This window comes from Enterococcus sp. DIV0800, assembly GCF_050559735.1.
Taxonomy (GTDB): domain Bacteria; phylum Bacillota; class Bacilli; order Lactobacillales; family Enterococcaceae; genus Enterococcus_A; species Enterococcus_A devriesei.
On record NZ_CP187898.1, the window covers coordinates 1,610,982 to 2,486,406 of the forward strand.

The following is an 875,425-nucleotide window of genomic DNA, read 5'->3' on the forward strand; positions in this document are numbered from 1 at the left end:
ATTGAATTATACTTCTAATAATTCTTTTTCTTTTTCGCTAATGATTTCGTCAATGGCTTTGATATTCTCATCTGTTAAGGTTTGAATATCTTTTTCTACATCACGTAAATCATCTTCGGTCAAATCGCCATTTTTTTGTTGTTTTTTGTAGTCGTCCATCGCATCACGGCGAATATTACGAACAGCAATTTTCGCGCCTTCTGCTTCTTTCTTTACTTCTTTAGCTAATTCTTTCCGGCGTTCTTCCGTCAATTGTGGAATCACTAGACGAATCACATTACCGTCGTTTGCTGGATTTAAACCGATGTCACTTGCTTGAATCGCTTTTTCAACATCACCGATCATATTTTTATCAAAAGGCGTTACCATCAATACACGTGCTTCTGGAATCGTGATTGACGCCATTTGATTCACTGGTGTTGGGACGCCATAGTAGTCCACAGTGATGCGGTCTAATAGACTTGCGTTCGCACGACCTGCGCGAATTTGGCCTAATTGACGTTGCAAGGCTTCTTGCGCCTTCTTCATTTTATCTCTTGCTTCATTCATTACTGCATCTGCCATATTATTTCCCCCTTACAGTCGTCCCGATGTTTTCACCGAGTACAACGCGTTTAATATTTCCTGGTTCATTTAAATTAAAGACAACAAGTGGAATATCATTATCCATACTTAATGAGCTTGCGGTTGAATCCATCACTTGAAGACCTTTAGCAATGACATCCAAGTGGGTCAACTCTTCATACTTCACGGCATTTTCATCAAGTTTAGGATCCGCTGAATAAACCCCATCGACATTATTTTTCGCCATTAAGATCACGTCCGCATTGACTTCTGCCGCTCTTAATGCCGCCGTTGTGTCAGTTGAGAAATAAGGATTTCCTGTTCCCCCAGCAAAAATCACGATCCGACCTTTTTCAAGGTGACGTTCTGCTTTCCGACGAATATAAGGCTCAGCAATTTGACGCATTTCAATTGATGTTTGAACACGAGTTGGTACATCAATATTTTCTAACGCATCTTGCAAAGCTAAAGCATTCATCACAGTTGCCAGCATGCCCATATAATCGGCTTGCGCACGTTCCATGCCCATTTGAGCACCAATTTGTCCACGCCAGATATTTCCGCCACCGACAATGATTGCCATTTCAATTCCTAAATCATGAACTTCTTTGATTTCTTCTACAATATCTTTGATTACTGGTGGATTAATACCGAACTTTTCATCACCTGCTAAGGCTTCTCCACTAAGTTTCAATACTACGCGTTTATATTTTGGTTCATCCATTTCAATACCTCCACTGTCACTCTATTGATATTTTAGCATACTCTGCTTCTGACGCCACTCAAATTTGAATTTGCTTAAAAAAAGGGAGCGCACATTTTTCGTGCGTTCCCAACTGTCTATTAAACAGAATTATTTTTTGATTTGGCTCATGACTTCTTCAACAAAGTTATCTTCGCGTTTTTCGATACCTTCGCCGACTTCGAAACGAACGAAGCTGACAACTGTCGCACCTTTAGAAGATACATATTTTTCAACAGTCATATCAGGATCTTTAACGAATGGTTGGTCAACCAAAGCGATTTCGGCTTTGAATTTGTTCAAACGGCCGATAACCATTTTTTCAACGATATTCGCTGGTTTGCCTTCATTTAACGCTTGTTCAGTTAAAACATTTTTTTCATGTTCTAATTCTGATTCAGGGATTTGGCTTTCGTTCACATAACGAGGGTTGATTGCCGCAACATGCATTGCAACATCTTTGGCAACTGATTCGTCAGTTGTGCCGTTTAATAAAGCTAAAACAGCGATACGTCCGCCCATGTGTAAGTAGCCGCCAAAAGCAGCGTTGTCGTCTTTTTCAACAACTTCAAAACGACGGAAGTTGATACGTTCACCAATTACTTGGGTTGCTTCGATTAAAGCAGCTTCTAACGTTTCACCTTTAGCGTTTGTTAATTTCATTGCAGCATCCATGTCAGCTGGTTTGTGTTCAGCAACTAATTCTGCGATTTCTTTAACTAGGTCTTGGAACATTTCGTTTTTAGAAACGAAGTCTGTTTCTGAGTTTACTTCAACGATTGCAGCAGTGTTTCCTTTAACTGCAACTGAAGCTAAACCTTCAGCAGCGATCCGGTCATTTTTCTTAGCTGCTTTAGCCATCCCTTTTTCACGTAAAAGATCGACAGCTTTTTCAATGTCGCCTTCTACTTCTACTAACGCACGTTTTGCATCCATCATTCCTACGCCAGTCATGTCGCGTAATTCTTTTACTAATTTAGCTGTTACATCTGCCATTTTAACGGCCTCCTTAATTTTTCTAAAAAAGCTGCTTCAAAGGTAGTTATTTACTTTGAAGCAGCATATGCTACGAAATTATTCAGCTGATTCTGTAGAAGCGTTGTCGCCTTCTACTACATCAACGATTTCTTCGATTGAAGTTGCTTGTCCGCCTTCTTCAGTTGCGAAGTCTGCTTCTGCTACTTGATCTTCACCTTGGTTTCCTTCGATGAATGCGTCAGCCATTTTAGCAGTGATCAATTTCACGGCGCGAATAGCGTCATCATTTGAAGGGATAACTACGTCGATTTCATCTGGATCGCAGTTTGTATCAACCATAGCAACGATTGGAATGTTCAATTTTTGTGCTTCTTGAACAGCAATACGTTCTTTACGAGGGTCAACGATATACATAACATCAGGGATGCGAGGCATATCAGCAATACCGCCTAAGAATTTTTCAAGACGTTCGCGTTCTTTGTTCAAACCAACAACTTCTTTTTTAGGCAATACTTCGAAAGTACCGTCTGCTTCCATAGCGTTGATTGATTTCAAACGAGCGATACGTTTTTGGATTGTATCCCAGTTAGTCAAAGTTCCGCCTAACCAACGGTGGTTTACATAGTATTGACCAGCGCGGATCGCTTCTTCTTTGATAGCATCTTGTGCTTGTTTTTTAGTACCTACGAATAAAGCAACGCCGCCGTCTTCAGCAACATTTTTCATGTAATCGTAAGCTGCGTCTACTAATTTGACTGTTTTTTGCAAGTCAATGATGTAGATGCCGTTTCTTTCTGTGAAGATATATTTCTTCATTTTTGGGTTCCAGCGACGAGTTTGGTGACCAAAGTGTACGCCGGCTTCTAGTAATTGTTTCATAGACAATACTGACATTTGTGTTTCCTCCAATTGGTTTTTTGTTTTCCTCTTCTGCTCTCTTCTTCATAAGGAACTGACAAGCAGCACCGCCTTACGAATCAAGTCAGAATGTGGATTTTTTTGTGAGCAGTCTCCTACACACAATTAGTAATTATACAAGAAGCCTTTTGATAAATCAATCTTTTTTATTTCACTTTTGGTGGATTAATAATTATTAAGGGATACTGTTTAAAAAAACTTTTTCTGCTATACTGAGTGCATAATTATTATTCTCTTGCCCTTGCTTATTTGACTAGCAGAGGGATTTACCATTTACTACGACAATTAAGGAGTTTTCTTATGCGAAAAAAAGACCGCCACGAATTAATCAAACAAATCATTTCTGAAAATCCGATTCGCAATCAAAACGAATTGATGGACCATTTAAAAAGTCATGAGGTTTCAGCGACACAAGCGACAATCTCACGAGACATTCGCGACTTAAAGATCGTTAAAACGATTGATGACACCGGCAAACCCCGCTTTGAATTATTTCAAGAGCATACAGCACCGACTGAAGATGACGATATCAAACGCTTGATTCGCATGACCGGGGAAGTCATCGTTAAAATCGAACCAATCCAGTTTATGACAATCGTCAACACACTACCTGATAACGCGCATTTATTAGCCTCTGTGTTAGATGATCTTTCCAGTCATTTGATTGTGGCTACAATGGCGAGCTTTGATACAATCATTATCATTTCAAGAGCACCAGAAGACGCGCAAAAAGTCGCGGCTTTTTTAGCAGACCCAACCAGCTCTTCTATTTTCTAAAATAGCCCTCTTCTTAGGATCGCCAACTATCAAAAAAAGCAGCAGAACGCTTAACGAGCCTCTGCTGCTTTTTTTATTCTTCCGGAACAGTCAGCTTTCCCGCATTGATTTGTTCTTTCGCAGTTGCGATTGCTTTTTCAGCCGCTTTCGATAGTTGACCTTTGGTTAAATCAACCCCGCCTTCTTTTAAGCCAAATTCTAAATGCTTCCCACCAGGAAATTTGTTTTTATAAGCCGCATCTGCAATTTCGGTTACGGCCGCACCAACATTTTTCTTAGTGGAGGTCAATGTGAAGTTTCCTGTTTTTCCATCAGCCATTTGATAATCACCTTCGTCGGTTTGATCTCTATCTACACCAATCACCCAAACTTTTCGACTAGGATTATTCTCATTTTGTGCTTTCGCTTCTTGGAAGACCCCGGCACCGGTACTTCCAGCTGCTTGGTAAAGAATGTCTGCTCCCTCTTTATACATCGATGCAGCAATCGCCTTCCCTTTGTCTGGTGCATCATAAGAGGCTGCATATTGCACTTCGATTTTGATTTCTTTTCCTAACTGTTTTCCAGCAGCTTTTACCCCAGCTTCGAAACCACTTTGAAAACGTTGGATCACAGGGCCTTCCATTCCCCCAATAAAACCGACGTGATTTTGTTTCGTGCTGTAAGCAGCAGCTATTCCAGCAAGATAGGCGCTTTCTTGATCTTTGAATGTCGCTGAAACGACATTTTCTATCCCGGTAAGATCACCATCGATTAAAGCAAAATTTAATTTTGGATGCTGTTCCGCCGCTTCTTTGATTGCATCTGCTTGTAGATAACTTAAACTAATAACCGTCGTAAATCCATTTTCAACAGCTTGACTGATGTTTGTACTATTTTCTTGAGGATCATTTGTCTCTAAGTAGGTGAAATCCTTCTTTGCTGTTAACCCTTTGTCTTTCCCCCACTTTTCAAGACCTTCCCAGCCCGCTTGATTGAACGAACGATCATCGACACCGCCGAAGCCTAAAATCAACGCCAACTTGTGCGGATTTTCTGCAGCCTTTTTCTCCGCCTGACTTTGCCCACAACCTGCTAATAATCCGATTAAACCTAAACAACCCAATCCTAAAAATATTTTTTTCATGATATCGCTCCTTCGTATGTGTCTTGACACATCGTGCCGTAGAAAGTATACCATACTGGTTTTGAGAGTGCGGATTTATTAAAAAAAGACTCAGACAAGTTTTAACCTTATCTGAGTCTCATTTTTTACATTTTATTTGGTGCGTGAACGCCTAGTAGACGTAAATCTTCTTTCAAAATGACAGTGACCGCATGGACTAAAGCTAGACGCGCGTCCTTTTCTTCATCGTCAACCAACACTTTTGTATGAGCGTAGTATTTGTTGAAGGCTTGGGCTACTCTGATCGAATGCTTTGCGATTACAGATGGTTCATATTGATCTGCCGCCTGCATCACAATTTCTGGATAGCTTTGTAACAGCTTGATGATTTCCCAGCTATCGGCATCGTTTAAGGCATAGACTGCTTCTGGATCAACGGTGAAGGCAGCTTTCTCCAAAATTGACATCGCCCGAGCGTGAGTATATTGAACATACGGCCCCGTTTCCCCTTCAAAACGTACGACTTCTTCTAAATTAAAGTCAAAATTATTCAGGCGATCATTCTTCAGGTCATGGAAGATTACCGCGCCAACACCGACTTGATGCGCCACTTCTTCTTTATTCGGTAAATCAGGATTTTTTTCTTCGATTTGTTTGAAAGCTAAGTCTTTCGCTTCATTTAATACTTCTTCTAATAAAACGATCTTCCCTTTACGCGTCGATAATTTTTTTCCATCCTTCGTGATCAAACCAAAAGGAACATGCACCATTTCATCTGACCAATCAAAGTCCATTTCCTTCAAGACAGCCTTTAATTGTTTAAAGTGTCCACTTTGTTCATTCCCAACAACGTAAAGTGACTTAACAAAGTTGTACTCACGTTTCCGGAAAAGTGCTGCGGATAAGTCTCGGGTAATATATAAAGTAGCGCCATCCGATTTTTTAATCAAGGCTGGATTCAAGTCGTATTTATCAAGGTTAACGATCTCCGCACCCTCACTGGTTTGCAACAAATGTTTTTCTTCCAACATTGTTACCACTTCATCCATCTTGTCGTTGTAAAAGGCTTCGCCGTTATAAGAATCAAATTCAACTTCTAGCATACTGTAAATTTTGTTGAATTCTTTTAATGATTCGCTGCGGAACCATTTCCATAATTCTAGTGCTTCCTCGTCATCTTCTTCTAGCTTCTTGAACCAAGCCCGCGCTTCGTCATTTAATTCAGGCTCTTCTTCGGCTTTTTCATGGAATTCCACGTAAAGACGTAACAATTCATTGATTGGCTCCGCTTTGACTTTTTCTTCTGAACCCCATTTTTTGTACGCCACGATCAATTTCCCGAATTGAGTGCCCCAATCGCCTAAGTGATTGATCTTGATTGGCTGATAGCCGATCTTACTTAAAATCAGGCTGATGGAATTACCGATGACTGTTGAACGCAAATGTCCCATTGAGATCGGCTTCGCGATGTTTGGTGAAGACATATCAATCGTTACGTTACCTTCATTACCAATATTGCTATTACCAAACTGACTCGCTTCTTTCGCTATTTGCTTCAAGACCATACTAGAAATAACTTCTTTTTTCATAAAGAAATTCAAATACGGACCTACAACCTCGATTTTTTCAAAAGCATCAGGATTGATTTTTTCTGCTAACTCCGCCGCGATTTGTTGCGGTGCTTTGCGAAAAACTTTCGCCAACGCGAAGGTAGGAAAAGCCACGTCACCATGATCCACAGATTTCGGTTTTTCTAGTAAACGCTCCACTTCCGGCAACGTTAAATTTTCTTTGACCACTTCAAAAACTGCTTGTGCCACGATTTCTTGATTATTCATCCAAATTCCTCCTATTTCATTTCGATTATCTCCCACTGCAAGAAAAAGCAGAACTGACCGCTAACTCGTCTCCATGGTACCATTTTTCTAAAATGCAGAAAAATGATTCCATCCTCCTACGCATACGCTTTTTCTAACCCGCTAAAGCGGGAAGAAAAACTCGCAAAAAAAGTCTCTGATGTTTAAAAACATCAGAGACGAGATTTCCCGCGGTACCACTCTTTTTGTCGTAAAAAACGACCCACTCAGGCTATAACGGTAGCTGCCGTTTCACCTCAAAAGTGCGCCATCTACTTTTGTTTATTCGGCTCCCACCTGCCCGAACTCGCTAAAAAACAGACCATAGATTTCTCTTTATCATTGATGAAATAAATATTCTGGCACCATACTACCAGAAAATTCTTCATCTGACTAGTCCAAGCAGCAATTTTTATACTTTTGGAATAAAGAGATCACCTAGCGTTGCGGCCATCATGGCTTTAATCGTATGCATCCGGTTCTCCGCCTGCTGGAATTGCAATGCTTGTTTTCCGCGAAAGACTTCATCGGTTACTTCCATTTCAGCTAAGCCATATTTTTCTTTGATTTCCTCGCCTACCTCGGTTGCTAAGTCGTGAAAGGCTGGCAAGCAATGTAAAAAGATCGTGTCCGCATTTTTTGTTTTTGCCATCAGCGCTTGGTTGACTTGATAAGGAAGCAACAAATCAATTCTTTCCTTAAAGGCGGCTTCTTCTCCCATTGACACCCATACGTCCGTATAAATAATATCCGCTCCGGCGACACCTTGGTCAATATCCGCTGTCACTAAAATTTTAGCTTGTGACTGCTTTGCGTATTTATTTGCTAAGTCAATCAACGATTCCTCTGGAAAAAGTTTTTCTGGCGTGACAATCGAAATATTGACGCCTAGAATCGCGCTTGTAATCAGTAAAGAATTGGCTACATTGTTGCGGCCATCGCCGACATACGCTAACGTTAATCCTTCGAGTTTGCCAAAATGTTCTTTGATGGTTAAGAAATCCGCCAACATTTGAGTAGGATGCCATTCATCCGTTAATCCATTCCAGACCGGCACACCAGAAAATTCGGCTAATGCTTCGACGGCTTTTTGCGAGAAGCCACGATACTCGATCCCATCAAACATACTACCTAAAACTTTCGCCGTGTCTTCTACGGATTCTTTTTTACCTAGCTGAATATCATTCTTTCCTAAATATTCTGGATGAGCCCCTAGGTCGATCGCCGCAGTTGTAAACGCCGCTCGTGTTCGGGTCGATGTTTTTTCAAATAGCAAGGCGATGTTCTTGCCTGCTAAATAGCGATGAGAAATATTTTTTTGCTTTAATTCTTTTAAATGCGCCGCAAAATCAATTAAATACAGCAGCTCTTCTTTCGTAAAATCAATTTCCTTTAAAAAACTTTTCCCATGAAAAATATTTTCCATCTAAACTCCTCCAGTTTTTGAATAATCATCCGTACGAATCCGTTAATCGTTTATTTTTATTCATGATAACTGAATATTTACAAACTAGCAAGCTTTTATCTCAAACATGTTGTATAAAAAAAACTTCCCCATGAAAATGAGGAAGCGAGAATTTCTATTTTACTTGCGACAGTCGAATCCGATTAATTTTACAAGTCACAGCACTGGCTACGACGCCACCATTTAAGTTAATCGCTGTCCGACCCATATCAATCAACGGCTCAACTGCAATAAATACACCCACTAGTCCGACAGGCAATCCTAATGCTGATAAAGAAATAATCGTCGCCACTGTTCCACCACCACCTGTTCCAGCAATTCCAAACGAAGTCATAGCAATGATAAAACCAGCATACAGTAAAAACTGCGGTGTCAGTGGATTAATATTCTGCGTCATCGCAACAATCGCAATGATAATCCCTGGATAAACACCGGCACAGCCATTCATTCCCATTGAAGTTGCAAAAGACGCGGCTAAACTAGAAACGCTGCGAGGAATCTGTAAGTCATCCTGCATCTCAATATTCATTGGCATCGATCCAGCGCTAGAAGCTGTAATAAAAGCAAATGATAAAACGGGAAAAGCTTTTTGCAAATACCTAACGGGCGGCAACCCACAAATTGCTAAAATTAATAATTGAATCAAGAAGAATACAAACAATCCGATGTACGCTACAATAAAGAATTTCGCCAGCTTCACAACCGCAGAAACATCATTATTGACGATCGTTGCGATCATAATCGTCAATACTGCATAAGGAGCATAAGAAATAAAGAGCCGCACAACTGACATAATGATCTCATACGCACTATCTAGGATGTCTTTAAAGAGCTTGGCTTCTTTCACTTTTTTATCTTTAATCTTCAGATAGGCAACCCCTAAAAAGAAAGCAAAAATGACTACCCCTAACGTAGCGCTCGGCCGCTGTCCCGTTAAATCAAAAAAGGGATTTGATGGGAAGATCGCAATGATCTTTTGCGGCATTGTCAATGTTTGCTCACCACCAGAAACATAACTTTTCTGAATCTCATTGGCAGAATGCAAAGCAGTTTGAGAAATATTAAATGAATTTCCATCGATATTCGAAAAATATCCGGTTATAATTCCGACCATTCCGGCAATCCCGGCAGTGACGATTAATGTACCGATGATCGTCATCCCGACTTTCAAGACATTCGTTTTTATTTCAATTTTGGTAAAAGCTAATAAGACACAGACAAAAATTAATGGAATCGCAATCATCTGCAGTAATTTTACATAAACGCTACCGATGATGCCGATCCAATCCGATAAGACAGCGCCTTGGTCATTTGATAACATTTGGTTAAAGATCAACCCTAAAATAATTCCCACAGCCATGGCAAGAACAACTCGTTTCGAAAAGGACCATTTCTTTCTTTTTAAATAAATCAGTCCAGCTAGTGAAGCTACTACGATAAGAAAAGAAACTGCTAATAACACCTAATCACTCCATTCAAATTGTTTAAAAAAGATCACCGATCTCTCAATTTGAGTTTCAAAATTTAGCAAATCCGCAGTTAACGCTTTCATTTTATGCAAGTGATTTATTTCACATTGATGCTGAAAAAAATATACGCTTTGCTTGCTTAGAAACTCTAAGTATTTTTTTCAATCACACTCAGTACTTAAACGTCATTTTTTTCACCCCTATTTCATCACCTGCACAAATAGTATAAAAATATAACGTGTGTTTCACAATCAAGATTAAAGATTTATTATGAAAAGCAACAAATTCTTTTCCCAGTCGCAAAATTAAAAAACAGCTTAGCTGAAAAAATAAATTATTTAAAGTTTAGTCAAGTTTGATAGAAACATACCTTAAACAGCAAATTCTTTTTAATGAAATAGACAATCGAGGTTTGTGAAAAAAAAAACCTATGGATTTTAATCCATAGGTCTTGATAGGACAGACTGCCCTATTTTTTTGCTTTAGTATGACTTTTTAGATATGTTGAAAAGCCAAACTGGGATTAGCATTCAAGCTCATTCCAGCTAAATGGTGTTTTTGCAATCCTACATGAGCTGCCGCTCCGATCATTGCCGCATTGTCTCCACACAAACGTAATGGCGGTACGATCAATTTTAAATCCGGCAATTCTGTTTGGATCGTCGCTGACATCTTTTCCCGCAGTCCTTGATTAGCGGCCACTCCACCAGCTACGATTAACTGTTTTACCGGATAGGCTTTGCAAGCTTTGATGGTTTTGGTGACTAAGACTTCCACGACGCTAGCTTGGAAGCTGGCTGCTAAATTATTATGATCCAGCGCTTCCCCTCGCTGTTCTGCGTTGTGCGTCAAATTTATAAACGCACTCTTCAAGCCGCTGAAGCTAAAATCAAAATTGTCTTCTTTGATCATCGCCCGCGGGAAATTGTACGTATCCTCGCCTTGATGAGCCAAATGATCAATTTCTTTTCCGCTTGGATAACTCAGACCTAACACTCGTCCAACCTTATCATAGGCCTCACCAGCCGCATCGTCTCGTGTCTCACCAATAATTTCAAAAGAACCATCTTCTGCCATATAAACAAGCTCCGTATGTCCCCCGCTGACTAATAAAGCCATCAACGGAAACTCTAACGGCTCCATTAAACGAGCCGCATAAATATGGCCAGCCATATGATTCACTGGAATCAACGGCAACCCATTCGCCCAAGCAAAAGCTTTCGCGGCACTCAAGCCAATTAACAACGCCCCCACAAGTCCAGGTCCATATGTAACGGCGACAGCACGTAAATCATTGGCTGTTACCTGTGCTTCGCTCAATGCTTCTTCGATACAAATTGTAATTTGTTCGACATGGTGACGACTCGCCACTTCTGGTACGACACCGCCGAAGCGTTTGTGACTATTAATCTGGGAAGCTACGATATTTGAAAGAATTTTTTCTCCATTTTCGATTACAGCGACACTGGTCTCATCACAGCTACTTTCAATTGCCAAAATCAGTTCGGTCTCACTCATCTTTATTTCCTACTTTCAAACTCATCAGCACCGCATCTTCTGTCGGATGCTGATAATATTTTTTCCTTGTTCCAATCACTTGGAAGCCAAATTTTCCGTAAAAAAGCCGCGCCTCATGGTTCGAAGCACGTACTTCCAAAAAAATACTCGCGATTTTTTGCGACTTTGCGTACTGAATCAATCGTCTCATTAATTTACCGCCGGTGCCTTGTCCTTTGACTGCCGTGGCGATATTGGTGATCTCAATTTCATCACAGACTTGATGGAAACCAAGAAAGGCGGCGATTTCTTCTGACTCCATAAAATAATGGCTGTGGGATTGGGCCAAATCACTGGCAAATTGTTCCGCTGTCCAAGGGGAATCATAGACGTATGCCTCTTGACTAATCTCCCAAAACTTTTGTGCTAACTCTTTATCCACTGGTTTATCCAACTATTGTCCACCTAGTTCCACATCCAAATGTTTAATCATGTCTAATGCGTCCTCGCTATTTTCGGTATAATAATTTTTCCGAATATTCCGTGAAGAAAACCCTAAACGGCGATAAAGCCTTTGCGCATCGGTATTACTTAACCGGACTTCTAGCGAGAGGGTTTCACAATCGTTCATTATAGCGAATTTTTCAACTTCGTCAATCAATAGGCTACCAATCCCTTGACCTTGAAAAAAAGTAGCGACAGCAATATTCGTAATATGCGTATCGTCTCCAATCAATCGACTGCCGATAAAACCCGCGATCTCGTTCTCCAGCGTGACGATACACAAATACAGATGAGGAATCGGCGAATGAATCTCTGATAAAAAAGCGCTCTTGGTCCAAGGCGCCTCTCCAAAATAGACATCCCGCTCCAATGCAATCAGTTCTTTAATATCCTGATCGACGATTTTTCGCAGTAAAAACTGTTGGTCCCCCAGCGTCACCGTTTTGGTATTGAAAGGATATTGCTTTCCATACAAGATTGTTTTGACTAGGCCGCTAAATCTTTTCAACATAGTTCTCGTCCCCTGGTTGATGCGTCTCTAGCCACTTCTCTTCTGCCTCCACCCGTTTCAAATATTCTGGCACAAGTCCATGAATATTTTCAATCGGATCAGCTAAAAGACCAAGCTGGCCTAAAACAAGTCCATTAGGTAAGTTTAAACGGTCCGACGTGCTAATTTCCGCAGTCGCTAATGTTTCAGCGATCTCTGCCCGGAATTTTTCAGTCTCACCCACAAAAATTGCCGGTTCGTTAATTTTTTTGAGCAAATCTGCTAAAGGAATGTGCTGGTCCGCGATCACATTAACTAATCGTTGTTCTTCCCAACGATAAGCAGCCCCATAAACATTGTTTCTACGAGCGTCCATTAGTGGAACGATTAATTTATCCGTTTGACTATTGGCTGCCAGCACTGCCAAACTTGAAACAGTGGTTAGCTCAAGCTGCAAAGTTTCGGCTAATGTTTTCGCAGTCGTGACCGCAATCCGAATACCTGTATACGAGCCAGGACCTTGGGCTACTACGATGCGATCCAACTCGTTAGGTGTTAGGCCACTTGCCTGCATCACCGATTCAATCGCCGGCATCAAAGTCAAGCTATGATTCATTTTCCGATTCAATTGAAACTGCGCCAACAGTTTGGTATCCTCTAAAACCGCTACGGCTAATGTTTGATTGGATGTATCCATCGCTAATAATTTCATAAAAGTCATTTCCTCGCATTTAAGATAGCCATATTTTAACATAAACCACAAATGCTTTCCTACTAGCTGGCTAGATAATTATCTTTTTCTTGTTCTGACTGGCTCGCTCCATTATTTTTGGTTTAAAACTCCGATTACAAAAAGGCCTTCCGCTCTTTTGAGAAGAAAACCTGTTTTGTCTATTACTTGAAATTAATTGGTTGACGCTCGTTGGATCAGTTCCGTACCTAGCATGATTTTTCGAGGAACCGGGGAATATTCTTTCGCTAATTCTAAAAGCGTGGTGACAGCTAATTCACCCATCCATTCGGTCTCGACTTTTACTGTAGACAAGGCGGGCGAAACATATTTAGCGACACTGACATCATTGAAACCAATTACGGAGATATCTTCTGGAATCCGCAGTCCAGCAGCTTGAATTGCCTGCATGCCACCAATCGCTAGAGCATCACTAGAAGCGAATAAGGCTGTCGGAAGATCATTGCTCTCAGCAATAAATTCACTCACAGCAGCTTTTCCGGCTTCCATTGAAAAAGGTGCAGTTACCACCAAATCTGGACGAAAAAGGTTTAGCTGCTCTAGCTTTTTTTTGAAAGACAACATACGGGGGTCTTCAATTGGCTGCAAATTATGTTTTGTCACTTCTTCTCCAGAGAGAATCCCGATTTTCTGATGCCCTTGTTGGATAAAATGATCGATCACCAAATCCATGCTTTGATCAAAATCGACGACTAGTGAATTTAAGCCCAACTGCATGGCATCAAAATCAACAAATAATAAATTATCATCTAATTGTTTCAATTGTCGAATCTGCTCTGCATCGAACTTGCCTAATGCAATCGTTCCCGTCACTTGCGATTCAGACAGTTCATTTAAGGTTTCACGGCGGACTTGAAGATTTAATTCTTCGGCCTTTTTCTCAATCCCTAAGCGAATCGATAAATAATACAAATCTGCTAATTCTTCGGCCTCGTCATACCACTGGACTAAGCGAATCAACGCTTTCCCCATTTTAGGTGAGCGTTTGTGCTTCGTATAATTTAATTTTTCCGCCACTTCAAAGATGCGTTGTCGCGTTTCTTGCGCCACGGATAACTCTTGATCGTAATTCAAGACGCGAGAAACGGTCGCCGGTGAAACGCCTGCTTGTTTTGCAATATCTCGTATCGTCGCCATGGCAATTCCTTTCTACAACGTCGTAATAAAACGAGTGAAGGCTTCTTGACCTTCCACGTCCCGCTTAAAGACGCCTGCGTCTTCTAGCACACGAGCAAAGACGGCACCGACGGCTTTTTGGACGACTTCGGTCACATTTTCTGCCGTGATCGTTTCCGTTGTTTTAAGCTGATCAGCCCATTCAACATGGTAATCTGCAATCTCATTTTTTTCGTCTAATAAATAGTTTTCGACTTCTTTTAATTCAGTCGCTAAGCGTGGCGGCAACACCGCCAAGCCCATCACTTCGATCAAACCAATATTTTCCTTTTTAATGTGTTGAACATCTGGGTGCGGATGGAAAATCCCATCAGGAAATTCTTCAGAAACATTGTTATCCCGCAAGACTAGATCCAGTTCAAACAGCTCACCATTTCGGCGGGCGATTGGTGTAATCGTATGATGTAGCGTATCCTCCTCGGTCACGGCCACCACTTGTACGGCTTCATCAGAATAGTTTTTCCATTTTTCTAAAATCATTGTTGCCGCATCTACCAATTCGTTTGCATTCTTACTTTGCAGTCGAATCACCGATAACGGCCACTTCACGATACCTGCTTTGATCATTGGAAAATCTTGCAATTCAAAGGTACGTTCCATCTCAGCCACCGCCATTGGGAAGGTATGACGCCCACCTTGATAGTGGTCATGAGAGAGAATCGAGCCCCCCACGATCGGCAAATCCGCATTCGAGCCAACAAAATAATGGGGCAATACTTCAGTGATCTTCAGCAAACGTTGGAAAGAGTCACGCGTAATTTTCATTGGGCGATGTTCTTCCGCTAAAATGATGCAGTGCTCATTGTAATAAGCATAAGGCGAGTATTGCATGCCCCAGCTTTCACCATCTAAATTCATGCGAATGATTCGATGATTGGTGCGGGCAGGATAATTCATCCGGCCTTTGTAGCCTTCATTTTCCATGCATAGCATGCATTTAGGATAATCGACTTTTACCGCAGTCCGTTCAGCCGCGATTTGTTTCGGATCTTTTTCTGGTTTTGACAAATTGATCGTAATCTCTAATGTTCCATAAGCTGTCTCAGCTGGGAAAATAATATTACGAGCGATGTCTCTGGTTTTGATATAATCATTGTCTTTACTTAATTTGAAGAAATAATCTGTCGCTTGGACAGGGTCCTTCGAATAGTATTGGGCAAAATACGCATTCACCACAGAGGGCGGCGGCGTCATTAAGTCCATTAGTTGGCCTTCTAAAATATCTCGCTCTGCTTGCATTTCCGTAATCAGGCCATTCTTTTGGGCTTGATCTAATAATTGATCCGCCAATTCCACTGAACTAGCTGTGACTGGGCGAAGTTCTGACTTTTCAAGGGAATCTTCACCGATTAAGGCGATTACCCGATTTTCTAAATAAATCCGATCCATTTCCATCCAACCGCCGGATTGAATAGCCAAAGTAATAAAGTCTCTGATCGTTTGACTGATTGACATTCATACTTCCTCCTAGTCCTCATAGCCGTGGGGATGACTAACGTGCCAATTCCACGCGGTTTCAATAATCGCTTTTACATCAGTGTATTCCGGCTTCCAGCCTAATGTCTCTTTGACCTTGTCACTAGACGCCACTAAACGGCTAGGATCGCCGGCACGACGGGGGCCGATCTCCGCTGGAATATCTTTTCCAGTCACTTCTCTTGCCGCATCTAACATTTCTTTTACAGAATAACCGTTGTTTGATCCAAGATTAAAGAAATTACTTGGATTGCCGGCCTTCAAATATTCTAAGGCCAAGATATGGGCCACCGCTAAGTCTCCAACTTGAACGTAGTCACGGATACATGTGCCGTCTGGTGTGTCATAATCTTCACCAAAAATCGTCAAATGATCTCTTTGACCTAAGGCGACTTGTAAGATAATCGGGACTAAATGAGTCTCTGGATCATGATCTTCCCCAATACTAGCATCAGACTTGGCTCCTGCTACATTGAAGTAACGTAACGCAACATAGCGCATTCCGTAGGCGTTGTCACACCACTTCATCATTTTTTCCATCATTAACTTGCTTTCGCCATAAGGATTTTTCGGATTGGTTGGAACCTCTTCACTGATTGGAGAAACCCCAGGCTCACCGTAGGTCGCTGCGGTGGATGAAAAGACGATATTTTTCACGCCGAATTCTTCCATTACTTCCAGTAAAACTTCCATGCCGATCACATTGTTGTTGAAATATTTTAAGGGCTTTTCTACCGACTCGCCGACTAATGAGCTGGCCGCAAAATGAACAACACCTTCGATGGTTTCTTTTTTGAACACGCCCGCTAAAAATTCTTTGTCGCGACAATCGCCTTCATAAAACCGCGCCTTCGGATGAATCGCGCCACGGTGTCCCGTTAATAAATTATCTACCACTACTACATCATAATTTTGCGATACGAGCTTATCGACAGTATGAGAACCAACATAGCCGGCTCCTCCAAGAACTAAAATTGCCATTTGATCGACTCCAATCATTTTAATTTTATTTAGTAAACAAATTATAGTTTGTTTACTAAATAATTGCAAGGGCTTTTCCGTTCGTAAAACTTTCTATTTTTTTACTTTTGCTTCATAATGAAGGTATCAGGTAAAGGAGTGAGGATTATGCGTAAATTTGCTTCAGGATTTTTTACCGGTACATTAACGGCAGCTGCCGTCGTTGCTGGTGTGGTGATGGGCGTTAAAAAGAAAGTTATTGATCCCATCGAAGAAAAAGAATCAAAGATCGACGAAAATCGTAAAAAAGCTCGTCGGAAAAGAATCGCTCGATAAAAAAAGAAAGCCAAGGCTTTCTTTTTTTTTGTCACTTATGCTTTCGCAATTTGTATAGTTGGAGAGTGAAAAAATTTTTCTGCTTTAATAATGTTGGAACAGTTTAGCATAATGATATGCGTGATGAGGATCAAATTTATTTTTCGTGGGGTTCGAAAAATAAATTTCCTGATAGGAGGTAGCTTGCCTATTAGCTTATATAAATAAATTACTTGCAATCTGTTCTGCCAATTGAAAGACTCGGTCGTGACTTTTTGGCCGTGGTGAAGCTGCATTCAGCCAGTCTAATCCTTCAAGAGGAATGCCATAGCAAAAAACATGTGGCAAAACTTGTCCATTTTTATCGATTACTTGATGCGTCTCGCGTTTTACCTGCAGCGCTCCGGTCTCGTGGAACTCTCCGTCATAAAAAACACCGTGAGCTTTCAAATACCCCTTCTTACGCATTTGGATCAATAATTTATTTTTTGTTCGCTTAAGACTCGTTGCTGGCAAGCGGGCTTCAATCAAACAATTCGCTGAAAATTGCCGCTCCGGCAGCTGCTTACTATAAGCATGAAACTGCCCTTTCTCTTTCTCGACTTTCATATTAGGGGCTAAAAATTCAATGATTCCCGCTTCTGCTAACGCTAATAATTGCTTTTGACGGATCACCGGTGCACCAATCGTTAGAAAGCTATAATTGCGATTGAAGTTGCCGAAAAAATCTTCGAAATATTCTTTTGGCTTAAACTTTTCATGGTCCAGCATATAATTAAAAGGTTCTTGTAGTTCCTTATACGTATCCAAAGCAGCCGCGATTGCTCCGTTGCGATTGCCTTGCTCCGCTTCCGCAATATCATTGACAAGATAGGTTTTGATAAAGCTGGGAAAATCCTGTGGCGTTATATCCTTCGCGGGATCGAATAATTTTTTCCAATCGAATTGGTCCGCAACTGGAATTTGATACTTCGTTAACACTTTTTCCCGATCCTCCAACTGATAGTCTCGTAAAAAAGCCTCCCGAATTGGGCTATTTACTAATTGATGCTGGTAATAAACCAATTCCGCTTCCTTTTTTAATAAGTCAATTAGTTCTTCCGCACTCCCACCAAAAGCTTCCATAAATTTTTTTGTCAGAATTTTCGGTTCAGCGTCTTCTCCAGCATTTTTTTGATTTTTAGGTCTAGTGTGATAAGGCAAACCTCGGCCAGAACCGACGACTAAGGTATTTTCTTTGCCCGTTTTTTGATAAGTCAAGTGACCGTCTACTTCACTAAATGCCCCGCCCCACTTATCGACGAACAACCCAATATAATCATAAAAACTCAAACCTAACCCTCGCAAGATGACTGTCTCATTATTTTTTGTAACTTCTAGTGGCGTATCTGCTGGATTAATCGGGCCTTGATAGAAGAGCTTATGAGCGTTAGCGAATTGTTGATTTTCTTCTTCTGTGCTACTGAGAAAATTGCCACCATGACCAGTGGCTAAGATCAGATCCGTCACGACATATGGTTTACCAGCAGAAAGAATGATTTGATTAGTCTCTAACGTCAAATCATCGACATATTCCTTAATCAAAGAAACCGTTATGTAGGTAGGTAAATTTTTGACCAGTTCATGATAAAACCATTGCTGATAAACCCCATAATATCGCCGTTGACAATACTCATTTTTTCCTAAGTTCGTTTCGGCAAAGAGGTCCGAAGAGGCTGGAACCCCTATTGTGGTTAAATAATCTTTAGCATAGTTTCGACTCCACTCAGCTAGATTAGGTCCTTGGTCCTCTGCAAACACCGTCACGTGCTGCATGACCGTGTTCATGATCACTTGACTGCTTTGTTCGCTACGCCAGACTTCACCGCCAGGACCTAAGGGATCGAAAAGCAGGATATTTGTTTCTTCATCTGCCGGAGCTTGCTTGATCAGCCGCTCCAAAGCGATCAAGCCATAGGGACCGGCGCCAATAATCGCAATTTTTTTCATATATATTCTCCATTATTCTAAGATTCTGATAACTTCTTATCTTTATATTTAAGAGTAGAGAAAAATCGTGGAATATGCAATTATAAAAAAACTTCCGCAGCAAAAAAGCTAACGGAAGTTCAAATTTTTAAAGTACCCAGTTTTCAAACGCTTCTTTAACACCATCTTCTAAATTCGTAGCCACTGTATAATCAGCGGCAGCTTTGATTGTTTCACTCGCATTTCCCATTGCTACACCTGTACCGGCAAATTCGATCATCGAAAGATCATTTTCAGCATCGCCAATCGCCATAACTTCACTCTGCTGGATGCCTAAATGCTCGCTTAATTCCTTCAATGCCAAACCTTTACTAGTATTTGGATTCAATACTTCAATGAAAAACGGTGTACTGCGGACGATGGTATATTTCTCAAAAAACTCAGCTGGAATTTTTTTGAAAGCTTCACTTAAAAGCTCCGGATCATCGATCATCATCATCTTAGTCGGTAACACTTCTTTCGCGATTTCTTCTGGTGTCCGATAATGCAGCGGCAAATTCACCAAATAAGATTCCAAAATAGTATAAGGACTAATATCACGATTGGCTGTATACATCGCCTCTTTGTCCGCAACGTGTAAATGAACGTCCAGCAAACGTGCCAAATGATCGATCTCCAAATAATTTTCCCGGGTTAAGCCATGTTCAGCAATGATTTCCCACGTATTTGTGTTTAGTACAAGAGCGCCATTATAGGTAATGATATAATCGTCCAGCTGATTCAACCCTAGTGTCTCTAGTTGTGCCTTTGTTCCAGATAAGGGCCGTCCGGTAGAAAGAACCACATAGACGCCCTGCTTACGCGCTTCTTTGATACAATCAACGACCGGTTGATTGATTTCATGATGATCATTTAACAATGTTCCATCTAAATCGATGGCGACTAGTTTTATACTCATACTTACCTCCAAAAAAAGTTCTCAACGTCCATCATAAAGGGAATCTAGTGTCCCGTCAATCGAACATCGCTGTCTGTCTGCTAAAAAAAAACAGAAACTATGACAAAAGTCTCTTGTCACAGTTTCTGTTTGTGAATAAACGTCGTTCCAGAAGTAGCTTCTGTCACAGCTTCGATTTAATCGACTTTTTTCTGTTTGATTTTACCTGTCCAGTCTTGCATGCCGCCTTTAAGAATGAACAAGTTTTGGTAGCCGTTTTTCCGCAATAAATTAGCGGCACGGGCACTGATCGTTTTGTTTTGATCATAGATATAGATTGGTTGATCTTTACGTAAAGACCCCATTGATTCTTTTAACATGCTGTAAGGGAAGCTGCGAGCACCTAAAATGTGTTTTGCGTTGAATTCATCTCGTTCACGAACATCGATAATTTGTGCTTTACGCATTCCTGCTTGAAATTCTTCCTGTGAGATAACTTTTGCTGAACGTTTCATCATGATCCGCACATACAACTCATATAGAGCATACAAAGCGATTAATGAAATCAGAACAATATTTATTTTCCACCAAATTGACATCTGTTAGATTCCTCTCTTACCTTTTCTATTTTGCTAGTGAAGCAGCGCCAATGACGCCAGCTTCATTGCCTAATTCTGCAAGTTTGATTTTTGTACTTTCACGAACTTGTGGGAACGTAAATTCTTTGAAATACGTTTCGATCCGACTACGTAAAAATTCACCCGCCGCTGACACTCCGCCACCGATTACGATTGTTGAAGGGTTCAGTGTGTTTCCAAGATTCCCGCAAGCCAGACCTAAATAGAAAGTCACTTTGTCCACGACCATCAAGGCCAAATCGTCATTTTCTTTTTCAGCTAGTTCAAACACATCTTTACTAGTGATATCTTCGCCATTATCTAAGCGTGCCTTCAAAATTGAGCCGCCTGCGTATTCTTCCGCTAGCTGACGTGCCACCCGTACAACACCCGTCGCGCTGGCAACAGTCTCAAGACAGCCGCGTTTCCCACAAGTACACTCAAAGCCGTTAGGGTCCACCGTCACATGACCAATTTCACCCGCACAGCCAGCAACACCATGAAGTAATTCGCCATTCATGACAATCCCGCCGCCAACACCAGTTCCTAAGGTCATGAAGACGACGTCCGGTTCATTCTCACCAGCGCCCATCCAGCGTTCACCTAAAGCCGCCACATTCGCGTCATTGTCGATCGTAAATTTAATCTTCGTTCCTGCTTCGATTTCCTTTTTAACCTGCTGCAAGGTCGTCCAATTTAAATTGTACGCACCGATCACAGTCCCAGCTTCAATATCGACACTCCCAGGCGTACCCATTCCAATACCGATAAATTGTTCCGGTGTCATATTATACAAAGATAAATGATGATTGATCGAATCAATAATATCCGGTACGATGTGGGACCCATCATCCAAAATATTTGTTTCAATGCTCCATTTTTGTTGGATCTCACCAGACTCAGTTAAAATTGCAAATTTTACTGTTGTACCGCCTAGGTCAATTCCTAATAATTTTTTATCCATCCTAGTCACCTTCTCGACTTTCTTCAATGTGATGCTCTCGTCTTAAAATATGCCAGCCCTGCAGATAGGTATCGCGATCGATCACACGTCCCTCGTACAAATTCTTCAACTCAATTTGCATCAATTCGATGTCATAAATACGCTTTCCCACATAGACATAAATGCCAAATTGCTTCAGCAGCTGCTGTACATCATACAAACTTTCCATTAAACCACATCCTCAGTATTATACAGAAAAAATTGATTTTTTTATAGCCCAATCGCGATTTCCTTTTAAAACTTTTATTTCATTATCCGTCAGGTACTGAACATTCCTTATCTTATAACAAAATCAGATTGCATGAAACATTATTTTGCTGATTATCAAAGGAGTCCGTGATAAAAGCGGCTACTGCGACATCCTTTCTTCAGACGAAGGAGCTGTGACAATCTTTTCGTCACAGCTCCTAGTATAAATTAAAGGTACAAGCCAAATTTTCTTAAGCCGAAGAAAACCATCAGTACGAGGGCAAAAATGAAAACCAGCCCTGCAGTGACTCGCGCCCGCACTGTAAATCGTTCTTGACCAAATGGAACTGCTAACGTCCAACCTGCTAAAGCACCACCGATCAGACCGCCTAAATGCCCCCAAATATCAATGGTAGAATCAAACACACCAAAAACTAAATTCATTAAGATGAACAAAGCAAATTGCCGTGTCAATGCTTGGATCGCACCGTTATCCCGATAATGGAGCCCGACCACTAGAAAGGCTCCGAATAAACCAAAGATTGCCGTGCTGGCTCCTCCTGATAAAGTCGTCGGCTGATTAAAAGCAAAACTGGCGAAATTCCCCATGATACCGCCAAGTAAATAAATTACACCAAAACGCCAATGACCAAAGATTGCTTCACATTGCTGACCCATGTAGTAAAGCACGACACTGTTCAAGGCAAAGTGCATCAACCCGAAATGAATGAACATCGGTGTAATAAAACGCCAATATTGATGCTGTAAAATCACAGCTGGCGAGAACATCCCTAATTGATTTTCAATTCCTAAACTAGGCAATACATATTGCAGCACGAAAACCACCGTATTGATGGCAAAAAAAGCATAGGTCACATAAGGCTTGTCTTTTCTCATTTGATACCTCTCTCATCTTTAATAGATTCTTTTCTAAGCAAGAAATAATTGCTGAATCGGTTGATCAAAGGGTTCAATCGCCCACTCTTCTACCAATTGTTCCTTGAAAACTAAACTAGCTGTTTTCCCTTGATAACTCGCCAAATAGCGATCATAATAGCCACCACCAAAACCGATACGATAGCCTGCGTGATTATAGATTAACCCGGGAACGATCAAAAGATCAAGTTCCTTCGAGACAGCAATATTTTCAATAGCTGGTTCTTCCACGCCAAACTTCGTCGTGTAAAAAGGGGTCTCCGGGTCGATCCAATGAAAAACCATTTCACCTTTTGGTAACGATTTAGGCACCGCGACTTTTTTTCCAGCTGTTAATGCCGCTTGAATCAATTCAGATGTTGGAAATTCAAAATCGGTTGCCATAGTTACTCCGATGCTCTTTGCTTCCTTCCAAAAAGAGCTTTGATAAAATTCATTCAAAATACTATTCACCTGCGTTTGTCGCTCGTCACTATTGACTAACGCTGTTAGACGCTTAATTGCAAGCTGACGTAATTTCTTTTTCTCCATTCCTTCACCTTCTTATCAGAAATACTAACAAAATCCACCCAAAATAAAAAGAGGATTACTCCCCTTTAACAAAATCACTAGAAATTTGACGTGCAATCGTCAAACCAGCCGCGGCATTAAAATGTAAATGATCGCCACTATCGAAGACCGGCTTTAATCGTCCTTGATCCTCCACCATGGCGGCAAAATCCCACAGCTCCGTATATTCATTTCGCAGCCAATGATTAATTTTTTGTCGCAAGCATTCTTTTTCTTCATCCATTCCCGGATACCCTAAACAAGGTGTTAGAGTACACAATTGATAGCCGATGTTTTGATCCTGACAAACAGTGATCAATTCCTTAATCTTCACTTGAAAATGTTCTAACGTCAGCTGACCTTCGACCAAATCGTTGGCGCCAAAAAATAAAATCACCTTACTAACGTTACTATGACTTTTCAGACAATGTCTTAAGCGTGTCAAGCCGTCAAAGCCGTAGAAATAGTCAGCTGACTTAGAGGCTGGCTGGTCACTACTGGCATGAAGCAAACAGCTGCCATTGATCCCTTGATTGACTAAAAAAAGCGATTGTTTTCGCAGCTGACGTTGCATTGGCGTAGTCCAAGTAGCCCCTTCGGTCAACGAATCGCCTAAAGCGATCATACACTTTCCATCAATTTCAGCTTCGATCGCCGCTAAGCCAGAGCAAAAATCGCCAGCTTGAGTATTCGGAAAAAAATCCGCATCATTAAAGGCAAAGCCACTTTCACATGGATCTGCTTGAAAGGAAAGTTGCCATTTTTTGGCCGATGGATCAATCGCAATTGCCGCCGTTTTAAAAACTTCCGCTGGCTGGATAGAAAAATCGGAAAAACGGTGTGTCTGATCCTTTGTGTTAAAGGAAAAATTTTGGATGTGTTGAATTTTTTCACCATACTCATTCGCAAAAACGAAACGAATTTTTCTTACTGGCACAATTTTCCGCATCGTTAATTGGATTGTTCCGCTTGTTGAAGAAGCATAGCGCGCAATCCCCCGCTGCCCATGACTCCAAATCGTTGTCCAAACCATTGGCTTTCCCCCTATTCATCCTAATGAACCTATGGTACCGCTAAAAAATTAGAATAATCTCCTAACTCTTTTTCAATAACTGTAAGATAAAATACGGCGCACCGATCAATGAGACGATGATCCCTGCCGCCATTTCGCCGCTAGGTAAAATTACTCGAGCCAAAATATCACTGAATAACAATAAAATACCGCCGATTAGAGCCGTCATCACCAACGTCTGATTGTTCTTTTTCCCTGTGAACTGGCGTGCGATGTGCGGTGCAATCAATCCGACAAAACTGATACTGCCGGCGATTGAAACGCTAGCTGCCGCTAAACAAACCGCACAAATCAATATAAATAATTGCGTGCGTTTCAACCTCACTCCTAAACCAACAGCTATCTCATCCCCCAGCTCCAACACTTCTAACGCACGACCGCGCAATAAGACGGCCGGAATCAAACAGATGAGCCAAGGCAATAATAGAAAGACATGTTGCCACGTTGTTCCCCAAATCGTCCCGGCAAGCCAAGCCGTCACAAATTGGTAATTATCCTTTGACACACGAATCGTCGCGATCAATGTCAAGGCCGAGATACCTGCATTGACTGCCACGCCGGCTAGTAATAAACGATTCGGCGTGATCCGCTCTGCTTGACGGCCAAAATAATAAACTAAACAAGTCGCCCCACAACTACCGACACACGCGATCAATGGTAAGTACCAACTGTTTTCTCCGCGAGCGAAGAAACCTAAATAGATCAATACTGTTAGTCCGGCGCCGGCGTTGATGCCGAGAATTCCTGGATCAGCCAAATCATTGTGAGTAACGGTTTGGAACAAATAACCTGACACAGCTAATCCTGCTCCTGCCAACAATGAGACGAGTAGTCGGGGAAAGCGAAAATTAAAGACAATCAATTCTTTACTGGCACTAGCATTTTGTTGGAAAACATCCATTAGATCTCTGAGCGAAAGTGGAATCGTTCCTACCGTCAAGCTCAACGTAATCCCAATTATAAGTAAGAAAAGCAAGCTGAACCAGCCGATTTTTTTTCTCATAAGCTTCCCTTCCTAATTTGTAAAAGTAAAAATGGTACACCAATAATGGTAATAATAACTCCAGCTGGTGTTTCCAAAGGTGGCGCTATCAAGCGAGATGCAATATCAGCCACCGAAAAGAACAAGGCGCCAAAAAGACCCGAAGCCGGAATCACATAACGATAATCATGCCCAACAAAAAAACGAACCACATGAGGAACAATCAATCCGACAAAACCAATCGTCCCAACTAAGGCTACCGAGGTGCCCGCCAAAAGCAAGACAAACAGCATGCTCCATTGACGAATCCGGTTTGGTTTTTTCCCTAATGCAATCGCCGTTTCATCTCCCAAGCTCAACAACGTCACCTGAGGACTAATTAAACAAGCTCCTAAAATACCAACTAAAATCAATGGAAAAACGGTTTGTAACTGTTCCATTGAAACATTCCCGGTGCCCCCGATAAACCAAAAAGTGATATTTTGATTCAAATTGAAGATCAAGCTGATACTTTGACTAATAGATGCAAAGAAGGCGCTTAACGCCGCCCCCAGCAAAACAATTCGAACGGGTGAGAGCCCAAATGAAACTCTAGTCGAAACGAGATAGATCAAAAGGATTGCAACTAGCGCACCTAATAAAGAACCAATTATCCCAGCCGTTGGTGAAGGATTGCCATTCAGCGCAAAAACTAAGGCCAATCCTAAACCAGCACCCGAATTGATCCCTAATAGTCCGGAATCCGCGATTGGATTCGACGTGATTCCTTGCATCAATGCTCCAGAAATCGCAAAGCCAGCACCGACAAGCACTGCACTAAACATTCGCGGAACCCGCAAGTAGCGAACTAACTGCTCTCCTTGGTTACTAGGATCAAACTGCAACAACGCCTGCGTAACATCTGACCATTTACTGGTCACCGCACCATAGCGTAAAGAAAAGAGCATCGCAATGAAAAGCAAAACAATCACAAACACGAAAAAAATTCTCCGTTTTCTCATCTCTTAATGCTCCTTCACTAAATCATAAGCCATGACAATTGGCTTATCACTATTCGGCAGCGTCGCAAAAGTCGCTTGGATATCAAAAAGATTCAATAGTTTCTCCGCGGTAAAAATTTCTTTTGGCGGGCCTTGGAAAATTAGCTCACCTTGCTTCATTCCTAATAAATAATCAGAAAAGCGTGAAGCGTGATTCAAATCATGGATCGTCATCAAGATCGTCTTGCCTTGTCGATTGATTGCTTGTAATAATTCCAAAATTTCTAATTGATGGGCCGGATCTAAAAAAGTGATTGGCTCATCCAAAATCAAAATATCCGTGTCTTGCGCCAAAGCCATCGCGATCCAAACCCGTTGTTGCTGCCCGCCTGACAAGGTAGCCAACGTCCGATCTTGCAGCTTCGTTAAGTTTGTCGCCTCCAACGCCCAGCGAATCAGCTGATGGTCCGGCTCTTTCAAGCCAGAAAAACCTTTTTGATACGGATAACGACCATAAGCGACAATTTCCGCCACAGTCAATCCATTGACTGGTGAACTGCCCTGCGACAAAGAAGCAATTTTTTGTGCAACAGCTTTTGTATCTAAGCGCTGTACATTTTCGCCATCAATTAACACTTCACCTTTTGCGGGTTCAAGGATACGCGCCAAGGCCTTTAGAAAAGTAGACTTACCGCTGCCATTTGGTCCAATCAAGCTAGTAATTTTTCCAGCAGGGATCTCCACCGTTATATCATTCACAACTATTTTTTTTTCGTAGCCGATTGAAAGATCAGTCGTATTTAATTTGGTCATTGACCTTCCTCATTTCTTTGATAATCGTTCTCAATTATGACGCTCTTTTTCATCAACGTCAACTGTCTATGAGAGAAAAATCATTGTTGACACCTTCACATCTTTCGGTAATAATAGCAATTGAGAATATTTCTCAATTAAACTTGAAGGAGTTTTTTTATGTTCAAAAAAATTATTTTAGGCACCGCTTCAATGTTGGCATTATTCAGCTTGGCTGCTTGTGGGCAAAGCAGTGCAAGTAACGATACAAATAAAGATGTGCGGACCTTGACCGACGCGCAAGATCACAAAGTCGAGATCCCCCAAAAGCCAAAACGGATCATCGCTTCCTATTTAGAGGATTATTTAGTTGCCCTAGATGAAAAGCCCGTGGCTCAATGGACTGTCGGCGAAGGCAAAATTCAACACTATTTGCAAGCTGAATTAAAAGGCGTTCCAACAATCAATTATGACCTACCTTACGAAGACATGTTAAAATTTGAACCGGATCTATTACTAATTGGTTCGAACGGCACACTTGAAGGCGGAAAGTATAAAGAATACGAAAAAATTGCTCCGACTTATGTTGTTAAAAACGGTGAAAACGTGACTTGGCGTGACCAACTAGAAGACATTGGTAAGGTTTTTGGCAAAGAAGATCAAGCAAAAAAAGTTGAAAAAGATTACGACCAATTAGTCGATCAAACTAAAAAAGAATATAAAGACAAGATAGATGGCAAATCTGCCGTTGTTTTATGGGTAACTAATAACTCAGCCTTTATGGTAGCGGACAATCGTTCTAGCGGCCAGTTGCTTTACCACGAACTAGGTTTCGAAGTACCGCAGTTAACTAAAGACATCAGCAAAAAAGCAACCGCTGACTTCTCACAAGTCTCATTAGAAAGTCTGTCACAGCTTGATGCGGATTACATTTTCTTAGTTAATAGCGACACTGGTGCTGCTATGTTTAAAGATCCACTATGGAGCAATATTCCAGCTGTGAAAAACAATCATCTATTTGAATTTGATAATCAATCAAGCTGGCTATACAACGGACCAATCGCCTATACCAAAATGGTCGAAAATATCCGTGACGTCTTAAAATAATAAAAATGCCGATCTGATTGGAGACTTCGCTTGTTTGGCGAAATCCCCAATCAGTCGGCATTTATTTTTTACTGCGGCGACTTCGGGTGGTCACCTCTTCTGTTTTGACCAAAAATTTTAATCGATAAGGCTCGTGATAACGAACCCCCTCTTTAACAAAATCACCGCCAACAATAAACAATCCAATTGGCTTCAATGCTTCTTTTGACTGAATTGTTCCAATGGTTTCTAACTCGCGATAATTTTTTCCAATTTGCAACTGATAGTGCTGAGGAGCGATTTGCTTCACATAGTAATAAGGGTACAATGTATTTTCCTCAATCAAAAAACCTTCCTCTTGAGTCAAATCTCGTGTCGTTAGTTCTCCTCCAGTAATCAATTCTTGAATGTCTTCCGCCAACTTTAACTGATAATCTTCTATGAAATCCACAGTAACTTCCTCGGCTTGCTCAAAGACTTTTTTTGCCTTTTTAGGCTGTTCATTTTGAATATTAAAAGCATCATCTGGCAAGTATTTGACAAATAATTGGGTGACATCCGCCTTTAAATTTTTGTCCAAAAAATAATAAAAGAAATTCAAAACAAAGAAATAGACCAATATCAGAAAAACCAAACTGTAAATGGCTAGTTGCAAATAATTATGGTTTAGCCACAGCCCATAAACAATTCGCAAAATATACACCGTCGGAAGAATACTCAAAAGCGTATAAGCACGATTTGAATATTTGGGACTAATATCTAAAAAGCCTAAAAATTTATTCAATCCATTAATAATATCTAAAAGTAAGGTCATTAATCATCACTCGTTTCTGGCACAGCAGCTGGTGCCTCTGCTGGTTGCTGTTGCGTTGGTTCGGTTTGCGAAGCTTCTGTCGATGATGAAGCCATTGATGAAGAAATCTCGCTAGTGGCCGGACTGTTTTCGCCTTGACTAGTTTCTGCTGAATGTTCTTCTATCGTATTAGGTGCCTGTTGGATAGTAGAACTTGTTTCAGGAGTCGTCGTTGTCTGATTCTCCGAAGAACTGGCAGTTGGTTCTTGTGTGGTCGATTCAGTGGTTGGCGTTGCTTTCGTCTGACGGTAACTGGAATTATTTAAAATCCCTGTCGTTGTCGCAATCAAAATGGATAATGTCAGCAAAGCAATTGGTTTTAAAATCGGTGGAACTTTACGCATCTGAACCTTCCTTTCTATTCTAATTCTATTTAATAACTAGTTTTACCACTAGAAAGTTAGCTTTTATTTAGGATTCTATGAAGTTTTTATGTAGATTTTCAAGCTGATCAATAAAGTAGAAAAAATCAGGGTTGATGCGATTAAAAGGAATCATTTTTTACCCCAAAAAATTGATGTCATCCTCATTTCGTATACGATTTTTCTAAACTGCTGAGTAGGAAGAAAAACTGATCGCAGACTCCAATTAAAAGGAACTATAAATTTTTGACAAAATTTATTCTTATTCTCCTCGGCATATCATTATGCTAAACAGCCCTATTCCTAATAGTAAAATTAGCAAATTTTAGTTTTTAAACTACAAACACCGCAGAAAACATAACTGACAAAAAAAGTCAGTGATCGTTGTATGATCACTGACTTTATAAGGCGATTATTTTACTTCTTTATGCAAAGTAACTTTACGTTCGCGTGGGCAATATTTCATTTTTTCCAAACGATCAGGGTTGTTACGTTTGTTTTTGTTTGTTAGGTAGTTACGTTCTTTACAAGAAGTACATTCTAAAGTGATGTTTACGCGCATGATTTTCCCTCCCTAATATAACCAGTTTTCCAAGATATTTCTCAGACTTTGATATCATATCATGTTTTGAATTCTTTGACTAGTCTTTTTGCCAATTTTGTTAAGTAGTTCTACTTGACGTTTTTACAACAGCGCCTCAATATCAGCCGCGATGCTTTCTGGCTTTGTTTGCGATCCGTAGCGTTTTACCACGTTTCCTTGACGATCTACTAAAAATTTGGTGAAATTCCATTTGATTGCTTTGTTAAGTAAACCACCTTGCGCGCTCTTTAAATAGGCGTATAATGGGGCTTCGTTTTCACCATTGACATCGATCTTACCAAAAGTTTGAAAAGTCGTATGGTATTTTAATTGACAAAATTCTGCAACTTCCACATTGCTGCCGGGAGCTTGATTGCCGAATTGATTGCAAGGAAAGTCTAAAATTTCAAAGCCGCGTTCTTTATAATCGTCGTATAAATTTTGTAATCCTTCATATTGCGGTGTAAAGCCGCAGCCTGTCGCTGTATTAACGATCAACAAGACATCTCCTTGATAATCTGAAAGTTCTTTTTCTGTTCCATCTGTTTGTTTTACCTCAAAGTCATATACTGACATTATTTCCACTCCTAACTATTATGTTTATAAGATTGGTTCATTCGTCAAAAAAAAAACTAAGAAGCTAAGCTTCTTAGTTTATTGTACGCCATAAGTATCAGCAAACGCATCTATTATGTCTTTCGCAATTGCTTTATTGGTATCATCGTGGTCTTCGTCTAAGTTAGGCAGCATCACACTAATCGCGATCTGCGGTTTATCATAAGGTGCGTAAGCGACAAGATTACTGTTGATCGTATTCACATCTGGATGTCCATCTGGAACTGTCTCAGCTGTCCCTGTCTTTGCTGCGGGATCTAACTTAGCTGAAGCAAGATCTCTGGCAGTGGTATAAGGATTTGTGCCATGGACCGCTTGATAAAAGCCTTCTCGAATAATACTCATTTGCTCAGGCGTGATATTTACTTGATTCAATTTCTTACCTGTAATCTCTTGTTGTAGTGAACCTAAGCCACCACTGTCATTGTTTCCATAAATTCCTTTGACTACGTGAGGTGAGATTCTCGTCCCACCATTAGCGACTGTCGCCGCATATTGGGCTAATTGCATTGGTGTATAAGTATCATACTGACCAAATGATAAATCTAACAGATTACCAGCACCAGGAGCTTGATCCGTACCAAATTGATCATTCACTAGACCAGGTGATTCATTCGGCAAGTCAATCTGAGTCTTCACGCCCATGCCATATTCCGCAAGCCCTTTTCGTAATTTTTCATACATTTCTTTAGATGAGGCAATTTCCGGCAACGTCATATCGTATTGATATTGTACACCTAACATCCGCAAGACAATCTGCATCATGTAAGCATTAGAAGAAATTTCCAAAGCTTGGACAGTGTTCAAGGGAATTTGATTTCCCAACACTTTATTATATATAGAACTTTTTTGAGCTGTTCCACCCAACTTGATTGGTTGATCGATCAACGTATCATTGCCGCTGATTGCTCCTGATTCATAACCAGCTGTAATGGTTCCGCCTTTAACCACAGAACCTGGTACAAAAGCATTCGTAATGGTCCCTAACGTATTTTCCGTCAATGTCTTGCTATTTACGTCATGTTTAAAACCGGTCATGGCATAAACTTCACCAGTATTCGGATTCATCGCCACCGCATACGCACCTGGTGAATACTTAGCGACACCGCTATCGACTAAACTTTGAAAATGTTTCCGTAAAATATCTTCAACTTTTTTCTGGAACTCCGTATTAATAGTCAAGACAAGGTTTGAACCCTTCTCGCCTTTTTTTACCTCTTGCTGCTTCTCGATGTTTCCTTGTTGATTCAAGGTTACCTTGTATTCGCCTTTTTTCCCTTGCAGCTGTTCTTCGTATTGTTTCTCTAAATAGCTATTACCTACTCGGTCATTACGAGCGTAACCTTTTTTCAACAAAGCCTCTGCTTCTTCGGCTGGTAAGCCTTGTTTTTCAGTCGTAATGTCCCCTAGAATGCTTCGTAACGAGCCATCTAAGTCATCATTATAGGACCGATCCCAGTCGGTACCAGTGGAAACGCCTGGCAAATCAGCAGCATGTTCGGCAACAACTGCTAATTCTTCATCAGTAACACCTTCGTTCTTCACAAAAACTGTGCTAAGAGCCGATGCTGCATTCATTCGTTTAAAGATCGTTGCTGCCTTTAATTGATTCTCGTCAAACTGAATCTCACTATCTTTTACTTTATCAACCAGCTTTGAATATTCATTTGACGTATCTAGATTTTTCTCTTTAAATGAAAGACGCTCCTCGGCGGCCTCCAAGTTTTTCTGATTTGCTAACCAATAATCTTTTTTATCTCGGGTCGTCAACCCTTCATCTGCGGGGACATTGATCAATGTGTTTAGCTTATCCGCCAAGTCACGAATATCCTTGCCTTCCATCATGTTTCCTCGGGTAAATGTAATCGCTGGATTTGCCTGATTATTGACCAAAGCAACTCCTTTTGCATCATAGATTACTCCACGAGGTGCATTTTCTTTGACGGTAATAGTTGTAGAAGACTTTATCTCTGCCTTCATTTTATCGCCATTGACGATTTGTAGATATCCTAGTCGGGTGACTAGAATTACAAAAAGGCCAAAGATGACAAAAAATAAAAAATTCAATCTAAAAGGAATGTGACTTCTATTTTGATTACGGCCTTTTTCGTCTCCAAGTTTTAGTTTCTCAAAAAATTTCTTTAATGGATTCGTTGGTTTCATTCATACGTTCCTTCCATTTCGACAGTTACTTGTCTTATTGTAGCCGAAAATATGTTTTTTAAAAAGGATTAATCGTATGACCTTTACCATAGTTTAAAAACTTCAGTCACTTTTTTATAATAGAAAAGCAAAGAGTGTTTCACACTGATATGATAATTTTTTTATTTGACAAATTAATCCGCGAAAATCCATCATTTCCACTTAACAAAAAATTCATTTTCCGTGAAACATTCTCAACTTGCTCTTTCTGTGGAAAACTCAAAATTTCAAAAAGCGGATTTGACGCATTTTCTTTAAAAAGTTTTCCACAAATGAATTATCGCCATGAACTTCTGCTTTTTTCTTCTATTAAAAACAATCTTTATGATCCTTTGATTACTAAATAAAAAATCCGATGAGTTTCCTCACCGGATCAAATGTATCGTATATGCGATTAATCTTGGTTACGACTCATATTGTCGATATCGTCTTTGATTGCATCAACGAATAGATTTAATTCTTGAACTTCTTGGTCTTCGCTACCATAGCGACGGACGTTGACTGTCGCACTTTCCACTTCTTTATCACCAATGACTAATAGATAAGGAATTTTTTGTGTCTGTGCTTGACGAATCTTGTAACCAAGTTTTTCATTACGGTCATCCACTTCCACTCGAACGCCTTCGCGCATCAAACGGTCCTTCACTTCATAGGCATAATCACCATGGTGTTCTGGAGATACCGGTAAGATCGCCACTTGTTCTGGAGCCAACCACGTTGGGAACGCACCTTTGTATTGTTCGATCAAGTAAGCAGTGAAGCGTTCCATTGTTGAAACGACGCTGCGGTGAACGACAACTGGGCGATGTTCTTTACCATCTTCACCAATGTAAGACAATTCAAAACGTTCTGGTAATAGGAAGTCAAATTGGATCGTAGATAACGTTTCTTCTGTTCCTAAAGCAGTTTGGACTTGGACATCCAATTTAGGACCGTAAAAGGCTGCTTCACCATCAGCTTCAAAGTAATCAAAGCCTGATTCATCCATAACTTCTTTCAATAACCGTTGTGAATTTTCCCACATCGCATCATCGTCGAAGTATTTTTCCGTATTTTCAGGATCACGGTAGCTTAAACGGAAACGATAATCTTCAAAGCCAAAGTCTTTATACACTTCCAAGATCAAGTCTAATGTACGGCGGAATTCCTCTTTAATTTGATCGGGACGAACAAAGATGTGGGCATCGTTCATCGTCATTTCACGAACACGTTGCAACCCAGACAAAGCACCAGATTTTTCATAACGGTGATCCATCCCAAGTTCAGCTAAACGAATTGGCAACTCACGGTATGAGTGAATGTGATTTTTATAAATCATCATGTGATGTGGACAGTTCATTGGACGTAAGACTAATGATTCCTCACCGTCTCCCATATCCATGATTGGGAACATATCGTCTTTATAGTGATCCCAGTGACCAGAAGTTTTGTACAAGCCAGTGTCCGCAAGAACTGGCGTATAAACGTGTTCATAGCCCATAGAAATTTCTTTATCAACGATATAACGTTCGATCACGCGGCGGATTGTTGCGCCTTTTGGTAACCAGAATGGCAAGCCTGAACCCACTTCTTGTGAGATCATAAATAGGTCTAATTCTTTCCCTAATTTACGGTGGTCACGTTCTTTGGCTTCTTCACGCATTTTCAAGAAATGATCTAGATCCGCTTGATTGAAGAACGCTGTTCCATAGATTCGTTGCATCATTTGGTTATCAGAATTTCCACGCCAGTAAGCGCCCGCTACTGATAATAATTTGAAGACTTTGATTTTTCCAGTTGAAGGAACGTGTGGTCCACGACATAAGTCAGTGAATTCACCTTGTGTATAGGCTGTAATCACTTCATCTTCTGGTAGATCAGTAATCAATTCTACTTTGTAAGGATCATAGCTGAAGAAATCTAGCGCTTCTTGACGGCTCATGACTTTACGTTCGATCGGTAAGTTTTCTTTGACGATCTTCTTCATTTCTTTTTCGATTGCCGGGAAGTCTTCTTCGCTGATTTGGTCGCCTTCTCCATTATCTGTATCATAGTAGAAACCAGAATCGATGGCTGGTCCTACGCCAAAGTGCATGTTAGGAAATAAACGACGGATTGCTTGTGCCATTAAATGAGCGCTTGAATGACGCATTAATGGTAAGGCTTCTTCATCACTTTCAGTCACGATTTTTAATTCCGCGTCTTCTTCAATTGCACGATTCAAATCTTCTAATTGACCGTTCACTACAACGGCTAAGGCTTTTTTGGCTAATGAGCTAGAAATACTTTTTGCGATTTCTAAACCAGTTACACCGTTGTCAAATTCTTTTGCTGATCCATCTGGAAATGAAATTTTTACCATCCTGTAGTTCCCCCTTATTAGTTTTGATTGATAGAAAAAAGAAGCTTAAACACATTTGTTTTCTTGTTAGGCAAGTGAAGTTTAGATACCATTCAACAGATTCTCGTACGCCTATCATTCTACTAATTCAACTAAAGCTGAAAGTAGAACTAACAAAAAAAGTCCTAGTACCGTAACGGTACTAGGACGAATAAACGTGGTTCCACCTAATCTTTGGACAGAATTTCTGTCCCTCACAAGCGATAACGGCGCTGTCCGCCCCTGCATTTAACAGGAGTCTTTGAAAGTGGTCATCCCTCGCGCTTGTCTGGAAAAGTTTCAGCCGTGCTCTTCCTCTCTGCTAAACAGCTTTCAAGTTCAGGTGTCTTTCTTCATCAATCAATTACAAACACATTATAAACACTTATTGATTTAAAAAGCAAGTACAACATTTATTATTTCCACTTGCCGCCTTGCGCATAGCGATCTTTTTGCATTTCATTAATAATGACGTGGATGTTTTCCTTTGGTGCACCAGCTGTTCTTGATACCGCCTCTGTTACTTCTTCCACCATTTTAGTTAACTGTTCTTGTGTTCTGCCTTCTACTAATTCGATGTGTACAAATGGCATGATGAATCACTCCTCTTATTTTTATTACTTCGCCTAATTTTAACACAATTAAATAAAAAATAAGGGATCAATCGTATCCCCTATTTTTTAGACCATAAAATAATCTCCTCGGGACTAAAATATAACTGCTGCTGTCCTGTAAACCGAACCAAGTAGCGTTTTTGCTGCTGATCATAAAAAACAATTACGCCATAGATTCCCTGTAAGGGTCCAGTCGTCACCGTGACTCCTTCACCAAGTTTGAATGCATCCAATACTTTGCGCTCCTCTCTTATTACCTTCAGCATACTGATTTCATTTCTATTCGTCAAAATAAAAATTCTGACAGAGCATAATGTTATTGATAGCCCTTTCTTCGTGGTAAAGTGAAGCAATAAGAACGGAGGAGTTCACATGGATATCTATTTACATTTTGCTGACCAAGCCAGAGAAGTCATCGCATTTTATGAAGAAGTTTTCGAAACCGAGCCAGCGCAGGTGATGACTTTCGGTCAAATGCCTCAAGACGAACAGCAGCCGCTGAATGACAAGTTCAAAGATTTAGTTCTGAACGCTAGCCTTAAATTGAATGATACAAATGTCATGATTTCAGATAGTCCAGAGGGTCTGGCTCCACCAATCGTCGTTGGAAATAATGTCGCTTTAGTTTTTAACGCCCACACTACTGAAGAAGCAACGAAAATCTTCCGTCGCCTCACTGAAAGAGGAACAATTTTGTTGCCGTTAGAGAAAACTTTTTGGGCAAAATTATATGGAATGGTCAAGGATCAATATGGCGTCATGTGGCATATCAATCTCTATTAGAGAAAGGATGAACGATCATGGAGCATCAATTTGGCTGCTGTCTTTGGTTTGATCACAATGCTGAAGCAGCTGCAAAATTTTACTTAGAAACCTTTGAAGATAGTCACAGAAAAGAAACCTTTTATTATGTAACCGATGATCATGGGAAAATTGGGGATACGTTGACTATTACTTTGGAGTTAGCTGGCTGTGAGATCATGCTATTGAACGGTGACGATACGTTCAAACCAACACCAGCGATTTCCTATGTTGTCAATTGTGAGAATGAGCAACAATTACAATTTGTCTGGGATCAGTTGAATAGTCAAGGCGAAACGTTGATGCCCTTAACCGATTATCCTGAACTTGGAAAATTCGGCTGGACAACTGACCGCTTCGGTTTTTCTTGGCAAGTTCGGCTGTGGGATAATTTGCAAACGATCCTCCCTTGTATCATGTTCGCCAATCAAAACTATGGCCTAGCGCAGGCCGCAATTGATGAATGGATCGAAATTTTTGGCGGCAAACTAAACTTTATGATCAAAGGAAAGGAAGAACGTTTACGAGCAGCTGGCTTTCAGCTTCGAGGGCAAGATTTGATTATTATGGATAGACCGGAGAAACAGCCTTTTGATTTCTCAATGGCGAATTCATTCTATTTGTATTACAAAGACCAAGCAGATATTGATGAAGCTTGGGAGGCGATTACGAAAGAAGGCAAAGAATGGCCCTGTGGCTGGATGGAAGATAAATACGGCGTTTATTGGCAAACAGCCAGTAGCCAGCTAGACGACATGCTTCGTGATCCTGATCAGGAAAAAGCCAAGCGTGCGACATTAGCAATGTATGAAATGAAAAAAATTGATCTCGCTAAGATGCAGCGAGCCCATGATGGCATTGAAGAGTATTGAAGAGCATTGAATCGCGTTGAATAGGAGCAATGAATCAAGGTTAGGACAGAAGTCTTCAGTTTCGAGCATCAAGGAGGGACTGTTTCACAACAATAAGACGGGATTTTCGAAAATAGCTAGGAAACACAACACTTCTAGCGTTGATGTTGAGTGTTCCTACTTGGTGCTCCGCAAATTTTTGTAAAATTTCGGCTTATTTCCGAAGAAGCCACTTCTGGACCACCGTTTACACATGAATAGGGGCTAGGATTATATTAATGTCCTAGCTCCTTTTTGCTGATTTTTGTCAAATTCAGCCTTTTGCTTCTCTCCGCCCTTCTATGCTATACTGTTATGCTGTTAAAAACAGTTTGATGGAAAAAACAAAGGAGGATGCTCAATGAACGCTAGAGAGTACGAACAAGAGCACGTCCAACAGACAAGCACCTTAATCCAACAAGAAATTGCTTTTTTGGACAATCAAAAAAAGGAAACAAAATCAAAATTTGATACCGACATGTTGGAAAATGCCGGTCAAAAAATCCAAGCCGGTTCCTTTGAAGCACTAGCTGATACGATGGCAGAGACGCGCCAGCATGAGCAGGAGTTGTTAGTACGCTATCAAACCTTCGCTTCACAAGAAAAACGTCAAAAAGTGCTTAAGCTAATGGGGCAAAATCCTTACTTTGCTCGGATTGATTTTAAAGAAGACCAAGAAGCGGAGACACTTTATTTAGGAATCGCTTCTTTAAGAGATACAAAAGAAGAAACGATCGTCATTGACTGGCGGGCCCCCATCGCCAATCTTTATTATGAAGGCACACTAGGTCAAACCCATTATGAAGCTCATGATGCGATCATTCCCATTGAATTATTATTAAAGCGACAATTCAAGATTCGTGAAGGTCAGATTTTATCAATGGTGGATACTTCCGAAGCAATCAATGATGATTTCTTATTAGAAATTTTAGACGAAGCCTCTTCGAACCATATGAAAAATATCGTGGCAACGATCCAACGTTCGCAAAATGAGATCATCCGCGACACTAGAAGCAAAGTCTTAGTTGTAGAAGGAATTGCCGGCAGCGGGAAAACTTCTGCTTTGCTGCAGCGAGTTGCCTACCTTCTTTATCATAATCGCAAATGGTTAGATAACGAACAAGTATTGCTGTTCTCGCCAAACCATATTTTTTCAGATTACATTTCGACTGTCCTGCCTTCTCTTGGCGAAAGCGGGATACCGACGAAAACTTTCAAAACCTTCTTAGCCGCGTTATTGCCGACCTATCAGATCCATACGGAGGAAAGTCATGAAGAAGTCTTCCTTTCTGGTCAAGATGATCGCGTCTTAAGAGCGAAAAGTAGTTTTGCCATCGTTCAATCGCTGTATCGTTACGTGGAGCAAATTTCTGATTTTGGTCCTTTGTTCCGTGATTTGAAGCTAAAGCAAGATGTACTGATTTCTAAGCAGCAAATCCGCAACTGGTATCAAGAAGCCAACCCTAGTTTGCCGATGTATCAACGAATGCAACTGCTACAAACGAAGCTTTTGAAGAAATTGGGTGGCTTGGAAAAGGATGAGATGAAAAAGGATTGGGCAAAGAAAGCGGCCGACGAATTAGTCGATGCGGTCTTTGTCAATAATCCCGATATGGAAGATTCTGAAAAGGCGGAGCGTCGATTGCGTCGCCAAATGACACAAAAAATTGTCCGAAAGAAATTCCGTCCTTTACGCCGCCAAATCAATCGTTTCGGTTTTATCAATTATGCGAAACAATATCTGCATTTTCTGCAACAGGTCCCAAGTAGTTTATTGGAACACTATCAATTGACGGAAGAAAATTGGAAAACGATGCAAACGGAATTACTGCAAGATTTCAAACGCAAAGACATCAGCTTGGAAGATGGCACCTTATTGTTTCTATTAATGAAGGCGATCCATCCACTGGATGTTAGACAAAAGGCGCGTTTTATCTTCATTGATGAGATGCAGGACTTTTCACCGGCACAAGTCGCTTTGTTGAAACATTTGTATCCCAAAGCAACCTACACATTATGCGGTGACTTGAATCAAAAAGTTTTTGGCAATGAAAGTATGGTTCATTCATTGGCGGAGATTTTTCCTGAGCAAGAATTGACGCATTTTGAGCTGACCACAAGTTATCGTTCCACTGAAGAGATCACTAATTTTGCCAATCAGTTTTTGACCCAGGAAAATCGGGTAGAGCTTACTGCTCGCGTAGGCGATTTGCCGAATATTTATTATGCCAATGAAAAACGTCAAATGATCGACGGGTTGGTTCAGCAAATCGAGGAAACAAAAGAACTGGCAAAATATTGGCGCACCGCGATCATTGCAAAGACCGTGGAAGAATGCCAAGACCTTTATAACCAATTGACGCCAGAACAAAAAGACCAAGTCCAGCTGCTGACAGATGGCGAAGACTTCATGAAGAAGAGTCTGATTATTATTCCTACTTACTTAGCCAAGGGGTTAGAATTTGATCGCGTCTTTGCTTGGAACGTCTCACCGGAAAATTATCACACGGAACAAGACAAGCTGATTTTATACACCGTCTGCACCCGTGCGATGCATGAATTGAATCTGCTGGTGGTTGATCAGAAGAGTCCGTTACTAGAACAAATACCAGAAACACTTTATCAAGAAAAAGCGATTTAAGTAAAAAAAGAAGGAGGCGGGGAAAAATAATTTCCTCGTCTCCTTTATTTTTTTAATCGTCTAACTCAACGTTATGATAGATTTGTTGAACATCTTCTAATTCATCTAACACGTCGATCATTTTTTCAAATTTTTCTAAGTCATCACCGGTCAGCGTTACTTCGTTTTGCGGAATCATTTGCATTTCAGCCATCGAAAATTCTGTAATGCCCTTTTCCTTCAAAGCTGCTTGGATCTCATTGAAATCTTCTGGTTCACCATAGACGATGATTTGTCCATCTTCGTCAACAACATCGCGAACATCAATTTCTTTTTCCATCAGATATTCCAAGACCTCATCCGCATCAGCACCAGTAAAGCCGAATAAAGCGGTATTGTCGAACATATACGCAACCGCGCCAGAGACGCCCATGTTTCCGCCGTTTTTACCAAAGGCGGCACGAACATCAGATGCAGTCCGATTGACATTATTCGTCAAGGCGTCAACGATGACCATTGAACCATTCGGTCCGAAGCCTTCATAGCGTAGCTCTTGGAAGGTTTCGTCGCCAGAGCCTTTCGCTTTTTCGATCGCACGATCAATGATATGTTTTGGTACATTATAGGTTTTCGCCCGTTCAATAACGAAACGCAATTTTTGGTTGGCATGCGGATCAGGGTCTCCTGATTTTGCTGCTGCATAAATTTCGATCCCAAATTTTGCGTAAATTTTACTATTGTTTGCATCCTTCGCAGTCTTCTTCGCTACGATGTTCGCCCACTTACGTCCCATGTTTTCACTTCACTTCCGTTAATTTTTTACTTTCTCATTATAACGACTCACCTGTGCTTTGGAAAGTCTTTTTTAAACTTGAATCGGAAATCGCCCGCTGGTCTGTTCAGCTGGACAAATCAATTGATAAATTTGATCGGCACGATAGGTCAAGAAATGTTGTTCTCGTTCCTTTTGACCAATTTTCGCGGCAACTGGCAGTGTAAACTGCTTTTTCTTTTGGTTTAGATAGGCTTGACCTTTTTGTGTGAAACCTAAAATGTGCAGCAGTGAATCTGCTTGTTCGGCTTTTATTTCGGCTTCGCGAACTTGTAGCAAGACATAGGTAAGCAGGCGTTGCAGCCGCGGTTGCGTATAACGTTTGGTACTGATTGCTTGCAAATAATCGGAAAAATTAGCCGCCTTTTGACTGGTCAAGCGATGCTCCAAGCCTTCATTCATTTGATACAGCTCTTGCATCCCTTCCAACGAAGTAGCTCGCAGCTGATACTGCAGAAAGGGCCAAAAATCGGACCAAGCAATGTGTGTTTTTTGCAATGCGTGTAGTGTTTCAACAGGGACAAAGTCTGACACCTCATCGCCTGCTAAGACCGCTTGCCGAATACCGGTAGCACTAGCAAACTGATTATCCACCAACGACTCATCGTGATAGCCTTGATCTTTGCGAGGCAACGGGAAGATTTCCATCGGATGATCATAAAAGGCATTTTCCTTAGCATAACTTAACCCTAAAATATGATTTGGTGGGAAAGCTTTCGCCTTAGGATAAAGCCGAGACACGGCCTCCGCCATTTTTTCCGGGTAACTCCAGCCAACCGGCAACTCATGAAATAACTGATCGATCGCTGCTTGCTCTTCCATAAAAAAGCGGCCATAATCTGTGTAATCAAACGTCGCCTGATTGTCCGTCCCGAAACATAGAGCGTCGCAATTCAACGCTTGTAGCAGCTTGATGCTGCCCTTCGCGAAATAATCCGCTGATTGAACGGCCCAAGCAAAAGGCAATTCCACAACAAGATCGACACCATTTTTCAATGCCGCTTCGGCCCGCGACCATTTATCCGTAATCGCCGGCTCTCCACGCTGTAAAAAATTCCCGCTCATCACCGCTACAACTACATCTGCACCACTTAGTTCCCGCGCTTTTTGAGCGTGATATTTATGCCCATTGTGAAACGGATTATATTCAACGACTATCCCGCAGCTTCGCAAAGCCATTCCTCCTTTAATCAAAAAAGTCCGTCTTCAATAAGAAAGGCTTTAGCGAACTCACCTAGCTCATTGCCGATAAAACTGGTTCGTGAAGCCGGACATGGATATACCTGCTGTAAAGCGATTTATCCATATAAAAAATTGATACTTTATTTATAAGGGCAAAAAAGCCGAGATTGCTCTCGGCTATTTTTGACAAACAAAAAACCAGCGTTTGCTTGTCTTGTTTGGTTGTTCATCCGTAAAGTCCGCAAAGACTTCAACTTTTTTAAAGCCCACTGCTGTCAGCATGTTTTGATACATTTCCAGCGGATAGGTCCGCTCTTGATGGAGTTCATCGAAGCGTTCAAATTTTTCTCCTGTTTCTTTGACGAAAAAGGTTAAAAAATGTTCAATGCTATGAGGAACCTCACCAGGATAACTATCCCATAAAAACGCAAAATCTTCTGTCTGATCATGAAAGCTATAATTAGGAAACACTTCATCCACTTGGTACGTTGAATGGACATCGAAAATAAAACTGCCCTTTTCTTTCAACAACTGGTATACGCCGCTAAAAACTTGTTGAACTTGCGTTGCGTCTTGCATATAGCAAAGAGAATCAGAGAAACATGTCACAGCTTGATAGTTACCGATATCGGTCAAATCCAGCATATCTCCGGCAATCCAGTTGATCGAGACCTCTTCTTGAATTGCCCGATCGCTAGCCAGCATCAGCATTTCCTCCGATAGATCTAGACCCGTTACCTCAAAATCCGCCTTAGCAAACTCAACAGCTAACGCACCCGTTCCACAAGCCAACTCTAAAATCTGCTTGGTCCCTTGAGGTAAATGTTTCAGTGAGAAGTCTAACCATTGCTGATACAGCGAATCATCCATCACTTCATCATAAACAAAAGCAAATGTTTCGTACGCCATTAGTCGATCCAAGCCTCAATGTTCTCTAGTGGTGCATCGGACCATAGTTTTTCTAAGTTATAAAATTCTCGTTCTGAAGGACTGAACACGTGAACGATCAAATCGCCTAAGTCGATCAAGACCCATTTCCCGCCATCTTTTCCCTCTACTCGTTTTACTTCTACTTGCGCTTCTTCTTCCTTGTCAAGGATCTCATCAACGATTGCGTTGATTTGACGATCTGAATTAGCGGAACAAATCATAAAATAATCGGCTAATAGAGAGACTTGTGTAACATCCAAGGCAACAATATCCACCGCCCGTTTTGAATCAGCTGCTTTTACTGCAATTTCTAACATTTTTTTACTATCTATGATAATTCTCCTCCTTATAATTGTACAACTTACTTTTTACTTTATTCCTGCAACCCAACGATTATAGGTTTCAATCGTTTTAGGATAAATTGGACTTTCACCTTCAACTAAATGTGCTAGCGTATGTTTTGTTTCAAAAGCCACCGCTTGATCTAAATCACTAAAAGCGATCACACGAGCATCTTCTACACTAGGAAAATTCCGACCTGGCTCGATATAGTCTGCCACATAAATAATTTTATCTAAAAGCGTCATCTCCGCCGCTCCAGTCGTATGCAGGCGAATTGCATTTAAGATTTCCTCATCAGTAATACTTAACTCCCGCGCTACGAAATCTGCACCTACAAGTCCGTGCCAAATGGCGTTGCCATATTTTAATAATTCCGTTTTATTTTCAAAATTTCCTTGATCGATGGCTAATTGAAACTCTTCATCTGAACGTTCTTTGGCATAATCATGAGTTAAAGCTGCGACACTAGCTTTTTCCGGTGACTCGCCGAAACGTTCAGCTAAAGCGACCGCGGTTTCTTCTACTCCAAGTACATGCTTGAAGCGTCGTTCGCTCATTCGCATTTGAACAGCCTGCATCAAAGCTTCACGATCCATCGCCGTATACTCATCACTATACTTCATCAAGATATAAACCTTCTTCCGCGATATATTCTCGTACCCGATCAGGGACTAAATAACGAATTGAACACCCTTGCTTTACTTGTTTACGAATGTAAGACGAGGAAAGCTGAATCTCAGGAACATCTACCCAAATAATCGGATAAGGACTTTCTGGTGTAAACCCCGCCCGCTTCACGCCGACAAAATTCACCAGCTGAATTAATTCATCGATGCGATGCCATTTCGGTAAATAAGCCACTTCATCGCCGCCGATAATGAAATAATATTCTGTATCTGGATTTTCAGCGGTCATTTCCAACATCGTATCGATGGTGTAACTCTTTCCCTTACGTGCCAATTCTCTCGTATCCACCGATAAAAAAGAATTATCTTCAACTGCCAGCTTCACCATCGCTAATCGATGCTTACTATCGATCGTTTTCTTTTCATCCACATGAGGCGGTAAATAACTCGGCAACAAATGTACTTCATCAAATCCCATTTTTTGGCCCACCTGTTCCGCAATCATTAAATGCGCATGATGGATCGGATTAAAATTCCCGCCTAATAGGCCCACTTGTTTTTTTGCCATCGTGGAAACCGTTAGCGGTTCAACCTTTGGAATCGTTAAGACATCTGAATACAACCGTCATTCCTCCTTAGTATTTGAACGTATTTAACATTAAATTGCTTGAACTTCTTTTGAGATTTTTTGATACTTTTCTTTGCTTGATGCTTTGTATAATACCAATACACGTCCAATGATCTGAACAATTTCGCAATTGATTTTTGCTTCTAAAACATGGGCCACTTCATCAGCCACTTCATCGGTATTTTGCAGCAAATTGACTTTGATTAATTCTCTTTTTTCTAACGCTTCATTGATTTGAACAATCACCGCTTCATTCAGACCATTCTTGCCGATTTGAAAAATCGGTTGTAAATGATGTGCCTGACTGCGTAAGAAACGTTTTTGTTTTCCTCTTAATTCCATTATATTCCCCTTATTTGGATCTTAGTATTTTTATGTCTTAAACTAGTGCCTTACGAGTCAAAACATCGACTCCCTTTGGTGCCCAACCAGCCACAACAGCCGGTTTTGATACCGTCACCCAGCCTAATCCGGCGAATACGATATCAGTTTTTTCTTTAATTGAAAATTCAAAACGCACCAATTCAGGAAAATCTGGGACTTCATCAGGCCGTGGCGGATGCAATAAGCCTCCCACATGCTTCTCATAAAATGCATCAGCCTTTTCAAGTTTCGTCCGATGTGGCTCGATATCATTGGAGACATAAGCGACAAAAGATGCCCGTTCCCCTTGAATAAAATCAAAACGAGCCAAGCCACCTAAAAACAAGGTTTGTCCTTCATTCAGCTGATAGACTTTCGGCTTGATTTCTTTATGAGGTGCGATGATCTTCAAATCTTTTTTACCAAGATAATGCGCCATCTGATGGCGATGAATAATCCCTGGTGTATCAAATAGATAATGGCCATCATCTAATGGAATCTCGATCTTATCTAAAGTTGTTCCAGGAAACTGCGACGTCGTAATCAAATCTTGAACGCCAGCCGTTTGCTTAATGATTTGGTTGATTAACGTGGATTTCCCAACGTTGGTTACCCCAACTACATACACATCGCGACCTTCGCGATATTCCTCTATTTTCGCTAATAGCTCTTCCATTTCATGGGGTTTGCGAGCGCTAGTCAATAAAATATCCACTGGCCGCAAGCCTTCCTCATGAGCACGTTCACGCATCCATTGAGTCAAGCGACCGCGTTTCAACGATTTTGGCAATAGATCTACTTTATTACCGACTAATAAGACCGGATTGTCACCAACAAAACGATGCAAGCCGGGAATCAACGAACCGTTAAAGTCAAAAATATCCACGACATTTACGATTAACGCATCTGCTTTTCCTAATTCATTTAACAAGCGTAAAAAATCGTCATCCGTCAATGAGACATCTTGAATCTCATTGTAATGACGCAGGCGGAAACAACGTTGACAATACACTTCGCCGTTTTCCAAGCCTTTTTCTAAAGCGGATTGCGGAGTATAGCCTAATTCATTGGGATGATCCGTTTGAATCTTCGCACCGCAGCCGATACAATATAATTCTTCTTCCATTTATAATTCACTCTTCCATTTCATCTCAGGGTCATTGCGTAATAAAATATGCATCACACGACGTTCAAAAAAACGATTGATTCGCGTATTCCAACCATCCGTGTCAAGAATTGGACGAACCAGAATGCTGCGAATGCCAGCGGCACTGGCACCACGGATATCCGTCATGACTTGGTCACCGATCATAACGATCTCATCCTTTGAAACACCTAGTTGCTGTTGCGCATTTTTTATTCCTACAGAAAAAGGTTTCATCGCCCGTGAAACAAAGTCCAACTGAAAACTTTCCAGCGCTTTGGCCACTCGACTCGCCTTATTATTTGAGACAACGACAACTGGAATTCCCGCGTCATCCATCATTTTCAGCCAATCAATCAGCTCTTTGGTCCCGTTAGGATTGTTCCAAGCAATCAAAGTATTATCCAAATCTGTCAACACAGCTTTAAAGCCATGAGCCTTCAATTGTTCTGGGGTAATTTGATAAATGGCTTCGACCATCCACGTTGGTTTGAATTTATCTAACATGGCAACTCCTATCACTTTTTTTATACATCTACAAAACCTGATTATAACGCAATTTTTCAGAAAACTCTACATTTGACTATAAAGGTTTTAGAAAGACTTTATGAACCTTCGAACTTTTTAAGTATTAAACAGAAATTTGAGCTTATTATCAAAGAAAAATTACCTTGAAGAACAGATTTTTTAGATTCGCAACAATTCCCACTTATTTTTGTCGCTCTATCATTCTGCTAAACAATTAATTCTAGCTATAGTTTTTTTACTCGTTAATACTTTTAACTAAAAATAAACTCGAAAAGCAGAACTGACAGCTAGCTCATAAATAAAGTTGAATTTTTTATATACAAAAAATTCTCCATCTTCGTAGACATACGATTCCACTAGTCCCACTAAAGCGCGAAGTGGAACTCGCAGACGACTCAAAACGGAAATAAATTTTTTCAAGAAATTTATGTTTATTTTTGTCGCTCTATCATTCTGCTAAACAGTTAACTCTACATATAGTTCGTATTCGTTTAGTTCTTTTTACTCAAAATAAACTGCGAAAAGCAGAACTGACAAAAAAAGACTAGGCTTTGTTTGCCTAGTCTTGAGGGTTTTATAATACTTTGGATAAAAAGTCGATGGTTCGTGAATTTTTTGTATGGTCGAAGACTTCTTCTGGAGTACCTTCTTCAACGATCACGCCACCGTCCATAAAGATCACACGGTCGCCGACTTCTTTGGCAAAACCCATTTCATGAGTCACGATCATCATGGTCATGCCTTCTTTGGCCAACTGCTGCATAACTTCTAGAACGTCCCCAACCATTTCAGGATCGAGTGCTGATGTAGGTTCATCAAAGAGCATTACGTCTGGCTGCATTGCTAATGCTCGTGCGATTGCGATCCGTTGTTGCTGGCCGCCGGATAACGATTGCGGATAAGCATCCGCTTTTTCTGATAAGTCGACTTTTTCCAATAGTTCTTTGGCAATGATTTCTGCTTCTGCTTTCGCCAAGCCTTTAACCTTTATTGGTGACAACATAATATTGTCTAACACTGTCATATTAGGGAATAGATTGAACTGTTGGAAAACCATTCCCATTTTTTCCCGTGTCTTAAAAATATCATTTTTCTTATCTGTAATATCAGTACCTTCAAATTTAATCGTCCCAGAGGTTGGAACCTCTAATAAATTGACACAACGTAAAAAGGTACTTTTACCCGAACCGGATGGGCCAATGATTACGACCACTTCACCTGGTGTAATTTCTGCTGAAATATCTTTCAATACTTCGTTGTCACCAAATTTTTTATTTAAATGTTCAATTTGAATCAATGCTTCTGTCATTATTTTTCACCTCTACGCTTATCGTTGATAGCCTTTGCCAAGTTTTTTCTCCCATAGGTTCAGCAGACGCGAGGTGATGAAGGTCATCACAAAATAAAGTCCCGCCGCCACAATCAAAGGTTCTAATGGAATATAAGAGTTCGATACAACAATTTGAGCTGAACCCATCAATTCATTGATTCCGATCGTTGCTAGTAAAGAAGAATCCTTGATCAAAGTAACAAATTCATTGCCTAAAGGTGGTAAAATATTTCTCAGCGCTTGTGGTAAAATCACATACCGCATTGTTTGAGCTGGACGTAGCCCTAAAGAATGGGCCGCTTCCGTTTGACCAAAATTGACGGCGGTAATCCCGCCACGAATGATCTCCGCCACGTAGGCTCCTGAGTTTAATGATAAAATAATCATCCCAGGAAACAACCGATTGACACCAACTGATAGAACACCGACGTCTAAATCCTTCGAAGGAAAGAAACCTTGTAAGATCAAAAAACCGATTGTAATTTGTAATAACATCGGAGTGCCACGTAGCACTTCGATGTAAATATTTGCTAACCAATTTAAAGGTTTATGTTTTGATAATTTTAACAAAGCCATCGCTAAGCCGATCAGTGTCCCTAAACAGACTGTTACTAGCGAGATACCCACAGTAATTCCCGCGCCGGAAATGAAATAAGATAAGTATTTATTTAAAAATGAAAAATCCAAAACAGATACCCTCTATTCTTTCGCTGATTTTTCGGCTAGTTCATGGTTTTGTTTTACAAATTCATCAATCTTGCCTTCGTCACTTAATTTTTTGATAATTTTATTTAATTCAGTTTGGAATTGATCGCTACTTTTTGGTAATGCAATTGCAAAAGCTTCATCATCAGAGGCTTTTAAATCAATGTTAGCGATCATCAAATCTGGATTTTGTTCTACGTAAGACTCAGCGATTGTTTTTTCAACAACCATTGCGTCTAATGATCCGCTGTTTACTTCAATCACCATGTTCGGTACTTTTTCGATTGAAACAAGTTTTGAATCTTTAAGCTGTGTCTTGACGATGTCTTCTTGAATCGAGCCTTTTTGGGCGCCGACATTTTTATCTTTCAATGCATCAACACTCGTAAACTTGTCTTGATTTTTTTTGTTGATGATCAAAACTTGTGGTGGGTTATAGTAGTTATCTGTGAAGTTAAATTGTTCTTTCCGTTCCTTCGTTGCTGAGATGGCTGAAATCGCGATATCTGATTTACCTTCTTTTAATGAAGCCAAGACCGTATTAAAACTCATATCAGAAACTTCCGCTTTCACGCCTAGTTCTTTGGCGATCGCATTGACTAAGTCAATATCTGCCCCAACAATTTTATCTTTGCCATCTACCATTGTATGGAATTCAAATGGTGCGTAGTCAGCTGAAGTAGCGACTTTTAAGACGCCCGCTTTTTTGATTGCTGCTAATTGGTCTTCTGATTTTGCATTTGATGAGGAATCCGCAGTCTTATCGCTGCCTCCACCACATGCTGCTAAAGTAAATAATGCTAATAATGTCATAACTATGCCGGTAATCTTTTTCATCCTGGTTCCTCCTAATGTAGGTCACTATTTTTGAAAGCTTATTTCAATGAATTTATTATAGCATGAAATTTTCATAAAACAAGTAAAAAGTGTATAAATATCGATACATAGTGAAATTAATTGATTTTTAGTGTATATATGCAACGATTGAATGAATAAATATTTTTATTCTCCGCCTTTTTGCGCTAACTGATTGTTTTCTTCTACCATTTTGTCGATCGTTCCATCCGCCTTCATTTCTTTGATATGTTTATCTAGCTCCTTCACCAATTTCTCGTTTCCTTTTGGCACTGCAATGCACAAAGAGTCTTCCTTCATACTTTTTAATGGGATTTCAGCAATCATCAGCTCTGGATTTTGATTCACATACGCATCAGCTACGGTTTTTTCTACAACTAGTCCATCTAGCGAACCATTTTTAACTTCAAGAAAAATATTTGGCAGCTTTTCGATTGAGACTAATTTTGCATCTTTCATTTGCTGTTTTACGATATTTTCTTGAATTGTTCCTTTTTGCGCCCCAACTTGTTTCCCCGCAAAACTTTCGATTGAGTTTAGTTTGTCAGCATTTTGTTTATTAATCACGATTACTTGTGGAGAGGTATAATAATCTGTCGTGAAATCAAAGCTCTTTTCCCGCTCACTAGTTACCGATATCGCTGAGACGGCAATATCAGCTTTACCTTCTTTGGCCGCCGCCAAAACTGCATTAAAACTCATATCGACCCAATCCACTTTGACATCCATTTTTTTGGCGATTACTTCAACCATTTCTATATCTGCCCCGACAATCTTGTCTTTCCCGTCAATCGTCGTATGAAAACCAAAAGGCGCATAATCCGGGGACGTGGCGACCTTAATGACACCTTTTTCTTTAATCGTATCCAATTTATCCGCTTTTTCTTTGCTGCCGCATGCCGCTAATGACAATAAAATTACTCCCGCTAAAACAACCTTCATCATCTTTTTCATTTACATACCTCCGTTTACTATATTGAAAATAGTATAGCATATTATTTCATAATTTCTAGATATAAATGAATATTTATTTAAATTATCGCAAAAAAATGGCCTCTGTTAGATTTATATTCATTTTGACGCATAAAAAAAGCGGCGGCTTCTGCCGTCGCTTAAAATTTACGGAAACGTTGGTAACGTTTCTCGATTAATTCTTCTTTTGAATAGCTAGCTAACTCGGTCAGCTTTTCAATTAAAGCCTTTTGCATCATGCGAATGATTTTGTCTTCGCTAAGTTTTTTTCCTTTTAGCGTTTCGGGAATCACTCGATCGATCACATCAAGCTCCAATAATTCAGCAGCGGTGATTTTCATCAGCTCGGCTGCTTCATCAGCTCGCTTTCCATCCTTCCAAAGGATCGAGGCAAAGCCTTCTGGCGATAAAATCGCATAAATACTGTATTCCATCATCCAAACTTCGTCAGCAACAGCTAAAGCTAATGCTCCACCACTGCCACCTTCACCAGTCACAATCGAAATGATTGGTACGCTTAAATCCGACATTTCCATCAAATTACGTGCAATCGCTTCGCCTTCTCCCCGTTCTTCGGCTTCAACCCCACAAAAAGCACCGGGCGTGTTCACAAAACAAATCACCGGACGATTGAATTTCTCCGCCTGCTTCATTAAGCGTAATGCCTTGCGATAGCCTTCGGGATTCGGTTGACCAAAATTGCGATCCATATTTTCTTTCAGGTTTGCGCCTTTTTGGATGCCGACGACCGTAACTGGGTTTCCCGCCAGCTTGGCGATCCCGCCAACGATTGCAGGATCATCGCCAAACGAACGATCCCCGTGAAATTCCTGAAAATCAGTAAAGATTTTTTCGAAATAATCAAGGCTGGTTAAGCGCTCTTGGTGTCGAGCTAATTTTACAATTTCTCCAGCAGTCAGACTCATTTCTCACCCCAGCCTTTCTGTTGATGAAGTGCTAATAATTGCGTTAAACGTTCCCGCAGTTCTAAACGAGGAACGATTTGATCAATAAATCCGTGCTGCAATAAAAATTCCGCTTTTTGGAAATCATCTGGTAATTGTTGACGAATCGTCTGTTCAATAACCCGACGTCCAGCAAAACCGACTAAGGTTTGCGGTTCAGCTAGAATAATATCCCCTTCCATCGCGAAGCTGGCTGTTACCCCACCAGTCGTTGGGTCAGTTAGGACCGTGATGTATAAAAGCCCAGCATTGCTGTGCCGTTTCACAGCCGCAGAGATTTTTGCCATCTGCATCAAAGAAAAGATCCCTTCTTGCATCCGAGCACCACCAGAAGCAGTAAACAGTACAACTGGTAATTTTTCGCTGACAGCTTGTTCAAATAGACGAGTAATTTTCTCCCCTACGACGGTTCCCATACTTCCCATAATAAAGTTGGCATCCATCACACCGATGGCAACAGTTTCACCATTGATCGTGGCTTTTCCTGTCAGAACCGCCTCATCCAAACCGGTTGTCTCACGAGTCTTTTCGATCTTCGTTAAATAATCCGGAAAATCAATGGGATTTTTCTGAGGTAAATCGTTGTTCCAATCAATCAAGCTTTTTTCATCAATCGTTAGCGCCAATCGTTCCCAAGCACTGATCCGAAAGCTGTAGCCGCAATGCGGGCAAACTTTTTCAGCGCCCATTTCTTTTTTGTACAATGTTCGTTTACAATTCGGGCACTTCGCCCACATATCGTCTGGTACAGTTGGCTTCGTTGTCGGCGCACTGTCGCGGTTAGGATTGATCCGAATGTAGTTTTTTTTCTTATTAAAAAGTCCCACCTAAATTCCTCCTACTCGCTTTGTTGCCACTCAGGTAAAAATGTTTTTTGTAAAAAGCTGGTATCATAATCACCAAACAAGACACTTGGATGACTGATTAAATCCATTTGAAACTCAACGTTGGTGATCACTCCGTCTGAAACGAATTCCCCTAATGCCCGCTGCATCTTCATCAACGCATCAAAACGGTCTTCACCATGAACGATGATCTTTGCAATCATTGAATCATAATACGGCGGGATTGTCACCCCACTGTACATCGCGCTATCTACTCGCAGACCTAACCCGCCGCTTGGCAACAATAAAGTTTTGATCTTGCCGGGAGACGGCGCAAAATTGAAGGCCGGATTCTCCGCGTTGATGCGGCACTCAATAGAATGGCCCTGGAATTTCACATCGGACTGCTTCAAGCCCAATGGTTCACCAGCCGCGATCTTGATTTGTTTTTTGACAATATCGATTCCAGTTACCATTTCCGTAATCGGATGTTCGACTTGAATCCGCGTATTCATTTCCATAAAATAAAAACTTCCGTCTTCGTCTCTTAGAAATTCAATCGTTCCGGCGCTTTCATAATTGACGGCTTTTCCCGCTTTGACGGCGATATCTCCTAGCATTTTACGAGTTTCTTCGCCAATGACTACCGAGGGTGCTTCTTCCAAGACTTTTTGATTGTTCCGTTGCAATGAACAATCCCGTTCTCCTAAATGGATCACGTCGCCTTGTTGATCACCTAAAATTTGGACCTCGATATGACGTGCTGGATAAATAATTTTTTCCATATACATCGCGTCGTCACCAAAGGCCGCTTTGGCTTCGGATTTTGCAGACAAGAAATTCTTTTCCAGTTCGCTTTTAGTCGGAACTTTTCGAATCCCTTTTCCGCCACCGCCTGCTGCCGCTTTCAGCATCACCGGATAACCGATTTTTTCAGCTAACGCTTCGGCTTCTGCCAATGTGGCGATCGCGCCGTCGCTGCCGGGAATCACTGGGACGCCGGCTTTTTGCATTAATTGACGAGCGTGGATTTTATTTCCCATCGCGTCGATGGTTTTTTCACTAGGCCCGATAAATTTAATATTGCACTCGGCGCACATCGTCGCAAATAAACTATTTTCGGACAAGAACCCAAAGCCTGGATGGATCGCTTCGGCATTGGTCACGATCGCAGCACTTAAAATCTCTTGCATATTCAAATAAGATTCACTGGAACGGGCAGGGCCGATACAAATTGCTTCATCAGCCATTTCCGTATGTAACGCTTCTTTATCCGCTTCAGAATAAACCGCTACTGTCTGAATTCCTAATTCACGACAGGCACGGATAATTCGGACAGCGATCTCGCCACGGTTGGCGATCAAAATTTTTGAAAACATCGGCATCTATCCAATCATGAAAGTCAGTTCTGCTTCGGCTACTTTTTTACCATCGACATAGGCGATGCCTTTGCCGCAGCCAGCTGAAGAACGGACTTTTGTTAATTCAACTTCTAAGATTAAAGTGTCGCCAGGCACTACTTTCTTACGGAACTTCGCTTTATCGATCCCGCCAAAGTAAGCTGTTTTCCCTTTAAAATCTTCCATTGATAATAATGCGACCGCACCGGCTTGGGCCATCGCTTCAACAATTAATACACCCGGCATTACTGGTTCATGAGGAAAATGTCCTTGGAAAAAGGGTTCATTGACGGAAACATTTTTCTTCGCTTTGATGCTTTTTCCTGCTTCTAATTCTTCTACACGATCAATCAATAACATCGGATAGCGATGTGGGATGATTTCTTTAATTTCTTCAATCGTTAACATATCTTATTTGCTCCAATCTGAATTAATTAATACGGAACAAAGGCTGTCCGTATTCAACTACATCTTCGTTTTCAACCAAGATTTCAGTGATCGTTCCATCGAATTCACTGGTGATCTCATTCAATAATTTCATTGCTTCAATGATACAAACCGTCTCACCTTGTTTTACCGTCTCACCCACCGATTTAAAGGCTGGTTGCTCTGGTGAGGGCTGTAAATAGACGATTCCAACGATCGGTGATGTAATCACTTGACCTTCGCCAGTGTTTTTAACAGTTGGCGCACTTTCTTCCTCTGTGTTAGTCGCTGGAACTGGTGCCGCTGTCTCAGCGACCGGCTCCGGTTGTGCAGGTGCCACTGTTTGACGACTCGTTTGATTTTTATTCATATACAATTCAAAGCTGCCTTCTCGCAAATCAAACTCGGTTAAGTTTGAATCGTTAAACTGATTCAGCAGTTCTTTGACTTCATTGATTTCCATGCTTATGCCTCCCAGCGTTTCAAGCAGATCACAGCGTTGTGTCCGCCAAAGCCTAGAGAATTGCTTACTGCGTAATTGACAGCTGTTTCTTTAGCTTCATTGATCACAACATTGGCTTTGACTTCTGGATCGACTTCTTGGATATTTGCAGTTGGTGGAATAAATTGATGTTGCAAGGCCATCAGTGATGCTACGGCTTCCACACCGCCGGCTCCGCCTAATAAATGTCCGGTCAATGATTTTGTACTGCTGACATAAGCATTTTCTGTCAAAGCCGCTTCAATTGCTTTACTTTCTGCTTTGTCATTAGCTTGGGTACTCGTACCATGAGCGTTCACGTAATTGACTTCTGCTGGTTCAATGCCCGCTTCTTTGACTGCTTCTGTGATTGCCCGAGCCGCGCCTTCGCCGTCTGGTGACGGTGCCGTCATATGGTAAGCATCACAAGTTGCGCCATAACCAACGATCTCGCCTAAAATAGTCGCGCCGCGTTTTTGGGCATGTTCTAACGATTCAAGCACTAAAACACCAGCGCCTTCACCCATTACAAAGCCATCACGCTCTTTATCAAAAGGAATTGACGCGCGTGTCGGATCTTCTGAAGTGCTTAAAGCCGTTAAAGCCGCAAAGCCAGAAATCCCAATTTTATTGATACAAGACTCTGCCCCGCCGGCAATAATCACATCGGAATAACCGTGTTTAATATTACGGAAGGCTTCACCGATAGAATGCGTTCCACTGGCACAAGCCGTTACGGTACTCGTACAAATTCCCTTTGCTCCAATTCGTAGCGCGACATTTCCAGCCGCCATATTCACGATAGCAAGTGGGACGAACATTGGTGAAACACGACCCGGTCCTTTAGCATCCATTTTGATGACTTGGTCTTGAATCGTTCCTAAGCCTCCAACACCAGAACCGATCATCACGCCGAAACGTTCCATATCTTCTTCTTCCGTGTTAATCCCGCTCATTTCTAACGCTTCAAGCGCTGAATAGATTGCATACAGTGAGTATGTTTCCATCCGTTTCGTATCTTTTTTAACAAAATATTTTTCTAAAGGAAATTCTTTGACTTCACCAGCTAAAGTAATGCCAGTTTCACTAGCATCAAAGCGTGTGATTGGTCCAAAACCATGATTTCCTGCTTTTAAATTCTTTAAAAATGTTTCTTCATCATTACCAATTGGTGAGGCAACACCAAAGCCTGTAATTACGACACGATTCATTTTCTTCCGTCCTTTCTTTACATGACCATTCCGCCATCAACGTTCAAGACTTGACCGGTGATGTAGCTGTTTTGCGCTAAGAACAACGCGGCATTTGCCACGTCTTCCACACTGCCGAAGCACTTCAGCGGAATTTGACCTTCCATTTGTTCTTTGACTTTATCATTTAATTCATCTGTCATATCTGTTTTGATAAATCCTGGAGCGATCGCGTTGCACGTGATCCCACGGGGCGCGACTTCTCTAGCGACCGCTTTAGTAAAACCAATCACACCGGCCTTACTGGCGGCATAGTTGCTTTGACCAACATTGCCGATCAAGCCGACAACGCTGGAAAGATTGATAATGACGCCCGCACGTTTTTTCATCATTTGTTTCAAGACTTGTTGGGTCATGTTAAATGTCCCCTTCAAGTTGATGTCTAATACCGCGTCAAAATCTTCCGGCTTCATTCGTAAAAGTAGCTGGTCTTTTGTGATCCCCGCATTGTTGATCAAGACATCGATCGTCCCTAAATTGGTTTCACAGTCTTTGATCATTTTCCCTGCGTCTTCAAAAGAACTGATGTCGCCGCAAATAGTCGTACATTTTACCCCAAAGGCTTCGATCTCAGCAATTTTTTCTGCTGGAATCTCTTTCCGACCATTCAAAACGATATTTGCGCCGGCTTTGGCGAAAGCTTTCGCGATGCCCCAGCCGATTCCGCGACTGCTGCCGGTAATAAAGACAGTTTTATTTGTTAGTTCCATTCGGACCTCCTAATTCATTCGGTTGTTCATCTCATCATTCGGATCAATCATTCAGTTAAAAAGTCAATCGTCTCAGCCAAGGTTTTGGCGTCTTCCACTCGACTAGTAGCTAAGCTACGGTCAATTTTTTTGATAAAGCCCGTTAATGTTTTCCCTGGACCAATCTCAACCAATTGCGTCACACCAAGCTCTTTCAAGGTCATGACACTATCACTAAAGCGCACTGGCGACATCACTTGCTTCGTCAGCAACGAAACGATTTCTGCTTGCGGCATCATTTTTGCGGTAGTGTTTGAAATGACTGGAAGCTCCATTTCTTTAAAAGAAATTGTCTGCAAGACTTCGTTTAATCGCTTGCTGGCTGGTTCCAACAATGCCGTGTGGAATGGACCGCTGACATTTAGCGGGATCATCCGTTTTGTTCCCGCCGCTTGCAATAATTCTTCCGCCTTTTCGACTGCGGCGACTTCGCCGCCAATCACGATCTGTTGCGGAGTATTATAGTTTGCTGGCGAAACAATTCCTAAAGCCGAGGCTTCACGGCAACACGCTTCAATCACTTCAGCGTCTGTATTCATGACCGCTACCATTTTCCCGCTACCAGTCGGGGCTGCCTCACTCATAAATTGTCCCCGTTGATGAACTAACTGAACAGCGTCGCTAAAAGTTAATGCGCCTGAGGCAACTAAGGCCGTATACTCCCCTAAGCTTAAGCCTGCAACAGCATCTGCTTGAAAACCTTTTTCCTTCAATACGCGTAAAAAGGCGGTGCTGACTGTCAAGATCGCTGGCTGTGTATACTTAGTTTCATTTAGCTGATCGTTCTCTTCAAAGCACAATTCCTCCATCGAGAAGCCTAAAAGATCACTAGCCTCTTCGAAAGTTTCCTTTACGCTTTTTTCTTGTTGATATAACTCTTTACCCATTCCGACATATTGCGCGCCTTGCCCGCTGAACAAGAATGCTGTTTTCATGATCGTCTCCTAATAGCAGGAAAGGCCAGGCCTTACGCCTAGCCTTTTCCCGAAATTTTATTAATTAAGCGTTTTGTTGTTTTTCAACGTATTCAACTAAATCTTTTACTGTTTTGATGCCGTCTTCTGTTTCGATCTTCACGTCAAATTCGTCTTCGATTTCGTTGATGATTTGGAATAAATCTAAGCTATCTGCTTCTAAGTCTTCTTGGATGTTCGTTTCCAATTTCACTTCGTCTTTCTCTACTCCTAGTTCTTCCACGATGATGTCTTGAATTTTTTCGAATGTCATAAGTTGTTTCCTCCGATAATTTTAAGTTTTAGTTTTATATTTTTAACAAACTTACAGCTGGATCAATAGGTTGCCCCATGCCAATCCGCCGCCGTAGCCTGTCAATACCACTTTTTGATTGCTGTTTAAGCTTAGAACCCCTGCTTCAACGAGCTCATCCAATAAAATCGGAATACTCGCCGCTGAAGTATTCCCGTAGTTCATTAAATTCATCGGAAATTTTTCAATCGGTTCTTTCATTTTGCGAGCGATTTTCTCAATGATTCGTTTATTGGCTTGATGCAGTAAATAATAATCTGCAGATTCTTCACCGATAAATTCTTTCAAACTTTTAGTCACGTCATTTAAAGCGAAATTCCAAATTCCACGGCCATCCATGGCTAAAGCTGTACTAATTTCAGGACCATCATGGAAAACATTACTGTTCAGCCGAAAACCAGCAGTCAACGCATTTGCTCGTTCCCCGTCTGCTCGCAGCATTTGCTTTATAATAGAAGCTTCTTCACTAGCTTCCAATAAAACACCTGCGGCTCCGTCGCCGAAAAGAACGGCTGAAGACCGATCCTGCCAGTCTAAAAGCTTCGATGTTTTCTCGCCGCCGATGACGATTCCTCGCTGCATCCCGCCACGCATAAAATTCTCCGCAGTCGCTAACGCATAGACAAATCCTGCACAAGCCGCTGCTACATCAAAAGCCATCGCGTTGTTCGCGCCCAGCTGACCTTGCACCTGACAAGCAACTGAAGGCGAGGTGTAATCCGGTGACATCGTAGCCACAATAATAAAGTCTAAACTCAACGGATCAATTTCGGTTTTGGCAATCAACTTTTCCGCCACTTTGTAACACAAATCAGAAGTATTTTCAGCCTCTGCTATATGGCGTTGTCTGATTCCTGTACGTGATTGAATCCATTCATCTGAGGTGTCCATCCATTCAGCTAAGTCGTCATTAGTGACAATTTTTTCAGGTAGATAACGGGCTGTCGCACGAATTTTTCCGAAGCTCATCATTTTATCTCCTCTAAATAACTAAATAGATTGACTAACGCTTTTAGGAATACTTCCTGCTCATCCGTATCCAAATCCTTAATGGCACGTTTTACCATCTCATGATGAAAATGCTGATGAATCCGAAATACGAGTCTGCCCTTTTTAGTCAAGCCCAACTTCACTACCCGGCGATCATCTTCACTACGGATTCGTTCAACGTAGCCTTTTTTCACTAAACGATTGATCGAGGTTGTAAGTGTACCGACTGTCACCAATAATTCTCTAGCGACTTCAGTGGTGGTTTTCTTCTTATACATCCCGATCGCGTCGATGGTGTGCATCTCAGTAATCGTCAAATCACTAAATTGCGATTTCTTTAGTTCGTTTTCTTCAATCGACAAGACGTCGTTGAAAATTGAAACTAAATAGGTATTCAGTTCTTCCCAGTTTCTTTCCATGTCATCACCTAATTAGTTTGATTATCAAATCATTTGATGTTCAAACTATATCTTATTTTTTTTCTGAATGCAACAAGATTTTTTCAATTAATTAAAAATTAATGATTGACGCAAAAGATCAATCAATTGTCATTTATTATAATACTTTGGTAATCAAAGTATATTGATAGAAATTTTTAGCTTTATTGAGCGATATCCCAGCTTTCTCAAAAAAAGAAGAGTTAGCTGTTGGAATACAGCTAACTCTTCTTTTTTAATTTAAACATTCCGATGCATTGGAACGTTATTATTATTTGGATGAACCAGTAAATACTGAATGACATCAATATTACTAGCTTGGAATGAAGCGGCACAGGCTTGTAAGTACAAATCCCACATTCGGTAAAAGGCTTCATCCTTTTGTTCCATCACTTGTTCAGCGACTTGATGGAAATTTTGTGTCCAATGTTCCAAAGTCAATTGATAATCACGGCGCAAACTTTCTAGATCGATCAATTGCAGATTATTTTCAGTGATATGCCCAACGAGTTCTGTCACACCGGGAATATAGCCCCCTGGGAAAATGTATTGGTTGATCCAGGCATTCGTTGCCCCACCTTGTTGGCGACTGATTCCATGAATCAGCGCGGTCCCATTCGGTGCTAAATGATTTTCCACTACTTTGAAATATTCTTGCAGATTCTCTCCGCCAACATGCTCGAACATCCCAACACTAGTGATATGGTCAAAGCTTCCATTCAAATCACGATAATCCAGCAATTCAACTGAGACGCTATCTTCTAGCTGCTCTTCTTTGATAATTGCTTGGATATGCTGGTACTGCTCTTCGCTCAAAGTAATCCCTTTAGCTTTTACTTTGTATTCCTTCGCAGCAGTAAAAATCAGCGTTCCCCAACCACAACCAATATCTAATAATGTTTCTCCAGGCTGGATAAATAATTTATCCAAAATGTGATGCACTTTATTGATTTGCGCTTGCTCTAAGCTATCCTCTGGTGTTTCAAAATAAGCGCAAGAATAAGTTAGTGTCCGATCCAACCACAGCTCATAAAAATCATTGCCTAAATCATAGTGGCTATGAATATCGTGAGCGGACTGTTTTTTTGTATGCTTTTCTTTTGGCAGCCATTTTTTAAAATTCGTATTATGGAAAAAACCATTTGCCTGATTGTAAACGTCGTAAATCAACGCTTGCAGATTACCTTCGATTTCGATCTTCTTTTCCATGTATGCTTCACCTAATGCTAAGGAAGCATTATTGATTAATTCCTTTACCGGAATCTTCTCATTGAAAATAATTTTAAAGACCGTTTCTCCTTCAGAACTCCCGTATTCTTTTACCGAACCATCCCAAAAAGTAACTTCTGTTTTCTGAGAAAAAGACGGTTTAAATAATTGATTATAAACTTCTTTATCTAACATAACATTGCCTCCCATATGATATCTTCTGACTAAAGGAAGATAATTTCAAAAGATATGGCCTTGGTTTTGGCAAAAAAAAGGAATTCCTCATGAATTTATAATTAAAAATAAGCTGAAAGCCTTTACGAAAAAATCAAACAACAAAAAAAACGGGTTTCCCCGTTTTATTGAATCAAGTCATAAATTTCCATAGCAACGATATCAATGTTATCAAATTGATAAGATTGTTTACTGTCGCTTTCGGTTAATTCGAATGTTTCTGTCGTATTATCATAAGTTACAGTACATTTCTCTACGCCTTCTTTTTCAAAACGACGTAATTGTACTTCATTATCAGTTGATTCAGTCATAGCTTCTAAGCGTTTAATAATGGCAACTAATTGTGAATGTTTCATCTAGATGCCCCCCTTCTTCTCAATTCTGTCTTATTGTATCAAATCCAATCGTATCTTGCATTGATTTTCATCAATTAATTTATGAATTTTTCGCTAAATCTAACTTAAGATTACGACCACCATAGTTTGATCAAAGCTTGAGTCCCGTCATTTTCAAATCCTTTATCGGCTAAACGCTCATAAAGCTCCGTCGCTAATTTTGTTGCAGGCAAATCTAACTGCATTTTTTCTGCTTCATCTAAAGCGATTTTTAAGTCTTTAATAAAATGCTTAACGAAGAAACCAGCGCTGTAATCTTCTTTTAGGATCCGTGGCGCATAGTTCGCCATCGACCAGTTTTGGGCTGCTCCACCGCCTAATGTCGCTAGAACTTTCTCCATCTCTAAATTCGCCGCTTTCGCGTAGACCAACATTTCGGTCATTCCAGTCATAGTTCCCGCGATCATAATTTGATTGGCCATCTTTGTATGTTGCCCTGCTCCAGCTGTACCTTGCAACGAATAACTTTTACCCATGATCTCAAATAGTGGTACAACCTGATCATAGGTCGCTTGATCACCACCGACCATAATTGTTAAAGTCGCATTTTGCGCACCAAGATCGCCACCTGATACCGGTGCATCTAATGCTGCCGCTCCCCGTTCTTGGGCTGTCTGATAAATTTTTCCCGCTAAAGTCGGTGTAGATGTCGTTAAATCAACAAAAATTTTATTATTACTTTCAACTGAAAAAATTCCCTTTGCACCATAATAAATTTCTTCTACATCGCTAGGGTAGCCCACCATTGAAAAAATAATCTCACTGACTGCAGTAACTTCTCCAGGAGTGTCCTGCCAAACTGCGCCTTGTTTAACTAATTCATCCGTTTTGCTTTTCGTCCGATTATAAACGGCCACTTCATGTCCTGCTGCTAAAAAATGTTTAACGATGGATTTTCCCATCACGCCTGTTCCGATAAATCCGATTTTCATTCCACTAACCTCCACATAAAAGAATAAATCCATCTCCAGTATACATCAAGAGATGGATTTCGCCTTTACTTATCCTCGCTATTTTTTAATGAAGCAATCCGAACCCGCATTTTCCGAACCGTTCGCTTCGGCAATCGTTCTTCATCATGATTTTCTCCATAGTAATGGATCAATTCTTGATAGAAGGTAAAAATTTCAGAGCCAAAACGTTCGGCGGAGATCTCGATCAGTTTTTTAGCCTGAATCGCCGGGTCCATCTTAATCTGCTGTTGAATATAATGAATCAATGTATCACTAAAATCTTCATCCTGCTCAAAAGTAGCACCTAATGTTTCATGATCGATTAATTGGTTCAAGTAGTCATTTCCTTCTACCACACATTGGGTGCCAGAAGCAATCGCTTCAGCGTAGGTTAACCCTTGTGTCTCAGAAGTCGAGGCGCTAACAAAATAATCTGCCGCATGGTAATAACAAGCAACATCCTCATGGGGTACTTCACCAGTAAATTGAACATACTTTTGAACCCCTAATTGCTCCACTAATTCTTCTAACTCATCACGATAAGGTCCTTTACCGACGATCACTAGCCGCGCGTTAGGAAAGCTCATCAGAACTTCCGGGAATTGCTCAACGATAACGTGAATGTTTTTTTCATAAGAGATTCGACTCAGCGATAAAATCATCAATTCTCCATTTTTAATGCCTAATTTTTCACGTAAGGCTTCGGTTTCGACAGAAGTAATATCTGGCCGGATAAAGCGCCCAACTTCGATGCCTGTCGGAATAATCTTCATAGGGACATCCACTTCATAGCGTTTTAACGTATCCACCACTCGTTGGCTAGGACAGACAACCCCTGTAGAGTGATTGACGAACATTTTAATAAAGTGTTTTACATGGGTAGGCCGAACGACTTTCCCGTTAGCGATATAATGCAAATAATCCTCATACATAGTGTGGTACGTATGAACGACCGGAATACGTAAACGATTGGCGACCATTTTCCCTAAAAATCCAGCACCAAATTCGGTATGGGTATGAATAATTTCTAAATCTAATTCTTTCGCGATTTGGTAAGCGAACCAAATCCCTCTTACCACGATCCTACGATCCGTAAAAGAGACGAAGGGAACACTCGGCATCCGTACGATATCTTTTTCAAAATCCTCTGCTTCAGGATCAGTCGTAGTAAAAATATAAACTTCATGTCCTTGGCTTTCTAACTGTTCTTTTAACGTTTTAATTGAAGTAGCTACCCCGCTGACTTGGGGAAAATAAGTGTCTGTAAAAAAACCGATCCGCACGTCAAAACCTCCAAACTATTTTGTGACCTTTGAATATATTTGATGATCGTAAGGTAATTGCAAGACTGCCTGATAAACCGTCTTCAATTCTTGCCCAATTTCCGTAATACTTTTAGCTTGCGCGGTTTTAAAACCAGCTAAAGTTAAATTAGGCAGCCGATGATTGACTAACTGACGAATCAACTCTTCGAATTCCTGATTGTTATTACCCATATAACAATTCTGCTGATCCTGCATCCATCCTTGATAGACTGGAATATTCCTCAATAGGACTTGCTGCTGACTGGCCAACGCTTCGAGAACCACGATTCCTTCCGTTTCTTCGTAAGAAGGAAAGAAAAAGAGATCTGCACCAGAATAGGCTCCTTCAATCAAATCGCCATTGATATAGCCAGGGAACAACACATTGGCTGGATGATCTTTTTTAACGATGCGGCGGATATTCGCCGGAATCGAAAGCATGGGAACAGCACCAAACCAGATAAACGTATATTCAGGCATTTTTTGGGCGATCTCAACGAAGTCTTTGATTCCTTTACGTTCGAAAAATAGACCGACACAGATAACGACCTTTTGCGTTTCGCTTAAATGAAAATGTTTGCGAAAGGCGGCTTCTTTATATTCATCAGGGTAATATCTTTTTAAATCAATCCCATTTGAAATGGCTGCGATAGGCTGCCTCAAGCCATAATTACGTAATAATTTTTTTGAATACGGTGTAGGAGTGATCAGGTGATCTGCCATTCCATACAAGCCCACGAGCCATTTTTTTACTAGCGGAGCGAGTTGGTTAGAACCGACAAATGAATTCCGAAAATCCTCTTCAGTCGAATGCGCATGGTAAATCACCTTTTTACCCATTTTTTTGGCTTTTCGCGCTAAGTGATAGCTTTTCAAACCATACGTATTAATATGTAAGATATCATAATCAGTCGCATTAGGATCTAGGGTATATTCGATCCCAGCAGATGCCAACGCTCTTTTTTGATGACTGAGCGCTCGACCAATCCCAGATCTTCCGATAACATTCTGACCTTCAAAATAAAGTAAAATTTTCATAAACTGCCCCCTCAAAAACAAATCAATTATATCATAAGGCTTCCCGCTTTATCTCAACCTATGGTCTGATTTTAAGGAATTCAAAGAAACAAATAATTACTGAATACAAAAAAAGAAGCCGTAAAAGGAACAAATCTTTTTACGGCTTCTTTATACAAAATTTATTTTACGTATTCTTCAACTAAAGCTTGAACTTCTTCCATTGTATCGCATTCTTTCAATGCTTTGTCAGCTAATTCAGCCATCTTAGTTGTAGTTAGACGTTTCATCAAGCTACGAGTTCTAAGAATAGAAGTCGCACTCATTGAGAATTCATCTAAGCCCATACCCATTAATAATGGAACAGCAGTTTGATCGCCAGCCATTTCGCCACACATACCAGCCCATTTACCTTCAGCGTGCGCTGCATCAATGACGTTCTTGATCAAACGTAAGATTGATGGGTTGTATGGTTGGTAAAGATATGAAACGCGTTCGTTCATACGGTCAGCTGCCATTGTATATTGGATCAAATCATTGGTTCCAACGCTGAAGAAGTCTACTTCTTTCGCGAACTTATCAGCTAAAACAGCTGCAGCAGGAATTTCGATCATGATTCCGACTTGGATTGTGTCAGAAACCTTCAGGCCTTCTTTGACCAATTTTTCTTTTTCTTCTTCGTACAATTTCTTCGCCGCACGGAATTCCTTCAATGTAGCGACCATTGGGAACATGATACGCAAGTTACCATGAACAGAGGCACGTAACAATGCGCGTAATTGCGTACGGAACATGTCATCGCCCAATTCAGATAAGCTGATACGTAATGCACGGTAACCCAAGAATGGATTCATTTCGTGAGGTAAAGTCAAGTAAGGTAATTCTTTATCTCCACCGATATCCATTGTCCGAACAACGACTGGTTTGTCACCCATGCCTTCTAAAACGGCTTTGTAAGCTTCAAATTGATCGTCCTCGGTTGGGAAATCTGAAGAGTCCATGTATAGGAACTCGGTACGATACAAGCCGATCGCTTCAGCGCCATTGTTATGAACGCCTTCAAGATCTTTTGGTGTACCGATATTTGCTGCTAATTCAAAGTGTTTACCGTCAGCAGTCACTGTTTCAGCATTTTTAAGTTTTTCCCACTCTGCTTTTTGAGCAGCGTAAGCTTCACCGGCTTTTTTGTATTCAGCTGCTTGATCATCCGTTGGGTTCACAATTGTTTCCCCAATGATTCCGTTTACCGCTAGAACATCGCCTTCTTTAACTTTAGAAGTGATTTCTTTGGTTCCTACGATTGCAGGAATTTCTAATGAACGAGCCATGATCGCTGAATGCGATGTACGTCCGCCAATATCAGTAACGAAGGCTTTTACAAAGTTTTTATCTAATTGCGCGGTATCACTTGGAGTAAGGTCATGCGCGACAACGATAACTTCTTCGTCAATCATTGATGGATCAGGTAAAGTAACACCCAAAAGGTGTGCCAATACACGTTTTGTAACGTCGCGGATATCCGCTGCACGTTCTTGCATATAAGCGTTGTCATCCATCGCCTCGAACATGCCGATATACATATCAGTAACTTCTTTAAGTGAGCTTTCAGCGTTCACTTTGTTGTCTTGGATATGTTGTTTAATTTGACCAATCATTTCTGGATCTGAAAGAACCATTAAATGAGCATCAAAAACTTGTGCTTCTTCTTCACCTAAGCTTTTCGCTGCTTTATCCCGAATTTTTTCTAATTCAGCAGAAGAAGCCGCCAAAGCGTCGTCTAAACGCTTTTCTTCGGCAGCAGTGTCTTCTACAGTATTTTGTTTGAAAGATAAATCCGGTTGTACTAGCAGATAAGCTTTTGCAACGGCTACGCCATCACTTGCGGCAATACCTTTTAGTAATTCAACCATTATTCAGATAATCCTTCCTTTTTCATTGTTTCTTCAATAGCTTCCATTGCTTCTTTTTCGTCAGCACCTTCAGCAGAGATAACAACGTCAGAACCTTGGCCAACACCTAGAGACATTACGCCCATAATTGATTTAAGGTTAACTGATTTCCCTTTATACTCTAAATTGATATCAGAGTTAAATTTGCTTGCAGCTTGCACTAATAAAGTTGCAGGACGTGCATGAATCCCTGTTTCTGCTACTACGTGAAAATCTTTTTTTTCCATATTGACCGTTCTCCTTTATAAAAAAAATGTTTTTTTATGTTAGGGCTTTAATGATAACAAAGACAATTTTGGGCCCTTCATTTCCTTAGATTACCATTTTTTTGCACTTGATACAACAATTTTAATCGATTTATTCAAGCTGAATGTATGCCCTTTCTTAAAATATCTTAGCTAGTTCTTCTACCTATTGATTTTCTTTGTTTTCATTTTTATTACATAACACGGAGGTGTCACAAAAACCTTCCAGGCAACGTTTTAGCACTCTCTCTGCTTGATTGCTAATTTTTGAGACAAACTGTTTGCTTTTATTTTAAATCACGCTATAATAAATTCATGGTCAGTGATAGTCAAACTATTGACCAGCGTATCTTTTTACGAGATTCGCTTACTCGATGTACAATAGAAACAACAAGTATAGAAAGGGTGAAAAAGATGCTTTGCCAAAATTGTCACGAAAATGAAGCAACGATTCATTTATATGCAAATGTTAATGGACAGCGAAAGCAATTAGATTATTGCCAAAGTTGCTATCAAAAATTGAAGAATCAAGCTGGAGGTGCGCCACAAATGGCAGGAAATGATCCTTTTGGTTTTGGAAGTTTAGACGATTTGTTCCGCTCAATGTCGCAACAAATGCAACAACGACAAGGCGCTGCAGATCAAACACCACCGACTCAATTTGGTGGTGGAAATGGAATGAACAATCAACCCCCTCGCGGAAATGGCGGCGGTGGTTTACTTGATGAGTACGGCATTAATATCACCGGTCAAGCACGTGAAGGTAATATTGATCCCGTAGTTGGACGAGATGATGAGATTCAGCGAGTGATTGAAATTTTAAATCGCCGGACAAAAAACAATCCCGTTTTAATCGGTGAACCTGGTGTTGGTAAAACAGCTGTAGTTGAAGGTTTAGCTCAAAAAATCGTCAACGGCGATGTACCACAGAAATTAATGGACAAAGAAGTCATTCGTTTAGACGTCGCTTCGCTCGTTCAAGGGACCGGAATCCGCGGACAATTTGAAGAACGGATGAAAAAACTAATCGACGAAATTCGCCAAGCTGAAAACATTATTCTTTTCATTGACGAAGTGCATGAAATTGTCGGCGCTGGTGCTGCCGGTGATGGCAACATGGATGCTGGAAATATTCTAAAGCCAGCGTTAGCTCGAGGCGAATTACAAATGGTTGGCGCTACGACTTTAAATGAGTACCGGATCATTGAAAAAGACGCCGCTTTAGAACGTCGGATGCAACCTGTTCGCGTCGAAGAACCTTCTGTTCAAGAAACAATCGAGATTTTGAAAGGCTTGCAACCTCGCTATGAAGATTATCATCATGTAAAATATACTGAGGATGCCATCAAAGCAGCGGCTGAACTTTCAAATCGTTACATCCAAGATCGCTTCTTACCCGACAAAGCCATCGACTTATTAGATGAAACAGGTTCGAAGAAGAATTTAACGATCCAAATCGTCGATCCAAAAACGATCGAAAAGAAATTAGCTGAAGCAGAACAACAAAAGTCTCAAGCTTCTAAAGAAGAAGATTTTGAAAAAGCTGCTTACTACCGTGATCAAATTAATAAATTGCAAACAATGAAAGATCGCCAATTAACCGATGAAGAAACACCGGTCATCACTGAAAAAGATATGGAACAAATCGTTGAAAAACGAACTGGTATTCCAGTTGGCGAATTAAAAGAAAAAGAACAAACACAATTGAAGAATCTATCTGAAGATTTGAAGCATCACGTCATCGGACAAGATGAAGCAGTTGAAAAGGTCGCGAAAGCCATTCGCCGTAATCGGGTTGGTTTAAATAAGAAAAACCGTCCAATCGGTTCGTTCCTATTCGTGGGACCTACGGGTGTTGGTAAAACAGAATTAGCCCGTCAGTTAGCTGAAGAATTATTTGGCTCAAGTGATTCAATGATTCGTTTTGACATGAGTGAATACATGGAAAAACACAGCGTCTCTAAATTGATTGGTTCACCTCCGGGCTATGTTGGCTATGAAGAAGCCGGTCAATTAACTGAGCAAGTCCGTCGTCATCCATACAGCTTGATTTTGTTAGACGAAATCGAAAAAGCCCATCCGGATGTGCTGCATATGTTCTTGCAAATCCTTGACGATGGCCGCTTGACCGATTCTCAAGGTCGGACAGTCAGCTTTAAGGACACAATCATTATTATGACAAGTAATGCTGGAACTGGTAAAATCGAAGCCAATGTTGGTTTTGGTGCTGCTCGTGACGGCATAACCCGTTCGGTCTTAGGTCAACTAAAAGATTTCTTTGCACCAGAATTCTTGAACCGTTTCGATGCAATTGTCGAGTTCAGTTCATTGTCGAAAGAAAACTTGATGAAGATCGTATCATTGATGTTAGACGATGTGAATGAAATGTTAGCTTCACAAAAAATTACCATCGATGTACCAGACAATGTCAAAGCAAAATTGGTTGACTTAGGCTACGATCCAGCAATGGGAGCTCGCCCACTTCGTCGGACGATCCAAGAAACAATTGAGGACGGCGTTGCCGAATTCTATCTTGATCATCCAACCATTACTGAATTAAAAGCGAAACTGGATAAAGAAGATCATATCGTCATTACATCAAAGCCTGAACGATTGGCTAAAGAAGATAAGTAACTGTGAAAAAAGGATTCCCGCAAAACGCGGGAATCCCTTTTCTCTCTGTAAATTTTTTTAATTTATTCATCTATTTCGAGCAATTTCCTTCTTTTTTTTTAATAATTTTTATATAATTATCTTATAACGTATTCTGTTGGAAGAAGGTGTTTCGCGATGAAACTTATCAATGTTACAAATAGTCATTCTCGAATGGTCTATAATCAATTGGAGAATACCGATGCAAATATGATTAAAGTCTACACGATTGGTAACACAACCGTGATCTATACAGATGCCTATAAACATGCTGAGATAGTTCTCAAAAATAAGAATCGAAACATATTACCCACCGAAGTTGAATTTGTACATAAATACTTTAAGCGTAAATTAAACGACGGTACCTATGATTTTGAAAACATTTCGTACTTAGAATCACCAGGATTAATTGAGATGTCGATAAAAAAGAGTTGAAGCTAAAATTAGCTTCAACTCTTTTTGTTTATACGCCATTATTGGTGCAATAGACTTTTTCTACATCAAGCTCTTCAATTCTACATCTGGGTACTTATCCGCAAACCAACGCATCGCAAATTGATTTTCGAATAAGAATAGTGGTTGATCGAAGCGGTCCTTCGCTAAAATATTCCGACTAGAACTCATGCGTTCATCTAATTGTTCTGGATCAATCCAGCGAGCGATTTTATTTCCCATTGGCGTCATGACAACTTCGGCGTTGTATTCGTTCAGCATCCGATATTGAAAGACTTCAAACTGCAATTGACCCACTGCACCGATAATATATTCATCCGTCAAATAGGTCTTGTATAATTGGATCGCGCCTTCTTGAACGAGTTGATAAATTCCTTTATGGAAGGATTTTTGCTTCATCACATTTTTAGCAGTGACTTTCATGAATAGCTCCGGTGTAAATGAAGGCAATTCTTCATAAGCGACCTTTAATTTTCCTTCATATATCGTATCACCAATCTGATAGTTCCCGGTATCATAGACCCCGATAATATCTCCTGCCACGGCTTCTTCTACATTTTCTCTGGCATCAGCCATAAATTGCGTGACATTACTCAATTTCATTTTCTTCGCTGTCCGGCCTAAAAAGACATCCATCCCCCGCTCAAAAGTTCCTGAGCAAACACGAACGAAAGCGATTCGATCACGATGATTTGGATTCATATTAGCTTGGATCTTAAAGACAAAGCCGGAAAATTCTTCTTCATAAGGTGAAACAGCTTCACCCTCTTCAGTTTTATGGGCATGTGGTTTTGGGGCTAAGTCTACAAAAGATTCTAAAAAGGTTTCAACCCCAAAATTCGTTAAAGCTGAGCCGAAGAAGACAGGGGTTTGATCGCCACGACCAATTTTTTCAAGATCAAATTGATCGCCTGCTTCTCGAACGAGCTCAACTTCCCCTAAAACATCTTCATAAATCGACTTTTCTTTTAACGGATGGGCTCCTGCGATTTCGCCATCAGTCAGCTTAACAAAGCGTTCGCCTTCGTATTGTTCTGGGCGATAAAATTCGATCCGTTCATTGTAGATATCATATAAACCCTCCAACCCTTTCCCCATGCCGATCGGCCAATTCATTGGATAGGATTCGATGTCTAATAATTCTTCTAGCTCTTCCAATAATTCCAAAGGTTCACGACCGTCACGGTCTAATTTATTAATGAAGGTAAAAATCGGAATGCCACGACGTTTAACGACTTGGAAAAGTTTTTTCGTTTGGGCCTCAATCCCTTTGGCGCTATCAATTACCATGACGGCACTATCGACCGCCATTAAAGTACGATAGGTATCTTCTGAAAAATCTTCGTGTCCCGGGGTATCCAAAATATTGACTCGTTTGCCGTCAAAATCAAACTGCATCACCGAACTGGTCACTGAGATCCCACGTTGTTTTTCGATGTCCATCCAGTCGGATTTCGCAAAGTTTCCCGTTTTTTTACCTTTAACAGTTCCGGCTTGACGGATCGCGCCGCCGAATAATAATAATTGTTCAGTAATCGTCGTTTTACCAGCATCCGGGTGGGAAATAATGGCAAACGTGCGACGACTGTCCACTTGTTGTTTTAAATTAGGATTGTTCATATTATTGCTCCATTCATCTAGCTAGTCTCTTTAAAATTTCAACCCAATCAGTATAGCATGGATTTTACTTGCTTGAAAAGTTGAATCGTTTTTTGTTGTGATCTATTACAAAAAGAAAACACTCTGCTATGCAGAATGTTTTCTTCGTCCTTGTTAGCGTCTTGGTTCGTCGTCATCGAAGTCTTTCGTAAATAAACGACGTTCCTCTTCAGGCTCGGCATTTTCATGCTCTTCAGGATGGAAAATCGCTCGCAAGGTCAAGACGCGAGAGCCTTCCATTTCTTCTGAGATCAAAGTTAAATCATCCACATCAAAGGACAACTTCTCACCTTCGTCAGGAATCGTTCCCAAGGCGGTGATCAAGTAGCCCGCCATCGTGTCGACATCACTCATATGCAAGTTTAACCCAAATTCTTCGTTAAACTCGTCGATCAGCATTTTGCCGTTAATCAAGTATTCGTTGTCGCCAACTTTTTCATAAAGTTTTTCGACTTCATCAGATTCGTCGTCGATTTCGCCAACGATTTCTTCCAATAAATCTTCAAGGGTTACTAACCCTACCATACCACCATACTCGTCTAAGAGAATCGACATTTGGTTTTGAGTTTTCTTTAATTCATAAAGCAGGTCGTCAATGAAGATCGTTTCTGGCACAAATAACGGTTCTTGCAAGATTTTTTGCAATTGTACGTTTTCAAAGCCGAATTGACGCGCTGATTTTAACAAGGTCTTCGTATGTAAAATTCCGACTACCTTATCTTTATCCTCATCGTAAACGGGAATTCTTGAATAACTTTCATTCAAGATCTCATCGATGTTTTCCAATACAGGATCATTGATATCGATCATAAACGAATCCGTCCGTGGAACCATAACTTCGCGAGCAACTTTGGTGTCTAGCGAGAAAACACCTTGAAGCATTTCGATTTCGTCATTATCCAATACGCCTTCTGTCTCTAACATATATCGCATTTCATCACGAGTCATTTTCGTGTCTTCATCATCAAAAGTCATCGGCGTGATTTTCGCCAAAAGATTGGTTGAAGCCGTCAATAACCAAACAAATGGTTTTGTAATTATTCCTAGCATGCGCACAACGCCGGAAGTAAACTGAGCAACTTCTTCTGTTTTAGTCATGGCAATCCGCTTGGGGTACAATTCTCCAAATACAATCGAAACATAGGTCAATAATATCATGACGATTACAGTAGCTAGAGTCTTGGCTACCGCACTACCGCCTAAAACTGGTGCCAAACGAGCAGACAATCCATCTGCCAAAGATGCCCCTGACAAGATATTTACTAAAGTAATCCCAACTTGGATCGTTGATAAAAAATTATTTGGATCATGGATAATCTGCAATAATTTCTTCGACTTGGGATTTCCCTCATCCGCTTTTTGTTCTACCCGGTTTTTATTGACCGACACCACCGCGATTTCAGCCGCAGCTAGAAATCCGTTGATTAACGTTAATACGACTAATAAACTTAGTTGTAAAATTAACGACTGACTATCGGGGTCAGCATTCATAATTGCATTCGCTCCTTAATTTAAAGTGTAAAAAAAGTGGCACAAAGGCCACGATAAAATCGTATCACATCGATTGTTTTTATGCAATCTTTATCAAGCATGACCGACCCTTAACTTAGAAATTCCTGTTCCCGCTCTTCTTGTTTCGTTTGTCTAAAGATTTTTGCGATAAAGACGATGATCGTCCGTAAAATCGCATATACCGGCACGCCTAGAAAGACACCTAGAATGCCCGCCAAATTTCCAGCAACTAACAAGATCAAAATAATCGTCAAAGGATGAATATTTAAAGACTTGCCAATGACATTAGGATAAATCACGTTGCCGTCGATCTGTTGAACAATGATAACCACTATCACACATAATAATGCTTTATAAGGTGAATCAAAGAAGGTATAGATCAAAGCTGGCGCTAATCCAAGATAAGGACCTAAATAAGGAATCAAGTTCGTTAAACCGGCAATCACACCGAATAAAAAGGCATAATCAACACCAATTAATAAGTATCCTAAAAAAGTAAAGGTTCCAACGAATAAGCACTCAATTGCTTGGCCGCTAATGTAATCGGACAAGGTCTTATTCAACTGCTTCAATAAGCCATTGATGTTTTCCCGCTGTTTTTCAGGGAACACTTTCTCGACATTCGGTACTAGTTTCTCACCGTCTTTCAGCATGTAAAAAAGAATAAACGGAACCGTGATCAATAATAAAACGACTGTCGTAATTTTCCCAATTAAAGAACCTAAACTATTGGTTAGCCCGCCTAGAAATTGTTGCAGCAGATTTCCCGCTGATACATCAAAATTACTAATATACTTATCGACATCCAATTCTTTAAAAAGTGGAAACCGAGTGGCGTTATTTGCCGCTTCCTGCAGCCACGTTTGCATATTGTTGACAAAACCGGGGATATTCTTCGCCAAAGAAACCAACTGATCAACTAAATTTGGAATAACACTCATAAAAACTAATACAATGATAGCAATCAATAAAATGAAGATCAGCGCGATCGCCGGCAGCCGCTTCACACCTAATTTCATTAATAAATTAACCAGCGGATTCAATAAGTAATACAAAAAGCCGGCAATCAAGATCGGCGCAAATAGCGTCGTGAAAAATGTCCCGATCGGTTGAAAAATAAAATCGATTTTTGATGAGACTAAAATAAAGGTGGCGATAATCAAAATCTCCACAGACCAAAACATTAATTTTGAATTTCTAATTTTCTCAAACATCCATCTACTCCTTTTTTTAGATTTGGTTTATAGTATACATCATGTGGAGAAAAATCCCCTTGAGGAAGGTGTCATTATGAAAATTTTAATTACTAAGGATACGATGAGCGAGATTTATTTAGATGCTGTTCGGATTCGCCAAAAAGTCTTCGTCCAGGAACAAGGCGTACCGGCCAATTTAGAAATTGATGGCAACGAAGCCTATTCGGTCCATTTTGTCCTTTATACGAATGAAGAAAAACCAGCAGCTACCGTTCGTTTGTTGCCGCTTGACGAGCAAACATTCAAGTTACAACGGATGGCTGTGCTAAAAGACTTTCGTGGGAAAAATTATGGCCGAGAAATCATCGCCGAAGCCGAAGCCTTTGCGCAGCAACAACATTTTAAAACCATTGAGCTTGGCGCACAATTGACCGCTCAAGACTTTTATCAAAAATTGGGCTATGTTCCTTATGGTGAAGTCTTTCAAGATGCTGGGATTGATCATGTGCATATGAAAAAGGAAGTATAAATAGGAACTATAAAAAACTGCTGACTCTCATCAGCAGTTTCTTTCTACTTCCGCGACAATTGCTTGTAGCGATCATACCAAATATCAATATAGCCTTGGGAAAAAGGCCCCTTTTCATTGTTGATCCAGTCCACTAAGATCTTGACGTTTTCTTTTAGAACATAATCAATTTCTTTAGAATAATGCATCTGTTGGCTATGCGCTTCATATTCATCAACGTCGAGCAATCGTTTTTCCCCATCAGGAAAAACCTTGACATCTAAATCGTAGTCAATGTACTTTAACGCTTCGTCATCTAATACATAGGGTGAAGCCAGATTACAATAATAAGAAACTCCCTTCTCTCGTATCATCGCTATTATATTGAACCAGTATTTTTGATGAAAATAAACAATCGCTGGTTCGCGAGTGACCCATCTTCTGCCGTCTGATTCTGTGACCAAAGTGTGGTCATTCAGGCCGATCAGTGAACACTCACTTGTTTTTAATACCATGGTATCCCGCCACGTTCGATGCAAACTGCCGTCGTGTTTGTAACTTTTGATGGTCACAAACTCTCCTTCTTTTGGAACTCCCATAGCTACCCTTCCCTCAGCGGAAAACTCCGCATTTGTTTGGGTGTTATCACACCGACATCAGAATTATTATAGCAATAAAATCTAAGATTGCCTACTAATCTTTGTCGTCGGTGCGATTATTTTCAAAAACTTCCAACATTTTTTGTTGGGGCTTTGGAAAAACATACTTAGGAAAATCATTTGGCTTTACCCAAGTGCCTTGTAAAGTCAATGGTGTGCTGCTGCGTCCATAAAAAACGAGGATATGCCAGCGCAGATGACTAAAGACATGTTTGACTTCACCAATGATTTTTTTCTGCCAAATAACTGCTTGCCCTGAGAAAAATTCCGGACTGTCTTCAGCCACTTGCGAGCTAGAAAATAAATCCCAAGCTTCGGGAGCATATTGACTTTGCAATTCTTTAAAGCGAGTTTCCGATAGTTCTTCTAATGGAAAGAGCCACAGATTGGCTAACAAGCCTGATGCTGGTCGCTGTTGTAAAAGAAATTCCTGCTGGTTATTTTCAATAATACCAGCGACGTAATACACATCTTTAGGCTTTTGTTTTTTCGATTTGATGGGAAAATCGGTTTGGCAATTTTCCTTGTAGGCTTGACAATAGTTTTGGATTGGACAGCTTTCACATTGGGGGCTCTTAGGAGTACAAATACTTGACCCTAGATCCATCATGGCTTGATTGAAATCGCCCGGTTCAGTCGGGCTGATGATTGTCCGCATCGCCTCATCGAAAACACCACGGCTGCTGGCTTTGGCAATATCTTCTTCAGTACAAAATAAGCGGCTGACCACTCGCATGACATTACCATCAATTGCCGGCTCAGGAATCTCAAAAGCAATACTGCTGATTGCCCCTGCCGTATAGGGGCCGATCCCTTTTAACGAACGAATTGCTTCGACTGTGGTTGGAAAATCACCGTCAAACTCTTCCATGATTTGCTTCGCCGCTGCCTGTAAATTACGCGCCCTAGAATAGTAGCCTAGACCTTCCCAAACTTTCAGCAATTTATCCTCTGGTGCTACTGCCAATGCTTCGATTGTCGGAAATTCTTCCATAAAGCGATAAAAATAATCAATCACGGTATCGACTCTAGTCTGTTGCAACATAATCTCAGAAATCCAAATCCGGTAAGGATCATGATTATAGCGCCATGGCAGATTCCGTTTTTCCTGTTGATACCACGCCAAGAAGTCAGCTTGAAATTCAGCAATCTCTTCCGTTGTCCAATTTTCCCAGCCCTTACTCATCAGCTTCCTCTTTTCCACGAATAAACGCGTCAATTTGATCTAGTTGGAAACCTTTTTGATATAAGCTTTGTTTGACCTTTTGGCGTCTCTTGGCGGGTTCAAAGCGTTGATTCTTGCGCCATAATTTCTCCCCTTGCACTTCAAGAGCGTCATTTTCCTGTTCTTCCACTTCGGAAAAATCCAGTTCGGCCAAAACATTTTTACTCGTATCACTGTTGAAGCCTTTGGTCATTAACAGCTGTTGGATTTTTTGGCGAACTTCTCGTTGACTATGGTGATGAAATTTTTTCAAGGACTTTTGGGCCGTATGAAACGCCACCTGAAATTGTTCATCAGTTTCATACAAATACAAAGCTTGCTGAATATCATTTTCCTTCAGGCCCTTTTGCTTTAATTTTTGTTGTAAGACTCGTGGCCCTTTATCGCCAAGCCGCATTTGGGTACGAATATAACTCTCCCCGTAGACCAGATCATCGACTAGCTTGACTTCCTTCAAGCGAATGACGATTTTATTGCGGTCATCACTTTCAATTTCATTATCCTTTAAATACGTTCGGATTTCTTTTTCCGTTCGTAGTTGATAGCTCAAATAGTTTAGTGCCATTTGATAGCCCATATCTTCTTTACCTTCTCGCTTAATCTCAGCCAGAAGTTTCTCATCTAATTCTTGACCTTTCAGTAATCGATGGCGAACCACAGTATCTTCCGACAAACGCAGCGTTTCGCCGTTAGAAAATTCTACTTTATAAAAAGGGCCACGCCCTTGGCTGATTTTTACTACCGTCAACATGCTGACTCCCCCTCGCAAAAATTAATTCTATCATAGAAACCCAACCAATCACTAAAAATATGCTAAAATAATGCCAGTCCAATGGATTGAATCCATTTGAAAACATAAAAAAATTGCGCTTGATAAAAGCGATTCATCAGCTTGTCCAATTATCACTAGCAACTTGTATAAATAGAAAGGAGTTGCCTCATGGCTGTTCAATTAAAACCGAACCAAACATTGACCTTAAAAATCAAACGCCTTGGCATTAACGGTGAAGGCATCGCTTATTACAAACGGCTGATTATTTTTGTAACCGGCGCCTTACCAAACGAAACGGTGGTCGCCCGGATCACTAAAGCGACCCCAAGATTTGCGGAAGCCTCCTTAGTAAAGATCACCAAAAAAAGTCCTGATCGTGTCACACCTCCGTGTCCAGTTTACGAAGAATGCGGTGGCTGCCAATTGCAACATTTAGCTTACTCCAAGCAGTTAGACTTTAAAAAAGACTTATTGCGTCAGGCACTGGAAAAATTCAAGCCAGCCGGTTATCAAGCTTTCCAATTACGTGACACTTTAGGAATGGACGATCCGTGGCACTATCGGAACAAGGCTCAGTTTCAATTACGCCAAAATAAGAAGACTAAGCAAGTTGAGGCTGGTCTTTATCAAGCGGAATCCCATCAGCTAGTTCCAATTAAAGATTGTCTCGTGCAAGAACCGACGACTCAAAAAGTGATCAATATCGTCGTAAAGCTTTTGACAAAATATGATTTGCCAATTTACGACGAACGCACGAACTCAGGAATTCTCCGGACATTGATGGTGCGGATCGGTATTGAGACTGGCGAAGTCCAGCTAGTCCTGATTACCAAAACCAAAAAATTGCCGCAAGCAAACGCCTTGATCCGCGAGATCACCAATCGCTTGCCAGAGATCGTTTCGATCATGCAAAATGTGCAAGACAAAAAAACGTCTGTCATCATGGGAGATGAGACGCTCCATCTTTGGGGCAAAGAAGTCATTAATGAAAAAATCAACGAAGTTAGTTTCGAACTTTCGCCTCGTGCCTTCTTCCAATTGAACCCGCAACAGACAAAGGTGCTTTATCAAGAAGCGATCGATGCTTTAGATTTGGCGACGCCTAAAACAATTGTCGATGCTTATTGCGGTGTTGGAACGATTGGCCTTTCATTAGCCAAACAAGCGAAAGAAGTTCGTGGCATGGATATCATTCCCCAAGCGATCGATGATGCTAAGAAGAATGCGGAAGCAATGAACCTGACAAACACTCATTATGAAGTTGGAACCGCTGAAAGTTTGTTACCAAAATGGTTAAAGGAAGGATTTGCGCCAGATGCCATCGTCGTAGATCCGCCTCGGACCGGTTTAGACAATCAGTTGTTAAAAGCGATCCAAGAATCGCCGAGTCCCCAGATGGTCTACATTTCCTGTAATGTTTCTACTCTGGCACGTGACCTCGTCAGTCTCGCAAATATTTATCAGGTAGACTATTTACAATCGGTTGATATGTTCCCACAAACCGCCCGTTGCGAAGTCGTCGTGAAGTTAACTAGAAAATAAGCAAAAGGAGCTGAGATTAAATTATCTTAGCTCCTTTTGCTTATTTTAATAATTTACAGCTGGTTGACCATAAGGATCACTTTGTTGACCTGCGTTTGGATCGGTAGCACCACCATAACCTTGATTTGGATCAGTATAACCTTGATCGTACTGCGTTTGATCGCCGTTTTGAGTAGTATCACTACCTTGTTGGTAGCCATTACCACTTGTATCATAATTGTTCGGATTGTCATAGCCAGGAGCAAATTGGCTCGTATCTTCGCTGGCTTTGCCATCTGAATCGTCGTAAAACAAGCTGTTGGCATCTTCCTGGTTTAGATTTGGCAACGTGCTGGCTGTTGGTTTGTCCAATTGTTTTTTCAAGGTATTTTGAATATCTAACAATTCATTCGTACCTAAAATTTGATAATAGATTTCATCGATCATTTGACTCTTACCAACCAATTGTTTCTGTTTGATCGTATCAAAGGCTGGTAGATAATTTGTACCGATATCCATCATATCATCCCATGATAAATCCGTTCGCATATTTTTTTCGACGGCTTTTAAGATCTTCTTGTAATTCCCTACGCCGTTGATTGACATAGCCTTACGTAAAATTTTGGTTACAACCTCACGTTGGCGACGTTGACGCCCAACGTCTCCTTCAGGATCTTCGTAACGCATCCGGGCGTAGGCCAAGCCTTTTTCCCCATCAAGCTTCTGCTTTCCTTTTGCCACATGAATACCATCTAAAGTGAAATCAATCTTATTATTTACTTCGATCCCACCAACGGCATCGATCAAATCCTTCAAACCTCGCATATTAATTGAGACATAATGGTCTAACGGAATATCTAATAGCGTTTCAATCGTGTCCATCGACATTTTGACACCGCCAAAGGCATAGGCGTGATTCAACTTGTCATTGGTACCATAACCGACAATCTTCGTTAAAATGTCACGGTCAAGACTGACGATTGTGGATTTTTTCTGTTTAGGATTGATCGTCACGACCATCATACTATCGGAACGGCCCTGATCTGAACGACCTAGGTCGCCCGTGTCAATCCCCGCAAGTAAGATGGAAAATGGTTCCGCATTATTGATATTCGGTTTTTCTCCGCTCTCACGCTTCAAACTAGTTCGTTTAACAGTTTGACGAATGCTATCAACCATTTTACTCGCATCATTTGTTACTTGGACAGCATAATAAGTAATGCCCCCGACAAATAAATTTAGGAGGACTAATAATCCAACAATCACTTTTTTCCAACGACTCATCGCGCACCTCAATCAACATTTTTTACGGTTTATTTTCTCATAGAACGACTCTTGGTTCAACCAACACCCAAAAAATTAATTTTAAATAACAGAAATTTAAAAAAGTAATAACTAAAAATCTACTCTATGAAATCGATTTATACTATAAAATTATGAAGATTCCTAGAATTTACAAGCTATCCTTTCTTAATTATCGTCGAAAGTATTTTTTCAATATAGAATTTAAAGTTTTATTAAAAATGAATAGCTTGATTAACATCCTTATGAATACACTGAGCAAAACAAAAAAAGATGCTCGAAAGCATCTTTATAATCAATTATTTAGCTGCTGCCAAATTTTTATTCGCTTGATCCCAGTTAACAACATCCCAAAAAGCAGCGATGTAATCTGGACGAACATTTTTATACTTCAAGTAATACGCGTGTTCCCAAACATCCAAACCAATAATCGGTGTTTTGCCATCTGTTAATGGACTATCTTGGTTGGCAGTCGAAGTGATTTCTAATTTGCCATTATTGATTACTAGCCAAGCCCAGCCAGAACCAAAACGACCGGTTGCAGCTGTTTTGAATTCTTCTTTCATTTTTTCAAAACCGCCGAACGCTTCATCAATGGCTGCTTTGATCTCACCTGTTGGTTCACCGCCAGCGTTTGGCGCCATAATTTTCCAGAAGAAGCTGTGGTTTGCGTGACCGCCCCCGTTATTACGGACAGCTGTCCGAATATCTTCAGGAACTTCACTTAAGTTCGTTACTAGTTCTTCTACTGTTTGTTCTGCCAATTCTGGATATTTTTCAATCGCAGCGTTTAAGTTAGTTACATACGTGTTGTGGTGTTTATCATGATGCAAGTGCATCGTTTCAACATCGATATAAGGCTCTAAAGCGTCGTATCCATAAGGTAAATCTGGTAAAGTATAAGCCATTGTTCAATTCCTCCTTAAAATATCTTACATTTTAACTGTATCAAACAACGCAACTATCTTCAAAACATATGCTTAGCGTGATGAAGAATTCGTTTTCTCCTCCTCGATAACCTCTACCTTCTTGAAAATAAAGACCTTACTGAAAATATAATTGGCTACTACGACTACTACTTGGGTGATAAGCTTAGCGACTAGATTCCCTGTGTGGAGCATATCGATGAATAAATACATACAGGCCATATCCATGCCAAAAGAAAGAATCCGAGCAAATAAAAATTTGCTAAATTCCCAAGTTAACGCTTTAAAGCCCGCTGTCTTTGATTGAAAGACCCACAGCTTATTTGTTACAAAAGCAAATAGAACTGAGCAAATCCAGGAAACAGCATTAGAGATTGGCCAACTAAAATGAAAAATTTGATACGCTAATGCAAAAGTAACGATGTTTACGACCGTTGCTAACCCGCCAAAAAACAAATAGACAAAGACTTCCCATAATCTTTTTGCTTCGAGATAATTTTTAAATTGATGATAGCTTTTCATAATTACTCACTTTCCTATTCGTCTCTTCTTAAAGTAAGATAGCGGAGCTAGAAAAAATAGTCAATTCTTTCGTGGATTCTTTTTACATTTTTACAGATCAGCTTGTTATTTCAAGCTTACTTCGATACAATGGCTTTTGTATACAGATTGGAGCGATCACATGACTTTTCGTCAATTAATCAAGGGATCCCTTTTTCGTTTCGAAGAACTAAAAAATGCGAAAAATACCCCTTTTTGGAAATCTATTATCTATCTCTTAGGCTTGAGTCTGCTGCTGGCGATTCCTACCGTCTATCAAGCACTGCAAGTAATGGATCAAATCAAATCAGACAGCCTAAAGATCGTACAAAAAATTCCCGATTTTGAAATCGAAAATGGTGAAATCAAAACTGCAAAACCTGAAGAAGGCTTTATTTATCAGACCAATTCGGTCATTCTTACCTTTGATCCCGCTGGCAAACGCAGTCAACAGGATGTCGAAAAAGATTTAGTCGGAAATTATTTCAGTGTCGGTCTCTTAAAAAGCGAAGCCTTGTTAGTTTTACCTGATTACGGCGGTGTTAGCTCCGCTTTGTTTGGTGATAATGTATTGAAATTTTCATACAAGCAAGAGCCTTTGAAAAATATGACCGGTGAAAAATTAAAAGCTGGACTTAAAGATTTAAAAATACCGGTATGGACACCAATTGTTATGTTGCTAGCAGGACTTTATCCTTCCTTCATTAACCTGTTTGTCACATTAGTTTTTGCTGGCATTGCCGGCATGATCGTCGCTAAGCTACGCTTAAGACGAATCACCTTTTTCGAATGCTTCAAAACAATTATTTTCTGTGCTACTATCCCAACGATTTTAGCAACTATTATTTTACTGTTTCAGCCGAATTTTGACTCAAGTATCCTAGTTACTTTCATTAGCCTATTCATCTTTTTGCGAATCATTAAATATTTCCCGCAAATTCAATTACCGAACAAATAACTGCTTACGATTCCGTAAGCAGTTTTTTTTCGTATTTTTTGTTAGAATGAATCAAAGATTTGCAGCAAAAAAAGAAATGAGGAGCGGACTATGGAAAAACCAATTATTTTTTTACAAAAAAACTTTCGAACAGAATTTATTCAACAGATCCGAGACATTGCTCCCGATTATCAAATCAAAACAGAGTTAAATGATAGCGAGTTCGCTAAAGTTAAAATCGCCGTTGGTTGGCAAGAACAATTCAGCCAACAACTCTTAGACAGTAAAAACTTAAAATGGGTCCAATCCATCTCAGCAGGGGTAGATTATTTACCTCTAGACACCTTTGCTCAGCAAGCTATTTTATTATCTAATAGTAGCGGGATCCATGCCCTTTCGATCAGCGAGCATATCATTGGAACATTGTTGGGTTATTATCGCGGATTAAATCAAGCTGTTAAAAATCAAGCTGTAAATAGCTGGCAGCCGGAAAATATTCATTATGATCAACTGGCCGGCAAAAATTTACTAGTCGTTGGAACTGGTCATATTGGACAACAGCTCTCCAAATCCATTCGCAGCTTAGGTGTTCACGTTTATGGAATTAATACCACAGGCCATCCAGCCGACGGATTCGTAGAAACCTACTCAATTAAAAATATGGCTAAAATTGTCCCTGAAATGGATATCGTCGTAGGAATCCTGCCGGGAACCCAGGAAACCTATCACATTTTCAACAGCCACATTTTCGAAAATATGAAAGAGTCCGCCATCTTTGTCAACGTTGGTCGGGGCGATACTCTCCATACAAAAGAATTGATCACCGCACTTGAAACAAAGCAATTTGCTTTTGCCGCATTAGATGTCTTTGAAGAAGAGCCACTACCTAAAGAAAGTCCCTTATGGCAATTAGAGAATGTGCTAGTTACACCTCATATTTCCGGATTAACCGTTGATTTTCAAAATAAATTTATGAAAATCTTTTTAGCTAATCTGAAAAGCTATATATCCGATGGTTCTCTGGCTGAAAACCAAGTAGAGCTAAAACGTGGATATTAAAAAAAGTTGGACTAGTTGTCCAACTTTTTTTCGGTTTCCTTCACAATATAGACAGGACGCTTTTTAGTCTCCATAAAAATCTTCCCAATATATTTTCCGATGATGCCAATACACAAGAGCTGTACCCCACCAATAAAAAGAATGATTGTCATTAGCGAGGGCCAACCTGCGGTCGGGTCTCCAAAAACCAATGCGCGAATGATAATAAACAGCATCGCAATGCCTGAGGCAACACAAGAAAAGGCACCCACAAAGGAAGCGATATTTAACGGCGCATCTGAAAAATTAACGATTCCGTCAATCGAATAGTTGAATAATTTCCAAAAAGACCATGACGTTTCGCCAACCGTTCGTTCACGATTTTCGAAAGAGATGTATTCTGTCTTAAAACCAACCCAACTAAATAAGCCTTTCGAAAAACGATTGTGTTCCGTCAACTCCAACACCGCATCCACCATTTGACGGGTCATCAACCGATAATCCCGCGCACCATCCACCATTTCCGTATCGCTGATCCGATTAATTAACTGATAGAATTTTTTGGCAAAGAAACTCCTTATCGACGGTTCACCTATTCGATTGGCTCGACGTGTTCCTACACAGTCGATATCAGAGGTCTCGATCATTTCGATCATACGCGGCAGAAGTTCAGGAGGATCCTGCAAGTCAACATCCATCACAGTAACTAGTTCGCCTTTTGATGCTTGCAATCCAGCATATAGAGCAGCTTCTTTGCCAAAATTTCTAGAAAAAGAAATGTATCGGACATTGGGATGCATTCGTGCTAACTCGCGTAACTTTTCTAACGTTCGATCGCTAGAGCCATCATTAATAAAAATATACTCAAAGTCATGAATTACAGATTCATTTACTCGTTCCATCTCGACGAAAAAAAGCGGAATGGCTTCCTCTTCATTGAAGCAAGGGACTATTATTGATAGCATTCAGGTCACTCCTAAGGTTGGTTAAACTCATACTTTGGCTCATCTAGTTCTTCATCATAATCAACCACTAAATCATAGCCTTTAAAGAACCACTCATCTGCTTCTTCGACAAAAAACAGCATACCATTAACATTTTCTTCAATTAATGGGCTTTCAGGTGTGTCCACTGCCATACCAACAGAAAAGCCGTCGTGAACCTGTGTCTTGCCATAAACTTTTCCATAAAATTTAATACCTTGACCTTCAGCTAGTTCAAGCTCTTGTTTAAACCAGGCTTGCGCCTTTGAAGTTATCGTTAATTTCATCACTACTCACCTATCCATTCATTTTCTCGTCTAAATAATCGACATCTTCATCGCGGCCGATTACCACCAAATGATCGTCCTTTTGAACGACTTCGTCCGCCGCAGGTGCGACAATCGGATCTTGTTTGTCCCGACGAATGGCGACAATATTTAAGCCAAAACGCTGACGAAAATCTAGCTCGTCTAACGTTTTGCCATAAAATTTTCGATTGGTTACATTAATTTCTGCCAAAGAAAATTCGTCGGACAACTCTAAATAGTCTAAAATATTTTTGGAAACCAAATTATGAGCAATCCGCTGCCCCATATCTCGCTCCGGATGAACGACGCGATCCGCGCCAATCTTTTCCAGTACACGCGCATGGTACTCGTTTTGGGCCTTTGCCAAAATATTGGGAACCCCCATCTCTTTGACCATTAACGTGACCAAGATACTGGCTTGAATGTCTTCACCGATCGCTACGATAACATGATCAAAATTTCGAATTCCTAAAGAACGCAATGTCATTTCGTCTTGTGCGTTCGCCACAACCGTATGGGTCGCGATATTCATATATTCGTTTACTCGATCCTCACTACTATCAATGGCCAACACTTCTTGCCCTGATTCGATCAGAGTTCGACAAATACTACCACCAAATCTTCCCAATCCAATAATTGCAAAACTTTGTTTCATGCACTCTCTCCTATTATTCTTTTTCGTGAAGTCAGCACTCTCTGTTCACGATGTCTTTTTAAGTATAACAAAGAGCGGGTTAATAAAACAGAGATGAACCCTCTATTTTATCAACCCGTGTTTAAAGGCATAGATTGCGGCTTGTGTGCGATCCTCAACTTCTAGCTTAGCCAAAATATTAGAAACATGTGTTTTTACTGTTTTCAAAGTAATAAACAATTCATCAGCAATTTCTTGATTACTCATTCCTTGTGCAATCAAGAGTAAAATTTCTTGCTCCCGATTAGTTAGTTCTTCATGAAGGACATGGCGATTACGATTGGAAAGCTGTTCCATCATCTTCGTCGTCACTTCTGGTTCTAAAACCCGCTCCCCTTTGAAGGTCGCTCGAATCGCATTCGCGATCTCATGAGCCGTTGAGGTTTTCAATAGATAGCCTGAGGCCCCCGCCTCAATTGCTGGATAGACCTTTTCATCATCAATGAAGCTAGTTACGATCAGAATTTTGGCGTCTGACCAATCCTTTAAGATTTTTTTGGTAGACTCGATGCCGTCCATGACTTCCATTACTAAATCCATCAGGATCACATCCGGTCGAAGATCCAGCGCTTTCTCATAGCCTTCTTCACCATTCTCCGCTTCCCCAACAACTTCTATATCATTCTGGATGGATAAATAAGAAGAAACGCCTAAACGAACCATCTCGTGATCATCCACTAGTAACACTCGTATCATCCTCTGCCTCCTTGTTCGTATTCTTTTAACACATCATTTGCTGATCTCGGACACCTAACTAAGCCAACTACTCAGGCGATCCTACAGGGACATCATTTTCTAAAGAAACAGCAGCATCCTTCACTACCGGAACTTTGATCTCGATGCTAGTTCCTTGACCTTTAAAGCTGATTATCTTCGTTGAACCACCTACACCGGCGATTCGTTCACGAATATTTCGTAAACCATAGCTACCCGCATGTTCATCTTTTTCTTCAAAGCCGACCCCGTCATCAATGACTCGCAATAAAATATTTTGACCAACGATCTTCAAATAGACTTCCAATTCATTCGCCTTAGCATGGCGCAAGGTGTTGGATAATAATTCCTGGACAACACGGAATAACTGATCCTCAATGCTAGCAGAAACCTGAATATCCTGTACATCCCATTTCAATTGGATTTGAATCTTCGTTTGTAATTCCTTTAATAATTGCTCGATCCCTTGTCTTAGACTCTTACCTTCTAAACTGATTGGCCGCAAATGTAGTAAGAGTGCGCGCATTTCAGACTGGGCCGCATTGATAATATCCGCTACCATTGCCAACTGCTTTTTGTAGGGCTCCAACTCTTCGGATTGCTGAGATTGCTCATTTAACGCAGACATCATCATCATGGCCGCAAACAGCTGCTGAGAAACTGAGTCGTGGAGCTCCCGCGCCAAGCGATGCCGTTCTTCTTCAAGAATCTTTTCGCGCGTCGTCCCGTCCACCATTTGAGGCAAGCTGCTTAATTGCTGCAACTCCCGCGACATACTAACCAATTTTTCTTTGATTCGTTTGATATCGTGATCGACTAAAAGCATTTCTTGATTTTGCGAAATTTTTACATCTAAGAAGGGCTGCTCATAGTTTCCAGAAGCTAAACTTTGAAGCTTCTCTTCGATTTTTCCTAGCTGTCTTTTTTCTAAAAAAGTCACTAAAAAATAAACTACGCCACTAACCGTCAAAGCAATCACGATAATATGAATGAATAACGGAATATAGAACACTCGCGCCGCAAAAAGCTGCGCTATCATCTGCTTCTTACCGATGGCATACATGTACAAGAATAGCGTCGTCAAGATCAGTAAGAAAGAAATCAATCCAGAATAGAGCGAGATTTGTAAACGGGAATACTTCCCCATCATACACGAATCACCTCGACATCTCCAACGAGTGTATTCGTGACGATCTTCAAACGCCGCGCACTTTCATCATAATCCTCGCTATACATTTTCAATGTTTCATTGCGTAGAACCTGTTGGTCATCTTCAAAATCCACCTTACCATACAATGTGGCATGTTCAAAAAGAACCCCGACACCATATGGAACCAAAATCCGTGTCCGGCCAAAGCCCTTACGAACGATCACAATACTATCTTCCTTTGGTAATAAAGTATTTCCAAGATCAACGATCGTATCACCGGCTAAAATCGCGACATTGATATCGTCCCACTCAAAAACTTGCGTGCCAATACGATCATTGCCGATCCAGCTTTGTTTTTTTCGCTCACCGTTATGACCGACAGGTTCTGTCGTTTCTACCATTACAATACTTTTTTTATTTTTGAAAGAGTGATTCGGCATGGAAATTCCTGCAACTTCAAAACCTTTCAGTCCCAAAAAGAGAACCGCAAAAATCAACATTAGCCAAGTCGCCGGACTATTGACTAAGCAGATGATCAAAATAACCGAACCTAAAATTAATTGAAATTTTTTACGTCGATCTTTTCTTAATGCCCAATAAATGTTCAATGCACCAAAAATCAGCATAATCAGCATCGCTGGGTTTGCAGATAACTGCCATAGTAAGAAAATTGCAAGCAGGGCTTCAATCACAATGAAAAAGCGCCATGGATTTTTCATTCTATTATCCCCTCCCAACCTTTTTATTTACATTTATTCTACTTTCTTTCTTCGAAGAATACTATCGGTCTTAAGTCGCAACCTAAGCGATTCCGACTAAACGCTTGAAGCTCTATCTTTCAGTAGAGCCAAATAAATCGTTTGCATTTTATAATTGAAAAAAGCCCAGACCGCTAGCTCATTTTTGATGGGCACCTTTTCAAAGAATGGAAAACTGTTTGTTTTCGTACGCATACGATTTTTCTAACTTGTTAAAGTAACAAGAAAAACTCGCAAAATAAAAGAGACGGCTAGCGTCTCTCTAATAGTCTTAGTTTTGTTCGACCTTGACGATCTTGACATCCATGTTTCCACCGGGTGTTGCGATTGTTACGACGTCGCCAACACTCTTGCCAATCAATGCTTGCGCGATTGGTGAATCATTTGAGATTTTACCAGTCAACGGATCTGCTTCCGCTTTACCGACGATTGTATATTCTTCTTCTTCGTCATCCGGTAACTCAACAAACGTAACTGTTTTACCGATCGAGATTTCATCTGAATCGACGTTTTCGTTATCAATGATCTCTGCAAAACGGATCATATTTTCTAAAGTTACAATACGTCCTTCAACAAAGGCTTGTTCATCTTTAGCCGATTCATATTCAGAGTTCTCTGATAAATCGCCGAAACTGCGAGCAATTTTAATTCTCTCGATGATCTCACCACGTTTTACTGTTTTCAATTCTTCTAATTCCTGCTCTAGCTTTTCTTTCCCTTCTAGAGTCATTGGATATGCTTTTTCTACCATTTTTCTTCTCCTTCAATCAACAAAATTACGAAAGGTAATCCTTTATAGATTTAATCCACAAAAGATTACCACGTAATTACTGTATTGTAAATTGTTTATTTATCTTTATTGACATATTTTTCAACTAATTCCATATGTTCTTCATACGTCTTCGCATAATAAACTTTTCCAGTCGAAATATCTGCAACAAAGTAAACATAATCATTATCAGTTGGATCAAGAACCGCTAAAATAGCTTCCTGACTTGGATTATCGAATGGACCAGGTCCATAACCGGTATTCTTATATAAGTTGTATGGAGAATCAACTTCCAAATCTTTGTTGTAAACAAACTCCTTGTGTTCACCTAACGCATAAAGAATCGAAATATCTGATTGCAACGGCATCCCTGTCGCGATCCGATTAAAGAAGACTTGCGCGATATTCTTACGGTCTGATTGAGTGACCCCTTCTTTTTCCACAAGCGATGCTAAGGTCATAACCTCTTGAACTGTCATGCCTTTTTCCTTGATTTGACTATAATAAGGAGTCAATACTTGATTGGTTGTATCAACCATCTGAGTCACTAGATCTTCAAGACTCTTACTCTTATGAACATTATATGTCGCTGGGAATAGATAACCCTCTAAACGATAACGAACATCTTTAGCATTGCCAGCATCGGTTAATAAATCAGGATACTGAGCTTTTAATTGATCAAAGAATTTATCATCTTTGATAACCTTGATGAAATCTTCCTTCTTAAAGTCCGTTTTCTTCGCTACAAGACTCGCAATTTGATCGACATCATAGCCTTCCGGAATGGTTAACTTAGATGCGTCATCCAATGGTTCGGCGCTGCCGCCTTGCTGCAATTCTTTACTAATTTGATCCAACGTCATATTAGGCGAAAATTGATAATAGCCCGCCTGAAAATTCGTTAGGTTTTTAAATTTCGTATAGAAGTTGAAAACCATGCCGTCACGAATGACATCGCCATCTTCTAAGATATCACCAATTTGACGATTTGATGACCCACTAGGAACCTCTACTTGTACCAATTTTTTATCATTTCTATCAAGCGGCTTCAATCCGGCACTCACATAATTATAACCAGAAATTGCTAAAACTCCGGCAACAATTAAAATCCCAATCGTTAAAATATAAACGATCTTTCGCACGACTCGATCTTCTTTGCGACGTTCTGCTCGTTTCAAGTTGCTCTCCTCACTTAAATCACCTTCATAGTCATCTTCCATATGATGCAATTCCTCAAATTTTTCGCTAATTCGATGGAAGATCGATGGTTCTTCTTCATTCATTCGACTCGTTTTTGAGGTTTCTTTAGCTTTGTCTTCTTTGTTTTCTGCTGATAGATTACTGTTCATCATCTTTTTTGAATCCGCAGAAACTGCTCCAGCTTTCCTGCTTGCTTCTATGGAAGGCTCACGCTGCTGTTCTTTCGCAGCAGTCGTATCTTGTTTTATTTTTTCTTCTTGCTTTAGCTTACGTTTAGAATGTCCACTAGGTTTAGGAATAGATTCGGTTGCTGAAGGGGCGAGTTTATCCGCTAAAGGAACACTCTCTTTTGTAGGAGTATCTTTAGCAGTGATTTCAGACTGCTTAGCTGCCGCTTTCTCATCCATCTTTTTCTTATTACCAAATAAGCGCTCATAGGACGATGCTAGATCATTTTCGTCACTATTCTTCGCTTCTTTTTTAGACATTCTATTCGTAGTTCGTGTTTTTCTTGTTGCATCAACATCACGATTGTTGCGACTCTCTTCTAAAGCTCGCATAATCTGTTCTTTAAAAGATTCCTCTTCTGAGTGTTGGTTTTGATCCTCAGACAAAAACAACTCCTCCTTACTTCATGTCATAACTTTAACCATTATACATGAAAGTAAAGAGGAGGGAAATGTAAAATTTATTTAGTTAAGGAAATTATAGTTTTTCTAAACCAAACAAACTTTTATATTATAGTCATCTAGTAAAGGTGTATTTCTACCCGTCTGACGATAAATAATACGATTAAAACTATCATCCATTTTTTATCAATCTTTATCTGGCTGGTTTCCTCAGTCTAGCTACTACTTATGTTTTAAAAGTAGTACTATAATCTTCAACAATTATAGTTTAAGAAGTTTATAATTTGAAAAGTAAAACTTTAGAGTAAGGTGTTGCTGAATAAATATTTGATATTTTATTAGCTGGAAAAGTTGAATGCCAAATTCGATCTTGATAAGGATTATCTCCCCAGAAAAAACCCAGATGACAATCAGGATTAGGTAATGAAAAATTAGGCTCAAAATAAATGACATCACCTTTTGAGGCTTTACCACTCTTTACTAGCTCACTAACCGTTCTGAAACTATGATATTGAACATTTGGTACCAATGCATTGCGCCAGTTATATCCATTGGCAGCACCCCCATACTGATTAGAAATTCTAGTAATTGCAGAGAGTTGTCCACCTCCTTTTCTAAGAACATAAGCTACAAATCCTGTGCAATTCATTCCTGGTCCATAAATAGTCGGATTTCCACGAGGACTCATGACTTCAGCATTATTAATCAGATTTCCTTTAAATGGCGTAGTTTGATAATGCCAATCATTTTGGTGACTTTGTAAATCATTAACAATTCTATTTCTAGTTGTTCCAAGAAAAGTTGAAACAGTCGGCTTTAAGAGTTTCTTCATATAGGGGTTTGACGATGGTGTAGGTGGAGGATTACCTTTAAAAATCAGTTTAATCTGGATCGCCTCCATACGATAGCTATAAGATTCCGTTCCTGCACTTATTCCATTCTTAGCCCAACCAAGCCACCCAAAGTTTTGCGAATGAACTCGATAATAAACATCATAATATTTGGCTACTTCTCCAAAAAGCTGGATTTGAATGGCCTCTAATCTTTTTGCTTGTCCTGTAGTTCCTGATATACTATTGTCATATCTGAATGAAGATTCCCAACCATTATTTTGAATATGTGTACGATATTGAATACCACCCGTCAAACTGCTTTTTTCCAGTTGTAATTGGATCGCTTCGAGCCTTTTCTTTTGACCACTAGTACCTGATATTTGACCATTTTTTACATAATTTTGCCAGCCTATTGATTGAACATTTGTACGATATGATACAGTAGAAGCACGAATAAAAGCCTTAGGGTTAGTCTTAAGTTCGTTAGATCCTTTGGGAATTATTCTGATTTGTATAGATTCTAGTCGGCAACTTATACCTTCTGTTCCTGCACTTTCTCCATTTTTTGCCCAGCTAAGCCAACCAAAAGTTTGCGAATGCGCCCTATAATAAACATCGAAAAATTCAGCGATTTCACCAGTAAGCTGAATTTGAATTGCTTCTAATCTCTTTCCCTGACCTGTCGTTCCTGATATAGTATTGTTGAATTTATATATAGGTTCCCAGCCTATATATTGGATATGTGTCTTATATTGGATACCACCACTCAAGTTGCCTCCTCCGACTTGAACTTGGATAGCTTCCAATCTTTTACTTTGGCCGATAGTTCCCGCAGTTTGGCCATCTTTAACAGGATTTTGCCAGCCAATCTCTTGAGTGTGTGCTCGATAAGAAACTGTTGATGATTTAATAAAAGCTTTCGAGTTGCTGTCAATTGCGGTAGACTCTTTGGGAAGTATCTTAATTTGTAATGACTCCATTCGAAAATTCAGACCTTCCGTTCCTGCACTATCACCATTTTTTGCCCAGCCTAGCCAGCCAAAAGTTTGCGAATAGACCCGATAATAAACATCAAACTTTTGGGCTATCTCACCAGAAAGTTTGATTTGAATTGCTTCTAAATTTTTTGCTTGTCCGGTTGTTCCAGAGACAACATTGTCAGATTTAAAGGTTGATTCCCATCCTTTATATTGAACATGTGTCCGATATTGAATATCACCAGTAATGTTTCCTTTTTTAAGTTGGATTTGAATAGCTTCTAGACTTCTGTTTTGCCCGCTAGTACCTGCGGTTTGACCATTTTTCACATAATTTTGCCAACCTATTAACTGAACGTGTGTACGATAGGAAACTAATGGTAACTCAATAAAAGCATTTGGCCCACTTACAAGTTGATTACTACCCTTTTCGATTAGTTTAACTTCAATTGATTCCATACGGTAGGCACAGCCTTCTGTTCCAGCGCTCTCTCCGTTTTTTGCCCAATCAAGCCATCCGAACGTTTGCGAGTAAACTCGATAAAAAACATCATGAGTACCAGCAATATCCCCTTTAAGTCTTATTTGAATTGCTTCAAGCTGCTTTGTTTTTCCTGCAGCTCCTGATGGATCACCATTCGCAGCAAACTGTTTCTCCCAACCAATGTCTTGGATATGTGTTCGATACTCAATTTCACTTTTCGTATCAACACCGTCCAATTTAATCTCGATTGCTTCTACGCTTTTCCCCTGCCCAACTGTTCCTGAAGACATGCCGTCCTGAACAAAATTTTGCCATCCCAAAGAGTTTACGTGTGTTCTATAAAAGACGCTAGGTATTTGATCAGATTGTTTTGATTGTGTAGCTATCTTTTTGTAATGAAAAATAATAGTCTGATCTGTTTCTAGAAAAATCCCCTTTGCCTCAGGCAATTGAGTCTCATCAATTAAGTACCCACTTATTTTTAATTGATATTCTTGACTACCGATATCATAATTTGTACCGGCTTCCCCAGAGAGTTTCTTGCTCTCATGGATTTCTTTTTCTTCCTCATTTAAATATTTTATAGATATTTCGGAAATCTTTGAATCAGAAATCTTAAAAAAGACATCAGATACCCTATCATTATTACTTAATAAATTAGAAAGGCTGTTAAACTCTTTTGATGTTTTTTGACCTTTCCAAATATAAACTGACTGCTCTAAGTTGTCCTCATCCTCATATTCTTGAAAAATTGAATACGGACCCAACTCAATTGTTTCAAGAGCAATGCAATCACTTAAAAATGAGTCATTTCGAATAATATTTTTTGTGTTCCAATTTGAAAAATCTAGAGCTTTTAATTCTGTACAACCTTTGAAAAAATTATCGATCTTTGTAGAATTTAATATTTTTAGATTTTCTAATCCATTAATTTCAACAAGTTTAGACAAACCTTGAAATAAGTTACTTGATTCTCTCCCTAAAACTACGTCACTATCAATACGAATTTTATGAATTTTATCTTGATAATTTATCCAAGGCGATATTCCATTAGTATCAGCAAACTCACCTGCTTCAACAATTAAAGTAAAATCATTCGATATATGCCACGAACTATTACCAAATTCTCCCTCCGCTAAATTCCCTTCTAATTGCTTTGCTGTATCAGAAGGCTCTGAAAGAACAGGTAAATCAGTCGTTCCCAACATTGAGCTGCTCTCCGCTATCGCCTGAGGTTTATCTTCTGTTACAGCTTTTGCATTTGTACCAAATGAACTAGGATAAATCAATGTAACAACCAATAAAATAATTAACAACCGTACACTTTTCATAATCCACCTCTTTTTTCCTATTTGTACTATATTTTATTCAACCGTTATACTGACTATTACTTCTGAATAATGATCCAAGACTATTAAACGTAAAGTTATAGATAAAAATCCTACTATTTTTTCGCCTTTTCCCTTAACCCGCAATAGAACTATCTCTAAACTCTTGATCCAGAATTTTTGCTCAACAACTAATAAAAATGTCTACCTACATAAATTTGAGTTGCTTTATTATCATATTATTTAAAGCAATTAGACTTTTTCTCTAATTTTAATTGTTGCTTTAGTCAAATCTCTTTTCTAGCAATTCCTCCATTATTTACCTAGCACTGCAAGATTTATTAGCCTTTCATTATACGCCTTGAAAGTATTTTATAATTTAATTAATAAAAAAATGTTTTTTTATTGTATTCTTATTATATCATACAAGCAATTTCATTTTAAAAATATGAATTTGTCATTTTTATTTAATGTTTCCCGGGCCACTCTTTTTATTGCCTTTATACTTATATGGATTGTTTAAAACAAATATTATGGATTACCTCAATTTATTCTTTTTCAAGGTAGACAAATATTTCATCATTGTACCCAAATTATAAGCAATTATACTTAACATCATTCCATTCTCGTATGGTGGTACCTTTCAAATTTATCTAAAGATTCTTTTTTCCCTAACACAACAGTTTTGATACAACTTATTTCCATAATCCGTGATGATTTCGCAAGTAAATAAATCAGGTATTAGGCATATACAGTGCCTTTCCCCAAAGTTTAACGCAAGCAAAGTAGTACGAATATTTTAAAATAGTGGCTTTTTGAATCCATAAACTCGCATATCCATTTTCCTATAAAAAGAAGGTCGAAGAAATTTGATTTCTTCGACCTTCTTTTTTAGGGAAACTTTTAAATCATCCCTTTAGGTTATTTTAAAAATACCATTTATTTTTGACCAAAACTATCGATCTGGACAAATCTAATTTTAACTTCCAGTTTATCTATACTTATAAAGTTATTTACTTCTTAAAATACTAACTATAGGATTTGTACGGACCAAAAATGTAACTATAATATACACACATAATCCAACTACTCCCTGAAGGAAAGTTAACATAAATACACCAAGGTTGAAATTAGAAACCATTTCAATTGAAAGATAAGCTATCACACCAGAAAGTAAACATAAAAATAAATTCTTAAAATTAAATTTATATGTAGTATCTTTTACCAAAACAATTACCCTTGATAATGCTAAATAAAGTTGACCCACTGTATAACTAATAGCCGCTCCATGGGCTCCCATTTTAGGAATCAAGATAAAACAAAGGATAATATTGATTAATGTGGCTATTAAGATCGTATTAGTATAAGACTTCATTTTATTTTTTGGAACAAGATACATATTAGCAATTGCTTGTTGAATAGTTGACAACAACATAACTGGTAACAGAATGGGAACAATATAAATTACATCTATGAAACTTTTTCCTAAAAAGAGCTCCACAACTCCGGAAATGATTCCTAGGGTGATGAACATGCATCCAGATGCCATAAACACTTGTATATCGATCGCTTTTCCAAGCAAGTCAATCATCTGATCCTCTTGATTTTCTTTTTGAAGGGAGGACATTCTTGGTAATAGTACAGTATTAAGTGAATTTACAATGGCTGTAATCAGCATTATCATTACGAGGGCATTTGAAAATATCCCAACTATACTCATAGTAGTCATAAATCCCAAAATTGTTTTATTTAAATTATTAAATAAAGTTGAAGCCGCCTTAACTATAAAGAAACTTAAGGCTGGTCTAAAATGGGATCCCATATCCTTAATCGATACTTTAACCCATATAATTTTTTCCTTAATAAAAAACCAAAATGCCACACCTGAAGCTAAGGAGCTGACGCTTAAAATTCCAACATACGCATTTAAATCATTCTTATCTCTAACTAGTAGAATAGTCAAAATTAAAGTCATAATTTTAACTATAGTGTTGATTAGCGAAATTTTTTTAAAATCCTCAATTCCTTGAAAAAACCAAGAGATATCCAGTAGCGTTGCAAAAACAGTTATTGCTTGTAATAAAAATAGTGTCCTATAAGGAGAAAGAAAAGCATATATTAGATATATGATGAAGACTAAACTTGAAAATAATGCATTAAAGCCTTGAATTTCCCAAAACTTTTTTGATAGTTTCTTTTTATCTTCATGTACAAACGCAATCTCTCGTACGCCATAACTAGCTAATCCCAATCCTGCGACTAGAATAAAATAACTTACTATAGAATTGACATAATTCCAAGTTCCAATGCCTTCTGGCTGCAATGCTCTAGAAACTATGGGTACTGTTATTACCGGCAGCATTACAACTAAAAGCTGATAACTTGCCTGATAAAAAAAATTCCACATTATACTTCTATTTTTCAATAAAACACCTCATAAAAAGAATAATAATATTGTACCCTTCAATATTATTTTTTCTTTTATTTATTAATCTTTATAAATATTTATTACAATAAAAATATAACCTATTCTAGAAAACAAAAAAATCACATATACTTTTAATAAAGTTTCTAATATATTAACACTCCTATTTTGAAAACCTTTTCTAGTTTTTTAGTTAGAAGCCTTAAATTCTTTTGAAGTACATTGTATAATTTTTAAGCTATTAATATCAACAGTATTGAATAACTTCTTAAAATTATTCGAATTATAAAATTTTTAAAAGAAATAAAATTCGTAATTGAGTATCATCAAGTGTAGAACTTCTTAATCTGCCTGGATAGAAAATTTTTTTAAACGCTCCGAAAAAATAATGCTCATCACAGAACACTGACAATAATTTTTTTTCTTGAACACTCAAATCATTTCCCACAATTTCTCTAAATTCTTCTAACATATTTTGATAATTTTTTGAATTATTATTTGTTAAAAATTTTTTTATTCTCCATAAAAACAATCCTAAGCTACTCATGTTAGAACTTGTCACTGCGCTTTCGTGTCTACGATAATTAGCAGTAGCTACATTGTCATATAGTATTTTCCCTTTACTTGAAAACAACATTGACATCCATGTTCCTCTGGCTTTTGAAGTTTTAGGTTTGTATTTTTTTAATAAATTTAATGCTTCTTTGTTTATTGCCATTGTAAACTCTAAACCGCATACTTCATAGAGAGTTTCTCTTAGACTAAATTGGGAATGTTTATCTGGGGACTTTTTAATAAAATTTAAGTCTTGATCACAAATATTATAAGAAGAATAGTAGCATACTGGCTGGTCGAAAGGCTCCGAATTCAAAAAATCAACTGCTCGTTCAACCTTATTTTCTAACCAGTAATCATCCTGATCAGAAAACATAAAGTAATCTGCGTCAATTTTTTTATCAGTTAATTTATAAAAACATTCCGGGTACCCAACATTTTTTCCAAAATCAACATGGATAGCAGAATACTTTTGGGAATACTCTTTCAATATATCCACAGTTTTATCCGACGATCCGTCATCTCTAATATGTATTTCTATCTCCTGATAGGATTGCAAGAGTATACTTTCTATTTGCTCTTTTATATACTTTTCTCCGTTATACGTTGATATTAATATGATAACCTTTTTCATCTTATCTCCTCAAGGAAAAATTTACTTTATAAAAAATCAATTATTTCAGTTTTAATTCATAAGGTGGATGGTTATGCCTTTTCTCCTCTGGTGGCAATGTCATATAATCCCCATATCTTTTTTTCAAAAATTTTTCTATATTATTGGGAACTTTTGCATCAAAAGATTCAAACTTAATTCTCTTTGTTGGGTAGACATCTTTTTTACGAGCAACACTTATATACCTCTGAGGTTCGAACATATACGCCATTTTTTCTGTTTCTTCGTTCTGATATTTAAGCATATATTTCTTAGCTTTTTTATAAAAAAAAGTTGGTTTCAAACTTAGTAAATTAAATATAACATGTACACTCTTACTCATCAGTAAGATAATTTGTTTTTTCCATCCATCGATATATAAAACAGGCTGGTCAACTACGCTTAATACTGATAATTTACCATAAAGCCAGGCTAAAGTTATTTGTATTTTCATCTTTCTTTCATCATCAGAAACGTTATCGAAACAAAAAATATCTAAAAAGATTCCGAAATTTCCTGGTACATTCTTTAAATCCTTAGTTTTAAACTTTGTCCCATTCAATCCCCAACGAGTATTCATTAGTGGGAAATTAGGATTCGTTTCATTATTAACTACCGTATAATTATCTGAAAAATCTTGTTTAGCTATTTCAAGGAATTTGTCATAGTCTTTTCTATTCATTCCTACATCAATATCATCATCCCACGGAATAATACCCTGATGTCTAATCGCACCTATCGCTGACCCCCCGATTAAAAAATAGTCCAAATCATGATCATTACATAATTTATCAAACTCCCTCAGTATGTCTAGTTCAATTTGTTGCAATTGTTTTAAAGTTTCTTCGTCATATGTTTCATATAGCATTAAATCAATCATCCTTGTCTATTTTTATTCTCTGATAAGTTTAAAACCAAATATTTAAACGGTCATTTCCAAACTCGTTAACTTTTATTACATCATCAAAATATACAGGTGGAGTAAATCTCTCTTCCGATATTCTGTATTATTTGACTATTTAAGTTTATACATATCCTCAGAAATTATATTCATTTACTTTAATCATCGGGTAGATATTGTCGTATATTTTTTTGAGTTCAGAGGTTTTAATTTAAATGAACATACGATACTAGATATCTCAGGAGTCACTTATATTGCAAATTTTGATTCTTATGTAGGTAAACATAAGTATAGCTGCTTTTTTCATTATTGAGTTCCCTCATTTTGCCATTTAATTTAAAAGAAATTATGTAGATTATCAATACATGCAAACACTACAAATACGTAATCAGATATAAAATAGCACTTTCCTTCTTATGATAAAACGTACTTAAAAAAAATGTCTCTATTTTAGATAATAACTTTGTAATTTCATTCTGAATCTTTTTCTTTGTTAACTTGTTTTTGTAAATCATGAATTTCTTTTTTCATTAACGATACTTCTTGAATCAATTTTTTATTGTATCGTTCAGTATTAATCAAGGAAATATGCATAGTCAAGGAGAAAACTATCAAAATTGCAGTTGTAATAAACAAGGCTAATGACGTTAACGTTGTAATTTCAAAAAAATGAGCTATTTCATTTCCTAAACCCGGGAATAAGGCACCCACAACCAAAAGAATTGATACTACAAGCCACTTACCCATTTGTCGAATTTCAGCATTTCCTTTTCTAATTAGTCTCACAGTGAAAATAAAAAAACCTATGGCAAGGACAATAGCAATAATTTGAAGTCTAAGTGGCATATTACTTCTCCCTCTTTCCTATTAATGTAGCAAATAATATAGATAAAGAAACAGTAACCATATAATTAATTGCACTTATTAACTTAATACTCGATTCTCCAGTTTCACGTTCAAACATATTTACGCCAACTTCTCTAATTCTAACTCTATGTGCGAATAAATGCATATAACTTTCGGGCTCAGGATATTTGCTTGGATAACGATCTACAAACTGTTTGATTACTTTTCTATTTCCTGCTCGATAACCACTTGTTACATCTTTAATTTCTACTCCAGATAAAAATTTTATTAAAGATGATAAAAATTTTATTCCCAATTGTCTAGCACTTGATGATTTAAACTTAGACGTACTATTTCTGACGAAACGTGATCCCACAGTGAAATCTGCTTCATCTCTAATGATGGGGCCAATCAGATTAGGTAGAGATTTAATGTCATGCTGCCCATCACCATCATATTGGATAGCAATATCATAGTCATTTTCAAATGCATACAAATAGCCGGTTTGAACTGCTCCACCTATCCCCAAATTTTGAACTAATTCTATATGATTGATATCGTTCTTTCTTAAGATCTCTTCTTCATTGTCTGTAGAACCGTCGTTGATCACTATATAATCTAAATGATAATCACATATTTTTCTATAAGAATCTACTTTTCGGATTACGTTTAGAATGCCCTCAGATTCATTATACGCTGGTATGATTAATAATATTTTAATCGGATCCATTTTATCGTCCTTATCAATATATTTTTATTACTGGTTGCTTTTTTGGTTTAGTACATAAAAACTCATCAAAAATTTTGCTACTGTCTTCCCCCAGTACCGCTGATACATCTCAAACTCTTCTAATACTCGTGTCTGATCCTTGGTATTATTCGTTGTTTCAGATTCTTCATGGATTCTATGATACATTAACTTCTCTTTAACAAAGCCAATCTTCCCTGGTAGCTTCATGATTCGTTCCCAAGCATCCCAATCCAAGGTCATTTTCAATTGTTCGTCAAAGCGAAAATCTTTTAGGCGCTCAAGATTATATGAGACAGCTGGACAACAAATAAAATTACCAAAAGAATAAATTCTTCTTTGGTATTTCTTATTTCTAAAGAGAAACATTAATGTTAATGCAGCTGTTTTGATTCTCAAATTTATTCCGCGCTTTCGAATTTCTCCCCTGAAATCATTTTCTTCATAATCTGAAAAAACAATATTGCATTCCGCTGTTCTCTCGAATTCATTAATAATTTTTTCACCATACTCAGGTAGATAAATATCGTCTTGATGGGCAATGGTAGCGTATTTCGTTTGAACAAAAGAAAGTGCATTATTCCAGTCTCTTCCAATCCCTCCACCTGATTTTTTAAAAAGTTGAATATTATATTTTCTGCACAGATCAATAATATAATCATCAGGTGTGCTTGTATAAAGAATAACTTTTGATGCTCCTGTAATAACTGAATTTTGATTTATGCATGATTTAATACATTCTTCCAAATAAGGTGATTGTTTAAAGGCACAAATAACAAAAGTATGTTTCTCCATGGATAGTTCTCCTTGCGAATATTCTAAGTAATGTTCTTCTTTTACACTAAAGCCCATTCTAACTTTAATTTCTACTTTTTTCAACATGAGAAAATATATCATTGATTAGAGGAACTAGCCAAGTAATTTCTATTATAATTAGTTTTTATCCTTATACTAGTTCACGAACAAGATATTTCCAAGATTAGCGTATTAGAGTACATTTACGGATTCTTCCGGGTCACTGTCTCGATTAAGACCTTGGTCAAGGAGAAATTTCAGCCATTTCACCAAGTTAAATCTGTTCATCACAGCCTTTCTGTGCATACTCAGAATACTACCCAAAGTCCGAGCATATTCTAAATTACACCCAGATAAAATTATTTTGACTGATTACGAGCCCCTCTATGTAGTATTTTGGTAATTATTACTTAACTCCAACCATCTTCAAAGACCACCTCAAATCCTGATCATAATTTGAATACATAATTGATGGCTATATCTAATTTTGATTTTGGCACGACACAGCAGTAAATGTTTCTAGCCAGTCATAAAAGTTAATTAACAGGTATTCCAAATATGCTCTCTTTTTTTTCCAACCGATCTTCATCAGATAGTGAAGAATATTCTCGCTCTAGCCGAAACCAAATATACATTATTTTTACTGCTACCAACGAGAGAATCGAGTCGCACTGACTATCCTTTGTAATGACTTCAAAAAACTTCCGTCAAATACGAGCAAGATAATAGACGAGTGTGGCTCCTTGAACTGTATTATAGCTCTATCATTCACAATGCAGATATCCTTTTAAATCAGATAAAGATTATTTTGATATAGCACAGTCTCTCTTTTCTAAATGAAGATAACACCCAATTGTATGCATGCTAAGCTTTTCAGTGTTAAATTACCCATACTGCGTATCCTTCTTGTCCTTATCGATATTCTTGCCGAATAATTATCGCCAATCCATCGATTCTTTAATAAAGATCGGTTTTACTGACAAAATAACTATATACTTCATTATTGTGAAATCAGGAAATAACTTCTTAAGAATAATGAGAAAATATAGCTATTCACACAATTATAGATCAGGATTTCGGACCATTTTTCTTATTAATTTGTAAGGATATTTTGTGGTGCTGTTTTTTATCTAATTACGGTCCGCTTTTGATTGATTGTGTATCTGAATAGAAATGATCTTATCTATGGACTTCAAAAACACCTCCGTTTCACTTGATAAATCGAGTATAAGCTAAGGTGGAATATAGATACTGGACTATTGATTATTTACATTTAAATTAATCGACCATTACAATCTTAATGATTAATTCACCTAATAATATTTTTTATAGTTACGCAAAAAAAATGCAAAGCCCCAATCCTTAAACTCTGCAATCCTTATTTAATTCAGTTTCTATCCCTATAACCTTCGTAACTTAATTAATTGATGCTCTCGAGATTGTAACTGGGCCAACTCCATTTTTTCGAACCAGAAGCACTTGTATTGCTTCCATTCGTTTGCTTTTTCCAGTTGTTCCAGCTATTGCACCATTTTTTGTCCATCCGAGCCAACCGTAAGATTCTGAATGAACTCGATAATAAACATAATAATGCATAGCTAATTCACCAGTTAATCGAATCCTAATCGCTTCGGTTCTTAAACCTCTACCTTCTGTTCCGGATAATCCATAATTACTTTTCCAGTTTTGCCAACCAATTCCTTGAATGTGTGTTTGATACTCGATATTTCCTGAAAAAGCAAGAGGATTATTTGTAAGCTTAATTTTCACAGCTTCAATTCTGAGCTTCCTGCCTACAGTTCCAGAGACTTGATTGTCGCCTACTACTGTTGTCCATCCCTCACCTTGAACATCGGTTTGATATTGAATATTCGCGTTTTGATATTTAATAAATTTTTTTCCTTGTCCTGTTGGAGCCGCTTGTCCTTTAGGTACTAATTGAATCTGAATAGCTTCTAAACGATAGCCGAAACCTTCTGATCCAGCAGATTCACCATTTCTAGCCCAATTCAACCAGCCAAAATTTTCTGAATGTGCACGATAATAAACATCATATTTATTTGCAGCTTCTCCGGAAAGTTTGACTTGTAGGGCTTCGACTCGTCTCTTTTGCCCAGTAGTTCCGGATATTTCACCATTCTTTTTCCAACTCGTTTCCCAACCAACTCCAGCAAGATGTGATCGATATTCGATATTCCCTGACACTTTATTCGTAAGTGATAATGTTAACGCTTCTACCCTTTTCGCCTCACCGACTGTACCAGAGATCGAATTATCTGAAACAGAATTCATCCAACCGATATTTTCAACATGACTTGAATAAGATAATAATGCATTATTACTATTAGGCTGAGTAAAGGAACCAGTATAATCAGCGGAAATATCAAATTCTTTATTGGCTATTTCTGGGAATCTTAAGCGAGAGTTCCACTGCCAAGAGCCATATTGAGTGTATAAATTTTTATTGGGTATCGTCAAAGGATAGGCTGCAACCCAAATTTTCTTTTGATCGAGTGCTTGTTGATTCAAAGAGCCTGAACTAAACCAACTGTATGAAGAATAGTGACGAACGTTTTGAAAGCCAAGCTGCTTTAATCTATTTTCAAAAGCGATAGAATTTGCAGTATGATTTCCTTTACCATGAATGGTTGGTTCTTCAATGTCATTCACCATGATAGTCGAATTATCTAAGCCAAATGAACGAGCAGCGTTGGCAAAATAGTCAGCCTCGGTTCGTGCCTGATCATCCGTTTTAAACCAACTATAATGGTAGGCCGAGACTTTTAATCCAGCAGCTTTGGCATTCTTTATTTGTAAAGCAGCTTCCTTATTGATATAAGTAGTATATTCTGTAAGCTTCACGACAACACCAGTAACGCCATATTTTTTCATGTTGAGAAAATCATTGACAGAAAGAGTGCCGTTGTGTGAAGAGATGTCCACAAAACTTTTACTGGGCGTATTATTATTCGTTGCAACAACAGATGGAATAGAGGATGCAGTCCTTGCTTGTCTATGTTGAACCCCCCCTAAATCGGAACGATTCTGAGGTACAGTGTACGTACCATAATCAGATTCTCCAAATTGCGGCAATTCGATTGGTTGATCAGACGAATCTGAGCTTTCAGTGCTTGCTTCATTATTTTTAGTACTTGCGGGATTATTCACTGGTTCAGATTCCGCAGTGACAGATGAAATCGTTGCTGATCCAAATATTGAGCCGGTAGTTGTTTCTAATTGTTGTGTTGCTGAATCTTTCAAATTCACCGATGAATCACTCACATTTTCTACAGCTTTTACACCTGCCGAAAAAATGGTCATTCCCCCAATTAACAATGACAAAAATAATGTTTTTCTAAATTTCATTAATACCCTCCTCTAACTTAAAACATCGAATAATTTATTTTAGCAGAAGTTACCCACTAAATATAGCTTAACCTTCCATAAAAAAACGCTTTCCAGGACGCTATAAAAAGTCTGCTGTGTTAGGTATACACAGCAGACTTTTTATAATTTTATTCAGAAATATCTCCGCCGATACGATTTAGCGAATATCAAAAAAACACTCTCTTGGTCACACCTAGATGTGTTAAATTGTTTAACTTTTTCAATGATACTTTTTTCAGTATTACAGAAAATCTATTGTAATTGATCTTTTTTATTTTCATTCTGCTAAGTATAGGCGTTATCCTACATGGAATTTTATCCAACACCATTCAGTAACTCTGTCTCTAAAAAAAAAACTAATTTTTAGCCATATAAATTGTCAAAGATTCGCTATTCTGTTAAGAAAGCAGTTAATCGTATGGAAAATAACCTTCTAAATCTTATAAATGCATTAATAACCTAAAAACTAATCTTTTTCCTTTTTCATTCTCAAATCCTCTTTAATTTGAGACGATGAAACTTCAGGGGTTCGAGCCAAATAGACAACTTCCGCATCAGTTTCTTCTGCTACAAAATCAAATTTTCCCAGCCAATCGTCACCCATAACAAAGGTGTCAACATGGTAATCCTTAATATCTGAAACTTTTTGCTCCCATCCATTTTCAGGAATTACTAAGTCAACGTACCTAATTGCTTCCAATAGATGCTTTCTTTTTTCGTAAGAGAAATAGCACTTTTTTTGTTTTTCATTCCAATTAAATTCATCAGTAGATAAGGCTACTATCAAGTAATCCCCATACTCTTTTGCACGCCGTAATAAATTTATATGTCCATAATGCAATAAGTCAAAAGTCCCATATGTTATAACTCTCTTCATCTTAACAAATCCTCCTTACTTTTTTGATATATTTACCATAAAAACTAATACATCCAATAATACTAATAATATACATTCTAGCATGTAAAAAAAATTATTGAAATACTTAAAGAATTCCAAATTATCAACGCGCTCATATAATCAATTGAAAACAAATGTAATAAGTAATTTTTAGAATAACTATTTTAAACAATCAATATTAATTAAAGGATTTCATAAATTCAATAAGCCAATTAGTTTGATAATCAGGATACCAATACACGATTAATATGAGATATACAGTAATTATGAAATTTGCAATCAGCGTACCACACAGAACCTTATTCATAAGTTTATTGTTTATTTTTCCTTGAATAGCATGATTAAATGAGACAAATAGAGGCGTAAAATAGATTAAAAAAGGCGTAAAATATCGGCCCTGTGTTCCTGTTGAATATTGAGCATTTTCTCCTAAAATTGTTTTTGTCCAAGAAAAATACATTCCTCCAATTACTAACAGCATTTGAAGAGGAAACATCATGGATGATGTTAGAACATAACCTTTTTCAAATTGCCATCCAAATTCCTCCTCATCATATGCTCCAATCATTAAAACAGTTAGAACGGAAATATCTATAAAAAATAGCCACAAGGGAAACTGCATGTGGAAGTTTCCAATAAAGCCAAATATTCCGGCACTTACTAATGGATTTAACGCCTGATTAACAGAATTATTGAAAAGGCTATTCAAAATTATTTGAACAAAATGTGTAATTCCACCTTTACTTCTAAAAAAAATAGTAGCTGCAAAAAAAATTACTAGCACAATAGGCAAAAGAACTCTATATTTCCTTTTTCTACAATATTCATAGAATAACGTAATTTTTTCGTTTATTTTGGGGAAGTTGTTTGAAAGTTTCAAACCTATAAAAGGCAAAAGAATTAACATAGAAAGATTGTTTAATTTCGTTAGATATAAACCAATAATTGAAAATAGTAGAGTAAGAGTATTTTTCAAATTTAACCTTTTATTTATAGTCAAATTACTCAGTACTGCAAAGAAAAAAGCAACAGCAACGAAATTGAACACATCATAAGACAAAGATGCCGCTTGCTGAATCGAAATAGGCAAAAGAGAAGTAAAGACCAAAACTCGTTTCCCATATTTCATATACTTAACAATGAAATAGATTGATAATATATAGAAGAGGGAGTTCAGTAATCTTCCAAAGGTCATAATTACGCCAACAGAAGGGTAAATAAATTTTCCTAATAGCATTCCTAAAATTTGAGGAGTATATTGTATTTTACCTTTACTAATCGCTAAATCAAATTTTTCTTTACTCAAATCTACCTTGCTGTGAAATATTTTTTTGTATTCACCTTCATCAACTTTTTTGTCTTGTTTAACTGCCGTTCCCCAGTCAAAAGAGTTTTTTTGATCAGAATAAACTGTTCTCCATGCATTAACCGCATGTGTACTTTCATCAGGCACACGATTTAGCGGCATAATAATTATCATTACGCCAATAAAAATAGTAGCTAAAATTAAAAAAATATTTTCACTTTTCCAGTACCATTGATACCTTGTTCCTCTTGAATTTATAATGTTCTCCAATCAAACCTCACCCCTATAATATGTCTCTTGTAATAATTAAAAAGAATATAGATGAAACATATTTATCTGACCATATCCACTTAGTAATCATTAGGTATCTCAAATTTTGAAGTAACTTTTGAAAAATTCTCATTAAAATTAGGATCCTTTTCAATATAGGATGCCCAACGACAATTAAATAGTTTTTCTGATTCTTTAAACTCATTTTTCTCTCTATGTTCTTCATTAACATGTCCAACTGATATGGATTCATGATGTATTAATTCAACATCAGACAAATAAATATTTCTATAACCTTTTTCTATTACTTTAAGACATAAATCAACATCATTGAAAGTCACTCTAAAGTTTGAATCAAACCCAGAAACTTCATTAAAAATACTTGTTTTAATCATCATGCACGCAGCTGTAACAGCCGTAATAGTATGCGAAAAATTAGTGTAGTATTTTTGAACATTAGTTGTAATATCTACACCTAGCATTCCATTCATAAGATTAGTTGCTACACCATTAACTCCTGTAGCAATCCCTGTATGTTGCAAAGCCCTATGCCCTGGGTACCATAATTGAACTCCGACACAGCCCACTTGTTTCTGCTGGGCCGCTCCTAGCATTATTTCTAGCCAGTTATCTTGTATTATTTCGGTATCATTATTTAACATGACTAAAAAACTACCCTTTGCCTTAGCAGCACCAAAATTACATGAATTAGAATAATTAAATATACTTTCCTCATATTTATAAACTTGAAAATTAGTATATCTCTCTTTTGCAATATTATACCAAGAAAGTATTTTTGAATCTCTACTTCCAGTATCGACAATTATTACTTCAAAATTCTTATATTTTGTCCTAGAATATAAAGAATCTACACAACGCTTCAGTATCTCATACTGATTTTTATTTGGGATTACAATAGATACTAAAGGCTTATCTTTTACGACCAAATGCACATCATACACACTAGGTGCATAAATTTTAGGAGTAACTAAGATATCGTCTTTGTGATTTCCTAACATCTCCATATGCTCAATTAATAATTCTTTCTGCTGAATTAGTAGACTTTCGGTATTGAAAAGAGTTCTGTCAATCCCACTATTGGCAACTCTCCAACTATACAAGACTTTCTCAATATGATAGATTGATTCTCTATCAAAATGTCTACTAATCCATAAGTTAAATGCCCACTTTTCAGCTTCATATTCATAATTTTTGTGTATTTCATAATTCTTCAATAAATCCTTCTTACATAAAAATCCATGTTCAATATAATTTGTTGATAATAAGAAATCCGGATTCCAATCTGGTTTAAAAAATGGATCAAAATGATTGAATCTTTCTTCATTTAAAACTTTATCTTCATCACAATAAATAAATTTTATATCCGGTTTTTTATGAAGTACTTGTACGAATTCATAAAATGCATTTGGCCAAAATAAATCATCTTGTTCTAGAACAGTTAAGAACTCTCCTTCAGACATTTCAATTCCACTTTTTATTGCCGAGCTAAAACCAAGTCTTTGAGAAAAATTAATTACTTTTATCTTATTAGATAAAATACTAAGCTTGTTTAAGAGGTTTGACACTTCACTAGTGGATGAATCATTTACTAAAATAAGCTCAAAGTACGGATATGTCTGTCCTAAAATTGATTCAACAGCCTCGATAAGATTCTTAGGATTAGGATTATGAATCGGAATAACCACAGAAATAAGATGTGGATTATCTATAATTTCTGATTGATGTTGTTGTTCTAACCTTTCAATAGAATCTGGATAATGTTTTAAAACCCATTTTTTATAAACATCATGTTGATTCAAAGAGGAATTGATTCCTTTCTCAGAAAAAGCATTGTCGCAATTTACAGCTATTCCTAATCTATCTTTTTTTTTTTTTCTATAGGATATAGCGCTAAAATGGCTTCTTCTTTTTTATCCCAAGTATAACTTTCGGCAGTTTTTCTTCCACCTATTGATATTTTTTTAAATAAAGTATCATTCTCAGTTAATTCTTCTATTAATTCAACAGCTTTGCTAATATTCCCAGAAGGGTATGTTAGACAATTCTCTTTATCAACTATATATTCTGCGTTCCCATCATTCGGAACAACTACAGGAACACCTCCAGTTGCCATCATTTCTAATGGGGGGTAAGAAAAACTTTCAAGTAAACTTGATTTGATTAAAATGTCATGATTCGCATATATTTCTCCGACTTTTTCAGGGGAAATTTTGTTATAGAAATAATCTACATGATACCAATCTTTTGGTTTACTGCGATAAGATAAATAAGAAATCTCATATTTATCAAAATCAAGTTGTTCTACAACTTTAAAAGACTCATCGACTTTTTTATAATGGTCCTTACTATCTCCTTCAATTAAAATTTTAATTTTTCTTCCCGATAAATTTCTCTCAGTGTAATTAAAGTTCTGAATATCAATTCCGTTAGAAGCGTATTGAGAATTTTTTCCAAACTTTTCCTTTAACCATTTTTGACACCAAAGAGACATAGTCATATAGTTAACATCCTGATACGCCGCATAAGTTGAATTTGCCATTTTTCTTCCTGCATCGCCATATTCCATGAACCCTGTTTCAAAATTTTGAACAAAGTAGCTTACACGTTTTTTATTGGGATAGCTATTAATATAAGAGGGTAACGTAGACCACAAGGTGGCAACCATATTATCAAAAAACATTAATACATTATCTTTATAAGGTGCTAAAACATTATACCTATCACTAATATCTCGACTAGTAGTTGCATTTTCTGCATTTACTAAATCTATTATAGTCACGTCATAACCATTTTTTAGTAATATATCCGCATGCTTCAAAACTACATTGACACCGCCACTTATATCAGAGGTTGGTAAAACAAAGGCTATACTAGGAGCTAAACGTTCCTCAATAAAATTAGATAATCCATATCCACTTGAAATTGTAGTATGTTTATCGATTACTTCGTTAAATGCCGCTTCGGCAATGCTATGTTTTAGATCTTGATCTTCAATTAGTGATTTAATTGTTAAAAACCAATCATCAGAATTATTAACTAGCAACCCCGTTCTTTGATTTTCTATAATTTTCTTAAAAGCACCTATATTACTTGCTACAGTAACAACCTTTACTAATGAAGCTTCAATCCATTTATTCTCAGATTTTGCTTCATTAAAAATACTATCTACTAGTGGTGCTATGTTAACATCACAAGAAGATAATTCTAAAGGCATTTTACGCCAATCCATAAATGGAACAGTAATAATTCTATCCTTGTATTGTTTCAATTCATCCGGAATACTCAATAGTCCTACTACTTTTAAATAAACTTGTGGATATGCACTCATTAAATCTATAATTGATTGTTGTATTGATTCGAAATCTTCATTGTGAGTGATGCTACCACTGAAATAGCCAATTACAAATTTTTCTGGATCTTTTTCAACTTTGTTTAGAGCATCTAAAGATGCCCTTATCATTTCATCACTAGCAGTATTTCTATTAATATAAACTTCTTTAAGTCCATAATTTGATAACTCAGACTTTAATCGTTCAGTTGTTACAATACCATAATCACTCAATGATAAAGTTTCATTCATCCTCGATACACCATCATCATAGTGAGCTTTATCTTGTTCGTCCATCTCTGCAACAAACTTTATTGTATCCGTATATTTTTTATCTATAACTAGGTCATCAATATCGAAAAAACAAGTCTTATTCATCTTTTTCGCTTTACTAATGAACTCTTTAACTGTATCCGTAACTGGGCATCTGAAAAAAACAAAACCTCGATAATATTTTAACATGTCTAAAGTCAAATTTTCATAGTAAACTTTATCTGCTGTCATCCCATTAGAGGAAAGCTGTTCAATTTGATGATCAACACGATACCGTTCAGGGTGAGGCAAAGTTGTACCATTAATAAACAAAATATCCAATGCTAAATTTTTCTCTTGAATTGGGATTGGAAAAGCTTTCCGATAAACATGTCTAGCAGAAATTTTAACAAACCGGCTAAACCCTTGCTCATCAATTACTCTTTTAGATTTTCTTCTAATATCACTGAATTTGCTTTGCATATTATAATAATCTCCTAATTTTATTGGATATTTTATTGGTCGATATGATCCGTCCATCGATGTGGTAATCCAACAAGTCCTTCAACATCATATTTTCCGACAACAAACATTTTAATTGCTTTAGATTTATATATGAAAGGAACCTGTGCATTTTGTTCAAACAGTGCAACATCAAAATAATATTCACCGTTTCCTAAAAACATCTTGTCATACTGTATATAGAAGGTATTTTTCCCTTTTTTCCAAGGAATTGAAACTCCTTCATATCGAGTATTTGGTCCCATAATATAATCGTTATTTACTGTTCGAATCGCAACTCCTAAAACAGGATCCTTAATGCTATCATCCACTACTGTATAATCAACTCGTACATAGCAAAATTCGTCTCTTTGTATCTCGTCTGTGTTTTCATGCTTGGAATTATATAGTCTAGCTTGATCCAATGTTACAATTTTCGATACGTAATCTACAGATGTAGAAACTTCTTCATCAATACTATGCCCCAGTGAAATGGCCGCTTTACGTTTCAAATAATTATCATACTTTTCTGTAACTGGTAAAGTATCTCCCTGTTCAACCACTTTGCCTTTTTGGAGCCAATAAACACGATCACAGAATCTGCGAACTGCGTGAATATCATGTGAAACAAATAGAATTGTTTTTCCCTTTTGACGGAATTCAGTGAATTTTTCCATACACTTCAATTGAAATTCCGTATCTCCAACTGCTAAGGCCTCATCAACAATTAATATATCTGGATCAACAGTTACAGCAATTGCAAATCCTAAACGTACCAGCATGCCGCTAGAATAGGTTTTTACTGGTTGATATAAATGCTCACCAATATCTGCAAACTTGATTATATCATCAAGTTTTTCTTCCATAATTTCTTTCGAAAAGCCTAATACCATACCATTCAAAAATATATTTTCATAGCCAGTATATTCAACGTTGAAACCACTACCCAACTCCAAAATTGCTGATATTTTTCCATCGATCTTTACAGTTCCAACACTCGGAGTAAGCACACCTGTGATTATTTTTAATAGCGTAGATTTACCAGACCCATTTTCACCAATAAATCCTACCATCTCTCCCTCATTTACTTCAATATTCACATCATCTAAAGCATAAAAGGTATCATGGTATTGACGCTTAAGCGGGTTTAACGCTTCTCTCAATCGATCGCTCGATTTTTTATACATCTGGTATGTTTTAGTTATATGTTCTAATTTCATGACTTGATGATCTTTATTTAACATTTTTCTCTCCTTAAAGTCTTTACTCATTTAAATCTCTATTGAACTTTACAAAACATCAGAGAAGTGAGGACGTAATTTTCTAAAGATAATTATTCCAATGAAAGATAGAATTAATGTAACAGCCCAAAAATAAATTGTCCCTGATGGATGTTCCCAGAACCAAGCTGTACCAAAAATCGAATCACGATAACCAGTTACAACGTAGTAGAGAGGATTCAATTTCAATATGAAGACTATTTTAGGATAACCCGAAAATTGATTGATACTATATAGAACTGGGGTTGCCCACATCAATGCCTGCATAATTACTGCGATAAACTGTGAAATATCTGGAACAAATGGTTGGATACTTGCAGTTATCCAAGTTAAAGCAGTTAAAAAAACCATTAGACAAAACATGTAGTAAATTATTTGTACTAAATAAATTGTTGGATAAAAACCATACAGGGCACAAAGAATTACCGCAACAGCACAGAAGAAGAAATGAAGAAATAAATTTGAAAATAACTTGACTGTGGGCAAAATTTTAATATTAAAAACAACTTTTTTCACTAGGTAACTATATTCTCTAAAAACGTTTGTCGCACCCATCAAGACATCTTGAAAATATAGCCATGGAACCAAGCCAGTGATCAAGAAAGCAACAAAAGGATATTTACCATCTGTCATTGCTGCTTTAAATCCTACAGCAAAAATGAACCAATAAGTAAATACTGTCACGATTGGGTTAAGAAATCCCCAGACAATGCCTAAAAAGTTACCGGCATACCTTGCTTGAAAATCATTCCTTGCAAACTGTCTTAAAAGCCCTCTGTTTTTGACTATATCACTAAACATTGTAAAAAATTCTTTCACCACTAATTTAATTTTTGAAATCATACTATTCTCCTTGTTTCACCATTCTTTATATAAGCTTATTCAACTTATTTTTATCAGATATTTCAAATTTGATCATTTAAATTTTTAAAGTAAATTCATTATTTATGAACGGATCTTCAAAATATTGGTTTTCATTATTTAAAACTGAAGTAATATCTTCAATTCCTTTTTCAGTATAATCACTTTTTTTATTTGAAACAAAATGACAACTTGGAACCCTAATATTCTCATATCCTAGATTTATAATATCTAGAAAAAATTTAACTACACTATCTGTTTCGGACATTTTTTCATCAAATCCCCCAATAGAGTCGTACACATTTTTCTTCATAATAAAAATATTTTTCTCTCCAACTGAAACATTTGTAGGAATCTTTAATCGTCCAAAATAGCCTTTCGAATAGCTTTTGCTTTTTTTGTAAAATGGAACTAGTTTATTATGGGCATTTATGTGCCAACCAGAAGCTAATACATTATTTTTTCCATCAATGATGGTTCCACTGGCGCTACCCACACTATCTAAATAAAGCATCCTAGTTCCAACGTCTATCCATTTTTTTTTAGGAAACTCAATAAAGTTATTAGAGAAAAGAAGTATATCCCCGATAGCTTCCTTAGCAGCTCTATTGTAAAGACTTAGCAAGTTCTCACTTTCAAAATGAAGTATATTTATCTTAATCGAGCTATTTTTAGTTGATAGCTTTTCTATATTTTTAAACTGTCCATTACTTTTTTGTGAAAAAACCAGAAAAATTTCAACAACATTTTCATCACAAAGCGACTCTACTTTTTTTAAAATATCGTTTAATTCCATATCACTACTCTTTATTACATAGATTACAGTCACGCTAGTTTCTTTGACCTTTAAATAATCGATTTCATAAAAACCAGGTGCGAAACCCTGTTTAACATTTCCCTTTATACCTCTTCTATTTAAAGCGGACTGCAAAGCTCTTTTGCCTGCCTCATTGGCATAACCTTTAGCATTAGGTGTACTTGCCGTAGAATGCGGTGTAACTCTCCAATGGTATAATACTTTGGGAATATGACAAATATCCGCTGAACTAATTTTTTCGGTGAATCTTAAAACGAAGTCATAATCTTGAGCTCCAATGTAATCATCCTTTAATCCACCAATTTGATCAACAATTTTCTTTCTAAATACACTAAAATGTGAAGTATAATTAGTCGATAAAAATAGTTGTGGTGACCAATCTGGTTTAAAAGCTGGTTCAAAGAATTTATTTTTGCAAAATTTATCCTCATCAGTATAAAGAAAGTCATATGTTTTTTTAATATTTAAGGCTTCTACTATTGATGATAAGGCATTAGTTGCTAAAAAATCATCATTATCCAAAAAAGCGATAAATTCACCTTTGGCAACTTCCAAAGCTGAGTTTGTTGCTTGACAGATATGCCCGTTTTTTTTTCTGTAAACAACATTAATTCTTGAATCTTTTTTTTGATAAAAACTTAGTATCTCTTTAACACTCTTTAACGTCGAAGCATCGTCTGCGATACACAATTCCCAATTAGAATAGTTCTGGTTAATTACTGATTCGATGCATTCAATTAATAGTTTACTTTCAACGTTAAAGACTGGAACAATAATAGATACTAATGGATTGTATGTATATACTTTTTTAGAGGATACCTCATTATCAATTTCCATTTTCCATTTAGTATACAATTTATTTTGCTTTCTTTTCTCAAAAAAACGAAAAGCATTCATCTTAAAGTCATTGATATTGATTCGCTTTAGATAATAATTAGATTTCATATGAGCCAAAAACCTTCTATCATTCACTATTTAGTTTCCCGTAAATCAACATTCCAATTTTACATAAATTAAAAAAGAAAAGCAAGGAGCCTCCGAAAATCTTAACGGGCGTCTCTTGCTTCTTACAGATATCTTTAAATATTTATCAGCGTCCCACTTCTTTCATAACTTAAAACAAAAATTTGAAAGTTAAAATTCCATATCTAAATTTTCCAGTCACTAATTGTTTCGCCCCGCGAAGGAATAATTGCTGACGATATTTGAAAAATAAATTTGTTGCATATAAAGAATAATAATATTTTTCTGCTTGCAAGATTGTCTGATAGCGAAAAAAATTCATGTGTTCTGCATAATTAAGCACCGATAGCTCATGCTGAAGTTCTACTTTTAAAATCCTTATCTCTTTTCCTTCTGCAAAAATCCGCCAGCTTAGCCAATGATCCAAATAGTCCAGTGGAAACGCTAAATTGTAGCCGCCGATTTTTTTTAAGAAGTCTGTACGCACAGCAGTTGCTGAATTAATCACCATGATATCACTGGAATATGTTTGGTTGCCTTGAGGTAATGCACTATGTAACGGCCGCAGAGTATCACTGCGAACCGGTGAAATCTGCTGGTCATGATCTTTTATGATCGGTGCAATCGCTACGGTCGAGTCGGAAACTTTGGTGGAATAAGAAATTAGTTCGTTTAAATAATCACCAGTCAGCGTGGTATCTTGGTCTAAGGTAACCAGCCAAGCTATCTCTTCCCTATTTTCTTCCAGCGCTCGATTATATGCTCTGGCCAAGCCAACATTTTCTTTGCTGTGATAATACGTGAAACGTTGGTCTAAACCTTTTGGCTCACTTGCTTTTTGACTATTGTCAAAAATTAAAACTTCTCGTATCTCAGGAAAAGCTGCTGAGGCAAGAAGTTTATTCAAGCTTATAATCGTTGACGATTCAGAGAATGTCATATTGTAAAGTACTACGACCATTTTAAACATACCTCTCACCTCGAGCTTTCTTATTGTTTCGCTTCTAGTTCAAGAAAGCTTGCTAAAGCTTCTTGCCAGGTTGGTATCTCAAAGCCTAGCGCTTTGGCTTTTTCTAAGTCCATGATTGAATATTGAGGACGGGTGGCTTTTTGCGGATATTCTGCCGATGTCACCGGTGCTACCTCTACATCTGTATCTTTCAAAATTTCTTTGGCAAACTCATACCATGAGCAGCTATTTTCATTGGACAAATGATAAACGCCGAATGGTGCTTTTTCTTCGATCACATACGTCATGAATTCTGCCAATGTCCGTGTCCAAGTTGGACGACCAAATTGATCGTTCACAACGGTTAGACGATCGTGCGTCTTCGCCAAATTTTGCATGGTATAAATGAAGTTATGCCCATAAATACCAAAGACCCAGGAAGTACGGATGATATAATAATCCTCCATAATTTCTTGTACGGCTTTTTCGCCTAAAAGCTTGGTCCGGCCATACTCACTTAACGGGTTGGTAGCGTCATCGACCCGATACATCCCTTCTTTTTTAGTACCATCAAAGACATAGTCCGTACTGATATAAATCAATGTTGAGCCTGCTGCTTTGGCTGCTTCAGCCACATTTCGTGTGCCATCGACATTAATTTTTTCATCTAACGCTTTGCCTTCATCCTCCGCTTTATCAACGGCGGTGTAGGCTGCACAATGATAAATGATATCCGGCTTCATATCGGTGATGAATTTATATGTGCCTTCTTTGTCGGTAATATCTAATTCATCCGCATCGGTTGAAACATACTCGATTTTCTTTTCATCCAGCAAATGACGCAGCTCTGTACCTAATTGTCCGTGACCACCTGTAATTAAGATCATCTAAATCTACTCCTTACTTCTATATAAAGTTTGTATCCTTGCGCTAATAACTGAACCTATTTTTAGCTTCAGTTCGCGTATTATTTTTCTAGTGACGCTAGGCATGAAGCAAAACTGGCAAAAAAGGCAGGTTAGACCTGCCTGATTTAGTTTGGATTATTGGCCGTTTTTGGCGTAATTGGTTTCAACTGCTTCTTTTTCTGCACGCCACCAATCTTTGTGTTCGCTATACCATTTGATCGTATCTTTCATGCCTGCGCGGAAGTTGGTGAACTCCGGAGTCCAGCCTAGTTCTTCACGAAGCTTGGTTGAATCGATAGCATAACGCAGGTCGTGTCCGGCACGATCCTTCACGTGATCGTATGCGTCTTTTGGTTGGCCCATCTCTTCTAAGATAATCTCCATTACGGTCTTATTGTCTTCTTCGCCATCGGCTCCGATTAAATAGGTTTCGCCGATTCTACCTTTAGTCAAAATTGCCCAAACAGCAGAAGAATGATCATTCGTATGGATCCAGTCACGCACATTTTTGCCATCGCCATAAAGTTTTGGTCGAATACCACTTAGAATATTCGTGATTTGGCGAGGAATAAATTTTTCGATATGTTGATATGGTCCGTAATTGTTGGAGCAGTTTGAGATCGTTGCTTGTAAGCCGAATGAACGGACCCACGCTTTGACTAACAAATCTGAACCAGCCTTTGTTGATGAATAAGGGCTTGAAGGGTTGTAAGGCGTTTCGGCTGTGAATTTTTCGCCTTCACCTTCGCCATGTCCAGGCAAATCTTCTCGTAGCGGAAGATCACCATAAACTTCATCGGTCGATACATGGTGGTAGCGGACGTTGTTTTTACGGCACGCTTCAATCAATGTATAGGTTCCAATAATATTGGTTTGCACAAATGGGAATGGATCTTTCAATGAATTATCATTATGAGATTCTGCTGCGTAATGTACAACTGCATCCGTCTTTTGGACTAAACGCTCGACTAACTCTGCATCAGCGATATCTCCGACGACTAATTCCACTCGATCTTCAGGTAATCCAGCAAGATTTTCTTTGTTACCAGCGTAAGTTAATTTGTCTAAGACTGTCACGTGGATCTCTGGATGATTATTGACAACATAATGAACGAAGTTTGACCCGATAAAGCCTGCTCCGCCAGTTACGATAATATTTTTCATCTAATTCTCTCCTTAAATCTCACCATATACGAAAGGATTTTCAGCTTCAAATTCTTTCAAGGTTGGTTGTTTCGCGTCTTTTTCTGAAGTAATGGCTTTTTCAATGTCAATCGGCCAATCAATCGCTAAATCTGGATCGGCAAATGAGATGCCTCCATCAGCTTCAGCGTCATAATAATTGTCGCATTTATACATGAAGTTCACATCCGGTGTCAAGGTCACAAAACCATGAGCATAACCACGAGGAACAAGTAATTGACGATGATTGTGTTCTGACAAGATGTAGCCTTCCCACTCACCATAAGTTGGGCTACCTTTTCGAATATCCACGATCACATCAAGTACGGCGCCTGTGACTACTCGAATTAATTTTGTTTGGGCTGATTTTCCTTTTTGAAAATGTAAGCCCCGAAGTACACCTGGTTGCGTCGAAAGTGAATGATTGTCTTGAATAAAATCAAAATCAATGCCAGCTGCTTTAAAGTCTTCTACTGAAAAGCTTTCCGTAAAAAAGCCGCGATGATCACCAAATACAGCGGGTTCGATAATTTTTACATCTTTAAGCTTGGTTTCTGTTACTTTAATTTTTCCCATTCTAATCCTCTTCTGCTAAACGTAATAAGTATTGTCCGTATTGATTTTTCTTCAACGGTTGTGCCAATTCAACTAATTGTTCTTTAGTAATATAGCCCATCCGATAAGAAATTTCTTCTAAACAAGCGACTTTCAAGTTTTGACGTTTTTCGATTGTCGAGATAAAGGTCGATGCTTCTAATAATGATTCATGGGTGCCTGTATCTAACCAAGCAAAGCCACGACTCATGACTTCAACAGATAATTTATTGCGTTTCAAATATTCTTTGTTTACGTCGGTGATCTCTAATTCCCCACGTTCAGAAGGTTGAATATTTTTCGCGATCTCTACAACTTCATTGTCATAGAAATACAAACCTGTTACAGCGTAATGTGATTTTGGTTGTTCGGGTTTTTCTTCAATAGAAACAGCCCGCATCTCTTCGTCAAATTCTACAACGCCGAAACGTTCTGGGTCGTTGACGTGATAGCCAAAGACAGTCGCGCCTTCGGTTTTCTTAGCCGCCCGTTGCAGCATCCGCGATAAGCCGTCGCCATAATAAATATTATCGCCTAAAACTAAGCAAACGCTATCGTCGCCGATAAATTCTTCACCAATGATAAAGGCTTGCGCCAATCCATCGGGGCTTGCTTGAACCGCGTATTCTATGTGGATACCTAATTCATGACCATCACCAAATAGATTTTCAAATCTCGGTGTGTCTTGTGGTGTTGAGATGATCAAGATTTCATTGATTCCGGCTAACATTAAGGTTGACATTGGGTAATAGATCATCGGTTTGTCATAAACTGGCATTAATTGTTTCGACGTTGCTTTGGTTAATGGGTACAAACGAGTGCCGCTGCCCCCAGCTAAAATAATTCCTTTCATGGTTACGCTCCTTGTTAAAAATGTAATAGCTTGCTTTATACAAAAGCATCTTTTCAGATGCACACGAACACATTATACCTGATGTTCAGTAACAGAAGAATCCTTTTGCTACTTTTTTTTGATTTCTTTTATTCTTTTTCTCACCAACCGTACTGCATTCCAGCGCCATTTAAATTGTTGGATTCGTGAGGCGGTCGTTTTAATCTCTGAAGCATTCAGGCCGTGACGGCGATAATAAACTAATTGATCAGGAATAAAGACCACGCCTTGATGATAATCCGCCAACAAGCCGATCCACATATCATGCATCGGCACATCCGGTGGAATCGGTAAAATCGTCGTTTTTAAGTCTGAACGAAAGGCCATCCCCGCTCCAATGTAGCTGCTCTTTAAAAGATTATGCCAAAAGCCGGCGTGCGTTTTACGCATCGCTTGATAAGACGGCACCAGCACTTCAAAATCGTTGTCTACAATGATCAAGTCGGAAACGACCACTTGGGTTGTTGGATTTTCAAAAAGCGGCAAGGTCTTTTCAACTTTATCCAGCTGCCAAACATCATCTTGATCACTTAAAAAAATAATCGGGTTGCTACTTTGCTGAATAGCGTTGGCAAAATTACCGATCAAGCCCTGTCCTTGGTTTTGAAAAAGCTTGATTCTAGTATCAGTTTTTTGCAAGTCTAATAAAAATTCCCACGTCCCATCAGTTGAATGGTCGTCGGAAATAATCAACTCATCATTAGTAGAAAGCTGTCGGAATATGCTGTTCAGTTGTTCTTCAATAAAGTGGCGTCCATTGTATGTCGCCATACAAACGGAAACCCGCATTGCGGACTGCTTGTGCATACCCTACCTCCCGATTTAGAAAAATTCCCAGCCCCATTTTTGAAAATATTTTCCCATGGACTGTAAAAAAATAAAAAATAATTTGCGACTCTTAACCGCTCCTCGTTCGTACAAATGAACGACGGAAAATTGCGGGCTGTACAGAGCCTTATAGCCTGCCGCTTCCATTTTACGGCATAGATCATTGTCCTCAAAATACATAAAATAGCGCTCATCAAAGCCTTTGATCTGATTGAACTTCGCTAGATCAACCACCATGAAGCTGCCGGAGATCATCCGCACATAGCTATCCTGATTATCTGGCAAATCACGGCATTCAAAGGTCGCTAATCGCTTTTGAAAGCTCTTTTTGACAAACTTAAAGGGAATAAACCGCAACATATAATCAAAGACATCTAAATGGTTACGAATCAAATATTGGGTCGTCCCATCTTCGTTTAAGATTTTCGGTGCCAATAATCCGCAGTCTGTATGCTGGGCTAGATGATCAACCATTTTGTTTAAATGATTCTCAGACAAAATAATATCCGGGTTAAAAACAATTCCATAACCTTCAGCAGCTAACAGATTGGCATTGTGGCCAAAGCCAAAGCCTTTATTTTCTGGATAAAAGGTGATTGTCACAAAAGAATAGGCTAGATATTTTTCTAAGCGTTCTCGATAATCTGCTTCAGAAGCATTATCAAAAATTTTAATTTGGATTGCTGAAGCATCATCAATTGTCTTTATCAGGGCATCCAAGCTCATAAAAATCTTATCACTATTATGGGTCACGATGCTGACAGTCACATCATTCTTTTCATTACTCATAAAGGACGTCAACACTCATTTCTTAAAATATTTGTGTAGTACTTGGTTACGGTATTCTTTGTTTCCGAAAAAGCGGAAGCTCTTAGTAATAAAACTATATTTTTCACTAATTAAACCGATCAGCTCTAGCAAAAAGGCAAAGGCGAAGACCATTGCAACAATCAACACGATCGTTCCAAACCGACTAGTATAGTTCAATAGCAGTGCTACAAAGGAGAATAAGATCGCAATTCCATAAATGGTCAAAACTGCACCACGATGGGTAAAACCTAAGTTTAACAGACGATGATGCAAGTGCTGTTTATCCGCAACAGAGATTGGCATATTCTTGGCTTTTCTTCTGACCATTGCAAAAAAGGTATCCGTTACCGGCACTCCTAGAATGATCAAAGGTGTGATCAATGAGATAAAAGTAACATTTTTCAACCCTTGCAGCGTTAAGACTGCAATCATAAAGCCTAAAAACAAAGCCCCTGTATCCCCCAGATAAATCTTGGCAGGATGGAAATTATATGGAAAGAACCCTAAAATACTTGCAACTAAACAAAAAATTGCTAACGAAATAAAGACTTGCGAAGAATGCAAGAAGAAATAACCGATCACTCCGATCGTCGTCAGCCCGATGATCGAAACACCAGAGGCCAGCCCATCGAGACCATCGATTAAATTCACCGCATTCGTAATCCCGAAAATCCAAAACACTGTCACAGGCAAACTCAACCATTCAAGATTGATTCGGCCAAGTAGAGGCGCCGTAAAAAAGTCAAAGCGGATTCCAGCAAAATAATAAATAATAAGTGCAGCAATTAAAATCCCCAAACTTTTTTGTCGTGGCGTTAGCTCAAATTTGTCATCCAATAATCCTGTGATCACGATGACCAGTCCACCGAGTAAAATTTTGCTGATGTAGCCAAAAGGAATCACACCGCGAAATAAAACAAGGGAAGAAATCGCGAAGGTGATAAAAATAGGCAAGCCGCCAGCACTAGGCATTGGCACTTGATTCATTCGGCGGGCATTGGGATTATCCACTAGTCCAGTCTGGACTGAAATAATTTTAAAAATCGGGGTTAAGATCAACGCGATCAAAAACGTTAAAACGTACTTAATAATCAGCCCGAAGGATACTAACATACTGCCACCTGCCTTTTTTCTAAAAATTATTATAACGGATTGCAGCTTCAATACAAGGTTCTATCTGAAACTTACAAAAAAGCTTGAACTTATTTTTTCTTTCTTTTTTTGATAACGCGTGTTTTCAGTTTATTAAACCATTTATTGACTCGGTTAGAACCTTCCACCACTTCTTCACCTGTTCGATATTCTTCTAAGGTCACATTCAATACGCCACCTAAAATAATAATCGTCGCAGCAAAATTCAGCCAGAACATCAAGACGATAAAACTTCCGATGATTTGATAACCAGAAACTCGTTGAGCAAACGTTTGCGCGTATAAGCTAAAACCTTGAGCCAGAACAATCCAGCCAACTGTGGCAAAAATCGTCCCTGGAAGTGCATATTTGATCCGGACATGTGCATTTGGAATTACGACATACAAACCGCCTAAAATAACCAATAATCCAATTAAAGTAACTGGCCAACGCAATGTCAAAAAGGTATCGATAATACCCGGTGAAAAATTCAGTAATTGCTGCAAAGCGTCTAAGATCACTTGTCCCGCACTGAAAAATAAAGCGACAGCAATAATCGCCATCATCAACACACCGACGATCCCCACCGAAACGATCCGGCTAATCACAAAATTCCCGCGGTCCTCCACACCATACGCTCTATTTAACGCCGTTTGGAGGGCATTGATGCCGCGACTCGATGACCATAATGCGGCCAAGACCGAGATTGATAGCATTCCTCCCGAAGTATTTTCCAGCAGCCCTGTAATCGCCGGCTTTAGAAAACTAAAAACATTCGGTGGGATTGCTTCACTTAAATATGGCAAGACCGTCTCTGGGGTAACATTAAAATACGGCAGTAAATTTCCAACAATAATTAGTATCGGGAAAAAGGACAGCAACAAATAATAGGCAACTACCACGGAGCGGTCGCCTATTTCTGTTTCTGCCAAATGTTTTTGGATCGATTGGATAAAATCCATTAGTTTCTTATTTTCTTTAATCTTATCTATTGGTCCCATAACATCCTCGTCGTCCTAATAAGTTCCTTCTTCACCTTGTGAAGTCAAAATTTTCGGACCTTCTTTAGTAATTGCTAAAGTGTGTTCGTATTGTGCACTCCAACCACCATCTTTGGTGTAAGCTGTCCAGCCATTAGGGTCCATCTTCATTTGCCAAACGCCGGTATTAATCATCGGTTCGATGGTGATAACCATGCCTTCTCTTAAACGTAACCCTTTACCTGCTACTCCGTAATGAGGAATTGCTGGCTCTTCATGAATCGTTGGTCCAATGCCATGTCCGACAAAATCACGAACAACTGAAAAGCCTTCGCCTTCAGCATAGGTTTGGATCGCATGACCGATATCTCCGATTCGGTTTCCTACTTGTGCTTGTTCAATCCCTAGATACAACGATTTTTTGGTAACTTCCATTAAACGTTCAATTTCAGGTGAAACCTCTCCCACCGCATAAGACCAGCAAGAATCAGACATCGCACCTTTATATTCCACACACATATCGACCTTAATCAAATCGCCCTTTTTCAATGGTTTCTTGCGGGGAAACCCGTGACAAATTTCGTCGTTGATGCTGCAGCAAGTCGCGTATTCGTAGCCTTCAAAACCGATTTGTGCGGCAATTCCACCGTGACTTTCAATAAAGTCTTTGACAAATTTTTCAATCTCCATACTGGTCACACCAGGTTTAATAAAATCACGTAAATGGCGATGTACGTCTGCTAATAATTCGCCAGACTCGTCCATCATTTCGATTTCACGGGGTGATTTTAATGTAATCATGTTCTCGTCTCCTTAAATGTAGTCATTTTTTCTGGTGAAAAAATGAGGTGGATGTTTCTTTTCGGAATGATTTATGTCATTCACCGATTGTCCATTCAGGTTAATTTTTACTTTCCTTCCTGTTAGGAACAGGGTAAAAACTAGACCAACATCCTTTTTTCATCTTGTTTATTTTAACATAACCCTATAAAGCGAACAAATGGTTAGAGAGCAGTCATTTCCTTTTGATTTCTATTTTGATATAATGACCATAAATTTGGCTTAAAGTTACGGATTTCATCTCATCTTCTCCCCAATCAAATTCCGAAAGCAATTTGATTCTTCCTGGAATGGAGAAAAAAGTGGGTTTCATTGGATGAGACACGGGACAAAGACCAAACTATTTTTTCTATCAGAAAAAATAATACATGGACATAAAGCAAGGAGGAATTTTTTTGACAGTAGCAAAAATCGTTTATGCCAGCATGACGGGAAATACCGAAGAGATCGCCGACATCGTGGCCGAAGCTTTTGAAAATTTAAATATTGATGTAGAAATCGACGAATGCACACAAGTCGAAGCGGAGGATTTTGAAGACGCTGATATTTGTGTCGTTGCAACCTATACTTATGGTGAAGGCGATTTGCCAGACGAGATCGAAGACTTTTATGAGGACCTAAAAGAACTGGACCTTACTGGAAAAATCTTTGGGGTCTGCGGTTCTGGCGATACCTTCTACGATCAATACTGCAAATCCGTCGATGACTTTGACGCCGTCTTCGAAAAAATCGGCGCGACTCGCGGAGCGGATAGTGTAAAAGTCGAGATGGCAGCTGAAGAAGAAGACATTGAAAACTTAGAAGCCTTCGCGAAAAAAATCGCCGATGCAGCTTCGTAAAATACTATTTGGGGATGAGCTCGTTGTTGCTCATCCTTTTTTATTAACTAACCTTCGTTGTCAAAGAAGGAAACATTTTATTCCTTGGAGACTCTTTCTTTTGAGAAAACGTAAGAAATGCTATGATAGTTCTAACGAAATGGAGGGGTTGAAATGACGTTACCTAATTTTGAAACATTGTTAAAAAAATACGCCCATTTAATTACAAAGATTGGCGTGAATATTCAAAAAGATGATACGGTTGTTGTTTATGCCAGTGTGGAACAAGCTGAGCTTGCCCGACTAGTAACAAAAGAAGCCTATCAACTTGGTGCTGCAGAAGTGATCCTACAATGGAACGATGACACCGTTCAACGAGCATTTTTAAGTCATGCGGCAGAAGATCGGATTATGGAAGTGCCGGCTTATAAAGTCGATGAAGCCAACGTGTTTGCGGAAAAACGCGTGACCCGGATCAGTATCGTTTCACAAAATCCCGATGCATTATTAGGTGTGGACACAAATCGTGTCGCAGCCTTTCAAGCCGCACGAGGAAAAGCCCTACAAGCCGTCATGGAAGCGACACAATCCAATAAATTGCGTTGGACCGTGGTTGCGGCAGCTAGTCCAGCTTGGGCCAGCAAAGTTTTTCCCGATCTTTCTTCAAGTGAAGAACAAGTAGATACACTTTGGGATGAGATTTTTAAAACCACACGAATCTACGCCGAGGATCCCGTTGCAGCTTGGGAAGAACACGACGCAGCGATGCGCAAGCAAGCCGAGCGCTTGAATAAGGAACAATTTTCGGTGTTGCATTACACAGCGCCAGGAACAGATCTCACGATCGGCTTACCAGAAAATCATGTCTGGGAAGGTGCTGGCAGTTTTGCGGCAGATGGTAACGAATTTATGGCCAATATGCCAACTGAAGAAGTCTTCACCGCTCCGGATCGCAATCGAGTGGACGGCTATATCACTAGCACCAAACCACTAAGTTATGCGGGAACAACGCTTAACGAAATGAAATTCACCTTCAAAGACGGCGAAGTCGTGGAATTTTCTGCTAAGGACGGCGCGGATGTCTTAGCTTCTTTATTAGACATTGACGAAGGGGCCAAACATCTAGGCGAAGTCGCTCTTGTACCAGATCCTTCACCGATTTCACAATCAGGGATCACTTTCTTCAATACCTTGTTTGATGAAAATGCTTCAAATCATTTGGCGCTTGGTGCAGCCTATCCCTTCAGCGTCGAAGGCGGGACGGAAATGACGAAAACCGAGTTAGCCGCTGCCGGCTTAAACAGCAGCCAGACCCATGTCGACTTCATGGTCGGTTCTAATCAAATGGATATTGACGGGATTCGTAAAGATGGCTCTAAAGTACCCATTTTTAGAAATGGTGATTGGGCTTAAAAAAACTACCAACATTATTTTTTAATAACAATTTATTTCTTTGTCCAGTAGAGTAGCAAATTGTTCTATATTAATAGCATCATAAACTTTTACTGGTAGAAATCATCTTTTCTACCAGTTTTTTGGCGACATTCTTTCCTAGAGTACATACTAGTATTTTGGTATTTATTCATCTTTTTTACAAGCTACACATGTCCAACAAATGGTCATTGTGGTTCTCCTAAAGGCTTGATTTGAAACTAAAAAGAACTTGAGCAATAGTTTTTCTAATCTGTAGTGACCCCGGAAGTTAGATTTTTTGTCTAACTTTTTGGGGCATTGCAGCCACGTGCTCGAGTTCCTTTTAGTTGATTTTAGTAATTATTACATCACTTGGTTTAATATCCTCGCCAAAGAATGGTTTCAAGGTTTCATTATAAGCTTTTTCAAAGAAACCTTCCTTGTTCAATTTTTTGATATCTTTATTCACCCATTTTAAAAGTGACTTATTCCCTTTTTTAATACCTGGGTTGATGGTTGACACTTCCCCGACTTCTTTGATTCCCACTGTATAATCTGGATTCTCCTTAGTCCAAGCATAGAGATAGGTATTGTCATCAGCTAAAGCTTGTGCACGTCCATCGGTTAACGCTTGAAATTGTTGACTTTTAGATTCATATTTTTCTAAATTAACATCTGGATATTTCTTCGTAAAATATGTTTCAGCAGTTGTTCCTTTAGTTACAATCAATTTCTTATCATTCAATTGTTTCGCTTTAGTTATCTCTGCATTTTTTGGTGATACAACGCCAATACCAACTTTCATATAAGGTGAAGCGAAGTCAACGATTCGTTTACGCTCAGGTGTTTTGGTAAAGTTTGCTAAAACTAAATCCACTTTATTAGATTTTAGCGCGTCTACTCGTTCTTCGGCGTTGACGACGGTAAATTGAATTTTAGTTTCATCACCTAATAGGTCTTTGGCTAATCGTTTAGCTAAATAAATATCATATCCTTGATTGTTGCCCTTGGAATCCAAGTATCCGTATGGCGATAAATCGCCAAAGACGGCTACTTTCAAAGTCCCACGTTTTTTGATGGCACTGACCGACGATGGATTACTCTCAGCATGGACTGTCTTCGGTGTAAAACTTGCTGCTAAACCAATTGCTAAGATTGCTAAAATGCCTACCCATATTTTTTTCATTTTATTTCCCACTCTCTTTTTTTATTATAGATTTGCGAAGTCTAAACTTCGCAAAAATTGATACGCTCGTTCTGTTTCTGGTGCTTCAAAAAATTGTTTTGTAGCTCCTTCTTCTACAATTTGACCCTCCGCCATAAAAATGATGCGATCACTAACTAGCCGTGCAAACTCCATTTCATGAGTAACAATCAATAGTGTTTTATCTGTCTTCGCCAATTCTAAAATGACTTCCAAAACTTCACGAACATTTTCTGGATCTAAGGAGGCTGTTACTTCATCAAAAAGCATCAATTCAGGATTCATACACAAACTGCGCACAATCGCGACCCGCTGTTTTTGTCCACCTGATAATTCACGGGGATAACTATCAATCTGTTCTTTTAGGCCGACGCGCGTCAACCATTCTATCGCTTGTAGTTGAACTTCCTTCTTAGCCCGTTTTTGAACTTTTACAGGACCGATTGTCACATTTTCTAGAACAGTTTGATTAGGAAAAAGGTCGTAACTTTGAAAAACCATCCCAATTTTTGGTCGTAGTTGTTGCCAGCTTTTTTCAGTCTGTTTAACCAATTGCCCATTAAATAAGATTGTGCCAGAAGTAGTTGATTCCAGGCCATTCAAACAACGCAGCAAAGTGCTTTTGCCACTACCAGACGGTCCTAAAAGTGCTACAACTTCTCCAGCTTGAACACTCAGATTAATAGATTGTAAAACTGATTTCGTCCCATAATTTTTTACTAAATCCTTCGTCTCAATAATTGTCGTCATCTTTACACCGCCCTTTTTTCTAATTTCTGCGCCCATCGACTTAAGGGATAACATATAATAAAATATAAGCCGAAAATAAATCCATATACCCAAAGACTTATACTTGGAACTTTTACTGTGTAATGCTCAATAATTTGAGTTCCTACACGAATCATTTCTGTTACCCCGATCATCATTAGCAAACTCGTTGTTTTTATCACGCGAGTAACTAAATTAATCGTTGCGGGCAAAACTGATTGGACACTTTGAGGAGCCAAAATGTAATAAAATTGTTGCCAACCAGTAAAACCTAATGCTTTTCCAATCTCAACTTGACTCTTTGGCACGCTTTGTAGGCCGCTACGAACCAGATCGCTCATCTCAGCTGAGATCCATAACACAAAGACCAAAATCGAAACCGCTTGATTAGAAATATCTTTATTCAATGCTTCAGGTAATAAATAGTAGAAGACGAATAATAGAGCTAGCAATGGCACAATGCGAAAAAGCTCTAGATAAAGTCGAAAAAACATACGGATCAGCGGATTTTTACTCGTGCGAATTAACCCAAATAAAATGCCCAGCATTAAACCAATCATGAGAGAAATCGCTGAAAGCTTAATGACCTCTAACATACCTCCCATTAGACGATTAAAATTATTTCCATCAAACAAAATATTAAAGCCCTGCATTAGCAACCCTCGCTCTCCTTTCCAGCCAATAGACGATAACGACCAATGGTAAAATCAAAATCATATAACTGATGACTAACATTAATAGAAATTCCTTGGTCAGATAATACATTCCAATTAAGTCCTTGGTTACATTGGTTAAATCCATTATTGAAATCGCACTAAAAACTGAGGTCTCCTTTAATAAAAAGATACAATTAGCACCAACACTTGGAATAGAAAGAGGTAATCCTTGTGGTAAAATCACGAGCGTTGTTAACTGAAAAGCATCAAAGCCTAACGATTTCCCCGATTCAATTTGGACCGTTGGCACATACTCAAAACTTGCACGTAAGGCTTCCTCCATATACGCTCCTCCCAAAAATGATAATCCGATAATTGCGGCAGTATATTTTCCTATTGGTATACCAACTTTAGGTAATCCATAATATAGAAAGAATAATTGGATCAACAATGGTGTATTTCGCGAAAGTTCAATATAAGCCTTTGTTACTGGGTTCAAATAAGGAATCTCAAAATAGCGGATCAGTGCAATTAGAAATCCTATCAGTAAGGCTGAAATAATCCCGGCTAATCCTAGGACCAAGGTAACTTTCAAACCCTTTAGGTATAATGGAATACTTTCGTTGATTGCTCCTACGTCCATCAAGCTCCTCCTAATCGAACACGGTTAACGCTTGTTCTAAATCCGTAATTAAATCATCACTATCTTCAATTCCAACAGACAGCCGAAGTAAATCTGATGTCAATCCGTAAGACTCACGTAGTACTTGCGGGATATCAGCATGCGTTTGAGTAGTTGGATAGGTAATTAAACTTTCAACACCTCCTAAACTTTCAGCAAACGTAATCACCTTTAATTTTGCTAAAAATGGTGCTATTCTTTGTTCGTCTTTCACGTAAAAACTGATCATACCGCCCTTTCCTGGATAAGCAATCCTTTTAAGACTAGGATGTTGTTCTAATCTTTTAACAATCTTTTGAGCATTTTCTTCTTGGCGATTAAATCGCAACGGAAATGTTTTTAGACTGCGAATAAATAGCCAACAATCAAAGCTAGATAGTGTGGGACCTGTCGTATTCGCTATCCAAGCAATCCTTTCGCCTAAATCCGGTTCCTTTGCTACTACAACACCGGCCAGTACATCATTATGCCCAGTTAAATATTTCGTGCCCGAATGAATGACTACATCAGCACCTAGATCCAACGGCTTTTGTCTTAAAGGTGTCAAAAAGGTATTGTCTACAATTAATTGAGTCTTCGTATCTTTAAGGAGTTGGCTCACTTTCTTAATATCGATCTCATTCATCAATGGATTCGTTGGTGTTTCTAAAAAAACAGCCGTAATTGCACTATCGTACTGAGTTTTTAAACTAACAAAATCATCAAAGTAGCGAAATTTGGCAATCCCCTTTTCCTCTAGGTCGTTGAAAAAACGAAATGTTCCACCATAAAGATCCCGGGAAACCAAAAATTTACTACCACTTTCAAATAATTGAAAAACTAACTGAATCGCGCTCATTCCAGAACTAGTAACCACTGCCCGAGCTCCATTTTCCAGTCTGGCTAACCCAGTTTCTAAAATATCACGAGTCGGATTTTTCGTCCGAGTGTAATCATATCCCGTGCTTTGACCCAGTTTTGGATGAGAGTACGTTGTTGATAAATAAATCGGGGAACTAATTGCCCCTGTCGTTTGGTCGGCTTTGTTTCCTAATTGAGCTAAATCAGTTGAAATTTTTAATTTACACATATCTATCTTCCTTTCATGGCAGCAATCAGACGATCACAAGCAATTTGAATATTTAGAGGAGAGGTGGCTAGATTTAATCGTATGAAAGATTTCGCAGTAGCCGAGAACCATTCACCATAATCGACAGCCAGCCTAGCTTGGTCTTGAACGAACTCTTTTACCTCACTTGCTGGAATCAGAGCTGTCAAGTCTAGCCACAGCAAGTAAGTTCCTTCTAGTTCACTGATTCTAATTTGTGGCAAATTTTTAGTTAATTTTTTTTTAGCCAGTGTGTAATTGTATTCTACTACCGATAATAACCCTTGAAGCCAATCATCCCCGGTTTCATAAGCAGCTTTAGCTGCTAGTTGTCCTAATGAGCTATTTTCTGTTTGCCGATGGGCTTGTGACCAAGCACTATATTGTTTTCGCTTCTCGACACTTGGAATCCAAACGTGAGAAGTTAGTAAAGAAGCTAGGTTAAACGTTTTTGATGGTGCATTACAAACAATCAAATTTTCTAAAGATGCTGCTTCGGCTACCGTGATTGTCGAAGTAAAGGGCTTAAAAACCAAGTCAGAATGAATTTCATCGGCAATGACTAGAACACCATATTGATTACAAAGCGTTAAGACCCTTCTAAGCTCTTCTTCACTCCACACACGCCCGACTGGATTATGAGGTGAGCAGAGAATAAATACTTTTACTTGTTCTGTTAGTAGTTTGTTTTCAAAATCAACTAGATCCATTTGATAATGACTATCTTTTTGAATCAGCTCTGAAGTCACCAGCTTACGTTTCTGATCTTTAATGGCATTAAAGAAGGGATAATATACCGGGGGCTGAATCAATATACTCTCCCCAACTTCCGTAAAACAAGCAACCAAATCATACAATGATTGCACGACACCTGTGGAAAAAGACAACCAATTTGCTTGAAATGGTGTTTTTTCATGACGTTTTTGCCACCCTTCGTACGCTTCAAAGTAATCATCTGGCACAATCGAATAGCCAAAAATGCCGTGACGAATTCGCGTTTCTAAAGCTGCTATCACAGGTTTAGGCGTTTTAAATTCTGTATCTGCTACCCACAACGGCAAGAGTTCTGAATCCCCATATCGCTCGTCTAAAGCATCCCATTTCAGTGAATTTGTTTGTTTGCGCTCTATTGCGTAATCATTAATAAATTGATCGATTTCCATGCTCTTCCTTCTTTCTTGAAACAAAAAAAAGCCGCCCTTTGCCAATAAATTGACAAAGGGACGACGAATACGCGTTACCACCCTTATTTATGTTGTCTTTACAGAGCAACACCTCGACAGTTCCAATTGAAACTCGGTACGCTAACGGGTACTTCCGTCTAAACAGCGTAAACCGTTTAGAAAACTCAGAGCTCATCTTCACTTTTTTCTGACTGCCCTCTTTTTCACCAACCGAGGTCTCTGTAACAGCTTTAAAAGCTACTCTTCTCTTCAACATCTTTTTTATTATTAATCGAATTATAATCTCAATTTCGTTTTTTTCAACATTTTTTAATGTTATTTTTGTAATAATGTGCTAAATCGAAGAATACAGTTGTCAAATTTAGATCAAGCACTTGTCCACAAGTAAACTTTTGCTAAACCATTTTTTAAAGTTGACCAAAAAAAAACCAAAAACCTAATGAACAGTGGTTTTTGGCAGATTTAATAATGTTCCCGACTGGAATCGAACCAGCGACCTATCGCTTAGGAGGCGATCGCTCTATCCTACTGAGCTACGAGAACAGGCTTGATATGAATCTCTATTATTGTAGCGATTTTAACTTATTTTCGCAAGCGCCGTCGAAGATTTAATAAGTCTATTTTATAATTAAGATTTTTCATTGCTGATCAAATCAAAAAAAGGAAAAGACTTATTTTCGTCTTTTCCCTTTGCTTTTCTTTGGTTTCTTCTTTTTTGGATCAGCTTGTCTTACTGGCTCTTCCGTCAATAACTCGCCGCCAAATAAATAAATCGGTGCCAACTGAAGCGCTAATTTTTTAGCGATCTTCGTTAAGTCCGCCTTCTCCTGCGGGCTAACTAATGTGATTACGACCCCGGATTGCCCCATTCGGCCCACACGCCCTGCTCGATGCAGATAGCTTTCTTCACTTAATGGCACGTCTACATTGATGACAAACGGCAGTGACTCGATGTCTAAGCCGCGGCTTGCCAAATCGGTGGTCAATAAGCCTTGTGCCTGCTGTTTTTTAAATTGTTCAATCGCGTTTTTACGAGCGATTTTTGACTGATCTGAAGCTAGACTAACAACTGGCAATTGATGAAAGGCTAATTTTTCTTCACCACTGCCCATATCGCTTAGCTGATTGAAAAAGATCATGCCCCAAAATTCCGGCAAATTCAATAAACGACGCAATTGATCCACCTTCTTACGATCCGTCGTTTCTAAATAGAAATGTTGAACTTCGCCTTGACTCTTGTCTTCTTTAGAAACGTCTACCACTTCTAAATCCGTTTCAAGTTTTTTCAATTCATCCAGCACGACATCCGCCGTAGCAGAAAAATATAAGCGTTGCGCCTGATTATCGGCGGCTTTCATGATCTTTTGGATCAGTTGCAGGCTTTGTCCTTGAATTAATTGATCCACTTCATCAAAGACCAGCGTTTTGATATTGGCCGCCTTGATTTTTTTGGCGGTGATTAATTCTAATACTCGTCCTGGCGTACCAATCAGCACTTCCGGTTTCTTCTTTAGGGCTTCTTGCTGGCGTTTGACATTGGCTCCGCCGATCAAAGGCTGCGCCTTCATGCCTGATCCCGCTAACCATTTACGGGCGACTTCCACGACTTGCATCGCCAGTTCCTGTGATGACGTCAAGACTAGGATTTGACTAGCTACACCGACTTCTAATTGGTTAAGTAAGGGCAATAAGTAAGCTAGGGTCTTGCCGCTTCCGGTGGGGGCGATCCCGACTAAATTTTTTCCTTCGGTGATGGGTGAAAAGACTTTATTTTGGATCAATGCTGGCTGTTGAAATCCAGCTTCTGTCCAATTCTTTTGTAAAAATGGCACAAATGTTTGACTATCCATAATTTCCTCTATTTCTCGTCGGCATCAAAAACGATGCCTACACTTTTTCTCATATCATACAACACTTGGTTGACATTGCGGGCCAATTCCACCCACTCTTCATAATTCGTTCCTAATGTTCGATCCGTTGGGTTCAAAATTACTTCAGCAAACGCCGCCGCTTCTTCAACCATTGGATTTTCTACCCGCTGCACACTTAATTTTATTTTTCGCTGATGATCACGGTCATGGAAGACGGCTTCATCGATAGAGTGAATCGCGTCCAGTACTAACGTCCCATTACTTAAATAGATCTCTGCTGGTTGATAGCTGTCACTAATTTTCCCCGTACGAATGGTCACATCAAATTCTTCGTAACGCAAAATTCCCGTGCCGATTCCATCAACATCCGTTTGAATTTTTTTTGCAAAATACAAGCTCTCATTAGGCATCCCAAACCAAGCTAGTGCCGCATAAATCGGGTATACGCCTAAATCGACTAAGGCTCCGCCAGAAAAATGAGGGGAAAAGATATTTGGTTCTTCGCCGTCTAAGACTTGATCATACCGTGAAGAATACTTCATGAAACTAAAATCCGCACCGATCGTTCGATCCTTTAACGGCAGAAAATCAGCGATGGTTTTAAAGGCCTGCTCATGAATATTACGGGCTGCCTCAAAAAAGAAAACACGTTGCTGATTCGCCAGTTCGATGATTTCGTCCATTTCTTGCGGCGTGGAAAAGGCGGGTTTTTCAACGATGATATTTTTTCCCGCTAAAATAGCCTGCTTCGCTTGTTCAAAGTGCAGACTATTTGGCGATGCGATATACACCGTATCAACATGCTGGATCGCAAAAAAAGTAACCAAATCCGTCGCATATTCCACATCTCCATAGTTTTCGCCAAATTTTTGAGCGGTCTCTAAACGTCGTGAGTAAACCGCCGCAAGCTGGTAGCTGCCAGTTTGGTGAGCAGCTTGGACAAATTGGTCCGTAATCCAGTTGGTACCGATAATTCCTAAATTGATCATACTTGTTCCACCTTTCATTGATTAGGGTCAATAAATTTTTGTGTTAAATCAAAAGGAACTGCCTGTTTGATTGAAATACTTTGTTGATCTACGTCACAATTATACGCTAAAACCGTGACGCCGTCTGCCAATGCCCCCTCCACCGCAAAATACAGTGCCGGCTGCATATGACGATGAATCGTCGCTCGTGAAACCGTTGGGAACTGTACGACAAATAAAACATAACTATGATAGCCCATCGCCTGTGCGACCCGCAGTTCTTCCACATGCTTTAAGCCTCGCAAAGTCGGTGCATCCGGAAATGCGCCGATGCCCTGATTTTCCAGCGTCATCCCTTTGACTTCCACAAAGCCTTTTTCTTGTTGATCGGTCTCAAAATAAATATCAAATTTTGAGTGCTCAAACGTATATTCACGTTTCAGAAAGGTGATGGCGCCGCGCAAGCCTGGCAGCACAATTTTTCCAGCTAAAATTCCTTCAGCTGCTAAGACGTTGGGAATCTGAGAATCAATGTTGATCCACATCTCGCCTTTTCGTACCGCGACTAAATCATAGGCGGTCTTACGCTTGACCGAGGGCTGATGATTGACCGCGACCAACGCATCCGTTAAAAATAATTCCTTGTTCCGGCCCGTGTTTTTGACGTGAGTGATAATTTCTTCTCCCGTCTCAATCAAGCGACAACGGGCAATAAATCGATTGCTTCTTTCAATAAAGCTTGCTAAATGGATCTCTGAGTAATTCATTTTATCTAAATCCTTCTAAAAAAAGTTAAATAGTCCTTAAGCCTGATGGAAAGATCACGGACTTTATTATATAGTATAACAAACAAGATGTGAACGACGCTTGTTTCGCTTTACATCAGGTAATTATACGCTATTTAATTAAAAAAATTATTTATTTGTGGATGTTTAGCCGAATGGCATCAGACTTAAAGTGAGCCATTTTTAAATTTGTGTACTAAGATTGAGAAAGGATGCCAGTTCTTCTTTCTGCTTTAGCAGATTAGCAGAATGGTATACGGCTCGAAAATAGAGCAAATTTTTTTAAAATTTGTACATTAAGATTGAGAAAGGAGTTTTTTTGATGAGATTAAAGTGGCCTTTTTTTCTAACCTCTCTTGGGATTGCGGCGGCAGGAGCGAAGCTAGCGCGCAGGCATGAAACGCAGGAGCTGAATAGCTTGTACGTCGGTTCTTGGGAATTTTCTCATCCCCACGAGAAAAGACTCCACACAATCACGATTTATCCTGATCTATCGATTATTTTAGATGGCAGTGCCATCATTTACCAACTGATTGAGTTAAGTGAACAAAAACTAGCGATCCAAGATCAATTTGGTTACCATTTAATCATCAAGACTAAAAATGGAACCCCAGATACTTTGTACGATGAACTAGATGATATTTCTCTGACACTTGTACCAACAACGCTCAATCTGCCAAAAAAAGGTGTACCGATGCAATAATCGGCACACCTTTTTTGTTTACTGATAGATCAACGTCCGTAGCATTTGATCGACGTTTTCTGCAGCTTTACGGCCTTCACGAATACCCCAAATTACCAAGCTTGGTCCTCTTCTAGCATCACCAGCTACATAGACTTTTTCATTGTTAGTCGTGTAATCTTCGTAGATTTCTTGCACATCAAAAGCATCTAACAAGCTTTTCTCTGCGCCGGTAAAGCCCATCGCCAATAAAACTAAATCAGCCTTTAAAACTTGCTCCGTTCCAGCTACTGGTTGGAAACGATTGTTGACTTTTGTCGTTTCGATGGCAATTACTTGTCCCCGTTCGGCTCCGACAAAGGCAGTCGTTGAGGTGTTGTAATAAGTCAATTCCTTATTTCCCAGCAGGCCTTCTTCCTGACCATAGCCTGTGCGATCCACCATCGAGTATTCCGGCCAAGGATTATTTGCTGTCCGTTCAGGCGGTAATTGTGGCGTGATCTCCAACTGCTTAACAGAAGCCGCACCTTGACGAATCGCGGAACCAATACAGTCATTCCCGGTATCGCCGCCGCCAATGACTACAACGTGCTTACCTGCCAGTTTTTTACTGGTGGCCTCTTTGCCATGCTTCAGCACATCTTTCGTACAATCCGTCAAATAATCCACCGCAAACTGAATACCATGTAACTCGCGGCCTTTGATTTTCAAATCTCGTGGCACACTAGCACCACTAGCAACAATCACGCGATCGTATTTTCCCTGTAGTTCTTCTGCCGTAACGTCGACACCGACTTCGGTATTCAGCACAAAGGTGATTCCTACCGCTTCCATCACATCGATTCGACGTTGTACGATGTCTTTATCAAGCTTCATGTTTGGAATACCATACATCAGTAATCCTCCGGCACGATCGCTACGTTCATACACGGTTACTTGATGACCTAGCTGATTTAAACGCCATGCGGCTGAAAGCCCCGCAGGCCCGGAACCAATCACCGCAACGGTAAAATTGGTTCGTTCCACCGGCATGCCGTCTGCTTTGACCCAATCCTGCTCAAAGGCATTATCAATAATAAAGCGCTCATTGTCATGAATCGCAACTCCAGCTCCGTTCAAGCCCTCGGTACAGGATTTCTCACAAGGTGCTGGGCAAACCCGTCCCGTCATTTCAGGCAACGGATTGGTCTTAGCTAACCGCTCAAAAGCATTTTTAAAATCCCCGCGATAAACGAAGTCGTTCCATTCAGGAATCAAATTATCGTTGGGACAACCTGAGACCGCGCGTTTGCCCCCGTAAAAGATCCCGGTATGGCAAAAGGGAATGCCACAGTTCATACAACGAGCTGCTTGCTCTTGCCGCTCTTCCACACTTAAAGGAGTTTGCAGCTCTTGCCAATCCTTGACCCGTTCTTCTACCGGACGATAGGGATTATCCTTCCGGGCATATTTTAAAAATCCAAATGGATCCGCCATCTTAGCCACGCTCCTTTCCAGCCGGTGCGGTTTGTTCACCGATCACCTCAACAAAGGCTTTTTCAATCAATTCCTCACCTGTTAAGCCAGTTTTCGCCAGCTCTTCAGTGACCCGAATCATTTCATGGTATTCTCTTGGATAGACTTTGACAAAGTGCTTTTGCGCTGTCTCCCAATCATTCAATAATTGTGCCGCCTTCAAGGAATCGGTATAAGCAAAATGTTTTTTGATCATTTCTTTCAGAACGCCGTCATCACCTGACTCGCCGAATGTAAAGAGCTCCACCATTTCCAGATTGCATTTTTCAGCAAAGGTCCCAGTCGGATCATAGACATAAGCGACACCCCCGGACATCCCCGCCGCAAAGTTTCGGCCGGTTGGTCCTAAGATTACCGCAACACCACCGGTCATGTATTCACAGCCATGATCGCCGACGCCTTCTACCACAACATTGGCTCCACTATTGCGGACACAGAAACGTTCTCCCGCTTTGCCGCGGAAATAACCTTCACCGCGATTGGCACCAAAGCAAACGACATTTCCTACGATTGGAGAATTTTCAACATCATATGCCGCATCCTCCGGTGGAACGATAATCAAGCGTCCACCACTCAACCCTTTGCCTACATAGTCATTGCCTTCGCCAATCAATTTCAATTCCATTCCTTGCGTAATGAATGAACCAAAGCTTTGACCCGCAATTCCTGTATACGTATATTTGATTTGACCCGGCGTTAACGCATAATTGCCGAAACGTTCCGCGATCCAACCGCCCATTCGTGCGCCGACTGTGCGATTGACGTTGTTGATTGGATAAGTCATCTCCACTAATTCACCATTTATGATGGCACCTTCTGCGAAATGATCCAATTCAGGCCATTCCCGTTTTTCTTTGAAGGGATCTTCCGTCTTTCGTTGAATCCCCACGCTAGTTGAAAAGATGCGGGAAAAATCTAATGATTTGGCTTTGCCCTTTGCAATAAAACGAGGCTGTAAGACTTCGGTGTGACCGATCATTTCGTCAATACTTCTAAAACCGAGTTCCGCCATGATCTCCCGTAAATCCTCCGCGATAAAATGCATCATATTAATTAAGTGTTCAGGTTTACCAACAAAGAATTTCCGTAAGGCTGGATTTTGGGTTGCTACCCCGACCGGACACGTATTCAAGCTGCAGACCCGCATCATGACGCAGCCGATTGCAACTAGCGCCAATGAAGCAAAACTATATTCCTCAGCCCCTAATAAGATCGCCATCGCGACATCCCGACCAGTCATCAGCTTACCATCTGTTTCTAACGTCATTCGTTGACGTAGATTGTTCATTGCCAAGGTTTGATGGGCTTCAGCGACACCCATTTCCCACGGTAACCCGGCATCCCGAATCGAATTTCGCGGCGAAGCCCCGGTTCCGCCGTCGTAACCAGAGATCACAACGACATCGGCGCCTGCTTTCACCACTCCGGTAGCGATCGTACCGACTCCGGTGCTTGAAACCAATTTAACATTGATCTTGGCATACGGATTGATTGCCTTTAGGTCATAGATCAGCTGCGCCAGATCCTCAATCGAATAAATATCGTGATGAGGTGGTGGCGAGATCAGTCGGACACCTGGTGTCGAGCCGCGAATCTCTGCTACCCATGGAAAGACCTTATTCCCCGGCAACTGTCCGCCTTCTCCCGGTTTCGCTCCTTGCGCCATTTTGATTTGTAATTCTTCTGCGCTCATTAAATACTCAGCATTGACCCCGAAACGACCAGAAGCCACTTGTTTGATCTTACTATTAAAATTCTTACCATCCGCTTGCGCTTTGAACCGTTTGCGATGTTCGCCGCCTTCACCACTATTGGATTTTGCCCCAATCGCATTCATCGCCTCAGCGATACATTGATGAGCTTCTTCACTTAAAGAACCATAAGACATCGCGCCGACTTTGAAACGTTTCACGATTTTACTCGCCGGTTCCACCTCAGATAATTTTACCGCTGGTCGCTCGTTTTTAAATTCCCAAAGCGAACGCAAGGACGTTGGTTCATCCAGCGCTTCTTGATTCATTTGATCGACATAATGCTTGAACAACTGATAATCACCTGCACGAACTGCTTGCTGGAAATTATAGATCGTTTTAGGATTGAATAAATGATGCTCTCCGTCTGCCTTATATTGGAAACTGCCGCCAGAAGCCAGTAGATCATTTTGACGCGAGCCATAAGCAGCTTCGTGCCGGGTCAAATATTCTTCTTCAATCTGGATCAAGGACAGTCCACCAATTCGGCTGGCTGTTCCAGTAAAGTATTTATCCGTCACCTGTTGACTAATACCCACTACTTCAAAAAGCTGAGCCCCATGGTAACCGGCGATCGTCGAGATCCCCATGCGGGACATGACTTTGACGATGCCTTTTTCCGCTGCTTTACGATAATTTTCCAAGCCATTTTCAATCTCAAAGGTTTCCAAGGTCGCGTAAGCACCATAAGGATGAATACCACTGGCTCCGTAACCGATCAAGGTCGCGAAATGATGGACTTCGCAAACTTCCCCAGAGTCTACCACTAGACTCACGTGAGAAGCTTTTCCTTTGCGAACTAAATGATTGTGCAGCCCAGAAACAGCCAACAAGATTGGCAGCGCCATTTTGTCTGAAGCAAACCCGCGGTCACTTAAGATTAAGATCGTCGCTCCTGCATCAACGGCTCCTTCCGCTTCTTTAAACATCTGCTCCAAGCTGTCTTCTAAAGCATTTCGCGCGCCAACACGATACAAGGTCGAAACAGTCACGACTTTTTGCTGCTTGGTAGCTAGTTGTTGAATCTTTTGGAAGTCACTAGTGCTTAATACCGGACTGTTGATTTTTAATTTTTGACAATTTTCAGCCTGATCCACTCGCACATCGCCATCACGGCCTAAAAACATTTCCGCCCCGATCACAAGCTGTTCGCGAATCGCGTCGATTGGCGGGTTGGTAACTTGGGCGAATTGTTGTTTGAAATAAGTAAACAAAGATTGCGGCTTGTCACTTAACACGGCTAACGGAGAATCAAAGCCCATTGAAAGAACCGGTTCTTCCCCTTTTTCCGCCATTGGTAATAAAGCCCCACGAATAATCTCATCCGTGTAACCATTCAGCTTCCACATCGTCTGCAATTCTTTTTCCGATAATTCCAGCGGTGCGGCTTCCACCTCAGGCAACTCTGTTAAGGCAATTCTGTGCTCCGTCAACCATTCACGATAATGATGAGCCTTCGCATATTTTTCTTTGATTTCTTGATTACGATAAAACTTGCCCTTCGTCGTATCAACTAAGATCATGTTAGCGGGTCCTAAAACCCCTTTTTCAATTACATTGGAAGGCGCGAAGTCGACGACGCCGGATTCAGAAGCCACCTGTACAAACCCATCCTTCGTAATCGAATAACGAGAAGGTCGTAAGCCATTCCGGTCCAAGGTCGCTCCCACCATCTCACCATCGGTGAAACACAAAGCTGCCGGACCGTCCCAAGGAGCCATGAAGCTGGCATTGTATTCTTGAAAAGCGGTCATTTCTTCGCCTAAGTTGGCTTCTTCCGACCAAGCTTCTGGTACCATCATCATCAGTGCGTGAGGAATATCACGACCGTTGCGGTAAAGATATTCCATACAGTTTTCCAGTTTGGCAGAATCTGAATCTTCTTCATTATAAACTTCAATATCATGACTCTTCATCCAATTTTCTGAACCTCGTAAGGTATTAATCTCTCCATTATGAGCCAAGAAACGAAACGGCTGTGCTCGATCCCAGCTAGGAAAAGTATTGGTAGAAAAGCGTGAATGAACAACTGCGATACTCGCTTCAAAATCTTGGTCCTTTAAATCATCATAAAAGATTCCCACTTGATAAGCATGGAGCATGCCTTTATAGACGATCGTTTTAGCGGATAAACTACAGATCGAAAACTCGCCAGCATGATAAATTTTTTCTAGTTTTCGGCGCAGACGGAACAAACGATCTTCAAACTCACGATCCGTTGCTACATCTACTCGTCGCTTAATGAATAACTGCACAAAGCTAGGCATGACTTTTTGCGCACCTGGCCCACAGTTTTCGTATTGAAAAGGAACATCGCGTTGCCAAATAACGGGATAACCCGCCGCTTCAATTTCAGTGACTAAAGCTTTCAACAAGCCTAGCTTCTGCTTCTCTTCCGTTGGCAGGAAAAACATTCCTACCGCATATTGCGACTTCTCTGGTAGCTGAGCCCCAAACTTTTGTGCTTCTCTTTGAAAAAACTTGTCGGGAATTGTCGCTAAGATACCCGCTCCGTCCCCTGTCTCAGGTTCTGCGCCGGTACCACCTCGATGGTTCATTCGTTCTAACATCGTTAATGCATACTCCACCAATTGACGGGACTTTTTGCCCTGCATTTGAGCAATAAAGCCCATACCACATGCATCCTTTTCAAAAGCAGGATCATACAAGGTCGGGGCTTTGGTATACTGTTCCTTTAACATTCACATCAATCCTTTAAATAGTTTGACAATTCTCATTTATTTTTAATATCCTACCCTTTTTATAACGATTGTGCAAGTTTTCTAAGAACTTTTTTTTAATTACCGCCGTTATAACATCTCTGTGTCTTTAAAATAAAAATCCAATCAAATGGAAATAAAAAGATTTTTTTGATAAACTAAATCTGATATGCTTCGTTATGAAAGGATGAACATCAATGACACCGAACCGCGAAGATTATTTAAAATTAATATTAGAATTAGGTGGCGACGAAAAAAAGGTCAGCAATAAAAAAATCGTTGCCGGTTTATCCATTTCTGGAGCTTCGGTCAGCGAAATGATCAATAAATTAGTCAAAGAAGGCTTGGTGGAACACTCCCCTTATCAAGGAGTACAGTTAACGCCAGCTGGTTTGAAAAAGGCCAGTGCCTTAGTCCGCAAACATCGTTTATGGGAAGTGTTCTTAGTCGATCATCTCGGCTATTCCTGGAATGAAGTCCATGAAGAAGCAGAAGTCTTAGAGCATGTGACGTCTCCTCAATTGGAAGAGAGATTGGACAATTATTTAAGCCACCCCACCTTCTGTCCTCATGGAGGCATGATCCCTCAGCAGGATCAAACAGTCCATGAAAAGGAACGAATGACTTTAGCGAACTATTCTGAAGGAACTCAGATCCGCATCGCCCGTGTCTTAGACGAGAAGGAGCTGCTGGATTATTTGATGGACTTAGGCGTAAAAATCCACGAAGAATTTACCATCACGAATGTCGCTGCTTATGAAGGGCCAATTACTTTACAAAACCAACAAAAAGAGGTATCAATCAGTTATAAAGCCGCATCAACGATCTTCGTTGATGCCCTATAAGATTTGAGTTTGTCTGTCCTTGGAAGCGGTGACCTCCAGGGCAGAATTAGCACTTATGTAATCACTACTAACTACGAGGAGCGTAACTTTATGGAACAAGCTGCATTATTTACGATATTTGGCGGAACCGGCGATCTAGCACAACGGAAATTGTATCCTTCGTTGTTTCGCTTGTATAAAAAAGGCAATCTCGCTGAACACTTTGCTGTGATTGGCACGGCTAGAAGACCTTGGAGCGACGATCACTACCGCGAGATCGTTTGTGATAAAATCAAAGATTTGAATCCTACCGATGAAGAAAAGAAAGATTTTGCCAGCCACTTTTATTATTTATCCCATGACGTGAATGATACCAAGCATTACGATCAACTAAAGGACTTATCTGACAAATTAGACGAACAATATGGTTTGCAAGGCAATCGGATATATTACTTGGCGATGGCACCTCAATTTTTCGGTACGATCGTTAATCATTTGAAGTCTCAAGAGATTTTGACAACAACTGGCTATAATCGTTTAGTGATCGAAAAACCTTTTGGCTTTGACTACGATTCCGCGGCTGAATTGAATCAACAAATCCGCAATGTCTTTCCAGAAGAAGACATTTTCCGGATTGATCATTACTTAGGCAAAGAAATGATTCAAAATATTTCCGTGATTCGTTTTGGTAATAATATCTTCGAATCCCTTTGGAACAACCGCTATATTGAAAATATCCAAATCACTTTTTCCGAAGCGTTAGGCGTAGAGGATCGAGGCGGCTATTATGAACAAAGTGGTGCCTTGAAAGATATGGTTCAAAATCACATCCTGCAAGTTGTTGCCTTATTAGCGATGGAAGTTCCGACTTCTTTTTCAAATTCCTCGATTCGCCAAGAAAAAGTCAAAGCTTTAGAAGCGATTCGCCGCTATTCGTCAGAAGAAGTTTTACAAAATTTCGTCCGTGGACAATATGACGCCGGAACGTTAGATGGTAAAGATTTTGTCGCGTATCACGACGAGCCTAAAGTCGCTGAAGATTCCCTGATGGAAACTTTCGTAGCTGGTAAATTCTTAATCGATAACTTCCGCTGGTCAGGTGTTCCTTTCTATATTCGCACCGGTAAACGGATGACCGAAAAAGGTACCCGAATCAATATCGTGTTCAAACAATTACCAGTCAATGTCTTTAATTTTGAACAAGAAGAAGCCAAAGGCGCTGACTTGCCGCAAAATATTTTGACGATTTATATTCAACCAACAGAAGGGTTCTCCTTGACCTTAAATGGCAAAAAAATTGGCCAAGGCTTTAATACGGAACCGGTCAAATTAGACTTCCGTCAAAGCGCTGAAGTGACAGAAAATAGTCCTGAGGCTTACGAAAAATTATTACTAGATGCTCTAAATGGTGATGCTACCAACTTTTCTCATTGGGACGAAGTTGCAAACTCATGGGAAATCGTTGACCGCATCCGTCACACTTGGGACAAAACAACACCAGGCTTTCCAAACTACGCTGCTGGAACCATGGGCCCCCAATCTGCCTTTGATCTGTTAGCGAAAAATGGGCACGAATGGGCATGGCAGCCAGATCAATGGTATCGTGAACGTGGTAAACTAAACTAGCCTGATTGAAGCTGAGCGATTTTTCTCAGCTTCTTTTTTATGCACAAAGAAACCCGGGTCAGCAATTCGACCCGGGTTTCTTCTATTATATAGGCTTATTCTAATCCTTCTGCGACAGCTTCTGGATAATGTTCTTCCACGATATGAGCACATGAAGCACATAAGGTTGGTAATTTTTCGTCTTCACCGACTGTCGTACGAACTTGACGACAGCGGTCACAAACTTCACCTTCAGCTTTTTCTACTAGGATCGCAACATCATCGAATGCCTTCGCATTCTCTGGTGCAGCTTCTTTTGAAATGCTGAACGAATCAGGTGAAACGATCAATAACTGCGCTAGATCGGCATCAAGTGCGGTCAACATCGTTGCGACTTGTTCATTTGGATAGATTGTTACTTTTGCTTCCAATGATTTTCCGATAACTTTTTCATTCCGCGCTTCTTCCAAAGCTTTCAGAACATTGTCACGGAAATCCATGAAGGCCTTCCAAGTATCCAACAATTCCGCTTGATTCGCGAATGCTTCATAGCTTGGTAATTCCGCTAATTGAACATACTCTTCGTCCTCTTTTAAGTATGACCAGATTTCTTCGGTCGTATGAGGAATAATTGGTGTCAAAAGCTTCGTCAAGGCAACAGCCGCTTGATAGAATACGGTTTGCATACAACGGCGTTCATAGCTGTCTTCTGCTTGGATGTAAACGACATCCTTCGCAAAATCTAAATAGAAGGAAGACAAATCAACCGTTAAGAAGTTAACAACTGTTTTATAAATTTGTGTAAAGTCATATTTCTCATAGCCGTCTTCACGAATCGTTTTGATCACTTCATTTAAACGAACCAACATGTATTTATCCACCGAGCGCAACTCGTCGTAAGCAACGGTGTGTTGAGTCGGTTCAAAGTCCGTCGTATTTGCCAATAAGAAACGCATCGTGTTACGGATTTTGCGATAGACTTCAGATACTTGGTTCAAGATATCCATTGAAACTCGCACATCTGCTTCGTAATCCACACTGCTGACCCATAGACGCAAGATATCGGCACCCATTTGATTGATGACTTTCCCTGGAACGATCGTATTGCCTAACGATTTACTCATTTTACGGCCTTCACCATCTAAAGTAAAACCTTGAGAAAGAACTGATTTATATGGTGCTACACCGTTGATCGCTACACTCGTTGTAATACTTGAGTTGAACCAGCCACGGTATTGGTCCGATCCTTCTAAATACATATCCGCTGGGAAGGTTAAGTTTTCCCGTTGACGTAAAACAGCTTCATGAGAAGAACCAGAATCAAACCAAACATCCATGATGTCTTTTTCTTTGGTAAACTCACCATTTGGCGAACTTGGGTGCGTGAACCCTTCAGGTAACAATTCCTTTGCCTCACGCTCAAACCAAATATTCGAACCATGTTCCGCAAATAATTGCGCGACGTGTTCCGTTGTTTCTGGTGTGATGATTGCTTCGCCGTCCTCACCATAAAAAATTGGCAATGGTACACCCCAAGCACGTTGACGAGAAATAACCCAATCACCGCGATCACGGATCATATTATACAAACGTGTTTTGCCCCAAGGAATGATCCAATCAACTTTTTCAATTTCATCTAAAATATCTTGACGGAATTTATCAATCGATGCAAACCATTGTGGAGTTGCCCGATAAATGATTGGTTTCTTCGTCCGCCAGTCATGTGGATAGCTGTGAGTAAAGAATTCCAATTTCAACAACGCGCCATTTTTTTCTAACAGCTCAGTCACCATTGGATTGACCTTCTCGTAGAATACTCCTTCAAAACCAGGAGCGTCTGCCGTCATGACTCCGCGATTATCCACTGGTGAAATGATGTCATTGCGGTATTTTTTCCAGGCAAAGTAATCGTCCTCACCATGACCAGGCGCCGTATGAACCAAACCAGTACCAGCATCTAACGTGACATGGTCGCCTAAGATGACTAATGATTCGCGATCATAAAATGGATGTTGGGCAGTCATGTATTCAAGTTCTTTACCAGCAACTTCCTTCAGGACTTTCGGGTCTGTCCATTCCAATTCTTTCGCTACTGTCTCTAATAGATCCTTCGCGATCACATATTTTGCTCCGGCTGCTTCCACAACTACGTAAGTATAGGCTGGATTCACAGAGATTCCTTGGTTAGCTGGCAAGGTCCATGGTGTGGTGGTCCAGATAATAAATGACGTATCATTATCTAAGATTCCTTTGCCGTCTTTAACTTTGAAAGCCACATAAATCGAAGCCGATTTTACATCCTTATATTCAACTTCCGCTTCAGCTAAAGAAGATTCACTTGATGGTGACCAATAAATAGGTTTCAAGCCTTTATAAATATAGCCTTTTTCCGCCATTTTACCAAAGACACGAATTTCCGCAGCTTCATAATCCGGTGTCAATGTGATATATGGATGATCCCATTCGCCGGCGATTCCTAAACGTTTAAAATCTTCGCGTTGTTTATCCACTTGTGACAAGGCATATTCTTCACATTTTTTGCGGTACTCCGCCATCGTCATTTCTTTACGTTTGATGCCTTTATTGGCTAAAACTTGTTCAATTGGCAGTCCGTGAGTGTCCCAACCTGGAACATAGGGTGCCCGAAAACCAGACATAGATTTTGAACGAACAATGATGTCTTTACTAATTTTATTTAAGGCATGACCAATGTGGATATTCCCGTTGGCATATGGAGGGCCATCATGTAAAACGAAAGATGGTTTGCCTTCATTTAATGCTTGACGCTTCTCATAAATTTTATTTTCTTCCCACTCTTTTTCCCATTGTCCTTCGCGGTTTGGTAAATTGCCCCGCATTGGAAAACCTGTTTTCCCTAGCTGAAGGGTTTCTTTTGTTTTCACTATTGATCGTCTCCTTTTAATAATCTAAGCCATTCAATTAAGAAAAGCATGTTTATAAAACTAAGTATTACTTGGTGATACGATTGAAAAACTGACTGTTAGCTCTCAATAAAGGTGATATTTTTCTAAAAACGAAAAATGCTCTTATCGTCACCACACATACGATTCCACTAATTGCGCGTTGCGCAAAGTGGAACTCGCAAAAAAACAAGCTCATCCGCATAGGGACGAGCTTGTCGTGGTACCACCCAAAATTTGAAACTAATGTTTCCTCTTGTCATCGGTAACGAGATGAGTCGTCAACTGCTACTTCTTTTCACAGCTGAATGTCCTAGAGGATCTTTCTAATTAGAGGGTCTACCGAACTTTCACTATCATCGGCTCGCTAAAAAGAAATCTAATCAGCTTTTCTGTTCTAGAATTATTCTTCGTCTGATTTAATTAATTCAGGTATATCAATCGTTAGGCCCATGTCCTCATCTTTCGGCTCATCAAGCACGATTGGTTCATCTGAGTCTACTGCATTCACTGTATCATTGTCAAGTTCATTCGATAGGACTTCTTTCAAAACTTCATGTCCATCGCCAACGTATGCAGACATTGGTTTCAATATTTCTTCCCAATCGCCGCTGCGAGCTTGATCGATTTGTGTCTCTAACAACAACAATAATTGTTGGTGGAAGACCCGTGTTTTTTTCTTCAAATCGTTGGTTTCAGCAGCCAATTGACGAGCGTTTGAAGTTGCATCGGTTAAGATTTCTTTCGCTTTGTCTTCTGCTGTGGTGGTTAATAGATTTGCTTTTTGCATCGCATTAGAAATCATTTCATCCGCACGGTTTTGAGCTGAAGTAACAATCACTTCAGATTCCTTGCTTGCAGAAGATTTTACTTTATCAGCAGTATCTTGTGCTACAACGATTGATTGATTCAAGGCTTCCTTCAATTCGTTGAAGTATTCTAATTTTTCTTCAGCATGCTTCAATGATTTTTCTAATTCACGATTTTTCGCGATACTTTCTTCATAATCACGAACGATCATATCTAAAAAGTCATCAACTTCATCTTGATTATAGCCACGCATTTTAGTGGAGAAACTTTTGTTTTGAATGTCTAATGGAGTTAGTGCCATTTTTCTGTTCACCTCATAATAATTATTTTCGTAATACGCCTAAACGCAAACGGATTTTTTCTTTCTTTGTTTTTCCTTCGATTCCTTGTATCTGAATTCGTCCAAATCCACGAACAGAAACAACGTCCAATAAATCTAACAAATAATCTGGTCGTTCATTTACAGACCAATTGACCTTGACTTTCCCCGCTTCCACCAGTTGCTTCGAGCGTTGACGGGAAATGTTATAGACTGTTGAGATAATAACGTCTAGCCTTAAAGAACTAGCTGTAGTAACTTCTTCCAGCCAACTATCTTTTGGAATAATAATATCCGTATAAGGGCGTTCTTCTAAATGAACGGTTACGCGACCGATCTTTGTCACTTGATTTACGATATAGCTGGCCGAATCCTTCGCCAAAAAAATTTGCCATCGCTCTCCGTTTGAAATAATATCGCCAAAATAATCTCGTTTGATTCCAGCACTCATTAAAGTTCCTAGAATCTTTCCATGAGAAAGATCCGTAAATTTTTGCGGATATTTGATCTCAATCATAACCAGTTCAAAATCATCGGTTTGCGGTTCAAAGTAATCCGGATAAATCAAACACCGACAACGCTCCGCACGTTCATATCCGCCATAAAACGAAAACTTCAGCTCACTTGTTTCACGAACTAAGGTTTCCAAAATATACGCTTGCCGAGGGTCTAAAAAATTCGTCAAATAAGGAGCGTACTGGCTTTCAACTTGTTCTAACCAATCGCCAACACTGTCAATAAATGCATGTTCCTCTTGTCTAAAATGCTGATAGACATTCGCATTCATTTTGCCACCTCCTTAATAAATAATATTGATCAGAATTTTTCTTAAAACCTCCATAAAAAAATTTAATGCGAGAATTGCTGCCATGATTGAAAAATCGATTCCGCCAAATTGCAGCGGCAAACGCCGAAACAAATTAAGAAAAGGCTCACAGATTCTTCCTAATAATTGGCCCAGTTTGGACTGATACGCCCCTGGAAACCAAGACATTAACGCATAAACCACTAAGAGAATCGAATAAAAATAAACCAAGCGATTCAAAATACTAAAAAGTGTAATAAGTAATTCCAACTAAGCGGCTCCTTTACATTTCTAATCCAAAAATATCTTCATCAACAATCGAACTTAATGTAGAATTATCAATCTCTATATTCGTCGGTGTACACAAGAACATTTCATTTCCAACACGTTTGATGTCACCGTCGATCATAAACACCGCACCTGTCAAAAAGTCAACCACCCGACGAGCTTTCATTTCATCAAGGGATTGGAAATTAATTAAGACAACTTCCCCTTGACCAACACGTCTTGCGATCGTCATTGCTTCAGAATAAGCTCTAGGTTCTACCACTGAGATTCGGCTTTTGCTTTTTTCTTCAACCTTTGGTGCAAAACGCTGAGTTCTATTATTACTTGGCATAGAAACAACGTTATCATTTTTCTTTGGTGTGCTTTCAGCCATTTTGGCAACCGTTTCAGCTCTCCGATTGGTAGCTGGTGCAGTCGGCTGAACTCTCTCTCTGGGGCGCTCTTCTTTTTGCTGATAGGTAGGACGTGGTTTTACACGTTCCTTTTTCATTGGTGTACTTCTTGGTGTTTGTTGCTGTGGGCGACTAACCTGCTTCTTTGGTGCAGGAGCTGCCTCTTCGTACATATCATCATCTGCTAAACCAAAAAAATCAGTGATTCTTGCTAGACTAATTCCCATTAACTTTACCTAACCTTTCTTAAATAGTGCCGTTCCGATCCGTACAAACGTAGCACCTTCTTCAATTGCCGTTTTGAAGTCTTGGCTCATTCCCATACTTAATTCTGTACAAGGCGCATACTGCAAGTTTAAATCTCTCACGCTTTCTTGGAGCTGTCTCAATTCAGAAAAGACTGCACGAACCTCTGATTCATTCGCGACATAAGGTGCCATTGTCATCAATCCGATCACATGAACCTTATCCAATCCCTCTAGTTCTTTAATGAAAGAAAAAAGCTCTTTTGGCGAAATGCCGTGCTTTGATTCTTCCCCGGAAACATTTACTTCAATAAAACAATCTATTTGATGTTCGGCGCGCTTTTGAATTTCTTGTGCCAAACGTAAACTGTCTAATGCATGAAAGCAATCAATTTCATTGATAATTAATTTTACCTTGCGGCGCTGTAAATTGCCAATAAGATGCCATTTGATGTGCTGCTTTTGTGAAAGACTTTGCTTTTTCTCAAGTAATTTGTCTACTCGATTCTCGGCTAAATTTCTGACACCTAGTTCAACAAGTTCATTTGCTTCGGTAGAGTCGACACTCTTGGTCACTGCAACCATAGTAATATCCTGTGGGTTACGTGAAACAAGAGCACACGACTCCTGAATCTCTTGCTGGATTCTATGCAAGTTTTCAGCGATCATGTGCTCTCCCCCTTTTATTTTCTACGGCGAAAGAATGGTGGTGTGTCTAGTTCTTCGTCTTTTTCAGGTTTTACTTCTTCACGATTAAACGTTTCAAATTCTTTCTTTTCGATATTATCAAATTGTGTTTCTTCAACTTTAGGACGGATGTTTTCTTCTTTACGAATATCCCATTCGCCAAAGGCAGATTGACCTTCGTTGTTTCTTGCAGGTTCAATATCTAAATTTTGTTTTTGTGGAACTGACTGGATTTGACTAGCGCGTTCACGTTGTGAATTGCGCGTAGCCTTACGCTCCTTTTTTGTTGGATCAATTCCTGTCGCAATTACTGTCACGCGAATTTCATCGCCTAGTTCTTCGCTGATCGATGTACCTAAGATAATATTTACATCACCAGTTGCTGCATTCGCAACAATATCAGAAGCATCTTGAGCTTCGAATAAGGTCATGTCCAATCCGCCAGTAATATTCAACAATACTTGTTCAGCCCCATCAATAGATGTTTCAAGTAATGGAGAAGAGATTGCTTTCTTAGTTGCTTCAACGACACGATCTTCGCCGCTAGCAACACCGATACCCATCAAGGCTGTTCCTTGATTAGCCATGACAGTCTTCACATCAGCAAAGTCCAAGTTTACGTAACCAGGAGCAGTAATCAAGTCTGAAATACCTTGAACCCCTTGACGTAAAACATTATCTGCTTCACGGAATGCTTCAAGCATTGGCGTCTTCTTGTCAACAACTTCTAATAGACGGTTGTTTGAGATGATCAACAATGTATCAACATTTTCTTTCAAAGCTGAAATACCTTCAGCTGCGAAACGTCCACGTTTTGGTCCTTCAAAGCTGAATGGTCGTGTAACAACGCCGACTGTTAAAGCACCAAGGTCTTTTGCGATTTTCGCTACGATTGGAGCAGCTCCAGTACCCGTTCCGCCGCCCATACCGGCTGTAATGAAGACCATATCTGCACCTTCTAAAGCATCGCGAATCGCTTGTTCACTTTCCTCAGCTGATTTTTGACCAACTTCTGGTTGTGAACCGGCACCTAAGCCACGAGTGTATTTAGGGCCTAATTGAATAACTGTTTCAGCTTTAGAATTTTTAAGAGCTTGAACATCAGTGTTTGAAGCGATGAATTCAACGCCTTTGACGTTTTCTTCGATCATTCGGTTGATAGCATTGCCACCGCCGCCGCCAACACCGATAACTTTAATAACTGCACCTTCGTTAATATTGTTATCTATTGAGAATTCCATGTTTTCTATTTCCTCCTACTTCGTAATTAATGGATTTATTTTCCATCAGAAATATCCGCTTGATTTTCAGTACAAATAATACTCTGCAAATTAATCAAAAATATTTGAGAAGAAGTCTTTAATCTTCCCAGTTACTTTTTCATCATTCTTAGGTTTTGTTTCTTCTTCGTAATCATTAGAAGCGTCGTAGTCATCATAAACAGGTGTTGTTGAAACAGCATTCGTTTGCGGCGCAGCCGATAACGAAACCTTTTCACCAGTTACAGCTGATTTTGCTAAATGATAGACATCACTCAATTCAGCTGAATAGTTCACGATGCTGATTACGTTAGTAAATACTGGATTTCTCAATCCCATTTGATTTGGTACATGCAGCTTAACTGTGGTTCCAAAAATATCTTCTGCTAAGTCAACAACACCTGGTAAGCTAGCTGCTCCACCAGTTAAAACGATTCCACCTGGTAAATCAAGTGCTTCGATCTCATCAAGTGATTCTTTCGCTTTACGGAAGATTTGCTCCAGTCGAGCTTCAATGATTTCAGCTAAGTAGCGTTCATCAACTTTAATCGGATCAGTTTTTCCAATCACATCTACTGGGAACTCTTCATCAGCTGAGGTACGACTTGGATAAGCATCCCCATAATTAATTTTTAACGCTTCTGCATTATTGAATGATGTATTTAAGACGATGGAAATATCTTTAGTAACAAATTCTCCACCTTCTTGATCAACATGGGTAAATTTCAATTGCTTGTCATGCATAACCGCCGTCGTTGTTTGACCGCCGCCCATGTCAATGACAATTGTACCAAAGTCTTTTTCTCCATCCGATAACGTAGATTCTGTTAGTGCTAAAGAAGTAATCACTGTTTCAGCAACAGTCAGTCCTGCTTTTTCAACACATTTCGTGATGTTGTGAATGATTGTCTTAGGTCCAGTAAAGACTAGGCCAAACATTTCAAGACGAACACCGATCATGCCTCGTGGATCTTTGATGCCTTCAAAACCATCAACAGTAAACTCTTGAGGAAGTAAAGCAACGATCTGTCTTTCAGGAGGAACGGAGCGAACCATTGCTGCTGAAGCAACATTCCGAACATCATCATCCATAATTTCTTTTGACTCATTGTTTACAGCGATCATGCCCTGACAAGGCTCAACTTCTAATAAATTGGCAGGTAATCCCACGCTGACGCTTTTGATCTGAATCCCAGCTTTTTCCTCGGCCTGTTTCACTGCTCGTTGAATCGCCTGTACTGTTTTATCGATGTCTACGATAATCCCACGATTGATTCCTTCTGATTTTGCGTTTCCAACACCAATAATATTCATTTGGCTATCGATGTATTCGGCGACAACAACTTTTATCGATGTTGTCCCGATATCAAGGCCTACATACATTCCTGCTTTTGCCATGAATGGGATTCCCTCCTATTTTCAAATAAATGCTTTATTCAGATTTAAAAATTTAACTTACTGTTAAGCATGAAATATAATTTTTTGCAAGTAATTCACTGCCTTCAATTTTACCACATTTTACCTGGAATGAAAAAGAAGATTCAACATTTTCTTGTAATAAATTTAATCATTTCCAGCAGGTGTTTCAGATTGATCTGTGGAGTTTTGGATCGCTTCTTCGCTAGTAGAATTTTCCGCGTAAGGATAACTATAAATTCCAGCTTCCATATCCACTACGCCTTTCATTTCTTTGGCGCTCATTTCTTTCGCAATTTGTGGATAATACTGCATTTTAGTCCCCATATCGTGAATGCTGACTAATACTTTATTGCCATCATTCATGAAAATTTCCAACAGCTCTTTGTTTTCATCCGTTGGAGCGTATTTTATTTGCGATATGCCTTGCTTCACTTCACCGGATAATTTCTTATATTGCTCCAAGACACTTAAGATTCTTTTTGAACTGGTGAAGCTCTCTAAAATTGGCAAATCACCATTCCCTTTAGCCACTTCAATGGGAATAATCTTGCCATTTGAAATAACGGGAGAATATTTGCCATCATTATCTATGTAAGCAACTTCTGGGTATTCCTTCACCTTCACTTCAAAATGATTGAATCCTTTAAACTGGACACTGGCGTCTTCAATCTGTAACTCTTGTTTTTTTAAATTTTTTATATTATCTTGGCGATCAAAATATTGTGACCAAAGATTGTCTCCTACCGAAAAATTCAGTTCTTTTTCTATGGCTTCCGCTGAAATTCTTTGGTTGCCTTCAACACTAACTCCGCCAAGTTTTCCCAATGGAGAAATGTAATACAATAATAACAGTGCTGGAATAGAAAATAAGCCAATTAAGATCGTGGAGCGCCGCAGTAGTCGTTGATTTCGTTCATGCTTAATATTAGGCAAGCGATCCAAAAAGGAGCCATTTTTAGGACCAATGGGAACCTCTTTCACTGCTTCTTCCTCTACTAGCAACTCTTTCTCTGACTTTTCAGAATCTGGCTCTGTCTGGATAGTTTCTTCCGCTGGCTCACCATCGTCGTCAAGTACCGATTCCGATTCTTCAACAGGCTCTGACTCAGGTTCACCCTTTTCAAGCGCTTTTTGTTTTAAGTATTCGATATTGGCCAGCTGCCAGGGTGTTAAATTTTCTTGCTTGGGCCGCTCTTCTTTTTCTTCCTCTGGAAACTCTTCACGACTAATGGTTCTCACCTCCAAAAGTTATTTTACAATTTCATTTACCAATGACCAGAGACGTTCTGCTGCATCGGGAATTCCTTCTTGCCTTGAAGCTCTGGCCATGCGTTCTTTCAGCTCAGGGTCCCCCATGATCTGATCCACGGATTCAACCAAATTATCACCCGTTAACTCAGCATCGGAGATCATTTTGACTGCTCCGGCTTTCACTAAGCTTTGCGCATTTTTCGTTTGATGATCATTGGTCACATAAGGACTAGGAATCAAAATTGCCGGCAGACCTAAGGCAGTAAATTCAGCAATTGATGTGGCACCTGCCCGACCGATCAATAAATCAACATTCGCCATAACGTCTGTCATATTTTTAATATACGGCTGTAGTGACAAATTACAATTGATTTTTTTCACATCAACTTTCCCGGATAGTTCGTTATAATAACGTTCTCCGGAGGCATACAATACTTGATATTCTTTTTGGGCGAATTGCGGCAAGGCTTGAATGACCGCTTGATTGATTTTCAAAGCACCTTGGCTACCGCCAAAAATTAATACCGTCGGAATATCGGTTAATAAGCCATATTGTTCTAACACATCCGACTTACCGCTAGTCATCACTTCTTGTGCTCGTGGATTCCCCACTAAGACCGTTTTCTTTTCGGGAAAATACTGTGCTGCATCAGGAAAACAAATACCTACTCGATCCGCAAAACGACTCAAGAATTTATTTGTGATTCCTGGTACACTGTTTTGTTCATGAACGATCGTAGGAATCTTCATACGAGCAGCGGCATAAACCACTGATCCCGAAACATAGCCTCCCGTTCCGATCACCACGTCTGGTTTGAAGTCGCGCAAGATTTCTTTTGAACGCTTGATACTTTCAAGGAATAATTGAACAGTTTTCACGTTCTCCATGGAAAGCTTCCGTTTAAAGCCTTGAATTTTAATAGTTTTAAAAGAGATGCCTGTTTCAGGCACAATTTTATTCTCCAATCCACGATGTGTTCCGACATATAAAAATTCTGAATCAGGTTGGATTTTTTGTACGTAGCGGATAAACGCTAAAGCCGGATAAATATGTCCGCCGGTTCCGCCGCCTGTCACAAGTATTCTCATTACTACTTCCCTACTTTTCTAATTGTTTCACCGCGTGCATAAACTTGTCTCCACGAATCTCAAAACTAGGATATTGATCCCAGCTAGCATTTGCTGGAGAAAGTAAGATGCTATCCCCTGCTTCGCTTTGCTCATAAGCTAGAGGTACGGCCGTTTCAACGTTAGCTGTCTTAATAATTGTTTGGATCCCCGCACGTTTTGCTGTATCAGCTAATTTTTCCTTGGTTTCACCAAATAACAAAATGGCCTTGATTCCTTCAAAAGCTGGAATCAATTCATCAAAATCATTCCCACGATCTAATCCACCAGCCAAGAGAATCAGGTTTTCATTATCAAAACCGCTTAACGCCATTTCTGTTGCTAAGGCATTTGTTGCTTTTGAATCGTTGTAGAATTTCCGGCCATTAATCGTGTCCACATATTGCGTCCGATGAGGAACACCGTGGAAATTGCTTAATGCGGAACGGATGCTTTCATTTGAGACACCCTTTAATTTAGCAACGACAATCGCTGCTAAAGCATTTTCAACATTATGAGCGCCTGGTACGCCTAATTCAGCGGCAGGCATAATATTTTCTGCTTGATAGTATAAATCGCCATCAAATAAATACGCGCCATTCAACAATTTTTCTTTGGTAGAAAAAGGAACTACTTGGGCCTTGGTTTGTTTGCTCATTGTTTGCAATTCCTCAGAGTTCCAGTTTAAGACGAGAAAATCTTCGGCGGTCATATTCGCTTGGATCGCCCACTTCGCTGCGACGTAATTCTCACGGGTCTTATGGTAATCCAAATGTGCTTCATAAATATTTGTGATCACCGCGATTTGCGGCTTGAACTCTTCGACACCCATCAACTGGAAGCTTGACAATTCCATCACGATATCATCCTCAGCACTTGCCTGCATCGCTACTTCACTAGCGGGAAAACCAATGTTCCCAGCAAGTAATGCCTTTCCAGCCGAACGTTCCTGATTTAATAAAAGTCCAATCATAGTGGTCGTAGTTGTCTTGCCGTTTGTTCCAGTGATCCCAATAATCGGACATTCGGCAATTTGATACGCTAACTCTACTTCAGTCAAAATTGGGATCTGTAATTCTTCCGCTTTGGCAACTAGAGGATTGTCATACGGGATACCGGGGTTTTTTACCATCAGTGAAAAATCCTCATCTAATAATTCAATCGGATGATGCCCAGTAATAACTCGTACACCTTGTTCCAATAAACCTTGGGCTTCAGGATTTTCTTCAAAAGGTTTTCCGTCGTTGACGGTAACAAGTGCGCCCAAGTCATTCAATAACTTGGCCGCACTAAATCCACTCTTGGCTAATCCTAAAACTAAAACTTTTTCGTTTTCATATTGTTTAATTTGCTTCATTTCTTAGTCATCTCCTACAGTACTATCAATAACACAATGATGGACGCGACTAGTCCGATTGACCAAAAGACCGTGTCTACTTTCCATTCCGACCAGCCAGACATCTCAAAATGATGATGTAGCGGAGACATTTTAAATACCCGCTTACCAGTCATTTTAAAGGAAGTGACTTGAATAATCACGCTTGCTGTTTCGAATATATAAACTAAACCAACCAATAGTAAGGTCCACTCTTGATGCAAGACGACCGAGATAGCCGCGAGTAAGCCCCCTAGAGCTAACGAACCAACATCACCCATAAAAATTTTGGCCGGCTTTTTATTATATGGGAAGAAACCGACTAATCCACCCATAACAGCTAAGCAAACAATTAAAACCTCGTACTGTTGCTGCTTCCAAGCAATCAATCCATAGGTCGCAAAAGAAATTGTTCCTAGTCCTGAAACTAAGCCATCAATTCCGTCCGTTAGATTCACGGCATTTGAAAAACCAACCAACCAGAAAATGATGAATACTCCATAAAAAATACTCAGTGGCAATTCAATGCCAAAGAAATTCAGCGTATTCGGATAACCCTCCATGCGATAGACCACGTAAAAAATAATGGCCACAACGACTTGGGCGATAAATTTTTGCTTTGAAGTTAAACCTTCATTTTGTTTTTTTGCTAATTTAATGTAATCATCTAAAAAGCCGATGATTCCATACAGCAACAAGACGAAAACTAGTATCAATAACGACGTTGTCATTTGTTGTTGCCAAAGGCTGAACCAGATAGAAGTAATCACGGCAGCGGCCAAAAATCCTAAACCGCCCATCGTTGGTGTTCCCGCTTTTGAATTGTGCCATTTAGGCCCTTCATCGCGAATCTCTTGTCCTTGCTTTCTCATTCTAAAATAACCAATAATGAATGGCATGCCTGCAACAGTAATAGCAAAACTACTGGCAAAAGCAATAAAATATTGTGCCGGTTCCATTTTTTTCTCTCCAGTCCTAACCTAAGGTAATTTTCAATTTCTTTTTCGATATATCTGCAAAGGGGGCAATGCTTTGTTTTGTACAATAGCCCTCACCTTTGAAGCTGACATCGATATCTAGTAGGTTTGTTAATTTTAATATATCTGCCTTTGACCATCCACGAACATCCGGCATCTCTTTCTTACCATCTGTTAATAGGATCAAATGCTCATTTGCCATGACTTTTTCGCCAGGCTTGGCCGATTGTTTTGTTACTTCATCACCATCACCTACAACCACCGCTGTCAACCCACGCTTATTCGCATCAGCAGCAGCTTTTGAAGTAGCTAGATTACGGTAATCCTCAACCGTTACTTCTGTATCATTTTCTTCATCCGCGGAATCCGATTCATTATTTTGAAATTCCATTGCACGACTTAACAATGGGTTTGCAATTTCTCCCAGCACGCCGGCTGAATAATGTTGTGGTTGCTTCATTGTCAGATACAAAATGTATTCAGGATCTTCTGATGGCAGCATCAGCGCAATCGAGTAGATATAGTTTGTATCTCCCGTTAAGTAGCGACCATTTTCTGCAATCTGAGCCGTACCTGTTTTAGCCGAAATATGATAGCCTGGAACTTTGTATTGATCATAGGCTGATCCATAGTTCTCACTTTCGATCGTATCTCGCATGTATTCACGAACCTTTTGCGCAGTCTCCGCTGTGATAGGCTCACCTACTATTTCCGGTTTCGTGATGATTTCTTTATTCGTATTTGGATTAGAAACTTTTTCAATATAATGAGGTTGCAGCATTTTTCCATCGTTTGCAACGGCAGTAAAGCCCCGCATCATTTGGAAATTTGTCACCCCAATAGCCTGACCATAAGAACTCATCGCCTGGTCGACGATATTTGATGTTGGCAATGTGCCTTTAGATTCGCCAGGCAAACCAGAGTAAGTACTTTGTCCAAAGCCAAACCGTTTCACATACTCAGGCCATTTGTCGCCTAATTTTTCTTCAAGCTTGACCATTCCGACATTACTTGACCAAGAAAGAGCTTGACGCATCGTTAAAACGCCTTTTTTTCCTAAATCCCAGTCATTAATGGTGGCATCCGCTACTTGGATTTTCCCAGATAAGTAGCTTTCATTTTCATCAAAAACACCTTCATTCACAGCAGCTGAAGTCGTAAAGACCTTCATCGTCGAACCTGGTTCATAATTGGTCTCGACTAAGAAATTCTGCCAGGCGTCCTCTTCGCCTAATCCTTCTTTAGTTTCAGGATTGAACGTTGGCCGTTGAGACATCGCCAAGATATCTCCAGTCTTCGCTTGCATCAAAGTCGCGGTCAGTTCTTTCGGCTTGGCCTCAGCATTGACTTTATCCATTAATGTTTCCAAATAGCTTTGTAGTCCGCCGTCGAGGGTTGTATAAATATCTTCCCCATCGACTGCCTTTTTCTCCTCGGCTACACTGCCAGGGATTGGTCGTTGGTTTTCATCCTTTTGATATACAATTTTTCCATTTTTGCCTTTCAGCACATCATCATAAGCAGCTTCAACGCCCATCATCCCAACAAGTTCTTCCTTTTTATCAGGTTGAGCATATCCAATGAAATGAGAAGCAAAATTACCATTCGGATACATCCGATCCGTATGTTCAGTAAAGTACAGTCCCTTCACTTTAGCCTTTTTCATGGCATCTTCCATATTTTGTTTCGTTTCTTCAGAGATGTTCTTTCCTTTATTTCCAAATTCGACTTGATAGTATTTACTTGTTCCGTCACTGTTTACGCCGCTTTTTAATGTTTTCAAAGCAGTCTTTTCTTTAATATCCAAATTGTTATGTAAGATCGAAGCCAACTCATCAAAATCCTTTTCTTGCGCGTAAAGCTTTTCTTTCCCAGAAACATAACTTTCTGACAGAATCGCATAAACAGAATAGGAAGTGGCGTCCTCGGCGATTACTTCGCCATTACGGTCATAGATTGTTCCCCGTTTCGCTTTGACAACATCTTCTCCTCGATAGAGTTCTTCGGTCTTTACTTTTAATGAGGTGCCTGCTACATGACCGCCTGCCACCACATAGATCATGCGAACGGCAAACAAAAAGAACAATCCAATACTCGTAGCAAACAAAACAACACCTACTTTTTTGCGATTGTTCATCGGAGTCAAATTCTTTTTTCGGATTTTTCTTTTTAGCCTTTTAAAACGCATTTACTTCACTTTCCTTAAATTTGCATCATTGATTGAAAGTCCAGCTTTCTCAGCAACTTCTTTCAAACGATCAGAACGTGATAATTCGCTCTTTTCTTGTTGCAATTGAGTCGCTGTCTTTTCTTTTCCATCTATATCTGTTTGAATACTAGTAATGTCATTTTGTGTCTTGCTGATTTCATTGCGATAATTCACCATTACGATTGATAAGCCAATCAACATAACTAAGAAAGCTAAAACAGCGACCTTCTCAATCCGGGTGATTTTCTTTAGACGATCTCCGGGTGAAACAAAGACTTGGAAAGAGTCTGGCGTTTGATGAATCTCTTCTTGAGGGTAATCAAATTGATCATATTGTTGCTTTTTTAATTCTGCCATACTCCCCATCCTTTCTTCACTTTCTCCGCGATCCGTAATTTAGCGCTTCTCGCACGATTATTATCTTGTAATTCCTCATCTGAAGGAATAATTGGTTTTCGATTGACTAATTTCAATACTGGTTGGAATTCTTCCGGCACAACTGGCAATCCCGGAGGCATATCCTTTGGTGTGCTGAATTCTTTATACATCGTTTTTACAATTCGATCCTCTAAAGAGTGGAAGGTAATAACACTGACTCTACCATTAAGCGCCAATAACTCGATTGCTTGTTCCAACGAGCTTTCAATGGCGCCTAGCTCATCGTTGACCGCAATTCGAATGGCTTGGAATACCCGTTTAGCTGGGTGACCGCCTTTTCGTCTGGCAGGAGCGGGGATCGCTTCTTTGATCAAATCTACCAATTCACCAGTCGTTTTGATCGGTTCATCGGCCCGCTTGCGTTCAATCAAGCGCGCGATTTGTTTCGAAAATTTTTCCTCACCATAACGGAAAAATATCTTTACTAATTCGTGGTAAGAATAGTCATTGACTACTTGATACGCACTCAGTGGCGCTGTTTGATCCATTCGCATATCCAGCGGAGCGTCTTGGTGGTAACTAAAGCCGCGCTCTGCTTCATCCAATTGAGGAGAAGACACACCAAGGTCATATAAAATACCATCGACTTCTGTTACGCCCAAACGGTTCATTTCAGTAGTAAGCTCTCTGAAATTCGCTTTGACGAAAGTCACTTGGTTTTGTTCCACATATTTTGCTAAGCGGATTTTAGCATTGTCGATTGCTTTTTGATCTTGATCAAACGCATAAAGGTGTCCTGCTTTACCTAATTGGCTCAATAGATACTCGCTGTGTCCAGCACCGCCTAATGTACAATCAACATAAACACCGTTTGGTTTGATTGCTAAACCATCGACAGTCTCATGAAGCAAAACGGTCGTATGTTGAAAGTCTGTCATTACTAATCCTCTTCTCTAAAATCCAAAATCTACCATTGTTTCTGCTATATCATCAAAACTCGCTTCTGTTTCTTTAGTAAAGTCATTCCAGCGAGTCTGATCCCAAATTTCAATTCGATTTGCTACACCGATAATCACACATTCTTTTTCAAGCGAAGCATGACTGCGTAAAGAAACGGGAATATTAATACGTCCCTGTTTATCAATCTCGCATTCGGTAGCTGCGGAGTAGAAAAAGCGAACGAAGGTACGCGCATCTTTTTTTGAAAGAGGCATTTCGTTCAATTTTGTTTCTAACTGGTTCCACTCGGCTAAGGGATAACCAAACAGACAGCCATCCATGCCGCGGGTAACGACGAATTTCTCGCCTAGCTGTTCACGTAATTTCGAAGGAACGATCAAACGTCCTTTTGCATCAATATTATGCTGAAATTCACCCATGAACATGTAGACTTCCCCCTTTTTCCCACCGCATGAGTTTAGTCTACCACAATCCCCCACAATCTACCACATTTTGTAAAAAACAAAAATAACACTTTATTGACCTTTTTTAACCATATTATCTAATCAAGGTCCAAGGGACTAATCAGGAGTTTTTTTATAGTTTTTTTATTTTATAACGCATAAATAATACTGACCAGGATTAAAATCAAATACATCAAAACCGAGAGCAAAAACGTTAGACGCCAAAACATTTTAAAGAAACGTCCATACATTATTTCGCGATAGCGATAGGCTTGAAAAACCACTACGCTTATTCCCAATAACAATATGGTTAATAAAAAATATGGTAAAATAGAGAACGTGCTAATACTTTTAGATATTTCGTGCATTCCGACGATTAAAAATGGTACGGTAATATCCGGTGTCCTCAAATTGAATCGCTGTTTTAGTTTAAAAGTTGTTACAATATAATCCGACGCTAAAAAAACTATTAACGGAAAAATGTACCATAACAAAATAACTGGTGAAAATGCTGCCAACAACTACAGTCCTTCCTATCAAAAACTATTACCCTAACTATACTGCATTATCGTTACATTCGTGTTTCATTTCATTTAAAATATAAAGGATTTAGCAAGTTTTAACAATTGAATTCGTGATATAGTCGCGAAAAGATTTTTTAGTATTTTTTAAAAGTTTTTTCCGAATAATTGCGGAGTTTTAAAAAAAAGAGTATGATGAATTTGAGATTTTTATGAGGATGGTGACAGCATGAATAACAAGAAATCCACTAGCACATTTTCTAAAGTAACTAAAGTCGTTATTTGGACTATGTTAATATTAACAATTGGCTCATTAATTTTAAGTAGCTTGATTAGTATCATGTAAAAAATTGACAAACGACCTTCGTTTCAGTTGGAATACAAAAATAGCCGGAGCAGCTGCTCCGGCTATTTTTTTGCCAATTGTAATAATTCTTTTGCGTGTTCTACCGTTAAGTCTGTAATTTCGGTTCCTGCTAACATTCGAGCAATTTCTTCTGTTCGCTCGTTTTCGGTCAGCTCTTCCACTTTTGTCAGTGTCCGACCTTTGACGATTTCTTTACGGATAAATAATTGATGGTCTGCTTTGGCAGCGACTTGCGGCAAATGTGTAATACATAATGCCTGTGAATTTTTTCCGATCTGATAAATTTTATCGGCGATCGCCTGAGCGACGCGTCCACTCACACCAGTGTCTACTTCATCAAAAACGATACTGGTCAATCCTTGCGTTTTTGAAAAAATCGTTTTAAGAGCTAACATCACTCGTGAAATTTCTCCGCCAGAAGCGACTTTGACTAATGGTTTCAATGGTTCCCCAGGATTCGTTGTAATATAAAATTCGACTTCATCAAAGCCATCGTAGGTATAATTACTTTCCTTAAAAGCCACCTCAAAGCGAGCATTTTCCATGTACAAATCTTTCAGCTCATGCTGAATCGCGTTTTCCAATTTTTTGGACATTTCTTTACGCGCTCGTCGTAATTGTTTCGCTAAGCTCTGCAACTTCTCTTCTTTTGCACGCAACTCATTTTCTAACTTTTCTAGCTTATCACCTGAAAAATCAGAGTCTAATAATTCTTGACTGATCTGATCGTAGTAGCTAAGAATCGTTGCAATCGACTCTCCATACTTTCGTTTCAATTGATGGATCAACTCCAGCCGCTCGTTGACTAAATCCAACCGTTCTTCATCTAATTCCAAGAGGTCCAACTGCCTACCAATCTCACTAACTGCGTCTTGCAATAAATAGTAGGCGCTATGAACATTGTCAGATATCGTTTCATAGTCTTTGTCTAAGGAAGCGATCGTTTGCAGCTCTTGACTGGCGGAACCAATCGCATCGAGGGGACTAGTTTCTTCATTCGTCATGGCCTGATAACTGTAAGAAAGGCTGTCCACGATTTTTTGATAATTCGTCAGCTTTTCTCGTTCCTCCATCAACTTTTCTTCCTCGCCAAGTGTTAGTTCGGCATTCCCGATCTCTTCTTGCTGAAAGGTCAGCATATCGATCCGTTGGACAAAGGATTGCTCATTTTGTTTGAATTTTTTGACTTGATTGGCTAAGGTCTGATAGCTTTGATAGGCCGCTTGATAATCTCGTTTGATTGCTTGGAAAGGCGCATCTCCAAAGCTGTCCAGCAAACGCAAATGTGATTCTGGATGCATCAGTTCTTGATGATCATTCTGACCTTGGATATCCACTAGAAATTGTCCGATGCGCCGTAAATTGGCTAATGTAACAATTCGACCATTTACCCGGGAAATACTCTTACCAGAGACATTCAAATCCCGTTGAACGATCAAGCCGGCTTCGTCCACTTCAATTCCTAATTCCTCCATTAACACTTGGAACTCTCGCTGCCTAGGGAGATCAAACAACCCCTCTACCAAACATTTTTCACTGCCTTGTCGAATGTATTCAATGGACGAACGGGCGCCAGCCAGCAAACTAACGGCATCAATAATAATCGATTTTCCTGCGCCGGTTTCACCAGTTAACGCGGTCATTCCATCGGTAAAACCTAAATGCAACGAAGAAATAATCGCAAAATTTTTGATTGTCAATTCCTGTAACATTTTTACACTCCTATTCCCATTAAGACCTTTTATCTAATTGCCACTCTGGCTTTTTTCAGCAATTTCTTGCTGGATCCTTTTTGCGTCTTCTTCTGTCCGAGCGATCATTAGAATGCTGTCATCATCATTCAATGTAGTAAACAGCACCTTTGAGAATTGCTTTTCTAGCAAATTTGCAGAAGCTGAGGCATTTCCCGGTAAAGTTTTCACATTAATAAATTTTTCCATTTGATCAACAGAAAGGACAGCTTCTTTTAATAAGTCCGTTAATTTTTCATTGACGTCCTCTTGCTCTTGTTTCGGCAGGCTATAGCGATAGCCGCCATTTTGCGCCGGAACTTTGATCAACTTCATTTCTTTAATATCCCGCGAGATCGTCGCTTGCGTCACGGTAACTCCCTGTTGCGCAAGAATCATCACGAAGTCTTCTTGTTTTTTTACATCGTATTCATTTAACAATTGCGTAATGATTCGATGCCGCTCTTGCTTTCGCATCCGTTTCCCTCCGAAAATAATTATTTATCCAGCTGTTGATGGGCTTCTGCTACTACTGTTGCTAGATCGATGGATTGATTTAATTGACCAGTCGCTGGAACTTTTTTTAAATGAGCCAAAAACTCAATATTTCCCTCGCCGCCGGTAATCGGTGAAAAAGTCAATTCCGCAACATCAAATCCATGAGCAGTTGCAAAGCTGGTAATTTCTTCTAAAACCATCAAATGGGTCTTGGGATCTTTAATAATCCCTTTTTTGCCGACATATTCTTTTCCCGCTTCAAATTGCGGTTTGATCAATGCCACCACATCACCATTATTGGTTAAGATTTCATGAAGCGGCGGTAAAATCAGCTTCAAAGAAATAAAGGAAACATCAATCGTTGCAAAGTCCGGTTGTCCTTGCTGGAAATCTTCTAGCTTAGAATAGCGAAAATTGGTCCGTTCCATCACAACGACCCGTTCATCTTGACGAAGTTTCCAAGCCAACTGATTGTAGCCAACGTCGAGAGCGTAACTCATGGTCGCGCCATTTTGTAGTGCGACGTCAGTAAAGCCGCCGGTTGATGAGCCAATATCCAATAAAATTTTGTTCTTGATGGCTACATCGAATTCTTTTAACGCCTTTTCTAATTTCAACCCGCCACGAGAAACATACGCCAAGCGTTGCCCTTTGAGCTGCAGTACGGTTTCAATCGCGATTTTTTCTCCCGGTTTGTCTAGCCGTTCATTTTTTTGGTCATAGACTAAACCAGCCATTACACCACGTTTAGCCTTTTCTCTAGTTTCAAAAAGACCTTGATTGAAAGCTAAAACATCGACACGTTCTTTTTTCATGTTATTGCTCCTTATTCATCCTAAGGGAATCGCTTTAAGTCCGTTTCATTTATTGAAAGCTTATAACTTAAAAAGCGTAAGTAATTCTTCAAATACTTCAGGTTGGAATTCAGTCGCTTCGGCAAGCTGTTGAACCGTTTTTTCTGATTGCGCCAATTCAGTGGCTAAAGCTTGCTTTGCTCCCTCAAGACCAAGTAATCCTGGATAGGTACTCTTCTCTGATTTTTGATCCTGTCCGACTTGTTTGCCTAACTCTTCTGTTGTCCCTACAACATCTAACAAATCATCACGGATTTGGAAGGCCAAGCCAATGTGATCACCAAGCTTTTCCAATAGCTCAATCACATATTCTGTTTGCTGTGCCAAAATCCCGCCAGCCACAAAGGCATAGGTTAACAGCGCCCCCGTCTTGCCGCGATGAATTGTTTTTAATTGCTCCAAAGATACCTGCTGTTTCTCAGCTGCCATATCCCCAGCCTGTCCAGCAACCATACCACCGATTCCCGCGGCTTTAGCTAACAGCTGGATCAGCAGTACATTTTCAGCCGGCGCTAAGGTCGTTTCACTGATTAACTGAAACGCGCCGGTCAATAGTCCATCACCGGCTAAAATCGCCAACGCTTCACCATAGATTTTATGATTGGTAGGCTTCCCTCGTCGCAAATCATCATCATCCATCGCCGGCAAATCGTCATGGATCAACGAATATGTATGAATCATTTCAAGTGCTCCCGCCGTTTGATAAACCGGTGCAGACAGTTCTTTCTTAAAAGCACGCATCGTTGCCAAGACAATCAAAGGCCGAATCCGTTTACCGCCGGCTTCGACAGAATACAGCATACTCTTTTTCAATTCATCATTAGCGGAACTGGTATTGAGGAAGTCAGTGATCTCTTTTTCGACTTTCGGCAGTTCTTTAGCAGAAAGCTCTTGCAACATTAGGCTTCCTCCTCACCGCTAAAAGGTACTTCTTCCTCTTCACTCATCATTTTCGTTAAGGTTTTTTCCGCTTTTGTTAAAGTATCTTGGCACTGTTTGCTTAAGACCATTCCTTTTTGAAAAGCTTCTAAAGCTTCTTCTAAGGGAACATCGCCCCGTTCAAGTTGGGTCACGATTGTTTCTAATTGCGCGATTGATTCTTCAAAAGTCGTATTTTCCATCATTCTTCTCCTTCATTCACCGCATTGATTTCTAAGACAGCGGCTTTAACCGTCCCATCAACAAAATGAACCGTCATTTCTTTTTCTTGCAAGTCCTTCACCGAACGAATCACCTGATCCTCTTGTGTCGTATAAGTAAAACCCCGGCCCATCGTTTTCAAAGGGCTTAATAAGTCCAATGACGTGATTGCTTGCTGCAATCGACGCTGTTGATTGTCTAAATAGCTCTGCATCTGTTGTTGCAACCGCTCTTGTAAATATGTCATTTGCTGCTGGGCTTGTTTGACCCGATTAATAGGGTTTGCTTGCGCCAAACGATTGCTGTATTGCATCAATTCACGCTCACGCTGATTGACTAAAACAGTCATATTTTGCTGCAGCTGCTGGGTCAAGCGATCGAGTTGAACACTTTGCGCTTCATACAAACGATTGGGCTGCCTAAAAATATACGACTGCTGCAGTCGTTCGAAACGTTCCTTTTTCCGTTGCAGCTGGTGCAAGAAGGCTTGCTCTAAGCGGGCTTGTTTTTCTTTAATTCGTAAGATTTCTTCCGACAAGACAGGGACCGCTAATTCTGCCGCCGCCGTAGGAGTGGCCGCCCGAACATCCGCGACTAAATCAGCGATCGTCGTATCGGTCTCGTGTCCCACCGATGAAATTATCGGAATTGGTGAATCCGCGATCGCCCGAGCGACCACCTCTTCATTAAAGGGCCATAAATCCTCGATTGAGCCGCCACCACGACCAATAATCATCGTATCAAAATCCAGCGTCTCGGCTTGTTTGATGTTTTTTACAATATCCGCCGCTGCTTTATCTCCTTGTACTAACGTTGGAAATAAAACGAGCTGAGCAATTGGATAACGCCGCTTGACGGTGGTAATAATATCGCGAATTACCGCGCCGCTGGGACTGGTGATCACCGCGATGCGTTTTGGGTAACGTGGGAGTGGCTTTTTAGGCAGTGAGAAAAGCCCCTCTTTATCTAGTTTTTCTCGCAATTCGGCTAAAGCTTGATATAGGGCGCCGACGCCATCAGGTTCCATATGATCGATATAGATTTGATACATTCCGCTGGCTTCGTATAACGCTACCCGACCAACCACTAATACTTTCATGCCTTCTTTAGGCGTGAATTTTAATTTTTGAAACGCCCCTTTAAACATGATGGCGTTGATTTTGGAACGCTCATCTTTTAGGCTGAAGTATTGGTGATTATTGGGCCGCATGCGGAAATTGGAAATTTCTCCAGTCAAATAGACCCGCTCTAAATAAGGGTCGACGTCGAATTTTCGTTTAATATATTTATTTAAAGCACTGACGGTCAAATACTCTTGCGTCATGTAAACACCTCTTTGCTATTCGTGATCCACTACTTGACGTCTACAGCATTCAACAGTTTGCTGCAGCAACATCGTGATCGTCATTGGACCGACACCACCAGGAACTGGCGTGATGTAACCTGCGATTGGCTCTACTTCATCAAATTTTACGTCACCAATCAATTTTCCGTCTTCATTGCGATTCATTCCAACATCGATCACGACAGCACCAGGCTTAATAAATTCTTTCGTTACAAAATGTCCTCTGCCGATCGCTACAACTAGAATATCAGCTTTACTTGCAACTTTCGCCAAATCTTCCGTTTTAGAATGAGTTAACGTAACCGTTGCATCCGCGCCTAAAAGTAAGATCGCCATCGGTTTACCAACGATATTGCTGCGACCGATTACGACGGCTTGCTTGCCAGCTAAAGGAATATCATATTCTTCAAACATTTTCATGATGCCATAGGGGGTACAAGGAATCGTGTGAGGCATGCCCGCAAAAAGTCGTCCCATATTCATCGGATGGAAACCGTCAACGTCCTTCAGTGGATCGATGGCTAATAGAACCTTTTCTTCATTGATATGATCCGGTAAAGGCAATTGCACCAAAATACCATGAAACTCCTCTGAGCGATTGAAATGTTCGATTTCTTTAATCAACGCTTCTTCCGTAATCGTTTCTGGATAACGCATCACCGCAGAATGAATGCCAGTTTTCTTCGCTGCTCGTTCTTTGTTTCTAACATAGATTTGACTAGCGGCGTTTTCACCGACCAGCAAAACAACCAAGCCAGGCTGAATTCCTTGCGCATTCAAAGCTTCGACTTCTTTTGCCGTATTTTGCTGCAGCTTCTCCGCTAATTCTTTTCCATTGATAAGTTGTGCCACTCTATTCCCTCGCTTTTTCGGATAGTTTAAATGAAGCTGGGAAAAATAGCTTTATTAGCTATTTGCCCCAGCTTCATCGATCTCTTTCATTACATTAGATAAGATTCCATTGACGAACTTTCTTGATTGGTCATCACTGAAAGTTTTGGCTAATTCGATTGCTTCGTTTAAAACAACTCGATTGGGTACTTGAGTATTGTATAGCATCTCATAGATCCCTAGTCGTAAGATAATCAAATCCATTTTTGCAATTCGTTGAATCGACCAGTTCGAACGTAAATGTTTTTGGATAATTCCATCTAGCTCTGCTTGGTGTTCCACGACTCCGCCAACTAAATCATCCAGATAAACAGGCACGAATTCCTCTTCATCCTCACTGACAAATTCTTGTTGATCAATGCTCAAGGCATGATTGATGGCGTCCTTTTTAGTTAAATCCTGATTAAAATCCAACGGAAACAAAGCTTGCAGCGCCTTTTCCCGAATTTCATGACGTGATAATTCTTTATTCATTATTTTCCTCTTCATCATTAAATAGTTCTTCTAGTGTCGGTTGTTCCATCTTCTCTGCTACGACACCGACTACATGGATATTTACTTCAGTTAATGCAATGTCCGTCATAAACAAGACTTGTTGTTTTACCCGTTCTTGCATTGCCATTGCCACTTTTGGTACGGAAGTGCCATAGTCAAAATAAGAATAGATATCGACCTTCAAGCCATCTTCATCATTTTTAAGATAGACGCCTTTGCCGTGAGCGGATTTTCCAAGTAGTTCAGTCACGTTACTAGCTAAAGAGCCGCGCATCCCATAGACGCCGTCAACTTTAGAAGCAGCGATCCCGATGATGACTTCGATCACTTCAGGTGCAATGATAATTTCTCCAAGCTCAGGACTTTCGCCTAAAACTAAATTTTTTTCATCTGTCATTGTACTCTCTCCTTATTCGGTCAAATGTATTTATTTTTTCTTTCAGAAAAAATAAGTCTGATTCTCATGCCGTATATCATCCAACTAAACTTCAGTAGTCTTGTCTCGCTGATGATTTTTCGATTCCTCATTGCTTTAGATACTGCAAAAAGTTGGACTGACATCCTTATTCGGTCAATTGTATTTATTTTTTCTTTCAGAAAAAATAAGTCTGATTCTCATGCCGTATATTATCCAACTAAACTTCATTATTCTTATCTCGTTGATGATTTTTCGATTTCTCGTTTGCTTTTAGATACTGTAAAAGGTTGGACTGACATCCTTATTCGGTCAAATGTACTTATTTTTTCTTTCAGGAAAAATAATTCTGATGTTCCTGTCGTATCTTAGTTTAGGCTCGTGAAACGTAGCTGCCGTCTTGTGTATTCACGATTAATTTATCACCTTGATTGACGAAAAATGGCACGTTGACAGTTAAGCCAGTTTCCATTACAGCAGGTTTTGATCCGCCTGATGATGTATCGCCTTTAATATTTGGTTCTGTTTCAGCGACTTCTAGCACTACTGTATTTGGTAGTTCAACCCCTAAAACTTCGTTGCCATACATGATGACGGTCAACTCAGTATTTTCTAAAACATAGCGCATTTCATCCGCAATTTGTTGTTTTGGCATTTCGATTTGTTCATAGCTTTGCATATCCATGAAAACATAGTTGTCGCCGTCATCATAGAGATATTGCATTTTATTATTATCAATCTGTGCTTTTGCAACTTTTTCACCGGCACGGAAGGTTTTTTCTTGAACCGCACCCGTACGTAGATTTTTTAATTTTGAACGAACGAAGGCTGCACCTTTCCCCGGCTTCACATGTTGAAAATCGACTACGCGCCAAATGCCGCCGTCCACCTCGATCGTCAAGCCAGTTTTAAAATCGTTTACTGAAATCATGATACTTCCCCCTAATTCATTGCAAGGTAATTACTTTGGTAAAGTGTTACAAAATAATTCCAAGCCTTGTTACATCTGTTCGTTTTCTTGCAAGGCAAAGAAAACAGACACATTGATTGATACCCCATCTTTTCAGATTTGGTTCTAGTTTATCATTTCTTGTTTACTAACGCTACCACTACTCAAGGACTCCTACAAAATGATGAGCTCCTTTGGCGATTGCGTTAAAATTCGATTACCTTCTGCTAAAATCACTAGATCATCCTCGATCCGTACCCCACCTAAGCCAGCTAAATAAATGCCCGGTTCATCGGTAATAACATTGCCTTCCATTAATGGTTCATCATTGGAACGGCTGATATTCGGTCCTTCATGGATCTCCATTCCGATCCCGTGACCGGTGGAATGGCCAAAGGCTTCCCCGTATCCAGCTTCGCTAATGAAATCGCGAGCAACCGCGTCTAGCTGCGAACCCGTCACACCTGCTTGTGCAACTTCAAGAACTTTTTTCTGTGCTTCTAAAACGATTTGGTAGATATCCTTCAACTGCTGTCCTGGATCTCCGATTGCAAAGGTCCGTGTGATATCAGAAACATACCCTTGATAAACACAACCGAAATCAAGCGTAATCAGATCTCCTTGTTCAATCATCTTTTCACTGGCCACACCATGAGGCAATGCTGAACGTGCACCACTAGCAACGATCGTCTCAAAAGAGGTTCCACTGGCACCTAATGACCGCATATAAAAATCAAGTTGGTTGGCTACTTCAATCTCAGTCATGCCCGGCCGAATCATTTTTAGTACATGATCGAAACCTTCGTCAGCAATCGCACAAGCTTTCTCAATAATTGCGATCTCGCCATCATCTTTTTGCTCTCGCAGTTTTTCAATCAGGCCGCTGGCAGGTGCCAACTCGGCATCGATCACCTCTTCAAAGATCGAATAATCGGCATAAGTCATTACAGCATCTTCAAAGCCGAGCACGTTAACTGATTCACTTTCCATCAGCTTAAGCAACTCACTAACGATATCCCCTTGATGCTGAATAATCGTCATTCCTTGAATTTGTTCGCTAGCTTGTTCAATGTAGCGAAAATCTGTAATAAAGAAGGCTTGCTCTAATGTAATCAAAGCCATGCCCGCCGTGCCAGTAAAATTCGTCAAATAACGAAGATTTGCTGGACTGGTAACTAAGTAAGCATCGATGATTGCTTTTTCCATCAATACACGCAATTTTTCAATTCGTTTTATCATTCTTATCACCCATTATCCATTATAGCAAAGAGTTCCAAAAAGCTGAACGAACACGATTAGAAAAAAAGATTGAAGCTTAAAGCTTCAATCTTTTGGATAAAGAAATATGATTTATTTGTAAATAAGAAAAGAGTCTATGCTACAAAAATTTTTTTACCGTCTGCCGGTAAAAAAGGAAGCTACGGCTACAACAATGACCGCGCCTAAAATAGAGGGGACTAACGCCATACCTGCAAGATGTGGCCCCCAGTGACCAAATATCGCTTGTCCAATATACGAACCGGCTAACCCAGCGATAATATTTAATACGCAGCCCATTTGTTTTCCTCGACCGGAAATACCACCACCGATGGCTCCAATCAACGCGCCAATAATCAATGTCCATAACATAATAATCCTTCCATTTTTTAAATTCATCCCGAATACATCTTTTGAGCCAAATAATTTATGCCTCTGTCAAGCGCTTTTTGAGCCCTTTTGCAAAAAGTTTCGCAAATGTGAAACCTTAAATAAGCCCGCCATAATCACTTTTCCCTTTTTGTAAGCGGCTAATCTACTGTAAAAAAACACCAATTTGGCTGTACCTGTGAATAACTCTTATCAAATAAGATCTTTCCGCAGCCTTACCGCATTTTTTGCCCAATCGATCGTACCTAAGCGATAAGGAAAGTTTCCTTCTATTGAAAAGCTGCCCACTTCAGGCACATTGATTTTATTCATACGGGCACTACCCTTCGCTAAATACCCCGTTCCCATTTTCAGCATATCTTTTAAATTAAGATTACTGCCGGAATATTCTTTAACAATCCCATAATTATTCGTGATCGCTGACAAACGCGGACGCACTGTTTTACGTTTCATTAAGCGAATAATATCCTCCTGCCGCTCGAAAACGTCGATTCGACCGTCCTGATCAATTTGATAGCTGATATACGCATCAATTTCTGCCAAAGTCAGACGTTGTTCGCCTTTTTGAAACGTTTGGCCGCTTTTCAAAGCAGTGAACTCTTTGTAGACGGTCACTGGCATTTTGCCATCTGCCTCCAAACCAGCCTCTTCCACTCCTAAAAGACTATCCGACTTTTTCAGAATCAAATATTTTTTTACTTCTATTGAAAAAGCCAGCGAAAAATAAGTTAAAAATTTTTCGATCGGTACTTGAGTATATAATTCGCCTAAAGTCAGCTTTTGAATTTTTATCTCTGGTGAGACCCGCAGTAAACTATTTACACCGCCGGTCAAATCATACACAAAGAAGCTCGAATACTGACGGTCATCAAATACAAACAAAACTTTCATAACGATCTTCCTCTCTAGAAATAAGTTTAGCGAAAACCAACGACAAAAACATCCGTCAAAAGTCTGAAAAAACCGCTTTTTGATTAGTTGCATTAGCAAAAATAATAAACAATGATACAATGGATACGGAGAAATTCCTACAAATAAAAAAATGCAAAATATCCTTAGCAGAAAGGATCGATCATGAATACCATTAGTTATGTAATTTTAGCGATGCTGATTCGCTCACCCTTGACCGGTTACGAATTAAAACGTTTCTTGAATCTTTTTTGGGAGGCCCATCATAGTCAAATCTATCCTACTTTAAAAGAGCTGCGAAAACAGGAATTAATTGAGATCGTCGATATTCCCGACGGTAAACGTAAAATCTATGATATTACTCCCGCAGGCAAAGAGTTAGTAAAGGAATGGGTCTTCAGTAAAAGCCATGCTCCCTCTCAAAAGGATGAATTTTTGGCGAAGGTCTTTACGATCTCTGCCTTGGATCGAGACACTTCAAAATTTTTGATTATGGAACGTCAACAGTATTTTCAAGAGCAGCTAAGCGAGTATTCCAAAGTCTTAGACAGCTTAAGCGACTTGAACCAAGCAGAACGCCATAAAAATTTTGGACGGGAACTGATTATTGAACGAAAAATTCGTTTGTGTAAAGAAGAGCTGGCTTGGTGTGAGTGGGCTGGAGAAAAAATTGAAGCATACTTTTCAGAAAAATAGCAACTAATCATTGGAGCAGATCATTTAAGATCTGTTTCTTTTTTTACAAAAAATATATGTAAATTTATTTATGTAAATATTGACATAAATAAAATTCATGATTAAACTAGTGAATGGAAAGTGGTGACTTAATGGAAAATTTAAACGAAAACGAATTGGTTAAGGAAAAACAAAATGGAAAGGCTGCTTACGTTGTCGCGTTTGCTTGTATGATTGCTTTCATGGGGATTGGCTTGGTTGATCCAATCTTGAACTCCATCGCAAAATCTTTACAAGCAACACCGGCGCAAACAACCTTACTGTTTACCAGCTACATGATGGTGACAGGAGTCGTGATGCTCTTCACCGGTTTTGTCTCTAGTCGGATCGGCACAAAAAAGACCTTGATGTTAGGACTTTTTATTATTATTTTATTTGCGCTTTTTGCTGGCTTATCTCATTCGATTGATGCCTTGATTTATTTTCGGGCAGGCTGGGGCTTAGGAAATGCCTTATTTATCTCAACGGCGTTGTCCGCGATCGTCAGCGTATTGATTGGACAAACAGAAAAATCCATCATGCTTTATGAAGCAGCGATGGGCTTGGGAATGTCGATTGGACCGTTAGTCGGCGGTTCACTAGGGTCAATTTCATGGCGTTTGCCCTTTGCTGGTGTTTCTGTGCTAATGCTGATTTCTTTCTTGTCGATCGTTATCATGTTCAAAGAACCCAAGGGCGATCAAGAAAAAGTTGCGCTATTAGCCGGTGTGAAGGCCTTGAAAAATCATAAATTACGTTCGGTCGGCTTGATCGCTTTACTTTACAATTTTGGCTTCTTTACCTTATTAGCCTACGCTCCCTTCTTACTACCAAATTTTTCTGAAATGCAGATTGGTATGACCTTCTTCGGGTGGGGGATTTTACTAGCAATCTCGTCCATCTTTTTAGCTACTCGGATTGAAAGAATGATTGGAACTTTTTATACCTTAATGATCGGCTTCATTGGTTTTGTCATTTGTTTACTCTTAATGGGGATCAATGCTGATCAGCCTAACCTGGTCGCGACTGCGTTGATCGTAGCCGGCTTCTTCCAAGGAGTCATCAATACTTTGATGACTACGATTGCGATGGAGATTCCTGGAATCAAGCGTAACATTGCTTCTTCTACTTACAGCTTTGTCCGCTTCTTTGGCGGCTCACTGGCACCCTTTGTCGCAGGCCTGATTGGGGCAAAATTTGGCGGGAATTATACTTTCTACTTTGCCAGCGCAATGGTCTTCATCGGGATTTTATTGATTGTTATTCATTCACAGTATTTTGAAACGGTTGAAGAGGAAGAACTAAAAAATTAATTTAAAATAGGCTGCGTTCTCAATGAGAACGCAGCCTATTTTTTGCTCTTAATCAAAAAAGAGTACAAATGAATGCACTCTTAGAAATTATTTATTCAGTTAATTCACTTGCGGCTTCTTGGTCTAAGATCACTGTTAAATTAGGATGCAAACGTAAAACTGAAGCCGGCACGTCTTCTGTGATTGGGCCTTCCAATGCTTGTTTGATGATTGCCGCTTTCTTTTTCCCATTAGCGATCAATACCAGTTCCTTAGCAGCCAAAACCGTTTGTGGTCCAAAGGTGACCATTTCCGTTCCGGGTGTATGAGGCGTCGCTTGATCCAGCAGTTGATACAAATCATCATCTGGAGCAATCGGCACACGATACACCCCATAATCAAATGAAGTAAATCCCGGCAGATTACCACAAAAATGACCGTCCTCGCCGATCCCCATCAAGACAAGATCCAACCCACCGGCTTCAGCAATCTGATAGTCATAATCTTGGTAATTTTCGGCATCCAAGACTTCAATATTTTCGGCCTCAATTCCTAGCGGTTGAAATAATTCTTGCATCAGTGCCTGCATCGTCAACCCGTCTGCTTGATCCTTCAAGCTGATTTCATCAAAGTTATAAAAATGCGCCAAGCTTTGATCAAACTGTACTGCTCGCAAACGCTCATCCAAAATCTCATACGTTCGTTTCGGCGAAGAACCTGCCGTCAAGGCCAAGTTCACCCGATGATTTTCCGACCACTTCAGCAAAATCAAATCAGCCGTTACCTGACTCAATGTTTCATAATCTTCTGTTACTAATAATTTCATCTTACCACCTACCTTTTTTATTTAATAATAACATAGCAAAAAAAGAAATGTAAACGGATTCCAAATCCGTAAAACCTCTTCAAACTTGACTTTGATGCAAAATATAAATAGTATAAACTATAGTAAAATAGTTAATATTGCTATATTTTATACTATTTTAAACTGATAGGAAGGAGATCTTCTTGTGCGAACAATTGATTTGATTGTCTTAGGTATTTTAAAAAGAGAAGCTCTTAGTGCGTATGATATTCAAAAACAGGTCACCTCACGGAATATTTCTCAATGGGTCAAAATTAGTATTCCATCAATCTATAAGAAAGTCATCCAGCTAGAAAAACAAGGCTATCTAAAAGGTACAGTAGCAAAGACAAGCAAGATGCCAGAAAAAGTGATTTACTCCTTAACCAAAAAAGGCCGCCGGGAGTTTGAGAAATTAATGCTGGGCATCGCTACCCGTCCGATTAATCTTCACTTAGATCTCAACGCCGTTATTCTAAACTTAGACAATCTTTCTCCCGCAGATCAAAAAACTTGTTTAAGCATTCTTGAAGCAAATATTAAAAGTACCAAGACAAATCTAACGAAGATCAACGAAACACAGCAAGAACTTCCAACACTTTCCACAACTGAAAAAGCGGTCATGCATCAGCAATATTTATTAATCGAAACGATTGAGCGATGGCTCACGGAAGTAAAGCAAACCTTTTAATTCCAGTCAAAGTGATTGTTATACCTTCATTAGACTTCTGAAAACTCATTGATTTCCTTATTTAAGAAATAAGAAATCAAGGTTCGAATGAGGACGATCATCGCCAACTTGATGATGTCTTGGAAAGTCGGATGAATGATTGATTCAATGATGTCCGCTACGATCAGAAATTCCAAGCTTAATAAAATATAACTGCCTAAATAAGCCTTGATATATTTATTTTTCTCCAAGGTCGAGGAACAGGCCTGATTTCTTCCTTGCTGGAGCAATTTGATCAAGGAAAGAAAAGCACCAATCACAATAATAAAAATCGATAGGACATCTAGCAGTAGAACAATTGGATGAAAAAAGAATTGAATAAGTGCTTCAAATTTTGCCACTTTACACACAACCTTTTACGCTATTTTACTTCCGTCAATAGCGTATTCATTTTTTGGTAAATACAACAAAGCCTGGCTGCTCAGGATGATCGATCTCAATGAACCCTTATGAATCCCATGCGCTTTCCAAAAAATCAATAAATCAGCGGTAGCCATAAAAATATTAAACGCCGAAAGCAGAAGAAACTCCGTATTAGGCACTAACAGCGCAAGAAGAAAATAGCCGCCTCCCAGTACCACAGCTGGCGCTAATACTCCGAGCTTATAAGCTTTTACCTCCAAAGCTTCACAGCAATGACAATACGGCATCAGCTCAATCAGATTAAAACCAAAGCTGATACTTTTCATTTTCTTTTTAGCGTAATTCGCCCAAGCCAGTCCATGCAGCAGCTCATGAACTGGAATGGAAACAACCAACAAAAAAATGACCAGCTTAAAATCACTTTCCCACAGCGGAATTGCCTCTTTGCCCCAACGCCAAAAATAGCCGATCACCACCAATACAATCAATGGCAACGACAGCAGCATATCAAGGGAATTCGTATCCTTCAGTGAGAAGGTCCGATCCTCTTTCAAATAATTCTTCTTCTCTAAACGTTGACACAGCGACTCAAACGCTTCATATTCTTTCTGCTTTTTCCCTTTACCCTTCCTTTTCAACTCCATACTTATCCCCCCAAACCCATGTCCCCACATAGGTGATTTGTAAAAACATTCTTCCCCTGATACCAACCACGGATCTTTGTACTAATTATTTAAGACTCGACGTCCAATAAATACTCTGCAAAAAATCTTCTCTCTCCATTATAAAGCCAAAGCCAATCCCGCCTCTGCCCATTTCCTTAATAGATTTATCAAATTACTGGTTTCACTTAAAAAAAACAGCCAAACTTCCAATCAAACTTTTACTAATGAATTCGAAAAAACCAGCGACTCTTTTGATAAGTCGACTGGTTCTATTTTTTACTCTTGAATCATTTCACCGCTTGGTGTTTCGGTAAGATAAGCATATTCTCCCACAGTCTCAATAAAAACTGCGCTACTTTCAGTCTCCGTCTGATTTCCTTTCAATAGCGAAATCTTTTGCGTGATTAACTGTAACAACGGCTTCAAATTTTCTTCAGTATCAATCGCTTTTGTAGCAATCGCTTGGCAAAGACCTCTTAGTTGATTGGTCTTTTCTATTGATTCCAAGTATTCCTCGCCATCTTCAAGTTCCTCACCTAATTGCTGCCAATCAAGCTGATCAAAGTACGCATCAAAAATTGTAAAATCCAATTTAAAAATAGATAAAAGGAATAATTCTCTGATTTTTTGGTTCTCTTTTAACAATTTAGCTAGCTCACTAGAACCATTAGCAATTTCCAATCCAAGCTCAGTCAGTACTGAAAAATTATGTTCATATTCCTTTTTCAGCTTCTGATAAATCTGCCGCGTTTGTTGCACTTCTTTTTGTTTCTCACGATACTTAACGAATTGGAACAGCAGCAAAACTGCTAAAATTGAAAAGAAACTACCAAAAAAAGCCGTTGACGCGCCAATATATGTTTCGATAATGTTGATTCGTTCATTAAAAAACTGCTGATTGAAATAAACTAGCGCGATGCCAGTAATAGCCAATACCTCATCAATTAGAATAACAGCCAGAGTAACAATCGTTAATTTTTGCTTTTCAAAATTCATTGTTCACCCACGCATCCATTTTGAATGCTTCTCCTTATATTTATTTTTATTTTTTTAAAACTAACAGCTATTTATCACCTCACTTAAAAATGTAAAAAATATTGATTATTTTTATACACTCAACGTTATAATCGCTTTTAAATTATAACTAAAGATAATTACGCGCGTTCTAATAACGTTTTTTATTATATCATTCTTCCATTGCATTATAAAGAGCACATAAACATTTCAAATAAAAAAACTCGAAACGCTGAATTCTCAACGTTTCGAGTTTTAGATTAATTGCTACCCAACAGACCCTTCCATCTCATACTGAATCAGACGGTTTAATTCCACAGCATATTCCATTGGTAATTCTTTTGTAAATGGTTCAACGAATCCCATCACGATCATCTCTGTTGCTTCTTGTTCAGAGATGCCGCGACTCATTAGGTAGTATAATTGTTCTTCCGAGATTTTTGAAACTTTCGCTTCATGCTCTAAAGAGACATTTCCATTCAAGATTTCGTTATACGGGATCGTATCAGAACTTGATTGATCGTCCATGATGATCGTGTCGCACTCGATGTGACTAAATGAGCCTGCGCTATTACGACCAAAGCGCACGGTTCCGCGATAGTCTACCGCGCCGCCGTCTTTGGCAATGGATTTTGAAACGATTGAGCTGGAAGTATTTGGTGCATTATGGATCATCCGCGCACCGTTATCTAAGACAATGTTTTTGCCGGCTACGGCGATTGATAGCATCGTACCACGGGCGCCTTTGCCTTCCATGTAGACACTTGGATATTTCATGGTTACTTTTGAGCCTAAGTTACCATCGACCCACTCCATTGTCGCGTTTTCTTGAGCTTGCCCACGTTTAGTTTCCAAACTGTATACGTTGTTCGACCAGTTTTGGATCGTCGTATAACGGCAATAGCCATCTTTTTTAACGAAAACTTCTACGACTGCGGCATGCAAACTATCTGAAGAATAGGTTGGTGCGGTACAGCCCTCAACATAATTGATGCTGGCGCCTTCGTCGACGATGATCAGTGTGCGTTCAAATTGTCCGGTGTTGGCTGAATTGATTCGGAAGTACGACTGGATCGGAATATCGGTTTTCACACCTTTTGGTACGTAGATAAAGGTTCCGCCAGACCAAGCTGCCGAGTTTAAGGCAGCCAATTTGTTATCTGAGGGTGGCACCAATGTTCCGAAATATTCTTTGAACAACTCAGGATATTCTTTCAAAGCTGAATCGGTATCAGTAAAGACGATGCCTAATTTTTTGAACTCGTCTTTCATGTTGTGATAAACCACTTCGGATTCGTATTGAGCCGAAGCACCAGCTAAGTAAGCACGCTCTGCTTCTGGTATTCCTAAACGTTCAAAAGTTGTTTTGATTTCTTCTGGTACATCGTCCCAATCGCGGGCCGGTTTGTCGCTGGAACGAATGAAATAATTGATTTTATCGTAATCCAGTTCGGACAAATCAGGTCCGTAACCGGGCATTTCTAATTTTCTGAATGTTTCTAAGGACTTCAAACGAAAATCCAACATCCATTCTGGTTCTCCTTTTGCGCGGGAGATTTCGCGAATAACTTCTTCAGATAGACCTTCGCCGGTGGTAAAGACCGGTTCGATATCATCGTGAAAGCCAAATTGATATTCCTCTTGCATTTCAGGTACACTCATGTAATCCCGCTCCTAACTTCTTACTTTATATGTACTTACTTTCTTTTCAGAAAGATAAGTCGGGTATTCTTTTAATCCTTATGAAATTGTCCTTCTCTAGCTTTACCTTGTTCATTGGTCAAGGCTTTGCCTAGTGCTTTCCAAGCTAAGGTGGAACACTTGATACGAGCTGGGAATTTTGCGACACCGCTAAGCATCGCCGCATCGCCCAAAGCCTCTTCATCTTTTTCTGGGATCTCATTGCCTTGAACCATTTGGGCAAAGATCACGGCTAAATGTTCCGCTTCCGAGACAGGCTTGCCCACCACTGCGTCAGTCATCATTGACGCGCTAGCGGTTGAGATTGAACAGCCACTGCCGGAAAACGCGATATCAGTAATAATATTATCCTTCACGATCAATTCAAGCTCGATCACATCACCACAAGTTGGATTATTCATCTCGATTGTTTGCGTGGAGTCACTCAATTTTCCACGATGATGCGGATGAGAGGAATGATCCAAGATCACTTGCCGATACAAATTGTCTAATTTAGAGAGCGCCATGCTTGAAAAACTCCTTCGTTGCCTGAATTGCTTCGATCAAACGGTCTGCATCTTCTTTCGTATTGTAGAAATAGAAGCTGGCCCGCGCCGTCGCTGGCAGATTCAAATAATTCATTAATGGTTGTGCACAATGGTGGCCCGCCCGAACTGCGACACCTTCCATATCTAAAGCCGTCGCTACATCATGAGGATGGATACCGTCTAAATTAAAGGCGATCACACCCGTATGATGTTCAGGATCTTGCGGTCCGTAGGTGGTGATTCCATCTATTTCGTGTAATTTTGGTAACACATAGTCCACTAATTCTTGTTCGTATTGATGGATCTGCTCCATCCCGATCTCGTTTAAATAATCAATCGCCGCACCTAATGCGATCGCTCCAGCGATATTGGGTGTGCCGGCTTCGAATTTCCAAGGTAATTCTTTCCATGTACTATCATAAAGATTCACGAAGTCGATCATTTCGCCGCCAAACTCGACAGGTTCCATTTGTTCCAGCCATTGACGCTTGCCATATAATACACCGATTCCGGTTGGTCCACACATTTTATGTCCACTAAAGGCAAAGAAATCTGCGTCCAACGCTTGGACATCTACTTTCATATGGGGAGTTGCTTGAGCGCCATCTACAATCATCACCGCGTTATTGGCATGAGCCAGCGCTGCTAATTCTTTGATTGGATTGATCACACCAAGAACATTGGAGACGTAGGCGAGTGACACAATCGCTGTTTTTTCATTGATGATTTCTTTTGCAGCAGTCATATCAAGGAAACCGTCATCCGTTAATGGGACATAACGTAATGTCGCACCCTTGCGTTGGGCTAATTGCTGCCACGGAATAATATTTGAATGGTGTTCCATGTAGGAAATGACGATCTCATCGCCTGCTTCAACAAAGGCATCGCCGTAGCTGCGAGCCAGCCAATTCAGACCAGTCGTTGTTCCACGGGTAAACAATACTTCAGCGGTTTCCTTAGCATTGATAAATGCACGAACTTTTTCGCGACTATTTTCATAATCTGCGGTTGCCCGCTCAGCTAAAGTATGGACGCCGCGATGGACGTTGGCATTGTCGTTTTCATAGTAATGACGCAGCGCATCCAAGACTTGCGTCGGTTTTTGCGTTGTTGCTGCATTGTCTAAATAAACAAGTGGTTCATCATTTACTTCTTGGAAAAGAATCGGAAAATCTTTTCTAATCGTAGCAAAATCCCTCATTATTTACTCAACTTCCCTTCGATCGTTGCGATCAGTTGCTCTTGAGTGGCTTTGATTGGAATTGCGGTGATCACAGGTCCTAAGAATCCACGGATCACTAATCGTTCAGCCGCTGCTTTTTCTAACCCGCGACTCATTAAATAGAATAATTCGTCTGGGTCAACGCGACCAACACTGGCTGCGTGTCCGGCGGTCACTTCATTTTCATCAATCAAAAGGATCGGATTGGCATCGCCACGAGATTTTTCAGATAGCATCAAGACACGACTTTCTTGTTGCGCATCAGCTCCCTTGGCACCTTTTAAAATATGCCCGATCCCGTTGAAGGTCAAGGTCGATTTTTCAAGGATGACACCGTGTTGCAAAATATGTCCGATCGTATGAGGGGCTTTATTGGTAACTCTTGTATCGATCCCTTGGATTTGTTTACCGTCACTAATCGCGACGATCTTGACTTCTGAATGAGCACCTTCGCCGACTAAATCAGAATCAAAGTCAGCAACTACATTGCCATCATTCATGATCCCCAAAGCCCAATCAATCATGGAATCCCGCATCAAATATCCCCGACGGTTCATGTAAGTCGTAATGTTTTCACCTAAAGAATCTACTGCCGCAAATTTCACCCGCGCACCTGGCTTCGTAATGACTTCAACGACAACGTTTCCTGAAAGTTTCTTGGCGGCAGCGCCTTGTGATTCAAAGCGCTCCAAATAAGAAAATTCACTGTTGTCTTCTGCCACGATCAATACGTGTTTGAAGAAATGTGATTCTTCATCACCATTATGGATGAATAAGCTTTCAAGTGGTTCTTCGATTACGACATTTTTTGGTACATATAAGAAGACGCCATTGTTCATAAACGCGGCATGTAAAGCAGTCAAACTATTTTCTTCCACTGGCACAGCTTTCGTCATGTAATATTCTTTGACTAACTCAGGGTGTTCTTGGATCGCTGTTACAAGATCCGTAAAAATCACGCCTTGATCTGCCAATTTTGGTGAGATTTGTTCGAAAACGGTTGTTTCACCCGTTTGGATGATCATTGGATTGTCTTTCATTTGGTCGAAGCCAGGAATCGTTCCAGCCGCTGCTTGATGTTCTGGCTTGACGTTGTAAAGATTCCAACGAGCGAATTTCACCTTTTCAATGACGGGTAAAGGCAGCTCGTCGATTTTATTTAATGCGTTGATGCGTAAATCAGTCATCCATTGAGGTTCGGCCCATTCGGCTGAGAAAGCTTTGACGGCCTCAAGATATTCTGTCCATTTTTTCATCTATCTTGCCCTCCTAAACTTCTTCTTTGTAATCGATACCTAATTCAGCAGAAATCCCTGCGTAGCCTTCAGCTTCTAAACGTTTCGCAAGATCTGCATCACCAGTCAAGACTACTCGTCCATCCATCATAATGTGCACAACATCAGGTACGATATAATTCAATAGACGCTGGTAGTGAGTAATGATTAAGGCACCAAAATCATCGCCCCGCATTTCATTGATTCCTTTTGCAACGACTTTCAAGGCATCAATATCTAAACCTGAATCGATTTCATCTAGAATCGCAAAGGTCGGTTCGATCATTAATAATTGTAAAATTTCATTGCGTTTCTTTTCTCCACCTGAGAAGCCTTCATTTAAATAGCGTTCAGCCATTTCTTCTGGCATATTCAATAATTCCATTTTTTTATCTAGCTTTTTCAAGAATTGCATCACAGAGATTTTTTCGTCTTCTTCACGACGGGCATTAATTGCTGCCCGCATGAATTCGGCATTACTGATCCCAGGAATTTCGCTTGGATATTGCATTGCTAAAAACAAGCCTAAGCGCGCGCGTTCGTCAACTTCTAAGTCTAAAATATTTTTGCCATCAAAAAGGATTTCGCCTTTAGTCACTTTATAGTTTGGATTTCCCATGATTGCGGCAGATAACGTTGATTTACCTGTCCCATTTGGTCCCATAATAGCGTGGATTTCCCCAGTCTTCATTTCCAGGTTAACGCCTTTTAAAATTTCTTTATCTTCAATGGCTACGTGTAAGTCTTTGATTTCTAAAACTGACATGAAAGTACCTCCAAATATTTTTTCTCGTTCTCACACATTTTAATCTAAATGAGAATGGAATACAAATTGATTCACCGATTTTCTTACGGAAAACTGAGGTTTATTTAGAATTATTATAATTTCGTTTTTAGATACGACAATTTAAGTTTTATTTATATATAAAAAAGAACCTGAAAAGATTTTCCTTTCAAAGCTCTTAATCGTATTAGTATAAACAAGTAATATGATGTTGTTTTAATTTATCTATTTTCTCAATAGAAAGTGGTATTTCCGTAATTAAATAATCAATTTCATGACAGGCAAGTGATTGATACATATACTTATGATCTAATTTATCTATTGTAGCCAGTACCGCTACATGATTTGCCTGTCTTCGAAAAGCTTTCTTAATTAACGCTTCTCCTTCGTGAGTTTCTGTGATTCCATGATCAAAATCCAATCCCCGACAACCTATAAAAGCTATGTCAGCATTATAAGTGAGTATATCATTGTAGGCTTTCGAGCCATTAATTGTCGCTCGTTTGGGTACAATAGATCCACCTAATATAGATACATGAGCACTAGTAAATTCGCTTAGCATAGCTGCAGTCAACACACCATTCGTAATTATTTGAAGTCCATCAAACTTACTTAGATTTTTTATTAAATGTAAGCTTGTGGTACTTGAGTCCAAAAAAATAACCATATCATCTTTGATTAGAGTACACGCCACATCTGCGATATATTGTTTATTATCTTCTTCATTTAAATGTGTAACTTTCATTAGATAAGGCACATCAATTTTTTTATTATCTACAATCATGGCCCCACCACGGGTTCGCCTAATCAATCCACTACCTTCAAGTAAAACCAAATCTCTTTTTATTGTAGCTTCACTATAGTTAACTAATTCAATTAAGTCTGTAACTGTTGCAAATTGGTTAATTTTCAAGTAATTAACAATCTGCTGTTGCCGATCTTCAACTGTAGTTAGCATTTTTATTTAGCTCCATTCCTATAAAATATTCTCACTTATACATTAACATTATTAATGGAAAAGAAGACAGCTCTTTCAAAAAATTGAAAGCCCTGTCTTTTTTATTAATATAATTCAGCTTTTCCGATTGTGTTTAGTACGCCTAATTTGTGTTTTACAACTTCTCTCACTTTGTCATTGGCTTCTGGAAAAACATCTCCTGGCTCATACATTTCTGGATTTTGACTCAATACATCACGTAGAGCATCAAAGAAAACGCTCTTTAGATCAGAACTTAAATTAACTTTTGCTACGCCATACTTAACAGCCTCACTAACCTCAGAATCAGGATTCCCTGACCCACCATGTAATACAAAAGGAATATCAATCCGTTCATTCAATTCTTTTAGCAAATCAATATTTAATTTTGGCGTCATATCTTTAGGATAAAGTCCGTGAGCAGTTCCAATTGCTACGGCAAGAGTATCAATTCCAGTTTCCTTAACAAATTCCTCTGCTTGATCAGGGTCAGTATAAATAATATTTGCCGATCCACCTTCTGCTGATCCATTATTTCCGATTGTACCTAATTCTGCTTCAACTGAAACATTTATATTGTGTGCCAGTTCAACAACTTGTTTAGTAAGGCTCATATTTTCCTCATAAGGTTTAGTAGATGCATCAATCATTACAGAAGTATATCCATTACGAATAGCTCGCATCACATCTTTAACTGATCCCCCATGATCCATGTGAATTACCACCGGGACTTTACTATTGTGTGCGTATTCTTTCGCTGCCGCTACAAATTCATCATTTAGATAAGCAATTTCATCTGGATGTATCTCCAGAATAACCGGAGCATTTTGTGATTCTACTTCCTCCATAATAGCTTTCATCATATCATAGCTACAAATGTTAAAAGCAGGTACTGCAAATTTATTTTCCTTCGCAATTTTCAATAAATCTTTCATTGTATACAACATTAAACTTCCACCTCATTAATTATTTTTTCAGATGATTCTTTTTTTATTTCAACTGTTACTGGTTTTTTCAAAACACCAACAGCTAACGCCGTTACTATAGTTCCAGCAACAATAGCTAATACGTACATTGGCAAATTATTCATGACGTTAGGAATCAGCATAACCCAAATCCCACCATGAGGAGCCATTGAGGTTACTCCTGCTGCCATAGAAATTCCTGCCGCAGTAGCAGATCCAAGCATTAAGCTAGGAATTACTCGAATCGGATCTGAAACTGCGAATGGTATAGCGCCTTCAGTAATATAAGAAGCACCTAGTATCCAGCATGATTGTCCGGAAGTTCGTTCTTCCTTAGTAAATTTATTTTTAAATAAAATGGTCGCTAATGCTAATCCCAACGGAGGAGTCATGCCAGCTGCCATACATGCAGCAATTGGTGCATTAACCCCTGCGGACATTAACCCTATTGAAAAGGTAGAAATTGATTTATTGATTGGACCACCCATATCTGCAGCCATCATAATACCAATTAACAAACCAAACATAAGTCCAGAAGTATTTCCTAATCCATTTAACCAACTCGTTAACGTTTCCAACACCCAAGCAATCGGTTTATCAATTAGAAATACCATAGCAAGCCCAATTACTAAGATTGAAACCAAAGGAACAACAATTAACTGATAGATTGCAGCAAGTTGTTTTTTAACATTAATTTTATTGGCCAACAAGTCAGTAGCATAACCAGCTAGCAACCCCCCAATCATACCACCCAAAAATCCAGAACCTCCATTAGCCGCAAGTAAACCAGCAACAATCCCTGGAGCAAATCCGGCTTTACCAGCAATTGAGCTGGCAATACCCGCACCCAGTGCAGGAACCATCATTGCAAAAGCTGTCCCACCTCCAATAGTTGATAGTGCTCCTGCAAGAATGTTATAATCAGCAGACTCAGGGTCAGAAGCGGTTATCCCAAATGCGAAACTTAGAGCAATAATTATTCCACCTGCAATTACAAAAGGCAGCATATAATTTACTCCATTCATGAAATGGTTATAGATTCCTCCTTGTCGTTCTTTTGAATCATTTCCTTTATCTGCTGAGACTTCTATCGTTCCAACATTATTAAGTGCTTCTTCAATTACTTCTTCGGGCTCCTTGATTGCCCTACTTGTCGAAACTCTCTTAACTTTTTTTCCTGCAAATCGACTTGTATCAATATCTTTATCAACAGCTAAAATAATTGCATCCGCGGAATTGATTTCTTTTGCTGTAAGTACATTTTCTGTTTTTGCACCTTGAGTTTCAAATTTTGCTTCATATCCTAATTTTTTTGCAGTAACTTCCAGCTTTTCAGCAGACATATACGTATGTGCAATTCCCGTTGGGCAAGCTGTAATTCCAATTATTTTCATGATGATTCCTCCTTGTTTATAATCTCAAGTATCTCGGCTGCGTTAGTAGCTGATTTCAACTGTTTCCTAAATTCTAGGTCCATTAATTTTCGTGACAATCTACTCAAAATTTCTAAATGAATTTCAGAAGCTTTTTTAGGTACTATAATAGCAAAAATGCATTCAATGGGTTTCTCATCTAATCCAACGTAATTATCCATTTTTCCTGTATGCGCAAAGCAAACTGTAGGCTTTAAGACAGCTTTACTTTTTGTATGCGGAATTCCAAATCCATCTTCAATACCAGTAGAAGTCTCTAACTCTCTTTTGTATAAATCCTTAATTACTTTTCTTGCTTTCGTAACACGCTGATTTTCTTCGAGTATCCGACCTATTTCTTCAAAAAGCTCATCTTTTGAGCTTATCGATTCATCAAAAATAATCAAATCGCTCATCATCAAATCAATCAAATTCATTATAAAACCTACTTTCGTAACTAGGTTAGCGCTTACCTTGTTTATGAGGATACTATATCATCGCTACCTATATCGTTCAATGTTTTGAACGATTTTCGGTTAAAAAGTCTTTTGTAGCTAAAAAAGCTCATATATATTGATCCAAAATGATCATTATATATGAGCTTTAGAATAATAAAAAAATCCTTAATACAGATGTATTAAGGATAAACGTTCTATTTATCGACTGGCTTCACTGAGCCGTCCCATTTCTTCAAGATCCAATCTTGAACATCTTTTTCATGTAACACTTTCACTAATTTTTCGATGCGAGGATCATCTTTATCTTCTGTTCGAACAGCAATGATGTTTGCATATGGAGAATTGTCTTTTTCAAGTAATAGCGCGTCCTTCACTGGATTTAATCCAGCACCGTAAGCAAAGTTTGCGTTAATCGCAACTAAATCGCCTTCGTCGTTGTTGTAAGTCGTTGCAAGTAACGCTGGATCGATTGAGTGTTCGAATTTCAAATGCTTAGGATTTTCAGCGATATCGTCAAAGGTTGCCGTTTCTAAATCAACACCGTCTTTGATTTTTACTAAACCTGCATCTTGTAAAATCGTAATGATCCGACCCCAGTCAGATTCGGAATTTGAAGTAATGATGGTTGCCCCATCTTTTAAATCTTTGATGTCTTTGATCTTCTTAGAGTATAAGCCCATTGGTTCAATGTGAACCGCACCGACATCGGTAAACTTGTAATCATTTTCCTTCACGGCTTTGTTAAAGAATGGTTTGTGTTGGAAGTAATTGGCATCGATATCTTTATCTGCTAGTGCTTTGTTAGGCAAGACATAGTCATCAAATTTTTTGATTTCCAGATTCACGCCTTCTTTTTCAAGTAATGGCTTCACGTGCTCTAAAATTTCCGCATGGGGTGTTGGCGATGCTCCCACAACTAGCGTTTCACTTTTTTCTTTACTGCTACTGTCTGATGAACCGCTGCTGCTATTTCCGCAAGCCGCTAATCCGACTGTTAATAATGCTACTGCTGCAAAACCTAAAATTTTCTTTTTCATTATAATTTCCTCCTAGTTTTTAACGTTTATCTGTTCTCTTCGTCAAGAAATCGCCGACTCCTTGAACGATAAACACAATAATTAAAATGATGACTGTTGCTACTAATGTAACTGTATAATTTCCACGTTGATAGCCTTCTTGCCAAGCCAACGCTCCAAGCCCACCTGCACCGATCGCACCAGCCATTGCGGTGAAGCCGATCATCGAAACCGAGGTAACCGTCAACCCAGAGATCAACGCTGGTAGACTTTCTGGAATCAAGACTTTGTAGATTGTTTGGAAATAGCTGGCCCCCATCGAATCTGCCGCTTCCAAGACTCCAGAATCAACTTCTCGAAACGCAATTTCTACGAGTCGGGCATAAAATGGGGCCGCCGATAAGACTAGCGCCGGAATCGCTGCTTTCGCTCCCAGCATCGTTCCTACTAACACTTTCGTGAAAGGAATGATCAAGACCATTAAGATCATAAAAGGGGTGGAACGAAAAATATTACTGATAATGGAGACTAAGCCGTATAAAATACTATGGACACCTGAATGCTTTCGTCCAAGGGAATAAAGCAGTAAGCCTAGTAATAAACCTAAAACAAATACTATCACCATCGAAATGATCGTCATGAACAATGTATCGTTGATTGCTTCCTTCAAGGTGTCCCATGATACTTGTTGAAAATTTAAATACGTCTCTGTAAAACTTTTATCCACGGTGCAACACCTCCACGCCAACTTGTTGAGCTTCAATAAAAGCGATCGCTTGGTCTACCTCTGCTGAATCACCAGTGAATTGGACGGTCAGTGTTCCAAAAGAACTTCCCGTAGAGCGCTCGATATTGCCATAAACGATGCTGATGTCAATTGGAAATTTACGAATCGCCTGTGAAACCACTGGCTCACCAGCATTGTTTTCTAAGAAGTGGAGCGTCGCTAACGTCCCGGTTGGATTCTCTTTGATAAACTCTGCTAACAAAGCTGATGGATCAGCTTTCGGTTCTAAATCTTGTTGAACGAAAATCTTAGTCACTTCCTGTTGTGGATGGCGGAAGACTTCGCGAACGGAACCTTCTTCGACGATTTTCCCTAATTCCATCACAGCGACCTTGTTACAAATTTTCCGGATCACATTCATTTCATGGGTGATCAGCACGATCGTCAGTCCTAATTTCTGATTGATATTCGCCAACAACTCCAAAACCTCTTCGGTTGTCTGGGGATCTAAAGCACTAGTGGCTTCATCACAAAGCAGAATATCAGGATCATTGGCTAAGGCGCGAGCAATGCCGACCCGTTGTTTTTGGCCACCGGAGAGTTGTGAAGGATACGCATCCCCCCGACCATCTAAGCCGACCAAACTTAATAATTCTTGCGCTTTTTGTTGACGCTTGTCTTTGGCTACGCCAGCCAGTTCCAACGGTAATTGAATATTTTCACTGACCGTCCGTGACCATAATAAATTGAAATGCTGAAAGATCATCCCAACTTTTTTTCGAAACGTTCTTAATGCGGGGCCTTGTAACTTGGCGACGTCCTCATTATTGACTAAGACTTGACCGCCAGTCGATGCTTCCAACCCATTCAATAAACGAACTAAGGTACTTTTGCCTGCACCAGAATAACCGACGATGCCATATACATCTTTTGCTTCAATTGCTAAATTTACTCCATTGACTGCGTGGATTGTTCCCTTTTTGCCGGCGAAACTCTTCTCCACTTGCTTCAATTCAATCAATGCCATCTTTCTTACTCCCTTTCTGTGGAACGGTAACTTACGGATTATTTTTTTTGCGACTAGAATGTGATAAATCCTGAAGCAACTAGCTCAGACGAAAGAATTCATTTTTTAAAAAAATATTCGATCTTCGCACACATACGATTCAACTAATCGCGCTAAAGCGCGAATTGGGACTCGCAGTCGACTCAAAAAATGATGACTGTAAATTTTTATCTTCGTCGACATATCATTTTTCTAACCTGCTAAAGCAGGAAGAAAAACTGACAAAAAAAGCTTCCGTCCTAGTAAATGTACGTTTGTACATTTAGGACGAAAGCTTTGACTTCCGTGTTACCACCTAAAATTTATTATGATTTCACAATCATAACCTCTACCAGTACTTGCCTATGGCGCATACTGAGGTGCTATAACGGGCACTCCCGTGAAGGACTTGGCACTCGCCTCGTCGATCCTGCTCAAAGACCATTTTCCATCTCACTCGCGTCACTCCTTTTCAGCATACCGGAGCTCTCTTTGTACGTTCATCAGATGTACTTTTCTTTTCATCGCTTTCTCATGTGTATGAAAGGATTATATCAGGGGATTTTTATCCTGTCAAACATCAAATGAAAATTTTCTTTATAGTTTTTCAAAATCAGCTGCGTCAACTTCTCGCAGTGAAAGAATCCAGGCATCCATTTCATCCTCAGTGTTTAATGCTTTCGGATCAGCAGCTACTTTTTCGCTAATGGATGAAACGACTCCGGTTAATGGACTTTTAAATTCTTGGACCGCTTTTTCAGCTTCGATTTCCAATAACGGTTCGCCTGCTGTTACTTTTTGGCCGATCTTCGGTAACGAAATGAAGGTTACCTCGCCAAGTGTTTCAGCCATTTCTTCGGTTAAACCCATACAAAAATCTTTATCATTATGTAAAATCCACAGACCATCATTTTTTTTCAAGTAATTCATTTCTTTAAACGCCCCTTTTGCTAGTATAAAAATTTTTAATATAGCCGGTGAACATCCAGCTTCTGCTATGAGAAGCTGGCTCGGCTTTCTTCATAAGTTGATTCTTTAAAGCCATTCACAACAAATTGATCGTTGTTGATCAGCATTGGACGCTTCACCAGCATCCCATCACTAGCTAATAGCTCACTCGCAGCTTGAATCGACAGCTCTGTCATTTTATCCTTCAATCCCAGCTCACGATACTTCATTCCGCTAGTATTGAAGAAGCGGCGAACAGGGAGCTGGCTAGTTGACAGCCACTTTTCAAACTCAGCCACTTGCGGCGTAGCTTGAATCAAATCAATCGCTTCATAGGAAATATTTTCCTGGTCCAACCAGGCTTTGGCTTTACGACAAGTCGAACATTTTGGATACCAATAAAATTTAAGCATGTTGTGAGCTCCTTGTTGGTTTCATTACCTGTTTACCGGCACTTTGATAACGCATTGATAAAATCAAGCCAATTCCGATCATGTTACCGAGAATAGAAGAACCACCTTGACTGATAAAAGGCAATGGGATCCCTGTTAATGGTAGCAGACCAATATTCGCTCCGATATTTTCAAAGACATGAAAGAGCATCATCATAACGATCCCTGAAGCAATATAAGCATAAAACTCATTGTTCATATCAAAACATAAACGGATCATCCGGTAAATCAAAACAAAATAAACTAAGATCACAAAAGCACCGCCGACAAAACCAAAATTCTCACCAATAACGGTGAAAATCATATCCGATTCGCGCACCGGCACGTAAACATGACTCACATTATAGCCTGTCCCAAAAATACCGCCAGACCCAATCGCCATCAACGCATGAGCCAATTGGAAACTAACTCCTTGAGGATCATGGAAAGGCTCTAACCAAGAATCAATCCGAGCGAATTGATAGCTCTTAAAACCCAGATTTGTTAATAACGCTCTTCCGGTATCTGTCGAAACTAAAAAGATCAGTGAGACACCTAATACCACCGCCAAAGCAATCGCTGGTAAAACGATCAGCCAAGAAATTCCCGACATCAAAAACATCCCGGCAAAAATAGCCAAGAAAACTAGCATTGTCCCAAAGTCCTTCTGTGCCAAGACCAAGCCGATTACTGGCAGTGTGACTAACAACATTTTGCCAATTAATAACGCGTCTGTCTTAATTGTGTGAAGCTTGTTGGCTACGTTATGCTTCGTAATAATCAGCGCCATCATTAAAATATACGCAATCTTCATCAGCTCAGATGGCTGGAAGGTCAGGGTCCCGAATTTGAACCAGTTTTTTGAACCGGTGGAAGCTGCCAGAACCGGATCGTAATATTTTAACAAAACCAGCATGACGGCCAATCCAATGACATACAAAAATGGGGTCAAACGCCAAAGCATTTTCGCATCAAAATGAATGATAATAACAATTGCCAATGCTCCCACTGCGTACCACACGCCTTGCATGACGATATTGCGAAAAATATTTGGATCTCTCGGATCGTGAGATAATGCCACGTAAAGGGACAATAATCCAATCAAACATAATAGAAACACAGGTAAAATAACGCCGTAATCAATTCGGCTATCATTGTTTTTTCTTAACGTATTCATTTTTCATCTCTTTTCCACCAATTTACTCGCCTTATTATAGACGCTTCTCTCGCTAAAGAAAAGTCCGCTTCATTTCCTTTGCAAAATCTTTAGTCTTAGAGCGATTGATCATGTTGCAATCCGAAAATCAACGCCCACACTCCTAATTGTAACAGACTAAACATCACTACGAATTGAATTTTCTCAACGTGCCAGTTTCCTAATAAGAGCTGTAACGCGTGAAGCGGTTTAAGAATCAATTCGACCGAGTGAATCCGATCGAAGCGGCCACTGTAAACGGCAATTCCTGAAAGAACAGCTAAGCTTAGCAGACTGATGAAGCGTTGTGACTTTTGCAATTTGACTGTCGCAAACAAGCGGAAGACTTGCGCCATCCCAACAAAAACCATAACTAAAATCGGCAGCACTAAGAAAAAATAGGACCACCAATCACTCGCAACTGGTGCAAAAAGACCATGGGCGTGATAAATCTTCAAACTCTCTAAATGAAACAGATCTGTCAATAAATAGGGAACATTCGGGAAAAACAATAACCACAGCGCTGCAAATAGCCAGCGAACCGGCGAAATAAGTTTCATAAACAAACTACCAAAGACTAGCGGCAGCCAAGCTAGAAAAACATTCAAGCCCATAAACGAAAACGTCTCGCGAAATAGACTCATAAATAAAATATAAAGAATCACACCAAAGTGGAACAAATAATTTTTCTTCATCCTTCTCCCTCAATAGAAAGCAACTTTTCTTCCATACAATCAAAATAATATGAGAAAGGCTTTCGCGAACTACCTCAGCTTTTTACCAGTTTTTCTGCTTGCTTTATTGAGAGTAGAAAAATGGTAGGCGTAACGACAATCAGAGTCATTTTTCGTGTTTTTGGAAAAATGATTCCCTAATTAGGAGTCAGCTGAGTAATAAGTCCAAACTTTTGATAAATGACTGAGAAATCGTTTTGCTGATTGCCGATAGAGCTAGTTCGTGAAGCCAGATATGGCTAAGTCTGCTGTAAAGCGTATTCCTGTGAAAAATTTATACCTACTTTATAAATAATAAAAAGCCGTCGCTATCTCGGTTTCCCTTTGATATGACGGCTTTTATAATTTATGCCAGCTATAGGATTCGAACCTACGACCTACGCGTTACGAGTGCGTTGCTCTACCAACTGAGCTAAGCTGGCGTTTCGTACAAAAGGAATTATAAAAAACTTCTAGCAAAAAGTAAAGTAAGATTCCTCTCAAAAAGCGATTACATGAAAAAAAGTTGAAAATATGCTAAAATAGAGCATGTGATACCAATGGATGACCGCTCCACTTTTCATAGTTTAGCAAAATCCTGTGATTAAGTCGAGTCAAAATCCAAGATATTAACAAATCCGACGCAGTTTAAAGTTGAGATTTTCGTTAGTATGAAAAAGGAGGCGTTTAGAACAGATGGCTACATTTGGTAAAATAGAGACGCAAATTGATCCTTCCGAAGCTGGAAAAGATTTTCCAGTTCAGACACATGTGATGTTTACGATTCGCGGACAATCTCAGACTGGAATTGTCACGAAACAATTGAAAAATGCAGCAGTGGTTGAAATTGATGAAAAGCAAGACAACGGAGAGTTGATTAATCATTCCAACGGTGTTGTTGTAATCAATTATAAACAAATGGAAAAAATTTAGTTTTTAAACAAAGAAGGAGTTTGGGCGATCATCGCCCAAACTCCTTCTTTTGTTGCAACCGTCGGGACAAAAGTAGCTAACCACTTCTGCCCAACCTATTTTAATTTATTTAGTTCCGAATAGGCGGTCGCCTGCGTCGCCTAATCCAGGAACGATATAGCCTTGTTCATTTAAATGATCATCTAATGCAGCTGTATAGATATCTACATCTGGATGCGCGTCTTGTAAGGCTTTGACCCCTTCTGGAGCAGCAACTAAACAAACGAATTTCATATTTGAAGCGCCACGTTTTTTCAATGAATCGATTGCCATGATCGCTGAACCACCAGTCGCTAACATTGGATCAACAATAAATAATTGACGGCTGTCGATGTCTTCTGGCATTTTGAAGAAATATTCATTTGGTTCCAACGTTTCTTCATCACGGAACATCCCGATGTGACCAACTTTGGCAGCGGGGATCAATTCTAAGATGCCGTCTACCATACCGATACCAGCACGTAAAATCGGAACAATCGCAACTTTTTTACCAGATAATGTTTTTTGTGTTGAAACAGTGATTGGTGTCTCGATTTCAACGTCTTCCAATGGCATATCACGAGATACTTCGTACGCCATCAACATCGCGATTTCATTTACCACTTCGCGGAAAACCTTGGTTCCACAATTCTTATCGCGAATAATCGTTAATTTGTGTTGGATCAATGGATGATCAATTACTTGAAACTTGCCCATATTAATTTGCCCCTTACTCATTTTAATATAATTATTTTCATGTTGTCTATCCACCAACCAGTTTTTCTTGAACTCTAAAAACTACTGCATGTTGAGCGGATATTCTTAGTATGCATTTCATTTATTATATGACAACTGCTTTGAGAAAACTAGTCTAAGCTGGCTTGAATCGGATGAGCATCGGTTAATTCTAAGACCGCCTTGCGTACTTCATCCAGCTTCGCTTCGTCACCCTTTGAGCGTAATGCTTCAACAATCAATTCAGCTACACGTTTGGCATCTTCTTCTTTAAAGCCGCGGCTGGTAATAGCGGCGGTCCCAATCCGAACCCCACTCGTTTCACGGAAACTTTTTGATTCAAAAGGAATAGAATTTTTATTGACTGTGATGTGAACCTGATCCAATAATTCTTCTGCTTCCCGACCGGTGATATCAAAGCCGGTGACTTCCAATAAAATCAGATGATTGTCACTGCCCCCAGATATTACCCGGGTTTCCGGTGTTTGATTGAAGACTTTCACCATCGCTTGAATATTTTTCAAGACTTGTTCGCTGTAAGTTTTGAAATTAGGCGCTAACGCTTCTTTAAAAGCCACAGCTTTGGCTGCGATGACATGTTCCAATGGTCCGCCTTGTAACCCAGGAAAAACCGCGCTGTTGATTTTTTTGGCCATGTCCGGATCATTGGTTAAAATCAAGCCGCCACGGGGCCCACGTAAAGTCTTATGGGTGGTGGAAGTAACAACATCCGCATAAGGAACTGGGTTAGGATGCAACCCAGTTGCCACCAAACCAGCGATATGTGCCATGTCTACCATTAACTTCGCACCTACTTCATCGGCGATCTCACGGAAACGGGCAAAATCAATGATCCGACTATACGCACTCGCTCCTGCTACGATTAATTTTGGTTGATGTTTCCGCGCTAAAATACGAACGACTTCATAGTCGATCGTTTCTGTATGAGGATCAACGCCGTAGCTAACAAAATGATACAACTTACCGCTGACATTTACTGGTGAACCATGAGTTAGATGTCCTCCTGCCGATAAGTCCATTCCTAAAACTGTATCTCCGGGTTCAATCAATGAAAAATAAGCTGCTTGATTGGCTTGCGAGCCAGAATGTGCTTGAACATTCGCAAATTTTGCGTCAAATAATTCTTTTGCGCGATCAATCGCTAAATTTTCTACGACATCGATAAATTCACAACCGCCATAATAACGACGACCAGGGTAGCCTTCCGCATATTTATTGGTCAACACACTGCCTTGCGCCATTCGAACGGCTTCTGAGACGATATTCTCTGAGGCGATCAACTCAATATTTTGCTCTTGCCGCTGCCCCTCATCCTTAATTGCTTCCCATAGTTCGGGATCTAGTGCTTTGTAATCCATCCCAACGCCACCTTTCATTTTTTATGATTTAAGTATACGAAAGTTTCTAGAGATAATCGAATCTTTTGTTTACTTTTTTACCCACAAATTTTTTTCCATGAATGAAGTGAAAAATTCAAGATTCAATCTAAAACTCTTTATACTTCGAAATATTTCTGTGCGGCAGCCTTTTTCAGACGATTCATATAAGCTAAGCCTAAATGATCTTCCGGAAAGACTTCTGCAAAAATCAAATCAACGGATTCTCCTTCATCCAATGCCCGTAAGCCACTGAATAATCCTCGCGTCGCCGCTTCGATCGAATCATCAGCAAAAACAAAACGTGTCGTTGACGCATATTGTTCAGCAATTTTTGGTGTCGCCAATAGTCCATAGCTTTTATTTTCCGCAACGGCCCACGCTAATGCTTTTGCCCAATCATTAGGCTTAACCATTAAGACCGGCGTATCTGGTGAATAGTGTTTATATTTCATACCAGGAGCTTTAGGTGTCTCACTCTCTTTGACTAAATGTTTATCTAATGGTACTTCAATCCCTAGAATGTCTTCCAGTAGTTCCTTTGTTACCGCCCCTGGACGCAAAATCGTCGGTACCTCGCCACTAAGATCAAGCACCGTTGATTCCACTCCGATCTGGGTCGCTCCATCATCAAGGATGCCAGCGATTTTCCCCTTTAAATCATGATAAACATGAGAAGCAGTAGTTGGACTTGGTTTCCCTGACGTGTTCGCGCTTGGTCCAACGAGAGGATCGCCCGTTTCTTCAATTAAAGTTAATGTTTTTTTATTATCTGGCATCCGAAAGGCCGCTGTGGATAACCCGCCGGTCACCACTGGACTCAGACTGCCTTTTTTAATAGAGAAAATCAAGGTCAGTGGTCCCGGCCAGAAAGCTTCAACAATTTTTTCAGTCAACGGATGGTAATTTTCCACAAATTTTTCGGTCATGGAAAAATCCGCGATATGGACGATCAACGGATTATCACTTGGACGCCCCTTAACGGCAAATACTTTTTCAACCGCTTCCGGTAAAAGCGCGTCAGCTCCCAATCCATAGACTGTCTCCGTAGGAAAGGCGATCAATTCTCCCTGACGTAATAATCCCGCCGCTTCTTTTAGTTCCTCTACTTGAAATATTTTTGTTTCCACAGCTTCTCCACAGCTCCCTTTTTTTAACTTTCCTTATTTTAAAACTTTTGCTTGCGAGTTACCCCCGTGTTGTTGATAACTTGTTTGTCAAGTGTGTATAACCATGTGAATAACTTTTTCAGCCTTTTAACACCGTCATCCCAATGTTTTTTTATTACAATTGCTCGTAAAAATAATTTTTTGGCAAATCTCAACGCACCATGATCATGCGGTCATTTCCTGACAGATCTTGATGAATTGTTACCGTTTTATCAGGGTAGGTTCGTTGGAATATTTCTTGGACAACGAGACCCTGTTGAAAGCCGATCTCCAAAAAAATCATCCCATCTGGCTGCAATAACCCTTGACTCTCCGCAGCGATCTTTTGATAGATCGCCAGCCCATCATTTTCCGCAAAAAGCGCCTGCTTTGGCTCATAAGTTCGCACGCTCTCATCCATCAAATCCCATTCCGCCCTACTGATATAAGGAGGATTGCTAATGATGATGTCCTGCTTTTCTGTAATAGCGCTTAGCACATCACTTTGCAAAAAAGTGACCGGCGCCTGCAAGGTCTCTGCATTTTCTGTGGCGACCTTTAACGACGCTTCAGAAATATCTACCGCCGTGACAGTCCATGCAGGGCGTGCCAGCTTCAAACTAATCGCAATCGCACCAGTGCCGGTACCAATGTCCACGACCTTTTTGGCGGATGTATCATTATCGGACAAACAAAGGGCGACTAGTTCTTCAGTCTCAGGTCGGGGGATCAAAGTATCTTGCGTTACTTTGAAGCGATGCTCAAAAAAATATTCGTAGCCTAGCAAATACTGAGGCGGAATATTTTTCATTAGACTCGCCAGATCTTCTTCAATCAGCTGTTCCTCTGCTGTTGAGATTTCTTCCCGCATATGCAGCAGCCAGTCGGTTTTACTCCATTGTTTGCGAGCGAGGAAAAGGTATTCAATAGCATAGCCTTCTTTTCCGGCTGCCTCTAAAAAAGAGGAAGCCCCAGACAGGACTTCCACATACGTTTTACCCATTTTGCAACTCTTCCAGTTTTTGGGTTTGGTCATACATAATTAAAGCGTCAATAATTTCATCAAGTTTACCAGCTAGGATTTGATCCAGTTTTTGGATCGTCAAGCCAATGCGGTGATCTGTCACCCGATTTTGCGGAAAGTTGTAGGTCCGGATACGTTCTGAACGATCCCCAGTACCAACCGCTGACTTACGACTTGCGTCATATTCACTTTGAGCTTCTTGTTGAATTTTATCAAACACGCGGGCCCGTAAAATTTTCATCGCCTTTTCACGGTTTTTGATTTGCGAACGTTCGTCCTGCATCGCTACTACGATCCCTGTTGGAATATGAGTCAAACGAACAGCTGATGCCGTCTTGTTGACGTGCTGACCACCAGCACCTGACGCATGATAAATATCTGTCCGAATATCATTGTCGGCAATATCGATCTCGACTTCTTCAGCTTCTGGCATTACGACCACTGTCGCAGTTGAAGTGTGGATTCGCCCTTGCGATTCTGTTGAAGGGACCCGTTGGACGCGATGGGCGCCACTTTCGTATTTCAATTTCGAATACACGTTATCACCGGTGATCATCATGATGACTTCTTTATAGCCGCCGATTCCAGTTACATTGGCTTCCATAACTTCCGTCTTCCAGCCTTGCGCTTCCGCATATTTTTGATACATATTGAAAAGATCGCCGGCGAATAATGCCGCTTCATCTCCACCCGCTGCTCCACGAATTTCCATAATGATATTTTTATCATCATTCGGGTCTTTTGGTAATAGCAGAATTTTGATTTCGTCTTCTAAGACTTCTTTTTCTTTTTTCAAATCAGACAGCTCTTCTTTAGCCATCTCCGCCATTTCAGCATCTAAGTTCTCACCTAATAGTTCTTCGGCATCGCTGATACCCTCTACTACTTTTTTGTAGCGGCGGTATGTCGCAACAGTATCTCGAGTATTCGCCTCTTCTTTAGACAGCTGCATAAAGCGCTGGGTATCAGTGATGACTTCCGGGTCACTCAATAATTCGCCAAGCTCTTCATAACGATCTTCGATGGCTTGCAGTTGATCGTACATGGATAAAATTCCTCCTAATTCGTATTAAAGTATTTATTTTTCATACAGTGAAAAATAAACGCATTTTTCATTACGCATATTCTTTGATTAATCAGTTATTCTTCGTTGTGGGGAATCTGCGGATGCAAATAATGTTTGCGACAAACTGGATAGTAGGCTTCATTACCGCCGATTTGGACTTGATCGCCCTCGTAAACCGGACGTCCGTTGATATAATGCAGGTTCATCGTTGCCTTTTTGTGGCAGAACCAACAAATCGTTTTTAATTCCTCCAACTTGTCCGCGTATAACAATAAATACTTCGAGCCTTCAAACATTTCATTGCGGAAATCATTTTTTAAGCCAAAAGCCATCACGGGGATATCCAATTCATCTACCACACGAGCCAATTCTAAGACATGTTCCTTCAATAAAAATTGCGATTCATCAATCAAAATGCAATAAGGTTTAAAATCAAGCCCTTGAATAAAATCAAAAATTTTTGTATCTGCAAAAATCGGTACAGCTGGGCTGCTTAAACCGATGCGGCTGGAGATTTTGCCTACGCCGTCCCGGGTATCTAAACCGCTAGTCATTAGCACAACGGGTTTGTTTTGTTCTTCATAATTATGAGCAACCTTCAAGATTTCGATGGTCTTCCCACTGTTCATTGCGCCGTATTTAAAAAAAAGCTGGGCCATTTCTTGTCACCTTTCCCTTTTGTTCCTATCGTATTATAGCGGAAAAGCAGATTTTTTTACAGTCATAATTTTCATTGTTTCCATATTCATAAAAAAACAACTGGCTCTTACTTTGGCAAAACAAAGGATTTTCTAATCTGAAATAGGTTATCTTTTAGTGATCTTTCTTACCAATGATATAATTTCAATGGAACTTTATTTTTCTATCATTTATTATTAGGAGGCTTTTTCAATGGAACAACCTAAGAAACGGCGCAGTTTTCCATCCGCTTACACCGTCATCATCATCGTTTTGATTCTGGTGCAAGCACTAACCTTTTTTATTCCTTCCGGTAAGTATAGTACCTTGACGTACGACGGCGGAAAAGATCAATTTATGATTACGGATGCTCATGACAAAACCAAAATGGAACCGGCGACGCAAGCAACTTTGGATAAATATGACATCCATATCAAAGTCGGCAAGTTTCGTGATGGGACGATCTACCGCCCTGCGGCTATTCCGAATTCTTATGAACAAATCGAAAAACCAGCTCGTGGGGTAACTGGAACGATCACTCAATTTTTAAAATCCCAAGTCCAAGGGATTACTGAGAGTGTTGATATCATGATCTTCATCTTGATCCTAGGCGGTGTGATCGGAATCGTCAATGCTACCGGCGCAATGGATGCTGGCATGATGCGGCTTTCGGAAAAACTGAAAGGCAAACAAAAGTGGTTGATCGTGATTGTCACCACGTTGATCGCAATTGGTGGAACGACTTTCGGTCTAGCCGAAGAAACCATTGCCTTTTACCCAATCTTGATCCCAATCTTTTTATTGGCGGGTTACGATACCTTGACGGCTGTCGCCTCGATTTATTTAGGAACAGCCATTGGCACGATGAGTTCGACGATCAACCCTTTTTCAACGGTCATCGCGTCAAATGCTGCGGGAATCAACTTCACTGATGGGATGCCGCTGCGGATCATCATGTGGGTCGCAGCCATTGGTATCTCGATTCTCTACACGATTCGTTATGCAGAAAAAGTTCGTTTGAATCCCGCTGCTTCATTAGTCGCCGATCAAGCGGCGAGCGACCGTGAACGCTTTTTAGGTAGCGAGGAACGTAAAACCAGTACCGATTTTACAAAGCGTCAAAAATTTTCACTAATCGTCTTTGCGTTGGGCTTTGTTGTCATGATTTACGGTGTTCAACAATTAGGCTGGTACTTCACCGAGATTGCGGTTGTTTTCTTAGCAGTGACGTACATCTTGGCCTTCGTTTCCGGACTAGGTGAAAAGAAATTTATTGATAGCTTCGTGACTGGGGCGGCTGATCTTTTAGGTGTTGCCTTGATTGTAGGCTTGGCTCGTTCAGTAGGAATCGTAATGGAAAACAGCTTCATCAGCGATACCATTATGAATTTCTTTAGCGGTGCGATCAGCGGGATGAACAATGTTGTCTTCATTTGGTTTATGTTCTTAGTATATGTTATTTTAGGTTTCTTCATTCAATCTTCTTCCGGCTTAGCCGTGCTATCGATGCCAATCATGGCCCCATTGGCCGATGTGGTTGGAATTGATCGTGCAATGATTGTTGATGCTTACAACTGGGGGCAAGGCCTGATTGGTTTGATTGCACCAACGGGATTGATTCTTGTTTCCTTATCAGTAGTGAACATTGGTTTTGATAAATGGATCAAGTTTGTTACCAAACTTTTGATTACGATTATTGTATTAATTCTCGTCCTACTAGCAGCCGGCGTGCTGCTTTCATAATCGCAAACGACCGGAATCTTTGAAGGATTCCGGTCGTTTTTTATTCTCTAGTCGCAGCCAAATATTTTTGATGCCACTTCGCATCTACTTGTCGGGTCCCGGCCTTAAAGAAAATCGTTTCAGTCCCCGCTTCATTCGCTGTTTGATAATACCATTTTTTCCAACGCAAAAAATCAAGTTGCGCTTGCAGTTCATGAATTTTTTGCTCCAATGCTGCTTCTTGCTCTGTCATAAAGGCATAGCGCTGAGGCAAAGTCGAATCTCCGGCAACGCACCAATCCATAAATTTCGCGATCTCTTTCACCGCGATGCCTGAACGTTTCAAGCAATCGATTACTTCGATATAGCCAAGATCATCTTCGGTAAATTCCCTGCGTCCCGCCGAATTTTTTTTAACGAAGGGCAACAACCCGGCTTTGTCATAGTATCTCAAGGTATCTTGAGAGATACCATAGCGTTCTGAAATTTCTCCGATCAAAAATTTTTTCATTTTTTTCAACTTCCTTCTTGACCTGGAGTTAACTCCAAGTAGTACAGTAAGTCTATCATAATTTTGAAAGAAGGCAATTTATATGGAAAAATCATTAGTCGTTATTACCGGTGCCAGCTCAGGATTTGGAGCGGAGATCGCCAAAATATTTAATCAAGCGGGCTTCCCTTTGTTACTGTTGGGGCGCCGAGTTGAAAAAATCAAAGCCTTGCCGCTGAATTTTGACAAAGTCATGATCGAAGCGGTTGACGTGACGGATTACTCGGCGTTTGAAGCGAATATCAAGCAGGCCGAAGCGGTTTATGGTCCAACTGATTTGTTGGTCAACAACGCCGGGGTCATGTTATTAGGCAATGTCCTGACACAATCGCCAACCGAATGGCAAACTATGCTGAATACCAACGTGATGGGTGTTTTAAACGGCATGCAGATTGTACTTCCAAATATGACCGAGCGAAAACATGGGACGATCATTAACATGTCTTCCCTTGCAGGCAAAAAAACCTTTACGAATCATGCCGCTTATGTTGCTTCAAAATTCGGTGTCCACGGACTGAGTGAAACGATCCGCGAAGAGGTTTCCGGCTCAAATGTCCGCGTATCGTTAGTCGCTCCTGGTGCGGCCGAAACAGAACTATTGACTCACGTCACGGATCAAAAATCTTTAACTGATTACGGTGCTTGGAAAGACAGCATGGGGGGAATCACTTTAGATCCAGTCCATGTCGCAGAAACGGTCAAATTTATCTACGATATGCCACAAGCTGTGAACATTCGCGAAATCGACATTGCCGCAACAGCACAAGACGCATAAATTTTTCTACTCCTGTCCAAGTGACGGGAGTTTTTTTATTTCTGACAACAGCCAACCTTGCAAATCATTTTTTCGGTAAGCTGTTAGACGAGTTCCCACAGCCTTTCTCAGCGAAGCATGCTATACTATTTTTATTGTTAAAATTTTATTTCTTTCTACAAATTACTTGTTAAGGAGTTCTCCATGAATTTTGAACGACGGATCAGTTTTTTTAAAAAGAACTGGCGTAAACTAAACAATCGGTTTTCTTCAATTCAAATTATCGTTTTTTACTATTTAGCGATGACGATCTTGGCCTTATTTTTATTTAGCTTGCCAATTTTTCGCGAACCAGGGTCCCACGTTTCTTTATTGGATCTAATTTTTATGGCAATCTCAACGATTTCCGTGACGGGATTGACCACGATTGATATAAATTCCACCTTTAACAACGCTGGCGTGGTCATGCTGGAGGTGCTTTTTCATATTGGTGGCTTAGGGATCATGATGATTACCACTTTCTTCTTTATCGTTTCTAAGCGGCGAATTACCCTTAAACAGCGGCAGCTAATCATGACCGATATGAATCAACCCCGTCTGAGCGGAATCGTCAATCTGATTCGAATCACCTTTTCTATGCTGCTAATGATCGAAGTCATCTTCGGCACGCTCTTTTCCATTTATTTCTATTTAAAGGGCTATTACCATCGCATTGGTGAAGCAATCTTTTATGGTTTCTACCAAGCGATTTCAGCGGTGACCAACTCAGGCTTTGACGTGACTGGGGACTCGATCATTCCATTTTCTCACGATGCCTTTTTCATTCTTACGATCATGCTGTTGATTTTCATCGGTGGGATCGGTTTTCCGGTCTTAATGGATTTTCATGGTTGGCTTTACCACAAACGGTCAAAATCAAAAATTCCTTTTCGGTTTAGCTTATTCTCGAAGATCGCCCTACTCGCTTTCTTTGTACTATTTATTGGCGGAACGTTAGCGATTTGGCTTTTAGAAAAAGACCATAGCTTCGCTCAGATGAATCTGTTTGATCAATGGCTGAACTCTTCCTTTTATTCCATGACGACGAGAAACGCCGGCTTGCAGATCCATGATCTGAATATTTTCCAGAATACTACCTTGATTATTTTTTCTTTATTGATGTTCATTGGCTGTTCACCAAGTTCGGTCGGTGGTGGGATTCGTACGACGACTATCGCTATTATCGGCTTATACCTGTATTCCTTCTTAAAAAATGAAAATGACATCAATATTTTTGGACGCAAGATCGCCCAAGAGGATGTGCGAAAATCGGTGGTCGTCTTTATGCTCTCCGCCGGCATGTGTCTCTTTAGCATTCTCTTTCTGACCGCCACTGAAGATCATTCCTTGATCTCGATCATTGTCGAAGTGACTTCCGCTTTCGGAACAACCGGGCTTTCATTAGGCATCACTCACGACTTGTCTAATACAGGAAAAATTATGATTGCCATCTTAATGTTTATTGGACGCGTCGGTATGCTTTATACGTTGATGCTTTTCGTACCAAAAGAAACCCGGGACTTAGGTTATGAATTTCCTGAAGAAAAGATTATTATTGGTTAGAAACTCGATTTTCTACTGGATTTATAGACGGAAAGATTAAGAAAAGGAAAAGCTGTTTAAAATTTTTTTTCAAATATGATAAGATGAATTAAATTTGTTAGAGACATGGAGGATGTGCGATGGGTTTACGAAGTCATCTGGCGATTGCCGCCGGAAAGACCGCGCAATGGGGATTAAAAACTTTCTTTAAAGGTGGATCAAGCTATCCCGGGCAATTAGCTTTAAAGTTAGATCCCAATATTTTAGATACATTAGTGAAGGATTACAAAGTCGTCGTCGTCACTGGAACAAACGGGAAGACATTGACCACGGCCTTGACTGTTAATATTTTAAAACAGGAATTTGATTATGTTTTGACAAATCCCACCGGTGCCAACATGGCCCAAGGAATCGTCTCGACTTTCTTAAATGCCAAAGGCAAGAAAGACGATAAAAAAATTGCCGTTCTTGAAATCGATGAGGCAAGCCTAAGCAAGGTTACGGAATATATCAAACCTGAGCTGTTCTTATTCACCAATATTTTCCGCGACCAAATGGATCGCTACGGTGAAATCTACACTACTTATAAATTAATCGTTGATGGAGCGGCAAAATCACCACAGGCCCCCATCTTGTGTAACGGTGATTCGCCAATCTTTAATTCATTGGAAACCATCAACCCTAAAAAATATTACGGCTTCGATCATTTGCCAGATAAAGAGCAAGACGCTCACTATAATACGGACGGTTTACTTTGTCCAAAATGCCAACATATCTTGAAATATAAAATGATCACTTATGCTAACCTTGGAAAATATTATTGCCCTAACTGCGGCTTCCACCGTCCTGAATTGGATTACAAATTAACTGAAATGAAGGCCATGGACAATCAATCCTCTGAGTTTGTGATTGACGGACAAGAGTATAAGATCGAAGTTGGTGGCATGTATAATGTTTACAACGCATTGGCAGCAACGGCGGTAGCGGAATATTATGGTGTCCCGCAAGAAAAAATCAAACGCGGCTTAGGCTACGATGAAAAAGTTTTTGGGCGGCAAGAAGAGTTTGTAATTGACGGTAAAAAATGTACGTTAGTCTTAGTCAAAAATCCTGTTGGTTTGAACCAAGTGATCGATATGATTGGTTTAGCACCCTATCCTTTTTCATTAGTTTCATTATTGAATGCGAATTACGCCGATGGAATCGACATCAGTTGGATCTGGGACGGCAATCATGAAGCCTTCGCTGAAATGAATGTACCGGCGGTGATTGCAGGTGGCGACCGCCACACCGATATGGCTTTACGTTTCCGGGTTGCAGGTATTCCTGACGACAAGCTGACCGAGACAGAAAGCTTGACGGAAACCATTGAAAAGATCAAACTATTGCCGACGGAACACGTGTATATCTTAGCGACGTACACCGCTGTCTTACAACTACGGAAAGAACTAGCCCAAAAAGGCTACATTGATGGAGGTATGGATCGTGGCTAATTACGAATTGAACTTAGCACATTTATACGGCAATTTACTCAACACTTACGGGGATAACGGAAATTTATTGACCCTGAACTATTATGCAAAACAAATGGGTATCGAGCTAAACTCGGAAATCGTCAGCATTTATCAAGACTTTGATCCTGATAAATATGACATGATCTTTTTCGGCGGCGGTCAAGATTACGAGCAAATGATCGTCTCAAAGGATATCCAAGAAAAAAAAGCTGCACTGAAAGAATACATCGAAAATGATGGCGTCATGCTAGCAATCTGCGGCGGCTATCAATTATTAGGCCATTACTATGTGGGTGCCGACGGTCAAAAAATTGAAGGCATCGGCGCGTTGGATCATTACACATTAAGCCAAGACAATCACCGCTTTATCGGTGACATCGAGATCCATAACCAAGAATTTGGCGAGACTTATTACGGCTTTGAAAACCATAACGGCCGCACCTTCTTAGGTGAAGGTGAGCGTCCGCTTGGTACGATCGTCAAAGGCAATGGCAATAATGGCGAAGATCAAGGCGAAGGCGTCATTTATAAAAACGTCTATGGTTCTTATTTCCACGGACCGATCTTAGCTCGGAATAAATCTTTAGCCATTCGCTTGCTTCACACTGCCTTAAAAAATAAATACGGCGAAGAAGTTGAACTACCGGAAATCGCTTAAAAAAAAAGAATCATCCGCAATTTTGCGAATGATTCTTTTTTTATTCTTATTTTGTTCCCGGCGTTGAAGCTATGATCTTCATTTCGCCTTCGACTTTCCATTCCGTAATTTCCGCTGGTAAGATGCAGCTTGTGCCAGGCTTCATTTCATAGCTCTGGCCGTCAACGATCAAATTGCCATAGCCTTCGATCACAGTCACTAACGTATAGTCACCGGATTTTTTCAACGAAAGTTCACCGACAACATCCCATTCATAAACATTAAAGAATTCGGTCTTTAGGTAAGTGATTACAGAAGATGTGCCTTTTTTGCTTTCCGTCACTTCTAACTCAGGGCTGATTGCTGGGACGGTCGTTACATCGATCGATTGCTGAATGTGCAATTCACGCGTATTTCCTTGATCGTCTTTGCGATCGTAGTCGTATACCCGATAAGTCGTATCAGAGCTTTGTTGGGTCTCCAAAATCATGATGCCTTTTCCGATCGCGTGGATGGTTCCACTTGGTACATAGAAAAAGTCTCCCGCCTTAACCGGCACACGGCGTAATAAATCATCCCACCGACCTGCTTCGATCATTTCTGCTAACTCTTCACGAGTCTTGGCATTGTGACCATAAACAATTTCTGAGCCGGGCTTCGCATTAATAATATACCAACATTCGGTCTTACCTAATTCGCCTTCGTGTTTTAAGCCGTAGCTGTCATCTGGATGAACTTGGACAGATAGATCATCTTCCGCATCTAAAATTTTTGTTAATAATGGGAAAACATCGCCTTCAGCGTTACCGAACAGTTCCCGATGATTTTGCCAAAGCTCACTGACGGTTTTGCCTTTGTGTGGTCCGTTCTCTACGATACTTACCCCATGAGGATGTCCGCTGATGGCCCAATCTTCACCGATCTTGTCGTTTGGGATATCAAAACCGAAAACGGTGTGGAGTTGATCCCCACCCCAAATTTTTTCTTGAAATACGGGTTTTAAAAATAATGGTTCCATGAGTTATTACTCCTTCTAACTATCGTTATTTTTGATAAATGTTGCTTCGTTCCTTTAAATAGCAGGCTAAAATTTCATCACGCTCCGCTACATAACGAGCTCGATGATCTTCTAGATGAACACGATTTGACAAAAAAATAAAGGCCGATTGCTTTATTATATCCAACATCAGAAATGTCCCTGTGTAGCCAGTGTGAAAAAGCAACGGTGCTTGATCTTTCGGACTGAATTTCAAATCCCAACCTAGCGAACGCTCGCCAGCTTTCGTTGGTGTCTGATCCTTTAGCAATTCACGAATTGTCTTGTCATGTAAATAAATTTTATCCTGAACTCGACCAAGATTCAAATACATTTTTGCAAATTTACTTAAATCTTTCAGATTCGTAAACAGTCCTGCGTTGCCAGCATGTTCCGCTAAAATGCGCGCCTTCGGATCATGAGTAATCCCCTTTAGAATCCTTCCATCACTTTGCTTTTGCGTCGGAACGATTCGATCATAAGATGGTTCTGGTAAAAAAAGACTCGCTGACATCTGTAACGGCTGTAGCACTTCTTGCTTGAAAACCTCGATCACGTCTTTTTGATAGAGCTCTTCAATCAGAAAACCAAGCAAAATCGTTCCCGCGTCCGTATATTGGACAACTTCTCCAAGCCGCTCACCCGGTTCTAATTTCAGATAAGCCTCTCGTAATTCTGCCGCATTCAGTTGATTACGATTGGGGATATAAGTCTGGATATCTGATGTATGAGTCAATAAGTGACGCAACGTAATTCGGCGATTTTGAAAATTCGGCAATAAGTCATGCAGCGGTTGATCCCAAGTGAGCTTGCCTGCTTCAAAAAGTCTCAGCATGACAGTCGTAGTACAGACAACTTTGGTTAGCGATGCCACATCGAAAAGAAAATCTTCTGCCATTGGGATGACGGTCGGTTCAATTTGCGCGTTGCCTAGTACCTGTACTTCTTCTTGCTGATCTTCGATGAATTGAAAAACCGCACCGGGAAAAATCTTCTGCCTCATCTTTGCTTCAATTAAGTGACGTGTCTCTGGATACATCTCAGCCCCTCTTTCAAAAATAGTTCCCCAAAAAGTATAGCACAATCAGAAAACGAAAACTTTTGAACCTTTAAAAAATATGAATCTCCCAAACCAGAATTTTCCTGTAAAATAAGCAGAAAGAAATCCTATTTTAAAAAGGAGCAAAAAAATGAAGCAAAGAATGAAGCAGTTGCTTGCCCGTTTTTGCCAGCCGCAAAGATGGCTCATATTTCTCGGTTCGTTTTGTTTACTCTGGGGATTGCAGACATTCATTTCAGATTTGCGGATTCAAGTCGTCGGTCTGTTTGTTATTTTTGCCGCCTGCAGCCTTTTCATCTATCACTATACCGACGATTTTCCCGAAAAAGGGATATTTTCCAAGCCGCTGTATAATCTGGTTAGCTTTTTGATTTGTCAGGCCTTCCTCTGTTTGATCCTCTATGTCACTAATGACGGTGAAAAGCTTCAATTGCTTGACTTTCCTATTGTTTATTTTCAACTCTTAGTGCTTTTTCTATTATAGTCTTTGAGAAAGGCTTTCGCGAACTCGCTCAGCTTTTTGCCAGTTTTTCTTCTCCTTTATTGAGATTAGAAAAATGGTATGCATAACGACAATTAGAATCATTTTTCGCGTTTTTGGAAAAATGATTCCCTAATTAGGAGTCAGCTAAGCAATAAGAACAAACGATTTCTAAATTGTTTCTCAAATTTCGAAATCGTTTTGCTTATTGCCGATAAAGCTAGTTCGTGAATCCGAACATGGCTAGACCTGCTGTAAAGCGATTTATTCATATGAAAACTTTATACCTTCTTTATAAATCAAAAAAAAGCCGCGATTGCTCGCGGCTTTTTACTATTTCAATACAAACCACCATTCAAGTCCAGCTGGATCGTAAATCGTAATCAATGATTGCTTCTTATCACGGAAATATTCCCGCTCTTTCTCGTCCAAGTGGCTGCTTAATTCCGTCAGCATTTCTTTTGAAACAAGAAATTGTAAAAAGTCTAATCCTAAAACTTTGTCCGTTGGTTCATCAATCGTTCCACCCGTAGCAACAGTTAAACCAACATTAAATTCGCCGCGGTTTAAAAGCAGCTCTTCTTCAGTCTCATCATGAACCTCTAAACCTAAAATATCCGCCAAAAATTCCTGCTGACGAGCTAGATCACTAATATTCAAATGGATCTTGTCAAAATAAGCGTCGTGGATTTTCTCGCGTTTTGTCGCCTTTTTTTCTAATTCCTTAAAATCAAGACTGATCGGTTCCGCCGTTGAACGTTCATTACTAGGAGCGTAAAAGATTTCAATTTCATTTCCCTCAGGATCTTCAAACAGCAAGCCCTTTTCAGCATCTGCCTGTAAAGCAGACTTCACGGGATATTTTTCTTTTTCCGCACGATAGTAAACGTTCGCTAATTCTTCAATATTCGGTACAACCAATGAGACACGCTGCATTTTTTTGATTTCTCCACGATGTTCACTTGCTCGTGGGCTTTCTTCCAACCAAAGCAATTCGCTAGCTGGATCTTTGTATCCTAAAATCGCTAATTCGTTTTCTTCCCGCAACAAATGTAAACCAATGATATCACGATAAAAATGAATCATGCCGTCCCGATCTTTCACACGAATGGCGATTGTTTTTAAATTAAGTTTCCCTAAATGAAAATTATCCATGGTCGTCTTCCCTCCGTCACTTCTATTTTAACGAGGGAATCTGAATCACGCAAGTGAAACCTATTGCTGTCGAACGTTTAGAGACCTTCCTTTTTCAGCAGGCTAAACTTTAATAAACTCTTCAATCTACAGAAAAATTTGATCTTTTGAAACAACTAGGTCATTTTTGAAAATTTTTCGAGTATTTTCTTTTATATTCGTCAAATTGAATAAAAAAATACTGGATAACACTTGTAATCGCAGTACAAATAGATTAAATTGAAATCTATATTAAGAAAGAAAAGGTTTTGAAAAAATGAATAACTCAGTAACTACAAAAGAATTTATGTCGCTTGCCGCAAAAGAATCCGTGGATGTTTTAGACTTAAGAGACCCTGAATTTTATGATAGCTTTGATTTATTGAAGGGCTCCAGTGTCCTGCAAATTCCTTTGACTCAATTACCGAATCAATTAGGCCAATTAAACAAAGGTAAAACGTATTACCTTTTCACTCAATTTGGCGGTCGTTCAAAAACAATGGCGCAATTTTTAAGAGATCAGGGCTACCAAGTCATTAATGTCATTGGTGGAGCCTCAGCTTATCAAAAATATATGGCAAGCTAATCAAAAAGTGAGCGTTTCGATTATTTCGAGCAGATAAATTGCGCATTATAACTTTTTTGTGTAGGATTGCCAATAGTAAAAAGTAAATATTATAAGGAGTGTTCGTCGTGGCAAATGTTTTAGTCGTAAATGCCCACCCGTTATCAGCAGAAGATTCACAAACTGTTACCATTTTAGATACATTTATTGAGGAACATCAATTACGTCATCCGGAAGATGTTATCACTATGCTGGATTTGTATTATACTGATCTACCTGAAATTGATGGTGATCTCTTATTAGCTTGGAAAACCTTGCAAAAAGGTGCTGAATTCACTGATTTAAGTGACGCCCAACAAGAAAAGGTTCGAATTTTTAATGAATTCACTGATCAATTTTTAGCAAGTGAAAAAATTGTTATTGCAAATGCTTTATGGAATTTGAATATTCCTTCAAAATTAAAATCTTGGTTCGATACAATCAACGTTGCAGGTAAAACGTTTAGATATACTGCCGAAGGACCTGTTGGTTTAATTACTGATAAAAAGGCAATCCATATCCAATCAAGTGGTGGTACATATAATGGGCAAGATTTTTCAGCACAATATGTCAAAGGAATCTTGAATTTTATCGGAATCACTGATTTTGATTCTATTTATATCGAAGGTGCCGATTATGCTCCTGAAAAGGCCCCTGAAATTATGGCCGCAGCGAAGGAAAAAGCAAAAGTTTTAGCCGCACAATTTTAATCTATCCACATTGTAAAAAGGACCCTCGATCATTGATCGACAGGTCCTTTTTCTTCGTTTTCATATAAGGGAGATACACGCTTATACCATTCAAATACGTGGATCACGACCACTTTTGCAACCGCATAAAATGGGATCCCCAAAATTACACCAGAAATTCCAAAAATTTTCCCCGCCGTCAATAAGACAAACATGATCGTTACTGGATGTATTTCTAATTGATTGCCTAAAACTAATGGTGAAACAATTCGTCCTTCGATTGTTTGCTCAATCGCAAAAACAATGATCACCTTCACAAGCATGAAAGGACTCGTGACAATCGCAATAAAAATGACTGGAATCATCGCTAAAAAGGAACCTAGATAAGGAACCAAATTTAAAAAGCCAGCTAAGATCCCTAATGTGATCGCGTAATTCAATCCCGCAATGGAAAAACCAATGATGAACATCACTGCCACGGTAAAGGCCACAGTCAATTGCCCTCGAATATAAGAAGCCAGCTGCGAGTTCATTTCCGTCAATACCCGTAACGTCGGCTCTCTCGTCTTATCTGGTAAAAATTTGAGCAAATACGGGGCCAGTTTGTCGCCATCCTTCAATAAGAAAAAGAGAATGATCGGTGCTGTAACTAAAGCAATCACGACGGTCGCCAATGTAGAAACAACACTGCCTAATCCTTGCAACGTTACGCGAGAAACATTTTGCGTAATCTCCGTCAAAGATTCTAATAATTTTTGCAAACTGCTTTCAATATGTTCTTGGAAGGGTTGAAATGATCGATCTTTAAAGATTTCATTTGCTTTGTCTGTAATCGTATCGAAGTAGCCAGGCATACTTTTAATCAACGATCCGACTTGCTCCCGGATCATCGGCACGATCACAACGATGCCCCAAGCAATCAATGCGACAACGACAATGAATAGTAAAATAATTCCGATTGATCGCTTGATTCCCTTACTTTCCAAAAAGTTTACGACCGGATTCATTAAGTAATACAAAATTCCGGCGATCACTACTGGTAACCCGACGATCGCGAAAAATTGCCCTATTGGTTCAAAGAGATAGGAAACCTTTGTAAATACTAACGTAATCAATAGGAGCAATAAAACGATGATCAGGGCCACCACCACTTGGCTATTTAAAAACCATTTCCAAAACCACGAGGTGCGTTCACCTAATTTCTTTTTATCCATACTCTCACATCCCTACTGAAACGTAATCTTCATTCCGACTTCTAATTCTGGAAGTTTTTCTGGACTCACATAGACCGCATTCGCAATTGTTCCAACTTCTGCTTGAAAGAAAATCGTCGCGTGACCGATCTCATTTAAATTTTGATTCGCCACCGGGCCCACGCCCTGCACTTGATAGCTTTGGTCGCCAAAAATGATGCGACTGCCTGCTTTTAATGCAATCGTCTCATCGCTGATTTTTTTTTGAACGACAGAGACATCCAACAAATCTGGTGTGATGGTTTCACCAAAAAGTACGATAATATTTTCGTCATTAACTGCTTCTTTGCCAATTTGAGTTATTTCCGTTACTGTCATAATTCACGCTCTTTCTTAGTTTATTTTCCAATTATATCACAAAGTTAGCGCTATCCAAGAAGGAATAAACTTGCTAAAATAGGAGGTACATTGAAGGAGGTTTTCAAATGATTCAAAAGATAATCTTAGGAACATATACACGCCGTGTAAGTGAGGGCATCTATCAAATCGAATTAGATACTACCACTGAAACGCTGAACAATTTGCAATTGGTTACTAAGGAAACGAGTCCTACCTACCTTGCCAAAAGCAAAGAAAACTATCTGTACTCTGTAACAAGTCATGAAGGCGAAGGCGGCGTCTCTAGTTATGATCCGCAAAGCAAATTATTAAACATCGTAACAGAAGAAGGTGCGCCTCCTTGTTACGTTGCCGTAGACGATAACCGACAATTAGTCTATGGTGCCAACTACCATAAAGGTGAAGTAAATACTTACGCCATCCAAAACGATGGCTCACTAAAAGCAGTTGCTTCTATTATCCATACAGAGCCAACTGGTCCCCATAAAAACCAAGATCATGCCCATGCCCATTACAGCGATTTGACTCCTGATCAGCGGCTAGTTGTTTGTGACCTTGGAACAGATCGCATTTATACCTACGATGTCGCTAAGACAGGCGAAATTGAAGAGGTCGCAGTTTATGTGGCTGAACCTGGTACGGGGCCACGTCATCTTGTTTTCCATCCGAATAAAGCATTGGCCTATCTGTTTGGTGAATTAGACAGCAGCGTAAGTGTCTTAGAATACGACAAGACTGATGGCAGCTTCACTCAAAAACAAAAAGTTTCAACCTTACCAGCAGATTTTGACGGCGAAAACGGCGGTGCAGCCATTCGAATCTCAACCGACGGACGCCACTTGTATGCATCAAATCGTGGCCATAACTCCATCGCAGTCTTTGCCATTGATGAAGCCGGAACGACGATCGAAATGATCCAATCCATCTCAACAGAAGGCGATTTCCCTAGAGATTTCGCTTTAAGTTCCGACGATGCCTATGTAGTAGCTGCCAATCAAAATAGCGACAACCTAACTTTATACCGTCGCGATGCTGAAACTGGCCTTTTAGCCATGATCCAAAAAGATGTCTACGCGCCAGAAGCCGTTTGCGTATATTTTGATTAAGTCAATTTGAGAGGATTCTGAAATGAATAAAGAAGAAGTCATCGAGCGGCTAAAAAAAGACTTGGACTTGCCGAATTTTAAAGGCCGGCTTGAGGAAAAAGAGTACACCGAAGAAGAATATCAAAAAATCAAAAAAGATCTGAATGACTATTTCGAAGATTACGTAAGAAATATCGAGATCTAAAAGTCTGAGGCCCACGTGAATACTTCGCGCGGACCTCAGCTTTTTTATTTTATGTGTATGATTCTATTGAGTATGTTAAAAAAATTGATTTAACTACCATTGGCTAGATTGATTTATGGAATTCATTTTGCGAAACCCACGAAAAATGCGTTTAACTCTCATCACGCATACGATTCCACTAGTCCCGCTAAAACTCGCAGGCGACTCAATAAAAAAGAAAGTAAATTTTTTCAAAATTTACGCTCATTCTCGTCGACATATCATTTTTCTAACCTGCTGAAGCAGGAAGAAAAACTGACAGCTAGTTCAAATTTTGGAATGCATTTTGCGAAACCCACGAAAAATGCGTTTAACTCTCATCACACATACGATTCCACTAATCACGCTGAAACTCACAGGCGACTCAATAAAAAAGAAAGTAAATTTTTTCAAAATTTACGCTCATTCTCGTCGACATATCATTTTTCTAACCTGCTGAAGCAGGAAGAAAAACTGACAGCTAGTTCAAATTTTGGAATGCATTTTGCGAAACCCGCAAAAAAGTGTTTGATTCTCACCGCGCATACGATTCCACTAATCCCGCTGAAGCGTGAAGTGGAACTCGCAAAAAAAGCACCGATCGGCAAATCGGTGCTAAAGGAGTATTACCTAAATGCAATGAAAAAGAAAAGGTTGTTATTGGTTATGAAGTAATCATACCTGATTCTTTCTCTGCTGTATTTAAAATAACGTTATAATAAAATTAAAAAACCTTTGTTGTGTTTAAAATTTATATTGTTTACTATTTCAATAACAGATTTGTAATTTTTTGAATCGTTTTATAGATTATATCGGTTGCTTCATCTTGTTTTTTTTCAGCTGCGTTGAATGCCTCTTCGTTGACTTCTGGCAACAAGCTATCGGTCATTTCTTGGCAACCGGCAACATATTGAACATACGCCTTCTGGAAGCTCTTATGATTTCCCATTACTTTAGCCGGTGGTTTCATCATACCGATTTTTTCTAAATTCAATTGGTAAAAATGAGTGCCTTCCTCGAATAGGTCATGAATCTCTGACAAACGTTCCTCATCAAATTCGTTGATTTTCTTTTCGTCTAACGCTTTTCGAATTTCTTCATAGCTTGGGTGTAAACGTTCACCCATTTTTTCTGTATTTTGAACGATTTCGTTAATTTCTCCAGCGTAAAAGCCTGTATTTGGTCGCATTCTTATATTCCTACTTTCTTTGGTATGATACTTCCATTTTACTGATTTTCTTACATTATGCAAAGCGGTTATGAAAATATTTAGAATCACCCATCATACCCGTTTTGAAAAAATCCATTAAAAAAAGCGGGCAAAGCTGACAATCCGTCAAGCATTACCCGCTACATTAACTAATCTTTATTTTTCATTGCTCCACGTTGGAAGGCTTTTACGATCTCAACGATTGGAATAATCGCAAAGGAAGCACCGATCACGATTCCCCATTGATATAAATCTAGATGAGCCACCCGGAAAACGTCATTCAGTCCTGGCACGACAATGATCACCATCATCAAAGCGAAGGATAATAAGATCGCCCAGTTAAAGCTCTTATTGCGGAATGCTCCGACTTTGAATAATGATTGATGAACAGACTTCACGTTAAAGGCATGGAACAATTGCATCAAGCCTAAAGTTGCAAAAGCCATCGTCAACGCATCTGAATGAACTTCAGCGTAGGCAGTATGAACCGGCCACTGAATCGCTGACCAATAGACGAATAATACAGTAGCAGCTTCTAAAATCCCTTGATAAATAATACTTGAGAAAACACCGCCAGAGAATAAGTTTGAGCTGCGACCGCGAGGCTTATGCTGCATCAAATCTTTTTCGGCCGGCTCCATCCCAAGTGCAATCGCTGGGAAGGTATCGGTCACTAGGTTAATCCATAATAAATGAATCGGCAACAAGGTGTCCCAACCAAGTAAAGTCGCAATAAATAGGGTTAAGACTTCCCCAAGGTTAGCAGCTAGTAAATATTGAACCGCTTTTTGGATGTTCGAGAAGACTTTCCGTCCTTCTTCAACGGCCACGACAATCGTCGCAAAGTTGTCATCGGCAAGAACCATATCAGAGGCACCTTTGGAAACTTCTGTTCCAGTGATCCCCATGCCGATGCCGATATCCGCTTGTTTCAAAGCAGGCGCATCATTGACACCGTCACCGGTCATGGCAACGACCTTGCCTTCTTTTTGCCAAGCTTTAACGATCCGAACTTTATGTTCCGGCGACACACGAGCATAAACAGAATAATGTTCCACTTTTTGCGCGAACTCTTCATCGGACATTTCGTTTAATTGGGCACCCGTTAAAACGGACGCATCGTCCCCTTTTTCAATGATGCCTAAACGAGCAGCGATGGCTTCTGCCGTATCTTTGTGGTCTCCAGTGATCATGATTGGACGAACACCAGCATCTTTTGCTACTCGTACCGCTTCAGCTGCTTCAGCACGCTCTGGATCGATCATGCCGACAAGTCCTGCGAAAATCAAATCATTTTCAATGACTTCCGCTTCCAATTCAGCTGGAACTTGATCAACATACTTATAAGCCATTCCCAAGACACGCAACGCTTGTTGAGCCATGTCTTTATTATTCGCTAGAATATCTTGTTTTTCTTTTTCAGTCATTGGTACGACTTGACCGTTTAACAAGATTTGTGACGCTCGATCCAATAAAACATCAGGCGCTCCTTTGACAGCAACCAAAATTTTACCTGCTGCTTCTTCATGGAGCGTACTCATTAATTTACGATCGGAATCAAATGGCAGCTCTGCCACGCGGGGTTGTTCGGCTACTTTTTCACGGACATCAAAGCCGTTGTTCAACCCAAATTGAACCAGTGCCGTTTCCGTTGGATCTCCAATCAAGCTACCGTCTTGGGCAATTTTTGTATCATTGGCATAGTTCATGACTTTCATCGCCATGCTATCTACAGGCACTTCACCATTTGCGTCATATTGATGATTGTCGACGTATAATTTTTCCACCGTCATTTGGTTCAAAGTCAACGTACCGGTCTTATCTGAGGCGATAATGTCGGTTGAGCCCAAGGTTTCAACGGCTGGTAATTTACGAATCACCGAGTTTCGTTTGGCCATGACTTGTGTTCCTAAAGCCAGAATAATCGTTACAATCGCTGGCAGGCCTTCTGGAATAGCGGCAACGGCTAATGAGATTGAAGTCAATAACATATCGACCCAAGAGGTGTCATTAAAGACCGTTCCAACGAAAAACATCACCACAGCGATAATAATAATTGCTAGGGTTAAAAATTTACCTAATTGGTTCAAATTGTTTTTTAGCGGTGTCTCTGTTTCATCAGCTTGAGCCAACATCCCGGCGATTTTTCCGACTTCAGTCGTCATTCCGGTATTGACTACCACACCTTTTCCGCGACCGTAAGTGACATTACTATTTGAGTAAGCCATATTGACACGATCCCCGATACCAACCTCGCCTTCGTTAATGACGATTAGCTCTTTTTCAACGGGAACAGATTCACCAGTCAAAGCCGCTTCTTCGATCTTTAATGAAGCCACTTCGATCAATCGTAAATCAGCAGGTACCACATCACCGGCTTCTAGCATCACGATATCTCCCGGTACAAGCTCAGTCGATTTGATTGAGCTGACATGTCCATCTCGAAGCACATTGGCATTCGGCGTTGACATTTCTCGTAACGCTTCGATCGCTTGCTCCGCTTTTGACTCCTGCACGACACCCATCACCGCGTTAATAATCACTACCGCTAAGATAATGAATGAATCGACGACTTCGTGGGAAACGACCGCGGAAATCACCGCTGCAAATAACAAGACGATAATCATTAAATCCTTGAACTGTTCAAAGAACCGCACAAGCATACTTTTCTTTTCGCCTTCTTCTAACTCGTTCAAACCAAATTCAGTTAAACGCTTTTGCGCTTCCGCTGAAGTCAATCCTTCTTCAGTCGTTTGAACTTCTGCTAAAACCTGGTCTGTTTCTTCTGTGTAGAAAGGTTTTATTAGTTGTTGCTTTTTTTCCTCTGACATCTTTTTCCTCCTTATTCAATCCGAATGACACCAGAATCTAAGTTCAATGGACATTCTTTTTATTCGTGTTTCTGTTGGAAGTAAAAAAAAAGGACTTGTGTATGCGAAAAACACATACATAAGTCTCACTATTTAAGACAACACCAGAAATATTCTTTCTTGTTGGTGGCGTTGCCACAGCGATCGCTGCTAGTTACTCCCTCATGAATACAAGAGAAATTATATCATGAGGAAAGAGAGAAATACAGTCTTTTATTCTGGAACCCATCAATTTAAAAGGCTTTCATGACAGGTTTTTACCCAGAAATCTTCAGCAGATCCTTGCTCCATGCCCATTATGAATTTTTCCCGAATCGCTGGGTACTCTTGAGCCAAATTGGTCACGAGTTTTTTGATCTCTTCTCGCTTAGTTTTTTTATCCACAGGACACGGATTAAAAATCACCGGCAGCTCCTCGCGTTTCACAAAACGGATAATTTGTTTTTCTTCCAAATAGATCATTGGCCGGATCAGTGTTACTTTTGTCTTCGTTAAATAGCTTTTCGGTTCAAAGCTGTTCAGTCGTCCGTGAAACAAAAAGTTCATAAAATAGGTTTCAAGGGCATCATCCACGTGATGACCTAACGCCACTTTTTGACAACCCAATTCGCTGGCGCGATTATATAAAATCCCGCGCCGCAGCTTGGCGCAAAGAGAACAAGGCGATTTTTCTTCACGAATCTCAAAGACCACCTTAGCGATATTCGTCGGAACAATTTCAAGTTCATAACCCATGCTTTCCACAAATTCCTGCATCGGCGTAATATCGCAATCCTCAAAGCCCATATCAAGTGTGATCGGCACAATCTCAAAATCAAAACCTAAGCGACGTTGACGGCGGATGCGATCTAGCAATACCAGTAAGGTCGTGCTGTCTTTGCCGCCGCTCATACCGATCGCCACTTTGTCGCCAGGCTCGATCATCTGATGATTTAAAATTGCGCGCCGCATTGGATTGTAATAACTCTGATTGTCTTTCTTTTTAAATGACATAGCTGCTCCTTCATTCTAGTCAAAGAAATTCTCCTTCAAACTATACTGTTTTCCCGTCGTGATATCATACTGAATCATTTGATAGTCTTGGTAAATTTTCTCCTGCTTTTGATTCAATTTGACTTCTTTATTCCAATTCCCCGCTTGGTAATACATACCTTTTTCAAAAGCTGGAAGCTCTTTTTGTAAATGAACCAATAGTTCTTGGAAGCCAGTCATTTGCAGGCGTCCTTGCTGGAACAGATCTGCGCCAAAATAAAAAGGACTCGTGACCGTTCGTTGATTATTCAATTGATGACGATTGTCATACATTAAAAATTCGGTCTCATGTAAGCGTGGTCCTTGATTTTTCGCCTGAATCTCGTCTGAGTAGATCCCCGGCAAATGATCTCCCCAAAAAACTACTAGCGTCCGCTCTGGCAGATCATCTAATTTTTTTAGAAAGGCTTGCAGCGCTTGACTGCTGTATGCAATGTCCTGCATATAACTACGCAAAGCGGTGGTATTCTCTCCACGAGCCAGATAAGGCAGTTCGCTGTATTTATTTTCATAAGGCATATGGGTCTGCATCGTGACCAAATGAAGAAACTGCGGTTTTTCCTGATTCGTCAAATGATCGTAAACTTCATTATAGGCCGCCTCATCTGAAATATACGGATTGTCTTCGATCTTAGCTTGATGCTTCATCGTTTCTTCATCTAAAAATTGATCGAAGCCAAAAGTTTGATACACATCTTTACGTTTATACATCGATGTATTGTAAGGATGAATCGCAGTCGTTTGGTAGCCTCTTTTTTCCAACGTGCTGACCAATGAAGGAAAACGCTCGAACTTCGGTACTAGCATCGTATACGGGGTAGACATTTGTGCATTGAACAATTCCATTGAAAAACCAGTCAATGCTTCGAATTCAATATTAGCCGTCCCACCGCCATAATTTTGCGACAACATTTGGCCGCTATAAGTTTGATCCGCGACTCCACGATATGCCTGTAAAGGATCGCCACCTAAGATTTCCAACCCCTTCAAACGACTAGGATCAGAAAAGCTTTCACTCATGACATACACAATATTCGGCTTGTCGGTCGTTGTCTCTGATTCAGCCGGTTGATAGCTTTTAGTAATTTTTTTGATCGCACTCGCTGAATAGCCTTGTGGCTGATTCATCGCTTCCACCGGTAAGTTATACAAAAAGCCACCCATAAAGCCGGTATTGTAGTAATTCATTTTTTGACTATAAGGAATCCACAACGCGGTTTGATTGTAAGCTTTACGTAAAAGATTGTTTTGATTATTGAAACCACCAATATAAAAAAGCAAGCCGCTCGTTAATAGAAAGATACCGACTCGCACCCATTGTCGCTGTTTTTTTAAGCGAATACTTTTTTTCAAACTCACTAAAATCAAAACCACGCCAGCGGCTAACAGTAGCAAGAACAAAAGAAATAAAGGCGTGCTGATCATATCCCGGATCATGCCAAATTCGATCACCATTTTCAAATCATTGGGATAAATTGGCTCCATTCGATAGGTCATTTTTAAATAATTAGCGATCCCGATCCCAATCAGCAGTAGCGAATAAAAAAGCCCGCCAATCCGTAAAGACCCCAAGAAGCTACTGATCCAGCCAAAGAAGATCAATAATACCAAACATCCCAAGAAAAATTTTTCCGTATGCCAAGAAAACGCGAATTTAAAAGCTAAGTCAAAGGAAAAATCATTTTGTGTTAATTGTAAAAATAAATTTGAACAAATAATAAACAGGACTACACCTAAAACTTTTCCCACTAGCCCCCAAGGAATCTTTCGTATTTTTTCCATAAGTCGCTCCCATCCATGAATCACTAGGTATTTTAACGAGAATTCAATAGAAAGTAAAGGAGCTGAAAGGAATCTACTTTTATTTTAAATGAATAAATAGTTTGCGATTGGTGGACGGGAAAAATTATCTTCGTGTACATTTCTAGCCGCTAAATAAAAAGCCGACTTCGCAATTTAAAAAAAGTATTTCCCGCACAGAGCAAAAAGTTGGACTGACAGCTAACTCAGACAATAGAATTCTTTTTTCGGAAACCACGAAAAATTTTTTTATCTTCGTACGCATATCATCCAACTAAACTACTCACTTCATAATTCAAATAAGCAATGATCGTGCGCCTGAACTCAATATCTTGCGAAAAGTTGGACTGACAGCTAGTTCGTTTTTAAGTGTTTATTTTTCAAAAACCGAAAAATAATTTCTATTCTCGCTGCGCATATCATCCAACTAAACTACTCACTTCATAATTCAAATAAGCAATGATCGTACACCTGAACTCAATATCTTGCAAAAAGTTGGACTGACAAAAATAAGCTTAGCGGGGAATCATCCCTACTAAGCTTATTGATTATTTCCAAAAATCATCAAAGACGGAAATTGGTAAATGGCGTTTGTGTTGGGTTTTATTCCACCAATTTTCAATCGTTGTTTGGGCTTTTGGATCAATATTTTTTCCTTCAAGGTAGTCATCAATATTGTCATACGTGACACCTAAGGCGACTTCATCGGCAACTAATGGCTTGCCATCTTCTAAGTCGGCGGTTGGAACCTTCAAATACAACGCTTCATCGGCGCCTAGCTCTTTCAGCAGCATTTTCCCTTGCCGTTTGTTCAAGCGGAACAACGGTAAGATATCCGCTCCGCCGTCGCCAAATTTAGTAAAGAAGCCAGTCACATTTTCTGCGGCATGGTCCGTACCCACTACGGCTCCTTGATTGTCACCAGCGATACCGTATTGAGTGATCATCCGTTGCCGTGCTTTGATATTGCCTTTATTGAAGTCGCTGATTGTGATACCCGCTTCTTCAAGTGCAGCGACTTGCGCATCGACCGCTCCTTTGATATTTACCCGTAAGCTGACATCGGGTTGGATAAAGTCCAAGGCTCGTTTCGCGTCCGCCTCATCAGCTTGCTCGCCATAAGGCAAACGAACAGCAATAAATTTATAGCTATCGTCATCAGTCTCAGCTCGTAGTTCTTCAATCGCTAATTGCGCTAGACGACCTGCTAATGAAGAATCTTGTCCGCCACTGATTCCTAACACAAGTGTTTTTAAAAAAGGATTTTTAGTTAAGTAAGCCTTCAAAAATTCAATGCTCGTCCGAATCTCAGCTTTAGGATCGATCGTCGGTTTTACACCTAGTTCTTTAATAATCGTTGTTTGTACTGTCATAAACTATCAACTCCTAATCGTCTTGCTGCATTTTCTTCACAGAATTGCGAACTTGATCCATGATTTTATTTTTATGGTTCCAGCAATCTGTCGAAAGGTCCACTGGATATTTTTGCGGATTCAAATCACGTTTATATTCTTCCCACAATGAATCCAAGCTATCTTTGGCAGTTTGTTTCACCACTTCCAAATCTGGCAATTCATACACCAATTTCCCATCGACAAAAATATCTTGTAAAATTGGCCGTGCTTCGAAATTACGCACCGTCTTATTGATGTAGGTGTAGACCGGATGGAACATGAAGATTTCACTTTCATCTCGTGGGTCTTCATCCCACAAAGTCACATAATCTCCTTCTGATTTGCCGTCAGAATTACGGGTGATCCGCCAAACTTGTTTTTTACCTGGTGTCGTGACTTTTTCAGCGTTGCTGGAAAGCTTGATGGTATCCATCATTTCACCCTTCTCGTTTTCGATCGAGACAAGTTTAAAGACTGCGCCTAATGCCGGTTGGTCGTAAGCGGTGATCAGTTTAGTTCCTACACCCCAAACATCAATCTTCGCATGCTGCATTTTCAAATTCAGAATCGTACTTTCATCTAAATCATTTGAAGCATAGACTTTCGCATCAGGAAAACCAGCTTCGTCTAATTGTTGGCGGACGCGTTTAGAAATGTACGCCATATCGCCGCTGTCGATACGAACACCTAAGAAATTAATCTGGTCCCCCATTTCTTTCGCCACTTTGATGGCGTTTGGAACACCTGAATTTAACGTATCATAAGTATCCACTAAAAAGACACAATCACGATGCGTTTGTGCATAGGCTTTAAAGGCATCATAGTCATTGCCGTAAGATTGGACTAAAGAATGGGCGTGGGTCCCACTGTCAGGAATACCAAAAATCTTGCCTGCTCGCACGTTACTAGTAGCATCTGCTCCACCAATGTAAGCTGCTCGTGTCCCCCAAAGCGCCGCATCTAATTCTTGCGCCCGCCGTGTTCCAAATTCTAATAAGGGATCATCGCCAATCACAGATTTAATTCGGGCTGATTTCGTAGCGATCAACGTTTGGAAATTAACAATATTTAACAACGCTGTCTCAACTAGTTGGCATTGTAATAATGAACCTTCCACTTGAATGATCGGCTCATTACTAAAAACCAACTCGCCTTCGATCGCTGAACGTACGGTACAAGTGAATTTAAACTCTCGCAGGTAATCAATAAAAGCATCTGGATAGCCTTCGACCTCTTTTAAATACGCTAAATCACTTTCACTAAAGCTTAATTCTTCCAAATAATTAACCAATCGTTCCAATCCCGCAAAGATGACATAACCGTTATCGAATGGCATATTACGGAAATAACATTCGAATACCGCATGAAGATCGGCACGTCCAGTCTCCCAATAGGTTTTCATCATATTGATTTGATAAAGGTCCGTATGGAGGGTCAAACTGTCATCTTCGTACAACTTTTTCATAATCATGCTCCTTATTTGTTTTAGTAATCTAAACTATTTTAAATATTATATCACAAGAGGAGCTAACTCGGGATTACAAGCTTTCCTGACCAAAGCTTGCATTCATAAAAAAAAAGAAAGACCGCCAGTCTTTCTTTTCGAAACTATTGTTGTGGAACTTGGTATTCTATTGCGATAATGTCTTTGTAGCTTTCCTTCGGCCGCATGCCAGCTTCTAAGATTTGTTTTTTATAGCCGACATCAACAGTTACCGCTTGACGATCAACTTTCAATAAGCGATGAATAATCGTATCTACCTCTTGATGACTGATCTTCCGCTGGCGATTCAAAAGTAACAACGTGATCGTGTCAAAGCGATCTGCGTAAATGATTTTTGTCCGGTCATAGGCATACAATTTCAATAATTTGATTGCCTTACGATTATTAAACATATGCTGCATAAGATTTGGATACAGTGTTTCTAAATTTACATTGCTATTTAAAGGTGTCTCAATTAATTTCATACAATTAGCTCCTTTGATATTTTATTCATCGTCAACAGTCTAATTTTAACATAGGAATGGAAGCATTTTTGATAAACAAAAAGATTTTTTTCCTAAAAAATAAGTAAAAAACCATGATTATTTTTTAAACGCTCGAACATAATCGTTCACTTTCAAAAAAAGCACTAACGACCAATCAAAGAGCAAAAAAGCATCACCGGAATTTTCCGATGACGCTAAATTATTCGGCTATGCTACATCATGCCACCCATCATTGATGGGTCCATTGCAGGGGCTGCCGCGCCACCTTCAACCGGTTTGTCAGCAACAACTGCTTCAGTTGTTAATAATAGTGCTGAAACAGAGGCTGCATTTTGCAATGCTGAACGAGTTACTTTCGTTGGGTCAACGATTCCGGCATCGATCATATCAACATATTCACCAGAGGCTGCATTGAAACCAGTGCCACGATCAGCATTTTTCAATTTGTCGATAACGACTGAGCCTTCAAAGCCAGCATTTTCAGCGATTTGACGAACGGGTTCTTCTAATGCTCGAACCACGATCTTGATACCAGTAGCGGCATCGCCTTCAGCATCTAAATCTGCGACCTTCTTAATCACGTTGACTAAGGCAGTACCACCGCCGGCAACGATTCCTTCTTCAACAGCCGCACGAGTTGAATTCAAAGCGTCTTCGATTCGTAATTTTAATTCTTTTAATTCTGTTTCAGTCGCCGCACCAACTTTAACGACGGCAACTCCGCCAGCAAGTTTTGCTAGACGTTCTTGTAATTTTTCACGGTCAAAATCAGAAGTTGTTTCACTGATTTGACGTTTAATTAATTCTACGCGTTCAGTCAAGCGTTCTTTGTCACCTGATCCTTCAACGATCGTAGTATTGTCTTTATCAACAACGACTTTACCAGCTGTCCCCAAGTTTTCGATTGTAGCTTCTTTAAGATCTAAACCTAAGTCTTCAGTAATGACCGTCGCACCAGTCAAGATCGCGATGTCTTCAAGCATTGCTTTGCGACGATCGCCAAAACCAGGAGCTTTCACTGCCACAACGTTAAATGTTCCACGGATCTTGTTCAAGACTAAGGTTGGTAATGCTTCACCATCAACATCGTCAGCGATGATCAATAATGAACGGGATTGTTGCAACACTTGTTCTAACAATGGCAAGATATCTTGGATGTTCGAGATTTTCTTGTCGGTGATCAAGATGTATGGATTTTCTAAAGCAGCTTCCATTTTATCGTTGTCAGTTACCATATATTGAGATAAGTAACCTCGATCGAATTGCATCCCTTCAACAACATCTAATTCTGTATCGATCCCTTTAGATTCTTCAATGGTAATAACGCCATCGTTACCAACTTTTTCCATTGCTTCAGCGATCAATTTACCGACTTCTTCACTGCCAGATGAAACGGCCGCAACTTGTGCAATAGCATCTTTTGAGTCAACGACTTTAGAAATGCTGTGTAATTCTTCAACAGCTGCTTTGGTTGCCATTTCGATCCCGCGACGAATTCCCATTGGGTTTGCGCCGGCAGTCACGTTTTTCAAGCCTTCACGAACGATTGCTTGAGTCAAAACGGTGGCTGTAGTTGTTCCGTCACCAGCGATATCGTTGGTTTTTGAAGCAACTTCAGAAACAAGCTTAGCGCCCATGTTTTCAAAGTGGTCTTCTAATTCGATATCTTTTGCGATAGTGACCCCATCATTTGTGATCAATGGAGAACCATATGATTTTTCTAAAACAACATTACGTCCTTTTGGCCCTAATGTTACTTTCACTGTATCTGCTAATTTGTCTACCCCACGAAGCATTGCTGCGCGTGCGTCTTCAGAAAATTTGATTTCTTTTGTCATAATTTCTTCACCTCATTATTTTTATTCGACGATTGCCATAATATCTTTTGCAGCGATAATCAAGTATTCACTGCCGTCATATTTTACTTCTGTCCCAGAATATTTTTCAAACATTACCATATCACCAACAGCTACTGGCATTGGACTTTTTTGACCGTTTTCTAGTACATTGCCTTCACCGACAGCGACAACTTTTGCTGTTTGTGGTTTTTCTTTGGCTGCAGAAGCTAAGACTAAACCTCCAACTGTTTTTTCTTCTTCTTGAGTTACTTCAAGAATGACACGATCACCTAATGGTTTTAACACGATAAATCCCTCCAACTAGTAATGATATTCAAGTTGTTAGCACTCGATAACTTAGAGTGCTAACTCACAGTTATTATCATACTCATTTTCGATTCTTTTTGCAAGTCCTTCGTTTGTCTTTTTCGATTTTTCTCCCGCTAAGTTTTTATAGGAATTATGGTATACTTGGGAACAATAAGAGTTTAGAAAGGAAAAATAATGAACGCAAAAAAATATAGCTTTATTACGATCTTTACTTATGGCTTAGTTTTGTTCTCGCCCGTGATCTTTTTGCAAGTCTTTCGCGCAAATCCCTCGCAAATTATTCAGCTGACAACGTTGACTTATTTCTTAGGGGCGGCGTTGATGATCTTTTATCGTTACAAGTCTCAGCTCTTCGGCATCGAGTCTCAACAAAAAAAAGTCCTGATCGCCATTTTGATTGGCATCATTGGTATACCGGCTTCGCTACTCTTGCAAATGCTTATTTTGCAAATTGAGCAGCGCTTCCTAGGTCAATCCGCTACTTCTCAAAATACGCAAAATATTGTGGATTTGATCATGAACAATATGGTCTTCATTTTCGCTACTACTATCGCTGGTCCAATTATGGAAGAATTCGTTTTCCGGCGTGCAATTTTCGGATCACTAGAAAAAAGATTCGGCTTTCTCATTCCAGCACTACTCAGTTCGCTGTTGTTTGCCTTCGCCCATAACGATGGCCACTATCTTTTGTATGCGGGGCTGGGCTTCTTATTCTGCGGCATGTATCGTTATAGCGGACGAATTTGGACCTCCATGATCACCCATGTCGGTATGAACTTATTAGTGATTCTGACCCAGCTCGCTGTTCATTCAGATAAGTTGATTCAGCACTAATCTTTTGCCTTTTTAGAAAAACCTCCTTAAACTGATATTAAGCAATCAGTTTAAGGAGGTTTTTTGATGAAAGTAGCAATTATTGGTGCTACCGGCAATGCCGGCTCACACCTATTAAAAGAAGCGCTGAATCGTGATTTAGCGGTAACTGCGATCGTGCGCCATCCAGAAAAGTTAGAAGTAAAGGTTCCTATTTTAGTCAAAGATTTATTTGAATTAACAACACAGGACCTAACTTATTTTGATGTTGTCATTGATGCCTTTCGCCCACCGGTGGGCAAAGAATTTCTGCATCAAACTTCATTACGCCATCTAACCGACTTGTTAAAGGGCAGTCAAACGCGTCTACTAGTCGTTGGTGGAACATCCTCTTTGTTCGTTGATGAGGAGCATCGCATGATTGATCTTTCTGATCCTAACGCAGTTTACTATCCAACAGCCTACAATATGTACCAAGCATTTCTTGAGCTAAAAGAGCAGCAAGATTTAGACTGGACTTATTTAAGCCCTGCCGCAAATTTTATTCCTGACGGTGAACGAACCGGTCAATATCAAGTTAGTGATGAATATTTACGAAAAAATGCTGCTGGAAAAAGCGAAATCAGCATGGCCGATTACGCGGTCGCAATGATCGATGAAGTGATCACGCCAAAACACGAGAAAGAGCACTTCAGCGTTTATCATTAATATCCCTAAAAATGGAAGGAGCATCTTCAACCAATCGAGGATGCTCCTTCCATTTTTGCGATTAACTGTGAACAACTTTCTTTTTAGTCATCTCTACAATACAATTTTGCGGACAAATTTCTACGCACTCGCCACAATTAATACAGAGCTCCGGATCAATCACCGCTACATTGTTGACCATTTTGATGGCTTTTTGCGAACAGGTCTTCACACAACGATTACAAGTAATACAGCCGACATCACAGATTTTACGTACTCCTCCGCCTTTTTCCTGATTAGAGCAAGCCACGATCGAAGTATTTTCGGCGGGCAGCATCTTGATTAAGTTTTTCGGACATACCGCGATACACTTTAGACAACCGACACATTTTTCTGAATCAATCTTCGCGATCCCATCCACTACTTCGATCGCATCATAATCACAGACAGTCTGGCAATCACCAAAGCCCATACAGCCAAATTGACAGGCTTGCGGACCACCAAAGATTTGATTGGCACCATAACAAGTACTCGTTCCTGCATAATCCATTTTCTTATTCGTAAATTCGCACGTTCCATTGCAACGAACAAAGGCGGCGACTCTATCTACCTCTCCAACTTCTACACCTAAAATCGCGGACAAAGCTGTCCGTGTGGAGGCTCCGCCAGGTGTACAGTTGGTTGCGCCGGCCTGGCCTTGCGCCATGGCTTTTGCATACCCATCACAACCGGAAAAGCCGCAGGCCCCGCAGTTAATCCCGGGCAACGCTTCTCTTAGTGCTTCTTCTTTCTCATCGACTGGCTTATGAAAAATGATCGTGGCTAGTGAAAGGATCACTCCTGCGATCAATCCCATTCCACTGACGATACCAATGGGTAACATGATCTCCGTCATTTACGTCCCCCCTATTTTGTCTGAATGATTCCTGCAATTTCCTTCAATCAACAGATTTAGCGGAACAATCCTTCTGCTAATCCCGCAAAACCTAAAAATGATAATGCGACGATTGCTGCCGCAATCAAAGTGATCGGCAATCCTTGTAATGATTTAGGAATGTCGTTGCCCTCTAATCGACCGCGAACGCCTGCAAAAATCACCATTGCGACTAAAAATCCGATGCCAGCAGCAAAAGCGTTAACTATCGATTGAATAAAGCTATAATTTTTCGAAAAGTTCAAAATCGTTACGCCTAGTACTGCGCAGTTGGTTGTAATTAAAGGCAGATAGATACCCAAAGCATTGTACAAAGGTGTCATATAGCGTTTCATCACGACTTCCACCAACTGAACAAGTGCGGCAATCGTCAGGATGAACACAATCGTTTGTAAATAGTCCAACCCCATTGGAATCAGCAAAGCACTGTAGATCGGATACGTCACTAAGGTCGCTAAAACCATAACAAAAGTAACCGCTAAAGACATTCCTACAGCAGTATCCAATTTTTTTGATACACCTAGAAAAGGACAGATCCCTAAAAATTGCGACAAAACAAAATTATCCGTTAGAATCCCAGCAACTAAAATAGTAACAAAGGCCTGCATTAGTCCTCACCCGCCTTTTCTTCACAAATCGTGGTACAAGCTTCGGCAATTGGACAGGCGGAGCAATCTATTTCCTTGCTCTCGCGGTCGCTAAGTTTATTCGCTACCATGACAAGCATGCCAAATACAAAGAATCCTCCTGGCGGCAGCAGCATAATCGTCATTGGCGGAACAACCCCGGCAGTGATGGAAAAACCTAATAAGGTCCCGCTACCTAATAATTCCCGGATGCCTCCCATACAAAAAAGCGCCATGGTGAAGCCCACCCCCATCCCCAAACCGTCTAAAGCAGATTGGATGACTGGATGATTCTTCGCATAAGCTTCTGCCCGACCAAGAATGATGCAGTTTACTACGATCAGCGGCAAATAAATCCCCAAGGTCGCATCTAGCGCTGGTGCCAAAGCTTTTACCAGCAATTGAACCACTGTTACAAAACCTGCGATGATCGTAATAAAGGCGGGGATTCTTACCCGATCGGGAATCACTTTTCGTAAAAGCGAAATAACGATGTTGGAACCTAACAAGACAATCGTAGCGGCGATCCCCATCCCCAAGCCATTCATTGCCGATGTCGTCACAGCCAAGGTGGGACAAGTGCCTAACATTAGGCGAAGAACCGGATTTTCTTTAATTAATCCTTTAGTAAAAATGGCGAATTTCTTTTCGTTTTCCATTCCTTCTCCCCCTTATTTCTCTGAGTCAGCGACTTGATCAAAAAGAGCAAGTGCTTTCTCGACTGATTTCACAACGGCTGTTGACGATTTGGTTGCACCGGTGACCGCTTCTACTTGATTTTCACTAGTAGGGGCACTTTTGACAATTTCTGGTGAACCTTGGAGATTGGAAAATTGATCAACAAACTCTTTTTTTGTGACGTTTTGCCCCAATCCAGGTGTTTCATTTGACGCATCCAAAATATCCACACCGACAACTTTTCCATCGGTTATGGCACTCATAACACTGACCTCACTGCCATAACCATAGGCTTCGGTAATAAAAAGGTAACCTAGAATCTTACCATTTGGATCAAGTGCTTTATACGCCTGTTGTCCCCCAGCTAATTTTTCTTCCTGAAAGTCCTGCGCTTTGATCAATTTTTTCATGACCGTTTGGGTTTGTGCCCATTCTTGCTTAGCGATTCGCTCCTTGAAAGCCGAGCGAGTCCCGGCAACGGCAAAGGTCACCACGAGGCAAATCACAAAGAGACACAGTGTATCTAGTAAGATCACCTTTGAATGCTTCATTTTATCTTCGCCTCCTCACCAAAAACTTTTGGAATCGTTAAATGCTCGATATGAGGAACGAGGATGTTCATTAATAAAATCGCGTAAGATACTCCTTCAGGCAACGCCGCAAAGAAACGAATCAAGACAGTTATGATGCCACAGCCGACACCGAAGATGATCTTTCCATTTTTGGTGACTGGAGAAGTCGTATAGTCCGTTGCCATAAAAATAGCACCTAGCAATAACCCGCCGGACATTAGTTGATACAACGGATTTCCTCCTAGTAAAGTAGCTAAGATAACCACGGTCCCGATAAAACAAAGTGGAATCACAGGTGATATCACCTTACGAGCGACCAAATAGACTCCTCCGATCAGCAATGCCAAGGCACAAGTCTCACCTAAACTCCCTGCACGAATCCCTAAAAACATATCCAGCAGCGAAGGAATTTTTTGTCCGGTTTGCGAAGCTGAAAAATATGACGCCGATGAAATCACATCCGGGCGAAACATATAATAATTTAACGGCGGCTGCCACGTACTCATTTGTGACGCAAAGGACATCATTAAAATGATCCGGGCGGTAATCGCGGGATTGACAAAATTTTGCCCAACTCCGCCAAAAAATTCCTTCACAATTACAATGGCGATCACTCCACCTAAAGCAGCCATCCAAAAGGGCAGTGTTACCGGCAAGTTTAATGCCAGTAAAATCCCGGTAACGACCGCGGTTAAATTGTGGATCGTGTCAGACCGCTTCAAGATTTTCCTCGTTAAATATTCACTTAAAACACAAGCCCCCACGGTGACGATAATCAACATAAGTGCGCGAAATCCAAAAATAATGGTAGCAGCGATCATTGCTGGAATCAACGCGATAATCACATCCAGCATGATATTGTGGGTACTGCGCCCGCAGTGTAGGTGAGGCGAGATGGAAACAGGTAATTTGTTCATTGAACAGCCTCCCTTTCCATTCGTTTGGCTTGCTTCATTGTTTGGACAAGTCTACGGCCTGCCGGACAGACAAATGCACAGCAGCCGCACTCCATACAGGCTGAAACATTCAGCTTTCTCAGCCCCTCTACATCCTTATTATTGGTGCAACGTTCAATCTGCACCGGCAGAAGCGACATTGGACAAGCAGTGACACAGCTTCCGCAGCGGATGCAAGGAGACTCCTCCGGCAAACTTTGCGCCGCTGATAGAATCGTAATAGCATTCGTTTGCTTCGTGATCGGTAAGTCCATTGAAAATTGGGCGATCCCCATCATCGGGCCTCCTAGAATTATTTTGCTAGGCTCATCGACCAAGCCGCCGCAATAGTCAATGACTTCGCCAATTGGCGTTCCAATCGGTACAACAACATTTTTCGGTTGGGCAACATTTCCATCTATGGTGATTCTTTTATGGGTCAAGGGCATGCCAATCTCGATATACCGCTGCAAAAGTGAAATCGTTGAGATATTCATAATCAAGCAGCCTACTTCAGAAGGAAGCTTTCCTGGTGGGATTTTTCGACCAGTTGTGGCATATACCAGCATTTTTTCTGCCCCTTGCGGATATAATGAAGGAATCTCCATTACATCGATTGTCGGATCAAGCTCCGCCAGCTCATTCAAATGATCCCGCAGCCTTTTCAGTCCTTTTGGCTTGTTGCTTTCGATCCCAATGACACCATGTCGGATATTCAAATACTTCATCACTAGCTGCATTCCAGCAATGATTCGATCTGGATATTCTAGGCTTTCACGATAATCCGACGTAATAAAGGGCTCGCATTCAGCGCCATTAATAACCAGCGTATCAATTGGCGTGTCCTCTTTGACGGCAAGCTTTACATGCATCGGAAAACCTGCGCCCCCGATTCCAACGAGACCGCTGTCGCGAGCGGCTTTTAGCAAATCTGCTTTTGAATGAATCTCAATCGGACGTGGTTCAGGAAATTCAACCGGTAAGCCGTCACTTTTTAGATGGATTGCTTCACAGGTTTGTCCATTTGCCATCAACACAGGCTTGATTCCTTTCACTTTGCCGGATACCGAAGCATGGATCGGAGCGGAGACAAACGCCTCTGAATCACCAATCACCTGACCAACAGTGACAATATCCCCTTTCTTTACTATCGGTTTACAAGGACCACCAATATGTTGCTGCATAGGGATCGTCACAATTTCAGGAGGTTCCATAAAAACGCTCTCGTATTCCGCGGTATTTTTATTATGAGGAACTTTGACGCCTCCCTTAAATTTTGCAATCGCTTTGACCAATGTATCCATAGACTATCCTCCTTTGTAATGTGAAGAAACGAACAATCTTTATTTTATTAGTGAATTAAACTTTATTTTATCTCTTAATATCAATATTATTACTTGTGAAAATCATTTCTATTAACCTTTGAGAAATGATTTTCCCCTCTCTATTATTTGTTATTATTATACCCTTATATAAAGCGCTTTCACAATCGATTCTAGTGAGAATCGTTCTTACTCGTACCAAAATCATCATGAAATAAAAATAATTTGTATGATTCTCATTTTTTTCCGACCTTATTATTTAAAAATGCTTGGTTGTTAAAAGATGAAAAGAGCAAACAAAAAAGTGTTTAGGAGATCGGCCTGCCGTCTTCTAAACACTTTAGTAACTATTTTAAATAGCAAATAATTCTGTGGCACTATCTGGATCTGTATCAAAGATTTGGAATTGATGATTGACACCCAGATCGTAACGAGTCAAAGTCTCCTCCATCGTCATATGAGCCAATTCCTTCATATTGTTCTCTCTACTTAAATGCCCTAAGTAGATTCGTTTGGTTCGATCACCGAGAATGTCTGTCATGACTAATGCTCCATCATCGTTGGATAAATGCCCGCGATCGCCTAAGATACGCTGCTTCAGGCTCCAAGGATACGCCCCCATCCGTAGCATTTCTAAATCGTGATTGCTTTCGACTAAGTAAGCATCTGCATCACGAATCGTTCCACGCAAATGTTCACTGGCATAGCCCGTATCCGTCAACATCACAAACGAATGACCATCTTTGTAAAAGCGATAAAATTGTGGCGCTGCCGCATCGTGAGACACACCAAAACTTTCGATATCTAAATCTCCGAAAGTCAAAACTTTTCCCATTTCAAAGATCTGCTTCTGTTCAACATCAACTTTCCCGATTAAAGGAGCCATCGCTTCCCAGGTTTTTTCATTCGCATAAACAGGTAATTTATATTTTCTTGCTAAGACCCCAACGCCATGAATATGGTCGCGGTGTTCGTGGGTAACTAAGATTGCATCCAGATCTTCCGGTTTTCGATCGACCTCTGCTAATAACGAAGTGATTTTCTTCCCGCTTAAACCAGCATCTACCAAGATTCGTTTTTTCGGACTCTCAAGGTATAAAGAATTGCCGGTACTGCCGCTTGCCAAGACACTGACATTGAAGGCCTGATTCATTTCTAACATGAGCAATTGGTCCTCTCTTTTAAAACTGTCCTCAGTATACAACCCTTTTTATGGATTTTCCACCTTTGGAACTAAATTATTCGTGATCACTTGATTGTTCAAAGCGTTGACCTTTTCAATCTGTGTCGTCTTGTCCGCGGTTCTAATTTTAACAAACCAGACAGGCACATAAACATTTTTCTCTCGTACTTCCAAGGTTCTAAAATAGCCTAGATAAACATTCGTGATCGTGGATTTTGCCGGGATATTATTATTGATATACAAAGTGTTCAAGATTTCTTTTTCTGAATAAAGCGACATCTTTTCCCGTAATGGCTCGATCTCTTTCAACCGAGTTTGCGTATATTTCAAGACTTGTACTTCGCCATCAGATTTCTCGACGTCTAAAGTCACCCGTGAAGTCTCATCCATAAAGGGAATTCCTTCATAAGACTGAGCACCGACAATTTTAGCGAGCTCATTTTCCTTTTTTGAAATATCCGGTAAATAAGAATACTGTTGGCCGTCCATAATAAAAGTGTTTTCCTGCATCAGTTGATTAAAACTTTTCTGCGTTGCCTTTAAATCGAACTCCCGATTTTGACTGGGATAATCCGTTAAAATTTTGTCAGAAACACTGGCTGTTTGCGCAATTGTCTGATTGGAAGGCTCTGATAATAACGCTTGAAAATCATCTTGTTCGGCGCTTAAGTAATACCCTTCGCGATGTTCATCAGAGATTTTCTCATTTAACTCGATATCGTCATTTTTTAATCGATGAATGATATCTTCCCGCTGGTTTGAATTGGTGACTAAGCTTTGCTCATGTTGATTACTCCAGAAAATACTGAAAAGAAAAATATTCAATCCGATGAAAACGAAAAAGAAGATCCATTCAATTTTTCTAAAATCCATCTAGCTCGCCTCCGTTTCAAAATTACCTAGCATCATTTGATTTGCTGAATACCAAGTATCTTCATATTTGACGAACCACTCTGGAGTCAAAGCAACCAGCTTATTTACCCCGTCGATATCTTGCCACGTATAGCCGATTATAAAACTTTTTATTTTACTTAAATCGATCCCGGCCGCCGCTAAATTCGTTTCGATTTCCAAGGTACTTGGCAATTCAACCTCTTCATCTGAAGGGATCGGGACTTGGACCGTATCCATACTAGTTTCGATTTTGACTTGCGGAACCGTTGCCGTATTTGATGGGTCGATCGTTACACTCATTTTCCCTTTAGAAGACTGACTGAAGATCGGATAGCCTTCGACGAAGATTCGATAATTTATTTTCCCATCTTGATGGTCGAAATAGCGCAAATTACCCACTGCTGTACCTAGACGGCTGACATAATTAAAGGTCTGGCTATAGACGCTTTCATCTTCCAAATCCTCTGGCAACTCGCCGGTAAAAGTGACCAGTCGTTTTTGCTCGTCCATCATGATCTCTTCGTGACCACTGACAAATGAACGGGCCCCGCTTTCTTCTTCCTCACCTTTCGCCTGATCTGGATTTTGGAAAAAGGCATTACGGAAAAGAGAGTACGATTGTGTCGTTAAAATATAGCTGTATTTTTTCAACCGAACCTGTTCTTTCGTCCGCAATAAACGAGGAATCAATGAATTCTCTTCTGTCATCGCCAAGTAACGGTTTTGATTTTTTTGATAAATTGTTTCCAAGCTGGAAAAATCAGCTGAGATTGAGGCTTCGTAAACGATATTTTTATGATAATTCAAAAAGCGAATCTTTTTCTTTGAAAAATCGATTTGAATTTTCGAAAAAGAGATACTATCCGCATCCTTCAAGGCTTTTAAACTGATAGGCATATCGAAAACTTTAACGTACTCAGTCAGTGAAAACCCGCCTTCATAATTCAATTCGATGCCGTGATCCAAACTATAATAGCTTTGGATTTCTTCTTCGCCTTCTGCTACTTGCTGCAGTTGGCCAAAGGTACTTTCAGTCAAACGAGCTTGTGTCGTCGCTAATAGATTCTCACTGCTCGTCTGATATTTTCCGTCTGCTAAATCCCAAATCCCACGAATCGGTAAAAAAGCATCCGTCGCTTTCGCGTAGTTTTGATCATTTTTCACAGCTTGCTTACTAGTATTTACCTCGGCAATTTTGGCGGTGGGGCTGAGCCAGATAGCATAAGTCAAAGCCAAGCTAATTAAGATCAATAGGAGAAGGGCTACGCGAATGATTTTTTCTGATAGTTTCATTCCCAAATATCCTCCTCATAAGGTTCATATGGTAAAGAAATGTAGAAGGTCGAGCCTTTTCCTTCAACACTTTCAACCCAAATCTGCCCTTGGTGAGCTTTCATCACTTCTTTTGAGATTGCTAACCCTAGGCCGGTCCCGCCTTGTTTCCGAGCTCTTGCCTTGTCGACTCGATAGAAACGTTCGAAGACTTTTTCCAAATCTTTTTTAGGAATCCCTAGTCCTTCATCTGAAATCCCCAAAACGACGTTGTTATGGGTTTCCATCAAATGAACTTCAATCTTCCCACCATCTGGTGAATACTTAATCGCGTTGTTCATGATATTATCGATGACTTGCATAATCTTGTCGGTATCGATTTCTACCCATAAATCACGTTCCGTAAACTCGCGAATAATTCGATATTTTTTCTCTTGACTCGTCACCATCATGTCAAAGCGATCCAAAATATAATCGACTAGCTCATTGAAATTGACTAATTCCAAATCCATTTGCTGTGCACCGGAATCCATCCGAGAAAGATTCAATAGATCGTTAATCATCCGGATCATCCGATCAGTCTCGCCTAAGGTCACACGAATAAAATCAGGTGCGATCTTTTCGTCTTGCCAAGCGCCTTCCTCTAAGGCTTCCAAATAGCTCCGCACACTCGTTAATGGGGTCCGTAATTCATGAGAGACATTCGACACGAAATGACGCCGTTCCTCTGCCGTTTTCTCCTGTTCAGTAACATCGTGTAAAACGACAACTAATCCACTAATAAACCCTGATTCACGACGAATCATCGCGAAATCAGAACGCAAGGTCATGCGGTCTTCATCAGCCTCAGATTTAGAACGGTTGATCAAAATCTCTTCCGGTGTCTCTAGTAATTTCCGCAAAGTATATTCTTCATCTAGCTCCAACAAAGTCAAAATCGATTGACCGATCGCTGATTCACTCGTGACATCTAATAAAGACAACGCCATCTCGTTGATCGTAATGACCTTGCCGCGACGATCCGTAGCAATAACACCGTCAGTCATATGGGTCAAAACGCTGTCCAAACGATTCCGCTCGGCTTCCATAGTATCTTGAGCGTCTTCGATTCGATCGGATAACTTGTTAAAGGTTTCTGCCAATTGACTCAATTCATCATGCCCGTGGACCTCAACCTTTTCGGAATAGTCCCCTTGGGCGATTCGCACGGCTTGCTTCTGCATCTCTTTGATTGGTTTGGTAATCGATCGGGCTACTAATAAAGCCACTACGATGGAAATCAAGCCGGCGATCATCGAGGCGGTAAAGAAGATCAACGCAGTGTTGCTGATCTCGGTATATTTTTGTTCAATGTCACTCTTAACATAAAGAGCCCCGATCACAGCCGAATCGCCGGTCGGGGACTGAATAGGTTGGACATTGATATATACCCGTTTATTATTGTCATCAAGCGTTACATATTGCTTCATTGAAAAATCATCGATATCACTGTACTCATTCTTTTTACCGACAATCGAATCCTTTTGCCCCACATCATTGGTGGCTAGAACGATTCCCTTGTCATCAACAACCCACATATCGGTAATATCGGAAGCGTTGTTGTTCTCAAGAATGCGCTGAATCTGATCTGATTCATTGTCACTATCTTCTGTCATAGTGGCACCTAATGTCGTACTCAAATTAGCCACTCGTTGATTCATATCTTTGGTAAAGGTATCGATCGTTGATTTTTCAAGTCCACGAATAAAATACGCGCCGATGATTTCAATCGAAATCAACAAAATCAAGATAAAAGAAAAAGCAATCTTGAAATTGACTGAACGATAAAAACGGACTTTTTTTTCCATAATTACTCCTGTTCAGGGTTGCGCAGATAATAGCCTACGCCACGTCGTGTTACTAAATAAGTCGGATGACTCGGGTTGTCTTCGATTTTTTCACGGAGACGACGAACCGTCACGTCCACGGTACGGACATCGCCAAAATAATCGTAGCCCCAAACCGTTTGCAATAAATGTTCGCGGGTCATTACTTGCCCGATGTGCTTCGCTAAATAATGCAATAATTCAAACTCACGATGAGTCAACTCGATGGTCTGACCATGTTTTGTTACCATGTAAGCGTCTGGATGAATCGTCAAATCACCGATCGTCAAATCGCTTTGAGTCGTTGATTCTTCTTCCTTCGGCGCTTGACCGCCACGTCTTAGGTTGGCTTTCACCCGTGCAACTAATTCACGATTAGAAAAAGGTTTCGTTACATAATCATCGGCGCCTAGCTCCAAGCCTAAAACCTTATCGATTTCAGAATCTTTAGCTGTCACCATAATGATCGGCATCTCATGGGTCTTGCGTACTTCACGAGCCACTTCCAAACCGTCTTTTTTAGGCAGCATTAGATCCAATAAAATTAAATCTGGATTGACTTCTTCGACTTTTTCCAAAGCTTCTTCACCATCAAATGCAGTGAAGACTTCATAGCCCTCTTTGGTTAAATTAAATTTTACGATCTCCGAGATCGGTTTTTCATCATCTACAACTAGAATCTTTTTCACTAAGAGTCACCTCATACCTTCATAGGATTGTATGTACGCTTTACTATTATACAATAATTTCAATAGCGTTTCATCTTTTCAATTAGATGACTATTTATTTACAGGCTTTTAAGCAAGAAAAAAAGAAAAGTTTAATAAACACATGTCAGTATTGAAGAAGACGCCAAGAATAATTTCAGCACAGAAGCTTTTATTTACCTTTAATGATGTTGAACCGTGTAAGTTTGAGCACACAAAAATAAGTCTATTCTGATTGAATTTGCATCATAATCAGAATAGACTTATTGTATTTCATATTAAAAATTCACAAAGAATCCAGAACAATGCTGCGCTCCTTAATATTTAATCTAAGACTTGGCACACGACACCTAACGAACCTGGACCAGTATGAACTGACAACGCAGGTGAAACTTTTCCAAAGTAAATATTTTCGGCAGTCGGAAATAATTCCTGCAGCCGCTGACGCATTTTTTCGGCTGTTTCCATCGCATCTGCTTGGGTAATGGCTAAATTGAAACGTTTGTGAGTGCCGATTTGCTCTTTGACTAATTGGATCGTCTTATCAATACTTTTATTTAATCCCCGTACTTTGGCAACCGTATAATAAATGCCTTCTGGATTGCAGGAAATAATCGGTTTTAATTTCAAGGCGCTCCCTAATAATGAAGCAACTAGCCCAATTCTTCCGCCCTTTTTCAGGTATTCTAAGGTATCCACATTGAAATAGATCTTAGTGGTAGGAATCTTGCTTTCCACTTCTTGGATAACCTCGGTAAATGATTTTCCTTGCTTCACTAGATCCCCGGCGTAAATCGCCAAGATTCCCGCGCCAATCCCGACATTTTTTGTATCGATTGATTGGAAGGTCAATCCTTCATAGTGCTCTCCTAAAACACGTAACGCGTTATACGTGCCGCTTAATCCACTGGAGATCGTCACAATGATTACGTGAGTATAGCCTTCTGCCTTGATTTGGTCAAAAACTTCATGGATCAATTCGCCGTCTGGTAAAGAAGTTGTTGGCAATTCCTTTTTAATCAAGGGAAAGATCGTATCGGAGCTGATATCCACCCCATCCTTATATTCTCGATTACTAAAAATAATTCGTAACGGCACCATAAAGAATGGACCACTATCCACGACTTCCTTCGGTACATCTGTTCCCGAATCAACTAAAATCGCAATTTTCTCACTCATTCTTTTCGCCCTCCTGTTCTTTATCTAATTGGATAATTTTTTCGGTTAACATTTTTTGGGTGAAGGAAGCGACAGCGCCTTCCATCGCCAAATAATAAAAATCATTGCTATTTCTCGTTAAGCTAACTTCTTCGCCTAAAACGATTTTGGCGATTTGTAACAGCTTTTCTTCCTGAACGATGCAAAAATTATTGTAGGCCTCTTGTGGTTCATATAGAGCCAACTGCATCCGAATCAGCTCGTTGATATCAGGAATAGAGAACACCTGCTTCAACAAAGTAATCGCTATCAAATAGGCTAAGTGGTTGCGATTATAACGCTTTTTAACAGGTGCTGGGACTAATTTATGTTTAACATAGTTGTTGACCATCGCACTTGATAACAACGGATGCTTCTCGTCTTCAATCAGTGGCGACAAATAACGATCAACAAGTGTGATTATTTGATCCATATACAATTCTAATTCTGGCAACTCATCCCAGCGAGGTAGTTGAATTGTTTTTAACTCCTCCGCCCAAGCTTTGAGTTTGGTTTCTTCCATGAACGTCCAACTCCTTTCATTCTTATTTTAACAAAATCATCATAATTATACAACGTGGTTTCTAAGACCAGATAATTGAATTGCTTTCATAAAAAAATTTTAGTTTTTCTTCTTGCATTTTTATTTTCTCAGTGCTAACATATGAAAGTACTTTGTTTGGGCCGTTAGCTCAGTTGGTAGAGCAGCTGACTCTTAATCAGCGGGTCGCGGGTTCGAGCCCCTCACGGCCCATTGGGTGCCAAACCCACGCCACATAAGTGTCTTTGGCTACTTCGGTAGTTTAGAAAAAGACGCTTGATGTGGCATTTTTTATTTTTATTAAAAATAATTTAAATATAAAAAGAACATTGATTATTCCTTAAAAAATAAGCTGATGCTTTTTTATAAACAGCTCTTAACTTCATACAAAAACAGCCCAAACAACGATTGTTTGGGCTGTTTTTTTTAATTAAACTGCTACAGCTTTTTCACTTTTTAAATGCTGCAATTTTTTCTTATAGTAGGCTACTTCGTCTTCCGCTGCATAAATAAAATGTCCCGGTCCGATCTCTCGCAACGAACGTTCTTTGCCATCGTGTGGCTCGGTTTGATATTTTATCCGGCGACGTTGACGCTCATGATCAGGGTCTGGCATCGGAATTGCCGATAAGAGACTTTCTGTATAAGGATGCACGCCGAAGTGATAAATTTCATCACTACTACCTACCTCTAGTAAATGACCATTATTCATTACGCCGATCCGATCGCTGATGTGTTTTACCATCGAAAGATCATGAGCAATAAACAAATAAGTCAAATTGTGTTCCTTTTGCAAGTCTTGCAATAGATTGACTACTTGAGCTTGAATCGATACGTCTAAAGCCGAGATCGGTTCATCACAAATAATAAAGCGAGGACGCACTGCCAAGGCTCGGGCAATTCCGATCCGCTGACGCTGCCCACCAGAAAATTCATGAGGATAACGTGTTCCATGACTTGGATTCAGTCCAACTGTCTCCAACAGATCATTCACAATTTTATCCCGCTCTTTGCTAGTGCTGGCCAAGCCGTTGACATCGATTCCTTCTGCAATGATATCTTTGACCTTCATGCGAGGATTCAAGGAAGCATACGGATCTTGGAAGATCATTTGAACATCCCGTCGAAATTGTTTTGAGGCTTCTTTGCCGTGGATTTTAGTAACGTCTTGTCCATCAAATAAGACTTCACCCGCCGTCTGCTGGTTCAAACGAATAATCGTTCGTCCTGTCGTAGATTTTCCACTGCCGGACTCACCAACTAATCCAAAGGTCTCACCCTCTTCGATATAAAAACTGACATCATTCACGGCACGAACTTCATCTTTTCGGCCGGCATTGAAATATTGTTTTAGATTATTGACTTCTAACAGCCGTTTTGTCATAGTGATCCTCCTCGTGTTACGCAGAATGTTGTTTTTGTTTTTTTGCAAAGATATCCCAGCGCCGTTGAATCTCGGCAGGAGGAGTAACTGCAGGTGCTTGCGGCGCCAATAACCAAGTCGCGGCTTTATGCGTTGCTGAGAGTTCGAAAAACGGCGGCTCTTGCTCAGCGTCGATTTTTAATGCAAATTCATTTCGAGGATAAAAGGCATCGCCTTTTGGCGGGTCTAGTAAATCGGGCGGCGAACCAGGGATCGCATACAAGCGATCATTTTCACTTTCTAATGTCGGCATTGAGCCTAGTAAGCCCCATGTATAAGGATGCTGCGGATTGTAGAAAATCTCTTCCGCTGTCCCAACTTCAATAATTTTGCCTGCATACATCACCGCTACTCGATCAGCCACATTGGCTACCACCCCTAAATCATGGGTAATGAAAATAATCGATGTTTCGATCTTTGTTTGGATTTCTTTTAGTAATTCTAAAATTTGGGCTTGGATCGTCACGTCTAACGCTGTCGTCGGTTCATCGGCAATCAGGATTTCTGGATTACAAATCAGCGCAATCGCAATCACGATCCGTTGACGCTGCCCGCCGGAAAATTGATGGGGATAACTTTTTAAACGTTTCTCGGCATCGGGAATGCCAACTAAGTTCAACAAATCCAAGGCCGCTTTTAAGCCTTCTTTTTTCGAAACTTTTTTGTGCTTTCTTAAAGACTCAGCCACTTGTTTGCCGATCGGCATCGTCGGATCTAAAGAAGTCATAGGATCTTGGAAAATCATAGCGATTTCTCGTCCACGAATTTTTTGCATTTCTTTTTCTGTTTTGTTGACTAGATTATCACCTTTGAATACTATTTCTCCCTGATCGATATTCGCATTACTAGAGAGTAGCCGCATGATTGTCCGGGTGGTTACGGATTTCCCGCTACCAGATTCTCCCACAATGGCTAAGGTCTCGCCTTTATTTAATTCAAAATCGACACCGCGAATCGCGCGAACTTTCCCCGCATAGGTATCAAAAGATATTTGTAAGTTGTTTACTTCCAGAATTTTTGTCATACGCTCGTCACTCTTTCATTTTCGGATCGAAGGCATCTCGTAAACCGTCTGCCAATAGATTAAAACAGATCATAATGACGGAAATCGTCACCGCTGGAATCCATAATAAGTATGGCAAGTATAAGAAGGTTTTGTACCCGTCGTTCAACAATGTACCTAAAGAAGCATTCGGTGGCATCAAGCCTAGACCGATGAAACTCAAGAAAGCTTCAAAGAAGATCGCCGTTGGAATACTGAACATCATTTGAATAATAATGACACTGGAGATATTCGGGACGATATGCTTGAAGGCAATCTTCCATTTAGATTCTCCTAAGGTCATCCCAGCTAAAACATATTCTTGATCTTTCAATTTCAACGTCTGGGCTCGAACAATCCGCGCCATCGGTATCCAGTTGGTAATCGCCATCGCAGCTACGATTGAGAAGATCCCTGGTTCAAAAACTACCAGCATCAAAATCATTACCACTAAGTTGGGAATCCCTGAAAGAATTTCCAAGAAACGCTGCATCGCATTATCGACTTTTCCGCCTAAAAGACCTGAGATCAAGCCATAAGCCACACCGATCGTAATATCAAAGAGAGCGGCGATAAAGGCGATCAATAGTGAGATCCGTGTTCCCATGAATAGTCGGCTCAATACGTCTCGACCTAAGCTATCTGTTCCTAATAAATAATTCACGTTGCTGGGGACATCCGCTTGGGCGTATTTATTGACCAATTCACCGGCCACCATTGTTTTTCCGTTCAAACCGTTAATGTTCAGACCGGGAATTCGTGGTGGCAGATTGCTGTAATCCACATTTTGCTTCGTAGGATCTTGGGGTGAAATAAAAATCGTTAAAATTGAAACCGCGATGATCACGACAAGTAAGCTCATAGAAATCACGGCTGCTTTATTCTTTTTCAAACGGCGCCAAGAATCTTGTAAGAAATTCAAGGAAGGCGCAGCAATTTCTTCCCGTTCCTTCTCGGTATTTTTTTGTAACGGTTGAAATTCATCAGCAGGAATATCAACGATCGAAGAATATTTGATTGTTTCCATCAGCTCTTACTCCCTTCTGATAAACGAATCCGCGGATCAACAAGCCCATATAACAAGTCTACAACTAAAATAACGAAGACTAGCATAAAGGAATAAAGGATCGTCACCGCCATGATTGTTGGATAGTCATTGGTGGTAATGGACTTAACGAATTGTTCGCCGATCCCAGGAATTGCGAAAATATTTTCAACTACCAACGAACCGGTCATCAAGGCCACTGCTAGAGGTCCTAATAAGGTCATTAGAGGAATCAAACTATTTCGTAAACCATGCTTAAAGGCGATTTCCCAACGACTTAATCCTTTGGCCCGTGCCAACTCCACATAATCACTATGAAGGACTTCCACCATCTCGGTTCGAATAAATCGGGCCGAATCGGCTAATGGTGACATCGCCAAGGCGATCGTCGGCAAGATGGTATAGGCGAAGCCTTCCCATTTGGCGATCGGTAGAACTTGCAGCTTCATGGCAAAGATATACTGTAGTAAAACAGCAAAGACAAAGTTCGGGATTGAACGTCCCAAAATTGCTACTAGCGTTGAGGATGTATCCACCCAAGAGTTTTGGCGCATAGCCGCTACCGTTCCTAAAATGATCCCCACAAGGGTACCAAAGATAATTGCTTGTACCCCAAGTTGTAAGGAAGGTCCGATTCGTCCAGCTAATAAAGTCGCTACCGCTTGGTTTTTAAACTGGAAGGAAATCCCAAAGTCTCCTTGGACTAGATTGGATAAATAAATACCGTATTGAACGATCACCGGTTTGTCTAATCCCACCTGCTTGTTTAACATCGCAATCGTTTCTGGACTTAGACGTTCCTGATTGGTATATGGTGTCCCTGGTAATAATTGCATCAAGAAGAAAGTGATGGTCGCAATCAGCCATAATGTAATCAACATAAAAAAGACACGCTTTAATAAATACTTAACATAGCCGCTCATCTGGTGCCTCCTAATTTCTATCGTGATATGTATTTTAAATACATCGAATATCATTGAATTGTTTTACTAACTTTTATGAATAGAGCAAAAGCCCCACTGAATTTAACAGCCTGTTCTTTGACTTTAAAGATCATTTTGTTTTACAGTATCAATAGCTGTCCTTAACTTAAAAATTGGAGTTGTATGTATGAAAAATAAATTATTTCCCATCAGTATCGGTAGTGGGCTGTTAATCTTGACTGTCGTCTATTCTGCTTTTCAAAATGATTTGACGGCCGTAGCCTTATCCAACCGATTCTTTTTAGTTAGTCTGCCCTTTTTGATTATCGGCATTTTGTTATGGATTTTTTCTTCAGGCTTCTTTGACTATTTTCAGCATTCTATGAAACAAGCCGTTAATAGAAAACAAAAGAAAAAATCAGAAGGCTTGACCCTCTCCGAAGTGGGACAAGGACGCTATTTCTTTTGGTTGACCATTGCAGCGATCTTAATCGTCGCATCAATCGTTTGCGTCATTCTAGCAATGATCTAAAAGGAAGTTGGAACAAGGAACGTTCCAACTTCTTTTTTAGTCATCATCCCCCGTTTGCTCATCAAACAGTTTTTCCCGATTGATTTTCCACAGGTTCTTTTACTTCTCTACTATTTTTCTACGTAAGTCCATTTGTAATCCCAAGAAGCGCCAGCTGGGTGATGTACGATGCCTTTGACTTTCTCGTTTACTAAATGAGCTTCTGATAATTGGTAAAGCGGCGCAATCCCTGATTCTTTAGAGATGATTTCGTTAGCCTTTTGCAGATCATCCCAACGGGCTTCTTCATCACTAGCGTCTTTGTTGCCAGAATCATCGACTGCTTTATCATACTCTTCATTGCTCCAACGTCCACGGTTGTATGAATTCCCTGTAACGAATAAATCAGTGAAGCTAGATGGGTCTGCATAGTCAGCTCCCCAACCGCCTAAAAGAACATCGAAGTCGCCGTTATTCGAACGATCTAAACGAACAGAGAATGGTACTGGTGTCGGTTTAACTGTGATACCTGGCAAGGTTTCTTCTAAAGCACTTTGCATATATTCGATCACCTTTTTCGATGAATCGGTATCTGATGCCATTAATTCGAATGAAAGTGAATCGATATTCAATTCCTTCTTGGCTTTATCCCAATATTCTTTGGCTTTTTCTTTATCATAAGGAGCTAAATTACCCGCTTCTTTCGCGAAATCTTCGTCTGTCTTAGGATCTTTTGACATTCCTGATGGTACTAGACCAGTCGAAACAACTGAGCCATCACCTAATACTTGGTTGACTAAAGATTTACGATTAACTGCATAAGAAATTGCTTTACGCAAGTTTTCATTTTTAAATGGTGAGTCCGCTTTACGTTGATTGAATTCAAGGTAGCTAGTACGGGCTTCTTTAAATGATTTGTAGGCTGGATCATTGGCATTTTGTTGTGCTAATTCACCTGAAAGGATAATATCATCGGCTTCACCGTCTTTAAATAAGTTCAAAGAGGTAGAAGATTCTTTCACGACATTAACTTTGATATTCGATAATTTGACTTCGTCTTTATCCCAATACGTATCATTTTTCTTATATTCCCACTCCGTGTCCGTCCCCGGTCCATCGAAGCCTTCTAAGGTAAATGGTCCGTTATAAACGGATTTGTCACTCTTAGTCGCATAGTCTTTTCCATTTTCATCAACCACTTTTTGGTTTTGTGGGAAGAATGAAGGGAAAGCTAATAGATAATCAAAATAAGGTGTTGCCTTTGCTAATTTGATTTCCAATTCATGATCATTCACTGCTTTGATCCCTAATTCATCAGGTGATTTTTTCCCAGCAGTGATATCCGCCGCGTTTTCCACTGGTTCAAAGAGATAGGCATATTCTGAAGCTGTTTCTGGTTTCACTGTCCGTTGCCAGCCAAAGACATAATCTTTTGCTGTTACAGGATCGCCATTCGACCATTTTGCATCTTCTCTTAATTTAACAGTATAGGTTTTACCATCATCACTGACTTTGACTTTTTCGCTAGCACCAGCAGGCTGAGGCTTATTGTCTTTGTCTAAACGATAAATTCCTTCATAAACATTATTTAGTGCAGTGAAGCTGATTGTATCTGTTGCAACTGATAAGTCAGCGGTAGGCATTTCTTGTTGAACAACTAAATTGAAGGTGCCGTTGTTGTCTTTCGAACCGCTGCTAGAACTACTCTCGCTGTCCGATGACGACCCTCCGCCATAACAACCCGCTAAAACTAGACCACATATTGCGATAATCCCATAAGCAAATTTATTCCTCATATCTTTTTCCCCTTTGTTTCAATTTTCAGAATAATTATGTTTTTCTGAGTTAAGCAGTAGTTTAATCATTTCTTTTTAATAAATCAATACATTTGCTTAAACTTTTTTTAATTTCAGCAAAAAATCCAAATAAATCTTGTTAAATCAAAAATTAATTAAGAAAAAATTTTTTCTTAGCTAACTTAACCAATTAAATGTCACTTATTTCCTAGTTAATTTCCATCAAGATGTAAACTAACTTCTTTTTTAAAGATAAAAATAATACCCACTATTTTAGCGCAAACTTTCATTTTTTCATTTTTAAAACGCAATCATAGACTTTCAAAATTAAAATATTTTCTCACCTTTTTTTCATAAATACCATTGACATTCTTTTTGTTTTCTTATACGATGTTAACAACAAATTTTATAAAAATTCTGACAATAAACGGGTGGTTGCAATGACGAATACAAAAACAGCTTTCAACTCAACTTTATTATTATAGCAGGGACTCTTTCTTGAAATTTTTTCAAAGAGTCCCTATTAGCATTGCATCGGAGAAGAAAGAGGTTCTTCTCCGATGGAGTGCTTTTTTTATACCCGCTTTTGACTAAGGAGGAAAAAAGATGAGAAAGATCCAATTTTTCGACACCACATTGAGGGATGGCGAACAAACACCAGGAGTCAATTTTAATGTCAAAGAAAAAATTCAAATTGCCCTGCAATTAGAAAAATGGGGCGTTGATGTCATCGAAGCTGGCTTTCCGATCGCCTCTCCGGGAGACTTTGAAGCGGTTCAAAGTATCGCGTGTCAAATAAAAAAAATGACTGTCACCGGTTTGGCACGTTGCCAGAAAAAAGACATTGACCGCGCCTATGAAGCCCTAAAAGAAGCAGTCGATCCGCAAATCCATGTCTTCCTAGCTACAAGTGAGGTCCATATGCAATACAAATTGAAAATGACTAAAGCAGAAGTTCTCGCCTCGATTAAAGAGCATGTCAGCTATGCCCGCAGCTTATTTAAAAAAGTTCAGTTTTCACCAGAAGATGCTTCGCGAACGGAAAAAGACTTCCTATTAGAGGCAGTCCAAACGGCGATTGATGCCGGCGCGACGATTATTAATGTACCGGATACGGTGGGTTATTCGAATCCCACAGAATATGGCAGGATCTTCCGCTATCTAATCGAAAATATTCAAAGCGAGGCAGAGATCAGCTTTTCTTCCCATTGTCATGACGATCTAGGCATGGCTACCGCCAATGCCCTGGCAGCGATCGAGAACGGTGCCAATCGAGTCGAAGGTGCAATTAATGGGATTGGTGAACGGGCCGGCAATACGGCTTTGGAAGAAGTCGCTTTAGCATTATTCATTCGCAAAGATTTTTATCAATGTGAAACAGGGATCATTTTAAATGAAACCAAACGGACCAGTGAATTAGTTTCCCGCCTTTCAGGCATTCCAGTTCCAAAAAATAAGGCAATCATTGGCGAAAATGCCTATGCTCACGAATCAGGTATTCATCAAGACGGTGTGCTAAAAAATCCCGAGACGTATGAGATCATCACCCCGACTTTGGTTGGTGTCAGCCAAAATTCCCTGCCCCTTGGAAAATTGTCCGGCCGTCATGCTTTTAATACAAAACTTGAAGAGCTTGGCTATCAAATGAACGAGACAGATAGCAAAGAAGCCTTTAAACGATTTAAAAATTTAGCGGATAAGAAGAAACAAATCACGGATAAAGATTTAGTTGCACTATTAGCCGACCAATATCGAGAAGAAATTGAAAAATGGAAACTAGTCGACGTCCAAGTCCAATACAGCTCTAATGGTTATCAAGGAGCTATCGTTTCTATCTCAAGTGAGGAGAGCGATATCAAAGTAGCTTCACGGATCGGATCAGGAAGTATTCAAGCGATCTACAACGCCATTGATGAGCTGTTCCAGCAAGAACCTCAGCTGACGGAATATGAAATCCAAGCATTAACTGGTGGTGAAGATGCGCAAGCTGAAGTTCGAGTCACACTGTTTGATGAAAAAACCAATCGTGAGGTCCGCGGGATTGGGGTCGATTTCGATGTGCTTCATGCCTCAGCTAAAGCTTATGTACAAGCCAGTAATCATTTAATTCAAACGATAATCGAATAAGGAGATGCATTTATGAATAGTAAAATTGTTATTTTAGCCGGTGATGGGATCGGGCCAGAAATCATGGACAGCGGGTTGACGGTCTTAGCCGCGATCAAGGCACAGTGTTCTCACGAATTTACCATCGAAAAACAGCCTTTTGGCGGTGCCGGAATCGATGAAGCGGGTGCCTCCTTGCCTGAAGCAACGCTTGCCGCTTGTCAAACAGCCGATGCGATCCTTCTTGGTGCCATCGGTGGACCGAAGTGGGAAAAAATGACCGATACACCAGAAAAAGGTCTATTGGGTTTACGTAAAGCCCTGAACTTATTCGCTAATATTCGGCCGGTCTCCGTTTCTTCTGCTTTGCTGCACCTCTCACCTTTGAATCCAGAAATTATTGAAGGCACGGATTTGATTATCGTTCGGGAATTAAGCAGTGGCATTTATTTTGGCGAACCACGTGAATTAGGTGAAACGATGGCCTTCGATACTGCTCGGTACCAAAAATCAGAAATTAAGCGGATCTTACATGCGGCTTTTACGATCGCTCAGGGCCGCAGTAAAAGGGTCACCTCGGTTGATAAGGCCAACGTTTTGGCCTCCAGTAAACTGTGGCGGGCAACCGCCGAGGAGGTCGCAAAAGACTATCCTGATTGCCAATTAGAGCATCAATATGTAGACTCCGCAGCGATGAAGTTGATTCAAAATCCCAAAGCCTTCGATGTGATCGTTACGGAAAATCTTTTTGGGGATATTTTAAGTGATGAAGCCTCGGTCTTACCTGGCTCGCTTGGCGTCTTACCAAGTGCGAGTCATAGCTCTGATGGCCCTTCCCTTTACGAGCCAATCCATGGCTCTGCCCCTGATATCGCCGGCAAAGGAATTGCCAATCCGATCTCAATGATTTTATCGGTAGCCATGATGCTGCGACAGTCCTTTCAAGAAGAAGCTGCGGCAGCCGCGATCGAAGCTGCTTGCGATATCGTCTTAAAACAAGGGGTATTTACTAGTGATCTTGGGGGAGAAGCCTCCACAATAGAATTTACCGACGCTGTGGTTAAAGAACTAACGAAAAAATAAAACTGGCTAATCAGATAGCAAAAAATAGCCGATAAGGAGTACAAACAATGAGACAGACATTATTTGATAAACTTTGGCAGCGACACGTTGTTTATGGCGAAGCAGGTGCACCGCAACTGCTTTATATTGACTTACATTTGATTCACGAAGTTACGTCACCGCAAGCCTTTGCTGGTATTCGTGAAGCGGGACGAACCTTGCGTCATCCCGAAAGAACCTTCGCGACAATGGATCACAACACTCCGACAGTCGATATTTTCAATTTCACGGACCTCGTCGCGAAAAAACAGATCGATACGTTGCGAGCTAATTGTGACGAATTCGGCGTTCAACTTTGTGATAATGGTAGTCAACGACAAGGGATCGTCCACATGGTGGGACCGGAAACCGGCTTGACCCAACCAGGAAAAACGATCGTTTGTGGCGATTCTCATACAGCTACTCACGGTGCGTTCGGTGCCTTAGCCTTTGGAATTGGAACTAGTGAAGTGGAACACGTTTTTGCGACTCAAACCCTTTGGCAAAATAAACCAAAAAATATGGGCATCAAAATTACTGGCAAATTGCCAAAAGGTGTCTATGCCAAAGATATTATTTTAGCCTTGATTGCTAAATACGGAACTAATTTTGGGGTTGGTTATGCTGCTGAATTTTGTGGAGAGACCATTGAAAGTCTCTCGATGGAAGAACGCATGACGATTTGCAATATGGCGATTGAAGGAGGCGCCAAGATTGGCTTGATCGCTCCTGACGAAAAAACCTTTGAATACGTCGCGGATCGCCAATACGCGCCTAAAAACATGACTGCTGCAATTGAAGATTGGAAACAATTATACACAGACGAAGACGCACAATACGATAAAGTCTTGACGCTAGAAGTCGGTGAGCTGGTTCCTTTCGTTACTTGGGGCACTAATCCCGAAATGGGTGTGCCTTTTGACGGAACATTTCCTGCGATCACCTCGCCGGATATTCAACAAGCCTACGATTATATGGATTTGAAGCCCGGACAAACCCCGGCGGATATTCCGATTGGCTATGTCTTTATTGGTTCTTGTACCAACGGTCGGCTTTCAGATTTGCAAGAAGCGGCCAAAATCGTTGCCGGAAAAAAAGTCAATGACCAAGTTACCGCGATCGTGGTTCCCGGTTCCCGACCTGTTCGTAAAGCGGCAGAAGAAATCGGCTTGGATAAAATCTTTAAAGCGGCGGGCTTTGAATGGCGTGAGCCGGGTTGCTCGATGTGTCTCGGAATGAATCCGGACCGCGTCCCAGCAGGCGTTCATTGTGCCTCTACTTCTAATCGAAACTTCCAAGGACGCCAAGGAAAAGATGCCCGTACACATCTGTGCAGCCCCGCGATGGCCGCCCTCGCCGCCATTAACGGAAACTTTGTCGATAGTCGTAAGGAGGTTATCTAATGGAAAAATTTACCGTCTATACTGGAAAGACCGTCCCGTTGATGAACGACAATATTGATACCGATCAAATCATTCCTAAAGGTTTCCTGAAGCAAGTCGATAAAGCCGGCTTTGGCAAACATCTTTTTGATGAGTGGCGTTACTTAGAGGATCGTTCAGAGAATCCCGCGTTTATTCTAAATGCACCAGAGCGCAAGGAAGCGACGATTTTGATCTCTGGCGAAAACTTTGGTTCCGGTTCTTCCCGGGAACATGCAGCTTGGGCGATCCAAGACTACGGCTTCAAAGCAGTGATCGCCGGCAGCTACAGCGATATTTTTTACATGAACGCTTTAAAAAATGGCCTGCTGCCAATTCAATTGTCCCAATCTGTGCGAGACGCGCTAAGTCACTTACCAGCTGATCAAAGCATCACGATTGATCTACCAAAACAAGAAGTCCGCACCCCAGACGCCTGCTATGGTTTTTCAATCGACCCGACTTGGAAAGAAAAACTGGTGGAAGGTTTGGATGATATCAGTATCACTTTAGGCTATGAAGACAAGATCACGGCCTACGAAAAGAAGATGCCAACTTATTAAAGCCAACACTAGCTCATTGAATCTTTCCTAAAGCAGCAAAAAACTCTTCGAAAAAAATTTCGAAGAGTTTTTTTTAATTTAACACTTGTTCTTGTACATATTGAGCATAAAGCGGATGCGCGGCAATCAATTCACTATGAGAGCCGTGTCCGGTCACTTCCCCTTTTTCAATGAAATAAATATGATCGGCATCCACGATGGTAGACAATCGGTGAGCGATCACCAACGTCGTCCGCCCTTCCATCAATTGATCCAATGCCCGTTGGACCTTTTCTTCAGATTGAGAATCCAAGCTGGCTGTCGCTTCATCTAGCATTAAAATCTTAGGATCTCGCAAGAAGGCACGAGCGATGGCGATCCGTTGTTTTTGTCCACCCGAAAGTTTCACGCCTCGTTCGCCTAACTCTGTTTCCAATTGCTCTGGAAAATCCCGAACAAATTGATCGGCGTAGGCTAATTCCAACCCATGCCACAATTCGGCTTCTGTTAAGGTACGTTCTAATCCATACTGCAAGTTTTCGCGAATGCTTCCGGCAAAGACTGCACTATCTTGAGAAACATAACCGATCTGGGAGCGCCAATTCGTTAGACTGATGTCTTCGATGGTTTCAGCACCGATCTTGATCGTGCCATTGACCGGATTGTAGAAACGTTCTAGCAAGGCGAAAATAGTCGATTTCCCGCCGCCGCTTGGTCCAGCAAAAGCGATCACTGTATTAGGTTTCGCTTCAAAAGAAACATTTTTCAAAATCGGATGATCTTCGGTATATTGGAAGGATAAATTTTCTGCCTTGATCGTTTGTCCAGTGACATCGATCCGTTTGCCCATTTCAATTGGTTCTAAATCCGTCTTGAGAATTTGTTCGATCCGTTCGGTTGCGCCCATCGCCTTTTGAACTTGAGAGAAGAACATGGCAAAACTAGCTGCCGGCATCATGATGTTAAATAGATATAATAGGAAAGCGACTAACTCTCCACTCGTTAAGGTGCCAGCTTGAACGCGAACTGCACCATACCCTAAAATCCCTACGAATAAACCTAACATAACCGTCGTAATAATCGGTTGCAGCAGAGCCTCGACTTTGGCATCCTTGATTCCTAAGCTGAAAATTTTGTTAATGAAAGACCCGCCGCTTTCTTTTTCAAAGGTTTCACCGTTGCTAGCTTTAATCAAACGAATCTCCGATAATTTTTCACTAGCTTCCGCATTGAAGTCTGCAGTCGCCGCTTGTAATTGACGACCTAACCGAGACATCACCCGACCGATCGGCATCATGATCAAAGCCATCACAGGCACCGCCAAAAACATCAGTGACGCCATCTTCCAGTCCATTACGAATAAAATCACCATGGAGCCAACTAGCTGGATTGCACCAGTTATAAAGTTAGGAAATTGAGTTGCCACCAAATCTTTGATGACCGTCGTATCATTGACTAACCGTGAGCTGCTTTCCCCTGATTTATGGTCATCAAAATAACCAACTGGCATTTGCAGTAAATGACCCCATAATTTTTCCCGCAGTGTTTTAACCGCGCTTTCTCCTACAAAACGCAATAAGAAGCTGCCGATTGCACCAAAAGCTAATTGCGCCACGAAAGCCAAAACTAACACAATCAACATCTTCTTATCGATCTGGGCCAATTTACTCGTATCGATCAAGCCTTTGGTTAATTGCGGTACGATCAAACTGGCACCGCTAGTCAATAAGCTCAAAAATAAGCCGATCATAAACAACGCTTTCTTTGGGTTAACACTCGTGATCAATCGAATAAAATCCTTTAATTTATAGTTACTTTTAGCGGCAGGTCTTTCCTCTGCCATGTCCATTCCGCGATCCATGTGCGATTCCTCCTCTTTTAGCAAAATTTTTTGCTAAAAATCTTCCCATTCTGTCTCTTTAGTTGTTTGCTTTTCATCTGGTGCTTCGGGAAAATCACGGCTCCCCCAAAAATCCTGACGAAAATCATGTTTGAAGTCTCTTGAAAAATCACGAGAAGCCTTGCGCATTTCTCGCTTCATTTGATTACGCATTCGGTGCTGCTCTTCCCGCGAAAGATTTCGCCAGTCTTCCTGCCAATTTTCCGCAAATTGTTCACGCATTGCCTGCATCTGCCGTAAACGATCCATTGGATCAACGAAGCGCCCCGCTTGCTTTTGAAATTCTTCTTGCCAGCCAGCTGAAATCTTTTGCATGTAGGCACTGAAATTTTCCTGCTCTTCTTCTGTTAAACCGGCAAAAAAAGCTTCACTCATGTCTTCACTAACATGACTAAATTTCTGAGCTTTTTGTTGGCCCTGTTGTGTTAAGAAAACACGTTTGATGCGTTTGTCCTGCTCTTCTTCTTTCCGCAGAACATCCCCACTTTTTTCCATTTTTTTCATCAATTCCGCCAGTGAACTAGGACGAATATCTAAAATCTCAGCTAATTGGCTTTGAATTAATCCGTCTTCTTTTGCCAAAACGGCTAAGACACGTTGCTGCCCATTTAATTTTTGTCGTTTACTCATGAACGCATTACTAGCTGAACTAATAAAACGTAATTGTCGCATCAAATCTTTCGTAAAATCACTCATCATCAAACGCTCCTTCACCTATTTCCATTTAAAGTTCGGTACCTAACTTCATTTCGTTTGCTATTATAGTTCGGTGCCGAACTATTGTCAACAATTATGTTGAACTTTTTTGAAGACGCAAAAACACCGACTTTAAAGCAATCTGCTTTAAAAGTCGGTGTTTGATTTTATTCTTTATTCTGCTCTTCTTTGACTGGACAGCCGCATTCGCAATCTTCACAGGAGCTACCATTTTTAATCCTGCGATAAATAACCACTCCGGCCCCGCCAAAGATTAAGACACTTAAAATTATAGTTGCCATTCTTTCACCTCTTTGATTTCTTCAATCGTAATCGTCGGTGATTGTTTCACTGGTTTTCTCAAGATGAAGTACAGCATTGCGACAATCAAACCGATTGCAAGGATAAAGCCAACGCCAAGTGCTCCGCCTTCAAAGGCTACATGACCGATTTGGTAAATAATAAAGCTAACCACGTAGGCCAAGCCACATTGGTAGCCAATCGCCCGCCAAGTCCATTTGATATCGCCCATTTCACGATGGATCGCACCCATCGCGGCAAAACATGGTGCGCACAATAAATTAAAGACTAAGAAAGAATAGCCAGCAACAGGTGTATAGGCCGCTTGCAAGGACTTCCAAATTTCGACTCCGTCTTCCGCTACTTCGGCATGCCGATATAAAATTCCAAAAGTTCCGATAACATTTTCCTTTGCTACTAAACCAGTGATCGCAGCAACTGCTCCCCGCCAATCACCCCAACCTAATGGTGCAAAAATCGGTGCGATCAACCCACCTAAAGCCGCTAAAATACTGTCATTTTCATTGACTGATTGCAAGGAGAAATTATAGCTAGAAATAAACCAGATCACGATACTAGAAACAAAGATGATCGTCCCCGCCCGTTTAACAAAGGCTTTACTGTGATCATACGTATAACGGATCGTATTACCGATTCTAGGCATATGATACAGCGGCAATTCCATAATAAAGGGCGATGGGTCGCCAGCAAAAAGTTTGGTTTTCTTCAAAGCGATCCCTGATAAAACAATCGCTCCCATACCAATAAAGTAAGCCGATGGAGCTACCCAACTACTATTTGGGAAAAAGGCTCCAGCCACTAGCGCAATGATTGGCAACTTTGCCGAACACGGCATAAAGGTCGTCAGCATCGCCGTCATTCGCCGATCCTTTTCATTCTCGATCGTGCGACTTGCCATCACACCCGGTACACCACAACCAGTGGCAATCAGCATCGGGATAAAAGATTTACCTGACAAGCCGAACTTGCGAAAGATCCGGTCCATTACAAAAGCGATCCGCGCCATATAGCCGCAGTCTTCCAATAATGCCAAACAAAGGAACAACACCATCAATTGCGGCAAGAAGCCTAATACGGCTCCGACACCGGCAATGATTCCATCTAAAATCAAGCTTTGCATCCAACCAGCCACATGCCATGACTGTAAGGTAGAGCCGACAAAATTAGGTACGATATCGCCGAAGAGATTGTCATTCACCCAATCCGTTCCCATCGCGCCCACCGTCTGAATCGCAATATAATAAATCAACCACATCACCAACACAAAAATTGGCAACGCTAGGAAACGATTCGTTACGACTCGGTCGATTTTATCTGAAAGAGATAATTTAAATTGATCCTCGTCCACTACGCATAATGTTTTTAAATCAGTAATAAAATTATAACGTTCGTTGATGACTAGGCTTTCAGCATCCTCACCGAAGACCTTTTCCGTGATCTTAGTAATCTCCGCTAAGTCCTTCTGCTGGATTGAACTTAAATCTAATTCTTTTTGTGCTCGTTCGTCTCGCTCAAATAATTTTAGGCTATACCAGCGGCTGTATTTTTCCAACACGGTACTGCCTAAAACTTCTTGAATCTCGCTAAGTGCTGCTTCCAGCTTCTTATCATAGTGCGGGAAATTAACTTCTTCGACACCTTTTTTGATTAAATGCAACGCCTCATTAACAGCTTTATCGATGCCCCAATTTTTTAATGCGCTGATTCCTACTACGGGGACCCCTAAGGCATAAGAAAGTTTTTCCAAATTGATTTGCTTGCCACTTTTTTTGATGATATCCATCATGTTGACTGCTACAACGACTGGAATACCGGTCTCGATCAATTGCGTCGTTAAATAAAGATTGCGTTCAAGATTGGTCCCGTCAATAATATTAATGATGGCATTAGGCGTCCCGGATAGTAAATAATCCCGAGCCACTACTTCTTCTGGCGAATAAGGTGACAATGAATAAATACCTGGTAGATCATCGATAGTAACATCAGAATTCTTTTTGTAGATACCTTCTTTGCGTTCTACTGTTACTCCTGGCCAATTGCCGACAAATTGATTCGTTCCAGTTAAGACGTTAAAGGTGCTGGTCTTCCCGCTGTTAGGATTCCCCGCTAATGCAATATGGACTTTTGCCATCTATTCCGCCTCCTTCGCGACAACAATCATCTCAGATTCATTTTTCCGTAAACTTAATTCATATCCTCGGATCCGTAATTCCATCGGATCGCCTAAAGGTGCTAATTTTACAACCTTGATCTCCGTTCCTTTCGTCAAGCCCATATCCATTAACCGCCGTTTAATTGCGCCGCTACCATGAACATTCACAACAGTTCCTTGTTCCCCAACCTTCAATTGGTCAAGTGAAATCCACGATTGCTGAGCTTCCGTTAGGTCTTTCACAAGTATTTTCTTTAATAAAGATTGAGATAAGGCTAAGCGGGTATTGTGTAGCAGAATAATCCCGTTATCGCCAGAATGATTTACAACCGCAACCTTCGAACCCACAATCATACCTAGATCTTGCATGCGGTGCTTTAGATCATTATCTAGTGCCATTTCATCAATTTGAACTACTTGGTTCAACGAAACATCTGCTAAAGTCGTCATATACCCTCCACCTAACTCTAATCAATAATGAGAATCTTTCTCACTAAGAATAGCTTCATTTGGCAACAAAGTCAATAATTGGTCGAAGATTTTCTAGTTTGGCGAGCAGTTTGTTTGACAATCACTGATTTATTTGATTTTAAAGATATTTATTAGTTATTAAAAAAACTTTTTCCTCGAAAAAAAACATCGTTGATTGCTTTTTTCAATTCCACAACGGTATTTTACTTTGAAACAGTCTGCTTTCAAGGTTTTTGCAAAAAACACAAAACGTAGTATACCAATATTTGACCAACACAATATATGGTGTTTAACCGTTGACTTTTAGCCCACATCTTTTATACTAGTAATTGTAGAAATCAAGGGAGGTAGTCTTATGGTAAAAGTCTATTCTAAAAATAATTGCATGCAGTGCAAGATGACAAAACGTTATTTAACTGAGAACCAAATTTCATTTGAAGAAGTCAATATCGACAATGAACCCGAAGCACTAGGTTTTTTAAAAGATCAAGGTTTCCAAAGTGTCCCAGTTATTTTCGGCGGACAGCAAGCCATCATCGGTTTCCGTCCAGATCAATTGAAAGCATTAGCCTAACTCGAAACTTTGCGGTCCCACGATTGCAAAGTTTTCTTCTTTTATAGATAGAAAAGAGGCGGAAGCGAACGCCTTCAGCTTTTTACCAGCTCCATTCCGCGCTTTAGCGTGATTAATAGACTGGTTGGCGCTATGACAATCAAACTCATTTTTCACGTTTTTTGAAAAACGAGTTTCCTAAATTGGGATTAGCCGAAGACCAAGACTGAAAAAGCTCGTTCGTGAAGCCAAACATGAATAGCAAAAGATAAAATAGAAAGATGTGACGAAATGAGTTTAAAAGACCTCGGTGAAGTATCTTACTTCAAGCTAAACAATGAAATCAATCGTCCAGTCAATGGACAGATTCCACTAAATAAAGACAAAGACGCGTTAGCAGCCTTTTTTAAAGAAAATGTTGAACCAAATACACATAAATTTGCTTCCGTGCAAGAAAAAATCGACTATTTAATAGAAGAAGATTTTTTAGAAGAAGCCTTTATCGCAAAATACACCTCTGCTTTTATCGAGAAGTTGTACGCTTATTTAGCGGAGCAGAATTTTACCTTCAAATCTTTTATGGCGGCTTATAAGTTTTATTCTCAGTATGCTCTGAAAAGTAATGACGGCACTGAGTATTTAGAAAGTTATGAAGATCGCGTGGCCTTCAATGCGCTATATTTTGCGAATGGCGATGAAAAATTAGCCTTATCCTTAGCCGATGAAATGATCCACCAACGTTACCAACCAGCAACCCCTTCATTTTTAAATGCCGGACGCAAACGCCGTGGTGAATTAGTCTCTTGTTTCTTGATCCAAGTTACCGATGATATGAACAGCATCGGCCGTTCGATTAACTCAGCCCTTCAACTGTCTCGGATTGGCGGTGGAGTTGGAATCAATCTTTCTAATCTACGTGAAGCTGGCGCCCCCATTAAAGGTTATGATGGTGCAGCCAGTGGGGTTGTACCGGTCATGAAATTATTCGAAGACAGTTTCTCTTATTCTAACCAACTTGGTCAACGTCAAGGTGCTGGTGTCGTCTATTTAGATGTCTTCCATCCTGATATTGAAATGTTTTTATCAGCAAAAAAAGAAAACGCCGATGAAAAAATTCGCGTGAAGACTCTTTCACTTGGTGTAACTGTACCGGATAAATTTTATGAATTGGCCCGTAACAATGAAGACATGTATTTGTTCAGCCCTTATGGAGTTGAGCGTGAATACGGCGTGCCCTTTTCTTACGTAGACATCACTAAAGAGTATGATAATTTAGTAGCGAACCCTAATATTCGCAAGAAAAAAATTCGTGCACGTGATTTAGAAAATGAACTGTCTAAATTGCAGCAAGAATCTGGTTATCCATATATCATCAACATCGATACCGCCAATCGTGCCAACCCAATCGATGGAAAGATCGTGATGAGTAACCTTTGTTCTGAAATTCTACAAGTACAAACGCCTTCTACCATTAATGGCCGTCAAGAGTACGATGTATTAGGAACGGACATTTCTTGTAATCTAGGCTCTACCAATATCGTTAACTTAATGGAGAGTCCTGACTTTGGACAATCAGTTCGGACGATGACTCGGGCGTTAACTTTTGTTACTGATGAATCCGATATTGAAGTAGTACCTTCGATCCAAAACGGCAATCACTTGAATCATACCATCGGCCTTGGTGCAATGGGCTTACACAGCTTCTTCGCCAAACATTTGATGGAATATGGTTCTGAAGAATCAATCGACTTCACCAATGTTTATTTCACGTTGTTAAACTACTGGACTTTAATGGAAAGTAACGCGATGGCGAAAGAACGCAAGACCGTCTTCCATAACTTTGAAAAATCTGATTACGCCAACGGTTCTTATTTTGATAAATACATGACCGGCGAATTTGCACCAAAAACTGACAAGGTCAAAGAAATCTTTAAAGAAATCTTCGTCCCTTCTGCTGAAGATTGGGCAAATTTGAAAGCAGCTGTTCAAAAAGACGGCTTGTATCACCAAAACCGTTTAGCTGTTGCGCCAAATGGATCGATCTCTTATATTAACGATACGAGTGCTAGCTTGCATCCAATCACTCGCTTGATTGAAGAACGGCAAGAAAAGAAAATCGGGAAAATTTATTATCCAGCACCTTACTTGAACAATGAAACTTTGCCTTACTATACGTCTGCTTATGATATGGATATGCGTAAAGTAATCGATGTCTATGCGACGGCCCAACAACACATTGACCAAGGTATGAGCTTAACTCTATTTATGCGTTCAGAGATTCCTGAGGGCTTGTACGAATGGAAAACCGAAACAAAACAAACGACACGTGACCTGAACATCTTACGTAACTACGCCTTTTACAAAGGCTGCAAATCGATCTACTATGTCCGGACCTTTACGGATGATGCAGAAGAAATCGGTTCGAACCAATGTGAAAGCTGTGTGATCTAGGAAAAGCGGAACGTACTCGTCCAGGTTCCGAACAATAGGACTAAAATTTTCGCTTATTGCTGAGGAAACTAGTCCGTGCAGCTGGACATCTAAATTTCTATTCCCTCTTGAGCTTCTGCTTGAGAGGGAATGCTATGCGTGATTATATACTTATCTTAGGAGGAATCTTCATGGCAGAAACGTATTATGAAGCCATTAACTGGAATGAAATCGAAGACGTCATCGATAAATCGACGTGGGAAAAATTAACGGAGCAATTTTGGTTGGATACACGTATTCCGTTGTCAAACGATTTAGATGACTGGCGTAAATTATCACCACTGGAACACACCGTGGTTGGGCATGTTTTCGGCGGATTGACACTACTAGATACTGTTCAATCAGAAAGCGGTATGGATCAGTTGCGAGAAGACGTTCGGACGCCTCATGAAGAAGCCGTCTTGAACAATATCCAATTTATGGAATCAGTCCACGCCAAAAGTTATTCATCGATCTTCAGTACCTTGAATACAAAGTCCGAAATTGATGAAATTTTTGAATGGACAAATACGAATCCGTATTTACAAAAAAAGGCGGAACGAATCAATGAGATTTATAAAAATGGCACACCTTTAGAAAAGAAAATCGCTAGTGTGTTTCTTGAGACGTTCCTATTCTACTCTGGTTTTTATACGCCGCTGTATTATTTAGGTAATAACAAATTAGCTAATGTGGCGGAAATCATTAAATTAATCATTCGTGACGAATCGGTTCATGGAACTTATATCGGTTACAAATTCCAACGTGGCTTCAATGAACAACCAGAAGCTGAGCAAGAACGTCTGAAAGAATGGATGTACGATTTATTGTATGAATTGTACGAAAATGAAGAGCATTATACTGAAGAATTATATGACGAAATCGGCTGGACGGAAGAAGTCAAAACTTTCTTGCGCTACAACGCCAATAAAGCCTTGATGAACCTCGGAATGGACCCACTATTCCCTGACACCGCCGATGATGTCAATCCAATCGTAATGAACGGGATTTCGACCGGAACCAGCAACCATGATTTCTTTTCACAAGTCGGCAACGGCTACCTACTTGGCCAAGTCGAAGCGATGAATGACGATGATTATTTAATTGGATTAGAGTAAACAAAAAAGAGAAATTCCTTATCGCAAGGAGTTTCTCTTTTTTTTTAGATATTAATCATCCGGAGCTTAGTAATATTTTTATACATCGATAGATCTTCAATCACATCAGTATAATTCATCCCCCGCGGCAAATCAATCGTGTAGACATTGGTGTATATTCGATAATCATCCATGAAATCCACGTCGAAATCGACATCCTCGACTTCAATATTTTTACTTTCGAAATAATTCATAATAAATTCTTTGGTGGCTTCACGATGAATGTAACGAATCTCGATTTTTTTAATCGCGTTGATCTTAATCACACGCTTCACCACAGTCAACGCCAGCATTATGCCGACAAAACTACAAATGGCGATCGTATAGTAACCCATGCCGATAGCGATCCCTAAGCCAGCACCAGCCCAGATCGAAGCAGCCGTCGTCAATCCCTTGACCGAACGATTGCTGACCATGATCGTACCCGCACCTAGAAAACCGATTCCGCTGACCACTTGAGCGATCAAACGGGCCTCATCTGCTCGAACCACTCCAACAAACTCAGGTTTAGCCGCCGCATAGCGCAACGCCTGATCGGCGATCTCAACTTGGATCAATGCAATAATAGTCGCACCCATACACACCAAAATATGGGTCCGAATGCCAGCCGGGCGATTCTTATATTCACGCTCTATCCCAATGGCGCCACCCATGACCATGGCTAAAAATAAGCGCAGCATGATTTCATAAACTGATAATTTCAAATCCACTGGTCCATCACCTCTCTATTCAGTATAGCACGCTAGAGAAAAAAGCGAACTTCCTAACCTTTTAGCGAAGCTATTTCTTCTGCTGTCAATAATCGGTAATTTCCTTTAACTAACCCTGACGGCAATTCCAAATCTCCCATACGAATTCGTTTTAAGTAGGTCACTTCTTTACCGCAGGCCTTGACCATCCGCTTCACTTGATGAAATTTGCCTTCGTGTAAAATAATTCTAACTTTTGACGAGTCTGCGGTCGTCTCATCAATCAACAATTCCGCTGGCAAAGTCTTTTCCCCATCTAACAAAATCCCTTCAACAAAGCGCTGTTGGTCTTCTACTGTCATCACACCAGCAACCTTCGCAAAATATTCCTTCTCTACATGCTTTTTGGGAGATAATAATTCGTGGGCCAGCTGGCCATCATTGGTAATCAATAATAAACCTTCCGTATCTTTGTCTAAACGCCCTACCGGAAATAAATCACTGCGGTAATCTACTGGCGCTAATAAATCCATAACCGTTCGATCCCGTGAATCTTCTGTTGCACTCACCACACCTGAAGGCTTATGTAGCAGATAATAATAAAACTCCTGATAATGCAGCGGCTCACCTTGAAAGGCGATCTGATCCTTTTCCGGTTCCACTTGCTTCTTGTCCGATTTTTCAATTTGTTGGTTGACGCTGATCTGACCCTTTTTGATCAGCTGCTTGACTTCCTTGCGACTGCCTAGGCCGACCTCCGCTAGAAATTTATCTAAACGCATTCTTCTCATCCTTTTTACTCTGATAATTTACTATAGCCAATGGCAAGAAAAGAAGCAAGTAGATCATAAGTCAGAAAGGCTTTCGCGAACTCCCTCAGCTTTTTGCCAGTTTTTCTGCTCGCTTTATTGAGATCGGAAAAATGGTATGCGTAACGACAATCAGAACTATTTTTTGTGTTTTTGGAAAATGATTCCCTAATTAGGAGTCCGCTGAGCAATCAGACCAAACGATTTCTAAAATGCTGCTCAAATGTCGAGATCGTTTGGCTTATTGCTGATAGAGCTAGTTCGTGAAGCCGGACATGGATACACCTGCTATAAAGCGATTTATTCATGTAAAAAAAACGCCAAGGAACATTTCCTTGACGTCTCTATTCAATCTAATTCTTATAGTTTGCTAGCTGCATCTTCGTCGATGATCACGGTTACGTCAGGGTGGTTTTGTAATACGCTGGCAGGAACATCAGTAGTTACAGGGCCGTCGACCATCCCTTTGATTGCGTCAGCTTTATCAGTACCGAATGCCATTAACAAGATTTTTTTGCTTTGCATAATTGAACCAATCCCCATTGATAAAGCATGAGTAGGAACATCTTCTACTTTATCAAAGTTACGTTTGTTGGCTTCAATGGTTGATTCAGTCAATTCAACGACATGCGTTGTCACATCAAATGGTGTGCCAGGTTCATTGAATCCGATATGCGCGTTGCGGCCGATTCCTAATACTTGCAAGTCAAGTGGATGATCCGCAATCACACCGTCGTAACGTTTGCATTCAGCTTCTAAATCTTCCGCTTTGCCGTTTGGTACGAACGTTTCTTTAAATGGTTTTTTGTTGAATAATTGATCATTCATGAAGTAACGATAGCTTTGTACATCGTCGCCTGCTAAACCAACATATTCATCTAAGTTTACAGAAGTCATTTCTGAAAAATCTAAATCACTAGAAGTCATTTCTTGATATAACGTTTCAGGAGTACTACCAGTTGCTAGACCTAATACTTTTACGCCGTTTTCCATTCCATCTTTGATAATTTCAAATGCTTTTTTTCCGCCTTCAGCGGCATCTTTTACGCGAATTACTTTCATGGGTAAACGCTCCTTTGTTGTTTTGGTATACACCAATTCTAACACCATGATCTCTAATTTGCAACAATTAAGTCTAGACCAAAACTTTTTTTCTTCACCCTCGTGATTTTTCTTCTATATGGGGAAAACTTTTGCTTAAAAAACAGCGTAGAAGTTCTTCTACGCTGTAAGATATTATTATTGATGATATCGTGCAGAGATTTCCGTAATTAATTCATCGTCTTTTAAATCAGTTACTTGTTGTATGACTTCAGCCACTGATTTTTCTTTTAGCAAACCTTGCAGTTCAACACTTTGTTCATCGTTAGGATCATTGTATTTCAACACCATCGCTACTACATCGACTAAGTTGTCATAGCCTAATTCTCTTTCCTTCAATTCGCGGATCGGACGAATGAAGCGTTCATCAAAGCCTAGTTTACGAATTGGAGTCCGTGCGACACGGCTAATACTGTCAGAAATGTATTTATTTTCAAAACGACTAACAATCTTATCAATGTAAGCAAAGTGTTTTTCTTTGTCAAAGCCCCATTTATTAATTAATAAACTGCCAGTTTCTTCTAAGACTGCTCGTAATTTTTCTAAGACTCGTTCATCTGAGATAGCTTCATCAATCGTTTTATAGCCATCATAAGCGCCGGTATAAGCAACCGTCGCATGTCCGGTATTGACTGAAAACAGCTTTCGTTCAATATAAGGTTCTAAATATTCTACGTATTCCACGTCATCAAGGCGCAAGTCTTTGTTTTTACTTTGCGTTTCGTCAATCACCCATTCACTAAAAGGTTCTACAGAAACAAATAGTGGGTCTTCATGATGCTGAATCGGAACGATACGATCAACTGCTGCATTGGGGAATCCAATGTATTGTTCAACATAGGTCATATCCTCAGCTGATAAAAATGCTTGGACCTTTTCAAATAAGAACTGGCTGCCGCCAATCATATTTTCACAGGCAATCACGTCTAAAGGCGCTGTATTTCCTTCACTGCGACGTTTTTGAATTCCTTTTGCGATTAATTCTGCGATAAACGGCAAGATATTCGGACCGATTGCTGTTGTTACAATATCCGCTTTGCTGACAGAAGCAATCACCGCTTCCGGATTCGTTTGATTGTTTAGACCATCCACGTTTGAGACATGGATCTCTTTTTGACTTTCGTCTGCTAATTGAATCGTATATTCATTTCGTTCATTCAACGCATTGATGATTGTTTCATTGATATCGACAAAATCGATTGAAAAACCATTCTTTGCTAAAATCTCTCCGATAAATCCTCGTCCAATATTTCCTGCGCCAAAATGTGTTGCTTGCATCCTATTCTACCTCCTGAAGATAGCCCATGACTTCTTCTTTTGTTTTTGCATCTGCTAATTTTACGACATTTTCAACATCCGAACAAAAGATGGCGATTTTTTGTAGGATATCTAAATGTTCATTCCCGATTCCAGCGATACCGAATAATACCATTGCCACGTCTTCTGTATCATCTTTACCAAAGTGAACGCCAGTTGGAACTTGGATCACTGAAATTCCACTTTTTTTCACGTAGTGTTTGGCTTCGTCGGTCCCATGAGGAATCGCGATAAAGTTTCCCATATAAACAGAAACTAATTTATTTCTTTCAATCATGGCGTCTACATAGCCTGGTTCCACACAACCTGCATCAACTAACAACTGACCACAGGCCCGGATTGCGTCTTCCTTGTTGGCATATTCTTGATCCAATAAAATCATTTCTGGCATTAATTCCATTTTTGATTCACTCCTATCACAGATTAATTTTCCCGTATTTCTTTTACGAACAAAGAACTCAATAGTTGATAAATGATTTCTTTGTTGCCGAACTTGTAGATTTCCGTGTTCAAATCACTCTCAATCACGGAGCTGCTGATTTTTCCTAACAGATTTTGTTGATTTTCCGGCATTGGATCAGGGGCAAGTAATAATAATACTCGCGTTAATTCAATACTTTTTTTATCCATCCCTTGGATCAAAAATTTCTGGTCCAAATCATAGATAGTGAATAAAGGCTCTTTGACATGAGAATCTGCAGTATGGAACAACGCGAAATTGGTCTTCGGTACCCCAATTGGTGCTACTAAATAGCGCTTGATCACTTTGTCTGTGACAGTCGCCGCGTCGGTCACAATCGTTCCTTGCAAGGGATCAATGATTTTCGCTAAGGTCTGTTCAATCGTTTCTTCAGACGTAATCGGCTTCACATCAAAACTTTGCAATAGTTGATTGGCAATCCGCATCGTTTCATAAATCTCATCAAAGGCATCACTCGGCTCTTGTTCGGGTTGATTCATCATCTCAACCGTTTTATCAGGATGCAGCGTCTGAATATATTCTTTGATTTCCTTGATCTCATCATCTAATAGCAAGGGTGAAATGACTTTATAGGGTAAATGGAACCCCGGCAAGAAGACCGTCGCTAAAATCAGATCATAGCTTTTATAATCTAAATGATTCATTTCTGAAATTTTTGCGACTTGTACCTGCTCAATCTCATTCAAATATTTATGAATTCGACTTTCCAAGATGCGAGCCGTTCCGATTCCACTAGAGCACAAGACTAAAGCGGAAAGAGCACGACCACTTGGGTGGCGTTCCAAAGATGTCGCAAAATGGATCACGACATAGCCTAATTCATCCGCAGTAAATTCATGATCTGGAAAAACTACGGCCAACTCTTTAATAATCGCCGTCGTCAGCTTCTGGTATTTCTCACGAATTTTTTGCAGCAATGGATTGTTTGCGCCTTGAATGACCGTCAAATTTCGTTTCAAGGCCGCCGACATATGGGCCGATAAGTCATTGAAAAGCTGCTCATCTTTGCGAAAATCGATCGCTGTCGCCTCAGAGACTAAACGAATCAATTCCTTGATCTGATAAGAAAGTTCCACATCAAAACTATCAATGAAAATATTTTGCGGTTGCTTATAATTGACTCCTTCCAATTGAAAGGCGAAGAAACGGACCTCTTGTGGCGGAATTGATTTCTTTAAGGTTGTCGCCACCTTGATCATGATTTGACTTGCAATCTGCATACTTTCAGGCTTGGCTTTATTTTCTTGTTCTGCCTCGACAAAACGATCTTGTGCCATCCGATCAATCGACAACGCTAATAAGATCAAGACTCGCTGTAATTGATTGTCTGTGACCTTCTGAAAAGACTGCTGGGAAACTTGAGTAAAAATCTGACCGGCTAGTAATAAATTCTCTTGGCTCAATAATTTCAAAAAGAAATTATCAGTGACCGCCTCACCTTCTTCCAACAAATCAAGAAACTGAAAAAAATCGAATTCGCTCACACCGTTATAAATCAAATTACTTAATAACTGCCGACGCTGTTTTTCACGACCGTCGATCCGAATCCCTCGTCCTTTTAGACGTTTTAGTTCTAAACGATAATCAATCAAACTCTTTTCGATCGCCGCTAAATCGGAAGTGATCGTCGCGGGGCTAACTTTAAAATCAATCGCCAGTCCTTCGATGGTTTCTTCTTCATCCATCAGTAGCAACGAGCAGACGATCGCACTTTGCCGTTGAACGTTATCGGTAAATAGCTCCGTTTGTTTCGCGCCTAATTGTTGTTGCAGTTGCTCCAAACTTTGAGTCTCTCCAACTATCCGGTATCCCTCGCCACGAGGTTTGATGATTTGGACATCCACCGATTTGATCGTCTTTTCGATACTGGATATCTCACGATAGACCGTTCGCTTGCTGACTTGTAATATATCTTGTAACTCCTCCGACGTAATGCCGTTTGGATATTCTAACAAAAGGGAAAGTATCTTTTTTTCGCGAATCGAAAAATACACAATATCTCCTCCAATAATTTCAAAGGCTAAAAGCAGTGAGAATCCTCACTGCTTTAAGAGTAATACGATTCTTCAAAAAAGACTACTTTATTTTCTTAGATTTTGGATCACGCGGTCATATTTTTCTGAAGCAACTAAATCACTCAATGGTACATGAGTCGCACTTGGTGCTTGTTGTTCCGCTTTTATAGTTTCGTCATTGTTGGTAATGACTAAAGCATTTGTTTCATCTGCTAAATCCTTAATTGCTACAACTGTGACTGGATAATTCATCCCTTTGTCCTTCAGTAATTTCTTCAAGATCGTTGCACCCATGTTAGCAGAGCCTTTGACTTGATCATAGGCAAAAACGACATGATCTACTTTCGAATAATCCGCAACGCCTTGAATGACATCATCAGTCAATGGTTTTTCTTCAGTATCAGCAGCAGCTGGTTCTTCCGATAGGCGGTTGACGATCTCATCGTAACGAGGGGAGTTCATAAAGTTTTCTACTTGGACAAAGGTTGCACTTGGTGCTTTTTGACTTGCACGATCATGGAGTTCTTCTTGTGTCACAATCAAGGCATTCGGATCATCACTTAGATTGTTAATCGCTGAGTTAGAAACAGGTAAAGCTAACCCGGCTTTTTTCACTTTGTCTCGTAATACCGAAGCTCCCATCGCACTTGAACCCATCCCAGCGTCACAGGCAAAGATGATTTTGTTGATGTTACCAAACATTTCTTGATTTTCTGATTTAACAGCGTTTTGGCCTTTGCTTTGTGCTTTTGCATCTGCCATAGCAGCTTGATTAGCGGCTAAGTCGTCTTCTTCGCTGTTGTCAGATTTGATAATAATCATTGCGACTAAGAATGAAACAATACATCCGACAATAATCCCAGCTAAGTTGGCGACAATAGTATCCGGTGGTGTCATAGCCATGATCGCGATGATTGATCCTGGAGAAGCAGCTGCTCGTAAACCTGCACCTAACAATTGGAAAGTAAATGTTCCGGCAACCCCACCGGCCATGACTGCTAAGAACAATAGCGGTTTCATCATGACATATGGGAAGTAGATTTCATGAATCCCACCTAAGAATTGGATGATGATTGCACCTGGTGCTGAAGATTTTGCTGCACCTTTACCAAACAAGGTGAAGGCTAATAAAATTCCTAGACCTGGTCCAGGATTTGCTTCTAATAAGAATAGAATTGATTTTCCAGCTTCTGCGGCTTGTTCGATTCCTAGTGGCGTCAAAATGCCGTGATTGATCGCGTTATTCAAGAATAAAATTTTCGCAGGTTCGATAAAGATATTGGCTAATGGCAATAAATGCATGTTAATGATTGATTCAACACCGGCAGCCATCAAATGAGTTGCACCTTCAACGACTGGACCGATAGCATAATAACCGATGATTGCTAAAGCAAAACCGATCAATCCAGAAGAAAAGTTATTGACTAACATTTCAAATCCAGCTTTGATCTTTTCTTGGAAAGCGTCATCAAATTTCTTGATACACCAACCACCTAAAGGTCCCATCATCATAGCTCCGATAAACATTGGGACGTCTGATCCTACAATAACACCCATCGCTGCAATTGCCCCAACGACAGCTCCACGTTGGCCATGCACCATGCTACCACCTGTATAAGCGATTAATAATGGCAATAAGTAAGAAAGCATTGGTCCGACTAATGTGGCAAGGTTTTCATTTGGAAAATAGCCATCTGGAATAAATAGTGCCGTAATAACCCCCCAAGCGATGAATCCCCCAATATTGGGCATTACCATCCCTGACAAGTGGCTTCCGAGACGCTGGACTTTTGCTTTAAGTCCACTCTTTTGTCTAGTAGCTTCCATTTTAGTTCCTCCTTAAATGATAAAATGATTTCGTTTACATTTTTATCATAGCGCCAGATTGATGCGCTTTCAAGGAATAGAAGATAGAGCTTTGGCACAGAAGTTTGTGCCAAAATTAAAAAGCCTTTCAGCACAAACCTGAAAGACTCTCGATTTACTTCTTGAATTTATTTTGTACGCCACGTTTCACTACATCGAAAAAGCCCAGCGATCTTACCATATGGTCGGGATCGACATACTCACGAATTGCTCGTAAAACCTTTTTAGGTTCTTTTGAAGCAAATGAATAGGTCCCGTTTTTCTTCGTTTGAATCGCATATCGGGGAATCCACTTCCCTTTGAAAACAACCGAAGCCACGACATAGTCCACTTCTTCCCACGGAATCTGTACAAATTTTCGAGCGTCACGGTTATTAAAGAATTCGAAACCTTTATCACCGATCATAATTTTCCCATAATCAGCGACGCCTAAGTACGAGGTAGCATCGATCGTCAAATCGACCTTTGTATTGATTGACTGAACCATTTGATCTACTCCATTTCCATATATGTATCTGTTTCATATTATACTTATTTTTTATTTATTAAGCAAAAAAATGCCCGGGATAAGCCCGAGCATTTTGCTTAAGTCGTGTTCTTACATAACACCTAGTACGTGTAAGCCAACACCAACTACGAACAAACCAAGAATGATGATGATTGGAGAAACTTTTTTCTTCAATAACCACATGCAAAGTAGTGTCAATAGTAAGGCAGCAAGGCCTGGAATCAATTGGTTCAAGTTGTCTTGTAAAGTCGTTACTTTATTACTATCAAGAGCAAGGCCAGAAGATTGTTGAGTCAACGCTTCTTTGATTCCTTGTGCTCCAGAAGGTAATTTGTCCCATTCGATATAAGCACCTTTGTCTAATTTAACAGTAGAAACGACTGGCGTGAATTTCACGTTTACCCAACGTTGTACTAAGGCTCCAAGTACGAACATCCCTAGAATAGATGCACCTTTAGTAACTTTTTGCAACAAACCGCCTGAAAGGTCATCAGTGATTTTAGAACCAGCACGGTAGCCGAATTCTTGTGTATACCACATGAATGCCCAACGAATAATATTCCAAGCAAGGAAGAAGATGATTGGTCCTAAGATATTTCCAGCTAATGCTAGAGAAGCTCCTAAGGCACCTAACATCGGACGTACAGTAAACCAGAAGACTGGGTCACCAACACCGGCTAAAGGTCCCATCATACCAACCTTAACCCCTTGAATTGCTACGTCATCAACAGGTGCACCATTAGCACGTTCTTCTTCAAGTGCTAGTGTAACTCCGATGATTGGTGAAGCGATATATGGGTGAGTATTAAAGAATTCCAAGTGACGTTGCATTGCAGCGATACGGTCTTCTTTAGTTTTGTATAATTTTTTGATCGCTGGCATCATTGCGAAACACCAACCACCATTTTGCATACGTTCGTAGTTCCAAGATCCTTGAATGAAGGTAGAACGCCATGCAACGGCTAAACGATCTTTTTTACTTAATTCGATTTTTTCTGCCATTTTATTTCTCCTCCTTCAAGATTAATAATCATTCAAAATGTCGCCAAGCGGATCACCAGTATTGCCTCCGCCACCATTAGATGAACCACCACCAGAACTTTCTTGTAGGTTCAAGTAAATCAAAGCGAATGCAACCGCGATAACACCAAGTGCGATTAATGTTAATTCAGAAAGTGCTGCAATTGCAAAACCAATTGCGAAGAATGGCCATACTTCACGTGTAGCCATCATGTTGATGACCATTGCATAACCAACGGCCACAACCATACCACCACCGATAGCCATACCATCTGTTAACCAAGCAGGCATTGATTCTAAGAATCCGCGCACTGTGTCAGCAGGGATAACTAATAATGCAGCTGAAGGGATCGCGATACGAATACCTTGCATACATACTGCAATGATGTGCCACATTTCAACTGTGCGCATTTCACCTTTTTCAGCCGCAGCATCCATAAAGTGAACGATTGGTACAGCTAATGTACGAACGATCATTGTTAAGAACAATCCAGCAACAGCCAAAGGAACTGCGATTGCGATGGCAGAAGAAACACCTTTAACTCCTTGACCACCTAAAACTAAAATAATTGCAGATGCAACAGATGCTAACGCAGCATCTGGTGCTACAGCGGCCCCGATGTTTGCCCAACCTAAGGCGATCATTTGAAGCGATCCGCCAAGAACGATCCCAGCTTCTAAATTACCAGTTACTAGACCGATTAATGTACATGCTACTAGTGGTTGGTGGAATTGGAATTCATCCAAGATCCCTTCCATACCAGCTAGAAAGGCAACGATTATTACTAATACCATTGAAATACCAGACATTATAAGCCCTCCTATTAATTAATTTTATTACTTATGCATTTTTTAATTCGTTTTTAGCTTTGTTAAGGATTTCGTCCATGTTGTCTTTAGAATCATTTGGTACTTTACGTACATCAAATTTGATTCCTTTTGCTTTTAATTTCTCAAAAGTATCAACATCTTCTTGACCCATTGACAATACTTTACTTACTACGACTTTACCGACTGAGTGCGCCATTGAACCAACGTTGACCTCTTTAATGTCTACGCCGCCTTCAACTGCTCTAAGCACGTCTTCAGGATTTTCAAATAGCAATAATGCTTTTGTATTCCCGAAACGAGGATCTTTTGAAATTTCGATCATTTTGTCGATTGGAATAACATTTGCTTTAACACCTGGAGGAGCAGCTTGTTCGATTAATCTCTTACGAAGATCATCTTTTGCTACTGCATCTGAAACAACGATGATACGGCTCGGTCCAGTTGTTTTAGTCCAAGCAGTTGCTACTTGTCCATGAAGTAAACGAGAATCCACACGTGTCAACACAAATTTGATGTGTCCATCACCAAGAACTGTTCCTTCTGGAATAGCTCCTTTAGGTTGGTCGTTATCTGCTGCTGCTACTGGAGCTGCTTCAGCTGGTTCCAATTCTTCTGGACGAATTCTTACGCCTTCTTTTGCCGTTCCTGAAATGTGAGCAGCGATTTCATGCGCAGTTTCCATTGAAAAACGTGAAGCATACGCTTCAATCAACATTGGTAAGTTCATACCAGCAACGATTGCCCACTTGTCTTTGTGTTCTTCAAACAAGCTGTTGGCTTGGTTGAAAGGAGTTCCACCCCAAAGATCGACTAAGAACAATACTTCGTCTTGGTTTTCGAAAGAAGCAATTGCGTCTTTCATTTTTGCCTTAACGTCATCAGGTCCTTCGCTGGGCATCAAAGTTACAGCTTTGACATTTTCTTGTTCTCCAAAGATCATCGCTCCGGATTGCAAGATACCATTAGCGAATTCACCATGACTGGCAATGATAATTCCTACCATCTCTATACCTCCTACTATATATTGTTACAGCTCAAAAATATAAATAAGTTCTAAAAACCTGTAACCAAAATTAAGTTGTTGCAGCATCTTTTCTTTTTTTGATCAATTGCATTAGATCTGTTTTGCGGTCTGTAGGTACTTGTCGTACTTCCAACTCGACTCCTAGTTCAGCTAAAGTGCTGAAACAAGCAATATCGTCCTCATTCATGGAAATAAAGTTTGTGATCATCTTTTTCCCTTCGCAAAAACGCATACCACCGATATTGACGGCCTTCAAATCAACGCCCGCTTGGACCACTTCTAACACATCCTGCGGAGAAGCAAATAGTAGCATGATCTTCATTCCATCAAACAAATGATCTTGATAAACCTCTACCAATTTTCTTTTTGTGACGACATTAGACTTGATACCTGGTGGAGCGGCTTGTTTTAATAGGAATTTTCGCAACTCATCATTAGCCACTTCGTCACTGACTACTAAAATCCGTTCAATTCCAGTTGCCTTTGACCATGCGGTAGCTACTTGACCATGGATCAAACGATCATCGATCCGAGTGAGGCGTATATCCATTACCATCCCACCACCTCCTACAACTAATACAAGGCTCCGATGCTAAAAGACTTGTGCTACAAATTAAGAGTACACTGACACACAGCTACTCACTTAATACAAAGCAATTGCCGTGCCAAAATACACTAGCAAGAAATTCTTTAGTTATCAGCTTTTAAACGATACACACAAAAAGGATACAGTATACTGTATCCTTTTTGTGTATTTATTATGTGATTACTTCTTCATGATTTTTGAGTAATTGATAAATATAGTAACGCTCTGAGGTGGGAATCGAAATCCGAAGCTGACTCTCTAATTCGTTCAACCCTCGATTCATTACTTTATTATCCATTACTTTCTGATAGATTTTTTTAGACTCTTCATCGACTTTCAACGGCTGCTGTAAAATTCCACGCTCAATCGTTCCAGCCATATGCATGACGAAGTTCACCATCAAAGCATAGTCCGAGGAATTCCCATTATTCTCGATAACCGTCGTAGCTAAATGCCATAAAGGCTCAATGATCTTGCTAGGATTGACAAACGTAAAGCTCTCTTCCATAAATTTGATACACAATTCTCGCGCCTGCTTAGCATCTAAGACGACTTCACCTTGATCTGCTAAATCATTTTCTAATAACAATTCGTCAATGACTTGCTCCGCTTTTTGGTTAATAAATTTTTCCATTGGGATATAAGGAGCACCGACCTTAGGATCAACAATCCCTGTCGTTGCGATAATTTTGTATTCTTCTTTAAAGGCAGGAACTTTGGTTTTTATATCTCCTACCGCCAAAGTCAGCACTTCGATATGTTTCAAATTGCGCTGCTTCAATGGGCGTTCAATAATTTCCTTCAAACGTTGCGCTGTTCCTTCACCGGAAGCACAGACGGCCAAAATCGCCTGTTTCTCACTGACTTCCTCATTTTCTTGACTTACGTGGCCATAGCCGCGAAAGCCTTGCAAGGATTCATACAACTCATCCACACCAGAACCGAGTACACTGGATTTGCGTGCGGCTTCAATCAATAAGGGCGTCGTCACCATGTCTAAGGTTCGAACCTCTACCCCTGTGTCCTTTCGAATCTCTTCATTAAAAGTAGCAAGTGATCCCATATCTACCATAATCAAAACGCCGCTGCCGTCATCAATTTGCGTGACTGCTTCTCGCATTTTTTCATAGGCCACCCGTGGATGCATATCTAGCGGCATATCCACTGCGTTGATATTCGTGACATCTAGCAACTCGCGAACGACTTGCGCCATCGATGACGCCGTGCTATTTCCATGTGCCGCCACAACCACACCAATCTTGCCTGAAGATTGATCCTCGCGCAATGAAACCAGTAAGACCGTTAAATAATAATCTTCGCTCTCTGGAATAATCACTTGGAATTCCTGTTCAACTAAACGCCGAATCTCACGAGCTACCGCAAATTCTGTCGGATAGTCTTTGGCCATCTCACGAATATTATCATTCGTCTCACGAGTCTCACCAACATGGATTTTTTTCAAGAACGAAGAAATATGCAGGCTCATCGCATAAATAAAGTTCTGTTGAAAATGAGTCTCTAACCTTTCACTTACAAGAGCAGCGATTTTATTGCTCGTATCAATCACATGCTTATCGACAAATTCCGTTAAGCGTGTTTCCGTGTCAAAGGTAAAGCCGTGATCTTTATAAAATGATTTCAAATGAACATTGATATCCGTTGAGATAAAATGATTGATCGTTTCTTGATCCAGACCTTCCGTTTTCAATAACGCGGCCTTGTCACCAATGATATCGTACAAATTATAAGGCAACTCATAAGTATCCGTCTTAATCAATTCATCGATTTCATTCGGAGTGACTACCATCTCTGGTTCAAGATATGGTGAGATATCCGTCGTTTTGATTCGATCGGCAGAAAGCTGGACTAAGCCGGCTTTGATTCCTTCCGTCAAATCATTCAATGTGATAGGGATTTCCTCTTGCATCATGTGGTTCATAAAACCACGGGCGCAAATCAATTGAACATTTGATTTTAATTGGCCGACATTTCCATAAGAGACGCTGCCAAGAAGTGCCTTTACCACATCTTCAGTCAAAGTGATCTTGCGCTGAATTCGATTGGCTTCCATCGCTACCATCACCCGAACCAAATCCAATTGCTCTGCGGCTGGACGACTACTGAAGGCTGGCATCTGGATATTGATCGGAATTCTTCGAACAAAGGTATCCAATAAAGAGGAATGAGGATCTTCTGTAGTCGCGCCAACGATCCGAACATTTGCGAAACGATTTTTCCCCGTTTCTCCTAAGCGACTATACGTACCATGATCCATAAAATAAAAGATCATTTCCTGGCCTTCGGGGGGCAAGCGATGGATTTCATCTAAGAACAGCATTCCACCGTCCGCTTGCTGGATCAGTCCATCTTTGTCGGTATCTGCTCCCGTAAAGGCTCCCTTTTCGTATCCAAATAAATGACTCATTAATAGTTCTGGATTGTTAGCGTAATCGGCACAGTTAAACACAACTAGCTCACAATCACTTTTAATGGTACCTTCAGTTTGAGCGAATTGAAACATCGCGTGAGCAAAAAAGGTTTTCCCCGAGCCAGTAGGTCCGGTGATCAAACAATTCAAGCCACGTGGCGGGTATAAAATGGCCGCCTTCGCCTGCTCCACAGCGTTACGCATACTGCCGGTCGAGCCAATGATTTGAGTAAAAACATTTCCAGTATTCTGATTCAGAATTTTTTTCTCTGGCGGTTCAATTTTGGTGGCTTTATCATGAACAGGTTCTGGATCAAACGACACTTCTACTGATTGGGTCGAAATAAAATAGCGAACAGGTCTTCCTTCACTTTTATTCAATTGGCCCTCTTTAACAAGTAAATTTAAATCTTTACTGGCATTTGTTCGCTGAATATCTAAAGAATCCGCAACATCTTTTGTTGTTACATTCGCGTTCTCTGATACAAAGCGATAAATGCGGTCAATCCGTCGTTCCATTCAGTCACCTACTTTATTAGTGTATTCCTATTATCAATCATCTATAGTTTTTGTTAAAATGTCAAATAATTTGTTATAGAATAATACACTATATTTTTTACAAATGGAAATTTTCTTGATTTTTCACAAGAATTATATAAACTTCCTTAATAAATCCCGACAATTTCTTTTATCCTTTCCTAATTTCCTAAAAAGATACCTTGTTTCTTCTATATAAATAGTAAAAAGTTGGACTTCCCCATCCTTTTGCTCGAAACAAGCGGAAAAACAAAAAAATTCCCATCTTCCAGGAAGACAGGAAAAAAATCAAATTTAAACAGCATCTTTCCAAAAATCACATGAGTGAGACGGCGTCACTTCTTGATAACGATCTGGACTTTGTTCATTTGTACACTTCGCAACTTCATTTGGATTGATGAAAGAAATACCTAAAGCTTCGTCAGTCAATCGTTGTCCTTCCCAATACGCACAGTTGGCACAAGTTCGCTCAGCAATGTTGTGTTTTGTTTCCGCCATCGTCAACACTCCTTTTGCTTTTCTATCTTAATTATACGCTTTGATAGAAAGCCAGAACAAGCAAAAACCAAACAATCAGTCTGAGAATCGTTTACAGCAAAGAATTGGTCAAAAGAAGTCGGCTGCTTCTATTGCGTTAACTTCGCCAGAAGGATTTTGAAAAGAGAATCAATATCGGAAAGATTTCCAACCGTCCAGCTAGCATGGCAAAGGATAATGTCCATTTAGAAAGATTGGATAAAAAGCCAAAGTTATGGGTGGGACCGACACCGTTGAAGCCCGGTCCAACATTATTGATACAGGTCGCCACTGCTGAAAAAGTCGTATGGAAATCAACATTCTCCAAAGAAATAATCAGTAATGAGCTAGCAAACACTAACAAATACAGAACTAAATACGAATGGATGTTGCTGATCGTCTTAGGCGCAATCGCCTCTCCTTCAAAATTCAAGGTAGTGACTGTCCGAGAATGTAAAATCCGTTTTAACTCTTGCAGAGCATGCTTCGAGAGCATCATGATCCGCGAAACTTTGATCCCTCCGCCTGTGGAACCAGCACAAGCGCCAATAAACATTAAAGATAGCAAGATCACTTGAGAAAACATCGGCCACAAATCATAATCTGCCGTAGCAAAGCCTGTCGTCGTAATGATCGATGCCACTTGAAAAACGGCATAACGAAAAGCTTTCAAGTATGAAGGATACTGTGAAGCGATATTCACGGTAATTAGAATTGTTGCTACCGCGATAATTGTCAAATAGCCTCGTAATTCTTCACTTTTCAATACCGGAATGATTTTTCCAATAATAAAGAAATAAATCAGGTTAAAATTAATTCCAAAGAGAATCATGAAGACCGTGATCACACCATCAATATAGGCACTATTATATCCAGCGATCCCTGCATCAGTAACGGAAAAGCCACCCGTTCCAGCAGTCGCAAAAGAATTCAGCATGCTATCGAAAACCGGCATTCCTCCGATGATTAATAAAACAATCTGGAGTACCGTCAAAGCGCCATAAATGACATAGAGTATGCGGGCGGTGACCCGTACCTTAGACACCAATTTACCAATCACTGGTCCTGGCATCTCGGCTTTCAAAATATGCATCGTCCGACCAGAAGCCAATGGAATAAAGGCGACGGTAAAGACCAAGATCCCCATCCCACCGACCCAATGGGTAAAGCTGCGCCAAAATAAACTCGCGTGACTCATACCCTCAAGCGTCGATAATATCGATGAACCAGTCGTCGTAAAACCAGAGACCGTTTCAAAGAAAGCATTGGTAAAGGAAGGAATCTCACCTGTCAAAACGAAAGGCAATGCCCCAAAAAGCGACAGTAAACACCAGCTGACCCCAACGATGAAGAAGCCCTCTTTCGCATAAATGTTTCGATTTTTAGGCGTCTTTCGACACAATAAGAATCCTACTAAAAAAACGAATATTGATACGAAGGCATAGGAAGTGGTTACCTTTTCTTGATAAATCAACGAGACCAATAGTGGCAATAATAGTAGCCCTGCCTCCACCTTCAATAATTTGCCTAATGTAAATAGAACCATTTTTTTATTCATAGTAATCGATCGTTATCTCCTTACCAGATCATTTAAGCAGCAAATATTTCGATCTGTTGTAATAATCACGATATGATCCTTCAACCGAATTTCGGTATCGCCTTTTGGAATAACAAAACCACGTTCTCTTGAGATCGCCGCAATCAATACGTTGTCCTTCAAGTGAACCTCAGAAACCTTTTTGTCTAGGAATTTTGACTGAGACGTGACCACAAACTCCATCGCTTCAACATCATCATTCACCAATCGATGCAAGGTCTTCACGCTGCTGTCATCATCCTTATTATTTTTTGCTCGAATGAAGCGTAAGATATGGCCAGCGATAATATTTTTGGGGGAGATAACACTGTCGATATCCAATTGGTCCAAGACATGGACGAAATTCATTCGCGTCACCTTCGCCACAGTTTTTTTCGCATTCATTTGCTTGCCGTAAAGCGAGATCACGATATTTTCTTCATCCAATCCAGTTAAGGCGACTAAGGCATCGATCGATTCGATCCCCTCTTCAATCAATACCTCTTCATCACTGCCATCCGATTCAATGATCGTCGCCTCAGGCAGCTTTCTTGAAAGCTCTAAGCAACGCTTCGGATTGTTCTCGATAATTTTTACTTGAATCCCATGCTCAACCAATTGGCGCGCCAAATAGAATGCGATCCGGCCGCCGCCGACAATAATGATCCGCTTAGTCTTTTGTTTAAATAAATTGATGTCATGACAAAAACGCACCAAGTCTCGATGCTGACCCATCACGTGAATTCTGTCGTTCTGTTCAAGTACGAAATTTCCATCCGGAATAATCAGTTCTTCCTTGCGGCGAACCGCACAAATCAACACATTCGATTTAGAAACCTTCACTAAACGATTCAATGGCACGCCGTTTAGACGTGTATTTTCTTTTAGCCGAAATTCCGCCAGCTCGATCTTACCGCTGACAAAAGTATCAACTTTAAAGGCTGAAGGAAAAAGCAAGATCCGCCGAATTTCATTCGCTGCTTCTAATTCGGGATTGATGATCATAGAAATTCCTAATTGATCCCGCATAAAGGAACGCTGCTTCAAATAGTCAGGATTCCGGACGCGAGCGATGGAATTTTGAGCACCCATTTTTTTCGCCATCAAACAAGCTAAAATATTTAGCTCATCCGTTTCAGTCACAGCGATGATAATATCCGCATCACTGACTCCTGCTTCCATCAAGATGTCGTAGGTGGCACCATTGCCGACGATCCCCAACACATCGTACTGATTCACGATTGCTTCGACCTTTTCAGCATGTAAATCAATGATGACCACATCATAATTATAATCTTCATTAGATAAATGCTGCGTCAGAGATTTCCCGACCTTGCCAGCACCTAAAACGATAATTTTCATTTTTTCTCCTTATTCGTTTCAATGGATTCATTTTTCTCACGAAAAATAAGTTTCATTCGAATGCCGTATATCATTCAACTAAACCGTTCGCTTTTTTTAAACAGCAATTTTGCAGACGGTTCGTCTTATTAGTAAACTGCTAAAGTTGAACTGACGTCCTTATTCGTTTCAATGGATTCATTTTCCTCACGAAAAAATGAGTTTCATTCGAATGCCGTATATCATTCAACTAAACCGTTCGCTTTTTTTAAACAGTAATTTGCAGACGATTCGTCTTATTAGTAAACTGCTAAAGTTGAACTGACATCCTTATTCGTTTCAAATGGATTCATTTTCCTCACAAAAAATGAGTTTCATTCGAATGCCGTATATCATTCAACTAAACCATTCGCTTTTTTTAAAACAGTAATTTGCAGACGATTCGTCTTATTAGTAAACTGCTAAAGTTGAACTGACATCCTTATTCGTTTCAATGGATTCATTTTTCTCACGAAAAATAAGTTTCATTCGAATGCCGTATATCATTCAACTAATTTTGTTAAATAAATCGCAAAACTGAATTACCTTTCTTAAGACATTCTTATCCCTCATTCTAGCTTTTTATACAAGGGAAAACAACATCCTTTCACAAAGTCTTATCCCATTTTCTTCAATTAAACTTTATAAAAAATCAAATAAAAAAATTACCAAGTATTTGCTTTTAGACAAACTAAAAACCAGTCAAAGCTTCGGGTCTGCTCTGACTGGTTTTATGTTAAATAATTGCGGTAACAAACGTGATCGCACCTAAAATGACACCTGGCACATTCGCGATAATAATGGGTACATCTTTTTTCTTTTGCATGGAAGCATAGATCACCCAAAAGATACAGTTAATCATTGCTACCATTGGCTGAATCGGATTTCCCTTATTTCCCGCCAAATTATTCATAATCTGCGGGATGTAGGAAACATACATCAATACAGAGAGCGTTGATGCGATTCGCCCAAATACTAAAATCGTATGTTCTTTCTTGTCCATAAAAACACCTCTCATTTATTCCATAGTTAATATTAAATGAACAAGTGAAAAGAAGCGAATAATTGCTACGAATAAACAAAAAAAGTCCCAACCCTGAAAACAGGATTAAGACTTTTAAGTTATTAAGCTTCTTGAGCTACTGGGTAAACAGACACTTGTTTTTTGTCGCGGCCTTTACGTTCGAAACGTACTACGCCGTCAACTTTAGCAAACAATGTGTCATCGCCACCGATACCAACATTAACACCAGGGAAAATTTTAGTACCACGTTGACGGTAAAGAATTGATCCACCAGTAACAGTTTGACCGTCAGCACGTTTAGCGCCTAAACGTTTTGATTCTGAATCACGTCCGTTAGATGTTGAACCGCCACCTTTTTTGTGGGCGAATAATTGTAAGTTCATATTCATTAACATGAGCTGCACCTCCTATGATTTAGATTCTGTTTGGACTTCGATGAAATCCAAATAGTCTTTTTCGATTGATTGCAAGCCTAACAATAAATGCTCTAGCAAAATTTGCGAGATATTCATCTGCTCTTGGGTCAAAGAATCATTTATTTCCATTGAAACATGAAGGTAACCACCTTCATCATCATTGGTTTCGATGTTCGGAATGACACCCGCTAGTGCATCCAAGCTATTTACAGTACTGATGGCTAACGCGGAAACGGCGGCACAAACGATATCGCTACCGTAAGGACCTGCTTCAGCATGACCGGTCAGCGTAAATTCACTGATTAGACCCGCTTGGTTTCGAGTGAATGTACCTTTGATCAACTTAGGCACCTTCTTTTTTATGCTTTGATTGAGTCAATGACAACTTTAGTGTAAGGTTGACGATGACCTTGTTTACGGTGTGAATGTTTTTTAGGTTTGTATTTGAAAGTTACGACTTTCTTTTGTTTGCCGTGTTTTTCTACAGTTCCTTCAACAGTTGCACCTTCAACGATAGGAGCTCCTACTTTCGTAGATTCGCCGCCTACTAAAACGACTTGGTCGAAGACAACTTTTTCGCCAGCTTCAACGTCTAATTTTTCAATGTAGACTGCTTGACCTTCTTCAACTTTGATTTGTTTACCGCCAGTTTTGATGATTGCGTACATGCTTGTGGCACCTCCTTATTATTTATACTTAGACTCGCCATCCCAAGTGACCGAAGTACTTACTACTTGTTCTGTGCGGTTGTAGCTGTGGGTTCCACAATTACAACATTCATATTCTACTAAAAAAGATAGGTCAAGTCAATGATTAATTATTGACGTGGCGCCAGCTTTTTTCTACTATAATAAGGCGAGGTGATAATGATGGACTATCCAACAGGTTTAGTTGACCTAGTAGCAGAACGTTCAAAGGGCTTTCAACTAGAAGGTTTTATTGCAGGGCAAGGACCTATTCATCCGAAACTGATGTTAGTGGGGGAAGCACCTGGTCGAAAAGAAGTCGAGAACCACATCCCCTTTTCTGGTGCCGCCGGCAAAGAACTGATTCAAGCGATGGAATCGATTGGCCTCACCCGAGAAAATACTTATATTACGAGTGCCGTCAGAAGTCGTCCCTATAAAGTGTTGGAGCGTTTGAATAAACGAACGCAGAAAAATGAACGTGTTTATCCGAATCGAACGCCAAACAAAAAAGAAATTTTAGCTCATGCACCGCTTTTAGATTACGAATTGTCACAGGTCCAACCGACGATTGTTGCCACGCTAGGCAACATCGGTTTACAACGGCTGCTAGGACCAAAATGGCAGATCAGCGAAAGTCATGGGACCGTTTATCACGGACCAGTGTTAGAGCTAACCAAAGCACAAGATCGTTATCAATTATCCGAAAAAGAATACACCGTCGTTCCCCTGTTTCATCCAGCAGCGATTTTTTATAATCGTTCGTTAAGTGAAAAGATCGCGGAAGACTGGCTCACCCTAGGAAACTTATTAAAGAAAGAGGTCGAATAAATGCGCAATGAAATGATGTACCGCCCGATTATTAATGAAGATATTTTGCATTACTTGCGAACGGAGCAAAAGCAACTGACTGGAAAATTAGGAGCGTTGGAAGAATTGGCTCATGAAAATGGCGTGCCGGTGATTCCCCACGAAACCGTCGTCTTCCTACAATTCCTATTGAAACAAAAACAACCGAAAAATGTCTTGGAAATCGGGACTGCCATCGGCTTTTCAGCTAGTTTAATGGCTGAATCCATCGGTAAAGAAGCTAAAATCACGACGATTGATCGGTTCCCAGTGATGATCGAAAAAGCCAAAGCGAACTTTGAAAAACTAGGCTTGACTGAGCAAGTCACTTTACTTGAGGGAGACGCTGCTGATTTACTGAGCACACTGGAAGGTCCTTATGATTTTATTTTTATGGACAGTGCCAAATCTAAATACATCGCCTTCTTACCAGAATGCTTACGCTTGCTAGCCGATAACGGTGTGCTGATGGTAGATGATATTTTCCAAGCCGGTACCGTGTTGAAAGACATCGAAGAAATCCCACGAAAAAATCGGGCGATTCATCGTCATTTGAATGAATTCTTAGAAAAAGTTACAAAATCTCCCGAGCTAACCTCCACCTTATTGCCATTGGGTGACGGTGTTGCCTTAATTTCGAAAAACAACTAATAGATACGGCGGAAATTTGAAACTTTTTTGAATTTCCGTCTTTTTACTTGTACCTGAAAAAATTCGGCGTACACTAAGGACTGAAATGGAGGAATTTCCTATGAAAAAGAAAATAGGAATCATCATATCAATCATCATAGTGTGTTTTGTCGGAATTGTTCTATTTAAAACGAAAGATTCCGCTCATGCCTCGAAAAAAATTGAAACACCCTTGGCTATCCCTGCACCAGTCATCATGGTACCTGGGACAAATGGCGATGTCGATCGCTTTGATAGTCTTGTGAATTCTCTAAAAGAAACAGAAAAAAATGTTGATGAAATAAAAATCACGGTTAACAAAGATGATTCCATTACTTCATCTGGACAATTTACGAAAGAGACGAAACGGCCAATCATCGCGATTGCTTTCGAAGACGGCTCTGACCCTTCTTTGCCTAAACAAGCACGGTGGTTCCAAAAGGCCTTGGAGTATGCTGAGAAACATTATACTTTCAATACCTATGACTACTTAGGTTATTCTAACGGCGGATTGATTATTACCGGCTACTTGGAAAATGAGCAAAAGAGTAATGATCCTGCACTTTATCATTTGATTACATTAGGGACTCCGTACAACGATACCTCATGGGACTACAACGAAAACAGCTCGACCTTTACCAAACCAAAGGCTGAGAGCGACTTGTTGAAGTATTACTTGAAAAATAAGCAGAATATCCCTAAAAACATAACGGTCTATAATATTGCCGGTAACGTAGATAACCAAAACACGGACACTACCGTTCCTTTGACTAGCGTCTTAGCTGGCCGCCTGATTTATGGCGATAGTGAAAAATATAAAGAAATCATCGTCAACGAGCAAGCCGATCACGGTTCACTAATCGAAAATCCGAAAACGTTGAAGCTGATCAAAGAATATCTATTTGAATCAGTAAAATAACTGATTAGGATTGACAAGCGTGTGTAGTTTTTCTATAATAGCAATTGTTGCAAAACTACTGTCACAGTAGCTCAGCCGGATAGAGCATCCGCCTTCTAAGCGGACGGTCGGGGGTTCGAATCCCTCCTGTGATATTTTTAAACCGTTAGGAATTTATTTTCCTAACGGTTTTTTTGTTGAATAATTTAGTTTATGCAGCCAGCTAAAAGGTAACTGTGTAAAACGTCTCCCCTCTTAGATAGAAAAAAAGTGTCCAGATGGTCCCTTCTGAACACCTGCGTTTTTATTCTTTCACGGCTTTTGGTGCTACTAGCAACCAACACATCGCTAATCCTAAAACAATAAATAGTCCTGCGCCTACGATATTTCCCTTCGTCAACATCGCAAAAGCGATTGTTCCAAAAAGACTTGCCACAGTTAAAACAATACCGGATTTTTGGATCGTTGTCAGATTGGCAAAAGTATTTCTAAAACCGATCGTCAATAATAAAGCGCCAACAAAAGAAGCAATCCCAAAAAGAATATGTCCCAGCAAAATAAGATTTTCCATGTCTCCACCTCCCTCAGAGCCACTATACTAGAAAGGTGGAAAGAAGACGAAAATTGTGCTTGTGAGAAAAAAGCGAAACACTTCATGAATAATTTCGATAGGACCACTTTTCTTATTCAATTTGATAGCGTAAAATCGTCTGACGTTTTTCAGGTGCTGTTTTGCGAGCATCATTGAGATAAATTTCTCGATGAGAGTAACTTTTTCGCTTTAATCCATTGGCTTCAGCGAATTGATCCAACTTTTGAAACGTTGCCGGTTCATCATCGAAGGAACCACGATGCAATACTTGCAGGCATTTGCCATCTTCGATCGTCTCAAAAGAAAGTTCATTTAATAAGTCATTGGGTTCTTTCTTTGCCACTGCAGCGACTGCGACCTCAAACATTCTTGGGTGATCCAGTTTGGCTGCCGTAACATGATCCGATATTCAAAACTATCCTTATCAGTAATATCTTCCACATTTTTGGTGGACCAGATTCCCTCTAAAGGAAAGATCGCAAACTCAGCGTATTCAAAATCCTTTTGTTGCTCTGGATGGAGCTGATAAAATTTTTTGAAGCTCATCTTGATTTTCCAAGCAGTTGGATATAACACTCCAACCCGCTCTGAAAAAGCTTGCTTATTGGGGTCGCCTACTCCTTTGATCGTAATAAATTTTTGCGGCGGGACTGTGACTACTTGCGGTATTTTTTTTACACCGTATAAAAACTTCTCCTCTTTTTTCCAATCGTATTTCATGGATGTACCTCACCTTCACTTTTTTTCTATTATAGCAAGGATATTCTAGCTGCGCAGTTCATGCTGAATCAGATATGTCTTTAGTTGTAATTGAATTGCTCCTAGTCTGAAACTTTGGTAAATTGATAAGAGAAGACTCGTGATTCGAAATTATCATATAAGGAGAAGACCTATGAAACTAATTGTCTTACCGCAAGCATTGTCCGTTTACCAAGTCGCGGCGTTAACTGAGCTGGACTTGTCTCAGCAGCCGTTGTTTATTGGTGTGACTGACGAAGAAATCTCTGTTGTTTCGGCTACAGATAAAGTTCCCGCTGACACTATTGAGCGGGAAGACGATTGGAAAGCCTTTAAAATCGAAAGTGTTCTAGATTTTAGTTTAGTTGGAATTCTAGCAAAGATCGCCCAGCTGTTAGCAGATGCCGACATTAGTATTTTTGCCGTCTCTACTTACAATACCGACTATATTTTAGTCAAAACAGAAAAACAGGCGGCTGCCAGCTCCATCCTCACTGCAAACGGGTATATGGTCGTATAAAAAAAGAAATCATTCTTCTAATCAGAGGAATGATTTCTTATTTTGTTTGTTGCCGAAATTGATGGATGCTTGCTGGAACCAATAGCGCGTAAAAAGTCATCAGGACCGCTAGCAAGAATAGACTTACTTTTAAAACACCCATGATCTGCGCATTCACTAAGATGCCAATATAAGGTAGATAGAAATACGGTCTTCCAATCAGGTTGCGTTTATGGACAATGCCCATCTCCACTTTATCCGTATTATCCCCTTTGACAAAATATCCTTCCAAGCGATCATCTACCGCCAAGACACGGCGCGTTTTGATTGCATTTCCTTGATTCTCATAATAGGTGATTGGATCGCCCACATGAATATCTCGCTCCTTATTTTTGACAAAAACCAATCCGCCTTTACGATATTGCGGCGCCATTTTATTATCTTCTACGACATAAGGAGTAACATTGAGTATTTTTGGAATAACAATCGTTACTAGTGCTAAGGCAAACAGAAAGAAGATCATAAAAATATATACTATGGTTATTTTTTTATGTTTACGCACGCGTGGTTTTCCTCCGAACAAAGATTTTCCTCTTATTATTATAATAGCATATTCAGCAAAAAAATCCATTTTTTCATTATGTAATGAATAAAAAAGGGGGATAAATTTTGAAAGATTTATACTTTATGTTAAAATTAATGAGCATACAAGTATTGCAGTTAAGTGTTTTTATAAAAAAAGGGGTGTTATCTTATTCCGTTTCTTAGAAATTTTAAAGTTGTTTTTAAAAAACTTCTAACGCGAAAACAACTTATCATATCTGTGGTTATTTTATTATCACTTATATTAGGCTCTTCAAAGTTTTTTTCTGACTTAAAAACAACAAATGTCCGTCAAATAACGGAGCATTGGTCTTTTTTTGTCAAGGATCGTTCGGACCATCTCGTCTTCGGTGAATCGGATCAGCGAATCAAAGATGTCGGGCCTAATCATTCATTGATTATGCAACAGATTTTAGATTCACCATTGAAAAATCCTGAATTGGCGATTCGAGCAAATCATCAATGGGTATCGGTCTATTTGGAAGATCAGCTTCTATATCAATATGCTGCTAGCGAACGTAGCCCAACGCCTGGTCTTTTACAGACTACGCTGCACTTGCCTGAAGGCTATCAGCAAAAAAAATTAAGAATTATCACTAATACGCCTTACGAATATTACGCAGGAATCCCCGCTCAAGTATTTATTGGAGAGAAATCAGAGATCAGCCGTTACTTTGTGCTTCAGTCTATCCCACAATTAATTTTATTGATTGTCTGTCTCGGCTCGATAATCGCGGCGCTGGTTTTACTTTTTTTACGGAAAAAGCCTGCTCGTCAACGAGTTATTGGGACACTGCTCTTAGTGAGCTTTATCTTTTTAATTGGGTTTCAATCAATCGTTTTTAATATTCCAGCCAGTACCTTATTTAGTCCTACTAGTCTGTCGTTGATTTATAATCTTACCGGTATTTTGATTCCAGTTTGTTTGACTAACTATTACTTATTACGAACTAAAATGTATCACCGATTTTACTTAGCGGCGATTGTCCTACAATTCTTCATTTTGTTCGCGGGATTGATTTTTACTTTTATCAATCAAATCTCACTGCCGGTTACGATGCAGGTCTTTAATGGCTTTCATGTTTTCTTGACCCTTTATACCGCAACGATTGCTTTAGCCGAGTCAGCGAATCAAAATCATTTTTATGTAGTTTGTTCCCCAGCAATTGTAATCGCTGCCTTTATTCACTGCTTTTTCTATATTCAGTTGTTTGCTGGCGCAGCTAATTTAACAATTGACTGGCCGCTGATTCTCTTCAGTTTCTTGATGTTTATCATTTGTTCCTATCACTTTAGCGAAGATCTTGCCTTTTTACGCGAGCAAGCCAAACGACAGCAAGAAAAAAAGCGAAAAGCGGTCATTCGCGGCGAGCGGCAACAGAACTTGCTACAAACCTTTAAGCTTTTAGCACAACAGGAAAGCGGTAAATACGACCAGTTGCAATCATTGGAGCATGTGCTACAGCATGCAACGAGTTATTATCAGAAAGAATTTTCAAAGCGTTCGAAGTTTTTTACTTATCAAATTAAGGTTCCTAAAGAACATGAATTATTGCGAGAAAACAGTCTTTTGATCATTATCCAGTTGCTTGAAAACTTTTTGTTTGGCGATGAATATGGTGCAGTCGATATCATCATTCAAGAGCAAGCAGGAAAACTAGTGATTGAAAGCAGCACGAACGTTTTTACTCGTCATTCCTTCGCTGAAAGTATCCAAGTAGAAACAGCTATTGAGCATCAATCCTTGGAGCATTTCGTAAAAAGTGCTGACGGCCAGTGGCATTGGGAAAATAAAGACAAAGAACAATATTTTAAGATCACTCTTTCAATCTAAAAAGCGGTTGTCCAATAAAGATGGACAACCGCTTTTTCTTTAAATTAATAAATCAACGTTAAAAAGTCTTCTTTGGTAATATTGCCAAAGTAATGAGTCAGATCAAGCTGATCGATCACTTCAGTCAACGCTTGCTTCTCATAACGGGTACCAACCAGCTGTTCTTCCACATCTTTGATCTCGCCTAACCCGAAGAAATCACCAAAAATCTTGGCTTTTTCAATCAAGCCGTTAGCGACATCTAAGCGCACTTCGATCGAACCGATTGGGAACCGTTTTTGTCGTTCCAAGTTAAACTCTGGAGAACGGCCATAATTCCAATCCCAGTTTTTATAATATTCATCAGAGATTTTGTTAATTGCTTGCCAATCCTCATCTGTCAATTCGTGAGTCTTGACTTGATCGACATCGTCTACGCCAAAAATTTGCAACAAGATTGCTTGCCGGAATTCTTCGGTAGTCATGGCTTGTTTGTCTTGTGGCAAATAATCTTTGATGTTCGTTACACGAGAGCGAATCGACTTGATGCCTTTTGATTCAATCTTGTCTTTTTTGACTTTCAGCGCATTCACGACTTCATCAATATCACTGTCAAACATCAACGTCCCATGAGCAAACATGCGACCATTCGTCGAATACATCGCATTGCCGGAGAATTTTTTGTCATCGATTACTAGGTCGTTGCGACCTTTCAATTGGGCACCTTCAATGCCTAGTTTATGCAAGGCTTCCACGATTGGTTCTGTCAATTTCTTGAAGTCCCGGAAGGAATTGCCATCATCAGGCATGATGAAACTAAAGTTCAAATTCCCTTGGTCGTGATAGACAGCCCCACCACCGCTTAACCGGCGGACAACATGGATCCCTTTTTCATCGACATATTCCTTATTGATTTCTTCGATCGTGTTTTGGTTGCGGCCAATAATGATCGAAGGCTCATTGATATAAAAAAGTAAAATCGGTTCGTCCAAAGGCATATTTTGTAATAAATACGTTTCAATCGCTAGATTTATTCGTGGATCACGTTCATTATCATTTGGTACGTAGAGCATTTTCCCAACTCCATTTCTATATCTCAAAAATTTTGTGCGGCGCTGCTAATTCAACAGGAATCCCGTTGCTTACAGCCGCTGCTTGTTGACGCAGTTTTTCTAAATCCCCTTGTTGAGGCAGATGGGTCAACACTAATTTTTTGACAGCAGCGTTTTTTGCGAATGTTCCCGCTTCACCAGCAGTAAAATGCGCTTTATGACGTTCGTTTCCGTCAAATAAATAAGTATCCGCTAAGAACAAATCCGCATCCTTCGCGAATTCGTTAAAGGATTCTAGATAGCCCGAATCGCCGGTAAAAACAAACACTTTTCCGGTTTTTTCTTCCACGAAGCGCATCGCATAGCAAGGCACCGGGTGGATCGTCTTCATAAACGTAACAAGAAACGGACCAAGTTTCAATTCTTCTGCCTCGAAATAGGAATGCCCTTCAGACACCCCTTCCATCGTCAAATCATTGAAATGAAACTCATCTTCGGTATGTCCATAAATCGGTAAAATCGGTTTAGGTGTTTGGGTTGGATAAAGTTGCCAATAATATTGCAGCACGCCTAAATCGGCGATGTGATCATGGTGATAATGGGTCAGGATCACCGCGTCTAAATCTAACGGATCTAATTCCTTTTCCAACTCAACTAACGTCGAACTACCAGCATCTAATAATAAATTGAAGCCTTCCGACTGCAGTAAATAACTGGTCGTTCCGTGGCCTTCATAAGGATAAGCACCTAAGCAACCTAAAACGGTTAATTTCATGCAAATTCCCCCTGCTCGATTTTTTCTTTGACTGCTTGATCATAAAATGCCGCACTCGCTGTATTCACATAAACAACCACAAATAATAGTCCAACGAATAAAGCTACTATGCCCAAAATATACCAGCCAATGAAAGATAACTGCAGTAAGATATATTTGCCCCAGCGGTCTTTCAATAATAGCCACGCCCGCTTGATGGATTCACTAACACTTAAATCAGGATAATCAAATTTGACCCAAACAGCGAATCTAAAAATAATACTAATGATCGTGGTGACTAATAAAAAGACCAATAGTAAAATGAAATACAAACCAAACAATCCAACACTCAATAAGGTACTGACATTATCTGTACTGGTCACTCCTCCTGATGAAATCAAGGAGAAGTAGACGCCACTGCCGGCTTGCAGTAGCATGGGAATGAAGAAGATCGCCGCTAAGGCATATTGAACGACTTGCGCGATGATATTGATTAATAGTAGTGGCACATAGTAACCTTTTTGAAAAACAACAAATATCTGACCCAGCTCAGCTCGTCCACCGCGCACCACATACAAGCTGACATAATAAAGCGCATAACTAAAGGCAAAGATTACGAGAATACTTAATAGGAAAGAAAAACCTAATTGCAGATTCGTATCATTGGGCATCGTAGAGACACTACTGATCGCTCCCGTTAACAATCCCACAATCACCACTAATCCAACATTGATCCCCCATTGACCACCTAAACGATCCTTGGCAGTTTGACGATATTCACTAAGTTTCATTGACTCACTCCTCATCTTGATATTAATAATCTTCCTTCTTCGCGGAAAAATCCGTAGTCTTAATAATTTTTGATTTCGCCGACGGTTTCGCTGTCTAAACGCGCCACGACCTCCGTCACTAATTTGACGGTATTCAAATAATCTTCTTCGTGAATCACTGACGTATGAGAATGTAGGTAACGAACTGGCACAGTAATCGCTAAGGAAGGTACCCCGTCTCTAGTTAAGTGCATCTGTCCCGCATCGGTGCCGCCGCCGGCAATCACCGTATATTGGAAAGGAATCGCTAATTCTTCCGCCACATCAATTACAAAATCCAATAATTTTTTGTGAGGAACCATCGAAGCATCATAGATCAAGATTTGCGGACCGTTTCCTAAGACCGAATCTGCTTCTTTCGGTGTCATTCCTGGAGTATCACCAGCTGTTCCGGTGTCTAAGGCAAAGGCGATATCTGGATTAACGATATGTGAACTCGTGCGAGCGCCTCGTAAACCGACTTCCTCTTGCACATCGCTGCCAGCAAAAAGAACATTATGATGTTCCCGCTGAGATAAGTTTTCCAATACCCGCAACGCGACTGCTGTACCAATCCGATTGTCCCAAGCCTTTGCTAATAAAAATTTAGATTCGTTCATGCGTTGGTATTGGATATACGGTGTCACCATATCGCCAGGACGAATCCCCCACTCTTTGGCTTCTTCTTGACTTGTAGCGCCGATATCGATAAACATATCTTTGATCTCGAACGGTTTTTTACGAGCTTCCGGTGTCAATACATGGGGTGGTTTTGAACCAATTACCCCATGGATGATTTTCCCTTTACGAGTCTTGATCTCGACTTGCTGCGCCAACATGACTTGGTTCCACCAGCCACCGATCGTTTGAAACTCTAAGAAGCCCTTTTCCGTGATCTTCGTTACCATAAAGCCGACCTCATCTAAGTGTCCCGAAATGAAAACCTTCGGTCCGCCACCCGCGCCATGTTTTGCAATCACACTGCCCAAGCCGTCAAAAAAAATATCGTCTGCGAAGTTTTTAGCATATGCCTTAAAAACCTCTCTGACTTCTTCTTCATTTCCCGCGATGCCGCGAGCAGAAGTTAAATCAATCAGTAGTTCTTCTTCTTTTTTCTCCAAATCTATTCCTCCTACTTTATAAAAAATAATTATTCTGATTCAAGAATATCCTAATTAAACAGGAGTGCTCGTTTGCCTTCCCGACTCAGTTGGATACTCACTTTTCCTTAGAAATAGTATACCATTGTCAAAAAAATCTGCGTAGTATGTTGTATAATCACAAGGAGGTGAGAAAATGAAACGTTTACTAGCGATAGAATTCACCATGATGGTAATGATTGAAAATGAAGAAGGGGAAATTCTAGTCCAAGATCGGAAAAAGAAAGATTGGCCCGGCTGGACTTTTCCCGGCGGTCATGTTGAAAAAAATGAAGGCAGCTACCTTGCGGCTGTCCGAGAGATCCAAGAAGAAACTGGATTAGCGATCCAGCCTAGACTGCAAGGTACCGCTGAATGGAATAATTTAGCAGCCGGAACGCGTGAACTGGCCTTTCTTTATCACGCAAGCGTTACTAAACAAGCAGTCTCAGAAAATCTTTTTTGGGTAGCTAAAGAAGACTTACAGTCTGCAGCTCTGGCTGGGACTTTACATGATTTATTGCCAATCTTTTTTGGTGAAGAGCAACAGTATTATCGTGAAGTATAAAAAAATCATTTTAGCGGTGTTTTCGCTAAAATGATTTTTTACGTATAAGGGTGTGACAGAAGCTTCTTCAGAAATAAGCCGCAACTTCTTGAAGCTGACCATGTTTGTCCCAAACTCTTCTAATTTATGCTTGAATTTTCTTTAACGACCATGTGCCTTTTTCTCGCATCGTGATCAAGTGGATCACCCAGAAGGCGGCGGCAAAGGCTAACAATATCCCCGATTGGAATAAAAATTTATCTAAAAACTTTTGATTGAAATCGACGGTCTTCCCGATCAGATCATTGTTTTGAGCAAACCAATACGTCGGCGTAAAGGCCGCAATCTTATTCACCACATCCGGTAAAAATTGGCTAGGAACAAAGACCCCGCCAATAAAACAGCTTCCCATAATAAAAATATTATTGATGCCAGTGATTGCATCTTCATTTTGCAGGACACTGGTGATCATAATAGAAAAACTGATGATGGCAATGAAGAAGGCAACAGTATTCAAAATAAAGTAGCCGTGCACTTGATCAAAACTGCCGCGGGTAACGAACTGAACAAAGGCAAGAAAGATCAGCCAGCAAAGGATCGCGTAAGACAAATTACCAAGCGAAATCTTCCGGGCCAATTTCCGGCGAGAAATCGGCGAACAGCTGTTACGCTCACGGATCTCCTTACGATTGAAGGCTAAATTGACTGCCGCATAGCCGCTAAAAACGGACATGAACATCCCATAAGCCAATAAACTATAAATTTGACCCGTTACATTTTGTTTTTTCTTTTTATGATAGGTGGAATCAAAATGGACCTCACCATCCTTGCTTAAAGTGGTCTTAGTCTTTTCCAATAGTTCTTTTTGACTAAGCAAAGGCAGTTGCTTTTGATAAGTTAAATAGGTGTTCAGATAATTATTGACGGTTGTATCGACTAACGATTGAGAAAAGGTCGCCGGTCGAGTCTTGCTGGCTAATGTAACCGTTTCTCCTTTGGATAATTTAGCAGAAAAATCTTTTGGAATCTCTAAAATGTATTGCACTTCATCAAAATACAAAGCATCATCCAAACTCTTCTGTGAGGTATCTTGCAAGTTTACAATCGTATGCTGTTTCGCTAAGTAAGCAACAAAATCTTTTTCCAAGCTAGAATCATCTTTCGACAGAATAGCAATCTTCGCCCCCGTCAATTCTTCCGCGTCCCTCGTTAATTGTCCCGCGTAAAATAAAGTAATGATCGCCATGATAATCACACCTAGCAGCAGACTGCCCTTATTTTTCTTTAAAATTTGCAGAATCGCTTTATAAGTGGTCATATTGCACCTTCCTCTCGAAAGAATAATTCACAATCACAAACAAAAGACCAAAGCTCGCTAGCCAAATCAGATTGGTGTAAAAGGAATTTAAGGATTGATAATAGAATAATTGATACAAACTTTCACTAATCAGATTGACGATATTGATTCGTCCCAACAGAGGGACATGAACATCAATCCAATATTTGATCGATTGCGAACCCATCATCCCAGCTAAGAAACTCATAATCATGGAAATCGAGATACCGATGGAAATTTTTTGCTGGAAATCTAATTTCGAAAAGGCATTGCCGATCAAGGTACCAAAGGAAATTGCCGTAAAAGCTCCTAGCCCACAAACCAGTAAAATATAATTCCAATGGTCTCCGAATTCAACTTGATAGACAAACCGATAAAACATTAGGATCAAGATTACTTGAGCAACAAAGAGGAAAAAGCTAGCTAGCATATTAGTAAAGGAAACCAGCAATTTATTTCGAGGGATCAAGCATAGCCGCATGCCTTCTGGCGATTGATTGGCTTGCTGATCATTCGCGTTCCGTAATCCCCACATAAAGCCATACATCACTGTCATCCCCACTAAAGTAAAGAAATAAAAGGATTTTAAGTTAAAATTTCCTGTTCCATTTCCATCTTGAACAAAGTTTTTTTGTTCTAATGCTTGTTCAATAGCTTGCGGCTGGACCGCGCCTGAGGCCATTAAGTTCTCGACTTTATCCGTATTTTGTAAGTATTGATTCAATAATTCCTTTAAGACCGTTTGCTGCGTGCCGCTTTTGCTGACGAACAATTCGATTTTTTGAGCATCAATTTCAAAGTAACCTGAAATTTTATCATCAGACAATTGTGCTTTTGCTTCTTTTTTTGATAATTCTTTTCCTTTAAAAACGACTTCATCCTCATTTTTGACTTGCTTCAACACTGCTTCAAACTGATCCGCTTTTGACTGATCAGTGGCAACGATCCCAACCGTTGAGGTTTCCAGCGCCAATATATCATCCAAGTTGCCAAAAGCTAAATTGAATAACAGGCCTAAGACGATAGGAAAAGCGAAAGTCCAAAAGAGCAAACTGCGATTTCTTAGCAGCACCTTTAAACGATAAATAAATAGCCGAACAAACATCTTCTCACCCCCTAATCTCTTAATTCTTTGCCTGTAATTTCTAAGAAAACGTCATTCAAGGTTGCTTCTTGCGTGTGGATATTAGCGTACATGATCTTCTCCGCTTCAAAATAATTCAAGATCGGTAACAGCGCCTGCTTCAAGTCTTTCGTGGTAACTTGCAAATAGCTGTCATCATAGGAGACTTCTAAAATCGAAGGCACAGCTTCCACCGCTTCAACCTGTGCCTTAGTTAAACCGGGAACTTCAATAATCAATTTTTCGTTTTCTCGGACCATATTTTTCAGTTGTTCCTTACTGCCTTCAGCAATTACTTGCCCTTGATCGATAATTACGATGTGGTTACACAAAATTTCAACCTCTTCCATGTAATGAGTCGTATAAACGATCGTGGCCCCTTGACGATTCAGCTCCTTGATACTGTCTAAAATTTTATTGCGGCTTTGAGTATCAACTGCGACAGTCGGTTCGTCCAAGAAAATCAATTCCGGTTTATGCACGATGCCACAAGCAATATTCAGACGTCGTTTTAGCCCGCCGCTTAACTGCTTGGGATAAAACTTGCGAAATTCTTCCAAGCCGACTAACTGGATAACTTCTTCCACATACAGCTCTCGCTGCTTTTTCTCTTGCACATATAAGCCACAAAAATAATTAACATTGTCAGTGACATTCAGCTCTTCAAAAACCGCGATTTCTTGCGGTACCACACCAATTTTTTGCTTGATTCCGTATTTTTCCGGTCCCATTTCCTCGCCAAATATTTTGATTGAGCCTCGATCATAGGTCAACAATGACAGCATGCAGTTGATCGTAGTCGATTTTCCGCTCCCATTCGGCCCCAACAAACCTAAAATATCCCCCTTTTTAACCGCTAAATTCAAATGATTCAGCGCTGTAAAATCCTCATAACGCTTCACTAAGTTTTCGATTTCAATCAACATTTGAAAAACCCCTTTTCCTTTTCTTCATACATTTACTATAATAAAATTAGGAGCAAACTTACAGTGAATTTACGCCAATGATAAAATGACAAATGTCATTATTCGATATATTCATTGGTTATCAGTCATAATGATGTTTGAAATTATTTTTTTCTTTCGAAAACAAATACTTTATTACGAAGCGGGTACAAAAAATGCAGTCTTTAAATAATTATTGGGTAGATTTTTTCTTTTTGGAAGTGATTGGGATACTGCTGATTTTTCAGCAGGGCTTTCAGCCGCAAATGATCATTTATTTGTTGATCAGTATTCTGTTGGCTGGCCCAGCTTTGTTGCTGCCAAAAATGTTAGGACAGACAGTCGGCGTGTTCCCACTCTTGATCTTGAGCTTTTTCTGGCCAACCTTGCTTGTTTTTCTGCCGGCAAATCTGCGGATTGCTTGGCGGGATGAGATTGTTTGGAGCTGGGTACTAATCGTCTTACTCGTTACGTTCTTTCAAGGCACCTACTCTGTGTCTGAAAATCTGTTGCTTTTTTGTTTAAATTGTTTTGCGGCCCTTCTGGCCTGGCGGGGTAAAAAACAAGAAGAAGTTAGCGAAGCCTTGTTGCAACTAAAAGATGATAGTTGGGAAAAGCAAGAGTTGTTAAAACAAAAGAATCAAGAATTAATCCAATCACAAGAAACCTTCATCGATCTCGAAATCTCTGAAGAACGTAATCGCATCGCTCGAGATATCCACGATAATGTCGGGCATTTATTATCTAGCGCGATCATCCAGTTGGGGGCGATCGAAGCAATCAACCAAAACGAACCGTTGAAAAAGCCACTAAATCAGCTACGTTCAACGATTCATACAGGTATGGATAATATTCGTGAGAGCGTCCATGACTTGCATGAAACATCGTTGTCTTTTGAAAAAGGATTAGATTTATTACTTGCTGATTTTCAATTTTGTGCAGTAGAGCTCCATGGCAAGGTGCCGAATCATTTGAATCAGGAACAAGAACGAACCTTACTGATGATCTTAAAAGAAGCCTTGGCTAATGTGATGAAACACAGCAACGCCACCAAAGTGACACTTTCATTCAATGAAATGCCGGCCTTTTATCGTTTACAGATTCTAGATAATGGGACGCTGACCAAAAAAAATAGCGATGGGATCGGGCTGAAGAGTATGCGGCAAAGAGTCACCAAAATCGGCGGACAATTACACGTCGCACAAACGCCGAATAATTTTATGATCCATGTCATCTTACCGAAAAATACGCACACTTCTCTGCGCAGCAATCGTTAAGTGAAGGTCCCGTTTTTTATTTTTAAGTTAGGAGGAAGAATATGATTCGCGTTGTCGTTGTTGACGATGATCCGCTTGTGACGGAATCGTTAAAAACTATTTTAGAAGTATCCGCGGAAATTCAGGTGGTAGGAACAGGTAATTCAGCTTCAGAGGCCGTTACCTTATATTTACAAGAACGGCCGGATGTTTTATTAACCGATATTCGAATGAGAAAAAATACTGGCATTGAAGCTGCCAAGGAAATTTTTAGACAGGTCCCCAAAGCAGTCATCTTGCTTTTGACCACTTTTTCAGATGACGAATACATCCGAGAAGCCTTACAGATCGGCGTAAAAGGCTATCTCATCAAGCAAGATTTAGCCAGTATCGTGCCGTCGATTAAAGCTGTCTACAATGGACAGTCGGTTTTTGGCACGGAGATCGTGGGAAAATTGGCCTCTATCTTAACCGATCAAACGCCGCGAAAACAGTCTAAGATCCATTTATCGGAGCGGGAAGAAAGTATCTTGCTCGCTGTTGCCAACGGAAAAAATAATAAAGAGATCGCTCATGAATTATTTCTAAGTGAGGGAACCGTCAGAAACAATATCAGTCAGCTGCTGGAAAAATTAGAGGTTCGCGATCGTACCCAACTAGCGATCTTCTACTACCAAAAATATCAATAAAATAGACGTCAATCTCAAGAGATTGACGTCTATTTTTATTTAATATCTAGCGGGTTGGTCTGTTGCCACTCATGACTTAGGAAATACGTATTGTTAATAGCGTAATTCTCTTTGATCGGTTGGCGATTTTTTAAGAATGGTGCGATTTTTTTATCTGCCGCTAACCACCCGTTCCAACCTAGGTGAATCGTGTCTTGCATAAAGTAAGGCGTGTTTCCTTGATCAGTGTAGTCAGCAATGTTGTTAAAGCCTTGAGAAGTCAATTGGTATTTAATCTTGTCAGAAAACTGCTGCAGCATCTCTTGAGAAAGTCCTGTGTATTTAGCCCAGCGGCCATTTACTGGCGGAATAATAAAGAGACAGTCCGCATGTTCTTTAGATAATTGATCTAAAGCCAATTGAAAATCAGAGAATTCAGGCGAATAACGATAGTCCCAATTTTTTTGCGAATCGGCAAAAAGATTCATATGTGGTTTGATCCGTTGTTGATAAAAGTGCTTTTGGATGCCGAATTCATTTCCTTGAGTTGCTCGCTCTCCTAATCGATCAGCCAAGCTGCTTAACTCATTATGTTTGTATTCAGTTGGCAAGGCTTTGACATTTTTATCGATTGCCTCTTGCTTACTTACCATGCCGATGGTACTGAATAATTCATCCTCGCGTTCCAGCATATTCAATTTCAAGCGGCTGAACATCACATCTGTCTTGTCCGGTAATTTGCCAGCCTTCACGGCAGCCAGCATTCGATCCAAGCGTTCGTCTTTTCTTACTACACCATAGTCAGTCAAACGTTGAGCCAAATAGCGATCACTGGTTTGGACCTTCTTTAAGCGCAGCAACCAGCTCAAGGTTTGCTCTGGGGAGTAGTAGGCATCAAAATAATCACGCTTAATCCCATCTTTAACAAACCATTGCGGAGAAATGATAAAGACCGCCTTACGATCTTTCAATTCACTGCCTAATGACTGCATCATCATGAATTGGGTCAAAGACTGTGTACCCGGTGCCCCCATCAAAAAGGGCGTATAGCCACGGTCATATTTTTCAGCCAGGACCGATGGATGGAAAGGGCTGATTCGACTCAACTCAGAAGAACCAAAAAACGGTACATACTTATCGGTACTTAAAGCTTCCTTTGTAATACTGTTTCCTCGTAAGACATTTCCCGCCATCGAACTTGAGGCAGCCTTGATCAATTTCGGATCATTGCTGTCGATCTTAAATGGTGAAAAAAACAGAAGAACCAATAGGACCGCCGCCAAAAGGATCGGGCCAAAGATACCGAAGAGTTTCTTTTTCATTAAGCTTCTAAAGCCTTCATTTGTTGGATGATTTTGTTTGGTGTATTCCATTGAGCGCGGTCGAACTCAGATACAGGAACTTGAACGCCTAATTGCCCTTCGATCTCCACTAATAATTGGACTGTTGCCAATGAATCCATCAAACCTTCTTCAAATAAGTCGACATCTGGATTGTCTCTTACTTCATCTGTTCCTGTAATATCTTCTAAAATGCTGAATAATGTGTCTTCCATGTTCCTCGCTCCATTTCATTTTTTATAAGTAAAACTCTTTTAACGCATCAAAAAGTTATGAAAGAATAACTTGTCTAAAAAGCCTGAGAAGATTAAAAAGCTCAAGCAGACGGCATTGAAGGTCAAGAAGACCGCCAATGCGTGGGTAAATTTATTCGACGGCAGCTGTTTCTTGTGTTTCTTTTTGAAACGCAGCCAAGCATCCGTCAAACAAATCAAGGTCGCATGATAAATCCCATAGACGATGTAATACCATGTCAAACCGTGCCAGACACCCATGATCAAGAACAACGCGAAATAACCGACATTGGAAGCCACGATCCGGCTTTTGAAGGTTTTCTTTTTGATCAAGGTAAACATCAAGCGCATGTAAATATAATCACGGAACCAGAAGGAAAGCGTCATGTGCCAACGATTCCAGAATTCTTTGATATTCCACGATAAGAAAGGTTTGTTAAAGTTCGGCGGCGTTTCGTAGCCCATCAGCTTGCTTGTCCCTACCGCAAACAAACTATAACCGGCAAAATCGAAGAACAAATACATGCTGTACACGTACATATAAGCAACTAAGCCCCAAGAAATTCCACCGTGCTGCATCGCCATCCGATCAGCGATCGGCAATAGAACCTGACCAAAATAGTAGCCAATGATGAATTTATATAAAAATCCAACAAAAATATTATGAATCCCTGAGCCTAACAAATCGATATATTTTTCCGGTGCAGGCGGCTCGTTCAAGTCCTTTTCAAAACGACGATAGCGATCGATCGGCCCCGATGAGATCGTTGGGAAGAACAACAGAAACTTGATGTAATTCAAAGGACTGTATTCTTTGATCATGCCGTCTCGCATCTCCATAATAATCTGAACCGATTTAAACGTCAGATACGAGATGCCTAGAAAACCGAAGATAGAATTTTGTCCATCCATAAAAGGTGTTACTTTAACAAAAATCAATGGGACAATACTTAAAAAGACCGCTAGATAAAAGATATTCGCTTGATTTTTATTTTTGCGGTATTGGTGATATCCCCAAACCAAGATACTTTGGAAGATTACATAACCAATCAAAGCGATTCCTTGACGGTAATCTTTTCCGCCAAAGGAAATATACAAAAAGAATATGGTGATCAAAGATTGGTACCAACTGATTCGTTTACCACGAAGCAATAAACTTAAGATCAGCGGCAACAACGCAACCATTAAAATAATGAAATAAATCGGTGACGCATAAGGCACCATGTGAGGGATATACATTAACTATTCACCTCATTAATCAGCCACTTACGATCAATCTTGCCATTCGCTGTCCGTGGCAATTGATTCACATAAACAAATTTTTGCGGGATCATATAATCCATCACGCCTTCAGCCAACTCTTCTTTAATTGCCTTCGTCAATTGATAGGCTTTTTCAAAGTCATTGTCATTTGCAACGACATAGGCCACTAGCTGTTGGACTTTGTGGTCTTGATATTTTGGCACTACCGTTGCTTGCTTCACATAAGAAACGTGTTCCAAATGATGATCGATATCTTCTAGTTCGATGCGAAAGCCATGCAATTTGACTTGAAAATCGATCCGTCCTTCATAAAGCAATAACCCATCTGTCTGCAACCGACCCGCATCACCAGTACGATATGCTGGCACGCCATCGATCTCGAAAAAGGCCGCCGCGGTTTTTTCTGGATTATGCAAATAGCCTTTTGAAACACTAGGGCCTTTGATAACGATCTCGCCGGCTTCACCTGGTGCTGCAAGCTGATCTTCATCGTAAATTAAAACCTCGGTGTCTTCTTTGACATAGCCAATCGGAACACGATCATATTGATCCAATACTTCCGCGGTGACTTCGATCAAGGTCATCGCCACCGTTGCTTCAGTTGGTCCATACGTATTAAAAATTTTGGCATTGGGGAAGCGCCGAATTAATTCTTCCGCTGTTTTACGTGTCAGTTCTTCGCCGCAAAATTGGAAAATCTTTAATGAAGGAACGTGTCCACCATCGAAGGTTTTCTCCATCAAACAAATATCCATGAAAGAAGGCGTCGAGACCCAAATTTCCAAGTCTAAGCTTGGTAAAAAGCTGAAGAGCTTTTTGAAATCATTGATGACGGCTTTTTCCATCGGGATCAAGATACCACCACTGCAAAGAGCAGGATAAACGCTCATCACGGATAGATCAAAGGAATACGGCGCTTGGGATAAGAAACGCATTCCTGGCTGGATACCGAAATCTTGCAGATCCCAATTCGTAAAGCTCAATAAATTATCATGACTGATCTGCACCCCTTTTGGTACACCTGTCGTACCAGAAGTGAAGATAATGTAAAACGTCTCATCATCCTTCACTGGCTGCAATTCGATTTGTGCTTGTTCGGTTTTAAAAATTTGAGCCAACTCAGTTGGTGTAACAACGGGAATCTCCGTCGCCAGTTCCTCAGGCCATGGCAACACACTTAAAACTAAAGCAGGCTGCGCGACGTCTAAGATCAATTGAATGCGATCTAAGGGTGTGTTCGATTCGATTGGGATATAGGCATGACCACTTTTGGCTGCCCCTATGAAGCTAGTGATCATTTCAAACTCCAGCTCACCAAAAACAACGATTGGTGTTTTGGCAGCGGTTTGTTTTGCTAAATACTGCGCTAAGTTATCAGACCACTGCTGCAATAATTGATAAGAATAGCTGGCTGTTTCAGATTGGTAGGCTAACGCCTCTGGTTGATCGATCGCCCATTGATCAATCGTCGTAATGATATTTTTCATAACTATCCCTCCGTTCGGGTTCAGACGAAATTGTGCTGTTGAAACTAAAATTCATTGTAGATAAAGTTACCGCCTTGGATACTCTTGTAATGGTATAAATAGATTAAGATCAGCACGACTGCAAAATAGAAAATCGTCTTGCCGATAAAACTCAACCAATAACGAGTTGTCGGACGGCTCAAAAATGCCTTCATCAAATCGCCCTCTCTTTTTTTCTTTCGTAGCTTATTATAGGACGATCAAAATAATCTTCCACGCATTCAACTTACATTATCTAGTTTCAAACGAACAGTTTTGTCACATCAGTTATTTAAATATAAAAACCGCGACACCCACCGTGCCGCGGCAAAAAAAGTTATAAAGAAAAGTTAAATCTTCCGTTTGCTGATCTTACTATTACCAATTTAAAATCAATGATTTGATAATTGGTCGAGCTGACAATACGTTAAAAAAACGACCTAACAAATTTAGAGCAATCTTTTTTGATAGGCACTGGAGAATAAATAGAAAACTCCATAGACTACTAGCATCAACCCGCAAAATAAGTAAACAAAGCCATAATCTGCGTTCTGAGCGATATGAGAAATAACCGAAATAGCCAAAACACTGTGAATCAATGCTAATAAAGCGGGGATAAAGAACGCCACCCGATTTTCTCGATTGATTTCTTGGTAAATCGTCTGATTAGGAATCCCCATTTGTTGTAGCAAGCGATACTGCTTACGTTTTTGATTAAACTCTGACAAGCGTCGCAAAGTTACCGTGCTGGCTGTCGTAATAATAAACGTCGTCGTTACAAAAGTTACAACGAACAAGACCAAGCCAAGACTGCTGCGGGTCCTGCGATAAGTATCTTGATAAGAGGTGTACTCTGAACGATAGATGGTTGAATCGGATTTTTTGGTGCCGGCTCCTTGGGTAATGTCTCCCATTAGCTGATGATTTTTCCAGCTAAGATCATAATGAATCGGAAAATCCCAATCTCCTTTGACATTTTTTTGGACCAACTGGTTCAGTTTGTTTTCATTTTGGGGAAGGACATCAATCGCCTCGATCGTATACGAAATGCCTTCCGTTTCATTGAATAATTGATCCGAAACAACGATCATCCCCGTACCATAGCGTAGATTCGTATCCCCAAAAAAATTGGGGTGACTAGCCTGGACGCTTAACTTCTTATCCTTCAAATAAATCCGATTGCTATAGCGCGTATAGTCGTTCAAATAGCGCTGATAAGAACTTAATACGACGGTAGCATTGGCAGATTTCAATTGAATGTCCCGCAATGTTGGATTCGTTTTTTGAAAGGCACGATAATCTGAGAGGGAAACCATGTCCATGACTTCCGGCTGGGTATTCATCCCTTCTCCTGAAATTTCTACATTTTGTTTCGCCGGCACCGCTTTAAAATGAATGGATTGTCGTTGGTAAGGTTCGACACTTTCCAACTTAGGTACCAGCTTCTGATAACTTTCTCGTGTAATCAATAAAGAAGCCGGAGCGATTTCATCTACAGAACGCATTTCTATCGAAGCCAAAGCTGCCATGCCGCCAAGTATCGCTAGAGCTAAACCTAAGGAAACGGTGATTGAACCTAAAAAACGCCATTCGCTGAATAACCGCAGCTGCCACTCACTGCGTGACAACATACCTAAATTTTTATCAAGCCGCTTCGGGTGAAAGGAATTATACCAACGTAAAGTAAAAGCGAAAAAAAGATAACTACCAATCACACACAACAGAAAAATAATACTCATTAATAGAAAATTACCTTGGATCAAACCGAGCTGATCACTCACCTTGCGAGCAATCGAAATATAAGTCAACGCTAGACCCCAGCCGGTTAGTAAGAACATACCGCCAATTATTGCCATGACCTTTTGCCACGAGGAAAGCTTCATTGCTTGGATGTTTCGCAGACGGGCCTTTTTGACGTGACTGAACTTATAGCCAGACACTAACCACAAAATCTGCAAACAAACAACTGCCAAAATAAACAATACCACGAGCCCAGTCGCAAGAATCGCGTCACTAGAGAAAAAGAAATGGACTTGTAGTGGCAGATCCATCGCTTTGACCAAGATCATGCTAAAGAGTTTTGAAAATAAAATACCCAAGCCGATCCCAATCACGAAGGAAAACACCCCAATAAATAAAAGCTCTAAAATAAACCACAAACAAATTTGATAATAATTCAGTCCATATAAATGGAAGATACTGATATCCTTGCGGCGATTTTCAATAAAAAAACGATTGGTATTCGCCATAAAAAATAAAAGAATCAGTACCACCGCAAAACTGCCGAACCCTAAAACACCAACCAATTGGGTATTTTTTCCGGCACCGCGAATCAAGGGCTGCTCATAGGTCATCGCCGTAAAGGAATAATAAACCATCACCGAAAAAATCAAGCTAAAGAACAGCAATAAATAATTGGATAATTGTTTTTTAAAACCGCGCCAAACTAATTTAATCAGCATTGGCTTTGCCTCCCCCGCCGATCGTCGCCTGCATATCAATCACTTTCTCAAAAAAATCCTTGCGGGTTGAACGTCGAACGATCTCGGAGAAAAAACGCCCATCCTTAATAAACAGCACGCGATTGCAATAGCTAGCCGTGTAAGGATCATGAGTAACCATCAAGATCGTCGTCTCCTCATGAAGATTCACCTCGTCTAAGTAATTCAAAAACTCAGTCGCTGCTTTAGAATCCAAAGAGCCCGTGGGCTCATCAGCAAATAAAATCATCGGACTGGTGATCAAAGCCCGCGCTGCTGCAGTCCGTTGCTGTTGACCGGTAGACAGTTCTTCTGGAAATCGGTCTAAGATACCTTCAATTTTTAAAATTTGCGCTAGATGATCGACCCGTTTCGTAATTTCTTCATAGGAAAGCTTGCTGACTGCTAAAGGCAAAATAATATTGTCCCGCACCGACAAACTATCAATCAAATTAAACTCTTGAAAAATGAAACCTAGATTTTTCCGACGAAAATCTGTCAGTCGGTTCTCCCGCATCTGTGTGATGTCAGCGCCGTCGATCTTCACGCTGCCCATCGTAGGCAGCAAAATCGTTGACAGGATATTCATTAACGTCGTCTTACCGGCACCACTAGGACCCATGATCCCAACGAATTCTCCCTTCTCCACGGAAAAATTCAAATCATTCAAGACCGTCACTTTATTATTGCGTGTGCCATAGCTTTTACTTAAATGCTGCACATCAATTATTTTCTTCATTGCTTGATCCTCCTGTCAAAACGATTTCCTTCTCAAAATTAGACACCTATTTTTAATATCCAAATTTTTTCCTTTATGGTATCATATTTGGGTTGGTTTTTTACGTGAAACGACTGTCTGACAGCTTACATTTTTTTCACATTCAAAACAAATATTTTTAAGTTATTTTAACATAGCTGTAAAGCACGGCCTCATCAGCTTTCATACACTTTTACATAAAGGAACACACTATATATAGTGTGTTCTTCTTTCATTCCTAAAAAAAGCCCCAATATATCGTTGCATGCTAAATCAAAATGCTATATTATTAATAGTGAGATTTAGAAGAAATGGAGTGTTTGTTATGATGGAAATCCATACAAAAGACTCGTTGCTCAACGAGTTTCAATCGTCATTAAAAAATATCAAAGTCGTAAAACGCGATGGACGTCACGTCTCCTTTGATGACCAAAAAATTTATGATGCATTGATTAAAGCTGAAACAAAAATAAAAGGTTCGATTGATCCTTTAGCTCACGGGCGCATCCAATCAATCGTCGAACGCGTAGATGCTGAAATTTCTGAGCGTTTCAACAGTGACATTAAAATTTATGAAATCCAAAACATCGTGGAACATATTCTATTAGAGCATAACGAGTACGGGTTAGCCGAGGAATATATCAATTATCGGACCCATCGTGATTTCCAGCGTAGCAAAGCCACTGACATTAACTTTACAATCGGCAAACTAATCAACAAGGACCAAACGGTCGTGAATGAAAATGCCAATAAAGACAGCGATGTCTTCAATACTCAACGGGATTTGACGGCTGGGATCGTGGGTAAATCCATTGGTTTAAAAATGCTGCCAGCCCATGTAGCGAATGCTCACCAAAAGGGCGACATCCATTACCATGATTTGGATTATCATCCCTATACACCAATGACAAACTGCTGTTTGATCGACTTTAAAGGCATGTTAAACGACGGATTTAAAATCGGTAATGCCGAAGTAGAAAGTCCTAAATCAATTCAAACGGCGACAGCACAGATTTCACAAATCATTGCCAACGTTGCTTCAAGCCAATACGGCGGCTGTTCAGCCGATCGGACAGATGAATTGTTAGCTCCTTTTGCGCGCTTAAATTATGAAAAACATTTAAAAGACGCCGAAGAATGGATCGATAGTCCAGAAAAGCAAAAAGCTTTTGCGAAACAAAAAACACGTAAAGATATTTATGACGCGATGCAAAGCTTAGAATACGAGATCAATACGTTGTTTACTTCAAACGGACAAACACCCTTTACGTCATTAGGCTTTGGTCTTGGAACAGATTGGTTTGAACGCGAGATTCAAAAAGCGATCCTACAAATCCGGATCGAAGGTTTAGGTAGCGAAAAACGCACGGCGATTTTCCCTAAATTGATTTTCACCCTGCGTCGTGGAACCAACTTGGAACCAACTGATCCAAACTATGATATTAAAGAATTAGCATTAGAATGTGCAACCAAGCGAATGTATCCAGATATCCTGAATTACGATAAATTAATTGAGCTGACTGGCAGCTTCAAAGTGCCAATGGGCTGTCGTTCATTCTTGCAAGGCTGGAAAAATGAACAAGGCGAAGAAATCAATGCAGGCCGCATGAATCTTGGGGTCGTTACATTGAATTTACCACGGATCGCCTTAGAATCAGCCGGCAACAAAGAAAAATTCTGGACATTATTAGAGGAACGTCTGCAAATCGCTAAAGACGCGCTTGTTTTCCGGATTGATCGTTGTAAAGAAGCCACACCGGCGAACGCACCGATCTTGTATCAATACGGCGCATTCGGCAAACGTTTGAAACGAACAGATGCTGTCAATGAATTATTCAAAAATAAACGAGCTACGATTTCTTTAGGCTACATTGGTCTTTACGAAGTTGCCAGCGTTTTTTACGGCGGTGAATGGGAAGGCAATCCAGAAGCGAAAGCTTTCACCTTGGATATTATGAAGGATCTAAAAGAACATGCAGATGCCTGGGGCAATGAATACGGCTATCACTTCAGTGTTTATTCAACACCAAGTGAAAGTTTGACGGATCGTTTCTGTCGTTTAGATACAGAGCGCTTTGGTGTCGTTGAAAACATCACGGATAAGGACTATTACACGAATAGCTTCCATTATGATGTGCGGAAAAACCCAACGCCATTTGAAAAATTGGATTTCGAAAAAGACTATCCTAAATATTGTTCTGGCGGCTTCATCCACTATTGTGAATACCCAGTATTGCAGCAAAATCCAAAATCTTTGGAAGCTGTTTGGGACTATGGCTACGATCGCATCGCTTATCTAGGAACCAACACACCGATCGATCATTGCTACGAATGTGGTTTCGAAGGCGACTTCAAACCAACCAAACGCGGCTTTGAATGTCCAGAGTGCGGCAACCATGATCCAAAAACCTGTGATGTTGTCAAACGGACTTGCGGCTACCTAGGCAATCCGCAAGCACGTCCGATGGTTCACGGCCGTCATGAAGAAATCGCCTCACGCGTCAAACATATGAAATAGAAACTGGAAATACGATTGACAGGGACGGCGCTCTTTGCCGCTCCCTGTTTTACTTGAAAGGTGAAAAAACATGCGTAATCCTAAACCAAAAGAATGGCTGGCCAGTGAGTTAAGTCAGCAATACATCGCCGATTATAAGGCCTTCAACTTTGTTGATGGAGAAGGCGTCCGGAATAGTCTCTACGTCAGTGGCTGTCCGTTTGCCTGCGAAGGCTGCTTCAATGCTGCTGCACAAAATTTTCATTACGGCAAGCCCTTCACCCAAGAAATTGAAGATCAATTAATCGCGGATACAGCCCACGATTATGTTCAAGGTGTCACCTTCTTAGGCGGCGAGCCTTTTTTGAATACTCAAGTCTGCTTAAGAGTGATTGACCGTTTGCGGGAAGAATTTGGCGACACGAAAGATATCTGGTCTTGGAGCGGCTACACGTTTGAGGAGCTGTTGCAAGACAGTGAAGACAAATTAGAAATGCTCAGCAAGATTGATATTCTCGTTGACGGACGTTTTGAACTGGCGCAAAAAAACTTGATGCTGCAATTTCGTGGCAGTGCCAATCAACGGATCATTGATGTCAAAAAATCTTTAGCACAAGGTGAAGTCGTTATTTGGGAAAAGCTCCATGACTCCGAAAAAGCTTTTGAACAAATTAAAAAGAGCGAACTAATTTAGTCGCTCTTCTTGTTTGATGTCTGGCTCTACGAACTAGCTTTTTCACTCCCACAAAGGCAAGACAATATTTTCATAGGCAACGGGATCTAGATTAGTCAAGGTGATACCGACTAAGCGGATCCCTTTTTCGATGCCGCCAATTTCCTCCCAAATCAAACTAGCTTGGGAAAATAGTTCTTCTTTTTTTTCTATGTAATAAGGCAGCGTCACTCGCCGCGTCACAGTCGTATAATCTGTATATCGAATCTTGACGACTACCGTTTTGCCATGCCGCTGCACGCGTTTTAAGGAGCCTTCGACCTTTTCCGCTAATTGCCTTAACTGACTTAAAACCTCGTCCTCTGTGGCCAATGGACGGCCGTAAGTATGTTCTTTCCCCACCGACTTGCGTTCACGAGTAACACTGACGGGCGAGTCGTGAATTCCGCGAACTTTTCGATACAAAGAATAGCCCATCTTACCAAATTCCTGGATCAAAAACATTTCACTTTTTTCGTATAAATCCTCGCCAGTAAAAATTCCCAATTCATTCATTTTCGGTACGGTCTTTTTCCCAACACCGTGAAATTTTTCAATTGGTAGCTGCTTTAAAAAGATGACAGCTTCTTCTGGTGAGATCACTGTCATGCTTCGCGGTTTTTGATAGTCAGAGGCCAATTTAGCCAAAAATTTATTATAACTAACTCCGGCCGAACAAGTCAGTTGCAGCTCCTGCCAAATATCTTGCTGAATCAAGCGAGCAATTTTGATGGCTGAACGGGCATTGATTTTATTTTCTGTCACATCTAAGTAGGCTTCATCAATTGAGACGGGTTCGATGATATCTGTATAGCGATGAAAAATGGCTCGAACTTGTTGCGAGACCGCTCGGTATTTTTCGTGATCGCCGGGTTTAAAAATTGCTTGGGGACAAAGCTCAAAGGCTTTTTGAGCGCTCATTGCTGAATGAATCCCATAAACTCTAGCCTTGTAATTCGCGGTCGTCACGACTCCTTTTCCTCCAGTATCAGAAGGATGGCGGGCGATTACTAAGGGATGCTTCGCTAATTCAGGATCATCCCGCTCCTCAACCGACGCAAAAAAAGCATCCATATCAATATGAATAATTTTTCGCGTCGTATCATTTTTTAATGGAAAAACTAAATCGGCCACAGAATTCACCTCCCCTTTCAGCGTCCTTATCAATGATTCTGGTTCCATTATAACCGAACGTTTGTTCACAGACAACTATCCCGTAGTCTCTCAGCTAACGACCTTACCGCACTAAAAAAGGCTTTCGCGAACTCGCTCAGCTTTTGAGCAATAAGACCAAACGATTTCGAAATCGTTTTGCTTATTGCCGATAAAGCTAGTTCGTGAAGCCAGACATGGCTAGACCTGCTGTAAAGTGATTTATTCATGTAAAAATTTTAGACTTTCTTTATAGTAAAAAAAAGGCCTAAGCTTTTGCTTTAGACCCCAAATTTATTTTTCTGATTCAGCGCTTGAACGACTTAACGTTCAATCAGATTGACTTTACGAATCATCAGCTTATCCGCCGCTGCTCGCTGGAATTCTTGGGCTTCACCAAAAATTTCAGCGTAGATGACTTTATTATGCTCCCTGCGACGCAATTGATAAACGATTTTACCGCTGTCTTCCAGTTCCTTCATCATTTCCGTAACACCGCCAAAGCCAGTCTTCTTCGTAATAAAGCCGGTCGCTACCATGCGTTCGTCTAAGTAGCGGGCAGAAATCACTGAGCCTTTCGCTAAGGTGGTTCGTAAAGCCGTTGCTAATTCCTCTAATTCTTCTGGGACCGGTAATTCCCGCTCCACTGGTTGGTATAATGTATCTCGTAAGGTTGTTAATTCTTCAATTAAAGCTTCGTACTGTTCTTTCGTCAACATCACGCCAGCAATTTTTTCGCGATTGAAGACATAGACCCCAGTGTCGGCTTTGCGAGCTTGAGCAAAAACATCCATTGGTGATTTTTTTACTTCTGTAATCGAAGATGTCGGAACATCTAATTTTTTTAACCCCATCTGCTCTCCTCCTACGCGTAGTCTTCATCATTATAGCATAACCCTTCATTAAGCAAAAACATCCCTCTAAATTCTTTCGGTTGAAGATAAAAAAGCTTGATAGCCCTCCTGAATTCGCAACGAAGTTTTTAAGTTGGGATTTAAGGATAACGAAACTTGATAACTGGAATAAAGGATATGATTCAGCGCCAACGCCAATTCATCAATTCGACAGTTCCTTAATAGCGAAATCGATCGTTTCAATTCCTTGCTAAAGGAAAATAAAATCGCCGGTACTTCTCTTGTCTTCCATTTTTGGTTGAAAACCGCTAAAGGCAAGCCTTGCTGGATACCTAAAAACAAATCAAATAATTTAAGAATAAAAACTTGTTTACTAGGATTTAATTCCCACATAGGTTCCATCTCAATGATTTGCAGGCTCCTGATGATTTCTTGGTATAAAGGGGTTTGATATTTTTCATGGCAAAGGTAAAACGTCAGACAAGCTTGGATATGATGACGCAGATAATCAAAAAAACAAAGCTCAGCAATGTTTTCTGGCAAAGAAAAATCAGCTGCGAAGGTCAACAGCATTTCTTTGTCTGGGATCAACTCTTGCTTTGGATAAAAAAGCTGCTGCTCTTCATAATGCCGAGCCAGACGACGATACAACGCTCGCTCCTCTAACTGGCAAAAATCTCGTAAAAACTTCAACTGCAGATGGAAGATCAAACGAGTATCCCCGCTTAAACACCCTCGTCGTCGATTAACTGAAAGATTCCAAATAAGTAAATAATTATTTAATTGCTTGATTTTTCTATACTCAATTTCTTGTGGTCCATCACTCCATAAGTATTGTTGGAACAGCTTGAAGGTGGAATTCTCTAAAAGGATTTTGCGATACAACTCAGAAAAACTCGTTACGTTGGACCAATCAAGCTGCCATTGAGCTATTTTTTTAGCATAACCCTTTTCTTGTAAACCGTTTAAGTCCCGTAAAACGGTTTTCCTGCTAACGCCAAGCCGCCCCATTAATTCCTTTACTGTATAACATTCTTCTTTCAATAACTCGATTAGTTGCAGCTGCCGCTGTTCCTTTTTTCCTGTCATAAATTGCCAGATCATCCTTCGCCCTTCTTTCCTGCTCCTTGCCGATAGGTCTCTTATTCAACATAGCATAAGTTCAAAGGCTTTAAATTCTCAATTTTTTTCCAAAAAAAAAGAAAAACGCCTGAAAACTCAGACGTTTAACGTCATGGCATTGATCGCCACAATGATCGTACTTAAAGACATTAAGATTGCTCCAACAGCTGGGCTTAATAAAATCCCAATTGGTGCCAAGATACCGGCGGCCAAAGGAATCGCTAAAATATTGTAGCCGGCTCCCCACCAGAGATTTTGGATCATTTTACTATGAGTTCGCTTAGCCAAGCGAACGAATTTTAAAATATCCTGTAAGTTGCTGTTAGTCAAAACAACATCAGCTGAATCAATCGCGATATCTGTTCCGGCACCGATCGCCATCCCAATCGAGGCTCTCGCTAATGCTGGCGCGTCATTGATCCCATCACCGACCATCATGACTTTTTTGCCTTTATCTGTATAGTCCTTAATAATTTTTTCCTTGTCATCTGGCAAGAGTTCACTGTAAAACTCTTTAATGTCCAAATAATTAGCAACTGCTTTCGCTGCCTCTTGATTATCACCTGTTAGCATGACTGGTTCAATCCCATTGTCTCGCAAGCTCTTGATAAACTCTTTAGCCTGTGATTTTAGGGTATCGCCCATAGCGAAGAAAGCAACTAGCTGATCGTCAATCAACAAGAAAGAAATTGTATTGCCTTGGGCCTGATAATCTTTCAATTTCTCTGGATCAATTGTCAACTGTCGTTTTTCGATTTCTTTTTGATTCGCTAAAATCACTTGATGTCCTTCAACAGAGCCTTTCACACCAATCCCTTTTAAGGTTGAAATATCTTTTCCTTGATAAGGTTCGATTTGTTCAGCGGTTAAATAATTCATGACTCCAACGGCTAATGGATGATTCGTTTGCGCTTCCAACGCGCCGATATACTTCAACACTTCTGTCTTGTCCATCTCAGTCAGGCTTTCAACCCCGGTCACTGTGAATTGACCTTCTGTCAACGTCCCTGTTTTATCTAAAAATACATAATCTAACTGATTGCCTTGTTCCAACGCCTGGCGACTTTTTAATAGCAACCCATTTTTTGCAGCTAAAGAAGTCGACCGAGCGATTACTAAAGGAATCGCTAAGCCTAATGCATGGGGACAGGCGATTACGAAGACTGTGACCATGCGGTCCAAGGCTTGAGGCAAATCTGCTACAATCAGCCAAGCGATAAAAGTTAAGATCCCAGCGGTTAGTGCGATATAAAACAGCCATTTAGCCACCTTATCAGAGATCGATTCCAGCTTTGATTTTTCTTGCTGGGCTTGTTTCACCATCGTCATAACTTTCGCTAAATAGCCATCTTCACCGGTCCCCGTTACTTTTAATTGGATGGTACCATCACCGTTGACGGAACCGCCAATCACTGAGTCGCCAACCGTTTTCTGAACGCCTTTTGATTCACCCGTTACTGCCGATTCATCCACGATCGTCGAGCCGTCGATAATTTCACCATCAGTAGGCATTTTGTCGCCGGCCCGTACTAACAATCGATCGGCTTTTTTTATTTCTTGCAGTTTAACTTTTTTCGTAGAGCCGTCTGCTTCGATCTTGTTGACTTCGTCTGGTAACAATTCAGCCAACTTCTTCAATGCATTGCTGGCATTAGAAACAGCACTCATTTCTACCCAGTGCCCTAGTAGCATAATAACGATCAGCGTTGCTAACTCCCAGAAAAAATCCATCACATGGGCCGCAGGGTTCATTTTATTCGCTACAAAAGAATACAAGCTGTAAATATACGAAACCGAGATCCCCATCGCGATCAAGGTCATCATCGCGGGACTTTTCATTTGTAATTCCATTTTGGCGCCACTTAAGAAGGGCTGGCCACCGTAAATAAACAGAATCGTCGCTAAAACTAAGACGACCCATTCAGAACCAGGAAAAGTGAACTGGAAAGGTAGCTGCATTCCCATCATCGGTGAAAGTACGATGATGGGGATCGCCAAAATCAGCGAGAGCCAAAATTTTTGTTTAAAATTGCCCATATGCATCGAATGATCCATGCCACCATGATCCATTTCGTGATCCTCATGACCGTGCATTCCGTGATTCATCTGCTGATGATTACTCATCTCATGATGTTCATGTGCCGAATGATCCATTTCCATCGATTCATCCATTTGTTCTCGCTGTTTCATAGCAACTCACTCCCAATTCTTTTTAATCTTATTTTTCAATATTCGTTAGTCTACAATTTTTTCTGATTCAAGCTCAGTGAATTCAACAAAACACTAACTGAGCTGAAGGCCATCGCACCGCCGGCAATAATTGGATTCAAAAAGCCGAAGGCCGCAAAAGGAATTCCAATCACGTTATAACAAAAGGCCCAGAATAGATTTTGCTTGATTTTCCGTAAAGTCAGCTTAGATAAACGAATACTTTTTTCAACCGATACAAGATCGCTATTCATCAAGGTAATATCTGCTGTCTCCATCGCGATGTCCGTTCCACTGCCCATTGCAATTCCGATATCTGCTAAGGCCAAGGCTGGCGCGTCATTGATTCCATCGCCTACCATACCAACAGATTCTCCCTTTGTCTGCAACTCCTTCACAACTTGGGCTTTGTCTTCAGGTAATACTTCTGCAACGATATCCGCAGACTGCAAACCGACCTGTTCACCAATGTAACGAGCGGTCTGAGGATTGTCTCCTGTCAGCATTTTCACTTTGATGCCTAGTGTGTGAAGTGCTTCGATTGCCGATTTAGAAGAGGCTTTAACTTGATCAGTCACGGAGATCATCGCTAAAAGATTGGCTTGATCGGTCAAGAACATCACCGTCTTACCTTCCTCTTCTAACGCTATCACACGATCTTCTACAAATGAAATATTTCGCTCCTTCAAGCCCCGTTTTGATCCAACAAAATATTGTTTGCCATTGATGATTCCTGTCACACCTTGTCCAGTCAAACTTTCAAATTGTTCAACCGGTAAAATTTTAGTCTGGTCTTTACCATATTGATAAATCGCTTTTGCAAGTGGGTGTTCTGACTGCTGTTCCAAACTCGTCAGATAAGCCAAGGCTTGCGGATCAAAAGCTTCAAAATCAGCGACCACCGGTTTTCCTTCAGTGATGGTCCCCGTCTTGTCTAAAACTACCGTTGTCAGATGCGCGATTTTTTCTAACGCACCGCCGCCCTTAATCAAAATACCGGACTTCGCTCCTAAACCAGTGCCCACCATAATCGCTGTCGGCGTCGCTAAACCCAAGGCACAAGGACAGGCGATTACTAAGACAGAAACACTGTGAACGATCGCCAGCTGCCAATCACCTGTAAAGAAGCCAGTGACCAGCAAGGTCAGTAACGCGATGCCTAAAACAGTCGGGACAAATATTTTCGAGATTTTATCCGCAATTTGCTGGATCGGCGCTTTTTCCCCTTGCGCGTCCTCCACCATCCGAATGATCCGAGAAAGTACCGTCATACTGCCAACTTGGGTGGCGGTAAATTGAATACTACCAGTCGTATTGACCGTTCCGCCAAACACTTGATCTTCTACTTGTTTATCAACCGGCAGACTTTCCCCAGTCAACATACTTTCATCAATCGTCGTTTGACCAGCCAAAATCTTGCCATCCACCGGAATCTGTTCTCCAGGACGAACACGCAGTAAATCCCCCGTTTGAACTTTTTCAATTGGAACTTGCTGCTCTACACCGGCAACGATAACCGTCGCCGTTTTGGCTTGCAGACTCATTAGCTGTTTGATGGCGTCGCTAGTTTTGGTTTTAGCTTTTTGTTCTAAATATTTTCCCAACAAGATCAACGTGATGATCATGCCACTGCTTTCAAAATACAAATCAGAGTTATGGGGATTAAAAAAGCCATTATAGACACTAAGTAAGAATGCCGCTGACGTACCCATCGCTACCAAAACGTCCATGTTTGGGGCTTTGGTCTTCAAGGCATGATAAGCGCCGCGATAAAATCGTTGACCTACTCCAAATTGAACTGGGGTCACTAAGATCAATTGAACCAGTGGTAAGTGTAGAAAATGAACCCAGCCGGCATGACTACCTAAAAGCATCGCGACCATCGCGATCATTAAAGGGGCCGTTAAAACCGCACTTAAAATCAAATCACGTTTCATTCTTTTTAAGTAAGCGGCTTTTTCTTGCTGAATCTTTTGCTTATGTTCCTCGTCAAACAGAATTGCCCCATACCCGATAGCCTCGACTCGTTGGATCACTTGCTCTGCACTAAGGGTATCGTCAAATTGGACAGTGGCTTTCTCAGTCGCTAAATTGACATTCGCCTCCAGCACACCATCGGTCGTCTTCAATTCTTTTTCCACTCGGGCCGAACAATTAGCGCAAGTCATACCAGTAATCGCGAATGTTTCTACGGTTGCGTCTGCCAATTAGATCACCTCAGTTTCATACCCTGCCTCAGTCACTGCTGCAGCGATTTGGTCTGCTGAAACTTGCGCTTCGTCGAATTTCACCGTACCATTATTTTTCTTAAGATTGATTTTCACTTTGTCGATTCCATCTAATTGATTGATCGCTTGCTCCACTTTTGCCACACAGTGATTACAGCTCATTCCGCTAATTGCAAATTGTTTTCTCATTTTTTACGTCTCCATTCTTATCTGTTTTATCTTTTTATTGATGATGTTTGCATTCGCATTGCCCAGGAATACAGTTACATTCAATTTTTTCTACTGTTTGCTTGTTTACCAGCTGCTCTTGAATCAATGCAACATCGGCATCGGTCAATTCAGCTTCCGCTACCAACTCGGCGATTGTTTCCCCAATTCGCTTCGCACAAATATGAGAAAATAAATTTTCCGTCGCGCTCTTAACTGTTTCACCTTCGCTAATCGCTGGATAATAAATATATTTTTTCCCCGCTTGCTCAGTACGGACGGCTTCTTTTTTCACTAAACGCCCTAACAGCGTTTTGATCGTCGCCGGTTTCCAGTCCATTGTCTGCCCTAAAATATCAATAATTTCTTGCGCGGTAGTTGCTTTTTGCGTCCAAATCACTCGCATGACTTCCCATTCAGAATCACTGATTTTAATCGGTGTAATCGTCATAGTCATAAATTTTCACCTCTTCCGTTTACAAATGTAATCTACTTTTTAAGTTTACAATTGTAATCTCAATTCGTCAACTAATATGTTGAATATTTTTCTTTTTATTTTTTTAAACGCAAAAAAAGCTTTGGGAACGAACAGTCCCAAAGCTTTAACGTTACTTATTTTGCTCGCAAACACCGCATCGCATTCAAGACTGCGATCACGGTCACACCGACATCTGCGAAAACAGCGGCATACATTGTAGCAAAGCCCAATGCACCTAAGATCAAGACGATCACCTTTACGCCAATCGCAAAGACGATATTTTGTTTGACGATTTTCATGGTTTTACGAGCGATCCGAATCGCGACCGGAATTTTTTCCGGTTGGTCATCCATGATTACGACATCCGCTGCTTCAATGGCAGCATCTGAGCCAAGGCCACCCATGGCGATCCCGATATCCGCGCGTGCTAAAACCGGTGCATCATTCATTCCATCCCCAACAAAGGCGGTTTTTTGTTGACGTTTCAATTCATCTTCTAAATGAATCACTTTATCCTCTGGCAATAATTCACTGTAGACTTGATCGATTCCGATTTTGTTCCCAATTGCGTCAGCGATCCCAAGATTATCCCCAGTCAGCATAACGGTCCGCTTGACACCCAGCTTTTTCACTTCGTTCAACGCTTCAGCAACATTATTTTTCAATTCATCTGCAATCACTAAATGTCCAATATATTTTCCATCCATCGTCACATACACGATCGTACCGATTTCGTCGACTACTTGAAAGGAAATATTTTCTTTAGCTAATAATTTTTCGTTTCCAACTAAAAATTGATGCCCTTCAATTATAACCGAAATACCATAGCCAGCAATTTCTGTTAACTGACTAACTGGCGACAACGGTTGATCAACGTAGTTCACGATGGACTGCGCGATCGGATGACTCGAGCTTTGCTCCGCACTGGCAACATAACGTAGGAAATCGTCTTGATTGATGGTGGTCTCAACCTTTTGCACTTCGAAAACGCCTTTGGTCAAGGTTCCGGTTTTATCAAAAACTAGCGTTTCGACATTCGCTAACGTTTCAATATAGTTACTACCTTTGATTAACACGCCAGCTTTACTTGCTCCACCGATTCCCCCAAAGAAGCTCAACGGTACCGAAATAACCAACGCACAAGGACAAGAAATCACTAAGAAGGTCAATGCACGATATACCCAATCATAAAAGGGCTCACCGGTAACAAGCGGCGGTACTATTGCCAACAGCGCTGCTAAACCGACAACGATCGGTGTGTAATAACGAGCAAAACTAGTAATAAAGTTTTCCGCCGGTGCTTTTTTACTGCTGGCATTCTCAACTAAATCCAAAATTTTGCTAACCGTCGACTCACCAAACGTCGTCGTCACTTCCACCGTCAGCTGCCCACTTTGATTAATAAAACCACTCAAAATCTGTTCATCAGGATGAATGCTGCGGGGGACGGATTCGCCTGTTAAAGCAGAAGTATCCAGCATCGAGCTTCCTTCTTTAACGATTCCGTCTAAAGGAACTTTTTCACCTGGTTTGATTAAAATTTGATCGCCGACTTGGATCGTTTCCGGTGCGACTTTCTTTACTTCACCATTTTGGATCAAATTCGCCGAGTCAGGTCGAATCGCTAATAACGAACTAATTGATTTTCTAGATTTTGCCACCGCATAATCTTGGAAAAATTCACCGACTTGATAAAATAGCATGACTGCCACCGCTTCTGGGTATTCGCCAATCGCGATCGCTCCAATCGTTGCTACAGCCATCAAGAAATTTTCATCAAAGATCTCACCATGAAAAATATTGGTAATAGCGGTCTTCAATACGTCATACCCGATCCACAAATACAAAACTAAGTAAGCAACGAGCTTCCACGGCATTGCCGGTACAACGATCGCTAATAAAGCTAATGCCAGGACAGCGACCACAATTTGAATGATTTTTCCTTTAGAGTCTTCTTCGACTTTTTCCGTTTGGACACTATTGACCTCTACATCAGGTTCCAGCTTATAAACTACTTCCTTTGCTTCTTCCGTCACGCGATCAATTTCCTTTTCAGGCGCCACGATTGTCAGTTTGGTGCTGATAAAATCAACTTGCGCTTTTTCCACACCTTTGATTTGTTGAACTGAACGTTCGATCTTAGCTGCACAGTTTGCGCAATCCAGTCCGTCTAACCGATATACTTTTTCCATGAGATTCCCTTCTCTCTAAAATACATATGAACGTTTCTTCATATTTATTATATATGAGTGGACGTTCATATGTCAAGCAGAAAAAGAAAGCTTTTTCAAAAAAAAAAAGCACCGAGGAGCCCTCGATGCTTTTGGCGTTACATTCTTATGGATAAATCCGGTTTAACAAGCGTGGGAATGGAATTGCTTCCCGTACATGATCAATTCCTGAAATAAAGGTAATGGTCCGTTCCAAGCCTAAACCAAAACCTGAATGAGGCACAGTTCCGTATTTACGCAAATCTAAATACCATGAATATTCTTCTTCGTTCAGACCAGCTTCACGAATTTGTTCTAACAGATAATCATAATCCGTCGCCCGTTCTGAACCACCGATGATTTCACCATAGCCTTCAGGCGCGATCAAATCGGCACAGATCACCACGTCTTCACGTGTTGGATGTGGTTTCATGTAAAATGGTTTGATGGCTTTTGGATAATTCAAAATGAAGACCGGACGATCAAAGGAGTTCGCGATAAAGGTTTCATGCGGCGAACCAAAATCATCGCCCCATTCGATATCATCAAAATCATTTTTCTTCAATAATTCAATCGCATCATCATACGTGATCCGTGGAAACGGTAATTTTGTATAATTTTTCAAAATTTCTTTGTCTCGACCTAACGTATCTAACGCATAGTCACAGTTATCCAAGACACTTTGTACCAAGTACGCAACATATTGTTCTTGCACTTCTAGACTGTCTTCTTGATGCATGAAGGCCATTTCCGGTTCGATCATCCAAAACTCGATTAAGTGACGACGCGTCTTCGATTTTTCAGCACGGAAGGTTGGACCAAAGGAGAAGACTTTACCTAAAGCCATCGCTGCGGCTTCCATGTATAACTGTCCACTTTGTGATAAATAAGCTTTATGATCAAAATAATTTGTTTCAAATAAATCACTTGTACCTTCGGGAGCTGAACCAGTTAAGATCGGTGGATCAACTTTCACAAAACCATTATTATTGAAGAATTCGTAGGTCGCACGAATCACCTCGTTACGAATCAACATAATTGCGTGTTGTTGTGATGAACGCAGCCATAAATGACGGTGATCCATCAAGAAATCAACGCCGTGTTCTTTTGGTGTAATCGGATAATCATGACTTTCACCAATAACTTCGATTTCCTTCACGCCTAGTTCGTAACCAAATTTCGAACGTGTGTCTTCACGAATTTCTCCGGTAACGATAATCGACGTTTCTTGTGTTAATTCTTTTGCTAAATGAAAAACCTCTTCTGACACTTCGCTTTTCACTACGACTGCTTGAAAATAAGCCGTACCGTCACGTAATTGTAAAAAAGAAATTTTCCCACTTGAGCGCTTATTCGCTACCCAAGCACCAATTTTTACTGTTTCGCCAACATGGTTCTTGGCATCAATGATTTGAATCTGTTCCACAAATGTCTCTCCTAACTTATTTATCCCGAATGATGATTTTTTTACTTTTTACTATTTTCGATAAAACGGCGAATCCGTACAACGGCTTCCTCTAACTCTTCCATGCTGGCAGAATAACTCATACGCACACTGTCAGGGGAACCGAATCCTTCACCAGTCACCAACGCTACTTGTTCTTGCTCTAATAGATCGTTGACCCAAGTAGTGACGTTGTCATAGCCCCCCATTTCCATCGCTTCCTTGATATTAGGAAATAGATAGAAGGCGCCCTGTGGTTTTGTTAACTTAAAGCCTGGCAGATCAGCAACCTTTGGGTAAATCGTATTTAGTCGTTCTTCAAAGGCTTGGCGCATTTTTTCTGCCGTCTCTTGCTCACCTGTCAAAGCTTCGACAGCCGCAATTTGGCTGACCGCCGTTGGATTACTAGTAGACTGTGAAGCGATTGCTGTCATACCACTAATGATTTCAGCGCTACCAATCGCATAACCGATTCGCCAACCAGTCATAGAATAGGTTTTTGACACGCCGTTAATGATCACTGTATGCTGGAAAATCTCGTCAGATAAAGAAGCAAGATGTGCCGCTTCGTTCCCATTATAAACAAGATGATCATAAATATCATCTGAAACAATCAACAGCTCATGACGAACAGCCCATTCACCCAGCGCTCGCAACTCATCTTCTGAATAAATCATTCCGGTCGGATTTGATGGTGAGCTGATAATGATCGCTTTGGTTTTTTCCGTGCGGACGTCTTCCAAGTGTTCCACCGTGATCTTATAATCATTGGCTTGGTCACCATGAATAAAGACCGGATTTCCTTGCGCTAATTTGACTTGTTCGCCATAACTAACCCAATAAGGTACTGGAATGATGACTTCATCGCCGGCATCAAGAATTGTTTGAAATAAGGTGTATAACGCAAATTTTGCCCCGCTAGTTACGATAATATTTTGCGGTTCAACAGTCAGATCATAATTTTCTTTCGTAAAATCAACGATCGCTGATTTTAATTCTGGCGTCCCACCGGAAGCAGTGTAAAAGCTGACTTTTCCGCTCTTGATTCCATCAATAGCTGCCTGCTCGATATTTTCCGGTGTAGTAAAATCAGGCTCTCCCACAGTCAAACTAATCACATCTAAACCTTTTGCTTTTAATTCTTTGGCTTTTGCCGTTGCTGCTAAAGTGACGGACGGTTCTAAGTTTGTTACACGCTGTGATAATTTCATAACCAATAACTCCCCTACCAAGATTTTTTTAGATCTTTTTGATGACTTTAATTATCTTGCCGTCATTAAAGTTCAGCAAGTAATAATAAATCGCGCCTTGATCGTCTTTTGCAGTGATTTCCCAAGCCGTCTGGTCGCGATAGATACCGAGATTTGCTTTTTCAATAGTCATATCAGGATAATTCGTTTTAACGGTTTCTTCTGCTTGCACCTCAGTCAGCCCATCCTTTTGAGCAAGGACACGCACTTTGTCTCCCGATTTCGGAATGATCACAATGATTTCTTCCTGCGATTTGTTTTTTCCTACTACCGTAAAATAAGTCTGCTCGCGATTGAACCAGTAGAACTGATCAACCGTTTCTAGATCCGCATATTTTTCCGCCATTTGGACCGCTTCTCTTTTCGCCTGTTGCATTGGTCGGTTCGAACGAATGAAAATCATAGTTCCGGCAACAAGGATGATCAACAAAAAGGTCACGATTCCTAACAGCCAACGGTTAAGTTTTTTCTGTTTTGCACTATTCGTATCCAAAATCATACTCCTTTCAGACAAGCTACATTATACCAAAAGAACAACTATCCCTCATTAATTCTCTTCATTTTTCTCAGAAATTAAGAATTGGGTCGTTTCCGTCAAAATTTCTTCCAACGGCAACTGCTTGATCGTTAATTCTTTTGGCAGCGCCTTTCGTAAGCGTTCGCTATAACTAGCTGAGATAAAGCGTTGATCCAATAAGAGCATTACACCCTTATCCGTCTCAGAACGAATCAAGCGACCTAAAGCCTGTCTTAGCCGCAGTGCCGCATGAGGAACCGCTTCTTGGAAAAAGGGATTGATTCCTTCAGCCTCTAAGAAACTATTCCGAGCGCGAACTTGGATACGTTGCGGATTTTCAAAGGGCAGTCGGGTTACGATTAAGAGTTGCAAGATCTCCCCGGATAAATCGATACCTTCCCAAAAGCTGTCCGCACCTAGCAGCACGGCATCTTTTGAAAGTAAGAAACGTTTCAGTAATTTCTCACGACTGCCGCCAATTCCTTGCGCCAAGACTTCTCGGCCTTCATGTAACAACGGCATTTTCAATCGCTGATGCACACGGTTCAAAATATCATGAGAAGTAAATAACACTAGAATCGGTCGCTTTTGATGATCCGCCAATTTATGGACAACATCGGCAACATATTGGGCATATTGATCTGGTGAAGACGTTTGGATACTAATATTTTCTGTTGGCAAATAAAGTCGCGCTTGTTGTTCATAATCGTAGGGACTGCTGATGATTTTCAACGCCGCTTCAGGAATCCCCCAACGCTTCGCAAAATAATGGCGATCACCACCAATTTTTAAGGTTCCACCGAGATACAAAATCTGTTTGTAGCGATGATACCAGCTTGTTTGATCTAATTGCGAAGCTTCCAAGTCTTGTACATGGAGCGTCTTACGTTTGACGTTGAACCAATGAATATAACGAGTCTCCCACTGTTCACTGAAAAGTTCGAAGGCCACTTGCTGTTGGGCTAAGCTATCCAATAATGTTTGTAGATCGCTCCATTGGGCCTGTTCGGAAATACTAAAGGTCTCTTGATAGCGCAGATAATAACTTTTCAACTGCTCGCCAATTGTTAAGGCGTCTTGATAAAGCAAACTTACCCGCTGCAAGACTTGTTCACTCGCTAAAGATAATTGATCAATCATTTCCTTAGTAATCAAGCGCTCGTCATTGGTTGGGAACTCCTCTTTAAATAGCTGATAAAGATCAGTCAGCTCTTCATTTAATTCCTGCAATACATCTTGAAAAACTTCTAATGAATGCTGGGTCTGCTGATCTTTTTTTACTAGGGACTGCCAAGTTTGAAAGACTTTATTTTCAAGTAAATGGTTAAAACCCTTTTGGATCGCCAAAATATTTAATTGATGAGTGCTGACCTTTTCTAGAACTCGATTTAAATGATGGGCCTCGTCAATAATCAAATAAGGACTGGCCGGCAGCTGCGGGATTTTCCGCTGATTTTCTTGAGCTAAGAAGGAATGATTTGTAATAATCACATTGCTTTGTGCCAATTTTTTCTGACGATGATGGATAAAATCAACCCCATAAAAAGGGCTGTTAGGATTCAGCGTTGTTGGGCCAAGATGAGCCACCTCTTGCCAAAAAGGATGCTTCAAGCTCGTCATATTCAGCTCATCAAAATCCCCCGTCTCTGTCTGAGTCAGCCAGACTAACAAGGCCATTTGGTAAAAAGTATATTGCTTTTGCTGCGATTTTTTTTTAAAGCTTTGATAAAAACGGTCAAGGTCGAGATAGTGGCGACTGCTTTTCATCACCACCGCCTGCAAAGGCTGATCCAATAAACGATTGATCAGCGGCAGGTCGTGATTCAAAATCTGTTCCTGCAACAATAAAGACACGGTGCTGATCACTAACGGTTTTTCCGGTGTTGCTACATAACTCATAGGCAATAAATAGCCTAAGGTTTTTCCGATGCCGGTTGCGGCTTCGACTAAAATATTTTTATCCTCTTTCTTATTGAAAAAGTCATAGACTAAATTCATCAAGCGTGCCTGTTCCTTACGAAAATCCAGTTCACTTTGATAGACCTTTTCTTTGGCTTTACGAGAACGAGGATAAGCCTTGATACCAAAATAATTCTCAGAAAAAAGCGGTACGCTCTTTTTTTTCAGCGCGAAGCCATGAACGATTACCAATTCTTTTGCCAACGGTTCACGTTGTTCCTGCAACTCAGTCAAACAATCAACTAAATAGTCTTTCGTCTGAAAGGCCATCTGGTCAGCAGTCGCTACAATTTTCTCCAACGTGATGATTGGCAATTTTCTAATTTGAGTCTCTAAATAGAGCAGTAGCTGTGCCGTTACATCGGCGTCGCTATCTGCTTGATGAGGATTTTCGTGGACTAGCTGCAATTCCTCTGCCAAATCGCCTAAACGAAAGCTTGGTGAAGTTGGCATGAACACTTGCGCCAATTCAACGGTATCGATGCCGTCACTCGTTAACGGCGGCATCCCGCAGCGTTCCAGTTCGTTACTTAAAAAGGGATAATCAAAATAAATATTATGGGCGACAAAAACGGTTCCCTCTAATAAATTACTGATTGTTTCGGCGACATCTTCGAAATAAGGGGCTTTCCGAATCCGCTGATTCGTGATCCCTGTTAGGGTTTGAATTTGATTTGGAATCGTTTGATCGGGATTGATATCCGTTGAAAAATGCGCAACGATCTCACTATCTTCAATCAGCGCACAGCCAAATTGAATAATCCGATCCGACTTTGGATCTGTCCCAGTCGTTTCAATGTCTACAACTGCATATATTTTTTTCATGACAGCCTCCTTCCTATGGAATTATAGCGGATTCTACCATTTTTTAACAGAGCCGTCCCCTTAAGTCTTTTGAAAGCTGACTATTTTTTTCAAAAATAAAAAAAAGACCTAGCAAAAAATTCTGCTAAGTCGATCTCACGATTAAAAAAGAGCATAAAAAAAACGAGTACCGAAGCACTCGTTTGAAAAAACTAATTAAGCTTTGTTTACGTTTGTTGCTTGAGGTCCACGTTGGCCATCTTCAACATCGAAAGTCACTGCTTGACCTTCTTCTAAAGTTTTGAAGCCGTCGCCTTGGATTGCTGAGAAATGTACGAATACGTCGTTTCCGTTTTCAGCAGTGATAAATCCGTAACCTTTTTCTGAGTTAAACCATTTTACTGTACCTTGTTCCATGTTAAACATCCTCCTAGGATAAAAATTAATTTTGTAATTACTTGAATGGTGAAATAGGAAAGATGTCGTCTGAAACAAACTTGCCAATATTACCGTACAAAAACTACAATTAGAAGTATAACACAGAAAAAGCGATAACACTAGATTATCGCTTAAAAAGTTTTTTCTTAATATATTTGAAACATTAAAGCGCTAATAGCGTAGAACCGCCAATAAACTTTTTTCATCAGGAGCATCTTTTTGGTCTAGAACAAATACTTGTCCACCATTTTTGATAACATCATCAGCAATTTCATTCAATACTTGACGACGATCATATTCTACATCTGGGTCCTCGCCAAAGCCGTCAACTAAATTGGAAGTAGCGATAAAGAGATGAGAAATTTTCCCTTCTTTTGCTGCTGGCACAATATCTACCAATTGATCATTAAATTTCTTATCAGTTAATTTTTGATAGCTTTGTGTTTCCGCCGCGGCTAACTCATCAGCAATTTTTTGACTTTCCTTTTTCACGTCGTTCACGTTCGATTGAGCCGGTGAACCAGTAATAGCTGCTTTATCTGAGTAATATGGATTTTTAGCCACCTTTTTAAACTGTGTTTGGTTTTCCGGTAAAGCAAATAGATAAATTGGTAACTGCTCTGGATTATCCAGCTCTTTCAAATAATTATCCACTGCTTGGTAGTAATTGATCCAGTCAATCTCAACTTCTTCGTCTTTGGTATTAATTCCGTGGAAACTGCCGGTTTCACCGCCGCGAGCAGACACATTCAAGTTTCCACCGGTCAATTCATCGCCTAAAGCCGTTACGATATCTTTAGGAGCGTCATCAGGCAGTTCAACTGCTTTGACCTCTTTATTGCGAACACAATAAAGTTTCATCGAATCCCGATTCAAGGCCATTAAAAAGTAAGAATAATTGAACTGGGCATTTTTAATGATCGCCAATAAGTAAGGCAGATCACTGACATAATATTGATCATCCACCTCGATACTCAACCGGTGAATATAGGTTTCGCTCGCTGTCAAAATGACCGCAACCCCTTTTGTTCCGCTACGCCAAAAGTCACCATCCGCTAAGAGTTGATCAATCTTTTCTTGGAATGGTTCAAAGCTGTGATCAGTGTATTTCTTCTCGAAGCGTTTCTTCGCTTCTTTAGCAAAGTTCTTAAACGTGATTTGATCTTTTTCCACATCTTGATGCGCGTGATGTGTATTTAACATAAACGTGATAAACGGTCCCGTTGCTTCTTCTGAAGTCAATTCAGCTAGTAACTTTTTACTGATATTTGCCATAAATGTACCCTCCTATTTAAGTCTTCCAAACCAAGTGTACCATAGCCAGCAATTTCCTTAAAACGAAATGCAACCCTTACATTATGTAAAAATATCAAAAAATTCCACAGAAATTTGCATAAGTTTTTTCTAATACATTTCTTAGTGATTAACAAACGGCTATTCATGAATTCATCGTAGCGGTCGATTATTATATGGATATACCAATTATCCCGAATTGGTTTTTTCATACTTACTCCTACCAAGAGTAAATAACAACCTTCATTTCCACCATAGTGACGGCTATGGTGGTTTTTTGCGAGTTCCACTTCGCGCTTTAGCGCGATTAGTGGAATCGTATGCGCAGTGAAAATAGAACTCATTTTTTGTGCTTTTCAAAAAATGAGTTCCTTAACACGAACTAGCTGCGAGTTTTTCTTCCTGCCTTGGCAGGTTAGAAAAATCGTATGTGTACGAAAATAAGACATTTTTCATGGGCTTCGAAAAATGTTTCATTTATTCTGAATTAATAAAAAGAACCGCACCAAAATACATCGGTACGGCCCTTCGTTTAAAATTTATTCCATTATTATTGAAGTGCAGCTTTTCCAGATTCCCGCGTACGAATGCGAATCACTTCCTCAATCGGATAAACAAATATTTTCCCCGTTCCACATTCTTCAGATTGACAAGTATCTAAGATTAAATCAATCACTCGCTCCACGTCTTCATCCGCTAAAATAAAACTTACCGAAACTTTTGGCAGCAAGGTCGTAATAACTTCTTGTCCTCGGACATGAGTCTTTTGTCCTTTTTGCAATCCGCAGCCTAAGACTTGGCTAACAGTCATCCCATTTACTTCCACCTCATGATCAATCGCTGCCTTGAGTATTTCCAACTTTTCCTGTCTGATAATTGCTTCAACTTTTTTCATTGTGCCTTGCAGACTCCCTTCAAAATGATGTTTCTAGAAAGACTCTCGATTCATTTCTCTAATTAAGAATCCATCCCCATAAATGTTGGATAGGCATTCTCAGCATGTTCAATTTGATCCAGCCCCATCGCTTCTTCTTGTTGCGACACTCGAATCGGCATAAAGACTCTAATCAAAGAAATAATCAAATAGCTGGCCACTCCAGCGAATACTAACGTAAATAGAACACTCTCAATCTGAGCGATGAATAAATGGGTCTGTCCGTAAATGAGTCCTGTTTTCCCACCTACTGACGGATCAGCAAAAATCCCAGTGGCAATCCCACCAAAGATCCCACCAACACCGTGACAGCCAAAGGCATCCAATGCATCATCAAAACCTAGTTTTTGTTTGATTACAGCAATAAACAAATAGCAGAAGGGACTAACCAGAGCCCCAATCAAGAAGCTTGCGCCAATCGAAACAAAACCGGCACCAGGAGTGATGGCAACTAGACCTACAACCGCACCGGTACACGCTCCAACTACTGTTGGCTTGCCATTTAACAATTTTTCAATCAACATCCATGAAAGCATGGCACAAGCAGCTGCTGTATTCGTCGTGATTGACGCGTGAATCGCTAAACCATTTGCTGCTAACGCAGAACCACCATTAAAGCCAAACCAGCCGAACCATAATAAGCCGGTACCTAATACAACAAATGGAACGTTATGAGGACGATAATCCCCCAGATGATATTCTCGCCGGCGACCCAGTACGATTGCTAAAACCAAGCCAGATATGCCTGAACTGATATGGACAACATTCCCACCCGCAAAATCAATCGAACCGATTTTATCAAGGAAGCCGCCACCCCAAACCATGTGAGCCATTGGGAAATACACGACCACTAGCCAAATCGCGATGAATAAGAAAATCGCTGAAAAGCGCATCCGGCCAGCAACTGATCCGGTCAAAATTGCGGTCGTAATCAAAGCAAACATCATTTGAAAGAAAGCAAACAGACCTTCAGGGATGCCATCGCCTTTCGTCATAGAAACACCGTGAAAAAAGAGTTTGTCAAAATTCCCAAAAAAGTCGCCATGACCGCTAAAGGATAACGAATAGCCAATCGCCACCCACAGAACCGAGGCCAATCCCATCGTACAGATGACCATCATCATTGTGTTCAAAATATTTTTTCTACGCTCTAGTCCGCCATAAAAAAAGGCCAATGCCGGAGTCATGAGAAAAACCAATCCAGAACAAATCAAAATAAATGCAATATTCGCTGCCATCAAACCACTCCATTCTTTTTATGTTAAGTATTCTAACATCGTTTCATTATAATAAAAGTGTTTTTACTCATTTTTTTCATCTTTTTTTAATTTAGTTACTTTTCGTGTTAGAAATATTAACATAAAAAGAGTAGGAGGATTCTCCTACTCTTATATTTCGTGGTATTCTTTGTAAACTTCTTGTTTTTTCAAATTGTGTCTTTTAGCAACCGTTTTAATGGCTTCCTTTGAAGGCTGACCTGCTACAATCAACGCTTCTACCTGTTCCTTCAGCGTTCCTTCGAAAACTTCATCCGCTTCCTCCACTTTGGCAGCGCCAGCCACTAAGAGACAGCATTCACCCTTTAAGGTGTGATCTTCTAAATAAGTTAATAGTTCTTCGGTAGTGCCTCGCAAATATTCTTCATAGAGCTTCGTCAACTCTCGACAGATCACTACTTTACGGTTTCCCCAAACACCATTCATATTTTTCAAGGTTTCTTTCACTCGATGAGGTGATTCATAAAAAATCAAAGTTGCGGTTTGTTTCTTTAATTCTTCCAGCTCTTTTTTCTGTGCACTTCTCTTTCGTTGTAAGAAACCGTAAAAATAAAAAGGCTGTGGCAATAAGCCTGAAGCGATCAAAGCGGTCATCCCAGCAGTCGCTCCAGGTAACGCAACCACAGGAATATCCTCATTGATGCAAGCAACGACTAGTTCATGACCTGGATCGCTGATTGAGGGCATCCCGGCATCACTGACTTGCGCGATACTTTGACCACTTTTTAAAAAGCGAATCAATTCTGGGATACGTTCATTATAATTATGTTCGTGAAGACTTTTTTGCGGTACTTTTATCTCAAAGTGATTCAATAATTTTTGGGTATTTCGTGTATCTTCACTGGCGATCAAATCTGCTTCCTGCAGTGTCTTTACTGCTCGAAAGGTCATATCCTCTAAATTTCCGATTGGTGTCGGTACTAGATAAAGCGCTCCGACAGCTTCAGCAAAACTCTTTTGACTTTTCACGACTTTCCTTCTTTCTAATTAGCGATTTGAAGTCCTTCTCCAAGAGGCAAACTTCTGAAAGCTGCGCTAAACTATAAGAAAGGCTTTCGCGAACTCGCTCAGCTTATTACCGATAAAGCTAGTTCGTGAAGCCAGACATGAATATACCTGTTGTAAAGTAATTTATTCATGCGAAATTTTTATACTTTCTTTATAGTCTAAAAAACCGGAACAACTCGTCCCGGTTCGCTTATTTTTGTTTACTTTCGCGATAGATAACATCCAAACAAAAGGCACAAGGTTCATCTTGTTCTCGTCTTGATCCATAAAGCAAATTACAGACATGAAAACCGTCTTCGTATATTTTTTCAAGATTCAACCGAGATTCAGATAACTCCTGACGTTCATCAAAGACAGGGGATTTCTTTTCATCGATTTGTCGAATACGTTCCCGCAATCGTTCGTTTTCCATCTCTAATGTCGTATTCTTTTCTACTAGTTCTAACAATGTTTCTTTCATTGAAACAAGATCAGTCAGATTTTTTTGCATCTCATGTTCTAATTGGTTTAAGCCATCATATAACGAGCGTCGATCCATCATGCTTGTTCACCTGCTTCAACTAACTCTTGATAATCAAAATCCACAGTGGCATCGCGGCCGAATAGGCGCACTTTCACCACTTTGCTTAACAAATTCAAACCGATCACTTTTCCGCGGCCTTCGGGTGTATTGATTTCTTTGCCATAATCAGGCATGGCTTTTTTAGCTGCTTCATACTCGCCATTCTCATATTTCAAGCAGCACATCAAACGACCACACAGACCCGAAATTTTCGTTGGGTTCAAGGATAGGCCTTGATCTTTTGCCATCTTGATAGAGACCGGGATAAAATCACCTAAAAAGGTCGAACAACACAGTGGTCTGCCGCAAGGGCCGATTCCACCTAGAATTTTCGCTTCGTCTCGCACGCCAATCTGACGCAATTCGATCCGTGTCCGAAAAACACTGGCTAAATCTTTCACTAATTCACGAAAATCAATCCGGCCATCTGCCGTAAAATAGAAAACCATTTTGCTGCGATCAAACGTATATTCAACTTGAATCAGCTTCATCTCCAGCTCATGTTCACGAATCTTTTCTTTAGCCGTTTTAAAGGCTGCGGCTGCATCCGCTTCGTTTTGAGCCACTTTTCTTAATTCTTTTTCAGAGGCTTTATGCAAAATTGTTTTTAAATCATCTGATAAATCATTTTTAGCAATCTCGATTTTTGGAATCGCCACTGTCGCAATCTGGTGCGCCTGTTGTGACTCAACCAAGACTTTATCATTATAGTAGTATTCTTTGTTTCCAGGCGCATAATAATAAATATGTCCTGCGTCACGAAACCGAACACCCACAACTTCAACCATGGTTTTCCCTACTCTCTGTTAAATAACGTTATGCAAAAACAGTATGCAACGTTATTTGTTCTGCGATATTTTGAAATGAGACGTTCGCTTCTAATTTTTGACTGGCAGCTAAAACTTCCGCTAACAAGTTATTAACCTTCACTAAGCTTGGTTGCTGGTTTTTCAAGTCTTGATCACGTTTTTCCTTGACAAAATAAGCTAGCAACTCAAAACAAAATTGCTGCTGCGTTTTATCTTTGAAGGTCTTCACGAGCTTCTTCTGCACATAAATAAAAGCTTGCGGGTCATTTTTTTCGAGATAATTAAACCATTGAATAACGCTATCTCTAGCTTCATTAAACCATTCATCTTTTGAGATTTCAACAGCTTTTCCATAACTATTTGTTAAATTTGCTAATAGTTGTGCGGTTTTGGTTGGGAGTTGATCGGCTTCCAAGCGTGCTTGGAGACGTTCCTTTGACAATGCTTGAAAATGGATGATCTGACACCGGGAGCGAATCGTAGGCAATATTTTCCCTAACGATTGCGTTTCTAAAATAATCATAAAATTCGCTGGTGGTTCTTCAAGAAATTTCAGCAAACTATTTGCTGAATTAAGATTCATTTTTTCTGCTTGATGGATAATTACGACCTTTTTCGCAGACTCAAAGCCGCTCTTTGCTAATTCGCTTTGCAACGCGCGAATCTGGTCCACCTTGATTGACTGTCCATCCGGTTCGATCTCAACGACATCGGGATGATCCTTACTATTTATTCGTAGACAATTATTGCATTTTTCACAGGGCATCCCGGCTTGCAGGTTCAAACAAAAAAGATGTTTCACAAACCACAGTGCCAATTCAGCTTTACCTGTCCCCTGATCGCCTTCAAAAAGATAAGCATGAGCCATACGCCCATGCTCAAAACTGTTTTGTAATTGGCGAAAAACGATCGGTTGAATGGTTTCGAGTCTTTTCGCTTCTTCCATCATTAATACTGTTGGAAGCCTTCAACTGGTAAGACAAAGACTGTCGCCCCACCGACTTCGACTTCAACTGGATAAGGAACTTGCCCGTCTAAAGAAATATCAAGGGTCACAGGCGTGGTCACGTATTGTGTCCGTGCTTGACACGTTTCTTTGATCAACGCTAATGTATCTTCTACCCGTTCATCTTCGATCCCAATAATGAAGGTGCTGTTGCCAGCCTTCAAAAAGCCACCGGTAGAAGAAAGCTTGGTTGCTCGAATATTGGCATCAATAAATTCATTGGCTAAACGGTTAGAATCTTTGTCTTGGACAATCGCTAAAATAAGTTTCATCTCTTTTACACCTCTCGTGATTGAAAATACTCTGGAAAACAGGTCAACAATTCGTAGAAACAATCTTCTACAACTTCATCAAGACGCTTTCTAGCATCAATTTTTACGATTCGATCAGCATTTGCTTCCGCAAGTTTTAGGTAAGCATGTCGAACCCTTTGATGAAATTGTAACCCTTCGGAGTCCAAACGGTCAATTTGATTGGTTCGGTTCTTCATAATTCGTTGCAAACCTGTATCTGAATCGACATCTAAATACAAAGTAATATCTGGAATAGTTCCTTCAATAGCAAACTCATTAATTTTTAAAACTTCATCCATGCCGATACCTCTGCCCGCTCCTTGATAAGCTAAAGAGCTGTCAACAAAACGGTCACACAAAACAATTTTTCCAGCGTCTAAAGCTGGCCAGATTTTTTCAACTAAATGTTGGCGCCGAGCCGCCGCATAAAGCAACGCCTCAGTCCGATCATCCATCTGGTCGTTGATTGGATCAAGGATCACGTGGCGAATTTTCTCTGCGATTGGAATACCGCCTGGCTCTCTTGTTTTAACAATTTGTTTTGCCGCTGTTGCTTGTAATCTCGGATACAGCTCTTCGATTACACTAGTTTTGCCAGCTCCGTCTGGTCCTTCAATCGTAATAAATAGTCCCTTCACGTTCCTTGTCCCCCAAAATAATTATCTTCTATTTTCAAAAAAACGCCGTGAAAAAATTAAAGTTCACGACGTCCTTCTACTGCTTTCAGCAAAGTGATCTCATCAGCATATTCAATATCACTGCCAACCGACAAGCCATGGGCTAAGCGAGTCACTTTAATGCCAGCTGGTTTGATCAAGCGCGACAAATACATCGCCGTAGCTTCTCCCTCAGTCGTTGCATTGGTAGCGATAATAACTTCTTTAACCTCATCATCATGCAGCCGTTTGATTAACGGTGCAATATTAATATCTTCCGGTCCAGTTCCTTCCATGGGTGACAACACTCCGTGGAGAACGTGATAGAGTCCATGATATTCACGAACCTTTTCCATCGACATGACATCTTTGGGTTCCTCAACCACCAGGATCGTACTACGATCGCGAGTCGTATCTGAACAAATCTCGCAAGGATCTTCTTCCGTGATATTACCACAGATACTGCAAAAACGCAGGTCGCGCTTGACACTGATCAATGAACGAGCGAACTCATTAACGGACTCGTCCTTCATATCAATTGTGAAAAAAGCCAAACGAGTCGCGGTTTTTTGTCCGATCCCAGGAAGCTTCATATAGCTTTCGATCAGTTTCGCAATTGGTTCTGGATATTGCATTGTGTTCTTCCTTTCTGATCAAAGTCGCTTACATTCCAGGAAGTCCCTTTGTATATTTACCCATCGTTTGATCGGTCTCGGTAGTAATTTTTTTAATCGCATCATTCACAGCTAACACGATCATGTCTTGTAGCATTTCTGGATCTTCTGGATCAATCAGTTCAGGGTTGATGGCCATTGTTTTCATGGTTTTATCCCCAGTGAAAGTCACTGTAACTAGATCATTTGTCGAGCTACCAGTGAATTCTTTGGCATTTAATTCGTCTTGAGCCTTCACCATTTCTTTTTGCATCTTCTGCATTTGTTTCATCATGCCTTGCATATTTCCCATTCCGCGCATCATTCGATTGTTCGCTCCTTTAAGATTCTATCTTCTACTAGTTTAATCTTCTTTAATTGTAACAAGATCACCAAACAAACTTTTCGCTTGTTCAACGACTTCATTGGTTTCTTCTGGCAGTAAACTGATTTCTTCCTCTGAATCACTCGCTTCCATCTCGATTGGACGGTCGTGATGTTGACTGAGAAAGGCTTGTCGTAAACGAGGCCAGCTTTCCCGCGTGATAAAAACAAACTCGGGAGTATAATTTTTGATCATCATACTTAAACTGTTTTGCAAATTCAAGCGCAGCTCTTCATTGCTGTCTGCTCGCTGACAAACAATCTCATAGTCAAACGCGACCAACAATAATGCAGGTCCGGCCGCCATTGGTTCACTGGCTTTTAGCATCGCTCGCTGAGTTACCGGCAAAGCCATCAACAAATCTTCCCATACGCTTTTGACATCAAGTAGATGATCCTTGGTCGCTTCACTCAATACTTGATAGACCCGTTCAGTCGGCACACGATAATTATTAGCGCTTTTCTTCGGTGCGGCCGCTTTACGCTCTTCCTTTTCAACTGTTGGGTTGGTTTTTAATTGCTGCAATTCTTTCTGCAGTTGCTGCAGTTGCGTTTTTAAAGCCGTCAGCTCCGCTTGATCCACTGGATTGGTTGCCGTACTTACTTGAACATTCGCCCCATTTGCTGCCGCGGTTTGCGGTGTTGCCAATTTTACTGTCGCAACTTCTAAATAAACGTTCGCATGGTTGGTAAAGCGAATCTCATTTTGTGTATCACTTAAAATCTTGATCATTGAATACAAACGCTCCGAAGCCGTTGTTTCAGCTAATTGTTTGAAAGGATCGGTCAAATAGGCCGCGCGACCTTCCAAAAGCTTGGGGGCTTGCTGATAAATCAATAAATCACGGCAGTACAATAATAAATCTTCTGTTAGACGGCGCGCTTCTTTCCCTTCTGCCAGAATATTTTCCAAAACCTCTAACGCACTGCTGACATCTTGTTGTAAGCAAGCACCGATAAAGCTATCCATCATTTCAGTCGTTAAGCTGCCAGTCACGGCTAAGGCATCGGCTAACGTAATCGTCTCATTACTAAAGGAAATGGCCTGATCCAAAATACTCAACGCATCCCGCATCCCGCCTTCTGCCGCTCGCGCAATGACCGACAATGCCTGTTCTTCATAAGGCTGACTGCTTTCTTTTAAAATGTAAGCCATCCGACCAATGATCGCTGAGACACCGATTCGTTTGAAGTCAAAACGTTGAGTCCGCGAAATGATTGTCGCTGGTATTTTATGAGGCTCCGTTGTTGCTAAGACGAAAATCACATGTTCCTTAGGTTCTTCCAACGTTTTTAGCAAGGCATTGAAAGCACCTGTCGAAAGCATATGCACTTCATCGATAATATAAACTTTATATTTTGCCGCTGTCGGTGCATAGTTGGCTCGATCACGAATAAAACGAATCTCTTCCACACCATTGTTGCTGGCGGCATCGATTTCAATTACGTCTTCCTGCCGTCCTTCAGTAATCGAGCGGCACATTTCACACTCGTTGCAAGGTTCCCCATCGACACTATTAGGACAATTGATGGCTTTGGCAAAAATTTTCGCCGCACTCGTCTTCCCTGTACCACGGGGGCCGGTAAATAAATAGGCGTGAGAAGTTTTCTGTTGTTGGATCGCATTTTTTAACGTTTTAGTAATCGCTTCTTGACCAACTAAGTCATCGAAACGTTGGGAACGCCAAACGCGGTAAAGTGCTTGATACGCCATAATTTTCCTCTTTTCTTACAAAATCACTGCTTTTTATTATACGTGATTTTAGACAAAAAAACTATAAAAACCAATTTTATCCAGCAATTGTTTAGGGTCTTTTAATTTGTCGGAGGACTTCCTTTCTATTTCAAAAAAAGCCTATGGTATAATAGAAAAAACGTTTTATGGAGGGATTTTGATGGGACTATTTAAAGCAGCAACTAGCAGTATCGGCGGCGGAATGGCAGATCAATGGCTAGAGGTCATTGAACCTGCCGACATGGGACAGACAACTGTCATGTCAAAAGGTGTTGCCGTACGTAAAGATGATAAACGTGGCAGCAATAAAAAAGGGACTCAGGATGTCATCACCGACGGCTCTGTGATCCATGTCTATCCAAATATGATGATGCTCCTAGTAGACGGCGGAAAAATTATTGACTACACCGCTGAAGAAGGCTATTACACCGTAGAAAATAATTCTGCGCCTTCAATGTTCAACGGCTCATTAAAAGATGCCGTGGCCGAAACCTTCAGCCGTTTCAAATTTGGCGGTGTCACTCCGCAAAAACAACAAGTCTTCTATATTAATTTACAAGAGATCAAAGGGATCAAATTTGGCACCAGTACTCCATTGAATTATTTCGATAACTTTTATAACGCAGAGTTATTCTTGCGGGCACATGGAACGTATTCAATTAAAATTACCGATCCGATTCTATTTTTCGCCAACGCGATTCCTCGGAATATGGATCAAGTAGATATCAACGACATCAATGAACAATACTTGCAAGAATTTTTGACTGGCTTACAAGCTTCTATCAATCAAATGTCAGCCGATGGTCAACGGATTTCTTATGTACCATCAAAAAGCTTAGAGCTAAGTAAATACTTGGCGGATGCGTTGGATGATAGTTGGAGAGAACTACGTGGGATGGAAATTGTTTCAGTAGCCGTTGCCAGCATCTCTTACACGGACGACTCAACCAAGTTAATCAATATGCGCAATGAAGGCGCAATGCTAGGTGATCCAAGCGTTCGAGAAGGCTATGTGCAAGGCTCTGTCGCTCGCGGCATGGAAGCGGCTGGGAAAAACGATGCAGGAGCAACAACTGGTTTCTTCGGTATGGGAATGGGCATGAATGCTGGCGGAGACTTTTTGAACCAAGCTTCGCAAAGTAATAACCAACAGATTCAGCAAAATCAACAAGCGCAGCAAAAATCAGCAGATGACCATTGGACTTGCCCAAAATGCGGCACGGAAAATACCGGTAAATTCTGTAGTAATTGCGGCGAACCAAAACCCGCTCCTGCAACAGGCGCAAAAATTCAAATGAAATGCAGCGAATGTGGTGAAGTCGTCGATTTAAGTAATGGCGTTCCAAAATTCTGTCCTCACTGCGGCAAACCTTTTAAAGGAATCCCACTAGAGTAATGATTAGGATGGTATACGGCTTGAGAATCAAACTCATCTTTCGCTTTTTGAAAGATGAGTTCATTAATATGAATTAGGAGGACCTGCGATGGCAGATGTAGTAACTCATCATTGCCCCAACTGTGGTGGACCTTTGACGTTTAATCCAAGTGATCAAAAATTCCACTGCGATTATTGCTTAAGTATTTTTACCGTGGAAGACATCGAAAAATTTGAAGCTACAGAACAAGCGGCGACTAAAGATGATGCGACGGCTACTGCGAGCCCAACAGACACGGCTTCCGGCGAGATGGATTTGTTTCTCTGCCCCAGTTGCGGCGCTCAAATCGTCACGGATCATACGACTGCCGCAACCTATTGTTATTTTTGCCACAACCCCGTCGTGTTATCTGGACGGTTGACCGGCGAATTTTTACCTAACAAGGTCTTGCCTTTTACCATTGATCGCGAAAAAGCAGTGGCTGATTTTTTGAGTTGGGCACGTAAAAAACGTTTTGTTCCAAAAGATTTTTTCAATGAAGCTCAGATCGAGAAAATGACTGGTGTCTATTTTCCTTATTGGGTAGTGGACGCTGAAACAGTCGGCAGCTTAGCCGGCAAAGGAACGGCATTAAGAGTCTGGGTCGTTGGCGAATTGGAATATACGGAAACTAAAGTCTATCAAATTTTTCGTAAAGGAAAAGCTTCTATCAAGCACTTGACCAAAAATGCCTTGACGAAAAATATCCAACAAAAAATGGTGGAAGGTGTCCAACCTTTTTCCATTGATCAAGCGGTGGATTTTCATACGGAATATTTAGCTGGTTTCCAAGCAGAGAAGCGCGATATCGAAATCAAAGATTTAGCGCAGCAGATCGACCACGAATTAGATGAATACACGAAAGACTTATTGCAAGACACTATTTCCGGTTACACGACCTTCACACCGGGCAATCAATCGACTCAGGTGCAAAAACAGGACAATCATTATATGCTCTTACCTGTTTGGTTGGTAACTTATCAAGACAATTCGGACAAAACATACTATTACGCGATGAACGGCCAATCAGGAAAAGTCAGCGGAGTGTTGCCGATTAGTTATAAACGCTTAGGACTCTTCTCTGGCGGAATTTTTGCGGCCGTTATGGCGCTTGCGATGATTGTGGGGTATTTTCTATGAAAAAAATACTGTTCTTACTTGGCTTCTTCGTATTGCTTAGTCCCTTGAAAGTCTTGGCGGCAGCAAATACTATCGATGACCAGGCCAACCTACTTTCACCGGAAGAACGAACCGAATTAGCTGAGCGCGCTGACGCGATCAATGAAAAGATCAAAGGTGAAGTATTCATTCTAACAACCAATAGCAACACTGAAGAACCACGAAAATTTGCCGACGATCAACTGAGGGATCGGATTGGCAACGATCATAACGGGGCTTTGTTACTGTTGGATATGAATCAACGTGAAATTTATTTATCGACCTCCGGCAATATGATCGATTTTGTGACCGACAAACGCCGTGATCAGCTACTGGATGATGTCACGGAGGCCATGAAAAACAGCGATTATTATCAAGCTAGCACGGCCTATCTGACCAATATCAAAAGTTTCGTCGATAACGGAGTGCCCGGCGGTTCTTATCGCATTGATGAAAACACCGGCAAAGTCACCTACTATAAATCCATCACACCGCTTGAACTTGCGATTGGGGTACTCGTTGCAGCGATAGCGGCAATTGGCTTTTTTGTTTCAGTACGCCTGCGCTATCAATTAAAAATAGGAACCTACAAATATCCCTATCGCCAAAATGCGAAATTGGATTTAACTGAACGACAAGATCAATTAGTGAATTCGTTTGTCACCACGCGGCGCATTCCAAAAGCCTCCAATAACAATGGTGGCGGAGGCGGCGGAAGCTCAACTCACTCCAGTGGTGGTGGAACTTTCGGCGGCGGAGGAAGAAGTTTTTAACCAACAAAAAGAATACATGCTAATAAGGAACACCGAGGACAGCCAATATTAATGGAATCTTCGGTGTTTTCGCGTATTTTCTTGTATTCACCTAATGATTTTGCTAAACTTTTAGGGTTAAGAGAAATAAAGGAGATTATCAATGCATAAAAAGAAAAAATTCCCCCTCATTTTGGTTGTCTTAATTCTTTTCTGCCAATCGCTTGTAGGGATCACCGCTCGAGCAGCAGACGATTTTTCCGTCAACGCTAATGCCGGTTTTGCAATCGACGCAGACTCAGGAAAAGTTTTTTTCAATCAAGATGGTGACACACCAAAAGGGATCGCTTCAATTACTAAAACAATTACGGCATATCTTGTTTTAGACGCGATCAAACAGCAAAAAATTTCGTGGGATCAAGAAGTGCCAATATCCGAATATGCGGAACAGCTCAGCACCACCCCCGAATTATCAAACGTTACTTTGGTTCGGGATCAAAAATATACAGTTAAAGACCTTTTTGAAGCCATGATCATTCAATCTGCCAACGCGGCGGCCGTTGCTCTAGCTGAATTAGTCGCTGGCAATGAACATACCTTCGTCGATCAAATGCGGGAACAAGTCAAACAATGGGGCATCACTGATGCTACTATCATTAATGCCTCTGGTTTAAGCAATGTTTACCTTGGCGCACATCGTTATCCTGACACACAAGAAAACGATGAGAACCTAATGTCTGCCAGAGATGTGGCGATTGTCGCTCAGCATCTGATTAAAGATTTTCCCGAGGTTTTAGAAACATCAAAAATCGCGAAAAAAGTTTTCGCTCCAAACACGACCCATCCAGAAGAGATGGAAAGCTGGAATTTGATGGTGCTTGACGGTAGCGATCACAAAGACGGCGTAGACGGATTAAAGACAGGGACAACCGATTTAGCCGGTGCTTGTTTTGTTGGAACGATTCAAAAAGATGGACGCCGAGTGATTACAGTCATTTTGAACGCCTTGGATGAACCAAATAACAGCTCAGCTAGATTTGTTGAGACCAACAAATTAATGGACTACTGCTTGACGAATTGGAGTCAGCAAGAGGTTACTGCTGCTGGTCAAGAACCACCTAGCGGACAAAAAACATTGAAAGTTACCGATGGCAGAGAAGAGAATGTGCCTTTAGTCTTAGGTGCTCCGGTAAAATTATGGGTCCGTAACGATATGGATATCAAAAATCTGACTATCAAAACGAACTTAGATCATTCTCTTTTAGACGATAGCGCCATTATCGCACCGGTTCATAAAAACGAAAAAATCGGAACCGTCAGTGTCCAGCTAGCGCAAGACAACTTAGGCTATCTGCAAAAAGATGAAGGTGCGACGACCGATCTGCTAACAAAAACAGCGGTAGAAAAATCCAACGTCTTTGAACTTATCTGGAAAAGAATCACGAATCTATTTGCTTAAAACAAAAAACTTTCGACCTAATCAAATTCATAGGTCGAAAGTTTTTTATTGCGTTTTAAAGGGAAAATATAATTCAACTTCGCCTTCAGCGAAATGCGGCAAATAATGCTCTTGAATCGCGCCGGCAAGCTCAAGCTTTTCTAACGGAAATATTTCTCCCAGCATCAAATTCGTGGCATCTTCGATTTTTTCAGCACTAGCCTTGAGGGTCAAATAGCTCATCGCCGGCAATTCCCAGCGCGACCAACCTGCGGGTGTTTCCGCATCCTTCGGCACTTGTACACCGGCAAGATAACGGCCTTCCTCCTGCCATGGCTCTAACCAATGGGCACCATCACTCATTAAGCCCCACAGGTGTAAGTCCTCCATTTCTTGTCCAGCTAAAAGTCCGACAATTTCTTCAAAATGAGTATTCATTTGATCCCATAATAATGGCACCCATGATGACCCTTCTTCAGCTAAGCCGCGGCCTTCTTTACCAATTACAACTAATGGCGGCAAATCAACTCGGTCTACTCCCTTAATTTCCATTTCTGTCCTCCTAATGTAAACTTATTTTCAGCCAAAACTACTGTTGCTCCTATTTACTTCATGTCATTCTTTTATTCATTTTACTAATCTTCCGAAAGAAAACCAACTATTCCTTCTTGAGTGCGCATTGTTCTATTTTTTTGCTATACTATGCTAGAAAGGTGTGGTGAAATGCAACTACAACGAGATTTATTTTCGTTGGCAATCTATTTGATTGGATTTATTTTTTTACTCGTTCGATTTAAGCAAAAAAAATTCAGACGTGTGTTGATTTGGACGGGCATTTTTCTAATCTTATATTTTTGCTTTATCGAAATACGCGAGAAAACGTTTTTTATTTTAATTCCGCTATTTTTCTTTTTCTTATTTTATTATTTTTATTTCAAGGACAAGTGTCGCTTGAGAAATGGCTGGCTATTCAATCTTTTTATAGTTAGCTTTATGAGCTATTTAGTTATCGTGACACTTTCAGCAGGCTCCTTGATCTCGGCGGGGATCTTAGGTATTTTAGGACTGTTGTTCTTATTCAGTTTATTTTTTGGTATTTATGCCGCGATCATTTTTTTAATCGGAAACAGCTTTATCGTTTTGCGTCATGAATCGCGCCGACTGCCAAATTTATTAACGCTGATTTTGGCTTTGGCGATTATCGCGTTGATCATTGTCCAATCTTATGGCACTCAACTACTGCCTGAGTGGACTGTCCCACTCTTGTCTATTCCAACCTTGATTGCTTTTTATTTTTTCGTCATTTTTTGGAATTTTCTATCCATCTCAATGATCTATCAATTTAATCAACCGAAAGAAGATCAAGACTTTATTATTATTCTTGGTGCCGGTTTGATTGATGGCCGCAAAGTAACACCGCTTTTAGCGCAGCGGATCGATCGTGGAATTCAATTTTATCACCAACAGCTAGAAGAAACTTTGTCGGCTCCTAAACTATTGATGTCTGGTGGACAAGGTCCTGATGAAAAAGTTCCCGAAGCCGTTGCAATGCAAGAATACGCTATCGAACAAGGGATTCCCACCGAAGATATCTTGTTAGAAGCTCAATCTACAAATACTTTAGAAAATATGAAATTCAGCAAAGAAATCATGGACCGGGAAAATCCTTCTGGCTACCACGCAATTTTTGCATCAAATAATTATCATATTTTTCGAGCTGGGATGTATGCCTCCCAAGCGGGGTTAAAAATTGACGGAATCGGTTCAAAAACTGCCCGCTATTATTGGCCCAATGCGTTTTTACGGGAATTCATCGCAGTGGCGTTAATGAACAAACGGGTTCATTTAATTGTTTGCGGAGTGATCGCCGTGCTTGGAGTTCTCTTGTCCGTAGCGAATTTTATTTCTTTACATTGATTTCCTGAGACTAACCAAATAGGGAGTGCGACCTGTAGCGGCCGCACTCCCTATTTTTTATTTGATCGATAAATTATTCTGCTCGCAAGGCGATAGCCGCATCTTTTTTAGCCGCCATTTTGGCTGGAATGTGTCCGCCGATCATGGTCAATACAGTCGAAACGATGATCAAAATAACTCCGTGGACTGGATTTAATTGTGCCACGTCTTTAAGTTCGGTCATATTATAAAGAATCGCGTTAATTGGGAAAGTCGCAAGATAGGCGATCAAGACACCTAAAGTTCCTGAAGCGACACCTAAAATACAAGTTTCCGCGTCAAATACTCGGGTAATATCTTTCTTCCGTGCTCCCAGCGCTTTCAAGACACCAATTTCTTTGGTCCGTTCAATGACAGAAGTATAAGTGATTATCCCAATCATAATCATGCTGGTCACTAATGAGATTCCGGCGAAGGCAACTAGAACGTAAGTAATGGCGTCCATTAAGCCGCCAGTCAATTCAGTCATTGTGCCTGCCAAGTCAGTATAAATGATCTTGTCTTCTTTTGATTTACCTTTGTTGTAATCATCCAAATAGCTTAAAATTTGTTCTTTGTCTTTGTAATTATTTGGATAGATCATAATGCTGCTTGGGATGCTGTCGCCGCCTAAGTAGGCCAAGGTACTCTCTTTGGTTGCATCGTCCAATTTTTCGTTGGTCATTACATTCGTGTCAGCGTCTTTTTGTGCTGCGACAATCTCAGAGTTTTCATTGTCTTTGACGATTTTAGACGTTAACTCATTGCTATAAGCGATCCCTGGCGCTAATAAGTTCATAGTCGAAGAACTTTTCACCCGCAAGATTCCTGATATTTTTAACGTGTCGTTGTTGGCATTATCAAACATCGCTTGGTAATCATTTTTAGGAATAAAATTCCCTGTCGGTAATTTTTGATAGTACTCATTGTTGTTAATCAATTTAAATTGTGTGCCGACGATCTTATCGAAGTTCAGTTTCTCGCCGTCTTTTAGCTCGAAGCCAAGATTTTTTAATGAATTGATATTGGTGCTGTTGTTGGCATCAACGATTAGTACCACATCAGTATCAGCTTTCGGATAAGCCCCAGCTAACAATTTATAATTGTCCTCTAAAAAGTTGCCAGAGCTTTTATCTAGCTGCGTAGGGAAAGACGAAACGCCCATTCCAGTCATGCTAGACATCGCGCTCATCATGGAAGGACCGCTGTCTGGTGCTTCATTCGATAACTTGACTGGTTTCACATCACCATCCACGTCACGTAAAAGATTCATTCCTACGACGCGTGTATAGCCGATATTATTACTTAACTTAGGATCGATATTATTAATGTAGTCGATATATTTTTGATCGATCTTATTCGTATGTTGAGCTTTGTCTTCATCACTGATCTTCGCGATGATTTCATTTTTACCAGCTTTATTTGAGTCACTCACTTTGTCTGAGCCTAATGCTTGATTGCGATTTGCTGACTGATCTGTCGTGGTTTTAGAGATCGTGATCGGATACTTCGCCATCGTTTCCGCTTGGGTCGTATCAATTTGCTTTTGAAACCCACTGGACAGTGAAAGCACAATTCCGATACTGATGATCCCAATACTTGAAGCAAAGGCAGTCAAAAAGGTCCGCCCTTTTTTGGTACGCAAGTTATTGAAGGAGAGCTTCAAGGCAGTGATGAATTTCATCTTGGTCCGTTTTAATTGAAACTCTTCGCCTTTCTTCCCTTCGATATGAGGGTGTGAATCATTCAAAATCTGTCCATCCGAAAATTGAATGGTCCGATCAGCATATTTATTTGCCAGTTCAGGATTATGCGTCACCATAATAACCAATTTTTCTTTGGACAATTCTTGGATCAAGTTCATGATTTGAACACTAGTCTCGGTATCCAAAGCACCAGTCGGTTCATCACAAAGTAAAATATCTGGATCGTTCGCTAATGCTCGTGCGATGGCGACTCGCTGCATTTGTCCACCAGAAAGCTGATTCGGTTTCTTATGCATGTGATCAGCCAGACCTACTCGCCGTAACGCATCCTCAGCCCGTTGCTGCTTTTCTTCCTTCGAGACACCACTGAGGGTCATCCCAAGCTCTACATTATCGATAATTCCTAAATGACTGATCAAGTTGTAGCTTTGGAAAACAAAACCGATGGAATTATTACGATAGGCATCCCAATCGGCGTCTTTAAAGGTTTTCGTTGATGTCCCATCGATGATCATATCGCCGGAATCATAATTATCCAAGCCGCCAATTACATTCAGCATCGTTGTCTTCCCTGATCCGCTGGCTCCTAGTATCGCGACGAATTCTTGTCGGCGAAATGCAACCGACACACCATCTAACGCTTTTGTGGTGGTATCGCCCACATGATAATATTTTTTTATATCTTTTAATTCTAACATCGTGTCACCCTTTTCTCTTAGTTTACATCGTAAAGATAGCATGGCATTATTAACTCAAAATGAACAAAAATTCATACTAGGTTCACAGTGATTTGCTACTATTATTGAGCAAAAAGGAGGGCAACGCAAATGAATCGAATACTTATCGTAGAAGATGATGAAAATTTATCAATCCTTTATCAATCAGCTTTGAAAAATGAACGTTTCGAAGTGTTTCGCGCGAGTAATGGCGTCGAGGCGCTTGAACTTTTAGATCGGCAATTCATTGATCTGATCATCAGTGATATCATGATGCCGGATATGGATGGCTATGAGCTGGCGGAAAGTTTACGGCAAGCGGGCTATGAACTGCCGATTTTATTTATCACTGCCAAAGATTCTTTCGAAGATAAAAAACGCGGCTTTACCATTGGAATCGATGATTATATGGTCAAACCAATCGATGTAAATGAAATGATTTTACGAGTAGATGCGCTACTGCGGAGAGCCAAATCGTCCACACGAAGGAATTAATCGTGGGTGATACTCAGCTCAGTCAAGAAACTTACCAAATTGAAACGCCGAAGCAACGTATGACGCTACCGCAAAAGGAATTTTTACTTTTATATAAATTACTGGCTTATCCCAATAAAATATTTACTCGTCAGCAATTAATGGATGAGATTTGGGGCTTAGATTCAGACACCGACGAACGGACGATCGATGTTCATATCAAGCGCCTACGAACTCGCTTAGAAAATAATCCCGATTTTACCATCGAAACGATTCGCGGATTAGGCTATAAGGCGGTCATTCTATGAGAAAACGAATCTTTCCCCAACTATGGATGAATTTTGTCGCGATCATCTTTTTACTGATGGTGATCGTCTTAGCTTTTTTCATCGCGATGCTCTTTCTCGTGAATCATTTTCAGCTGCTGACACCAGAACGTGATGGACATCTTTTTCCGCTTTATTTCATTATTTTTTTAAGCTTGGTAATCGGTGCCGCTCTTTCGATCTTTGTCGGCAAACGAATCCTGCAACCTATCGGCGACTTGCGACAAGCTATGAGTCAAGTGGCTAAGGGAGATTTCACGATCCAATTAAGTGAAGAAAAGCAAATGGAAGACGTCGAGGAGCTATATCACGATTTCAATTTAATGGTAAAAGAATTAGGCAGTATCGAAACTTTACGAAACGATTTCGTCTCAACTGTCTCCCATGAATTCAAGACACCGATCGCTACGATTAAAGGCTATGTCCAGCTTTTGCAAAACGAGACACTATCTCCTGCTGAACGAGGAGAGTATTTGGAGCGAATGCTTGAAGGCACCCAGCAGCTGACCCATTTAACCGACAATATTTTAAAGCTCAGCAAACTGGAAAATCAGGGATTAGGGTTAGATTTTCAAGCCTTTCGCTTAGACGAACAAATTCGTGAGGTGATTTTATTTTTACAACCCAAATGGGAGCAATTAAATCTAAGCCTAGATTTGGATCTGCCTCGGACCGAATTTTATGGCAACGAAGAATTTCTGTATCAAGTCTGGCTAAACCTAATGGATAACGCCATCAAATATAGTCAAAAAAACAGTAGTATCCATGTCCACCTGCAAAATACGGAAAGTGAACAGATCATCACGCTCAGCGATGAAGGAATCGGTATGACCTCAGAGATCACGGAGCGTATCTTCGATAAATTTTATCAAAGCGACACAAGTCGAAAAACGAAAGGCAACGGACTGGGTTTAGCTCTCGCCAAACAAATTGTTGAACTACACCAAGGGCGTATCGAAGTCAAGAGTTCTCCTGATCAAGGCAGCAAATTTAAAATATATTTGCCGAATAACTTGAAAAATTCATAATTTATTGAAGGATTAGGCGTAAAAATTCACGAACAGTTAATATTTCTTTTGTAAGCTAGATGTAGTTAAAAGAAAGGATGACTCAAATGGAGGAACAAACAGTCACTAAATCTGTTTACTTTGTTGAGGAAACACAAAACATTGAAGGTGCGTATGTCGAAGTGAATACACTTTTCGTGGCCGAGGATCAAGCACAAGCTACCAAAGTTTATGAAGAACTAGTCAAAGAACAGCCGAAAAAATCATTTGGCCTTTTATTAAATGAATACATCATCAATGCAGAAGGCGGCTTTTTCAAAAACCTGTTGGCTTCTTGGAAAAACCTACCCGCCGAATTTTATCGCAAAATGCAAGTACTAACCTATCGGCCGTTAGCTGAATATCAAAATTAACCTATACAGCTACTTCAAAGTGGCGGACTCATTTTTCAAAAAGTAGCAAAACGATCGATCTTCAGCACGCATACGATTCCACTAATCGCCTTAAAAATACGGAATGGAGCTCGCAAAAAAGGAGGTATGACAAAAGACTTGTCATACCTCCTTTTTCCAAATAAACGGCGTTCCAAGCGTAGCTTCTTCGGAAATAAGCCGAATAATCTCAAAAATATGAGAAGCTATTTTCGGATTATCCGTCTTATTCCTTGAAGCTGAACACTTCTGTCACGGCCTCTTTTTTAGATCATCGATAGTAAAAAGACTGCAGCTAATCCCGTAATTACAGAGATTGCCATAGAACGAGTTTTATAGGCGACACCGGCCACTAAAAACATCGCGATGATTCGAACATTGCCGATCAAATCAAATTGGTTATCGCTAATAAAGACATCTTTAAATACTAATGCAGCAAATAAAGAGATTGGCACATATTTCATCCAATCACTGAACCATTGCGGCACTTGACGTTGCGAAAAATACAGCATCGGAAACAATCGTGGCAAATAAGACGCCGAGAAGAGACACAAAATCAGCAACAATAAAGAGCTATCACTCATGATGAACCTCCTCGCCGGTCAAATCATAATGATTCGGCCCGTCATTTTTCGTGTTGGATGTTTTACGAAAACGCTCGATCAGATAACCGACAAAAGATGCTAACAATGTGGCTAAAATCAAACCAAAGGTATTTTTAAACATCAGCATAAAAATAATCGCTAGCCCACCAGACAACAAGCCCGTGATCAGCAGCAAGCCATTGTTCATTTGCATCATGAACATAAAAATAAACATCGCCGTCAAAGCAAAATGAACCAGTTCAGTATCGACATGGATTACCGAACCAAAAATCGTACCTAAAATCGTACTTCCGGTCCAAGAAGCCATTGAAAACCAATTGACATACAATGCTTTCTTACGATTCCATTCAGGGTCGGTAGAATACTTCAAATAATTTACAGCATAATTTTCATCATTCATTGATTGCGAAAACAAAGCGATGAATGAACGTTTCTCTTTTTTAAAAAATTGCGACAAGCTGGAGCCGAGCAGGGCGTAACGCAGCTCCAGGAAAAAGACCATTAGGATGGTGGACACAAATGATGCATGGACACTCAGCATTGAGACGACTAAAAATTGTGCGCCTCCTGAAAAGACCAACATCGAAAGTAAGGCAGTCAGAAAAATATTGAACCCCGCTTTTTGCAGCAGCATGCCACAGGCCAAGCCGACTGGAATATAGCTTAAACAAAGTGGGATCACTGCGTAAAACGCCTCTAACCATGGTGTCCTTTTTTTTACAGGCATGGTAATTTCTCAATTCCCTTCACGTTCACAGGATAAAAAGCATTCTCATTCTAACACATTCTTACCAAAAAAGGAGTCCCTCGTAATCATCTTGCGAGTTTTATGGAAACGATCATGATCATTCGTAAAAAGCAGTATTTTAGTTAATTTATTTTGCAAAAAAATTCATTTGGTTGATTAACCCGAATTATTTTTTTCTAAATTTTATAAATATCTGCTTTCGCTAAATAAAAAGAGGAAAGTTTTAAATGTTTCTTATGAAAACTTCATGTACAATTACAGCTTCACTTCTTCTAATCGCTGAAATAAGCCTTACTTTTCTTTTACGAGTGACATGACTTTGTTTAACAAATTTACCTTACTAATTAAAGAAGAGATGAAACTTGAAGAATGATTTTCAGAAAAAATATGTTAAGATAGTTAGCGAAAAGAGTTGAAGTACAGATGGAAAACAGTTTTCACGAGAATCGTTCGGTGGGATTGCTTTTGACTTTTATCGGCGGAATGATGGACAGCTATACTTATATTCGTTACGAAGCCTTTGCCTCTGCTCAGACTGGGAACATCGTCTTAGCAATCATTCAAGCCTATGAACATCAATGGAATATGGTAGGAAAAAAACTTCTTTCTACATTGTTCTTCTTTATCGGGATTCTCTTAGCCAAATTTATGATCGATTATTTCAAGAAAAAACAGCTTCATTTTTGGCGTTTGTTCCTGCTTTATTTTGAAGCACTGGTCTTTTTTTTGATCAGCTTGCACTTTTTACAGCCGCATCCAGCCATTATTACAATCATGATCGCCTTCACTGCCGCAATTCAATGGGTGGCGTTTGATAAAATCAACGGCTTAGCCTACACGAATTTATTTACAACTGGTAATTTGAAAGGCGTTGCGACGAATCTTTACGATTATTTAGCGACGAAAGATGCTGGCGCTAAAACCCGCTTCTTCCATTTCTTATTCGTCGTCGTCGCTTTCATTTTAGGAGTAATCGTCTCCGTCTTCTTTTATCGGTGGATTGGAGCAAAAACAGTTCTTTTGATAGCAGGTTTATTTTTATACTTAGCCCTTTCAGAAACTTTTTTCGTATGGCGTTTCCAAAGAGAAGTTCATTTATTCAGATAAAAAAAGAGGTTTCTATCTCAAATGAGATAGAAACCTCTTTTTTTATCTTTTGAAAGCTTTAACGAATAAAATCAATGGCGATATCGCCGTTACTCGTTTTTACTTCTAATTCCTTCGAACCGTCAGACTGATTGGTTAAATTATTTAAGGCATTGCTGGTTTTTGAAACAGTTGCAAAATCCGCTCGCTCTCCAACGATCGTTCCATTGACCTTTGCATTACTAGTCTTTAAATAAATGGATTTGGTTCCTTGCAAATGATTCAAACGAATCGCTCCGTTCGACGTTTCAAATTCACCTTCTTTAAACTCAAGGTTATTCAAATCAAGCTTGCCGTTACTTGTGTCAAAAGAACCCTCATCGAAACTTAAACGGTCTAGCTGGATGTTTCCGTTGCTAGTTTCCGCGTCGATCGTTTTCACGTCCAGACCCATTAGCTGCATTTTACTGTTGCTGCTTTCTAAATCTAAATTATCCAACATCAGATTCTCGACTGTCAGCTTTCCATTTGACGTTTCCACATCCAAATCCTTTAGTCGGGGCCGCGGTACTTCCACCGTTACTTTTGCATTACTGGCACCAAAATTGAAGATGCTGAAATTGAACCAACGTTTTCCTTGTCGTTCAACATTCAACGTGTCCCCTTTTTGCTTGATCTTATACTTAATGTCTCGGCTTTTTTGGTAGCTGATCTTTGTTTGATTGCCAGAAGCTCCAACGATCTCAATTGGCATATTGCGATCCTCAATGATTAATTTTTTTACCGTCTTTTGGCTAGTAAAAGTCTCATTACTTGTACGATTATGAAAAATCAAACTACTCATACTGACCAAAGCGGCCCCTACCAACAACAACCCTACCACTATTTTTTTCATGCTATCCCCCTCATCCCTTGCTTCTTACTTACTATTTTAAAGCTTCTATTAACCGTTTACATAGGCCTTAAGGCTGATTCTTTCGTCATTATTTATTCCGATAAAAGCCCGCTTTGATTTCAATAAAATCTTGGAATAATTGAAACAACTGAAACAGCTGGGCTCGCTCTTCAAAGGCTTGGCGATTTTCCGGCAACGATTTTTGCTGGTAGCGCTGATCAACTTCTTCGATCTTAAGTAAAATCGCAGAGCCGTCATTTTCCTCCGCTAAAGTTTCCGCAGTGAATTCAAACAATTCCTTTAATTCCTGTACATCTTCTGGCGCTGCTGACAGACGATTCAAAATTTGTAGCATGTCCGAAAAAATTTTTAGTTGCAAGCGCCGCATCGCAAAATATTCAAAATAATAACTATTGCCGTTGAAGAAATGATTTTCTTCATATTCTAATGCTCGTGTTTGCGCCTTTTTTACAAAATCTTGCAATGATAAGCATTCCTGCCGCAAGATTTCTTCTTTGTCTGGTTGATTAAGAAACGCCGACATTCGATCCAGCATTTTTTTCATCGTCACTTCAACGACTATCTGATCTTCCTGCAATTGCTTTTCGGTATTTGGCATATAAAGGTTGGCCGCCAAAGCACAGCCCACACCAATCACCATCAACAAATACTCGTTAATCACCAACGTTAGAGGCATGGCCCCAGCCGCTAAATAATGGGTAATCAAGACCGAGCTGACCGCGATTCCTTCCGCTAGATCAAAACGAATCGATAATGGAATAAACAGGATTAAATACAGGCCAAAGACGATTGGATGAAAGCCCAGCAGTAAAAAACAGCCGGCAGCGATCACCGTGGCTAAGGTCAGAGAAAACAAACGATTCAACGCGGTCTTAGCGGTTGAACGCTTAGTATTGGTGACAGTCAAGATCGTGATGATAGCAGCTGACGTGGCTGAATCTAATTGCAGTCCTCCCGCTAGTAATAAAGCAATCGGTGCCGCCACCGCTGTTTTGATTGTTCGTAAACCTATCTTCATGTATATCCTCCTGCTTTTAGCTAAGTCATTGTTTGCCTACATTATTTTTTACTTCTTAAAAAGCTTACACTAAAATCACTTGGGAAAAAAGTTTTATCCACATCAGAAAACCATTCGCAACTTCCGATCTTTTCTTGTATAGTAAATAAGTTGGAACCGTTGAGCAGCAGATAAACAGCATTAGGATCTTTATCTTTTTTATAAAGGAGTGGTATAAGTGGAGAGTTGGCTTTTTTTAGGACTGATTTTATTGGTGGCCTTTGTTGCGAAGAATCAAAGTTTGTTGATTGCTACGATCGCCGTCTTAGTGTTGAAATTGGTCCCCCATTCGGATAAATTCTTGAGTCTCTTAAATAAACAAGGCATCAATTGGGGGGTGACGTTGATTTCGGCAACGATCTTAGTTCCCATCGCCACCGGTGATATCGTATTGAAGGATCTGTTAAATACCTTAAAATCGCCCTTAGGTTGGGTAGCCACGATTTGCGGCGTCTTAGTTGCCGTCTTATCGTCCAAAGGGGTCGGGCTGATTAATCAATCGCCGGAGGTCACCGTTGCTCTTGTTTTTGGAACAATCATGGGTGTGGTCTTCTTAAAGGGTGTCGCTGCCGGTCCTGTTATCGCAGCTGGAATCACTTATTGTATCATGCAAGTCATTCAGACTGTAACTACTCGTTAAAGCTAAAAATCTAACTTAACCCCACCTTCTTCTGTGTAACCGGAAAGAATGTGGGGTTTGATTGTATCCAGAAAAGTTCTCTTGTAAGATAGAAGTAAGATGGAGGTGACGATTATGAGTAAACAATCCAAGACGGCTCGTTTGCGCCAAATCGTGACGATCGTTAATCGCTATAGTTTAGTAAAAAATATTACCCAGCAGAAAAATCCAGCCGATGTTCGCAAAGCCTTTGAAGAATTAGGCCCGACCTTTATAAAAGTAGGACAAATGATGTCGGTGCGAACAGATATTTTTACTTTAGCTTTTACAAAAGAATTGCGCAAGCTCCAAGATGATGTAAAGACGGATGACTTCGACTCAGTAAAACAATTAGTCGAAAGTGAGCTAGAAGTACCTCTAACGGAAATTTTCGAAAGCTTCGATGAGGTCCCCTTTGCTTCCGCTTCAATTGCCCAGGCCCATCATGCGAAGTTAAAAAATGGCCAGTCGGTAGTTGCTAAAGTCCAGCATCCAGGTATTGCTTCTGAGATCGAAGTAGACTTGTCCTTATTTGAAAAAGCGATCCCTTTGGCTAGCTGGGTGCCTGAAAGCAACGTCATTGATTTAAAAAATATTCTAAAAGAAATCCGCACCTCTTTGCAAAATGAATTGGATTTTCAAAAAGAGCTGAATTTTGCGGAAAAATTCTACCAGCTAAATCATGGTTGGAAAGAAATCCGTGTTCCAAAAATGGAACCTGCCTACTCCACCAAAAAATTGATCGTGATGGAACTGATGCCAGGGACAAACCTAAAGGAATTAATCAACGCGGATGATAAGCCGCAAATTCACAACGACTTATCCAATAAAGAGCTGAAAAAAATGGTCAGCGAACTGTTGATCGATCATTTTATGAAAGAAGTTTTTGAGGACGGCTTTTTCCATGCCGATCCCCACCCTGGAAATCTTTTGCTACAGCTGATGACCGCTGCCGAAAATCAACAAGACCAACCGTTAAAAACAAAGGAATATGCCGGCAAATTGGGGAAACTGCCTTATGAAATTACTCATTCAACTAAAGATAAGCTGCGACCTTTTCGTTTAAATTTTATCGACTTTGGAATGATGGGCACCATTAGCGGTGAGATGCAGGTAAAGATGAGCAATACGATTATTGCCATTTACAGTAAAGATACCCAGCGAATCACAAATGCAGTCCACGCAATTTGTAAACAAGTCGGCAGTTTCGATGAAGAAACCTTCACCGATGAATTAGATGATTTTTTGAATCGCTATTTGACGCTACCTATTAAAGAAATCGATCTGCAAAAAGTTTTCTCACAAGTCGTTCTGATTTGTCATGATAACAATTTACAAATTGACGACTCTGTTACTATGCTGATCAAAGCCTTCGGAACATTAGAAGGTGTGATTGAAGATTTGAACCCTGACTTGTCTTTATTTGAAGTCGTTGCACCTTTTGCCCAGAAGTATTTTATTCAGCAGCTTGATTTGAAAAATGAACTGCAAGAGACTGGGCTTGATTATTTAACGACTTTAAAAGCTTTACCCAAACTTCCAAGTCATACCTTAAATGCCTTAGACACTTTTGCAAAAGGCAAGGGCAAGTTAAATCTTGAACTAAAAAATCAGCGGAATTTACTGGAGCGAGCAGAAGCAATGGTCAATCGACTGGTAATCGGCTTGATCCTCTCTGCACTAGTGATCGGCTCTTCTCTGCTCGTCCAAACTTCTCCTCAAGGCGACACCTTAATTTCAGACTTAGGAATCTTCGGCTACGCCATCGCAGCCCTTTCCATTCTCTTCTTGATTTTAGAAAGTTTTTATCGTCGTTATCGCAAATGGAAAGAGCGCTAGCTGCCCAATTAAATCACCCTTCAAAGAGGCTATACAACGCCTCTTTCTTTTTGTCAAAAAATCCGACCTGTCTTTTTTTTCCGACTTCTTAAAAAAATTGAAGCGTTATAGAAAAAATCGCTTGTCAGCCTTATTTAATTCCTATAAACAACGTAAAAAGAGTCTCTATGGTAAAAACGGGAATCATATTTTTTTACAGGAAAGGGATAACATTTTATTATTTTATTGTAAACAATTTAGAAAATTTGAAGTAAGGGGGTGCGACATGAACAAGGGGTTGAAAGCCATCCTAATCATTTTCTTTTTGATTTTGCTTTCGATTTTTGTACCAGTCATGGCGATTTATTATTTTGTCGCCTCAAATCCATTCGATTTGAGTGCTCTGCAAGAATTTGTGCTATCAAACACATATGCACAGATTTATCTTTTCTGGGTAGCAGCTGCTTTAGCAATTTTGTCACTGATTGCCATTCTGATCATTATCTTCTATCCGAAAAGAATCACCAAATTTATTTTGCATGAGCAAAAAGGAAAATTGTTATTGGATAAACGAGCGATCGAAGGTTACGTCCGCACGAGTTTAAAACGGGAAGACTTCATGGACACGCCTAAGGTCAACGTGACTGCCACAAAAAACAAGATCAAAGTCAATGTGCGTGGACAGTTGAAAAAGACTTCATCATTGATTGGTCGAACGGATTCTTGGGCTCAAGGCGTCGAAACACATATTCGCCAGCTACTTGGACCTGAAGAAAAAGTGGATATCAAGGTGAAATTCCAGGCGCTTGAGCCTGAAACAAGTCCAGCGACGACGGTCAATCGGCCGCGTGTAGAATAGGAGGAGCAGCGATGCAAGAATATTTATCACGAGACAAACTGCCTTTAATCTGTGGTGTCTTAGGTTTTATCTTAGCTGTACTATTCTTTACGGTCGGCTTCTTTAAAACAATTTTATTAATTTTAATCACAGTTATCGGTGTAGCTATCGGCATTTATTTGCGAAACAACCATATTTTAGATGACTATCTAAAAAAGTAAACAACAAATTGATTGAATCTTGGAAGGTTCGTACATTAACAATACTTAGGAGGAATAAATGATGGAAAACACAACAATCAAAACAGGAATGAACACAGGGGCAGATACAACAAAAGATGTAAGAGGCGAATTAACTTACGATGACAAAGTAATCCAAAAAATCATCGGAATCGCTTTAGAGAATGTAGATGGCTTATTAACAGTTGATGGCGGCTTCTTCTCAAACATCAAAGACAAATTAGTGAATAGCGACGATGTAACTTCTGGTATCAGCACTGAAGTTGGTAAGAAACAAGTTGCAGTCGACATGGATATCGTTGCTGAATACGGCAAAGATATTGACGATATTTACGAACAAATGAAAAAATTGATCTCTGAACAAGTGGACAAAATGACTCACTTAGATGTGATTGAAGTCAATGTGAACGTAGTCGATATCAAAACTCGTGAAGAGTACGAAGAAGACAGCGAAACAGTTCAGGACAAAGTAAGCAGCGCCGCACAAACAACTGGAAAATTCGCATCAAAACAAACCAACCGTGCGAAGAATGCTGTCAGCAATCAAACAGATAAAATCAGCGACAACATGGAATCAGAACCACGCGTTCAATAATCGTTCCCCACTGACTAGCTGCTACTTGGCTAGTCTTTTTTTAAGCGCCGCAGCCCTAATGATGATGGCTGCGGCGCTTTTTGGCATTATTCCATTATAGATCCTGATAAGCTAAATAATCCCCATAAGTCTCGGCTGCTTTTGTTCCTTTGATAATTGCTTGACGTACGGCTTCCACCGTTAAAATCGAAACAGCTTCAAAGCTAGCTTCAATTTGATTGGCTCCTAAGACAAACAGCGTATCGCCATCATAAGTTGTATGAGATGGGCGAATCGCGCGAGCAATGCCATTATGACTAATATCCGCTAGTTTATTCATTTTGGCTTTTGGAAAAGTCGCGTTGGTCATGACACAGCCAATCACAGTATTCCCTTCGAAAAGACCAGATTCGTTTTGATAATACTCCAAGAAGAGTTCTTCAGAAAAACCGACCTTACTTTCACCAGCTTTCCGTGCGCCAGCGATAATTTTTCCAGCTTCTTCCTCAAAAACATCACCGACTGCATTAACGGCGATGACGGCGGTCACCCATAAATTTCCATGGCGTATCGTATGCCGTCCAATGCCGCCTTTCATTGCTTGTTGTGGTCCGTTAACGGTTCCCACACTGCAGCCCGTTCCAGCACCATAATTTCCTGCTTGAAAAAGTTGTCCGTCAAATGCTGCTTCACAAGCTTTCCGTCCAGCCTGATAATCTGGTCGAACATCTGAACGACCGATTCGCAGATCAAACAGACTGGCTCCCACAACATTGGGCACATAAGTGATCCCCATGTCTCGTCCAATTTTATTTTCTTCTAAAAAATCCACTACGCCGGCATTCGCCGCCAAACCAAATGCACTACCGCCAGAAAGGGTGACACCGTGCACAAATTTCCGATTATTTTCCGACTTTAATGCATCTGTATCTCGGGTGTTTGGTGAGCCGCCTCTGACTGAGACTCCTCCTGTCACACCGTCCTGGCATAAGATCACGGTGCAGCCCGTCATCGCTTCTGCGTCAGTATATTGTCCAATGCGAAAAAATTCTTGATATGCTTCCATTCCGTTTCCTCCGGTCATTTTCTTTATTTTAGCCGATTTGTCCGCCTCCCTCAATCATGGACAAAAAGACCAAACAAAAACCGCCAATTACAGGCGGTTGATGACTTCATCGACATTTTTGATGGTGACTGAGATGGTTCCATCAGGATTGTTGATGAATTCGATTAATTCAGGATTGCGATAGACATCTAAAGGAACGATCAATTCGATGCCGTTCGATAACTTCAATTTTTGCTTGCCGTATTTTTTTTCGGTGATCTCCCGGACTTCTCGCAGAAGTGGCGCTTGATCGACGTAGCCTTTTTCAACAACTTCTTCTTGGAACGCCATTTGGGCCGAGACATTGTCTTTAAAAACTTTTTGTGCAACGATCTTGGCGTCGATCTGTCCGCTTTCTTCCACGACGTCGTAGACCGCTTCTTTTACATCGGCGATGACATCATGCTTTTGGTTTTCAAACTTCGCACCGATCTTTTCAGCGACCTTTTTGATCACCCTAACATTTTCTTCCAACGACGGTGCCGGTTGGCTCTCAATCACTTGAGTAGAAAAATACAACCGCTTCTCCCCTGAAAAAGGATATTTTTTCTCGATCAATTCATAGCTTAAGTTACTTAAATTAACGACGATTCCTTCATCGGCCTTTTGGGTCTTCCCAGAAAGTAGCGCCCGATGAATGATCAATTCATTCTTCAGACCGTTCTCGTCTGAATCGACAATGTGAGTATAGCCTTCATGATAATTGACCTTTAGAAAGGCTAAATACATTTGCGTATCTTCTTCATACAACGCGACAAACGCATCGGCGCTAGGCGCCTCTTCACTTTCTTTATAAGCTTCATACCAGCGAGAGACTAACCGTTCACTAGCGGACAAAAAATCATGCTCCGCCTGTAGGCTCAATAAGGCAAAGGTTGAATCCTCCGTCAACGTACCTGTCTTGGTTTGCGCGGAAGATAGTTTTTGAATTTTTTTGGTTAAGTAATCTCGCACATATTCCTTCGTCAAATCAAGTTCGCTTTGACTAAAGATTGGGTCGCCAGACTCGCGGTCAACAATATGCAGCGCGGCTTTTTTTAAATAAATATCCATATATTCCCTGCTTTCTATCTCAACTTTACTACTATACACAGGAAGCAGGGTGTTGTGCAACTAATCTTTCGCGACAAGTTGACCATCTTTCATTTGGTAGACCTTATCGCTCCATTTAGTCATTCGTTCATCATGAGTCACCATCACGATTGCTTTGTTGCGTTCATGGGATTCTTTCGCTAAAAGCTTGACGACATCATAGGCATGATCAGAATCTAAGCTGGCTGTCGGTTCATCCGCCAAAATCAATTTAGGATCATTGAATAACGACCGGGCAATGGCGACCCGTTGGCGTTCACCACCGGACAAGGCTTTCGGATATTGTTCCCGCAGCTCCCAAATATCTAGCGACTTCAACAAGTCTTCCACTTGAGCCGTCTTTTTTTCTTTTTCGATCTTTTCGACTAATTGAAATTGTTCCTTGACCTTTAGAAAAGGAATCAAATTAGAACTTTGTAAAATAAAGCCAATTTCTTTAAAGCGCGCCTTTGAGCGTTCCTTTTCCTGCATTTGGCCAAAGTCTGCACCGTTAATCATAATTTTTCCTTCGGTGGGTGTTTGCAGTCCCCCAGCGATTGTTAGAAACGTGCTTTTACCTGAACCAGAAGGCCCGATCACGCTGACAAACTCGCCTTTTGCAACCGTAAAGTCCACATTTTTTAAAGCCGTCACTTCGGTATGTCCTTGACCAAATTTCTTCACAACATGTTCCATCATTAATACGTTATTCATTTTATTCTCCTCCAATCGCAGTGACCGGATCGACTTTTGTAACCGTTCGGATCGAGAACAAGCCACCGATCATGGCAACGAATACTAAAATCACACTATACAATGCCCACTCTTCCCAGTGAACTGCAAAAGGCATTGCACTTGGTAAGACGGAGCTCGTCAAAACACTCAGTCCGACCGCTACGGCTACTCCAATGATGCCAACTAGAAAGGCTTGCGCTAAGATCGAACGAACTAAATAGCTTGTCGCCACGCCTTGCGCTTTCATCACACCAAAGATTGAGGTTTTTTGCAGCGTGATGACGTACATAAAGATTCCGATGATCGCAGCCACGACGACAAATAAGAAATAAATCATTGTATTCAAGGTCAATTTTTCTGGCGAATAGCCTGGAATATTTTCAATAAACGTCTCAGGCGTCATACTCGTTAACTTTGTCTGATTCTTCTTTTGGTCAATCGTCGTTTTTCCTTTAGTAGCAATCAAATTGATTGGCTGGTTACCGCTTGGCTGTGCGCCATATTTCAATGTTTTAAATGCTGTCGGCGTTAAATACAGCACCGGAGCGATCGTATAAGTAGTCGCCTTGGTCACGCCGACGATCTTCAAAGTTTGATCACTGATTTTTATTTCTTGATTTAATTTGTAGCCTTCTGCTAAAAGATTTTCCGAAACGATTGCTTCTTTATCATTTTGATACAACCGTCCTTTAATGATTTTGGGTACAACAAATGCATCCTTGGCGGCCCCAAAAATCGAAACATTCGTCTTTTCTGTTCCGCCTTTTTTCTCTACCGCAGTGGCGTAAACACCAATCCCGGCTTTTTCTTTAGCCGTCACTCGATCCAGGTCTTGCATTTGTAGTTGCGAGGCGTTGGCAATTTTATTACTGTCCTCCGACAAAATTATTTTTGTGGCTTGCCAATCATCCACTGCCTTACGATTGCCATCAGCCAAACCATTGGCTAACCCAGATAACATAAAGACCACATAGGCAACCAAGATCATAATACCGACAACTAATCCGTATCTTAATTTCGCATAGCGAATTTCTTTCCAAGCTAAAAACATCTCTCTCATCCCTTCCAATGGGACAATCATACATCATCGGTGACAATGTGTCACCGATTTTGTTTTATGCTATACTCAAAGAAAAGAAAAATAGAGGTAGAGGTGGCTTTATGCCGAAAAAAACTTTTTTAAATTTACCGGAGGAACGACAAGGAGAAATCCGTGATCTGCTGTTGACGATTTTTTATGAAAAACCGGTCAGTCAAGTCAAGGTCAGCGAGATCGTCGACGCGTTGCAAATGTCGCGAGGCATTTTTTATAAATACTTTGAAGATTTGAATGATGCCTATGACTATTTGATCCATTATTATGCCGGACAGATTCATGGGGAAATCATTGCCTACATGATGCGCCAACAAGCTGATTTTTTCAAAGGGATTGAAGACTTTTTAGTAATGTATGTGGACCTTTCTCATGAAAGTCCCCGCTATCAACAGCTCGTGCTATTGACGCAAAACAGCTACCTTTTCTCTTATCGTCCGACCACAAACCACGGCATCATCGAATGGCAAGAACTTTTAGAAAAGAATCATTTTGACATGCCTTCCGTTGAGGAACAAATCAGCTTTTTATACTTTTCTATGAAGCTGGTCATCGATTCGCTAACCGATATGTTGGCCAATCATTGGAACAAAGAGCAATTATTACAAGACTTCCAATTCAAAACACAGTGGCTGAATAAAGGAATCAAAAAGAGCTGAGACAATCTCAGCTCCTATTTCCGTATAAACGGTGTGACAGAAGCAGCTTCTTCGGAAATAAGCCGAAATTTCACAAAAATTTGAGGAGCAATTTTCGGAAATTCCTTCTTATTTCTTGAAGCTGAACACTTCTGTCCCAACCTCTTTTTGATTTATTTTTTTGCTTTAATCTTTAATATTGATGCACTTTTGTTTGGACTTGTTTCTGAATCATTTGGATCAGCTCAGCTTTAGGCATTTCAACTACTTCTTGACTGCCGTGTTTGCGTAACGAGAATGTTTCTTCCGATAATTCTTTATCTCCAATAACTAAAATATAAGGAACTTTTCGTAACTCCGCTTCCCGGATCTTTTTCCCTAATTTTTCATTACGGACATCTTTTTCCACCCGAATCCCGGCTTCATTAAATTCACGGAATAATTGTTCCACCCCGGCTTCATGAGCCTGCGCGACACTGATTAATTCTACTTGTTTCGGTGCTAACCAAACCGGAAAGGCCCCAGCGTAATGTTCAATCAAAATCCCTAAGAAACGATCTAGTGAACCAAAGACCGCGCGGTGAATCATCACCGGACGAGCGGATTGATTTTGTTCATCGATATAGCTTAGATCAAATTTGCCCGGCATTTGGAAATCTAATTGAACAGTCGCACATTGATGACTGCGGTTCAACGCGTCTTTGATATGGATATCAATCTTCGGACCGTAGAACGCACCATCGCCTTCATTGATATTGTATTTATAGCCCAAATCAGTCAAAACTTTTCCTAATGATGCTTCTGCTTCATCCCATAATTCAATTTCCCCCATGAAATCATCGGGGCGAGTAGATAATTCCACCGAGTATTCGAAGCCGAAAATTTTGTATACTTCGTCAATGACCTTTAATGCCAAAGCAATTTCTTGCTCGATTTGATCACGACGGACAAAGATATGGGCATCATCTTGACAAAAAGTCCGGACCCGCAGTAAGCCATTCAAAGCGCCGCTGAATTCATGACGATGGACTTGGCCGAATTCAGCCATGCGAATCGGCAGATCTCGATATGAACGCTTGCGATCCTTAAAGATCAGACAATGTCCCGGGCAATTCATCGGTTTCAAAGCATAATCCTCGTCACCAACTTTTGTGAAATACATGTTGTCCTTATAATGATCCCAGTGCCCCGACTGCTCCCATAAACGTTGATTCATGATCAAGGGTGTTTGGACTTCTTTATATTCATATTTAGCCTGTAATTCTCGTAAAAATTTTTGCAACTCATTGCGGATGATCAGACCATTTTCTAAATAAAAAGGCATTCCCGGTGCTTCATCGGAAAACATGAACAAGTCTAATTCTTTCCCTAATTTTTGATGACTACGTTTTTCAGACTCCGCCAAAAATTCTAAATGAGCCGCTAGCTGACTCTCTTCTGAGAAAACTGCACAGTTTACTCGTTGTAACATTTCATTTTTCGCATCTCCCTGCCAATAGGCTCCGGAAACTTTCGATAAGGTAAAATGTTTCGCCGCTGATAAGTCTAATGCCGCTGGCTCGAAGAAAAACTCCGATACATTGCCTAATGTATAGATAAAGACCGGCAGCTGATTGTCAAGCTGATTCAAGGCAAACAGCTTCAGCTCGTTCTCTTTAAAGACCTCTTTTGCTTCTGAAACAGTTAGACGTGCGCTTTCGATTCGAGCACCTTTTTTGATTTGCTTTTTCATGTGGCGTTCCAAATCTTTCAATATTAAAACACTTAGAGGCTGGTTCACTCGCAAATCGACCCACATTCCTTGGCCCGAGCCTTGCGCATGCGCAAACAGCGCTTCAGGGAAAAGTTCTTTGATGGCTTCTTCTAATAATAAACTGACCGTGTGACGAATCGCTGTCATCCCTTCCTTAGAGGAACGGTCATAAAATAAAATTTCTGTATTGTGATCGATCGGAGTTGATAGGTCAACAACTTCTCCGTCGATACTGCCAACGACCGCTTGTTTGGCAGAGGAATCTTTTATCTCAAACAAGGTAGTATCTTTAGCCACCTCTTGTTTATTTCCATTAGGTAAAACGACTTCGACTTCTTTTGACATACAACTCAACTCCAATCTATTTTTTAGTAAAATTTTTATTCATTGATTCCCTTAACTCTATTCAATTTTAACAAATGCTGAAAAGGATTTTCAATAAAAAAAAGCCCCTATAAAAATAGGGACGTGAATAAACGTGTTACCACCCAAGTTCCCAAAAAGTTTTCACCTTTTGGCTCTCATAATGCGTAACGGGCATTGGACGGACCGGCTTTTTCGGTCACTTAAAGGGAGTAATTTTATTCGTTCACTAGAAGCTTCCAGCCAAGGCCTCTATCTCTTGTCGTGAAGTGGGAATAAAATCATGTCCTTCTCGTTGCTTTCAACTATTGATTATTAGAATAGACCCGATAAAAAAATTTGTCAACGATTTTTCATGGAAGATTATTCATTCGACTTTAACGCATCGATCATATTGATATGACGCAGCCGGAAATGAGTCGCCGCCATGACGATCACTGTAAATAGAATCGTTAACCCGCCGGAAATCAAGTACGCCCCTGGACGAATCACCAATGGAAAAATAATCGATTCCATCGAGGCCTGATCCAAAATAAATTTCGTCAAGCCGATCCCCAGCCCATAACCACAGATAATTCCTAACAAGGTAAAGACAACGTTCTCGCGAAAAATATACGACGTTACTTCCCGGTCATAAAAGCCTAAGACTTTGATCGTAGACAATTCCCGTAAACGTTCTGAAACATTGATGTTGGTCAGATTGTATAAAACGATAAAAGCTAACAAACCAGACAAGACGACAAAGATCCAGACGATCCCGTCAAGATTATCCATCGAATGTTCTTGCGCATCGATTTGTGTTGACATGAAAGAGGTGTTGGTGACTTGTTCTGAACTTAGTAATTGTTGCGCCAATTTTTTTTCAGCAGTTTGACTCATGTCTTGGCTTTTCAGTAGATAGCTGTTGGCGACAAAATCTTCACCGCGGGCTTTTTGGTAATAGTCCTTCGACAGATACAAAAAATTTCCTAAATAATTTTCGGTGATATGGCTGATGGTCACTTTGAAGGAGCGTTGGTCTTCATCATAGACTGTCAGCGTCGAGCCTCTTTTCAACTGGAACATCTCCGCAATTTTTTCGGTGATCACCGCGCCATCATCCGTTAAGTTGAATTGCTTACCTTGATCTTTCAGGTGCACATACTTTTTAAAGGCTTGACGATCCGACGGAACCATCATCGTTAATTTTTGATTGGCTTGCCCTTTTTCTTTCAATTCAATCGTTTGATTCAACATGGCAAGTTGATCAGTGATTTGCGGCGTCTCCGCGAAGATTTTTTTCACCGCTGATGTATCTGGCTGATCGTCTAAGGTCACAATCCCTTGGTAATCAATGATGGGACCAAATTGCTTCGCGCCGACTGAGCTGAGTGAATCCCTCAGACCGACGCCTGCCACCATTAACGCCGCACAGCCAGCAATTCCGATCACCGCCATAATCATGCGTGATTTGTATCGTAAGAGATTGCGGTAGCTGACCTTTTGATTAAAGCTCAAACGTGACCAGATCGGTGTGATCCGTTCTAAGAAAATCCGTTTGCCGGGTTTCGGAGCTTTTGGTTGTAATAACTCCGCAGGCTTTTCATGCAGCTCCCGCAGCAATACTAGTAATGCGGCACCAAGGCTGGCGAATAAAAAGGCGATCGCTGCTTGGATAATCGGTCGAGCCAAGTAGAACGCTTCAACTCCGGGAAAATTATAGCGATCACTAGAAAGTTCAAAAACCAGCCGTGGTAGAGTATTGATTCCAATCACACTACCAAGTACGATTCCTAATGTTGCGGCAGACACTGCATAAATAATATATTTGATAGCAATTTCAAAGCGGGAATACCCTAAAGCTTTGAGTGTCCCGATCTCTCGCCGATTTTCTTCTACCATTCGCGTCATTGTCGTAAACGTGATCAAGGCTGCAATGAAAAAGAAAAACACGGGAAAGACATTGGCAATCGCCGCGATTCGTTCAGACAAGTCACCATACTCCTGAAAGCCGGGATTTTCAGCCCGTTGATCGTAAGTATAGCTGGGCTCCTTCAGCTCTGCGATGGTTTCCTCGCTGTCCTTGATTTGTTGCTGGGCAGAAATTAATTTCTCCCGATTGGCGGTCAGTTCTTTTTGCTGAGTCTCCAGACTCTGTTGGGCCTCTTCTAATTGTGGATTACCGGTTGGCAAACTAGCTGCTTGCTGCTGTAGTCGCGCCTTTCCTTGATCCAACTCCTTTTGGCCAGCTTCCAGTTTCGCTAAGTTCTCATTGATCTCACTTTTTTTCGGCTGCAGCTCTTTCTCTGCGGACTCGCGAATCTCTGCCCCTCGCTCATTTGAGCGATCAGCAAAATGCTTTTCGACCTGATTGATATTTTCATCCATCTTCTCTTCATAGTCTTTACCAAAAGTCTCTAAGCCCTTGACATTATCAAATCGGAGATAAATCACACTTTTTACTTCTGACGAAAAATTCTTTTCTGGCAAATAAGCAAAAAAATCCACGCCGCCGTTGCCGACATTTGAAAGGCCGCGTTCATCGGTACTCGTATAGATTGGCGATTGGACGAAGCCGACGATTTTAAAGTTTTTACGCGTCAATTGATCCGGTTGATCAATTTGATATGTTTGCTTCAGACGATACCCTTCTGCTTGGGCTTTTTCATCTAACACAATTTCATTTTCCGCTCGTGGCAAGTGACCGGATTTAACGATCAATTGATTCTGCTGATCGTCTTGATTATAAGAATACAGTTTAACCACTTGATTCTTTTCACTATCGGCATAGAAAAGTTGATAGCCGCTCTCTGCTTCAGCATGAGGAATGTCCGCAGCTAATTTCTCATCTGTGTCAATCAAACCGCCGGTAGAAATAATTTGCAAGTTGGATAATTCCTGACGATCTACGTAACGACTGGCGGAATGATTCAAGATTGGACCCGTCGCTTTGATCCCAACGTACAATAATGTGCCTAATAAAATAATCAGAACGATCGCTATAAAACGACCCTTCGAATAAAAAATTTCACGTAAGCTAGCCTTCATATAAGTTTTATTTTTCATCTATCTACTCCTGTATCTGCTTCTAACAGTTGATCCTTTTTATTCTAACACAAAACGTTTTCAGGCTAGTGAGGAAGCAACTAAAAAACCGCCACAAAATAGCTTTTGCAGCGGTTTATATTTAAAAACGATAGGCGCACAGAGGAAGTAAGATATTTCCTAACACCGTAAAGAAGGCCAATAGCCAAAAAACGTGTTTTCCTAAGAAGGAAGCAAAGCGATCATCATGATAATAGGATCGCTGTCGATTGATAGTAATGATCGCGAAAGAGGCAAACAGAATGATCAAGATCCCAAAAATATTTACAAACTCCAATAACCCTGCATGAAGCGCATCGGGAATCAAATTCGCCCCCACGATAATATTACTAACAGTCCCGAATAACGCCCCAGGGATCATACTTAACGGATCAACATTATGATACGTACAAATAAACAGCACGATCAGTACCCAACTCAACGTACCCACTAGCGCAATAAAACATTTGATATACAATCCAATCGTCTCCCGATTCAACTCGATAGCAGTCAAAAATTCTGTCACCGAGTAGGAGCCTCTGCCTTCTGTCTCCGGATTTAATTTGTCATTCTCATATTCCTTTACAAAAATATTCGTATCAAACCGTTTTAATTCAAAACCAGAGATATTGATATTTTCATTGATCGAGGAATTCTCTTTGTCAGCTACAAAAACAATATTGCTGATATCATCCTTAGGTTCCAAATAGAAACGCAATTGATGCGACCCCATAGGAAAGCGTGTCGTCCAAAACGTTTTGGCTATCGTCGAAGTCACCCGTGCCAGCTGATAATTTGTGTTACCGTCCTTGATATCTTTCAAAGTTTCTTGGGAGTCTATCAGTCCATGATAAATTTCATAATTGTTCAGCATATCAAGGTTTGGGTCGCCATCCCAACGAAACCAAACTTGAAATGTAATCGTATAGCTAGATGAGCGGATATCTATTTTATTGATATTTTCGATATAGACACCCGTCTTCACTCTAATGGCATTTTCCGCAAGCTGGTTCTCACTTTTTGATAAAGTCGGATTTTCGTTTAAATAGCGCTCCCAATAAACGTCCTCCATCTTGCCATCGCGGTATAAATACCAGCTAGTGTAACCAATATATAAGGTGAAGAAGACGAAGATCACGGACAACCAAACCCATAATTTTTTCTTTTGGTTCTTTTCTAATCTAGAATAGCCGCTTTTCCACCGATTCATCTAAGCGCCTCCTTTTATTCCAATTAATTATAATAAAAAATCTAATTATATTGACACTTAATTTTAATCTATACTGGCTAATAATTCAAAAGATACAGTAAGAATTTTATGCTAGGATGATTTATTTAATTAAAATCAGTCTAAAAGCGTCGCTTAGAGAATCTAAAAAAAAGCCTTCACCTGTGGGAAGACTTTCTAATAATTAAAGGATTAATTTTTAAATGAATGGATGGGAGCTGGAATGCGTCCACCACGAGCAACAAAATCATTTGACCCCGCAGCATTGACCGCCATCACCGGCGCTCTGCCAAGTAGACCACCGAATTCGACCATCTCGCCAATTTTTTTGTCTTTTGCTGGGATGATTCGAACCGCTGTGGTCTTATGATTGATTACACCGATTGCCGCTTCATCCGCGATCATCGCCGCAATACTGCTGGCCGGTGTATCCCCCGGAATCGCGATCATATCCAAACCAACGGAACAAATCGCGGTCATTGCCTCCAGTTTTTCAATCGTTAAGTAACCATTGTTCACCGCATCGATCATTCCAGCATCTTCCGAAACCGGAATAAAAGCACCGGATAATCCGCCAACATGATTACAAGCCATCACGCCGCCCTTTTTCACGGCATCGTTCAACAGCGCTAACGCCGCCGTCGTTCCGTGAGTACCAACACTTTCCAAGCCCATTTCTTCTAAGACATGAGCAACAGAATCACCAACTGCCGGCGTTGGCGCCAACGAAAGATCCACGATCCCAAATGGAACTTCTAAACGTTCCGAAGCGATCCGTCCAACCATTTGCCCCATTCGAGTAATTTTGAAGGCCGTTTGTTTCACGACTTCAGCCACAACATCGAAAGATTCGCCCTTAACTTTTTCCAATGCCCGTTTCACTACGCCGGGACCACTGACACCAACATTGATCACGCAGTCCGCCTCACCGACACCGTGGAAGGCGCCAGCCATGAAGGGATTGTCCTCCACCGCGTTAGCAAACACGACTAATTTGGCACAACCAAGATCAGAGGCCGCTGCCGTTTCTTTTACAATTTTTCCCATGTGAGCGACGGCATCCATATTGATCCCCGCCTTAGTCGAACCGATGTTGACCGATCCACAAACAAAATCAGTCTCCGCCAATGCTTGCGGAATGGAATTCATTAAGATCGCATCACCATGCTGGTAACCTTTTTCAACCAGTGCAGAAAAGCCACCTAAAAAGTTTACACCCACCGCTTTAGCCGCTTTGTCCAATGTTTTCGCAAATTTTACATAATCCGTGTCTGGCGTCGCCGCCGCAATAATCGCGATGGGCGTCACCGAAATCCGTTTATTAATAATGGGAATCCCGTATTCTCCTTCAATCGCCTCACCAACTTTGACTAAGTCTTTCGCCTTCGTGGTGATTTTCTGATAAATTTTTTCACAGGCGCGATCGCTATCACTATCAATACAATCTAATAATGATATCCCCATGGTAATCGTCCGGATGTCTAAATTTTCTTCTTCGATCATTCGAATCGTTTCCAGTATTTGATTGGTTTCCACAAAGAGCCCTCCTTATAATTTATGCATCGTGTCAAAAATTTCTTGATTTTGAATACTGATTTTCACGCCTAAATTTTTTCCTAACTCATGAAGCTGCTCACGCGCTCCTTCAAAATCTTGCTCCGCATTCGTTAGATCCACTAACATCATCATGGTAAAATAATCCCCCATGATCGTTTGAGACACATCAAGAATATTAATTTTTTGTTCTGCTAATTTTTGGCTGACACCGGCAACGATACCGACCTTATCTTTTCCAATAACCGTAACTACACCACGCATTTGCAGGACCCCTTTCAGATAATTGTTTTTAATTATAGCATAGCGATGGCAAAACAATTAGAATTTTATTAATATAAACAAACTTTTTCTATCAAACGTTCGTGTTTTGCGAGTTCTACTCCTTGCTTTAGCAAGGTCAGTAGAATCGTATGCGGACGAAGATTCATTCATTTTTTTGCTCTTAAAAAAATGAGTTCCTTAAAATCGAGCTAACTGTGAGTTCTACTCCTTTTCTGCTTTACTTCTTTCCGCACCAGCTTTATTCTGACATTAAAAGGAGGAATTTTGATGGAGCTTTTTGAAACAATGATCCAACATACATCTGTTCGTTCATTTACCGATCAAAAACTATCGGCGGAATTGCAGGAGCAATTAGTTTTAGCTGCCCAAAGTGCCAGCAGCTCGAATTTTCTTCAAGCTTACTCATTGATTCAGGTCACGGATAACGCAAAAAGAAAAGCGATCGAAACAATTGCAAAGTTCCCGGTTGACAATGGAACGAATGGACAGTTTTATATTTTTATTGCGGATTTAAATAAACACGCACAGGTGTTACAGCAGCAAAATCTTTCCACTGAACATTTGTCTACGATGGAATCCTTGGTGGTCGCTATTGTTGATACGGCTTTGGCTGCGCAATCGATGGCAGTCTATGCTGAGTCTGTTGAGCTGGGCATTTGTTATGTTGGCGGCATCCGGAATGATTTATTTAAAATGAAAGACTTGCTCGATCTGCCAAAATTCACTTATCCGGTTTTTGGTCTTTTCGTCGGCTATCCTGCCGAAAAGAACGAAGTCAAACCACGGCTGCCAAAAACAGCCATACTTAATACAAATACTTATCAACCCTTCACACCAGCGATGCTTGCTGACTACGATGAAGTGACAACAACCTATTACCTAGAGCGCAGTACAAATATGCAGGCAACTAGCTGGTCAGAAAAAGTCCGGCAACATTTTGCCCAAGCGCGTCGTAGCAACACGATCGATTTTCTAAAAAAGCAAGGCTTCGTTTTTTAAGCGAAGCCTTGCTTTTTTCATCGACTAATCATTCGGAACGATTGCAAGCGCCCGCACATTAAAGCCCGGCGCATCCTTCACTTTGGGAACACCAAGCGAGATTGCACCGCCGACTGCTGGCAGTTCGGTCAAACGGCTCAATACTTCCACTTGAAATTTATCTTGCGAAAGCCAATATAATTCCCCAAGCAAACCGCCATTTTTAGTGCAATCTACCGCAGAATCAGTATCCAACGTTTCATGACCGATTGCAGTGACTTGGAGTTCTTCATGTAAAAATTTCAACGCTTCTAATGACCAGCCTGGCGTGTGGCCCTGCCCTTCACGATCAACATTATAAAATTTTTCAGGTTCTTCCCAACGTTTCCACCAACCACTAGCAAATGCCACAAAACTTTCCGCTGGAATTTTTCCATGTTCAGCTTCGAAATTTTCGAGATCCGCTACCGTCAGAGAATAATCTGGATTTTTCGCCACAGCTGCTTCTTTATGAATCACAATCAGCGGCAGCAAAAAATCTTTGATTGCTAATTGATCAACGGATATTCGATCCTCAACAAAATGGATCGGTGCATCAATGTGCGTTCCGTATTGGGTCACTAAACGGTATTCCTTCGGAAAAAAAGCTTAAGCGAACTCGCTGGTCCGCGAAAAAATCGTCAGTAAAGTCGAATTCGCTGTAAAAAAAAAGACTGCATCAACATTTGATGCAGTCGGTTGCTTATTCATTTGTCAATACGATTTTACCTTTAGCATGATGCGTAGCACTTAATTCATGGGCTTCTTTGACGCCCGCTGCAGTTAATGGATAAGTGTGTCCAATCACACTTTTCACTTTGCCAGCCGCCATTAAGTCGGCGATTTCTTGCAATTGTTCACCATTAGGTTGCAGCCAGATACTTTCCGCTACCGCCACCGTTTTAGCCAGCTCTTCATCTGGTTGACCCACGATTGAAATCAAACGGCCTTGTTCATTTAAAATTTTAAAACTGTTTGCTTGGACTTCTCCGCCCATCGTATCGAAAACCAAATCAACGTTTTCCAATACTTCTGAAAAATCGGTCGTATGATAATCAATCACTTGATCAGCACCAAGTTCTTTTAATAAGGCATGATTTTTCTCACTAGCGGTTGTGATAACTGTCGCACCTGCATTTTTAGCTAATTGGATCGCATAAATCCCAACACCGCCAGCTCCCGCGTGGATTAAAACTTTTTCCCCCGCTTTTAATTGACCATGAGTGAACAACGCCTGATAGGCTGTTAAGCCAGCTAAGGGAACTGCCGCCGCTTCCTCAAAAGAAACATTGTCAGGCTTTCTTGCTAATAAATGATCGTCCACGATCGTGTAATCCGCATATGTGCCAAACCGCGTTGTCTCAGGGCGCGCGAAAACTTTTTGCCCCACTTGCCAATCCTTCACTTTAGAACCAATCGCTGCGATTTCACCGGCGACATCCCAACCTAACGTAATTGGAAATTCCCATGGCATCATTTGTGCCAAGTAGCCTTCCCGTAATTTCCAATCAATCGGATTGACTGATGTGGCGTGTACTTTTACTAAAACTTGATGTTCACCTAGCTCTGGTAATTCAACCTTGCTTGCTTTCAATTGGTCCGCATGACCATAATTTTCAATGACAATTGCTCGTGTTTCCATTCTTACATCCCTCCATGTTTGATCATTATAAAAGTCCTTCAAAAAAATCGGTAACAATTTGCTTTAGTCGAACAGATGAGAATTCAATAAATAGGCAATCTGATACTTCTCAGCCAACTTTTTTAAATAAGGCAGCGCGGAATCTTTACTCTCACTCAGTGTATCCAAGCAACGAAAAAACTCTGATCTTTCTTCCTTACTGGCGATTTTTTTGAAATACCCCCAGACATGCTCGTAAGCATTTCTTTGCGCTTTAACGTTGACCGGTAGCGTTTTGACATGCTCAATCTGCTGATAAAAAAGCTGTGCTTTTTCTTCACTCCAGCGATTACCCGAAAAAAGCTGACGAATCAGCAAATAGTCTTCCTGAGAGCGAGCCATCACAAAATATTTCCAGCGAGCCCATTCCTTTTGCAGTTCTTCCATCCACTCACCTCAAGTTAAGGGTAACATCAGTTGGACGAGATGTTGGAAAAAATGCTCAGTTTCTAAATAGCCAGGTAGGTAGATGTATTTTTTATACGCGTACCCTCCCACTAAACGTTTCGAACAATGATTTAGTTTTATATTTTATTTTATGCGCCAATCCTATTGACTGTAAAAAGTAGGACTGGCAGCTATTTCATATTTAAGAAACTCATCTTTCTCTCCGAAAAAAATGAATCTTATTTTCCTTCGCATACCATCCCACTAAACTTCTCGAACAATGATTTACTAAGAAAAATGTATAGCTCATTGATTAAACACACTGCAAAAAGTGGGACTGGCAAAAAAACAGACAGATTTCTCTGTCTGTTTTTAGGTTTTATAAATCGGAGACGGTGGTTCCTTCGCCGAAGCTTGCTTCCCAATCGGCGGTAAAATCGGTAACTGCTTGAGCAACCGAAGGCATCGCTAGGGCTTGTTGAATTATATCAACCCCCATCGTCGCTGCTTGGCTGCCGTTTTCTAAAGCCGCGTTGACTTGTCCGACATTTTTAAAGCTGGCTGCCAAAATTTTGGTTTCACTCTTTGTCCGGGCGATTTCTTCCGCCATTTCAAAAATCGCTTCTCGCGGATCGATATTCAAATTTTCCATTCGATTGAAATACGGCGCGATATAATCAGCCCCCGCCGCAATCGCCAGATAGGCTTGGAATTTCGTATAGATGGCTGTTGCGGTCACATTGACTCCGCGACGTTTTAATTCTTTGATTGCTTTTAATCCCGGTTCGTTGACTGGAATTTTGATAAAGACTTTTTGATCAATATTAGCTAAAATCTTTTCCGCATCTTTGATGATCCCATCATAATCTTGGGCTACAACTTGTACATGCAACGAGCGGTGTTCGCCAATAATACCGCGAATTTCCTTCATGTGTTGGAAGAAATCAATTTTTCCTTCTTTTTTTACGATAGACGGATTTGAAGTGACTCCGGCGATCGGTAAAAAATCCGCAAATTTTTTAATTTCAGCGAGGTTCGCTGTATCTAACATAAATTCCATTGAAAAAATCCCCTTTACTATTTTCTATAAGCTAAGCATAGCATCCTGCCCTAATTATTTCTGTATCCTCCAAGCAAAAAAAGTGAAAAGCGTTAATTCAAGCCTTTCACCTCTGAATCTTTTTAGTTTTTCGCACAGATGTGCATTTCAAATAAAAAAACTACATTCGCTGACTAATCCGTAAAATTTCTTCGGCTGTTTCTTGATCCGTGATCAAGGTATTGAGATAGCCCTTTTGCAGCAAAGGAACGATCGAGCGAGCTTTGGAACGGCCACGAGCGATTCCGACTGATTGGGGTACCTTTGCCAGTTCTTCTAATTGCAGTCCAATCGTCCGCTGATTCAACGAACCATCCAACGCCTTGCCATAGCTGTCATAAAACCGACAACAGCAGTCGCCAATCGCTTCTCGCAATTTCAACTCTTCAAAATCCGCTGCCGTCAATAAATCACGCCACTGACTTTTTTGATAGCTCAATGGTCCGCCGATTCCAACAATCGCCATATCTAGTCGCTGCCAGCAATCCTTTAATTCATAGAAATATTTTGAGTTAAAGATTCCTTCCGCCAATTCTTTCGTTTCTTGGATCACAGAAGCATTGATAAATAAGCTTTGACCATTTACTTTCCGCGCTAACTCATAGACGAGGGTATTAACGTGATAACGAGAATTAATATGGCTCGGTCCCCCCGCCACAGGTACAACCACGACTTCGCTTAATTGTTTCGGTTCAATTTTATTAATCGCGTGGCCCACACTAGCCCCCCAAGAAAGACCAACCACCAACTCATCCGTCAATTGCCGCCGCAACCAAGCACCAGCCGCTTCTGCCAATCGTTCCTCTTGATCCTCTTCGCTAGCATCCCGCTCATTAGAAACTAGCTCCACGGCTTTTAATTCAAACGTTTGCTTCAACTGTTCTTCCAATTCAAACAACGCTGAATCAAAATGATTGATCTTGATCTCAACGATACCTTGCTTTTTCGCTTGGCTGATCATCCGGCTGACTGTCGTGCGATAGATGGATAATTCTTTAGCAATTTGAGCCTGCGTCAGCTCTTGTTCGTAATACATATAAGCGACTTTGGCTAATAATTTTTTCTTATCCTCTTTCATACTGCTTCCTTCCTTGTTGTGAAATCTTATTTACCTGTTTCCGAAAAGCGTGTATCATTCTAATTAACGAATGGAGGAGAGCTCAATGTCTATAGAAGCCACAAAAGCCTTTTTCTCACAATATGAAATGACTGATCGGATCCACGAATTTCCCGTTTCTAGTGCAACCGTCGAGCTGGCTGCCAAAGCCTTGGATTGTCCGCCGGAATTAATCGCGAAAACGATGTCCTTCACCCTGAAAAAGAGTGACAAGACAATTTTAATCGTGATTGCCGGTGATGCAAAAATTGATAATGGCAAATACAAGGCGACTTTTAATGAACGTGCCACGATGGTAAAAGCCGATCAAGTCGAAGAGACGATCGGTCATCCTGTCGGCGGCGTTTGTCCTTTTGCGATCAAAGCTGACGTTGACGTTTACCTTGACGAATCGTTGCAACGTTTTGAACGAGTCTTTCCCGCCTGCGGCAGTCCCAACAGTGCGATTGAGCTAACGATACCTGAATTAGAAACGTATACCCGCTACAAAAAATGGGTCGATGTCTGTAAAAATTGGCCAGCAAACGAATTATAGGCATTGCTAAATTTAAAGTCTAAAGACGAGTCAGCTGACTCGTCTTTTTTAAATGATCGCTTGTGCTACCACGCGGCAGTCCTGCAAATAAGCTTCTAACACTTTTTTGACAGTGGCTTGATCCACTCCCGTATCATCTGCAAATTGATAGCCTACGATCAATGCGCGGGTCGTCTCCTCACCAATCATTCCCCGAGTGGCATCAGAAGTTGGACTACCAAATGGTCCCGCGGAATCTTCTAACACCAAAAGATTCTCAATGTTAACCGATTTATTTCCGATACCGCTGTAACGTTCGCCGGCTTTTCCGACTGTTAACTGAATCGGTTCATCCACTTTGCTTAAATCATACGAGCCAAAAGGCAGCTTCCAGTTCAATGAAAAATAATTATTCAAGTCAACGAGGTCATTAATTTGATAAAGACCCTTTTGTTGAACGACCCGCCGCCACAAACTATCTGAAGACGGACGAAACCGGGCCGGATCTTTTCCTAATGTACGATAGGCTTTTTTAGTCGCGACGATTCGTGGATCATCCTTAATCATTTCAAGCGTATCCTCAACCTCGATTTTTTCTATTAAAGGATTCAACAGCTCTTGCCAAATAGCAGCTTGATAGTCTTGATTCGTGAATTCGATCACTGTGCAGGCCAGCGAGATCCCTAATTGCTTCAACTTCGGATCAACCGTAATCTTCATTTTTTCTCCTCCAACACTTTTCTTCTAGTTTAAACGTTTTCGCTAAAAAGCAAAAGGCTTCTTGTTACTGCTTACAAAAAATCTTCGTTATAATGAACAGTAGATGGACGGACTTCAAAAAAATGAAGTTCTCTTTTATAAATAACGTTGTGACAGAAGTAGCTTCTTCGGAAATAAACCGAAATTTTTCAAAGCTGACCGAATCTGTCACAACCTCTTTCTAAAAAACGTATGAACAAGGAGGAATTTCAAATGAAAATCACGTATCATGGTCATTCCATTCTTTCGATCGTCAGGAAAGATGGTCAGAAATTATTATTTGATCCATTTATTACCGGCAATTCATTAACCGACCTGAAAGCAGATGAAGTCACGACAGATTGGATCTTAGTCACTCATGGTCATAGTGATCACATTGGCGACATGGTGCCCATTGCTAAACGAAATGATGCTACCGTGATCAGTATTGTCGAAGTTTGTTCTTTTGCGGAAAAGAACGGTGTAGAAAAGACTCACGGTATGAACATTGGCGGAAAATATGATTTCCCCTTTGGTCGCGTAAAAATGGTCCACGCGCAACACAGCTCCGGCTATGAAGTCGATGGACAAATGGTTTATATGGGCGAGCCCGCAGGTTTCATTATCCAAGCTGAAGGAAAAACAATTTATCACGCCGGTGATACCTCGAATTTCGGTGACATGGCACTTTTCGGTAACGCCTTTGATATTGATGTGGCTTTCTTGCCGATTGGCGATAATTTTACGATGGGTCCGAATGAGGCTGCTAGCGCCGCAAAACGACTGAAAGCCAAACAAGTCGTGCCGATCCATTACAATACCTTTCCCGTCATTAAACAAGACCCTGAAGCCTTCGTTAAGCTTTTGCCGGAAAATGTCGGCAAGGTTTTAGCTGTTGGAGAAACTTTAGAACTATAAAAATCAACGGGCAGCTTGTCTGCTCGTTGATTTTTTTACCGACCTGAGTCATACAAATAAAACTGTGTCTTCTTCAAAAATTCGTTATACTGATATAAAAAAGGAGTTTGCCTATGTTGAACTTTGAGAGTGATTATTTAGAAGGGGCTCATGAAAAAATTTTGGCCCGTTTGGTAGAAACCAATCAAGAAAAATTAAGCGGTTATGGGCGGGATAAATATTCTGCCTCCGCGATTGATAAAATTCGGCAAGCGACGCTTTGCCCTGAAGCTGAAATTTATTTTATTTCCGGTGGTACTTTAACCAACGCCTTAGTGATTGCTTCACTGTTAAAAAAATACGAAGGCGTTATCGCCCCCGAAACTGGACACATCACCACCCACGAGACCGGCGCCATCGAATTTTCCGGCCATAAAGTTTTAAGCTTGCCGCAAACCAACGGGAAAATTTCTGCGGAACAAATCCGCGAGTACCTTGAACAATTTTGGGCAGATGACAATCGCGAGTTCATGGTTTTTCCTGGGATGGTCTATCTCTCTCATCCTACTGAATACGGCACGCTCTATTCACAGGAAGAATTAAAAATGATTTCGGCAGTTTGTCAGCAATACAAGATCCCTTTATTTTTAGACGGCGCTCGCTTAGGCTACGGCTTAGTCAGCCCTGAATCAGATTTAAGCTTTCCACAGATCGCCGAATACTGTGATGTTTTTTACATCGGTGGAACAAAAGTCGGCGCGCTGTTAGGAGAAGCAATCGTCTTTACCAAAAAGAATACTCCCGACTATTTCATCGCCCACATGAAACAACAAGGCGCACTGTTAGCCAAAGGCCGTTTATTAGGATTGCAATTCGATACGCTGTTTACCAATCAGCTGTATTTTCAGATCAGTCAGCACGCTATCGACATGGCAATGCGTTTAAAGCAAGGGTTATTAGCAAAAAATTATCGTTTTTATCTTGATTCGCCAACGAATCAGCAATTTGTTATTTTGGAAAACAAACAAATGGAAGAACTAAAACGGCAAGTCGCCTTCAGCTTCTGGGAAAAATACGATGAACAGCATACGGTGATTCGTTTCGCTACCAGTTGGGCAACGAAACAAACGGAGATCGATGAATTATTAGCATTATTGTAAACGGCTTGTCGTTAAAGCCGTTTTTTATGTCTCTGCTCTAGTGATAGCTTAACTTTTTTAATTGTAAAACCGACAGCTAATAAGAGAGACTTCGCGAAATAGGAGATAGATATACCTGCTGTAAAGCAATTTATTCATTTGAAAATTTTATACTTTCTTTATAAACTAAAAAAACTTCCGGATCTCGGAAGTTTTAGAGGCTGATTAAACGGTAGGTCAAACAGGCGACATAGCATTCGTAACTTTCAGAAAAGCGCATTACATTGTAGCCGAGCGCTTCGCTGATTTTTTTGATCCGATATTTCACTGTATTTTTATGGATAAACAGTTGTTCGCTGCAAATTTGAAAATCGGCTCCGGCATCTAATAGAAAGCTGCATAATGTCATTAGCTGCTCTTTGCTATCCATAATAGGACTTAACAGTGCTAGCGTCTCTTCGACTTCCGCTTCACCAGATTGAATCAATTTATTGGCGTAAGCGACTTGCCGAATCTCACTAATAGAGAAATTCTTTTTCTCGTGAAATAACTTCGGCAGCTGCAGCGCAACTTCATTGACTAATTGATAAGTCGTTCGCACATCGGTGGTATTGCGTAAACGAGGACACAAAACGATACTATCGATACTCTCTTTGTAGGGACTGTTTTGGATGAACGTTTCTCCCAGTACCAGCTCAGAGTCATTGTGGCGATAATTTCCTAAAAGCACGATCAACTGGTCATCCAATAATTGGGTGACACAGGTTTTATAAAACTTTGAAGCATAGCTGAGAATGTCTTCTTTTAATTTCTTTTCTTCTTTAAGATCGTTTAATTGTAGGAGCCACATTAACTCGATCCCCTTTACATCGATCTTCAATTGATTTGCCAAGCGATACATCTTTTCGCTTTCATCATTTAAAATCGCGTGAACTAGCGCCGCTTCATTGACTTCACCGTGCTTCTTGCCCCATAAATTCAAAGCAACTCGCAGCAGTTCCACCGTTTGTTCACATTCAGCTTCTGTCAATAATTCATGTTCCTTTAGTAAATAGAGAGACAGCGAGCCATTTCCTTTTTGATAAAGTTCCTTATAAAAAATAGAGAAATCATTTTTAAGCACTTGTTGGCCGTCCTCTACCGCGACTCGCCGTAATAGACGTTCTAAATCAGTCGTAGAATTTCTCGGCCACTTGATTTGATTGGTCACTTCGTTGTCAGCATTCATCAAAACAATATTCGTTCGTAAAAGATCCGACAGTAGCTTCAGTGTAATATCCACCGTCCGTAAGTGCTCCGGTAGTAAAGAAGCTTTCTCGAGTACTTCATTGACAATATTATCAGCCGGTCGTTTTTTCAAAATTTCCGCCATCAACTCAATAATCACTTCACTATATCGAATACAACGATACTGTTTTGGCATTTGGATAATAATAAAATCCAACGCTTGAGCCGTTTCTAAAACTTTGGGGGCCACTCGCGGCAAAACCGTTCCAACATTATATAAAATGATCCCAATACCGCCCATTCGCTGTAATTGACAAATCGTTGCACACTGCTTGTCAATGTCCTCTCTGATGCTAAAAAAGGAAGTCAGTGCCAACTCGCCTGTATGGTATTCATTCAATTCGAAATGTTCTTCACAGTATTCCATATCGGCAATCTCTAAAAAAGACAGCGACGTTACCGTCTGATTTAAATTGTTGTGCCCCGTCAACACCTCGGCTTCTCTCAAAGAAGGCAACACTAACAATTCCTTTATTTTAGCTCCCAATCCCGTTCCTCCTTAAAATATTCACATCAAATTTTATTTTTCCTCTAACATTAGCAGATTCACTTTTCCTTGTCTATTATATTTTTCTTATTTCAGCCGAATTATTTTAGGGGAAAGAAAAAGAACTTGTGACAAAAATCTTGTCACAAGTTCTTTTTACCAATAAACGACGTACCAGTAGTAGCTTCTTCGGAACTAAGCCGGATCATCTCAAAAATATGAGAAACTATTTTCAATTTTTTTCGGCTTACTTCTTGAAGCTGAACACTTCTGTCACGACCGCTTGTTTGTTCTTATTTAACTGCAGATTCTGATTCTACGATCTTGTTGACGATGCCGTAGTCCTTAGCTTCTTCTGCTGAAAGCCAGAAGTTGCGGTCGGTATCTTTTTCAATTTTTTCCAAAGTTTGACCGGTTGCTTTGGCGATTAATTTATTCACCCGTTTGCGCATCCGTAGAATTTCTTTGGCTTCGATTTGAATTTCGGTTGATTGCCCTTGCACGCCGCCAGCCGGTTGATGAATCATGTAGCGGGTATTCGGCAAGCTGTAACGATCTTTTTTATCCGCCGCCAAATAAATCGTGATCCCAGCACTTGCTACCCAGCCGGTTCCGATCACTTTTACTTTTGGTTTGATAAATTTAATGACATCGTGGATCGTATCGCCGGACTCCACATGGCCACCTTGGCTATTAATAAACATTGTAATTGGTTCTTCACTAGCAGATGATAAATAAAGCAACTGCTCAGTCACCGTTTTGGCTAACTCTTGTGTGATTTCGCCATAAATCAAAATTGTCCGTTGCTTCAATAATTTTAAGAGCATTGGATTTTGTTCTTCTGGTTTTGGTGTGTCAGCTTCTGCAAAAAGATGATTCATAAAAAATTCCTCCTCGTTTTCTAAGACTTCACTATTAGTATAGCCAAAAAAAATTAGAATGAACAGAAAGAGCCTCTGACTAGCTGACTTGCTAAAGTGAAGAAAAGCTGTGGTAAACTAACCAAAAGACTGTTGATTCCTATTGAGCTTTGGCAAAAATTTTTGAAATTTAGCAAAGTATTCATTTTTATTGGCACTATTTATTTTTTTATGGGATGATAGATCGTATTTGTAAAAAAGGAAGGGGATCTTCGTGGCTTATCGAAACAAGCCTCCGTCATCTGCTCGTTAAACTAATCTGATTTCTATTATTTTACTGAAGGAGCAATTTACATGATCGAGGAAAAGAAAAGTTTTATCTCATGGCCAGTCTTAGCCATGATGTCGTTTGTTACTGTCATTGGTTTTGATGATATTATTTATAACTTTGCCAACCAAGGCTTAGGTGTTATTACTTCTTGGATAATTTTACTGCTATTATATGTGATTCCTTATTCTTTGATGGTTGGTCAACTAGGTTCGGTGTTCAATCATGAAGGCGGCGGCTTGACCTCGTGGGTACGAGGAACCAGCGGCGATCGACTAGGTTATTTTACCGCTTGGACCTATTGGGCGGCGTCGATCCCTTATGTCGTCGATACGGCTAACGCGGTTGTCGTCGGTTTCGGCTGGCTAGTCAACGGCAATGATTCAATGGAAGATAAAATGTCCAACTCAATGTTTGCCTTATTAACCTTCTGTGTTTTCTTAGCCTTTATTTTCTTGCAACGACATTTTAAAAAATCATTGGAAGTCTTGAGTACTTTAGGCGGCGGCGCGATGTTCATCATGGCCTTGCTGTTTGTCTTTATGACCTTCGCTTCCTTGTTTATGCCAAACGGTCATATCGAAACACAGCCAATGAATCTAGGTGCCATCGTACCCAAATTCAATCTGCATTATTTAACCACGATCGGCCTGTTAATCTATGCCATCAATGGTGCGGAACTCGTCGCGCCCTTTGTCACTCGGATGCGTAAGCCGCAAAAAGATTTTCCTAAAGCAATGATCATGCTGACCGTGATGACAATCTTCTTGACGGTCTTTGGTTCATTCTCACTAGGCGTCTTTTTCAACGCCCATCACCTGCCAAATAATTTGAAAATGAACGGGTCCTATTATGCTTTCCAACGACTCGGTGAATTTTTCCATCTTGGGAACAGTTTGATGTATGTTTTCGCCGTGACCCAAATCATTTATATGTGCGCGCTGTTGGCGGTCTTATTAGATGCCATGACCCGGATGCTGATCTCTGATACCGGTAAACAATTTATGCCGAAGAAATTAACTAAACTAAACGCGGAAGGCTTACCGATCAACGGCTACATTTTAACTACCGCTTTAAGTGCCTTCATTTTATTATTAGGCGTTTTCTTGCCAGAGATGAATGATATCTTTAACTGGTTGTTGAATCTTAACGGCATTATTTCACCAGGTGTGACTTGCTGGATTTTTTACGCCTTCATTCGGATTCGCTTAGACAGTCGGAAATTTCAATCCGAGTATGTCTTTATCAAAAATGATCGGATGGCGGTCTTTGTCGGTGGCTGGTGTCTCGCAGTAACGGTTATCGCAACCTTGTTCGGGATTTTACCACAAGACGCCGCTTATGGCTCCAGCTTGTTCTGGCATGAATTGATTATTAACATCGTCGGAATCGTTGTGTTGATCGGCTTAGGTTTTGTGATGCCAACGTTAGCCAAACGGGAACGTGAAAAAGAAATGAATTAATTTTTTAGACTGTCTACCTGCCGCTATTAGGAAGGTTGGGGACAGTCTTTTTTGAATACTATTCAAAAAAAATTCAACTCGTGGTAAGATGAATTCTAAATAACATTTCATTTATTTTTAATCAAATTCATAGAAGTGGGTGAGCTTATGTTGCTGTTAGGGTCAGCGGTGAACTGTTTGGCGATCATCGCCGGAAGTTTTTCAGGGATTGTTTTGCGAAATATCACGGAGCAAACAAAAGATACCGTGACAAAAGGGATTTCTTTGGGAGTCATTGCTTTGGCGATTCAAATGTCGCTGCAAGCCAGCTCCTTTATTATTATCATCATCAGTATTTGTTTAGGCGGAATGATTGGCGAGTTTTTAAAAATCGAGGACTCCATGACACGCTTAGGATTATTTTTGGAAAATCGCTTTGCCCGTGGCAATAGTAATTTTGCGGAAGGATTTGTAACCGCGACGTTGATCTATGTGATCGGTTCGATGGGGATCATTGGGGCGATCGAAAGCGGCGTGAGCGGCAATCATCAGACTTTATTTACTAAAGCGGTGATGGATGGCTTCATGTCTATCATGCTGACAGCTTCATTAGGGATCGGCGTACTTTTTTCAGCTTTTCCAGTTTTGATTTATCAAGGCGCGATCACCATCTTCGCCAGTTTCATCGTCCGTTATTTGCCCCCAGAATTATTAGACAGCCTGATGAATGAGATCAGTGCGATCGGCGGTTTAATGATTTTAGCGATCGGATTGAACGTCATGAAGCTGACGAAAATCCGCGTCTCAAATTATTTGCCGGGGATTCTCGTCTTAATCATCATCATGGTAGTCCAATACTTTTACTTTTAATCAGCAAGGGAGTTGATTCTTTTTGCTAAATAATACTTTGTCGTTCCTACCATAGGCACATCTGCTATCTTACCAAAGACCTCATAGCCCTGCTTCAAATAAAAGTCCAACGCTTGATACGCCTTGGTAGTCAAAGTAATCGTCTTCAATCCTTTTTCGACTGCTTGCTTTTCGATGGCCCGCATCAGCTCCGATCCAATTCCCAGCTTTTGAAAGCGGGCATCCACGCCTAATAAAGAAATGTACAGCGTGTCATATTGATACCTGCCAACGATCCCACCAGCTAATTGATCCTCCACCCAAGCAGTCAAGACTAATGGCTGCTCTGTTGATTCTGCTAAGCCATCAGAAAATTCTGCGTCATGCTGCTGCTTAAAAACGTCATCTAGAAAAGGAACTAACTCCTCTTTCACACTTTTTTTAATTTCCACTTTTCTCACCTCATAACTATTTTAAAACAATTCTGCATTGAAAAGTGATTTAAATGAAAACGTCAGAAAATATTTATGAGAAATCTATCACGTTGCTTTTTTGCTATTAAATTAATTTATACTTATTAGCAGGAAATGTAATCGCTTTCACAAGAGAGTCTTCAACTTTAAAAGGGGGAGTAACAAATGTCCGACAAAAAGATCCGCTGGTTCACCGTTTCAATGATCGCTTTTAGTATGGTTTGGGGTTTTGGGAATGTCGTTAACAACTACGCCCAGCAAGGAATCTCTGTCGTGGTCTCTTGGATATTGATCATGTTGTTGTATTTTATTCCTTATGCCTTGATCGTCGGTCAGCTAGGTTCTACTTTTAAAAACAGCTCTGGCGGAGTCAGTTCGTGGGTCAAGGAAACTACTGGCAAACGCAAAGTCGCCTATTATGCAGCTTGGACGTATTGGGTCGTTCACATTACCTATCTCGCGCAAAAACCACAATCTGTTTTGATCGCTCTTGGCTGGGTTTTCAGAGGCAACGGCGATGTCGCTACGAACATGAGCGTTCAAATCGTCGCACTTATCTCACTAGTTATCTTCTTGCTTTTTCTCTTTTTGTCTACCAAAGGGTTAACTACTCTGAAAGTCATTGGAAGTGTTGCTGGCTCCGGTATGTTGATCATGTCGATCCTATTTATTATTTTAGCCGTCGCTGTTCCTACGATGGACCCTTCATTCAAAATGGCCACACCCGACATGGGAAATCTAAAGACCTACATTCCCAAATTTGATCTTGGTTATTTCGCTACCATCTCGATGCTCGTCTTCGCAGTGGGCGGTGCCGAAAAAATCTCACCTTATGTAAACGCCATCGATCATCCAACTAAAAATTTTCCTAAAGCCATGATCTTTATGGCTACAATGATCGGCATCAGCGCCGTGCTAGGCTCAGTCGCAATGGGAATGCTCTTTAACAGCAACCATATTCCCGAGGATCTAATGGCAAACGGAGCTTATAGTGCCTTTCAAATTTTAGGCAATCATCTAGGCGTGGGCAATTTCTTAATGATCGTTTATGGTTTAGCTCAAACCGCGGTGCAATCCTCCGCTCTGGCCTTTTCCATCGATGCACCGTTAAAAATATTGTTATCCGACGCGGATCCAGAATTTGTTCCGCAATGGCTGCGAAAAAGAAACAGAAAAGGAACACTAGTTAACGGCTATTTACTAACAGGAATTTTAGTCAGCATTATTATTATTTTACCGATCGCCGGCATCAAAAGCATGAGTATCCTCGTGCAGTGGCTGACCAATCTAAACTCGATCGTCATGCCAATGCGTTATATCTGGGTCTTCTTTGCTTATATGATGCTGAATCTCCAAATCAAAAAATTTCATTCAGAATACAAATTTATTAAAAATCCGAAGCTGGGGTTTGCTGTCGGTTTCTGGTGTTTCGCCTTCACTATCTTGGCTTGTATTTTAGGCATGCTGCCTAAGATCGATTACGCAGCCGATCCAAGTTCATGGCTCTTCCAATTGATCTCGAATATCGCCACACCAATCATCTTGATTTTACTAGGAACGATTCTACCGATGATCGCCAAAAAAGAGCAGCAGCAATTAAATTGAAAATGAGTAAACGAAGTGTACCCTTCACGAAAGTCCGTTAGACCTCTCGTGAAGGGCACCTGTTTGCGCTTTTTATTTTGCTTTTTCAAGTGCTATAGGTGAATCGCCAATTACCCACGTTTTCGCTACACGCTGTTCTTCAATCATTTGTGCGTACCAACCCTTTTGCTGGCACAATTCTTGATGAGTACCTTTTTCACGGATCTCGCCATCAGCTAAAACAATGATTTGATCCGCGTTGATAATCGTGTTCAAACGATGGGCGATTACCACGACCGTTTTATGTTCCATCAACTTATCCAACGCTTGATTGATTTCTTTTTCATTGTCCGCGTCTAAGCTTGAAGTCGATTCATCCAGTAAAACGACCGGCGCATCCTTTAATAAAGCGCGAGCAATCGAAACCCGCTGTTTCTCACCGCCAGAAAGGGTTGAGCCCCCTTCTCCCACTACGGTGTCGTAGCCATTTTCCATTTGCATAATGAACTCATGGCAGTTGGCTAAGCGACTAGCCTTGACGACTTCTTCCATCGATGCGTTAGGCTTGGCTAAACGAATATTATTTAAGATCGTATCGTTAAATAAATACACATCTTGGAACACACAAGTAATCTCTTCCGTCAATCCATCTGGACGAATCTCGCGGATCGTTTTACCACCCATTTTGATCTGCCCTTGAGTCACATCCCAGAAACGAGAGATCAAGCTGATTACTGTTGATTTCCCTGAACCAGAGGGGCCAACTAACGCCGTTGTTTTCCCATCTGCCACGGTAAATGAAAGGTTCTTCAAGACCGGCACATCGTTTTCGTAGCTAAAGGAGACATCTTCAAAAACAATTTCATGATCTCCGCCGTTAAAACGTTCTTGATTGTACGGCAGCGGCTGCGTGGCAAAAATTTGGCGCAGGTTATCTGCTGATTTGGATAAATATTTCAATTCAGGATAAAGCATCCCAATCGTCATCAGCTGGCTCGACGTAGAGACACTTAACATCAACACCGCGATATATTGCTCCGGTGAAGAATTTCCTTGCATCAGCAGGTTCGTGCCCCAAATCAACGCTACCGGGATCATTAAGGAGACGATCGTTGAAAAGACCATCACATAAGGCATCATAGAAAGCTCTACCCGGATCGAAGACTTTTTGAATTCATGGAACGAGCGATCCAAACGCTCAAATTTTGTCCCCGTCAATTGATACAGTCGAAAGGTTTTGATGCCGTTGATGTATTCCACCACACGCGAGATGACTGCGTTCATTTTCACTCGATGCTCTGGTGCGATCTTGTGGCCAACAGAGCCGCCTTTAATCATTAAAGGCAACGCCACTAAAATCATTACCACCATCACGCCGGCAAACCGAAAATCAATCACTAACGCCGCCAACATACACACCGTAACACTAAACAAGGCCTTAACGAAATCGGTTAAGTGATGCGTCAGCACCTGTTCAAAATCCGCAATATCCGTTGAAAAGTAGCTCGTTAATTTCCCGACACTATTTTGATTAAAGTAACCAGAATTCAGTCCGCGAACATGTTCCGCTAACCGAAGACGCAGGTCCGTCGCGATCACTGAGCCATTCAGCTGCAACGAACGGAAACTGTAACGGGCTAACAAAGAACGAATTACAAAAACCACGGCTAAAATTGCCAGTCCGATAAAAAAGAAGCGCTCCGTAAATTCATTTCGGATCAAGGTAACGATACTCATAATCATGACGGAATAAAAAATCATATTTAAAAACGCATCTAAAATCGCTAGTAAAATCGGTAAATAAAGCAGTTTGATCTTCGTCCCCACCACTGCTTGGATATTTCGAATCACACTCGTCATAAGCTTCCTCCTTCTTCATTTCCCAAAAACGTTCCTTACTCTTCTGCATAGATTTTCCATAATTTGCTGTAAGTACCGTTTCTCCGCACCAGCTCCTCATGGGTTCCCCGCTCAACGATTCGCCCTTGATCAAAGACACAAATCTGATCCGCATGTTTGATCGTATTCAAACGATGTGCGATCATGATCGTCGTTTTATTTTGTAGCAATTCATTTAGCGCCAATTGAATCTTGCGTTCATTTTCAATATCCGTAAAGCTCGTCGCCTCATCAAAAATCACCACCGGCGCATCTTTCAAGATCGCACGAGCAATACAGATTCGTTGTTTTTCGCCGCCAGACATTTTGACACCGGATTCACCCATCACCGTGTCGTAGCCCGCTGGCAGACTCATGATAAATTCGTGAATTTGAGCAGCCTTAGCTGCCGCGTGAATTTCGGCTTCTGTCGCTTGGTCCTTGCCTACCGCGATATTCATACGGATCGTATCGCTTAGCATAAAGGCATCTTGAAAAACAAAACTCATGGCTTGCATCAAAGCAGCTTCGCTAAAATTTTCAACCGGTTGATTATTCAACAAAATTTTTCCTTGTTGAATATCCCAAAAACGTGGCACTAGCTGAGCTGTGGTAGATTTTCCTGAGCCAGAGACTCCGACAAAGGCAGTCAAACTGTTGGCTGGCACCTCTAGCGAAACATCATGCAGCACTTCATCCTCTTCATAAGAAAAATGCACGTGATCAAAACGAATCGCCACGTCAGCCAGCTTATCCACCGTAGATCCGAAGGTTTGCTGCGGCAGATCCATAATACTTTTGATTTTCTCTGTTCCTGTTAAAATTTGAGAAATCGCCATCGCAAATCCGCTTAAGCTTTTCAAAGAAGAAAGGAACACGATGCTCATTACTAAGAAAAATAAAAACGTCGGCAAATCCACTGCACCTCGTAAATACAACCAACCACCTGCCGGAAAACTAAATAACAAGCCCGACTCGATCAAAATCATAAACATCCCGTAAGGCCAAGCCTGTGCCTTGGTACATTCCGTCCACATTTCGTGGTATTCCTCGACAGTCGAAGAATATTGTTTGAAGCCTTTTGCTGTAACATTAAATGACTTCATGACATTCATCCCATTGATAAATTGCATGATAGAAGAATTCAGTTGTCCGACTAATTTATGATACCAGCTCATGTATTGGCTGCTGCTACGCATACCGATCATTAAAATAGCTGCACCGATCACAATCGGTAGCAATAAACACAAGGCCAATGGAACACTCAGCGTACAAAGATAACCAAACATTAATAACGGAACCGTAATTGCTTTGGCTAAATCTGGTACTTGGTGGGCCAGCATCGTTTCAATTCGTTCTGTGTCCTCGATGATCGTCTTTTTCAATTTCCCCGAAGTTGTCTTTGTAAAAAAACCTAAATGCAACGTTGCGATATGAGCACTTAAACGACTGCGAATCTCATACAACGTATTAAAAGCACCAATGTGTGACAAACTGCCGCTTAATAACATCATGACGAATTTTATAACGATCGCAATTCCCGCATAGGTCGCATAACGCATCGCCAGATCCATATTAGGCTGTTCACCGAATAAAAATAATAAGACGCGATACAGCATCACCAAAGGAACAAAATCCATAATGCCGGAAATAATACTAAAAAAAGCGGAAGCTGCTAACAACAAACTTGATTTTCCCGCCAAACGAAATAAATAGCTAACACTCGTCTTTTCCATAAGCTCCTCCTCTTCCCCATCTAATTGATAACCGTTCTCAATTATCTACGAATTATTACACACGTTATCCATTAAGTAAAGCTTATTTTTTGACTTTCATTCATTTTTCTGAATCTTTTTGGCGATTTCGTTGTAGTAACGATTTCTTTTTTCTTTGTGTATACTTAAGAGCAAAGGATTAGACGAAAGGATTTTTTTGATGAACGAATACCTTGATGAGTTAAGAGAGTTTTGGGATGATTTTGCGGAAGATTATGAACAAATTCAACAAGAATCTAGTTTTCCCATAGCAGAAGATCTAACAGCTTTTTTGATCAGCGAAAAAATCTTTCCCTGTCAGACTTTTTTAGACTTAGCTGGCGGTACTGGCCGTTATTTATCTAGTTTTCAACAGCAGGTTGAAAATTATACCCTGGTCGATATTTCGGAGCAGATGTTGCACTATGCGAAAAATAAGGCGGCAGAAAATGTTTTGTTAATCAAACAGTCGCAAGAAGCTTTTTTAACTCAAAGCAATACCCGATTTGACGTCGTTTTTTCGGCGATGAATCCCGCTTTGAAAACAAGTCGTGACTTGACTGCTTTGCAGCGTATCAGTCGGAATTGGTGCCTGCTTTTTCGTGCGATCCAAGAGGAAGACACACTCTTCTCACCTTACGAAGCAGCAAATCCTGATTTGTTATTGAATCAGCAGTATAAAACATTTTTGCAGGCTGAAAAGATTCCCTACAAAATTAAACAATTTTCCTACAAAAAAAGCGAAGACGTGAATCGTGAATTTTTCCAAGCTTATTTCGAAGATGATTTTCCTGCGGCAGAGCTGGCTATGATGATCGAAAAGACTTTTGGTGACGCACCGCAAAAAAATAATGAAAGCCGGCTTACTTTTGAATTGATTTATTTTCAAGTCCCAAAGGCTTATAATGAGAGCGGCTTATAACAATAAGGGGGAAGAATGATGGAAGAAAAAACATTTCAACGAATCAAAGAATTAACCCAGCTGCAAGGAACCAGCGGCTTTGAGGAAGATATTCGGACTTATCTGCGAAGCGCGATGACTCCATTAGTTGACGAAGTCCAACAAGACAGGCTTGGTGGGATTTTTGGCTTGAAAAATGCACCGGAGGATAAACCACGTGTGATGGTCGCAGCCCATATGGATGAAGTTGGCTTTATGCTGACAGAAATTACTCCGCGAGGCTTATTCAAAGTCGTACCTTTAGGTGGTTGGAATCCTTACGTTGTTTCAGCGCAACGCTTTACTTTAAAAACCGGCAAAGGCAATTATCCTTGTATCTCCTCTTCCGTACCGCCTCATCTATTACGCGGAACTAGTGGACAAGGTCAAGTTAAAGTGGAAGATATTTTATTCGATGCCGGCTTTGAATCAAAAGAGGAAGCGCTAGCCTTTGGCATTTTACCAGGCGATACGATCGTTCCACAAACAGAGACTGTAAAAACCGCCAATGGCAAAAATATTATCAGTAAAGCCTGGGACAATCGCTACGGCTGCACCGTTGTCTTGGAAGCCTTAGAAGCCCTGCAAAAAGAAACATTAGATTATACGCTGATCGCTGGTGCCAACGTGCAAGAAGAAGTTGGTCTGCGAGGAGCCAAACCTGCCGTAACAAAATTCCAGCCTGATTTATTCTTTGCAGTAGATTGCTCCGCCGCTGATGATCTAGTGACTACTAATGGCACCTTTGGACATTTAGGCGAAGGGACCCTCTTACGAATCCAAGATCCCGGTATGATTCTTTTACCACGGCTGCGGGAATATTTATTAGACACGGCGGAAACCCATAATATCCCTTATCAATACTTTGTTTCAAAAGGCGGCACAGACGCTGGCGCCGCTCATACTGCAAACGAAGGCGTTCCAAGTACGGTAATCGGTGTGTGCGGACGTTATATCCATACCCATCAAACGATGTTCAGCATCGCCGACTTTGATGCCGCACGAGAAATGCTGATCCAAGTATTGAAAGGGTTAGACGAAAGTACCATCAAAACAATTATCGCCGGAAAATAATTGCTTAATAAAAATTAAATAACTTGCTAAAATGATGATTATCAAGCTTTTACTAACTCATTTAATAATAATATTCTTTTTAGTAAACATTTTTCTTGCAATCAAAAGTTATTTCCGTTAGGATTTAAACATATTAATAACTCCTTAGGGGAGTAACCGGCAACAATGTTGTTGTGATATCAACAGTAAGTCAACCAGCAATGGTTTTCTGGTATCGTATGAAATGGTGAGACCTAAGACAAGTTTAAACACTTGCCTTAGGTCTCTTTTTGCGAGTTCTACTTCTTGCTTTAGCAAGATTAGTAGAATCGTAAGCGTAGTGAGATTCATATTATTTTTTGCTCTTTGAAAAATAATTTCCTTACTACAAGCTAGCTGTCAGTTCACCTTTTCGCAGTTTAATAAATTACGAAACAAGTTTTGCTTTATTAAACTAGAATATTAAACGTCATGTTTAGTTGAATGATAGACGCACGAAAATAAACTCATTTTTTCGTCATTGGAAAAAATGAGTTCCTAAGCCATGAGTTAGCTGCGAGCCTACTTCTTGCTTTAGCAAGATTAGTAGAATCGTAGGCGTACGAGGTTAAATCAAAAAAATTGGAGGATATAAATTGACAAAACAAGTTTACCAACAAGAAACAGAGGAATTAATGAAGGACCTCAAGGCTGCACCAGAAGGTTTAAGCCAAACCGAAGCGCAACAGCGCCTACAAGAAAATGGCCCGAATCAATTAAAAGAAGCAAAGAAAAAAACAACACTGAGTTTATTTTTGGAAACCTTCAAAGACGCAATGGTCGTCGTCCTGTTGATCGTTGCGGTTGTCCAAATGGTGATGGGGGCTCACGTTGAATCCATCGTGATTTTCGCCGTCTTGTTACTGAACTCAGTCGTTAGTGTGATTCAAACAAAAAAAGCGGAGGGTTCATTAGACGCTTTGAAAAAGCTTTCTGCCCCAGACGCCAGTGTTTTACGCGGCGGGCAAGAGCAAAGTATCCCAGCTAAAGAAATCGTAACTGGTGACATCGTCATTTTAGAGGCTGGCGATTATGTCCCGGCGGACGGTCGCTTACTTGAAGAAGGTTCGTTGAAAGTTGACGAAGGCATGCTGACTGGTGAATCAACACCGGCAGAAAAAGAGATCACAATCTTGACTTCTGACGTTCCTGTTGGTGATCGACTTAACATGGTTTTCAGTGGAACGATCGTCACATATGGTCGTGGAAGATTTTTAGTGACTGCGACTGGGGCTGAGACTGAGATCGGTCAAGTCGCCGGTTTATTGGAATCAACCACTGAACAAAAAACACCACTGCAACGCGGCTTGGATCGTTTCAGTAAGAAATTAAGTATCGCGATCTTGATTTTATCGATTGTGATTTTAGGCGTTCAACTACTGCGGGTCTTTTTAGAAGGTTCGGCGGATATGACCCAAGACATCGTTAATGCCTTTATGTTTGCCGTAGCGGTGGCAGTTGCAGCGATTCCTGAAGCGCTGCAATCAATCGTGACCATCGTCCTTTCATTAGGCACCAAAAAAATGGCAAAGCAACACGCGATCATCCGTAAACTGCCAGCCGTTGAAACATTGGGCTCCACCAGTATTATTTGTACCGACAAGACCGGTACATTGACTCAAAATAAAATGACCGTAGTCGATCATTTCTTAGCGGATGGTCAAAGCGGTGAATTTTCAAAAGATCCGAAAAACTGGGAAGCTGATGAACAACGTTTGATCGAGATCAGCGTTTTGGCTAATGATGCCACCATCAGTGAAGATGGAACAAAATTAGGCGATCCTACCGAGATTGCTTTGATCGACTATAGCGAAAAGCAAAATCAATCTTATCGTGAATTGCGTAAAAGATCGCCGCGAGAAGCGGAACTGCCTTTTGATTCTGATCGCAAATTGATGTCGACGCTCCATACCATTGATCAAAAACGAACCATGGTTACTAAAGGCGGTCCAGATATCGTCTTTGAACGTAGCTCGAAAGTTTTATTAGATGGTGCGGTTGTTGAATTCACTCCAGAACTGAAGACTCGTTTCCAAAAGCAAAATGAAGATTTTTCTAAACGAGCACTGCGAGTATTAGCGTTTGCTTATAAGGAAGTAACTGCGAATGAGTTAACGTTAGAAGATGAAAATGAGCTAGTTTTAGTCGGCCTATTGGCTATGATCGATCCGCCGCGGGAAGAGGTTTTCCAAGCGGTTGCTGATGCCAAATCAGCCGGTATCCAAACGGTTATGATCACCGGTGACCACAAGACGACTGCTGTGGCGATCGCTCAAGAAATCGGTATTTTTGAAAAGGGCGACATGGCATTGACAGGTGCTGAATTGGATCAATTAAGCGAAACTGAACTGACTGAGCAATTAGAACAAATTACGGTTTATGCTCGCGTTTCGCCAGAGAATAAAATCCGAATCGTTCGCGCGTGGCAAGACAAAGGAAAGATTTCTGCCATGACGGGAGATGGTGTCAATGATGCGCCAGCTTTGAAACAGGCGGATATTGGGATTGCGATGGGAACCGGAACCGATGTTGCCAAAGATGCGGCAGCGATGGTTTTAACCGATGATAACTTTGCTTCGATCATCAAAGCTGTCGAAGTCGGACGAAATGTTTTTGACAATATCAAAAAGGCGGTTGCCTATCTGTTTGCTGGTAACTTAGGGGCCATCATTGCTATCATCTTCGCCTTAGCGATTGGTTGGGCGAACCCCTTCACGGCTTTACAATTACTCTTTATCAACTTAGTCAACGACTCGCTGCCAGCCATCGCATTAGGAATGGAAAAAGCCGAGCCAACGATCATGCAGCGTCAGCCTCGTGATCCCGATAGTGGTATCTTCACTGGTAAAACGTTGATTTCGGTGACCTACCGGGGGATCTTGATCGCGTTAGCCGTGATTGTCGCTCAATGGCTAGGCAATCAACAATCTGCTGAAATTGGTGTCGCGATGGCTTTCACTACCTTGATTTTAAGCCGAACTCTACAAACATTTGCGGCTCGTTCGAATACTCAAACCTCGATCCAAGCAGGGCTCTTTAGCAATAAGATGGTCTTATTGGCGATCGTGGTCTGTGGCGGACTGTTCAGCTTGACACTGTTACCAGGATTGCGTGAAGTCTTCGCGATTCCCGCTGCCTTTGCTTTAAAAGACATTGGTTTAGCGTTAGCCTTAGCAGCTACGGCGGTTCTATTGATGGAGATTACTAAATTGATTTTAGTTAAAGTTCAAGAACCAAAAACAAAAGCAGAATTAAATAAAAACTAAGCAACATACTAAAAGGCAGCGCCGGATTAATCGGCGCTGCCTTTTTTTTTATAAGAATTGTTGCAAATAGCGTTGGATTCGAGGATTCTCACTGGCGAAGAAAGACTGGCTGCTGCCATCAAAGGTCACCTGTCCATCTTCTAGAAAAACAATCCGATCCGCGACTTTACGAGCAAACTCTAAGTGATGGGTCACTACGATTTGTCCATTACCGGATTCCGCCAAATCTTTGATCACCTGCAGTACTTCTTGAGCTAACTCTGGGTCTAAAGCACTCGTTGGCTCATCATACAACATGAACTGCGGTTCCATTGCTAATGCTCTTGCGATTGCCACCCGCTGCATCTGCCCGCCGGATAATTGTTTTGGATGTTCTGCGGCTTTATCTAACAATCCAACCTTAGCCAACAACTTCTCTGCTTGCTCCCGCGCTTGTGCTTTCGCTATTTTTTTCACCTGTATTGGGCCTTCCATGACGTTTTGAATCACCGTCAAGTGGGGAAAAAGGTTGTACGCCTGAAAAACGATACTAAAATGACCGCGGTAGTCCTTTAATTGGCGAAATGCAAGGTTTTGCTGCGGAAAGGTCAGTTTGTCCTGATCGATTTCAATCGTGCCACTGTCTGGTGTCTCTAATAAATCGATCGACCGCAACAAGGTGCTTTTACCTGACCCAGATGGTCCTAGAATAACCGTTGTCTCCCCCGGTTGGAAAATCAAATTAATCTCTTTTAAGACTTGATTGCCATCAAAGCTTTTGTTTAATTTTTCAATTGTTAACATTGAACTTCCTCCTAATAGACCATCCGTTTTTCAAGCACGGACTGCAAATAATTCAAGAAGGTACAAAAAGCTAAATAATAGACTGCCACCATGCTGTAAAGCAGCAATGGCTCGTAGGTCCGTGCGGCGATTCGCTGAGCTGTCATGAAAATCTCCACAATCGTTATACTAGCAGCTAACGAGGTGTCCTTAACGAGACTAACAAAGTTATTCGACAACGGTGGCAAGGCGATTTTAAAAGCTTGTGGTGCGATGATCCGATACAAAATCTGCCAACGGCTCATCCCTAATGACGCCGCCGATTCGTATTGCCCTTGAGGGATGGCTAATAAAGCGGAACGAATATTTTCAGAAGCATAAGCGCCGGTATTTAATGAAAAGGTCAAAATCGCGGCTGCCCACGCGTCCATTTGGATACCGACTGACGGCAGTCCAAAGAAAACGATAAACAGTTGAACTAGTAACGGCGTTCCGCGAAAGATCCACACATATAAAAAGAAAAATCCGTTGAGTAGACGATTTTTTGAAATCCGAGCTAAAGCGGTGATCAACGCTAAGACCATCCCTAAAGCAAAAGAGATCAAGGTCAAAGGAATCGTCATTTTTAGCAATGCCCAAAACAACGGTAGCGCTGAGCTTTGAATAATATCTAGCATTCGTTCCATATTAATTACTCCTTCAATCTCTATTTAGAAATATCTTTCTTAAAGTACTTTTCTGACAGCTTTGTCAAGGTGCCGTCTGCTTCTAATTCTTTGATAGCTTTATCCACTTTTTCGGCTAATTTTTCATCGCCTTTATGAAACATTGCTGCAACTTCGGTCGCTTCATTAGAAGTCTTAACGATTTTGATTGACGCATCAGGCTTTTGATTCAAATAATCGTAATACGTCACGTCATCGTTCAAGGTAGCATCCGCGCGCTTGTCGCTGACTAATTCCACCGCTTTACTGAAGCCGTCGACGCTAGAAATCTCCGCTCCTAAGCCTTCCGCCATTTCCGCATAGTTACTAGTCAATGACTGTGCCGCAGTCTTGCCCTTCAAATCTGAGAAATCCTTGATACTGTCGTTGTCCTTATTAACGATCAACGCAGGATGCGAGACTGAATAGGGGGTACTGAACAAATATTTCTCCTTACGTTCAGGGGTGATCGCTACTTGGTTAAATACCACATCCGTCTTCTTCGCGTCAAAGGCGGCTAACATCGAATCCCATGGCGCTTCAACAAATTTTACTTTATAATCTATTTTTTTCGCGACCGCTTTGGCCACATCAACATCATAGCCGGTTAATTTGTCATTCTCATCACGAAAAGAAAATGGCGAATAGGTTCCTTCTGTCCCGACCCGTAAGACCTTTTCAGCGCTTGAGCTGGCGGCTCCGATGTCTTTTGACTGGCAACCGGCTAGAAATAGGACGCCCACGACTAACAAGCTAGCAACGGCAATAATTGATTTTTTCATTTTATTTTTCCTCCAATGCATGGTCCAAATCATTTTGTAAGTCCGTTAATTCTTCGATTCCCACTGACAAGCGAATCAAGCCGTCTTTGATACCCGCAGCTGTTCGTTGCTCCTTAGGAATCGACGCATGAGTCATAACGGCTGGTACTTCAATCAAACTTTCAACGCCACCTAAACTTTCCGCTAACGTGATGATCTGCAAGGATTCAACAAAATTCGCTACTTTACTTTCATCTACCAATTCAAAGGCGACCATTCCCCCGAAGCCCTTCATTTGCTTGGCAGCAATCGCGTGCCCTGGATGATCTGCTAAGCCGGGATAATAGACGGTTGCGACCGCTGGATGCTTGGTCAAAAATTCCGCCACCGCTGTCGCATTCTTTTGATGGGCTTCCATTCGTACGGCTAACGTTTTGATTCCTCGCTGCAATAGCCAGCTGTCTTGCGGACCTAAAATACCACCGATAGAATTTTGATAAAACCCAATTTTTTCTGCTAAAGCTTCATCATTCGTGGTCGCGAGCCCTGCGACTAAGTCACTGTGTCCGCCTAAATATTTGGTCCCGCTATGCAAAACGATATCCGCACCTAGCGCTAACGGCTGCTGTAAATAAGGCGTCGCGAAAGTATTGTCGACGATCGTCAATAGCTCATGGCTTTTGGCCCAAGCAGCACTTTTTTCTAGATCGATAATTTTTAATAAAGGATTGCTAGGTGATTCTAAATAAAGAGCCTTGGTATTCTCCGTTAACGCCGCTTCAAGCTGTGCTGAATCCTGCGCATCCACCATTGTGTAGCTTAACCCTAACGGCGCAAAAACCTTTTCCAGTAAACGGAAAGTCCCGCCATAAACATCGTCGCCTAAAATCAAATGATCGCCTGGTTGAAATAAGGATAAGGTCGCATGAATGGCTGCCAGTCCCGAAGCAAAAGCAAAGCCTTCCACACCGCCTTCAAGCTCAGCAATCAATTCTTCTAACGCCAAGCGAGTGGGATTACCTGAACGAGAATACTCAAAATCTCCTGGCTGCCCTAATTTTTTTTGCCGATAGGTCGAGGTTTGATAAATCGGCACACTGACAGCTCCCGTCAATGGATCTTCGCTAATTCCTCCGTGGATCATCTTGGTTGATAAATGCATGTTTTTTCCTCCTGATTGTTTGTTTTTTTAGCCTTTATCTTTTAAGCAACAACACATGGTAGTTCCTCCAATCTTATGTTTATCCTTTTTATTCTGCTGAGACACAAACCTTGCTCCAGCTGGGGTAGGCTTTTTCAAAATTTGAAAAAAGCTATTATTTTCGTACTTAATACGATTTTTTTATTATGCTAAAGCCTAAAGAAAAACTTGCAAAATCTGAAAAAGATCGCAAAAAAGAGGTGCAAGCTATTAAAGCTGCACCTCTTAGAATCGCCAAAATTAGAAGTTTTCTTCTTTTTCAAACGAGTTCAGAACAGTTAATAGACATGACAAATCAGTATGCTGCTTTTTTGCACCATACAACAACAAGCTGATTGAACTGTTTGAAGATTTTGTTTCGCCATGTTGTTTGTCATGTGTCCTGACCTCCTTAAAATGATTGAACTCAATTTAGCATTTCCAAAATGAGAAGTCAATCATTAGCTTCTCAAATATTTTTTAAAATAACTATTTCCAAAAACGCCTCAATTTTCCACAATCTTTGTTGAAAACATTTTTAACCCACAATATCCCTAAATTTAATAACGAAATATTTTTTAAAGTTGCAACACATCTGTTACCGAATAATATCCCGGTTCTTGCTGCGCCAAAAAAATGGCACAATCACAGGCACCTTTGGCAAAGCCCCGCCAGTCAGTGGAATGATGACTAATCTCCAAGCGTTCTCCAAAGCCGCCAAAGAAAACAGTATGACTGCTTGGAGTATCCCCCATCCGCAAAGAATGGTAACCAATCGTACCCGGCGTTCGTTCCCCGACTCCTTCACGTCCGTAAACAGCAAGATCTGTTAGCTCACCACCTAATTCGTGAGCGATCACTTCACCCATTTCTTTCGCTGTCCCACTAGGTGCATCCTTTTTCCAACGGTCATGCATTTCAACAATCTCGATATCGGTCTCTTCACCAATTGCCGCCGTTGTTAGCTGCAATAATTTATTCATGACATTGACTAATTTTGAAGTGTTGGCGGCGTATAAAACAGGGATATTCTCACTAGCCTCTCTGAACAAGGCTTTTTCCTCCGGTGTAAAGCCAGTCGTTCCGCAAACCAGCGCTTTATGGTGAGCCTGCGCTAAACGTAAGACGTCTAAGCCCATTTCCTTCGTTGAAAAATCAATGATCACGTCACAGGAATCAATTACTTCAGCCAACTCATCTACGATCGGCACAGCTAATGTCCGTCCAAAGGTCATTTGCCCAAGATCCCCACCGATGTACGATCGTCCTTGCGGGCCTACCCCCGCTACTAATTCTAATTCAGCGCTTTCATCCGCGACTTGAGTAATCAAGCGCCCCATTTTCCCCAATGGTCCTACTACAATCGTTTTGATCATAAGCTACCGCCTTTCTTTAACCCGTTTTCAATTTAGTTTAACACGAAAAAACACCCAAGAATTATTTCTTGAGCGTTTAGAAAAACATTCGTAAAAAGGACCATAAATAGCGAAGCAAGCGATATAAAATAAACAAGAGAAACAAATTACCAAAAATGAAACTGGCGGCATTGCCGGCACTGGCTCGCAAGTTACTCAACGTGAAACGCCGTAAAAAGCGCGGCATCGAGCTGTATCCATTACGTTTCAATCGGAATTTTTCCTCGTAGGTCAAGTCCAGCATATCGTAATAAACGATCTGCAAAGGCTCCCGTGAGAAAAAGGCCTTCGAAAAACCTACCATCAGCGTGTACTGCTTATTGTTAGACGGCAGATTGCGGACATTCTTTTTATTGATTCGCACATGTTCGTCATCCATCACATTGTAGCTGTATTCCTCTTCCTGAATCTGATGAATCCGTAATTCCGGTTGATTCTCAGCTAGGAAGCCTTGATAGATCGACACAAATTTTTGCTGTTGCAAATAAAGGTAGATCATCGCCGCGGCGAGTAGGATCATTAATAGGCTATTTAACAAAATCGTATCGCCAATGATCACAGTGTAAGACAAAATAATAACTAGTGCTACCCCGCAAAAAGTGAGCCGCTTTCGATAATATTTTTGGTACATAATTCGAATCGTCCGCTCGTAATAGTCAAAATCCGCTGCTGCAACATTCATCTCTTTTCCTCCTTTCGAATATTTATTTGTTCTTAGTATAACGGAGCGAAGAATAGATGTCAGTCTGTTTTGTTCATAAAGAATCATTTGACTCTTACCTTTAGACTATTTTAAAAAGCTTTGCCGAGAAAAAGTATATTTTACTGAGATACGCTTTTTTTCTTTCTGAACAAGAGTATAATGAACGTGTAAAAACGATTACTTTTATTCAAGTGAAGGGGTACACTTATGAAAATGGCAATGATTCTCTCAACTATTCTGTTTTTCTTAGTTAATTTCTATCTTTTTTCTGTCTATTTCAAAGAAAAAAAAATCAAAGATCATTTGGAGAAACTGGCAGTCATGTTCGGCGCAAATATGAGTGTATTGTTTGTTGATAGCTTAATTTTATTTTTCGGCGCGCTGGCTGAAGAAGGATTCTTACTAATGACGATTTTTGCTTAACGACACATTTAAAAAGGCTGAACCAGTTAACTGGCGCAGCCTTTTTTTGCTAATCATTTTCAATAAAACCATATTCAAGAATTTTTAATTTTCGTTTCAAGCGTTCAATTGCTGGCATTAAATCTTCGATCGTCTGCCATTCTGGATGCTGCGTTAATTCTTGTTGAATTTTCGTTGTCTCGCTATTTAAAACAGCATAGATGATCTCCAGTACTTCTTTTTCCTCTACCTCTTTTCGCAAAGGTAATTTGCCGATCACCTGATCCGTCAGCGTAATATTTTTACTAAAATCCTGATTGAGCTTTTCCGTCATTCTTTGCCGCAAAGGCTCTGGCAGCATTGGCATCTCCGTATAAGCCTTCATTAAGAAATCAAATTCATTTGGATAGGTCAACTGTAGTTGAATTTTATACTTTGTCGCCTCAACGACCATTTCCAGTAAATCAGAAGCTTGCGTCCAAACGGAATAATCGATCCGCTGATAGAAAAAATCCGCTGCATATTCATAGGTTGCTTCATAGAGACCACTTTTATTCCCATAGTAATGGAACAGTAAGCCCTTTGAAACCCCGGCCTGATTCGCGATTTCATCCGTCTTCGTTTCACGATAACCGTTTTTAGCAAATAATTGGGCGCTGGTGGTTAAAATATTTTTTTCTTTTTGTGGATCTTTTACTACTTCTTTCATCGTATCACTCCAAGTCCCGCTTATTGTAGCCGATGATCCCCAGTATCGTCAAACCAAGAAAGATCGCGACTAAACCAAGCGCCAACGATTGGTTCAATGCTTCGGTCGGCACTTTTCCCACCCAGCCGAGGGGCGAGATATTGGCGGTTTCTTCTGATAGATTCAGCAGCGGTCCGAACATTTTGATCAGGACACTGCCGGCTAGATACGCCCATAAAAGATTGGTTAATTTAGGCAAGGCACCAGTCAATAAACTAGCGATTCCGACAAAAAACAGCGTTGCTGGTAAAAAGCCACCGAGCGTTTCCCAAAAATACTTGATTGCTAAAGGGTGTTCCATTGACGCATTTCCAACAAAGAAGGCTCCCGCTAACGTAGCGACAAAGACAAGACAGCTAGTTATGATCCCGACAGAAAAATAACTCAAAGCTAAACGAGTCTTCGTGATACTCTTGGAATGGATGATTTCTAAGTAGCCTTTTTTATCATCTGACTTCAAACGAAAAATAATCAAAATCCCACTGATCGCCGCAATAGCCACAAAAAACAGTCCCAGCATATTCAAAAAATTCAAGATCAATTCACGATTTGCCGCATGGATCTGGGTGACACCTAAGATTTTTTTATAAGTAGGATTGGTGCCGATAATATCGCCGATCGTACTAAAAATAGAACCATAAGCTGCTCCTAAAACGATACCGCCAATCAGCCAGCCAATAATACTGTTACGCTCCACTGTTAATACCAAACCAAGGGGCGAAGATAGTAATGTTCCAGCTTGGGCTTTTCCACTTCGTTCTGTCAACAGACCACTGCCAATATCACGAGTCTCAACGATTTTGATCGCCGCCACGAAAGAAATCAAGCCTAACCCTAAGGTCAAAAGAATCGGCAACCAGCGATTGTCTGTATAAATCGCCGTCTTTTGAATCCAGCCAACCGGTGATAGCCAAGTCCACTTTGGTGCGCTAACGTCCGTCATCATCCGCATCAAATAGAAAATCCCGTATAAGCCATAGCTCATAAAATTGGCACTCCGGGCATTATTCGCTAGTTGCGCGAGTAATAAGCTAATGAAACCAAACATAATCCCGATTGCAGCGATGCTAATTCCCATCAATAGATCGCCTTCCATCGTCGCTCCATTCAAATTAGCAACGAACAGACTGACGACATATAAAATCCCCATCAAGCCATTGATCAATAAAATTTCCAGCGCAGTCGCGTAGGTTGGGGCCAGCCGGCCAACCGTCCGTGAACGAATCATCTCAACCAAACCCGAATCTTCCTGCGCACGCGTATTGCCGATTGCTAGTGAAATATTCATAAAGACCATGAACATCCCCATAAAAACCAACATCTCTGAAGCAAAAACATTCGCGGTCGTATAGGGTTTCGTTGCGGAAAATTCGCCAAACAGTGAGACCATCGCTGGCGTCTTCAAGGTTTCAACGATCGCATTGATGTCGGTTTGCGTACCGAAAAGGACATTAAATTTCGTTGCCGCCGAAGCAAATAGTCCCACTAAAATCGCGATCCAGACAAGGTGCTTCAGCCGGTTTTGCTTCAGATTGGTCCGTAGCAGATAACCTGTTTTTATCCCACTATGCCCCATGAGAATCATCTCCTTGTTGCTCGTAATAGCGCATAAATAAATCTTCTAAAGTCGGCGGTGTCGAGATCAGATTCACGATTTTCTTGTCCGCTAAAAATTGCATGATCTGCTCCATTTGTTCCCGGTCCACGGAGAGCGCCGCTTGACGTTTTGCTTCATCCCTAAACGCGGCCTTGTGGACGCCCGCTAACTCCTCGACACCTACCATTGATGAGGCAGTTTCTACCGTCATTTCCATCCGAGTCAAGTGGCGCATCGAAGCGAGATCTCCCGTCTCGATGATTACGCCGTCACGAATAATGGCGATCCGATCACACATTTTTTCCACTTCTGACAAAATATGACTAGACAGCAAGATACTTTTACCGGCTTCTTTTAATTTCAATACTTCTTCTTGGAAGGTTTTTTCATTCAAAGGATCTAGCCCTGAAGTCGGCTCGTCAAAAATATACAACTCCGCTTCTTGGGATAAGGCAGCGATTAAAGCAATCTTTTGCCGATTGCCTTTTGAATAAGTGCGGGCTTTTTTCTTGGGATCTAGTTGAAATTTTTGAATCAGCTCTTCGGTTTTTGTTGTCCGCTCTTGCCCGTTTAAACGCAGCAATAAGTCAATAATTTCTCCGCCAGTCAAATTAGGCCACAAATAAACATCACCGGGAATATAGGCAATTTGTTTGTGGATCGCCGTATCCTCTTTCCAAACATCTTTGCCAAAAATCGTCGCTTCACCGCCGGACTTTTTCAGCATACCTAACAAGACTCGGATCGTCGTTGACTTGCCGGCGCCATTCGGTCCGATAAAGCCTAAAACTTCCCCTTTATTCACTGAAAAGGTCACGTCCTTTAACGCTTGAAACTTACCAAACTTTTTTTCCAGCTTATTTAACACCACGATTTCTTTTTCCATCGTCCTCACTCCCAAACTTATTTTTCCCCTTAACCGATGAGCCGTTGCTCGTATTTCTTTTTATAATTTGAGGATACTCTCTTTTGACTTTCTAGTCAATGACTTTGCAGTCAATCAAGTTTTTTCGCAAAATATTCCTAAAAGTCCGCTTCATTGGCTTAATCCTCGAAATATTTTTTAAAATAAAGTACAGTTAAAGAGACAAAACTTTTCACAAGGAGCTCTTATGACGTTCATCAAAAAAATTTCTCCGTGTCTGCTGATTCTAGCAGTAGTAGGCGATTTTTCATTGCCTTATATTCTAGGGCGTTTTTACCCCGGCTTCGACCAAGCTACCATGATTATCAGCCAATTAGGTGAGGATGGCAGTCCAGTCCAACAAGCCTTCAATCGTGGTTCCATAGTGACCGGCAGTTTATTCATGCTATCCAGTATCGGTGTCTATCTTTTTTTCAGATCTGAGTCAAAGCGTTTGGCGCAAATCTTAGCCGGTGCGATCGCTTTATACGGCTTTGGTGATTGTTTGCTGACAGGGCTGGTCCATATCAGCAAGTCCGCCAGCTTTTTCAGCCCCGCCTATTTTTTACACGCGGCTTTTTCCGGGATCGCAATGGTCGCCATGATGTTTGTCCCACTTTCGTTAGCTTATCGAGCAGCAAATAAAAATGAGAAGCTCGTGGTGATTTTCTATCTCAGCTGTTTAATGCTATCGATTATTGCATTGCTGCTATTCGCTGCCTATTATTTACCCATCGTAGGTGCCAAGCTTTCCTCAACGCGGGGACTATGGCAGCGAGTCTCACTGTTCTTTTTATACTTACCCGCCTTTACCGTAGCTGTGAAACAACTTAAAGGAGCTAGGACATTATTATAGTCCTAGCTCCTTTTTACTGGCTAATTCAATTTTTTCATTCCAATTTGGGCTGCTCCAATCGCACCGGCATATTGCGATAGCTCATCGGTCTGGACTGGGGCATTCACATACTGAGACAACACGTCAGAAAACGTTTGGCTCTTTGAAAGTCCGCCGGTAAACAAGACCGCTTCTCCTCGCTTTGGTCGTAATTTGGAATATTGACTGCTGATCCGTTTTGCGATGGAATGTAGCACGCCTAACGCAATATCCTCTCGTTTCTCTCCTTTTGAAATCAAACTGATGACTTCTGATTCTGCGAAGACCGTGCACATACTGTTGATTGTCACCGGCGTAGCTTCTGCCACAAAGCTATCTAAGTCAGAAATATCTTCGCCAAGTGTGCGCATCATAACTTCTACAAACCGCCCCGTTCCTGCGGCACAGCGATCATTCATGCTGAATTCGACGACATTGCCGTTACCGTTTAGCTGAATCGTCTTACAATCTTGTCCACCGATATCGATTACTTGTTTCACTCCAGGGGTTAAATATTCCGCGCCTTTTCCATGACAAGTAATTTCTGTCACAGCCAAATCCGCCGGAACTAATTTTCTACCATAGCCGGTGGTGATTAATTTGGGGTTCTTCACCTGTTGGGGAGCACTTAATTGTTCAACGACTTGTTCCATCGCGCCTTTGGGATTTCCAGCAGTGGGAATTAAATATTTACGAATCAGCTCTCCATCCGAAAAAAGCACACCTTTCGTCGTAGTTGAACCTGAATCTAAACCGATTATATACATACAACCTCTTCCTCAAGCATTTCAATAAATGCAGTCACCCGGGTATTGATTTGTTCGATATCTGAAGTCGAATAGTCCGTCTCTAAATACATATACGGAGTGTCTTTTTCTTCTTTCAAGAAGCGTTTGATTTTTAAGGATTCCACTGAAAACGGAATACAATTTTGTAAAACCATGTCGATCACACCATCGACTTGATAGTCATCGATCATTTGACTCAATAATTCTTTCCGGGGCTGATTGTTAGACATGCAAGCACAGCCGATATTGATGTATTTGTCTGTTAACGCTTGATAAACATCCGCTTCCGTCTCGTCCACCAAACGTTCCACCGCTTTAGCGACGGTACAATTTTCGTAAGCCACGACGATTCCGCCATTTTCTTCAATCGCTCGAATGACTTTTTCTGTGACGCCCCCCATTGGTGAGCCGGTCACTAAAATTCGCGGCTTTCTGTCTAAATACTGCCCCGCCGCATAATGTTCCTTGATCTTCGCAGTGGTTTCCTCCAGCATTTGGATGACTTCTTCTTTATCAAATTTATATTGCGAGCCGTACATTACTTTAAAAATTTCTTGCCCGCTGATCGCCGGCGGATTCAGTTGGCCTAATCGGTAAAAATTCTGTTTAGCTTGCCGCTCGCGATTTTTCAGCAGGATCGCCTCACGAATTTTTTCTTCGGTGATCTCTACTCCTAAAAAGTCTTCTAATTTTTCTTTGAAGCGCACCATCTCACTGTACCAAAGCTGTTTGCTGGCTTCGCTGTCACGATTATGGGGCAGGTGCATCAAATACGTATCTTTGAATTCCTCCATGTATTCATACATTTTCTTTTTGCCGTCACAAGTTGTCTCACCGACTACCAAATCAGAAAAATAAAAATACGGACATTTATCTGTTTTACCGAAACCGTAACTAGACTTGATCAAGGGACAGAGGTTTCGCGGCAAATCTTCTTCAGCATCGGGGATCGTTTCATCCGAGGTGGAACACAGACTGATTTGGATCGCCCCGCTGGCTAACACCAATTCTTCCGGCATGAAGGTACAATAGACCCCCACTACCGGCTGGCCCTTCTCCTTGATTTCCTTCACTGTTAAAAAGCCTTGTCTTCTGGCTTCACCAAAATCATCAAAAATCTCCGGTAAACTTGTTTTTAATTCCACATTATCCATTCCTTCCTTTTTGAGAATCCACTTTTTTGTATCGATTTCCTCCCAAAAAAAGCACACCAAAAAGGCCTGCTCCCGGATAAATTTATTTGGTTTTACCCCAGGAGGAAAAAGATTTAGTTAACGCCCTTAGAACCTCTAAGTGTTGAGCAGCTCATAGTCATCGGCCAAACATACTTTCCACCTCCTGATCTCTTTTCCCAGTATCACCATGATGTCTTTTTGACATCGCCAAAGTTTGTGTAAAGGTTTACAATTACTAGTATAACGAAGCAAATTTTTCTCCACAAGGCTTCTTAAAGAGAATCGTTCTCACTCTGGTCTTTTTCATAACCAAAAGAATAGAACCTGTGACAAAAGCCTCGTCACAGGTTCTATTCTTGGATAAACAGCGTTCCAAAAGTAGCTTCTGTCACGTCCGCATCTTTTCAATTATGATTCTTTTCGATTAAACAAGAAATAAATTCCCGCCAATAAAAGACAAGCAGCCAAGGAAACGATATGCCCACTAGCTAGTCCCCGGAACAAATGGTGAATAAAATCATCTTCTACCAGCATCGTTCCAGCGGTGTAGGCGATCAATAGCGCTCCGATCCAAATCAACCACGGGAAGCGATCCATTAATTTCAAAATCATCTGACTACCGAAAATAACGATTGGAATACTGATCACTAAACCTAAAATCGCTAAAACAAAATGCCCATCGGCTACTCCAGCGATCGCCAACACATTATCTAAACTCATCACTAAATCTGCGATAATAATCGTCCGCACTGCCGAAAAAAAAGTCGTTTCGCTTTTGATGTCGGCTTCTTCGCCATTTGATTTTAACAAGTCATAGGCGATATAAAAAAGTAGGATACTGCCAGCAATTTTTACATAAGGAACCATCAATAATTCTACTGCGATCAGCATCAAGATGATTCGTAAAACCACGGCACCACCTGTTCCAATCACGATTGCCTTTTTCTGCGAGTCACTTGGTAGTTTTCGCGTCGCCAATGCGATCACCACTGCGTTGTCGCCACTTAACACCAAATTCAATACAATAATCGAAAGAATCTTCGATAGTATTTCAATCATTTGTTTCCACACTCCTATTCAACTTATCTAAGATACTACTTTTTTTCAAAAAGTGCATGGGAATAGAATGATACCTATCAGAAACTTTTCTTTTTTGTAAGAACTTGGGATCAAGCTTCAGTTGAAGCGTCCTCCGCATCTTTTCGTAAATAAACCATATCTACCAACTGAATGCCATCCTCGATAATAGGTTCAGCGTAATTGTCAGTAAAAAAATTCTGCTTTCGATGCGACTCTCGGAAGCCACAACTTTTATAAAAATTCAACGTTTTTGGAACATCCCCTGTTCCAACGTACATCGTTTGATACTCGCCTAAAAATTCCGCCAAGAGAAACTTGACCAGCGCTTTTCCGTAGCCTTTTCCTTGCGCCGACGGATAAGTGGCGAGACTTTTCAATTCGCAGTCGCGTTCATTTAATGTTACCACCACCGCTTCACTTTTAAGCCCATCGTCCTCTAACACAAACATGCGGCCCGCCTCAAGATAGCGATCGATCATATCCTCTTGTTCATCGGCTAAAAGTAGCAGCTCGATATAAGCTTTCTTATTGGTCGTAATTTCTTTAATTTTCACCATGGGCCTCCCTTTTTAGCTGTAGAATCGGAAATGGTTTTCCTTGTTCATCAAATTCTGAACGACCCATGATTTCAAATCCAAGATGTTGATAAAAACCGAAGCCCTGTTGATTTTCCTCATTGACGTCCACATATTTAATTTTCAATTGTTTGATTCCATACAGCAAAAGTTTTTTTCCAATCCCTTGTCCTCGTACCTTTGCGTCAACAAAAAGCAGCTCAATTTTTTCACCTTCGACACCCATGAATCCAAGGATGTCATCATCATAATAACCATACAGTTGATCAATCGTTTGCAATGCATTTAAAACTTCTGGCTTTAATGCTTCAATCTCCTTTTTAGCTAAGAAATGATGGGTTGCAGTTACTGAACGCTCCCAAATGTTCAGCATCACAGCTAGTTCATTCTTATTAAGTTGTTTGATTTGGCGAATAGCTGTCACTGAGTCGACTCCCCTTGATCAAAGGTGTCGTTTTCTATTTTCCCCAACGCTTCTACAAACCGACCCGTGATTTCCTTTGGTCGCGTGATTGCACCGCCAACGACGATGCCTGCTACCCCGATTGCCTGCACCTTTTGCGCTTGTTCAGGCGTCTGAATCTGGCCTTCTGCGATCACGTCCACACCTTTTTCCACCAGCTGTTCCATCAATTCATAATCTGGACCGGCACCTTCCCGCACCGCGCTTTCCACTGTATACCCACTTAAAGTCGTTCCGACAAAATCCACGCCCGCTTCAAAAGCGTTCAAGCCTTCTTCAATAGTCGCGATGTCCGCCATCAATAATTGATCCGGATATTTTTCTTTGATTTGTTTAACAAACTGCTGAATCGTCAGACCGTCATGGCGTTTGCGCAAAGTACAATCAAGAGCGATCACTTCGACACCGATCGCCGCCAATTCATCGATTTCCCGCATACTGGCAGTAATGAATGGTTCTTCCGGCGGATACTGCTTCTTAATGATCCCAATCACAGGCAGATCGACCAACGCTTTGATTTGCTGAATGTCTCGCACTGAATTGGCTCGAAGCCCGACAGCACCGCCCTCTTTTGCCGCCAATGCCAATAACGGCATTACGCCACCACTTTCAGTATATAAAGGCTCTCCCGGCAATGCCTGACACGATACGATCAAGCCCCCAGCGATCCTAGCTAAAAATTCTTCCTTTGTCATTTTCCCACTTCCTTAAAGTTATTTTCTACTCAAAAGCGTATCACGCCTGCATCTTCCTGTATAGAAAAAAAACGGTCTTCACACGGTCGAACTTGTGTGAAGATCGTTTTTATTTTAATTTGCTGGCAGCCAAACTATACTCCGCAATTGCTTCTCTAGTTTTGACGATATCCGGCACTTCTTTCGTTAATACGACGATCGCATACGGATCATCCTTAGCAAAAACGATCCCAATATCATTTTCGACCTGATCTTGTTCACCGGTAATATTGGCTACTTTGAGATCCTTCGGTAATTTATGGGGGATCTTCGTCCGAATCTTTTGCCCTTCCATGATAGCGATCATGGTTTTTTGCGGCTCTTGCTCTTTTTGATCATAGAGCTTTTCCAAGAGCTTCAGACAATCATTCAAGGAGGTGTAATTGTCTTTATCACTTTTTACATTGATATCCAGCATTCGTCGTTCGATCTTCGTATCTTGATACCCTTGTTCTTTGAAATACGCATTCATTTGATCGATACCATAATGATCGATCAACACATTCGTCGCGTCATCGTCATTTTTTTGGATCATCGGCTCCAACCATTCCCTCAAATTCTTACCGTCAATTTGCTCGTCATTCTTTTGCGCCAGCGCGTAATCCATAATGAAAACCTTGATCACATTCGCGGCAACAGTCGCTTCCGAATTTTTACTAGAATAGTCCCGACCACTCTTGAAATAATGTACGCCGTAATACACTTTGCCGGCACTTGCCGTCAACTTAGTGCTATCCAGCTTAGGCAGCGCTGCTTGTTTGGTAGTGGAAGATTCCTTCGTCTGACTTTCCTTTTTTGTGCTTTTCGTTGTCGCCGTCTTTTTCTTAGAACTTTTCTTGGAGCTGTTCTTTGTAGCCTTGCTTGTTTCTTTTGTCGCTTTTGCTTCACTCGTTTTTTTCGTTGCGACTGTTTTTTCTGAAGGTTTGGTTGAACTAGCAGCTGTTTTAGCCTTGGCCTTTTTTTCCGGCTGAACGACTTCTTGCTTTTCGCTATCATAATTCAGCACGGTTCGCACGCCAAAAAATAGTGCTCCTGACAAAGCGACTGCTAATAGCCCAATGGCGACATATTTGCCTTTTGATTTTTCGTTTGGGTCGGTATGTCTTCCCACATTCAACACCTTCTATCTAATGATTTTCATCTAATAATCCAGGAAACGTTACATATCCATTATCTATCATCAATAGTTTATCATATTCCTATCAGTGAGTTATTAATTTAACTGAAGAAAAACTATTTTTATAAGTATTCACCTTTTAATTATTAGCCTTCCTTTTTTCATATTTAATTTTTACTTTGAGTGCAACAAAAAAAGACTGTTCCCCTTCAATTAAGAAAACAGCCCAAGCTTCAACCTTTTTCAGTAAAAATTTAAATTAATTCTTCAAAACGATCGGCGATTACCGCCAGATGCAACTGTTTATAATCTTCATAAGCACGACACGGAACGCCCTCTTTGTAGCAATCATCATTTACATAGATTGGCGCAAAACCTAATGATTCGGCTTCTTGCAACTGAGGCAATGAATTGGAGATGAAATAGACCTTGCCTTGCTGCAATTCGTCTTTCAAAAAATCTAATAAGCCTTGTGCCACTTGTCGGCCGGTTTCTCCATTGATCGAAAAATCAAAGTACTCTGCCAAATCATGCGCCAATAAAATTTGATTCATTGACTGCTGATCAGTAAATACCATACCGATCCGCTGCTTACGCCGCTTTAGATAGTCTAAAAATTGTACTACCGTTGTTTGACTTTCCTCATTAAGAAAGACACTTTCACTTGAAAATACAAATGTTTCAACCATTTCAATTCCTCCAATACCTTTCAATCTAGTTTAAAGTGAATAATTTCACAAATAGCCGTAAAAAAATATAGATCTTTCTAATTATTTCTTAACTTACATCATTTTTTGACTACTGTCAAACTTTTGCTAGGCTGCTCTCTCATTCATTAAAAAAAGAATGCGGCTGATTTAGGTCGCATTCTTATCTTCGATTTATGTTTTAAAGTAATTCTTTTATCATTTCAAGTAGTGCTTTCACGTCTTCAGGTCGGGTATCATTGGTTTTCGGATCAATAATCGAGCTATAGACATGGGAATTTTTTTTTACTCCTGCATCAACGGCGATCTGGACAATTTCTTTGAAATTATCCAAGTCGATACCTCCAGTTGGTTCTAAGGTAAAATCATATTTGGCGCATGCCTCAGCGACTGCTTTATATTCTTCTTTATGCGCCAGGCCTTTCATTTTTATTCGTTCAGAGCAACTTAGCATCAGTCAAATCCCCTAACTTCTTTTATTGTTCAGATTCTGGTTTCCTCCCTGCAGCCATAAACGAATGGTTTCTAAATCGTACGTACACTTACATTTTGCTGATCCACTAAAGCTTTAGTTGCGGTTAGCTCAGAATCCTCCAGTAACTGTAGCAATACTTGAATCTGTCTTTTCGTTATTTGCTGCATGCCTCTCGCTCCTTACATTTTTAATATGATAGCTTATTCGTTGAACAACAATATAGATTTTGTTATTTTCAGTAAATCATTAAAAGTTTTAGCATCGATCAGCTTTCATCTACGCTTTTCTTGCACTAACACCCATTTAAAATAGCATCTTATCTGACAACTGTATTCTTTATCCCTAAAAAATTTTTTTCAATAAAAAAATTGATGGAACACCACCTTGGTCTATCAAAAAGTGATGAACTACGAAAAAAACACACCTAATCATGGTGTGTTTCCATAGATTTACTGCTATTTTACTCACCTTTCACCCTTACTGCTATTTAAGACAACTTAATTTTATCTCCCTTGATATATGCATCCTTTATCGTTAATAACGGGGTTTTGTGCATATCGGAAAATAAAACCACTTCAAAAGAAAGGTAGTCCTGTTCACTAAATTCTCTAAATTGATGGTTCCCTGTGAAATTTTTTCTCCATTCATACAAACTAGTCTTCCAAGAAAGAACCATTTCGTGGAAACCTCCATTTTCCACTTTTTTCTTTGTTTGTAGAAATATAGGATAGCTGACTGGCGAAAGATTTGGATAAACTTCACTTTTCAATAAAGCTTTCACCTGAAGTTGGACCTTCTCGTTTTGACAAAGTTCCTTGAAATAATTGGTCAAAATTACTGTGATATCCGTCCGTCCCTCGTATCGCTCACCAATATCTTCCGAATCAATCGTATGGGAAACATAGTATGGCGAATCAAAGGTGGTATTGCCTGTAGTGAAAATAAAATCCTCATTCATTTCTTTTCCTAATTTTTGATTTTGCTCTACAAACATTTCAGTATTTGCCGATTGATATTTCAATAAGCTTTTTTCCGGTAAAATTATTTTACGTAATTGGTAGGCTTGTCCCTCAGCTCCAGATAGATAATGACCACTATTACGGTGTTCAAAATACCACTGGTCCTCGACTTTTTTAGCCTTGTAATCTTCAATTACCGGTTCAATATCCGCTATCAGCTCTGCGTGTTCTGGCTCTACAGTCTGAAGCTTCAGCCAAAAGCGTTGATCTGAAGCTTCGTTAAATCCTTCTACTATTTCAAAATCTAGTGAATCTTTATCAACTAAACCTTCCTTGAAATCCGATTCTGCTGAGTGTTCGTTTAGCGCGCTCGCTAATTGACCAAGTAATTCAATGCTAGCATTTAACGTCCGAAAGATCGTCGCATTATCTGAGCTGTCAGCTGCTTGTTCTAAATCGATTAAAAGTTGCTTTCTTGATTGCATAATACTGGCTAACGCCGCAAATAATCCCTCCACCCTGTAATCATTTTGTTCACCAGTTTTTACATTATAGCGAACTTTACAATGAGAAACTTGTTGCGGATAATGATGATTTCGCGAATAAGTATAGCTATATTTCCAACTGCAATCGTGCCCTTTAGCTTGATCATTGATCAAGCTTTCTTGTTTTACTAACTTTGGCAGCTCAGGAAAAGTCAGCAAAGGAAATGGTACAAGCGTTTGGAAATTTCGATCATAGATTGTTGTAAGTAATTTTCCATACCAACTTGAGATTTTAAAACCGTCGATCAATTCTGTCCGATCAGTTTCTAAATGCGTCACTGTATATTTCATCCGTAAGTTAGCAAATGGCAGTACTGCCCCGCGTTCATCAGTCACAAACTCCGAACCATTGATGACAACTATTAATTCTTGCTCTGAACCATTTATCAATTTAGGCGAATTAAAGTTTAATGCTAACTTTTGCTCATTTTCATCTGTTGACAGCAGCTCGACATTGCCATAAAGCGCTGTTTTCGAATCAGGTAAGCCTGTTACTGATGCCGGCAACGCGATCACCGCTTTAGTGTCATAGAAATTAGCCAGTGCCCCTAATAGCCGTTGTTCAAATTGTGCTTTTGTCTGTTCAGAAGCTTTGACTGTCTGCTCGTTAAATGCTGGCACAAGAAATTGTGAAAGAGCTTTAGCAATAGCAGCCTTTGTATCTAAAAGCGGTTGTAAATCATAACTCCTTTTTTGAGCGGCACTTATAGTATTGGCTGTTAGCAGTTGATCGCAAAATTCCAGTGCTTGACGCAACCATTGATTCAGATCGACACTGCGGAAATTAATTCGTCTATTTTTAAAGCCCTCTTGTTCATAAACCTTAATCGGTACTTGGTCACGATCCAATAAAACATTTGATACTGGTTTCGGCAAATAGATATTGCATTTTTCCTCATGAATGGCTACCTTCATTTCTGCCTGACGAAAAGCGATCAGATCAAATTCTGAATTTCCGCCTTTTAGAACAATATACTCAGAATATTTTTGTTCAAATACTTCTGCAAATGCTACACTATCAGTAATTTGCGCTAGCTGTACTTCTGCCTGCAATATCCCTGCAACATCCTCATACCCTTGCGCTACGAATCCTGCTCTACTAAAGATCAATACGCTAGCTAATTGTAAGACTTTCTCGTTCTTTCGTTCAGTGGAAGCAAATCGCCACGTATGCTTACTTTCTATCACATGAGGACTGACAACACCTTCACAAAAAGCAAGCACCTCAGCGACTAGCTGCAGCAGCTCCGTTTTGATTTGATCATCTTTGCTGCTCTTATTATACATTGAGCATTCTAGTGAAACTGAGAAATTGGGATCTGCTAATTGCTTTTGAATCTGTAAGTATTGTTTTTTGACAGCGGATCGCTTCACTAACTCAAGGTCATCTTCAAAAATGATCGGATCAAATTTAAAAGTGACTACGACTTCATTATTCCCCGTACCAAAACACCAAGTTGGACTAATTCCCGGCCATTTTAGAATGTCTAAGATAGGGTCTTGATAGCCGATAGCACGAGTTATTTGAAATTCCGGTATCAACTGGTTGCCATAATAATCCAACCACTGAAATGTTACCGGTATACCAAGTCCCTGTACTTGATAATTACCACCATACAGCTTATCAATGGGTACGATTAACTCATATTTAGATTCCTTATCTGAATATGGAACGGAGGAATTCAATTCCGAGCCTTTTCGATATCGCAATAGAGAATAATTATTTTTCACTGTTGCTAGCGTGAAATCATTAGCAACCGAGTCTTGATCCAATTGCTCACGTTCAATTAAATACTGTTCGTTGATTAATGAATCCGTATTTTCTACTTTACCGCCAATACGACTCCCTGCTTGAAGTGGCAGCAGCAGTTTCTTCGTTAGAAACAGCCCCTTCTGTTCACGGTTGTAATACAGTAAAGTGGCCGCACTGATTCCTAGAAGCTCCGCTAAGCCAAGCAAACTCATTCCCTTATTCGGTGTAATTTCTTTGAAGGTTATCTTTTTCCCTGCTTCACCAACAGGATACACCCAGTTCACTGCCGGGTTCACTTTAATTTCCAGATTTTTTTGTGCAATCCTGCCATAATCACTATACACAACCATTTGCAAAATATCTTCTAGCGTCTGATTGTTTTGATAAGCATAACCCGTCAAGCTTTCACAACCCTTGGCAACTAGTACGCCTTCTTCTTCTAACCCTACAGCATTGATAAGCGTCCACTGTGATTGCTGCGACAAATCATTTGGTGTATAGGAGATGCTAAAGGTGAGCTTGACTTCCTCTTGCGTCTGTTCATCATCTTCCTGACTATCTTTTTCAGCTAACGTCAACACGTAACCTTGATTATTCGTTACAAACGCCTTCCACAACAGCGTCAACTGTTTTTTTAATTCTGCTTTTTTATCAGCAACTTGATCTTTAGCTGGACGTGTTTCGGTTGATAGATTGATTTGACCGATTCCTACGAAATTATCATGCAATCGACCTTCTTTGACTTGATGTATCCCTGCAATCATACTTGGTGATTGGATAATCCTGCTCAACAACTCGGTCACTTGCTTCGAGGCCTGACCAATCACGTAGACGTCGTCTTTCTCAGTCGGAGTGACTGAAAACTCTATCAGTGTATGTCCACTGATTTTTTCAAGCGGTGCTTTTTCATCGACATCTTCTGCAAAATAGAAAGTGAATTCTGGATAGTAAGCAGATTTTTGTTGATAATAAGCCAAGAGACTTTGCGGCATCTCGTAAATAAAGAACGGTGCTTTCGTAACCGGCTGCTTAAAAGTAATTCTTTCTGGAACAAAGCTGGCCTCGCTACTCATAACATTTACGTTGATCGTCGGTTTTTCATCATCCGCAAACTGCTTTATTGCCTTAGCGATATTTACTTGTTCCTCTTCAGAGATTCTTAGTTCCAACATCCGTTGATCCGAAATCAATTTCTTATCGAATGATACTCTGACTGAGCACGGATTGTTCTGTGATAATAAGAAACTTTGACCAGTTAAAGCGAAAATGCCAGCCTCTTTTGGCAAATAGAAATTGCCCGCTCGCTCATTCACCCAAAGTCCACGAACTTTAGGGAGGATCAACCCCTCCGAAGCAGGGACACGCATCCCGTGTAAAGAAAAGCGGGAGAGCATTCCTCCGATATTCTCCGCAATACTAGCTGTCTCAAACGGCTGTTTGGTCTTTTGCTCCAACTGTTCACGTAAATGACGCCGCATTTCACGCATACTTTGCCGCAATGCTAGCATAAACCAATCTGCAAAGACAAAATCTCCCATTGCAAGTTCCGTATTCGTTTGTGTAAAGTCCTGCTCTTTTTCTTCGGCAACGACCACTGCTGTTTTCTCAAAGAGAACTTTAAATTCATTCAGTGCATGTTCGCTCAATTTGTTATACTCGCTGATACGATAACTCAACTCTCCATCGGAGAATGCGAGTGTCGTACTTGGCGGTAAGGGAAAATAAACTACATCGAGCGGCTCGCCGGTTAATTCATTCTGATTTGTCTGATCGTTTTTAATTACCAGTTCAAAATTTTCTGACAAGAATTCTTCTAAATCAGCGGATGAAAATGGTGAATTTTCCAACGTGGTTTCGATCTCTGCCAGTATTGTATCGACTTCCTGATAATTTAATTCCGCTAACTCGACGTTTTTTACTTGAGCAGCGGCGATACAAGTAACTTCGATCAGCTTATCCAATAAACGCACAAAACTCGCTTGGTCCATTGTCATCATTAGATTAGCTATCCCAACCGTTTTTTTCGGTTCATACTCATCCGACGCAATCGTTGGCGTAAGTCCCAGCCAGATATTTAATGGCTGCTTGGGCGCATTCGTTTCTACAAGGACGGATAATGCCGGCAGAATATCCGCAGCTGGATAATTATAAAGCGTCTCAGTCAATTGGTCTTTCGCACGCCAAGGCATCGCTTTTCCCTGACCGATGGTGAAACTTTCTTTGACTTTAACCTTGAATTTAAAAGAAATCTTGACTTTAAACAAGCCTAAATTAATTGAGAGACTCGCTGCCGCACTAATGGCTGCTTCAATGGTTAACGGAATCTTACAGCCAATTTCATAGATAAATTTAGCTGAAAAACTAAGTTCTAAATTTACGCTGATATTGATGATGGACAAATCGATTTTACCAAAAATGGTACCTACAATTCCGGCCGTACCGTCCAAATAATAGTACCAAGACTCTTTTTGCCGCCCATCGGCTTGGTACGGTTGCCATTTCGCAATGACTCCCTCCAAAATAGTTTGTACTACTAAAGCGAAGCCGCCGCTTAAAGGACCATAATGAATCGATTTCCCTAAGCCAAACCGTAAGCCTAAGCCAAACGTAATAACCGGATTAAAGACCCCTTTATCCGTTACCGGTAAGTGAGTATTCCGGTGCTTGGCTGACTCAGCCGATAACTTGCCGAAATAAATACCTGCAGAACCTGTTAACGGGAGTCCTGGTGGGACAATCCCTGATAAAGTAAAGGAGCGAGAAAAATCACCATTCTTAGGAAATCCAATATCTAAGTAAAAATCACCATTCGTATAAACTTCAATGTAGAAATCCGGCATTGAGACTGAAAAAGCGCCTAAATCGAAGTTTCGGAATTTTTCTGGTAGAACGAGTTTGCTTTTAAAAACGCCTAATGTCTCCGAGAGTTTTGCATACAATATTTCAAAGCTGAGACCTGCAAAGAATTTAGCCGTCTTTCCGGCTAACTGAATTTTCAACCCGTAAAGACTTGGATCATAAAAAACAAATTGAGCTCTTAAGAAATAATCATCACCAGATTCCTTGAGAAACTTAAACTCACTAGCAATCAGCATTCCAACATTTTCAGCATAGCTGGGTACCTTTTCCGGTGTCAGGCTGTTTTTTAGTTGGCTGAGCGCCTCACCTACATCATTTGGCTGAGTTTTGTCAAAAAATTGCATTTTCTGGCCAAAAGTTAGATAATCCAACTTGAAATAATCATTGCCTGAACCAGCGGGAGAAGGCGCACTGCCAGGTTCGGCTGCATCCCATACCATGCTTTCAGCTTCTTTCTGCCAATCAAATTTGATTTGCAACTCTACCTTAATCTTTTGGTCAACTGCCTTTGGATTATAGGTTAGACTGATTCCTTGCACCTCGCCAAACGGCAGACGACTATTGACCGCATTGTCCGCTAACTGTTCTTTGCCCAACGTTACCTCAAAAATTTCACTCTTGAAGTTGTAAGTCAAGGCTAAATCTGTTTTAAGCCTATTCAAACAATCCCAAGGTGCATCTAATTTGAAGGATGCTGAATACAGCCAGCCGATAAATGTTTCGATCATTTCACCTATACTGAAATTCTCTAATTTTATTACTGCCTGTTCTCCTGAGATTTTTCCAGTAAAATTCCCCCAGTTTAATTGGAACTGAGTATCTGCTCCATAATCCAATACAAGGGTCATTTTAGCACCCAAAAGCTTGATTTCTGCACTTAGTGAAGCGGCTACCTTTTTTGCATTTCTTGTAATTTTCCCTTTAGCGGTCAAGGTCTCTTCAAATTTGCCAAGCTTGATTTTCCAATCCGAAACCCCTGCTTCAATTAAAATATCCGTTTCTGCCGGGGTAGTAGTTTTATCAATTTCAAAAATCAAGTAGCCGATATTATCATTTTTTTCAACGATTGCCTGTTCGTTCAAGGTTTGTTCATTTAAGGCTTTTTCAGGAACATATCTCTTAACTAACTCTTTCATCGAAAGCTCTTGATTCACTGCTAATTCTGCACGCAGTTTAATATGCTGGTTGTCCAGGTAAATGGCAACTGCTACCATTAGATTGGAAACAATTTCCATTGTTCCAGCAAATCCCAGAACGGTTTTATCTCCAGCCCGAGTAAGTTGGAAAGATAATTCTCGGATTTTGAAGTCTTTAGTTAGCTCCCAATCAAGATCAACTGCCGAGGTCAATTGATAATTATTTTTATCAAAATCGGCTAACATCGTTAAATCCGTGATTGCGGGATTCCCATTGAAACCATCTAATTGAACAGCATCATCAAAAAGTCGAATAAATTTTTTTAAATCAATTTTCTCTGAAGCTAAACGCAATTCTCCCTTAAAAGGCGGGAAAATCGTACTCAACCAAAGCCTACCCACATTTAATAATTCATTGGGTGATCCTAAGTCAACGAACGAACTCATGGCGATCTTGACTTGACGCCTACTTAAGTCAGCTGGATTCAAAACAGTTACACCTACACTGGGATAAGCAGATAACTTGGGAGCCTCTTTGTTTCCCCATAAAATCCAAGGCTCATTAGCTTGATTGGCAAAAGTAAAAGTCATTGAACTGATTTTTTGGCTATCCCAGTCATAATAAAACTCCATATTCACTAACCCTAAGCGAATGATTGATTGAATTTTTTCCGGCAACAATTGTTCAAAATCCAGTCCACCGGCGATCGCACCAAACAGTTTTAAAGTAGTGATTGGTTCTCGTGCATAGGCCAACAAACGGGAAGTTCCTGTTTGTTGATTCAACTCAACAACAACATCTATTCCCGCAAAATCAGCTGTTTTACCGAACGTCCCACCAACACTGCCACTTAGCACCCCGCCACTCTCTGGTACTAACACGCTGAACCTAGCTTCCGTAAGTGTTAGCCAGGGAATCCCACTAAGCTGGCCGCTCTTTTGGGAATGGCCGCTTAAAGACAGCCGCCAACCTTTTCCCGCGGCCTGCTCCTGAAACGATAGGTCAACAGTTCCACTGAAGTTTGCTGCTGCACCGGCCAAAATGCTCACACCGCAAATTTCACCGCTTCCTTCAGTTGCACCTTCTAAGCGATCCAATTGAATTTGTTTTTCTTCTTGAAGCTCGATCCAGCCCTCTGCCCTTCCAGTAAAACTTGCCAAATAAGCTGCCAAATTTTCCTGTCCACTTTCTTTTAACAGCGTTGCCACAGCCAATCGCTTAGACTTGTTGCATTCAGTCTTCAGATTTTTAAAAAATGCTTCAAAAGAATTGGCTGCTTGCTCCGGTGAATCCTCCGCTTGAGACATTTCCCGCAGTGCCTCAAACACAGCCAATGCAGTTGTCAACTTGTCTGCTGGAATCTTGCTAGAGCTTGTTTTTAAGTAGCGTTGCGCTTCTTTTTGCAGCTGTAAAAAATAGTTTTTGTTAGGATTTTGCAACCATTTCACAATTTGGGCAATTTCTTGTGCTAACTGTTTATTTACCCCTGCAGTATAAACCGTGATCGGATAGGCAAATAGTTCAGATAACTCATTCATTTCCAGCGCAGTGATGGGATCACTTAGGGCTGGATAATTATCTGAAGCAACATCAATCGCTTTTTGTAAGTAAGGCTTTCCTAAATTGATCGCTAAATTAGTATAATCACACGATTCAAAAAATAGATAGTCGCTTTTTTTATATAGCTGTGCTAAATAATCGTAGGGCAGTTCCCCTACTGGGCAAAGATATAACCATCCTTTTTTAAGCGTTTTCAATTCTTTGCTAGAACAAAAAGCAATTTTTTCCAAGTCATCCTTCAACTCTGCTCGTAGCTCCAACAATGGATTTAACAACCCAACACGTAAATCAGCCTCATTGGCTAGCGGAAATAGTTGACACCATTCTTTCAACAACATATCAGCGCTTTTATTCCTGTCACAAAGACTTTTCAAAACAGTAAAGTGAGGATCTGTTTGCGAATCGTAATCAGTAAATAGCATGATCCGTGTCTTCGAACTCTGTTTCAACTGCTTCAGGGAGGCCAGGGTTAATTGCAAAATGACGTTAATCCCGCGATCATTGGCTGAATGCTGTGTTTTTAAACCGTCAATGGTAAACAACTGAACATCCGACAACTCTAACAATTCTTCTGCCAGCGTTATTCCAGCTTGATTTTTCCAGTATTTCTTCCAATACTCTTGTTCTTTTTCAGGAAGTTTTGTGATTCCCTCAAGCTCGGAATAAAATGGCCGTTCCGAGAACAACTGATCCAGTGCCAAGGTATCGGTAAAATAGGTAATCAGGTCCTTTTCTTGGCGTAACTTAATAAAGCTAAAATCATTGCCATCTAAAAACGGTCGAATACTTACTACCCCATTGACTGTTTTAGGCAAAGCCTGCCAAAAAGGATCGCTTTGCTCCGAGCCGCCATTAAAAAGCAACTCTGCTTTTAAATCAATCACTTGAGTCGGTGTTTTCAGTACATGGTGGGAATAAACCGATTCTTCTTTAAAATAAGGCAGATAACTAGCCAGTTGCTCCTTTACCTCGTTATCATCGTAATAAATCAGCTCGATCTTGCCACTAAAATTAAATTCATTGATCATCCGTTTGACTAAGCTTGCTGTATTTGCGGTATTTATTCGATTGTTCCGATCAAAATAGAAGCCCAGCGTTTTTTGTTGATTCAAAAAACACTTAAAGCTAGCGTAAGCATCTGCTAGATCTTGCTGACTTATCTTGACTTGATCAGCAGGCAGCAAAGCTGTTGCAAGTTGACTAAGATCCATATTTTTACTCCTTTATTGTCATTAAAAACTCTGAAATTTATGTTGTACTTTTGAAATGTTTTAAGTGGATAAGCGGTCTATTCTCGTTATTGCGCATTACTACATCATATTTACGCCAGTTATTATGACGGAAGCAAATTGGTAAAAGAGAATAGACACTATCCAGTTTATATTTACCACTACTACTATCTTTAGGTAGTTGGTGCTGTGCATTTGTCAAACCCGTAACAGAATATATTTCCTTTGTACGATTTGACTCTTTTGTACGTCCTGGTACTATTATTAGTTGTGTAAAAACATGTCCACCTACAAATGAACCTACTCCACACGTCAAATTAGAGCCGTGTGCAGAACAATACTGATGTTTTCCCTCATCAGATGAAACAATTATATCTGCGTCAGTTCTTCCTTCTGCATAGTGTGCGTAAAACCTCAGCCAATTATTTTCAAATCTAATTGGTGGATGATCTCCTGAAGTATCGTCAATATTATAAAAATAGGTACCTAATTTTATTTGACTTCGATCATAATAGATTCCACCATCTAAATTCCCAGCTTCATCAAAAGTTTCCATTACGCCCAAACAAACAGACAACCCATAATCCATACCCTTCAACTCTTTTTCCAATTCATCATAGATGCCTCGCAGTTGTTCTCGTACGGAATTAATCACGGTACCATCAAATAGCTCATCATTTTCTGCCTTGACGGTATCTAGTGATTGGTCACTTGAAACCTTTAATAAAGGTACTGACGCTTGGTCGTTAGCTTCAGTTGTTTTAGTTAGTTGAAAGAAAGGCTTCGTATGATAATGCTCCACCGGAAGATAGCCTTTAGCAGAAAAGTCATGATCACAAACTTGTAGCTGATTGGCTTGCAAGGTATAGCTTAATACCACTTCGCCCATAACTTCTTCTCCATCCAGCGTACCGGCAGGATAAGAAACCGTCGCGATTTGATCTTTACCAAATAATGGCAGTGTCAGCACCACTTGTGCTTGATTCAGCTGCAGCCGCTGATTGTTCGACTGATAATCTTCACCCAGCGTCAAAGGGATTTGCAAATAGTTACTCTGTGTTTTCGCTTGTTTGTAATAAAACATTGGCCGCTCCTTTCTCCTTAGCCTGATAGGCGCCGAACCAACCAATACCATTCTGGTCGCCTGATAAAGCCAAACCAAATGATCCGTTTGCTGGAAGCTTCAATACACCTAACAAGCGTAATGCCACTTGCGAAATCAAAAGTGTTAAAGCTTTGTTTCCTTCACGCCTGATTAAACGAACCTCCCCCAACGACAGCTCAATAACGCGTTGGATCATCGTTTGACCAGGTAAATGGATACCGATGTACCCCACACCTTGCGGATTCCATGCTAATAAGATTTTAGCTGTCAATACACTGTCTGAAGCCAAACCTCCTAAACCGCCCAATAATACAGAACACTCAATCCCTGCACAAAGGCTAGCTTTTTCACTAATATCTATCTTTTCAACCGCAATCGGATGATAACCTTTAGCTATTTCCCGTCCCATGTGCACTTTCAATGGAACCAAGTTAAAAGTTTGAACGAGGCTATTAGTTCGAGCACTCGAATGTTCTAGGTCATAATTCAGTGATTCTAAAGCAACTTGATAGTCTTTTTTCTTTAAATGAACGCGATATTTTTCAAAAAGCAATTCACTAAAAGAAAACAAATCAATTAGCTTCTCTTCAGGCTTAGAAAAGTTTAACTTTCCGTTGAAGTCAAATGCATAAGATTCAGATTCAAGTGTAGTCATTGCAATCTCCGTAATCTCAGCTTTAGCCAGGACACCTGCAAAATTCAACTCACCACCGGTTGATTGCAGCCGTAGACTTGAACAGCCGTTGCTAGTTTGTAAGGTGCCATTCATCAGAAAAGCATTATAAAGATTTCCACCAGCAATTGGCTTTAAGCCCATGAACGCCCCTAAAACAAACTGCGAGAGACTGCTAAAACTTTTGGTAAGATTGTTTTCAAATTGAATTTGCAGCTGCAGCAGACGAAATTCATAACTTTCTTTTGAATCTTTAATCGGCAAAACTTGACCCAAATAAGCCGGATCTTGATAATCAATCAAACCGAAGAAGGCTGAACTTTTTTCATTGACCGGTCCCGTTTCAGCGTTTTTTAAAGCAACGAGTTCAGCACCAAGATGGTGCGCCTTAAATCCTGCTGAATCTTCCACCCCCGCTAGTAATGGCTGAATACAGTCCGGCAAACTCATTCTCCCTGTTCCAGCTTGATTTAAGGCGGCATTCAACACAAGAATCCCTTTCCAATCTGGATCAGTAATAATTTGAGCAAAATGCTGGTACTTTTCGTCATTTTCTTGCTGGTATTTTTCATACCCAGTCTGACAATAGTTCAATACCCATTGGGCCAGATTGGCAATCTCACCCAGTCCCTTAGTTGGCTGGGCCAAAACCTCCTTACTAATCCATTGATCCGGATTGGCGCAGAGGCTCATTTCACTATTATCAGGATCATAGATTTTTCCGGTTGTATTCTTAATGAGTACAACATTTCCATAGTCATTATAGCGACTCCCTTTTCCAGGAGTTAAATCAAATGTCCAGCCGTCTAATGATACGCCCTGCTGCCATGTAGTAGCCCCTGTAGCAAACGTATTAGCAAGCACACAAAATAACGTTGGGCTTTGAAACACTGCTGCTATCTGCTGGAAAACTTGGTCGCCCAAGTACTGCTTTTCAAATGCTAATTCGCCATTAGTAGGAAAGGCTACTGCTACTTTTTGAAAAACGCCTGATTGTAGACTCGCAACAAAACCAGTTGGAGTAGCAATCGTTTGTTGAGCTGCATTCGCTTGATCAAAAAGCTGCTCTTTGTATTTTTCTGGTGCGTGTAAAAGAATTTTTGCCCGCTCATTGGAGAGTACCTGCTGATCAAAATCTGACAGTAGTTTACCTTGGTTAACCACTCCATTTTTATTTTTCAAGCGAGCATTTTTAAATGGGAAAAGTGGAAAAGCCGGTGACACTGGAAATTTACTAGCTAAATCAGCTACTTCTAAAACCGATTTCTCTTGATTCGTGAAAAACGGCGCCTCAGCGGGTTGTGCATGATAGCTGCCCGAAAAACGAATCCAAGCAGTCGCGGATTGGTTGGTAAGCAACTCTGTATTCGCTGGGTCGATAAATTGCTCAATCGAAAATTCTGTTGCCGGATAAGTTGGAGCAAAAGCAGCTTGATTGGGCACGAATTCAATCAAACCGTCTGTTGCTAGATACTCTGTTCCTGAAAAACCACATAGTAATTTTGCAGGTTTTCCATCTTCGTCAAACACTTTAAATTTTCCAAAAAGTACTGTGGTGACTTCTGAAATAATCTTAGATGACAATACTAATCCACTTTCTTTGATCTGTGGCTCTAAGTAAACATCTTTTCCATATAAAGTAATAAAATTACTTAAAAATTGATTTCCCTTGTCGCCCACCAGCTCATCAAAAAAGTAACGATTATCAGAAAAAACGTTAAATCCAAATTTAAATCGCCCTCTAATAGCTAACTTTGGTTCTCGATACAATGAATTGCTCAGCCAATAATCATTCGTTCCATCCTTGAACTCATAACTCAACCCGCAACGAAACAATTGATTCATTTGCCTATCCTTCAAGGTCATCGCAACCTCTAATGTTCCGGCTTGCTCTCCAAGTAAATGGAAAAAGACTTGCGAAGGAGGCGGTAATTCAGTTACTTCATTAAATCTGAGCAGTTGCACCTTTTCTAATGACAACTGTCCGCTCTCAAGCAATCGAAAACGCGCACCTTTTAGGATTTTTATCTCAATATTATTTTGCTCATCGCCTAGTATCCGTGCAGAGAATGTCTGCTTCGTACTTATTTGTCCAGCGGTTTGTTCTAGCATTAAGCAAGAAATCATTTCTGACTCCCAGATAATTACTCGTTTTGTTTCCCCAGGATCAGCTTGAGAAGCTAAATAAGCTTGCCAATGATGCATGAATTTTTCAGCTTCTGCTGAAGTTTGAGGTTTTTCCTCAGTAAAGATGATTGCCCATTCACTATCTAATCCATTAAAAACATCTTCTATGCTGATTTCCGACTTAAAAATAGCGGAAAAAACGACAAGTAAAGACTTGCCGTTCTGGTATATTCCTAAATCATCAAATAATCGTTTGAATGTATTTCCATTTTCCATAAATTCACCTTACGTAGTGAATGTAATCGTGCCGACTAGATGCTTTCTTGAATACTCTTTGTCTTTTGAACCATAATCAAAGAAATAGCCTAGCACATAAGTCGTTCCACGATAAAAAGTAGCATCAGATAAATCAATTTGTCCACCGATTCTCGGATCTTCTTCTGAAACAATCGCCTTATATTCCGGATCAGAAGCAAAATTAACGGTGTTTCCTTCTTTTTCCCAAATTCCAATCCAGTGACGACTATTCACCATTCCGTTGATTAATTGGTATTCTAAACGGATTGTATCCGTGTCACTTCCTTTAATGTCCAATTTAATTGTTTCATTCTGACCATTTGCTTGATCTTTGCTAGGATCAAGTAAAACAGTTGCAGCTACATTTTTCCAAGCTTGTTCCTTTGTTTTGGGGTCGCCATTTGGACAAAAACCTATGATATATGCAGCATCTGTGAGCGGCATTTTATAAGAAACTGATGCTTCTGGTTCGCTTTTTTTAACACTCTCACTCCAGGTCGCTGCTTGAGCTGGGACAGTGCCATCTGAAGTTCTCCAAAGACCAATAAAATTTTCATTTTCACTAGGATTATTGATTTTTAATGTATGGTATTTCAACGTTACTTGTCGATTTTCAATTTGAAGAATGTCCAAAGTTACATATTCCGTTACGATATTCTTGATTGCTAATTCTGTCATTTTCTATTCCTTCTTTCTATTATTATTACCAGATTCGTTTGGTTCCTACTTCTGCAACTTGCTCTAAATTACTGCTGTGCTCTAAAAGATCCGCCGGTGTCACAAATAACGCCTCTAGTGGGATATCTGGGTTAATTTTTTCTAACCATTTTTCGGCTGTGTCTAAGAACTGTTTTGCTAGTTTAAGCACTTCAGGCGACCAGGTAGTAGCCGTATCTAGCTGATCATTCACTTCTTGCTCCTCCTCAAAAGCTTCCAGCATCTTTTGGGCTAATTTATCATTGGAGATATCCTTAACTGGTTGAGCTTCTGCATTGCTGAAAGTATCCAATTCTGGAAGATCCACTAACTGATCGGCAATCCTTACTCCGCTATTTACAGAAAACTGATCGTGCTCTTCTAATAATGACTGCTTAAACGTGATACGGTATTTTTTCCCACTGTCTAAGTAACACTGATAAGCTAGTTGCGAACACATCATTACCGGCTTTTTGCTCTTATTTAACTGATGATTCAATAATTCATCCAATTTTTTTAGACCCAATCGTAAAGCAAAATTAGCAACTTTTTGCCATTTATTCGTTGGATGATGTTCGCGATAAATAATTAAGCCACATAAAATAAAAAGGGAAACATAGTCGTATTTTACTTCTTGTTTAAGATACTTCTTAGCATTTGTTACAACAGGACTGCCGTCTGGATGAGAATTTAACCGCATGACATACGTTTTCTGCCCCTCATCAACCAAACTGATGTTATTTTCCATAATACCAGTGGATCCCATTTCGATGATCTTATTCTCTCCACAATAAACTGCTGTATGAGAAACTGTGGAATTAGTCAGTGCGGCTATACACCGACTAAGTAAAGACTCTTGAGGTGCTTCAAATAGAAAAATATTTCCTTTTTGTATTGAATCAACCATTTTTTTCTCCTTTTAGAAATTATTTTTGATTATAATTAAATTATAGTATACGTTTTCACGAACTAAAAATCATAAGTATTGTTATTTATAAGGTAAACTAAAAACGAGTGAAAAGAACCTCAGTTGAAGGACTTCTTTTCACTCGTTTTTCTATTTCATCAGGCGACGTAAAATACCCGACAAGGCAAACCACAAAATCAGACTGACAATGATAGTGATCACCCAGCCAAAGGCATCGTGTTCCAGCGGCAACGGCATATTCATTCCGAAGAAACCGGAGACGATGGTAGGAATCGTCAACAGTACCGACAACACTGTCAAGATCCGCATCGTATCATTCAGATTATTATTCAAGACATTGTTATAGGTGCCTGAAAGCTGCTGCAAAATCTGGGAAGAAAGCTGCGTCATCTCCACCAATTGCTTGGCTTCGATCAAGACATCATCCAAACTTTCCCTCTCAGAATCACTTAAACGACGATAAATGCCATGACTTTTGATTTGCTGCACTAATAAAACATTTTGACGAGAAGCCGTAACAAAATAAACAATTCCCGTTTCTAAATCAGACAGCAATAATAGATTTTGCTTTGTGGTCTTTTCCCGTAATAATTGACTGATCCGTTTACGGTCCCGATCCATCCCCTCAACAAAGGGAAAATACTGATCAGAAATAAGAAAGAGACTGTTAAACAATACTTCAAACAGGCTGCTATTCGGATTTTTATCTAAATAATTCTTGATCTCAAAGTAGACGTATTTGCTGTGCTGATTGGTCACGGTGATCAAGGTGCGGTTCACGACGATGAAGGTCATAGGCACCGTTTCATAGTGATTGTCGATCTTGCGACGATTAGGCGCATTGAAAATCAGCAATAGTACGTCAGTCGCCTTATCGTAATCTAAATGTGCCCGTTCATTACGGTCCAAAGAATAATCAACGAATTCACTATCGATCCCATAATCGCTGTAAAGATTCTTTAATTCCTCCGTATTTTCCGCATCGATATTGACCCAACTGCTCATTTGATTGTTAAATACTTCTTTTGTATACATTCCACTAGCTCCTAACGATCTCAACGATAATATCCGTTTGCATTCTATCATAGAACCCACCAAATGTACCTCTTTCGCTCCTAAAATATCAGTAAAAAACCTGACGTCTTTCACACTGTCAGGTTTTGCACTTATCTAAAATAATTCTGTTTCGCTGGTTTCTACTCACTTCGCGCTAGTTACTTGCTCGAAAAATTGAGCCCCTTCTTTTGAAAAGAGCTCCAGTTCACATAATTTTCCAATTGTTCGCGAACTTCCGGCGCTATTAAGTCCTAGTTTGGATCACAAAAGTTCTATCCAAACTCCATTTTACGAGTAAACGATGTGACAGAAGTAGCTTCTTCGGAAATAAATCCACTACTTCTGTCCCAATCTCTTTACTTATTTATGACTCTCCACATGCATGAAGCCCCAGTTTGTAGGCATATAATAACCATCCACCGCAATATTTTTCAAATCACTGGAGACCAACTGCCCTTTGATGTGATAAATCCGTTTCGCTTTGCGTTCAGCATCGCCTAGCTTTGCCAATAATGCATTCAAATCATACTCCGGCATCAAGAAATAGTGGAAATTAAAGCCCTTCAAACGCTCATGCGTAATCGCTCCTTCAAAGGTCAATAATTTCTGTAATTCTTGATCGTTGAACGCCAAATCAGTCAATGTCAAAGTCAATCCTTTAAATTCAAATGAACCTGTCATCACGCCACCCCTTCAAGCAATAGTTTACCATATCTTAGAAAGGCTACGCGAATTCGTTTCATTAGAATCAATTAAATGAAATTCTCTACTTAGTAAAACGTAGGCCGGGGTAAATGTGATCCGTCTATAACTTCTTTAACCACGTACGAGCCGCTTGAACTTCTTCCATCGTTAACTGATGACCATAAGTTGACTCAAACACGTCTACCTTCCCTTGTCGTTTGCGAAATGCCTCAATCAGTTCAGTAAAAGAAGCCGTGCTTACGATCGGATCTTGCTCCCCGCCATAAGAAACCCAAATTTTCTTACTTTCTAATGGAAAATTTTGCGTATGAACTTCCAATGACATCGGATGGAAAAAGATGCCATGAGTCAATTCTGTTTCACGCTCTAACAACAAATGCGCCGCGATATTCGCCCCATTCGAATAGCCCACCAGAATCCAATCCGATAATGGAATCCTCTTTTCTGCACTGATCTCACGAATTTCTTTTAACAGTGTGTCGGTTTCTTTTTCTAAACTAGCGAAATCAAATTGATTCAAGCCGTGTCGGTGAAAGAACCGATTCATCCCATTTTCCTGAATCCCACCGCGAAACGAAAGAATCGTCGCTTCCTCGTCTAAAAGGTTGACTAACTCCACCAAAGAATGTTCATCGCCGCCTGTTCCATGCAGCAAAATGAATTTCTTTCCATCTGGTTTGCCTGCTTGATAAATGTATTTCATTTCCTCCACCTCATTTAGCTTACTATTTGTAAGTTATCATGAAGCATCGAAACAAACAACTAATCTGTTTGTTTCGACCTTTAAACTACAACAAAAAAAGCATGCAGCCGAATCCTCGCCGCATACTTTATCCATCTAACATCGCTCGCCGTTTGATCAAACCGCAAAGCTGATAGCCGATCGTACAGCCGATAAAATTAGTAATGATATCCCAAATATCAAAGGTCCCGAGATAAAAGACATATTGAATCGTTTCGATCCCAAGAATCGTCGTCAAAGCAATTACCACAGCCTCTACTTTGCTGGCTCGAAAACCATAAAGACAGCCCAGCGGAATAAAATAGCCAACATTCAAAATCAATTCACTGATCTGCTGACCATTGTTCAAATACAACTCAAAAGGATTCAAATTAAAAGAATGATAGGCCCGCGCCTTCGTGAACAGCATGATAAATAATAAAAGAAAATAGCAGCTATAAAAAAGGTAAAAATAGCCATTCCAAAATTTTCGCTGTTCCCATTGCCAATAGAAAAGCCACAGACTCAAGAAAATAAAGAGCCAAAGGGCCTCATCCGTATATTCAAAACGCTGCGTCATCCGCTCCAAGCGAGGATAATTGAACAACGTTGGCAGTACCAAATAATAAACCAGTCCATAGCTCACGATCAACGAGCCGATGCCGGCAATGATTTTCTTCATTTGATTCCCTCCGATTCACTCTACTAGCCTACCCCAAACATTTCCAGATGTCAGCCCGCACAAGAAAAGTTTAAACAAAAAAACCAAAGGAACATTTTCCCTTGGCTTCATTGACTTACTTCAATTGTATTTTTAATTCGTCTTGGACGCGTTTTAATTCTGTTGGATCAATTCGTTGATAGGAGACACCATCTTGCATGAAGCCTTCACCCTTCATCTGATCCGACTTGATATGTCCAAAAGCCCCACGATAATCCCCCATCAATGTCCGCATGTCATCAAAGGAAAGATCCGTCTTCACATTCTCACCCATCGTCGTTAAGATTGATTGATAATTTGTCAGACCTTGCGTACTCAAGACTTTCTTCGCAACTCCTGTGATAATTTGACGCTGCCGATCCTGACGACCATAGTCCCCGTTCGGATCATCATAGCGCATCCGCGAGTATTTCAAAGCTAAATCGCCATCCAGTTCCTGTTTGCCCTTAGGAAAAGTCGTTCCTTCATACGTAAACTCAAACGGATTGTTAACCTCTACTCCGCCAACGGCGTCTACTAAAGATTCGATTCCTTGCATATTGATAGTGATGTAGTGATTGATCGGAATGTCCAATAGCTTCTCCACCGTATCCATCGACATCGCCGCACCACCAAACGCATACGCATGATTCATCTTATCCTGCGTATTATGGCCAACAATCTCCGTATAAGTATCTCGCGGCAAACTTACCAATAACGACTCATCCGTCGATGGATTGACCGTCGCCACCATCATCGTATCCGAACGACCTTGCTCCGTCCGTCCAAGCGCTCCTGTATCAACACCCAACAATAAGACACTAAACGGTTCTTGCTCAGATAAATTTACCCTACGCTTAGTTGATCCATCCTTACGATCTACTGATTCATAAGCTTCATTAGCCGTAGACTTTACATCATGATACATTTTCGCACCAACACCGACGATTACTAGGATAATCGCTAATAGAATTCCTAGTAAAGTAAATAAGACCTTTTTCGAAGTACTCGTCTTTTTAACACCTTGACGCTTGCGTTTTCTTTTTTCGGACATTCAGTTCAACTCGTTTCTTCCTCAATTATTATCCTAACCATAATAGCAAGAATTCCATACGAAAATTAGCTTCATTAAGTACCTTATCCATTCGAAACGGCTCTCCTTTAATCTCGATCTTTAAAGCAGATACTACTTCTTTCAAGTAATTTTTTAAACTTTCTCAAATCTAGCTGTATCTTGATGAAAACTAATGCCACCAATTACTTGTCCAAACCTATCTGCTCTTATTTCTATCTACAAAGAAAGCGGCCGATTATCTGTCTCGTGCACAATCTCACGAAAATCGGCGAACCCAGCTTTTAGACCACGGATCAGGATTTCTGCAGTACCAATATTAGTAGCTAAAGGAATCTCATAAACATCTGACAAACGGATCAAAGCCGTCACATCCGGTTCATGAGGTTGTGCTGCCAGCGGATCTCGCAAAAATATTACCATATCTAAATCGTCTTCTGAAATCATAGCACCGATCTGCTGATCTCCACCTAAAGGTCCTGATTTGAAGCGATGAATCGGTAGACCAGTTGCCTCTTGAATACGTCTGCCAGTCGTACCAGTAGCATAAAGTTTGTGCTTTTCCAAAATAGTTTTATAGGCAAGCGTCATTTTGACCATCAAATCTTTCTTCCGATCATGAGCAACCAATGCAATTTTCACAAAAACTCCTTCTTTCTTTTTAACTGATAATAGATCAGGACAACCGATAAATATAGTTCTCTCAGCACTTACTATATAAACAATTTTACTTGCTCTTCAAAATATTTATGCAACTCGCCACCGTTTTCCGGATTCTTCAAGCCTAATTCAATATTCGCTTATACCATACCCAGTTGTTCATCGAACCATAACATTTACCTGTAGTTTGATGATACACTTTCTGCTGTAACCTGTTCAGCGTATCGATCACACTCCTTAATTGAATTTAATTACCTGTACTCTATTTTTAATTTTTCTAAAATCGTAAAAAGCTCCGAGCGCAATAAATAGCAGACGATGATTTCCAATTCGCTTAGTGCCTTTCTGTCTTTAGTTTTTTCACAAAACTTTGCATATTTTACAAACCTTGAACTAGTTGTGAGTCGGAAGCAACGCTGCCTTACTTCTAAGTATCCTCATGCGGTACTTGCATTACTGCAATGGTCAAAGAACTCGTCTTATCATAGTTATTGATCACTTGTTTTGCTAGAGAACATGATATCATCAGATCACCCAAAACCACAATAAACGGTTCATTGCCTACAAAGTCTTTGAATTGCAATACAGCATGCCTCAAACTCAGTGGATGACTTTGTTGAAAAATGTAAGTGTATATCCGTCGTTTACTTAACCAACTTCAGTAACTCATGTTTCTCCTTTGCCGACAAACTCTGTTCCAATTCAAGATTCGCGTCAAAATGATCTTCGATAAGACCCTTTACCTTACTTGTCACTACCAAGATCTCTTAGATTTCAGAAGCCTTGGTTACTGGCAATAAACGACTCCAAAACCAGCCGTAGGAATAATTGATTTACGAACTTTTTCGCTTAATAAACCTTCTACTATATATAAATCAAATTTGAGAATAGCACCTAAGAAAATATCAATTAGTTTTCAATTTTTTTATTAAAGGAATAATAGGATTTTGTTTAAGTATTGTCGTTAATAGAAAATACAAGGGTGCAGCAATCACTAATTGAATAAGATTAGTAGTGGCAGTAGCCGTCAAGTTTTTTGTAATATATCTGGTAACTATACACATGATTATAGCAGAAAAAATAAAAGCTATGATTTTTTTAATATCAAATTTAAAGCTTGTATCTTTTAGATATGACCTTGACCTAATTAAAGTTACAAAAATTTCAGCAACTATATTAGCTATTACAACACCAAAAAAACCAATAGTTGGTAACAATAATAAGTTTAGTAATATATTGATTATCGCACCTACTAAAACTGATTTATTATACTCCCTTACTTTCCCTACTGGCATTAAATATTGTCTAGAAATTGACATTCCCAATGGAATAACTACTATTAATATTGAGAATAAAGGAACTACTTTATTAATGAATGCAAATTGGTCTCCAAAAAACCATGGTATTAATTTATCGTAAACTGTTAAAATACCAAACATTATTGGGATTGATAAAAAAAGCTGGAAGTGGAGTGTAATTTTCATCAGGTCAACTATTTTTGATATATTATTTTTAGCAAAAAGACCACTCATATGAGGAAGCAGAACAATATCGATTGTAGTAATTACTGTGATAAAAATATTATTCAACTGTAATGAGTTACTAAAATAACCTACCGCTGCACTTCCTAAAAATATACCTAAAATAGTTTTATTTATATTGGTATAGAACATAATGGCAACTTGAGGAATAAAATATTCAATAGACCCTTTGATATGAGTCATACTTTTTTTAAAACTAAATTTTTCTAAATGGATATATTCTTTCACGAAAAGCCAAACAAAAACTTGTGATAAAAGCATACCTACTGCTTGGATAAACGTATACACAATAGCGTCATTAGTGGTTTTAACAAACAAAATAATACAAATGAACGTGATAATTTGTACCGCTAAATTAATCATACTAGTCTTTTTAAAATCTTCTATTCCCATAAAAAACCAAGAAATATCGAACAATACCGATAAGATAATTATAGATTGAACTAAAAAAAATTCTTTATTATCTAGAAAAATAATGAGTGTAAAATAAAGAAGTAACGCAATTAAAGTAATTATAGTTTTAAAAATAAAAATTTCCCAAAAAGTTTTAGAAATATCCTCTCTCTTGTGCCATTTTAAAGCAATCTCTCTATTTCCATAAAGAGACACTCCTAAGCCACCTAATAGTACAAAATATTGAGCGATTGAAAAAGAATAATTGTACATTCCAATGCCTTGCGGACCTAGTGCTTTAGAAACAATAGGAACAGTGATTATCGGTATTAATATTTTGGTTAATTGAAAAATCGATTGGTAGAAGAAGTTCTTAGCTAAATTTTTCATAATTAATCTCTTCTAAAAATATCTCGTGTATAAACTTTTTCTTCAACTTCTTGAAGTTCTGGTTCAAAACGATTAGTGACGATCACATCTGAAACTAATTTAAATTCTTCGAAATCTTTGACTACTCTTGAATGGAAGAATTCTTCATCATCTAAGGTTGGTTCAAATACAATGACTTCGATTCCTTTTGCTTTCAAACGTTTCATGATGCCTTGAATCGAAGAATAGCGGAAATTATCGGAATTAGCTTTCATCGTTAAGCGATAGATACCGACAACCTTAGGATCTTTTGCCAAAATTTGTTCAGCGATAAAATCTTTCCGAGTTGTGTTCGCATCAACGATGGCTCCAATGATGTTACTTGGAACTTCTTCATAATTGGCCCGAAGTTGTTTAGTATCTTTTGGTAAGCAATAACCGCCATAACCAAATGATGGGTTATTATAATGACTACCGATACGAGGGTCTAAACCAACACCCTCAATAATTTGTTTACTGTTCAAGCCTCGTGATTCCGCATATGTATCTAATTCATTAAAGTAAGCAACACGCAGAGCTAGATAAGTATTAGAGAATAATTTAATTGCTTCTGCCTCAGTTGAATGTGTCAATAACACTGGAACTTCTTTATCCAAAGCATTTTCTAAAAACATACTTGCAATTTCTTGACCTCGTTCTGAGCGTTCCCCAACGATAATTCTAGATGGGTGCAAGTTATCATATAGCGCTCGACCTTCTCGCAAAAATTCAGGTGAGAAGAGGATATTTTCTGTCCTATATTTTTTTCGTAATTCTTCTGTATAACCCACTGGTACTGTAGACTTGATGATAAATGTAGCTTCGGGTTTAATAATCAGAGCCTTTTCAATTACATCCTCAACCGTTGCTGTGTTGAAATAATTTTTCTTTTCATCATAATCCGTTGGTGTTGCGATAATTAAATACTCACCAAATTTTACTGCTTCTTCAAAATCTTTAGTAAATTCTATATTTAAAGTATTACGTTCAAGAAACTCATGGATTTCTTTATCTTCTATTTGAGTCAATCCTTTTTTTAGCATATCAATTTTATTATTAACAATATCATACGCTTTAACCTGTTCATTCTGACTTAATAGCAATGCGTTAGCTAGACCTACATAACCTAGACCGAAAACTGAAATCTTCATAATTCCACCTAAATTCTCTTGATTTTTTCAATATCAATATTATTTTTCTGCAGAAAGCTTCTAATTTTTTCAATTTGATAATTATCCAAATTAAAAATATATCTAACAAAATAATGTGTTTTTTTAGTTTTTTTCCATACAAATTTCATATATTTTTTATGCATCTTTTTGTTGCCTATCGCAGCATACCTACTAGCTCCATCAAGATAAAAAATTATTTCCTTTTTTATCAATCCATTTTTATTTAATTGGTCAATTAAAGACTTATGCTTTTTGTTAAAATATTCTACAGATTCTATCCATCTATCAACTTGATTCGAGAGTCTATTCTTATCAGATCTTATTACGATGATTTTTACTAGACATTCATTAACATAGTCTATTTTTGAAATTTGAGATATTCTAACCAATAAGTCATATTCTTGCCAGTGGCTTAAATTCTCATCAAACCCACCAATTTTTTTTAGCAGACTCTTTTTAACCATCAAACAAGAAGTTATTGAAAATATATTTGAAAATACATTTAATCCAATATTCCCTCTAAACAATGGATTAGGAAGTACTTTTGTAGATAATCGATCATCAGTTAGTCTCTCATATCCACAGTACACAAGTCCAACACTACTATCTTTTCCAAAAATTTCTATTTGCTTTTCAACTTTCTGGTTATTCCAAATATCATCATCATCTAGAAAAGCAATAAAATCTCCACTTGACATATCTATCCCAACATTCCGTGCATGATTCCCTCCTTTTGAGTTTTCTCCATATAAATGTTTAATATTAATTGAACTATCTTTTATTTTTTCCAAGTATTCTCTAGTACCATCATTTGAATTATCATTTATAATATTTAACTCAATTTCTGGATAAGTTTGATTTTTTACACATTCAATCGCCTTCTTCAACATCGGTAATCTATTATGTGTAGTGATGATAACACTTACTTTATACATTTTTTTATTCTCCAATATATTTATGAACACACTTCAATGATTCAGCAATAACCATATGCATATCAAAATATTTATACATTCCCAAACGTCCGCCAAAAATCACCTTTTCTTCTTCATCAGCTAAATCTTTATATCGTTGATACAGGCCATTATTCTTTTTATCATTAACTGGATAATAGGGTTCATCACCCGGTTGCCAGTCAACAGGAAATTCTTTAGTGATAATTGTTTTAGGTTGATTACCAAATTCAAAATGTTTATGCTCAATAATCCGTGTATAAGCATGATCTGCATCTGTATAGTTTACTACTGCATTACCTTGATAATTTTCTTGATTAAGAATTTCATTTTCAAATTTCAATGATCGATATTCCAAACGCCCAAATCGATAATCATAATACTGGTCTATCATTCCAGTATAAACAATTTTATCGTTTCCATTTTCAAATTCTTCACGATTATTGAAAAAATCGGTGTTCAATTGTACTTCAATATTTGGATGATCCAACATTTTTTCAACTATTTGAGTATATCCTCCAATTGGAATTCCTTGGTATTTATCGTTAAAATAATTATTATCATAGGTAAAGCGAACAGGAAGCCTTTTAATAATAAAAGCTGGTAGCTCTGTGCAACGGCGCCCCCATTGCTTTTCGGTATATTCTTTAATTAGTTTTTTATAAATATCAATACCTACTAAAGAAATAGCTTGTTCTTCTAAATTTTCGGGCTCTTTGCCTGATAAAACGGCTCGCTGTTCATTAATCTTCGCCTGAGCTTCAGCTGGCGTTACTACCCCCCACAATTTGTTGAATGTATTCATGTTGAAGGGTAAGTTGTAAATTTCTCCTTGATAATTAGCGATTGGTGAATTTGTATATCGATTAAAATCTGCAAATTGGTTAATGTAATCCCATATCTCTTTAACCGAAGTATGAAAAATATGTGCTCCATATTGATGAAACTGAATTCCTTCAACTTCTTTTGTATATATATTGCCGGCAATGTGATTGCGCTTCTCAATGATTTTAACCTGATAACCTTTTAACGCTGCTTCGTGTGCAAAGATCGCTCCAAAAAGTCCAGCTCCTACTACTAAAATTTGTACATCTTTTTTCAATTTCATTCCCCTATCTCTTTTTCTATTTTAGCTTAAGTCTTATTTGATTTAAAATCCAAACAAAATAGTAAAATTCGTTCTTACATCTAAATATCTTTACAAACGGATTATATCCATGACTATTATATATTGATGGATGCTTAGTTTTTAATTCATTATCAAAAACGGCTAATTTTTCTTTTATTGACTTTGAAAGCGGAAAAGAAAAATAGATATTGTACTGTGTATTAATTAATTTAATCATTCTAGATAAAATATATGATTTTTTTTCTACACTAATATTTATAGGTAAAGTATCATAAAAAGATATAACTGATCTGACAACTTTCAAATGATGTAAAACATTTCTTTGTGTATTTTTTGTACTAACACTTTGACTAGGCGTATCGTATCTATAAACATATACTGGAAAATCAAAAAAATAAATATTATCTACGAAAGGTATTGGAAAAAGAATATATTCTACATCAACATAAAAAGCGTTCTCATCAATATGAATCCTATTATCTTTAAGAATAGAGGTTCTATAAGTTATTGAATGCATAGGTATAGCCTCATTTAAACTTAAATCATCAAATGACACATTCCCGTTATATTTATTCTCTGCTATTACTACATTTTCACTTTTTTTTCTTTCATTGTATTCCACATATGGATTAACTACCATATCAGTATCTATTTTTTTTAATTGTTGAACTAAATTAGTAAAGTTATTGTTATCGACCCAATCGTCTCCATCAACTATTTTAAAATATTTACCACTAGCAAGCTTAATTCCACTATTTATAGTAGACCCGTGACCTCCGTTCTCTTTATCAACAACTTTAATCGTCTCGGGATATTTATTTTCGTAATATTTAGCTTTCACTAAAGTATCATCCTTTGAACCATCATTAATAATAAGTATTTCGATATCTTTAAGTATTTTTTTATTTGATAGAAATGTTGGCAAACAAGAATCAATATATTGTGAAGTATTGTAACTTGGAATTGTAATTGTTAATATTTTATACACTATCTGATCTCCTTTATTAATAAATTTGAAATGAGTACGGTAAAATTCGAGCCAAACCAAGTGAGTAACTCGTCACTATAAAATACAAAATCCCCATTAAACATATACTATATCTAACCATTAAATTTTGCATTTCACTTGAAAAAACACTTGATAATTCAGTAATCAAAACGACTTGAACTATATCAAAATATCCCCCGATTCTTTTAATGAATGGTGATGAAAATCCAGATATTCCTATTAATAGTCCCCAAAAAAGACCTATAATTAAGAAAGTATTGTATTTATTTTTATTGAATAAATATTTCCTTAAAATGAAAATTACGACAAATATGAAAAGATTCAAATAGAAAATACGATTGTTAATATCACCCGAGTAATCTGTATAAAAGTTATATCTATCAAAGCTTGGTATTTTGGCCACTAAAGTAAAAAATATAGCTGGATATATCGCAAAAAGGCCTAATAACAAACTGAATATACAAAAAACAAAATAATTTATCTCTTCATTTCTATTTATTAAAAAGTACATAGGTATCACTACTAAAGCAGATATGTGAACTCCAGATGCTAAAAATATAATAACAAAAAATTTTAAGGGCTTTTTATCAATAATATATTTATAACTCATAAAGACCAAAGATATTGCCAAGCTTTGTCTCATAATATTTAATAATTGCGGGAAGAAAAAACAAAGATATAAAAAAAAGCATATTGCAACATCATTAGTAGGTAAAATATTATAAAAAGCAATAACGATAACTATCAAGGTAAGTGTTGAAAATATAAATAGATATAAATTAAAGCCGCCAAATTTGGAACATATATGGATGAGAAGTGTGTTTATATATTCTTTAAACCCCAATATTTTAAATTTTTCTGTCAATGTAGGAAACGAACTATACGTTTGATACAAATAATAATAGGGATATGTATCTATTCCTACTGTTAAAGAGCGAAATGTTGCCATGACCACCGGAATTGATAATCCTAATAATGTAAAAATACCTTTTAATACATTCCTTTTATTTATACCTAAATAAATAAATAAACTAGAAATAACAAATGAACCTAAATATATAAATACGCTGAATTCTTTGCTCATTATCTCCCCCACAAAAATTAAGACTTTTAATTCATTATATAAACAAGTAGTGCTAATAATACAAATACATAGAAGCAACTAAATAATTTTTAAAACACAACCTATGCTATTAGTATGACTAAACAAGTTTTTTCGACATTATTTCATAATAATTTGATTACTAATCATAAAAAACTTTATTCAGTTTCATTCAACAAACCAAAATAAACGGACCGCATAATGATGTTTGTACATTGATCAGAAAAATTTTCACTTATTTTCTTACTATTATCACTAAACATTTTATATAATGTCTTATCGTTTTTTAACTCAAAAACGGCTTCTATTATTGGTTCTACCCCACCATTTAAGTCAAATAAAAAACCATTGATTTGAGGTTGGACAATGGTTCTATGTCCTCTGTTGTTAGAAACCACTGCAGGTAATCCTAAATACATCGCTTCTAAAACAAACATTCCCAATCCTTCTCTTATACTTGATGCTACTGCTATATCACAAACTGAAATAATTAGATTCAAATCATTTCGGTAACCCATTAAATAAACTATGTCTTCTAGGTTTTTATTTTTGACGATCTCCATAAGTTTATCGTGATTTTCACCTTGTCCTACTAGAAGGAGTTTAATTTTATTATCAATCTTACTAATTTTTTCCATCATATTAATCAAAATTATTTGATTTTTATTATTATTTAATTCTGCACCATAAACAAGTAAAAAATCTGAGTTGGAAAATCCAAAATCTTTTTTTTCAGCCTTCTCTAAATTCGAAAATTGCTTTATATCAATTCCAATTCCAGGAATTTGGATATTTTTTTTTGCATTAAGCTTTTTCTCAGACAAATTAAAATCTTCAGAGTTTATAGTTAGTAAAACATTGGTTTTGTACGATAATAATTTTTCAATCGGAAAAAAAATAATCCAATTTTTCTTAGGAGATTTTTTATAAAAATGGAATCCATGTGCAGTATATATAACTTTTTGATTTTTCTTTTTTACCAATCTGCCAATCACGCCACCTACGGGAGACTGACAGTGAATTATATCGAAATTTTCTATTGAATTTATACGTTTAACATGATTATATGATTTCAAATTTCCAAATGAAAATGGTGATCTTTTAAAACCAATATCATATGTTTTAATACCTCGATGATTTAGTTCACACATAAATTTTTTTGCTTCAGCTATAGAAATTGATCCTGGCTCCGAAAAATTTGAAATTATAGTAATACTACAACCCAAATCAATTAAAATATTAATATTATTCATATTGAACTGTTTTATCATTGAAGCGACTGATGCTATTAAAGCAACTTTCTTCATCACTAATTCCCCTAATTTTCTTTTTCGTAAACTAGATTCCCAAATGCCTTATTGGTTAGCCTCCCAATTTTTCCTGGTAAATATCCCAATAACCGAATAAACCAATTCATCCATGAGAATAGATATATATTTTTCCCGCTCTTCCTTGCAATGTCTCTGACCATATGACTAGTCCTGACATATTCATTATCCTGAGGCAAAAAAATCCCACTATCCTGAAAATCTATTCGTTCCTTTACAAATTTGCAAAGATTGTCAATATATAACATTGAACGCTCATTTTTAATGTTTGGAAATGCCGGCAGTTTATTGGCAAGTTTTACTAATTGTTGATAATTTCCCTTACTCTTCTCACCATAAATCATTGGAGGTCGAAGAATAGCAATATGAAAATTAGCTGCTTCTATAGAATGTAATCTAATTTCAGCCTGTAACTTACTATCGCCATAAAAATTAGAAGGATTAGGTTTTGTTTCTGAAGTAATGATACGTTTTTTATTAATATTAGTCTCTTCACCATAAATAATAATTGAACTCATGTAAATGAATTGTCCAATTTTACCAGATAGATCATTTTTATATTTTTGTGCTGTTTCAATCGCGAGGTCTGTATTTACTTGATAATAAAGTTGTCTCTGTTCTTCACTAATCTTTGAAACATCTGCATGTGCAATTCCAGCTACATGAAATATCGAATCGTACTTTGAAAAATCAGCATTTTTCCAAGAATTACCACGCATATTTATAGTATCAATTTGATAATCATCATCAAATTGTTGCATATATTTCTCAAAAGACGTTCCAATATAACTGTTTTCTCCAGTAATTAAAATACGCTTCATTCTTTCTCACCCTCATTTTTTACGGCACTAGGACCACCTTCGACTACCCCAGCACTTTTAAATACAGCTCTAATAGTTCCAAAAAAGCACTTAATATCCATAATAATCGAAATATGTTGTGAATATCTACCGTCTAGTTTTGCTTTTATAGGTATTTCTAGCTCATCTCTTCCATTAATTTGAGCAAGTCCCGTTAATCCAGGACGAATATCATTTGCTCTATATTTATCCCGCTCCTCAATTAAATCATATTGATTCCATAATGCAGGACGAGGTCCGATAACTGCCATATCTCCTTTTATAATATTAAACAACTGTGGGAGCTCATCTAAACTAGTTCTGCGCAAGAACTTTCCAACTCTTGTAATAAAATAATCAGGATTTTCCAATAAATGCGTAGGCATTTCCTTTGGTGTGTCAATTCTCATTGTTCGAAACTTGTAGATGTCAAAATGAGTTTTATTTTTACCAACACGCTTCTGGCAAAAAATAATAGGCCCTTTTGTATCTAGCTTAATCGCTAAACAAAGTACTAATAGTAATGGTGATAAAATAATAATTCCTAATAAGGATATCAAAAAATCAATACATCTTTTTAGATAGAGCTTATACATTGCTAACTTCCCGTCTCTATTTATTTGAAGCATTCGCAAATTTTACGACTTCTTTTGCTAATACTTCATCGTTTTTTGGTAAATGTTCTATAAAATTCATTACCTCATTAAAAGAAAATCCATGAATGTTTCCGACAAAAATTTTCTCGAAAACCTCTTCATCATTGCGTTCTTTATCTAATAATAATTCTTCATATAATTTTTCCCCAGGACGAATACCTGATTCTACAATATCAATTTCATCTTCTGCATATCCACTAAGTCGGACCATATTTTTAGCTAAGTCGACAATTTTGACCGGATCACTCATATCTAAAACAAAGATTTCTCCACCTTTGGCCAAAGCCCCCGATTGGATAACTAATCGACTTGCTTCTGGAATCGTCATAAAATAGCGAGTCATCCGAAAATCAGTAACTGTAATCGGGCCGCCTTTGGCAATTTGTTCGCGAAAAACAGGAATCACACTTCCACGAGATCCCAAAACATTTCCAAAACGAACTGCAGAAAATTTGGTATTTTCAGGTTCATTTAAACTTGTAACAATCATTTCTGCTATTCGTTTTGTTGATCCCATTACATTAGGCGGATTATTGGCTTTGTCAGTTGAAATCATCACAAAATTTTTCACCTTATTAGCTTTAGCTGCTTCGGCTACATTTTTTGTGCCGAAGACATTATTTTTGACGGCTTCCCGCGGGTTATATTCCATTAAAGGTACGTGTTTATGTGCTGCAGCATGATAGACAATATCCGGATTATACTGATTCATTAGCTCAAAAATCTTATCTCGATCTTGAATATCGGCGATGATAGGAACAAAATTAGTAATCTTACCGTCATATGTAGTCTGTAATTCGCGATGAATCTGGTAAATTGAATTTTCACCATGACCTAACAATAGTAGCTGCTTCGGATTGAATTTGGTCACTTGGCGACAAATCTCAGAACCAATCGAACCTCCCGCCCCAGTCACTAAGATTACTCTTCCGGTCAATTGATCTTTGATTGATTCAATATCTAGCTTAACTTCTTCTCGACCTAAAAGGTCGACAACATCAATTTCTTTTAGACGATTGATACTTATCTTCCCAGAAGCTAATTCCTCCATTGAAGGCATTGTATTAACCTTAACTTTCGTATCTGCTAATTGAGCAATAATCGCTTGTAGTCTATTACTTGGTAAAGAAGGTATAGCAATCGTTACCATATCAATCTGATATTCTTCAATAAGTTTCGGTAATTCTTCAACAGAACCCAGGACCTTTTTACCTGATAAGTATGTCTTTTGCTTATTAGGATCATCATCAACAAACCCAACCACTTCGATTGACCCAGATGTTGGCGAATCAACTAAACTATTAAATAGAATCCGTCCACCCTCACCAGCTCCAATAATTAATGTGCGATGAATAACCCCAGAACAATCTTTTTGATAGCTATTTCGTCGTTGAATCAGTAAGCGCCAGATCAACCGACTAGCAATAATCAGACACAAACTTAAAACATACGCTAATAATTCGAAACGGCGACTGTAACGACCTTCCCAAAAAAAAGAAACGATTATTAAGCTCACAATGAATTGACTAGTTACGGCAAAAAATATCGCAGACATCTCTCTTAAATTTGTATAACGATTGATCCGAGTAAAAACATTAAAAATGATTCCAAAGAGCAAATAAAATCCAATCGACAAAATAACTGTTGTAAGAACAAAATTGGGCGCAATCTTTACATACGGCTGCATAAAAAGATATGCGCTTAGACAGGCTAGTGTAATTAAGATTATATCTACTATAACGATAATAATAATTTTTCTTTTTCTTGTTAATGCAAACAAAAACGGCTCCCCCTAAACAACACACGTTTTTCTTAACTTCTTTATACCGAGGAAAAGTTAGTCAAGCCTCATAACTTTTTTTGCTTCAATAGTTTGTTAGGTAAATTTATCCTTCTTACTATTTAAAAAAATTGAACTTTCGCTCTCGAATCTCTGTAAACTGTGGTTTTTTAACTGCATCCCCATTGACCAAATCTTTGGCCATTTGCATCATTTCATCCACTTTTGATTGCCCATATTCTTTTCGAATTATTTCACAAGCTTCTTTCAGATAGAAGCCCCTTTGTCGAAGATTATGAGCATCCGAGGCTACCATATACAACATATTATTTTTTAACATTTGCTTCGCTGTTTTTTGAATTTCTTTCCCAAATACCCCCACGATACTTGGTGCAGTCAACTGCGTGAGAACCCCCATTTCTAAGAATGGGATCAGCTCATTAGGATCTTTACGAAAAACAGCGTTTCGTTCTGGATGAACGATTACAGGTGTATGTCCTTGGCTTAGCAACTGAAAGAATAATTGTTCCGTATAAGCAGGTACTTCTCCTGTTGGAAATTCAAGTAATATGTACGTGTCATCAAGATCGGTAAACAGGATATCACCTTTGGCAATGTCTTCTAAAAGTGTCCCTGTAATCCGAACTTCTTGACCTTCTAATAAAGTGAGATTCAAGTTGCGCTGATCCAACTCTTGTTGTAATCGCGCAACTTGTTCAATGACTTGATTCGCTGGATTTGAGTATTTCCCATTGTTATGATGGGGGGTGCACATTAGATGCGTGATGCCTTGACTGATTGCTTTTTCAGCCATCGCAAGACTATCATCTAAAGTGCGAGCTCCATCATCCACTCCGGGTAAAATATGACAATGTAAATCAATCATCTGCTCACCTTCTTAGTTTTATTCTTAATTATCGGTGCCGTAATAATAATAACCTTGATCATTTTCATCAGTGCTACCATTGAACACTGCCCCTAAGACATTGGCATTCACCATTGATAGCAACTCTCGTGCCTTTTGTAAGGAATCTTTCCGTGTAACATTCTCCCGTACAACCAGCAGCGTTCCGTCCGCTTTAGAAGCCATAATCTGTGCATCCGTCACAGCTACAATTGGTGGCATGTCAAAAATAATAAAGTCATATGTGCCTCGCAACTCATTGATCAACTGATCCATTCTAGTAGAGCCGAGTAATTCAGACGGGTTCGGCGCTTTAGGACCACTAGTCATTACATAAAGATTAGGTACCACACTTCGTTGAACGGCTTCTTTAACACTCATATCTGAACTTAAGACATTACTTAATCCCACATTATTAGCTAATTGAAAAGTCTTATGGACAGTAGACTTTCGCATATCTGCATCTACTAATAAGACGCTCTGACCTGAATTTGCAAAAACAACTGCTAAGTTAGCTGATGTTGTTGATTTGCCTTCGCCCGGTCCGGAAGATGTAACTACTAACGTTTTGATTTGACGGTCAGCAGAGGAAGCAAATTGAATATTCGTTCGAACCGTGCGATATCTTTCTGATACAGGAGAAGATTTATCTACCAATGTAATTAGACTAACTGCTTCAGGTATGTCTGATCGTTTCTTTCTTTCTTTCTTACTCATAAGTGCCTCCTAAACCCGATTACGGCGGCGACGTTCAACGTTGGTTGACGGTTCTGCCGCTTTTCTATTAGATGCTTTTCGATTAATTGTTGAGATTGGTTCACGACGAAGCTTAGCGTTTAATTCCTTTTGTGTCATCGCTGGAACATTTCCTAGAATGGTCAAACCAAATTCATCCGTCAATGTACGGCTCTCTTTAACTGTTCGATCCAGTAGTTCAAGGACTATCGCTAAAAGTACGCCCAACATCAGACCAAGTAGCAAGCCCACTGCTAATGTTAATTTTTTATTTGGAAATACCGGTTGATTACCTGCTACAGCTTTAGAAATAATCGAGATACGATCAACATTTAAGACATCTTTAGCGTTTTCTTTAAAAATTTCAGCTGTAACATTTGAAATGTTCGCAGCCGCTCTTGGACTTGTGCTAGTAGCAATAATCGAAAACATTTGTGAATTTTGATTTTGTTCGACTTGGATGGCCTCTTTCAAACCACCTGCACTCATTTTAATCCCATAATCAGCATTTAATTTATCAGCAACTTCATTTGTTACTAAGTCACCGGTAATAATGTCTTTATACGTATTGATCATCTGCAAGTTCGTATTCACATCATTTGCATTAGTTGTTTCTGTTTGGGGCAACGTTACGACCAATTGGGCCTGCGAACTATATTTTGGTGTTAAAATGAAAAAAGCAAGCAACCCCGCAATTAAAACACCTACAAGGCCTCCTACTACAATCAATCCTAATCGTTTCCTCAGTAGTTCAAATAATTGTTTGATACTAATTGTCTCTTCCATAAACTCCTCAACTTCCTAATTTACTTTAATAATCTGATTCAAACTCCCTAACGATAGCAGAAACAGTATATCAAAAAAATACAATCTTCAAACAAGGTGTTAAAAAATATGTATTCTTTTTTTGACGCATTAAGTAAAGAAAAAGAACGATTCCCAAAAAAAATGTGTTTTATTATTAGTGATATAATCTTTGTCATAATGATAGTTAAAATCAAAATACTCTTACAAATCGTTTGTATCTTTTGACTAAGCAATCCTTGATTAGTTATTCACTATCTATGGTTTTATTATGATTTCAAAAATTAGAAAAATAGTTTTACCGTTACCATTATAGTTGAAACACCTTGTTATATCAATGTTTTTTTTAACTATCCTTCTTTTTACAATTCCAATGTCTTTTTCATGGAATATAAAAAAACGATTGGCACTTCTCCCAAAAACTCTATTAGTCCGTTATTTTTTATTGTTTTCATTACATTATTATTAATTTCTTCAAAAAACAAAAAAAACAATTGTTTGATCCTTCCGATAATCAATTTATTTAACTAGTAAATTATTTTTATTAATAATTAGAGCAATTTATCTTAAAAAGATTGATAAAATGACTGTCTATTAAATCCCCTCATTTTAAGAATAAAAAATATTCTAGACATTTTTTCTTAAACTAATAAATAAACCGACACTTTAGGTTAGGTATGTACCTAACTTAAAGTGTCGGTTTTCAGTTCAGTTCTACTCTCTATTTACTCTTATGTCTTTTGATTAGATAGAAAGCTGCTGCCAGAACAACTATGAAGCCACCAATAATAAGGAGCAGAGAATTTCTTTCCACACCAGTCTTCGGATAGAACCCTTGTTTCGGTGTATGTGGTTTCTTGGGTGAAGCTGGCTTATTTGGTTTATTGGGTGTTTTTGGTATTGTTTTGTTTTCAGCTTTTACTTGTACTTGCTCTGGCTTGCCTTTCGCTGATTCGGAAATGGTAAACTTAACAAGTTTTTGAGTTAACTGATAGCCGGTTGGTGCTTTGGTTTCCTTGAAGAAATATTTACCTGGCGCTAAATCGGCCACTGCTATTTTTCCTTCTTCGTTTGTCTTCAAGGTTTCCTTGATGACTTTTTTATTTTCATCAAGGAGCTGGAAATCAGCGTTGGCTAAGTGTTTACTTGCGTCATCCGCATCGACTTTAGTTAATTGGACTTGTCCTCGATAGTTGATTACTGGATCGACGAATTGCACAAGACTTGGTTGGCCCAACGCTGATTCTGGAATTTCAAAATAAACTTTGGCTGTGTTTCGTACATAGCTAGTTGGCGCTTTGCTCTCTTGGAAATAATATTTCCCAGGGGCGAGCTTCGTTGCGGTGACAATTCCTTCATCGTCTGAACGAATTGTTTTACCAACTTGCTTGTTTGTTTTACGATCGAAGACTTTGAATTCCGCACCTTCCAAAGGAGTTTCCTCGGCATTTTGCTTGATCAGCTTGGCAGTACCTTGATAATTGATAAAATTATCGTTTGCCGTAACGACGACTGGCTGACCTTCCGCTGAAGCATTAATTGTAAAATTGATTGGCGTTTGATTGATGATATAGCCGTTTGGCGCGGTTTTCTCGATCAATTGATAGTCACCCGGTTTTAGATCTTTCATTGTCAGTACGCCGGTTGCGTTAGTAGTTCCGGTTTTGATGACCTCGTCAGACCCTTTTTTGAATAGTTCAAACGCCGCTCCTTCAAGTTTATTGCCATCAACATCTTTTTTGATCAGTCGCACGGAGCCTTGGTAGTTAACTAGAGAAACGTCAATTCCCTGCTTCCCTTCCTCAGAAGACTGAGCAATCGTAAATGGTACGGTCGCGGTATTCAATAAGTAGCCTTCTGGTGCTGAAATCTCTTTAAATTCATAATCGCCAGGCGATAGATTTTCTACAAATACTTCGCCATCACCATTTGATTTGATTGGGTCGCCAACACGGTTTCCATCTTTATTAAGAACTTCAAATTCTGCCCCTTCTAAAGGATTGCCGTCCGCATCTTGTTTGTTCAATGTCGCAGAGCCTTGATAGTTGATAAAGCCATCAGCTGCTGTGACGACGTCAGGTTTTCCTTTCGCTGAAGCATCGATCGTAAATTCGATTGGTGTTTCATTAATGATATAACCATCTGGTGCCGTTTTTTCAATCAATTCATAGTCCCCTGGTGCTAGCCCCTTCATTGTCAGCACGCCGTCTTCGCCTGTAGTTCCTGTTTGGATGACCTCATCCGAGCCTTTTCGGAATAATTCAAACACTGCTCCAGCTAATTTGTTGCCTTTGACATTTTGCTTGGTCAATTTGACAGATCCTTGGTAGTTTACAAAAGTATCAGCGATCGTAATGTCTTGTTTTCCATCTTCAGAAGAAGCAGCAATCGTAAACGGTACGGTCGTGGTATTCAACAAGTAGCCATCTGGTGCCGTTTTTTCTTTAAATTCATACTCACCAGGGGCTAGATTTTCAGCCACCACTTCCCCTTTGTCATTGGACTCAATTAGACCAATCGGTTCGCCATCATTATCAAAGACTTCAAATTCCGCCCCCTCAAGAGGATTACCATCCGCATCTTGCTTGATCAGCTTAGCCGTCCCTTGATAATTGATAAAGTTATCGTCCGCTGTGACAACGGCTGGCTGGCCTTCCGCTGAAGCATTAATTGTAAATTCGATCGGTGTTTTATTGACGATATAGCCTTTCGGCGCGGTTTTCTCGATCAATTGATAATCACCGGGCGCCAGTTCGGTCAAGGTCAGCTCGCCTAGTCGATCAGTGGTTCCTTGTTGAATGACCTGATCCGAGTCTTTTTGGAATAATTCAAACTCCGCACCTTCCAGTCTCGTACCGTCAGCATTCTTCTTCGTTAATTCAACAGAGCCTTTGTAATTAATGAACGGATCGTTGATCGTGATGTCTTGTTTGCCATCTTTAGAAGACGCCGCGATCGTAAATGGTACCGGTGTAGTGTTTAGTACATAACCAGCTGGTGCCGTGATTTCTTTAAAGGCGTAATCACCGGGCTCTAAGTTGGTTATCTTGACTTTCCCTTCATTAGTCGAACTGATTGGATTGCCAATTGGTGTCTCTTGATCAGCTTCATCGCCTTCACCTTTTTGGATTTTCACCACTTGAAACGCCGCTCCTGCTAAAGGATCGCCATTGGCTTTTTCCTTAGTCAACTCTGCGGAGCCTTGATAGTTAATGAAATTGCTATCAGCCACAACCACATCTGGCTCGTCTTTTGCTGAAGAGTTGATTGTAAAGGTGACTGGTGTTTCATTGACGATATAGCCAGACGGCGCGGTTTTCTCGATCAATTCATAATCTCCTGGTGCTAGACCGGTTAAACTCAAAATACCCTCTCCGTCGGTGGTTCCTTCTTGGATAGCCTCCGTAGAACCCGCTTTGAATAATTCAAACTCGGCACCGGCTAATTTATCCCCTTTGACATTTTGCTTAGTTAATTTGACTGAGCCTTGGTAGTTCACAAAAGAATCGTTGATCGTAATGTCTTGTTTGCCATCTTCAGAAGAAGTAGCAATCGTAAACGGTACAGTCGTGGTATTTAATAAGTAACCCGCTGGTGCAGTAATTTCCTTAAATTCATACTCGCCAGGGGCTAGATTTTCTGCTAGCACCTCACCGTTATCATTTGATTTGATTGGGTCACCGACACGTTCTCCATCTTCATCGAGGACTTCAAATTCCGCCCCCTTCAAAGGATCACCAGCTTTATTTTGCTTGATCAACTTGGCGGAGCCTTGATAATTGATAAAGTTGTCATTCGCTATGACGACAGCTGGTTGACCTTCCGTCGAAGCTGCGATCGTAAATTCAATCGGAGTTTTATTGACGATATAGCCAGCCGGCGCAAATACTTCTTCTAGTTTATACTTACCCGGAGCTAAGCCTGCTAAAGTCATGACCCCATTGGCATCGGTCGTTCCTCGTTTGAAGGCTTCTGTTTCTCCCGCTTTGAATAGATCAAATTCAGCTTTAGCCAGTCGTTGTCCATCGACACCTCGTTTGATCAGTTGAACGGTTCCTTTATAATTATCAAACGGCTGTCCATTATTCGCTTGAACAATTTTGGGTTCTCCCGCGGCGTGATCAGAAATCGTAAATGGAATTTTTTGCGTATTGATGACAAAACCTTCTGGTGCTGTTTCTTCTATTAAATAGTAGTTTCCTGGAGCCAAGTTTTTTACGGTTACAAGACCGTCCTTATCTGATCTTACTGCGTTGCCGACTTGATCGCCTTTTTCATCTTGGACAATGAAGGTCGCGCCTTCCAGTCCTTGATCAGCTTCACTGCGATCAAAGGCGACTTTTTTCAGTTGGACAGAACCTTTGTAGTTGATAAAGTTTTCCCCATCATTCGCTTTGACTTGTTCTGGCTCTCCGTTGGCTTTAGTTGCGATTTCAAATGGTACTGGATCGGTATTGATTAGATAGCCCGCGGGTGCCTGTTCTTCTATAAATGCATACTTACCAGGAGCTAAGCCATTGGCGATTACTTCACCGTCAGGATTACTGATAATCGTATCGCCGACTTTGTTTCCTGCTTCGTCAATAACTTTGAATTCCGCATTGGCCAGTTCTTCATTTGAAATATCAGTCTTCGTTAAGATCGCAGAACCTTTGTAGTTGATAAAATCAGCGCCATTATTTGCCTTTACCTGTTCCGGCTTACCTGCAGCTTTTTCTGGGATTGTAAAATCAATCTCTGTCTGATTCAACAGATAGCCAGTTGGCGCTTTGACTTCTACGAATTTATAGTCTCCTGGTGCCAGATTTTCAACTGTGACATAGCCATCAGAATCAGAATCAATAACCTCGCCGACCGGATCACCGTTCTTATCTTCTACTTGGAATTCGGCACCCTGTAATGGTTCTTTATTTGCATTCGTTTTGCGGAACCGGGCAGAACCTTGGTAATTGATAAAATTATCACTGGCGACCACGACAGTTGGCTGACCTTCATTAGAAGCTTCAATCGAAAAATCGACTGGCGTCGTATTCATCAAGTAGCCGTCTGGTGCACGGGTTTCAACAAATTGATAATCACCAGGGGCGAGACCTTCGACAGTCACCTCACCTTTATCATTGGTGGTCAACTTATTCCCAACTGATGATCCGCCCTTTTCACGAACCTCGAAATTTGCGCCGGCCAATAATTTTCCTGATTCAGCTTTTTTAATTAGTTTGGCTGATCCTTGATCGTTCTCAAACTCACCCAGGTCTACAGTAGCTGGTTCGCCACTTTGCGGATAAATCGTAAATGGATGTTTCGTCGTATCTCGAATGTAGCCGGTCGGTGCCGTAACTTCTTGTATGAAATAGTCACCGGCGCTCAGACCCTTCGCATAAAACGAACCATCATTAGCTGTTTCAATTAAGCTTTGCGATTTTCCAGCTTTATCAGTCGTACTGATTGCCTTTTCGTCGGGATCATCGGCTTTGAAAATCTTATATTCCGCACCGCCGAGACCTTTGTCAGAACGATTGACTTTCTTCCCTTCAATAGAGGATTGATAGTTGGTTAATGTGAAATCAATCCCGCTGGTCTGATCGCCTGTCACGACGAAGTAAATCGGCTGACCGCTAACAAGATAGCCTGGAGAAGTACTTGTTTCGACTAATTTGTAACAACCGTCTTCCAAAGCCAACGTACTTAAATCAATGCTTCCATTTCCATCAGGATGAATATCCTCCTTAACTAGCTTCCCGGTACTAGTACCATCATCAACATACAATGAGAAGGTAACTTTTGAAAGATCTAGCCTACTTGGATTTTCACCATCTGTTTTCTTCAATTCAATCTCTTTAGTAAAGTTATGGAAATCACCAGCATCGACAACATAAGCGCCATCCTCGATCCTATTAAGATGATTCTGTTCATCTGTCATCGGCATTGTTGTTGGTACTCGTTCTGGAATGACAAAAGTCAATGGGAAGGTATTCAATAGGTAGCCACTTGGCGCCTTGGTTTCCTTCACATAATAAGTTCCTGGAGCTAAGTCGGTAAATTCGGCGATCCCGTCTGCGCCAGTTATGGTTTTGACCGTTGTCGGATCTTGGAATTCAGGATCCCGATACAAGGTAAATTCAGCGCCTTGGATGTCGATCATCTTAGACTCATCATCAATGTCGTTTCCGATCTTATGGAGACGGATCGTTCCACGATAGTTCACCACATCATCCGAAAGTTTGACAGTCGCTGGCTGGTTTTCACTTGTAGCTGGAATCGTAAAGTCTAGCGCTTCGCCTGACATGATATAGTTGCCGCTGGTGCCTTTATTGGGTGCCTTGGTCTCAACAAAGCGATAATCGCCGGGAGCTAGACCAGATACACTGACAATTCCATCATTATTGGAAGTAGCGGTTTTTCCAGGGACATCTGCGCCTTGTGCGTCAACAACTTTAAATTTCGCACCGACTAACGGATTGTCATCGCTGTCGGTTTTCGTCAACTGAGCAGAACCTTGATAATTGATAAAGTGATCACTGACCGTCACGACTGACGGCTGATCCTCTGCATCCTTTGGTACTGTCACATCAACAGTCGCGGTATTCAATAGATAACCGTTTGGCGCTGTGATTTCTTTGAAAGTATAGGTTCCTGGTGCTAAATTATTAAACTGCACTTCTCCTTGAGCATTGCTTGTGACATTATCACCAACTGGGTGGCCAGCTTGATCCAGCAGCTGGAACTCGGCACCTGCTAAGCGTTGATTGCTCGCGTTGGTCTTGATCAATCTAACTGATCCTTGATAATTTTTGAAAGTGTTCGCGATTTCCACTACTTGAGGTTGACCCTCAGCGGAGTTCGGGATCGTAAATGAAACGATCCGATCGTTGATCAAATAGTTCGCCGGTGCCTGCGTTTCCTTCATGGTGTAACGGCCGGGCGCTAATTTACTGATGGTTACTTTCCCAGCTTGATCGGAATCGCCGCTGCCAGCTTTGGTACCACTACTATCATAGACAGTAAAGGTCGCACCTTTTAATGGCTGATCGTTTGGACCAACTTTCATCAATTCCACTGAACCAAGATAGTTGCGTAAAGTTAATTTTTCACCGGGAACCGTATCGCTATTCGTCGTAACGACAGTTGGTTTTCCAGCCGCATTATTAGGAATGGTAAATTTGATTTTTTGCGTATTGATCAAATAGTCGCCGCCATTAGATACCTCTTGAAAATAATAATTCCCTGGCGCCAAGTTTTTGATCGTTACATTTCCGTCGGAGTCAGAGTCGATGCCATCGGCTGGGCTAACTTTTTGCGGTGAAGCCGTATCGGTATAAACATCAAAATTAGCATCAACTAATTTACTAAAGGCATTGTCGGCAGTGTTTTCCGCTTCTTTATAAAGCTGCGCGCTACCTTGATAATTGACATTGGCATCGCCACTGATTGGAATCTCTAAAATTTCAGGCGCACCTTCCGCTTGATTTTGTACAACGAAAGGAATTTCTAAGGTATTCAGCAAATAGCCTTGCGGTGCTGTTTTTTCCACAAATTTGTAGCTACCGGGTGGCAGTTGGTAGGCCCAGACATAGCCGTCGGAAGCATCAGAAGTAAATAAGCCGTCGCTATCTGCTCCATTGACTGGATTGGTTACTGGCTGCCATTGGTCATTTATATTTTGCTGTAATTGGTATTTGGCGCCGCCTAACGCCTCGCCAGCAGCATCGATTTTTTGGAAACGAGCCCTTTCCTTATAATTTTGGAAGGGGGTCTGCTCGTCCACGACTAATTTCTGATCGGCAGAATCGATCGTGACCGCATCCGCGTCATCAGTTCCAGTCGTCGGTGTCGTGAAACGGACGACTTGACTATTAATCAGGTAGCCGGTGGGGGCTTGTGTCTCCTTAAAGCTGTAAGTCGTACCTGGTGCTAAGCCAGCGAAAACAAAATACCCATCTGCGTCAGAAGTAACGACTCCCCCAATCGCTGTTTGCCCCGTTGCGTCATATAACTGGAATTTTGCTCCTGCTAAAGGTGTCACAGTTTGATTGTTTGAATAATCATTTCCATCAATTTTTTTGAAGCGAGCGATTCCTTGATAATCGACCAGGGCATTGCCGTCATTCAATTGGATCGTCGCCGGTGCTTGATCGCTAGCGGAGATTGGATCAATCACAAAGTCAAATTCCTTACTATTTAAATAGTAGTTCGTTGGCGCGGTACGCTCTTTGACCTTATACTTGCCTGGCGGTAAATTATCTAGCTTCAATTGGCCGTCACTATTCGTCACATACTCACTTTGAGTACCAAAATCAGTATAGTTATCTGAATTTGAATCTGCTCGCTGAACATTAAATTGGGCACCGGCTAGATTTGTTCCAGCTTCAGTTGTCTTTCTCAACAACGCGGAGCCTTGATAATCCTTCAGCTGCAGCACACCACTAGTCACTTGCTGACCATTTACGAAGACGCCACGGGTATTGTTGTCGTTTTGTTTGACTTCAAAATCAATCAACGTTTGATTGATCTGATACCCGTCTGGTGCGATTACTTCTTGGATGCGATATTGTCCATCGCCTAATCCTGAAAGGTCTACTCCTTGATTGGTTGGTGTCAGTGTTCTCAGTAACGTGTAATTCGGCTCGTCACTCGTTCCACTATTTTGAAAGAGGCTAAACAGTCCACCAGCAATAGTTTTCCCATTGACATCAGTTTTATTAAATTGAACTTTAATCTGTTCATTTTCGATTGGTGTCGTTGGTGGATTACTGCTAGTATTGACCGTCACTTTCTTTCCTGCTAATAACTCTGGCGAGATCGTGTAGCCGTTAGGCGCCTCGATTTCTTTAACCGTATATTCGTAAGCTGAGCTAGTGCCGATCAAATTTCCGAAGGTTGCCATTCCTTGGCTATCCGTAGTTGTTTGATAAAGTACATCGGTTTTGCCCGTCTTAATATTTTTCCGAATCAATTGCAGAACTGCTCCTGGAACGATTGCGTCGTTTTTATCGACTTTTTGCAGTAGGATTTTCCCCTTTGTCCCGTATGCTGTACCGCTAGAGTCTTGAATCGTTACGTTTATACTTTTTTGCGTGTCTTTACCAGGCAGTTCTTTTCCTTCACTTGAGATCGTGGCATCATTGGTTACTGTCTCGGTTCTTGAAGTAAAGCTCGGCTCGGTTGAGTAAACTAAAACATACGGCTTCTCAATCACCCCGGTTAGAAATCCACTTGGATTATTTGGATCAGGTTTTTCCTGAATCCCTGACATATCAACTGAAAAGCTTTGTTGTCCAGTCGCAGGATCGGTTGTTACCTTGATCTGGTATTGATCAGCTGGTACTAATTGATCTGGTTGGACTGTCGTTGAACTGCCGGAGCCAGCATATTTTCCGGTATACAGCTTGAAGCTTTCTTGTAATATTTGATTGGAACTTGGCGTATCTTCAACTTTGACGTTTGCTAATAACGATTGGTTGGGATTGATATTCAATGTCCAATCGATCAAACCGGTCTGAGTGTTATAATTTCCTTCCTTAATCGCTGATTGTCCACCAAAAGCGATTGAGACAGAGGCAGGCAATTGCTGCTGAACCCCTGCAATCTCCGTCGTTGCAGTATTGGCGTATTCTGACTGGTTATAAACAATCTTATCTTTCAGAGAAGTCTTAAACTGAATTTGAAAGACCAACGGGACCCCCGTTACATTCCAGCCAGGAATGTAATTTCCATCATCACCTACTTGCAGTTCAAGTGTACCTTGCGCGTCCTCTCCCGTCGGAACGGGATCAGTTACCGTCAAATAGTTTTTACCGACTTGATTGCCGCTATAATTCGCGTCCGTTGTCGCTACAAAATTCCCACTGCTATTAATCGTTCCCCGTGTCACCGTCAGTGAATCCGGCTCATAGACTTGATTTCCTGTAATTGGGTCCTTCACGTTAAAGAGAGAGACACCTGCATTATTGTAGTTAGTTACGATCGTCCAAGTAATTTCCTTGGTAACTGGATTGTAGCTACCGGATTTCATCCCTTGATTCGCTTCTTGGGTGGTGGTCTTAAAATCCGCCGTGTAAGATGACGTATAAGGTGTGTCGTTATTCGTGAAATCTACAGACATGCTATTTTGATAATCGACGCTTGTATTCGGATTGGGTACATTGTTTTCACTGAATTGATTGTAGCCAATATAATATTCCATCTGGAACTGGTGACTCGTCTTAGCGTAACTATTTTGGAATTTCACTGTGAAATCTTTGTAACCTACCCCTTGTCCCACAGTATGAACTTGGACCAAATAATCGGCTCCATTTACATCTCCAGTAGAAATAATCGGCGTTCCATCGGGGGCAAGTATTTGGAAGGCCCCCGCTAACACTTTATTGCCGGCCGAAACATCGCGAATGATTACACCGCCGTCGTTGTCAGTAGGATTTTTCACTTTGAAAGGAACCGTTAAATACCCATCTTGCGAATGCTTCATGATATCCGTAAATACCGTGTTATCCATTTCGTATTTATTCTTATTGATGTCAATCAAATAACGGGCTGTTTTTGAACCAACATCGATCGTCGGCTTATTCTTGATAATTACCTGCTGGGTAGGCTTAGTACTGGTTATTGGTGTTGGAGGTAAATTATTTGTCTGGGCTTGATTGGTTACGGTCACAGCGCTATTGTTATTTACGATTGCATTAACTTTCGTTTTGTATTCAATATTGATCGCTTTTCCTACTTGGACATTATTTTTAAAAGTAACTGTGAAAGGATTGGTCGCCGTATTGATCGTATAATCACTCGGATTCAAAGGTACACCATTGACTGCTGTGCCGTTGCTGCTGAAATTCACCGTATAAATTTTAAAGCTATTTGGATCGAGAGTCATATTTGATGAATACGTATCTGAAACAACGGTATCGTTCGCCAACTCCTTTTGACCATAGTTGTAGCGAATAACCCATGAATAAATTTGATTGATTCGATCATAGCCAGTCTGAGCTTTCTCTAAGGCCTTTTTATAATTCAATGTAACAGAAGCAGAAGCGTTCACGTTGATTGTTCCAGATTTTAAATTGACATTGTTGGTAGCCGTCAACTGGCCACCATTGTTTGGTTTAACTGAATCTTTGATGGTGGTTACATAAACGATTCGATAGGCACTGTCCAAAGGAGTATTGAATTGAATCGAACCGTTGTCGGCCACACTATACTGACTGGAATCTACCGGTGTTGGGCTCGTTCCTACAACATTGCCGTTAAAGTCCACATTCAATGGATATACGGTGACAGATCCGGTTTCATTCTTATCAAAGGTGACCTGACTTGGGAAATTCTCAGTAATCAAAGGATTGGTTAAATCAGCAAAGTTTTTATTAAAATCTACATTCCAAATAACTTTGTTAGGATTATTCGCAACATCCGTATGTCCTGATTTGTCGATGGCTGTTCCACCAGTTGGTTTGATCTTAACCGTCAGCGGAGGAATATTCGTTTTACTTGGATAAATGATTGTCGTTTTTCCCGGTTGACCGATTTTCTGTTGATCAAATTTGACGGTCGCATCAACTGAACCATTTTCTGGCGGAAAAAATTCTTCACCCTCTTGCTGCGTGAAGGTGATCCGTAACTTTTGAGTCGCCGCGTCAAAAATATAAGTCCCATAAATTGTTCCATCATCATCAACTAAATTCCCCTTCGGAGATGGGTTCGTAATAGTCAAGCCCTCAGGAAAATCCATTTCATAATAATCTCCAGGAACCATTTCAGTTCTAACTGCATCTGGAATATTAAAATCTAAATTAAAATTCACATCTGAATTGATCGTTGGCGGGTTGGGATTAAAGTTCAGGTCGATGTTCTTAACAAAATTATCGCCTGGAGCAAATTGGGTAAATAAATCATCGATTGGTTTCGGCTGTCTTGCTTCTTCGGCTTGCGGCTTAATTGTGATTTCTTTTTTTTGCGAACTTGAAGCTTTTTTGTCATCCGTAGATTCAACAGACGTTTCCGTTGATTCCTTTTCGCTGCTTGAGCTGGTTTTCTCTGTTGATTCATTGGAAGAAGAGGTCTTTTCCGAGCTTGTTTGTGTTGATTCTTCGCTTTTCTGAGTAGTTGCTGTTTCACTAGTAGTGGAAGATGCTGATTCCGCTAGGTCAGGCAACGATAATTGAAAGATTTTTTGTTTTTCTTGATAAAAGTCTACTGTTTGATCTGGACCGCGGGTGATCGTCCCTAATAAAATCATCCGAAAACGATTTTCTCCCTTTGCCAGTTTGTTGAAATTCAAGGTCAGTTTGTTGCGATCACCTGATTCATCAACAGAATATTTTCCGATTGTTTCCTTCTGATCGTTCAAAATAATTTTTTTATCATCATTGATCTTTGAGAGCGTAAAAGCTTTCGTCATTTCAAAGCTGATCGGCTGTGTATTTTCCGCTGAACTAGTTATTTTTCCCATCAGCGTCAACTCAGCAGAATCCTTTTCTACTTGTTTGTTTTTAAGTTCACTAGCCTTATCAAACTCCAACTGATTAGTAATCTCGACCGGTTTCTCTGATTCCGAGGTTTTCTCCGAAACCGGTGCAGACTCTGTCGACACCGTACTCTGAGGGTCCTTTGCAACCGTTTCAACTGTGCTATTTCCATTGACTGGCACAAAGTTACTCGTAGTGTCAACCGCTGTAGCTGTTAACGGTGCGGCAAAATTTCCAACGAGAGTCAGTAACATAGCGATATTTACCCATTTTTTCATACAATCCCAACTTTCATTTAGCGTAAATATTTCGTACTTTTTTGGTAAAAACTATAAGTTTATTATCTTATGATTAATTTACCTTTACAAATAATACGGCTTAAAAATAATCAATATCCACGATAAAAACATAGAATTAAGAGTTGCGATGAAAATACGCTTATATTTTAGCTAAATAATAAATATTTTATTTGTTTTAAAGACTTAACCGATGCTTTAAGCTTAACAGGGACACTTACCATTAAGCAAACTAAGTCAGAAGTTTGTATTAGCGTTAAAAGTTTATGACTAATTAACAAACTGTAAATCTTCTTGTTTCTACTATTGATAATTTTTAAGTTAACTCGTTGCTCAATCTTCTTTTTGACAAAAGAATGTAAATTAAATATCGTATTTTTCTTCTTTCAATCTGCAAAATAAATTTTCCCCCCTCAATTTGGCACTTTTTCCTATCATTCAATGGATAAGAATGCTGCTACATTAACATTCTTATTTATCGTAATTGGCGAAATTCGCAGGTTTCCTGCAAAATTCAGCTATTGTTTTTGAAGATAACTTTCCGTTATTCTTTATTTGCGGCAAGAATAACTTTTGTCAGACCGACGTTAAAAAATTAATAACTAAAAAACTCAAGCTTCTAGAGCTTTTCCCAATAAATATTTCCGTTAACTAAGAGACATACCAGCAGATATTAAAAAAGACCTAGTTTGCCAAACCTTACCCATTAATTGCCACCCGTCCATCTTACTTAAACCAAGGAGGAAAATTTCATGAAGAAACAGCCTTTTACTCACCAACAGTTATTTGGCTTGAAAAAGTCCACATTGGAAAAGCGAATTCTCTCGTACTACAACCTTTCCGGCGATAGTGAAACGACTATCCAATATTTGATGACGTTACTAATTCGAAAACAGTTGGGCGATGACGAATTCGAACTAGTTTTATCTGATCTTGTCCATCATTTATTTATGGAACGGAAAGTGACTAAGACATTAAAGAAATTCTTCTTCTATTTCCAAGAGTATTTTCTTTCCAAAGAATGGAAATACTTATTGATCCGTTGCTTTCCTGTTCGCCAATACGCTCAAAGACTAATCAAAGCCTTTAAAAATCGCAATGCGACTCAACAAATAACCTCATTAGAGATTCCTTGACAAACAATGAACGCACGGAAAGGAGCTTATCATGAAGAAACAATCAAGAAAATTAGTCGCGACCTACAAATCTAGTACAGGGGAAACCTCTCACTTTACCTACAAAAATCCGACAACCGATAAATCCGCCGAAGAAATCAAGGACACATTAGAATTATTGACGTTATTAGACATTTTTAACCAAGATGGTGTGAATCCCTTTGAAGAAGTGGTCACCGCCAAATATGTCGAAACGATTGAGACAACCCTTTTTGATCCTAAAGAGGATGTCTTCCCTGAAACAAGCTGCCCGGAAACTTACAGTGAAGAGTCTGATTTAGAAGTAAATAAGCCTGAGATACCCACCATTCCAGAAAGAACTAGCTCAATCACGGCCGCTTGTCTGTGTCCATTTAAAGGTTTTACGGAACCTTCAAAATCATTCGAACAATCGCAACATACTGGCAACATAATCAACCCAGCCAAAAAAACAATCCAACGTTCCCTATTTAGTAGAGGATTAAAGAAAAATTATCAGAAAAAAATTCCTTAAAAATAGCTATTCAGCTAAACGAGCCTCTTAGTGAACAAAAAAGATCAGAGAGCGCACTCTCTGATCCATCATTGATATATTATATTGATTTAGCTAATCACTGTAACCGTTACTGAACGACGGCCCCATTGAATACATTGCTCTACGGTTGAAAAATGGCAGTCAATGATGTTGCCTTTGATCGCGCCGCCAGTATCGCCGGCAATGGCGATGCCATAACCAGATACTTCTACCATCGATCCTAATGGAATGACGCTTGGATCAACAGCAACGACTTGTGGGTTCTGACGTAAGTCGATCCCCATCGCCGTAAAGAAGGTATTGACTGATTCCGCACATGAATAGGCAGTTGATTGCATTTGCATTGTTTTGCCTGATGTTGTCGGCGTACTTGGTTCAGCCGGTTTAGGTGTTTCAGGCTTTAGCTGTTCAGCTGGTTGTGTCGATTGTTGGTTCGTCGTTGACGAAGATTCTGCCGGCTGTGTTGATTGAACCGCAGAGGATGCCGGACTAGATTGCGAATTTTGCGCTTTAGTCGAAGCAACCGTTTTTTCAGCTTGTGCTTCCGCTTCGGCCTCAGCTTTTTTAGCAACTTCCGCTTGAGCTGCCTTCGCTGCTTTTTCTTCTTTCGCGGCTTGTTCCTGCTGCGCTTTTTCGGCGGCCTCACGAGCCGTTTCGACTTCTTTGGCTTGACTGATTTTTTCTAAGCTAGTCTTATTTTCGGCTAGCTCTTGTTTTAAATTCGCCATTTTAGCATCAAGCTTAGTTGATTCAGCTTCAAGATTTTGGCTATCTTGTTTTAATTGGGTTTGTGTTTTTTCTTGTGTCGCTTTTAATTCGGTTAAGCGGTCTTTCGCTTCGCCAAGACTTGCAACTTTGGTTTTTTCAGCGTTTTGAATGACTGACATGGCAAAAGCACGGTTCAAAAATTCCCCAAGGTCTTTTGATTCTAATAGTGCATTGATCGAACGATCCGTCATGCCGCTGACTTGGACTTCTTTCATTCGTTCAGCGATAGCGGACTTACGTTCATCAATTTTTTGTTCTGTCTCAACGATCTCGGTTTTTGTCTTAGCCAAGGTCGCCTCGTTTTGACTGATCTTTGTCCGAATGTCATTGACCTCTTGGTATTTTTCGTTGACATCGTTCAACGCAAGTTGTAGCTCTCCACTGATTTTATCGCTTTGGCGTGTAATCGCCGTTTCTTTTTTATCTAACTCATTCAGTGACTCTGCGTGTGCAAAGACTGGTAAAAGCATGTTCACACCTAAAATTGCTGTGGCAACAAACCCAAACGTTTTCTTTTTCACTTAAAAAGTCCACCTTTCTATTTTACCCTTCGCTATTATACGAAAAAAAAGGAGGCTTTTTGTTTCAAGGAGATTACATTTCATTACAAAACAAATGGCGTTTAAGTAACATTTGTTTTATTTTTATCATTTTTCATAAAAAAGATAGCCCCTTCAAGGATCGAAGGGACTAAAACTTGTCATATTTTTGTAATATTATTTTTTCCGTAGCTCTTTAGATAACTGACGGATCTCCGTTAAAGGACTTTTTATTTCCTGCGATTTCATATTAGGAAAACTATTTAAGAAACGACGTTCTTGAAAATTCAACTTCGGTAATTGCTTACGCCACTCCGGCTGCTCTTTAATTTCCGCTAGCCAGCTTCTACGACTTTGATAACGTTCCTCCGCAGCGGTCTTCAACTCATCCAAATTGGTTTGCAACTGATCCTTTTTCTCTTGGATCGTCGCGCTCATCGTCTTCATTGCACGACGTAGCGAAGACAGGTTAGCCAACGTAAAGCCTAGATCGAAACTGGTCAACATCAATAAAATCAGTGGCAAAAAAATGCTGAAACGCTGCTGCCAGCCTTCCACCACCGTCATTAAGTAGGGGTTCAGTATCCGCACGATGAAGACACAGGCTAAGCCCCAAAAAATCGAAACGGGCACAGCCACCCGGCCATTGATGTTGAGCGGCACCTCTTTATAATCCCACAACGTTAAGTGAAAAATCTTTTCTAAAAGAAAACTCGTCAGATACTCCAACAGTGTGACCAAAATTAGCGACAAACAAAAGAGCAAGACGATATTTTGCTGATAAGGCTCGATTAAATACAAGACCCCCACGACGCCAAAGCCATAAATCGGTGTGATCGGACCAAGTAAAAAACCACGATACACAAAATGCTTGGCCTTGATTGAGCAATAAATCGTTTCCCACAGCCAGCCAATAAATGAATAGCAAAAAAATAAGAGCACAACTAATGTAAAAATACGTTCCATTTTTTCCTCCCTAATTATCCATTGTATTGATTTCATTATTCCATGGATAGGCATAAAATGCTAGTTTGATCTGTCTGAATGTCCTTATGTCAAAATTCCCAGGGGAAATCACTCTGTCTCTTTTGACAAATACGGTACAATATAACCGATACTATTTTTTACATTCTATCTACTTTATATATTGGAGGACGTTTCATGTTTCAACTATTGCGTTATGCCAAAGATTATCGTAAGCAGATTATCTTAGGCCCATTTTTTAAATTTTTAGAAGCCGTCTTCGAACTGATTTTACCTTTGTTTATGGCTCGTTTAGTCGATGAAGGGATCGCCAAGCATGATCAAGGCAAAGTCATTGAGATGGCTTTAGCGATGCTGGGACTTTCCATCGTTGGTTTGCTCTGCGCGCTGGTCTGTCAGTATTATGCTTCGATTGCCTCGCAAGGCTTTGGAACGGTTTTGCGGAATCGACTGATGGAAAAAATCAACAGTTTTTCCCACAAAGAATTGAACCGGTTTGGTACAGATACCTTGATCACCCGGATGACTAATGATATCAATCAGATGCAAGGTGCTTTAGCCATGTTGATCCGTCTAGTCGTCCGCGCCCCTTTTTTAAGTGTTGGTTCGGTGATTATGGCCTTTTATATTGATTGGCAGATGGGTTTGATCTTTTTGATCCTCTTGCCTTTGTTTTGTATCATTCTTTTTTTGATCATTCATTTTTCCGTTCCATTGTATAAAACGATTCAACATCAGCTAGATCAATTGAACCAGTTAGTGACCCAGAACTTGAGTGGGGTGCGGGTGATTCGCGCCTTTGCTCGAACTAAAACTGAAACGACTCACTTTAAAGAACAAACGGATGATCTTTCAAAGCTGAATCAAAAGGTTGCGAATATTTCCGCCTTGCTGTCTCCCAGTACGACGTTGATTATGAACGTCGGGATCGTTGCTTTGCTTTATTTCGGCGGCTTTAAAGTAAATGTCGGTGGTTTGGAGCAAGGCCAAGTCTTGGCGTTGATTAACTACATGAACCAAATGTTGCTGGCCTTAATCGTCGTTTCCAATCTCGTGGTACTCTTTACGCGGGCAGCGGCTTCTGCCAATCGGATCAATGAAGTTTTTGCCACAGAACCAACCTTGACCGCTGAAAAGCAATCGGTCAAAATTGATCAACAGGCACCGCTAGTTGATTTTAAAAAGGTTGATTTTCGTTATACGGAAAAATCTGGTTTAGCTTTACAAAATATCTCTTTCAGCTTAGCAGACAACCAAGTCTTAGGGATCACGGGAGCGACTGGTAGCGGAAAATCGACGCTGATTAATTTGATCCCACGTTTTTATGATGCTACCTCAGGCACGGTGGATTTTTTTGGTGTCGATGTACGTGAGTGGTCGTTGGAACAATTACGGTCTGAGATTGCCTTAGTACCGCAAACAGCGGTCCTATTCAGTGGAACGATTCGCGAAAATCTCCAATGGGGCAAAGCCGATGCCACCGACGACGAATGCTGGCAAGCCTTAGCAACTGCGCAAGCCAGTGAATTCGTTCAAAGTCTTTCCAAAGGATTGGACACGCCCATCTTGGAAAATGGTAAAAACTTTTCAGGTGGACAACGACAGCGGTTAACGATCGCCCGTGCGTTGATTCGCAAACCCAAATTATTAATCTTAGACGATTCCTTATCCGCCCTTGATTATCAAACTGATTTAGAGCTGCGACAAGCCATGAAACGCGAGCTGAACTGTGGAATCATTATTATTTCCCAACGGCTGCGCTCAATCCAAGATGCAGAAACGATCCTTTTAATGGATAATGGCCGGCTGGCTGCACAAGGTAGCCACGAATCTTTATTAAAGGACTCTCAACTCTACCAAGAGCTGGTAGCTTCGCAAGAGGAGGGTGCAGCACATGCTTAAACAAAAGAATTTTTTCCATTCATTAAAATTGTTTGTTCCGTATCTAGCCGCTTATCCTAAACAATTGATCGCGGCTGTGATTTTGGGGATCGCTAGCGGGATTACTTCGGTCATGATGACTTATTACATCGGGGTCGCAGTGGATCAAATGGTGAATCAAGGTGCAGTCGATTTTTCCCGTCTATTCCAAATTCTCCAATTATTTGTCGGGATCTTTTTAGTCACTGTAATTAGCCAATACTTTATTCAGCGCCTCGGTAATAAAGTCACTTTTGATTCTGTGGCGAAACTGCGGGATGAAACGTTCACTCATTTAAACAAACTGCCACTAAGCTATTACGATCAAAGTTCAAAGGGCGATATCGTCAGTCGGTTCACCAATGATATGGATAACATTTCGACTGCGATCTCAGCGGTCTTCAACCAAGTCTTCTCCGGCATGACCGTCGTCTTAGTCGCGTTAGTCTTTATGCTTTACCTGAGTCCATTACTGACCTTAGTCGTTTTGGTCGCAACACCGATCATTTTTTTGTTGACTTATATTGTAGCCAAGACTTCACAACAATACTTTACCAGCCAGCAAAAGCTCGTTGGTTCAATTTCCGGTTTCATCACAGAAATGGTCGGCAATCAAAAAATAGTCAAAGCCTTTCAACGTGAAGAGCAAAACCAAAAAAACTTTGAAGCATTGAATCAAGAACTATATGTTCGGGGACAAAAAGCACAATTCGCTTCTTCTTTAACGAATCCCTCTTCTCGTTTTGTTGACCATTTGGCTTACCTGATGGTGGGCTTAGTTGGCGGACTATTAGCGTTGAAAACCAATAGCGGGGTCACGATTGGAATCATTTCCAGCTTTACGATTTATTCGAGTCAATTTACCAAACCGTTTATCGAACTATCCGGCATCACGATCCAACTCCAAACCGCTATCGCTGGCTTGGATCGCTCGTTTGAATTATTGCGTGAACCAGTGGAAGAACCGGACGATTCAGATGCCGTCGTTTTGAAAGATACGTATGGAAAAGTCGTTTTTGATCATGTGGCTTTTAGCTATCAAAAAGATCAGCCCTTGATTGAAAACTTTAATTTGTTGGTTCAACCAGGCGAAACGATTGCTATCGTCGGCAAGACCGGCGCCGGCAAATCAACTTTAGTCAATTTACTGATGCGCTTTTACGAAGTCGATGATGGCCGGATCACGATTGACGGCATTGATATCCGCCACCTGACCCGCGATAGTTTGCGGCAACAATTCGGGATGGTCTTGCAAGAAACGTGGTTAATGGATAGTAGTTTGCGAGCTAACTTGCGTTACGGTCGCAAATCAGCCACCGATGAAGAAATTTACGCTGCGTTAAAAGATGCTTACATGTATGAATTCGTCATGCGACTACCCGACAAATTAGATACCATCGTCGGTGAGGCCGGTGTCAAGCTTTCTGACGGACAACGACAACTATTGACGATCGCTCGTACCATGATTAGTCGTCCGCCCATGTTGATTCTTGATGAGGCGACTAGTTCGGTAGATACTTTGACAGAACGAAAAATTCAAAGTGCCTTTTTAGCCATGATGAAGGATCACACCAGTTTCGTGATCGCCCATCGCCTATCAACAATCCAAAATGCCGACCAGATCCTTGTTTTGGATCATGGACAAATTGTTGAGATCGGTAGCCATCAAGAACTATTGCAAAAAGATGGATTTTACAAGCAACTATATGAAGCACAGTTTTCCAAAAGTTAAGAACTTTCGAAAACGAATATAGTTAAAACTGATATCCTCAGCCTTTCTTATAAAAAAACAGTAGGCTCGTGTTAAACGAACCTACTGTTTTTATTTTTTGCTCGTTGATAAAAGATCAAACTCAGTCCACTTAGTATCACCACGAAGATGCCCGAAAGTAAGAACCACATCGCGATCCCAAACTTTTCTGACATCGGCCCTGCGATAATCAAGCCGACAGGCATCGCCGCGGACATCACACTACCAAACAGCGAAAAGACTCTACCTAATTTTTCCGGAGCGATCGTTTCTTGTAAATAAGCAGTAAAGGGAATATTGTATAAATTCCCCATGGCGCCCATTAAAATACAGAAAAAAACAAAAATCCAATAGCCGGTGGTTGTTGCAGGGGCTAAGCCGCTGCCGATAAAGGTAATGCCAAGTCCGACAACCGAAAGCTGAGCAGCTAACAGTTTCTCCCGCCAAGTTTTCTTCATACCGATCAAAAAGGCGCTAATCATCATGCCCACCGCATAAGAAAATTCGACAACACTGGCAAACCACGCCGACAATTCAAAATGTACATTGGTCATTAACGGAAACAAGGTTCCTAGTGGTAAATAAAAAGCCATAATAAAGAATGAAAAGAACATCACTACAAGTAGCGGCGGATCGGCTTTAAAGACTGCAAAGCCGTCCTTCAATTCTTGAAAATAATGCTGCATACTTTCTTCACTGCGGGGAATATTCGGTACGTCGACGATCCATAATGTAAAAGAGGCCGCCAGTGCGCCAATCAAATCCGTCAATAAAATCACCCATAGCGGCAGTACCGCAAACATCGCAGCGCCCAAAACAGGTCCCAGCATAAAGGCGCCAGATTGCAAAAATTGATTCCAACTATTGGCTTTTACTAACTCCTCTTCCGGCACTAACAGCGGAACGATTGCTTGAATCGATGGTGTATGAAAGACGTTCGCCAATGAGCGCAAGAACAGCGCGACGATCACTACCACAAAGCCCGGATTGCCGATTAAGAACCATAAAGATAATACTAAGGCTACCAAGCCCATAAATAGATCAGCGCAAATCACCACGTACTTGCGTTTCAAACGATCCAGCCACACGCCTACAAAAGGTCCTAAGAACATTTGTGGCAGAAAAGCAAATAATCCTGCCAAAGACAACATGATCGCTGATTTTGATTCATTTGTCAGCCACCAAATCAGTGAAAACTGGACCGCGGAGCTGCCAATTAAAGAGACTGTCTGTCCCGATAAGATCGTTAAATATTTTTTTCGCCATTGTTGCTTTTCCATAAACTCTCCTTTGTTTGTCGTCTGACAAAACAAGCAGCTTCATCAAAACGTTGATTAGTTCGTTAACGCGAATGATTTCAACCGCATGGATGCACACATAGAAAAACCTCCTAAAATTTTTTTAAAGAATTTGATGTTTAAATGACACCAAGTTCAGCTTTCCACGTTAATAAGCGTTCTAATGATTGATCCAGCTGCTGTTCACTATATTCCCCTTTTTTAATAGCATCTAAAATATAAGGAATTTGCGTACTGTAGCTAGAAGATAACACCAAGTCATTCCCCGCCTGTAATGCCTGCAAGCCTGCTTCATCTTGAGAAATGAAATCCGCCAGACCAGCCATGTCCATGTCATCGGTCATAATGACCCCTTTAAAGCCAAGTTCGTTCCGGATCGTGTCATGAACGGGCTTTGAAATAGAGGCTGGACGATTACCATCGATAGCCTGGATAATATTATGCGAAACCATGATACTATCGGCCCCTGCTTTGATTCCCGCTTCAAAAGGCACAAAATCATTTTTCCGCAGTTCATCGATTGGGCGATCATCCGTCACGATCTCTACATGAGAATCACGATTATTGCCGTATCCCGGAAAATGTTTCAAGGTAGAGCCAACTTTTTGTTTCTTCATTTCTTCGACACTCAGGCTTACATATTTGCTAGTCCCTTCCGCATCCATTCCGATCGTCCGATCATAAATAAAAGATTGAGGATCGGTGGACACATCTGCATCGGGAAACATACCTAATTGAATCCCTAGTTCTTTGAAGATTTGAGCTTTGCGCTCAATATCTTTAGTGATCCCGTCCCAGCCATCCTTCTGATAGATCGCCTGGGGACTGGCAAAAGCCGGGGTCACGATTTGGTTGCGGCTCAAACGGCTGACCGTCCCGCCCTCTTCATCTGAAGCAATAAACATCGGGGTCTTACTGGCAGCTTGATAGCTTGCGATCGTTTGTTTTAAATCACTCTGACCCTTACCTTCCATATCTCGATCGAATAATAAATAACCGCCTAAATGATAGTTCTCAATATCTGCGATTTGATTTTGCTCAGGAACACGAGCTAAAAATAATTGTCCAACTTTTTCTTCTAGTGTCATTTTTTCCATCAATTTATCGACCTTCGTTTCCACTGAGCTTTTTTTGTCAGTGTTATTCGTCTGCTCCTTTTTTGAAGAAGTCTCCGTTGTTTTCTTAGCGTCACTTCCAGTGGAATTTTGCGTATCTGAACCGCCGCAAGCAGCCATCGTAACTATAGCAGACAACATTAGTACACTCATAAAAATTCTTTTTTTCACGATTTCCGCTCCTTAAATAAGTATCTAATGTTCATTTTAGCATAGTTTCATTCCCTAAAAATGCAAAAAGTGTTGAGAAAGAAGCGGCCGCTTCTTTCTCAACACTTCACTATTTATTTTGCACAATTGAATCCTGCATCACTCGGTAACCTTTACCCCAAATGGTCTGGATCACTTCTTTGTCTATTTCAAGCATTTCTAATTTTAATTTGATGTTTTTCACTAACGATGAAAGCTGTGCTAAGCGTGATTGAGAAACATTTCCCCAAAGAGTCATGCATAACTCGTCACGAGAAATAATCTCTCCCGGTTTGCTGCGTAATTTTTCTAACACTTGCAGTTCCAACGTAGATAAATTGATCAAGGTGATCGCTGAAATGCCTCGCGGTTCTTCTTCAAGATACGCCTCAACTTCACCTGGCTCATGATTTTGATAACTGGCCATGACCTCTGCTAGGTTTTCTCGTAATGATTCAATAGAGTCATTACTTTGAACGTAGCCGCTTAGTCCGTGATTTAGTAATTGGCCTTTTTCATCTTCGCTGAGCGGATGATCCATCTCACGTAAAATTCGCTGCCCCTGTTTTTTAAGCTTTGGCAACATTATTTCCAATTCATAGCTGGAGATTGTTTCACCAATAATAATGATTGGAAAATAATTGACTAACTCAGACATATGTCCAGTTGACTGCAATTCATCCAGAATACTAGTAGAACAAAAAACCTCATAATTTAGATGCTGTAATTTTTTAGTAATTACTTCTTCTGCCAATATATTTTTAGTCAAAACTAATACTCGAACCATTTATTCGCCCTCATTTTCTACTAAATAATGCCTATAAATAAAATATAACTTAAATTTAAGCGAAAAAAAGGTCTTTTTTTAACGTATATTAAATAAAATTATGAACATTCCTAACTATTTCGTTTTTTTATTTTTAGAATAAAGAAAAACCGTGATTTATCATCACGGTTTAAGCTGTAACCTTATTTAATTCTTTTGTTTGCTTCACCGCTTTTTCAAAAATCGGTAAGTTGAATTGTTTGTATAATGCACCTGCCACAAAGTAGGCGATGTTAAAATCAACCAAACTGTGGATCAATCCTCCGACACCCATCAATACGAAAATGGTATATAGATAGCCTTGTGAATAGAACGTATCCGGCATATTGCCCATAAAATAGAAGGCTGAGACGACTAGCATTTCGGCTACCGCATGAATAATACCAATCACTAAGTTGAAGACTTGGAAACGACCATTGGCTAAAGTGAATTTCCCATCCTTCAATACGATCTCAGGATGAGCTTGTAGATATTTTGCACCAATCACTGCGAAAATAATGTGAGAAAATGCCCGTAAAGCAATAATCGGTGTCGTTGAGATAAAAAATCCTAAGGTAGTCCCTAATACGACCGCAACTGCAACTAATGGCGAGAAGAACATCGCAATAAAAACCGGGACATGACTCGCCAATGTAAATGAAGCTGGTGGAATCATGATCTTCGGCATAACCATTGGAATTAAGATTCCTAAACCAATCAACAACGCTGAAATCGTTAAATTTCTAACTGAATTATTTTTCATTTTATCCTCCTTGAACTGTCAAGACACTTTATTCGTTCTTTAGTTTAGTGCATATCACGAAAAGTGTCAAGACACAAAGGCGGGGCTTTTTTGAAAATTTTCTATTGCTTTTCAATTATTGCTAATCGTTCCAAACGTTCTTCTTCGGTTAGCAAATGTTTTTTAACGTAACGATTTTTTACGTGCTTGGCACAGGCCAATGAACACGCACCTAAATATTTAACCTCATTTTCTTCAGAAACTAACATTTGACGATTGCATTCAGGATTGCTGCAATTGATATAGCGCTCGCACGGCGTTCCGTCGAACCATTCCTTGCCGACGATCGTCTTATCTACTTGATTGATCTCGACACTAATTCGCTCATCAAAGACATACATTTTGCCGTCCCACAGCTCTCCTTTGGTTTCCGCATTTTTCCCATACGCGGCGATTCCGCCATGAAGTTGGGCGACGTCTTCATATCCTTCACGCAATAACCAGCCGGAGAATTTCTCACAGCGAATGCCGCCGGTACAATAAGTGACGATTTTTTTATCCATCAGTTGCTCTTTGTTTTCACGAATCCAGGCTGGCAGCTCTCGGAAATTATGAATCTCTGGACGAATCGCCCCGCGAAAATGGCCCAGATCATATTCATAATCATTACGAGCATCGATTACTACAGTCTCCTCATCCAGCAATGCTTGCTTAAACGCTTGCGGCTCTAAATAGTTTCCTGTCAGTTGTCTAGGATCGACGTCTTCATCTAAGTTTAAAGCGACTAGTTCGCTACGAGGACGAACGAATAACTTTTTGAAAGCATGTCCTTCACTCTCGTCAATTTTAAAATAAGTATCTTTAAAACGTTGATCCGCTAGCATCATAGCCATATACTGATCGGTCGCTGCTTTCGTACCTGATAAAGTCCCATTGATACCTTCTGGCGCGACTAAGATTCGGCCTTTGATTCCAAGTTCCTGGCAAAAGGCCAAATGTTCCTTCGCAAATGTTTCAGGATCTGCGATCGTTGTATAGTTATAGTAAAGCAAAACACGGTAATCCATGATAGTTCCTCCTGTTTCTTTCATTCTTTACTACTATAGGAGAAGAAAATCGTTTTTTCGAGCTAGATGCTTGTGGAATTGTTTACAAGAAAAAACTCCCGCCAATCATTAAGCGGGAGAAAGGTTTTAATCTGGCCAAACTTCCTTAGCCGTCTCAACAACTAATTTCAATTTTGCCCATTGATCTTCTTCGGTGACTTTATTGCCTTCATGGGTGGAAGAAAAGCCGCACTGAGGACTTAGACAAAGCTGATCTAAGGGTACAAATTGCGTCGCTTCCTTGATCCGCGCTTTCAACTCTGCTTTAGCTTCCAGCTCAGGTTTTTTTGTAGTAACTAGACCTAAAACGACGCGTTGATCGTGAATATTTTTTAACGGCTCGAAGCTACCAGAACGTTCATCATCGAATTCCAAGAAAAAGCCGTTGAATCCTTCGATTGCCAGTAAGCGTTTGGCAATTTTGTCGTAGGAACCGTTGTATAGCCAATGAGATTGGAAATTGCCTTTGCAGAAATGAAAGGTCACCGCTAAATCTGCTGGCTTATTGGCTAAGATGGCCTCGGTAATAGCGCCAAATTCCTGGATCAGCGCATCTGGATCATAGCCTTTTTCCACAATTAGTCCACGGAAACGTTCATCAAACAACCCACCCCAGCTAGTGTCATCCAGTTGTAGATAGCGGCAACCCGCATCATAAAAAGCTTGGATCGCCGCCTGATAGGTACTAATCAAGTCTTTGATGAAAGCTTCTTTGTTGGGATAAATCGGCTTTTCATGGTATTGCTTAGACAAGATAAACGAATCTAAATAGATCATGTTGGGGCCCGGGATCGTCTGCTTGGCTAATGTTTTTCCAGCTTGCTCGTTGGTAAATTTGAAATGCTCTAAAAAGGGATGCTGCGAATTGAACGATAGTTTGCCACTAACGAACGTCCCTTGCGCCTCGGTAGTAATCCCAAAAGCCGTCGTTTCAAAATCAAACACGGTAATTCCATTCAAACCGGCAATAAAATCCAAATGCCACCAACGCCGACGAAATTCGCCATCCGTCACCGCTTCCAGACCAATTTCTTTTTGCTTTTGGATCACTTTTATGATTGCTTCATCCTCAATCTTGGTCAAAGCCTCTTTGGTGATCTTCCCTTGTTTAAATGCCGTTCGTGCTTCTTTTAGCCTCTCAGGCCTTAACAAACTACCTACGTGATCAAAACGAAATGGAATCTTACTCATGAAATCCGCTCCTTTATTTATAGTTTTCAGAAGAATTCTGATTGATGACTACGTGAATAAAAAAAGCCCTTAGACATCCGACTAGACATCTAAGGGCATAGTTATACGTTACCACCTTATTTTGCAGCGACCTCACGATCCACTGCCTCGACAAGTACCCCAACAGGGGAGACTTCTGTTGTTTAACGGAACATCCCGTATCTTCTTAATTAGTCAGAAGATCCACTCAAAAGCCATTTTCAACACAAATCCTGTTCATCTCTTTTCAGCTACCGAGACTCTCTGATGGAAAAGGGTTTATCTCTACTTTCTTTCTCATCGTGTTTTAATATTCATTTAAGTTAAGGATAGTCTTCGAATATGCTTTTGTCAAACACTTTTTAGGGTATCTTACATTTACTATTATTAAGAAAAGATTCTTTTATCCTATTCCTATTTGGAATCAAAGCGGATTTAAGTATACAACAACAAATAACAAAACAATTTGGATTGAACTGCCGTTTTCATAATTAGTTTAATGATTCTCCATGCTTGACCTGCCTTCTATCTAATGCATCGTAACTTTTAGCACCGTTAGTAAATAAGGTTAGAACGATATCTGATTTACCCGCTTCTCGAATTTTTTTGAGATTTACCCGAACTAATAAGGTGTTTTGGTCTACCGTTTGTCCTATTTTAACAAAGACTTCGAAAGGGTCTCCTGCTAATTCAACTGTGTCTATGCCTATATGAAGTAAGACTTCTTCTCCTGATGCACCAGTTAATCCAATCGCGTGTTTCGTTTGAAAAATGGTAGTAATTGTTCCTTTGATTGGCGCGTATATTTCTGACGAAGTAGGCTGAATTCCAAAACCTTCCCCCATCATTTTTTGAGAAAATACAGGATCGTTAACCTCTATTAATGGAATATAGTTTCCATCCACAGGAGCAAAGACGTATCCGTCCTTTTTCTTTTTAAGAAAATCAAACACTATTAAACCTCCCTTTACTAATCATCGCGACCTAATAACTGATTAATTTCTTGACTAAACAAATCCGCTTTTCCTCCAAAGACAGCCTGAATGCCACCTTGAACTTCAAAAACAGCAGTTGCACCAAGTCGTTTAAACACAGCTCTTTGAACTTGATCCCCTTGCTTTACGGCTACTCTCAGACGTGTTGCACATGCTGTAACAGTCTCAATATTTTGATCACCGCCCAATGCCTCAATGATTTGCCACGCTTCTTCTTGTAACGTTTTGGAACCCGAATTATCTGCTTCGACTGAGATATCCTCATCGTTTTCCATTCCTGGAATAGCCACCCGAAATTTCTTAATACAGAAACTGAAGACGAAGAAATAAATAATTGCCCAAGCAACCCCAAAAGGAAGGACCTTTAACCAATTGGTTTTATCATTCCCTTGTAAAACTCCAAACAATAGAAAATCAATTAAACCTCCAGAAAAAGAATTTCCGATTCGAATATTTAAGATATCTGCAAAGTAGAAAGACAAACCATCTAGGAAAGCATGGATTACATACAACCAAGGAGCGACAAATAAGAACATATACTCAATTGGTTCTGTGATTCCTGTTAGGAAAGAAGTCAATGCTCCGCTAAAGTATAAACCGCCATTTTTTTTGCGATTTTCTTTTGGAATCGCACGATACATCGCAAAACAAGCAGCTGGTAAACCAAACATCATCGTAGCAAAACGACCGGCAAAGAAGCGTGTGCCATAAGTGAATAATCCAGTATGACTAGAATCTGCTAACTGAGCAAAGAAAATATTTTGTGCTCCTGAGATCGAATTTCCTGCAACAGTTTCTACGCCACCCAAAGAGGTATACCAAAACATCGGATAAATCGTATGATGCAACCCAACCGCACCCGTTAGACGCAGTAAAAATCCATAAAAGAATGTCCCGATACTACCCATTTGTGCCACTTGATGTCCCACAACAACTAACCCATTTTGGATCGGCGGCCAAATTAGATAGAACACGCAACCAATCGCAATCGCACTAAAGGACGAAACAATTGGGATAAAACGCGATCCACCAAAGAAACCTAGAAATTGAGGCAACTCAATTTTCCGATAACGATTATGCAAGAAAGCCACAGTCCCACCGACAACGATTGATCCGACAACTCCGGTATCAATGCTAGCACCTTTAGCAGAAAATAATTCCAGTAGTCCACTGATGGTTGCTGTATAAACTAAAAATGCTACGCCACCGGCTAAACCAGCGGTACCCTTGTCGCCTTTAGCTAGTCCTACGGCAATCCCAATAGCAAAAATCAAAGCCAGATTAGCGAAAACAGCGTTACCTGCAAAACTCATGACACTTAAAATCGTTTGCAACCACGGTTGATTCAAGAATGGATAAGCTGCAACTGCACTTTCATTAGTCAGCGCCCCCCCAAGCCCCAGTAACAACCCGGCTGCCGGCAAGATAGCAATCGGCAACATAAACGCTCGCCCTAACTGTGAAAACTTTTTAAACATATTCTTCTCCTCCTTATTTTGTCAATGCTTGGATAAAGCGTGTCGCGATCTCCTTTGGTCGTGTTATAGCACCTCCAACAACAATCCCCGCAGCTCCTAGTTCTTGCATTCTTTTTGCTTCTTCCGGAGTATGGATACGTCCTTCTGCAATCACTGAAACGTCAGCTTCAACTAACGCTTTCACCAGCTCAATGGTCGACAAGGTAGATTCCTCCGTATAACCTACTAGCGTTGTACCAATGAAATCTATTCCTGCTTCCCAAGCATTGATTCCTTCCTCATACGTCGCAATGTCCGCCATAAATAATTGCTTTGGGTACTTTTTCTTAACTTGTTTAATAAATTGATTGATTGTTTGGTTATCCGGCCTTTGGCGCAACGTACAATCAAGTGCAATCACCTCTACTCCAGCAGCAACTAATGCATCAACCTCCTTCATCGTTGGAGTGATAAATACCTCAGAATTTGGATAAGTCTGTTTAATAATTCCAATAATTGGTAATGTCACTTTTTCTTTGATCTGTAGAATATCTCTCACCGTATTAGCCCGAATCCCTACTGCTCCTGCTTCTTTAGCCGCTAATGCCAGCAGAGGCATAATTCCTCCCTCAGTTGTATATAGCGGTTCTCCAGGTAATGCTTGACAAGAAACGATTAATCCACCTGTCACAGCATTCAAAAATTCTTTTCTTTCCACGCTCCACTTCACTCCGTTTATAAATATATTTTGGATTATTACTCCAAAAAAATATAGCATGCGCTTTCAAAATTGTAAATAGAAAATGAAAAAAAATTTTTTTTGACGTATAATTCATTATGATAACTTAGTGCTCAAAGGAGAAAATATGACCATTACTTATACGATCCAAGAAAAATACTCGACTTTAACAAAATCTGAAAAAAAAATCGCGGACTACATTCTCTCTAGTGGGGAAAAAATTGTTTACAATACAATGAGTGACATACGGGAAGCGACAAATGTTGGTGATGGCACGATTATTCGTTTTTGCCAAAAAATAGGATTTTCTGGATTTTCTGATTTAAAAATCGCAATTGCTAAAGAGGATTTTAGTAAACAGCAAGAGGAGGCACAACCTTCTGACCTATTTGATAAGCGGACGAAAACGATCAACAATGCCTTAAAAACGACAAATCAACTTTTAGATAGTGAGAAACTCAAACAAGCAGTTCAATTCATTACTGACGCACACCAAATCTATATCTTTGGAGTTGGTTCAAGCGGCAACAGCGGCAATGATCTCGAAGCGATGTTTTTGCGTGTAGGAGTTCAGTCTCGGGCTATCATCGACCCTCATTTTCAAGCACAAGTAGCTTCTTTGTTAACTGAAAAAGACCTAGTTATCGGTTTTTCACTTTCAGGAAGGACTAAAGATACTTATGATTCCTTGAATATCGCAAAAAAAAATAAGGCAAAAGTCATCGCCATTACCAATTATCAACTTTCTCCAATTGCACAATTAGCCGATATTGTTTTGCAAACTGCTATCGAAGAATTTTTAGATGGCGCTTCATTGGCGGGGAAAATCTCTCAATTGTATCTATGTGATTTACTGATCCAAAGCTATGAAATAGAAAACAATGTGGATTCCATTGAATTAAGAGAAACTGTTTTGCGTTCCATCTTAGACAAGAGCCTAGATTAAAGTCCTCCTTTAGGAAGATGAAGATGGTTCAATAAAAACAAGGAACCGCCTATCTTTCGATAGGCGGTTCCTTGTTTTATTGGACAGGGTGTTGGTTTGGATCAGTGGCTTGCTGGTCTTCTTGAACCGGCTGGTTTGCATCTGATGTTTGGGTTGATTGCTGTGGATGGGTCGCGAAATACTGGGCTTCACGATTTTCAGCATTTTGTTGCAAGTTGTAATAATAAAAGCTGATGTCATTGTTCAAGTACGAGCCTGCTGGATACAGCTTCCGGGTACTTTCAGGCATCTCGTATTTGGCTTTATCAGCGATCGAGCTGAGAACTAAGCCTCTAGCTGGATCAACGGTCGCATCAGCAAAATTCATGACCTTGGTATAGTCGCCTGAATCATTGCGGATATAAGAGCCAAGATTTTCTGCTGCCGTTGCCGGTGTAGCATCGGTTCTCCAATTAATTGGATTAATCGCCAATGCCCCTTGATCCCAAGTCGGCAACTCTCCAGTGAAATCGGGAGCAACGGTATTGTAGGAAACCACTACTCCGGTATCGTCTGGTCCAGTCGCGAATTTGACTTGCGGGTTATCGTTCATTTCTTGCTGGGTCACGGATTGGCCTAGTACGTAGGCTGCGATCATCCGATTGCTGACGCCAGGATTCTGTTTGAAATAGTCATACATGATCGACTTGATTAGGCGCGCACCTTGGGAGTGACCGACTAAAATAAAGGGACGATTATTGTTTTTGTGTTTGATGTAGTAATCAAAAGCGGCCATCACATCGGCTTTTGGCACACCGTCCACATATTGGTTTTGTTCTTCTTTCGATTTTGAAAGCAGCCAATTCGCGTCTAATTGGCGGTAATAAGGAGCAAAAATATTGCCGCTTGTTTCAAAGGCAGAGCCTTGACTGGCTAAGAAAACTTGTGCCCCGGCCCGCATACTGTCGTTATCAATTTTAGCAATTGGCGAAGTATTTTTATTTTTTTGCGCGTAAGCAGTCGTATAAAGCATGAAAACGTCGGCTTGACTAGTGATCTCTGTCGGTTCAGCCAACCAATTATTGGCCTTGCTGTAATCGCTGGCTTGGATCGTCTCCCCAGCCTTTTCTGGTTCTTTGACTTTAATTGAGGTTTTCCGTGTTTCTTCCTTTGGTTCCTCATTTTTATTCATGGTAGTGTAAGCGTAATAGCCACCGGCGCCTAATACTACTACAACTAACAATCCAATTAAGAATTTTTTCATCGTATCCTCCAAAAAACAAATTTATTACTTCTATTATAGGTGAGTTGGGTTTTGTTTGACAAATTTCGTGTGGATTTAATGAAAAAACAAAAAGAGCCGCAGCTCTTTTTATTTTTCTCTATTCGACTCTAGGGCATTTGATAAGCGGGCAAATTCTTCCAACGAAAGGGTTTCACCGCGACGTTTTGGATCGATCTCCGCCTGCTGTAGACTAGTCTCCAGCCATGCGCGGGTCGTTTCCTCTTTGCCATACGTGTTTAACAAATTATTCCAAAGGGTTTTTCGCCGTAAAACAAAAGCTGACTTAGTTAATTTGAAAAATTCTTTTTCATTTTTTACAGCTACTGCTGGTGTCTCCCGGCGAACCAAACGTAAAATTGCCGAATCCACATTCGGTTGCGGGATGAAGACCGTCTTCGGTACGATAAAGGCTGTGCTGGCTTCCATATAATATTGGACCGCGATTGACAGCGAGCCATAAGCTTTCGTCCCTGGTTTAGCAGAGATGCGATCAGCGACTTCCCGCTGCATCATTACGACCATCTCAGCAATCGCTAAATCAGATGCCAGAATATGCATCATGATAGGTGTCGTAATGTAATAAGGCAAGTTCGCTACGACTTTGATCGGACCTTCTTGATCAAAATAAGCCGTTTCTTGCTGTAAATTCACTTTCAAAATATCATTATGAACAACCTTGACATTGTCATAAGGGCTTAACGTATCCGCTAAGACTGGAATCAAGCGGTCATCGATTTCAAAGGCTAACACTTGGTGGGCAGCCCGAGCCAAATGCTCCGTCAAGGCGCCGATTCCGGGACCAACTTCGATCACATTCGTACCTTTATCGATCTCAGCGGTAGCGACGATTTTTTGTAAAATATTCGGTTCGGTCAAAAAATTTTGACCAAGACTCTTCTTGAAAGAAAATCCATGTTTTTTTAGGATTTCTTGCGTTCGAGAAGGCGTTGCGATGTCTTTGTATTTATTCAAGCGGTTTCCTCGACTTTCTTCATGGCCTCACGGAGTTGGGCTTCGGTGATCCGAAACATCGCCAACCGTTTTTCTAGTTGTTTCGCGTTTGTATAGCCAATCTTCAGTTCCTCACCTAAACGCTCGCGGCGTTCACGGGCTTGAGCTCCCGCTATTAAACCATAATCCAGCAGCATTTGTCTAGCAATTTTTGGTTCATCATTACTAGCTGCCGGAGTCACCACTTTCCGCAAGGCTTCAATGATGGCTTCGTCACTGGCATGCTCGACACCCAGACTGGCCCCTCGTTTTTGCGGGGTGGCCATTCTTCTAGATAAGAAAGCATGTTGGGCATCGGGGATAACTTCCATGATTGTCTTGCGAATCTTCTCACCGGAAAAATCCGGATCGGTAAAAACGATCACACCGCGAGTCTCTTGGGCATGTTCAATCTGTTCTAAAATCGTTTCATCGATCGCTGAACCGCGAGTTTCGATCGTATCGACTTCAAAAACTTCCTTTAGGCGTTTTGTATCATCTTTACCTTCCACAACAATGATTTCTTCTATTCTTTCTTTAGTCATGGGCATTGATCCTAAACAAGCGATGAGCGTTCTCGGTCGTTTGACGAGCGACTTCTTCCATCGGCAAGTTCCGTAATTCGGCGATTTTTTCCACCACATAACGTGTATAGCCCGGTTCATTACGCTTGCCGCGGTAAGGCATTGGCGCTAAATAAGGCGCATCGGTTTCGACGAGTAATTTATCCATCGGTACAATGGTCGCTGCTTCTTGCACATCCAAGGCTTTCTTAAAGGTCACAACGCCAGAAAAAGAAACATGCATTCCTAAATCTAAGAAGCGTTCTGCCCATTCACCGCTACCGCTGAAACTGTGCATGATCCCGCCAATCTCACGAATGTCTTCATCTTTTAAGATTTTATACGTATCCTCTAATGCTTCACGGGTATGGATACTGATCGGCAGCTTCATTTCTTTAGCAATGGCGATCTGACGACGAAAGACTTTGTCTTGTACTTCTTTTGGATCTTCCATCCAATGGTAATCCAAGCCGATTTCGCCTAACGCCACCACTTTAGGCAACGTCATTTTTTCGATTAAATCCTCCTCGATCGCCTTAGTGTAACTCCCCGCTTCCGTTGGGTGCCAACCGATGATCGAATAGATTCCGTCATATTCTTTGTTCAAAGCCAAACTTTTTTCGATCGTCGGTGTATCAAAGCCTACGACTGCCATCTCTGTTACCCCTAATTCCCGAGCACGTTCCACCGTTTCTGGAATCTCTGCGTCAAATTGCTCCGCGTTCAAATGGGTATGAGAATCAAAAATCATTGATATTCCTCCTGTTGATACTTCGCTTAAGCGTGAAGTATCACTTAAATTTACTTTCTTCGTACGCCTACCATAGCACAAAATCTAAATTTTCTCATTCCCTATGAAAATCCGTCGCAGGTCGGATGCTGTCATCGTCTATGCCTTCTATAATTAAAAGGGAAGAAAGTGATCCACTCAAATTTTTTCAAGACAGCTAACTACTACTCGGTGGAAAACTGATAGGAGGTTTTTTTATGCCGAATTTCCAAAAAGATTATCCCAACTTCGCCAGCTATTTAAAGCGGCGCTATCCTGATAAAAGAGACCCTTTAAAAAGTGTTTGGCATTGGGGATTCTTGATTCTTTTTAGTCTATTATGTATCGCAACGATTAAGCAGCAACTGTTGACGATCGGTCTTTTGATGATTCTAGCAGCTCTAATAAAGGGGCCCGGACTCTTACTGTTTGGTGCACTGTATTCCTTTTTAGTCAGCTTGTTTCCGCCGATTGGTATCTTGCTCTCTGCTATTTTCTTTTTATTCAATCTGCGGTTGTTAACCAAGAGCTGGCGCGTAAATCTCGTAACCTCGCTTTTTTATTTGTATCCGCTAGGCTTGAGCCTATTGCGCTACTTTACTCATTGGGAAGCCTTCTGGCAAATCGGACTGCAATTATTGCCAGGTCTGCTACTGCTGCACTTTGTCTTGATTCAAGTCTACTATTTCCATCCTAGCGTGCGGCAAGTCGCTTGGACCGTTCTAGCAACCCCTTTTGAATTGATCTCTTTGATCCTGCCTAAACGTCTGAAACGACCTTTCCGCTCGGCCCAGCAAGTCACTAGAATAAAACACTAAATAAAAACCGCGAAAGTTCCTATTACTTCGCGGTTTTTGGTTTAGTCTCAAGCTTTCCACATGCTAAAATATATAGCCCCTCGCTTTTCTTTGAAAGGAAGGACTCAAATGACTTCAAAGTATGAGATTCCAGATAACGAGCAATTATTAGCGAAAGAATTCGAAAAATTAGGCCGACTGTTCTTTGATAAAGTCCAAGCCAAAAACTTCGCCCAAGCTTATCAGCGATTAGATCAGCTTCCGTCCAAAGCAACAAACACACAACACACCAAAGTGCACACTAAAAACAAACGACTAATTGAATAAAGCCGAATAAGGCAGCTAGAGGATGCATGCATCTTCTAGCTGCCTTTTGGCTTAGGGAGATTGTGGCCGTCTACTCCACTCCCTCTTTTAGGATAAGTCATTTCTGTTCAACCAGCTAGCTTACTCACTAGCTGCTGCAATTGGAACACATCTTGATTAGTCAAAAACGGATCGATCACCACCGTCGGGTATTCATCCGGCACCTCTTCCACACTGCTGGAAGTAATCAGCGCATCATACTTTTCCAGCTCTGAGCGGTTGATATTGACGCTGCTTAAATTTTTCTCCACATAATGGACTTCAAAATTCCCGTAAATCTGGCTTTCAATCTGATTTCCTAAGAAAAATTCCTCTGTTGGTGACAGCTCCGATAACAATAACAATTTTAACGGACGGTCGCAGCTGGCTAAGAGCGTCAAACTTTGGGGAACCATCGTGATTAACAGATACACGTAATTCCAGATAAAATCGTTATCCTGATACATTTGATGGCGCGAAACGAAGCCTTCTACGATTTTCGCCACCTTTTTCACGGCCTGATCATGTGTTTCCGACAATTTTTCAAGAAAAATCTTTCTTTGCCGGAATAAAATATCGATCAGTTTACCGTTTGGCGAATAAATCAAATGTTCATTCAGCAAGTTGATCGTCACTTCCTGTTTCTTTTCATGACCAAGCGAGAAATTCAACAAGCTATCAAACTCTTCAACTAATTCTAAATGACGATAATAATAATCCGCATATTCCCCTTCTCTTTTCAAAGCACTGTGCAGCTGGATCTTGCTGGACACCACGATATCGGAATAAGACAACCAGAGGCAATCCTTGATTTCCTCAGAGGACAATTTCAAACGAAAGACCTCCATCGACATCCGTCTGAAGGCATCCAAAATATTCCTCTCCGGCAGCATCAAATGACTGCCTAACTCTTCTTTTGGATAATAATGTCCATTTTTGATCCGCCACAAACTAATATAAATATTGTAGCCCAGCCGCTTACGTGAAATGTAGTTATCTTCCAATTGATTGACCTGAATGAATTGATTCACCAGATCCGTGATCGCCTTGATCTGAAATTCCTTCAGTTCCCGATACAAGGATTCCAAACGATCCGACTTCTCAATGAAATAGCGATAATACATATGGCGAATCACACTTTCCTTGCCTTCTAGCCGCAACGGACGATAATGCAAAGTGACCCCCGTTTCCAGCAAAATACTTTCAATTTTTTTTAAGTTTCGTTGTGTCTTTGACGGACTTAAAAACAATTTTTTCGACAAGTCGATGATGTTTTCGCACTTTTCATATAGCAGTTCTTCGATGATCTGAAACTCTGGCGATTGTTGGATCGTATCCGCATACAACCGATTGATGCTGACATGGGACTTGATGTTCAACTGATACAAGCCCTTGAACTTCACGATCATAAACGCATCTTGCTGACTATTGATCAGCTTCACATCCTTTAACAGCACCGATAATGAACATTCCAATTCCTCTAATAATTGGTCACTAGATAATCCGTTACGACAAGCATAAAGCAATTCGACTAATCGCAAATGTCTTAAATTACTTACCCCTAAAATATTTCTAAAATCCATATAACCACCCTTTTTCACTAACCCCGGTAAAACCTCTCTACCCAACATTTGACGTCGAGAGCCCAACCACGAAAAAGACCGATCAAAAATCCCCTAATTTTTGATTCAGTATGGTTTAAAGCTCTTTTCTTCCCGGTTCTTAATGGTTCGAGTTCTTTTTTGGTTTAAAGTCCGATTCCCTCCTTTCCTGCCAAACAATTTTTTATGATAACAAAAGAAAAAACAAGAATAAAAAGTCCCCACTCTATTCTGGTTTAATCCACCGTCTAACTATTAATAATGGTAACTGAAATCCAGCTTCCTCGCTCCGCTCCTTTTTCAAATATCCATCGTTATCCAACGCAACTATTGCGTTGCTACTATTGTCTTGTTCAAAGAAAATCCGTTATTTAATTCACTTTTTAAAATAAAAATAAATTTTTTTAGAAACTAATTGTTGAATTTTTTTTTTGCCGTTTGAATTATCAATCTTTCCGATAACTTTAGCTATTAATTGTCAAGGTATAAAAACAAAAAAATATATATTTAGTCCTTAAAAAAACTTTTACAATCTTTTTCTGCTTATCTATCTATATATTCGGCAAAGAAAAAAGGCCTTTCTCCATGAAGGAAAAAGGTCTTTTTGAGTAACCAAATATAGTGATTTTTATTTGGCGGTACGAATATTGACGAATTTGACTTCGACATATTCTTCCACTCCATAAGTCCCATTTTCACGACCAAAACCTGAATGTTTTACGCCGCCAAATGGTGTCGCTGAATTAGAGATATCCGTATCATTGACGCCTACCATCCCATATTGCAGCTTATTGCTGACATTGTCGATCGTATGGATGTTCGTTGCAAAAAAGTAGGAAGCCAAACCGAATTCTGTATCATTGGCATCTTTGATGACCGCTTCCTCATCTTCAAAAGTAATTAATGGAATGACTGGACCAAACGTTTCTTGATAGAAAATATCCATATCCTTTGTCACGCCATCCAAGACAGTTGGTTCAAAGAAAAAGCCGTCAGCATATTCGCCGTCAGTCAGTTTGTGACCACCCGCTAAGATTTTTGCACCCTTATCCGTCGCATCTTTCAGCTGATCAACCACCTTTTTGACGCCGTCTTGATTGATTAATGGACCCGTGGTCGGATCATCTAAGCCATTGCCGACGGTTACATCTTTGATTGCTTCTACAATGCGATCCGTTACCTTTTGCTTAATATCTTTATGAACGAAGATTCGATTTGGTGACGTACAGACCTGACCATTATTGATAAATTTCGTTTGGATCAATGTTTCCACTGCCCGTTCAATGTCCGCATCTGGGAAAATAATGTACGGTGCGTGTCCGCCTAATTCCATCGAAACATTTTTCAAGGTAGGGGCCGCTTGTTCATTTAAGGTTTGACCAACTTCGGTGGAGCCTGTAAAGGTAATTTTTTGCACATCATCAGATTCAGATAAAATTGTTCCGATCGTAGATGAATCGCCTAAAACGATATTCACTACACCTGCTGGAAAACCTGCTTTATCAAACAATTCCATCAATGCCAAAGCAGATAACGGTGTTTGCTTCGAAGGTTTCAAAATCACGGTACAGCCTGCTGCAATCGCTGGTGAAATCTTTCGAATAATCATATTCGATGGGAAATTCCACGGCGTGATCGCGCCTACTACTCCAACTGCTTGCTTGCGTACTTGCCATTGATTCGTCGCAGGTGAAGGAACGATCTCCCCTAGCAAGCGCTGTCCTTCTGCCGCATTCCAGCGCAGATTTTCAACATTTGTTTGAATCTCGCCCTTCGCTTGAGTCAAAGGTTTTCCTTGTTCCATCGTCATAATCTTAGCTAATCGTTCTGAGTCCTCTTCCACCAAATCAGCCATCTTATTCATTAAGGTTGCCCGTTCAGCTGGTGATTTTTCTGACCATTCAGAAAACGCATCATTTGCCGCTTTGATCGCCGACTTAACCTCTTTTGCACCGCCTGCTTGAACCTTCGCTAAGGTATCGCCAGTGGCAGGATTAATGATGGCAATCGGATTTTCCGAGCCATCCAGCCATTTTCCATTGATATAGAGACGTGTTTCGACTTCTGGTAACTGTTCTTTTGCCATGTGTCTAATTTCCTCCATTTCTTGGTATAAGAAAACCGTAACACGAAGGAACTTAAAGCTCAAAAAATCAGCTTATTCCTATAGAAATTTTGATGAAAGTGAAAAAAACGATCAAGTTTAAGTAACCGAAAATTCTACTATCAATCATTAGTTCTTTAAAAAGAGAAATTTTTTTCAATACTTTACTCGTAGTGATTACTTTCCCTAAGGAATTGTCTTAAACCGTAAAATAAGCCTGAAAGCTAAGCTTTCAGGCTTATTTATTAACTTCGATTCTTATACTTCAAACTGTACGCGGCGGTAGCGAAGGATTGCTGCTGTCATCAAGCCAAGACCAATTACGATGAAAGCGATGATACCCATACCACCTGTTGATGGTAATGTACCGCCTTTAGTCGTATTTTCGATTTCTTGAGGAGTAGCCCCTTCGTACGTTCCATCAGCTACTGTGAACTGTACGTCATTTGGTAATTTTTGGTAGCCGTGCGGTGCTTTTGTTTCACGTAGGTAGTAGTCGCCATACTCTAACCCAGTTACTTCAAATAGACCATTCGCGTCAGAAATGTATTTCGATGCAGTTGCATAATCTTCGTTCGCACCTACTGCTGTCCAAGTCATTGTATCAGCACCTGCTGTTAAGTAGTGATCCACGCCGTTGACTTTTTTGATTACAACAAACTCAGCGCCTTCCAAAGCTTCTTTAGCTGCTCCAGAGTATTTGAAGAATTTCTTACCACCGGTTTTGATTGGTGGAATTGGTGGGTTCGTTTTGCTTTCATCTTGTCCACCATCATGGTTCATTGTTACAGTGAATTCATTGTTGATGTCTTTATCAGCTGGTGTTTCTTCTGTGAATGATACAGTATAGAAGAATTCAATTGTTTGACCAGCATATTGACTCAAGTAATTCGCAGTCGCAGGGCCAGCGGCACCTGTCAGATTCATCGCTAAATTGAATCCAGCATAGCCTGCCCATGGAGCTGTTTCATTTTGTGGAGTGTATGTTCCGTGAGTCGCTAAGAAGTCAGCAGAATTCACTTGCGTTCCATTTACAACGATCCGATCGATTCCTTCGAATTTCACGCCCGTTTGGTTTACCGCATCCTTGAATTCTAATTTGCCGTAACGTGGTGCTCCACTAGGTAAAAGTTCCCCGATTTGGCTAGGAATCACAAAGCTTGCGCGGTAGTGGATTTGTTGTCCAACTTCAAAATCATAACCACTAGGATTAGGTGCCGGCAATGGATCGCCATTTTCATCAACTAATTCTTTCTCAGGGTCTTCGCCTTCAACTTTATTCTTAGGATATAAATGAATATTAGAAAGCTCTGTATCGCCATCTTTCAATGGTAACATTAAGATTAATTTGTATTGACCGATATCAACGCCGGTCGTCGCATGCTCTTCAAAGAAGTAGACTTTGTAAGAACCGTCCGCATTTTTAGCAGGCAAGTTGGCAAAATTTGCTTCGCCATTTGCATCTGTTGTTTGGTCGCCCGCATCAACAGCATTTGGCGCAGCATTCAAATCAAAGGCATCCATGATTTGTTTTGCTTTTGTGTTGTACTCCGCATCAGTTTCATTTCCAGTTAAGATCGCATCTAATGCTGCATAGAAATCTTCTGTGATATCCCATGCCGTGAAGGTAATCCCTTGTAGTCCTTCATACCGATCAAACTCAGTCATTTCCTTACCGGTATTTTCAAGACTGCTATTAGGAAATTCATCCATTTTTTTCTTGTGCAATGTAACATTCACTGAATCCACAGCATGTGCGTCACTACCAAACCCAAACAATCCTGTTACTAATGGCGCCATAAATAGTAAAGCCATTAATAACGAAAGCACTTTACCCTTGTTCTTCATAATTTTTTCCCCCTTGTTTTCTGTTTAGCCCAATAAAACCGACAAACATAAGCAACAACCCTAAAATACAATAATTACGAATCAACTCATTTGTTGAAGGAAACTCTTTTCCTGAAATATAGTCATCCGGACCCCCATCATTTGGAGTTCCTGGTGTTACAGGCCACTGTTTCTTTGGTTCAGAGCTGTCCGAGATTGGTGGTTCGGGCTCGCTCGGTGTTGTTGGTTTTGTTGGTTCTGTTGGTGTAAGTTCATCGTACTTACAGTTGATGAGTAAACTTTGTCCTTCTTGATTTGTCACTGTGTCTATTTGCGGCAAATAAATCACGATTGGCAACATTTGGTACTTTCCTGTTTCACCCGCTGAAAGCACCAAGTAAGCGGCATCGCGTGCGTTTTGATAACGTGGAATGCTAAAAGATACCTTGCCCTCCCCATCCAACAAAAGCGGTGCTTCTGTGACTTTCGGCAATTGCTCTTGCTGAACAAAAGCTAAGCGTTTCTCCTTCGTTGGATAAGTATTCAAAATGTATTCTTTGTCACTCTTTTCATCACTGGCTCGCGTAATCCGCCATTCTGTCAAATCGTATACCTCAAGTATTAAGGACTCAGTTCCTTCATAAAGTTTTCCGTTCGGACGTGTATCAATCTGAACTTCCACCTGACTTTCCTCTGCAAAAGCAGTAACCCCCCAGTTACAAATTCCCAGAATTAGTCCCAAGAGAAGAATCATTTTTTTCATTACGATCCCCTCCTTTTAGTATGAAGCCAGAATAGGCTGCCAAGCAGTCCTCCTGCTGTCGTTATTACACCGATTGCAATCTTAAAAATCGTCGCTGTTCCTGATCCGCCAGTGCTTGGTAACGCTCCTGGCCTTTTCTTCTTATTCGTGATAGTCAGATCAATTTGATTCATGTCATTTCCGATACCGCCAGACCCGCTGACATTCGGATTGTTTTGAATCGTCACAACACCCTCTTGTGAAATACTGATTCTGACAGAACTAGTCAAACCAGTGTAGCCATTAGGAACGACTGTCTCCGTTAATTGATATTCTCCAGGCCGTAATCTATCAAAGACAAACGTCGGTCCTCCAGTTTGAGTCTGATCATAATTTGTTCCAACCAATCGGAAGCTGGCTCCCCTGAGTTCATTTCCATCTTGATCAACTTTTTTGATCACTAGCGCAAAATCCGCCAACTCATTCTTGATTTTATTAGTAGAACCGTTCTTACCATCAAAATAGATAACTAATCCCGTCCCGCTGCCATTTTCAACAGCTCTGATCTCAATATTCGCCATCTTCTGATAGCCCTTTGGCACATACGTTTCTTCCAAGATAAATTCGCCTAGCGGAATATCCGAAATCGTCACCGCCCCATTGGCATTTGGTGTCAAATCCTCTGCTAATAGCTTGTTATCTGATTTCCGTCTCACTGAAAATTTCGGTAAGTCATTTGAATCAAATGGTGTCTTACCATCTTGCTTATACTTGTAAAAAATGATTTTATCTTTTAAGAGCTTATTCGTTAGCTTCACGCCGCCTGTTGGTACATTTGCCGCGGTAAATTCAGTCGAATAATTGTACGTTGGCTTGGCATAACCAGCCACACGTGTTTCCTCGACTACCCGATAAACATTGTTTCCACCTTCTACACCCGCGAAGGTATCTTTCCAATTTGTTGTAGGTGTCAAGATTTTTTGTTCAATGGTCTCCCAGCTATTGCCATTTTTTCTTTGCAGATTTACGCGCACATACATCTGACGTAATCCCCAATAATTATCCGTTCCCTTGAACTCATCCGACCAGATTTTTTCTACCGGAATCTTTAAGTCTTTGGATAATTTATTCGTGACTTTGTACGGTGAACTCTTACCATTCATCGTAATAATCAGATCTGTTCCAGCTCCGTTCTCCATCGCTTTAAGGTCTATGTTCTCCATCTTAGCGTAACCATTAGGCACATAGGTCTCTTCCACAATAAAGTCACCCAACGGAATGTCGGAAATCGTGACTTGTCCATTCGCGTCTGGTTCTAAATCAGCTGCCAACAACTTGCCATCCGACTTGCGCCTTACCGTAAATCTTGGTAAATCTTTAGTAAATGGCGTCTTGCCATCTTCTTTGTACTTACAAATAACTGCCTTACCCTTCAGCAGTTTATTCGTGATTTGAACTCCTTTGCTCGGTAACGTTTTGGCGGTGAACTCGTCCACATTAGAGCTTGGCTTTGCATAGCCTGTCGTTCGTGCAGGTTCAACTACCCTGTACGTATTCTTATTGCCGCCTTCTGCTGTGAAGTAATCCTGCCAATTGTTTGCTGCGCTTAGTGTTTTCGTTTCAACATCTACCCATGAATTTCCACTTTTTCTTTGTAAAACGACTTTGACACTATTTGCCCGCAATCCCCAATAATTTTCCGTATTAAGATGTGTATCAGACCATTTTTTCTCAACCGGAATCTTGATTTTTTCCGCTTTTCCACGTGCAGATGGCACACCAAATTCTAGCTTGTCCTTCGTCCGTTCAGGCGTTGGCTCCAGCGTCGTCTTGCCATTCGTCTGATACCACTTGCCGCCTTCATAATTCGGGTGTTCTGTTTTCAAACGCAACGTGTAATTCAGTTGAATCTCTTGATTGCCGTATAAATTGATGTTGTCAACAGTGATCTTGTTGTTCGCAACAACTGGATTATTCGGTAATTTATTCGATTCGATTGCTGGTACGCCTGATTTCTTCAATTCTTTGACTTTCGGCGTTCCTACCAACTCATACATATCCCCAATTGGATCTTCAATTTTTCCTTTGTCTACCGTCTGAATGACCGAAGTAAACCAATCTTCGAAGGAAATATCAAAGTCTCCTTGCGTATTGGCATGGAAGAATTGATAATCTTTTTCTGCATCACCAGTGGCATTAGATTTTTTCGAGGCAACCTTATACAGCCCTTTGAGTAATTCATCCGTCGTATGACGTTCCGCTTGTAGAGATTTTTTGATATTAATAGCAATGGTATTAATATCCATTCCCTGGTCTTTAATATCTGCGGCCGTAGAATTCACCAGTGTCAAATGACTGTAGATACAATGTCCGTCCCTCATTGGAAATCCTAATGGAATTTTTGCTGTGTAGTATGTGTTGAAAGTGCCAGGTTCTTGTATTGGATCTTGCAACGGAGTCCCGCTATTGATTGAAGCACTATCATTTTCCGTAATTCTTAAACCATCATAATAGATGTTGGAATCTGATATCGCTTTGGTTGGTTTTACACTAAAGTTCGGTGCACCATCAGTCAAAAGAAAGATAACTTTACGACGATTGGTTCCTGGCGCACTATTCAGCATTTTTTGGGCATCCATCAACGCTTTTTGTGTATAAGTATCTCCAACCGAAGTGGTATTTTTATACGTGTTCACCAATCCTTGCCAACCCGACTCATTACTAGTAATAGGAACTGTTTTATTTGCTGATGGCTGACTAGCAGACGAATAAATAATCCCACCAATTCGTAAGCTATCGGTTTCTGGCCCAGCCGCCTTAAACTTATTAACTAACTTTTGCAATGAATTGACTGCTAGAGATTTTCTAGACATCCCACCAATATAGCCGTTGGCCATGACCATCGAAGAAGAATTGTCCAACACAAAACAGACATCCACCCCAGGTTTTGCGATGGTACTTCCGCGAACGTTTAATTGAACATCAAACTCGTCTTCTTTGCTCGTCTCACTAGCAAGTTTCCGTAAAGCAATATTCGGTTTGGTTTTTTCGACCCCATATTTAATATAGGATTTTGTGTAATCATCTTGTGCCAGATTCCAGCTAGTGACGCCGTCCCAACCATTTTCTCGTTCATATCCACCTTGATGATTGATTACATTCGACTGCCCTGTCGGTGTCCAATTACAGGTAGGATAGACCCCTTCACTCGGCGATGTTGTATAGAGTGGCGCTTTGTTGGTATACTTTGGCGGGTCCATTCTGAGTAATCCGTTATACGGTACGGCAGTCGCTGGTACTGGTACTACCTCTTCGACTTTCGGACCAATAAATTCTTCAGAATCAACCGTTACCTCACTTTTTTTACTCACAGATTTTTCTGTCTTACTTGACATTTCTGTCTTTTCTTTTGTTTCTTTCACCTTTAATTCAAAAGGCTTTTTGATGGATAAAATATCTTCTTCTGTTTCTTTTTTCCCATCCTTCGATGAGGTTTGTTGATCCATTTGCACATCCAAATTGAGCTTTTGGACAGACTTAGGCAACTCAAATACGAGTTGTCCTTCCATAGATGACGAATACGCGTTTTCTACCAACCAATCTTTTTCACTCGTCATTTGCTCAAATTTCGGATAATTTATCACTTCCCCTTTCTCGTTAGTTACTTTCAGCTTGAGCCGTTGTTGTGTATCACTGTCTTCGCTTTGCCTCTTGAAGGAGATACGCCAGTGGATTGCATCATCCTGCGATTTTACATCATAGGATAATTGCAGATAATTCTCATTGATTAGTTCTGTTTTGGTTGTTTCGGCATACACTTTTGTCAGTGACGGAACGGACTCAACGATAAAAGAAAAAAGCAGAACAACTAACATGAGCAAGTGCTTTTTCTTCATTCCATACATTCCTCCCTTCGCTCTTTTTTCACCCACTGTCCTTCCACGTACCAATATGATATCTTATGTAATTTTATTACGCTTACAGTGATTTTAATCGTTTTTTCGTTATTTAAATATAATCTTTTTCGTTTGTTTAGCTGAAAAAATCATCACAAGCGTTATTGAACTCAGATACTTTATTTTTGATAAAGAATAATAAAGTTTGAATGTCGCAAAAAAAATTTGTCATTTGAATTTTCCGTCACAAATCTGCGAAGAAACTTTGAAAAATACTCTTTTTTGGAAATTCTACCAATACAATTAGTGAATAAATAAGACACCCCGCGCCTTGATAGTAGTGAAACCAATTTATTATTGTCTATTTTTCTTTCTTCCACTCCTATAAATAGCCGCGAAAAAATGCGAAATAAAAAAGACAAAGAGCCATTTGACTCTTTGTCTTTCTATCGGTTTACTTAATTAGCACATAACTTAGACGCCCTGATTCAGCTTGCGATAACGGATATATGCGTACGTCATCAAGCCCATACCTAAAATCACGAAAGCGATGATCCCTGTTCCACCCGTTGACGGCAAGAAACCGCCTTTAGTAACGTTGGCAATTTTTAATTGAGCTGCTTCATTGGTGTAAGAATCCTTTGAGATTGTAAAATCAAAATCATCTTCCAATTTACTGTAGCCATTAGGAGCAGTGATCTCTCGCAGCGAATAATCGCCATAGGTTAGCCCCGTCACTTCGAATGTTCCATCATCCTTAGAAGTAAAGATCTTCGCATCGGTGTAATTATCACCCACCACTTTCACCCAAGTCCGTGTATTGGCTTCAATTTTCAAGAAATATTCCTCTGAACCCTCTGTTTTGATAACAACAAATTCAGCACCGGCTAACCCTTGATCCAGCTCTTTGGAATCTACCTTGATGAATTTTCTTCCACCAGTAGTCACTACCGGCGGATCAACGACTGTTTGGATCTCATCTTCTTGACTGTTGTCATGGTTCAAATCAACGGTAAAGCTATTTTCTACCGATTCATCAACTGGCGTGTCATCCGTCAAAGAGACCGCATAGTAGATAGCTAGTTTTTGGCCAGCATAGTTTTTCAAGTAATCGGCCGTCGCTCGTGATATTTGGTAGTTTGGATCATCATTTTTATTCGTCGCATTATTCAAATTCATCACGATCTCAAACCCTGCGAATTGATCTTTGTCGTAATTTGACTCGGTATTTTTCAAGCTGATCGTTCCATGTTTTTGGAACTCCGTCAGATCAATCTCCTGATCATCTGCGGTAATTTTACTGATACTTTCAAATTTAACACCGGTTTTATCCACTACATCGGTGAAATTCAATTTGCTGTAACGTGTCTGCTTGCTGCCATCTTCTCCGATCAGTTCATCTCCGATTTGACTCGGAATGGTGAAAGTCGCTCGATAATAGATTTTCTTTCCTACTTCATAATCGTATCTGCCTTCTGTTGGGGCTGTGATTGGTTTACCATTCTCGTCAACGATCTCTTTATCGATATCCTCAGACTTCACTTTATTTTTAGGATAAAGATGAATATCCTTGATCGGAGTTCCGTCTTCTTTCAATGCAGGTAAGATCAAAATTAGCGGGTAAGTACCGGCCGTCACACCCTCTTTTTCCGTTTCATCAAATAAATAGACCTTATAAATCCCGCCAGCATCTCGCTCTTCTAGGTCCTCAAATGTGGCAAGACCATCCTTATCTGTGGTTTTGGTGCCTTTTGATATGGCATTGTTGGCGTCAGCTAATTTGAATTCCTGTTTGACCTTCTTTACAGCCGCATCGTATTCAGCATCTGAATAATTTTCTGGTAGTTTAGCTAACTCAACATCCAATTTTTTATAGAAATCTGTTGTAATGTCCCATGCTGTAAATTCTACCCCTGGTAAGCCTTTGTACTGATCAAATTCAGACATTTCTTCCCCGGTATTTTGAATTTCTTTAGTTGGAAATTCATCCATTTTCTTTTTGTGTAAGGTGACATCGACTGTCGCACCGGCAGCCGAAGCAGCTTCGGAAATTCCGAACACTCCAAACATTATTGGCAATACACAAAGGAATGCCGTCAATGTCTTCACTAATTTCCCTCTCTTTTTCATAATTCTTCCCCCTAATTCCTTTTTTTATTTAGTTTGAAACCAATTAAGCCAACCACCATTAGTAGCAGACCGATGATTGTATAATCACGAATGAGATCATTTGTTGCTGGAAAAGCCGCTCCATTAAGAACCGGTGAATCCGCCGAACTTTTTTGTGGGTTAGAATTCTCCCCTTTATTAGAAGAGTCTTGCGGCGGTGTGAGCGAATCAACTTGGTATTTTCCATAAATTAATAAGCGCTCCGCCTCTTCTTGCGTCTCTGGATGTTTTTGCGGCAAATAGAGAATGATCGGCAGCAAATGATGCTCTCCAGTCTCTCCACTAGCTAAAATCAAATAAGCCGCATCTTTGCCTTCACGATAGCGCGGTAGCTCGAAGGAAAGATTCCCACTGCCATCCACGATCAGCGCCTCGGTATTGACCTTCGTCAGCTGTTCGTGTTTGACAAAAGCCGCCATTTTTTCCTTTGTTGCATAGGTATTTAACAAATATTCCTTCGCCTTTTTCGCATCCTCGGGTCGTCGCGTCCGCCAATCCGTCAAATCATAGACTTCAAACATCAGTTGGTCCGTTCCCTCGACTTTTCCATTTTCTTCCCAAGTATGTAGCCAGACCTCGACTTGCTTTTCCGCCGCCGATGCCTTAGTTCCGAAAAAACTAATCACTAGAAGCAGACTTAAAATAAAAAAAAGCTGCTTTTTCATTTTTTAGGCCTCCTTACACTAAGATCATCTAATTCTTAGTCAAAAGTATTCTTAATAGACAAAAACCAACACACTATCTGCTATCACAAAAAAGTTTTGCAGCAAGGCGAAAGAAAAAAGTACAGCCTGTCTATTCGACTTACCAAGCCTTCAAAAATACTCAGAACCAAAAATAAATAAATCTTAAATGAATTACTAAACAAATACGATTTTCTAGCAAATCACTCCCTTGATTTTTAATTGATGATAGTTAACTTCAACATCATCTTAACTGATATTATTTTTCTATGTTTTTTTCGAAAAATCCTTTGTTTGCGTTATTATACTTTCTGTTTTAAGCATTATTTTGAGCTTATATTCCAATATAAAGTTATTTTACTCATTTACTTTATTTTATTTTCAAATTATAAAAAATTATTCGCTTGCATTAAAAAAAGCGTTTTGGGTATTTCTACTTTCGTTAAAGGTCTTTAGCATTCTTCCTCAACAATAAAAAAGCCCTCAGCTAAGCTGGAGGCAATTCATTTATATTTCGTTTCAGTCCATCAGCCAGCCAGATCACTAATCAGCTGCTGTAGCTGAACAATATTTTGGTTGGTTAAGAAGGGGTCGATAATCACGGTGGGGTAATCGTATGGAACTTCCTCAACACTGCTTGAAGTAATCAAGGCATCGTATTTTTCCAAATTGTATTGGTCAATATGAGCATCCCGTGATCGCTCTTCCACAAAATTAACTTCAAAATTTCCGTAAATTCGTTCTTCAATCTGTTCCGCTAAAAAAACTTCCTCGGTCGGTGACAATTCCGACAGCAGTAAAAGCTTCAACGGTTTGTCATTGCTAGCCAATAAATTCAAGCTTTGCGGAACCATTGTGATTAAAAGATAGGCGTAATTCCAAACAAAATCATTCTCTTGATAAATACGGTACCGCTTCACAAAACGCTCCGCAATCTGCAAGACCTTCTTAACCGCTTGGTAGTGAGTCTCCATCATTTTTTCAAGGAAAATACTCCGTTGACGATACAAAATATCGATGAAGCGCCCTTTCGGCGAGTACATCCGCTGATCGTTAACTAAGACAATCGTTAATTCACTTTTCTCATCTTCATTTAGCGAACGGCCGATCAATCGATTGAACTCTTCTACTAGCTCATAATGCTTCTGATAAAGATCTCGATAAGTACGACTTTGTTTCATCGCTGATTTCCATTGATCCTCACTAAAGACCAACATATCTGCGTAAGATAACCATAAACAATCCTTAACTTGTTCATTTGTTAGACGTACCCGGAAAACTTCTAGTGCCATCCGTTCAAAAGAATCCAATGTTTCTTTGTCTGGCATACTTAACGGACTAATCAATTCATTTTGCGGATAAAAACGTCCATTTTTAATTCGCCATAGGCTGATAAAAATATTGTAACTCACCCGCTTCCTAAAAATATGACGATTTTCCAAATGATTAACTTGAATGAATTGATCCACCAAGTCGGAGATGGCTCTTACTTGGTATTCCTTCAGCTCGTCAAATAGCATCTCTAAGCTGCCAGACTTTTCAATAAAGTAGCGATAGTAAAAATGGCGAACCACGCTTTCCTTGCCCTCAATCCGCAACGGACGGTAATCTAATTTGATTCCGACTTTTTTTAAGGCATTTTCGATTTTCTTTAAATAGCGCTGTGTATTAGACGCGCTCAAATAAAGTTTTTCTGCCAAATCACTGATACTAGAGCATTTTTCATAAAGTAGTTCTTCAATGATTTGAAACTCAGGCGATTGCTGAAGTACCTCAGCGTATAAACGATTGATGCTAACATGCGGTTTGACTTGAATTTGATAAAGCCCTTTAAATTTCTCAATATGGAAAGCATCCTGCTCATCATTGATCAGCTTGACGTCTTTCAATAAGATCGGCAATGAACACTCTAGCTCCTCTAATAGTTGATCGCTTGGCAGTCCAACTTGACTAGCATAAAGTAGTTCAACAAAACGTAAACGCCGCAAACTGCTCGTCCCCAAAACCTCTCTAAAATCCATTTCATCATCCCCTTTTTTGACTCCTTCTGTCAAACGACGCAAAAATTTCTATGCCAATAGACAAAATCTCCCTTGATAAAGCTCCCAACAAACCTCCTGCATTAAGCGTTTCCCTCTCAAAAAACACTTAATACAGTGACAGCTATCCAGCTGTCTATTTCTTTATAAAGGGCGATTCAAAAAACAATCCTCAAATGAAAGAAAAACATCGCTGCTTAATTATTCCCGTCGTGTCCTTCACCTCTCTGATTTTTTTTATTTCATTAATATAAATGGTTTTTAATCATTTATCATTAAATCGCGTTTTCATTTTTATCGTTTTTTATTAAAGATTAGGCGATCGAAAAACAATGAATAAAATATAATAAAAATGAAATCTAATAATAGGCTTAGAAAAACTTTAACCCTTTATTTTTACTATTTTTCTTCTATATGTATATGATATCGAAACTGATTTTTATTTGTTTTTTTACAATTCTTTTATTTTAGGTTATTTAAATTCACATAAAATATTAATATCAGTGCATCTTAAGCTCGTATAGGGTTATTCAATTCGTTTTTTTTATAGCGTGTAAACATTATTAATATTCATTTTGGAAAAGCTGAATAAATCATTTGGTTTTTACAAACAAAAAGAGCCAAAAGTTTTCACTCTTCGCTCTTTTCAAATTCTCATATTATTTTTTGACTTGTTCTTTTTAATTATGTGGCTGTCTTTTATTTACGTATAGATAAACAAGACTCAAAATCATTCCTAGAAGCATCATAACACCAGCGGTTAAGAAAAACTTTCGAACTCCTCCTTCACCAGTATATGGCAGAGTTCCTGTTTGTATCTTCTTATTCGTAACCGTCAGTTCAATGGTGTTACCCGCTTTGCTGATTCTACCGGAGCCAGCAACGTGAGCGTGAGGCGAAATCTCAACTTGACCACTAACCGTGATTCGAAATTGGATAGGCTCTTCGATTCTTTCGTAACCTTCTGGATTCTCTACCTCAGTCAAGGTATATGCACCCGGACGAAGAGCAGAAAAGTCAAATATCGGTCCATCCTTTTTAGTCACGTCATATTCAGAACCTATTAAGCGAAAAGTCGCCCCCGAAAGCTGCTTACCGTCTGGTCCTACTTTTTCGACTCTCAGCGTAAAATCCTTTAACGTATTCAATGCATGGAAATCCTCGCTGCTATCATTTACCTTAAAGACCAGCGCATCTAAAGAATCATTCTCTCTGACACTGATCTCAAAATCTGCGATTGGCAGAAACCCCATAGGGACATAGGTCTCCTCCACAACGTAATCACCAATGACGAAATCATTGATCACAACCTTTCCAAATTTATCCGGCGTAAGATCCGTTGCCAAAATCGTGCCATCCTTGCGTTTCACTTGGAATTTCGGTAGATCGGCGACAAATACAGTCTGGCCATCCCCTTTAAATTTCCAGAAGGAGTGATTGCCTCGCAGCAGCGTATTGGTGATTTCGATGCCGTCCTTCGCGATTGTCTCGGAAGTGAAGTCCGTTTGATTAATTTTAGGCGCTTTGTAGCCAGCCGTACGGTTTGGTTCAATCACACGGTAATGATTATTCGGTCCACCTGCAACTGCTGAAAATTTTTCGGTCCAACCATTCGCTTCATTCAGTACTTTTTCTTCAATGGTTTGCCATTTGCCGCTTACCTGCTCTTGCAAGGCAACAGTAAGATCACTCGGTCTTAGTTTCCAATAATCTGCTGTTCCATTGAAAGTATCTTCCCAGATTTTTTTGACCGGGATGACAAAATCTGCTTTTGACCATTTTACTGAAGGAACACCAAACTCAAGCTGATCCGTTGTTCGTTCAGGTGTTGGCGTCAAGGTTGTGGTGTTGTTAGCTGGATACCATTGACCAGAAACAAATGATTTATCCGTCGTTTTTAACCTGACCGTATATTCTACTTCGATTTCTTGGTTATCCGTCAAATTGATATTGGTCACTTCGATTTCACGATGATTGTTTGTCACTGCAATAGTTGGTCGCTGCTTCTCTGGAATCGCTGGAGCACCGTTTTCAAGCACTCGAACCGTGGGTGGCGACTCCTTGACTAATTCAACCATCTCTCCTAAAGGATCGTTTATTTTCCCTTTTTCTACAGCCAAAGTAATCGTCTCATACCAAGATTGCATCTCTGCAGCTAGCTCGTCTACATTATCAGCATGGTAGAAAAAGTAGTTGCTATTTTCATCAGATGAATCATCAACCTTCTTGCTAGACATCTTGGCTAACCCTCTCGTCAGCTCAGCTTTAGTATGGTCGCTATAATTTCCTGATACCATCGGCTTGATATCCACAGCCAACGTATGAATCTCGATCCCTTTATTTTTCAAATCATATGCAGTCGAATTAGCCGGTGTTAGGTGGCTGTTTAAATAATAGCTCGTTCCAGGAATTTGCCAAGGTCCGATAAAATTGGTTTTCGATCCACTCGCACGAATGCTATCACCCCTTTTAAAATTATCATCCACATCAGTAGCGTTCCAATTTTTAATATAGACATTATCAATATAGATATCACTAGACTTTTTGGCTTCTGCTGGATTGGCCGGCAAATAGCTTAAATTCGGCGATCCATCGGTTAAAATAAATAAAAATTTTTCTCGTTCGCCGCTCTCTCCTGAGCCAAATATTTTATCAGCTTCCATCAAAGCTCGCTGCGTGAAAGTTTCTCCCTCTGGCGGAAGTGAGTCATAATCTGATGTGATTTGATCCCAAACAGAGGTATCACTAGTTAATTGTTTGGTTGTCATATTCTCAGGCCACTGGCCTCCATCATAGATATTCTTCTTTTCATAACTACTGAAAATATGCGCACCAATCCGAATATTGCTACCAGACTGCTTTTTCTTGAGCTCTGTAATCAAACTTCCGATTGCATCAGAGGCACTTTTCTTTTTACTTTTTCCAGTATTATTGACTGAATGGGACATCGATCCTGAATTATCTAATAACAAAAGGATATCGATTCCCGGTTTCTGCCGACGATTTCCCCGTACGTTCAACTTAATCTTGAATTCATCTGGTTTTGAGATTTGTTGGGCATATTTTCGTAATTGGATATTCGGATTGGCGGACTCATCCCCATATTTTATATAGGAATTCTGATAGGTGTCTTGTTCTACGTTCCAGCTCGTTTGATTGTCCCAACCAGCTTGTGTTTCATATCCGCCTTGATGATTGATGACATTTGTTTGTCCTTCCGGCTGCCAAGCCACTGTCGGATACGTTCCTGTCGCATCGATTGTATATTGTATTTCTTTGTTCTCATACAAAGAACGATAAATTGAACTTTCTTGTGTAATTCTCCCACGTTGGACAGATTCGTCTGGCTGAGGTGGCCGCTTAGGACCGACAAATTCTTTTGATTCGACGGTAACCGGAGTTTTCAGATCTTCAGAAGTGACTCTATTAGCTTCTGTTGTGTCTTTCAGATTAGCTTTAAGAAGGTAGGGTTGTTCATTTTCTAAAATGTTTTCCTGAATCTTCGCTTCAGTATCTAACGAGCTTTTCTGGTCGATCTGTAGAAATAGTTGCAGCTTTTTAACTGACTTAGGCAACTCAAATAAGAGCTGAGTTTTCAGCTCGCCAGAATAATCCTTTTCAATTAGCCAACTATCCTGCTCGATCATTTTTTTACTTGTGGGATAGGCGATCGGTTCATTTTTTTCATCTACTATTTTTAACTTCAATCGTTGCTTCATCAGCTTTTCTTCGCTTTGCCGGTCGATTTTTATTTCCCAGCGATTGGAACCTTTTTTAGACTCACAAGTATAGGATAGAGTTAAAAATTTTTCATTGATAATTTCTTTTTCTAGCGTTGTCGCTTGAGCACTCATTGTTGGCAGAGCTAAATCTGTGAAGAATGAAAGAACTAATATTAAAAACAACAACAAACTGGTTTTACGCATTACATGAGCCTCCTCACTATTCAATTTGACTTAGTATTGTAGTAAATGATTGAAAAACTAAAAAATAATGTGAAAACCTGCTTTATCTGAATAAGTTCTTGAACCATCTATTAATAATGACAGCATAGCAGATATTATTTTTTATTCATTTTCAGTTAAAATAGAGCACTAAGTTATTGAAATTTGAATAAATGTTGATATTAAAAGGCAAACTCAAGCAAAAGCGTTATTCGTTCTCATATTTCTTTTCGACTGTTAAACAAAATAGTATTCTTTTTCTTTGATTTTTTTATACGAAATAATTTTTAAACACATTGAGAACATAGACCCCCTTCTACAATGAATTAAAATCAAAAAACCGAGACTTGAATGCTCCAAGTCTCGGCAGTTACATTAATTACTTAAATCTTCACCATTCGTAGCGATTACTTTCTTATACCAATCGAATGATTTTTTCTTGCTGCGTTTCAAAGTTCCATTGCCTTGATTGTCACGGTCCACATAAATGAAGCCGTAGCGTTTCTTCATTTCACCTGTTCCGGCAGATACAAGGTCGATACAACCCCAAGTAGTATAGCCTAATAGATCCACGCCATCTTGATCAACAGCATCTCTCATCGCTTCCACATGTTTAGCTAAGTAGTCGATACGATAATCATCTTCGACATAGCCATTCTCATCTGGTGTATCCACTGCACCTAAGCCGTTTTCCACAATGAACAATGGTTTTTGATAACGATCATACAAATCATTCATCGTGATCCGCAAGCCTAGAGGATCGATTTGCCAACCCCATTCACTTGCTTCCAAGTATGGATTTTTGACAGAGGCAAAGATATTGCCGGCTGTCTGTTCCAACAATTCAGGATCAGTCGTCGCTACCCGTGAAGAGTAGTAAGAGAAGGAGATGAAGTCAACCGTATGAGCTTTTAATAACTCTTTGTCGCCTTCTTCCATTTTCACTTCGATCCCTTTACGCTCCATTTCTTTCAAAGCGTATGCTGGATATTCTCCACGCGATTGTACATCGATGAAGAAATAGTTTTCCCGTTCATCTTGACGCCCAGCCCAAACATCTTCAGGTTTTGGCGTATATGGATAGTAAGAGCCAGCTGCTAGCATACAGCCAACTTGATTTTCTGGATCTACTTCATGAGCGATCTTCGTTGCGATTGCAGAAGCAACTAATTCATGGTGGGCTGCTTGATATTTAACTTGCTCAACATTGTCGCCTTCTTCAAAGTACAAACCAGCACCCATGAATGGTGCGTGTAAAATCATATTGATTTCATTGAAGGTTAACCAATATTTGACCAACCCTTTATAACGATTGAAGATCACGTTACATAAGTTTTCGTAAAAGCCGACTAATTCACGGCTACGCCATGCGCCATATTTTTCTACTAAGTGCATTGGGCAGTCAAAGTGAGTGATCGTCACTAATGGTTCGATGCCATATTTTTTACATTCTTTGAAGATGTCTTCGTAGAATTTCAGCCCTTCTTCATTCGGCTCTGTTTCGTCACCCTGTGGGAAAATCCGGCTCCAGCCTAATGACAAGCGATACGTTTTAAAGCCCATTTCCGCGAATAACTTGATATCTTCCTTCCAATGATGGTACATATCGATTGCTTCTTTAGCAGGATAAAAATGCTCATCGTCGAAATCAAACATTTTTTTCTTCCCGGCAATCACTGGGAAACGATCTTCGCCGATTGGAACTACGTCCACGTTAGCTAATCCGCGTCCACCTTCGTTATAGCCCCCTTCACATTGATTGGCAGCCGTTGCGCCACCCCATAAAAAGTCTTTTCTAAATCCCATTTATTCTTTCCCTGCTTTCTATACTTTTGCTAAGTCTAATTCACGTGCCACTTCATCCTGAACTTCGATACCTTCTTTTTCTAAGCGTTCAATCGTTTCTTTGAAGTTTGGCAAGAAATCTTTGTGTGCGATAAATAATTCATCCATGATCCGTTGAGCTGTTTTACCTGAACGAACCAATGGGTTGATGGTAAATGCTTGCAAAGCCGTATCATAATCACCCGTCACTGCTGCTTCGATCGTCAATAATTCCATTGCTTTCATGACTTGCAACCAGCCGCGTTCCGCTACCGGCAATTCGCCAAAGGCCACATTACGCGCGCCTTGTCCGCCGATATAGGCCGATACTTCTACGACACAGTCTGCTGGAAGATCCGGCACAGCGCCGTCATTTTTCGTTGAGACTACTAATTGTGTATTTTTGTTGGCATAAATCGAAGCGATTGATTCACAAGCCGCATCAGAATAATACGCGCCGCCACGTTTGCCTAATTGTTCTGGTTTGTAATCCAAGTTTGGATCTTTGTATAATTCAAACAATTCAGTTTCCGTTTGTTTGACTTGTTGTGCACGGGTGCCGACTGTTTTGTATTCTTCTAGCGCGTGACTCAGTGTTTCTTCTTCTTGATAGTAATAATGGTGGTAGCCACAAGGAATCATTTGCATTTGTTCTAAGATTTCTCTTGGGAACGGGATATCATGAATGTTCTTAGGCATTCCAGTTTCATCGCCTTCGTACATTTTGTTGATAATATCTAGTGTGACATTTTTGCCATGAGCGTCAGTTACTTTATGCCAATGGAAGTGGTTCAAGCCGGCAAATTTATAAATCAGCTCATCCGGTTGTGTACCTAATAATTCAGGTTCAATCATTTGTGCCATAACTGGAACATTGCACAAACCGATGACTTTGTCCCATTTTCCGTAACGAACGACAGCCTCAGTCACCATACCACTTGGATTAGCGAAGTTAATCAGCCAAGCGTCTGGACATAAACGTTTCATGTCTTCTACGATGTCTAAGATGATTGGAACAGTCCGGAATGCTTTGAACATGCCACCGGCACCATTCGTTTCTTGCCCTAACATGCCATAGTAGGCCGGAATACGTTCGTCTTTGATCCGAGCTTCTAATAAACCAACCCGGAATTGCGTTGTAACGAAATCAGCATCTTTCAACGCTTCTTCACGGTCTAAAGTAATATGAACTTTCACATCATAAGGTGAAGCATCCCACATCCGTTGAGCCATTGCGCCGACGATTTCTACTTTTTCACGTCCTGCTTCAATATCGACTAACCAGATCTCACGAACTGGTAATTCATCGTAACGTTTAATAAAACCTTCCATTAATTCGGGGGTGTAGCTACTGCCTCCACCAATTGTGGCGATTTTTACTCCTGCTGTCATTCGATCGACTCCTTCTGTTTTTATTTACAATATAATTATCTAATTCGTAAAAACTTTTTTCAATCCAATCACAAGTTATTCCATTGATATTTACAAACAAGGATAAGAAAACGCTTAATTTTGTAAATATCAATGGAATATTTACGCATTTCTTCCTTAGAATTCACAAAATTATTTACAAATCATTTATAATAAATGTAAACAATTTGAAACTGGTGGTGACAATATGCTTTTAACTGAAAAAATGAAACAAACTGATTTCTCTAATGCCGAAACAGCCCTAGTCGGGTATATTTTAGACAAAGGGACCACGATCGAATCAATGACCATCAAAGAAATCGCAGAAGCTAATTACGTGCATCCCTCAACGTTAATTCGAGTCGCAAAAAAATTAGGCTACAATGGCTGGCTAGAATTGCGAAACGAATTTTTAGCAGAACAAACCTACCTGCAAACCTATTTTGAAGATGTTGATGCTAATTTTCCTTTTCAAAACAATGATGGCTTAATGACTATCGCCAATAAAATCGCTTCTTTAGAACGAACAACGATCGACGATACTTTGAGTTTGCTAAATCATGACGATCTGCAAAAAGCGAAACAACTACTTCTCACCGCAAAACAAATCAAGATATTCGGCGGTAACGCCAATTTATTGATCTCCCAAGACTTCGCTTTGAAGATGCGTCGCATCCAGAAAAACGTCGTGACGAACCAAACGATGGGAGAAGATGCTTATGAAGCCTTCAATAGTCAAGAAGATACGTGTGCCATTTTGATTTCTTATACGGGTGAAAATAGTCATATTTTACAAATCGCGAAGATTTTACAAAAACAAAATATTCCAATCATCGCGTTAACTAGCATCGGTGACAATACACTAGGCTCACTTAGTCAGGCCGTCTTACGAATGACCACTCGCGAACGACTTTATACAAAAATCGCCAACTTTACCATCAACTCGTCCATCTGCTACTTATTAGACGTTCTGTACAGCTGTGTCTTCGCTGAAGATTATCAAAAAAACCTGAATCATCTGATCACGATCAGCGAATTAGTCGATAAGCGAAAAACCAGCTCCGCCATTATGGCCGAATCTCCTGAGTCGCTGATTCAAATAACAGAATCGTTTTTACCAAATTAAAGTTCGGGACCTTTGTCTAGGTCCCGAACTTTTTTAAGGAAAAGAATATTACACTAGTACCGTTAATAACTCATCATCGTTGCAGACATCTGCTTTTTGATCTGCTTCAATAATATCAAGATAATCAGCAGTGTTGGTTACGATAACTGGTGTTTCTACACTGTAACCAGCTGCTTCGATTGCGTCGATATCAAAAGTAACTAATTTATCTCCGCGTTTAACCTTAGCGCCTTGTTCTACAAATGATTCAAAATATTTTCCATCTAACTGGACGGTATCTAACCCAATGTGGATCAATACTTCTAACCCATTATCTGAAACTAAACCAATTGCATGTTTCGTTGGGAACATCGTCATAACTGTACCGTCAAATGGCGCTACTACTTCACCTTTAGTCGGATGGATAACAACACCTTTACCTAGAACACCTTGTGCGAAGGCTTGGTCTTTCGCTGTTGATAATGGCATCATCGTTCCTTGAACAGGAGCAGTAACGATTTCTTTACGAACTTCCATTGCTTTTTGTCCTTCTTCAACTTCCACAACTTCATCATCTCTCCAGAAGAAGAAGGTTAAGCCAAAGCCAATAACTGAAGCGATTACGATAGCAATGATTGAGTAGATAGCACCAGAGGTATCCGCAGTTTGCTGGTTGATGAAGTTGGGAATCCCGAAGATTCCTAAGCCGCCCATTACGTATGAACGAGTATTCATGGCAATTAAGAAGGCTCCAGATACAGCACCCCCAACCATTGAGAAAATGAATGGTTTTTTCTTAGGAAGAGACAGACCGTAGATTGCTGGCTCCGTTACTCCGCAAATCCCAGAAATAACAGCTGGTACCACTAATGCTTTTTCTTTCGGATTCTTTAAACGGAAATACATTGCTGCTACTGCTGCTGTCTGAGCGAAGCTGGCACCAAATGTCCCAACCAATGCTGTTGCATAGCCCATCGTACCTAATTGCAAGATCGCGATCGGGATAATACTCCAATGTAGACCAAAGATAACCAATACTTGCCAGAACAAACCAACAATTAAACCAAATAAAATTGGAGAAAAATTCAATAGATTGTCAAAGCCAGTTGCTAACATATTCGTCAAGATCGTGATAACTGGACCGATCACTAGGAATCCAATCGGTAAAGCAATTAGCAATAAGAAAAATGGAATAAAGAAGTTTTGAATCACTTCTGGGACGATTTTACGTAACGGCTTCTGTAGTTTACTAGCCAGCCAGACAATCAAGATTGATGGAATAACGCTACTCGTGTAGTTATTAGCTACAAAAGGAAGTCCCATAAAGGTCATATAGACCGGACTTTCAAACATTCCGCCAGCAAACAAGGTATACAGTGGTTGAACGCCTTCCACTGCAGTCAGTGCCGATAACTGAATGGCTGGATAACACAGTGCACCACCAATGACTAAGCCGACATACTGGTTAACACCAAACTTTTTAGCCGCGGTGATCGCTACAGCAATCGGTAAGAACATAAAGATCGCATCCCCGATAGCATTCAATACCACGTAAGTGCCACTTTCAGGCGTCAATACACCCGCCGCCACTAATAAAGCATTCAGACCTTTGATCATCCCGCCAGCACTCAAAGCACCTAGAAACGGTTGAAAAATTCCACTGATTACATCAATGAAGCGGTTGAAGATATTACCTGAAGCTTCCTCCGGTGCGCCGCCTTCGCCGCTAATTCCAGCAATATCCAATACATCGTCATAAACTTGTCCTACGTGATTGCCGATAACAACTTGATATTGTCCCGCACTATGCATGACCGTCACGACACCGTCCATGTTTTTCAACACGTTATCATTGGCTTTACTTTCGTCCTTTAATTTGAAACGCAAGCGCGTAATGCAATGTGTTAGGCTATTAATATTTTCTTTTCCGCCGACATTTGCGACGATCTTTTCTGCTAATTCATGATACTTTCCCATGTTTGTCTTCCTCCTATTTTTTGGTAGCGTATTCATTCTTTCGTTAGTAACCACCGCTGAGACTGTTCAGCGCTAAACAATTCTCACGAGGTTATTGGCTTCTATTGATTTACTTTTTGCACCAAGCGTGCAATATGAATCGTTAAATATAATTTTTCATCATTTGACATTGTGTAATGATAGGTTTGCTCGATAAACTCGGCGATTCGCTCAACACATTGATAAGCATTTTGATATTTTTTTTGAATAATCAATAATAACTCATCATCTGTCTCATCGGTGACTTGCCGTTGATTCATGATTCGAGAAGCGAAGAAACGCAGATGCGTCGTAAAACGATAGAAATAGACAGAGTCTTCATCAAGTTGAACTTTAAAATAATAGCTGGTTATTTGGATGATTTCCTGCATCATCTCTGTCATCATAAAAGCATCGTCATTATCGTTTTCCGTTTGTGCGTTTACTAGATGCAACGCAATGTTGCCAGCCTCATCTTCACCAAGATCGATACCGAATTTAAGTTTGATTTTCTCAACTGCATTTACACCAACGGAAAATTCATCTGGAAAAAATCGTTTGATGTCCCATAATAATAAATTGCGAACACGAACGCCTTCCTTTACCCGTTGAATCGATGCGTATAAGTGATCAGTAATAGAAATGTAGAGTGAGTCGTTTAATGGATTCTTCAGAGCTACTTTGGCTTCATCAATAATGTCGTTGGCAATCTCTACATAGCTAATTGGCATATCTTCTAACAACTCTTGAAATTTATGCAACAGATCGCTATTGGCGAGATGATAGGTCTTATCGATCGCATCTTCTGCTATCTCATCCCCGACTTTTTTCTGAAAGGCTAGACCACGCCCCATCACAACGACTTCGTTATTTTTTTGATTCGTTGTGATAACCACATTGTTGTTTAAAATCTTTCGAATTTGCATTCAACGCTCCTCCGTTCTGCGACATTCGCTACTTGAAATCTTTTCCAAGGACTCCGTTCACTTAAAATGATAGATACGTTCGTAACTGTTGTCAAACCCAAGTTTGTTCTTTTTTATAAAGTCACCTCCTGTTTTAGGGCAACAAAAAAACCCAATGAGGGTACGACAAATAAATCGTACACGTCATCAGGTTTAGCTTGTAATAAAACAATCACTATCCATCATTTGGTCTATTTAATTCAAAATAATCTTAACAAATTAAGAAAACGCTGTCAATGAATTTTACAAAAATATTTATCCAAAAACTTTTTTATGTAAATCGTGATTTGGTTCGTCGGATAGCTTTTACTAGCTTAGACATACGATATAATTCATCACTGAGGAATTCGTTTAAAATCGCTTTTTTTAAATAAAAAACTAGCCACGAATAAGTGACTAGCGAAAAGAAGAAAGATTATTTGTTGGTGACTACACTATAACTAGCAAAACTTAAATAGATATTAAAGTACAGAACCGCTATTCACGGCTATACACTAAAAAGTAACCATTCGTTTCATTTTATCATGAACTTTCATTTAATTTTGATTAAAAATCACAAACAAATTAATTGAATTAATTACTATAATCCTTTAGGGTAAAAATAGATAAGACGAAAGGAAGGAATATCAATGACCAAGAAAATTGCTGTACTTGTTACTGATTTAGTTGAGGATGTTGAGTTGTCCTCTCCCAAAGAAGCCTTAGAAAAAGATGGAAACGAAGTGACCTTGATCAGCTTCGAAGCCAATCAAGAAATTACCGGTAAAAAGGGCACAAAATTTACCAGTGACAAAAGTATTGACGAAGTAAAGCCAGAGGATTTCGACGCTTTGCTGATCCCAGGTGGTTTTTCTCCTGATCAATTACGTGCCGATTCTCGCTTTGTTTCATTTGTAAGTTATTTCTTAGACAAAGATCAACCACTCTTTGCCATTTGCCACGGCCCACAACTGTTTATCCAGACAGGTTTAACGAAAGGCCGGACAATGACCGCTTATACAACAGTGCGACCAGATGTTGGTTACGCTGGCGCAATCGTGAAAGACGAAGCGGTTGTAGTGGATAATAAATTAGTCACTAGTCGGACACCCGACGATTTGCCTGCCTTCAATGAAAAAATTGTTGAAGTGTTGCACGCTTAGCCCACTCAACTTAATAAACTCTGAAAAGACCGATCCACATGTGATCGGTCTTTATTTTGTTCCCAACTTATTCTCCGATTAATTTTGAATCGATCGCTTTTTAAATTTATTTTTGATGAGTTTACCAATTAGCAGAAGCAATAAAATACTTCCTATAATAATCGCTACGTTGAAGACCTTTTTGTTCTGATTGGCTTTTTCATCTCCATTTTGAAATAAACAAGCCACGGATTCTTTCCTCATTCTCAATCAAAAGCTTTTAAAATGAACGATAGCCCCCTCGATTAAGAGGGGGCTATCTAACTAATCAATATTTATTATTCTAAAGTTGAGGGTGTTGACTATTACTAAAAATTAACTATTTCTCGTTTAAACGATGTATTCCCAAATCCTTCTAATACATCCTTGTAACCCTTTAGTTACGCCAGTTTGATTAAATTTCATCAAAATGAGTTAAAGTGTCGCATAAAAATATCTTCCGTGTCCTCTCACTATAACATATTTTCAAACTTTACGCTAAAAGACTTGGTTAAGTCTTAAAAATTTGAAAAGACGACATCATTGATCCCAAAATAATTCAGTCCATATAGAAATAGCGCGATACCGTTAAAAATAAATGAAAGCACAATAACCGCATAACGGATCGTCAAATAAGAATACCCTTCTGGTCGAAAGCCAGAATACTTTTTCCCGTGGTAACCAACCATCATAACCAACAAAACAATGGTCATGATTAATTGAAAAATCAGGCCGAGTAAATACACACCTGGCCCACCATTATTTAATTGAAAAAAATACCCACCTAATGTTAACACATCGATTAAAATCGCAATTAGCGGCATCATCATCACTCCTTGTTTAAACTTAGCTTTTATTAAGCTAAAGTATAGCGGATCTGTATACAAAAAGCTCTCGAAGCGTTTTAACTTCGAGAGCTTGATTATTATCCTACGATCGCGCCGTTTGGCATCTCATTAGGTGCTTCCACGACTTTTAACGTCCCGTCCGGAGCTTCCGCTGAAAGAATCATTCCTTGGCTGACTTCTCCCCGCATTTTCCGCGGTTTCAAGTTCGCCACGATAATCAATTTCTTTCCGACTAAGCTTTCTGGATCAGCATAAAATTCCGCGATCCCGGAAAGGATTTGACGATCTTGTTTGTCGCCCGCGTCTAAACGGAATTGCAATAGTTTATCGGCGCCTTCAACTTTTTTGCACTCCACGACTTCCGCAACTTTCAATTCAACCTTATCGAAAACATCAAATTTGATTTCTTTATCCTTTACCGAAACCAATTCCGTTTCTTCTGGATTCCATTTGATTTTTTCATCCTCTGGTTGACTGCCTTCAGACATTTTTGCCTGAATATACGCAACCTCTTCTTCCATGTCTAAACGTGGGAAGATTGGCTTGCCTTTCGGTGTTACTTTCGTATCTTCTGGGAATTCCCCAAAATGAATTTTTTCTAAGTTCATCATTTCGACATTCAACCCTAATTGCTCAAAAATTCGTTTTGGCGTTTGAGTCATGACTGGTTGTAAAAGAATAGCTACGATTCGCAAGCTCTCTGCTAAGTGGACCATTACGCTGTTAAGCTCCGCTTTTCGTTCTTCGTCCTTCGCTAAGACCCACGGCTCAGTTTCGTCGATGTATTTATTCGCCCGTGAGACCAAAGTCCATACTTCAGCCAAAGCGTTGTTGAACTCCATTTTGTCCATTGATTCACGGTAACGACTGACTACATTGGCTGCCGTCGTTGACAGCTCGCTGTCAAAATCAGTGACTAGTGATTTATAAGCTGGTACGACGCCGTCACAATATTTATTGATCATCGCAATCGTCCGATTCAATAAGTTTCCTAAATCATTGGCTAAGTCATAATTTACGCGGGAAACAAAATCTTCTGGTGTGAACACACCGTCTGAACCAAATGGGATCGCCCGCAATAAATAATAACGCAAAGCGTCGAGACCATAGCGTTCAACTAACATCTCAGGATAAACCACATTGCCTTTAGATTTAGACATCTTGCCGTCTTTCATCATCAACCAGCCATGTCCATAAATTTTTTCTGGTAATGGCAATTCTAACGCCATCAACATGATTGGCCAGTAGATTGTATGGAAACGGACGATCTCTTTCCCAACCATTTGGACATTCGCCGGCCAATATTTTTGGAACAAGCTATCGTCATCTGAACCATAGCCTAAAGCCGTAATATAGTTGGATAACGCGTCGATCCAAACATAAACAACGTGCTCTGGATTAGCATTCACCGGGATGCCCCATTTGAAGGTCGTCCGTGAAACCGCTAAGTCCTCTAAGCCTGGTTTGATAAAGTTGTTGATCATTTCATTCTTACGAGATTCTGGCTGAATAAATTCTGGATGCTCATCATAATAAGCCAACAAACGATCCGCATATTTACTCATACGGAAGAAATAAGATTCTTCACGAACCAATTCAACCTCGTGACCGCTTGGCGCTTTTCCACCGATCACATTGCCTTCTTCATCGCGATATACTTCATCCAATTGCGTTTCAGTAAAATATTCTTCATCAGAAACCGAATACCAGCCTTCATATTCACCTAAGTAAATATCTCCTTGTTCCAATAATTGATCAAAGATTTTTTTGACTGAAGCTTGATGATAGTCGTCGGTTGTCCGAATAAATTTGTCGTAGCTGATGTCTAACGTTTTCCATAATTTCTTGATGTCCGCTGCCATCTTGTCAACATATTCCTGAGGTTCGACACCAAGTTCATCGGCTTTCTTTTCAATTTTTTGTCCATGCTCATCCACACCTGTTAGATAAAACACGTCAAAGCCCATCAAGCGTTTGTAGCGAGCAATCGCGTCACAGGCAATCGTTGTATAAGAATTCCCAATGTGCAGTTTGCCACTTGGATAATAGATTGGCGTAGTAATATAAAATGTTTCTTTCTCTGCCATGAGGCTCCTCCTTTAAAAATAGATTCTTACGTAGTATACCACAAAAGTAATAGGCTTTTAAGAATTGGAACGTGCAAACTGAGGAATTACTTTTAGGAGAGAATGCCTTCCAAATTTCATAGATTCAAACTAGCAAAATCATAACTTAAAATTGAAGAAATGCAGACATTTTGCTTGCGGCTTACTTTTACAGCATAACCAATTAATGATTTGTCGGCGTTTATAATCTATCAGTGGCTCGCAAGTAAGTCTTCTTTCGCTAGCAGCCTTTGCAAAATCTTCGGTAACATGAACTGAGTGAACAGAACATATCCGATGAAAAAGACTCCGCCCAAAAATGGCTTATAAAGGTCTTCTTTCGTTTGATAATATTTTGGGGAAGTGGAAATGCGATACGGTTTATTTTTTTGATAATAAATATAAACTTGCTCACCTTCTTTGCGATCATCCCCGTCGATCGCAACACCATAGCTATTTTCGGGAAAGCTGATCGTTTGGACCCCATTCCGATCAATATGGACTGTTCCTAATGAGCGTCCTTTATCACTGGCAATGAACTCTTGATCCATCTGCCAATTTGAATAGCCACAATAAAACAGTAATAAGCCCACTATAATGAATAAAAAACTACCAATAATCTTGATGATTCGCCAATTCAAATGCCTTCCCTGTCCCTTCAATCCAATTTTTATCGCTTTCATTTTAACACTCTGCCATTAGATAAAAAAGGTTATTAAAAAACAGCGCGCCAAAACGACTCGCTGCTCTCATTTACTTCCGTAATATCTTCTCCATCTTTTTTCCTTTAGCCAACTCATCGACTAATTTATCAAGATAGCGAATTTTTTGCATCAAGGGATCTTCAATATCCTCTACTTGATGACCGCAGATCATTCCTTTAATCAAGGTGACTTTTTCATTCATCTGCGGGGCCTCTGCAAAGAACGTCGTCATATCAACTTCCTGCTGAATTTGTTTTTTGTAGCGAAGTCTCATCATAACCCGTTAGCCAATAAATGATTTCATCAACCTCGGCTTTTGTCCGGTCTTTTCGCTCGGCTTTCTTAATATACAGAGGATAAATACTGGCAAAGCTCATTCCAAAAATTTTACTCATTCAACAGATTCCTTTCTACATGACATACAAACTGACTATAAATAAACTGAGCAGTACAATCATGCACACACTAATGATTTTTATCTGCTTTAACTCTCGTTGAACCTTACTCGGTTTTCCTTTTAGGAATCCCAACTTCTCTTTAAAATAGTAAAGGGGCAACAAGTTGCTCATAGAGGCTACTGCAATAAGACCTAACATCCATTCACTATTGGGATTCGGGAGATACATCATGACGACTAAAATAATCCCAGTCAAGACTGGACCAATATAATAGATTCCAGTCAGCTTCACGATTTTTTCTTTTCGCTGGATTTCTTTTACAACAGCCGAATCCTCTAACATCAGATCATCTAAGGAAAGTTGGAATAATTTTGCTAATCGAATCACGCTTTCAATATCAGGAATTGTTTTTCCCGTCTCCCAGTTCGTGATCGTTCGTTTTGAAACCAATATTTCTTTGGCTAATTGTTCTTGTGTCCATTGTTTACTTAAGCGTTCTTCTTTTATTTTTTTACTGATCTTCATTCGCTTCACCTTCATCATTTTCAGAATTTGATTTCCAGCTAAATGTAGCCTGTCATCTTGAAAATGTCGATAGCAACTCTTTTCCACCCTTGCTAGATCAAGTTTCTACGAACGAGTCACGCCATCTTTTCTAGCAGCTGCAGCGACTTTCATCGTAATCAGATCCACGACATTTTCATCAAAGGCTGATGGGATAATGTAGGTTGAACTTAATTCTGAATAAGGAATCGAATCGGCGATCGCGTGGGCACAAGCTAGCTGCATGCCTGGTGTAATCTTTTTCGCTTCCGCCGCGAAAGCCCCTCGGAACAAGCCAGGAAAGGCCAGGACATTATTGATTTGATTGGGATAATCCGAGCGCCCGGTACCGACTACAGCAGCACCGCCAGCTAATGCTTCATGATAGCTGATCTCTGGTTCAGGATTGGCCATGGGAAAAACGATATTTCCTTCATTCATGGAAGCCACCATTTCTTTAGTCACTAAATTAGGAGCTGAAACACCAACAAACACATCGGCACCAACAAAGGCTTCCGCCATCGTCCCGCTGAAATCTTTTGGCGTGATTAATTCCAAGATTTCTTTTTCTACAAAAGTCGGGTTTGCCATTTCTTGATTCAACGCGCCGTCTTTATTGAAGGCGATAATATTTTTGACCCCCAGATCCACCAGCATATGGATGATCGCACTGCCGGCAGCACCGGTTCCGGAAATAACGACTTTCAACTCTTGCGGGTCTTTTTTGACTAATTTCAATGCGTTGATCAACGCGGCGGTTACTACCACCGCTGTGCCATGCTGATCGTCATGAAAGACCGGGATATCCAATGCTTCGATCAATGCACGTTCGATTTCTACACAGCGCGGGGCGCTGATATCTTCGAGATTGATCCCGCCAAAAGTCGGTGCGATTGCTTTAACGATCTGGATAATTTCTTGCGGGTCCTTCGTGTCTAAACAAATCGGCACCGCATCAATGTCGGCAAACTCTTTAAACAGTAAGGCCTTTCCTTCCATCACAGGTAAAGCTGCTTCAGGTCCGATATCACCTAAACCCAGCACCGCCGTCCCGTCCGTCACCACCGCGACACTATTGCCTTTCCATGTATAATCGTAAGCTTTGTTTTTATTCTCAGCAATCTTGCGACAAGGTTCCGCCACGCCCGGCGTATAAGCCAATGAAAGGTCCTCTTTGTTGCGGACTTTGGCTTTACTGGTTACTTCGATCTTACCGCGCCATTTTTCATGGGCGGTCAACGCTTCATCATAAATAGTCATTTGTTCTCTCTCCGATCATTTTTTCTGGTCTGACCCACGCATCATATTCTTCTTCGGTAACATAGCCTAACGTCAACGCCGCCGCCTTTAAGGTCGTCCCTTCGTTATAGGCTTTCTTAGCGATCTCAGCACCTTTGTCATAACCGATGTGGCTATTCAATGACGTTACCAGCATTAAGGATTGCTCCACTAATTCCGCCATCCGTTCTTGATTGACCCGCAAGCCTTTCAAACAATTCTCACTGAACGACTGCAAAGCATCCGTCAACAAGCGAATACTTTGTAATAAATCGAAAGCGATCAAAGGTAAATAGACATTTAATTCAAAATTGCCTTGGGACGCCGCGATTCCGATCGCTGTGTCATTTCCCATCACTTGAACTGCCACCATTGCTAAAGCTTCGCATTGCGTTGGATTGACTTTTCCAGGCATAATCGAACTGCCGGGTTCATTGGCTGGGATCGTGATCTCACCTAATCCGCTGCGAGGACCACTAGCCAACCAGCGAATATCATTGGCCATCTTCATGGCATTTGCCGCCAATGATTTCAATGCTCCGCTGACAAACACCACCGCATCACGATTAGCTAAAGCATGAAATTTATTGGCTTCACTAAGAAAATGAATCCCCGTCTCTTCCTTCAACGCATCAATAAATGCTTCTTCATAGGCCTTCGACGCATTCAAGCCGGTCCCGACCGCCGTACCGCCAATCGCCAATTGACGCAATTCCGCCAAACTATTGATCAACATATTTTCGTTATGCTCCAAAGCAGCGCGCCAACCGCTGATCTCTTGCCCAAAAGTTACTGGCGTCGCGTCCTGCAAATGGGTCCGACCGATCTTGATCACGTCTTGGTTAACTTCTTCTAACTCTTCTAAAATGCCGATCATCTCATGCAACGCCGGCAATAATTTTTTTTCGATTTCCAATGTTCCCGCTAGATGGATCGCTGTTGGAAACACATCGTTGGAACTTTGTGACATATTCACATCGTCATTTGGATGAACCGCCAAATCCTTTTGACTAGCTAGATAAGCCAGCACTTCATTGGTATTCATATTGCTTTGGGTTCCACTGCCAGTTTGCCAGACAACTAAGGGAAACTCTTGCCAGTTCTCGCCTTGTAACAATAAGTCAACCGCTTCTTGAATTGCTAAGGCTTTTTCGGCCTCAAGTTTGCCAGTTCGTTGGTTCGCAATCGCTGCCATTTTTTTCACTAAAACTAAAGCCTGTAGCAATTCTGGTGGCATTTTCTCCCCACCAATCTTAAAATTTTGACGACTCCGTTCAGTTTGCGCTCCCCACCACGCTGCTTTCGGAACTTCGATTGGCCCCATTGAATCTCGTTCAGTTCGTGTCTCCATATATTCTCCTCTCAATGTTCAATCATTGGTTCAATTATCCCTTATTTTTTGCTGGAAGGATAGAAAAAAAGGACAAAAACCCGTAGATTTTTGTCCTTCGTTCGTTATTTATCCCGTGTGTCAAAAAGAATCGTCACAGGACCGTCATTGACTAGCGCAACGTCCATGTCGCCGCCGAATTCCCCAGTCTCCACAGTTAGTCCCGCTTGGCGCAAGCCTTCATTGAAGTACTCATACAAAGGAATCGCCGTTTCTGGTCGAGCTGCTTTAATAAAACTTGGACGATTGCCTTTTTTAGTATCGGCATACAACGTAAACTGCGACACACTCAAGACGCTGCCGCAGATGTCTTGCAGCGACTGATTCATTTTGCCTTCCGGATCTTCAAAGACCCGCAATAACGGAATTTTGCGAATCAAATAATCCGCGTCTGCTTGCGTGTCTTCCTCATGAATCCCCAGTAAGATCATAAAGCCCCGCTCGATCTGACCAATCACTTGCTCATCAATGGTGACACTTGCTTGACTGACCCGTTGAATGACTGCTCGCATAAAAAACCTCCTGCAAATTTTTCTAGTTAGGATGCTTAACCTTTGGTCCGCTTCACGCTGTAAACGTCGGGAACGGTTTTGATTTTATCGACGATCGAGTACAAATGATTCAAATTTTGGATTTTAAAGGTCAAATTAATGACTGCCAGCCGATCTTTGGTTGGCTTCGCTTCGACACTAACTAATTTTTTAGTCATGCCGCTGACGATGTTCAAGACATCATTCAACAGTCCATCACGATTGAACCCATACACTTCTAAGTCTGCATTGTATTCCTGAACAGAATTCGTCGTATCTTCCCATTCTACTTCGATCAAGCGTTGTTGGATGTCCTTTTGCTTCGTAATATTTGGACAATCGGCCCGATGGATTGAAATACCGCGGCCTTTAGTAATATAGCCGACAATATCATCCCCAGGAACCGGATTACAACAATGGCTGATGCGGATCAAAAGATTTTCGATTCCTTGAATCACGATGCCGCCTTCATGCCGAACCTTGATTTTTTCGGGTTCTTTCGGACTATTAACCATTTCATCTACGGCGTCACGTTGCTTTTGCTTCATTTGTTCGCGACGCTCTTTTTCCGTCAAGCGATTGGCAAAAGTCAGCGCGCTAATCTCACCAAAACCAATTGCCGCGTATAAATCTTCTTCACTATGGAAATTGAATTTGTCTAACACGTCGGACAATTTGTCCTTCGTCAGCATTTCTTTCGGTAGAAAACCTAGATCATTGATACATTTCACCACCGCATCGTGGCCCTTGGTCACATTTTCATCACGATCCTGGGTTTTAAAGAAGCGTTTAATTTTATTTTTGGCTTTGCTAGTCTTTACTAGATTCAACCAGTCTCGACTGGGACCAAAGGAATTAGCTGAAGTCATGATCTCGATGATGTCGCCATTTTTCAATTTGTAATCCAGCTGCACCATCTTGCCGTTGACCTTTGCCCCCGTCGTCTTATTCCCCACATCGGTATGAATGCTGTAAGCAAAGTCTAACGGACCAGAGCCTTTCGGCAATTCGGTCACATCGCCTTTTGGTGTGAAGACGTAAACCTTATCACTGAAAATATCACCTTTGACACTTTCCATAAATTCGGAAGCATCGTAGCTTTCATCTTGCAGCTCAATGATTTCCCGGAACCAATCCAACTGTCGGTTGTCTTGCGTTTCCTCCGTTTTATCGGTCTTGCCTTCTTTATAAGCCCAGTGAGCCGCAACCCCGAACTCAGCGATCTGATGCATTTCGTGGGTTCGAATTTGGACCTCGACCGGATTGCCGCTAGGACCAATGATCGTCGTATGGAGCGACTGATACATATTGGCTTTCGGCATCGCGATATAATCTTTGAAACGACCAGGCATTGGTTTCCATTTAGTATGGATCGCACCAAGTACCGCGTAACAGTCTTTGATAGAATCCACGATCACTCGAATCGCTAACAGGTCATAAATTTCATCGAATTGTTTCTTCTGATCTCGCATCTTGCGATAAATCGAATAAATATGTTTCGGTCGGCCATAAATATCGCCTTCGATCCCTAACTCTTTCGTAGCTTCCTTGATCTCATCAACCGCTTCTTCAACGAAACCTTCCCGCTCATCCCGTTTGCTGCGCATCAAATGAACGATCCGATAATATTGTTTCGGATTCAAATAGCGTAAGGCAGTATCTTCCAATTCCCACTTGATCCGGCTCATCCCTAAACGATCAGCCAATGGTGCATAGATTTCCAATGTTTCCCGCGCGATTCGACGCTGTTTGTCATCACGTAAATATTTTAGCGTCCGCATATTGTGCAAGCGGTCAGCTAGCTTAACCATGATCACCCGCAGGTCTTGCGCCATCGCCAATAACATTTTTCGATGGTTCTCCGCTAATTGTTCCTCATGGGATTTATATTTGATCTTCCCTAATTTGGTTACGCCATCAACTAATGAAGCGACGTCTTCCCCAAATTCAACTTTTAAATCTTCTAAGGTTACCGGCGTGTCTTCCACCACATCATGCAAGAATCCGGTGGCAACCGTGTGAGGGTCCATATGTAAGTCTGCCAAGATCCCGGCGACTTGAATCGGATGAATAATGTAAGGCTCGCCCGATTTACGGATCTGAGGTTTATGGGCTTCATAAGCAAAGTCGTAAGCCTTTTGGACAAACGCCACGTGCTCTTTTCCCATGTAGGTACTGACCATCCTAATGACGTCAGGACCAGTCAATTCAACTTCTTTTGCCATGTGACGTTCCCCCTTTAAATTAGTAAGCAACAGACTGCTGCTCTTGCTGAAAATGATTGCTCTTATTATACAAACTCTAGTAGGCTTTTTCAATTAAATCAGTGCTGCAGCTCATAATAGAAACTAGCGGCGCTCAAAAGATAAAACGGTGCCGTCTCTGTCCGTAAAATCCGTGGCCCTAAGCCGCATAATTTTGCGCCCGCCCCTTGAAAAAGCGCGATCTCTTTCGGGGTCAAACCACCCTCTGGCCCAAAGACGACCAATAATTTTTGACCGGCTGTTAATTGCTGGAAAGTTTGAACCAATTGGGCTTGCTCCCCTTGCTTCGCGGATTCTTCATAGGCGATCAAGACCGCATCATAGTCAGAAAAACGAGCGATCAATTCTTTTTCCGAAGCAAATTGAACAATCGGCAACGCTTGGCGATGGGATTGTTCCGCCGCTTCTTGGGCAATCTTATTTAAACGCTGCTGTTTTTTCTGCTGCTTCTTGGCATCCCACTTTGCAACTGAACTTTCGCCAGGAAAAGCAATAAACTGATGCGCTCCTAATTCTGTCCCTTTTTGAACGATCAACTCCAGCTTCTCGCCTTTTGGAAAACCACTGGCAATGGTGATGCCAATCGGCAATTCTCGTTGCAAACTTTCTTTTTCCACTTCGGTTAGCACGACTTTCTCACTGTCAATTCCGGTGATTTTGGCTTTGATCGCCGTTTGATCCGTAAAAACGAGAAACACTTCATCATCGACAGCCATCCGCATTACTCGTGCCATATGATGATGCGCTTCACCACTAAGTTCTACCGTTGATTGGTAGGCTTGATCAATAAAATAGCGCTGCATCTTAGTCTTCCTCTGGCTTCTGTAAAATAATCGCGAACCAATCTTTTTGTTGGAAGATGCGGTCGACTTCAAAACCTTGGGCGTACATGGCTTCTAGTACCATGTCTTTTTTATCTTCAATGATGCCTGAGACGATCAATTTCCCATCCGCTTTCAACAAACGCCACGCGTCTTCGATCATCAATACGATGATATCCGCCAAAATATTCGCCACGATCACATCTGCTTCTTGCTCTACGCCAACCAGCAAATCATTAGCCGACACGTGAATGTTTTCAGTATTAGCATTCAAGTCGACATTTTCTTGTGCGGAACGAACTGCCACCTCGTCTAAATCATAGGCATGAATCTCCTTCGCTCCATAAAGGGAGCTGGCGATACTCAAAACACCTGAACCCGTGCCGACATCCAAAACAGTTTCCCCGCCACGCAAAACAGTTTCTAGCGCTTGCAAGGTTAGATTGGTTGTTGGGTGCGTCCCCGTTCCAAAAGCCATGCCAGGGTCTAAGGTAATTATTTTTTCATCCTCATGTTGCGCTTCATATTTCTCCCAGCTTGGTACGATCGTCAAATAACGCGTCACACGAACAGGGTGATAATATTTTTTCCAGGCAGTCGCCCAGTCGCTTTCTTCCACTTCGCTGACTGCCACCAGATTTTTTCCGATATTCAGCCCAAATTCTGGTAACTTGGCGATACTGTCTTTGATGAAAGGCAAAATTTCCGGTAAAAAAATCGTTTCAGGAAAATAAGCCATCACGACTGCTCCTTCAGCCAAACTAGAAAACGTTTCTTTATCTAATAGTTCACCATATTGATCCGCTTGATAATTTTCGAAGTCCAGCGCGTCTTCAATCGCGACTCCCGAAGCCCCCGCCTCCATCAAAATATTCGAGACAGCTTCTACCGCCTCGCTTTCCGTTGTTACTTTGACTTCATTCCATTTCATAATTTTCGCCCCTTTTAATAACTTGGATAGGATAGATAGCTACTGTCACTTGGTTTGATGGATGCCTTAAAGACTGCATCATCCCAATTCATTTCAAAAATGGCTTCGTCGCTGTCATCTGCAAGAAAATCTAATAAATCACTTTGCCCATCATCGATCACATCTTTCAAGTAATCCACAACCGCCGTTAATTCATTTTTCTTCATCCCTTTTTTACCTTCGTAAGGAATCACCGCCAAATAATCCTCAGCATCATACTTCGATTTATCAGGATCGACCAATAAAATCGCATCCTCAAATTCAATGATCTCTTCTTCTGAAGCCACTCCATCCGCGTCATCAATTTCGATCTGCCCTTTATTTTCGCCATAAATCCGAAACGCGATCTCAAAGCTGTGATTGCGGGTATCCCAATCCAACGCCAATTCATAATCAGGAATTTTTTTGTTTAAATAATTATCTAAATAAGTAACCATAGTCTCTTTCGCCATACTTATTGCCTCCATCCATTATTTTCTTCTATTAAACCTTTACGCTGATTCGTTATGTAAGGATTACCATGAACTACAAATCGTAACGGCCGCTTGGTCCAAATCCCTTTATTCGGAATGCCAATACGAGGAAGCGCATCGATTGTTTTCGGTACTCGCCGTTTTTCCGGAACAAGATGCAAAGAGCTAGAAAAAATCGACTCACCATACAACTCGCGGTTGATACCTAGTGCCTCAACTAATTTCCCCGGCCCATCCGAAAGCGTAGCACCACTCCGACCATGCCGATTGACGATCATCTCTTCGATGCCGGCCACCGGTTCAATGCCCCGGATCATCACTCCTTGCGGCATCCCTTCAGGCTGTGTGATCATATTCAAAATCAAATGCGTGTGCATCGTGTATAAATAAATCGTGCCGGGCTTTTCGTACATCGCTCGCACTCGTGGTGTATTGCGCATCCCGTAACTATGCGCAGCCAAATCATCTGGTCCCAGATACGCTTCACAGTCAACAATGTAGCCGCCCAATTTTCCTTCAGGCGTCTCATGCTCCAAGTACATCCCCAATAAATATTTCGCGATGTTTTCGGTCGTTTCACTATTAAAAAAATTAATTACCTGCTCCATTTTTCTCACCTTCTCCATGATACACAATAATCCAAATACTCGCTACGCCCAACAACCCAAAACCCAGCAAACATAAGCAAAAAATGCTATAATGAGAACATACATTTGCTAGTTTTACTTCTTGCTTTAGCAAGTTAGTAAAATAGTAGGCGTACGAAGTTTAAATTATTTTTCGTGTTCTTTGAAAAATAATTTCCTTAACTCGAACTGACTACCCGTTTTAACCAGTTAGCCGAATGCTAACCATCTCTAATCAAAATTGATAAAAACTGATTTTCTTCAGCGCACCGCTGAATTCACCTGTCATCGATCATACCTTATCGAAGGACACTTTACTCCCTTTATTAAATTTCAAGGAGGTTTCTTATGCAACAACCTTTAGCTTATCGCATGCGCCCCCGCAACTTAGAGGAAGTTGTCGGGCAGCAGCAGTTAGTCGGTGAAGGCAAGATCATTCGCCGAATGGTAGAGGCACGAATGCTTTCATCGATGATTTTATATGGCCCTCCCGGCACCGGGAAAACCAGCATCGCTAGCGCTATCGCTGGCTCCACCAACTATGCCTTTCGAATGTTGAACGCCGCCACTGATACAAAAAAAGATTTACAGATTGTTGCCGAAGAAGCCAAGATGAGCGGTACGGTTATCTTATTATTAGATGAAGTCCATCGGCTCGACAAAACCAAACAGGATTTTCTACTGCCTCATTTAGAAAGTGGACGGATCATTATGATCGGCGCTACTACCGAAAATCCATATATCACCATCAATCCCGCCATTCGCAGTCGGACTCAAATTTTTGAAGTCAAGCCTTTGGATGAAGCAGATATTATTAAGGCGGTCAAGTCAGCCTTGGCCGATAAAGAACGTGGTCTTGGAGACTATCCAGTTAAAATAGATGCAGAAGCGTTGAGACATTTGGCACGGGCAACCAACGGTGATTTACGCAGCTCTTTAAATGGCTTAGAGCTGGCGACTAAATCTACGCCAAAAGACACAGAAGGAAACATTCATTTAACCCTTTCCATCATCGAAGAATGTGTGCAACGAAAAGCGTTGACCCATGACAAAGACGGCGACGCTCACTACGATGTGATCTCCGCCTTTCAAAAATCGGTCCGAGGTAGCGATGTCAATGCTGCATTGCATTATTTAGGCAGACTAGTCGAAGCCGGCGATCTACCGATTATTTGTCGGCGATTGATGGTAATGGGCTATGAAGATATCGGCTTAGCTAATCCAGCCGCCGCTGCTCGCACAGTTCAAGCCGTGCAAGCTGCTGAAAAATTAGGCTTTCCCGAGGCACGAATTCCTCTGGCCGATGCAGTGGTGGATCTTTGCCTTTCACCTAAATCAAACTCGGCTTATCTAGCCTTAGATGCGGCGATCACTGACATCCGTCTGGGCAATGCCGGCGAAGTCCCTGATCATTTACGAGACAGTCATTATAAAGGCGCAAAGGATTTACAACGAGGAATCGGCTATCAATATCCCCATAGCTTTGAAAATGCGTGGGTCGATCAGCAATATTTACCTGACAAAATCAAAGACGCTCATTACTACGAGCCAAAAGCGACTGGCAAATACGAACAGGCGCTTGGTCAGCAATACCAACGGATCGAAGAATGGAAAAAGAAAAAATAAAATGACCTTCAAGGTTAGAGTAATCTAACTTTGAGGGTCATTCGTTTTATTTGTTAGAAAGAGGCTAGGAAGAAAGATCAAAGCCAGAACGATGACTGACACCAGAAAGCCCGCATGATAGGCAGACAATTCGTGAGCGATCGTTGGCTGTGCGCCTTGCAATACCGTAGCCACGACGGTTGCGATCATTGCGGAACCGAAGCTTGATCCAAGGTTTTCAATGATATTGATCCCTACACCGGCGTCCGGCAATTCTTCATCCGCCAATCCGGTATAGGCATCGCTTGTTAACGGCAAGTTGATGCCGCCAAAACTGGTCCCGCGAATAAACAAGATCAAGGCGATCCAAACCATACTGGTTTGATTTGTGATAAAAACTAGCGGAATCGTACCAATCAGCGAAATAATTAAACTAACGATGACAACGTATTTAGCGCCAAGCTGATCGATGAGTTTACCGATTAAAGGTCGGGTCACTAACATTCCCAAACCTTGGGGAATTAATGCGATTGCTGCCTCCATCGCGGAAAAATGTCGGAAGTTTTGAAAGAACAAGGGTAAGATCAGCATAGGACCCATAATAGCGATATTGGCAAAGAATAAACCGATGCTCGATGCCTTAAAGCTTCGATGAGAAAAAATTGTCAGCGGCAACACTGTCTGATGCCTTCTGCGATGATCATAGAAAATATAAGTCACAAGCAACAACAGACCGACACCCGTCCAAATCAAAGATTCGCTATTATTGAAGGTCGCATGATCCGCGGCCTTGGTAATGCCATAAATCAAGGCGGCACTCATAACCGACAAATCAAGAATGCCAAAAATATCCAGCTTGCTTTCGCGATTAAAAGGCTCAAAGCTTGGCAAGGTCCGCAGCATTAATGGTGCCGCGATCAAAACGATAAACACATTAATGAAAAAGATCCAACGCCATGAAGCCGCCTGTACAATAAAACCGCCGAGAACTGGACCAAGGATTGGACCAAAAATCATTGGCGTACTGACGATCGCCATGACCCGTCCAATATTTTCTGGACCGGCCGTTTTGACCAACAACGTTGACATCAAAGGTGTGATAATTCCTGCACTAAAGCCTTGCAGCAGACGAAAAACAATAAAGCTAGTAACATTCCAGCTGATGCCGGCAAGAATCGAAGTGAAGCCGAAAAGAATCACCGCGGCGATAAAAATTTTCTTACCGTCAAAATGATTCATCAACCAACCGGCAATCGGAACGGCGATGGCTAAAGCCAAAACGTAGCCAGTGATTGCCCATTGAATAATGGTAAGGGTCGTATGAAAATTTTTGGTTAATTGATCGATGGCGATATTCACCATCGTTGAGTCTAGCATAGGAGCAATCGCACCCAGAGCAATCGTCCAGGCTGCCGATAATACTTCTTTAGGTAATTTATTTGATTGATTCATAGAAGATTCCTTTCAAGAATAAGTAATTGATCGTAAGTAAATTTTTCTAGCTGCAGCGTGAAAACAAACTGTTTTTTTATTTCCTTGGAAACAATACTACCTATTTGTTTCCTTGTCAACAAAAATAAATTAAAAAATAAACAGCCTCTAAAAAATTGAGACTGTCCAGCTGCTTAATTGATCGTAAGACCTTGCTTTTTTATTTCCGCTTCTAAATGTTGGTTGTACCGCTTTAAAAAAGTTAAAAAAGCATCGTACTGCTCCTCGGTAACAGGTGCGAAAACCTCTTTATCTCGTTCTTCAAATTCTTTGTGGAGCTGCTCATGAATGTTAAAAACTTTTTCGCCTTCTTTAGTCAGCTTAAAATAGATTTCTTTTTTATTGTCTGCCTTTTGATAGCTTTCGATGTATTTCTTTTTCAACATTTTTTTAGTCAGTTTACTGATCGCGCCGCGGGTCATATACATCGACTCCGCCATCTTTGTGACATTCGGATCTTGATGCTTGCCGATAAATTCGATGCAGTGAACCTCGGACGCTGTATAACCAGCTAACGCCGTTTCCATCTTGACCTTATCTAGCCACGCCCGTTTGTTAAATACTTCACTGAAGCCTTCAAGGACTTCTTCTCTTTTGTTCATGAATCTTCCTCCTAGTGAGTGCACCCTCATTCTAGGATAATTTTATTTCTTTTTCAACAAAGTTCATTCAACTTTCGTTGTTAAGCGCCAGTGAAAGGTCAGAGCATGTTTTCCTAGCTTTTGCCTGCCTTGTGGAACGGTTAAAAAAATGCCCTTTCTTTGATTTCAATCGTCGAAGGCGGTTCTTAAAGACCCCGTTTGGTTAAAAACCAAAACTTCCTCATTCAACGGATAACTTGTTTCCGCCTCTTGAAAAAATAATTCGCCCACTTCACTAGTGTCGGCTTGCAGCGTTAATTGCCACGGCTGCTGGTTTTGACGAGTATCTTCTACGATCAACTCGCCCTTTATTTTTGGATAAAAACGTGTCGCTTGACCGATTGACTGTTGACCAAAATTTAATTCTGACGGGACAGATACTAGTTTTAGTGTTCCTAGCGTCGGCATATAGGTAGCCGATACTTGATAATAATAGCTCTCTGTCGGTTGCCAACTAGACTCGCTAATTTGATTCACTGTCCCGTCACTACTGTGGATTTCTGCCTTTAGGAAGGAAGAATGGTCTTTTCCTATAAAATGCACTGTCGGCTGAAGTTTTGTTTCTCCCGGAATAATCAATTCACCACTATACTCGTCGCCACTTCCCCATACTTTTAACGGTAGAGGCTGATTATTAGGCTGCAAGGGCAAGTCGTGACTAATTTTCCCTTGTTGATCGACTGCTTGATAGTCAATGATTGTGGCCGCCACCGCTAGCCCCATTTCTCCATTGGTATCGCCCGTGTACACCTGTCCGGCAGTATCGAAGCCGATAAAGTTCGTCGGCGTTAACAGACCTTCGTTTCCAGCAAACTGCATAATGGCAAACCCTTTTTGCTGGTCAAAATAATCTCCTTGGACTTTTTGCGGTGATTTTTCGTTTAAAAGACGCCAAGTCAGCTTTGTTGTGGGGTCCAATTTTCGTAAATGTATCGCTGAAGCCTCAGCAGGAGAATGAAGTTCAGCATTTTTGGCTGCCGCTAGACTGCCGGTTTTTAATTCATTTACCGCTAAACAAGCGCCTTCAGATAGAGTAAGCTCACCGAACTGATGGTAATGAGTCGCAAAATTTTCATTCGTAGCCCCATAAGCATTTTTCATTGTCTGCAGCGATACACGGCTGTTTTCTAAAACAGTCGCTTGAGTGAAATTATATATTTCTTCAACTGCTAATTCCTTTTGCGACGCACCTAACTGTAGCAAAATTTCAGCCATACTGTTGGCAATCAAGCGATTCGAAAAGGTCGGATCGCCGCTGCCGATAATTTTTCCAATTGATCCTGCCGCCTGAACATCCAGTACAACTTCGTGGAGCAGGCGACCGGCATAACTATTTTGGATCATCCCTTGAATCAAAGAAAAATGACCGTTAGGGGCGTTCACTGTTAAATCTAGCTGTGGACTGATTAGTTCTTTCGCGGCTGTTCCCCCATCCCCCAATAATTCAATTTCCGAGAAAGCTTTGGTCGTGGCGATTTCTAATGATACCCACTTGTTCACCCCACCAATACTATTTTTTTGTGTTGCCTTTTTAGGACGAGCTGCACTGATACTGATACCAGTATCCAACTCAACCGCGTCTTTTATTGCTAAAGAAACATTCCCGCTAATCATGCCTTCGTTAGCCAACCCGCCGATAATTTGAGTATCGGCTTTTCCCTTTTTGATATGACCGCCAGTGATGATCGTGGTTGCATTTCCATCAATCAAATGATTAGAATTCGCACCAAAAGTAGCAGCAATCTGTCCGTCAAACTCGCCACCAGATATTTCTGTTCGCAAGTTTCCAATTAAACGGCGATCTAGTCTCCCGCCAGCAACCGCATAGGTTTCTACCTTACCACCGGTTATTTTTAACGAGCTGTCCCCATAAATTCGGTAACTTGTTTGACCAGCACCACAAATTTGGCTGACCTGATCGCCGGCTAATTCAGCCTCACTAGTCCCGTCTAAGATTCCGCTAAAATTTCCACCGTAGGCAAAATTCACTAAGGCTTGTTTGATAACTAATTGAGTCGTGCCTTTAACATAGAGGGTATTTTCCCAATTATTTTTATTATCACCGCCTCCAGCTGCCACGTTAAAGCCATAATTAGAACCCGTACTTGGACTATCAGGTAAAAAATTTGGATTGATTCCCAGTTCTTGCGCCCGCTGACCCCAACGTTTGCTGTAAACCAAGCTGCTTTCTCCTAAGACCAAGCGAACCTTTCCATTGATCAAGCCGGCAAAGCCCGCTCCGCAAATGTTTTTATCTCTGCCAGCCCCATCACTCACACAACCGCCTAATAATCGCGTCGTTACATCCCCCGCCACATAAAAAGCCGTCTTTTCTCTCGCCATTGAAAAACGCTCAGCCGCGGTTAATTGATCATATGCCGCTTCTTCCGTGGTAACGTTTAACGGATCGGTCAACTCTACACTTGGCGGAAAATTTGCGGCATTGGTCAAGCTTGCTTTTTTAATATCCATCCCATCGGCACCATCGATCCGCATGAAAGATCCGCAGCCAAGTGACCCCGCCAAAAGTTGATTATCGATAGCTCCTGTGATTACACCACCAAACTGATTGCCGCCAACAAAATTCCGTTCGCCTGAAAGAAATTGACTTGTGTCGATCTGTGTCGTGATTGCTTGCGGGATTCCGAGAATTTCCCCGGTTTGTGAACCCCCTATTAAATCACCTTTTGCCGAAAAATTACCAACCCCGTTAAGCCGATTCTGAATCGGTCCAGTCTTGCCAAAAGCGACTCCGCCATAATAATTCCCTAGTACAAAGTTCGTTGAAGCGCCGTTGATTTGATTGCTGATTGTCCCAGTAACTGTCATTGGTTCACCATCAGCTCCGATACCGCCACCATAATAATCAACTAACGCTCCGGTTAAACCATGTATTTCAGTAGTTACATTTCCGAAGACCGTTCCTCTTAACGATCCACCGCATAATTGTGTGAGATTGCCTGTCAGGTTCGTAATTCTTGTCTCAACCGTTCCGGTTAGATTTCCCAATTCGTTCCCGCCACAGATTTGCCAGTCGCCGCCGGTAACCTGATTAAAAATAATTTTCGGATCGCCAACTAAGTCGTGATTACTGCCACCGAATAGTTCCGTCTTTCCAAGATGCTGAATGGACTCGAAGACTAATGGATGACCATTGCCATAAATTTTTGATGCTTGTAACGTCAATTGGTTCAATTGAAGGGCTTGACCAAAAAAACAACTTTCCGGCAAGCTCAAAATCACAGCTTGATCTATACCTTTAAACGTTAATGAATTCGGAACACTGGTAAAATTAATCGTCTCTAATGTAGGATTTTCTTGAACCTCCGGCGTACCGACAGTTGTAGCCGTTAAATCCAAATCCCCCTCTAACTGGATGGTATAACTTTGCTTGGGATCTGTTTGATAGATTGCCCAAAGCAATTCTTGCAACCCGGCAGGACTCGCAGGAAATTTACTTTTGGCTCCGATTGATGGCGTTAGCTCTAGTTCAGCGGCTTCGGTCTTTGTAGGAAGGCCTAAAAATAAGAAAATAAGGATAGCAATTAAAAAATAGTCGATTTTTTTTGACATATTATCCTCCTTTTTTATACAATATACGTATAGAAGACGTAAACATTTTGGGCTAACGAATGTTTTATATCAGAGCCCCATTCATTGCGTCTCGATTATGACTATGCTATGATTGAGATGGAAATTCTGTGATGTGCGCGTTGCCTATTTCAGTGTTGACCGAACATTTTTATTGATATCTTGGGATCCGTCTTGTGTCAAAGTTGGTAACATGCCTTTTCATTTGGTAGTTCGATACTTAGACCATGGAACCCACCTGCTGTATCTTGCGGGATCAATACTATCGGGTGAATAACGGCATCGACGGAATTTTCCATTTTTTTATGGAATGAAAGCAATTTGCGTACTGCAAATTGCTTTTTGTTATATTGGGGGAAGAAAATGATTCGGATATTATTATTTTTACTTGCACTTATTTTATTGCTTTGCAGCTATTACTTAATCAAAAAACCTCAAGGCTTTCTACTTTTGTTTAGTAAAGAGGAACAAACAGAATCCCTCGGATTTTTGCGTCGCTTCGGGTCGATCTATGCGGTCCTCGGTGTGATGGCGATCATTATCGGCATTATGAACAATCGGACGTATTCCATGATGTATTTAATTTTACTTTTAGTTGTAGCCGCAGTTTTTGCACTCTTGATGGGCGCAAAAACAAAAAAAGACTAACAGTACCATTTTTTCAGTATTTGTTTTAAAATAAGATGTGAAAAGGAGTTGAGAACGATGGAACAACAATATAGTAAAATCATGGTTGCAGTCGATGGTTCGAATGAAGCAGAATTAGCTTTTAGAAAAGCGGTAAACGTCGCGAAACGAAATCAAGCAGAATTGTTACTGGCACACGTGATTGATACACGAGCATTTCAAACCGTTTCCTCTTTCGATAATGTTTTAGCTGAACAAGCAACTGATATGGCTAAACAAACATTAGACGACTATGAAGCAGAGGCTAAAAAAGACGGCGTGGAACACATTAGCAAAGTCATTGAATATGGTGCTCCGAAGGTTATGATCGCCAATCAAATTCCTGAAAACAATCAAATTGATCTCATCATGCTAGGTGCCACCGGTTTGAATGCTGTGGAACGTTTATTTATCGGATCAGTCTCCGAATACGTCATTCGCAACGCTGGCTGTGATGTATTAATCGTAAGAACCGACTTAGACAACAAAATTCCTGAAGAAGAGGAATAATCTGAATATCGAAAAACGCCAATCCAAAATGGGCTGGCGTTTTTTTAGTCGATAAATTTTTTTAAAACTTAAATTCGTTAACCACTTTCCCTTGGCGAAGCACTTTGCTGAATTTAAAATGCGTGTAATTAGTGGCACAACATAAGGCTTCACGATAATTGGAAAATTTCTTTTCTTGTTTTTCACCTGACAACGTTTCAACTTGAACAAGATATTTCATCGTGCTCTCCTTTTCAAACAAACAGCCAACGAGTAAAGGTCTTGAGCGAAATATGCCTATTATTTTTTACAGCATTGATTTGTATAACATAATGATTTCTTCAACAGAAACATCTCGAGGATTGCCCGGTGTACAGACATCCCGCGCTGCATCTTCTGCGATTTGCGCCACGTCTTCTTCCTTCACCCCAAGTTCGGCTAAACTTTGCGGAATTCCAACGTCGATGCCTAATTGCTTCACTGCTTGGACAGCTGCGTCACGAACTTCCGACAAGGACATTTCAGCGGCTCCGGCAACTCCCATCGCAATGGCAATCTCACGATATTTTTCACCTGTAAATTCTTTGTTATAATCCATGATCAACGGCAGCAAGGTGGCACAAGCTACTCCATGAGGTGTATTGTACCAAGCAGATAGTGGATGTGCCATCCCATGAACCAAACCTAAACCAACATTTGAGAAGCCCATTCCAGCGATGTATTGACCTAACGCCATTTTCTCACGACCGTCTTGATCACCGGCGACCGAATCTCGTAGCGCATGGCTAATGATTTCGATGGCTTCAATGTGGAGCATATCCGTCATTTCCCAAGCGCCTTTCGTAATAAATCCTTCGATAGCGTGTGTCAAGGCATCCATTCCTGTTGAAGCACAAAGCCCCTTTGGCATGCCCATCATCATATCGCTATCAATAAATGCCACGACTGGAATGTCATGAGGATCAACACAAACAAATTTACGATGATTTTTTGTATCTGTGATCACGTAATTAATCGTTACTTCAGCCGCCGTTCCTGAAGTAGTTGGGACGGCTAAGATCGGTAGCGCTGGTTTACCTGTTCCCGCTTCACCTTCTAAACTAATCACGTCGGCAAATTCAGGATTCTCAACAATAATGCCGATGGCTTTGGCGGTGTCAATTGGTGACCCGCCGCCGATAGCAACTAGGCAATCTGCTTGCGCTGCTTGACAAGCCTTTACTCCCGCCTGCACATCTTCGATCGAAGGATTTGGTACGATCCCATCATAAACTTCGTAGTTGATCTCAGCTTTTTCCAATACGTCCATGACTTTCGTCGCCACTTCAAATTTGATCAAATCTTTATCGGTCACTACCAATACTTTTTTAAACCCGCGTTTGTGGACCTCGTTTGCAACTTCTTGGATCGCCCCTTTACCAAAATAAGAGCTTTCATTTAAAATCATGCGATTCACTACCATAATTATTCTCCTTCATTCATTCGATTTCTTCAAAATAAAATTTGTATTTTATTTCACATAACTTTTTAAAAAGAAGCGTACTTCGCTTCTTTTATAATTCAAAAACTTGTTCCAAATCAACCGTCACGGGAGAATTATCAGGATTTGTTTCCATCATATCCTCCATAAAATCCCACCATTTGCGATTGATATCTGTATCAGCAGTCTTGGCCCATTTTTCTTCATCTTCAATCTCTAAATACCCAAATAAATAATCTGTTTCCGGATCATAGAAAATTGAATAACTTTGTGCGCCATATTCTTTCAACATTGCCCGCATGCCCGGCCATAAGTCATTGTGACGTCGCGCATATTCTTTTTTTTGTCCTGGGTATAGTTTCATTCGCACCGCTTTTTTGATCATGAGTTTGTCACCTGTGCTGCTTCGAAAAATTCTGGATTTGGTGTAATCCCAAATTGTTTGGCTAAAGCGATGAAATTTTCGTCACTGATAGATTGACGAACACCGCCTTGTGCTTGCACATACGTATAGACTTGCGCTGCTTTTTCGGCCGTTTCAATCAAACCGAATGTTTCATCCATTGTTCTACCCGCACCATAGATTCCGTGGAATGACCAAAGGACTAAACGAGCTGCTTTCATTTTTTCAGCTGTCGCTTCGCCAATTTCATTAGACCCAGGAATCAACCATGGTAAAACTTGAACCCCTTCAGGGAAGACCACCATACATTCCGTACACATCTCCCAAAGTGTGCGGGTGATTGCCTTTGAGGTCAATTCATGGCTGAAGGTCATTGCTAATAAATGTGTGGCATGGCAATGCATTACAACCCGATTTTCTGGATCAACTTCTAGTCGCGCGATATGACTCATTAAATGAGCAGGCAGTTCACTCGTAGGAACACCTCCATCTGTATACCCCCACAGTAGGTCCACACTTTTTCCATCCTCTGCTACTCGCAAGACACCTAAATTATTCGCTGGATCCTGTGCAACATTTTTAAAATACTTGCCTGAGCCGGTTACGATAAAATAAGCTCCTTTAAGCGCTGATCCATCAAAATTCATTTGAATATTTCTCAATACATTGGTTGTATCTAAATATTCACTAACTTGCACTTCATCTAGTAAATAGGAAACATTCCCACCATTTCTCTCATCCCAGCCTAAGCGGTAAAGATTGCTAGTGACATCCACCATTTCTTTTACAAAAGGTGCTTCTAAAATATTTTTCATGATTGATTCCTCCAAAATTTTATCTAAACAGGGTGGGGTTGGGACAGAAGTGTTCCGCTTCGAGAACTAGGTACTATTCCACATCAGCTCTACCGGAGCAATCGCTGAGTCTCACAACAATAAGACCGGATTTTCCGAAAGAGACTAGGAAACACAACGTTTCTAGCGTTGATGTTGCGTGTTCCTACTTGGTGCGCCACAAATTTTTGTAAAATTTCAGCTTATTTCCGAAGAAGCTACTTCTGGACCATCGTTTATTCTTAAATCGGAGCTGAGATTATATTAATGTCCCAGCTCCAAAATTAATTACGCGTGTGCCAGTTCTTTTGCTCGGTTCGCTAAAATATCTCTTTCGTAATTCATCACTTCTTCGTACCAATTCATGCCAACCGGTGCGTTGTTTTGTTCACAGAAGTAATTCCAAACATCTGCGTACGGGAAGTCTTTCAATTCTTCGGTCAATGCCATCCGTTTTGTGTAATCAAGATCCAACTCCATTTCTTTCAAGTCTTCAATTGGTTCCAGCATTGCTTTTAATAACGCTTTTTGCGTGTTACGCGTACCAATTACCCAGGCAGCTACCCGATTGATGGTTGCATCGAAGAAGTCTAAACCAATATTAGTCTTGTCTAACAAATCATTCCGAACGATTTCTTTGCCAATCTCTTGCAATTCATCGTCCATAATGACTACGTGGTCAGAATCCCAACGGACTGGGCGTGAAACGTGAAGCATGATTCCTTTAGAGAACAAAGCTAATGAAGATAATTTGTTAGAGATCACTTCTGTTGGATGGAAGTGGCCGGCATCCAAACAAATCAATTTATCTCGTGTCAAGCCGTAGCCCATATAAAATTCGTGAGAGCCAACAGTATAAGCTTCCGCTCCAAGTCCGAATAATTTACTTTCAACGGCTTCTTGGGTATATTCTTCATTCAAATCTTCCGCAAAGATTTCATCTAAAGATTCCATCATACGTTTGCGGGGATTGTAACGGTCGATTGGATTATCCTTCATACCATCTGGCATCCAAAAATTATTGATACAAGTTTGTCCAGTTTCTTTGCCTAAATATTCCGCAATTTTACGGCTACGTTTGCCGTGTTCGATCCAGAAATCACGTACTTCTTTATCTGGATGTGCCAAAGTCATGCCGTCTTTCATCATCGGATGAGAGAAGAAGGTTGGGTTAAAATCCAAGCCCACATTTTGTTCATTGGCCCATTTCGCCCATTTTTCGAAATGTTTTGGTTCGATTTCGTTTAAATTAACAGATTCGTCGGTATCAAGATAAATTGCGTGTAAGTTTAATTTATGATTACCAGGAATCAATGAGAATGCTTTTTCAATATCTTGTCGTAGTTGGTCAGGCGTATGAGCGGCTCCAGGGTAATCCCCAGTTGCCATAATCCCGCCAGTCAATTCGCCGTCTGGATTCAAGAATCCTTTGACATCATCGCCTTGCCAACAATGCATTGAGATTTTTACATCCTGTAATTTTTTCAAAGCAGCGTCGGTATCAACACCAATTTCTGCATAACGTGCCTTTGCATCTTCATAACGTTCTTTAACTGATTTTGTCATTGTTTTTCCTCTTTTCCTTTATATGAATGTTTTAGTTAATGCATGATATTTTTCAATGGCTTCATGATGGTCCGCTGTTGGTGTGAACTCTTTCATTGGGAAGGATTTCTTAATTCCTTCTCGTCCTTCTGCCAACGTTCCAAAGCCTTCGGTAGCAACCATTTGAACAATTATATTTCCAATCGCGGTCGCTTCGCCAGGGCCAGCTAAAACATCGATCCCACAAACATCGGCTGTCAATTGATTCAAGAAATCATTGTTCGAACCGCCACCGACAATGTGTAGTTGTGTAATTGTACGGCCCGTGATCTGTTCCAGCTTTTCCAACTCAATGGCATAGCATAAAGCCAAGCTGTCATAAATACAACGGGCTAATTCGCCAGCAGTTTCTGGTATTTTTTGATTCATTTCACGACAATAATTTTGGATTTCAATGATCATATTTTTAGGATTCATAAAGCGTTGATCATTGACGTCGATCAAACTGACGAAAGCCTCTTCTTGGCTTGCTAATTCTGCTAGCTCTGGATAGGAATAGTGATAGTCTTGCAGCCGTGCGACCTCTTGGATCAGCCACATTCCCATGATATTCTTCAAGAAGCGGATCGTTCCTTGCACACCCCATTCATTGGTGAAGTTCGCCTCGTAAGCTTCTGCCGTTGAGATTCCCTCTTCAATTTCGACTCCCATCAATGACCATGTCCCTGAGCTGATATACGCCCAATGATCACCTTTACCAGGTGTTCCGACAACTGCCGAAGCTGTATCATGCGAAGCGATTGTGATAAATGTGGCATCTGGTAAATCATATTCAGGAAATTTATCTTTTAAAATAGTCCCTAAAATTGATCCTGGTTCGACTGGATCAGGAAATAATTCCTTGTCGACCTCAATGGCAGTCAACACGTCTTCATCAATCTTTCGTGTTTTCAAATTCATCAACTGCATCGTTGAGGCATTGGTTTTTTCTAATACTGCATTCCCTGTTAGGACATATCCTAAGTAATCCGGCATCAATAATAGACGGTTGGCTTGCGCTAATTTCTCGCGATCTTCTTTCAATAATTGAAAGACCGTGTTAAAAGGCTGTAGTTGAATACCGGTTTTTTCGTAAAGTGTCCGTAGTGAAAAGTGTTGATCAAATTCTTCCATCGCCATTTCTGTTCGAGTATCGCGATAGCTGACAGGTTGACTGATCGCCTGTCCCTCTTTATTTAGTAAACAATAATCAACGCCCCACGTATCGATCCCAACATAACAATTATCCACCCCACGTTGCTTGACTTTTTCCAATCCGATCAAAATTTCTTTGATCAAATGATCTGCGTCCCAGTAGTCTGTTCCTTCAATCTCAAAAAAACCATTTTTAAAACGATGTATCTCTTTCAATGTAATCTTATCAAAAGGATCTTTTTCCGAGAGCATCAAGCGTCCGCTTGATGCACCGATATCTACTGCGATATATGTTTCTGTCATTTTATTACCTCTTGTCCGTTTGAAAATTCGTCAGTACTACTTTTTACTTCATTATTGCCATAACGTTCTATAGTAATTTCTTCTAACGTTTTACCTTGTGTCTTTGGTGTCCAAATGGTTCCGATAAATAATGAGATGATGAGTAAGCCGATCATAAATGTTCCAGCCACGGTAAAACCTAAATTCGCTAAGATAATCGGGAAGATGATCGACCAAACACCGCAACTACCACGAACTAAGAAAAACATAACGCCTTGTGCGCCACCGCGATATTTAGTTGGAAATAGTTCGGAAGCCCATAATGCATAGAAAGCTTGTGCCCCGATACCGGCTGAAATTCCCCAAAGAGCTACAAAAACCCATAAGCCTATCCATGACATTCCAACAAAAGTCAAGACTAACCAAGAACTCACTGCCATTAAAGCTCCAATAAAATAAAATTTCCGTTGGTCGACCTTATCACCTAATTTAGCAAAACCAAAGTATGACCCAAGTGATGTCAACAACCACATTGCTGCTTGTAGCATATTCGCTTGAGAGTTCGTCAAACCGCCAGCTGTTTCATAAACAAATGGCATAAAGAATCCCATCGCGCCTGCCACTAAGTTCCAGAACAAATACACACCAACTAAAAAGGCGATTGATCTACGATTAACGATATTTGAAAAGAGATCACGATAGGGATGTGTTTTTTCATGCGATTGCAAACTTGATTGACGCGCGTTCTCTTCTTCCCAGTCCTTAGATTCATCTAGTTGTCTTTGTAATAACCATGCGATCATTGCCACGATTACTAAAGAAACAAATAACAACCGATTACCAAGCAATCCTAATGGTGCCAAAATTACACCTAGTGTAAAAATAATTGCTGGTCCTAACGACCAAGCTAATTGAGATATTCCGATGTTATGTGCTCGTGAATCCGGATGAGCCATTTCAGCGATATACGACCATGAAGCAGGCACTCCTGCTCCAACCGACAAGCCCATAATTAGAAATCCCGCTAGTAACATTGGAAAATTCATTGCAAAAATTATGAATAATGCACCAAACATATAGATTAATAAATTATAAGTATAGATGAATTTACGTCCAAACTTATCAGATAAACGACCTCCGACCAATGCTCCAACTGCTGCCCCAAAAGCATTTGCGCTGATGGCTCCTAATAGTCCGACCGCGAAACTGCTTAAACCAAAATGTTCCGCCCATAATGTCAATCCACTTGCACCCGCTACAATACAACCTGAATCCAAATAGTTGGTCAACGATACTGCAATAGTTTCCTTTTTTCCTCCACCGCTTTGTCCGCTCATGTTTCACTCGCTCCTTAATTTTATTTACATGCTTATTATCGGACTTTTGGTTGCGTTTTCAATGACGTAGGTATAGAATAATTGTAACGAAATTACAGGGATGTGTAGACATGCATAAAGTCGTTCAAGAATATTTGCAGCATCATAATAAGATCGAAGAAGAACAGTTGAACCAGAAAAAATTTGTGATTGATATTCCCGCACAATCCTTTCAAACCGCTGAAGATGATATGGTCTTACTTAAAGATTATTTTTTAAAAAATAATTATATTTATATTAGTAAGCATCCTCGTTTTGCTCCTTATCCAGAGCATAGTCATCATTTTTTAGAATTAAATTATATTTATTCGGGAAAATCCATCCAATCGATTAATGGGAATTGTGAAGTCATCAAGCAAGGAGAACTTTTACTGTTGGATCGTGGCTCTTCACATTCAATAGAAGAACAAGGAGAAGGAGATATTTTAATCAATATTATTTTCCCAAATGACAAAGTCGATATTGACTGGCTCTCCAGTTTGAATGTTAAAAAAAGTGTTCTCTTCAATTTTTTGGCCCAAACAATGGCTACCCGTTCACGAAAAGAATATTTGATCTTTCGCTGTTCTGAAAACGAACATGTTCAAATGATCTTAGAGCAGATGATCGATAAATATTTTACCGAGCCCGTCTTCGCTAATGAAATTATTTCTTTATACATTCCGATTTTATTTACGGAATTGATTGGCAATTGTCGGTATGATTTTCATCAGGACAAAACGGACAAGACAAGTCACCAAGTCATTATCGACACCTTGAAGCTGATTGAAAAGGATTATTCGACACTCTCTTTAGAAAGTGCGGCTCAACAACTTGGCTATAATAAAAATTATTTGAGTAATATCATCAAGAAAAAAACCAATGAAACTTTCTCTGAATTATTAACAAAACAACGTATGAAACAAGCAAAGTTTCTAATTGAAAACACGTCTTTTTCAATCAGTACAATTATTGAAATGGTTGGCCTCAAAAACCGCAGTCACTTTTATACCCAATTTAAAAAAGCCTATGCTAAACTGCCTAATGATTTAAGGAAATGAAAGGGAGTGAGACAAGCGTCTCACCCCCTTTTCATTTCCTTATTATATTTTCGACCCAATCACAATTCCAATAAAACTCAACAGCAAGCCTAGGCCATAGGAGCCAATCAAATAGCGATAAAACATCGACCGGTCATTGTTCCAAAGGACGAATAACTCAAAATTAAAAGTAGAAAAAGTCGTATAGCCACCCATCACTCCTGTCCCTAAAAAAAGATACATGGAATTGGACAAGTGCAGGCCAAAGAAAATCCCTAATAACAAACTACCAGTCAAATTAATAAAGAAGGTCGATCTTGGCAAACGCTTCGTTTGAGATTCAAAATAATTGTTTAAGGTGAAACGTAGCATCGCGCCTATTGCCGCACCGCTGCCAACTAATAAAGTCTCAGTCATCGCTAAGCCGCCTTTCTATGATAGATGGCTTCACCTAAAAAGGTCATCGCTAAGCCACCGACAAAAGACAAAACTAAGTAAAGAAAGGCCAAGCCGATTTGATCCGCTTGGACCAATTTCATCGTGTCTAAAGCAAAAGAAGAAAACGTCGTCAGTGCCCCGCAAAAGCCAACGCCAACGCCTAAGACCAAACGTCCCGAAATATCGATATCATTCATAATATGTTTAACAACCCAGCTAAAAATAAAGCAGCCGATTAAATTTACTGCAAGCGTTCCAATCGGAAAGCCCCCAACCGCTGGTAAAAAAACACCTAACCAGTAGCGGGCAGAACCGCCGATAAACGCACAAAGAGCAATGACTAAATAGTCTAGCATTCAATTCATCTCCATCAATTCATTCTTTAACACTATAAAACGATTAAAATAAAGATGCAAATGATGCTATCTTTTCATCTTCTTTTTTCAAAAAGTGCTAAACTAAGACTATCAATAAAAAAGCGAGGGCAACACATGCAAGGGATAATTTTCGACTTTAACGGAACGATGTTTTTAGATTCCGATCTTCATGAGGAAGCTTGGATCAATTTGATCAAAAAATATTCAAAACAAGAATTGAGTGAAGCCGACATTATTCACTCGATTCATGGAAAAACCAACGATATTATTTTACGTCACTTTATTTCTGCCGACTTAACGGATGAGCAGGTGGAACAGTTATCCGATGAAAAAGAAGCTTATTATCGTGAACGCGTTCTGGCCCATACTGAGAGAATCCATTTTACAAAAGGCTTAGAAGCAGCATTGGATACACTAAAGGCTAACCAAATCCCCATGACGATCGCCTCTGCTTCACCCAAGGTTAATATGGATTTTTATTGGGAAACTTTTGCTTTGGCCAAATGGTTTGATCCTGAAAAAATCGTTTATCATAATGGAACATTTCCCGGTAAACCCGCGCCGGATATCTTTTTGATCGCGGCTAAAAAAATTGAGCTAGCACCAGCGGATTGTTTAGTCATTGAAGACTCTTACTCTGGATTACAAGCCGCACAACGGGCGCGAATTGGAACGATCGTCGCCATCGATCCTTTTGGTAAAAACCGCGGAATTTTTGAAGCAGAAGGATTAGCAAAAGATGGTGTGATCGAAGACTTTACCAACTTTATCTCGACTTATGTAAAATAAAAACTGTCCCCCATCTTCCTTTATGCAAGGAGGGGAACAGTTTTTTTCTTTTAAATAATAGTTGCGCCTAACGTATTTTTAAAATGCGTCAAGGCCCACGCATGTCCAGTAGGATCAAAGCTGGCTACCGCTTGTTCCGGGATCATTAATTGATAGCCGAGGTTGTAAGCATCCACCGCCGTATGAAGAACACAAATGTCGGTACAGACACCCGTCAAACAAAGCTCCGTAATCCCCCGCTCCCGCAAACGAATATCTAAATCTGTTCCGCTAAAAGCTGAGTAATGCCGCTTGTCCAGCCAATAGATCGTCTCCGCTGATTGATTCCCTTGATAAAAATCTGCCAAGGAACCATATAACTTGCGACCGCTTGTTCCAATCACATTGTGCGACGGAAACAATTTATTTTCCGGATGGTATTGATCATTAGGGTCGTGCCCATCAATTGCAAAGACGACGAAGTCACCGTGTTCAAAATATTTTTTGGTTAAGTCAACCAACTCTGTTTCAATAGCTTGACCGGCTTTCCCAGTCGTTAATTTCCCATCTGTCGCTACAAAGTCATTAGTATAATCAATTGAAAGTAATGCCCGCATGGATTCTTCCCCCTAGTCAAATTTTTACTAATTTAATCTGTCGTCGTTGTTAATTAAACTAAATGGTTAACAAATTCTGTGACTAATTGTGCAGATAACGTCCCAGTCCGATTAACAAACTCTTCATGTGTCTCCGTTGCTTCACCATCCGCTGTATCACTAATTGCTCGTACAATCAAAAAGGGAATACCAAATTGTGCAGCGGTATGTCCGATGGCAGCCCCTTCCATCTCCACTGCCAAGGCATCAGGAAAGGCCGCTTTGATTTCATAGATTTTTGAGGCGCTGCTGACAAAACTATCGCCAGAAACAACTAAGCCTACTTGAGCCTGCTGATTCATTTTTTTGCTGGCTTCCAGCATTTCGCTCTTCAAATAGGTTGAGCTTTCAAAATAAAGCGGCATGCCGGGAACTTGTCCCATATGATAGCCAAAAGTTGTCGCATCGACATCAAAGTACGCTACTTTATCAGCGATCACTATATCTCCTACCGCTAAGCCGGTGCCAATCCCACCTGCTGTTCCGGTATTGATGACCATGTTGACTTTGTATTGTTGGATCAAAACAGACGTAGTAATAGAAGCTAAAACTTTTCCGATCCCTGACTGTACCACGATCACTTCATGATTTCCTAGACTCCCTGAAATAAATAAAGCTCCTGATTGCTCCCATGATACAGGATGACCCAAGCTTTCTCTTAATGCTTTGACCTCCGGCTCCATCGCGCCGATAATTCCAATTTTCATCGTTCTTTTCCTCCAATTAATTAAATAAAGAATACCGCCAGCATTACTACGATTAATAGTAATAAAACAAAAATGATCGCTTTATTCAAAAAACTGCCGCGTTCTTTTTGTTTGGCCCGCTCGCTACTGCGACTCTTGGTGACCGGCTTATTCTTTTTTAGTTCTTTACGATACACACTGCTGATTTCTTTTTGCTTTTTTTCATACACTCGTTCAGCCACTTGCCGTTGCTCCTCGGCCAAGCGTTCTTGCGCTTCTTTGCGCTTTCTCATTTCGCTGCGCGTCACCAGAGGTGATTTACTCATGCGCATCCTCTCCTCCCAAGTAAAAGTGGAACGAACATCCTCTTTTTTTAATTTTCACCTTTACAGATCAACAATTCCCAATAATTGACCGCAAAAATAGTCTTCGCGTCGCAAATAGTCCCATCGACGATCGCTTGCTTCGCTTCTTCCAAAGTCAATTCATATAATTCTAAAACTTCATCCTCATCTTGCGGCAATGGGTTTTCGACTTTAACTAATTCTGTAGCGGCATAAATATATAATTTCTCATTGGAAAAGCCGGGAGATAAATACATTTCATTTACATAGGTCAACTTCTCGGTTGTAAAGCCCGTTTCTTCTTCCAATTCCCGCAGCGCGGTTTTTTCAGGGTGCTGGCCTTCGCCCGGATCGATTTTTCCAGCCGGAATCTCTAAAACTACTTTTTCTAACGGCTTGCGAAATTGCTTGACCATGATTAGTTTGTTTTCTTTCGTAATCGGAATGATACCGACACCGCCATGATGAAAAACCAGCTCACGCTTGGCTGTTCCTCCCATCGGTAACGCTACCTCATCCAAATATACTTCGATGATCTTTCCCTTAAACAATTCTTTACGATTGATCGTTTTTTCTTCGAAATCTTTATACTCTAACATAACAACAACCTTCCCTCTTTTTTCATCTTAAGGAATTAATTTTTCGTGGAAAAATTAGTTCTATGTCAAGCCGCAGACCGTTCTATGGCGCTTCTGAAAGAAGTATCAGAACAGGTCAGCAACCTTTTCTCGACGGTTCTGCCTTATTGTATCACAGAAATTTCTTACGTTTTTTCTAAATATGAAAAATCCATCTTTAGTCCCATACTAATTCTATAGAAATTCATGCTATGATGAGCGTGTAAAGAAATCAAGTATTTTGGATAAATAAATGTGAAGGGTTTTTACAGATTAGGAGGATTATTATGCGAAGAAAACTATTCCCGATAATCATCGCAGCAATCGGTATTCTCTGCTTTTTTGAAGGGGATTTCGGCGACTTTATCGTCTTTTTAATGCTGGCTGTTGGTGGATGGTTAATTTATAGCGGCTTTAAAGGAAGGAAAACGGGTTCTCGTAAAAAAGAAGAAATACCATTTTTGACGAAAGAAAAAGAAGCGTATTACAAAAAAAATGGCATGAGTGAAAGTGAAATCGAACTGTTCCGTGAAACGATGAATCTTTCAAAACAACAAGTTTTACGTTTACAACAGAATATTCAGAAAAGCGCGAAGCTAAAAGCCATTGATTTACGCCATGATACGTTGAAAGCAGCAAAGGCGTTATTCAAAGAATTGGTAAAAGAGCCCACTCGATTACCAGAGGCTAGTCAATTTCTTTATACCCATTTACCGAACATTGTTGATTTGACCGATCATTATGTCGAAATCAACAGTCACGAAGTTAAGTCAAAAGAAGTTTATGGTAAACTAGAAGAAAGTGCGCAGATCATTGATCAAATGGCTGATTTAATCGTGAAGGATTACCACCAATTCGTGTCCGAAGATTTAGAAGACATGGATGTTGAAATCTCCATCGCGAAAAAAAATCTTGACCATGATCCTGATTTGTCAACAAAATAAAATAAAAATAGCTAACAAAAAGCTAGTTTGTAAAGCTGATTCAATATGCTTTCCCGTTGTAAACAAGTTATACTCTAATTATTAACAAGAAAATCTAGCTTAAGCTAGATTTTTTTCGAACAGGAGGAACCAGAGTGGAACCAGAAAATAAAACACAGACGCAACCAGTTGATAGTACGTTAGACGATTTATTAAGCAATCCTTTTGGCACCGATGCCTTAACCCCGGTTCAGCAGCAGGAACTTTCACATTTGCAGTCGCAGGAACAAGCCGACCGCTTAGTGGACAAATTGCCGGAAGAACGCCAAGCGCAAGCGCGAGAGTTGGCAAAAAAAATCGACGTCAATGATTCGCAAGCAGTCATCAGCTACGGCTCGACCGCTCAAACAAAATTAAGTGAATTCTCGCAATCGATGCTGAATTCCGTTTCATCACAGGACATTGGCCCCATCGGTGATTCATTGAACCAATTAATGTACCGCCTAAACGAAGCCAACCCTGATGAATTACGCGTGGGCGAAGGCAATATCTTCCAAAAAATGTTTGGCAAGGTTAAGCAATCTATTTATGAGATTACTACTAAGTATCAAAAGATCGGTGCTCAAATCGATAAAATTGCTATGAAGTTAAACGTCGAAAAAGACGGATTGTTAAAAGATAACCAGATGTTAGAAACACTTTACAATAAGAATAAAGACTATTTTGATGCTTTGAACATCTATATTGCGGCGGCTGAATTGAAGATTGAAGAAATGAAGCTGACAACGATCCCCGCCGCGACAGAAAAAGCCCAAGCCTCAGGTGATCAAATGGATGTCCAAATCGTAAACGACTATTCACAATTTTTAGATCGCTTAGATAAACGGACTTACGATCTAAAATTGGCCCGTCAAATTACGATTCAACAAGCGCCCCAAATTCGTTTAATCCAAAACACGAATCAGGCATTAGCGGAAAAGATCCAAGCTTCCATCAATACGGCGATTCCTTTATGGAAAAACCAAGTAGCCATTGCTTTGACCTTGCTCCGTCAAAAAGATGCTGTCACAGCGCAGCGTCAAGTATCGGAAACAACTAATGACCTATTGAAGAAAAATTCAGAGATGCTGAAAATTTCAACCATCGAGACCGCCAAAGAAAACGAACGCGGAATCGTGGATTTGGATACTTTACAGCAAACTCAAAACGATCTTGTGGAAACGTTAGAAGAAACTTTACGTATCCAAAAAGAAGGTCGCGAACGTCGACAAGCTGCCGAGATCGAAATTGGTCATATGGAAAGCGATTTGAAACAAAAATTAATGGAATTGAACTCTGGACAATAATCCAGAAAGATCCGATAAAAAATCAGCCTACCGAAATTCGGCAGGCTGATTTTTTTACGTTCTAGTTAATACGTTTTTCTACGCTTTCATATATCCTAACACGACGCCGCCGACAATAATCAGCAGACAGCCGATAATCACATAATACATTTCTTTTTTCGTTTTGTGTTCTCCCAAAAGGAAGATTCCACCCAACGTTGAGATAATGATCCCCATTTGTGACAATGAGAACCCGATGGCTAAACCGATATTTTGAACACTTAGCAGCATACAAACATTCCCGATGCCCCATAATAATCCAGAAGCCATATTGCGCCAGACATAGCGATCAACTTTGGCTTTACGGAAAGCAAAGAAGCTGGCACCCACTAGCATACCGACACTTTGCGGCAGAATGATCGCCAATGGATTAAGCCCTGCCCATGTGATGATGATCGTATAGACACCATAGCCCAAAGTTGAGAAAATCAGCGCACGAAAGCCCTTGCCGAAGTTCAACATGCCATTATCCGTCTCTACACCGCTTTCGTCATCTTTGCGAGCCGTTAAATAAGCCCCTAACACTAAGAAAGCTAAAGCAATAAATCCTAAGACAAAATCTTTGGTCTTTGTCCACTCATGAAAGAATACAGCACCGGCGACGGTATTCAAAATTAATTGAAACCCGGTTGAAATGGGCAAGCCCACCGAAACTCCCATAAATTTCATCCCGTGAAATTGACCGTTTTGACCAACCGACCAAAAAAGTCCCGACAAAAAACCGATTAACAAAATCCAACCGCTCATTGCTGGCTGAACAATAAAAAAGGTCACTAATGCAAAGACAAAAGCGCCCATCGTCATTCCTAAGGTTTGCTGATTGGCGTCACCGCCTAATTTTCCGCTTACCAAAGCAATGCTTCCCCACGCCACCATTGGCACTAGGGCAATTAAAATACTCATAACCTTACTCCCTTCAATTCACAACTGGAACAGTTTAGCGAAAAAAAGGAAATTTGGCAATCAAAAACCAAAAATTTAACGTTCTTCATGATAATAATCTAATCGGGGGAAGAACAGGGTCATTGTGGTCCCTTCATTCATCGTCGATTCAGCAGTCAATCCTACACCTAGTTTTTCTGCCAAACGCTTGGCTAAATACAAACCCAGTCCAGTGGAGTGTTGCTGGGCCTTACGACCATTCTCTCCGGTAAAGCCTTTATCAAAAATCCGACCTAAGTCTTCTGACGGAATACCGATTCCGTTGTCTTGCAGACTCAAGGCGACGCCGCCTCTTTTGACTGCAATCGTAATACTGATCTCGCCATGATTCGGGGTGTACTTAATGGCGTTACTTAGTAGCTGGCGAAAAATGAACTCGATCCATTTCGCGTCGGTTAAGACTTTGGCATCCTCTTCAGATAAGGTTAATTGTAGATTTTTTTGGATAAAATAGTTAGCTTGACTGCGAATGATGGGTTGGATGATTTTTTTCAAGGAATACTCTTGAATCAAATAATCGTTGACGAATTCATCTGAACGAGAGTAATACAAAATTTGCTCCACGTATTCATCGATTTGCTGGATCTCATTTTGCAGCAGGACAAATTTATCATCAGGAATATCAAATTCAATCGAATTTAAAATCAAATCCACTGCCGCTAGCGGTACCTTGATCTCATGAATCCAAGAATCCATATAATCCTTCTGATCCTTTTGACTATCCAATAATTGCTCCATCGTCAGATGATGTTCCCGCACTTGCCGATTCACATATTCTTGCAACAGCTGCTCTTCGTTGGTGGTCGCTGCCGCTACAAAATGCTGCAAATGGAATTCTTCTTGCTCATCAAAGGCTTTGAACCATTTTTTTCGTCGCTGATAGTCGATCGTGAAAAAAAGAAACAGCAAAAATAATTGTAAAATCAATAAGTAGCTAAGATTTTCCCAAAAGCCCTGCAGCCCAGGCGTCAGCCAAATCATAAAGACTAGCAATAAACTTAACAGTGCCCAGCCAACAAAAACTAGCAGGCGATCCTTTAAATACTTAAAAAATGTCATAGCCGCTCCTTTTACGGGACAATATAGCCTTGTCCGACTTTTGTTTGGATGTAATCGTCAATACCAGCTTGTTCGATTTTACGACGCAAGCGATTAATGTTGACCGTCAAGGTATTGTCATCGACGAAACGCTCATCATCCCACAAAGCCCGTAACAATTTATCGCGGCTCAAAATCTTTCCGTGCTGCTTCATTAAGATAAACAGCAGGCGGTATTCATTTTTACTTAGATCCACTACTTCTCCATTGATCGTCATACTGCTGTTATCAATATTCAAGCTGATCCCGTTGTGTTCTAATTCCTCGCCGCTTTCTGCGTAATTATAAGAACGACGTAATAACGCATTTATCTTCGCCACTAAAATATCGACTTGGAAGGGTTTGGTGATGTAATCATCCGCTCCCATATTCATCGCCATGATCTGATCCATGTTAGTATTTCGGGAAGAAATAAAAATAATCGGAACTTTCGAAACTTCACGAATTTTTTGACACCAATAATAACCATCATAGACTGGCAAATTAATATCCAATAAAACCAGCTGCGGTGCCGCTTGCTCGAACTCCTCAAAGACTTGATTAAAATCCGTCACTTGAAAAACATCAAACTTCCATTTCGTTAATTCTTCACCAATTAATTGACGGATCACCGCTTCGTCTTCTACGATCATGATCTTTGCCATGCTTCCACTTCCTTCTATCGATCGGCTTTCAAGTTCAATCAATGACTGCTTAAAAGCTTTGTTCTATCATATCAAAGAAAAGTAAAAAAATGAAAGACGATCCTTCTTCTTTTAATTTTTAGTAAAATCAATAAAGCCTAGATTGTCGTCGATCAAGCCGCCTTCTCCAGATAAACTAAAGGTGCTGAGCCGGGGATTGAACTTGATCGTCATCTCTTCCTGCAAATCTTCTTTTGAATAGCCTTTGATCCAAAAATCGCCGACATTTGAAGGAATCGTTTCATCATAATCCGCCTTCTCCATCTCTTGTGAGATAATGTTAATCGAAAATTGTGTCTGCATATGGATCATGGCATGTTGAGAATATGCTCCCACACCATCTTCAAAGGTCAATAGTAATAATTTATCCTTATCTAAATGGCTCAAGACTTTTTCTTTTGCTGCTTCATCAAATGTAATGTTCATCTTTCTCGCTCCTTTTTAATAAAAAATCGCTGCTTCATCTAATGCTTATCATCAGACGAAGGAGCGATATTTGCAAGCAATTTTACTTGTTTATTTGTTGATCCAACTTTGTGATATCGACATTGCTTTCTTGTGCTAACAGCTCACGGAAAATAGGCAATTGCCGCTTTATCTGCCCGGCTTGGTCATTCTCTACTTGCATCACCAAGAGTGGCTCATGCAGGCTTAAACGTAACAGCATCCAGCCCTTGCCATAAGGATCGTTGACCGAGAAACGAACCCCTTCTTGATTTTCTTGATTTTCCGTGAATCCGGCGTGCTTTGGTAATTCTTCCCGGAAGCGTTGAATCATTTGCTGTCCGATTGTTTGATACTCTTCTCCGCTGATTGGATATCGAATTTCTAAGGTCTCAACAGGCTGCTCCAATTCCGCCATTAAATCCGTCAACGCTCGCTGTTCTTTTTGCAGTTTCGGTAAGAGCATCAACACTTTTGCAATCACATAAGCGCCATCATCTAAGAAATAATTTTCTTTAAAAGCAGCGTGCGAGCTAGTTTCAATCGCTAACTGGCAATCCGTCCCAGCTGCATTCAACTCAATCGCTTTATTGATCACGTTGCGATAACCGGAAATATAACGATATTGCTGTCCGCCCTTTTCTTCGATAAAAGCTTTTAAATGATCCGAAGTTGGCGAATTCGTCACGATTGTGCTGCCGGGATGCTCCTGCAAAACGATTGCCGCTAAGACCGCGATCAAATTATTGCGATTAATCATTTGCCCATCTTTCGAAACGATCGCCGACCGATCGACATCGGTATCAAAGATTACACCGAGATCCGCTTGGTTGTCTAACACGGCCTGCTTGATACTGGCCATGGCTTCTTTATTATCTGGATTGGGAATGTGATTCGGAAAATGTCCGTCCGGTTCTAAAAATTGGGAACCGGTCGTATCTGCACCTAAGACCGCGAGTACTTTATCGGCAAAATAACCGCCAGCCCCATTACCAGCATCGACCACAATTTTCAGGCCTTCCAAAGGCCGATCACTGTCGCTACCTCGCTGAATTTTTTCTACTAGATCGTCAGCATAACGAGACAATAAATCCGCGGACTTGACGTTGCCCGCCGCTTTTTCTGCCGCTTCGGTATGAGCTAGAATGAAGGCGATATCACTTTTTTCCGCGCCGCCAGCTTGACTGAAGATCTTGATACCGTTGAAATAAAAGGGTAAATGGCTAGCCGTCAACATAATGCCCGCATCACAAGCGAATTCCTCAAACTGAGTCGCCATAAATAAAGCCGGCGTCGTCGCTAAGCCAAAATCCAAAACTTCACAGCCCGCCGCTGTAAAAACGTCGATCATCGCCGTTTTTAATTCTGGTCCCGTCAAGCGGCTATCATGACCGATTCCGATTTTAAATGGATGTTCGATCCCTTTATCCATTAACCAATTCAAAATCCCTTGGGCAATCAAACGGACCTGATCCGTCCCCAGATTTTTCATTTTATCCTCTGTCGTGATAGCGATTCCACGAATATCTGAGCCATTTTGCAATTTCGTTAGTTCCATTACTGCGTCCCTTCTTTCAATCAAATTTTCTTTCTATTGGCCTTTTAGTTCATTATACCAAAAAACCCGAAAAAGAAAGCCTTTTCCGGGAAGTTTTATCATTTCATGTATTTAATTTGTTTACAGCACACGTGAAGTCGGATTTTTTTTCGCTCTGCGTTTTTCTTGCCAACGAATGCGCCACGCCACCAACTTGTCCATCACGAAGGTCAAGCCTTTAAACAACCAGTAAATCCCAAAGGTCAAAGGAATCACAAAAAATAAATTGCGGTTCCAAAGCTTGTCGAAGTCAAAAAATTCTCTAAAGAATAAATAGCAGCTGAGATAGGCCGTACTTAAAACCGCGATCAATGCAATTTTTTTCTTGTCTAGTGGGAATGACACTTTATATAAGACTAAAAGACCAACACAGCCGGTTAAAAAGACCGACATCGTCGAAGTGGCTTGATAATCTAAATGAAATAAAAGCGCCGCTAATTGAATAATCATTACCGCGCTCACTACAGTCAACGCGCCAGGTAATGAAACACGGAAAATATTATTCAAGAAATCCCCTTTGATTCGTTCATAGCTTGGTTTCAAGGCCAAGAAGAAGGAGGGAATCCCAACTGTCAGGGCATTGATTGGAGTTAATTGGACCGGCTCAAAGGGATATGGATTGGTCATAATCATAAAGATCACCGCCAAGATCAATGAATAAATCGTTTTAACTAAATACATTGAAGCCACTCGTTCAATATTATTGATCACTCGCCGCCCTTCATTTAACACATTTTGCATCCGAGCAAAGTCTGAATCTAGCAAAATAACATCCGCCGCCGCACGAGCCGCACTACTACCATTGGCCATTGCCACGCCAATGTCCGCTTCCCGCAATGCCAAGACGTCATTTACCCCATCGCCAGTCATACAGACGGTATGATTTTTTTTCAAGGCGTGGATCAAAGACTGCTTTTGTTTCGGCGTCACGCGACCAAATACGGTCGTATGGTTAACCAATGTTGGATAATCGATTGGTTCGTCTAGACTGGACATATCCACAAAGGCTTCTGCATTTTGAATCCCAGCCTTTTGAGCGATTTTTGAAACGGTCAAAGGATGATCCCCAGAAATCACTTTTAATTGGACGTCTTGTTGAACAAAGTAGCCAAAGGTTGCCCGCGCGTTTTCTCTTAAATTATCTGAAATAATCAGCGTCGCCAACAAACGCGGTTCTTCGATCATTTCTTCTTCTAGCAGTCCAGGATACTCGACTAGTACCAAGACCCGCTGACCCGCTTCTAAATAAGGTTGAAGCTTGCTTTGCATTTCTGCTGACAGCTTTTTGAAAATAAATTCTGGTGCGCCAAAAGCAAAGCTACCTTGTTCTTTAAAAGTGACCCCGCTCCATTTACGAGCGGAAGAGAAAGGCACGACCTTTTCCGCCTGCCACTCGTCTCTAGTAGGAAAGGCTTCCCGTAACGCTTTAGCCGTCGCGTTTTGATCCTTTAATTGATTCAATAATGAGCCCATGATGGTATTGAGCCGGCTGTCTGAAATATCTTCTAATAATGCCTCTTCAAATTTCAAGGTACCATCTGTGATTGTACCGGTCTTATCTAAACAAATCACATCTACCCGTGCCAATGTTTCAATCGACGGCAACGCCTGAACTAGTACTTTTTTTCTTGCCAAATTCGCCGCTCCAACCGCGAACGCGACACTTGTCAATAGCATCAGACCTTCTGGAATCATACTGACTAAAGCCGCAACAGTGCCTAATACCGCTTGTTTGATCGAATCTGAGGCTTGGTACTGACTATAAAACAAGCCTAGTCCTACTGGAACAATCACGATCGTCAAGACGGCGATCATTCGACTCAACACTTTCGTCAACTCAGAGCTGCCCGTTTTTTTCGCCTTCGCTTCACTTGTTAATTGCTCCGCGAAGTTTTCTTTTCCCACCGCTGTTCCTTGATAAAAACATTCACCTGCTGTAACGAAGCTCCCGCTGAATAATTGATCTTGCTGACTTTTTTGAACGCGATCCGCTTCGCCGGTCAGTAAGGATTCATCGACTTCGACGCCTTCGCCTGCCAATAATTTACCATCCACCGGCACTTGATCGCCGTTGCGTAAATAAAGCACATCGCCTAAGACGATCGCTTCCTGATCGATCTGCTGGAGCTGACCGCTTCTTAACACGACAGCTTTGCTTTTGGCCAAGACGGATAATTTATCGATCGTGTGCTTCGCTCGCAGTTCTTGGATGATCCCAATCAACGTATTAATCACCACTACGCCGAAAAACAACGTGTTTTTTGGTGAACCCACGAGTAACACCAACAATGCTAAAACGAAGTTCAGTATATTAAAAATATTGATTGTGTTTTCTTTAATAATTTCTTTGTCTGACTTCAGTAAATTTTCTTCCACTTGATTGGTCTGACCTTGTTGGATTTTTTGTTGGACTTCGGCCTCTGTCAAACCAACTAAATCAGCGGGAATCACCACTGTATCAAAGTCAAATTTTTCCTCCACCGTTTGAATGTCTGTTTTTTTCTTCATCCGGTTTCACCTCATCTCATTTGTCGCAAAACGCCATTGACAGCGAATTTTTTCTCTATCAGTATCTTAACACGACTTTCATTTTAAGTCGGGACAGAGCCATTTCCCTTATTTTTGAATCGAATACACGTCATGAGGCATGTCCATTCCACGGTAATGTTTGACTATTTTTTGGCGTTGGCTCATCCCATTTCTCTCTGCCACTTTTTTTGAAGCTCGATTCGTGTCACGAATAATCGAAAAAATTTCCTGTACCTGTAGTTTTTCAAAAGCATACTTTTTACACGCTTGCGCCGCTTCAATAGCATAGCCTTGGTGCCAAAATTCGCGCTGAAATAAATAGCCAATCTCTAAAATCTGGTCCGTTTCAACGAGCTGCCACGTCAAGCCGCATTGTCCGATCATTTCTTCCGTCTCTTTTAAAACCACCGCCCATAACCCAAAACCGTCCCGCTGATAATTCATTAATTGCTTATCCAACCAATTTTGAACCATTTGATCATCAAAGGCCCCTTCATATGCCCTCATCGTTTCCTCATCTTGCAAGATTTTCTTTAGAGCAGGGAGGTCCGATTCTTGCAACTCCCGCAGGTATAATCGTTTCGTCTCAATCATCTACGTTTCCTCCTAATAGCTAGTCTTCACTGCAAACAACAAAAGCACCTGTGACAAAAGGCTTGTCACAGGTGCTCTTTACGAATAAACGGTACGACAGAAGTAACTTCTTCGGAAATAAGCCGAAATTTTTTTGAAGCTGAACACCTCTATCACAATCTCCTACGTTCGACATTATCGGCGCAGCTGCTACTTTAAATATCTTTTGGAACATAAAAGCTGCGGTTGTCCATTCCAAAAATCCGCTCGGTATAGGTGCCTGGCTCCGCGTTTTTGACAGCACTGGAAAGCATCTGCATTGAAGCATCAATGTTATCGATCTGATGCAAAATCTCGGCCTCCATGATCCGGGGACGAACTGGTGAACCATATTCTAACAAGCCATGATGAGCAAGCACCATGTGACGTAGAATGACCACATCTTCATCTGCATCATTGATTTTCAATTCTATACAGGCTTTGGTGATTTCTTCATCCACTAATACCAAATGACCGACAAGATTGCCCACAACCGTATATTCAGTAGAGGACGGACCGGTCAACTCAATGACTTTTCCTAGATCATGAATGATGATCCCAGCGTATAACAGTGACGCATTCAACTGCGGATATTCTTTCGCGATCGCTTTACCTAAGCGCAGCATGGTCAATGTATGAAACGCTAAACCACCGGCGAAGGCATGATGGTTCCGTTTGGCTGCCGGAAATTCGAAAAATTCTTTTTGATATTTATTCAGAAGATAGCGAACGATCCGATTCCAATGAGCGTTCGTAATTTCAAATAAAGTCTGATTAATTTCTTCTTCCATCTCTTCACGCTTGATCGGTGCCCGTTCCATATATAAAGCAGGATCATTAGGCTCCTCTGGTTTGGTCGTTCGCAAGTGCATGATCTTGACTTGTGGATTGCCTTGATACATCTCCCGCTTCCCTGTTAATAAGACAACTTGGCCGGCTTTATAGCGTTTGATTTCTTCTTCTGACGCATCCCAAAATTTACCGTCAACTGTTCCTGAAGTATCTTGGAAAGTAAAGGCGATAAATTTTTTCCCATTTTTAGCTAAACGGACATCGGCATTTTTGATCAGTACATACATTTCAAATTGCTCGTCAACCGTTAATTCTTTGATCTTTTTCATCGTTGAACTCCCTTCAATTCCCAGACTGGCTGGTGAAGCTTTTGGTAATAGCTTACCATTTCTTGGTCAGATGACAAACAAATGATTTGATAATTTTCGCTGAATTGCTGTAATAATTTCGCAAATTGATATTTTCGCTGATGATCGTAATGGAGCCAGCCATCGTCTATCATCACTGGACACAAGGGATGGTTTTGTTGCAAAGCTAAATAAGCAAAACGAAAGGCCATCATCACCTGATCTTTCGTCCCGGTGGAAAGATTATAGAGACTCAACTGATCCACCGTCAATAGTCCTTCAACAAAATCTAAGCGGCTGTGTTCATTATTGGTCAGCAGTTGGAAATAACTAGTCGCTTGCTTTAATAATTCCGGCAGTTGTTGTTCCGACAGCTCCGTCGCGATGTCTTGCAGCAATTGGTTTTCCAGCTTCGCCACCGCATACTCCGTCGTTAATTTTTCAACTAGCGCCTGCTGCTGACTGGCCTGCTGATAAAGCGTGTCTAAGGTGCCATCAGCTTGCATTTGCTGAATCTGCAAACGGGAACGCTGTTCTTGTTCTTGCAGCTTCAACAGCTTGGCTTCGCCCGTTTGAAGCTCCTGTTGTAAGCTACCCAAAGACTGCTCAATTTCTGCCAGGCTAGTCTCTTCAGCAAACAACGGCACCACGCTTTTCGTCAATTCTTGCAAACGAGTTTGCTTACGGCTAAGCTCTGTTTCCCGCTGTAAAAAGGCTGGGATCTCTGACGGATACGCCAATTGAAATTTTTCCAACAAGCCTTGCTGCTGTTCTAATAATTGTTGCTGCTGCTTTTGCGTTTCATGGATACGCTGTTGCAAGACTGTATTTTCCTGATAGGTCTGAGCAAAACGAATCTGCTCCATTTCCTTCACAAAGGTAGCTAATGTTACAAACTTCTCTGATAAATTTTTTTCATGCAATGGTAACCACTCGGCTAAAAAGTCAAAGCGTTGCTCTTGCTGCATCAACTTTTGGCGCAAAGCGGATTGTCGTTCTCCCAGTTCCGCACTAGATTGAAGCTGGGCTAAATAATTTTGAGCTTGTTGATTTTCTTGGATGACCGAAAATTCCTGAACTCCGCTAGTGAAATTTCGTTGCTGCAATTCTTTTTGAATTTGTGCAAGCAACTGCTGCTCTTTCTGCTGACTCAAAGCATTTTTTTCAGTGATTTCCGCCAGCTGGCCTTCATAAATATCCAACTGGCCTAATTTTTCTTGCCAAGTTCCTTTGTCTGCCGGCTTCTTACGCTTCAATCCGCCGGCGATTCCGCAAACGATTGCCACCACAATCAAAAGGTAGCGAAAGGGTGGTGGCAGTATGAAGGCTGCAGCTATTGCTACACCCGCCGCGATCAACAGCCATGGAACATTCTTTTGGGGATTAAAAAGTTCTGGATGCTTTTTTTCGTAGTCATTGAGACTGGCTTCGGCTTGATCACGCTGCTCCTTGACTAAGTGCTGCCGAATTTGTTGTTCTCCAAATGTTTTTTGTACCTCTCGTAACGGGGCAAACAGCTGGTGAATCGCTGCCTCATCAGAAAATGGTCGTGGCGGTGTTTGCTGCCACTTTGCCGGAAGTTCACTGGCTTGCGCCAGCTTCACCGCAATCCGTTGCTCTTCATCTAGCATTCGGTTAATAGCGACTTGTTCAGTCAATAATTGCTGAATCTTCGTTTCATTTTCTAAATAGAAATAGTAACGGGCTGATTCCTGGTTGCCGCTATGCTGCTGCAAGGCGCTGTGTAATTTTTCCTGTTCCTTCATTAATTGCTGGTATTCTTGATAAAATTCCTGTAGTTGTGCTTGCTCCGTCTCAGTCGCTGACAAATCCAGATTCATTTTTTTCAACGCTAGGAATTCCGCATAGGCAGACCAATTCAGCCGTTGCTGTTCCAAGGCTAGTTGCTGTTCTTGCAACTGACGATTCTTCCCAGCTTGACGAGACACTTGCAACTTTTCTTCATCGGCTTGTCGGACTAATTGCTGATAGCCCGCTTCTTGCGCTTCCTTTTCTTTGATCTTTTGTTGCAAGCTTTGATAATTTTGCAAGGCTAAATTCAAGGGTTGTTTACGACCACGGGGGCGATAAAGACTTTCATAATTATTTTTCAGCTGCAAACGTTGTTCGAATAATTCATTGCTGCCGGAAAGCCCTAGAGAAATCAACGCCTCATGCAAATTTTCTTCGTTCAGTGTTTCTAATTGCTGCAGTTGTTCTTGTTGAAACGTAAAAACTTGGCGGAATAGCTGAAGGTTTAAAGGATAGAGAATTTTTTCCAGCAAGTCTTCTTCTCCTTGTTGACCATCAGCTAGCCAAATCTTCGCCTTACCTTTATTTTTCGTTTTATACCGCTCAACAGTCACCGTTCCGTAAACTGGATGGACCAGCAACAAACGGCCGCCAAAGCCGCTGCCATCGTTGGGTGTATAATCTTGACCCTTTTTACGCTTGGTAGGAAAACCGAATAAAATCGCTTGGATAAATTGATACAACGTCGATTTGCCGGCTTCATTCAAGCCGTAAACCAGCTGATTTTTTGCTTCAAATAAAAATGTCTGCTGGCGCCACTTGCCGAAGCTGGTGATCTCCGCTTTTTTAATCCACATCAACTTCCCTCCTAAACTGATAGCTTTGCGCCATTTTTTCTTTTAATCCTTCGATCGTAGTCGCTTTAAAGGCTTGATCCATCAAGCGATGTAGCTGCGGGTTTTGTTCCAATTCACTTAGTAAGTCGCTAAATACAGCCGGCTCCTGATAAGTAGCTATTAGCTGATCAATCAAGTTTTTTTCCACCGCCAAATAAGGTCGCGTCACCGGAGCATCAGCTAGTGTCAATTGCCATAGAAAAATCCCTGAATCGACTTCCTCTTGTAGCGCTTCTAATAATTCTCCTGAAGCAATTTGATAAGCTAACTCATCACCGATCCCTTCTGTCTCACTAAATTCCAAATGTAGCAAGGTAGGCAGCTCTGCGGATAATTTTCGTACCAATGAAAAAATTTCTCGCGGCTGCCGTAGACCGGCTAAAGAAATCCTACGTTTTTCCCAACGAATGGCTTCAACCGAAAGTGTCCGACAGCTTAGACGTTTGCCCTGCGATTCCACTAGTGTCACTCCAGCCAGGTTCACTTCTTTTTGGGTATGCCCTTGGGGTGTTCCAGGATAGATCACGTAAGGCTCTTTCGCTAAAATTTGCGGCACATGAATATGTCCCAGTGCCCAATAATCATAGCCTTTTGTTAACAACTCCGATAATTGAACCGGGGCGTAGGGCATTTGTCCGCCATGATACATTCCAATATGAAAATCGACCGCGCCTTTAACAGGAAAGTCCTCGATCATTGCAGCTTCAATCGTCGGATGCTGATAACTAAAGCTGGTAATCGCAATCTGCTCTCCCGCTTTAGTCACTAGTTGTTTCGTTTCGACTTGCTCATCCACAAATAGTTGGATATTTTCAGGAAAAGCAAACCAATAACGATCTGCTTGATAAAAATCATGATTACCAAAATTCATAAAGACCGGGATCTGCGCTTCCGTTAAGCGGCCCATCTCCTGAAAGAAATAGCGTTGTGTTTTTAATGTGGGGCGATTTTGGTGAAAGGTATCCCCTGCCAATAAAATGAAATCGACCGCTTGATCAATCGCCGCATTAACAATATTTTGCAGCATTTTTTGATTGGCTGCCGTCAGTTCTTGCTGAAAGCCTTCCGGCACCTTCGTCAATCCTTCAAAGGAGCGATCTAAATGCAGGTCCGCTGCGTGTAAAAATTTCATTGCCTCTCCTCCTTATCAATCCAAAGTAGCTAGTAACAACTTTCTCACTCTTACCGATTTCGAGAGAACAGCTGAAACTTAATCCTATTTATTTTACCATAAAAAAACGAAAGTTTGTTCGTCTTTCACTGAAGATATTGGAATAGCAAATCCTCGAAAAAAAAAGCATAATCAACTAAAATAAAAGCATAAAAAAGGAGCGAGACAGATGAACAAAGACGAACTGGTTAAGAAAATCAAAGAACTATTGAATGAAGGAAATATCGAGAAAACCAAAGAGTTTATCGAGGACCATAAAGATGAATTAGGCGATTACTATGACAAAGCCAAAGTACTATTGAAGTCAGGAAAATTTGACGGGTTGATGGATCAATTCAAAAAATTCTTTTAAGTAAGAAAGGCTTTCGCGAACTCCCTCAGCTTTTTGCCAGTTTTTCTGCTTGCTTTATTGAGAGTAGAAAAATGATTCCCTAATTAGGAGTCAGCTGAGCAATCAGACCAAACTTTTGATAAATGACTGAGAAACACAAAGTTTTAATTTTTACGTTGACAGTTTCTACTTGGTGCTGCTCAAATTTCGCAATCGTTTGGCTTATTGCCGATAAAGCTAGTTCGTGAAGCCGGACATGAATGTGCCTGCCGTAAAGCGATTTATTCATTTGAAAATTTTATCCTTTCTTTATAGTCAAAAAAGTTAGAAACGCCGCTCCTAACGAGTGACTGTTTCTAACTTTTTTATTCCATTTGATTCAATACTTCATAAATATGATCCGCGGTTTGACCTAAGGAGTCGACTTGATTCGTGTTCGCTAACAAAATGATCTCCGTCAATCCGGTATGAGTAAAAGTATTGATGGTATTGAAGCCGCCCAATACACCATGACTAGAATAGCTGCCGGGATTGACATAAAAACCCATTCCATAAGTCGAGTCACTGCCGGCTGTCAGCATTTTTTCTCGCTCCGCTGGATTGATCAACTTTCCTTGCATCAAAGCTTGATCGAATAAATAAAAATCCGTCGCTGTCGTGTAGATATCACCTGCTCCGAATAATTGAGAAAGATCTGGTAGCTCCGCCTTTTCGACTTGACCATTTTTTTCTTTATAGCTCTCTGCTAAATTTTCGATTGGATCGGTACTTTGATAAAAGCCGGAATCTTGCATATTCGCAGGCTTAAAAATATTAGCTTGGACATATTCGGCGACACTTTGATGACTGAGCTGTTGCACCAAATAAGCCAACACGGCATAATTACTGTCTGAATAATGCCAAGTTCCAATCGCCGAGTCACTGCCGGCTGCTTCGATCTCTTCCACGATCCTTTGCGGTAAAATCTTTTCACTGCCTTCTTTCCGTCCAGTCAGTCCACTGGTGTGGTTCAAAAGATTTTGCAAGGTGATTTGCTGTCCGTTCGGAAAATTAGCCAAATATTTGGCTATCGGATCATTGATGCTTAGCTTGCCGGCCTGCTCTAATTGTAAAATTGCGGTTGCGATGATCGCCTTTTGGGTAGAACCAATATAATAGCGAGTGGTAGTCGTATTTTTTATTTGTTTTTCCTGATTCGCCAGACCATAAGATTGATTCAAAATAACCTGACCTTTTCGAATTACCAAAGCTGTCCCGGAAAAACGCTGTCCCTTTAAGAAGGCATCTAATTCTTGGTTGTCCGTCACTGGCAACGTAACTTTTGGGATTTTTTTCGGTTCAATCGATTCTACGGTTTCTTTTATCGTTGAGCTGCTCGAAGCTTTTGCTGTGTCCGCTGAGACAGCCTTCTCTGTTTCGTGACTCGTTCCTTGGGTGTACCAAATCATGCCGCCTGCTATCACGATAACAGCCGTTGCCACCACCAAAATACTTTTTTTCATTTTTCACTCGCCGTCCTTATAGCCTTATAGTTGGAAGTATAGCAAGTTCCAAGTAAAATTTCTGGTCTTTTTCCTCACCTTACAATATTGTTCGTAAGAACGACGGCGCGAACTCCTTCAGCTTTTTTTAGCAATAAGCGAACAAGCTCGTGCGCTAAGTAGGCCACTGCTAGCGCTGGTGATTCAGTCTTTTCAATGGTAAAAAATTTATAGTCCCTTAATAATTCAAAAAGAGTTTGTAACCCTAAATGGTCACAAACTCTTTTTCTACTATTCAATTATCCTTCGTACAATTCACGGATCGGCGTCATAATGATACGGTTCAAGTCATTGACGATCACGCTGAAGGCTTGTTCCTTCACCATTAATTCGTTGATCAATTCTTCTTGTTGAACTTTTTCTGCTAACGCTTGTGCTTTTTCAGCATCTTCATCGCTAAAATCTTCGCCGCGCATTTGTTTTTCTTGCAAGCTTTGTTGGAAAGCTTGGAAGTCCTTGAAGGCTGCGTATGCTGCTTCATTTTTCTTAAGTTCTGCGAATGCTTCTTCTAAAGATTTGAATTCTGGTAGTTCACGGATTTCACGTTCTAATCCGTTTGCTGAATCGTAAATATTTGCCATTATTTAATCCCTCATTTTCTATAAAAGTTACTTTTTTATTGTAACATGAATGGAAACGGGTTCATACCCTAATTTCCTGGTTGGTACTGACGCCACAATTCTTGGCCTTTTTCTTTTAACTTATTGGCGCCTTCCTTGGCTTTTTCAAAGAAGCTCGCTGCTCCTTCACTGGCCTTGCCGCCAATATCTTTCAATTCTTCGCGCCACTTGTTCGTATCCACATCTTGACCATTTTGATTGACTTGATCGGCAGCCACAACTTTTCCACCGGTCGCATAGGCATCCGCTACATCAAAGGAATATTGTCCGGCGTATGGCAAGATCGATTCTGCCTCCGCCTTGAAGACCTGACCGACCTCCGAACCGCTCGTACCGCTTAAATAATGCGTCTCGCTAACTTTTTCGAAACCTAACCAAGTTGAGATCACGACATTTGGTGTATAACCAATAATCCATTGGTCGTTGACTTTATTCGCATCAAAGTTGGTTTCGGTTGTCCCGGTCTTGCCGGCAACAGTGAAGCCAGCAGGTGCAGCTTGTGCAGCTGTTCCGTTTGAAAAAGTGCCTAACAGCATACTGGTCATTTCATTGGCGACTTCTTTCGAGATAACTTGATCATATTTCGGTGAGCTATTGTCGACTAAAACAGCACCAGTAGAATCTATGATTTTCGTTACTAAGTGCGGCTGATACACTCGGCCTTGATTAGCAAAAGCACCATAAGCGGCTGCCATTTGCATCGGTGACGTACCTTTTTCCAAACCACCTAACGCTAGACCATAATATTTATCTGATTTGCTTAAAGGAATGCCAAATTCTTCTGCTTTATTGTAGCCTTTGTTCAACCCTATCTCATGCAATAGCCATACTGCTGGCAAGTTTAAGCTCTGCGCTACTGCTTGATACATCGGTGATTCGCCTTGATAGGTGCCATCGTAGTTTTTCGCTTTGTAATAGGACTGAGGCTCGTCTTTTAAGATACTGTCAGGCTTGTAGCCAGATTCTAGCGCTGGCGAATAGACACTTAACGGTTTCATCGTTGAACCTGGTGAACGTTGCATCTGAGTCGCAAAATTATAGCTGCGGAAAATATGCTCGCCCCGTCGACCCACCAATGCTTGGACGCCGCCGGTTTTAGGGTCCAAGGCTACTGAAGCAGATTGCGGCATCGCCCCATCTGCGGCATCGGCTGGGAAGTTTGCATTATTTTGATAGACAGCTTCCATTTGCTTTTGATAATCCTGATCTAATGAGGTATAGATTTTATAGCCTTTGTTCAGTAAATCCTTTTCCGACATGCCATATCTTTCCACTGCTTCATCGATCACCGCGTCAAAATAAGAAGGATAACGATAACCTGCATCCGCAGAGGTATAAGTATCACTCAGCTCCGAGCCAAGATCAGTGGCTTTCGCCTGATTTTCCTGTTCTTGAGTCAATTTGCCATTTTCCACCATCACCGACAGTACCGTGTTTCGTCGGTTGATCGCATTATCTAAATGATCGATCGGATTGTAAATCCCCGGACCCTTCAGCATTCCCGCGATTGTTGCCGCTTCGCCGACAGTCACTTGGTTGGCATCTACCCCAAAATACTTCCGGGCAGCGTCTTGCACGCCCCAGACACCATTCCCAAAATAGGCGTTGTTCAGATACATCGTTAAAATTTGATCTTTATCGTATTTCTTTTCAATCTCGATCGCCATAAAAATTTCTTTGGCCTTTCGTTCCAACGTTTGATCGAGACTCAAGTAGGCATTTTTCGCCAGCTGCTGGGTGATGGTACTTCCGCCACCGGTAATATGCCCAGAGGTGACTAGTCCTAAAGCCGCCCGTGCGATCCCTTTGATGTCAAACCCATGGTGATTATAAAAGTTGCGGTCCTCAGTGGAGACGACGGCATCTTTTAAATTTTGGGAAATCTGATCACTCTCCACATAAGTTCCCTTTTGTCCGTAAAGACTACCGGCCTGTTCATTTTTTTCGTCATAGACGACGGTGGATTGTTTCAGACTCGATTGTAATGTTTCAACGTCCACTGATTTCGCTAAAATAAATAAATAGACACTCATGACTAAAACAACGACTAACGTTAATAAGAGCAAAATTTTATTAATATGGTATTTTTTCCAAATACGTTTGCGCCAGTGATGAAAACGAATCAAGTAAGGCTTGATCCATTGCCAAAAGGTTTTGGTCCCGCTGCGAAACTGTCGCCAAAAAACTTTTGCGCCATCTTTAAACTTGCGCCAAAATTCCTGAAAATCCATTTTTCGATCTCCATTCTCTACAAAATTCAGACACAGTGTACCATAAATCTTCCTCTCGCCGCGTGGGGCTTGAGACCGATACACACATGGAGCTATTTTAGCATGACACCTCAAGGAATTACTGTCTTTTTTCTTAAATATCCGTTAAAAGTGATACAATAAGTCCAATGAAATTTTTACAAGGAGTAACCTGATGAACTTTACCATGACTCTGCCTGATGATTTTACTGAAATGACCGTCAAAGACTTATTAGAAAACGAATGGCTGGTACCTAGAAAAGTTCGCCATTTTATTCGGACCCGCAAAGGAATCACTGTCAATGGCGAGCTATGTCATTTCCAAATGCCGGTTCATCCCGGCGATATCATCGGTATCACTGTTGAAGCAAGTGATTATCCTGAACGACACATCAGCTTAGGCAATAAGAAAAAAATCCACGTTCTCTTTGAAGATGAGCATTTGATCATCGTCAATAAACCAGCCGGTATGAAGACTCATCCAAATCAGCCGGAGGAAACAGATACCTTATTAAACCATTTAGCCGCTTATTTAGCACCGAACACGCAGCCCCATGTCGTTCACCGCTTAGACAAAGAAACTAGCGGCGCGATTTTGTTTGCTAAAAATCCGTTTGTATTACCTATTTTAGGCCGTTTGTTAGAACAGAAAAAAATCTATCGTCGCTATCAAGCAATCGTTCATGGCGTTCTCAAAAACGATCAGACCATCAATCAAAAAATTGGACGCGACCGCCACGATCGACGCAAACGACGGATCGATCCAAAAGGCGGCAAGTCGGCAGTGACTCATGTGACCGTCGCTCACCAATTAAACAAGCAAACCGCCGTTTATTGCCAGCTAGAAACTGGCCGAACCCATCAAATCCGGGTCCATCTTGCCAGTATCGGACATCCTTTAGTTGGTGATCCTCTGTACAGTAAAAATCCCCATGGACGTTTGATGCTCCACGCCTTTGAGCTGCATCTGATCCACCCCTTTACCAATCAAAAAATCACAGTTCAAGCGTTGCCAGGACTGTGGTAAAAGTAGTTCTAATTAAAAAGCTGAGACAAAATCTGTCTCAGCCTTTTAATTAATCCTTCCAAACTTCTTCAGCAATTTCTTTAATCAACGCAATTTTTTTCCATTGCTGCTCTTCTGTTAAAATGTTTCCTTCTTCCGTTGAAGCGAAGCCGCATTGCGGACTTAAGTACAAACGATCTAACGGCAGATACTGAGCGGCCTCATGAATGCGAGCAATGACTTGTTCCCGCGCTTCGAGGTTCCCATCTTTTGAAGTAATTAGCCCAAGAACGACTTTCTTCGCTCCTGTAACCTTCGCCAAAGGCTCGAAACCGCCAGAGCGTTCGCTATCATATTCTAAGTAATAAGCATCGACCTGTTCATCAGTGAATAAGGGCTCCGCCACGTCTTCATATCCGCCGCTGGCTGCCCACGTTGAGTGATAATTTCCCCGGCACACATGGGTGTTCAATGTTAAATCTTCCGGCTGATCCACTAAAACCGCATTATTGATTTCCAAATACAGCTGTGCTAATTCTTGACGGACAACTTTTTCCGGCTTCTCATCCTCTGAGATAAAACCAGCCGGCAACGGAGCCACTAGAACACCCCAAGTACAATCATCCAACTGAATCGTGCGAGCGCCGGCGGCATATAAATCAGCGATTACTTGGCGATAGGCTGTGACAATGTCTTCGATCAAGCTTTCGTTGTCGGGATAAACTTGACGAACTTTAGGAAGTACATCCGGTCGTAATAGTTCCACCAAAATTTGAGCCGGAGCAGGAATCGTTTGTTTGACCTCGATCCCCTCACTCGTGTGCGTCCGGGTAAATTTAAAGTGCTCGACGAAGGGATGTTTTTCGCCTGAAATCTTTCCGGTAACAATGACTGTTCCCGGACGTGTCTCTTCGCCATGAAAAAAGTATCCATGCTCAGGAACAAAAAATTCAACACCTTGAAGTCCCCAGAAGAAATCTAAATGCCACCAGCTGCGACGGAACTCACCATCAGTAACAGCCTTTAACCCAATTTTTTCCTGCTTATGAATGAGATCGATAATTGCAGCATCTTCAATTTTAGTCAGAGCGGTTTGAGTGAGTTCTCCCGCTTCAAAGTCTGCTCGTGCCGACTTTAATTCCTCCGGTCGTAAAAAGCTGCCTACGATGTCAAAGCGAAAAGGTGATGTTGTACGTTTAGTCATAAAAAATTCCTCCAGTTTTTCTTTTTTTGCATCGAAGAACAAAATTCTGAACAATAAAAAAACACCCATCCCTTTACCTATTGCTACTGCAACAAATAAAGGGACGAATGTTTTCGTGATACCACCCTTGTTTACATCATCCTCACGGATAATGCCTCAACGGTACCTGTTGATACCCGGCGATATATCGGTCGCTTCCCGTTTGCTCCGCGTGAACGAAACAAAATGCTCAGAGCTCATCTTCATTGACTTTCGCAATCCTCGTTCTCACCCTTCGAGGTCTCTGTACTCGCTGACTCATCAATTACTCTTCTCTTCAATGCTTCATTATTTGCTCATTATATTCACATTTTATTTAAAGATTGTCAAGTGTTTTTTGTAAAAAGTTCTCTATTCTACTTAAAAAAACACCCAAGTCGTAAGGACTTGAGTGTTCAACTTATTTTTATCTTAGTACCAGCCGTTTGCTTGCCAGAAAGATTGAGCGCCTTCCCATGAACCGTAGCGAGAAGTCACATATTGATCAGCTACACGTTCTTGGTTTGCTTCAGAGTAGTCACCATTTAAGTATGAAGCTGACAATTGGTAACGTCCGATGTATTGGCCGTTTGTTGCTGAGTAAGAGCCGCCTGATTCGCGTTGTGCGATCCATTCTTTAGCTGAAGAAGAATTTCCTGCAGGAGCTGCTTGTGTTTCTTGAACTGGTGTTGTTTGTTGTACTGGCGCTGCTTGTGTTTGTTGCACAGGAGCCGCTTGTTGTACTGGTGCTGCTGCCTTTGTTTCTTGTGCAGGAGCTGCTTCAGCTTTTGCGTCACCATCGATGGTCAATTCTTGACCTGCAAAGATCATATTTACATTAGAAATTTTGTTTGCTTTAGCGATAGTATTAACTAAGCTATCATTCCCAGCAAATTTGTGAGAGATTTTTGATAACGTATCGCCTGATTGAACAGTATAAGTTTCTGAAGCATGTGCATCTGTAGCTCCCATCGCTAACCCTGCGCCTGCTGCTAATACTGTACTAAAAAGAACTGTTTTCCCTAATTTCATTATATAACTTCCTCCGATTTTCATCTTGTCTTTTTCTTCTGTCTTATTGACTACGAGAGCTACTTTATCATCCTTTTGTATTTCATGGGTAATATTATTGTGACAATTCATTACAATAATATGAAACAATGTAACAAAACTTCTCTTCGTGTGTCACTTTGAAATATATTATTTTTATTTACTACTGAAGAATATCTTGATACCAAACGTTTTATAGCATTTATAACTGTTTTCTTCTTGTGTTACAAAAATTATTTTCAGCAACATTGAAATCTTTTTGTAATGAAACTTAAGAGGCCGCCACTGTTTTTTTTGAATTATTTTGCAAATATTTTTTTTGATATTTGAATTCCAATAAGACTTTATAACAAAAAAATACCTCCACTCACCATAGCAAGCAGAAGTATTTCTTATTTTATTCTTAATCGATGTCGCCATTTTTTCCCTTGTGGTCCCACTAATTTATCGACTAACCGAATCTTCAGCGTCAAATAGAAATAAACCCAGCCGCCTACTCCAGCCGTCAATAAACATGCAATCAACGCTTGACCCCGAGATGCTGGGTCTAAAACTAAATAGCTGACTTGTCGCACGATTAACGCAACGATCAGCATCAACACTGTCAAAATCAGCATCAAAACACAACGACGAAAGGCTAAATGATAATTTGCCCGCACGACTTTGCGCAACTTCCAAAGCGACAAGCCGCAGGTCAGGCTTAGACTGATAGCCGTCGCCAGTAAGGGACCGTAAACCTCAAACAGCTGGATCAATGGCACTTGGATCACCACTTTTAGCAATAAACCAGCCAACCAATAGCGCACCGCGATGCGACTATGTGAGATTCCTTGTAGCGTGGTGGACAACATCATAAACAAGGCTGAGATCAATCCAGTAATACAGGCAACAACTAAGATTTTACTTCCTAAAACATCCGCGGAATAAAAGACGGTATTTAGCGGATAGGCCAGCAGGATCATGCCTGTGATAGCCGGCAACATAATAAAGGCGAATAATTGAATATTGGTATTCACCAGCTTGGCCAGCTCCGGCCGTCTCCGCTGGGTAAATAATTCGGTCAGCATCGGCAAGCTAGTCAATGCCAAAGAGGTTCCTAACGCGACTACCACCATTGTCAATTTGTCTGGATTGGCACTAAACAAGGCATAGAGATCAACTAATTGTTTGTGACTGTAATTCGTATTGGCATCCATCGTATGGATAAAGGTCACTTGGTCAATTAGTTTATAAAAAGTGATCCCGCCGCCTAATAAAATAAATGGAATTGCTTGCCGCACCGTTTCCAGCAATAGTTTTTTCGTGTCGATGGTCACCTTATTCAAACTATAATTCAGCTGCAAATCACTACGTTCTCGGTCCTTGAACCAATAAAACAGCAAGACCCCATAAGCGCCGATCATCCCCACCGCCGCTGCGAAGGTCGATTGAATCACCGCATTTAAATAATCGCCATCTAGCACCTTCATAATAATAAAAACGCTCAACAGCATATAGACGACGCGAATAACCTGCTCCACGACTTGCGAGATCGCTGACGGCCGCATATCCTGCTGGCCTTGAAAATAGCCTCGTAAGACGCTCATACAAGGAAAAGCAATCACCGCGATACTCAAAGACTGGATCACCGGGATCAAGGCTTGGCCGCCGCCAGATAATTGCGCTAACAATGGGGCGGATAAAAACATTAGCCCACCAAAAATGATGCCTAAGATCGCCGTAACCTGCAATGCTTTAATCAATAAACGGCGGCTCGTGCGATATTCTCCTAGGGAATTGTAGCGGGCGACTTGCTTGGCGATCGCTCCAGGCAATCCCGCCGTGGAGATCATCATAAACAACGCATAAAAGGTATAGCCCATATTGAATAATCCATTTGCCGCACGGGCTTTTTCTCCCATCCAGGCGTACCACGGAATAATATAAATTGCGCCGATCAAGCGGGAAAAAATACTTCCTACCGAAAGCCAAGCAGAGCCTTGGATCATTTTTTCTTGGTAGCTTAGATCGCTCGGTCGTGTCTTTTTCATGGTCTCCTCCTATTCATTACTCTATAGTAAAACGAAATCGTTCCCATGACAATCACTCTTTACTTTTTCTGTTCTCAGCTATGCTATAATAGCCTAGACTATTATTATGGAGGTCTCGACATGCTGACACTTACCCAAATTCAACAAATCCTTGAAGAAGAACATTTATTACGAGAGTTCATCACGCCGACACAGTGGACGTTGACAGCTCCCTTAGAAAAAAACTTTGAAGCTATTTCCTACGACTCACGAGCAGTCGATCAAGACACTTTATTTTTTTGTAAAGGCAATAACTTCCAACAAAGCTATCTCGAACAAGCACTCAGCGCGGGGCTGACTTGTTACATCGCCGAACAGCCTTACGAAGTACCGGCAGACTTAGCGATCATCGTAACGGACATTCGCAAAGCTTTGGCTGTCTTGAGTATGGCCTTTTACGATTATCCGCAAAAAAAATTACAACTAATTGGTATCACCGGTACTAAAGGTAAAACAACGGTGGCCTATTTTACGAAACAAATCTTAGATCTTGCGACGAATAAAAAGACTGCTCTTTTATCTACTTTGAATACAACCTTAGACGGCGTGACTTTTTTCAAATCAAAATTAACTACCCCGGAATCGTTAGACTTGTATCGCATGATGGCCGAAGCAGTAGAAAACGGCATGACTCACTTAGTCATGGAAGTCTCTTCCCAAGCCTATAAAGTGGCGCGAGTCTATGGGCTTACCTTTGATGTCGGAATCTTTTTAAATATCTCACCGGATCATATTGGTCCCATCGAACATCCGACCTTTGAAGATTACTTCTATTGTAAACGTCAATTAGTCGCTAATTCCCGCCAAGTCATTTTGCAAAATGAGATCGATCATTTTGATTTATTACAAGAACTGGCTGCAAAACAGTCGCTGCCGGTCATTACTTACGGCAACGAGGAAGCCGATTACCACGTTCAGCCGTTGGAACATCCTTTGGCCTTCGCCTTAACTAGTAAAACGGATCGGCTGCAATTAGACGGCGATTATGAAATTTTATTAGCTGGCGATTTCAATAAAGAAAATGCCGCAGCCGCTTTGATCGCCAGTGCCTTAGTCGGTGCTGATCAACAAGCAGGGCGCCAAGGCTTGGCTAAAGCCTTAGTTCCCGGTCGCATGAATCTTTTATTAAAACCTAACGGCGCTCATATCTATGTTGATTACGCCCATAATTATTTAAGTATGAAATCACTGCTGTCCTTCGCCAAAGAACAGCATCCAGACGGCAAGATCGTCGTAATCACCGGTTCGACTGGCAATAAGGCTGAGTCCCGGCGCGCAGGTTTAGGCCAAGCTATTGGTGAATATGCCGACGTGGCACTTTTGACTAGCGACGACCCAAATTTCGAAGCGCCTGAAAAGATCGCCGAAGAAATTCAGCAAGCCATTAATAATCCACACGTGGTCGTTCGCTTTGAGGCTGACCGCAAAGCAGTGATTGAAGCAGCCATCAAACAAGCCGGACCCAATGACGCGATCATCCTAGCCGGCAAAGGGACCGACAAATATATGACTGTCCATGGAGAAAATCTTCCTTATGAAGGCGACTATCATTTAGCAGAAGCATTTATCAAAGAGGGTGGGACAGAAGTGTTTAGCTTCAAGAAATAAGAAGGAATTTCCGAAAATGACTAGGAAACACACCGCTTCTAGCGTTGATGTTGAGTGTTCCTACTTGGTGCTCCTCAAATTTTTGTAAAATTTCGGCTTATTTCCGAAGAAGCTACTTCTGTCACACCGTTTATACGGGAATAGGAGCTGAGACAAATTAATGTCCCAGCTCCTTTTACTTTATCCCACTGTTTCGACTGATTGCTACTGCTTCCTTGTAAATCGTTTCGATAATTTCTTGTGCAGATCTTACTTCTGCCAAAAGACCGGCAACTTGACCAGCCATTACCATTCCTTGCTGGATTTCTCCATCATCGGCGGCCCGCTTTAACGCTGCTAATGAAAAGATATCCTTCGTTGGCTCTTCCAGATAGGCTTGCGTCAATGCATTTTTCAAGCCTCGCAGCGCTCCACCTGCTTGGTTGCGAATCACAGTAGTTGCGGTATCATCCGCTTGAATAATCGCTTGTCGATAATTTTCGTGAATTGGACATTCCTTAGCGGTTAAAAAGACCGTTCCCATTTGAATTCCTTGTGCGCCTAACGCAAAAGCCGCTGCCATACCGCGACCATCACCGATCCCGCCAGCGGCGATCACCGGAATCTTCACCGTCTGCGTTACTTGCGGCAGTAAAGTCATTGTCGTAGTTTCACCAATATGTCCGCCGGCTTCCATTCCTTCGGCGATCACACCGTCTGCTCCCAGCTGTTCCATTTTTTGCGCCAGCTTCACTGACGGTACGACCGGAAAAACTTTGACCCCCGCCTGCTTCAATGCTTCCATATAAGGTTTTGGAGTGCCGGCTCCGGTGGTGACGATCTTAACGTCTTCTTCGATCAAAACCTCCACCTGTTCCGCGATGCTTGGCATTTGCAGCATCAAATTCACCGCAAATGTTTTTTTCGTCTGTTGCTGTGTCTTACGAATTTGTTCTCGTAGTTCTGTCCCGCTTAAACCGCCAGCAGCGATAATTCCCAGTCCCCCCGCTTCAGAAACTGCGCCGACCAATGGACAACGGGCAATATGAGCCATCGCCCCTTGCAAGATCGGGTATTGAATCCCTAACAACTCCGTTAATGGTGCCATCAAATCCCTCTTTTCCGTTTTCTTCATGCTAGCATAATTTCAGGCCAAGAAATATTTTTTTCAAAATTAAGAAAGGCTTTCGCGACCTCCCTCAGCTAAAGCTAGTTCATGAAGCCAGACATCGATCTACCTGCTATAAAACGATTTATTTAGGTGAAAATTTTATCCTTGCTTTATAAGGTCAAAAAGGAGCTGGGACATTAATTGTCTCAGCTCCTATTCCCGTATAAACGGTGTCACAGAAGTAGCTTCTTCGGAAAAAAGCCGAAATTTCTTGAAGCCGAACACTTCTGTCCCAACCTCTAATTCTTTAATTGGCTACGATATTGACTAATTTATTCGGCACCACGATCACTTTACGAATCGTTTTGCCTTCGAGGTTGCGTTGGATATGTTCATCTGCCATTGCTAGTTTTTCTAATTCATCTTTAGCTAGATCGACAGCTACCATCGCTTTTGAACGGACTTTGCCGTTGACTTGCAGAATAACTTCGATCTCATTTTCAATCAAAGCTTCCTCGTCATAGGTTGGCCAAGCCACATGAGAAATCCCGCCTTCGTGTCCTAGGATCGCCCACAATTCTTCGGCGATATGGGGAGCGATCGGTGCTAGTAATTGGACGAAGCCTTCAACATATTCATAGGTTAACGCTTCAGCTTTATAGGCATCGTTCACAAAGACCATCAACTGAGAGATTGCGGTATTCAAATGCAAGTGTTCCATATCTTCGGTAACTTTTTTAACCGTTTGATTGTAGACTTTCGTCAACGAACCGTCGTTTAAGGTGGTGATATGATCACGCATTTTGCCATTTTCATCGACGATCAAACGCCATACCCGATCCAAGAATTTACGTGAGCCTTCTAAGCCATTTTCGCTCCAAGGAATCGAAGCGTCCAATGGGCCCATGAACATTTCATACATCCGCAAGGTATCTGCGCCATATTTTTCTACGACATCATCAGGGTTCACGACATTCTTCAATGATTTACTCATCTTCGCTGGCGCTTCTTCTAGTTCTTCTCCCGTTTCAACGCTGAACCATTTGCCGTCGCGTTTTTCGACTTTATTGGTTGGGACTAATGCGCCACGGCTGTCACGGAAGCTTTGTCCTAAGATCATTCCTTGGTTGTATAATTTTTGGAATGGTTCATCTGTTGGCACTACACCGATATCATACAAGAATTTATGCCAGAAGCGAACATACAATAAATGCAACACCGCGTGTTCTGCTCCACCGATATAAAGATCGACTGGCATCCAGCGTTCTAGTTTTTCATAATCTGCTAAAGCTTCCTTATTATGAGGATCGATAAAGCGCAAGTAATACCATGAGCTGCCGGCCCATTGTGGCATCGTATTGGTTTCACGGCGCCCTTTTTTCCCGGTGATTGGATCAACCACGTTGACCCATTCGTCGATATTCGCTAACGGTGATTCTCCTGTACCACTTGGTTTGATGTCTGTGGTTTTTGGCAGTTCCAACGGCAATTCGTAATCAGGTACTAAGCCGGTCGTTCCGTCCTCCCAATGGATCACGGGGATCGGTTCGCCCCAATAACGTTGACGAGAGAACAACCAGTCACGTAAACGGTAGCTGATTTCTTTTTTGCCACATTCGTGTTCTTCTAGCCAAGCGACCATTTGATCGATAGCCTCTTGTTTATTCAAGCCATCTAAGAATTCAGAATTGATATGAGTACCGTCGCCAGTAAAGGCTTCTTTGTCGACGTCGCCGCCTGCTAAAACAGGCACGATTGGTAGGCCAAATGTTTTCGCGAATTCATAGTCCCGCTCGTCATGAGCGGGAACCGCCATGATAGCGCCGGTTCCATAAGAAGCCAAGACATAATCTCCGATCCAGATCGGCATTTTTTCGCCGTTGACTGGATTGATGGCATAAGCGCCAGTGAAGACACCGGTTTTTTCTTTGGCTAAATCCGTCCGATTCAATTCCGATTTTTTCGATGCTTCATCAATGTAAGCATCAACCGCCGCTTTTTGTTCAGGCGTTGTGATTTTTTGGACCAAGTCTAATTCTGGTGCCAAGACTGCATAAGTTGCACCGAACAATGTATCCGGACGAGTCGTAAAGACGGTAAAGCTTTCTTCGCTATCTTCAATCTTGAAAGACACATTCGCACCGATCGAACGACCGATCCAATTTCGTTGCATATCTTTGATACTTTCCGGCCAATCTAGCGCGTCTAAGTCATCTAGTAAACGATCCGCATAAGCTGTGATCTTCAACATCCATTGACGCATCGGTTTGCGAATGACATCATAGCCGCCCCGTTCGCTCTTGCCATCGATCACTTCTTCATTAGAAATAACGGTGCCTAATTCAGGTACCCAGTTAACCGGAACTTCTGCTTCATAAGCTAAGCCCTTTTCATACATTTGTTCGAAGATCCATTGGGTCCATTTATAATACTCAGGGTCCGTTGTATTGATCTCACGATTCCAATCATAGCTAAACCCAAGTGAATTGATTTGACGCTTGAAAGTCTCGATGTTTTTCTTTGTAAATTCCGCTGGGTCATTGCCTGTATCTAACGCATATTGCTCCGCCGGCAAACCAAAAGCATCCCAACCCATTGGATGCAACACATTATAGCCTTGTGCCCGTTTTAAGCGTGCAATCACGTCTGTCGCTGTATACCCTTCCGGATGCCCTACGTGTAAGCCTTGACCAGATGGATAAGGAAACATATCCAAGGCATAAAATTTTGGTTTCTCCGGATCATCTTGGGTATTAAACACATTGTGCTTCGCCCAGTATTTTTGCCATTTTTTTTCAATCGTTTTGTGCTCGTAACTCATGTTGCGCCTCCTAATATATGAACTTATTTGTATACATTAATCATCCGGTGGAATCAGCCAACCATTGAATAAAAATAAGACGCCCTACGAAAGCTCAAAAAGAACTTTCATAGGACGTTATCAACGTGGTACCACCTATTTTTATCTGTCGATGACAGACCTCTAAAGAGCTAACGGTCTCTAGCCGGATCAATCGATCATGCTCCAAGGTAAGTTCGAATGTCCGCATGCACACTCTCAGCCCCGTGCGCTCTCTGAAATGCGTTCGCTTCTACTACTCCTCTTCCAAGCAATAATATTCAAAGTAGTTTTATCTTAGCAGATTCCAAAATATTATTCAATTGAATTCGCCTTAAGAAGGCCGCAAAAAAATTGTCCCCGCTAGGAATCATGTTATAATAGTTCCCAGTTCGACTCGCAAGTTTTGCGGATCAAAAATAAATCTTCAGCTAAAGAAAGGTTGAATCAAATAACTTTATGAAAAATAAATCCATCTACCAATTAACTGGCAGTTTCACCTTGCTGTTTTTTGCGGCATTGTGCTATATCATCCGTTTTTATCCAGAGACGCTAAACGGCTTTGACCGCGGGATCATTCACGCGGTTCACGGGTTGTCCCCGCAAATGAACGGCTACTTTCTATGGGTAACAAAATTCGCCAATCCGATTACCGTGGTGATTTTATCCATCGTATTTGTCGCTTTGTTCTATTTCAATCAGCAAAAAATCACGGCATTGTGGTTGGCATTGAGCATGGTGTTGATCAGCGGGCTCGGCAACCATTTGTTAAAGTTGTTCTTCCACCGTGCTCGGCCGACGATCCTGCCTCATTTAGTGACGGAACACAGCTTTAGCTTTCCCAGCGGCCACGCGACCGCCAGCACTTTGTTGTACGGCACCTTGATTTTTGTGGCAGGACTATTTTTTAAAGAAAAAGTTCCTCGCTTGCTTGTCCAGATCGTGCTTGGCTTGCTGGTCTTCAGCATCATCGTCAGCCGGATCTATCTCGGTGTCCATTATCCCAGCGATGTGCTAGCCGGCTTCTTATTTGGCAGCAGCTGGCTCTTATTTACCTATCCTTATTACAAAGCAAAAAAATTAGTTTACGATCTGCAAACGATTAGGAGAAAAAAATGACCTTTACTTATAGTGACGATGACAACAAGCGCTATCATTCATGGAATTACGCGCTGCGGCAAGAATTCGGCGGGAAAATTTTTAAAGTACCGGTGGACGGCGGTTTTGACTGTCCCAACCGTGACGGAACCGTCGCACACGGCGGCTGCACCTTTTGCAGTGTCTCTGGTTCCGGCGATATGATCGTCGCCCCAAGTGATCCGCTGCCGCAGCAATTCCATAAAGAAATCGACATGATGCACCAAAAGTGGCCTCACGTCGATCAATACATCGTCTATTTTCAAAACTTTACCAATACCCATGCACCGGTCGAGGTGATTCGCGAACGCTTCGAGCAAGTCGTGAGCCTTCCTGGTGTCGTCGGTTTGTCTGTCGGCACACGACCGGATTGTCTACCGCCGGAAGTCATAGACTATTTGGCCGAATTGAATCAACGCTTATACTTATGGGTCGAACTTGGCTTGCAAACGACTTATGAAAAAACTAGCGACCTGATCAATCGCGCCCATGACTATCCTACCTATGTAGATGCAGTGGCTCGTCTGCGAAAACACAATATCAATGTTTGCACCCATTTAATCAATGGCTTGCCGGGGGAATCATTAGAAATGATGCGGGAAAATGTTCGGCGCACGATTTTAGATTCCGATGTTCAAGGAATCAAGCTACATTTGCTTCATTTGATGCGTAACACAAAGATGCTACGAGATTATGCCGAAGGGCGGCTGCAGCTAATGAGTAAAGACGATTACGTCTCGGTGATCTGCGACCAATTAGAAATGATCCCGCAAGACATCATTATTCATCGCTTAACTGGCGATGCCCCGTGGGTTTCGTTAGTCGGTCCAATGTGGAGTCTCAAAAAATGGGAAGTCTTAAACGCGATTGACCAAGAATTGATTCGCCGCGATTCTTATCAAGGAAAATTTGCGTTACGAGGTGAATTTACGCATGCTACTAACAGCCTTACGCTTTAGTCATCAATTATTAAAAGAAATTATCACAGCAGGCGATCAGGTCATTGACGCCACGATGGGGAATGGCAACGATACGCTATTTTTAGCAGAGCTCGTCGGAGCAACCGGTCATGTCTATGGCTTTGATATTCAGGCACAAGCCTTAAAGAATACACAGGCAAAATTAGGTCCCACCATTGATCGGACGACCCTTTATCTCGCTGGACATGAAACCATCGAAGAAAAAATTCCAGCAGAGCAACCGATCAAAGGCGCAATCTTTAATCTCGGCTATTTACCTAAGGGGAATAAACAGATCATCACCTTGCCTGAAACAACCAAGCAAGCAATGGATGCCATTTTAAAACGTTTAGTTATCGGTGGGCGCATGATCGTAGTGATCTATTATGGTCATGCCGGCGGTGAAGCCGAAAAACACGAAGTTCTCAATTATTGCCAAAACCTGCCGCAAGAAAAATACAGCGTCTTGAATTATCAATTCATCAATCAAAAAAACAACCCGCCCATTTTATTATGCGTCGAAGCCCGCGCATAAAATGGCTCATAAAAAACGAGGTTAGGACAAGAGTGTTCAGCTCCAAGAAATTTCGGCTTAGTTCCGAAGAAGCTACTTCTGTCACCACCGTTTATACGTAAATAGGAGCTGAGACAAATTAATGTCCCAGCTCCTATTTAGCAACCCCTGTAGGCATAAGAATTGCTTTCTCTTCAGCCGTCCGTATACTATAAGCTAACTTAAAAAAGCAGGTGATCTTATGTATGTTGTCAAAGTCCTACATGGTTACATTGGTAAAGAAGGTCAGCGCACCCGTGAAAAAGATCCTGGAAAACTGCTCGTATTCACAAGTAAGCAAGAGTCCGATCAATTCGCCGCGAAAATTGGCGGCCGCAGCAAACACGTCTCAAAAATCCGTAAAGATTGAGTCTAGATAAAACATGAAAAGGTCAAAGAAATCCGACTATCAGATTTCTTTGACCTTTTTACTATTGTTCATTAAACCAAGCCAAAACACGTTGAATCCAAGCGTCCCAGAAAATCCAATCATGTTTTCCTGGACCTTCTTCAAACGTTACCACCAGATTTTTTTGCTCCAGTTTATGAGCCATATATTGACTAGCTGGATACAAGTCATCTTCGGTTCCACAAGCCAAGAAAAAGCGGGGCGCTTCTTGGCCACTTGCTACTAGCTCATCCAACAATCTCAAGGGATCGTTAACTGAGCCTTGGATTTGATCTAAGGGACCAAAAACGCCTTGCCAATACGCTTCATTACGTATGAGTAATAAACTCTTTACATCAGCTAAAACAACTGCGCCGGATAAAGACGCCACCGCCGCAAAATGCTCCGGCTTCGCTAAACCAAGTTTCAATGCGCCATAGCCTCCCATCGACAGTCCCGCCGCAAAGGTTTTTTCCCGCTTATTCGTAATTTGCGGAAATAATTCATGAACGATTGTTGGCAATTCATCTGAAACAAAAGTCCAGTAATTCATATCATAGGTGGTATCCGTGTAAAAGCCTAAGTCAGTTGACGGCATTATCACCGCCATCTGATACTCTGCCACATAACGTTCGATCGATGTTCGGCGTTCCCAGACACTGTGATTGCCCCCCATTCCGTGAAGCAAATACATCACCGGCACATCCTCTGTCACCCCGACCGTTTCGGTTCCGATATTTTTATGGGTTGTTTGTGGCAAGATAACATTCATCGCCACTTCCATTTGTAAAACGTTTGAATACACATTGACTTGTAAAAAAGCCATCACAATCCTCCTGTTCTATTCCTGTCCGTTTAGTTTAACACGCTTTGATTGCTTACCCACCATAAAACTAAAAATCAAAGCAAAAATAATCAATAGCAGACCAGCTACATAGATCCAATGAAGACTATCAAAGAGAACCTTTCGTAATTCTGTTCTTAGCCCCACTTCAATCTGCAGCGCCGTTTGAGGATTGATCAGCCGATTCATAATATCCTGATCACGAATTCCGGCACGTGTCAGCTGCTGAGCATTGGCTATGTTCAGAATAATTCCGAAAAGTGAAACCATAACCGTCTGTCCGATCGTGCGAGACAATGTATTGAAAGAAGTGGCGACACCAATTTCTTCCTTTGGAACACTGGCTTGGGCCTCCACCGTGGTTGTCGTAACCGCTAAGCCAAAGCCCACACCTAAAACGCCGGTAATAATAAAGAAGAGCCAGAAGGGACTTTGCTGCGGCAATGCCACTAAGGTCCCTCCGCCTAATAAAATAATCAGCAGCCCGATCACAATGATCCGCTTCGCCGAATACTTAGATAGCAATTGGCCTGATAAAAAGGAGCCATACATCCAGACTAATGACATCGGTGCCAGCACCAAACCACCCAGTCCCGCCGGTTTTCCCAATACACCTTGCATCCACATTGGAATATACACGTCTAAGCCCATTAAGAACCCGCTGATCAAAGCCGCTACCACATTCACACTGGCAAAAGTCGGATTATTAAATAATTGCAAATTAATTACTGGGTCCTCCGCTCGGCGCTCCGTTCGGATAAACAAAATCAGTGAAACAATACTGATAGCAAATAAAGCGATCACTGCTAATGAGATTCCTTCATCACCCAACAACTGAAAGCCTAACAACAAACTGACTAAAGTCAGCATCAAAAACAAACTCCCGAAGATATCCATCTTCTTGGCTTGACGAATCTTTTTCTCTTCAATATAGAAGTATTGTAGTAAAGCAATCAAGCCTAACCCAATCGGTACATTAATGATAAAAATCCAGTGCCAACCAACAGTATCTACGATCAAACCACCAGCCAGCGGACCAAAGACACTGGCGATCCCCCAGGCTGCACTGGTTAACCCCAACACCTTCGCTCTTTTTTCAATATCATAGAGATCCGCAATAATCGTCAATGACACCGGCATAATGGCTCCAGCACCCACGCCTTGAATTCCGCGGGAAATAATCAATGTCAGCATCTCATTCGACAAACCACATAACGCCGATCCTAAAACAAACAACAAAATACCTACAATAAAAATCGGTTTACGTCCGATTTTATCAGCCAACTTGCCATAGATTGGGGTAATCATTGCATTCGTTAATAAATAAATCGAAAATACCCAATTCATAATTTCAATTCCATGCAAACTACCTACAATTGTCGGCATTGCCGTAGTAACGATCGTCCCTTCGATCGCCGACATGAACGTCGCGATAAAAATCCCCACCGTCACAACCTTAACATTTGTTTTTCTGTTCATTCTTTCCTCCAAATTTATCTCATATTCCTGCTATTTCTTTCAAAAAACCAATTTTAAAGCAAATAAAGAGGCAGCTCTACCGATCCATGATCAATAGAAACCGCCTCGTGAACTCCATAAAAATTTATGTCTGTACGATTTATCCGATATTCAAACTATTTTTTAACGCAGCCACTTTATCTGTATGCTCCCAAGGCAGATCAACATCTGTTCGACCAAAATGGCCGTAAGCAGCTGTATCACTGTAGATTGGACGCAATAGGTCAAGCATTTCAATAATTCCTGCTGGGCGCAGATCAAAGTTTTCACGAATTGCAGCAATCAAATCAGCTTCAGAAACGTTTGCCGTTCCAAAAGTATTGACTGAGATAGAAACTGGCTGAGCAACCCCAATCGCATAAGCAAGCTGTACTTCAACTTTTTCTGCCAATTCAGCAGCTACGATATTTTTAGCAATATAGCGAGCTGCATAAGAAGCCGAACGGTCGACTTTCGTTGCGTCCTTTCCAGAGAAAGCACCACCACCATGGCGTGAATAACCACCATACGTATCAACGATAATCTTACGGCCAGTTAAGCCGGCATCTCCTTGAGGTCCACCAATCACAAAGCGGCCTGTCGGATTAATAAAATATTTTGTTTTTTCATCCAATAATTCTGCTGGAATTTCATGTTTGATCACTTTTTCCATAACATCTTTTTGAATAGTTTCATTATCTACTTGATCGTTATGCTGAGTACTGATGACAACGGTATCCACCCGTTGAGGTTTGCCTTGTTCATCATATTCAACGGTAACCTGAGATTTTGCATCAGGACCAAAATAGGCTACTTCTCCGGACTTACGCAAATCAGCTAAGCGTTTCACCAAATGATGACTCAGTGAGATAGGTAAAGGCATCAATTCCGGTGTTTCATTCACTGCAAACCCAAACATTAAGCCTTGGTCTCCAGCACCGATATCATCCAATAATTCTTCTTTTCCTCGCGTCTCTAAGGCATCATCCACACCTTGTGCGATATCCGGTGATTGTTCATCAATCGCGACTAAAACAGCAACATTGTCTCCATCAAAACCAAATTTAGATTCTGTGTAGCCAATCCGTTTGATCGTCTCACGCACAACTTTTTGGATATCTACATAAGCCTTCGTAGAAATTTCTCCAAAAACTAAAACAAGCCCAGTTGTCACAGATGTCTCACATGCAACTCTGGCTTTCGGATCCTTTTCCAAAATCGCATCTAAGATTGCATCACTGATTTGGTCAGCAACTTTATCTGGATGTCCTTCTGAAACTGATTCTGATGTAAATAAACGACGTTCTTCCATTATAAATATTCCCCCTAATTTTTATTCGGTTACAAGGAATCTCTGAGCTTTTTCAGAGCCTATCGGGAACTTGCAACGACCTGATTATAACAGAAAAAAAGCATGTGTCACTAATAAATACCTTATTTATCTTAAAAATTTATGAAAATTCTATTTTAACGCAAAAAAAAGAGACGTTAAAAACGTCTCAGCATGACCCGTACGGGACTCGAACCCGTGTTACCGCCGTGAAAGGGCGGTGTCTTAACCGCTTGACCAACGGGCCATAAATATAAAAAACGGAGAAGGAGGGATTTGAACCCTCGCGCCGGTTTCCCGACCTACACCCTTAGCAGGGGCGCCTCTTCAGCCACTTGAGTACTTCCCCAAAAACCAAAAAAATTTTTGAATGGGCCTAAATGGACTCGAACCATCGACCTCACGCTTATCAGGCGTGCGCTCTAACCAGCTGAGCTATAGGCCCATAAAAACTAAAAGCGGGTGACGAGAATCGAACTCGCGACAACAGCTTGGAAGGCTGTGGTTTTACCACTAAACTACACCCGCATGGCGGTCCCGACGGGATTTGAACCCGCGATCTCCTGCGTGACAGGCAGGCATGTTAACCCCTACACCACGGAACCGTAATTTTTAGTTTTTAATTGCGGGAGCAGGATTTGAACCTACGACCTTCGGGTTATGAGCCCGACGAGCTACCAGACTGCTCCATCCCGCGATAATATTATTTGAAAAAAGGAGGATAAGGGATTCGAACCCTTGCACGGTTTTACCCGCCTGACGGTTTTCAAGACCGTTCCCTTCAGCCGGACTTGGGTAATCCTCCGAAAAAACAATGACCCGTACGGGACTCGAACCCGTGTTACCGCCGTGAAAGGGCGGTGTCTTAACCGCTTGACCAACGGGCCAGATATATATTATTAATAATGGGCCTAAATGGACTCGAACCATCGACCTCACGCTTATCAGGCGTGCGCTCTAACCAGCTGAGCTATAGGCCCATAAAAACTAAAAGCGGGTGACGAGAATCGAACTCGCGACAACAGCTTGGAAGGCTGTGGTTTTACCACTAAACTACACCCGCAACTTGATGGCGCGGGACAGAATCGAACTGCCGACACATGGAGCTTCAATCCATTGCTCTACCAACTGAGCTACCGAGCCAGAAGCGGTCCCGACGGGATTTGAACCCGCGATCTCCTGCGTGACAGGCAGGCATGTTAACCCCTACACCACGGAACCGTAATTTTTAGTTTTTAATTGCGGGAGCAGGATTTGAACCTACGACCTTCGGGTTATGAGCCCGACGAGCTACCAGACTGCTCCATCCCGCGATAATATTATTTGAAAAAAGGAGGATAAGGGATTCGAACCCTTGCACGGTTTTACCCGCCTGACGGTTTTCAAGACCGTTCCCTTCAGCCGGACTTGGGTAATCCTCCATAAAAGAGTCACAATGGACCTTGTAGGACTCGAACCTACGACCGGACGGTTATGAGCCGTCTGCTCTAACCAACTGAGCTAAAGGTCCTGGCTCGAAAAAAATCGCGGCGGAGGGGATCGAACCCCCGACCTCCCGGGTATGAACCGGACGCTCTAGCCAGCTGAGCTACACCGCGTTATTAAAATAAAAATGGAGCCTAGCGGGATCGAACCGCTGACCTCCTGCGTGCAAAGCAGGCGCTCTCCCAGCTGAGCTAAGGCCCCATAATTTTTGAATCTAATCGGGAAGACAGGATTCGAACCTGCGACACCTTGGTCCCAAACCAAGTACTCTACCAAGCTGAGCTACTTCCCGAAATGCACCCGAGAGGACTCGAACCTCTAACCCCTTGATTCGTAGTCAAGTACTCTATCCAATTGAGCTACGGGTGCTTATTTTGTTAATGCCGAGGACCGGAATCGAACCGGTACGGTGATCACTCACCGCAGGATTTTAAGTCCTGTGCGTCTGCCAGTTCCGCCACCCCGGCGTGCTTCCCCTGGTCTTCAGGAAAGCGGAAAACGGGGTTCGAACCCGCGACCCCCACCTTGGCAAGGTGGTGCTCTACCACTGAGCTATTTCCGCGTCGATGCCGGCTAAAGGATTTGAACCCTCGACCCTCTGATTACAAATCAGATGCTCTACCAACTGAGCTAAGCCGGCAACTACAAAAAAAATAAAATGCGGGTGAAGGGACTTGAACCCCCACGCCGTAAGGCGCTAGATCCTAAATCTAGTGCGTCTGCCAATTCCGCCACACCCGCATATACTTATGAGCCGTACTGGGCTCGAACCAGTGACCCTCTGATTAAAAGTCAGATGCTCTACCAACTGAGCTAACGGCTCAAAATGGGGGTTAACGGGTTCGAACCGCTGACCCTCTGCTTGTAAGGCAGATGCTCTCCCAGCTGAGCTAAACCCCCATAAATTCGCGTGGCGACGTCCTAATCTCACAAGGGGCAACCCCTCACTACAATCGGCGCTAAGAAGCTTAACTTCTGTGTTCGACATGGGAACAGGTGTATCCTTCCCGCTATCGCCACCACACTATTTGTTTGAGTAAACTTCGTTCACTCAAAACTGGATCAGAAACGTTTTTAAACAACCTTGAATCAATTTTTGGTTAAGTCCTCGATCGATTAGTATCAGTCCGCTCCGTACATCACTGCACTTCCACTCCTGACCTATCTACCTGATCATCTCTCAGGGATCTTACTTTCTTAAAGAAATGGGAAATCTCATCTTGAGGTGGGCTTCACACTTAGATGCTTTCAGCGTTTATCCCTTCCCTACATAGCTACCCAGCGATGCCTCTGGCGAGACAACTGGTACACCAGCGGTAAGTCCATCCCGGTCCTCTCGTACTAAGGACAGATCCTCTCAAATTTCCAACGCCCGCGACGGATAGGGACCGAACTGTCTCACGACGTTCTGAACCCAGCTCGCGTGCCGCTTTAATGGGCGAACAGCCCAACCCTTGGGACCGACTACAGCCCCAGGATGCGACGAGCCGACATCGAGGTGCCAAACCTCCCCGTCGATGTGGACTCTTGGGGGAGATAAGCCTGTTATCCCCAGGGTAGCTTTTATCCGTTGAGCGATGGCCCTTCCATGCGGAACCACCGGATCACTAAGCCCGACTTTCGTCCCTGCTCGACTTGTAGGTCTCGCAGTCAAGCTCCCTTGTGCCTTTACACTCTGCGAATGATTTCCAACCATTCTGAGGGAACCTTTGGGCGCCTCCGTTACTCTTTAGGAGGCGACCGCCCCAGTCAAACTGCCCATCTGACACTGTCTCCCACCACGATTAGTGGTGCGGGTTAGAGTGGTCATAACACAGGGGTAGTATCCCACCAGCGCCTCTGTCGAAACTAGCGTCCCGACTTCTACGGCTCCTACCTATCCTGTACATGTGGTACAAACACTCAATATCAAACTGCAGTAAAGCTCCATGGGGTCTTTCCGTCCTGTCGCGGGTAACCTGCATCTTCACAGGTACTAAAATTTCACCGAGTCTCTCGTTGAGACAGTGCCCAAATCGTTACGCCTTTCGTGCGGGTCGGAACTTACCCGACAAGGAATTTCGCTACCTTAGGACCGTTATAGTTACGGCCGCCGTTTACTGGGGCTTCAATTCGTACCTTCGCTTACGCTAAGCACTCCTCTTAACCTTCCAGCACCGGGCAGGCGTCAGCCCCTATACGTCATCTTTCGATTTTGCAGAGACCTGTGTTTTTGATAAACAGTCGCTTGGGCCTATTCACTGCGGCTGATCGTTAGATCAGCACCCCTTCTCCCGAAGTTACGGGGTCATTTTGCCGAGTTCCTTAACGAGAGTTCTCTCGCTCACCTTAGGATTCTCTCCTCGACTACCTGTGTCGGTTTGCGGTACGGGCCATTGTTTTCTCACTAGAAGCTTTTCTCGGCAGTGTGACATCAGGAACTTCGGTACTATTATTTCCCTCCCCATCACAACTTGTCCTTAGAGAAGCAAGCATTTGACTCGCCTCAAGACTCATTGCTTGGACAGACATTTCCAATCGTCTGATTCCTTAGCCTCCTGCGTCCCTCCATTGCTCAAACAAAAACAACGGGTACAGGAATATCAACCTGTTATCCATCGCCTACGCCTTTCGGCCTCGGCTTAGGTCCCGACTAACCCTGGGCGGACGAGCCTTCCCCAGGAAACCTTAGTCATTCGGTGGACAGGATTCTCACCTGTCTTTCGCTACTCATACCGGCATTCTCACTTCTAAGCGCTCCAGCAGTCCTCACGATCTACCTTCAACGCCCTTAGAACGCTCTCCTACCAACATACCTATTGGTATGTTCCACAGCTTCGGTAAACTATTTAGCCCCGGTACATTTTCGGCGCAGGGTCACTCGACTAGTGAGCTATTACGCACTCTTTAAATGGTGGCTGCTTCTGAGCCAACATCCTAGTTGTCTGTGCAACCCCACATCCTTTTCCACTTAATAGTTATTTTGGGACCTTAGCTGGTGGTCTGGGCTGTTTCCCTTTCGACTATGGATCTTATCACTCACAGTCTGACTCCCAGAGATGAATGGATGGCATTCGGAGTTTATCTGAATTCGGTAACCCGAGATGGGCCCCTAGTCCAAACAGTGCTCTACCTCCATCATTCTTACTCTGAGGCTAGCCCTAAAGCTATTTCGGAGAGAACCAGCTATCTCCAAGTTCGTTTGGAATTTCTCCGCTACCCACACCTCATCCCCGCACTTTTCAACGTACGTGGGTTCGGTCCTCCAGTGCGTTTTACCGCACCTTCAACCTGGACATGGGTAGATCACATGGTTTCGGGTCTACGACCACTTACTCATTCGCCCTATTCAGACTCGCTTTCGCTACGGCTCCGTCTTTTCAACTTAACCTCGCAAGTAATCGTAACTCGCCGGTTCATTCTACAAAAGGCACGCTATCACCCATTAACGGGCTCTAACTTGTTGTAGGCACACGGTTTCAGGATCTATTTCACTCCCCTTCCGGGGTGCTTTTCACCTTTCCCTCACGGTACTGGTTCACTATCGGTCACTAGGGAGTATTTAGCCTTGGGAGATGGTCCTCCCGGATTCCGACGGAATTCCTCGTGTTCCGCCGTACTCAGGATCCTCCTAGGTGCCAGTCAAATTTTGTCTACGGGGCTTTTACCCTTTCTAGCAGACCTTTCCAGGTCCTTCGACTATTTCACTGGACTACCATATCGGAGTCCTACAACCCCAAGAGGCAAGCCTCTTGGTTTGGGCTTTTCCCGTTTCGCTCGCCGCTACTCAGGGAATCGAATTTTCTTTCTCTTCCTGCAGGTACTTAGATGTTTCAGTTCTCTGCGTCTACCTCTAATCAGCTATGTATTCACTGAAAAGTAACATCCTATAAAAGATGCTGGGTTCCCCCATTCGGAAATCTCCGGATCAAAGCTTACTTACAGCTCCCCGAAGCATATCGGTGTTAGTCCCGTCCTTCATCGGCTCCTAGTGCCAAGGCATCCACCGTGCGCCCTTATTCACTTAACCTTATCTTGACTTTCGTCAAGGGTCTTACTAATTCCCATGAGCGATCATGTTCCTTAGTAATAAATAAGCAATTGAACTTATTAAAAAACTCATTCAACGCGGTGTTCTCGGTTTGTTTAAAAAAATGTGTTTCTGTATCCAGTTTTCAATGAACGAATGATGACCAACGTCATCAATGGAGCCTAGCGGGATCGAACCGCTGACCTCCTGCGTGCAAAGCAGGCGCTCTCCCAGCTGAGCTAAGGCCCCGGGTATTAAATTGAGAGTAAACCTCTCAAAACTGAACGAATAAAAGCAATCCTGTGTAGTTTCCGTAACGTTCATCTTAGATGAACTATTTCCTTAGAAAGGAGGTGATCCAGCCGCACCTTCCGATACGGCTACCTTGTTACGACTTCACCCCAATCATCTATCCCACCTTAGGCGGCTGGCTCCAAAAGGTTACCTCACCGACTTCGGGTGTTACAAACTCTCGTGGTGTGACGGGCGGTGTGTACAAGGCCCGGGAACGTATTCACCGCGGCGTGCTGATCCGCGATTACTAGCGATTCCGGCTTCATGTAGGCGAGTTGCAGCCTACAATCCGAACTGAGAGAAGCTTTAAGAGATTAGCTTAGCCTCGCGACTTCGCGACTCGTTGTACTTCCCATTGTAGCACGTGTGTAGCCCAGGTCATAAGGGGCATGATGATTTGACGTCATCCCCACCTTCCTCCGGTTTGTCACCGGCAGTCTCGCTAGAGTGCCCAACTAAATGATGGCAACTAACAATAAGGGTTGCGCTCGTTGCGGGACTTAACCCAACATCTCACGACACGAGCTGACGACAACCATGCACCACCTGTCACTTTGCCCCCGAAGGGGAAGCTCTATCTCTAGAGTGGTCAAAGGATGTCAAGACCTGGTAAGGTTCTTCGCGTTGCTTCGAATTAAACCACATGCTCCACCGCTTGTGCGGGCCCCCGTCAATTCCTTTGAGTTTCAACCTTGCGGTCGTACTCCCCAGGCGGAGTGCTTAATGCGTTAGCTGCAGCACTGAAGGGCGGAAACCCTCCAACACTTAGCACTCATCGTTTACGGCGTGGACTACCAGGGTATCTAATCCTGTTTGCTCCCCACGCTTTCGAGCCTCAGCGTCAGTTACAGACCAGAGAGCCGCCTTCGCCACTGGTGTTCCTCCATATATCTACGCATTTCACCGCTACACATGGAATTCCACTCTCCTCTTCTGCACTCAAGTTCCCCAGTTTCCAATGACCCTCCCCGGTTGAGCCGGGGGCTTTCACATCAGACTTAAGAAACCGCCTGCGCTCGCTTTACGCCCAATAAATCCGGACAACGCTTGCCACCTACGTATTACCGCGGCTGCTGGCACGTAGTTAGCCGTGGCTTTCTGGTTAGATACCGTCAAGGGATGAACTTTTTACTCTCATCCTTGTTCTTCTCTAACAACAGAGTTTTACGATCCGAAAACCTTCTTCACTCACGCGGCGTTGCTCGGTCAGACTTTCGTCCATTGCCGAAGATTCCCTACTGCTGCCTCCCGTAGGAGTTTGGGCCGTGTCTCAGTCCCAATGTGGCCGATCACCCTCTCAGGTCGGCTATGCATCGTTGCCTTGGTGAGCCGTTACCTCACCAACTAGCTAATGCACCGCGGGTCCATCCATCAGTGACGCAAAAGCGCCTTTCAAAGTAAAACCATGCGGTTTTACTTGTTATACGGTATTAGCACCTGTTTCCAAGTGTTATCCCCTTCTGATGGGCAGGTTACCCACGTGTTACTCACCCGTTCGCCACTCTTTTTCTTTCGGTGGAGCAAGCTCCGGTGAAAGAAAAAGCGTTCGACTTGCATGTATTAGGCACGCCGCCAGCGTTCGTCCTGAGCCAGGATCAAACTCTCATAAAAAGTGTTTGAAACAATCTTGCGATTGTTAAGCTCAATTGTAATAATTGACTTGCTAGCATATTGCTTGCTATGTTGTTTGCTTCTATAAAAGAAGCGCCCTACACATTTGGTTTGTTTTATTCGTTCAGTTTTCAAAGGTCTACGTTGTTTGTCGCTTTGTTTCAGCAACTTTTACATCTTAACAGGTTACTGAGTGAATGTCAACAACTTTTTTTAATTAATTTTTGAAGAAGTTATCGTCATCGCTTTATGCGACTTTGATAGAATAACTGAAAGTCAGTCATCTGTCAATAACAATTTTGAAGTTTTTTTAAGCGACCTTCACTCGCTTTGGAACATTACATAATATACCAACATAATCTTGTTCGGTCAATCAAAAAAAGAGAGTTTTTGAAAGTTTTTTTGATTGCTTACCAATGTCCATGAATATTTACATGAATGTTCGCAAATAACACGAATGCCAATTGAAAAATCCCTTTTCACAAAAAATTCAATCGCATTTATCTGCGATAGGATTACATCATTTTCTAATAATTTATTTGTGCAGTTAAAAAAAGACGCTCAGTTTAACTGAGCGTCTTAGAATATCTATTTATTTTTAACGCATCGTTGGGAATAATAATACATCGCGAATCGATTGAACGTCGGTTAGCAACATAACAAGACGGTCGATCCCTATTCCTAATCCACCAGTTGGTGGCATCCCATATTCCAATGCTTCCAAGAAATCTTCATCCACGCCATGGGCTTCATCGTTTCCTTGTTCGCGTTCTTTTTCTTGCGCTTCAAAACGTTGACGTTGATCAATTGGATCATTTAATTCTGTAAAGGCGTTGGCAAATTCACGACCCACGATAAACAATTCAAAGCGATCCGTAAAGCGACCATCTTCCGCATTTTTCTTCGCCAATGGAGAAACTTCGACTGGATGCCCAAATACAAAGGTTGGTTGTTGCAGCGTTTCTTCTACAAATGTTTCAAAGAATTCGTTGATAATATGACCAATTTCCATATTGTCATTGATTTCTACATGGTGTTCTTTCGCTAATCCACGAGCTTCTTCGATCGTCATTTCTGGCCAGAAGTCAACACCGGTTTGTTCTTTGATGGCATCAACCATATGGATTCGTTTAAACTTAGCACCTAGGTCGATAGCTTGTCCATCATAAGATAGGGTCGTTTCGCCTAATACGTTTTGAGCAGCATCACGGATAATTCCTTCAGTTAAGTTCATTACATCTAGGAAATCTTGGTAGGCAGTATAAACTTCCATCATGGTAAATTCTGGATTATGAGTCGTGTCGATCCCTTCATTACGGAAGACCCGGCCAATTTCATAAACTTTTTCCATACCACCGACAATTAACCGTTTCAAATGCAATTCAAGAGCGATACGCAAATAAAGATCCATGTCTAACGCATTGTGATGAGTGATAAACGGACGGGCAGTCGCACCACCGGCTTCATTGTGCAAAACAGGCGTTTCGACTTCAATGTAGCCTAAGCCATCTAAATAGCGACGAATCTGGCTGATGATCTGACTGCGTTTCGTAAAGCGGTCAAAACTTTCACGGTTACTGATCAAGTCTAAGTAACGTTGACGGTAGCGTTGTTCTACGTTCGTTAAGCCATGATATTTTTCAGGTAACGGACGCAATGCTTTTGAAAGCAACGTGATCTCTTTGGCTTTAATAGAAACTTCGCCGGTATCAGTCTTCATAATTTCTCCAGTTACGCCGAAGAAATCACCTAAATCACCTTTTTTGAAGATTGCGTAAGGTTCTTCCCCTACTTCGTCTTTACGGACGTAGATTTGGATTTGGCCTTCACGGTCTTGTAAATGGGCGAAGCCGACTTTTCCTTTTCCGCGTTTGGTCATCATCCGGCCAGCGACACTGGCGGTTAATTGCTTTTCAACTAATTCTTCTTTTGTATCCGCATCATATGTTTCATGCAATTCTTTTGAATTTGCTGTACGTTCAAAACGTGCGCCAAATGGATCAATACCTTCTTCACGAAGATTTTCCATTTTTTCGCGGCGAACACGCATCTGGTCGTTCATTTCTGTTAAATTGGTTTGTTCCTCAGTCACGAATGTTCCTCCTCAAATGTAATTACTCTTCCTTATAATGCCAATGAATTCGCAAAAAATCAAGCCGAATCCACATTCGGCTTGGAGTTTTAACTAATTTTCTGTTTTGCTTCCGTCTTTTCTACTAACTGATCCAATAAATCTAAGATCACTTGTTTTTCTTCCGTCTGGTTGATCGCGACCTTGGTTTTAGCTGCTCTCGGAATGCCCTTTAAATAGTAGCTGGCATGCTGGCGGAATTCACGACAAGCAATTTTTTCGCCTTTTAAGTTAATCAAACGTTCTAAATGCAGCTTGGCCGTTTCGATTTTTTCTCTGGCAGTAGGTTCAGGAATTAATTCTCCTGTTTCCAAGTAATGCTGAGTCTGATGAATCATCCACGGATTGCCTAAAGCCGCCCGACCGATCATCACCGCATCCACACCGACTTCCTCAATCATACGTTTGGCATCTTCAGGGGTACGAACATCGCCATTGCCCATAAATGGAATTGTCAATTTGTCGGCGACTTGTTTCAACACATCCCAATTCGCTTGGCCTTCATACATTTGAACCCGTGTCCGACCATGCATCGCGATGGCAGAAGCCCCGGCCTTTTCAGCGGCTAACGCATTTTCCACCGCCAAAATATGTTGGTCATCCCAACCGATCCGCATTTTCACCGTCACGGGAATATCCACCGCCGATGATACCGCCTCAACCATTTCATAGACTTTGTTAGGATCCAGCAGCCATTTGGCGCCGGCTTCAGCTTTGATGACTTTATTTACCGGACAGCCCATATTGATGTCGATGATATCTGCCTCAGTATTTTCTTGCACGAATTGCGCTGCTTCAACTAAAGAATCTTTATTGCCGCCAAAGATTTGCACACTTAGCGGATGCTCTCTTTCATCAATGTACAGCATCTCCAAGGTTTTCTTATTTCTAAAGTGGATGCCTTGGTCACTGATCATTTCACAGACCACCAAACCAGCGCCAAATTCTTTCACCGTTACGCGGAAAGCAGCATTGGTGATCCCCGCCATCGGAGCGACCACGACGCGATTAGGAATCTCAACCTTACCGATATTCCATGTGCCATTTAATGATTTCACATTTATTCCCCCAAAATCTCTTGCTTCAATTCGTAAAGATCTTCTTCACTGTACTGGTATTTATTGTTGCAAAAGGCACAGACGGCTTCGGCGCCATGATCTTGATCAATTAATTCTTGGATTTGCTCTGCTCCTAAGGTAATGATCGCAGAGGCGAATTTTTCCTTTGAACAATCACATTTGAATTGGACCGGCATGGTTTCTAAAAAGAAAACATCATCCGTCGCTAAAAGATTTTGCAAAATCTCTTCTGGTGTTTGTCCTTCGTCTAATAAAGTAGAAATACGAGCAGTTTCTTTCAAACGCGCTTCTATCTGATCAATAATCTCATCGCTGGCTCCCGGCATGATCTGGATCATAAAACCGCCGGCGGTTTTGATCGAATCGTCTGTGTCGACTAACACCGATACCCCTACTGCTGATGGGATTTGTTCTGAGACAGCCAAATAATAGGTAAAGTCTTCACCGATTTCGCCAGAAACGATCGGTGTTTGCCCAGAAAAAGGCTCTTTCAAACCTAGGTCTTTAATGACCGTGAACATTCCTTCGGTTCCTACCGCGCCACGAACATCGATTTTACCAATCTCATTTAATGGCAGGCTAATATGTGGATTCTTGATATAGCCTTTGACCTCGCCTTTACCGTTGCTGTCTACCACGATCGCCCCCGCTGGTCCATCGCCTTCGATTTTCACCGTTAAGCGGTCATCGCCTTTTAAGGTGGCACCTAACATCAATCCACCAACCAGCGTACGTCCTAATGCCGCTGAAGCTGTGTTCCAAGTATCGTGACGGCGTTGTGCCTCGGCGACAGTCTCCGTCGCATTGACCGCATAGGCCCGGACAAAGCCTTCATAGGCTAATGCCTTAACTAAATAATCACTCATTTATCTATTCCTCGATTCCTTATGAATTCGTCATTCAATTTTACTCGTGATTGCATCATACTAGGTGTTTCAACTTTTTTCAACTTCTCCGTGTACCCTTACTAGAAAAGTTTAATATTCGACCGCTTAATAAGAAAGACTTTCGCGAACTCGCTCAGCTTTTACTTATTGCCGATAAAGCTAGTTTGTGAAGCCAGACATGACTAGACCTGATGCAAAGCGATTTATTCATCTGAAAATTTTATACTTTCTTTATACGGGGTAAAATAAAACAGCAGACAATTCCTCGTCTGCTGCTTAAAACCACATAGGTAACAAAATTGTTGCCAGCGCCGTAGCGTCATATTTTGTTGCTTCTTTTTTTAATTGATTGTGCAGCTCTCCCAGTGCTTTCGGAAAATCAGGTTGATGAGCTAAGACAAACAATGCCAAGCCCTTACAGATTTTTGTCGCCACCAATCCGCAATCTTCTGTTTTTTTCAACAGCTGGGCATTCTCTAATAATAATTTTTGAACCTCAGAGTAGCGTTTGACTTCCTTATCACCATAAGCTCGGCTGATTTGATCCATCATTGCTTTTGTTTTCTCACTGCGTGTCATAAGATCAACCCCTTTGTGCTTATTCTACGCCGCTTCATCAAATACACCAACTTTAAAGCAAGGATTTTTGCATCAACAAATCGGTTTGCTTGTCGGTTCCCACGTAAAAATCATGAGCACCGACTTGTTTGAAGCCAAAGGAGTGATAAAACTTCAAGGCATTTTGATTGTCTTCCCAGACACCTAGCCAGATGCTCGCGCGACTTTCTTGCGCTGCCAGCTCAAAGGCGTAATCCAATAGCTGCCGCCCTAAGCCTTGACGTTTGAAGGCTTTACGAATATAGATCCGTTCTACTTCTAAACCTTTTGGATCAATTGCTTCAGTTTGAGCGTCGCCAGTATTTAATTTTAAGTAACCGGCCACTTGCTCAGCTAAGTAAATAAAATAAAAACGGGACTCTGGCTGTTTTAACTCTCTTTGTAATTTTTCTACGTTATAAGCCGCGGCTAAATATTCTTCCAAATCGGCTGGATCATTATCTGCTGCAAAAGTCTCTTTGAAGGTTTCTCTGCTAATTGCCTGTAATTCGGTTAAGTCCTCTAAGCTACATGGACGAATCATTCCGGTCATATTTCTTCCTCCTTCTTAACTATAGCAAAACGACATGTCCGAGGACATGCCGTTTAGTTTTATTCTTGGTTATCGTTTGTATCGTCAGGAGCGATTTGATCGTCTGACTCTTTGTGTCCAGACTCTTTATCTTCTGCTTGCTTCTCCGCATCCTTTTCTTCCAAAGCACGTTTGGCTTCTTCGAAAGTTTGCGCTTGAGCTTTCTCGCTTGGATAAGGGCTGCCTTTTCCTGCTGGCATTTCACCTGTTTCAAACAATGATTTGATTGCTTTGGCATCCAATGTTTCAAATTCCAATAATTTTTCAGCAATCAATTTATGTTGATCACGGTGTGTTTCAATGATCTCACGAGCTTTTTCATGAGCTTGCTTCAAGATACTACGAACTTCTTCATCGATCTCAAAGGCAACTTGTTCTGAATAAGCTTTCGTTTGACCATAATCACGGCCAACAAAGACTTGATGATTGCCTTCGTATTGAACTGGACCAAGCTTATCGCTCATTCCGTATTCAGTTACCATACTGCGGGCTAATGAAGTTGCTTGTTCGAAGTCATTCGATGCACCAGTGGTTTGTGCGTTGAAGACGATCTCTTCAGCTGTCCGTCCACCTAACAGACCAACGATTTGTTCAAACATATCTTCTTTCGACATCAACATTTGATCTTCTTTTGGTAAAGCGATCATGTAGCCGCCAGCGCGTCCACGTGGAATAATCGTTACTTTGTGAACGACCCGGGCACGATTCAAGACCATCCCGATAATTGTATGACCCGCTTCATGATAAGCGACCATCTCACGTTCATGTTTACTGATGACACGATCTTTCTTAGCAGGTCCCGCGATCACGCGATCTTCTGCTTCGTCCACGTCAGAAGCATCGATTTTTTTCTTGTTTCGACGAGCAGCTACTAACGCCGCTTCATTCAAGACATTTTCTAAATCGGCACCGGCAAAGCCTGGTGTTTGTTGCGCAACAACTTTCAAATCAACATCGTCAGCTAAAGGTTTGTTCCGAGCGTGTACTCTAAGAATTGCTTCACGGCCTTTAACGTCAGGACGACCAACTAAAATCTGACGGTCAAAACGACCGGGACGTAATAACGCTGGGTCTAATACGTCAGAACGGTTGGTTGCGGCAATGACGATGACACCTTCATTCCCATCAAATCCATCCATCTCAACGAGCAATTGGTTCAAGGTTTGTTCACGTTCATCGTGACCGCCCCCCATACCAGCGCCACGTTGACGACCAACTGCATCGATTTCATCGATGAAGATAATGGCTGGCGCATTTTTCTTGGCTGTTTCGAATAGATCACGGACACGAGAAGCGCCGACCCCAACGAACATTTCCACGAAATCTGAACCTGAGATTGAATAGAATGGCACGCCTGCTTCACCAGCGACTGCTTTGGCTAGCAAAGTTTTACCAGTTCCGGGAGGTCCTTCAAGTAAGACCCCTGCAGGAATCCGAGCACCTAATTCCACGAAGCGACGTGGGTCTTTTAAGAATTCCACGACTTCGACTAATTCTTGTTTTTCTTCTTCCGCACCAGCTACATCAGAGAAGCGGACACGATTGGCTTTTTTGTCGGCTTCTTTGGCTTTGGATTTTCCGAAGTTCATCACTCGACCATTGCCGCCACCGCCGCCACCTTGTTGACCCATGATCATATAGAAGAAAAAGACCATTAATAGAATTGGTAGGAAGCTTACTAATAGAGTAACCCACATACCGCTGCTAGATTCTTCTTCGATCGATGTTTTGATCTTGTTTTCTTTGGCTAAGTCAGTCACTTGACTCAGGCTAGAATCATTTGGCAAAACAATTGTTGAGAAGTGCGTCGTTTTCGAATCGGTTTGACCAATAATGCTCAAACCACCGGAGTTTGCAACTTCTTGTTTTTCTTTATACTCACCAGTGATTTTGTAAACACCACCGGCAGGCTGAATCTTCAAGTTCTTGATTTTGCCTTCTTGCATTTGTTCCGTAAAGGTTGAATACTCGATATCTGGCGAAGCTGATTTGTTATCTCCGAAAAGGAAATAAACCACCATGACCATTGCCAAGATGACGAGGATATAATAGAGGGCATTTTTTACCCCCTTATTGTTTTTGTTCATCTGCGTCCTCCTCGCGCTTGTTAGCTTGTTAATAAAGTTTTATCAATTTTGACCTTTTAAGTATATCATACTAAGATTTTTTCAGTCACTAATTTGATTGATAAATTTCTGGCTTCAATACACCAACATATGGCAAGTTGCGATAGGCTTCTGCATAATCCAAACCGTAACCGACAACGAACTCATTTGGTACGTCGAAACCAACGTAGTCTGCATGAATATCTACCACACGACCTTCTGGTTTGTCTAATAATGTGACGATCTTCACTGATTTCGCTTTACGGTATTTAAATAGGTCCACCAAATAGCCTAATGTCCGGCCACTATCAATGATATCTTCCACGATCAACAGATCGCGACCTTCAACATTCGTATCCAAGTCCTTGATGATCTTTACTTCTCCAGAAGAGACCGTCTGATTGCCGTAGCTAGATACATCCATAAAATCCAATTCTAAATGTGTGTCGATTTCGCGAACAATATCTGCCATAAAGGGAACAGCCCCTTTTAAAATACCAACGACCAATGGATTTTTAGCGGCATAATCTTCAGTTAATTGTGCGCCTAATTCAACACAGCGTTTTTGAATATCTTCTCTTGTAATCAAGATTTTTTCAATATCTTTTGCAAGCATTTTTAAACTCCTTTCATTTCGACACTTGAAGCGTATAGTCAAGTATGTAGTGTATTCTATCAGTTTCAACTGTAATACTCAAATAGGAATTAGCAAAAGGTAAAAGCGCTACGATTTCTCCCAGTGAATCTACTACTACCCATGCTTTGTTCCGCTCATCAACAGGAATTTTTTGGTCAATAAAATAACGATTGATTCGCTTTTTTAAGGATGCCGAAAAACGCATCCGATCGCCTGACTGACGACGGCGGATCGTTAACGGCAAGTCAATGTCTAACGGCAGCGGTACGTGGTAGCCTTCTACATTTGATTTTGTCGTACTTTTCCGCAGAGTCATTTCCTCAGCTTTGTCGATGACCAGTGTTTGATTTTCAGTTAAAGAAAAGATTCCTTCATTTAATGTAGCCTTTTTTTCTAAAAAGAACTGCTGATAGCGTCGAGTAAATTGCCAACTGTCCCCAAGGTCTAGCGTCCATTGACTAACCGGGCGCCGAACTTGATCTACGAGCGAAAACAATTGTCGCTGCGAGACTGTCAAACCCGTTTCCTCTTCGATCCCTTGAAAGAAGCTCGTCAGAAAATAATAACGAGCACCCGTTTCATAGGGCAGTGTCTCAGCTGAAAAAGACCAGCCTTGATCGGTTTGCCGGATATTTCTTAAATTTTCTTTTAGCGCTTGTTTGATCAGCGGTTCTGCCCACGTCAGCTGCTGTTGAAATTGCTGGACGTGCTGCAAAATTTGTGGATTTTCTTTTTTTAGCTCTGGTATTACGTTATGCCGCATCCGATTGCGAAAAAAATCAGTCGATTGATTAGTGACATCTTCAAAATACGTGACTTGCTTTTCTTCGGCATAGCGATAGATTTCAGCCTTTGAAAACGACAGTAGTGGTCGTAATAAACTGCCTGTGCTAAAAATTTGTTTTCGTGCAATGCCGCTGTGACTAGCCAGCGAGCCTCCCTGCGCCAAACGCATCACCATCGTCTCCAACTGATCATCTCCATGATGAGCCGTCACCAACAGCGAATAATTTTCAGCTTCCATGATTTCTTCAAAAAAAGCATAGCGGACTCTCCGCGCCGAGGCCTCAATATTTTTTTTCGCCGGTTGTTGCCAGACTTTTAGATAGAAGGGTAGCTTATGGCGTTTACAATAATTCCGTAAAAACTCAGCTTCGGCTTTCGACTCTTTACGCAACTGATGATCCACATGGGCTACGCCCAGATTTAAACCTGCTTGCTCCAACAAATGCAGCAAGACCATCGAATCGACACCAGTAGAAACGGCAACTAAAATCTTTTGATCTGTTTGTAATTCCGGATTTTCCCGAAAAAGAACTTGCTCCATATTACGCTCCTTACTCACAAGAAAGACTTTCGCGAACTCGCTCAGCTTATTGCCGATAAAGCGAGTTCGCGAAGCCGGACATGAATATACCTGTCGTAAAGCAATTTATTCATGCGAAAATTTTATACTTTCTTTGTAGTTAAAAAAAGCTGAAATCCTCTAAAGAATTTCAGCCCTTCTATTTAGCTGCGGCGACCGCCTCGGCCTCCGCGTTTGCCTTCAGTATTTCGTTTAATCGATGACAAGCGATCATCGCTGTCCTTCAAAAAGGAACTCATCAATGAATCGAAGTCTTGTTTGCCGCCGCTATTTTTAGGATTTCCTTTTGCTTGTGGCTTTTGACGATTGTTGTCGCGATTATCGCGGAACTCACGTTTAAAAGGTTTCTTTTCTGGCTGTTGTGGCTGATCTTGTGCTTTACGGATAGACAGGCCGACTTTGCCGTCATCTCCTACGGAAGTCACTTTCACCGTTACTTCATCGCCAACAGTCAACACATCATGAATGTCTTTGACGAAACCATTAGATATTTCACTGATATGGACTAAGCCAGTTTTCCCCTCACCCAAGTCGATAAAGGCACCGAAATTAGTAATTCCTGATACTTTTCCTTGCAGCTTAGCTCCTACTTCGATTGACATAAAAAAATTGTTCCTCCTAATTTTTTTCCATTTATTTTAAAACTACTCTTTCGTAGTTTCGGACTTGACTACTTCGTCAGCAGGCGCTTTGTCCTTGCTAGGCGTTTTCACTGGATCTGGTAAAACAAAAATCAATTCACCGTCTTTTGAATAATAGTAACGACTACGAGCGAGCTTCGCTACATAGTTATCATCTTTTAACAGCTTTACATCGCTTTTCAAGTCCGCTACCCGATTATCCACCTTAGCAGATTCAGCGACGGTCTTGACCTTGATTTCATTTAATTCACTTAAATGACGCTGTTCATTAAAAATTTGAACTCCCATGACGATAAAGACAAAAGCAGCGACAGCAAACAAAGCAGCCAAACGACGACGCTTAAAGACGAGTTGACGATGTTGCTTTTGAAATTTGCGGTATTGCTCCTTCGCATACGGCGTATCTAATGAAGCGATTTTCTGCGTTTCATTTTCATTCATTCCTACGCGCTCCTATCTATCATGAAATTCTTTACTATTATATCAATTCAAGATATAATTGTCTATTTGAATTATTCCTAATTCCCGTTATTATCGTTATTTTCCACCCGTGTTTCACTAATTATCCGATACATTTTAGCCGCGTCTTCTTTTTTCGTCGACTCATGGAGTTCCTCGACTGCAACTTCCAAGACTTTATTCCCAAATTGAATTCGTAATTGATCCCCAATTTTTATATTGGTTGAAGATTTTGCTAATTTTCCATTTACTTGAATCCGACCTTTGTCTGCCACTTCTTTGGCTACCGCACGTCGTTTGATGATTCGTGAAATTTTTAAAAACTTATCTAATCGCATCTGCTATCCCCTTTTCCATTTTAATCGTAATAGTTTACTACCGAAAGGCAACATCAGCCATTCTCTGATGGTTAATAGCCGTAAACGCATGGCTAAAAACAGAAAAGCTGAACCGCCGACTGCCACACCTAAAATGGCCACTAATAAAGCTACACTTCGTTTCGTAACTGCCCCGAATAGTAAACTGACACCTCCATAATAACACAGCAACACCACTACCATACCGCCTAAGCAAATAAATAAGTGGCGCATAAAATGACGTTCACTACTATACCCGCGAGTCAGGCGATCACTGGCTAAATGCAAGATGAATAAAGAGACCATTAAGCCTAGCAGTGTCGAAAGACTGGCACCGACTGTTCCAAATTGCTTCGTCAAACCGCCGGTAGTTACTAGCTTGACTAGTAACCCTGCGCCGGCTGCTTGCAGCGACGAACGATAATGATTCTGGCTTTGAGCGATACTTTGATAAGCCTGTACCATCGCCGTCAAAAAAATTGCCAAGACGAAAAGCACCAATGTCGCGTTCCCTTTGTAATCTTTAAATAACGCGTAATTTACGTAAGGCAGCAGCAACGCCAACCCGACTGAGGCCGCCGCCGCGATCCCGCAAGTCAAACGCAAAAAAGTCTGGCTCGTTTTAATAAATTGCGAACGGTCTTGATTCACTAAATGACGCGTCAATAGCGGTAAAAAACTGGAACTTAAAGCCAACGCCACCACTAAGCCTAATTGGACCAACGGTTGCCCGCGGTCATAGACCCCTTTGGCTAGCTTCGCACCATGTTCACTCAAGCCAAAATCAACCAGCGCCTTTTTCACGGTAAAAGAATCAATCAGCTGAAATAAAATCAACAAACCGCTGTAAACGGTCATTAAACCGCCTTCCAGTAAAAGACGTTTTCCCAGCTGCCAACTCTCCGCTTTTAATCGTGGAAGCTTCTTCGCTAACGTCGTTCCTAAAATCTTACGACGATACGACCAGAGAACAAAAACGGCGGCAACCCCTCCAACTAAGGCCCCAGACATTGCGATTGTCCCGGTGTAATAAACATCCATTCCAAAATGCTGATAGGACCAAGCCGCTAAAAGAATCACTCCTACGCGAATCAACTGTTCGACGACTTGGGAAACGGCGGTTGGAACCATTAAAAGCTTGCCTTGAAATTCTCCTCTTGTAATCGAAAGGAAGGGCATGATGATAAAGGTGAAAGAAACAACTTGAATCAACGGTGCTAATTTCCCATCACCCATCCAATTCGCGAAGGGCTGCGCCGAGAAAAAGCATAGCGCCCACAAAATCAAACCAAATCCGCTGATCAAAGGAAACAAATCCTTCAATGCCTCCCGCTGTTGGCGTGGTTCTTTTTGCTCTGCCACATATTTTGAAATGAACTGAGGCAGGCCAGACAAAGCCAACGTCATCGCGATTCCATAAATCGGATAGACTTGCTGATAGACATAAAAGCCTTCGTCTCCCGCCAAGTTTTGATAAGGTACGCGATAGATGGCACTTAACAGCTTCGCGATAAAGGAAGCTGCCGTCAAAACAAAGGCCCCCTGCATCATGACTTTCATTTCTTTGTTTGCCAAGGCCTTCACCACCTACTCTTTATACTTTTGTTCCCGCAAGGCTTTGATAAACAAACTAATTTCTCGCAGCCAAACAGCCTCATCCATTTTTTTGTCGATCATCAACTTGATGACCATTTTATCTTTTTCCACGCCTAGCGTGGCTTTCATCTTAGTGGCACTCAAGGCTTCAAACAACTGCTCGACTTGATAGGCCTTGGTACCTACTTTGCTTAGCGTCACAATGATTTGTTGTTGACGTTTTTGGATGCTTTCGACTAAGGCACGGTCGCCATCCATTTTAATCTGACCAACATTTAATAAATTCGCCACTTCGTCTGGATAATCCCCAAAACGATCCACAAGGTCAGACTCGACTTCATCCAACATCTCCGTGCTCTCCAATTCGCGAATGCGTTTGTAAATCTCGATTTTTTGCCGTTCGTCTTCGATATAAGTCCCCGGAATGTAGGCGTCGATTCCTAAATTGATTTCCACCGAAGTTCGTTCGATCTGAGTATTTTTCCCTTGCTTACGATCCACCGCTTCAGAGAGCATTTGTGAATACATATCAAATCCTACCGCATCAATAAAGCCATGCTGTTGGGCACCTAATAGATTACCTGCACCACGAATCGACAAATCTCGCATCGCGATCTTAAAGCCGGAGCCAAGCTCAGTAAAGTCTTTGATTGCCTGCAATCGTTTTTCACTGACTTCGTTTAAAATCTTTTGCGGCTCATACATGAAATACGCATAAGCGATCCGATTGCTGCGGCCTACCCGTCCTCTCAATTGATACAAGGTGGATAATCCCATATAATCGGCGTTTTCGACAAACAAGGTATTCACATTCGGAATGTCCACACCGGTCTCGATGATCGTGGTCGTGACTAAAATGTCATACTGGCCGTCGATGAAATCCATCAAGGTATTTTCCAATTGAACTTCCGTCATCTGCCCATGAGCAAAACCGATTTTGGCATCGGGTACTAGCATTTGTAACTCTTCAACTTTTCGTTCGATGGTCTCTACGCGATTATAGAGATAAAATGCCTGCCCGCCACGAGCCAATTCTCGCTCGATCGCTTCTCTGATCGCCCCCGGATTGGTTTCCATCACATAAGTTTGGATCGGGTAACGGTTTTCCGGCGGCGTCTCAATGACTGATAAATCCCGTACGCCTAACATTGACATATGCAGCGTCCGTGGAATAGGTGTTGCCGTCAAAGTCAAGACGTCGACTTGCGAGCGTAATTGTTTCAATCGTTCCTTGTGTTTTACTCCAAAACGCTGCTCTTCGTCAATCACTAATAGGCCAAGATCAGAAAATTTTAAATCTTGCGAGAGCAGACGATGGGTCCCCACTACAATATCAACTTGACCGGTCCGCAATTGTTCAATGGTTTCATTTTGCTGTTTTTTTGTCCTGAAACGGCTCAGCATCGCCACATTGACAGGGAAATTTTCAAACCGTTCCGTCATCGTATCAAAATGTTGCTGAGCCAAAATCGTCGTTGGTACTAAAAAGGCCACTTGTTTGTTTTCTTTGATTGCTTTAAAGGCAGCGCGTAAGGCGACTTCGGTTTTCCCAAAGCCCACATCTCCAACTAACAAACGATCCATCGGCCGATTTTTTTCCATATCGTGCTTGATCTCCGCGGTACTCCGCAGCTGATCGTCCGTCTCGCTATAAGGAAAGGCATCTTCAAATTCTTTTTGGTATTCGTCATCAGGACCAAAAGCATAGCCTCGTTCGGCTTCCCGCTTGGCATAAAGCTCAATCAAGTCATCCGCGATGTCTTCGATTCGTTTCGAGACCTTGCTCTTTGTCTTCGTCCATTCGCTGCCGCCTAATTTATTGATCTTCGGTGGCTTCGCTTCGGAAGAAACGTATTTTTGAATCAGATTCAGCTGGGTAACTGGGATAAACAGCTTATCGTCCTTTTGGTACAAGATTGACATGTAATCTTGATGGACGCCATCGATCTCAATCGTTTCCATGCCGACATATTTTCCGATCCCGTGATTGGCATGGACGACATAATCCCCAGTCTTCAACTCATTGTAACTTTTTAGCCGCTCCGCATTCGAGATTGTTTGACGCCGCGCTCGCTTTTTCGTGACCTTTTGGAAAATCTCTCGTTCCGTCACCACGACCAGTTTATCTTGCGGCAATTCAAAACCTGAGGTTAAGTTTCCCGTCATGATTTGATCCTGACCGATCAACAACTTTTCTGGTGTCGTTTGAACCGCTTGAATGCCCACATCATGAAATTCTTGCGTCAATTTTGCTTGTCGTTCTTGGTCCGAAACAAGAAATAGAATTGTTTGACCTTGCTTTTGCCAGCGATCAACTTCAGTTTTTAGTAAAGGCATTTGGCCAAAAAATTGCTGCATCGAACGATATTGAAAATTGTGGATCGCCTCGAAGCGCAGATTTCCCATTCCTTTTTGGAATAATGAAAAGAAACTGGTGGTTAATTTGGTGTTTTTAATCAACTCATGGAGATTCAAACCAAAAGTTTGTTCCGAAAAAACCCGCATTTCTTCAATTTTTTGCGTATGCCATTCCGCTTCTTCTCGTTCCATTTCTCGATACGTTTCCATCATTCGCGGATAGTCATCGACAAACAGCAACGCCTCTTGATCTAAATAATCCAACAATGAAACTTTTTCTTCATATAAAAGATCGGTATAATATTTCGCATCTTCTGTTGGAATACCATCTTCCCAAGAAGCAATCAACTGACCAAAATAATCATTCAAAAAATTATAGTCTTCTTTTTCTTTCGTCACCGCTAAACGATTTTGCAGCAACTGGTTCACCTTAGCCACGCCTTGGGTCAAATCTTCGGCGGAAAAAACCAGATCCGTCGTCGGCGTGATCCAGACTTCTTCCAAGTTTTCCACTGACCGCTGCGTATCGGCTTCGAAATACCGTAACGAATCGACTTCCACGTCAAACAGCTCGATTCGAATTGGATATTCAGTCGTTAACGGATAGACGTCGACAATACTGCCCCGCATACTGAATTCACCTGGTTTACCTACCATTGTTTGCCGCTCATAGCCCATTAAGACTAACCGTTGCGCAAGTTGCTCTAGATCAATCTCACTGCCGACTCGCCAGTGGAGCTGATTGGCCCGCCATGTTTTAGGTGTCGGTAAATATTTTCGTAGCGCTGCTGCTGGCACGACAAAAATCCCTTGCTCGCCTTGTGATAGCGCACGCAAGGTAGAAACCCGTTCGGCACGCGCCTCTGGAGAAGCAAAGGCCATTTCAGCTGACAGTACCTCGTCTACCGGAAATAAATGGACATCTTCGGTAATCTGTCGCAATTCTTCCGCTAGCTGATTACTATAGTAGAGATTCGGTACTACCACGACTGTTTGCTCATTGCTTTGTTTTTGAGCCGCTGCCATGACCAAGGCTTTAGCCGATCCCGAAAGCCCGATCAATAATTGACGCTTGGCTTTTTTCTTTAAAGACGCTTGCCATTCTTTTACTAATGGCATCTGATTTATAAATTCGATCACATTCACTGTTCATGCTCCTTATTTCTGCTGACGTTTTTAAACGTCTAATTAAATTGATTCATCGTTTGTGAAAAGTCCTTACGAGCAATAAAATAATCTACCGCTTCACCAGCTTTGGCGACACTGTTGGCGATCGTTGCCGCTTCTTCTTTGCTAAAAGTACTTAACACATGGTTTACCACTGTTTTTCCTTGGGGACGCCCGATGCCGATTTTAATCCGATTAAATTCTTGGGTGCCTAAATGGGATATAATACTTTTCAATCCATTGTGGCCTCCGGCACTGCCTTTTTGCCGTAAACGCAATTTGCCTAATTCCATGTCCAAATCATCCGCGATCACCACCAGCTCATCCAGTTCAATCCCGAAATAAGTCATTAACGGTCCAACCGCTCGACCCGATTCATTCATAAAAGTCATCGGCTTTACTAATAATATTTTTTCACCATTCACAAAAAAGTCGGCCACTTCCGCCTCAAAAGGATTTTTCTTGAAGACTGCATGATTTTCTGCTGCTAAACGATCCACTGCCATAAAACCGACATTATGTTTCGTATTTTCATATTTTTTTCCGGGATTTCCCAGACCCACGATCATTTTCACTTTATTCCGCCTCGTTCTTAACTAATTTTAGCTTTTCGCTCTACAACTGATCCTATTTTAAATCAGAAATTGAAAAAGCATGACAAAAGGCTGGATAGTCAGCTGACTACCCAGTCGAATTTTTTTCTTTATCCAGTATAACACAAACTAGACTGTAGTGACCGTTTTCAACACTTCCACTTGTTTTCAAAATACTGTTATTTTTGCAAAAACTTAATCATATCAGCTCCTTGAAGCATCAACACATGAAACGCTTACTCTGGAAACAGCTGAAAAAACTGTATTATTAATGAGTAAGTTACGTGACAAGTTTCATTAATTAGTGTTATGATTTCACTGGAAAAACAAATATAAGAAGGGATTGGTACACATGACTGCAAAAGCAGCTAATAAAACCCATCAAAAAGTAATGTTAATCGGCGACGGAGCAGTAGGTTCAAGTTATGCCTTCGCTTTAGTCAATCAAAATATCGCACAAGAAATCGGTATTATCGATATCGACAGCAATCGCACACAAGGAGATGCTATTGACTTATCTCACGCACTAGCATTCACTTCTCCTAAGAAAATTTATTCTGCCACTTATGAAGACTGTCATGACGCTGACCTTGTTGTCATCACTGCCGGCGCTCCACAAAAACCAGGTGAAACTCGTTTAGACCTAGTTGGTAAAAACTTACGCATCAACAAAAGCATCGTAGAACAAGTTGTCGCTTCAGGCTTCGACGGCATTTTCTTAGTAGCCGCTAACCCAGTTGACATTTTAACTTACTCTACTTGGAAATTCTCAGGTTTCCCTAAAGAACGCGTTATCGGTTCTGGTACTTCATTAGATACTGCTCGTTTCCGTCAAGCAATCGCTGAATTAGTAGACGTTGACGCTCGTAACGTCCATGCTTACATTTTAGGCGAACACGGCGACTCAGAATTCCCAGTTTGGTCACACGCTAACGTTGCCGGCTTACAAATTTACGAATGGGTTAAAGACAATCCAGAAGTTGATGAAGAAGCGTTGGTTAACTTATTCTTCGGTGTACGTGACGCAGCTTACGAAATCATCGAGAAAAAAGGCGCGACCTTCTATGGTATTGCAGTTGCTCTAGCTCGTATTACTCGTGCAATCTTGAATGACGAAAGTGCTGTCTTCCCATTGTCTGTTTACTTAGAAGGACAATACGGACAAAATGACATCTATATCGGTGCACCAGCTGTCATCAACGCTAGCGGAATTCAAAACATTATTGAAATTCCTTTAACAGACGCTGAAAAAGATCGTATGGATGCTTCTGCTAAAGAATTAAAAGAAGTTATGGATAAAGCCTTCGCTGATCTTGAAGCAGAAGGAAAATAAAAATATATCTAATATTTGGCCGCAAAGAATATAAATATTCTTTGCGGTTTTTTTAATATTTGCTAATGTTTCAAAACATATCACTCGTATTTAACCTATTCTGTGGTATATTTATATTCGGTATATCATTTAAAATAATCGACTATTTTGATAGATGGAAGTGCATCGATAGTTAATGAAAACCAAATAAAAGAAAAAGCAATGAGGAGTTATTTCGATGACAAGAAATGAAAAAAGAAATTCTCGCAGCCGTACGAGGTTCGGTGTTATTGTTCTCTTAGGTTTATTGGTAGTTTTAGTTGGCGGATACGCAATTCGCAGTACATATTATGCTCAGAGGTTTCTTCCTAAGACCGTTGTTAACGGTGTGAAGATCGATAACTTAACGGTAGATCAAGCTAATAAAAAAATTACCCGCGAGCTATCAGAGTCTCCATTTATTATCAAAGTTGATAATAAAAACTGGAAAGAAATCCAGCGGAAAGATTTAGGCTGGCAAAATAATTATCAAAGCGGCCTGACAAAAATGCAGAAAAAACAAAATCCTTTCAGCTGGGGAATGCAACTTGTCTCCGCTGCCGATACAAAAGATGTGGACGGCAACACATTAGATGAGAACAAATTAAACGCTGTTGGCGAAGCGGTTCGTAGTGAAATCACTCAGATGAACACGACTCGAACTGCGACAGAAAACGCGACAGTTACCCATACAAATGAAGGCTTTGAGATCGTTCCCGAAAAGCAAGGAACCACGATCGACGTTGACGCGGCGGTAGCAGCCTTCAAAGAAGCAGCCAAAACTGGCAAGGAAACTATTAATTTTACAGATTACTTAAGTAAACCAACCATCACTAAAAATGATGAGAGTTTGAAAAAGACAATGGATAAAATGAATGCCATTGCTAAGATCAAAGCAAATTACAGTATCAATGGACAGAACTTCCAAATCCCGACAGCCGACATCAATGATTGGTTGATCGACGACAACGGAACCTTGTCTTTGGATCAAGCAAAAGTAACAGCGTACGTAACTAGCTTAGGTGAAAAATACAACACCAAAACTAATCCAACTGAGTTCAACAGTACTCGTCGCGGAAAAGTTTCTGTTCCAGCCGGCACCTACAGTTGGACGATCAACACACCAGAAGAAGTAACTGCGTTAACCAACCAAATTTTAGAAGGCAAAGACTTCACCCGCTCACCAATCGTTACTGGTGCAACAACAGCGGACAAGCCGCTAGTCGATAAGACTTATATCGAAGTCGATTTACAAAATCAACACATGTGGTACTACAAAGATGGTAAGGTTGCTTTAGAAACAGATATCGTCAGCGGAAAACCGACATCACCGACACCTGCGGGAGTTGATTATGTATGGTCAAAAGAAACAAACAAAACCTTAAAAGGGAAAAACGATGACGGAACGGATTATGCGAGTCCAGTGAAATTCTGGATGCCGATTGATTGGACCGGCGTTGGACTTCACGACTCTGATTGGCAGCCGGCATATGGCGGCGAGCTATGGAAGACCCGCGGTTCTCACGGTTGTGTGAATACTCCACCAGATGTCATGGCAAAACTCTTTGACATGGTTGAAGTCGGTACACCAGTACTAGTCTTTTAATAAAATAAAAACCAGCGAAATGTATTCGCTGGTTTTTTTGTCGTCTCTTATATTGTAATAAAGCTTCAAATGCTTCCGCTATTTTATTCAGCCGAAGTATAAACTTCCGATACATCATCGTCATCTTCTAATTTCTCAACTAAACGATCAAGTTTTTCCTGCTGATCTGCTTCTAATCGTACGGTCGTCTGAGGAACCATCGTTAACTCCGCCTGAGCTAAGGTAAAGCCATCTGCCTCTAATTGATCTCGGACACTCACGAAATCTTCTGGAGCCGTATAGATCTCAAATACTTCCGGCAAGATCTCCATGTCTTCTGCACCTGCTTCTAGCACATCTTCAAACATCGTATCCTCATCCACGGTTAAGCCTTCTCGTTCGATTGCGATATACCCCTTGCGATCAAACATATAATTAACCGTTCCTGTCTCACCAAGGTTGCCCCCATTACGAGTGAATGCCACACGGACGTTGGTTGCCGTTCGATTCCGATTATCCGTTAGCGTGTGGACCAAAATCGCTACGCCTCCTGGACCATACCCTTCGTAAGTAATTTCATCATAATGTTCACCTTCACCTGCAGAGGTGGCTTTTTTAATTGCACGATCGACATTGTCATTAGGCATGTTCGCAGATTTCGCTTTGTCTACCATCAAACGTAAAGCTGGATTGGTACTCGGGTCAGGACCGCTCGCCTTAGCGGCCATATAAATCTCACGAGAAATCTTTTGAAAGGTCTTTCCTCTTTTTGCATCTTGAGCATTTTTCCGTCCTTGAATGTTGTTCCATTTACTGTGTCCTGACATGCTGCATACCTCCATTTATTTATTCCCTATTCATTGTCCGCCTGAAAACTATTTTCGTCAAGAAAAAACAAATCAGCGTTTGCGTCGCAGCTTATGAACGAAAATAATCAAAAGGCAAGCCGTCAAAGCACCGCAAGAATCCAACATTACATCCTGGAATAAAGGAGTGCGTCCACCAGTTAGCATTTGATGGAATTCATCTGTTGCCGCATAACCCGTCGCTGCCAGCCAAGCAAAAGCCAGTCCTAAGACCGATGACTTTTGTTTCAATTTCGGTAATAATCCTAAGTATAGACTTCCACCTAAAATAAAATAAGTCGTAAAATGTGCCGCCTTGCGAATAAAAAATTCGACAAACTTGACATAGCCTTTTGCTGCAATACTTACTTCGCTGCCAGCATAGTTAAAGGAAATACCGCTGAAGAATTGTTTGAATGGCTCGTTGGCTAAATATTTTTGAATCACTGACACTTGACTTTGTTGCTGATAGGTCATGGATGAACTGATAAATAAGACCACCATCATTAAACAGGCGATCCCTAAATAGAAGTTTCCATTCTTTAATTGCTTTTGCATCCTTGTTCCTCCATACTACTAAGCTTAAAAAATATTTTTTGTACAGTTGCTGCTCAAATTTTTTCTAACGACACACGTAAACAGCTAGTACAACTCAAACGTGGAATGATTTAATCCATAAAAAAACCGGTACGAAAGACCGTACCGGTAAGTAATTGTTTAAATTCTTGATTACATACGAACTGCAAAGCTTGGTGCAAAGTAGCTTACAGAACTTACGGTAACTGATTGACCTGGTTGAGGAGCGTGGATATATTGTCCTCCACCCATTGCGATCGCTACGTGATATGAACCACCAGGGCTACCCCAGAAGTATAAGTCGCCTGCTTGTGCTTGGCTAACAGAGATACGTGTTCCAGCTGATTCTTGAGGAACTGTCCAGCCGCCGATTTCACGACCAGTTGCTTGACGGAATACATAAGATGTAAACCCAGAACAGTCAAACCCAGCTGGTGTTTTACCGCCCCATACATATGGTGTACCAATGTATTTCATTGCTTCAGCAACAACGCCCGCTGTGTTTCCTGATGGTGCAGGAGTTGGTGTTGGCGCTGGTGTAGGTTCAGGAGTCGGCGTTGGTGTAGGTGTTGGCGCCGGTGTTTGGTTAGAACCTTGGTTACCAGAATTTGAATTTTCGTTATTAGTTGGTGTTTCCGGTGTTGTTGATGGCGTCGTTGGTGTAGGAGTCACACTACCACCTTGGAAATTATCTTCACTAGTTGACCCAGTTGAAGACTCAACTGTGCTTGATTGTGTTGTTTGTTCTGTTGAAGAAGCTTCAGTTGTAGAAGATTCTACAGTTGAACTTCCTGTTGAAGATGCACTGGCAACTGCTTCTTCTTGTGCTTTCCGATCTGCTTCAGCTTTTGCTTGACGTTCTACTTCAGCTTTTTGAGCTGCTTCTTGTGCTTCAGCAGCTTTCTTAGCTTCTTCTTGTACACGTTGTTGTTCTTGGATTGCTGCTGCTTGCTTATCTTTCAAGTTGGCTTTTTCGCCTTCAGCTGTTGCTTGTTCTGCTGCTAATGTTGTTGTTTGAACATTCAAATCAGCTTGTTTAGTGATTAAATCACCTTTTTGGCTTTCTAAAGCTGCTTGGTTAGCAGTAATTTGTTCTTGTTGTTTTTGAGTTTCAGCTTGTTTTTGTTCAACTTCCACTTTATCAGCTTTTTGTTGTTCAACTAAATCGTTGTTTGCTTTAACGATTGTTGACATTGCTTGAACACGACCAACAGCATCGCTGAATGATTCAGCATTCAATACCACGTCAATAACATTGGTTGATGATTGTTTTACTTGCACGTCACGAGCTTGTTCTTTAATTGCTTCAGAACGCTTTTCGATCCGTTCTTGCAAGGTTTTGATTTGTTTTTGTAGATCTTGTGATTTTTGTCTTAACGTTGCTTGTTCATTTAATAAACTTTGAGCTTTATCGTTAATTGAAGCAACTTCACCTTCTAATGCACTGATTTGTGATTGTGCATCCGTTTGTTGGTTCTGTAAACTTGAGATTTTCGCATCTTGATCAGCGATTTTACTATCGAATTCATCGGCAGAAGCTGCGGCTGGAGCTGCTAATGCGCTTAATGTTACTGAACATACCATTAATGCTGATAACAAACTTTTTTTCACTTTTAATGTCCTCCGACTACTTTTTTCATTTTTGAATTTTATTAGACTTTTTTACTAACACATTCATGAGTTTACCATAGCTGTATGTCATGCATATAATAGCTTTGTTACAAAAACATTTCATTTTGCTATTTTTTACTTACAAATTTGAAATATAAAAAAACAGAAGCGTAAGCTCCTGTTTTTTTTAGTTAGCACTATTCTATTTTTCGCTCTTAAATATCCAGACTCTCATCCGCTGGTGCAATCAGTAGTTTCTCCAACGGAAAGATAAAAATCACAAAAATAAAAATGTTGAAGAGCAACGTTGGTCCTAAATAACGAGGAACAAAATAATCGCTACTGGTCCCAGTCAAACCAAAAACGGTTTGCAGCAATAAACTGACTAATTCAAAGATTGTCACACTAATGACCATCGTGAAAAATAAGGTTAAAATATTTTGCTGAATAACCTCTTTGAAAAAGTACAAAAGCATCACTAACACCGGGAAAATTACAGCATAAATTCCAATCACGCCGATGTAGTATAAATCGTACAGAATTCCTAAAATCAAAGCTGTTCCAAGTAAGAATCGCTCATCAATAACCTTGGAGACGATTAGTAAAACAAGCAGAGCAAAATGCGCGTTTGCAACGTATACATTGTCTGTCCAAGAGGCCATTATTCGAGTGATATGGGCATCTAGTAAAAATAATAAAAATAATAAAACTGGCGTGATATATTTCAGTGTTGTTCGTTGAATCATTCGGTCGCCCCTGCCATTCTTTGGACAATCGTTACCACAGAAATATCATACATCTGTGCGTAGGGTTTGATATAAACCTCACGATTTAATCCATAGCTGTCAGGTTTTACTTTGACAACCGTCCCGATTGGCAAGTCTGCCGGCGAATTTCCACCTAATCCGGAGGTTTGAACGACATCGCCTTCTTTGATGTCTTGGTCCCCTGTAATCTCTGACGCAATTAACTGTTGCTCTTTTACATTGTAGTTATTTAATACGCCAAAAGAATTCCCTTTATTTGAACTTATTTTTACTGGAAAATGATTACTGTTCTTATTATCTGAAGTTAATAACTGGATTTTTGAGGAATGAGCATTGACTTCCATTACCCGTCCTATCAATCCTTTTTGCGACATCACTGCCATGTTTCCTTCAACACCATCACTGCTGCCCTTATCAACAATCAGCATATCCTGCCACGTATCCGGCGAGCGGGTAATGACATTGGCCGTCACTTTTTGATAGCTGGTCAGCGTTTGATTCAGTTCTAGCTCAGCTTTTAAATGTTCGATTTCTTGTGCTTGGTTCTTGGTTTGCTGCTTTACTTCATCGTATTGATCGACTTCATTCTTCAATTGCTCGTTTTCTTGGTAAGTATTGACTAGGTTGGAAACAGATTGAACGCCGCCCGTTAACCAACGTCCCGGTGCTGTGATTACTTTATCAACGACACTCACCGTGTCATTGATCGCGGACTGAACAAAATTCGTTCCACTATCTTTCGCACGATTTGCTGCGGTGATCGAGACGGTCGCGACAACAATAATAACAACAATTAACAAAATAATAATATTCTTATTTGGATTAAACTTTCTCACTTAGGCACCTCTGGACACTATAATATAAAATAAATTTTACCACTAAACGAGGGGATTAAAAAGCGCCAGCCGTTGATTTTAAAGAATTTTAGTATCTCTCAAAAAGGAAAAAGAAGCAGGTCAACCGTTGCTGCAATAACCAGCTCCTTGACCTACTTCTTTAGACATCACGACTTTGAATGACGGCGATCATTCCCTTAGAAAAACTCACCTCTGCCTGGCCAATTAAAAACTCATTGCTGGCTAAGCTAGTGGGCTGTGGAAAATCCGCTTTCTTCAACTCATATTTAAAATTTGTTAGTGAAAGCTCCTTTACTGATGTCAAGCAGCAGAAGGCAACATATTTCATCTCCACTTCTTGTTCAAGTCTATATGAACCCGGAGCCAAATACTTAATCGTATTCCCTCGATCGCTAATCGTAATCTGCGAAAGAAACGGTTGAAAGCGTGGTTCCAATCCCAGCCATAAATTCGCCAGTAAATGATCCAAACGCCCACCAGTCGCTCCAATCAGTGTCACTTCCGCTTGAGGAAATCGCTCAAAAGCCTTCACTAAAGCCAGTTGGGTATCTGTATCATCCTTTTCCGCCGGAGCTGTCAACACCTCTCCAACCTGACCGAAGACCTCTTCTTTTTCTTTTTCATTCAACGAATCAAAATCACCAATGGCTAGATCTGGCACGATCCCTCGACGCAAAAGAAACAGATTGCCGCGATCAATCCCGATGATTTTTTCAAACTTAGTTGAAAAAGCAGGCCAGTGATTTGGATCACCGCCTGCTACAAGTAAGACTTGCATTAATCTAAAGCCGCCCGCAAAGCATTGATTTTTTCTTGCGGATTTTCTGCGTCATAAATATATGAACCCGCGACAAAAACATCCGCACCAGCTTGAGCACATTTTTTAGCCGTTTCAGGCTGAATGCCACCGTCAACTTCGATTTCATAATGATAGCCTTGTTCTTTTCTTAAACGATCCAACTCAGCGATTTTTTCAACCGTACTTTCGATGAAGCTTTGTCCCCCAAATCCGGGATTAACAGTCATCACTAAGACTTGATCCACATCCCCTAAGACACATTTAACGGCTTCAACTGGAGTACCAGGATTCAGGACAACACCTGGTTTCACGCCTGCTGCTTTAATCAATTGAACTACTCGATGAATATGAGGAGTTGCCTCCACATGTGCCATGATAATATCCGCACCAGCCTTGGCAAAATCGCTGATATAATTTTCAGGATTGGCAATCATCAAATGAACGTCCAACGGCAGCTTCGTTACAGGACGTAACGCTTTGACAACGACTTGACCAAAGGAAATATTCGGCACAAAGTTTCCATCCATCACGTCGATGTGAATATAATCCACACCTGCATCCTCTACCATTTTAACCTCTTCACCTAGTCGTGCAAAATCCGCACTTAAAATCGATGGGGCAATTTTCATAGTCCTTACTCCTTTTTCATTTTAATGTATTTATTTTTATTTCAGAAAAATAAGTCCAATCTTCAAGCCGTATAGCATCCTTCTAGGGCTTCCTTTTTTTGTTCTCGATTGGACTTTTTTTCTGTTTTTAAACCTTGTAAACTGCGAAAAGTCGGACTGCCATCCTTTTTCATTTTAATGTATTTATTTTTATTTCAGAAAAAATAAGTCCGATCTTCAAGCCGTATAGTATCCTTCTAGGGCTTTCTTTTTATTCTCGATTGGACTTTTTTTCTGTTTTCAAACCTTGTAAACTGCGAAAAGTCGGACTGCCATCCTTTTTCATTTTGTAGAATATTTTATTTCTTTTTATAGATTGGACGGCGTTTTTCGATTTCTTGTAAAAATTGCAAATAATTGTCGTAGCGGCTCTGAGCGATTTCACCAGCTTCAACCTGACGTTTTACTTCGCAACCAGGTTCTTTAACATGGCGACATTCCCGAAAGCGACACTTAGATGCGGCGGCCCGAAATTCAGGAAATTCTTTTGGTAATTCTTCGACAGTCAGCTCTAAAAACTCGATTGAACTGAAGCCTGGCGTATCTGCTACCAGACCGTCGAACAAATCTAGTAATTCCACATGGCGCGTCGTATGACGTCCCCGACCTAAAGCGTCAGAAATTTCACCAGTCGCTAAATTCAATTCCGGCGAAACATCATTCAACAAAGTAGATTTGCCCGCCCCTGATTGTCCCATGAAAACCGTTAATTGATGGGCAAATAAATCGGTTAGTTTTTTCTTGTCCTGCTCGCCGTCTATCACTGGATAACCTAACGGCTCATAAACCGATCGAATTTTTTCCACCATCGTCGAATCAGAAACAATATCGGTCTTCGATAAATAAATAATCGGATGGATTTCATTATTTTCAAGGGTGACTAAAAAACGATCCAATAAATTATAGGAAAAGTTGGGTTCCACCAAACTAGTGACAATCACGCCTTGATCGACATTGGCTACCGGCGGACGAACCAGCTCATTTTTACGGGGCAACAGCTCCAAAATATAGCCTTCACTATTTTCTTCACTGCTAAATACTACTTCGTCCCCCACTAAGGGCGTCAATTTCTTTTTACGAAAATTTCCTCGTGCCCGTGTTTGATGAATTTTCCCCTCACTAGCAACATAATAAAAACCACTTAAAGCTTTACGAATCTGTCCTTCGATTCGTCTCATCTCCTTTTTCTTTCAAAGCTGTAACTCCTTACAGCTTATCCATTTGTCTCATTGTAGCATACTTCATTTTTCGTTTCAGTACAAATGACCTAAAAAACCTTTCCTGATCCAAAATCAGGAAAGGTTTTCTTACGGAACAGTGATCGTTTCAGCTCCCGATACGTCACTCTTAGTAATAACTGAGTTGCCATTGCGTTGAACTTCAATGGTGGCTGGCTGATCCCCCTCCGTTGTAACCGACACGGTTCTTTCGGCGGATTGGGTATTTTTATCTACTGTGAAATCTAATTTTTGCGTGGCCGTTTTATTTTTTGCATCTGTCACTAAAACCGTCATCGTATCTTTCTGATCGCCTGAGCCAGTAAAGCTTGCTGCGATCGTGACATCAAAGGTTTTTGTGGTGGGCTCTTCTGACTCTTGCGTTTCTTCTGGACCTTTTGAAACGATAATGGTAACTGTGGAACCTTTTTTTACGGAACCCGCACTTGGATTCGTTGAGATGACTTTTCCAGCAGCAACTTCGCTGGAAAATTCTTGTGTTTCGAGATACTTCAGTCCTAAATTAGTAATCGTCGCTTCCGCATCGGCTTTGTCTTTTCCGGTTTGATCGTCCAGTTGGACATTATCTGAACCAGTACTTACTTTCAAAGTAATGGTATCTTTAGCTGTCAGCTCTGTTCCGCCGACTGGATTTTGACTGATAACTTCTCCTGCCGGAACCACTTCGTCACTCGTCGGAGTTTGATTAATCTGACTGTCTGTAATACCTAACTCCAAGAGTTCCTCTCGTGCGTTCTGATATTCCCAGCCAGTATAATTCCCGATCTTGATGGTTTTTGGTCCATCTGAAACTTGGAAAACCACTTCATCATTTTTCGGATCAACTTTTGTACCAGCTTTCGGTTCTTGACTAATAATTTGATCTTCAGGGATCGTATCGCTATTTACTAACTCAATCCGAATATTCTTCGATAAAAATCCGATGTCTTGCAAATCGTCTTGCGCGTCGCGGATTTTTTCACCTTTATAATCTTTGATAGCAACCTTTTGTGTACCAGAACTGACATACAGTCGAACCTGCTGGCTTTTTTTAATCATATTGCCAGCCGCAGGATTGGTTCGAACGACGCGACCTTTTTTGATCGTATCACTAGGAACCTCATCTGCTTTACTCTCAACGGATAAGCCCGCGTCTTTTAACGCGCTTCGAGCTGCGGCTTCAGTCATATCCTCCACTTGCGGGATCGAGACTTCCGCCGAACTAGTCAACAGATACGCGGCAGCCCCGCCGATAATCCCTAAAAGTAAAATAAATAGAAAAATAAAACGGCGTTTGCCTTTTTTCTTTTTTGGCTTTTCTTCTGGCGTCGGCTCTTCTTCTTTTGTTTCTTCTTGCAGATTCTCCGGCTGGATCGGCGTCAATGCCTTTGTCTCGTCCAGCATCACTGTTGGCTGCCAAGGTAGCTCATCCACTCTGCTTGGTGAAAGGGCCGTAGAGAGATCTGCAGCCATTTCCTCCGCAGTTTTATAGCGGTCAGCAGGCTCCTTTGCAGTCGCGTGCATCACAATATTTTCTAAAGCTTGAGGAACTTCCGGATCAAAACTTTTTACGGAAGGCATCTTGTCTTGGAAATGCTTCAAGGCGATCGTTACGGCTGATTCCCCATCAAAGGGCACATTGCCCGTTAACATTTCGTACAAGATAATCCCTAATGCATAAATATCTGATTGCTTTGTAGCCATTCCGCCACGCGCCTGTTCCGGCGATAAGTAGTGAACAGAGCCTAGCATTGAATTGGTTTGAGTCAAAGATGTCTCGGACAAGGCAATCGCGATTCCGAAGTCGGTAATCTTAACTACGTCTTCTTGATCCATCAAAATATTTTGCGGCTTCAAATCACGGTGAATAATCCCATGAGCGTGAGCCAAACTAACAGCAGATAAAACCTGTTGCATGATATCAACGATCTTACTGTAAGAAATAGGATGTTTCGTTTGAATAAAACGTTTTAGATCCATCCCTTTGACATATTCCATGACCAAATACTGCATGCCGCTTTCTTCATCGACATCATAAACGCCGACGATATTCGGATGCACCAATTCTGTCGCTGCCAGCGCTTCTCGCTGGAAGCGGCGAATTGCCGTTTGATCATTTTGAAAGTCAAAGCGTAATATTTTGATGGCAACATCACGATCCAAAATCAAATCGTGGGCCAAAAAGACATTTGCCATCCCGCCACTGCCGATACTGGCGATAACTTTATAACGTCCATTGACCAATTTGCCTATTTCGATCATGGACACGCAGCCCCCTCAAAGTGGATCAATAAAACAGTGATATTATCCGCACCACCAGCTTCATTGGCTGCGGAAATCAACTGTTTGGTTTTGCTTTCTAATGTTTGGTCACTAGTCACGACTGACAAAATATCCGCTTCACTCACCATATTGGTCAAGCCATCTGAACACAACAGTAAGTAATCATTCGCTCGGCAATGATGATGTGAAACATCTATTTTCACCTGTCCAGAGACACCCACGGAACGAGTCAAAATGTTTTTTTGCGGATGGATAGCGGCCATCTCTGCGGTAATCTCACCTGACTTCAGTAATTCATTTACCAAAGAATGATCATCCGTCAATTGCTTCAACTGATCGTTTTGAATCAAGTATGCTCGGCTATCTCCAACGTGAGCTAAAACAAATGTTTCATTCAGTAACGCTGCACTGACGATCGTTGTTCCCATCCCTTGCATTTCTGGATGCGTAATTCCTTCTTGATAGATTGCTTCGTTAACTTTTTGGATTTCTTGCAAAAACCATTGGCTGGCTTCCTCTGGTTGTGAAATAGTTGAGGTCGACCAAGCAGCGCCTAAGCCGTCAACCGCCATCTTACTAGCCACATCGCCAGCCAAATGACCGCCCATACCATCTGCTAGTATAGCTAAATACATGTCTGCTTGATTCGTAAAAACATTTGCGTAATCTTGGTTCGTGTGACGACGTCTGCCGATGTCTGATTGAAATTGGATCTCCATCTTTTGTCCACCTCATTTATCTATTTTTTTTGCATTGCACAAATAAAGAATCCATCTGTCATAAACATTTCAGGATATAAAATCAGTATTTGATCCTGGATCGCCGACTGTAATTTTACGTCTAGCGTCAGATCGATTTTTTCAAAATCAGGCTGCTCTGCTAAAAAGGCTTCGACCACCGCTTGATTTTCTGCTGATGTGATTGTACATGTACTGTATACCATAATCCCACGCGATTTCAATGTGGGAGCGCAATTTTTTAAAATTTCTAATTGGATTTTTGGCAGCTGAACAAAATCCTGTGGCTGCTTTTGATATTTGATATCTGGTTTACGCCGCATCAAGCCTAGGCCAGAACAAGGGGCGTCAACTAAAATCCGATCAAAGCTTTCCGCTTCAAAATGTTGCGCGGCTTCCCGTGCGTCCATTTTTTTCGTGACGATTCGATCAGTCACGCGCAAACGTTCCGCATTTTCCTGAACTAATTTTAATTTGTGTTCATGGATATCTAGTGCGGTAACAGAGCCCTCGTCTTCTAATAAGGCAGCAATGTGAGTCGTTTTTCCACCAGGTGCCGCACACGCATCCAACACTTTTTGGCCTGGAGCGATTTGCAGCGCTTGTGCCACCAGCATCGAGCTTTCATCTTGGATCGTTAGCCAGCCATTTTGAAATAATTCACTGCCGGCTAAGAAACCACGGTCAGCAATGATTCCATAAGGAGACAGCTCACTGACGCGAGCCTCGATCCCATCTTCCGCCAACGCTTCAATGGCTTCTTCACGGCTCAAATAGCGCAAGTCTACCCGAGCGCTGACTCGGCTAGGCTCTAATAAAGACAAGCCCAGCTTACGCGTTTCTTCCTCGCCAATCTCAGCTACAAATTTTTCGGTTAAAAATTTTGGCATACTGATCTCGGTGGCTAAGCATTCGATTGGGTCTTCAATTAAATCTAATGACGGAACACCTGTCCGTTGGATCGAACGCAAGACGCCGTTGACAAATTTCCCTGTTCCCGGATTGCCTTTGGCTTTGGCGATCTCTACCGCTTCATTAATAATCGCATGATCCGGCACCCGATCTAAATAAAGCATTTGGTAAAGAGATAATTGCAATAAGCTTCTGACCCACGGATCTACTTTTTTGGCTTTTTTGATGAAGGGCTCGACCTCATATGCCAATAATAATTGTCGGCTGATCGTGCCATAAACTAGTTCTGTTAACAACGCAGTATCTTTGCCATCAACTTTATTTTTTTGAATCAGTTCATTTAGTAATAAATTTGAATACGCACCGCCGCGATTGATCCGTTCGATGGCTTCTAAAGCCGTAAAACGCACTGAGTGCAGTAATTTTTTAGGAATTTTTGCCATCTAGCCCACCTGCTGTCCTTCTGCCACGGCTTGCCCGCTGCCGTTTAAAAAGGCTTGGACCACTTGCTTGGCTTTACCCGCCGGTTGCAATTCATCAATTGCCAAGACTGTGCCGCCGCCGCACGCAATGTGTAAGGCTTTTTTAGTCCGCGAAACGATCGTCCCTGGGGCCGCCATCGTCGTTTCTACTAGTGGGGTCGTGTGGAAAATCTTCCAACGTGCCCCTTCATAGGTCGTAAAAGCCACGGGCCACGGGTGCATCCCCCGTACTTGGTTATCAACCTCTTCCGCTGTTTTTTGCCAATCGATCGCTTCTTGCTCTCGACTGATATTCGGTGAAAAAGTCGCTTCCGCTTCATTTTGCGGCGTGGGTTTTAATTCTCCGGAAATAATTTTGGGTAAGGTCGCTAACAATAGTTCTTTACCTACTTGACTCAATTTTTCAAACATCGTGCCTACATCATCTTGCTTCGTGATGGCAATTTTTTGCTGGCTGAAGATACCGCCCGCATCCATCTTCTTGATCATTTCCATAATCGTGACGCCCGTTTCGGCTTCGCCTTCCATGATCGCGTAATGAACCGGCGCACCGCCGCGATATTTTGGTAATAATGAAGCATGGACATTGATGGCACCTAATTTAGGAACCTGTAATAATTTTTCCGGCAAAAATTGGCCGAATGCCGCCGTCACTAATAAATCCGGCGCTAGCTCTTTAATGGTTTCCATTTCTGGTGAGCCACTGATTTTTTCCGGCTGCAAGACTAACAGCTCATGCTTCAAGGCTGCTTCTTTTATTGGTGTTGGGGTAATGATTTTTTTACGTCCCACCGGGCGGTCTGGTTGCGTTACGACCGCGGCGATCTCGTAGCCCGCCGCAATCAAACTTTCTAGAATCGGCACCGAAAAGGCCGGTGTTCCCATAAATACAATTTTAGTCATCGATATGTTCCTCCATATAACGTTCTAAATCTTCTGGGGCAATCTGCTCGATCATTTGATCGATGAACAACTTGCCGTCCAAGTGATCGATCTCGTGTTGAAAGGCTCGAGCCAAATAGCCATAGGCGGTGACTTCCATCTCAGCCCCATCACGATCGTAATAACGTACCGTCACTTCATCGTAACGCTCCACCGTCCCAAAAGTTTCAGGGATCGACAGACAGCCTTCCACATCAATATCGGTTCCTTTACCCTCGATGATCTCAGGATTAATCAGATCAAAACGGTCGCCTTCTTCCACTTCAATCACGGCAATCCGCAAATTTTTACCGATTTGCGGCGCAGCCAGCCCGATTCCATCATGAGCCACCATCGTCTCATACATATCATCTAGCAAGGTAACAATCTCGTCGGAAATATATTCGATTGGCTCTGCCTTTTGCAGCAACCGCTTGTCAGGATGAATAATAATTGGATAACGCATATCCTCGCTCCCATCTCTTTTACTGTTTGAATGATTTAAATAAAATACATTGGTTCATTATCAATGGCAATCAATAGCCCTTGACGTTGATCTTTTTGGCTCACTTGTAAAATTTCTTCTAACGTTCCTTGTAAGTTCGGCTCGTGTTTATATTTAATAATCAGCTGATAGTAATAACGATTTTTGATTCGTAAGATTGCCCCCGGTGTCGGCCCTAACAAAATGCTTTGAGGACTTAATTGCTGCCGCAGCTGCTCCGCTAATTGGAAGGCTTTTTGTGCCGCTTTCATTTCCTCTTGATGAGAGACCGTGACTTTCACCGTGTAATAATACGGCGGATAATCGGTTTGATGACGAATCCGCATCTCCTGCTGATAAAAATTTTCGTAATCATGATGCTGAGCTAGCTTGATCGTGTAATGTTCTGGATTAAAGGTCTGGATAACGACTTCCCCTGCCTTTTCTCCGCGACCCGCCCGACCACTGACCTGAGTCAATAACTGGAAGGTCCGCTCGCTAGAACGAAAGTCTGGCAGATTCAATGCCGTATCGGCATTCAAAACACCTACTAAGGTCACGTTTGGAAAGTCTAAGCCCTTGGCGATCATTTGTGTTCCTAATAAAATATCTGCTTCTTTTTCACCAAAAGCCGTTAAGATTTTTTCATGAGCGCCTTTACGGCGAGTCGTATCAACATCCATTCGTAACACTCGGGCTTCGGGAATCAATTGTTCCAATTCTTCTTGGACCTTTTCCGTTCCTGTCCCGAAGTAGCGGATCTTATCCTTGCCGCAGTTTGGACAACGATGCGGAATCACCTCTTCATGACCGCAATAATGGCAGCGCATCGTTTTCGTATCCATATGCAGCGTCAAAGAAATATCACAGTTGGGACAAGGTAAGACAAAGCCGCAATCCCGACACATGACAAAGGAAGAATAACCGCGACGATTCAACAACAGCACACTTTGCTCCCCTTTAGCCAAACGATCCCGCAATTTTTCTTCCAAGCTTTCAGAGAAGGAAGAATTCAAGCGACGCTGCATTTCTTCTCGCATATCAACGATCTCGACGGTGGGCAGTTTCGCCTGACTGTTCGCTCGCTCTGTCAAATGCAATAATTGATAGACGCCTTTTTGTCCGCGGGCGCGGGATTCTAATGAAGGCGTAGCACTGCCTAAAACAACTGGACAATGATGGTATTTCCCTCGCCAGATCGCTAAATCTCGTGCATGATAGCGGGGCGACTCTTCTTGTTTATAGCTCGTCTCATGTTCTTCATCAATGATGATGACACCAAGATTTTCTAGGGGCGCGAAGATCGCTGAACGAGCGCCAACAACTACATGGGCTTCGCCACGCTCCAATTTTCGCCATTCATCGTATTTTTCACCTTGAGACAAACCGCTATGCAAAACGGCCACTTCACTGCCAAAGCGGGCTTTAAAGCGGGTCGCCATTTGCGGTGTCAAGGAAATCTCTGGTACTAACATCATGGCCGTTTGACCTTTAGCTAAGACGTCTTGGATCACTTGCAAATAGACTTCAGTTTTGCCGCTGCCCGTCACGCCTTCCAGTAAGAAGACTTGATGTTCGCCAGCAATATTTTTTTGGCTAATCGCTTCATAAGCTGCCTGCTGTTCTGGATTTAACTCTAAAGCCGAGGTTTGTTGGATCTCACGCTCCGCATAGGGATCACGATATTTTTCCACTGCGACAAAGGTCAGCCAGCCTTTTGCTTCGGCTTGGTTCAAATTAGCTAAAGAAAAGTCCTCCGCCTTCATTTCTTTCACCGCAACCAGTTTATCTTCCGCAAGAGCTGCTAAATAATCCAATAACTGTTCCTGTTTGTAGGAATTTTTCCGCAGTCCGGCTTTCAGCTCTGCTAATTTAGCTGGAGAAAAAGTTCGCTTGATGTAGCGCTCGGTCTTGACTTTGTTTTTCGTATGGACTTCGTAACGTAACTCGACGATGCCTTGCTCCCGCAAAGCCGCCAATTCTTTCAACCAACCTTGTGCTTCAGCGTCCTCCCAGTCAAGCGAAGAACCACCCGCAAAATAGTTTGCTTGAACAGTGTCTACTTCTTTCAACAAATAAAAACTCTTTTGATAATTGGCTTTCATAACACTAGGCAGCATCGTCTGCAGACAGGTCACTTTAAAGGCGAAGGTCGTAGCTTTCATATAATCCGCCAAGGCTAATAATTCCTGATTTAAAACTGGCGCTAAGTCTAACACGCGAATAAGTGGTTTCAAATTATCCGGCAACGGTTCTGGTGCGGTCTCGAAACCAATCACAAAACCTTGCACATGGCGTGGTCCAAAACCAACTTCCACTCGCATGCCGACTTCTACTGCTAATTGAGGCGGGATCAAGTAACTGAAGGGTTGATCCGTCTGCATCGCAGGAACATCCACGATCACTTGTGCTAATTTCATTTCTTCCGCCTCCATTCTTTATTATTGTACTAAATTTCGACGCAGTTGGTCTAAATTAAGAAATGCTCTATGTACTTTGTAACAAAAAAGAAGGGATTGCGCCAAAAGTACTTGGTACAATCCCATTTACATTTGCGTGAAAAAATTCAGCGCTTAGTTTTGGTCGTTACGGATACGTGCTTCTAGATCTCGTTGATCGCGTTCACGTTGAAGATGGCGTTCTTCTTCTTCCATCTTCAAACGTTCCCGTTTGATTTCTGGATGTGGGTCATTGATGACCGCGCCGGCATCGATTTCTTCTAATGCCTGTCCCACACTTTTCACGGATTCAAATGAATCCAGTGTTGGTTGTGCTCCTGCATCTAATTCGTGAGCACGTTTGCTGGCTAAAATAACCAATGAATATTTTGAATTCACATGGTCTAACAACGTATCAATCGAAGGTTTTAACATCATAAGCTTAGATCTCCTTTAACATTTTTATATATTTACCAATCACTCGGTCAACTCGGTAATGCTCGCTAACAATTATATCTTTAATCCGATCAACCGCTTTTAACACTTGATCGTTCACAACTGCATAATCATAAAGAGCCATCATTTCGATTTCTTGACGGGCAACGCGCATCCGCTCATCAATCACTTCTGCACTATCAGTGCCGCGGCCAACGATTCGAGCTTTTAGTTCCGTTAAATCCGGTGGTGTCAGAAAAATAAACACGCCGTCGGGAACTTTATCTTTTACTTGCTGCGCCCCTTGGACTTCGATCTCTAAAAAGACATCTTTGCCTTCATCTAGCGTTTTATTTACATAGGTCAACGGCGTACCGTAATAATTCCCCACATATTCCGCATATTCCAGCATTTCGCCGGCTTCGATCATCGCCTCGAACTCTTCTTTCGTTCGGAAATAATAATCAACGCCTTCGACTTCACCTTCTCGTTTTGGTCGGGTGGTCATTGAGACAGAATATTGGAATTCATTATCGTCTCGTTCAAAAATGGCTTTTCTAACGGTGCCTTTGCCAACGCCGGAAGGTCCCGACAATACAATCAACAGTCCTCGTTCAGACATACTAACGCCCTTTCATCGTCTTTTTCAGCTAACGCCTATTGTGCACTTTTTTTTTGAATATTTCAAGGGGCAGCGCAAAGCTCCTCCTTAATTCTTATAAAACACATGAACTACTCGACGTTTTGAATCTGTTCGCGAATTTTTTCTAGGATCGTTTTTAACTGAACAACGATGTCTTTGATTTGGATCGGGCTGGATTTTGAGCCGATGGTATTGACCTCACGATTCATTTCCTGCAGTAAGAAATCCAATTCACGGCCGACTGGATCAGTCGTCTGCAGCAAGCCACTCATTTTTTCTAAATGAATCCCTAAGCGATCCAACTCTTCATGGATATCGCCCCGCTCTAATAAAATCGCCAGCTCTGTCAGTAAACGGTCGTGATCGACAGTACTACCTAGATACTCTTCCAGCTTCGCTTGGTACCGTTGCTGATAATCCGCTTCATACTCAGTCACAAAACTTGCCAATTCCCCCGTCAACTGTTGGACCTTCTCACTGTATTCCGCCAATACCTTTTGGATACCAGCACCTTCTTTTTCACGACTGGTCGCCAGCTGGGTAAAGGCAGCTGCCGCAACTTCTCCCACTAATCCTTCTAACGTGTCATCTGCCGTCTGTTGATCAACGATCGTAACATAATCATCCTGTTCCATCGCTTTCACTAAGACTTGTTCCACCGGCAGGTCCACCACACCAAAATGTTCTTTGCCGCCGCGTTGTAATTCTTGGACCAATTGGTTCAGCAATTCCCAATGAACGACTACTTGTTTATTGCCACTTTTCAACGGTGTCAGATTGATAAACACATCGACGCGGCCTCGTTGGATTTTTTCTTTCGCGACTTGGCGGATCAATGCCTCATAAGGGTTTAATTCCTTGGGCATGCGAATCTGTAGATCTAAAAAACGATTGTTGACACTTTTTAATTCAATGTTCAATTCATAATTGTCATTGGTGCGCGCTGCTTGCCCATAACCAGTCATACTTTTCATTGCCGTTGTTCCCCTCTTTCGAAAAATAATGGACTACATCTTACTTAACGTTTCTTTCAACACCGCAAATTCTTCATTGCTTAAGGTTACGCCTTTGCCCATTTTTTCATGGTCAGGGGCCCAGTCTCTTAGATCAAACTTAGGCGGCCGTTCATTCCAACTCACCAGATTCAATTCCTTGCGCCAGCCCTTCGGATTCTCCGATAGCACAGCGATTTCTTCGACGATTTCATAATTAAATTCTGCCATTATAATTCCTCCTGTAAATAACTAAAAAAAAGTGCCAGCAAGGTCTGGATCGGCCAGCGGCGATACCACTGTTCCCACGAGCCGGTTTGCTGATAAATTTGTAAGACTTGATGATAATCAGAAAAAAGATTGTGATGATTGATAAAATCCTCGATCTGTTCCTGTACCGAAATTCCCGGACCGAATTTACTTGGCGCCTCGATTTGACGTCGCAATACGACGATCAATTCTGACGGTGTAAATACTTGGACCGGCGAAATCTTCAGCCAATAAGCAAAAAATTCTAAACAAGCCAGACTCAGTAATTCCACCGGCACACTGCGCCGGAAAAACTTTTTCAATTCGAGATAAAGCTGATCCAGCTCAAGTGGCACCTGCTTTTTTACTTTTTGTAAAAAATCTTTCGTCAACCGTTGAAAATCAGACTGACAACTAAAAAAATAGCGTTCCCCTTGCAACTCACCAAATGCTCGCTTCGTTTCCAAATAGCCTAAATCAATATTGACTGACGCGCGATCACTGTGAAACAGCAATAAATCCCCTAGACTCCAGGGGCTGGCTAGAGAAAGCTCCGCGACCTCCGCCGGCAGACGATATTTTTTATCCAGACCCGGTCCGTGAACATCCACTACGATGACTTCCGTGATCCCTTGCTGCAAAGCGACGTCCACCGGCAAATTATTCCGATAGCCGCCGTCAACATAAAAATCATTCCCGATCTTCGCCATTGCCATCATCGGGAAAAACGCCGACGATGCCAACAACCAATCAATAATCTCCCCTTTAGGACATTGATTAAGTGAAACAATGATTTCTTGAAAAGCCGGTACCTTCGTTGTTACAACAGACAGTGGACTAGCCTGTTGAATTTTTTGCGGGTCAAGTCGCTCCTCTAACAAGCGTCTCAAAGGGGCCGAAGAAAGGCCTCGTTGTCGCAAAGATGTTTTAATAAAGGTTCGTAGCTGATCCACCTGAGCCGAAAAATCCAATTCTTCGACCTCCTTAAAGGTGATCTCCAACACTTTATCCGTTTCGATCTCTTCCCACAGCGCAACGGCCTGATCATACTCTCCCTGAGCAATCAAGGCGCCATTCAAGCCACCAACCGACGTGCCGCTGATCACAGCAAAAGAAATATTTTTTTCTAGCAAGGCTTTCCAAACACCGATTTGATACGCGCCGCGAGCCCCACCACCGCCTAAAACCAAGCCGGTTTGATAAACTAACCGTTTTTGCCAAACCTCTCCGACGAAGCGGTATCCTTGGCTGATCAGCCATTGTTGAATGATCAGATTGGCCTGCAGCTTTAATTTTATCGTGTGCTTGAATTCACGGCGGGCCGCATTTTCTAATAACAAAAAAGCGGTCTTCCAGTTCAGTTCTGTTGTAATCAGCAAGTTATTGATCACCCACGCTTCTTTTTCCACGACTTTATCAACAAACAGGCAATCTGCTTTGTAACGTAACAAAAAACCATGGCCTTTTTTACCGCTGAAAAATATTCCGTTCGTGCTTGACGATGGGAAGAATAGAAGGGAAAAAGCAAATGCGTCTGCTGAAAAATTGTCCAATCCGCTAATAGCTCAGAGGCGTAAATTCTTTTAAGCTCCATCATCGTCTCCTTCAAATTTTTGATTGAGGTAATTCGTCATACTTGTTTCAAGTATAGCAGAAATCCAAGCGGTTCCCTTAGCCAAAAGGGTCAATTCTTATTAAAACAAAAAACTTCAAGGCTAGCCTCGAAGTTTTTTGATTTTAATAGGTTCTCTGTTCCATCTCAAAAGCTTTCAACATCGTATCCGTCGCATTTTTCACCGGAGTAACCCCAACTAGCTCCCCTTGGACGATGATCCGGGTGATCCCTTCGATCTCGCCGCAGGTAATTAAAGTAATCTGTTGTTTCCCTGGCTGGACGTCTAGATATTTTACTTCCGTCGGCTGGACACGCACCTTTAAAGTCGTTTTATAAGTATAAACATTTTGCAGATCGGTTAAATAAATTAGATCATTCGCTTTGATCCCTTCAAGGGGCGTAAATAAAAGACCCGGTCGATCCGCCCGATGGCTCGCTAAGGCATAATTTCCTTCACCCATTTTTTGATCAGGGGATAAGGTCCCGGCGCCATACAAAAGTACTTCATTGGATAACCCCTTGAATATCGGCAAATTGATTTCTACCGAAGGGATCGCGATGCCGCCGATAACTGGCAATCGCTTGTTACTTAATTGTGCCTGCAGCACAGCTTCTGTACTAGCGGGCTCCACCGCATCAAAATCAAAAGAAGCCTCTTTGCGCATATTTTTATCGATTTCGCTTTTATCTACCTTCGCCACGGTATAACGCTCACCGTTATACTGCATCAAAAAATATTTGATTTGATTGTTGAAAATCAACGCTAATCCTACGAGCAGCAATAAGAAAAGAAAAATATTAATGAACCAATTCCTTTTTTTCTTCATCACAAGCCTCCTGAGTTTCCATCTAATAATATCATACTCTGTTCCTTCACATGATACTACTTTCACTTAATAGAAAAAAAAATTAAAAAAAGAAATAAACAGATTATCCATTCGTTATTTATTAAAGTGTTTTTAATTGTTAAAAAAGTGCTTTAACATTGCAGTTTTTAAGGCCTTTGTAATCTAATTTTAAAATAAAAGATACGAGCTTTTTTTTTATTATTGCGTTAAAATGATTGTGACAACTATTAGAAAGGGTGAAAATCTGTGCCAGAAACATTATTTACTTATATTGATTCAACAAGTAATGCCGTGCTCTCAAAAGGCCTTTCACCCAACGATTTTGTTGACGGAATCGTCCATCAGCCGAAGCATTTGTTATTACTAGATCCCGCATCCGAGATCGGCGAGTACGAAAATCATACCGGCTTGAAAATTCTTAATACACCAGATCAAATTCAAAATTTCTTTAGCAACAAAACCTTTAACAACTCGAAAGAAAGCAAGTGGATCGATTTTAATGATTTGACGATGTTGAAGGAGTTAACACCATTAGAAATTTCTGAATTGCTTTATTTTGGTCATATGCGGACACATCTGCATTCACCTTTCTTTTACAAACTACAAAACAACTTTGTTTATTTCAATCTAGGGAATGGAACAATGCGCGTTTATTATCGCTATCTCGATGAATTTTATCGGATCTTAGCCAGCAAATTGACTCGGATCGTTTTAGAAAAAGTCAACGATCGTCGTTCCTTTTTCCGCAAAGGTTCCTCCGTCGCTCATTTAGACGGTGAAATATTGAAAGAATTGTATCCGATTTTGCAAGAAGGCGCAATTTTTTGTTTTGGGCATTCCGAATTAATCAATAAAATCTACCATATCCCGATTTATTTATCTGACGAAAAAGGCTGGCGCCGTAGCTCCAAGAGTTATAAAAAGGAACAGCACGTCGCTGAACTTTCTTATGACAGCGCCAAACAAACTTGGCATTTGAACATCGAAAACGATGATCCTGTCTTCTCATTCCGTTAAAAAAGCATTCGCCTCTGGAAAAGATTTCCAAAAGCCAATGCTTTTTTTGTATGACGGAGATTGCTCTGTCAAAACCTCGATTAATGGCTGTGCTTTTCAATCAAGTTGCCATCTTTAGGCAAATACAGCTGGGGTACTTTTTCTAAGATTAGAACGGCCACAATTGCCGTGATGATCGCTGTCGCCAATCCGCTGGCGCCATTCATGACAAAGGAAAAGATCCACGGATTCATTCCCCACAAAGCATAGCTGCCCCAGAAAACGACACCGGCAACAAAGTGCCAGAAAAATCTTGCTCCCGTTCCCACCAGCGCGCCATAAACGATATTTTTGCGAGCGGAACTCAAATCTTGGTCCATTAATGCTTGTTGAACTTTTTTCGCATAGAGTCCTGCGAAACCAGCGAATGTAAAGGCAATCGGGTATTCAATCAATACTTGAACGACGCTAAGAAAATAAACATCCCCCGCCGGAAAATGTAAAATCCCCCAAATAAAGGCCGATAATAGCGCCGGTTTCACCCCACGGCGCAAAGCGAACAACGTCATAGGAATCATTCCTAATGAAATCGTGAAGCTGCTGCCGATCGTTGTTGGAATCAGTGACAACATAAAAGCCAATGCCGCTACGATCGTTCCTTCAATCATAATTCTTGTCTTACTCATAAAAAAACTCCTCCTTTTGAACATACAGTCCACAAAGGAGAAGTAATATCATTACTTCGTCACAATTCCTACGCTCGAATGACCGAAACAGGTACTAGGGTTTAGAGTAATCTCAATCTCAGCCCGAAGGCTCCCCTTTGTGAAAGTACTATTCTATTTTTAATTACATTGAGAGTATAGCAGATATCTGCCTAGTCGTAAATGTATAAAATACTTTTATCGTGAAATACTTTCTTGATCACCGCTAGGCGACAAGGTCGTGACTTTTTTGATCCGATCGATCGTCAGCATCACTAGTTGATTTTCTTGTGTACGAATCACAATGGAATCATTGGTGACTACTTTCGGCAGCCAACCTGAGATCGTTTCAAATTTTTCTTCATCTTTTTCATCTTGAACTTGAAGGACGACTAAACTATTTTGCAAAGAAGCCATCTTCAACTTGAGAAAAATATTCTCATTGGCTTGCTCTTGCGCACGTTTTTCAGCAGAATCATTCAAAAAATCCGAGATGAAACGATATGATGAATTCGAAAACAGCTTAATTAAATTCTTTTTAGGCTTCTCGCTTTTAGTCATTCGGCTTCCTCCTACCAAGAGCATGTTTGTGTAGTATGATTTTACTTAAATTTTTTGGAAAAAACAAGGAAACTAGCCTTTTTCAAAAAAAGTTAACCAATCATTTAATCCTTTTTGAATCAATTCATAAGTTTCCTCAAAATCACCCGTGTACCAGGGATCAGGAATACTTTCTCCCGCATGTTCGGGGACGCGATCCAAATATAAATAAATCTTCTCTTTCGTTTCCGCCGGTGCGATTGCTTTTAGGTCACGAACGTTTTCCTGATCCATGCCGATAATATAATCCGCTTCATAAAAATCAGTCGTGCTTACTTGCCGAGCCCGCATCCCTTTCGCCGAGATGTGATGTGCGGCCAAGATTTTTTCCGTGCCATGATGCGGCGGATTGCCAACCTCCCATTGACTGGTGGCAGCCGAGTCGACTTGAAAATTTTCTTCTTTCTGCTGTTCAAAAGCATCACGAAATATCGCTTCTGCCATCGGCGAACGGCAAATATTTCCCATACAAACGAATAGAATCTTTTTCATGTTATTCCTCCTGTGCTATAGTCAATTTATCAAATGAAATGAGGGATCGTAAATGAGTAAAATTTATCTTTCCGCCAAACTTCCTGAGCTTGGAACACAGCTATTAAAAGAAGCCGCGCTTGAATACAAGGTGTTTGAAGACACTGGTTTAATCTCAAAAAAAGAATTGCTGAAAAATGTTGCGGATTGTGAAGTATTGATTTGTCCGTTATCAACCCAAGTGGATCGCGAAGTGATTGACGCGGCGCCAAATTTGAAGCTGATTGCTAACTTCGGTGCAGGCTTTAATAATATTGATGCCGCTTATGCAAAAGAGCAAGAAATCTATGTAACCAACACACCAGTGGTTTCAACAAACGCTACGGCTGAATTGACCGCTGGCTTAATCATCGCATTATCTCGCCGGATCGTTGAAGGTGATCGCTTGATGCATCATGAAGGCTTTGAGGGCTGGGCACCACTATTTTTCTTAGGACACGAATTAAAAGACAAAACCTTAGGGATCATCGGCATGGGCCAAATTGGGCAAGCCTTAGGAAAAATGATGCAGGCCTTTGGAATGAAGCTTATTTACAATCAACGCCACCCACTAGCTTCTGAAGTAGAAGAAAGTTTACAGGCAACCTATCTGTCACAAGCTGAGGTCATTCAGCAGGCCGATGTTCTAAGCTTACATGCCCCCTTAACGGAAGCTACTCACCACCTGTTAAGCAGCGAGAGTTTTTCCAAAATGAAAGACAGCGCCTTTTTGATCAACGCCGCTCGCGGACCTTTGATTGACGAAGTCGCACTTGTTGAAGCCTTGAAGAATCATCAGCTTGCCGGTGTTGCTTTAGACGTTTATGAATTCGAACCAAAAGTCACCGAAGCCTTGAAAGACTTCGACAACGTCATTCTGACGCCTCACATCGGTAATGCTAGCGTAGAAGCCCGTGATCAAATGGCCGAGATCGTCGCGAAAAACGCGATTGCCTTATTAAACCAACAGCCAATCAAATACATCGTAAATGGACTGACATGAGCTTAGCTCTCATGCCAGTCTTTTTCGTATAAACGATACGCAAAAAATTCAATGTCTTTCGCAAAACGAAACAACTGCGCTGCGATCGTGATTGGCGGCTGCTCGGCTCCGGCTAATAACCAATCCGTTAAAATTCCGCCGCAGCCATACGCCAAAAAGCGGGCATAAAATTCTTTATCGGTCAAAGACAGCTCGCCTTCTTGATCGACATCATCAAACAAACGTACAAATAAGCTTTTCGCTAGATCAGTAAAATCTTTCGTCAAAACCTCTGACTCAGCCGTAACTGTATTCAAATAAAATTGATGACACTCCTGCATTTGCTTCAGCATCTTCAAGACCGCTTCTTCCCAATTTTCCAGTGACAGCTCACTGGATATCAGGTATTGCATGCCCCGCTGATAATAGGCGTAACGCAATAAATCATTCTTATCTTTAAAATGATAGTAAAACGTTTGGCGGTTCAAGCCGGCCGACTGACTGATGTCCTGAACAGTGATCTTGTCATAATTTTTTGTTTGGCACAAAGCGACTAGCGCCTTGACCAAAATTTCTTTGGTAGCTTTTCCTTCCGCCATCGATTCACCTTCTATGCTTGATAAGGATAATTAAAATGTTCATATGCTAAAGGGGTTGCCATCCGACCGCGAGGAGTCCGTTTGATAAAGCCTTTTTGAATCAAATAAGGCTCGTACATATCCTCCACTGTCTCGCGCTCCTCACCGATGTTGACGGCTAAGGTGCTTAAACCGATCGGTCCCCCATGATACAGCTCGATCATAGTTTTTAATAATTTCTGATCGATATAGTCCAGTCCCGCTTCATCTACTTGCAGTAACCGCAACGCTTGGTCTGCGATCTGCTGATTGATCACCCCATCCGATTGGACTTGCGCGAAATCACGGATTCGTTTCAACAAACGATTGGCGATCCGGGGGGTTCCTCGTGAACGGCGCGCAATCTCAACTGCACCTGTTTCCACGATCTCCGTTTCAAAAATATCCGCCGAACGCAAAACGATCTCCCGCAAATCTTCTTCCTCATAATACTCCATGTGAGAAATGATCCCGAAACGATCCCGTAGCGGTGCTGAGAGCATCCCAGCTCGCGTCGTTGCTCCTACCAAAGTAAAAGGCGGTAATGGAAAATGCACCGGATGAGCGGTTGGCCCTTGACCCACCATGATATCGACATAATAATCTTCCATGGCTGAATACAAAGTTTCCTCCGCTACCCGTGGCAAGCGATGAATCTCATCAATAAATAAGACATCCCCCGGTTCCAACTCATTTAAAATCGCGACCAGATCCCCCGGCCGTTCGATCGCGGGCCCACTAGTAGAACGAATCTGTACATCCATTTCATTAGCGATCACCATCGCCATCGTGGTTTTCCCTAAGCCGGGTGGTCCATAAAGCAAGACATGATCCAATGCTTCTTGTCGATTTTTCGCCGCTTCGATATAAATCGACAGCTCCTGTTTGACCTTATCTTGCCCGATGTATTGTGCAAGGTAACGAGGACGCAGTGATTTTTCTAAACTTTTATCATTTTCATCCGCGTCAGGTGAAAGTAAACGCTCTTCATCCATTTATCTCGTCCTCCTATTTCTTCATCATTAATTTCAAAGCCGCTCGTAAATAATCGTCGGTGTTCTGTAATGTTTCTTTTTCCAACGCCTTTTCGACCTTCTTGATTTCCTTTGGACTGTAGCCTAAAGCCTGCAATGCTTCCATCGCCTCAGCCAAGGCCGTGCTTGAATCATTGCCGCCTTCATAAAATAGCGACATTGGGTCATCCACTAATTCAGTCAACTTGCCCTTCAAATCTAAAACCATTTGCTGGGCGGTCTTCTTCCCTACGCCTGGAAACTTCGTCAAATAAGTCACATCGCCGGCTTCGATCGCTTGGATCAAGCCTTGGTGATCGTCATTGGCCATGATTGCAAGTCCGCTCTTTGGTCCAATGCCTGATACGGAAAGCAGCCGTAAAAATAATTCTTTCTCAGCCAACGTCTCGAAGCCATACAATAAATGGGCATCCTCACGAATGATCTGCTGCACATAAATCGTGATCGACTGCTCCATTTTGCTGCTATAACGATAAGGATTGCCTAACGCGATCTGGTAGCCAATACCATTTACATCCAGCACCACATAACTAGGGCTGATAAAGGTCAACCGACCTGTAATATATTCGTACATAATAAATCCTTTCTGGATTGAAAACTATTCTGTAGTTATCGTTTCATTAAAATCTGCAAATAGCTCCGCTTCAAACAACTTGAAAGAAAAATAAAAAGAAGCATTTCTGCACATACGTTCTCATTATTCTAGCATAAAAAACGGCGGTTAAAAACTCTTACCGCCGAAACCTTGTAATAACTGAAGCAGTGCCAAATAATCAGACATCCGCAGTTCTTGCGTAATCAACAACGTAGGCAAGTCTTGGGCTACTTCCGATAAAATACTTGTCGTTAAACACAAATCTCCTTCGCTTTTTCCCTCAACAAATAAAACTTGATACTCATTAGCTAAAAAACGACGCAGATCCTCTTTCAAGATTGTTTCTTCAAACTCTGGCAAATCGGTTTGCAAAAAAATCCGCAGCGTAGGACGATTGATCAACTCGGTTAGCCGACGTAGCACCGATAGATAACGGTCAAACAAGATCGATTCGCTACCGTGCTCCGCCAGCACTTCCGAAACAAACGTAACTAGTTGCGGCTGTTGTTGAGTAATATTGGTCCAGAAAGCTTTCCCATTAATATTAAAATGGATCATGGGAAATAAACGGTGATACAAATGCCCACTGATCAAATAATCCTCCGCCTGCAAGTCGATAAATTTTTCCCAAACGGTGGGATCGGCGATTTTCTTTTTCAATCTTTGATTGATGGTCTCAACCTCTTGCATCACTAAAAAGGGCTTCTGTGCTAATAGCTGATGAATTTTATTCGTGATGGCGGGGACATGATAATATTCCTCCCGCGTCAAAAGATTTAAAAAAAGATTTCCCATTGCAGCAAGTGTCTGAAAATATGCGGGCATTACTGGTCGCAGCTGAGTATGAAACTCTTTGAATAAGGGATCAGCTGCTAAGACTGCTTGACTAGCCAGCGGATCTTCTACCGCATAATGTTGCGCCTCTCGTAATAAATGCGCGCCAACTAAATATTCTAAGCGCTGTGCTTTAAGTGGATTCAACGCTACTTGAAAAAAGTCTTGAATCCCGCGGCTGATTTTTTGGATCATCTGATAGTTCAACGGTGCAAAGGGCCAGATTTTTCCGCGGAACAAGCGCCAATAATAAACCGATAGATACATCCGCACGACCGATTCTGGCGCCTTAAAGACGACCCGTCCTCGCTCAACGGCCAGCTGCAGCGGTTCAAGCTTTCCTGCCAGTTCTTTTAGTTTTCGGCGGATCGTGGACTCGCTGCGATACAATTTTTTACTGAGGTCTTTCACCGTTTTCCCTTGCCCGGCGATGACTAATTCCAGCAAACGAAAAGCCAGTGAGCGACGAATCAAATCAATCGCAAACTGCTCCTGCTCTAAAGCTTGATCCGCAATCATCAACTGATAACGAGGTCCAATTTTTTTAAACAAAGGCAATTTCGTCTCGGTAAAACGATTGTAGCTTTTACTCAGATCTTCAAAAAACCGTTGGACACTGCGGACATCAACGGCTAACAAATCGGCTAAATCTGCTTGCTTATATGCCTTGCCATCAGCCATCAATTCTAATAGACAAAGACTGTAATAAATATTTTTATCATAACTTTGAATTTCCACGGCTCTAATGTGCATAAAAAAAACTCCTTCACTCTTTATTTTAGCAAAAAGAGTCAAGGAGTCGTTACTAAAGACCTTCGAACAAGCGAAAGAGCAGCGGCAACAAGGCGACGGTCACCAGACCATTTACACAGATACATAGACCTGCGAGAATTCCTTCAAGCTCACCGATCTCGATAGCACGGCCCGTTCCGATAGCATGGGAGGTACTGCCTAAAGCAATTCCTTGCGCCACGGGGCTTTCAATTTTAAATAATTTAAAAATCTTGGTTCCAACTAAAGCGCCAAAAATTCCGGTGGAAACAACGATCGCTAAGGTCACTGGCGAGATCCCCCCCATTTGACTGGAAAGATCCACTGAGATGGCGGTCGTTACCGACTTTGGCAATAGCGAAACGACGATGCCCTGATTAAGAGAAAATAGTCGACCAATCAACACACTGATCAAACAATTAAAGACTACCCCCACCAAGGTCCCTAAAATTACCGGTAAAAAATAGCGCTTGAGTTTGTCAAAATTTTGATACAACGGCAAAGCTAAGGCCACCGTCGCCGGTGTGATCATCATGGTAAATAAATTACCGCCCATATTATAAGCTTTGTAGCTGATTCCGCTGAGTTTCAATAAAACAATGATAAGAATGACACTTGCGATCAAGGGATTGATAAAAGGAATATGAACTTTTTTCAATAGCTTGTCCATAGCCGTATAAATCAACAGCGTCAAAGCCAAGCCAAACAGCGGGTTACTCGCCAGCGCTGAAATCATCGACTTCACCTCGAATCTTCTCAACTTTTTCGACTAAACGAGCCTTTTCTTCCTGACTCTTCAACGTAATTTTTTCGACAAATTCGGCGGTCTTGCCGACAGCGACTAAGGAGACTAGCGAACAAAGCACTACCGCTCCCAATAAAATCGGCCAAATATATTTGATCGCACCGTAATACTGCATCAAGCCGACTCCTGCAGGTACAAATAAAATCGTCAAATGATTCAATAAAAAGTTCGCGGTATCTTCAATCGCCGATGTTTTTAACAGCTTGGTTTGGAAAGAAATAAATAAGAGCAAAATCCCAATGATACTTCCCGGCACAGGCAAATGCAAAAACATTCGCAACCCTTCACCAATAATTGAATACAATAATAATAAACTTAATTCCTTAAACATTTTCATTTTGATCGCCCTAACTAAAAAAACTATGATGTTTCCAGTATAGCGAAAAAAAATGTTCCCTCCGCTCAATTTTTGCATATTTTTCATACACTTTCTGAAAAATACCAATAAATTAATTTCCTACGCAGATCATTTTTCTAACTTGCTAAAGCGGGAAAAAACTGACAATCTACTCAAATACCTAGCTGGAATAAATTATTGCCAAAATTTATTCTCTTCGTCGTAGACATACCCATTTGGCTAATTACGCTAAAGCGCAAAGAAAAACTGGCAAAAAAAATACGCCGGAGTTGCCGGCGCATCTACTTCACGATTTCTTTATATTCACCGTAGCCGGCGTCATCCATTTCATCAAACGGCACAAAGCGTAAAGCCGCTGAGTTGATGCAATAGCGTAAGCCACCTTGATCTTGGGGGCCGTCATTAAAAACATGACCAAGATGTGAATCGGCTTCTTTGCTGCGAATTTCCACTCGATGCATCCCGTGTGAAAAATCGGCTTTTTCTTTGACACCGCGTTTTTGAATGGGGCGGCTGAAAGCTGGCCAACCGCAACCAGCGTCGTATTTATCATTGGAAGAAAATAAGGGTTCGCCACTGACGACATCGACGTAGATCCCTTTTTGATAAAAATCATCATACTTGCCAGAAAATGGTCGCTCGGTCGCGTTTTCTTGTGTCACCGCATATTCCATTGGCGAAAGTTTTTTCTTTAAAGCGTCTTGATCCATTGTGTCTCCCTCTTTCTTTATTTTTTTAGGAACAGGCTAAGCATACTCCGGTTAAGAAAAAGAAACGAAGAATTTGCTCAAAAAGGCGCGCCAACTGAATGGACGCGCCGCTAACTTAAAATTTTTTCAACATTTGATTCACAGCACCAACAGGGAAACCAACGATACTATAATAATCGCCTTCGATTTTTTCCACGAAGACCCCCGCCCCATTTTGGATACCGTAAGCGCCAGCTTTGTCTTTATAATCATCACTGTCTAAATAGCGATTGATTTCTTCTTCGGTTAAGGGATAAAAAGTGACCTTCGCCGCGGTCAATTGCTCTTCGCTTTTATCTGCTTGACGGATCATTACCGCAGTATAAACCAAATGACTGCCACCGCTCATGCTTGACAACATTTCAAAGGCTTCTTCACGAGTCTTCGGTTTGCCGAGAATTTTTTCTCCTAGAACGACCGCGGTATCACTGGCGATGACAAGTGCTTCGGGATGCTTTTCAGCTACCACCGCCGCTTTTTGACGCGCCATTTCCATGACATATTCCTTTGGTGTGTATTGTTCCTTTACGTCTTCATCAATATCGGCTGGTTGAATCTCAAACGCTGGAATCAACCAACGCAGCAATTCTTGTCTTCTTGGGGATTGTGAGGCTAAAATAACTGTCATTTAGTCACAGGCCTTCCTTCGTTTTTTTCTATTAATGAGGATCTTGGATGCGTTTGAACATATGCTCCATGTCGCTATTGCTAAAATGAATCAGCACCGGTCGGCCATGGGGACAGTTAAAGGGATTCTCACATTGAGCAAGATCCGTCAGCAACACCCGCGCCTGCGCTTCATTTAAATGATGATTGGCTTTTATGGATCGTTTACAACTCATCATAATCGCCGTTGCTTCACGGAATTTTTTGACACTGACTGAACCAGTGATCAACAACATATCGATCATTTCGCGAATGATACTTTCTTCTTGACCCGCCGGATACCAAGTCGGATGTGCTCGCACGATAAAGCTATTCGGACCAAACTCTTCTAAATAAATCCCGACTTCTTGCAGCAATTCTGTCTGCTCTTTCAGCTTGATGACGTCGTTATTGGGATAATCCAATACGAAGGGCACCAATAATTCCTGCAAATCATCAGAGACATCGCCGATTTTTTCTCGGAAGTATTCATACTTGATCCGTTCTTGCGCGGCATGTTGGTCGACAATGTACAGGCCGTCTTTGCTTTGAGCAAATAAATAAGTGCCATGCATCTGACCAAAGTATTCCAACATCGGAAACCGTTCCTTTGGTTGTTCCTGCTCCAACTTGTTAATGGCTTGTTCGATCACTTTCTCACCATATTGTGTACTTAGATCAAATTCTGGATGGTCGGCACTGGCCGCTTCGTCAAACATTTCCTCTTCATCAGCAATTTCAGCAACATGCGATGCTGGCGTTTCTTCCACCAGTGAAACGTGCTCCACTGCTGAACTCAAAGGCTCTGAATAGATTGTATCCGGAATTTCCGATGAAATCGGCACCTCTGCCTCCAACGTTTCTTCTGCTTTTGGTTCAACATAAAAAATGCCAGTCTTTGGATCGTAATTCAAATCACTTTTTTTCTTCGGCTGTTCTTCTAAAGGCAAATCTAATTGCTCCGTTTGGATTCTTTCGACTTTCCGTTTGAAGCTAGGATTTTCCCCAACATCAGGAATCAAGTTGATCTGCCGCAAACTTTCTGCAATGGCTCGGCTGATCAAGTCCATCAATTCTTTTTCTTTGGATAAACGGACTTCTTGCTTGGTTGGATGGACATTCACATCAACCAATAACGGGTCCATCGTGATCTCCAATACTGCGATTGGAAAACGCCCCACCATTAATTTCGACTGATAGCCGTTGATGATCGCCTTGTTCAGCGCATAATTTTTAATATAGCGGCCATTAATGATGACCGATAAATAATTGCGGCTGGCTCGCGTGACTTCCGGTAGCGAGACGTACCCATTCAATGTAAAGTCTAAGTCTTTGGCTTCGACTTTCAGCATTTTTTTTGCCGTCGCCACGCCGTAGATACCGGCGATCGTTTGCTTCAACTCGCCGCTGCCGCTAGTACTTAACATTTTATGTCCGTCATGGACTAAACGAAAAGCGACCTGAGGATGACTCAATGCCATCCGATTGACGATGTCGCCGATATTCGATAATTCAGTTTGTAGGCTCTTGACGTATTTCAAGCGAGCCGGTGTATTGAAGAAAAGATTTTCCACCGTGATCTTCGTACCTGTCCGCAAAGAAGTCGGGCGTTGTTCTTCGACCTTGCCACCTTTTAGAAAAAGAAACGAGCCCTGCGTTTCATCCGCGGTCGCCGTTTCCAATGTCATCTCGGAAACGGAGGCGATCGACGGCAACGCTTCACCACGAAACCCCAGCGTTCGAATTCGGAACAAATCATCGCGGTTGTGGATCTTACTAGTGGCATGCCGTTTAAACGCGTTCTCAACATCCCCTTGCTCGATTCCTTCGCCGTTATCAACGATCTGAATTTTTTTCAAGCCGGCCTCTTCGATCAAAATATCGATCTGTGTTGCTTTGGCATCGATGGCATTTTCCACTAATTCTTTGACGACTGACGCAGGGCGTTCCACGACTTCCCCTGCGGCAATTTGATTGGCTAAACGTTCAGATAATTCTTGGATTTTCCCCATCGACTTCCACCTCGTTTTCCTTTGTCACTCTTTAGGATTAAATCCGTTTTTGCAATTCATACAGGAAGTTTAATGCTTCCATTGGGTTCATTTCAAGCAGATTGGCTTTCTTGATGCTGTCCACCACACCTAATTCAGCAGTCGAAACTTCGTTGAACAAGGACAACTGTTCATTTTCTTCAGCAATCTCCACATTTTTTTGAACCGGCGTATCCGCTTCTAAGGCGGATAGGATCGTTGCCGCCCGCGACAATAATTCGGTCGGCATGCCGGCGATTTTCGCTACGTGAATCCCGTAGCTTTTATCAGCGGGACCGTCCATTAATTTATGCAGGAAGACGACTTCACCATTTTGTTCCACAGCACCGACATGTACATTTTTTAATTGCGGCAAGCTTTCTTCTAAAACGGTCAATTCATGATAATGGGTCGAAAATAACGTCTTAGCCTTCACGTTTTTATGGATGTACTCAATAATCGCTTGCGCTAAAGCCATTCCATCATAGGTCGCCGTTCCACGACCTAGTTCATCAAATAAAATCAAACTGTTTGGCGTCGCATGTCGCAGCGCTTGGTTGGCTTCCATCATTTCCACCATGAAGGTCGATTGACCAGCGATCAAATCATCGCTGGCTCCGATCCGGGTAAAAATCTGATCAAAGATCGGTAGCTGGGCGCTTTCCGCTGGAACAAAACAACCCATTTGCGCCATGATCACCGTCAGCGCCAATTGACGCATATAGGTACTCTTACCAGACATGTTTGGCCCAGTAATCAGCAGCAACATTTCATCGGGGCTCATGTGAACACTGTTTGGGATATATTCTTGATGGCCCAACACTTTTTCTACAACTGGATGACGGCCTTCTTTGATTTGTAAATTATGGGTTCCGACTTCCATCGTTGGCTGAACATATTGATACCGTTCGCTGACTACCGCAAAACTTTGCAAAACATCCGTGGCACTCAAACTTTTCGCTAATTTTTGCAGGCGAGTGATGGCTTTTTTAACTTCGTTCCGTACACCTAAAAATAAATTGTATTCTAAGGCCACTGATTTTTCTTCTGCTTCTAAAATCAAGGTCTCTAATTTTTTTAGTTCTGGTGTGATAAAACGTTCCGCATTGGCCAACGTTTGCTTCCGCTCATACTTGCCTTCTTCTAAGTTGGCAAGGTTTGATTTGGTGATTTCGATATAATAACCAAAGACACGATTATACCCGACTTTTAGCGTTTTTATCCCCGTTTCTTGACGTTCCCGCGCTTCCAATTCAGCCAGCCAGGTTTTTCCGTTGGTCATCGCTTCACGGTATTGGTCTAATTGCTCATCGTAGCCATCTTTGATCACATTGCCTTCTGTGATTTGCAATGGTGCTTCATCATTGATCGCTTTTTCAATCAACTCAACTAAATCATCCATCGGCTCCATATCGATTAAAAGATCGTTCCATTCTCCTTGATTGATCCCACTTAGCAATTGACGAATTTGGGGCACTTGCATCAAAGAAGTTTTCAATTGGATCAGATCCCGGCCGTTGACATTCCCAAAAGCCACGCGACCCGCTAAGCGTTCCAAGTCATAGACTTTCGTCAACGCCTCATTCAAATCCATCCGCTCGAAATAGGCGGCTAATAAAGAAGCTACCATTGCTTGGCGCGCATTGATTTGACGTTTTTGAATCAGCGGACGATCGATCCATTGTTTCAACAAACGACCACCCATCGCAGTTTTTGTTTCATCTAATAGCCATAAAAGCGTGCCTTGTTTTTTTCCAGTCCGAATTGAGCGCGTTAATTCTAAATTGGTTTTTGAAAAATAATCCAGCTTCAAAAAATGTTCCGGCTGATATTCCTCCGCTTTTTGGATATGACCGAGACTACGCTTTTGCGTCACCGACAAATAGGTCAACAACTTGCCTGTCGCTTCTTTTTCCAAATCCTCAGTGATATCTGCGGTCAAAAAGCTAAATTCCGCATTATCTTCGATCATTTCTTGCTTAGAAAAAACCAAGCCTAATCGTTCAGCTAGATTTTTTTGCAGACCTTCAGGAATCTCACTACCTAAGACGATTTCTTTCGTTTGCAAGGCGGTGGCTTCATTCATGACCGCTTCTTCATCGTGTAATAGTGCGGTCTTTAGCTCACCCGTAGAGAGATCCACGTAAGCAAAGCCAAATTGATCGTTTACTTGAGTGACCGCCGTCAAAAAGTTATTGGTTTTGGCTTCGATGCCTTTGCCGTCCATTAAGGTTCCCGGCGTAATCAATTGAACAACTTCTCGCTTAACCATGCCTTTTGCTTGCTTAGGATCTTCCATTTGTTCGCAGATCGCGACTTTGTAGCCTTGCTCCACTAAAGTGTCGATATAGCCTTGAGCAGAATGATGGGGCACGCCACACATAGGAATTGGATCATCCGCATTACGATTACGACTGGTCAATGTCAATTCCAATAGCTGTGAAACCTTGATCGCATCTTCGTTAAACAACTCATAAAAGTCGCCTAAACGATAAAATAAAAACGCGTCTTTGTATTGTTCCTTGATCGCCAGATACTGTTCCATCATTGGCGTGTTTTTCGTTTTTTGAGGCATGAATGCTCCTCCTACTTCGTTTTAATGAATTTATTTTTCTTATGGAAAAATAAGTCTGATGCTCAGCACGTATACCATTCTACTATCCTTACTAAAGCAAGCAGAAGAACTGGCATCCTACTTCGTTTTAATGAATTTATTTTCTTATATAAAAATAAAGTTGCTACTTACTTCGACTTGTCTGTTTCAAAATCATCTGCTTCAAGAGTATCATTGACTTCTTTTTGAATCATGTGCGTCAAATGTTGCAACAGGTCATTGGCTTCCACTAATTGATCTCGGTAAGCCGTAACTAGCGGGTGCTGGTCGAATTCCTTCGTCAGCCGATCTGCTTCCTTTAAGGCAGCCTTCTCTGCTTCCGGTTTGCCATAATGGGCATACTGGACCGCAGCTTTTTGCGCTTCCTTGATTTCGTCTTCCAATTGTTTGAGGGTGTCGCTTTCTGCTACTCGCTTTTGCACCCGCTGATAGTCAATGATGACCTCATTTTCTTTCAATAATGCGGTTAAATCATTTAAAGCCGCTTCAACGGCGGCTTCTTTTTCCAAATTCATTTCATACCTCTTTATTTTTTTATTCTCTAAAAGGGCGATCCTCATTGATTAGGATCGTTTCGATTTTTTTCCCGTGACCATTTTTATCAAGGTCGATCACACAAGCAGATAAGATACCGCGACCATCTTCAACTACTTCAAAGCGACGAGGCATTGCGGTCATGAATTTTTCGATGATCGGCTCTCTTTTCATTCCTAAAATACCATCATAAGGTCCCGTCATGCCGACATCCGTTAAATAAGCCGTCCCTTTCGGTAAGATCCGTGCGTCATTCGTTTGAACATGGGTATGGGTCCCGACGACTGCGGATGCACGACCGTCCAAAAACCAGCCCATCGCTTGCTTTTCACTAGTGGTTTCGCCATGGAAATCAACGAAGATATAAGGCGTGCGTTTCTGTGCTTCAGCAATCAATTGCTCACCAATTCGGAAAGGATCGTCTAGGTCAGCCATAAAGGAGCGGCCTTGCAGATTAATGATTGCCAGCTCTAGATCATTCACCTTTACGTATAAATGACCCATTCCCGGTGTTCCCACTGGAAAATTTGCCGGCCGAATCATTTTCTTTGCGTCGCCAATAAAATCAAAAATCGCTTGATTGTCCCAGGTATGGTTACCCATGGTAACGACATCAACACCATCTTGTAAAAATTTCTTATAAATTTTTTCTGTGATTCCGCGACCCGCTGCTGCATTTTCGCCGTTAACGATTGTTAGCTGCGGATGGTATTTCTTTTTCAATCGTGGCAAATAATCACTCAACATCTGCCGACCTAACGACCCAACAACATCCCCGATAAATAGTAAGCGCACTTTTTTTCCCCTTCTCTAGTTAAGCATCTTGTCTCATTATAGTTGTTTTTGCTTGAAAATAAAAGATTCCTTCGTTGCTCCATAAAAAGTTTTGCTGATCGCGCCTTTTCCTTTGAAAAAAATTAAAATGAGGACCGTGATTCTCCCTTAATGCACAAAAAAACTGCGGTCTCCCACAGTTTTTATACGACATTGCCGCCGCTAGTTTTACTCCATTGCGCCGTTTTCTCAGCTTGACCACGATAACTTTTCGACTGTTCCCATTTTTTCGGATCTTGCTGAAACGTATCAAAGATTAGTTCATCGATCAGCCATTTTTTCTGCTCCTCATCATAAAGAAAGTGAGCGATTGCGTTTTGTTTGTCGGAAACCAATGCTTCATCAATTCCGGTTTCTTCGATCAATTTCATTGAACGTTTAAGATCCACATACAAATCCAACTGTACTTTTGTTTGAGCTCGGTTGACAGCGATCGAATCACAATCAATTTGGATGGTTTGGAAGCTCTGTTGGAAATTCTCCATATAGGGCTTCAGCTTTTCAAAGCTTTGCTGCAGCTTTTCTTTATGCTCCTTTGAGGCGGTCATCCGAGAAACGTTTAAATCATTGCGAATCGCTTCATTCATGGAATCAAAATAATTTACCGCAGAAGCCAGTAGATGCTGTTGAAACGCCGCGTTGCCATCATAGAGATTATTTCCCTTGATAGTCACACGCTGATCCGTCTTTTTCAAATCAATCCTTTCCTTGGTTTTGTGCCGCCCAAATTTAGGATGAGTCAATTCGTAAGTTAATTCATATTCGCCAGATAAAAAAGGACCAAAAGTAACCTTACGCCATTCCTCGTCATAGTTGCCAACGATTGGACGCCCTTGCAGTCGCGCTTTTAAGCGCGCTTCTTGCGGCAGCTCTAACTCGATCGTGCGGGGAATCGGGTAGATTTTTGCCGGTTCAAACAACGATGCTCCTTTTTTAATTGAAAAATGATCCTCATCCTGTAAAAACGCGACGACTTGCTCCTTGCTTTTCAGCTTGCGAATCTGGTACTGGAACATTTTGCGGGTCCCAGTCGAAATTTTTTGTTTCGTTGAAAAAGTCGGCATGGATTTTTTGATCGTCGTCTGATCATTTTTAAGTAACGCCTGCGCTAGGCGCTCAACAGTGGCTTCCTCACCATTTTTGTAACTGGAATAGCCGGTCACAGCAGCTGCGATACCTAGAACAATCACAAATGCGATGACCAGCGATTCCTTGATTTTAGTCATTTAACCCGCCTCTAAAGGTCTCCTTCATTGATTGGAAATAATAATTTCTGCTCTCATTAGATGAATTGAGCTCCCATTTATCATCCTTTTTCTCTAGCTTGACTTGATAGCCTTCACCACTCATATTGTCGTCAGTATTGATCGGGGTCTCGTTGATTTTTGCCGGCAATTCCTGCAGCAAATATTTTTCCGCATCTCGCCGAACACTGGTGTAGTCGGTGTACTTGCCTTTATTTTCTTCAACAAATTTCTCCGTGATCGCCTTCGTATCCACATCATCTAAGAGCACCACTTCCGGCCGTACATAAACAACCGCCGAGGTCGGGAAAAATTCTTTGAAGCTGTATGTGACTTGGCCTTTTTCTTTATTGGTGTTTTGCAGCTGGGTGATCACCTTTTCTAATTCTGCGGTTGACGGCTCGTAATTTGAAAAGGACTCCTTCAACGCCTTCACGCCCTCTTCTTTGAAGTTTTTTTGCTCTTGTTCCAAATCATTGGCTAATGTCAATTTGCCGGCGGCTTTTTTGTCCGCTTCTTTGACTTCATCAGAGCCATAAAAAACAGCTGTGACATATTGATTGGTCAACGCTTCTACCGCTTTCGTATCATCGGTATATTCTTTCGTGTTTAATTTTAATTCGATACCGTCATCCTGCTCTTCATCGGAATAATAGGTCGGCTTGTAATGAAGCTCGTACTCGCCGGCCTTTTCCACCTCAAAAACTAACGGCGACGTAAAGCTCTTATCCTCTGATAAACTCTCACTGCTCATCACCTTGAAATGATCGTTAGAATCATAGACGTGTTCGGAAGAAACCTTCTTGCCCTCTTTATCGTACAATGCAAAATCATTCGAGGAGACCTCTAACTTGTCCTTCGATTTGTTCTTAACCTTGACCTCTAACGCTAAAAAGCCCGTCTCATCATCGACCTTCTCACCATCAGGAATGATGTAGTTCCCACCTTCCACGCTTAATTCAACTTTTGATGTCTGCGCCGTGCTTGCTTTTTTCTCCGCTTTTTTTGTTTCGCCCCCGGAACATGCGGTGAAAGTGAACAACAAACTGCTTAATAAAATCAATCCCGCTAACACTCGTTGCTTCTTCATTTTTTCTCCTCCTTTATACCTAAAATCCCATCTTAAAAAAACACTCCTTATTTATATGATAAACGTTGAATATCGGTTCAGTCAATATGAATAAAGAAATTAACAGTGTGAGGTGATTTCTTAAAAAAACAAGGAAAAGAAATAATTTTATAAGCTGGATATCTGCTTAATTTGTCATATCTTTCAGCTCGCTGCTGGGTATTTTGGGGAAAACTAACGCAAATCGTCTAATAAAACTTTATTTTCGACTTAATCAATGGATTCAATTTTGAAAAAACCATAACGACTCCAAACAAAAAAAGAACCGAGATTTCTCTCGATTCTTTTTAACTGCGGATTAGTGGACCAATTCTAATTGGCGTAAAGCTTTATAGATGCCATCGCGGTCATTAGTATCCGTCACGATATTCGCCGCTTCCTTCACGTGAGCAGAGGCATTTCCCATCGCTACGCCGGTTCCGGCTAGATTCAGCATTTCAATATCATTGTTGCCATCCCCAAAGGTTACAATGTTTTCCGGCTTGATCCCTACTTTTTTCGCTAAAGCCATGATCGTTTGCGCCTTAGAGCCTGGATTTGGAATGATATCCACACTATGCTCATGCCAACGAACCAAACGAAATTCTGGAAAGGCTTGCGAAAATTCTTCATCCATCGACTGATCATAAAAAGCACAGCCTTGATACACTTCATGTTCGGAAAAATAATTGGCGTCATAACCTGGGGCTTTTTGACCAAAGGATTCCATCGCGTCTAAGACTGTCGGTACGTCGAATTTTGTCACACGGGCAAATGAATCTAAGCCGAATAAGGCGACATCCACTTGACGTTCACTAGCAAAATCAATCATTCGCGTCAACGCTTCACGATCAAGTGTGTGCTTGTAGACTTGTTCGTGATCGAGAAATGCTGCCGAGCCGTTGCAAATAATATAATTCGAACAACCTAACTGATGGATCACGTCGCCTGCCAACAAGCGTGAACGGCCTGTCGCAATAATCACTAGATGCCCAGCTTGACGCAAAGACTTCAAAGCTTTTACGGTGCTGTCCAAAGGTTTTCTTTGACTACTCAACAAGGTACCATCAATGTCTAGTGCGATTAATTTTCTTTCCAAAATTTATCTCTCCATTTATATGTATTTGTTGTCCGCTTACGGACGAACTACTGGTGAAACTTGCAAATTAAACAACTCTCACTCTATTGATACTGGATTCCTATTGCCAACAGATCGTTTTACGAAATAATCTCTGTTAACCACTTCATTGTAGAGAAATTTCAGAGAATTTGCAAAAAAAGATTGTCTTTCTTATATTCAATAATTTCGCCTTCATCGAAAAAAAGTAATCGTTTTTAGTCAGCCCCCAACAATTAACACATTTTTCCCGAAAAGGCAATAGCCAAGCTTGACACAGCGACCCTTTATCGGTTATACTGACGATTGTGTAAAATAATGCAGCAGAAGAATAATAGCCCGTCCCCAGTTCGTTGCCAGTAATTGGTTCAATTGCGTAACCGCGGCTGCGAAGGCGAAGATTGAAGAACGAACTACACGGATATGAATTTTTCAACGGATTATTTTACTCCAAAACAATTTATTGGAGGAATTTTTAATGTCTCGTTATACAGGACCATCATGGAAACAATCTCGTCGTCTTGGTATTTCATTATCAGGAACAGGGAAAGAATTAGCACGTCGTCCATATGCACCAGGTCAACATGGACCAAACAGCCGTGGCAAGAAATCTGAATACGGCTTGCAAATGTCAGAAAAACAAAAATTACGTTTCATCTACGGATTAAACGAACGTCAATTCCGTAACTTATTTGTACGCGCTAGCAAAATCAAAGAAGGTAAACACGGTGTTAACTTCATGATCTTACTAGAACGTCGTCTAGATAACGTTGTTTACCGTCTAGGTTTGGCTTCAACTCGTCGCCAAGCTCGTCAATTAGTAAACCACGGTCACGTAACTGTCGATGGCAAACGTGTTGACATCGCTTCATACGAAGTTGAAGTCGGCCAAGTTGTCGGTGTTCGTGAAAAATCTAAAAACATGGTTACTGTTAAAGAAGCAGTTGAATCAGCAGTTGGCCGTCCAGCTTTCGTAAGCTTCGACGCTGAAAAACTTGAAGGTTCATTATCTCGTTTACCAGAACGTGATGAAATCAACCCAGAAATCGACGAATCATTAGTCGTTGAATTCTACAACAAATTAATGTAAGACTTCTTACAGACACTCAAGTTCTTAATTGGACTTGAGTGTTTTTTGCATCTCAAAAAAATACCCGCTGCATTAGCGGGCATTTTTTATTTCTCTGTCTTCACTTGCCGGTTTTGATAAATTTGTTTACAGACATAGATTGCGATAAATAAAGCGAACATACTCAACAGACCAAACATAATCGTCTTAGTATTGCCAGTCAGATTACTACCGACATAAGAATAGACGATCGTCGCCGGTAATTGCCCCAATCCGGTAGCGATTAAAAATGGAAGTGGTTTGATTGCCGTTAGCCCCGCGGCATAACTAATAAAATCAAAAGAAATGAAGGGCAGCAAACGACAAATCAAAATCGTATGGCGACCATATCGATCAAAGTATTCATCAATTGTTTCCAGTGAAAAATTTTTGTTCATTTTTTCAATGATATCTCGTCCGGCGATCCGAGCGATGTAAAAGCACACCAAAGCACCAGCCATCGCGCTGGTCCATGACAACAACGCTCCTTGCCACCAACCAAAAACCGCGGCATTTGCGAAGGTGATCAAAAAAGCCGGCAATGGTGCGATGATTGATTGGAACATCATCAATAAGAACGAGATGACGACTGCCCAAATTCCAAAGGAGCGCAGATAGCCGATAATACTATCGACGTTCATGGAACGAAACAGCATTAAAATTTGGGTTACCTTCGTTCGAAAGGCTGGTATGAAATAAAAACTCAGCACCGCTAAAAGAATAACTACTATCAAAAAAATCCGCGCGCTTTTCCTTTTGTTCATTTTCCTCATTATTTTTCAACGTCCTCAACTTTGGCCCAACGATAATATGAGCCGTCATAATTTTTTACTTGTTTGAAACCGCACATTTCCATCACTAGCTCCATATAAGCAGAACGAATTCCGGCTGTACAATAAGTTGCGATCTTATCTTCTTTTGCTAAGCCCGCGTCTTCAAAAAGTTGGGTTAATTTTTCTTTACTCTTTAATTTACCATTTTTAGCAAATAGGTCTGTATAGCGCAAATGGATCGCGTCGGGCAAGTGCCCGCCTTTAGCTTCGCCATAAAGTACTTCGCCTTTGTATTCTTTATCTGCTCGAACATCAACTACTTTGTATTCATCATAATCCTTTTTCAATTCCTCTGTCCGAATAAGATGTTCTTGATTAATCGAATCGATCTTCACTTCCACAGGTTTTAGGTTTGTACTTTCAAAATCCTTTTTAAGACCAGCTTTTGCCAAAGCGGCAAAGCCACCATCGACTAGCTTGACATCCTGATACCCAGCCGCCAATAATTCCCAAGCAATCCGTCCGTCATCACCCCAGCCTTTAGCCGCATTTGCAAATAGAATGATCTCTTTATCCTTCGCTATCCCTTTTTCCCCCAAGCGTTTGCTAAGCTCGGCGGGCTCCAAGATTAACCCCCAATTTTCATCGCCAGAAGCTCCCTCCTCAACAGAGGCGAGGTTTTGCCAGCCAATCGCTGTTGCTTCTTTAATGGTTCCCTTACCGGCTTCTTCTTCGCCGCGAGCATCGATTAAAATAAGATAATCTAAATTTTTCTTCACATAATCGGCATCTACAATGTATTTTCCCGTAAATGCTGCACTCTCTTTTTTGGCTGCTTTGTTGGCATCAGTGACCCTCCGCTGCCGCTGCACCCAGTTAAGCCTAATGTTACTAGTACCAACAATCCTGTCAAAAATTTTTTCATTTTTTTCTCCATTCATTTGTCATTTTTTACTAGAGGCCCCCTTGAAGCAAAAAAAATCCACAAAAAAGAAACATACCCCCGTATGCTTCCAAATGGCTTCTAAAAGTGAAAAAGATCACACATATACCTAAAGAAGACCGTTTGGAGGGAAGAATTCTGCATCTACTTTCTTAGAGACTCTAAGATTGCCTACTACGCATAGTCACCTATGACCTATCATTCTTCTCTCCTCCTCTCGACCATGCTCTTCATTCAAGTATATAAAACGCTTTCGCCATTTACAATATGATTTGCCTAATCTAATCAATGATTCATTATCCAAATTTTTTATTGTAAATATGCATTGATAAAACTAGAAAAGCCGTCCGCAAATTTTTCGTTTGTGGACGGCTTTTTAATTGAATCAACGTAATAAGGAAACGATATCTTTTTTCGCTGCACTTTTGGCTGGCAGCCAACTAAAGACGATCCCAATCACGACCGATAGACCAAAGGCCAGCGTAACTGTAAACAAATCTGGCCGAACAGCTAGTGGGGTGAACAGACTGATTGCAAAGCCCAGTAGCATCGCGATCAAATAGCCGATCGTTCCACCGATTAAAGTCAGTGAAATACCCTCCAGTAGAAATTGCATCATAATATTTCCCTTTGTACCACCCATTGCTCGCCGAACACCGATTTCTTTCGTCCGTTCAGAGACGGAGATGTAAATCATGTTCATGACTCCGATCCCTGAGATAAATAATGAGATTCCGCCAATCACCGAGATTAATAAAGTGATACTCGTTAGCAGCATGCGCAACTGATCGACTTGTCCAGCCAAATCTTCTGTCTTATAGCTACCTAGTTCCTTCCAAGTACCATATTTTTTCAGCGTGTCCTCAGCTTCTTTGGAAAGGCTCTTGACGTTGGCGCTCTGATTTAATTTCACTTGGATCATGCTGCGATCTTCTGAATTGAAATAACTTTCAAAAATATTTTCCGGTACTTCAGCCACCACATAATCTTCTTGCGTCGAAACAATTGATCCGCCATTACGATCTTCCATGATGCCCACGACTTCGAATAAATGACCGCCTATCGTGACGCTTTGACCGATTAGGGATTGTGGCTCGTCCTTCTGAATCGTTTTTGCGGCAGTTTGATCGATCACGACAACTGGATTTTCATTATAATAATCACTCGGCTGGATTGATCGGCCATAAACCACTTTGCTGCCATGGTCTTTTAATAATTTAAAACAATTCCAACGGCCATCGTTCCCAACTTCGTCAAAGTTCTGATCCGCGTATTTGACGCCGTTACGAGAATTATCATAGTAACTGACGGACTGCACGCCAGGAATACTTTCTACCCGACTGATATCTTCTTCCGTAAATCCATCCAGGCCATTTTCGCTGAACTCATCCGTTTTAGGGGAAAAAGTATAGCCGACACTGCCATCAAATTGATCCAAGCCGATAAATTCAGAAGCGTAATTTTCAAAGGCCCGACCGATAGAAAAGACGGTAATCACCGCCGAAACACCAATGATCAAACCGATCATCGTTAAAAAGCTACGTCGTTTATTTTTACCAATAGCTTTGAAGGCGGTTTTCCAAACTTCGCTAAATCGCATGTGCAACACCTTCTTCCAAGATCTCGCCATCCTTCACCGTAATGACTCGTCGACAATAAGCCGCCGCATCTGGATCATGGGTCACCATCAAGATTGTGACTTTTTCTTCTTCATTCAACTGTTTAAATAATTGCATGATTTCTTCGGACGTATGACTGTCTAAGGCCCCCGTCGGTTCATCCGCTACAATAAATTTTGGATTGCCAACGATCGCCCGCGCAATCGCCACCCGCTGCTGCTGGCCACCGGAAAGCTGCTTCGGCAGTTTATTGTATTTATCGGCGATTCCGACTTTTCGTAACGCCTCCATCACCAACGATTTCGTTTGCTTCTGCTTCATGCCGCCGTACTGCAGCGGCAGCGCCACATTTTCCATCACCGTATTGTTTTCGATCAACTGGAAGGCTTGAAACACGAAGCCCACCGCTTTATTTCGCAATGCTGACAGTTTCTCATCATTAAATCGATAGGCATCCTCTCCTTCAAAGCGGTAAGTTCCTTCGAAATCACCGTCTAAAAAACTGATCGTATTGATCAAAGTCGATTTGCCTGAGCCGGACGGTCCCATGACCGCCACGAACTCATGCTCATCAATCGTTAGACTGATATCCTTTAGGACATGAATCTGTTCCTGATCGGCTGTGTAAAATTTATTGATTTTCTCCATCACGATCATTCAACGGTCACATCCATCCCGTCTTTGACGTCTTCCGCCGCTTTGATAATTTTGTCATTTTCGTTTAACCCTGTTCGTAAAACGTAATAACCGTTACCCTTTTCAACAGTTACTGTCTGTTTTTTGGCTTTATTATTTGCCACCGTATAAACAAAGTATGCCCCGTCCTTTTCTATCACACTTTTCAATGGCAGATGGATCTCATTTCGGGGGATCAATAATTCCACCGAATAGCCGACCGGGATCGTCTCATCTGGAACAGCGGTAAAATTATACGTTACTAAACTGGTTTTTTCTTCTTTCGACGGCTCGTTGTTCATTTCTGCCAAAGAGGTAATCTTGCCTTTGACCGTCTTCTCGTTGTTGGCATATTTGATCTCGATTGGTTCATTCAAAGCTACTTTGGAACGATCATACTCAGTCACTGTTCCTTTAATCGCCGATTCTTCGCTTTTTAAAACCATCAAGGCTTGCTGCGGATCATTTTTCGCGTCTTCGTTCAAAGAAGTCACGACCGAATCATTGGCGGCACGGATTACTTCACCCCAACGATAAGTTACTAAAATTGTGTCTTTTGTCACATGATCGCCTTCAGCTACGTGAATGGTTTGAATTGGTCCCTTTTCAGAGTTCACTAGAACGGTTTGTTTTTTGGTTGATTGCACCTGTCCCTTTAAATGTAACGGTGTTTGTTTGCTGACTTGATACATTTCTACTGAGGTGTCTTCCTTTGCTTTCGCTTGAGTATTCTGATAGAGCAAAAAGCCCGCCCCCGCAACAACCAACACACCTATACCGATAACTATTTTTTTCATTTTTCGACTCCATTCCTTTCGTTAAAAAAATTTCGTAATCGCTTTTACTCTTTAAATTTTAGAGGAAAGCATCGTGCGCTACTTCCAACGAAAGTATAAAGTCTGACTACTACTTTAGACCGAAGAACATTTGTTTTTTTATATGCGTTTATTTTTTTATTTACATCTGGTTAACCTTGTACTATACTTTCGTTAACCAATTAAAAATAATATGTTAACGAAAGAGTGAGTTTATGAAATTAAGTAGTCGAGAAATTGTTTTGGCCGGATTATTTGCGGCAGTAATTAGTGTTTTAGCTCAGTTTACCATCCCATTGGGTCCAATTCCTTTGACCCTCCAGACCTTCGCGGTTGGCTTTGTGGTCACCATCTTAGGCAAAAAAACCGGAACGATAGCTGTTGCGATCTATCTACTGATGGGAATGATCGGGTTACCTGTCCTAGCAGGTGGTGCTGCAGGGATCGCTAGCTTTTTTGGACCAACTGGTGGCTTTTTGGTTGGCTTCATTTTTCAGGCCTATTTTACCGGATGGATTTTAGAGAAGGCACAATTTAATTATTTCTGGTCAATCTTAGCCAACGTGATTGGTGCTTTCATTACACTGATCTTCGGTTCCCTCTGGTTGAAATTTAGTGGAAACTTACCGTGGGATGCTGCCTTTTCCGCAGGAATGATTCCTTTTATCTTGCCAGGAGTGATCAAAGCCTTGGCCGCAGGCTATCTCGGAGTGCTGCTTGGACGCAGATTGTCATTTACAAATTATGTGTATCGTTAAATTCTCAGCAATGGGAATTTTTTTCTTGACTTTTTAATCAGGTAACCTTATTATGTTTTTCCGTAAGGTAACCTGATTAATCATGAAAGAAGCGAGACTTATGACAAAAGTTTTATTTTTAAATGTAACTACTCATGGACATGTAAACCCATCTTTAGGTTTAGTAAAAGAATTAAGCACTCGAGGTGTAGAAGTCGTTTATTTTTCTAGCGAAGAATTTCGTGAGAAAATCGAAGAAGCAGGGGCCTCTTACCGTCCCTATCATTATGATCTGAATATTTTCAAGAATGGTTTTAACGTTTTATTGGATCACGGTTTGGATCTGATTCAAGATATTCTGCAACAGATTGAGGATGAGACCTTTGATTATGTGATCCATTCCATCGCGATGCCCTTTAGCAAACAAATCGCAGAGTACTTGATGCTCCCTGCTGTCTCCATGCTGGCGGTCTTTATGGGCATGAAGAATTTTATGGAGCCAGATAAAACACCTTTAGCTGGAAAATTTAAAGCAATGAATGACGCCTATTTGCTGGAAGCAAAAAAGATCGCGGAAACACTGAATGTAAAGATGCCTCCTCGCTTTTTTGATTTGATTTTTAATGTCGAGCCTTTAAATCTAGTCTTTACTTCAGATTATTTTCTACCTGAAGAAGATCGGGCCTTCTTTGACGAGAAATATGTTTTGGTTGGTGCAGACAGCTACCAACGCTTGGAAGATCTCACAGACTTTCCGATTGAGCGCTTGAAGTCTGCTAAAAATGTTCTATATGTTTCTTTCGGAACAATCTTTGGGGATTTTGCAACAGAAATCTATCAAAAAGTATTTGAAGCGTTTGGGGATTCTGATTATTTAGTAGTGATGGCGGCCCATCAAGTTGGTTTGGCAAACTTGGAGATTCCTGAAAATTTTATCGTGCAAGATTATATTCCACAAAATGAGGTCTTGAAATACGCCGATGTCGCGATTACTCATAATGGCCTGAACAGTATGAATGATTTGATTTTAAATGAAGTGCCTTTTGTTTCCTTACCAATGGGAGCGGATCAGCCGGCACTAGCAAAGCGTTTGGTAGAACTCGGCGCGGGGATTTCTCTAGATTATCAACAGGTGGATAGTTTGGAATTGAAAACGGCGGTGGAAAAGGTTCAGGTAGAACCTGAATATTTATCCAATTTAAAACAGATCAAGCAATCCTTCTTGGCTGCTGGCGGCTATCAAAAAGCGGTGGATGCCATTCAGAAATATGCGGAATAAAACGAAGCCGCGCTCTTAGCGATTAAGAGCGCGGCTTTGCTTTTAGTTTTGTTCGTGTCTCCAAGGCTGTATGCTTTCTTTACGATAAACAGCGGCTTGACCGATGGAATTAAAAAGTTCCATCTTTTGTTTCACGACAGCTTTCGCCGCATCGATACATTCGGGATAGATTGCATTCGGGTCCCATAATTCAGTCGTCGAAAGAATCTCCCGACATTTTTTATAGAAAGCATATTTGTAATCCGAAGAAATATTGACTTTTTGGATGCCGATTTGAACGGCTTTCGCGATTTCTTCATCTGGATTTGCTGACCCACCATGTAAGACTAGCGGGATATCGACTTTATCTTTAATTTCTTGCAAGACATCCATTTTTAATTCTGGTTTGATATTTTTTGGATAAATGCCGTGGGCTGTTCCGATGGCTACGGCTAATGTATCAATCCCAGTTTTTTCAATAAATTCTTCGGCATCTTCTGGTTTTGTGTAAATCACTTCTGACACGCCGCCTTCAACCGAAGTTCCGGTATTACCGATCGTTCCCAACTCGCCTTCCACCGAAACCCCAATCTTATGACAAACATCCACAACTTCTTTTGTAACTGCGATATTTTCTTCAAAGGACAGTAACGATCCGTCGATCATCACCGAGCTGAATCCACAGTGGATAGCGCGCATGATGCTGGCTAAGTTATCCCCATGATCCATGTGGATAACAAATGGAACAGAACTATTTTTAGCACGAGATACGGCATATTGGAAAAATTCATCTTTTGTAAAATCTAATTCGGTTGGATGTACGGCGATGATCGCTGGTGCGTCATTTTCTTCCGCCGCTTCGATGACTACTCGTAAAAAATTACTATCTGCGACGTTGAAGGCTCCTACCGCGAATTTGTTTTCCTTGGCGATTGCTAACATTTGCTTCATATTAATTAACATTTGACTTGATCTCCATTCTTTTATGCTTTATTTTTAGAACCCGAAAGTTCGATGTACCGTTTGACAACTTCTTTTCCTGCGCCCATTGATTGATGAACCAGCGTTGGATAATCCACTTCTGGCTGTTCAGTTAATTGTTTTTGAAGGAAATCCTTTTGCGCCTTCATAAAATCCGAACCGACATTGATCTTGTTGATGCCTAATTCGATCGAACGCAGAATATTTTTTTCTCCAGCTCCTGATCCACCATGTAAAACTAACGGCAACTTAGTAGCGGCTTTGATTTTTTCCACAATATCGAACCGGAAATCCGGTACATACCCCTCTGGATAGTCCCCGTGACTGGAACCATAGGACAGCGCCAAACAATCAACACCGGTCTCTTTAATGAAGCGGATCGCATCATCTGGATCGGTATACATCTCGTCATTGGTAAAATGATCCCCGGCTACCGCCCCCATATCACCAACCTCGGCCTCTACACTGGCATTATAGATTTGCGCCAGCTCCACCATCTCTTTCGTGATCCGAATATTTTCTTCCAGCGGATACATCGAGGCATCCATCATGACACTGGAAAATCCCTCATGGAGACATTGCTTCACAAACGCGACATCCTGTCCGTGATCTAAATTGATCGCGACCTCGACTTTGGTGTTGTTTGCCATCCGAATGATTGGTTTAGTCAAATAGCGAATATCTAAGTGCTCCTTCAAATGGTCTTGCAGCAGATCGACGATGATAGGGGAGCGCATTTCTTCCGCCGCTTCGATCACAGCCTTCGCTGTTTCCAAATTGAAGCAGTTGATCGCCATTACCGCATAGTTTTCACGATTGGCTTTTTGCAGCATCTCTTTCATTGAAACGTACATTCAACAAGTCTCCTTTTTTCTATTTAATAAATCTTGATCGAAGAAAAATCTACCTCTTCCTCTTCTTCGTCATCCTTAACTTCGTTTTCAACCGGTGCTTTCTTCAACGCGAATAGTAGAACGCCGGTAATCGCCGAACCGATCAATAACGCTAAAGTAAATCTCATTGGATCAGTCATGGCTGGGATAATGAAGACACCGCCAGAAGGAACTGGCGAGCCGACACCCCATGACATACTTAATCCACCACCGATTGCGGCACCAACGGTACAAGAAAGAATCACACGCAACGGATCCACTGCCGCGATTGGAATAACGCCTTCTGTAATCATGCAAAGGCCCATTGGAAAAGCGATCTTGATATTGTCTTGCTCTTCTTTTGAATATTTCGGTTTGCGGAAAATTTTAGATAAGACCCAAGAGATCGTGACACCAAAGGGTGGGACCATTGAAGCCAGTACCTTCACCGCTTCTGGTTCTTGCACTCCTTCTAGTAGCATCCCATCGGCAAAAAGTGATGCGACTTTGTTGACAGGACCACCGAAATCGAAGGCCGCCATCCCGCCAACGATCGAACCAAAGAGGAATTTCCCAGAGCCTTGCAAACCAACTAAGAAATCTGTCAGTGCTTCGGTTGCCCAAACGATTGGCACACCAATGACGAAGAACATCAATAGCCCAATAACTAATGTAGATAAGAGCGGAACAATCATCATCGGCATCAATCCTTGTGCCCAAGTAGGAACTTTCAAATTTTTCACTAGGAACAATACAAAGAACCCAACCAAGTAACCACCTAACATCCCACCTAGGAATCCAGCGCCGATAGAATTAGCGATTAATCCCATGAACAAACCTGGTCCAATTCCGGGACGATCTGCAATTGAATACGCAATCGCGCCTGAGATTACGGGAGCCAATAGCCCCATCCCCAAGACACCCAAGGAAACTAACGCATCTGGAACAGAGTAAGCCGCTTTGTAATCCTCAATGACCCCACCGCCAGTTAAGTTTCCGATCGCGATCAACAACCCAGCTGTCACAACAACCGGCAGCATGTACGAGATTGCCGTCAGAGCATGCTTTTTCAATTGAAGCTTCTTAAACATTTCATTCATCTCCTTATTCATATTAAAAATTGATACTTACGCTTTCACGATTTCCTCTTCGATCTTATTGATTAAACCTTTGGGTGCTTTAATCACCATGCTGGTTGGGATCTCAACTACTTTTTTTCCTTCAAAACGATCTCTCCCACCGATCTTGATATCGGCTGCAATAATGACAACATCAGCTGCTTTAATTTCCTCCATAGACAATTCATCTTCCGTCCCAATCGTCCCCTGGGTCTCAATGTGTACTGTGTGACCTAACGCTTTAGCTGCTTTTTCCAATTTCTGTTTGGCAATGTACGTATGAGCGATTCCAGACGTACAAGCTGCGACTCCAACAATTTTCATCATTTATTCCTCCATATTCTATTTATTCTTCTTCCATTGGGTCTTTTGATAATAATTCCAGCATTTCGGCCTTCGTCTGAGCATTGATCATGTTTTCAATAAAGTCTTCGTCTGCAAGTAGCATCGCGACTTTTTGCAGCAACTTGATATGCATCGTATTGGCGTCTGTATCTTTTACCGCGAATAGAATGACTACTTGAACGGGCTTTTCATCGATTGATTCCCATTCGATCGGCGCGATCGCTTTACCGACTACTAACGAGGTTTTGATCACACTATCTGATTTTCCGTGAGGGATCGCGATCCCATTCCCGATTCCGGTCATGCCCTCTGCTTCCCGTTGAAAAACATCGGCCGCAAAGACATCTTCGTCCTCAATATCGCCATTTGCCATCAATAAACGTGTCAATTCGTGGATTGCTTCTTCCTTTGTTTTCGCTTTCATTTCTAATTGGATCAGTTCCTCTGTAATCACATCACCAATACTAAAATCATTCATCATCTTCTCTGCTGTCATCTCATATCTCTCCTAACATCTCTTTGACTCTTTTTTCGTCTTGTTTGGTAAATACGGAGTTCACTAAAATCGTTGGTATCATCAATTCGATTGTTAAATTAACGGTCGTCAGAATTAAATCAATATTCTGATATTTTTCTGGTGCCTTTGAGAATTTTCGAGCCGATAGCACGTCTACGATCTCCAACTCTGGAAAAGCTTTGCGAACCTTTACTTTTAACAGCTCCGATGTGCCCACACCGCTGCTACACATGATTAACACGCGTTTCTTTGAATGTAGCATCTCTTTGTATTTCACAAAATACAAGGTCAAAAAGCCGATCTCATCTTCCGAAATTTTATTCAGTTGATACGTGTCTTCTGCGGCTTGACTGACTTGTTGGACCTGTTGAAAAATTTCTGGATACTCTAACTTGATGTCTCCCAATAAGTCATTTTTTACGATGATCTCATTTTTTAAACGATACAATAAGGGATCAATATGCTCATATAGATCTTGTCGATTGGGCTGATGATCCACTTTCATACCCATTAAGCAACTCATCTCGCTGGCAAAAAAATCAGTGATCGTCAATGCTTCTTTGGATTTCCGACTCAAATTGATTGGCTCCTTTTCCATTCGAGAAGAAATCAGATATTGAAATAAGTAGAACGTCTCGCTTTCTGGTAACACGATATTTAAGTAATGGTTCAACTTCACGATCACCATCCGCGAAAGTTGGTATAGCTGATCATATTGCGTAATCAATTCTTCTTCATCTGGGTCCAATAATTCGGCACACGTGTCTTCATGGATTTCTCCTTCGCGGACTCGCTTGATCAGAATATAGATGTGAGAAAAAATATTACTGTTATAAGGATAAGCAATCCCGTTTTGCAATTTTCGTTCGATGTATTCCAATAATGAGGTAATAAAATTGATATCGTAGGAACTAATTTTTTCTTGTTGTGTGGAAAAGTCTTCCTCCCAAACACGAGTCGCGCTGATCAAATGATTGACCGCCTTACGAATATTTTTTTCCGTTCCTTCAATCGAGATTCTTTGGTCTTTTCGAATCAACGATAATTGATGCTCCAGCAAAAATGCGTTCATCCGTACCAAATCATTATTGATTACCGTGTCGCTGATATAATATTTTTCAAATAAGTCCTTAACCAAAACCTTCTTCGGCGATTTAAATAACAACTCCAATAAAATTGTATTTCGTCTTTCTAAAGGACCTTGGACGATCTCTTCGCCTCGTTTACGAATGCTTTCTTTTAAATAATTATCATAATCTAAACAAAAACCCTTCCCGACCTCAGCTGAGACAAGCTCACCTATATCGGAAGCTTCATTAATTCTTTTGATTGTTCGATAAATCGTTTTCGTAGAAACATTGGCAAATTCAGCTAATTCTTGAGCAGTGAGTGTCATCCCATGTTTGATAAACAGTTCGATCAATTGTGTTTCGCGTTTGCTTAGCTGCATTTTGTCAACCTCCTTGTCCTTAATATAGCCTTTTTTCGTGGAAATAAATTTTTTCTTATGTCCATTGAAATGGACATTTTTATAAACCGCTTTCAATAACTTCTGTGAATATTTTTGAAAATAACTTCTCCTCGGTATAACCGGTCTCCTTTTAAAGAGTTTGCAAAACGCTTTAGCTTAACCAATTCTATTGAAAAGCTGTTCCCGGCCTTAATCGATAAAAAAAACAGCGAAAAAATCGCTGTCCACTGCAACTGCTCACTACATCCACAAAAATACTTTTCCTCAATCCTATTAAAACAATCGTCCTTATTGGCCAGATTAGTTTTCCACTTGTGCAAAACTCGCTTGCTTGGTCATTTGGTAGATCGGCACTAATTGTTTATAAGTATCCACCATATAGGCTTGGGCTGCTTCAGGATCTTGCCATAATGGATCGTCTTTTTTGATGATTCGCCCAACTTGAAATTCACCCTTTTTCACATCTCGGAACCGTTTCAACAGCTTTTCTGTATTTTCTGGTGACAGCTCCATAATGTTCGGCTTCGTATGATCGCCAGACAAAACAAAATCTGGTGATAACGCAGTAAAGAGTTTTTGGTTATCTAATAGGCTCTGGGCGATTGCTTGTTCATTTTTTGGCTGATCGATGCAAGACAGCCACATGAAAACATAGTCTGGCCAGATCCCTAATTGAAAATGCGGCTCCATCTTATAGCCGCGTTTTTGTCGGCTTAACGCCGACCACGTATTTTCAGGTGGGTTGGTCGTGCGGCGACGATGTTGCGCGATGTGGATAAATAATTTTTCAGCTAACAACGGCTCCAAGACCTGTTGAAAAACTTCATTTAATTGTTGAAAAGTCGGTTGGATCTCTTTTCGGATTTTCGCCATTCGTTGATCTAATCCAGCTACTTCAAAAACTTTAAAACTTTCTTCGGTAAACAATAATACAGCCCCCTCGTTTTCAGTAATCGCTCATCGTTAGTATATCAGCTAACGAAGCAAACAACTATTCGAAAAATTCACAAAAAAAGTTGCAAACTTTTTTATTTTTAAAGAAATTATTTCCCTCTCCTTGTTAAATCAAGTATATTATAGGTAGGAATTTGGTTAGTAATGAATCAGAAATTTATTTCTGAGGAGGGTGAAACGAATGATTTCAGACGCCATTGGGTTCGAAAAAAAATTTCGTTTAAAAGAAGACAAAAAATTTGAACACTACAAAATCATGCTCCCAAAGCTGCGGGAAAATGATTTAATGATAAAAATCGCCGCTATTTCTATCAGTACGCTAGACACGCAGATCAGACAGCACATCAAAGGACCAAAAAAACCTTATATCCTTGGCTTCGGTGGTGTTGGCATCATCACCCGCATGGGCAGTAACCATCCCCATTTGAATGTCGGTGATCGGGTGCTGTATGTGAACAAGGTAGGAAAATACGGAAGCTACAGTAATTTTCAGATCGTCGATGGGCGTTCCGTCGTGAAATTACCTGACTCTTTTCCCACAGATGAAGCCGCCGCTTTTTCTTATAGTTTTTTCCTAGCCTTTGAGGTACTGTTCAAGCAATTAAAATTAACTCCTAAGCCCGGAAAAAATCAGGGGAATTTATTAATTTTGAACACTTCTGACGGACTAGGGGCAACGATTATTCAGCTAGCAAAGTGGGCGGGGTTGAATGTCGCCGCTACTATCGACAAAAATAATTCTGAGATCTGGATCAAGAATATGGGGGCCGACACGGTCTTTTCTCAATCCACCAATCTTTCGCAGGAATTGAGTGCAGCAGAGCTGACACCGATCGATTATGTCATCAACCTAGATACGGAAAAAGAAAAAAGCTTTGATCAATTAGGAGAATTTAAAGACTCCGCCAAGATCTTGTTACTGCATTTCGTGAAAAGAAAATACAAAGACCTCGACCCTGATTTTCTAAATTTTTATTGCGAGGAATTTTTAGATACGGCCTTCGCCAGTGATGAAGGCATCAATTATTCCCGTGAAATTATGGAGCTCTTAGTTTATATGTGGGAAAAGAAACTGTTGCGATCGATTCTGACCGCGCAATTAAATGGTTTCTCCGATAAAAATTTTTACGGTGCCCACAAATTGATTGAAAACAATCCCAACTTCCGCCACCTTGTCTTAGTGAATGAATAAAATCTCGTTTTCCAAAACGAGATTTTTTATGTTGTCTTTTAGAGTGTCAAGCCGAACTAACCCTCCTTTCATACCCATTAACCTCCTCAATTTTCAAAATTTTTTTGGCCTAACGACTAAAACGTTTTTTATTCACATTATAATTCGGAAATTTCCTATTTTTTGGAGTTAACATTTGCTAATTCAACGAAATGGTATTAAGATATAAACTGAAATTTTCATTTACATTTTCATTTCAAAAAAATTAGGAGGTTTTTATGGATTATTCACTGACTACTCGCTTAGCGGCTGAGTTTTTAGGGACTGCTCTGTTGGTTATGTTAGGAAACGGTGCAGTTGCCAATGTTGATTTGAAAGGAACAAAAGGTTACGGTAGTGACTGGATGTTGATTGCTGTGGGTTATGGATGTGGGGTTATGATTCCTGCAATGATGTTCGGTGGTATTAGCGGTAACCACATCAACCCAGCGTTTACGATTGGTTTAGCAGTTAGTGGCATGTTCCCTTGGTCTGAAGTTCTTCCTTACATCGCTGTTCAAATTATTGGTGCGATGGTAGGTCAATTGATCGTTGTTGCGTGTTACAAACCTTATTACGATCAAACAGAAGATACCTTACATGTTTTAGGAACATTTTCTACGATCAACAGTGTGGGTTCTAAATTTAACGGATTCGTGAATGAGTTCTTTGGTTCATTCATTTTATTCTTAGGAGCTTTAGGAATCACCAAAGCGCCTTTCTTCCAAAATAATTTAGGAACGGCTCACTTAGCTCTAGGTTTCTTAGTATGGACATTGGTTGCTTCCTTTGGGGGACCAACTGGACCGGGATTAAATCCAGCTCGTGACTTAGGTCCGCGTATTATGCACGCGTTATTACCATTGAAACACAAAGGCGATTCACAATGGAGTTATTCTTGGGTGCCCGTATGTGCACCTATCTTAGCTTCCATCGTTGCCGTCGCTTTATATAAATTCTTATTTATCTAAGAGAGGTATCGTTTACTCGTAAAACCAGGCCACTGACATCTTATTGTCAGCCGCCTGGTTTTTTGTTTTTCTATTTTCATTAATGTTCTGCTTTAGCATCCTGCTTGCTCTTTTTGATCGCTGGCTTTTTTTCCAGATCGATCGTCCACGGATCGGTAAAGACTATTAGCCGCTCCTCCGCTTCTTTATGCTTGATTGGCTTAATTTCGAGGCTGCGGGGTTCTTCAGCTGAATTGTGTTGAGCTGCTTGCTGAGTGGTCGTTAGCGGGTCGATAAAATCAGTTGGTGGAATCGGCGGGATAACATCGTATTTACTCATCGTAGGGCCTCCAAACAAAAGTTGTTAGAATCAGTATACTCACATTTTAGTGCTCCAGCAAATTCTTCTCTCAGTAGTCTCAATAAGAAAGGCTTTCACGAACTCCCTCAGCTTTTTACCAGTTTTTCTGCTCACTTGATTGAGAGTAGAAAAATGGTAGGCTTAACGACAATCAGAATCATTTTTCGTTTTCTTGGAAAAATGATTCCCTAATTAGGAGTCAGCTGAGCAATCAGACCAAACTTTTGATAAATGACTGAGAAACACAAAGTTCTAACTTTGATGTTGAACAGTTCCTACTTGGTGCTGCTCAAATTTCGCAATCGTTTGGCTTATTGCCGATAAAGCTAGTTCGCGAAGCCAGACATGAACATGCCTGCTGTAAAGTGATTTATTCATGTTGAAAATTTTATCCTTTCTTTATAGTTAAAAAACAAAAAACCGTGCTTGGAATAAATTCCAAACACGGTTCTCCCAGTATCAAATAAAATTTGATAGAAAGGTTCTTCGTCCACTAAGCTTCTTTCCGACACGCCTGAAATCCGACAAGTGACATACGTCTTGTGCCTCTGGATCGAAGGATCATAAATTACAGATCCGCTCGACTCGTCGCATGAGACACACTATAGCACATCGACAAGGCTTTTACCATTTATTTTTGATTTTGTTGATAGATCGCTTCAGTGATTGCCACCGTCTGTAGTGTTAACTCTTTTGTTACCACTGGACTTTGCAGCAATCCTTGCTCTAAGCACTGATTGACATGTTCCACTTCAAAAACAAACTCACTCGCTTGCTGACTGTGTAGTTTTTCCGTTTCTCCATTTTCATACTGAACTTCTGCATGGTCCGTCTTCCAAAAATCCGGTATCACGATCTTACCTTTTTCACCATAAACAATCATTTGTTTCGTTAAGTCCAATTCCACCGTTAGAAAAATCGTACCGATTACACCATCAGGAAATCCCAATGTTACTTGTGCTTGCGCGTCAGATTGTCCTGCTGGAAAATACAAGGTTCCCTGCGCATTTGGCACAGTATCTAGCAAGTGCTGCATATATTCTAATGGATAGGTCCCCGCTCCTCTTAAAACACCGCCACCGGCACTCAAATCACGAAACCACGAGATATGATCGATATTCGGATAGGCAGTGACTGAATCCAGCCAACGGACTGTTCCGATTTTTCCTTGTTGGATCACTTCTTTTACTTGTTGGGTGATCGGCAAAAACAATGACTTTTGCGCTTCCATCAGAAATAACTGACGCTCCTCGGCTAAGGCAAATAGTTCATCCGCTTGCGCCAATGTCATCGTAAAGGGTTTTTCTAACAACACATGCTTATTATTCATTAACGCCAGCTTAGCCGCTTCATAGTGGCCTTTATTGTAGACTGCAATATATACGATATCTACTTCAGCACTTTGGCACAAGGCTTCATAACTGCCAAACGCATTAGGGATATTTAATTCTTCCGCCATTTTTTGAGCTTTCTCCAAGCCGCGAGAGGCGATCGCCGTTACGATCCCATCTTTACTTTCTTTCACCCCTGCAACAAAACGGGGAACAACTTGAGCCGTACTTAAAACACCATAACGAATCATTTCATTTCCTCCTAAATAAAAAGCCCCTCATCACTTTCTCGATTAGTGAATCAACCAGAAACAGTCTGAGGCGCTTTTTTTAATTAAAATCGGGCCAAGGTCTTGTCTAACACGAACAGACAAACATAGCCATATGAAGCGACCGACCATAGTTTGAAGATCATAATGATCTGAACATATTCTCTGAAAGACAAATCCGTCATCCCAGCTACCAGACAAGTCAGATCATCTGGCAAAAATGGGAAAATGAAGCAGACAATCAATAATCGCTTAATATCTTGGGTATGGGTTTGTAAGGTGGTCTCGAATTTATCAAAATTTTTCTCCGACAACACCAGCCGGGCAAAGCGCGGGCCGAAGCGTCGAACCAATAAAAATAAACCAATCTCACCAATTACTAAACCGATGTAGCTATATAGAATGCCAGGAATATTCCCGAACATCAGCATCCCCACGATCGTCGCAAATCCACCGGGTAAAAAAGGAATAATCGGCTGGATCGCCTGAACGATCACGAAGGCAAAAATAGCAAAGCTGCCAAAGCTCTTAATAAAATGCTGCAAATCAGACACCGAGCTGAACATGCCCGAATGACGGATATAAATCAATATAAAAACAAACGTCGCTAAGCCGATAACCGGCAAGACTTGAATCATCTTTTGATGCCACGACGGTCCGTGTTTCGTTTTCTGCTCCATCCTTTCCCTCCTAACCGGTTAGCTGAGTCGCTATTGATAAAATTCGCCGATTTGATCCACATACGGCAATGATTCTCTCAGAGGATAGACGACAAAATCATGCATCATGCCTTCGACGATTTCTAAACGCATCGTGGTCCCCTGACTGCGCTTGATTCGCTCTTGCAGCCGTAGAACATCGGGATACAAAATTTCATCCGTTCCCGCTACAACTAATAATTCTCCAAGGTCATCAAAGCTGCCGTAGATCGGCGAAACCAGCGGATCCGTCAAAGACAATTCGCCCGCATAATTTTCGCCGGCCTCAGCCAAGAGATCTTTTTCTAATAGTACATCTTTTTCTTGAAGTTCCTGTGAACGTGGGTCACTTAATGACGCATCCAGCCACGGAGAGGCTAGCGCGATTTTTTTCGGTCGCTTCGGCAAATCGATATTCCGCAAATGCTGCGCTAAGCTCATCGCCAAGCCGCCACCAGCGGAGTCCCCGAATAAACAAAACTCGTCGTCAGGATAGAGATACGCCAATTGCTGAAAGGCTTTCTCCGTCAAAGGGACCGTTTTTTCCGCCGTATTTTCCGGCGCCAAAGGATAATCAAAATAACTTACTTTTAAATTATAACGCTTCACAAAGCGTTCTTGTATTTCTTTATGAAAAGGAGAGGCTTCTAAGGCATAACCGCCACCATGAAGATAAAACACATGACGTTTGGTGGGATGCGCAGGAAATAACGTAATCAGCTGATGCCCAGCGATTTCAGCTATTTTTTGCGGAATATCGGTTTGAGAAAGCTGCCGACTGATCAAGCGGCGTCGCTTAGGAGGATCGACCATCGTCGCCCCTACCAGTTTTTTCATATTGATTACTTTAAAGACATTTTTTACAAATTTCGCTGAATAACGCATCGCCATCTCCTTATTCAAATTCATCTCAGATTGGGTGTTGAAAAATAAGTTTTAGTTATTTGTTCCCGTTTCTTTCATTTAACTAGAGTGTACAGGAATTTGTTCCTTTTTTCATTTTTTATGCAACGACTCGTCTGAATTCGACTTGCCCAAAATCAAAAAAGCAGGACCAATGATTATGGCATGGGGGGCCGATTTTATGATGATCTTAACTAAACGAACACGCCTTTTCATGCTACAATAGACAGGTGGATCATCGTAGTCTGCTTCTAAAGCATAACGGAATCTGAAGGAGGTGTCCACAATCACAAAACCAAATCGCGAATACCTGTATGATAATATTCGCGGCATTTTGATTCTACTTGTCGTCTTAGGACACGCCTTGGAATACTTTCGTTTAGATAACAAGGTGGGTGAATTTATGTATGTCTTCATCTATCTGTTTCACATGCCAGTATTTATTTTTATTTCCGGCTACTTCTCGAAAAATTTAGCCAAAGGCCGAGCCACCGCGGTCGAGACTTTTCTCGTCCCGTACCTGCTCTTGAACCTGATCCTGTCCTTCATCATGTTGGCGATTGGAAAAATTGATGAATTTATGATCTTGAGCCCAGGTTGGACGCTTTGGTATTTATATTGTATGTTTATCTGGCGTTTATTGCTACCAGACCTAGTGAAAGTTCGGCGAATCTTAATTATAAGTTTCATTATTGGTATTTTTTCCGGTTTTCTGAGCGAATTTGGAACGTACATGGCGATGGCACGAACTTTAGGCTTCTTGCCTTATTTTTTAGCCGGTTATTTTATGGATCGGATTTTGTTGGAAAAAATCCATCGTTTACGCTGGCGTAAATTTTTCAGTATCGGAATTATTTTATCTGGATTAGGAATCGCTTACTTTTGGGTCCAGACGGATCTGCCAGCCGAGATCTTGTGGCGGGATCGTTCCTTCTTACTATTCAAATTGCCGTTGTATCAAAATATTTTAAATAGTGTTCTTTTGTACTTGGTGGGCTTCGCCTTTGTTTTTGTTTTTATCAGCTTGGCAGCGCCTAAGCCGCACTTCTTTACTTCCTGGGGCCAAAAAACGCTGGCGATCTACTTACTGCATGTGTATTTAGTCGCTCCTTTAGTGCAACTGACCCAAGCAGTAAACAATCCCCTGCTGCATTTGATTTTATTAGTCGCTGGGACTTTCTTGATTCTGTATTTATTGTCTCGACCAAAAGTCACCACGACCTTGCAAAAAACACTCTCCCGAATTTTACATTTTATTATGCCAAATGGCTGAGACTACTTGTCCCAGCCATTTTTCTTTTTATTCAAATTATTTTAGTCAAAGCTACTTTCAGTTAAACAAGCTGTATAGATTGCTTTGACCGCCGCTTCATTCAATGGGACAAAAGCATCGGTTTTGATCGTGCTGTGAGCCACCGCTTGCTTGGCCATCTCATCAAATTTTTCTTCTTCGATACCAACTTCTGGCAAGGTCATAGGAATTCCGCAAGCCTTGAAGTAGTCGTATAATTTTTGAATCCCCATGCGCGCCGCCATCATTGGAACACGTTCCTCTACGCCCCAGACGTTCCAAGCAAAGCTAGCAAACTTATCAACTGTTTCATCATTCAAGGCATATTCCATCCAGCGAGGGGTCAAGATCGCTAAGCCGACACCATGAGTGATATCGTAAAAGGCACTCAATTCATGCTCCATCGGATGACACGACCAAGCGCCGGGTTTGCCGTTACCCGTCAAGCCGTTCAAGGCTAACGTGCTGGCCCACATCAAGTTCGCCCGGGCATCGTAATCTTCAGGATATTTCAAAGCGATTGGACAATTTTTGATAACCGAACGCATTAAACCTTCAGAAACAGAATCTTGAACGTCGGTTCCTTCTGTCCGTTTGAAATAATTTTCGATCAAATGACTCATGATATCTGCTGACCCCGCCGCTGTTTGATACTTATTGACGCTGAATGTATTTTGCGGATCTAAGAAAGAAACTTTTGGCAACATCGCTTTACTACCGGTACCTAGCTTTTGATGAGTGGCAAGGTTTGAGATCACGGCTCCACTGTTCATTTCACTCCCAGTCGCAGCTAAAGTCAAAATCGTCACTAACGGTAGTGCGCCACCTGTATATTTCCGACGTTGCAACACAAGATCCCACGCATCGCCGTCAAATTTTGCCGCCGCCGCAACTACTTTGGCACAATCAATCGTTGACCCACCACCGACAGCAAGAACCACATCGACCTTTTCTTTACGACAAATGTCTGCCCCGCGGCGGACCGTTTCCACTCGCGGATTGGGCTCGACACCGGCTAATTCAAAGACTTCGTTGCCATTGGCTTTCAGCTGCTCCATTACTTTATCGTACAAACCGATTTTTTTGATACTGCCGCCACCATAAACGATCAGAACCTTTTTCCCAAATTGGTTCAAGACCTCTGGTAATTCCGCTAAACGGTCTTTCCCAAAACGAATATCCGTCGTTACATGAAAATCAAAATTCTCCATTGCTATTTTCCTCCTCAATTCACTCTATCTATTTATCATAAGCCAAAGTTTTTCAGAATGAAACTAACTTCCCTTTTATTCACTGAAATTGTCTGCAAAAAAATCCGTAATCTGATCCATTGTCGCAATCTCTACAAAGTGCCGCTCCTGTGCACTGACAAAGGTAATATTGTTCTGCTGATTGGCTTGAATAAAATCCGCCGTATGGGCATAAGGGATTTTTTCATCCTCTGTTCCATGCCAGAAAAATAATGGGCGACCTGCCACTTTTTCCGGTGCTAACGATAAATCATACTCATTAAGCCACGAAGTCAACTGGCGATAATCCGGCGGTAAATAAAAACCGAGCTCACTGGCATGCTGATTGATACGTTCACGATATTTGATTGGCGCCGGCGAACCCATCACACAAGCCGCGACATCAATCTCCGGATGTTGCGTCAACAGCATACAAGTCGTGATCCCACCCATCGAGATGCCGCCAACACCAATTTTCCCCATGACCAAGCCAAGATTTTCAAAATAATCTACCAAGAAACCAAACTCATAGAGATTCGTTTGGATACTGTCCCAAAAAGTCAACGAAGGAATCTCCGAAGTTTTTGTTTTACGCTCCCCATGATTCGCCGCATCCGGCAATAATACGCGAAAATTCTGCGCGGCTAATTTCCGACCTTGAGTCAGCACCAGTTCTTTGGCCGTTTGCCAGCCATGATAATAAATAATCAGTGGCAGCGGCTCATAGACTTTGTCCTCGGCAACGACCTCTAATAAGGGAATATTGCCTATCAAGCGCTTCCGAATTTTTATTTTCATCATCAACCTCCCAATAGAACACAGCGTAATCAATCATTCCTATTCTAGCATGAAAGCACAAATTAAAGCTTTGATGAGCATGTTCTAGACAAAGATCATAAAAAAAGCATTAAGAACCTGAAAAGGTCTTAATGCTTCTTAAGAGTAACTAACTAAATCAGACTATTTATTTTTATAGCGACGATAGCCGACGATTACTATGGTAGCTAAAATTAAAATTCCTAAAATAATCATGCTATAGTTTTTAACATCATTTGTTTGCGGAAGCTTTCTCGTTTCCTTAGCATCGTTTATTACAGAGTTTACTGATTTTATTGAATGGTTCGAATTTTTAGATTGCGGTTTATTCGTTGGTTTTTTTGGCTTTTCAGGTACTAGTTGATTGATGAATTTACCTGATTCAACAATTTCCGGCGCATCTTCTGCCTGAGATTGGATAACAAATTTTTTCACTTCGTTGCTTAATTGATATCCCTTTGGCGCTTCCGTTTCAACAAATTGGTAGTTGCCAGGTGCTAAATCGGTAGCTAGAACGACTCCGATCTTGCTACTAATTAAATTCTTTTGGACACCTGCTTTTAATACTTTGCCCTGAGCATCTAATTGATCTACCCGGAAAAGCGCTCCAGCTAAATGATTACCTTGTTCATCTTGCTTAATTAGTTGCGCACTCCCTTGGTAATTAACAAAGTTATCACTTGCTACTATTGTTTTAGGTTTATCAGTAGTTTCAGTTTCGATTGTAAATGAAACTTTTTTAGTATTCAGAATATAGCCACTTGGTGCTTTCGTTTCAACAAATTGATAGTCTCCAGGAGCTAAATGATTCGCTGCTACTACACCAACTTTATCTGAGACTAACTTGGTTTGTACTTCTTTACCCTTTGTATCAATCACTTTAAACTCAGCTCCAGCTAAGGCATTGCCTTTTTCATCTTTTTTGATTAATTGGGCACTTCCTTGGTAATTAACAAAGTTATCACTTGCCACTACAACTGCTGGTTTATCCTTAGATTCGGTTTTTATTGTAAATAAAACCTTTTTAGTATTCAGAATATAGCCTTTTGGTGCTTTTGTTTCGACAAATCGATACTTGCCGGGCGCTAAATTATGAACTTTTACTACACCTTTTTTATTTGAAATTAAATCTTTTTGAATCGTATCCCCTTGTTTATCAATCACTTTAAACTCAGCACCCGCTAAGACGTTGCCTTGGGCATCCTTTTTAATTAATTGGGCGCTTCCTTGGTAATTGATAAAGTCAGCATCAGCTAAAACAACTGTAGGTTGTTCTTTAGATTCAGCTTCAATGACAAAGGGAGTAGCCGCGCTATTTAGAACATAACCTTTCGGCGCTTTTGTTTCGACAAATCGATACTTGCCGGGTGCTAAATTATGAATTTTTACTATACCCTTTTCATTCGAAATTAAATCTTTTTGAATTATATGACCTCGTTTATCAATCACTTTAAATTCAGCACCCGCTAAGGCATTGCCTTGGGCATCCTTTTTGATTAATTCAGCGCTTCCTTGGTAGTTGATGAAGTCAGCGCTAGCTACCACAACGGTGGGTTTATTCTTAGACTCAGTTTCAATAACAAATGGGACTGAAGTGTTATTCAAAATATAGCCTTTAGGAGCTTGCGTTTCGACAAATCGATACTTGCCAGGCGCTAAATTATGAACTTTTACTACACCTTTTTTATTTGAAATTAAATCTTTTTGAATTGTATTCCCTTGTTTATCAGTCACTTTAAACTCAGCACCAGCTAAGGCATTGCCTTGGGCATCCTTTTTAATTAATTGGGCGCTTCCTTGGTAATTGATAAAGTCAGCATCAGCTAAAACAACTGTAGGTTTGTCTTTAGATTCAGCTTCAATGACAAAGGGCACAGCGGCACTATTCAAAATATAACCTGCAGGGGCTTTTGTTTCAATAAATCGATAGTTGCCAGGCGCTAAATTCTCTACCTCTACAACACCATCTTTAGTCGATACTAAATCTTCTTGTATCGTCTTATTTTGCTCATCGATTACTTTAAACTCAGCACCAGCTAAGGCGTTGCCTTGGGCATCCTTTTTAATTAATTGGGCGCTTCCTTTATAATTGATAAAGTCAGCACTGGCTATCACAACTGTAGGTTTGTCCCTAGATTCAGCTTCAATGACAAAGGGCACATCGGTACTATTCAAAATATAACCTGCGGGGGCTTTTGTTTCAACAAATCGATAGTTGCCAGGCGCTAAATTTTCTACCTCTACAACACCATCTTTAGTCGAAACAAGTTTTTCTTGAACCGTCTGACTCTTCTCATCGATTACTTTAAACTCAGCGCCCGCTAAAGCATTACCCTGATCATCTTTTTTGATTAATTCAGCGCTTCCTTGGTAATTGATTTTTGTCCCAAGATCAATCATCGGAATGATTCCATTCTCTTGTTGTTTCACTTCGAATTCGATTACCTTATTATCTAAGATATAATCGTTTGGAGCCTTAATTTCAACAATCTGATAGTTACCAGGAGCAAGTTTTTCAATGGTTACTGTTCCTGTTTTGTCAGAAACTAACCGTTCATAACCTGAAATAACCTTACCTTTACTGTCTAATACTTCAAATACTGCACCAGCCAATGGATTTTTTTGTCTTTGCCCTGACGCATTTACCGTTTCTCCAGACTTATGCAGAATGACCTTTGTCGGTTGATTAATAATTTTTTGTGGTGCAAATGTCGTTGTTTCTGTATCCTTCTTAATCGTTACCTTTTTCCCAATTGCTAATTCATCACTGATAGTGTATCCAGCAGGTGCTTTTGTTTCTATTAATAAATAATCGGCAACTCGTAAGTTTCCTAATTTTATTTCACCTTTCGCATCGGTATCTCCTTCGCGAACTAACTTATCTTTTTGTCCATCTTTTGTAATTGTCCAAAGCTGCAAGTGTGCATTAGCTAGTTTTTCCCCAGCCTCATTTTGTTTTTGGAAGAGAACAGAACCTTTTGATCCTTCTGCTGTTCCTGAATGGTTGATAACAGCAACATTTTTTTCTACATCATCAGTATAAGTCTTTTCGTTTATTCCTTTAATGTGCGCTTGGTTAGTTGCTTCGTCTTGAGCCTTATCTGACGTAATCAGTGCTCTATACTCAATCACATACGATGTTTCAATCTGCTTTAGAAACTTAACAGTGATTATTTGCGCACCCGTTTCGTTATTTGTTTGAATGGCTAATTGATAATCGATTCCTTCCATCAACACGGTATTCGGATCTTTTGCTATGTTTCCAGCCTTATCAACTATTGTCCCATAAACTTTGACATCGTCTGCTGCTACATATTGGTTTGCTGAAGGTTCATCGGTCACTTCAACATCCTTCATTGTTGACTGAGAACTATTTACTGTCACGCGCCATTTCACATAGCTACTGTCACTAGAATCTTGCTCGCCGTCCTTCTCAACCAATTCACCCGCATGTGCAGGAGTTACACTAGCATCTAGATTGTGTGATATCCCCTCGTTGGTAAAAGTTGCTGAATTTTTATATTCTTTTTGGTCAATGATTTCTCCTATTAAGCTAGTATCAAACACAAAGACGTATGCTTTAGTACTGCCAGTCGGAAGTTTTACTTCAATTTTGGGATTATCTTTTGTCGGCTCAGTGATTTTCCCAGATGTTTCCTCTCCAAGAGTATAAGAACCATCTTTATTAATAGTAGCTTCATACAATTTTCCACTTCCTGCGACATAATTTTGTGGAGTAGTAATTGGATCAACAATCGAAGAATCTTGGAGTTTTTGCTGATTATAGTTCACAGCGACTGTCCAAGTAATTTTCTTAGTCGTTGCGTTGTATTCTCCTGATTTTTGTCCATTGTATTTAAAGGCTGGTAGAGGGTCAAACGGCTTATCGGAACTATTTGAATGATTACCACCACTTTTGTCTTTCCAAGTCATCGATGCCTTGTTTTTAAATTTTATATCACCTTCATGACCGTTTCCTGGATCGATCACACTGGTATCAAACACAGTCTTATATTTGATTTGATATTTATGATCTGTTCCCTTTGCTAATGGATCCTTAAAACTAAGTTTGAATCCTGTTGCTGTTTGTGTGAAAATATATTCACTTGAAGTTAAAACACGATTATTATCACTGCGATCAATTAATTGGAAACTACCATTCACTAAAGTTAGACCGTCTGAAAAAATATCTTCCAGCTCCCAGTTTTCCATCCAATAACCTGCATTATTAATATCAATTTTCCATGGAATCTCACGTTTAGCATAATCAATAGGTCCATCAAAACCCTTTACGATTCCTTGCTGTTCTGCGGTTCCACCAGATGAAGAATGATCATCCGTATCCGTCTCTACTGAATTACTGATTTTCGTTGGATCATCCACATACCCAGTAACTTTTGTTAGATAATCAATACGAACAGCGTAATCAATATCTTTCAAAAATTTTATTGTAAATTTTTGAGGATTTGATAGATCCTGAATCAACTCGTAATCTTCACCGGCTTTTAATAGAGCGCCCTGTACCTCTTTACCATTCTTATCAAATGTGATTCGATAAAGTTGTGTACTATTATCAACTAATCTTAATGCCTCACTCATTGTATCTGTAACAGTCGTTCCGGCAGGACGTTTTTTTTCATTATAATTATACTGAATACTCCATTTATATTCTTGATTTTGCCCTGTTGAAGTAGGTCCCTTTTTGGTGATGGGAGCCTTATATTCAGCAGCGACAGTAGCTGACGCATCCGTTTTAGCGGTGCCGTCGTCTAAAGTTGCTTTATTGGTAAACTTGACACTTCCACCTTTGTCCGGTTTCTTGTCCTCATCAATCTTAGTAGTATAAACAACTTGAAAAGCCTGATTCGTTTCTGCATAGCTATTGATAAATGTGATTGTCCCTGCAGCATTTACCGTATAATCCTTTCCTTCCACCAAAGGATGCTCTTTATCAACACTAGTTATTTTCCCCTCCCGATCAACCGTTTCAGGGTAAACAATAGCTGTTTTAAAAGTGGTTCCTTCCGGCATTGGATCGGTCAACATGGCATTTTTCATCATATTCAATGGGCGATTAATGTTAATCTCCCAGATCACTTCATCTGGATTTGGTGTCTTATCAAAATGTCCCGCCTTATCAATTGCTTGATCATATTTTGGCCGAATATGAATAGTGGATGGAGGAAAATTTTCTTCAGTTGGTGTATCAATAGTTATTTCTCCTGGTTCCGTTGTTTTATCAAATTTTGCATCATAATCAAAAGTTCCCTTTATATCATGATCAGTTTCAACCTTTTGATTGAATACAAAATGGACCGTACCGTCTTCAGATATCGTGTACGTCCCGTAATCACCAAGTTTGCCTGAACCGGGTTGTATGGTTACACCATTGGGTAATTTAAAGTCAAAATAATCTCCCGCTTTTAATTGTGACAAAATATCTTCAGGAATACTCCATTTATAAGAAATATGCACGTGGGCATCAATAGGAACATTCTTTTGATCTGGATAAAGTTTGCCGTTTTCATCAAAATACTCAATTTTTGCGTTGTCAATCAAGGTAGCTGGTGCAATTCCTGCTTGTGTTAATAATCCACGAATATCTTGTGGCTCTGAACTACGCGTTTTCGTGGTACTTTTAATTTTTGCTGGAATTTTTTCTGCTGATTGGTTTTCTTGGACGCCATCACTTGAAACAGTATTTGAAGTAATTTCAGAAGATTCACTCGTTATTTCTGAAGTCTGATCAGATTCTTTCTTAGTATAATCAGTAGTATCAGTCGTAGAGGATTCCACTAGTTCAGATGAAGAAGTTTCTTTAGTGGATTCAATAGTTGGCAGTTCAGCATTTAAATTCTGCTGATTGGTTTGAACAGTTAACTCAGTAGCTTCTTCAAGATCTTTCGCTGCAAAGGTTAGTTTTAATTCAAGTGTCTGGCCTGCATTCGGGTCAACCTTCATTTCAATCTGATTCTTATTTGCAATATATTCAACATTCGTCGGTTCGGCCGAATTTACAGCTTGAATATTTTGGATATTTGCTCCTTCATTAAAAGTTAGTGTCTGCGTTTGAGATTGCTCAGTGCTGTTAATTTGCAGATCTAAGATCGCCTCTAGCGTTGCTGGATCTCGATTAGTCACCTTTAGCTGTGCTAACTGAACCGGCTCTTTCGTTTCTGTTGCCAATGCCACTATTGGGGTAATATACTGTAAAAAAATTAGTAGGCACATGAAACTAAACATCATTTTTGAGATTTGTTTTTTATACATGGTGTTTCCGTCCTCTTTTCTTATCGTTCATTTATATTTAATAATTCAATATGTGAACTCATTTTAAAGAAAAAGAGTTTTTATTTGTGGTAATTAGAGCATCGATAATCCTTATTTTTTCATGTCGAGTTAAAAAAAATGGATTAATTAATTTTAAAAACAAAAAAGCAGCCCTCATTTAGGAGCTGCTTTTTTTACTGACTAATTCCAAGTGAATTTTTTGATTGATTAAATAAGAAAAACTATCCTCATGTTTCTTAAATTTAAAAATAAGCTGTCGGCCTTTTTGGCTAAACGTTCCATAATCTTTCAAGCCATTAACAGAAGTCGAACTAGCACGTTCTAGACTGAGTTCTTTCGGCAGTACATTGGTTAAAACTAACTCTTCTGTCTCTAAAATATCTGTTCTAAAATCAATATTAATAGTCCAAATCAATTCATTTTCTTCAGCAGGTAATACCGTTTGTGTCTGCTGATTTACTAACTCTTTGATTTGGGAGGTTTCCAGTTGTGAATTTTGAATAATTATTTGCTGAGTAGAATGGTCCTTATTTAAAATTACTCGATAGCGTTTCGGATTTTTGACAAATCCGACAGAAGCCTCCGTTTGATGAACTATATATTCTCCATAAGGTAAGTCTAACTGACCACGGCCATCTGGACCCAGGCGCAGTTGATACTGTGATTTTTTACCTTCAGAATAGATCATAAATTTACTGTTTCCTAACAACGAACCTTGCATATCATGATTCACTATAGTAAGTAGGCCCTTTTCTTGAGTATTTTGCAGCATATTTCTTTTAGCTGTACCGACTATAGAAGGAAAGTGACTTAGCCCTCTGACTGTTTTAGCTTGACTGGTAACAGTTTCTGGCTCTCCTACGATAGAATTGGCTGGATCTTTATTTGTGTGAGTAGTCTCTTTTTCATTTTCTATTTTTTTTGTCTGATTTGATGCTGCTTTTCGTCTATTCGTAAGTGTCAACGTCATTTCAGGGCTTTGCAAATTGAAGCTCCTAGTTTGCTCAACTTCTTGATATCCGGTCAAAAAGCTGGTTTGTTCAAGCACGTACTGGCCATAAGGAAGATCAGCTACTTTGAATTTCCCCTGTTCATCTGTTTTGACAGTAGTGACTACCTTCCCTGTTTGATCTTTCAAAACGAATGCTACAGCTGCTATTGGTTGAGTCACTTTTTTTTGATCGACTACATTTACCAATAATGTTCCTTTATTAATGATTTTAGTGTTTTCAATTATTATCTCTTGATTCGGTTCATTTAACGCGATTTTCTGATTGTTCGTTCCTATGTACCCATTAGGCGCTCTTTTTTGAACTATTTGGTAATTTCCATAAGGAACTTGAGAAAATCCTTCTACTCCAAGCGCTTCAGTTGTGCTATTTACTTCAGTCTGCGTATCATCGTTTCGTAACACAAACATCGATCCGGAAAGTGGCTGATGACTCACCGAGTCTCTCACTAAAATTTTTAACTTCCCGAATAATTCTTTTTGATTTGTCACAGCGACTGCCTGATTCCTATGATCTTTATCCAAGGTAAGGTCATATCTCTCAGCATCTTTGATATAGCCCGCCGGGACTGATTTCTCTATGAAATAGTAACTACCAAAGGGCAATTCTTCCACTTTAATTTTTCCATCATCATCAGTCATTAATTCTGATAATAATTGATCATCGGCTCCATATAAATAGAAAACAGCATCTTTAATCGCCTGCCCAATTTGATCCTTCAATTGTAAAACGATACTCCCTTTTGTATCTGCTTCATCCTTCGATGAATATTCGAACTGATCAATTCTGAATTGCTGTTTGTTCGAATTGCCACCAGTTGATGCGCTCATTGCTAATGAATAAGCTTCAATTGTATTTGGGACAGTGGTTTGCCAAAATAATGGTCCTTCTTCGCTTTGATATGTAACTGAAAATTCTTTTGTTTGACCATTATAAATAACTGAAAAATCATGGAATACTTCACCTGATTCAGATACCGCGTTTTTGCCTAAATATTGGATACTGTCTTTATCCGTCTCAGCAGAATAAGGAGGAATACTTCCCGTTCTGACAAATGCACCAAATGGATGATCACGACCTTCGGTAGGATCGGTTTGATTCCAATAAGTATCTAATTTGAATCCTAATGCATTCGATAAGCCACCAATGCCGATACTTTCTCCGATTTCTCCTATCTCAGACGACTTTCCTGTGTGAAAAGCTACACCGATTCCGTCAGCTCCGCCTTGAGAATCTAATTTATTTCCTAAGTTTACTGCGCCCTTCAAAGAAAAAGAACCTGCTAAATCAATACGATCATTTAAAGTAAAATTGCCTACTTGATTTTGTTGATCTTGAGTTAGGGTTACAATCCCTGTTGTCTGTTCATAACTCGCTGTACCATGCAAAGAAAAATGATCTAAAAAAGTATCCTTGGTAACTGTCACCGCATTGTCGCTTACCTTTAAACTATGAGGAATAGTTGCCGCAACAGGCGTACTGAAATAAAAACTAACTAAACTAAAAATTACAAATACAGCTATAGACTTTTTATTCATTGCCGGCCTCCCTCACTGTAAAAGTTATTTTATTTGGATTTACTTCGTAATCAGCCGCTGCCTTTATTTGTATCAACTTATATGTACCAACTGCTAAATCAGCTAAAACGATTCTGCCATATATATCACTCTGCGGTTTCGCAATTTTCTTTGAATCCTGCGTAAGTATGAAGCTGGTCTTAGGCAAGACCGTCCCTCTTTCTACGTCTCGAACCGTGACGATTACAGTGTCATTTTTTCTTTGATTAAAGAAAGTTAAATGCTGCTGTTTTTTAGTCAAATCAATCGCTTGAGGTTGCGAATTCGCATGGTACCCGGCAGGGGCTTTCAGTTGCTCCACTGTATAGTACTGCTTGGTTAAATCAGTTAAAATCAGTTGTCCCCTTTGATTTGTTCTTCGCTCTGTTTTATTTCCTTCGGCATCTGTTAGACGGTAGACGGCTCCCGGCAGTGCTTCTCCAGTTGTCTTATCAAATGTTTGAATTCCAGACTTTCCTTTTGGTAACCCTTTTTCCAAGCGATTAATTAGTACTTTAGCAGTATTTGACTGTATGTTTCCTGCGTCTAAAGTTAAGTTGCTTTTATTGGAAATTACTTTGGCCTTCGAAAGTTTAACATGGGGTCCACTTGGATTATTTACACCAAAACCTAAAAGTGGTGCTGTTAAAATAATTCCGCAGGTTATGAATAAAAGCCCGATCCCCAATAATTGTTTCATTCGTTGCCTCTCCTCTCCCCGTAGACCAAATTACCGCTGAATTTAGCCATTTGAATTCCCAACTGACTATGATTTTCTCCGTTTCCACCTGTTGTTGTTTGGCTTTGCATTATCGCTAGCCGATTTTCGATCGACAAAAGTTTATCATGTTTTCGTTTATTATAGACGTCAATATTTTTTCCATTCTGCTCTATTTTTGCTACTCGATAGCCCTCTATTTGTGTTATATCTTCAAATATAGCCAAATCTTGATTCCAAGGGATTTCTGACAATAAAATTGTTTGATAAAGACAGGCAGCGATTAACATACTGCCTGTTAAGTATTTACTTAATTTCACTTTTCTTTCCTCACTTTTACCACGGTATCACCAAAAAACATCCAGTCTTCATCTGAGGGTGGATTCTTCCAGATAATTTGTCGGCAAACAAGTTTATCTACCATAAAGTCTGAAATATAAATTTGGGTTTGATTGTTTACTTTCTTCTGAATCTCTACGTTTAAGCTACGAAATGATTGAATATTTTGAGCAATGAACTCGCTATAAGCCCGTCCCTTAGAAAAATCGACACAAACAAATACCTTATCTTTGACAAATACCGGTGGAATCGACGAGATAATAGTAAAGAGATAATCATAGTACAAGTTATTTTCATTCGTTTGTGGCAATCGCTGATGAGTAATCTTCGCTAATTTTTGCGCACACATATGAAATTGTGGGTAGGATTCTGCAAAATAGACAATTTGGTCTTTAGAAATAAAAGTCGTTTGTGTATAACTTGAACAATCCAATTTGAAGTTGATCAACAATAACTCCATTTTCAACTTTTCAGCGATACAGTCTATTTCGGTTGTCGGGACATCTTCGAATGTAATTTGATCAAATACAAAAGTAACCTGTTGGTTCGTAATATCCATTAACTCCGTATGCTCAATCAAAACATCTTGGTACTCTGATAAAGGTAAGCATTCTTCTGCCAATAAAAAGCGAAATAGCCAAACATTCTCATCATGTAAAATTGCTTGTGGCAGCTGGTATTCTTGGGTTACTTTCTTTAAGTACAAAGGGAAATCTCCAAGTATTTGATGGATAACATTCATATTAAGAATAGCTTCCTTAATTATGATAAATCGTTTTTGTTTCCATCGAATTAGTACAATCCCTAGAAATAATTCTAGTTTAATTAAACGTGTTAATATCCGTTCAATATGAAAAACGCTACGGATTAGTTCGATATATGAACGAATTTCTGTCTGTAGTTCTTGAGGAAACGGCGACTCAATCCCGTTAAAAAAATAATAATAGACTTCAAATAGTAAATTACGGACTGCTGTCTCATCACCACGTAATTCACTATCGCCTACCTTCACACCTGCACTACGTACAATTTTCCCTAAATTATTCTTAATTAAATAGGCCTTTGAACGGCTCAAAAAATTTTTTTGGGCAAACTTTTCTGCTGAAGTCCCATAGAGAACCAATTCTTGAAAAAAAATGAATGTCTCTGATGCTTTTACATATTTAAGACGTAGTTGTCGAATGACCTCATTTGTTAAATGGACGATTTCGATTTCCCCTCTGGCTAACCGATGTAGTCGCGTATCTTCAGTCTCACCTAAATCTTTTTCCAATTCAGTCAAATAATTATTCAATTTAAATTTGGAAATACCCAAAAATTCTATCAATAAATCACTTGAAATAAATTGCCCTTTTCGTAAATCAAATATTTGTAAAATATTTAATCGATATCGAGCAGACTCATCCAAGAATTCCATTAAATTAATTGTCATTGTTTTCTCCATGATATTATTAACGCTATTATAAACATCCCAACATTTATTTTTGTCAATCTAAATTAGAAATTATCCTTTTTATTTATAAAAAAATAAAAAAACATGGACTTTTCACCATTATATACAAATTACAAATAATCTCAAAAAAAGGAAGCCTCTTCTAATTCAGAGGCTTCCTTTTCAAACTATTTTTTTCATTAGCTTTTAATAACAATATTTAACCAATCAATGTTTCCAACCCGACATACATCATATCTTTGAACGTGTTTTGACGTTCTTCAGACGTAGTTTCTTCACCTGTGATCATGTGGTCGCTAACAGTCATGATACCAAGCGCTTGAACGTTGAACTTCGCACCTAAATAGTACAAAATCGCCGCTTCCATTTCCACACCCATCACACCGTATTCAGCCAATTTGAAGGTAGAATCCATATCATCCTTATAGAAGGTATCTTCTGATAAAACATTCCCTACATGAGTGGCGAAACCTTTTTCTTTCGCCACTTCATAAGCCTTCAGCATCAAATCAAAATCCGCAATCGGCGCAAAATGGAAATCTGGAAAATGCTTTTTCACCATCGATGAACTAGTCACTGCTCCTTGAGCAATAATCAAATCACGAACATGAACATCTTTTGATAAAGCACCACACGTTCCTACGCGAATTAATTTCTTCACACCATAGGATTGGATTAATTCTTGCGCATAAATTCCAGCAGACGGCATTCCCATTCCCGTTCCTTGGACAGATACTCGTTCCCCTTTATAGGTTCCAGTGAAGCCTAACATGCCTCGCACATTGTTGTAGCATTTCGCATCTTCTAAAAAATTCTCCGCGATAAATTTCGCCCGCAACGGATCTCCCGGTAACAAAATTTTATCTGCAATTTCCCCTTGCTTCGCTTCAATATGAACGCTCATTTTTTTTCCTCCTATTTCGTACTTAATGTATTCATTCTTGTTTCTTCTATCTAACTATAACACTGCTAGTGTTTCTTTAATCAATTTCTTGAAGTCTTCTTTGACCCGTTCGGTCGTTTCGACGACTTCTGCATGGTTCAAGTTGGCTTGCATGCCTGCCGCCAAGTTGGTAATGCACGAAATTCCCAGCACTTTCATACCGCTGTGCGCTGCTACAATAACTTCCGGTACGGTTGACATACCAACTGCATCTGCCCCTAAGACCCGCGCCATCCGAATTTCTGCTGGTGTCTCATACGTTGGACCAGTGAAGCCCATGTAGACCCCCTCTTTTAAATCAAGCGTCAATTTTTTCGCCGCTTCTCGTGCTTTTGCTTGATAATCTTTTGTATAGGCCGCACTCATATCCGGGAAGCGTGGTCCCATATTTTCATCGTTTGGTCCGATTAATGGATTCGTTCCCATGAAGTTGATATGATCGGTGATCAGCATCAAATTGCCTGGTTGGAAACCTTCATTTACGCCGCCAGCGGCATTGGTCACGATGACTGAATGAATTCCTAATCCTGCCATCACACGAACCGGATAAGTCACCGTTTCCATTGGGTTGCCTTCATAGTAATGAAAGCGTCCTTGCATCGCTAAAACTTTTTGTCCTGCAAGTGTTCCGTAAACCAATTGACCCGCGTGGCCTATTACTGTAGAAACTGGAAAATGAGGGATCTCATTGTAAGGGATCACCACTGGATTTTCGATTTCTTCTGCTAGTTCCCCTAGACCTGAGCCTAAGATTAAACCAAACGCAACATCAGCTACGCCTTTGTCTTGAATATAGCTGGCTGTTTGTTGAATTTTATCCTGTAAGTCTGTCATAAAGTCCTCCTAGTTCGTTTTAAAGAATTCATTTTTCAAAAAGTGAAAAATGAGTTTGATGCTCACCACGTATAGCATTCCGCTAAACTACGTTAATCTATTAAGAGCTAACCCTAAGTTTAGTAATTGATTTTCCTACGCATACCATTCTACTAGTCTTGCTAAAGCAAGAAGTAAAACTGGTAAAAGCGGAACTGACATCCTAGTTCGTTTTAAAGGATTCATTTATCAAAAAATGAAAAATGAGTTTAGTGTTCACCATCTCAAGCATTTTGCTAAACTGCACCAATTTAATAAGAGTTGGCTCTTATTTTAAAAGTTTTAAGAAGCTTTCGCCATTTTCGGTTGCTGGGACGTCAAAATTTTCTGCGATCGTTGCTGCGATATCTGAGTAATAGCCTTGTGGCAATTTGCCTTGAGCCGCCATTTTTTTGCTATAAACTAAGAACGGCACATATTCACGGGTATGATCGGTTCCGGTAAAGGTTGGATCATTTCCATGGTCAGCGGTGATCATCAACAAATCGTCCTCTTGCATCGCATCCAAAATTTCTGGGATTCGTAAATCGAATTCTTCGATTGCGTGGGCATAACCAACGACATCGCGACGATGACCGAACAACGCGTCAAAATCAACTAAGTTCGTAAAACTTAAGCCAGTGAAATCTTCTTTCATCACATTCAGTAATTGATCGACACCGTCCATATTGCTCTTTGTCCGAACAGCGGCAGTGATTCCTTGACCGTTGAAAATATCATTGATCTTCCCTACAGCAATGACGTCTTTGCCATTGTCCTTCAATGAATCCAAGACAGTTTTGCCAAATGGATCAAGAGCATAGTCATGACGATTGCTAGTCCGAGTAAAGTTGCCAGGTTCTCCAACATACGGACGAGCAATGATCCGACCGATCATATATGGATCGTCCTTCGTAATATCACGCACATATTGGCAAATCTTATATAACTCTTCTAACGGGATGATTTCTTCATGAGCCGCGATCTGCAATACTGGATCAGCCGATGTATAGATGATCAAGTCGCCGGTCTTCATTTGCTCTTCCCCAAAATCTTTAATAACTTCTGTCCCGCTATAAGGCTTATTCGCTCCCATAATAATACCACGACCAGAAAATTCCGTAATTTTGTCTAACAACTCTTGTGGGAATCCTTCAGGGAATACACGGAAAGGCGTTTGGATATTTAATCCAGCAATCTCCCAATGTCCCGTCATCGTATCTTTGCCGACAGAAATTTCTTCTAGCTTCGTCGCATAACCATCATGATCTGCAACATCTTGCACACCGGCTAATGGACGAATCGTTCCCAAACCTAATTGTTCTAAATGTGGGATCGTCAATCCAGCCTCTTTTGCAATGTGGCCTAACGTATCTGATCCAACGTCTCCAAATTTATCAGCATCCGGTGCTTCCCCGATACCAACTGAATCCATAACGACTAAGTGAATGCGCTTAAACATTTCTATTCCCTCTTTCTATTAATTTATATCTAATGAGCCAATTGAAACCCGCCCATAATCTAACTACGTTACATTTTATAAAATGGTAATCCCAGCTCCAGTATATTGGGTTCTTAAGTTTCCGTAAACTGAAAGCTATTGTGGTTTAGCCTCTGGAAAATTATTTCTACAATTTTTTTAAATTGGATTGCGTACTAGTAGCTAGCCCAGTTTAGCTGAACGTATTTTCTAAAAACCGCGAAAAATGGCAAAAAGGGCGTGACTAAGAAACACTGTCCCATAGTCCCGCCCTTTAAAAACAAAAGAATTATTTTGATTTGATGTAATTGACACCATCGGCTTTTGGTGCGGCTGATTTTCCTAAGAAGAGAACCAGTACGACAATCGTCAATACATATGGTGCTGATTGTAAATATACATCTGGAATTTGCGAGATAATCGGTAAGTTTGATCCGGCGATACTTAAGTTTTGTGCGAAGCCGAAGAAAACGGCGGCGCCCATCGCACCAAGCGGATTCCATTTACCAAAGATCATTGCTGCTAATGAAATGAAGCCTTGTCCAGCAATCGTTGTTGCGGCGAAGCGTCCTGCGATTGATTGGGCGAAGACCGCGCCACCCATACCGCCAAGGAAACCTGAAAGTAACACGCCAGCATAACGCAATGCGTAAACATTAATCCCTAACGTATCCGCTGCTTGTGGGTTTTCACCAACTGAACGAAGACGTAATCCAAAGCGGGTTTTGAAAATGACAAACCAAGAAATCACCGCAACTAAAATGGCGAAATAGGCCGGCAAGCTAGTATTTTTGAAGAACAATTCTCCTATAACTGGGATCTTGCTTAACCCCGGAAAATCAAAGTAACCAAATTGTTGTTGAATCGTATCTGTTTGACCTTTGCCATAAATTACTTTAATCAAGAAGATCGCTAATGGCGGAGCCAATAGATTCATCACCGTACCACTAATAATGTGATCCGCTCGAAAGTTGACTGTTGCTACGGCATGCAGCAATGAAAAGGCCATCCCGGCTAACCCGCCGACTAGCACACCAAGCCATGGTGTCATAGCCCCAAACTGATCCGCAAAAGCTAAGTTGAAAACGACTGAACTGAAAGCTCCGGCAACCATGATCCCTTCCAAACCAACGTTAACGATCCCGCTGCGTTCAGAGAATACTCCGCCAAGCGCGGTTAAGATCAAAGGTGCAGAATACACGAGTGTCTGAGCAATAATTGACGCTAACAAATCCATATTCATTAGACTTTGCCCCCTTTTTCAGATTCATCATTCGGAGCACTTTCCACTTTTTGAACAGTCGCGACTTCTTTTTTGCCGCCCATGACTTTCGCAAGCCCTACTCGAACGATATAGTTAATCGCTACGAAGAAAATAATCAAAGGAATAACACTATTGGCTAGTTCACTAGGAATTCCAGAGAACTGCATTCCTTGACCGCCAAGTTTTAACACACTGAATAATAATGCTGATAATAGGATTCCAATCGAGCTACCGTTTCCTAATAATGACACGGCCATCCCGTCGAACCCGATACTGATAGAAGAACCTTGAACAAAATAGTTCATGAAGGTTCCTAGTCCATAAACGACCCCACCAAGACCAGCTAGTGCGCCAGAAATGATCATTGAAATTACGATCGTACGTTTGCTGCTCATTCCGGCATATTCAGAAGCGAATGGGTTTAAACCAACGGAACGAATTTCAAAACCTAATGTTGTGCATTTCATTAAGAACCAAACAACCACTAAGAAAACGACTGCTAAAATGATTCCCATATTGACCCGCGAGCCGCCAAATAATTCAGTCAGCCACGGTTCACGTAGCGAGGCGTTTAGGCCAACTGCTTTTGTGACCCCTTTGTTAGAGATAACATCCGGTGACATTACGTGATTGACGATGTGATTAGCTACATAAAGAATGACATAGTTCATCATGATCGTCACAATTACTTCACTGGTTCCAAAGAACGCCCGTAACAAACCAGGAATTGCCGCAGCAGCCGCACCGGCTAAAGCACCAACAATAATTGCTAATGGTAATACGATAATTTTTGGTGAATCCGGCATGCTTAACGCCACCCAGATACTTGCCACCCAGCCACATAATGCTTGACCGGAAAGCCCGATATTGAAGAAACCTGCTGAGTTGGCCACTGAGAAACCTAACGCGGTAAATATCAATGGACCTGCGCCAACTAAAATCTCACCAATCGACATTTTGCTTTGGAAAGCTGAACTAAACATGGCGTTATACCCTTCAATTGGGTTAAAACCAAACACCGCCATTAAAATAGCGCCAAGAATAAATCCTAGAATAACTGAAATAATTGGGACCAATATATTTCTAATACGCTCTGAGCGATCATTCATTTGTCTCACCAGCCTTTGCTAATTCTGCTCGCGCCTCTTCTAAACTATACCCGGCCATTAACAGACCTAGTTCATTTTCAGAAGTTTCTTTCGGGTTTACGATCCCAACGATCTCACCTGAGTGGATAACCGCGATTCGATCAGAGACATTCAAAATTTCATCTAGCTCAAAACTGACAAGTAATACCCCTTTTTGTTTATCACGCTGCTCGACCAACCGTTTGTGGATGTATTCAATCGCACCTACGTCAAGACCGCGAGTTGGTTGTGATACAATCAATAGATCTGGATCACGGTCAACTTCTCGTGCGATGATCGCCTTTTGCTGATTCCCACCTGAAAGTGAAGCAGCTGGCGCCTTCTCGCTAGTCGTCCGTACGTCATACTCTTCGATCAAGCGTTTCGCATAGCGATCGATCTCGCCATAGTTCAAAATACCATTTTTACTAAATGGCGTATGATAGTAAGACTGTAAAGCGATATTTTCTGATAATGGCAACGGTAAGATCAGTCCATATTTATGCCGATCCTCTGGTACGTGTCCCACACCGGTTTCAGTAATATGACGAGGGGCTTTGCCGGTCACATCTTTTCCGTTGATAGTGACTGATCCGCTTTCGACTTTGCGTAAGCCGGTTAAGGCTTGAATCAATTCTGTTTGACCATTGCCGTCGATGCCGGCAATCCCTACCACTTCGCCACGGTGAACATCTAATGATAAGTTCTTAACAGCTTCCAAGCCGCGGCTTTCTTTTACGACTAAGTCTTTGATTGAAAGAACTACTTCACCTGGTGTCACCGCGATTTTATCAGTTTTAAATGAAACAGAACGACCCACCATCATATCCGCTAACTGCTGCGAGCTGACATCTTTGACATCGACTGTCCCAATGTATTGTCCGCGACGAATAACGGAACAACGATCGGCGACTTTTTTGATTTCATCTAACTTGTGAGTGATCAAGATAATCGATTTGCCTTCACGAATTAAACCACCCATAATACTGATCAATTCATCGATTTCTTGGGGCGTCAACACCGCTGTTGGTTCATCAAAGATCAACACATTCGCACCACGGTATAAAGTTTTCAGAATTTCGACCCGTTGTTGCATCCCGACTGAAATATCACGTATGTACGCATCTGGGTCAACCTTCAAGCCATACTCTTGTGACAAACGCACGATCTCTGCCTTAGCTTCTTTTTTGTCTAGTATGCCGCCCTTATTAGGTTCGCTACCTAGAATAATATTTTCTGTAACTGTAAAGGCATCCACTAACATGAAATGCTGATGGACCATTCCGATCCCTAATTGATTTGCTCTCGTTGGACTTGAAATATCAACCTTTTGGCCATCCATCAAAATTTCACCAGAAGTTGGCTGCAGTAGACCTGACAAAACATTCATTAGTGTCGATTTTCCGGCACCATTTTCGCCTAAAAGTGCATGAATCTCACCTTTTCTGACTTGCAGATTGATGTTGTCATTTGCTTTAAAAGTGCCAAATTGTTTGGTGATATTGCGCATTTCAATGACATTTTGTTCTTCTGTCACTTTCTTTTCACATCCTATCGCTTTTTAAGCCTAAAAAACATTGCAACGTTAAGGGCGTTCTTCCCTTAGCCAAATCTAACCTGAGTCGTAACTTGGCTAAAAAAAGAAAGTTTATTTTAAAAGAGGACCATAGCTCCTCCTATTGGAGCTATGGTCAACCGGTGGAACAGAAACAGTTTCTGTTCGAACCTCAACCCGAATTATTTTTCAGGCGTTTCTGGAACTTTGATGTCGCCATCAGAAACTTTATCTTTTGCTTCTTTAACAGCGTCTTTAGCTTTGTCAGAAAGGAAACCGTCAGTTAGAGAAACACCGCCGTCTTTCAAACCATAAGATAAGTGTTCGCCACCAGGGAATTTATCTTCTAGCGCACGAGTAGAAATATCTTGTACGGCTGCCCCTACACCTTTAAGTGTTGAAGTTAAACAGAAGTTGCTGTCTTTGCCGTCTTTAGATTCATATTTACCTTCTTTTTGTTGGTCGCTATCAACACCGATAACCCAAACTTTGTCGGCTTCATCTAATTTTTCGTTACGTGCTTTAGCTTCTGAGAAGACCCCTTGGCCTGTACCGCCTGAAGCATGATAAATAATGTCGATGTCGCTGTTGTACATGTTCGCTGCTAGAGCTTTACCTTTGGCTGGATCACCAAATGATGCCGCATATTGTACATCTACAGAAATGTCTTTACCTAATTTATCAGCAGTGTCTTTTACGCCTTTTTCAAAACCAGCTTGGAAACGGTCGATAACGGCACCTTCTTCACCACCGATAAAGCCTAATTTGTCTGATTTTGTTGTTTCAGCTGCCGCAACACCTGCTAAGTAAGCAGCTTCTTGATCTTTAAAAGTTGCAGAGGCAACATTTTTCTTGCCATCGATCACTGAATCGATAATAACGAAGTTTGTATCTGGGTTTTGATCTGCTGCTGCAGAAATTGGGTCAGCTAATAAGTAACCAATCCCGAAGACTGTTTTAAACCCATTTGTTACAGCTTGTGTGATATTTTGTTCGTATTCAGAAGCATCGTTTGATTGGATATAGTTATAGCCGCCATTGCCTTTTTTGATATCGTGATCTTTACCCCAAGCTTGAAGACCTTCCCAAGCACTTTGGTTAAATGAACGGTCGTCCACTCCACCGATATCTGTTACGATCGCAACGCTGTGTTTTGCATCTTCTTTGGCAGATCCACCTGATGAATCAGTTGTACCGCCGCCTCCGCCTCCGCATGCTCCTAAAGCTAGCAATGATGCCATTGCTACGGCGCCAAGACCAAATAATTTTGCTTTTTTCATTTCTGTAAAGCCCCCTAAATTGTGGTTTTTTTTTCAACAGTCCTACGACTGAATTGAACATGGTTTATAGATCTTTTTCAGTGAACATATATGGCAGTAACGCTTCAACGGTCATTTCTTTTACGACTCCGTTATCACCGACTAAGGTTACCGGCATTTCTGGATCACAAAATTCTGCCATGACTTGGCGGCAAGCGCCACACGGCGAAATCGGTTCTGGTGTGTGCCCAGCAATGACTAGATGACTGAATGCTCGTTCGCCTTCTGATACGGCTTTGAAAAAAGCTGTTCGCTCAGCACAATTCGATAATCCGTATGAGGCATTTTCGATATTCAATCCTTGATAAGTTTTACCTTCTTTTGTTACTAAACAAGCGCCAACTGGAAAGTGTGAATAAGGAACATATGCTTTATCCAGCGCATCAACAGCAATGTCGATCCAATCTTGTTTGCTCATGTGAACTGCCTCCTACATTTACCTTTGCCTTTCAATCTGAAAAGCATGTCAATTTTACTTAACTAATAAATTGCAAAGCTGACGACTAGTATCCTGTACCAGAAAGGCCGTTCATGATTGCAACACCTGAGCTAGCACCTAGACGAGTCGCACCGGCTTCGATCATTGCTTCTGCTTCTTTAGCATTGTGAATCCCACCAGAGGCTTTGACACCCATTTCAGGTCCGACTGTTTCACGCATCAAGCGGACATCTTCAACAGTTGCGCCGCCGGTTGAAAAACCAGTTGATGTTTTGACAAAGTCCGCTCCAGCTGCTTTTGCTAATTCACAGGCTTTGACTTTCTCTTCATTTGTTAATAGAGACGTTTCGATAATCACTTTAACTAACGCTTTGTCTTTGGCAGCCGCTACGACTGCTTCGATATCTTTTTGCACTTTTTCATAGTTGCCGTCTTTTAATTCGCCAATGTTGATGACCATATCGACTTCAGCTGCGCCGTTTGCGATAGCATTCGTCGCGTCAAAGGCTTTTGTTTCTGTTGTGTTCGCACCTAACGGAAATCCGATTACAGTACATACTGCAACTGGTTCGCCTTGTAATTCTTTAGCAGCTAATGCCACCCAAGTTGGATTGATACAAACAGAATAGAAACGATATTTTTTCGCTTCTTCGATAATTTTCATTACATCTGCTTTTGTTGCATCGGCTTTTAAGATCGTGTGGTCGATCATGCGATTGATTTCCATTATTATTCCCCACTTCTTTTTATTATAATATATTCTTTCTTGTTATAAAAAAGTTTTAAATACTTATTCAGTAATGACATTATGAATCAAAATCGGTTCTTCCGGTGTATCACCAATCGAAATATTTTGATAAAGTAAATTTTCAACCTCAGAGATTTCTTTTGAATTGGCATAGATAGTCAATAACGACTCTCCTTCAGCCACTTTATCCCCAATTTTTTTATGAAGTTTGATTCCTACTGCATGGTCGATGTCATCGTCTTTCGTTTTGCGCCCTGCGCCTAAAAGCATTGCCGCAATTCCGATTTCATTCGCCACTAGCTTGGTAACATAACCAGAAGCCTTGGCTGGCAATTCAATCTCATACTTAGCCGTCAAAATTTTCTCAGTTTGATCAATAACTGACACATCGCCGCCTTGATCCTTAACCATTTCACGGAATTTTTCTAACGCTTTTCCTGAATGCAAGGCTTCTTCCAGCATTTTACGAGCATCTTCCAGTGTTTCTGCTTTTCCTGCTAGAACAACCATTTGACTTCCTAGGACATAACACATCTCGGTTAAATCCTTTGGTCCATTGCCTTTTAGCGTATCGATTGCTTCGACGATTTCTAAGCTGTTTCCGATTGCTTCGCCTAAAGGCTCGGACATATCTGAGATGACCGCCATCGTTTGACGACCTGCTAATTTACCGATCCGTACCATCGTTTTGGCTAAACGTTTGGCATCCTCCAGATTTTTCATGAAGGCTCCTTCGCCAGTCGTCACATCTAAGACGATTGCATCTGCTCCCGCGGCAATTTTCTTACTCATGATCGAGCTGGCGATCAATGGGATTGAATCAACTGTCGCCGTCACATCCCGCAAGGCGTAAAGCTTCTTGTCAGCTGGCGCTAGATTGCCCGATTGACCAATCACTGCAACTTTGCTTTTGTTTACAATATCAATAAATTCTTGTTCAGATAATTCAATCTTAAACCCTGGGATCGATTCGAATTTGTCTAAGGTTCCACCAGTGAAACCTAAACCGCGACCAGACATTTTAGCTACCGGAACACCCACGCTGGCAACTAAGGGTGCTAAAACCAAAGTAGTCGTATCACCGACACCGCCGGTTGAATGTTTGTCAACTTTGATTCCCTCGATGGAAGACAAATCAATAATTTCACCTGAATTCGCCATCGCTAGTGTCAAATAAGAAATTTCCTCGTCGGTCATGTCTTGATAAAAAATTGCCATCAATAATGCGCTCATCTGATAATCAGGGATACTGTTATCTGTGTAGCCTTCAATAATGAACTCAATTTCTGCTTTTGACAGAGACTTGCCATCTCTCTTTTGCTCTATCAAATCTACCATTCTCATAGGTTTTCCTCCAAGCTTCAAAGTCATTATACAATAAAATAGCGAAAGGTAAACCACTTTAGTAAAACAGTTTACTTAACGAAGAAGCACTTTCTGTTAGCGCTACCATTGTTACTATAACGGGTGACAAACTACTTGTCAACCCTGACCTAAAGTTTTTACACTCTCACGAATAATTAATTTGGTTTGGAAAATTTTATTCGGGATTCGCTGAGAAGGAAAATTGATCGCATCAACTAAAAATTTCGCTGCGGAAAAACCAATTTCTGTACTAGGCTGAAAAACCGTCGTTAACGGTGGCACCATGTACTTGCTAACCTCTAGTCCATCAAAACCAACTACGGAGATATCTTCAGGAATTCTCAAGCCCGCTTCATAGATCGCCTGATAACAGCCCAGCGCCATTTCATCTGTTCCACAAAAAATCGCCGTGATCTTTTCATTTTTCAACATTTCTTTCGTTGCATGATACCCGCCAGCCAATGTTAGCTCACCTGAGCAAATATAACTTTCATCAAAAGGCAAACCAGATTCAAAAATAACTTGACGGTACGCCTTAACCCGCTCCGTCAATTGATAATAGCCTTGACTTTCCTTCAACATGCCGATATGACGATGCCCTTGTTTCACTAACATCCGAAGTACTTCTTGTGCACCCGCATATTCTTCCACCAATAATTGCCCCCAGTCGCGATCATTCAAGCCACGGTCGATTAAGACCATCGGATGTCGCCGATAAAAATCACTGCCTAGCTTGTGTTCATCTTCCAACTGATAAGGTGTTGCTAATAAAATACCATCCACTGAGCGATGAGACAGTTCATTCAAATAACGTTTTTCCTGCTCTTGATCATGGCGGGAATTACATAAAATAATCATGTAACCTAACGGATTCAAATAACTTTCCACGCCTTCAATAACTTTCGAAAAGAAAAAATCGGTGACATCAGGAACAATCATACCAATCGTTTTGGAATGACGATTGATCAAATTCGCCGCAAAAAAATCTGGTTTGTATTGATGCTCTTCTACGATTGCCAAAACTTTCTTGCGAGTCTGTTCACTGAAACGGCTCCCCTTATTATTCAAAATCTGCGACACTGTCGTTACTGAAACACCGGCCATTTCAGCGATCTCTCTGATGGTGATCTTCATGGTGGACCTTCTCTCACTATTTTTTTTAAGTGTAGCAAAGGAAAAAATAGAAAGAAAGACTTTTTCACTAAAAGCCAAGACGACTTACTTGATTCATGAAAAAAAGAGCGTAGATTTAAGTCATAAGAGATGAAAAGGCAGGTGAGAAAAATGCTTGATGTTTTAGGCGCGGTTAATAATTTAGCTTGGACGACAGAACACCATTTTCTGCACATTAAGAACCAACATGATTTTCTCCGCATCTGGGCAATCCAATTTGAACTGGCCTACACGGATTTCCGTGTGATTCAAATGGCCTTGCAACTAGATGCGCAAACCGACTTGTTGCACCGTTTTACCAAAGCCTATGATGCGGTCTATCAATATGAGTATGCCTTTGTCAAAGCTGGCTTGACTGGTTTTAATCAAGCGTTTGGTGATCAAATCGATCAATACGAGCTGGCTCAACAAAAGCTGTTAGCTATTTTAGCCGAATTAAAGCAGCAACAGCCTCAGCCAACGAAAGAAAATGATTTGATCTAAAAAGGAGCGAAGCAAGATGATCAATGATGTTGTGTATGATGAAAAAAATCAATTGACCTTAGATATTTATGAACCGGAAACGATCGACGCAGCCATTATTTTAATTCACGGTGGCGGCTGGTTTCGCGGAGACAAGGCGAAAGAGCAGGCTTTAGCGGAACGTTTAACCACAGACGGCTTTCTGGTAGTGGCACCAAATTATCGTTTAGCTCCCGATCATCTTTTTCCAGCCGCCATGGAAGATTTATTAACGGTCTACGACTGGTTAGTTGCTAGTGACTATCCTGTAAAAGATAAAATCACCGCACTTGGCTCTTCTGCCGGCGGTAATTTAGCCATTGAATTGGCTCTGCAAAAAGGCATTCCCGCCGCATCGTGGTCAGGGATCATCGACCTTTACCTCTGGGTCCAAGAACATCCCGAAGTTGTCGCCGCTATGAATCAAAAGCCCGATTTTGACAAACAAGCGAGTGGCAAAATCGATCAAGATGGTGCCAATGATGCCTTTTATAAATGGTTTATTTTAAATTACGTGAACCAAGACATGGATTTGCTGAAACAAGCCGATCCTTTGCAGCGTGTTTCAAGTAAAAGTGGCCCCTTATTCATCGCCAACTCTTTGCATGAATTAGTGCCTTTATCAGGTGTCTATCATTTGCAAGCAGCCTTGGCCGAAGCGGGTGTTCCTAGTGAGAATAAATTGATCACTGGTACGGTGCATGGTGAAGGCTACGCGGATATTGCCTATCAACCGACCCTTCAATTTTTGAAAAGTAATCTATCAGAAAGGCTTTCGCGAACTCGTTCAGCTTTTGAGCAATAAGACCAAACGATTTCTAAATTGCTTCTCAAATTTCGAAATAGTTTTGCTTATTGCCGATAAAGCTAGTTCGTGAAGCCGGACATGAATATGCCTGCTGTAAAGCGATTTTTTCATTTTGAAAATTTTATACTTCTTCATAGTTTAAAAAACATCGTGGAGCTGATGCACTCCACGATGTTTTTTAAATTTCAGGATAATTTTTCAATACATAATTTTCAGCAGCTTGACTCCAAATCCCGTCTGTTTCTGCTAAGATTTTTCCAAGTTCTGAGTCTGCTGAAACGTCGGAAAGTTTGGTTAAGTCTGCTTGTTTATGCGTATAAACTAATTTTTTCCCGCCGCCGATTTCTGGTTGGTTCAAGGTCGTTTCGGAAACTGCGTCAAGTCCTAAGACATGCGTCACCGCATTGGCGACTTTGACTTGTTTTTCTTCAATCAATTTAACCGCCTTACGCATATCTTCCGTATTCCCACCAGAAGTTCCGACAAAATGCGTGAAGGAATAATGCACATCGTAGAAATTTACGTTTGCAGAAAATTCTTTGTCTTGCGGACCCGCGAAAAAGTTCAAACAGCCATCTGGATTCAGCATGTCTGCCGCATCGGTTACGACTGAAGCGACTGGGATCATCACAAAGATATCATCAAATCCACCACCAACCGTTTCTTTCAACAGGCTAACTTGATCCTTTACACCGTCTACATTAACATAAGAAACTTCAATCCCGTTCTGACTTGGATATAATTTTTCAGCACGAGCTAATTTTTCAGCGTCACGATCGGTGATGACCAATTTTTTTGGTTTAATTGGACCGTGCAGTGCGTAATCGATCGCCAATAAGCCCATCGGCCCCGTTCCGCCCATAATCAATAAATTGCCATCCGCTTTGATTCCCATTTTATGTTCATAGGAACCTTCTTTTAAATGATAATTCGCTTCAAAAGCGCCAATCACACAAGAGAGTGGTTCAATCAGCGAACCTTCAAAATAGGTTTCGCCCTTATAAGGAATCAAACAATCCTGATTCATGACATCCTCTGAAATCACGATATAGGTGGCATCTCCGCCTGTATACGGATAAGAATAACCGGGACAGTCCGGACGATCTGGCAATTGCAGGTTTGCTTGCAACACGTAACGCTCGCCTTTTTTATATTTATGCGCCCATTTTCCGCCAACTTCTAAGATCTCGCCACAAAATTCATGGCCGATAATAATTGGATTGTCCGCTAAATCATTTGGCGCTTTTTTATGGTCCGCTCCTTGATTCGCCAACTTCCACGTTGACATACAAATACTATCCGTGACTACCGAAGCCAAAATCTCATTTTCTTTAATTTCTGGCAATTCAAATTCCTCTAAGCGCAAATCTTTCTTACCATATAAACGCACTGCCTTTGTCTTCATTACAGTTCCCCCTAAAATTATTACTACTTTTTATGCAAGAATGCCTAACCAATAACCAACGATCCCAACCGCGAATAATACGAAGATCAAAACGATTGGACTTACTTTTTTCTTCAATAAATACATCATCAATAGCGTTAACCCTAATGCTGGCAAGCCTGGCACTAAATCATCTAAAACATTTTGGACAGTCGTCACAACTGTATTGCCATCTGTCCCCGGTGTTCTCGAAACGACTAGTGGAATATTGACCGTTGTCCATTTCGTTACTAGAACCCCCATGATGAACAAGCCTAGAATCGTCGCGCCTTCCGTCAGCTTTTGCAATAAGTTGCCTGACAGATCTTTGACGATATCCATCCCTTTGCTGAAGCCATAGGTCAAACCAAACCATTTCATCGCCAAACGAATCGCATTGAAAGCTACGAAGAATAAAATTGGTCCCATCACATTGCCCGATAAAGCCAGCGAAGCACCTAATGCTGCCGTAATCGGACGCAATGTTCCCCAAACTAAGGGGTCGCCGACACCAGCTAAAGGCCCCATCAAGCCGACCTTCAAGCTGTTAATCGTGCCATCATCAATGTCTGCACCACTTGCTCGCGCTTCTTCCATCGCCATCGTCACACCAATCACCGGACCACAAACAGCCGGAGTCGTATTGAAGAAGGTCAGATGCCGCTTCAAGGCTTCAGCCTGTTCTTCTTTTGTTTTATACACACGACGGATTGTTGGAATCATATCCACACAGAAAGCTAAGGCATGAATCCGTTCATAGTTAAAGGACGCTTGTTGAAAATTCGAAAAAACAAAGGTTGTCATTAAATCTTTTTTCGTCAATTGTGATTGGGTATAAATATCTTTTTTCGTTTCGATCGTTGAAGTATTTTCCATTGTTCCGCCCCCTAATCTTCTAGTTCATCATCAGCCAGCTCACCAGCTACGACTGCCGCCACGTGATTGCCTTGAGATTCGTTTTTCTTCAAGAAATTTGGATTCAGCTGTACATAGATCAAGGCTGTAATCAGACCAATGATCCCGAAAGCCAACAAACTAAACTCTAAATAACCGCCCATCACAAAGCCTAGATAGAAGAATGGCATCAAGTACGCCACACTCATCATGTTCAAGACCATCGCGTACCCGACAACGACGATAAAACCACCAGCTACCGCTAACCCACCGGTAATCACATCTGGAATCATATCCAGCATCCGTGTCACCATCTCGGCACTGACGAAAGCCGCTACGACCGTCGCCGGAATCGCTACCCGCAAGGCTTGAATAAATAAAGCACTAAAATGCAGAAGGATAATTTTATTGAAGTTAGCTTTTTCCGCTTCTTTGTCTGCCGCATGCTGGAAGGCCACAGTGATCGTCCGTGCAATAACCGTCAAGACTTGTCCGGCTGCCGCAACGGGCAAAGCAATCGCGATCCCTGATTGAATATCCTGTTGACCAACCACAACTAAAATAGTTGAAATCACACTGGCTAAGGCCGAGTCCGGCGATTGGGCCGCACCGATATTCATCCAACCTAAAGCGATCAATTCCAAAGTTCCGCCTAAAATAATTCCCGTTTGCACATCGCCCAGAATCAAGCCTACCATCGTACAGGCGATCAACGGTCGATGGGTTTGAAATTCGTCCAACACACTGCCCATCCCACATATACATGAAAAAAGAAAAATAAGTACAATCTGTAATGCTGATAGTTCCATTTTTGTATCCTCCTACTATTTCTTATTCTGCAACGCTTATTCGTCCGTTTCTGATTAAAGCCTTACAACTCTTTTTTAGAAGCCGGCTTCTTTTAGCTTTTCTTCAAAATTTCCTTTCGGATCGGTTGCGATTACCCGTAGGTCCAGCTCCACTCCCGCCGCTTCTAGCTTACGGAACGCGTCAGCTTCGGTCTGATCAACTGAGACAGCTTTTGTGATTTGCGTACGACCAGTTTTGAATTGCATCCCACCAATATTGATTGAAGTGATTGGCACGTCCATTTGCACCATTTCTAACACTTCCATCGGATTCGTAAATAGATAGAAAACTGTTTCATCCGCATATTTCGGATTGTTGTAAACCTTCACGGCTTTTTCCGGATCAACGATATTGACTTTGATTCCCGGCGGCGCCGCCTGTTTCACTAATGTCTTCCGAATCTCATCATCGGCAACCTCTTTGCTGACGACGATGATTCGTTTCGCTCCGGCTTCTTTGGCCCAAACGGTTGCGACTTGTCCATGGATCAGTCGATCATCCACCCGTGCTAAATTGATTTTCATCTTAAAAATCCTCCTCTTCTTCAATTACCGCTTGATTAAACGCTTTCACTGTATCGCAAGGAATACTTGTAACATGATTCACAATATCTTCCAGACGACTACCTTGTAACATGCTTGCTACCTCTAGGACGATTGGCAAGGACATGCCGGAAACAATTCCAATCTCACGTTCGGGATTTTTCATCGCTACCGCGCAGCTAGCATTATATGGCGTCCCGCAAAACAAATCCGTCAGCACCAAGTAAGAAGCATCTTCCTTCATCGCACCAAAAACTTTTTCTTGAATCGTATCCAAGCCTTCTTCTTTTAAAAATTCCACTGATTCAAAATCTGGCAACGCACCAAAGATCATTTCTGCGGAGTTTTTCATCTCGTGAGCCAGCTTTCCATGTGCCACTAAAATTACCTTATTCATAAGTCCCTCCTTGTTTTCCTAGCGTTTCTTCCTGTACTATTTATATCTCTGCTGCTGGCTGATCTAAGCAACCAACAGCAGTAAAATCTATCCTCGCGTTTTCCCGCCAGCAACATTCAACGTCACGCCATCAACATAGCTCGAACGATTGGAAACAAAGTACGCCACTAAATCTGCCACTTCACTTAATTTACCGTCACGACCCAATGGAATCGTCTTAGTATTTGTATAGCCTGCTCGTAGCTGTTCAACTGAGATCCCACGGGTATATGCCAACGCTTTTTCATATTCAGGTGTCCGCAATCCAGTTTCTTCCATAATCCCCGGTGCAATCCCTACGACCCGAACACCTTTTTTACCAAGTTCTTTCGCCCATGAACGCGTGAAACTGTTAACCGCCGCTTTGGTCGCTGCATAAACACTTTGGCCTTCTGACCCTTCCAAGCCGCATTCTGAAGACATATTGATAATCACGCCGTAGCCTTGTTCCACCATGACACGTCCAACTGCTTGCCCCATCAGATAAACACCCTTTTGATTAATCGCGATCATCTTATTGAAAATCTGTTCATTGATTTGGAATTTGCCGCCTTCTGCCATTTCTTCATCTACTAATAACGCTGGGATATTCACCCCCGCATTATTTACGACTGCATCGATCGTTTGAAATTTTTCTACCGTCGCCGCGACTGTTTGTTCAACAGATTCGGGAGAAGTCACATCTGTTTGACTAAAAAATAAATTTTGATGGGTGAATGCTCCTTCACGTAAATCAGCATTTACGACATTGATCCCTAATTCACATAGTTCTTGTACAATCGCCGCGCCGATCCCTGACGAACCTCCTGTGACAATGACTATCTTACCTTCTACTTCTAACCAATTCATCGCTAACGCCCCTTTTAACATTTGTGATTTGTTTTTAACATTTGTTGTAACTTTATATTAACCGTGGAAGGAAACGTTGTCAATAACTTTTTGCAACTTTTTTAAAATCGAATCACAAAAGTGCAGAGCGCAAAAAAAGAAGACAAGCACGATACTTGTCTTCAGATACCTATTTACTTAATAAATCTCTCTTTTAAACAAATTAAACCGAACGCTTCAACACTTCTTCTGCTGTTTCTTCAGTTGTGACTAAGACATTGATGTAGCGGCCCTTCAAAGCACTAGCAATAGCATCCGCTTTATCTACCGCTTCCGCCACGCCGATCCGGTACGGCGTCCGTTTCAAATCAGCGATATCGATCCCGATCAAACGGTCATCCAACGTATTGTCGATATGCTCACCCTCGATATTATAAAAACGTGAGACCACATCACCAACAACTTTTTTCCCTTCTAAATAAGCCAACACGTCTTCGCCATAGAATTGCTTCCAACTCTCGCTAGCTTTCAACGTTGGTGAGCCGATCCCTAAAATCGCAATATCGATCTTTCGCCAATAGTCAATCAGCTCTTGATTGAACTCATTTTCCATCAAGGCTTTTTTTAGCGCAACCGTTTCTGGGAAAGCCGGCGAATCGATCAATAAAGCCCGGCCATTTAATTTCTTCGATGCCTCATAGGTAATCGTATTGACGTGATAATCACTGATTAAACGACCAGATGGCCCACCGATCATCGGGACACATAAAATATTCTTCACATCATAATCAGTCAAGCCTTCAGGAATCGCCGACATGGTCTCTCCCCACGAAAAGCCGAAGATCATATTGTCCTTGATGATCTCGGTTAAATATTCACCGACTCCTTGAGCCAATAGCTTATCCTTTTGGGTACGGCTTAAATCAGCCCCGGCTTGAACAATGATCGCTTTTTTTAAATTAAATTTTTCCTGCAGCTCTTTTTCAATGCTGTAGGTTCCGGCTTTGTCATAATTGATAGAGATATTGACGATTCCTTCATTTCGCGAACGTTTCAACAATCTGCTGATAGTACTGCGGTGGATATTTAATTCCTTTGAAATCTGACTTTGATTCTTATCCTCTTGATAATACATTTCTGCAATTCGTACCAATAATTTATCTTCTTCTTTTTGCATACGTTTACTCCTTTATATCACATTTGTGAAAAACATGAGTCAATGTGATTATAGCTCGTCTCTGATCATTTCTGCAAGCCTTTTCCATTTTTTACTAACGACAATTGTATGATGAAAAAACTGCTGATCAGCCAAGCTTTCTTTTACAGTAAGCAGTCTGCTAAACGTTCATTTCGCAAAAAATCCTGTAAGCACACTATAGCTGCTTACAGGATTTAGTTATTCCTTTACACTACGAATGATGTAGTAGCCTTTGTCTTTTGCCACGATCTCGGCATTGCCAAAGACTTCTTCCATTTTGTTTTTCGCGCTAGGGGCGCCTTGTTTCTTTTGGATCACAATGGTTAAGCTGCCACCAACTTTTAATAAGGGTTCCGCATCGCTTAAAATTTGATGGACAACTTTTTTTCCAGCTCGAATCGGCGGGTTGCTGATGATTGCCGCGTACTCTTTTTGATGCAAGGTCTCGTAAATATTCGACTGGTGGATATCCGCCTCGATGCCATTATGCTTCGCGTTTTTCTGTGCCAACTCCACCGCACGATTGTTCACATCGATCATTTCTACAGGACGCTGCGTTTGGTAAGCTAGCGCTAAACCGATTGGACCATACCCACAGCCAACATCTAACAAGGTGCCTGCTGGTAGATCAGCCGCTGTAAAATGCTCGATCAAGACGCGGGAACCATAGTCTACCGTATCACGAGAAAAGACGCCGCTATCGGTCACAAAGTGAAAATTCTTTCCGGCTAATTCAAACGACCATTGGTGTAAATCGTGGGCCGTCTCCGGATTTTCTGAATAATAATGATTTGCCATGCTCTTACCCTTCTGCTAATAATTTTTCTTTGATATCACGGGCGATCAACGCGCCTAAGAAATGGTAGCCTTCCTCGGAAGGATGGATGCCATCAAATTTTTGGACGAATTCATTGGGTTTTGGATAAACGGTCATATGATGGTAAAGATCAATCACATTTACTCCGACTTTTTCAGCGATTTGTTTCGCTTTTTCAGCATAAAGCTGTTGCCGTTCATTATTCCCTGCGGTCATGATCTCGGTATTGATGTAGCCGGTAGTCAGTAAGATCACTTTTGACGCATCAAAAGATTCTAGCATTTCTTCGATATTGTCTCCGAAAACATCAACGGGATTTTTTTGTTTCAAGGAATCATTGGTTCCAAAAGAAATAACCACAAAGTCGCCTTCTGCTTCCACGGCTTCATTGATATGAGCTAAGCCATCCGACGAAGATTCACCGCGTTTGCCTAATTTTACTAAACTATAGCCGGGGAAATCCATCTCCGTTAATTCATCAATGATATACGTAGCTAAAATATCGCTGGTCTCGCCATTCATCACACCAGTCAACAAGCTGTCGCCAAATAAAACGATTTTTTTCATAGTTCGCACTCCTTTTGTTTTTAATGTAAGTTAAAACAACTATTCTTTGATAAAACTTCTTCCTTATCATAGCATGAAACGATGAAATTAATCTGATAAATAGCGTGAAACAAATTCGTTCTCCGCTGGTTGACTGGTGGTGTCTGTTTTCAAATCTAAGAAACAAATGAAACTCCTATCATTCCGATAGCTTTTAACTGTTTTTTTCGGCTAAAATGACGTATAACCTTTCTTATAGCTGAAATTATTCGGATTTATTCGTTAAGGAGCGCTATCTATCGCGTTTTTATGTTAGAATAAGCCCAGCTATTAACGGATGTCAGCGATCCATTCTATCCTGCAATTTTTTTGGAAATTCTTTTCTTTAAAAGAGTTTTGCTTGTAGGATCAGCTAGAATAAAAAGCTATGCTGCGGCATCCATACCTTAAGATAAATAAGGAGACCGTTATGAACGAAAGAGGGAACTATTATCGGATCGCCCGGGATGATTGGCAAGATTTTTATACACCTGGGAATACGCCACTAACCCAAGCTGAGTTAGACAGTATCAAAAGTTTGAATGACCGTATCTCCATGAAAGACGTGGAGGACGTTTATGTACCTTTGTGTCACCTGATCCATTTGTATATGAAGGATTTTGAATCGCTGACACTAAGCAAAGGCTTATTTTTACATCGCTATGTAAAAATGCCGCCCTTTATTATCGGCATCGCCGGTAGTGTGGCGGTTGGTAAAAGCACCACTGCCCGTTTATTGCAGACCTTGTTGGACCGCTTGTTCAAACACCAAACCGTTCAACTGATCACCACCGATGGTTTCTTGTACCCTAACGCCGTGTTAGAAGAGCGCGGCATTATGGACCGCAAAGGTTTTCCAGAAAGTTATGATATGGAAAAACTGATCGACGTCTTAAATGAAGTCAAATCTGGTAAAGAAAATATTCCCATCCCAAAATATTCCCATGATGTGTATGACATCGTTGACGGTGAATTCGAGACGATCGATTCTCCGGATATTTTGATTGTGGAAGGGATCAATACTTTGCAGCTGCCAGCCAACCAGCAAATCTACGTCAGCGACTTTTTCGATTTATCGATCTTTGTTGACGCGGAGCCTAAAATGATCGAACGCTGGTACTTGGAGCGCTTCGAGTCCTTGCTGGATACAGCCTTTAAAAAACCAGAAAACTATTACTATCAATATGCCATTGGTGATCGCCAAACAGCACTAACGATGGCAGAAGATGTTTGGAAAAATGTCAACTTGAAGAATTTGGAAGAGTACATCTTGCCAACTCGTGGCCGAGCTGATATTATCTTGCACAAGGCAAAACATCACATCATTGATGAGATCTATTTGCGTAAATACTAGCTTATAAAGAAAGCTTGCTTTCTTTTATAATAAAACTTGAAAAGGGGTAATAATTGTGACCAACGTTTCTACCGAAATGACCAACGTAGAAAAAATTATCGTACTTGATTATGGTAGTCAGTATAACCAATTAATCACTCGTCGTATTCGTGAATTCGGTGTTTTTTCAGAGCTTATGAGCCACCGAATCACTGCTGAAGAAGTCAAAGCCATCAATCCTAAAGGAATCATCCTTTCCGGCGGACCAAACAGTGTGTATGATGAAGGAGCTTTCTCCATTGATCCTGAAATCTTTGAACTAGGTATTCCAATCTTAGGTATCTGTTATGGAATGCAGCTAATTACGTATAACTTAGGCGGAAAAGTTGAACCAGCTAAAAACCGTGAATACGGACAAGCAACCTTAGAAATCGTTTCTGATGATGCCGTGCTATTTGCCGGTACACCAAAAGAACAAACCGTTTTGATGAGCCACGGTGATTTAGTCACACAAGTGCCTGAAGGCTTCGAAAAAGTCGGCACCAGCAAAGATTGCCCAATTGCAGCGATCCAAAACAAAAACAGCAACATCTATGGTATCCAATTCCACGCAGAAGTTCGCCATTCAGAATACGGCAACGAATTGCTACGTCACTTTGCCATTGACGTTTGTCAATGTAAAGGCGACTGGACGATGGATAACTTCATCGATATGCAAGTCGCAAGAATCCGTGAACAAGTCGGCGACAAAAAAGTCTTACTTGGCCTATCCGGCGGTGTGGATTCATCAGTCGTAGGTGTGCTTTTACAAAAAGCCATTGGTGACCAATTAACTTCGATCTTTGTTGACCATGGCCTATTACGTAAAGACGAAGGCCAACAAGTAATGGACGCATTAGGCGGAAAATTTGGCCTAAACATCATCAAAGTTGATGCTCGCGACCGTTTCTTAACTAAATTAGCCGGCGTTTCTGATCCAGAGAAAAAACGCAAAATCATCGGAAACGAATTCGTTTACTTATTCGATGACGAAGCAACCAAACTGGCTGGTAAAGAAGGCATTTCTTTCTTAGCCCAAGGCACCTTATATACTGACGTAATCGAGTCAGGAACTGAAACGGCTCAAACCATCAAATCTCACCATAACGTGGGTGGCTTACCTGAAGATATGCAGTTCGAATTGATCGAACCACTAAATACCTTATTCAAAGACGAAGTTCGCGAGCTAGGAACACAACTTGGTATGCCTGACTCTATCGTCTGGCGCCAACCATTCCCAGGACCAGGTCTAGGAATTCGTGTCATTGGTGAAATCACCGAAGAAAAACTAGAGATCGTCCGTGAATCAGACGCGATCTTGCGCGAAGAAATCGCCAACGCCGGTCTTGACCGCGACATCTGGCAATACTTCACTGTCCTACCCGGCATCCGTTCAGTCGGTGTGATGGGCGACGGTCGTACTTACGACTACACAGTCGGTATTCGTGCTGTCACTTCAATCGATGGTATGACCGCTGACTTTGCTCGTATCCCGTGGGATGTCTTGCAAAAAATCTCAGTCCGGATCGTCAATGAAGTCGCTCATGTCAATCGGATCGTGTATGATATTACATCTAAGCCACCAGCAACAGTTGAGTGGGAATAAAATTTTATATAATTTTTCCCTTTAAAAATCCTTATCTAAATAAAAATATACAAACTCTGCCAGGGTATCTTTTGGCAGAGTTTTTTATTATCAAAACTTCTTAAAGGTTGCACAAAGATAGCTTTTTACCACAGTCTCTCTCCCAATTTTCAGCTTACTATATTAATAACAAAGTTTATATTTACTAATAAAAGAATACATACTAAAATAAAATTGCGTTTTAATACGATGTTTTACAAAAGGGAGATAATGAAAATGAATAAGAAAGTAATGCTTATTTGTTTGTTCTCAAGCATCCTTTTGCTAGGTGCTTGTCAAAAATCAGATAATAAAACAATGGAAACATCTGCAAAAATTGCCAGCAGTTCTATAAAAAACTCAAGCACCACTAGGAAAGCAGTATCAGAAAGTTCATCTAGTAGTTCAAGCAGCCAAACTAGTGAAGTAAAAACTTCATCAAATAACGAACCGGACATCATCAATACTGTCCGAGAGCAACTAGTGGGAAAACGTTTCTCCATGGTTCCTTCATTATACGACGGAATAGATGCAGCCCAAGCCATGGCGGAAAACAAGGCGCCGCAAAGTTTAATTCATGATGGTGCGGCTGGCTTCAACTTTATTAATGACACGACTGTCCATGTGGAACTTAATGGAACATACAGACCTGATTATGATACCTCTTATACGTTAACCAATAATCTGCTTATTATTCAACAGCGGAATATTCCTTATTCAATAAATAATGGTCAGATTTCATTTGATACTTGGACAACTGATGATAATGGTCATACCATTACATGGACTTTTGGGTCAGAAAAAGCAGCAACCGGAAATTCAACTGAAGCTACTTCAGAAAATGATGTTGATACGAAGAATCTAACTTCACAACAATTAAAAGATTGGGTCGGCGCTGTTTTAGATAAACAATTCAGCATGGGACGATCATCATTTCCTTATAAATTATCTGTAGAAAATCATGATGGGTATGCTTATGTTCGGGTGGATCATAGTCAACAGCAAATCGACACATTGGATATATTTCGGATAAACAATTCGGGGCAGCTAGAAGAACAAGATCTTTCTAACGGCTACCCTGCAACCTATAAAGTTGTTTCTACAACATTCATGGATACCTCGAACGTTACTGTCATGAATAACTAAATTTTTTCGAGAAAATAAGAGCCAAGACCTTTTAAGTCTTGGCTCTTATGCTAAAAAATTTCCGTTCTCTTCGCTTATTCCCCAGCAAAAACATTGCCCCATTCGGCACGTTTGCTTAAAAATTCCTCCGCTAAGGCTTGTGCACCACTCAATGTGTGGTTGGCTGCCCAGCCGCATTGAACAGGATTGCTGGCGGGTACTTCGGTAGCGACTAACACGTCTTTCATCGTCGCTTCTAAAACATCCATGATTTCTTCTCGGTCTTCATGGTTTAATACGGTTAAATAAAAACCTGTTTGGCAGCCCATCGGTGACCAGTCCACGATGTAATCTGCATGATTACGAATCAATTCGGCGGTCAAATGCTCCAATGAGTGCAAAGCAGCCATTTCCATATGATCTTGGTTTGGCTGTTTTAAGCGTACATCATATTTTACGATCACATCGCCATTAGGTCCGATTTTTTTATCGGCTACTCGAATATACGGCGCCTCAACTTTCGTATGGTCTAAATTAAAACTTTCAACGTTCATTTTCATCTTATTCTGCCTCCATTATTTTTTCTGCACTGACAATCCAAACAAAGCGATTCATTTGCTGATAAGTTGTTTGGAAGCCATTGTCGCTAAAATACGCTTCTACTTCCGGGATCAACGGGTAATACTCCCGTTCTAAATCAGCCGCCAAATTTTCAAGACCCGCTGATTTCACCGCTGCTAGAATTTTATCATAACTTGCTTGAGATAAAAACATCGTGTCCCCAAAGATAATTTTCCCGCCAATCGGCAGCAGCTGATTGTATTGTTTGATCACTTGTTCTTTTTCAGCAGCGGTCAGATGATGAAAAACCAAGTTTGAGACGATCGTATCAATCGACGCTAAAGGCTTTTCAAAATGCTCCATGTCTCCTGGCAAGAAAGTAACATCTTTCAGCAATGTTTTTTTCCTTGCGATTGCCCGCATTTCCGGTGAAGGCTCTACCGGGTAGACTTGCTTTCCAGCAGCAACGAGCTTTTCGGTCAGATTCCCTGTGCCACTGCCAAATTCTAAGATACTTGATCCTGCAGCAGTGGTAATTACAGAGAGGCTTTCCCAATAATTCAGAAAAACTGCTTGATACTCTGGATTTCCGCCATTGATCTCGTCGTCATAGTCAGCCGCCCAGTTTTCAAAAATCGGCATAAATTCTAATCCCATCTCATGTTTCCCTCTTTCTTAATTTATATTTTTTCAGCTTAATAGTCTTCTCGTGAGTAAATAGCTTTGGATAAATAGCGATCTCCAGCATCAGGAAAAATGGTGATTACCTGACTGCCAGCAGGTAATTTTGCCGCTTCTGCCAATGCCGCTACCAAAGCAGCACCAGAAGAGCTTCCCACTAGTAATCCATGCTGTTTCGCTAATTGCCGAGTCATTGCAAAAGCGGCGGTGTCACTGATAGTCGCAAAAGCAGTGATCGGCAGCTCCGCGAAAAAAGGCGGGACGAACTCGACGCCAATGCCTTCAACTTCATGACTATGACTTGGCCCGCCATTTAAGATCGATCCTTCAGGTTCCACTCCAATCAAACGAATCGCGGGATTTTGTTCCAATAAATAGCGGGCCACACCGCTAAAGGTACCGCCGCTTCCGATTCCCGCGACAAAACTGGTAATCTCCGCACCTAAATCCGCAACCAACTCTGGCGCCAATGAGTGATAATAGGCGGCTGGATTGGCTGGATTTTCAAATTGCAGCGGCAAATAACTATCATCAAGCTCCTGATGAAGTCTTTTCGCTTCGAGAATCGCTCCTTGAATCCCCTCTTCCGTTGGTGTGTGGATGATTTTAGCACCTAAGGCTTGCATCAACGCTTGCTTTTCTAAACTAAATTTTTCCGGTACAACAAAAATAGTCGAAAGCCCGGCTGCTAGGGCCGCCAGCGCTAGTCCGATCCCCGTATTCCCAGCGGTCGGTTCAATAATGGTAGTATTTTGCGTGATTTTCTTTTGAGCGAAACCTTCTGCTAACAAATAGCTGCCCAAACGGTCTTTGATACTCCCTCCCGGGTTCAAATATTCCAGCTTGGCGTAGACAGCGGAAGCTTCAGGGATTTCCTTGAATTCTTGGTGAGTAAATTTTAGTAGCGGCGTATTTCCGATCGCTGCTTGAATGGAACGAATAATCATTAGCTGAACTCCTTTAGTCAATTTTTAGAAAACAAAAAAGGCGCTGACTATTAATCAGCACCTTTTCACTCGTTTAAAACCAAATATCCCCATTAAGGGTACCTCTGGCAATCAACAATAAGTAAAATTTGGGCGGTTAACAGGCATGACAAAGTGGTATGCTGCTTTTTAGCACCATACAACAACAGCAAGATTCAAATACAACGGATTTGCTGAATGTCATGTCTAACCCTCCAAAAATATCGAACAATTTCAATGTTTTAAAAAAACTATCATAGATCCTCGGTCAAAGTCAAAGAAAACACTCATCAAATTGTTAATTTATCTGACTAAATGACTCGAAAACTGGCTTTCAAAAGGTTTTTTCTTTGCAGATTTGTTTAACTTTAAGTATAACTAAGGAAAGAGAAACTCGTAAAAATTGCGAGAAAGGAAGAGCAAAAATGTACTCACTAGTCCCTGAAAATATGTTTGAAGTCGATCAAAAATTAAATTATTTCCTTGAAAAAGGCGAAACGATCACGGAAGAAGAAGTGATTCGTCAAGCGGTGCTTGATAATGCCCAGCAAATTCTCGATGGCGATCTGGAGGGCCCTTATTGGAAGGTGAAATGGCAACCAGAAGATCAAACATTGGCATTTTTTGATATCATGAACAAAGAAGTCGGCACGGTCGACAGTTTGTCCGGTTCGTTTAGCGCCGATTTTCGTAAAAGTGCTCCGAATGTGATTCGTCATCTAGCAGAAACAATCCAAAAGATTGTTAATAATAATTAGCATTTTAATAGAATTTAGACTCATGAATGGCTAGGCAGTTCATGAGTCTATTTGTTCAATGCCGTGATATTTATGATTAGACGAGGTGAAAGAATGGGAATGCAAATCAGTTTCTTTGTAAAGGATCAGTCAGCGGACTGCTACTTTGAAAAGATCCAAGCGAGCTTTTTCGAAGAAGAAAAAGTAATTGAACAAGCTTATCCGAAAGAAGGCTTTGATGCTGTCCTTGACGAAGCGTTGTTGGCGGTTTTACGTAATGTCTTCGATACGTTGGAAAAAGTCGGTGACACAGAGGACTATTTACAATTTTTAGATTTCAAAATTAAGAATGTTTATAATTCGGCCTTTGTCAGTAAACATTTTCTGCTCTACCAAAATACTGAAGCAGAAGAGCTGATGGCCCATGTCTTAACCGAAATCGCCGATCCGTTGGCTGAAGGCTATTTTGAATCCCTGATCGATTATTTAGAAACAACTATCGATGATGAAGTATTTGTTGACTTCCGACTAAATGGCGAAGAATTATTGCTGAAGGTTCAAAGCCAAGGCCGAAAAGTCAGCCTGGTTGAACCTTTGAAACAGTTGATGATCGATTATGATGAATCCTTTGAACGAGTAGCGACAGAAATTTTGGAAAGCTTTGTTTAAGACTGATGTAGCTTCTCCGAGAACAATTATTCGCTTTTAGAAATAGAACGTAGTAGAATCTATTTAACTTATTAATAGTAAGTATATTAAGAGATTTAAGGAGGTTCTTTAGCATGAAAAAAATTGGCTTTTTAAGTTTTGGTCATTGGATGGATCAAGGTTCACTCGTTAAAACCGCCCAAGACGCTTATTTGCAATCTATCGACTTAGCAGTCGAAGCAGAAAAAATTGGTATCGACGGTGCGTATTACCGCGTGCATCATTTCGCCGATCAAATTGGTTCTCCTTTCCCATTGCTATCAGCAATCGGTGCCAAAACCAGCAAGATTGAAATTGGTACTGGCTTAATCGATATGCGTTATGAAAATCCTTATATGATGGCTGAAAATGCTGGATTAACGGATATTATTACCCAAGGACGAGTGGAATTAGGCGTGGGCCGTGGTTCACCTGAACAAGTCCTAGATGGCTGGAAATATTTTGGCTATGACTATAGCGAAGATGAGATCAAAGATATTACCCGTGAACGGACGCTTGAATTTTTGAAATTACTTGAAGGCGAACGTTTTGCTGAGCAAAATCCACAACCAATGTTCCCGCAAGCGCCTGGAAAGTTACGGCTTGAACCTTATTCAGAAGGTTTGCGTCAACGGATTTGGTGGGGTGCTGGCTCGACTCAAACAGCGATCTGGGCTGCCCAACACGGAATGAATTTACAATCATCAACGTTAGTGAACTATGAAACCAATGAACCTTTCCATGTACAACAAGCTAAACAATTACGGGCTTATAAAGAAGCATGGAAAGAAGCGGGACATGATTTTGAACCGCGGACATTAGTCACTCGTTCGATCCAACCAATTACGACAGATATTGATCGTCAATTATTCGGTCACCAAGACGAAGACGCAAATTACGATCAAGTCGGCTTCCTTGCTTATCATCAAAACCCAACGATCTTCGGTAAAACCTTTGCCGGCGAACCTGATAAAATCGTCAAAGGTTTAGCTGAGGATGAAGCGATTAAAGAAGCAGATACCGTACTTGTGACGATTCCGAATACCTTAGGCGTCGAATACAATATGCATTTACTTGAAACGATCGTGAAAGATATTGCTCCTGACTTAGGTTGGAGATAATAGAGTCATTAAGCTAGCCTGTTTTTCAGGTTAGCTTTTTTTCCCAAACAAATTTTTTTCGATTCGACCCACATAGGGTTATACTTTTAGTGTAACTACTATTAGGAGGTTTTTATTTATGGAACAGTTGAAGTTGAACAACGGACAAACGATTCCTCAATTAGGATTAGGCGTGTTTAAAGTTGAAGATGCTAACGACTTAAAACAAGCTGTCGACGCCGCTTTAGAAAATGGCTACCGTCACTTTGATACCGCAACGATCTACCATAATGAAGCATGCCTTGGTGAGGCATTGGCTGAAAGCGACGTAAAACGTGAAGATCTGTTCATCACCTCAAAAGTGTGGAATAGCAATACGACCTATGACGAAACAATCGCCGCTTTCCATGAGTCCTTGAAAAAATTACAAACTGATTACTTGGATCTCTATTTGATTCATTGGCCAAGTGAAGGCTACAACGAAAAATGGCGGGCAATGGAAAGCCTTTATAACGATGGCTTGATCAAATCCATCGGGGTCTCAAACTTTGAAAAACCCCATATGGAAAAATTATTGACGACTGCGAAAGTAAAACCAGCCGTTGACCAACTTGAGACGCATCCTTACTTCCAACAAAAAGAAATGAATGACTACTTGAAGAGCTTGGACATCGCCCATGAAGCTTGGGGCCCGCTTGGACAGGGCAAAAGCAATGTTTTAGAAGATCCTGTTTTGAAGAAGATCGCTGAAGCCCACAATAAAAGTGTGGCACAAGTCATCTTACATTGGCATTTGCAACGAGATATCATCGTAATTCCAAAATCTGTTCATGCGAACCGGATCGCGCAAAACATCGATGTCTTTGATTTCACTTTAACCGATGAAGAAATGTCACTAATCGCTTCGATCGATAAAAATCAACGTGGCTCCGGTGACCCTAACGACGAAGAAATGTTGAAAAACTCATTGAGTAGAAAATAACTAGAAATACACAAGAAACGCGGCCTCGGCCGCGTTTTTTTTATACAGTTCGTTTCCAGCAGTTATCATACTTAATAGGATTTCTTGTTAAACAATGGATAAAACTGTGATTTGTCGCCGGCAGCTGAACGATACACGCCATTCAAACCTGCACGATTAGCGATCGTGCCTAATTCAATAATCAACGACTCTTCCTCTCGATCAAACCGAATCCTATTATCAAATCCGACACGATATATATAATTTACTAAGCGATTGATTAGTGGCTCCGGATTTTTTTCCGTTTCCAGTGTTTGGTAAACCTGCAATAATACTTCATTGATTTCAACTAGTTTCGGTTGCGGATTCGCTCGCTGAATCAGACGATTGTACAAATCGTGAATCAGCTCTTGGGCTCGTCTTTGTGGATCGCTTTTGATTGTTTCTTCCCTTTTCATAGCCAAACCTCCCCCTTTTACAGCCCTATTCTACGCCAAAGAAGCAAGAAATAAAATAGAAATCGTCAGTTGTTCAAATTCATTCGATTAAGGCTGAAGGACTGCACTTAATTTCATTTTTAAACCAAACGATTGCAATTTATTTCACAAATTTCCGTTATTTCTGAATTATTTTGTACTTAATGTCATGACAGCGTTTCGATATACTACAAAACGTAGAAAGAAAGGCGGAAAGTAAATGAAAAAAATTGTAGCCATCACCTCTTGTCCAGTTGGAATCGCTCACACGTACATGGCGGCGGAAAACTTAGAAAAAGCTGGAAAAGAACTTGGTGTAGAAGTCAAAGTAGAAACCCACGGATCAATCGGTGTGGAAAATGAATTGACTGCTAAAGATATTCAAGAAGCGGAAGGAGTCATTATCGCAGCCGATACCAAAGTCGATAAATCTCGTTTCGGTGGAAAGCCGTTAGTGACTGTTGGTGTCCAAGAAGGCATCCATCAATCGACTAAGTTAGTCGAAGACATTTTAACCGGCAAAGCGCCGATCGCAGAAGGCGCGAGTATCGCAGGGGCTTCAGACGGCGGAAGCGAATCAGAAAGCTTCGGGAAAAAAATCTACAAGAGCTTGATGAATGGTGTTTCTTACATGGTTCCTTTCGTTGTGACGGGCGGACTATTGATCGCGATTTCATTAACACTTGGCGGAACCGCCACACCTTCTGGGATTCAGATTCCCGAAGGAACGATTTGGGCAACCATGAACAGCATCGGCGGGATCGCGATGGGCTTAATGGTCCCAGTCCTTTCAGCCTTTATTGCACAAAGTATCGCTGATCGTCCAGGACTGGTTCCGGGTTTTGTTGGCGGAATGTTGGCAGCGAACGGCGCGTTGTACGGCAGTGATGCCAATGCCGGTTTCTTAGGTGGGATTATTACTGGTTTCTTAGCCGGTTTGATTGCGGTTGGAATCAAAAAGCTGCCTGTACCAAAAGCCTTGCAATCGATCATGCCGATCATTGTGATTCCGATCTTGGCTTCATTAGCTGTCGGCTTTATCTTTATTTATGTTGTCGGTGAACCAGTTGCGTTATTATTTAGCTCATTGACTCACTTCTTAGCCGGGATGCAAGGCAGCAGTGAAATTGTTTTAGCAATGATTTTAGGCGCAATGATCGCCTTCGATATGGGTGGACCTTTCAACAAAGTGGCTTTCCTATTCGGCTCTGGCTTGATCGCGGAAGGTAATTATTCAATCATGGGACCAATCGCAGTCGCTATCTGTGTACCGCCATTGGCACTTGGTTTGGCTTCATTGATTTTAAAAACGAAATTCACTAAAGCAGAACGTGAAGCAGGAAAAGCATCATTAGCAATGGGCTTGTTCGGTATCACAGAAGGTGCAATTCCTTTTGCCTCAACTGATCCATTGCGGGTCATTCCAAGTATCGTCGCTGGCGCGATGACTGGTAGTGTGGTTGCGATGCTTTCTGGCGTAACGGACCACGTTGCTCATGGCGGACCGATCGTGGCTGTCTTAGGTGCAGTTGATCACGTGGCGATGTTCTTTGTCGCTGTAGCTGCTGGGATCGCGGTGACGGTCTTCATGCTGAAAGTTTTGAAACCAACTTTAGAAGCCACTGCTGTTGTGGCAACCCCGCACGGCGCAATGACGATTACAGATGAAAAAGAAGAACAACCGGTTGAAGCGCAAGCGACAACAGAAACTTTCGACTCAATTACTGATATTATCTCTGATGAAACGATTGCTTTAGACACAGCCAAAACAACCCAAGCGGGTGTGATCGACGACTTGATCCAACGTTTAGTAAAGGACAAAGCAATCACGAACGTGGAAGAATTTAAACAAGCCATCTATGCTCGTGAAAGTGAAAGCACCACCGGCATCGGCATGGGTATCGCGATTCCTCATGGAAAATCGGCCTCAGTCGTGAAACCAACCTTAGCTTTTGCTAGAAGCCAAGCGGGAATTGACTGGCATTCATTAGATGGTGAAGCAGCCAAATTGATCTTCATGATCGCTGTTCCAGAAAACAGCCGCGGCGATATGCACTTGAAGATTCTGCAACGCCTTTCTCGCAAATTGATGGATGACGACTTCCGTCAAGCACTACTGGAAGCGCCAGATAAACAGGCCATTAATCAATTACTAAGCGAAATGTAACATAAGATGAAAAAACGACTGTGATGAGACATAATAGATATGTTTTCACAGTCGTTTTTTTATTCAACATAAATGTATTTAGAAAGGAGCCGCCTTGTATGAATCAGCGTCAAAAGTCGCTTATTTATCAATTAATCGAAAGCAATAGTTATATCACCACAAAAGCGCTAGCAGATTCCTTCAACGTTTCCGAACGAACGATCCATAGTGATCTAAATAAAATCGAAGCCTTTTTAACGGAGACGCAGCTGCCCTTAGCGATTCAGCGAAAAAAAGGAACCGGTATTTTATTGTCTGGACTGCCTCATGAAAAGGAACTGCTGAAACAATCGCTGAATGATCCATCAGCATTAGACACCGACAACGATCAGCTTCAGCGGATGCTGGTTTTTCATTTATTAGTCGCGAAGGATGGAATCAGCCTCGACGAATTAGCGGAAAAGTTATTCGTCAGCCGCCGAACGATTCAAAAAGAACTAACGACCCTTGAAGCCTTCTTTAGACAACACCACCTGCAATTGGTTTCTAAAACACGACTAGGGACCTTCGTCACTGGCGATGAAACGAAAAAAAGACAAGTACTGGTTAAAATCTTACGGGATATGCAAAAAGCCGATCCTAAAAGTACGTCATTGACAGAATTTTTCGCTCAAGACACCGTAAAAGTGATTCAGTCTACTTTGCGAGACGTGATCTTAGAAAATCAACTGGAACCACCAGCGGAGCTATCCAGTATCGAAGTCCATATTTATTTCATGCTAGAACGGATGAAACAAGGACAAAAAGTTACACTCAGCGAGGATGAAAATCGCGCCGTCAATCATACCCAAGCCCAAACGATCAGCAGCCAAGTTCTTGCAAAATTAGCTACCGTTTACCCAATTGAATTCTCACCGGATGAGATCAATTATTTAGCCCTGCGGATCGCGAATCTTTTTTCAGTGTCACAAGCTGCTGACCGCTTCGAAAACGAATCCCAAGAACTTGCCGCTCACTTGATTGATCAGGTCCAACAATTTTTGGATTATTCGTTAGCAGACGATCAGCTACTGGCCCAAAATCTTATTTCCCACTTGTCTTCGACTTATTTTCGCTTGAACTATGGTTTAGCAATTTCAAATCCGCTGACGGAAAATGTCTTCAGTACTTATACGCAATTATTTTTAGTTTTACAGCTTATTTTAGAAGACTATTTTGAAGCGGAAGCTTTTTATGTCCCACAGGATGAAATCGCTTATTTAACGATCCACTTCCAAGCGGCGATCGAACGGCATCAGCACAAAAAAACGCGGAACTACCAAACGATTTTAGTCAGTGAATACTCCCGCGGCATGGCGACCTTTTTAGAGGCTCGACTGAATCGCGAACTGCCGGAGCTGACGATCCTCGATCTGATCGAGTACAGTCCCGAAATGCGCTTTGAGGATTTGCCAGCGGTGGATTTTATTTTAACGACTCTGCCTGTTCAACATGATGAACTTCCTGTGATTGAGATCTCACCCATGATCACAGAAACAGATTTGGCGCAGGTAAACAAATATATGTTGGAGCATATTCCAAATAAGCGCATCAAGTCCTTTGATTTGTCAGTCTTTACAAATCCATTTTTGATTTTTCCTAAATTAGCGCTGACGGACCCAACAGAGATTTTAAGCTTTATGAGTACTATCTTAGTAGAAAACGATTATGTTTGTCCGGAGTTTGTGGCCTCGGTGCTTGAACGAGATCAACATTCCAGCACGCGGGTAGCGGCTTTTGTCACGCTGCCCCACGGCAATCCAATGTATGTAAAGGCCTCCACTATTTCGATTGCGACGATGCAGCAGCCAGTCACTTGGCACGGCGAACAAATTCGTTGTGTCTTCTTATTAGCCATTAAAAAAGAAGACTTGAAAAACGCTGAATTCAAAAAACTCTTTTCCGTTATTCGCTACTTAGAAAAGCAGCCGGAGCGCCTGCATCAACTTCTTGAAACCGATCAACCATTAGAAATCTTGACCCTCTTATCTAGTTATGAATAGAAAAGAGGTTGGGACAGAAGCTACTTCTGGACCACCGTTTATCCGTAAATAGGAGCTGGGATTGTATTAATATCCCAGCTCCTTTTAGCTTTCTTTTTTTAATACACCAGTTTCACTTGATCATTCATGATCTCATTCGTACGTCGGATAAAATACTCCCGTGACAAATCTTGGCCTTGATTAACGTGGATCGCATGCTGCTGAGCCAAATCATCCGTATAATCTTTCAAAGCGTAAGTCTGATAGGTTTGATAGTCACTTCCGATATAAGTGATCGTCGGCCAAAACTCCGCGTCAGCAATGTTAACCTGCTGCGTTTCTTTATCGTACTCCAACGACCAGCGGGCCATGCCGCCAAGCATTCGATCAGCTTCAGCTTGGGAAGAAATAAAATTCCCTAACGAGTACATGACTAAGGTTTGATTTCCCGCTGCACCAGTTAGATAATCCATTGGCTGGATCACATGAGGGTGTCCCCCCACAATGACATCCACCCCCGCATCGCTTAATAATTGCGCCAACTGCAACTGTTCTTCATTCGGACTGAATTGATACTCCTCGCCCCAATGCATACTAACCACTTGAACATCGCTTTGCTGATTCAGTTGTTCCATATCTTTTTTAATCTGCTCTGGATCAATCAAATTGACTAAATATTCTTTGCCAGCCGGCAACTCTAACCCATTTAAACCAAAGGTATAGGACATCAAACCAACCTTCACTCCCTTGACCTCCTTCACCTGCATCCGAGGTGCGTCAGGAGATTTTTGCGAACCGGTCACTGTCATGTCCGGATATTTTTCCAAATGTTCCAGTTGTTTGACGATTCCTGCTTCCCCCCGATCAAAGGTGTGATTACTAGCAGCTGATATCCAATTGAAATCCGCGCGGTGCAATGAATCTAACACTTGCGTAGGACCATTGAATAACGGATAACCTGATAAGCCTAATTCCTCGCCGGCACAAATCGTCTCCAGATTGATATAAGCAATATCTCGATCCTGATTCAAATATTTCGTAGGCTGATACAGCTCATCAAAACGATACTTCCCATCCGAATTTCTCAAATGATCATAAATAAAATCATGGATTAGATTATCTCCCACGGCTGAAAAGTTTATTTTTACTGTCGGATCTGCTTTGGTTTCTGAGACTGATGTTGAAGATTCCTGAGACTCCTTAGCTGGCTCATTGCTGCTGCAGCCGCTTAGAAATAATAAAACAAGCAAACTGACTCTCCAAATTTTTTTCACAATATCCCCCTTGATTTAGACCTAATGTTCCTTTTCTCTCAAAATTCATTTTACGTGTTTTCACGTGATAGCGATACCATTATTTTCAATCCATTTAACCTGAATCCATTAAAGACAAAATCAATTTATTTTAAGAGATTGATAATCATTTTCATTTAGCATAAAATTAGCTATAAGTACTTATTTTTTTATTCCATTAAAGGTGGTCATGTATGTGAAGAAAATCATTTATTTTACACTTGGCGCAATGACTTTTGCGCTAGGAACGCTAGGAATCTTTTTACCTTTTTTACCAACAACGGTCTTTTATTTACTGACAGCGTTCTTTTGGCTGCGCAGTTCAGATAAATATTACAATAAATTTATTCACTCCTCCTTTTATCAGCGTGCGGTAGAGGAACCCATCGTCAAAAAGAAAATCACTAACGCCGGAATGGTCAAAATGTTTTTGATGATCTTAGTCGTCTTTATGATCCCCGGACTTTTGGTGGATAACACACCGATGCGGATTTGTTTAGTGATTATCTATCTCGCTCACGTGATTGGCTTGACGTGGTATTTACGAGGCAAACGGGCGTCTGTAAAGGCAGGGGAACCAAATGATTGATCGCCGCCTATTTGCGATCGCCAAAAAGGAAACGCTATTCTTACAAGTGGTGATTCGTTGTATTAGCCTTGCACTATCACTTTTTATTTGGCGCAGCTTAGCGTTGTTATTAAGTACCGTTTTAGCCGGTGGAGCTGTAAAGGAGTTGCTTTTCGGACAGATCTTGTTGGCGCTCTTAGGTAAATTAAGCTTGATTCGTTTATCTGCCCATTTGACCGACCGGGCTTCCACCGAATTGCGCATCGCTTTGCGAACCAAAGTAATGGAAAAAGCGTTTCGTTTAGGAAACTCTACTCATCAGCTTCCCGCTACAACCTTGGCACAATATGCGGGTGATGGTATCGAACAGCTAGAAATGTATTATGCCCATTTTTTACCGCAGCTTTTTTATTGTCTGTTAGCTTCATTGCTTTTATTCCTTTATTTAGTCCAGCTGGCATGGCAGCCAGCGGTAGCGATGCTGATCTGTGTTCCCTTCATTCCTCTGACTATTATGGCGGTGATGAAGATCGCCAAACGAATTTTAGGAAAATACTGGGATCACTACACAAATCTAGGAACACGATTCCACGAGAGTCTCAGTGCGTTAAGCGTCTTGAAAGCTTACGACCAAGACGCGGCAAAACAACAAGAATTAGCGGAAGATGCACAAAAATTTCGTAAAGCCACTATGAGCCTATTGTCAATGCAGCTAAATTCCATTACGATCATGGATATTTTTTCTTATAGCGGTGCCGCCTTAGGAATCGGACTGGCTTTGATCGCTTTTCAGCAACAGCAATTATCTGTTTATGGCACCTTGCTTTTTATTTTAGTCGGCGCTGAATTTTTCTTACCGATGCGACAATTAGGTTCGCTATTCCATGTCGCCATGAACGGTATCAGCTCTTGCAGCAAAATTTTTGATTATTTAGCCTTGCCAGAAAAGACTGCCGGGACGATCACGACTTGGCCAGAAACCTTGAACACGATCACCGTCGAGAAGCTAGATTTCACTTACGCCAAACAACCCACACCGTCCTTAACGGATATTTCTTTACAGCTAACTAGAGGAAGTTTTACGGCCTTTGTTGGAAAATCCGGCTCTGGCAAAAGCACCTTGGCCCAATTACTTTTGAATCAACTGGACGATTATCAAGGAATCATCCAATGGAACAACACAGATTTAAAAAACTTCAGCAACACGGTATTATTTCAAAAAGGACGATTAGTGAATACAAAAGATTTTCTTTACGCTGCGAGTCTTCGGGAAAATTTATTGTTAGCCAATCCGCAGTTAACAGACAGGGAGCTGTGGGGATTGTTAGAGCAAGTAAAATTAGCGGCTTTTGTTCGACAACTACCTCAGCAATTAGATACGCTGCTTGAAGAAAACGGTCAAAATTTATCTGGCGGACAACGCCAGCGCTTGATTTTAGCTCGCGCCTTGGCGACTTCGGCTGAATTTTATATTTTCGATGAGATTACTTCAGGCGTGGATATTGAGAGTGAAGAAATTATTTTACACACCTTAAAAAGCTTGACCAAAAACGCCATCGTAATTTTCGTCTCCCATCGTTTATATAATGTTTTAGACGCCGATCAGATCTATGTCTTCAAAGATGGAAGAATCGTTGAAACCGGCACGCCGCAAAAACTGAAGCAAACGTCAGCTTACTTCAACGCCTACTTCACCGAAGAAAATCGGCAATTGGAAGGAGGAAGCCTCCATGAAAGATAATACCTTGAAAGATCGTACCTTAATTCGTTGGCTGCTGACCTTTGCCCAGCCCTTCAAAGGTAAGATGACTTTAGCGATTTTTTTAGGGATCATCAGCAACCTCGCCGTCGTGGCGATCCCTGTCATCAGTACCTTGACCTTGCTGCGTTTGATTGCAGGCACAGCGGTCAATCTAAGCCTGATCCTTGGCTTATTGATTGCCTGTGGCATCTTGCGGGGCGTTGCTCGTTATTTGGAACAATATCAAAACCATGACATTGCCTTTCGTCTTTTGGCCCATATTCGGGAAGAAATTTTCGCTGCCTTACGGAAGATTGGTCCGGCTCGTTTAACCGGAAAAAACAGCGGCGACTTGATTACGTCGATCTCAACCGATGTCGAAGCTTTAGAAGTTTTTTTCGCTCATACGATTTCGCCCGTCTTTATCGCGATCGGAACGATGCTTGTGACCTTTCTTTTTCTTGCCAGCTATGACTTGGGACTTGCTTTTCTGTTATTGATGGGACAGCTTTTGATTGGCGCCATCATTCCCTTCATCAGCTACCGCAGAAATCAACAAATCGGTGACGACTATAAAACAGCCTTTGTCGCAGTCAGTCAGACGATCATGGAAAACGCCAATAGCATCAAAGACATTGCCCAATTCCAGCTAGAAAAAACACGACTGACAAAACTAAACACGGATAGTCGAGTATTAAATCAACAAAACCGACGCCGCATTTTTCAAGGCAATACGCTGCAGCTTTTCAGCGAAGCGGTGGTGGTTGGAACGACGTTGATCGTCTTTTATTTTGGCAATAAGCAAGGCCTTCCAACAAATACGATCATTCTTTCCGTTGTTTTAAGCTTGAGTTCTTTTGGTCCAGTCTTAGCCTTAGGCAATCTAGGCAATGCACTATTGACGACTTTTTCTAGCGGTCGGCGCCTGTATCAACTAGTTCATGAAGAACCCTTTGTGACGTTTGATAAAAATAGCCAAACAATCACGGAAATGGAACAGCTGACGGCAGAACAACTGTCCTTTTCTTATCCTAATCAGCAGAAAAAAGTGCTGGATCAAATTTCTCTGGCACTAAAAAAAGGCCAAAGCATTGGCATCAGCGGGGAAAGCGGCAGCGGCAAAAGTACGCTATTGAAATTACTGATGCGCTATTGGGACCCTGCCAGCGGGGAAATCACCGTTAACAATCAGGAGCTTTCACAACTTTCCGAAGGAGCGCTCCATCAATTAGAAGGGGTCATGGAACAATCGACCTTTCTCTTTGAAGACACGATCGCCAATAATATTTCTTTGAAGCGAGAAAGCGTCTCCCAAGCAGCCATCGAAGAAGCCGCCAAAGCCGCGGCGGTTCATGATTGGATCAGCTCATTGCCAGAAGGCTATCAAACGGAGCTTAGCAAACTGGTTCGCAGTATTTCTGATGGCGAACGGCAACGAATCGGACTTGCCCGCTTACTGGTCTATGATGCGCCGTTGATTCTGCTAGACGAACCGACTAGCAACCTTGACTATGTCAATGAGCAAGCTATCCTAGCCGCCTTCAAAGAACGATTGCAGGACAAAACCATGATCCTCGTTTCTCATCGCAACAGTACCTTGAAGATTACGGAAAAACGACTGCATTTAGAACAAGGAAAATTAAGTAAGTAATCCCCTGAAGCCATAAAAAAGTTCAAGATCTTTCTAGCAAAAAGATCTTGAACTTTTTCTATTTTTTACTATTAATTTTGAGCCTTCATACACCGCTATGGTTAGGTGCCAAACAGTTTCTTTACGTCATCAATTAAACTTATTGAATTAGTATTTACAACGGCTTTATTCTTCTTGTTGTTTTTTTATACGATTCAATGCCACATCCATCACCTTTTTTTGAAAAAAGTTAGGATGTTGCTGTGCCGCAATATGCAACCCATTATTGAACTCAACCATCAAATGCCACTTATGACCTTCCGCAATTTCTTTTGGGGCATTTTCTGGTAAGAAGACCCCCAATTTTACTTTCATTCCATTGTCTGTTTTAGATAATTGATGCATCCCTAACATCTTTGCATCACTATGATCATTTGCTAAATAGGTCTTTCCCGCCATTACCAGATCGACATCTTGCGCAGGTCGTACTGGATAATCCGCTTTACTCCCCGGTTTCAAATCTAAGTAAGAAGGATCTTTGTACATTCCGAACGTCTCCACAATAATTTGTTCCCCTTTACTATTGGCATCGAAATAATAGTGTTCAGGATGGATCGTCGAAGGTAAATAAAGATTGTTTTCTTTCATTAGGTGCTGGTTGAACATCATAAATTGCTCTAACGTAATATTTTCTGTTTCTACTTCTACATAAGCTGTTTGCATATTCACACCCGCTTCGGAAGAACCAGCGATTTCATGCCACATAGCATCTCCTCGTTCAATTTCGGAAGCAAAAAGTTCTAACGTTCGTTCTTTTCCTAGCGCTTCACGCGTTTGAGCTAAGGCAATTTTCGCCTGATCTAATGGGAGCTGAAGTAACTCGTTAAGGGAGACTTCTTGCTCATCCAAATGGATTGGAATATTTTTTTTATCAAAAATATGAAAGACTTGGTGATAGCGACTAAGCTCCATCTCTAGTATTTCTTTTTCTGGAACAATCCGACCATCTACTTTAAAGCTAATTTTATAATCACTCATCTGGGAAACCTCCACTTTCATTTGTTGGCTTTATACTACTGGGAGAATAAGCGAATATCTACAACTAAGATTTCTTCTTTGTAGATTAATACAACAGTGTGTAGAATAGATTTGTTAGGAGGAAGATAATGGGAGACTTACGTTTTGAACGAACCGATGAAATGCTGCAAATATATTTTATGAAATTGCTTGCCGAAATGCCTTTTGAACAGATTTCTGTCTCTAAGCTAGCGAAAGCGAGCAAGATTGATCGCACGACTTTTTATGCTCATTATGAAAATACTTACCAACTGGCCGAGCAATTAATTGATCAACACATTGATTTCATTGAGCGTGTGCTAAAAGAAAGCAGCGCACAACAACAGTATGATTCCCGGTTCGACAGCTACGATTATTTTAATGCTGAACTCATGAGCTACTTACTAAAGAATCGCCTTGAAATCCAACACTTACGACAATTGAATTTTGGGCTTAACAGCTTTAATGTAAAGCTTCGCGACCTATTCGCTACAGCGTATTCACGCGTTTTCCATCTGGCGAAAGAAGAATTTAGTCAATATATTCTAACTACTTTAGCAATGAGTAATTTTGATTTCATTTTAGAAAAGCAGCGCGTCCCATCAAAAAAAGAAATCAAAGAAGGTCTGTCAAAAATGGCGTCCTATTTTTCATAATAAGCTCTGCTGAAGCAATCGCTGTGTTTCATAGCAATAAGTCGAATAATTGGAAAATAGCTTCTCATATTTTTTGAGATTATTTGGCTTATTTCCGAAGAGGCTACGCCTGGAACGCCGTTTATTCGAAAAAAGGAGGTGCGACAAGACTTTTGTCACACCTCCTTTTTATTTTTAAATTAGGCCGCAATATTCGCCTTTGCTTCTGCTTCGACTTCTTTTTTATCGGCTACTCTGAAGAATGGATACCATAAGAAGAAGTTTCCAACCATAACGGCGATCGCAATCACTAAGAATTTCCAGCCGCCTAAGAAGAAGGCATTAATCGGTGTCGGTAATGTCCACGGCATTTGAATCGCCGCATTATATGTACCGACTTTCAAGACAATCGCGACAAGCCAAGCGATCCCACCTTGAACAATCGGTCCAAAGATCATTGGTAAGAAAAACATCGGATTCAACATGATCGGCATCCCGAAGATGATTGGTTCATTGATATTGAATAAGGTCGGTGCTGCTGCAAGTTTGAACAGCTCTTTGTAGCGAGCCGATTTTGCTCGAATCATCGATAAGATCAATCCATACGTTCCCCCTTGTCCGCCAAAAGCGTTGGAAGTAAAGATATAGATGATCGCCATCATCAAGTAAGGGACTTTCCCGGTACTGATGTAGGCATTTGTATTCGCCGTAAAATTCGCCATAAGCATTGGTGTCACGATACCGTAAACGACACTTGGGTGGATTCCAAAGAACCAAAACAGATTCGCCAACGTATAAATGATAATGATGCTGATCGGTGAAGAAGTCAATGCTTCTAATGGCGCTTGCAAGATACCGTAAATTAAATTAAAGACATTGCCAAAAGCAGTATAAGACAAGCCTACGCGAATAATAAAGAAGACTGAGAAAATCAAACCTGCTATAAAGGTTGGATTCAACGATTCACTGACACTTGGTGGAACGGTACTAGGCAATTTGACCACCAAATTTTTCTTTTTGAAAAACAAGAACATCACACCGGTCAAGAAGCCGACGATAATCGCCACGATCAGCCCCGGTCCACCGGTTTGCGCTGTTTGAAAGGCCTCCACGGATTGAATCCCAGTGACTGTTGCTTTCGCCGGGAATTTAGCGACCGCGCTTTGCAATGTTGGGACTGTCATGATTTGTGGTGCCAATAATAAAAATGAAGCCATTGAAAGCAATCCTGCCGTCAACCCGTTCTCGCCGCTCTTACGAACATAAACATAGGCGAAGTTAAAGGCCACATACAATGCTAAGGCATTAAACGTCGCTCCCACAACGGCGGTAAAATGCACGTCCATTCCGATACTTTTCAGCCAATTGATCCACGCTGGAATCGGAAAATTTCCGATCAGCATCAAGAAGGCCGCACCTAACGTGATTGGCGTCGTCCGCATAAATGCTTCAGATAATGCTGAGAAAAATTTACTTTGTCCCATCTTGTTGGCTACAGGTCCTAATAATTTATCTAAAAATATTTCAAGCCCCTTCATGTTCCTCTTCCTTTCATTTTAAACCCTTTATTTTTTCAGCTTGCGAACCATTTTGCTGAATTATTTTTTGATACCAATAAAAGCTGTCCTTTTTGATTCGTTTCAGATCCTTCAAGTCAAAATCACTGCGATTCACATAAACGAAGCCATACCGTTTTCGGAAGCCTTCGTGGGTACTGATCAAATCGATCGCACTCCAAGGGCAGTAGCCAAACACATCGGCCCCCTCTTCAATCGCTTCTTCCATTTGTTGGACATGTTTTGCTAAATAATCAATGCGATACGTGTCGTGGACTTGTCCATCCTCCACTATATCACGACCGCCTAAGCCATTTTCGGTTACGATCAACGGTAAATGATAACGGCTGTATAATTCATGGATCGTCGTTTTAAATCCGATCGGATCAATTTCCCAACCAAATTCCGTTTCTTCCAAATAAGGATTGGATTGACTTTCAAAAAAGTTTGGCAATGAAAATCCGGCTTGCTGATCCCCATCAGTCCCTTGCGCCTCATGAAAAGCACTGACTGTATTGGTACTATAATAATTAAAGGCGATAAAATCGCAACGCCCCGCTTGTAAGATTTCCGCATCGTCAGGAGCAAATTCCGGCATCGCATCGATCTTTTTTAAAATATTGACTGCCTGATGATTATAACGGCCATAGACTGGAACATCTAAAAACAGCCAGTTACGTAGCGCGTTAAAGTTTTGCGCCGCCAATACATCCTCCGGTTTTGCTGACGCCGGATTAATATAGGCGATATTCGGTGCCGGTCCAATCTGGCCTTGATAATTATTGTCATGGAAGAGCTTCATGACCTTGGCTTGAGCCACCAACATATGATGATTCTCTTGGAAATTTTGCCGATTGGTCTTCTTGCCGGCTAAAACAGCCGAACTAGCTAACACCATCATGTTCTGCTCATTGATCGTTAACCAATACTTGATCCGACCATTGAAATGTTCAAATAATACGTGACAATAGTCTGCGAAGGCATCGATGGTTTGACGATTATTCCAACCGCCTTGCTTCTCTAAAGCCGCTGGCAAATCAAAATGATAAACGGTGACGATTGGTTCGATCCCCGCTGCGATCAACTCATCAATCAGTTGGTCGTAAAAGGCTAAGCCCGCTTGATTAACCTCCCCGAAACCTTTTGGAACGATACGTGTCCAAGCAATCGACAGACGGTAAGCCTTTAATCCCAACTCTTTAAATAAGGCGATATCTTCTTTAAAGCGATGATAGTGATCTGATGATACTTTAAAATCAGAAGTATTTTCTGGTAATTTTTTTATATCTTGGACAGATAGGCCTTTTCCGTCCTCATTCCATCCACCTTCTACTTGATACGCGCTAGTAGCCGCACCCCATAAAAAATCATTCTTTTTCATGTCTGTTCTCCTCCTCGCAATAAAATTATCATGCTATAATCTAAAAAGATACCAATCTAAGAGATTGTGTAACCGGATTCATCAAGTTGGTTTTTGTTCCACACTTGAAACACTGCGTTCCATTAGGAGGAAAATTATGAGTCTGTTAACGAGTATCAATTCTGATGATTTATCACAAACAGAACTGGCTATTTACAATTTTATTATGACTAATTTAGAAAAGATCCCTTATATGCGTGTTCGAGAAGTCGCGCAAGCCTCCCATACTTCATCAGCCTCAGTCATGCGTTTCATTCACAAGATCGGTTTCGACAGTTTCCCGGCTTTTCGGACCGAGATCAAGCGCCGCTACAATCAGGCCAACACTAAAAAAATAGACGGTGATTTTTTCGGCAACGTACTGCAGTTATTGCAACGAGATCAATTTTCAGCCGATATGGAAAAAAATATGCCCACATTAGCTAGTAAGATTGTAGAAAGCGAAAATGTCGTTTTTATTGGGATTGGACTTTCAGGTATTTTGGCCGAATATGCCGCTCGCCGCATCATGACCTTAGGCGTCAATTGCTTTGCGGTCACTGACCCTTATTATCCATTGGCCAATCGGCTCAGAAATACCAGCGACAATTTGATTATCGCTATCTCAAATTCTGGCAACTCTTCTGATATCGTAGAGCTTTTAACCTACTTTCAAGCTTTTCCAGATCATTACCTCGTTTCCATTACGGGCAATCCTAAAAGCCCCTTGGCCCATATGAGTCGCATGGTTTTTGTCCATAACTATGAAGAACATCGCAAGCTGGGCTATTTCGATACTAGCTCGCAGCTTCCCACCATGCTGATCATCGAGCGCTTGATTGCTGAACTGGAGATCACGATTGATCTGTAATAAAAGACGTTTTCTTTGGGATTTTATTTGTTTTGGCGTACACTTTTTTTGAAACGAGGTGCACGATGATGGAAGAAAAAATCCATGAACGTTTAGAATTTGGAATGGTTTTAGCAGCAACCGCTGGCGGATTAGACGCCTATACGTATCTCGTGCATGGCGAAGTCTTCGCGGGACTGCAAACAGGGAATTTTATTTTATTGGGAGTCAATCTAGGACAAGGCCAATGGAGTGCTTTGAGCCATTATTTGATTCCGATTTTTGCGTTTGCCTTTGGTGCTTTATTGGCCCGTTTTCTACAAACGAAAATAAGCAAGAACCAGCAACTTTGGTTTTTGAGTTTTGAGTTTCTCTTGCTGCTACTTGTTGGCTTCTTTTCACCGACTATGCCAAATTTATTGGCTAATGCTCTGCTTTCCATTGCGGCAGCGACTCAATTGCAAGAATTTCAAAAATTAAAAGGCCGCCCCTTTACTTCCTTGATGATGACCGGCAATCTAAAAAATTTAGCTACGAATTTTTTTGAAGGCTATTTGAATCATCAATCAGAAAAGCGTGAAGCCTTTAAAGACACTTTGATCATTCTTGGCAGTTTTTTAAGTGGCGCATTGTTAAATGGCTTTTTAGCGACTTATTTTCACGAACGGACGATTTTTTTCAGTCTGATTTTTATCGCGGTCGCACTCTTTTTATTAGTGAAGGATCGGCGGGCGTTGCGTTAAAAAAAGAAGGTGTTGAGACATTCAAATGTCCCAACACCTTCTTTTTTTAACCTTGCCCGTAATAGGCTGCGGCTCCGTGTTTTCTGAAATAATGCTTGTCTAGTAAGTATTGTGGAATTGCCGTGATTTTTGGATTGATCTGTTCATTTTCCTTCGCCATCAAGCAGATCTCATCTAAAATCAAACTGTTCTCTACTGCTTTCATCGGTGAAGCGCCCCATGTAAAGGGACCATGTCCATAGACCAGGACCCCCGGCACTTCCTCTGCCTGAATCTTTCTTTCCTTGAAGGTCTCAACGATCACCTGTCCAGTATTGATTTCATAGGCTTCGCAAACTTCTGCTTCCGTCAGTTGCCGCGTACAAGGCACAGTTCCATAAAACGCGTCGGCATGAGTCGTGCCATAAGCTGGCAGATCCCGACCGGCTTGCGCCCACATCACCGAATTGGTGGAGTGCGTATGGACGATCGAAGTAATCGAATCAAAGGCCTGATACAAAACCACATGGGTTGGCAGATCTGACGAAGGATTCATGCTGTCTGCGTCTAGTACTTTGCCAGCTAAATCTGTCACCACCATTTGCTCGGCCTGCATATTTTCGTATTTCACTCCGCTAGGCTTGATCACGATCACTCCCAGCTCACGATTGATCTCGCTGACATTGCCCCAAGTCAGCTTAACTAATCCATATTGGGGCAGTTCCAAATTCGCTGCAAATACTCGCTGCTTCATTTCTTCGATGATTTGTTCACGCGACATCATAGCCCGCCTCCTTTAATTTAGGATAAAGATATTCTTTGGCTGCTTGGATATCTTGCCTGAAATCTTGACTCTTTTCGCTCCACATTTCGATCAAGAACGTTCCATCGTAATCCAAGCGTTTTAAGTTTTTCAGTAAGCCTAGGAAATCGACACAGCCCTCTCCAAAAGGTACATCGCGAAATTGACCAGCAGATTCGTCGGTCACTGGATACGTATCTTTTAAATGGATCGAGGTAATACAATCAATGCCCCGCTCTAATTCCAACGCAGGATTGTTTTCCGGCCAAGCCGATAGATTGCCTAAATCAGGATAGACTTGCAAATACGGCGAATGGATCTGTCGCTTGATCTCCAAAAATTTCGTAATGGAGTTCATGAATGGGTCATCCATGATCTCAACAGACAACATGATGCCATAAGTAGACGCTTCTTTGACACTGGCCTTCATCCCCTGGATAAAAGCTTCGCGAGACGTAATCGATTTCTTTTCATAATACACATCATAGCCCGCGACTTGAATGACCTTGATACTTAATTTATGGGCGAAGCGAATCGCTTTACTCATAATTTTCTGCGCTGTTTTTTGCTTTTCAGGATCTGTCGAACCAAAAGGAAATCGCCGATGCCCGCTTAAGCAAATTGAGTTGATCCGGACATTTGTCGCAAACATTTCTTCACGCAACTGAGCGATTTGTTCATCGGTCCAATCCAGACGAGCAAGCCGCTCGTCTGTCTCATCAATCGACATTTCAATGAAATCAAAACCCAGCTCCTGCGTTAAACTAAAACGCTCAGCCCAAGTGATTCCTTGGGGCAACGCTTTTTCGTAGATTCCGATTTGTACCATGATTATTGCCCCCAGATACGGATAATCTCATCTTTAAAGGCTTCGGCTGCTTTGACTGGATCTTCAGCAGCAGTAATGCCGCGGCCCGTGATGAAGGTATAGACATCGATTCCTTCAAATAATTTCAACGTATCAACATCAAGTCCCCCCGTCACAGAAACATTGAAGCCCATCTCAATCAATTTTTTGACTTTTGACAGGTCTTTCTCACCCCAAGTCTCACCTGATAATAGGGCATCGCGGCTTTGGTGATAGATTGCTTGTTTGATACCAATCTCCCGCCAAGCCTTCGCTTGCTCATAGGTCCAATCACCGTATAGCTCGACTTGCAACTCTTTGACTTCTTTTTTGGCGGCTTCCATTGTTGGAATCGTCGCGCAACAGATTACTGTCATAAAATCCGCGCCGGCATCCGCCACATTTTTAGCTACTGTTCCGCCAGCATCGGCGCATTTTGTATCAGCTACGACTGTTTTATTAGGAAACATGCCTCGAACACAACGAATGGCTTTTTGTCCTTCTTGCAAGCACAGGATCGTTCCAACTTCCAAAATATCAACGACTTCGCCAACTTTGAAAACGTCCGCTAATGCGTGCTCTAAATCATTATGGTCTAAGGCGATTTGTAAATTAGGTCTGCTCATAATGTACTCCTTCTACTTGCTGATTTTTTGATACAATTCAGATTCGGCAAATTTTTCACCGATTTCTTTGGCCGACATCACATTTTTGATACCAATCACCGTAATCCCTTTTTTCTCTGCTTGCGTGAACATATTTAAAAAATTCATCGGGGTAAATACCACGTCATACTGAGTCGCGGAGCTTTTTCCTTCTGAGATCGCACAATGATGAATTTTCGTAATCGGAACATTCAATTCCTTCATCGCCTTTTCAACACTTCTCATCATCATTAAACTGGTTCCTGATCCATTCGCACACGATACTAAAATTCTCATTTTGTATTCCTCCTAATTTTTATAATTGATTAGTCATTTAAAAATTTTTCTGCATATTGTTCATAGTCATCAACAATCATAAAGTAGCCTTCTGGATTTTTACGATATTGCAATTGCGGAATGATCAACAAACCAATTACAACAACCGCGACACCGACATAGCCTAGAACTTTCATGATTACTGTGAACAGCGGCCAAGCCGTTGCCCAGTCGAACATTCCTAAGTAGCCACCAAATTGCGATAAACCGATCCACGTTGCGAATAACGCTGAACCACCAACTTGAATGATCCCGGAAAGAAACGGGAATAAACAGGCTGCTTTAAAACCGCCGCGGTTATTGGCAAAGACGGCGATGACCGCATTGTCGAAAAATAGCGGAATGAAGCCGGCGATAACAATGGTTGGTGATTTCAATAAGATCAACAAGCCGATCATTAAGAACTGGCCTAACGCTCCGAATAAGAAACCGATCGTCACTGCATTGGGTGAACCAAAGCCGAAGGTCGCCGCAACATCGATCCCCGGTACTGCCCCTGGCAAGATCGTATTGGAGATTCCTTGGAAGGATTGCGTCAATTCATCTACGAAGGTCCGCACACCTAATTGTAAGATTGCTAAGTAGACCGCGAAATTCAATGAAGTCGTTAAGATGTAAAACAAGAAGCTCTGGCCTTCTACCATAAATTCCGCTTGGATCAAATAGTCTTTTCCTAAGACTAACAGGATGATCCCAAAGAAGAAGAGCATCAATAGTGAAGTCGCTACCATATTTTCGTTAAAGATCGACAGGAAGCCTGGTAATTCGATGTCTTCCAATTTTTTATCGACTTTTTCTGATTTATTTTTTCTTTCGTCCCGTTTTTTCATAAACTCAGCTAGCTTGGCAAAGATAAAAATACCAAACATTTGTTGGTGAGCGACCGCAAAGCCGGCGCCCTCTGTCAGTTCCTGCGCGATTCCCACCGTCAAGTTTGAGGCAACTGCCCAATAACAGCCCAAGATCAAGCCCATGAATACCAACACTTCAACGCGACCTAAATCTGGAAAACAGAATAGTAAGATCCAGAATGCTGTCGCCGCTTGTTGGATTTGGACATTCCCAGTCGTAAAGACCGAACGCAACTTCGTATATTTTTGGAAACGAACCAATAAAATATTCATGATAAAGGCGATCAATAATAGAATCATCACATCACCAAAAGTCCGGCCAAAGGTTTTCATTAAACCAGCATCTACCGCATTTTGACCAAAGTAAGGATCAGTCACCATCGCGTCTAAATTAAAGCGTTCCTTCAAACCAACTAAGATCGGTCGGAAGTTGTTGACTAATCCGCCAGAACCTACGGACAAAATAAAATAGCCGACCGTTGCTTTTAAGAATCCTGCGATACATTCATAAATTGGTCGTTTCAAAAGGATGTAACCTAGTAAAACGATGAAACCAATGAGATAGGCTGGCTGCGTCAAAATATTCGTGGCAAAATAAGTCCAAATACTTAATAAAAAGTCACCCATTAATTTTTCCTCCTAATTTTCCTAAGGTGAACCGTTTACTAACCCGCCTAGCGGATTAGTAAACAGCAGATGCTATAAATTGTATTGCGCCATCACCATTTGATAGTCTTCGATCGAATTGGTCGCAACCAAGCTTTCGATCAACCCCTCAGTCATTAACAGCTCTGATAGATTTTGAATATTTTCCATATGCTCTTCCGCATTTTTCGCAGCTAAAGTGAAGAATAGAATTGCTGACTTTTCTTCATCTTCTTCCTGGGTGTCAAAGACGACTGGCTGTTTCATCTTAGTAAAGGAGATCGCGGTTCCAAAAACGCCTTCGCTCTCTTCTGACGAATGAGGCATCGCGACTTCCGGAACAATCACGATATAAGGACCGTGCTCTTCAACACAGCGGATGATTTCATCTACATACTTCTGGTCAATGATTTTTTTCTCCATTAATAATTGGCAGCTTTCGCTGATGGCGTCTTTCCAGTCCGTCAGCTCTTTGTCTGAGTAGCGCACTAAGTCATTATCGAAAAAATACTTTAACATCTTGCTTTACCTCGCTTCTTATAAGAATGATGGGAACGGCGTATCATTTTCAACGGAAAAAGCATCATCAAAGCCACGATAGAAATTAAATTCTAAATCATCCTTATTGGTTGGATAAGTGAATTTTCCACCGACTTGCCAAATATAAGGTTTAAAATCATACTGCAAACGATCTTTTTTGAATTTCCAAATCTCCGTGATTTCTTTCGGATCAGCCATGAAGTTCGCCCAAATATCATAGTGAACCGGAATCACCACATTAGCGTTTAATGATTCCGCCATTCGCAGCATATCGACAGAAGTAACTTTATCCGTGATACCACGAGGATTTTCCCCATAAGCGCCTAAACAAACATCGATTTTATGCTCGTTTCCATGTTTTGCGAACATGTTGGAATAATGAGAATCCCCTGCATGATAAAGATTTCCACCGGATGTTTCGAATAAATAATTGACCGCGATCTCGTCCATGTCTTGCGGCAGTTTTCCTTTTAAAGTAACTTCTGGATCTTCACAAGTCACTAACGCTGTCCGGTCAAAGGCTTCTAACGCAACCACGTTGATGTCTTTGATTTTTACTTCATCTCCCGGTTTGACGATAATCGTTTTTTCTTCTGGGATGCCCCATTTCAACCAAGTCGCGACAACCTCTTTTGGCCCGACAAATTTTGCTTCCGGACAATTTTGATGAACCGCCGCCGCCGTGTTGATGTCTAAATGATCCGAATGGATATGAGTGACGACTAGCGCGTCTACATTTTTGACTTCAAAGGGATCAATCACAAAAGGCTGCGTCCGTAAATTCGGCTGCATTTTTTGGACGCCGCTCATGCGCATCATTTGATGGCCTTTTTTCATCATGCCGTTTCCATGACTGCGTTTGCCGGTGCCACACCATAGGTCGCATAAAATATTTGTACCTTCATGACTCTTCAACCAAATCCCCGTACAACCTAACCACCACATGGCGAAGGTGCCTTCTTGTACTTGTTCTGTCTCGATCTCTTCGTTTAAATAGGTTCCCCATTCAGGAAACGTTGATAATACCCAGCTTTCTTTGGTTACTTCATTAACGTGATTGCTCATTTATTTTTCTCCTCACATGATTTTGATATGATCTACACTTAAATCATAATTCGTAAACAACGTTATGAAAACCCTTTTATATGACTCTTTGAACTTTATATGACTTTCTTTGCTTTTGTTATGATTTTCTTTGTATAATGACTCATATAAGAACAAGGAGCCTTTTTAAGAACTCTTTAGTCAGGAGGAAAGCAATTGAAAAATTCTATCGAAACGATCAACAAGCGTCATAAAGACATCCTTGATATCCTGCAAAGCAATGAGCGGATGACGACACTTGAATTATCGGACGCCTTAAATGTCTCTCTCAGTACTATTAGAAGAGACTTGAATCTATTAGAAGAAAAAAATGATATCATTCGTAAATATGGCTACTGTCTTTACAATTATCAAAACAAAATGGATTTTGATCAATCGGGACCCACCCGGATCAAACAATTGATTGCCAGAGAAGCTAGTAATTATGTAAGCGATTACGATACAGTGTTTATTAATTCCAGCTCTACCGCTTTGCAAGTCATTGATTTTCTACACTCGGATTATTTGACGATCGTCACAAATAATTTGAAGGTCAACGGCTCACCGCGAAAAGACAATTGCAACTATATCTTGACTGGCGGCGAGATGCGTTTTCCAAAGGAAGCTTTAGTCGGTGACATCGCTCTCGGTACGATTTCTTCAATGAACGCCGACGTTTGCGTGATCGGCTGCAGCGGTGTCAGCCTTGAGAGCGGCGTCACGACTAAAATTCTAAATGAAGCAAAAATCAATGAGCTGATGATCGACCAAACCATTAAGTGCAAAATATTGGTCGCAGATTACCGCAAGATCGGATTGACTTCTAAATTTAAGATCGCTGATATTTCTGTCTTCGACTATTTGATTACAGATCAATTCAGCTCTGCCGAAACTTTAAATGAGATCGCAAAAATGGGTGTTCAGATCATTCAAGTTGACTAAACTTTATGCTGAATAGATCAGCTATCTATTCTTAAGGACCACTCCTTGAACAAAATAATCATTATTCTCTTTTTATAAGCGTTCCTAGAGATTCTTCCGTGGTAAAATAATAAGATAGAATGACGGACTTAATGATAAAACCAAGGAGTTTAGCGATGAATACTCATGACTTATATCAAAAATTAGAGGTTGCACCAGTAATCGCCGCGATTAAGAGCGAGGAAGAATTGACAGCAGCCTTACTGACCGAAGTGGAAGTTATTTTTGTCCTACAGTCCCACTTGATGCAGCTGGCGGAGCTCTCAGAAAAAATCAAGCAAAGCGGCAAAATCGCGATTCTTCACGCCGATCTCGTGAAAGGCTTATCGTCTGATGAAATGGCGATTGATTATATTAAGCAAAAGACTGCTTTTGACGGCATTATCTCAACAAAATCCGCCATCGTGCGTTATGCGAAACGCCATCAGCTATTAGCGATCCAGCGTTTCTTTTTACTGGACTCCTCTGCCTTGACCAATGTGGAGCGTCAGCTGTTACAAACAGAGGCAGATCTGGTGGAAGTTTTACCCAATGTTTCGCCTAAAATCATCAAAGGTTTAGTGAAGCAGTCCCGCAAACCTTTGATCGTTGGCGGCCTGATCCATGATAAAGAAGATGTCTTAGGCGCGCTAGGAGCGGGCAGTTTAGCAGTTTCCACTACGGATAGCCAAGTCTGGTCGATTTAAAGATTGTTGTAAAGGATTAATGGTGTTATAATACAGGTAATTAAATACGTGCTAGAGATTAAAAAAGAGTATAGCAACAAACGTCAACAAACATTGGCGTCTGTTTCTTATACTCTTTTTTTGTGTGACTAGAGTTAGACTAGGAGGAATAACGATGTACGATATCACTATCATTGGCTGCGGGATCGTCGGTGCGGCGACCGCTTATGAATTAAGCAAGTATCAACTGAATACATTGGTTTTAGAGGCGGAAAATGATGTCAGCTTAGGGCAAACAAAGGCCAACAGCGCCATTATCCACGCTGGCTTTGATCCAGAACCCGGCTCATTGATGGCCAAGCTGAATGTTGAAGGCGTCGAACGCACAAAGGAGTTGTGTCGAAAACTTTCCGTCCATTATGATCCCGTTGGTTCCTTGGTCGTTGCTTTTTCTGAAGAGGAATTGCTGTTGCTTAAAGACCTTTATCAACGAGGAATTGAAAATGGCGTCCCAGACATGGAACTACTATACCAAAAAGAACTGTTAGAAAAAGAACCGAATCTTTCAGAACACGCCTTAGGGGCGCTTTACGCACCATCTGCAGGGATTGTCAATCCGTGGGAACTTTGTTTGGCATTAACTGAAACCGCCATTAAAAATGGTGTGCAGCTAACACTAAATAATCGCGTGACCGCTATCGAAAAAATCCCGGAAGGTTATCAAATCACGACCAATCAATCGGTCTATCAAACCAAAGCGATTTTCAATGCCGCTGGCGTCCATTCAGATGATATCCACAACCTGATCGCTGAACCTAATTTTGAGATTACTCCCAAGCGGGGAGAATATTATTTATTGGATCGCTCAGAAGGCACAGTCGTACATCACGTCATCTTTCAATGCCCTTCCAGCATCGGTAAAGGGGTGCTGATCAGTCCAACGGTCCATGGAAATTTGATTGTCGGCCCGAATTCTGAAGCCGTATTAAAAACTGACCTAGACAGCGGCAACGATACCGGCAATACCGCAGACGGCTTAAAACAAGTCGGTGAGCTGGCAAGGAAATCCGTGCCAGAACTGAATCTCCGCCAGTCGATCCGGAATTTTTCCGGCGTACGGGCTAATAGTACAATTGACGATTTTGTCATTCAAGAAGCAGCACCAGGCTTTATCGATTTAGCCGGGATCAAATCACCAGGCTTAAGCTCTGCCCCCGCGATCGCAATTTACGGAGTCGAATTATTGGAACAATCCTTACAGCAAAAGTTTTCGTTGAAGGATGATTTCATTGATACTCGTGAACGAATCGTTTTTCGTGAGTTAGATATCGACGGAAAGAATCAATTAATCAAACAAGACCCAGCCTATGGTCATGTGATCTGCCGTTGTGAGACCATTACTGAAGGTGAGATTCGAGACGCCGCTCATTCCCCTATTAAGCCTACTTCATTAGACGGCATCAAGCGTCGTTGCCACGCAGGCATGGGTCGCTGCCAAGGCGGCTTCTGCGGACCGCGTGTTTTGGAGATTTTAGCCGATGAGCTAGACCTGTCGCCGTTAGAAATTTTACAGGATCGAGCGGACAGCAGGATTTTAGTCGAAGTTACGAAGGGAGGGTTTTAAAATGCATGAATTGATTGTTATCGGTGGTGGGCCCGCTGGTTTAGCCGCGGCTTTAGCAGCCTATAAGCAAGGTGTGAAAGACATTTTGATCATTGAACGGGATCATCAATTAGGCGGTATTTTAAATCAGTGTATCCACAACGGCTTTGGCCTGACCTATTTTAAAACCGAATTGACTGGACCGGAATACGCTCAGCGTTTCATCGATATGCTGCAAGATACGTCGATCCAAGTTTGCCTTGATACGATGGTACTGGAAGTCACGGAAGACAAAAATGTCCACATCGTCAATCAGGAGCAAGGTTATCAAATCTTGCAAAGTAAAGCCATCGTTTTGGCGATGGGCTGTCGCGAACGGACGCGTGGTGCCATCGGCATTCCCGGCAGTCGTCCGGCCGGGGTTTATACCGCCGGCACTGCCCAACGCTATGTCAATATGGAAGGCTACATGGTCGGAAAAAAAGTGATCATTTTAGGCTCTGGCGATATTGGATTAATCATGGCTCGCCGCATGACCTTAGAAGGCGCAGAAGTTTTAGCGTGTGTGGAAGTGATGCCTTATTCCGGCGGCTTGACTCGAAATATCGTGCAATGCTTAGAAGATTACGATATCCCGTTACTGCTCTCTCATACTATTACCGATGTTCGGGGAAAAAGCCGGGTTGAAGCAGTCGTTGTCTCTGAAGTAGATGAAAACCGACAACCGATTCCGGGAACCGAGCAAACCTTTGAATGCGACACGATTTTATTATCAGTGGGACTGATCCCTGAAAATGAATTGAGTCGCGGTGCAGGTATTCCGTTGGATAATCGGACTCATGGTGCGGTCGTATATGAAAATATGGAGACGCAAGTACCGGGGATTTTTGCTTGCGGCAATGTGGTTCACGTCCATGATCTCGTCGATTTTGTGACAGCGGAAAGCGAACGGGCCGGAACCGCCGCAGCTCAGTACATTCTCCAACCTAAAAAAGAAGACGACAATAGCTTGATCGTTAAAAACGGCGAACATGTTTCTTATGTTGTGCCACAAAAAATTCGGGAAGAAAATGTCGACCGCAAAGTCGAAATGTTTTTCAGAGTCAATCAAGTGTTTGACGACTGTCAGATCACCATCAGTTCCCACGGTGAAATCTTAGCGCAAAAGAAAAAAAGCTACCTTGTTCCAGGTGAACTAGAAAAAATCAATGTCTCTAAAAAAGTGATTGATAAGATCAACAACAATGAAATTGAAATCTCTGTTCAGGAGGTTAACTAACATGAAAAAATTTATTTGTATTATGTGCCCCAAAGGCTGTCACCTAAGCGTCGACGAAGAAAATGAGTACCAAGTCAGCGGCAACAACTGCAATAAAGGCGTGAAATATGGCAAAGCCGAAGCGACGAATCCAATCCGGGTCGTGACTTCCACGGTCGTCGTCAACACAGGAGTAAAATCGGCCCGCTGTTCGGTCAAAACCGCGGACGGTATTCCAAAAGGTTCGGTCAAAGACGCCATGAGGGTCATTAACCGCGTTCGTTTACAAGCCCCGGTCTCGATCGGCGATGTCGTAGTAGAAAATCTACTGGATACTGGAGTCGATCTAGTCGCTACTAGTAATCTGGCATAAGAAAGGCTTTCGCGAACTCGCTCAGCTTTTGAGTAATAAGACCAAACTATTGATAAATGACTGAGAAACACAAAGTTTTAACTTTGATGTTGAACAGTTCCTACTTGGTGCTTCTCAAATTTCGAAATCGTTTTGCTTATTGCCGATAAAGCTAGTTCGTGAAGCCGGACATGAATATGCCTGCTGTAAAGCGATTTATTCATTTGAAAATTTTATACTTTCTTCATAGTTAACAAAAACTCGCTTAGACGTCTTTTCTTGCTACGTCTAAGCGAGTTTTTTCGATTATTTTAGAAAATAGCGGTTATAAAAGAAATAACTGGCAGCAAGCGCCGTTAGCGGTAAAATGATCACCGCGGCACTGCTTGTCAAAATACTGATCAGTAATTCCCCCACGAAGGCTTTGGAGTTGATCACTTCCAAAAAGGAATAATTTAAATCCTGAATCCAAATGATCAGTGCCAGACTTGATCCCATAAACGCAAAAAGCAAGGTATTGATTGTCGAACTCAAGATTGCTTGCACTACCTTCATACTAGAACGCCACAATTCCTTAAAGGTTAGATCCGCCGTCTGGGAAAAAATTTCATACGTCGAGCTGCTGACCGCCATGCTACTATCGATCACCGCTCCAGAAAAACTCATTAAAATGATCGAACGATTTAACGCTGAAAAAGGCACGTCGACCGACAAATCCATCATCTGCAATTCGTCCAATTCTTCAAGGGCGAAGCCATGAACCTGCAATAACTGAATAAAAGGCTGGGAGACCAGCGTAAAAACAAGCAAGAAAAACAGTACACAGAGAAAAGCGGCTTTGGTTTTTTGATTGACGTCATTGATGTAGAACAAGGTCACCAGCGTCACTCCAAGAAAAATCAAAAAAGTTACTGGATACACCGGAACATTTCGACTCAACAGAAACAACAGCAAAAGGAACAAGCAGAAATTCGCGAAGGTGCCAGTGATCATATAGATCGAGCTTCTTTTAAAAATGAGTACCACTAAGCCCACTAACAGTAACGTAAGAGCGATCAGCACATTCATTTAGTCGGCCTCCTCTCCTGAATCCCTTCAGTCACACCAAAGGCCGCTAATGCCAGCGGTACTGATAAAACGATCGCAAAGCCGCCACACAATGTGCGCAAAATTTCTAGCGATAAGTGCATTCCCATGACATCCGCAAAATTCCAGCCATTGGCAATATAAAAAACAAACGCCGGAATCGCTCCACTGAGATACGCGAACATCAAGACATTGATCATGGATGAGGCTGTATCCTGAGCAATCTGCTGACCTGAATGCATCAGCTGTTTCAAAGGCAGTTGGGGATTTTTTTCTCTGATCTCGTCTAGGCTGGAAATAATCGTCACCACGTTATCCATGCTGGCGCCGATCGCACCAATCAATAAGCCCCCTAAGAAAACCGAACGATACGGCCGCGTGATAAACTGCAGCTCTTCATAGCGCAAGCCATCGTCCTTCAACCAATGCATCGCCACTACACAAATAAAAAAAGCGAGAAAAACACTCAGCAAGGTGCCTAAAAGTTTCCGTACATCTAAATTTCTAAAGCCATAGGATGTCCCCATCGCTACAATAACCGCCACCACCGTATAGACGCTCATTAATCCTAGCAGCGACCATTGACTCGCCTGATGCAGCCACAAAAAGCCCACCAATAAAAAACTATTCAACGCTAAGCCAAGCAAAGCGGAAATCCCGCCCTTGCCGCTGATCAACAGCACCAACCAAACGAATAAAGCCAGCAACATAAATACATAGCCATCACGTTTTAACGAAAGCACTTGCCACTGGCTGCCAAGCTTTCGAATAATCAGTTGCTCACCTGGGCGATACAAAGGATGCACGCCTTCATTTTCATGATAGTCCGTCTCTAGTGTCGCCTGTCCGCTACGATTCAGCAGCGTTCCAGAAAGGGTTTGTTTATTTCCCTCATGAGTCACCTGTTCCACTTTTATGACTGCTTCCGGATAAAACAGACTGCTCTTAGCCTGAATCACTAAGCCAAGCAGAATGATTCCAGCAAATACCATCACATATACCAGCTTTTTCTTCATGGCAGACCTCCTTAAATATAGCTACTTTCTTCATTCTAGCATTTGTGAATAAGCAGAAGCGAATGGATAAAGCTGATTGGTCCAATTTTAGTTAATTCTTTGAATACGCAGCTTCCTTCCAAGTAAGCCACAAAAAGGAGCCACACTTTGACCTTGCGCAGCTCCGGAATTTTTATTTCTTTAGTTGTCCACGTTTCACGGCCTTGATGATTTTTAAGGCACGTTTACGGGTTTTGATATTGGGACTTTTTAAACGGCGATAGGCACTCGCCAGATCCGTTTTTTCCAAGTCGCTCACCTCCTTGTTTAATGGGCCAGCATTTCTTGCGCGATCGTCTGACCACTCATAGACTGCGGATAATAGGTCGGCCAGTTGTCTAATTCTTCATATAGGGCAGCCTGGCTCTCGCCTCCAACATAAATATGGAAGTGTGATGATTTACCTGGTGCAATCCCATGATCACTGAACTGAACATATTTATACTTACCCGCAGCGGGATCTTTCGTCTCAAAGGTGAAGCGCACCCCACGGTTGCCTTTAGCATAGTTTAAAATTTTATAACCGATCGCTTCATATTTATATTTATGATGCTGACCAGCCACTATAAAATCAATCTGATCGTCTTTGATCGTGATTTGATCAACGTCCGTTTGATAGCCTGTTTCGTAATATTCTTTGTATTCTGCCGCAGTCTTGTCGTTAGTCAATTTAGCTTTATAATCGAATACTTGATCCAAGTCACCTTTTTCCAAAAGTGGATAGACCGATTGCCACTTCCCATTAAAATCTGACAATGGACGGGCCTTCACTTGTGAATCCTTGAAATAGCCGTGATAGATCGTTTCTTCCGGTTTTGCTGCATGCTCCGGTTGAATCGCTTTTCCGGCGACGCTAGTGGTTTTCTCTAAAGCCGCCAGATTTTGCTCCATGATCGACAAATAATTTTCGCCGGCAGCTAGCTGCTTTTTAGTCAGGCTTTCTAACGGATTTAGGACGGCAAGTTTTACCTTTGTCTCGTCCGCCAAAGTTTGAGCCACTTTGCCTTGATTGTTGTTCTCTGAATAAATATAGCGGATTTGATTTTCTTCCACATAGTGTTTTAATTCCGCGATTCGTGAAGGGTCCGGTTCTTGATCCGGATTGATCCCAGAGATCCCGACTTGATTCAAGCCATAATCCAGCGCCAAATAACTAAAGGCGGTATGCTGGGTAACAAAATTCTTTTGCTTCGCCGCTTGCAAAGTCGTTGTATAGCTTTTATCCAAGGCCTCAAGCTTTGCTAAATATTTTTTTGCATTGGCTTCAAAGACGGCCTTTTTTTCTGGATAAAGGGCACTCAATTGTTCTTTGATCGATGTCACTTCTTTGATCGCTCGATACGGCGAGACCCAAGTATGGGGGTCCAACTCATGGTGATGCCCCTCTTCATGACTGTGATCGTGCTCTTCTTCACCGCCTGGCAATAGCAGCATTCCTTTTGTGCCTTCAACAATATTTGGTGAGCCTTTTTTCCACGATTTGATCGCTTTAGGTACCCACATCTCCATATTTTCATTATGATAAACAAATGCATCGGCATCCGTGATCTTCGCCAAATCCCTAGCAGAAGGCTCGTAATCATGAGGCTCCGTTCCAGCTGGCATCAATAAGGAGACCTCCGCCTCATCACCCACGATATTTTTGGTAAAATCATACACCGGATAAAAGGTCGCAACGATTTGCAACTTATCATTTTTGCTTTTGGTCGCCGCTTGATTGTTCTCTTTGCACCCCACCAGACCGATCAACACACATATACTAATAAAAATTAACCCTATCTTTTTCATTCCAAACCTCTTTCTTAAAACTATTTTTACCGCTGATTTTCATTTACCAAACCGACTTCACAATTAAAAATTACAACGAATCGTTAGACGAACATAAAATGATCCCTCAACGATCCTACACATATGAAATATCCCAAATCAAAATAGAGATACAAGCCCAATTTTACGTTCCTATTTGCGATACACAAATCGTAATGTTTACGTTTCAACAACGATACTTTATCATTCCCGAAAAAAGGTGTCAAGATAAAATAACATGAAATTTCATTCATGTGAATGCTGCTTCATTTTTAGCATTGGTCATTCTGCTTCTAACATCGATCTTAACGCTAAAAAAGCCCTCAAGATTTTCTGATCTCAAGAGCTTCACAACATCAATTTATTTTTTTCCGAATTCGGTCATCATTGAACCTTTCATCGCCCGCAGGCGTAACGCCATTGGGGCGAATCGACCAATGATATTCAATAATTTACTAGGGCCGGGATTAATAATTGGTTTATCTTTTTCGATTCCTTTGACCACCGCTGCAACAAAATCCGTTAGTTTCATATTCACCGGATTCTTTTCGCCATTTTCATGCATCGTTGGATTCAAATTGGTCTCCGAGACTAAGGGTGGTGCAACTTGGATAATATGCAACTTTTCATGTCCAAAATAACTGGCTTGGCCGCGAATCGCTTCGGTCAATGCGCCAACTCCAGCTTTACTAGCGGAATAAATCGGATGGGCCGTACTCGCCACATAAGCCAATCCTGAAGTAATATTCACCAATGTCGCTTCGGGCTGCTGCGCCAACAATGGTAGAAAAACTTTATCGATATTGATCGTTCCAATCAAATTGGTTTCGATTTCTTTCGACAAAGGAGCAGTTGCGTCAAAAAAATTTACGCCTTGCATGATCCCAGCCGAATTAATCACCATATTTAGTGTCGGATTTTGTTTTAGGATCGTCTCTTTTAAACGCTCAACACTAGCTAAGTCGCTAACATCGACTGGATAGCCGATCATCCCGGGATTTTCAGCTGTTACTTGCTCAATCACCGCCGGGCGGCGAGAAGTAACGATCACGGTATTATGCTTTAACAGGGCTTGGGCTAAGCCTAGACCCAGTCCTGAAGTTCCTCCGGTAATAAGCACGGTATTATTTTCTAATTTCATTTGAATTCCTCATTTACATTTTTTTGATTTTGTAACTTACGAAGTCACTATAAAACGATAAGTTACATTTGTCAATTAATGTAACTTCTGCTAAAATCAATTCATGGCTAATCTATCAAAAGAATTAATCTTACAAACCGCGTTCGACTTAGTTGAACAAAAACAAAACATTAAAATATCGTTGAAGGATGTCGGTGGCGCGTTAGGCGTCAGTCATGCCGCTCTCTATAAATATTTCCCCAATAAAAAGACCCTCTGGACTGAATTAGCGATGGAATGGCTGGACCAGCAGCTGATTGCGATTTTCCCCTTTGACACTTCTTCCTATGAGGACGTTTCAACCATTGCTCACGACTGGCTGTGGGCGTTGGCAGATGGAAAACGTCAAGCGAAGCAGCAGAATCCTGAGATGTTTTCGGTCTATACGACCTACATCGAACAAGACCCTGCCGCCTATCAAAGACACGCTCGCGACCTAGGTGAAAGCTTCATGACCGCCACTGGTAAGGATGAAGAATTTACGATTGGAATTCTATTATCTTTTATGTATTTTTCAGCGCCCGCCTATGCGATCCGCTGGGATGAACATTTTCAGCAGCAGTTTGAACTCGTTTGGGCCTTGATGAAAAAAAATTTTGAGTAACACAAAAAGCGATTAAAATCTTTTCGATTTTAATCGCTTTTTCTCACCCTAACAATGGCTGCATCTTTTTCCCACAATACTGACTCGTGGCTTTCAACAGCGGACCGATCAACAACACACCAACGATCGGACCAATCATAAATTTTCCCCCTAAGATCATCCCCGTCAGAAAACAAATACAATCGAGGCTCATGCGGACTTTGGCTAAATCTTGGGATAACCGTTTGCTTAATGCAAAGCTCAAAGCGATATAGCTTTCTTTACCGGCATTCGTCGCCGCCGCGATCCCTGAGCCGATTCCAATAAAAGAAATTCCTACTATGACGATCAGCAGTTTCAAAAAGGTCGGTCCTTCAAGTGCGACATGTTTGATAATCAGATCGGTCAAAAGACTAGTGGCTAAAGGATTTAACAGGGTTGCTAAGCCCAGTTCTTTTTTATCAATCAATGCCACGATCACAAGACACGTACCAGTAACAACGAGGGAAGCTTGACCGACTGTCAGCGGTAAATGCTGTGTCAGTCCTTCCCATAAAACACCTAGCGCATCGGCGCCTAAGCCGGTGACGACGCAAAGTCCAACGCCGACACCTACTAAAGCCGAACCTAAAACAGAAATCAGATTTTTTAAGATCATCTTCATCAATCCAATTTGGTGCCGTTTGAAGCGATCACGTCTTTATACCAATAAAAAGAATCTTTGCGGATTCGTTTACACTCCTTCACGTCATCATCGGTACGATCGATATAGACTAGGCCATAGCGTTTTTTGTAGCCGTTACTCGTGGACAATAAATCAATCGCTGACCAAGGCATATAGCCGACAACTTCAACCCCTAGATCCATCGCTCGTTTCGTTGCTTGGATATGTTCACGAAGATAGTCGATCCGATAATCATCATGGACTTTCCCGTCTGGTGTCAGCTCATCATAGGCGCCTAAACCATTTTCAGTAATCATAAATGGCACGCGGTAGCGCGTATACAGATCACGATAAACATATTCCAAGCCGATCGGATCAATCGCCCAATCCCAATCCGTTGTTCTAAGCTCTGGATTTGCACACATTTGATAAAAACCGGGATGAGTCTCAAAGCCAGACATATCGCCTTTCTTCCCTGAGATATTGTAGCCGGACCAGCGCCGTTCCTCGCCTTCTGGGCAAGCGTGGGCACATTGGCTGTCGTAATAATTGATCGCAAAGAAGTCAGACAAATTTTCCGCGAAAAATTCTTCGTCCCCGGCTTCCATTTTCGGGGCTAAACCGGCTTTTTGTAAATACGTTAAGGCTGCAACATTGTAGTAGCCGCGAAAGTAAACATCTAGGTAATAGGCATTCCGCAGATCATTGGCATTTAAGGCCGCTAGCTGGTCTTCTGGCTTACAGGTGCGGGCATAAACAGGCGCGTAGCCTAAAGCTGGACCCGCTAATGCACCAGCTTCATGAGCAAGTTTTACCGCAACGGCTTGCGCTAGATTCATATGGTGATTGATTTGATAACGTAATTGATTGTCGTCTTGATATTCCGGTAGTACATAACACTTTTGTGTCCAATACTGCACGATGATACTTTGTTCATTGATCGTGATCCAGTATTTGATATCGTCTTTAAATTCATTGATGACATATTTTGCAAAGACTTCAAAATCCTTGACTACTTCTCGTGATAGCCAGCCGCCATATTTTTCGACTAACGGCCATGGTAAATCATAGTGATACAATGTCGGGATTGGTTCGATGTCGTTGGCTTTCAATTCGTTGATCAAATCACGGTAAAATTGAATTCCCGCTTCGTTGACCACATCGTCGCCATTGGGGAAGATCCGTGACCACGCAATTGAAAAACGATAACTCGTAAAACCCATTTCTTTGAATAAAGCAATGTCTTCTTTGTATTTATGGTAATGATCGCTGGCAACACTGGCGTCGGCAAAGCCGAATTTTTCGTGTCGTTCAGAATTGATGATGTCTTGTTGGGATAGTCCTTTCCCATCCTCTTGTGCTGCGCCTTCGACTTGATAGGCGCTCGTTGCTGCTCCCCACAGGAAGTCTTTTGGAAATGCATTGTTCATATCTCTCGCTCCTCGTTTATCATTTCGTTCAATGAGTCTTGCCGTTCCACTGGACGGATCCTAGAATGTGGAACCGGCGTCCTCATCTTTTATTTAAAACTGAAGGATGAGTCAATAACGGACTGCTTCAGGTTTTACTAATTTTATGCTAGGTACTTATTTACTTAATGCTAGTTCAAATAGATCCACCAAATCTCGCGTCATATTGACTTCACTAGTAATGGTCATCAAATGATCTTGCGCATGGGTAAAGAGCAAACAGGGCTGATAACTTTTTCCTGCCGCTTCATTTTGGATCACTTCGGTTTGCGAACGGTGGGCTAAAACGATATTGTCTTTAGCTTCTTTTAATGCTGCCCGCGCCGATTCAAAATCCTTTAGCTTTGCAAATTGGATTGCCTCTTGAGCTTTCGTCCGACCATTACCTGCATGCAGGATGATCTGCATCGATACTGGGATCAATTCATTTTCTTCTAGCACTTCTGTTTCTTCCATCATTTTTTACACCTCGTTTTTTAGATTGCTTCGACTGGAGCGGCGAATTCTTCACCGTTTTTTTCTTCTTTGACTTCTTCCGCTAAGACTTCTTTTTCATAAACTTTGAAGAATGGGTACCAAGTAACTAGATACAGCGCAAATAATAAGGCATACCACAGTACCGCACGGAAATCCTGTAAGATCATGACACTGGAGATCGGTGCTGGGATCTGAGCTACTTGCATCAAATCTTGCGGAATATTCAACAGGCCGCCTCGCATCGCGAACCAAACGACACAACTTCCGGTAATGGAATTGATCCACATGGGCATCATCAAGATGGGATTCATTACGACTGGTGCGCTGAAGACGATCGGCTCATTAATATTGAAGATTGAAGGACCGATACAGATTCGACCTAAGGTTTTTAATTTTTTCGCTTTCGAGAAGCACATCAATAAATTCAGCGTCAGTGTCGCTCCCGTACCACCCATCATGATCAAACCTAAGCTATAGACTGTTTCATTCGTCACGATGTTCATCCCTGTATCGCCGCCCTTAAGAGCTAAGGCATTCGCCGCGATTCCGGCGATAAAAATCGGGTTCTGAATGGCTGACCACAGCCAAGTAGAGATACCCATTGAATAGAAGAAAGCTGGAATCAAAACCAGTAAAATCAGACCTGGTAAGGATTGACCAAAGTTTTGAATCGGTTCAAACAAGTTGATGATCACTTCGAAGACATCAATCTTGAAACTGAAGATCAAAGTGGACCATAATGCTAAACTCAAGAAAATTGGGATGATATTGTTGATCCACTCAATCACAAAATCCGGTAATTCGGAATTTTGCAACAGGTGCAGTTTGCTGAAATTATGGAAGATCACACTGACGATCGCCCCAACGATAACCCCAATCAAAATCCCAGTCGGCCCGACCCGACCCATATCGAAGACGCCTTCTTCTGCGCCAACTGGATGTAAGGTCATCATTAAGACACAGACCGAAACAATTCCAGCAGTGATGCTGTAATTTTGATGTTTGAATTTTTCCATGTATTGGTTCGCCACCATGAAGGCGGCGATCAACCCGATCATGCCAAAGGAATAATTTGAAATATTGCCTAAATCCGGTAATTGTGGAATGTATGAACGGAACACGTTATAAAAGAAGACGATCGAACCGGTCATAATGAATGGAATCAACTTCTGCATGGCACTGGATAGTCCAGCAACGGAAGGCATTTGCGTCAATTTCTTTGCTTTAGGCGCAAAGGAGTTTGCCAACCAATCCATAAATTTTTTCATCTTGCTCTTCCTCCTTGTTCAATATGTTTTATTTTTCTAATTTACTAATAGCAAAGTCCAACAATCCTTCGCCATCTAACATGCCGTAAATATCTTGCGGGATCACATCTACTACCACGTTGTGCGGTGCTGCTTGTTCCGCCATCTCTTCTTTGAATGACGCGTAATGCGGGCCTAAAAGCAAGATGTCGATGGAATCTAAATACGAAGCCACTTCACTTTCACTACGGGCATCAATCGAGCCAGAGATTTTTCTTTTTTTTGCGGCCTTTCGAGTTTTTTGGGCTAAAAATCCACTAGACATCCCGGCACCACAACATAATAAAATATTGACTGTTTCCATTATTAATTCCTCCTAAATATGTTTTTTGCGTCTGTGCTGATCTCTTTTACACTCTTATTATTGCGAATTTTCCATTTTCCTCTCAACTAGACTGTTGCACGCAGGTGGTGCAAATACCTATTTTTTTAAGAACGCTTTCACGTTATAATAAAGAAAAACAGATTTGAAGAGGTGAGGCTATTGAAAGAGAAACAAAAAGATCTGCTAAATCTATTGCTGCAGCAAGATGCTCCCCTCTCTTCAAGCAGACTGTCGGAAAAAATGAATGTTTCGGTCCGGACAGTAAAAAACTATATTTATGAACTGAACAGATTAGGGGCAGCACCAGTGATCGCCTCTTCCAAGAGCGGCTATCAAGTCATCCGTGATGAGGCCGAGAAATTATTGCAGGAGCCAAAAGACCCTTCCGTCTTGCCGCAAACCTTTAAGGAACGTTCCTTCTATATTATTAAAAAAATCCTGATGGAAAATCAGCACCTCAATATTTTCGATCTATCGGAGGAATTGTTTGTCAGTTTTTCCACCTTGAAAGCCGATCTATCTCGCATGAATAAGGCGTACGAAAAATACCATGTAAAATTTATTCTGAAGCAAGATGAAATCCAAATATCAGGGGAGGAGAAAGAAAAGCGGCGGCTGATCTCGTATATTATCTTTGAAGAGGTACCCAATAAATTTATCGACAAACAAATTTTAGAAGCGACCTTTGAGAAGGCGGATATCGAGAAGCTTTCAGAGATCATTCATACGATTTTGCATGAATCCAACTACCATTTGAATGATTTTTCCTTTGTGAATTTGATGCTCCATTTGCTAATTCTATTGGAATCAGTCCGCAATGATAAATCCTTAGCTAGCCGTAATTGGTTCAGCTCGTGGCTAAGAGAAGACAAAGCTAAATTAGTCACGGAAATGATTCGCCAAATTGAAATCGCCTTTGATTTAACCTTAAACAGTTTGGAAAAGGAAGAAATCCATATGATCTTCCAAGCCAACGCCAATTATATTCCCTCTAATAATTTGAAAGAGTTGGAGCAGATCGTCGGCAACGAGATTTCTCATGCGGTAGACGCTATCTTGGAAGACGCACGGCAAACCTTTGGTATCAATCTCATGAGTGAAAGCTTCATTGTTCCCTTTTCGTTACATATCAGCGGCCTATTTTCCCGCGCGAAACAAAAGACTTCCTTGAAAAATCCGATGTTAAGCTCGCTAAAAAAAGAATTTCCGATGGTTTATGACATCGCGGTCTATCTTTCTTTACGTTTAAGCGCGCTGTTTGATATTTCCATCAGTGAAGATGAGACAGCCTACATCGCGTTGCATATCGGCTCAGAATTGGAAGGCCAAAAAAGAAACCTATCAAAAATCCCCACCGTTCTGCTGTGTCCAAAGTACATGAACCTCGATGAGCGCCTGTATGAGCAGTTGACTCAACATTTTGGCAACGATTTGAATATCCAGACGGTCATTTCAAAGTTTTCGGAAGCCGCAGACTTGGATTTTGAGCTATTGATTACAACACTGCCGGTTCCCACAACGAATGATTTCTTAACGATCGAGGTCTCACCAATTTTTACGGAAGAACAGCGAGTGCTGCTGATTACCGAGCTAGGAGACATTCGCTTGGATCGGAAAAAGAGCATTCTACGGAAAAACTTTGACGATTATTTTGATCAGCGCTTTTTCACTAGTCAGTTGAAAGCCGACCAAGCCGAAGCCGTCATCAACGATATGTGCCAAGTTTTAGAAAAAGAAAGGATCGTACCAGAGACCTTTGCTCAACATGTTTTAGAACGGGAGCGAGCGTCTTCTACCGCCTTTGAAGCCGTTGCGATCCCCCATTCGGTCTATATGGATGCTCATCAGACTGTTATCAGTGTGGCGATCTCAGAAAGAGGCATCTTGTGGGGTGATAAAAAAGTCCATGTCGTCTTGCTAGCCGCTATTAATGATATTGATCGCCGGCTCTTTACAGATATCTATGAGGCTCTGATCTCTCTATTCGATTCAGCCTCCAGCTATCAAGAAATCAAAGGGATCAAAAATTTTGAAGCCTTCCGTTCCTTTATTTATAAAAAAAGCAGACGCGGATATTAAAAAAAAGGAGGTGTGACAAAACTCTTGTCACACCTCCTTTATCCGAATAAACGGCGTTTCAGGCGTATCTTCTTCGGAAATAAGCCGCATAATCTCCAAAATATGAGAAGCTATTCCCCGATTATCCAACTTATTGCTGTGAGACACAGCGATTGCTCCATCAGAACGGATATGGAACAGCCCCTACTTGGCTCTTGAAGCTGAACACGACTGTCACAGCCTCTTTTCAATTTATTATACTCGTTTCGGATTATCACGATTGGGGCTCATCGGCGGCTGATTGTTTTGATTTGTTTTACTCAAAGTCTTGATCGCCCCTCGGATCACTAGTGATGCTATCAAACCAATCAAAGCCAGTACCGCAAAAATTCGCAGCACTCCAGTATAAGAATGGAACAGCTCCGTGACTTTGCCTAAGAAAACTGGTCCAAACATTCCTGCTGCAGCCCAAGCAGTTAAAATATAGCCGTGGATTGCCCCAACCTCTCTTGAGCCGAAGACATCGCCAATATAAGCTGGGACAATGGAAAAGCCAGCCCCATAGCAGGTCATCAATAAACAAATCAACGCGACAAACACTAACGGCGTCTTTATCAACGATAGGCTCAAAAGCACCACGATATCAATGACGAATAAGATCGTAAACACATTTTTTCGACCGATTCTGTCAGAGATCAAAGCCCAAATTAATCGCCCACAGCCGTTAAAGACACCCATCACACCCACCATCGTAGCTGCAACATTAGCAGACATCCCGGTGATTTCTTGGGCCATCGGTGAGGCTTCAGACACCAGCGAGATTCCACACGTAATATTCAGAAAGAGCATAAACCATAATAGCCAAAAAGATTTAGTTTTAATTGCTTGATTCGCGGTCAATTGTACTCCGCGAAAGGGTATTTTTGATTCCATTTTTGAATCTGGAACTTCAAAACCTTTTGGCGTCCAGCCAACTGGTGGTTTTTCCAAATAGCGGGAAGCCGAAAACATCACGATAAAGTAGGCTACCCCTAAAATATAAAAAGTTTTCGAAACGCCCACATGAACCATCAACTGCTGCGCGATCGGTCCGGTAATTATAGAGGCAAAACCAAAACCCATAATAGCTAGCCCCGCCGCCAACCCTTTCCGATCAGGAAACCAGCGAATCATCGTGGATACGGGTGTGACATAGCCCGCACCCAATCCGATCCCACCGATAATCCCATAGGTCAGGTACAACAGCGGCAACGAGTGGCTCGTCACTGCAAAGCCCGTTGAGATGATTCCGAAACCAAATAAGATTGACGCAACTGTCCCAGTTTTTCTCGGACCAAATTTTTCGACAAATTTCCCCATGAAGGCCGCGGATGTTCCTAAACAAAAAATTGCTAAACTAAACGCAAAAGAGACCGCTGATTTGTCCCAACCAGTCAACTCTTGAATCGGCTCCTTAAATACGCTCCAAGCATAAGCCGAACCGATCGATAGATGGATTGCCACTCCTGATAAGGCGATCAGCCACCTATTCTTTTCTCCTCGCATCCTCTTTCCTCCTAATTTTCATTCAAGTATTCAAAACCGTTAAAAAAGTAAAAATACTTTATTTATATTCATAAAAAGTTTTTTGATGACCCAGCAAAAACGAGTATACGCTACCAATTATTTAAATTCAAACATAATTTAAACGGTAATCGAATAAAAACTTTAGGATAAATAAAGAATTTAGTTTTAATTTTCTCTTTACAAAAATCAGAGACACGTGAAACAAAAAACGTTTCACGTGTCTCTCTTTCTTAAAAAGAATTCGTAATTATTACTTCCTTCACCGGAGCACCGACGGATTTTAAAAATGGACCACTTGAAGCGCAGATAGAATACAGAGCAAGACACTAAAGAGATTCACAAACAACGAAGCGAACAAGAAAATACTGACACTCGTGCCAATCACCCGATTCATTTGACTGCGCAAATTTCCAAAATGGATCACAAAGGACCAAATCGTTACGATCGTCAACATCAATTGATACGGTAAAATATCTACCACCGAGCCACCCTTAAATAAAGCAATCATTAAAATCAGCGAACAGATCAACATCGTCCCTGCAATGATCGTTGGAACCGACCCAACCTGAATCGACCGCAGCAACTTCGCTTCCTGCTTCATCTTAGCCATATACTTCTCATCGCCTTTCATTAAGTAATCTAGAGAGACTTCAAAATAATCACTGATAGCAACCAGTGTGGGAACATCAGGATAATTTTTTTCATTCTCCCAATTTGAAACCGTTTGGCGTGTCACGTGGAAAATCTCAGCGACCTCTTGCTGAGTCAGATTTCTGATTTTTCGCTGTTCCTTCAAAATATCCGCGATCATGAGCCTTCCCTCCTCTTTCCTTAATGATAGAATCCTTCTCTTAATTATAATAGAAAGCGATCGTTGCTTAACACTTTTTCACGCAAGCCGTGTTTGACATAGTGCTTTTTCTGCAAAAAAAACTTCAAGTAGCCGATTTATCAGTACTTGAAGCTCTTGATTCTATTAAAATGTCACCGTCTGATCGGCCCACTCTACCATTTCCACACAGTCAAACATCGTTGAAATTGGACAAGCCGTTTGTTCTTCTAACTGTCGCGATTTTAAACAAGTACCACAGGCCAACAATTCACCGCCAGCTTCTGTCAACTTTTTCAGCTGTGAAGGCACATCATATTGTTCGTCCTCGATACTTTCCACTTCTACCGCTTCACCCATCAGGAAAAATTTCACTTGATGCTCCTTCTTCAACGCAGCGACGCCAAAACGAAACGCATTCCATGCTTTTTCATGTTCCTTTGTCTCTAAAATGATCGCTAACTTCATTTTCATTTCCTCCTTTATTCCGCAACTTCCTCAGTACTTAAAAGTATAGCGTCTTCAAAAATGGGTTACAATCTTTTTCACGGAAAATAACTCTAATGCTGTCTTTCATAAGAAAGGTTTTCGTGAAGCTGGAGATGAATATGCCTGCTGTAAAGCGCTTTATTCATATGAAAATTTTATACTTTCTTCATGGACAAAAAGAAGTGACGGCAAAATACCATCACCTCTTTAAGAAAATTTGTCTTTAGTTTTCAGAATCGTCGGATTCGTTTTTTGTTGCTTCTTCTTGTATTTTTCCTTGCGCAAGGATCTCTACTCGAGTTTGCATTTCTTCATACAGGGCCATGACAGAATGGCGCGATTCACTGACTTCTTCCGAGATTTCTTTGGCTTGCTCGTTGATTAGCGCTAATTCTTTTTTCGCTTCTTCAATGATCCGATGAGCATCCATTTTTGATTTTTCTACCATCCGATTCGCTTGCTTCCGAGCGGAAATCAAGACTTCGCCGATTTCCAGTTGAGTAGCGACCGCTTCTTGTTTCAGCTCCGCATTCTCTGTTTCAAGATAAGCTAATTGTTCCTTCAGCTCAGAAACTTCTTCTAATTGATCCTCATTGGCTTGACCACCTTGTCCTTCTAGAATCTGTTCAATCGTTTGATCCTTCTCTAGGATCACTTGGTCCAAATGGGAATATTGTTCTTCCTTTTCATTGATTTCAGCTAATAAGTCTTCGATTTGTTCCTCCAATTGATTAACCTTCTCCAATCGTTGGACCTCTTCATCTTTTTGCTGAGATACTAAAGCTTTATGTTCTTCGTGAATTCCTTCCAACTCCTGCTCTACGGTGGCTAAATGTTCGACAGAGGCTTTTAATTGTTTATTTTCGTCTAAGGTCTCATCTAACTGCTGTCTCAATTCTTCTAGTTCCTGCGAATTTTTTAAGCGTTGGATCTCTTGGCGTGCCCGTTGGATCTCCGCTTCCAAATCTTGGATTTGACGACGGTTTTGAGCTTTTTCTTCACCCATTCGTAAAACTGATTGACGATAATTTTCATTTTCTTTAGTTAATTGCTGGTTTTGAACAGTCATATCCTTTTTGTACTTCTGCAAGACCTGTTCCTTTTCGAAAATCAAACGTTTCAATTCTTTGATTTCTTCAACCTGCTTGTCTGGCGAGTCACTGATCGTATTGTCTGCGACCATCTTTAATGTCGGTGCCGCTTTTGCAGATTCTTCTTTTTCCACTTTCTCCTCCGGAACGGAATTGATCTCATCAATAATATTTTTATTAAAAAACCACCCGTTCTTTTTTTGTTGTGCTACCATTCTTATCCCTACTTTCCTTTAATCTTCTTCTTGAACAATTGAAAATTGAGATTCTCCATTCTCACAAGAGAAAGTACAACTATAATCCTGTTTTTGCTTGTCCCCATCGCGAACATTTAGCTGGAAGGTAATCTGTGTCAGATTAGACACCCCCTCCGCTTCCTTGGCAAAAGCTTTCACATTTTCTATGATCTGCTTACGATTATCTTCGCTGGTTAAATCACCAGCTAGGGCGATATTCAACGTTTGCGTCGGGATATCTAAGACAATCAAGGTCGTCGGTAATCCAAAATATGGACTGAGCTTACTCGATAGATCGCTTTCCAGTGCATATTGCTTCTCACGGCTCTCATCGGTAAACAATTCATCCCATGAATAATCCTGCAACCCAACCCCAGCTTCCGGATAGGCTTTGACTGGAATCTTATTGATGAGCTTTTTCTGTTCCTTCTTCATTAGATTGATATCGTCTTTTAAAATATTGTTTTGTTCATTCACGATATACAGCTGATCTTGGACTTTAAAATTACTGTAAGTATTCAGCAGCAATCCAACCGCGAGGAAGAAGATGATGAACAACATCGCGGAAACGTGTTTTGTTTGTTCAATCTGCCGGACATATTCCAATTTCTGCTGAAAAGAAGGATCAGCGTTTCTTGGCGGCTTGACTACCTGTAAGCGAATGTTGATGATCATTCGGTAAAACCACACAAGGAGGACTAAAATAATCAGTCCTATGCAAATCCAATTAATGATTATCATATTCTTCTCCTTCTTTCCTTATTTTTCCGACTTCGCTAGGCGAACGACCGGAAGACGAAATTGAACCGTTCCTTCGATTGCCTTTTGTTGGACAAAGCCAAATGTTCGACTATCTTTTGAGACTTCAACATGATCGCCAATCACAAAGTAGACGTCTTCAGGAATTTTATTCAACGTTTGAAATTCTTCTGCAACAGTGGGTGATAAGTGAAAGCTACTGGTGGTTTCAAAGTCACCCTGTTCGCCGATATTTAGAACCATCCGTCCATTACGGACAAACATGCTGTCTCCAGGTAAGCCAATCACACGTTTGACAAACATCCCCTCCTCCTTGGCGACTGAAAAAGCGACAATATCATAGCGTTGAACCGGCGTCCTTTTTTTTACGATGACCATGTCTTTTTCGGTCAAAGTCGGCACCATCGATGTTCCTGAAATCGTATGAATGCTGAGATTTTTTTTTAATTGCCAATTAATGACAAATAGTATCGATACAGATAGCGCCACTAAGATCAGAACCGTCAAAATTAAGGTCTTCCTATCTTCCCGCGGATCTGTATGTCCTTGACTTGGACGAATATTTGCCATTAATGCTGGCACCCCTTTATTTTGCTTTGATGTAGGTAACAAGATCGGATTTTGCTAGGTTCGCATCGATCACCCGATACGAAATAACTGTACCTCCGTAGACATTTCCTTCTGAGATCAAGATTCCTTCTGGTTTGACCACTTCAACAAAGGCCACGTGGCCATAGCGTGCATCAGAGCCTGCGACACCCGGTTTGAAGGAGATCAGCCAGCCGGCCTTTGGTTCGCGGCTCACTTCATAGCCTAAAGCTTTGCCCTTCGTTCCCCATTCTCCGCCATTGCCCATGAAATCATCGACGCTCTTGCCTAACTGCTTCACGCGGTTAAAGGCATACCACGTGCATTGCCCGACAGGATAAGAGCCTGAGGTGTTGTAATTAACGCCGTTGTAATCTGGATAACGCATCAATGAGCGATACGCTTCTGGAATTTCCTCTTTGCCCTTGATGAAGACACCAGCTGTTTGATCGACCTTTACACGATCATACTGAGTCAAGTTGTAAACCGCGATGATCGAATTCAGCTTACGACCATAGGAAATATCGGTCGCGTATGTTCCGGTCAAGGCATTGGTCGTCCGTAAATAATTCTTCGCTGTAGAACGCCATGTTTTTTGATAATAACCGGCATTGCCACTGATCCCGCCACGCAATAGTTGGACATAATCACCTAATGAAGCGGCGTAGTTGGGATATCTACGAAAGGCTGCATTGATTGAATACAAAGCCCCATTGCCGCGATCTTCTTGAGTTGCCATTGAAACTGCTTGGCCTTGATACGTGCCCTTCACGCCAAACAAATTGTGATTTGGTGGTAACGAAAGACTGCTAGTTCCTGAACCACTTTCTAACAATGCTTGCGCGATCATCACCGAAGCGAATACATCATATTCTTGACCCAGCTGACGAGCGTCCTCAGCGATCTTAGCAATGAAATTCTTTGCGCCTTCGTTTTCAGTGAAATTAATTGAAGCCGGATACTCTGCTAACACTTCATTTCCGTATTCGGTCAAAGTAACCGTCGGTAACGGCTGTACTAAAATATCTTCATCTAGATCCATCGGTTGCAGAATAACTTGACGTTGCTTCGTCTTTCCAGCTGAATCACCTGCTGCTTCCTTATCGTCGGAGGTCTTCGCCACTTCTGTATCTTTTTCTGCTTGCTCGACTTCGACATCACCTACTGTTAAGTAGTAATCCTCACCGATATAGATCCCGACTAATTCATTTTTTTCCTTTTTCTTTTGATACAACAAACTTCCAATGCTGATCTCTTCCTTCAATTTTTCTGGCGTACCAGAAAGTTCAATCCCAAAGAGATTATGATAAAGCTCGGTGGCTAATTGCTCCGGGCTAAAGTTATCCGCTTGTTCGGTTCCTAATTTTTTTATACCGTCATAAACCAAGGCCGCATGGGCTTTATCCTTGAAGCTGGATAGCAACGGCAATTCAAAACCTTTCAAATCTGACTGTGCAACTTCCGACGTTTTCAACTCACTTGGTAGGTCCAAAGTACTTGATTGCGAAAAGGCCTCTGGCGCGGCTGGTGTAAAAGCAGAACTCGCTTGGGCGCTGACTGAATTCGTCTTAGGCGGTGTTTCTTGCGGTACGGCTGGTACTGTCGACTGCTTCGGCTCATCATAGCTAGAAGAAGGGGCCGCACTGCTTGGCTGTGTCCAACTAGAACTGCTATCGCTTGGCAGCGTGCCACCAGAAGTTGATCCTGCACTTGAAGAGGTGCCAGTATCAGAAGTTGGATTCGTCGAGCTTTGATCGCTAGAACTTTGACTAGTCGAGCTATCGCTGGTCGAGCCTTGACTGGTGGAGCTGTCACTGGCTGAACCACCACTGTTGGAGCTATCGTCAGATGAACTAGTGGTCGCCGTTGAGTCTCCTGTACTATTTTCGGTCGGCACCGTTGTTTCTGCAGGAACTCCTGTTTCCGGTGTCGTTGGCACTTCAACGGGTACCTCCGGCGTGGAGTCTTCAACAGGAACCTCAGCTGGTACTCCAGCGGCCGGTACTTCAACCGGCGTCTCTGCTACGGGAACCTCTGGCGCTGCCGGTGTCACTGGTGCGACAGGCGTTTCCGGTACAGGCGCTGCTGGCGGTACCTCACTCACTGGCGGAGCAGGTTCTTCGACGACTGTCGAACTCTCAGGAGCCGTTGTTTCAATCACCGGCTCTTGCGGCAAGTCATCCGCTTTCAATGCTCCACTTCGTAAGCTTGCCACTCCCCAGCAAAACATAATCAACCCACAAATCCCCATAACGATCTTTTTCATAAATATTTCCCCTTCTTTCTCTTTTTAAATCAAGTAAACTAATTTTTACTTTAGGAGCAACCAATGATTGTCGTTGTAAAAAAAATCAAGGATGCTGTCAGTAATCCGCATCCTTGATTCATTCTTCAATAATGATGCATTCACATCTAAAAAAACAACGAATGCCAATCATCACCACGCCGATCACAGACAAGATTTAAATAAGTAGCTTAAGTCACACTATTTTACTGATTCACGGCATTCCCCCAGAACAGCTTTGATTGAACCCCCATTCAATCACTCCTCTGCTGAAAATAGTAAAATTACAATGACCGGATCTTTTATGTATTTTAGCTTGCTTGTTTTCTATGAACTTCATTTGCTATAGTTTTCGCCAACGAATACATTCATTTCCTTTCAACATAAAATATTGCCTTCATTTAATGCTAGACATAAAATTACTAATAAAAAAACTTTTCGAAGCGCCCTAGCATTGGTTACAACATTATTCTACCCGCATTTATAAGGAAAGTCTCAGCCATTTTTTCAATATAAAATTTAATTTTTGAATAAAAATGAGTAATATCAACCGTTGTATCCGCCATCATATTTGATGCTACTCAAATTTCCGGAAAAAATAAAATCAATTGAATATTTCAAAACCGCTGAATTCTTTTTTTTGTTTTTCTATTTTGTTTTTGATTAAAGTCGAGTGATTTCATTTATTTCGAAACAAAAAAAGTTGAGGACAAAGTCTCTCACTTTGTCCTCAACACTTCTGTTAGCTGATTGCGAATTTATTTTTTTGTTTGATCAATTGCGGGATCGCGGTGTGCTCTTGCAATAATTCTGCCAACTCTAATAAATTTTTCACACACAGATCAGCGCCCTGCTGATAAAATTTATCCGCGGTTTGCTGATTCAAGTGATCCATTTCATCTTTTGATAATTGTTTGTATTCATCAAAAGAGAGGCCCATCACCGAACTGCCTTCCGTCACGGCGATGCTTAAAACTCCAGCATTTTTTCCTTCTTGGATATCTGAGAAGGTATCGCCGACTTTGATCACTTCCCGCACTGAGCGATTTTGAAAATGACGCATATTCTGATAGATCATGTAAGGATAGGGTCGTCCTAGCGATCCAACCTCATCTGGTGTGACTAAATAATCGGGATGATAGCCTTCGATTTTGGCAGTCTCTGCTACGACTGCCATCATTTCTTGCGTGTAACCAGTGGTTGTCCCAATATTGAAACCCAGTTGCTTAATCTTTCTGATCGCCTGTTTTGTTTCAGGTTTCAAATGGCTGTGCTCTGCTAGATCTGCAAAGAGGTATTTTTCAAAATCTTGATAAATCGACAGTGCCGCTGCTTCATTGCTAGCTTCACCAAATTGCTCCAGCCATTGTTGCTTCACTGTCTCTAATGCTAAAAGCTGCTTGATATGATCCAACTTCAACATTCCCATTGGTTTACGAATCTCTTCATAAGAAAGATTAATCCCTTTGTTCTCAAAAGCCCCTTTAAATGCCTGGACTGGCGCCATACAACCAAAATCAACCGTCGTACCGGCCCAATCTAAAATAATTGTTTTAACTGACATAAGCTACCTCCGAATAGTGTTCAATTACTTCAACTAAGCGATCGATATCCTCTGGATAAATCTCGCCAATATTGCCAATACGAAAACATTCTTGCGAACTAATCTTACCTGGATAGATTACAAAGCCATGCTCTTTCAAAAACGCATAGAAATGGTCAAACTTAAAGTTTCCCCGTTTTGGATAATAAAACGAAGTAATGAAGGGTCCTTGATGCTCTTTGATAAAGGGACGATAGCCGATCTCTGACATTTTTTGCCGCAACAGTCGATTATTTGTCAAGTAGCGGACATACCGCTGATGGATGCCACCTTCTTCCTCCAATTCAATCAACGCTTGATAAAAGGCTAGAACCGTGTGGGTTGGCGAAGTGAAACGCCATTTTCCATCCTTTTCCATGACTTTGTATTGATCATACAGATCCAAAGACAACGTCCGAGCAAAGGTTTGCCGCTGTTCCAATTCTTTTCGCTTAGCAATCACAAAAGAAAAGCCCGGCACGCCTTGAATACATTTATTCGAACTGGAGATCAGAAAATCAATTTCCAATCCTGAAACATCAATGGGGATGCCGCCAAAGCTGGACATCGCATCAACGATAAAAAGTAACTGTTGCTCTTTGGCTAACTGAGCGATCTCCGTCAAGTCATTCAAAATGCCTGACGTCGTCTCGCTATGAACCATCGCTAGCGCTGTAATAGTCGGATTGGCTTCGATGAGCTTTGCGATGTCCGCCGCTAAGGGAATCGCGTTCTCTGCCACTTCGTAAACAGTATAGTTCAGCTGGTAGCGTTCGCTCATGGCGACGATTCGTTGGCCGTACGCCCCATTGGCACAAATCAACAAATGATCCGTCGGCTTAATCATTGAGCTAAGCACCGCTTCCACACCGAAGGACCCACTGCCTTGCATCAAAACCGTCGTATATTCCTGCTCTGAGACACCGGCTAAAGCCAACAGTTTCTGACGAATCTCTTGTGTAATCGTTTTGTATTCTTGATCCCATGTACAATGATCCGTTAGCATCGCTTGCTTGACAGTAGCCGAGGTCGTCAAGGGACCCGGCGTCAATAATTTGTATTCCATATTGTGCTCCTCACTTAATCCACTAATTTTTGATGCTGCTCTAATAATTCCGCCGTCAATTCTTCAGGGAAGACTTTTTGATCTTTGGCCAAGTAGCGGCTGTCGACTTTTTCACCTTCATATAAAGCGCTTGGATAAATTTTTAATAAATCCTCCCGACCTTTTTCCAAAATCAAGTCCAGCATTTTTTCCGCTTCAGGGTTCGTGCTTTTACCTTTGTCAATTACCGCTAACGACTCGGTCAATGTATAGGTGCCTTCTGAAGGCTCCACGAAATCGATCGGCAAACCATCCGTCTTGTCTTTGACCGCTTGGTGACGTAGACCGAAGCCCAGCGCGACTTCTCCTAAACGAACCTTTTTGATGGGACCTGAGCCTGAGCTTTCCAAATGGTCGCCAGTATTTTTATAAATAGCTTTTAAAATCGTCTGCGCTTCATCCTTGCCGTAAGTATCCACTAACGCTTGGAATAACAGCCACGCCGTTGATGATTGCTTGATGTCAGAGATCGATAGAACGTCTTTGTATTGCGGGTCCGCTAAATCTTTTAAACTTTTCGGGATCGGTAAATTCAATTCCTTCATTTTATCAGTGTTGTAAAAGATCGTACCTTCTTGCACAGTGAAGGGTGCGGCGTAGTCTGGAATTTTCACTAAAGGTTTGACCGGCAGCTTTTCTTCCTTGAACATTTTTTCCTTTTGCTGCGCACTATTCAAATAGAAGGTACTCATCGTCACTAGGTCCGCTTCGATATTTTTGCCTTCTGCCAACAGCTTTCCGCCTAGCTCTGAAGTCCCAAAAGATTGCAGGACGTACTTACCTTTATAGCCGTTATCATCTAAGACTTTTTTCATTACCGCTACCGGCTCCTCATCCGCATTCGTATAGATCGTTACCTTGTCATTCGCGGCGTTGCTTTTGCTGCAAGCCCCTAATAACAACAAGGTAAAGACACAGCCTAGTAAGACGATTAATTTGTTTATCATTCATCATTCTCCTTTTCTTTTATACGCGTTTTTTCTCAATCGAATGTTTTTTTCCTAGATTCGTAAACAAATTTGGAAGCGTCGTTCGCTTCGCTAATTGCGTCAGTCCTTGCACGCTTAAATTAATAACTAGTAAAAAAAGTGACAGCATGAAGATATCGTTAAACCGACCAAAATGCTGAAGCTCCTTCAGCTTGGCGGTAATAACCATCGTGTTGGCGCTAGTCAAGAAAATTACCGCGCTGATAGTGACCATTGAATTGAAGAAATAGTAAGAAAAAATATCAATGATCGTGATTTTAGAATTCGGGATCAAGATTCGCCAAACCGTTTTAATCCAGCTGTCTCCCATTAATTTCGCGGTGTTCTCCCAATTTAAATTCATTTTTTGCAAGGCTTCCTTCGCCATTTGATACGGCGTAGAAAAATAATGAATGACCGTAACGATGACTAAGATCAGCAACGTATTATGCAGCTGGGTGCCGCTAAAAAGTAATAAGAAGGCGACCCCTAAAACCATGCCTGGAATCGAGTTGGTGATCGTCGCGATGCTGTCGATCACTTGATTGACCTTATACAATTTTCGCTCCCGTGAAGTCAGGATCGCCGCGAAATACGCGATCACGGTTCCAACCAACGCGGTTAATAACGCCATCATCAAGGAATTTCTCAAAGTAGAAACGAGACTGTCATCTTGAATAAAGCGAGCGAAATTAGTAAAGGTCGGCTGCAACTCATAAGGCCAATTCGTGACCATTGGAATAATCAGCAAGACCGCAAACACGCCTAAGATAAATAATGAGACGCTTAAAAACAGCAATCGGAAAAGCCAATCTCTGACTGGATTTTTTTTCATCACGATCGGTCGTGGTTTTTCGTATCGTACGACCTTCTTTTGCAAATGATTCAAAATCAAAATACTTACGATCGATGGCAAAAGCATCGTCAACGCTACGAGTGAACCAAATTGAAAATTCGGGATCGTTCCCATAAAGCCTTCATATAATAAGGTCGTGATAAAAGGTGTCTGTCCGCCTACCGCGCTGGGAATCCCAAAATCCGTGAAGGACATGAAGAACCCTTGTAAAAAGGCCACCGCCAAAACCCGCGCCAAAGGAGTCAAAATCGTCTTCACTAAAGACCGATGCCACGCGTCCCCCATCAAACGAGAAACGATGAACAGCTGCGTATCTAAATATTTCATGGAATTATTAATCAAAATAAAGATCGGTGGCAAAGTGTAAATGATAAAACCTAATAAAATACCGATGGACCCATAGATGTGGAACAGCTCCTGTTTAAAAATTTTGCTCCACAGTCCTTGACTTCCAAAGGCATAAATAAGAACAAAGCCATAGGTAATCGTCGGCAGCAACATCGGGAAATGCAAGATGCTCTCATTCAGCTTTAAAAATTTGCGATTGATCTGCGTAAAATTATTGCCGTAAGCCAAGAGAAATCCTAGTAACGTCGAACAGCTGGTCGCGATCAAAGAATAGCTCAAGCTATTACTAAAGGAGGTTCGCCACTTGGGACTAAAAATGTCAATACTTTTCCCGCCGACCTCAGGAAAAGCAGTCAAAACGATCTGCACTAAGGGCCACGCTAGAAATAAAATGAAAAAGCCTAAGACCAACCAACTGCTGAAACGTTTCAAGGAAAGAACTCTACTCATGTAGCCACCAGCTTCATGGACGCTTGAAAAATCTGCTGGATGTTCCGTTGCTTGATTGCTAATTGATTGACGATGAATTCCTCCACAAAATGGCAAGAAGACGCACTCATGATCTCGATTGGCGAACTGCACTGGGCGATCTTTCCTTTATCTAGTACGACGATCTTATCGGACATCGTCAACGCTTCTTCCGGATCATGGGTGACGATGATGATAGTTAAATGCAGCTTACGGGCAATTTCTTGAATTTTTTCCTTGATTGATTCCTTGATCACCCCATCCAACGCGCTCAAGGGTTCATCTAACAATAGCAGCTGCGGCTTCATCACTAATGTTCGACCTAACGCCACCCGCTGTTTTTGACCACCTGACAGTTGATGGATTGGCTTGTCTAAATGTTTTTCTAAGTTCAGCAGCCGAATCAATTCCGCTACCTCGTCACTAGAAGAACGCTCCTTTTCATTTTTCAAGCCGTAGATCAGATTTTGATACGCGGTTAAATTAGGAAACAGCGCGTAATCTTGAAAAACGATATTGAAAGGCCGTTTCTCCATTAACGTATGAGTGATTTCTTTATCATTAAAATAAATTTTCCCCGCTGTCGGTTCTTCTAATCCTAAAATCAAATTCAACAAGGTCGTTTTGCCCGAACCGGATTGCCCTAAAATAGAAACAATCTCGCCGGCTGCGATCTCTAAGTTGATATCTTCCAGCACCGTCGTTTCTTGGAATTGCTTGTGGATTTTTTCGAGTTTCAGCACAGTTATTCTCTCCTTTTCATCTTGAAGGGGCCGTTCTTCCCAAGAGTCATTCTTCATTTTTTGATTGTTTTTTGCGTCTTCCTAACTAGTAAAGTAACGCTAAGTGATTGCCCACCTATGTAAAAAAGTATAGCGGCGCATTGTTAAGGCTCGATCAACTTCATGCAAAGATAAAATAAAGATTGTTATGATCGTGTAAAGATTTGCGGAAATAATCTGAACTGTAATCGTTGCACCCGCAACGATTTTCTTTTATACTTATTCTGGTTCAAAGGAAGGATGAGAGGAAGAAAATGGATTCTTTTATGCAAATGGTCAATCGCCTCGCGCGACTTTCAGCCTTGTATCGTGAAAAGGAATTTAAAAAATTAGGCTTGGGTGAAATGCATCACGCCTATATTTTAACGATTTGCCGTCAACCAGGGATTTCCCAAGAAGAGCTGGCTTGTCGCATCTTTGTAAATAAAAGCAACGTCGCTCGCCAATTGGCCCAGCTAGAACAAAAGGGTTTTATCACTCGCAAAAGTGATCCGACAGACGCCCGACGCTTACAAATTTTTCCCACTGAAAAAGCACAGGAAATCAAAGAGGAGATTCGCCGCATCTTAGCCGACTGGAATCAGACGCTATTGGCAGAAGTCCCCGCCAAACGACAGGCTGAACTTTTGGCAGACTTAGATAAGATCATGACAACTGCGGAAGCACGCATTTGTAGTAAGGAGCAAAAATGAAATTAATTTTAAACTATTTGCGACCCTATCGTTCACAAGTGACGATTGGCGTGATTATTAAATTTTTAGGAACAATGATGGAACTGGTCCTCCCGTGGACGCTGGCCTATATTTTAGACCACGTGATCCCACAAAAAGATCCCCACAAAATCCTTTTGTGGGGCGGTGTCATGCTATTGGCCTCCGCCTTTGCTTTATGGGCGAATATCATTGCCAACCGCATGGTCTCAAAAACGGCGAAGAACACGACCAAGCATATTCGCGATGACCTATTCAAAAAAATTAGTTATTTAGATACGACTCAGATTGAAGAGGTCAGCGTCTCCTCATTAGTCTCACGAGTCACGACCGATTCTTATAATATTCATTTAACATTAGGAGTCATGCTGCGGATGGGCATTCGCGCACCGATCCTGTTGATCGGCGGAATTTTGATTACTACCACCTTAGATCCGGTGTTGACACTGGTCTTAGTCGCGGTGATGCCGATCATCTTCGTGGTGGTCACACACATTTCTAAAAAAGGTGTGCCGCTGTTTAGCAAATTGCAAACAAAGGTCGATCAACTCGTGCTGACGGTGCGGGAAAATGTGACTGGTTCCCGCGTCATCAAGGCGTTGTCGAAGGAAGCGTATGAACGGAATCGTTTTGAACAAGTCAATCAATCATTAGTAAATGCGGAGACGAAAGCCAATGTGACGTTGGCTGCTTCGCCGGCATTGTTGGATTTATTTTTAAATCTAGGCTTGACCCTCGTGATCGTAGTCAGTTCCTACCGCGTCAATGCAGGACTGACACAACCCGGAGTGATCGTCGCTTTCTTAACGTATTTCACGATTATTTTGAATGCGATGCTGTCGATCACGCGAATTTTTGTTTTGTATTCCCGAGGACTGGCTTCCGCCAAACGAATCAACGATGTCTTGCGGAAAAAACCAACCTTGGTTCCCGGTACTTTAGAACAACGCAAGGAAAGCACGACAAAATTACGTTTCGATCACGTGACCTTCGCCTATCCCGACGCCGCGACTGCGATCGAAGATATTTCCTTCAATTTAGCATCCGGCGAAACATTAGGAATCATGGGGGCTACCGGCAGCGGGAAAACCACCATCGCCAGTTTGATCTTACGCTTGTATGATCGGTCCTCTGGACAAATTCTTTTGGACGGCCAAGACATCAAGCATTATTCCTTAGACGCGCTGCATCAAAAAATCGGCGCTGTCTTACAAAAAGATGTCTTGTTCGCCGATACGATCCGCGAAAATATTTTATTCGGTCGAGCTTTTTCAGAAGAACAAGTCCAGCAAGCAATAGACGATGCGCAGGCCCGAGAATTTATTGATAAATTAGCGGAAGGCTTGGATTACCACTTAGAAGCTAAAGGACAAAATCTCAGTGGCGGTCAGAAACAACGAGTGCTCTTAGCTCGTGCGTTGATTGGCCAGCCGGATCTCTTGATCTTAGATGATTCCTCTAGCGCGTTGGACTATCATACTGATGCGAATTTAAGAAAAGCCCTGCGGACTCATTTTGCAGCGACTACCAAAATTTTGATTGCTCAACGGATCAGCTCGATCCAACATGCAGACAAGATCCTCCTTTTAGAAAAAGGAAAAATGATCGGCTATGGCAGTCATGAAGAGCTACTGGCTGACAATTCAACTTATCAAACGATCTACCACGGTCAGATTGGAGGGGCGAGCATTGGAGAATAATTCACGTAAAAGTACACTGCTGCGATTATGGGGCTACTTGTATCAATTCAAATGGCTGTTATTTTTAGCGGTGCTGTTAACCATCGCCAGTAATTTATTTGCTTTAGTCGGGCCTTTGCTTTCCGGCTACGCCATCGATGCGATCCAGATCGGCCAAGGTAAGGTCGCCTTTCAAAAAGTCTTCTTTTACTGTGCTTGGATGGTGGGCTTTTACTTAGCCTCAGCGATTTTAAGCTACGGTATCAGTCGCTTAATGATTTATTTGAGTCAAAAAATCGCCTTTCGATTACGGAAAGATTTATTTGATAAAATCGTTTCCCTGCCAGTAGGCTATTTTGATCAGCATCAAACAGGTGATATCGTCAGCCGCATGAGCTATGATATCGACACGATCAATACCTCACTAGCCAGCGACTCCGTCCAAGTGTTAAGCAGCTTGGTCACCATCATCGGTTCTTTTGTGATGATGATGGTGATTTCGCCAATAATGGTAACGATCTTCTTAGTCACCGTGCCAGCATCGATTTTACTAACACGTTTTTTGACCAGTAAATTCCAGCCGCTGTTTCGCAAACGTTCCGCTAAGCTAGGGGAATTAAACGGTCTGACCGAAGAACTTTTATCCGGCGAACAAACAACGAAAGTCTATCATCAAGAAGAAACCATGATCAAGCGCTTCGCCGCTAAAAATGACGAAGCCATGACCGCCTATTACAATGCCGAATATTACGGCAGCATGACTGGACCTTCCGTCAACTTCATTAACAATGTCTCCTTGTCATTGATCAGTATCTTAGGCGCGTTTTTATTCCTATTTGGTCATCTCACATTAGGGAAACTTTCGTCCTTTGTGCTGTATTCACGAAAATTCTCTGGTCCAATCAACGAGCTGGCAAATATTTTCAGCGACCTGCAATCCTCGATCGCTGCTGCTGAACGTATTTTTAAACTGTTAGATGAAGAACCTGAAGTCCAAGATGTGCCTGAGGCTTACGTCTTCGACCATGTGAAGGGCGCTGTTCGCTTCGATCATGTCTCTTTCAGCTATCAGCAAGCACAACCGGTAATCAACGATCTGTCCTTTGACATCGCCCCCGGCAGTATGGTCGCCATCGTTGGGCCCACCGGTGCCGGCAAGACGACGATCGTCAATCTATTAATGCGTTTTTACGATCCAAATAGTGGCGCAATTTATTTAGATGGACAAAATATCAAAGAAGCGACCCGCGAAAGTTTGCGGAAACAATACGCGATGGTCTTGCAAGACACATGGCTCTTTACCGGGACGATTTTTGAGAATCTGACCTATGGCAATGAAGCCGCCACGATGGAAGATGTCGTTGCCGCTACAAAGGCCGCTCACATCCATGATTTTATTACCCAGCTGCCTAAAGGCTATGACACGCTCATGACCGAAGACGGCTTGACGATCTCTCAAGGTCAAAAACAATTACTGACGATCGCCCGGGCGATGCTGCTGAATGCAGAGCTGCTGATTTTAGATGAGGCGACTTCCAATGTCGATACCCAAACCGAGCTGTTGATCCAAGCAGCGATGGGCCGTTTGATGGTGGATAAGACTTCCTTCATCATCGCCCACCGGCTCTCAACGATTCGTGAAGCCGATTTGATCCTAGTCGTCAATAACGGCAACATCGTCGAACAAGGGACTCATGAAGAACTCTTAGCAAAAAAAGGCAACTACTATCAGCTCCATCAAGCACAATTTGAGCATTAAAAAAACACCAGTCCATTTGTGGATTGGCGTTTTTTGATAGATCCGACAGCAATCGAAATAATGGAGACAGATGTAAATAAAAAGACGTTTACCAACTTTTGGTAAACGTCTTTCTATTTTTTATTACCAGCCACCAGATGCTCCGCCACCGCCGGAGGACCCACCACCGAAGGAACCCCACGATGAGCCGCCGCCAGAGCTGTTGTTATTATCCGACCAATTACTGGAATTATAATTTGATGCTAAGTACGCCGTTGTCAGCACATCCCCATTGCCGGAATAAAGGGTATCGCCAATCAAGATCCGACCGAACAATTTCTTTTCCGCCGCTGGATCACGCAGCAGCTGTCCTTGAATGATTGCTCGCTTAATCCCTCTGACAGATAAGCCGATCACTAAGCCACTTAAGAAAATCGGATACAGCGGCGATTGCTGCGTTGCCCGATTCAAAGCTTTATCACCAACAATCGTGGTCGTTGCTTGCTGGTAACGCTTATAGGTTTCTTTTAAAAAGACTCGTGCTCGCAAAAGATTTATCAGACTGATCAGACTGACTAACCACAAAAGACTTAATACGACTAGGCCAGTCCAGTGGAAAAACATCAATTGTGTTCGTTGATCCTTTACTTGAGCGATTTGCGAATCTACTAGTGCCGTCTTGGTATTCATGGTGGCGAAGACTTCATCAATCACTTGATTGACGCCTTGGTCGTAATCTTCATCCTTAAAAGCATCCACGACATCGTCGTTATTAATAATGTCATCTGCCTTACCGTCGGGAATCAGACCTTCCAACCCGTACCCCACTTCTAATCGAAATTCCTGCTCGTCTAAAGCAATCAGGTACAAGACGCCGTTGTTTTCCTGTTTATCGCCGATACCCAATTGATTAAAGACTGTATTGGCGTAAGACTCGATGTCTTCCCCGCGAGGCAACTCAGGTACGGTGACAACGGCTAATTGCGCGCCGTTGGTACTGGCCGCCAGTTGTTTGTTTAATTGATAAATTTTTTGTTTCAGTTTATCACTCAGCATCCGCGCGTTGTCAGAAACAAAAACATTATTCCTATTGATCGTCAAATGACTATCTGTCCCTTTGATCGCGACTTGATAATTATTGGCCTGCCTTGGATATTCCTTTAAATTAGACAAATTGTCATTCATAGTCGTTTTGAAGGATTGTGTAACTGTCACTTGTTTACCAGCTAGAATAGCTGCTCGTTCCTGATCCAACGTTGTTAGCTGCTGATCGTAGCCAGCTTTTTTATCGCCATAACCACCGCCAGTAACTAACCTTAAGAATGAAAATCCGCTCACCAGCAGCACAATCACTAACACTAATGAAAAAATACCGCTGCGCCTACGCAATTTGCGGTAATTCCCAACAACCGTTTGATGAAGCTGTTCCCTTGAAGCATACGGATCCTTTTTCATTTTTTTCACCCATCCTTATTCAAAACTAACGTCAGGCACCTCTTTGGCTTTTTCATCCGCTTTAAAATTCGCTTTCTTATCAAAGCCTAAGACTTTCGCCGCCATATTTTTCGGGAAGCGGACTAAGCTTTGATTGTAATCGTTGACTTCTTCGATATAATTCTTTCGTTCAACGGAAATACGATTTTCTGTTCCTTCTAGTTGTACCATCAATGTTTTAACATTTTCATTTGAAGCTAGTGTCGGATAATCTTCTTGGATTACATTCACCATTGTTCCTAAACTCTGTTCGATCTGATTATTCGCCGCGTTTTTTTCCGCAGGTGATTTCGCGCTGTTGTAAGCTTTTCGTGCGTCTGTAATTTCCTTGACGATCTTCTCTTCATGATTCATACTGCCTTGCACACTGTTCACTAAGTTCGGAATCAAATCTGCCCGTCGCTGCATCACATTTTCAACTTGCGACCATTTGGCATCGACATTGTTTTCCGCCGAAGCCAATGAATTATAGGTGGTGATCAAGTAAGCACCGATTGCTAAAAGAATCACACCAAGCCCAACAATAAGCCCTGAATTTCTTTTCATTTTCCTCAATCCTCTTTTCTTTTTTCTTTGTGATTGAGCTAATTATAGCACTCGCCCCGTGGCGCGCCTCAGCCTTTCGACCGATTTTTCAATTAGGTGGTTGACAAAGAAAAAAGCGTTTTTTTCCTTCATATAAGTAAAAAAAAAGCGAGTATAATTTTTTATCCTCGCTTCCTTCTTCTTAAATAAATTATCTCTCACAGCACTTGCTGTTTACACCACTGCTCAATAAATTCGGTACATTTTTCAATCTCTTCAGAGTCTTGAGCTTTCCGCCGAATCAAATAAAAATTTCGTTTAAAGCTATCATCCAGCATTTGATAAGAAATTCCTTCAACCGCTCGTTCAGAAATTACCGAGCAGCCAAAGCCACGCTTTAATAAACCTACAATGATCTCATTATTTTGAATCTCGATGATAGGGTCTTTGATATCTCTCTCATCTAAAAAGCGCTTCGTGTAATAATGGACGCCGGAAGTATTTTCCCGAACGAGCCACGGGCCGGTCTTAGGATCGCCAGCCAAAACTAGTTGGTCCTCCATTAAAGAAACGCGTTTGATATTCGCTGAGGATAATGGTTTTTCAGTAAATCCAAGATCAACCGTATGATGTTCTACCGCCTGCAGCACTTCTAGCGAATTCATCATTTGAACACTGAAACGAATATGGGGAAAATTTTGATACAAATCGATCAGCAAAGTGGGCAAAACATAATTGGCGAAGGTGTGTGAAGCGCCGATTACACACCGGATGATTTGCTGTTGATTGATTTGAACTGCTTGATACAGATTCTCCCAGTCATCGATCAAATCCACGACCCGCTCGTATAAAATTTCTGCCTGTTGAGTTACCAAGACTTCTTTGCGACCGCTGCGGATGAACAACTGCGTATTCAATTCATTTTCCAGCTGTTTGATCTGTGAAGAAACAGTCGGTTGAGAAATAAATAAAATCTCCGAAGCCTTGGAAAAATTTTTGGTTTCATAAACTACTTTGAAGGTTTCTAGCCATTTAAATATCGTAATCACTTCCATTATTTTTTTCTATCTAAGGTATTATATCAATAAATAATAATAATCAAAGTTGTCGGTTATAATAATTTTCATAGAAAGGAGCCTGCATATGTCTAACACTATTTTAATGTCATTAAAAAAAATCATTCCTGGCTTAAGTTTGTCGGTAGCTGTCGCGATCTGCGGCAAGCTCTTGGCGCTGCTACTGCCAAAGCTTGGTGCAGCGACACTTGCGATCTTGCTGGGGATTCTCTTAGGAAATACTTTTTTTAAACAAACAAGTCTAGCGGACGGGACAAAATTTTCTGAGAGTCGGCTGTTGGAATACTCCGTTGTCTTACTAGGCCTCACAGTGACCTTCCAAACGATTGGTCAAATGGGTATCAAAGGGCTGATTTTTATCATACTTCTCATGACGATCGTCATCGTCGGAGCTTATCTGCTAGGTCGCAAGCTCGGCTTTAATGAAAAAATGGCCTTGATGATGGCCGGTGGAAACGCGGTCTGTGGCTCTTCTGCCATTGGAGCGATTGCACCAGCGATTGAAGCGGATGATAATCAAAAAGGACAGATCATCACGCTGGTGAATCTGCTGGGAACTGTTATGATGCTGACGCTGCCCTTTTTAGGAATTCATTTGTTCGGCGGTGCGTTGTTCGCTAAAAGTGCTTTATTAGGAGGCACGTTGCAATCCGTTGGGCAAGTTGTCGCCGGCGCTAGCTTGGTCAATGCCGAGACGGTCAAATTTTCGATGCTGTTTAAGATCACGCGGATCATTTTTCTCGTCGTTGTAGTATTCGTCTTTGAACAAAAGGTGCGCCGCGATCAATTAGTCACTACCAAAAATGCCAAGAAAAAATTTCCGATTCCTTGGTATGTCTTAGGTTTTCTATTAGCCTGCGTAGTGAATAGCTTCCTGCCTTTACCTGCCTTCTTTAATCAAGGAGCACATTTTATCAGCTCATGGTTTGAAACGATCGCCTTAGCTGCCATTGGCCTGCGTTTAGATTTCCGAAAATTTTTGAAAGAAGGCCCGCGCTTTTTGATTTACGGTTTATCTGTCGGCTCGCTGCAAACCATCGCCGCAGTCGCGTTGATTTTTCTTTTACACATTTAAAAGGACGTGTGCCAACCAACTGGTGGGTCCACGTCCTTCTTTTTTTATTTTATCACCGCGACAATTTCAACTTCCACCAACGCATCCTTAGGCAAGCGGGCCACCTCTACACAAGAACGACTAGGCTTTTCATTAATAAAAAAACTTTCATAGACTTGATTAAACTCGACAAATTCACCGATATCATTCAAAAAACAAGTCGTTTTGATAACTTGATCATAATCTAGATCAACTGCCCGCAAAATGCCACCCACATTTTGCAGCACCTGTTTCGTTTGCTCTTGGATCGTTTCCCCGACTAATTCTCCAGTGACTGGGTCCAAGGCAATCTGGCCTGAGGCATATAAGAAACCATTGACGACTTTTCCTTGCACATAGGGACCAATTGCCTGCGGCGCCTCATTTGTTTCGACGGTGTAAACAGGTGCTACCTCTTGAAGATCCAGTTTCATTACATTGTTTTTCATTTTTCCCACTCCTTTTTTTGAAATCAAAAAAGCACCCCACCTTTATCAGTGAGATGCTGGAGAATCCCACTTAACAAATGTCAAACAGGACTTCAAACCGTTTTTTTCAAAACAAGTCTCAAGTCCTAAGCCTAATAATAATCATTTGCCAAGCAGTCGTCGCGTTCATAGAAATTCTCCTTCTTAAAATTAAATTTAAATGGCAATTAAATTAATTTATGGTTGTAATAATAACGGAGGTTGCTGTGTTTGTCAATAAGTTTAAAGAATTTTCTGACATTTAATCATTGTCTTTCTCTCATTTTTGTAAGCTGATTGTTCGTTAGATACATGGTGAGCCTCAAATTTTTTCGGTATCTTTGAAATAAAGAGAGAGGAGTTTTTTAATGAATCATGGATTGACTGGTTTCCAGTTAAAAGTAGTTGGGGTCATAACGATGGTGATCGATCATCTAGCAGAATTTTTCCTATTTCTAGGAGTTCCGATGTGGTTTCACTGGATCGGACGAATCGCAGCACCGATTTTCCTTTTTGAAAGTTCCGAGGGCTTTATTCATACAAGCAATCGAAAAAAATATATGTTCCGTTTGTTGGTGGGCTATTGGATCATGGGAATCATTGGCCAAATTATCAACCGCTACCTAATGACTGGTGATGCTATTATTATGAATAATATTTTTGGAACGCTGTTTTTAGGAACTGTTTATATGCAAGCATGCGAATACTTCAAACAACGCAAAACTTTTTTCAAAGGATTGATTTGGTTCCTTGTCCCAACACTGCTAAGTATCTTAGCAATGACCTTATTATCTAGCAGCTTATTCGAGTCAGAGATTGGACCGGTTTTCTTCCAAATCTTTACTTTGCTGGTGCCAACTTTATTACTGACTGAGGGTGGAATTTTATTTGTTTTACTAGCCGTCTTGTTCTATCTATTCCACGGCAAAAAACTGTTACAAGTCGCTGCATTAGTAGTAGTCGCAGCAATCATGCTCGTTTTTGGCGGCGGCATACAACAGGCCTTCACTTTGAATTTCCAATGGATGATGCTTTTTTCAGCTATTCCTATCATTCTTTACAACGGCGAAAAAGGCCGCAGCATGCGGAATTTCTTCTACACTTTTTATCCCGCACATATCGCGTTATTCGCCGTCATCAGCTTTTTGATCCAGCGCTAAGCTTGACCTTCAAACAAAAAAGCCGTACAATGCTGATTGTGAATAAATCGTACAGATAACACGCTTCGCGTGTCGAGAGAGAGGCGGTTTCTATTAATTTAGAAACCACCTCTCTCTTTTTGCGAGTTCCTCTTCTTGCTTTAGCAAGTTTAGTGGAATCGTATGCGTGCTGAAGATCATTCATTTTTCGCTTTTTAGAAAAATGAGCCCGCCACTTTGAAGTAGCTGCGATTTCCTCTTCGCATTTTTAATGCGATTAGTGGAATCGTACGCGTACTGAAGAGCATTTCATTTTTCGCTTTTTGAAAAATGAGTCCGCCACTTTGAAGTAGCCGCAAGTTCCTCTTCTTGCTTTAGCAAGTTTAGTGGAATCGCACGCGTGTTGAAGATCATTTCATTTTTCGTTTTTTGAAAAATGAGTCCGCCACTTTGAAGTAGCTGCGAGTTCTTCTTCGCTTTTTTATACGATTATTCAAGTAAAGTCTGTGAGGTTATAAAATGAAAGAAAAGAAAATCCATTTGTTGTATGCTGTCTTAGCCACTGGGATCATGTCCTTCGCTGGTGTCCTGATTGAAACCGCCATGAACGTTACCTTTCCAACATTGATCACACAATTTGGGATCTCCACTGGAATGGTGCAGTGGGTCACGGCGATTTACCTCTTAGTGATCTCTATCATGGTGCCTTTTTCAAATTACTTATTGAAAAATTATTCGATTCGAAAATTATTTTTAGTCGCTAATCTCTTTTTTATTGCCGGTTTGGTGACGGATTTATGGTCGCCTTCCTTTAGTATCTTGTTAGCCGGACGCCTGTTACAAGGTGTCAGCACCGGAATCGCGCTACCGTTAATGTTCCATATTATTTTGAACTTTACACCGATGCATAAACGGGGAACGATGATGGGGGTTGGAACCTTGACGACCTCCATTGCGCCGGCAATCGGACCAACTTACGGCGGAATCATGACCGCTAGCTTGTCTTGGCATTCGATCTTTTTATTTTTACTACCGGTCTTGGCTTTGTCGTTAATTATCGGCTTATATGCGATCCCTGAAATGCCGGTCAAAAAATCCGGCAGACTGGATGTCGTCAGTTTGTTAGGCGTGGCCCTTCTGTTTAGTGGGCTGTTAATGTTCTTAAATCAACTAGGCAGCTGGCTGAGTCTCGTATCTTTGGCCGTTGGAATCTTAGGTCTCGTGATTTTTTATCGGCAAGCGACTCGCGGAAAAAATCCATTGGTGCGCATTACTGTTCTGAAAAACAACGTCTTCGTTTTGTTTTTATGCGGTTTTCTCGTGTGTCAGTTTTTACTTTTAGGAATTTCCTTCGTCCTGCCAAACTTCATCCAGATCGTTCTAGGCAAAGACGCTTTTATTGCTGGCTTAGTTATGATGCCGGGTGCTGCTGTCGGTGCCATCCTAGCACCGATCTCTGGCCGCATCTTAGATACCTTCGGCTCAAAAAAACCAATCCTATTAGGCCTAAGCCTAGCGACGATCGGCTGGATCGCTTTGACCGTATTATTACGAGCACCAAATTTATTAGGGTTTGTAGCAGGCCATGTCTTTTATATGATCGGAATCGGCTTTGCTTACAGCAACCTGATGACGACCGGCATGAATCTATTGCCAGAAGCTGATTACGGCGACGGCAATACTCTTTTTAATACGTTACAACAGTTCTCTGGTGCAGTCGCCACCGCGATCGTCGCGACTATCATTAATCTAGCACAGCAATCCCAGTCGAATTTTATTGCCGCCACTGTTACCGGTTCGCAAATCTCGCTGCTCTTTCTACTCGCACTGCTAGTGATCGTTTTGATTGCTTGTTGGATTCATTTCCGCAAAGAACCAACCATCGCTTGATGGCTGGTTCTTTTTTTTATTCTTCACATTCGCTCATGGAATCAATTGATTCAACTGATTCACTTTTTCTCACTTGCACGATCAAAAGAATTGCTAATAAAACGATCACTGCACCAAAAATCGGTGTGTAGGCAAGTCCTATTTTACCTGTGACTTGAGCGCCAATCGTTGAACCTAAAGTAATTCCGATATTAAAAGCTGCGATGTTCAAGGCTGAGGCCAAAGTAATATCTTGTGGGACATATTTTTCGGCTAGCTCTACAACATACAGCTGCAAGCCAGGGACATTCATGAATGCAAATAGACCTAACAACAGCGCCGCCGACAATCCTAAAATAGTGTTTCCAAGCAAAACGGTCACAAATAAAAAGACGAGCGCAACTAACAATAAACCAAACATCTTCATCAATGAAGCCAACGGTTGAGCATTGGCAAAGTGTCCACCAATTGTATTTCCAATCGCCACCATGATGCCGTAAACGATCAAAATAATGACCACCGCACTAGCAGAAAAACCAAATCCTGCTAAAATTGGCGATAAATAAGTATACGCTGCAAAAGTCCCGCCATAACCAAATGCCGTGATTAAAAAGGACATGACTAACGGTTTGTTCGTAAAGATTCTTACAAATCCCTTTAAGTCAATTTTTCCTGGTATTGGTAAATTACGAGGCACTAAAAAGCTGCTGGCGATCAATCCAATTAAACCAACGACTGCGATAAAAATGAAGGACATTTTCCAAGTCGTTTGCTGACCGATAAAGGTTCCTAGTGGTACTCCGGTCACTGTTGCAACTGTCAAACCAGTAAACATAATGGCAATCGCACTTGCTCGCCGTGAAGGTTCCACGACATCCGCCGCAATCACTGTAGAGACCGACATAAAGATGCCATGAGCGAGCGCCGCTAAAATTCGACCAACTAATAAAATCAGAAAAGTCGGCGCAAAGGCCGCTAACAGATTCCCGCTGATAAACAACAGCATAATACCTAGCATCAAGTTGCGTCGATTCCATTTTCCTGTTAAGACAGTCAAAAGCGGCGCACCGATCGTAACGCCTAACGCATAGAGTGAGACCGTCAGGCCCGCTTGAGCCAACGTGACGTGAAAACTTTTGACTAGCAGTGGCAGCAGGCCGACACTGATAAATTCAGTCGATCCAATCGCAAAGGCATTGATCGCTAAAGCAAATAACGTTAAATTAGGTGATAGTTTCTTTTCCATTTTCTTCCTCCAAAGCAAGTATTTGTAAGCTACGAAAAGATACTATATACTGTGGAAGATCTTTTGGTAAGTACCCACTTTTTTGTACCATAGATACTTTTTAGTAACTTTTGGATCATAACAAGCTTTAAAGGAGCAAAAAAAATTTGGAAAATCGCGCTTATATGATCGGTGTCGAAGCCACGATGGCTGTCATCGGTGGAAAATGGAAACCGATCATTCTATGTAATCTTCGGCATGGGCCGATGCGCCCTAGTGATTTGAAACGAGGAATCTCTGGCATCAGTCAAAAAATGCTGACTTCTCAGCTGCGAGAATTAGAAGCGGACAACATTATCGACCGCAAAGTCTATCAACAAGTCCCGCCGAAGGTCGAATATTCTTTAAGTGAATACGGCCGCAGTCTATCTGACATTTTGGACAACCTGTGTAGCTGGGGCGAACAGCACGTCGCTCATCTACAAGAACAAGGCCACCCAGTTTGCTTAGAGAAAGCAAACTAAAAAGAGGTTGGGACAAAAGTGTTCAACTTCAAGAAATTTCGGCTTATTTCCGAAGAAGCTACTTCTGTCACACCGTTTATACGGAAATAGGAGCTGAGACAAATTAATGTCCCAGCTCCTTCTTTTATCTGCCGCGGAAAGAAAGGATAAATTTTTTACATGAATAAATCGCTTTACAACAAGTATATCCATGTTCGGCTTCACAAACTAGCTTTATCAGCAATATGCCAAACGAGTTTGCGAAAGCCTTTTTCACGTAATAGAAACATCGTCTGCTATTTCAGCCCAATGATTCGTCGGTCCATGTCCATGCCCCACATAAATCGGCTGGCTAATCGCCGCTTGAATAAATTGCTTGCCAATAACGATCGCTTGCTTCAAGTCCGTCCCTTTTGCCAACTCAGCCGCGATACAAGCAGAAAAAGTATCGCCGGTACCATGAGTATTTGCCGTTTCAACACGAGGTGTGCTCATCCAGAAGGCCTCACCATCGGCTAGTAACACGAAATCGGCCGCGTTGCTATTGTGACTATGACCGCCTTTGACGATCACATTTTTCGTCCCTAAGGCTTGCAGTTTTTTAGCTGCCGTGGTCATTTCTTGATCCGTTACGATCCGTTCACCAATGATCACCTCTGCTTCTGGCAAATTAGGTGTCACGACGGTAGCTAATGGCAATAATTTTTGATTGATCGTCTGGACCGCCTCGGTTTGTAATAGATGGTGTCCGCCTTTTGCCACCATTACTGGATCAACGATCAGTGGGCCAAAATCGACCTGCTTTAATTTTTTCACGACCGTTTCGACCCGTTCCACATCGGCCAGCATTCCTGTCTTTGCCGCTCCAATCGTAAAATCCGCCGCTAGCGAATCAAATTGCTCTTCGATGAAGGCGCTAGGAATAGCCAAGCTGTCCTGCACACCGTAAGTGTTTTGCGCCGTCAAAGCTACGATGATACTCATGCCAAACGCCTTTCGCGCTTGAAAGGTTTTTAAATCGGCTTGAATGCCCGCTCCGCCGCCTGAATCTGAGCCGGCGATAGTGACGACTTGTGGTGTTGAATTAATCATGCTTGGACCTCCAGTACATCAATCATTTTTTGTTTCAGTGAACGAACCTTCGCTGCGACATTTTCCGCTAGCATGATCTCACTGACAATTGAAACACCTGCAATACCTGTTCCCTTAAATTGAAGGAGTTTATCTTCCTTGATCCCGCCAATCGCCACGCTAGGGATTGCGACAGCTTGATTGATTGCTTGCAATGTTTCTAGCGAAGTCAAGGTTGTCTCTTTTGTCGTCGTGGGAAAAATCGCACCGATTCCTAAATAGTCGGCCCCTGCCTGCTGTGCTTCCAAGCCGCGAGCGACCGTCTTAGCGGACACCCCTAATAGTTTCTCTGAACCGATCAAAGACCGAACCACGTTCACCGGCATTTCATCATCGCCAATGTGGACACCTGCTGCATCCACTGCCAAACAAATATCCACCCGATCATTAATGATCAATGGAACTTGATAACAATCCGTCACTGCCTTGACTTTTCGCGCCAATTCATAAAAAGCGCCGCTTAATAATTCTTTTTCTCGCAATTGCACCAAGGTTACGCCGTTTTGACAAGCTTCCTCGATGATACTTAAAAATTTCTTGTCGTTAAACTGATAGTGGTCCGTCACTAAATACAACGTTAAATCCATGAGCGTTGCCATCCTTTCACACCTTTTGTCCACTCTGTTTCCATCAACAAAGTCAATTGATTCAATGTCTCTTGCCGAAAATTTGCTAAGCCTCGCTGATTTTTAGCCGCTTCACCGCAACAGTTGAAATAACTGACGGCACTCACTACCGCTGCTGCTCCAACCACTCCACTGCCTAGCAAGGCCGCGATCAATGCGCCCACCACATCACCGGTGCCAGTAAAACGATCCAACTCCGGTACGCCATTTTGCAAGCGCCAGCTATTCTTTTGATCCACCACCAGGTCTTGACTGCCCGTGGCTAAGAAAATCGTTCGTGGATAGTCCACCGTCAATTTTTGTAAAGCAAGCGTTAATTCCTCCAGCGCCGCTTCACTTTGATCCAACGGACTACCGTCCACCCCACGAGCCTGACTCGGTAACCCGCAAAAATTCCGCAGCTCAGAAATATTTCCCTTTACCACAGTGGGCTCCGCCGCTACCAGCAAACGGCCAACTTGATTTCGCACAGTACTGACACCATAGCCGACTAAATCCACGACCGTTGGCTTTTTCAGCTCTTTAGCCAATTCAGCAGCCCCCACTAAACTTTTTTCCCGTGTTTTTGACAAATGACCAATATTCAACAGCAAGCTGTCGGTCTGCTGAAACAGCTCCGCAAACTCCCGCTCGTCTGAAGCCATGATGGGTTTAGCCCCCACGTACAGCAAAGCATTGGCCACTGTTTCGCAAGTCACCTCATTCGTAATACAATGAACCAAGGGCGCATTTGCCAAAGGCATGCTCGCACTTATCTCAACCGTTTTCATTCAAACCTTCTCCCTTCAAAAAACAATCGCTGCCAGCGCTTGAATATTTTTGTTTCTTTCAGCTTCACCAAGACAACAAAGGCGATAGCGGAACCAATCAAGGTCGCTCCGATAAAACGCGGCGTATAAATCAGCCAATATAATTCCTGCTGACTGCCAGTAAACCAAACCATCACCGGATAAGACAGCAATGAGCCTAAGATTCCCGTCCCGAAAATTTCACCTACCATCGACCAGACGAGCTTTCTGCCAAACTTGTAGAACAGCCCTGCAAAAAAAGCCCCGAAGACTGCCCCCGTTAAAGCTAACGGTGGAATCCCCAACATCGTCATGCGAATCAACGCACAGACCAAAGCCATCATGGTACCGTAAAAAGGACCCAGCAATACTCCGGCAATAATATTCATGACGCTCGACATCGGCGCCATCCCTTCAATCCTCATTAACGGAGACAACACTACGTCTAAAGCAATCATCAACGCCAACAAGGTCAACTTATGGATACGATCTTTTTCCATGCAAACAGCCCCTTTTCCTCAAGAGATATTTGGGGCTGGTCGTTCCACTCTTGCTGCTAGAAAGTCATTGTAAAAATAGAAAAACCCAACCAAAAAAACTGGTCGGGTACAATTCATCACTAGCTACATTTCCCTTCGACAGTCTTAACTGCATCAGGTTCAGTGGGTATAATCTCAGCTAAATAGCACCCCAAATGTTTCTCTTCAATTTGTTTGAAGTATAACATACTTTTTTTATTCCAACTAGCTTATACTTAGGAAAAAGGAGGGAAACTTTTATGCCAAAACCAAATTTTTCCGCCATTCATCATGTGGCGATCATTGTTTCTGATTATCAGAAGGCTCGTAACTTTTATGTCGATATCTTAGGTCTGCCCATCATTCGTGAAAATTATCGTCCAGAACGAGAGGATTATAAATTGGATTTGCAGCTAAATGACGCTGAATTAGAAATTTTTGCCGCAAATAACCCGCCTCAACGTCCCAGTTTTCCTGAAGCGGCCGGTTTGCGTCATCTCGCTTTTAAAACAGAAGACATCGAAGCGACAGTCGCCTACTTAAAGGAACAAGGGGTGGACTGCGAACCTTTACGCAGCGATGATTTTACCGGTGAACGGATGACGTTCTTTTTCGATCCCGATGGTTTGCCGTTAGAGCTACACGAATAAAAAAGCGGCAGAATTTGCTCTGCCGCTTTTTCTATGCTTCATCAACAGGATACTTGATGGCATTTTTCTTTAATTTTTCACTGATGATCTCATCAATATCGAAGTCCAAATTATCTGCCATCATATACGAATAGATCAAAACATCCGCTAGCTCTTCTTTCAAACGTTCGGTTTGGGTTCGCGCTTCTTTCGAGTCCTTCCATTGAAAAAGCTCTAATAGCTCCGCCGCTTCTAGTGTAATCGACAGCGCCAGATCCTTTTCATTATGAAAGGGACGCCAGTTTCGTTCGTCACGAAATTGATTGATTTTTTCCATACTGTTCATAGTCAACCTTCTTTCGCTCCTATTCTACCACAGAAACAAGACTGCGCTTTTCCGCCAGCTCACTGACCATCTCTTGAATCCAGCGAGTACTTTGAACCGTCAAAAAAGGATCGATCACTACTACCGGGTAATCCTTTGGTAGCCCTTCAGCAGAGCCCGTGGTAATCAGACAATCGTATTTTTTTAATTCCTCTTGCAGTTGTAAAGAGCCGCCGACTAACTTTTCAAAATGATGAATGGAAAAATTCCCGTACACCGAAACTTGAATTTGTCTTGTCAGAAAGGTTTCCTCAGTCGGAGTTAAATCTGATAATAATAAAACTTTTAGCAAATGATCCTGACTGGCTAACCAATCTAAGCTCTTGACCTCTGTCGTAACTAATAAATAAATATAGTTCCGGATATAATCCTCATCTTGGAACATCTGATACTTATCTACGAAACGCTCGACTAAATCTCTGATTTTTTCTACTCCGCGACGATATACGCGGGAAACTTCCTTTAGAAAAGAGGTTCGATTGCGCCAAAGCAGTCCGATATATTTACCTTCAGGATTGCAGAAATAAAAATCATTGCACAGCACCGTCGTCAAATCAATTCGCGCTTGCTTGGTTAAACGATGACCCAGCATTTGATTGAATTCCTCGACTAGCTCATAATGCTCCATAAATAATTTTTGATACTTCGGATTATCCGTCATGGCGATCTCCCGATGAGGAATACTGAAAACAATCGAGTCAGAATACGTTAGCCACAGCGTATCTCGCAGCATCATCGGGGGTAACTCTAGATTCACACCATCGCGAACGGCTTGCTTTAGTCTTTTATAAGAGACGCCTAAAGGCATGATCAGCCCTTCCGTCCGCAGCTCGTCTTCAGGATAATCGTGCCCGCTCTTTATCCGCCAAAAGCTGATGTACATATTATAGATGACACGTTTTTTGAAAATATATTTTTCGTGGATCTGATTCGCCTCCACAAAATCTTGGACATATTGTTCAATGATGTAATAGTGCTTCGTTGGTAATTTCGGCAAGGTACTTTCAAAAGCGCTTTGACGCTCGCTATAAAAACGATAATAAAAATTACGAATCTCAGCTTCATTCCCTTCGATTCGTAATGGCCGATAGCATAATTCCATCCCAGCCTGCGTCAAGACCTTCTCGATCTTTTTCAAATAGCGCTGTGTATTAGAAGAACTAAGGTACAGCTTCTTTGCTAAGGCGGTGATGTTCTCACACTCTTCATATAACAATTCTTCGATGATCTGAAATTCCGGACAAGTATTTAAGATATTTGCGTATAAATTACCCAAGCTAACCGTCTTATCCACGATTAAACGGTAGAGTCCTTTCGTTTTAATGATTTGAAAATTCGGATTTTCTCCATTAATTAGTTCAATATCATTTAATAAAATTGGTAATGAACAATTCAGTTCACTTAACAATTGATCACTCGACCAACCATCTCTTCGATAATACAGCTGCTCCAACAACGCTAATCGACGATTATTACTTGTTCCTAAAATTGTACGAAAGTCCACGATCATTCTCCCCTTTTAAAGAACGCCCCTGCCAAACCTCATCTCTCTCCAAACAACTCATCTCAGAAAATAAAGTACCCGCCTTTTTACAAGATAGATTTAGCCTGAAAAACGCCCTCTACGGAAAAAGAAAAGAACTTACAACCCGTATCACTTTCTCATTTTGCTTTCATCGTCTTATTCAAAAAAAGACTTGAATACTTGGAATCTTCTTTGTTGTTAACAAATAATAATATATTAAAGTGATATTGACAATTTTAGCCTAAAATAATTCAAAATGTATAAATTAGAAAAATTCATTTTTTGAAAAATAGGAAAAAATTGAAAAAAAAGCAATTTCATTTCGCAAAAAAGACCATGAATCAGCTACTTTAAGCCTTAACTTCAGCTTTCTAAATGAACTTTTAAAAAAATTTAATTTTTTTGTTTATTCTACTTCACATAAACTCACTAGAATTGATCCAGCTAGTTCTGTTTCCTCCCATTAATACTAGACAACTCATTTATCACTCTGATAATTTTATAAAAAATCGCTTACAAAATTAATTAACTAATCAATGCGAGATAATACTTTTGCCAAAATTCTTCGGTGACGACCTTTTCACCAGCTTCGACTAAAAATTCGCCCTTCGTCGGCTCCATGATACGCTCATCTGGAACGTGGTACAGGCGACGCTGGCCTTTAATAGGAAAAGGATGGATGCAGCGTACATTTTTAAAGATCCAAGCGTAAGAGCCTTCCCCTAACTGTTCCACATCAACCAAGTCCACAATACAAACCGCATGCCCCGAAATGCAGCCGGGGGTTTTGATTGCCGTTGAACAAATTAGTAATGGCCCGCGATGATGCGTAGTCCATGAACGATATTCCTTTGTTTTCTTTCCCGCAAGAATTTCCATAACTGGCTCGGGATGAATAGAGATAGCTTTCAAGAAACTTGCCTCCCTTTGCTTATTTATTATTATTTTATCACTTATTTCTCTCGATAATATATATATATATATCGCTTACATTTGTGAAAAAACTAAATAATAATATTGATTTATCTTAATTTACTAACTTGATGCCGCGATAATTTTTTCAAATAGCGGTGGCCAAGTCGATTCGAAAACGATAATTTTAGTTTCAATATTTTGATTTTCTGGGCGATTGGCCACACGATACAAGATCTCTGCCGCTTCCTTTTTGGGATAATTGTAGATTCCTGTACTTAATACTGGCAAAGCTAGCGTTTGAACAGCCTGTTGATGCGCCAAATGAAAAATTGCTTCATAGGCAGACTGCAACTGCTCCGCTTCATGCTGCTTCCCGTCACGATAACGGGGACCAACTGCGTGAATAACATAATCAGCCGCCAAATCAAAAGCAGGTGTAATGACCGCAGTACCAGTCGGTGTCCCACCCATCGCTGCCATCGCTTTTTTTAGTGCTGGACCCGCCACTCGATTAAGCGCCCCGTCAACACCACCACCTGGGATCAAGGCTGTATTAGCCGCGTTTACGATCGCATCCACCGAAAAGGGCAAGCGAGAGATATCTCCTAAGATGACTTCAATCATAGTAAAACTCCTTTCAATTGCTTTTTATCTAGTATATCAAGATTTTTTTAATCCTATTATATAAAAAACCGCAGCCAATTACTTGGGTGCGGGGCAGCCGTTACATTAGCTCAGCTTGTTGTTTCTTTGTTAATTTTTGATAGACTAGCCGGTAAGAAATTTCAATTAATTGTTCGATTGCTTGATCGTTTAATTCCTCGCTGACTAGCTTAATCGAATTCCAGTGATTCTTATTCGTATAATAGCCTGGACTCACAATTCCCTGATACATTTCTCGTAGTTCTTCATTTTTTGTCGGCAGATTTTTCAAGGTGATGATTGTTTCTTCATTTGCTTGATCGCTCATCATCCCAAACATTTTTCCTTGCAGATCAAAATAAAAGACTTGCCAATCCTGCCGAAAATAAACCTTCGCGCCTTTCAATGTCTGACCAAACGTTTTAAAGCGCTCCATCCTTTGCTGGATCATTCTATTTTCCATCGCGTATTCCTTTCTCTGTTTCATCCTTTATCGTATCATTTTTTTAGTGAGTTTGAGGTATAAAAATCACAGCCCAGCAGATACCAAACATTTTCTGGTACCTTTCTAGGCTGTGATTTCTTTGATTGCAGCACGTATCCCTTAGACGATCGACATGCCGCCGTCGATCACAATAAACTGTCCATTTGTATAACTTGACGCGTCACTTGAAAAATAAAGGATCGTTCCATTCAACTCACCGCGTTTTCCTGGACGACTCATCGGATTCAAACCTTGGTATAGATTTAAAAAGTCTTTCGACTTGAAGAGAGTATCTTCGGTCATCTCAGATTCGAATAAACCTGGCCCAATCGCATTCGTAGTGATGTTGTATTTTCCGTAGCTGGCCGCCATGCCCTTTGTTAGCCCTAGCACGGCTGCTTTACTAGCATTGTAAGAATGACGAATAAACACATCTTCTTTATCCGCCATCACCGCGTTGATCGATGCCACATTGACGATTCGGCCATAGTGATTGTCCATCATATGCTTCACTACATATTTACTAACAAGGAAAATCCCTTTGACATTCACATCCATCGACTTATCAAAATCTTCTACCGTCAAAGAATCGACCCCGCCTCTGACAGCAATCCCCGCGTTGTTCAACAAGATATCCAAGTGGCCAAAATGATCATAAGCTTGTTGGATGCCGGCTTTTACATTTTCCTCATCGGTGACATCCATTTTAATCGCCAACACATCGCGACCGATCTTTTTGATCTCCGCCGCGACTTCTTCCAACCGTTCCAACCTTCTCGCCAATAAAACCACATCTGCCCCAGCTTCCGCATACGCGATAGCCGCATCTCGCCCTAAACCACTGCTGGCTCCTGTAACAACTGCAACTTTTCCTGTTAGTTCAAACATTTATCCGATTCCTCCTTTTTTGTTAGCGCATTCATTTGCTTGTGTTAACCGTACCGAAAAGCAGTTGGCCCTGTCAATAGTTTTTAAGAAAAAGAGCGTGAGATCGCTAATCACGATCAAAAAAGTTCTTTTTCTCAAAGTGAGAAAAAGAACTTTTAACCAAGCTTATTGAAAGCGATCTAAGATCGTTCGCACTTCCGCGGTTGATTTCGTATTCATCAGGCTGACACGCAAATCATTCGCACCAGGGAAGCCTTTCACGTAAATCTTAAAGAAGCGATGCAAGCCGACGATTGAACGAGGAACTTGTTCAGCGAATTGGTCTTGCAAATCCAGTTGTAACCGTAACAAATCCATCATTTCTTTTGGTGTATGTTCCTTCACTTCTTTTTCAAAAGCATAAGGATTCTTGAAAATACCACGACCGATCATGATACCATCCACACCATATTTTTCCGCTAATTCTAATCCCATCTGACGGTCCAAAATATCACCGTTGATGGTGATCAAGGTTTGCGGCGCGATTTCATCTCGCAATTTGACGATTTCAGGAATCAAGTCCCAATGAGCATCGACTTTGCTCATTTCTTTTCTCGTCCGCATATGGACCGACAGATTCGCGATATCTTGTTTTAGCAAATGACTGATCCATGCTTCAAGCTCGTCTTTTTCGGTAAAGCCAATACGGGTCTTGACGCTGACCGGCAATCCACCTGCCTTCGCCGCTTCGATCAACTCCGCTGCTACCTCTGGTCGCAAGATCAGACCGCTTCCTTTGCCTCGCTCGGCGACATTGGGGACCGGACAGCCCATATTTAGATCGATTCCTTTAAAGCCCATCTCAGCTAACGCAATGCTCATCTCACGGAAAAATTCCGGTTTATCTCCCCAAATATGCGCCACCATCGGTTGCTCATCTTCCGTAAACGTCAAGCGACCACGCACGCTTTCAATTCCATCAGGGTGACAAAAACTATCTGAATTCGTAAATTCTGTAAAAAAGACGTCCGGCGCTCCGGCTGCTTTGACTACATGCCGAAAAACAACATCCGTCACATCCTCCATCGGTGCCAAAATAAAAAAGGGCTTTGGCAATTCTGCCCAAAAATTGGTTTTCATGCTATGTACTTCCTCCTATCGCGCACAGACGCGATTTTCAAAACAGGATCATTATACTAAGGATCGGCTGAAGAATCAAAGAGGGTGTTTGACTACTTGCTTTCAGATTGAAAAAGATGCGATTCAGTTAGTAAATAGTAGATACAAATGATTAATTATCTTCTTAACCCGCGAAAAGTTTAATTTACAGCATGAATTATATCCATTAGGGGAAAATGATTTATTAATCAATTTTTTATTTAAAACTTCTGATATCAATCTTTCAGCTTTCTCGCGTCTATCACGCACAGCTTTCTCATATCTACGGTACTAAAACTCCAGCACGAGCAACGTCCTGCTCATCCTGCGACGAATTGAAGAAAACGCCAAAGATATTTCTTTGCAGGAATTAGCTGCTGAGCTGGGCTATAATCGAAGCTATTTATCGAATCTAATCAAAAAAGAGACCGGAAAAAACTTTAAACAGCTAGTGATCGAGCAACGCCTTCACGAAGCTCACCATTTGCTTTTAACAACCAATATTTCGATTGACATTATCTGCGAATATGTCGGCTTCACCAACCGAACACAGTTTTACAAAAAATTCAACGAACTATTCAACGCCTCTCCGCAAAACGTGCGCTCCATGCGCTAAAAATTTTAGGAGTGGAAAAAAGCCACTCCATTTTTATTCTAACGATCACAACAGCTTCGAAATGATCCAGCAATTGATCAGTAAAAATAACTGTCATAAAGAGAACCTACGCCTGTCACCACTAAGATCCAAATAAGCCTTGGCGCAAGTGATGCTGTTTTGAGGTCGCCGTTAGTAAAGACAGCCCAAAGCTTCCTAATAAAAAAAGAAAATTTTTGAAAAAAAGTCGGCTGTCGTTTGATCCGTCGCCCCAAAAATCACAACTGCCGATCTTGTCAAACAGTGCGGACGAATAATAACCGCAGCAACCATAAAATCCTATTGGCGATGAAAATCAGCACCCCACAAAAAAACAGCAACCAGACAATCAGAAAGAAACTTCCTTCGTAATAGCGCAAGCGTTTCAAATTCACTGTTAATCCCCTCACTTCTCTAATTCTGCTTATCTTACCATAAGAAAAAACTCCCGCAATTGCGGAAGTTTATTTTAAAATATCGATCAATTCTTTTTTGGCTGCCGCTGAGGCTGGCAAATAACTGAAGCCTACACCAATAATGACCGACGTTCCAATTGAAATAAGAACGGTCATTAAATCTGGTCGAACAGAAAACGGCAATGCTAAGGACGCACCAAAAGCAATTAGGATTCCTAACACATAGCCAATCACACCGCCACTTAAGGTCAAGACGATTCCTTCAAACAGAAATTGACGTTTGATGGAACGGGCGTTGGCCCCCAATGCTCGCCGAATCCCGATTTCTCTAGTTCGTTCCGAGACAGAGATGTACATCATATTCATTACACCGACACCTGCGATAAATAATGAGATCGCCGCAACAGCTCCAATAAAGAAGGTCATCTGATCCAGCATTGAACCAAGTTGCTTAATTTCTGCCGATGGATCATAGTCTTGGTATTCCCCTTGGAGGCGGCTTTCGCCATTGACATTCAGCTGTTTCAAGACCTTATCCATCGCGACATGTTGATCCGCTTGTGGATTGAATTTGATTGCTAACACCGAGTGATCTTCTTTAGATCCTAAATAGCGGGTGTACGTCTTTTTAGGGAAAAAGGCTAGCGGATCATAATTTTGCGGACTGATCTCGCCGGAAGTATTCTCTGAGATGCCGACAATTGTAAAGACCTGCCCTTTCAAATCAAAAGCTTTATTCAACGCATTTTCTTTTGATCCAAAAAGCTGTTTCGCCACCACTTCATCCAGTACGACTACTTTATTCAAGCCGTCACTATCCGCAGGTGTCAGCTGCCGTCCCGCTAGCATCGTCAAACTAGTTTCTTTCGTAGGCTCGACCACCATATTTAACTTTGTATTTTTGTCATAAAAATCAACGGTCGGATTGCTATCCTTTTTTGAGGCCTTATAATAGCTGACTTCTTTGACTTCCGGGATATTGGCAGCCATGTTTTTGTCCGTCTGAGAAATCCCGGAATCTTCCTTGACCATGTTCTCAAAATCGTTGTATTTGATATTGATATATTTCGTTTGACCGGTTTGATCGGTGCCAGTTGAATCCGCCAAAATATTCCGTTTGAATCCATTACCCAAAGCCACAATCGTGATCACCGCAGCGATTCCGATAATGATCCCAAACATCGTTAAGAAGCTGCGACGCTTATTTTTGAAAATCGAACGAAAAGCCGTTCGCCAAAGAATATAATTTCTCATACGTGCAGCTCCTCCTCACGAACTTTTCCATCTCTGATTTTTAGCAAACGATCACAATAAACCACCGTTTCTGGATCGTGAGTCACTAAGATGATCGTGACCCCTTCATTATTCAACTGCTTAAACAGCTGCATGATTTCCTCAGTAGTCTGAGTATCTAAAGCCCCTGTCGGTTCATCGGCAATAATAAAGCTCGGCTGATTGATCAATGCCCGCGCGATCGCTACCCGTTGCTGCTGACCACCAGACAATTGTTTAGGTAGCTGATTCAATTTATCTGCCAATCCAACTCTAGCCAATGCCTGCTTAACTTTTTTCTGTGTCTCATTATGTTTGGCGCCACCATATAAAAGCGGTAGTTCAACATTTTCTGCGACCGTCAAATTTTCAATCAGACTAAAATTTTGAAAAACAAAGCCCACCGACTGATTGCGAATCTCCGATAATTCCTCGTCCTTAAAATCCGCAATCTCCCGACCTTTAAAATAGTAATGACCATTGAAGGTCCGATCAATAAAACCCAAAAGATTGATTAACGTGGACTTGCCTGATCCCGAAGGCCCCATGATGGCGACGAACTCCCCAGTCTCAATTGAAAAATTAATATCATCCAATACATTCAAGGGGGTTCCGCCAGCATCATAAGCTTTATAAATATGCTCTAGCTTAATCATTAGCGCTCACCTGAACCTCCGTACCATCGGCGATATCACCATCTGGGTTTTCGATGATTCGATCATTCGCCTTCAGCCCAGATTGAACCACTTTCCGACCGCCTGCTTCCTGTGTTTGGATTTCGGCTTGTTTGGCTTTGCCATCAACATATTTATAGACATATTGCTTGCTGCCTTTTTGTTTAACTGCTGCATCTGGTAACAACAATTGATTTTGTTTTAAGGTGATGATCGTCGATAGATCGTCTGACCAAGGAAAATCACCTTCTACAATAAATTCATAAGCAGCCACATTATTGCTGTCAGAATTCGCTGCGATTGCAGTGGCAGCTACGCTTTTGATCTTCCCTTCGGCTTTCCGATTATCGCCTACTGTCGCTACTTGGACGACTTGTCCCGGCACTAATTTATCTAGATCATATTCCGTCACGATCCCTTTAATTTGCTTGCTCTTACTAGAAACCGTAATGACAGGTACCTCAGGGGACGCTTCACCTTTTTCATCCACTGCGGCGATCCCATCCATCTCCGCACTGATCGTTGCGGAGGCTTGTTGTTGTTGTCCCGCTAAGACATCCTTCGCTGATTGAATATCTTCATAGGCTCCCTGAACTGCAAAACGTGATTGACTCAACTGATCGGTTGCCGTTTGTAATTCTGCTTGCTGTTGTTTCAACTGTTCATTCAACGCAGCCTTTTCTTCTTGATCCTTGGCCTGAGCAATTTTTTGCTGCGTTGCATTGACTTGATTGGTCGCTGTTTGAACTTGACGTTCCCCAGCGGCTACATTCGCTTCCGCTTGAGAAGCATCCAACGAACTTTTATTCACCGCATGCTGCTGTGTGACCATTTCATTTTCAGCTGTTGCATTTTGATATTCTAATAAAGGTGTCCCAACAGAAACTTCTTGACCATTTGCTACTGGTACATTTTTAATCGTACCTTTTGTCGTATCTAAAAAGTAAAGTTGCTTTTTGACAGGCTCTACTTTGCCTTTCAATTGTAAAGCGTCCGCCGTCTTCACCGTATAAAGACTGTATTGTGGCTCCTGATGTGCCGATTGAACAGCAAAAATACCCCCACCTGCTACTGCTAACCCAACAACTCCGGCAATAATAAACTTTGTCTTCTTTTTCATCTTCATCCTCCAACTATTTTTTCTAAGCCTAGTCTACCTGGATAACTTCTTCCCTAACATCGAATCATCTTAATAACAACTAACAAAAAAGTAATATCTGTTTCTATTCCAAAACCTCTCGATACATCAAATGTATTAAGTATCCTAATAACTATTATATTGACTGATCTAAATTTTCTTGAAAAAGTAATTTAGATTCACTGCTAATTTAAGCTAAATTACGTTTACACCACCATTTTTGAATTGAGTTAATCAAAAAAAAGAGAAACACGATTCCTAAAACGATAAAAAGAGGACGATACTGACGACCCATCTGAGCTCTTTTATCTTGTGTATTAACTTTTTCTTGTTTTTTTTGATAAGGAATTCGTTCTCCACGTACTAACAATCGATGAGTGTTTTCTCCCAACGGCGTACATGTTAACAGTGTTACATAATCTTTGCCTGGAACAATTTGTATTTGTCTTGAATCATTAGGCAAAATCGTCACAATTTGATTGATCTTATAAGCTAATATGCCACTAGACTGATCGATAAAAAAATTGTCTCCTATTTTCAATTCCGGTAAGTCCGTAAACATTCGTGCCTTCTGCAACCCTCTATGAGCCGTAATGACACTATGCGTCCCCAAACCACCGACCGGTAAACTAGTTCCCGGAATTACCCCCGCACCTTTATCCAATTGATGTTTATTTGTACCAAAATAAATTGGTAATTCTACATCAATTTTGGGTATACGTATGGTTCCCACAATTTTTCCTAATAGACTTTCATATAAATCATACGCTCCATCATGCACATCAGAATGTGTTACGAATGGATCTGAAATTTCCGGTCGGGTTCTTTTGGCAACATCTTGATTATATTTTTTAATTTTCTTTTCACGTTCTATCTGTTGTCTTCCATTCTCAGAAACTTGTTTTCTAAAACTACTAACCACACGTTGTTGAGTATATCGCTCGTAAATATTGGCACCTAGAGGATAAAGAATTGCACCTGCTCCGATTAACATCATAAAAATCATCGACCATTGAACAATGGCTTTCTTTTTCCTCATCGATGACTCATCTCCTTATATTTTTTTTGAACGTTTATAAATTATGAACCCTGTACTCAATAGAATTATTCCAACAATTATTAACAGATTAGATGTCACGCTACCAGTTAATGGAATTTCAGCCTCCTTCGCATTTTCAATTATCAAAATTTTATTTGTCTCAAAACCCGGAGTGACCTTAAATTCCAGCGGTGCTGCGAGTTTAGCATATCCTTTGGGTGCTTCAACTTCTTCTAATGCATAGTTATTAACAGTTTGACCATCTTCAATTGGAATTAGTGTATCTTTATTATTCTCAATTCGGATTTTCTTAGAAAAATCTAATCCTATAATATCGAAACGGCCTTGAGCATCTGTCACAAATACTTTAGCTCTTTCTCTATCTTTTGCATCAACCCAAGTCCAGCCACCTTGATCATCAACATCTAGGTACTTCGTTACACCATCAACCCGATTGCTAACAATAAATTTTGCGCCGCCTAATTTAACTGAAGAATCATGGCGATCACTTTTTTCAAATTTCACGCCGCCATACACATCATAAACTTCATTGGTTGTTACATCACCATCTTGATCATAATCATTTTTATACTCTAAGTGACCTTGGTTGGGTACAACTTCATCAGCTTTCGAAGTTCCGTTTAAATGAGCATTAAACGGAATCACTAGTTTTCGTGCACCTTGTTTGTACGCTTTAGCTAAATTAGCCAAGCCTTTATCTGTAAATTTCCAAACTAGTGCATTGCCTTCAGTTAGAATAAAATCCGTTCCTTCGGCTAATTTAATATCGGTCCCTTTGATCGTGATGACTTTTGATGTACTTACAAGATTTAATCTCGAATCTAAAGTATCCTTTACGATATATTTCCCATAGTTCTGAATATCACCTGGAATTGTGGGTTCTAAGGTAAATTTCACTATTTCATCGCGATGAGAACTATTCTTTTGGATTGTTTTCGCAATTTTGGGCTTATCATAGTTGATAAAGGTTCCTCCATTTAAAATATCTTTCTTCACATTATTTTTAAGATCGTTATCATCAATTGTAAAATCAATAACTTTCTTGTTCGGTAAGAAGGTATTCTTATTTTCGCTGGATTGGTTTTGTTTTTCTTCTACGCGGTAATGTCCTTGAGTTAAACCTTGGATTCGGATCATTCCATCATTTCCTGTAATAAAGACATATGGCTTAGAAATCGGTGAATTTTCTTGACTCTTTGAGACAAAATTTAATTCCCCATTGGTTACCCACGGTCCGTTTCCAGCAGGTGATTCACTTAAATAATCTGTCCCTCGTCCAGTTGGTTCATTACGACGTAAAACAAATTCTACTCCTGGCAGCGCCTGGCCTTTTTCATCTACCTTCTTAAAATAAACTTCGGTTGTATCTTGTTCAAATTTAGGATATAGATGGACATCATACAAATAATAATTTTGGTTTCCTTTGACATAATCTGGATTTTGGCTTGGTACATTTACAATGATTGGTGCCGGACGACTAGTTACACCCGCTGGTAAGTCACCTATTTGAACAATCAAAAATAGATTTGCTTCTGGATTTGCAGTATCTAGCTTGCCGAGGGGTGCAAAGTTAGTTTGATCGAAAGTAACTTCGCCATTCCCATCAGTCGTTTCTTCTACCTTATCTCTTACATTATTTACGTATGCATCAACTTTAGCTATATCTAAATTCTGTCCCTTCATCTTATTACTAGGACTCCAACCTAACTTGTAAGCATCCGAACGAGAAATTTTCATAAGACTAAACTTGATCCCTGAGCCCACGTTCGCATACTCAGTATCATTTAATTTTTGCTGTGTCCCATTACCGGAAATATCTGGAATGACTGTACTATTACTAGGGTTTTGAACCGCATGAACAGTAACTGAACCTTTTTCATGAACATTTATATCTGAGACGGGTATACCCTCTGTCTCTGCAGAAACTGGGTAGCCACCTGCAACACTTGTAATTAACCCCAAAAACAACACTAATAGAATGAAACTGATTTTTTTGTTCATCATTTACTCCTCCTTTTTTCATCCACTTTATAACCAATAAATCCTGTCATTAGTATAATTACGCTAATCCACAGCAACCTGTTACCCGATCCGCCTGTCATAGGCAATTTAGGGATTTTATGGTTCCTTATTTTTAGGGATAAGGTCCGAGTATTGATGTCCCAAGTATAACTATTACTAGATATCAAATTTCCATCTTGATCCCTGAGTTCAGGTGCTATTTTGTGGTTTTTAACAACCATATTGATATACCCTCGCCACAAACCATAGCCAGATACAGTCTTAACTTCTTCGATTTTATATTTTTTGTCCATTGCTAACTCACTAAAATCAGCAATTCCTTGGGCATCTGTTGATTTCTCAATGTTCTTATTTGTAGCAGTCACTTTAAAAACGATATCTTTTATTGGCTTGTCGTTTTCATCCGTTTTATTGATCTGCAAATTGTAGAAATTAGGATAATTTAAAATAGGATCAGATAGTAATAAGGCTGTCTCTTTTCCATCACTGCTAACAATTGTTTGATGGCGCAAGCTTTTTGGGCCCTCGCCATAATCAGTTATAATTTGAGCTTTTCCATCTACCGAAATTATGATCTTTAGTGGATGAGTAGGGGAAGGGGTCTCCTTACCAGGACCATATTGTTCAGGAAACTCAGACTCATATACATAATACGTGCCTGGCTTTAAATCATAATCAAATACTACTGAAGCTTGATTTGTAGCTGATAATTCTGGGAAATTTAGTTTTTGAATTTTAGACATGCTACTTTCTAAAACATTGTGATCAGGATTTTTTTGAGGATCCTTATCTGTCAAAATAAAGGTGGCTCCCTCCAACGGTTTTCCGGTTATATCACCTTTTCGCAAAATTAATTTGGAATATTTTGGCACTTCTGCTAATTCATTCGGGGCGTCCGCATAGAGGTAATTCCCCTTCTCCGTAGGTTTGGCTTCGATTTGGCTCGTTAATTTTTTATAACCGCTAGGCGCTTTTGTTTCTTCGAAAAAGTAATGCGGATCCGTCCCAGTTTCTTTGGTTAAATCTTTGATATTGATTTTGCCATTTGTATCTGTAGTAAATTCTTTTGCTAAATCAGCATCACTGACCCATTGTTGTTCTTTATTCCCTGTATAATAAGTAGCAACATTTCCTTCTTTTCTTTGTAAAATAAACTTTGCACCACTTAAAGGAGTATCCACATCATCTTTAGCATGTTTGTATAAAACAATGTCAAACAAGCCGGGGGCTTCTTTAGTGATAAACGGATTGATAAAGTTGTGTATCTCAGCTCCCCCACGCTGATGAAGGTTTTTAGCAAATACATATCCATTTATACTTCCACCAGAAACTAAAACCGTCGCTTGAGGAGCTACAATCGAGCCCCAAACCATCGGATGTGTGCTTAATCGACCCGGTGTTAAAAATTGCGGGCCATAAACATCTGTAGTTGAATTATAATTTTCTACACCTTTGCTAGCTTCCTCTGTTCCTAGCTCCTTATCAAAATCGGGAATCCTCACTGAGTTCCATGACTCGCCGTCTGGACGAAACGTTGATATTTGAGTTGCCTTTGGTGCAAAAAAAGTGATCCGCTTAGCAATTGCATTTCCATGGCTTATGTTATCTTTGTAACTAAGTGCTGTTCCTGTTGCCTCATCTACGATAGCAACTTTTTTTGCTGATGTTGTAATAATTACTTGATCAATCTTCAGATCAGGGTTAGTAATGTTAAAATAGTCCATCTGGACTTGTGGTAAAATTGCGATATCATCATTGATTGGTGGTACATCAACAACTAACACTCTCTCATTCATTTTACTTACACGATATTCATACCGAGGATAGGGTTGGATATTCATCCCTTTCACTGATAAATCTTGACTCCCATTAAGATACACATCTGTTTGTTCAGTCAGTGCAGTTAATTGCTTTGTATAATCGGCTAACTGATCATCTAGCTTTGTAAAAATCCCCTTAAGCTCATTATCAGATAATTCGACTTTACCTGATGCCTTATAGGTATTCGGTCCTGGCCATACAACATTTGGCCAGTCACTTGGGGTTAAGCTAGGGACACCATCAGTGCCTTGTTTGGCGTTAGACACAATAGAATACCCATTACCAACTTTAGCAATAGAATTTTTAGAAATATTTTGTGCATAGATACGTCCACCTAACAAGAGTGAGACATTCTGCTCTGGCCCTAGCGTATGGCCTAACCCACTACTGCTATTATCAAAATAACCACCATAATTAAATCCCGCTGTTGAATTTGCAACAATTGCACTAGTGCATTTTACCGCTATTCCGCCTTCAGTATCTGCCTGATTAGCCGAATGATCCCCACTGACGTAAACATTATAACTAAATAAGTCATCAAAATGAGTCCCGTCTAACTTGTCGGGGATAGCGCTTACTTCTTTACTCTTTTTAACTGGTTGTGATTCTTTTGTACTCTTAAATGTTGAATCATTTTGAGAATTAGTAGTCTTAGATATGGTTTGCTTATTCTGTGACTCCATGTTTTGTTCTTGACTATTATCAGAGGAACGACTTACAGAAGTTTCAGTGCCCCGCGACTCTGATCCAGCCTTAAAAACATTAGATTCAGTAGTTCCTATCGTACTTGTTTCATGATTCTTTTCGATTGGTGTAGAATCCTTCGTCTGATCGTTTGATGCTTCCGAATCAAATAGAACTGTCTCATCGGATAACACTTTTACTTTCGCTTCAGCTAATTGGATCATTGGCAAAACAAGAGTAACATCCTCGGTTAAGTTTTCTCGTTTTACCGACCAATCAAATTCTTGACTCCCGTTACTTTGAGACATCAGTTTTAATTCATCCATCGGTCGAGATTTTTCCATTTGGTGGAGATTCTCTAAGGTTAATACCGCTTGATCGAACGTAATTTTAGTTGTAATAGAAGCGAACGAGGCTGTTGCAAGTTCCCCTTTTTTCACTAACTTTAATTGAACATGATTTTCCTTTTGCTCAGCAATCATATCAACAAAATTACTTTCAAAAAGCTTGTTCTCCTTTTGTTCCTGCGATGTTTGTGCAAAAGCTGGCAATATTCCAACAATAAAGACATTCAAAATAAAATTTAAAATAATAATCACAAACAGCACACTTTTTTTTTCTTGATTTTTCATCTTCATTTCTCCTTTCTACCTACCCCTTTATATATAACTAATGTTATTTCATAGGGATTATTTCCTATTACATTACAATGATATAAGCCGATCTTTAGTATAAAACATGGGATACTATCAATAATTAAATTAATTCACATTATTTTATAGCGTCAAAATTATAATAGATAGTACTTTTTTAGTTAACTAAAAAATACTATGGACACAACAAAAATAACTATACAGAAGTTTATTGATATTAAAAATAATGTTTATTTTCTTATCCACTCTATTATTAAACAATAGAAATAATATTACAACTGTTTTTTAATTAAAAAATAAGCTGATCACAACTGTATAATCTCTGATGTCTGACCTATATCTGTGAAGCCTCACTATTATTTTTTGGGAAATAGTTCTACTTATTTCTCTTAGTTAGCCGGCTTTTATTATTCATTAATTAATACACAACTATCGAATACACTAAAAAGTATTTAATACAATGAGCTGTACACTTTCATCATTGAATTTGTTAACCTTAGCTGGTAGGCGAAACTTGCACTAGCGGGATTGATTGATTTTTTATTTATCAATAGCGTTAATCATAGATAGACATACAAGGGATATGTCAACCAATAATCGAGTACTTTCTTTTAGGTAGCTTGCTACGTAATGACGGTTTGACTTGGTTACCCATGCAAATAATCATAATAGATAGACTTTGAAATTTTTTTAGCACGTTTAGAATATGGGAAATGTGGTGGCTAGCCTTTAAGTTGGTCGTAATAATCCTCAACATAAGACAGAGTCTTTGAATAGTTATTTTTTTGATTAAAACACATCGCTCGTTTTAAAATATCAGTTTCTTCCTTCAAACCTTGATTCTCTTTGAATAATGATCGTTCTCTTGGTGAAACAACTTAATTATTATTATGGTTGACTTGATTAATTCATTTACTGATTGGCAAGATACTTATGCCATATTCTTTTGCTAGTGAGTTGGCGGACCGTCCGTCTTATTGAGAGCTATAATGGTTCTTTAAATACAGTGGAGTATCTCGCTGTTAATTTTTTAGTTGCCATAAAAAAACTCCTTTAATGTATTACATCGAACAATTAGTCCGTAATTACATCATAGGAGTTCTCTTAGCGAGTTATTATTATCGAACTAGATTAGCTAGAAGAAATAACAGCTTTTTGATCTCTTCTAAACTGAGTCACGAGTTTAACCAGACTGTTAAATACTTAGAGCTATTATGAATTGGCTAACCAAAATTCAGAAGCATTCTTGTGGACTTTGACAACCATCGATACTGATTTCCTTATCAATTTTTTTAATGTTTTGACGCGCTTGAGACAGCATCTGCTTTTGGTTTCAGCTCAACGACTGGTGCAGACGGCTGGCTCGCCGGAGTGCTTTCAGCAGCTGGTTTAGGGGGTTCCTTTTTTGATGCACCACTGACAGCATCAGCCGACTCAGTGTTGCTGTCTGCGACAAGCTTTTGACCGGTTTGTTGTAAATACCAATCAACTAACGGATTGAAATCTAAGATGTATTCATTGATGCCGGCATAGTTTCCGTCATCATCATGCATCGCTTGATAAGTATGGACAACAAACTTATCTGGTCCGTGTGTTGGCACGTGTACCCGAATAGCGTCTTGGGCACCGGAGCGCAGTTGCGAAATCACCCAGCTGACATTTTTATGCACCTGTTCAGGGTGACAATATGCTAAAGCATTTCCAACTTGTTTCGGCCAACGTTTAGCAAACATATCCTCTGGTTCAGCATTTTTGTTGTAATATAAGAATTGATTATTATCATCGGCAAAGGTTAATTCCATCGGCATTGATTTTAAGAAATAGTTCAACTGGTCAACCGTCAAGATTCCTCGATCTAATTCCACATAGGTGTTGCCCTTAACCGCCTGAACTTTTTCAGAAGCTTGCTCGACCCAATCTTCGGCCGCCATCTCGATATCTTCAATGGTAGTTGCAATTGTTCCTTTAGCATACAAATCTTCAGGCATTGCTCTAGGAGCAGCGCCATCTAATTGTGAAACGACCTCAATAAATTGGACAAACTTATTTAATACCGTTCCCAAGAAATTTATAGTACCTTCATTTTTCAAATTGCCATCATCATCAAAGGCTTGTTTCACATTACCTAATAAAAATTCATTGCCGGGCATTACGATTGCATTGACTCCAGGAGCATCTAAAATTTGCCGTAAATGTAATTGTGCACGCGAAGAACCTTGATCATAATAAGAGGCTCCAACAATCATAACGGGTTTGTTTTCAAGTGGATGAATATTGAAAGATAACCATTCCAAAACACTCTTCAAACTAGCCGGAATTGTATGATTGTGTTCTGGCGTCGCGATAATCACACCATCAGCTCCCATAATTTTACGAGCCATATTTTGGATAGCCACACTGTTGGTCTGATCTTTGCTTTGATTAAACATTGGGATGTTCGCGATTTCTAAAATTTCCAAATCGAATAATGTATAATATTCTTTCGCAATAAATTGTAGTAATTGGCGATTATATGATTTATCAGCCGCTGAACCGACGATTCCAATTAATTTCATAATCTTTTTCTCCTTTAACTATACATTCAAAAATGTGCTTTAACGTTCGGCAGATTCCCAAGAAAAATTAATAGCCTCTTTTTTATTTTGTGCATGAGCCCCGTTCATCTGTTTTGAAATCTCAACAAAGACTAAAAAATCTTGAAATAGACCTTCTAAACGGGTAATGTCATCAATATTTACTAAATTTTCTTGATTATCAAAAGCTTGCAGTGAGTGAGACAATAAATACTCAGAGCTGGGCATCACTCGTGCTTTTAATTCAGGTGCATCCAAAATTTGGCGTAAGTGTGCTTGTGCTCTCGAAGAACCTAATGTTCCATAAGAAGCCCCGGTAACCATCACAGGTTTATCGACAAATGGATATATTCCATAAGATAACCAGTTTAAGGCATTGATCAAGGCAGCTGGCGCAGCATGATCATACTCAGGTGTACTGATGATGACACCATCACTGGCTTCAATCTTATCTGCCAAGTGTTGAACTTCGATTGGGAGCGACATGTCCTCTGGTTTATTGAACATCGGCAGCTCACTAATCTCAGCGAGTTCAATGTTGGTCTGTTTAGCAAAGTGCTTCTTCATATATTTAAGTAATTCACGATTAGTAGATTTTTCAGAATTTGTTCCTACAATTGCCAAAAAGTTTCTCATAATGATCCTTCTTTCTATATATATGCTGACATTCCTGCTGAGAGGTACTCAGTTCCGTCCTTTAATAAGATTACAGCCTCGATACCGGGTAGATTTGATACACGGCGCAAAATTTCTGGAGCGGAATATCCAAAAAGGCGTGTAGTCCAGATCTCCCCACTAACTGAATCATTCGATATGATCGTCAAGCTAGCTAAATTGGTCGCGATTGGATAACCTGTTGTTGAATCGAAAATATGATGGTAAGTTTGTCCTGAAACTTGTAACGTTCGTTCATAAATTCCTGAAGTAACTACTGATTTGGTCCCCACCTTTAAAACACGTGCTAAATCAGATTCAGTTCCGTTTGGATCACGAATCCCAATGCGCCATAATCCGTCTTGATGATTACTTATGCCAAAGGTTAATACATTACCACCAAGATTCACCAAGCCTGCCGTTGCTCCTACTTGTTGCAGTTCTGCCACAAGTAAATCTGCAATATAGCCCTTAGCTAATGCTCCTAAATCAATTTTCATTCCTTTTTTAGGTAAAAAAACTGAGCATTTATCAGGATTTAAAACGATTTGCTGAGGGTCAATCAATTGTAATTGATAACGAATTTCTGCTTGAGCTGGTACTCGAGCATTTTCAAAACCGATTCGCCAAGTCTGAATTAAAGGACCAATCGCAATATTTAAGTAGTCATCCTTATTCAGACTATGAGAGTACCCTAGCTGAATTAAATCAAAAAGTTCCGGCTTTACCGTAACCGCTTTTATTCCAGCGTTCGAATTAATTTGCATCAATTCCGAAGTGGCATCATTCGCACTAAAGCGGTGTTCATACTGTTGCACTCTTGTTTCCGCCAATGTGATTAGCTCTTCTGAGGCATCATCTGATAGAGTTATATCGATGACTGTACCCATAGCTCGAATTTGTCGGCTAGCTACCATTTCTACTCACTACCTCTCAACCTACAAACTAATGTGATGCCTTTCACACTCGTTACGGACACAGTCTACTCCGTTATGATATTTTAGTCAACATTAAATATATATTTTTTTATATAAACAACACAAAAAAGCTTCTTTCGATAAAACAAGCGGAGATTTTCCGCTTATTGATATATCGAAAGAAGCTTTTAGCATCAAAATAATCTTATATCCGTATACTATAGACATGCTATTTTGCTTGATAATACAAGCAAAACATCTAAAGATCTCATTGTTGTGTATTTATTTGTTTTTGTAATTTCGCAATTTTATCTAACAGAATTCGATTGCGATTGATTTTAGCATAAGCTTTTGCATCCGCTAAGCGTTCGTTGATCTCGGTTTTAGGTTGCTGCTCACAGACTGCATTGACCGCCAATTGATAAGCTGCTCGCGCCAGATAATAAGTTACATGATTATCCGAGCAGATAGTAATCGCGTATTCTAATAACGCGTTACTCGTAGCGAATTCATGGTGTTCACCATAAAACTCACCACAATGAAACACGATATTCAACACTCGCCAAGTATCTTCAGTCGTTTCGATCGAATAATTGAAGATATTTTCAAATACTTGCTCGAAGTAGAATTCCGCCTTTTCGATATCACCATCTCGAGAATAAGCCATACCGCTACCTGTCAATGCTAATAATTGAAAGATTGGATTTTTATGTTCTTTCTCCATTAATAGAAGCTTATCAAAAGTAAACAGGATATCAGTAATGGCAGCCTTTTGAAAAATCATCACAAAACCTTGCAAGTAGTAATAGCGAAACTTCAAGAACGGGCCTTCAATCGTATCGACCGAAATCCCAGCTAGTATGTCTGCTAGCTGTTGATATTCGCTTGTAATCAAGAAAAACTCTGCTTGATCCATTTTACTCGAAAGTTCTGGTTGGCGAATACCGACTTTAGGAAACAATTCGCCAATTGGCAATCCTAATCGATTACACAGTTGAATCAAAATTTTCAATGAGGGAACTTGCCCATTATTCTCAAAACGGCTTAATGTCGCTTGCGTACAAATCCCAGCAGCTAATTCTGATTGTGAAAGTCCCCGCTGTTTGCGAACGTTAATAAAACGTTGAATATTCATTTTTCCTCCAAGACAAATATATTTGCTATGAATAGTATACGCTAAATTAAAGAGAATAATTAGATTTTTTGTTCGATGGATAGTACATTAATTTGTAAAATCCGTGTCAAAAATGGCATTTCCGCTTTCATTTGATTATAGATTGCCCCATCTTCAATAAATTCTGCTGTCCCATGAACATGAAACCCAGCACCCGGACCGACTGTTCCGATGACTTCTTTGCTTCCCATCGTCAAGGTTACTTGATTATTTTTTTCGACATCTTTTTGGACACTGTGCATTCCTGCAGCAGGAATAAATAGTTTATCTTCTTCAATCCGAACATAGCTGTTCCATGTGTTAACAACATGATAACCTGGCGCTTCTGAACTAGATGAAATAATGCTGACCGCACCTTCATGATTCATGACATCTAAAAATGTTTGATTTAACATAGCAAAGTCCCCTTTTATTTATTATACGCATAGATTTTAACACTTTTTTTATATAAAACCAACAAAGCCTTACAAATGTATTCTTATACCCTTAGCTTCATGGTAGATATAAAAAGACGCTTCGCAAACTGAATTGCGAAACGCCTAGAAATGTTGATATATAAGGATATATTAACGTTTTGAGAATTGTGAAGCTTTACGAGCTTTCTTAAGACCTGGTTTTTTACGTTCAACCATACGTGAATCACGTGTAAGTAATCCAGCGCGTTTTAATGGTGCGCGGAAATCAGGATCTACTTCTAATAAAGCGCGTGAGATACCGTGACGGATAGCGCCGGCTTGACCTGCGTAGCCTCCACCATCAACGTTTACGAATACATCATATGAACCTGTTGTTTCAGTAACGCCAAATGGTTGGTTGATTACTAAACGTAGGTCAGCATGTGGGATATATTCTTCAACGTCTTTTTTATTTACAGTAATTTTACCAGTTCCTGGTACTAAACGTACGCGAGCAACTGCATTTTTACGACGGCCTGTGCCGCTATATTGAACTTGTGCCAATGAATTTCCCTCCTATTAAATTAAGTTTGTGATGTCTAAGACTTCTGGTTGTTGTGCTGCATGTGGATGTTCTGCTCCACCGTATACGTGAAGTTTCATGCCTTGAGCGCGGCCTAAAGTGTTTTTAGGAAGCATACCTTTAACAGAAGTTTCGACCAAACGGCGAGAATTTTTAGCACGCATTTCGCCTGCTGAGATTGATTTCAATCCACCAGGGAAGTTTGAGTGACGGTAGTAAATCTTGTCAGTAGCTTTCTTACCTGTTAATTTGATTTGATCTGCATTAATTACGATTACAAAATCACCAGTATCAATGTGTGGTGTGAATGTTGGTTTATTTTTTCCGCGTAGTACAGATGCAACAACTGTTGAAAGACGTCCTAAAGGAACATCAGTTGCGTCTACTACGTACCATTTACGTTCTACTTCGCCTGGCTTAGCCATATATGTTGTACGCACGTTTTTTTCCTCCAATTTCGATTTCGAATGTTTGACAAACACTTGAGTTTCCGGGGCTCTTGTGGGGCAAACAATACCATTTACCATAATACTTGCTAAGGCTTGGTATGTCAATGTTTTTCTCTTTGAAAACGCAAAATATTTTCATTTTCCTAATGTCTTCCTACTATTCATATTCAGCAGCTTTCTACCCTGCAAAATGAATAAAGAAACGTATTTTTAAAATTATTTTGCATAAATATTTAAAAAGGGGTTGATTTTTGTATTTTACGATGCTAATATAGCTTCAACACATTAATTAGAATTTAATGAAAAAGCAGTAAGGGAGCAATCAGGATGAAAGAAAAAGTGATTTTAGCATACTCAGGTGGTTTAGATACTTCTGTCTCAATCAAATGGCTCGTGGATGAAGGTTATGATGTGATCGCGTGTTGTTTAGATATCGGCGAAGGTCGGGACACTGAATTTATTAAAAATAAAGCCTTACAGGTTGGTGCGACTGAATCCTATGCGATTGATGCTCGTGAGGAGTTTTCACAGGATTTCGTTTTGATCGCGCTGCAAGGCAATACCTACTATGAAAATTCTTATCCGTTAGTATCTGCTTTGTCTCGTCCCTTGATCTCGAAAAAATTAGTTGAGCTAGCTCATCAGACTGGTGCGACTACGATCGCTCACGGCTGTACCGGAAAAGGCAATGACCAAGTACGTTTTGAAGTGTCCATCGCAGCCCTTGATCCAAATCTGAAGATCATCGCGCCGGTTCGTGAATGGAAATGGTCACGGGAAGAAGAAATTAATTATGCAGCCGAAAAAGGCGTGCCGATCCCCGCTGATTTAGACAATCCTTATTCGATTGACCAAAACTTATGGGGCCGGGCTTGCGAATGCGGCGTCTTGGAAGATCCGTGGGCAACTCCGCCAGCAGGTGCTTACGACATTACCGCTGAATTGGAAGACACCCCTGATAAACCGACGATTGTAGAGATTACCTTTGAAAAAGGCGTACCGACGGCCTTAGACGGAGAAGAATTATCATTAGCGACATTGATCATGAAATTGAATACCATCGCCGGCGTGCACGGTATCGGCCGAATCGATCATATTGAAAATCGGTTAGTCGGAATCAAATCCCGTGAAGTTTACGAATGTCCAGGTGCAGAAGTTTTAATGACCGCCCACAAAGAGTTAGAAGATTTGACCTTTGTCCGTGAGATGGCTCATTTCAAACCAGTGATCGAACAGCAATTATGCCAAATGATCTACGACGGTTTATGGTTCAACCCAACGATGGACGCTTTGATCGCTTTCTTGAAACAATCACAAGAAGTCGTGAACGGTGTACTACGGGTCAAACTATTTAAAGGCAACGTGATCGTTGAAGGACGTAAATCTGACAACAGCTTATATAACGAAAACTTGGCGACTTATACTTCCGCCGATACGTTCGATCAAGATGCGGCGATCGGCTTCATTAAATTGTGGGGTTTGCCAACTAAGGTCAACGCCGAAATTCAGGCGAAAAACCAAGCAAAGAAAACCCAACCAACGCTTTAAGATGAATCGGAGCGGCAGAAGCCGAGACTTCTGTCACCCCTCTTTTGCAAGATGAACCAGATGTGAGGCGGCTTTTACTTGCCGGTAAATAAGGCCGTCCGGTTTCACATCTTGCCATTGCTCATAGGTGAGTTTCTTTTCCAGGTAGGAAATAAGGAAACCAGCAATGTTTTCATCCTGAGGTATCTGAAAAGATGCCTCCTCCCTATAAGAAAAGCTTTTCGAACTCGTTCAGCTTTTGAGTAATAAGACCAAGCTTTTGATAAGTCGCTCCTTAGACTTAAAAAAAGTTTTGCTTATTACCGAAAAAGCTTGTTCGAAAAGCTGGATATTAAGAAAAGTTTAGCGAACTCGTTCTGCTAGACATCAAAGAAAAGGCCGTTTTAGCGGTCTTTTTTTAACAAGAAAATAATGAGGTGACGATACATGGCAAAACTTTGGGGCGGCCGTTTTGACGGTAAAAATGAAGCTTGGATTGACGCGTTTGGCGCATCGATTCCTTTTGATCAGCAATTAGCGAAACAAGACATCACCGGCAGCTTGGCCCATGTCAAAATGTTAGGTGCAACGGGAATCATTACTATAGAAGAAGCGGATAAAATTTCTGCTGGCTTGACGGTTTTAGCGGAGAAAGCCGCAAACGATGAATTAGTCTTCACGATTGAAAATGAAGATATCCATCTAAATTTGGAAAAAATGCTCCACGACGAGATCGGTCCAGTCGCCGGCAAGCTTCACACAGCTCGCAGCCGGAACGATCAAGTCGCGACGGATATGCATTTATATTTAAAGGAACATTTGATTGAGATCATTGAAAAAGTACAGCATTTTCGAGGGGTCCTAGTAAACAAAGCCGAAGAACATGTCGAAACGATTATGCCTGGCTACACGCATCTGCAGCATGCCCAACCGATTTCTTTTGGGCATCATTTGATGGCTTACTATGGCATGCTGACACGAGATCAAGCCCGGTTGGAAGAAAGTATCAAACGAGTAGATATTTCTCCTCTCGGCTGTGCAGCTTTGGCTGGGACGACTTTTCCCATCGATCGGGAAATGACTGCAGCGGAATTAGGCTTCAACGATCTTTATATGAATAGTTTGGATGGGGTTAGCGATCGTGATTTCATTTTAGAATTTTTGAGTAACAGCTCGATCTTGATGATGCACCTTTCCCGTTTCTGCGAGGAAATCATTTTATGGTGCAGCCACGAATTTAAATTTGTCGAATTGACCGATACTTTTTCCACCGGCAGCTCGATTATGCCGCAAAAGAAAAACCCTGATATGGCAGAGTTGATTCGGGGCAAATCAGGCCGGGTTTTCGGTGATTTAGTTGGTTTGTTGACAGTGATCAAAGGCTTACCCTTGGCGTATAACAAAGATTTACAAGAAGACAAAGAAGGTATGTTTGATACCGTCCATACGGTCGCGACTAGCTTAGATATCATGGCCGGTATGATTGACACCATGAAGGTCAATACACAGGTCATGCATGACGCGACGGAAAAAGATTTTTCCAACGCGACGGAACTAGCCGACTATTTGGCGACCAAAGGCATTCCCTTCCGTCAAGCCCACGAGATCGTTGGAAAATTGGTCTTAGATTGCACTCAAAAGGGGATTTATCTGCAAGATGTCCCATTAGCCGATTACCAAGCAATCAATTCCGTGATCGAAGAAGACATTTACGATACCTTATCCTCTAAAACTGCGGTCACTCGTCGCCATTCACTAGGCGGCACCGGCTTTGATCAAGTCAAAAAACAAATCGAGCTGGCAAAAGCAGCCTTATAAGACAAAAGATGTTCCAAGCTCTTAATTCTGGCTTGGAACATTTCTTTATCTGCTTTCTTTTTTAGGCTTTAATATAAATTGGAGTGGCGGTTTCTTCTAAGACCTTGTTTAAGGATTCAATATTTTGTTTTCCTTCTTCTGTCAACCAAGCAATAGCTGAGTCTTCCCCAGCTTGAACAAACGCCTCAACGCCATTGGCCCAAGTAGCTCGGCCACACAGAACACCATTGAAGGTCGATCCTGATTTTTGAGCAAAGCGTAATGTTTCTTGAAACAGTTCTGCACTAACTCCCGCACTCAAGAAAATAAATGGCAAGTTCGTTGCTTCTGATTGCTCGTTAAAATACGTCGCAGCCTCTGCTTGACTATAACAAGCCTCTTGTCCATATCCTTCCACAAAGTTCATATTAACTGGAACTTCCACCTTCAAAACATCGACTTGATAACGTTCTTTTGAAAACTCGCGCATCGCTTCAATGACTTTTCGCGGCTTCACTTTAGCATATTCTAGCGAAGATGTATCCGCAATATCAGCAGCATAAGTGACAATTTCTAAGAAGAATGGAATATCTTCAGCAGTGCACTCTGAACCGATCCGTTCCATATATGCTCGTTTTTGTTCATTGATCTCTTCCGATTCGTCGACATCATAATAGAGTAGGAATTTACAAGCATCGGCGCCGGATTCTTTTAAACGTCTCACTGACCAAGTATTCAATACATCTGGTAGACGACCCGGTGTTGTTGCATCATAGCCGGTTTTTTCATACGCCAGCAGCAGACCACACTCTTCATTACGAACCTCGGCCGCCGGCAGACCATATTCAGGATCTAATAAAATCGCCGAAGCATAAGGTGTCAGCTGTTGCGAAACTAATTCTTTAAATTTAACTACATCGTCTGTCGTCGCTTCTTTATATTGACCGATCATTTTCTTCAAGGCACCTCGTTGGTCAATCGCTAACGCGCCAATAATCCCTGCTTGATTGGTCATTCGCTCTAAATACTCTTTTTTTCCTAGACTTTTCATTCATTCTCACCTAATTTTTCATTTAGTAATGTTGCGATTGCTTCTTTGGACTGTGCTGCTTTAAGCTCTTCTGTAACTTCATTGCGCATCAACAGCCGTGCAACAGCGGATAATAACTTTAAGTGGGTCGTTCCAGCTTGTGAATCTGGAATAAACAGTGCGATGATAAAATTGATTAATTGACCATCTAAGCTATTCCACTCTATTCCCTGCTCCAATGTGACAATGATAATATTGGGTTCATTGATCGAAGTTGCCTTGGCATGTGGGATTGCAAATCCATCCATCATTCCTGTCGTTCCTTCATTCTCACGCTCGATTAGCTTTTGATAAACTTGCGCTTTATCGGTAGCAATAGCTAATCCTTCTGCCTGCTTCGCCAAAAATTCAAAGACTTCTTCTTGCGTTGCCAATGACTGTTTTAAAAAGATTTTTTCTGTTTGAATGATCTCCATCTCCAAACTCCTTCCTATTCAACGATCGCTGATTTTTCCGTTGCTTCAGCATTTTCTTTCTTCTCTTTTGCGGCAACGCTGCTCTTTTGAATCAGACCTAAAATTACACCGCCTACGATTGAGCCAATCAGAATTGAAAGTACCCATTGCCATTTACCTGTGACAACTGGTAAAACTAAGAATCCGCCATGGGGAGCTGGTACTTGAACACCAAACATATACGTTAAAACAGCAGCGATAGATGAACCTAACATCATAGTTGGTAATACTCTGATCGGATCTTTTGCTGCAAAAGGAATCGCACCTTCAGTAATATGCGTAGAACCTAAGATAAAATTAACTAACCCAGCATTCCGATCGTTTGTATCGAAATATTTTCCAAATAATAACGTAGCGAATCCAGTAATCAATGGCGGCGCGATACAAGCAGCAGAGACTCCAGCCATAAAGGTCGTATTTCCTTGTGCTAATAATGCTGTCCCTGTGACATAAGCTGCTTTATTAATTGGACCGCCCATGTCAAAAGCACACATACAGCCGACAATCACACCAAGAACCAAGGGATTAGAATTTTCAAAGCCAGCTAAGAAGCTCATCATCCCTTCATTGACTGCTTTCATCGGTCCTGCTAGTAATGACATCACTACACCAATGACTGCGACACCAATGACTGGATAAAGGAAAATTGCTTTTAAACCGTCTAATTGTTTTGGTAAAATTTCCAAAGCTTTTTGCAAGAACAAAATGAGATACCCGGCTAGAAAACCAGCTAAGATTCCGCCTAAGAACCCGGTCCCACCGTTTACTGCAACAATCCCGCCAACAAAACCAACGACCAGCCCCGGACGTTTGGCTATTCCTTCCGCGATATAAGCAGCTAATACAGGAACCATCATCCCCATTGCTGCGTCCCCGACACCTTTCAGCATCGCAGCCGTGGCGTTGTATTGAGCATTATCTGGATCAAAGGAATAAATACCCCAAACGGCAAATGAGACCGCAATCAACACCCCACCAGCAACAACAAAAGGCAGCATGTGGGAAACGCCATTCATCAAATTTTTATAAATACTACGACCAAAGCTAGTATTGCTACCTATTTCCTGTTCTAAGGCATCCACGGCTTGATTTTCTGCGGCAATCGAACCTTTTCCAGCTAATGCGTCGTCAATCAAACGCGCCGCATCTTTGATACCGGTGCTAACTGAAACATCAATGATTCGCTTGCCGGCAAAGCGTTCTGGATGAACATCTTTATCCGCTGCGATAATGACAGCTTCAGCATTTTTGATTTCTTCTGCAGTCAGTTCATTTTCGACTCCGATTTGTCCATGCGTTTCCACTTTAATAGTCACGCCTTTTTTCTTAGCGGCCTGCTCTAAAGCTTCTTGCGCCATGTATGTGTGAGCAATTCCTGTCGGACAACCTGTTGCTGCGATTAACTGATAATTTCCCATGTTTTTAACCCCTCTTCTTTGATTTCAATTTGTTTGCTTAACTCATCAACATCCGAAAAATTGGTCAAACCTTTGCGAAAAGCCGTCGAACTTCCCGCTGCTAAACTTTTACGCAGTGTTTCTTCCATCGACTGATTGGTTAAATAGCCTGCTAAAAAAGTCCCTAGTAACGTATCTCCAGCACAAGCTGTATTTACTACTCTTCCTTTAGGTGAATTTCCGCGGAGAATACGATCTTGACTAAAAAGAATCGCTCCCTCACCGCCAAGTGATAACAAAACATTTTGTGCGCCAGCCTCCAATAACTGCTGCCCATAAAATAAATAGGCTTCTTCTGTGTCGATCACTTGGCCAAACCATGATTCCAGTTCTTCTTCGTTAGGTTTCAACAAGAACGGGTGATACAACAAGCAATCCATAACTTCTTGATAGCTGCTATCAATAATCAAATGGATTCCACGTTCATGGCAAATCCGACTGATTTCGATCAAAGTTTCTGGCTTCACACCTCTCGGTAAACTACCTGAAATACAAAGATAATCGCCCAGTGACAATCCTTTGATTTGCTCCAAAAAGATTTGAATCTTTTCGTCAGGAATTTTTGGACCTTGATTGACTAGTTTGAATTCCTCCTTCGTCTGATTGACTTGAGTAAAAACATTGATGCGGGTCATTCCGGGAACTTCAATAAAATCAGTGCTAATCTCTTTTTCTCGTAAATAATCTTCTATATAGTTACCCGTAAACCCAGCACGAAATCCCAATGCAGTTGTGGCAACTCCCAACATTTTAAGTATGAGGGAAACATTTACCCCTTTTCCATTTGCTTGAATATCGTCATCCTTTGTTCGATTGACAGTAAAAGGGTTCATAGTATCCGTTTCAATAAATAGATCAATCGCTAAATTCATCGTACATGTATAGATAGACATAAGTGATGACCTCCTTGACTTTATTATGGGGCATGCAGCACCGAAAAGGTTTTCATGTTTGAACGTTTTCTCTGAAAAGCTTTACATTTTTTCATTAATCATGATATTTTTATCATAGACATTGCGGAAGAAGGGCAATCAAATATGGAACATAAATTAAGCGAAACTGAACAATACCTCTGGGACTTTATTGAGAGCCAAATTCTGGAAGTTCCCAATTACTCCATCGTAAAACTTAGTGAAAAAGCCAATGTTTCTACCGCTACAATCGTTCGTACAATGAAAAAGAAAGGTTACGAAGGATTTACTGCGTTTAAACATCACTTAAAAGAGCAAGAAAACAAAAATATTAATTTCTCTTCATTAGATAAAGTGGATAAAGGGATTCGTCGAGCAATTTTAAAAAACGAACAAGAAGTGGTACGCACAATTAACATGATCGAAATCGGCAATATTGAAGATGCGATCCAAAAGATCAAATTTGCTGAGCGGGTAATTATCTTTGCACGAGGGTTTTCTGAGATGATTGGTCAAGAAATGATGGTGAAATTCCAACTTACTGGAAAATATTGCCAGATGCATACCGATCCGGAAATTATTAAAAATATTAGTCGTAAACTTAATAAGCGAGACATTGTTATTTTCATTTCCTTGAATGGCGAAACCAAAGAATTAGTGGTTGCAGCCAAAAATTGTTACAATGCTGAAATTGGTTCGATTCTAGTTACTGCGAATAATTCCTCGAGTCTAATGAATTATTGTGAGATTCCTTTAATCGGCTTCAAATCAGAAGGCTCCTATTTTCCTGACTATGAAGTACGCTCTAGGTTACCTTTGCAGATTATTGCGCGAATTTTACTCGATTCCTATGCATTGCGTGTTACTGACAACTAAAAAAGAGACAAACACGTAAACGTGTTTGTCTCTTTTTCGATTATTAATTACGCGTCAATTTCAGGCGCTTTGCCTAAATGAGCTTGGATCATCCAAATGCGTTTTTCGGTCGCAGTTTTGAATTCAATGAAAATATCTTGTGTTGGATCGTCGCCTTCTTCACCGGTCACATCAATCCCTTTTTGATAAAGGTCTGCTAAATAGCGATAGCCTTTAACAAGCGTAGCTAGACGTTCTTCCATTGTCCGATCCCAACGTCCTACTTCATCAGGGATCTTTGTTTGGTCAGCCATTTCACGCAAAGTTGAGTAAGGTGATCCGTCTAATGTGATCAAGCGTTCGGAGATTTCATCCAATTGATCATTCACATCATCCATGAAATCATCCATCATTGGGTGTAATGTCAAGAAACCAGGGCCACGCATATACCAGTGTGTTTGGTGGATAACCATGGACATTTGACTTAAGTCTGCGACTAGTTGGTTCAATACTTCTTTTGTCTTTTCAAATTTCATTCCTTCATACCTCCTAAAATTTTTAGCTCCAATAAAAGCATAATACACTTTCAGCAAAAGTACAAAGAAAATGCTGACATTTCGATGTTTTGTCGTATCTTATTGCAAAGGAGGTGAAACGCTATTTTACAGTTTGTTATCGGCACGATCATCGGCTCTTTTTTAGCCGTTGTCACGACTCGGTTTCCTTGAGGAGAATCGCTCCTATATCCGCCATCCCATTGTGACCATTGCCAACAAAAGTTGCGACCACTGGAAATGATTCCTTTATTTTCCAGCCTTCGCCAAGGCTTTCGGTGCAGCCATTGTCATAAAAAATTCTCCGCCCGCAGCTTTTGGCTGGAGCTTTTTTGCGGAGTGCTTTTTGTCCTCTTTCTAGCAGAAATCAATGGGGTTCAGCTGTGGCAGCTTTTTTGGCTGCTGAGTACGCTCGTTTTAGCGGTGATCGACTGGGATCATTTCATTGTTGAGGAAAAAATCTTTTTCTTTACTAGTTTAATTTTATTAGGCGGTGGTGTTTGGCTATTTTCTGTTCATTGGAAACAACCACTGATGGTTTGTGCCCTCTATTATTTCAGCCAAAAAATACTCCCAAACAGTCTTGGCTTGGGAGATCTTTGGATCATTGCTTTATGGAGCTTATTTTTATCCGGCCATGAGCTCTTACAGCTGTTGCTGATTGCCTCCGCTACAGGGCTGGTTTTTTACGGCTATCAAGTCTTGCGGCAAAAAACACCGGAGCGTCTGCCTTTTGTACCCTTTCTTTTTATCGGATTGTTGTGCATCCTCTTAAACCATCGCTAAGCCTGCCAATGCTGGCGAATAAACCCTTTACGCCCAGAACCCTCGCTATAAGCGTTATAGTGGGCTGGATTTTTTCGATAAAAATCTTGATGATAGTCTTCTGCTGGATAAAACGGTTGAGCCGATTCAATTGTCGTTACGATCGGCTCTTTAAAACGTCCACTTGCTTGCAGTCGTTCCTTCGAGGCCTCCGCCGTCAGTTTTTGTTCATTAGAGGAATAAAAAATCACCGGACGATAAGAGTCTCCACGATCGGCAAACTGACCAAAGGCATCAGTAGGATCGGTTTGCTGCCAATAAATTTCGACTAATTGCTGATACGAAATAATGTCCGGATCAAAGGTAATCTCGACTGCCTCAGTGTGTCCCGTCGTTCCGCTGCCAACTTGTTCATAGGTGGGATTTTCTACATCTCCTCCTGTATAGCCGGAAACAACTTTCTTTATGCCGGGCATTTGATCGAAGGGCTTCACCATACACCAAAAACAGCCGCCAGCAAAAATTGCTTTTTCTTCTGCCATAAATACTTCCCCCTTTTTGTCCCATCATAAGCCTTTTTCAAAAAAATGAAATGAATCTGCTCAAAAAGAGCGTACTAGACGTATCCAGTTTCAAGTAATAAGCTATTTATCCGTAAAAAAAGAACCTGTGACAAGACTTTTGTCACAGGTTCTTCTTTCAGCTCTCGTTTAATAATTCTCCGTATCAATTGGATAAATGATTTTGCCGTAGCCAGTATAATCATAATGCGTTCCCGCACTGATCTTATCCACTTCGCTGTCATCAAAGAATAATTGATTGTCATCGTCGTCATCTAGATTTGGTAATTTTTTCTTAGTAGGCAGATTTAATTGCTGCTTCAAAGTATTTTGCTCTTCCAACAAGCTATTCAGTCCTAAGATTTGGAAGTAAATATCTTGGATCATTTCGCCTTGACCCTCGACTTGTGTTTGCTTGATATCATCTGCAGCAGGTGTGTACTCCTTAACGACCGTTAGCATTTCGCTCCAGCTTAGATCGGTCTTCACATAATCTTCCACCGCGTGTAAATATTTTTTATACTGGGTTACCGAATTGACTGAGAGTATTTTTTTAATGATCTTAGATAAAATTTCTCGTTGCCGTGCTTGCCGGCCAACATCGCCTTTCGGATCTTCATGACGCATCCGCACATACTCTAAGGCGTGTCTGCCATCCAAAGTTTGTTTGCCTTTTTTTACATGAACGCCGTCTAGTGTAAAATCAATCTTATTATCGACTTCGATCCCGCCGACCGCATCGACTAAGGTCCTCAAGCCTTTCATGTTGATTTCGACATAGTGATCAACTGGTACATCCAGCATTTTTTGAACCGACTCAATCGCCATTTTAGTCCCGCCTAGTGAATAAGCCGCGTTCAACTTATCGTAATAGGTATCGCCTTTTGCGACATAGACATTCTCATCGCCTTTGTAACCCACCATCTGAGTATAAATATCCCGATCCAGGCTCGTCATCATCGTTTGCTTCTTTTTAGGATTGATCGTTACTAGCATCATCGAATCTGAGCGGCCTTGATACGTCCGTCCTTTATCACCAGTATCCGTTCCCATCAACAGAACCGAGAAAGGCTCTCCACTTTTTAAATCAACGGTATCTGAACGTTTACTCGAATAATCGATTTTTTTCGTCATTTTACTGATTGCTTGATCTACGTCATTATTTACTTTTAGTAGATAGACCGTAGCCGCACCGACTAGTATCACGATGATCCCTACGATAATTAGAATGATTTTCTTTGCTCTGCTCATGTAGCACCTCAAAATTTTTATCTAGCCAAATAATTTTACGTTATTTTCTCATAATTTATCATTAGACAATAGTCTATCTCTGCTAGTCTAAACGAAATTTAATATATAGTTAAAGTAGCCGCTACCATTTCGTCAGATACCCTCTTATAATACCGCTAAAAAGAAAGGACCACAAGATTCAATAGAATCTTGTGGTCCTTTGTTGATCAATATTCAGCTTCACCAATTCGTGATGCTTTTAAAGCTTAGTTCAATGGATTGTTCAAAGCGTCTTCAGCAGCCATTTGTGCTTCAATATCAGAGATACTGTAGACATTTTCGCTAGCCACAACGACTTCTTTTGGTTCCATGTTACGGTAAGTCGCCATACCAGTTCCGGCAGGAATAATCTTACCGATGATAACATTTTCCTTCAATCCAAGTAGTGGATCTTTCTTACCGCGGATCGCAGCATCGGTCAAGACACGAGTCGTTTCTTGGAATGATGCGGCAGATAAGAAGCTGTTTGTTTCCAATGATGCTTTCGTAATACCAAGCAAGACTGGACGAGATGTCGCAGGTGTACCACCAGAAACAATCGTTTTGTAGTTTTGGTCTTTAAAGTCAGCGATATCTAACAATGTACCTGGCAAGATATCCGTGTCGCCTGGGTCCATAACGCGGACTTTACGCAACATTTGACGAACCATTACTTCAATATGCTTGTCGCCGATTTCTACCCCTTGCATCCGGTAAACACGTTGAACTTCACGTAGCAAGTAAGTTTCAACAGAGATTACATCCCGCACTTGTAATAAGTGTTTAGGATCGATTGAACCTTCTGTTAAACGTTCCCCACGGTGGATTGTGTCACCTTCAACAACTTTCATACGAGCGGTATAAGGAACCGTGTATGTCCGCGTATCTGTTTCACCTTTGACGGTCACTTCTTTCGAACGAGTGGCAGCATCTTCAGCGATTTCAACGACTTCACCGGTAACTTCAGTAATAACAGCCAAACCTTTAGGATTACGTGCTTCGAAGATTTCTTGGACACGAGGAAGACCTTGTGTGATATCGTCTCCGGCAACCCCACCGGTATGGAATGTACGCATGGTCAACTGAGTACCTGGTTCACCGATTGATTGAGCGGCGATAGTACCAACTGCTTCACCGACTTCAACATCGTCACCAGTTGCCAAGTTACGACCATAACAATGTTTACATACACCATGTTTAGTATTACATGTGAAGACTGAACGAATGGTTAATGTTTCAACACCAGCATCGATAATCCGTTTTGCATCAGCTTCACTGATTAATGCATCCCCAGGTAAGATCACTTCGCCTGTTTCAGGATTTAAAACAGATTTTTGAGTATAACGTCCAACCAGACGTTCTTCTAATGATTCGATGATCTCATTGCCTTCACGGATCGCAGAGATTTGTAGACCGCGGTCAGTGCCACAATCTTCTTCACGTACAATCACATCTTGGGCAACGTCAACCAAACGACGAGTCAAGTAACCTGAATCGGCTGTCTTCAAGGCGGTATCGGTCATCCCTTTACGAGCCCCGTGAGTCGAGATAAACATTTCCAAGACAGATAGACCTTCACGGAAGTTTGAGATAATCGGCAATTCCATGATTTGTCCATTCGGAGCGGCCATTAATCCACGCATCCCAGCAAGCTGAGTAAAGTTGGAGATGTTACCACGGGCTCCAGAATCAGACATCATGAAGATTGGATTCTTCGCATCCATTGATTCAATCAGACGTTGTTGAATATTATCTTTGGCTGCATTCCAGACAGCGATAACACGTTCATAACGTTCATCATCAGTAATCAAACCACGACGGAATTGTTTCGTGATCGTGCCAACTTGTTTGTGGGCATTGTCGATGATTTCTTGTTTTTCAGCCAAGGCCATGATATCGGCGATACCAACGGTCATACCAGCATGAGTGGAGTGTTTGTAACCTAAGTCCTTCATCCGGTCAAGCATCATTGACGTATCAGTGACTTTGAAACGTTTAAAGACTTCAGCGATGATGTTTCCAAGATTTTTCTTCTTGAATGGCAAGATAATTTCTTGTTTTTTGATCGCTGCAGGAATATCGACACCTTTTTCAACAAAATATTTGTCAGGTGTGTATTGTGTTAAGTTGAAATCAGTTGGTTCGTTTAAGTAAGGGAACTCTTGCGGCATGATCTCGTTGAAAATAATTTTCCCAACAGTTGTGATCAACATGCGTTCTTTTTGTTCTTCAGTGAATGGTTTGTCGCCTAATGTATTAGGGTCAACAGCTACACGTGAATGTAAGTGAACATAGCCATTACGCCATGCCAACACTGCTTCATTCATATCACGGAAGATCATTCCTTCACCTTCGCGGCCTTCTTCTTCCATTGTTAGGTAGTAGTTACCTAAGACCATATCTTGAGATGGTGTAACAACTGGTTTACCATCTTTCGGGTTCAAGATGTGCGTTGCAGCTAGCATTAACATGCGAGCTTCTGCTTGCGCTTCTTCACCTAGAGGTAAATGGACAGCCATTTGGTCTCCATCGAAATCGGCGTTGTAGGCTTCACAGACTAATGGGTGAAGACGGATCGCACGACCTTCAACTAAGATCGGTTCAAATGCTTGGATACCTAGTCTATGCAACGTAGGTGCCCGGTTAAGTAAAACAGGGTGTTCTTTAATAACTTCTTCTAGAATGTCCCAAACAACGTCTTCTTGACGTTCGATTTTACGTTTCGCATTTTTGATGTTTGATGCGATTTCACGTTGAACGAGCTCCTTCATTACGAAAGGCTTGAACAATTCGATCGCCATTTCTTTCGGCAGACCACATTGATACATCTTCAAGAAAGGTCCAACAACGATAACGGAACGAGCAGAGTAATCGACACGTTTACCTAGCAAGTTTTGACGGAAACGACCTTGTTTCCCTTTCAACATGTGAGATAAAGATTTCAATGGGCGGTTACCTGGTCCAGTGACTGGACGGCCACGACGACCATTATCGATCAATGCGTCTACCGCTTCTTGCAGCATCCGTTTTTCATTTTGTACGATGATATTTGGCGCGTTCAAGTCTAACAAACGTTTCAAACGATTGTTACGGTTGATCACACGACGGTATAGGTCATTCAAGTCAGAAGTCGCGAAACGACCTCCTTCTAATTGAACCATCGGACGTAGATCTGGCGGGATGACAGGAATAACATCCATAACCATCCAGCTTGGAAGGTTACCAGAAGAACGGAAAGCTTCTAGAACATCCAGGCGACGAATCGCACGTGTCCGTTTTTGTCCTTGAGCGGTTTTCAATTCTTCTTTTAATTCAACTGTTTCGCCTTCTAGATCTACTTTATCTAGTAATTGTTTGATGGCTTCAGCACCCATTGCCGCATGAAATTCTTGACCGTATTGATCCCGTTTTTCACGGTATTCACGTTCAGTCAATAATTGTTTTTTCTCTAGGCTTGTATTACCTGGATCGATTACGACATATGATGCAAAGTAGATGATTTCTTCTAACGCACGAGGACTCATGTCTAAGACAAGACCCATCCGTGAAGGAATACCTTTGAAATACCAAATATGTGTAACAGGCGCTGCTAATTCAATGTGTCCCATCCGTTCTCGACGAACTTTTGAACGGGTAACTTCAACACCACAGCGGTCACAAACGATACCTTTATAACGAATTCGTTTGTATTTCCCACAGGCACATTCCCAGTCTTTGGTTGGTCCAAAAATTCTTTCATCGAATAGCCCTTCACGTTCAGGTTTCAATGTACGATAGTTAATGGTTTCCGGTTTTTTTACTTCACCGTATGACCAGCTTCTGATTTTTTCAGGAGAAGCCAAACCTATTTGCATACTTTCGAATTTATTTACATCGATCAAAAGGGTTTCCCTCCATTTCATTTTATCGTCAGTCAGCTAGAGGATAGCTGATTGACCTATGCATAAACGGTGTGAAAAAAGTAGCTTCTTCGGAAATAAGCCGAAATATCTTGAAGCTGAACACTTTTTTCACAACCTCTTCAGACAAGCGCGACTTCTTATAAGTCTTCCGCAGTTTCGATTTCTTGGATCAAATCTGATTTTTGTTCCGCTCTTTCAGCAGCCGCTTTTTCTTCGACTTCTTTCGCAGATTGTTGTTGTTCTGCGTATTTAGTCAAAGCATCAACTGTGATCAAGTCGTCATCATCATCATCCATGTCTCGTAACTCGATTTCTTTGTCATTAATATCTAGGACTTGCATATCTAAACCAAGGGCTTGTAATTCTTTCACTAATACGCGGAAAGATTCAGGCACACCTGGTTTTGGAATAGGTTCACCTTTGACGATGGCTTCGTAAGTTTTCACACGACCAACCACATCATCTGATTTGTAAGTCAAGATTTCTTGTAACGTGTAAGCAGCACCATAAGCTTCCAGTGCCCATACTTCCATTTCCCCAAAACGTTGTCCACCAAATTGCGCTTTACCACCTAATGGTTGTTGCGTAACAAGTGAGTAAGGTCCAATTGAACGAGCATGTAATTTATCATCGACCATGTGGGCCAATTTAATCATGTACATAACCCCAACAGAGATCCGGTTATCAAATGGTTCACCGGTACGACCGTCGTAAAGAACGGTCTTAGCATCTGCGGCCATCCGTGCTTCACGGACAGTTTCCCAAACATCGCTATCTTGCGCACCATCAAAGACTGGTGTTGCGACGTGGATACCTAGTTGGCGAGCGGCCATTCCTAAGTGTAATTCCAATACTTGTCCAATGTTCATCCGAGATGGTACACCTAATGGATTCAACATGACATCAACCGGGGTGCCGTCTGGTAGATATGGCATATCTTCTTCTGGCATGATGCGAGAAACGACCCCTTTATTTCCGTGACGGCCGGCCATTTTATCCCCTTCATGAATCTTACGTTTTTGCACGATGTAGACGCGCACTAACATGTTCACACCTGGTGATAATTCATCGCCTGCTTCACGAGTAAAGATCTTCACATCATGAACGATTCCGCCGCCGCCGTGAGGCACACGTAGAGACGTATCACGAACTTCACGCGCTTTTTCGCCAAAGATCGCATGTAATAGACGTTCTTCTGCGGATAATTCGGTTACCCCTTTAGGAGTGACTTTACCAACTAATAGATCGCCATCATGAACTTCAGCACCAATGCGGATGATCCCCATTTCGTCTAAGTTCTTCAACGCGTCTTCCCCAACATTAGGGATTTCACGAGTAATTTCTTCAGGTCCTAATTTTGTATCACGTGCTTCTGATTCATATTCTTCAATATGGATTGAGGTGTAGACATCATCTTTCACCAAACGACGGCTCATGATGATGGCATCTTCATAGTTGTACCCTTCCCAAGTCATGAAGGCTACGACAACGTTTTGACCTAAAGCCAATTCGCCGTTTTCCATTGAAGGTCCGTCAGCTAAGATATCGCCGACTTCAACTTGTTCGCCTAGACCAACTAATGGACGTTGGTTGTAGCTCGTCCCTGAGTTTGAACGACGGAATTTAGTAATATCGTATTTATCTAAGGCGCCATTATCGCGACGAACACGAACTTCGTGTGCATCAACGAATTCGACTACCCCATCATTTTTACATAACAAAGCAGCCCCTGAGTCATGTGCTGCTTTATATTCCATACCAGTACCAACCCATGGAGAACGTGGTTGGATCAATGGTACAGCTTGCCGCTGCATGTTGGCACCCATCAAGGCACGGTTAGAGTCATCGTTTTCTAAGAATGGGATACAAGCTGTTGCGACTGCGACTACTTGTTTTGGTGAAACATCCATGTAATCAATCTTATCAATCGTTACTTCCAAGTTTTCAGAAGTTGCACGAGCCATCACGACTTCTTCAGCAAAGCTGCCGTCTTCGTTTAACTTACTGTTTGCTTGGGCAACTACGTAATGGTCTTCGATATCAGCAGTTAGGTAATCGATCTTGTCGGTTACTTTGCCAGTTGAACGATCCACACGACGATACGGTGTTTCGATGAAACCAAATTTATTTACTTTCGCGTAAGATGCCAAACTGTTGATCAACCCAATGTTTGGACCTTCGGGCGTTTCAATCGGACACATACGGCCATAGTGGGAATAGTGAACGTCTCGAACTTCATAGCCGGCACGGTCACGAGTCAAACCACCAGGTCCTAAGGCAGATAGACGACGTTTATGGGTCAACTCACCTAGTGGGTTGGTTTGGTCCATGAACTGTGACAACTGAGAAGAACCAAAGAATTCTTTGATGCTGGCAACCACTGGACGAATATTGATTAATTGTTGCGGTGTCAAGGTTTCTTGATCTTGAATTGACATCCGTTCACGAACAACCCGTTCCATCCGAGCTAAACCGATTCGGAATTGGTTTTGTAATAATTCACCAACAGAACGAATCCGACGATTTCCTAAGTGGTCGATATCATCAACATTGCCGATACCTTCCATTAAGTTCAAGAAATAGCTCATTGAAGCGATAATATCGCCAGGGCGAACCGTGCGAACAGAAGCATCTGGATAGGCATTACCAATCACCGTTACTTCACGTTCTGGATCTTTTGGTGAAAAGACTTTAATCACTTGAACCGTCATTGGATCTGTTACAACAGCATCTTCTGATGGGTAGTAAGTGACTGAGTTCAAACCATTTTCCAAGTGTGGTCCTAAATCTTCCATTACTTGGTGGGTCAAAACAGTGCCTTTTTCCACGATGATTTCGCCTGTTTCAGCGTCAACTAAGGTTTCAGCTAAAGTCAGGTTCAATAAACGGGTTTTAAGGTCTAATTTTTTATTTACTTTGTAACGACCAACATTAGCTAAGTCGTAACGTTTTGGATCGAAGAAACGTGCAGTTAACAAGCTACGAGAGCTGTCTGCCGTTTTGGGTTCACCGGGACGTAAACGTTCGTAAACGTCTTTCAAACCTTCTTCGGTACGAGAATCACTTGGGTTTTTGTGTAAATCTTTTTCGATTGTGTTGCGTAATGATTCGCTTTCGCCAAAGATTTCGAAGATGGTGTCATCTGAACCGAAACCTAGTGCACGAACTAACGTAGTCAAAGGAATCTTACGTGTCCGGTCGATCCGAACATAAGAAATGTCCTTCGCGTCTGTTTCCATTTCTAACCATGCGCCACGGTTAGGAATGACGGTTGAACCAAAACCTTCTTTTCCGTTTTTGTCCACTTTTCCGTGGAAATAAACGCCCGGAGAACGAACTAATTGAGAAACGATAACCCGTTCTGCTCCGTTGATAATAAAGGTTCCTTGTTCGGTCATTAATGGGAAATCACCAAAGAATACTTCTTGGGATTTGATTTCACCTGTTTCGCGGTTTACTAAACGTAATACAACATGTAATGGTGCAGAATAGTTTGCATCGTGTGAACGAGCCTCCGCAACCGTGTATTTAGGTTCTTTTAATTCATAGTCAACAAATTCAAGTGACAAGTTTCCATTAAAGTCTTCAATTGGCAAAATGTCTTCAAACATTTCTCGCAAGCCCTCATCTAGGAACCATTGATAAGAATCTGTTTGAATTTCGATCAAATTCGGTAATTCCAACACTTCACTGATTCGTGCGAAGCTTCTACGTTCTCGGTGTTTTCCGTACTTTACTACGTGTCCAGCCAAGTTCTTCACCCCTCTTAAAAGTTTGAAAACCGATCCGAAGATAAATTACATTTATGTTACAAAGATTAAAATTGTGTAACACCTGACATTTTTTGCGGCTTTTAGGCAAAAAAAAACCAAAAATAGAACGTTCTCTTGAAAATTTATTCGCGAGCTTCTACTTTTGTTCCCTATTAAAAGCCGGAACGGACAATATTTCGTTCCTGCCTGTCATCATTTCAGATAGTTTTAGCAAATTAATATGATACATGAGAAAAACATAAAAGTCAATAGTCTCAAGGTTTAACTCTAGCTGTCGCAACCTTTTCTTAAAACTTTCAGTAAATTTGATTCACGTTCATTCTTCATACATTTTTGAATATTCAGAATATTCTTCGCTTTGTTATTGACATCTCATTTTTCTTACCGTATACTAATTTACATCTTAACAAGTTGGAGGTTGTTCTTATGTTAGCCAAACAAAACTCACAACTGAATAACCGCTATTACTTTAGCTATTTTAGATAGGTTTGTATTCATCATGATGGGTACAAACGACCTGAGTGTTTTTTGTATCTATGATGGCTAGAGCATTTCAACGTACCAACGGCCGCATAGAGAAAATCTAAGTGGCTTGAATGAAGCAGCATAAATATTTTTGCATTCACATCACCCACTTAGAGTTTCGACACTTCTAAGCGGGTGATTTTTTAGTTAAAAAAAAGCTTCCCACAAACAATTGATTACAAAGAGTAGATCAAAAGGAGAGAAAGAAAATGAAAAAAACAGTATTAGCAGGAATCGGATTAGTTAGTTTATTGATGCTAGGGGCATGCGGCAGCAAAGAGGCAGCCAGTGATGACAATATGAAACACGTAGGGGTTTTACAATTAGTCCAACATGCTTCCTTAGACAATGCCTATGACGGCTTCAAAGAAGGTTTGGCTGAAGGCGGCTATAAGGAAGGCGATAATTTAGAAATCGATTATCAAAATGCCCAAAACAATCAAGACAACTTAAAAAGTATGAGTGAGAAATTAATCAAAGAAGAACCGGATCTATTGTTAGGGATTGCGACTCCCGCAGCCCAGTCCTTACTAAATGGCACGACGGAAATCCCGATTGCCGTAACTGCAGTCACAGACTTGAAAGAGGCAAAGTTAGTCAAAAGTGATAAAAAACCTGGCGGAAACGTAACAGGAACAACGGATATGGTGCCAATCGACAAACAAATTGACTTGTTGCTATCGATCGTACCAGATGCAAAATCAATTGGGATCATGTACAACGCCGGCGAAACCAATTCGAAAATCCAAGCGGACTTAGCCGAAAAAGCCTTGAAGAAAGCCGGTGTTGACGTCAAAGTCAAAACCGCCAACACCACCAATGACGTCCAACAAGTTACCGAGTCTTTAGCCAATGAAACGGATGGCATCTATGTACCGACAGACAATACCTTCGCCAGCGCGGCGGCTGTTATCGGTGATGTGGTGAAGGAAAAGAAAATTCCATTAGTTGCTGGTTCAACGGAACAAATCGACGATGGTGGACTAGCTACGGTCGGGATTGACTACAAAGCTTTAGGAAAACAAACCGGTAAAATGGCCGCTAAGATCCTAGACGGTGACGCAAAACCAGCCGACACACCGGTTGAATCCGCTGATACCTTGAAATTAGTAGTCAACAAGGAGATGGCTAAAGCTTTAGGCATCGATCCAGACAGTATCAAAGAACCAAAATAACCAAGTTTTCCAAAGAAAGAAGGAAGAATCATGAATGTCATTTCTCTATTATTATCCGCAACGTCACAAGGCCTGCTTTGGTCCCTTTTAGCGATTGGAGTCTACATGACGTTTCGCATTTTAGATATCGCGGATCTGACCGCCGAAGGAAGTTTTCCATTAGGCGGCGGGATCGCAGCAATCGGCATCGTCAACGGACTGCACCCAATCGTAGCGACCCTCTTAGCCTTTGGCGGTGGGATGCTGGCAGGGCTCGTTACCGGCATTTTGAACACGAAGTTCAAGATACCGGCTCTGTTAGCCGGAATCATTACGATGACCGGGTTGTACTCAGTCACATCAAGGGTCATGGGTGCTCCCAACATTGCATTATTAGGTGAAAGTACCGTCTTCACTGCTGCCCAAAACATGGGGCTATCAAAAAATAATGCGGTCATTCTAATCGGTTTGTTGATCGTCTTATTGGTCATCTTACTGTTAGTTTCATTTTTCCGGACAGAGATCGGCCTGGCGGTTCGTGCGACAGGGGATAATCCAGACATGAGTGAAGCAAATGGGATTCGAACTGAAAATATGAAGCTTTTAGGTTATATGATCTCAAACGGCAGCATCGCTTTATCCGGTGCGCTCCTAGCGCAAAATAACGGCTTCGCTGATTTAAACTCGGGTGTCGGCACGATCGTTATCGGACTAGCATCAATCATTATCGCGGAAGTCTTACTGCGGAATAAACCGATCATGATCCGTTTATTAACGATTGCCGCAGGCGCGATTATTTACCGTTTCATTTTGGCCCTCGTCTTCGAATTAAATGTCGAACCGACAGATTCTAAATTGGCTTCAGCGATTGTTTTGGTCATCTGCTTATCCTTACCGCAGATTCGAGCAAAATTTACACTAAATAAGCCGCAAAAGGGAAAGAAAGGAGAGAAAAATAATGCAAGCAGTCTTAAAAATTAATAATTTACATCAATACTTTGAGCGTGGCACCATCAATGAAAACCACGCGCTAAAAGGCATTAATCTCGACCTGAATCCTGGTGAATTTGTCACGATCATCGGCGGGAATGGTGCCGGTAAATCAACTTTGTTAAATAGCATTGCTGGCACCTTACCAATTGAGGAAGGTCAAATGTTTCTAAATGAAGAAAACATTACTAAGCACTCGGTCACGCGCCGCTCCAAAAAAATCAGCCGCGTCTTTCAAGATCCGAAGATGGGGACCGCGGTCCGCTTATCAGTGGAAGAAAATTTAGCCTTAGCAATGAAACGCGGGCATAAACGCGGATTCTCCCTAGGCGTAAAAAATAAAGATCGCAGCTTTTTCAAAGAACAGTTGGCCATGCTGAACTTAAATTTGGAAAATCGATTAGATGCAGAGATTGGGTTGCTTTCCGGCGGTCAACGCCAAGCAATCACCTTATTAATGGCGACTTTACAACGGCCTGATCTGATTTTACTTGATGAGCACACGGCGGCACTAGATCCGAAAACCTCCTTGACCGTCATGGAGCTAACCGAGCGTTTGATTCGCGAACAAGCCTTGACCGCCTTCATGGTGACTCACAACATGGAAGACGCGATCCGTTACGGCAACCGGCTGATCATGCTGCATCAAGGTGAAATTGCGTTAGACCTGAAGCAATCTGAAAAACAAAACTTGACGGTACCAAAATTAATGGAACTGTTCCATCAAAACTCCGGCGTCGAACTTAAAGATGATGCCTTGCTGCTTAGTTAACATTAATCGCTAAGACGATCCTTCTTTCTTGGCAGGCTGCTTTTACGCAGCCTGTTTTTTTGTTACACTGAGCAAGAAAAGACTATTCAATTAAGAAAGACTTTCGCGAACCCGCTCAGCTTATTTCCGATAAAGCGAGTTTTCGAAGCCGGACATGGATGTACCTGCTATAAAGCGATTTATTCATGTAAAAAATTTATACATTCTTTATAAAGAATGTAAGGAGGTATCTCTTTGACCACCAAAGAAAAAGTGTTAGCCCACTTAAAACAAGCAGATCGGATTTTATCCGGCGAAGCTTTAGCCCAAGAGATCGGTGTTTCCCGCACAGCAATTTGGAAAGCTATCAAAGAATTAGAAAAAAAAGGTTATCAGATTCAGCATTTAGCCAATGGCTACCGTTACCAGCCCTCTGATATTTTGGACGCCAAAGAAATCCAAACTCAAATCCAGCAGCCTATCGAAGTAACCGTAGTAGAGACCTCTGCCTCTACCATGAAAGATGCTCAGCTAGCTGTGGTAGAAGGAAAAAAATCACCCTTACTGATAGTGGCGGATATGCAAGAAGCGCCACACGGACGTTTCAACCGGCCTTTTTTTGCCGCCAAGCAGCAAGGAATCTATATGAGTCTCTTGTTAGAACCGAACGAACAGTTGCAAGAACTACCGCAATATACCGTCTTAATGGCAGTGGCGGTCGCCGATGCGATCGACGAGCTGTTAGCGGTCGATAGTCAAATCAAATGGGTCAATGATATTTATTTGAACCAGAAAAAGGTTGCCGGCATTTTGTCTGAAGCGATGACCGATGTTGAAACCAATTCGTTAAAATATATCATCATCGGTATGGGCATCAACTTTTCCATTCCTCAAGCAAATTATCCTGAGGACTTACAAGCCAAAGCGACTTCGTTATTTCCCGACGGTAAAGCTTCTGCTACTAGAAACCAATTAATTATCAACATCTGGAATCGATTCTTTGCGCTGCTTAACGACCAGCAAACGGCCCTTGAAAGCTACCGGAAAAAATCCTTTGTACTAGGGAAAAAAATTACCTTCAAACGGAAGGATCAGAACTATATCGGAACGGCTGTAGCCATCACCGATACGGGGGAATTAGTCGTTGATCTTGGTACTGAACAAATGACCCTTTCTTCTGGCGAGATCAGTTTAAGCTCGATTCAATAACTAGGACTTTTCAACACAAAAAAAGCGTCTTGCCAACATTAGGCAAAACGCTTTTTTTAACTATGAAGAAATAGTTCGGTCTTATTGCTCAGCTGGCTCCTAATTAGGGAATCATTTTTCCAAAAACACGAAAAATGATTCTGATTGTCGTTACGCATACCATTTTTCTAATCTCAATAAAGCGAGAAGAAAAACTGGCAAAAAGCTGAGCGAGTCCGAGAAAGCCTTCCTTACTGTTAACGCATCGTAACGAATTCTTCACTGCCGGTCGGATGGATTGCGACGGTATCGTCGAAATCTTTTTTCGTTGCCCCCATTTTGATCGCAACCGCAAAACCTTGCAGCATTTCATCAACACCCACACCAATTGCATGAAGTCCGATGATTTTTTCTTCTTCGCCTAAGCAGACAAGTTTCATCTCACATTTTTGGCGATAATCACTTAAAGCAAAATACATCGGCGTGAAACGTGAACGGTAAACCTTGATCTGCTCCTTGCCGTGACGCTCGATCGCCTCTTCCTCTGAAATCCCAATCGTCGCGATTGTTGGGTGGGTAAAAATCACGGTCGGCACATTTTCATAGTCTAAAAATTCTTCTGATTTGCCATTGAAGACGCGCTCAGACAAACGACGACCCGCTGCGATCGCCACCGGCGTCAAATCAATCTTGCCGATTACATCGCCAACTGAATACACACCGTCACTAGTCGTGTTTTGGAATTTATCAACGATCACGAAGCCTTTTTCATTCAAGGTAACGGACGTATTTTCCAAACCAAGCTTATCGGTATTAGGCAAACGGCCACCGGCAAATAATACTTTATCGCCAGACAACGTATTGCCATTTTCAAAATAAACGGTGTAGGTGCCGTCAGCATTTTGCTTGATCTCTTTGGCTACGTGATGGTCATAGAGTTTCATGTGATTGTCACGATAAATTTCTACTAAATTTTCTGCAATCATTTTATCAAAGGTCCGCAAGGGATGATCGTAGCGAAACGCCCAATGAACTTGCGTGCCCATGCCTTGTAAGACGCCGCTTAATTCCGCCGCAATGTAGCCTGCACCTAAAACAACTACTTCTTTCGGTTGCTCCGTTAATTCAAAGAAGCCATTCGAATCAATCGCCAACTCACCGCCAGGGATCTTCATTTGACTTGGGCGACCACCCGTAGCGATCAGGATATGAGGCGCCGTATACTCTTCGCCATTCACCGTTACTACATGATCAGATTTAAAGGTCGCATAGCCTTCGATCCGTTCAACGTGATTGCTGTCTAATCCGCGATAATACGCGCCGTGTAAAAAGTCGATATATTTCTCACGACGGGCCACTAATTCGTTAAAATCAAATTTTTCAACCTCTGCTTGCACACCGTAACTAGGCGCATCCCGTTCGATCGTCTCTAACATCGTACTTGCTTGCCACATGACTTTTTTTGGCACACAGCCGACATTGACACACGTCCCGCCAATTTTATTCGCTTCAATCAATAATACTTTTGCCCCATGCATACCGGCCCGATTCGCTGACGCAATTCCGCCGCTACCGCCGCCGACAACAATGTAATCATATTCTTTCATTCATCTGCCCCCTCGTTTTTCCTGATAAAATCATTCTAATCTATTTCTTGCGAAAAAGACGTTTTTTTGCCTAGATCGTTAGAAAATAGGCTGTGACAGAAGTGTTCCGCTTCAAGAACAAAGTAGGGACTGTTCCCCATCAGCTCTGCTTATGTCTCACAACAATAAGTCGAAATTTCCGAAAAAGCTACGCCTGTAACGTCGTTTATTCGAAAGAAGGAGGTGCGACAAGACTTTTGTCACACCCCCACCTGTTTAATCTTTTTTCTTCCGGATCATATCTCCCGGTTTGACTGGCTGAGCCACTGGCATCGTCAAGACCATCATTGGGTTCGGTGCCCGATCGATAGATTCTCCTTCATCATTTTTCATTTCTGTAATAGTTTGTTCAAAATGATGGAAGTTCGGACCATAAAATTCGATCTCATCGCCGATGCTAAAATGATTCCGTTGGCGAACGGTCGCGATTCCGCTAGCTTCATCATAGCTCAAGACTTCACCGATGAATTTATAAACCGGAATCTTACGACGGGGACCGAATAATTGTTCATTTTCCGTCGGTACATTGTAGTAAAAACCGGACGCTAATTCACGTTGGGCGACTTTCCATAATTCATCGATCCATTCTTGTTTGCAGACATAATTTTCAGGATCGGCAATATAGCTGTCCACCGCCGCTTTATAAACATTCGAAACGGTTGAAACATAATGGATCGATTTCATCCGGCCTTCGATCTTCAAACTATCCACGCCGTTTTCGATCAAATCAGGAATGTGTTCGATCATAGACATGTCCACGGCACTCATGGAAAATTCTTCCGTCACATCGCCGTTCTCCGTCAATGAACGATGTTCGTTGGCAAAAGGCATATCGAATAACTCATATTTCCAACGACAAGATTGTGAACAACCACCACGATTGGCATCCCGCATCGACATGTGATTCGATAGCGTACAACGACCGGAATAAGAAATACACATTGCGCCATGAATAAAGGCTTCAATCTGAATATCCGTATTGCGACGAATTTCCGCTAATTCCTCCATCGAAACTTCCCGGGCCAAAACAACTCGTTCCAAGCCTTCATTTTGCCAAAATTTCAAGGTCTCTGCGTTGGTAGCCGAAGCTTGGGTCGATAAATGAATCTCTAAGCCCGGCGCTTCACTGGCACAGATTTCGATCAAAGCAGGATCGGAAATGATCACCGCTGAGATACCGATGTCACGTAATTTCTTGAAAAATTCGCCGGCACCAGCTTCGTTTCCTTCATGAGTCACCATGTTGGCCGCGACATATACTTTGGCGCCATACTGTTTCGCAAAAGCCACGCCCTCTTCCATTTCTTCAAAAGAAAAGTTGCCTGCCCGTGACCGCAGACCATAGGCATCTCCACCAATATAAACGGCATCCGCTCCATAATGGATCGCGGTTTTTAATTTTTCCAATGTCCCAGCTGGTGCTAACACTTCGGGACGTTTTAATTTTCTCTCTGTCATGCTGCTGCTCCTTGTTCCAATTTGATCCTATTTGATCGCGGTTGGATCTAAGTGATAAAACCCAGTATCCATGCCTCGTTCAACCGGATGGTATTTTTGAATTTCTTGCTGCGCACTGACTAGCGCTGCTTCGTTCCAAGTATTTGCCTCGACTGCGGCTTTCGCCGCCGCAAAAATCTTTGCGATCGCTACGAAATTTTCACCAGGTGTAAACAAACCATCCAATTTCCACGTTTGATACCCCGTTTGATTTAATTCCGCTACTTCATTAATCAGATTTAAATCATTGTCGGCAAAAATATGCGTGCCATGTTGATCTTCATAAATCGAATAATGCGTTTCCGCCTTCTTCGGCTCAGAGATAAATAAGCCCCGCTCTTTTGCCGCGCTTTCCTCTTGCTTCGTATAATTGAAATAATTATCTAGCAAAGGACGCTTTGATTGATGAATACACGTCGCCCCATAAACAAGAATTTCTACCGGAACATCTACGTGACCTTTTAGTTTTTTCATTTCTTCAAAAGGGACTTCTCGCGCTAAGACCGCTCCAACAGCGCCCTTTTTCTGCCAAAAATTGATTTGACGAGCATTCGTCACCAAGGTTTCAGCATCATAAATATAAGGCAAATCATATTCTTGCAACAAATAAATCACGCCCGTATCACCAACGACTACGTGATCTGGCTGTGCTTGTGCCAAAAAGGCTAAGTATTCAGGAATTTTTTTCATTTTTCCTGGATGCATAATGCCATTCAAAGCAATATTGACTTTCTTTCCTTGACTATGCGCCAAATGAATCAAGTCGATTTGCTCCTGACGAGAAAAAGAATGGGGCAGTCGCAATCCGAAATCCTCTTCTCCTATGTATAAAGTATCCACGCCGGCTGCCAATAAGGCTTCTGCTTGCGTCATTGATTCCGCCGTCGCAATTAATTCGATCATGGTACATCCTCCTAATTCAAAAAGTCCCACGGATACCCGCTGTCTTCAGTCCATTCAACGAAGCTATTAGTCTGAAGCCTGTCATTCGCCATAAAATAGCGCAGTATCTTTTTTAGACTTTCCCATACTATCACAGCTTTCCAAAGTTTCCAACTAAGCGTTAGCTGCTGTCACTTAAATTTTCTACTCAACTTCTAACACAACTAGTTCAAATTTAGGAATGCATTTTTCGAAACCCACAAAAAATGCATTTATCTCTCACCACGCATACGATTCCACTAGTCACGCTAAAGCGTGAAGTGGAACTCGCAAAAAAAAAGAGGAGGGGAAAATTCCCATCCTCTGATTGACTAAAGTGATTAAACTTTTTCTGGTATCTTTTCTTCTTTATGATTTTTGACCGTCAACGTGATCTTGCCTTTGCTGGCTCCAATCGTTACGGCATCACCTAATTGAATTTGACCAGACAATAAGGCTTCAGCTAAGCGGTCTTCGATTTCCTTTTGCAACGCTCGACGAATTGGACGTGCGCCATATTCAGGATCGAATCCAACTTTACCGATCACATCATAAGCAGCTGGTGTGATTTTTACTTTGATTTCATGTTCCTTCATTCGATCTAGGACAGAACGACTCATAATTTTTACGATCTCATGAATCTGTTCTTGGTCCAATGAATGGAAGACGACCGATTCATCGATTCGGTTAAGAAATTCTGGACGGAACGCTTTTTTCAATTCTTCCATGATCCGTTTTTCCATCGCTACGTGGTCTTTGGTAATATCCTTGACCGTGAAGCCGACATTTTTTTCTTCCCGAATCTCAGTCGCACCGATATTTGAGGTCATAATCAAAATCGTATTGCGGAAATCCACTTTCCGCCCTTTAGAATCTGTCAAATGACCGTCATCTAAAACTTGCAATAAGATATTAAAGACATCGGGATGCGCCTTTTCTACTTCATCCAACAGAATAACGGAGTAAGGCTTTTGACGAATTTTTTCTGTCAACTGTCCGCCTTCTTCATAGCCAACATAGCCCGGAGGTGAACCAATCAAACGACTCGTACTATATTTTTCCATGTACTCAGACATATCCACCCGAATCAATGCTTCCTCACTGCCAAACATTGCTTCAGCTAAAGCCTTCGCTAATTCTGTTTTACCGACACCAGTGGGACCTAAGAACATAAATGACCCAATCGGACGATTCGGATCTTTCAACCCACTGCGCGCCCGACGAATCGCACGAGAAATTGCTTGAACCGCTTCTTCTTGACCAACAACTCGTTTATGCAAGACATTTTCCAAGTCTAACAAACGTTGACTCTCTTTTTTCTCTAATTGTTGTAATGGCACCCCAGTCCACTGGGAAACTACTGCAGCTACATCTTCATCCGTGACTTGATCAAGATAACCATTTTCTTGTTTCGCTGCTTTAATTTTGGCCTGTTCAAGAATCTCTGCCTGTTGTTTTTCCTGTAACCGTAAACGAGCGGCAGCTTCAAAATCTTGATTTTGAATGGCCTTCTCTTTTTCAGAAACCAACTCAGCGACTTCTTCTTCCAGTTCAGAAAGTTCAGATACTTCATCGGTGGAATCCAACCGAACCTTTGCGGAAGACTCATCCATCAAGTCAATTGCTTTATCCGGCAACTGACGAGAATTAATATAACGAACCGATAAGGATACCGCTGCATGTAACGCTTCATCGGTAATCTCAACACCGTGATGATCTTCATAACGTGGACGTAAGCCCTTCAAAATTTCTTCCGCTTCTTCCGGTGTAGGTTCTTCTACTTGTACCCGCGCGAAACGGCGTTCTAAAGCGGAATCTTTTTCTATATACTTTTGGTATTCATCTAAGGTCGTAGCTCCAATCGTTTGCAACTCACCACGAGCTAAGGCCGGTTTCAAAATGTTGGAAGCATCGATTGCGCCTTCAGCACCACCCGCTCCGATCAAGGTATGCAATTCATCAATGAACAAAATAATTTGTCCATCATGGTAAATTTCATCAATTACCTTTTTCAAACGATCTTCAAATTCACCGCGATATTTCGTTCCGGCCACTAACGCACCCATATCCAGCATCATCAGACGTTTTCCGCGCATATCCTCTGGCACATCACCAGAAATGATCCGCTGCGCTAAGCCTTCGACGATCGCCGTTTTACCAACACCAGGCTCACCTACTAAGACGGGATTATTTTTGGTACGACGACTTAAGATTTGAACGACCCGCCGAACTTCACTGTCTCGGCCAACCACTGGGTCAAGCCGTTTTTCACGAGCTAATTTAGTTAAATCCCGTGCTAAACCATCTAAGGTTGGCGTTCCTTGAGAATTACTTGGTGCTGGTTTAGCCGCCGCTTTACGCCGATTTCCTGCACCTTGATTGCCGTTTCCAGCTTCATTGACGCCCATTTTTTTCAATAATAATTGACGCATCTTAGGTAAGCTCAAACCAAGGTTCACTAAAATGTGCGACGCTAAGATTTCATCATCTCGCAGTAGTCCCAGTAAGATGTGTTCGGTTCCCACTAATTTCGCATTAAAACGCTTTGCTTCATCATCTGCAAAAATCAATATTTGTTTGGCTCTAGGAGAATATGGCAAGTAGCCGCCTTCAGGATAAGACTTGACTGATCCATATCCGGTCATGTGCTCAATTTCTTCACGAACATCATTTTCACTCGAACTCATTTGCCGCAATGTTTTACCAGCGATCCCTTGCTGCTCAATCACTAAAGCTAGCAGTAAATGTTCTGAGCCAACCGAGCGATGTTTAAAATACTTGGCCTCTTGCTGAGCAATGGCCAAAACTGCTTTTGCGCGTTCTGTATACAGCTGATCCATATCCCTCACTCCTTCTTCTCATAACTTAAACGTTCCAAGAATCCATGAAGAATTCTTGCACGCAACCTATTTTCAATTTGACTAATTCCAAGACTATTTTTAGAAACCGCACTTAACATTAAATTACCTTCATTTTCGGTAATGATTGCCTCTTCAAACAATTTTTGAATAATCCCAAAAGCATTCGCCTCAGAAATTTCATTACCAAATGAATCCATTAACTGTTCCAAAAAGTAATGTTGATCGGAAATCTTCACTTTACTGATTCGAATATAGCCGCCACCGCCGCGTTTACTCTCCACCAAATAGCCCCGTTGAAAAGTAAAACGTGTATTGATGACATAATTTATCTGAGAAGGGACACAATTAAATAGTTGCGCCATTTCAGCTCGACGAATTTCGATTATTTCACTATTTTCTAAAATATTTTTCAAGTAAGATTCGATCAAATCAGAGGTATTTCTACTCATAATATCGCCTCCTATTGACTATTCCTGACCATAATTATATCGAATTTAGCGTCTGAAATAAAGGAGAATGACTTTCTTTAATTTTGGGTAAAAAAAAAGAAGGCTTTCACCTTCAATTTAATCGGGAAGACAGGATTCGAACCTGCGACACCTTGGTCCCAAACCAAGTACTCTACCAAGCTGAGCTACTTCCCGGAAAATAAAAAAAACGATGCACCCGAGAGGACTCGAACCTCTAACCCCTTGATTCGTAGTCAAGTACTCTATCCAATTGAGCTACGGGTGCTTATTTTGTTAATGCCGAGGACCGGAATCGAACCGGTACGGTGATCACTCACCGCAGGATTTTAAGTCCTGTGCGTCTGCCAGTTCCGCCACCCCGGCGTGCTTCCCCTGGTCTTCAGGAAAGCGGAAAACGGGGTTCGAACCCGCGACCCCCACCTTGGCAAGGTGGTGCTCTACCACTGAGCTATTTCCGCGTCGATGCCGGCTAAAGGATTTGAACCCTCGACCCTCTGATTACAAATCAGATGCTCTACCAACTGAGCTAAGCCGGCAACTACAAAAAAAATAAAATGCGGGTGAAGGGACTTGAACCCCCACGCCGTAAGGCGCTAGATCCTAAATCTAGTGCGTCTGCCAATTCCGCCACACCCGCATATACTTATGAGCCGTACTGGGCTCGAACCAGTGACCCTCTGATTAAAAGTCAGATGCTCTACCAACTGAGCTAACGGCTCAAAATGGGGGTTAACGGGTTCGAACCGCTGACCCTCTGCTTGTAAGGCAGATGCTCTCCCAGCTGAGCTAAACCCCCATAAATTCGCGTGGCGACGTCCTAATCTCACAAGGGGCAACCCCTCACTACAATCGGCGCTAAGAAGCTTAACTTCTGTGTTCGACATGGGAACAGGTGTATCCTTCCCGCTATCGCCACCACACTATTTGTTTGAGTAAACTTCGTTCACTCAAAACTGGATCAGAAACGTTTTTAAACAACCTTGAATCAATTTTTGGTTAAGTCCTCGATCGATTAGTATCAGTCCGCTCCGTACATCACTGCACTTCCACTCCTGACCTATCTACCTGATCATCTCTCAGGGATCTTACTTTCTTAAAGAAATGGGAAATCTCATCTTGAGGTGGGCTTCACACTTAGATGCTTTCAGCGTTTATCCCTTCCCTACATAGCTACCCAGCGATGCCTCTGGCGAGACAACTGGTACACCAGCGGTAAGTCCATCCCGGTCCTCTCGTACTAAGGACAGATCCTCTCAAATTTCCAACGCCCGCGACGGATAGGGACCGAACTGTCTCACGACGTTCTGAACCCAGCTCGCGTGCCGCTTTAATGGGCGAACAGCCCAACCCTTGGGACCGACTACAGCCCCAGGATGCGACGAGCCGACATCGAGGTGCCAAACCTCCCCGTCGATGTGGACTCTTGGGGGAGATAAGCCTGTTATCCCCAGGGTAGCTTTTATCCGTTGAGCGATGGCCCTTCCATGCGGAACCACCGGATCACTAAGCCCGACTTTCGTCCCTGCTCGACTTGTAGGTCTCGCAGTCAAGCTCCCTTGTGCCTTTACACTCTGCGAATGATTTCCAACCATTCTGAGGGAACCTTTGGGCGCCTCCGTTACTCTTTAGGAGGCGACCGCCCCAGTCAAACTGCCCATCTGACACTGTCTCCCACCACGATTAGTGGTGCGGGTTAGAGTGGTCATAACACAGGGGTAGTATCCCACCAGCGCCTCTGTCGAAACTAGCGTCCCGACTTCTACGGCTCCTACCTATCCTGTACATGTGGTACAAACACTCAATATCAAACTGCAGTAAAGCTCCATGGGGTCTTTCCGTCCTGTCGCGGGTAACCTGCATCTTCACAGGTACTAAAATTTCACCGAGTCTCTCGTTGAGACAGTGCCCAAATCGTTACGCCTTTCGTGCGGGTCGGAACTTACCCGACAAGGAATTTCGCTACCTTAGGACCGTTATAGTTACGGCCGCCGTTTACTGGGGCTTCAATTCGTACCTTCGCTTACGCTAAGCACTCCTCTTAACCTTCCAGCACCGGGCAGGCGTCAGCCCCTATACGTCATCTTTCGATTTTGCAGAGACCTGTGTTTTTGATAAACAGTCGCTTGGGCCTATTCACTGCGGCTGATCGTTAGATCAGCACCCCTTCTCCCGAAGTTACGGGGTCATTTTGCCGAGTTCCTTAACGAGAGTTCTCTCGCTCACCTTAGGATTCTCTCCTCGACTACCTGTGTCGGTTTGCGGTACGGGCCATTGTTTTCTCACTAGAAGCTTTTCTCGGCAGTGTGACATCAGGAACTTCGGTACTATTATTTCCCTCCCCATCACAACTTGTCCTTAGAGAAGCAAGCATTTGACTCGCCTCAAGACTCATTGCTTGGACAGACATTTCCAATCGTCTGATTCCTTAGCCTCCTGCGTCCCTCCATTGCTCAAACAAAAACAACGGGTACAGGAATATCAACCTGTTATCCATCGCCTACGCCTTTCGGCCTCGGCTTAGGTCCCGACTAACCCTGGGCGGACGAGCCTTCCCCAGGAAACCTTAGTCATTCGGTGGACAGGATTCTCACCTGTCTTTCGCTACTCATACCGGCATTCTCACTTCTAAGCGCTCCAGCAGTCCTCACGATCTACCTTCAACGCCCTTAGAACGCTCTCCTACCAACATACCTATTGGTATGTTCCACAGCTTCGGTAAACTATTTAGCCCCGGTACATTTTCGGCGCAGGGTCACTCGACTAGTGAGCTATTACGCACTCTTTAAATGGTGGCTGCTTCTGAGCCAACATCCTAGTTGTCTGTGCAACCCCACATCCTTTTCCACTTAATAGTTATTTTGGGACCTTAGCTGGTGGTCTGGGCTGTTTCCCTTTCGACTATGGATCTTATCACTCACAGTCTGACTCCCAGAGATGAATGGATGGCATTCGGAGTTTATCTGAATTCGGTAACCCGAGATGGGCCCCTAGTCCAAACAGTGCTCTACCTCCATCATTCTTACTCTGAGGCTAGCCCTAAAGCTATTTCGGAGAGAACCAGCTATCTCCAAGTTCGTTTGGAATTTCTCCGCTACCCACACCTCATCCCCGCACTTTTCAACGTACGTGGGTTCGGTCCTCCAGTGCGTTTTACCGCACCTTCAACCTGGACATGGGTAGATCACATGGTTTCGGGTCTACGACCACTTACTCATTCGCCCTATTCAGACTCGCTTTCGCTACGGCTCCGTCTTTTCAACTTAACCTCGCAAGTAATCGTAACTCGCCGGTTCATTCTACAAAAGGCACGCTATCACCCATTAACGGGCTCTAACTTGTTGTAGGCACACGGTTTCAGGATCTATTTCACTCCCCTTCCGGGGTGCTTTTCACCTTTCCCTCACGGTACTGGTTCACTATCGGTCACTAGGGAGTATTTAGCCTTGGGAGATGGTCCTCCCGGATTCCGACGGAATTCCTCGTGTTCCGCCGTACTCAGGATCCTCCTAGGTGCCAGTCAAATTTTGTCTACGGGGCTTTTACCCTTTCTAGCAGACCTTTCCAGGTCCTTCGACTATTTCACTGGACTACCATATCGGAGTCCTACAACCCCAAGAGGCAAGCCTCTTGGTTTGGGCTTTTCCCGTTTCGCTCGCCGCTACTCAGGGAATCGAATTTTCTTTCTCTTCCTGCAGGTACTTAGATGTTTCAGTTCTCTGCGTCTACCTCTAATCAGCTATGTATTCACTGAAAAGTAACATCCTATAAAAGATGCTGGGTTCCCCCATTCGGAAATCTCCGGATCAAAGCTTACTTACAGCTCCCCGAAGCATATCGGTGTTAGTCCCGTCCTTCATCGGCTCCTAGTGCCAAGGCATCCACCGTGCGCCCTTATTCACTTAACCTTATCTTGACTTTCGTCAAGGGTCTTACTAATTCCCATGAGCGATCATGTTCCTTAGTAATAAATAAGCAATTGAACTTATTAAAAAACTCATTCAACGCGGTGTTCTCGGTTTGTTTAAAAAAATGTGTTTCTGTATCCAGTTTTCAATGAACGATTTTTGAGAGTAAACCTCTCAAAACTGAACGAATAAAAGCAATCCTGTGTAGTTTCCGTAACGTTCATCTTAGATGAACTATTTCCTTAGAAAGGAGGTGATCCAGCCGCACCTTCCGATACGGCTACCTTGTTACGACTTCACCCCAATCATCTATCCCACCTTAGGCGGCTGGCTCCAAAAGGTTACCTCACCGACTTCGGGTGTTACAAACTCTCGTGGTGTGACGGGCGGTGTGTACAAGGCCCGGGAACGTATTCACCGCGGCGTGCTGATCCGCGATTACTAGCGATTCCGGCTTCATGTAGGCGAGTTGCAGCCTACAATCCGAACTGAGAGAAGCTTTAAGAGATTAGCTTAGCCTCGCGACTTCGCGACTCGTTGTACTTCCCATTGTAGCACGTGTGTAGCCCAGGTCATAAGGGGCATGATGATTTGACGTCATCCCCACCTTCCTCCGGTTTGTCACCGGCAGTCTCGCTAGAGTGCCCAACTAAATGATGGCAACTAACAATAAGGGTTGCGCTCGTTGCGGGACTTAACCCAACATCTCACGACACGAGCTGACGACAACCATGCACCACCTGTCACTTTGCCCCCGAAGGGGAAGCTCTATCTCTAGAGTGGTCAAAGGATGTCAAGACCTGGTAAGGTTCTTCGCGTTGCTTCGAATTAAACCACATGCTCCACCGCTTGTGCGGGCCCCCGTCAATTCCTTTGAGTTTCAACCTTGCGGTCGTACTCCCCAGGCGGAGTGCTTAATGCGTTAGCTGCAGCACTGAAGGGCGGAAACCCTCCAACACTTAGCACTCATCGTTTACGGCGTGGACTACCAGGGTATCTAATCCTGTTTGCTCCCCACGCTTTCGAGCCTCAGCGTCAGTTACAGACCAGAGAGCCGCCTTCGCCACTGGTGTTCCTCCATATATCTACGCATTTCACCGCTACACATGGAATTCCACTCTCCTCTTCTGCACTCAAGTTTCCCAGTTTCCAATGACCCTCCCCGGTTGAGCCGGGGGCTTTCACATCAGACTTAAGAAACCGCCTGCGCTCGCTTTACGCCCAATAAATCCGGACAACGCTTGCCACCTACGTATTACCGCGGCTGCTGGCACGTAGTTAGCCGTGGCTTTCTGGTTAGATACCGTCAAGGGATGAACTTTTTACTCTCATCCTTGTTCTTCTCTAACAACAGAGTTTTACGATCCGAAAACCTTCTTCACTCACGCGGCGTTGCTCGGTCAGACTTTCGTCCATTGCCGAAGATTCCCTACTGCTGCCTCCCGTAGGAGTTTGGGCCGTGTCTCAGTCCCAATGTGGCCGATCACCCTCTCAGGTCGGCTATGCATCGTTGCCTTGGTGAGCCGTTACCTCACCAACTAGCTAATGCACCGCGGGTCCATCCATCAGTGACGCAAAAGCGCCTTTCAAAGTAAAACCATGCGGTTTTACTTGTTATACGGTATTAGCACCTGTTTCCAAGTGTTATCCCCTTCTGATGGGCAGGTTACCCACGTGTTACTCACCCGTTCGCCACTCTTTTTCTTTCGGTGGAGCAAGCTCCGGTGAAAGAAAAAGCGTTCGACTTGCATGTATTAGGCACGCCGCCAGCGTTCGTCCTGAGCCAGGATCAAACTCTCATAAAAAGTGTTTGAAACAATCTTGCGATTGTTAAGCTCAATTGTAATAATTGACTTGCTAGCATATTGCTTGCTATGTTGTTTGCTTCTATAAAAGAAGCGCCCTACACATTTGGTTTGTTTTATTCGTTCAGTTTTCAAAGGTCTACGTTGTTCGTCGCTTTGTTTCAGCAACTTTTATATCTTAACAGGTTACTGAGTGAATGTCAACAACTTTTTTCAATTAATTTTTGAAGAAGTTGTCGTCATCGCTTTATGCGACTTTGTTAGAATAACTGATAGACAGCTATCTGTCAACAATTATTTTAGGTGTTCCGAAATGTTTTTGCGCTGTTTCAGAACATAAAATAATATAGCAGTTTTAATGAATTTGGTCAACAAAAAAAAGAGAATTTTATCCACTTTTTTCAAACACGATGAATAAATATAGATAACGTATTTTTGTTCGCTTTTTCAGATTTTGTAACCGGCTAAGTAAACAAATTCCAATTTAATTTTCGCTATTTTATTTTTTATTTTTCCTTAACTCCCGGGTCTGTCTTTCGCCTTCCTATCATTTCTTTGGTAAAATAGAGAGGCAAGGATATACAAATGGACGGAGGAATCATTTAATGAAAGTACTAGTTGCTGATGATGATAAAGAAATTGTAGAATTACTAAGCATTTATTTGCATAACGAAGGATATGAAGTCGTTAAAGCTTATGATGGGAAAGAAGCTTTGAGCAAGCTACGGACGACGAACGATATCGATTTGCTTCTATTAGATATCATGATGCCGGTCATGGATGGCATGCAGGTGGTTAAAGAGTTACGTAAGGAGTCTCAAATCCCCATAATCATGTTAACGGCTAAAACAACCGATATGGATAAAATCAAAGGTTTAGTCGCAGGGGCGGATGACTACGTGACAAAACCGTTTAATCCATTGGAAGTCATGGCACGGGTAAAATCTTTGTTGCGTCGAACACAGATGCATGTCGCCGAGGATCAACCAGACATTTTAGAAATCCAGTCATTGATCATTAATAAAGACTCTCACGAAGTAAAAACCGTGGACGGAAAAGAAATTCAATTGACTGCGTTAGAATTCGGAATTCTGTATTTACTGGCAAGTCATCCAAATCGTGTTTTCTCAGCAGACGAAATCTTCGAACGCGTGTGGAAACAAGAAAGTATCGTCTCAGCGAAAACGGTCATGGTTCATGTCAGTCACCTACGTGATAAGATCGAAGAAGCGACTGATGGTGAAAAAGTGATCCAAACCGTTTGGGGTGTGGGTTATAAGATTGATGCAAAATAATGTAGAAAAGAAAAAAAGAATCACCCTCACATCAAAGGAAGTCAGCGAATTAATTGCTGAGGGAATCGTCACCGTTATTCTATTGCTTCTATTAAATGTGGCAATAATGGTTCTATTCACTCAGATGCTAAACAACTCGCCTGATTTGTCCGATGCGATCTATCGTTCCAAAAACATCTTTGCCAATAGCTTAGACAGTGATATTTTTTGGAGCGGGCGAAACTTTGTTATTCCCTTTTTCGTGATCATTGATATTTTAATTGTTTTTTGGCGTTTGATTCGTCGTTATCGTCAAATGCAGCTGCGTCACATCATTAATGAGCTGCACTACATCGCTAATGGAAATTACGATTACCGCATTCCTTTCGAACTACGGGGAGATCTCAGCAAGGTCGTTGACAGTATCAATGGATTGGTTGACAGCACGGTTGCGGCCATCGAGGATGAACGAGCGATCGAAAAATCGAAAGACGAGTTGATTACAAATGTCAGTCATGACATTCGCACCCCGTTGACTTCTATTATTGGTTACTTGGGTCTAATCGAAGATCGACAATATCAGAATACGGATGAAATCCTTAAATACACTAGCATCGCCTACAAAAAAGCCAAACAAATGAAATCCTTAGTCGAAGATTTGTTTGAGTATTCGAAGGTCCGCCAGCCCTCGGTGCCGGTTATTAATGTCTCCTTCGATATGGTTCAACTATTAGAACAATTGGCAGCCGATTTCGAGCTCGAGGCTAAGAAAAAAGATATCCAAATTCTAGTGGATACAACAGAAAGTCAGTTAGTCATGGATGGCGATACCGAAAAACTTGTCAGGGTTTTTAATAACTTGATCACCAATGGTTTAAAATACGGAACCCATGCAGACAAAATTATCATTAAGATTGAAAAGGCCAAAAATGAAGCCGTCATTACGGTTCAAAACAATGGTCAACCAATCCCTAGAGAGGCACTGGATCAATTGTTTGACCGCTTCTATCGAGTGGACGAATCCCGCTCGCAAGAAATCAGCGGGACTGGCCTAGGCTTAGCCATTACCCAAAATATCGTCAATCTACACGGTGGTTATATTTATGCTCAATCAAATGAAGACTGGACTTCTTTTATCATTCATTTGCCGCTACACAAAAATCAAGCGAAGGCCCTTTCAGATAATCGTTGACTTTAATTTTTCGATTGCTTATACTGGTCTCAATAAGAGATGCAGGAAACCAAGTACTTGAGTTTGTTTTTTTAGAGAGTTGATGGCTGGTGAAAATCAACAGAACAGCTTAGGGAAATCCAGTTTCACGATCTGCGTTTTTCGAAAGAGAAACCGGGTGACGCCGATAACCGTCGTTCAAGTGCAGCATTTGCTGAATTTGGGTGGTACCGCGAAATTATACACCGTTTCGTCCCTGTTAATGGGATGAGACGGTGTTTTTTTATTTTAAAGGAGGAAAAACAATGCTAGACGTAAAAATGATCCGCAACAATTTTGCCGAAGTAAGCGAAAAATTAGCTACTCGTGGCGTGAAGGAAGAAGTCTTAAAACGTTTCTTAGACCTAGACGAACAACGCCGCCAATTATTGGTTAAAACAGAAGAGTTAAAAAAATACCGGAATGATGTCTCTGGGGAAATCGCCAAACTAAAACGCGAAAAAAACGATGCTACTGATAAAATCGCTGAAATGAAGGAAGTCGGCGTCAAAATCAAAGACTTCGATACACAAGTCGCTGAGATCGATGCCCAATTAACTGAAATCACGACGACTTTACCGAATCTGCCTCACGATTCTGTACCAATCGGTGAAGATGAAGACGACAACGTTGAAATGCGTCGTTGGAGCACGCCTCGCCAATTCGCTTTTGAGCCAAAACCCCACTGGGAAGTCGCTGAAAATCTTGATATTTTAGATTTCGAACGGGGAGCAAAAGTTTCCGGCAGCCGTTTTGTTTACTACAAAGGCTTAGGCGCGCGTTTAGAACGGGCTGTTTACAACTTCATGCTTGATGAACATGTTTACGAACAAGGCTATACTGAAATGATTACCCCTTACTTGGTAAACAGCAAATCAATGTTTGGGACTGGGCAATTTCCAAAATTCAAAGAAGACGTTTTCCAAGTGGAAGACCGTGATTTGACGTTGATCCCAACTGCAGAAGTTCCTTTGACTAACTATTATGCCGACGAAATCTTAGATGGCAAAGACTTGCCGATTTATTTCACTGCGTTATCTCCTTCTTTCCGTTCCGAAGCAGGCAGTGCGGGTCGTGATACTCGCGGCTTGATTCGTTTACATCAGTTCCATAAAGTAGAAATGGTAAAATTCAGCGATAAAGAATCTTCTTACGATGAATTAGAAAAAATGACGCAAAATGCGGAAGTGCTTTTACAAAAGCTTAACTTACCTTATCGAGTGATTACCTTAAGTACCGGTGATATGGGCTTCTCAGCAGCGAAAACTTATGATTTAGAAGTTTGGGTCCCTGCACAAGATACGTACCGTGAAATCAGCTCTTGTTCAAACTGTGAAGACTTCCAAGCTCGTCGCGCTATGATTCGCTACCGTGACGAAGAAGGCAAAGTTCAATATGCTCATACTCTGAATGGTTCTGGTTTAGCTGTTGGCCGAACAGTCACCGCTATTTTAGAAAACTATCAAAACGAAGATGGCTCTGTTACCATTCCTGAAGTATTAGTACCTTATATGGGAAATGTAAAAGTGATCAAAAAAGAAAAATAGTTCCTTTATAGTCAAAAAAAGACCTCGGAAAATTTCCGAGGTCGCTTTTTTTATTGTTCTACTGAATAGTTTGGCGCTTCTTTCGTAATTTGAACATCATGAGGATGCGACTCTTTTAAGCCGTTGCCACTCATTTGAACAAATTGTGCGTTTTCCCGTAGGCTTTGCAAGTCGCCTGCACCGACATAACCCATACCAGCTTTCAATCCGCCAATCATTTGGAAAATGATGTCTGCGGCAGATCCTTTATAAGCTACCCGGCCTTCGATCCCTTCTGGGACTAGTTTATTTGCTTCATTAACACCGCTTTGGAAATAACGATCACTTGAACCTTTTTCCATTGCGCCTAATGAGCCCATACCACGATACGTTTTGAATCGGCGACCTTGATAAATTTCAAATTCCCCTGGTGATTCGTCCGTTCCAGCTAACATTGAACCAAGCATCACAGCAAAACCACCTGCTGCCAAAGCCTTCACGATGTCACCAGAATATTTGATTCCGCCATCAGCAATGATTGCTTTGCCATATTGACGCGCAACTGAAGCCGCATCATAGATAGCCGTCAATTGTGGGACACCCACACCCGCAACTACCCGTGTTGTACAGATTGACCCGGGACCAATTCCCACTTTCACAACATCAACACCTGAGTCGTACAAGGCTTTTGCCCCTTCTGCCGTCGCGATGTTTCCTGCAATCAACGTCGCTTCTGGGAAGGTTTCGCGAATCTCGCGAATTTTGCGTAATACGCCGGCACTATGACCATGGGCAGTATCAATCACGATTGCATCTGCTCCAGCTTTTAACAATGCCTCTGCGCGTTCAAAAGTATCGCTGGTTACACCAACTGCCGCAGCAACTAGTAAACGACCATGCTCATCTTTTGCAGCATTTGGAAATTCGATCACTTTTTCAATATCTTTGATGGTAATCAAGCCGCTTAAACGACCTTCAGCATCAACGATCGGTAATTTTTCAATTTTATGCTTCTGGAGCGTTTTTTCGGCATCTTGTAATTTCGTTCCAACCGGTGCTGTTACAAGTCCCTCTTTTGTCATAACTTCATGAATCGGAATCGCATAATCGGTTACAAAACGCATATCACGATTCGTAATAATGCCGACTAGTTTCCGATTTTCCATTGTTTCTACAATTGGAACACCACTAATCCGATAACGGCTCATCAAATCTTCGGCATCTTGGACTTTATGTTCTGGTGTTAAGAAAAACGGATCGATGATTACGCCGCTTTCTGAACGCTTTACTTTACGAACCTCATCTGCTTGGGCAGCAACACTCATATTTTTATGGATGACTCCAAGACCACCTTGACGGGCCATCGCGATTGCCATTTTACTGTCAGTCACTGTATCCATACTGGCACTCATTAACGGAATGTTCAATTTGATATTTTTCGCTAATTGCACGCTCATATCCACATCGTTTGGCAATACATGGCTCTCCGCCGGAATCAACAAAACATCATCAAATGTCAGACCTTTTTTCGCAAATTTCGTTTCCCAATTAGACATTGTTCGTTACCACTCCCCAGAATTATTTTTAATAATGAAACTAACAGAATGATAGAGCCAAGTCAATATCTTAACTTGAAATACTCATCTAACCTTTATTTTTCTTTCGGCTCAAACCATTTTTTTAGCAAATCATCGGTTATTTCAACTTCTTCAATCAGCTGATAGGTCGCTTGATTGGTTTCGTTGTCACGAATCAAATAAAAACCTTCCTGATTAATAAAATCATCTAACCGGATTACGGTATAACGATTATCGATATTTTGAATTCCCTTAAAGATATCTCGTAACAACAACTTCGCGTGATGGACGTTCTCTTGTCGTTCTTTTGCCTTTTCAACCGCCGCTGTCAACGTGTAGCCTTCATCTAAAAAATGCTTAATCATCTCTACTTTGACAACCATCGGCAATTTAAACTTGCGATTGCCGCTTTTTTCCCCAGTCGAATGAATGTAGCCTTTTTGTTCCCAATAACGAATTTGTCTTGGTGAAACGCCCGTTACTTTACTTAATTCACTGATGCCTACTAATAAGTCGTCACTTTCTAGGAGCTGCTTGACCGTATTCTTCTTCACAACGCATCCCTCTCTTCATCTTCTGATTATACTTTCGCTGACAATTGTGTCAAGTAAGTTGACAAAAAAATAAAACAGCAGTACAGTAACAATCGAACATTTATTGTTTCTGAAAATTTCCAAAAGAGAGAAGGCGTTAGATCGTGAGTAATAATCAAACGGTCGATATTTACGGGAAACCCTACAATCGTTCCTTACTAGTCGTTGTACTATTAATTGGAACCTTCTGTACGGTGTTAAACCAAACATTGTTAACAACAGCTTTTCCAGCACTAATGAAAGCATTCGACATCTCTGCTTCTAGTGTTCAATGGCTAACGACTGGCTTCTTGCTAGTAAATGGGATCATGATCCCGATCAGTGCATGGCTGATCAATAAATTCAGTTCAAAAAGATTATATTTAACAGCTATGACCATCTTTTTGATTGGTACGATTACTTGTTTTGTCGCACCAAACTTTTCTACCTTATTAATCGGACGTTTAGTCCAAGCAGCCGGCGTCGGTATTTCTATGCCATTACTGCAAAACATTATGCTATCCATCTTCCCGCCCGAAAAACGTGGTTCAGCCATGGGAATGGCCGGAATCGTTATTGGACTTGCACCAGCATTAGGCCCGACCCTTTCTGGTTGGATCATCGATCATTACACATGGCGTGATCTTTTCGGTATGGTCATTCCAATTGTTGTTTTAGTTTTAGTTTTAGCCATCTTTTTAATGAAGAGCGTTATTCAATTATCCAATCCAAGCATTGACGTGTTCTCAGCATTGCTATCAACAGTCGGCTTCGGTAGCTTATTATACGGGTTCTCTTCTGTCGGCAACGACGGTTGGGGCAGCTTAAAAGTGATTAGCTTCTTAGTTGTTGGTGTCGTCGTCATCGGACTTTTCGTATGGCGCCAATTACATTTAGAACATCCTTTCCTAGAACTGCGCGTCTTCAAATCACCAATTTTTACCATTGCCGCAATCCTAAGCGGAGTTGTCAATATGGCGATGGTTGGTGCTGAAATGGTTCTTCCTTTATATATCCAAAACATTCGTGGCGAATCAGCCTTTCATTCTGGCTTGATGCTTTTGCCAGGGGCAGTGATCATGGGTGCAATGATGCCGATTACTGGAGCAATCTTTGATAAACACGGTGCGAAACGGTTGGCGATCAGCGGGATGTTGATTCTGACAGCAGCAACCTTACCATTTGCTTTTCTAACAAAAGAAACCCCCATTGCTATGATCGTCATTTTATATGCAATGCGGATGTTTGGTATCTCAATGGTTATGATGCCAGTCACAACTTCAGGTATGAACGCCTTACCAATGAATCTAATCAGTCACGGTACCGCCGTGAACAACACGTTCCGTCAAGTTGCTAGTTCAATCGGAACAGCTATTTTGATCAGTGTATTGACGAATGTAACCAAAGATAACTTGCCTAAAGCGGGCTTATTGAAAACATTGCCTTTGACTTATAAGAATCAAGCAATCAGCGCAACCTTATCTGGTTACCATGCCGCTTTCTTTGTAGCAGTGATTTTCGGAGTTGTCGGTTTCGCCATCACCTTCTTCTTGAAAGCTAATAAAAAAGTTGAAGGAGGCGTTGCAAAATGATTTTCGCTATAACAATTATCAGCGTCTTGGCCTTTGCCTTAATCAATATTTTCGCAAAAAAAGCCTGGCAGACTATTCTATCTGTGATCTTTGCTGCAATCTTCCTAGTCAGCCTAGGATTCATTACCGCCAACGATCATTATCACTACGGAATGAAGAAAGTCACCGAAACGACGACTCAAACCTTAACCTCTAGTGCAGATAGTAAAAATATGAATCTGCTGCTTTATCAACCACTTGGTAATGGAACTGAAAAAGTTTATCTATATAAAACCAATGAATCTCAGAAAAAACCAAAGCCAACTGGAACGGATCATGTTACGAATGTAGTGAAAAAGGATCAAGCCAACGCGCAACTCCAAACAGCCAAAACCTACTGGGTCTATAAAAATGACACAGCTAAGTTGTGGTTTGGCCTTTCTAGTAAAAATCATCAATTAGTCAAAGAAAAAAATACCTTTAATGTCAAAAAGGACTGGTTAGTTTTAAGTACGGATCAGGCCAAAAAATTAGCAAAACTAGTTCAAACAAATAAAGCTTCTATGCAAACGGCTGGTAAAGCTTTCGTTCAAGAAAAAGTGAAAGCCGCCATGAAGCAAAATCCAACAATGGATCAAGCCGCTCAACAAAAAATAATCCAACAGGCCACCGCAGAATATCAACAACAAGCGATGGCAAAGATTATTGCAGAAGTAACTAAATAAAAAATAAGGACTTCGCTTCTAAAAAGAGGCGAAGTCCTTATTTTTTCTAACGTCGTGGCGCTGAAGCCAAACTGCTGATAATGCCAAAACGTTTTTTCAAATAGAAACGTAGGGCTAAACCGATCGCCGCTAATGCGATCAAGATCACAGGATCTAAAATCGGATTTAAGGATGCTGGCAATAGCGCTGCACCATTAAAGACTAAGAACCACACAAGCGTTACGGATCCTAACATCAAAATCGTCTTCCAAGTCTTTGGCTTTTTCGATTTATCTGCTCCCGGCTGTTCATACTGATAGATAAACAGATACATCATATAAAAGATCAAACCGCCGACTGCCGAAGCAACGATTAACGCGGTCAATCCATAAGTTGTTGTTTGTGCCTGTGTTCCACGTGGAACAAACAATCCCATGATACCGGACAAAATTCCTAATAAACCAAATAATAATAGGAAATTATCTAGCCACATCAATGAAGCAACGGTCGATTTTTTTTGTTCGACAGGCTTATTGACGATGGCTTCCAAACGTTCTGAGACGGTTCCGAATAATTGACGGGCGGTTTTCCCAGTTTTTTGTTCTTCAACTAGTGTCGGCAGCATCTCATTTAACGCGATAATGGTTTGTTCATCCGTTAAATTGGCTGCTTTCAATGCCTTCTTCAAGTCAAAAATATACTGTTCATTCCGCTTCGTCAACTTTGTTTCAAGTTCGCTGTTTTCTGCATTCAAAGTTCGCAACTCTTCTAACTCCATTGTTCTTTCCTCCTAGACGTTAAAACGGAACAACATTACATCGCCATCTTGCACAACATAATCTTTTCCTTCCAGTCTGACACGTCCAGCTTCTTTAGCCGCGTGCATACTGCCGTATTGATCTAAATCTTCAAAAGATACTGTTTCAGCTCGAATGAAGCCGCGTTCGAAGTCGGTATGAATGATACCGGCTGCTTGAGGAGCCTTCATGCCTTTACGGAAGGTCCACGCACGAACTTCTTGTTCACCTGCAGTAAAATAAGTCGCTAAGCCTAATAAGTCATAGGCTGTCCGGATTAATTGATCCAAACCAGATTCTTCAATTCCCATCGCTTCTAAGAATTCCGCTTTATCTTCATCTTCCAACTCCGCGATTTCTTCTTCCGCTTCCGCACAAACCACGATCACTTCTGAGTGCTCACTAGCCGCAAAATTACGGACAGTTTGTACATAAGCATTGCTATCTGGATCAGCAACAGTATCTTCATCAACATTGGCGACATAAAGCACGGGCTTACTCGTTAATAAAAACAAGCCTTTAACGATTTTTTGTTCCTCTTCAGTAAATTCAATTGTACGAGCCGATTGCCCTTCTTCTAAGACGGGAACCAGTTTGTCTAAGACAGCCAGCTCTGCCACGGCATTTTTTTCTTTCGTTTTAGCTACTTTTGCGACCCGCGTATAGCGTTTATTAACCGAATCCAAATCAGCTAAAACTAATTCTAAATTGATCGTTTCGATATCTTCTAACGGATCTACGCGGCCTTCCACGTGGGTTATGTTTTCATTATCAAAACAACGCACGACATGACAAATCGCATCTACTTGGCGAATGTGGCTTAAAAATTGGTTTCCTAAGCCTTCCCCTTTGCTGGCACCTTTGACGATTCCGGCAATATCGGTAAATTCAAAGGTAGTTGGAACAGTTTTCTTCGGATGAACCAATTCCGTTAGGCGCTCTAAACGCCAATCAGGTACTTCCACCATTCCGACGTTTGGATCGATCGTCGCGAAGGGATAGTTGGCAGCTTCTGCCCCGGCTTTTGTGATTGCATTAAATAAGGTAGATTTACCAACGTTTGGCAAACCTACGATTCCGGCTGTTAAGGCCATAGTTTACTTCACTCTTTCTCTACTAAGGATGGAATTAAGCTTGAGTCGAATCAGCTTTCTTCTCAAGGATTTTTTTCATTTTCTTTTCAAAATCACGGCGGGTCATCATTACGATGTGACCGCAATTCACACATTTAATTTTGATATCGGCACCCATTCGAATGATCTCCCAGCGATTTGTTTGGCAGGCATGGGGCTTTTTCATCTCAACGATATCACCTAAATCATACATCTGGCAAACCTCCTAGTTCGTACTAAAGTTGGACTGACATCCTAGCGGTTACTCATCAAAATGAATGTTCAAGATGTCTAGGATGCGGGTCAGATCTGATGGCGATAAATATTCAATCGCGATCTTGCCTTTACCGTCTTTTTCGACGATTTCGACGCCTGTTCCGAATTTATCCATTAAACGATCTTCGCTTTCACGCAGATAATAGGGTTTTTCTTTCGTTAACCGTGGACCTTTTTTCTTATCTTTGGCTTTACCTTCATTGTATTCATTAACGATCTGCTCTAATTGACGGACCGTCAAATTTTCTTTGACTGCACGATTGGCTAATTTCAAAATTTGATCTTTTTTCTTTAAGCCTAGCAACGTGCGGGCTTGTCCCATTGATAAACGTTCGTCCTGAACCATTTCTTTAACTAGTTTAGGCAACGTCAACAGTCTTAGATAATTGGCGATGTATGGACGGCTCTTCCCTAAACGAGCGGCCACGTCTGCTTGCGTCAATTTCAAATTTTTCATCAGCATTTCGTAGGCTTCCGCCTCTTCCAACGGATTCAAATCTTCCCGCTGCAAGTTTTCTAAAACAGCAATCTGCATCATCGCTTCTTCATCAAACTCACGAATGATTGCTGGGATCGTTTCTTTTCCGGCTAATTTCGACGCCCGGAAACGACGTTCACCAGCGATTAGCTCATAGCCTTTAACAGCGGATTTTCGAACGATGATCGGTTGGAACACACCGGATTGCTCAATCGAATTGGCTAATTCTTGCAAGGTTGTCTCGTCAAAAGACTTTCGTGGTTGATATGGGTTGGGACGTAGGTCACTTAATGGTAGCTCCACTACTTGATCGTTTTTTATATCGACTTCTTCGATTTCAGACAAATCTTGAAATAACGCATCGATTCCACGACCTAATCCTTTACTTTTGCTCACGAACTAACACTTCCTTTGCTAGAGCTTGATACACTTCGGCACCTTTTGAACGGGGATCATAATCAATGATCGGTTTACCGTGACTCGGTGCTTCAGATAAGCGGACATTTCGCGGAATAATCGTGTCATAAACTTTTTCTTGGAAATAACGGCGTACTTCTTCCACTACTTCAGCCCCTAGATTGGTGCGGGCATCATACATCGTAAGCAAGACCCCTTCGATTTCTAAGCCTGGATTGAAGTGCTTTTGAACAAGTCGTACCGTGTTTAACAGTTGACTCAAGCCTTCCAGTGCATAATATTCACATTGAACCGGGATCAAGATCGCATCGCTGGCAGTGAAGGCATTGATTGTCAAATGACCTAATGATGGTGGACAATCCACCAAAATAAAATCATAGTCATCACTGACCTCTGCTAACGCACTTTTCAAACGTGATTCTCGGGCCATCATGGAAGTCAATTCAATTTCGGCTCCAGCCAATTGCAACGTCGCAGGAACGATGGAAAGATTCTCCCGTGATGTTTCGATGATCGTCTCTTTAATTGGGACCTCGTTGACTAAAACGTCATAGATATCTTGTTTGACGTCCGGCTTGCGCACACCTAGGCCGCTAGTGGCATTCCCTTGCGCGTCGCTGTCGATTAACAGGACTTTTTTACCAACAAAGGCTAAACAGGCACCCAAATTGACCGTTGTTGTCGTTTTACCGACACCGCCCTTTTGGTTTGCAACAGATATGATCCGTGCCATCTAATTTCCTCCTAAAACAAAATTTCATTTAAATTATTTTAACGGCTGCTTATTCGGCAACCCTGGTTTACGTGGATACTTTTTCGGCGTTTCCTTTTTCTTTTGCACCGTGATGATATGACGAGTATCGCCATTTGGCAATGAAACATCCTCCGCTTGAATCAGCTTTCCGCCTAATAAAGCGATCGCTGGTTTGGATTCTACTAATTCTTCTTCACTTTTTGCTGCTTTTAAGGCAAAGAAGTAGCCGTTCTTTTTGACTAATGGCAAGCAAAGCTCCGTCAAAACATTCAAACGGGCAACTGCACGGGCAGTGACGAAATCAAAGGTCTCGCGAAATTCTTTTTTCTGACCAAACGTCTCCGCTCGATCATGATAAAGAGACACATGATCTAACTCTAACGCCTCAACTAAGGTGCTCAAAAAAGTAATTCGTTTATTCAAAGAATCAACGATCGTAATCTCTAATTCGGGGAAAACGATTTTTAATGGCAAGCTAGGAAACCCCGCGCCAGAACCAACATCGCATAATTTCCCTTTAGGCTCAAAAGTATCCGAAAAAGCCAGTGTAATCGAATCATAAAAATGTTTCAAATACACCTCTTGATGGTCCGTGATAGCGGTGAGATTCATCTTTTGATTCCACTCAACCAACAAATCAAAATAGATCGCAAATTGATCCAGCTGTTTGGCTGAAAGTTCGATCCCTTGCGCGGCTAATTCCGCTTGAAATTCTTCTGGTGTCATAAGAAATCCTTTCATTTCGTGAAACAGCAAAATGTTTCACAGACTATCCTCTACTTTAACGCATTATCGCTTTACATGCAATGGTTTACGTATGTTTCACAAGCAGATTAAGAAAGCTTTAACGCCCTCCTAGATGGACCGTTTCCAAACAGAAATCATAGAATTTTTTTAAGACGGGAATTTCTAAATTATTTTTTTTCGCCGCTAAATAAATATTCCGATCTTCCAATGGGTCCTCAATTTTTATTTTTTTGACGGGATATGAATTGATCGAAGGGATATTAGGCATCAAAGCAATCCCATATTTTTCTCCAACAAAGCCTAAGACACTGTGATCCTCTTCTAATTCACATTGGACAGACAACTCAATCCCTAGCTGTTTAAGCTGACGATCCAGATACGGCCGCAAACCGCTTTGTTTTCCATAATAGACGTAGGGATAAGACAAAGTCTCTTGCAATTTAAGACTTTCGCGTGTGGCTAATGGATGGGATTCTGGCACAACTAATACTAGCTCTTCATGCGCCAGCACTTGAAACACCAAACTTGGGTCCTCGCTTATAATAGAACAAATACCAATGTCGATCGTGTCATCCAGCAGCATCCGAATAATTTGGTTTGAGTTTCCTTGATGAAAAACAAAACGAATCTCACTATTTTCATCTTCCTGCTGAAAGGCTTGGACTAGTTGCGGCGCCAACGTCGAACCCATTGTATAAATGAAACCAAATTCGATCTCTCCTGAGTTTGGATTGATCATTTCCTGCAATCTTTGCTGTCCTTTTTCGAGTTCTTGCAATGCTGGCTGTACATATTCGTAAAAGACCCGACCATGGCGTGTCAAAAATATATTTCGTCCTTTTTTCTCAAACAGAGCAACTCCAAGCTCTTGCTCCAAAACCGTCATTGCATGACTCACATTAGGCTGTGACGTATTCGCCAGCTCAGCTGCTTTCGTCATATGTTCACTTTGGGCCAACAAAACGAAATACTCCAATTGTCGTAAGTTCATTTATCTCACCTCGTTTAATAAATTAATTTTATCAATCTTATTAAAATAAAGCATTAGTTTTAATAAAACAAATGCGCTAGGATTAGGGTATAATCAAGTGAATAAAGTCACATGATATGAAAAGGACCAAATTATGAAACCATCAAAGTACCGGCTGCTGATCGGCAGTCTTTATTTCAACTACATCTTTCAAGGGATGGCAGCGATTATCCTATCACAAAATATGGATAAGTTAAAAACCCAATGGCAAGTCTCAACGTCACAAGTGACTTTAGTCATGAGTGCGATCGGTTTAGGCCGCATTGTCAGCTTGTATTTCTCTGGCTATTTTTCAGATACCTTTGGCCGCAGAAAAACAGTGATTGTTGCGATTCTTTCTTATGCCTTCTTCTTTTTCGGTGTACTTTTTAGTCCGAATTATCAATTCGCTTTTTTCTTCGCCTTATTTGGTGGCGTCAGTAATGCTTTTTTAGATACCAGCACCTACCCAACCTTAGTAGAAGCTTATCCTGATGAAAAAATAAACAGCTCCTTAAGTGTTTTAAATAAGGCCTTCATTTCATTAGGTCAATTCATTCTGCCCTTTATCACTCGTTATCTTTTGCAAAAAGAGCTTTTCTTCGGCTGGCCCTTCATTCTTTGTGCCGTTTGTCTATTGGCTAATTTAGGCTATCTACTTTTTGCCAAATTCCCACCTTTAAGCTCTTTGCCTAATAAAACACAAATTAACGCAAATGATTGTGAAAAAAACAATAATATTGGCGATTTCAAAATCGATGGAGCTGCTTTACTCGTCTTTTCCTTTGTCTCTGTCTCGATCTTTAATATTTTTATTCTTTGGATTCCGCAATATGCTGAATCCATGCGGGTCGTTTCTCACGAAAATAGTTTGATCTTCGTTAGTCTGTACAGCGTAGGCTCCTTTGTCTCCGTTTTCTTTACCTCTGGCATCGTCAAAAAAGGCGTAAACATTCCTAAACTGATTAGCTTCTGTGTGGGAATTTCCGGTTTTACCTTGCTTTGGATGTTGCTTGCTCCTAGCTTTGTCTCGACGATCGTCGCTTCTTTAGCCATCGGTATTTTTGCCGCCGGAGGGATTTGGCAGCTAGGGCTAGCGTTAATGTTGGAATTATTCCCCAGTAGAAAAGGTAAATATACTAGCTACTACTCCTTAGCAACCTCCACTTCAGTCATGATCACGCCCTACATTACAGGCATCCTTAGTGAACATGGAATGGAATATGTCTTTTGGTTTGATGTATTTTTGGTTTTATTAGGCTTTATCGCTTCTCTTGTGATTCAACAGCGGTACAAAAAGTTTTTTCCTACTGAAATAACTGAACCACTAGAATAATAAAAATTATTTATAATTCCAATCAATATAAAGCATTAGATTTTATAGATTCCCTTTCGTACAATGAAGACAAATGATATTGTGAACACGTTCATTTGTCTATGAAAGGATGAATCCTATGGAAAAGTACCAAACCCTTTTTAAACCTCTCACAATCAAACGACTAACGTTAAAAAATCGCGTGATCATGCCGCCTATGGGAACAAATTTTGCCAACCAAGATGGAACCTTCAATGAGCAGCACTATTCCTATTACGAACAACGGGCAAAAGGCGGTACTGGTCTGATTACGCTAGAAAACGTTTGCATTGACTATCCCCTAGGAACCAACGGAACCACTCAGTTAAGAATGGACAACGATCAATTTATCCCTGGCTTGTGGCAATTCAACGAGCGAATGCATGCCTACGGAGCGGAAACTTCCATCCAAATCAATCATGCTGGAGCTTCTGCCTATCCTTTACGCCTTCAAGGAAAGCAGGCCGTCTCTGCTTCTGATGTTCCTAGTAAAACTGGCGGTTTAAAACCGCGCTCGCTTGAAAAAACAGAAATCGAAGCAATCATTCAAAAATATGCAGAAGGCGCGGCACGAGCACAGCAAGCAGGCTTTGATTGTGTGGAAATCCACGCAGGTCATTCCTATCTGATCAGCCAATTCTTATCGCCAGTCTACAACAAGCGCACCGATGAATTTGGCGGTTCGCCTGAAAATCGCGCTCGCTTTGCTCGAATGACCATTCAAGCCGTACGAAAAGCAGTCGGTCCTTTTTTCCCCATTTCTTTACGCATCAGCGCTGATGAACTTTTACCTGAAGGCAATACCTTAGACGACACACTGAATTTACTTACTTACATTGCAGAAGATGTTGATATTCTCAATGTTTCGGCTGCGCTGAATGACAATCTACAATATCAAATTGATAAAATGAACTTAAAAGATGGCTGGCGGAGTTATATGGCTAAAGCAGTCAAGACTCGTTTCCCAGAAAAGGTCATCGTGACTTCAGGAAATATCCGTAGCCCACAGCGTGCCGAAGAAATCCTACAAAACGGCGATGCCGATCTACTGGCAATGGGACGCGGTTTGATCGCAGAACCGAATTGGGTCAACAAAGTCGCCCAGGGGCAAGAAGCATTGCTTCGTAAATGTATCTCTTGTAACATCGGTTGTGCAGATCATCGCATCGCTAAATCACGGCCGATCCGTTGTACCGTAAATCCTGATATTTATTATGAGGATGCTCATAAAAAAGAGCCGATCACCACTTCACTGAATATGGTGGTGATCGGTGGTGGGACCGCTGGTCTTGAAGCCGCAGCAAGTGCTGCTGAGATGGGCGTTAACGTTACCCTTTATGAAGAAAAAAGCTATTTGGGCGGTTTGGCTCACGAGATCGCTCGTTTTCCAGACAAACGCCGAATCGATGATTTCGTTACTTATCTAACCAATCGGGCCGCACAGTTACCGAATTTGACGATTCATTTGAATCATCGTTTTTCATTAGCAGATATTAAACAAAGACCTGATTTGATCGTGAATACGACCGGCGCAACCCCACTTCTGCCGCCAATCAAAGGCTTGCATGAGGAACTAGCAAGGACCGATCGCCATGTCTTTTCGATTTTCGATCTTTTAGGAAATATGGAAAACTTCCAAGAATTCTTCAATAAAAAAGTAGTGGTTATCGGTGGCGGTGCTGTCGGCTTAGACGTTGTTGAATACTACGCCGAAAATGGTGCCGAAAAAGTCGATATCGTCGAGATGGTGGATCAATTAGGCAAAGATTTGGATACCATCACAAAACTAGGCATGATGGAAATCGTCAATGATTACCATGTAGGTGTTCACACCTCAACAAAATTGATGGAAGTCCAAAAAGATCGTTTTATCGTGGAAGATCCTACTGGAAAAATCATAGAGCTGCCATTTGATCTAGGCTTTATCTGCTTAGGGATGAGAGCTAACGCGCCATTGATGCCTGAGCTTACAGCTTATGCTCAGCAAAACGATGTTATATTACTTAACATTGGCGATAGCAAAGTTGCTCGCCGTATCATGGAAGGAACGAGAGAGGCTCGGGATATTGTCAAAGTTATTAAAAATCTAGAGGCACAACGCGTTTCAGCTTTTGCCGCTGCATATTGATCTAGATTTCACAAAATAAACTATAAAATAAGCGAGGAATTGAACAATGACAGAAAGATTGACTGGACACACCTTATTAATCAGCTTGATTGCAAAACCGATTCGCCACAGTATGTCCCCAGCCATGCATAACGAGGCCTTTGCCAAACTAGGGCTGGATTATGCTTACTTAGCCTTCGAGGTGGATAACTCCACCTTGAAAGAATCAGTGGAAGGCATCCGCGCGCTAGGTATTCGCGGTTCTAATGTCTCTATGCCAAATAAGCAAGCGATCATCCCTTACCTGGATGAGATCTCCCCTGAGGCAGAATTGATTGGTGCCGTGAATACCGTAACCAATAAAGATGGCAAAGGCCATTTAGTCGGTTACAATACCGATGGCATCGGAGCAATGGCTGCCTTGACCGATGAAGGCGTGTCCGTAAAAGATCAAATCATCACCATGACCGGAGCGGGTGGCGCAGGGACAGCCATTGCGATCCAGGCGGCCTTTGATGGCGCAAAGGAAGTGCATATCTTCAATGTGAATGATGACGTTTTTGAAAATGCCGCAGAAACCGTCAAAAAAATCAATGCCCATACGGATTGTACCGCAACCTTAACCGATCTAGCCGATCAAACGGCCTTTAAAACCTCTATTAAAGAAAGCAGTATCTACATCGATGCAACCGGTGTAGGGATGAAGCCGTTAGAAGATGTCAGTTTGATCAATGATCCAGAAATGATTCGTTCAGATTTAGTCGTTTTTGATGTTGTTTATGCTCCTCGGGAAACGAAACTGTTGCGCTTGGCGAAAGAACACGGTGCAAAAAAAGCAATTAACGGCTTAGGTATGATGCTTTATCAAGGAGCCGCAGCTTTCAAATTCTTTACAGATGAAGAGATGCCGGTCACTTATATCAAAGAATTGCTATTTGACGAATAGGCGGAGGATAAAATGAAAAATAAATACTTGCCGACAGCGATCGGGCTCTATATCAACTATATTATTCACGGGATGGGCGTTATCATCATCTCGCAAAATCAAAAGGCCTTAATGGGACAATGGAATACCGATTTGATGGGGGTTGCGAAAGTAATCTCGATGTTAGGGATCGGGCGTTTGATCGCCATCATGATCTCTGGCCGTTTATCCGATAAATTTGGTCGAAAACCCTTTATCTATCTAGGAATCGTTACGTATTCTTTGTACTTCTTCGGGATCTTATATAGTCAAAGTGTCAATATGGCCATGGTTTTCGCGGTGATTGCCGGAATCTCTAATTCATTCTTAGATTCAGGAACCTATCCGGCATTGATGGAATCTTTTCCTAAAAAAGCCGGTACCGCGAATGTCTTGATTAAAGCCTTTGTCCAAATCGGCCAATTTGCTTTACCGATTATGTTAAAAGTTATCAATACGAGCAACATGTGGTTTGGTTGGTCTTTTGTTATTCCGGTGATCGTCTTTATTTTAAATGGGCTCTTCTTATTGAGACGACCGTTCCCAGACCAAGATGCCAAAGAAAATCAACAACCTGAGATCCAAGCGGTCAAATTCAAGCGTCAGCCAAAAATCGCCATTGATGGGGTTTGCTTCATCATCTACGGATTTATTTCGCAAGCAACGTTCTATTTGATCTCTCAATTTATCGGAGTCTATGGCGAGCAAGTTGCCAATATGTCCGCCGACAACGCCAATTTACTGATTTCCTACTACTCTACCGGTTCTCTGATTTGTGTCGCTGTAACGGCAGCATTAGCGACGAGGGTCCGTCCGATTTACTTGGTCACCCTTTATACCTTCGTTTCATTTGTCACGATCTCGATCATGTGGCTTTTCCCATCGCCGACAGTCATGATGATCGGCGCAGGCTTAGTCGGGTTCTTCGCGGCTGGCGGAGTGATGCAGCTCGGTTTGACCGTTATGGGCGAGATGTTCCCTGCTGGTAAAGGAACGATCACAGGTATTTTCTATACCTTTGGTAGTATCGCCTCTTTCTTGATCCCGATCGCTGCAGCTGTAATTGCCAAGACGAATGTTCGTGGTATCATGTTCTTTGATACGATTATCGCTGGAATCGGTTTTGTGTTAGCGGTGATTATCTTTATTCGCTATCGCAGCACGGTCGATTTATCAGGAGATAAAGAAGAAAAAAGTTCTTTACAGTTAACAGAAACGCAAGCAAAAAGCTAAACTGAATTTATTTGTGTGAAGCAGGAGGAAAGAACATGAAAAAAGTGACAATCGATCAGCTTGTGATTGGTGAAGGAGACCCGAAGATCATCGTACCAATGGTTGATCGGACAGAAGAAGCCTTACTGGCAACAGCCGCTCAAATCAGCCAATTAGACTGCGACATCGTGGAATGGCGGATTGATTTCTTTGAAAAGGTAGAAAAACCTGAAATCGTTGCTGAACTATCTCATCAGCTGAAAACCGCGTTGAATAAACCTTTACTTATCACCTTCCGAACACACCAAGAAGGCGGCGTACTGCCATTGAGCGATGAAAAGTATTTTGAGCTTTATCAGACGGTGATTGCAGAAGGAAAAGCCGATTTACTGGATTTAGAATTGTTTATGCCGGAAGCACCCATCACTCAAACAATGGAGGCGGCTCAACAAAAAGGCATCAAAGTCGTTATGTGCAACCACGATTTTGACAAGACGCCGGCGAAAGAAGAAATCATTACGCGCCTCCGCGCGATGCAGGAAAAAGGCGCGGATATTTGTAAAATCGCCGTGATGCCTCAATCCTCCGAAGATGTTCTAACGTTACTGGATGCGACCCGTGAGATGTATGAAACTTATGCCGATCGGCCACTAATTACCATGTCAATGGGGGCGCTAGGGATGGTCAGTCGCGTCGCTGGTCAAGTCTTTGGTTCTGCCGCAACCTTTGGCTCTGCCGGAATCGCTTCGGCCCCGGGTCAGGTGCCTGTTAATGAACTAAGAAAAATCCTGAAGACGTTGGCGGTCTGATTAATTAAAACTATTTTTTCTAAAAACAAGCGTCTTGCTAAGCGCTTGTTTTTTCGTTATCTAAAAAAATATGATTTAGTTATTTAAATTCACTCAAAAAGCTTCTATAGACTCGCTTTGATACACAAAACACTGTTCTCAATAAATTGTTTCACATGAAACAAAGATTTTCTTCCTTTCACGTAAGCAAGATGATATAAATTAAAAACACTCTTTTATCTGCTTAAAAAACTATCATTTTTAATAGTAATCATCGCTTCTACTAAGATTTATCGTTATAATCAAACAAACTTTAATTTAGGAGCGATTTATGAAAAGAATAGTTATTTTTATTTTAGCTTTTTTCTTATTTTTAACTGTTTCTCCAAGCGTTTCCCAAGCTACCGCCGGCGGTCATTCTGGCGGCCGATCTGTACACTCAAGTAGTCGCAGCGGTGGCGGTTTGCATAGTTACTCTGGAAGCCGTGGTGGAACATTGGGGACTTATCCCCCTCACTACTATGGAGGGACACGTTCACCTCTTGGCTCCTTAGTTTCTGGTTTATTTTTTGTTGGTGTCGCCGGATTTTCAATCTTCCGAAAAAAAATTCGTGTCCATCAATCGAATGTCGCCGCCCGTCAAGATTTTTTGGCTGCCATTCCCGGTAACAACCAAAAGAAACAGCATTTATTGCAAGAAGTCGAAATGGCCTTTTTAACGATCCAAAATGCTTGGAATCAGTCGTCTTTAGAGGCTGCGAAAAAGTTTTATACTGAAAAACTCTACCAAACGCATTTGGCAATTTTGAATGAACAACGGGAAAAGGGCTTTGCTAACCGAACTGAAAAAACACAGCTTCAAGAACTTTCAAACTATCGCTTGATCAATCCAAATAGTTTTTCAGTCCAGATTTACTTTACTTGCTTAGATTACGAAGAAGAATTAGCTACTGGTAGAATCCTTGCTGGCAGTACTAGTCAGAAACAAGCTTTTTTACAAACGTGGTATTTTGATTATGATGATTCAGATCAGTGCTGGAAAGCTGATTACATCCAACCTATTACTTTAAGCTAAAACGCACAAAGAACCTGTGACAAAAATCTTGTCACAGGTTCTTTCTATAAAATAAACGGCGTTCTTGAAGTTGAACACTGCTGGCACAACCTCTTGATAGTATCAGTTTATTCTGCTGCTACCTTTGCGATCTTCCCTTGTTCCACATAAACCATCAAGATACTGATGTCTGCGGGATTCACGCCGCTGATCCGGCTCGCTTGGGCGATCGTTTCGGGTTGGATTTTTTGTAGTTTTTGCTTGGCTTCAGTGGCTAGTCCATTGATCACCTCATAATTGATCCGTTCTGGAATACGTTTGGCTTCCATCCGTTTCAATTTTTCGACTTTTTCCATCGCTTTTTTGATATAGCCTTCATACTTGATTTGGATCTCTACTTGCTCGATTTCTTTTTCCGTTAATTCATCATTGACCGGAATGAATTGCAATAATTCTTGGTATGAAATTTCTGGACGCTTCAAGAAATCATTGGCTAAAACACCGTCCTTCAATTCTGCGCTGTTTTTAGCTCGTAGGAAGCTTTGAACTTCTTCATGAGGTTTTATCCGGATCGATTGCAAACGAGCCATCTCCGCCTCGATATGGGCCTTTTTGACTAAGTAAGCTTGATAGTCTTCCTCTGCCACTAAACCAATCGCATGCCCAATCTCTGTTAAGCGCAGATCGGCATTATCGTGACGTAAAATCAACCGGTATTCTGCTCGTGAAGTTAATAAACGATAGGGTTCGTTGGTTCCTTTCGTTACTAAGTCATCGATCATGACACCAATATAGCCATCGCTGCGCTTCATGATAAAGGGTTCTTTGCCTTGAATTTTTAAGGCGGCATTGATTCCGGCCATCAACCCTTGGCCAGCCGCTTCTTCGTAGCCGCTCGTTCCGTTGGTTTGTCCAGCGGTATAAAGATTTTCAATCACCTTGGTTTCCAGTGTTGGACGTAATTGATGTGGCGCTACCATATCATACTCGATTGCATAGCCAGTCCGCATCATTTCAGCGTTTTCTAACCCTTCAATAGAATGTAAAACCTCATTTTGAACATCTTCCGGCAATGAAGTCGATAAGCCTTGGACATAGACTTCTTCTGTGTGACGACCTTCTGGTTCTAGGAATAATTGATGACGTTCCTTATCGGCAAAACGAACGATCTTATCTTCAATCGATGGGCAATAACGAGCCCCTACCCCATCAACGATCCCAGTAAACATCGGCGCACGATGCAAATTGTTCTGAATAATTTGATGACTCTTCAAGTTTGTATAGGTTAACCAGCAAGGGATTTGCTCTTGCAAATAGCTGCTATCAGGGGTTTGATAGCTAAAATGGTTCGGCTTTTCATCGCCAGGTTGGATTTCCGTCTTGCTGTAATCAATCGAGCCTGATTTTACTCGCGGCGGTGTTCCGGTTTTAAAGCGATGGATCTCTAGGCCTAGCTCTTGCAAATGATCCGCCAGCTTAATGGATGGCTGCGAGTTATTAGGACCTGAGGAATATTTTAATTCACCAATGATAATTTCCCCACGCAAAGCCGTTCCGGCTGTAATAATCACCGCTTGGGCTGAATAAACCGCTCCGGTTGACGTAACGACCCCTTTACAGATACCTTCTTCAACAATTAAACGATCCACGACCCCTTGCTTCAAAGTTAGATTTTCTTCTTTTTCAATCGTGTGCTTCATTTCTTCCGCATAGGCGTGTTTATCAGCTTGGGCCCGTAATGCGCGAACCGCGGGACCTTTACCGGTATTCAGCATCCGCATTTGGATATAGGTCTTATCAATATTGCGACCCATCTCGCCGCCCAGTGCATCGATCTCACGCACGACTACCCCTTTGGCGGGACCACCGATCGATGGGTTACATGGCATAAATGCCACCATATCTAAATTGATCGTGATCAATAAGGTCTTCTGCCCCATTCGTGCAGCGGCTAAAGCGGCTTCTGAACCAGCATGGCCGGCGCCGACAACGATCACATCATAATTTCCTGCTTGATATTCCATGGAATTGCTCCTTCATTTATTAATAGTCTGCATCCTTATTTTCCTAAACAAAATTGACTGAACAATTGTGTGATCAGCTCATCCTGCACGCTGTCACCGACAATCTCGCCTAAATAATCCCAGCAGCGATTCATGTCGATCTGAACCAAATCAACCGGCATGCCTGCCATGATCCCATTGCGAACCTCACCTAAGGATTGCCCGGCTTTTTCCAACAAAGCGATATGACGCGTATTCGACACATAGGTCGCGTCTTTTTCACCGGTTTGACCACCGAAAAACAGGGTCGCAATCGCTTCTTCTAATTGATCTAAGCCATTTTTTTCTAAAACAGAAATCGAAAAGACCGTTTCATTTTCCATATACTCGCCTAATTCGGCTAAAGATAATTGTTGCGGAAGATCCGTCTTATTTAACAGAATGATCCGCTTCAACCCTTTCGTTGCTTCTAACAACCCTTTATCTTCGGCGGTCAGAGCTTCACTTTGATTCAAGACTAACAAGATCAAATCTGCTTCACCTAGTGCTTTGCGGCTGCGTTCAACCCCGATCCGTTCAACGACATCGTCTGTCTCACGGATGCCTGCCGTATCGATTAATTTCAACGGCACGCCTCGGACATTCACATATTCTTCAATCACATCACGAGTTGTTCCGGCAATCTCTGTGACGATCGCTTTTTCTTCATGTAGCAGATAATTCAACAAGCTGGACTTACCTACGTTAGGACGACCAATAATTGCCGTGCTCAGACCTTCTCGTAAAATTTTCCCTTGCTTGGCATTCAGTAATAGCGCATCGATTTGTTGACCGACTTGCTGTGCTTTTTCTAGTAATAATTGCGTTGTCAGTTCTTCTACATCATCGTATTCTGGGTAGTCGATATTTACTTCCACTTGAGCCAATGTCTCTAAAATTTCTTGCCGTAATTGACGGATCAAGTGAGATAGATTCCCATCTAATTGGTTGATTGCGACATTCATCGCCCGGTCAGTTTTCGCGCGGATCAAGTCCATCACTGCTTCCGCTTGGGACAAATCTACCCGACCATTTAAAAAGGCCCGCTTAGTAAATTCCCCAGGTTCAGCCAGACGTGCACCTGAACGTAAAATTAATTGTAGTAGTTGATTGACGACGACGATGCCGCCATGACAATTGATTTCAACGATATCTTCTCGCGTAAAGGTCTTGGGAGCCCGCATCACACTAACCATCACTTCATCAACGACCTGCTGATCAGCAGGATCGACGATGTGTCCGTAATGGATCGTATGCGTTGGCACATCTAGTAAACATTTTTTCCCGCTACGATAGACGCTGTCTGCGATGGCCACCGCTTGATCGCCGCTTAAACGGACAATGCTGATCGCACCTTCTCCCGGCGGTGTGGAAATCGCTGCAATCGTATCAAATTCTAAGGTGATCTCTGCCACTTTGTTTCCTCCTAATTTAGAACATAAAAAAAGTGCCTACTCCACCCCTTAGTAAAAGGAGTAGATGAGCACTTTGACTGCTTTTCTACAAAATTCTGTCGCTAGATTAGCATATTTTTCGGGACAATTCAAGTTTTCCTGCTGAAATTGTCTCCTTTATCAAGTTTTGATTAAGAAAGGTTTTCGCGAACTCGCTTAGCTTATTGCCGATAAAGCTAGCTCGTAAAGCCAGATATAGATATACCTGCTGTAAAGCGATTTATTCGTTTAAAAATTTTATACTTTCTTTATAAACAAGAAAAAAGGAGGTGTGACTGCGTGCAGTCACACCTCCTTTTCATGAATAAACGACGTTCCAGAAGCCGCTTCTGTTACGGCCTCTCGTCTTCTTTTTAGAAATATTTTTTAGCCGGTTCAACGACTAAATAGCGGTATGGATCTTCTCCTTCAGAATGCGTTTTGATGTAATCATCTTTACTCAATGCTGAATGGATCATTTTTCGTTCAAAGGCCGGCATTGGTTCTAAGAAAACCGGACGACCGGTTTCTTTCACTTTTTCAGCCGTACGCTGAGCTAAGCGAACCAAAACTTCTTCGCGTTTTTGACGATAATTGCCAACATTCACGACGACGGATAATTTTTCCTTCGCCACGCGATGAAGAAAAACTTGCGCCAAATATTGCAACGCGTTTAAAATCTTACCGTGCTTGCCGATCAACATTCCTTGCTTGCTCGTTTCTAAGTTCATCACGATCAAGCCGTTCGCTTCATGCTGAATCTTCACTAAGGCTGGTACACCCATCTCATTCGTGATATTTGTTAGATAGAGCGCCAATTCTTTGACTGCTGCATCTTCGTCTAGTTCGACTAGCTGACTCGCAGCTTCGGTTGGTTTACTAGCCGATTCCGGTGCTACTTCAACCGGTTCTTCCACTAACTCATCGACTGTGTCTACTACCGCTTCGGTGATTTCTTCAGCGACAGTCGGTTCAATGGAGACGCGGGCATCCTTTTTCCCCATACCAAGAAAACCTTTTTTGGCATCGGTCAAAATCTCGATCTCAACTTCTTCCTTTTTTAATCCTAAGGCTTGCAAGCCTTGCGCGATCGCTTCGTCAATCGTTGGACCTTCATAAACAGGCATTTTTTAAACCTCCTTATTTTTTACGTTTTTTCTTCGGACTTTTCGCTTTTTCAAGTGCTCGTTCACGATCTCGAATTTGTCGTGCGGCATCTTCCCGCTCACGGCGAATCTTGAAAGGATTATTGATTAACAATGTTTGAACTACTTGGAAGGCATTTGAGACTACCCAGTATAAAGATAATCCACTAGCCAGATTCAAGGCCATGACGAAAATCATCACAGGCATCGCAAAGTTCATAATCTTCATTGAAGCATTCGATTCTAATTGGCTCATACTTGATAAATACGTACTTGCAAAAGTAAAGAACGCCGCTAAGATCGGTAAAATAAAGTAAGGATCGGATTGACTCAAGTTCAACCACATAAAATGACCTTGGCGTAATTCTGGAATTCGTAAGATCGCTTGGTACAAGGCCATCATGACGGGCATTTGAACCAACAGCGGCAGACAGCCGGCGTAAGGGTTCACATTATTGGCGGCATACAATTTTTTCGTTTCCGCTTGCAGCTTTTGTTGCGTTTCTTGGTCACGAGTCGCGTATTTTTGTTGCAATGCCTTTATTTGCGGCTGCAACTCTTGCGTCTTCCGCATACTTTTCGTTTGGAAGTGCATCAACGGCATTAGGATGACCCGAATAATGATGGTAAATAAGATGATCCCGATTCCGACATTCCCAAAGGATAATCCTTTAATCGCTTCACCAAAGTAAAAAACAATGTAGCGATCCCAAAAACCTGTACTATGAGCATCAATTTGACCTGTTCCACAAGCCGACAACAAGAAGACCAGACTTAGTAGTCCTGTCATCAATACTATTTTTTTATATTTCTTCACTTACATCTGTTTCCTTCCTAACTTATTATTTTTGCTAACTTCAGAACGTGTATAAGATTCGAACGCATTTCAGCATGAGGTAAAGCTTTCGTAGTAGGCCGTGCGATCACGATAAAATCGATGGGTGGCAACTCCGTTTTTAATTCTTGCAAAACTGCGCGAATGTGGCGTTTTACTTGATTTCGCTCGACGGCGTTCCCGACTTTTTTCCCAACCGATATGCCTACTCGAAAATGTTTTTGACTAGAAGGCTCTAGACGGTAGACTACGAATTTTCGATTCGCAAAAGAAGCACCTTCTTGAAACACTTTTTGAAATTCTCGTTCTTTTTTGACCCGATATTTTTTCTGCATCTAGCTTCCTTCGTTTCTTTTAAATCTATACTTGACAATAATACCATATTTCAAATTAAGGAATCATCCTTATTAGAAGAAAAATTCCTGCATCGGCTATTTTCGGACACAAAAAAAACCACTGACCGGCAGTGGCTTAAGCAGCAAGTACTTTTCTTCCTTTACGACGACGGCTTGCTAATACACGACGGCCGTTTTTAGTGCTCATGCGTTTACGGAATCCATGAACTTTTTGACGTTTACGTTTATTTGGTTGATAAGTTCTTTTCATTTAAATACACCTCCATTACTTACATTACATAGACATACCCGAATATTATAACGACTCCACCCCTAGTTTGTCAATCATGAAATGAAAAAAAGAAAAAAGCTTATCCACAATTTTTGGGGATAAACTTCTTCAAGATGTGCATAACCTTTTTTCGGCAAAAAACTTATTCATTCTCTTTTCTGTCGTTTTTCCCCAAAAATATTCCTTTTGGAAAAGTTTTCCACATGGTGGATAAGTTATGTGGACAAAGTACTTGCTCCCTACACCTACCTGCCTTCATTTTTTACAGTACTTGTGCATGTAGTCGTGGAAAAAACAAAAATTCCACAATCTGTCACCTCGCTGTGCATAATTTTTTTCCTGTTAGTGGAGAACCTTTTTGTATTTTTATACATATTGTGGAAAACGATAAAATTTTTCTTATTTGATCCTCGGCTGTGGAAAACTCTCCGAAAAAATGATAAAGTATGTCTATCTGAATTTTATTAATATAGGAGGCGAATTAT

General features: G+C 41.0%; 772 protein-coding genes, 38 tRNA genes, 6 rRNA genes, 1 other RNA gene, 6 pseudogenes, 3 riboswitches and 7 other annotated features. Of the genes and pseudogenes, 170 read left to right on the forward strand and 653 right to left on the reverse strand.

From position 1 onward, the window contains the following. Window positions 1–6 precede the first annotated feature (6 nt). From frr to rpsB, 4 genes are all read right to left on the reverse strand, one after another. On the reverse strand, window positions 7–564 hold the full coding sequence (frr, locus tag IGI54_RS07860; RefSeq protein ID WP_071861010.1) for a ribosome recycling factor: 558 nt from the start codon (window positions 562–564) through the stop codon (window positions 7–9). 1 nt (window position 565) lies between these two features. Further along, on the reverse strand, window positions 566–1,288 hold the full coding sequence (gene pyrH / locus IGI54_RS07865) for a UMP kinase (RefSeq protein ID WP_071861009.1): 723 nt from the start codon (window positions 1,286–1,288) through the stop codon (window positions 566–568). Window positions 1,289–1,417: 129 nt separating this feature from the next. Further along, the gene (gene tsf, locus IGI54_RS07870) at window positions 1,418–2,302 is read right to left on the reverse strand and encodes a translation elongation factor Ts (protein WP_071861008.1); all 885 of its coding nucleotides are present in this window, start codon (window positions 2,300–2,302) and stop codon (window positions 1,418–1,420) included. Between the two features lie 78 nt (window positions 2,303–2,380). Continuing rightward, window positions 2,381–3,178: a 30S ribosomal protein S2 gene (gene rpsB, locus IGI54_RS07875; RefSeq protein WP_071861007.1), complete on the reverse strand. Its 798-nt coding sequence runs from the start codon at window positions 3,176–3,178 to the stop codon at window positions 2,381–2,383. A gap of 324 nt (window positions 3,179–3,502) precedes the next feature. Between rpsB and IGI54_RS07880 the strand changes: the two genes are divergently transcribed. After that, the gene (locus tag IGI54_RS07880) at window positions 3,503–3,979 is read left to right on the forward strand and encodes an arginine repressor (protein WP_216430672.1); all 477 of its coding nucleotides are present in this window, start codon (window positions 3,503–3,505) and stop codon (window positions 3,977–3,979) included. 73 nt (window positions 3,980–4,052) lie between these two features. Here the strand turns inward: IGI54_RS07880 and IGI54_RS07885 are convergent, their stop codons facing one another. The 11 genes from IGI54_RS07885 to galE form a co-directional block, all read right to left on the reverse strand. After that, window positions 4,053–5,105, reverse strand: coding sequence for a BMP family lipoprotein (locus tag IGI54_RS07885; protein WP_430620388.1), 1,053 nt, complete (start codon window positions 5,103–5,105; stop codon window positions 4,053–4,055). A 125-nt stretch (window positions 5,106–5,230) separates the two neighbouring features. Then, entirely contained in the window at window positions 5,231–6,922 is a 1,692-nt protein-coding gene (gene argS, locus IGI54_RS07890; protein ID WP_430620389.1) for an arginine--tRNA ligase, read from the reverse strand. 190 nt (window positions 6,923–7,112) lie between these two features. Next, window positions 7,113–7,292: a binding site (T-box leader), on the reverse strand. A gap of 60 nt (window positions 7,293–7,352) precedes the next feature. Beyond that, window positions 7,353–8,366, reverse strand: a complete 1,014-nt coding sequence (gene argF / locus IGI54_RS07895; RefSeq protein WP_430620390.1) for an ornithine carbamoyltransferase — start codon at window positions 8,364–8,366, stop codon at window positions 7,353–7,355. Between the two features lie 154 nt (window positions 8,367–8,520). Then, the gene (locus IGI54_RS07900) at window positions 8,521–9,867 is read right to left on the reverse strand and encodes a cation:dicarboxylate symporter family transporter (protein WP_430620391.1); all 1,347 of its coding nucleotides are present in this window, start codon (window positions 9,865–9,867) and stop codon (window positions 8,521–8,523) included. 502 nt (window positions 9,868–10,369) lie between these two features. Then, entirely contained in the window at window positions 10,370–11,392 is a 1,023-nt protein-coding gene (gene tsaD, locus IGI54_RS07905; RefSeq protein ID WP_430620392.1) for a tRNA (adenosine(37)-N6)-threonylcarbamoyltransferase complex transferase subunit TsaD, read from the reverse strand. Next, window positions 11,385–11,825 (reverse strand): ribosomal protein S18-alanine N-acetyltransferase, encoded by a 441-nt coding sequence (gene rimI / locus IGI54_RS07910; RefSeq protein ID WP_430620393.1) that lies wholly within the window; start codon window positions 11,823–11,825, stop codon window positions 11,385–11,387. Before rimI (IGI54_RS07910) ends, tsaD begins: the two co-directional genes overlap by 8 nt. Next, window positions 11,826–12,386 (reverse strand): ribosomal protein S18-alanine N-acetyltransferase, encoded by a 561-nt coding sequence (gene rimI, locus IGI54_RS07915; RefSeq protein WP_216430667.1) that lies wholly within the window; start codon window positions 12,384–12,386, stop codon window positions 11,826–11,828. It abuts the gene before it with no gap. Then, window positions 12,370–13,077, reverse strand: a complete 708-nt coding sequence (tsaB, locus tag IGI54_RS07920) for a tRNA (adenosine(37)-N6)-threonylcarbamoyltransferase complex dimerization subunit type 1 TsaB (RefSeq protein WP_430620394.1) — start codon at window positions 13,075–13,077, stop codon at window positions 12,370–12,372. The genes rimI (IGI54_RS07915) and tsaB overlap by 17 nt, the downstream gene beginning before the upstream one ends. A gap of 192 nt (window positions 13,078–13,269) precedes the next feature. Beyond that, on the reverse strand, window positions 13,270–14,253 hold the full coding sequence (locus tag IGI54_RS07925) for a LacI family DNA-binding transcriptional regulator (protein WP_216430665.1): 984 nt from the start codon (window positions 14,251–14,253) through the stop codon (window positions 13,270–13,272). Window positions 14,254–14,265: 12 nt separating this feature from the next. Beyond that, window positions 14,266–15,747 (reverse strand): UDP-glucose--hexose-1-phosphate uridylyltransferase, encoded by a 1,482-nt coding sequence (galT, locus tag IGI54_RS07930; protein ID WP_430620395.1) that lies wholly within the window; start codon window positions 15,745–15,747, stop codon window positions 14,266–14,268. 12 nt (window positions 15,748–15,759) lie between these two features. Next, window positions 15,760–16,749 (reverse strand): UDP-glucose 4-epimerase GalE, encoded by a 990-nt coding sequence (gene galE / locus IGI54_RS07935; RefSeq protein ID WP_430620396.1) that lies wholly within the window; start codon window positions 16,747–16,749, stop codon window positions 15,760–15,762. 147 nt (window positions 16,750–16,896) lie between these two features. On the opposite strand from galE, the gene IGI54_RS07940 reads away from it, so the two are divergent. Beyond that, on the forward strand, window positions 16,897–17,064 hold the full coding sequence (locus tag IGI54_RS07940; protein ID WP_071860995.1) for a DUF3042 family protein: 168 nt from the start codon (window positions 16,897–16,899) through the stop codon (window positions 17,062–17,064). A 195-nt stretch (window positions 17,065–17,259) separates the two neighbouring features. Here the strand turns inward: IGI54_RS07940 and IGI54_RS07945 are convergent, their stop codons facing one another. The 11 genes from IGI54_RS07945 to IGI54_RS07995 form a co-directional block, all read right to left on the reverse strand. Then, the gene (locus IGI54_RS07945; protein WP_430620397.1) at window positions 17,260–19,032 is read right to left on the reverse strand and encodes an FAD/NAD(P)-binding protein; all 1,773 of its coding nucleotides are present in this window, start codon (window positions 19,030–19,032) and stop codon (window positions 17,260–17,262) included. A 127-nt stretch (window positions 19,033–19,159) separates the two neighbouring features. Further along, entirely contained in the window at window positions 19,160–19,969 is an 810-nt protein-coding gene (yidA, locus tag IGI54_RS07950; protein WP_071860993.1) for a sugar-phosphatase, read from the reverse strand. Window positions 19,970–20,145: 176 nt separating this feature from the next. Beyond that, window positions 20,146–20,547 carry a rhodanese-like domain-containing protein gene (locus IGI54_RS07955; protein WP_071860992.1) on the reverse strand — a complete coding sequence of 134 codons (402 nt, stop codon included), beginning with the start codon at window positions 20,545–20,547 and terminating at the stop codon, window positions 20,146–20,148. Between the two features lie 25 nt (window positions 20,548–20,572). Beyond that, a complete protein-coding gene (locus IGI54_RS07960; RefSeq protein WP_071860991.1) occupies window positions 20,573–21,529 on the reverse strand; it encodes an ROK family glucokinase in 957 nt (318 codons plus the stop codon). A gap of 1 nt (window position 21,530) precedes the next feature. Next, on the reverse strand, window positions 21,531–21,737 hold the full coding sequence (locus IGI54_RS07965; RefSeq protein ID WP_071860990.1) for a YqgQ family protein: 207 nt from the start codon (window positions 21,735–21,737) through the stop codon (window positions 21,531–21,533). Window positions 21,738–21,985: 248 nt separating this feature from the next. After that, a complete protein-coding gene (locus IGI54_RS07970) occupies window positions 21,986–22,654 on the reverse strand; it encodes a rhomboid family intramembrane serine protease (protein WP_071860989.1) in 669 nt (222 codons plus the stop codon). A gap of 33 nt (window positions 22,655–22,687) precedes the next feature. After that, window positions 22,688–23,224 carry a 5-formyltetrahydrofolate cyclo-ligase gene (locus tag IGI54_RS07975; protein ID WP_071860988.1) on the reverse strand — a complete coding sequence of 179 codons (537 nt, stop codon included), beginning with the start codon at window positions 23,222–23,224 and terminating at the stop codon, window positions 22,688–22,690. Window positions 23,225–23,279: 55 nt separating this feature from the next. Beyond that, window positions 23,280–24,275 carry a GDSL-type esterase/lipase family protein gene (locus IGI54_RS07980; protein ID WP_430620398.1) on the reverse strand — a complete coding sequence of 332 codons (996 nt, stop codon included), beginning with the start codon at window positions 24,273–24,275 and terminating at the stop codon, window positions 23,280–23,282. Between the two features lie 61 nt (window positions 24,276–24,336). Beyond that, complete coding sequence (locus IGI54_RS07985; protein ID WP_311899999.1) at window positions 24,337–25,317, reverse strand: FecCD family ABC transporter permease; 981 nt, start codon at window positions 25,315–25,317, stop codon at window positions 24,337–24,339. Next, the gene (locus tag IGI54_RS07990; RefSeq protein ID WP_071860985.1) at window positions 25,314–26,297 is read right to left on the reverse strand and encodes a FecCD family ABC transporter permease; all 984 of its coding nucleotides are present in this window, start codon (window positions 26,295–26,297) and stop codon (window positions 25,314–25,316) included. The genes IGI54_RS07985 and IGI54_RS07990 overlap by 4 nt, the downstream gene beginning before the upstream one ends. A gap of 3 nt (window positions 26,298–26,300) precedes the next feature. Further along, window positions 26,301–27,089, reverse strand: a complete 789-nt coding sequence (locus IGI54_RS07995; protein ID WP_311899995.1) for an ABC transporter ATP-binding protein — start codon at window positions 27,087–27,089, stop codon at window positions 26,301–26,303. A 159-nt stretch (window positions 27,090–27,248) separates the two neighbouring features. Here IGI54_RS07995 and IGI54_RS08000 point away from each other — a divergent pair, with 159 nt between their 5' ends. Further along, on the forward strand, window positions 27,249–28,175 hold the full coding sequence (locus IGI54_RS08000) for an ABC transporter substrate-binding protein (protein WP_430620399.1): 927 nt from the start codon (window positions 27,249–27,251) through the stop codon (window positions 28,173–28,175). 61 nt (window positions 28,176–28,236) lie between these two features. Here the strand turns inward: IGI54_RS08000 and IGI54_RS08005 are convergent, their stop codons facing one another. From IGI54_RS08005 to IGI54_RS08040, 8 genes are all read right to left on the reverse strand, one after another. Continuing rightward, window positions 28,237–28,968: a DUF6681 family protein gene (locus IGI54_RS08005; protein WP_430620400.1), complete on the reverse strand. Its 732-nt coding sequence runs from the start codon at window positions 28,966–28,968 to the stop codon at window positions 28,237–28,239. After that, window positions 28,968–29,351, reverse strand: coding sequence for a hypothetical protein (locus IGI54_RS08010; protein ID WP_430620401.1), 384 nt, complete (start codon window positions 29,349–29,351; stop codon window positions 28,968–28,970). Before IGI54_RS08010 ends, IGI54_RS08005 begins: the two co-directional genes overlap by 1 nt. A gap of 430 nt (window positions 29,352–29,781) precedes the next feature. Continuing rightward, window positions 29,782–29,931 (reverse strand): 50S ribosomal protein L33, encoded by a 150-nt coding sequence (gene rpmG, locus IGI54_RS08015; protein WP_010740369.1) that lies wholly within the window; start codon window positions 29,929–29,931, stop codon window positions 29,782–29,784. 123 nt (window positions 29,932–30,054) lie between these two features. Next, window positions 30,055–30,528: a glutathione peroxidase gene (locus IGI54_RS08020; protein ID WP_071860980.1), complete on the reverse strand. Its 474-nt coding sequence runs from the start codon at window positions 30,526–30,528 to the stop codon at window positions 30,055–30,057. Window positions 30,529–30,606: 78 nt separating this feature from the next. Beyond that, window positions 30,607–32,730, reverse strand: a complete 2,124-nt coding sequence (locus IGI54_RS08025; RefSeq protein WP_430620402.1) for a penicillin-binding transpeptidase domain-containing protein — start codon at window positions 32,728–32,730, stop codon at window positions 30,607–30,609. A 433-nt stretch (window positions 32,731–33,163) separates the two neighbouring features. Further along, entirely contained in the window at window positions 33,164–35,110 is a 1,947-nt protein-coding gene (thrS, locus tag IGI54_RS08030; RefSeq protein ID WP_071860978.1) for a threonine--tRNA ligase, read from the reverse strand. Window positions 35,111–35,544: 434 nt separating this feature from the next. Then, window positions 35,545–35,721, reverse strand: coding sequence for a 2-hydroxymuconate tautomerase (locus IGI54_RS08035; RefSeq protein WP_071860977.1), 177 nt, complete (start codon window positions 35,719–35,721; stop codon window positions 35,545–35,547). An 80-nt stretch (window positions 35,722–35,801) separates the two neighbouring features. Continuing rightward, window positions 35,802–35,975 (reverse strand): hypothetical protein, encoded by a 174-nt coding sequence (locus IGI54_RS08040; protein ID WP_216430651.1) that lies wholly within the window; start codon window positions 35,973–35,975, stop codon window positions 35,802–35,804. A gap of 139 nt (window positions 35,976–36,114) precedes the next feature. Here IGI54_RS08040 and IGI54_RS08045 point away from each other — a divergent pair, with 139 nt between their 5' ends. From IGI54_RS08045 to helD, 3 genes are all read left to right on the forward strand, one after another. Continuing rightward, the gene (locus IGI54_RS08045; RefSeq protein WP_430620403.1) at window positions 36,115–36,525 is read left to right on the forward strand and encodes a VOC family protein; all 411 of its coding nucleotides are present in this window, start codon (window positions 36,115–36,117) and stop codon (window positions 36,523–36,525) included. 17 nt (window positions 36,526–36,542) lie between these two features. Further along, the gene (locus IGI54_RS08050; RefSeq protein WP_430620404.1) at window positions 36,543–37,415 is read left to right on the forward strand and encodes a VOC family protein; all 873 of its coding nucleotides are present in this window, start codon (window positions 36,543–36,545) and stop codon (window positions 37,413–37,415) included. A 379-nt stretch (window positions 37,416–37,794) separates the two neighbouring features. Beyond that, on the forward strand, window positions 37,795–40,074 hold the full coding sequence (gene helD, locus IGI54_RS08055) for an RNA polymerase recycling motor HelD (protein WP_430620405.1): 2,280 nt from the start codon (window positions 37,795–37,797) through the stop codon (window positions 40,072–40,074). Between the two features lie 52 nt (window positions 40,075–40,126). Here helD and IGI54_RS08060 read toward each other — a convergent pair whose 3' ends face one another. From IGI54_RS08060 to IGI54_RS08210, 31 genes are all read right to left on the reverse strand, one after another. Beyond that, complete coding sequence (locus IGI54_RS08060; protein WP_071860973.1) at window positions 40,127–40,846, reverse strand: YebC/PmpR family DNA-binding transcriptional regulator; 720 nt, start codon at window positions 40,844–40,846, stop codon at window positions 40,127–40,129. A 72-nt stretch (window positions 40,847–40,918) separates the two neighbouring features. After that, window positions 40,919–42,058 carry a nucleotidyltransferase gene (locus IGI54_RS08065; RefSeq protein WP_430621489.1) on the reverse strand — a complete coding sequence of 380 codons (1,140 nt, stop codon included), beginning with the start codon at window positions 42,056–42,058 and terminating at the stop codon, window positions 40,919–40,921. 186 nt (window positions 42,059–42,244) lie between these two features. Then, entirely contained in the window at window positions 42,245–42,976 is a 732-nt protein-coding gene (locus tag IGI54_RS08070; protein WP_430620406.1) for a class I SAM-dependent DNA methyltransferase, read from the reverse strand. Further along, a complete protein-coding gene (gene rsfS, locus IGI54_RS08075) occupies window positions 42,976–43,332 on the reverse strand; it encodes a ribosome silencing factor (RefSeq protein WP_311900086.1) in 357 nt (118 codons plus the stop codon). Before rsfS ends, IGI54_RS08070 begins: the two co-directional genes overlap by 1 nt. A gap of 33 nt (window positions 43,333–43,365) precedes the next feature. Beyond that, window positions 43,366–43,962: a bis(5'-nucleosyl)-tetraphosphatase (symmetrical) YqeK gene (gene yqeK / locus IGI54_RS08080; RefSeq protein WP_430621490.1), complete on the reverse strand. Its 597-nt coding sequence runs from the start codon at window positions 43,960–43,962 to the stop codon at window positions 43,366–43,368. Next, complete coding sequence (locus IGI54_RS08085; RefSeq protein WP_430621491.1) at window positions 43,952–44,533, reverse strand: nicotinate-nucleotide adenylyltransferase; 582 nt, start codon at window positions 44,531–44,533, stop codon at window positions 43,952–43,954. Before IGI54_RS08085 ends, yqeK begins: the two co-directional genes overlap by 11 nt. A gap of 90 nt (window positions 44,534–44,623) precedes the next feature. Then, window positions 44,624–44,935 carry a ribosome assembly RNA-binding protein YhbY gene (yhbY, locus tag IGI54_RS08090; RefSeq protein ID WP_216430645.1) on the reverse strand — a complete coding sequence of 104 codons (312 nt, stop codon included), beginning with the start codon at window positions 44,933–44,935 and terminating at the stop codon, window positions 44,624–44,626. A 37-nt stretch (window positions 44,936–44,972) separates the two neighbouring features. Further along, on the reverse strand, window positions 44,973–46,082 hold the full coding sequence (gene yqeH / locus IGI54_RS08095) for a ribosome biogenesis GTPase YqeH (RefSeq protein WP_430620407.1): 1,110 nt from the start codon (window positions 46,080–46,082) through the stop codon (window positions 44,973–44,975). Further along, on the reverse strand, window positions 46,083–46,607 hold the full coding sequence (locus IGI54_RS08100) for a YqeG family HAD IIIA-type phosphatase (protein WP_071860965.1): 525 nt from the start codon (window positions 46,605–46,607) through the stop codon (window positions 46,083–46,085). A 595-nt stretch (window positions 46,608–47,202) separates the two neighbouring features. Then, on the reverse strand, window positions 47,203–47,937 hold the full coding sequence (locus tag IGI54_RS08105; protein WP_430620408.1) for an amino acid ABC transporter ATP-binding protein: 735 nt from the start codon (window positions 47,935–47,937) through the stop codon (window positions 47,203–47,205). 18 nt (window positions 47,938–47,955) lie between these two features. Continuing rightward, the gene (locus tag IGI54_RS08110; protein ID WP_071860963.1) at window positions 47,956–48,645 is read right to left on the reverse strand and encodes an amino acid ABC transporter permease; all 690 of its coding nucleotides are present in this window, start codon (window positions 48,643–48,645) and stop codon (window positions 47,956–47,958) included. Between the two features lie 12 nt (window positions 48,646–48,657). After that, on the reverse strand, window positions 48,658–49,500 hold the full coding sequence (locus tag IGI54_RS08115; protein ID WP_430620409.1) for a transporter substrate-binding domain-containing protein: 843 nt from the start codon (window positions 49,498–49,500) through the stop codon (window positions 48,658–48,660). Between the two features lie 165 nt (window positions 49,501–49,665). Further along, complete coding sequence (locus IGI54_RS08120) at window positions 49,666–50,472, reverse strand: transporter substrate-binding domain-containing protein (protein WP_430620410.1); 807 nt, start codon at window positions 50,470–50,472, stop codon at window positions 49,666–49,668. A 158-nt stretch (window positions 50,473–50,630) separates the two neighbouring features. Further along, window positions 50,631–51,416 carry an acetyl-CoA carboxylase carboxyl transferase subunit alpha gene (locus IGI54_RS08125; RefSeq protein ID WP_071860960.1) on the reverse strand — a complete coding sequence of 262 codons (786 nt, stop codon included), beginning with the start codon at window positions 51,414–51,416 and terminating at the stop codon, window positions 50,631–50,633. Further along, window positions 51,413–52,282 (reverse strand): acetyl-CoA carboxylase, carboxyltransferase subunit beta, encoded by an 870-nt coding sequence (gene accD, locus IGI54_RS08130; protein ID WP_071860959.1) that lies wholly within the window; start codon window positions 52,280–52,282, stop codon window positions 51,413–51,415. The genes IGI54_RS08125 and accD overlap by 4 nt, the downstream gene beginning before the upstream one ends. An 11-nt stretch (window positions 52,283–52,293) precedes the next feature. Then, entirely contained in the window at window positions 52,294–53,658 is a 1,365-nt protein-coding gene (locus IGI54_RS08135) for an acetyl-CoA carboxylase biotin carboxylase subunit (RefSeq protein WP_430620411.1), read from the reverse strand. Window positions 53,659–53,664: 6 nt separating this feature from the next. Then, on the reverse strand, window positions 53,665–54,087 hold the full coding sequence (gene fabZ / locus IGI54_RS08140; protein WP_071860958.1) for a 3-hydroxyacyl-ACP dehydratase FabZ: 423 nt from the start codon (window positions 54,085–54,087) through the stop codon (window positions 53,665–53,667). Window positions 54,088–54,109: 22 nt separating this feature from the next. Then, window positions 54,110–54,568: an acetyl-CoA carboxylase biotin carboxyl carrier protein gene (accB, locus tag IGI54_RS08145; protein ID WP_430620412.1), complete on the reverse strand. Its 459-nt coding sequence runs from the start codon at window positions 54,566–54,568 to the stop codon at window positions 54,110–54,112. 2 nt (window positions 54,569–54,570) lie between these two features. Continuing rightward, complete coding sequence (gene fabF, locus IGI54_RS08150; RefSeq protein ID WP_430620413.1) at window positions 54,571–55,797, reverse strand: beta-ketoacyl-ACP synthase II; 1,227 nt, start codon at window positions 55,795–55,797, stop codon at window positions 54,571–54,573. Window positions 55,798–55,814: 17 nt separating this feature from the next. After that, window positions 55,815–56,546: a 3-oxoacyl-[acyl-carrier-protein] reductase gene (gene fabG / locus IGI54_RS08155; protein ID WP_071860955.1), complete on the reverse strand. Its 732-nt coding sequence runs from the start codon at window positions 56,544–56,546 to the stop codon at window positions 55,815–55,817. Between the two features lie 47 nt (window positions 56,547–56,593). Next, window positions 56,594–57,520, reverse strand: a complete 927-nt coding sequence (gene fabD, locus IGI54_RS08160; protein ID WP_430620414.1) for an ACP S-malonyltransferase — start codon at window positions 57,518–57,520, stop codon at window positions 56,594–56,596. A gap of 64 nt (window positions 57,521–57,584) precedes the next feature. Continuing rightward, complete coding sequence (locus tag IGI54_RS08165) at window positions 57,585–57,812, reverse strand: acyl carrier protein (RefSeq protein ID WP_071860953.1); 228 nt, start codon at window positions 57,810–57,812, stop codon at window positions 57,585–57,587. Between the two features lie 51 nt (window positions 57,813–57,863). Continuing rightward, the gene (locus tag IGI54_RS08170) at window positions 57,864–58,823 is read right to left on the reverse strand and encodes a beta-ketoacyl-ACP synthase III (protein ID WP_430620415.1); all 960 of its coding nucleotides are present in this window, start codon (window positions 58,821–58,823) and stop codon (window positions 57,864–57,866) included. Continuing rightward, complete coding sequence (fabT, locus tag IGI54_RS08175) at window positions 58,820–59,260, reverse strand: fatty acid biosynthesis transcriptional regulator FabT (protein WP_071860951.1); 441 nt, start codon at window positions 59,258–59,260, stop codon at window positions 58,820–58,822. The genes IGI54_RS08170 and fabT overlap by 4 nt, the downstream gene beginning before the upstream one ends. Before the next feature lie 258 nt (window positions 59,261–59,518). Further along, window positions 59,519–60,682 (reverse strand): SAM-dependent methyltransferase, encoded by a 1,164-nt coding sequence (locus IGI54_RS08180; protein ID WP_216430636.1) that lies wholly within the window; start codon window positions 60,680–60,682, stop codon window positions 59,519–59,521. Between the two features lie 164 nt (window positions 60,683–60,846). Further along, window positions 60,847–61,077 (reverse strand): YkuJ family protein, encoded by a 231-nt coding sequence (locus IGI54_RS08185; RefSeq protein WP_010740403.1) that lies wholly within the window; start codon window positions 61,075–61,077, stop codon window positions 60,847–60,849. A gap of 110 nt (window positions 61,078–61,187) precedes the next feature. Then, window positions 61,188–62,081: an NAD(P)-dependent oxidoreductase gene (locus IGI54_RS08190; protein ID WP_430620416.1), complete on the reverse strand. Its 894-nt coding sequence runs from the start codon at window positions 62,079–62,081 to the stop codon at window positions 61,188–61,190. 32 nt (window positions 62,082–62,113) lie between these two features. Continuing rightward, entirely contained in the window at window positions 62,114–63,352 is a 1,239-nt protein-coding gene (locus tag IGI54_RS08195; protein ID WP_379945685.1) for a glycosyltransferase family 4 protein, read from the reverse strand. A 15-nt stretch (window positions 63,353–63,367) separates the two neighbouring features. Beyond that, window positions 63,368–64,411, reverse strand: a complete 1,044-nt coding sequence (locus IGI54_RS08200) for a glycosyltransferase (protein WP_430620417.1) — start codon at window positions 64,409–64,411, stop codon at window positions 63,368–63,370. 161 nt (window positions 64,412–64,572) lie between these two features. Then, on the reverse strand, window positions 64,573–66,300 hold the full coding sequence (gene ptsP, locus IGI54_RS08205; RefSeq protein WP_430620418.1) for a phosphoenolpyruvate--protein phosphotransferase: 1,728 nt from the start codon (window positions 66,298–66,300) through the stop codon (window positions 64,573–64,575). Then, entirely contained in the window at window positions 66,300–66,566 is a 267-nt protein-coding gene (locus tag IGI54_RS08210; protein WP_067623808.1) for a phosphocarrier protein HPr, read from the reverse strand. The genes ptsP and IGI54_RS08210 overlap by 1 nt, the downstream gene beginning before the upstream one ends. Before the next feature lie 432 nt (window positions 66,567–66,998). On the opposite strand from IGI54_RS08210, the gene IGI54_RS08215 reads away from it, so the two are divergent. Continuing rightward, window positions 66,999–69,218 (forward strand): AAA family ATPase, encoded by a 2,220-nt coding sequence (locus IGI54_RS08215; protein ID WP_430620419.1) that lies wholly within the window; start codon window positions 66,999–67,001, stop codon window positions 69,216–69,218. A 156-nt stretch (window positions 69,219–69,374) separates the two neighbouring features. Beyond that, entirely contained in the window at window positions 69,375–69,671 is a 297-nt protein-coding gene (locus tag IGI54_RS08220; protein ID WP_071860944.1) for a DUF1827 family protein, read from the forward strand. A gap of 60 nt (window positions 69,672–69,731) precedes the next feature. Here IGI54_RS08220 and IGI54_RS08225 read toward each other — a convergent pair whose 3' ends face one another. From IGI54_RS08225 to IGI54_RS08235, 3 genes are all read right to left on the reverse strand, one after another. Beyond that, window positions 69,732–71,309 (reverse strand): peptide chain release factor 3, encoded by a 1,578-nt coding sequence (locus IGI54_RS08225; RefSeq protein WP_137613507.1) that lies wholly within the window; start codon window positions 71,307–71,309, stop codon window positions 69,732–69,734. A gap of 153 nt (window positions 71,310–71,462) precedes the next feature. Then, complete coding sequence (locus IGI54_RS08230) at window positions 71,463–72,839, reverse strand: hemolysin family protein (RefSeq protein ID WP_071860942.1); 1,377 nt, start codon at window positions 72,837–72,839, stop codon at window positions 71,463–71,465. 110 nt (window positions 72,840–72,949) lie between these two features. After that, window positions 72,950–74,074 carry an AI-2E family transporter gene (locus IGI54_RS08235; RefSeq protein WP_430620420.1) on the reverse strand — a complete coding sequence of 375 codons (1,125 nt, stop codon included), beginning with the start codon at window positions 74,072–74,074 and terminating at the stop codon, window positions 72,950–72,952. A 76-nt stretch (window positions 74,075–74,150) separates the two neighbouring features. On the opposite strand from IGI54_RS08235, the gene IGI54_RS08240 reads away from it, so the two are divergent. Further along, complete coding sequence (locus IGI54_RS08240; protein WP_430620421.1) at window positions 74,151–74,585, forward strand: GNAT family N-acetyltransferase; 435 nt, start codon at window positions 74,151–74,153, stop codon at window positions 74,583–74,585. A gap of 44 nt (window positions 74,586–74,629) precedes the next feature. Here IGI54_RS08240 and ntdP read toward each other — a convergent pair whose 3' ends face one another. The 3 genes from ntdP to recX all read right to left on the reverse strand — a co-directional run bounded on the left by ntdP (window position 74,630) and on the right by recX (window position 77,199). Continuing rightward, window positions 74,630–75,163: a nucleoside tri-diphosphate phosphatase gene (gene ntdP, locus IGI54_RS08245; RefSeq protein ID WP_071860939.1), complete on the reverse strand. Its 534-nt coding sequence runs from the start codon at window positions 75,161–75,163 to the stop codon at window positions 74,630–74,632. Window positions 75,164–75,257: 94 nt separating this feature from the next. Then, on the reverse strand, window positions 75,258–76,409 hold the full coding sequence (gene mutY / locus IGI54_RS08250) for an A/G-specific adenine glycosylase (protein WP_430620422.1): 1,152 nt from the start codon (window positions 76,407–76,409) through the stop codon (window positions 75,258–75,260). Further along, complete coding sequence (gene recX, locus IGI54_RS08255; RefSeq protein ID WP_311899937.1) at window positions 76,402–77,199, reverse strand: recombination regulator RecX; 798 nt, start codon at window positions 77,197–77,199, stop codon at window positions 76,402–76,404. The genes mutY and recX overlap by 8 nt, the downstream gene beginning before the upstream one ends. A gap of 189 nt (window positions 77,200–77,388) precedes the next feature. Between recX and rlmD the strand changes: the two genes are divergently transcribed. Beyond that, window positions 77,389–78,762: a 23S rRNA (uracil(1939)-C(5))-methyltransferase RlmD gene (rlmD, locus tag IGI54_RS08260; protein WP_311818629.1), complete on the forward strand. Its 1,374-nt coding sequence runs from the start codon at window positions 77,389–77,391 to the stop codon at window positions 78,760–78,762. 45 nt (window positions 78,763–78,807) lie between these two features. On the opposite strand, the gene IGI54_RS08265 is transcribed toward rlmD, so the two are convergent. From IGI54_RS08265 to IGI54_RS08275, 3 genes are all read right to left on the reverse strand, one after another. Then, window positions 78,808–80,025, reverse strand: a complete 1,218-nt coding sequence (locus IGI54_RS08265; RefSeq protein WP_216430625.1) for an LCP family protein — start codon at window positions 80,023–80,025, stop codon at window positions 78,808–78,810. Between the two features lie 317 nt (window positions 80,026–80,342). Next, window positions 80,343–80,951 (reverse strand): superoxide dismutase, encoded by a 609-nt coding sequence (locus IGI54_RS08270; protein ID WP_071860934.1) that lies wholly within the window; start codon window positions 80,949–80,951, stop codon window positions 80,343–80,345. 72 nt (window positions 80,952–81,023) lie between these two features. Next, window positions 81,024–81,491 carry a GtrA family protein gene (locus IGI54_RS08275; RefSeq protein WP_430620423.1) on the reverse strand — a complete coding sequence of 156 codons (468 nt, stop codon included), beginning with the start codon at window positions 81,489–81,491 and terminating at the stop codon, window positions 81,024–81,026. Window positions 81,492–81,651: 160 nt separating this feature from the next. Here IGI54_RS08275 and IGI54_RS08280 point away from each other — a divergent pair, with 160 nt between their 5' ends. Both IGI54_RS08280 and IGI54_RS08285 read left to right on the forward strand, forming a co-directional pair. Beyond that, window positions 81,652–82,467 carry a DUF1189 domain-containing protein gene (locus tag IGI54_RS08280; RefSeq protein WP_430620424.1) on the forward strand — a complete coding sequence of 272 codons (816 nt, stop codon included), beginning with the start codon at window positions 81,652–81,654 and terminating at the stop codon, window positions 82,465–82,467. A 90-nt stretch (window positions 82,468–82,557) separates the two neighbouring features. Then, on the forward strand, window positions 82,558–83,505 hold the full coding sequence (locus IGI54_RS08285; RefSeq protein WP_430620425.1) for a phosphoglycerate dehydrogenase: 948 nt from the start codon (window positions 82,558–82,560) through the stop codon (window positions 83,503–83,505). An 11-nt stretch (window positions 83,506–83,516) separates the two neighbouring features. Here the strand turns inward: IGI54_RS08285 and IGI54_RS08290 are convergent, their stop codons facing one another. The 33 genes from IGI54_RS08290 to map all read right to left on the reverse strand — a co-directional run bounded on the left by IGI54_RS08290 (window position 83,517) and on the right by map (window position 124,192). Next, entirely contained in the window at window positions 83,517–84,449 is a 933-nt protein-coding gene (locus IGI54_RS08290) for a glycosyltransferase family 2 protein (RefSeq protein ID WP_430620426.1), read from the reverse strand. A gap of 11 nt (window positions 84,450–84,460) precedes the next feature. Beyond that, window positions 84,461–84,754: a HesB/YadR/YfhF family protein gene (locus IGI54_RS08295; protein ID WP_430620427.1), complete on the reverse strand. Its 294-nt coding sequence runs from the start codon at window positions 84,752–84,754 to the stop codon at window positions 84,461–84,463. A 10-nt stretch (window positions 84,755–84,764) separates the two neighbouring features. Further along, entirely contained in the window at window positions 84,765–85,430 is a 666-nt protein-coding gene (locus tag IGI54_RS08300) for a potassium channel family protein (protein WP_071860928.1), read from the reverse strand. A 102-nt stretch (window positions 85,431–85,532) separates the two neighbouring features. Next, the gene (locus IGI54_RS08305; protein WP_379945695.1) at window positions 85,533–86,165 is read right to left on the reverse strand and encodes a response regulator; all 633 of its coding nucleotides are present in this window, start codon (window positions 86,163–86,165) and stop codon (window positions 85,533–85,535) included. Window positions 86,166–86,232: 67 nt separating this feature from the next. Further along, on the reverse strand, window positions 86,233–87,333 hold the full coding sequence (locus IGI54_RS08310; protein WP_430620428.1) for a sensor histidine kinase: 1,101 nt from the start codon (window positions 87,331–87,333) through the stop codon (window positions 86,233–86,235). Beyond that, window positions 87,330–88,052 carry a cell wall-active antibiotics response protein LiaF gene (liaF, locus tag IGI54_RS08315; RefSeq protein WP_071860925.1) on the reverse strand — a complete coding sequence of 241 codons (723 nt, stop codon included), beginning with the start codon at window positions 88,050–88,052 and terminating at the stop codon, window positions 87,330–87,332. Before liaF ends, IGI54_RS08310 begins: the two co-directional genes overlap by 4 nt. Window positions 88,053–88,362: 310 nt before the next feature. After that, window positions 88,363–88,842 (reverse strand): transcription elongation factor GreA, encoded by a 480-nt coding sequence (greA, locus tag IGI54_RS08320; RefSeq protein WP_071860924.1) that lies wholly within the window; start codon window positions 88,840–88,842, stop codon window positions 88,363–88,365. Window positions 88,843–88,937: 95 nt separating this feature from the next. Beyond that, a complete protein-coding gene (mltG, locus tag IGI54_RS08325; protein WP_071861041.1) occupies window positions 88,938–90,080 on the reverse strand; it encodes an endolytic transglycosylase MltG in 1,143 nt (380 codons plus the stop codon). Between the two features lie 886 nt (window positions 90,081–90,966). Next, a complete protein-coding gene (locus tag IGI54_RS08330) occupies window positions 90,967–94,314 on the reverse strand; it encodes a MucBP domain-containing protein (RefSeq protein ID WP_430620429.1) in 3,348 nt (1,115 codons plus the stop codon). 1,006 nt (window positions 94,315–95,320) lie between these two features. Further along, a complete protein-coding gene (locus IGI54_RS08335; protein WP_216430618.1) occupies window positions 95,321–96,736 on the reverse strand; it encodes an oligosaccharide flippase family protein in 1,416 nt (471 codons plus the stop codon). Window positions 96,737–97,019: 283 nt separating this feature from the next. Beyond that, the gene (locus IGI54_RS08340) at window positions 97,020–97,925 is read right to left on the reverse strand and encodes a glycosyltransferase (RefSeq protein ID WP_216430617.1); all 906 of its coding nucleotides are present in this window, start codon (window positions 97,923–97,925) and stop codon (window positions 97,020–97,022) included. Between the two features lie 40 nt (window positions 97,926–97,965). Next, complete coding sequence (locus IGI54_RS08345) at window positions 97,966–98,823, reverse strand: LicD family protein (protein WP_430620430.1); 858 nt, start codon at window positions 98,821–98,823, stop codon at window positions 97,966–97,968. 492 nt (window positions 98,824–99,315) lie between these two features. Next, window positions 99,316–99,690, reverse strand: a complete 375-nt coding sequence (locus tag IGI54_RS08350) for a DUF2304 domain-containing protein (RefSeq protein ID WP_216428506.1) — start codon at window positions 99,688–99,690, stop codon at window positions 99,316–99,318. Between the two features lies 1 nt (window position 99,691). After that, window positions 99,692–100,420 carry a glycosyltransferase family 2 protein gene (locus IGI54_RS08355; RefSeq protein WP_216428504.1) on the reverse strand — a complete coding sequence of 243 codons (729 nt, stop codon included), beginning with the start codon at window positions 100,418–100,420 and terminating at the stop codon, window positions 99,692–99,694. 27 nt (window positions 100,421–100,447) lie between these two features. Then, complete coding sequence (locus IGI54_RS08360; RefSeq protein ID WP_216428501.1) at window positions 100,448–101,233, reverse strand: glycosyltransferase family A protein; 786 nt, start codon at window positions 101,231–101,233, stop codon at window positions 100,448–100,450. A gap of 1,416 nt (window positions 101,234–102,649) precedes the next feature. Next, window positions 102,650–104,599 (reverse strand): GH25 family lysozyme, encoded by a 1,950-nt coding sequence (locus tag IGI54_RS08365; protein ID WP_430620431.1) that lies wholly within the window; start codon window positions 104,597–104,599, stop codon window positions 102,650–102,652. A gap of 487 nt (window positions 104,600–105,086) precedes the next feature. Continuing rightward, window positions 105,087–105,497, reverse strand: a complete 411-nt coding sequence (gene tagD, locus IGI54_RS08370) for a glycerol-3-phosphate cytidylyltransferase (protein ID WP_216428497.1) — start codon at window positions 105,495–105,497, stop codon at window positions 105,087–105,089. A gap of 199 nt (window positions 105,498–105,696) precedes the next feature. Further along, window positions 105,697–107,094, reverse strand: a complete 1,398-nt coding sequence (locus IGI54_RS08375; protein WP_430620432.1) for a DUF2142 domain-containing protein — start codon at window positions 107,092–107,094, stop codon at window positions 105,697–105,699. Window positions 107,095–107,174: 80 nt separating this feature from the next. Beyond that, the gene (locus IGI54_RS08380; RefSeq protein WP_430620433.1) at window positions 107,175–108,914 is read right to left on the reverse strand and encodes a glycosyltransferase family 2 protein; all 1,740 of its coding nucleotides are present in this window, start codon (window positions 108,912–108,914) and stop codon (window positions 107,175–107,177) included. A gap of 53 nt (window positions 108,915–108,967) precedes the next feature. Next, window positions 108,968–111,178, reverse strand: coding sequence for a glycosyltransferase (locus IGI54_RS08385; protein WP_430620434.1), 2,211 nt, complete (start codon window positions 111,176–111,178; stop codon window positions 108,968–108,970). Window positions 111,179–111,210: 32 nt separating this feature from the next. Then, window positions 111,211–112,440 carry an ABC transporter ATP-binding protein gene (locus IGI54_RS08390; RefSeq protein ID WP_430620435.1) on the reverse strand — a complete coding sequence of 410 codons (1,230 nt, stop codon included), beginning with the start codon at window positions 112,438–112,440 and terminating at the stop codon, window positions 111,211–111,213. Window positions 112,441–112,485: 45 nt separating this feature from the next. Further along, entirely contained in the window at window positions 112,486–113,298 is an 813-nt protein-coding gene (locus tag IGI54_RS08395) for an ABC transporter permease (RefSeq protein ID WP_420842048.1), read from the reverse strand. 97 nt (window positions 113,299–113,395) lie between these two features. Then, window positions 113,396–114,991: a glycosyltransferase family 2 protein gene (locus IGI54_RS08400; protein ID WP_430620436.1), complete on the reverse strand. Its 1,596-nt coding sequence runs from the start codon at window positions 114,989–114,991 to the stop codon at window positions 113,396–113,398. Between the two features lie 277 nt (window positions 114,992–115,268). Beyond that, a complete protein-coding gene (locus IGI54_RS08405; RefSeq protein ID WP_430620437.1) occupies window positions 115,269–116,087 on the reverse strand; it encodes a glycosyltransferase in 819 nt (272 codons plus the stop codon). Window positions 116,088–116,107: 20 nt separating this feature from the next. Beyond that, window positions 116,108–116,953, reverse strand: a complete 846-nt coding sequence (rfbD, locus tag IGI54_RS08410) for a dTDP-4-dehydrorhamnose reductase (protein ID WP_315306617.1) — start codon at window positions 116,951–116,953, stop codon at window positions 116,108–116,110. Window positions 116,954–117,109: 156 nt separating this feature from the next. Continuing rightward, on the reverse strand, window positions 117,110–118,138 hold the full coding sequence (rfbB, locus tag IGI54_RS08415; RefSeq protein ID WP_430620438.1) for a dTDP-glucose 4,6-dehydratase: 1,029 nt from the start codon (window positions 118,136–118,138) through the stop codon (window positions 117,110–117,112). Window positions 118,139–118,150: 12 nt separating this feature from the next. Continuing rightward, window positions 118,151–118,723, reverse strand: a complete 573-nt coding sequence (gene rfbC / locus IGI54_RS08420) for a dTDP-4-dehydrorhamnose 3,5-epimerase (RefSeq protein WP_430621492.1) — start codon at window positions 118,721–118,723, stop codon at window positions 118,151–118,153. Between the two features lie 10 nt (window positions 118,724–118,733). Continuing rightward, window positions 118,734–119,603, reverse strand: coding sequence for a glucose-1-phosphate thymidylyltransferase RfbA (rfbA, locus tag IGI54_RS08425; RefSeq protein WP_071860897.1), 870 nt, complete (start codon window positions 119,601–119,603; stop codon window positions 118,734–118,736). A 108-nt stretch (window positions 119,604–119,711) separates the two neighbouring features. Continuing rightward, window positions 119,712–120,449, reverse strand: coding sequence for a glycosyltransferase (locus IGI54_RS08430; protein ID WP_430620439.1), 738 nt, complete (start codon window positions 120,447–120,449; stop codon window positions 119,712–119,714). Window positions 120,450–120,464: 15 nt separating this feature from the next. After that, window positions 120,465–121,259, reverse strand: a complete 795-nt coding sequence (locus tag IGI54_RS08435) for a glycosyltransferase (protein WP_430620440.1) — start codon at window positions 121,257–121,259, stop codon at window positions 120,465–120,467. 15 nt (window positions 121,260–121,274) lie between these two features. After that, on the reverse strand, window positions 121,275–122,393 hold the full coding sequence (locus IGI54_RS08440; RefSeq protein ID WP_216428475.1) for a glycosyltransferase family 4 protein: 1,119 nt from the start codon (window positions 122,391–122,393) through the stop codon (window positions 121,275–121,277). An 89-nt stretch (window positions 122,394–122,482) separates the two neighbouring features. Continuing rightward, window positions 122,483–123,412 carry a YihY/virulence factor BrkB family protein gene (locus IGI54_RS08445; RefSeq protein WP_071860893.1) on the reverse strand — a complete coding sequence of 310 codons (930 nt, stop codon included), beginning with the start codon at window positions 123,410–123,412 and terminating at the stop codon, window positions 122,483–122,485. 15 nt (window positions 123,413–123,427) lie between these two features. Next, the gene (gene map, locus IGI54_RS08450; protein WP_430620441.1) at window positions 123,428–124,192 is read right to left on the reverse strand and encodes a type I methionyl aminopeptidase; all 765 of its coding nucleotides are present in this window, start codon (window positions 124,190–124,192) and stop codon (window positions 123,428–123,430) included. Between the two features lie 434 nt (window positions 124,193–124,626). On the opposite strand from map, the gene IGI54_RS08455 reads away from it, so the two are divergent. Both IGI54_RS08455 and IGI54_RS08460 read left to right on the forward strand, forming a co-directional pair. After that, a complete protein-coding gene (locus IGI54_RS08455) occupies window positions 124,627–125,070 on the forward strand; it encodes a flavodoxin (protein WP_071860891.1) in 444 nt (147 codons plus the stop codon). 153 nt (window positions 125,071–125,223) lie between these two features. Continuing rightward, window positions 125,224–126,462: an aminopeptidase gene (locus IGI54_RS08460; protein ID WP_430620442.1), complete on the forward strand. Its 1,239-nt coding sequence runs from the start codon at window positions 125,224–125,226 to the stop codon at window positions 126,460–126,462. 343 nt (window positions 126,463–126,805) lie between these two features. Here IGI54_RS08460 and IGI54_RS08465 read toward each other — a convergent pair whose 3' ends face one another. From IGI54_RS08465 to sfsA, 10 genes are all read right to left on the reverse strand, one after another. After that, on the reverse strand, window positions 126,806–127,648 hold the full coding sequence (locus IGI54_RS08465; protein ID WP_430620443.1) for a transporter substrate-binding domain-containing protein: 843 nt from the start codon (window positions 127,646–127,648) through the stop codon (window positions 126,806–126,808). Window positions 127,649–127,672: 24 nt separating this feature from the next. Continuing rightward, window positions 127,673–128,416 carry an amino acid ABC transporter ATP-binding protein gene (locus IGI54_RS08470; protein ID WP_420842047.1) on the reverse strand — a complete coding sequence of 248 codons (744 nt, stop codon included), beginning with the start codon at window positions 128,414–128,416 and terminating at the stop codon, window positions 127,673–127,675. A gap of 2 nt (window positions 128,417–128,418) precedes the next feature. Next, on the reverse strand, window positions 128,419–129,087 hold the full coding sequence (locus IGI54_RS08475) for an amino acid ABC transporter permease (protein WP_430620444.1): 669 nt from the start codon (window positions 129,085–129,087) through the stop codon (window positions 128,419–128,421). Next, window positions 129,074–129,733, reverse strand: a complete 660-nt coding sequence (locus tag IGI54_RS08480; protein ID WP_430620445.1) for an amino acid ABC transporter permease — start codon at window positions 129,731–129,733, stop codon at window positions 129,074–129,076. Before IGI54_RS08480 ends, IGI54_RS08475 begins: the two co-directional genes overlap by 14 nt. A gap of 10 nt (window positions 129,734–129,743) precedes the next feature. Then, a complete protein-coding gene (locus IGI54_RS08485; protein ID WP_430620446.1) occupies window positions 129,744–130,841 on the reverse strand; it encodes a PLP-dependent transferase in 1,098 nt (365 codons plus the stop codon). A gap of 2 nt (window positions 130,842–130,843) precedes the next feature. Continuing rightward, entirely contained in the window at window positions 130,844–132,022 is a 1,179-nt protein-coding gene (locus IGI54_RS08490; RefSeq protein WP_430620447.1) for a MalY/PatB family protein, read from the reverse strand. A gap of 53 nt (window positions 132,023–132,075) precedes the next feature. Further along, window positions 132,076–132,305: a binding site (T-box leader), on the reverse strand. 207 nt (window positions 132,306–132,512) lie between these two features. Beyond that, a tRNA-Arg gene (locus IGI54_RS08495) sits at window positions 132,513–132,586 on the reverse strand. A gap of 128 nt (window positions 132,587–132,714) precedes the next feature. Then, the gene (locus IGI54_RS08500) at window positions 132,715–133,893 is read right to left on the reverse strand and encodes a DEAD/DEAH box helicase (protein WP_430620448.1); all 1,179 of its coding nucleotides are present in this window, start codon (window positions 133,891–133,893) and stop codon (window positions 132,715–132,717) included. Between the two features lie 8 nt (window positions 133,894–133,901). Continuing rightward, window positions 133,902–134,903, reverse strand: a complete 1,002-nt coding sequence (locus IGI54_RS08505; protein WP_430620449.1) for a Gfo/Idh/MocA family protein — start codon at window positions 134,901–134,903, stop codon at window positions 133,902–133,904. Between the two features lie 14 nt (window positions 134,904–134,917). Then, a complete protein-coding gene (gene sfsA / locus IGI54_RS08510; protein WP_430620450.1) occupies window positions 134,918–135,649 on the reverse strand; it encodes a DNA/RNA nuclease SfsA in 732 nt (243 codons plus the stop codon). Window positions 135,650–135,989: 340 nt separating this feature from the next. Between sfsA and IGI54_RS08515 the strand changes: the two genes are divergently transcribed. Beyond that, a complete protein-coding gene (locus tag IGI54_RS08515) occupies window positions 135,990–136,370 on the forward strand; it encodes a DUF4828 domain-containing protein (RefSeq protein WP_137612662.1) in 381 nt (126 codons plus the stop codon). An 18-nt stretch (window positions 136,371–136,388) separates the two neighbouring features. On the opposite strand, the gene IGI54_RS08520 is transcribed toward IGI54_RS08515, so the two are convergent. Next, complete coding sequence (locus IGI54_RS08520) at window positions 136,389–137,825, reverse strand: glutamate synthase subunit beta (protein ID WP_430620451.1); 1,437 nt, start codon at window positions 137,823–137,825, stop codon at window positions 136,389–136,391. A 1-nt stretch (window position 137,826) separates the two neighbouring features. Beyond that, window positions 137,827–142,317, reverse strand: coding sequence for a glutamate synthase large subunit (gene gltB, locus IGI54_RS08525; protein ID WP_430620452.1), 4,491 nt, complete (start codon window positions 142,315–142,317; stop codon window positions 137,827–137,829). A 215-nt stretch (window positions 142,318–142,532) separates the two neighbouring features. Between gltB and IGI54_RS08530 the strand changes: the two genes are divergently transcribed. Together IGI54_RS08530 and zwf are read left to right on the forward strand one after the other, a co-directional pair. After that, window positions 142,533–143,180 (forward strand): metal-dependent transcriptional regulator, encoded by a 648-nt coding sequence (locus tag IGI54_RS08530; protein ID WP_216428447.1) that lies wholly within the window; start codon window positions 142,533–142,535, stop codon window positions 143,178–143,180. A 90-nt stretch (window positions 143,181–143,270) separates the two neighbouring features. Next, window positions 143,271–144,785 (forward strand): glucose-6-phosphate dehydrogenase, encoded by a 1,515-nt coding sequence (gene zwf, locus IGI54_RS08535; protein ID WP_430620453.1) that lies wholly within the window; start codon window positions 143,271–143,273, stop codon window positions 144,783–144,785. Between the two features lie 95 nt (window positions 144,786–144,880). Here the strand turns inward: zwf and ileS are convergent, their stop codons facing one another. The 17 genes from ileS to IGI54_RS08620 all read right to left on the reverse strand — a co-directional run bounded on the left by ileS (window position 144,881) and on the right by IGI54_RS08620 (window position 163,130). Further along, complete coding sequence (gene ileS, locus IGI54_RS08540) at window positions 144,881–147,667, reverse strand: isoleucine--tRNA ligase (RefSeq protein WP_430620454.1); 2,787 nt, start codon at window positions 147,665–147,667, stop codon at window positions 144,881–144,883. A 421-nt stretch (window positions 147,668–148,088) separates the two neighbouring features. Continuing rightward, window positions 148,089–148,796 (reverse strand): DivIVA domain-containing protein, encoded by a 708-nt coding sequence (locus IGI54_RS08545; RefSeq protein WP_071860880.1) that lies wholly within the window; start codon window positions 148,794–148,796, stop codon window positions 148,089–148,091. 22 nt (window positions 148,797–148,818) lie between these two features. Beyond that, window positions 148,819–149,601 (reverse strand): RNA-binding protein, encoded by a 783-nt coding sequence (locus tag IGI54_RS08550; protein ID WP_071860879.1) that lies wholly within the window; start codon window positions 149,599–149,601, stop codon window positions 148,819–148,821. A gap of 12 nt (window positions 149,602–149,613) precedes the next feature. Then, a complete protein-coding gene (locus tag IGI54_RS08555) occupies window positions 149,614–149,889 on the reverse strand; it encodes a YggT family protein (protein ID WP_084133202.1) in 276 nt (91 codons plus the stop codon). Between the two features lie 13 nt (window positions 149,890–149,902). Beyond that, window positions 149,903–150,526 carry a cell division protein SepF gene (locus IGI54_RS08560; RefSeq protein WP_430620455.1) on the reverse strand — a complete coding sequence of 208 codons (624 nt, stop codon included), beginning with the start codon at window positions 150,524–150,526 and terminating at the stop codon, window positions 149,903–149,905. A gap of 9 nt (window positions 150,527–150,535) precedes the next feature. Then, window positions 150,536–151,213 (reverse strand): YggS family pyridoxal phosphate-dependent enzyme, encoded by a 678-nt coding sequence (locus IGI54_RS08565; protein ID WP_430620456.1) that lies wholly within the window; start codon window positions 151,211–151,213, stop codon window positions 150,536–150,538. Between the two features lie 14 nt (window positions 151,214–151,227). Beyond that, window positions 151,228–152,472, reverse strand: a complete 1,245-nt coding sequence (gene ftsZ, locus IGI54_RS08570) for a cell division protein FtsZ (RefSeq protein WP_430620457.1) — start codon at window positions 152,470–152,472, stop codon at window positions 151,228–151,230. A gap of 90 nt (window positions 152,473–152,562) precedes the next feature. Next, a complete protein-coding gene (gene ftsA / locus IGI54_RS08575; protein WP_071860875.1) occupies window positions 152,563–153,888 on the reverse strand; it encodes a cell division protein FtsA in 1,326 nt (441 codons plus the stop codon). Window positions 153,889–154,053: 165 nt separating this feature from the next. After that, on the reverse strand, window positions 154,054–155,154 hold the full coding sequence (locus IGI54_RS08580) for a cell division protein FtsQ/DivIB (protein ID WP_430620458.1): 1,101 nt from the start codon (window positions 155,152–155,154) through the stop codon (window positions 154,054–154,056). 3 nt (window positions 155,155–155,157) lie between these two features. Further along, on the reverse strand, window positions 155,158–156,249 hold the full coding sequence (gene murG, locus IGI54_RS08585) for an undecaprenyldiphospho-muramoylpentapeptide beta-N-acetylglucosaminyltransferase (RefSeq protein ID WP_430620459.1): 1,092 nt from the start codon (window positions 156,247–156,249) through the stop codon (window positions 155,158–155,160). Between the two features lie 10 nt (window positions 156,250–156,259). Next, window positions 156,260–157,624, reverse strand: coding sequence for a UDP-N-acetylmuramoyl-L-alanine--D-glutamate ligase (murD, locus tag IGI54_RS08590; protein ID WP_430620460.1), 1,365 nt, complete (start codon window positions 157,622–157,624; stop codon window positions 156,260–156,262). A 14-nt stretch (window positions 157,625–157,638) separates the two neighbouring features. Beyond that, entirely contained in the window at window positions 157,639–158,601 is a 963-nt protein-coding gene (gene mraY, locus IGI54_RS08595; protein ID WP_071860872.1) for a phospho-N-acetylmuramoyl-pentapeptide-transferase, read from the reverse strand. Between the two features lie 16 nt (window positions 158,602–158,617). Beyond that, window positions 158,618–160,807 carry a penicillin-binding transpeptidase domain-containing protein gene (locus tag IGI54_RS08600; protein WP_430620461.1) on the reverse strand — a complete coding sequence of 730 codons (2,190 nt, stop codon included), beginning with the start codon at window positions 160,805–160,807 and terminating at the stop codon, window positions 158,618–158,620. Next, the gene (gene ftsL, locus IGI54_RS08605; RefSeq protein ID WP_071860870.1) at window positions 160,808–161,185 is read right to left on the reverse strand and encodes a cell division protein FtsL; all 378 of its coding nucleotides are present in this window, start codon (window positions 161,183–161,185) and stop codon (window positions 160,808–160,810) included. Then, on the reverse strand, window positions 161,173–162,144 hold the full coding sequence (rsmH, locus tag IGI54_RS08610) for a 16S rRNA (cytosine(1402)-N(4))-methyltransferase RsmH (RefSeq protein ID WP_430620462.1): 972 nt from the start codon (window positions 162,142–162,144) through the stop codon (window positions 161,173–161,175). Before rsmH ends, ftsL begins: the two co-directional genes overlap by 13 nt. 15 nt (window positions 162,145–162,159) lie before the next feature. Beyond that, complete coding sequence (mraZ, locus tag IGI54_RS08615) at window positions 162,160–162,591, reverse strand: division/cell wall cluster transcriptional repressor MraZ (protein ID WP_430620463.1); 432 nt, start codon at window positions 162,589–162,591, stop codon at window positions 162,160–162,162. 167 nt (window positions 162,592–162,758) lie between these two features. Then, complete coding sequence (locus IGI54_RS08620; protein ID WP_137612682.1) at window positions 162,759–163,130, reverse strand: DUF3397 domain-containing protein; 372 nt, start codon at window positions 163,128–163,130, stop codon at window positions 162,759–162,761. Window positions 163,131–163,359: 229 nt separating this feature from the next. On the opposite strand from IGI54_RS08620, the gene IGI54_RS08625 reads away from it, so the two are divergent. Further along, window positions 163,360–163,476 carry a DUF4044 domain-containing protein gene (locus IGI54_RS08625; RefSeq protein WP_071860866.1) on the forward strand — a complete coding sequence of 39 codons (117 nt, stop codon included), beginning with the start codon at window positions 163,360–163,362 and terminating at the stop codon, window positions 163,474–163,476. Between the two features lie 62 nt (window positions 163,477–163,538). Here the strand turns inward: IGI54_RS08625 and recN are convergent, their stop codons facing one another. The 13 genes from recN to IGI54_RS08690 all read right to left on the reverse strand — a co-directional run bounded on the left by recN (window position 163,539) and on the right by IGI54_RS08690 (window position 174,352). Further along, complete coding sequence (gene recN / locus IGI54_RS08630) at window positions 163,539–165,209, reverse strand: DNA repair protein RecN (protein WP_430620464.1); 1,671 nt, start codon at window positions 165,207–165,209, stop codon at window positions 163,539–163,541. A gap of 33 nt (window positions 165,210–165,242) precedes the next feature. Continuing rightward, window positions 165,243–165,704: an arginine repressor gene (locus IGI54_RS08635; protein WP_216428428.1), complete on the reverse strand. Its 462-nt coding sequence runs from the start codon at window positions 165,702–165,704 to the stop codon at window positions 165,243–165,245. A 20-nt stretch (window positions 165,705–165,724) separates the two neighbouring features. Beyond that, complete coding sequence (locus tag IGI54_RS08640) at window positions 165,725–166,540, reverse strand: TlyA family RNA methyltransferase (protein ID WP_313629926.1); 816 nt, start codon at window positions 166,538–166,540, stop codon at window positions 165,725–165,727. A 60-nt stretch (window positions 166,541–166,600) separates the two neighbouring features. Next, a complete protein-coding gene (locus IGI54_RS08645; protein ID WP_430620465.1) occupies window positions 166,601–167,479 on the reverse strand; it encodes a polyprenyl synthetase family protein in 879 nt (292 codons plus the stop codon). Beyond that, window positions 167,479–167,700: an exodeoxyribonuclease VII small subunit gene (locus tag IGI54_RS08650; RefSeq protein ID WP_071860861.1), complete on the reverse strand. Its 222-nt coding sequence runs from the start codon at window positions 167,698–167,700 to the stop codon at window positions 167,479–167,481. The genes IGI54_RS08645 and IGI54_RS08650 overlap by 1 nt, the downstream gene beginning before the upstream one ends. Then, window positions 167,700–169,043, reverse strand: coding sequence for an exodeoxyribonuclease VII large subunit (gene xseA, locus IGI54_RS08655; RefSeq protein WP_071860860.1), 1,344 nt, complete (start codon window positions 169,041–169,043; stop codon window positions 167,700–167,702). The genes IGI54_RS08650 and xseA overlap by 1 nt, the downstream gene beginning before the upstream one ends. 15 nt (window positions 169,044–169,058) lie before the next feature. Then, window positions 169,059–169,916: a bifunctional methylenetetrahydrofolate dehydrogenase/methenyltetrahydrofolate cyclohydrolase gene (locus IGI54_RS08660; RefSeq protein WP_430620466.1), complete on the reverse strand. Its 858-nt coding sequence runs from the start codon at window positions 169,914–169,916 to the stop codon at window positions 169,059–169,061. Between the two features lie 54 nt (window positions 169,917–169,970). Next, window positions 169,971–170,429 (reverse strand): transcription antitermination factor NusB, encoded by a 459-nt coding sequence (gene nusB / locus IGI54_RS08665; RefSeq protein WP_071860858.1) that lies wholly within the window; start codon window positions 170,427–170,429, stop codon window positions 169,971–169,973. Next, window positions 170,422–170,847: an Asp23/Gls24 family envelope stress response protein gene (locus tag IGI54_RS08670; RefSeq protein ID WP_071860857.1), complete on the reverse strand. Its 426-nt coding sequence runs from the start codon at window positions 170,845–170,847 to the stop codon at window positions 170,422–170,424. Before IGI54_RS08670 ends, nusB begins: the two co-directional genes overlap by 8 nt. Before the next feature lie 391 nt (window positions 170,848–171,238). Then, on the reverse strand, window positions 171,239–171,796 hold the full coding sequence (efp, locus tag IGI54_RS08675; protein ID WP_071860856.1) for an elongation factor P: 558 nt from the start codon (window positions 171,794–171,796) through the stop codon (window positions 171,239–171,241). A gap of 192 nt (window positions 171,797–171,988) precedes the next feature. Beyond that, a complete protein-coding gene (locus IGI54_RS08680) occupies window positions 171,989–173,053 on the reverse strand; it encodes a M24 family metallopeptidase (protein WP_430620467.1) in 1,065 nt (354 codons plus the stop codon). Between the two features lie 153 nt (window positions 173,054–173,206). Then, window positions 173,207–173,449, reverse strand: coding sequence for a GlsB/YeaQ/YmgE family stress response membrane protein (locus tag IGI54_RS08685; RefSeq protein WP_169818922.1), 243 nt, complete (start codon window positions 173,447–173,449; stop codon window positions 173,207–173,209). A gap of 204 nt (window positions 173,450–173,653) precedes the next feature. Further along, window positions 173,654–174,352 (reverse strand): hypothetical protein, encoded by a 699-nt coding sequence (locus tag IGI54_RS08690; RefSeq protein WP_430620468.1) that lies wholly within the window; start codon window positions 174,350–174,352, stop codon window positions 173,654–173,656. A gap of 183 nt (window positions 174,353–174,535) precedes the next feature. Here IGI54_RS08690 and IGI54_RS08695 point away from each other — a divergent pair, with 183 nt between their 5' ends. After that, window positions 174,536–175,066, forward strand: coding sequence for a PadR family transcriptional regulator (locus IGI54_RS08695; protein WP_216428417.1), 531 nt, complete (start codon window positions 174,536–174,538; stop codon window positions 175,064–175,066). Window positions 175,067–175,179: 113 nt separating this feature from the next. Next, window positions 175,180–176,397: an MFS transporter gene (locus tag IGI54_RS08700; protein WP_430620469.1), complete on the forward strand. Its 1,218-nt coding sequence runs from the start codon at window positions 175,180–175,182 to the stop codon at window positions 176,395–176,397. Window positions 176,398–176,488: 91 nt separating this feature from the next. Here the strand turns inward: IGI54_RS08700 and IGI54_RS08705 are convergent, their stop codons facing one another. Then, on the reverse strand, window positions 176,489–177,202 hold the full coding sequence (locus IGI54_RS08705) for a glucosamine-6-phosphate deaminase (protein WP_430620470.1): 714 nt from the start codon (window positions 177,200–177,202) through the stop codon (window positions 176,489–176,491). 184 nt (window positions 177,203–177,386) lie between these two features. Here IGI54_RS08705 and IGI54_RS08710 point away from each other — a divergent pair, with 184 nt between their 5' ends. After that, window positions 177,387–177,911 (forward strand): PadR family transcriptional regulator, encoded by a 525-nt coding sequence (locus IGI54_RS08710; protein WP_430620471.1) that lies wholly within the window; start codon window positions 177,387–177,389, stop codon window positions 177,909–177,911. A gap of 29 nt (window positions 177,912–177,940) precedes the next feature. Here IGI54_RS08710 and IGI54_RS08715 read toward each other — a convergent pair whose 3' ends face one another. The 20 genes from IGI54_RS08715 to IGI54_RS08810 form a co-directional block, all read right to left on the reverse strand. After that, the gene (locus tag IGI54_RS08715; RefSeq protein ID WP_315306489.1) at window positions 177,941–178,291 is read right to left on the reverse strand and encodes a DUF1622 domain-containing protein; all 351 of its coding nucleotides are present in this window, start codon (window positions 178,289–178,291) and stop codon (window positions 177,941–177,943) included. A gap of 15 nt (window positions 178,292–178,306) precedes the next feature. After that, complete coding sequence (locus IGI54_RS08720) at window positions 178,307–178,957, reverse strand: DUF3267 domain-containing protein (protein WP_430620472.1); 651 nt, start codon at window positions 178,955–178,957, stop codon at window positions 178,307–178,309. Between the two features lie 297 nt (window positions 178,958–179,254). Further along, the gene (locus IGI54_RS08725) at window positions 179,255–179,974 is read right to left on the reverse strand and encodes a hypothetical protein (protein ID WP_430620473.1); all 720 of its coding nucleotides are present in this window, start codon (window positions 179,972–179,974) and stop codon (window positions 179,255–179,257) included. 285 nt (window positions 179,975–180,259) lie between these two features. Beyond that, the gene (gene sufB / locus IGI54_RS08730; RefSeq protein ID WP_071860817.1) at window positions 180,260–181,654 is read right to left on the reverse strand and encodes a Fe-S cluster assembly protein SufB; all 1,395 of its coding nucleotides are present in this window, start codon (window positions 181,652–181,654) and stop codon (window positions 180,260–180,262) included. A gap of 71 nt (window positions 181,655–181,725) precedes the next feature. Next, a complete protein-coding gene (sufU, locus tag IGI54_RS08735; protein WP_430620474.1) occupies window positions 181,726–182,199 on the reverse strand; it encodes a Fe-S cluster assembly sulfur transfer protein SufU in 474 nt (157 codons plus the stop codon). Beyond that, window positions 182,186–183,421, reverse strand: coding sequence for a cysteine desulfurase (locus IGI54_RS08740; protein WP_430620475.1), 1,236 nt, complete (start codon window positions 183,419–183,421; stop codon window positions 182,186–182,188). Before IGI54_RS08740 ends, sufU begins: the two co-directional genes overlap by 14 nt. Continuing rightward, on the reverse strand, window positions 183,421–184,698 hold the full coding sequence (gene sufD / locus IGI54_RS08745) for a Fe-S cluster assembly protein SufD (RefSeq protein ID WP_430620476.1): 1,278 nt from the start codon (window positions 184,696–184,698) through the stop codon (window positions 183,421–183,423). The genes IGI54_RS08740 and sufD overlap by 1 nt, the downstream gene beginning before the upstream one ends. A gap of 13 nt (window positions 184,699–184,711) precedes the next feature. Beyond that, window positions 184,712–185,482, reverse strand: a complete 771-nt coding sequence (sufC, locus tag IGI54_RS08750; protein ID WP_071860813.1) for a Fe-S cluster assembly ATPase SufC — start codon at window positions 185,480–185,482, stop codon at window positions 184,712–184,714. A 205-nt stretch (window positions 185,483–185,687) separates the two neighbouring features. After that, complete coding sequence (locus tag IGI54_RS08755; protein WP_071860812.1) at window positions 185,688–186,458, reverse strand: DeoR/GlpR family DNA-binding transcription regulator; 771 nt, start codon at window positions 186,456–186,458, stop codon at window positions 185,688–185,690. Window positions 186,459–186,562: 104 nt separating this feature from the next. Continuing rightward, window positions 186,563–187,423 carry a ketose-bisphosphate aldolase gene (locus IGI54_RS08760; protein ID WP_071860811.1) on the reverse strand — a complete coding sequence of 287 codons (861 nt, stop codon included), beginning with the start codon at window positions 187,421–187,423 and terminating at the stop codon, window positions 186,563–186,565. Then, window positions 187,423–188,835, reverse strand: coding sequence for a PTS fructose transporter subunit IIC (locus tag IGI54_RS08765; RefSeq protein WP_430620477.1), 1,413 nt, complete (start codon window positions 188,833–188,835; stop codon window positions 187,423–187,425). Before IGI54_RS08765 ends, IGI54_RS08760 begins: the two co-directional genes overlap by 1 nt. Then, window positions 188,832–189,290: a PTS sugar transporter subunit IIA gene (locus IGI54_RS08770; RefSeq protein ID WP_430620478.1), complete on the reverse strand. Its 459-nt coding sequence runs from the start codon at window positions 189,288–189,290 to the stop codon at window positions 188,832–188,834. The genes IGI54_RS08765 and IGI54_RS08770 overlap by 4 nt, the downstream gene beginning before the upstream one ends. Before the next feature lie 215 nt (window positions 189,291–189,505). Beyond that, window positions 189,506–190,348, reverse strand: coding sequence for a MetQ/NlpA family ABC transporter substrate-binding protein (locus IGI54_RS08775; protein ID WP_313629931.1), 843 nt, complete (start codon window positions 190,346–190,348; stop codon window positions 189,506–189,508). A 19-nt stretch (window positions 190,349–190,367) separates the two neighbouring features. Next, window positions 190,368–191,054, reverse strand: a complete 687-nt coding sequence (locus IGI54_RS08780) for a methionine ABC transporter permease (RefSeq protein ID WP_430620479.1) — start codon at window positions 191,052–191,054, stop codon at window positions 190,368–190,370. Beyond that, window positions 191,047–192,081: a methionine ABC transporter ATP-binding protein gene (locus IGI54_RS08785; protein ID WP_071860806.1), complete on the reverse strand. Its 1,035-nt coding sequence runs from the start codon at window positions 192,079–192,081 to the stop codon at window positions 191,047–191,049. Before IGI54_RS08785 ends, IGI54_RS08780 begins: the two co-directional genes overlap by 8 nt. 299 nt (window positions 192,082–192,380) lie before the next feature. Beyond that, window positions 192,381–192,633 (reverse strand) — a binding site (T-box leader). 63 nt (window positions 192,634–192,696) lie between these two features. Then, window positions 192,697–193,029, reverse strand: a complete 333-nt coding sequence (locus IGI54_RS08790) for a glycine cleavage system protein H (RefSeq protein ID WP_071860805.1) — start codon at window positions 193,027–193,029, stop codon at window positions 192,697–192,699. Window positions 193,030–193,094: 65 nt separating this feature from the next. Then, window positions 193,095–193,460: an arsenate reductase family protein gene (locus tag IGI54_RS08795; protein ID WP_430620480.1), complete on the reverse strand. Its 366-nt coding sequence runs from the start codon at window positions 193,458–193,460 to the stop codon at window positions 193,095–193,097. After that, the gene (locus IGI54_RS08800; protein WP_430620481.1) at window positions 193,453–194,655 is read right to left on the reverse strand and encodes an FtsW/RodA/SpoVE family cell cycle protein; all 1,203 of its coding nucleotides are present in this window, start codon (window positions 194,653–194,655) and stop codon (window positions 193,453–193,455) included. The genes IGI54_RS08795 and IGI54_RS08800 overlap by 8 nt, the downstream gene beginning before the upstream one ends. Before the next feature lie 95 nt (window positions 194,656–194,750). After that, complete coding sequence (locus IGI54_RS08805) at window positions 194,751–195,368, reverse strand: DUF1361 domain-containing protein (RefSeq protein ID WP_430620482.1); 618 nt, start codon at window positions 195,366–195,368, stop codon at window positions 194,751–194,753. Window positions 195,369–195,756: 388 nt separating this feature from the next. Continuing rightward, window positions 195,757–195,829: transfer RNA gene (locus IGI54_RS08810), tRNA-Thr, on the reverse strand. Window positions 195,830–196,082: 253 nt separating this feature from the next. On the opposite strand from IGI54_RS08810, the gene IGI54_RS08815 reads away from it, so the two are divergent. Continuing rightward, window positions 196,083–196,319: a hypothetical protein gene (locus tag IGI54_RS08815; RefSeq protein ID WP_071860801.1), complete on the forward strand. Its 237-nt coding sequence runs from the start codon at window positions 196,083–196,085 to the stop codon at window positions 196,317–196,319. Between the two features lie 105 nt (window positions 196,320–196,424). Here IGI54_RS08815 and upp read toward each other — a convergent pair whose 3' ends face one another. The 6 genes from upp to IGI54_RS08845 all read right to left on the reverse strand — a co-directional run bounded on the left by upp (window position 196,425) and on the right by IGI54_RS08845 (window position 202,366). After that, complete coding sequence (upp, locus tag IGI54_RS08820; protein ID WP_071860800.1) at window positions 196,425–197,054, reverse strand: uracil phosphoribosyltransferase; 630 nt, start codon at window positions 197,052–197,054, stop codon at window positions 196,425–196,427. A 149-nt stretch (window positions 197,055–197,203) separates the two neighbouring features. After that, window positions 197,204–198,451 carry a serine hydroxymethyltransferase gene (gene glyA / locus IGI54_RS08825; protein ID WP_071860799.1) on the reverse strand — a complete coding sequence of 416 codons (1,248 nt, stop codon included), beginning with the start codon at window positions 198,449–198,451 and terminating at the stop codon, window positions 197,204–197,206. A gap of 137 nt (window positions 198,452–198,588) precedes the next feature. Beyond that, window positions 198,589–199,599, reverse strand: a complete 1,011-nt coding sequence (locus IGI54_RS08830; RefSeq protein ID WP_430620483.1) for an L-threonylcarbamoyladenylate synthase — start codon at window positions 199,597–199,599, stop codon at window positions 198,589–198,591. Window positions 199,600–199,789: 190 nt separating this feature from the next. Then, window positions 199,790–200,620, reverse strand: a complete 831-nt coding sequence (gene prmC, locus IGI54_RS08835; RefSeq protein ID WP_430620484.1) for a peptide chain release factor N(5)-glutamine methyltransferase — start codon at window positions 200,618–200,620, stop codon at window positions 199,790–199,792. Continuing rightward, window positions 200,613–201,686 (reverse strand): peptide chain release factor 1, encoded by a 1,074-nt coding sequence (prfA, locus tag IGI54_RS08840; RefSeq protein WP_071860796.1) that lies wholly within the window; start codon window positions 201,684–201,686, stop codon window positions 200,613–200,615. The genes prmC and prfA overlap by 8 nt, the downstream gene beginning before the upstream one ends. 95 nt (window positions 201,687–201,781) lie before the next feature. Then, window positions 201,782–202,366, reverse strand: a complete 585-nt coding sequence (locus tag IGI54_RS08845) for a thymidine kinase (protein WP_071860795.1) — start codon at window positions 202,364–202,366, stop codon at window positions 201,782–201,784. 232 nt (window positions 202,367–202,598) lie between these two features. On the opposite strand from IGI54_RS08845, the gene IGI54_RS08850 reads away from it, so the two are divergent. Continuing rightward, window positions 202,599–204,128: a YfcC family protein gene (locus IGI54_RS08850; RefSeq protein ID WP_071860794.1), complete on the forward strand. Its 1,530-nt coding sequence runs from the start codon at window positions 202,599–202,601 to the stop codon at window positions 204,126–204,128. 40 nt (window positions 204,129–204,168) lie between these two features. Here IGI54_RS08850 and IGI54_RS08855 read toward each other — a convergent pair whose 3' ends face one another. Beyond that, window positions 204,169–204,618 (reverse strand): MerR family transcriptional regulator, encoded by a 450-nt coding sequence (locus IGI54_RS08855; protein ID WP_313629941.1) that lies wholly within the window; start codon window positions 204,616–204,618, stop codon window positions 204,169–204,171. A gap of 82 nt (window positions 204,619–204,700) precedes the next feature. Between IGI54_RS08855 and IGI54_RS08860 the strand changes: the two genes are divergently transcribed. The 4 genes from IGI54_RS08860 (at window position 204,701) to IGI54_RS08875 (ending at window position 209,164) form a co-directional block, all read left to right on the forward strand. Continuing rightward, window positions 204,701–205,432 carry an SDR family oxidoreductase gene (locus IGI54_RS08860; protein ID WP_430620485.1) on the forward strand — a complete coding sequence of 244 codons (732 nt, stop codon included), beginning with the start codon at window positions 204,701–204,703 and terminating at the stop codon, window positions 205,430–205,432. Window positions 205,433–205,615: 183 nt separating this feature from the next. Further along, window positions 205,616–207,013: a TrkH family potassium uptake protein gene (locus IGI54_RS08865; RefSeq protein WP_216428378.1), complete on the forward strand. Its 1,398-nt coding sequence runs from the start codon at window positions 205,616–205,618 to the stop codon at window positions 207,011–207,013. A gap of 119 nt (window positions 207,014–207,132) precedes the next feature. Beyond that, on the forward strand, window positions 207,133–208,485 hold the full coding sequence (locus IGI54_RS08870) for a MurT ligase domain-containing protein (protein WP_430620486.1): 1,353 nt from the start codon (window positions 207,133–207,135) through the stop codon (window positions 208,483–208,485). Further along, window positions 208,478–209,164 carry a type 1 glutamine amidotransferase gene (locus IGI54_RS08875; RefSeq protein WP_430620487.1) on the forward strand — a complete coding sequence of 229 codons (687 nt, stop codon included), beginning with the start codon at window positions 208,478–208,480 and terminating at the stop codon, window positions 209,162–209,164. Before IGI54_RS08870 ends, IGI54_RS08875 begins: the two co-directional genes overlap by 8 nt. Window positions 209,165–209,210: 46 nt before the next feature. Here the strand turns inward: IGI54_RS08875 and manA are convergent, their stop codons facing one another. Beyond that, a complete protein-coding gene (manA, locus tag IGI54_RS08880) occupies window positions 209,211–210,161 on the reverse strand; it encodes a mannose-6-phosphate isomerase, class I (RefSeq protein ID WP_313629945.1) in 951 nt (316 codons plus the stop codon). 25 nt (window positions 210,162–210,186) lie between these two features. Continuing rightward, window positions 210,187–211,218: a serine hydrolase domain-containing protein gene (locus IGI54_RS08885; protein ID WP_430620488.1), complete on the reverse strand. Its 1,032-nt coding sequence runs from the start codon at window positions 211,216–211,218 to the stop codon at window positions 210,187–210,189. 151 nt (window positions 211,219–211,369) lie between these two features. On the opposite strand from IGI54_RS08885, the gene IGI54_RS08890 reads away from it, so the two are divergent. Next, the gene (locus tag IGI54_RS08890) at window positions 211,370–211,723 is read left to right on the forward strand and encodes a hypothetical protein (protein WP_430620489.1); all 354 of its coding nucleotides are present in this window, start codon (window positions 211,370–211,372) and stop codon (window positions 211,721–211,723) included. Window positions 211,724–212,053: 330 nt separating this feature from the next. On the opposite strand, the gene IGI54_RS08895 is transcribed toward IGI54_RS08890, so the two are convergent. Beyond that, on the reverse strand, window positions 212,054–212,875 hold the full coding sequence (locus tag IGI54_RS08895; RefSeq protein ID WP_216428370.1) for a VOC family protein: 822 nt from the start codon (window positions 212,873–212,875) through the stop codon (window positions 212,054–212,056). Between the two features lie 295 nt (window positions 212,876–213,170). On the opposite strand from IGI54_RS08895, the gene IGI54_RS08900 reads away from it, so the two are divergent. Then, window positions 213,171–213,479 carry a rhodanese-like domain-containing protein gene (locus tag IGI54_RS08900; protein ID WP_071861036.1) on the forward strand — a complete coding sequence of 103 codons (309 nt, stop codon included), beginning with the start codon at window positions 213,171–213,173 and terminating at the stop codon, window positions 213,477–213,479. A gap of 107 nt (window positions 213,480–213,586) precedes the next feature. Then, window positions 213,587–214,207, forward strand: a complete 621-nt coding sequence (locus IGI54_RS08905) for an FMN-dependent NADH-azoreductase (protein WP_430620490.1) — start codon at window positions 213,587–213,589, stop codon at window positions 214,205–214,207. 29 nt (window positions 214,208–214,236) lie between these two features. Here IGI54_RS08905 and IGI54_RS08910 read toward each other — a convergent pair whose 3' ends face one another. Further along, complete coding sequence (locus tag IGI54_RS08910; protein WP_071860783.1) at window positions 214,237–215,400, reverse strand: AI-2E family transporter; 1,164 nt, start codon at window positions 215,398–215,400, stop codon at window positions 214,237–214,239. A 12-nt stretch (window positions 215,401–215,412) separates the two neighbouring features. After that, window positions 215,413–215,757 (reverse strand): PTS glucitol/sorbitol transporter subunit IIA, encoded by a 345-nt coding sequence (locus IGI54_RS08915; RefSeq protein ID WP_071860782.1) that lies wholly within the window; start codon window positions 215,755–215,757, stop codon window positions 215,413–215,415. Window positions 215,758–215,864: 107 nt separating this feature from the next. Between IGI54_RS08915 and IGI54_RS08920 the strand changes: the two genes are divergently transcribed. From IGI54_RS08920 to IGI54_RS08930, 3 genes are all read left to right on the forward strand, one after another. Continuing rightward, a complete protein-coding gene (locus IGI54_RS08920; RefSeq protein ID WP_430620491.1) occupies window positions 215,865–216,884 on the forward strand; it encodes a lactonase family protein in 1,020 nt (339 codons plus the stop codon). 22 nt (window positions 216,885–216,906) lie between these two features. Continuing rightward, the gene (locus IGI54_RS08925; RefSeq protein ID WP_169818918.1) at window positions 216,907–217,068 is read left to right on the forward strand and encodes a hypothetical protein; all 162 of its coding nucleotides are present in this window, start codon (window positions 216,907–216,909) and stop codon (window positions 217,066–217,068) included. Between the two features lie 108 nt (window positions 217,069–217,176). Next, entirely contained in the window at window positions 217,177–217,761 is a 585-nt protein-coding gene (locus tag IGI54_RS08930; protein ID WP_430620492.1) for a hypothetical protein, read from the forward strand. 88 nt (window positions 217,762–217,849) lie between these two features. On the opposite strand, the gene IGI54_RS08935 is transcribed toward IGI54_RS08930, so the two are convergent. The 9 genes from IGI54_RS08935 to groES all read right to left on the reverse strand — a co-directional run bounded on the left by IGI54_RS08935 (window position 217,850) and on the right by groES (window position 229,525). Next, window positions 217,850–218,275, reverse strand: a complete 426-nt coding sequence (locus IGI54_RS08935) for a hypothetical protein (protein WP_071860779.1) — start codon at window positions 218,273–218,275, stop codon at window positions 217,850–217,852. 170 nt (window positions 218,276–218,445) lie between these two features. Next, the gene (locus IGI54_RS08940) at window positions 218,446–221,127 is read right to left on the reverse strand and encodes a cation-translocating P-type ATPase (protein WP_071860778.1); all 2,682 of its coding nucleotides are present in this window, start codon (window positions 221,125–221,127) and stop codon (window positions 218,446–218,448) included. A gap of 267 nt (window positions 221,128–221,394) precedes the next feature. Next, on the reverse strand, window positions 221,395–222,159 hold the full coding sequence (locus tag IGI54_RS08945; RefSeq protein ID WP_216428363.1) for a tRNA 2-thiocytidine biosynthesis TtcA family protein: 765 nt from the start codon (window positions 222,157–222,159) through the stop codon (window positions 221,395–221,397). 15 nt (window positions 222,160–222,174) lie between these two features. Next, window positions 222,175–223,980 carry an LTA synthase family protein gene (locus IGI54_RS08950; RefSeq protein ID WP_430620493.1) on the reverse strand — a complete coding sequence of 602 codons (1,806 nt, stop codon included), beginning with the start codon at window positions 223,978–223,980 and terminating at the stop codon, window positions 222,175–222,177. 566 nt (window positions 223,981–224,546) lie between these two features. Then, the gene (nadE, locus tag IGI54_RS08955; RefSeq protein WP_313629954.1) at window positions 224,547–225,371 is read right to left on the reverse strand and encodes an ammonia-dependent NAD(+) synthetase; all 825 of its coding nucleotides are present in this window, start codon (window positions 225,369–225,371) and stop codon (window positions 224,547–224,549) included. Between the two features lie 13 nt (window positions 225,372–225,384). Next, window positions 225,385–226,857: a nicotinate phosphoribosyltransferase gene (locus tag IGI54_RS08960; RefSeq protein ID WP_430620494.1), complete on the reverse strand. Its 1,473-nt coding sequence runs from the start codon at window positions 226,855–226,857 to the stop codon at window positions 225,385–225,387. Window positions 226,858–227,000: 143 nt separating this feature from the next. Next, window positions 227,001–227,360: a DUF1827 family protein gene (locus IGI54_RS08965; RefSeq protein WP_071860773.1), complete on the reverse strand. Its 360-nt coding sequence runs from the start codon at window positions 227,358–227,360 to the stop codon at window positions 227,001–227,003. 233 nt (window positions 227,361–227,593) lie between these two features. Beyond that, window positions 227,594–229,219 carry a chaperonin GroEL gene (gene groL, locus IGI54_RS08970; RefSeq protein ID WP_430620495.1) on the reverse strand — a complete coding sequence of 542 codons (1,626 nt, stop codon included), beginning with the start codon at window positions 229,217–229,219 and terminating at the stop codon, window positions 227,594–227,596. A gap of 21 nt (window positions 229,220–229,240) precedes the next feature. Next, window positions 229,241–229,525, reverse strand: coding sequence for a co-chaperone GroES (gene groES, locus IGI54_RS08975; RefSeq protein ID WP_071860771.1), 285 nt, complete (start codon window positions 229,523–229,525; stop codon window positions 229,241–229,243). 198 nt (window positions 229,526–229,723) lie between these two features. On the opposite strand from groES, the gene IGI54_RS08980 reads away from it, so the two are divergent. Both IGI54_RS08980 and IGI54_RS08985 read left to right on the forward strand, forming a co-directional pair. Beyond that, a complete protein-coding gene (locus tag IGI54_RS08980) occupies window positions 229,724–230,383 on the forward strand; it encodes a CPBP family intramembrane glutamic endopeptidase (RefSeq protein ID WP_216428355.1) in 660 nt (219 codons plus the stop codon). 66 nt (window positions 230,384–230,449) lie between these two features. Next, entirely contained in the window at window positions 230,450–231,070 is a 621-nt protein-coding gene (locus IGI54_RS08985; RefSeq protein ID WP_071860769.1) for an NAD(P)-dependent oxidoreductase, read from the forward strand. A 61-nt stretch (window positions 231,071–231,131) separates the two neighbouring features. Here the strand turns inward: IGI54_RS08985 and IGI54_RS08990 are convergent, their stop codons facing one another. The 13 genes from IGI54_RS08990 to IGI54_RS09050 form a co-directional block, all read right to left on the reverse strand. Then, on the reverse strand, window positions 231,132–231,944 hold the full coding sequence (locus tag IGI54_RS08990) for an RnfABCDGE type electron transport complex subunit B (protein ID WP_430620496.1): 813 nt from the start codon (window positions 231,942–231,944) through the stop codon (window positions 231,132–231,134). Between the two features lie 56 nt (window positions 231,945–232,000). Beyond that, the gene (locus IGI54_RS08995; RefSeq protein ID WP_430620497.1) at window positions 232,001–232,591 is read right to left on the reverse strand and encodes an electron transport complex protein RnfA; all 591 of its coding nucleotides are present in this window, start codon (window positions 232,589–232,591) and stop codon (window positions 232,001–232,003) included. Continuing rightward, entirely contained in the window at window positions 232,591–233,268 is a 678-nt protein-coding gene (gene rsxE / locus IGI54_RS09000) for an electron transport complex subunit RsxE (protein ID WP_430620498.1), read from the reverse strand. The genes IGI54_RS08995 and rsxE overlap by 1 nt, the downstream gene beginning before the upstream one ends. A 12-nt stretch (window positions 233,269–233,280) precedes the next feature. Beyond that, window positions 233,281–233,838 carry an FMN-binding protein gene (locus IGI54_RS09005; RefSeq protein WP_430620499.1) on the reverse strand — a complete coding sequence of 186 codons (558 nt, stop codon included), beginning with the start codon at window positions 233,836–233,838 and terminating at the stop codon, window positions 233,281–233,283. Further along, window positions 233,835–234,776 (reverse strand): RnfABCDGE type electron transport complex subunit D, encoded by a 942-nt coding sequence (locus IGI54_RS09010; protein WP_430620500.1) that lies wholly within the window; start codon window positions 234,774–234,776, stop codon window positions 233,835–233,837. Before IGI54_RS09010 ends, IGI54_RS09005 begins: the two co-directional genes overlap by 4 nt. Next, on the reverse strand, window positions 234,773–236,098 hold the full coding sequence (gene rsxC, locus IGI54_RS09015) for an electron transport complex subunit RsxC (RefSeq protein WP_430620501.1): 1,326 nt from the start codon (window positions 236,096–236,098) through the stop codon (window positions 234,773–234,775). The genes IGI54_RS09010 and rsxC overlap by 4 nt, the downstream gene beginning before the upstream one ends. Before the next feature lie 370 nt (window positions 236,099–236,468). Further along, entirely contained in the window at window positions 236,469–237,278 is an 810-nt protein-coding gene (locus tag IGI54_RS09020; protein ID WP_071860762.1) for an MBL fold metallo-hydrolase, read from the reverse strand. A 48-nt stretch (window positions 237,279–237,326) separates the two neighbouring features. Further along, entirely contained in the window at window positions 237,327–238,172 is an 846-nt protein-coding gene (locus IGI54_RS09025; RefSeq protein ID WP_216428344.1) for a two-component system regulatory protein YycI, read from the reverse strand. Then, the gene (locus IGI54_RS09030) at window positions 238,173–239,486 is read right to left on the reverse strand and encodes a YycH family regulatory protein (RefSeq protein WP_379945817.1); all 1,314 of its coding nucleotides are present in this window, start codon (window positions 239,484–239,486) and stop codon (window positions 238,173–238,175) included. Further along, complete coding sequence (gene walK, locus IGI54_RS09035) at window positions 239,483–241,312, reverse strand: cell wall metabolism sensor histidine kinase WalK (protein ID WP_071860759.1); 1,830 nt, start codon at window positions 241,310–241,312, stop codon at window positions 239,483–239,485. Before walK ends, IGI54_RS09030 begins: the two co-directional genes overlap by 4 nt. Window positions 241,313–241,314: 2 nt before the next feature. Continuing rightward, window positions 241,315–242,019: a response regulator YycF gene (gene yycF / locus IGI54_RS09040; protein ID WP_071860758.1), complete on the reverse strand. Its 705-nt coding sequence runs from the start codon at window positions 242,017–242,019 to the stop codon at window positions 241,315–241,317. A 342-nt stretch (window positions 242,020–242,361) separates the two neighbouring features. Beyond that, on the reverse strand, window positions 242,362–243,216 hold the full coding sequence (locus IGI54_RS09045; RefSeq protein ID WP_430620502.1) for a DegV family protein: 855 nt from the start codon (window positions 243,214–243,216) through the stop codon (window positions 242,362–242,364). Beyond that, complete coding sequence (locus IGI54_RS09050; protein WP_430620503.1) at window positions 243,209–243,757, reverse strand: DUF1836 domain-containing protein; 549 nt, start codon at window positions 243,755–243,757, stop codon at window positions 243,209–243,211. The genes IGI54_RS09045 and IGI54_RS09050 overlap by 8 nt, the downstream gene beginning before the upstream one ends. Before the next feature lie 158 nt (window positions 243,758–243,915). Between IGI54_RS09050 and IGI54_RS09055 the strand changes: the two genes are divergently transcribed. Continuing rightward, window positions 243,916–243,988: transfer RNA gene (locus IGI54_RS09055), tRNA-Lys, on the forward strand. Between the two features lie 217 nt (window positions 243,989–244,205). Here IGI54_RS09055 and IGI54_RS09060 read toward each other — a convergent pair. From IGI54_RS09060 to opp3b, 4 genes are read right to left on the reverse strand one after another with little or no spacing between them, the layout of a single operon-like run. Then, the gene (locus IGI54_RS09060; RefSeq protein WP_216428337.1) at window positions 244,206–245,159 is read right to left on the reverse strand and encodes an ABC transporter ATP-binding protein; all 954 of its coding nucleotides are present in this window, start codon (window positions 245,157–245,159) and stop codon (window positions 244,206–244,208) included. A gap of 16 nt (window positions 245,160–245,175) precedes the next feature. Next, the gene (locus IGI54_RS09065) at window positions 245,176–246,222 is read right to left on the reverse strand and encodes an ABC transporter ATP-binding protein (RefSeq protein WP_071860754.1); all 1,047 of its coding nucleotides are present in this window, start codon (window positions 246,220–246,222) and stop codon (window positions 245,176–245,178) included. 7 nt (window positions 246,223–246,229) lie between these two features. Continuing rightward, on the reverse strand, window positions 246,230–247,267 hold the full coding sequence (gene opp3C, locus IGI54_RS09070) for an oligopeptide ABC transporter permease (RefSeq protein ID WP_071860753.1): 1,038 nt from the start codon (window positions 247,265–247,267) through the stop codon (window positions 246,230–246,232). After that, window positions 247,267–248,208, reverse strand: a complete 942-nt coding sequence (gene opp3b / locus IGI54_RS09075) for an oligopeptide ABC transporter permease (protein ID WP_216428333.1) — start codon at window positions 248,206–248,208, stop codon at window positions 247,267–247,269. The genes opp3C and opp3b overlap by 1 nt, the downstream gene beginning before the upstream one ends. A gap of 187 nt (window positions 248,209–248,395) precedes the next feature. Here opp3b and IGI54_RS09080 point away from each other — a divergent pair, with 187 nt between their 5' ends. Continuing rightward, entirely contained in the window at window positions 248,396–248,740 is a 345-nt protein-coding gene (locus IGI54_RS09080; protein ID WP_430620504.1) for a DUF3899 domain-containing protein, read from the forward strand. Window positions 248,741–248,850: 110 nt separating this feature from the next. On the opposite strand, the gene IGI54_RS09085 is transcribed toward IGI54_RS09080, so the two are convergent. Then, on the reverse strand, window positions 248,851–250,515 hold the full coding sequence (locus IGI54_RS09085; protein ID WP_071860750.1) for a peptide ABC transporter substrate-binding protein: 1,665 nt from the start codon (window positions 250,513–250,515) through the stop codon (window positions 248,851–248,853). A gap of 606 nt (window positions 250,516–251,121) precedes the next feature. On the opposite strand from IGI54_RS09085, the gene IGI54_RS09090 reads away from it, so the two are divergent. The 4 genes from IGI54_RS09090 to leuD are packed head-to-tail and all read left to right on the forward strand — an operon-like array spanning window position 251,122 to window position 255,706. Next, a complete protein-coding gene (locus tag IGI54_RS09090) occupies window positions 251,122–252,642 on the forward strand; it encodes a 2-isopropylmalate synthase (protein WP_430620505.1) in 1,521 nt (506 codons plus the stop codon). Between the two features lie 12 nt (window positions 252,643–252,654). Beyond that, entirely contained in the window at window positions 252,655–253,704 is a 1,050-nt protein-coding gene (gene leuB, locus IGI54_RS09095) for a 3-isopropylmalate dehydrogenase (RefSeq protein WP_430620506.1), read from the forward strand. A 47-nt stretch (window positions 253,705–253,751) separates the two neighbouring features. Beyond that, a complete protein-coding gene (leuC, locus tag IGI54_RS09100) occupies window positions 253,752–255,125 on the forward strand; it encodes a 3-isopropylmalate dehydratase large subunit (RefSeq protein ID WP_430620507.1) in 1,374 nt (457 codons plus the stop codon). Beyond that, complete coding sequence (gene leuD / locus IGI54_RS09105; protein ID WP_430620508.1) at window positions 255,125–255,706, forward strand: 3-isopropylmalate dehydratase small subunit; 582 nt, start codon at window positions 255,125–255,127, stop codon at window positions 255,704–255,706. Before leuC ends, leuD begins: the two co-directional genes overlap by 1 nt. 73 nt (window positions 255,707–255,779) lie before the next feature. Here the strand turns inward: leuD and IGI54_RS09110 are convergent, their stop codons facing one another. The 5 genes from IGI54_RS09110 to IGI54_RS09130 form a co-directional block, all read right to left on the reverse strand. Further along, a complete protein-coding gene (locus IGI54_RS09110) occupies window positions 255,780–257,546 on the reverse strand; it encodes an ABC transporter ATP-binding protein (RefSeq protein WP_430620509.1) in 1,767 nt (588 codons plus the stop codon). Between the two features lie 33 nt (window positions 257,547–257,579). Then, on the reverse strand, window positions 257,580–258,281 hold the full coding sequence (locus tag IGI54_RS09115) for a MarR family winged helix-turn-helix transcriptional regulator (protein ID WP_430620510.1): 702 nt from the start codon (window positions 258,279–258,281) through the stop codon (window positions 257,580–257,582). 167 nt (window positions 258,282–258,448) lie between these two features. Then, window positions 258,449–258,583 carry a FeoB-associated Cys-rich membrane protein gene (locus tag IGI54_RS09120; protein WP_071860743.1) on the reverse strand — a complete coding sequence of 45 codons (135 nt, stop codon included), beginning with the start codon at window positions 258,581–258,583 and terminating at the stop codon, window positions 258,449–258,451. Further along, a complete protein-coding gene (gene feoB / locus IGI54_RS09125) occupies window positions 258,571–260,733 on the reverse strand; it encodes a ferrous iron transport protein B (RefSeq protein ID WP_430620511.1) in 2,163 nt (720 codons plus the stop codon). The genes IGI54_RS09120 and feoB overlap by 13 nt, the downstream gene beginning before the upstream one ends. Continuing rightward, window positions 260,734–261,204: a FeoA family protein gene (locus IGI54_RS09130; protein WP_071860741.1), complete on the reverse strand. Its 471-nt coding sequence runs from the start codon at window positions 261,202–261,204 to the stop codon at window positions 260,734–260,736. Window positions 261,205–261,580: 376 nt separating this feature from the next. On the opposite strand from IGI54_RS09130, the gene nrdH reads away from it, so the two are divergent. From nrdH to nrdF, 3 genes are all read left to right on the forward strand, one after another. After that, complete coding sequence (gene nrdH, locus IGI54_RS09135; protein ID WP_010745735.1) at window positions 261,581–261,799, forward strand: glutaredoxin-like protein NrdH; 219 nt, start codon at window positions 261,581–261,583, stop codon at window positions 261,797–261,799. A 270-nt stretch (window positions 261,800–262,069) separates the two neighbouring features. Next, entirely contained in the window at window positions 262,070–264,229 is a 2,160-nt protein-coding gene (nrdE, locus tag IGI54_RS09140) for a class 1b ribonucleoside-diphosphate reductase subunit alpha (protein WP_430620512.1), read from the forward strand. A gap of 170 nt (window positions 264,230–264,399) precedes the next feature. Then, complete coding sequence (gene nrdF / locus IGI54_RS09145) at window positions 264,400–265,365, forward strand: class 1b ribonucleoside-diphosphate reductase subunit beta (RefSeq protein ID WP_071860738.1); 966 nt, start codon at window positions 264,400–264,402, stop codon at window positions 265,363–265,365. A gap of 44 nt (window positions 265,366–265,409) precedes the next feature. Here the strand turns inward: nrdF and IGI54_RS09150 are convergent, their stop codons facing one another. From IGI54_RS09150 to rplU, 20 genes are all read right to left on the reverse strand, one after another. Next, window positions 265,410–266,084, reverse strand: a complete 675-nt coding sequence (locus IGI54_RS09150; RefSeq protein ID WP_071861035.1) for an MgtC/SapB family protein — start codon at window positions 266,082–266,084, stop codon at window positions 265,410–265,412. 83 nt (window positions 266,085–266,167) lie between these two features. Further along, window positions 266,168–266,875 carry a pseudouridine synthase gene (locus IGI54_RS09155; RefSeq protein ID WP_430620513.1) on the reverse strand — a complete coding sequence of 236 codons (708 nt, stop codon included), beginning with the start codon at window positions 266,873–266,875 and terminating at the stop codon, window positions 266,168–266,170. A gap of 387 nt (window positions 266,876–267,262) precedes the next feature. After that, entirely contained in the window at window positions 267,263–267,964 is a 702-nt protein-coding gene (nagB, locus tag IGI54_RS09160) for a glucosamine-6-phosphate deaminase (protein ID WP_430620514.1), read from the reverse strand. Between the two features lie 177 nt (window positions 267,965–268,141). Then, a complete protein-coding gene (locus tag IGI54_RS09165; protein ID WP_430620515.1) occupies window positions 268,142–269,281 on the reverse strand; it encodes a mannitol-1-phosphate 5-dehydrogenase in 1,140 nt (379 codons plus the stop codon). 1 nt (window position 269,282) lies between these two features. Beyond that, window positions 269,283–269,720, reverse strand: a complete 438-nt coding sequence (locus IGI54_RS09170) for a PTS sugar transporter subunit IIA (RefSeq protein ID WP_071860734.1) — start codon at window positions 269,718–269,720, stop codon at window positions 269,283–269,285. A gap of 23 nt (window positions 269,721–269,743) precedes the next feature. Next, complete coding sequence (locus tag IGI54_RS09175) at window positions 269,744–271,795, reverse strand: BglG family transcription antiterminator (protein ID WP_216428318.1); 2,052 nt, start codon at window positions 271,793–271,795, stop codon at window positions 269,744–269,746. Between the two features lie 87 nt (window positions 271,796–271,882). Then, on the reverse strand, window positions 271,883–273,643 hold the full coding sequence (locus tag IGI54_RS09180; RefSeq protein ID WP_430620516.1) for a PTS mannitol transporter subunit IICBA: 1,761 nt from the start codon (window positions 273,641–273,643) through the stop codon (window positions 271,883–271,885). 154 nt (window positions 273,644–273,797) lie between these two features. Beyond that, complete coding sequence (locus IGI54_RS09185; protein ID WP_216428314.1) at window positions 273,798–274,169, reverse strand: DUF956 family protein; 372 nt, start codon at window positions 274,167–274,169, stop codon at window positions 273,798–273,800. 111 nt (window positions 274,170–274,280) lie between these two features. Then, window positions 274,281–275,192, reverse strand: a complete 912-nt coding sequence (locus tag IGI54_RS09190; protein WP_216428312.1) for a PTS system mannose/fructose/sorbose family transporter subunit IID — start codon at window positions 275,190–275,192, stop codon at window positions 274,281–274,283. A gap of 21 nt (window positions 275,193–275,213) precedes the next feature. Further along, window positions 275,214–276,020 carry a PTS mannose/fructose/sorbose transporter subunit IIC gene (locus IGI54_RS09195; RefSeq protein WP_430620517.1) on the reverse strand — a complete coding sequence of 269 codons (807 nt, stop codon included), beginning with the start codon at window positions 276,018–276,020 and terminating at the stop codon, window positions 275,214–275,216. A 31-nt stretch (window positions 276,021–276,051) separates the two neighbouring features. Then, complete coding sequence (locus IGI54_RS09200) at window positions 276,052–277,044, reverse strand: mannose/fructose/sorbose PTS transporter subunit IIA (RefSeq protein ID WP_430620518.1); 993 nt, start codon at window positions 277,042–277,044, stop codon at window positions 276,052–276,054. 70 nt (window positions 277,045–277,114) lie between these two features. Then, on the reverse strand, window positions 277,115–277,621 hold the full coding sequence (locus tag IGI54_RS09205) for a PTS system mannose/fructose/N-acetylgalactosamine-transporter subunit IIB (RefSeq protein ID WP_071860722.1): 507 nt from the start codon (window positions 277,619–277,621) through the stop codon (window positions 277,115–277,117). A 202-nt stretch (window positions 277,622–277,823) separates the two neighbouring features. Next, window positions 277,824–280,598 (reverse strand): sigma-54-dependent transcriptional regulator, encoded by a 2,775-nt coding sequence (locus tag IGI54_RS09210; protein WP_430620519.1) that lies wholly within the window; start codon window positions 280,596–280,598, stop codon window positions 277,824–277,826. Between the two features lie 312 nt (window positions 280,599–280,910). Next, a complete protein-coding gene (locus IGI54_RS09215) occupies window positions 280,911–281,114 on the reverse strand; it encodes a hypothetical protein (RefSeq protein WP_071860720.1) in 204 nt (67 codons plus the stop codon). A 136-nt stretch (window positions 281,115–281,250) separates the two neighbouring features. Next, window positions 281,251–282,690, reverse strand: coding sequence for a TrkH family potassium uptake protein (locus IGI54_RS09220; RefSeq protein WP_313629982.1), 1,440 nt, complete (start codon window positions 282,688–282,690; stop codon window positions 281,251–281,253). Window positions 282,691–282,702: 12 nt separating this feature from the next. Next, a complete protein-coding gene (trkA, locus tag IGI54_RS09225) occupies window positions 282,703–284,070 on the reverse strand; it encodes a Trk system potassium transporter TrkA (protein WP_071860718.1) in 1,368 nt (455 codons plus the stop codon). Window positions 284,071–284,824: 754 nt separating this feature from the next. Next, window positions 284,825–285,091 (reverse strand): SemiSWEET family transporter, encoded by a 267-nt coding sequence (locus IGI54_RS09230; RefSeq protein ID WP_071860717.1) that lies wholly within the window; start codon window positions 285,089–285,091, stop codon window positions 284,825–284,827. Window positions 285,092–285,213: 122 nt separating this feature from the next. Continuing rightward, window positions 285,214–285,507 carry a 50S ribosomal protein L27 gene (gene rpmA, locus IGI54_RS09235; RefSeq protein WP_010779981.1) on the reverse strand — a complete coding sequence of 98 codons (294 nt, stop codon included), beginning with the start codon at window positions 285,505–285,507 and terminating at the stop codon, window positions 285,214–285,216. Window positions 285,508–285,519: 12 nt separating this feature from the next. After that, complete coding sequence (locus IGI54_RS09240) at window positions 285,520–285,870, reverse strand: ribosomal-processing cysteine protease Prp (RefSeq protein WP_071860716.1); 351 nt, start codon at window positions 285,868–285,870, stop codon at window positions 285,520–285,522. Window positions 285,871–285,887: 17 nt separating this feature from the next. Beyond that, complete coding sequence (rplU, locus tag IGI54_RS09245) at window positions 285,888–286,196, reverse strand: 50S ribosomal protein L21 (RefSeq protein WP_010740661.1); 309 nt, start codon at window positions 286,194–286,196, stop codon at window positions 285,888–285,890. 20 nt (window positions 286,197–286,216) lie between these two features. After that, window positions 286,217–286,287, reverse strand: a sequence feature (ribosomal protein L21 leader region). Window positions 286,288–286,397: 110 nt separating this feature from the next. Between rplU and IGI54_RS09250 the strand changes: the two genes are divergently transcribed. From IGI54_RS09250 to IGI54_RS09265, 4 genes are all read left to right on the forward strand, one after another. Beyond that, window positions 286,398–287,045, forward strand: coding sequence for a uracil-DNA glycosylase (locus IGI54_RS09250; RefSeq protein ID WP_430621493.1), 648 nt, complete (start codon window positions 286,398–286,400; stop codon window positions 287,043–287,045). Next, window positions 287,046–287,714, forward strand: a complete 669-nt coding sequence (locus tag IGI54_RS09255; RefSeq protein ID WP_430620520.1) for an O-methyltransferase — start codon at window positions 287,046–287,048, stop codon at window positions 287,712–287,714. It abuts the gene before it with no gap. A gap of 100 nt (window positions 287,715–287,814) precedes the next feature. After that, window positions 287,815–288,651 (forward strand): alpha/beta hydrolase, encoded by an 837-nt coding sequence (locus IGI54_RS09260; RefSeq protein ID WP_430620521.1) that lies wholly within the window; start codon window positions 287,815–287,817, stop codon window positions 288,649–288,651. Between the two features lie 60 nt (window positions 288,652–288,711). Next, window positions 288,712–288,785, forward strand: a tRNA-Arg gene (locus tag IGI54_RS09265). Window positions 288,786–288,934: 149 nt separating this feature from the next. Here IGI54_RS09265 and IGI54_RS09270 read toward each other — a convergent pair. Together IGI54_RS09270 and IGI54_RS09275 are read right to left on the reverse strand one after the other, a co-directional pair. Then, window positions 288,935–289,201 (reverse strand): Na+-transporting malonate decarboxylase, carboxybiotin decarboxylase subunit, madB, encoded by a 267-nt coding sequence (locus tag IGI54_RS09270; RefSeq protein WP_216428294.1) that lies wholly within the window; start codon window positions 289,199–289,201, stop codon window positions 288,935–288,937. A gap of 112 nt (window positions 289,202–289,313) precedes the next feature. Further along, window positions 289,314–289,942 (reverse strand): annotated as a pseudogene (locus tag IGI54_RS09275) (GyrI-like domain-containing protein). A gap of 172 nt (window positions 289,943–290,114) precedes the next feature. Here IGI54_RS09275 and IGI54_RS09280 point away from each other — a divergent pair. Beyond that, window positions 290,115–290,480 carry an ACT domain-containing protein gene (locus IGI54_RS09280; protein ID WP_430620522.1) on the forward strand — a complete coding sequence of 122 codons (366 nt, stop codon included), beginning with the start codon at window positions 290,115–290,117 and terminating at the stop codon, window positions 290,478–290,480. Between the two features lie 37 nt (window positions 290,481–290,517). Here the strand turns inward: IGI54_RS09280 and IGI54_RS09285 are convergent, their stop codons facing one another. Continuing rightward, window positions 290,518–291,021, reverse strand: a complete 504-nt coding sequence (locus IGI54_RS09285; RefSeq protein ID WP_071861033.1) for a signal peptidase I — start codon at window positions 291,019–291,021, stop codon at window positions 290,518–290,520. A 261-nt stretch (window positions 291,022–291,282) separates the two neighbouring features. On the opposite strand from IGI54_RS09285, the gene IGI54_RS09290 reads away from it, so the two are divergent. Beyond that, complete coding sequence (locus IGI54_RS09290) at window positions 291,283–292,896, forward strand: MFS transporter (protein WP_430620523.1); 1,614 nt, start codon at window positions 291,283–291,285, stop codon at window positions 292,894–292,896. 44 nt (window positions 292,897–292,940) lie between these two features. On the opposite strand, the gene IGI54_RS09295 is transcribed toward IGI54_RS09290, so the two are convergent. The 4 genes from IGI54_RS09295 to IGI54_RS09310 are packed head-to-tail and all read right to left on the reverse strand — an operon-like array spanning window position 292,941 to window position 296,611. Further along, complete coding sequence (locus tag IGI54_RS09295) at window positions 292,941–293,948, reverse strand: lipoate--protein ligase (protein ID WP_430620524.1); 1,008 nt, start codon at window positions 293,946–293,948, stop codon at window positions 292,941–292,943. A 16-nt stretch (window positions 293,949–293,964) separates the two neighbouring features. Beyond that, the gene (locus IGI54_RS09300; RefSeq protein WP_071860708.1) at window positions 293,965–294,702 is read right to left on the reverse strand and encodes an MBL fold metallo-hydrolase; all 738 of its coding nucleotides are present in this window, start codon (window positions 294,700–294,702) and stop codon (window positions 293,965–293,967) included. Further along, on the reverse strand, window positions 294,699–295,472 hold the full coding sequence (locus IGI54_RS09305) for a DUF975 family protein (RefSeq protein WP_071860707.1): 774 nt from the start codon (window positions 295,470–295,472) through the stop codon (window positions 294,699–294,701). Before IGI54_RS09305 ends, IGI54_RS09300 begins: the two co-directional genes overlap by 4 nt. A gap of 59 nt (window positions 295,473–295,531) precedes the next feature. After that, window positions 295,532–296,611: a M42 family metallopeptidase gene (locus IGI54_RS09310; protein ID WP_071860706.1), complete on the reverse strand. Its 1,080-nt coding sequence runs from the start codon at window positions 296,609–296,611 to the stop codon at window positions 295,532–295,534. 175 nt (window positions 296,612–296,786) lie between these two features. Between IGI54_RS09310 and IGI54_RS09315 the strand changes: the two genes are divergently transcribed. After that, on the forward strand, window positions 296,787–297,197 hold the full coding sequence (locus IGI54_RS09315; protein ID WP_430620525.1) for an NUDIX domain-containing protein: 411 nt from the start codon (window positions 296,787–296,789) through the stop codon (window positions 297,195–297,197). 124 nt (window positions 297,198–297,321) lie between these two features. Here IGI54_RS09315 and IGI54_RS09320 read toward each other — a convergent pair whose 3' ends face one another. From IGI54_RS09320 to IGI54_RS09330, 3 genes are read right to left on the reverse strand one after another with little or no spacing between them, the layout of a single operon-like run. Continuing rightward, window positions 297,322–298,494: an ABC transporter permease gene (locus tag IGI54_RS09320; protein WP_430620526.1), complete on the reverse strand. Its 1,173-nt coding sequence runs from the start codon at window positions 298,492–298,494 to the stop codon at window positions 297,322–297,324. Then, on the reverse strand, window positions 298,481–299,617 hold the full coding sequence (locus tag IGI54_RS09325; protein ID WP_430620527.1) for an ABC transporter permease: 1,137 nt from the start codon (window positions 299,615–299,617) through the stop codon (window positions 298,481–298,483). Before IGI54_RS09325 ends, IGI54_RS09320 begins: the two co-directional genes overlap by 14 nt. Before the next feature lie 11 nt (window positions 299,618–299,628). Next, window positions 299,629–300,561 carry an ABC transporter ATP-binding protein gene (locus IGI54_RS09330; RefSeq protein WP_430620528.1) on the reverse strand — a complete coding sequence of 311 codons (933 nt, stop codon included), beginning with the start codon at window positions 300,559–300,561 and terminating at the stop codon, window positions 299,629–299,631. 137 nt (window positions 300,562–300,698) lie between these two features. On the opposite strand from IGI54_RS09330, the gene IGI54_RS09335 reads away from it, so the two are divergent. Continuing rightward, window positions 300,699–301,856 (forward strand): sensor histidine kinase, encoded by a 1,158-nt coding sequence (locus IGI54_RS09335; protein ID WP_430620529.1) that lies wholly within the window; start codon window positions 300,699–300,701, stop codon window positions 301,854–301,856. 41 nt (window positions 301,857–301,897) lie between these two features. Then, a complete protein-coding gene (locus tag IGI54_RS09340; RefSeq protein WP_430620530.1) occupies window positions 301,898–302,524 on the forward strand; it encodes a response regulator in 627 nt (208 codons plus the stop codon). A 35-nt stretch (window positions 302,525–302,559) separates the two neighbouring features. Here the strand turns inward: IGI54_RS09340 and dltD are convergent, their stop codons facing one another. From dltD to IGI54_RS09375, 7 genes are all read right to left on the reverse strand, one after another. After that, on the reverse strand, window positions 302,560–303,825 hold the full coding sequence (gene dltD / locus IGI54_RS09345; RefSeq protein WP_311901090.1) for a D-alanyl-lipoteichoic acid biosynthesis protein DltD: 1,266 nt from the start codon (window positions 303,823–303,825) through the stop codon (window positions 302,560–302,562). Further along, window positions 303,825–304,058 carry a D-alanine--poly(phosphoribitol) ligase subunit DltC gene (dltC, locus tag IGI54_RS09350; protein WP_430620531.1) on the reverse strand — a complete coding sequence of 78 codons (234 nt, stop codon included), beginning with the start codon at window positions 304,056–304,058 and terminating at the stop codon, window positions 303,825–303,827. Before dltC ends, dltD begins: the two co-directional genes overlap by 1 nt. 39 nt (window positions 304,059–304,097) lie before the next feature. Beyond that, on the reverse strand, window positions 304,098–305,315 hold the full coding sequence (dltB, locus tag IGI54_RS09355; RefSeq protein WP_313630006.1) for a D-alanyl-lipoteichoic acid biosynthesis protein DltB: 1,218 nt from the start codon (window positions 305,313–305,315) through the stop codon (window positions 304,098–304,100). After that, a complete protein-coding gene (dltA, locus tag IGI54_RS09360; protein ID WP_430620532.1) occupies window positions 305,315–306,826 on the reverse strand; it encodes a D-alanine--poly(phosphoribitol) ligase subunit DltA in 1,512 nt (503 codons plus the stop codon). Before dltA ends, dltB begins: the two co-directional genes overlap by 1 nt. A gap of 44 nt (window positions 306,827–306,870) precedes the next feature. Continuing rightward, a complete protein-coding gene (locus tag IGI54_RS09365; RefSeq protein WP_071860695.1) occupies window positions 306,871–307,020 on the reverse strand; it encodes a teichoic acid D-Ala incorporation-associated protein DltX in 150 nt (49 codons plus the stop codon). A gap of 273 nt (window positions 307,021–307,293) precedes the next feature. Beyond that, a complete protein-coding gene (locus tag IGI54_RS09370) occupies window positions 307,294–309,306 on the reverse strand; it encodes an FtsX-like permease family protein (RefSeq protein ID WP_313630008.1) in 2,013 nt (670 codons plus the stop codon). Next, a complete protein-coding gene (locus IGI54_RS09375) occupies window positions 309,296–310,063 on the reverse strand; it encodes an ABC transporter ATP-binding protein (protein ID WP_216428245.1) in 768 nt (255 codons plus the stop codon). Before IGI54_RS09375 ends, IGI54_RS09370 begins: the two co-directional genes overlap by 11 nt. A 343-nt stretch (window positions 310,064–310,406) precedes the next feature. Here IGI54_RS09375 and nrdD point away from each other — a divergent pair, with 343 nt between their 5' ends. Further along, window positions 310,407–312,599 (forward strand): anaerobic ribonucleoside-triphosphate reductase, encoded by a 2,193-nt coding sequence (gene nrdD / locus IGI54_RS09380; RefSeq protein ID WP_216428243.1) that lies wholly within the window; start codon window positions 310,407–310,409, stop codon window positions 312,597–312,599. 70 nt (window positions 312,600–312,669) lie between these two features. Beyond that, window positions 312,670–313,272: an anaerobic ribonucleoside-triphosphate reductase activating protein gene (gene nrdG / locus IGI54_RS09385; protein WP_379945871.1), complete on the forward strand. Its 603-nt coding sequence runs from the start codon at window positions 312,670–312,672 to the stop codon at window positions 313,270–313,272. Window positions 313,273–313,314: 42 nt separating this feature from the next. Here nrdG and dinB read toward each other — a convergent pair whose 3' ends face one another. The 25 genes from dinB to dnaX all read right to left on the reverse strand — a co-directional run bounded on the left by dinB (window position 313,315) and on the right by dnaX (window position 340,750). After that, a complete protein-coding gene (gene dinB / locus IGI54_RS09390) occupies window positions 313,315–314,424 on the reverse strand; it encodes a DNA polymerase IV (RefSeq protein ID WP_430620533.1) in 1,110 nt (369 codons plus the stop codon). A gap of 341 nt (window positions 314,425–314,765) precedes the next feature. Then, window positions 314,766–315,296, reverse strand: a complete 531-nt coding sequence (locus IGI54_RS09395) for a prevent-host-death protein (RefSeq protein ID WP_071860689.1) — start codon at window positions 315,294–315,296, stop codon at window positions 314,766–314,768. A gap of 66 nt (window positions 315,297–315,362) precedes the next feature. Next, a complete protein-coding gene (locus tag IGI54_RS09400) occupies window positions 315,363–316,400 on the reverse strand; it encodes a DeoR family transcriptional regulator (RefSeq protein ID WP_430620534.1) in 1,038 nt (345 codons plus the stop codon). A 114-nt stretch (window positions 316,401–316,514) separates the two neighbouring features. Further along, window positions 316,515–318,608 (reverse strand): heavy metal translocating P-type ATPase, encoded by a 2,094-nt coding sequence (locus IGI54_RS09405; RefSeq protein WP_430620535.1) that lies wholly within the window; start codon window positions 318,606–318,608, stop codon window positions 316,515–316,517. A gap of 50 nt (window positions 318,609–318,658) precedes the next feature. After that, entirely contained in the window at window positions 318,659–320,833 is a 2,175-nt protein-coding gene (locus IGI54_RS09410; RefSeq protein WP_430620536.1) for a heavy metal translocating P-type ATPase, read from the reverse strand. Continuing rightward, window positions 320,834–321,043, reverse strand: a complete 210-nt coding sequence (copZ, locus tag IGI54_RS09415) for a copper chaperone CopZ (RefSeq protein WP_430620537.1) — start codon at window positions 321,041–321,043, stop codon at window positions 320,834–320,836. A gap of 34 nt (window positions 321,044–321,077) precedes the next feature. Continuing rightward, window positions 321,078–321,518 carry a CopY/TcrY family copper transport repressor gene (locus IGI54_RS09420; protein WP_071860684.1) on the reverse strand — a complete coding sequence of 147 codons (441 nt, stop codon included), beginning with the start codon at window positions 321,516–321,518 and terminating at the stop codon, window positions 321,078–321,080. A 155-nt stretch (window positions 321,519–321,673) separates the two neighbouring features. After that, the gene (locus IGI54_RS09425; RefSeq protein WP_430620538.1) at window positions 321,674–323,731 is read right to left on the reverse strand and encodes a heavy metal translocating P-type ATPase; all 2,058 of its coding nucleotides are present in this window, start codon (window positions 323,729–323,731) and stop codon (window positions 321,674–321,676) included. A 145-nt stretch (window positions 323,732–323,876) separates the two neighbouring features. Beyond that, window positions 323,877–325,175, reverse strand: a complete 1,299-nt coding sequence (gene asnS / locus IGI54_RS09430) for an asparagine--tRNA ligase (protein ID WP_071860682.1) — start codon at window positions 325,173–325,175, stop codon at window positions 323,877–323,879. A 41-nt stretch (window positions 325,176–325,216) separates the two neighbouring features. Next, on the reverse strand, window positions 325,217–326,404 hold the full coding sequence (locus tag IGI54_RS09435; RefSeq protein ID WP_430620539.1) for a pyridoxal phosphate-dependent aminotransferase: 1,188 nt from the start codon (window positions 326,402–326,404) through the stop codon (window positions 325,217–325,219). Between the two features lie 28 nt (window positions 326,405–326,432). Next, complete coding sequence (locus IGI54_RS09440) at window positions 326,433–326,936, reverse strand: DUF5590 domain-containing protein (RefSeq protein WP_430620540.1); 504 nt, start codon at window positions 326,934–326,936, stop codon at window positions 326,433–326,435. A 54-nt stretch (window positions 326,937–326,990) separates the two neighbouring features. Next, window positions 326,991–329,744, reverse strand: coding sequence for a helicase C-terminal domain-containing protein (locus IGI54_RS09445; RefSeq protein WP_430620541.1), 2,754 nt, complete (start codon window positions 329,742–329,744; stop codon window positions 326,991–326,993). Between the two features lie 195 nt (window positions 329,745–329,939). Further along, window positions 329,940–330,140, reverse strand: coding sequence for a cold-shock protein (locus IGI54_RS09450; RefSeq protein WP_010740784.1), 201 nt, complete (start codon window positions 330,138–330,140; stop codon window positions 329,940–329,942). 192 nt (window positions 330,141–330,332) lie between these two features. Beyond that, the gene (locus IGI54_RS09455) at window positions 330,333–331,436 is read right to left on the reverse strand and encodes a hypothetical protein (protein WP_216428224.1); all 1,104 of its coding nucleotides are present in this window, start codon (window positions 331,434–331,436) and stop codon (window positions 330,333–330,335) included. Between the two features lie 568 nt (window positions 331,437–332,004). Continuing rightward, window positions 332,005–332,349: a P-II family nitrogen regulator gene (locus IGI54_RS09460; RefSeq protein WP_071860676.1), complete on the reverse strand. Its 345-nt coding sequence runs from the start codon at window positions 332,347–332,349 to the stop codon at window positions 332,005–332,007. A gap of 62 nt (window positions 332,350–332,411) precedes the next feature. Further along, window positions 332,412–333,626: an ammonium transporter gene (locus IGI54_RS09465; RefSeq protein ID WP_071860675.1), complete on the reverse strand. Its 1,215-nt coding sequence runs from the start codon at window positions 333,624–333,626 to the stop codon at window positions 332,412–332,414. A gap of 150 nt (window positions 333,627–333,776) precedes the next feature. Then, window positions 333,777–334,634, reverse strand: a complete 858-nt coding sequence (rsmI, locus tag IGI54_RS09470; RefSeq protein ID WP_430620542.1) for a 16S rRNA (cytidine(1402)-2'-O)-methyltransferase — start codon at window positions 334,632–334,634, stop codon at window positions 333,777–333,779. A gap of 229 nt (window positions 334,635–334,863) precedes the next feature. Then, window positions 334,864–335,211, reverse strand: a complete 348-nt coding sequence (locus IGI54_RS09475; RefSeq protein ID WP_071861032.1) for a DNA replication initiation control protein YabA — start codon at window positions 335,209–335,211, stop codon at window positions 334,864–334,866. After that, window positions 335,211–336,023, reverse strand: coding sequence for a PSP1 domain-containing protein (locus IGI54_RS09480; protein ID WP_071860673.1), 813 nt, complete (start codon window positions 336,021–336,023; stop codon window positions 335,211–335,213). Before IGI54_RS09480 ends, IGI54_RS09475 begins: the two co-directional genes overlap by 1 nt. A gap of 28 nt (window positions 336,024–336,051) precedes the next feature. Further along, window positions 336,052–336,990 (reverse strand): DNA polymerase III subunit delta', encoded by a 939-nt coding sequence (holB, locus tag IGI54_RS09485; protein WP_430620543.1) that lies wholly within the window; start codon window positions 336,988–336,990, stop codon window positions 336,052–336,054. Between the two features lie 2 nt (window positions 336,991–336,992). Continuing rightward, the gene (locus IGI54_RS09490; protein WP_071860672.1) at window positions 336,993–337,322 is read right to left on the reverse strand and encodes a cyclic-di-AMP receptor; all 330 of its coding nucleotides are present in this window, start codon (window positions 337,320–337,322) and stop codon (window positions 336,993–336,995) included. A gap of 5 nt (window positions 337,323–337,327) precedes the next feature. Continuing rightward, a complete protein-coding gene (gene tmk / locus IGI54_RS09495; RefSeq protein WP_071860671.1) occupies window positions 337,328–337,981 on the reverse strand; it encodes a dTMP kinase in 654 nt (217 codons plus the stop codon). A 56-nt stretch (window positions 337,982–338,037) separates the two neighbouring features. Beyond that, on the reverse strand, window positions 338,038–338,634 hold the full coding sequence (gene recR, locus IGI54_RS09500; protein WP_010745627.1) for a recombination mediator RecR: 597 nt from the start codon (window positions 338,632–338,634) through the stop codon (window positions 338,038–338,040). 28 nt (window positions 338,635–338,662) lie between these two features. Continuing rightward, window positions 338,663–338,977, reverse strand: a complete 315-nt coding sequence (locus tag IGI54_RS09505; RefSeq protein WP_071860670.1) for a YbaB/EbfC family nucleoid-associated protein — start codon at window positions 338,975–338,977, stop codon at window positions 338,663–338,665. A 39-nt stretch (window positions 338,978–339,016) separates the two neighbouring features. Next, window positions 339,017–340,750 carry a DNA polymerase III subunit gamma/tau gene (gene dnaX / locus IGI54_RS09510; RefSeq protein WP_216428213.1) on the reverse strand — a complete coding sequence of 578 codons (1,734 nt, stop codon included), beginning with the start codon at window positions 340,748–340,750 and terminating at the stop codon, window positions 339,017–339,019. Window positions 340,751–340,931: 181 nt separating this feature from the next. Between dnaX and IGI54_RS09515 the strand changes: the two genes are divergently transcribed. From IGI54_RS09515 to IGI54_RS09530, 4 genes are all read left to right on the forward strand, one after another. Further along, on the forward strand, window positions 340,932–342,167 hold the full coding sequence (locus IGI54_RS09515) for an SPFH domain-containing protein (protein WP_071860668.1): 1,236 nt from the start codon (window positions 340,932–340,934) through the stop codon (window positions 342,165–342,167). A gap of 88 nt (window positions 342,168–342,255) precedes the next feature. Then, window positions 342,256–343,326 (forward strand): TFIIB-type zinc ribbon-containing protein, encoded by a 1,071-nt coding sequence (locus IGI54_RS09520; RefSeq protein WP_216428210.1) that lies wholly within the window; start codon window positions 342,256–342,258, stop codon window positions 343,324–343,326. Continuing rightward, window positions 343,323–344,117 (forward strand): TPM domain-containing protein, encoded by a 795-nt coding sequence (locus IGI54_RS09525; protein WP_430620544.1) that lies wholly within the window; start codon window positions 343,323–343,325, stop codon window positions 344,115–344,117. Before IGI54_RS09520 ends, IGI54_RS09525 begins: the two co-directional genes overlap by 4 nt. Before the next feature lie 142 nt (window positions 344,118–344,259). Further along, on the forward strand, window positions 344,260–345,555 hold the full coding sequence (locus tag IGI54_RS09530) for a serine hydrolase (protein WP_071860665.1): 1,296 nt from the start codon (window positions 344,260–344,262) through the stop codon (window positions 345,553–345,555). 45 nt (window positions 345,556–345,600) lie between these two features. On the opposite strand, the gene IGI54_RS09535 is transcribed toward IGI54_RS09530, so the two are convergent. Continuing rightward, entirely contained in the window at window positions 345,601–346,086 is a 486-nt protein-coding gene (locus IGI54_RS09535) for a GyrI-like domain-containing protein (RefSeq protein WP_071860664.1), read from the reverse strand. A gap of 171 nt (window positions 346,087–346,257) precedes the next feature. Here IGI54_RS09535 and IGI54_RS09540 point away from each other — a divergent pair, with 171 nt between their 5' ends. Next, window positions 346,258–347,451, forward strand: a complete 1,194-nt coding sequence (locus tag IGI54_RS09540) for a YdcF family protein (RefSeq protein ID WP_071860663.1) — start codon at window positions 346,258–346,260, stop codon at window positions 347,449–347,451. A 73-nt stretch (window positions 347,452–347,524) separates the two neighbouring features. Here IGI54_RS09540 and IGI54_RS09545 read toward each other — a convergent pair whose 3' ends face one another. Then, a complete protein-coding gene (locus IGI54_RS09545; protein ID WP_216428208.1) occupies window positions 347,525–349,873 on the reverse strand; it encodes an ABC transporter ATP-binding protein/permease in 2,349 nt (782 codons plus the stop codon). Between the two features lie 129 nt (window positions 349,874–350,002). Here IGI54_RS09545 and IGI54_RS09550 point away from each other — a divergent pair. The 3 genes and pseudogenes from IGI54_RS09550 to IGI54_RS09560 all read left to right on the forward strand — a co-directional run bounded on the left by IGI54_RS09550 (window position 350,003) and on the right by IGI54_RS09560 (window position 352,111). After that, a pseudogene (locus IGI54_RS09550) lies at window positions 350,003–350,673 on the forward strand (response regulator transcription factor). Continuing rightward, window positions 350,670–351,719, forward strand: a complete 1,050-nt coding sequence (locus tag IGI54_RS09555) for an ATP-binding protein (protein WP_430620545.1) — start codon at window positions 350,670–350,672, stop codon at window positions 351,717–351,719. The pseudogene IGI54_RS09550 and the gene IGI54_RS09555 overlap by 4 nt, the downstream one beginning before the upstream one ends. An 86-nt stretch (window positions 351,720–351,805) precedes the next feature. Next, window positions 351,806–352,111, forward strand: a complete 306-nt coding sequence (locus IGI54_RS09560) for a hypothetical protein (protein WP_071860659.1) — start codon at window positions 351,806–351,808, stop codon at window positions 352,109–352,111. A 284-nt stretch (window positions 352,112–352,395) separates the two neighbouring features. On the opposite strand, the gene IGI54_RS09565 is transcribed toward IGI54_RS09560, so the two are convergent. Together IGI54_RS09565 and IGI54_RS09570 are read right to left on the reverse strand one after the other, a co-directional pair. Continuing rightward, window positions 352,396–352,713 (reverse strand): AzlD domain-containing protein, encoded by a 318-nt coding sequence (locus IGI54_RS09565; RefSeq protein ID WP_071860658.1) that lies wholly within the window; start codon window positions 352,711–352,713, stop codon window positions 352,396–352,398. Beyond that, a complete protein-coding gene (locus tag IGI54_RS09570) occupies window positions 352,706–353,461 on the reverse strand; it encodes an AzlC family ABC transporter permease (protein WP_071860657.1) in 756 nt (251 codons plus the stop codon). The genes IGI54_RS09565 and IGI54_RS09570 overlap by 8 nt, the downstream gene beginning before the upstream one ends. A gap of 444 nt (window positions 353,462–353,905) precedes the next feature. Here IGI54_RS09570 and IGI54_RS09575 point away from each other — a divergent pair, with 444 nt between their 5' ends. Then, window positions 353,906–354,589, forward strand: a complete 684-nt coding sequence (locus tag IGI54_RS09575; protein ID WP_071860656.1) for a YoaK family protein — start codon at window positions 353,906–353,908, stop codon at window positions 354,587–354,589. A gap of 58 nt (window positions 354,590–354,647) precedes the next feature. On the opposite strand, the gene IGI54_RS09580 is transcribed toward IGI54_RS09575, so the two are convergent. Further along, on the reverse strand, window positions 354,648–355,463 hold the full coding sequence (locus tag IGI54_RS09580) for a DUF4097 family beta strand repeat-containing protein (RefSeq protein WP_430620546.1): 816 nt from the start codon (window positions 355,461–355,463) through the stop codon (window positions 354,648–354,650). 88 nt (window positions 355,464–355,551) lie between these two features. After that, entirely contained in the window at window positions 355,552–356,502 is a 951-nt protein-coding gene (locus IGI54_RS09585; protein ID WP_430620547.1) for an aromatic acid exporter family protein, read from the reverse strand. 217 nt (window positions 356,503–356,719) lie between these two features. On the opposite strand from IGI54_RS09585, the gene IGI54_RS09590 reads away from it, so the two are divergent. The 5 genes from IGI54_RS09590 (at window position 356,720) to IGI54_RS09610 (ending at window position 360,689) form a co-directional block, all read left to right on the forward strand. Further along, complete coding sequence (locus IGI54_RS09590; protein WP_071860653.1) at window positions 356,720–357,181, forward strand: DUF441 domain-containing protein; 462 nt, start codon at window positions 356,720–356,722, stop codon at window positions 357,179–357,181. 114 nt (window positions 357,182–357,295) lie between these two features. Next, window positions 357,296–359,038, forward strand: coding sequence for an ABC1 kinase family protein (locus IGI54_RS09595; protein ID WP_430620548.1), 1,743 nt, complete (start codon window positions 357,296–357,298; stop codon window positions 359,036–359,038). A 265-nt stretch (window positions 359,039–359,303) separates the two neighbouring features. After that, window positions 359,304–359,876 (forward strand): alkaline shock response membrane anchor protein AmaP, encoded by a 573-nt coding sequence (amaP, locus tag IGI54_RS09600; RefSeq protein WP_071860651.1) that lies wholly within the window; start codon window positions 359,304–359,306, stop codon window positions 359,874–359,876. 11 nt (window positions 359,877–359,887) lie between these two features. After that, window positions 359,888–360,076 (forward strand): DUF2273 domain-containing protein, encoded by a 189-nt coding sequence (locus tag IGI54_RS09605; protein ID WP_071860650.1) that lies wholly within the window; start codon window positions 359,888–359,890, stop codon window positions 360,074–360,076. A gap of 61 nt (window positions 360,077–360,137) precedes the next feature. Then, window positions 360,138–360,689 (forward strand): Asp23/Gls24 family envelope stress response protein, encoded by a 552-nt coding sequence (locus IGI54_RS09610; protein ID WP_071860649.1) that lies wholly within the window; start codon window positions 360,138–360,140, stop codon window positions 360,687–360,689. Between the two features lie 94 nt (window positions 360,690–360,783). Here IGI54_RS09610 and IGI54_RS09615 read toward each other — a convergent pair whose 3' ends face one another. The 4 genes from IGI54_RS09615 to IGI54_RS09630 form a co-directional block, all read right to left on the reverse strand. Beyond that, window positions 360,784–361,734 carry a P1 family peptidase gene (locus IGI54_RS09615; protein ID WP_313630793.1) on the reverse strand — a complete coding sequence of 317 codons (951 nt, stop codon included), beginning with the start codon at window positions 361,732–361,734 and terminating at the stop codon, window positions 360,784–360,786. An 87-nt stretch (window positions 361,735–361,821) separates the two neighbouring features. Continuing rightward, window positions 361,822–362,826 carry a nucleoid-associated protein gene (locus IGI54_RS09620; protein WP_430620549.1) on the reverse strand — a complete coding sequence of 335 codons (1,005 nt, stop codon included), beginning with the start codon at window positions 362,824–362,826 and terminating at the stop codon, window positions 361,822–361,824. A 60-nt stretch (window positions 362,827–362,886) separates the two neighbouring features. Then, window positions 362,887–363,558, reverse strand: a complete 672-nt coding sequence (locus IGI54_RS09625) for an ABC transporter ATP-binding protein (protein ID WP_430620550.1) — start codon at window positions 363,556–363,558, stop codon at window positions 362,887–362,889. A 1-nt stretch (window position 363,559) separates the two neighbouring features. Then, window positions 363,560–364,630 (reverse strand): ABC transporter permease, encoded by a 1,071-nt coding sequence (locus IGI54_RS09630; RefSeq protein WP_430621494.1) that lies wholly within the window; start codon window positions 364,628–364,630, stop codon window positions 363,560–363,562. A 110-nt stretch (window positions 364,631–364,740) separates the two neighbouring features. Between IGI54_RS09630 and IGI54_RS09635 the strand changes: the two genes are divergently transcribed. Beyond that, window positions 364,741–365,331, forward strand: a complete 591-nt coding sequence (locus IGI54_RS09635; protein WP_379945905.1) for a TetR/AcrR family transcriptional regulator — start codon at window positions 364,741–364,743, stop codon at window positions 365,329–365,331. Window positions 365,332–365,503: 172 nt separating this feature from the next. On the opposite strand, the gene thrS (IGI54_RS09640) is transcribed toward IGI54_RS09635, so the two are convergent. The 5 genes from thrS (IGI54_RS09640) to IGI54_RS09660 all read right to left on the reverse strand — a co-directional run bounded on the left by thrS (IGI54_RS09640) (window position 365,504) and on the right by IGI54_RS09660 (window position 373,535). Then, window positions 365,504–367,408 (reverse strand): threonine--tRNA ligase, encoded by a 1,905-nt coding sequence (gene thrS / locus IGI54_RS09640; RefSeq protein ID WP_430620551.1) that lies wholly within the window; start codon window positions 367,406–367,408, stop codon window positions 365,504–365,506. A 381-nt stretch (window positions 367,409–367,789) separates the two neighbouring features. After that, the gene (locus IGI54_RS09645; RefSeq protein WP_430620552.1) at window positions 367,790–370,471 is read right to left on the reverse strand and encodes an FtsX-like permease family protein; all 2,682 of its coding nucleotides are present in this window, start codon (window positions 370,469–370,471) and stop codon (window positions 367,790–367,792) included. A gap of 121 nt (window positions 370,472–370,592) precedes the next feature. Beyond that, entirely contained in the window at window positions 370,593–371,699 is a 1,107-nt protein-coding gene (locus IGI54_RS09650) for a hypothetical protein (RefSeq protein ID WP_216428183.1), read from the reverse strand. Between the two features lie 210 nt (window positions 371,700–371,909). Next, window positions 371,910–373,253, reverse strand: a complete 1,344-nt coding sequence (locus IGI54_RS09655) for a PFL family protein (RefSeq protein WP_216428181.1) — start codon at window positions 373,251–373,253, stop codon at window positions 371,910–371,912. 12 nt (window positions 373,254–373,265) lie between these two features. Then, window positions 373,266–373,535, reverse strand: coding sequence for an ACT domain-containing protein (locus IGI54_RS09660; protein ID WP_071860639.1), 270 nt, complete (start codon window positions 373,533–373,535; stop codon window positions 373,266–373,268). A gap of 288 nt (window positions 373,536–373,823) precedes the next feature. On the opposite strand from IGI54_RS09660, the gene IGI54_RS09665 reads away from it, so the two are divergent. Next, a complete protein-coding gene (locus tag IGI54_RS09665; protein WP_430620553.1) occupies window positions 373,824–374,555 on the forward strand; it encodes an NADPH-dependent oxidoreductase in 732 nt (243 codons plus the stop codon). Window positions 374,556–374,579: 24 nt separating this feature from the next. Here IGI54_RS09665 and IGI54_RS09670 read toward each other — a convergent pair. The 5 genes and pseudogenes from IGI54_RS09670 to IGI54_RS09690 all read right to left on the reverse strand — a co-directional run. Beyond that, a pseudogene (locus IGI54_RS09670) lies at window positions 374,580–375,179 on the reverse strand (cyclase family protein); the annotation flags it as partial. Window positions 375,180–375,276: 97 nt separating this feature from the next. Then, window positions 375,277–376,215, reverse strand: coding sequence for an NADP-dependent oxidoreductase (locus IGI54_RS09675; protein WP_311818451.1), 939 nt, complete (start codon window positions 376,213–376,215; stop codon window positions 375,277–375,279). 63 nt (window positions 376,216–376,278) lie between these two features. Beyond that, window positions 376,279–376,641 (reverse strand): YbgA family protein, encoded by a 363-nt coding sequence (locus IGI54_RS09680; RefSeq protein WP_430620554.1) that lies wholly within the window; start codon window positions 376,639–376,641, stop codon window positions 376,279–376,281. A 379-nt stretch (window positions 376,642–377,020) separates the two neighbouring features. Then, the gene (locus tag IGI54_RS09685; RefSeq protein WP_430620555.1) at window positions 377,021–377,701 is read right to left on the reverse strand and encodes a fructose-6-phosphate aldolase; all 681 of its coding nucleotides are present in this window, start codon (window positions 377,699–377,701) and stop codon (window positions 377,021–377,023) included. Between the two features lie 160 nt (window positions 377,702–377,861). Continuing rightward, entirely contained in the window at window positions 377,862–378,818 is a 957-nt protein-coding gene (locus tag IGI54_RS09690; RefSeq protein ID WP_430620556.1) for a sugar-binding transcriptional regulator, read from the reverse strand. A gap of 85 nt (window positions 378,819–378,903) precedes the next feature. Here IGI54_RS09690 and IGI54_RS09695 point away from each other — a divergent pair, with 85 nt between their 5' ends. Then, window positions 378,904–379,392 (forward strand): YbaK/EbsC family protein, encoded by a 489-nt coding sequence (locus IGI54_RS09695; RefSeq protein ID WP_071860632.1) that lies wholly within the window; start codon window positions 378,904–378,906, stop codon window positions 379,390–379,392. A gap of 48 nt (window positions 379,393–379,440) precedes the next feature. Here the strand turns inward: IGI54_RS09695 and IGI54_RS09700 are convergent, their stop codons facing one another. After that, window positions 379,441–380,091, reverse strand: a complete 651-nt coding sequence (locus IGI54_RS09700; RefSeq protein ID WP_430620557.1) for a B3/B4 domain-containing protein — start codon at window positions 380,089–380,091, stop codon at window positions 379,441–379,443. A gap of 252 nt (window positions 380,092–380,343) precedes the next feature. Between IGI54_RS09700 and IGI54_RS09705 the strand changes: the two genes are divergently transcribed. Both IGI54_RS09705 and IGI54_RS09710 read left to right on the forward strand, forming a co-directional pair. After that, entirely contained in the window at window positions 380,344–381,027 is a 684-nt protein-coding gene (locus IGI54_RS09705) for a metal-dependent hydrolase (RefSeq protein ID WP_430620558.1), read from the forward strand. Window positions 381,028–381,140: 113 nt separating this feature from the next. Beyond that, window positions 381,141–382,166, forward strand: a complete 1,026-nt coding sequence (locus IGI54_RS09710) for a threonine aldolase family protein (protein WP_430620559.1) — start codon at window positions 381,141–381,143, stop codon at window positions 382,164–382,166. A 193-nt stretch (window positions 382,167–382,359) separates the two neighbouring features. On the opposite strand, the gene IGI54_RS09715 is transcribed toward IGI54_RS09710, so the two are convergent. Continuing rightward, complete coding sequence (locus IGI54_RS09715; protein WP_216428159.1) at window positions 382,360–383,919, reverse strand: PucR family transcriptional regulator; 1,560 nt, start codon at window positions 383,917–383,919, stop codon at window positions 382,360–382,362. A gap of 293 nt (window positions 383,920–384,212) precedes the next feature. Further along, on the reverse strand, window positions 384,213–384,800 hold the full coding sequence (locus IGI54_RS09720) for an ATP-dependent Clp protease proteolytic subunit (RefSeq protein ID WP_379945919.1): 588 nt from the start codon (window positions 384,798–384,800) through the stop codon (window positions 384,213–384,215). Between the two features lie 333 nt (window positions 384,801–385,133). On the opposite strand from IGI54_RS09720, the gene IGI54_RS09725 reads away from it, so the two are divergent. Together IGI54_RS09725 and IGI54_RS09730 are read left to right on the forward strand one after the other, a co-directional pair. Beyond that, window positions 385,134–386,570 carry an amino acid permease gene (locus tag IGI54_RS09725; RefSeq protein WP_071860627.1) on the forward strand — a complete coding sequence of 479 codons (1,437 nt, stop codon included), beginning with the start codon at window positions 385,134–385,136 and terminating at the stop codon, window positions 386,568–386,570. 147 nt (window positions 386,571–386,717) lie between these two features. Next, window positions 386,718–387,419: a DUF554 domain-containing protein gene (locus IGI54_RS09730; RefSeq protein ID WP_430620560.1), complete on the forward strand. Its 702-nt coding sequence runs from the start codon at window positions 386,718–386,720 to the stop codon at window positions 387,417–387,419. On the opposite strand, the gene IGI54_RS09735 is transcribed toward IGI54_RS09730, so the two are convergent. Further along, the gene (locus IGI54_RS09735) at window positions 387,416–387,850 is read right to left on the reverse strand and encodes a GNAT family N-acetyltransferase (RefSeq protein WP_430620561.1); all 435 of its coding nucleotides are present in this window, start codon (window positions 387,848–387,850) and stop codon (window positions 387,416–387,418) included. The two genes, IGI54_RS09730 and IGI54_RS09735, sit on opposite strands and share 4 nt — an antisense overlap. A gap of 186 nt (window positions 387,851–388,036) precedes the next feature. On the opposite strand from IGI54_RS09735, the gene IGI54_RS09740 reads away from it, so the two are divergent. Beyond that, window positions 388,037–389,476, forward strand: a complete 1,440-nt coding sequence (locus IGI54_RS09740; protein WP_216428152.1) for an APC family permease — start codon at window positions 388,037–388,039, stop codon at window positions 389,474–389,476. Window positions 389,477–389,548: 72 nt separating this feature from the next. Here IGI54_RS09740 and IGI54_RS09745 read toward each other — a convergent pair whose 3' ends face one another. Together IGI54_RS09745 and IGI54_RS09750 are read right to left on the reverse strand one after the other, a co-directional pair. Beyond that, window positions 389,549–391,315: an ABC transporter ATP-binding protein gene (locus IGI54_RS09745; RefSeq protein WP_430620562.1), complete on the reverse strand. Its 1,767-nt coding sequence runs from the start codon at window positions 391,313–391,315 to the stop codon at window positions 389,549–389,551. A gap of 35 nt (window positions 391,316–391,350) precedes the next feature. Then, window positions 391,351–393,069 (reverse strand): ABC transporter ATP-binding protein, encoded by a 1,719-nt coding sequence (locus tag IGI54_RS09750; RefSeq protein WP_430620563.1) that lies wholly within the window; start codon window positions 393,067–393,069, stop codon window positions 391,351–391,353. Between the two features lie 199 nt (window positions 393,070–393,268). Here IGI54_RS09750 and IGI54_RS09755 point away from each other — a divergent pair, with 199 nt between their 5' ends. From IGI54_RS09755 to IGI54_RS09765, 3 genes are all read left to right on the forward strand, one after another. Continuing rightward, window positions 393,269–394,009 carry a class I SAM-dependent methyltransferase gene (locus tag IGI54_RS09755; RefSeq protein WP_379945927.1) on the forward strand — a complete coding sequence of 247 codons (741 nt, stop codon included), beginning with the start codon at window positions 393,269–393,271 and terminating at the stop codon, window positions 394,007–394,009. A gap of 18 nt (window positions 394,010–394,027) precedes the next feature. Then, window positions 394,028–395,101, forward strand: coding sequence for a glutamyl aminopeptidase (gene pepA, locus IGI54_RS09760; protein WP_430620564.1), 1,074 nt, complete (start codon window positions 394,028–394,030; stop codon window positions 395,099–395,101). Window positions 395,102–395,715: 614 nt separating this feature from the next. Next, window positions 395,716–398,385: a cation-translocating P-type ATPase gene (locus tag IGI54_RS09765; protein ID WP_430620565.1), complete on the forward strand. Its 2,670-nt coding sequence runs from the start codon at window positions 395,716–395,718 to the stop codon at window positions 398,383–398,385. Between the two features lie 48 nt (window positions 398,386–398,433). Here IGI54_RS09765 and IGI54_RS09770 read toward each other — a convergent pair whose 3' ends face one another. The 4 genes from IGI54_RS09770 to IGI54_RS09785 are packed head-to-tail and all read right to left on the reverse strand — an operon-like array spanning window position 398,434 to window position 401,774. Continuing rightward, window positions 398,434–399,168: an amino acid ABC transporter ATP-binding protein gene (locus IGI54_RS09770; protein ID WP_430620566.1), complete on the reverse strand. Its 735-nt coding sequence runs from the start codon at window positions 399,166–399,168 to the stop codon at window positions 398,434–398,436. 11 nt (window positions 399,169–399,179) lie between these two features. Continuing rightward, window positions 399,180–399,833 (reverse strand): amino acid ABC transporter permease, encoded by a 654-nt coding sequence (locus IGI54_RS09775; protein WP_430620567.1) that lies wholly within the window; start codon window positions 399,831–399,833, stop codon window positions 399,180–399,182. A gap of 20 nt (window positions 399,834–399,853) precedes the next feature. Further along, complete coding sequence (locus IGI54_RS09780; protein WP_430620568.1) at window positions 399,854–400,633, reverse strand: amino acid ABC transporter substrate-binding protein; 780 nt, start codon at window positions 400,631–400,633, stop codon at window positions 399,854–399,856. A gap of 1 nt (window position 400,634) precedes the next feature. Continuing rightward, on the reverse strand, window positions 400,635–401,774 hold the full coding sequence (locus IGI54_RS09785; RefSeq protein ID WP_430620569.1) for a cystathionine gamma-synthase: 1,140 nt from the start codon (window positions 401,772–401,774) through the stop codon (window positions 400,635–400,637). Between the two features lie 185 nt (window positions 401,775–401,959). Between IGI54_RS09785 and IGI54_RS09790 the strand changes: the two genes are divergently transcribed. Continuing rightward, entirely contained in the window at window positions 401,960–402,148 is a 189-nt protein-coding gene (locus IGI54_RS09790; protein ID WP_430620570.1) for a hypothetical protein, read from the forward strand. Between the two features lie 222 nt (window positions 402,149–402,370). On the opposite strand, the gene dapB is transcribed toward IGI54_RS09790, so the two are convergent. Both dapB and IGI54_RS09800 read right to left on the reverse strand, forming a co-directional pair. Next, the gene (dapB, locus tag IGI54_RS09795) at window positions 402,371–403,168 is read right to left on the reverse strand and encodes a 4-hydroxy-tetrahydrodipicolinate reductase (protein WP_430620571.1); all 798 of its coding nucleotides are present in this window, start codon (window positions 403,166–403,168) and stop codon (window positions 402,371–402,373) included. Between the two features lie 76 nt (window positions 403,169–403,244). After that, window positions 403,245–403,889, reverse strand: a complete 645-nt coding sequence (locus tag IGI54_RS09800) for a hypothetical protein (protein ID WP_311901026.1) — start codon at window positions 403,887–403,889, stop codon at window positions 403,245–403,247. A 228-nt stretch (window positions 403,890–404,117) separates the two neighbouring features. Here IGI54_RS09800 and IGI54_RS09805 point away from each other — a divergent pair, with 228 nt between their 5' ends. Beyond that, on the forward strand, window positions 404,118–404,333 hold the full coding sequence (locus tag IGI54_RS09805) for a hypothetical protein (RefSeq protein WP_071860611.1): 216 nt from the start codon (window positions 404,118–404,120) through the stop codon (window positions 404,331–404,333). Between the two features lie 49 nt (window positions 404,334–404,382). Here the strand turns inward: IGI54_RS09805 and IGI54_RS09810 are convergent, their stop codons facing one another. Genes IGI54_RS09810 through IGI54_RS09820 form a run of 3 tightly spaced genes read right to left on the reverse strand, consistent with a single transcriptional unit; the run spans window position 404,383 to window position 407,543 of the window. Then, window positions 404,383–405,021, reverse strand: coding sequence for a TetR/AcrR family transcriptional regulator (locus IGI54_RS09810; RefSeq protein WP_430620572.1), 639 nt, complete (start codon window positions 405,019–405,021; stop codon window positions 404,383–404,385). 4 nt (window positions 405,022–405,025) lie between these two features. Continuing rightward, a complete protein-coding gene (locus IGI54_RS09815) occupies window positions 405,026–406,636 on the reverse strand; it encodes an ABC transporter permease (protein ID WP_430620573.1) in 1,611 nt (536 codons plus the stop codon). Continuing rightward, window positions 406,626–407,543 carry an ABC transporter ATP-binding protein gene (locus IGI54_RS09820; RefSeq protein WP_430620574.1) on the reverse strand — a complete coding sequence of 306 codons (918 nt, stop codon included), beginning with the start codon at window positions 407,541–407,543 and terminating at the stop codon, window positions 406,626–406,628. Before IGI54_RS09820 ends, IGI54_RS09815 begins: the two co-directional genes overlap by 11 nt. A 226-nt stretch (window positions 407,544–407,769) precedes the next feature. Here IGI54_RS09820 and IGI54_RS09825 point away from each other — a divergent pair, with 226 nt between their 5' ends. Then, window positions 407,770–408,417, forward strand: coding sequence for a DUF998 domain-containing protein (locus tag IGI54_RS09825; RefSeq protein ID WP_430620575.1), 648 nt, complete (start codon window positions 407,770–407,772; stop codon window positions 408,415–408,417). 20 nt (window positions 408,418–408,437) lie between these two features. On the opposite strand, the gene IGI54_RS09830 is transcribed toward IGI54_RS09825, so the two are convergent. The 34 genes and pseudogenes from IGI54_RS09830 to IGI54_RS09995 form a co-directional block, all read right to left on the reverse strand. After that, entirely contained in the window at window positions 408,438–409,202 is a 765-nt protein-coding gene (locus IGI54_RS09830; protein ID WP_311901020.1) for an acyl-CoA dehydratase activase, read from the reverse strand. Further along, entirely contained in the window at window positions 409,193–410,368 is a 1,176-nt protein-coding gene (locus IGI54_RS09835) for a double-cubane-cluster-containing anaerobic reductase (protein WP_071861030.1), read from the reverse strand. Before IGI54_RS09835 ends, IGI54_RS09830 begins: the two co-directional genes overlap by 10 nt. Before the next feature lie 438 nt (window positions 410,369–410,806). Continuing rightward, window positions 410,807–411,457, reverse strand: a complete 651-nt coding sequence (locus IGI54_RS09840; protein ID WP_430620576.1) for a TerC family protein — start codon at window positions 411,455–411,457, stop codon at window positions 410,807–410,809. Window positions 411,458–411,567: 110 nt separating this feature from the next. Further along, window positions 411,568–412,032 (reverse strand): GNAT family N-acetyltransferase, encoded by a 465-nt coding sequence (locus IGI54_RS09845; RefSeq protein WP_313630816.1) that lies wholly within the window; start codon window positions 412,030–412,032, stop codon window positions 411,568–411,570. Then, a complete protein-coding gene (locus IGI54_RS09850; protein WP_430620577.1) occupies window positions 412,022–412,477 on the reverse strand; it encodes a GNAT family N-acetyltransferase in 456 nt (151 codons plus the stop codon). Before IGI54_RS09850 ends, IGI54_RS09845 begins: the two co-directional genes overlap by 11 nt. Then, on the reverse strand, window positions 412,474–413,211 hold the full coding sequence (locus IGI54_RS09855) for an N-acetylmannosamine-6-phosphate 2-epimerase (RefSeq protein ID WP_430620578.1): 738 nt from the start codon (window positions 413,209–413,211) through the stop codon (window positions 412,474–412,476). Before IGI54_RS09855 ends, IGI54_RS09850 begins: the two co-directional genes overlap by 4 nt. Window positions 413,212–413,320: 109 nt before the next feature. Further along, window positions 413,321–414,361: a serine hydrolase gene (locus IGI54_RS09860; RefSeq protein WP_430620579.1), complete on the reverse strand. Its 1,041-nt coding sequence runs from the start codon at window positions 414,359–414,361 to the stop codon at window positions 413,321–413,323. A gap of 260 nt (window positions 414,362–414,621) precedes the next feature. After that, a complete protein-coding gene (locus IGI54_RS09865; protein WP_430620580.1) occupies window positions 414,622–415,056 on the reverse strand; it encodes a hypothetical protein in 435 nt (144 codons plus the stop codon). A gap of 199 nt (window positions 415,057–415,255) precedes the next feature. Further along, window positions 415,256–415,501 (reverse strand): annotated as a pseudogene (locus IGI54_RS09870) (KDGP aldolase); the annotation flags it as partial. 535 nt (window positions 415,502–416,036) lie between these two features. Then, complete coding sequence (locus IGI54_RS09875; RefSeq protein WP_430620581.1) at window positions 416,037–425,573, reverse strand: hypothetical protein; 9,537 nt, start codon at window positions 425,571–425,573, stop codon at window positions 416,037–416,039. A gap of 37 nt (window positions 425,574–425,610) precedes the next feature. Beyond that, window positions 425,611–426,675 carry a hypothetical protein gene (locus tag IGI54_RS09880; protein WP_430620582.1) on the reverse strand — a complete coding sequence of 355 codons (1,065 nt, stop codon included), beginning with the start codon at window positions 426,673–426,675 and terminating at the stop codon, window positions 425,611–425,613. After that, window positions 426,641–429,772: a hypothetical protein gene (locus tag IGI54_RS09885; protein WP_430620583.1), complete on the reverse strand. Its 3,132-nt coding sequence runs from the start codon at window positions 429,770–429,772 to the stop codon at window positions 426,641–426,643. The genes IGI54_RS09880 and IGI54_RS09885 overlap by 35 nt, the downstream gene beginning before the upstream one ends. A 9-nt stretch (window positions 429,773–429,781) precedes the next feature. Further along, window positions 429,782–430,471: a hypothetical protein gene (locus IGI54_RS09890; RefSeq protein ID WP_430620584.1), complete on the reverse strand. Its 690-nt coding sequence runs from the start codon at window positions 430,469–430,471 to the stop codon at window positions 429,782–429,784. Window positions 430,472–430,496: 25 nt separating this feature from the next. Next, the gene (locus tag IGI54_RS09895; RefSeq protein ID WP_430620585.1) at window positions 430,497–431,396 is read right to left on the reverse strand and encodes a hypothetical protein; all 900 of its coding nucleotides are present in this window, start codon (window positions 431,394–431,396) and stop codon (window positions 430,497–430,499) included. 150 nt (window positions 431,397–431,546) lie between these two features. Next, on the reverse strand, window positions 431,547–432,452 hold the full coding sequence (locus IGI54_RS09900; protein WP_430620586.1) for a magnesium transporter CorA family protein: 906 nt from the start codon (window positions 432,450–432,452) through the stop codon (window positions 431,547–431,549). Window positions 432,453–432,833: 381 nt separating this feature from the next. Continuing rightward, the gene (locus tag IGI54_RS09905; protein ID WP_430620587.1) at window positions 432,834–433,154 is read right to left on the reverse strand and encodes a hypothetical protein; all 321 of its coding nucleotides are present in this window, start codon (window positions 433,152–433,154) and stop codon (window positions 432,834–432,836) included. Between the two features lie 124 nt (window positions 433,155–433,278). Then, on the reverse strand, window positions 433,279–433,881 hold the full coding sequence (locus IGI54_RS09910; RefSeq protein WP_430620588.1) for an alpha/beta hydrolase: 603 nt from the start codon (window positions 433,879–433,881) through the stop codon (window positions 433,279–433,281). Window positions 433,882–434,008: 127 nt separating this feature from the next. After that, the gene (locus tag IGI54_RS09915; protein ID WP_430620589.1) at window positions 434,009–434,581 is read right to left on the reverse strand and encodes a VanZ family protein; all 573 of its coding nucleotides are present in this window, start codon (window positions 434,579–434,581) and stop codon (window positions 434,009–434,011) included. A 115-nt stretch (window positions 434,582–434,696) separates the two neighbouring features. Further along, window positions 434,697–435,653 carry an LCP family protein gene (locus tag IGI54_RS09920; RefSeq protein WP_430620590.1) on the reverse strand — a complete coding sequence of 319 codons (957 nt, stop codon included), beginning with the start codon at window positions 435,651–435,653 and terminating at the stop codon, window positions 434,697–434,699. A gap of 237 nt (window positions 435,654–435,890) precedes the next feature. Continuing rightward, window positions 435,891–436,313 (reverse strand): methylglyoxal synthase, encoded by a 423-nt coding sequence (mgsA, locus tag IGI54_RS09925; RefSeq protein ID WP_430620591.1) that lies wholly within the window; start codon window positions 436,311–436,313, stop codon window positions 435,891–435,893. Window positions 436,314–437,236: 923 nt separating this feature from the next. Further along, window positions 437,237–438,655 (reverse strand): oligosaccharide flippase family protein, encoded by a 1,419-nt coding sequence (locus IGI54_RS09930; protein ID WP_430620592.1) that lies wholly within the window; start codon window positions 438,653–438,655, stop codon window positions 437,237–437,239. A gap of 2 nt (window positions 438,656–438,657) precedes the next feature. After that, window positions 438,658–439,824 (reverse strand): nucleotide sugar dehydrogenase, encoded by a 1,167-nt coding sequence (locus IGI54_RS09935; protein WP_430620593.1) that lies wholly within the window; start codon window positions 439,822–439,824, stop codon window positions 438,658–438,660. An 8-nt stretch (window positions 439,825–439,832) separates the two neighbouring features. After that, on the reverse strand, window positions 439,833–440,780 hold the full coding sequence (locus IGI54_RS09940) for a glycosyltransferase family 2 protein (protein ID WP_430620594.1): 948 nt from the start codon (window positions 440,778–440,780) through the stop codon (window positions 439,833–439,835). A 4-nt stretch (window positions 440,781–440,784) separates the two neighbouring features. Next, window positions 440,785–441,906: a UDP-galactopyranose mutase gene (gene glf / locus IGI54_RS09945; protein WP_430620595.1), complete on the reverse strand. Its 1,122-nt coding sequence runs from the start codon at window positions 441,904–441,906 to the stop codon at window positions 440,785–440,787. Window positions 441,907–441,922: 16 nt separating this feature from the next. Continuing rightward, entirely contained in the window at window positions 441,923–442,915 is a 993-nt protein-coding gene (locus tag IGI54_RS09950; protein WP_430620596.1) for a glycosyltransferase family 2 protein, read from the reverse strand. A 16-nt stretch (window positions 442,916–442,931) separates the two neighbouring features. After that, a complete protein-coding gene (locus IGI54_RS09955) occupies window positions 442,932–444,020 on the reverse strand; it encodes an EpsG family protein (protein ID WP_430620597.1) in 1,089 nt (362 codons plus the stop codon). A 176-nt stretch (window positions 444,021–444,196) separates the two neighbouring features. Beyond that, window positions 444,197–445,345, reverse strand: coding sequence for a glycosyltransferase (locus tag IGI54_RS09960; protein ID WP_430620598.1), 1,149 nt, complete (start codon window positions 445,343–445,345; stop codon window positions 444,197–444,199). 11 nt (window positions 445,346–445,356) lie between these two features. Next, complete coding sequence (locus IGI54_RS09965; RefSeq protein WP_430620599.1) at window positions 445,357–446,187, reverse strand: NAD-dependent epimerase/dehydratase family protein; 831 nt, start codon at window positions 446,185–446,187, stop codon at window positions 445,357–445,359. Then, on the reverse strand, window positions 446,184–446,801 hold the full coding sequence (locus IGI54_RS09970; RefSeq protein WP_430620600.1) for a sugar transferase: 618 nt from the start codon (window positions 446,799–446,801) through the stop codon (window positions 446,184–446,186). Before IGI54_RS09970 ends, IGI54_RS09965 begins: the two co-directional genes overlap by 4 nt. A 16-nt stretch (window positions 446,802–446,817) precedes the next feature. Continuing rightward, window positions 446,818–448,641, reverse strand: a complete 1,824-nt coding sequence (locus IGI54_RS09975; RefSeq protein WP_430620601.1) for a polysaccharide biosynthesis protein — start codon at window positions 448,639–448,641, stop codon at window positions 446,818–446,820. Between the two features lie 118 nt (window positions 448,642–448,759). Continuing rightward, on the reverse strand, window positions 448,760–449,527 hold the full coding sequence (locus tag IGI54_RS09980) for a tyrosine-protein phosphatase (RefSeq protein WP_430620602.1): 768 nt from the start codon (window positions 449,525–449,527) through the stop codon (window positions 448,760–448,762). Between the two features lie 24 nt (window positions 449,528–449,551). Continuing rightward, on the reverse strand, window positions 449,552–450,262 hold the full coding sequence (locus IGI54_RS09985; RefSeq protein ID WP_430620603.1) for a CpsD/CapB family tyrosine-protein kinase: 711 nt from the start codon (window positions 450,260–450,262) through the stop codon (window positions 449,552–449,554). A 9-nt stretch (window positions 450,263–450,271) separates the two neighbouring features. Continuing rightward, window positions 450,272–451,066: a YveK family protein gene (locus IGI54_RS09990; protein WP_430620604.1), complete on the reverse strand. Its 795-nt coding sequence runs from the start codon at window positions 451,064–451,066 to the stop codon at window positions 450,272–450,274. Between the two features lie 739 nt (window positions 451,067–451,805). Further along, entirely contained in the window at window positions 451,806–463,817 is a 12,012-nt protein-coding gene (locus IGI54_RS09995; protein ID WP_430620605.1) for a SpaA isopeptide-forming pilin-related protein, read from the reverse strand. A 770-nt stretch (window positions 463,818–464,587) separates the two neighbouring features. On the opposite strand from IGI54_RS09995, the gene IGI54_RS10000 reads away from it, so the two are divergent. Together IGI54_RS10000 and IGI54_RS10005 are read left to right on the forward strand one after the other, a co-directional pair. Then, window positions 464,588–464,971: a hypothetical protein gene (locus tag IGI54_RS10000; RefSeq protein ID WP_430620606.1), complete on the forward strand. Its 384-nt coding sequence runs from the start codon at window positions 464,588–464,590 to the stop codon at window positions 464,969–464,971. A 31-nt stretch (window positions 464,972–465,002) separates the two neighbouring features. Beyond that, window positions 465,003–465,503: a DUF2922 family protein gene (locus IGI54_RS10005; protein WP_430620607.1), complete on the forward strand. Its 501-nt coding sequence runs from the start codon at window positions 465,003–465,005 to the stop codon at window positions 465,501–465,503. A gap of 89 nt (window positions 465,504–465,592) precedes the next feature. Here the strand turns inward: IGI54_RS10005 and IGI54_RS10010 are convergent, their stop codons facing one another. Both IGI54_RS10010 and IGI54_RS10015 read right to left on the reverse strand, forming a co-directional pair. Next, the gene (locus tag IGI54_RS10010) at window positions 465,593–466,813 is read right to left on the reverse strand and encodes a 3D domain-containing protein (protein WP_430620608.1); all 1,221 of its coding nucleotides are present in this window, start codon (window positions 466,811–466,813) and stop codon (window positions 465,593–465,595) included. A 195-nt stretch (window positions 466,814–467,008) separates the two neighbouring features. Next, the gene (locus IGI54_RS10015) at window positions 467,009–467,797 is read right to left on the reverse strand and encodes a putative ABC transporter permease (RefSeq protein ID WP_379945973.1); all 789 of its coding nucleotides are present in this window, start codon (window positions 467,795–467,797) and stop codon (window positions 467,009–467,011) included. A 195-nt stretch (window positions 467,798–467,992) separates the two neighbouring features. Here IGI54_RS10015 and IGI54_RS10020 point away from each other — a divergent pair, with 195 nt between their 5' ends. Both IGI54_RS10020 and IGI54_RS10025 read left to right on the forward strand, forming a co-directional pair. Further along, the gene (locus IGI54_RS10020) at window positions 467,993–469,717 is read left to right on the forward strand and encodes an ABC transporter ATP-binding protein (RefSeq protein WP_430620609.1); all 1,725 of its coding nucleotides are present in this window, start codon (window positions 467,993–467,995) and stop codon (window positions 469,715–469,717) included. Continuing rightward, entirely contained in the window at window positions 469,710–471,467 is a 1,758-nt protein-coding gene (locus IGI54_RS10025; protein WP_430620610.1) for an ABC transporter ATP-binding protein, read from the forward strand. The genes IGI54_RS10020 and IGI54_RS10025 overlap by 8 nt, the downstream gene beginning before the upstream one ends. Before the next feature lie 71 nt (window positions 471,468–471,538). On the opposite strand, the gene IGI54_RS10030 is transcribed toward IGI54_RS10025, so the two are convergent. The 9 genes from IGI54_RS10030 to IGI54_RS10070 form a co-directional block, all read right to left on the reverse strand. Continuing rightward, window positions 471,539–472,765 (reverse strand): MFS transporter, encoded by a 1,227-nt coding sequence (locus tag IGI54_RS10030; protein WP_430620611.1) that lies wholly within the window; start codon window positions 472,763–472,765, stop codon window positions 471,539–471,541. Between the two features lie 137 nt (window positions 472,766–472,902). Then, window positions 472,903–474,069 (reverse strand): glycoside hydrolase family 3 N-terminal domain-containing protein, encoded by a 1,167-nt coding sequence (locus IGI54_RS10035; protein WP_430620612.1) that lies wholly within the window; start codon window positions 474,067–474,069, stop codon window positions 472,903–472,905. Between the two features lie 109 nt (window positions 474,070–474,178). Next, window positions 474,179–474,874, reverse strand: coding sequence for a winged helix-turn-helix domain-containing protein (locus IGI54_RS10040; protein ID WP_430620613.1), 696 nt, complete (start codon window positions 474,872–474,874; stop codon window positions 474,179–474,181). A 169-nt stretch (window positions 474,875–475,043) separates the two neighbouring features. Next, window positions 475,044–475,655, reverse strand: a complete 612-nt coding sequence (locus IGI54_RS10045; protein ID WP_216428035.1) for a hypothetical protein — start codon at window positions 475,653–475,655, stop codon at window positions 475,044–475,046. 101 nt (window positions 475,656–475,756) lie between these two features. Then, a complete protein-coding gene (locus IGI54_RS10050) occupies window positions 475,757–476,701 on the reverse strand; it encodes a rhodanese-related sulfurtransferase (RefSeq protein WP_430620614.1) in 945 nt (314 codons plus the stop codon). 126 nt (window positions 476,702–476,827) lie between these two features. Beyond that, entirely contained in the window at window positions 476,828–477,931 is a 1,104-nt protein-coding gene (locus IGI54_RS10055; protein ID WP_430620615.1) for a 5-methyltetrahydropteroyltriglutamate--homocysteine S-methyltransferase, read from the reverse strand. Window positions 477,932–478,019: 88 nt separating this feature from the next. After that, window positions 478,020–478,259, reverse strand: a binding site (T-box leader). A 181-nt stretch (window positions 478,260–478,440) separates the two neighbouring features. Further along, window positions 478,441–478,902 carry a PTS sugar transporter subunit IIA gene (locus IGI54_RS10060; protein WP_430620616.1) on the reverse strand — a complete coding sequence of 154 codons (462 nt, stop codon included), beginning with the start codon at window positions 478,900–478,902 and terminating at the stop codon, window positions 478,441–478,443. Between the two features lie 17 nt (window positions 478,903–478,919). Next, a complete protein-coding gene (locus IGI54_RS10065; protein ID WP_430620617.1) occupies window positions 478,920–480,422 on the reverse strand; it encodes a PTS transporter subunit EIIC in 1,503 nt (500 codons plus the stop codon). A 13-nt stretch (window positions 480,423–480,435) separates the two neighbouring features. Beyond that, window positions 480,436–481,119: an N-acetylmannosamine-6-phosphate 2-epimerase gene (locus IGI54_RS10070; protein WP_216428020.1), complete on the reverse strand. Its 684-nt coding sequence runs from the start codon at window positions 481,117–481,119 to the stop codon at window positions 480,436–480,438. Between the two features lie 148 nt (window positions 481,120–481,267). Here IGI54_RS10070 and IGI54_RS10075 point away from each other — a divergent pair, with 148 nt between their 5' ends. Next, entirely contained in the window at window positions 481,268–482,086 is an 819-nt protein-coding gene (locus tag IGI54_RS10075) for a MurR/RpiR family transcriptional regulator (protein ID WP_430620618.1), read from the forward strand. Window positions 482,087–482,162: 76 nt separating this feature from the next. Here IGI54_RS10075 and IGI54_RS10080 read toward each other — a convergent pair whose 3' ends face one another. The 4 genes from IGI54_RS10080 to IGI54_RS10095 form a co-directional block, all read right to left on the reverse strand. After that, window positions 482,163–483,329, reverse strand: coding sequence for a DUF3089 domain-containing protein (locus IGI54_RS10080; protein ID WP_430620619.1), 1,167 nt, complete (start codon window positions 483,327–483,329; stop codon window positions 482,163–482,165). A 108-nt stretch (window positions 483,330–483,437) separates the two neighbouring features. Then, window positions 483,438–484,322 (reverse strand): 16S rRNA (adenine(1518)-N(6)/adenine(1519)-N(6))-dimethyltransferase RsmA, encoded by an 885-nt coding sequence (rsmA, locus tag IGI54_RS10085; RefSeq protein WP_430620620.1) that lies wholly within the window; start codon window positions 484,320–484,322, stop codon window positions 483,438–483,440. Beyond that, window positions 484,319–484,885, reverse strand: coding sequence for a ribonuclease M5 (rnmV, locus tag IGI54_RS10090; RefSeq protein WP_313630850.1), 567 nt, complete (start codon window positions 484,883–484,885; stop codon window positions 484,319–484,321). The genes rsmA and rnmV overlap by 4 nt, the downstream gene beginning before the upstream one ends. Continuing rightward, window positions 484,878–485,654 (reverse strand): TatD family hydrolase, encoded by a 777-nt coding sequence (locus IGI54_RS10095; RefSeq protein ID WP_430620621.1) that lies wholly within the window; start codon window positions 485,652–485,654, stop codon window positions 484,878–484,880. Before IGI54_RS10095 ends, rnmV begins: the two co-directional genes overlap by 8 nt. Before the next feature lie 236 nt (window positions 485,655–485,890). Between IGI54_RS10095 and IGI54_RS10100 the strand changes: the two genes are divergently transcribed. Together IGI54_RS10100 and IGI54_RS10105 are read left to right on the forward strand one after the other, a co-directional pair. After that, window positions 485,891–486,490: a hypothetical protein gene (locus IGI54_RS10100; RefSeq protein WP_430620622.1), complete on the forward strand. Its 600-nt coding sequence runs from the start codon at window positions 485,891–485,893 to the stop codon at window positions 486,488–486,490. Between the two features lie 108 nt (window positions 486,491–486,598). Next, window positions 486,599–486,796 carry a hypothetical protein gene (locus IGI54_RS10105; RefSeq protein WP_313630852.1) on the forward strand — a complete coding sequence of 66 codons (198 nt, stop codon included), beginning with the start codon at window positions 486,599–486,601 and terminating at the stop codon, window positions 486,794–486,796. A 107-nt stretch (window positions 486,797–486,903) separates the two neighbouring features. Here IGI54_RS10105 and IGI54_RS10110 read toward each other — a convergent pair whose 3' ends face one another. The 11 genes from IGI54_RS10110 to IGI54_RS10160 form a co-directional block, all read right to left on the reverse strand. Beyond that, a complete protein-coding gene (locus tag IGI54_RS10110; RefSeq protein ID WP_071860565.1) occupies window positions 486,904–488,397 on the reverse strand; it encodes a helix-turn-helix domain-containing protein in 1,494 nt (497 codons plus the stop codon). 646 nt (window positions 488,398–489,043) lie between these two features. Beyond that, window positions 489,044–490,501 carry an NAD-dependent succinate-semialdehyde dehydrogenase gene (locus tag IGI54_RS10115; RefSeq protein ID WP_430620623.1) on the reverse strand — a complete coding sequence of 486 codons (1,458 nt, stop codon included), beginning with the start codon at window positions 490,499–490,501 and terminating at the stop codon, window positions 489,044–489,046. A 276-nt stretch (window positions 490,502–490,777) separates the two neighbouring features. After that, the gene (locus IGI54_RS10120) at window positions 490,778–492,367 is read right to left on the reverse strand and encodes a SpaH/EbpB family LPXTG-anchored major pilin (RefSeq protein ID WP_430620624.1); all 1,590 of its coding nucleotides are present in this window, start codon (window positions 492,365–492,367) and stop codon (window positions 490,778–490,780) included. Continuing rightward, a complete protein-coding gene (locus IGI54_RS10125; protein WP_430620625.1) occupies window positions 492,351–493,109 on the reverse strand; it encodes a hypothetical protein in 759 nt (252 codons plus the stop codon). Before IGI54_RS10125 ends, IGI54_RS10120 begins: the two co-directional genes overlap by 17 nt. After that, window positions 493,109–496,984, reverse strand: a complete 3,876-nt coding sequence (locus tag IGI54_RS10130) for a SpaA isopeptide-forming pilin-related protein (protein WP_430620626.1) — start codon at window positions 496,982–496,984, stop codon at window positions 493,109–493,111. The genes IGI54_RS10125 and IGI54_RS10130 overlap by 1 nt, the downstream gene beginning before the upstream one ends. Window positions 496,985–497,458: 474 nt before the next feature. Then, complete coding sequence (locus IGI54_RS10135) at window positions 497,459–499,114, reverse strand: SpaH/EbpB family LPXTG-anchored major pilin (protein WP_430620627.1); 1,656 nt, start codon at window positions 499,112–499,114, stop codon at window positions 497,459–497,461. An 11-nt stretch (window positions 499,115–499,125) separates the two neighbouring features. Continuing rightward, window positions 499,126–499,818, reverse strand: coding sequence for a pilin N-terminal domain-containing protein (locus IGI54_RS10140; protein WP_311900936.1), 693 nt, complete (start codon window positions 499,816–499,818; stop codon window positions 499,126–499,128). A gap of 545 nt (window positions 499,819–500,363) precedes the next feature. Next, window positions 500,364–501,857 (reverse strand): helix-turn-helix domain-containing protein, encoded by a 1,494-nt coding sequence (locus tag IGI54_RS10145; RefSeq protein ID WP_430620628.1) that lies wholly within the window; start codon window positions 501,855–501,857, stop codon window positions 500,364–500,366. A 698-nt stretch (window positions 501,858–502,555) separates the two neighbouring features. Continuing rightward, window positions 502,556–505,801, reverse strand: a complete 3,246-nt coding sequence (locus tag IGI54_RS10150; protein WP_430620629.1) for a SpaA isopeptide-forming pilin-related protein — start codon at window positions 505,799–505,801, stop codon at window positions 502,556–502,558. Between the two features lie 393 nt (window positions 505,802–506,194). Continuing rightward, window positions 506,195–507,625: a 6-phospho-beta-glucosidase gene (locus IGI54_RS10155; protein ID WP_071863165.1), complete on the reverse strand. Its 1,431-nt coding sequence runs from the start codon at window positions 507,623–507,625 to the stop codon at window positions 506,195–506,197. An 18-nt stretch (window positions 507,626–507,643) separates the two neighbouring features. Then, window positions 507,644–509,035: a 6-phospho-beta-glucosidase gene (locus tag IGI54_RS10160; protein ID WP_430620630.1), complete on the reverse strand. Its 1,392-nt coding sequence runs from the start codon at window positions 509,033–509,035 to the stop codon at window positions 507,644–507,646. A gap of 226 nt (window positions 509,036–509,261) precedes the next feature. Between IGI54_RS10160 and IGI54_RS10165 the strand changes: the two genes are divergently transcribed. Continuing rightward, window positions 509,262–510,179 (forward strand): MurR/RpiR family transcriptional regulator, encoded by a 918-nt coding sequence (locus IGI54_RS10165; protein WP_430620631.1) that lies wholly within the window; start codon window positions 509,262–509,264, stop codon window positions 510,177–510,179. 48 nt (window positions 510,180–510,227) lie between these two features. Here IGI54_RS10165 and IGI54_RS10170 read toward each other — a convergent pair whose 3' ends face one another. Beyond that, window positions 510,228–512,135 (reverse strand): beta-glucoside-specific PTS transporter subunit IIABC, encoded by a 1,908-nt coding sequence (locus tag IGI54_RS10170; protein WP_430620632.1) that lies wholly within the window; start codon window positions 512,133–512,135, stop codon window positions 510,228–510,230. Between the two features lie 101 nt (window positions 512,136–512,236). Further along, window positions 512,237–513,079 carry a BglG family transcription antiterminator LicT gene (gene licT, locus IGI54_RS10175; RefSeq protein WP_430620633.1) on the reverse strand — a complete coding sequence of 281 codons (843 nt, stop codon included), beginning with the start codon at window positions 513,077–513,079 and terminating at the stop codon, window positions 512,237–512,239. A 668-nt stretch (window positions 513,080–513,747) separates the two neighbouring features. Between licT and IGI54_RS10180 the strand changes: the two genes are divergently transcribed. Next, window positions 513,748–514,260 (forward strand): type 1 glutamine amidotransferase domain-containing protein, encoded by a 513-nt coding sequence (locus tag IGI54_RS10180; RefSeq protein ID WP_071863160.1) that lies wholly within the window; start codon window positions 513,748–513,750, stop codon window positions 514,258–514,260. Window positions 514,261–514,796: 536 nt separating this feature from the next. Here the strand turns inward: IGI54_RS10180 and IGI54_RS10185 are convergent. The 13 genes and pseudogenes from IGI54_RS10185 to IGI54_RS10245 all read right to left on the reverse strand — a co-directional run bounded on the left by IGI54_RS10185 (window position 514,797) and on the right by IGI54_RS10245 (window position 527,210). Beyond that, the gene (locus tag IGI54_RS10185) at window positions 514,797–515,102 is read right to left on the reverse strand and encodes a hypothetical protein (RefSeq protein ID WP_430620634.1); all 306 of its coding nucleotides are present in this window, start codon (window positions 515,100–515,102) and stop codon (window positions 514,797–514,799) included. Between the two features lie 101 nt (window positions 515,103–515,203). Beyond that, entirely contained in the window at window positions 515,204–517,213 is a 2,010-nt protein-coding gene (metG, locus tag IGI54_RS10190; RefSeq protein ID WP_430620635.1) for a methionine--tRNA ligase, read from the reverse strand. Between the two features lie 230 nt (window positions 517,214–517,443). Then, window positions 517,444–517,914, reverse strand: a complete 471-nt coding sequence (locus IGI54_RS10195; protein WP_430620636.1) for a hypothetical protein — start codon at window positions 517,912–517,914, stop codon at window positions 517,444–517,446. Between the two features lie 70 nt (window positions 517,915–517,984). Continuing rightward, window positions 517,985–518,330, reverse strand: a pseudogene (locus IGI54_RS10200) (DUF2200 domain-containing protein). 15 nt (window positions 518,331–518,345) lie between these two features. Further along, the gene (locus IGI54_RS10205) at window positions 518,346–518,858 is read right to left on the reverse strand and encodes a helix-turn-helix transcriptional regulator (protein ID WP_430620637.1); all 513 of its coding nucleotides are present in this window, start codon (window positions 518,856–518,858) and stop codon (window positions 518,346–518,348) included. Between the two features lie 105 nt (window positions 518,859–518,963). Then, window positions 518,964–520,136 (reverse strand): NAD(P)-dependent malic enzyme, encoded by a 1,173-nt coding sequence (locus IGI54_RS10210; protein WP_430620638.1) that lies wholly within the window; start codon window positions 520,134–520,136, stop codon window positions 518,964–518,966. Then, on the reverse strand, window positions 520,123–521,505 hold the full coding sequence (gene fumC, locus IGI54_RS10215) for a class II fumarate hydratase (RefSeq protein ID WP_430620639.1): 1,383 nt from the start codon (window positions 521,503–521,505) through the stop codon (window positions 520,123–520,125). Before fumC ends, IGI54_RS10210 begins: the two co-directional genes overlap by 14 nt. 104 nt (window positions 521,506–521,609) lie before the next feature. Then, the gene (gene dtd / locus IGI54_RS10220) at window positions 521,610–522,056 is read right to left on the reverse strand and encodes a D-aminoacyl-tRNA deacylase (RefSeq protein ID WP_313630876.1); all 447 of its coding nucleotides are present in this window, start codon (window positions 522,054–522,056) and stop codon (window positions 521,610–521,612) included. A gap of 35 nt (window positions 522,057–522,091) precedes the next feature. Next, entirely contained in the window at window positions 522,092–524,299 is a 2,208-nt protein-coding gene (locus IGI54_RS10225; RefSeq protein ID WP_216427968.1) for a RelA/SpoT family protein, read from the reverse strand. Window positions 524,300–524,397: 98 nt separating this feature from the next. Then, window positions 524,398–525,141 carry a 16S rRNA (uracil(1498)-N(3))-methyltransferase gene (locus tag IGI54_RS10230; protein WP_430620640.1) on the reverse strand — a complete coding sequence of 248 codons (744 nt, stop codon included), beginning with the start codon at window positions 525,139–525,141 and terminating at the stop codon, window positions 524,398–524,400. Between the two features lies 1 nt (window position 525,142). Then, window positions 525,143–526,090: a 50S ribosomal protein L11 methyltransferase gene (gene prmA, locus IGI54_RS10235; protein WP_071863146.1), complete on the reverse strand. Its 948-nt coding sequence runs from the start codon at window positions 526,088–526,090 to the stop codon at window positions 525,143–525,145. A gap of 14 nt (window positions 526,091–526,104) precedes the next feature. After that, window positions 526,105–526,581: a DUF3013 family protein gene (locus tag IGI54_RS10240; protein ID WP_430620641.1), complete on the reverse strand. Its 477-nt coding sequence runs from the start codon at window positions 526,579–526,581 to the stop codon at window positions 526,105–526,107. A 2-nt stretch (window positions 526,582–526,583) separates the two neighbouring features. Next, window positions 526,584–527,210, reverse strand: coding sequence for a DNA-3-methyladenine glycosylase (locus IGI54_RS10245; protein ID WP_430620642.1), 627 nt, complete (start codon window positions 527,208–527,210; stop codon window positions 526,584–526,586). Window positions 527,211–527,576: 366 nt separating this feature from the next. On the opposite strand from IGI54_RS10245, the gene IGI54_RS10250 reads away from it, so the two are divergent. Continuing rightward, window positions 527,577–528,854: a replication-associated recombination protein A gene (locus tag IGI54_RS10250; RefSeq protein WP_430620643.1), complete on the forward strand. Its 1,278-nt coding sequence runs from the start codon at window positions 527,577–527,579 to the stop codon at window positions 528,852–528,854. A 24-nt stretch (window positions 528,855–528,878) separates the two neighbouring features. Here the strand turns inward: IGI54_RS10250 and IGI54_RS10255 are convergent, their stop codons facing one another. From IGI54_RS10255 to IGI54_RS10265, 3 genes are all read right to left on the reverse strand, one after another. Beyond that, on the reverse strand, window positions 528,879–530,285 hold the full coding sequence (locus IGI54_RS10255) for an MDR family MFS transporter (RefSeq protein ID WP_430620644.1): 1,407 nt from the start codon (window positions 530,283–530,285) through the stop codon (window positions 528,879–528,881). Window positions 530,286–530,458: 173 nt separating this feature from the next. Further along, complete coding sequence (locus tag IGI54_RS10260) at window positions 530,459–530,926, reverse strand: MarR family transcriptional regulator (protein WP_430620645.1); 468 nt, start codon at window positions 530,924–530,926, stop codon at window positions 530,459–530,461. 165 nt (window positions 530,927–531,091) lie between these two features. Continuing rightward, on the reverse strand, window positions 531,092–534,538 hold the full coding sequence (locus tag IGI54_RS10265; protein ID WP_430620646.1) for a hypothetical protein: 3,447 nt from the start codon (window positions 534,536–534,538) through the stop codon (window positions 531,092–531,094). A 120-nt stretch (window positions 534,539–534,658) separates the two neighbouring features. Between IGI54_RS10265 and ssrS the strand changes: the two genes are divergently transcribed. From ssrS to IGI54_RS10280, 3 genes are all read left to right on the forward strand, one after another. Next, window positions 534,659–534,852, forward strand: a non-coding RNA gene (gene ssrS, locus IGI54_RS10270) — 6S RNA. Between the two features lie 67 nt (window positions 534,853–534,919). Beyond that, window positions 534,920–535,204, forward strand: coding sequence for a hypothetical protein (locus IGI54_RS10275; RefSeq protein WP_071863139.1), 285 nt, complete (start codon window positions 534,920–534,922; stop codon window positions 535,202–535,204). 57 nt (window positions 535,205–535,261) lie between these two features. After that, window positions 535,262–535,732: a universal stress protein gene (locus IGI54_RS10280; RefSeq protein ID WP_071863138.1), complete on the forward strand. Its 471-nt coding sequence runs from the start codon at window positions 535,262–535,264 to the stop codon at window positions 535,730–535,732. A gap of 61 nt (window positions 535,733–535,793) precedes the next feature. Here IGI54_RS10280 and IGI54_RS10285 read toward each other — a convergent pair whose 3' ends face one another. From IGI54_RS10285 to IGI54_RS10315, 7 genes are all read right to left on the reverse strand, one after another. Continuing rightward, window positions 535,794–535,952, reverse strand: coding sequence for a hypothetical protein (locus tag IGI54_RS10285; protein ID WP_216427951.1), 159 nt, complete (start codon window positions 535,950–535,952; stop codon window positions 535,794–535,796). Window positions 535,953–536,018: 66 nt separating this feature from the next. Continuing rightward, a complete protein-coding gene (fucO, locus tag IGI54_RS10290) occupies window positions 536,019–537,173 on the reverse strand; it encodes a lactaldehyde reductase (RefSeq protein ID WP_216427949.1) in 1,155 nt (384 codons plus the stop codon). A gap of 91 nt (window positions 537,174–537,264) precedes the next feature. Beyond that, window positions 537,265–537,576: an L-rhamnose mutarotase gene (rhaM, locus tag IGI54_RS10295; RefSeq protein ID WP_216427947.1), complete on the reverse strand. Its 312-nt coding sequence runs from the start codon at window positions 537,574–537,576 to the stop codon at window positions 537,265–537,267. Beyond that, window positions 537,573–538,409, reverse strand: a complete 837-nt coding sequence (gene rhaD / locus IGI54_RS10300; RefSeq protein ID WP_216427945.1) for a rhamnulose-1-phosphate aldolase — start codon at window positions 538,407–538,409, stop codon at window positions 537,573–537,575. Before rhaD ends, rhaM begins: the two co-directional genes overlap by 4 nt. A 306-nt stretch (window positions 538,410–538,715) precedes the next feature. Beyond that, a complete protein-coding gene (rhaA, locus tag IGI54_RS10305) occupies window positions 538,716–539,993 on the reverse strand; it encodes an L-rhamnose isomerase (RefSeq protein ID WP_430620647.1) in 1,278 nt (425 codons plus the stop codon). A gap of 18 nt (window positions 539,994–540,011) precedes the next feature. After that, window positions 540,012–541,469 carry a rhamnulokinase gene (rhaB, locus tag IGI54_RS10310; protein WP_430620648.1) on the reverse strand — a complete coding sequence of 486 codons (1,458 nt, stop codon included), beginning with the start codon at window positions 541,467–541,469 and terminating at the stop codon, window positions 540,012–540,014. Then, window positions 541,466–542,785, reverse strand: coding sequence for an MFS transporter (locus IGI54_RS10315; RefSeq protein WP_216427938.1), 1,320 nt, complete (start codon window positions 542,783–542,785; stop codon window positions 541,466–541,468). Before IGI54_RS10315 ends, rhaB begins: the two co-directional genes overlap by 4 nt. Window positions 542,786–542,895: 110 nt before the next feature. On the opposite strand from IGI54_RS10315, the gene IGI54_RS10320 reads away from it, so the two are divergent. Beyond that, complete coding sequence (locus IGI54_RS10320; protein WP_216427936.1) at window positions 542,896–543,864, forward strand: AraC family transcriptional regulator; 969 nt, start codon at window positions 542,896–542,898, stop codon at window positions 543,862–543,864. Window positions 543,865–543,906: 42 nt separating this feature from the next. Here the strand turns inward: IGI54_RS10320 and IGI54_RS10325 are convergent, their stop codons facing one another. Continuing rightward, window positions 543,907–544,260, reverse strand: coding sequence for a fluoride efflux transporter FluC (locus tag IGI54_RS10325; protein ID WP_216427934.1), 354 nt, complete (start codon window positions 544,258–544,260; stop codon window positions 543,907–543,909). Between the two features lie 2 nt (window positions 544,261–544,262). Continuing rightward, window positions 544,263–544,637, reverse strand: coding sequence for a fluoride efflux transporter CrcB (gene crcB, locus IGI54_RS10330; RefSeq protein ID WP_313630883.1), 375 nt, complete (start codon window positions 544,635–544,637; stop codon window positions 544,263–544,265). Between the two features lie 135 nt (window positions 544,638–544,772). On the opposite strand from crcB, the gene IGI54_RS10335 reads away from it, so the two are divergent. Further along, window positions 544,773–545,447, forward strand: coding sequence for an HAD family hydrolase (locus tag IGI54_RS10335; RefSeq protein WP_430620649.1), 675 nt, complete (start codon window positions 544,773–544,775; stop codon window positions 545,445–545,447). Between the two features lie 50 nt (window positions 545,448–545,497). Here IGI54_RS10335 and IGI54_RS10340 read toward each other — a convergent pair whose 3' ends face one another. From IGI54_RS10340 to IGI54_RS10355, 4 genes are read right to left on the reverse strand one after another with little or no spacing between them, the layout of a single operon-like run. After that, window positions 545,498–546,043 (reverse strand): cysteine hydrolase family protein, encoded by a 546-nt coding sequence (locus IGI54_RS10340; protein ID WP_430620650.1) that lies wholly within the window; start codon window positions 546,041–546,043, stop codon window positions 545,498–545,500. A gap of 53 nt (window positions 546,044–546,096) precedes the next feature. Next, a complete protein-coding gene (locus tag IGI54_RS10345) occupies window positions 546,097–546,789 on the reverse strand; it encodes a 5'-methylthioadenosine/adenosylhomocysteine nucleosidase (protein ID WP_430620651.1) in 693 nt (230 codons plus the stop codon). A 20-nt stretch (window positions 546,790–546,809) separates the two neighbouring features. After that, window positions 546,810–547,094: a cell wall synthase accessory phosphoprotein MacP gene (gene macP, locus IGI54_RS10350; RefSeq protein ID WP_313630886.1), complete on the reverse strand. Its 285-nt coding sequence runs from the start codon at window positions 547,092–547,094 to the stop codon at window positions 546,810–546,812. 47 nt (window positions 547,095–547,141) lie between these two features. Beyond that, window positions 547,142–547,711 (reverse strand): NUDIX hydrolase, encoded by a 570-nt coding sequence (locus tag IGI54_RS10355; protein ID WP_313630887.1) that lies wholly within the window; start codon window positions 547,709–547,711, stop codon window positions 547,142–547,144. Between the two features lie 305 nt (window positions 547,712–548,016). Here IGI54_RS10355 and IGI54_RS10360 point away from each other — a divergent pair, with 305 nt between their 5' ends. Both IGI54_RS10360 and IGI54_RS10365 read left to right on the forward strand, forming a co-directional pair. Further along, on the forward strand, window positions 548,017–548,673 hold the full coding sequence (locus IGI54_RS10360; RefSeq protein WP_430620652.1) for a 5-bromo-4-chloroindolyl phosphate hydrolysis family protein: 657 nt from the start codon (window positions 548,017–548,019) through the stop codon (window positions 548,671–548,673). Between the two features lie 134 nt (window positions 548,674–548,807). Then, window positions 548,808–549,998 (forward strand): toxic anion resistance protein, encoded by a 1,191-nt coding sequence (locus tag IGI54_RS10365; RefSeq protein ID WP_071863129.1) that lies wholly within the window; start codon window positions 548,808–548,810, stop codon window positions 549,996–549,998. 78 nt (window positions 549,999–550,076) lie between these two features. Here the strand turns inward: IGI54_RS10365 and IGI54_RS10370 are convergent, their stop codons facing one another. From IGI54_RS10370 to IGI54_RS10415, 10 genes are all read right to left on the reverse strand, one after another. Further along, entirely contained in the window at window positions 550,077–550,940 is an 864-nt protein-coding gene (locus IGI54_RS10370; protein ID WP_071863128.1) for a GRP family sugar transporter, read from the reverse strand. A 75-nt stretch (window positions 550,941–551,015) separates the two neighbouring features. Then, window positions 551,016–552,038, reverse strand: coding sequence for a two-component system sensor histidine kinase SapS (gene sapS, locus IGI54_RS10375; RefSeq protein ID WP_430620653.1), 1,023 nt, complete (start codon window positions 552,036–552,038; stop codon window positions 551,016–551,018). A gap of 11 nt (window positions 552,039–552,049) precedes the next feature. Next, a complete protein-coding gene (gene sapR, locus IGI54_RS10380) occupies window positions 552,050–552,721 on the reverse strand; it encodes a two-component system response regulator SapR (RefSeq protein WP_216427918.1) in 672 nt (223 codons plus the stop codon). Window positions 552,722–552,832: 111 nt separating this feature from the next. Continuing rightward, window positions 552,833–553,186, reverse strand: a complete 354-nt coding sequence (locus IGI54_RS10385; protein WP_430620654.1) for an iron-sulfur cluster biosynthesis family protein — start codon at window positions 553,184–553,186, stop codon at window positions 552,833–552,835. An 82-nt stretch (window positions 553,187–553,268) separates the two neighbouring features. After that, window positions 553,269–554,762, reverse strand: a complete 1,494-nt coding sequence (locus IGI54_RS10390; RefSeq protein WP_430620655.1) for a phosphomannomutase/phosphoglucomutase — start codon at window positions 554,760–554,762, stop codon at window positions 553,269–553,271. Between the two features lie 120 nt (window positions 554,763–554,882). After that, window positions 554,883–557,309 carry an HAD-IC family P-type ATPase gene (locus IGI54_RS10395; RefSeq protein WP_430620656.1) on the reverse strand — a complete coding sequence of 809 codons (2,427 nt, stop codon included), beginning with the start codon at window positions 557,307–557,309 and terminating at the stop codon, window positions 554,883–554,885. Window positions 557,310–557,417: 108 nt separating this feature from the next. Next, the gene (locus IGI54_RS10400) at window positions 557,418–557,924 is read right to left on the reverse strand and encodes a GNAT family N-acetyltransferase (RefSeq protein ID WP_430620657.1); all 507 of its coding nucleotides are present in this window, start codon (window positions 557,922–557,924) and stop codon (window positions 557,418–557,420) included. 194 nt (window positions 557,925–558,118) lie between these two features. Next, window positions 558,119–559,063: a 3'-5' exoribonuclease YhaM family protein gene (locus tag IGI54_RS10405; RefSeq protein ID WP_071863122.1), complete on the reverse strand. Its 945-nt coding sequence runs from the start codon at window positions 559,061–559,063 to the stop codon at window positions 558,119–558,121. Then, window positions 559,060–561,690 (reverse strand): AAA family ATPase, encoded by a 2,631-nt coding sequence (locus IGI54_RS10410; protein ID WP_430620658.1) that lies wholly within the window; start codon window positions 561,688–561,690, stop codon window positions 559,060–559,062. Before IGI54_RS10410 ends, IGI54_RS10405 begins: the two co-directional genes overlap by 4 nt. Beyond that, on the reverse strand, window positions 561,680–562,861 hold the full coding sequence (locus IGI54_RS10415) for a metallophosphoesterase family protein (protein ID WP_430620659.1): 1,182 nt from the start codon (window positions 562,859–562,861) through the stop codon (window positions 561,680–561,682). The genes IGI54_RS10410 and IGI54_RS10415 overlap by 11 nt, the downstream gene beginning before the upstream one ends. 208 nt (window positions 562,862–563,069) lie before the next feature. On the opposite strand from IGI54_RS10415, the gene IGI54_RS10420 reads away from it, so the two are divergent. After that, window positions 563,070–563,252 (forward strand): hypothetical protein, encoded by a 183-nt coding sequence (locus IGI54_RS10420; protein ID WP_430620660.1) that lies wholly within the window; start codon window positions 563,070–563,072, stop codon window positions 563,250–563,252. Between the two features lie 344 nt (window positions 563,253–563,596). Here the strand turns inward: IGI54_RS10420 and IGI54_RS10425 are convergent, their stop codons facing one another. From IGI54_RS10425 to IGI54_RS10435, 3 genes are all read right to left on the reverse strand, one after another. Next, a complete protein-coding gene (locus IGI54_RS10425) occupies window positions 563,597–564,733 on the reverse strand; it encodes a serine hydrolase domain-containing protein (RefSeq protein WP_430620661.1) in 1,137 nt (378 codons plus the stop codon). Window positions 564,734–565,011: 278 nt separating this feature from the next. Further along, window positions 565,012–565,353: a YlbF family regulator gene (locus tag IGI54_RS10430; RefSeq protein ID WP_071863117.1), complete on the reverse strand. Its 342-nt coding sequence runs from the start codon at window positions 565,351–565,353 to the stop codon at window positions 565,012–565,014. A 68-nt stretch (window positions 565,354–565,421) separates the two neighbouring features. Further along, window positions 565,422–567,623 carry a PBP1A family penicillin-binding protein gene (locus tag IGI54_RS10435; protein WP_430620662.1) on the reverse strand — a complete coding sequence of 734 codons (2,202 nt, stop codon included), beginning with the start codon at window positions 567,621–567,623 and terminating at the stop codon, window positions 565,422–565,424. Window positions 567,624–567,816: 193 nt separating this feature from the next. Here IGI54_RS10435 and IGI54_RS10440 point away from each other — a divergent pair, with 193 nt between their 5' ends. Then, window positions 567,817–568,668 carry an RluA family pseudouridine synthase gene (locus IGI54_RS10440; protein ID WP_430620663.1) on the forward strand — a complete coding sequence of 284 codons (852 nt, stop codon included), beginning with the start codon at window positions 567,817–567,819 and terminating at the stop codon, window positions 568,666–568,668. 49 nt (window positions 568,669–568,717) lie between these two features. On the opposite strand, the gene IGI54_RS10445 is transcribed toward IGI54_RS10440, so the two are convergent. From IGI54_RS10445 to IGI54_RS10455, 3 genes are all read right to left on the reverse strand, one after another. After that, window positions 568,718–569,851 (reverse strand): 5-methyltetrahydropteroyltriglutamate--homocysteine S-methyltransferase, encoded by a 1,134-nt coding sequence (locus tag IGI54_RS10445; protein WP_430620664.1) that lies wholly within the window; start codon window positions 569,849–569,851, stop codon window positions 568,718–568,720. A 450-nt stretch (window positions 569,852–570,301) separates the two neighbouring features. After that, entirely contained in the window at window positions 570,302–570,901 is a 600-nt protein-coding gene (locus IGI54_RS10450; RefSeq protein WP_430620665.1) for a LysM peptidoglycan-binding domain-containing protein, read from the reverse strand. 410 nt (window positions 570,902–571,311) lie between these two features. Continuing rightward, the gene (locus IGI54_RS10455; RefSeq protein ID WP_430620666.1) at window positions 571,312–572,949 is read right to left on the reverse strand and encodes a putative polysaccharide biosynthesis protein; all 1,638 of its coding nucleotides are present in this window, start codon (window positions 572,947–572,949) and stop codon (window positions 571,312–571,314) included. Between the two features lie 120 nt (window positions 572,950–573,069). On the opposite strand from IGI54_RS10455, the gene IGI54_RS10460 reads away from it, so the two are divergent. Further along, entirely contained in the window at window positions 573,070–574,596 is a 1,527-nt protein-coding gene (locus IGI54_RS10460; protein ID WP_430620667.1) for a UDP-N-acetylmuramoyl-L-alanyl-D-glutamate--L-lysine ligase, read from the forward strand. A 175-nt stretch (window positions 574,597–574,771) separates the two neighbouring features. Here the strand turns inward: IGI54_RS10460 and IGI54_RS10465 are convergent, their stop codons facing one another. Together IGI54_RS10465 and leuS are read right to left on the reverse strand one after the other, a co-directional pair. Further along, window positions 574,772–575,710 carry an NAD(P)H-dependent flavin oxidoreductase gene (locus IGI54_RS10465; protein ID WP_430620668.1) on the reverse strand — a complete coding sequence of 313 codons (939 nt, stop codon included), beginning with the start codon at window positions 575,708–575,710 and terminating at the stop codon, window positions 574,772–574,774. Window positions 575,711–575,993: 283 nt separating this feature from the next. After that, window positions 575,994–578,507: a leucine--tRNA ligase gene (gene leuS, locus IGI54_RS10470; RefSeq protein ID WP_216427876.1), complete on the reverse strand. Its 2,514-nt coding sequence runs from the start codon at window positions 578,505–578,507 to the stop codon at window positions 575,994–575,996. A 107-nt stretch (window positions 578,508–578,614) separates the two neighbouring features. Next, window positions 578,615–578,804, reverse strand: a binding site (T-box leader). Window positions 578,805–578,984: 180 nt separating this feature from the next. On the opposite strand from leuS, the gene IGI54_RS10475 reads away from it, so the two are divergent. The 4 genes from IGI54_RS10475 to IGI54_RS10490 all read left to right on the forward strand — a co-directional run bounded on the left by IGI54_RS10475 (window position 578,985) and on the right by IGI54_RS10490 (window position 581,544). Further along, window positions 578,985–579,644, forward strand: a complete 660-nt coding sequence (locus IGI54_RS10475; RefSeq protein WP_430620669.1) for a phosphatase PAP2 family protein — start codon at window positions 578,985–578,987, stop codon at window positions 579,642–579,644. After that, window positions 579,641–580,621, forward strand: coding sequence for a TIGR01212 family radical SAM protein (locus IGI54_RS10480; protein WP_430620670.1), 981 nt, complete (start codon window positions 579,641–579,643; stop codon window positions 580,619–580,621). The genes IGI54_RS10475 and IGI54_RS10480 overlap by 4 nt, the downstream gene beginning before the upstream one ends. Then, window positions 580,596–581,156: a class I SAM-dependent methyltransferase gene (locus tag IGI54_RS10485; protein WP_430620671.1), complete on the forward strand. Its 561-nt coding sequence runs from the start codon at window positions 580,596–580,598 to the stop codon at window positions 581,154–581,156. The genes IGI54_RS10480 and IGI54_RS10485 overlap by 26 nt, the downstream gene beginning before the upstream one ends. A gap of 220 nt (window positions 581,157–581,376) precedes the next feature. Then, window positions 581,377–581,544 (forward strand): hypothetical protein, encoded by a 168-nt coding sequence (locus IGI54_RS10490; RefSeq protein ID WP_169818955.1) that lies wholly within the window; start codon window positions 581,377–581,379, stop codon window positions 581,542–581,544. A 61-nt stretch (window positions 581,545–581,605) separates the two neighbouring features. Here IGI54_RS10490 and IGI54_RS10495 read toward each other — a convergent pair whose 3' ends face one another. The 46 genes from IGI54_RS10495 to pth form a co-directional block, all read right to left on the reverse strand. Continuing rightward, a complete protein-coding gene (locus IGI54_RS10495) occupies window positions 581,606–582,388 on the reverse strand; it encodes an alpha/beta hydrolase (protein ID WP_430620672.1) in 783 nt (260 codons plus the stop codon). A 15-nt stretch (window positions 582,389–582,403) separates the two neighbouring features. Continuing rightward, on the reverse strand, window positions 582,404–583,885 hold the full coding sequence (locus IGI54_RS10500; RefSeq protein ID WP_071863105.1) for an MDR family MFS transporter: 1,482 nt from the start codon (window positions 583,883–583,885) through the stop codon (window positions 582,404–582,406). A 139-nt stretch (window positions 583,886–584,024) separates the two neighbouring features. Next, window positions 584,025–585,215: a methionine adenosyltransferase gene (gene metK, locus IGI54_RS10505; protein WP_313630908.1), complete on the reverse strand. Its 1,191-nt coding sequence runs from the start codon at window positions 585,213–585,215 to the stop codon at window positions 584,025–584,027. Beyond that, a riboswitch (SMK box riboswitch) is annotated at window positions 585,213–585,296 on the reverse strand. It overlaps the preceding gene by 3 nt. A 112-nt stretch (window positions 585,297–585,408) precedes the next feature. Further along, window positions 585,409–585,480 (reverse strand) — tRNA-Glu (locus IGI54_RS10510). Window positions 585,481–585,494: 14 nt separating this feature from the next. Beyond that, a tRNA-Ser gene (locus IGI54_RS10515) sits at window positions 585,495–585,582 on the reverse strand. 22 nt (window positions 585,583–585,604) lie between these two features. Then, window positions 585,605–585,678: transfer RNA gene (locus IGI54_RS10520), tRNA-Ile, on the reverse strand. Window positions 585,679–585,690: 12 nt separating this feature from the next. Next, window positions 585,691–585,761, reverse strand: a tRNA-Gly gene (locus IGI54_RS10525). Between the two features lies 1 nt (window position 585,762). Then, a tRNA-Asp gene (locus IGI54_RS10530) sits at window positions 585,763–585,838 on the reverse strand. 18 nt (window positions 585,839–585,856) lie between these two features. Then, window positions 585,857–585,930, reverse strand: a tRNA-Met gene (locus IGI54_RS10535). A gap of 18 nt (window positions 585,931–585,948) precedes the next feature. Further along, window positions 585,949–586,038 (reverse strand) — tRNA-Ser (locus tag IGI54_RS10540). A 10-nt stretch (window positions 586,039–586,048) separates the two neighbouring features. After that, window positions 586,049–586,120 (reverse strand) — tRNA-Glu (locus tag IGI54_RS10545). Window positions 586,121–586,139: 19 nt separating this feature from the next. Then, window positions 586,140–586,213, reverse strand: a tRNA-Ile gene (locus tag IGI54_RS10550). 12 nt (window positions 586,214–586,225) lie between these two features. Then, window positions 586,226–586,296, reverse strand: a tRNA-Gly gene (locus IGI54_RS10555). Window positions 586,297–586,303: 7 nt separating this feature from the next. After that, window positions 586,304–586,376: transfer RNA gene (locus IGI54_RS10560), tRNA-Phe, on the reverse strand. A 5-nt stretch (window positions 586,377–586,381) separates the two neighbouring features. Continuing rightward, a tRNA-Asp gene (locus tag IGI54_RS10565) sits at window positions 586,382–586,454 on the reverse strand. Window positions 586,455–586,472: 18 nt separating this feature from the next. Further along, a tRNA-Met gene (locus IGI54_RS10570) sits at window positions 586,473–586,546 on the reverse strand. Window positions 586,547–586,564: 18 nt separating this feature from the next. After that, window positions 586,565–586,654 (reverse strand) — tRNA-Ser (locus IGI54_RS10575). A gap of 15 nt (window positions 586,655–586,669) precedes the next feature. Continuing rightward, window positions 586,670–586,743: transfer RNA gene (locus IGI54_RS10580), tRNA-Ile, on the reverse strand. A 14-nt stretch (window positions 586,744–586,757) separates the two neighbouring features. After that, window positions 586,758–586,831: transfer RNA gene (locus IGI54_RS10585), tRNA-Met, on the reverse strand. Window positions 586,832–586,846: 15 nt separating this feature from the next. After that, a tRNA-Ala gene (locus IGI54_RS10590) sits at window positions 586,847–586,919 on the reverse strand. A 17-nt stretch (window positions 586,920–586,936) separates the two neighbouring features. Next, a tRNA-Pro gene (locus IGI54_RS10595) sits at window positions 586,937–587,010 on the reverse strand. 3 nt (window positions 587,011–587,013) lie between these two features. After that, window positions 587,014–587,087, reverse strand: a tRNA-Arg gene (locus IGI54_RS10600). 12 nt (window positions 587,088–587,099) lie between these two features. Continuing rightward, a tRNA-Leu gene (locus IGI54_RS10605) sits at window positions 587,100–587,185 on the reverse strand. A 23-nt stretch (window positions 587,186–587,208) separates the two neighbouring features. After that, window positions 587,209–587,280, reverse strand: a tRNA-Gly gene (locus IGI54_RS10610). Between the two features lie 5 nt (window positions 587,281–587,285). Further along, a tRNA-Thr gene (locus IGI54_RS10615) sits at window positions 587,286–587,358 on the reverse strand. A 19-nt stretch (window positions 587,359–587,377) separates the two neighbouring features. Continuing rightward, a tRNA-Leu gene (locus IGI54_RS10620) sits at window positions 587,378–587,459 on the reverse strand. 9 nt (window positions 587,460–587,468) lie between these two features. Next, window positions 587,469–587,541, reverse strand: a tRNA-Lys gene (locus IGI54_RS10625). 4 nt (window positions 587,542–587,545) lie between these two features. Next, window positions 587,546–587,618, reverse strand: a tRNA-Val gene (locus IGI54_RS10630). A gap of 8 nt (window positions 587,619–587,626) precedes the next feature. Further along, window positions 587,627–587,742, reverse strand: a 5S ribosomal RNA gene (rrf, locus tag IGI54_RS10635). Window positions 587,743–587,814: 72 nt separating this feature from the next. Beyond that, window positions 587,815–590,727: ribosomal RNA gene (locus tag IGI54_RS10640) — 23S ribosomal RNA — on the reverse strand. Between the two features lie 176 nt (window positions 590,728–590,903). Then, window positions 590,904–590,976 (reverse strand) — tRNA-Ala (locus tag IGI54_RS10645). 97 nt (window positions 590,977–591,073) lie between these two features. Continuing rightward, window positions 591,074–592,632: ribosomal RNA gene (locus tag IGI54_RS10650) — 16S ribosomal RNA — on the reverse strand. Together the 16S, 23S and 5S rRNA genes with 26 tRNA genes alongside form the textbook arrangement of a ribosomal RNA operon. A 598-nt stretch (window positions 592,633–593,230) precedes the next feature. Next, window positions 593,231–594,694, reverse strand: coding sequence for a lysine--tRNA ligase (lysS, locus tag IGI54_RS10655; RefSeq protein ID WP_143141799.1), 1,464 nt, complete (start codon window positions 594,692–594,694; stop codon window positions 593,231–593,233). 119 nt (window positions 594,695–594,813) lie between these two features. Further along, complete coding sequence (gene dusB / locus IGI54_RS10660; protein WP_430620673.1) at window positions 594,814–595,821, reverse strand: tRNA dihydrouridine synthase DusB; 1,008 nt, start codon at window positions 595,819–595,821, stop codon at window positions 594,814–594,816. Window positions 595,822–595,823: 2 nt separating this feature from the next. Next, a complete protein-coding gene (gene hslO / locus IGI54_RS10665; protein ID WP_216430608.1) occupies window positions 595,824–596,708 on the reverse strand; it encodes an Hsp33 family molecular chaperone HslO in 885 nt (294 codons plus the stop codon). A gap of 297 nt (window positions 596,709–597,005) precedes the next feature. Continuing rightward, window positions 597,006–597,308 (reverse strand): bacteriocin immunity protein, encoded by a 303-nt coding sequence (locus tag IGI54_RS10670; RefSeq protein ID WP_430620674.1) that lies wholly within the window; start codon window positions 597,306–597,308, stop codon window positions 597,006–597,008. 52 nt (window positions 597,309–597,360) lie between these two features. Continuing rightward, window positions 597,361–597,879 carry an N-acetyltransferase family protein gene (locus IGI54_RS10675; RefSeq protein ID WP_430620675.1) on the reverse strand — a complete coding sequence of 173 codons (519 nt, stop codon included), beginning with the start codon at window positions 597,877–597,879 and terminating at the stop codon, window positions 597,361–597,363. A gap of 59 nt (window positions 597,880–597,938) precedes the next feature. Next, the gene (gene ftsH / locus IGI54_RS10680; RefSeq protein ID WP_071863019.1) at window positions 597,939–600,005 is read right to left on the reverse strand and encodes an ATP-dependent zinc metalloprotease FtsH; all 2,067 of its coding nucleotides are present in this window, start codon (window positions 600,003–600,005) and stop codon (window positions 597,939–597,941) included. 88 nt (window positions 600,006–600,093) lie between these two features. Further along, the gene (gene hpt / locus IGI54_RS10685) at window positions 600,094–600,639 is read right to left on the reverse strand and encodes a hypoxanthine phosphoribosyltransferase (protein ID WP_071863018.1); all 546 of its coding nucleotides are present in this window, start codon (window positions 600,637–600,639) and stop codon (window positions 600,094–600,096) included. Window positions 600,640–600,652: 13 nt separating this feature from the next. Further along, window positions 600,653–601,987 (reverse strand): tRNA lysidine(34) synthetase TilS, encoded by a 1,335-nt coding sequence (tilS, locus tag IGI54_RS10690; RefSeq protein ID WP_430620676.1) that lies wholly within the window; start codon window positions 601,985–601,987, stop codon window positions 600,653–600,655. Window positions 601,988–602,169: 182 nt separating this feature from the next. Then, the gene (locus tag IGI54_RS10695) at window positions 602,170–602,628 is read right to left on the reverse strand and encodes a S1 domain-containing RNA-binding protein (protein WP_071863016.1); all 459 of its coding nucleotides are present in this window, start codon (window positions 602,626–602,628) and stop codon (window positions 602,170–602,172) included. Between the two features lie 42 nt (window positions 602,629–602,670). Next, window positions 602,671–603,108: an FtsB family cell division protein gene (locus IGI54_RS10700; RefSeq protein WP_216430604.1), complete on the reverse strand. Its 438-nt coding sequence runs from the start codon at window positions 603,106–603,108 to the stop codon at window positions 602,671–602,673. Between the two features lie 77 nt (window positions 603,109–603,185). Further along, on the reverse strand, window positions 603,186–603,464 hold the full coding sequence (locus tag IGI54_RS10705) for an RNA-binding S4 domain-containing protein (protein ID WP_430620677.1): 279 nt from the start codon (window positions 603,462–603,464) through the stop codon (window positions 603,186–603,188). Window positions 603,465–603,467: 3 nt separating this feature from the next. Then, window positions 603,468–605,057 (reverse strand): putative polysaccharide biosynthesis protein, encoded by a 1,590-nt coding sequence (locus IGI54_RS10710; protein ID WP_379946040.1) that lies wholly within the window; start codon window positions 605,055–605,057, stop codon window positions 603,468–603,470. A gap of 12 nt (window positions 605,058–605,069) precedes the next feature. Then, the gene (gene mfd / locus IGI54_RS10715; RefSeq protein WP_430621495.1) at window positions 605,070–608,555 is read right to left on the reverse strand and encodes a transcription-repair coupling factor; all 3,486 of its coding nucleotides are present in this window, start codon (window positions 608,553–608,555) and stop codon (window positions 605,070–605,072) included. A 65-nt stretch (window positions 608,556–608,620) separates the two neighbouring features. Further along, window positions 608,621–609,178, reverse strand: a complete 558-nt coding sequence (gene pth / locus IGI54_RS10720) for an aminoacyl-tRNA hydrolase (RefSeq protein WP_430620678.1) — start codon at window positions 609,176–609,178, stop codon at window positions 608,621–608,623. A 370-nt stretch (window positions 609,179–609,548) separates the two neighbouring features. On the opposite strand from pth, the gene IGI54_RS10725 reads away from it, so the two are divergent. Further along, complete coding sequence (locus tag IGI54_RS10725) at window positions 609,549–610,529, forward strand: L-lactate dehydrogenase (protein ID WP_071863010.1); 981 nt, start codon at window positions 609,549–609,551, stop codon at window positions 610,527–610,529. Window positions 610,530–610,746: 217 nt separating this feature from the next. Further along, the gene (locus IGI54_RS10730) at window positions 610,747–612,153 is read left to right on the forward strand and encodes a L,D-transpeptidase family protein (protein ID WP_430620679.1); all 1,407 of its coding nucleotides are present in this window, start codon (window positions 610,747–610,749) and stop codon (window positions 612,151–612,153) included. Between the two features lie 83 nt (window positions 612,154–612,236). Here the strand turns inward: IGI54_RS10730 and IGI54_RS10735 are convergent, their stop codons facing one another. The 20 genes from IGI54_RS10735 to IGI54_RS10830 form a co-directional block, all read right to left on the reverse strand. Further along, complete coding sequence (locus tag IGI54_RS10735) at window positions 612,237–612,959, reverse strand: YebC/PmpR family DNA-binding transcriptional regulator (RefSeq protein ID WP_430620680.1); 723 nt, start codon at window positions 612,957–612,959, stop codon at window positions 612,237–612,239. 72 nt (window positions 612,960–613,031) lie between these two features. After that, the gene (locus IGI54_RS10740) at window positions 613,032–613,535 is read right to left on the reverse strand and encodes a VanZ family protein (RefSeq protein WP_313630655.1); all 504 of its coding nucleotides are present in this window, start codon (window positions 613,533–613,535) and stop codon (window positions 613,032–613,034) included. 171 nt (window positions 613,536–613,706) lie between these two features. Next, window positions 613,707–615,164 carry a PcsB-like coiled-coil domain-containing protein gene (locus IGI54_RS10745; RefSeq protein ID WP_430620681.1) on the reverse strand — a complete coding sequence of 486 codons (1,458 nt, stop codon included), beginning with the start codon at window positions 615,162–615,164 and terminating at the stop codon, window positions 613,707–613,709. 215 nt (window positions 615,165–615,379) lie between these two features. Beyond that, window positions 615,380–615,910, reverse strand: coding sequence for a rod shape-determining protein MreD (gene mreD / locus IGI54_RS10750; protein ID WP_071863005.1), 531 nt, complete (start codon window positions 615,908–615,910; stop codon window positions 615,380–615,382). After that, window positions 615,907–616,767, reverse strand: coding sequence for a rod shape-determining protein MreC (gene mreC, locus IGI54_RS10755; RefSeq protein WP_311900570.1), 861 nt, complete (start codon window positions 616,765–616,767; stop codon window positions 615,907–615,909). Before mreC ends, mreD begins: the two co-directional genes overlap by 4 nt. A 160-nt stretch (window positions 616,768–616,927) precedes the next feature. Beyond that, on the reverse strand, window positions 616,928–617,566 hold the full coding sequence (locus IGI54_RS10760) for a thiamine diphosphokinase (RefSeq protein WP_216430600.1): 639 nt from the start codon (window positions 617,564–617,566) through the stop codon (window positions 616,928–616,930). After that, the gene (gene rpe / locus IGI54_RS10765) at window positions 617,566–618,216 is read right to left on the reverse strand and encodes a ribulose-phosphate 3-epimerase (protein ID WP_430620682.1); all 651 of its coding nucleotides are present in this window, start codon (window positions 618,214–618,216) and stop codon (window positions 617,566–617,568) included. Before rpe ends, IGI54_RS10760 begins: the two co-directional genes overlap by 1 nt. Window positions 618,217–618,554: 338 nt before the next feature. Further along, entirely contained in the window at window positions 618,555–619,433 is an 879-nt protein-coding gene (rsgA, locus tag IGI54_RS10770) for a ribosome small subunit-dependent GTPase A (protein WP_430620683.1), read from the reverse strand. A 129-nt stretch (window positions 619,434–619,562) separates the two neighbouring features. Next, the gene (gene pknB, locus IGI54_RS10775) at window positions 619,563–621,734 is read right to left on the reverse strand and encodes a Stk1 family PASTA domain-containing Ser/Thr kinase (protein ID WP_430620684.1); all 2,172 of its coding nucleotides are present in this window, start codon (window positions 621,732–621,734) and stop codon (window positions 619,563–619,565) included. After that, window positions 621,731–622,474, reverse strand: coding sequence for a Stp1/IreP family PP2C-type Ser/Thr phosphatase (locus IGI54_RS10780; RefSeq protein WP_430620685.1), 744 nt, complete (start codon window positions 622,472–622,474; stop codon window positions 621,731–621,733). The genes pknB and IGI54_RS10780 overlap by 4 nt, the downstream gene beginning before the upstream one ends. Window positions 622,475–622,494: 20 nt before the next feature. Next, on the reverse strand, window positions 622,495–623,847 hold the full coding sequence (gene rsmB / locus IGI54_RS10785; protein WP_430620686.1) for a 16S rRNA (cytosine(967)-C(5))-methyltransferase RsmB: 1,353 nt from the start codon (window positions 623,845–623,847) through the stop codon (window positions 622,495–622,497). After that, on the reverse strand, window positions 623,848–624,789 hold the full coding sequence (fmt, locus tag IGI54_RS10790) for a methionyl-tRNA formyltransferase (RefSeq protein WP_430620687.1): 942 nt from the start codon (window positions 624,787–624,789) through the stop codon (window positions 623,848–623,850). Continuing rightward, window positions 624,782–625,273: a peptide deformylase gene (gene def, locus IGI54_RS10795; protein WP_071862997.1), complete on the reverse strand. Its 492-nt coding sequence runs from the start codon at window positions 625,271–625,273 to the stop codon at window positions 624,782–624,784. The genes fmt and def overlap by 8 nt, the downstream gene beginning before the upstream one ends. A 35-nt stretch (window positions 625,274–625,308) precedes the next feature. Next, window positions 625,309–627,711: a primosomal protein N' gene (priA, locus tag IGI54_RS10800; RefSeq protein WP_216430594.1), complete on the reverse strand. Its 2,403-nt coding sequence runs from the start codon at window positions 627,709–627,711 to the stop codon at window positions 625,309–625,311. Between the two features lie 153 nt (window positions 627,712–627,864). After that, window positions 627,865–628,167 (reverse strand): DNA-directed RNA polymerase subunit omega, encoded by a 303-nt coding sequence (gene rpoZ, locus IGI54_RS10805; protein ID WP_071862995.1) that lies wholly within the window; start codon window positions 628,165–628,167, stop codon window positions 627,865–627,867. Between the two features lie 4 nt (window positions 628,168–628,171). Beyond that, the gene (gmk, locus tag IGI54_RS10810; protein ID WP_071862994.1) at window positions 628,172–628,786 is read right to left on the reverse strand and encodes a guanylate kinase; all 615 of its coding nucleotides are present in this window, start codon (window positions 628,784–628,786) and stop codon (window positions 628,172–628,174) included. 110 nt (window positions 628,787–628,896) lie between these two features. Further along, window positions 628,897–629,781 (reverse strand): YicC/YloC family endoribonuclease, encoded by an 885-nt coding sequence (locus tag IGI54_RS10815; RefSeq protein ID WP_430620688.1) that lies wholly within the window; start codon window positions 629,779–629,781, stop codon window positions 628,897–628,899. Between the two features lie 33 nt (window positions 629,782–629,814). Continuing rightward, entirely contained in the window at window positions 629,815–630,030 is a 216-nt protein-coding gene (locus IGI54_RS10820; RefSeq protein WP_071862992.1) for a YdbC family protein, read from the reverse strand. Continuing rightward, window positions 630,030–631,499 (reverse strand): patatin-like phospholipase family protein, encoded by a 1,470-nt coding sequence (locus IGI54_RS10825; RefSeq protein ID WP_430620689.1) that lies wholly within the window; start codon window positions 631,497–631,499, stop codon window positions 630,030–630,032. The genes IGI54_RS10820 and IGI54_RS10825 overlap by 1 nt, the downstream gene beginning before the upstream one ends. Before the next feature lie 286 nt (window positions 631,500–631,785). After that, window positions 631,786–632,490: a class A sortase gene (locus IGI54_RS10830; RefSeq protein WP_430620690.1), complete on the reverse strand. Its 705-nt coding sequence runs from the start codon at window positions 632,488–632,490 to the stop codon at window positions 631,786–631,788. Window positions 632,491–632,757: 267 nt separating this feature from the next. Between IGI54_RS10830 and IGI54_RS10835 the strand changes: the two genes are divergently transcribed. Beyond that, entirely contained in the window at window positions 632,758–633,528 is a 771-nt protein-coding gene (locus IGI54_RS10835; protein ID WP_313630646.1) for a hypothetical protein, read from the forward strand. A gap of 80 nt (window positions 633,529–633,608) precedes the next feature. Here IGI54_RS10835 and thiT read toward each other — a convergent pair whose 3' ends face one another. From thiT to IGI54_RS10850, 3 genes are all read right to left on the reverse strand, one after another. After that, window positions 633,609–634,193 (reverse strand): energy-coupled thiamine transporter ThiT, encoded by a 585-nt coding sequence (gene thiT / locus IGI54_RS10840; RefSeq protein WP_216430589.1) that lies wholly within the window; start codon window positions 634,191–634,193, stop codon window positions 633,609–633,611. 48 nt (window positions 634,194–634,241) lie between these two features. After that, window positions 634,242–634,340, reverse strand: a riboswitch (TPP riboswitch). A 69-nt stretch (window positions 634,341–634,409) separates the two neighbouring features. Further along, window positions 634,410–634,772, reverse strand: a complete 363-nt coding sequence (locus IGI54_RS10845; RefSeq protein ID WP_071862987.1) for a hypothetical protein — start codon at window positions 634,770–634,772, stop codon at window positions 634,410–634,412. Between the two features lie 72 nt (window positions 634,773–634,844). Beyond that, window positions 634,845–635,303, reverse strand: a complete 459-nt coding sequence (locus tag IGI54_RS10850) for a low molecular weight protein-tyrosine-phosphatase (RefSeq protein WP_430620691.1) — start codon at window positions 635,301–635,303, stop codon at window positions 634,845–634,847. 52 nt (window positions 635,304–635,355) lie between these two features. Between IGI54_RS10850 and IGI54_RS10855 the strand changes: the two genes are divergently transcribed. Continuing rightward, the gene (locus IGI54_RS10855; RefSeq protein ID WP_430620692.1) at window positions 635,356–636,324 is read left to right on the forward strand and encodes a 2-hydroxyacid dehydrogenase family protein; all 969 of its coding nucleotides are present in this window, start codon (window positions 635,356–635,358) and stop codon (window positions 636,322–636,324) included. Window positions 636,325–636,326: 2 nt separating this feature from the next. On the opposite strand, the gene IGI54_RS10860 is transcribed toward IGI54_RS10855, so the two are convergent. From IGI54_RS10860 to IGI54_RS10930, 15 genes are all read right to left on the reverse strand, one after another. Continuing rightward, complete coding sequence (locus tag IGI54_RS10860; RefSeq protein WP_071862984.1) at window positions 636,327–636,902, reverse strand: TetR/AcrR family transcriptional regulator C-terminal domain-containing protein; 576 nt, start codon at window positions 636,900–636,902, stop codon at window positions 636,327–636,329. 11 nt (window positions 636,903–636,913) lie between these two features. After that, window positions 636,914–637,915 (reverse strand): Holliday junction branch migration DNA helicase RuvB, encoded by a 1,002-nt coding sequence (gene ruvB, locus IGI54_RS10865; RefSeq protein ID WP_071862983.1) that lies wholly within the window; start codon window positions 637,913–637,915, stop codon window positions 636,914–636,916. A gap of 13 nt (window positions 637,916–637,928) precedes the next feature. Continuing rightward, a complete protein-coding gene (gene ruvA / locus IGI54_RS10870) occupies window positions 637,929–638,528 on the reverse strand; it encodes a Holliday junction branch migration protein RuvA (RefSeq protein ID WP_071862982.1) in 600 nt (199 codons plus the stop codon). Window positions 638,529–638,675: 147 nt separating this feature from the next. Continuing rightward, the gene (locus tag IGI54_RS10875) at window positions 638,676–640,136 is read right to left on the reverse strand and encodes a helix-turn-helix domain-containing protein (RefSeq protein WP_430620693.1); all 1,461 of its coding nucleotides are present in this window, start codon (window positions 640,134–640,136) and stop codon (window positions 638,676–638,678) included. Between the two features lie 52 nt (window positions 640,137–640,188). After that, the gene (locus tag IGI54_RS10880; protein ID WP_430621496.1) at window positions 640,189–640,887 is read right to left on the reverse strand and encodes an LrgB family protein; all 699 of its coding nucleotides are present in this window, start codon (window positions 640,885–640,887) and stop codon (window positions 640,189–640,191) included. Further along, window positions 640,868–641,296, reverse strand: coding sequence for a CidA/LrgA family protein (locus tag IGI54_RS10885; RefSeq protein WP_071862979.1), 429 nt, complete (start codon window positions 641,294–641,296; stop codon window positions 640,868–640,870). Before IGI54_RS10885 ends, IGI54_RS10880 begins: the two co-directional genes overlap by 20 nt. Window positions 641,297–641,598: 302 nt before the next feature. Beyond that, entirely contained in the window at window positions 641,599–642,027 is a 429-nt protein-coding gene (gene msrB, locus IGI54_RS10890; protein WP_313630643.1) for a peptide-methionine (R)-S-oxide reductase MsrB, read from the reverse strand. A 115-nt stretch (window positions 642,028–642,142) separates the two neighbouring features. Next, on the reverse strand, window positions 642,143–642,694 hold the full coding sequence (locus IGI54_RS10895) for a Maf family protein (RefSeq protein ID WP_430620694.1): 552 nt from the start codon (window positions 642,692–642,694) through the stop codon (window positions 642,143–642,145). A gap of 31 nt (window positions 642,695–642,725) precedes the next feature. Beyond that, window positions 642,726–644,723 (reverse strand): DNA mismatch repair endonuclease MutL, encoded by a 1,998-nt coding sequence (mutL, locus tag IGI54_RS10900; RefSeq protein WP_430620695.1) that lies wholly within the window; start codon window positions 644,721–644,723, stop codon window positions 642,726–642,728. A gap of 37 nt (window positions 644,724–644,760) precedes the next feature. Beyond that, complete coding sequence (gene mutS, locus IGI54_RS10905; RefSeq protein WP_430620696.1) at window positions 644,761–647,316, reverse strand: DNA mismatch repair protein MutS; 2,556 nt, start codon at window positions 647,314–647,316, stop codon at window positions 644,761–644,763. Between the two features lie 167 nt (window positions 647,317–647,483). Beyond that, the gene (locus tag IGI54_RS10910) at window positions 647,484–647,870 is read right to left on the reverse strand and encodes a YlbF family regulator (protein WP_430620697.1); all 387 of its coding nucleotides are present in this window, start codon (window positions 647,868–647,870) and stop codon (window positions 647,484–647,486) included. Window positions 647,871–647,889: 19 nt separating this feature from the next. Further along, on the reverse strand, window positions 647,890–648,684 hold the full coding sequence (locus IGI54_RS10915) for a TIGR00282 family metallophosphoesterase (protein WP_216430581.1): 795 nt from the start codon (window positions 648,682–648,684) through the stop codon (window positions 647,890–647,892). A 182-nt stretch (window positions 648,685–648,866) separates the two neighbouring features. Further along, window positions 648,867–649,949 (reverse strand): hypothetical protein, encoded by a 1,083-nt coding sequence (locus tag IGI54_RS10920; protein ID WP_430620698.1) that lies wholly within the window; start codon window positions 649,947–649,949, stop codon window positions 648,867–648,869. After that, window positions 649,942–651,057, reverse strand: coding sequence for a DUF4352 domain-containing protein (locus IGI54_RS10925; RefSeq protein WP_430620699.1), 1,116 nt, complete (start codon window positions 651,055–651,057; stop codon window positions 649,942–649,944). Before IGI54_RS10925 ends, IGI54_RS10920 begins: the two co-directional genes overlap by 8 nt. A gap of 337 nt (window positions 651,058–651,394) precedes the next feature. Continuing rightward, window positions 651,395–652,174 carry a Cof-type HAD-IIB family hydrolase gene (locus tag IGI54_RS10930; RefSeq protein ID WP_313630636.1) on the reverse strand — a complete coding sequence of 260 codons (780 nt, stop codon included), beginning with the start codon at window positions 652,172–652,174 and terminating at the stop codon, window positions 651,395–651,397. A 496-nt stretch (window positions 652,175–652,670) separates the two neighbouring features. On the opposite strand from IGI54_RS10930, the gene rpsD reads away from it, so the two are divergent. Then, window positions 652,671–653,282 carry a 30S ribosomal protein S4 gene (gene rpsD, locus IGI54_RS10935; RefSeq protein WP_071862970.1) on the forward strand — a complete coding sequence of 204 codons (612 nt, stop codon included), beginning with the start codon at window positions 652,671–652,673 and terminating at the stop codon, window positions 653,280–653,282. 86 nt (window positions 653,283–653,368) lie between these two features. On the opposite strand, the gene IGI54_RS10940 is transcribed toward rpsD, so the two are convergent. From IGI54_RS10940 to IGI54_RS10960, 5 genes are all read right to left on the reverse strand, one after another. Continuing rightward, window positions 653,369–654,073 carry a TVP38/TMEM64 family protein gene (locus tag IGI54_RS10940; protein WP_430620700.1) on the reverse strand — a complete coding sequence of 235 codons (705 nt, stop codon included), beginning with the start codon at window positions 654,071–654,073 and terminating at the stop codon, window positions 653,369–653,371. Further along, window positions 654,073–655,014 (reverse strand): sulfurtransferase, encoded by a 942-nt coding sequence (locus IGI54_RS10945; protein WP_430620701.1) that lies wholly within the window; start codon window positions 655,012–655,014, stop codon window positions 654,073–654,075. The genes IGI54_RS10940 and IGI54_RS10945 overlap by 1 nt, the downstream gene beginning before the upstream one ends. Window positions 655,015–655,401: 387 nt before the next feature. Further along, on the reverse strand, window positions 655,402–656,616 hold the full coding sequence (locus IGI54_RS10950; protein WP_430620702.1) for an ABC transporter permease: 1,215 nt from the start codon (window positions 656,614–656,616) through the stop codon (window positions 655,402–655,404). Next, a complete protein-coding gene (locus IGI54_RS10955; protein WP_430620703.1) occupies window positions 656,606–657,292 on the reverse strand; it encodes an ABC transporter ATP-binding protein in 687 nt (228 codons plus the stop codon). The genes IGI54_RS10950 and IGI54_RS10955 overlap by 11 nt, the downstream gene beginning before the upstream one ends. After that, window positions 657,289–658,107 carry an efflux RND transporter periplasmic adaptor subunit gene (locus tag IGI54_RS10960; protein ID WP_430620704.1) on the reverse strand — a complete coding sequence of 273 codons (819 nt, stop codon included), beginning with the start codon at window positions 658,105–658,107 and terminating at the stop codon, window positions 657,289–657,291. The genes IGI54_RS10955 and IGI54_RS10960 overlap by 4 nt, the downstream gene beginning before the upstream one ends. A gap of 233 nt (window positions 658,108–658,340) precedes the next feature. Between IGI54_RS10960 and IGI54_RS10965 the strand changes: the two genes are divergently transcribed. Together IGI54_RS10965 and IGI54_RS10970 are read left to right on the forward strand one after the other, a co-directional pair. Then, on the forward strand, window positions 658,341–658,883 hold the full coding sequence (locus tag IGI54_RS10965) for a biotin transporter BioY (protein WP_313630632.1): 543 nt from the start codon (window positions 658,341–658,343) through the stop codon (window positions 658,881–658,883). Window positions 658,884–658,983: 100 nt separating this feature from the next. Beyond that, the gene (locus IGI54_RS10970) at window positions 658,984–660,141 is read left to right on the forward strand and encodes a macrolide family glycosyltransferase (RefSeq protein ID WP_430620705.1); all 1,158 of its coding nucleotides are present in this window, start codon (window positions 658,984–658,986) and stop codon (window positions 660,139–660,141) included. Window positions 660,142–660,183: 42 nt separating this feature from the next. Here the strand turns inward: IGI54_RS10970 and IGI54_RS10975 are convergent, their stop codons facing one another. From IGI54_RS10975 to IGI54_RS11005, 7 genes are all read right to left on the reverse strand, one after another. Further along, window positions 660,184–661,083, reverse strand: coding sequence for a ketose-bisphosphate aldolase (locus tag IGI54_RS10975; RefSeq protein WP_430620706.1), 900 nt, complete (start codon window positions 661,081–661,083; stop codon window positions 660,184–660,186). A gap of 20 nt (window positions 661,084–661,103) precedes the next feature. Next, the gene (locus IGI54_RS10980; RefSeq protein WP_430620707.1) at window positions 661,104–661,955 is read right to left on the reverse strand and encodes a class II fructose-bisphosphate aldolase; all 852 of its coding nucleotides are present in this window, start codon (window positions 661,953–661,955) and stop codon (window positions 661,104–661,106) included. 23 nt (window positions 661,956–661,978) lie between these two features. Beyond that, window positions 661,979–663,064: a PTS fructose transporter subunit IIC gene (locus IGI54_RS10985; protein ID WP_430620708.1), complete on the reverse strand. Its 1,086-nt coding sequence runs from the start codon at window positions 663,062–663,064 to the stop codon at window positions 661,979–661,981. A 36-nt stretch (window positions 663,065–663,100) separates the two neighbouring features. After that, complete coding sequence (locus IGI54_RS10990; protein WP_313630662.1) at window positions 663,101–663,415, reverse strand: PTS fructose transporter subunit IIB; 315 nt, start codon at window positions 663,413–663,415, stop codon at window positions 663,101–663,103. Between the two features lie 22 nt (window positions 663,416–663,437). Continuing rightward, entirely contained in the window at window positions 663,438–663,932 is a 495-nt protein-coding gene (locus tag IGI54_RS10995) for a PTS sugar transporter subunit IIA (RefSeq protein ID WP_430620709.1), read from the reverse strand. 1 nt (window position 663,933) lies between these two features. Further along, entirely contained in the window at window positions 663,934–665,403 is a 1,470-nt protein-coding gene (locus IGI54_RS11000; protein WP_313630628.1) for a BglG family transcription antiterminator, read from the reverse strand. Between the two features lie 321 nt (window positions 665,404–665,724). Next, entirely contained in the window at window positions 665,725–666,351 is a 627-nt protein-coding gene (locus tag IGI54_RS11005) for a DUF1054 domain-containing protein (protein ID WP_430620710.1), read from the reverse strand. A 208-nt stretch (window positions 666,352–666,559) separates the two neighbouring features. Between IGI54_RS11005 and IGI54_RS11010 the strand changes: the two genes are divergently transcribed. Together IGI54_RS11010 and IGI54_RS11015 are read left to right on the forward strand one after the other, a co-directional pair. Next, a complete protein-coding gene (locus IGI54_RS11010; RefSeq protein ID WP_430620711.1) occupies window positions 666,560–667,570 on the forward strand; it encodes an alcohol dehydrogenase catalytic domain-containing protein in 1,011 nt (336 codons plus the stop codon). 257 nt (window positions 667,571–667,827) lie between these two features. After that, a complete protein-coding gene (locus tag IGI54_RS11015; RefSeq protein ID WP_216430571.1) occupies window positions 667,828–668,559 on the forward strand; it encodes an MIP/aquaporin family protein in 732 nt (243 codons plus the stop codon). Window positions 668,560–668,638: 79 nt separating this feature from the next. On the opposite strand, the gene IGI54_RS11020 is transcribed toward IGI54_RS11015, so the two are convergent. The 4 genes from IGI54_RS11020 to IGI54_RS11035 all read right to left on the reverse strand — a co-directional run bounded on the left by IGI54_RS11020 (window position 668,639) and on the right by IGI54_RS11035 (window position 672,082). After that, window positions 668,639–668,878, reverse strand: a complete 240-nt coding sequence (locus IGI54_RS11020; RefSeq protein ID WP_430620712.1) for a hypothetical protein — start codon at window positions 668,876–668,878, stop codon at window positions 668,639–668,641. A 652-nt stretch (window positions 668,879–669,530) separates the two neighbouring features. Continuing rightward, on the reverse strand, window positions 669,531–670,481 hold the full coding sequence (locus IGI54_RS11025; RefSeq protein ID WP_430620713.1) for a Gfo/Idh/MocA family protein: 951 nt from the start codon (window positions 670,479–670,481) through the stop codon (window positions 669,531–669,533). Window positions 670,482–670,564: 83 nt separating this feature from the next. Next, the gene (locus IGI54_RS11030; protein WP_071862953.1) at window positions 670,565–671,179 is read right to left on the reverse strand and encodes a TVP38/TMEM64 family protein; all 615 of its coding nucleotides are present in this window, start codon (window positions 671,177–671,179) and stop codon (window positions 670,565–670,567) included. Window positions 671,180–671,209: 30 nt separating this feature from the next. Beyond that, entirely contained in the window at window positions 671,210–672,082 is an 873-nt protein-coding gene (locus IGI54_RS11035) for an alpha/beta hydrolase fold domain-containing protein (RefSeq protein ID WP_071862952.1), read from the reverse strand. A gap of 295 nt (window positions 672,083–672,377) precedes the next feature. Between IGI54_RS11035 and IGI54_RS11040 the strand changes: the two genes are divergently transcribed. Next, window positions 672,378–673,373, forward strand: coding sequence for an acyltransferase family protein (locus IGI54_RS11040; RefSeq protein WP_430620714.1), 996 nt, complete (start codon window positions 672,378–672,380; stop codon window positions 673,371–673,373). 41 nt (window positions 673,374–673,414) lie between these two features. On the opposite strand, the gene IGI54_RS11045 is transcribed toward IGI54_RS11040, so the two are convergent. From IGI54_RS11045 to IGI54_RS11130, 18 genes are all read right to left on the reverse strand, one after another. Continuing rightward, on the reverse strand, window positions 673,415–674,602 hold the full coding sequence (locus IGI54_RS11045) for an iron-containing alcohol dehydrogenase (RefSeq protein WP_430620715.1): 1,188 nt from the start codon (window positions 674,600–674,602) through the stop codon (window positions 673,415–673,417). Window positions 674,603–674,677: 75 nt separating this feature from the next. Beyond that, complete coding sequence (locus IGI54_RS11050) at window positions 674,678–675,418, reverse strand: alpha/beta fold hydrolase (protein WP_071862949.1); 741 nt, start codon at window positions 675,416–675,418, stop codon at window positions 674,678–674,680. A 162-nt stretch (window positions 675,419–675,580) separates the two neighbouring features. Next, entirely contained in the window at window positions 675,581–681,628 is a 6,048-nt protein-coding gene (locus tag IGI54_RS11055; protein WP_430620716.1) for a SpaA isopeptide-forming pilin-related protein, read from the reverse strand. Window positions 681,629–681,884: 256 nt separating this feature from the next. After that, window positions 681,885–684,275 carry a lectin-like domain-containing protein gene (locus IGI54_RS11060; protein ID WP_430620717.1) on the reverse strand — a complete coding sequence of 797 codons (2,391 nt, stop codon included), beginning with the start codon at window positions 684,273–684,275 and terminating at the stop codon, window positions 681,885–681,887. Continuing rightward, window positions 684,268–684,993, reverse strand: a complete 726-nt coding sequence (locus IGI54_RS11065) for an MSCRAMM family protein (RefSeq protein WP_071862705.1) — start codon at window positions 684,991–684,993, stop codon at window positions 684,268–684,270. Before IGI54_RS11065 ends, IGI54_RS11060 begins: the two co-directional genes overlap by 8 nt. Further along, a complete protein-coding gene (locus tag IGI54_RS11070) occupies window positions 684,990–685,331 on the reverse strand; it encodes a hypothetical protein (RefSeq protein ID WP_216430560.1) in 342 nt (113 codons plus the stop codon). The genes IGI54_RS11065 and IGI54_RS11070 overlap by 4 nt, the downstream gene beginning before the upstream one ends. Next, window positions 685,328–686,767, reverse strand: a complete 1,440-nt coding sequence (locus tag IGI54_RS11075; RefSeq protein ID WP_430620718.1) for a helix-turn-helix domain-containing protein — start codon at window positions 686,765–686,767, stop codon at window positions 685,328–685,330. The genes IGI54_RS11070 and IGI54_RS11075 overlap by 4 nt, the downstream gene beginning before the upstream one ends. A gap of 235 nt (window positions 686,768–687,002) precedes the next feature. After that, window positions 687,003–687,707, reverse strand: coding sequence for a purine-nucleoside phosphorylase (deoD, locus tag IGI54_RS11080; RefSeq protein WP_430620719.1), 705 nt, complete (start codon window positions 687,705–687,707; stop codon window positions 687,003–687,005). A gap of 54 nt (window positions 687,708–687,761) precedes the next feature. Continuing rightward, entirely contained in the window at window positions 687,762–688,580 is an 819-nt protein-coding gene (locus IGI54_RS11085; RefSeq protein ID WP_430620720.1) for a purine-nucleoside phosphorylase, read from the reverse strand. Window positions 688,581–688,887: 307 nt separating this feature from the next. Further along, window positions 688,888–690,060, reverse strand: coding sequence for a phosphopentomutase (gene deoB, locus IGI54_RS11090; RefSeq protein WP_430620721.1), 1,173 nt, complete (start codon window positions 690,058–690,060; stop codon window positions 688,888–688,890). 307 nt (window positions 690,061–690,367) lie between these two features. Beyond that, window positions 690,368–691,321 carry an ABC transporter permease gene (locus tag IGI54_RS11095; RefSeq protein WP_071862699.1) on the reverse strand — a complete coding sequence of 318 codons (954 nt, stop codon included), beginning with the start codon at window positions 691,319–691,321 and terminating at the stop codon, window positions 690,368–690,370. Further along, on the reverse strand, window positions 691,321–692,451 hold the full coding sequence (locus tag IGI54_RS11100; protein ID WP_430620722.1) for an ABC transporter permease: 1,131 nt from the start codon (window positions 692,449–692,451) through the stop codon (window positions 691,321–691,323). Before IGI54_RS11100 ends, IGI54_RS11095 begins: the two co-directional genes overlap by 1 nt. Beyond that, window positions 692,444–693,979, reverse strand: a complete 1,536-nt coding sequence (locus IGI54_RS11105; protein WP_430621497.1) for an ABC transporter ATP-binding protein — start codon at window positions 693,977–693,979, stop codon at window positions 692,444–692,446. The genes IGI54_RS11100 and IGI54_RS11105 overlap by 8 nt, the downstream gene beginning before the upstream one ends. A gap of 227 nt (window positions 693,980–694,206) precedes the next feature. Next, complete coding sequence (locus tag IGI54_RS11110) at window positions 694,207–695,304, reverse strand: BMP family lipoprotein (RefSeq protein WP_071862696.1); 1,098 nt, start codon at window positions 695,302–695,304, stop codon at window positions 694,207–694,209. Between the two features lie 64 nt (window positions 695,305–695,368). After that, entirely contained in the window at window positions 695,369–695,761 is a 393-nt protein-coding gene (locus IGI54_RS11115; RefSeq protein ID WP_313630622.1) for a cytidine deaminase, read from the reverse strand. Window positions 695,762–695,846: 85 nt separating this feature from the next. Then, window positions 695,847–696,509 carry a deoxyribose-phosphate aldolase gene (deoC, locus tag IGI54_RS11120; protein ID WP_430620723.1) on the reverse strand — a complete coding sequence of 221 codons (663 nt, stop codon included), beginning with the start codon at window positions 696,507–696,509 and terminating at the stop codon, window positions 695,847–695,849. A 63-nt stretch (window positions 696,510–696,572) separates the two neighbouring features. Next, window positions 696,573–697,874, reverse strand: a complete 1,302-nt coding sequence (locus IGI54_RS11125; RefSeq protein ID WP_430620724.1) for a pyrimidine-nucleoside phosphorylase — start codon at window positions 697,872–697,874, stop codon at window positions 696,573–696,575. 138 nt (window positions 697,875–698,012) lie between these two features. Continuing rightward, on the reverse strand, window positions 698,013–699,029 hold the full coding sequence (locus IGI54_RS11130) for a LacI family DNA-binding transcriptional regulator (protein WP_071862692.1): 1,017 nt from the start codon (window positions 699,027–699,029) through the stop codon (window positions 698,013–698,015). A 150-nt stretch (window positions 699,030–699,179) separates the two neighbouring features. On the opposite strand from IGI54_RS11130, the gene IGI54_RS11135 reads away from it, so the two are divergent. Continuing rightward, complete coding sequence (locus tag IGI54_RS11135; RefSeq protein ID WP_430621498.1) at window positions 699,180–699,551, forward strand: hypothetical protein; 372 nt, start codon at window positions 699,180–699,182, stop codon at window positions 699,549–699,551. A gap of 16 nt (window positions 699,552–699,567) precedes the next feature. Next, complete coding sequence (locus IGI54_RS11140) at window positions 699,568–700,374, forward strand: alpha/beta hydrolase (protein ID WP_430620725.1); 807 nt, start codon at window positions 699,568–699,570, stop codon at window positions 700,372–700,374. Window positions 700,375–700,555: 181 nt separating this feature from the next. On the opposite strand, the gene IGI54_RS11145 is transcribed toward IGI54_RS11140, so the two are convergent. From IGI54_RS11145 to IGI54_RS11185, 9 genes are all read right to left on the reverse strand, one after another. Beyond that, window positions 700,556–701,782: a zinc-binding dehydrogenase gene (locus IGI54_RS11145; RefSeq protein ID WP_430620726.1), complete on the reverse strand. Its 1,227-nt coding sequence runs from the start codon at window positions 701,780–701,782 to the stop codon at window positions 700,556–700,558. A 30-nt stretch (window positions 701,783–701,812) separates the two neighbouring features. Further along, a complete protein-coding gene (locus tag IGI54_RS11150) occupies window positions 701,813–702,676 on the reverse strand; it encodes a PTS system mannose/fructose/sorbose family transporter subunit IID (RefSeq protein ID WP_430620727.1) in 864 nt (287 codons plus the stop codon). Window positions 702,677–702,687: 11 nt separating this feature from the next. Then, window positions 702,688–703,503, reverse strand: a complete 816-nt coding sequence (locus IGI54_RS11155) for a PTS mannose/fructose/sorbose transporter subunit IIC (RefSeq protein WP_430620728.1) — start codon at window positions 703,501–703,503, stop codon at window positions 702,688–702,690. A gap of 75 nt (window positions 703,504–703,578) precedes the next feature. Continuing rightward, a complete protein-coding gene (locus IGI54_RS11160; RefSeq protein ID WP_430620729.1) occupies window positions 703,579–704,067 on the reverse strand; it encodes a mannose/fructose/sorbose PTS transporter subunit IIB in 489 nt (162 codons plus the stop codon). 1 nt (window position 704,068) lies between these two features. Continuing rightward, window positions 704,069–704,482: a PTS sugar transporter subunit IIA gene (locus tag IGI54_RS11165; RefSeq protein ID WP_071862685.1), complete on the reverse strand. Its 414-nt coding sequence runs from the start codon at window positions 704,480–704,482 to the stop codon at window positions 704,069–704,071. Window positions 704,483–704,569: 87 nt separating this feature from the next. Further along, window positions 704,570–705,370, reverse strand: coding sequence for an SDR family oxidoreductase (locus IGI54_RS11170; RefSeq protein WP_430620730.1), 801 nt, complete (start codon window positions 705,368–705,370; stop codon window positions 704,570–704,572). A 202-nt stretch (window positions 705,371–705,572) separates the two neighbouring features. After that, a complete protein-coding gene (locus tag IGI54_RS11175) occupies window positions 705,573–706,526 on the reverse strand; it encodes a sugar-binding transcriptional regulator (RefSeq protein WP_071862683.1) in 954 nt (317 codons plus the stop codon). 219 nt (window positions 706,527–706,745) lie between these two features. Beyond that, entirely contained in the window at window positions 706,746–707,345 is a 600-nt protein-coding gene (locus tag IGI54_RS11180; protein WP_313630613.1) for a class I SAM-dependent methyltransferase, read from the reverse strand. A 4-nt stretch (window positions 707,346–707,349) separates the two neighbouring features. Continuing rightward, window positions 707,350–707,931 (reverse strand): SGNH/GDSL hydrolase family protein, encoded by a 582-nt coding sequence (locus IGI54_RS11185; RefSeq protein WP_430620731.1) that lies wholly within the window; start codon window positions 707,929–707,931, stop codon window positions 707,350–707,352. A gap of 448 nt (window positions 707,932–708,379) precedes the next feature. On the opposite strand from IGI54_RS11185, the gene coaA reads away from it, so the two are divergent. From coaA to IGI54_RS11200, 3 genes are all read left to right on the forward strand, one after another. Next, window positions 708,380–709,303 carry a type I pantothenate kinase gene (gene coaA / locus IGI54_RS11190; RefSeq protein ID WP_313630611.1) on the forward strand — a complete coding sequence of 308 codons (924 nt, stop codon included), beginning with the start codon at window positions 708,380–708,382 and terminating at the stop codon, window positions 709,301–709,303. A gap of 55 nt (window positions 709,304–709,358) precedes the next feature. Then, on the forward strand, window positions 709,359–710,927 hold the full coding sequence (gene guaA, locus IGI54_RS11195; protein WP_379946085.1) for a glutamine-hydrolyzing GMP synthase: 1,569 nt from the start codon (window positions 709,359–709,361) through the stop codon (window positions 710,925–710,927). A gap of 255 nt (window positions 710,928–711,182) precedes the next feature. After that, on the forward strand, window positions 711,183–712,091 hold the full coding sequence (locus IGI54_RS11200; RefSeq protein WP_430620732.1) for a hypothetical protein: 909 nt from the start codon (window positions 711,183–711,185) through the stop codon (window positions 712,089–712,091). Between the two features lie 74 nt (window positions 712,092–712,165). Here IGI54_RS11200 and IGI54_RS11205 read toward each other — a convergent pair whose 3' ends face one another. From IGI54_RS11205 to IGI54_RS11215, 3 genes are read right to left on the reverse strand one after another with little or no spacing between them, the layout of a single operon-like run. Continuing rightward, window positions 712,166–712,630: an S-ribosylhomocysteine lyase gene (locus IGI54_RS11205; RefSeq protein WP_071862676.1), complete on the reverse strand. Its 465-nt coding sequence runs from the start codon at window positions 712,628–712,630 to the stop codon at window positions 712,166–712,168. A 1-nt stretch (window position 712,631) separates the two neighbouring features. Further along, the gene (locus IGI54_RS11210; protein ID WP_430620733.1) at window positions 712,632–713,288 is read right to left on the reverse strand and encodes a class I SAM-dependent methyltransferase; all 657 of its coding nucleotides are present in this window, start codon (window positions 713,286–713,288) and stop codon (window positions 712,632–712,634) included. 38 nt (window positions 713,289–713,326) lie between these two features. Beyond that, window positions 713,327–714,259, reverse strand: a complete 933-nt coding sequence (locus tag IGI54_RS11215; protein ID WP_430620734.1) for a PLP-dependent cysteine synthase family protein — start codon at window positions 714,257–714,259, stop codon at window positions 713,327–713,329. Between the two features lie 443 nt (window positions 714,260–714,702). Here IGI54_RS11215 and IGI54_RS11220 point away from each other — a divergent pair, with 443 nt between their 5' ends. From IGI54_RS11220 to IGI54_RS11235, 4 genes are all read left to right on the forward strand, one after another. Then, complete coding sequence (locus IGI54_RS11220) at window positions 714,703–715,035, forward strand: hypothetical protein (protein ID WP_071862673.1); 333 nt, start codon at window positions 714,703–714,705, stop codon at window positions 715,033–715,035. 93 nt (window positions 715,036–715,128) lie between these two features. Further along, on the forward strand, window positions 715,129–715,683 hold the full coding sequence (locus IGI54_RS11225; RefSeq protein WP_430620735.1) for a hypothetical protein: 555 nt from the start codon (window positions 715,129–715,131) through the stop codon (window positions 715,681–715,683). 113 nt (window positions 715,684–715,796) lie between these two features. Continuing rightward, a complete protein-coding gene (locus tag IGI54_RS11230; RefSeq protein WP_430620736.1) occupies window positions 715,797–716,822 on the forward strand; it encodes an LLM class flavin-dependent oxidoreductase in 1,026 nt (341 codons plus the stop codon). A gap of 118 nt (window positions 716,823–716,940) precedes the next feature. After that, on the forward strand, window positions 716,941–717,783 hold the full coding sequence (locus tag IGI54_RS11235; protein WP_430620737.1) for an aldo/keto reductase: 843 nt from the start codon (window positions 716,941–716,943) through the stop codon (window positions 717,781–717,783). A 71-nt stretch (window positions 717,784–717,854) separates the two neighbouring features. Here the strand turns inward: IGI54_RS11235 and IGI54_RS11240 are convergent, their stop codons facing one another. Next, entirely contained in the window at window positions 717,855–718,220 is a 366-nt protein-coding gene (locus IGI54_RS11240; protein ID WP_071862669.1) for a bacteriocin immunity protein, read from the reverse strand. Window positions 718,221–718,458: 238 nt separating this feature from the next. On the opposite strand from IGI54_RS11240, the gene IGI54_RS11245 reads away from it, so the two are divergent. Beyond that, the gene (locus IGI54_RS11245) at window positions 718,459–720,405 is read left to right on the forward strand and encodes a PTS fructose transporter subunit IIABC (protein ID WP_071862668.1); all 1,947 of its coding nucleotides are present in this window, start codon (window positions 718,459–718,461) and stop codon (window positions 720,403–720,405) included. A 98-nt stretch (window positions 720,406–720,503) separates the two neighbouring features. Further along, window positions 720,504–722,426: a BglG family transcription antiterminator gene (locus tag IGI54_RS11250; RefSeq protein WP_071862667.1), complete on the forward strand. Its 1,923-nt coding sequence runs from the start codon at window positions 720,504–720,506 to the stop codon at window positions 722,424–722,426. Between the two features lie 98 nt (window positions 722,427–722,524). Here the strand turns inward: IGI54_RS11250 and IGI54_RS11255 are convergent, their stop codons facing one another. Then, window positions 722,525–723,679 carry a CapA family protein gene (locus tag IGI54_RS11255; RefSeq protein ID WP_430620738.1) on the reverse strand — a complete coding sequence of 385 codons (1,155 nt, stop codon included), beginning with the start codon at window positions 723,677–723,679 and terminating at the stop codon, window positions 722,525–722,527. A gap of 214 nt (window positions 723,680–723,893) precedes the next feature. On the opposite strand from IGI54_RS11255, the gene IGI54_RS11260 reads away from it, so the two are divergent. The 3 genes from IGI54_RS11260 to IGI54_RS11270 are packed head-to-tail and all read left to right on the forward strand — an operon-like array spanning window position 723,894 to window position 727,657. Then, window positions 723,894–724,286 (forward strand): YbaN family protein, encoded by a 393-nt coding sequence (locus IGI54_RS11260; RefSeq protein ID WP_430620739.1) that lies wholly within the window; start codon window positions 723,894–723,896, stop codon window positions 724,284–724,286. After that, window positions 724,279–726,006, forward strand: coding sequence for an ABC transporter ATP-binding protein/permease (locus IGI54_RS11265; RefSeq protein ID WP_430620740.1), 1,728 nt, complete (start codon window positions 724,279–724,281; stop codon window positions 726,004–726,006). The genes IGI54_RS11260 and IGI54_RS11265 overlap by 8 nt, the downstream gene beginning before the upstream one ends. Continuing rightward, the gene (locus IGI54_RS11270) at window positions 725,996–727,657 is read left to right on the forward strand and encodes an amino acid ABC transporter ATP-binding/permease protein (RefSeq protein WP_430620741.1); all 1,662 of its coding nucleotides are present in this window, start codon (window positions 725,996–725,998) and stop codon (window positions 727,655–727,657) included. The genes IGI54_RS11265 and IGI54_RS11270 overlap by 11 nt, the downstream gene beginning before the upstream one ends. Window positions 727,658–727,822: 165 nt before the next feature. Here IGI54_RS11270 and IGI54_RS11275 read toward each other — a convergent pair whose 3' ends face one another. Then, window positions 727,823–728,674, reverse strand: a complete 852-nt coding sequence (locus tag IGI54_RS11275; RefSeq protein WP_430620742.1) for a hypothetical protein — start codon at window positions 728,672–728,674, stop codon at window positions 727,823–727,825. A gap of 128 nt (window positions 728,675–728,802) precedes the next feature. Here IGI54_RS11275 and IGI54_RS11280 point away from each other — a divergent pair, with 128 nt between their 5' ends. After that, window positions 728,803–729,348 (forward strand): TetR/AcrR family transcriptional regulator, encoded by a 546-nt coding sequence (locus tag IGI54_RS11280; RefSeq protein ID WP_430620743.1) that lies wholly within the window; start codon window positions 728,803–728,805, stop codon window positions 729,346–729,348. A 179-nt stretch (window positions 729,349–729,527) separates the two neighbouring features. Here IGI54_RS11280 and IGI54_RS11285 read toward each other — a convergent pair whose 3' ends face one another. Both IGI54_RS11285 and IGI54_RS11290 read right to left on the reverse strand, forming a co-directional pair. Next, window positions 729,528–730,865, reverse strand: a complete 1,338-nt coding sequence (locus tag IGI54_RS11285) for a PTS sugar transporter subunit IIC (RefSeq protein ID WP_071862660.1) — start codon at window positions 730,863–730,865, stop codon at window positions 729,528–729,530. 13 nt (window positions 730,866–730,878) lie between these two features. After that, a complete protein-coding gene (locus IGI54_RS11290; RefSeq protein WP_430620744.1) occupies window positions 730,879–732,264 on the reverse strand; it encodes a glycoside hydrolase family 1 protein in 1,386 nt (461 codons plus the stop codon). Between the two features lie 136 nt (window positions 732,265–732,400). Between IGI54_RS11290 and IGI54_RS11295 the strand changes: the two genes are divergently transcribed. Together IGI54_RS11295 and IGI54_RS11300 are read left to right on the forward strand one after the other, a co-directional pair. Continuing rightward, a complete protein-coding gene (locus IGI54_RS11295; protein WP_216430528.1) occupies window positions 732,401–733,153 on the forward strand; it encodes a MurR/RpiR family transcriptional regulator in 753 nt (250 codons plus the stop codon). Between the two features lie 65 nt (window positions 733,154–733,218). Next, complete coding sequence (locus tag IGI54_RS11300; RefSeq protein ID WP_430620745.1) at window positions 733,219–733,875, forward strand: YoaK family protein; 657 nt, start codon at window positions 733,219–733,221, stop codon at window positions 733,873–733,875. Window positions 733,876–733,921: 46 nt separating this feature from the next. Here IGI54_RS11300 and IGI54_RS11305 read toward each other — a convergent pair whose 3' ends face one another. The 7 genes from IGI54_RS11305 to ulaG all read right to left on the reverse strand — a co-directional run bounded on the left by IGI54_RS11305 (window position 733,922) and on the right by ulaG (window position 739,584). After that, window positions 733,922–734,635: an L-ribulose-5-phosphate 4-epimerase gene (locus IGI54_RS11305; RefSeq protein ID WP_430620746.1), complete on the reverse strand. Its 714-nt coding sequence runs from the start codon at window positions 734,633–734,635 to the stop codon at window positions 733,922–733,924. After that, on the reverse strand, window positions 734,625–735,485 hold the full coding sequence (locus tag IGI54_RS11310) for an L-ribulose-5-phosphate 3-epimerase (RefSeq protein ID WP_216430526.1): 861 nt from the start codon (window positions 735,483–735,485) through the stop codon (window positions 734,625–734,627). The genes IGI54_RS11305 and IGI54_RS11310 overlap by 11 nt, the downstream gene beginning before the upstream one ends. Before the next feature lie 2 nt (window positions 735,486–735,487). Then, complete coding sequence (locus IGI54_RS11315) at window positions 735,488–736,129, reverse strand: 3-keto-L-gulonate-6-phosphate decarboxylase UlaD (RefSeq protein ID WP_430620747.1); 642 nt, start codon at window positions 736,127–736,129, stop codon at window positions 735,488–735,490. Window positions 736,130–736,141: 12 nt separating this feature from the next. Further along, window positions 736,142–736,444 carry a PTS sugar transporter subunit IIB gene (locus IGI54_RS11320; RefSeq protein WP_430620748.1) on the reverse strand — a complete coding sequence of 101 codons (303 nt, stop codon included), beginning with the start codon at window positions 736,442–736,444 and terminating at the stop codon, window positions 736,142–736,144. Window positions 736,445–736,473: 29 nt separating this feature from the next. Continuing rightward, window positions 736,474–737,961: a PTS ascorbate transporter subunit IIC gene (locus IGI54_RS11325; RefSeq protein ID WP_216430523.1), complete on the reverse strand. Its 1,488-nt coding sequence runs from the start codon at window positions 737,959–737,961 to the stop codon at window positions 736,474–736,476. Between the two features lie 72 nt (window positions 737,962–738,033). Further along, entirely contained in the window at window positions 738,034–738,498 is a 465-nt protein-coding gene (locus IGI54_RS11330) for a PTS sugar transporter subunit IIA (RefSeq protein WP_216430522.1), read from the reverse strand. Window positions 738,499–738,516: 18 nt separating this feature from the next. Continuing rightward, window positions 738,517–739,584 (reverse strand): L-ascorbate 6-phosphate lactonase, encoded by a 1,068-nt coding sequence (ulaG, locus tag IGI54_RS11335; protein ID WP_430620749.1) that lies wholly within the window; start codon window positions 739,582–739,584, stop codon window positions 738,517–738,519. 195 nt (window positions 739,585–739,779) lie between these two features. On the opposite strand from ulaG, the gene IGI54_RS11340 reads away from it, so the two are divergent. The 5 genes from IGI54_RS11340 (at window position 739,780) to IGI54_RS11360 (ending at window position 744,482) form a co-directional block, all read left to right on the forward strand. Next, window positions 739,780–740,544 carry a DeoR/GlpR family DNA-binding transcription regulator gene (locus IGI54_RS11340; protein WP_216430520.1) on the forward strand — a complete coding sequence of 255 codons (765 nt, stop codon included), beginning with the start codon at window positions 739,780–739,782 and terminating at the stop codon, window positions 740,542–740,544. Between the two features lie 155 nt (window positions 740,545–740,699). Beyond that, window positions 740,700–741,269, forward strand: a complete 570-nt coding sequence (locus tag IGI54_RS11345; protein ID WP_071862657.1) for a glycerol-3-phosphate responsive antiterminator — start codon at window positions 740,700–740,702, stop codon at window positions 741,267–741,269. A 154-nt stretch (window positions 741,270–741,423) separates the two neighbouring features. After that, the gene (locus IGI54_RS11350) at window positions 741,424–742,872 is read left to right on the forward strand and encodes an NAD(P)/FAD-dependent oxidoreductase (RefSeq protein ID WP_430620750.1); all 1,449 of its coding nucleotides are present in this window, start codon (window positions 741,424–741,426) and stop codon (window positions 742,870–742,872) included. Between the two features lies 1 nt (window position 742,873). Continuing rightward, window positions 742,874–744,130, forward strand: coding sequence for an NAD(P)/FAD-dependent oxidoreductase (locus tag IGI54_RS11355; protein WP_430620751.1), 1,257 nt, complete (start codon window positions 742,874–742,876; stop codon window positions 744,128–744,130). Window position 744,131: 1 nt separating this feature from the next. Beyond that, window positions 744,132–744,482 carry a DUF1667 domain-containing protein gene (locus tag IGI54_RS11360; protein ID WP_216430516.1) on the forward strand — a complete coding sequence of 117 codons (351 nt, stop codon included), beginning with the start codon at window positions 744,132–744,134 and terminating at the stop codon, window positions 744,480–744,482. A 285-nt stretch (window positions 744,483–744,767) separates the two neighbouring features. Here the strand turns inward: IGI54_RS11360 and IGI54_RS11365 are convergent, their stop codons facing one another. The 5 genes from IGI54_RS11365 to IGI54_RS11385 form a co-directional block, all read right to left on the reverse strand. Next, window positions 744,768–745,529: a YibE/F family protein gene (locus IGI54_RS11365; RefSeq protein ID WP_430620752.1), complete on the reverse strand. Its 762-nt coding sequence runs from the start codon at window positions 745,527–745,529 to the stop codon at window positions 744,768–744,770. Further along, entirely contained in the window at window positions 745,526–746,563 is a 1,038-nt protein-coding gene (locus IGI54_RS11370) for a YibE/F family protein (RefSeq protein WP_430620753.1), read from the reverse strand. The genes IGI54_RS11365 and IGI54_RS11370 overlap by 4 nt, the downstream gene beginning before the upstream one ends. Before the next feature lie 172 nt (window positions 746,564–746,735). Then, window positions 746,736–746,852 carry a putative metal homeostasis protein gene (locus IGI54_RS11375; protein WP_137614031.1) on the reverse strand — a complete coding sequence of 39 codons (117 nt, stop codon included), beginning with the start codon at window positions 746,850–746,852 and terminating at the stop codon, window positions 746,736–746,738. Between the two features lie 17 nt (window positions 746,853–746,869). Next, the gene (locus IGI54_RS11380) at window positions 746,870–748,390 is read right to left on the reverse strand and encodes a zinc ABC transporter substrate-binding protein AdcA (protein ID WP_430620754.1); all 1,521 of its coding nucleotides are present in this window, start codon (window positions 748,388–748,390) and stop codon (window positions 746,870–746,872) included. Window positions 748,391–748,769: 379 nt separating this feature from the next. Beyond that, window positions 748,770–749,549 carry an SDR family NAD(P)-dependent oxidoreductase gene (locus IGI54_RS11385; RefSeq protein ID WP_430620755.1) on the reverse strand — a complete coding sequence of 260 codons (780 nt, stop codon included), beginning with the start codon at window positions 749,547–749,549 and terminating at the stop codon, window positions 748,770–748,772. Between the two features lie 103 nt (window positions 749,550–749,652). Here IGI54_RS11385 and IGI54_RS11390 point away from each other — a divergent pair, with 103 nt between their 5' ends. Continuing rightward, window positions 749,653–750,192 (forward strand): TetR family transcriptional regulator, encoded by a 540-nt coding sequence (locus IGI54_RS11390; RefSeq protein WP_379946118.1) that lies wholly within the window; start codon window positions 749,653–749,655, stop codon window positions 750,190–750,192. Window positions 750,193–750,235: 43 nt separating this feature from the next. On the opposite strand, the gene IGI54_RS11395 is transcribed toward IGI54_RS11390, so the two are convergent. From IGI54_RS11395 to IGI54_RS11415, 5 genes are all read right to left on the reverse strand, one after another. Further along, window positions 750,236–750,835 carry a YitT family protein gene (locus IGI54_RS11395; RefSeq protein ID WP_216430510.1) on the reverse strand — a complete coding sequence of 200 codons (600 nt, stop codon included), beginning with the start codon at window positions 750,833–750,835 and terminating at the stop codon, window positions 750,236–750,238. Then, the gene (locus IGI54_RS11400) at window positions 750,835–752,265 is read right to left on the reverse strand and encodes a glycoside hydrolase family 1 protein (RefSeq protein ID WP_216430509.1); all 1,431 of its coding nucleotides are present in this window, start codon (window positions 752,263–752,265) and stop codon (window positions 750,835–750,837) included. Before IGI54_RS11400 ends, IGI54_RS11395 begins: the two co-directional genes overlap by 1 nt. A gap of 156 nt (window positions 752,266–752,421) precedes the next feature. Continuing rightward, window positions 752,422–752,763, reverse strand: a complete 342-nt coding sequence (locus IGI54_RS11405) for a PTS lactose/cellobiose transporter subunit IIA (RefSeq protein WP_376716830.1) — start codon at window positions 752,761–752,763, stop codon at window positions 752,422–752,424. Between the two features lie 17 nt (window positions 752,764–752,780). Continuing rightward, a complete protein-coding gene (locus tag IGI54_RS11410) occupies window positions 752,781–754,049 on the reverse strand; it encodes a PTS sugar transporter subunit IIC (RefSeq protein ID WP_216430508.1) in 1,269 nt (422 codons plus the stop codon). A gap of 28 nt (window positions 754,050–754,077) precedes the next feature. Continuing rightward, a complete protein-coding gene (locus tag IGI54_RS11415; RefSeq protein WP_071862645.1) occupies window positions 754,078–754,392 on the reverse strand; it encodes a PTS sugar transporter subunit IIB in 315 nt (104 codons plus the stop codon). Window positions 754,393–754,563: 171 nt separating this feature from the next. On the opposite strand from IGI54_RS11415, the gene IGI54_RS11420 reads away from it, so the two are divergent. Further along, the gene (locus tag IGI54_RS11420; RefSeq protein ID WP_430620756.1) at window positions 754,564–756,492 is read left to right on the forward strand and encodes a BglG family transcription antiterminator; all 1,929 of its coding nucleotides are present in this window, start codon (window positions 754,564–754,566) and stop codon (window positions 756,490–756,492) included. 234 nt (window positions 756,493–756,726) lie between these two features. On the opposite strand, the gene IGI54_RS11425 is transcribed toward IGI54_RS11420, so the two are convergent. From IGI54_RS11425 to IGI54_RS11480, 12 genes are all read right to left on the reverse strand, one after another. Beyond that, window positions 756,727–758,016, reverse strand: a complete 1,290-nt coding sequence (locus tag IGI54_RS11425; protein ID WP_430620757.1) for an L-lactate MFS transporter — start codon at window positions 758,014–758,016, stop codon at window positions 756,727–756,729. A 301-nt stretch (window positions 758,017–758,317) separates the two neighbouring features. Further along, window positions 758,318–758,848 (reverse strand): helix-turn-helix domain-containing protein, encoded by a 531-nt coding sequence (locus IGI54_RS11430; RefSeq protein WP_071862642.1) that lies wholly within the window; start codon window positions 758,846–758,848, stop codon window positions 758,318–758,320. Window positions 758,849–759,013: 165 nt separating this feature from the next. After that, a complete protein-coding gene (locus tag IGI54_RS11435) occupies window positions 759,014–759,334 on the reverse strand; it encodes a DsrE/DsrF/TusD sulfur relay family protein (RefSeq protein ID WP_071862641.1) in 321 nt (106 codons plus the stop codon). Window positions 759,335–759,578: 244 nt separating this feature from the next. After that, on the reverse strand, window positions 759,579–760,661 hold the full coding sequence (locus IGI54_RS11440) for a hypothetical protein (protein WP_430620758.1): 1,083 nt from the start codon (window positions 760,659–760,661) through the stop codon (window positions 759,579–759,581). A gap of 18 nt (window positions 760,662–760,679) precedes the next feature. Then, window positions 760,680–761,357 carry a hypothetical protein gene (locus IGI54_RS11445; RefSeq protein WP_430620759.1) on the reverse strand — a complete coding sequence of 226 codons (678 nt, stop codon included), beginning with the start codon at window positions 761,355–761,357 and terminating at the stop codon, window positions 760,680–760,682. A gap of 84 nt (window positions 761,358–761,441) precedes the next feature. Then, window positions 761,442–762,053, reverse strand: a complete 612-nt coding sequence (gene lepB / locus IGI54_RS11450; protein ID WP_430620760.1) for a signal peptidase I — start codon at window positions 762,051–762,053, stop codon at window positions 761,442–761,444. Further along, window positions 762,028–764,295, reverse strand: coding sequence for a glucosaminidase domain-containing protein (locus IGI54_RS11455; RefSeq protein WP_430620761.1), 2,268 nt, complete (start codon window positions 764,293–764,295; stop codon window positions 762,028–762,030). The genes lepB and IGI54_RS11455 overlap by 26 nt, the downstream gene beginning before the upstream one ends. A gap of 760 nt (window positions 764,296–765,055) precedes the next feature. Further along, complete coding sequence (phnX, locus tag IGI54_RS11460; protein WP_430620762.1) at window positions 765,056–765,877, reverse strand: phosphonoacetaldehyde hydrolase; 822 nt, start codon at window positions 765,875–765,877, stop codon at window positions 765,056–765,058. Next, window positions 765,867–766,961 carry a 2-aminoethylphosphonate--pyruvate transaminase gene (phnW, locus tag IGI54_RS11465; RefSeq protein WP_430620763.1) on the reverse strand — a complete coding sequence of 365 codons (1,095 nt, stop codon included), beginning with the start codon at window positions 766,959–766,961 and terminating at the stop codon, window positions 765,867–765,869. The genes phnX and phnW overlap by 11 nt, the downstream gene beginning before the upstream one ends. 14 nt (window positions 766,962–766,975) lie before the next feature. Continuing rightward, window positions 766,976–767,947, reverse strand: a complete 972-nt coding sequence (locus IGI54_RS11470) for an extracellular solute-binding protein (protein ID WP_430620764.1) — start codon at window positions 767,945–767,947, stop codon at window positions 766,976–766,978. Between the two features lie 19 nt (window positions 767,948–767,966). Continuing rightward, window positions 767,967–769,718, reverse strand: a complete 1,752-nt coding sequence (locus IGI54_RS11475) for an ABC transporter permease subunit (protein ID WP_430620765.1) — start codon at window positions 769,716–769,718, stop codon at window positions 767,967–767,969. Further along, window positions 769,619–770,383 carry an ABC transporter ATP-binding protein gene (locus tag IGI54_RS11480; RefSeq protein WP_430620766.1) on the reverse strand — a complete coding sequence of 255 codons (765 nt, stop codon included), beginning with the start codon at window positions 770,381–770,383 and terminating at the stop codon, window positions 769,619–769,621. The genes IGI54_RS11475 and IGI54_RS11480 overlap by 100 nt, the downstream gene beginning before the upstream one ends. Window positions 770,384–770,676: 293 nt before the next feature. On the opposite strand from IGI54_RS11480, the gene IGI54_RS11485 reads away from it, so the two are divergent. The 3 genes from IGI54_RS11485 to IGI54_RS11495 are packed head-to-tail and all read left to right on the forward strand — an operon-like array spanning window position 770,677 to window position 774,570. Then, the gene (locus tag IGI54_RS11485) at window positions 770,677–771,114 is read left to right on the forward strand and encodes a MarR family winged helix-turn-helix transcriptional regulator (protein WP_430620767.1); all 438 of its coding nucleotides are present in this window, start codon (window positions 770,677–770,679) and stop codon (window positions 771,112–771,114) included. After that, on the forward strand, window positions 771,111–772,832 hold the full coding sequence (locus IGI54_RS11490) for an ABC transporter ATP-binding protein (RefSeq protein ID WP_430620768.1): 1,722 nt from the start codon (window positions 771,111–771,113) through the stop codon (window positions 772,830–772,832). Before IGI54_RS11485 ends, IGI54_RS11490 begins: the two co-directional genes overlap by 4 nt. After that, window positions 772,822–774,570: an ABC transporter ATP-binding protein gene (locus IGI54_RS11495; RefSeq protein WP_430620769.1), complete on the forward strand. Its 1,749-nt coding sequence runs from the start codon at window positions 772,822–772,824 to the stop codon at window positions 774,568–774,570. The genes IGI54_RS11490 and IGI54_RS11495 overlap by 11 nt, the downstream gene beginning before the upstream one ends. 123 nt (window positions 774,571–774,693) lie before the next feature. Here the strand turns inward: IGI54_RS11495 and IGI54_RS11500 are convergent, their stop codons facing one another. The 3 genes from IGI54_RS11500 to IGI54_RS11510 all read right to left on the reverse strand — a co-directional run bounded on the left by IGI54_RS11500 (window position 774,694) and on the right by IGI54_RS11510 (window position 777,623). Then, window positions 774,694–776,004, reverse strand: a complete 1,311-nt coding sequence (locus IGI54_RS11500) for a TPM domain-containing protein (RefSeq protein WP_071862628.1) — start codon at window positions 776,002–776,004, stop codon at window positions 774,694–774,696. A 15-nt stretch (window positions 776,005–776,019) separates the two neighbouring features. Next, window positions 776,020–776,589 carry a LemA family protein gene (locus IGI54_RS11505; RefSeq protein ID WP_430620770.1) on the reverse strand — a complete coding sequence of 190 codons (570 nt, stop codon included), beginning with the start codon at window positions 776,587–776,589 and terminating at the stop codon, window positions 776,020–776,022. Window positions 776,590–776,786: 197 nt separating this feature from the next. Continuing rightward, window positions 776,787–777,623, reverse strand: coding sequence for a LysR family transcriptional regulator (locus tag IGI54_RS11510; protein WP_216430491.1), 837 nt, complete (start codon window positions 777,621–777,623; stop codon window positions 776,787–776,789). Between the two features lie 88 nt (window positions 777,624–777,711). Between IGI54_RS11510 and IGI54_RS11515 the strand changes: the two genes are divergently transcribed. Continuing rightward, window positions 777,712–778,719 carry a YeiH family protein gene (locus tag IGI54_RS11515; RefSeq protein ID WP_430620771.1) on the forward strand — a complete coding sequence of 336 codons (1,008 nt, stop codon included), beginning with the start codon at window positions 777,712–777,714 and terminating at the stop codon, window positions 778,717–778,719. Between the two features lie 44 nt (window positions 778,720–778,763). Here the strand turns inward: IGI54_RS11515 and IGI54_RS11520 are convergent, their stop codons facing one another. Continuing rightward, window positions 778,764–779,186 carry a RidA family protein gene (locus IGI54_RS11520; protein WP_430620772.1) on the reverse strand — a complete coding sequence of 141 codons (423 nt, stop codon included), beginning with the start codon at window positions 779,184–779,186 and terminating at the stop codon, window positions 778,764–778,766. 386 nt (window positions 779,187–779,572) lie between these two features. Between IGI54_RS11520 and IGI54_RS11525 the strand changes: the two genes are divergently transcribed. After that, on the forward strand, window positions 779,573–780,364 hold the full coding sequence (locus IGI54_RS11525; RefSeq protein WP_430620773.1) for a TraX family protein: 792 nt from the start codon (window positions 779,573–779,575) through the stop codon (window positions 780,362–780,364). A 498-nt stretch (window positions 780,365–780,862) separates the two neighbouring features. After that, window positions 780,863–782,233 (forward strand): MFS transporter, encoded by a 1,371-nt coding sequence (locus IGI54_RS11530; protein ID WP_430620774.1) that lies wholly within the window; start codon window positions 780,863–780,865, stop codon window positions 782,231–782,233. Window positions 782,234–782,249: 16 nt separating this feature from the next. Here the strand turns inward: IGI54_RS11530 and IGI54_RS11535 are convergent, their stop codons facing one another. Continuing rightward, on the reverse strand, window positions 782,250–783,458 hold the full coding sequence (locus IGI54_RS11535; protein ID WP_430620775.1) for an MFS transporter: 1,209 nt from the start codon (window positions 783,456–783,458) through the stop codon (window positions 782,250–782,252). A gap of 146 nt (window positions 783,459–783,604) precedes the next feature. Here IGI54_RS11535 and IGI54_RS11540 point away from each other — a divergent pair, with 146 nt between their 5' ends. Beyond that, complete coding sequence (locus IGI54_RS11540) at window positions 783,605–783,961, forward strand: winged helix-turn-helix transcriptional regulator (RefSeq protein WP_216430485.1); 357 nt, start codon at window positions 783,605–783,607, stop codon at window positions 783,959–783,961. Window positions 783,962–784,213: 252 nt separating this feature from the next. Here IGI54_RS11540 and thiD read toward each other — a convergent pair whose 3' ends face one another. The 4 genes from thiD to thiW are packed head-to-tail and all read right to left on the reverse strand — an operon-like array spanning window position 784,214 to window position 786,985. Next, window positions 784,214–785,032 (reverse strand): bifunctional hydroxymethylpyrimidine kinase/phosphomethylpyrimidine kinase, encoded by an 819-nt coding sequence (gene thiD, locus IGI54_RS11545; RefSeq protein WP_430620776.1) that lies wholly within the window; start codon window positions 785,030–785,032, stop codon window positions 784,214–784,216. Beyond that, a complete protein-coding gene (gene thiE, locus IGI54_RS11550) occupies window positions 785,029–785,658 on the reverse strand; it encodes a thiamine phosphate synthase (protein WP_311900690.1) in 630 nt (209 codons plus the stop codon). The genes thiD and thiE overlap by 4 nt, the downstream gene beginning before the upstream one ends. Then, a complete protein-coding gene (locus IGI54_RS11555) occupies window positions 785,649–786,467 on the reverse strand; it encodes a hydroxyethylthiazole kinase (RefSeq protein WP_430620777.1) in 819 nt (272 codons plus the stop codon). Before IGI54_RS11555 ends, thiE begins: the two co-directional genes overlap by 10 nt. Continuing rightward, window positions 786,464–786,985: an energy coupling factor transporter S component ThiW gene (thiW, locus tag IGI54_RS11560; RefSeq protein ID WP_071862617.1), complete on the reverse strand. Its 522-nt coding sequence runs from the start codon at window positions 786,983–786,985 to the stop codon at window positions 786,464–786,466. Before thiW ends, IGI54_RS11555 begins: the two co-directional genes overlap by 4 nt. A gap of 113 nt (window positions 786,986–787,098) precedes the next feature. Then, window positions 787,099–787,188: riboswitch (TPP riboswitch) on the reverse strand. A gap of 75 nt (window positions 787,189–787,263) precedes the next feature. On the opposite strand from thiW, the gene gloA2 reads away from it, so the two are divergent. Beyond that, on the forward strand, window positions 787,264–787,653 hold the full coding sequence (gene gloA2 / locus IGI54_RS11565) for an SMU1112c/YaeR family gloxylase I-like metalloprotein (protein WP_430620778.1): 390 nt from the start codon (window positions 787,264–787,266) through the stop codon (window positions 787,651–787,653). A gap of 31 nt (window positions 787,654–787,684) precedes the next feature. Here gloA2 and IGI54_RS11570 read toward each other — a convergent pair whose 3' ends face one another. From IGI54_RS11570 to IGI54_RS11600, 7 genes are all read right to left on the reverse strand, one after another. Beyond that, window positions 787,685–787,978 carry a nucleotide pyrophosphohydrolase gene (locus IGI54_RS11570; protein ID WP_430620779.1) on the reverse strand — a complete coding sequence of 98 codons (294 nt, stop codon included), beginning with the start codon at window positions 787,976–787,978 and terminating at the stop codon, window positions 787,685–787,687. Window positions 787,979–787,997: 19 nt separating this feature from the next. Further along, the gene (locus tag IGI54_RS11575) at window positions 787,998–789,521 is read right to left on the reverse strand and encodes a helix-turn-helix domain-containing protein (protein ID WP_430620780.1); all 1,524 of its coding nucleotides are present in this window, start codon (window positions 789,519–789,521) and stop codon (window positions 787,998–788,000) included. A gap of 546 nt (window positions 789,522–790,067) precedes the next feature. After that, window positions 790,068–790,454, reverse strand: coding sequence for an ASCH domain-containing protein (locus IGI54_RS11580; RefSeq protein WP_430620781.1), 387 nt, complete (start codon window positions 790,452–790,454; stop codon window positions 790,068–790,070). A gap of 123 nt (window positions 790,455–790,577) precedes the next feature. Further along, a complete protein-coding gene (locus tag IGI54_RS11585) occupies window positions 790,578–791,081 on the reverse strand; it encodes a macro domain-containing protein (RefSeq protein WP_430620782.1) in 504 nt (167 codons plus the stop codon). A gap of 100 nt (window positions 791,082–791,181) precedes the next feature. After that, window positions 791,182–791,562 carry an MmcQ/YjbR family DNA-binding protein gene (locus IGI54_RS11590; RefSeq protein WP_311900701.1) on the reverse strand — a complete coding sequence of 127 codons (381 nt, stop codon included), beginning with the start codon at window positions 791,560–791,562 and terminating at the stop codon, window positions 791,182–791,184. 141 nt (window positions 791,563–791,703) lie between these two features. Beyond that, window positions 791,704–792,471: an SDR family NAD(P)-dependent oxidoreductase gene (locus IGI54_RS11595; protein ID WP_430620783.1), complete on the reverse strand. Its 768-nt coding sequence runs from the start codon at window positions 792,469–792,471 to the stop codon at window positions 791,704–791,706. Window positions 792,472–792,636: 165 nt separating this feature from the next. After that, window positions 792,637–793,590 (reverse strand): tRNA dihydrouridine synthase, encoded by a 954-nt coding sequence (locus IGI54_RS11600; RefSeq protein WP_379946150.1) that lies wholly within the window; start codon window positions 793,588–793,590, stop codon window positions 792,637–792,639. 379 nt (window positions 793,591–793,969) lie between these two features. Here IGI54_RS11600 and IGI54_RS11605 point away from each other — a divergent pair, with 379 nt between their 5' ends. Beyond that, a complete protein-coding gene (locus tag IGI54_RS11605) occupies window positions 793,970–794,224 on the forward strand; it encodes a helix-turn-helix domain-containing protein (RefSeq protein ID WP_430620784.1) in 255 nt (84 codons plus the stop codon). Window positions 794,225–794,706: 482 nt separating this feature from the next. Here the strand turns inward: IGI54_RS11605 and IGI54_RS11610 are convergent, their stop codons facing one another. The 13 genes from IGI54_RS11610 to rplM all read right to left on the reverse strand — a co-directional run bounded on the left by IGI54_RS11610 (window position 794,707) and on the right by rplM (window position 810,703). Then, on the reverse strand, window positions 794,707–795,912 hold the full coding sequence (locus tag IGI54_RS11610; RefSeq protein ID WP_379946156.1) for an ABC transporter permease: 1,206 nt from the start codon (window positions 795,910–795,912) through the stop codon (window positions 794,707–794,709). Next, window positions 795,909–796,586 carry an ABC transporter ATP-binding protein gene (locus IGI54_RS11615; protein WP_216430472.1) on the reverse strand — a complete coding sequence of 226 codons (678 nt, stop codon included), beginning with the start codon at window positions 796,584–796,586 and terminating at the stop codon, window positions 795,909–795,911. Before IGI54_RS11615 ends, IGI54_RS11610 begins: the two co-directional genes overlap by 4 nt. Further along, window positions 796,579–797,724 carry an efflux RND transporter periplasmic adaptor subunit gene (locus IGI54_RS11620; RefSeq protein WP_430620785.1) on the reverse strand — a complete coding sequence of 382 codons (1,146 nt, stop codon included), beginning with the start codon at window positions 797,722–797,724 and terminating at the stop codon, window positions 796,579–796,581. Before IGI54_RS11620 ends, IGI54_RS11615 begins: the two co-directional genes overlap by 8 nt. Window positions 797,725–797,932: 208 nt before the next feature. Further along, window positions 797,933–798,781, reverse strand: coding sequence for a class C sortase (locus IGI54_RS11625; protein ID WP_430620786.1), 849 nt, complete (start codon window positions 798,779–798,781; stop codon window positions 797,933–797,935). Between the two features lie 15 nt (window positions 798,782–798,796). Beyond that, on the reverse strand, window positions 798,797–800,803 hold the full coding sequence (locus IGI54_RS11630; protein WP_430620787.1) for a SpaH/EbpB family LPXTG-anchored major pilin: 2,007 nt from the start codon (window positions 800,801–800,803) through the stop codon (window positions 798,797–798,799). Then, on the reverse strand, window positions 800,803–803,961 hold the full coding sequence (locus IGI54_RS11635; protein WP_430620788.1) for a SpaA isopeptide-forming pilin-related protein: 3,159 nt from the start codon (window positions 803,959–803,961) through the stop codon (window positions 800,803–800,805). Before IGI54_RS11635 ends, IGI54_RS11630 begins: the two co-directional genes overlap by 1 nt. A gap of 1,313 nt (window positions 803,962–805,274) precedes the next feature. Next, window positions 805,275–806,537: an NAD(P)H-dependent oxidoreductase gene (locus tag IGI54_RS11640; protein ID WP_430620789.1), complete on the reverse strand. Its 1,263-nt coding sequence runs from the start codon at window positions 806,535–806,537 to the stop codon at window positions 805,275–805,277. A 39-nt stretch (window positions 806,538–806,576) separates the two neighbouring features. Next, window positions 806,577–807,191: an NADPH-dependent FMN reductase gene (locus IGI54_RS11645; protein WP_071862594.1), complete on the reverse strand. Its 615-nt coding sequence runs from the start codon at window positions 807,189–807,191 to the stop codon at window positions 806,577–806,579. 14 nt (window positions 807,192–807,205) lie between these two features. Beyond that, complete coding sequence (locus IGI54_RS11650) at window positions 807,206–808,126, reverse strand: FAD:protein FMN transferase (RefSeq protein ID WP_430620790.1); 921 nt, start codon at window positions 808,124–808,126, stop codon at window positions 807,206–807,208. Window positions 808,127–808,394: 268 nt separating this feature from the next. Then, window positions 808,395–809,261 (reverse strand): helix-turn-helix domain-containing protein, encoded by an 867-nt coding sequence (locus IGI54_RS11655; RefSeq protein WP_430620791.1) that lies wholly within the window; start codon window positions 809,259–809,261, stop codon window positions 808,395–808,397. Window positions 809,262–809,320: 59 nt separating this feature from the next. Continuing rightward, window positions 809,321–809,695 carry a pyridoxamine 5'-phosphate oxidase family protein gene (locus tag IGI54_RS11660; protein WP_430620792.1) on the reverse strand — a complete coding sequence of 125 codons (375 nt, stop codon included), beginning with the start codon at window positions 809,693–809,695 and terminating at the stop codon, window positions 809,321–809,323. A gap of 171 nt (window positions 809,696–809,866) precedes the next feature. Next, on the reverse strand, window positions 809,867–810,259 hold the full coding sequence (rpsI, locus tag IGI54_RS11665; RefSeq protein ID WP_071857944.1) for a 30S ribosomal protein S9: 393 nt from the start codon (window positions 810,257–810,259) through the stop codon (window positions 809,867–809,869). 15 nt (window positions 810,260–810,274) lie between these two features. Continuing rightward, window positions 810,275–810,703, reverse strand: coding sequence for a 50S ribosomal protein L13 (gene rplM / locus IGI54_RS11670; RefSeq protein WP_071862708.1), 429 nt, complete (start codon window positions 810,701–810,703; stop codon window positions 810,275–810,277). 351 nt (window positions 810,704–811,054) lie between these two features. Here rplM and IGI54_RS11675 point away from each other — a divergent pair, with 351 nt between their 5' ends. Together IGI54_RS11675 and argH are read left to right on the forward strand one after the other, a co-directional pair. Then, entirely contained in the window at window positions 811,055–812,275 is a 1,221-nt protein-coding gene (locus IGI54_RS11675) for an argininosuccinate synthase (protein WP_379946191.1), read from the forward strand. Window positions 812,276–812,701: 426 nt separating this feature from the next. Beyond that, the gene (gene argH / locus IGI54_RS11680; protein WP_430620793.1) at window positions 812,702–814,072 is read left to right on the forward strand and encodes an argininosuccinate lyase; all 1,371 of its coding nucleotides are present in this window, start codon (window positions 812,702–812,704) and stop codon (window positions 814,070–814,072) included. A gap of 61 nt (window positions 814,073–814,133) precedes the next feature. Here the strand turns inward: argH and lacD are convergent, their stop codons facing one another. Genes lacD through pfkB form a run of 4 tightly spaced genes read right to left on the reverse strand, consistent with a single transcriptional unit; the run spans window position 814,134 to window position 817,946 of the window. Next, window positions 814,134–815,102, reverse strand: coding sequence for a tagatose-bisphosphate aldolase (gene lacD, locus IGI54_RS11685; RefSeq protein WP_430620794.1), 969 nt, complete (start codon window positions 815,100–815,102; stop codon window positions 814,134–814,136). Next, window positions 815,099–815,557 carry a fructose PTS transporter subunit IIA gene (locus IGI54_RS11690; protein ID WP_430620795.1) on the reverse strand — a complete coding sequence of 153 codons (459 nt, stop codon included), beginning with the start codon at window positions 815,555–815,557 and terminating at the stop codon, window positions 815,099–815,101. The genes lacD and IGI54_RS11690 overlap by 4 nt, the downstream gene beginning before the upstream one ends. A 14-nt stretch (window positions 815,558–815,571) precedes the next feature. Next, a complete protein-coding gene (locus tag IGI54_RS11695; RefSeq protein ID WP_313630501.1) occupies window positions 815,572–817,014 on the reverse strand; it encodes a PTS fructose transporter subunit IIC in 1,443 nt (480 codons plus the stop codon). Next, complete coding sequence (gene pfkB, locus IGI54_RS11700; RefSeq protein WP_430620796.1) at window positions 816,996–817,946, reverse strand: 1-phosphofructokinase; 951 nt, start codon at window positions 817,944–817,946, stop codon at window positions 816,996–816,998. The genes IGI54_RS11695 and pfkB overlap by 19 nt, the downstream gene beginning before the upstream one ends. A gap of 144 nt (window positions 817,947–818,090) precedes the next feature. On the opposite strand from pfkB, the gene IGI54_RS11705 reads away from it, so the two are divergent. Continuing rightward, the gene (locus tag IGI54_RS11705) at window positions 818,091–818,840 is read left to right on the forward strand and encodes a MurR/RpiR family transcriptional regulator (protein WP_313630499.1); all 750 of its coding nucleotides are present in this window, start codon (window positions 818,091–818,093) and stop codon (window positions 818,838–818,840) included. Between the two features lie 47 nt (window positions 818,841–818,887). On the opposite strand, the gene IGI54_RS11710 is transcribed toward IGI54_RS11705, so the two are convergent. Then, complete coding sequence (locus tag IGI54_RS11710; protein ID WP_071862586.1) at window positions 818,888–819,355, reverse strand: Dps family protein; 468 nt, start codon at window positions 819,353–819,355, stop codon at window positions 818,888–818,890. Between the two features lie 207 nt (window positions 819,356–819,562). Between IGI54_RS11710 and IGI54_RS11715 the strand changes: the two are divergent. Both IGI54_RS11715 and IGI54_RS11720 read left to right on the forward strand, forming a co-directional pair. Beyond that, window positions 819,563–819,724, forward strand: a pseudogene (locus tag IGI54_RS11715) (prepilin peptidase); the annotation flags it as partial. Continuing rightward, window positions 819,713–820,159, forward strand: coding sequence for a prepilin peptidase (locus tag IGI54_RS11720; protein WP_430621499.1), 447 nt, complete (start codon window positions 819,713–819,715; stop codon window positions 820,157–820,159). The pseudogene IGI54_RS11715 and the gene IGI54_RS11720, both read left to right, overlap by 12 nt. Here IGI54_RS11720 and msrA read toward each other — a convergent pair. From msrA to rpoB, 4 genes are all read right to left on the reverse strand, one after another. Continuing rightward, entirely contained in the window at window positions 820,156–820,680 is a 525-nt protein-coding gene (gene msrA / locus IGI54_RS11725) for a peptide-methionine (S)-S-oxide reductase MsrA (protein ID WP_430620797.1), read from the reverse strand. The genes IGI54_RS11720 and msrA overlap by 4 nt on opposite strands. A gap of 168 nt (window positions 820,681–820,848) precedes the next feature. Continuing rightward, entirely contained in the window at window positions 820,849–821,949 is a 1,101-nt protein-coding gene (locus IGI54_RS11730) for an LCP family protein (RefSeq protein ID WP_071862583.1), read from the reverse strand. Between the two features lie 245 nt (window positions 821,950–822,194). Continuing rightward, window positions 822,195–825,848 carry a DNA-directed RNA polymerase subunit beta' gene (gene rpoC / locus IGI54_RS11735; RefSeq protein WP_276516272.1) on the reverse strand — a complete coding sequence of 1,218 codons (3,654 nt, stop codon included), beginning with the start codon at window positions 825,846–825,848 and terminating at the stop codon, window positions 822,195–822,197. Window positions 825,849–826,006: 158 nt separating this feature from the next. Further along, window positions 826,007–829,621 (reverse strand): DNA-directed RNA polymerase subunit beta, encoded by a 3,615-nt coding sequence (gene rpoB, locus IGI54_RS11740; protein ID WP_071862581.1) that lies wholly within the window; start codon window positions 829,619–829,621, stop codon window positions 826,007–826,009. A gap of 755 nt (window positions 829,622–830,376) precedes the next feature. Between rpoB and IGI54_RS11745 the strand changes: the two genes are divergently transcribed. From IGI54_RS11745 to IGI54_RS11760, 4 genes are all read left to right on the forward strand, one after another. Continuing rightward, window positions 830,377–831,342: an ABC transporter substrate-binding protein gene (locus IGI54_RS11745; protein WP_216430451.1), complete on the forward strand. Its 966-nt coding sequence runs from the start codon at window positions 830,377–830,379 to the stop codon at window positions 831,340–831,342. A gap of 27 nt (window positions 831,343–831,369) precedes the next feature. Continuing rightward, entirely contained in the window at window positions 831,370–832,302 is a 933-nt protein-coding gene (locus IGI54_RS11750; protein WP_430621500.1) for an ABC transporter permease, read from the forward strand. Further along, on the forward strand, window positions 832,280–833,083 hold the full coding sequence (locus IGI54_RS11755) for an ABC transporter ATP-binding protein (protein ID WP_071862578.1): 804 nt from the start codon (window positions 832,280–832,282) through the stop codon (window positions 833,081–833,083). Before IGI54_RS11750 ends, IGI54_RS11755 begins: the two co-directional genes overlap by 23 nt. A gap of 234 nt (window positions 833,084–833,317) precedes the next feature. Next, the gene (locus tag IGI54_RS11760; RefSeq protein ID WP_071862577.1) at window positions 833,318–834,271 is read left to right on the forward strand and encodes a biotin--[acetyl-CoA-carboxylase] ligase; all 954 of its coding nucleotides are present in this window, start codon (window positions 833,318–833,320) and stop codon (window positions 834,269–834,271) included. Between the two features lie 236 nt (window positions 834,272–834,507). On the opposite strand, the gene gor is transcribed toward IGI54_RS11760, so the two are convergent. The 16 genes from gor to IGI54_RS11840 form a co-directional block, all read right to left on the reverse strand. After that, window positions 834,508–835,857 (reverse strand): glutathione-disulfide reductase, encoded by a 1,350-nt coding sequence (gor, locus tag IGI54_RS11765; protein ID WP_071862576.1) that lies wholly within the window; start codon window positions 835,855–835,857, stop codon window positions 834,508–834,510. A gap of 255 nt (window positions 835,858–836,112) precedes the next feature. Continuing rightward, window positions 836,113–837,354: a peptidase U32 family protein gene (locus tag IGI54_RS11770; protein WP_071862575.1), complete on the reverse strand. Its 1,242-nt coding sequence runs from the start codon at window positions 837,352–837,354 to the stop codon at window positions 836,113–836,115. Window positions 837,355–837,381: 27 nt separating this feature from the next. After that, window positions 837,382–838,296 (reverse strand): peptidase U32 family protein, encoded by a 915-nt coding sequence (locus tag IGI54_RS11775; RefSeq protein WP_430620798.1) that lies wholly within the window; start codon window positions 838,294–838,296, stop codon window positions 837,382–837,384. A gap of 359 nt (window positions 838,297–838,655) precedes the next feature. Continuing rightward, window positions 838,656–841,154 (reverse strand): ATP-dependent Clp protease ATP-binding subunit, encoded by a 2,499-nt coding sequence (locus IGI54_RS11780; protein ID WP_071862573.1) that lies wholly within the window; start codon window positions 841,152–841,154, stop codon window positions 838,656–838,658. A gap of 5 nt (window positions 841,155–841,159) precedes the next feature. Next, complete coding sequence (locus IGI54_RS11785) at window positions 841,160–841,627, reverse strand: CtsR family transcriptional regulator (RefSeq protein ID WP_276327104.1); 468 nt, start codon at window positions 841,625–841,627, stop codon at window positions 841,160–841,162. A gap of 118 nt (window positions 841,628–841,745) precedes the next feature. Continuing rightward, window positions 841,746–841,819 (reverse strand) — tRNA-Pro (locus IGI54_RS11790). 17 nt (window positions 841,820–841,836) lie between these two features. Beyond that, window positions 841,837–841,910: transfer RNA gene (locus tag IGI54_RS11795), tRNA-Arg, on the reverse strand. 12 nt (window positions 841,911–841,922) lie between these two features. Continuing rightward, window positions 841,923–842,008, reverse strand: a tRNA-Leu gene (locus IGI54_RS11800). Window positions 842,009–842,031: 23 nt separating this feature from the next. Further along, window positions 842,032–842,103 (reverse strand) — tRNA-Gly (locus IGI54_RS11805). Between the two features lie 5 nt (window positions 842,104–842,108). Next, window positions 842,109–842,181, reverse strand: a tRNA-Thr gene (locus IGI54_RS11810). 19 nt (window positions 842,182–842,200) lie between these two features. After that, window positions 842,201–842,282 (reverse strand) — tRNA-Leu (locus IGI54_RS11815). A gap of 9 nt (window positions 842,283–842,291) precedes the next feature. Beyond that, window positions 842,292–842,364, reverse strand: a tRNA-Lys gene (locus tag IGI54_RS11820). A gap of 4 nt (window positions 842,365–842,368) precedes the next feature. Next, window positions 842,369–842,441, reverse strand: a tRNA-Val gene (locus tag IGI54_RS11825). Between the two features lie 8 nt (window positions 842,442–842,449). Next, window positions 842,450–842,565, reverse strand: a 5S ribosomal RNA gene (gene rrf / locus IGI54_RS11830). A gap of 72 nt (window positions 842,566–842,637) precedes the next feature. Continuing rightward, window positions 842,638–845,550: ribosomal RNA gene (locus IGI54_RS11835) — 23S ribosomal RNA — on the reverse strand. Window positions 845,551–845,796: 246 nt separating this feature from the next. After that, window positions 845,797–847,355 (reverse strand): 16S ribosomal RNA (locus IGI54_RS11840). A 605-nt stretch (window positions 847,356–847,960) separates the two neighbouring features. Between IGI54_RS11840 and IGI54_RS11845 the strand changes: the two genes are divergently transcribed. From IGI54_RS11845 to serS, 3 genes are all read left to right on the forward strand, one after another. Beyond that, a complete protein-coding gene (locus IGI54_RS11845; RefSeq protein WP_016179267.1) occupies window positions 847,961–848,650 on the forward strand; it encodes a response regulator transcription factor in 690 nt (229 codons plus the stop codon). After that, entirely contained in the window at window positions 848,640–849,821 is a 1,182-nt protein-coding gene (locus IGI54_RS11850; RefSeq protein ID WP_071863101.1) for a sensor histidine kinase, read from the forward strand. Before IGI54_RS11845 ends, IGI54_RS11850 begins: the two co-directional genes overlap by 11 nt. A gap of 30 nt (window positions 849,822–849,851) precedes the next feature. Next, window positions 849,852–850,061, forward strand: a binding site (T-box leader). Between the two features lie 44 nt (window positions 850,062–850,105). Continuing rightward, window positions 850,106–851,386: a serine--tRNA ligase gene (serS, locus tag IGI54_RS11855; RefSeq protein ID WP_379946204.1), complete on the forward strand. Its 1,281-nt coding sequence runs from the start codon at window positions 850,106–850,108 to the stop codon at window positions 851,384–851,386. Window positions 851,387–851,436: 50 nt separating this feature from the next. Here serS and guaB read toward each other — a convergent pair whose 3' ends face one another. Continuing rightward, a complete protein-coding gene (guaB, locus tag IGI54_RS11860) occupies window positions 851,437–852,921 on the reverse strand; it encodes an IMP dehydrogenase (RefSeq protein ID WP_071863099.1) in 1,485 nt (494 codons plus the stop codon). Window positions 852,922–853,016: 95 nt separating this feature from the next. After that, entirely contained in the window at window positions 853,017–853,496 is a 480-nt protein-coding gene (locus IGI54_RS11865) for a MerR family transcriptional regulator (protein ID WP_071863098.1), read from the reverse strand. Window positions 853,497–853,639: 143 nt separating this feature from the next. Here IGI54_RS11865 and IGI54_RS11870 point away from each other — a divergent pair, with 143 nt between their 5' ends. Together IGI54_RS11870 and IGI54_RS11875 are read left to right on the forward strand one after the other, a co-directional pair. Then, entirely contained in the window at window positions 853,640–855,106 is a 1,467-nt protein-coding gene (locus IGI54_RS11870; RefSeq protein WP_216429844.1) for an MDR family MFS transporter, read from the forward strand. Then, window positions 855,103–855,810, forward strand: a complete 708-nt coding sequence (locus IGI54_RS11875) for a DUF4811 domain-containing protein (RefSeq protein ID WP_430620799.1) — start codon at window positions 855,103–855,105, stop codon at window positions 855,808–855,810. The genes IGI54_RS11870 and IGI54_RS11875 overlap by 4 nt, the downstream gene beginning before the upstream one ends. Window positions 855,811–855,856: 46 nt before the next feature. Here IGI54_RS11875 and IGI54_RS11880 read toward each other — a convergent pair whose 3' ends face one another. The 7 genes from IGI54_RS11880 to IGI54_RS11910 all read right to left on the reverse strand — a co-directional run bounded on the left by IGI54_RS11880 (window position 855,857) and on the right by IGI54_RS11910 (window position 861,361). Then, window positions 855,857–856,567, reverse strand: coding sequence for a DUF1129 domain-containing protein (locus IGI54_RS11880; RefSeq protein WP_216429842.1), 711 nt, complete (start codon window positions 856,565–856,567; stop codon window positions 855,857–855,859). A 12-nt stretch (window positions 856,568–856,579) separates the two neighbouring features. Continuing rightward, the gene (ychF, locus tag IGI54_RS11885; protein WP_071863094.1) at window positions 856,580–857,680 is read right to left on the reverse strand and encodes a redox-regulated ATPase YchF; all 1,101 of its coding nucleotides are present in this window, start codon (window positions 857,678–857,680) and stop codon (window positions 856,580–856,582) included. Between the two features lie 34 nt (window positions 857,681–857,714). Next, window positions 857,715–857,912 carry a DUF951 domain-containing protein gene (locus IGI54_RS11890; RefSeq protein ID WP_071863093.1) on the reverse strand — a complete coding sequence of 66 codons (198 nt, stop codon included), beginning with the start codon at window positions 857,910–857,912 and terminating at the stop codon, window positions 857,715–857,717. Window positions 857,913–857,960: 48 nt separating this feature from the next. After that, on the reverse strand, window positions 857,961–858,848 hold the full coding sequence (locus tag IGI54_RS11895) for a ParB/RepB/Spo0J family partition protein (protein WP_071863092.1): 888 nt from the start codon (window positions 858,846–858,848) through the stop codon (window positions 857,961–857,963). Beyond that, window positions 858,835–859,602: a ParA family protein gene (locus IGI54_RS11900; RefSeq protein WP_071863091.1), complete on the reverse strand. Its 768-nt coding sequence runs from the start codon at window positions 859,600–859,602 to the stop codon at window positions 858,835–858,837. Before IGI54_RS11900 ends, IGI54_RS11895 begins: the two co-directional genes overlap by 14 nt. A gap of 33 nt (window positions 859,603–859,635) precedes the next feature. Further along, the gene (rsmG, locus tag IGI54_RS11905) at window positions 859,636–860,349 is read right to left on the reverse strand and encodes a 16S rRNA (guanine(527)-N(7))-methyltransferase RsmG (protein WP_430621501.1); all 714 of its coding nucleotides are present in this window, start codon (window positions 860,347–860,349) and stop codon (window positions 859,636–859,638) included. Window positions 860,350–860,467: 118 nt separating this feature from the next. Next, entirely contained in the window at window positions 860,468–861,361 is an 894-nt protein-coding gene (locus IGI54_RS11910) for a LysR family transcriptional regulator (RefSeq protein ID WP_071863089.1), read from the reverse strand. 133 nt (window positions 861,362–861,494) lie between these two features. Between IGI54_RS11910 and IGI54_RS11915 the strand changes: the two genes are divergently transcribed. The 6 genes from IGI54_RS11915 to IGI54_RS11940 all read left to right on the forward strand — a co-directional run bounded on the left by IGI54_RS11915 (window position 861,495) and on the right by IGI54_RS11940 (window position 868,879). Next, the gene (locus IGI54_RS11915; RefSeq protein WP_430620800.1) at window positions 861,495–862,715 is read left to right on the forward strand and encodes an MFS transporter; all 1,221 of its coding nucleotides are present in this window, start codon (window positions 861,495–861,497) and stop codon (window positions 862,713–862,715) included. Window positions 862,716–862,833: 118 nt separating this feature from the next. Then, window positions 862,834–864,861: an FAD-dependent oxidoreductase gene (locus tag IGI54_RS11920; protein ID WP_430620801.1), complete on the forward strand. Its 2,028-nt coding sequence runs from the start codon at window positions 862,834–862,836 to the stop codon at window positions 864,859–864,861. Between the two features lie 46 nt (window positions 864,862–864,907). Then, window positions 864,908–865,786 (forward strand): shikimate dehydrogenase, encoded by an 879-nt coding sequence (locus tag IGI54_RS11925; RefSeq protein WP_430620802.1) that lies wholly within the window; start codon window positions 864,908–864,910, stop codon window positions 865,784–865,786. 12 nt (window positions 865,787–865,798) lie between these two features. Continuing rightward, entirely contained in the window at window positions 865,799–867,037 is a 1,239-nt protein-coding gene (locus tag IGI54_RS11930; protein WP_430620803.1) for an MFS transporter, read from the forward strand. 35 nt (window positions 867,038–867,072) lie between these two features. Then, window positions 867,073–867,825 carry a type I 3-dehydroquinate dehydratase gene (aroD, locus tag IGI54_RS11935; protein ID WP_430620804.1) on the forward strand — a complete coding sequence of 251 codons (753 nt, stop codon included), beginning with the start codon at window positions 867,073–867,075 and terminating at the stop codon, window positions 867,823–867,825. Window positions 867,826–868,135: 310 nt separating this feature from the next. Next, window positions 868,136–868,879, forward strand: a complete 744-nt coding sequence (locus IGI54_RS11940; RefSeq protein WP_430620805.1) for a TIM44-like domain-containing protein — start codon at window positions 868,136–868,138, stop codon at window positions 868,877–868,879. Between the two features lie 107 nt (window positions 868,880–868,986). Here IGI54_RS11940 and mnmG read toward each other — a convergent pair whose 3' ends face one another. The 6 genes from mnmG to rpmH all read right to left on the reverse strand — a co-directional run bounded on the left by mnmG (window position 868,987) and on the right by rpmH (window position 874,919). Then, entirely contained in the window at window positions 868,987–870,882 is a 1,896-nt protein-coding gene (gene mnmG, locus IGI54_RS11945) for a tRNA uridine-5-carboxymethylaminomethyl(34) synthesis enzyme MnmG (protein WP_430620806.1), read from the reverse strand. Window positions 870,883–870,917: 35 nt separating this feature from the next. Beyond that, a complete protein-coding gene (gene mnmE, locus IGI54_RS11950) occupies window positions 870,918–872,315 on the reverse strand; it encodes a tRNA uridine-5-carboxymethylaminomethyl(34) synthesis GTPase MnmE (protein ID WP_071863081.1) in 1,398 nt (465 codons plus the stop codon). 392 nt (window positions 872,316–872,707) lie between these two features. Then, a complete protein-coding gene (gene jag, locus IGI54_RS11955) occupies window positions 872,708–873,460 on the reverse strand; it encodes an RNA-binding cell elongation regulator Jag/EloR (RefSeq protein ID WP_430620807.1) in 753 nt (250 codons plus the stop codon). A 13-nt stretch (window positions 873,461–873,473) separates the two neighbouring features. After that, window positions 873,474–874,295 (reverse strand): YidC/Oxa1 family membrane protein insertase, encoded by an 822-nt coding sequence (locus IGI54_RS11960; RefSeq protein ID WP_071863079.1) that lies wholly within the window; start codon window positions 874,293–874,295, stop codon window positions 873,474–873,476. Window positions 874,296–874,312: 17 nt separating this feature from the next. Next, window positions 874,313–874,648 (reverse strand): ribonuclease P protein component, encoded by a 336-nt coding sequence (gene rnpA / locus IGI54_RS11965; protein ID WP_430620808.1) that lies wholly within the window; start codon window positions 874,646–874,648, stop codon window positions 874,313–874,315. Window positions 874,649–874,784: 136 nt separating this feature from the next. Then, window positions 874,785–874,919: a 50S ribosomal protein L34 gene (rpmH, locus tag IGI54_RS11970; protein WP_006703104.1), complete on the reverse strand. Its 135-nt coding sequence runs from the start codon at window positions 874,917–874,919 to the stop codon at window positions 874,785–874,787. Window positions 874,920–875,425 lie beyond the last annotated feature (506 nt).

What these genes read in the sequence shown, in the direction of transcription:
- frr (WP_071861010.1), bottom strand. Translation starts at nt 564, where the DNA reads ATGGCAGATGCAGTAATGAATGAAGCAAGAGATAAAATGAAGAAGGCG.
- pyrH (WP_071861009.1), bottom strand. Translation starts at nt 1,288, where the DNA reads ATGGATGAACCAAAATATAAACGCGTAGTATTGAAACTTAGTGGAGAA.
- tsf (WP_071861008.1), bottom strand. Translation starts at nt 2,302, where the DNA reads ATGGCAGATGTAACAGCTAAATTAGTAAAAGAATTACGCGACATGACT.
- rpsB (WP_071861007.1), bottom strand. Translation starts at nt 3,178, where the DNA reads ATGTCAGTATTGTCTATGAAACAATTACTAGAAGCCGGCGTACACTTT.
- IGI54_RS07880 (WP_216430672.1), top strand. Translation starts at nt 3,503, where the DNA reads ATGCGAAAAAAAGACCGCCACGAATTAATCAAACAAATCATTTCTGAA.
- IGI54_RS07885 (WP_430620388.1), bottom strand. Translation starts at nt 5,105, where the DNA reads ATGAAAAAAATATTTTTAGGATTGGGTTGTTTAGGTTTAATCGGATTA.
- argS (WP_430620389.1), bottom strand. Translation starts at nt 6,922, where the DNA reads ATGAATAATCAAGAAATCGTGGCACAAGCAGTTTTTGAAGTGGTCAAA.
- argF (WP_430620390.1), bottom strand. Translation starts at nt 8,366, where the DNA reads ATGGAAAATATTTTTCATGGGAAAAGTTTTTTAAAGGAAATTGATTTT.
- tsaD (WP_430620392.1), bottom strand. Translation starts at nt 11,392, where the DNA reads ATGAGTGAGACCGAACTGATTTTGGCAATTGAAAGTAGCTGTGATGAG.
- rimI (WP_216430667.1), bottom strand. Translation starts at nt 12,386, where the DNA reads ATGTTGAAAAGATTTAGCGGCCTAGTCAAAACAATCTTGTATGGAAAG.
- tsaB (WP_430620394.1), bottom strand. Translation starts at nt 13,077, where the DNA reads ATGAAATTATTAGCGATGGATACATCCAATCAAACATTAGCCGTAGCG.
- IGI54_RS07925 (WP_216430665.1), bottom strand. Translation starts at nt 14,253, where the DNA reads ATGGCGACGATACGAGATATTGCAAAACAAGCAGGCGTTTCACCGGCG.
- galT (WP_430620395.1), bottom strand. Translation starts at nt 15,747, where the DNA reads ATGTCAATCAGTCAAACGATCAGAGACTTTATTACTTTGGCTATTCAA.
- galE (WP_430620396.1), bottom strand. Translation starts at nt 16,749, where the DNA reads ATGGCAATTTTAGTTCTTGGAGGAGCCGGCTATGTTGGTTCTCATACT.
- IGI54_RS07940 (WP_071860995.1), top strand. Translation starts at nt 16,897, where the DNA reads ATGCGTAAATTTGCTTCAGGATTTTTTACCGGTACATTAACGGCAGCT.
- IGI54_RS07945 (WP_430620397.1), bottom strand. Translation starts at nt 19,032, where the DNA reads ATGAAAAAAATTGCGATTATTGGCGCCGGTCCCTATGGCTTGATCGCT.
- yidA (WP_071860993.1), bottom strand. Translation starts at nt 19,969, where the DNA reads ATGAGTATAAAACTAGTCGCCATCGATTTAGATGGAACATTGTTAAAT.
- IGI54_RS07955 (WP_071860992.1), bottom strand. Translation starts at nt 20,547, where the DNA reads ATGTCAATTTGGTGGAAAATAAATATTGTTCTGATTTCATTAATCGCT.
- IGI54_RS07960 (WP_071860991.1), bottom strand. Translation starts at nt 21,529, where the DNA reads ATGGATAAAAAATTATTAGGAATTGACCTAGGCGGTACAACAGTAAAA.
- IGI54_RS07965 (WP_071860990.1), bottom strand. Translation starts at nt 21,737, where the DNA reads ATGGAAAGTTTGTATGATGTACAGCAGCTGCTGAAGCAATTTGGCATT.
- IGI54_RS07970 (WP_071860989.1), bottom strand. Translation starts at nt 22,654, where the DNA reads ATGAGAAAAGACAAGCCTTATGTGACCTATGCTTTTTTTGCCATCAAT.
- IGI54_RS07975 (WP_071860988.1), bottom strand. Translation starts at nt 23,224, where the DNA reads ATGGAGAAAAAGAAATTACGTCAGCTTGCAATTAAGCGTCTAACAGCG.
- IGI54_RS07980 (WP_430620398.1), bottom strand. Translation starts at nt 24,275, where the DNA reads ATGGTTTGGACAACGATTTGGAGTCATGGGCAGCGGGGGATTGCGCGC.
- IGI54_RS07985 (WP_311899999.1), bottom strand. Translation starts at nt 25,317, where the DNA reads ATGAGAAAAAAAATCGGCTGGTTCAGCTTGCTTTTCTTACTTATAATT.
- IGI54_RS07990 (WP_071860985.1), bottom strand. Translation starts at nt 26,297, where the DNA reads ATGAGAAAACGGAGAATTTTTTTCGTGTTTGTGATTGTTTTGCTTTTC.
- IGI54_RS07995 (WP_311899995.1), bottom strand. Translation starts at nt 27,089, where the DNA reads ATGACCAAATTAAATACGACTGATCTTTCAATCGGCTACGAAAAAAAA.
- IGI54_RS08000 (WP_430620399.1), top strand. Translation starts at nt 27,249, where the DNA reads ATGTTCAAAAAAATTATTTTAGGCACCGCTTCAATGTTGGCATTATTC.
- IGI54_RS08005 (WP_430620400.1), bottom strand. Translation starts at nt 28,968, where the DNA reads ATGACCTTACTTTTAGATATTATTAATGGATTGAATAAATTTTTAGGC.
- IGI54_RS08010 (WP_430620401.1), bottom strand. Translation starts at nt 29,351, where the DNA reads ATGCGTAAAGTTCCACCGATTTTAAAACCAATTGCTTTGCTGACATTA.
- rpmG (WP_010740369.1), bottom strand. Translation starts at nt 29,931, where the DNA reads ATGCGCGTAAACATCACTTTAGAATGTACTTCTTGTAAAGAACGTAAC.
- IGI54_RS08020 (WP_071860980.1), bottom strand. Translation starts at nt 30,528, where the DNA reads ATGTCAGTATATGACTTTGAGGTAAAACAAACAGATGGAACAGAAAAA.
- IGI54_RS08025 (WP_430620402.1), bottom strand. Translation starts at nt 32,730, where the DNA reads ATGAAACCAACGAATCCATTAAAGAAATTTTTTGAGAAACTAAAACTT.
- thrS (WP_071860978.1), bottom strand. Translation starts at nt 35,110, where the DNA reads ATGGTAAAAATTTCATTTCCAGATGGATCAGCAAAAGAATTTGACAAC.
- IGI54_RS08035 (WP_071860977.1), bottom strand. Translation starts at nt 35,721, where the DNA reads ATGCCATTTGTACACATCGAATTAGTAGAAGGCAGAACACAAGAACAG.
- IGI54_RS08045 (WP_430620403.1), top strand. Translation starts at nt 36,115, where the DNA reads ATGGATATCTATTTACATTTTGCTGACCAAGCCAGAGAAGTCATCGCA.
- IGI54_RS08050 (WP_430620404.1), top strand. Translation starts at nt 36,543, where the DNA reads ATGGAGCATCAATTTGGCTGCTGTCTTTGGTTTGATCACAATGCTGAA.
- helD (WP_430620405.1), top strand. Translation starts at nt 37,795, where the DNA reads ATGAACGCTAGAGAGTACGAACAAGAGCACGTCCAACAGACAAGCACC.
- IGI54_RS08060 (WP_071860973.1), bottom strand. Translation starts at nt 40,846, where the DNA reads ATGGGACGTAAGTGGGCGAACATCGTAGCGAAGAAGACTGCGAAGGAT.
- IGI54_RS08070 (WP_430620406.1), bottom strand. Translation starts at nt 42,976, where the DNA reads ATGGCGTACGAAACATTTGCTTTTGTTTATGATGAAGTGATGGATGAT.
- yqeK (WP_430621490.1), bottom strand. Translation starts at nt 43,962, where the DNA reads ATGAAGTATAGTGATGAGTATACGGCGATGGATCGTGAAGCTTTGATG.
- IGI54_RS08085 (WP_430621491.1), bottom strand. Translation starts at nt 44,533, where the DNA reads ATGGCAAAAAAACAAGTGGGCCTATTAGGCGGGAATTTTAATCCGATC.
- yhbY (WP_216430645.1), bottom strand. Translation starts at nt 44,935, where the DNA reads ATGGAATTAAGAGGAAAACAAAAACGTTTCTTACGCAGTCAGGCACAT.
- yqeH (WP_430620407.1), bottom strand. Translation starts at nt 46,082, where the DNA reads ATGGAAGAAGAATTATATTGTATCGGCTGCGGTGCGAAGATTCAAACG.
- IGI54_RS08100 (WP_071860965.1), bottom strand. Translation starts at nt 46,607, where the DNA reads ATGTTAGATAAATTCAAACCAACGTGGATGGTCGAAGCCATTTATCAA.
- IGI54_RS08105 (WP_430620408.1), bottom strand. Translation starts at nt 47,937, where the DNA reads ATGACAGAAGCATTGATTCAAATTGAACATTTAAATAAAAAATTTGGT.
- IGI54_RS08115 (WP_430620409.1), bottom strand. Translation starts at nt 49,500, where the DNA reads ATGAAAAAGATTACCGGCATAGTTATGACATTATTAGCATTATTTACT.
- IGI54_RS08120 (WP_430620410.1), bottom strand. Translation starts at nt 50,472, where the DNA reads ATGAAAAAGATGATGAAGGTTGTTTTAGCGGGAGTAATTTTATTGTCA.
- IGI54_RS08125 (WP_071860960.1), bottom strand. Translation starts at nt 51,416, where the DNA reads ATGAGTCTGACTGCTGGAGAAATTGTAAAATTAGCTCGACACCAAGAG.
- IGI54_RS08135 (WP_430620411.1), bottom strand. Translation starts at nt 53,658, where the DNA reads ATGTTTTCAAAAATTTTGATCGCCAACCGTGGCGAGATCGCTGTCCGA.
- fabZ (WP_071860958.1), bottom strand. Translation starts at nt 54,087, where the DNA reads ATGTTAACGATTGAAGAAATTAAAGAAATCATCCCACATCGCTATCCG.
- accB (WP_430620412.1), bottom strand. Translation starts at nt 54,568, where the DNA reads ATGGAAATCAATGAAGTCAAAGAACTGCTGAATCAGTTTAACGATTCA.
- fabF (WP_430620413.1), bottom strand. Translation starts at nt 55,797, where the DNA reads ATGAATCGTGTCGTAATTACAGGCTTTGGTGTTGCCTCACCAATTGGT.
- fabG (WP_071860955.1), bottom strand. Translation starts at nt 56,546, where the DNA reads ATGGAACTAACAAATAAAACTGTCTTTATTACCGGCAGCAGTCGCGGA.
- fabD (WP_430620414.1), bottom strand. Translation starts at nt 57,520, where the DNA reads ATGAAAACAGCATTCTTGTTCAGCGGGCAAGGCGCGCAATATGTCGGA.
- IGI54_RS08165 (WP_071860953.1), bottom strand. Translation starts at nt 57,812, where the DNA reads ATGACATTCGAAAAAATTCAAGACATCATCGTGGAAGAACTAGGAGTA.
- IGI54_RS08170 (WP_430620415.1), bottom strand. Translation starts at nt 58,823, where the DNA reads ATGATGAGCTTCGGAAAAATTCGTGCGACAGCCCGTTATCTACCTGAA.
- fabT (WP_071860951.1), bottom strand. Translation starts at nt 59,260, where the DNA reads ATGGAAAGAAACTGGGAAGAACTGAATACCTATTTAGTTTCAATTTTC.
- IGI54_RS08180 (WP_216430636.1), bottom strand. Translation starts at nt 60,682, where the DNA reads ATGTTAGATAAAGAAGTTTATAATCAATTATTTAAACCGTCTTTTTCT.
- IGI54_RS08185 (WP_010740403.1), bottom strand. Translation starts at nt 61,077, where the DNA reads ATGAAACATTCACAATTAGTTGCCATTATTAAACGCTTAGAAGCTATG.
- IGI54_RS08190 (WP_430620416.1), bottom strand. Translation starts at nt 62,081, where the DNA reads ATGGATTTATTCTTTTATGTGGAGGTTAGTGGAATGAAAATCGGATTT.
- IGI54_RS08200 (WP_430620417.1), bottom strand. Translation starts at nt 64,411, where the DNA reads ATGAAAATTTTACTTTATTTTGAAGGTCAGAATGTTATCGGAAGATCT.
- ptsP (WP_430620418.1), bottom strand. Translation starts at nt 66,300, where the DNA reads ATGGTTGAATTACTAAAAGGTATTGCCGCAAGTGATGGCGTAGCCGTT.
- IGI54_RS08210 (WP_067623808.1), bottom strand. Translation starts at nt 66,566, where the DNA reads ATGGAAAAAAAAGATTTTCACGTAGTAGCAGAAACAGGGATTCATGCA.
- IGI54_RS08215 (WP_430620419.1), top strand. Translation starts at nt 66,999, where the DNA reads ATGCTTTGCCAAAATTGTCACGAAAATGAAGCAACGATTCATTTATAT.
- IGI54_RS08220 (WP_071860944.1), top strand. Translation starts at nt 69,375, where the DNA reads ATGAAACTTATCAATGTTACAAATAGTCATTCTCGAATGGTCTATAAT.
- IGI54_RS08225 (WP_137613507.1), bottom strand. Translation starts at nt 71,309, where the DNA reads ATGAACAATCCTAATTTAAAACAACAAGTGGACAGTCGTCGCACGTTT.
- IGI54_RS08230 (WP_071860942.1), bottom strand. Translation starts at nt 72,839, where the DNA reads ATGAATGCTGACCCCGATAGTCAGTCGTTAATTTTACAACTAAGTTTA.
- IGI54_RS08235 (WP_430620420.1), bottom strand. Translation starts at nt 74,074, where the DNA reads ATGTTTGAGAAAATTAGAAATTCAAAATTAATGTTTTGGTCTGTGGAG.
- IGI54_RS08240 (WP_430620421.1), top strand. Translation starts at nt 74,151, where the DNA reads ATGAAAATTTTAATTACTAAGGATACGATGAGCGAGATTTATTTAGAT.
- ntdP (WP_071860939.1), bottom strand. Translation starts at nt 75,163, where the DNA reads ATGGGAGTTCCAAAAGAAGGAGAGTTTGTGACCATCAAAAGTTACAAA.
- mutY (WP_430620422.1), bottom strand. Translation starts at nt 76,409, where the DNA reads ATGAGTAAGGGCTGGGAAAATTGGACAACGGAAGAGATTGCTGAATTT.
- recX (WP_311899937.1), bottom strand. Translation starts at nt 77,199, where the DNA reads ATGTTGACGGTAGTAAAAATCAGCCAAGGGCGTGGCCCTTTTTATAAA.
- rlmD (WP_311818629.1), top strand. Translation starts at nt 77,389, where the DNA reads ATGGCTGTTCAATTAAAACCGAACCAAACATTGACCTTAAAAATCAAA.
- IGI54_RS08265 (WP_216430625.1), bottom strand. Translation starts at nt 80,025, where the DNA reads ATGAGTCGTTGGAAAAAAGTGATTGTTGGATTATTAGTCCTCCTAAAT.
- IGI54_RS08270 (WP_071860934.1), bottom strand. Translation starts at nt 80,951, where the DNA reads ATGGCTTATACTTTACCAGATTTACCTTATGGATACGACGCTTTAGAG.
- IGI54_RS08275 (WP_430620423.1), bottom strand. Translation starts at nt 81,491, where the DNA reads ATGAAAAGCTATCATCAATTTAAAAATTATCTCGAAGCAAAAAGATTA.
- IGI54_RS08280 (WP_430620424.1), top strand. Translation starts at nt 81,652, where the DNA reads ATGACTTTTCGTCAATTAATCAAGGGATCCCTTTTTCGTTTCGAAGAA.
- IGI54_RS08285 (WP_430620425.1), top strand. Translation starts at nt 82,558, where the DNA reads ATGGAAAAACCAATTATTTTTTTACAAAAAAACTTTCGAACAGAATTT.
- IGI54_RS08290 (WP_430620426.1), bottom strand. Translation starts at nt 84,449, where the DNA reads ATGCTATCAATAATAGTCCCTTGCTTCAATGAAGAGGAAGCCATTCCG.
- IGI54_RS08295 (WP_430620427.1), bottom strand. Translation starts at nt 84,754, where the DNA reads ATGAAATTAACGATAACTTCAAAGGCGCAAGCCTGGTTTAAACAAGAG.
- IGI54_RS08300 (WP_071860928.1), bottom strand. Translation starts at nt 85,430, where the DNA reads ATGAAACAAAGTTTTGCAATTATTGGATTGGGAAGATTTGGTGGTAGT.
- IGI54_RS08305 (WP_379945695.1), bottom strand. Translation starts at nt 86,165, where the DNA reads ATGATACGAGTGTTACTAGTGGATGATCACGAGATGGTTCGTTTAGGC.
- IGI54_RS08310 (WP_430620428.1), bottom strand. Translation starts at nt 87,333, where the DNA reads ATGATGGGGAAGTATTCCCGTTTACAAATCTCGCTCTATTCTGGATTG.
- liaF (WP_071860925.1), bottom strand. Translation starts at nt 88,052, where the DNA reads ATGAAAAATCCATGGCGCTTTTTCATTGTGATTGAAGCCCTGCTTGCA.
- greA (WP_071860924.1), bottom strand. Translation starts at nt 88,842, where the DNA reads ATGGTAGAAAAAGCATATCCAATGACTCTAGAAGGGAAAGAAAAGCTA.
- mltG (WP_071861041.1), bottom strand. Translation starts at nt 90,080, where the DNA reads ATGGAAGATGACTATGAAGGTGATTTAAGTGAGGAGAGCAACTTGAAA.
- IGI54_RS08330 (WP_430620429.1), bottom strand. Translation starts at nt 94,314, where the DNA reads ATGAAAAGTGTACGGTTGTTAATTATTTTATTGGTTGTTACATTGATT.
- IGI54_RS08340 (WP_216430617.1), bottom strand. Translation starts at nt 97,925, where the DNA reads ATGAAAAAGGTTATCATATTAATATCAACGTATAACGGAGAAAAGTAT.
- IGI54_RS08345 (WP_430620430.1), bottom strand. Translation starts at nt 98,823, where the DNA reads ATGATTGATTTAATGCTATATGAAACATATGACGAAGAAACTTTAAAA.
- IGI54_RS08350 (WP_216428506.1), bottom strand. Translation starts at nt 99,690, where the DNA reads ATGCCACTTAGACTTCAAATTATTGCTATTGTCCTTGCCATAGGTTTT.
- IGI54_RS08355 (WP_216428504.1), bottom strand. Translation starts at nt 100,420, where the DNA reads ATGGATCCGATTAAAATATTATTAATCATACCAGCGTATAATGAATCT.
- IGI54_RS08360 (WP_216428501.1), bottom strand. Translation starts at nt 101,233, where the DNA reads ATGGAGAAACATACTTTTGTTATTTGTGCCTTTAAACAATCACCTTAT.
- IGI54_RS08365 (WP_430620431.1), bottom strand. Translation starts at nt 104,599, where the DNA reads ATGAAATTTAGAAAAACATTATTTTTGTCATTGTTAATTGGGGGAATG.
- tagD (WP_216428497.1), bottom strand. Translation starts at nt 105,497, where the DNA reads ATGAAGAGAGTTATAACATATGGGACTTTTGACTTATTGCATTATGGA.
- IGI54_RS08385 (WP_430620434.1), bottom strand. Translation starts at nt 111,178, where the DNA reads ATGCAAAGCAAATTCAGTGATATTAGAAGAAAATCTAAAAGAGTAATT.
- IGI54_RS08390 (WP_430620435.1), bottom strand. Translation starts at nt 112,440, where the DNA reads ATGTTAAATAAAGATCATCAAGTCATGAAATTAGAACATATAACTAAA.
- IGI54_RS08400 (WP_430620436.1), bottom strand. Translation starts at nt 114,991, where the DNA reads ATGGAAATTGATAATGAGGTATCCTCTAAAAAAGTATATACATACAAT.
- IGI54_RS08405 (WP_430620437.1), bottom strand. Translation starts at nt 116,087, where the DNA reads ATGTTTAAAATGGTCGTAGTACTTTACAATATGACATTCTCTGAATCG.
- rfbD (WP_315306617.1), bottom strand. Translation starts at nt 116,953, where the DNA reads ATGATCTTAATTACAGGTGGTCACGGACAATTAGGTACAGAGCTGCGT.
- rfbB (WP_430620438.1), bottom strand. Translation starts at nt 118,138, where the DNA reads ATGAAAAATATTATCGTAACTGGCGGAGCAGGCTTTATCGGGTCAAAC.
- rfbA (WP_071860897.1), bottom strand. Translation starts at nt 119,603, where the DNA reads ATGAAAGGAATTATTTTAGCTGGGGGCAGCGGCACTCGTTTGTACCCA.
- IGI54_RS08430 (WP_430620439.1), bottom strand. Translation starts at nt 120,449, where the DNA reads ATGCACAAGCAGTCCGCAATGCGGGTTTCCGTTTGTATGGCGACATAC.
- IGI54_RS08435 (WP_430620440.1), bottom strand. Translation starts at nt 121,259, where the DNA reads ATGAGTAATGAAAAGAATGATGTGACTGTCAGCATCGTGACCCATAAT.
- IGI54_RS08440 (WP_216428475.1), bottom strand. Translation starts at nt 122,393, where the DNA reads ATGTTAGTATCCTTCGGGCTGATTATTAAGTACGTTTTAACGTTTTTG.
- IGI54_RS08445 (WP_071860893.1), bottom strand. Translation starts at nt 123,412, where the DNA reads ATGGGACCAATAGATAAGATTAAAGAAAATAAGAAACTAATGGATTTT.
- map (WP_430620441.1), bottom strand. Translation starts at nt 124,192, where the DNA reads ATGATTACATTAAAATCACCCCGTGAAATCGAAATGATGGACGAGTCT.
- IGI54_RS08460 (WP_430620442.1), top strand. Translation starts at nt 125,224, where the DNA reads ATGACGTTACCTAATTTTGAAACATTGTTAAAAAAATACGCCCATTTA.
- IGI54_RS08465 (WP_430620443.1), bottom strand. Translation starts at nt 127,648, where the DNA reads ATGAAAAAAATATGGGTAGGCATTTTAGCAATCTTAGCAATTGGTTTA.
- IGI54_RS08470 (WP_420842047.1), bottom strand. Translation starts at nt 128,416, where the DNA reads ATGACGACAATTATTGAGACGAAGGATTTAGTAAAAAATTATGGGACG.
- IGI54_RS08475 (WP_430620444.1), bottom strand. Translation starts at nt 129,087, where the DNA reads ATGCAGGGCTTTAATATTTTGTTTGATGGAAATAATTTTAATCGTCTA.
- IGI54_RS08480 (WP_430620445.1), bottom strand. Translation starts at nt 129,733, where the DNA reads ATGGACGTAGGAGCAATCAACGAAAGTATTCCATTATACCTAAAGGGT.
- IGI54_RS08485 (WP_430620446.1), bottom strand. Translation starts at nt 130,841, where the DNA reads ATGTGTAAATTAAAAATTTCAACTGATTTAGCTCAATTAGGAAACAAA.
- IGI54_RS08490 (WP_430620447.1), bottom strand. Translation starts at nt 132,022, where the DNA reads ATGGAAATCGATCAATTTATTAATGATTACGCAATAGAGCGCAAACAA.
- IGI54_RS08500 (WP_430620448.1), bottom strand. Translation starts at nt 133,893, where the DNA reads ATGGATAGTCAAACATTTGTGCCATTTTTACAAAAGAATTGGACAGAA.
- IGI54_RS08505 (WP_430620449.1), bottom strand. Translation starts at nt 134,903, where the DNA reads ATGATCAATTTAGGAATTATCGGTACCAACTGGATTACGGACCAATTT.
- sfsA (WP_430620450.1), bottom strand. Translation starts at nt 135,649, where the DNA reads ATGAATTACTCAGAGATCCATTTAGCAAGCTTTATTGAAAGAAGCAAT.
- IGI54_RS08515 (WP_137612662.1), top strand. Translation starts at nt 135,990, where the DNA reads ATGAGATTAAAGTGGCCTTTTTTTCTAACCTCTCTTGGGATTGCGGCG.
- IGI54_RS08520 (WP_430620451.1), bottom strand. Translation starts at nt 137,825, where the DNA reads ATGGCGGATCCATTTGGATTTTTAAAATATGCCCGGAAGGATAATCCC.
- gltB (WP_430620452.1), bottom strand. Translation starts at nt 142,317, where the DNA reads ATGTTAAAGGAACAGTATACCAAAGCCCCGACCTTGTATGATCCTGCT.
- IGI54_RS08530 (WP_216428447.1), top strand. Translation starts at nt 142,533, where the DNA reads ATGACACCGAACCGCGAAGATTATTTAAAATTAATATTAGAATTAGGT.
- zwf (WP_430620453.1), top strand. Translation starts at nt 143,271, where the DNA reads ATGGAACAAGCTGCATTATTTACGATATTTGGCGGAACCGGCGATCTA.
- IGI54_RS08545 (WP_071860880.1), bottom strand. Translation starts at nt 148,796, where the DNA reads ATGGCACTAACTCCATTAGACATTCAAAACAAAAGTTTCTCCACTAAA.
- IGI54_RS08550 (WP_071860879.1), bottom strand. Translation starts at nt 149,601, where the DNA reads ATGAATGCGAATGTCTATCAGCATTTTAGACAAGAGGAACATGCATTT.
- IGI54_RS08560 (WP_430620455.1), bottom strand. Translation starts at nt 150,526, where the DNA reads ATGGGAATTAGTCTAGCAAGAATCACTGATTTTTTTGGTTTAGCAGAT.
- IGI54_RS08565 (WP_430620456.1), bottom strand. Translation starts at nt 151,213, where the DNA reads ATGATCGCTGAAAACTTGCATAGAATCCAGCAAGAGATTCAGGAGTCG.
- ftsZ (WP_430620457.1), bottom strand. Translation starts at nt 152,472, where the DNA reads ATGGAATTCTCAATAGATAACAATATTAACGAAGGTGCAGTTATTAAA.
- ftsA (WP_071860875.1), bottom strand. Translation starts at nt 153,888, where the DNA reads ATGGCAAAAGCAGGAATGTATGTAGGCCTTGATATCGGGACAACATCG.
- murG (WP_430620459.1), bottom strand. Translation starts at nt 156,249, where the DNA reads ATGAGAATACTTGTGACAGGCGGCGGAACCGGCGGACATATTTATCCG.
- murD (WP_430620460.1), bottom strand. Translation starts at nt 157,624, where the DNA reads ATGAAGCAAATTAAACAATATGAAAACGAAAAAGTTTTAGTTTTAGGA.
- mraY (WP_071860872.1), bottom strand. Translation starts at nt 158,601, where the DNA reads ATGGAACCGGCACAATATTTTATTGCTTTTGCCAGTAGTTTTGCTATT.
- IGI54_RS08600 (WP_430620461.1), bottom strand. Translation starts at nt 160,807, where the DNA reads ATGCGTTTTAAAAGGCTAAAAAGAAAAATCCGAAAAAAGAATTTGACT.
- ftsL (WP_071860870.1), bottom strand. Translation starts at nt 161,185, where the DNA reads ATGGCAGAATTAAAAAAGCAACAATATGATCAATTTGATTACCCTCAA.
- rsmH (WP_430620462.1), bottom strand. Translation starts at nt 162,144, where the DNA reads ATGACAGACTTTCAACATACGACCGTTTTGCTTCATGAGACTGTCGAT.
- mraZ (WP_430620463.1), bottom strand. Translation starts at nt 162,591, where the DNA reads ATGTTCATGGGTGAATTTCAGCATAATATTGATGCAAAAGGACGTTTG.
- IGI54_RS08625 (WP_071860866.1), top strand. Translation starts at nt 163,360, where the DNA reads ATGAATAACAAGAAATCCACTAGCACATTTTCTAAAGTAACTAAAGTC.
- recN (WP_430620464.1), bottom strand. Translation starts at nt 165,209, where the DNA reads ATGTTACAGGAATTGACAATCAAAAATTTTGCGATTATTTCTTCGTTG.
- IGI54_RS08635 (WP_216428428.1), bottom strand. Translation starts at nt 165,704, where the DNA reads ATGCGAAAGCAAGAGCGGCATCGAATCATTACGCAATTGTTAAATGAA.
- IGI54_RS08640 (WP_313629926.1), bottom strand. Translation starts at nt 166,540, where the DNA reads ATGAAAAAAGAACGTGTCGATGTTTTAGCTTTCAATCAAGGTCTTTTT.
- IGI54_RS08645 (WP_430620465.1), bottom strand. Translation starts at nt 167,479, where the DNA reads ATGTTGCAAGAGCTTTCTGCTAAAGAACTGCCGAAAGTCGAAAAAGAG.
- IGI54_RS08650 (WP_071860861.1), bottom strand. Translation starts at nt 167,700, where the DNA reads ATGGAAAATACGACTTTTGAAGAATCAATCGCGCAATTAGAAACAATC.
- xseA (WP_071860860.1), bottom strand. Translation starts at nt 169,043, where the DNA reads ATGACGCAAGAGTATTTGACCGTCAGTGCTTTAAATAAATATATTAAA.
- nusB (WP_071860858.1), bottom strand. Translation starts at nt 170,429, where the DNA reads ATGAATAAAGAATTATCACGTCATGAAATTCGGGAAAAGGCGCTGCAA.
- IGI54_RS08670 (WP_071860857.1), bottom strand. Translation starts at nt 170,847, where the DNA reads ATGACAGATGAAAAAAATTTAGTTTTAGGCGAAAGTCCTGAGCTTGGA.
- efp (WP_071860856.1), bottom strand. Translation starts at nt 171,796, where the DNA reads ATGATTTCAGTAAACGATTTTAAAACTGGCTTGACGATCGAGGTGGAC.
- IGI54_RS08680 (WP_430620467.1), bottom strand. Translation starts at nt 173,053, where the DNA reads ATGATAAAACGAATTGAAAAATTGCGTGTATTGATGGAAAAAGCAATC.
- IGI54_RS08690 (WP_430620468.1), bottom strand. Translation starts at nt 174,352, where the DNA reads ATGAAAGTTTTGTTTGTATTTGATGACCGTCAGTATTCGAGCTTCTTT.
- IGI54_RS08695 (WP_216428417.1), top strand. Translation starts at nt 174,536, where the DNA reads ATGAATACCATTAGTTATGTAATTTTAGCGATGCTGATTCGCTCACCC.
- IGI54_RS08700 (WP_430620469.1), top strand. Translation starts at nt 175,180, where the DNA reads ATGGAAAGTGGTGACTTAATGGAAAATTTAAACGAAAACGAATTGGTT.
- IGI54_RS08705 (WP_430620470.1), bottom strand. Translation starts at nt 177,202, where the DNA reads ATGAAATTATTAGTAACAGAAGATTATGAAACATTGAGTCAGGTAACG.
- IGI54_RS08720 (WP_430620472.1), bottom strand. Translation starts at nt 178,957, where the DNA reads ATGGAGTTGAAAAGGAAGGGTAAAGGGAAAAAGCAGAAAGAATATGAA.
- IGI54_RS08725 (WP_430620473.1), bottom strand. Translation starts at nt 179,974, where the DNA reads ATGAATTTTGAAAAGCAAAAATTAACGATTGTTACTCTGGCTGTTATT.
- sufB (WP_071860817.1), bottom strand. Translation starts at nt 181,654, where the DNA reads ATGAGTGTACCTGAAATGCAAGAGGAATATCAATTTGGCTTTCACGAT.
- sufU (WP_430620474.1), bottom strand. Translation starts at nt 182,199, where the DNA reads ATGGCGCTCTCTAAATTAGACAATTTGTATCGGCAAGTGATCTTGGAT.
- IGI54_RS08740 (WP_430620475.1), bottom strand. Translation starts at nt 183,421, where the DNA reads ATGAGGGATTTTGCTACGATTAGAAAAGATTTTCCGATTCTTTTCCAA.
- sufD (WP_430620476.1), bottom strand. Translation starts at nt 184,698, where the DNA reads ATGAAAAAATGGACAGAATATCTTGAGGCCGTCAAAGCTTTCTCAGCC.
- sufC (WP_071860813.1), bottom strand. Translation starts at nt 185,482, where the DNA reads ATGTCAGTTTTAGAAATCAAAGACTTACACGTAGCCATTGAAGATAAA.
- IGI54_RS08755 (WP_071860812.1), bottom strand. Translation starts at nt 186,458, where the DNA reads ATGCTAACTACAGTTGAAGATCGGCAACAGCAGATTGTTAATTACTTG.
- IGI54_RS08760 (WP_071860811.1), bottom strand. Translation starts at nt 187,423, where the DNA reads ATGTTGTATACAATGAAAGATTTATTGAAAATTGCGAAGGAAAATAAA.
- IGI54_RS08765 (WP_430620477.1), bottom strand. Translation starts at nt 188,835, where the DNA reads ATGAAAATAATTGGAATTACAGCTTGCCCAACGGGAATTGCACATACG.
- IGI54_RS08770 (WP_430620478.1), bottom strand. Translation starts at nt 189,290, where the DNA reads ATGAATTTGATTGATTTGATGATGAGCGATTTGATTATTTTTGATGAA.
- IGI54_RS08775 (WP_313629931.1), bottom strand. Translation starts at nt 190,348, where the DNA reads ATGAAAAAGAAAATTTTAGGTTTTGCAGCAGTAGCATTATTAACAGTC.
- IGI54_RS08785 (WP_071860806.1), bottom strand. Translation starts at nt 192,081, where the DNA reads ATGGCATTGATTGAATTGAAGCAAGTGGAGAAGAGTTTCGCCGGCAAA.
- IGI54_RS08790 (WP_071860805.1), bottom strand. Translation starts at nt 193,029, where the DNA reads ATGAATTACTTGAAAAAAAATGATGGTCTGTGGATTTTACATAATGAT.
- IGI54_RS08795 (WP_430620480.1), bottom strand. Translation starts at nt 193,460, where the DNA reads ATGCTTAAATTTTATTGGTATCCAAAATGTTCGACTTGTCGTAAAGCC.
- IGI54_RS08800 (WP_430620481.1), bottom strand. Translation starts at nt 194,655, where the DNA reads ATGAATACGTTAAGAAAAAACAATGATAGCCGAATTGATTACGGCGTT.
- IGI54_RS08805 (WP_430620482.1), bottom strand. Translation starts at nt 195,368, where the DNA reads ATGAAGAAAAATTATTTGTTCCACTTTGGTGTGATTCTTTATATTTTA.
- IGI54_RS08815 (WP_071860801.1), top strand. Translation starts at nt 196,083, where the DNA reads ATGGCTACATTTGGTAAAATAGAGACGCAAATTGATCCTTCCGAAGCT.
- upp (WP_071860800.1), bottom strand. Translation starts at nt 197,054, where the DNA reads ATGGGCAAGTTTCAAGTAATTGATCATCCATTGATCCAACACAAATTA.
- glyA (WP_071860799.1), bottom strand. Translation starts at nt 198,451, where the DNA reads ATGGATTACAAAGCACTAGATCCCGAACTATGGGAAGCAATTAAGGAT.
- prmC (WP_430620484.1), bottom strand. Translation starts at nt 200,620, where the DNA reads ATGGGTAAAACGTATGTGGAAGTCCTGTCTGGGGCTTCCTCTTTTTTA.
- prfA (WP_071860796.1), bottom strand. Translation starts at nt 201,686, where the DNA reads ATGTACGATCAACTGCAAGCCATCGAAGATCGTTATGAAGAGCTTGGC.
- IGI54_RS08845 (WP_071860795.1), bottom strand. Translation starts at nt 202,366, where the DNA reads ATGGCCCAGCTTTTTTTTAAATACGGCGCAATGAACAGTGGGAAGACC.
- IGI54_RS08850 (WP_071860794.1), top strand. Translation starts at nt 202,599, where the DNA reads ATGGAACAACCTAAGAAACGGCGCAGTTTTCCATCCGCTTACACCGTC.
- IGI54_RS08855 (WP_313629941.1), bottom strand. Translation starts at nt 204,618, where the DNA reads ATGAAAAAATTTTTGATCGGAGAAATTTCAGAACGCTATGGTATCTCT.
- IGI54_RS08860 (WP_430620485.1), top strand. Translation starts at nt 204,701, where the DNA reads ATGGAAAAATCATTAGTCGTTATTACCGGTGCCAGCTCAGGATTTGGA.
- IGI54_RS08865 (WP_216428378.1), top strand. Translation starts at nt 205,616, where the DNA reads ATGAATTTTGAACGACGGATCAGTTTTTTTAAAAAGAACTGGCGTAAA.
- IGI54_RS08870 (WP_430620486.1), top strand. Translation starts at nt 207,133, where the DNA reads ATGGGTTTACGAAGTCATCTGGCGATTGCCGCCGGAAAGACCGCGCAA.
- manA (WP_313629945.1), bottom strand. Translation starts at nt 210,161, where the DNA reads ATGGAACCATTATTTTTAAAACCCGTATTTCAAGAAAAAATTTGGGGT.
- IGI54_RS08885 (WP_430620488.1), bottom strand. Translation starts at nt 211,218, where the DNA reads ATGTATCCAGAGACACGTCACTTAATTGAAGCAAAGATGAGGCAGAAG.
- IGI54_RS08890 (WP_430620489.1), top strand. Translation starts at nt 211,370, where the DNA reads ATGAAGCAAAGAATGAAGCAGTTGCTTGCCCGTTTTTGCCAGCCGCAA.
- IGI54_RS08895 (WP_216428370.1), bottom strand. Translation starts at nt 212,875, where the DNA reads ATGGATAATTTTCATTTAGGGAAACTTAATTTAAAAACAATCGCCATT.
- IGI54_RS08900 (WP_071861036.1), top strand. Translation starts at nt 213,171, where the DNA reads ATGAATAACTCAGTAACTACAAAAGAATTTATGTCGCTTGCCGCAAAA.
- IGI54_RS08910 (WP_071860783.1), bottom strand. Translation starts at nt 215,400, where the DNA reads ATGGATAAAAAGAAATTAGGTGAACGCACCTCGTGGTTTTGGAAATGG.
- IGI54_RS08915 (WP_071860782.1), bottom strand. Translation starts at nt 215,757, where the DNA reads ATGACAGTAACGGAAATAACTCAAATTGGCAAAGAAGCAGTTAATGAC.
- IGI54_RS08920 (WP_430620491.1), top strand. Translation starts at nt 215,865, where the DNA reads ATGATTCAAAAGATAATCTTAGGAACATATACACGCCGTGTAAGTGAG.
- IGI54_RS08925 (WP_169818918.1), top strand. Translation starts at nt 216,907, where the DNA reads ATGAATAAAGAAGAAGTCATCGAGCGGCTAAAAAAAGACTTGGACTTG.
- IGI54_RS08935 (WP_071860779.1), bottom strand. Translation starts at nt 218,275, where the DNA reads ATGCGACCAAATACAGGCTTTTACGCTGGAGAAATTAACGAAATCGTT.
- IGI54_RS08940 (WP_071860778.1), bottom strand. Translation starts at nt 221,127, where the DNA reads ATGTCAGAGGAAAAAAAGCAACAACTAATAAAACCTTTCTACACAGAA.
- IGI54_RS08945 (WP_216428363.1), bottom strand. Translation starts at nt 222,159, where the DNA reads ATGTCATTTAAAAAGAAAGACAATCAGAGTTATTACAATCCAATGCGG.
- IGI54_RS08950 (WP_430620493.1), bottom strand. Translation starts at nt 223,980, where the DNA reads ATGGAAAAAATACGAAAGATTCCTTGGGGGCTAGTGGGAAAAGTTTTA.
- nadE (WP_313629954.1), bottom strand. Translation starts at nt 225,371, where the DNA reads ATGACAGTACAAACAACGATTATTAAAGAACTAGGTGTAAAACCGACG.
- IGI54_RS08960 (WP_430620494.1), bottom strand. Translation starts at nt 226,857, where the DNA reads ATGAAAAAGTTGTACGAAGATGACAGTTTGACCCTCCATACGGACCTT.
- IGI54_RS08965 (WP_071860773.1), bottom strand. Translation starts at nt 227,360, where the DNA reads ATGAAATTAATTGAGACACCTTTAAATAGCAATGTAAATTTAGAAACA.
- groL (WP_430620495.1), bottom strand. Translation starts at nt 229,219, where the DNA reads ATGACAAAAGAAATCAAATTTTCTGAAGACGCACGCGCAGCAATGCTT.
- IGI54_RS08980 (WP_216428355.1), top strand. Translation starts at nt 229,724, where the DNA reads ATGAACGCAAAAAAATATAGCTTTATTACGATCTTTACTTATGGCTTA.
- IGI54_RS08985 (WP_071860769.1), top strand. Translation starts at nt 230,450, where the DNA reads ATGAAAGTAGCAATTATTGGTGCTACCGGCAATGCCGGCTCACACCTA.
- IGI54_RS08990 (WP_430620496.1), bottom strand. Translation starts at nt 231,944, where the DNA reads ATGACGGAGATCATGTTACCCATTGGTATCGTCAGTGGAATGGGATTG.
- IGI54_RS08995 (WP_430620497.1), bottom strand. Translation starts at nt 232,591, where the DNA reads ATGCAGGCCTTTGTTACTATTTTAGTTGCTGGGATTCTAACGGATAAT.
- rsxE (WP_430620498.1), bottom strand. Translation starts at nt 233,268, where the DNA reads ATGGAAAACGAAAAGAAATTCGCCATTTTTACTAAAGGATTAATTAAA.
- IGI54_RS09005 (WP_430620499.1), bottom strand. Translation starts at nt 233,838, where the DNA reads ATGAAGCATTCAAAGGTGATCTTACTAGATACACTGTGTCTCTTTGTG.
- IGI54_RS09010 (WP_430620500.1), bottom strand. Translation starts at nt 234,776, where the DNA reads ATGAACAAATTACCTGTTTCCATCTCGCCTCACCTACACTGCGGGCGC.
- rsxC (WP_430620501.1), bottom strand. Translation starts at nt 236,098, where the DNA reads ATGGATACATTGGTCAAAGCGATTGCAAAATTTAAGGGAGGCGTCAAA.
- IGI54_RS09020 (WP_071860762.1), bottom strand. Translation starts at nt 237,278, where the DNA reads ATGTTAGAAATGAATCAGGCCTTCAATGTCAGTGTCTTGGCAAGCGGC.
- IGI54_RS09025 (WP_216428344.1), bottom strand. Translation starts at nt 238,172, where the DNA reads ATGGATTTTAGAAAAATTGAATGGATCTTCTTTTTCGTTTTCATCGGA.
- IGI54_RS09030 (WP_379945817.1), bottom strand. Translation starts at nt 239,486, where the DNA reads ATGAAACTATCAGAAAAAATCATTCGCGTAGCCCTTCTCCTATTGATC.
- walK (WP_071860759.1), bottom strand. Translation starts at nt 241,312, where the DNA reads ATGGAAAAAAAAGTCCGTTTTTATCGTTCAGTCAATTTCAAGATTGCT.
- IGI54_RS09045 (WP_430620502.1), bottom strand. Translation starts at nt 243,216, where the DNA reads ATGAGTGAGAAAATTGCGATTTTAGTTGATTCGGGAACAGATGTACCG.
- IGI54_RS09050 (WP_430620503.1), bottom strand. Translation starts at nt 243,757, where the DNA reads ATGGAAGAAACCAAACTCAAAGCTTGGGCGGAGGAGTTAAAAACAATT.
- IGI54_RS09060 (WP_216428337.1), bottom strand. Translation starts at nt 245,159, where the DNA reads ATGACAAAACGGCTGTTAGAAGTCAATAATCTAAAACAATATTTCAAT.
- IGI54_RS09065 (WP_071860754.1), bottom strand. Translation starts at nt 246,222, where the DNA reads ATGACAAAAATTCTGGAAGTAAACAACTTACAAATATCTTTTGATACC.
- opp3C (WP_071860753.1), bottom strand. Translation starts at nt 247,267, where the DNA reads ATGGAAACAATCAAATATTCTTCGATCGTTGATATTCCTGCTGATGAA.
- opp3b (WP_216428333.1), bottom strand. Translation starts at nt 248,208, where the DNA reads ATGAGCGGCTATGTTAAGTATTTATTAAAGCGTGTCTTTTTTATGTTG.
- IGI54_RS09080 (WP_430620504.1), top strand. Translation starts at nt 248,396, where the DNA reads ATGAAAAATAAATTATTTCCCATCAGTATCGGTAGTGGGCTGTTAATC.
- IGI54_RS09085 (WP_071860750.1), bottom strand. Translation starts at nt 250,515, where the DNA reads ATGAGGAATAAATTTGCTTATGGGATTATCGCAATATGTGGTCTAGTT.
- IGI54_RS09090 (WP_430620505.1), top strand. Translation starts at nt 251,122, where the DNA reads ATGAGAAAGATCCAATTTTTCGACACCACATTGAGGGATGGCGAACAA.
- leuB (WP_430620506.1), top strand. Translation starts at nt 252,655, where the DNA reads ATGAATAGTAAAATTGTTATTTTAGCCGGTGATGGGATCGGGCCAGAA.
- leuC (WP_430620507.1), top strand. Translation starts at nt 253,752, where the DNA reads ATGAGACAGACATTATTTGATAAACTTTGGCAGCGACACGTTGTTTAT.
- leuD (WP_430620508.1), top strand. Translation starts at nt 255,125, where the DNA reads ATGGAAAAATTTACCGTCTATACTGGAAAGACCGTCCCGTTGATGAAC.
- IGI54_RS09110 (WP_430620509.1), bottom strand. Translation starts at nt 257,546, where the DNA reads ATGGATCGCGGAATGGACATGGCAGAGGAAAGACCTGCCGCTAAAAGT.
- IGI54_RS09115 (WP_430620510.1), bottom strand. Translation starts at nt 258,281, where the DNA reads ATGAGTGATTTTACGAAAGATTTGATGCGACAATTACGTTTTATTAGT.
- IGI54_RS09120 (WP_071860743.1), bottom strand. Translation starts at nt 258,583, where the DNA reads ATGGCAACTATAATTTTAAGTGTCTTAATCTTTGGCGGGGCCGGAGTG.
- feoB (WP_430620511.1), bottom strand. Translation starts at nt 260,733, where the DNA reads ATGGCAAAAGTCCATATTGCATTAGCGGGGAATCCTAACAGCGGGAAG.
- IGI54_RS09130 (WP_071860741.1), bottom strand. Translation starts at nt 261,204, where the DNA reads ATGACGACTTTAGCAGATGTTTCGTTGAACCAAGTAGTTCAAATTGAT.
- nrdH (WP_010745735.1), top strand. Translation starts at nt 261,581, where the DNA reads ATGGTAAAAGTCTATTCTAAAAATAATTGCATGCAGTGCAAGATGACA.
- nrdE (WP_430620512.1), top strand. Translation starts at nt 262,070, where the DNA reads ATGAGTTTAAAAGACCTCGGTGAAGTATCTTACTTCAAGCTAAACAAT.
- nrdF (WP_071860738.1), top strand. Translation starts at nt 264,400, where the DNA reads ATGGCAGAAACGTATTATGAAGCCATTAACTGGAATGAAATCGAAGAC.
- IGI54_RS09150 (WP_071861035.1), bottom strand. Translation starts at nt 266,084, where the DNA reads ATGCTGCGCTTATTTTTAGCCATGGTCATGGGTGGCGCCATTGGGATA.
- IGI54_RS09155 (WP_430620513.1), bottom strand. Translation starts at nt 266,875, where the DNA reads ATGCGTTTAGATAAATTTCTAGCGGAGGTCGGCCTAGGCAGTCGCAAG.
- nagB (WP_430620514.1), bottom strand. Translation starts at nt 267,964, where the DNA reads ATGAAAGTAATTCGCGTAAAAGATGCCGCTGAAGGCGGAAAAAAAGCA.
- IGI54_RS09165 (WP_430620515.1), bottom strand. Translation starts at nt 269,281, where the DNA reads ATGCAAGCAACACATTTTGGCGCAGGAAATATTGGACGAGGATTTATC.
- IGI54_RS09170 (WP_071860734.1), bottom strand. Translation starts at nt 269,720, where the DNA reads ATGGAATTAATGCCAGAAATGATTTTATTGGATCAAGAATATGCCAAC.
- IGI54_RS09180 (WP_430620516.1), bottom strand. Translation starts at nt 273,643, where the DNA reads ATGGAAGCTACTAGACAAAAGAGTGGACTTAAAGCAAAAGTCCAGCGT.
- IGI54_RS09185 (WP_216428314.1), bottom strand. Translation starts at nt 274,169, where the DNA reads ATGGTTCAGTCAATCAATACAAAGGTCGATTTGACGATCGATGCTACC.
- IGI54_RS09190 (WP_216428312.1), bottom strand. Translation starts at nt 275,192, where the DNA reads ATGGCAGAAAAAATCGAATTAAGTAAAAAAGATCGTTTAGCCGTTGCA.
- IGI54_RS09195 (WP_430620517.1), bottom strand. Translation starts at nt 276,020, where the DNA reads ATGTCTGGTATTTCAATGGTATTAGTAATAATCGTTGCCTTTCTAGCT.
- IGI54_RS09200 (WP_430620518.1), bottom strand. Translation starts at nt 277,044, where the DNA reads ATGGTAGGAATTATCATTGCCAGTCATGGTGAATTCGCTAATGGTATC.
- IGI54_RS09205 (WP_071860722.1), bottom strand. Translation starts at nt 277,621, where the DNA reads ATGGTAATGGATATACGCCTCACTCGGATCGATGATCGTTTGATCCAT.
- IGI54_RS09210 (WP_430620519.1), bottom strand. Translation starts at nt 280,598, where the DNA reads ATGGAACGACGGATTGACCGCATTTATCGCTTTGTATCAGAGAACGCG.
- IGI54_RS09215 (WP_071860720.1), bottom strand. Translation starts at nt 281,114, where the DNA reads ATGGCGGAAACAAAACACAACATTGCTGAGCGAACTTGTGCCAACTGT.
- IGI54_RS09220 (WP_313629982.1), bottom strand. Translation starts at nt 282,690, where the DNA reads ATGAATAAAAAAATGGTTCTATTTACATTAGGCAAATTATTGAAGGTG.
- trkA (WP_071860718.1), bottom strand. Translation starts at nt 284,070, where the DNA reads ATGAAAATTATCGTTTTAGGTGCTGGCAAGGTCGGGAAATCTCTGACG.
- IGI54_RS09230 (WP_071860717.1), bottom strand. Translation starts at nt 285,091, where the DNA reads ATGGACAAGAAAGAACATACGATTTTAGTATTTGGGCGAATCGCATCA.
- rpmA (WP_010779981.1), bottom strand. Translation starts at nt 285,507, where the DNA reads ATGTTAATGAATATGAACTTACAATTATTCGCCCACAAAAAAGGTGGC.
- rplU (WP_010740661.1), bottom strand. Translation starts at nt 286,196, where the DNA reads ATGTACGCAATCATCAAAACTGGCGGTAAACAAATCAAAGTTGAAGAA.
- IGI54_RS09250 (WP_430621493.1), top strand. Translation starts at nt 286,398, where the DNA reads ATGGACTATCCAACAGGTTTAGTTGACCTAGTAGCAGAACGTTCAAAG.
- IGI54_RS09255 (WP_430620520.1), top strand. Translation starts at nt 287,046, where the DNA reads ATGCGCAATGAAATGATGTACCGCCCGATTATTAATGAAGATATTTTG.
- IGI54_RS09260 (WP_430620521.1), top strand. Translation starts at nt 287,815, where the DNA reads ATGAAAAAGAAAATAGGAATCATCATATCAATCATCATAGTGTGTTTT.
- IGI54_RS09270 (WP_216428294.1), bottom strand. Translation starts at nt 289,201, where the DNA reads ATGGAAAATCTTATTTTGCTGGGACATATTCTTTTTGGGATTGCTTCT.
- IGI54_RS09280 (WP_430620522.1), top strand. Translation starts at nt 290,115, where the DNA reads ATGAAACTAATTGTCTTACCGCAAGCATTGTCCGTTTACCAAGTCGCG.
- IGI54_RS09295 (WP_430620524.1), bottom strand. Translation starts at nt 293,948, where the DNA reads ATGCTCTACGTACCAAATGATAATGAACGTGATCCACGAATAAATCTA.
- IGI54_RS09300 (WP_071860708.1), bottom strand. Translation starts at nt 294,702, where the DNA reads ATGAAATTAACCGTTTTAGGTTGCTTAGGTGCTTATCCTTATGAAGGC.
- IGI54_RS09305 (WP_071860707.1), bottom strand. Translation starts at nt 295,472, where the DNA reads ATGAAACTTAGTGAATATCGTCAAACTGCCAAGGATCGTTTAGGTGGT.
- IGI54_RS09315 (WP_430620525.1), top strand. Translation starts at nt 296,787, where the DNA reads ATGAAACGTTTACTAGCGATAGAATTCACCATGATGGTAATGATTGAA.
- IGI54_RS09320 (WP_430620526.1), bottom strand. Translation starts at nt 298,494, where the DNA reads ATGACCACTTATAAAGCGATTCTGCAAATTTTAAAGAAAAATAAGGGC.
- IGI54_RS09325 (WP_430620527.1), bottom strand. Translation starts at nt 299,617, where the DNA reads ATGTTTGTTCGGCTATTTATTTATCGTTTAAAGGTGCTGCTAAGAAAT.
- IGI54_RS09330 (WP_430620528.1), bottom strand. Translation starts at nt 300,561, where the DNA reads ATGTTGATTGAAATCGAAAACTTAGTGAAGCGTTATGAGGATTTTACA.
- IGI54_RS09340 (WP_430620530.1), top strand. Translation starts at nt 301,898, where the DNA reads ATGATTCGCGTTGTCGTTGTTGACGATGATCCGCTTGTGACGGAATCG.
- dltD (WP_311901090.1), bottom strand. Translation starts at nt 303,825, where the DNA reads ATGAAAAAGAAACTCTTCGGTATCTTTGGCCCGATCCTTTTGGCGGCG.
- dltC (WP_430620531.1), bottom strand. Translation starts at nt 304,058, where the DNA reads ATGGAAGACACATTATTCAGCATTTTAGAAGATATTACAGGAACAGAT.
- dltB (WP_313630006.1), bottom strand. Translation starts at nt 305,315, where the DNA reads ATGTATATCCCTCACATGGTGCCTTATGCGTCACCGATTTATTTCATT.
- dltA (WP_430620532.1), bottom strand. Translation starts at nt 306,826, where the DNA reads ATGAAAAATATCATTACGACGATTGATCAATGGGCGATCGATCAACCA.
- IGI54_RS09365 (WP_071860695.1), bottom strand. Translation starts at nt 307,020, where the DNA reads ATGAAGGCATTTTTGAGCCGTCCGACAACTCGTTATTGGTTGAGTTTT.
- IGI54_RS09370 (WP_313630008.1), bottom strand. Translation starts at nt 309,306, where the DNA reads ATGCTGATTAAATTAGTTTGGCGCGGTTTTAAAAAACAATTATCCAAT.
- IGI54_RS09375 (WP_216428245.1), bottom strand. Translation starts at nt 310,063, where the DNA reads ATGAAGAAAATAATTGATGTGCAGCATTTAAGTAAAAGCTATGGCACA.
- nrdD (WP_216428243.1), top strand. Translation starts at nt 310,407, where the DNA reads ATGATGGAAATCCATACAAAAGACTCGTTGCTCAACGAGTTTCAATCG.
- nrdG (WP_379945871.1), top strand. Translation starts at nt 312,670, where the DNA reads ATGCGTAATCCTAAACCAAAAGAATGGCTGGCCAGTGAGTTAAGTCAG.
- IGI54_RS09395 (WP_071860689.1), bottom strand. Translation starts at nt 315,296, where the DNA reads ATGGGGTTAAAAAAATTAGATGTTCCGACATCTTCGATTACAGAAGTA.
- IGI54_RS09400 (WP_430620534.1), bottom strand. Translation starts at nt 316,400, where the DNA reads ATGATCTGGCAATTTATGACAGGAAAAAAGGAACAGCGGCAGCTGCAA.
- IGI54_RS09405 (WP_430620535.1), bottom strand. Translation starts at nt 318,608, where the DNA reads ATGAAACAGCGAGAACAAATGGATGAATCGATGGAAATGGATCATTCG.
- copZ (WP_430620537.1), bottom strand. Translation starts at nt 321,043, where the DNA reads ATGAGAAAACAATTTGCAATTAGCGGAATGAGCTGTAATCACTGTGTG.
- IGI54_RS09420 (WP_071860684.1), bottom strand. Translation starts at nt 321,518, where the DNA reads ATGACTATGACGATTACACCGATTAAAATCAGTGATTCTGAATGGGAA.
- IGI54_RS09425 (WP_430620538.1), bottom strand. Translation starts at nt 323,731, where the DNA reads ATGGAAAAAGTATATCGGTTAGACGGACTGGATTGCGCAAACTGTGCA.
- IGI54_RS09435 (WP_430620539.1), bottom strand. Translation starts at nt 326,404, where the DNA reads ATGAAATTATCACAGCGTGTAACAAACTTAGAACCGTCCGTCACTTTA.
- IGI54_RS09445 (WP_430620541.1), bottom strand. Translation starts at nt 329,744, where the DNA reads ATGAAAAAAATATATGCAGTTGTAGACATTGAAACGACTGGGACAGAT.
- IGI54_RS09450 (WP_010740784.1), bottom strand. Translation starts at nt 330,140, where the DNA reads ATGGAACAAGGTACAGTAAAATGGTTTAACTCAGAAAAAGGTTACGGA.
- IGI54_RS09455 (WP_216428224.1), bottom strand. Translation starts at nt 331,436, where the DNA reads ATGGCAAATATCAGTAAAAAGTTACTAGCTGAATTGACTTCAGAAGAA.
- IGI54_RS09460 (WP_071860676.1), bottom strand. Translation starts at nt 332,349, where the DNA reads ATGAAAAAAGTTGAAGCAATTATCAGACAGGAAAAGTTGGAAATACTC.
- IGI54_RS09465 (WP_071860675.1), bottom strand. Translation starts at nt 333,626, where the DNA reads ATGGCAGCGAATATTGCATTTATTTTGATTTGTTCTGGATTGGTTTTT.
- IGI54_RS09475 (WP_071861032.1), bottom strand. Translation starts at nt 335,211, where the DNA reads ATGGATCGACGCTCGTTATATGATGGCTTAAACCAATTAGAACATGAG.
- IGI54_RS09480 (WP_071860673.1), bottom strand. Translation starts at nt 336,023, where the DNA reads ATGGTTGAAGTTGTGGGTGTTCGGTTTCGTGACGCAGGACATATTTAT.
- holB (WP_430620543.1), bottom strand. Translation starts at nt 336,990, where the DNA reads ATGGAAGAAGCGAAAAGACTCGAAACCATTCAACCGATCGTTTTTCGC.
- IGI54_RS09490 (WP_071860672.1), bottom strand. Translation starts at nt 337,322, where the DNA reads ATGAAACTTATTTTAGCGATTGTCCAAGACAAAGATTCTAACCGTTTA.
- recR (WP_010745627.1), bottom strand. Translation starts at nt 338,634, where the DNA reads ATGCAATATCCAGAACCAATTGCGAAACTGATCGAAAGCTATATGAAG.
- IGI54_RS09505 (WP_071860670.1), bottom strand. Translation starts at nt 338,977, where the DNA reads ATGATGCGCGGAATGGGAAATATGCAAGGCATGATGAAACAAATGCAG.
- dnaX (WP_216428213.1), bottom strand. Translation starts at nt 340,750, where the DNA reads ATGGCGTATCAAGCACTTTACCGCGTTTGGCGTTCCCAACGTTTCGAT.
- IGI54_RS09515 (WP_071860668.1), top strand. Translation starts at nt 340,932, where the DNA reads ATGGGACTATTTAAAGCAGCAACTAGCAGTATCGGCGGCGGAATGGCA.
- IGI54_RS09520 (WP_216428210.1), top strand. Translation starts at nt 342,256, where the DNA reads ATGGCAGATGTAGTAACTCATCATTGCCCCAACTGTGGTGGACCTTTG.
- IGI54_RS09525 (WP_430620544.1), top strand. Translation starts at nt 343,323, where the DNA reads ATGAAAAAAATACTGTTCTTACTTGGCTTCTTCGTATTGCTTAGTCCC.
- IGI54_RS09530 (WP_071860665.1), top strand. Translation starts at nt 344,260, where the DNA reads ATGCATAAAAAGAAAAAATTCCCCCTCATTTTGGTTGTCTTAATTCTT.
- IGI54_RS09535 (WP_071860664.1), bottom strand. Translation starts at nt 346,086, where the DNA reads ATGGAAATTAAGGGAGTAGACCGAGTTGATTTGCCGCCATTAGTTGTA.
- IGI54_RS09540 (WP_071860663.1), top strand. Translation starts at nt 346,258, where the DNA reads ATGCAACTACAACGAGATTTATTTTCGTTGGCAATCTATTTGATTGGA.
- IGI54_RS09545 (WP_216428208.1), bottom strand. Translation starts at nt 349,873, where the DNA reads ATGTTAGAATTAAAAGATATAAAAAAATATTATCATGTGGGCGATACC.
- IGI54_RS09555 (WP_430620545.1), top strand. Translation starts at nt 350,670, where the DNA reads ATGAGAAAACGAATCTTTCCCCAACTATGGATGAATTTTGTCGCGATC.
- IGI54_RS09560 (WP_071860659.1), top strand. Translation starts at nt 351,806, where the DNA reads ATGGAGGAACAAACAGTCACTAAATCTGTTTACTTTGTTGAGGAAACA.
- IGI54_RS09565 (WP_071860658.1), bottom strand. Translation starts at nt 352,713, where the DNA reads ATGAGTGATAGCTCTTTATTGTTGCTGATTTTGTGTCTCTTCTCGGCG.
- IGI54_RS09570 (WP_071860657.1), bottom strand. Translation starts at nt 353,461, where the DNA reads ATGCCTGTAAAAAAAAGGACACCATGGTTAGAGGCGTTTTACGCAGTG.
- IGI54_RS09575 (WP_071860656.1), top strand. Translation starts at nt 353,906, where the DNA reads ATGGAAAACAGTTTTCACGAGAATCGTTCGGTGGGATTGCTTTTGACT.
- IGI54_RS09580 (WP_430620546.1), bottom strand. Translation starts at nt 355,463, where the DNA reads ATGAAAAAAATAGTGGTAGGGTTGTTGTTGGTAGGGGCCGCTTTGGTC.
- IGI54_RS09585 (WP_430620547.1), bottom strand. Translation starts at nt 356,502, where the DNA reads ATGAAGATAGGTTTACGAACAATCAAAACAGCGGTGGCGGCACCGATT.
- IGI54_RS09595 (WP_430620548.1), top strand. Translation starts at nt 357,296, where the DNA reads ATGAGTAAACAATCCAAGACGGCTCGTTTGCGCCAAATCGTGACGATC.
- amaP (WP_071860651.1), top strand. Translation starts at nt 359,304, where the DNA reads ATGAACAAGGGGTTGAAAGCCATCCTAATCATTTTCTTTTTGATTTTG.
- IGI54_RS09605 (WP_071860650.1), top strand. Translation starts at nt 359,888, where the DNA reads ATGCAAGAATATTTATCACGAGACAAACTGCCTTTAATCTGTGGTGTC.
- IGI54_RS09610 (WP_071860649.1), top strand. Translation starts at nt 360,138, where the DNA reads ATGGAAAACACAACAATCAAAACAGGAATGAACACAGGGGCAGATACA.
- IGI54_RS09615 (WP_313630793.1), bottom strand. Translation starts at nt 361,734, where the DNA reads ATGGAAGCATATCAAGAATTTTTTCGCATTGGACAATATACTGACGCA.
- IGI54_RS09620 (WP_430620549.1), bottom strand. Translation starts at nt 362,826, where the DNA reads ATGGATATTTATTTAAAAAAAGCCGCGCTGCATATTGTTGACCGCGAG.
- IGI54_RS09625 (WP_430620550.1), bottom strand. Translation starts at nt 363,558, where the DNA reads ATGAATAACGTATTAATGATGGAACATGTTGTGAAGAAATTTGGTCAA.
- IGI54_RS09630 (WP_430621494.1), bottom strand. Translation starts at nt 364,630, where the DNA reads ATGTTTTTAGCTTGGAAAGAAATTCGCTATGCGAAATTAAGATACGGA.
- IGI54_RS09635 (WP_379945905.1), top strand. Translation starts at nt 364,741, where the DNA reads ATGCCGAAAAAAACTTTTTTAAATTTACCGGAGGAACGACAAGGAGAA.
- thrS (WP_430620551.1), bottom strand. Translation starts at nt 367,408, where the DNA reads ATGTCAAAAGAAGTCGAAGTCGTTTTACCTAATGGAAATAAACAAGAG.
- IGI54_RS09645 (WP_430620552.1), bottom strand. Translation starts at nt 370,471, where the DNA reads ATGAAAAATAAAACTTATATGAAGGCTAGCTTACGTGAAATTTTTTAT.
- IGI54_RS09650 (WP_216428183.1), bottom strand. Translation starts at nt 371,699, where the DNA reads ATGAATCGGTGGAAAAGCGGCTATTCTAGATTAGAAAAGAACCAAAAG.
- IGI54_RS09660 (WP_071860639.1), bottom strand. Translation starts at nt 373,535, where the DNA reads ATGCGTGGTGTAGTTACGGTTATTGGAAAAGATAAGGTCGGTATCGTT.
- IGI54_RS09665 (WP_430620553.1), top strand. Translation starts at nt 373,824, where the DNA reads ATGGAGCTTTTTGAAACAATGATCCAACATACATCTGTTCGTTCATTT.
- IGI54_RS09675 (WP_311818451.1), bottom strand. Translation starts at nt 376,215, where the DNA reads ATGGAAACACGAGCAATTGTCATTGAAAATTATGGTCATGCGGACCAA.
- IGI54_RS09680 (WP_430620554.1), bottom strand. Translation starts at nt 376,641, where the DNA reads ATGGAAGAACTGCAAAAGGAATGGGCTCGCTGGAAATATTTTGTGATG.
- IGI54_RS09685 (WP_430620555.1), bottom strand. Translation starts at nt 377,701, where the DNA reads ATGGAATTTATGTTAGATACAGCGAACCTCGCTGAAATTAAAAAATTT.
- IGI54_RS09690 (WP_430620556.1), bottom strand. Translation starts at nt 378,818, where the DNA reads ATGAAAGAGGATAAGAAAAAATTATTAGCCAAAGTCGCTTATATGTAT.
- IGI54_RS09695 (WP_071860632.1), top strand. Translation starts at nt 378,904, where the DNA reads ATGTCTATAGAAGCCACAAAAGCCTTTTTCTCACAATATGAAATGACT.
- IGI54_RS09700 (WP_430620557.1), bottom strand. Translation starts at nt 380,091, where the DNA reads ATGAAGATTACGGTTGATCCGAAGTTGAAGCAATTAGGGATCTCGCTG.
- IGI54_RS09705 (WP_430620558.1), top strand. Translation starts at nt 380,344, where the DNA reads ATGAAAATCACGTATCATGGTCATTCCATTCTTTCGATCGTCAGGAAA.
- IGI54_RS09710 (WP_430620559.1), top strand. Translation starts at nt 381,141, where the DNA reads ATGTTGAACTTTGAGAGTGATTATTTAGAAGGGGCTCATGAAAAAATT.
- IGI54_RS09720 (WP_379945919.1), bottom strand. Translation starts at nt 384,800, where the DNA reads ATGAATCATCTTTTTGCAGAAGCTGACACACCAAAACCAGAAGAACAA.
- IGI54_RS09725 (WP_071860627.1), top strand. Translation starts at nt 385,134, where the DNA reads ATGATCGAGGAAAAGAAAAGTTTTATCTCATGGCCAGTCTTAGCCATG.
- IGI54_RS09730 (WP_430620560.1), top strand. Translation starts at nt 386,718, where the DNA reads ATGTTGCTGTTAGGGTCAGCGGTGAACTGTTTGGCGATCATCGCCGGA.
- IGI54_RS09740 (WP_216428152.1), top strand. Translation starts at nt 388,037, where the DNA reads ATGTCCGACAAAAAGATCCGCTGGTTCACCGTTTCAATGATCGCTTTT.
- IGI54_RS09745 (WP_430620562.1), bottom strand. Translation starts at nt 391,315, where the DNA reads ATGACGAGTGTGATTCGAAATATCCAAGCAGTGGTGGGGACGAAGATC.
- IGI54_RS09750 (WP_430620563.1), bottom strand. Translation starts at nt 393,069, where the DNA reads ATGGAAAAGACGAGTGTTAGCTATTTATTTCGTTTGGCGGGAAAATCA.
- IGI54_RS09755 (WP_379945927.1), top strand. Translation starts at nt 393,269, where the DNA reads ATGAACGAATACCTTGATGAGTTAAGAGAGTTTTGGGATGATTTTGCG.
- pepA (WP_430620564.1), top strand. Translation starts at nt 394,028, where the DNA reads ATGGAAGAAAAAACATTTCAACGAATCAAAGAATTAACCCAGCTGCAA.
- IGI54_RS09770 (WP_430620566.1), bottom strand. Translation starts at nt 399,168, where the DNA reads ATGTTAACAATTGAAAAATTAAACAAAAGCTTTGATGGCAATCAAGTC.
- IGI54_RS09775 (WP_430620567.1), bottom strand. Translation starts at nt 399,833, where the DNA reads ATGGAACGAATGCTAGATATTATTCAAAGCTCAGCGCTACCGTTGTTT.
- IGI54_RS09780 (WP_430620568.1), bottom strand. Translation starts at nt 400,633, where the DNA reads ATGAAAAAATCAATTATTGCCGTTGCTAGCTTGTTAGTCGTGGGCGTC.
- IGI54_RS09785 (WP_430620569.1), bottom strand. Translation starts at nt 401,774, where the DNA reads ATGCATTTATCAACCAAGATGATCCACGGAGGAATTAGCGAAGATCCA.
- IGI54_RS09790 (WP_430620570.1), top strand. Translation starts at nt 401,960, where the DNA reads ATGCTAAAGCCTAAAGAAAAACTTGCAAAATCTGAAAAAGATCGCAAA.
- dapB (WP_430620571.1), bottom strand. Translation starts at nt 403,168, where the DNA reads ATGATCAAAACGATTGTAGTAGGACCATTGGGGAAAATGGGGCGCTTG.
- IGI54_RS09800 (WP_311901026.1), bottom strand. Translation starts at nt 403,889, where the DNA reads ATGAATGTTGCAGCAGCGGATTTTGACTATTACGAGCGGACGATTCGA.
- IGI54_RS09805 (WP_071860611.1), top strand. Translation starts at nt 404,118, where the DNA reads ATGAAAATGGCAATGATTCTCTCAACTATTCTGTTTTTCTTAGTTAAT.
- IGI54_RS09810 (WP_430620572.1), bottom strand. Translation starts at nt 405,021, where the DNA reads ATGAAAGAAGTAGTAAAAGATCCACAAAAAGAAAAAAATATTTTAACC.
- IGI54_RS09815 (WP_430620573.1), bottom strand. Translation starts at nt 406,636, where the DNA reads ATGGGGCATAGTGGGATAAAAACAGGTTATCTGCTACGGACCAATCTG.
- IGI54_RS09820 (WP_430620574.1), bottom strand. Translation starts at nt 407,543, where the DNA reads ATGGAAAAAGAAATCGTGGTGTTAAATAAGCTGGAAAAAAAGTTTGGT.
- IGI54_RS09825 (WP_430620575.1), top strand. Translation starts at nt 407,770, where the DNA reads ATGACGTTCATCAAAAAAATTTCTCCGTGTCTGCTGATTCTAGCAGTA.
- IGI54_RS09830 (WP_311901020.1), bottom strand. Translation starts at nt 409,202, where the DNA reads ATGTATATAATCGGTTTAGATTCAGGTTCAACTACGACGAAAGGTGTG.
- IGI54_RS09840 (WP_430620576.1), bottom strand. Translation starts at nt 411,457, where the DNA reads ATGATTGAAATACTATCGAAGATTCTTTCGATTATTGTATTGAATTTG.
- IGI54_RS09855 (WP_430620578.1), bottom strand. Translation starts at nt 413,211, where the DNA reads ATGACAAAGGAAGAATTTTTAGCTAGGATCGCTGGGGGCTTGATCGTA.
- IGI54_RS09865 (WP_430620580.1), bottom strand. Translation starts at nt 415,056, where the DNA reads ATGGTTGAAACATTTGTATTTTCAAGTGAAAGTGTCTTTCTTAATGAG.
- IGI54_RS09875 (WP_430620581.1), bottom strand. Translation starts at nt 425,573, where the DNA reads ATGGATCTTAGTCAACTTGCAACAGCTTTGCTGCCTGCTGATCAAGTC.
- IGI54_RS09880 (WP_430620582.1), bottom strand. Translation starts at nt 426,675, where the DNA reads ATGTTTTATTACAAACAAGCGAAAACACAGAGTAACTATTTGCAAATC.
- IGI54_RS09885 (WP_430620583.1), bottom strand. Translation starts at nt 429,772, where the DNA reads ATGGAAAATGGAAATACATTCAAACGATTATTTGATGATTTAGGAATA.
- IGI54_RS09890 (WP_430620584.1), bottom strand. Translation starts at nt 430,471, where the DNA reads ATGACAGAATTAGCAATCAAGAATATCGTAACGGAATATGTAACTTTG.
- IGI54_RS09895 (WP_430620585.1), bottom strand. Translation starts at nt 431,396, where the DNA reads ATGGTTGATTCAATACAAAAAGGAAATATTTTTCTATTTGAAGCACCT.
- IGI54_RS09900 (WP_430620586.1), bottom strand. Translation starts at nt 432,452, where the DNA reads ATGTATACAAAAGAAGTATTTAACAATCAAATGAGCAGTTGGGTCAAT.
- IGI54_RS09905 (WP_430620587.1), bottom strand. Translation starts at nt 433,154, where the DNA reads ATGACAGGTTCATTTGAATTTAAAGGATTGACTTTGACATTGACTGAT.
- IGI54_RS09910 (WP_430620588.1), bottom strand. Translation starts at nt 433,881, where the DNA reads ATGAAATACATTTATCAAGCAGGCAAACCAGATGGAAAGAAATTCATT.
- IGI54_RS09915 (WP_430620589.1), bottom strand. Translation starts at nt 434,581, where the DNA reads ATGAAGAAAATCATTGCCGGCATCGGCTCGTTGATCGTGAGCTATGGA.
- IGI54_RS09920 (WP_430620590.1), bottom strand. Translation starts at nt 435,653, where the DNA reads ATGTCCGAAAAAAGAAAACGCAAGCGTCAAGGTGTTAAAAAGACGAGT.
- IGI54_RS09930 (WP_430620592.1), bottom strand. Translation starts at nt 438,655, where the DNA reads ATGAAAAATTTAGCTAAGAACTTCTTCTACCAATCGATTTTTCAATTA.
- IGI54_RS09935 (WP_430620593.1), bottom strand. Translation starts at nt 439,824, where the DNA reads ATGAAGATTTCAGTTTTCGGTCTAGGTTATGTAGGTCTAGCTAACGCA.
- IGI54_RS09940 (WP_430620594.1), bottom strand. Translation starts at nt 440,780, where the DNA reads ATGTATAAAGTAAGTGTTATCATCACTACACATAATAGATTACCGATG.
- glf (WP_430620595.1), bottom strand. Translation starts at nt 441,906, where the DNA reads ATGAAATTGAAAAAAGATGTACAAATTTTAGTAGTAGGAGCTGGACTT.
- IGI54_RS09955 (WP_430620597.1), bottom strand. Translation starts at nt 444,020, where the DNA reads ATGAGCAAAGAATTCAGCGTATTTATATATTTAGGTTCATTTGTTATT.
- IGI54_RS09960 (WP_430620598.1), bottom strand. Translation starts at nt 445,345, where the DNA reads ATGAAGAAAGTTGCTTTAATAGCATCAGTCGCTTCAATGATAAAACAG.
- IGI54_RS09965 (WP_430620599.1), bottom strand. Translation starts at nt 446,187, where the DNA reads ATGAAGCGTATTTTAATTACTGGAGAAAACAGTTATATTGGAACGTCT.
- IGI54_RS09970 (WP_430620600.1), bottom strand. Translation starts at nt 446,801, where the DNA reads ATGTATAAGCTCTATCTAAAAAGATGTATTGATTTTTTGATATCCTTA.
- IGI54_RS09980 (WP_430620602.1), bottom strand. Translation starts at nt 449,527, where the DNA reads ATGATTGATTTACATTGTCATATTTTACCCGGAGTGGATGATGGAGCT.
- IGI54_RS09985 (WP_430620603.1), bottom strand. Translation starts at nt 450,262, where the DNA reads ATGAGTAAGAAAGAAAGAAAGAAACGATCAGACATACCTGAAGCAGTT.
- IGI54_RS09990 (WP_430620604.1), bottom strand. Translation starts at nt 451,066, where the DNA reads ATGGAAGAGACAATTAGTATCAAACAATTATTTGAACTACTGAGGAAA.
- IGI54_RS09995 (WP_430620605.1), bottom strand. Translation starts at nt 463,817, where the DNA reads ATGAAAAAATGGGTAAATATCGCTATGTTACTGACTCTCGTTGGAAAT.
- IGI54_RS10000 (WP_430620606.1), top strand. Translation starts at nt 464,588, where the DNA reads ATGAAGAAACAGCCTTTTACTCACCAACAGTTATTTGGCTTGAAAAAG.
- IGI54_RS10005 (WP_430620607.1), top strand. Translation starts at nt 465,003, where the DNA reads ATGAAGAAACAATCAAGAAAATTAGTCGCGACCTACAAATCTAGTACA.
- IGI54_RS10015 (WP_379945973.1), bottom strand. Translation starts at nt 467,797, where the DNA reads ATGGAACGTATTTTTACATTAGTTGTGCTCTTATTTTTTTGCTATTCA.
- IGI54_RS10020 (WP_430620609.1), top strand. Translation starts at nt 467,993, where the DNA reads ATGTTTCAACTATTGCGTTATGCCAAAGATTATCGTAAGCAGATTATC.
- IGI54_RS10025 (WP_430620610.1), top strand. Translation starts at nt 469,710, where the DNA reads ATGCTTAAACAAAAGAATTTTTTCCATTCATTAAAATTGTTTGTTCCG.
- IGI54_RS10030 (WP_430620611.1), bottom strand. Translation starts at nt 472,765, where the DNA reads ATGGAAAAGCAACAATGGCGAAAAAAATATTTAACGATCTTATCGGGA.
- IGI54_RS10040 (WP_430620613.1), bottom strand. Translation starts at nt 474,874, where the DNA reads ATGGTTCGAGTATTAGTTTTGACTAAAAATATATTGGCAGAAGAAGTA.
- IGI54_RS10045 (WP_216428035.1), bottom strand. Translation starts at nt 475,655, where the DNA reads ATGAAAAATAATTCAGTTAGAAATTTAACGATTTCAGCGTTGTTGATT.
- IGI54_RS10050 (WP_430620614.1), bottom strand. Translation starts at nt 476,701, where the DNA reads ATGGATTACCGTGTTTTGCTTTACTATAACTATACAACGATCGCAGAT.
- IGI54_RS10055 (WP_430620615.1), bottom strand. Translation starts at nt 477,931, where the DNA reads ATGAGTAAGATTCCATTTCGTTTTGATCACGTAGGTAGTTTGTTAAGG.
- IGI54_RS10065 (WP_430620617.1), bottom strand. Translation starts at nt 480,422, where the DNA reads ATGTTTAAAAAGTTTTCACAGTTAGGGCGAGCGTTTATGTTGCCGATT.
- IGI54_RS10075 (WP_430620618.1), top strand. Translation starts at nt 481,268, where the DNA reads ATGACCATTACTTATACGATCCAAGAAAAATACTCGACTTTAACAAAA.
- IGI54_RS10080 (WP_430620619.1), bottom strand. Translation starts at nt 483,329, where the DNA reads ATGAAAAAATTCTTAATTGGATTGTTAGTTGTAGTAGTATTAGGCGCC.
- rnmV (WP_313630850.1), bottom strand. Translation starts at nt 484,885, where the DNA reads ATGACTAAAGAAAGAATAGAAGAAATCATTGTTGTGGAAGGTAAAGAT.
- IGI54_RS10095 (WP_430620621.1), bottom strand. Translation starts at nt 485,654, where the DNA reads ATGATTTTTGATTCTCATACCCATTTGAACGCGGAGCAATTTGACGCA.
- IGI54_RS10100 (WP_430620622.1), top strand. Translation starts at nt 485,891, where the DNA reads ATGCCGAATTTCCAAAAAGATTATCCCAACTTCGCCAGCTATTTAAAG.
- IGI54_RS10105 (WP_313630852.1), top strand. Translation starts at nt 486,599, where the DNA reads ATGACTTCAAAGTATGAGATTCCAGATAACGAGCAATTATTAGCGAAA.
- IGI54_RS10110 (WP_071860565.1), bottom strand. Translation starts at nt 488,397, where the DNA reads ATGGATTTTAGAAATATTTTAGGGGTAAGTAATTTAAGACATTTGCGA.
- IGI54_RS10115 (WP_430620623.1), bottom strand. Translation starts at nt 490,501, where the DNA reads ATGGCAAAAGAACAGTTACCAGAAGTCGAAACACGTCTCTATATCAAT.
- IGI54_RS10120 (WP_430620624.1), bottom strand. Translation starts at nt 492,367, where the DNA reads ATGAAGAACAAGGGTAAAGTGCTTTCGTTATTAATGGCTTTACTATTT.
- IGI54_RS10125 (WP_430620625.1), bottom strand. Translation starts at nt 493,109, where the DNA reads ATGAAAAAAATGATTCTTCTCTTGGGACTAATTCTGGGAATTTGTAAC.
- IGI54_RS10130 (WP_430620626.1), bottom strand. Translation starts at nt 496,984, where the DNA reads ATGAAGAAAAAGCACTTGCTCATGTTAGTTGTTCTGCTTTTTTCTTTT.
- IGI54_RS10135 (WP_430620627.1), bottom strand. Translation starts at nt 499,114, where the DNA reads ATGAAAAAGAGAGGGAAATTAGTGAAGACATTGACGGCATTCCTTTGT.
- IGI54_RS10140 (WP_311900936.1), bottom strand. Translation starts at nt 499,818, where the DNA reads ATGAAAAAGCAGCTTTTTTTTATTTTAAGTCTGCTTCTAGTGATTAGT.
- IGI54_RS10145 (WP_430620628.1), bottom strand. Translation starts at nt 501,857, where the DNA reads ATGGATTTTAGAGAGGTTTTGGGGACGAGCAGTTTGCGGCGTTTACGT.
- IGI54_RS10150 (WP_430620629.1), bottom strand. Translation starts at nt 505,801, where the DNA reads ATGCGTAAAACCAGTTTGTTGTTGTTTTTAATATTAGTTCTTTCATTC.
- IGI54_RS10155 (WP_071863165.1), bottom strand. Translation starts at nt 507,625, where the DNA reads ATGGGATTTAGAAAAGACTTTTTATGGGGTGGCGCAACGGCTGCCAAT.
- IGI54_RS10160 (WP_430620630.1), bottom strand. Translation starts at nt 509,035, where the DNA reads ATGACAGCAGGAGTAAAAATCGCCACAATTGGTGGAGGCAGTAGCTAC.
- IGI54_RS10165 (WP_430620631.1), top strand. Translation starts at nt 509,262, where the DNA reads ATGCTTTTAACTGAAAAAATGAAACAAACTGATTTCTCTAATGCCGAA.
- IGI54_RS10170 (WP_430620632.1), bottom strand. Translation starts at nt 512,135, where the DNA reads ATGGGAAAGTATCATGAATTAGCAGAAAAGATCGTCGCAAATGTCGGC.
- licT (WP_430620633.1), bottom strand. Translation starts at nt 513,079, where the DNA reads ATGCAAATTCGAAAGATTTTAAACAACAATGTGGTTATCACAACGAAT.
- IGI54_RS10180 (WP_071863160.1), top strand. Translation starts at nt 513,748, where the DNA reads ATGACCAAGAAAATTGCTGTACTTGTTACTGATTTAGTTGAGGATGTT.
- IGI54_RS10185 (WP_430620634.1), bottom strand. Translation starts at nt 515,102, where the DNA reads ATGCCGCTAATTGCGATTTTAATCGATGTGTTAACATTAGGTGGGTAT.
- metG (WP_430620635.1), bottom strand. Translation starts at nt 517,213, where the DNA reads ATGGCAGAGAAAGAAACATTTTATATTACTACGCCAATCTATTATCCA.
- IGI54_RS10195 (WP_430620636.1), bottom strand. Translation starts at nt 517,914, where the DNA reads ATGAAAGCGATAAAAATTGGATTGAAGGGACAGGGAAGGCATTTGAAT.
- IGI54_RS10205 (WP_430620637.1), bottom strand. Translation starts at nt 518,858, where the DNA reads ATGAAGATCAGTAAAAAAATAAAAGAAGAACGCTTAAGTAAACAATGG.
- IGI54_RS10210 (WP_430620638.1), bottom strand. Translation starts at nt 520,136, where the DNA reads ATGACTATTTATGATGAAGCGTTGACCGCCCATGAAAAATGGCGCGGT.
- fumC (WP_430620639.1), bottom strand. Translation starts at nt 521,505, where the DNA reads ATGGAGACACGAACTGAACGAGATTCAATGGGGCCAATCGAAGTTCCG.
- dtd (WP_313630876.1), bottom strand. Translation starts at nt 522,056, where the DNA reads ATGCGAGCAGTCATTCAACGGGTCAGTCAAGCAAGTGTCACCATTGAT.
- IGI54_RS10225 (WP_216427968.1), bottom strand. Translation starts at nt 524,299, where the DNA reads ATGGCAAAAGAAGTTGAATTGACTGGTCCTGACGTCATTAGGATGGTC.
- IGI54_RS10230 (WP_430620640.1), bottom strand. Translation starts at nt 525,141, where the DNA reads ATGCAGCGCTATTTTATTGATCAAGCCTACCAATCAACGGTAGAACTT.
- prmA (WP_071863146.1), bottom strand. Translation starts at nt 526,090, where the DNA reads ATGAAATGGAATGAAGTCAAAGTAACAACGGAAAGCGAGGCGGTAGAA.
- IGI54_RS10240 (WP_430620641.1), bottom strand. Translation starts at nt 526,581, where the DNA reads ATGGCGAAAGAGACTATGGTTACTTATTTAGATAATTATTTAAACAAA.
- IGI54_RS10245 (WP_430620642.1), bottom strand. Translation starts at nt 527,210, where the DNA reads ATGGAGCAGGTAATTAATTTTTTTAATAGTGAAACGACCGAAAACATC.
- IGI54_RS10250 (WP_430620643.1), top strand. Translation starts at nt 527,577, where the DNA reads ATGCAACAACCTTTAGCTTATCGCATGCGCCCCCGCAACTTAGAGGAA.
- IGI54_RS10255 (WP_430620644.1), bottom strand. Translation starts at nt 530,285, where the DNA reads ATGAATCAATCAAATAAATTACCTAAAGAAGTATTATCGGCAGCCTGG.
- IGI54_RS10260 (WP_430620645.1), bottom strand. Translation starts at nt 530,926, where the DNA reads ATGAACAAAAGAGAAGAAGTCCTTGAAGGCTTCAGTGAAGTATTTAAC.
- IGI54_RS10265 (WP_430620646.1), bottom strand. Translation starts at nt 534,538, where the DNA reads ATGTCAAAAAAAATCGACTATTTTTTAATTGCTATCCTTATTTTCTTA.
- IGI54_RS10275 (WP_071863139.1), top strand. Translation starts at nt 534,920, where the DNA reads ATGATTCGGATATTATTATTTTTACTTGCACTTATTTTATTGCTTTGC.
- IGI54_RS10280 (WP_071863138.1), top strand. Translation starts at nt 535,262, where the DNA reads ATGGAACAACAATATAGTAAAATCATGGTTGCAGTCGATGGTTCGAAT.
- IGI54_RS10285 (WP_216427951.1), bottom strand. Translation starts at nt 535,952, where the DNA reads ATGAAATATCTTGTTCAAGTTGAAACGTTGTCAGGTGAAAAACAAGAA.
- fucO (WP_216427949.1), bottom strand. Translation starts at nt 537,173, where the DNA reads ATGGTAGTGAATCGCATGATTTTAAATGAAAGCTCTTATTTTGGTAAA.
- rhaM (WP_216427947.1), bottom strand. Translation starts at nt 537,576, where the DNA reads ATGATCAAAAAAGCGGTGCGAATGAAACTATACCCAGGACAAAAAAAA.
- rhaD (WP_216427945.1), bottom strand. Translation starts at nt 538,409, where the DNA reads ATGAAAAATATTTTAGAAGCACCTTTTGTAAAAGAAATGGTGGATGTC.
- rhaA (WP_430620647.1), bottom strand. Translation starts at nt 539,993, where the DNA reads ATGACAAAATCAGTTAAAGAACGTTATGAAGATGCAAAGGCACGTTAT.
- rhaB (WP_430620648.1), bottom strand. Translation starts at nt 541,469, where the DNA reads ATGACAGAAACATATATCGCAGTAGATATCGGTGCATCAAGCGGACGC.
- IGI54_RS10315 (WP_216427938.1), bottom strand. Translation starts at nt 542,785, where the DNA reads ATGAGCGGACAAAGCGGTGGAGGAAAAAAGGAAACTATTGCAGTATCG.
- IGI54_RS10320 (WP_216427936.1), top strand. Translation starts at nt 542,896, where the DNA reads ATGCATAAAGTCGTTCAAGAATATTTGCAGCATCATAATAAGATCGAA.
- IGI54_RS10325 (WP_216427934.1), bottom strand. Translation starts at nt 544,260, where the DNA reads ATGACTGAGACTTTATTAGTTGGCAGCGGTGCGGCAATAGGCGCGATG.
- crcB (WP_313630883.1), bottom strand. Translation starts at nt 544,637, where the DNA reads ATGCTAGACTATTTAGTCATTGCTCTTTGTGCGTTTATCGGCGGTTCT.
- IGI54_RS10335 (WP_430620649.1), top strand. Translation starts at nt 544,773, where the DNA reads ATGCAAGGGATAATTTTCGACTTTAACGGAACGATGTTTTTAGATTCC.
- IGI54_RS10340 (WP_430620650.1), bottom strand. Translation starts at nt 546,043, where the DNA reads ATGCGGGCATTACTTTCAATTGATTATACTAATGACTTTGTAGCGACA.
- IGI54_RS10345 (WP_430620651.1), bottom strand. Translation starts at nt 546,789, where the DNA reads ATGAAAATTGGAATTATCGGCGCGATGGAGCCGGAGGTCAAAGCATTA.
- macP (WP_313630886.1), bottom strand. Translation starts at nt 547,094, where the DNA reads ATGAGTAAATCACCTCTGGTGACGCGCAGCGAAATGAGAAAGCGCAAA.
- IGI54_RS10355 (WP_313630887.1), bottom strand. Translation starts at nt 547,711, where the DNA reads ATGTTAGAGTATAAAGATTTCGAAGAAAAAACGATCAATCGTAAAGAA.
- IGI54_RS10360 (WP_430620652.1), top strand. Translation starts at nt 548,017, where the DNA reads ATGCGAAGAAAACTATTCCCGATAATCATCGCAGCAATCGGTATTCTC.
- IGI54_RS10370 (WP_071863128.1), bottom strand. Translation starts at nt 550,940, where the DNA reads ATGAGTATTTTAATTGCCCTAGTGCCAATGGTGGCGTGGGGAAGCATT.
- sapS (WP_430620653.1), bottom strand. Translation starts at nt 552,038, where the DNA reads ATGACATTTTTTAAGTATTTAAAGGATCGCCTGCTAGTTTTTGTTGGC.
- sapR (WP_216427918.1), bottom strand. Translation starts at nt 552,721, where the DNA reads ATGGCAAAGATCATGATCGTAGAAGACGAAGCGGTGATCCGTCAATTA.
- IGI54_RS10385 (WP_430620654.1), bottom strand. Translation starts at nt 553,186, where the DNA reads ATGAACATTACATTTGATGAAGCAGCAAAAGAAAAAGTCTTGAGCCAT.
- IGI54_RS10390 (WP_430620655.1), bottom strand. Translation starts at nt 554,762, where the DNA reads ATGGAACTAACGAAATTGCAAAATGGCTCAGATATTCGTGGAATCGCT.
- IGI54_RS10395 (WP_430620656.1), bottom strand. Translation starts at nt 557,309, where the DNA reads ATGAAGAAAAAAACAGACATTCAAACGGTGGAGGAAAAATTTGACTTT.
- IGI54_RS10400 (WP_430620657.1), bottom strand. Translation starts at nt 557,924, where the DNA reads ATGATTGAGACGAAACGATTATACCTGCGGGAGTTGCAAGAATCGGAC.
- IGI54_RS10405 (WP_071863122.1), bottom strand. Translation starts at nt 559,063, where the DNA reads ATGAAAAAGATCAAAGAATTAACGGTTGACGAGCAATTTGAAATGTAT.
- IGI54_RS10410 (WP_430620658.1), bottom strand. Translation starts at nt 561,690, where the DNA reads ATGTGGATTAAAAAAGCGGAGATCACCAGCTTCGGCAAGTGGCGCCAG.
- IGI54_RS10415 (WP_430620659.1), bottom strand. Translation starts at nt 562,861, where the DNA reads ATGAAATTTTTACACGCAGCGGACCTGCATTTAGATCGCTCCTTTGAA.
- IGI54_RS10420 (WP_430620660.1), top strand. Translation starts at nt 563,070, where the DNA reads ATGAACAAAGACGAACTGGTTAAGAAAATCAAAGAACTATTGAATGAA.
- IGI54_RS10425 (WP_430620661.1), bottom strand. Translation starts at nt 564,733, where the DNA reads ATGAAAAAAAGTATTTTGGTGGTGGCAACGGCTGTTATCGTGATAGCA.
- IGI54_RS10430 (WP_071863117.1), bottom strand. Translation starts at nt 565,353, where the DNA reads ATGGCAAATATTTACGATTCAGCAAACGGATTAGAACGTGAAATCCGT.
- IGI54_RS10435 (WP_430620662.1), bottom strand. Translation starts at nt 567,623, where the DNA reads ATGGATTTTCAGGAATTTTGGCGCAAGTTTAAAGATGGCGCAAAAGTT.
- IGI54_RS10440 (WP_430620663.1), top strand. Translation starts at nt 567,817, where the DNA reads ATGAACTTTACCATGACTCTGCCTGATGATTTTACTGAAATGACCGTC.
- IGI54_RS10445 (WP_430620664.1), bottom strand. Translation starts at nt 569,851, where the DNA reads ATGACTAAACGTACAACATCACCTTTTCGCTTTGACATCGTAGGCAGC.
- IGI54_RS10450 (WP_430620665.1), bottom strand. Translation starts at nt 570,901, where the DNA reads ATGAAATTAGGGAAAACAGTTCTTTTTAGTACAGTATTAGCAGCAGGC.
- IGI54_RS10455 (WP_430620666.1), bottom strand. Translation starts at nt 572,949, where the DNA reads ATGAAAAAGACACGACCGAGCGATCTAAGCTACCAAGAAAAAATGATC.
- IGI54_RS10460 (WP_430620667.1), top strand. Translation starts at nt 573,070, where the DNA reads ATGCTGACACTTACCCAAATTCAACAAATCCTTGAAGAAGAACATTTA.
- IGI54_RS10465 (WP_430620668.1), bottom strand. Translation starts at nt 575,710, where the DNA reads ATGAAGAAAACGGAAAAGAGGGATTTGATGGCACCATTAACGGAGTTG.
- leuS (WP_216427876.1), bottom strand. Translation starts at nt 578,507, where the DNA reads ATGAGTTACGAGCACAAAACGATTGAAAAAAAATGGCAAAAATACTGG.
- IGI54_RS10475 (WP_430620669.1), top strand. Translation starts at nt 578,985, where the DNA reads ATGAAAAATAAATCCATCTACCAATTAACTGGCAGTTTCACCTTGCTG.
- IGI54_RS10480 (WP_430620670.1), top strand. Translation starts at nt 579,641, where the DNA reads ATGACCTTTACTTATAGTGACGATGACAACAAGCGCTATCATTCATGG.
- IGI54_RS10485 (WP_430620671.1), top strand. Translation starts at nt 580,596, where the DNA reads ATGCTACTAACAGCCTTACGCTTTAGTCATCAATTATTAAAAGAAATT.
- IGI54_RS10490 (WP_169818955.1), top strand. Translation starts at nt 581,377, where the DNA reads ATGTATGTTGTCAAAGTCCTACATGGTTACATTGGTAAAGAAGGTCAG.
- IGI54_RS10495 (WP_430620672.1), bottom strand. Translation starts at nt 582,388, where the DNA reads ATGGCTTTTTTACAAGTCAATGTGTATTCAAACGTTTTACAAATGGAA.
- IGI54_RS10500 (WP_071863105.1), bottom strand. Translation starts at nt 583,885, where the DNA reads ATGAACAGAAAAACAAATGTTAAGGTTGTGACGGTGGGGATTTTTATC.
- metK (WP_313630908.1), bottom strand. Translation starts at nt 585,215, where the DNA reads ATGGAAGAACGTCGTTTATTTACATCAGAATCAGTTTCAGAAGGACAT.
- lysS (WP_143141799.1), bottom strand. Translation starts at nt 594,694, where the DNA reads ATGAACGACCAGATGCGTGTTCGCCGCGAAAAAATGGAAAATCTTCGT.
- hslO (WP_216430608.1), bottom strand. Translation starts at nt 596,708, where the DNA reads ATGAGTGATTATTTAGTTAAGGCATTAGCCTATGAAGGCTTTGTCCGG.
- IGI54_RS10670 (WP_430620674.1), bottom strand. Translation starts at nt 597,308, where the DNA reads ATGACACGCAGTGAGAAAACAAAAGCAATGATGGATCAAATCAGCCGA.
- IGI54_RS10675 (WP_430620675.1), bottom strand. Translation starts at nt 597,879, where the DNA reads ATGACCGGAATGATTCGTCCATGTAGCTTAGAGGACTTAACCGAATTA.
- ftsH (WP_071863019.1), bottom strand. Translation starts at nt 600,005, where the DNA reads ATGAACAAAAACAATAAGGGGGTAAAAAATGCCCTCTATTATATCCTC.
- hpt (WP_071863018.1), bottom strand. Translation starts at nt 600,639, where the DNA reads ATGCTTGCAAAAGATATTGAAAAAATCTTGATTACAAGAGAAGATATT.
- tilS (WP_430620676.1), bottom strand. Translation starts at nt 601,987, where the DNA reads ATGGAGCAAGTTCTTTTTCGGGAAAATCCGGAATTACAAACAGATCAA.
- IGI54_RS10695 (WP_071863016.1), bottom strand. Translation starts at nt 602,628, where the DNA reads ATGTCAATCGAAGTAGGAGCTAAGCTGCAAGGAAAAGTATCAGGAATT.
- IGI54_RS10700 (WP_216430604.1), bottom strand. Translation starts at nt 603,108, where the DNA reads ATGAATGAAAATGAAACGCAGAAAATCGCTTCATTAGATACGCCGTAT.
- IGI54_RS10705 (WP_430620677.1), bottom strand. Translation starts at nt 603,464, where the DNA reads ATGCGATTAGATAAGTTTTTAAAAATTTCACGAATCATCAAACGACGT.
- mfd (WP_430621495.1), bottom strand. Translation starts at nt 608,555, where the DNA reads ATGCCATTAGTAAAAGAATGGCAAGCGTCTTTAAAGAAAAAAGCCAAG.
- IGI54_RS10725 (WP_071863010.1), top strand. Translation starts at nt 609,549, where the DNA reads ATGACTGCAAAAGCAGCTAATAAAACCCATCAAAAAGTAATGTTAATC.
- IGI54_RS10730 (WP_430620679.1), top strand. Translation starts at nt 610,747, where the DNA reads ATGACAAGAAATGAAAAAAGAAATTCTCGCAGCCGTACGAGGTTCGGT.
- IGI54_RS10735 (WP_430620680.1), bottom strand. Translation starts at nt 612,959, where the DNA reads ATGTCAGGACACAGTAAATGGAACAACATTCAAGGACGGAAAAATGCT.
- IGI54_RS10740 (WP_313630655.1), bottom strand. Translation starts at nt 613,535, where the DNA reads ATGCAAAAGCAATTAAAGAATGGAAACTTCTATTTAGGGATCGCCTGT.
- mreD (WP_071863005.1), bottom strand. Translation starts at nt 615,910, where the DNA reads ATGATTCAACGAACAACACTGAAATATATCACGCCAGTTTTATTATTT.
- IGI54_RS10760 (WP_216430600.1), bottom strand. Translation starts at nt 617,566, where the DNA reads ATGCAAGTCTTACTTGTAGCAGGCGGTGATCCAAATCACTGGCCTGCT.
- rpe (WP_430620682.1), bottom strand. Translation starts at nt 618,216, where the DNA reads ATGAAAATTGCCCCATCGATTTTAAGTGCGGATTTTGCACGACTAGGT.
- rsgA (WP_430620683.1), bottom strand. Translation starts at nt 619,433, where the DNA reads ATGAGACGAATCGAAGGACAGATTCGTAAAGCTTTAAGTGGTTTTTAT.
- pknB (WP_430620684.1), bottom strand. Translation starts at nt 621,734, where the DNA reads ATGATCGAAATAGGCAAATTGGTCAATGGACGTTATAAAGTTATCGCC.
- IGI54_RS10780 (WP_430620685.1), bottom strand. Translation starts at nt 622,474, where the DNA reads ATGGAGATCCAATTTCAATCAGACATCGGCAGACGTCGTCACACGAAC.
- rsmB (WP_430620686.1), bottom strand. Translation starts at nt 623,847, where the DNA reads ATGGCAAAAATTCCTAAAAAATTACTGCACTCAGTGCGTTTTACGGCT.
- fmt (WP_430620687.1), bottom strand. Translation starts at nt 624,789, where the DNA reads ATGACTAAAATTGTATTTATGGGAACACCGGCCTTTTCGGTGCCGATT.
- def (WP_071862997.1), bottom strand. Translation starts at nt 625,273, where the DNA reads ATGCGTTATCCAATTATTATTCATCCTGACAAGCGGTTGCTGCAAAAG.
- priA (WP_216430594.1), bottom strand. Translation starts at nt 627,711, where the DNA reads ATGAAATTAGCACAAGTGATCGTGGATGTTCCTGCGATGCAGACGGAT.
- rpoZ (WP_071862995.1), bottom strand. Translation starts at nt 628,167, where the DNA reads ATGATGTTAAAACCTTCGATTGATACGTTGTTAGACCATGTGAATTCA.
- gmk (WP_071862994.1), bottom strand. Translation starts at nt 628,786, where the DNA reads ATGTCTGAACGAGGACTGTTGATTGTATTGTCGGGACCTTCCGGCGTT.
- IGI54_RS10815 (WP_430620688.1), bottom strand. Translation starts at nt 629,781, where the DNA reads ATGAAAAGTATGACTGGTTATGGGCAAGCAGCGCGCACCAATGACAAT.
- IGI54_RS10820 (WP_071862992.1), bottom strand. Translation starts at nt 630,030, where the DNA reads ATGGCAGAATTTAATTATGAAATCGTCGAAGAAATCGCTGTGCTATCG.
- IGI54_RS10830 (WP_430620690.1), bottom strand. Translation starts at nt 632,490, where the DNA reads ATGAAGAAAAAAAGGAATTGGTTCATTAATATTTTTCTTTTCTTATTG.
- thiT (WP_216430589.1), bottom strand. Translation starts at nt 634,193, where the DNA reads ATGAGTAAGACAAGAATTATGATTGAAGGAACGATCGTAGCGGCATTG.
- IGI54_RS10845 (WP_071862987.1), bottom strand. Translation starts at nt 634,772, where the DNA reads ATGACTAAAAGCGAGAAGCCTAAAAAGAATTTAATTAAGCTGTTTTCG.
- IGI54_RS10850 (WP_430620691.1), bottom strand. Translation starts at nt 635,303, where the DNA reads ATGAAAAAGATTCTATTCGTTTGTATGGGAAATATTTGCCGTTCGCCG.
- IGI54_RS10855 (WP_430620692.1), top strand. Translation starts at nt 635,356, where the DNA reads ATGAGTAAAATTTATCTTTCCGCCAAACTTCCTGAGCTTGGAACACAG.
- IGI54_RS10860 (WP_071862984.1), bottom strand. Translation starts at nt 636,902, where the DNA reads ATGGCGGAAGGAAAAGCTACCAAAGAAATTTTGGTCAAGGCGCTAGTC.
- ruvB (WP_071862983.1), bottom strand. Translation starts at nt 637,915, where the DNA reads ATGGATGAAGAGCGTTTACTTTCACCTGACGCGGATGAAAATGATAAA.
- ruvA (WP_071862982.1), bottom strand. Translation starts at nt 638,528, where the DNA reads ATGTACGAATATATTACAGGTCGGTTGACCTTTATCAGCCCTAGTTAT.
- IGI54_RS10875 (WP_430620693.1), bottom strand. Translation starts at nt 640,136, where the DNA reads ATGCACATTAGAGCCGTGGAAATTCAAAGTTATGATAAAAATATTTAT.
- IGI54_RS10885 (WP_071862979.1), bottom strand. Translation starts at nt 641,296, where the DNA reads ATGAAAATGTTTAAGGAATTAAGTTTATTATTATTGTATTCAATTATT.
- msrB (WP_313630643.1), bottom strand. Translation starts at nt 642,027, where the DNA reads ATGGATCAAGACGCTTTAAAGAAAAAACTTTCGCCAATGGAATATGCG.
- IGI54_RS10895 (WP_430620694.1), bottom strand. Translation starts at nt 642,694, where the DNA reads ATGACAGTTATTTTAGCCTCACAATCCCCAAGAAGACAAGAATTGCTG.
- mutL (WP_430620695.1), bottom strand. Translation starts at nt 644,723, where the DNA reads ATGGGGAAAATCCAAGAATTATCTGAACGTTTAGCCAATCAAATTGCC.
- mutS (WP_430620696.1), bottom strand. Translation starts at nt 647,316, where the DNA reads ATGCCTCAAAAAACGAAAAACACGCCAATGATGGAACAGTATCTGGCG.
- IGI54_RS10910 (WP_430620697.1), bottom strand. Translation starts at nt 647,870, where the DNA reads ATGAATTTGGAAAAAGAAGCCGCCGTTGAAGCGGCTTTAAATGATTTA.
- IGI54_RS10920 (WP_430620698.1), bottom strand. Translation starts at nt 649,949, where the DNA reads ATGACTAAAATCAAGGAATCGCTGGTCATCGCATTTGTGATTGTTCTA.
- IGI54_RS10925 (WP_430620699.1), bottom strand. Translation starts at nt 651,057, where the DNA reads ATGAAGAAGCAACGAGTGTTAGCGGGATTGATTTTATTAAGCAGTTTG.
- rpsD (WP_071862970.1), top strand. Translation starts at nt 652,671, where the DNA reads ATGTCTCGTTATACAGGACCATCATGGAAACAATCTCGTCGTCTTGGT.
- IGI54_RS10940 (WP_430620700.1), bottom strand. Translation starts at nt 654,073, where the DNA reads ATGAGGAAAATGAACAAAAGGAAAAGCGCGCGGATTTTTTTGATAGTA.
- IGI54_RS10945 (WP_430620701.1), bottom strand. Translation starts at nt 655,014, where the DNA reads ATGAATGGAGAAAAAAATGAAAAAATTTTTGACAGGATTGTTGGTACT.
- IGI54_RS10950 (WP_430620702.1), bottom strand. Translation starts at nt 656,616, where the DNA reads ATGCGATTTAGCGAAGTTTGGAAAACCGCCTTCAAAGCTATTGGTAAA.
- IGI54_RS10955 (WP_430620703.1), bottom strand. Translation starts at nt 657,292, where the DNA reads ATGATCGTGATGGAGAAAATCAATAAATTTTACACAGCCGATCAGGAA.
- IGI54_RS10960 (WP_430620704.1), bottom strand. Translation starts at nt 658,107, where the DNA reads ATGAAAAAAATAGTTATCGGTATAGGTGTGTTGGTTGTTGCGGGGGCG.
- IGI54_RS10965 (WP_313630632.1), top strand. Translation starts at nt 658,341, where the DNA reads ATGAAATTAAGTAGTCGAGAAATTGTTTTGGCCGGATTATTTGCGGCA.
- IGI54_RS10970 (WP_430620705.1), top strand. Translation starts at nt 658,984, where the DNA reads ATGACAAAAGTTTTATTTTTAAATGTAACTACTCATGGACATGTAAAC.
- IGI54_RS10975 (WP_430620706.1), bottom strand. Translation starts at nt 661,083, where the DNA reads ATGTTAATTAATATGAAGCAAATGTTAGCAATCGCCAAGGAAAACAAA.
- IGI54_RS10980 (WP_430620707.1), bottom strand. Translation starts at nt 661,955, where the DNA reads ATGTACGTTTCAATGAAAGAGATGCTGCAAAAAGCCAATCGTGAAAAC.
- IGI54_RS10985 (WP_430620708.1), bottom strand. Translation starts at nt 663,064, where the DNA reads ATGTTTAAGAAGCTTCAATTGAAAAAGCATGCTCTGACGGCAATCTCG.
- IGI54_RS10990 (WP_313630662.1), bottom strand. Translation starts at nt 663,415, where the DNA reads ATGAAAATTGTTGGAGTCGCAGCTTGTACGTCTGGAATCGCTCATACG.
- IGI54_RS10995 (WP_430620709.1), bottom strand. Translation starts at nt 663,932, where the DNA reads ATGACAGCAGAGAAGATGATGAATGATTTTAGTATTGGTGATGTGATT.
- IGI54_RS11000 (WP_313630628.1), bottom strand. Translation starts at nt 665,403, where the DNA reads ATGCAGCTAAGCAAACGCGAAACACAATTGATCGAACTGTTTATCAAA.
- IGI54_RS11010 (WP_430620711.1), top strand. Translation starts at nt 666,560, where the DNA reads ATGATTTCAGACGCCATTGGGTTCGAAAAAAAATTTCGTTTAAAAGAA.
- IGI54_RS11015 (WP_216430571.1), top strand. Translation starts at nt 667,828, where the DNA reads ATGGATTATTCACTGACTACTCGCTTAGCGGCTGAGTTTTTAGGGACT.
- IGI54_RS11020 (WP_430620712.1), bottom strand. Translation starts at nt 668,878, where the DNA reads ATGAGTAAATACGATGTTATCCCGCCGATTCCACCAACTGATTTTATC.
- IGI54_RS11025 (WP_430620713.1), bottom strand. Translation starts at nt 670,481, where the DNA reads ATGATTCGTTATGGTGTTTTAAGTACGGCTCAAGTTGTTCCCCGTTTT.
- IGI54_RS11030 (WP_071862953.1), bottom strand. Translation starts at nt 671,179, where the DNA reads ATGGAGCAGAAAACGAAACACGGACCGTCGTGGCATCAAAAGATGATT.
- IGI54_RS11035 (WP_071862952.1), bottom strand. Translation starts at nt 672,082, where the DNA reads ATGCGTTATTCAGCGAAATTTGTAAAAAATGTCTTTAAAGTAATCAAT.
- IGI54_RS11045 (WP_430620715.1), bottom strand. Translation starts at nt 674,602, where the DNA reads ATGGAGAATTTTGATTTTCATGTAACGACGGATATTCGTTTTGGGAAA.
- IGI54_RS11050 (WP_071862949.1), bottom strand. Translation starts at nt 675,418, where the DNA reads ATGAAAATAAAAATTCGGAAGCGCTTGATAGGCAATATTCCCTTATTA.
- IGI54_RS11060 (WP_430620717.1), bottom strand. Translation starts at nt 684,275, where the DNA reads ATGAATAAAAAGTCTATAGCTGTATTTGTAATTTTTAGTTTAGTTAGT.
- IGI54_RS11065 (WP_071862705.1), bottom strand. Translation starts at nt 684,993, where the DNA reads ATGAAACAATTATTGGGGATCGGGCTTTTATTCATAACCTGCGGAATT.
- IGI54_RS11075 (WP_430620718.1), bottom strand. Translation starts at nt 686,767, where the DNA reads ATGGAATTCTTGGATGAGTCTGCTCGATATCGATTAAATATTTTACAA.
- deoD (WP_430620719.1), bottom strand. Translation starts at nt 687,707, where the DNA reads ATGAGCGTTCATATTGAAGCGAAGCAAGGGGAAATTGCAGATAAAATT.
- IGI54_RS11085 (WP_430620720.1), bottom strand. Translation starts at nt 688,580, where the DNA reads ATGACAGACTTACAGGATAAAATTCAACAAACAGCCAGCTATATTCAA.
- deoB (WP_430620721.1), bottom strand. Translation starts at nt 690,060, where the DNA reads ATGTTTAAGCGCATTCACTTAGTCGTTATGGATTCAGTTGGTATCGGG.
- IGI54_RS11095 (WP_071862699.1), bottom strand. Translation starts at nt 691,321, where the DNA reads ATGAATATGGATTTGTTAGCGTCAATTATTGCTCAGACACTCGTGTAT.
- IGI54_RS11100 (WP_430620722.1), bottom strand. Translation starts at nt 692,451, where the DNA reads ATGAATGATCGCTCAGAGCGTATTAGAAATATATTGGTCCCAATTATT.
- IGI54_RS11105 (WP_430621497.1), bottom strand. Translation starts at nt 693,979, where the DNA reads ATGCGCAATATCACCAAACAATTTGGCACTTTTAAAGCAAATGACAAC.
- IGI54_RS11110 (WP_071862696.1), bottom strand. Translation starts at nt 695,304, where the DNA reads ATGAAAAAAGCAAAATTATTTGGTCTTGGCGCCGTAGCAATGGCATCA.
- IGI54_RS11115 (WP_313630622.1), bottom strand. Translation starts at nt 695,761, where the DNA reads ATGAGCAAACAAGATTGGATCGACATTGCTGTTGATGCGCTGGATAAA.
- deoC (WP_430620723.1), bottom strand. Translation starts at nt 696,509, where the DNA reads ATGGAAATCAATCGCATGATCGACCACACGATCTTAAAAGCCGATGCA.
- IGI54_RS11125 (WP_430620724.1), bottom strand. Translation starts at nt 697,874, where the DNA reads ATGAGAATGGTAGATTTGATAGAGCAAAAGAGAGATGGCAAGTCTCTG.
- IGI54_RS11130 (WP_071862692.1), bottom strand. Translation starts at nt 699,029, where the DNA reads ATGAAGATCACCATCAGAGAGATCGCTGAAATGGCCGGTGTTTCAGTA.
- IGI54_RS11135 (WP_430621498.1), top strand. Translation starts at nt 699,180, where the DNA reads ATGCTTGATGTTTTAGGCGCGGTTAATAATTTAGCTTGGACGACAGAA.
- IGI54_RS11140 (WP_430620725.1), top strand. Translation starts at nt 699,568, where the DNA reads ATGATCAATGATGTTGTGTATGATGAAAAAAATCAATTGACCTTAGAT.
- IGI54_RS11145 (WP_430620726.1), bottom strand. Translation starts at nt 701,782, where the DNA reads ATGAAGACAAAGGCAGTGCGTTTATATGGTAAGAAAGATTTGCGCTTA.
- IGI54_RS11150 (WP_430620727.1), bottom strand. Translation starts at nt 702,676, where the DNA reads ATGGAAAATACTTCAACGATCGAAACGAAAAAAGATATTTATACCCAA.
- IGI54_RS11155 (WP_430620728.1), bottom strand. Translation starts at nt 703,503, where the DNA reads ATGGAACTATCAGCATTACAGATTGTACTTATTTTTCTTTTTTCATGT.
- IGI54_RS11160 (WP_430620729.1), bottom strand. Translation starts at nt 704,067, where the DNA reads ATGAAAATCAATTTAGCACGGGTGGATGATCGACTGATCCATGGACAA.
- IGI54_RS11165 (WP_071862685.1), bottom strand. Translation starts at nt 704,482, where the DNA reads ATGAATAAGGTAATTTTAGTGGCACATGGAAAGCTGGCTCACGAGATG.
- IGI54_RS11170 (WP_430620730.1), bottom strand. Translation starts at nt 705,370, where the DNA reads ATGAATTGGTTAGAAGTAGAAGGTAAGATAGTCATTGTCACAGGAGGT.
- IGI54_RS11175 (WP_071862683.1), bottom strand. Translation starts at nt 706,526, where the DNA reads ATGCAAAAAGAAGAAGATAAATTATTGGTACGAATTGCAGAAATGTAT.
- IGI54_RS11180 (WP_313630613.1), bottom strand. Translation starts at nt 707,345, where the DNA reads ATGGCAAATCATTATTATTCAGAAAATCCGGAGACGGCCCACGATTTA.
- IGI54_RS11185 (WP_430620731.1), bottom strand. Translation starts at nt 707,931, where the DNA reads ATGAAAAAAATCGTTTTATTTGGCGACAGCTTGTTGACTGGTGTGATG.
- coaA (WP_313630611.1), top strand. Translation starts at nt 708,380, where the DNA reads ATGAACGAAAGAGGGAACTATTATCGGATCGCCCGGGATGATTGGCAA.
- IGI54_RS11200 (WP_430620732.1), top strand. Translation starts at nt 711,183, where the DNA reads ATGAATAAGAAAGTAATGCTTATTTGTTTGTTCTCAAGCATCCTTTTG.
- IGI54_RS11205 (WP_071862676.1), bottom strand. Translation starts at nt 712,630, where the DNA reads ATGAAAATGAACGTTGAAAGTTTTAATTTAGACCATACGAAAGTTGAG.
- IGI54_RS11210 (WP_430620733.1), bottom strand. Translation starts at nt 713,288, where the DNA reads ATGGGATTAGAATTTATGCCGATTTTTGAAAACTGGGCGGCTGACTAT.
- IGI54_RS11215 (WP_430620734.1), bottom strand. Translation starts at nt 714,259, where the DNA reads ATGATTATTCGTTCCATTCAAGCAGCGATCGGAAATACGCCGCTACTA.
- IGI54_RS11220 (WP_071862673.1), top strand. Translation starts at nt 714,703, where the DNA reads ATGTACTCACTAGTCCCTGAAAATATGTTTGAAGTCGATCAAAAATTA.
- IGI54_RS11225 (WP_430620735.1), top strand. Translation starts at nt 715,129, where the DNA reads ATGGGAATGCAAATCAGTTTCTTTGTAAAGGATCAGTCAGCGGACTGC.
- IGI54_RS11230 (WP_430620736.1), top strand. Translation starts at nt 715,797, where the DNA reads ATGAAAAAAATTGGCTTTTTAAGTTTTGGTCATTGGATGGATCAAGGT.
- IGI54_RS11235 (WP_430620737.1), top strand. Translation starts at nt 716,941, where the DNA reads ATGGAACAGTTGAAGTTGAACAACGGACAAACGATTCCTCAATTAGGA.
- IGI54_RS11240 (WP_071862669.1), bottom strand. Translation starts at nt 718,220, where the DNA reads ATGAAAAGGGAAGAAACAATCAAAAGCGATCCACAAAGACGAGCCCAA.
- IGI54_RS11245 (WP_071862668.1), top strand. Translation starts at nt 718,459, where the DNA reads ATGAAAAAAATTGTAGCCATCACCTCTTGTCCAGTTGGAATCGCTCAC.
- IGI54_RS11250 (WP_071862667.1), top strand. Translation starts at nt 720,504, where the DNA reads ATGAATCAGCGTCAAAAGTCGCTTATTTATCAATTAATCGAAAGCAAT.
- IGI54_RS11265 (WP_430620740.1), top strand. Translation starts at nt 724,279, where the DNA reads ATGATTGATCGCCGCCTATTTGCGATCGCCAAAAAGGAAACGCTATTC.
- IGI54_RS11270 (WP_430620741.1), top strand. Translation starts at nt 725,996, where the DNA reads ATGAAAGATAATACCTTGAAAGATCGTACCTTAATTCGTTGGCTGCTG.
- IGI54_RS11275 (WP_430620742.1), bottom strand. Translation starts at nt 728,674, where the DNA reads ATGAGTGATTATAAAATTAGCTTTAAAGTAGATGGTCGGATTGTTCCA.
- IGI54_RS11280 (WP_430620743.1), top strand. Translation starts at nt 728,803, where the DNA reads ATGGGAGACTTACGTTTTGAACGAACCGATGAAATGCTGCAAATATAT.
- IGI54_RS11285 (WP_071862660.1), bottom strand. Translation starts at nt 730,865, where the DNA reads ATGAAGGGGCTTGAAATATTTTTAGATAAATTATTAGGACCTGTAGCC.
- IGI54_RS11290 (WP_430620744.1), bottom strand. Translation starts at nt 732,264, where the DNA reads ATGAAAAAGAATGATTTTTTATGGGGTGCGGCTACTAGCGCGTATCAA.
- IGI54_RS11295 (WP_216430528.1), top strand. Translation starts at nt 732,401, where the DNA reads ATGAGTCTGTTAACGAGTATCAATTCTGATGATTTATCACAAACAGAA.
- IGI54_RS11300 (WP_430620745.1), top strand. Translation starts at nt 733,219, where the DNA reads ATGATGGAAGAAAAAATCCATGAACGTTTAGAATTTGGAATGGTTTTA.
- IGI54_RS11305 (WP_430620746.1), bottom strand. Translation starts at nt 734,635, where the DNA reads ATGTCGCGTGAACAAATCATCGAAGAAATGAAGCAGCGAGTATTTGCA.
- IGI54_RS11310 (WP_216430526.1), bottom strand. Translation starts at nt 735,485, where the DNA reads ATGGTACAAATCGGAATCTACGAAAAAGCGTTGCCCCAAGGAATCACT.
- IGI54_RS11315 (WP_430620747.1), bottom strand. Translation starts at nt 736,129, where the DNA reads ATGAGCAGACCTAATTTACAAATCGCCTTAGACCATAATGATTTAGAG.
- IGI54_RS11320 (WP_430620748.1), bottom strand. Translation starts at nt 736,444, where the DNA reads ATGAGAATTTTAGTATCGTGTGCGAATGGATCAGGAACCAGTTTAATG.
- IGI54_RS11325 (WP_216430523.1), bottom strand. Translation starts at nt 737,961, where the DNA reads ATGGGTGACTTTTTATTAAGTATTTGGACTTATTTTGCCACGAATATT.
- IGI54_RS11330 (WP_216430522.1), bottom strand. Translation starts at nt 738,498, where the DNA reads ATGTTAAAGTATTTTTTCGATAATGACTTAGTGCGCTACTCAGACAAA.
- ulaG (WP_430620749.1), bottom strand. Translation starts at nt 739,584, where the DNA reads ATGAGCAATCACGTTAATGAAGTAACCAAAGAAAGCTGGGTATTATCA.
- IGI54_RS11345 (WP_071862657.1), top strand. Translation starts at nt 740,700, where the DNA reads ATGAATACTCATGACTTATATCAAAAATTAGAGGTTGCACCAGTAATC.
- IGI54_RS11350 (WP_430620750.1), top strand. Translation starts at nt 741,424, where the DNA reads ATGTACGATATCACTATCATTGGCTGCGGGATCGTCGGTGCGGCGACC.
- IGI54_RS11355 (WP_430620751.1), top strand. Translation starts at nt 742,874, where the DNA reads ATGCATGAATTGATTGTTATCGGTGGTGGGCCCGCTGGTTTAGCCGCG.
- IGI54_RS11360 (WP_216430516.1), top strand. Translation starts at nt 744,132, where the DNA reads ATGAAAAAATTTATTTGTATTATGTGCCCCAAAGGCTGTCACCTAAGC.
- IGI54_RS11365 (WP_430620752.1), bottom strand. Translation starts at nt 745,529, where the DNA reads ATGAATGTGCTGATCGCTCTTACGTTACTGTTAGTGGGCTTAGTGGTA.
- IGI54_RS11370 (WP_430620753.1), bottom strand. Translation starts at nt 746,563, where the DNA reads ATGAAGAAAAAGCTGGTATATGTGATGGTATTTGCTGGAATCATTCTG.
- IGI54_RS11380 (WP_430620754.1), bottom strand. Translation starts at nt 748,390, where the DNA reads ATGAAAAAGATAGGGTTAATTTTTATTAGTATATGTGTGTTGATCGGT.
- IGI54_RS11385 (WP_430620755.1), bottom strand. Translation starts at nt 749,549, where the DNA reads ATGAAATTAGAAAATAATACCGTGCTTATTACCGGAGGAACTTCAGGA.
- IGI54_RS11390 (WP_379946118.1), top strand. Translation starts at nt 749,653, where the DNA reads ATGGCTAATCTATCAAAAGAATTAATCTTACAAACCGCGTTCGACTTA.
- IGI54_RS11395 (WP_216430510.1), bottom strand. Translation starts at nt 750,835, where the DNA reads ATGAAGATGATCTTAAAAAATCTGATTTCTGTTTTAGGTTCGGCTTTA.
- IGI54_RS11400 (WP_216430509.1), bottom strand. Translation starts at nt 752,265, where the DNA reads ATGAACAATGCATTTCCAAAAGACTTCCTGTGGGGAGCAGCAACGAGC.
- IGI54_RS11405 (WP_376716830.1), bottom strand. Translation starts at nt 752,763, where the DNA reads ATGATGGAAGAAACAGAAGTGCTAGAAGAAAATGAATTGATCCCAGTA.
- IGI54_RS11410 (WP_216430508.1), bottom strand. Translation starts at nt 754,049, where the DNA reads ATGAAAAAATTTATGGATTGGTTGGCAAACTCCTTTGCGCCTAAAGCA.
- IGI54_RS11415 (WP_071862645.1), bottom strand. Translation starts at nt 754,392, where the DNA reads ATGGAAACAGTCAATATTTTATTATGTTGTGGTGCCGGGATGTCTAGT.
- IGI54_RS11425 (WP_430620757.1), bottom strand. Translation starts at nt 758,016, where the DNA reads ATGCGAGGAGAAAAGAATAGGTGGCTGATCGCCTTATCAGGAGTGGCA.
- IGI54_RS11430 (WP_071862642.1), bottom strand. Translation starts at nt 758,848, where the DNA reads ATGATCGCGGATATTTTGAAGGAACAGCGAAAAATCAGAAATCTGACT.
- IGI54_RS11435 (WP_071862641.1), bottom strand. Translation starts at nt 759,334, where the DNA reads ATGAAGTTAGCGATCATTTTAGAGACAAAGGAACATGAAAAAGCATGG.
- IGI54_RS11440 (WP_430620758.1), bottom strand. Translation starts at nt 760,661, where the DNA reads ATGGTAGCACAACAAAAAAAGAACGGGTGGTTTTTTAATAAAAATATT.
- IGI54_RS11445 (WP_430620759.1), bottom strand. Translation starts at nt 761,357, where the DNA reads ATGATCATCAACATTCGCTTACAGGTAGTCAAGCCGCCAAGAAACGCT.
- IGI54_RS11455 (WP_430620761.1), bottom strand. Translation starts at nt 764,295, where the DNA reads ATGAAAAAGATCGTTATGGGGATTTGTGGGTTGATTATGTTTTGCTGG.
- phnX (WP_430620762.1), bottom strand. Translation starts at nt 765,877, where the DNA reads ATGTCAGTTAAAACAATTATTTTAGATTGGGCCGGTACGACGGTTGAT.
- phnW (WP_430620763.1), bottom strand. Translation starts at nt 766,961, where the DNA reads ATGGAATACAAATTATTGACGCCGGGTCCCTTGACGACCTCGGCTACT.
- IGI54_RS11470 (WP_430620764.1), bottom strand. Translation starts at nt 767,947, where the DNA reads ATGATAAACAAATTAATCGTCTTACTAGGCTGTGTCTTTACCTTGTTG.
- IGI54_RS11485 (WP_430620767.1), top strand. Translation starts at nt 770,677, where the DNA reads ATGGATTCTTTTATGCAAATGGTCAATCGCCTCGCGCGACTTTCAGCC.
- IGI54_RS11490 (WP_430620768.1), top strand. Translation starts at nt 771,111, where the DNA reads ATGAAATTAATTTTAAACTATTTGCGACCCTATCGTTCACAAGTGACG.
- IGI54_RS11500 (WP_071862628.1), bottom strand. Translation starts at nt 776,004, where the DNA reads ATGAAAAAGGATCCGTATGCTTCAAGGGAACAGCTTCATCAAACGGTT.
- IGI54_RS11505 (WP_430620770.1), bottom strand. Translation starts at nt 776,589, where the DNA reads ATGAAAAGAAATTCAGGGCTTATTGTTGGGCTTGGTGTGATTCTTTTA.
- IGI54_RS11510 (WP_216430491.1), bottom strand. Translation starts at nt 777,623, where the DNA reads ATGGAAGTGATTACGATATTTAAATGGCTAGAAACCTTCAAAGTAGTT.
- IGI54_RS11515 (WP_430620771.1), top strand. Translation starts at nt 777,712, where the DNA reads ATGTCTAACACTATTTTAATGTCATTAAAAAAAATCATTCCTGGCTTA.
- IGI54_RS11520 (WP_430620772.1), bottom strand. Translation starts at nt 779,186, where the DNA reads ATGAAAAACAATGTAATGAAACTGGATCTTCAAGAGGTAGCACCTGTT.
- IGI54_RS11525 (WP_430620773.1), top strand. Translation starts at nt 779,573, where the DNA reads ATGAATCATGGATTGACTGGTTTCCAGTTAAAAGTAGTTGGGGTCATA.
- IGI54_RS11530 (WP_430620774.1), top strand. Translation starts at nt 780,863, where the DNA reads ATGAAAGAAAAGAAAATCCATTTGTTGTATGCTGTCTTAGCCACTGGG.
- IGI54_RS11535 (WP_430620775.1), bottom strand. Translation starts at nt 783,458, where the DNA reads ATGGAAAAGAAACTATCACCTAATTTAACGTTATTTGCTTTAGCGATC.
- thiD (WP_430620776.1), bottom strand. Translation starts at nt 785,032, where the DNA reads ATGATTAATTCAACACCACAAGTCGTCACTATCGCCGGCTCAGATTCA.
- thiE (WP_311900690.1), bottom strand. Translation starts at nt 785,658, where the DNA reads ATGGATTTAACGTTGTATTTAGTGACGGACCACTATCAGTTTAACGAC.
- IGI54_RS11555 (WP_430620777.1), bottom strand. Translation starts at nt 786,467, where the DNA reads ATGAAAACGGTTGAGATAAGTGCGAGCATGCCTTTGGCAAATGCGCCC.
- thiW (WP_071862617.1), bottom strand. Translation starts at nt 786,985, where the DNA reads ATGGAAAAAGATCGTATCCATAAGTTGACCTTGTTGGCGTTGATGATT.
- gloA2 (WP_430620778.1), top strand. Translation starts at nt 787,264, where the DNA reads ATGCCAAAACCAAATTTTTCCGCCATTCATCATGTGGCGATCATTGTT.
- IGI54_RS11570 (WP_430620779.1), bottom strand. Translation starts at nt 787,978, where the DNA reads ATGAACAGTATGGAAAAAATCAATCAATTTCGTGACGAACGAAACTGG.
- IGI54_RS11585 (WP_430620782.1), bottom strand. Translation starts at nt 791,081, where the DNA reads ATGATTGAAGTCATCTTAGGAGATATCTCTCGCTTGCCCTTTTCGGTG.
- IGI54_RS11590 (WP_311900701.1), bottom strand. Translation starts at nt 791,562, where the DNA reads ATGGAAAATAGAATGATCCAGCAAAGGATGGAGCGCTTTAAAACGTTT.
- IGI54_RS11595 (WP_430620783.1), bottom strand. Translation starts at nt 792,471, where the DNA reads ATGTTTGAACTAACAGGAAAAGTTGCAGTTGTTACAGGAGCCAGCAGT.
- IGI54_RS11600 (WP_379946150.1), bottom strand. Translation starts at nt 793,590, where the DNA reads ATGAAAACCAATTTTTGGGCAGAATTGCCAAAGCCCTTTTTTATTTTG.
- IGI54_RS11610 (WP_379946156.1), bottom strand. Translation starts at nt 795,912, where the DNA reads ATGAGAAATTATATTCTTTGGCGAACGGCTTTTCGTTCGATTTTCAAA.
- IGI54_RS11615 (WP_216430472.1), bottom strand. Translation starts at nt 796,586, where the DNA reads ATGATTAAGCTAGAGCATATTTATAAAGCTTATGATGCTGGCGGAACC.
- IGI54_RS11620 (WP_430620785.1), bottom strand. Translation starts at nt 797,724, where the DNA reads ATGAAAAAGAAGACAAAGTTTATTATTGCCGGAGTTGTTGGGTTAGCA.
- IGI54_RS11625 (WP_430620786.1), bottom strand. Translation starts at nt 798,781, where the DNA reads ATGAGGAAAAAGAAAGCCATTGTTCAATGGTCGATGATTTTTATGATG.
- IGI54_RS11630 (WP_430620787.1), bottom strand. Translation starts at nt 800,803, where the DNA reads ATGAACAAAAAAATCAGTTTCATTCTATTAGTGTTGTTTTTGGGGTTA.
- IGI54_RS11635 (WP_430620788.1), bottom strand. Translation starts at nt 803,961, where the DNA reads ATGAAAAATCAAGAAAAAAAAAGTGTGCTGTTTGTGATTATTATTTTA.
- IGI54_RS11640 (WP_430620789.1), bottom strand. Translation starts at nt 806,537, where the DNA reads ATGAAATTAATTGGAATCGTCGGTTCAGCGGCTGATAAATCATATAAT.
- IGI54_RS11645 (WP_071862594.1), bottom strand. Translation starts at nt 807,191, where the DNA reads ATGAGAAACTTTTTGGCAATTGTAGGAACAAATTCTGAAAAATCTACT.
- IGI54_RS11650 (WP_430620790.1), bottom strand. Translation starts at nt 808,126, where the DNA reads ATGGTAGCTAGCCGACAAATTCGAGCTATGGGTACAGTCATCGATATA.
- IGI54_RS11655 (WP_430620791.1), bottom strand. Translation starts at nt 809,261, where the DNA reads ATGAATATTCAACGTTTTATTAACGTTCGCAAACAGCGGGGACTTTCA.
- IGI54_RS11660 (WP_430620792.1), bottom strand. Translation starts at nt 809,695, where the DNA reads ATGTTAAATCAAACATTTTTAGATGTCATGAATCATGAAGGTGCGGTC.
- rplM (WP_071862708.1), bottom strand. Translation starts at nt 810,703, where the DNA reads ATGGCTAAGCCAGGCGAAGTAGAACGTAAATGGTACGTAGTAGACGCA.
- IGI54_RS11675 (WP_379946191.1), top strand. Translation starts at nt 811,055, where the DNA reads ATGAAAGAAAAAGTGATTTTAGCATACTCAGGTGGTTTAGATACTTCT.
- argH (WP_430620793.1), top strand. Translation starts at nt 812,702, where the DNA reads ATGGCAAAACTTTGGGGCGGCCGTTTTGACGGTAAAAATGAAGCTTGG.
- lacD (WP_430620794.1), bottom strand. Translation starts at nt 815,102, where the DNA reads ATGAAAAGTCTAGGAAAAAAAGAGTATTTAGAGCGAATGACCAATCAA.
- IGI54_RS11690 (WP_430620795.1), bottom strand. Translation starts at nt 815,557, where the DNA reads ATGGAGATCATTCAAACAGAAAAAATCTTTTTAAAACAGTCATTGGCA.
- IGI54_RS11695 (WP_313630501.1), bottom strand. Translation starts at nt 817,014, where the DNA reads ATGGGAAATTATCAGTTAATCGCAGCAACAGGTTGTCCGACAGGAATT.
- pfkB (WP_430620796.1), bottom strand. Translation starts at nt 817,946, where the DNA reads ATGTCTATCTATACATGTACGATGAATTTAGCGATTGATCTATTTATT.
- IGI54_RS11705 (WP_313630499.1), top strand. Translation starts at nt 818,091, where the DNA reads ATGGAACATAAATTAAGCGAAACTGAACAATACCTCTGGGACTTTATT.
- IGI54_RS11710 (WP_071862586.1), bottom strand. Translation starts at nt 819,355, where the DNA reads ATGAAATTTGAAAAGACAAAAGAAGTATTGAACCAACTAGTCGCAGAC.
- msrA (WP_430620797.1), bottom strand. Translation starts at nt 820,680, where the DNA reads ATGGCAGAAGAAAAAGCAATTTTTGCTGGCGGCTGTTTTTGGTGTATG.
- IGI54_RS11730 (WP_071862583.1), bottom strand. Translation starts at nt 821,949, where the DNA reads ATGAGCAGAGCAAAGAAAATCATTCTAATTATCGTAGGGATCATCGTG.
- IGI54_RS11745 (WP_216430451.1), top strand. Translation starts at nt 830,377, where the DNA reads ATGAAAAAAACAGTATTAGCAGGAATCGGATTAGTTAGTTTATTGATG.
- IGI54_RS11755 (WP_071862578.1), top strand. Translation starts at nt 832,280, where the DNA reads ATGCAAGCAGTCTTAAAAATTAATAATTTACATCAATACTTTGAGCGT.
- gor (WP_071862576.1), bottom strand. Translation starts at nt 835,857, where the DNA reads ATGAAAGAATATGATTACATTGTTGTCGGCGGCGGTAGCGGCGGAATT.
- IGI54_RS11770 (WP_071862575.1), bottom strand. Translation starts at nt 837,354, where the DNA reads ATGACAGAGAGAAAATTAAAACGTCCCGAAGTGTTAGCACCAGCTGGG.
- IGI54_RS11775 (WP_430620798.1), bottom strand. Translation starts at nt 838,296, where the DNA reads ATGATCGAATTAATTGCGACGGCGGAATCAATGACGCAAGCAGAAGCC.
- IGI54_RS11780 (WP_071862573.1), bottom strand. Translation starts at nt 841,154, where the DNA reads ATGGATCAGCTGTATACAGAACGCGCAAAAGCAGTTTTGGCCATTGCT.
- IGI54_RS11845 (WP_016179267.1), top strand. Translation starts at nt 847,961, where the DNA reads ATGAAAGTACTAGTTGCTGATGATGATAAAGAAATTGTAGAATTACTA.
- IGI54_RS11850 (WP_071863101.1), top strand. Translation starts at nt 848,640, where the DNA reads ATGCAAAATAATGTAGAAAAGAAAAAAAGAATCACCCTCACATCAAAG.
- serS (WP_379946204.1), top strand. Translation starts at nt 850,106, where the DNA reads ATGCTAGACGTAAAAATGATCCGCAACAATTTTGCCGAAGTAAGCGAA.
- guaB (WP_071863099.1), bottom strand. Translation starts at nt 852,921, where the DNA reads ATGTCTAATTGGGAAACGAAATTTGCGAAAAAAGGTCTGACATTTGAT.
- IGI54_RS11875 (WP_430620799.1), top strand. Translation starts at nt 855,103, where the DNA reads ATGATTTTCGCTATAACAATTATCAGCGTCTTGGCCTTTGCCTTAATC.
- IGI54_RS11880 (WP_216429842.1), bottom strand. Translation starts at nt 856,567, where the DNA reads ATGGAGTTAGAAGAGTTGCGAACTTTGAATGCAGAAAACAGCGAACTT.
- ychF (WP_071863094.1), bottom strand. Translation starts at nt 857,680, where the DNA reads ATGGCCTTAACAGCCGGAATCGTAGGTTTGCCAAACGTTGGTAAATCT.
- IGI54_RS11890 (WP_071863093.1), bottom strand. Translation starts at nt 857,912, where the DNA reads ATGTATGATTTAGGTGATATCGTTGAGATGAAAAAGCCCCATGCCTGC.
- IGI54_RS11900 (WP_071863091.1), bottom strand. Translation starts at nt 859,602, where the DNA reads ATGGCACGGATCATATCTGTTGCAAACCAAAAGGGCGGTGTCGGTAAA.
- rsmG (WP_430621501.1), bottom strand. Translation starts at nt 860,349, where the DNA reads ATGACACCAGAAGAATTTCAAGCGGAATTAGCCGCGCAAGGGATCGAA.
- IGI54_RS11910 (WP_071863089.1), bottom strand. Translation starts at nt 861,361, where the DNA reads ATGAACTTACGACAATTGGAGTATTTCGTTTTGTTGGCCCAAAGTGAA.
- IGI54_RS11915 (WP_430620800.1), top strand. Translation starts at nt 861,495, where the DNA reads ATGAAACCATCAAAGTACCGGCTGCTGATCGGCAGTCTTTATTTCAAC.
- IGI54_RS11920 (WP_430620801.1), top strand. Translation starts at nt 862,834, where the DNA reads ATGGAAAAGTACCAAACCCTTTTTAAACCTCTCACAATCAAACGACTA.
- IGI54_RS11925 (WP_430620802.1), top strand. Translation starts at nt 864,908, where the DNA reads ATGACAGAAAGATTGACTGGACACACCTTATTAATCAGCTTGATTGCA.
- IGI54_RS11930 (WP_430620803.1), top strand. Translation starts at nt 865,799, where the DNA reads ATGAAAAATAAATACTTGCCGACAGCGATCGGGCTCTATATCAACTAT.
- aroD (WP_430620804.1), top strand. Translation starts at nt 867,073, where the DNA reads ATGAAAAAAGTGACAATCGATCAGCTTGTGATTGGTGAAGGAGACCCG.
- IGI54_RS11940 (WP_430620805.1), top strand. Translation starts at nt 868,136, where the DNA reads ATGAAAAGAATAGTTATTTTTATTTTAGCTTTTTTCTTATTTTTAACT.
- mnmG (WP_430620806.1), bottom strand. Translation starts at nt 870,882, where the DNA reads ATGGAATATCAAGCAGGAAATTATGATGTGATCGTTGTCGGCGCCGGC.
- jag (WP_430620807.1), bottom strand. Translation starts at nt 873,460, where the DNA reads ATGCCTGTTTATGAAGGTCCAACGATTGACGAAGCGATCGCGCAAGGC.
- rnpA (WP_430620808.1), bottom strand. Translation starts at nt 874,648, where the DNA reads ATGCAGAAAAAATATCGGGTCAAAAAAGAACGAGAATTTCAAAAAGTG.
- rpmH (WP_006703104.1), bottom strand. Translation starts at nt 874,919, where the DNA reads ATGAAAAGAACTTATCAACCAAATAAACGTAAACGTCAAAAAGTTCAT.